We start from the raw sequence: 917077 nt of genomic DNA on the forward strand, positions 1-917077 counted from the left end.
GCCACCCGCTGGCTGACCAACGGCAATGAGGTGGTGCCGACCGTGCACCAGCATCCGCCGGCGCTGATCTTGCTCGACCTGATGTTGCCGGGGGCCGACGGCCTGACGGTGTGCCGCGAGCTGCGCCGCTTCAGCGACGTGCCCATCGTGATGGTGACGGCGAAAATTGAAGAGATTGACCGCCTGTTGGGGCTGGAGATCGGCGCCGACGATTACATCTGCAAACCCTACAGCCCGCGCGAAGTGGTGGCGCGGGTGAAAACCATCCTGCGCCGCAGCTATCGGCCGCAGGAGAACGCGCGGGAAGATGACCTGCTGCACATCGATGAACCGCGCTTCCAGGCCAGCTATCAGGGGCAGTTATTGGATCTGACGCCGGCGGAGTTCCGCCTGCTGAAAACGCTGGCCAGCCAGCCGGGCAACGTGTTTTCACGCGAGCAGCTGCTGAACAACCTGTACGACGACTACCGGGTGGTCACCGACCGCACCATCGACAGCCACATCAAAAACCTGCGCCGCAAACTGGAACTGATCGACGGGGAAAAATCCTTCATCCGCTCGGTATACGGCGTGGGCTACCGCTGGGAAGCCGAGCCCTGCCGGCTGATGAATGGGGTTTAGGGGGAAATCAGCGCGTCCAGTCTTCAACCGCTAACCCGGGCACCATGGCGAATGCGCGATCGTTGGTCACCAGCGTCGCGCCACGGCTCTGCGCGTGAGCGGCGATCAGTTGATCCATCGCGCCCATGATTTTGCCCTTTCTCTCCATGGTTGCCCGCATTTCACCGTAGCAACGGGCGGCCTCGCTATCCCATGCATAGACCGTCACTGCAGCAAGAAAGGCCTCGACCATACTTTGCAACGCTTTGTTCCGCCGTTTAGCCACACCGTAAAGCAGTTCCGCCTCCGTGACGCTGGAAATACATACGGCAGAAGGCGGGAGCTTTTCCATGACGTTAAGCACCTGCGGATGCTGCCGAAACAAGTGGCTGACGGTGTTGGTATCAAACATGTACATCGCCTACTCTTCCTCTGAGAACGGATCGCGGTCTGCCACCCCTTGCTGACGATCTTCCGCGCCAAGAAATTCTTGCGGCACCGGCGTTTGGGCGATAATGCTCAGCAGCGGTGCCCAGCTGTCCGGCTTTGCCGGATATTTGGATAAAATCACGTTGCCCTCCCGATCGCGACGGATATAGACACGATCCGTATCAAATTCAAATTCCACCGGTAACCTCACCGCCTGATTTCTGCCGTTTTTAAACAGCTTTGCGATCCTTTCCATCTCGACACCTCCACAGCAGGCATAGGCCAAAGCATATGCCTGTAGCGTGTCGATGCCAAGATGTATCGCTCATTTTTCATCCACATTGACGAAACGGCCAAACAGTAACGCACAATCTCACGGGGTGACACCCTGTTCCCCTCGTTATGCGGCGCACTGCGCAATCACGCCTTCTCCCTTAGCTTCCCGTGCGGCGCTGTGCCTCTCGGGCGAAAACTCCGCGCCGGCGCAAAAAAACTGCGCATTTTTTCAACTAAGCTGCTGTGAGGTTTAGCCGCCGATTTTCAAGCGATTGGCTACACTTACATCACGAATCGGAACCTACAGGAGAAGAACCATGGCAATCGGTCATTACGAGCTGAAAAAAGCAAAGAACGGACAGTACCACTTCAACCTGAAAGCCAGTAACGGCGAGATCATTCTGGCCAGCGAGATGTATGCCAGCAAAGCCTCGGCGGAGAACGGCATCGCCTCGGTGCAGACCAATTCACCGCACGAAGCGCAGTACGAACTGAAGCACAGCGCCAGCAATCAGCCCTACTTTGTGCTGAAGGCCAAGAACCATCAGGTGATCGGCGTCAGCGAAATGTACAGCTCCGAAAGCGCGGCCAAAAACGGTATCCAGTCGGTGATAAAAAACGGCCCGACCACCGACATCCGCGATTTGAGCGCCTGATCCCCCGTTTCACCCGCGCGGTGGCGGCCACCGCGCGTTTTCCGTTTGACCGGGATCAATCTCCCTTGAATAAATCCGGTTAACTGCTGATTTCTTGCCGCGCTGCGGCTACAATCCCCCGCTTTTACTGCGCCATCAGGTGGCGTGGTGCTGACCTGAAATCAGACCGAGACACACTATGTTTACACCAGAACTTCTCTCCCCGGCCGGCACGCTGAAAAATATGCGTTACGCCTTCGCCTACGGCGCCGATGCGGTTTACGCCGGCCAGCCGCGCTACAGCCTGCGGGTGCGCAACAACGAGTTCAACCACGAGAATCTGGCGCAGGGCATCAACGAAGCACATGCGCTGGGCAAAAAGTTCTACGTGGTGGTGAACATCGCCCCGCACAACGCCAAGTTGAAAACCTTCCTGCGCGATCTGAAGCCGGTTATCGATATGGGCCCGGATGCGCTGATCATGTCCGATCCCGGCCTTATCATGATGGTGCGCGAAGCCTTCCCGCAGATGGACATCCACCTGTCGGTGCAGGCCAACGCCGTTAACTGGGCGACGGTGAAGTTCTGGAAGCAAATGGGCCTGACCCGCGTGATCCTGTCGCGCGAACTGTCGCTGGAAGAGATCGCCGAGATCCGCGCCGAAGTGCCGGACATGGAGCTGGAGATCTTCGTCCACGGCGCGCTGTGCATGGCCTACTCCGGCCGCTGCCTGCTGTCCGGCTACATCAACAAGCGCGATCCCAATCAGGGCACCTGCACCAATGCCTGCCGCTGGCAGTACAAAGCGGAAGAAGGCAAAGAGGACGACACCGGCAATATCGTGCACCTGCACGAACCGATCCCGGTGCAAACCGTCGAGCCGACGCTGGGCATCGGCGCGCCCACCGACAAGGTGTTCATGCTGTCTGAAGCGCAAAAGCCAGGCGAATATATGAGCGCCTTCGAGGACGAACACGGCACCTATATCATGAACTCCAAGGATCTGCGCGCCATCCAGCACGTGGAGCGTCTGACGCAGCTCGGCGTGCATTCGCTGAAGATCGAAGGGCGCACCAAGTCCTTCTACTACTGCGCCCGCACCGCTCAGGTCTATCGCCGCGCCATCGACGACGCGGCCGCCGGCAAACCGTTCGATCCGACCCTGCTCACCACGCTGGAAGGCTTGGCGCACCGCGGCTATACCGAAGGCTTCCTGCGCCGCCACGTGCACGAAGCGCAGCAGAATTACGACTACGGCTCCTCGCTCTCCGAGCGCCAGCAGTTCGTCGGCGAATTCACCGGCGTGCGCCGTGATGGCTGGGCGGAAGTCGACGTGAAGAATAAGTTCGCGCTCGGCGACAGCGTCGAAATGATGACACCGGGCGGCAACGTGGTGTTCACCCTCGAGAGCATGAAAAATAAGAAAGGCGAATCGATTGAGGTGGCGCCGGGCAACGGCCATATCGTTTATTTGCCGATCCCGCAGGATATCGATCTCAATTATGCGTTGCTGATCCGCAATTTGGCGGAAGAAAATAGCGCCGGGGTATAAAAATGAATCGCCGTCATTCGGCGGCGATTTTTAGCAAATATTAGAATTGGATCACATCAATGTGCGCGCAGCTTGGTTACTATCACGCTGCTTAAAACGAACAACGAAAATATTTGCATAGCAATACTAGGAACCACCTCCTTAGCCGGCCCAATCTCCCTTGGGCTGGCTTTTTCTTTATGGGTGCGCCTATTTTTTTCCACCACGCCAATTTCCATAACTTATTCCCATTATCCGTTTTAATAATAATAATCACGCCGCTTCGATATATAAATAACGCTACAGCGATTAATCCTCGCTTCTTTAACACTTTGCTTATTTCCGCGTAAAATTCAGATAAATTCGCATTGCTTCATATTCACTGAGCGCCGGGAAATAACCGGAATTAGCTGAATATTCTGATGGCCTGGTGGCGGCAGCTGGTTTATCTTGAGGCATTCTTGGTTTTCCGCCGGAGGATATCGGCAATGCCTCAACACTCACATACGTCCGCCCTGCTTATCATCAACGGCAAAGGCGCCGGTAACGAAGAGCTGCGTCAGGCGGTCAACCGGCTGCGCGAAGAACAGATAACGTTGCACGTGCGCGTCACCTGGGAGCACGGCGATGCCGCGCGCTATGTCGCGGAAGCCGCGCAGCTCGGCGTCGGCACCGTCGTCGCCGGCGGCGGTGACGGCACCATCAACGAAGTGGCCGCCGCGCTGGTGCAGCTGCCGGCGCACAACCGGCCGGCGCTGGGCATCCTGCCGCTCGGCACCGCCAACGACTTCGCCATGGCGTGCAATATCCCTCCGTCCCCCGAACTGGCGCTGCAGCTGGCGATCAAGGGCCGTTCAGTGCCGATCGATCTGGCGAAGGTCAACGGCGAGCGCTACTTCATCAACATGGCCACCGGCGGCTTCGGCACCCGCATCACCACCGAAACGCCGGAGAAGCTGAAGGCGGCGCTGGGCGGCGTGTCCTACTTTGTGCACGGCCTGCTGCGCATGGATACGCTGCAGGCCGACCGCTGTGAAATCCGCGGGCCGGACTTCCGCTGGGCCGGCGAGGCGCTGGTGATCGGCATCGGCAACGGCAAACAGGCCGGCGGCGGCCAGGAACTGTGCCCCAGCGCGCTGATCAACGACGGCCTGCTGCAGCTGCGCCTGCTGATCGCCGATGAACTGCTGCCGGCGCTGGTCGCCGCCCTGTTCAACGACGAAGAGAGCAACAGCATCCTCAGCGCGGCGCTGCCGTGGCTCGAGATCGACGCGCCGCATGAGATGACTTTCAACCTCGACGGCGAACCGCTCAAAGGCCGCCATTTTCGCATCGAAGTGTTGCCACAGGCCATCGAATGCCGCCTGCCGCCTAACTGCGCCCTGCTGGGCTGACCTTGTCGGGCGCAGCCGCTGCGCCCCGCTTCTTCCCCTCCGCTCATCCGCTTCCACTCGCGATCAAATGTGATCCTCTCCGGCAAATTCATTAATTCATACTTGTATGGTAGTTAGTTCATGGCGTATTTTCGCGCTATCTCTCCGCAGCTACAGGATGTGAAGGTTATGAAAATCGTCAACGCCGAGGTGTTCGTCACCTGCCCGGGGCGCAACTTTGTCACGCTGAAAATCACCACCGATGACGGCATCATCGGCCTCGGTGACGCCACGCTGAACGGGCGCGAATTGCCGGTGGCCTCTTACCTGAAAGATCACCTCTGCCCGCAGTTGATCGGCCGCGACGCGCAGCGGATCGAAGACCTCTGGCAATTCTTCTACAAAGGCGCTTACTGGCGGCGCGGCCCGGTGACCATGTCAGCCATTTCCGCCGTCGACATGGCGCTATGGGACATCAAGGCCAAGGCCGCCAATATGCCGCTGTATCAGCTGTTGGGCGGCGCCTCGCGCTCGGGAGTGATGGTGTATTGCCACACCACCGGCCACTCGATCGACGAGGTGCTCGACGACTACGCCAAACATAAAGAGCAAGGCTTCAAGGCGATCCGCGTTCAATGCGGCGTGCCGGGCATGAAAACCACTTACGGCATGGCCAAGGGCAAAGGCCAGGCTTATGAGCCGGCCACCAAGGGCGACTGGCCGGAAGAGCAGCTGTGGTCGACGGAAAAGTACCTCGATTTCACCCCCAAACTGTTCGACGCGGTGCGCACCAAGTTCGGTTTCAACGAGCACCTGCTGCACGACATGCACCACCGCCTGACGCCGATCGAAGCGGCGCGCTTCGGTAAAAGCGCCGAGCCGTATCGCCTGTTCTGGATGGAAGATCCGACGCCGGCGGAAAATCAGGCCTGCTTCCGCCTCATCCGCCAGCATACCGTCACGCCGATCGCCGTCGGCGAGGTGTTCAACAGCATCTGGGACTGCAAACAGCTGATCGAAGAACAGCTGATCGACTACATCCGCACCACCCTGACGCACGCGGGCGGCATTACCGGCATGCGGCGCATCGCCGACTTCGCCTCACTGTATCAGGTGCGTACCGGTTCACATGGCCCTTCCGATCTGTCGCCGATCTGCATGGCGGCGGCGCTGCACTTCGATCTGTGGGTGCCAAACTTCGGCGTGCAGGAATACATGGGCTATTCCGAGCAAATGCTCGAAGTGTTCCCGCACAGCTGGACGTTCGACGACGGCTATATGCATCCGGGCGACAAGCCGGGCATCGGCATCGAGTTCGATGAGAAGCTGGCGGCCCGTTACCCGTATGAACCGGCCTACCTGCCGGTCGCGCGTCTGGAGGATGGCACCTTATGGAACTGGTAAACACCATGCGCAGCGTCGTGATCGAACAGCCCGGGCGCCTGGCGATCCAGACGCGCGCGCTGCCGCTACCGGCGGCCGGCGAAGTGCGGGTCAAGGTGAAATTCGCCGGCATCTGCGGCTCCGACGTCCATATCTATCACGGCCATAACCCGTTCGCCCGCTACCCGCGGGTGATCGGCCACGAGTTCTTCGGCCTGATCGATGCGCTGGGCGAAGGCGTCGATCCGGCGCGCCTCGGCGAACGCGTCTCGGTAGACCCGGTGGTGAGCTGCGGCCACTGCTATCCCTGTTCGGTCGGCCGCCCCAACGTCTGCACCTCGCTGCAGGTGATCGGCGTGCACTGCGACGGCGGCTTCAGCGACTACGCCTGCGTACCGGCGCGCAATGCCTACCCGGTTCCGTCGGCCATCAGCGATCGCCACGCCGCGATGATCGAACCCTTCAGCATCGCCGCCAATATCACCGCCCATCTGCAACCGCGTCCCGACGACATCGCGCTGATCTACGGTGCCGGGCCGATGGGGCTCACGCTAATCCAGACGCTGAAAGGCGTGTACGGCGTCAAACAGGTGTGGGTCGTCGATCGTATCGCTGAGCGGCTGGAGATGGCGCGCGCAAACGGTGCCGACGTCGTATTCAACAACGCCGAAGCCGCATTGCCGCAGGCGCTGCAGCAGCGAGGCATTCAGCCGACGCTGATCGTCGATGCCGCCTGCCATCCCGCCATTTTGCCGGAGGCGATCGCGCTGGCTTCGCCGGCGGCGCGCATCGGCATCATGGGCTTTTCCGGCGACGCCTGCACCCTGACCCAGCAGAGCATCACCAGCAAGGAACTGTCGATCTTCTCCTCGCGCCTGAACAGCGCGCGCTTCCCGCAGGTGATCGCCTGGATGGCGGACGGCAAGCTGGACCCGCAGCGGCTGCTCACCCACTGCGTGCCCGCCGACGACGTCGAACGGGCGATGCAGATGTTCGAGCGGGATCAGCGCACCTGCTGCAAGGTGCTGCTGCAGTTCGAGTAACGCCAAGGCGGCATCGGGGCATGGGGCGGCGCCCGCCGCCCGTGCAAACAACGAAGCATCACGATTAAAACGACACCCAGTGGAGTGCTTTATGTTTAAAAACCTGCGTTGGACCATCGTGTTCCTGCTGTTCATGGTCTACATGATCAACTACCTCGATCGCGTGGCGCTGTCGATCACCGTGCCGATGATCGAACAGGATCTGATGCTGAACGCCGAACAGTTCGGTCTGATCTTCGGCAGCTTCTTCTTCGGCTACGCCATTTTCAACTTCGTCGGCGGGCTGGCGGTCGACCGCTTCGGCCCGACGCTGGTGCTGGGCGTGGCGGTCGGCCTGTGGTCCATCTTCTGCGGCATGACGGCGATCGCCACCGGTTTTTACTCAATGCTGATCCTGCGCGTCCTGTTCGGCATGGCCGAAGGGCCGATCTGCGCCTCGGCCAACAAGATGATTAACGGCTGGTTCCCGAAGAAACAGGCGGCGACCGCCGTGGGCCTGCTCAGCGCCGGTTCGCCCTTGGGCGGCGCGGTGGCCGGGCCGATCGTCGGCTATCTGGCGCTGGCGTTCGGCTGGCGGCCGGCGTTTATGATCATCTGCGCCATCGGCATCGTCTGGATGCTGGTGTGGTTCTTCGTGGTGGCGGATAACCCGGCGAAAAGCCAACGCGTCAGCAACGAAGAACGGGCGCTGATCGCACGGTTGAAACAGGAAAATCTCGGCGAGGAAAGCGCCTTGAGCGACGCTCCGCACGGGCTGGGTTACTACCTGAAGCAGCCGATCATTCTGGTCACCGCCTTCGCCTTCTTCTGCTACAACTACATCCTGTTCTTCTTCCTGAGCTGGTTCCCCTCGTATCTGGTGCAGGCGCACAACCTGAACATCAAAGAGATGAGCCTGACCACGATGATCCCGTGGATCGTCGGCTTCGTCGGGCTGGCGCTCGGCGGCTATATTTCCGACAAGATCTTCAACATCACCGGCAAATTGCTGCTGTCACGCAAGATCGTGCTGGTCACCAGCCTGCTGGCGGCGGCGGTGTGCGTGGCGTTGGCGGGCACCGTCAGCAGCGTGGTGCCGGCGGTGATGCTGATGTCGGTGTCGATCTTCTTCCTCTACATTACCGGCGCTCTCTACTGGGCGATCATCCAGGACGTGGTGCATAAATCCCGGGTCGGCGGCGCCAGCGGGTTCATTCATTTGATCGGCAGCGTCTCCGGCATCATCGGGCCGATCGCCACCGGCTACATCGTGCAGAACACCGGCAAATTCGACAGCGCCTTTATGCTGGCGGGCGGCGTCGCCGCGCTGGGCGCGCTGCTGGTGCTGCTGGTGATCAAGGCGCCGCGCGCAACGGCGGGCGTGCAAATCTTAAAACCCTAACGCCAGACGGGGCGGCTTCGCCCCTTTGCTTACCTCTCCAGGGACATTGAACATGAGACTTTCCGACCACAGCGCGCTGCCGGCCGCCGTTATCCGGCCCGGCTACGCACGTGAGCGCGTGAAACCGCGCATGGCGCATATCGGCTTCGGTGCGTTTCACCGCGCGCACCAGGCGATGTACGCCGACAGGCTGGCCAGCGAGCACGGCAGTGACTGGGGCTACTGCGAAATCAGCATGCAGCACGGCCAGCAAAAGATCGCCGATCTACGGCAACAGGACCTGCTGTTCTCGGTGGCGGAGATGGACGACGACGGCTGGCGGGGCCGGGTCATCGGCGTGGTGCGCCAGGCGCTGCACCTGCAAACCGACGGGTTAGCGGCGGTGCTGGCGGCCCTGACGCAGCCCGAGATCGCCATCGTCTCGCTGACCATCAGCGAAAAGGGCTATTGCCACCACCCCGCCAGCGGCCGGCTGATGGCGGAACACCCGGCGATCGCGCATGATATCGCCCACCCGGCACAGCCGCAGTCGGCGCCGGGGCTGCTGCTGGCGGCGCTGCGCCTGCGCCGTGAACACGGGCTGCCGCCGTTCGCCGTGATGTCCTGCGATAACATGCCGGCCAACGGCCGGGTCACGCGCCAGGTGCTGGTCGAACTGGCGCAGCGGCAGGATCCGGCGCTGGCCGACTGGGTGCGTCAAGAGGTCGCCTTCCCTTCCACCATGGTGGATCGCATCGTGCCGGCGGTAACGCCGGAGGCCCGCCGGCAGTTGCGCACCTGGCTGGGCGGCGTCGAAGATGAGGTCGGCGTAGCCTGCGAGCCGTTCAGCCAGTGGGTCATTGAGGACCGATTTCCCCAGGGGCGCCCGGCCTGGGAAAAGGTCGGCGCCGAACTGGTGAGCGACGTGCTGCCGTACGAGGAGATGAAGCTGCGCATGCTGAACGGCAGCCATTCGTTCCTCGCCTATCTCGGCTATCTGGCCGGTTATCAGCACGTCGGCGATTGCATGCAGGATGCGGATTTTGTCCGCGCCGCCCGTCACCTGATGCTGTCGGAACAGGCGCCGACCCTGCAGGTGCCGAACGTCGATTTGGCGCAGTATGCCGACTCGCTGCTGCAGCGTTACCGCAACCGCGCGTTGAAGCACCGCACCGCGCAGATCGCCATGGACGGCACGCAGAAGTTGCCGCAACGGCTGCTGGACGCGATCCGCTGGCATCTGGCGCGCGGCAGCCGCTTTGACTGCCTGGCGCTGGGCGTCGCCGGCTGGATGCGCTACGTCGGCGGCCGCGATGAACAAGGCGAGCCGATCGCCATCAGCGATCCGCTGCGCGAACGCCTCGCCGCGTTGGTCGCCGACAGCGAGGAAGGCCGGCCCCGCGTCCTGGCGTTGCTGCAACTCGACAGCGTCTTCGGCCGCGATCTGCCCGATTCGCCTGACTTCGTCCACGCCGTCAGCCACGCTTATCACCAACTGCTGAGCCGGGGGGCCAAAGCCGCCGTCGCCGCTCTGCCGCTTACCGACCGGGAGGTTTCCGATGACCGTCACCACGCATAATGCCGTCAATACCGGCAATCAACCGCTGCTGCGGCGCGTCGCCAGCGCGTCGGCCATCGGCACCGCCGCCGAATACTATGATTTCTTCGCCTACGGCACCGCCGCGGTGCTGTTCTTCGGCCAGCTGTTTTTCCCCAGCGCCGATCCGCTGATCAGCACGCTGGCGGCCTTCGCCACCTACGCGGTCGGTTTCCTGGCGCGCCCGCTGGGCGGCATCGTGTTCGGCCATATCGGCGACAAAGTCGGCCGCAAGAAGGCGCTGGTGATCACCATCCTGATCGTCGGCCTCGGCACCTTTTGCATCGGCCTGCTGCCCACCTATGAGCAGATCGGCATCTGGGCGCCGATCGCGTTGATCTTTATCCGCGTGCTGCAGGGCTTCGGCGTCGGCGGCGAACAGGCCGGCGCGGTGCTGATGACCGCCGAATATGCGCCGCCGCCGCGGCGCGGCTTCTACGCCAGCTGGGTGCAGATCGGCGCGCCTGCCGGTTTCTTGCTGCCGTCCGGGCTGTTCGCGCTGCTGACCGCCGTGCTGTCGCCGGCGCAGATGCTGGACTGGGGCTGGCGCATTCCGTTCCTGCTCAGCCTGCTGCTGGTGCTGGTCGGGCTGTTTATTCGCCTGAAGATCGACGAATCGCCGGTGTTTACCCAGATCCGCGCCACCAAAGCGGTGGAGAGCCGGCCGGTGGTGGAAGTGGCCCGCCGCTATCCCGGCCTTATCGCCAAAGGGGTGTGCGCCAAGCTGATCGAAGCCTGCGCCTTCGCCATGTTCACGGTGATCGTGCTGGCCTACGGTAAGGCCAACCACCTCAACGAAAGCATTCTGCTGGAGGCGATGATCGTGGCGGTGCTGCTGGAGATTTTCGCCATTCCGCTGATGGGCCGCCTCTCCGATCGGCTGGGGCGCAAACCGGTTTACATCGCCGGCGCGCTGCTGCAGGTGGTGTGCATCGTGCCGTTCTTTATGGCGATCAACTTCGATAATTTCTGGGTGACGCAGATCGCCATGATTGTAGTGCTGACCTTCGGCCACAGCATGTGCTACGCGCCGCAGGCCTCCTACTTCCCGGAACTTTTCCCCACCCACGTGCGCTGCAGCGGCATCGCGCTGATCTGGCAGATCGGCTCGCTGATCGGCAGCGGCATTCTCGGGCTGCTGGCGGTGAAGATCCTGCAGGTGACCGGCGGCCATTACTACGGGCTGGCCGGCTACATGATGGTGCTGGGCGCGGTGTCGGCCCTCGGCCTGAGCCTGATGCCGGAAACCGCGCCAGAGCGGCGCAAGCAGGAGTATCAGGATTGGCATCACTGAGTTACCCTGCCCGGCGGGTGGATTTATCCCCCCGCCCTCAACCAATAATCTGCTAGTATGGTGGCATTCGAATTCCAGCCAGATGCCTGATTGTCGCCATGTCTGAAACGTACAGTCTCACCAACAACGTCCCGGTCAACCAGCAGATCTATCGCTTCCTGCGCAAAGATATCGTCGACTGCACCATCCCCCCCGGCACCCTGCTGTCCGAGAAAGAGATCTCCACCCGCTTTTGCGTTTCGCGCCAGCCGGTGCGCGAAGCCTTCATCAAGCTGGCGGAGGCCGGTCTGGTGCAGATCCTGCCGCAGCGCGGCACCTTCGTGATGAAGATTTCCGCCAAGCGCGTGGCCGACGGGCGCTTTATCCGTCAAGCGGTGGAATGCGCCATCGTGCGCCGCGCGGCTGAGCGCGCCACTCCGGCGCAGCTGATGACGCTGGAGCATAACCTGCACCGTCAAGAGCTGGCGGCGCAGAACGGGCAAACGCGCGAATTTTTGGCGCTGGACGACGAGTTCCACCAGCTGTTGACCCAGTTTGCCGACTGCCCGCTGGCGTGGGAGACCATCGAAACCATCAAGGCCACCATGGATCGGGTGCGTTTCCTCAGCCTGAGCGAAGTCTCGCCGCCGGAGAGCCTGATCAAGCAGCACTACCGCATCTACGAAGCGCTGAAAGCGCGCGATGCCGAGGCGGCGGAGCGCGCCATCCACGATCATCTGCAGGAGATGATCTACTCCATCACCCCGATCGCCCTGCAGAACACCGAGTGGTTCGAGATCGAATAATCAACCGCTTAGCAAGCCGGGGGCGATCGCCCCCGCGTATTTGGCCACGCCAATGGCATTTCCTCTCAATCGCATCTATTGTTTGTCCTTGCCGGATCAAGTTCGGTAGCATCGCTTTACAGCTTCAATCACCGCTTTTTTACTACGCCGGTGGTCAAAAACCCTTGTATTGCCGGTGTATGAAGAAGCTTAATCGGGAGTGAATCATGACTGATATTGTGCAGTTGCTAGGAAAGGAAGCGGAAGATCTGCTGCAACACCGCTGTACCACTATCCCCGCCGAGAATCTCTACCTACCGGGCGCCGACTTCGTCGACCGCGTAATGATCGATAACAACCGCCCCAACAGCGTGCTGCGTTCGATGCAAACCCTGTTCAACCACGGCCGCCTGGGCGGCACCGGTTATCTGTCTATCCTGCCGGTCGATCAGGGCATCGAGCACTCCGCCGCCGCCTCGTTCGCCGCCAACCCACTGTATTTCGATCCGAAGAACATCGTCGAGCTGGCGATTGAAGCCGGCTGTAACTGCGTCGCCTCCACCTACGGCGTGCTGGCGTCGGTATCGCGCCGCTACGCGCATAAAATTCCGTTCCTGGTCAAACTCAACCACAACGAAACGCTGAGCTACCCGACCCAGTACGACCAGACCCTGTACGCCAGCGTCGAGCAGGCGTTCAACATGGGCGCAGTGGCGGTTGGCGCCACCATTTACTTCGGCTCCGAACAGTCGCGCCGCCAGATCGAAGAGATCTCGATCGCCTTCGAGCGCGCGCATGAGCTGGGCATGGTCACGGTGCTGTGGGCCTATCTGCGTAACCCGGCGTTCAACAAGGACGGCGTGGACTACCACTCCAGCGCCGATCTGACCGGCCAGGCCAACCACATCGCCGCCACCATCGGCGCCGACATCGTCAAACAGAAAATGGCGGAAAACAACGGCGGCTACCGCGCGGTGAAATTCGGCTACACCGACGACCGCGTCTACACCAAGCTGACCACCGATCACCCGATCGATCTGGTGCGTTACCAGCTGGCCAACTGCTACATGGGCCGCGCCGGGCTGATCAACTCCGGCGGTGCCGCCGGTGAGAACGATCTGCAGGAATCGGTGCGCACCGCGGTGATCAACAAACGCGCCGGCGGCATGGGCCTGATCCTGGGGCGTAAAGCCTTCAAGAAATCGATGAAAGACGGCGTGGCGCTGATCAACGCCGTGCAAGACGCCTATCTGGACAAGAAGGTCACCATCGCCTGATGTGACGGACCGCCTGTCCCAAAGCCCGGTTCGCCGGGCTTTTTTGTGCCCGTTATCCCGCCTCACGCACCGTTAACCTTCTCTTTCTTTCACTTTAAACTTTCAAAATAAAATATTTATCTTTCAAATTGTGATCTATTTAAAACAAATAGCCCAACAAAGTGACTACTGTAAGGCCCATGGCGACAGAGCCGCCGTTCGCTCCAGGCCATATCAGTCCATTACAGGAGAACATAATGATTGAGCTAATCACCCACGGCGCCGAGTGGTTTATCGGCCTGTTTCAGAAAGGCGGTGAAGTGTTTGTCGGCATGGTGACCGGCATTTTGCCCTTGTTGATCAGCCTGTTGGTTATCATGAACGCGCTGATCAAATTTGTTGGCCAGGAACGTATCGAACGATTGGCGCAGCGCTGCGCGGGCAACCCCGTTTCGCGTTATCTGCTGCTGCCGCTGATCGGCACCTTTGTCTTCTGCAACCCGATGACCCTCAGCCTGGGGCGCTTCATGCCGGAGAAATACAAGCCGAGTTACTACGCGGCGGCCTCCTACAGCTGCCACTCGATGAACGGCCTGTTTCCGCACATCAACCCCGGCGAACTGTTCGTTTACCTCGGCATCGCCAGCGGCCTGACCACCCTCGGCCTGCCGCTCGGCCCGTTGGCGGTGAGCTATTTCCTGGTGGGGCTGTTCACCAACTTCTTCCGCGGCTGGGTCACCGATCTCACCACCAGTCTGTTTGAACGCAAGATGGGCATCCGTCTGGATCGCCAGGTGCAACTTTAATTCGTGGAGTGCAGCATGAGTGCTTATATCCGTATTGAAAAAGGCGCCAGCGGCTGGGGCGGCCCCCTGGAGCTGCCGATAGAGCCCGGCAAAAAAGTGGTGTACATCACCGCCGGCACCCGGCCTTCCATCGTCGATCGCCTCAGCGAATTGACCGGCTGGCCCGCCGTCGACGGTTTCAAAGAGGGCGAACCGCCGGCGGAAGAGATCGGCGTGGCGGTGATCGACTGCGGCGGCACCCTGCGCTGCGGCCTGTACCCGAAACGCCGCATTCCGACGGTCAACATCCATGCCACCGGCCAGTCCGGCCCGCTGGCGCAGTTTATCCTCGAAGACATCTATGTCTCCGGCGTGCGTGACCACAACATCAGCCGAATCGACGCGACGGAGAACCCACCCGCCGCCGCGGTTGCAGCGCCGCCCAAGGCGCGCGACTACGACACCAGCAAGAAGATCACCGAACAAAGCGACGGGCTGCTGGCGAAGGTCGGCATGGGCATGGGATCGGTGGTGGCGGTGTTCTTCCAGGCCGGACGCGACACCATCGACACCGTGCTGAAGACCATTCTGCCGTTTATGGCGTTCGTCTCGGCCTTGATCGGCATCATCATGGCCTCCGGCCTCGGAGACTTTATCGCTCACGGCCTGACGCCGCTCGCCAACAGCCCGATCGGCCTGGTGACGCTGGCGCTGATCTGCTCATTCCCGCTGCTGTCGCCGTTCCTCGGCCCCGGCGCGGTCATCGCCCAAGTGATCGGCGTGCTGGTCGGGGTACAGATCGGCCTCGGCCATATTCCGCCGCAGCTGGCGCTGCCCGCGCTGTTCGCCATCAACGCGCAGGCCGCCTGCGACTTCATTCCGGTCGGCCTGTCGCTGGCGGAAGCCAAACAGGACACCGTGCGGGTCGGCGTGCCTTCAGTGCTGGTCGGCCGCTTCCTGACCGGCGCGCCGACGGTGTTAATCGCCTGGGCCGCCTCGGCCTTCATTTATCAATAATGTGATCCCCAGGGAGACGTTTATGCACACCATTTTTCACACCACCATCACGCAGATCGGCGGCTGCGCCCGCGACGCGTTGCTGGACAACATGCTGATCACCTTCCGTGAAGGCGCCCCGGCGGATATCGAAGAGTTCTGCTTCATCCACCGCCACGGCGCAACCGCCGGCGAGCTGCAGGTCGGCGGCGTGATGGAACTGGCGCAGCAGCGCTACGCCATCACCGCCGTCGGCAGCGTCGCCACGCAGAATCTGCGCGAGCTGGGCCACGTCACCGTGCGCTTCGACGGCGAAGCCGAAGCCGAATTCCCCGGCTCGATCCACGTATCCGGCCCGACGCCGACTGATATCCCGTTGGGCAGCACGCTGTCATTTATCGCATAAGGAGTAGACCATGTCTGAAGTAGCTGTAGTGATTGGCGGCGGCCAAACGTTAGGCGCCTTTTTGTCCCACGGGCTGGCGCAGGCCGGTTATAGGGTGGCGGTGGCCGATCTGAACGCCGACAACGCCAATCGGGTGGCACAGCAGATCAACGAAGAGTACGGCACAGGCAGCGCCTGCGGTTTTCAAGCCGACGCCACCGACGAGCAGAGCGTGATCGCGCTGGCGACGGCGGTTGACCGGGCGTTCGGCCAGGCCAACCTGCTGGTGTACAGCGCCGGCATCGCCAAGGCGGCGCCAATCACCGATTTCCCGCTGGGCGACTTCGACCGCTCGCTGCAGGTGAACCTGGTGGGCTATTTCCTCTGCGCCCGCGAGTTCTCGCGCCTGATGATCCGCGACGGCATCGCCGGGCGCATCATCCAGATCAACTCCAAGTCCGGCAAGGTCGGCAGCAAGCACAACTCCGGCTACAGCGCCGCCAAGTTCGGCGGCGTGGGGCTGACGCAGTCGCTGGCGCTCGATCTGGCGGAGTACGGCATTACCGTGCATTCGCTGATGCTCGGCAACCTGCTGAAGTCGCCGATGTTCCAGTCGCTGCTGCCGCAGTACGCGCAAAAACTGGGCATCGCGCCGGACCAGGTGGAGCAGTACTACATCGACAAGGTGCCGCTGAAACGCGGTTGCGACTATCAGGACGTGCTGAACACCCTGCTGTTCTACGCCAGCGATAAGGCCTCTTACTGCACCGGCCAATCGATCAACATCACCGGCGGCCAGGTGATGTTCTGACGCCACCGACGCCCCCTTCCGCGGAAGGGGGCCTAAGGAGAACCCCATGACACAAGCTTTGATCGCCTTCGCGCTGCTGGCCTGGCTGCTGCAAATCGCCTTCGGCTGGTGGCAACTGCAACGTTTCAACCGCGCCTTCGACGGTTTATGCCGGCTGGGCGCCGTGGGCGTCGGCCGTTCCGGCGGCCGTTTTCGCCCACGGGTGGTGCTGGCGCTGGCCTTCGACGACGATCGGCGGGTATGCGGCAGCCTGTTGCTGCGGGGCCTGACCGTCTTCGCCCGGCCCCGCCCGCTGCCTCATTTACACGGATTGCATCAGCGGGATTTGCGCCCGGATGTGATCTTCCCCGAGGATCGCGCATGCCAGTCTGCACTATCGTTAGCGATTGACCCCAAATCGTGATATTTTCACATTAAAAGACATTACCTTTCATAGTGAATTATTCAGCGAGGGGAAATGCCCAACTCTTGTGAACGGGAATCGCGATGAAACCAAAGCAGCGGCAGGCCGCTATCCTTGAATATCTGCAGCGGCATGGCAAAACGGCGGTGGACGCCCTGGCCGAGCATTTCTCCACCACCGGCACCACCATCCGCAAGGATCTCACCCTGCTGGAAGAAGAAGGCGAGGTGATCCGCACCTACGGCGGCGTGGTGCTCAGCCGCGACGACGGCGATCAGCCAATCGACCGTAAAACCCATATCAACACCGAGAAAAAGCGCCGCATCGCCAGCGCCGCCGTGGCGCTGATCGCCGACGGCGACTCGCTGATCTTCGACGCCGGCAGCACGGTGCTGCAGATGGTGCCGCACCTGGCGCAGTTCAATAACATCACGGTGATGACCAACAGCCTGACCATCGTCAACGCGCTGGTGGAACTGGACAACGATCAGACCATCCTGATGCCCGGCGGCACCTACCGCAAAAAATCGGCCTCGTTCCACGGCAGCCTGGCGGAATCGGCGTTCCAGCAATTCAGCTTCGACAAGCTGTTTATCGGCGCGGACGGCGTCGATCTCAATGCCGGCGTCACCACCTTCAACGAAGTGCACAACGTCAGCAAAGCGATGTGCGAAGCCGCCGGCCGCATTATTCTGTTGGTGGACTCCTCGAAATTCGGCCGCAAGAGCCCGAACGTGGTGTGCGAACTCAGCGCCGTCGACACGCTGATCACCGACCGAGACATCAACCCCGATTACCTCGCCGCCCTGCAGGCGAAAGGCATCAATATCATTCTGGTAGGAGACCCCGATGAGTAACGCCAACGCCCTGCTCGCCTTCGCCCGCGAAACGCTGGAGATCGAGTTGACCGAAGCGCAGCGCCTGCTGGCGCGCCTGGATGACAACTTCGTCTGCGCCTGCGAGCTGCTGCTGAACTGCCGCGGCAAAGCGGTGATTTCCGGCATCGGCAAGTCCGGCCATATCGGCAAGAAGATCGCCGCGTCGCTGGCCAGCACCGGCACGCCGTCATTCTTCGTGCATCCGGCGGAGGCGCTGCACGGCGATCTCGGCATGATCGGCGCCGACGACGTGGTGGTGTTCATCTCCTACTCCGGCCGCGCCAAAGAGCTGGATCTGATCCTGCCGCTGCTGGCGGAGAACGGCATTCCGGTGATCGCCGTTACCGGCGGCAAAGAGTCGCCGCTGGCGCAGGCCGCGGCCTGCGTGCTGGATATCGGCGTCGAGCGCGAAGCCTGCCCGATGGGGCTGGCGCCCACCTCCAGCGCGGTCAACACCCTGATGATGGGCGACGCCCTGGCGATGGCGCTGATGCGCCAGCGCGGCTTCAACGCGGAAGACTTCGCCCGATCGCACCCGGGCGGCAGCCTGGGCGCGCGTCTGCTGAACCGCGTGCATCACCTGATGCGCACCGGCGATCGCCTGCCGCGCGTGAGCGAAAGCGCCAACGTGATGGAGGCGATGCTGGAACTGAGCCGCACCGGGCTGGGGTTGGTGGCGGTCTGCGACGCGCAGCAGCGGGTGGTGGGCGTATTTACCGACGGCGACCTGCGCCGCTGGCTGGTGAAGGGCAACAGCCTGCAGGATCCGCTCAGCCCGGCGATCACCCGCCCCGGCTATCGGCTGCCAGAGCAGTGGCGCGCCGGGGAGGCGCTGGAAGCGCTGCACGAACAACACATCAGCGCGGCTCCGGTGGTCGATATGGACGGCGTGCTGGTGGGGGCGCTCAACCTGCACGATCTGCATCAGGCCGGCATCGGCTGATCAACGCCGGGGGCGCCATCACCGGCGCCCCCGGTCAGATCATTTCCAATCGGGATTGTTCTCGAACTGCTGCTTCAGCAGCGCTTTCATGTCGTCATTCGACTTGCCGAGCCACTGGTACTTGGCATACTTCTTCGGATGATCGACGGCTTCCGGCCGATCTTCCACTTCCACCCGCACGCCCCAGGCCTGGGATTTGTCCGCGCTGAACGCCACGATCAAAAAGTTATTGCCGCAGTCGTGGGGCTTGCACAGGTTGCCGACCAGATACTCTTTGCCCTTCCAGTTCAGATTCTGCGCCGGCGTAGAGGTGCCGACGCCCTTGCGCGCCCAGCCCGGCATCCGCGCCTGGCCTTTCACCATGTTTTGCCAGCTGGCCTGATACCCCGGCAGCTGAATCAAATCCGATGTGGTGACGATTTGTTGGGCAAAGCTGCCCGCGCTGAAGCTGAGCAGTGCGCCAAAGAGGGCGCAACGCAGCGCCTGGTGTCCCGTCATAGTCCTTCTCCCTAGGTTAAATCAGGTTTCGCCCATAAAACCGGGCCTGAACTAGTCAGACCACGATTGCGGCAAAAAGTTGACTCACCACCAGGCGTGAAAATGATGCACCGGCCCGATGCCGTGCCCCACTTCCAGCGTATCCGCCTGTTGCAGCGCTTGTTGCAGGTAGCCCTTGGCGGCGGCCACCGTGGCCGCCCAGTCGGCATGGCGCGGACGCAGCGCCGCCAGCGCGGCCGAGAGCGTGCAACCGGTGCCGTGGGTATGGCGGGTGGCGACGCGCGGCGCGGTAAAACGCTGCTCGCCTTCGGCGGTAAACAGCCAGTCCGGGCTCTCGCTTTCGCTCAGGTGGCCGCCCTTCATCAGCACCGCCCGGCAGCCCATCGCCAGCAGCGCCCGCCCCTGCTCGCGCATCTGCGCTTCATCTTCCGCCGGCGCGCACGCCAGCAGCGCCGCCGCTTCCGGCAGGTTTGGCGTAATGATCGACACCAGCGGCAACAGCTCGTGCCGGATAGACTCTACCGCCTCCGGGGCCAGCAACGGATCGCCGCTTTTCGCCAGCATCACGGTGTCCAGCACCACGAATTCCGGCCGGTAATGGCGCAGCCGTTCGGCCACCGCCTGCACGATATCGGCGTTGGCCAGCATGCCGATCTTGACGCTGTCGATGCGCACGTCGCTGAACACCGAGTCCAGCTGCGCGGCGACAAACGCCGGATCGATGTAATACACCGACTGCACGCCGCGGGTATTCTGCGCCACCAGCGCGGTGATCACCGAGGTGCCATAGGCACCAAGCGCCGAGAAGGCCTTCAGATCGGCCTGAATGCCGGCGCCCCCGCTGGGATCGGTGCCGGCGATGGTCAGCGCGTTAATGCGTTTCATCACAGATCCTCCCCGCGCAGCTGATACAGGGCGTCGAGGAACGCCGGCGTAAAGCTGCCCGGCCCGGCGGCCTGCCTGGCCGCGAGGCCGCCGCAGTGGGACATCACCCGGCAGGCGGCCGCCACGTTGTCCAGGCGATCGCCCGGCAGGGCGCAAAACGCCGCCGCCACCGCCGACAGCGCGCAGCCGGTGCCCACCACCCGTGTCATCAGCGGGGAGCCGCCTTCGATCGCCCAATCGCGTTGGCCGTCGGTGACGTAATCCACCGCGCCGGTGACCGCGACTACCGCGCCGCTGCGCTGCGCCAGCTCACGCGCGGCGGGCAATGCCGCCAAGGAATCGTCGCCGCTGTCCACGCCGCGGCCGCTGGCCAGCAACCCGCTGAGCGCCATGATTTCCGAGGCGTTGCCGCGTATCGCCGCCGGTTTCTCGTCCAGCAGCTGTTTGGCGAAGGCGGTGCGGTAGGAGAGCGCGCCGACCGCCACCGGATCCAGCGTCCAAGGCTTGCCGGCCCGATTGGCGGCGGCCACCGCCGCGCGCATCGATTCGGCGCGCAGCGCGTTGAGGGTGCCGACGTTGATCAGCAGGCCGTCGGCCAGCGCGCTGAACTGCGCCGCCTCTTGCGGCTCCACCACCATCGCCGGGGAGGCGCCGAGCGCCAGCAGCACGTTGGCGGTCAGCGATTGCACCACTTCGTTGGTCAGGCAGTGGATCAGCGGAGGCCGCTGTTGGAATTGAGTCAGGCAGGCCGCGGCGCGAGCGCCGGGTAGTGCATCAGGTCGAGCGATCATATTCCTCCCAACCGGCGTTCAAGAAGGCGGCGCCGGTTGGGCGGCCGTGACTTCCCTACGCTGGCATTATCCAGATCAGGTAATACGGGTATTTCTCAGCCTTCACGCAGAAGGGCACCCCGAGTCATGAAAATCAATAGGTTGTGATCAACGTTGCGTTAATCCCTGAGTGGGATCATGCCAGCGGCGGCGCGGACAAACAAGCGAATAAATTCGCTCGCGCCTAAGCGATGTTGCCCTCTTTTCCCGCCAGATACAGGCTCAGCACGCCGGGCAGCTCCGCCAACGTAAACGCCACGCTCTGCGGCGCCGTTTTGAAGATGTGATGCAAGGTGCCGGCCACCAGGCTTTGCAACAGCCGGGTTTGCTGCAGGATCTCCGCTTCGGCGGTCTCGGGGCGGCGCAGCTGCAGCACTCGGGCGATCAGCGCCAGGAAGCTGGACTTTTCGTCCGGCAGGTTCATTTCCCGCATCACCGGCAGGTAGTCGGCGTGCTCGCGCAGGTACTGCGCATAGGGTGAAAACAGCCGCTGGATCACCGCTTCAGCGGAGAGGCGCCGCCACTCGTCGTCGCTGGCCAACGCCATGTCGCGCACCAGCGCCTCGATCGATTCAGTGTGCCGATCCGCCAGCGCCTTGATCACCGCGTGGCGATCGGGGAAAAAGTGATACATCGAGCCGATGGAGGTTTTGGCGTGTTTGGCCAGCCGCTGCATGCTGAGCGCCGCCAGGCCATCCTGCGCCACGATCGCCGCCGCTGAATCCAGAATGGTTTGTACGCGTTGCCGCCCTCTTTCCTGCTGCGGCTCTCGCCCGGTGATGTGTTCGTCGATTTGCATATTCGTTTCTGCCCGCTGTCATCAACGCATTATACCCATTTGCCGCCGCGAAGGCAGGGTGACACAAAAAACTAGATTAACTCCTCTAGTTTAGAGTAGAGTATTTATTCTAGTTTACCCTTGCGCAAGCATGAGGGTGACAAACAGTGACCTCACTCACTGAAAAAGAGTCATTTCATTCGGCCCGTCGACCAAGCCAATCGCCAGAGAACGCCCTATGCCCGACAAAAAACTGCTTATCACCTGCCTGACCGCGCTGTTGCTCACCGGGTGCTCGCCGGCACCGTCCATGGTGGTGTTCGGCGCTTCGTTCCCCGACTGGCTGTTTTGCCTGTGCGGCGGCGTGGCGGGCATGGTGGCGATCCACCTGCTGCTGCGCACCCCGGAAAAACGCGCCTGGCTGGCGCCGCAGCTGCTGACGTATCCGGCGCTGACCGCGCTGATCGCCATGCTGACCTGGTTACTGGTTTTCCCCCACTGAGACTGACGCCATGACCCAACCACAAACCTCCAACAAGCGCAGACTGCTGGTGCTTACCATCCTGGCGTTGACGCTCATCGTGGCCGCCGCCGTCGTCTGGCGGGTGGAAAACGCCCCCACTACCGACGATGCCTACGCCTATGCCGACACCATCGACGTAGTGCCGGAGGTGAACGGCCGCATCATCGAGATGCCGATCCGCGACAACCAGGAAGTGCGGCAAGGCGATCTGCTGTTCCGCATCGATCCGCGCCCTTACCAGGACGCGCTGGCGGCCAGCGAAGCGCGCCTGATCATGCTGAATGAACAGATCAAGCTGACGCAGCGTTCGGTCAACGCGCAGCAGTACAACGCCGAATCGATGAACGCCATCGTCAAACGCTCGCAGGCGCTGGTGGCACAGGCGACCGACACCCTCAACCGCCGGCAGAAGCTGCTCGGCAAGAACTACGTTTCGGCGGAAGAAGTGGAAACCGCCCGCACCTCCCAGCGCTCGGCGCAGGCGGAACTGCAGGCCGCATTGCTGCAGGCGAAACAGGCGGAAGCCGCCGTCAGCGGCGTCGAAGCCCTGGTCGCGCAGCGTGCCGAAGTGCAGGCCGACATCGCCATCGCCAAACTGAACCTGGAGTTCACCGAGGTGAGAGCGCCGTTCGACGGCCGCATCGCCTCCCTGAAAACCACCGTCGGCCAATATGCCTCCAGCGCCAAACCGGTGTTCACGCTGATCGACACCCGCCACTGGTACGTGGTCGCCAACTTCCGCGAAACCGACCTGAAAGGCGTGCATCCCGGCGTGCCGGCCACGCTGTATTTAATGAGCGACGCCGGCCAGACCTTCAGCGGCAAGGTGGAATCGATCAGCTACGGCGTGCAGCCTGACGACGGCGGCACAGTGCTGGGCGGGCTGCCCAACGTGTCGCGCAACATCAACTGGGTGCACGTTTCGCAGCGCTTCCCGGTCAAGATCGCGGTAGAGGCCCCCAACCCGGCGCTGTTCCGCGTGGGCGCTTCGGCGGTGGCCAAGCTGAACCTGCGCCATGAAGAATAAAACGATGTCTCACGGCTGGCTGTCCCAGTTGATCGACGAGCTGCGCCCTTCGGACAGCCGCATCAACCTGGTGATCCGCGCCCTGCTCTCCAGCGCGATCGCCATCGTGATCTCGCAGACGCTGCAGGTGCCGTGGCTGGCGCTGTCACTGATCGCTGTCTTCTTTATCACCCAGTCCAATATCGTGATCACCCGCGCAATCGGCATCCTGTTTTTCGTCAGCTCCACGCTGGCGATCGGCGCCGCTATCCTGGTGCTGAAATTCACCTACGACTACCCGATGCTGCGCATCCTGCTCTCCAGCGCGCTGTTTTTCCTCAGCGTGTTCCTGATGCGGGTGACCAAGGTTGGGGTGCTGTTCTTCCTGATGGCGCTGGTGGTGATCTACACGCAAAGCTTTGTCGATCTCACTCCGCAGGCGGAAGTGGTGATACGGCTGGTGCTGTGGGTATGGGTGGCGATCAACTACGCCATCCTGCTCACCCTGATCGTCAATACCCTGCTGCTGCCGGCTGAACCGCTGAAACAGCTAAAGGGCCGGATGAACGCGGTGTTGGACGAAACCCGCGCTATGTTGGCCAACGGCGGCGAGACGCGCGATCTGAGCGCCATCTCGCAGCACGCCACCGAGCTGCACAAGCTGCTGCGCTTTTCGGTGATGCGCAGCGATCGCTGCCGCGCCAACGAGCCCGGTTATCTGGCGCTGATCACCTTGGTGTTGCAGCTCAATATTCTGGCCTACCAGCTGCCGCCGGCTTTCGGCGCGGCCGCGCGTCAATTGGCGCAAGAGATAGACGCCGCCTGCCGCGCGCTGCAAACCGCGATCAGCCACGACAGCGCGCTGCGATTTTCCGTCGCGATCGCCGGCAGCGACGATCCGCAGGTGCCGGCGCCGCTCAATGAAATGGCCGGCCTCCTGCAGGTCTACGCCAACCGCAGCGACTACGCCGACGCCCTGCAGGCTGCGCCGCCGCCGAAAGTGCCTTTCTTTACCCCCGACGCCCTGACCAACCCGGTTTACATCCAGTTTTCGTTGAAAACGCTGCTGACCGTGCTGGTCGCCTACGTGTTTTATACCGCCGTCGATTGGTCCGGCATTCATACCATCATGCTGAGCTGCCTGATCGTGGCGCAGCCCAGCCTCGGCGCCACACAGCGGCGGGCGCGGCTGCGTCTCGGCGGCGCGGCGATCGGCAGCCTGCTGGCGCTGATCTCGGTGGTGTGGATCATGCCTCACCTCGACAGCCTCGTCGGCTTGCTGCTGCTGACGCTGCCGGTGATCGCCCTCTCCGCCTGGATCGCCGCCGGCTCCGAGAAAATAAGCTATGCCGGGGTACAGATCCTGTTCACCTTTTCCCTGGCGCTGCTGGAAAGCTTCGGCCCGGTCACCGGGCTGACCGAGATCCGCGATCGCCTGATCGGCATCGTGCTGGGGGTAGGGTTCGCCACCTTCATTCACGCCACGCTGTGGCCGGAATACGAAGGGGAGTCACTGCGGCAGCAGGTTGCCAACGAGCTGCGGGAACTGTCGCGCTTCCTCGGCGGCGAGAACACAAACGCCATCGGCATCTGGCAAAAGATCGAGGGCTGCGAAGCGGTAGTGGCCCGGGTGACGCTGGAGCCCACCTGGCAGCTGGCGGACGATAACCATGAAAGCTTCACCCGGCATATCCAACTGATCTTTAACCAGACGCGCAGCCTGTTGCTGACCAGCGAAAAGCTCAACACCTATCTGGCAGGCGGCGGCGCGGCGCTGTCCGCGCAGGAACGCCAGGCGCTGATCGAGGTGCAACGTCAGGGCGGGCGCATTCTCGCCGAGTATGCGGCGCAGCTTTCCCGTGCGCCGCAAGCGTTGCGGGCGCCCGACTTTCATCCACCGTTGGCCGCCCTGCACGCCGACACCGTGCGCCACCTGGCTCAGGAGCTGAGCGACGGAGTCAATCGCCTGCCCGCCTGGGGCGACGCCTAGCATTTTCCGTTTGTGGCCATGCACGCCCGGCGCAATGCGCTATAGTGAGCACAAACCACCGGGAGATGCCATGCAAATAAGACCTTACCAAGAGGCCGATCGCCCCTTCCTGCGCACGCTGTACCTGGCGTCACGCAAGGCGGCGTTCGGTTGGCGCGATACCTCGAACTATCTGTTGGAAGATTTCGACCGCGCGACGCTGGGCGAAGCGATTTGGGTGGCGGAAGACGGCGGCGTGCTGCTGGGATTCGTCTCCGTCTACCGCGAAGACAACTTCATTCATAACCTGTATGTCGATCCCCATCAGCCGCCGCGCGGCGTCGGCAGTGCGCTGCTGCAAGCGGCGCAAGCCACCTTCACCGCCACCGGCTCGCTGAAATGCCTGGTGAAGAATGAAAAGGCGCTGACGTTCTACCGCAAACACGGCTGGCGCATCATCTCCACCGGCAACGACGGCGAAGAAGATTATTACCTGATGCATTCACCAGCACGCTAGCTCTTACCCGCCGCATCCGGCATGCCGCGCAGCGTCAGCCGCCAAAACAGCAGTGCGCTCAGGCTGACGCCCGCCCCCAGCCAGCAGACGCCGCTCCAGCCCGCCCAGGCGTACATATGGGTGCCGGCAAAGGCGCCCAGCCCGCTGCCGACGGCGTAAAACAGCATGTAGCAGCCCACCAGCCGGCTATGCGACTGCGGGTGAGCGCTGAAGATCATGCTCTGGTTCAGCACGTGGATCGCCTGGCCCGCCAGATCCAGCAGCACAATGCCCGCCACCAGCCAAACCAGGCCGCTGCCAAGCAAACCGAGCGGCAGCCAGGCCAGCGTCAACAGCAGCAGACACGCGCCGCTGGCCACCTGCCCCAGCCCGCGATCCGCCAGATGCCCGGCGCGCACCGCCGCCAGCGCGCCCACCGCGCCGACCAGGCCGAACGCTCCCACCGCGGCATGGGTGAAGTTGAACGGCGGCCGGCTCAGCGGCAACACCAGCGAACTCCAAAAGAGGCTGAAAGCGCCGAACATCAGCAGCGCCAACATGCCGCGAATTTGCAGCGTGCGGTCACGCAGCAACAGGCTCAGCATTGAACGCAGCAGCGCGGGATAACTCAGCGTGCTGGGCGCGGTGCGCGGCGCAGGCAGCAGGCGCGACAGGATCGGCAGCAATACCAGCGTCACTCCGGCTGAGAAGAAGTACACCGTGCGCCAGCCGCCGACGTCCGCCAGCGCGCCGGAGAGAGTGCGCGCCAGCAACAGCCCCAGCACCACCCCGCCCTGCGCCGCGCCGACCACCCGCCCGCGCTCCTGCGGCGCCGCCAGGGCGGCGGCAAATGCGATCAGCCCCTGCGTCATGGCGGTGCCCAGTAGCCCCACCAGCAACATCCCCGCCAGCAGCCAGGGCGCGCTGTGCGCCCAGCCCACCAGCAGCAGCGCACCGATCAGCCCCAGCTGTTGCCCCGCCAGCAATCGATGCCGGTTCAACCGATCCCCCAGCGGCACCACCAACAGCAACGCCAGCGCGCAGCCCAACTGAGTCACAGTGATCACCCTGCCGACCGCCGCCAGGCTGATGGAAAAATCACGGGCAATGGCGTCCAGCAGCGGCTGCGCATAGTAAACGTTGGCCACGCTAAAGGCGCTGGCACCGGCCAACAGCAGCACCAGGGCGGCCGGCAGACGCCCCAGCGCCGCACCGGGGGGATCCAGCAGTTTGTCGCTCATCGCACACCTCAACCTGGTTTCATAATTAAACCCAATGAACTTTAGATGCGAAGGTTTTATAATGCAACCAGAATATGTCGCTGGAGATAAACGCCGTGAAACGTAAAAGCCTGGAAGACGCGCCGTGCCCGGTAGCGCGCACGCTGGATGTGATTGGCGACTGGTGGTCGCTGCTGATCGTGCGCGACGCCTTCGACGGCGTCACCCGCTTTAGCGAATTTCAAAAAGGGCTGGGGATGGCGAAGAACATTCTTGCCACCCGGCTGCGCGCCCTGGTGACGCACGGCGTGCTGGAGATCGTGCCCGCCGCGGACGGCAGTGCCTATCAGGAGTATGTGCTGACCGAGAAAGGCCGCGCGCTGTTTCCGGTGATCGTTGGCCTGCGCCAGTGGGGGGAAGATCATCTGTTCGCCGAGGGAGAGGCGCACTCAACGCTGGTGGAAAGTGACAGCGGCCGCCCCGTGCCGCGCCTGACACCGATCGGCAGCGCCGGGCAGACGCTCACCCCGCTGAATACCCGAGTGATGAAGGTGGGGGAACGGTGATGAGAGTTAGTGGCGGAGCCCGCAGCTCACCCGCTGAAAAACCTGGCGGATAAAGAGCCATTCCAGACACCCGGCCAGCAGATAAACCGCGCCAAAAACGAGCGCACCAAACCATTCCGTATCGTTAAAATGGAAAAAACCACTGGCGTCAATCAGCCAAGCGGTTTGATTCTGGTTTAGCCTGGGTACAGGAAAAAGCTTTATTGTCAGCACAGCCAGCCCAACAACAGCCAATACGTTAGCGAGCAACAGGGCAAATTTTTTCATAGCCTTTCACCTCGATAGTCCCATATGCCTGTAATGTCGTTCCCGGAACTCTGGCTGTTTTCGATTTCAGCAATGCAGCTCGCAGACGATTGAATTCGTTTTGGGAATAAAAGGTTACACATCCTTCGGATAATCCAAGTGGACCGATTGGATGCAACCTGAATTGTCCACGCATAATGCCGTTAATCCATGTTCTATCGTTAACTGTTCCATCATCTCTGTATAAAGCAAACCAACTATTGTGATCTACATTGGTCACAATATCTTTTATGAAAGTAATAGTCTGCGACTTTAAACCACCGGATGGCCGATCCACAATCCAGTAAGTACCGGCTGGTATAGCCCCGTGATTGGGAACATCTGTGCATCCTGGTTGATTTGTATACTGTTTATTACCAGAAAACACAGAGAACATCCCAACCCCTTGACACAACAGAGTGTTTATTTTGTTTCCATTATGAACTAAAAAGCAGCGAAGCATTTTATTTCCCCCATCCTTTGGCTGAGCACCGATAATATCCAGCAAATAAAATTTTATCTATCTTATTGATTTTGTGAATATTGTTAACTCATGATGATAGAATCAGCAATGAGTAAGGCCCAATCAGCATTGATGGCGCATGCATCACCTTCCGCTATTGCATCTATTCTCGAACAGCTTCCGCAACCCCCAGCGGGTAATGTATAGTCCGCGTTTTACGGAGATCCCATGCTGACCAACTCATCCATTCGTTTGAACAAATACATTAGCGAGAGCGGCATCTGCTCACGCCGCGACGCCGATCGATACATCGAACAGGGCAACGTTTTCATCAACGGTAAACGCGCCACCGTTGGCGCCCAGGTATTTGCCGGCGATGTCGTGAAGGTTAACGGTCAGCTGATCGAACCGCGCAATGAAGAAGATCTGGTGCTGATCGCGCTGAACAAACCGGTCGGCATCGTCACCACTACCGAAGACGGCGAGCGCGACAACATCGCCGACTTCGTCAACCACAGCAAGCGCATCTTCCCGATCGGCCGCCTGGACAAAGATTCGCAGGGGCTGATCTTTCTGACCAACCACGGTGACCTGGTCAACAAGATCCTGCGCGCCGGCAACAATCACGAGAAAGAGTATCTGGTGACGGTCAACAAGCCGGTGACCGACGAGTTTATTCGCGGCATGGGCGCCGGCGTGCCGATGCTGGGCACTGTGACCAAAAAGTGCAAGGTGAAGAAAGAAGCGCCGTTCGTGTTCCGCATCACGCTGGTGCAGGGGCTGAACCGTCAGATCCGCCGCATGTGCGAACACTTCGGCTATGAGGTCACCAAGCTGGAACGCACGCGCATCATGAACGTCAGCCTGAAAGGCTTGCCGCTAGGCGAATGGCGCGATCTGACCGATGACGAGCTGATTGAGCTGTTCAAGCTGATTGAAGGCTCTTCGTCAGAGGCCAAGCCGACGAAGAAAGCCCCGGCCAAATCTGCCCCGGCGAAAAAGCCGAGCGCCGGCGGGCCGAAAAGCGCCGATAAAACCGCTGCGCCGGCCGGCCGCAAGCGCTTTACCCAGCCGGGGCGCAAGAAAAAAGGGCGTTAAACGCCTTCCCCCGCTCAGCCCGCCGTTGCGCGGGCTTTTTTATCATAAAAGTCAGTCGCAGGCCGCCACTGAGTTCTCACCATAAAAAAGGCCCGCATCAAGCGGGCCAGTCGGTACCAGAGAAGTCTAGAGGGAAAATCAGAACGACCAGCGCAGGTTGGCGTTGACCGAATTAACGCGGGTATCGGCGCCGAATTGCCCCTGATAGCCGACATCCAGCGTCGCGGCGCGCGACAGTTTCACGCTCACGCCGATATCGCCCACCATCACGTTGTCATCCACGGCCTGGCCCTGCGTGACGAACGCGTCGCTGCCGGCAAACGCCATGCGCGATGAGGTGTTCTTATCGCCGTAAGCATGTTGCCATCCGAGCGAGCCGTAGAGGCTGACGTTCTTCGGCAGTTCGGTCACGCCGCGCACCCCGAGCGTGGAGTAGAAGGTATTCATCGTTTCATTGCGCACGCTCAACGCCGCCGCGCCGCCCGACTCCTGGAAGCTGTCGGTATGCAGGCGGATATAGCTCAGGTTGATGAACGGTTCGACGTTCATCTCCGGCTGGCCGAAACGGTAACCCGCTTCGGTGAACGCCAGCAGCGAGTTCGCGTCGTAATCTGACTTCAGCCGATCCGAGAAGCCGCTGAAATCGACGTTGCGCTTGCCTTCAATCTTGTGCCAGGTGTAACCCAGCGCGCCGCGCAGTGAGAACGCATCCTGCTGCCCGGCCGCATACAGACCGAGGTGGTAGTTGTCGGTATCGGCCTTGGAGCGGCGGCTGTCAACGTCGTAGTCGCCGCGGCTGTAACCGAAGTAACCGCCGATGCGCACGTTATGGTCCGCCAGTTTGCGATCAGCCCCCAACAGGAAGCCGGTGGTATTGCCATCCAGCTTGCCCACGTTGCCGTTGCCGCTGTTTCTGCCCCAGGAACTGAAGGTCTGCCCCCAGACGCCGCTGTTTTGCGCCTGCGCCGGTTGCACCAACGACATCGCCAACGGCGGTACCGGCAGGCCGTCGTTGTCGAACAGGCGCAGCATGCGCTGGTTCAGCACGTTGAACAGCTGGGTGCTGCCGGCGATCAGGTTAGACTGCATCGACGGATAGACTTCGCCGGACAGCTGATTGAACGCCTCGCGCGCTTCCGGCGCGCTCAGCAGCAGCAGCGAGTTGTACAGCGCCAGCGAAGGGCCGCTCTGCGCCAGCGTCGAGAGCGCGCCGGCGGTATTCCACTGGTTGCCGCTTTCGGCCACCGTTTGGAAAATGCCCGGCTTGCCGCTGCCTGGGTTCTCGCCCCCCGGGTTCTCGCCCCCAGGATTCTCACCGCCCGGGTTTTCTCCGCCCGGATTTTCACCGCCCGGGTTTTCCCCGCCCGGATTCTCACCGCCTGGGTTTTCCCCGCCCGGATTCTCGCCGCCAGGGTTTTCCCCCCCCGTGTCTTTCTGTGCGATGGTCAGATCCACGGCGTTGGCGCTGTGCTTCAACGCCACATCGAGGAAGGCAGACTTGGAGACCGCCGCCGCGAACTGGCCTTCAATGCCGCCGTCCGAGGTCAGAATGCGGTAGCTTTGGCCGGTTTTATAGCTGGTTTGCGGATCCAGCGCCGTCACCTGCACTTTGGCCTGATCGCTGATGGTGGTTTTGCCCGCCACCAGCAGCTGGTCGCTGCGGCCGTCGCCGGCGATATCGACGTCGTAGAAGGATTCGCCGATAAAGTTCAGGTAGCGTTTCAGCGTCAAGGTGCCGATATTGCCGTCGCCGGGCGAGATATGGCCGCCGGACTGGATCTCGGTCTGGCCCAGCGTGCCGTTGCCGCCCAGCGTGCCGCCGGCCTTGATCGAGGCGGCGCTGCTGTAACCCTGCCCATTATTGACATCGGCGCCCGCCGTCGCGTTGAGGATCAGCGTGCCGCCGTTCTCGGCGCTGAGGGTTTGGATCTCAAAGATGTCGTCTTCTTTCTGGGTGTTGATGTCGCTGGCGATGATGAGCTTGCCGCCGCGCGCGGTGACGTTCGCCTGCAGGCCAGTGAGATCGCCGTTCAGCGTCGTATGCCCGGCGGTGTTGATCACCTCGCCTTCGCCGCTCATCTTGTTGCTGAAGACGTAATTGCCGTCGGTATGGTTGAAGTACACATAGCTGCGGAACAATCCGCCCCGCAGGGCGATCGCCGTCTGGGCATCGATAGTGCCTGCAGCGCCCGCCGCGCCGAGCGTCGGCTCGGTCAACCCGGTGCCGGTATCCATGTTGCCGCGGCTGCCGATAATCAGCGCGCCGCGGTTAGAACCGGAACCGGCCTTGCCCAGCACCACTTCGTTGCCGCCGGCGGAGAATGTCCCGCCGTCCATGACCGCCAACACGCCATTGCCGTAATCGCCGACGTTGACACTGCTGCCGCTGGTAAACCGTGAGCCGTTGCCGGCGATCGTCAGCTCGGCGGTTTTACGCGCGCCCGAGACGCCCGCCACCTGAATATTACCGACGTTGACCGCGCCGCCGTTCAGCACGTCCAGATCGCCGTAAAGCGTGAGCGCGCGGCCGACGTTCCATTGGGAATTGGCCCCCGTGACCGTGGCTTTCGGGCTCAGCGTATCGGTCTCGCCCGGCCCGCTGCCATTGCCGATGCGCGCGTCAAAGGCGGTATTCAGCACCGCGCCGTCTTCAATCGCCAGCGTGGATCGCGCCCCTAAGTCGGTGCCGACGCTGAGAAAATTGCTGGTGACGCGAGAACCGGCGCCGGTGGCGATAAGGTGGCTGTCGTAGCCGCGGGTGGTGCCGACCACGATCTCTTTCGCGCTGGCCAGCGCGCCGTCTTCAACCCGCAAAGTGCCCCGCCCCAGATTCAGGCCGCCGCGCAGCACGAACTGATCGTTCACCGCGTTCAGCTCGGCGTTCGGCCCGCGAACCGTGACCACGCTGTCATGAATTTGGCCGTTGAACATCCGGCCGATATTGATGTTATAGGCGCTGATCTTGCCATTCTCGATCAGCAGGTTGCCGCTTTGATTACGGCCGACGTAAACGTCCCCGGTGTAGGCCAATGATTCGGTAATTTTTGAGTCGCCGTCAAAAATGGCATCGTCTGCGCGAGCGATATCGGCAGGCGCCAGCATCAACAACGGCGCAGAAAATAGAGCGAGGTAAAGTTTGGAAAGCGGTGTTCTAACCGCTAAAGGGTGCGATGTCTTGTCATTCACGGGCTATCTCCGTACTCGTTAGCGTGATGTCGCGAAATTTATTGTTATAGGGAACTCAATACACTACAGGAGGTGTGAGGCGTTATTTCGCGCACGCCGGTTTAGTGATCGTCGAAGCAAAAGCTTATTGCCCCCCGGCGCTGACGCTCCGACGATGAAAAACCAGGAAGCGGTAATACCGCCCCCCAAAACGAATTATTTATGCGTGACCACCGGCGTACAGGTCGGCGCGCTCAGCGACGGCGATGAACCTAAAATTCCCGGCATCATCAGCGACGAGCAATCGAAAATGCGGCCTTTTTCCGTGGTGGCGCGATAAGAAAGTTTTTGGCCGCCCAGCGCATCCGGCTGCGCGCCATTGACGTTGGTCACGGTAATTTCGTCCGACGATCCCAGCCCCAGCATTTTGGCGGTTTCCGCCTGCAGCAATGGAATGGCCTGATCGGTTTTCAGGGTGGAACAACCGGCTAGCATCAACGTAACGGTTAAAGCGATAAGTGGTTTCTTCATAAATTATCCTTTATAACCAATCAGTTAAAATTACCGATTGGCTTTATGTTTTCTCTTATCCAAATCCTCGAATAATATATTTCCCTTTCCTAAACGAAAAAACCCTCCTAAAGTAGGGAGGGTTGATAATAATTCATCAGACCTATCTGATATTTGAAGGCGAAAGGAGAATCCTTTGGGGCAGGATTATGCGTTGGTCGTTGATGACCATCCATTGGTAGCAAGCGGCATCGCCAATTTTCTCAGCACGCATTGCCGATTCAAACAGGCGCATGTGGTGACCAATGAAGAGAGTTGCTACCGCCATATTAGGGAAAATGGCCCACCGCGTTTACTGGTGATTGATTTTTGGCTCTCTTCCGGTACGGCGTTGAAATTACTCAAAGAAGTAAAACAACGTTATCCGCAGGTGCGGATTTTGGTGGTCAGCGGCGACGAGAATAACGATATCTGGCAGAAAGTGCACAATGCCGGCGGGCATGGGTTCGTGTTAAAAAATGAACCGCCAGAATTATTCGCCAGGGCGGTTTTTGCGCTGAATAACAATCAGGAATGGTTCCCTGACGGTAATGAAGCCACCGTTAAAAGCCACCATGAACACTTAAATAAATTCAATTTAACGCCGAGGCAAATCGACGTATTAACTATGATGCTGCGCGGCCTGCCAAATAAAAGAATTGCGACGCAACTGTCTATTTCCGAACCCACCGTCAAAGAACATATCAGCAATATATTGAAAAAGATAGGCGTCAACAGCCGGGTGGAAGCCATCACGCTGTTGCACGGCAAACGGGATCCGTCGTCATGAGGTTTTTCCAGCATTTACAAAATGATGGCATCTCCCCGAGCGCGCAGATCCGCCTGCTGGACAACACCTTCATGCGGCTGGTGTTCAGCTTCACCGCCGTGCCTTTTGTCGGCATTCCTTTCGCCATCTGGATTTATTTGCTGGGCGACAAGCTCGGCCCAACCATTGCCTGGATCATCGTTTACCTGCTATGCGCCGTGGCGATCCGAATAGGGCATCGGCGCTACCAGCGCGAAGCCAAAGAAAATGATGAAGACGCCGTGCTGCGCCGCTGGCTGCCGCGTATTAATAAGGTGGCCTTTATTCACGGGTTGGGGATCTCATCACTCTATTTAATTACGCCGCAGACCCATAACTTTGACTTTTTCCTGCTGCTCAATATCAGCATCGCCGCGATCGTCGCCGCCAACGCAACGCACCTGACGCCCGTCATCAGCACCTTTACCCGCTTTTTCTTCGCCTCCTGGGGGCTGCTGAACCTCGGCATCATCTGGCGGCTGGAAGACGTGATGTTCATCGTGCTGATGCTGAACTTGTTGTACGGCTTCGCCATTTACCGCCACGCATTAACCTCGCATGCGTTCTTTATTCAGCAGGCGCTGCTCGAAGAGCAAAGCTCGCGCCTGGCGGAGCAGTTCCGCCAGGCTAAAGAAGAGGCGGAACAGGCGCTGTTGGACAAGAACCAGTTCCTGACCACCGCCAGCCACGATCTGCGCCAGCCGGTGCACGCCATGGGCTTTCTGATCGAGGCCATCATCCACAAAAACCGCGACGACAGCCTGACGCCACAGCTGCTGGATCTGCAGCAGAGCGTGCGTTCGGTGCATTTGATGTTCAATTCGCTGCTCGATCTCAGCAAAATCGAATCCGGCAACGTGCGCACCGCCGCCACCCATGTGGATATCGGCGCCCTGCTCGACTCGGTAGTCACCCTGTTCCGCGAAGAGGCCAACAGCCGCGCCCTGACGCTGCGCACCTGGCGCCCCAGACGGCGTATCAGCGTGATGGGCGATCCGCTGCTGGTGCGGCAATCGCTGATCAACCTGATCCAGAACGCCCTGCGCTACACGCAACGGGGCGGCGTGCTGATCGCCATCCGCCCGCGCGGCGCCGAGTGCCTGGTGGAAGTGTGGGACACCGGCGTGGGCATCGCCGACGAAGAGAAAAGCAAAATCTTCTCCCCTTACTACCGCCCCGAGCTGGCGTGGAAAATCGACAGCGCCGGCCACGGGCTGGGGCTGGCGGTGGTGGCGCGCTGCGCCAAGCTGATGAAGGTGAAGTACGGCATGCACTCCGTCGAAGGCAAAGGATCGCGTTTCTGGATGCGCTTCACGCAATACATCGGCGAAGACAAAGCGCCGGAAACCGCGGCCGCCTACGACAACACCGCCACGCCTACCCGCTATGCGCCACTGCGCGGCGCCTGCCTGGTGGTGGACGATGATCCCTTGGTGACCTCCGCCTGGGAGAGCCTGATGAGCACCTGGGGCATCACCGTGCGCTGCGCAGCCTCCGCCGAGGAGGCCTTCGCCATCGTCGACGACGGTTTTACGCCGTTCGCCGTGCTGTGCGACCAGCGCCTGCGTTCCGGCGAGAGCGGTTTCGACATCCTGAAAGCGCTGTTCGAACGCCTGCCGGACGTGAGCGGCGCGATGGTCAGCGGCGAGTTCAATTCGCAAATATTGCAAGAGGCCGAGCAGGAAGGCTATCTGGTGCTGCGCAAGCCGCTGGAACCGGCCAGGCTGCATGCGCTGCTGACCCAGTGGGGGGCGGGCTAGCGCGATGTGGCCTCTTAGCAGGCAAGATGCCGCAGCAGGCCTTCAAGGTTGCGCTCCCCCTCCGGGGTTTGCGCACCGGCCTTCAGCCCGCCGCGAATCAACTGCTCCGCGGCCGGGCGTGCGAACAATCCCGCCCAGGCGTCGTGCTCGCGATAAAAACCGGCCTGCAGATCCGGTGCAGGCATCGCCTGCTTGGCCGCCGCAATCACCCCCGCAGGCAATGCCGCGATATTGCGCGCTAACCGATCGACGAAATCATCAAGCTCGGCAGCAGGCAAGGCGCGGTTAATCCAGCCATAACGCTCTGCGGTAGCGGCATCGATGAGATCGGCGCCCAGGATCACTTCCAGAGCGCGGCCGCGCGTCATTCGGCTCGTCAGATACTGCGTCGCGCCGCCGCCGGGCGTAATGCCCATCAAAGCCTCGCACTGGGCCAGCCCCGCCGCTTCCCGTGCAGCGAAAGCCATATCGGCCGCCGCCACAAACTCGGCGCCACCGCCGCGCGCCAGCCCGGCCAGCTTAACGAGAGTGACCTGCGGCTGGCTGCGCAGCAGTTCGCCAAACGCCTGGAACGGATTAAGCCCCTCCGGCGCGTTGCTCGCCAGTTCGTCGAAAGCGTGCGGCTCATCGATCAAGGTCATGTCGACATGAGCAATAAAGAATTCTGGGTTTGCGCTCTGGAACACCAACACCCGCGTATCCGGATCGTCACGCACCGCGAGCAATAAACGGCTGATTTCCGACATCAGCGCCACATCAAGTACGTTTACCGGTGGGTTATCGATAGCGATCGTCATCACGCCGTACGCATGAGACAGCCTGAGTTTGCTGAAATCTGTATCTGTCATCTCGATATCCTTTTATCTGGGGTACAAGTGCGGGTTATTCGCGCCGTGTTTCGAATGGTATACTTTGCATACTTGGCGTCAATTACGCACCTTAAGCATCCCAGGGATGCAGGAGGATACCGATGGATACGACCGACCTTGTTTACCGCGCCGACTGCCCAAGCCGCATCGTGCTCGATCAGATTGCCGATAAATGGTCCATGATGGTGCTGGAAGTGCTGCGCGAGCCGCAGCGTTTCAACGCCATCAAGCGCCGTCTGGATGGCGTTACGCAACGCGTGCTGACCCAGACCCTGCGCAAACTGGAACGCAACGGCATGGTGCATCGCAAAGTGTTGGACGGGCGGGTGCTTGGCGTCGAGTATTCGCTGACGCCGCTTGGCAAATCCCTGCAGGGACCGTTCTCGATACTGTTCGACTGGACGTTAGGGAATATCGAGGCGATTCAGGAGTGCCAGCAAAGATACGACGAGCAAAACAATTGAGGCTCGCGCCTCAATGCTCTGCGCGCAAAATGGCCGCTTGCATCCAGTAATCGCGGGCCTGACCACGCACCCGGCGGTATTGCCGCATTAAGCCTTCCCGCTGCATGCCCACACGCTCCAGGACGGCAATCGACAGGAGATTGCTATCAAGAACCGTAGCCTGAACGCGTTGCAGGCCCAGCGCAGTCTGCGCCCAGTGTATGACGGCCCTTGCCGCTGCCGTCGCCAGCCCCCTGCCGCAGTGGCGCAGGTCAAGATCGTAAGCAATTTCCGCCCGGCCATGCTCGCGGGATATCTCGTTCAACCCCACGGTGCCAAGCAAGCTGTCATTCGAATCCACAATGGCCCAACGAAGCGCGTCCCAGCCTGCGGCATAATCTGAAACAAGCTGCGCCAGATTCGCCGGCCCGACGTCGCCCCAGCAGGTATGTTCCGTGACGCCAGGCTGGCTCAAATACGCCGACCAGGCATCAACGTCATCCCGCACCAGCGGCCTTAAAGACGCCCCAAGCTCGTCAGGCAGAAAGATTTGTGTTGGCAAAACCGTCATAGCATCTCCGTCATACCGTTCACCATTCGGCTACTTACAAGTGCACGAGCTTGCCGAATTCGATAATCCTCGTACTGCAAAAATTCGGCTTCAATCAGCCAGAAATTGCTCGCCGACTGGAGCTCGAGTACCAAGCAGTATCCAAAGCTCTCCGCTCAATCCCTGATTGCTTTCGACTTCCGACAGCGTGAGTGCGTCAAGCAGCGTAATTGCATAGACGGCCGATTTTGTACGAGTCCTGGACATTTGACAATGAGTAGCCCGTGACCGGTGGCAACTTGTCCAGGGAGTTGGATCTTAGGTATACTTACAAAAAATGAGTTTCGAAGATACGTCACCGCTGACGATAGCTTTGGTTAGATCATAAAATCGCAATTGTTAGCTTTCAGAGCGTGTATTTCCTTTAGCTAATTGGATGTCTTATGGATGAATTTGCGTTAGAGAAGATGTCGGATCGTATTCATTATGGTAAGACCAAAAATTACTTCAAAGAGGTCTTGTCTTCATATCATAATGGAAACCACAGGTCGGCAGTTGTTATGCTCTGGTCAGTGGCTGTATGTGATCTTGTGTACAAGCTGCAGAGTCTGATTGATTTATATGATGATGCTTCGGCTAAATTAATATTGACAGAGATGAGTAAAATCCAGCAAGAAGACCAAAAGTCTGCGGCGTGGGAAGTTAAACTGATTGATGATGTGTATGATAAAACACACCTTCTGGACAGTTCTGAGTATGAAAATTTAAGGTACCTTCAAAAGCAAAGGCACCTCTCTGCTCATCCTGTTCTTAATAGAGAACGGGACCTGCATTCGCCTAACAAGGAAACCGTTAGGTCTCTACTTCGTAATACCTTGACTGATGTATTAACAAAGCCTCCATTTTACACTCAGCATATTATCAAGGAACTCCTCATGGATGTTGCTGAGTCTAGTGAAATGTTGAGTGACAGGGCGAAGGTAAAGAAGTACATTGTCAGTCGTTACCTTGAACGAGCAACTCCATCAGTTGAATTGAGTATTTTTCGTCAGCTGTGGAAATTTGTATTCAGGCTTGAGGATGAGAATTGCATTAAGAACCGGTTAATCAACCTGTACGTTCTAGAGGTAGTGGCAGCTCGTAATAAAGCCGCTCTTGCCGATACGGTAAAAGGTGATGCTGATTATTATAGCAATGTCGCCAGCTCAGAACTCCCACTGCAATATTTGACATTCTTTATCTCTAATAACCCAGAACTATTTCCCGTCTTAAGTGAGGCAGCTCGCCTGAAGGTAGAGCATTGTATTTCTGAGGATGATGTAGGGAAAGTTATAGGGTGGTTTATTAAAGAAAGCGTCATGAAGCATGGTGATGACTTAGAGGACTGGATCAAAAATGATTCGCCGGTCATTAGCCCATCTCAATTCGACTACATTTTTCAGATTTCTGATACTGAAGAGTGGCAAGAAAAATTTTGCAATATAGCCGCCACTTATTATGGCGTAAGTGGAAGCTACGCTCAAGCTGACTCCCGCTTTCAAGTGGCAATACCTCAGTATATTAAATTCTTTAACAAGGCGGCAATTAAGTACCTCGCGGAAAAAATTGAAAATAATAGTCAGTGCCACGATAGGAACAAGGCTCGCCACGATTACGTTATCATCAAAGCGCGCATAGATGAATTGTTTGGTGCTGAGTTTGATTACACTAAATACTACTGGTTTAGTCGCAAACTAGGTCTTGCAGACTAGTATAAAAATATTTATATTTCAATTGATTGGATTTTTTAGGTGGCTGCCCTCCGTTGTTAAGGGCAGCTTTGGGTTGTGGACTCAACCGGTCGACGCAACAGAAATCGCTCCACAGGCGTTTCGTAGTCTAGTGTTTGCCGAGGTTTCTTAAGCGTCCATTCATCAATCATATCGGCCCAATCCTGCAACACCGCACGACGCTGATCCCGGTACTCAGCCTTGTTCTATACCGCACGCCCCCCTTTCTGTTCGTGAGCTAAACACTTTTCGATCCAGTCAGAGTTATAGCCCACCTCATGCAACAGCGTACTTGCCGTGCGTCGTAGGTCGTGGGGATCGAACTTTCCTAGTGGCCCCCCTTCCTTTTGGGCAAGGTGATAGGTGAGAGTCAGTACTTGGTTGATCGTAGCCGCGCTCATTGGTAAATCGGAGCCGTAGCGTGACGGCAGAACGTAGGTTCTAATCAAAACTTTAACCACTAAGAGGCTGGTTTTGGTAGCCTAAACATAAACGTAGAGTGCGGAGGAAAGGATTTGCGATTTTTAGCCGACGGACCATCAATCCCTGATGATCTCCTTCTTGCCAGAGATCAGGGCCGAGTGATTTTCTTTTGCGGGGCAGGCGTATCCCGAGCGCGTGCTCAATTACCAGATTTCTTTGGCTTAGCAAGTCAAGTAGTTGCTAGGCTTGGTGTCGACACAAATAGTCCTGCCTATAGACTAATACAAGAAGCTAGAGAGATTGACCAGCGTGTTGGCATACCCGGCGTCATATCTGCTGACCGTGTTTTCGGGCTTCTAGAGAGAGACTTTGACTCACGCGATATCGAGGAGGCGGTAGCATCTGCACTAAAACCTCCTGCGGATTGCGATCTGACTGCGCACAGGATTTTGCTAGACTTAGCAACGACGCCAAAAGGCACTGTTCAATTAGTCACGACGAACTTCGACAGATTGTTTGATGACTGCGGGCGAAATCTTCGTGTATGGCAACCACCGAGGTTACCGAACCCTTCACTTCCAAATGAGATCAACGGAATAGTTTATCTCCATGGCCGTTCAACGCCAACGTATACAGCTGCTGAGAATGATGGCTTTGTTCTCTCAAGTTCAGAATTTGGTCGTGCATATCTATCGGACGGATGGGCAACAACCTTCATTCGTGAAATACTTGGAAAATATATTGTTGTATTTGTTGGGTATACGGCCGACGATCCTCCAGTTCAATACCTGCTTGAAGCTTTGCGTAAAACCTCAGGGAATCGCGAAAAAGCTTATGCTTTCCAATCTGGCGACCATGACGATGCCATCGCACGATGGCGGCACAAAGGTGTTGAGGCCATTCCATATAGTCCAGATGATGCACATGCTGCCTTATGGCAATCTCTTGATGCTTGGGCAGAGCGAGCCCGTAATCCTGATGCCTGGTTCACAAAAGTTATCGAAACATCTAAAAAAGGACCGACAGCGCTTCAGCCTCATGAGCGGGGTCAGGTGACACATGTTATTTCAACCTATGAGGGTGTAAAGAGGTTCTGCGAGGGGGAGGTTCTTCCCCCTGCTGAATGGCTTTGTGTGTTCGACAAATACCGAAGATTCGCAAGGCCGGTTAATTCCATCTCACTTAGTAGCAAAGAACCCTATATTGATCCATTCGATCTATACGGCCTTGATTCAGACCCCCTGCCGACTAAACCAGATCCTGAAGATAATTATGCCAAGCGAGAAACACCATCTAATGCGTGGGATGCTTTCGAACTTAATCATCTTGATAAAGCAGCGATCCGCGATGAAAATCTTACTGCGTTTCGCGGTCATTGGGCTAATCATTGCCCACGTATAGTTCCGCGCATAGATAAATTAGGCTTATGGCTCGCAAAGGTTTGCGACCAGCCTGCTGCAGTATGGTGGGCATCCCATCAATCGTCACTTAATCAGAACATTCAACGGCTCATCTCTTGGGAGCTAGAGCGAAGCAATCACCCAATACGTCAGAACGTTCGTAACTCTTGGCGGTTGCTTTTTGAAACCTGGAGCCACGTCGAAGACTTTTATCAAGAGTGGTATAACCTGCAAGATGTCATTAAGGTTGGGGGATGGAGTAGCGCTTTAGTTAGGCGGTTTGGAGAGGTGCTCCGGCCCCACCTTTATGCAAGGCCTTCTTCCAAGAATACATCGAAGCCGCCCGAAGTAGAGACCGCTCAGGCAGATGAAGAGCACTTGCTGTGGATGGACGTTAAATATCCTGAAAAGCACGAAAAAATCACTGTTCCTGATGAATGGTGTTCAGCAATTGTTAAAGCCCTACGACAGAATCTCGAACTGGCTCTTGCACTTGAACAAGAAATTGGTGGCTACGGCCTTAGAAATATTAGCCCATTAGTCAAGGATAATATTGAAGATGTCGACGACTATCACCGAACGCATGGGCTTTCTGCATTAGTTATACAATTTTCTGAGCTGTTCACACAACTGGTTCAAATTAATAAATCTGCAGCTAAACGAGAGTTTTTATCATGGCCTACGGAAGATGACACTATTTTTGCTCGGCTACGAATATGGGCATCAGGAAAGAAAAGTATTTTTTCAGATAATGAATTTGGACTATTCATATCGTCTTTAAGCAATACCACATTCTGGGATAGTTACCATCAACGAGACCTATTACTGGTCATCTCAGAGCGATGGAAGAAACTCAGTAGAGCATCGCGTAAGTTAATCGAACAAAAGCTGTTGGTAGGTCCAAAGCGATGGCAGCGCGAGAAGATTGCTGCATTCGATAGTAGACGAGCCTGGTCGATTCTAAATCGCATTCAGTGGCTTCAAAACTCAGAATGCAAGCTGTCAGCCAGCACCCGTAAACAAGCGAAACTGCTCCGTGCTGCTGTGCCCGACTGGAAAGAGGATTATGGCGGAAGGGCTGCTGAATCATTGGAAAGTCGGACTGGATGGGTCAGGACTAACACCAGTCATGAGGAACTAGCAGAAATCCCCCTTTCACTAGTACTTCTGCGAGCGAAGGAACGTAGTGGTCGATCAGACGATTTTCTTGTCGAGAACGATCCTTTTTCCGGCCTGGCCGCTCAACGCCCTACGCGCGCTTTTGCTGCGTTGACCTATGCCGCCAAACGAGGGAATTTTCCAAATTGGGCATGGCAACGGTTCCTTACTTTAGAGGCACGGAAAAATGACAAGGCAAGATTAGTTTGGTTGATTGCCCAACGACTATCTCGTTATACAAATGTGCAGCTTGCAACGATTCTCCACCCCGCGACCGATTGGCTACAAAATGCCAGTACGAAGCTAAGTAAAGACCACCTTCTTATTTTCGACCGCATTTTGAGTAAGCTGGTTGGCGTCCTCCGTGAATACCCGAACGAAAGTCGTTCGGGGATTATTCGAGGTTCCAAGGAACCAGACTGGGCTATGGAAGCAATTAATTCTCCGACAGGTAAGATCGCACAGGTGCTTTTTAACGATCCCCGCACGGATAATCTCAATCACAATCAAGGTATTCCTTCCGAATGGCTTGTTCACGCTGAAGCTCTATTGGCGCTTCCAGGCGACTTGCGCAGACATGCGATTGTGATCTTTTTCCACAACCTCACTTGGTTTTTCGCTGTCGATACAAAATGGACAGAGCATTACTTATTACCTGCGCTTCAGAGTAACGACAGTGGCGATCGCGACGCAGCATGGTCAGGCTTCTTGTGGAGGGCGAGAACTCCAAATCGAGAGCTCTTTATGCGGTTGAAGAATGACATGTTGCAGTTCGCCGTTAACCCTCTCCCATCGCGACGCTCATATGGTGAAATCATCGCAGGTATGATCCTTGCCGGGTGGAGAACTGTCGACGACATCACCGGCGAGCGTTGTATCTCTAATGACGAGATGCGCAGCTTACTATTGGCAGTCGATGACGAGTTTCGATCACGAGTACTATGGCAGGCTCAACGATGGTCTGACGAGATAAACGAAAACTCACACGAACGATGGAAAAGACAGCTTCCCGAACTGCTGCAGATTTGGCCGCGCCAACTTTCAGCCAGAACCCCCAACACGTCGGCTCGCTTTTGCGAATTGGCTTTCTCCAGTGGCGATGAATTTCCTACCATAGCTGCATTGGTTTTGCCGTTCTTGGGCAGAATCGAAAGTGACCATTTGATGTTACCAGAACTTCGTCGATCAGGAGGCAACATAGTAGACCGGTACCCAGAACAGGCGCTGGCTTTACTTCATGCCGTTCTACCAGACAACGCGTTAGCATGGCCATATGGAACAGAAGAGATATTGAAACAAATAGAAGAAGCGAACAACTCGCTAAATAGCGACAATAGGTTAATTTCTCTGAAGCGACGATGGGACGCAAGGTGATACACGACATTCCAACATGATTCGAGAATATAATTGTCTTTCTGTTCTTTGCATCATTACCCTTGTTGAAAGGCATTATCGTCGGAGAGATAAATGCAGTCATCCATGATGCCCGAGACGAATTGCGATCTTAATGCCACGAATACTCAAACCCCATGCCTTACCAGGGGTGGCTGAAACGCTTTCCCGATACTATGCCAGCGTCATGTAGCTAGCCATAGTATCGGCGACTTTTTCATGGCATGCCTTTCGGATGCCATGAAAAATACCGTTGATGATATGGGGTATATTGTCATTAACCCTAAGTTACCAATATAAAATCAATAACTTACAAACAGCATCACTCCCACTCAATCGTCGCCGGCGGCTTGCCGCTGATGTCGTACACCACGCGGGAGATACCGTCCACTTCGTTGATGATGCGGTTGGAGACGCGGCCGAGGAAGTCATACGGCAGGTGCGCCCAGTGCGCGGTCATGAAGTCGATGGTTTCTACCGCACGCAGGGAGACCACCCAGTCGTATTTGCGGCCGTCGCCCATCACGCCGACCGAACGCACCGGCAGGAACACGGTGAACGCCTGGCTGACTTTGTTGTACAGGTCGGCTTTGTGCAGCTCTTCGATGAAGATGGCGTCGGCGCGGCGCAGCAGATCGCAGTACTCTTTCTTCACTTCGCCCAGCACGCGCACGCCCAGACCCGGGCCCGGGAACGGGTGACGGTACAGCATGTCGTACGGCAGGCCCAGCTCCAGGCCGATCTTGCGCACTTCGTCTTTGAACAGCTCTTTCAGCGGCTCAACCAGGCCCAGCTTCATCTCTTTCGGCAGGCCGCCCACGTTGTGGTGCGACTTGATCACGTGCGCTTTGCCGGTGGCGGAAGCGGCGGATTCGATCACGTCCGGATAGATGGTGCCCTGCGCCAGCCATTTCACCTGCTCTTGCTTGCAGGCTTCTTCGTCGAACACTTCAACGAACACGCGGCCGATGATTTTACGCTTGGCTTCCGGCTCGTCCACGCCCGCCAGTGCCGTCAGGAAGCGGTTTTCCGCCTCGACGTGCACGATGTTCAGGCCGAAGTGGTCGCCGAACATTTCCATCACCTGCTTGGCTTCGTTCAGGCGCAGCAGGCCGTTGTCGACAAACACGCAGGTCAGGCGTTTGCCGATGGCGCGGTGCAGCAGCATCGCGGTCACGGAGGAGTCAACGCCGCCGGACAGACCGAGGATCACGTGGTCCTCACCCACCTGCTCGCGGATGCGCTCGACCGCATCTTCGATAATGGTGGCCGGCGTCCACAGGGCTTCACACTGGCAGATGTCCAGTACGAAGCGCTCCAGCATGCGCTGGCCCTGACGGGTGTGGGTCACTTCCGGGTGGAACTGCACGCCGTAGAAGCGTTTTTCTTCGTTGGCCATAATGGCGAACGGGCAGGTGTCGGTGCTGGCGACGGTCACGAAGTCGGACGGGATCGCGGTCACTTTGTCGCCGTGGCTCATCCACACGTCCAGCAGCGGTTTGCCGGCCGGGCTGATGGCGTCTTCGATGTCGCGCAGCAGCGCGCTCTCGTTGACGATTTCCACCTGCGCGTAGCCGAACTCGCGTTCGTTGGAGCCCTGCACATGGCCACCCAGCTGCATCGCCATGGTCTGCATGCCGTAGCACACGCCCAGCACCGGCACGCCGGCGTTGAACACGTAGTCAGGGGCGCGCGGGCTGCCGGCTTCGGTGGTGCTTTCCGGGCCGCCGGACAGGATGATGCCGCTTGGGTTGAATTCGCGGATCTGCGCTTCGCTAACGTCCCAGGCCCACAGTTCGCAGTAAACGCCGATTTCGCGCACGCGGCGGGCGACCAGTTGGGTGTATTGCGAACCGAAGTCCAGTATGAGGATGCGATGCTTATGGATATTTTGTGTCATGTGAGGCGAATTCCAGCAACAAGAGAAAAAGAGCGAAAATGTATGTTTTCGGGATGGGGCTTGGCGCCCCACCCCGGCCTCTCACTCAGGAGAGGTTAAGGCATCAGCCCATGCGGTAGTTCGGTGACTCTTTGGTGATGGTCACGTCGTGCACGTGGCTTTCCTGAATGCCGGCGCCGCTGATGCGCACGAACTCCGCCTTGGTGCGCAGATCGTCGATGGTGGCGCAGCCGGTCAGGCCCATGCAGGAGCGCAGGCCGCCCATCTGCTGGTGCACGATGGCTTTCAGCATGCCTTTATAGGCCACGCGGCCTTCGATACCTTCCGGCACCAGTTTGTCGGCGGCGTTATCGGTTTGGAAGTAACGGTCGGAAGAGCCTTTGGACATCGCGCCCAGCGAGCCCATGCCGCGGTAAGATTTGAACGAACGGCCCTGATACAGCTCGATTTCGCCCGGAGATTCTTCGGTGCCCGCCAGCATGGAGCCGACCATCACGCAAGAGGCGCCCGCGGCGATCGCTTTGGCGATATCGCCGGAGAAGCGGATGCCGCCGTCGGCGATAACCGGAATACCGGTGCCTTCCAGCGCTTCCACCGCGTCGGCGATGGCGGTGATCTGCGGCACGCCTACGCCGGTCACGATGCGGGTGGTACAGATGGAGCCAGGGCCGATACCCACTTTCACCGCGCTCACGCCGGCTTCAGCCAGCGCTTTGGCGCCCGCCGCGGTCGCGACGTTGCCGCCGACGATCTGCAGATCCGGGTATTTGGCGCGGGTTTCGCGGATGCGCTGCAACACGCCTTCGGAGTGGCCATGCGAGGAGTCGATCAGCAGGACGTCAACGCCCGCCGCCACCAGCGCATCAACGCGCTCTTCGTTGCCGGCGCCGGCGCCGACCGCCGCGCCCACGCGCAGACGGCCGTGCTCGTCTTTACAGGCGTTCGGCTTACGTTCCGCTTTTTGGAAGTCTTTAACGGTGATCATGCCCAGCAGGTGGAAGCTGTCGTCCACCACCAGCGCTTTCTCTACGCGCTTTTCGTGCATCTTCTGCAGCACCACGTCGCGCGCTTCACCTTCTTTCACGGTGACCAGGCGATCTTTCGGCGTCATCACCGCAGTGACCGGCTGGGTCAGATCGGTCACGAAACGCACGTCGCGGCCGGTGATGATGCCGACCAGCTCGTTGTCTTCGGTAACGACCGGGTAACCGGCGAAGCCGTTGCGCGCGGTCAGCTCTTTCACTTCCTGCAGCGTGGTGGCCGGAGTAACGGTCTGCGGGTCGGTGACTACGCCGCTTTCATGTTTCTTCACGCGGCTGACTTCTTCAGCCTGGCGCTCGATGGACATGTTTTTGTGGATGAAGCCCAGGCCGCCTTCCTGCGCCAGCGCGATGGCCAGGCCGGATTCGGTAACGGTATCCATGGCTGCGGACAGCATAGGGATGTTCAGGCGGATGGTTTTGGTCAGTTGAGTGCCGAGCTCTGCAGTGTTAGGCAGAACCGTGGAGTGGGCTGGAACCAGGAGGACGTCGTCAAACGTCAGAGCTTCTTTAGCGATACGTAGCATGGGCAATATCTCACCAGGGTGGGCTGTGAAAAAGATAAAATATTGCCGCGGCATTATACAGAGCGGAATCGGTTGCCTCCAGCACTTTCTTACAAAAAGTCTTGATTACCTTTTTCAGCCATGTAGTATCGACCAATTAAGTGATTGTTTTGAAATTTGATCTGGGTCACATGTCGCTACCTGTTTCGCCTTCCATTTTTACCGTAAGCCGCCTCAATCAGACGGTTCGCCAACTGCTGGAAAGGGAAATGGGGCAGATTTGGCTCTCCGCCGAGATCTCCAACCTCTCCCAGCCCGCCTCCGGCCACTGGTATTTCACGCTGAAAGACGATCGCGCCCAGGTGCGCTGCGCGATGTTCCGCAACAGCAACCGCCGCGTCACCTTCCGGCCGCAAAACGGCCAGCAGGTCCTGGTGCGCGCCAGCATCACGCTGTATGAACCGCGCGGCGACTACCAGCTGATCGCCGAGAGCATGCAACCCGCCGGCGACGGCCTGCTGCAGCAACAGTTCGAGCAGCTGAAACAGCGCCTGAGCGCCGAAGGGCTGTTCGATCAGCAGTTCAAGCAGCCGCTGCCCGCGCCGGCCAAACGCGTCGGGGTGATCACCTCCGCCAGCGGCGCGGCGCTGCACGATATTCTGCAGGTCTTGCAGCGGCGCGATCCGTCGCTGCCGATCGTCATCTACCCCACCTCGGTGCAGGGCGCGGAAGCGCCGATGCAGATCGTGCGCGCCATCGAGGCCGCCAACCGCCGCGATGAATGCGACGTGCTGATCGTCGGCCGCGGCGGCGGTTCGCTGGAAGATCTGTGGAGCTTCAACGACGAACGCGTGGCGCGGGCGATCTTCGCCAGCCGCATTCCGATCGTCAGCGCCGTCGGCCATGAAACCGACGTCACCATCGCCGACTTCGTCGCCGACCTGCGCGCGCCAACCCCATCCGCCGCCGCCGAACTGGTCAGCCGCAATCAGCTTGAGCTGTTGCGCCAGCTGCAGTCGCAGCAGCAGCGGCTGGAGATGGCGATGGATTACTACCTGGCGCAGCGCCAGCAGCAGTTCACCCGCATTCACCACCGTTTACAGCAGCAGCATCCGCATCTGCGCCTGGCGCGTCAGCAGACGCTATTGTTCAAGCTACAGCGCCGGATGGAAGACGGCATGCAGCAACAGCTGCGCCTGGCCGCCCGCCGCAGCGAGCGCGCCCAGCAGCGGCTGGCGCAGGTGCAGCCGCAGGGCCGCATTCACCGCTACCAACAGCGCGTGCAGCAGCAGGAATACCGTCTGCAGCAGGCGATGGAGCGGCAGCTCAACGCCTACCGCCAGCGCTTCGGCGTGGCCTGCAGCCAACTGGAGACCGTCAGCCCGCTGGCGACGCTGGCGCGCGGCTACAGCGTGACGCAAACTCCGCGCGGCGAGCTGCTGAAAACCACCAAGCAGGCGCAGGTCGGCGAACTGCTGAAAACCCGCCTGCAGGACGGCTGGGTGGAAAGTGAGGTGAAAACCATCACCGTCGCCAAAAAGCCGCGCAAGAAGCGCGCGGCCGAGTAAGCCCTACTCCAGCGTAAAACGCTCGCCCGGTTCGCCGTTCACCCACAGCGCGCGCGTTTCGCCTTCCGGCAGACTGAGTAGCAGCGTGCGCCAGGCCGGGCGGAAACGCCCTTCCGTCGTGATATCCAGCATGATGCGCTGAGGGTCGCAGCGCATTTCCCAGCGCAGCCACAGCGCATCGCCCTGCCGCCAGCCGTCGCTTTCACCGTCGTCCTCAAACAACAGCCCGCTGCTTGCGCCGCAGCCCTTGAGCGGAAACAGCCGCAGCTCGCGCCGATCGTCGGCGGCCACGTCCACATGCGCCAGCCGCTGCGACAGCGGTAGCGCCGCCCCGGCGCGCACCAGCAGCGGCAGACGCTCCAGCGGCGCCGCCAGCGTCACCGTCTGGCCGCCGCCGAACCACTGGCCGCTGTAGAAGCAGTACCAGCCTTCGCCGTTATCCGGCAGATACACCGATCGGCGACGCTGCCCCGGTTCCACCACGCTGGCCACCAACAGATCGCGGCCGATCAGAAAATCGTCGTTTTCGCCAAAGGTGCGCACATCCTGTTCGTGATCGAGAAAAGTCGGGCGCAGCATCGGCTCGTCGTCGGCGCAGGCCTGCCACAGCAAGGTGTAGAAATACGGCAGCAGCCGGTAACGCAAGTTGATCGCCTCGCGCACCGCCGGGGTGGCGCTCGGATACATCCAGGGCTCGTTGACCGTGGCGTCGTCGTTCCAGGAGTGGATGGTGAAACGCGGATGCATCACGCCGTTTTGTACCCAGCGCACCAGCAGCTCCGCGTCCGGCTTGTCGCCGGAGAAGCCGCCGACGTCGTGGCCGAGGTTATACAGCCCGGACAGGCTCATGCCCAGCCCCATGCGGATGTTGTAGCGCAGCGTCTGCCAACTGGTGCGGTTGTCGCCGCTCCAGGTCTGCACGTAGCGCTGCATGCCGGCGCAGCCGGAGCGCGAGATCAAGTACGGCCGCCGCTGCGGCGCGAAGCGCTGCTGGGCCTCCATCGAGGCGCGCATCATCAGCAATGGCATCACCGGTCGGATATGCTTGATGGCGATCGGGCGCCCGAAGCCGTGGCAGCGCGCTTCGCCGTCCCACACTTCATATTCGTTGTTGTCATTCCAGGTGGAATCGATGCCCATCTCCAGCAGCTGCTGCGTGACACCCTGCTGCCACCAGCGCACCGTCGCCGGATTGGTGAAGTCGAGGTGCGATCCTTCGTCGTCCCAGAAGCTGGAGCGTTCCGGCGCGTCGCTTTGCGAATCGCGGATAAACAACCCCTGCGCCGCCACCGCCTGATACTGCGGGTGATCCTGCAGCAGGCACGGCTTGATGTTGGCCGCCAGCCTGAGGCCGGCGTCGTGAAACGCCTGGCTGAGCAGCTTGGGCTGCGGCACCTTGTCGTAGTTCCAGTTGAACACGTAGCGCTTGTTGTTGATCGAGGTGTAGCCCGACGACAGCTGGAAAGAGTCGCAGGGAATGGCGTGCTGGCGGCACAGCGCAATGAACTGTTGCAGCTGCTGCTGGGCGTCCGGCGCGTCGGTGTAGTGCATGGTCGAGCCGCTGTAGCCCAGGCTCCACTTCGGCCCGAAGTGGGTGCGGCCGGTCAGGCGCACGAACGCCTTGGTGACGTCCAATACCTTCGGCCCGAGGAACAGGTAGTAATCCAGATCGCCCGCTTCGGCCTGATAGCGGCGATAGGCCGTATGGTAGTTGTCTATCTCGTTGCCCAGATCCAGCCAGCAGCTGCTCAGGTTATCGTAGAACAGGCCAAAGCTCGCCTCCGGCCCACGGGTGATGGTGAACGGAATGTGTTTGTACAGCGGATCGGTGCTGGCCGCGTTGTACCCCATGGCGTCCAGATTGCGCATCTCGAAGCGGCGGCCGGTGCGCTCCAGATCGCCGGTTTTCTCCCCCAGGCCGTAATAGCGCTCATCGGCGAAGCGGCGTTGGTAGTGCGCCACGCCGTCGCCGTGCGCATTGAGCAGGTAGGCGCTGGTTGGCCGATCCGCCGCCAGCGGCCGCCACTCGCCAGCGGCATTGCAATGCTCCCATTCCAACCACAGCGGCTGATGCACCGTCACGCGCAGCAGCGGCGTGCTGACCACCAGCCGACCGCTCTCCTGGCGCAGCTGATAGCCCGGCAGGCTGAAGCCGGCGACGCTGAGCCGTTCGCGCCCTTCCCAAGGCACATCCTCCTGCGGCGCGATGCTCCAGGTGCGATCCAGCGCCAGCTCGCCGTTGCGCTTGATCAACACGCGGAACAAACCGTCTTCCAACACGTACAGACAGAAACGGTGACGTTCATCGACCAGCAGCTCGACATGGTCGGCATGCTGCGCCGCCAGCGTCCAATTTTTCAAGGTTTTCATAAATATCCCACTTAGCTGTGTGAAGGGGTTTTCTTACCGCCGCGCTCGGCGATCAGGGCAATCAGGAACACAGCGCCGATCAGATCGAAGAAGCCCATGGCGATAAACAGCGGGTTGAAGCCGATGGTGTCGGACACCGCGCCGATCAGCAGCGTGAACAGGAAGCTGGCGATCCAGGCGCTGGAGCCGCGCATGCCGTTGACCGTCGCCATCTGGTTTTTATCGAACGACTCCACCACCAGCGCGCTGAGCATGCAGGAGATCACCTGGTGGCCGAAGCCGCCGATCGAGATCAGCGCGATCGCCACATAGGGATTTTGGGTGATCGCGACGAACGCCAGCGACACCATCAGGAAAGCGCCGGTCACCGAGCTGGCGACCACCGAGTTGACGCGGCTGCAGCCGAACCATTTGCGATACAGGGTGGTGAGATAGCCGCTGGCGACGCTGCCGATATCTGCCGCCAGGAACGGCAGCCAGGCGAACATCGCGATCTGTTTCAGATCCATGCCGCGTTCGGTGGCCAGGTACAGCGGCACCCAGAAACTGAATACCGCCCAGGCCGGCTCGGCGAGAAAGGCCGGGATGGCGATGCCGTAAAACTTCTTGTTCTTGCACAGGCTGGCCAGCGAAGTGAAGAACGGCAGCTTCGGCAACACCGGCTCGTTGTCTTCGCGGATCAGATCCAACTCCTGCTGGCTAAGGTTCGGGTGCTGCTGCGGCGAGTGGTAGAACAGCCACCACAGCACTACCCAGATCAGCGCCAACCCGCCGGAGAACAGGAATGCCCCCTGCCAGCCGAAGGAGACGTGAGCGATGACAATGATCGGCGGCGCCAGCATGGCGCCGATGGAGAAACCGACGCCCGCCCAGCCGGCGGCGATCGGCCGCTCCTTTTTCGGGAACCAGTCGGAGATCGCCTTGGCGTTGGCCGGGGTGGCCGCCGCCTCCGCGCCCCCCATGAAGAAGCGCAGAATGGCCAATTGCAGCCAGCTGCCGGCGCCGGCGTGCAGCATGCATACCACCGCCCAAATGCCGGCGCAGATCAGAAAGCCCATCTTCAGGCCGATAACGTCGATCAGCCAGCCGCAGATCGGCTGGAACACTGTGTAGGCCAGCTGGAACGACGCCACTACCCAGGCATATTGCTCGGTGCTCATGTTCAGGCTGGATTTCAGCTCCGGCGCCAGAATGCCCAGCGAGTTGCGGGTGATGTAGTTGACCGTCACGCCCAGCAAGAACAGCGCCAGCATCCACCAGCGCAGCGATTTGAACTTGCGCCGGCCGCTCTGCGCGACCGCCTGATTGATCTCCACACTCATCGGTTCTCTCCCCGCGGCGGCCGGCTACGGCGACGCGCGTTTTGGTAGGGTACGTTGTGCTATCAAACACGGGACGGTGAAAACGGATCGGCGCCGTATCATTTGCCGACAGACAATCACAACCCCATGATTTATTTTTTGTTTTCTTTTTCGCACACCGTTAAAATTGGACTGACAGGTCGTTAAAATTGGTGTACCAATGCAGACTACTCAGCGATAGCGCACAGCGAAACGGGGTTTTTTGCAAAGATTTTCACTGGCGGGTGAAAAAATAGCCATAATGACCGTTAAATCCGGTCAAGACGCTGAAAATACGCAGTGAAAATATTCTCATGGACGAATTTGAAGGAGATCACAAAATGAACGGAAAGCTGAAAATCCAGGAGATCGCCCGCCAAACCGGGCTGTCGATCAGCACCGTTTCCCGCGTGCTGGCCGGCAAGGCCAACACCAGCGCCGAGGCGCGCCGCAAGGTGTTGGACTGTGCGCAACAAAATGGCATTCTGCAGGGCATTTCCAGCGGCCGGCTGATGCTGAACAACGTGATGGTGTTCGCGCCGCAGCGCGCGTTCGACGTGCGCACCGACATCTTCTACTACAAGGTCATTCAGGGCATTGCCGCCGCGCTGATGGAGCACGAGGTGCGCATCCGCTACTGCGGGCTGGAAGAGCAACACAGCGACGGCGCGCTGTTTCTGGAAAAGATGAGCGATCCGCACACCGAAGCGGCGCTGATCATCGGCATCGACGACGAGCATATCCATACCCTGGCCGCCGATCTGCCCAAGCCCTGCGTGCTGATCAACTGCAGCGATCGGCAGATGCGGCTGGACAGCGTCTCGCCGGATCATCAGCTGATCGGCGATTACTCCGCCAGCTACCTGTTCCAGCAGGGGCACAGCCATATTCTCAACCTGCAGTGTCTGCGCCGCCACACCATGGAGCTGCGGCTGGCGGGCATCCGGCAGGCCTACGCCCGACATCATCTGCCGTTCGACGACGGCCGCCATCTGATCACCACCTCCGGCTTCGGCGGCGAAGAGGCCGAGCAGGCGCTGACCACCTATCTCAACGGCATCCACGGTCACGCCCCGCTGCCGACGGCGATCCTGGCCGGCGGCGACTACATGGCGGTCGGGGCGGTCAAGGCGCTCAACAAGCGGGGGCTGAACGTGCCAGGCGACGTGTCGGTGATGAGCACCGACGGCTTCAACCTGGCGGAAATCCATGACGTGCCGCTGACCTCGGTGCAGGTGCCGCGCGACGAACTGGGTTACGAAGCGATCCAACTGCTGCAGCGGCGCATGCTGCGCGCCGACGCGCCGCCGTGCAATCTGCTGCTGCACGGCCGGCTGGCGGTGCGCGCCTCGGTGCGGCGCATCAGCCCGCACAAGACCGCGCCGGCGGTGAGCACGCATGACCACAGGCTTTATGACGAGTAGGCTACACTTAGGCACAGTGCATTCATTAGATGAGGTAAAATTTTTTGCCTAAGGAGAGCCACTATGCCAGCCCAGCGCATGCGTTCCGTCATTCCTCCCTACATGCTGCGCCGCATCATTGAACACGGCAACGCCCCGCAGCGCGACTGCGCGCTGCACACCCTGAACCACGTGCAAAGCCTGCTCGGCAACAAGCCGCTGCGTTCGCCGACCGAGAAAAACGCCCGAGCCGGCGAAGCGCTCCGCGATATCTACGACGCCCAGAACGGCACCCAACTGCCTGGCAAACCGGTGCGCAAAGAGGGCCAGCCCAGCAACCACGATGTGGCGGTGGACGAAGCCTACGACTACCTCGGCGTCACCTACGATTTCTTCTGGCAGGCCTACCACCGCAACTCACTGGATAACCAAGGGCTGCCGCTGGTCGGCAGCGTACACTACGGCAAGGAGTACCAGAATGCCTTCTGGAACGGCCAACAAATGGTGTTCGGCGACGGCGACGGCGAGATTTTCAACCGTTTCACCATCGCCATCGACGTGGTCGGCCACGAGCTGGCGCACGGCGTGACCGAGAGTGAAGCCGGGCTGATCTACTACCAGCAGTCCGGGGCGCTCAATGAGTCGCTGTCCGACGTATTCGGCTCGTTGGTCAAGCAGTTCCACCTGCAGCAAACCGCCGATAAAGCCGACTGGCTGATCGGCGCCGGGCTGCTCGCCAAGGGCATTAAAGGCAAAGGGCTGCGCTCGATGTCGGCCCCCGGCACCGCTTACGATGACCCGCTGCTGGGCAAAGATCCGCAGCCCGCCAGCATGAAGGATTACATCCAGACCAAGGAAGACAACGGCGGCGTGCACCTCAACTCCGGCATTCCCAACCGCGCCTTCTACCTGGCGGCGACGGCGCTCGGCGGCTTCGCCTGGGAGAAAGCCGGCTACGTCTGGTATGACACGGTGTGCGACAAAGCGCTGCCGCAAAATGCCGACTTCGCCACCTTCGCCCGCGCCACGGTGAAACATGCGCAAGCGCGTTTCGACCAGAGCGTGGCGGACAAGGTGCAGCAAGCCTGGCATCAGGTGGGGGTGGAATAATGAAACCGCTGCCGACGCTCAATCAGGATACGGTCATTGAGCTGGCGCGCGAGGGAGGCTTCGCCTACATTCCCAAACTGGCGGGCCAGCGCCGCATCGCGCTGGCCGATATCACGCCGGAGCAGCGGCAGCGCCTGAATCAGTTGCTGAACCAGACGCTGCCTTATGCGCAGGAAGAAGGCCAGCCCAACTCCCCCGGCTGCGGCGACCAACGCTACTACCGCATACAGATCAACTACACCAGCCCCACCCTGAGCACCGAGATCGTGCTGTTAATCCCGGAAAGCAGCGCGCCGCAAGCGCTGGTGGATCTGTGGAAAACCGGCCAGGTGGATGAGTGAGGGCTTACAGCGGCTGATAGCTGAAATTCACCCGTTTTTTGGAGATCAGCCCGTGCCCGTTCTGGCACAGGTAATCCACCGCCCCGCAGGCCTTCAACTCTTGCAGCGGCTGCCCGCACTCCGGGCAGCTCGCCTGCTGCCGATAATCACGCTGACAGGCGGCACAATGGTAGTGACCCGCTACCCAATTCATGGTCTGACGACAGTGCGGACAATGCGCATCCATAACGGCTCCCAGGTTAAATCGCGCCCCATGAGCGCAAGAAATAGATCCCCAACGCGGTGGTGAAGAACGACCCGACGGTGGTGATAGCGATAATATTGGCCGCCAGCGTGGCGTTGCCGCCCATGGCGCGCGTCATCACATAGCTGCCCGAAGCGGTCGGCGTGGCGGAAAACAGGAAGATGATGCCCAACGCCGCGCCGTGAAACCCGCACAACCAGCCGGCCAGCGTCATCAGGAACGGCACCAGAAACAGCTTGGCCGCCGACGAAAGCGCCGCCACGTTGGACGAGCGGAACATGGCGCGGAAATCCAGGCTGGCGCCGGTGCACAGCAGCGCCAACGGCAGCGACAGCGCGGAGATATAGCTGCCGGTCTGGCGGATCACGGTCGGAATGCCCAGCCCGGTTTGCGCATACAGCAGCCCGCACACCAGGCCGATGATCAGCGGATTGGTGACGATGCTGCGCAGCAGCGACAGGTGGCTGATTTTCTTGCCCTGCCCGCCCTGCAGGCTGCGCGTGAGGGTGATGACCGACAGTATGTTGAACAGGATCACCGTCACGGTCAGGTACAGCGAGGCGAGCGCAATGCCTTCGCTGCCGTAGGCGGTCATGGCGTAGGCCAGACCGACGATGGCGGTGTTGGCGCGAAAGCCGCCCTGTACGAACACCCCGCGCTCACGCGGTTCTTTCACCAGCCACTTGGCCGCCAGCTCCAAGAGCAGGAAGGTCGCCAGCGTGCCGACTGCGCCGAACAGCACCAGCGGCAGATTGCCAAGCAGTTGCGGATGGTTGGTGGCGATGCTGAAAAACAGCAGGCACGGCAGCGCCAAATTGAACACCAGGCGGGTCGCGCCGTCGACGAAACGGTCATCCATCAGGCGCCAATGGCGCAGCAGGATCCCCAGCAGCATCATCAGCAAATTCGGCACGGTGACGTTAAACGCAAAACTCCAGGTTTCCCAGGACATGGTGTTCCTTCAGGCAGGCGAGGTAATCCTCAGATAATAAAACGATTTCGGGCCAATAAAAAAGGGCGCGGCATCACTGCCGCGCCCCTCATGAGCGATTACTTGCTCTTTTTCAGGTGGCTCATCAGGCGCTTGCGCTTACGCATCTGGGTTGGCGTCAGCAGATTGCGTTTACCGGCGAACGGGTTGTCACCCTCTTTGAACTGGATGCGGATCGGCGTCCCCATCACGTTCAGCGAACGGCGGAAGTAGTTCATCAGGTAGCGCTTGTACGAATCGGACAGATCGCTGACCTGGTTGCCGTGGATCACCACGATCGGCGGGTTGTAACCGCCGGCGTGGGCGTATTTCAGCTTCACGCGGCGGCCGCGCACCAACGGCGGCTGGTGATCGTCCACCGCCATCTGCATGATTTTGGTCAGCATCGAGGTGTTTACGCGGCGGGTTGCGCACTCGTAGGCTTCCTGTACCGATTCGAACAGGTTGCCGACGCCGCTGCCGTGCAGGGCTGAAATGAAGTGCACGCGCGCGAAGTCGACGAAGCCCAGACGCAGATCGAGCATTTCTTTCACATGCTCGCGATCTTCTTCACTCATGCCGTCCCATTTGTTGACCGCAATCACCAGTGAGCGCCCACTATTGAGGATAAAGCCGAGCAGCGAGAGATCCTGATCGGAGATGCCTTCACGCGCGTCGATCACCAGCAGCACCACGTTGGCGTCTTCAATCGCCTGCAGGGTCTTGATCACCGAGAATTTCTCGACGGTTTCGGTCACCTTGCCGCGTTTGCGCACCCCGGCGGTGTCGATCAGCACGTATTCACGTTCGTCGCGCACCATTGGAATGTAGATGCTGTCGCGGGTGGTGCCCGGCATGTCATACACCACCACGCGCTCCTCGCCCAGGATGCGGTTAGTGAGCGTAGACTTACCGACGTTCGGGCGGCCGACGATCGCCAGCTTGATCGGCAGATCCTGCGGGTTGAACGCTTCTTCCGGCTCTTCGTCTTCTTCGCCTTCCAGCGTTTCACCGTTTTGCTCAGCCCAGTAAGCGGCGTTGGCCTCTTCCTCGGTCAGTTCGACGTCCTCCGGTTTTTCCGGCACGAACGGCACCAGCACGTGTTCGATCAGCTGGGTCACGCCGCGGCCGTGAGAAGCGGCGATAGCAAACACTTCCCCCAGGCCGAGCGAGTAGAAATCGGCGGTGGCGGTGTCCGGATCCAGGCCGTCGGTCTTGTTGGCCACCAGGAAGGTCGCCTTCTGGCGGCTGCGCAGGTGCTGGGCGATGCCCTGATCCGCCGGCATCAGCCCGGCGCGGGCGTCGACCATGAACAGCACGATATCCGCTTCTTCGATCGCCAGCAGCGACTGGCCGGCCATGCGCGTTTCGACGCCGTCTTCGGTGCCGTCGATGCCGCCGGTATCGACGATGATGAATTCATTGCCTTCGATTTCAGCACGACCATACTTGCGGTCACGCGTCAGCCCCGGGAAATCCGCCACCAGCGCATCACGCGTATGGGTTAAACGGTTGAACAAGGTGGATTTACCCACATTCGGGCGCCCGACCAGCGCGACGACAGGTATCATTGTTGAAGCCTCATTACTTAATAATCAATGCGTTACTGCACTGTGGATAGACACCAGCGGTGCAGCTTATAAAATACGAAACGGCCCCTGAACATTCAGGAGCCGTTTTCCCCTTCATCTTTCGCGCCACAGCGGCGTTGTCTGCGCACCTTCGCCTCGGTCACTTAGCTCACTAAGCTCCCGAGGACTCATGCGCTTGCCGCCTGGCTGCAACCCGAAATCTTTCGGGCGCAAGAAGGATCACGACGAGCGGCGTTAGCGGATGAAAGCGTAAACTTTCCCGCCGCGAGCCTGGATGACCAGCTTGTCGCTGGCCACCATCGGCGCAGACAGGAAGCCGGAGCTGTCCACTTCCTGCTGGGCGACAAAACGGCCATCAGTGGTGTTGATCCAATGCAGATAGCCTTCGGCGTCACCGGTCACCAGATAACCATTATACATCACCGGCGGCGTCAGATTACGGTGCAGCAGATCGCTCTGCGTCCACACGGTCACGCCGCCTTCGGTGCTGAGCGCCACCACGCGATCGTTCTGGTCGATCAGGTAGATGCGGCCCGCGTCGACGATGAAATCATTCACCGAACCCAGTTCGCGTTTCCAGATGATCTGGCCGGAACGCAGATCCAGCGCCGTCAGGTTGCCGTTGTAACCCAGCGCGTAGACCACGCCGTCAACGATCACCGGCGTGGTGTCCACGTCGTTCAGGCGATCGATTTCGGTCGCGCCACTCGGCTGAGAAATGCGCTGTTGCCAGATAATCTGGCCCTGCTGCATCAGCACGGCGCTGACGCGGCCGTTGTCACCGCCGACGATGGCGGCGCCAAAGGCGACGGCCGGCGCGGATTCACCGCGCAGCGACAGCGAAGGCATGTCCAGGTTAACCGTCCACTTCACCGCGCCGTCGGCTTCATTCAGCGCCTGCAGCATGCCGTTGGAGGTGTGCACCAACACCATACCGTCGCTGACAACCGGACGGGAGATCGCTTCGCCGGCCACTTTGGTCTGCCAGGCGATGGCGCCATCGGCGGTGTTCAATGCGTAAACCACCGCTTTTTCGCTGCCGACGTAAACCTTGTCGCCCGCGACCGTCAGGCCGCCCGACAGCAGCGCAGACAGGTTGCTGGAGAAGAAGCCGGTCTTCTCGGAGAGATTGACCTTCCACTTCTCGTTGCCGCTGTCGGCATCCATCGCTTTCACGATGCCGAAGCGATCGGCGGCGTAAATGGTGCTGTCCTGATAGGCCGGACGCAGGTGGGAGTAATACTCACCGATGCCGTCGCCCACCGAGGTGCTCCACGCCTTGCTCGGCGTAAACTGATTTTCAACTTTCGGCAACGGCGACATGGTAACCACGTCTTCTTCGCTGTTAAACAGCGAGCAACCACTCAGCAAGGCAGCGGAAACCAGTCCGACCAAGAGTGTTTTACGCAATTGCATGGGAATTCCCCTTAGCTGGACAAGTTATTCAATTTCATGCGCAGCAGAACCTGCAGCGCCTGAGAAGCATTGGACTCAATGCCTTTGCTGTAAGCTTCGCGCGCGCCCTTGGCGTCGCCCTTGGCCAGCAATACATCGCCGCGCACATCCTGCATCATCGCCGCCCAGCCTTCGCCTTTCACGCCATCCAGCGTTTTCAGCGCTTCATCCAGCTTTTTCTCCTGCAGCTGGACGCGCGCCAGACGCAGGTCGATCATCGCCAACAGGTTGTCGTCTTTGGTCTGGCCCTGCGCCAACGTCAGCTGCTGTTCCGCCTTGGCGAAATCATTCTGTTCGACAAAGTGCTTGGCCAACTGCAGCGCGGCCAGTACGCCGTAGCTGTTGCCGTTGGCCTGGACAAATTTCTCCGCGGCAGCCACGTCATCCGGCTTGCCGGCCGCCAGACGATCGCTGGCTTCCTGATAGGATTGCGATGCCGCCATCATGTTGGAGTTTTCATGGCTCTGCCAGTAACGCCAGCCAACCAGGGCACCAATTCCGAGCACCACGCCCACCGCCAGCGCTTTGCCGTTCTCGGCAAAGAACCGACGCAGTGCGTCGACTTGTTCGTTTTCAGTGGTATAGACTTCCACGGTGTCCTTCTCCTTAACCTAACATCAAAGCCAGACGCGCAGCGACTTCGCTTTGCGCCAGCGTTTCTTGTTCACCACTGCGCAGGTCTTTCACCACCACCTGCTGCGCCGCCACTTCGCTCTCACCCAGGATCAGCGCGATGCGCGCGCCCCATTTGTCCGCACGGGTGATCTGCTTCTTGAAGTTGCCGCCGCCGTAATTGGTCATCAGCTTCAGCTGCGGCGCCGCGTCGCGCACCTGCTCAGCCAGCCGCATCGCCGCGCTCTGGGTGCCCGCGCCGGAAGAGATGACGTACACGTCGATAGCCGACGGCGCCTTGAATTCCGGGTTGACCGCCTGCACCAGCAGCACCAGACGCTCCAGGCCCATGGCGAAACCGACCGCCGGGGTGGCGCGGCCGCCCAGTTGCTCGACCAGACCGTCGTAACGGCCGCCCGCGCAGACGGTGCCCTGCGCGCCCAGGCTGGTGGTCACCCACTCAAACACGGTGCGGTTGTAGTAATCCAGACCGCGCACCAGGCGCTCGTTAACGGTATATGGGATACCTGCCTGCGCCAAAAGTTCACACAGACCGGCGAAGTGAGCACGGGATTCTTCATCCAGGTACTCGGACAGGCGCGGCGCGTCGTTCAGCAGCGCCTGCACCTCAGGATTCTTGGAGTCCAGCACGCGCAGCGGGTTGCTATACATGCGGCGTTTACAGTCTTCGTCCAGCACCTCGACGTGCTGCTCCAGGAACGCCACCAGCGCGTCGCGGTAGTTGGCGCGCGCCTCCAGCGAGCCGATGGAGTTCAGCTCCAGCTTGACGTGCTCGGCGATGCCCAGCGCTTTCCACCAGCGGGCGGTCAGCAGGATCAGCTCTGCGTCGATATCCGGGCCCTGCAGGCCGAACACTTCCGCGCCCAGCTGATGGAACTGACGGTAACGCCCCTTCTGCGGGCGCTCGTAGCGGAACATCGGGCCGATGTACCACAGACGCTGTTCCTGATTGTACAGCAGACCATGTTCGATGCCGGCGCGCACGCAGCCAGCCGTCCCTTCCGGACGCAGCGTCAGGCTTTCGCCGTTGCGGTCTTCGAAGGTATACATCTCTTTTTCCACGACGTCGGTCACTTCGCCGATCGCGCGTTTGAATAACGGGGTCTGCTCTACAATCGGCAACCGGATTTCGCTGTAACCGTAGCCGCCCAGCACCTGCTTGAGGGTGCCTTCAATACGCTGCCATAATGCCGTTTCTTCCGGCAGGTAGTCGTTCATGCCGCGAATGGCTTGAATGTTCTTTGCCACGTGAGTTCTCTGTCCGTTGTCTGTAAAAATGAACCCGATTATAGGGACTTTGCCGCCCGGTATTCAACGCGGATGCGGTTTTCCGCCCTTCAGGTGCATAAACAAGCGGGCCAACAGGCCCGCCGTGTAGCGATAACGCTTATTTTTCCAGCAGATTGACCGTGATGCGGTTGCTTTCGTCCATCATCGCGGCCTTGGCGCGAATTTTCGCTTCCAGCTGGTCGATCATCTGTTCGTTGTCGAAACGCTCTTTCTGGCGCACGCCGTCTTCATAGAAGCCGCTCTTCTTGTGGCCGCCGGTTACGCCCATGGTGGACACCAGCGCTTCGCCCGGGCCGTTCACCACGCAGCCGATGATCGAAACGTCCATCGGCGTGATGATGTCTTCCAGGCGCTGCTCCAGCGCGTTCACCGTGCCGATCACGTCGAACTCCTGACGCGAACAGGTCGGGCAGGCGATGAAGTTGATGCCGCGCGCGCGGATGCGCAGCGACTTCAGAATGTCGAAACCGACCTTCACCTCTTCGACCGGATCCGCCGCCAGCGAGATGCGCAGGGTATCGCCGATGCCTTCAGACAGCAGCATGCCCAGGCCGATGGCCGATTTGACCGACCCGCTGCGCGCGCCGCCGGCTTCGGTGATGCCCAGGTGCAGCGGCTGATCGATGCGCGACGCCAGCAAGCGGTAGGATTGCACCGCCAGGAACACGTCCGACGCCTTGACGCTGACCTTAAACTGGTCGAAGTTGAGGCGATCGAGGATGTCCACATGGCGCATGGCGGATTCCAGCAGCGCTTCCGGCGTAGGTTCGCCGTACTTTTCCTGCAGGTCTTTCTCCAGCGAGCCGCCGTTGACGCCGATGCGAATCGGGATGTTCTTGTCGCGGGCGCAGTCCACCACCGATCGAATGCGCGATTCGTTGCCGATGTTGCCCGGGTTGATGCGCAGGCAGTCTACGCCATATTCGGCCACCTGCAGCGCGATGCGATAATCGAAGTGGATATCGGCGACCAGCGGCACGTTGACCTGCTGCTTGATCAGTTTGAACGCCTCGGCGGCGTCCATGGTAGGAACCGAAACGCGGACGATGTCGACGCCCACGCGCTCCAGCGCTTTGATCTGATTAACCGTTGCTTCAACATCGGTGGTACGGGTGTTGGTCATCGACTGCACGGCAATCGGCGCGCCATCACCAATAGGCACCTTGCCGACGTAAATGCGTGTAGATTTTCGACGGTTGATGGGCGCTTGGTTATGCATTACTTACTCTCCATTGCTGCTCTGACATCACGACCAGCCGCGCGATTACTGCGCGGCGACGGTCAGGCGAGCAACACGGTTTGACTTAACGAACCGGCTTAAATCAACCGGTTTACCCTGATACTGGATCTGAACTGCCGCCGGCGCGCCGATGGTCAGTTTATACGGCGCAGTGCCGGTCAGGTTCAGCTTGCCACCTTGCTTCTGGGTGCCGCTGAACAGCGTTTTACCGCTCGCGTCGGTCACCTGCAGCCAGCAGTCGGCGGAGAAATCCATCACCAGCGCGTTCGGATCGGCCGCCGGCGCAGCCACGCCCGCATCGGCGGTCGGCAACGGCGCTTGTGCCGCCGGCGCGGTTTCCGGCAGGGTGGTCTGGCTTGGCGACACCACGGCAGGCTGCTGCTGGGCCGCGCTCGGCGCCTGGGCGGTCGCCGCAGGCGTCTGAGCCGCTGCGCCGGTATCAGCCGGCGTAGCGCTGTTGTCGACCAACGGCACGTTGGTGCCGGCGTCGGCATTGCCGTCGGTCAGCGGCACGGACTGCCCTTCGTTATTCTGTGAAAGCTGCGCCGAGGATTGATCGGCCATGGTGGCGATCTCTTCCTGCTGCGCCTTGTGGTTTTGCCACCACCAAGCGCCGGTCAGGCCGATCACCACGAACACGATAAGCCAGGTGAAGCTCATCAGCCAGCCGTCGCGTTTCTTGCGGCGCTTGCCCAGCGAGAAGCTTTGCATCGGCGCCACTTTCGCCATCTTCAACGGCGCCTGCTTGGCCAGCATCGGCAGCAGTTCGTCTTCCGGCAGATGCACCAGCTTGGCGTAGGAACGGATGTAGCCGCGCACGAAGGTGGACGCGAGGTCAGCAGACACGCTGTCTTCCTCGATATCGCGCACGGTGGACATTTTGAGACACAGGCGTTCTGCAACGGTCTGTTGGCTCAGCCCGAGTTGCTCACGGGCCTGACGCAGGCGCTGGCCCGTCGTCATGGATACGGTTTTATCTTGGGAGGCTTCAGTATTCATTAGCTAAGAACTGCTGGTACTGTTTGGATTGTGGAAAACTTCGCGCTAGCTGCTTGCCATAGCGTTGAACGCTATCCTGGCGGCCGGCTGACGCGGCGAAACGAATCTGTAACCATAAGCTGCTGGCGCTGGCCGGCAGAACATGCTGATAAACATCCAATAAAAGTTGCGACTGGGCGCGCTTCCCTTCTCCAAATTGCTTTTCGGCCTCCGCCAACAGCGGAGTGCCTTTGTCCGGATCGACTTTTAGCGCGCGGCTCAACAGCGTGCGCGCCTCATCGTTTTGTCCGGCCTTGAGAAAACAGTAACCTGCGTTTTCCAGGCTGTCGGCGACCTGGCCATAATCGGGCACCAGCGCCGCAGCGCTAAACTGCTGTTGCGCCGGTACATACTGCCCTAAACCGCAAAGAAACGCACCGTAATTATTCAATACGGTGCCATTGCCCGGCGCAAGTTTGAGCGCTTGCCGATAACGCTGTTCGGCCTCGGCGTTTTCACCGCTGCGCTGCGCGTAGAGCGCCATGCCCAACTGCGTGCGGTAATCCTGCGGGGCCGCGTCCAGCGCCTTTTCCAGGTTCTGGCGCGCGGCGTCCATGTCGCCTTGCTGCAGGTACTCCAGGCCCAGTTGCAACCGCGTCTGGCCCGCCTCAGAGACTTGTGCTTCCTTTTCCGGCGCTGAACCGGAACACCCGGCCAACAACCCGGCCGCCAGCCACATACCCCACAGTTTCAGCTTCATGCCCGCATTCATTTCCTTATCGGCCGTCAGCTAACGCCCGCCAGCGACATGCTTGCGCATAACAGGCTGTTAGATAACAAAAAATGGTGCTATAGGATTCAGACCGCCCGTACGTTGATAGGTTCCCCGGCCATTTTCTTCTTCAGGGTACGCTTGGTACGGTCGATCACTTCACCCGCCAGTTGCCCGCAGGCGGCGTCGATATCGTCACCACGGGTTTTACGAACAATAGTCGTAAAGCCGTATTCCATCAACACCTTGGAGAAACGATCCACCCGGCTGTTGGAGCTGCGGCCGTAGGGGGCGCCCGGGAACGGGTTCCATGGGATCAGGTTAATCTTGCACGGCGTGTCTTTCAGCACTTCCGCCAGCTGATGCGCATCGTCGGTGCTGTCGTTGATATGATCCAACATCACGTACTCGACGGTCACGCGGCCCTGGTTGGCGTTGGATTTCTCCAGATAGCGACGCACCGCGGACAGGAAGGTCTCGATGTTGTATTTGCGGTTGATCGGCACGATCTCATCGCGGATGGTGTCGTTCGGTGCGTGCAGCGAAATGGCCAGCGCCACGTCGATCATGTCGCCCAGCTTGTCCAGCGCCGGCACCACGCCGGAGGTAGACAGGGTCACGCGGCGTTTGGACAGGCCAAAGCCGAAGTCGTCCAGCATGATTTCCATCGCCGGCACCACGTTGTTCAGGTTGAGCAGCGGCTCGCCCATGCCCATCATCACCACGTTGGTGATCGGGCGTTGGCCGGTCACCTTCAGCGCGCCGATGATCTTCGCCGCGCGCCACACCTGGCCGATGATTTCCGACACGCGCAGGTTGCGGTTGAAGCCCTGCTGCGCCGTCGAACAGAATTTGCACTCCAGCGCGCAGCCTACCTGCGAGGAGACGCACAGCGTCGCGCGGTCGGCTTCCGGGATATATACGGTTTCGACCTGCTGATCGCCCACCTTGATCGCCCACTTGATGGTGCCGTCGGCCGAACGCTGTTCTTCCGCCACTTCCGGCGCGCGGATTTCCGCCACGCGCTGCAGCTTGCCGCGCAGGACTTTGTTGATGTCGGTCATCTGCTCGAAATCGTCGCAGCAGTAGTGGTAAATCCACTTCATCACCTGATCGGCGCGGAACGGTTTTTCGCCCATTTCGGCGAAGAACTCGCGCATTTGCTGGCGGTTCAGATCCAGCAGGTTGATTTTGGCCGCAGCCGGTTGCTCCACGTTAACGGAGGGGGTAGTCAGCGAATTATTTTCAGACACGGTGTGCTCGGACGTGATGGGTTCTAACATAATGATCTCTGGCCTCGTTATTACACGTTATGGCGCTAAAGAATGGAAAGTAAGTTGTGCATTTCAGCCCGCGAGATTCGGGTGGCGGCACTAAAAACACGCCCCTGACAAGTCGTCTTATCAGGGGCGCGGCATTGTACAAATTTTAGTAGCGGGTTTCTATGGCTGAAAGGCATTCAGGGCATTTTTATTGTTTCAGCCGGTGAATGCCTGGCTATCAGCTCAGAAACGGCACGATTAACGTGCGCAGATTTCGCTTTCGTTGAAGAAGTAAGCGATTTCACGCTGTGCGGATTCAACGGAGTCGGAACCGTGAACGGCGTTAGCGGTGAAGCTGTCCGCGTAGTCGGCGCGCAGGGTGCCGGCCAGTGCGTTGTCCGGGTTGGTTGCGCCCATGATGTCGCGGTTGCGCTGCACGGCGTTTTCAGATTCCAGAACCTGCACCATGATTGGGCCGGAGGTCATGAACTCTACCAGACCGTCGAAGAATGGGCGGCCTTTGTGCTCAGCGTAGAAGCCTTCAGCTTGCTCGCGAGTCAGACGCAGCATTTTAGCGGCGATGATTTTGAAACCGGCGCGCTCGAAACGCGCGTAGATAGCGCCGATGTCGTTGTTGGCTACAGCGTTTGGTTTAACGATGGAAAAGGTACGTTCTACGGTCATGATGGCCTCTGTATGACTTCCAAAACAGGCCGGTCTGCAATGTTGCCGGCCTTCTCAAGTGGCGCAGATTATATGTGCGCCGTTAACGCTTGCCTACGGGAAAATCAACATTTCATTAAAAAAATATGATCTTCCTGCGGCATTTCCGACAACGCGCCGCGTTACTGGGTTTTGTCGGTGGACGGGATCAAATTGCGCAGCCAGCTGCCCCAGCGGCGCTGATAAAACGGCTGCGTATGGGCGATCAGGTAGTGGCTGATGCCGCGCTCTTTCTCCGACACCAGGCAGAAATCGACCGGTTCGTCATTCGGCGCCGTTTCGCTGGCCACGCTGCCGGCCTCGTTGATCAACGCCTCGATCTCCGCCGGTTCTGCATCCACTTCCAGCCCGATCAGCAGATTCGGCTTCTCGTCCGCCGCCTGATCGTGCATCAGCGCCAGAAACGCGCGGCGCACCGGTTTGCGCTGGCTGAACAGCGTGGTCAGCGCATCCACCATCGCCGACGGGTACTCTTCGGGCTGCCCCAACAGGATTTGGGTCTCTTTGTCGACGTAATGCTCCACCGGTTTGACGACGCCGCCGGTCGCCAGCAGCATCGCCACCTCTTCCGGGTAGAACTCTTTGCCGTATTCCGCCTTCGGGTTGAGGAACAGATCCGCGCCCTGGGTGATTTCAAACAGCACCCGAGCCGGCATGGCGATGAACGGCTGTTCGTCCTCAACGGCCTTCTGCAACGCGTCCAGCGAGGTGAAGAACGGAATGATGCTGCCGCCGTCCTGCTTTTCCCAATGCTGGATATTGACCGGCGTATCCGCGTTCAGCGTGATGTCGCCGTCCTGCTGCACCTGTTCGCTGTCGCCGAGGATCAACACCGTGGCATCGAGCAGTTCACGGAAGAACGCCGGGCGGTGGGCCGGCTCCGTCACCGCCAGCTTCAGCAGGCGTTCAAGTTCGTTCTCGCTCGGGGCGGCATCGTGATGATGGGCACTCATGGCAAACTCCAGGATCAAATAGCGAGGCCCAGCATGCTGGGCCCCGAAGATAATGCGCATTCTAGCGCCCGACGCGGCGGGCGTTCAATTATTTGGCTTTGCTCAGCAGCAGATTGGCCAGGGTACGCACGCCCAGCCCGGTCGCGCCGGCCGACCACTGATCCACCGCGCCTTTGCGGTAGGTGGCGGAGCAGTCGATGTGCAGCCAGCCCTGTTGGTAATTCTTGACGAAGTGCGACAGGAAGGCCGCCGCGGTGCTGGCGCCGGCGGTGTAGGCCGGGCCGGCCACGTTGTTCAGCTCGGCGAAGTTGGACGGCAGCTGGCTGCGGTGGAACTCGGCCAACGGCAGACGCCAGAATGGCTCTTGCTCGGCGGCGGCGCTGCTCAGCAGTTCCTGCGCCAGCGCATCGTCGAAGCTGAACAGGGCGTGGTAGTCGTTGCCCACCGCGGTTTTGGCCGCGCCGGTCAGGGTGGCGCAGTCGATAATCAGCTGCGGATTCTGCTCAGAAGCGTCGATCAGGCCGTCGGCCAGCACCAGGCGCCCTTCCGCATCGGTGTTCATCACCTCAACGGTTTTGCCGTTGCGGTAGCGAATGATGTCACCCAGTTTGAAGGCGTTGCCGCTGACCATGTTGTCGGCGCAGCACAGGTACAGCTTCACGCGCTGCTTCAGGCCGCGCGCCGCCGCCAGCGCCAGGGCGCCGGTGATGGTGGCCGCACCGCCCATGTCAGCCTTCATCGAATCCATAAAGGCGCTCTGTTTCAGGCTATAACCGCCGGTATCGAAGGTGATGCCCTTGCCGACCAGGCAAGCGAACACCGGCGCGTCCGGGTTACCGGTCGGGTTGAAGTCCAGCGCCAGCAGCACCGGCGGGCGTTCGGAACCGCGGCCGACGGTGTGGATGCCGGCATAGTTCTGCTCGCGCAGATCTTCGCCCTTGGTGATGCGGTAGCTGACGGCATCGCAGCCGACGTCGCACATCAGATCGACGGCGCGGGTCGCCAGTTGCTCCGGCCCCAGCTCTTCCGCCGGCATATTGATGGTGTCGCGCACCCAGTCAACGATCTTCAGGCGCTTATCCAGCTCCTGACGCGCGGCTTCCGGCAGCTCGGCCCATTCGACGTTGCGCTGCCCTTTCGGCCCGCGGTAGCCCTGCCAAAACGCCCAGCTGTTTTCCAAATCCCAACCGTCGCCGGCCAGCTTAACGTTTTTGATGCCCTGGCCGTCAATTTTGCGGCCCGCGCGCTGGATCGCGCCCAGCTTGTCGGCGCCGGTCAGGTGGATGGTCATCTCTTCGCCGTTGGTGCTCAGCAGCGCTTTCTCGCCCCAGCGGGCGTCGGCAGGTTGTTGCGACAGCGTGACCTGCATGAATTCTGTTGTCATAGCCTTCTTACTCCGGATGTTCCCTTTATTATTTCATTAGGGCTTTATTGCATACCCTATGGATTTCAAATTGCAGCTAGGCGCCCAGCGATCTCATCCCCAGGAGCTTACTCAGGTAAGTGACTGGGGGGTGATCGTGCAGGTAACAACGCTGCGGTTTGAAAGACGACGGGTATGTCGGATACAAAATAAACGGGCCGCCCATGGCAGCCCGTTACGCTATTTACTCCGCTTCATCTAACCAGACCAGCAGGATCGCTTCCAGTATTTTTTCGTTGGAAGCCTGCGGATCGTCATCGAACTCTTCCAGATCGCAGATCCACTGATGCATGTCGGTAAAACGCACGGTTTTCGGATCGGTGTCCGGGTATTGGTCGTACAGGGCTTCGCCGATTTCACGGCTGTCGGTCCACTTCAGTCCCATTATGATCTCCTGGTTGGCGCCGCGGCTAACAATTAATGCTCACGCGCGTGGTTGACGGTGTAGCGCGGCATTTCGACCACCAGATCTTCGTCGGCGACCAGCGCCTGGCAGCTCAGACGGCTTTCCGGCTCCAGCCCCCACGCTTTGTCCAGCATGTCGTCTTCCAGCTCGCTGCTCTCTTCCAGCGAATCGAAGCCTTCACGCACGATGCAGTGGCAGGTGGTGCAGGCGCAGGATTTCTCGCAGGCGTGCTCGATTTCAATGCCGTTGCGCAGCGCAACGTTGAGGATCGACTCCCCTTTTTCGGCTTCCAGAACCGCCCCTTCCGGGCACAGATCTTGATGGGGCAGGAAAACAATTTTAGGCATGGTTAAACCTCATCCACAGAATGGCCAGCCAGCGCGCGGCGAATGGAAGCGTCCATGCGGCGCGCGGCAAAATCTTGCGTTTGTGCATCTAATGTTTTGATGGCGTCTTCGATAGCGGCGGGGTCTTCACCCTGCGCCGCCTGCTGCAGCGCCTGAGTCGCGGCGGCGATCGCCTGGCTTTCCGCCTCGCTCAGCAGCGCGGCGTCGGTGGCCAGCGCGCCCTGCAGGCTTTCCAGCACCCGCGCGGCTTCCACGCGTTGCTCCGCCAGCTTGCGCGCGCCCACGTCGCTTTGCGCGTTGGCCATCGAATCCTTGATCATGCCGGCGATTTCGCTGTCCGACAGACCGTACGACGGCTTGACCTGGATCGAGGCTTCCACGCCGGTGGATTTCTCCATCGCGGTGACGCTCAACAGGCCGTCGGCATCCACCTGGAAGGTGACGCGAATATGCGCGCCCCCGGCAGGCAGCGGCGGCAGGCCGCGCAGCGTGAAGCGCGCCAGCGAACGGCAATCCTGCACCAGCTCGCGCTCGCCCTGCAGCACGTGGATCATCATTGCGCTCTGGCCGTCTTTAAAGGTGGTGAACTCCTGCGCGCGCGCCACCGGAATGGTGGTGTTGCGCGGGATCACTTTCTCCACCAAGCCGCCCATGGTTTCGAGGCCCAGCGACAGCGGGATCACGTCCAGCAGCAGCATGTCGCTGTCCGGCTTGTTGCCCACCAGAATGTCGGCCTGGATCGCGGCGCCGATGGCGACCACTTTATCCGGATCGATCGACGTCAGCGGCGTGCGGCCGAAGAAGGCGCCCACTTGCTCACGCACCAACGGCACGCGAGTGGAACCGCCGACCATCACCGCTTCCAGCACCTCGTCGGCGGCGACGCCGGCGTCTTTCAGCGCGCGGCGGCAAGCCATCAGCGTACGTTTCACCAGCGGGGCGATCAGCGCTTCAAACTGGGCGCGGGTCACTTCGCCCTGCCAACCGGCCACCTCAACGCGCACGCTGTCGGCATCGCTTAATGCGATTTTGGCGGCGATGGCGGCATCCAGCAATTGGCGCTGCACGCCGTGATCGCTGCGATCGGCCACGCCGGCCTGCTCACGCAGCCAGTCGGCCAACAGATGATCGAAGTCGTCGCCGCCCAGCGCGGAATCGCCGCCGGTGGCCAGCACTTCGAACACGCCGCGGCTGAGGCGCAGAATGGAGATATCAAAGGTGCCGCCGCCCAGATCGTAAACCGCGATCACCCCTTCCTGGCCGGAATCCAGCCCGTAGGCGATCGCCGCAGCGGTCGGTTCGTTCAGTAGGCGCAGGACATGCAGGCCGGCCAGACGCGCCGCGTCTTTGGTGCCCTGGCGCTGCGCGTCGTCGAAGTAAGCGGGAACGGTGATCACGACGCCATCCAGCTCGCCTTCCAGCGCCGCTTGCGCGCGCGCGGACAGAGCCCGCAGGATGTCGGCGGAGACGCCGACCGGATTAACCGGGCCGGCGGCGGTGACGATCAGCGGCAGGCCGTTGTCGCTGGCCTGAAATTGATACGGCAGGTTCGGGTAACGTTGCTGCACGTCCGCCAACGAACGGCCCATCATGCGTTTGATGGAGCTGACGGTATTGGCCGGATCCTGCGCCGCCTGTTGGCGCGCATCCCAGCCGACGCGCTGCGCGTCCGCCTGATAATGCACCACCGAAGGCAGCAAATGGCGCCCCTGATCGTCGGCCAGCGTTTCCGCTTGCCCGCTGCGCACCGTGGCGACCAGCGAGTTGGTGGTGCCTAAGTCGATGCCGGCGGCCAGACGTCGCTGGTGCGGCGCGGCGCTGAGGCCAGGCTCACTAATTTGTAATAAGGCCATGTTGAAGCTTCCACAATCAGAATCAGAAGGTGTTACTCAAAACCCAGCAGTTTTTCTTCGAGTTGTTCAACCTGTTGCTGGAGTTTGTCCAAAAAGCGCAGCTTGCGCACGGTGTCGGCGGCATCCGCCCACTGTTCACTGTCCAACTGCTGCAGCATCAGCGCGCTGCGCTGCTTGATGGAGGTGGCCAGCCGCGCGCCGAAATCGGCCAGCAGGCTTTCCGCTTCCGGCTTGCGCTCAATGGCGTCGAGCTCTTCGCGCAGCTCCAGCTGTTCCATCAGGAACGCGGTGTCGCGCATCGTATGCTGTTCGTTGCCCAGATCGAAGCCGTGCAAAGATAGCATATACTCCGCGCGTTTTAACGGGTGCTTCAGCGCCTGGTAGGCTTCGTTGATGGTCGCCGCCTGCTGCAACGCCATCAGGCGTTCGCGCTCCGGCTGGTTGGCAAAACGATCGGGGTGAAATTGGCGCTGCAGATCCTGGAAGCGGGACGCAAGCAGGCTGCCGTCCACGGTGTAGCGAACTGGCAGCCCGAATAAAGTAAAGTAATCCATAGCGTGCTCTGGGCGTTAGCGGATGAAGTTCCCCCGCCGAAACGGGGGAGCACGATGGACTGTCAGACGTTGAAACTCTCGCCGCAGCCGCACTCGCTTGAGACGTTCGGGTTGTTGAACTTGAAGCCTTCGTTCAGGCCTTCCTTAACGAAATCAAGCTCGGTGCCGTCAAGGTAGACCAGGCTCTTGCCGTCGATGATCACCTTGATGCCTTTGTCTTCAAATACGATGTCGTCATCGTTGGCTTCGTCAACAAATTCCAGCACGTACGCCATCCCGGAACAGCCGGAAGTTCGCACTCCCAGACGCAGACCGAGACCCTTGCCGCGGTTCGTCAAAAACGCCTGAACACGCTGCGCAGCGCTGTCGCTCATGGTAATAGACATCACAACCTCACACTTCACATCAAAGCCCGGCGCGGCCGGGCCGACTCAGACAAATTACTTGGCGCTATGCTTGCTCTTATAGTCGGCAATCGCTGCTTTGATGGCGTCTTCAGCCAGGATCGAGCAGTGAATTTTGACCGGCGGCAATTCCAGCTCTTCGGCGATCTGGGTGTTTTTGATCGCTTCAGCCTGATCGAGCGACTTGCCTTTCATCCATTCGGTCACCAGCGAGCTGGAGGCGATGGCGGAACCGCAGCCGTAAGTTTTAAAGCGCGCGTCTTCGATGATGCCTTCATCGTTAACCTTGATTTGCAGCTTCATGACGTCGCCACAAGCCGGCGCCCCTACCATGCCGCTGCCGACGGTAGGATCTTCGTTGTCGAAAGAACCCACGTTGCGCGGGTTTTCATAATGATCGATTACTTTTTCGCTGTAAGCCATGACCTTGCTCCTGAAACCTGAGAATTAATGATGCGCCCATTCGATGCTGTTGATGTCCACGCCCTGCTTGAACATCTCCCACAGCGGGGACAGATCGCGCAGACGGCCGATGGATTTACGCACCAGTTGAATGGTGTAGTCGATCTCTTCTTCCGTGGTGAAACGCCCCAGGGAGAAACGGATCGAGCTGTGCGCCAATTCATCGCTCATGCCCAGCGCGCGCAGCACGTAGGACGGCTCGAGGCTGGCGGAGGTACAGGCTGAACCGGAAGAAACGGCCAGGTCTTTCAGCGCCATGATCAGCGACTCGCCTTCAACGTAGTTGAAGCTGACGTTCAGGATGTTCGGTGCGCCGTGCTCCAGATCGCCGTTCAGATACACTTCTTCCATATCTTTCACGCCGTTCCACAGACGGTCACGCAGGGTGCGCAGACGCGCCATCTCTTCGGTCATCTCTTCTTTGGCGATGCGATAAGCTTCGCCCATGCCGACGATCTGGTGGACAGGCAGGGTGCCGGAACGCATGCCGCGCTCGTGACCGCCGCCGTGTACCTGCGCTTCGATGCGGATGCGCGGCTTGCGACGCACGTACAGCGCGCCGATGCCTTTCGGGCCATAGATTTTGTGGCCGGAGAACGACATCAGGTCGACTTTCAGCTTGCTCAGATCGATAGGCAGTTTGCCCACGCTCTGGGTGGCGTCAACGTGGTAGATGATACCGCGCGCACGGCACATTTCGCCGATCGCTTCGATGTCCTGCACCACGCCGATTTCGTTGTTGACGTGCATGATGGAGACCAGGATGGTGTCATCGCGCAGCGCCGCTTCGAGATCCTGCAGGCTGATGATACCGTTGCTCTGCGGCGCCAGGTAGGTGACTTCAAACCCTTCGCGCTCCAGCTGACGGCAGGTGTCGAGCACGGCTTTGTGTTCGGTTTTGCTGGTGATGATGTGCTTGCCTTTTTTCTGGTAGAAATTGGCAGCGCCTTTGATCGCCAGGTTGTCGGATTCGGTCGCCCCGGAGGTGAAGACGATTTCGCGCGGGTCGGCGCCCACCAGTTCGGCGATTTGGTTACGGGCGATGTCTACCGCCTCTTCCGCCTGCCAACCGAAACGGTGGGAACGGGAAGCCGGGTTGCCGAAAGTGCCGTCCAGGGTCAAAAACTGCATCATCTTCTCAGCAACGCGCGGGTCAACCGGCGTCGTTGCTGAGTAATCCAGATAAATCGGTAATTTCATTGCTCTTGTGCTCCGTACATCACTTCCAAAAACTAAAATAATTTCGCCAGCTGCTTATGCGCGCAGATTAACGTTGATAGTTTCTTGCGGACGGCCGTTGGCCGTGCGGCGCGTATCGTTGTTTTGACGATCCGCCACCACCAGCACTTCCTGGTTGTTGACCAGTTCTGCCAGCGTAATGTTGTTCAGGAACCCGCTGATGCGCTCGCTCAGATCGCGCCACAGGGCGTGGGTCAAGCAGCGATCGCCGCCCTGACAGCCTTCTTTGCCCTGGCAACGGGTTGCATCTACCGATTCATCGACGGCAGTGATGACAGCGCCAACGGCGATCTCACCCGCGTCTTTACCCAGCAGATAACCACCGCCCGGGCCACGCACGCTGGCCACCAGGCCATTCTTGCGCAGACGGGAGAATAATTGTTCCAGATAAGAGAGCGAAATACCCTGGCGTTCGGAAATGTCCGCCAGTGGCACCGGCCCTTCCTGGGAATGCAGCGCTACGTCGAGCATAGCGGTTACGGCATAACGGCCTTTGGATGTCAGTCTCATAGCTCAATGGTTACCTGTTGGTCAAATATGGCCGAAAGTCTGACATTCCTGAGTAAAACAGTCAACTATTTAACCCAGTAATTAACTCAAGTATTAGCACGTTTTGAACTTAGCAAGAACAAAGGTATATAAAATACATGTTATAACCTTTGGATAACTAATACTATTGTCACCCACCGTTATGCCCCATCAATTAATTACCTTGATGTTTATCCTGTTTCTCGATCGACGTCAGCATGCCGCGCAGGATATTCAGCTCCTGCCCTTCCGGGCGCGCGCGGGTGAACAGCCGACGCAGGCGGTTCATCACCTGGCCCGGATGCGACGGGCGAATGAAACCGGTGCGCTGCAGCGTCTGCTCCAGATGCTGATAGAAACGCTCGAGGTCGTCCACCAGCGGATACGGCGTCTCTTCCAACTGCGGCGCGCCCGCCTGTTGGCGATCGAGGTAAGCCACGCGCACTTCGTACGCCAGGATCTGCACCGCCATCGCCAGGTTCAGCGAGCTGTAGTCCGGGTTGGCCGGAATGGCGACGTGGTAGTGGCACTTTTGCAATTCATCATTGGTCAGCCCGACGCGTTCGCGGCCGAACACCAGCGCCACCGGCGCATGCTCGCCCTCGTGCACCGCGCGCACGCCGCATTCGCGCGGCTCCAGCATCGGCCACGGCAAGGTGCGAGAACGTGCGCTGGTGCCCACCACCAGGCTGCAGCCGGCGATGGCGTCATCGAGGGTATCGACGATAGTGGCGTTGCCGATCACGTCGCTGGCGCCGGCGGCCAGGGCGATGGCCTGAGAATCGGGTTTGATCAGCGGATTAACCAGATAAAGGTTGGTTAAACCCATGGTTTTCATGGCTCTGGCGGTCGAGCCCATGTTGCCGGTATGTGAAGTCTCTACCAGAACAATGCGGATATTGTGCAGCATACAAACTCTGAGCGTGGCGGAAAATCGCAGCATCTTAACACAGCCGTAGGCAATTTGCCGAACAGCTGCTATACTTCGCGCCGTTTCCTGTTCTTTAACATCCTAGTTGGAAGATACCCATGCATCCGATGCTGACTATCGCCGTGCGCGCTGCGCGCAAGGCCGGTAACCTGATTGCCAAAAACTACGAAACCCCGGACGCTGTAGAAGCGAGCCAGAAAGGGACCAATGACTTCGTCACCAACGTCGATCGCGATGCAGAGCATCTGATCATCGACGTCATCCGCAAGTCTTATCCGCAACACAGTATCGTGAGCGAAGAACGCGGTGAGCTGATCGGCGAAGATCGCGATGTGCAATGGGTGATCGATCCACTGGATGGCACTGCAAACTTCATCAAACGTTTCCCTCATTTCTCCGTTTCCATCGCCGTACGCATCAAAGGCCGTACCGAAGTGGCCGTGGTTTACGATCCGATGCGCAACGAACTGTTCACCGCCACGCGCGGCCAGGGCGCACAGCTCAACGGTTACCGTCTGCGCGGCACCAACGCCAAAGATCTGGATGGCACCATCCTGGCGACCGGCTTCCCGTTTAAAGTCAAACAGCACGCCACGCCTTACATCAATATCGTCGGCAAGCTGTTCACCCAGTGCGCGGACTTCCGCCGCACCGGTTCCGCTGCGCTGGATCTGGCCTATGTCGCCGCCGGCCGCGTGGACGGTTTCTTCGAAATCGGCCTGAAGCCGTGGGACTTCGCCGCAGGCGAACTGCTGGTGCGTGAAGCCGGCGGCCTGGTCACCGACTTCGTCGGCGGCCACAATCACTTCAGCTCCGGCAACGTGGTCGCAGGCAACCCGCGCGTGGTGAAAGCCATGCTGGCCACCATGCGTGAAGAACTGAGCGAAGCGCTGAAGCGTTAATCGCCAGAAGCGAATCGAAAAAAAGCGCTGCCGATGCAGCGCTTTTTTTATGCCCGTTAGCGGGAGAAGGGGCGGATGCCGCCGCCGAATTCCGGCTGCGCGCTGACGTAGAGCAACAGCCCGGCGGCCAACAGGATCAGACCGCCGGCCAGCGCCAGCGCCCCCCAGGCCACCGCGCTCCAGGCGGCGGGCGGGCGCGAACGACTGAGGCGCACCGCCAGCCGGCGGCTGTAATGCACCAGCAGCGCCAGCATGGAGATGGTCAACGAGGTGCCGAACGCCATCGCCAGCGCGGAGATCACTCCCCAGCCGAACACGCCGATCACCTTGGAAAACAGCAACACCAAAATCGCTCCCGAACAGGGACGCATGCCCATCGCCAGCACGATGGCGGCCTGAGTGCGCCAATCGCTTCCCGCCTGCAGCTCGCTGTCGCTCGGCAGATGCCGGTGGCCGCAGCCGCAATTGGCGCTGTGCACATGATCCGCCGCCAGCGGCGTCAGGCTGTTGATGCGCAGCGCCGGCGCCGGGCGCATCGCCTTGATCGCCGCAAACAGGCGTTTCAGCGCGCGCCAACTCAGCAGCACGCCAAGCAGCATCACCAGGATAAAGCTGCCCTTCTCCAGCCAGAAACTGCTTTGATGCAGCTGGCGCGAAGAGAGCTGTAACACCACCAGCATCAACGTGACCAGCGCGATCGCCACCCCGCCCTGCACCAGCGAAGCGGCGAAGGTCAGCTTCAGGCTGCTTTTCAGCCGCGCCGGATGGGTGGCCAGATAGGTGGCGATCACCACTTTGCCGTGGCCGGGGCCGAGCGCATGCAAGACGCCATAGCCGAGGCTGAACAGCATCAGCGCCAGCCCGGCCTGCTGCGGCGCGGCCTTCACCTGCTGCAATAGCCCCGCCATCTGCTGGTGCAGCGCTTTTTGCCATACCACGCTCTGCATCAGCAGCTGCGGCCAATAGTACCACGCCAGCAGCGCGGCGGCCGCCAGCGCCAGCGTAAACGGCAGCAGCGGCCACAGGCCGAAGGCCCAGTGGCGCCGGCTCGTCGTCGGTTGCGAGAGATTCAGCGACATTGCAGCGTCACCCGCTGGGCGAACTGCTGCCCCAGCGCCAGGTCTTCACCGGGCGAGTCGTTCTTGTCGAGCGACAGCGCATAGGCCTGCAGCGACGCATTCGGCTGCGGCGTCATCAGCTTGTAGCTGCACTGCTGCGCCATCTCCGGCGGCAAATGCAGCGCATTTTGATCTTTATAGGTCATATCCACGAAATAAGTCGGATCGTAAGTAGAAAGTTCGAACGGCTTGCCCGCCAGCGGCTGCGGTTCGGCCAACGGCAGCACGAACTCCAGCACCGCCTGGTTGCCCTGGCGCGACAGGTGATATTCGCTGGGCAAGTTCAGGTATTTCACCGGCTTGCCGTCGCGGTAAAGATCGGTGAAATAGTGCTGCCCCAGCACATTGGCCATCACTTCCGCCGCCAGCTTTTTCCATACTTCCGAATCGCTCTTGGCGTTTTTCGCATCGTAGAGCAGATCCGCCGAGGTGATTTCATCCATCACCCACACCATTTTCAGGCCGACCAGCCGCTGGTCCTTGGCGACAAAGGTGGTGTTCATGTCGATAAAGCTGTGTGGATGCGCGATCGCACCCGCGCTGAACACGGCGCCGAAAGCAGCCAAAAGACGACGTAACTTCATCATTATCCTGTCTTACCTGCATTTGTTATAACGTAACACAAATAACTGCCGAACGGCCCGCCTCTCCCGGCGATATTTGTGACGAAAGTTGTAAGCCGAAGTAAAAGCCGCGCTGTCATCCTGACGTTGCAAAGCCTTTTGCTATGCTTAGGCATAATCGCAACCTTTTATGCCGGAAGGTGATAATGAGCCTGGACACCTCTCCCGTGCCCGCGCTCTCCGGACAACAACGGCGCTGCCATCTGCTGCTGATGCTGTACACGCCGGAGCCCGAGTTACAGCTGGAGACCCTAAGCCGAATCAACGGCGTCGCCCCCCCGATAACCCGGCAAGATATAGCCGAGGTAGCCAGTGAAATCCAGCGTTTCCATCACCTGGAGATCGCCGTCGATCCCGACCATGGCTACCAACTGCGGGGCAGCGCGCTTGACCAACGCCTGTGCCTGATCCATTGGCTGCGGCGGGCGCTGCGCTGCAGCCCGCTGTTTGTCGAAAGCGACTTCGCCCCGCGCCTGCGGCTGGCGCTGGCGGCCGATGCCGTCCCGACGTCTGCGCTGGCGGAGGCGATCGACGCCTGCGGGCCGCTGCTTAACCGCCACTTCGACGCGCGCGACCGCCAATTTCTGCAGCATTACCTGCTCTACTGCGCCTGGCAAAATCGCCTGCAGCAGCATCCGCGTTTCGACGCCGTTCAACGCGACTGGCTGCGGCAAAAGCCGGAGCAGCAAGCCGCCGCCTGGCTGCATCAGGCCTGCAACCGGCTGTTTAACCAGCCGCCGCAGGCAGACGAGCGCGATTTTTTGGCGCTGACCTTCACCCTGTTGAAAAATCACAGCTACCACAGCAATGACTCGGCGCAAGAGCAGCGGTTGATGACGGCGATCGACAGCATGGTCGAGCGTTTCCAGCAGCTTTCCGACATGGCCTTCAGCAACAAGGCGGAGCTGGTCAGCCAGCTGTTCGCCCACCTGGCGCCGGCGCTGGAGCGCTGCCGTTTCGCCATCGGCATCGACAATATGCTGCTGGAAGACGTGGTGCGCAAATACCCGCGGCTGATGCGCACCACGCAGGAAGCGCTGAAACCGCTGGAACAGGAGTACGGCGTGCATTTTTCCAGCGAGGAGGCGGGCCTGGTGGCCATCAGCTTCGGCGCCTGGCTGATGCAGGACAACGCGCTGCAGGAAAAACAGGTGCTGTTGCTGACGCTGGACAACCCGCAGCTGGAAGAGGAGGTGGAATATCAGATCCGCGAGCTCACGCTGCTGCCGCTGAACATCAAATATCTGCCGCTGAGCGACTATCTGTGCGGCGGAGCGCCGCAGGGCGTCACGCTGGTGATCACCCCCTACGCGGCGGTGCACAACGAGCCGCACCCGCCGCTGATCTATACCGAACTGCCGCTGGAAAACCGCCAGCGCCAGGCCATCCGCGCGCTGCTGGAAGCCCCTTAATCACCGGCTGACGCTGACCGCCGGCGGCCGGATGAACAAGGCCGGCACCGCGACCGCCGCCATCACCCAGAACACCCCGCCCTGCCAATGTTCGAACAGGAACCCGGCAATGACCGTCATGACGGCGATGCCGCCGCCCATCGCCAGCGCCGAATACACCGCCTGCAGTTGGATCACCTCTTGCCCCTGGCGCGCGGCGATAAAGCGCATCGCCGCCAGATGGCAGACGGTGAAGGTGCCGCAGTGCAGGATTTGGATCAGCAGCAGCCAACCCAGCTCGGTGCTGTAGGCCATCAGGCTCCAGCGCAACACGCCGCAACAGGCGGAAAGCAGCAGCAGGTTGCGCGCATTCCAGCGGCGGAACAGCACGTTGCTGCTGGCGAAAATAATCACTTCCGCCACCACGCCCAGCGACCACAGATAACCGATGGTCGAGGCCGAATAGCCCGCCTCCTGCCAGTAAATGGAGCCGAAGCTGTAGTAGCCGGCGTGCGCGCCCTGCAGCAGCGTGACGCACAGCAGGAAGCGCCACACCGGCCCCTCTTTCAGCAGCGCCCACAGTGAACGCTCGGCCCCGCCGTGCGTGCGCGCTTCGCCCTGCGGCATCACGCTCGGCTTCAGCAGCATGCCCAGCAGCATCGCCAGCACGCTGAGGATCAGGCTGTAGAGAATGGCGTTATGGCCCCACACCGCCACCAGTTGCCCGGTCAGCGCCGAGCCGATGACGAACGCCAGCGAGCCCCACAGCCGCACCCGGCCGTAGTCCATACGGATCTGCTTTTGCCAGGTGGCGGCCAGCGCGTCGGTCAGCGGCACCAGCGGCGAGAAGAACAGGTTGAACCCCGCTATCACCAGCATCAGCCAGCCCCAACCGTTGCCGAAACAGAAGCCAACCGCGAAAGCCAGGGTCAGCAGCGCCAGCAGGCGCAGGGCGGCGACCAGATGAGAGGGATCTTTAACGCGGGGAGCAATCAGTAAACTGCCGAGGAAGCGGGCCACCAAACCGGCGCCGAGCAATATGCCGATGGTTTCGGGCGCGATGCCCTCGCCTTTCAGCCACACGCCCCAGAACGGTAAGAAAATGCCGTAGGAAAAAAAGTAGGTGAAATAACTGAGCGCGAGCCAACGCGTGGATTGCAGAACCATGATCCCTCCGGTGTGAGGGCAATACTTTGACAGAGCTCACACCGGCCCGCAATCCTCATTCCACTTCAATGCGTTAGAGTGCCAGGCAGCTCACAGTTTGCCGCAAGCGGCCATAAAAAAACCCGCCGCAGCGGGTTTTGTCAGGCGAAAGCGGGATTAGGCGTAAACCGGCAGGCGGGCGCAGATATCCAGCACTTTCTTCTTGGTGCGTTCGATGGTGGCTTCATCGTTGATGTTGTCCAGCACATCACAGATCCAACCGGCCAGTTCGCGCACGTCGGCTTCTTTGAAGCCGCGACGGGTGACGGCCGGGGTGCCGATACGCACGCCGGAGGTAACGAACGGGCTCTTCGGATCGTTCGGCACGCTGTTTTTGTTGACGGTGATGTTGGCGCGGCCCAGGGCGGCGTCAGCTTCTTTACCGGTCAGGTTTTTGTCGACCAGATCCAGCAGGAACAGGTGGTTATGGGTGCCGCCGGAGACCACTTTGTAGCCGCGCTGCAGGAACACTTCCACCATCGCCTTGGCGTTGACCGCCACTTGCTGCTGGTAAACCTTGAACTCAGGCTCCATCGCTTCTTTCAGCGCCACCGCCTTGCCGGCGATCACGTGCATCAGCGGGCCGCCCTGGCCGCCAGGGAACACGGCGGAGTTCAGCTTCTTGTACAGCTCTTCGTCGCCGCCCTTCGCCAGGATCAGGCCGCCGCGCGGGCCCGCCAGGGTTTTGTGGGTGGTGGTGGTGACGATGTGCGCGTGCGGCACCGGGTTCGGGTACACGCCGGCGGCGATCAGGCCGGCCACGTGCGCCATGTCGACGAACAGGTAAGCGCCGATGCTGTCGGCGATTTCGCGCATTTTGGCCCAGTCAACCACGCCAGAGTAGGCGGAGAAGCCGCCGATGATCATTTTCGGCTTGTGGGTTTGCGCCTGTTTGGCCAGATCGTCATAGTCGATTTGACCTTTGTCGTCGATGCCGTAAGGCACCACGTTATACAGTTTGCCGGACAGGTTAACCGGGGAACCGTGGGTCAGGTGGCCGCCGTGCGCCAGGTTCATGCCCAGAATGGTGTCGCCCGGCTGCAGCAGCGCGGTGTAAACGGCGAAGTTAGCCTGGGAGCCGGAGTGCGGCTGCACGTTGGCGTAATCGGCGCCGAACAACTCTTTGGCGCGGTCGATAGCCAACTGCTCAACGATATCCACGTATTCGCAGCCGCCGTAGTAACGCTTGCCCGGATAGCCTTCAGCGTATTTGTTGGTCAGCTGGGAACCCTGAGCCTGCATTACGCGCGGGCTGGTGTAGTTCTCAGACGCGATCAGCTCGATGTGCTCTTCCTGACGCACCACTTCCTGCTCCATGGCACGCCACAGTTCCGCATCGTAATCGGCAATGTTCATTTCACGCTTTAACATCCGGCATCTCCTGACTTAAATCAGCTAACTAAAAAATCACCAAATAACTACCCGTTTGGGTTCTGGGTCACAGTGTAAACCGTTTCGCCCTACCGAAGATAGGTCTTGACAGAGGTTTTTACGCAAACGATTGGCTTAAGGCGGCGCAAGGCTTTGATCCGCGAAACGCTCCCGTTTATCAACGGACATTTCCTCATGCGAACAATGCGCTTTTTTCATGTTCTGTGAGCGCGATCGACGCCCGAAGAACACCGCAACGAAAACAAGGGTATTTACAAGCGGCTTGGAACCCAATAAGATGCATTTAAAATACATCATTACAATTGTCGTCAAGATCCCAACCCAAGGAGCGCTCCCATGCTGGATAGCCAAACCATCGCCACCGTGAAATCCACCATCCCCCTGCTGGCAGCAACCGGGCCGAAGCTGACCGCCCACTTTTACGATCGCATGTTCGCCCACAACCCGGAATTGAAAGACATTTTCAATATGAGCAATCAGCGCAACGGCGATCAGCGTCAGGCGCTGTTCGACGCCATCTGCGCCTATGCCGCCAACATCGAGAACCTGGCGGCGCTGCTGCCGGCGGTGGAGCGCATCGCGCAGAAGCACACCAGCTTCAATATCCAGCCGGAGCAGTACCAAATCGTCGGCGGGCACCTGCTGGCGACGCTGGACGAAATGTTCAGCCCGGGTCAGGAAGTGTTGGACGCCTGGGGCAAAGCCTACGGCGTACTGGCCAACGTGTTTATTCAGCGTGAAGAGCAGATTTATCAGCAGAGCGAAACCGACAACGGCGGCTGGCGCGATCTGCGCGCGTTCCGCATCCTGAAGAAACAGCCGCAGAGCGGCGTGATCTGCAGCTTCGTGCTGGCGCCGGTGGACGGCGGCCGGGTGGCGGACTTCAAACCGGGGCAATACCTGGCGGTCTACATCAAGCACGACAGCCTGGAGCATCAGGAAATTCGCCAGTACTCGCTGACCACCTCGCCAAACGGCGAGTTCTACCGCATCGCGGTGAAGCGTGAAGATCAGGGTAAAGTGTCCAACTACCTGCACCGGCAGGCGCAGGAAGGCGACGTGATCTATATCGCCCCGCCGCACGGCGACTTCTTCCTCGACGTGGCGCCGACCACGCCGGTGGCGCTGATCTCCGCCGGCGTTGGCCAAACCCCAATGCTCGGCATGCTCAACACCCTGCACGACAGCCAACATCAGGCGCAGGTCCACTGGCTGCACGCGGCGGAAAACGGCAGCGTGCACGCCTTTGCCGATGAAGTGGCGGATATTGCCGGGCGCATGCCGAATCTGAGTCGCCATGTGTGGTACCGCGAGCCGGGTGCCGATGACGTGGAAGGCCGCGACTACCACAGCCGCGGATTGATGGATTTGAGCGCGCTGCAAGGCAGCCTGGCCGATCCGCAGATGCACTATTACTTCTGCGGCCCGGTGGCCTTCATGCAGTTCGTGGGCAAACAGCTGCTGGAGATGGGGGTAGAGGCCGAGCGCATCCACTACGAATGCTTCGGCCCGCATAAAGTGCTGTAATGCGTGCGGAGCGCGGCCGTCAGACCGCGCTCCCTCTTCATTTCGCCTGCAGTTGGCGCGCGTCCTGGACCTGCTGTACCGTCACCGGCGCCGCCTGGTTGCCCCAGCTTCCCCGCAGATAGCTCATCAGATCCGCCGCTTGACGATCGTTCAACGCCCAGCCGTAAGCCGGCATGTCGAACGCCATCGCCCGTTGCGTGATCGGCGTATGCGCCCCTTCCAGCACCACCCGCAGCGCGGTCAGCGGATTGTCCGCCGTTACCGTGGCGTTGCCCGCCAGCGCCGGAATGGCGAAGTCGGTGCCTTCACCTTTATTGCCGTGGCAGGTCGAGCAGTACATCGCATAGGTCGCCTTGCCGCCCGAATTATCCGCCTGCACGACAGGCGCAGCGGCTTTGGCGGCGGTGTCCGGCGCCAGGCTGCGCAGGTACACCGCGATGGCGTTCAGATCGCCGTCGCTGAGGTACTGCGTGCTGTGGGTCACCACATCGCTCATCGGCCCGGCGACCGCCGCATGGCGGCTGCGGCCGGTCTTCAGCAGCGCCGTCACCTCTTCCGGCGGCAGCCCGCGCAGATTGGAGGCGTACCAGCCGTCCAGCTCGGCGCCGCTCAGGAACACCGGCTCCTTGCCGTCCAGCCCCTTCTCCTGCATCGCCCAGCCGCGCGGCGTATGGCAGCTGCCGCAGTGGCCCGCGCCCTGCACCAGATAAGCGCCGCGGTTCCACTCGGCGCTTTGCTGCGGATCCGCCTGATACGGCTGGTCGTCGTGGAACAGCTGATTCCACACCGCCAGCGGCCAGCGCATCGACAGCGGCCAGCTGATGTCGCTGTCCCGGTTGGCGACGTTCTGCGCCGGCACCTCATTCATCAGATAGTCATACAGCGCGCGCATGTCTTCCGCGCTCATTTTGGCGTACGAGGTGTACGGCATCGCCGGGTAGAGCCGGTGGCCGTCTTTGGCCACCCCCTGACGCATGGCGCGATCGAACTCTTCGAACGAATAGGCGCCGATGCCGTGCAGCTTGTCCGGCGTGATGTTGGTGGCGTAGATAGCCCCGAGCGGCGTCGGAAACTTCATGCCACCCGCCAATTCTGCGCCGCCCGGCGCGGTATGGCAGGCGGTGCAGTCACCGGCTTTGGCGACGTATTCCCCGGCCGACATCGCCTGGGCAGAACCGCCGGCGGCCAGCAGGCTCAACAGGTACAGCGAGCGCAGATTCATGCTCCCTCCTTGGCGGCAATCTTGCCGTAGGCCAGTTCATTCACCGCACGCCACGCCTGATCGATCGCCGAGTTGGCGTACGGGCTCCAGTCGGCATCGGAGTTGGCGATAGCGATCTTGCCGATCGGCTGCCGCGCCGTTTCGATGATTTTCTTGGCTTCGTCTTCGTCATCAAACAGCCCGTTAAGGAAGTAGGAGTAACCGTGTGACCAGCGGTTGACAGTGATCGCCTGAATGTCGCGCTGATGATCGAAACCGGCCTCGCCCAGCATGCCCTGCAGCTGTTGGCGGATCATCTGTTCGTGCACTTCGAACGGCGTGCCCAGCAGCAGCGCGCGCCCTTTGCGCGACTGTTCGCGCGTGCTGAGGCCGCTGCCCGGCAGCGTCGGCACATACACCATATGCAAGCCGATCGGCCGATCCGGATCGCGCGGGTGCTGATAGCCGCCCATGCTCACCGGATAATCCAGCTTCACGCGGCTGTACGGCGCGGCCGGCGAATAGACCTCGTGCACGCCCAGCTTGATGAACGGCTGCCAGTTGCGGATCACCACCTTGCTGTACACCAGGGGCGCCTTGACGTTCTGCTTCAGCGCCTCCTGCTGCTCGTGCGCCATCTCCGGCACCAGATACGGGATCATCATGTTGTAGCCGGCCATCACCACCTGTCCGGCGCGCACTTTGGTCATCTTCTCGCCGGTCATGTAGGTGACTTCCACCTTGTCGCCGACGTTGGCCGCGTGCAGCCCGGTGCTGTTCAAACGCAGCTTCACCGGCGATTCCGGCCGATCGAGCTGGCTGTAGTCGAATTTAGCCAGCACCACGTCGTTCATGTCCTTGCCGGCCGGCGCCACCGCCGGGATCAGTTGGCGCACCATCAGGCGCGCCAGCGTGGCGTTGCCGTCCGGGAAGTGGAACACGTAAGGATCGTCGAGATCTGCCTGCGACTCTTCGTCCAGCGGCGGCAGATTCATGCCGTTCAGGCCCGGCAGATCGCAAATGCGCGCATCGCTGCACGACGTGCCGTCGATGCCCACCGCCTGGAAATCGTTGGTGGTCTGCTGGAAATAACGGATCGCCAGTTCGCTCAGGCCCACCTTCTCGCGCAGGAACTGGGTGTAGCTGTGGCTGTCGAGCCAGTCGACCTTCTGCTCCAGCGTCATCTCCGGCAGATAGTCTTTCTCCACCGTGTGCAGCGCGATCAGCGCCTGGCGATCGCTTTCCGGCAGCGGGAAATCGCCGATGAACGCTTCATAAGAGCGGCCGTTGAGGCGATCGCGCGGAATGTCGTCCGCCACCGTGCGGCCCGGATCGCCGCTCACCACCTTGTCGACGCCGAAGTTCTTGCGATCGAAGTAAACCCCGCGGCTCAAATTCAAATCCGGGTAGAAGGTGGTGTCGAAAGCCTGCTCCAGTTGGTCGATATCGACGCCGAGCTTGCGCAGCAGCCCCATCGCCACCGGGCTGAAGTTGGAGCGCGGCGACTGCAGCGATTCGCTGCCGCCGTAGCCGAGCAGCATGCCGTCGTCGCTGTTGAACTCGTTGCGCTTGGCGTGGCCGCCGAAGTCGTCGTGGTTGTCGATCAAAAGAATGCGCTGCTGCTCGCCTTTCAGCTGCTGCCAGAAACAGGCGGCCGCCAGCCCGCTGATGCCGGCGCCCACCACCACCAGATCGAACTCTTCAACGGCGGGCACGCTGCCGAAATCAAAGGTTTTGCCGTCGCGCCCCAGCTGGTGCGCATGCTCGAACGAGCCCGGATGATTGCCCCGCAGCCCGGTCAGCGCCGGCGGATAGTACAGGGTTTGATTGGCGGTTTGCGGCGACGCGCGCAAGATTTGCAGCGGCGTCAACCCGGCGGCGATGGTGATCGCCACTCCGTTGAGAAAATCGCGTCTGGTGATACCCATATAGGCTTCCTTTCAATTTTTATTATCATCAGCCGGCCGGAGCCGGCTCGAAGGCCGCGCTATTGTGCGGATAATTACTGTAAAATCAATGTTTGAACATGACATGACGAATGGCCGTGTAATCCTCCAGCCCGTACATCGACATATCCTTGCCGTAGCCGGACAATTTCTGGCCGCCGTGCGGCATTTCGCTCACCAGCATGAAGTGGGTGTTCACCCAGGTGCAGCCGTATTGCAGGCGGGCGCTTAAGCGATGCGCGCGGCCCACGTCGCGGGTCCACACGGACGACGCCAGGCCGTAGTTGGATTCGTTCGCCCAGGCCAGCACCTGCTCTTCGTCGTCGAACGGCGTCACCGTCACCACCGGGCCGAACACTTCGCGCTGCACGATCTCATCGTCCTGGCGCGCACCGGCCAGCAGCGTCGGCTGGAAATAGTAGCCCGGCCCCTTCAGCTTCTCGCCGCCGGTCACCACCTGCACGTGCGGCAACGCTTTGGCTCGCTCGACAAAACCGGCCACCCGCTCCAGATGCTGGGCGGTAATCAACGGCCCCAGCTCGGTGCTCTCGTCGTCCGGCGCGCCGATCTTCAGGCTGGCCACCGCCTCGCCCAGCCGCTTGACCAGCTCGGGATAAATGTTTTTCTGCGCGTAGATGCGGCAGGCGGCGGTGCAATCCTGCCCGGCGTTGTAGAAACCGAAGCCGCGAATGCCGTCCACCACCTGCTGCAGATCGGCATCGTCAAACACCAGCACCGGCGCCTTGCCGCCCAGCTCCATATGGGTGCGCTTAATGCCGGCGGCGGTGTGGGCGATGATGTGCTCGCCGGTGGCGATCGAGCCGGTCAGCGACACCATGCGCACCTTGTCATGCCCGGTCAGCCGATCGCCCACGCTGGCGCCGCGCCCGAACAGTACGTTGAGCACGCCCGGCGGGAACAGCCCGGCGGCCAGTTCGGCCAGTTTGAAGGTGGTCAGCGGCGTCTGCTCCGACGGCTTGATCACCACGCAGTTGCCCGCCGCCAGCGCCGGCGCCAGCTTCCAGGCCGCCATCATCAGCGGGTAGTTCCACGGCGCGATCGAGGCCACCACGCCGAGCGGATCGCGGCGGATCATCGAGGTATGCCCGGCCAGATACTCGCCGGCGGCCATGCCGGTCAGGCAGCGGCTGGCCCCGGCGAAGAAGCGAAACACGTCGGCCACCGCCGGCAGTTCGTCATTCAATACGCAGTGATAAGGCTTGCCGCAGTTGAGCGACTCCAGCCTGGCGAAGGTCTCGGCATGCTCGTCGATCAGATCCGCCAGCTTGAGCAGATGCTCGGCGCGCTCCTTCGGCGTGGTTTGCCCCCAGGCGGCGAACGCGGCGTCCGCCGCCAGCACCGCGCGATCGACCTGCTCCGGGCTGGCCTCCGCCACCTGCGCGATCACTTCGCCGGTCGCCGGGTTATACACCGGCTGGGTCGCGCCCTGGCCATTCACCAGTTGGCCGTCAATCAACAGTTGGCTTTGCATAGGGTTATCCTTTTGTCAGAGGTCGGGTAAGGAAATTATTTGCCGCTGCCGGCGACGCTTTCCCCACCTTTGGTCAGGTAGTAAGCGCCGAGGATCGGCAGCATGGTCAACAGCATCACCGACAGCGCCACCACGTTGGTGATCGGCACGTCGCGCGGGCGACCAAGCTGGTTCAGCAGCCACAGCGGCAGCGTGCGCTCGTGGCCGGCGGTAAAGGTGGTCACGATGATTTCATCGAACGACAGCGCAAACGCCAGCATGCCGCCGGCCAGCAGCGCCGAGCCGAGGTTCGGCAAGATCACGTAACGGAAGGTTTGCCAGCCGTCGGCGCCGAGATCCATCGAAGCCTCGATCAGGCTGTATGAGGTGCGGCGGAATCGGGCGATGACGTTGTTGAACACGATCACCACGCAGAACGTCGCATGGCCGACGACGATGGTCAGGATGCCCGGCTCGATGTTCAGCGCCTTGAACGCCGCCAGCAGCGCCAGGCCGGTGACGATCCCCGGCAGCGCGATCGGCAGCAGCAGCAACAGCGAAATGCTGTCTTTGCCGAAGAAATCGCGCCGATACAGCGCCGCCGCCGCCAGGGTGCCGAGCACCAGCGCGATGGCGGTCGCCAGGCAGGCTATCTGCGCCGACAGTAGCACCGCATCGATAATGTCCTGCCGCCCGGCGGCGACATTGAACCAGTGCAGCGTGAAGCCCTTCGGCGGGAAGCTGAAGGCCGCGTCCTCGGTGTTGAAGGCGTAGATGGCGATGATCGCCAACGGGAAATGCAGGAAGACAAGTCCGCCCCAGGCGGCCAGCTTCAGCCCTAAGGGCGCGCGTTCAGAGTGCATCGAAAGCCCCCAGACGTTTGACGATGGAAAGATAGATGGCGATCAGGACGATCGGCACCAACGTAAAGGCCGCGGCCATCGGCATATTGCCGATCGCGCCCTGCTGGGCGTACACCATGCTGCCGATGAAATAGCCCGGCGGCCCCACCAGCTGCGGCACGATAAAGTCGCCCAGCGTCAGCGAGAAGGTGAAGATCGATCCGGCGGCGATGCCCGGCACCGCCAGCGGCAAAATGACGTGGCGGAAGGTCTGCGCCGGCCGGGCGCCCAGATCCGCCGAAGCGTGCAGCAGCGAGGGCGGCAGGCGCTCCAGCGCCGCCTGGATCGGCAGGATCATGAACGGCAGCCAGATATAGACGAACACCAGAAAACGCCCCAGCCCCGAGGTCGACAGCGTGTTGCCACCGACGCCGGGCACCGTCAGCAGCGACGCCAACAGCGGCTCCAGCCCCAGGTGCTGCAGGAACCACTGCGCCACGCCATCTTTCGCCAGCAGCAAAGTCCAGGCATAGGCTTTGACGATATAGCTGGCCCACATCGGCATCATCACGGCGATGTAAAAGAACGCCTTGACGCGGCCGCTGGTGTAACGCGCCATGTAATAGGCGATCGGGAACGCCAGCGCCGCGCTGGCCAGCGACACCAGCACCGCCATGGTCAGCGTGCGCAGGATGATGTCGTAGTTGGCCGGGTTGAACAGCGCCGCCAGGTTGGCGAAGGTCAGATCCGGCGTCACCGCCATGGTGAAATCGTCGAAGGTGTAAAACCCTTGCCACAGCAGCGTCAGCAGCGAACCGAGGTACACCGCGCCGAACCACAGCAGCGGCGGCACCAGCAGTAACAGCAGATACAGCGTCGGCCGGCGATAGAGCCAGGTCGACAGCGCGCGCACGGTACCGCCGCGCGCCGGGGGGGAATCGATGCTCATGTCCATCTCACCTCTCCTCCAGCAGCGGCACCATCGCCGCGCGCGGCCAGCAGGCGACGATCGGCTGGCCGATCTGCCGCTGTTGCCCATCGGCGATCCACTGCGGATTGGCCTGGCTGACCAGCAGCTTTTCGCCGCCGTTCAGCGCGATTTCATAGCGCGTGGCCGCGCCCTGGTAATGGATTTCCTGCAGCGTGCCCTGCACCTGGATCTCGTCCTGCGCCGCGCCGCCTTGCTCCAGCAGGCGGATATGTTCCGGCCGGATCGAGAAGGTTCGGCTTTCGCCGAGCAGGCGCTGCGCCAGCTCGCTGCGCACCACGTTGGAGGTGCCGACGAACTCGGCGACGAACGGCGTCTTCGGCCGCATGTAAAGCTCGCGCGGCGTATCCACCTGTTCGATGCGGCCGTTATTGAACACAGCCACCCGATCGGACATCGACAGCGCTTCGCTTTGATCGTGGGTGACGAAGATAAAGGTGATGCCCAACTGGCGCTGCAGCTTCTTCAGCTCGCCCTGCATCTGCTCGCGCAGCTTGAGATCCAGCGCGCCGAGCGGTTCGTCCAGCAGCAGCACCCGCGGCCGATTGACCAGCGCGCGCGCCAGCGCCACGCGCTGCCGCTGGCCGCCAGACAGGTGCGCCGGCTTGCGTTCGGCGACGAAACCGAGCGCCACGCTCTCCAGCGCCTCTTGCGCCCGCGCCAGCCGCTCGCGTTTGGCGACGCCCTTCACCATCAGGCCGTAGGCGACGTTTTCCAGCACCGACATGTGCGGAAACAGCGCGTAATCCTGAAACACGGTGTTCACGTCGCGCTGGTACGGCGGCAGGTTGGCGGCTTCCTGGCCGTGGATGCGAATCGAGCCGGAAGTGAGCTGTTCAAAGCCGGCGATCAGGCGCAGGCAGGTGGTTTTGCCCGAGCCGGACGGCCCGAGCATGGAGAAGAATTCCCCGTCCTGAATGTCGATGGATACCCGATCCACGGCGCGAACATCGCCGAAAGTCCGCGAAACATCGATGAATTGCACGGCAATGGTCATTTTCTGTGCTCCATTCTGATGTAATTCGGGCGCAGCGGGCTGCGCCCCGCGGCTTAGCGGCCGCCCATGATGGCGATGTAATCCTGGGTCCAGCGGCTGTATGGCACAAACTTGCCGCCCTGCGCCTGCGGCGTTTTCCAGAAGGCGATTTTATCGAACTGGTTAAAGCCGTTGGTTTCGCAGCCCTTCTCACCCAGCAGCGCGCTGGCCTTACAGCCCGCCGGCGAAGCCGGCACCGACCCGAACCAGGCCGCCACATCACCCTGCACCTTCGGCTCCAGCGACCAGTTCATCCACTGGTAGGCGCAGCTCGGGTGTTTGGCGTCGCTGTGCAACATGGTGGTATCCGCCCAGCCGGTCACGCCCTCTTTCGGGAACACAGTGGCGATCGGCTGCCCCTCGCCCTTCAGGGCGTTGGCCTGATACGGCCAGGCGCTGGAGGCCACCACGCCTTCGTTTTTAAAGTCGCTCATCTGCACCGAGGTGTCGTGCCAGTAGCGGTGGATCAGCGCGTGCTGGCTGCGCAGCAGCTTCAGCGCCGCCTGATACTGCTCTTCGTTGAGCTGATAAGGATCGCTGATGCCGAGCTGCGGCTGGGTGGCCTTCAGGAACAACGCCGCGTCGGCGATGTAGATCGGGCCGTCATAAGCCTGCACCCGGCCCTGGTTGCTCTTGCCGTCCGGCAGGTTCTGCTGCTGGAAGATCACCGCCCAGCTGTCCGGCGGCGTCGGGAAGGTTTTGGTGTTGTACATCAGCAGGTTCGGCCCCCACTGGTACGGCGTGCCGTAGGTTTTGCCGTCCACGGTGTACCAGGCGCCGTTCAGCAGGCGCGGATCGATGTTCTTCCAGTTCGGGATCAGCGCGGTGTTGATCGGCTGCACCCGTTTGCCGAAGATCAGGCGCAGCGAGGCGTCGCCGGAGGCGGTCACCAGATCGTAGCCGCCCTTGGCCATCAGGCTGACCATTTCATCGGAGGTGGCGGCGGTCTTCACGTTCACCGCACAGCCGGTTTGCTTCTCAAACTGGGTGACCCAGTCGTAGTTTTTGTCGGACTGGCCGCGTTCGATGTAGCCGGGCCAGGCGATGATGTCCAGCCGGCCTTCGCCTTTGCCCAACGACTGCGGCAGATCGGCCGCCTGGGCCAGGCCGCACAGCACGGTGAGACAGAGCGCGGAGACGGTGGTGGTGACTGCGGTAGTTTTTCCCATCGTAATTACCCCTGGGTTGCTTATCGGTGTGCGGCAGGGAACGGCTGCCGCCTGATTTTTCTTGATATAACCGTTAGAAGCCGGCTTTGAACTTCGCCATTACGTGCCTGACAACGCTGTAATCCTGCAGCGAATCGCTGGACAGATCCTTGCCGTAGCCGGAGCGTTTCAGGCCGCCGTGCGGCATTTCGCTCGCCAAGGTGAAATGAGTGTTGATCCAGGTGCTGCCGTACTGCAGATGGGCGGCAATGTGCAGCGCCCGATCGATATTTTGCGTCCACACCGACGAGGCCAGCCCGTATTCCGAGTCATTGGCCCACGCGACCGCCTGCTCCAGGTGTTCGAAGCGCGTGACGCTGACCACCGGGCCGAACACCTCGCGCTGCACGATCTCGTCGCTTTGCAGGCAACCCGCCAGCAAGGTCGGCTGGTAGTAGAACCCCGGCCCGGAGTGCGCCGCGGCACCGGTGATCAATTCGATATGCGGTTGGCTGAGCGCCCGCTCGACAAAGCTGGCGACGCGATCGCGCTGGCGGCTGCTGATCAAGGGGCCGATCTCGTTGTCCTGATCGCGCTTGCGGGCGAAACGCAGGCTGGCGACCGCTTCGCCCAGCGCGTCCACCAGTTTGGGATAGATGCCCGCCTGCGCGTAGATGCGGCAGGCGGCGGTGCAGTCCTGGCCGGCGTTGTAATAGCCGTAGGTGCGAATGCCGTTGACCACCTCGTCGAGATCGGCGTCGTCGCAAACGATCACCGGCGCCTTGCCCCCCAGCTCCAGATGGGTGCGCTTGACGCTTTTAGCCGCCGCCTGGAGGATTTTTTGCCCGGTGACGATATCGCCGGTGACCGACACCAGCCGCACCTGCGGGTGCCCCACCAGCTGGCTGCCGACCCCTTCACCGCCGCCATAGACGATGTTCAGCACGCCCGGCGGCAGGATCTCTTGCAGCGCAGGCACCAACGCCAGAATGGTCAGCGGCGTATGTTCGGAGGGTTTAAACACCACGGTATTGCCCGCCGCCAACGCCGGCGCGATCTTCCACGCCGCCATCATCAGCGGATAGTTCCAGGGGGCGATCGAGGCCACCACGCCAATGGGATCGCGGCGGATCATCGAGGTGTGGCCCGGCACATACTCACCGGCCAGTTGCCCTTGCTGCGTGCGCACCGCGCCGGCAAAGAAGCGGAACACGTCGACCGCCGCCGGCAGATCGTCATTGAGCGCCTGATGCAGCGGTTTGCCGCAGTTGAGGGCCTCCAGCTGCGCCAGCTGCGGCGCCTGCCGCTCAATGGCGTCGGCGATACGCAGCAACAGCGTGGCGCGCTGGGCCGGCGTAGTGCGCGACCAATGGCCAAACGCCTGCTGCGCGGCTTTCACCGCGCTGCCGACCTGTGCCGCAGAGGCTTCGGTCAGGGCGATCAGCGTCTCGCCGTTGGCCGGATTGACGATGCACTCCTGCTGGCCTTCGCCGTCGATAAGCTGACCGTTAATGAACTGCTGACAGGACAAACCTGAGAGAACCTGCACATCCGCCATCGCCTGACGCCCCTAAGTGACAAAAACGTTAACCAAATGTGAATAAGTTAGTTTTAATCAGCCTAAGCGAGCCTCTGGCGGGCAACAAATTCTAAATACTGAACGACGCGTTCGATTAAATCGAATGCTTAAGCCCGGCGGCATGTTTGCTGCCGTTCTCGCGCGCGATGGTGAGGAACGGCGTCACCAGCTCCGGCCGCGCGCTGCCGCGCCGCCATGCCAACCCGATATCCAGCGGCTCCAGCAGATCGTCCAGCTTGCGCGCCTCGATCATGTTGCCCTCCAGCGACCAGGCGCGGTACGCCATATCCGGCTGGATGGAGACTCCCATCCCCGCCGCCACCAGGCTGCGCACCGCCTCGGTCGAGGCGGTCTTCATGGCGATCTCCGGCTTCAGCCCGGCGCGCGCCCAGATGCGCCGCGCGTGCACGTCCATTTCATCGGCGTTGAGCTGGATCAGCGGCTGTTTGGCCACGTCCGCCAGGCTGATGCTCTCGTGCTCTAGCAGCGGGTGCAGCGGCGGCAGCCACAGGCGATACGGCGAGTGCATCAGCACCTCGGTCTGCAGCGCGTCGCGGTCCTCGATGTTCGACAAGATCAGCACGCCGATGTCGATCTCGCCGCTGACCAGCAGATGCTCGATGTACGGGCGTTCGTCTTCAACCACCTGCACGGTGACATTGGGATAAGCCGATTTAAAGCGCGTGAGCAGTTCCACCAGGAAGTAACCGGCCACCAGGCTGGTGACGCCGATAGTCAGCTTGCCGGTCAGGCTTTCGGTGCCGATCTGCAGGCTGCGCTTGGCGTTGTCCACCGTCGCCAGGATCAGATACGACTGGCGCAAAAACTGGTGCCCCTGATGGGTCAGCGTCATGCCCTTGGCGTGGCGATCGAACAGCCGCACGCCGATCTCGGTTTCCAGCTGCTGGATCGCCAGCGTCAGCGAAGACTGGGAGACAAACACCGCCTGGGCGCCGGCGGAGATCGACCCGGTTTCCGCCACGGCGATGAAGTGGCGGATTTGGCGTAACGTCATCATCCCCATCGCCTTTCAAGCCGCTGCGTTGTTGTCTGCGTGCGCTTACCCCAGTCACTTACTTGAGTAAGCTCCTGGGGATGCACGCCCTTGCCGCCTAGCCGCAACTTGAAATTCATTGGGGATCACCTTAATCAAAATAGTTACGTTGATTGTAGATCTCGCGAGAGAAGCGATCGGGAAAAGTGTCAAAAACGCGATAGCGTTCGCTTTTTTAGAATGCCCGCAGGCAAAAATGGGGGAAACGGCGAGGCGAAGAAGTGTGATGTACGGGGAGCAGAAATGACAAGGGCGCAGCATGCTGCGCCCTCCTGATGGCCGATGAACCTGCGGAGGATCAGATCGCTTCTTCGTCCTGCTCGCCGGTACGGATACGCACCACGCGCGCCACGTCGAAGACGAAGATTTTGCCGTCGCCGATCTTGCCGGTCTGCGCCGTCTGCATGATGGTTTCCACGCAGGTGTCGACGATGTCGTCGGCAACCACAATCTCGATCTTCACCTTAGGCAGAAAGTCGACCATGTATTCGGCGCCGCGGTACAGCTCGGTGTGGCCCTTCTGGCGGCCGAAGCCTTTCACTTCGGTGACCGTCATGCCGGTGATGCCCACTTCGGCCAGCGCTTCGCGGACGTCATCCAGTTTGAACGGCTTGATAATCGCGTCGATCTTTTTCATCTTCTTTCCTTTTACCAATTTTTGCGGCCAAAACCGGATGTGATGGGGTAGCGGCGGTCTTTGCCGAAGTTACGGGCGGTGATGCGCGGCCCGACGGCGGCCTGACGCCGCTTGTATTCGTTGATGTCCACCAGGCGGATCACCTTGCGCACGATCGCTTCGTCGAACCCTTCGGCCACCAGATCGGCGACCGACTTGTCGCGCTCGACGTAGCCTTCCAGGATCGCATCCAGGATATCGTACGGCGGCAGGCTGTCCTGATCGACCTGATCCGGCGCCAGCTCGGCGGACGGCGGGCGATCGATCACCCGCTGCGGGATCACGTAGGAGACGGTGTTACGGTATTCAGACAGCTTGAACACCAGCGTTTTCGGCACGTCCTTCAGCACGTCGAAACCGCCGGCCATATCGCCGTACAGCGTGGCGTAACCGACCGCCATTTCGCTCTTGTTGCCGGTGGTCAGCACGATGCTGCGGCGCTTGTTGGACAGCGCCATCAGCACCACCCCGCGGCAACGCGCCTGCAGGTTCTCTTCGGTGGTGTCGCGCTCGGTGCCGGCGAACATCGGCGACAGCAGGCCCATAAAGGCGTCGAACATCGGTTCGATGGAGACGATATCGAACTCCACGCCGAGGATTTCCGCCTCTTCCTTGGCGTCGGCGATGCTGATATCCGCGGTGTAGCGGAATGGCATCATCAGCGCCTGCACCTTGTCTTTGCCCAACGCATCCACGGCGATCGCCAGCGTCAGCGCCGAGTCGATGCCGCCGGACAGCCCCAGCACCGCGCCTTTAAAGCCGTTTTTGGTCACGTAGTCGCGCACCGCCAGCACCAGCGCCTGATACACCTGCGCCAGCTGCGGCAGTTCGGCGGCCGGATCGGCCATCGGCACCACATCCAGCTCGTTGAATTCCAGGCGGGTCACCTGCTCGTCGAAAGCCGCCAGACGGTGGGTCATGGTGCCGGCGGCGTCGAAGACCTTGGAGCAGCCGTCGAAGATCAGCTCATCCTGGCCGCCGACCTGGTTGAGGTACACCAGCGGCAGCTGGGTGCGCTGGCAGTGGCCGGCCATCAGCGTTTTGCGGATATACGGTTTTTCGCGGTTATACGGCGAGGCGTTGATCGACAGGATAATCTCCGCGCCGGCCGCCTTGGCGGCGTCGATCGGCTCAGGGAACCACAGATCTTCGCAAATCAGCAGCCCCAGACGGTAGCCTTTCAGCGCCACCACGCAGGTGTCGTTGCCGGCGTGGAAATAGCTCTTCTCATCGAACACGCCGTAGTTCGGCAGCTGCTGCTTGAAGTAGCGGGTCAGCAGGCGGCCTTCGGCGAACAGCGACAGCGCGTTATACAGCTTGTCGCCTTCGCGCCACGGGTGGCCGACCAGGATCGCCGTCTCGGCGGAAGCCTGCTGCAAGCGCAGCAGCTGCGCATCACAGCGCTCATAGAAATCATTGCGATACAGCAGATCTTCCGGCGGGTAGCCGGACAGCGCCAGTTCGCTGAACATGACCAGATCGGCTCCCGCCTTCTGCTGCTCCTGCACGATTTGCAACATGCGTTCGGTGTTGCCTTCAATGTCGCCGACCAGCAGGTTCAGCTGGGCCAGGGCGATGGAAAGTGATCTGCTCATTTGTGTACGATCCCGCTTAATACGTTCCATGGTGCTCTACGCCGGGGCGCGCCGCGGCAAAGAGAACGGAGTGTAAATCATTCCGCCGGATTTGTTGAGAACCTGCGTGGCAGGCGCCGGCGGGAAACTGTCATTCTTTAAAATCGTTGGCGTCCAGCTCGTGGCGCGACAGCAATTTGTAAAACTCGGTGCGGTTGCGGCCCGCCATGCGCGCGGCCTGGGTCACGTTGCCCTTGGTGATCTGCAGCAGCTTGCGCAGGTAATGCAACTCGAACTGGTTGCGCGCTTCGGCGAAAGTCGGCAGTGCGGTGTTTTCCCCTTCCAGCGCCTGCTCCACCAACGCTTCGCTAATCACCGGCGCCGAGGTCAGCGCCACGCACTGCTCGATGACGTTGACCAGCTGACGCACGTTGCCCGGCCAACTGGCGGTCATCAGCCGCTTCATGGCGTCGGTCGAGAAGCTGCGCACGAACGGCTTGTGCCGCTGCGCCGCTTCGCGCAACAGGTGATTGGCCAGCAGCGGGATATCTTCGGCGCGCTCGTTGAGCGCCGGGATCTTCAGGTTCACCACGTTGAGGCGGTAGTAGAGATCCTCGCGAAACTCGTTCTTCGCCATCGCCTTTTGCAGATCGCGGTGGGTGGCGGAGATGATGCGCACGTCAATGTCCAGATCGCGATTGCTGCCGAGCGGCCGCACCTTGCGTTCCTGCAGCACGCGCAGCAGCTTCACCTGCAGCGACAGCGGCATATCGCCGATCTCGTCGAGGAACAGCGTGCCGCCCGCCGCCGCCTGGAACAGCCCTTCGCGGCTGCTGACCGCGCCGGTGAAGGCGCCCTTGGCGTGGCCGAACAGTTCGGACTCCAGCAGTTGCTCCGGCAGCGCGCCGCAGTTGATGGCGATGAACGCCTTACTGGCGCGCGGGCTGGCCGCGTGGATCGCCTGCGCCACCACCTCTTTACCGGTGCCGCTCTGGCCGTTGATCAACACGCTGACGTCTGACTGGGCCACCATTTTCACCTGCTCCAGCAGGCGCAGCATCAACGGGCTGCGGGTAACGATGTCTTCCCGCCAGGCATCGTCGCCGGCCGGGCTGGCCGACAGCGCGAGCGCCTCGTCGATGGCCTTGTACAGCGCATCGCGATCCACCGGTTTGGTGAGAAAGCTGAACACCCCCTGCTGGGTGGCGGCCACCGCATCGGGAATCGAACCGTGCGCGGTGAGAATGATCACCGGCATGCCCGGCTGATGTTTTTGGATCTCGGCGAACAGCGCCATGCCGTCCATCTCATCCATGCGCAGATCGCTGATCACCAGATCGATCTGTTCGCGCGCCAGCAGGCGCAGCGCTTCCTGGCCGCTTTCGGCGGTGGTGACGTGAAAACCTTCGCTGGTCAGGCGCATGCCCAGCAGCTTCAGCAGGCTGGGATCGTCGTCAACCAATAACAGGTTGGCCGGTTTGCGTGCGGTCATTGCGCGTGGGACTCCTTATTGGCGGGGTGCGGCGTATAGGTGTCTTCCGGTTCAACCGGCAGCGCAGTGCCCTTTTCCGGTTCGTCCTGCGGCTCAGCCCCTTTGGCGGCCGCGCCGTTTTTACCGGCGGCGTCGCCCTTTTGCGAGCCCGCGCCGCTGTCCGGTATTTCCCCTTGCAACTGCTTGCGCGATGAGAGCTGGCGCTCGATGTCGGTCAGGTTTTCCAGCTTGCGCGAGGTGTCCTGCAGCTGCGATTGCAAGCGCGCCTGGCTCTGGCGCAGCGAATCGATCTGGCTGTCGCTGCTCTCCTGCAGATGCTGATAACGCGCTTTCTCATCGAACAGCGTGATCTGCAGCATCTGCTGCTGGCGCCACAGCTGCGTCAGTGGACGCAGCGAGCCTGGGAACTCCATCCGGTAACTGTTGATCCTGTCGATCATCTGGCGGCGTTCGCCGGAGGTCGGCTGTGCGCTCCCCAGCAGGATGCTCTGTTTGAAAACGCCGGACCAGCTGTCGCCAGGCACCGTTTTCGCCAGCGCGCGCGCCTGGGTTGAGCCGATGCGATCGGCGCAGTCCATCGCGCGCAGCCAGTAGAGCGCGTTATCCAGCGCATCCTTGTCGTCCAACTGCCACAGGGTATCGCAAGCCGCGGTGCGGTAATCGATCACCTTGGTATCCGGGATCGCCTCTTGCTGCTGAGCGCTCAGGCCGCCGCTGACGGCGCGATCGACGCAGCCCGCCAGCAACAGCGGCATAAAGAAAACGGCGCCCAACCAGCTGATCGGGCGTTTGCCGAGCGGCGCTCTGTGCGTGGCACGCGGTGAACGTTCGGTCTGTGAAAGACGAAGGCGCTTAGACCATGTGTACATTATTTATTCATTCTCGGCGGTTAACGGCAGTTCAATGCGGAAGCAGACGTCTGCACCGGCGACCGTCGCCAGTTGCAGCTCACCGCGCATGCGACGGATACAGTCCTGAGCGATGCTCAACCCCAGTCCGCTTCCTTTTACCGCCCCTTTTCGCTGGTGACTACCCTGGAAAAAAGGCTCGAAAATCATGGCTCTTTCAGCCTCGGGGATCGGCGTGCCGGTATTGGCGACGTCGATTTGCACCCGTTGTCCAACCTGACGGCTGCGGATCCAAATGTTACCGGATTCCTTGCCGTAGTGCACCGCATTGGAGTAGAGATTATCCAGCACGCGCATTAATAGCGTAGGCTCTGCCCAGCAGATTTCCGCCTCCAGCGCGATTTCGGTGGAAATCATCTTCGCCCGCGCCGGCAAACTGTGCGCGGCGACCACCAAATCGACCATCTCGCGCAGCTCGACGTTCTCGTGTTCCGCCGGGCCATCGGCCAGTTTGCGGTTGTAATCCAGCAGCTGTTCAATCAGCTGCTGCAGGTGGCGACTGCTGTTGTCGAGGATCGCCACCACCTCTTTCTGATCGGAAGTCAGCGGCCCCGCCACCTCGTCGGCCAGCAGCTCGGTGCCTTCGCGCATGCTGGCCAGCGGCGTTTTCAACTCGTGCGAGATATGGCGCAAGAATTCGTGGCGCTGCGATTCCAGCCACGCCAACCGCTCGCTCAGCCAAATGATGCGCTGCGCCAGCGAACGCAGCTCGCGCGGCCCTTTGAACGATGCGGTGCTGCCCAGCGCACGCCCCTCCCCCAGGCGGTTGATCATCCGTTCCACGGCCTTGACCGGCCCGATGATCATGCGGGTAAACAGCACCACCAGCAGCACGCTGACCAGGAACAACAGCAGCGCCTGCCAGCCGAAGAACTGGCCGCGCTCGGCGATGGCTTGCTGCAGCTGCTGGCCGCGCGAGAACACCACCGCACGCGTGGCCTGCACCATTTCGGCGTTGGAACGGGAGAACGATTCGAGCAAGGCCGAAGCCTCTTGGTCCGGCCCGCTGTTATGGCATTTGATCGCCGCCAGCTGGGTCAGCAACTGACGCAGCGTTTGGTAGTAGCGCTCGTCCGGCAGAATCGGCGCATGGGCGTCCAGCATCTGCGAATACTGTTTGCGCTGGTTCTGGTACAGCTTCTGCAGCGTAGGATCGACCAGCACGCAGTACTGACGATAGCTGCGCTCCATCTCCAGCGCCACGCTGGTCATCGCCTCGCTGCGCCGCGCGTCCACCAGCGTGGTGCGGTTAATGTCCGCCGCCTGCGCGCTGAGGTGATCCAGGCTCTGGTAGGCTTGATAGGCCAGCACCAACAGCGGCAGCAGCACCAACAGGAAGGCCAGCAGCACCAATTGCCGCAGCGAACGGGGGAATAAACGCCATTTTTTCAACGAAATCATCTCATTCTCTCAGCTCTGTCACGATGCTAACTGACTCGCCGGAAAGAGAAAAGCCCGGCAGGGGAGAATCCTGAACGCACAAGGAAAAAGCGGCAGAATCGGCGAACCGCGCCCATAGGCCTGGCCTGCCGACGGCATGCGGCCCCGGTAACATCAACCGGTGCGAAAACGAGCGTGTGGGGATAGCGTCTGCGTTCGAGGACATAGGCAACGAAAGGGGCATAAGCGCAGCGTTGAGAATTGACATCGGGGCAAGAAACTTGCCCCAACGCAAGGAAAGTGTGGATGCCCTTAAACCTCGTCCCCAGGGTGATGTAGCACAGCGGCTGGCATCGAACAGGACGAATAGCATCCGTAAGTATCCAGGATTGATGAACCCTTCATCACAGTTGGATACAGGCGGTGCCTCACTCCACGTGTCGCCCGATGCTTGATAAAGCCGCTTGCACGGTCTGTTATCGGTTTGGTTGGACGATAGGCACCATTTCTTTGGCATCATTCGGAGGCTTATGAGGCGATTTGCCGTCTAATTACGGCGCCGTCATAAAAAGGTGAATGAGCAGCCGCCGAGAATAATGCACGTAGCGTGCCAATTTTGCAATAAAAATCATAACACATTGATTTTGTTTGAAAATAAAACAAAACAAGCAAATTCCCTCGTCCATTACGCGGTGATGAATGATGAAAAAAACGCCGTGCTGTCGCCAAATGCAGACAACTAAAGTCAAACCTGATTACCGCCAATAAAATCAAACAGTTAAATGTCTCCATTTAGCGACACAAAAAATAGCGCCTGTCGCAAAATGCAGACACTGCCGCCAGACGGCGAACGCCGGCCATAAAAAAGGGCGCAATTGCTTGCGCCCTCTGTACGGTGGTGGCCGTTTTTAACCCAGTTGCTTACGGGCGTTGCGGAACATGCGCATCCACGGGCTGTCCTCGCCCCACTCTTCCGGGTGCCAGGAGTTGCTGACGGTGCGGAACACGCGTTCCGGGTGCGGCATCATCACCGTGGCGCGCCCGTTGGCGCTGGTCACGGCGGTAATGCCGTTCGGCGAACCGTTCGGGTTAGCCGGGTAAGCCTCCGTGACCTGACCGGCGTTGTTGACGAAACGCAGCGCCACCAGGCCATGGCTTTCCAGCGCCGCCAGATGCGCCGCATCGCGCACTTCGACGTGCCCTTCACCGTGGGAAACGGCGATCGGCATGCGCGAACCGGTCATACCTTGCATGAACAGCGACGGGCTGGCCGCCACTTCCACCAGGCTGAAGCGCGCCTCGAAGCGATCCGACAGGTTACGCACGAAGCGCGGCCAGTGTTCGGCGCCCGGGATCAGCTCGCGCAGGTTGGACATCATCTGGCAACCGTTGCATACGCCCAGCGCCAGCGTCTGCGGACGGTGGAAGAACGCTTCAAACTCGTCGCGCACCCGCTCGTTGAACAGGATAGATTTCGCCCAGCCTTCGCCGGCGCCCAGAACGTCGCCGTAAGAGAAGCCGCCGCAGGCCACCAGCGTGTGGAAGTCCTGCAGATCGCGGCGCCCGGTCAGCAGATCGCTCATGTGCACGTCCACGGCGTCAAAGCCGGCGCGGTGGAACGCCGCCGCCATTTCAACGTGGGAGTTCACCCCCTGCTCGCGCAGCACCGCCACTTTCGGGCGAGCGCCCTTGGCGATGTACGGCGCGGCGATGTCTTCCTGCGGCGCAAAGGTCAGTTTCACGTTCAGGCCGGGATCTTGTTCATCCTGCTTGGCCTGATGTTCCTGATCGGCGCACGCCGGGTTGTCGCGCAGACGCTGCATCTGCCAGGTGGTTTCCGCCCACCAGGTGCGCAGCGTATTGCGGCTTTCGCTGTACAGCGCCTTGCCGTGTTGGTTGATGACGAAACGATCGCCGGCCTGCGCGCTGCCGATGTGATGCACGTTGTCGGTCAGCCCGTGCTGCGCGAACGCCCGCTTCACGTCGTCAAGACGTTCGGCGCTCACCTGGATCACCGCGCCCAACTCTTCGTTGAACAGCACCGCCAGCGCATCGTCGCCGAGGCCATCGAGGTTAACCTCTACGCCGCAGTGACCGGCGAAGGCCATCTCCGCCAGCGTCACCAGCAGGCCGCCGTCGGCGCGATCGTGGTAAGCCAGCAGGGCGCGATCGGCCACCAACTGCTGCATGGCGTTGAAGAAGCCCGCCAGCTGCGCGACGTTGCGCACGTCGGCCGGTTTATCGCCCAGTTGGCGATAAACCTGCGCCAGCGCGGTGGCGCCCAGCGCGTTATGCCCGTTGCCCAGGTCGATCAACAGCAGCGCGCTGTCGCCCTTATCGGTGCGCAATTGCGGCGTCACGGTATGGCGCACGTCTTCCACACGGGCGAAGGCGGTGATGACCAGCGACAGCGGCGAGGTCATTTCACGTTGCTCATTGCCTTCCTGCCAGCGGGTTTTCATCGACATGGAGTCTTTACCCACCGGAATGGTGATGCCCAGCGCCGGGCACAGTTCTTCACCCACCGCTTTTACCGCCTCGTACAGGCCGGCGTCTTCACCCGGATGGCCTGCGGCGGCCATCCAGTTGGCGGACAGCTTCACGCGCTTCAGGCTGCCGATTTCCGTGGCGGCCAGGTTGGTCAGCGCTTCCCCGACCGCCAGGCGGCCGGAAGCGGCGAAGTCCAGCAGCGCCACCGGCGCGCGTTCGCCGAGCGACATCGCCTCGCCGTAATAACTGTCCAGGCTGGCGGTGGTGACCGCGCAGTCGGCCACCGGGATCTGCCACGGGCCGACCATTTGGTCGCGCGCCACCATGCCGGTGACGGTGCGGTCGCCGATGGTGATCAGGAAGGTTTTCTCCGCGACGGCCGGCAGATGCAGCACGCGCTTCACCGCGTCGGCCAGCGTGATGTTCTCACGCTGCACCGCCTGGCCCTGCGCCTGCAGACGGGTCACGTCGCGGGTCATCTTCGGCGTTTTGCCGAGCAGCACGTCCAGCGGCATGTCGATCGGTTGGTTGTCGAAGTGGCGGTCGTTCAGCGTCAGGTGCTGTTCTTCGGTCGCTTCGCCGATCACCGCGTAAGGCGCGCGCTCGCGGCGGCAGATCTCATCGAACTGCGCCATCTGCGCCGGGGCGATCGCCATCACGTAACGTTCCTGCGATTCGTTGCACCACACTTCCAGCGGGCTCATGCCCGGCTCGTCGTTGAGGATGTCGCGCAGCTCGAAGCGGCCGCCGCGGCCGCCGTCGCTCACCAGTTCCGGCATGGCGTTGGACAGGCCGCCGGCGCCGACGTCATGGATAAACAGGATCGGGTTCTGGTCGCCCAGCTGCCAGCAGCGGTCGATCACTTCCTGACAGCGGCGTTCCATTTCCGGGTTGTCGCGCTGCACCGACGCGAAGTCCAGATCGGCATCGGACTGGCCTGACGCCATCGATGACGCCGCGCCGCCGCCCAGGCCGATATTCATCGCCGGGCCGCCCAGCACCACCAGCTTGGCGCCGACGGTGATTTCCCCTTTCTGGACGTGATCGGCGCGGATGTTGCCGATGCCGCCCGCCAGCATGATCGGTTTGTGGTAGCCGCGCAGCTCGACGCCGTTATGGCTGTTGACGCGCTCTTCATAGGTGCGGAAGTAGCCCAGCAGCGCCGGACGGCCGAATTCGTTGTTGAACGCCGCGCCGCCCAGCGGGCCTTCGGTCATGATATCCAGCGCGGTGACGATGCGTTCCGGTTTGCCGAAGTCCTGCTCCCACGGCTGTTCAAAGCCGGGAATACGCAGGTTGGACACCGAGAAGCCCACCAGGCCGGCCTTCGGCTTGGCGCCGCGGCCGGTGGCGCCCTCGTCGCGGATCTCGCCGCCGGAGCCGGTCGCGGCGCCCGGCCACGGCGAGATCGCCGTCGGGTGGTTGTGAGTTTCCACCTTCATCAGGATGTGCGCGTCTTCCTGATGGTAATCGTACGTGCCGTTGTCCGGCGCGGCGAAGAAGCGGCCGACCTGCGAGCCTTCCATCACGGCGGCGTTGTCTTTATACGCCGACAGCACGTAGTCCGGCGTCTGCTCATAGGTGTTCTTGATCATTTTGAACAGCGATTTAGGCTGCTGTTCGCCGTCGATGATCCAGTCGGCGTTGAAAATCTTGTGGCGGCAATGCTCGGAGTTGGCCTGCGCGAACATATAGAGTTCGATATCCGTCGGGTTGCGCCCCAAACCGGTAAAGGCATTCAGCAGGTAGTCGATCTCGTCCTGCGCCAGCGCCAGGCCGAGCCGGACGTTGGCCTGCTCCAGCGCAGCGCGCCCTGCGCCCAGCACGTCGACCGACTGATACGGCGCCGGCCGATGGTGCGCGAACAGCTGTTCGGCCTGTTGCAGCTCGCTGAAGACGGTTTCCATCATGCGATCGTGCAACAGCGCGGCGAGTTGGCGCCATTGGGTTTCCGTCAGCTCGGGCGCCTTGACGTAGAACGCCAGGCCGCGCTCCAACCGCAGCACCTGCTGCAAACCGCAGTTGTGGGCGATGTCGGTGGCTTTGGAAGACCAGGGAGAAATGGTGCCCGGGCGCGGCGTAACCAGCAGCAGCCGGCCTTCGGGAGCGTGTTCGGCGAGAGAAGGACCGTACTTGAGCAGACGCTGAAGCTTGGCGTGTTCTTCGGCACTTAGCGGTGCGCTGACATCGGCAAAGTGGACGTACTCGGCGTAGATATCACTGACGGGCAGGTGAGCGTCCTGGCAGCGGGACAGCAGTTTGGTAATGCGAAAAGCCGATAAAGCGGGCGAACCACGCAGAATTTCCATAATCAAAGTTCTCTCGTCTTCGAAGCGACGGATAAGACGCTTCATTGGGCGCAACAGGGGAAAACGCGCGTCATTATAGAGAATCCTCGCCGCCGACGAAACCGTTTGCGTAGGGATTATTGATAAAAGCATGCCGCACCGTCGAATTGTCATAACGTGTCAATAAAGTTGCACACTGGCGTTTTGTTGCGCAAAATGCCCCCCGCACTGGTGATTTAACCATGAGAAAAGTCGCGGTTGTCGTCGCCGGTGTACATGTGCCACCACTGGATAACTATTTGAAACGTCTTAAAATAAACTACATCCTCATCGGCGTTGTCACCCTGCTTCTGGCTCTCGCGCTGTGGCCCAATATCACCTGGCGCAGCGGCCAGGGCGGGCAACTCCAGGAGATCATTTCCCGCGGCGAGTTGCGCATCAGCACGCTGAATTCACCGCTGACCTATTTCAACACCAAGCAAGGGCCGGGTGGGCTCGACTACGAACTGGCCAAGCGCTTCGCCAACTACCTAGGGGTGAAGCTGGTGGTGATCCCCCATCAGAACATCAATGACCTGTTCGACGATCTGGACGACGACGACGCCGACCTGCTGGCGGCGGGCCTTATCTACAACCAGGAACGCCTCAGCCGTGCGCGCACCGGCCCGGCCTACTATTCTGTTTCCCAACAGCTGGTGTACCGGCTGGGCACCCCGCGGCCGAAAAGCTTCGCCGACATCAAAGGCAAGCTGGCGGTCGCCTCCGGTTCCGCGCACGTCAGCACGCTAAAACAGCTCAAGCAGGATAAATACCCGGATCTCGCCTGGGAGTCCTCCAGCGATCTCACCTCCAAAGAGCTGCTGGAACGGGTGGCCGACGGCAAGCTGGACTACACCCTCGGCGATTCGGTGACCATCGCGCTGCTGCAGCGCATCCATCCGCAGCTGGCGGTGGCGTTCGACGTCACCGACGAAGAGCCGGTCACCTGGTATCTGAAACGCGACGGCGACGACAGTCTGTACGCGGCGATGCTGGATTTCTACAGCCAGATGGTGGACGACGGCACCCTGGCGCGGCTGGAAGAGAAGTACCTCGGCCACGTCGGCAGTTTCGACTATGTGGACACCAAAACCTTCCTGTCGGCCATCGACTCGGTGCTGCCCAACTTCCGCCCGCTGTTCGAGAAGCACGCCAACGAGATCGACTGGAAGCTGCTGGCGGCCATCGCCTATCAGGAATCGCACTGGAATCCGCAGGCCACCTCCCCCACCGGCGTGCGCGGCCTGATGATGCTGACCCGCGCCACCGCCGACGGCCTGGGGGTCAACGACCGCCTCGATCCGGAAGAGAGCATTCAGGGCGGCGCGCTCTACCTGCAGCGGCTGATGGCCAAGGTGCCGGACAGCGTGCCGGAAGACGAGCGTATCTGGTTCTCGCTGGCGGCCTACAACATGGGCTGGGGCCACATGCTGGACGCGCGCAAGCTGACCAAGACGCAAAAAGGCAACCCGGACAGCTGGGTCGACGTCAAACAACGCCTGCCGATGCTCAGCCAAAAGCGCTACTACCCGCAGTTGACCTACGGCTATGCGCGCGGGCGTGAAGCCTACAACTATGTAGAAAATATCCGCCGCTATCAGGTCAGCCTGGTGGGCTATCTGCAGGAAAAAGAGAGAAAGGCGGCGCAAGCGGCCGCCGAGCAGGAGGCGTTGGGGAAAGGCTATCCGACGGTGATGCCGGAACTGGCGCTCAACTACTGATTATTCCGGCTTATCCGCCGCCCGCTGCGCCAGCCTGAGCGCTTTTTTTTGTTCGCGGCGCAGGCGGAAGAAATTGCTCAGGGTGGCGGCGCATTCATCCGCCAGCACGCCCGAGACGATCTCCACCTGATGGTTCATGCCCGGATGGCGCAGAATGTCCACCAGCGAACCGGCCGCGCCGGTTTTCTCGTCGGCGGCGCCATACACCAACCGGCGGATACGGCTGTGCACCATCGCGCCGGCGCACATCACGCAGGGCTCCAGCGTGACGTACAGCGTGGCGTTCAACAAGCGGTAGTTTTGCAGCACCGCGCCGCCCTGGCGCAGCGCCATGATCTCGGCGTGCGCGGTAGGATCGTGTCGGCCGATCGGGCGGTTCCAGCCCTCGCCGATGACCTGATTGTCCAGCACCAGCAGCGCACCCACCGGCACCTCGCCCTCTTCCTGCGCGCGCAGGGCCAGCTGCAATGCCTGACGCATCCAGTACTCATCGTTATATTCAGTCATCGCATAATTCCTCGTGCGCTTTTGCGGCGGGCATTATACACACTAGCCTCCCTTTGTCGTAGCCGCCCGCCAATGGCTATACTGGCCGAATCAGCATGTGATTCAGGGACAAGAAGCATGAAACTCAGTAAAAAGAACGCCGTCGTGGTGCGCAAGGCGCTGGACGGCTGGGTTGGGGAAGGCGCCATGACGCCCGAACAACGGCAGCAGTTGCTGCTGCATGTGGACGTACAACCTTTCGACTGGCGGCGGCTGGCGCGCTATGCGTTTCTCGCCGCGCTGGCCTCGCTGCTGATCGCCGTCACCAGCCTGTTCGCCGACAGCGCACTGCTTGCATGGCTGAGCGAACTGTTCCGCTTCGACGCGCCGGTACGCATGGCGATCGCCGGGGTGTTGGCAGCACTGGCCTACGTCTGGGCGCTGCGCCGCCGCCAACGGCACCCGGAAAAACGTTACGGCAACGAGGCGGCATTGTTTGTCGCCGTGTTGCTTACCGCCTGCGCCTTATGGCAACTGGGCGTCTGGCTGGATAACGGCAGCGGCCGGGTTTCCATGCTGCTGCTGGTCGCCGCGCTGCTGTACGGCGCTATCGGCTGGTTCAGCCGCTCCGGGCTGGTGTGGTGGTTCGCCCTGCTGTCGCTCGGCAATGCCTTCGGCGCAGAGACCGGCTACCTGTCCGGCTGGGGCGCCTACTGGCTCGGCATGAGCTACCCGATTCGCTTTATCGCCTTCGGCGCGGTGCTGATCGCCGCCGCATTGCTGCTGCGGCCGCTATTGGCGCAGCGCGGCCTGCAGCGGGTGTCGCTGGCGATGGGCCTGCTGTACCTGTTCATCGCGCTGTGGCTGCTGTCCATCTTCGGCAACTACGGCGATCTCGACAGCTGGTACCGCGCGCGCCAGATTGAGCTGTTCCACTGGAGCCTGCTGTTCGGGCTGGCCGCCTTCGCCGCCATCTGGCTGGGGTTGAAGCATGACGACGCCATGCTGCGCGGTTTCGGGCTGACCTTCCTCGGCATCAACCTGTACACCCGCCTGTTCGAATTTTTCTGGGACAGCATGCCGAAGACGATTTTCTTCGCGCTGCTCGGCCTGAGCCTGTGGGCGCTGGGGCATTATGCGGAGAAGATTTGGCAGCTCGGACGCAAACCGCACGACGTAACCGACGACTGATCGCGGCAACGGTAACAGCAAAGGGCGGAATTCTCCGCCCTTTGTTTATTCCAGCTGCTGCAGCTCGCCCTCCTTGCTCACCCGCCAACGGTGCTCGCAAAAAAACAGCAGCGGGTTATCCTGCTTGCTGTCGCTGTAACCACTGTACAGCTTCAGCGGCGCGCCGAGCCGTTGCTCCAGCTGCACCACTTTTTGTACGCCCAGACAGCGCAAGGTCAGCACCCAGCCGCCATAGCGACGCGCGATGCGGCTGCCGACCAACCGCACCCGCGGCAGAAACGCCGAATCCCGATACACCTGCGCCACCAGTTGCTCCGGCGAGCCGGTAATCAGCCACACCTCGGCATCGTGTTCATCCAAATACTGCCGCAGCCGCATTTGCACCACCGGAAACGCGGTCACCTTCTGGCGGAAAGCCTCGATAAACTGCCGCTCCAGCGCCTTCAGCGTCGCTTCGGAGCGCCCGAAAGTGATCGCCCACAGCAGCAGGCTCATCGGCCAACGCGCGGCGCGCCCCAGCAGCAGCAGCGCCAACCCGATCGGCGGCAGCAGCGGTATCACCAGCAACAGGTTCAGCGGTAAGCGGCGCAGCAGAAAGCGCAAGAAACTGCCGAACATATCCTCCTGATGCAGGGTGCCGTCCAGATCAAAAAAGACCACGCGGCGCCCCTCTGCGGCCGGTTGTTGCTGCTTGTCGCTCAAACGCTACTCCTCGGGATCGTTGAACCCCATCATCCAGGTGAAGAGAAAACCGGCGATAATCGTAATCAACATCCCCGCCAGATACAGCATCACCTTACCTGAGACGATGGTCAACGCCAAAGGCAGCCCCGAAATGCCGAAGGTGATGACCGTCGCCACCTTCCAGTAGCTGATTAACGCGCCGCCGACCGCGCCGCCGAGGCAGGCGCCGATAAACGGCCGGCCCAGCGGCAGCGTCACCCCGAAGATCAGCGGCTCGCCGATGCCGAGAATGCCGACCGGCAATGCCCCTTTGATCACCTGCTTCAGCCGCGCGTTGCGGGTTTTCAACAGCACCGCCAACGCCGCCCCCACCTGCCCGACGCCGGCCATCGCCAGGATCGGCAACAGCGGGTTGGAACCGTGCGCCTGCACCAGCTCGACGTGGATCGGCACCAGCCCCTGATGCAGGCCGGAGAGCACCAGCGGCAGGAACAGCCCGGAGAGCAGCGCCCCCACCAGCAGCCCGCCCTTGTCGATCGCCAAATTGGCGCCGTGGGCGATAGCATCGGAAATGGCGCCACCGATCGGCTGCAGGATCAGGATCGCCAACGAGGCGGTGACCAGCGTGGTCAGCAGCGGATTGAGGATCAGTTCGACCGACTCCGGCAGCAGCGTGCGCAGGCGTTTCTCCACCCAGCACATCAACGCCACCACCAGCAGCACGGCGATCACCCCGCCGCGCCCCGGCTGCAGCGCCTCCCCGAACAACGTGATCTGCGCCAGCGCCGGGCTGGAGAGAATGCCGGCCATCACGCCGCCCATCGCCTGCGAGCCGCCGAATACCCGCGCGGCGTTGACCCCGACCAGAATGTTCATGATGGCGAACACCGCGCTGCCGAAGATCGCCAGCAGCCCCAGCGCGTTCGGGTAGTCCACGGCCAGTTGACCGGCGATGTCGGGCCGTTTCAGCAGGTTGATGATGCCGGTGATCAGGCCCGAGGCGATAAACGCCGGGATCAGCGGAATAAAAACGTCGGCCAGCTTTTTCAGCGCGCCGCTCATCGGCGCAGCGTATTTTTGCTTGGCCTGCGCCTTGGTGCGGGCGGCGTCACCGACGGCGGGCTGCGCGCTGCCGCTCAACAGCCCGCGCATGGCGTCCACCACCTTGGCGGCGGCGCCCGGGCCGACGATAAACTGATGCTGCTCACCCTGTTTGATATAGCCCTTCACGCCGGGCAACTGCTTGAGAGCGGCCAGATCCAGACGCTGCTCGTCGCTGACTTCGACGCGCACCCGCGTCATGCAGTTCTCCAGTTTGAGGATATTGCCCTCGCCCCCCACGCCCGCCAGGATCTGTGTCGCCAATGCCGTTGTCTTGTCCATCGCCGCCCCCACCGTGAATTAACGCGCCAGCGCCGCGCGCAGGTAGCCATCGTGCCGCTGCAGCCGCTGCTGCGCCTCTTCGGCGCTGACGCCGGCCAAAAGCATCAGGATCGCCGGTTTAACCTCAAAGCCGGTCTGCGCCAGCGCCGCTTCCGCCTGAGCGCGTTCGGCGCCGGTGGCCTCCACCACGATGCGGCAGGCGCGATCCACCAGTTTGACGTTGGTGGCCTTCACGTCCACCATCAGGTTCTGGTAGACCTTGCCAAGTTTGACCATCGCGCCGGTCGACAGCATGTTGAGCACCAGTTTCTGCGCAGTGCCGGATTTCAGGCGCGTCGAACCGGTCAGCGCCTCCGGCCCCACCACCGGCGAAATCGCCACCTGCGCTTCGTGCGCAATCGGCGAATCCGGGTTGCAGGAGATGGCCGCCGTCGGGCAACCCAGCCCGCGCGCATAGCGCAGCGCGCCGATCACGTAAGGCGTGCGCCCCGAGGCCGCCAACCCCACCACCATATCGACGGCGGTCAGGTTCAGCGCTCTGAGATCGGCCTCGCCCAGGGCTGCGTCATCTTCCGCCCCCTCCACCGCTTTGAGCAGCGCACCCGGCCCGCCGGCGATTAGCCCCACCACCACACCGTGCGGCACGCCGAAAGTCGGCGGGCACTCGGAAGCATCCAATACGCCCAGGCGGCCGCTGGTGCCGGCGCCCAAATAAATCAACCGGCCGCCGGCCTTCAACGCCGCCGCGGCCAAATCGACCGCCTGCGCAATCGCCGGCAGCACCTGTTCAATCGCCTCCGGCACCTTGCGATCTTCCTGGTTAAAGCAACGGACCATGTCCAGCGTCGACATTTCATCCAGCCCCATGGTGGCCGGGTTGCGGGTTTCCGATACCAGTGCGCCTAAGTTCATCTGTTCACCTTTGAATTTTTAATTCACAAAACTTAATCAATATTTGAATATTTTATTCAACAAAGCGAGCGCTATTTGCTATTTTAACGGTGAGCTCACAAAAATTTTCACCGCGCGTTTTCGCCCTCTGCATGGCAAAATGGCCGCTGGTTTCCAGGGAAAGAACAATGAGTACCCTTCTGCGCATTCGCCAGATGTATCCGACACTGGCGCAAAACGACCGCAAGCTGGCGGACTTTCTGCTGAATAACGCCGAGCAGGCGCGCCATCTCAGCTCGCAAAAGCTGGCCCAGTTGGCCGGCATCAGCCAGTCGAGCGTGGTGAAGTTCGCCCAAAAACTGGGCTATAAAGGTTTCCCGGCGCTGAAGCTGGCGCTGAGCGAGACGCTGGCTCAGCCACAGGCCGAACCGGTAGTGACCGTTCACAACCACATCCTCAGCAGCGACACGCTGAAAACCGTCGGTGAAAAGCTGCTGGCGGAAAAGCAGGCGGCGCTGCGCGCGACGCTGGACATCAACAGCGAAGAACGGCTGCATCAGGCGCTGGACATGCTGCGCCAGGCGCGCCGGGTGATGCTGATCGGCATCGGCGCCTCCGGGCTGGTGGCCAAGGATTTTTCCTTCAAGCTGCTGAAAATCGGCGTGATGGCGGTGGCCGAAGCGGACATGCACGTCCAGTTGGCGGCGGTGCAGGCGCTGGACAAGCGCGATCTGCTGCTGGCTATCTCCTTTAGCGGCGAACGGCGTGAAATCAATCTGGCGGCGGAAGAGGCGCGCCAGGCCGGCGCCAGGGTGCTGGCGCTGACCAGCTTCTCGCCCAATGGTCTGCAGCAGCGCGCGGACCACTGCCTCTATACCATCGCCGAAGAGCCCCATACCCGCAGCGCGGCCATCTCCTCCAGCACGGCCCAGTTCGCCCTCACCGACCTGTTGTTTATGGCCCTGATCCAGCACGATCTCGATCATGCCCGCGATCGCATCAAGCACAGCGAACAGTTAATGAAAAAGTTGGTTTAACCGGTATAATCGCCGCTGCGAAAATACCCCTGTTAATAATGAGAGATACGTCATGGCCCTGCTAATCACACGCAAATGCATCAACTGCGACATGTGCGAGCCGGAATGCCCGAACCAGGCAATTTCGATGGGTGATGACATTTACCAAATCGATACCGATCGCTGCACCGAGTGCGTCGGTCATTACGATACGCCGACCTGTCAGCAGGTTTGCCCTATCGACAACACCATCATCACCGATCCGCAGCATCGCGAGACTAATGAGCAGCTGTGGGACAAGTTCGTGGTGTTGCACCACGCCGATCGCATTTAATCGCCGCAGGACTGACAAGGGCGCCACAGGCGCCCTTTCTCTTTTCAGCTTTCGACGATCACCGTCGCGCAGGCATAACGCCGTTCGTCGGCCAGCGAAACGTGGATCGCGGTGACCCCCATCTCCCCCGCCAGTTCGGCGGCGCGACCGTGCAAACGAATATTCGGCTTGCCCAGCGCATCGTTGAACACTTCGAACTGGTTGAACGCCAGGCCGTTGCGAATGCCGGTGCCGAACGCCTTGGCGGCGGCCTCTTTCACCGCGAAACGTTTGGCCAGAAAGCGGATCGGCTGCTGGTGCTGCTGATACAGCGCCCACTCGGCGTCGCTTAGCACCCGGCGCGCCAGACGATCGCCGCTGCGCTCCACCACCGCTTCGATACGCGCCATCTCGACGATGTCGGTACCCAGCCCGAGCACCGCCATTACCGGCGCGCTTCCCGCATCAGCACTTTCATGTCGGCAACCGCGGCCGGCAGCCCGCTCATCACCGCCTGGCCGATAATCGCATGGCCGATGTTCAGCTCGTGCATTTCCGGCAGCGCGGCGATCGGCTGCACGTTATGGTAGGTCAGGCCGTGGCCGGCGTTAACCTTCAGCCCCTTCTCGGCCGCGTAGGCGGCGGCGACCGCGATGCGGCGCAGCTCGGCCTGTACCGCCAGCTCGCCCTGCGCTTCCGCGTAGGCGCCGGTGTGGATTTCGATGTAAGGGGCGCCCACCGCCACCGCCGCGTCGATCTGGCGATGATCGGGATCGATGAACAGCGAAACCAGAATGCCCGCCTGCGCCAGGCGCTCAACCGCCACGCTCATTTTGTCCAGCTGGCCGGCGACGTCCAGGCCGCCTTCGGTGGTCACTTCCTCGCGTTTTTCCGGCACCAGGCAGCAGAAATGCGGCTGCAGCTCAATGGCGATGTCCAGCATCTCGTCGGTCACCGCCATCTCCAGGTTCATGCGCGTCTGGATGGTCTGGCGCAACAAGCGCACGTCGCGGTCGGTGATATGGCGGCGATCTTCGCGCAGATGCACGGTAATGCCGTCGGCCCCCGCCTGTTCGGCAATGAATGCCGCCTGAACCGGATCCGGGTATTGGGTTCCGCGCGCGTTACGTAACGTGGCGATGTGATCGATATTGACGCCCAGCAGCAAATCAGCCATGACAACCTCTAAATACGATTTTCAGTGCCAGCAGTTTACACGCGGGCGCAGGGCGGCAAAAGGGGAAAAGGTCAGGCGTCGTCGACCGGCGTATTCGGCTGTTTGCGCACGAATTGGCGGAACAGTTCGCGGCTCTTCAACGGCTTGCCGCCGAGGTAGGGCTTCAGCGCCATGCGGGTGAAGCGCTTGGCGGCGCGCAGCGTCTCGGCATCGGGAAACTGCCGTTCCGCCAGCGCGCGCAGTTCGCGCCCGGTGAAGCTGTAATGATCCACCACCAGGCTGGCGATAAAGCCTTTCTCTTCGCGGTAGCGGTAGGTCATGGCGTCATCCACCGGCAGGCCGCTGCCGGCGCAGTGCAGAAAATCGAGGCCGTAGCCGAGATGATGCAACAAAGCCAGCTCGAACTGGCGCAGCGCCTGTTCCGGTGAAGTGTCTTCCGCCGCCAGCGCCTGCAGGCATTGCAAGTAGTCGAAGAACAGCACCGAGTAGTTGGTTTCCTGCTCCAGCACGCGCGCCAGCAGTTCGTTCACGTACAGGCCGCTGTAAAGCATCATGCCGCTGAGGGGTAAACCGAGAGAGACCGCTTCGGCGTTGCGCAGCGTTTTCACTTCGCCGCGACCGCCCCAGCGCACTAACAGGGGGGTAAAGGGTTGCAGGCAACCCTTCAGATTGGAGCGGCGGCTGCGCGCGCCTTTTGCCAGCAAGCGCACCCGCCCATGACCTTCGGTAAACAGATCCAGCATCAGACTGGTTTCACTGTACGGCCGCCCATGCAGGACGAAAGCGCGCTCCCAGCCGTCCACGGATCGTTACTTCAGATCGTCAACATAGCCCAGGCTGCGCAGCGCACGTTCGTCGTCCGCCCAACCGGATTTCACTTTCACCCACAGCTCGAGATGCACTTTAGCGTCGAACATCTGTTCCATGTCCTGGCGCGCTTCGATGCCGATGGTTTTGATCTTGGCGCCCTTGTTGCCGATGACCATTTTCTTCTGGCCTTCGCGCTCAACCAGGATCAGGCCGTGCACATCGTAGCCGCCGCGATCGTTGGCCACGAATTGTTCGATTTCTACCGTCACCGAGTACGGCAGCTCTTCGCCCAGGAAACGCATCAACTTCTCGCGGATGATCTCAGACGCCATAAAGCGCTGGGAACGATCGGTGATGTAATCTTCCGGGAAGTGGTGTTCCGCTTCCGGCAGCAGCTTGCGCACGATGCCGGCGATGGTGTCGACGTTCATCCCTTTCTCGGCGGAGATAGGCACCACGTCGAGGAAATTCATCTGCTGGCTGAGGAACGCGATATGCGGCAACAGCTTGGATTTGTCGGTAACGTTATCGACCTTGTTGATCGCCAGCAGTACCGGGCAACGCAGGCTGCGCAGCTTGTTGACCACCATTTCGTCGTCGGCGGTCCAGTTGGTGCCTTCGACCACGAAGATCACCAGCTCAACGTCGCCGATCGAGCTGCTGGCCGCGCGGTTCATCAAACGGTTGATGGCGCGTTTTTCTTCGATGTGCAGCCCTGGGGTATCGACGTAGATCGCCTGATAGGCGCCATCGGTGTCGATGCCCATGATGCGGTGACGGGTCGTCTGCGGCTTACGCGACGTAATGGAAACCTTCTGCCCCAGCAGTTGGTTCAGCAACGTCGATTTGCCCACGTTCGGGCGGCCGACGATGGCGATAAACCCGCAGTGTTGTTTTACTTCGCTCATTCAAGCTCCAGCTTTTTCAGCGCTTGTTCCGCTGCCGCCTGCTCGGCTTTACGGCGGCTCGAGCCGGTGCCCACCACGGGCTCGCTCAAACCACTCACCTGGCAGTGGATGGTAAACTCCTGGTCGTGCGCTTCTCCGCGAACCTGCACCACCAAATAAGAAGGCAACGGCAGATGACGCCCCTGCAAAAATTCCTGCAAACGGGTTTTCGGGTCTTTCTGCTTATCGCCGGGGCTGATTTCGTCCAACCGGCTGCGATACCAGTCCAAAATCAGGCGCTCGACGGTCTGGATGTCGCTGTCCAGGAACACGCCGCCGATCAATGCCTCCACCGTATCCGCCAGGATTGACTCGCGGCGGAACCCACCACTTTTCAATTCGCCCGGCCCAAGCCGCAGACATTCGCCCAGGTCAAACTCGCGCGCCATCTCCGCCAGCGTGTTGCCGCGCACCAGCGTGGCGCGCATGCGGCTCATGTCGCCCTCGTCTACGCGAGGAAAACGGTGATAGAGCGCATTGGCGATGACAAAGCTCAGAATCGAGTCACCCAGAAACTCAAGACGTTCATTGTGTTTACTGCTGGCGCTGCGGTGAGTCAAAGCCTGCAGTAAAAGCTCCTGCTGTTGAAAAGTGTAGCCCAGCTTCCGCTGCAGCCTGTTTATTACGATGGGGTTCATGAGTTACCAATAGATCAAGAATGCGTCAAAAACTTGCAGCACACGGAACAGGCCTGCTTCGCCGAAAGCCGATCCAAAGCTGTTTCGTTTGCAGTGGCTCCCAGCAGGAGCCAACTTTTATCGCTCGAGAAAGTATTCTACAACGAGTGGAAACATAATGCTGTGTTTATATCCCCTTAATCTTTCACGCCGCAGTAGGCTGCGGCGTGAAATTGACAGGGAATAAATCAGCGATTAATGAATGCCGCCGATCCGGCTGAAACGCACGCCGGTAGGCCACTCGCCTTCCTGTTTTTCAAAGCTCATCCAGATGGCCGTGGCTTTGCCCACCAGATTCTTCTCCGGCACAAAGCCCCAGTAACGGCTGTCCGCGCTGTTGTCACGGTTGTCGCCCATCATGAAGTAATGCCCGGCCGGCACCACCCACTCCGCCAACGGTTTGCCCGGCTGTTGATAGTAAGCGCCCACCCGATCCTGCGCGTCCGGCACGGTCAGGATGCGATGCGTAACGTTGCCGAGGCTTTCCTGGCGCTCACGCATGCGAATGCCGCCCGACGGCACGTTATCGTTCAGCGGGATCTGATAGAAGCCGTTGCTGGCCTCGCCCATGCCGCTGCGGCTGAACAGCTGCACGAAGTCGCTCGGCTGCGCATCGGCGTAGGTCACGGCCAGCGCGGTATCGCAGGACTGCCCGCTGTTGCAGGACGGCTGCACCGTGACGCGCTTATTCACCGGATCGTAAGTAATACGGTCGCCCGGCAGGCCAATCACGCGCTTGATATAATCCAGCTTCGGATCCAGCGGATATTTAAATACCGCAATATCGCCACGCTTCGGATGGCCGGTTTCAATGAGCGTCGTCTGGGTAATCGGATCTTTAATGCCGTAGGCATATTTCTCCACCAGAATGAAATCGCCAATCAACAGCGTCGGCATCATTGATCCGGACGGGATCTGGAATGGTTCGTAAATAAACGAACGCACCACAAAGACCAGCAGCAGCACTGGGAACACCGATGCGCCAGTCTCTACCCAACCAGGCTGCTTCGCCACTTTCGCCAGCGTTTTATCGTCGACGGCGCCCGCGGTCTGTTCGTTGACCGCCGCGATCTTCGCGCGGCGGGCCGGCGCCCATTTAAAGCGCTCGAAGCACCAGATGATCCCGGTGACCAGAGTGGCCAACGCCAGGACCAGGGCAAACATATTCGCCATGCAAACTCCCTCGTTTCGCGAACTCGTCGCGGTTACTTGCCGTCTTTACCGACGTGCAGAATGGCCAGGAACGCTTCCTGCGGCAGCTCGACGTTGCCGACCTGCTTCATGCGTTTCTTACCGTCTTTCTGTTTCTGCAGCAGCTTTTTCTTACGGCTGACGTCACCGCCGTAGCATTTCGCCAGCACGTTTTTACGCAGCTGCTTCACGGTGGAGCGCGCGATGATATGCGTGCCGATCGCCGCCTGAATCGCGATGTCGAACTGCTGACGCGGGATCAGATCTTTCATCTTCTCCACCAGTTCACGGCCGCGGTACTGCGAGTTGTCGCGGTGGGTGATCAGCGCCAGCGCATCCACGCGCTCGTTGTTGATCAGCACGTCCACGCGCACCATGTCGGAGGCCTGGAAGCGCTTGAAGTTGTAATCCAGCGACGCATAACCGCGCGACGTGGACTTCAGGCGGTCGAAGAAGTCGAGCACCACTTCCGCCATCGGGATTTCATAAGTCAGCGCCACCTGGTTGCCGTGGTAGACCATGTTGGTCTGCACGCCGCGCTTCTCAACGCACAGGGTGATGACGTTGCCCAGGTATTCCTGCGGCATCAGCATGTGACATTCGGCGATCGGCTCGCGCAGTTCCTGGATGTTGTTCAGCGGCGGCAGCTTGGACGGGCTGTCGACGTAGATCACTTCTTTGCCGGTGGTTTCCACTTCGTAGACTACCGTCGGCGCGGTGGTGATCAGATCCAGATCGTATTCACGCTCCAGACGCTCCTGAATGATCTCCATGTGCAGCAGACCGAGGAAGCCGCAGCGGAAGCCGAAGCCCAACGCGGTGGAGCTTTCCGGCTCGTAGAACAGGGAAGCGTCGTTAAGGCTCAACTTGCCCAGCGCATCACGGAAAGATTCATAGTCGTCGGAGCTGATTGGGAACAGACCGGCGTACACCTGCGGCTTCACTTTCTTGAAGCCCGGCAGCGCTTTATCCGCCGGCTGACGCGCCTGCGTCAGGGTATCGCCCACCGGCGCGCCGAGGATGTCTTTGATCGCGCAGACCAGCCAACCCACTTCGCCGCAGTTCAGCACGTCGCGATCGACCTGCTTCGGCGTGAAGATGCCCAAACGATCGGCGTTATACACCTGACCGGTGCTCATGACCTTGATCTTGTCGCCCTTGCGCAGGGTGCCGTTCTTGACGCGCACCAGAGACACGACGCCCAGGTAGTTATCGAACCAGGAGTCGATGATCAGTGCCTGCAGCGGCGCATCCGGATCGCCCTGCGGCGGCGGGATGTCGCGCACCAGGCGCTCCAGCACGTCGGGCACGCCGACGCCGGTTTTGGCCGAGCAGCGCACGGCATCGGTGGCGTCGATGCCGACGATGTCTTCGATTTCCTGCGCGGCGCGATCCGGATCGGCGGCCGGCAGGTCGATTTTGTTCAACACCGGCACCACTTCCAGATCCATTTCGATCGCGGTGTAGCAGTTGGCCAGCGTCTGGGCTTCTACGCCCTGGCCGGCGTCCACCACCAGCAGCGCGCCTTCGCAGGCCGCCAGCGAGCGGGAAACTTCATAGGAGAAGTCAACGTGGCCGGGAGTGTCGATAAAGTTAAGCTGATAGGTCTGCCCATCCTGCGCTTTATAATCCAGCGTCACGCTCTGCGCCTTGATGGTGATGCCGCGCTCACGCTCCAGATCCATGGAATCGAGCACCTGCGCAGCCATTTCACGGTCGGTCAAGCCACCGCAGATTTGGATAATGCGGTCAGACAGCGTCGACTTACCGTGGTCAATATGGGCAATAATGGAGAAATTTCGTATATGCTTCATTATAAAAGTTTTTCTGCCTTGGTATTTCTGAATTACTCGCCTATAGAAACCCGCATGGACCTAAAGCGACAGTGAATGGGTGAGGCCGTCTTGCACCTGAATCGCTGCATTCTACATGCCACACCACTGAAAACCTAGCGATCGGTGCAGTGAAGGCATTCTATTATGCGCCGCTAAATGTTACAGGGCGCTCCAGCGGGTGAAAACAGATGTTAACGCGGACGATGCGGCCTGAACCCAAGGCTTGCCGGTGCTTCGTGGCCGTCAAACTCCGGCACTAATACATAACCGGCCACAGCGCAATAAACCCTCTCCGAAATTATAAAAAAAGAATATTTGGATCAACCTCTTAGAATTTCATTTTGCCCCACTTCCTTTAGGAAAAACCCCATATACGCCACCACCGTCCCTCGGATAGAAAGGGCATGAGCTCCGCGACAAAACATTATTCAGGGCACTACATCGGCAGCCCACCGGGGTTCACCAGCATATCTGCGTACGTTGATTGGAAGGTGCATTATGATCGATAAAGGGCAAATGCTGAGCCGGCACGATTTTTCAAAGGTCAACTGGGGCATACTGGCGGCGGCGGCGCTGCTGTTTAGTGTGGGGGCGGCGCTGTTGGTGCTGCCGCTGCTGAGCAGCATTGACGAGAGCCAGGTCATCACGCTGTTGCAGGCCGGCGCGGGCACGATTTTACTCGGCTGTACGCTGCTGGCGCTGCGGCATTATCTGCGTCCGGCGCTGACTTATCGTCTGTACGAGCACGGCGTGCGGGTCTTTGACAGCCACCATCACAAAGAGCGTTTCATCCCGTTTGAGAAGATCAGCGACATCTATCGCTTTCGCGGCGGCCAGGCTTTTGGCGGGCTGTTTGACGTTACGGCGTTCCGCGCCGGTGCGGATCAGCCCTGGTGCACGGTTTTCAGCAACGTCGCCCACTCGTGGCGATTGGCGGACGTAATCGTCGACCAACAGCTGCAGCAGCGCGGGCCGCTGGCGCTGAATGCGCTCTATCAGGGGGGGACGGTGTCGTTTCACACCATAGAGGGCGACGCGCGCTGGCTGTGGCAGTTGCTGCTCGGCAAGCGGCAAGGCACGCCGGCCGAAACGCTGCGGCTGAGCGCCACCCTGCTGACGACGGAACGGGGAAACGTGCCTATCGAACAGATCCGCACGTTGGAAAATCATCCGCAGCGCGGCATCCGCTTATTCGATGGCCAGGGAAATGTGCTGTTCGCGATTAACTACGATTCGCTGCTCAGCGCCGATCTGTTCATCGCGCTGTTGGAGCATATGATCCACAACCGCATCCCCGCCTATCACAACCCGGCGATGACGCGGCCATCGGTTTAAATCAGCGGGGAGTTTTCCGCCTGCAGGCGCATCGCGGTAGGCGGCAACCCAATCTGCAGCACCACCGGCTGGTAATCGGCCTGCTCACCCAGACGTCGAGCCAAGCGGCGAGCCAGCATAAAGGCCGCACCACCGCCCAATACGGCGCCGACTGCCGCCGAGGCGTCGCTGCCGAAACAATATTGCAGCAATGTGCCGCCCAACATCATGCCCAGCAGCGGCGTCAGGTAAACCAGCATGGCGGAGCGCAGCAGGCTGCCTTCCGCGATGCCGACCTCGACGCGCTGCCCCGGTTCGAGCGGCTGATCGATATGTACCTGCAGCTGATGCTCGGTTTCCGGCACCAGCTCGTTCAGCGCACGCGCGCCACAGCCGGAGCGCGCGGTGCAGCTGCCGCAGCCGGCCTTGGGTTCACAGCGCAGCAGCGCTACGCCCTGTTGCCACGATACCACCGTGGCCCACTCTTTCATCATTACGGCGATACCTTGAAAGAAATGCTGTCGGCGATGCGCTTGGCCGTCGCCGGCGGCAATTCGCCCACAATCGTGATTTCGTTGCCCGCGCGCACTTCGGTCTGAATGGTGCGGCGCCCCTGACGGTAGTACTGCTGCCCGGCGCCGCTGCCCGCCGGGCTGACGTTGACCGAGAAGCTGAACAGACCGTCGCTGTAGAGCCGGGACTCCACCGGCACGGCGACGTTCGGCAATTTGCGGCGATTGCGCGCCACCTCGTCCACGCCGGCCGGCAGCCAGCCGGTGCTCCAACTGAGCTGGACGTTTTCCACCGCCGGCAGCGACAGCAGCGGCGGCAAATTGGCTTTGAGCAGCCCCTGCATCGCGCCCTGCACGTCGGCGCCAACCGCGAAGGAGATCACCCGATATTGCTCCAGCGTTTCGCCGTCGCGATCGAGCAGATCCACCCGCAGCGGCAGCTTGGTGTCTTCGTCCATCCAAACGATGTAGCTGTAGCGGGAACCGTCGCGCGCCACCACGCGCAGCACTTCACACGGCCGATCGGCGATGCGGGTGCTGCCCACGGAGATGAAGTCGTAATACTTCGCCAGACGAGTGAAATCAGCATAGACGATCGCCGGCAGCGCATCGACGATGTGATCGCCGGTGAGCGTGAACGGTTCCAGACCGGGTTCGAAGTAGCTGATCCCGCCGCCGCGCTGCAACACTTCGCGGCGCGGGCCGTCCATATGCAGCAGCTGGCCGAGCGGCACGTTGCCGATCACCGCATGGCGATAGCGCAACGACTCGATTCCCTGCTTGCTGACGCTGATGTAGGCGAGCTCGTAATTGAGAGAACGGCTGGCGCTGCTCATCTGTTGCAATAACGCCCCGGACGCAGTTGGCTGCGCCGGGGCGATGCTGGAATAGAGCAGGCTGCCCGTCAATAAACAAACGGAGAACCAGATTTGCTTCATTACTGCTGTTGCATTCCTAAAGACTGAGTTCCGGGAACCTGAATGGCAGCCTGTTGCGGGTTGCCTTGCTCAAGCTGCAGCTGATCCGAATGCAGGCGACGTTGCAGTTCATAGTCCTGCAGCATGGCGTTGATACGCTTGCGCTGTTCCTGCACCTGCTGCTGTTGGCCGCTGCCGGTGGAGAAACTGTCGGCAGGTACGCCCAGGCTGACCGGCGAGGCCTGGCCCATGATCGGCAGCGTGGTGAAGGCCGGCGATTCGGACGCGTTCGATGGCGCAGAAGGCTGGTTGTACTGCTGCACGCCGACGATCACCGCCAGCGACACGCAGGCCGCCATGCCGATTTGCGTAATCTGGCTCGCCCAAGGACGCACTTTGTCCCAGAACGGCATTTTCTGCCAGGTGTGAGGCTGCGGCTGAGATTCCTGAACGGCGGAAGGCACCAGCCGGGCGGGTTCTTTCTCAAGTGCAGCGGCGACGCGATCGGCGATGTCGAGATGCATCACTTGCCCGACATCACCTCGCAGTGTGTCACGTATCAGGTGATAGCTCTGCCAGCTTTGTTGAAGCGTTCGATCTTGCGACAGAGAACTCAACAGCTCGCTGTCGAACGATTCACCATCCATCAGAGCGGAAAGCTTTTCTTTCTGCATGCCTAAGTACCCTTCCTGTGCCCGCCATTGCTAACGCTGGATCAGCGGTTGAACTTTATTATCGATAGCTTCCCGGGCGCGGAAAATACGCGAACGTACGGTTCCGACCGGGCAATCCATGATGGCGGCTATCTCTTCGTAGCTTAGACCATCCAACTCCCGCAGGGTAATCGCCATGCGAAGATCCTCAGGGAGCGACTCAATGGTACGGAAAACTATCTGTCTCAGCTCTTCTGACAACATTAAGTTCTCAGGGTTCGAAATTTCTTTCAGTGCGCCCGCACTTTCGTAATTTTCCGCATCGTTGGCGTCCACATCACTGGATGGCGGACGGCGCCCCTGAGCAACCAGATAATTCTTTGCCGTGTTCACGGCGATTCGATACAACCAGGTATAAAAAGCGCTGTCGCCACGGAACGATTCCAGTGCGCGATAGGCCTTGATAAACGACTCCTGCACCACATCGGGCACATCGCCCTGCGGCACATAGCGGGAAACGAGACTCGCCACCTTATGCTGATAGCGCACTACCAGTAGGTTAAACGACTTCTGGTCGCCCTTTTGGACCCGCTCGACCAGAACTTGATCCGTTAACTGCTCGCTCATCCGAGGTAAACTCTCCCCAAATCCGTCTCCACGCGTAAAATTGTACTGCCAGCCATACATTATTTTCCTGAGCAAGCACTCGCTTGGAGTTCATATAGAACACGAAGTTCCATATCGCCATTGTTTTTTCTGTTGATGTCACCCTATCCGTGGCTTTTGCCCGGACAGTTAGGCTAACATGAAATTCACTCTTCTTCTGCACACATCATACGTTATGCAACCATCATCTGAACATGTTAGCGATGTCCTGATCGTCGGCAGCGGCGCTGCGGGCCTGTCACTGGCGCTGCGCCTGGCGCAGCATTGCAAGGTTACCGTCCTCAGCAAGGGGCCGCTCAGCGAGGGCGCCACCTTTTACGCCCAGGGCGGGATCGCCGCGGTGTTCGATGAGACGGACAGCATTGCCTCACACGTTGATGACACTTTGATTGCCGGCGCCGGCCTGTGCGACAAAGAGGCCGTCGAATTCATCGCCGGCAACGCGCGCCACTGCGTGCAGTGGCTGATCGATCAGGGCGTGCTGTTCGACACCGAGGTCAACGCGCAGGGCGAGGCGCATTATCACCTCACGCGCGAAGGCGGCCACAGCCATCGCCGCATCCTGCACGCCGCGGACGCTACCGGTAAGGAAGTAGAGACCACGCTGGTGGGGAAAGCAAGCGCTCACCCCAATATTTGCGTGATGGAACGCCGCAACGCGGTTGACCTTATCACCTCGAACAAAATCGGCCTGCCGGGCACCCGCCGAGTGGTGGGCGCTTACGTCTGGAACCGCGAGCTGGAACGGGTGGAAACCTACCGAGCCAAAACGGTGGTGCTGGCCACCGGCGGCGCGGCCAAGGTGTACCAATACACCACCAACCCGGACATCTCCTCCGGCGACGGCATCGCCATGGCCTGGCGCGCCGGCTGCCGGGTCGCCAACCTGGAATTCAACCAGTTCCACCCGACCTGCCTGTTCCATCCGCAGGCGCGCAACTTTCTGCTGACCGAAGCGCTGCGCGGCGAAGGGGCTTACCTGAAGCGCCCGGACGGCAGCCGCTTTATGCCGGATTTCGATCCGCGTGGCGAACTGGCCCCGCGCGATATCGTCGCCCGCGCCATCGACCATGAAATGAAGCGCCTGGGCGCCGACTGCATGTACCTGGACATCAGCCACAAGCCGGCGGAATTCATCACTCAGCACTTCCCGATGATCCACGAAAAGCTGCTGACGCTGGGCTTCGATCTGACCCGGCAACCGATCCCCATCGTTCCGGCGGCGCACTACACCTGCGGCGGCGTGATGGTCGATCAGCATGGCCGCACCGATCTCGACGGGCTGTACGCCATCGGCGAGGTCAGCTACACCGGCCTGCACGGCGCCAACCGCATGGCGTCGAATTCGCTGCTGGAGTGCCTGGTTTACGGTTGGTCGGCGGCGGAAGACATTCTGCAGCGCCTGCCGTTCATCCAGCAGGCCAAACAGGTGCCGCACTGGGATGAGAGCCGGGTGGATGATGCGGACGAACGGGTGGTGATCCAGCACAACTGGCACGAGCTGCGGCTGTTCATGTGGGATTACGTCGGCATCGTGCGCACCACCAAGCGGCTGGAGCGCGCCCTGCGCCGCATCAACACGCTGCAGGCGGAAATCGACGAGTACTACGCGCACTTCCGCATCTCCAACAACCTGCTGGAGCTGCGCAATCTGGTGCAGGTGGCCGAGCTTATCGTGCGCAGCGCCATGGCGCGCAAAGAGAGCCGCGGCCTGCACTACACGCTGGACTACCCGGATTTGCTGCCGGAAGCGCTGCCGACCATTTTGCAGCCTTAAACGAAGCGACAGGGCGCCTTATCGGCGCCCTTTTCCTTTCAGTAGAACAGATAGAAGTCGGCGATCAACCGGCGGAAATCGTCGGTATAGCCGCCGTCGGCCTGTTTGATCGCCAGCGCCTGCTCCCGCAGCGGCGTTTCCCGCCGGGTCAGCGCCAGCAGCATCCGGTGCCGCGGCGTATCGGCGCGATCGCTGACGTTCACTTTCGCCGCCGTGTGCCAGCCGCTTTGCTGCGCCAGGCGTTCGAATTCGGCGCCGATGTCGTGCGGCAGCACCACGCAAAACGTCCCCTGCGCGGCCAGCAGCTGTGCCGCGCAGGCCAACAGCGCGTCGTGCGTCAGGGTTTCGGTGTAGCGCGCGTTGTGGCGCGCCTGGTCGCGGCAGGCCACCGCCGGCTCGAAATACGGCGGATTGCTGACGATCAGATCATACTCAGCGGCATGCTGCTGCGCATAATGGTGAATATCCTGCGCATGCACGCGGATGCGCTGCGGCCACGGCGATTCCGCCGCGTTTTCGCGCGCCTGGCCGGCGGCGGCTTCATCCAGCTCCACCGCGTCGATGGTCACTTCGTCGCCGCTGCGCTGCGCCAGCATCAGCGCGATCAGCCCGCTGCCGCTGCCGATGTCCAGCACCCGGCGCGCCTGCCCCAGCGGCGCCCAGGCGCCGAGCAGCACCCCGTCGGTGCCCACTTTCATGGCGCAACGATCGTGGGCGACAAAGAATTGTTTAAAGGTAAAACCCCCGCGGCGCGGGGTAAAATCGGCTTTCGATCGCTTGCTCACACTCACCACCCGGCTATAAAACTGGCGTAGCATAAGGCAATCTGATCGGCGGGAAAAGAGCGGCTTTCCGCTTAAATAGGTGAAGATCGCGGCCAACCCGTCTATAATCGGCGCCCCAAGTAGAGGTAGACCATGACAGCAACCACTTTTTCCGAACTCGAACTCGATGATCGCCTGATCGACGCGCTGCGCGACAAAGGCTACGATCGCCCCACCGCCATTCAGGCCGCTGCGATCCCGCCGGCGATGGACGGGCGTGACGTCTTAGGTTCGGCTCCGACCGGCACCGGCAAAACCGCCGCCTTCCTGCTGCCCGTGTTGCAGCACCTGCTGGACTTTCCACGCAAGAAATCCGGCCCGCCGCGCGTGCTGATCCTGACGCCAACGCGCGAGCTGGCGATGCAGGTCGCCGACCAGGCGCGTGAATTGGCTGCTCATACCTCGCTGGATATCGCCACCATCACCGGCGGCGTCGCTTACATGAACCACGCGGAAGTGTTCAGCGAAAACCAGGACGTGGTGGTCGCCACCACCGGCCGCTTGCTGCAATACATTAAAGAAGAGAACTTCGACTGCCGCGCGGTGGAAACCCTGATCCTCGACGAAGCCGACCGCATGCTCGACATGGGCTTCGCGCAGGACATCGAAACCATCTCCGCCGAAACCCGCTGGCGCAACCAGACGCTGCTGTTCTCCGCCACGCTGGAAGGCGAAGCGATCCGCGAATTCGCCGAACGCATCCTGAAAGAGCCGGTGGAAGTGGAAGCCGATCCGTCGCGCCGCGAACGCAAGAAGATCCTGCAGTGGTACTACCGCGCCGATGACGTGCAGCACAAAACCGCGCTGCTGATCCACCTGCTGAAACAGCCGGACGTGCAGAAATCGGTGATTTTCGTGCGCAAGCGCGAGCGCGTGCATGAGCTGGCCACCTGGCTGCGCGAAGCGGGCATCAACACCTGCTATCTCGAAGGCGAGATGGTGCAGGCCAAACGCAACGAAGCGGTCAAACGCATGATGGATGGCCGGGTTAACGTGCTGGTGGCCACCGACGTTGCCGCGCGCGGCCTGGATATCCTCGATATCACCCACGTGTTCAACTTCGACATGCCGCGCACGGCGGATACCTACCTGCACCGCATCGGGCGTACCGGCCGTGCCGGGCGCAAAGGCACCGCCATTTCGCTGGTGGAAGCGCACGACCATCTGCTGCTGGGCAAAGTGGGCCGTTACCTGAACGAGCCGCTGAAAGCGCGCGTGATCGACGAACTGCGGCCGAAAACCAAGGTGCCGAACGAGAAGAGCAACGGCAAGCCATCGAAGAAAGTGCTGGCCAAACGCGCGGAAGATAAAGCGAAGAACAAAGAGAAGGCCAAGGTGAAAGTGCGCCATCGCGACGCCAAAAACGTCGGAAAACGCCGTCAGGCGAAGGCCAAACCGGCCGGCGACGCAGAATAACCACCGCTGCCTAAGAAAAAACCGCCTGTATAGGCGGTTTTTTTATGGGCGTTTACTGCTGCGCGTAATGCGTGGCCAGGCGGCGCCCCTGCAGCCATTTATCCAGCTCGCGGAACTGCGCCTTCAGCTCGTCATTCTGCAAATGCGCCGGCGTTTGCGAGAAATAAAACTGGAACGCATAACCCTGCTGATTACGCGCCTGGGCATCGGCCCCGGCCTGCAACAGCAACAGCGCCAGATGCGGCGCGTTGATCTTCGCCGCCAGATGCAGCGGGGTATCCCCCAGCCGATCGCTCAGGGTGGTGTCCGCCCCGGCCGCCAGCAACAACCGCAGTTGCTCCTCGCGCCCGGCCAGCACCGCCGCCGCAAGCGGCGTGGCGCCGGTAACGGCATTGCGCACGTTCACCTGCGCCCCTTCAGCCAGCAGCAACCGCAGATACTGCACGTCTTGCAGTATCGCCGCGGTGTGCAGCGCGCTGTTGCCGTCCAGCCCCGCTACCGACGGGTCGGCCCCGAGATCCAGCAACGCCTGCACGCTGGCCGGCTGCTGCGAAAGCACTGCCCACTGCAACAGCGTGACCTGCCGATCGCCTCGTTCGCGCAAGCGATCCTGCGTAGCCTGCGCATGGATGCTCTGCGCATCGCCGCGCGCCACCGCCTGAGCCAGCGCCAGGTTGCCGCGGCCGTCAAACGGTGAAATCTCCTGCCCCATCTGTTGCTCCTTAGCCATCATCAGTAAACCGGTCACCGCGACCAGCGCCAGTAAGGCTATCGCCAGCGCTCGCCGCAAGCGACGCCCTTCAGGCATTGGCCTTCGCCTCCCACGGCTTTTGTTCCGCCATCGAGCTTATCACCTTGTCGATGCCGTGCGCCGTCAGGCTGCGATCCAGATGCTTGCTCGGCCGCCAGTCATCGATACCAGTCAGGGTATCGTTGTTGGCCAGGGTGATGTTGTGGCCAATGGCGTCCGGGATCAGCGAAGTCGACTCCTGGGTGCTGGTCAGCATGTCATATTGTTCGCTGTAACGACGGATGCCGCCGGCTTCGGCGTCTTTCTTCGCCGCCGCCGGATCGATACCCAGGCGATTCAGCGTGTAATCTGACACCCCGGCCGCATTGAAGGTGACCGCGACGGTGCCGGTCGCCAGCGCCGCCGTGGCCGCCAGACCGCCGCCGAGCGAATGACCGGCGATCACCAGCGCATCGCCGAAGGCCGCCTTGGCGCTTTTGGCGGCGGCAACCGCCTGATTGTACTGCACATCATCATAGCCCGTCGCTTGCCGCACGTTGCTCAGCCAGTCGCGCCAGTCGTTGGTGCCGGCAAACGCCAACACATACTGCTTGTCGTTGCTGTAAACCCCGGCCTGGAAACCGCTGCCTGCGTCGTGCAGGCTGGCGGGATCGATGCCGAAACCGAGCAGCGCGCTGTCGCTCAAGCGGTTGAACCCAGCGGTGCCCTGACCGTTCAGTGAATAAACGTCCTTGGCCAACAGCGCCAACGCATAATCACCCTCCTGCGATTGCTGCCCCCGGGTCACGCCCGGCGCTGCCGCCGCCGTCGGCGCCGCCGCGGAGATATCGCCGACCAGCGTATTCAACATGGCCTGCGCATTGAGCGAGTTCTGAGAGGGAGTGGCCACCGGCGCCGGATTTGCCGGCGCTGCCGCGGGCTGCACCGCCGTCACCGTCTCGGCAACGGCGCGAGGTGTAGGGATCGCGGCCACCGGGGATACTGCAGAGGTAAAACTTAAAGGCATACTCATGCCGACTCCTTGTCGATAGACTTTTTATTGAGCACCTGAATAGGTGCTGATTTAGCTATCGGCAGGTCGGATGAGTTCTGTATTAGAAATGCTTATCTTTGTACAGAATGTGATCCGCATTCCGTTTTCGGCCGTCAAACGCAAGAAAGGGAGCCGAAGCTCCCTGATTGACAGCGCCGCAAATTACAGGCTTTCGGTAAAGGTGCGGGCGATAACGTCGCGCTGCTGTTCCGGCGCCAGGGAATTGAAGCGCACCGCATAACCGGACACGCGGATAGTCAGCTGCGGGTATTTTTCCGGGTGCTTGACCGCGTCTTCCAGGGTTTCGCGACGCAGCACGTTGACGTTCAGGTGCTGACCGCCTTCCACACGCACGGTCGGCTGCATTTCCAGCGGCACTTCACGGTATTCGATCTGGCCCAGGTCGCTCACTGCGACAACCTGATCTTCCGCGTAGTTGGCCTTGGCGCACACGCAGCGGGCTTCCGCTTTTTCATCGTCCAGCAGCCAGAAAGAATTCACCAGCGCCTGGTCGTTCGCTTTGGTAATTTGAATACCGGTAATCATTATGTTGCCTCCGTACAAGGGCGTAAAAATTCACGTCGTGAGAAAACCCAATCCTGGTTTCGGCCATTTGGTAAAACCATTGTTGTCTTGTTGTTCTGTATACCAGCCTGACCGGGCCAGTTCCTTGATTAAAGTCAATTTTTACCGGGTAGGCGTAGGGCATGAAGGGGCAAATTTATGTTTTATATCAATTTTCCCGTCGCGCTAAAAAACAATTTTTTTTGTAAATTTTCAAAAATAATTGCATTACAAACGGCGGCGAGAAATGAAAAGCGGGTTTCGCTGCGCGGGCCGACACGGTAAGCTATAGACCATGAATTGCTAAAGAAAACAAAGGAGAGCGTTTATGGCCACCTCCCTCACCTGGCATGACGTGATCGGCAAAGAGAAAGAGCAGCCCTATTTTGTTGAAACGCTCGCCTTTGTTGCCGCTGAACGTCAGGCCGGTAAGACCATTTATCCACCGCAGAAAGACGTGTTCAACGCGTTCCGCTTTACCGAGCTGGCGGACGTCAAGGTCGTCATCCTCGGCCAGGATCCGTATCACGGGCCCAATCAGGCGCATGGCCTCTCTTTCTCGGTGCGCCCCGGCGTGCCGGCGCCGCCGTCGCTGGTGAATATGTATAAAGAGCTGGCGACCGACATTCCCGGTTTCGAACGCCCGGATCACGGCTACCTGCAAAGCTGGGCCGAACAGGGGGTGCTGCTGCTCAACACCGTGCTGACGGTAGAGGGCGGCCGCGCGCACTCGCACGCCAATCTGGGCTGGGAAACCTTTACCGATAAGGTGATCGCCGCCCTGAACGAGAACCGCGAAGGCGTGGTGTTCCTGCTGTGGGGCTCGCACGCGCAGAAGAAAGGCAACTTTATCGACCGCAACCGCCACCACGTGCTGAAAGCGCCGCACCCATCGCCGCTTTCCGCCCACCGCGGTTTCCTCGGCTGCCGCCACTTCTCGCAGGCCAATCAGCTGCTGGAGCAGCAAGGGCTCACGCCGATCGACTGGATGCCGCGCCTGCCGCAGGCGTAGCCCAGAGACAAAAAAGGCACCCTTGGGTGCCTTTCTTTATATCGTTGCCGGAGCGATTACGCCTTGGCCTTGGAGACCGCGACCATCGCAGGGCGCAGCAGGCGGCCGTTCAGCGTATAGCCTTTCTGCATCACCATCATCACGTGGTTCGGCTGGTGATCGGCGGATTCCATCATGCTCATCGCCTGATGCACTTCCGGGTTGAACGGCACGTTGACGTCGCCGACGATTTCGATGCCGTACTTGCGCACCACGTCCAGCAGCGATTTCAACGTCAGCTCGATGCCTTCAATCATTGCGGCCAGTTCCGGATTGTTTTTATCCGCCAGATCCAGCGCGCGCTCCAGGTTGTCGATCACCGGCAGCAGATCGCCGGAGAATTTCTCCAGGGCGAACTTGTGCGCTTTCTCGACGTCCAGTTCGGCGCGGCGACGGATGTTTTCCGCTTCCGCTTTGGCGCGCAGCAGGCTGTCGCGCTCTTGCTGCTGAGCTTCCGCCAGTTGGGCTTCCAGTTCGGCGATACGCGCATCGCGCAGATCGACGCCTTCCGCCGCTTCCGGCAGCGTATCCTCGTGATGAGCGTGTTGTTCCATTTCTTCCGAGACTTGCTCGTTTGGCGTCTTCTGTTCTTTACTACTCATGAATATCTCCGCGTTTTAGCATTAATCTCGCAACTTGGCTTATTATGGGGATCAAAACCGGGGTTTCAAGTCAACCGGTCACAATGTGGGGCATAAACGGGTCCCGGTGAGGAAAATCACAGCAAATGAATAAAAAATTCGCCTGTATTGGCATTGTTGGCCACCCGCGTCACCCTTCAGCGCTGGCAACCCACGAGATGCTGTTCCACTGGCTGGTCGCCCGCGGCTATTCGGTGATGGTCGAACGCCAAATCGCCCATGATTTGGGGCTGAAAGACGCCGTGACCGGCAGCCTGGCGGATATCGGCCAGCGCGCCGACCTGGCAGTGGTGGTCGGCGGCGACGGCAACATGCTCGGCGCCGCGCGCGTGCTGGCGCGCTATGACATCAAGGTGATCGGAGTCAACCGCGGCAACCTCGGCTTCCTCACCGATCTCGATCCCGACAACGCTCTGCAGCAGCTGGCGGACGTGCTGGAAGGCGAGTACATCGACGAACAGCGTTTCCTGTTGGAAACCATCGTGCATAAAGAGCACCAGCAGTGCCGCATCAGCACCGCCATCAACGAGGTGGTGCTGCACCCCGGCAAAGTGGCGCACATGATCGAATTCGAGGTGTACATCGACGATCGTTTCGCCTTCTCGCAGCGCTCCGACGGCCTGATCATCGCCACCCCGACCGGCTCCACCGCCTACTCGCTCTCCGCCGGCGGGCCGATCCTCACCCCGTCGCTGGAGGCGATCGCGCTGGTGCCGATGTTCCCGCACACCCTTTCCGCCCGGCCGCTGGTGATCAACGGCGACAGCACCATCCGCCTGAAGTTTTCGCAGATCGGCAGCGATCTGGAGATTAGCTGCGATAGCCAGATCGCGCTGCCGATCCAGGAAGGCGAAGAAGTGCTGATCCGCCGCAGCAACTTCCATCTGAACCTGATTCACCCGAAGGACTACAGCTATTTCAACACGTTAAGCACCAAGTTGGGCTGGTCTAAAAAATTGTTCTAAAATCTGCGCCGGCCACTTTACTGTATATAAAACCAGTTTATACTGTATGAAACTACAGTTATGTGTTTATACACAGGAAGGTTCCCATGCTGGCGCAATTAACCATCAGCAACTTTGCTATCGTTCGTGAGTTGGAAATCGATTTTCAACCGGGCATGACGGCGATCACCGGTGAAACCGGCGCCGGCAAATCCATCGCTATCGATGCGCTGGGGCTGTGCCTCGGCAACCGCGCCGACGGCAACGTGGTGCGCCTGGGAGCCGCCCGCGCCGACATCTGCGCCCGCTTCTCGCTGGCGGACACTCCGTCCGCGCGCGAATGGCTGGAGCAGAACCAGCTGGACGACAGCAACGAATGCCTGCTGCGGCGGGTGATCAACGCCGACGGCCGTTCGCGCGGCTTTATCAACGGCACCGCCGTGCCGCTGTCGCAGCTGCGCGAGCTGGGGCAACGCCTGATTCAAATCCACGGTCAACACGCCCATCAGCTGCTGCTCAAGCCGGAGCACCAAAAAGCGCTGCTCGACGCCTACGCCGACGAACCCGCCCTGCTGGCGGCGATGAGCCAGGCCTACCAACGCTGGCATCAGAGCTGCCGCGAGCTGGCGCACCATCAACAGCAGTCCATCGAGCGCGAAGCGCGCAAGCAGCTGCTGCAATACCAATTGAAAGAGCTGAATGAATTCGCGCCGCAGGCCGGCGAGTTCGAGCAGACCGACGCCGAGTACAAGCGCCTGGCCAACAGCGGCCAGTTGCTGACCCTCAGCCAGCAGACGCTGCAGCTGCTGGCCGACAGCGACGAGAACAACATGCTCAGCCAGCTTTACAGCGCCAAACACCTGCTGCTTGAGCTGGCCGGGTTGGACGATAAGCTCAGCGGCCTGCTGGACATGCTGGAAGAGGCCTCTATCCAGATCAGCGAAGCCAGCGACGAGCTGCGCCATTACGCCGATCGCATGGATCTCGATCCCAACCGCCTGCACGAGCTGGAACAACGCCTGTCGCGCCAAATCAGCCTGGCGCGCAAACACCAGGTTGCGCCGGAGGAGCTGCCGCAGCTGCATCAGCAGTTGCTGGATGAACAGCAGTTGCTGTCTCAACAGGAAAGCGATCATGAACACCTGAACGAGGCGGTCACCCTGCATCACCAGCAGGCGCTGGCGCTGGCGGAAGAGCTGCACCAGAAACGCCTGCACTACGCCGCCGAGCTGACCACGCTCATTACCGACAGCATGCAGGCCCTCTCCATGCCGCACGGCAAATTCAACATCGACGTGCGCTTCGAACCGCAGCATCTGAGCGCCGAAGGGGCCAGCCGCACCGAGTTCTGCGTCTCCACCAACCCGGGGCAGCCGCTGCAGCCGCTGGCGAAGGTCGCCTCCGGCGGCGAGCTGTCGCGCATCGCGCTGGCCATTCAGGTGATCACCGCCCGCAAGATGGAAACCCCGGCGCTGATCTTCGATGAGGTGGACGTGGGCATCAGCGGCCCGACCGCCGCCATCGTCGGCCGTCTGCTGCGCCAGCTCGGCGAATCCACCCAGGTGATGTGCGTGACTCACCTGCCGCAGGTGGCCGGATGCGGGCATCAGCACCTGTTCGTCAGCAAGCAGACCGACGGCACGGTCACCGAAACCCAGATGGCGCCGCTGGATAAACGCGCCCGGCTGCAGGAGTTGGCGCGCCTGCTCGGCGGCAGCGAAGTCACCCGCAATACGTTGGCGAACGCCAAAGAACTGCTGGCGGCATAAAAAAGCTCAACTTTTTCACTTTCCTGCGGTCTGACAGTGACGCTGTTGGCCCGAGAAATATCTAAAGTGCGGCGCGGCGGTGATCCAAAGCCATCTCAACAGCCTGAAAAAGGCCAAGCGCTTGAGGTGCTAAAGGAAAGCCAATGCGTCGCAACGTGAAAGATGAAGGGTATAAAGGTTTCCAACTGCCGCAAGGTCTATTATCATCGGCATCCTATGCCCTAAAGGAATGTGATTACTATGCGCTGTAAAACGCTGACTGCCGCCGCTGTAGTTCTTGTGATGCTGACTGCAGGCTGTTCTACTTTTGAAAAGGTGGTTTATCGTCCTGACATCAACCAGGGGAACTACCTGACGTCGACCGACGTGGCGAAAATTCAGAAAGGGATGACCCAACAACAGGTCGCTTACACATTGGGCACCCCAATGCTGCAAGACCCGTTTGGAACGCAAACGTGGTTCTATGTATTCCGTCAGCAGCCTGGCCATGAAGATATCACCCAGCAGACGCTGACGCTGACCTTCGACAGCGCAGGCGTGTTGACCGATATCCAGAACAAACCGGCGCTGACCAAGTAATCGGCGTCGGCCGCTCTTCCGGCCCATGGGGGGGCATGGTGTTCCTCATGACAGTCGCAGGCTGCAACGCGGAAGAGAAAATCAATTTCAGATAAAAAAATAAGGCGCTTATAGCGCCTTATTTTTTTGCCTTTTCTGCCCGTTGCCGGCGCAGCTCTTTCGGATCGGCGATCAGCGGCCGGTAAATCTCCACCCGGTCGCCGTCGTTCAGCGTATCGCCCAGCTTGGCCGGGCGGCTGTAGATGCCGATTTTGTTGTTCTTGAGATCGATATCCTGGCGCAGCTCCAGCAGGCCCGAAGCCTGGATCGCCTGCTCAACGCTGCTGCCCTCGGCCAGCTTCACCTTGCGCAGGTACTGCCGCTCCGGCAAGGCGTACACCACCTCGACCTGGATGTCAGACACTGTAGACCTCTTTCGCCCGCTGGGTGAATGCCTGCACCATGCTGCCCGCCAGCTCTTTGAACACCTTGCCGAACGCCAGCTCAATCAGTTTGTTGGTGAACTCGAAGTCCAGGTGCAGCTCCACCTTGCAGGCCTCTTCGCTCAGCGGTGTGAACTGCCAACCGCCCATCAGCTTGCGGAACGGGCCATCGACCAGCTGCATATTGATGCTCTGGTTATCCAGCAGCGTATTGCGCGTGGTGAAGGTCTTGCTGATACCGGCCTTGGCGACGTCCACCGCGGCGGTCATCTCGTTGGAGGTAGCGTTAAGCACCCGGCTGCCAGTGCAGCCTGGCAGAAAATCGGGATAAGAATGAACATCGTTAACCAACTGATACATCTGCTCGGCGCTGAACGGCACTAATGCAGACCGACTGATCTGGGGCATATCATTTCCTGTAAGACATAAAACGTACAGATAATATCATTTATCTGGCGGCAAACAAAAAATCTGCTACGGGATGAGGGCACCAAAAATGCGAAAAATTGCGCAGGTGCTGAACGGGAAAGGATTTCTTTCGCTGAAGCATCCAGTATAATGAACGCACTATGACAAAGAAAAAAGCACACAAACCCGGTTCCGCCACCATTGCCCAAAACAAGCGCGCGCGTTTCGAATACTTCATTGAAGAAGAATTCGAGGCGGGCCTGTCGCTGCAAGGGTGGGAAGTTAAATCGCTGCGTGCAGGCAAAGCCAACCTCAGCGACAGCTACGTGACGTTCCGTGACGGTGAAGCCTACCTGTTTGGCGCCACCATCACCCCGCTCAACGTGGCTTCGTCGCATGTGGTGTGCGATCCGACGCGTACCCGTAAACTGCTGCTGAACCGACGCGAGCTGGACACCCTGCTCGGCCGCGTCAACCGCGAAGGTTACACCGTGGTGGCCTTGTCCCTGTATTGGAAAAATGCCTGGAGCAAGATCAAGATCGGCGTAGCCAAAGGCAAGAAAGAGCACGACAAACGCGATGACATCAAAGATCGCGAATGGCAGACGGCGAAAGCCCGTATCATGAAGCACGCCAATCGTTAAGCCGCTGGCTTATCGAGGTAAACTTCTGGTATACTGCACAAAGTTACTTGGGGCTGATTCTGGATTCGACGGGATTTGCGAAGCCCTAGGAGCATGCCGAGGGGCGGTTGGCCTCGTAAAAAGCCGCAAAAAAATAGTCGCAAACGACGAAAACTACGCTTTAGCAGCTTAATACCCTGCTTAGAGCCCTCTCTCCCTAGCCTCCGCTCTTAGGACGGGGATCAAGAGAGGTCAAACCCAAAAGAGATCGCGTGGATGTCCTGCCTGGGGCTGAAGCGTTAAACTCAATCAGGCTAGTCTGTCAGTAGCGTGTCCATCCGCAGCTGGCCGGCGAATGTAAAGATTGGACTAAGCATGTAGTGCCGACGGTGTAGTAATTTCGGACGGGGGTTCAAATCCCCCCAGCTCCACCAAATACGTCGCCAGTGAACCAGATAGACCCGGCGATAATAGCGAAAAAGCCCACAACTTCGGTTGCGGGCTTTTTTGTTTTTGTCGTATTCAGGGGCCAACCCAACGGCCCGGGCTGTTCCGGGCCAATGCGGGCTAGTGATCCAGATAGAGGTAGTGCAGCCAGCTGGTCATGCGCAGCAGCACTTTGCGCATCACGGAGACGTGCTCGAAGTGCCCGGTATAGACCGCCGCCTGGGCGCTCACGCCGTCGGGCAGATGATCCAGATCCGGGTTGGCAGCCAGATCGATCATTACGTACACCCCTTCCCGGCCCGGCGTGGCGCTCAGGCCCTGCAGTGCGCCGCTGGCCTGGTAGCTGCCGTCCGGTATCGCCGGCAACACCCGGCTCACGGTGCCGCCATAAACCTGTCCCGGCAAGCCGTTAAACACCACCTCAGCCTGATCCCCCTGCGCCAAGCGCAAGATGGCGTTCTGGCGGAATACCGCCACCACCTGGCGCTTTTGCTGCGGGATAAAGATCATCACCGGTTTGAACGGCAAGCGCACCGCCGCCGTGCCCGGCCGCGCCAGCACCTGCGTGACATAGCCATCGCTCGGCGCACGCACCACCGTTTGTTCCAGGTTGTAACGCGCTTCGGCTATTTGCGATTTCAGGCTGGCTATCGTGGCGTCTTCGCCGTCATAGCGTCCGGACAACCGCGCCTGTTCCTGTTGGAACTGGGCTTTCGCCGCCTGCAGCGCGGCGGATTGCGCCTGGTACTGCTGCTGCGCATGGCTGACGTCCTGCTCCGAGAATGGGTTGACCGGCATGGCCGCCCCTTTCGCGTAGCGCTGGTAATCCTTGCGGGCACGATCATACTCCGCGTTCGCCCGCTGCACGTTGGCGGCGGACTCGCTGAGCGCCGCCCGACGCATTCTGATCTCCGCCTCCGCCCCGGCCAGATCCGCCTCCAGCCTGGTGAGCCGCGCGCGGTAGCGGCTGTCGTCGAGCCGGAACAGCACCTCGCCTTTGCGCAGCAGCACGTTGGTTTTCTCCGTCACCTCAACGATCATGCCCGAGACCTGCGGCACCATCGGCACCGACACGGCAATTTTCTGCGCCCGATCGCTGTACGGATGGTTGTAGTTCATCGTCAGAATCAACGCGCCGACGATAACGATCCCGCCGAGTACGGCGGTCGGCACGGTCCATTTGTTGACCGGAATGCGGAACAGTTTAAATACGCCGTAGCTCAGCGCCACGTAGCTGAGAATAATGAGCAAATCCATAGGCTACGCTCAACTTACCGTGGGGCCGGGAACCGCCGTCGGCTTTTCCTGCAGGCGTTGTAATTCGGTTTCGAGCAGTGCGATGCGCGCCTGCAGATCCGTTGAGGATTCCGGCCTTTCACTCATGCCCCAGCCGCGTTCCGGCCGATAGAGCGTCGCCCAGATCCACAGCAGCGGCCAAATGGCGTGCAGCGTAAACAGGCTGACCCAACCGGCAACGTGAATCGCATCCTGATGCGGGTGTCGGCGCTTTTTCGCCAGCAAATAAGGAATGTCATGAATAATAATGACGCCGTAGAATAATATCAGGAATACCGCAATCAGTACGCCTAACGCAAAATAGTTAAGAAACATGTAAAGTCCTGGTTGAGAATAATGGAAATAAATAATCTCTATAGCGTGTTATATTGTCTGATGTCGTTGGCGATGGTATCGATGGCGTTCTTCACGTCGGTGACTTTCAGCTGTGCTTTCTCATTATTAAGATTTTCTCCCGAAGCCTTACGCACCACTTTAATCACCGGCTGGTTGGTCGCGGCATCGATAAACTCGCCTTCCATATAGACCGCGCTCTCCATAGTACGGTGCCCGGTGACGCTTTGCGTCGCGGCGATCAGCAGCGTGATTGGCAAGACTTCATAGACCTGCAGCCCTTTCTTCTGCGTGTCGATCGCCGTGATGGCGCCGCGGAAAATCAGGGTATGCTCGCGCGGCATGTCCACCAGCGTAAAATGGGTGCCCATCGCCTGTTTAAACTGCTGGTTGGTGTAATTCAGGATATTGTCGAGCGCGCGTTGGCTGACCATTTCGCTCGGTTTCGGCCGCGGGAAATAGATCATCGGTTGATACACCAGATATTGATAACGGGAAAAATCGACGCTCTGATCCTTCCAATATAAAACGTCTTTACCGGACGCGGATTGGCCTTTGTTAATATCGTTATAATTGGTCAGAAAGGTCGAATATTTTTCTTTTTCGGTCACGGCGGACGAGCACGCGGCCAATAATAACAGCGCAGGTAAAATCACCGTTCTTGTTACTTTCATTGACGGATTTCTCTTTATTTATGTGGATAGCAAATAATCAAATCGAATGATACCCACCCGCCCGTGATAAGTCATATGACAATGCCGCCAAAGACGTATATCATTTTTGATATACATACTCATACGAGCCAGCCAGTGAAAGAGAAAGACTTCCGTATTGAAGAGCTCAGGATTGTAAGCGTCATCGCCGAAACGGCGAGCGTCAGCAAAGCGGCGCAGCTGCTGGATATGCCGCAGTCCAACGTGTCGCGGGCGCTCACCTCACTGGAACGCCGGCTGGGTCTGGAACTGTTTCTGCGCGGCCCGCGCACTCTGTCACTGACCGAGTTCGGCGAACAATTCTTGCGCCGCGCCTCGCAGTTGCTGAACGAGCATAGCGATCTGCTCGATATGGCCGGCACCTATAAGCGCAGTATGAGCGGCATGGTCACGCTCGGCGCGCCGATAGGCATCCACGCTTTCCTGGCCAGCTATTTGCTGCCGCCGCTGCTGCACGCTGCGCCGGCGCTGACTGTCGATCTGGTGACCCGCAACCCCGATGAACGTGAGAAAAAATATGGCGCAGTATTCGACAGCGACTGCGATTTGCTGATCAGCTTTTTCCAGCCGCAAAACGAAAGCCTGATCGCCAGGCCCTTTACCCGTTTTCGCGTCGGGCTGTTCGCCGCGCCGGATTACATCGCCCGCATGCCGTTGAAGGAGCTGGATGAACTGTCGCAGCATCGCTGCATTACCTTGCGTATGCTGGGCGGCATCCGCAATACCTGGAGCGGCTACAATGCTCAGGGGGAGTTGGTGCAGGTCGAGATCAACGGCGCCAGCGTCTGCGATAACATTCTGCCGGCGATCGAGCTGGCCAAACAGGGCCTGGGCATCGTCTACGCCCCGTATTATTCCGTGGCCGCCGAGCTGGATGCCGGCACACTGCAGCCTTGCCTGGCGCGCGAGCGCGGCATCGATATGCAGGCCTACCTGATCTACCGCCGGCGAGGCGTGTTGCCGCACCGCGTGCAGGTGACGATGGACAGCATCATGGAAAGCGTCAAACTGCACGCGCACCGGCTGATGTAACCAAGAAAAACCCCGCCGCAGCGGGGTTGAACGCCTCACATCGGCGCAAAATACCTCACCGCCCCTCTTTCTCCCCCAGGAAGAAATACCACAGCGGAATGGAAAGCAGCAGGGTGAACACCAGCGTATACAGCAGCACCATCAGGCTCTGCATGATCACCATCTGTGCGCTCCAGTCACCGATCGGCAGCTGAAACTGTTCGACGGTGCCGCCGAGGATCGCCCGGCCCATCACGCAGCCGACCGCCACCGCCACTGTCGCCACCGCCGCGCGGAACTTGCGCACCTCGGCGCGGCGGGCGGCCGCTTCCGGCGTTTCATCCCGCTGGCCTTGCCGCTGGCCGCGCCAGCGCCATACGTCCACCAGCAGCAACGCCGCGAGGCTCACCCCCATTACCGGCAGGCAATAACCCAGCGCCGCTGCTACCAGCAGCGTGCCGGCGCGCGCAGGCAGGTAAAGCGCCAGCCAGGCGGCAACCAGCGTATGCACCGGATGCTGCGCACCCGCCGCCGGGCGGCGACTCCACCACATGCGGTAACCCAGCACAATCATCAGGCACAGCCCGAGGCCGAACGCCGCCAGCAGCAGCTGATTCGGCAAGCCGAACAGAATGCCCATGTGGGCGTCGATGCCCCAACGGGTCAGCTTGGCGATGAGCGGGAAGTTCTCGAACCGCACCTGATCGACGACAGTGAAGCTTTGCGGCGCGATGGCGACCGCGTCCACCTGCGTCGGCCAGCTACGATCTACTTCGGTCACCGTCCAGGCTTTGCCCTCGCCTTTCGGCTGGCGCAGCTCGACCTTAGCGGCGTCTATTCCGGCGGCGCGCGCAGCGTGCAGCGCCCGATCCCAGTCGCCATTCAGCGCATTGGTCTGTGCGGCAGGGTTCATCTTCATGCCCGGCATCATACCGCGGTGCTCGACGTGCGGATCGGCCGGCGTCTGCGGCGCATCGGCCTGCAGGCTGGCGTTGACCTGCGGCGTCAGCCAGCCCAGGTTGGCCCGCAGCGTGTCGATGTTGCCGCCGGCCCACTGCGACCAGGTCAGCCCGGTGGCCGAGAAGAACAGCAGCCCGGCCAGCAGCGCCACGCCCAGCGTGATATGCCAATGGCGGCTGGCGGCAAAGCCCCCTTTCGCCCTTTTCAGCTTGCGCTTCGGCCGTGTCGCCAGCCACAGCGCCACGCCGCCCAGGGCGGCCACCCACAGCCAGGAGGCCGCCAGCTCGCTGTAGTTGCGCCCCAGATCGCCAAGCAGCAGGCTGCTGTGCAGCTTATCCAGCCAGGTGCGCAGCGGCAGCACGCCGGAGGTGCCGTACACCGTCATATCGCCCTTGATCGCCAGGGTATAAGGGTCGACAAACAGCGCGCGCGACTCGGAAGCGCCCAGATCGGCACTCGCAAACTGTACGCGCGTGGTGTCCATTGCGCCGGGTGCCGGACGCACGGCGTAAATGCGCGCCTCGTCACCCGCCACACGGCGGGCGGCGGCGATCTGGTCGGCCAGCGGTCTCGCGTGCCCGTGCGGCTCGGTAGACAGCGCATCGCGATACAGCGCCTCTTCAAGCTGCGGGGTCAGCACATACAGCGTGCCGGTCAGTGCGGCGACCAGAATAAAAGGGGCGACCAGCAGGCCGATATAAAAATGCAGCCGTCTGATCAGGTTCAGCATCGCGCCTCTCGGCGATGCGGCAGGTGGAGTTTTGGTTATCGAAGACATGGCCTTTCTCGTTTTTCAAACTGTGCGCGCAGGCAAACCGTCCGCAGCGATACGAACGGCGTTACCCATGATCAAGCAATAAGGAAAAACGGCTGGCCGGGCGGCCCGCGCGGGCTTGGCCGCAGAGCAAGGCGCCGAATGGGCGGGGGGACGATGCGCGGCGCGCAAGGCAGGCGCGCGATACGCGTCATCAGCCACAGCAGCGGGACGAATACCCACAACAGCAGCGGCACATGGATCAGCAGCTCGCAGTAGCCGCAGAAAATCATCTCCGCCGAGTCCATGCCGTGGTGGCCGGCATGCTCGGCGGCGGGCATCGCCATCCCGTGCATGTCGTGCGGCATGGCGGCTGCCGGCTGCGCCATGCCGCCCATCATCTGATGGTGCATCAGCGATTTCGACACCACCGGCGCCACAAACAGCAACAGCACCGCCATAATGGCGATGCAGGCGGTGAAGCGTTGCGGTAGCTGGCGTGGCACTCTCATCGCGGCGGCGAATTAACCCGGTCGGTGGCGAACAAGCGGCCAGTGTAACCCGCGAGGCGCGATGAGGTGAAAGAAAAGTCAGATTTGTCTTGCTCGCCCCCGGCGGCGGTGATCACAGCACCCGCGAATAGACCCGCGAGGCCTCGCCCCAGGGGTGATAGCCGAGCCCGTTATAAACGAAGCCATTACGCTCGTAGTACCCTTCCAGATCGGTGCAAAGGTGCAGTTGCGGGAAACCCAGCCGGCGGGTTTCCGCCGCTACATGCTCAATCAGTTTGGCGCCGTAGCCCCTGCCGCGCTGCGTCTCTTCTACGTAGAGCGCGCACAGCCAGGGATACAACTCCCCACGGCTGATAAAGTCGTTGGTGATGAGCCCCGCGCAGCCGAGGATTAGGTTATTTTCCATCAGCAGGTACCACTGCGGCAGCGGGTTGGAAGCGCCGAGGCTGCGGTTGATGGCGTCTTCATACATCATCAGCGTCTCTGCCGTGGCCCAGTGCCGCTGAAAATACGCAATGGCGCGCGGCGCCAGCTCGGGCGCTTGCCGCACCGAAATCATGTCCATCGTCATTCCCGTTATTCATGTTGTCAGCGTAGAATTATGCAGCAATATGCATGGTATGGCAGCGGCATTCCGCCGCCGTCATTCACCCCAAGGAGTCATCATGACGCAAAATATCTATGACAATCAGGCTTTCTTCGACGGCTATGCGCAGCTCAGCCGCTCGCAGCACGGTCTGGACGGCGCGCCGGAATGGCCCGCCATCCGCCGCATCCTGCCAGATTTGCAGGGAAAAAGTGTGGTCGATCTCGGCTGCGGCTACGGCTGGTTCTGCCGCAGCGCCCGCGAACAGGGCGCAGCCAGCGTGCTGGGGCTGGACGTCTCGGAAAAGATGCTGGCCAAAGCGCGGGAGATGACCGCCGACGCGGGCATCGAGTATCGTCGGCAGGATTTGGCGCAGCTGCAGCTGCCTGTGAACCGTTACGATCTGGTCTACAGCTCGCTGACGCTGCACTACCTCGAGGATTTGTCCGCGCTGTTCGCCACGGTGTACGCCGCGCTGAAACCTGGCGGGCAGTTCATCTTCACCGCCGAGCACCCGATCTACACCGCCCCGGCGCAGCAGGGCTGGCTGACCGACGGCAACGGGCAGAAATCCTGGCCGGTCAACGGTTACCAGCGAGAAGGCCAGCGCGTTTCCAACTGGCTGGCGGAAGGCGTCATCAAGCAGCACCGCACGCTTGGCGGCTATATCAACCCGCTGGCGCAGCAAGGGTTTATCATCCAGCATTTGAACGAATGGGGCCCCAGCGCGCAGCAAATCGCCGCTAACCCGGCGCTGGACGAAGAGCAGGAGCGCCCGATGATCTTCATTCTCGCCGCCCGCAAACCCGCCTGATCCTGACCTGATTCACCCGCAGTAAACCGATCACACCACCCCAGTTGGGGAGGCCGCCTCCCCCCAATGACGGTTACGCCGGCAGCGCCGCCCCGTGCGCCGCGAAGTACGTCAGCGCCTCGCCCTCCATACGATAACGCACCCACTCGCCCTGCGGCTGCGCGCCGATGCTGAGGTAGAAATCGATGGCCGGTTGGTTCCAGTCCAGCACGCTCCACTCCAGGCGGCCGCACTGCCGTTCGCACGCCAGCCGGGCGATGTGCCGCAGCAGCGTTTTACCGGCGCCCGCGCCGCGATGCTTCGGCGCCACGTACAGGTCTTCCAGATAGATGCCGTTTTTACCCAGCCAGGTGGAGTAACTCATAAAGAACACCGCATAACCCGCCGGCTCGCCGTTCACCGTACAAATCAGCGCTTCGGAACAGGCGCCCGGCCCAAACAAGCTGCGTTCGATGTCTTCCACGCTGGCCAGCACCTGCTCGCGCGCCTTTTCGTACACCGCCAGCTCGATAATCATATCCAGAATCAGTTTGGCGTCGCTTTTTTGCGCCGGGTAAATCTCAATGGTCATGGTAAATCCTGGGCGTGTTGATTACTGTGCTTGCCAGCATACAGCGCCTCTCATGCTGCATGAACGGCATTTTCATCAACAGGTAATGAATATCATGCATCTGGATCTGAAACGCCGCGATCTCAACCTGCCGCAGGTGTTCGAAGCGGCGTTATAGCGCGGGTTCGCCGATTGGCAGATACCCCTGCCACAGCGGCCGGGCCGGTTTCCCGTGCGGGTTGGCCCGCAGATGAACGTGGTAGCCCTGCAGCGCCTGCAGTAGCAGGCAGTCGTCCACCTCAGCCAGATCATCTTTGTGCTGCTGCACGCTGTCCGTCAGCAGCGCCCGTTTGGCTTTCTCCTTCGCCTCGTCGGCGGAGCGCGCCACAAAAAGGCCGAACTGGTGCAATTCCGCCAGCTCATCGCTGCGGTAACCGCCCACGTTAACGAAAAACAGCTTCTCTTCACCGGCGAACGGCGCAGACTCCAGGCTCACGTCGTAACCGTCCGCCCAGTCGATGCGCGCATAACCGTCGACATGCACCTTGCGCTTATCGCCGAACCACTTTTCGCGCAGCAGCGGATACGCCTCTTCCGGCCGATCCGCCGCCGCAAACTGCACGTCGTGCAACTCAATATTGGCGCCCGGCGCCGTACCGCCCACATAAAACATCAATAATCCCGGCATGTTAGTTTGCTCTCCTTGATGATAATCGCTATATAATTTAATACATAACGAAACACCTGCCAACGGCGGCGCCATTCTGTGTTATCAATAGATGAGGTTTAATCTGTTGTGGAGGAACGCATGGCATTCAATATCGGTGATTTTGTACAACGCACCACCGGCGGCCCGAAGATGACCGTGGTGGCGATCGACGGCGAAACCCTGGTTTGCAGCTGGAATGAACTGGGTAAAGAGCAGCGTACGGAGGTGCAGGCCAACGAGGTGGCGCTGTACCACGAAGACGGCGATTTCGGCGTCTGCTGAATGATCGGGGCGCGCCGCGCCCCGTTATCGCCTCAGGCGCGAATGTCCTGATAGGCTGGGGTGGTATCGAACTCATGCTTGGCGAACGGGCATAGCGGAATGATTTTACGCTGCTCCGCGCGCATTTTCTCCACCACCAGCGCCACCAGCTTTTTGCCGACGCCCTGCCCCTTCAATGACTCATCCACCCAGGTGTGATCGATAATGGTCAGCCTGTCGCCGCTCGGCACGAAAGAGATCTCGGCGATCAGCTTGCCGTGCTCGTCATTGATATAAAAACGCTTCTCGTCTGCCAGTATTTTATGTTCCATATTATTTCTCCCTATATTTCAGTGCGCCGCTGGGGCAAGTGTCGATAACGCGTTTCACTTCGGCCGCGTCGGCATTATCCGGCATAATCCACGGCCGGCGGTTCAGGGTAAAAATAGCCGCGTTGCCACGCACGCAGTTGGCGGAATGGCGGCATATCGCGCTGTTAAAATAAACGTCAATCTTGTCGCCGGAATAACGGCGGTAACCGGCGGCGGTCAATTCCTCATCCATCTTGGCCTCACATTGCCTGTTTTATTGTTTTTGCTCCAGGCTCAAGTATAGGCAATGCCGTCGGCTTCACCACGCGTCTCACCCAATGAAAAAAGTGGCGCAACCGCCCGTCGCCGCTAGAAAAAAACGTAAATTGTTCTAATCTTTAATCAGCAAGACAACATAATTCCGACAGTGGCTAAGGAGTTCGAAATGGGTGATAGCTCAAAAGACGGCGTAATTCTGCTGTCCCGCATTCTACTGATGGTTCTGTTTATCATTTTCGGCTGGATGAAACTGGTCAACTTCGGTGCGACCGTCACGGCGATGGAAGGCTATGGCACGCCGATGCCTTATTTGGCGGCGATCGTTGCCGTGGTGGTGGAGTTTATTTTCGGCATCGCGCTTATTCTCGGCCTGTTTACTCGGCCTATCGCGGTCATTTTCGCCCTGTATGTGTTGGGCACCGCGTTTATCGGCCATCCGTTCTGGAAAATGACCGGCATGGAAATGATGGGCAACGAAATCAACTTCTTTAAAAACATCAGCATCATTGGCGGTTTGCTGTTGCTGGCGGTAACCGGCGCCGGCCGTTATTCGCTGGACTATAAAATATTTAATAAATAATTCATCGATGGCCGGCGATATTCGCCGGCCATTTTATTTCGGCTATCCTTTCACCGGCTGCGCTTGGCGTGGCGCTCAAAGTTTTCTGCCTTGGCCTGCGCCGATTTACGCAGCGTGACATAGCAGGCGCCCTCGCCGCCGTCGCGCGGTAAGGCGCGGCAAAATGCCTGTACCTGTTCAAACTGCGCCAGCCACTTAGCGACGTAACTGCGCACGATATTCGGATGGCTTTCGTTCTGCCGCCCGCGGCCGTGCACGATCAGCAGTGAACGCAGGTTTTGCGCCTCCGCCTGCATAATGAAGCGAAACAGCGCCTGCCGGCTGGCTTCGACCGACTGACGCAGCAGGTTCAGCGATGCCTGCGGCGGGTAACGCCCGTTGCGCAGTTTGTCCAGCACGCCCTGCTGAATGCCTTCCCCTTTGAACTCCAGCGGCTGTTCACAGGGGATCACTTCGAGAAAATCGGTGCTGAGGAAGTTTTCCTGCCGCAGCCGCTGCGCGTCGCGCCGTGCGCTTTTGTCCACCGCCACCTGCGGCTTGAGGTACAGCGTCTGCCGTCCGCTCTCCAGCGGCACCACGTCCGCCATCGCCTGTTCAAAAAAGTCTTTTTCCTGCTCGCTCATGTTCCACCTCTCTTGAACGGCAGCCTTTACGGCTGGGAATGGGGTCGATTGTAAGACGCCTTGTCACGGTTGCAAGCCGGGAATTGTCAGCGGCATGTGTCTCATTTGTCGTCAACGGGTGAGCTTGCGAACAGTTTTCGCTATACTGCTAAGCCATCATTGAGTGCCGCAAAGGATCGAGCCCATGACAATGCGCGAGCTGGAAATCCAGTTTCAAAATGCGATGAATGAGTTGCAGAGCAGCTTCGAACGGCAACACCGCGAATGGCAGCAGAGCTACCAGGCGCTGCAGCAACTGCTGGAAGAAGCCAAACAGCGCGAAGCCGCGCTGCGGGCGCAGAATGAACAACTGGCGCGCAAACTGAGCACAGCCAGTTCGGTGCCGGAACAGCATGCGCTGGTCAAGCAGATCAAAATGCTCGGCGCCCATCTGGACGCGCTGGCCAAAGACGCGGCCACCTTCAATCACCACCTGCGCCAACAGAGCGCGGTCGGTAATTTCAGCGGCGAACAGCATTGATAGCGGGCGCTGTCGCACAGCGCCTCCCGCCCCTCTTCTGGCGTATTGAGAGTGTAATAAAGCCTAAATGACCTGGATCATCCTCGCCGCCCTGATCGTCGTATTCATTATCGGTTACCGCATCTTGACGTCCGACACCCGCAAAGCCATCGATTCGCTGGCCCATCTGCTGAGGGTCAAGCCGATGCTGATCGAATCGATGATCCAGGAAATGGGCGGCCGCCAAAGCCAGACCTTTATCCGCATGCTGAACAACGGCTACACCGAAGAGATGCACCAGGCGGCTTATCTGCTGTTCATCTACCTGACGTTCATCAAACAGGCGGACGACGACCAGATTGCCCTGTGGCGCGACGTGCTGCTGCGCGCCGGGTTGTCGCCGGAGCTGCATGCCGAGCACACCGAAGCGGCGCTGTTTTACTTCGCCGAGCTGGATATCGATGCGTTTGAACTGGCGCAGTTCCGCCGCGCCTACAACGAGCGTTTCAACCGCGAAGCGTTGGCGCACGGCTGATCGCGTCCCCCGGGCGGGGGACCGATTACAGGAACATGCTGTAGAGGTAGCGCGACAGCGCTTCGCGCGAGCTGAAGCCGTGTGCGATGCCGTAGCGCTGGTTCGGGGCGTCGCTGCTTAAATCCAGGGGAAACTCCAGATACTGCTCGCTGGTGCGCACCGGGGAGGTCGGCGTGGCGAAATGCACGCTTCTCTCTTTCAGCGCCGGGTGGATCACCAACGCGGTTCTGCCCATCCGCGCTTCGCGATTCACATACACATAATGCGTACCCTTGCGGTAGCCATAGGCCTGATCGGTGACATAATCACGCTCAAAGCCGGTATTCTCCAACACTTTAGCCACTTCATCCGGCCGTAAATACATCGATTCCTCCTCTCATTCTGGACCGCTGAGCGACCTTACCGTAATCATTCACCGAAACAATGATTTTCTGGGGAGGAATCCGGGTTTCGGACTATTCCTGAATCAGGCCCGGCGGCGCTGCAGCAGGCGCAGGGTCAGCAGCACCCCGAGCGCCACCAGCAGCGCCGCCGCCAGATAAATCGACGGCACGCCCGCTTGTCCAATAAGCAGCCCGGCCAGCGGGCCGGTGATGCCCAACGCCAGGTCGAGGAACGCCGAATAGGTGCCGAGCGCCGTGCCCTGATTCTGCGGCGGCACCTGTTTCACCGCCTCAACGCCCAGCGCCGGGAACACCAGCGAAAAACCGGCGCCGGCCAGCAACGCGCCGGTTTGCACCATCCAGGGTTCGCCGGCCAGCCAGATCAACAGCAGCCCGACGATCTCGACCAGAAACGACGCCAGCGTCACCTTCAACCCGCCGTGGCGGTTAATGACGTTGCTGAAGATCAGGCGGATGCCGACGAAGGCGCAGCTGAACAGCGTCAGCGAAAACGCCGCGCCGCTCCAGCCTTTGTCGGCGTAGTAAAGGGTGATGAACGTGGCGATCACGCCGAAGCCGACGGTGCCCATCGCCAGCCCGAGACCATAGGCCCAGATGCGGCCGAACACCGCGCGGAAGGCGATGCGCTGCCCAGCCGCGATCGAGACGTCCGGCTTGCCGCTCGCCAACAGCAGCGCCACCGCGACCGCCAGCACAATCAGCGCCGCCACCCCGGCCAATCCCCACTGCTGGTTCAGATACACGCCGAGCGGCGCGCCGGCCGCCATCGCGCCGTAGGTGGCGACGCCGTTCCAGGAGATCACCCGCGCAGTGTGCATCGCCCCAACCCGGCCGATGCCCCACAGCGTGGAACCGGTGCTGGCGAAGCTTTCGCCGACGCCGAGAAACACCCGCCCCACGCACAGCAACAGCAGGCTGAGCCACGGGTAACCGTCAACGCCGAACGCCAGCGCGTAAAACAGGCCGCTGGCGCCGCAGCACGCCAGGCCGAACAGCACCACCTTCTTCGGCCCCAGCTGATCGGCGTAACGCCCGGCGTGCGGGCGGCTGAACAGCGTGGCGAAGTATTGCGCGCTGATGATAAGGCCCGCCAACACCGAGTTGTAGCCCAGGTGGTCATGCACAAATCCCGGCAACACCGCCAGCGGCAGGCCGATGGTCAGGTAGCAGACGAAGGTGAACATCACCACGGACAAAATACGTCGGTTCAGTTGGAAGTTATTTTCTGCGGTCATCGAAGGTGGCTCGCATCGGACGAGGTAGACGAAGCGTTCCAGCATACCCCGATGAGATTTGATGATAAATGAGAGAGTTATAACGAATTATTATTTCGCTAACGATTTTGCCGCCACCCGCGCGCGCAGAAAATCGATAAACGCCCGCACCTTCTCCGGCACGTGACGGGTATTCGGGTAGAGCGCATAGATGCTCTGCTCGGGGAAACGGTGATCCGGCAGCAACCGCTGCAACCTGCCGGCATCGATGTCGGGCTGCGCCAGCCACGCCGGCAGCAGCGCCACCCCGGCGCCATGCAGGGCGAACGCCAGCAATGCCGCGGCGCTGTCGCCGGTAAGCGTGGCGGCGTCCGCGACCTTGAACAGCACCGCTTCGCGCTGCGGCGTGACCACCTGCCAACTGAGCGGCGAACTGAGCCGGCTGTGGGCGATCCACTGCGCCTGCGCCAGATCAGTCAGCGAATGAATCGGCCGCTCGGCCAGATAATCCGGCGACGCCACCGGAAAAATGGCGAAGCTGTCAATTAGCGCCGCGCGGTGGCTGGAATCCGCCAGCTGGCCCAAGCGGATCGCCACGTCGAAGCGCTCCGAAATCAGATCGGCATGATAGGAAGAAGACACATGCTGGATACGCAGGCGCGGATGCTGGCGCGAAAATGCCGCCAGCGCCGGCGCCACCACCTGCGCGCCGTACTCCGGCGTGCTGGTGATGCGCAGCACGCCGCTCAGCCCGTGATGATCGCGTCGCACGTCGTCCAGCACGTTTTCCGCCTCCTGCAACAATTGCTGGCTGCGCTGATAGAAGCGTTCGCCGGCATCGGTCAGCGACAATCGGCGGGTGCTGCGCGCCAGCAGTGACACCCCCAGTTCGTTCTCCAGCTGCTTGACGTTAAAGCTCACCACCGCCTTGGTTTGCCCCAGCGCCGCCGCCGCTGCGGTAAAGCTGCCCGCCTCCACCACCGCCGCGAAGATCGCCAGGCGCTGCAAATTCAGCATTTCACCGCCCTTATTGTCAAAAATATTTTGACAGTGTAATCGCCCGCCGCCGATTTATCCGCACTTTTCCCCCCGATACACTGCTCGCCTTCAACCGGAGGCACCATGTCTTATCGCAGCAAAGTGGCAATCGTCTATCTGCTCGGCTTTTTCGTCGATCTGATCAATATGTTTATCGCCAATGTCGCCTACCCCGCCATCGGCCAGGCGATGGGGGCATCGGTCAGCCAGCTGGCGTGGGTCAGCAACGGCTATATTCTCGGCCTGACGCTGGTGATCCCGCTCAGCGCCTGGCTGGCGCAGCGCATCGGCGGGCGGCGGGTGTTTCTGCTCTCGCTGGCGCTGTTCATGCTGGCCACCCTCGGCGCGGGCAACGCCGAGAGCGTCGGGGCGCTGATCGGCTGGCGCACCCTGCAGGGCATGGGCGGCGGCTTGCTGATCCCCATCGGCCAGACGCTGACCTATCAGCTGTATCGCAGCCATGAACGCGCCGGGCTGTCTGCGGCCATCATGTTAGTCGGGCTGCTGGCGCCGGCGCTGTCACCGGCGCTGGGCGGCTGGCTCGTCGATCGGTTGGACTGGCGCTGGGTGTTTTTCGCCAACCTGCCGCTGGCGGCCCTGGCCCTGGCGCTGGCGGCGCTGTGGCTGCGCGCGGAAGCGCCGACGGCGGCGCGCAAACCGCTGGACGCGACAGGATTACTGAGCGCCTGCGCGGCGCTGACGCTGCTGCTGCTCGGCCTGACCCGGCTGAGCGAAGCCGGCCATCAGGTTTCCGGTGCGGCGCTGCTGGCTGCCGGCCTGCTGGTGCTGGCCTCTTATCTGCGCCATAGCCTGCGAACCCCGCAGCCGCTGCTGAACCTGCGGCTGGTCGCCGATCCGCTGCTGCGCAACGCCATGGCGGTTTATTTGTGTATTCCCGGCCTGTTCATCGGCGTCAGCCTGGTGGCGATGCTGTATCTGCAAAACCAGCTGGGCATGCCCGCCGCACAGGTTGGCGGCCTGATGCTGCCCTGGGCGCTGGCGTCGTTCCTGGCCATCACGCTGACCGGCAAAACCTTTAACCGCCTCGGCCCGCGGCCGCTGCTGATCGTCGGCTGTCTGTTGCAAGGCGTCGGCATGCTGACGCTGGCGCAGATCGATCAGGCCGGGCAGCACGCGTTGCAGATCGCCGCCTTTGCCCTGATGGGGTTCGGCGGCAGCCTGTGCAGTAGCACCGCGCAGAGCAGCGCGTTCCTGCAGATCCCCAACGCTCAGCTGGCGGACGCCAGCGCGCTGTGGAATATCAACCGCCAACTCAGTTTTTGCCTCGGCGTGGCGCTGCTCAGCCTGCTGCTGAATCTGCTGCTGGCCGTGTTGCCGCCCGCGACGGCTTACCGCACCTGCTTCATTCTGGCGGGTGCCAGCGTACTCATCCCGCTGCTGCTGTGCCTGCGCCTCGCCAACCGCGCCATCGTGCGCCAACTCAACGCTCAACAGGATGCTTTATGAACCCGTATTTTACCGAAGTGATCGACGCCCACATCGCCATTGAACGCTGGCTGGGCAAAGGGACCGGAGAAGAGCAGGCGCTGCTGGCGCGCTTTACGCCGGATTTCAGCATGATCGCGCTGAACGGCGCTCCGCTGGATTTCACCGCGCTGTGCGCTTTTTTCCACGCGCATCGCGCCGCCAAACCGGGTTTGGAAATCGAGATAGAAGAGATGAAGCTGGTGGCCGAATGGCCGACGGGCGCGGTAGTCAGCTACCGGGAAAAACAGAGTCTGCCGGGACAAAGCGCTACGCTGCGCTACTCCACGGTGGTATTTGAACGTCAGCCCAACGCGCTCGGCTGGCGGCATTTGCACGAAACCGCCGCGGCGCAATGATCACCGGAAGCTGCCGGCCAAAAACAGTTCCCAACCGACGATCACCCCGCACAGGGTTACCGCGCTGAAAATAACTTCAAACAGATAGCGATTGATCATCGTGCGTCGCCTCAAAAGAAGACACCCGGAAGAACCGGGTGTCTGGAGTACGGACTGGAGCGTGCGGAACCTTCCGGTTCCGCAAACATCACTTAATTAAGCTTTTTTACCGGCTTTTTTGTGGTGTTTTTTAGCGGCCTGAGCTTTCTGCACTGGCGCTTTTTTGTGGTGTTTTTTAGCAGCCTGGGCTTTCTGAGCTGGCGCTTTTTTGTGGTGCTTTTTAGCGGCCTGAGCTTTCTGGGCTGGCGCTTTTTTGTGGTGCTTGGCTTTCTTGTGGTGCGTTGCTTTAGCTGGCGCTTTTTCAGCAGCAGCCGCTGGCGCAGCGGTGGTGGTGGTCGCAGCTGGTGCGGTGGTGGTAGCCGGAGCAGTAGCTGCGGTATCAGCAGCGAAAGCAACAGAAGACAGACCCATAGTGGCAGCAACGATCAGCGCTAATACTTTTTTCATCTTTAAATCCTCAGAGTGTTGTTTCGGTAAGCTCCGGTGGAGCCGTTGAAACAGATACTAGTGGAATCAAACCGCCGCTTCCGTGAGTGATTGGTTTCGCCGAGTAACCAAATGTACAAAGCCCAGGCGCCGGCAAACACCTGCGTGACGGCGGTTTTTTTCCGTGATCGGCCACGCAAATCTCGGCATGGTCTACACTTGAAAGACATGTGTCGAAATGGAGAGCTGAATGTTTAAGAAAGCGGAAAGAACAGAACGCGATATCGATCAGGACGTCACTCTGTTGGCCGATACGCTGGATGAAGTGTTGCGCGAGTCCGGTGACAAGACCAAAGAGGAACTGAAAGAGCTGCACAGCAAGGCGAAAGGCGTGCTGCGCGACGCCCGGGCGCGGTTCAATGGCTCCACCAGTCTGACACAGCATGCGCGCGACGCGGTCGATCAAGCCGACAGCTATGTGCGTGACAAACCTTGGCAGGGCGTAGGGATCGGTGCCGCCGTCGGCATCGTGCTCGGCGTGCTGCTGGCCCGGCGTTAACACCCCTGCAGTCATAAAGATAAAACAGATGTGCGTCTGGCCCGCGGAAATCGCGGGCCGTTTAATTTGTGCGAAACAGCTGCGCCAGCCCCTGTACCGCCCGCTCCGCCTCCTCTCGCCGGCTGAAATTGGCGCCCCCCGACAGTAACCCCCGCCCCGCCGGATGGTCGATGCGCTAATCAGAGAGCGCCTTCAATCGTCTGGCCGTCAGCATGCGTCAGAATGCGCTCGACTCCCCCTCTTCACTGAGAGAGGAGAATTTCTCACCCGAAAAAATTTTTCCCTCGCCTTTTCCAGCCCCGACGCGGCCTACGTACCCAACCCCACAAAACACCATATATAGCGTGGTTGATAAATTAAATATCTACATATAGTATTTTATCTATCAGCCGCAGGGACCGTTGTTCGGTTGATAACGCCGTCAGAAACGCCAGGAACGATGCTCCGTTATCTGACTTGTCCGCCTTTCCTTCAGCCTAAAGGTAAATGCGAATCATGAGCATTATTATTTAAAGTAAGCCGGACTGTGTCCAGTGCAACGCCACCTATCGCGCATTTGATAAACAGGGGATTGATTATCAGGTGATCGACCTCACCCAGGATCAGCAGGCGCTGAACCACGTTAAATCCTTAGGTTATCAGCAAGTTCCGGTGATTATCGCCGGTGACGATCACTGGTCCGGTTTCCGGCCGGACAAAATCGGCGCGCTGGCGCTCACCTGCTGAGGCTCGGCGATGAATCCGCTGGTCTATTTCTCCAGCAGTTCGGAGAACACCCACCGATTCGTTGAGAAACTGGGCCTGCCGGCGATCCGCATTCCGATCGCCGGCGCCCGCAGCAAATTGCTGATGGAACAACCCTATATCTTGATCGTACCCAGCTATGGCGGCGGCAGCGCCGTCGGCGCGGTGCCGATCCAGGTGATCCGCTTTCTCAACGTTCCGCAAAACCGTTCATACCTGCGCGGCGTCATCGCCGCCGGGAACACCAACTTCGGCGCAGCGTACGGCATCGCCGGCGACATCATCGCCAAAAAATGCCAGGTGCCTTTTTTGTACCGCTTCGAGCTGCTCGGCACTACGCAAGACGTTGAAAACGTTAGACAGGGAGTAACCGCATTTTGGCAACGACAGAATTGACCAGGCCCGAGACGGGCGCGCTGGATTACCATTCGCTCAACGCGATGCTCAATCTTTACGATGCGGAAGGCCGGATCCAGTTCGATAAAGATCGGCTGGCGGCGCGGCACTACTTCCTGCAGCACGTCAACCAAAACACCGTGTTCTTCCATAACCTGGAGGAAAAGCTGCGCTATCTGGTGGAAGAAGGCTACTACGAGCCGCAGGTGCTGGCGCAGTACGAATTCCCGTTTATCAAGCAGCTGTTCCAACAGGCCTACGCCAAGAAATTCCGCTTCGAGACCTTCCTCGGCGCCTTCAAGTACTACACCAGCTATACGCTCAAAACCTTCGACGGCAAGCGCTATCTGGAACGCTACGAAGACCGGGTGTGCATGGTGGCGCTGACGCTGGCGGCGGGCGACACCGCCCTGGCGCAGGATCTGGTGGAAGAGATGATTTCCGGCCGCTTCCAGCCGGCCACGCCGACCTTCCTCAACTGCGGCAAACGCCAGCGCGGTGAGCTGGTCTCCTGCTTCCTGCTGCGCATCGAAGACAATATGGAATCGATCGGCCGGGCGGTGAACTCCGCGCTGCAGCTGTCGAAACGCGGCGGCGGCGTGGCTTTCATGCTGAGCAATATTCGCGAGGTGGGCGCGCCGATCAAGCGCATCGAGAACCAGTCCTCCGGCGTCATTCCGATCATGAAAATGCTCGAAGACGCCTTCTCCTACGCCAACCAGCTCGGCGCGCGCCAAGGGGCCGGCGCGGTGTATCTCAACGCCCACCACCCGGATATCCTGCGTTTTCTCGATACCAAGCGGGAAAACGCCGACGAGAAGATCCGCATCAAAACGCTGTCGCTGGGGGTGGTGATCCCGGATATCACCTTCGAGCTGGCGAAGAACAACGAAGAAATGTACCTGTTCTCGCCCTACGACGTCGAACGGGTGTATGGCGTGCCGTTTTCGGAGATTGCCGTCAGCGAGAAGTACCGCGAGATGGTGGACGACAAGCGCATCCGCAAGTCGCGCATCAACGCGCGCGAGTTCTTCCAGGTGCTGGCGGAGATCCAGTTCGAATCCGGCTACCCCTACGTGATGTTCGAGGACACGGTCAACCGGGAGAACCCGATCGCCGGGCGCATCAACATGAGCAACCTGTGTTCGGAGATCCTGCAGGTCAACCGCGCCAGCACCTATCACGAGGATCTGAGCTACGATCGCATCGGCAAGGATATCTCCTGCAACCTCGGCTCGCTGAACATCGCCAAAACCATGGACGCGCCGGACTTCGGCAAGGCGATCGAGACCGCGATCCGCGCGCTGACCGCGGTGGCCGACATGAGCGATATCCGCTCGGTGCCGTCGATCGCCGAAGGCAACCGCAGCGCCCGCGCCATCGGTCTGGGCCAGATGAACCTGCACGGTTACCTGGCGCGCGAGCGCATCTTCTACGGCTCGGAAGAAGGCATCGACTTCACCAATCTCTATTTCTATACCGTGGCCTATCACGCCATCCGCGCCTCTAACCGGCTGGCGATCGAGCGCGGCGGCGCCTTTGATGGCTTTGAGCACTCTCGCTATGCCAGCGGCGAGTACTTCGACAAGTACACCGAGCGCGACTGGCTGCCGCAGACCGAGCGGGTGCGCGAGCTGTTCGCCGCCGCCGGCATCGCCATTCCGGGCCGCGACGACTGGCGCGCGCTGCGTCAGTCGGTGATGATGCACGGGCTGTACAATCAGAATCTGCAGGCGGTGCCGCCGACCGGCTCCATCTCGTACATCAACAACGCCACCTCCAGCATCCATCCGATCGTCTCGCGCATCGAGATCCGCAAGGAAGGCAAGATCGGCCGCGTTTACTACCCGGCGCCGTACATGACCAACGACAACCTGGCGTATTACCAGGATGCCTACGAGATTGGCCCGGAAAAAATCATCGATACCTATGCCGCCGCGACGCAACACGTCGATCAGGGGCTGTCGCTGACGTTGTTCTTCCGCGATACCGCCACCACCCGCGACATCAACCGCGCGCAGATCTACGCCTGGCGCAAAGGCATCAAGACCATTTACTACATCCGCCTGCGCCAGATGGCGCTGGAAGGCACCGAGGTGCAGGGCTGCGTGTCCTGCGCGCTGTGAGGCAACTTATGACGACCGTAACATCGGCGCCGCTGGTGCGCGCCATCAACTGGAACATCATCGAAGACGACAAGGATCTGGAGGTATGGAACCGCCTGACCTCCAACTTCTGGCTGCCGGAAAAGGTGCCGCTGTCCAACGATATCCCCTCCTGGGCCACGCTGACGCCGAAGGAGCAGCAGCTGACCATTCGGGTATTTACCGGGCTGACGCTGTTGGACACCATCCAGAACACCGTCGGCGCGCCGGCCCTGATCGCCGATGCGCTGACGCCGCACGAAGAGGCGGTGTACTCCAACATCAGCTTTATGGAGGCAGTGCACGCCCGCTCTTACAGCTCAATCTTCTCCACCCTGTGCCAAACGCCGGACGTGGACGACGCCTATCGCTGGAGCGAGGAAAACCGCGCGCTGCAGAAGAAAGCCGGCATCATTCTGGCGCACTACCGCAGCGACGATCCGCTGCTGAAAAAGGTCGCCAGCGTGTTCCTAGAGTCGTTCCTGTTCTATTCGGGCTTTTATCTGCCGATGTACTGGTCCAGCCGCGCCAAGCTGACCAACACCGCCGATCTGATCCGCCTGATCATTCGCGACGAGGCGGTGCACGGCTACTATATCGGCTATAAGTTCCAGAAAGGGCTGGAGAAAGTGGACGCCGCGCGGCGCCAGCAGGTGAAAAACTTTGCCTTCGACCTGATGCAGGACCTGTACGACAACGAGGTGCGTTACACCGAGGAGCTGTACGACGGCGTCGGCTGGACGGAAGACGTGAAGACCTTCCTTCACTACAACGCCAACAAGGCGCTGATGAACCTGGGGTATGAAGCGCTGTTCCCGCCGGCGATGGCGGAGGTCAACCCGGCGATCCTGTCGGCGCTGTCGCCGAACGCCGACGAAAACCACGACTTCTTCTCCGGTTCAGGTTCGTCTTACGTCATCGGCAAGGCGGTCAACACCGAGGATGAGGACTGGGATTTCTGAGGACATGACAGCGATGCCGGTCTTTCAGGCCGGTATCGTGCATTCAATACCCTTGTTCTTTCTGACTGCGGATCGCCAGAACAAACGCCGTATCGATATCAGGAATGTATTTGTAGAGCGCCAAATAACCGCGAGCTTGCTGCCCAATAATCAATTCACGCAGCCCTGCGCCAAGGGACCGTCCGATCAATGGATTATGTTCCAATACCGCAATTGCATGGATGATTTCCTGAATGCGCCGCCCTGAATCCGCAGCGCCATACTGAGCCAAATGAGCGAGAACACGTTCGATATCATCCCTGACCTCTGGCGCCAACTCGACATTTGCCATCAGCGTCCCAGTTTTTTAACAGGAGGTTTGACAGCGGCAGTATCACCCGCTGCGTAATTTTCCAAATAACCGCGCATCTCTTTCCAAGAGACCGTCTCTCCCGTCGCAATTATCTTGGCATAGCGTTTTTCCGCTTCATTCTCAAAGTCACGGCGCAACTCTTCTTGCTGCGTTTTCTCCGCTATTGCCTGCAAAATAAAGCTGTGAGACGTGACGCCTACCTGCTCGGCGACGACAGCGACTCGGGCTTTAAGCTCATCTGGAATACGAATGGTCGTCGTCGACATAATCGCTCCTAACGTCGGTCAATCACATGTAGCTCAATTGTGCTACATGAAGTCTGACAGCGCAATAATGCAGAGGATTATTTCACCGATTGACGCAGCTCAAGCCGCCGCCAAATAGCGCGTTTCTCCGCGTCGCTGGCGGTCGGCCAGGCGGCGATCTCCGCCCGCGTGCGCCGGCATCCGCGGCACTGCTGGGTTTCGTCGTCGATCCGGCACAGGCTTACGCAGGGCGATCTGACGCCAGGATGGGATTGCTGAGTGTGGCCCGCCATACGTTGCCCTTGATGTGATATGTTCCGCCACAGGATACCCGATCCTGCGGCGGCGCGTCGCCAATCAGATGATGCCGCCGTTGGCGCGCAGGGTTTGGCCATTGATCCAGCCGCCGTCTGCCCCGGCGAGGAAAGCCACCGCCGCGGCGATATCGTCCGGCGTGCCCAGACGTTCCAACGGCGCCATCTTCGCCAGCCGCTCGATAAGCTCCGGGGTTTTGCCGTCGAGGAACAAGCCGGTGGCGGTCGGCCCCGGCGCGACGGCGTTCACCGTGATATTGCGGCCGCGCAGCTCTTTCGCCAGCACGCTGGTCAGCGCTTCGATCGCCGCCTTGCTGGCGGCATACATGCCGTACCCCGGCTGCAGCAACCCCACCACGCTGGAGGAGAAGTTGATGATGCGGCCGTTGTCACGCAGGCGCTTCGCCGCCTCGCGCATCGCATTGAAGCTGCCTTTCAGGTTGATGTCGAGCAGGCGATCCGCATCTTCATCACGCATGTCCGCCACCGGCGCCAGCGCGATCACCCCGGCGTTATTGACCAGCACGTCGACGCCGCCAAACGCCCGTTCGGCGCTGTCGAACAGTTGGGCGACCGCAGCCGCATCGCTGACGTCGGCCTTGACACTCAAGGCGCGGCCGCCGCGCTGTTCTATCTTGCCCACCAGCTCATCGGCCGGCGCCGGATTGCCTGAATAGTTGATGATGACGGTAAAGCCATCGGCGGCCAGACGCTTGGCGATGGCCGCGCCGATGCCGCGGGATGCGCCGGTGACGATGGCGACGCGTTGAGTCGCGTGATTCATGGATATCTCCTCATCGGGTTAATGTACAGTCATCATGCACCTTTCGGCATGGCGAATAATCCCCTATTCTTCGTTATCACTATCCGAAATAAACGAACAATTATGGACAGAATCGACGCCATGCGCCTGTTCACCCGCGTGGTAGAACAACGCAGCTTCACCCAGGCGGCGCAGGATCTGAACCTGCCGCGATCCACCGTGACCGACGCCATCAAACAGCTCGAAGCCCGGCTGCAGGTCAGGCTGCTGCAACGCACCACCCGCCACGTCAGCCCGACGCTGGACGGCGAAGCCTACTATCAGCGTTGTCTGAGCATTCTGGCGGACATCGAAGAAGCGGAGATGGCGTTCGCCGGCGCCAAACCGCGCGGATTGCTGCGCATCGACGTGCACGGCACGCTGGCGCGCCATTTTCTGTTGCCCGATTTGCCGGATTTTTTGGCGCAATACCCGGATATCGAGCTTTATATGAGCGAAGGCGATCGGCTGGTGGACGCGCTGCGGGAAGGCATCGACTGCGTGGTGCGCGTCGGCAAACTGCGGGACAGCGACATGGTGGCGCGCCGCCTGGGCGAGCTGGAAGAGGTGACCTGCGCCGCCCCGGCCTACCTGCAGCGCTTCGGCACGCCGCAAAGCCTGGACGATCTGCGCCATCACCGCATGGTGGGCTTTCGCTCTTCGGCGACCGGCGCGCTGATGCCGCTGGCGTTCACGGTGGCGGGACAAGCGCAACCCGTCACGCTGCCGGCGACGGTGTCGGTCACCGCGGCGGAGAGCCTGGTCGCCGCCGCCCGCGCCGGACTGGGCATCATTCAGGTGCCGCGCTATCACCTGCGCGGCGATCTGGCCGACGGCAGCCTGTTGCCGCTGCTGCCGGATTGGCCTTCTCCTCCGATGCCGGTCTCGCTGCTTTATCCGCGCAACCGCCAGCTGTCGCCGCGGGTGCGCGTGTTTCTCGACTGGTTCAGCCGGGTGTTCGCCGAGCGGAACCGATAACGAGAGCGGGCGTTACAGCGCGCCGTAGTTCAACGGCACCCAGGTGTAACCGTCGCCCTGGCGGTTCAGATACCCCAACCCCGGGAACGACAGGTGTGCGCCGCCGACCAGTTCGCTCTGCCGCGCGCTGTCGCCAAATATCCGCAGCCGCTGAGCGACAGCCGCCTTGGCGTCGCTGTCAAAGCTGATAGCCACCTTCGGATGCGGCAACTGCACCGCCGCCACGTGGATCAGATCCCCCAACAGCAACAGCTTCTTGCCCTGGCTGGTCACCTGATACACGCTGTGCCCCGGCGTATGGCCGTGGGCGGCGAAGGCGGCAATGCCCGGCGACAGTTCACCGTCGCCGCTGAACGGCTTAAAGTGGCCCATCGCCTGGTATGGCTTGATCGCCGCCTGGGCCCGTTCGAAGTTGCTTTTACTGCCTGCGCTGGCCTGTTTCAGTTGGTCCGCGCTCAGCCAGAATTCCGCGTCCTGGCTGGCGGCGCGCACCACCGCATTGGGGAATACCGCCTTGCCGTCGTGCGTCAGGCCGCCGAGGTGGTCCGGGTGCATGTGGGTCAGGTAGATCTCATCCACCTGCTCCGGCTGGTAGCCCGCCGCGCGCAGGTTATCCACCAGCTTGCCCAGGCCGTCGCCCAGCAGTTGGCCGGCGCCGCTGTCGATCATCACCAGCTTGTCGCCGGTATTGATCAGATAGGCATTGACCGAGGTGACCACCGGCAGGCTTTGATGCCGCTCGGCCAACCCGGCGGCGATCTGCTGCGGCGTGGTGTTCAGCAACAGTTTGTCCGCCGGCAGGCGAATGATGCCGTCGGATAACGCGGTCACTTCAAAACTGCCCAGCATGATGCGGTAAAATCCCGGCGTCGGGGTTTTGGCCTGCGGCGCGGCGGCCCCGGCCTGTAATGACATAACGGCCAGCGCCGCGCCCAGCAGACAACGTTTCCAGAACATGATGACTCCTTGCGAGAATTGAACAGCGCTAAGTATTGACGCAAAAAGCCCGATGCGCCTGTTTAATAAATGCCTTTGATAAATATATAAACAATATATTTATTATGAATAATTTTGTTTGCCGACTCACACAACCCCAATCAATATTTTCCGGTTCGCGACTTGGTTATTTTTCTTACTCCCTAAATCAAGAGTGAGGAAATATCATGAACTATCAATTCGAAAATCTGGTCTTTGAAGGCGGCGGCGTAAAAGGCATCGCCTATGGCGGCGCGCTGGAATTGCTGGAAGCCAAAGGCATCATACCGCAGATCAAGCAAACCTCCGGCGCCTCGGCGGGCGCCATCGCCGCGCTGCTGGTCGGCCTGGGCTGCAGCTCGGCGGACGTAACCAAAATTCTGTCGGCGATGGATTTTAAAAAATTCCTCGATTATAACGGCGGCTTTTTCGGTACGCTCCAGGACGCCTATCGCCTGTTCAATCAATACGGCATCGCGCCCGGCGATTATTTCTATCAATGGTCACGCGATATTATCAAGCAATATACCGGCAACCCGGATATCACCTTCGAGCAGTTCGAAGCGATGAAGGCGGCGAAAGGGTTCAAGTCGATTTACTTTATCGGCGCCAACCTCAACAGCGGCCAACGCGAAGTTTATTCGTACCGCACTACGCCGCGCATGAAAGTGGCGGACGGCCTGCGCATTTCGATGTCGTTCCCGTTCGCCTTCGTGGCGAAGAACAATACCCTGGGCGACCTGTGCATTGATGGCGGCATGATCGACAACTACCCGGTGCGGCTATTCGACTATGACTTCTCCGCCACGCCGCCTTACATCGACGTCTCCAGCCAGCGCATCAACACCCGCACCCTGGGCCTTCGCCTGGACTCCGCCGGTGAAATCGCCCAGGCCGCCGGTCAGGCCGGCTCGCGCACGCCGGTCAACAACCTGTTTGATTTCACCCTGGCGGTGGCCAACGTGATGCTGGACATCCAAACCAAGGTGCATCTGGACAGCGACGACTGGAAGCGCACCGTGTATGTCGACACGCTCGACGTCGGCACGCTGGAGTTCGGCATCAGCGAGGAGAAAAAACGCGCGCTGATCGAATCCGGCCGCCGCGGCGTAGAGCGCTACTTCGCCTGGTACGACGCCGCCATGAAACAGGCGGCATAACCGGCGTTCCCCTTGCCCGCGCGTCTGGCCGGCGCGCGGGCAAAAAAAATCCCCGCGGGGGCGGGGAAAGGCAAAGTAACGCTAAGGATTTATAGGAGTTATACGAAGAACTTGGCCAACACCAGCAGCGACAGCGAGACGTTGATAGCGCCCCCGATACGCGTAGCGATCTGGGCGAACGGCATCAACGACATGCGGTTGCCGGCGGTGAGGATCGCGACGTCGCCGGTGCCGCCCTGCCCGCTCTGGCAACAGGAGACAATCGCCACGTCGATAGGGTGCATGCCGATTTTCTTGCCGACGAAGAAACCGGTCGCCACCAGCGCGCTGACGGTCGTGACGATCACGATCAGATTCTGGACGGTGAACGCATCCACCAGCTCCTGCCACGGCGTGATGGCCACCCCGACCGCGAACAGGATCGGATAAGTCACGGCGGTGCGGAAGAATTTGTACACCACCTGCGAGCCTTCCTGAATGCGCGGCGATACCCCGTGCGCCAGCTTCACCGCCACGGCGGCGAACAGCATGCCCACCGGCGCCGGCAGGCCAATCAGGCGATGCAGCAGCATGCCCACCATATACAGCAGAATAGCCAGCAACGCGCCGCAGGCGATGGTGCTGACGTCCACCTTGCCGCTGATTTTTTCCACCGCGTTCATGCCGCTGTCGCCCTGCTTGCTCGGCATCAGGCTGCCTTCGCCGGTCAGGTGCGGATAACGCTTGCCCAGTTGGTTGAGCAGGCCGGCGATGACGATGGCGGTCAGGCTGCCGAGCATCACGATCGGCAGAATGCGCCCCAACGCCACGCCCTGCTCCATGTGCAGGATCGCCGCGTAGCCCATCGACAGCGGGATCGCCCCTTCACCCACGCCGCCGGCCATGATCGGCAGGATCAGGAAGAAGAAGATCTGGAACGGCTCCAGGCCCAGCGCCATGCCGACGCCCATCCCCACCAGCATGCCGACGATCTCGCCGCACAGCATCGGAATGAAGATGCGCAGGAAGCCCTGGATCAGCACCTGGCGGTTCATGCTCATGATGCTGCCGACGATGATGCAGCAAATGTAGAGATAAAGAATGTTGGTCGATTTGTAGAACTTGGTGGTCGACTCCACCACCACGTCCGGCAACAGGCCATAGTGCACCAGCGCGGAAGGAATGAAGGTGGCGCAGATCGCCGCCGCGCCCATTTTGCCGATCAACGGCAGCCGTTTGCCGAATTCGCCGCAGGCGAAACCGAAGAACGCCAGGGTGGCCACCATCACCACGATATCGCTCGGCAATTTGCCTTCCAGGCAGTCGAGCAGAATCAATACGCCGGCCAGAATAAAGAACGGTAACGGAATAATCCCTACTTTATAATTGTCCAGTATCCGCCACCATTTCTCACGCAGAGGAATATCGGCGGTCTTGTCTTTGGCTACGAGGTAAGAATCATCTGTTGTGCTCATAATCTGGCCTCTTATTAGTTTGTTCAGCCATCATAGAGAAGCGCACGGATTATCTGCTGTGATTATGTTCAAAGTTAAAAAGGGTTTTTAATGGTGGTTATGGTTTCTATGGGGTTAATTAAGATTATGTAAAAACCGACGTGGTTTTAATGGTGTTAATACCGTTTTTATTTTAAAGCTTATCAATTTTATCGCAGGCGAACAATTCTCGTCCGGTTCACTCTAATCCCGTGTGAGGGATCACAAGTTGATCGGGCGCAATATTACAGACCCCGCTTCTCGTGATAGGGTAAGGCTTCAGGATCTCTTTACGGTGAAGCTCCGCCATGCGCCTCAAACTCTCATTTCAAATCAAACTGTTTCTGTGCCTGGTGGCCTTCTCCTGCCTGCTGCTGACCTGTATCGGCGCCTACACCTATTACCAGCTGGATGCGCAACTGCACCGCGATCTCGGCGCCCGCGCCCAGGTGCAGGCGCGGGAAATCGCCCTTATCCCTTCGCTGGTGGACGCGGTGGAAAAACACGACGCCGCCAGAATTGCCGCGCTGATGAAAAAAATCCGCGCCAGCAGCGACGCCAGTTATATCGTCATCGGCGATAATCATGCCCGCCATCTTTATCATTCCGAATACGAAGGCCGCTTGGGCACGCCGATGATCGGCGGCGATAATAAAGAGGTGCTGGAAGGGAAAAGCATTATTTCCATTCGCAAGGGCGGCATTGGCGTTTCATTGCGCAGCAAGGCGCCGATCCTGGATGAAAATAATCACGTGATCGGCATCGTTTCCGTCGGCTATTTGAAATCGCACATCGATAATTTAAATGCCAGGACGTTGACGCAAATTATCGGCTCCATCGTTCTGCTGCTGATCGCCCTGTTCGTTTTTTCCTGGCTGCTGTCGAAAAACCTCAAGCGCCAGATGTTCTGGCTGGAACCGAAAGAGATCGCGCTGCTGGTGCGCCAGCAAAAAGCGCTGCTGGAAGCCATTTATGAGGGCGTGATCGCCATCGATCCGCAATTGCGGATCATCACCATCAACCATGCGGCGCGCGAGCTATTGGATCTGCACCAGCCCGCCGCCAGCTTGCTGGGCCGGCCGATCGGCGACGTGATCCAGGCGCAGCCGGATTTCTTCGCCGCCGCGCAACTGGGCCAGGATACGCACGACGAGGTGTGCCGCTTCAACCACGTGCGGGTGATCGCCAGCCGGGTGCGCATCATGCAGGAGCAGGAGCTGCAAGGCTGGGTGATCAGCTTCCGCGACAAGAACGATATCAATACCCTGAGCAGCCAGCTCAGCCAGGTGAAACGCTATGCCGACAATCTGCGCATCATGCGCCACGAGCAGCTGAACTGGACCGCCACGCTGGCCGGGCTGCTGCATATGCAGCGCTACGACGAGGCCATCCGCTATGTGGAAGCCCAGTCGGAGGGCGCGCAGGAGATCCTCGATTTCATCTCGCAGCGCTTCAGTTCGGCGGCGCTGTGCGGCCTGCTGCTGGGCAAATATTCCAGCGCCAGAGAAAAAGGCATCGAGCTGCGCTTCGATCCGGCCTGCCAGCTGCGGCAGATCCCGGCGGCGCTGAATGAGACCGAACTGATGTCGATCGTCGGCAATCTGCTGGATAATGCGGTGGAAGCGACGCTGCACTGCCCGGCGCCGCACGACGCGATCGAACTCTATATCAGCGACGGCAGCGACGAGCTGGTGATCGAGGTGGCGGATCGCGGCACCGGCATCGCCGAGGAGATTCGTGATACGCTGTTTGAACAGGGCGTCACCACCAAAGCGGATAAAAGCGACCACGGCATCGGCCTGCATCTGGTCGCCAGCCATGTGGCGCAGGCGCACGGCAGCATAGAAGTGTCGGACAACGAGCCGCACGGCGCGATATTCTCTATATTTATCCCTAAATAAAACCCATAACCCGATTTTTTTGAGCACCCGATTATGTCACACCAAACACTGGACGTTCTGATCGTGGAAGATGAGCCGCAACTGGCGACGCTGCACGCAGAGTTCATCGAGAAAAATTTCAACCTGCGGGTGGTGGCCTACGCCGCCACGCTGGCCGAAGCGCGGGCCAAAGCCAACGCGCATCAGCCGCGGCTGATCCTGCTGGATAACTTTCTGCCGGACGGCCAGGGCATCGAGCTGATGGAAGAACCGGCGGTAAAGAACCCCGCCTGTTCGGTGATCTTCATCACCGCCGCCAGCGACATGCATACCTGCAGCCAGGCGATCCGCAACGGCGCTTTCGATTACATCATCAAGCCGGTGTCCTATAAGCGACTGCGCAATTCGCTCGAACGCTTCATGCAGTTCGTGCAGACCCAGCGCACCTTCAAGATCATCGATCAGGACAACGTCGATGCGCTGTACAACCTGCAGTCGAAGCAGTTCTCCAGCGAGCCGAGCGCCAAAGGCATCGAAACCAATACCCTCGAGCTGGTGCAGGCGCTGTTTATCGCCCAGCCGGCGGTGGCGCATGCGGTGGAAGACGTGGTTGAGCAAGTCGGCATCAGCAAGACCACCGCCCGCCGTTATCTGGAGTATTGCGTCGCCACCCAGTTCGTGCGGGTGGAGATGCTGTACGGCAATATCGGCCATCCGCGGCGGCTGTACCGCAAGGCCTGAGGCTGCCATCTGGCTGTCATACTAAGGCGATAACATGACGCTCGACGATATCCCCCTCGATATCGGCACCTGTCGTTAAAACTGATGAAATACTGATGACTTTTGCCCGGCCTCTGGTCGGGTTTTTTATTATCCGAACGGCAGGCGCGGCGCCCAAATATCTCTCTGCGCCACACCGTATTATTTTCCCAAAAACCAAACCATTATGCCGAATAATGGCCGTCAATTTTGAGTCACGGGCCAAATTACCATAACTAATTAAAACCTTGATGTAAACCACTAATATCCCATTTAAATGACATTGAGGGTTGTCTCAGATATTCACTGTGTTAGGGTAAAAAGCTCTTTTATTTTGCTAAGGACAGCCCATAACGCGTTAATTAAACCAGAGGAAACAGCAAATTGCATGGCAATTAAACTCGAAGTAAAGAACCTGTATAAGATATTTGGCGAGCACCCGGAGCGCGCATTCAAACTGCTGGATAAAGGTCTGACAAAAGATCGGCTGTTTGAAAAAACCGGCTTATCGCTCGGCGTAAAAGACGCCACTCTGGCCATTGAAGAAGGCGAGATATTTGTCATCATGGGGCTCTCCGGTTCCGGCAAGTCCACCCTGGTACGCCTTCTCAATCGTCTGATAGAACCCACCCGCGGTCAGGTGCTGATCGACGGTGAGGACATCGCCAAAATATCCGACACCGCGCTGCGCACCGTGCGGCGAAATAAGATCAGCATGGTATTTCAGTCATTCGCGCTAATGCCGCACATGAATGTTCTGAATAATACCGCCTTTGGCATGGAATTAGCCGGAATACCGCTGCAGGAACGCCAGGAAAAAGCGCTGGATGCCCTGCGTCAGGTCGGGCTGGAGAATTATGCGCTGTCTTATCCGGATGAATTATCCGGCGGTATGCGCCAGCGCGTAGGATTAGCCCGCGCCATGGCCAATAACCCGGATATATTATTGATGGACGAAGCCTTCTCGGCGCTCGATCCGTTAATTCGCACCGAAATGCAGGATGAGCTGGTGAAATTACAAGCCCAGCATCAACGCACCATCGTGTTTATCTCCCACGATCTGGACGAGGCGATGCGCATCGGCGATCGCATCGCCATCATGCAGGGCGGTGAGGTGATCCAGGTCGGCACGCCGGACGAGATCCTGAACAACCCGGCCAACGACTATGTGCGCACCTTCTTCCGCGGCGTGGACATCAGTCATGTGTTCAGCGCCAAGGATATCGCCCAACGGCGCCCGGTGACGCTGATCCGCAAAACCCCCGGTTTTGGCCCTCGCTCGGCGCTGCAGCTGCTGCGCGATGAGGACCGTGATTATGGTTATGTTGTTGAACGCGGGAAGAAATTTATCGGCGTGGTGTCGATAGAGTCGCTGAAAAAAGCGCTGTCCGCCAATCAAACGCTGGACGATGCCCTGCTCGAGGCCCCCGCCGCCGTGCCGGCCGACACACCGCTCAGCGATCTGATTTCCCTGGTCGCCCAGGCGCCGTGCGCGGTGCCGGTGGTGAGCGAAGAACATAACTATCTCGGCATCATCTCCAAGGCCATGCTGCTGCAGGCGTTGGACAAGGAGGGCTCAACCAATGAGTGATACCACGCAAACCCAAGATCCCTGGGCTACCGCAGCGGCCGATACCGGCTCCGCACCTGCCAGCGATGCCGCCGCCAACGCCGGCGACGCCTGGTCCAGCGCGCCGCCGCCGGCCGCTCATGACGCCGCCGGGCAAAGCGCCGATTGGCTCAGCGGCGCCCCGGCGCAGCCGGAGCACTTCAGCCTGCTCGATCCGTTCCACAAAGCCTGGGTGCCGTTCGACACCTGGGTCACGCAAGGCATCGACTGGCTGGTGCTGCACTTCCGCCCGCTGTTCCAGGGCATCCGCGTGCCGGTGGACATGATCCTGAGCGGCTTCCAGCAATTGTTGCTGGGCATGCCGGCGCCGATCGCCATTCTGGTGTTCTCGCTGCTCGCCTGGCAGGTCTCAGGCCTCGGCATGGGCGCCGCGACGCTGCTCTCCCTGATCGCCATCGGCGCCATTGGCGCCTGGTCACAGGCGATGGTCACGCTGGCGCTGGTGCTGACCGCGCTGTTCTTCTGCATCCTTATCGGCCTGCCGCTCGGCATCTGGCTGGCGCGCAGCAAGCACGCCGCCAAGGTGATTAGACCGCTGCTCGACGCGATGCAAACCACCCCGGCCTTCGTCTACCTGGTGCCGATCGTCATGCTGTTCGGCATCGGCAACGTGCCGGGCGTGGTGGTCACCATCATCTTCGCGCTGCCGCCGATCGTGCGTCTGACCATTCTGGGCATCAAACAGGTGCCGGAGGATCTGATCGAGGCCGCCGAATCCTTCGGCGCCAGCCCGCGCCAGCTGCTGTTCAAGGTGCAGTTGCCGCTGGCGATGCCGACCATCATGGCCGGCGTGAATCAGACGCTGATGCTGGCGCTGTCGATGGTGGTCATCGCCTCGATGATCGCCGTCGGCGGTTTGGGCCAGATGGTGCTGCGCGGCATCGGTCGGCTGGACATGGGCCTGGCCGCCGTCGGCGGGGTCGGCATCGTGATCCTGGCGATCATTCTCGATCGCCTCACCCAATCGCTGGGGCGCGATCGCCGCAGTAAAGGCATCGGCCGCTGGTATCGCCGCGGCCCTATCGGGCTGCTGACTCGCCCGTTCATCAAGCAAGCCTGACGCTTTTCCCGCCGGCGGCTGCGGCCCCGGCGGGCTATGACACCACCACATCGAAAGAGGGGAAACACTATGCGCACCACGGGCATCTGGGCTCTCGCCCTGACGACGCTGATTGGCTCACAGAGCGTGAGCGCGGCAGATTTACCCGGCAAGGGGATCGCGGTACAGCCGGTGCAAAGCACCATATCCGAAGAGACGTTCCAGACGCTGCTGGTCAGCAAAGCGCTGGAAAAATTGGGTTATGACGTGAAAGAACCGCGTGAAGTGGATTACAACGTCGCCTACACCTCGATCGCCTCCGGCGATGCGACCTTTATCGCGGTCAACTGGGATCCGCTGCACGCCGATCAGTACAAGGCCGCCGGCGGCGACGCCAAGTTCTACCGCGAAGGCGTCTACGTCAACGGCGCCGCGCAGGGCTACCTGATCGACAAGAAAACCGCCGAGCAATACCACATCACCAACGTCGAGCAGCTCAAGGATCCCAAGATCGCCAAGCTGTTCGACACCAACGGCGACGGCAAGGCCGATCTGACCGGCTGCACCCCGGGCTGGGGCTGCGAAGCGGTGATCAACCACCACATCAAGGCCTACGGCCTGAGCAACACCGTCGAACACAACCAGGGCAACTACGCGGCGATGATCGCCGACACCATTACCCGCTACAAAGAGGGCAAACCGGTGCTGTATTACACCTGGACGCCGTACTGGGTCAGCGATGTGATGGTGCCGGGCCGCGACGTGGTCTGGCTGCAGGTGCCGTTCTCCTCGCTGCCGGGCGAGCAGAAGAACGTCGACACCAAGCTGCCTAACGGCGCCAACTACGGCTTCCCGGTCAACACCATGCGCATCGCCGCCAACAAACAGTGGGCCGAAGCCAATCCGGCGGCCGCCAAGCTGTTCGCCATCATGAAGCTGCCGATCGCCGACATCAACGCGCAAAACCTGCGCATGCATGAAGGCCAGGCTTCGGAAGCCGATATCCAGAACCACGTTAACGGCTGGATCAAGGCGCACCAGGCGACCTTCTACGGCTGGGTGAAAACCGCCGCCGCAGCGGCGAAGTCGTAACCGTTCAGGGGCGCCGCCTTTGCTGCGCCCCTACCCCGCCATATCGATGCCGCTGAACTGTAAAAAACGTGCGGCGGCGTTCGACAAGGGCTGCGGCCAGATGCAATACACCTGGCGCCGCGGCCCGTCTTCAATCGGAATCGACACCAGCGCGCTTAAGCGTTGCGCGGTCGAGACAGGTACGATGCCCGCCGCCAATCCGCGCCGCACCAAATTCTCCAGCCATTCGATATGATCTATCTCAAAACTGACGTGTCGGCGGATGCCCGCCGCCAGGAAGGCGCGATCGGTTTGGCGCCGCGCGCCGGTGCCGCTGTAGAAATCCACCAGCGGTACTTCCGCCAGCGCTTGCAGGTTTACCCGCTCGCGGTTGGCCAGCGGGTGCTGCGGCGCCACCAGCGCCACCAGTGGCTCATCGGTCAACTGCCGGTGCGACATCGGCAGTAAATCGACATCGCCGGGCCAAATGCCGACGAACGCCATATCGCACTTCTGCTGACGCACATCCTCCAGCAGGGCTTCGCTCATGCCAACGTACAGGCGGATGTTCACCGCCGGATAGTGGCGATGAAACTTGTCGAGCTTTTCGGTCAGATCAATCGCGTTTATGGTTGAAATCGTGCCGATGGTCAGGGTGCCGGACACCGCATCGCCGGCGGCGGTCACCTCCTCCACCAGCGCCTGCTGCGCCGCCAACAGTCGCTGCGCCGACGGAATGAAAGCCTGGCCGGCGGGGGTCAACCGCACCCGGCGCGAGGTGCGTTCAAACAGCGTACAGCCCAGCTCTTCTTCCAGTTTGGCGATCTGGTGGCTGAGCGCCGACTGCACCGTATGGCAGCGCTGCGCCGTCCGGGTGAAACTCTGTTCTTCCGCCACCGCCAGCGCGTAGCGGATCTGTTTCAGGTTCATGGCATCTATCTTGAAATGAGATAAATCAAATGAAAATTATACATTGGTTTCCGCAGACGCGTTGCCGGATACTGCGCGCTATCTTCTTCCCGTGATGAAAAAATCATGAACCCACAAAACGCCCATCCGGGCCTCAGCCCGGCGCTGACCGTGCTGATTGCCATCGCCACCGGCCTGGCGGTCGCCAGCAACTACTACGCGCAACCGCTGCTGGAAACCATCGCCACCAGTTTCAACCTGTCGGTCAACCAGGCCGGCTTTATCGTCACCGCCGCGCAACTCGGTTACGCCACCGGCCTGCTGCTGCTGGTGCCGCTCGGCGACATGTTCGAACGCCGCAGCCTGATCGTCTTCATGACGCTGCTGGCCGCCGGCGGCATGCTGATCACCGCCACCTCCGCCACGCTGCCGATGATGATCCTCGGCACCGCGCTCACCGGGCTGTTCTCGGTAGTGGCGCAGATTCTGGTGCCCCTGGCCGCCACGCTGGCCCACCCGGAAAAGCGCGGCAAGACCGTCGGCATCATCATGAGCGGCCTGCTGCTCGGCATCCTGCTGGCGCGAACCGTCGCGGGCGCACTGGCGTCGTTCGGCGGCTGGCGCACCATCTACTGGGTCGCCAGCGTGCTGATGCTCCTGATGGCGCTGATCCTGTGGCGCGCGCTGCCGCGCTATAAGCAACACTCCGGGCTGAACTACCCGCAGCTGCTGGCCTCGATCTTCAGCCTGTTCTGCCGCACGCCGCTGCTGCGCACCCGCGCCATCCTCGGCGCCCTGTCGTTCGCCAACTTCAGCGTGCTCTGGACCTCAATGGCCTTTCTGCTCGCCGCGCCGCCGTTCAACTATTCCGAGGGAGTGATCGGGCTGTTCGGCCTGGTGGGCGCCGCCGGGGCGCTGGCCGCTTCGCGCGCCGGGCATCTGGCGGACAAAGGCAAGGCCGGGCTGACCACCACCGTCGGCCTGGTGTTGCTGCTGCTGTCCTGGATCCCTATCGCGTTCGCCAAACAATCGCTGTGGGCGCTGATCGCCGGCATCCTGATCCTCGATCTGGCGGTGCAGGCGGTGCACGTCACCAACCAGAGCGTGATGTACCGCATCATGCCGGACGCGCGCAACCGCCTGACCGCCGGCTACATGACCAGCTACTTTATCGGCGGCGCTCTCGGTTCACTGCTCTCCGCCTCGGCCTATCAACATGCCGGTTGGTACGGCGTGGCCGCCGCCGGCGGGGTGTTATGCCTGCTCAACCTGCTGACCTGGTGGCTCGGCAAGCACCACGATCCGCAGGGGCCCGCGCCAATCTGATTATCGTGCAAATAGTCACTAAAGAAATTTATTAGCGGTACAGGGTATAAACATTACTTACTCTCTGGTAATGTTCTGGGCATAAACTATTGAAGTCCTATCTACCCTGCGATCCACAACCATGCAAAGCCAAGCTGCAGACAGCCTCAATCCGCCCGCCGTCAGCGCCACCTTCGCCAACGGCGTCGTCGACAGTTTGCCGATCGTCATCGGGTATGTCCCGGTGGCGTTCGCCTTCGGCCTCAGCGCCGTCAAACTGGGTTTTTCCCCGCTGGAAAGCATTTTCTTCTCCTGCATCATCTACGCCGGCGCCAGCCAGTTCGTGATCACCGCCCTGCTGAGCGCCGGGATGTCGCTGTGGGTCTCCGCATTGACGGTGATGGCGATGGACGTGCGCCACCTGCTGTACGGCCCGGCGCTGCGTCATCGTATCGTTTCGCGCATGTCGCCCGGTAAAACGGCGATGTGGGCCTTTGGTCTGACCGATGAGGTCTTCGCCGCCGCCACCGCCAGGCTGATGCGCAATAACCGCAGCTGGAGCGAAAACTGGATGCTGGGCATCGCGCTCTGTTCCTGGCTCTCCTGGGTGGCCGGCACCGCGCTCGGCGCGCTGTTCGGCAACGGCCCGTTGGAGCAGTTCCCGGTGATCGAGGCCTCGCTGGCCTTCATGCTGCCGGCGCTGTTTCTCAGCTTCCTGTTGGCCGCCTTCCGGCGTCCGCAGAGCCTGACCATCGCTGCCTCATTGGCCGGCGCGCTGCTCGGCGTGGTGCTGTTCTCCATCCCGGTCGCCATTTTGGCCGGCATCGGCGCCGGTTGCGTCGCCGCTCTGTTCCAACCTGCCCCTGCGGAGGCCAGCCATGAACACTGATGTGCTGGTGATCGGCCTGGTGGTGGGCTGCGCCAATTACCTGTTCCGTTATCTGCCGCTGCGGCTGGCGCCGGCGCGCGCCCAGCCCGGCCTCAAACGCGGTAAAGCCGCCCTGCTGCTCGACAGCATCGGCATCGCCTCGATCTGCGCCCTGCTGGTGGTCTCCAGCACGCCGGTGGTGATGCGCGAGCCGGACAAACTGCTGCCGACGTTGGTGGGGTTCGCCGCGCTGGCGCTGTGCTTCTACCGCAGCAAAAGCATCATTCTGTCGACGCTGCTCGGCGCAACGGCCTTTGGCATCACATTAAAGCTGTTAATGATTTTCGGCGCGGGCTGACGCCGCTCCCGATCGTTTGGCTTCACACTGGCGTTTTCAGGCGCCACATCTTTACAAACACTGACAAATGACACGAATTGCTAAATTATCCGCACGGCTGAACATTTACATTATTTGTCACCGTCGTTACTATCTCGAACGAAATTAATGAGGCCCTAAATTATGGAAAGCTCGTTTGCCCCCATAGAACAAATGCTGAATTTCCGCGCCACGCGGCAGAAAGATTTCCCTTATCAGGAAATCCTGCTGACACGCCTGTGCATGCACATGCAAGGCAAGCTGCTGGAAAACCGCAATAAGATGCTCAAAGCGCAGGGGATTAACGAAACACTGTTTATGGCGCTGATTACCCTGGATGCGCAGGAAAGCCACAGCATCCAACCTTCTGAGCTAAGCTCTGCCTTAGGCTCCTCGCGCACCAATGCGACCCGCATCGCCGACGAGCTGGAAAAACGCGGCTGGATCGAGCGCCGGGAAAGCGACAACGATCGCCGCTGCCTGCATCTGCACCTGACGCCGCAGGGGGAAGAATTTCTCAGTCAACTGCTGCCGCCGCAGCATCAATGTCTGCATTTCCTGTGGTCCACATTGACCGACGATGAGCAAAAACAGCTGGAACAGCTGACGCGCAAATTGCTGGCACGTCTGGATCAAATGGAAATCACAGAACAGTTACCCTAATTCACAATTTCTGTTCAGGTACCTACTTATGCGATCCCCATTTCACTGGAGATTCACCCCGCTGTTCGCCGTGTTACTGCTGGCCGGGTGTGCTTCGACCGATAATATTGCCCCGCAATCCACGCTGATGGATCCGCAGAGCCTGCAGTTGGCTCAGCCGAAAGTCAGTTCGCTGGCCGTCAGCCCGCAGTGGTGGCGCGCCCTCAAGGATCCGCAGTTGGATACCCTGATGACGCAGACGCTGCAAAGCTCGCCGACCCTGCGTCAAGCCGCCGCCCGCGTGCGCGAAGCACAGAGCGTGGTGGGTGAAGCCAGCGCCGCCAACGGGCCGAACCTGGATCTGAACGCCAGCACCCAGCGCCAGCGCGTGCCGCAAAACGTCAATATGGGGCTGGGGTATCCGCATAAGCCGATCTACGAAAGCTCCAACTCGCTGGGGTTGAACCTGGCGTACGAGTTCGACTGGTGGGGCAAATACCGCAACCAGGTGAACGCCGCCAAGGCGCAGGTCAACGCCGCGCGCGCCGAGCAGGAACAGGCGGCGCTGACGCTGACCAGCTCGGTGGCGTCCGCCTACTACCAGCTGCAGAGCAATCTGGCGCTCGAGAAGCTGCTGCAGCAGGAAGTAAACAACAATGAGCGCCTGACCGCGCTGCGCCAACAGCGCTATCAGGCCGGGCTGACCGGCGTCGATGTGCCGCAACAGACCCAGGCGCAGTCCGACGTCGCCAAGCAGCAGATCCTGCAGCTGCAGTCGCAAATCGAACAGCTCAGACACCAGCTTGCCGCGTTGGCGGGCCAGGGGCCGAACGCCATGCAGCACCTGCGTCAGGTGCCGTTGCCCGCAGACAACCTGATGGCGCCGCAGGGCGAGCTGACGGCGGATCTGCTGGGTAAACGTCCGGACATCGCCGCGCAACGCCAGCTGGTGGAATCTTACAGCCAGCGCGTCAGCGCCGCGCGTAAAGAGTTTTATCCCAGCCTGACCATTTCAGCCTTCGCCGGCCTGATGACCACCAATACCAGTGGCACCAGCCCGAATCTGTTTGAAGCGGCCAGCCAGGCCTGGAACGTGATGCCGGCGATCTCGCTGCCGATCTTCCACGCCGGGGCGCTGCGCAGCAAGCTGGGCGAGGAATCCGCGTTGTATGACGAAGCGGTGGAATCCTACAACCAAACCATCCTGAATGCGGTACAGGAAACCGCTGACGCCATCACCATCCAGCAGAGTTCTGCGCAACAGCAGCTGCAGGCGGCGTCCGCGGCCCAGTCGATGCAACAGGTGTACCAGGTCGCCAACGCCCGTTACCAGGCAGGGATTATCGGGCGCGACGATCTGTTGACCAGCCAAACGCAGCTATTACAGCAGCAACAGGCGGAGTTGAATGCCAGCAGCAATTTACTGCAGGCGAAGATAGGACTGATCCGCGCGCTGGGCGGTGGCTATCAGGCCCCGGCCGCAGCGGATTCGAAAGCATAATAATATAAGGCTTGGAGAACACCATGAGCGCAAGCGCGGAAACTCAAAACCCGCAGCAGCCGAGCGGCAAAAAGAAGCAGCGCAAATTTTGGCTGCTGTTGCTGACGGTTATTTTCATTGTTATAGGGGTGGCTTACTTAGTGTATTGGTTCCTGGTGCTGCGTCATCATCAGGAAACCGACGACGCCTACGTCTCCGGCAACCAGGTGCAGATCATGGCCCAGGTGTCCGGCAGCGTGAACAGCGTCAATTTCGACAACACCGACTACGTCAAGCAGGGCGACGTGCTGCTGACGCTCGACCCGACCGATGCCGAGCAGGCGTTTGAACGCGCCAAGACCGGCCTGGCCAACAGCGTGCGTCAGACCCACCAGTTGATCATCAACAGCAAGCAATATCAGGCCAACATCGCCCTGCGCAAGACCGATCTGAGCAAGGCCGAGAACGATCTGAAACGCCGCGTGGTGCTGGGCAGCGTCGACGCCATCGGCCGCGAAGAACTGCAACACGCGCGCGATGCGGTCGACAGCGCCAAGGCCGCCCTGGAAGTGGCGGTGCAGCAATACAACGCCAATCAGGCGATGGTGCTGAATACCCCGCTGGAACAGCAGCCGGCGATCCAACAGGCCGCCGCGCAGATGCGCGACGCCTGGCTGGCGCTGCAGCGTACCAAGGTGATCAGCCCGATTACCGGCTATGTCTCGCGCCGCAGCGTGCAGGTCGGCGCGCAGATCGCCGCCGGTTCGCCGCTGATGGCGGTAGTGCCGGCCGATCACATCTGGGTTGACGCCAACTTCAAGGAAACGCAGATCGCCAATATGCGCATCGGCCAGCCGGCGACGGTGGTCAGCGACGTCTACGGCGACGACGTGGTGTATCAGGGCAAAGTGGCCGGTATCGACATGGGCACCGGCAGCGCCTTCTCGCTGCTGCCGGCGCAAAACGCCACCGGCAACTGGATCAAGGTGGTGCAACGCCTGCCGGTGCGTATTGAGCTCGACGCCAAGCAGGTGGCCGATCATCCGCTGCGCATCGGTCTTTCGACGCTGGTGACCGTCGACACCGCCAATTTGGACGGCCGCGTGCTGGCCGACGTGGTGCGCGACAAACCGCTGTATCAGAGCGACGCGCTGGCGTTGAATCTGGCGCCGGTTAACCAGCTGATCGCCGACGTGATCCATGCGAACGCCGGCTAAGCGCGCGGGAGGCCATCTTGCCACAGAAACCGCTTGAAGGTGCCCAGCTTGCCTGGATGACGGTCGCGCTCGCCATGGCGACCTTCATGCAGGTGCTGGACTCCACCATCGCCAACGTGGCGATCCCCACCATTTCCGGTAACCTCGGGTCTTCCAACTCGCAGGGGACCTGGGTGATCACCTCGTTCGGCGTGGCGAACGCCATCTCGATCCCGATCACCGGCTGGCTGGCGAAGCGTTTCGGCGAAGTGCGGCTGTTCCTTTGGTCCACCGCGCTGTTCGCCATCGCCTCCTGGCTGTGCGGCATCTCCAACAGCCTTGGCATGCTGATCTTCTTCCGCGTGATCCAGGGCGTGGTGGCCGGGCCGCTGATCCCGCTGTCGCAGAGTTTGTTGTTGAACAACTACCCGCCCGCCAAGCGGGCGATGGCCCTGGCGCTTTGGTCGATGACCGTTATCGTCGCGCCAATCTTCGGGCCGATCCTCGGCGGCTACATCAGCGACAACTACCATTGGGGTTGGATCTTCTTCATCAACATCCCGATCGGCGTCTTCGTGATCGTGGCGGCGATGGCGACGTTGAAGGGGCGGGAAACCAAAACCGAGATCAAACCGATCGACACCGTCGGTCTGGTATTGCTGATCGTCGGCATCGGTTCTCTGCAGATCATGCTCGATCAGGGCAAGGAGCTGGACTGGTTCAACTCGACCGAGATCATCACGCTCACCGTCGTGGCGGTGGTGGCGCTGCTGTTCCTGGTGGTGTGGGAGCTGACGGACGACCATCCGGTGGTGGATCTGTCGCTGTTCAAGTCGCGCAACTTCACCATCGGCTGCCTGTGCATCAGTCTGGCGTACATGCTGTACTTCGGCGCCATCGTGCTGTTGCCGCAGTTGTTGCAAGAGGTGTACGGCTATACCGCCACCTGGGCGGGGCTGGCGTCGGCGCCGGTCGGGCTGATCCCAGTGCTGCTGTCGCCGATCATCGGCAAGTTCGGCAACCGGCTCGACATGCGCCGGCTGGTGACCTTCAGCTTCATCATGTATGCCGTGTGCTTCTACTGGCGCGCCTATACGTTTGAACCGGGCATGGACTTCGGCGCATCCGCCTGGCCACAGTTCGTTCAGGGCTTCGCCATCGCCTGCTTCTTCATGCCGTTGACTACCATCACGCTGTCCGGCCTGCCGCCGGAACGCATGGCGGCGGCATCGAGCCTGTCGAACTTCACGCGAACGCTGGCGGGTTCGATCGGTACCTCGATCACCACCACCCTGTGGACGCAGCGCGAATCGCAGCACCATTCGCAACTGACGGAGTTCGTCAACCCGTACAACCCGCAGTCGCAGGAGATGTACCGGCAACTGGAGCAGCTCGGCATGAGCAAGCAGCAGGCGTCGGCGTATATCGCCAACGAGATCACCGCGCAGGGCCTGATCATCTCCGCCAACGAGATCTTCTGGCTGTCGGCCGGGGTGTTCCTGGTGTTGCTGGTGCTGGTGTGGGTGGCGAAACCGCCATTCAGCTCCGGCGGCGGCGGGGGCGGCGGCGCTCACTAAGCTTCAATAAACGAAACGGGCGCCCTGGGGCGCCCGTTTTTTTATCCGACGTAGAAAATTACGCCTGATTCTGACGCCACCAGTCCGCCAGCAGAATGCCGGTCGCCACGGAAACGTTCAGGCTTTCCACCTTGCCGGTGCCACCGATCGAGACGTTCATATCGCCCTGCTGCCAGGCGCTGTCGCTCAGACCGTCGCGTTCCTGCCCCAGCACCAGCACCATCTTGGCCGGCAGCTTGGCCTGCGCCAGCGCGGTGCCTTTGTGGCTGGAGGTCGTGACGATGGTGTAACCCGCCTTGCGGAAAGTATCCAGCACCGACAGGAAATCATCGGCGTTGATCGCCTTGATGTGCTCCGCGCCGCCTTCTGCGGTGCGCACCGCCGCGCCGGATTCCAGCAGCGCCGGATCCTGCAGCAGCACGCCGTTGACGCCGAAGTGAGCGCAAGAACGGACGATGGCGCCCAGGTTATGCGGATTGCCCACTTCTTCCAGCGCCAGCACGCAGTCGGTCGCCGGTGCAGTTTTCAGGTAGGTCTGCGCATCCAGGCCCTGACGCTTTTTGATCAGGAAGCAGACGCCGCCGTGGTGCTCGGTGCCGGAAGCCTTGGCCAGTTCTTCTTCATCCACCACGTGGTAAGCTTTGCGGTTAGCCGCCATCCAGCGCAGCGCTTCGCGGAAGCGCGGGGTGACCGACTGCACGAACCAGGCGCGCACGATCGCTTCCGGACGGCTGGCGAACAGCGCCTGACAGGCGTTTTCACCGTAAACGCGGGTTTCTTCCGCGCGCTGGCGGCGCAGCTGCTCAGGATCGATAAAGCTTTTGCCGCTGATGCCGCCATGATCGAACGCCGGCTCTTCATTCGGCGCGCGCGAGACGGTTCTCCACGGCGACTCATTGCCACCGCGATCTTCAGAGCGCGCCGGACGGCGAGGACGATCGCTTTCACTGCGGCGGGAGTCGGCGCCGCGGCGATCGTTGCCGCCGCGCGCCTTGTCTTGACCGGTGCGGCCCGATCGCGCACCGTCAGCCGGACGGCCTTTGCCGGCCGGACGTTTATTCTTGTTACGGTCGTCGCCGTTGTCGTCGTCACTGCGGACGTACATCACTTTGACTTTACCGTTCTTGCCACTAAATGAATCGTTCATTGTCTTCTCCACCAACGCGCAGGGCGCGAAGATTACCTGATGTTGGTGCACGAAGCCACCAACTTGCGCTAAAAGCTCCCAACTATCACATCCATTGAACAAACCTCATTGTTCACGCGCCGGGTTTTGCCGATAATTGTCAGCATTAAAGAAACATCTCCGCAACCGCGTTGCGGGGACCATGCTTTCTCTGTACCCGAGGTCAACATGAATACAGTTTGTGCAGCTTGCAATGCCACCAACCGCGTGCCGGAAGAACGTCTGGCGGACAACGCGAAATGCGGCCGCTGCGGCCATGAGCTCTTCGACGGTGAAGTGATCAACGCCACCGCCGCCACGCTGGACCAGTTGCTGCAGGACGATCTGCCGGTCGTGGTCGATTTCTGGGCGCCGTGGTGCGGCCCGTGCCGCAGCTTTGCGCCGATCTTTGAAGACGTGGCCGAAGAGCGCGCCGGCAAAGTGCGCTTCGTGAAAGTGAACACCGAAGCCGAGCCGGAGCTGAGCGCCCGTTTCCGCATCCGCAGCATCCCGACCATCATGGTGTTCCGTCAGGGCAAAATGGTCGACATGCTCAACGGCGCGATGCCGAAAGCGCCGTTTGACAACTGGCTCAACGAGTTAGTGTGATTCGGCAAGTATAGGCCGTATCCCGCCATTGCGCGCGAACGCGCCCCGATCGAGCCCGCCCCTCCCGGCGGGCTTTTTTCTGCGTTACAATAGCGGTTTTTCCCCAGGATCGTTATGACCGACAACGCCGTACTTCGCCTGCGCCAATTCCGTTTAGACCGCGCCACCCGCCCTTTTTTGGCGCGCGGTTGCCGGGTGGCACGTTGTCAGGGTTGCCTGCTGCCGCATAAGAACTGCCTGTGCGACACCATTCGCCCACAGCAGGCCGGCAGCCGTTTCTGCCTGATCATGTTCGGCGCCGAGCCGCTCAAGCCCAGCAACACCGGCCGCCTGATCGCCGATATCCTGCCGGACACCCAGGCGTTCCTCTGGTCGCGTACCGAGGTCGATCCCGCCCTGCTGGCGGCCATCAACGATCCCACCCGGCAGCCTTATGTGGTGTTCCCCGCGTCCTACGCCGACGCCGAACGGCCGGTGTTCAGCGCGCTGCCCGTCGGCGGCAAACCGCCGCTGTTCATCATGCTGGACGGCACCTGGGCGGAGGCGCGCAAAATGTTCCGTAAAAGCCCGTATCTCAATCAATTCCCGGTGTTTTCCCTCAACGTCGACGCCGCATCGGACTACCAACTGCGCGAAGCCAGCCGCGCCGAGCAACACTGCACGGCGGAAGTGGCCGCCGCCCTGCTGCAACAGGCGGGCGATCTGCCGGCCGCCGAAGGGTTGAATCAGCATTTTCGCTATTTCCGTCAACAGTATCTGGCGGGAAAACCGACCCGGCCGGAGGCATCGGTCACAGCAATGCAGCCATAAAGCGCCTAAAATCAGGCGTAACGTTGCCAAAAGGAGCCGTGCATGAGCCAGCGAGGGTTAGAAGCGCTACTACGTCCCAAATCGATCGCCGTTCTGGGCGCTTCGCAGCAGCCGGGCCGCGCCGGCAACCTGATGATGAGCAACCTGCTGGCCGGCGGTTTCGGCGGCCCCATCTTGCCGGTGACGCCGCGCTACAAGGCGGTATGCGGCGTCATGGCCTACCCCGACGTCGCCAGCCTGCCGTTGACGCCGGATCTGGCGATCATCTGCACTCACGCCAAGCGTAATCTGGCGCTGCTCGACGCGCTGGGGCAGCGCGGCTGCAAAACCGCCATCGTGCTCTCTTCGCCACCGGAACAGTTCGCCGAGCTGAAAGCCTGCGCGCAGCGCTACGCCATGCGGCTGTTGGGCCCCAACAGCCTGGGATTACTGGCGCCGTGGCAAGGCATCAACGCCAGCTTCTCGCCGGTGCCGATCCAAAAAGGCAAGCTGGCGTTTATCTCGCAGTCCGCCGCCGTCGCCAACACCATTCTCGACTGGGCGCAGCAGCGCGAAGTCGGCTTCTCTTACTTCATCGCGCTGGGCGACAGCCTGGATATCGACGTCGACGACCTGCTCGACTTTTTGGCGCGCGACAGCAAAACCAGCGCCATCCTGCTGTATCTGGAAAACATCAGCGACGCACGGCGCTTTCTCTCCGCCTCGCGCAGCGCCTCACGCAACAAGCCCATTTTGGTGATCAAAAGCGGCCGCAGCCAACAGGCGCAATTACTGCTCAACAGCCAGCAGGGGCTGGACGCCGCCTACGACGCCGCCATCCAGCGAGCCGGCCTGCTGCGCGTGCAGGATACCCATGAGCTGTTCTCCGCGGTGGAAACCCTCAGCCATATGCATCCGCTGCGCGGCGAGCGGCTGATGATCGTCAGCAACGGGGCGGCGCCGGCGGCAATGGCGCTGGACGAGCTGCTCGGGCGCAACGGCAAGCTGGCAACGCTGAACGATGAGAGCCTGGCGAAGCTGAGCGATGCGCTGCCGGATTTCATTCGCGCCGGCAACCCGCTCGATCTGCGCGACGACGCCACGCCGCAGCGCTACCTGGCGGCTCTCGAAGCGCTGCTCGACAGCCACGACTATGACGCGCTGCTGCTGATCCATGCGCCGAGCGCGGCGGCGCCGGGCACCGCCACGGCGCAGCGGCTGATCGACGCGCTGCACCGGCATGCGCGCGGCAAACGCATCACCTTGCTGACCAACTGGTGCGGCGAATACTCTTCTCAAGAGGCGCGCCGACTGTTTACCGAGGCCGCCATACCCACCTACCGCACGCCGGAAGGCGCTGTGACCGCTTTTATGCATATGGTGGAATACCGCCGCAACCAGAAGCAGCTGAAAGAGACCCCGGCGCTGCCGGTCGGCCTGACCGCCAATACCGCCGACGCTCACCGCCTGATCCATCAGGCGCTGGCCGAAGGCGCCACCCAGTTGGATACCCACGAGGTGCAATCCATTCTGCAGGCTTATGACCTGAGCACCCTGCCGACCTGGATCGCCGAAGACAGCGCCGAAGCGGTACATATCGCCGAACAGATCGGCTACCCGGTAGCGCTGAAGCTCCGTTCGCCAGATATCCCGCACAAGTCAGAAGTTCAGGGCGTCATGCTCTACCTGCGCACCGCGACCGAAGTGCAGCGCGCGGCGGAGGCGATCCTCGACCGCGTGAAGCGCACCTACCCTCAGGCGCGCATCCACGGCTTGCTGGTGCAGAGCATGGCCAACCGCGCCGGCGCCCAGGAGCTGCGCATCGCGGTGGAGCAGGATGCGATTTTCGGCCCGCTGATCATGCTGGGTGAAGGCGGCGTGGAATGGCGCCAGGAAAATCAGGTGGCGGTCGCGCTGCCGCCGCTGAACATGGCGCTGGCGCGTTATCTGGTGCTGCAGGCGGTGAAAGGCGGCAAGATCCGCGGGCGCAGCGCGCTGCGGCCTTTAGATATCCCTGGACTAAGCCGCTTGCTGGTGCAGGTCTCCAACCTGATCCTCGACTGCCCGGAGATCGCCCGGCTGGATATTCACCCGGTGTTGGCCTCCGGCAGCGAATTCACTCTGCTGGACGTTTCGATGCAGCTCGCGCCGTTCAGCGGCGATCCGCAGGCGCGGCTGGCGATCCGCCCTTATCCGCATGAGCTGGAAGAGACCATCGCGTTGAAAGACGGCAGCCAATGCCTGTTCCGCCCGATCCTGCCGGAAGACGAGCCGGCGCTGAAGCATTTCATCGACCGGGTGACCAAGGAAGACCTCTATTATCGCTACTTCAGCGAGATCAATGAGTTTACCCATGACGATTTGGCCAACATGACGCAGATCGACTACGATCGAGAAATGGCCTTTGTGGCGGTGCGCGCAGACGAGATCATCGGCGTGACCCGCGCGCTGTCCGATCCGGACAACACCGACGCCGAATTCGCCGTGCTGGTGCGTTCCGACCTCAAAGGACTGGGCCTGGGCCGTCAGTTGCTGGAGAAAATGATCGCCTATGCGCGCGCTCATGGCCTGACCCGTCTGAGCGGCATCACCATGCCGAATAACCGCGGCATGATCGCACTGGCGCAGCGGCTGGGCTTTGGCATTGAGGCGCAGCTTGAGGACGGCATCGTCAATCTGACGCTGCCGCTGCAGGCCGCCGACGCGCAGTGACCTGCGTCGCAATGCGCTACGAATCCATCACTTAACGCCAAAACATACGCACAATCGGGGCAACTAATGGTATTATCGCCCGATTATTCGGTTTATTGTTTTTATGCCTGTGGCGTTCTGGCCATCAATCATGAGAGAAGAAACGCACTGTGATGTTGTCAAAATTTAAACGTAGCAAACATCAACAACACCTTGCACAACTGCCCAAACTCCCCCAGACGGTTGCTGATGTTCGTACGTTGTACGCGCCGTCCGATTTTCGCACCACGCTGCTGAGCGCCATCGCCAACGCCACCCAACGCATCTATCTGGTGGCTCTGTATCTGGAGCATGACGACGCCGGGCGCGAGATCCTCAACGCGCTGTATCAAGCCAAACAGCGGCGGCCCGAGCTGGAAATCTGCGTACTGGTCGACTGGCACCGCGCACAGCGTGGGCGCATCGGCGCCGCCGCCGCCAATACCAACGCCGACTGGTACTGCGCCATGGCCAGCCAACATCCGGAACAGTCGGTGCCGATCTACGGCGTGCCGGTCAATACCCGCGAAGCGTTAGGCGTACTGCACCTGAAAGGCTTTGTGGTCGACGATACCGCGATCTACAGCGGCGCCAGCATCAACGACGTTTATCTGCATCAGCATGAGAAATACCGTTACGATCGCTATCAGCTGATCACCAACGGCGTGCTGGCCGATACCTTGATCGATTACATCAAGCAGCATCTGCTCACCGCCGGCGCCGTACAGCGCCTCGATCGCAGCGATCGGCCGAAAAGCCCGGAGATCAAAAACGAGACCCGTCTGTTCCGTTTCGCCCTGCGCCGCGCCGGTTACCACTTCCGCGGCAAGGCCGGCAACGATGAGCTGGCGGTGACGCCGCTGGTTGGGCTTGGCAAGCAAAGCGTGCTGAATAAAACCATTCATCACCTGATGTCGTGCGCCGACCAGAAACTGACGCTCTGTACCCCCTACTTCAACCTGCCGGCGCTGCTGGTGCGCAACATCATTTATCTGCTGCGCCAGGGCAAACAGGTGGAGATCATTGTCGGCGACAAGACCGCCAACGATTTCTATATTCCGGAAGACCAGCCGTTCAAAATCATCGGCGCGCTGCCCTACCTGTACGAGATCAACCTGCGCCGCTTCCTGAGCCGCTTGCAGCGTTATATCGATACCGGGCAGCTGATCGTGCGTCTGTGGAAGGATGGCGATAACAGCTATCACCTGAAAGGCATGTGGGTAGACGAAGAGTGGCAGCTGATTACCGGCAATAATCTCAACCCGCGCGCCTGGCGGCTGGATCTGGAAAACGCCATTCTGATCCACGATCCCAAACAAGAGATGCGCGAACAGCGGCAAAAAGAGCTGGAGTGCATCCGCACCCACACCACCGTGGTCGGCCACTATCAGGAGCTGCAAAGCATTCAGCAGTATCCGATCAAGGTGCGCAAGCTGATTCGCCGTCTGCGGCGTATCCGCATCGATCGGCTGATTAGCCGTATCCTGTAAGCGATACTCTGACCCCGGCCAAGGCCGGGGTTTTTATTACAGCTGTATCTCCTTCCCTTTGCGATGCAACCGAAGCGAAACCAGCAACGCCAGCAGGCACATGCCGGAAACGTACCAGAAGAAGGCATTCTCCACGCCGAATGATTTAAGCGACAACGCGACATATTCCGCCGAACCGCCGAACAGAGCGTTCGCCACCGCATAAGACAAGCCTACCCCTAACGCGCGTACCTCCGGCGGGAACATCTCGGCTTTAAGCAGCCCGCTGATCGCGGTGTAAAAGCTGACAACGAACAACGCCAACACGATCAGACCGAACGCCATAAAGGGGTTGGTCACCTCTTTCAAGGCAAACAGGATCGGCACCGTCAACACCGTGGCGAAGGCTGAGAAGATCAGCATCGAGCTGCGACGGCCGATTTTGTCCGAAAACGCGCCTACCGCCGGCTGCAGCAGCATAAAGACGAATAGCGCAACGGTCATGATGGCGCTGGCCAGCTTGGCGTCCATACCGGCGGTGTTCACCAGGTATTTCTGCATGTAGGTGGTGAAGGTGTAGAAGGTCAGTGAACCGGCGGCGGTAAAGCCCAGCACCATCAGGAACGCCTTGCGATTTTTCCACAGCCCCGTCAGCGAACCGGCATCTTTGTGGTTACGCGTCTTCGCATCGGAGGTTTCATTCAGCGAGCGGCGCAGGTAAAGCGCCACCACCGCCAACACGGCCCCCAGGGCAAACGGAATACGCCATCCCCAGGCTTTCAGCTCTTCGGCGGGCAATATCTGCTGCAAGATCACCAAGACCAGCAGCGCCAACAGTTGCCCGCCAATCAGAGTCACGTACTGGAACGATGCGTAGAAGCCACGCCGCCCCTTGATTGCCACCTCGCTCATGTAGGTGGCGCTGGTGCCATACTCGCCACCCACCGACAACCCCTGGAACAACCGAGCGATCAGCAGCAGCGCCGGGGCCCAACTGCCGATCGATTCATACGTCGGCAGGCAGGCGATCACCAGCGATCCGGCGCACATCATGCAGACTGAAAGCAGCATTGAGTTTTTTCGGCCATGCTTGTCGGCAATATAGCCGAACAGCCAACCGCCGATAGGTCGCATAAAGAAGCCAGCGGCGAAAACACCGGCGGTTTGCAGCAGCTGCGTGGTGCTGTTGCCCGCTGGAAAGAACGAGGCGGCAAAATAAATGGAACAGAAGGAGTAAACGTAAAAATCAAACCACTCCACCAGATTGCCTGATGAAGCCCCGACGATAGCGAAAATGCGTTTCTTGTTATCCAGCGCCTCCTGTTCGACGCCGTGCTCATCCCCAAGAGCCGAGGTTGTTTCTGTCATGATATTTTCTCCGAGCCATAGCAATGATGAAATTCGGCGTCCTGCCGCCCTGGTTGTTACTTTATTGTTATTTATAAGTTAACAGCCAAACTTAATAGCGGACGAAGAATATCTGACATTCAGAGAAACAATGCGTTGGTTTTGTGATGAATATTAAACAGTACGATGAAAGTTGAAGCGGATTACAACGGGGATTTTCCTTTTTACGCATAGCAAAAAGCCCTGAACGTCAGTTCAGGGCTTTCGGCTTTGTTTGATGCCTGGCAGTGTCCTACTCTCGCATGGGGAGACCCCACACTACCATCGGCGCTACGGCGTTTCACTTCTGAGTTCGGCATGGGGTCAGGTGGGACCACCGCGCTATTGCCGCCAGGCAAATTCGTTTTAATCAACCCGCTTCATCGATGAAGCCAGTCAATCCAATCTGTAAACAAGCTGAATATTGTCTCGGTCTCACCAAAACACCTTCGGTGTTGTAAGGTTAAGCCTCACGGATCATTAGTACTGGTTAGCTCAATGCATCGCTGCACTTACACACCCAGCCTATCAACGTCTTAGTCTTAAACGTTCCTTCAGGGGCCTTGAAGGCCCAGGGAAGACTCATCTTGAGGCAAGTTTCGCGCTTAGATGCTTTCAGCGCTTATCTTTTCCGCACTTAGCTACCGGGCAATGCCATTGGCATGACAACCCGAACACCAGTGGTGCGTTCACTCCGGTCCTCTCGTACTAGGAGCAACCCCTCTCAATCTTCCAACGCCCACGGCTGATAGGGGACCGAATGGCCCGACGTTCTAAACCCAGCTCAGCGTACCACTTTAAATGGCGAACAGCCATAACTTGGGACCTAATTAGCACCTGGATGTGTTGTTGCCGACATCGAGGTGCAATTCACCGCCGTCGATAGAACTTTGGGCGGTTATCAGACTGTTATCACCGGAGTTCTTGTATCCGTTGATCCAGCGATGGCCCTTCATTCAGAACCACCGGATCACTAGAACCTACTTTCGTACCTGCGAGCCGGTCAACTATCGCAGTAAAGCTAGCTTGCTTTGCACTTAACCTCACGATGTCCGACGTGATTAGCTAACCTTCGTGCTCTCCGTTACTCTTTCGGGGAGGAGGACCGCCCCAGTCAAAACTACCCACCAGACACTGTCCTCACCCCTGATTATGGGGCCGAAGTTAGAAACATCAAACATTTACAAGGGTGGTATTTCAAGGATGGCTCACGCAGACTGGGCGTCCGCTTCAAAGCCGCCCACCTATCCTACACTTCAAAGGCTCAATGTTCAGTGTCAAGCTATATGTAATGGTTCACGGGGTCTTTCCGTCTTGCCGCGGGTACACTGCATCTTACTCAGCAGAGTTCAATTTCACTGAGTTCGGGTGGAGACAGATGGACATCATTAGCTGTCGTGCAGGTCGGAACTTACCCGACAAGGAAGTTCGCTAGCTTAGGACCGTTAGAGTTACGCGGACGCCGTTTATGGGGCATTTCGATCAAGAGCTTCGCCTTGCGGCTGACCCCATCAATTAACCTTCCAGCAACGGGCATGGCGTCAAACCGATATACGTTCCACTTTCGTGTTTTGCATCAGTGCTGTGTTTGTATTAAACAGTGTGCTGCCAGATGGTATCTTCGACTGGCTTCAGCTCTTCAGCAAAGGGATCACCTTCATGCCAGCGTGCATTATCCCGAAAGTTTACGGCACCATTTTGCCTAGTTCTTCACCCGAGTTTATCAAGCGCCTTGGTATTCTCTACCTGACCCCGGTGTCGGTTTGGGGTACGATTTAATGTTACCTGGAAGCTTAGAGGATTTTCTGGTAGCAGGGCATCAAATTCCTTCTGCACCGTAGTGCATCCGTCATTTCCAGCAACAGGGTTAGTATGCAACCGGATTTACCAGGTCATCACCCCCATACCACGCTGAATCCGGATATACAACCGTCGCCCGGCTAGCCTAGACCTTTCCGTCCCCCTTCGCAGTAACAACCAAGTACAGGCAATATTACATGTTTCCCTCGACTACGATTTTTCACATCGCACTTAGACGGGTCGACTTCACCCTGCCCGATTAACGTTGGACAGGAACCCTTGGTCTACCCGGAGAGCGGGCTTTTCACCCGCTTTATCGTCTACTTATGTCAGCATTCGCACTTCTGATTCCTCCAGCAACCCTACAGGCCACCTTCAAACGGCTTACAGAGAACGCTCCCTACCCAACAACAGCCCTAAGCGGTCGTGCAGCTGCTTCGGGGCTATGGTTTAGCCCCGTTCTTCTTAGCGCAGGCCGAACTCGACAGTGGCTAGTACGCTTTCTTTTTAAATGATGGTGTACAAGCCAACTCCTGGACGGTATATGCCTTTCCACATCGTTTCCCACTTAACAATGACTTTGGGGACCTTAGATGGCGGTCTGGGTGTTTCCCTCTTCAGCAGGACGCGTTCGCACCCGCGTGTGTCTCCCGTGTATAAACATTCTTCAGGGTATTCGGAGTTTGCATCGGTTTGGTAAGCCGGGTTGGCCCCATAGCCAGAAAAACAGTGCTCTACCCGATGATGAGTTCACGAGGCGCTACCTAAATAGCTCCATTGGGGAGAACAGCTATCTCCGGTTTGATTGGCCTTTCACCCCCGCACACAAAGTCATCGCTAATTGTTTCAAATTAGTCGGTTCGGTCCTCAAGTTAGTGTTACCCACATTCACCTGCCCATGGCTAGATTCACGGGTTTCGGGGTCTCTACCTTGCAACTATTCGCCCAGTGAAGACTCGGTTTCCCTACGGTCCCCTATACGGATTACCTTGCTTACAAAAGAAAGTGCTGACCATTATACAAAAGGTACGCAGTCACACCTCGAAGTTGCTCCACTGCTTGTACGTACACGGATTCGTTTCAATTTCCACTCCCTCGCCGGCGGGTTGTTCTTTTCGCCCCCTTTTCCCTCACGGTATGGTTCACTACGGTCAGTCAGGAGTATTTAGCCTTGGGAGGTTGGTACCCCCATATTCAGAACAGGAGTCACGTGTCCCGCCCTACTCATCGAAACCAAGACCGTGCATTTTAGTGTACGGGGGGGGATATCACCCTTTGCTGCTCGACTTTCAGACGCTTCACTAACACACAGCCGATTCAGGTTATGGGCTCCCCCCAGTTCGCTCGCCGATACTGGGGGAATTCTCGGTTGATTTCTTTCCTCCGCGGAGGGTATTTGATGTTTCAGTTCCCCCGGTTCGCCTCATGCCACTATGTATTCATGACATGATAGGGTGTCGAAACACAAAAAACTGGGTTTTTTTTCCCCCATTCGGGTAATCGCCGGTTATAAACGGTTCATATCACTTACCGGACGCTTTTCTCAGTTAGCCGCCCTTCATCGCCTCTGACTGCAGGCATCCAACCGTGTATGCTTAGTCACTTAACCTCACAACCGATGATGTTTCCATCGTTAGCGCTGCAAACATTTGAGAAGGACACTATGACAGGATACTCTTCATACCGGTTATTCTCGGAGGATAAATGTCAAGCCGCTCATGTTTACAATTTTCAGCTTGTTTCCAGTTTGTTAAAGAGCAAAATACTTCGCAGCATACTGTCGCAAATACACTCTGAAAGTATTGAAATACCGGAACTATATGGTGGAGCTAAGCGGGATTCGATACCGCTGACCTCCTGCGTGCAAGGAGGCGCTCTCCCAGCTGAGCTATAGCCCCATACAGTCACGCGCAGTACCGTTACACTCCGAGAAGGTGTGGTAGGCCTGAGTGGATCTTGAACCACCGTACCTCACCTTATCAGGGGGTGCGCTCTATCCACTGGAGCTACAAGCCTTATGGTATTCTTGACTCGTTACTTTCTTTCAGACAATCTGTGTGAGCAAGCCACTAGATCTTAATATCTTAGGTTAAGGAGGTGAATCAAACCGCAGGTTCCCCTACGGTTACCTGTTACGACTTCACCCCAGTCATAGAATCACAAAGTGGTAAGCGCCTCCGAAGGTTAAGCTACCTACTTCTATTGAAACCCAATCCCATGGGTGTGACGGGCGGTGTTACAAGGCACGGGAAGTATCACCGTAGCATTATGATCTACGATTACTAAGCGATCCGACTTCATGGGAGTCGAGTTGCAGACTCCAATCCGGACGACGACGTACTTTATGAGGTCCGCTTGCTCTCGCGAGGTCGCTTCCTCTTTCTTCGCCATTGTAGCAGTGTGTAAGCCCAACTCGTAAGTGCCATGAGGACTTGTCGTCATCCACCTTACTCCAGTTTATCATGGCAGTTCTCCTTTGAGTTCCCGGCCGAACCGTGGCAACAAAGGATAAGGGTTGCGTCGTTGGCGGGACCTTAAACCAACATTCACAACACGAGATGACGGGGACAGCATGCAGCACCTGTCTCAGAGTTTCCCGAAGGCACCAAAGCATCTTGCTAAGTTCTTGGATGTCAAGAGTAGGTAAGTTATTCGCGTTGCATCGAATTAAACCACCATGCTCCAACGCTTGTGCGGGCCCCCGCAAATTCATTTTTGGTTTTAACCTTTGCGCAGCGTACTCCCCAGGCGGCGATTTAACGCGTTAGATCGGAGCCACGCCTCAAGGGCAAACCTCCAAATCGACATCGTATACACGTGGACTACCAGGGTATCTATTCTGTTTGCTCCCCCGCTTTCGCACCTGAGCGTCTGTCTTCGTCCAGGGGGCGTCTTCGCCACCGGTATTCCTCCAAGATCTCTACGCATTTCACCGCTACCCCTGGTATTCTACCCCCTCTACGAGACTCTGCTTGCCAGTTTCAAATGCAGTTCCCAGGTTGAGCCCGGGGATTTACATCAGACTTAAACAAACCGCCTGCGTGCGCTTTACGCCCAGTAATTCGAATAACGCTAGCACCTTCCGTATTACCGCGGCTCTGGCACGGAGTTAGCTGGTGCTTCTTCTGCGAGTAACGTCAATTGATGAAAGTATTTAAGCTCACCACCTTCCTCCTCGCTGGAAAGTGCTTTACTACCGAAGGCTTCTTCACAACGCGGCATGGCTGCATCAGGCTTGCGCCCATTGTGCAATATTCCCCACTGATGCCTCCAGTAGGAGTCTGGACCGTGTCTCTGTTCCAGTGTGGCTGGTATCCTCTCAGACCAGCTAGGGATCGTCGCCTTGGTGAGCCATTACCCCACTACTATGCTAATCCCATCGGGCACATCTGATGGCAAGAGGCCGGGAAGGTCCCATCTTTGGTCTTGCGACGTTATGCGCGTTATTAGCTACCGTTTCCAGTAGTTTTCCCCCTCCATCAGGCAGTTCCTGACATTACTTCACCCGTCCGCCGCTCGGTCACCCAGGGAGCAAGCTCCCCTGTGTACCGCTCGACTTGCATGTGTTAAGCCTGCCGTCTGCGTTCATCTGAGCCTGATCTATACTCTTCAATTAAAAGCTTGATTTTGCTTACCACTCGAGTGCGTTGCTCAAAGATTTACTGCATGAATTTTACTTCAGTTAGTCACTCTTCAAGACTTGATATTTTTTTGCATCCGAAGATGCTGGATATCGTCTTGTGGAGTGCCCACACAGATTGTCTGATAAATTGTTAAAGAGCAGTGAGTTAGGCGCTTTCGCTTGCTAACTCGAGGTGGCGTATATTACGCTTTCCTCTTTCAGAGTCAACCCTAATTTTCAGGATTTTTTCTCTTTCTTCCCGGCCGCTGTGTGAAGTGAATCACTTGCGCCGTGTCGATGGAGGCGCATTATAGGGAGCCGGTTCAGAATGACAAGCGTTAATATGCATTTTTTATCTGACCGCTCACTATTCATTCGTAACGCCTATTAAACCCGCTTTTTGATGGCTGCCGGCAGGTCCGCCAGGCTATTTAGCACCCAATCGGCCAGCTTTTCGCCCTGCTCCGTCACCGGCTTGCCGGTACGCACCAGCACCTTGGTGCCGACGCCGGCCGCGATCGCCGCCTGCATGTCTTCCGGTTTATCGCCCACCATATAAGAAGCGGCCATATCGATGTTCAATTCCTGCTGCGCTTGCAGCAGCATGCCCGGCTGCGGTTTACGGCAGTCACAGACCTGACGATACTCTTCCACTACCGCCTCAGGATGATGCGGGCAGAAATAGATGCCGTCGAAGTCGACGTCGCGATCGGCCAGCGACCAGTCCATCCACTCGGTCAGGTACATAAACTGGTCTTCGCTGAACTTGCCGCGCGCAATGCCCGACTGGTTGGTCACCATCACCAGCGCGAACCCCATCTTTTTGAGTTCGCGACAGGCGTCAATCACGCCGTCAATAAAGTGGAAGTTGTCGATTTCATGGACATAACCATGGTCAACGTTAATCGTACCGTCACGATCGAGAAAAATTGCTGGAACGCTTTGTGTCACCGCTTTGCTCCTGAGGGGCTGAATACGCTGACAGTATCGCATGTTTTACCCCGCACTGAGAACGCCGGAGAACGTCGCTGGTCGTTGACTTAGACGTCTAGACGCCTTAACATCTGATCCATACCTTGGTTCCACGCCGAGGTTTACTTTTATCTAGCCACGGGCAACCACGCTAAAATAAGAAGAATATGATTAAACTTTCTAACATCACTAAAGTGTTCCAGCAGGGTTCGCGCACCATTACCGCGCTCTCTGACGTGACCCTTCACGTCCCTGCCGGGCAAATCTATGGCGTTATCGGATCTTCCGGCGCCGGCAAAAGCACGCTGATTCGCTGCGCCAACATGCTTGAGCGCCCGACCTCCGGCCAGGTGCTGGTCGATGGCCAGGATCTGACGTCTCTGTCGGAAAGCGAACTGACGCGCGCCCGTCGCCAAATCGGCATGATCTTCCAGCACTTCAACCTGCTCTCTTCCCGCACGGTGTTCGGCAACGTGGCGCTGCCGCTGGAACTGGACAATACGTCGCGCGCCGAGATCAAAAAGCGCGTGACCGAACTGCTGGAGCTGGTCGGCCTGGCGGACAAACACGACGCCTACCCGGCCAATCTGTCCGGCGGCCAGAAACAGCGCGTGGCGATCGCCCGTGCGCTGGCCAGCAATCCCAAAGTGCTGCTGTGCGACGAAGCCACCAGCGCGTTGGATCCGGCCACCACCCGTTCCATCCTGGAACTGCTGAAAGACATCAACCGCCGTCTGGGTCTGACCATTCTGCTCATCACCCATGAAATGGACGTGGTGAAACGCATCTGCGACCAGGTCGCGGTCATCAGCCAGGGGCAGCTGATCGAAAAAGACAGCGTCAGCGAAGTGTTCTCACACCCGAAAACCCCGCTGGCCCAGCAGTTCATTCAGTCCACGCTGCATCTGGATATTCCGGACGACTACGCCGCGCGCCTGTCGCCGGAGCGCCAGGGCGACCGTCAGCCGCTGCTGCGCCTGGAGTTCACCGGTCAATCGGTCGATGCGCCGCTGCTGTCTGAAGCCGCTCGCCGCTTCAACGTGAACAACAACATTATCAGCGCCCAGATGGATTATGCCGGCGGCGTAAAATTCGGCGTGATGCTGGCGGAGCTGCACGGCAGCGACGAAGACGCGCTGGCGACGATTAAGTTCCTGCAAGAAAATCAGGTAAAAGTAGAGGTTCTGGGTTATGTCTGAGGCAATGATGTGGTTGATGGCGCGTGGCGTGTGGGAAACCGTCATGATGACCTTTGTCTCCGGCTTCTTCGGTTTCGTGCTCGGCCTGCCGGTAGGCGTGCTGCTGTATGTCACCCGCCCGGGGCAGATCATCGCCAACAATTCGCTGTATAAGATCCTGTCCGGGCTGGTGAACATCTTCCGTTCCATCCCGTTCATCATCCTGCTGGTTTGGATGATTCCGTTTACCCGCATGATCGTCGGTACCTCGATCGGCCTGCAGGCGGCCATCGTGCCGCTGACCGTCGGCGCCGCGCCGTTCATCGCGCGCATGGTGGAAAACGCCCTGCTGGAGATCCCGTCCGGTCTGGTGGAAGCGGCGCGCGCCATGGGCGCCACGCCGATGCAGATCATCAAGAAAGTGTTGCTGCCGGAAGCCCTGCCGGGCCTGGTCAACGCCGCGACCATCACCCTGATCACCCTGGTGGGCTACTCCGCCATGGGCGGCGCGGTCGGCGCCGGTGGTCTGGGCCAAATCGGTTACCAATACGGTTATATCGGTTATAACGCCACAGTTATGAATACCGTATTAGTATTACTGGTAGTTTTGGTTTATCTGATCCAATTCTGCGGCGATCGCATCGTCAAAGCCGTTACCCATAAATAATTTCACCGCATATTAATGCGAGTCTAATGAGGAAGGGATATGTCGTTAACATTTAAATCCATCGCGACAATTGGCGCACTGATCGGCACGCTGGCTCTGGCGGGCTGTGGCCAGGATGAAAAGAATCCGAACCACATCAAGGTCGGCGTAATCGTCGGCGCAGAGCAGCAAGTGGCTGAAGTGGCGCAGAAAGTGGCGAAAGAGAAATACGGTCTGGACGTTGAACTGGTCACCTTCAACGACTACGTGTTGCCTAACGAAGCGTTGAGCAAAGGCGATATCGACCTGAACGCTTTCCAGCACAAGCCATATCTGGATCAGCAAATCAAAGATCGCGGCTACAAGCTGGTGCCGGTCGGCAACACCTTTGTTTACCCGATCGCCGGTTACTCCAAGAAAATCAAATCGCTGGACGAACTGAAAGAGGGCTCTCAGATCGCGCTGCCGAACGATCCGACCAACCTGGGCCGTTCGCTGTTGCTGCTGCAAAAAGTCGGTCTGATCAAACTGAAAGACGGCGTTGGCCTGCTGCCGACCGTGCTGGACGTGACCGAGAACCCGAAAAACCTGAAACTGGTTGAGCTGGAAGCGCCTCAGCTGCCGCGCTCTCTGGACGATCAGCAGATCGCGCTGGCGGTGATCAATACCACCTACGCCAGCCAGATCGGCCTGACGCCGGCGAAAGACGGTCTGTTCGTGGAAGATAAAGACTCACCTTACGTCAACCTGCTGGTTGCGCGCGAAGATAACAAAGATGCGGAAAACGTGAAGAAATTCGTGCAGGCCTATCAGTCTGACGACGTTGACGCCGCCGCCAACAAAATCTTCAACGGCGGTGCGGTGAAAGGCTGGTAAGCGCTTATTCACCCATTTTATTCCTATAATTGCAAGACGGGCCAAGGCCCGTCTTGTTATTTCCGCCATAGCTTGCTTCAATAGCGCCACTTTCATTAAGGCAGAGGAATCTCAATGCGTGTTTTACCTCTCTGTTTGTTAGCGCTCGCGCTGGCCGGATGTTCATCGCAGCGTATCGCGCCGTCCTCAACAAGCAGCACCAGCAAGCCGACCAGCACCGCTCCGGCCAAGACCACGCCGGCCGCCCGCCCCGCTCCGGTAAAACTGTATAAAAGTGCAGAAGAGCTCGTGGGCAAGCCGTTCCGCGATCTGGGTGAAGTGTCCGGCGAATCGTGCCAAACCACCGTGCAAGACTCTCCACCAAATCTGGCCACCGCCCGTAAACGCATGCAAATCCGTGCGTCTTACATGAAGGCCAACGCCGTGCTGCTGCACGACTGCCAGATTGTCAGCGGCGTCGCCGGTTGTTACCAGCAGGCCGTTTGCCAGGGCTCGGCGCTTAACGTCTCGTCCAAATGACCGAATTCGTTTTCGAGCAGATCGGCGTGATCCGCTCGCCCTATAAAGAAAAATTCGCCGTGCCCCGCCAACCGGGGCTGGTCGAAGACGGCGGCGGCGAACTGCTGCTGCTGCCGCCTTACAACCAGGCGGAAGCGGTGCGCGGCCTCAGCGATTTCAGCCATCTGTGGGTGATGTTCATTTTCCATCAAACCATGGAAGGCGGCTGGCGCCCGACGGTGCGTCCGCCGCGTTTAGGCGGCAATGCCCGCATGGGCGTGTTCGCCACCCGCTCCACCTTCCGCCCCAACCCGCTCGGCATGTCGCTCATTGAGCTGAAGGGCGTGCGGGTGAAAAACGGTGAAGTGGCGCTGGAACTGGGCAGCCTCGACCTGGTCGACGGCACCCCGGTGGTGGACATCAAGCCTTATCTGCCGTTCGCCGAGAGCCAGCCGCAGGCCCGCGCCGGCTTTGCCCAGGCCGCGCCCGCCGGCGATATGCCGGTGCGTTTCGCACCGCAGGCCGAGCAACAGCTGCAGCAACATCAGGCGCGCTACCCGCAATTAAGGCGTTTTATCAGCCAGGTGCTGGCGCAAGACCCCCGTCCCGCCTATCGTAAAGGAGAGGACATCGAACGGGATTACGCCGTCTGGCTGTTGGATTTCAACGTGCGCTGGCGTGTCGTGGACGGCCACACCGAAGTGTTGGCGCTCGACCCGCGTTAAAATTCCGCCGCCTCTCTTTTGGCGACCCGCTCGCGCTGGTAAACTAAACCACTTTTGTCACTTTTGGCCGCCACTCTGGCAGCCCGATGCAATTTGCAGTTCTAACGGAACCAAAACACCATGCGTACTAGCCAATATCTGCTCTCCACACTGAAGGAGACACCTGCCGACGCCGAAGTGATCAGCCACCAGCTGATGCTGCGCGCCGGGATGATCCGCAAGCTGGCCTCCGGTCTTTACACCTGGCTGCCGACCGGCCTGCGCGTTCTGAAGAAGGTTGAAAACATCGTTCGCGAAGAAATGAACAATGCTAACGCGATCGAAGTTTCCATGCCGGTGGTTCAGCCTGCCGATCTGTGGCAGGAAAGCGGCCGTTGGGAGCAATACGGCCCCGAGCTGCTGCGCTTCGTCGACCGCGGCGATCGTCCGTTCGTGCTGGGCCCAACGCATGAAGAAGTGATCACCGATCTGATCCGCAACGAGATCAGCTCGTACAAGCAGCTGCCGCTGAACTTCTTCCAGATCCAGACCAAGTTCCGTGATGAAGTGCGCCCGCGTTTCGGCGTGATGCGTTCCCGTGAGTTCCTGATGAAGGATGCCTACTCCTTCCACACTCACAGGGTCTCTGCAGGGGACTTACGACGCGATGTACGAAGCGTACAGCAAAATCTTCAGCCGCATGGGCCTGGATTTCCGCCCGGTGCAGGCGGATACCGGCTCGATCGGCGGCAGCGCCTCGCACGAATTCCAGGTGCTGGCGCAGAGCGGTGAAGACGATATCGTGTTCTCCACCGGTTCCGATTTCGCCGCCAACATCGAGCTGGCGGAAGCGGTCGCGCCGGCAGAGCCGCGCGCCGCAGCCAGCGAAGAGCTGCGCCTGGTGGATACGCCGAACGCCAAAACCATCGCCGAGCTGGTCGAGCAATTCCAGCTGCCGGTGGAAAAAACCGTGAAGACGCTGATGGTGCGCGCCACCGAAGAGAGCGGCCACAAGCTGCTCGCCCTGCTGGTGCGCGGCGATCACGAACTGAACGAAGTCAAGGCCGAGAAGCTGGCGCAGGTTGCCGCGCCGCTGACCTTCGCCACCGAAGAAGAGATCCGCGCCATCGTCGGCGCCGGCCCAGGCTCGCTTGGCCCAGTCAAGCTGCCGATGCCGGTGGTAGCCGACCGCAGCGTGGCGGCGATGAGCGATTTCGGCGCCGGCGCCAACGTTGACGGCAAACACTACTTCGGCATCAACTGGGAGCGCGATCTGCCGCTGCCGCAGGTGGCCGATATCCGTAACGTGGTGGAAGGCGACGCCAGCCCGGACGGTCAGGGTACGCTGCTGATCAAACGCGGCATCGAAGTGGGCCATATCTTCCAGCTCGGCACCAAGTACTCGGAAGCGATGAAAGCGACCGTGCAGGGTGAAGACGGCCGCAACCAGGTGCTGACCATGGGTTGCTACGGCATCGGGGTCACGCGCGTCGTGGCCGCCGCCATCGAGCAGAACCACGACGAACGCGGCATCATCTGGCCGGACGCCATCGCGCCGTTCCAGGTGGCGATCCTGCCGATGAACATGCACAAGTCGTTCCGCGTACAGGCGCTGGCAGAAGAGCTGTACAACACCCTGCGTTCCCACGGCATCGACGTGATCCTCGATGACCGCAAAGAGCGTCCGGGCGTGATGTTCGCGGATATGGAGCTGATCGGCGTGCCGCACTCTGTCGTTATCGGCGATCGTAACCTCGATAACGAAGAGATCGAGTACAAGAACCGCCGCGTCGGCGAGAAGCAAATGATCAAAACCGGCGAAATCGTTGATTTCCTGCTGGGCCAGATCAAACGCTGAGCGCCGATCGCCAGAGAATAAAAAACCCGCCTAGGCGGGTTTTTTTATATCCGAAACGCGTTACTTGCTGCTGCAGCTTTTGCTGCGGTCGAACGCGATCTTGCCGTCCGGCACCACCGCTTTTTCAATCTGCCCCTCTTCCATCGACGGCTGCACGCTGAAGTGCGCGTTGAAAGTCAGGAACACCGGCTCGCCGGCAGTCTTATTGGCCTTGGCGTAACCTTGCTCCAGCGCGATGTTGTTATCCACCGGGAAAGTGATGCCGGTGGCGCAGTCCTTGAAGACTGCCGCATCCGCCATATAGGTATAACTGCCTTTCATCACCATTGGCGTTTTAGGCAACGGCTTTTCGACCGGCTCCAGACGGTAATTCAGCTTGGACTCGATCGGCGCGCCGCTGCGATCCAGCATCTCCAGGCTCTTGCCCACCGGACGGAAGTAACGTTTTTCACCGGTGCTGTCGGTCAGCACCAGCTTATCCGCAGTGCGCGCCCATTTGCCATAGTCGGCAAAGGTCTGATCGCCGTCTTTAGTGCCGCGATAGGTTTCCTGCAGCACAAAGGTGCCGTCTTCATCCAGGAACAGCGCCGTATCCAGCCCGCCGCAATCGGCGCAAGGCAACAATCCTTGATAACTCTGCGGCATCGCCTGCAGCGGTTGTTCCTTCGGCTGATAATGATTGTTGCATCCCAACAACGAGAGTGCGCCTGCCGCCAAGAACAGGGCTACCGTAATTTTCGTCACAGGTATTCTTCTACTGTGTTCATGTATTCCTAAGTGCGAACCTTGCCGCGCAGCGCCTTGGTGGCGCCTTTACGCGCCTTGCCTTCCAAACGGCGCAATTTCGCCCCTTTCGTCGGCTTGGTCGCCTTGCGCGTTTTTTCCACCACCATCGCCTGCCGAATCAGCGCGGCCAGCCTGGCCAACGCCGCTTCGCGATTCAATTCCTGACTGCGATACTCTTGCGCCTTGATAATCACCACGCCATCGGCGGTAATTAGATGGTGATTCAGCGCCAGCAGCCTTTCCTTATAATACTCTGGCAGGCTGGAGGCCCGAATGTCAAAGCGCAAATGGATCGCCGTTGAGGTTTTGTTCACGTGCTGGCCGCCCGCGCCCTGCGCGCGGATCGCCGTCAACTCAAGCTCATTATCCGGTATGGCGACGTTTCTTGACAGTTCCGCACCGGTCACACCTGTGCCGCTGCCACTCGGCAAACTGGATTTCCAGACTATTCTGAGCATCGGACAGCCAAATAGTTCCCTCCTGCAGCGTCGCCTGCAGCGTCATGGTGCGGCTGGCCAATGCCGTCAGGCGCGCCAGCTGTTCGTCATCGAGGAAGCGCACGCTCAGGTTCTTGTAGCCGGCCACTTTTCCCTGCATCGCCTGCCACCACACGTGCGCGGCGCGCTCGCCGTAAGCGTACAAGACCACGCGCGGCGACTGGTTGCAGGCCTTGCGGATGCGTTTTTCGTCGGGCAATCCCATCTCGATCCACATTTCCAGCCCGTTGTGGTCGTTGCGCTGCCAGATCTCCGGCTCGTCGTCGGCGCTCAGCCCTTTGGTGAACACCAGCCGCTCGTCGGCATGACAGATCCAGGCCAACAGGCGCAGCATCATGCGCTGCTCGTTTTCGGACGGGTGTTGCGCCAGCGTCAGCGTGGCGTCGTGGTAGAAGTGACGATCCATATCAGCAATATTGACCGCGGCTTTATAAATGGTTGCTTTCAGCGCCATGGGTGACCTCGTTATTATCCGGCGACAGTGTACTTGATCAGGGCCAAACCCCGCCAGCGCGGCCAGGCTGCGGCAGTGCGAAAGGCGTGCCGGGGTGCTGATAACTCCATAACAGCTGTGCTATAGTCGTCTAGGATAGGATAAAACTCCGAGAGCCTGCGCCTCATCGCGATAGTAGTCTTGATGATGCAGAGGTTCATATGGAGGAAACTGTGCATCAATTCTGTGGAGTTAGTACGCCGTACTTACGCCGAGATTGGCAGTGGAGATCTTGGCTACGTGCCTGATGCGCTGGCTTGTGCGTTAAAGGCATTGGACGATGTCGCAGCGAACGATGCGCTACCGTCCTCCGTTAGGGAACAGGCGGCCTTTGCCGCCGCTAACTTATTGGTGAGCGACTATGTTGATGAATGATGAGTACCAACCCATCAATTGCGATGACTACGACAACCTGGAACTCGCCTGTCAGCATAAACTTATTCTGAAGCTGGAGTTACGCGACGGAGAAGTGATCGAGGCCAAGGCGATCGACCTGCTGCAAAAGAAACGCGTTGAGTATCTGACCATCGAACAGAACGGCCAGCAGCGCGACCTGCGCCTGGACCATATCAGCAGTTTCAGTCATCCGGAAATCGGTACCGTGGTCGTCAGCCTGTCGGACTGAGCAGCGGTAACCCCATCCCAACAGGGCAGCCCAACGGCTGCCCTCGTCATTTACGGCTTCAGGCTGGCGTAATAGGCCGCCAGATCGGCGATATCGTCATCCGACAGCCCCGACACATAGGCCTTCATCACCTCGGCCTGGCCGCCGTTGCGCTCCCCTTTCTTGTACGCCTGCAATGCATGCTGCAGATACATGGCGTTCTGTCCGGCCAGATTCGGGTACATCGGCACCGTCACCTTGCCCTGCGCGCCGTGGCACGCCGCACAAGCGGCGGCTTTCGCCTGACCGGCGGCCGCATCCCCCGCCGCCAACGCCGGCAGGCTGAACAGGCCGGCGGCCAACAGCGTGATCCCCACTAACTTCATCAGTGCTCCTCGCGATTATGATTTTTTTCCCAGCGCAGTCGCCACGGGCGTTCACCTTCCGGCACCTGCCCCGCCTCACAGACAAATACGTCCAGCGCGGCGATCAGCTGCTCATCATAGTAAATCAACGGGATGCGTTCACGCTGCCAGGGGGGAATACCCAGCTCCTGCCACAGTTTTTTTATCGGCCGCGAATGGGCGCGCCCCACGATACGCACCGCGCCCTGCACGCCGCCGAAACGAATACTGATCTGCTGCGATGGCAGCGGCGCGCGCAGCGCCTGCTCGCCCTCGCCGGCGATCAGCCGCCCCAGTCCGTCCGGCAGCGTCAGCGTCTCGTCAGGGTGCCAGGGCAGGTGCACATCGCGCAGCGCCGCCAGCGGCGGCAACAGGTGCAGCCGGCCGCGGAAACGGCGGATCTGATAGGCGCCGAGCTGCAGCTGCGGTTCGGCATCTTCCCGGCTGAGCGCCACCTCCTCCCACAGACGCTGCAACTGCTCACGCGCCGGCATGGTAACGTTGAACAATGCGATCCAGCGCCGCAACAGAGCGAAGCGCCGCACCGGCGAACAGGCCGTCAAACCGTCGATCGCCAATGAGCGATCCGCCGCCAACAGGCTTTGCAGCGGTTCCGCCAGCAGCTCGTCCAACAATTGCTCCTGTTCGGCGCACAGGCTGGCGCTGCGCGCCACCGCCGAGGCGAAGTGCGGCCAACGTTGATTGAGCTGCGGCAACACCTGCAACCGCAGGAAATTGCGATCGAAGCGCGTGTCCTGATTGCTGTCGTCGTCTATCCAGGCCAAGCCGTGGCGTTGCGCGTAATTTTCCAGCGTTTGACGCGAGCAGCCCAGCAGCGGCCGCAACAGCAGGTGCTCGCCCAGCGTGGCGCGCGCCGCCATCGCCGACAACCCCGCCGGCCCGCTGCCGCGCTTGAGCGCCAGCAGAAAGGTTTCGCTTTGATCGTCGAGGTGTTGGGCGGTGAGCAGCGCTTCACCCTCCGCCAATGCTGCGCTGAAGGCGGCATAGCGCGCCGCTCGCGCCGCCGCTTCGATGCCGCCCTGACGGGCGTCCACCTGTACGTGCGTCACCGTCAGCGGAACCTGCCAGTCGGCGCACTGGCGGCGGCAATGCTCAACCCAGCGATCGGCGAAAACGCTCAGGCCATGATGCACGTGCAGCGCGCGCAGCTGCAATGCCGGACGTTGGCGGCGCAATTCCGCCAGCAGATGCAGCAGCACGCTGGAATCCAGACCGCCGCTGAACGCCACCAGCAACCGCTGCTGTGCGCCCAACTGGTCTGCCACCCGCGTCGTTAATTGATCAGTATCCATCGGTAGGCTTTGTCACTTCTACATAGCTGCACGTTAACCCCGCCTACCGTCATCAATCAAGCATTAACCGTCCGAGCCTGGCGTCGCGTCAGCAGCCACCAGCCGCCCAGCGCCGCGATCACCGCCAGCGCGCACCCGGCCGCTCCCCAGCCGATCTGGGCGAAAATGCGGCCATACGCCTGCATCGCCGCCCCCTCGAGGTGATCTTCGGCGGTCTGATTGGCGATGATGCCCGCCAGGTAGTTGGCGATAGAACCGGTCGCCAGCATATAGATGCCGGTCAACACGCCGGTGGCGCCGGGGATATTCAGCCGGGTGATCTGCGCCATCGCCACCGGATCGATAAACAGTTCGGCGAAGCCCATCACCGCCAGGCCGGCGATCATCAGCCCCATCGACCCCGGCCCGTGCAGCCGCGTATTAAGCGCCATCAGCGTAAAGCCGACGCCGATCAACAGCAGACCGAAGGCGAACTTGCACCAGATGCGCAGCGTGCGGTCGCCATCGCCGCTCGCCAGCCATGCCAGCGCCACGCCGCCCAGCATCACCGCGCAAGCGTTAACCGACTGGAACAAGGCGGTCGGCACCGTCCAGCCGAACCAGCGCCGGTCGACGAAATGGTCGATAAACAGGCTGATGGAGCTGCCGCCCTGCTGGGCAAAGGCCCAGAACAGCGTGCCCAACAGCATCAACACCACGATCTGCCACAGCCCCCGGCGCTGGCCGGCGTCCGCGCGCAGCATAATGCGCGCCACCAGCGCCACCGCCGCCACGCACACCAGCCCGAGCAAATAGCCGGCCCAGTCGCGCATAAACAACAGCGTGAAGAACAGCGGCGATGCCAGCAACGCCGCCAACAGCCAGCCCCAGTGCGGCAGGCCCAGGCTTCTGGCGCGCATCAGCGGGGCATTCACGCCGCGAGTGTGGCGGAAATGACGCCCACCCAGCAGGAAGATCGCCAGGCCGGCGAACATGCCGATCCCGGCCAACGCAAAGCCGACGTGCCAACCATAGCGCTCGGCCGCCAGCCCGCAGGCGATCGGCGCCAAAATGGAACCGACGTTGCCGGCGGCGTACAGCAGCGAGAAGCCCCCTTCGCGCCGCGGATCCTGGGCCGGATACAGCTCGCCCAGCAGGCAGCTGATATTGGATTTGAACAGGCCGTAACCGCAGATGATGATCGCCAGCGCCAGATAGAGCGACTGGGCAGAAACCGCGCTCAGGCCGAGCACGATATGCCCCAGGGTCATCAGCGCCGCGCCGGCGATCACCGCGACGCGGTTGCCCAGCAGGCGGTCGGCGAGCCAGCCGCCAAGAATCGGAGTGACGTAAACTAACGAAGCGTAAGCGCTGTAGAGATCGATGGCGCGGCTGTCGGTATAGCCGAGTTGGTGGGTCAGATAGAGGATCAGTAACGCACGCATGCCGTAAAAGCTGAAATATTCCCAAATTTGTATCGCTACGACATAGTAGATTGCGCGCGGCTGTGAGGGTGTTTTCATGGTGGTCTCCCATCAGTCGGTGAACGACAAAGGGGAAGCGCGAGGCCTCCCCTGTGATTGGCTGCGGTTATTTCGCCTTCAGCACTTTCACCCGATAACGTCCGTCCGCCTGACGGTAGGCGCCATGAATGTCGGTTTCAAAGCCCGGATAATGCGCGCCGATTTCGCACAGCATCTGCAGGAACTCCAGCACCGGCCGGCTCTCCTCGGTCAGCATTTCGCCCGGCATCACCAGCGGCACGCCCGGCGGGTATGGGAGGATCATATTGGCGTTGACCTTACCGACCATCTCTTCCAGATAGACCTCTTCCACTTCGCCGTGCAGCTCTTTCTGGAACGCCTGGTACGGATTCATCACCATGGTTGGCAGCACTTCGAACGCGCGGTACATCAGGTCCGGCAGGTTGTGTTGCTCCACCAGGCGGTGAATGTTCTGTGCCAGATCCTGAATGCGCATGTTTTCATAGAAATCAGGCGCTTCCTGATACAGCGAAGGCAGCATGTTTTTCACCCGCAGGTTCAGGTCGAACGAGCGTTTGAAGTCGGTCATCGCACGCAGCAGGCTGAGCGCCTTGGTTTTGTCGATGCCGATGCTGAACAGGAACAGCAGGTTGTACGGCCCGGTTTTCTCGACGATGATGCCGCGCTCGTCGAGGTATTTCGCCACGATGCTGGCCGGGATGCCGAATGGCTGCATCTCGCCTTCCTTGCTCATCCCCGGCGTCAAAATGGTGACCTTGATCGGATCGAGGTACATGTGTTCATTGTCGATATTCTTGAAACCGTGCCAGGCGCTGTCAGAGCGCAGCGGCCAGCACTCCGGCTCATCGATGTGCTCCGGCTGCCAGACGTCGAAGAACCAGCCGTCGGATTCGACTTTCAGGCGTTTGATCTCTTTACGGAACTTGATCGCGCGTTCGATAGAGCCGTGGATCAGGCGCTTGCCGGCGTTGCCTTTCATCATCGCCGCGGCGGTTTCGGTCGAGGCCACAATGCCGTAGTGCGGCGAAGTGGTGGTGTGCATCATGTAGGCTTCGTTGAAGGTTTCTTCGTTGATGTCGCCCTTCACGTGGATCATCGATGCCTGCGAGAAGGCCGCCAGCAGTTTGTGGGTGGACTGGGTTTCATAGATCACCTTGCCCTCCACGCGGCCGCCGCTCATGCCACACTTGCCTTTATAGATCGGATGGAAGTTGGTGTAAGGCACCCAGGCGGAATCGAAGTGGATAGACTTCACGTCCAGGGTGTTCTTGATAAAGTCGGTGTTGTACAGCAAGCCGTCATAGGTGGAGTTGGTGATCACCGCGTGCACCGGCCAGGTGGCGTTCGGGGTCTCCTTCACGCGTTTGGCGATGGTGGCGCGCTGGAACTCGCTCTGCGGAATACCACCGAGGATGCCGTAGGCGTTGCGGGTCGGGCGGAAGTAGATCGGCGTGATGTCGCTCATCATCATCAGGTGAGTCAGCGACTTGTGGCAGTTACGGTCAATCAGCACCGTGCTGCCCGCCGGCGCCGAATACATGCCGACGATCTTGTTGGCGGTGGAGGTGCCGTTGGTCACCATATAGCTGCGTTCGGCGTTGAACACGCGGGAAATGTACTCTTCCGCCTCTTTGTGCGGGCCGGAGTGATCCAGCAGCGATCCCAGCTCGGACACCGAAATCGAAATATCCGACTTCATGGTGTTCGGGCCGAAGAAATCGTAGAACAGGCTGCCCACCGGGCTTTTCTGGAACGCGGTGCCGCCCATGTGGCCCGGCGTACAGAAGGTGTATTTGCCTTCGCGCACGTATTTGAACAGCGCCTTGGTCAGCGGCGGCAGGATGGTGTCGATATACTCGTCGGTGTTCTGTTTGATCTTGGCGGCGATGTCGGTTGCCGCGCCGAGCGCATACTCGAAGAAGCGCACCTGCATGCGCAGATCGTTCAGGCTGACGTCCAGCGTCGAATAGGTGTTGGCGAATGCGTACAGCGGCATGTATTCGTTCAGTTGGCTGATCTCTTCGCACAGCTCCAGGTTGTATTTGTCCTAGTCGAAGATCACCCCGCACAGACGGGCGTTGTTCTCGATCAGTTTCAGCAGGTCTTCGCGATCGTTAGGGTAAACGATGCGGAAATCCAGACTTTCCAGCGCCTGATGCAGTTCACGGATGGGCTCTTCTTTGAAGTAGACACCCATGTGATTCATGATGGCGATAACGTTCATATGCATTTCTCCTGGCAAAGCAAGCCCCTTCCCGTCGCGGCTGACAGGTCGGAAAGAAAGGGGCTGGGTAAATTCAGTCGGTCAGCGGACGCGAATCAGTGCGCTTTGGCCGTGGTGTTTTCATCGACCGCCGCGGCGTTGGCAGCCTGGCGGGTATTCATTTTCCGGGCGTAGAACATCAGGATAATCAGGCTGATGATAAAGGTGCCGGACAGTTCGAAAGAGTTGGCGCCCATCAGCGCGATGAAGCAGAAGCCGCAGCCGCACACTGAAGCGATCAGGCTCAGCAGGTTGCGCACGTTGACCCCTTCAAAGCGGATCAGGTCTACGCAGGAGTAGAAGTAAGGCAGCATGGTCAGCAGCACCGCGATGCCGGTCAGCTCGCCGAACAGGTCGGAGGCTTTGCCGCCGGCGGAGCTCATCAGGGTGATCAGCACCATCAGCGCGGTCATTTTGCAGCCAGCCAGCAGCAGGCCTTTCTTCGGAATGCCGTTTTTATCCAGCTCGCCGTACACTTTCGGGAAGTTACCGTCGTTGGCGGCGCGCACCCCGGCCTGGCCGACCAGCATCATCCACGAACCGAGCGAGGTCAGGCAGGCGAAGGCGGTGAAGGCGGAAACCATCGGTGCGGCCCAGTTGCCCATAATCGCCGAGGCGCTGATGGCGAACGGCGCGCCGCTGGCGGCCATTTCGGACGCCGGGAACATGCCGCTGATCACCTGGGTGGCGGCAATGTAGATAATGCCCGCCAGACCGGTGCCAAGCATGGTCGCCAGCGGTACGGTGCGTTTCGGGTTTTTCACCATGCCGGTGCTGACCGCCGCGGACTCCACGCCGATGAATGCCCACAGGCACAGCAGGATGCTTTTGATGACCGCATGGCCGTCGGTGGTGCCGGAGGTATTCCAGTTAGCCTGGTAGGTGGCGGCGTCAAACCAGTGCCAGCCGAGGGTGGCGGTCACGATCACCGGGATCAGCACCAGCACCAGGCCCAGCGTGGTCAAACGGCTGACCCAGGTTCCGCCCAGCATGTTCACGAAGGTGAAGACCCACACGATGGCGATACAGGCGATGCCGGCGGGCACCGGGTTGTTCAGCGCCGGGAAGAAGGTGGAGAGATAAGAAACGGCGGTAATGCCGATGGCCAGGTTGCCGATCCAGTTGGCATGGTAATAAAGCACGCCGGTCTGGAAACCGAAGGCCGGGGAAATTTCACCCGCGTAGGCGATAGGGCCGCCCTGCTGCGGGTTTTTGGTGGCGAGGCGGGCATAGACATAAGCCAGCGACATCGCCCCGATAATCGAGATCACCCATCCCCAAATAGCGATGGATCCGAGACTCGCCAGGTTGGCGGGCAATAAGGCAATCCCGCTCCCCATCATATTACCGGCGACCACGCCGGTGCAGGCAATAAGCCCTATTTTCTTGGGTGAAGCCATGGTCAGTTTCTCCTGATTTACGTTTCTTATAAGCCACACCCATAAATAAAAGATTTTAATGAGCCGGCTTGATTGTCAGGATGCTAACCATCGGGGGGAATAAAGTCCTAAAGATAAAGTGAGATTACGCTCATGATCATACAAATGATAACCTGAGGTTTTTCATTAACACATCAAGATAAAAAGACAGGCTAAAGAAAAGATAAACATCATTTAAAAACAAAAAGATGACAAGGTTAATGACGCATAGCAAATGGCAAAAAAGAAATAATATCGCGCAGCAAAATAATACATTCATGCAACATTGCTTCACCAATAAATAACGCCGCCATGATTCCCGAAGAATAAGGGCGGCGTGATATTGGATTAATTATTGGCGCTGATAGTTATTTAAATAAGGCACTACGTTGGTCAATGACGTCTGGAATACGCCATTGGAGATCCAATGCAAGGTATCCTCACCGGGGCGAAGATTGAAGGCGGTAATATAAGAGTCGGCCGCCAAATGATTCTGCCCCTGCATTTCATACACCTTGCCCAGCAGCACATAATTCAGCCACGACATTTGCAACTCAATCCCCAGATCGATCGCCCGGTGCGCCTCGTCAATCCGCCCCTGCGTCAAGGCATCTACCGCCAGAACTTGCTGCACGATCGGCGTGTTTTTCAATTCCGGGATCGTCGCCAGATGGCTGATATCGGCACGCAATTGAGCCAGCCCCTGGCTGTCGAACGGTTGATAAGAGTTGCGCAGCAGATCCACCAGCGCTTTTTCCGCCAGCAGGTAGTGGAAATTCGGCGCGCTTTTAATCAGCTCGCTCAGCTGCGCGCTGGCGCGAGTCAACGAATCGGCGTCGCCGTGGATCAACAATTGATGCGCCTGGTAGAAGCGCTGCAGCAGCGGCCCGTTGTCCGGCAGCAGCTGCGCCAGACGCTGTTCCAGCTGCGGCGGCCAGGGCTGTTTCAGCGCGGCGGACAGGCTGGAGAGGAAGTCGCTTTGGATCTTCAGCTGATTATCGGCGGTAATGAAGTAACGCTTGTCCAGCATGACAGAGCTGTCGGCGTTATCCACCAGCCGCACGGAGAGGAAACACTGCTGGGCGCGGTAGTGGCGCTGATTGACGAACTCGATATACAGCGACTTGCCCGAATTGCTGGGGCCGGAATAGTTGTAATTGGTTTGGTCATGCACCAGGAAGGTCGAGTAGGTGTTGAGCGAATCGGTGATCAGCTCGCTGACGCCCACCACGTAAGAGAGCTGGGGCATCCAGTTGCTGCAGCTCTCGCCGCCCTGGATGCGGATATCGATATCGCGCGGGTTGAGCAGCACCGGCATGGTCGATACCGGCACGCGCTGCGACAGCGTGGCGATGCCGACAAACGCCACGCAAACGCTGAGCGCCGCCAGAAACGCCAGCCACACCCAGAAGGTCGGGCGACGATAAAAACGCGGCTGCTTTTCGCCAGGCGCGTCAGACGGCGCGCCGCTTGCCCGGCGCGGCGGCACGTACGGCGTCTCGTCGTCATCATCGCTGCCGTCTTCCGGCTCATGCATGATCACCGCGATCTGCGGCGCCGGTGCAATAGCGGGTTGTGTCTTCTCCTCTTCACACCAGATCACCGACGTCGCCAGCTTATACCCGCGCTTGGGCACGGTGATAATGTATTCCGGGCTGTCGCTGTCGCCGTCTTTCAGGTACTTGCGCAGCTCTGAAATACATTGGGTCACCACGTGGTTGGTGACAATATTGCGCTTCCAGACGTTGTCGATCAGCTCGTCGCGGCTCAGCACCACGTCGGGGTGCCGGGCAAAATAACACAGCATGTCGATCAGGCGCGGTTCCAGCGTTTTCTGGCGACCATCGCGGCTGATGGTGTTGTCGGCAGGAGTAACCAGCCACTCCCCGACGCGAAAAGCAGGCTCTTGCATGGCGGAAATAACTCTGTAGGCATGTAGGGCAAGGGCGCGATCATAGCATAATCGCCCCCGGCTGTGGCCGCCGGGAGGCGATTAAGCCGTTAACTCTCGTATAATTCTAACGGTAAACCATCGGGATCGCTGAAAAAGGTAAATCGGGATTGGGTGTAGGGATCGACACGCACCGGTTCGCAGGCGACGCCGGCCGCCTGCAGATGAGCGATGGCCCGATCGATGTCGTCGACGCTGAACGCCAGATGACGCAGGCCACATGCCTCCGGGCGGCTGACGCGAGCCGGCGGCGAGGGGAACGAAAACAGCTCAATGGTGTATTGCCCGTTGAGCGCCAGATCCACTTTCCAGGAGTCGCGCTCCTCGCGGTAGACTTCACTCAGCAGGGTAAATCCGAGAATGTCGCAGTAGAAATGCTTGCTGGCGGCGTAGTCCGCGCCAATGATCGCGATGTGGTGCACCTGACGTAACGCCAGCATAGAAACTCTCTTCTGTTCGTTTTGATGAGGCACGGTATCCGGCGGCGACAATGCCGTCAATGAAAAAGCCCGACGTATCCTGCCAAACCGCCGGGCGCGTTATGCCATTATGGCTGTGGGGCTTTCAGCACCTTCACCAGATAACGCCCATCCTCCGTCAGCTTGGCGCCGTGGATATCGGTTTCAAACCCGGGATAGCGCTCGCCGATCGAACACAGCATCAGCAGAAAATCGAGCACCGCCCGGCTCTCTTCGGTGATCATTTCACCCGGCATCACCAACGGCACGCCCGGCGGATAAGGCAGGATCATATTGGCCGCCACCTTGCCCACCAACTGATCCAGATCGCAGGTTTCGACATTGCCGCGCACCTGCTCCTGGAACATCTGGTGCGGCGTCAGCTTCATTTCCGGCAGCACATCGAACGCCCGCTGCATCAGGCCTGGCAGATCGTGTTGGCGGATCAGGCGATGAATGCCGGCGGCCAAATCCTGGATGCGCATATGGCGATAGAAATCCGGATCCTCGGCGTACAGATCCGGCAGCATGTTCTTCACCCGCAGGTTGAGATCGTAGGCGCGCTTGAAGTCGGTCAGGCCGCGCAGCAGGCTCATCGCCTTGGTTTTATCGATGCCGATGCTGAACAAGAACAGCAGGTTGTACGGCCCGGTCTTCTCCACCACGATGCCGCGTTCGTCGAGGTACTTCGCCACCAGCGCCGCCGGGATCCCCTCTTCTTCCAGCGCGCCCAGCTCATTCATGCCCGGCGTCAGGATCGTCACCTTGATCGGATCGAGATACATATGATCGCGATCGGTCTGGCCGAAACCATGCCAGTTATCGTCCGGATCCAGCGGCCAGCACTGTGCCTCATCGATCTCTTCCGGCTGCCAGATATCGAAGAACCAGCTGTCGCTCTCCTCGCGCAGCCGCTGCACCTCCCGGCGAAAATGCAGCGCGCGCTCCACCGAACGGTTGATCAAACGGCGCCCCGGGTTGCCGCGCAGCATGGCGGCGGCGGTCTCCATCGACGCCACGATGCCGTAGTGCGGCGAAGTGGTGGTGTGCATCATGTAGGCTTCGTTGAAGGTGCTCTCATCGTAGTCGCCCTTGATATGAATCATCGAGGCCTGCGAGAAGGCGGCCAGCAGCTTGTGGGTAGACTGGGTTTCATAGAAAACCTTGCCGGGCACCCGCTCGCCGCTCATGCCGCTCTTGCCGTCGTAAATCGGGTGGAAGTTGGTGTAAGGCACCCAGGCGGAATCAAAGTGAATCGACGGCACCTCCAGCGTCTGCTTGATGTAGTCGGTGTTGTACAGCAGGCCGTCATAGGTGGAATTGGTGATCACCGCGTGCACCGGCCAGGTGGCGTTCGGCGTCGCCTGCACCCGGGCGGCGATGCTCTCGCGAGTGAACTCGCGCTGCGGAATCCCGCCGAGGATGCCGTAGGCGTTGCGCAGCGGGCGCAGATAGATCGGCGTGATATCGCTCATCATCAGCAGGTGGCACAGTGATTTGTGGCAGTTGCGGTCGATCAGCACCGTGCTGCCCGCCGGCGCCGAATACATGCCGACGATCTTGTTGGCGGTGGAGGTGCCGTTGGTGACCAGATAGCTCTGCTCGGCGTTGAAGGTGCGCGCGATGTACTCTTCGGCCTCCAGATGCGGGCCGGTGTGATCCAACAGCGACCCGAGCTCGGTGACCGAAATCGAGATATCGGCCTTCAGGGTATTGGCGCCGAAGAAGTCATAGAACAGGCAGCCTACCGGGCTTTTCTGGAACGCAGTGCCGGCCATGTGGCCCGGCGTGCAGAAGGTGTACTTCCCTTCGCGCACGTAGTTGAACAGCGCCTTGGTCAGCGGCGGCGTAATGGTGTCGATGTATTCCGCAGTGTACTGCTGGATGCGCTGCGCGATGTCGTCTGCCGCATTCAGGCCATACTCGAAGAAATAGAGCACCATGCGCATTTCATGCAGGCTGACGTCGAAAGTGGAGTGGGTATTGATAAAGGCATACAGCGGCAGGTATTCGTTCAGCTCGTTGATCTCGCTGCACAGCTCCAGGCTGTAGTCGTCCCAGTCGAAGATCACCCCGCAGATGCGGGCGTTGGCTTCGATCAACTTCAGCAGGTCACCGCTGTTTTTGGGGTACACCAGCTGGAATCCCATGGCGGCCAGCGCAGCGTGGAGCTCGCGAATCGGCTCATCTTTGTAGTAGACGCCCGTCGGGCCCATGATGGCGATGATATTCATCGGCAGCTCCTGTCAGTTAACGGCCAAGTCTCTATAACACCACGAAAATCCGACGGTGTGTAGCCAAAAAAAAACCGCCCGGAGGCGGTTTCTTGCAGCGAAACACAGAACTCAGCAGTAGCCGTAGTTCATCAGACGCTGGTAACGGCGGTTGAGCAACTCTTCGTCGTTCAGGCCATCCAAATCTTTCAGATCGGCGAGCAGCTGCGCTTTCAGCGCGGCGGCCATCGCCGGCACGTCGCGGTGCGCGGAACCGAGCGGCTCCGGGATCACCGAGTCGATCAGCTTCAGCTCTTTCAGACGCGGCGCGGTGATGCCCATCGCTTCTGCGGCCAGCGGTGCCTTATCGGCGCTCTTCCACAGGATGGAAGCACAGCCTTCCGGCGAAATCACCGAGTAAGTGCTGTACTGCAGCATGTTCACCTTGTCGCCCACGCCGATCGCCAGCGCGCCGCCGGAGCCGCCTTCGCCGATGACGGTGCAGATGACCGGCACGTTCAGACGCGACATCTCACGCAGGTTGCGCGCGATAGCTTCCGACTGGCCGCGTTCTTCCGCGCCCACGCCCGGATAAGCGCCAGGGGTATCGATAAAGGTGATGATCGGCATCTTGAAGCGCGCGGCCATTTCCATCAGGCGCAGCGCCTTGCGGTAGCCTTCCGGCGCCGGCATGCCGAAGTTGCGGCGGATCTTCTCTTTGGTCTCACGGCCTTTCTGGTGCCCGATGATCATCACCGGACGGCCATCCAGGCGCGCAATGCCGCCGACGATCGCTTTGTCGTCAGCGTAAGCGCGATCGCCCGCCAACTCTTCAAAGTCGGTAAAGATGTGTTTGATATAATCCAGGGTATAAGGACGGCGCGGGTGGCGTGCCAATTGGGCAATTTGCCAAGCCCCAAGATCGGCAAAAATCTTGCGCGTCAGCTCAACGCTCTTTTCACGCAGGCGCTGAACCTCTTCGTCCAGATTAATATCTAATTTTTCGTCTTGACGGCTGACTGCAGTCAGCGAGTCAATTTTCGCTTCCAGCTCTGCAATCGGCTGTTCAAAATCAAGAAAATTCAGACTCATAGCATTCCTATTTTAGTCAAATTCCAAGTCCACCTGCTCATTGCCTACCAACGTCCGCAAGTCGATCAACAAGCGGTCGGTGGGCGTCACGCGCCAGGTTGCGCCAAAACGCAGCTTGGCTCGCGCATCTTCCCGTTGATAGTAGAGATGCACTGGAATCGTCCCCGATCGATGGGGTTCCAACGACTGACGGAGACGGTTCAAAAGCTGGTCATCAATTTGCCTGTCAGTCAGCGAGATAGCAAGCCCGCGAGCGTATTTTTCCCGGGCTTCACTGATGTCCATTACCTCGCGGGCCATCATTTTAAGCCCGCCGCTAAAGTCATCAAAGCTGACCTGTCCACTGGCGATAAGGATACGGTCTTTTTCCAACAAATGCTGGTATTTTTCTAACGCTTCGGTGAATAACATCACTTCCAGACGGCCTGAACGGTCATCCAGCGTGCAGATGCCGATGCGGTTGCCGCGCTTGGTCACCATCACCCGCGCGGCGACCACCAACCCGACGGCGGTAGTCATTTTGCCCCGATCCGTCGGGTGCATGTCTTTCAAACGCTGGCCACCGGCGTAACGTTCGATCTCCTTCAGGTACTGGGTGATCGGGTGGCCGGTCAGGTACAGCCCCAGCGTCTCCCGTTCACCGTCCAGCACCACCTGCTCCGGCCAGGGCGCGATATTGGCGTAGGATTGCTCCACCTGCTCCGGCGCTTCCGCCAGCACGCCAAACATATCCACCTGGCCAATAGCTTCGGCTTTCGCATGCTGATCCGCCGCTTTTAACGCGTCGCCGAGCGAATTCATCAGCGCGGCGCGGTGCGGCCCAAGGCGATCGAACGCCCCGGACATGATCAGTTTTTCCAGAATGCGGCGGTTCAGTTTCTTGATGTCGGAGCGCGCGCAGAGATCGAACAGGTCTTTGAAATAACCTTGCTCGCCGCTGTTGCGCGCTTCGATAATGGCTTCGATCGGCCCTTCCCCCACGCCCTTGATGGCGCCGATGCCGTAAACGATCTCGCCGTCGTCGTTGACGTGGAAGTGATACAGGCCGCTGTTGATGTCCGGCGGCAGGATCTTCAACCCCATGCGCCAGCACTCGTCCACCAGACCCACCACTTTGTCGGTGTTGTCCATATCGGCGGTCATCACCGCCGCCATAAACTCGGCCGGATAGTGCGCCTTCAGCCACAGCGTCTGATACGACACCAGCGCATAGGCGGCGGAGTGCGATTTGTTGAAGCCATAACCGGCGAATTTTTCCACCAGGTCGAAGATTTTCACCGACAGTTCGCCGTCGATGCCGCGCGCTTTGGCGCCGTCTTCAAAGCCGCCGCGCTGCTTGGCCATTTCGACCGGGTTCTTTTTACCCATCGCACGACGCAGCATGTCCGCGCCGCCCAGCGTATAGCCGGCCAGCACCTGGGCAATCTGCATCACCTGTTCCTGATACAGGATGATGCCGTAGGTCGGTTCCAGCACCGGCTTGAGCGACTCGTGCTGCCACTGAATGTCCGGGTAGGAGATCTCTTCACGGCCGTGTTTGCGGTCGATGAAGTTATCCACCATGCCCGACTGCAGCGGCCCCGGACGGAACAGCGCCACCAGTGCGATCATGTCTTCGAAGCAGTCGGGCTTCAGACGTTTGATCAAATCTTTCATGCCGCGCGATTCAAGCTGGAACACCGCCGTGGTTTCCGAGCGCTGCAGCATGTCGAAGCTTTTCTTGTCGTCGAGCGGGATGGCGGCGATGTCGATCGGTTCCAGCCCGGTCTTGGCGCGCCGGGCGTTGATCATCTCCAGCGCCCAGTCGATGATGGTCAGGGTGCGCAGACCGAGGAAGTCGAACTTCACCAGCCCGGCGTATTCCACGTCGTTCTTGTCGAACTGGGTCACCGGGTGGTTCCCTTCGGCATCGCAGTACAGCGGCGCGAAGTCGGTGATCTTGGTCGGCGCGATCACCACGCCACCGGCGTGTTTACCGGCGTTGCGCGTCACCCCTTCCAGCTTGCGCGCCATGTCGATCAGCGCCTTGACCTCTTCGTCGGCCTCGTAAATCTCCGGCAGCTGCGGTTCGGCGGCGAAGGCTTTCTCCAGCGTCATGCCCGGATCCGGCGGCACCAGCTTGGAAATGCGATCGACGAAGCCGTACGGGTGCCCCAGCACGCGGCCCACGTCGCGGATAACCGCTTTCGCCGCCATGGTGCCGAAGGTGATGATCTGTGATACCGCTTCGCGGCCGTACATCTCCGCCACGTGTTCGATTACCTGGTAACGCTTCTCCATGCAGAAGTCGACGTCGAAGTCGGGCATTGAGACACGTTCCGGGTTCAGGAAGCGTTCGAACAGCAGATCGAACTCCAGCGGATCGAGGTCGGTGATTTTCAACGCATAGGCCACCAGCGAACCGGCGCCGGAGCCGCGCCCCGGGCCAACCGGCACGTTGTTGTCCTTCGACCACTGGATAAACTCCATCACGATCAGGAAGTAGCCAGGGAAGCCCATCTGGTTGATCACCTTCAGCTCGACGTCCAGACGCTCATCGTATTCCGGGCGGCGCTGCGCGCGCACGTCAGGATCGGGGAACAGGAACTCCAGACGCTCTTCCAGCCCCTCTTTCGATTTGAGCACCAGGAAGTCCTCGGTGCTCATATCGCCGGTCGGGAACTGCGGCAGGAAGTATTCGCCAAGGCGAATGGTGACGTTGCAGCGCTTGGCGATTTCGACGCTGTTCAGCAGCGCTTCCGGGATGTCGGCGAACAGTTCGCACATCTCGTCTTCGCTGCGCATGTACTGTTGCGGGCTGTAGTTGCGCGGCCGCTTGGGGTCGTCCAGCGTAAAGCCGTCGTGAATGGCGACGCGAATCTCATGGGCGTCGAAGTCATCTTCCACCAGGAAGCGCACGTCGTTGGTGGCCACCACCGGCAAGCCGCGCTCGGTGGCCAGCGCCACCGCCGCATGCAGGTAGTTCTCTTCGTCCTGGCGGCCGGTGCGGATCAGTTCCAGATAGTAACAGTCTGGGAAATACTGCTGATAGAAGTCCAGACACTGATCCACCTGCGTCTGGTTGCCGCGCAGCAGGAACTTGCCGACGTCGCCCTGACGCGCGCCGGAAAGCAGGATCAGCCCTTCGCGATGTTCAATCAGCCAGTCGCGATCGATAGTCGGGCCGGCGGCGCCGTAGCCGCGCTGATAGGCGCGGGAAATCAGCAGCGTCAGGTTCTGGTAGCCTTCGTTGTTGCTGGCCAGCACCGTCAACTGAGCCAGTTCATCGCCCAGCTCTTCACTTTGCACATGGAAATCCGCGCCGATGATCGGTTTGATCCCGGCGCCGTGCGCGCTGCCATAGAATTTCACCAGCCCGCACAGGTTGGTGAAATCGGTGATTGCCAGTGCAGGCATGGCTAACGCGGCGGCTCTTTTCACCAGCGGCGCCGTCTTGGCCAATCCATCAATCATGGAGTAGTCACTGTGGACGCGCAGGTGAATAAAACGAGGTTCGGCCATCTCCAGATACCTGATTGAAGGGGCTCAGCAGGCTGAGCCCGGGTTAATGCTATCGTCGAGCCCGGTCAGGCCCGCAGACTACAGCGCCAACGCTCTTTTCACCGGCGCGAAGCTGCGGCGATGATGCTCGGTGGCGCCCAGCGCGGCCAGCCGCTCCAGGTGGAAGGCGGTCGGGTAGCCTTTATGCTGCGCGAAACCGTAGTCCGGGTACTCGCTGTCCAGCTCGGCCATTTCGCGATCGCGCGTGACCTTCGCCAGAATGGACGCCGCGCTGATCTCCGCCACGCGGCTGTCGCCCTTCACCACCGCCTGCGAACGCATCGGCAGGTTCGGGCAACGGTTACCGTCGATTAAAACCATGTCCGGCGCGATATGCAACCCGGCCACCGCGCGCTGCATCGCCAACATGGTGGCGTGCAAAATGTTCAATTGGTCGATTTCTGCCGGTTCGGCGCGCCCCAGGCTCCAGGAGAGCGCCTTGGCGACGATTTCGTCATACAGCGCCAGGCGGCGTTTTTCACTGAGTTTCTTGGAGTCCGCCAGACCGACGATCGGCTGCGCCGGATCGAGGATCACGGCGGCGGTGACCACCGCGCCGACCAACGGGCCGCGACCCACTTCGTCCACACCGGCAATCAGCGTGGCAGCGGGATAGATAAAGGGTTCAATCATGCTTTCGCCAGCTCCAACACAGCCTGAGCGGCCTGTTCGTCCGCACCGCAACGGATGCTTTGGTGCAAGGTAAGGAAAGTGTGTTTCAACGCGTCGGTTTCCGGGCTCTCTTCCAGCAGCGGCATCACGGCGGCGGCCAGTTTGTCCGGCACGCAGTCATGCTGCAGCAACTCGGTGACGATCTCGCGCCCCGCCAGCAGATTCGGCAGCGAAACGTAAGGCGTTTTCACCAGCTTCTGCGCCAGCCAGAAAGTGAACGGCTTCATGCGATAGCCCACCACCATCGGGCACTTGGCCAACATGCACTCCAGCGCCGCCGTACCGGATGCCAGCAGCGCCGCGTCGCTGGCGATCATCGCTTCGCGCCCCTGCCCATTCAGCAGGTGTACGGTCAAATCCGGCGCAACCTCGGCCTTGATGCGCTCAAACTGCTCGCGCCGTTTGGCGTTGACCAACGGCACCACAACTTCCAGCTCGGGATAACGGGTGCGCAGCAACTGCGCGGTTTTGAGGAAATCGGCGCTCAGCATTTCGACTTCGGCGCCGCGACTGCCCGGCAGCAAGGCCAGACAGCGCGCCTGCGGAGCGATGCCAAGCTGAGCGCGCGCCGCCAGCCGGTCGGGCTGCAGCGGCATGGCGTCCGCCATGGTGTGGCCAATAAACCGGCAAGGCACGTTGAAACGATCGTAAAACGCTTTTTCGAAAGGGAGAAAGGCCAACACCAGATCGGTGGCTTTGCCTATTTTGAAAACGCGTTTTTGCCGCCAGGCCCACACGGAAGGGCTGACGTAGTGGATGGTGCGAATGCCGCGCTGTTTGAGGCGGCCTTCCAGCGTGATGTTGAAGTCCGGCGCGTCGATGCCGACAAACACGTCCGGCCGCAGCTCACCGAAACGGCGGGTGAGATCCTTGCGGATCTTCAACAGGCGTGGCAAGCGCTCAAGCACTTCCACCACGCCCATGACCGCCAGCTCTTCCATTTCGTACCAGGCTTCGCAGCCTTCGGCCTGCATCAGCGGGCCGGCGACGCCGACAAAACGCGCGTCGGGGATCTGCGCCTTGAGCGCACGGATCAAGCCGGCGCCGAGAATGTCACCGGAGGTTTCTCCGGCGACCAGTCCGATAGTCAATGGACGATTCGACATAACTCAGCGAATGATGCCACGGGTGGAACGGGTGAAGAAATCGAGGTATTGCTGCACTACCGGCTGTTCTTTGGCCAGGGCTTCGATTTCCGCTTTCGCTTCATCCAGCGTTTTCTCGCTGCGATACAGGATTTTGTAGGCGTTGCGGATTGCCTGCATTTCATCCTTGTCAAAACCGCGGCGCTTCAGGCCGACCGCGTTGACGCCGAACGGCGTAGCGTGGTTGCCCTGAGCGATGACGAAAGGAGGCACGTCCTGAGCGACACCGGAACAACCGCCTACCATCACATGCGCGCCGATAATGCAGAACTGGTGGATCGCCGTCATGCCGCCGATGATGGCGTGATCGTCGATTTCCACATGCCCCGCCAGCGTGGCGTTGTTGGCCAGCACGCAAGCATTGCCGACCACGCAATCGTGGGCGATGTGCACGTTGACCATCAGCAGGTTGTCGTTGCCCACTTTGGTCAGGCCGGTGCCCTGCGCGGTGCCGCGATGAATGGTCACGCTTTCGCGGATGCGGTTGCGATCGCCCACTTCAACGCGCGTCGGTTCGCCCGCGTATTTCAGATCCTGATTCACTTCGCCGATAGAGGCGAATTGATAAATCTGATTATCGCAGCCAATCTTGGTAATGCCGTTCACCACCACGTGGGATTTCAGCACCGTGCCGGCGCCGATTTCCACCTGGGAGCCGACGTAGCAGAAAGGGCCGATATGCACGTTGGCGCCGATCACGGCGCCTTCTTCGACTATCGCGCTAGGATGGATAAAGGCGGTTTGGTCAATCACGGATTAAGCCTCCCGGCTGCGGGCACACATCATGGTTGCTTCGCAGACAATTTTACCGTCAACGGTCGCCACGCCTTTGAAGCGAGTCAGACCGCGGCGAGTTTTCTCGAAGGTGACTTCCATGACCATCTGATCGCCTGGCACCACAGGGCGCTTGAAGCGTGCTTCGTCGATACCGGCGAAGTAATACAGCTCGCCCGGCTCCAGTTTGCCGACGCTTTTAAACGCCAGGATACCGGTGGCCTGCGCCATGGCTTCCAGGATCAATACGCCTGGGAAAATCGGTTTGCCAGGGAAATGGCCCTGGAAAAACGGTTCATTCACCGATACGTTCTTCACCGCACGCAGATATTTGTGCTCTTCAAACTCGAGGACGCGGTCGACCAGCAAGAACGGGTAACGGTGAGGAAGCAGATCCAAAATTTCTGCAATATCCAGAGTATGAGTGTCAGTAGTCAAAATACTCTTCCTGTCTCTAAAAACTGATGGCATCAACAACACGGCCTGCGCTGACCCCAAAAGGAGATCATCATGCAGGCCGCAAATTAACATCTCTTTGCGCTTTTGGTCTCACGACCAACGCGTTTCGTTTTGTACCCGCGAGAGCGGGCGGCAATGATTAGTCTTTTCCGACTTTACGTTCGACAGCTTTCAAGCGTTTGCTGATCTCATCGATATTCATTACCAACGCAGCGGTTTTACGCCAAACCTTGTTAGGCTGCAACGGAATGCCCGAAGAGTATACCCCAGGTTCGGTGATTGGTCGCATAACCATTCCCATTCCGGTAACAACAACCTTGTCGGCAATCTCCATGTGACCGTTGATCACGCTGGCGCCGCCAATCTGGCAGTAGCGGCCGATTTTCAGGCTGCCGGCCATGATCACACCGCCGGCGACGGCGGTATTGTCGCCAATCACGACGTTATGTGCAATCTGGCATTGGTTGTCGATGATAACACCATTCCCGATTTGGGTGTTATCCAAAGCGCCGCGGTCAATGGTGGTGCAAGCGCCGATTTCGACGCGATCGCCGATAATCACCGTGCCCAACTGAGGGATCTTGATCCACTCGCCGCGCTCATTCGCATAGCCGAAACCGTCCGCGCCGATCACAGTGCCCGACTGGATCAGGCAGCGCTGGCCGATTTCGACCGCATGATAAATCGTTACGTTCGCCCACAGACGCGTACCCGCGCCGATGCGTGCGTGTTTGCCGATGAAACAGCCCGGACCGATAACCACGTTATCGCCAAGCACCGCACCCGACTCGATCACCGCGTTCGCCCCAATGGCGACGTTCTGCCCCAACTGCGCTTCAGGCGAGATCACCGCGCTTGGCGCGATATCCTGCGCCGGCGCCGGCGTAGTGTCCATCAGTTGCGCCATGCGCGCGTAGGTCAGATAAGGGTTTTTAACCACCAGCGCCGCAGCACGGCAGTGTGGTAAATCCGCTTCGGTAAGCACCACGGCGCTTGCCTGGCAGGAAGACAGCTGCTCTTGATAGCGGCTGTTTGACAAAAACGTGATTTGGCCAGGCTGTGCCGAATGCATAGAAGCAATGCCGGTGATGACGAGATCGCCATCACCGTGCAATTGTGCATCCAACTGCTGCGCTAAATCAGCCAGTCGAATTGAAAGCATGTGTTATTTAACCTGTTTCAGCACGTCAGCAGTGATATCTTTGGAAGAGTCTGCATAGGCAACGGCGTTGGCGTCGATCACCACGTCATAACCGCCTTTGCTGGCGACAGATTTCACCGCGTCCTGAATGCGGCTCAGGATCTTGTTACGTTCTTCCATCTGGCGACGGCGGTTGTCCTGCTCGAAAGCCTGGGCTTTCTGAGAGAACTGCTCGCGTTGCGCCATCACGTCTTTTTCCAACTTGCTGCGGTCGCTGGCTTTCATGGTAGCGCCGTCACGCTGCAGACGTTGCATTTTGGTCTGCAGGCTACGTTCCATGTTCTGGAGTTCGCTTGCACGGCCTTTAAACTCGTTTTCCAGCTGTTTAGCGACCGCTTCGCGGGCCGGCAGCTGTTGGAAAATGCTGGAGACGTTAACGACAGCGATCTTATCTGCTGCCTGAACGCCAGCTGAAGCAGCCATTGCTAAACCGAGGCCTGCGGCACACAACCACTTTTTCACTATAAACTCCTTACCATCACCCATTTGTGTCATATGACACTGAAGTACACAATTTGCCAGACTTGTCCCACCAAACAATGAGAATCATCTCCCTCTGCCGGCGGGCGCCTGGCCATTGCGATTCTTAATAACTGTTATGCCCAGAGGCGAGACCCGTTACCAGGTCTTACCGATGTTAAACTGGAACTGTTCGGACTTGTCGCCTTCGTATTTCTTGATCGGGTTGGCGTAAGAGAACACCAACGGCCCCAGTGGCGACATCCACTGCAGCGCGATACCGGCGGAAGAACGAATATTGCTGGCTTTGCTGTAGTCCGGCACGCCGTACATCAGCGTTTCGTTGGTATTCTTCCACTTGGTGTCCCACACGGTACCGGCATCGATGAACAGCGACGTCCGCACCGAGTTGGCGTATTTCTCGCTGATGAACGGCGTCGGGGTGATCAGCTCCAGGCTGGCGACCGCCATGGCGTTACCGCCCACCGCGTCATCCGAGCTACAGATGCTCTGACGATCGGTCGTGCTGCCGGCGTTGAACTGACACTGGTACGAGTTGGAGTTGTAGTACACCGCCTTCGGACCAATGGTGTTGGACTGGAAGCCGCGCACGGTGCTCGAACCACCGGCGTAGAAGTTCTCGTAGAACGGCATTTCCTTGCCGCCCAGCCCATCCGCGTAACCCAGACGGCCACGGCCCAACAGCACCCAGGTGCGATCGTCGTTGATCGGCACGTACTGTACGCTGTCCAGCGTCACCTTGTAGTATTCGTTGTCCGAGCCCGGAATGGTGACCTTGCCGTTCAACGTGGTGCGGTTACCCGAGGTCGGGAAGTAGCCGCGGTCCAGGTTGTTGTAGGTCCAGCCCAGGTTCAGCGTAAAGTCGTCGGTCGAGTAGCTGGCGCGGTCGGTCTTGTTCGCATCCACGCCCATCGAGTCGAGGTAACGCCACATGGCGATCTGCGGCTGCATGTTCGACAGGCCGTTGTGGACGTAGCCCAGGCCGGTACGCAACGAGTTGTTTTCGTTGATCGGGAAGCCCAGCGTACCGTCGATACCGTAACTCTTGTTGGTATAGTCCGACAGATCCGCGTCATCCGCCTTAAAGTCGTTGTAGAAGATGCGGCCGCCCAGGCTCACACCGTCAACGGTGAAGTACGGGTTGGTGACCGACAGTTCGGTATAGGTCTGGTAGTCGTTCTTGGTGCCGCTGATGCCGACCGAGTAGCCGGTACCCAACCAGTTATCCTGCTGCACGCCGGCCTGGAAGCTGACGCCGCTCTCGGTGCCGTAACCGACGCCGAAGTTGAAGGTACCGGTGTTGCGTTCTTTTACCTTGTAGGTCACATCGACCTGATCGGCGGTGCCCGGCACGCGCTGGGTTTCCACGTCAACCGTTTCGAAGTAGCCCAGACGGTTCAGACGCTCTTTGCCCTGCTCGACCTGCTCGTTGCCGAGCCAGGCGCCTTCCATCTGGCGCATTTCGCGACGCAGTACGGAATCCTTGCTGGTGTCGTTACCTTCGAACTTGATGCGACGCACGTAGAAGCGGTTGCCCGCGTCAACGTTGACGTGCAGTTTGACGGTTTTATCCGCGTCGTTGATCTCAGGCTGAGTGCCGACGCGCGGGTAGGCGTAACCATAACGGCCCAACATCGTTTTGATGTTGTCTTCCATTTTGGTCACCTTGCTGCCGTTGTACAGCTCGCCTGGCTCAATTTTGGTGATCTGAGCGACTTCCGCCGAGTGGCCGGCCAGATTGCCGTTCACGACAACATCGGAAAGCTTGTACTGCTCGCCTTCGGTGATGTTGATGGTGATGTAGATGCCTTTTTTATCCGGCGTCAGGCTCACCTGGGTAGAATCGATGTTAAAGCGGGCATAGCCGCGATCCAGATAGAAGCTGCGCAGGGTTTCGAGATCGCCCGCCAGTTTTTGCTTCTGGTATTTGCGATCGCCGACCAGGTTCCACCATGGCACTTCATCACGCAGTTGGAAGCGTGAGATCAGTTCGTCGTTGGTGAAGGCATGGTTGCCGACGATGTTGATTTGTTGAATCTTGGCGGAGACCCCTTCCGTGAACACCAGTTTCAGGTCGACACGGTTACGCGGCAACGGCGTGACTACGGCTTTCACCGAGGCGCTGTATTTACCGACGCTGTAGTAGAAGTCTTCCAGCCCTTTTTCAATGCTGGAGATCGTGGTGCGGTCGAGCGCCTCGCCCACCCGGACGCCGGAGGCTTCCAGGTTCTGCTTGAGCATGTCATCCTTCACCGACTTATTGCCGGAGAAAGTGATGCTGGCGATGGTAGGACGTTCCTTCACCTGCACGATCAAGGTATTACCATCGCGCAGCACGCGCACGTCCTCGAAGTTGCCGGTGGCAAACAAGGCACGGATGGTATTACTGATGTCATCGTCAGTGACGGTATCGCCGACGCGAACCGGCATGTTGAGTAACGCCGCACCGACGGCGACTCGCTGCAGGCCTTCGAAATGAATGTCTTTCACTACGAACCCGTCTGCACCGTATACGGTGGCGCTGCCAAACAGCAGCGACGCTATGAGCAACTTTTTCATCGCCATCGTTGTTATGCGTTCTTCCTAACCTATCCCCGCCCCTAGAGGCGGGAAAAATCATTGAAAAGTGCAAGACCCATCAACAACACCAGCACGATCGAACCTATGCGGTAGCTGTAGTCCTGTACTCGCTCGGAAACCGGCCCACCCTTCAGCTTTTCTATCGCCAGGAAGAGGAGATGCCCACCATCTAACACCGGTAATGGGAACAGGTTGATGATACCCAGGTTGACGCTAATCAACGCCAGGAACATCAGATAATACACGAACCCGACTCCGGCTGACGCCCCAGCTCCCTGTGCAATCGAGATCGGGCCACTCAGGTTGTTCAGCTTTACATCACCGGTTATTAATTTGCCCAGCATGTTGACCGTCAGCCGCATCAGCTGCCAAGTCTTGTCGCCGGCCTGATACAGCGCCGGGAACGGTCCATACTGGCGAATCGTTTTATACTCGTCCGGCAGCGGCAGCACTTTTGGAATGATGCCTGCAAACCCCACCGATTTGTCTTTTCCCACCGGCTTTGTATCCGGTATCAGCGTCAAAGACAAGGGGGCGCCGTTTCTTTCAATCTCCAAAGCCAGCGATTGCCCCGGGCCATCGTGGATACGCTTCACCAGCGTCTGCCAACGACCCAACGGCTGACCATCGACTTTAACGATCCTGTCCCCCGCTTGTAAACCCGCCTTTTGCGCCGCCGAGTTAGGCTGCACTTCCGCCAACACGGATTCGATCTGCGGGCCGCGCGGCATAATGCCCAGCGCGACAACGGGATCCTGCTTGTCCGGTTCAAAGTTCCACTGGCGCAAATCCAGGGTTTTGGTCACGACCTGCGAAGAGCCGAACGGCGCGACCCCGACTTCGGTTTGCGCATCGCCGATCTTCGCCACCAGCGCCAGACGAACTGACTCCCAATCAGGCGTTTCGATGCCGTCAACCGACTTTAGTTCCATGCCAGACGAAATTTCAGCCTTGGCGGCGATGGATTGCGGCGCGATTTCGCCGATCACCGGGCGGAAACTCGGCACGCCGATGATGAACACCAGCCAATAGGCAAGGATAGCAAACAGGAAGTTGGCGATGGGGCCGGCGCTGATGATGGCCGCGCGCTGCCAGACGGTTTTGTTGTTGAAGGCCTGATGGCGCATTTCCGGCGCCACCGACTCCACGCGCTCGTCCAGCATCTTCACGTAGCCGCCAAGCGGAATCAAAGCGATAACGTACTCGGTGCCCTGGCGATCGGTGCGGCGCCACAGCGCCCGGCCGAAGCCGATGGAGAAACGTTCAACGCGCACGCCGCAACGACGGGCAACCCAAAAGTGTCCGAACTCGTGCACGGTAATCAAAATACCGAGCGCAATCAGAAACGCCACCAGGTTCCAAAGCACGCTGACCATCATCCCTCACTTTCCGCCATTGACGGATTAAAACACCAACAGCATCAGGCAGGCAAACACCGGCACCGCCGCGGTCAGGCTGTCGATACGATCCAGTATGCCGCCGTGACCGGGAATCAAATGACCGCTGTCCTTGATGCCCGCTTCGCGTTTGAACATGCTTTCGGTCAAATCGCCCAGCACCGAAGCCAGCGCGGCGATCACCGAACAGGCCAACAGCGTGGTCGGCACCACGTTTAGCGGCGCGTAGCGGCCGAACAGCCAGGAAATGACCGCCGATGTCAGCAGCCCGCCGATCAACCCTTCCCAGGTTTTACCCGGCGAGACCTTCGGCGCCAGCTTATGCTTGCCGAACAGCTTGCCGAACATATAGGCGCCGGAATCCGCGCCCCACACCAGCAGCATCACGTACAGCAGCCACCAGGCGCCGGTAAACGGGTTTTGCTCATAGCCGAACTGGCGCAGCGCCAGCATGCCCCAAAAAAACGGCACGATGGTCAGCAGGCCGAACAGCAGGCGCAGCGGGCGCGAATTGCGCCAGATGGCGGCCGAGCCGGGGTAAAACAGCACCAGCAGCAGCGCCGCCAGCCACCAGGCCAGCGACAGCCACAGCGAGCCGCTTACCTGCGGCACGGATTGATGGTAGGCGGGAACGCTGAGCATCATCAGCGCCAGCAGAAAACCGCACAGTATCGCCAGCCAGATGCGCTGCGAACGGGAGGTAAAACCGGCCAATTGGCCCCACTCCCAGGCTGCTAACATGCACACGACGAGCGTTACCAGAGCAAAGGCCAGCGGCGGCAACAGGAACAGCGCCGCGATAACGATCGGGATTAAAATCAGAGCAGTTATGAGGCGATACTTCAGCAAAAGTTCTCCCTAGGACGCATCGGCGCCGATAGGTGTTGTTCCCCCGAAGCGGCGCTCACGTTGTGCAAATGCATTCAGCGCACCTTCAAAGACAAGTTCATCGAAATCAGGCCAGAGCACATCAGTAAAGTAAAGTTCAGCATAGGCGATTTGCCACAGCAGGAAGTTACTGATGCGATGCTCGCCACCGGTGCGGATAACCAGATCCACCGGCGCCAGGTCGCTCATGCAAACCCGTTCGCTCAATAATTCCTCGCTGATCTGATCCGGGTGCAACTCACCGCCCCGTACCCGCTCGGCCAGCTCCCTTACTCCCTGAATGATATCCCAACGGCCGCCATAGTTGGCAGCGATATTGAGCGTCAGGCCATCGTTATTTTCCGTCAGTGCTTCAGAGCGGCGGATCCGCTCCTGCAAACGCGCGCTGAACCGGCTAATATCGCCGATCACCCGCAGCCTGACGTTATGTTTATGCAGGCTTTTTACTTCACTATCCAAAGCGCGGACAAAAAGCTCCATCAGGGCGGAGACTTCCTGCACCGGACGGTTCCAGTTTTCGCTGCTGAAGGCATAAAGCGTGAGTGCATCTAAATGGTGGCTGGCGGCAAAACTGACCGCGCGGCGAACCGATTTCACCCCTGCTTTATGACCGAAGACACGTAACTTGCCCTGACGTTTGGCCCAGCGTCCGTTACCGTCCATGATAATGGCGACATGGCGCGGCCCCGGGGAAGATGGATTAGCCTCTTGTTGGTTTGCGGACGACATAACTCGTACTTATTTCCTCAATAGAAATATAACTGCCTTTCCGGAACATCAGGCCCTTACGCGCAAAAAAAGCCGTGTGCCCGACACGGCTTTCAGCCTGCCCTCGCGATACCCGACGCAGCCGGGTCGCCATTGGCGCACAAGGCGCCAATCGGGTCATAATTCAACGGTATAACCGCTGACAGGTGGCGCAGACTATACCACCTCAGCGGGGCATGAACAAACGACCCCGCGGCGGCACGCGCGAATTACGAGCAAAATCGGATAATCGCCGTGATCAGCCGCACAACGCGCGAACGCGTTCCTCGGCGGCGGCGCGCGCCTGGCGGTCAATGTCTAAGACCGCGTCGATGCAGGTCGGTTCCTGCAGCGCGAGACGCTCCACCACCTGGCGGTTGACCGCCGCAATGTCGGTAAAGCGGATCTGCTGCTGCAAAAATGCCGCCACGGCGATTTCGTTGGCCGCGTTCAGCGCGGTGGTCGCCGCCTGGCCGGCCTCGAACGCGTCGATCGCCAAATACAGGCAAGGATAACGCTCGCGTTCCGGTTCAGCGAAGGTCAGCGAACCGATGCGGCAGAAGTCCAGCGCTTCCACGCCGGAGTTCACGCGCTGCGGATACGCCATCGCGTGGGCGATCGGCGTGCGCATATCCGGCGTACCCAGCTGCGCCAGCACGCTGCCGTCGGCATAGCGCACCATCGAGTGAATCACCGACTGCGGGTGCAGGATCACTTCCATTTGCTCGGCCGAGGCGTTAAACAGCCAGCGGGCCTCAATGTATTCCAGACCTTTGTTCATCATGGTGGCGGAGTCCACCGAGATCTTGCGGCCCATCGACCAGTTCGGGTGGGCGCAGGCTTGATCCGGCGTCATCGCGGCGAACTGGTCCAGCGGCGTGGTGCGGAACGGACCGCCAGAGCCGGTAAGCACGATGCGCGAAACACCATGACTGTCCAGTGAAGAGTATCCCAACTGGCGCTGAATACTCTCAGGCAAACTCTGAAAAATCGCGTTGTGCTCGCTGTCGAGCGGCAGCAGTTGCGCCTGGCTTTGCCGCACCGCGTCCATAAACAGGCGGCCGCAGGTGACCAGCGACTCTTTGTTAGCCAGCAGCACCTGCTTGCCGGCGCGGATCGCCGCCAGCGTCGGCAACAGCCCCGCAGCGCCGACGATGGCCGCTGTCACTTGATCGACGTCGTCCAAAGCCGCCAGTTCGCAAGCCGCTTGCTCCCCGGCCAATACCTCGGTAGCGACGCCGTTTTCCGCCAGAATGACGCGCAGCTCGCGGGCGGCGCTTTCATCCGCCATCGCGGCGAAGGCGGGCCGGAATTCGATGCATTGCTGCGCCATGACCGCGACGTTGCGGCCGGCCACCAGCGCTTTGATCGCAAAACGCTCGGGATTCGCCCTGACCACGGCCAGGGTGCTGGTCCCTACCGAGCCGGTCGAGCCAAGAATGGTCAGTTGCTTCATGAGTTCACTCTGAATAACTGTCTGATGAGATCGGAGGTGCTCCAGTGTGGAACCTTGGACACCGCTTGTCCATGATCTTTCAGTACGATGAAACGGGATCTGCGCCACAAAAAACAAAGCGCCGCCCAGGCGACGCTTTTTTTCTGCACGATGCTGATTAGAAATCCATCAGCTCTTTTTCTTTCTCCGCCAACGCGGCGTCGACCAGCTTGATGTAAGCGTCGGTCATTTTCTGAATCTCGTCTTGTGAACGACGTTCTTCGTCTTCGCTGATCTCTTTGTCTTTCAGCAGCGCCTTGACCTTGTCGTTGGCGTCGCGACGCACGTTACGCACCGCTACGCGGCCCTGCTCGGCTTCGCCGCGTACGATCTTGATCAGATCCTTACGGCGTTCTTCGGTCAGCGGAGGCAGCGGAACGCGAATGTCAGAACCGGCGGAAGACGGGTTAAGGCCCAGATCGGAGCTCATGATCGCTTTCTCAACGGCCTGGCTCAGGCTGCGGTCGAACACGTTGATTTTCAGCGTGCGGGAGTCTTCCACAGTCACGTTGGCCAGTTGACGCAGCGGCGTAGCGGCGCCGTAGTATTCCACCATGATGCCGTCCAGAATGCTTGGCGAAGCGCGGCCGGTGCGGATCTTGCTGATTTGGTTTTTGAATGCTTCTACGCTTTTTTCCATGCGTGAATCAGCATCTTTTCTGATTTCATTAGTCACGTTGCAAACCCTTGGAAGCTGGTTACTTGGCAGGCGATACTCAAGTATAGCCCGTAATCGTACTCGAAGAGCGCGCGGCGCCTGGCGTCACGCGCTCCGAAAAAGGGGTGTGAACAGCCTTATTTGCTGATCAGCGTACCTTCGTTCTCACCCATCACCACGCGGCGCAGCGCGCCAGGCTTATTCATGTTGAACACGCGGATCGGCAGACCGTGATCGCGGGCCAGCGTAAACGCCGCCAGATCCATCACTTTCAGCTCGCGCTCCAGCACGTCCTGATAGGTTAATTGTTCATACAGCGTCGCATCCGGGTTTTTCACCGGATCGGCGGAGTAGACCCCATCCACTTTGGTGGCTTTCAGCACCACGTCGGCTTCGATCTCGATACCACGCAGGCAAGCGGCGGAATCGGTGGTGAAGAACGGGTTGCCGGTACCGGCGGAGAAGATCACCACGCGGTTGTTGCGCAGCAGGCTGATCGCCTCTGCCCAGCTGTAATTATCACACACGCCGTTCAGCGGGATCGCCGACATCAGGCGGGCGTTCACATAGGCACGGTGCAGTGCATCACGCATAGCCAGGCCGTTCATCACGGTAGCCAGCATTCCCATGTGGTCGCCCACTACGCGGTTCATGCCGGCTTGCGCCAGGCCCGCGCCGCGGAACAGGTTCCCGCCGCCAATAACTACACCGACCTGAATTCCCAGTTCGACCAGCTCTTTCACTTCCTGAGCCATGCGATCCAAAACGCTGGCGTCGATACCAAAACCTTCTGCACCTTGCAGGGCTTCGCCACTCAGTTTAAGCAGAATACGCTGATATACGGGTTTTGCATTGGTTGCCATGGTGTTCTGTCCTAAGAAGCAGTATTAGTAGTGGGGATTTCAGCCGATGAAACGCGCCTGAGGTGAGTATCACGCTGCAGGGCCTGCCACCGGTGTAATTCTGGCTGGATAGTATGGAACCGCCAGACGGCGGTTCCATCGACAGTCATTAAGACTGTTTGCTCATCGCGGCAACTTCAGCAGCGAAGTCGGTTTCGACTTTCTCGATGCCTTCGCCCACTTCGAAGCGAATGAAGTTGGTCACGTCAGCGTTGTGCTCTTTCAGCACCTGAGCAACGGATTTGCTCGGATCCATAACGAAAGGCTGACCGGTCAGAGAAACTTCGCCGGTGAATTTCTTCATGCGGCCTTCAACCATTTTCTCTGCGATTTCTTTCGGCTTGCCGGACTGCATGGCGATGTCCAGCTGAACCTGGTACTCTTTTTCTACCACTTCAGCAGACACGTCTTCTGGCTTCACGAACTCTGGCTTGCTCGCCGCAACGTGCATTGCGATTTGCTTAACCAGTTCTTCGTCCGCGCCTTTAGCCGCAACCAGAACGCCGATACGCGCGCCGTGCAGGTAGCTGCCCAGCACGTCGCCTTCCAGGGAAGCAACGCGACGAATGTTGATGTTTTCGCCGATTTTTGCCACCAGCGCTACGCGCTCTTCTTCGAACTGTGCTTTCAGCACGTCAACGTCAGTGATTTTGCCAGCCATAGCGGCATCCAGCACTTTGTCGGCGAACGCCTGGAAACCGGCGTCTTTTGCTACGAAGTCAGTCTGGCAGTTAACTTCCAGAATGATGCCGTAGTTGCCTTCGATCTTGGTTTTGATCACGCCGTCAGCAGCCACGTTGCCTGCTTTTTTAGCGGCTTTGATCGCACCGGACTTACGCATGTTTTCGATTGCCAGTTCGATGTCGCCGTTGGATTCAACCAGCGCCTTCTTGCAATCCATCATGCCAGCGCCGGTACGCTCGCGCAGTTCTTTTACCAGGGCAGCGGTAATATCAGCCATTTCTTTTTCCTCGGTTATCTCGCGTGGAGACAGTTCTCATTCAGATAAGCAAAGGGGGCCTTAACAGGCCCCCCTAACCAACATATGTCAATACCTGGTTAATAAGGGCTCAGTGACGAGCTTGCCTTATTATTCAGCTTCTACGAAGCCTTCTTCCGCCTGAACGGCCAGATCTTGAGAACGACCTTCACGCACAGCGGCAGCAACAGCAGTCAGGTACAGGTTTACTGCACGGATTGCGTCGTCGTTACCAGGGATGATGAAGTCAACGCCGTCTGGGTTGGAGTTGGTATCAACGATAGAGAATACCGGGATACCCAGGTTGTTGGCTTCTTTGATCGCGATGTGCTCGTGATCGGCATCGATAACGAACAGTGCGTCTGGCAGACCGCCCATATCTTTGATACCGCCCAGGGAGTTTTCCAGCTTGGCCAGTTCACGAGTGCGCATCAGCGCTTCTTTCTTGGTCAGCTTGTCCAGGGTGCCGTCTTGAGACTGGATTTCCAGATCTTTCAAACGCTTGATGGACTGACGAACGGTTTTCCAGTTAGTCAGCATGCCACCCAACCAGCGGTGGTTCACGAAGAACTGGTCACAGCTGTTCGCAGCGTCTTTTACCGCTTCGCTTGCTGCGCGTTTGGTACCAACGAACAGGATCTTGCCTTTACGGGAAGAGATCTTGCTCAGTTCAGCCAGAGCGGCGTTGAACATTGGTACGGTCTGCTCCAGGTTGATGATGTGAACCTTGTTACGAGCGCCGAAGATGAAAGGCTTCATTTTCGGGTTCCAGTAACGGGTCTGGTGACCAAAGTGAACACCAGCCTTGAGCATGTCGCGCATGGAAACAGTTGCCATGATTAAACCTCTATAGATTAATTGGGGTTATGCCTCCACGTATCCCATAACGCCGACCCTGGCGGCGACAAGTCACCTCAGGGCACCCCGGCGGATGTGCCGATACGTGTGTGTTATTTACACAAAATGAGTGCAGTTAAAGTATTTTCGGCCGATTCCCGCCAGGTCACAAGAACCAAGTCGCGGATCGCCGGCGCGCTTTATACCATAAACCCGCCGCAGACACCAACTTTTGTTGCGTTTCGCCGGGCGTCAGGAAATGAAATTTGGCAGCCCCCGGCCGGGCTGATACCATAAGTCACTGCTTCTTATTGTCGACGATAACGACACCTGCGGACGAATTTCATGGCAATCTCAATTAAAACACCTGATGACATCCAAAAAATGCGCGTGGCCGGCCGCCTGGCCGCCGAAGTGCTGGAGATCATCGAGCCGCACGTCAAACCTGGCGTGACCACCGGCGAACTGGACCGTATCTGTCACGAGTACATCACCAACGAGCAGCAGGCCATCTCCGCCTGCCTCGGCTACCACGGCTTCCCGAAATCCGTGTGCATCTCGGTGAACGAAGTGGTGTGCCACGGCATCCCGAGCGATGACAAAACGCTGAAAGACGGCGACATCGTCAACATCGACGTGACCGTGATTAAAGACGGTTTCCACGGCGACACCTCGAAGATGTTCATCGTCGGCAAACCGACCATTCTGGGCGAGCGCCTGTGCCGCGTCACTCAGGAAAGCCTGTATCTGGCGCTGAAGATGGTCAAACCGGGCATCCGTCTGCGCACCTTGGGCAAAGCCATCCAGCAATTCGTCGAAGCCGAGAAGTTCTCCGTGGTGCGCGAGTACTGCGGCCACGGCATCGGCGAAGTGTTCCACGAAGAGCCGCAGGTGCTGCACTATGACGCGGACGACGGCGGCGTGGTGCTGCAGCCGGGCATGGCCTTCACCATCGAACCGATGGTCAACGCCGGCGACTACCGTATCCGCACCATGAAAGACGGCTGGACGGTAAAAACCAAAGATCGCAGCTTGTCGGCGCAGTATGAGCATACTATTGTGGTCACTGATAACGGCTGCGAGATAATGACGTTGCGCAAGGATGACACCATCCCCAACATCATTACGCACGAGATGTAAGCACTGCGGCGCACGCCGCGTGCAGAATGTCACCAGGCCGGCTTATGCCGGCCTTTTTTATGGGCTGCGCACTATGTCTGACAATCTCCTTCAACCGGCCGTGCCGATGCCGCCCGCCTCTCCCAGCGTCTACGGCGACGACGAGCTCACCTGCCCGCTGCTGAAACAGCGGCTGGAGCAGTTCCAGCTGTGGCTGGCGGCGGCGTTCGACGCCGGCTCCAGCGCCGAAAGCCTGGTGGCGGCGCGCAGCGACTTCATCGATCGCCTGCTGCGCCGGCTGTGGACGTTCTACGGCTTTGAAGATATCCCGGAAACCGCGCTGGTGGCGGTCGGCGGTTATGGCCGCGGCGAGCTGCATCCGCTGTCGGATATCGACGTGCTGGTGCTCAGCCAGCGCCGGCTGACGGAGCAACAGTCGCAGCGGGTCGGCGAGTTCATCACCCTGCTGTGGGATCTCAAGCTGGAAGTGGGCCACAGCGTGCGCACCCTGGAAGAGTGCCTGCTGGAAGGGCTGGCGGATCTGACCGTGGCCACCAACCTGATCGAATCGCGCATGATTTGCGGCGACGTCGCGCTGTTCCTGCAGATGCAAAAGCATATCTTCAGCGACGGCTTTTGGCCCTCGCCGCAGTTCTTCCACGCCAAGATCAGCGAGCAGCAGGAGCGTCATCAGCGCTACCACGGCACCAGCTATAACCTGGAACCGGATATCAAAAGCAGCCCCGGTGGCCTGCGTGACATCCACACGCTGCTGTGGGTGGCGCGCCGCCACTTCGGCGCCACCTCGCTGGACGAAATGGTCGGTTTCGGTTTCCTCACCCAGGCCGAGCGCAACGAGCTGAACGAATGCCAGAGCTTCCTGTGGCGCATCCGCTTTGCGCTGCATCTGGTGCTGCCGCGTTACGACAACCGTCTGCTGTTCGATCGTCAGCTCAGCGTGGCGCAGCTGCTGCGCTATGAAGGCGAAGGCAACGAGCCGGTCGAGCGCATGATGAAAGACTTCTACCGCATGACGCGCCGCGTCGGCGAGCTGAACCACATGCTGCTGCAGCTGTTCGACGAAGCCATCCTGGCGCTGGACGCCACCGAAAAGCCGCGTCCGCTGAACGACGATTTCCAGCTGCGCGGCGATCTGATCGATCTGCGTGACGAAACGCTGTTTATCCGCGAGCCGCAAGCCATCATGCGCATGTTCTACCTGATGGTGCGCAACCGCGAGATCAAGGGCATTTACTCCACCACCGTGCGCCAGCTGCGCCACGCGCGCCGCCACCTGAAACAGCCGCTGTGCACCATCCCGGAAGCGCGCGATCTGTTTATGGCCATCCTGCGTCACCCCGGCGCGGTGTCGCGCGCGCTGGTGCCGATGCACCGTCACAGCGTGCTGTGGGCCTATATGCCGCAGTGGGGCAAGATCGTCGGGCAGATGCAGTTCGATCTGTTCCACGCCTATACCGTCGACGAACACACTATCCGCGTGCTGCAGAAGCTGGAGAGCTTCGCCGATGCGCAAACCCGGCCGCGCCATCCGCTGTGCGTGGAGCTGTATCCGCGCCTGCCGCACCCGGAACTGCTGCTGCTGGCGGCCTTGTTCCACGATATCGCCAAAGGGCGCGGCGGCGATCACTCGATCCTCGGCGCGGAAGACGTGGTGGAGTTCGCCGAACTGCACGGCCTCAACTCGCGAGAAACCCAGCTGGTGGCCTGGCTGGTGCGCTGCCACCTGCTGATGTCGGTCACCGCGCAGCGCCGCGATATCCAGGATCCGACGGTGATCCAGCAGTTCAGCAGCGAAGTGCAGAGCGAAACCCGCCTGCGCTATCTGGTGTGCCTGACGGTGGCGGATATCTGCGCCACCAACGAAACCCTGTGGAACAGCTGGAAGCAGAGCCTGTTGCGCGAGCTGTATTTCGCCACCGAAAAACAGCTGCGCCGCGGCATGCAAAACAGCCCGGATTTGCGCGAACGCGTGCGCCACCATCGCCTGCAGGCGCTGGCGCTGCTGCGCATGGACAACATCGACGAAGAGGCGCTGCACCGCATCTGGAGCCGCTGCCGCGCCGATTACTTCCTGCGCCACTCGCCGAATCAGCTGGCCTGGCACGCCCGCCACCTGCTGGCCCACGACTCCACCCAGCCGCTGGTGCTGGTCAGCCGCCAGGCGACGCGCGGCGGCACCGAGATCTTCATCTGGAGCCCGGATCGCCCTTACCTGTTCGCCGCCGTCGCCGGAGAGATGGATCGCCGCAACCTGAGCGTGCACGACGCCCAGATCTTCACCAACCGCGACGGTATGGCGATGGACACCTTTATCGTGCTGGAGCCGGACGGCAGCCCGCTGGCGCAGGATCGCCACGCGGCGATCCGCCAGGCGCTGCTGCAGGCCATCACCCAGCGGGAGTACCAGCCGCCGCGCGTGCGCCGCCCCTCTTCCAAGCTGCGCCACTTCAGCGTGCCGACCGAGGTCACTTTCCTGCCGACCCACACCGATCGCCGCAGCTACCTGGAGCTGACCGCGCTCGACCAACCCGGCCTGCTGGCTCGGGTGGGCGAAGTGTTCGCCGATCTGGGGCTGTCGCTGCACGGCGCGCGCATTTCCACCATCGGCGAGCGGGTCGAGGATTTGTTTATCCTGGCCGACGGCGAGCGGCGCGCGCTCGACCAAGAAACGCGCAGAAAGTTGGAGCAACGGTTGACAGAGGCCCTCACCCCAAACGATAAAATGTGATACAAGTAACTTTTTACCGACAACATCAGGAAAGAGAACAGCATGCAGCAATTACAGAACGTTATTGAAAGCGCCTTCGAACGCCGTGCGGACATCACTCCGGCGAACGTAGACACCGTAACGCGCGAAGCGGTAAACCAGGTGATCGGCCTGTTGGACAGCGGCGCCCTGCGCGTTGCCGAGAAGATCGACGGTCAATGGGTCACCCACCAGTGGCTGAAGAAAGCCGTGCTGCTCTCTTTCCGCATCAACGATAACAAGGTGATGGACGGCGCGGAAACCCGCTACTACGACAAAGTGCCGATGAAATTCGCCGACTACGACGAAGCGCGCTTCCAGAAGGAAGGTTTCCGCGTCGTGCCGCCGGCCACCGTGCGCCAGGGCGCGTTCATCGCTCGCAACACCGTGCTGATGCCGTCTTACGTTAACATCGGCGCCTACGTCGACGAAGGCACCATGGTCGACACCTGGGCCACCGTCGGTTCTTGCGCGCAGATCGGCAAAAACGTTCACCTGTCCGGCGGCGTCGGCATCGGCGGCGTGCTGGAGCCGCTGCAGGCCAACCCGACCATCATCGAAGACAACTGCTTCATCGGCGCGCGCTCCGAAGTGGTGGAAGGCGTGATCGTGGAAGAAGGCTCGGTGATTTCGATGGGCGTCTACCTCGGCCAGAGCACCCGCATCTATGACCGCGAGACCGGCGAAATCCATTACGGCCGCGTGCCGGCGGGTTCGGTGGTGGTTTCCGGCAACCTGCCGTCGAAAGACGGTTCTTACAGCCTGTACTGCGCGGTGATCGTCAAGAAAGTCGACGCCAAAACCCGCGGTAAAGTCGGCATTAATGAGTTATTGCGCACTATCGACTAAATTGAAATAGCGGGTGATTCACCCGCTATTTTTTTGTCTGCGTTTCGCTGGCAGTCACAGTCGCAGATCTCGCTTTCCGCCATAATTGCAGTCGTGGAATATAACGATCACATCTAAAGAGGGCGCAGTATGTACGATAACTTGAAGAGTTTGGGCATCAATCAACCGGAAGACGTCGATCGCTATAGCCTGCGTCAAGAGGCCAACAACGACATCCTCAAGATCTATTTCCGCAAGGACAAAGGCGAGTTCTTCGCCAAGAGCGTGAAGTTCAAGTACCCGCGCCAGCGTAAAACCGTGGTGGCGGACAACGCCGGCCAAGGCTACAAGGAAATTCACGAGATCAACCCGAACCTGCGTTACGTGATCGACGAGCTGGATCAGCTGTGCCAGCGCGATCAGGTGGAAGTGGATCTGAAGCGTAAAATCCTCGACGACCTGCGCCATCTCGAAGGCGTGGTGTCGCACAAGATTGCCGAGATCGAAGCCGATCTGGAAAAACTCACCCGCGGCAAATAATGCGGTTCGGTTAACCCGCATCATCGTTAAGGCGCCCTTTTGCGGCGCCTTTTTACGTTATGACTGCAGCAGCGTGCCCCACTGCTCGACCCACGGGCAGGCGGCCACTTCCGGCTCCGGCTGTTCCATCGCATCGATCTCCAGCACTTCGCCAACGCGGGTGGCACCCTGCTCCTGCAGCAGCGCGTCGAACGCGCGCCCGGCGCCGCAGAAGTTGTCATAGCTGCTGTCGCCGAGGGCGATCAGCCCATAGCGCAGCTCCGGCTGATAGCCAACCTGATCGCGGATAGCGTGGAACAGCGGCGCGATGCTGTCCGGCAGATCGCCCTGCCCGGTGGTGGAGGTGATCACCAGCGCGTAGTGCTGACGATAATACTGCCAGGCCTCCAGCGTGCCCTCTTCGAACAGTTTGACCTCATGGCCCTGCTCGCTGAGGATGTTTTGCGCCTCTTCCGCCACCAGCAGCGAATTGCCGTAGACCGTTCCCACGAAGATACCAACCTGAGCCATGGCTCCTACTCCCTTCATTACCTTTAAAAATTGTCAGCTATCCTGACCGTTAGCCGCGCTAAACTCAACCCCGGCAAGTTCAGGGAATACCCCCGCCCAGCCGAACTGCGCCATCACCCCTTGCCAGGCTTCGTCCCAGCGCGCCGTTACCTGCAGCGGCTCGCCGGTCACCGGGTGCGTCAGTTGCAGGTGGCTGGCGTGCAGCATCAGGCGCGGGCAGCCGAAATGCTGCGCCATCCCGCGGTTCTGCCGCAGATCGCCGTGCTTGCTGTCGCCGATGATCGGATGGCGAAGATGCGCCATGTGGCGCCGCAGTTGGTGCTTGCGGCCGGTTTCCGGCTGCAGTTCCACCAGACTGTACCGCGCGCTGTCGTAGCGGCCGATGGCCACCGGCATCTCTACCTGCGCCAACGGCCGGTAGTGCGTCACCGCCGGCTGCGGCCCCTTGTCGGCATCGGCATGTTTATCGGCGATTTTATCCAGCTCAGCCGTCAGCGGGTAGTCGAGGGTCGCCTCCTCCTGCACGTAACCGCGCACCACCGCATGATAGGTTTTCTGCACCTGGTGCTGCTCGAACTGCTGCGACAGCAGGCGCGCCACCTCACTGGAGAGCGCCATCAGCAAGACGCCGGACGTCGGGCGATCGAGACGGTGCACGGTAAAGACATGCTGCCCGAGCTGATCGCGCACCGTCTGCATCATAAAGCGAGTTTCATGACGGTCCAGCCAACTGCGGTGCACCAACCAGCCCGACGGTTTGTTCACCGCCACCAGGTGTTCATCCTGATACAAAATCTCAATCACATCGCGTTCCCAGGTCAATAGCCGTTTCGGGCGCGAGTATAACAGGCATGAGACGCAACGCTAGTTCACCCATTCGATGGTCACCAGGCGCGTATCGGCGCGGCCGCGATCGTCCACCGCCCGAATGCGGTAACGCCCATTGTTGATCGGCCGCCAGTCGATCGGTTTTTTACTGGCGCTGCTGCCGAGATAGATATCGTCGACGAACCAGTACACCGTCTTGCTGTCGGCGTCCGTCACCGCATTGAAGGCGATGTTGTCCCGCCCCTGCTGCGACTGGCGCAGGGTATAAGTGGTGTTTTTCAACGGCGAGGTGATGCGCGGCGCGTTGCCGCCGACGGCGATGCCGTTGTCCTTGCAGCGATTGACCGGCGGCGCCCGCTTCGGCAGCCCGGCCTGGGCGAACACGTTGGCCAAATCGGAAGGCCAGAATTCAAAAATTTCGGTGCGGGTCTGCGCCGCATCATACGGCGGGCAAACGACCTCGCCGCTGTGAATATCCAGCACCACCGGCCGGTAGACGCTGTCTACCTTGATCGGCGACTTGCCGGGAATGAACCAGGTCTTGCCCTTTTGCTGGCACCACGGCGTCGGCAGATCGCCGCTGGCGAGACAAATGTCTACCCGCCGCAGCCGCTTGGGGAACGGATGTTTCGGTTCCCGCAGGGCAGGATAGCTGGCGTTGACGCTGTCGATGATATTGAAAAACAGCGGCGCGGCCGCCTCGGCGCCGACCAACGCATTGTTGCCGCGCCCATCGAAGTTGCCTTCCCACACCACCAGCACGTAAGGGCCGAAAATCCCGACGCTCCAGGCGTCGCGAAAGCCCCAGGAGGTGCCGGTCTTCCAGTACACCGGCAGCGACGAAGAACGCTGCGCCAGCGTATCGCCCGGCCGCCGGTGCTGGCGCAGCATATCCAGCGTGATGAAACTGGCCTCCTCGCTCAGCAGCCGCACCGGCGTCGATTCGGCCAGGTTCAACTGCATGCGAAGCGGCCGCAGCTCACCGCGATTCGCCAGCAGCGCATACAGCTTCGCCAATTCCTGCGCCGTTACCTCGCCACCGCCCAATACCAGCGACAGCCCGTAGTGGCTCTCATTGGCCATATTGGCGACGCCGGTCAGGCGTAAGAACTGATAAAAAGTCGGCTGGCGAAGCTGCGAGGCAACATATACCGCCGGAATATTGCGGCTGAAATTTAGCGCGTCGGTGGCGGTCACCGGGCCGAGGAAGCGCCGGTCGAAATTTTCCGGCGCATAGGCGCCGAACGACGAAGGCACGTCTTTCAGGATGGTCATCGGATGCAGCACGCCCTGCTCCATGCCCAGCGCGTAGATGAACGGCTTCAGCGTCGATCCCGGCGAACGCTTGGCGTTGGTGCCGTTCACCTGCCCCTGAATCGGACGGCTGTAATAGTCCGCCGAGCCCACCAGCGCGCGCACCCCCATATCGCGGCTGTCCACCAACAGCACCGCGGCGTTTTGAATGCCGCGGCTGCGGTTGCGGGCGATAAAGGCGTTAACCTGCCGCTCGACCAGCCGCTGCAACCCGGCGTCCAGCGTAGTGTCGACGCGAGTGTCGCGCTGCACCAGTTGCTGCGTCTGCAGGCGCAGCTGTTCGATAAAGTGCGGCGCAATATAGGGCACTTGCTCAGGCTGCCGCAGCGCCAGCGGCAGGCGGAACAGCGTTTGCTGGCTGGCGTCAGTCGGGTAAACCTGTTGCCAGCGCAGGAACAGACGGTTGCGCGCCTGCGTCAATGCGGCGCCGAGCACGCCGGTTTTCGGCTCCAGACGGTAGCTGGGCGACTGCGGCAACACCGCCAGCGTCAGCGCCTCCGGCAGGGTCAACGCCTTCGGCGACTTGGCGAAATAGATCAGGCTGGCGGCGCCGATGCTTTCGATATTGCGGCCGTAGGGCGCGTAATTCAGGTAGGCTTCCAGGATATCACGCTTGGAGTAGCTCAATTCCAGCTGCACCGCGCGCAGCACCTGCAGCAGCTTGCCGCCTGGCGTGCGGGTATTGAGATGCCAGCGCATCCGCGCCAGCTGCATGCTGATGGTCGATCCGCCCTGCATTTTGCCGCCGGCGACATAGCTGCGCCAGAAGCCGCGCATCAGGCTGACGGGGTTAAATCCGGGGTTGTAGTAGAACCAGCGATCTTCGTGCAGCAGCAGCCCGCGCACCGCCAGCGGCGACACCTGTTCCAGCGGGGTCCACAATCGGTAGCGATCGTCGTTGGCCAGCGTGATGCGCAACAGCGCGCCGTGCCTGTCGTAATAAACGGAAGACTGCGGCAGCCCCAGCCACAGGGGCGGATGCGGCCACAGCCGAATCGCGGCCAACAGCAGCGCCAGTAAAAACGCCGCCATCAAGCCGTTTTGCAGCACGCGCCCGGTCAGGATCTTCATACGTTCTCAGCATTCCGGCGCCAGACGCTGGCCTGGTGCCGGATATGGCCTAGTCGTTGCCCGCCGGCACCACCACCAACTTGCCGCCGCCGGCCGACATGGCCTGCACTTCACGGTCATACATGGCTTCGCCGTAGGCCGGTGGAACAATAAAGCTGCCGGTATTGGTGGCCTTGATCTGATAAACAAACTCCTGCACCTCGGTGCCGGCACTGCCGTAGATAATCACCCGATCTTCGCGGATATCGCTGTAGTCCGGCGCCCAGGTGGAGCCGGAGGCGGCCAGCGGCGACTGCCAGCCGCCGCGATCGTCGCTCTCCTCGCCGGCGTCGGCCGGCTCCGGCGGCGTCTGCTGCACCACTTCGAACCCGCCCGGCAGCAGATCGACGATCGCCAGGTTGCTCTGCCCCTCTTTCGAGTTGGCGCGCACCTTCAGATGGACATTGATCTTCTGCCCCAGCGTCACCTGCGTCACCGGCTTGCCCTGTTCGTCGGTGTAATCGCGGACGATCTCAATCCCGCGCGACAGCGCTTTTTGCGGCGCATTCAGATCGTAACCGGCCTGCGTCACCACATACCAGGCCGGCGCGCTGCCGCCGTTGTTGAAGCGCACCGCAGTGGCGTCAGCGTTAAATTGCCCCTGAACGAACAGCCCTTGCAGCTCGCTGATGCGCTGCGGCTCGCCGCCGGCTTTGCCCACCTGCGCGATGCCTAACGCGTCCGCATTGGCGGACTGCGCCGCCACCTGGGCCGAGTAGCTTTCCAACGCCAGAATGCTCATCGCGGAAGAGTAGGTGGTGTAGCGCTCTTCTTTCAGCGCCTTGACCATATTCTCCAGCACCTGCGGCGGGATCGACGCCACCTTCTCCGGGAAGTGGCGGGTAATCAGATACAGCCGCGTCGCATCCTGCACCAGCGGATCGAAATAGTTCTGCGTCCACCAGGCGCTGTCATACGCCTTGCTCAGTTGCTGCCAGCTCGGTTGCAGCAGCGCGGCGGCTTCGTCGTCCATCTTCAACAGGCGATAGGAAGAGGCCAGATAGAGCGCGCTCAGATCGGTTTTCCACTCTTCGCCATAGCGTTTTTGCAGCGTATCCTGCACCGCCGCCAGCGAGTTGGTGGTCACTTCGCCCTGCAGCGTCAGCAGGTAAACCGCCCAGCTGCGCAGGCGCAGCAGATACAGATCGTCGAAACCGCTGGCCGCCAGCTCGCGCAACGCGCCGTTGGCTTCATCCAGCATGCCTTCCGGCAGGGCGTAGCCCGCCGCTTTGGCTTCGAGCAGATATTGCACCACATAAGGCGTGACGAAAGGATCGGCATCCGGCGATGAACGCCAGGCGCCGATCGCCCCGCTGTCGTTCTGACGGGCGCGCAGCACGCCCAGCAGATTGCGCAACTGCTTGCTGACTTCCGCCTGGCTCAGGCTGCTTTTCATCTCCGGATGACGGCTCTGCAGCATCAGCGGAATGGAGCGGCTGACGATCTGCTCGGAACAGTAATACGGGTAATCCGCCAGGTATTGCGCCAGCCCGCTGGTCAGCACCAGCGGCGAATTCGACACCGCCGCCCGGCGCTGCGCGAAAGCGTCGAACATCTGGCGCAGGCCATCGACGTTCTGGCTGCCGCCGCTCATGCGCCCCATCACCGACTGGGTGCGGTACGGCGCCGCCGGCCGCACCGAGGTGCTGACGGTGCGGCGGCTGGCCTGGTCGCCGTAACGGGCGTCGAACACCAGCGGCGCATCGCCCAGCACGGCTTTGGCGCGCAGACGGAAGGTGATCACGCCTTCGCGTTTTGCCGCCAGCGTCAGGCTTTGCGTCGCGTTGCCCACCACCTCCAACTGCGGCGGCGGCGTCAACAGGACGTTGATGGCCACCGACTGGCCGTTCAGCCCTTCGAGGTTGTTGCTGACGCCCACGCTGACGTCGAACTCGTCGCCCGGCGCCACCATCGCCGGCACGTTCGGCGTCATGATGAAGCTGTCGCGTACCGTGGCGGCGGTTTGCGCCTTACCGATTTTCTCCGGCGTCACCGAAATCGCCATGACGCGGATCTTGCCGTTGAAGTAATCCGGCACCGGATAGACGAACTGTTTCTCGCCGCTGACCTCGGTAATGCCGGACCAATAGGCCACCGGCTTATCGCGCTTGCGCTTGAACGGGTTGAGGTTGAGATCCAGCCCTTCGCCCGCATCGCCGCCCGGCGCCGCAGTCAGCGCCATCAGCTTGCTGAACTCCGGCAGGATCAGATCGAGGATCTGCGAGCTGCTCACGTTCAGTTCGCGCTTGCTGAAGAAGAACTCCAGCGGATCCTTCAGACGGTAACGCGCCACCTGCAGAATGCCCTCATCGACGGCGAACAGCACCACCTGCTGCGGCGCATCGGTCTTGACCGTCATCGTCAGGTTTTCACCCGGCTTGATGACCTCCGGCGCCGTCACCTCGAGGCTGTTTTGGCGCGCCTTGGTGCTGATCTTGAACGGCATCACGCCGTAGCTCAGCGGGCTCATGAAGATCTCGCTGGAGTTGATGTCGCGCACGAACTGCACGTTGATGTAGCCGTTGCCCTCCATGCCGGCCGGCACGCGGATCGTCTGCACCGAGCTGGTGGTGTCGGTGTGGAACCACTGCCAGGCGTAAACCTTGTCCTTTTCAATGGTGATCAAGCCACTGCCGGTATAAGGCGCGTTGATCGCCACCTCGATCTCCTCACCGGGCTGGTATTCCGCCTGGTTGAGTTTCAGCTTCAGTTCGGCGTTGCGATCCAGCGAACGGCTCAGGTTGGCGTTGCCGGCCACGCTGTAGGCGACGCGGTTGAGCGTCTTGCCCTGCGCATCTTCAATCACCAGCACGAAGTCGCCCGGCTTATCGGTCGCTAGCCGCAGATCCGCGCCCTGCTCGCCCAGCGCCAGCGGCTGTTCCGACAACTGCACTTCCTTCATCTTCGACTGGTATTTGTAAACGCCCGAATCCTGTTTGGTCAGCACCGAAATGTATTTCTGCTCGATCAACACCTGCTTCAGGTTCGGCATGGCGATCTGTTTCAGGGCCGGATCGATGGCGATCACGTTCAGATGCCGCTCAGCGTCGCGGTTGATGTAGCCCAGATCGCCGTCCGCCTTCACGCCGATCAGATAATCGTAAGGGGAAACCAGCGTGCGGGCGGTAGCCGCCACCGAACGCCCGCCGCCGGCGACGAACGCCTCCGACAGCAATTGCAGCTGATAGGTGGCGTCGGCGAAGGATTTCAGATCGAGCGGAATATCGGCCGCGCCGTGCTCATCGGTGGAGCGATCTTCCAGCTCGGTCTCGAACCCGTCGCTGTTTTGTCGGTTTTCATAGAACGCATAATCCGGGAAACGATCGAAGCTCGGATACATCGGCCGCAGCGTCAGCCTGGTGGTCACGCGGCGATCCTGCGCCGGGGTGCCGAACAGGTTCTGCACATCGATGCTGGCCTTCAGCTCAGACGGTTTTACCCAGCCTTGCTGGCGGTCCGGCATCAACGCCAGTTTCACTTTCAGCTGATCCGGTTCGAACTCCTTCACATTGACTGCGGTATGGCCGAGCAGCGTGGAGGTGTCGTTGTTTTTGCCGATCAGATACAGGTAGACGTTCCACTCGCCGGTCGGTGAGTTTTCATCGGTGGTATAGCTCAGCTCGTTGAAACCGCTGGCGCCCAGCGTCAGCGGCACGGTGGACATCAGCTTGTCGCGCGGATCGCGGATTTCGGCGCGCACCGGCACGCCGGCCAGGCCAACGCCCCAGTCGGCGGCACGGATGATCAGGCCAATATTGAAAGTATCCCCCGGCCGATAAACGCCGCGATCGGAGAACAGGTAGCTGCTGAGCGTGCGCGGATCGGTCGGCGTTTGTTCACCGGCGACGTCGAAGCGCGAGAAGTCCAGCCCGCGATCGTTATAGCTGCCGGTCGGCAGGAAGGAGACATCCCCCTCTTTTTCCACCAGGAACATCACCGGCTGGCGCTCGTTGGTGTACACATCCAGCGCCGGGAAACGCACGTGGCCATCGGCGCCGGTGGTTTGGCTGAGCAGCGTCACGCCGTTTTTGGCCACCACCGACACGGTGGCGCCGCTGACCGGCGCGCCGCTTTGAATCGACTGCACAAAGACGTCGCGCGTCTTGTCCTGCGAGCTCTTGGCGACGATGCCCAGATCGGTCACCACCACAAAGCGCGAATCGCCGACGTCGGGCTGCTCTTCCCCTTCGCTCTCATCCTGTTCCTGATCCTGTTCGGCGCCCGCCTCTTCCGCCGCCGGTTTTCGGTTCGGCTGCCATTCAGACAGCGTCAGCAGGAACACCCCGCGATGGGAACTGGCGTTGGTGGAGAGATAGCGGGAGAGATCGATGCCCTGATAGTTCACTTCCCCCGGCCGCTCGTTGTTGAGCGCCGTCTGGTATTTGAAATGCTCGGTGAAATATTCGTCGTTGAGCCGGTTGAATTCCGTGGACGAGTATTCCCGGCTTTTGAAGGAGACGATGTGCTGCAGCTGGCTCGGGATCACCCGCTTGATGTCCAGCCGCAGGCCCGCCACGTTGCGCGCCGCCACGCTGATCTGCTTGTCGCCGTTGACCGACAGCAGCGAGCCCTGCGACATGAACTGCAGCGATTTCGGGAACTCCGGCACTTCGACCACGCGGTAAACCTTCTTCGGCATTTTGTAACCGCCGGCGGAAACCAGCTGGTTATCGATCTCGAGCAGCACAAAGCGGTGCGCCGGGGCGTCGAAACGGAAGCTGAACTGCGGTTGGTAGGCCTCTTCCGCCTCGTTAAGCGCCAACGGCAGTGCCGTCGCCTGCGCCAGCACGTTTTTGCCGACGCTGTCGACCGTCCATTGATAGAAATCTTCAGCATCGTTGGCGGCCTCGGCATCGCTCGGATCGTGCTGCGGCAGCAGCCAGGCTTTCGCGGCCCGCGCCAGCTCTTTATCCTTCACCGCATCGCTGAAACCGACCACCAGCGCACGCTGCCCTTGGCCGGCGTCGGTGTCCACCACCTGGGCGCTGGCGTCGCTCAGCGCCAGGCTGTACAGCGTCGGTACCTTGACCCAGTTGCTTTTCGCCTCTTCGACCGCGTTGCCGGCCGCCGTCGATTTAACGCCCTTGCCGACGGTCAGATGTACCGCGCCGCCCTGATCCAGCGCCTGCAGCGGCTCGGAATGCACCCAGGCGTTCAGTTTTTTCTCGTCATAGACCAGAGAGAAATTCAGCTTTTTCTCGGAGGACGTGCTGCCTTCCTTCAATCCCAGCGAAATCTGTTTTTCAAAGCTGGCGACATCGACCGGCGCGTTGAACTGCAGATTGAAAATCGCGCTGCGTTTCTGCGCATTTTGCGGATCGCGGTAATACTCGGCCTGCCCCAGACGGTAATCGAACGCGGGCACGGTGAAGGCATAGCGGGTTTTGGCGAGCTTGACCTGCGGCGCCAGCAAGGCGGCGGGCTCAAGGGTCACATCATATTTCACACCCATCGGCAGCGGTTTTTTCGGCGTGAACACCAGCGTTGATTCATTACTCCACGCCCACTGCCCTTCCGCCGTCGGCTTCAGAGTGATGCCGGCGCTCACGGTTTTGCCCGCCGCGGTTATCGGCGCAGCCGAGCCGCTGAAGGTCAGGCTCACCGTTTGCGGCGCCTGCCGGGCGGCGGTGTAGTCTATCGGCTCGGGGTTGGCCACCTCGGCGTTGATCTCCTGAACCACCATCGGCGCCGGTTCAATCGGTTGGGGCCGGTTTTGCCACCAGTGCCAACCGTAAAATGCGCCGCCCGCAGCGCCTGCCAACAGCAGCAGGCCCAGACCGATCGCTTTCGGGTGTTTATCCACGCCGCTTTCCAGCCGCAAAAAACCGCGCGGCAGCGCAGCCCACCAAGCCGGCGCGCGCCAGCTGAGGTTGCCGACCAGCGGTCTCAGCAACCGCCCCAACAGCGACAATGCCCCGCCCAGCAGGCGACAAACGCCCTTAACCAGGGTAAAAGGCAAACGCAGGATAAACCTTAATAAATCCATTATTGCAGCACCTCATCATCCTAATGCAGCCCCCGGTCAACCGCTGCGGTTAAACCGAGCCGAAAGACGCCGTCGGCTCTCCTGCCCGGCATCCGCGCGAGTACTCTACACTGCCGGGCGGCAAAAATCTGCGCGCCGCCGGCGCATTACGGCTCTTTATTCAACATCAAATCCAGCTGTTGCAGCAGCACCAGCAGCGGCAGACTGCTCGGTTCACGATCTTTCAACGCCTCTTCGAAATAAGGCGTGATGGCGAAGCGCGTCGGCAACGGCGCTTCGGCGTCCAACAACGCATACATGCGCGGCAAGAACACCCACTGCAGCCAGGCTTCGGCCGACATGCTGTCGATGCAGAACGGTTCGGTGCTGGAGAAAGCCTCATGCTCAGGCGGCGCGGCCTGCCACAGCGCCAGATCGCGCATGGATTGTTCAATCGCCTGCAAACTGCGGCGCACCTGGTTATGTATACTCATCTGCATTCCCGATCTCTTTTCATCATGGTATTCAGCGCTCTGGCTGAAAGGCGGCAAAGCATAGCATTTTTATAGCCCAAATTCGGCGCGCCTGAGACAGCTCACCGTTTTTATCTGGTGACGTTCACCGTCGCGCGGCACAATAGGGCCACCGAATTCACCACACAGATAAAGATTCATGTCCGTAATAACAGAGAAAAAAAACCACGCGACGCCCGGTAAGGCCATGTTGGCCTCGGTCACCGGTTATGCCATGGACGGGTTTGACCTGCTGATCCTCGGCTTTATGCTGCCGGCCATCAGCATCGAATTGGGATTATCCTCATCGGCCGCCGGTTCGCTGGTCACCTGGACGCTGATCGGCGCGGTGCTGGGCGGCGTGATCTTCGGCCACCTCAGCGATCGTTTCGGCCGTATCCGGGTGCTGACCATCACCATTCTGATGTTTTCCCTGTTCACCGGCCTGTGCGCCGTGGCGCAAGGCTATTGGGATCTGCTGGCCTATCGCACCCTGGCGGGCATCGGGTTGGGCGGCGAATTCGGCATCGGCATGGCGCTGATCGCGGAAGCCTGGCCGGCGGAGAAGCGCAACCGCGCTTCGGCATACGTCGGCATGGGCTGGCAATTGGGCGTGCTGGCGGCCGCTTTCCTGACGCCGCTGCTGCTGGAACATATCGGCTGGCGCGGCATGTTCCTGGTCGGCCTGCTGCCGGCGCTGGCGTCATTCCTGATCCGCCGCACGCTGGGCGAACCGGAGGAATTCGTGCGGCAGAAAGACGCCGGACAACCGCTCTCCTTGCTCCAGCGTTTGCGCCTGCTGTTTAAGGATCGCGCCACCGGCAAGGCCAGCATCGGCATCTTCATTCTCTGTTCGGTGCAGAACTTCGGTTACTACGGGCTGATGATCTGGATGCCGACTTACCTGGCGAAAAACTTCGGCTTCTCGCTCACCAAGTCCGGCCTGTGGACGGCGGTGACGGTGGTCGGCATGACGTTCGGCATCTGGCTGTTTGGCATGCTGGCCGATCGCTTCGCCCGCTGGAAGATTTTCGTGTTGTATCAGATAGGCGCGGTGGTGATGGTGATCGGCTACGCCCAGTTGAGCGATCCGATGCTGATGCTGTTCGCCGGCGCCGTGATGGGCATGTTTGTTAACGGCATGATCGGCGGCTACGGCGCATTGATTTCCGATACCTACCCGGTGCAGGCGCGCGCTACCGCGCAAAACATTCTGTTCAATCTCGGGCGCGGCGTCGGCGGCCTGGGGCCATTGGTGATCGGCGCGCTGGTGACGCAGGTGTCGTTCACCGCCGCCATCAGCCTGCTGGCGGCGATTTACCTGCTGGATATCTACGCCACGCTGTTCCTGCTGCCGAAAAAACAGGGCGCAGGCGATACGCTGGGCGCGATTGGTTAACGCTGACGATGGATTAAGCAGCAGAGGAGCACGCACGGCGGGAGAGAACAAAAAGTTGGGGGCACTGCGTTAACAGTGCCCCCGGTTCGTTTTATAGCCATCCCGCTACACAGTGTGCTCCCTGCTCAATCCTTGAAAACTTTTCCTGCGGCCATCCTGACCAAGTGATCCTTGCATCATCCTGCAGCATCGTCCTGACGCGGTTCCTCAGCCTTCCTGACCCGCCGACAGTCCTGTGTCGGCTCTCAATCTCCGTCCTGGAGGTGTCCCTGGTTTCTATCCTGAAACATCCTGGGCATCTCCTGACGCCATCCTTCGCTCTTGCCTGAGCGCATCCCTTTCTTCGTCCTGAAGCTGCATCATCCTGATGCTTTCCTGCTCCGCCGGTTCCGTTCCGGTAACGATAAGATCGCTTAAATTCCCCGGAATCACAAGGGTTTGGGAGACGTCTCACACTAAATTAAGCCTAAGAGTTATCCTAAAGAAATTCTAACCAATTGATCTGGATAACAATAATCTCATAGTCTGGAAAAAGGTGGGAAAAATTAAGAGCGATATCTCACAGCCCGTGTGAGAGATCTCTCACACGGGCGACGGCGAATCCGCCGCGCTTCAGTCCAGCACCGGGCGCAGCGCATCGAGGAAATTCCCCAGCGTCGCCGCCAACAAGGTGCGCTTATCGCTGCCGAATTGTTCCAGCACCACGTTGCCGCTGACGTTGCACAGCGACACCATCGTCATCTCGGATTCGGTGGTCGCCAGGAACAGCGTTGGCGACAGCTTGAGACGTTTTTGCGTCACCAGATGACCGATCAGGTTCTCCTGCAGGCGGATAAAATCCTCCTCGCTCCAGACCTGCAGCAGGCTCAGGCGATGCTCCCCAAATTGCGCGCTCATGTCACCCGCGTATTGCTGCGTGTAGAAACGGTGCGCATCCGGCTGCAAACGCAGCTCCAGCGCGGCTTCTACCTTCTCCAGCGTCGCCGCCGGTTCGAAAGGCTGCGGCAACCACAGCACGTCGTCCTCGCGATTCTCCACGATGCAGGGCGACGGCACGCCGTACAGCGCCTGGCTGGCCGGCGCGTGGCCGCGCGCTTGCTGCCACAACTCGACATAGCGTTGAGTGAATTCACGCAGAGCGTGCGATACATCATGGTCCATATTCTTTCTCGCATACGTTAAACTGACGGCCATTGTACCTATCTCTGACCGAGGTGACAGCAGATGTCCTCCTATCAAGACCACCAGGCCCTGTCAGGGCTGACGCTGGGCAAACCCACCGCTTACCGCGATCGCTACGACGCCACGTTGCTGCAGGCGGTGCCGCGCAGCATGAACCGCGAGCCGCTGGGGCTGTATCCCGACAACCTGCCCTTCCACGGCGCCGACATCTGGACGCTGTACGAACTCTCCTGGCTGAACGCCAACGGGCTGCCGCAGGTAGCGGTCGGCGAGATCAGCCTCAACGCCGACAGCCTGAACCTGATCGAATCGAAAAGCTTCAAGCTGTATCTCAACAGCTTCAATCAAACGCCGTTCGCCGATTGGGAAATGGTGCGCAGCACCCTGCAGCGCGATCTGTCCGCCTGCGCCCAGGGCGAGGTCAGCGTCACCCTGTTCAGCGTCGAGCAGCTGGAAGACACGCCGATCGCCCGTCTGGCCGGCGACTGCATCGACAAGCAGGATATCCGCATCGACAATTATGAGTTCAGCGCCGACTACCTGCTGAACGCCGCCGGTGAAGAGGTGGTGGAAGAGCAATTGGTCAGCCACCTGCTGAAGTCCAACTGCCTGATCACCCATCAGCCGGATTGGGGCTCGGTGCAGATAAGCTATCACGGCGGCAAGATCGATCGCGAAGCGCTGCTGCGCTATCTAGTTTCCTTCCGTCACCACAACGAATTCCACGAGCAGTGCGTCGAGCGCATCTTCAACGATCTGATGCGCTACTGCCGGCCGCAAAGCCTGACGGTTTACGCCCGCTACACCCGCCGCGGCGGTCTGGATATCAACCCGTGGCGCAGCAACGTCGCATTCGCTCCCGCGCACGGCCGCCTGGCGCGCCAATAAGTGCGAAACATTGCTCAACAACTGAGCTAACGAGCGGTTTATGTTGGTAAAAGCCCAGGGACGGCGGTAAGGTTAAAACGAGGCTGCGGCCGGGCAGAGCGCCCGCTGCGCCGCAGCACGCCAACCATAACGAGATGCTGTTTTGCTGCGTATGGATTACTACCGCCCCGCACCGGGTGCAAAGGAGTTACCTTGATTACACACATCAGCCCGCTTGGCTCTATGGATTTATTGTCGCAGCTGGAAGTAGACATGCTGAAGCGCACCGCCAGCAGCGACCTGTACCGCCTGTTCCGCAACTGTTCGCTGGCCGTGTTGAACTCCGGCAGCCAAACCGACAACAGCAAACAGCTGCTGTCGCGCTATGAAACCTTCGACATCAACGTGCTGCGCCGTGAGCGCGGGGTGAAGCTGGAGCTGGTCAACCCGCCGGAAGAGGCGTTCGTCGACGGCCGCATCATCCGTTCGCTGCAGGCCAACCTGTTCGCCGTGCTGCGCGACATCCTGTTCGTGCACGGCCAAATCGCCAGCGCCGGCCGTTTCCAGCACCTGAATCTGGAAAACTCGGCCCACATCACCAACCTGGTATTTTCGATCCTGCGCAATGCACGCACGCTGCATCTGGATGAAGATCCCAACATGGTGGTGTGCTGGGGCGGCCACTCGATCAACGAGAACGAATATCTGTACGCGCGCAAGGTCGGCAGCCAGCTGGGCCTGCGCGAGCTGAACATCTGCACCGGCTGCGGGCCGGGCGCGATGGAAGCGCCGATGAAAGGCGCGGCGGTCGGTCACGCGCAGCAGCGTTACCGCAACAGCCGCTTCATCGGCATGACCGAGCCTTCGATCATCGCCGCCGAGCCACCTAACCCGCTGGTGAACGAGCTGGTGATCATGCCGGACATCGAAAAACGCCTGGAAGCCTTCGTGCGCATCGCGCATGGCATCATTATCTTCCCGGGCGGTGTCGGCACCGCCGAAGAGCTGCTGTACCTGTTGGGTATCCTGATGAACCCGGAGAACAGTGAACAGGTGCTGCCGCTGATCCTGACCGGGCCAAAAGAGAGCGCCGACTACTTCCGCGTGCTGGACGAGTTCATCATGAACACCCTGGGCGACGAAGCGCGCCGCCATTACACCATCATCATCGACGATCCGGCGGAAGTGGCGCGGCAGATGAAAAAAGCCATGCCGCTGGTGAAGGAGAACCGCCGCAACACCGGCGACGCCTACAGCTTTAACTGGTCGATCCGCATCGCGCCGGATCTGCAGCTGCCGTTCGAGCCGACCCATGAGAACATGGCGAACCTCAATCTTTATCCGAACCAGCCGCCGGAGCAATTGGCCGCCGCGCTGCGCCGCGCTTTCTCCGGCATCGTGGCCGGTAACGTGAAGGAAAACGGCATCCACGCCATTGAGCAGTTCGGCCCGTACAAGCTGCACGGCGAACCGCAAATGATGAAGCAGATGGACAGCCTGCTGCAGGGCTTTGTTGCCCAGCACCGCATGAAGCTGCCGGGCAGCGCCTATGTGCCCTGCTACGAAATCGTCGCCTGACCCTCAATCCCGGGCGGCGTAACGGCCGCCCTGTTTTCTCTGACCTAACCGCCCATGATGATACACCTACTGATTGTCGACGCCCTGAACCTCATCCGCCGCATTCACGCCGTGCAGGGCTCCCCTTGCGTCAACGCCTGCCGCCACGCGCTGCAGCAGTTGCTCCAGCACAGCCGCCCAACTCACGCGGTGGCGGTATTCGACGAGGACGATCGCAGCGACAGCTGGCGCCACCAAATTCTGCCGGACTACAAGGCCGGGCGCTCGCCGATGCCGGAAAACCTGCAGCAGGAGATGCCGCAGCTGCGCGAAGCCTTTGCCGAACTGGGCGTCGCCAGCTGGCATTCGCCCGGCAACGAAGCGGACGATCTGGCGGCCACGCTGGCGGCGAAGGTCGCCGGCGGCGGCCACCAGGTGACCATCGTCTCCACCGACAAAGGCTATTGCCAACTGCTGGCGCCGAACGTACAAATTCGCGATTACTTCCAGAAACGTTGGCTGGATATGCCTTTCGTGCAACAGGAGTTTGGCGTGCAGCCGCAGCAGCTGTCGGACTACTGGGGGTTGGCGGGGATCGGCAGCAGCAAGATCCCCGGCGTGGCCGGCATCGGGCCGAAGACCGCCGTGCTGCTGCTGCAGCAATCGGGTAATCTGGACGGGCTTTATCAGCACCTGGAGCAGGTGCCGGAGAAATGGCGCGGTAAGCTGGAGCAGCACCGCGAGCTGGCCTACATCAGCAAACGGGTCGCCACGCTAGGCACCGATCTGTCGCTGGACGGCAACCTGCAGCAGCTGCGCCTGCCGATACAATAAGGGCGCTGCAAGCAGCGCCCTTCATTAAGGCTTCACGCGGTTAATCGCGCTCGTCGCGGCGGCCCGGCACCGCCGACCACATGCGGCGCACGTGTACGGTGATCTCTTCGCGATCGTGATACAGCTGCTTGGCGTGCACTTCAGCGCTGATGCCGGCGGCGCCCAGCGCTTCGCGGATGCTCATCAGGTTTTGCGACACTTCCTCGTAGCGCTTTTTCATCGGCAGCTTGAGGTTAAAGATCGCTTCACGGCACCAGCCTTTCACCAGCCACTGAATCATCAGGCTGGTCACCTTCGCCGGTTTCTCCACCATGTCGCACACCAGCCAGTAGATCTTGCTGCTGTTCGGCTCGAACTTGAAGCCGTCGGCGCGGTGGTGCGTCACCTGGCCGGTTTCCATCAGGCTTGGCGCCATCGGGCCGTTATCCACCGAATGCACCATCATGCTGCGTTTCACCAACTGATAGGTCCAGCCGCCCGGGCAGGCGCCCAGATCGACCGCGTGCATGCCGCTGGCCAGGCGCTCGTCCCACTCGTCGGCGGGGATGAACACGTGGAAGGCTTCTTCCAGCTTCAGCGTCGAGCGGCTCGGCGCATCGGCCGGGAAGCGCAGACGCGGAATGCCCATGTAGAACGGCGAGTTGTTGTTGCTGTAGGAGTAACCGACATAGCAGCAGCCCGGCGCGATGAAAAACACATGCACCACCGGGCGAGTCGGGTTCTCGCGCGCCATCAGCACCTTCTGCTCGCGCATCGCGGCGCGCAGCGGCACCGTCAGCTTGCGGCAGAACTTCATCAGCTCTTTGCTTTCGTTGGTGTCCGGCACTTCCACCCGCAGCTCGCCGCCGCGATCGACTACGCCGATCAGCATGCCGACGATCGGCGATACCCGATCTTCCGGCGGCAGATCGCGCAGCAGCTCACCCACCACGATCATCTGGCGGGCGAAAATCAGTTCGCGGAACGGAATCTCCCGCGCCAGGCGATCGGCATCGTCCGGCTGGTAGCATTCGAACAGCACGTAACCGCTGTGCTCTTTTACCCGCGCAAAGCCGTAAATCTCCAGCTGGGCGGCTTTATCGGTGATCTCCGCCGCACACTCTTTTTCGAAGCCGGGGCGGCAATACAACGCAATCTTATTCATGGCGCTCGGCCTTTTTCCTCAGACGCAAAGCGCCAATCAACATCAATATCCAGCCGATCAAGAAGCACACGCCGCCAACCGGCGTGATATATACCCAGACCTTCAGGTGCGACAGCGCCAGGCAATAGAGGCTGCCGCTGAACAACACGGTGCCGAACGCCAACAGCGCTCCGCTCCAGTAAAACCACAGGCTCACGCGGCGCTGCATCGCGACCGCCAGCGCCAGGATGGCCAGGGTGTGGAACCCCTGATATTCCAGCCCGGTGCGGATCCAGGCCATTTCGTTGGCGCCTAGCGTGCCGCTTAACACATGCGCGCCGAATGCGCCCAACGCGACAAACACAAAGCCGCTGATAGCGGCGAAAACCAGCATGGAACGGCTGCTCATCGTGATCTATCCCATTAAAAATTACCGGCCGCGGCAAGGCGGCGGCCGGCCTTATTGTTCGTAGCGGAAGCGGAACTTCTCTTGTTCCCTGGCGGCGCGCGCCAGGATCCACTGCCGGAAGGCGGCTATTTTACCCAGTTCTGCCTGGCTGTCATGACATACCAGATAAAAAGCGTTTTTACTGACCAGCACATCGTTGAACGGGCATACCAGGCGACCGGCTTCGATCTCGGTTTGCGCCATCACGTTATTCACCAGCGCCACGCCCTGGCCGTGCACCGCCGCCTGCACCACCATGGCGCTGTGGCTGAAGATCGGCCCCTGCTGCACATTGATGTGTTGCAACCCCAGCTGGCGCGTATAGGCCAGCCAGTCGCGGCGTGAAACGTCATGCAGCAACGTATGATAAGCCAGATCGTCTGCGGTTTTCAGCGGATGATCGCCGGTCAACAGGCTCGGCGAACAAACCGGCAGCAGATATTCCGCATACAGGCGCTCGGCGCGCAGCCCCGGCCAATTGCCGCGGCCGTAGAAAATCGCCACATCGACGTCGTCCGCCAGCTTGTCTTCTTCGCGGTCCACCGCCTGGATGCGCACATCGATCCCCGGATAAGCTGAGTTAAAGCCGGAAAGGCGCGGCACCAACCACTGAATGGCGAAGCTCGGCGGCAGACTGACGGTTAATGCCCCCTTGGCGCTGCGCGCCTGCAGCTTGCGCGTCGCCTCGTTGATCGAAGAGAAGATCTCCTTGATATCGAGGTAGTAACTTTGCCCCTCTTCGGTCAGCAGCAGCGAGCGGTTGCGCCGACGAAACAGCTTCAGCCCGAGGAAGTCCTCCAGCGACTTGATCTGGTGGCTCACCGCGGCCTGGGTCACGAACAGCTCTTCCGCCGCCTTGGTGAAACTCAGGTGGCGAGCGGCCGCATCGAACACGCGCAGCGCATTGAGGGGAGGTAAGCGTTTAGACATTAAATTAGCTACTTTTGTGTAACATTAATCCGAATGATTCGGCGCCGAAAATCGGGCGGCTTTACGTGGCAAGCCATCGGTAAACGCTAACGGCGTATTGCCATTAGTTTTTTTTATCCGAGCCATTATAATTTGTCCGTTGAGGATGCGCCAGCAAATACCTATAGTGGCGGCACTTCCCGGGCCGGAACGAAAAGGGAGTGGGTGTCGAGGACGCCGATGAACTTTTGGCTTGTGGTTGTGATGTTGTGTTTGCAAATTGTCCGGCGATTCCGGACATGGTAGCTAGGCTACTGTTTTTTCACTTCCTGTACATTTACCCTGTCTGTCCATAGTGATTTTATGCAGCACCGCAAAACTTGCGGTGCTTTTTTTTGCCTGACGCTTATTGGTCGCTTTCAACCATCTCTTTCACATCGGCGCGGTTGATCTGTTGCTCGACGCCGTTGGCGTCTTTATAGCTGATCATGCCGGTATCGTTATCCACTTTAGGCTTGCCGTCAGCAACAATGGTGCGTCCGTCATTGGTATGCATCACGTAGTTGCTGGAACAGGCGGCCAGGGTGAACGTAAGCATCAGGGCAGAGAGAACTGCGGCTGTTTTCTTCATTGAGGACTCCTTTGTAGTTTTAAATGCTGATAAATACCTTTTGTGTGTATAAATGCGATTAATAAGCGCACATTTAATAGCATAACAAACTTTCTCAGTTTTGCCAGGCGATAAGTCCTAATAGGCAGGATCGCTTGTCTCCGGCGGCAAAATAGGACAGGATCACCCATCGACTCAAGCCAGTGACAATCAAGGTATGACGCCTTTTAATCCCAGCCTTTTTCGCCAACAGTTTCCCGCGCTCGCGCAGGACGGTATCTATCTGGACAGCGCCGCCACCGCATTGAAACCGCAGGCGGTGATCGACGCCACGCAGCAATTTTATCGCGATGACGCCGCCACCGTGCACCGCAGCCAGCATCGGGCGGCGCAGGATCTGACCGCCCGCTTCGAGCAGGCGCGCGGCCAGGTGGCGCAACTGATCCATGCACCGTCGGCCGACGACATCGTCTGGACGCGCGGCACCACCGAGGCGATCAACCTGGTGGCGCAGAGCTACCTGCGCCCGCGTCTGCAGCCAGGCGACGAAATTCTGGTGAGCGAAGCGGAACACCACGCCAACCTGATCCCCTGGCTGATGGTGGCGGAACAAACCGGCGCGCGGGTGGTGAAACTGCCGATCGGCGCCGATCGGTTGCCGGATTTGACGCAGCTGCCCGCCCTGCTCAACGACAAAACCCGCCTGTTGGCGCTGGGGCAAATGTCCAACGTCACCGGCGGTTGCCCGGATCTGGCGCCGGCTATCGCGCTGGCCCATGCCGCCGGCGCGCGCGTGATGATCGACGGCGCCCAGGGCGTGGTTCACGGCCCGGCCGACGTACAGCGACTCGACATCGATTTCTACGCCTTCTCCGGCCACAAGCTGTATGGCCCGACCGGCATCGGCGCGCTGTACGGCAAAGCCGAGCTGCTGGCGCAGATGGCCCCGTGGCAAGGCGGCGGCAAGATGCTGACCCAGGCATCGTTCGACGGCTTTACCCCGCAAAAGCCGCCGCACTGCTTCGAAGCCGGCACGCCAAACATCGCCGGCGTGCTGGGGCTGGCCGCCGCGCTCACCTGGCTCAGCGAACAGGACATGGCGGCGGCGGAGCGCTACAGCCGCGAGCTGGCGGACCAGGCGGAACAACGGTTGGCGCAGCTGCCGGGCTTTCGCAGCTTCCGCAGCTCCGGCTCTAGCCTGCTGGCGTTCGACATCGCCGGCGTACACCACAGCGACATCGTCACGCTGCTGGCGGAGCAAGGCATTGCGCTGCGCGCCGGCCAGCACTGCGCGCAGCCGCTGATGGCGGCGTTAGGCGTCAGCGGCACGCTGCGCGCGTCGTTCGCCCCCTACAATACGCAACAGGACGTCGATACGCTGGTCAGCGCGTTGACTCACGCCCTCGATCTGCTGGCCGACTGACTTGACTCCCGGAGACGCTATGCTCGCCCCCCATCCTTTTGGCCGAGAGATCACCGCCGAAGCCTTGATCGCCACCTTCAGCGCGCTGAAACAGTGGGAAGACCGCTACCGCCAGCTGATTATGCTCGCAAAACGGCTGCCGCCGCTGCCGGAGGCCTTGCGCAGTGAAGAAATGGAATTGAGCGGTTGTGAAAACCGCGTCTGGCTGGGGCACCAGTTACTGGAAGACGGCACGCTGCATTTCTATGGCGACAGCGAAGGCCGCATCGTGCGCGGCCTGCTGGCGGTGCTGCTGACCGAAGTGGAAGGGAAAACGCCGCCGCAGATCGCCGCATTGGATCCGCTGGCGTTGTTCGACCGCCTGGCATTGCGCGCGCAGCTGAGCGCCACCCGCGCCAGCGGCCTGGCGGCGTTGGCCGCCGCCGTGCAGGCGATCGCCGCCCGTTACGCCTGACGTGCCGCCTTCGCCAGCATCTTTTTCAGCGCGTGCGACACGGCGACGAAGCCGAAGGTGGCGGTGACCATGGTCGCTGCGCCGAACCCCGCGCTGCAATCCATTCTTTTTGGTCCTTCCGCCGTGCTGCGCGAAGCGCATACCGAGCCGTCCGGCTGCGGATAAACCAGCGGCTCGCTGGAGAAGACGCAGTCGATGCCCAGCTTGCCCTTGCCGTTTTTCACCACGTTGAAATCGTGCTTCAGCCGCTCGCGCAGCTTGGCGGCCAGCGGATCCTGGATGGTTTTGGCCAGATCGGCCACTTCAATTTTGGTCGGGTCAATCTGCCCGCCGGCGCCGCCGGTGGTCACCACCGGGATCTTGAATCGGCGGCAGTATGACAGCAGCGCCGCCTTCGGCCGCACGCTATCGATCGCGTCGATGACGTAGCTGAAGTTATGGTCCAGCAGCTCGGCGACATTGTCCGGGGTGATGAAATCGTCGATGCAGGTCACCCGGCATTCCGGATTAATCGCCAGGATACGCTCCGCCATCACCTCGGTTTTCGATTGCCCGACGTGCTGGCGCAGCGCGTGGATCTGGCGGTTGGTATTGGTGACGCAAACATCATCCATGTCGATCAGGGTAATGGCGCCGATGCCGGTGCGCGCCAGCGCCTCAGCCGCCCAGGAACCCACGCCGCCGATGCCGATCACGCAGACATGCGCCTGCGCGAACACCGCCAGCGCCTGCTGGCCGTACAACCGCGCCGTGCCGCCGAAACGCTGCAGATAGGCTTCCGAATAAGCTGTACTCATAACGCTTTAATTACCTTCATAATGCAAATGATAAGGGCCGGAAAATCCGGCCCTTGCGGGTCAATCTTTTCACGCCGTATGCGTTTAGCGGGTGGCCAGCAACGAACCGCCGCGGTTTGACTGATTGGCGCTAAACAGCTGGCCACCGCCGTTGTTCTTCAGCACCCAGACGCGGCCGTAGTGGTTGTAGTACCCCGCCGAGTGGCCGGCTTCCGGCCCGATGCCCTGATACATGTCAAAATGCTGGCCCTTGATGGCGCCGCCCACGTCGAGCGCGACCATCAGACGCATCTCGTATTTTCCCGTGAATTTACCCTTGTTGTCCAGCAGCGGCACTTCGGCCAGCAGCGTAGTGCCCGCCGGGATCAGTGAACGGTCGGAAGCCACCGAAGCTTTGGCGATCAGCGGCACCGCGCTGGCGCCCTTCACCGGCGCAAAAGCTTCCGGACGGAAGAACACGAACGACGGGTTCTGCTCCAGCAGCTCACGCACCTCTGCGGCGCTGTGGGTATCCGCCCACTGACGGATCGCCTGCATCGACATGTCCGCCTTGGCCACTTCGCCGCGATCGATCAGCACCTTGCCGATGCTGCGATAGGCATGGCCGTTCTTGCCGCCGTAGCCGAAGAACACCAGCGGCTGGCCGTTGCCGTAGTCGACATAGCCGCTGCCCTGGACTTCCATCATGAAGTTGTCCATCAGCGAGTTGGTGTAAGCGATGATATAGCGATCGTCGAGCGCGCCGGAATAGATGCCCGCGCGATCCGGCAAGCGCCCCCTGCCCTTCGGCGGCATGCGGTACAGCGGATAGCGGAACTCGCCCTGTTGGGTATAGCGCGCCTGCACCACCGGCGTATAGTAGCCGGTAAACTGCACGTTGCCGTAATTGTCGACGCCTTCCATCTGGTAAGCGCTGAGGCCGTACTGGCTCAGCATGCGCGTGTCGGCGCCAGACGCCATCCAGCTTTGCACCGCCTGATAGGTGCTGTTGTTGCGGTTAAACAGCGAAGGCGACGCGTACTTGATCTCCATCAGCTGATCCGAGTAATCCTTGGCGTTGACCGGCGAACCTTTGGCGTTGGGCTGATTGACCAGCTCCAGCGATTGATCCAGACGGCCGTCCTTATATTGCTGACCCCGATCGGTCGGCTTGGACGAACAGCCCGCCAACACCGCCACCATCAACCCGCCCAGCAGGTATTTGCCCCAACGTCCTTTCATCGCGCACACTCTCAAACTGATATGATCTACCGGCTGAACGATAACAAACGCTCATTGATAAAGGAATCGCTGCAAATAAAAAAAGCCGCCCGGAGGATGGTGATGAAAAAGAAGGCAAATTGCGGGCAAATCCAGCAGAAAAACGGGTTTAGGCCAATAAAATGCAAAAAGGGTTTGCAACAAAACGCATGGAGAGTATAGTGCGCATCCATCGGACGCGGGGTGGAGCAGCCTGGTAGCTCGTCGGGCTCATAACCCGAAGGTCGTCGGTTCAAATCCGGCCCCCGCAACCAACCGATGCCGCATTGGCGGTATTTGCGTTTGGCTTCGATAACAAAGTATTATACGGACGCGGGGTGGAGCAGCCTGGTAGCTCGTCGGGCTCATAACCCGAAGGTCGTCGGTTCAAATCCGGCCCCCGCAACCAACCGAATGTCGTACCAGCGGCATAACATGAACGGTGGTTTCGTCGTAATACAGCATCAAGACGGACGCGGGGTGGAGCAGCCTGGTAGCTCGTCGGGCTCATAACCCGAAGGTCGTCGGTTCAAATCCGGCCTCCGCAACCAACTCTTGATGACAACAGATAAGCACCCTTCCGGGTGTTTTTTTGTATCTGCAATCCGCAAAAATAGCCGGACTCGCGCCCGGCCCTGCTTTTATCGGCTCGCCAGCGCGCCGCCGTTGGCGAAATAAGCCTTGATGCCCGCCAGAATCGATTCCGCCACCTGCTGCTGGAAGTGGCTGGTGCGCAGCTTACGCTCCTCTTCAATGTTGCTGATAAACGCCGTTTCCACCAGGATCGACGGGATATCCGGCGCCTTCAACACCGCAAAACCGGCCTGATCGACACGATTCTTGTGCAACCGGTTGATTTTTCCCATCCGATTCAACACTTCCTTGCCAAACTTCAGGCTGTCGTTGATGGTCGCGGTTTGGATCAGATCGAACATGGTGTGATCGAGATAACGGTCGCCACTCTTGCTGACACCGCCGATTTGGTCCGACGCGTTCTGTGTCTGCGCCAGGAACTTGGCCGCCGAGCTGGTGGCGCCCTTGGTGGACAATGCGAACACCGATGAACCGCGCGCGGCGCGGCTGGTGAAGGCGTCGGCGTGAATCGAAACGAACAGATCGGCGCGCTGCTTGCGCGCCTTGGCGACGCGCACCTTGAGCGGAATAAACACATCTTCATTGCGCGTCATGAACACTTTCATGTTTGGCTCGCGCTTGATCATGGCGCTCAGCTTGCGGGCAATCTGCAGCACGATGTCTTTCTCGCGCGTCTTGTACTTGCCGATAGCGCCGGGATCTTCGCCGCCGTGGCCGGGATCCAGCATGATGACGATCGGCCGATCGCGCCCCGCTTTGCCGGCCTGCGGCGCTTCCGGCGGCAGCGTGCGCTCCAGATCGCCCTTGTTGTAATCTTCCAGTAACGCCAGTAGCGGATCATACTCCTCACCCCCGCTGCCGCCCTTCGTCGGATAGAGATCCATCACCAGACGGTTGCGATACTCCGGCACCGGCGCCAGCGTGAAAATATGCGGGCTGACGCTTTGTTTGAGCTCCAGCACCAGCCGCACGGTATTCTGATCAAACTGGCCGACGCGCGCCTGCTTGAGATAAGGATCGTCGGCGCGCACCTGCCCGGCGATGCCTTTCAGCACGCTGTTGAGGTGAACACCTTCGATGTCCACCACCACGCGATCGGGATTGGTCAGGGCGAACTGCTTGTATTTCAGTTCGACGTTGGATTCCAGCGTGACGCGGGTATAGGTGGAGGATGGCCAGACGCGCACGGCGATCACGTGCGATGATGCGGCGAAGCCCGTACGACTCACACTCAGCAACCAGCTGGCGGCAACGCCCTGTAATAAACGACGGCGGCCCAGATTGTGATTAGCGTTTGGCATGCGGCTCCGGCAGTAATAGCTGTTTACAACAGATGAAAAAAACACCAATGAAATGGGGATGCCGAAAACTTTAACCAATCATTCCAGCCCTGTCATCAGAAAATCTTTTTATGGTTTTTCAATTTATTAACGATTTAGCGCCCTTAGCGCACGCTTCATGACGATTTCCCACTTGCCATCGGCGCAATAAAAGAATAAAAATACAAAAATATCGTATAAATATGCAAAGAGGTTTGGCCGTGAAGGAACGTAGTACAGAGCTGGTGCAAGGATTCCGTCACTCAGTCCCCTATATCAATGCCCACCGCGGCAAGACGTTCGTCATCATGCTCGGCGGGGAAGCCATCGAACACGAGAATTTCTCCAACATCGTCAACGATATCGGGCTACTGCATAGCCTGGGTATTCGCCTGGTGGTGGTTTACGGCGCACGGCCGCAGATCGACGCCAATCTGGCGCAGCACAACTATGAGCCGATCTACCACAAACACACTCGCGTGACCGACGCCCATACGCTCGAGCTGGTCAAGCAGGCCGCCGGCCTGCTGCAGCTCGACATCACCGCTCGGCTGTCGATGAGCCTCAACAACACGCCACTGCAAGGCGCGCACATTAACGTGGTCAGCGGCAACTTCATCATCGCGCAGCCGCTGGGCGTGGATGACGGCATCGACTACTGCCACAGCGGCCGCATTCGCCGCATCGATGAAGAAGCGATCCACCGCCAGCTCGACAGCAACGCCATCGTGCTGATTGGCCCGGTCGCGGTTTCGGTCACCGGCGAGAGCTTCAACCTGACCTCGGAAGAAGTGGCCACCCAGTTGGCGATCAAGCTGAAGGCGGAAAAAATGATCGGTTTCTGCTCCTCGCAGGGCGTGACCGACGCGGAAGGCAACATCCTTTCCGAGCTGTTCCCCAACGACGCGCAAAAGCGCCTTGAAGAGCTGGAGGAAGGCGGCGATTACCATTCCGGCACCGTGCGTTTCCTGCGCGGCGCGGTGAAAGGCTGCCGCAGCGGCGTGCGCCGCAGCCACCTGATCAGCTACCAGGAAGACGGTGCGCTGGTGCAGGAACTGTTCTCGCGCGACGGCATCGGCACCCAAATCGTAATGGAGAGCGCCGAACAGGTGCGCCGGGCGACAATCAACGACATCGGCGGCATCCTGGAGCTGATCCGGCCGCTCGAGCAGCAGGGCATTCTGGTGCGCCGTTCGCGTGAACAGCTGGAGATGGAGATCGACAAATTCACCATCATCGAACGCGATAACCTGACCATCGCCTGTGCGGCGCTGTACCCGTTCCTGGAGGAAAAAATCGGTGAGATGGCCTGCGTGGCGGTACATCCCGATTACCGCAGCTCTTCGCGCGGCGAGATGCTGCTGCAGCGGGTAGAAAACCAGGCGCGACAGATGGGGCTGAAGAAGCTGTTCGTGCTGACCACCCGCAGCATCCACTGGTTCCAGGAACGTGGCTTTACCCCGGCGGAGGTCGACGTGCTGCCGATGCAGAAACAGGCGTTGTACAACTACCAGCGCCGCTCCAAAATTCTGCTGGCGGATCTGTAATCCCAGTGGGCGCGGCCGTTGCCGCGCCCCTTCATCGTTTATTCCGTTGCCTGTAATCGTTCAGCCAATCCGCTGCGGCGCTGGGTCGGCGTGCGAATGGCCCGCAGCAACACCGCCTCCGTGGCATACAGCGAGAGCTGCTTACGCGCGCGAGTGATCGCGGTATAGACCAATTCACGCGTCAGCACCGGCAGGAAGTGATTCGGCAACACCAGAACCGTATGGTCAAATTCCGATCCCTGAGATTTGTGCACCGTCATGGCATAGGCGGTTTCATGCGCCGGCAAACGGCTCGGCTGCACCGACTTGATGCTTCCATCCGGCAATTGGAAATGCACGCGCAGCTCGCCGCGCTCATCCGGCAGCGTAATGCCGATATCCCCATTGAATAGCCCCAGCGCGCTGTCGTTGCGGCCGATCATCACCGGCCGCCCCCGATACCAACGGCCGAGCACGCCCGGTTTACGGTCGATCAGACCGGCGCGCTGCAACCCGATCTCAATGCGCTCGTTCAGGCCGGCGACGCCAAACGGCCCTTCACGCAGCGCGCACAGCACCTGGAAGCGGCCAAAGGCCGCCAGCACCGCCGCCGCGTCTGCGCCTTCGGCGGTCAGCCGCAAATAGTCGCGATAGCCCGCCACGCAGGCATCCAACAGCGTCTGATACTCTTCGCTCGTCGCCAACGCATAACCCATGACATCGCCGAAACTGCCGTTTAGTGCCGCCAGCGAGTGATCCCCCGCTCCGGCGTTGACCGCCAACGCCAGTTGACCGATGCCGGAACGGGCGTCGAAGCGATAGCTCTTGCGCAGCAGGCACAGGCTGTCGCGCACCGCCGCTTCCGCAACGGCCAGCTGTCCTTCGATCGAACAGCCGGTCAGGCGGCTCAGCTCTGCAGCGCGCGCATCGCTGTATCCCTGCTCGGCAAAACGGCAAATATCCCCCAGCACCGCGCCGGCCTCCACCGAGGCCAGCTGATCGCGGTCGCCAAGGAAAATTACCCGGGCCCGATCGGGCAACGCGGCAATCAGGCGCGCCATCATCGGCAGATCGACCATCGAGGCCTCATCCACCACCAGCACATCCAAATGCAGCCGGTTGCCGCGGTGATAGCGCATGCGCTGACTGTTCGGTTGCGCCCCCAACAGGCGGTGCAACGTCGCCGCCTCCGTCGGGAACAGCGCCTGCTGCGCCGGGGTCAACGCCAGCTGACGGCTGGCGCTGCCAAGCGACTCCGTCAGGCGCGCCGCCGCCTTCCCAGTCGGCGCCGCCAGCTGAATGCGCAAGCGCGCGCTTTCATCCAACTGCACCAGCGCCGCCAACAGCTTGGCGACGGTGGTGGTTTTACCGGTGCCCGGCCCGCCGGAAATGACCGCAATGCGCCGCGTGGCGGCCACCGCGGCGGCGATCTTCTGCCAATCGGGTTCATCGCTCGCCGAGCCGAACAAACGGTCAAGAATAGTGCGCAGTTCAGCCTCCGGCACCGCCAGCGAGTCGCCTTCGCCGCCGATAAACGCCGCCACTTCACCTTCGTTTTGCCACATGCGCTGCAGATACAAGCGCGGCCCGCGCAGCACCAGCGGCGTAGCCTCGCTGCCGTCCCCGACCGCCGCGCTGGCCGCCAGGCGCTGCTGCCAACGCACGCCATCCGGCCGCCCGGCCGCCTCCCACACCGCCAGCGCCAGCGCCGGTTGGCGCCCTTCAAACAGCGTATCCGCCTGCAGCTGCTCCAGCATCAGGCAGACGTGACCGGCCCCCGCCTCTGCGCTCAGGCAGGCGGCGGCCAGCAAAATATCGGGCTCGTCTTCGTTCGCCACCACGCGGGCGAACTGCACGTCCAGCGGGCGCAACACGCCAAGCGCCACCGCCTGCTCCAGCAGTGCGATCATGATCCATCCTCCGTCGCAGCAGCCTCGCCGCTGAACAAACGATCCATCCCCGCCACCAGCTCAAACTCGGGAAGACAGGTGAAAATGCCGTTGCCCGGGTGCGCCGCATCCACGCCGCGCAGGAACAGATAAATCACCCCGCCGAAATGACGCCGGTAATCGTAATCCGGCAGCCGATGACGCAGATAACGGTGCAGCGCCAGCGTATACAGCTGATATTGCAGATCGTAACGATGCTCCGCCATCGCCTGCTCCATCGCCGGCCGGGTATAGGCGCTGCTGTCTTCTCCCAACCAGTTGGACTTGTAGTCCAGCAGGTAGTATTTGCCCTGCCAACAGAACACCAGGTCGATAAAGCCTTTCAGCATGCCTTGCACCTGATGGAAATCCAGCGCCGGACAGCGGGCGGAAAGCGGATCGTAACGCTTCACCAGGGCATCGAGCTCCTTCGCCTGCAACAGCCGGTTGATCGGCAAATAGAACTGCAGCTCGGCCTGCTTGTGCTGCGGCGTTAGCGCCGCCAGCGTCACGCCGCTGTCGGCGAGCGGCGTGTTGAGCAATACCTGCATCCACGCCAGCAAAATCGGCTGCCAGTGTTCGGCAAATCCTTGCTGTTGCAGCTGTGCCAGCAGCCACTGTTCATCCAACGGCTGGGTGAAGTCCAGCGTTTCGAACAGGCTGTGCAAGAAGGTGCCGGGCGCCGCGCCGCGCGGGAAGGTATGCGGTGTGAGCGCTGGCTCACTCTCCTCACTCCGCTCGCCCGCCGCGTCGACATCCAGACGCGGCAGCAGATCCTGCATCAGGCTCGCGCCGTGCTGTTGCAAACCGGTATAGCTGGTCACCCGCCAAAAATCCTGGATCCGCCGGGTAAAGCTTTTCGCCGCCAGCGCTTCGGCCAGTGCCGCCTGGGGTTGCCAGGGTTCTTCGTCCGGCGGTTCAACCAGCGACAGTGCGATACCCCCGCCCGCCAATTGCTGCAGACGTTCCTGCAGATACACGGCGTCGCCGGCCTGCCCGCCCTGCACCAGATAACCCAATGCGCTGCGGTGCAGATCGGTATCGCCCTGTTTCTTGCGCGTGCCCTGGAACAGCGGCGCGATGCCGATGCTGCAGTGGTACACCGAGCGGGTCAGCGCCACGTACAGCAGACGCAGATCTTCCGCCAACCGCTCCTCCTCCGCCCAGGCCTGGCTCTCTTCATTGGCGTCGAGATCCAGCAACGCCTGGAAACTGTGGCGATCGTGATACAGCGCCTGTTGCTGCTGGCGGAAGTTGCCGATGAATGGCAACCACACCAGATCGAACTCCAGCCCCTTGGATTTGTGGATCGTGATCACCTGCACCAGATGCCGGTCGCTCTCCAGCCGCAGCTGCTGATTATCGGACTGACGATTGGGCTGGGCGATCTGCTGCGCCAGCCAGCGCACCAGCGCATGCTCGCTGTCGAGCTGCGCCGCCGCCTCTTGCAACAGTTCCCCCAGATGCAGCACGTCGGTCAAGCGACGCTCGCCGCCGACGCTGGCCAACAGGTTCTCCGCCAGCTGGCGCGCTTTCATCACCTCGCTCAGCATCGGCAACACGCCGCGGCGCAGCCAGAGCGTGCGGTAATTGTCGAACTCGTTAACCAGCGCGTCCCAGGCGCGCTCATCGCGGCTCAGGCCGTCCAGCGTCGGCGCGTCCAACCCCATCAGCCCGGTGGCCATGGCGCTGCGCAGCGTGCGCTCCTGCTCCGGCGCCAACACCGCCTGCAGTAACCACAGCATGTCTTTGGCCTCCGGGGTGTCAAACACGCTGTCGCGGTTGGACAGGTAGACCGACGGAATAGACAGCGCGCTCAGCGCATCGCGCACCAACGCCGCCTCATTGCGGCTGCGCACCAGCACCGTGATATCGGAGGCTTGTACCGGCCGTGACGCCTTGCCGCTCTGCAGCCGCGCCTGGCCCTGCTGCCCGGCGCTGAGCCAGTCGCGAATTTGCGTGGCGCACAGGCGCGCCATCAGCTGTTGGTAATCACTTACACCCGCGCCTTCTCCCTGCTGCAGCCAGAACTGCATCGCTGGCTGCGGCTTGCCGTGCAATTCAAACGCCAGCCCTTGGTTCTTTTCCGCCGCGTTAACTTCAATAAAGGGGATTTGGCCGAACAGGAAAGGCTTTTCTACCTGAGAAAACAGGTGATTGACGCTGGCGACCATCGACGGCGACGAGCGCCAGTTGGTCTCCAGCGTATAGTGGGCGCTCACCTCTGAACGCGCGCGCATGTAGGTAAAGATGTCGGCGCCGCGAAAGGCGTAAATCGCCTGCTTGGGATCGCCGATCAACAGCAGGCCGCAATCAGGCCGGCCGACGTAAAGTTTTTGGAAAATACGGTATTGCTGCGGATCGGTATCCTGGAATTCATCGATCATCGCCACCGGGTATCGCTGGCGGATCGCCTGCGCCAGCTGTTCGCCGCCGCCGCTTTGCAGGGCACCGTCCAGCCGGCTGAGCAGGTCATCAAATCCCAGTTCGGCGCGCTGGCGCTTTTCCTGCTGAATGGAGGTGCGGATCTCGCTGAGCGCACGCGCCATGATCAGGTCGCGCAGCGTCAAGGGTTCAGCGAACAACTCATCTATCGCCGTGAACAGCGTATGCCGCGGCGGCTCACCTTTCTTGGTCTTCTCCAGCAGCACCGACTGGCGAAATTTATCCAGTTCCTTCGGCAACTGGTAGTCCTGAGTCTCCTGCCCGCTCCATTCGCCGACCTTGTTCAGCCAGTTCGGCAGGTGTTTACTGCTGTAGCTGCGCTTATCGACGCCGGACTGAGCGATCAACGCTTCCAGATCGCCCGCCTCCGCCCGCCATTGCGCCTTGATGGCGTCGATGCGCGCGACGATCTGCTCGTGGCGCATCAGGACGGTTTCTTCATCCTTCGGCGGCCGACGCAGCGCCGGCGCTTCACCGTGCAGATAACCGGAGAGATCGGCCAGCAACGCTTCCGGGCCGCTCCACTCCTGGCTGACCGCACGCGCCACGCCCAGCGGCAACGGATAGCAGTGGCGACGCCAGAAATCGGCGCAGGCTTGCCGCCGCAACGGCAGCTCGTCCTGCACCAGCGTTTGTTCAAACAGCATGCCGGACTCGAAGGCGTTGTGCGTCAGCATTCGTTGGCAAAAGCCGTGAATGGTGTAGATCGCCGCTTCGTCCATCTGCCGCTCCGCCGCCAGCAGCTGCGAGGCGGCGTCGGTCAAATCGTCAATTTCAGCCATCAGCGCCGAAAACAGCGGGTTGGCGCTGACACCGCGCACGCAGGCGATGCGTAATCCGTGAATATTGTCGCGGATACGCCCGCGCAGCTCCTCGGTGGCGGCCTCGGTAAAGGTCACCACCAGGATTTCTTCGACCGTCAGCGGGCGGGGAAACGCTGCTTCACCGCCCAACCCCAGCAGCAAACGCAGGTACAGCGCGCCGATGGTAAAAGTTTTGCCGGTGCCCGCCGACGCTTCTATCAGGCGTTCGCCGAACAGCGGCAGCGACAGAGGCTCCAACCTCTGCGGGGCAATTTCCGTCATGGCGTCGCCACTTTACGCGGCAAAATCTGCTGCAATGCCGACGCGTTCGGATAGGTGACCCAGTCCTTAGGCGCCGCGTAATCCGCCTTGTCTTGCCCGCTGCCGCTGACCTGCGACAGCACCGCCAGCCCATGTGGCTGGATCACCGCCTGGTGGAAATAATCCGCCAGTTTGGCCGGCGTCAGCTGTTGCACCTGCGCGATCAGCTTCTGACGGGTATCGAAGGCGAAGTTGCCGCGATCGAAATCGTTGGCGAACCGGCTGGCCTCCTCGCTCAGGGTTTGCGGCCGCTGTTTCAGCTCATTGATCAGCGCCTGTTTGTACTGTTCAAAGTCCGCCTCGCTCATGTCGCGCAGGCGTTTCTCGGTTTTCGGGTAGAAATCCTGATAGCGCTGGTACAGGTAGGCCGGCTGTTTGCTGTTGCTCTGCAACAGGAAGCCCACGCCCCACTGGCGCCCTACCGACATCGGGAAGGCGAAGACCGCGTACCCCAATTGCTCCTGCGTGCGCAGCTGGCTGTAAAACCACGGCTGAATAATCTGCCCCAGCAGCGAACTGTAGGCCATGCCGGTCACTTCGTCGTAGCCGGTCGGCACATAAACCGCCGCCAGCGCCGAGTCAGTACTGCTGCCCACCTGTTGCAGGTTGGCCAGATGATTCTTGTCCACCACCACGTCTTCGCCGTGCCACCATTCGCTACCGGTACAGCCCAGACGATGTTTTAACGTCGACGCCAACGTGTCGACCTGCTGCTTGCTCATGTTGCCCACTACCAGCAGCTCCGGCGTGGCCTCGGCCAGCAGGCTGTCGCGATAGGCCAGCACGTCTTTCAGCGTTAACGTCTTCAGCACCTCGCGGCGCTCGCTGCGTTCGGAATACGGCACGCGGGAAACCATCTGCACCGGCTGAATGGCCAGCTCAAACGCCTTGCCCTTCTCGGCGGCGTCCAACTGCTCCAGATACCAGGATTTGGCTTGCGCCAACTGATCTTCCGTCGGCGTGAAGCTGGAATAACCCTCGATCAGCGCCGTCAGCAACTGCGGCAAACGCTGGGTGAAGCCGTTGGCGTTAAACATCAGACCGTTGTTCGGCGAGGTCGAGAAGCTCAACCCGCCGACCGACGCCTGATAGCTCAACTGATCCAGCGCGAGGCCGGCCAGATAATCCGTCAGCGAGAACAGCACCTGATTGCGCGCGGAATCCATGGTTTTGGCGTTGCGGAAAGCGACGGTGACGTCGGCCTTCGGCTCGTCGGCGAAGTAACGACTCGGCATGTACAGCACGCGCAGGCCGGGTTTATCCACCACCCTTTCCGGTTTTTTGAACTCGTGCGATGGCTTGGTCAGGGTAAAGTCATCCGGGATGTACGGGTTGAGCGCCGGCAGCGACAGGGAAATGCCGCTCTCCAACTGCTGCCACTGCGTAAAGCGCTGCGGCGTGATTTTGTCGACCTGGTAAGGCGCGTTGACGAAATAGGCCGTCTTATTGTGCGGTTCATCCGGGCTGACGAACCAGATGCGCGCGTTTTGCGGCGTCATGGCGTCCAGGCGTTCGGCGATCGCCTTAGGATCATAACGGTCGGCCAGATAAGGCGCGTCCAGCGCATGCTCAACCGGAACGCGCAGCATGGTGTCCACCAGCCATTCGATATAGTCCATGTCGCGCGTGATCGACGGATAACGGAAGTCCAGGTTCAGAACATGCGAGATTTCATCGAAGTAGCTCTGCTTGATGCCTTCGCTGCGCAGCATTTTCAGGTAGTTGAAAATGGCGGCGACGACTTGGTCGCGCTGGGCCAGGCCTTTGTCGGTCAGCGAGACGCTGATAGCGAAGACGCCGCCGTTGCGATCCACCATCGGATCGGCGCCGGCATTGATGGCGTCCGCCAGCCCCTGCTTCTGCAACCAGTCAGACAAGGTGTTTTTGCTGCGGTTGCCGATCAGGTAGCTGATGTAGGTATCGGTTTTGCTGCGAAACGCGGCGCTGTTGTTATCGATGCGGAACTCGACCTTCAGCTGCTTGCGCGGCTGCGCCGGCACATAGTGAATGATGATGCCCTGCTGTTCCGGCGTCACGGCCGGCACGGTGATCGGCGGCACGCTGGCGTCATGATTCGGCACGCGGCCAAAGGTTTTCGCCGCAATGTCAGCCAGCTGCGGCAGCGGCTGATTGCCGTACAAAACGCCCATCATCAGATTGGCGGAATAGTAGCGCTTATAGAAGCCGGTCAGTTCATCGTGCAACTTGCTGTCCGGCTTGTCTTTCAACGTATCGAGATTGCCGCCGGAGAAGCGCGCGCTCGGGTGCGCCGGGTTAAGGGTTTCCGCGCCGACCTGCGCCATGCGCATGCCGTCGCGCGAACGCGCCATCGTCAACTCGGCGTTCACCGCATTGCGCTCGCGATCGGCATTGCCCGGATCCAGCAGCGGCTCGGCAATAGCGTCGGCCATGCGGTCGACCGCCGGCTCCAGCGCGTCATTTTCCACTTCCAGATAGAAGGCGGTGCGATAAGAGGCCGTGCTGGCGTTGTGGCTGCCGCCGTGCTTTTTCAGGAATTCGGACAGGTTTTCCGGCTCTGGATAGCGTTTGGAGCCCATCAGCACCATATGTTCCAGATAGTGCGCCAATCCCAGTTGGCTGTTCGGATCTTCGAGCGATCCAACCGGCAATGCCAGCGCCGCCAGCGATTTCGGCGCCTGGGCATCAGACACCAGCAACACCGTCATGCCATTAGCCAACTTGATCGCTTCATACTGACGCGGATCGTGTTCGCTCTTGTTGATCTTCTCCGTCAGCGGTTGCCATCCTTGCGCGGCCCAACTCAACGGTGCCCAACACATAGCCAATAGTACCAGCCCGGTGATACGGACCAACTGTCTGCGCATATCCAAAATAAACCCCTATTCTGACGTCGCTACGCCCACTCCCTGACGTTGGCGACGTGCATCAAAACCACATAACCAAATCTGTACTCGCCGGGATCTTCGCCAATGTGGCGATCCGAAACACGGCGGGTATATGCCTGTACGTTATGTAAGACCGGGAATCACCCCAATGGTTGAATATAACCTTCGTTATTTTTACCACCTCCCGCCGTACAGCACCACCGGGGGATTGTTACCCCAGGTTATGTCGCGCCATCGGCAGCAGATAACGCTCTGTTTCGGCCAGTATTTGCGCTAAGTATTCATTATCCAATTGGCGGAACACTCGCTGCACGTAGGGATCTTCCCCTTCTCCGGGTATGCGCTGATCGCCCTGCCAAGCCTGCAGCAATTTGGCCCGTGCCTTAATTTGCGCTTCTTCCTCCCAGTCGATTTGCTGCGTTTCCGGCTGATAGCACTGACTCAGCCACGCCCAGCCGCTCTTGTTCAGCAACAGCAGCGGCTGACACAAACCGCTCTGATAGCCCGCCAGCAGTTCCGCCAGCTGCGCCTGCGCCTCTTCAGGCGCCAGCGCGGCAAAGCGCCAGGCGGAGTTCTTGCGACCGTAGATGCGGCTCTCGCCGGTGCCGCCGGCGCAGCAGTACACCAGGTGCTCCAGCCACAGCAATATGCCGTCCACCGCCGACAACGTGGCGGGCCGCCAGCGCAACAGGCCGTCATCCTGCACCTGATGCAGCCAGCCGCTGAGACGTACGCCGGCGATATCGATATCCAGCTCCAGGCTATGGCTCTCTGCGCGTTCCGCACGCACCTGCTCGGCCAGTTCGCTCATCTCTTCCTGCTGCTTTTGCCAATAGATCTCGCCGAAGGCGCCATAGGGCAAGCCGCCGGCGGCACGCACCCGTTGGAACAAACGTTCGGGATCGTCGCCGTCGATCAGGGTATTCAGCAGTTGGCTGTTGAACTGGTAGCGGCTGAGGTTATCCAGCGTGAAGGGCTCTTCGTCCGGCAGCTCAGTCTCTTCCAGGATAAAACTGACGCCCAGCCGCAGCTGGAAGAAGGCGCGGATAGGATGGCGATAAAACCGCAGCAGCTCATCCAACGATATTTGCTGCAGCGCTTCGGCGGGCAGCGGTTGGTTGAAGGCCGGGTGCGCCGCACCGCGGCCATCGGCGGCAGGCAGCCACTCGGCGGCATAACTTTGCTCCTCCGAGCCCGGCAAGAAATTCTCGGCGGCGAACGGCATGCGCGCGTGCCACTTAAGCAAATGCTCACCAACCCGCCGAGCACTGTCGTCTGCGCTGAGTTTTTCATCTCCCGGCAGGCAATAGCTTTGTTCCAGGTACTCCAGCAGCTCGGTGACCAGCACCGAAGGGTAGCGCGGGCTGTTGTCCTGGATGGAACGGCCGATGAAACTGATATACAGCCGCTGTTGCGCGGACAAAATCGCTTCCAGGAACAGATAGCGGTCGTCATCGCGCCGGCTGCGGTCGCCGCGTTTGACCTGCTGCGCCATCAGATCGAAACCCAGCGGCGGCAGCGTGCGCGGATACACGCCGTCGTTCATGCCCAGCAGGCACACCACCTTGAACGGAATGGAGCGCATCGGCATCAGCGTGCAGAAGTTGATTTGCCCGGCAAGGAAGCGCTGGCTGATGCGCTCCTGATCGAGGCGCGCCGCCAGATCGTCGCGCAGAATGGTCAACGGCACCTCATCGGGATAGCGCGCCGCCAGGCCAAAATTGATGGCCTGCTGCCACTGCTGCTCGATCAATGCCAGCACCACTTCGGTGTCGCTTTCCGCTTCGAAGAAGGCATCCAGCAGTTGCCGGCACAGCGGTAGCCACGCCTCGAGCGGGCGCGCTTCGCTCAAAATTTGCCGCCAGTGGCTGAGCTGCGCCAGCAGGTCTGCCAACTGCCCCGCCAGTTCGGCGACCAACCCGCTCGATTCGTCGTAAGGTAAAATGCCCTGCCAATCGCCGGCATTGCTGTCCATCGCGTAGCCGAGCAGCATGCGCGTAATACCGAAGCGCCAGGTATGCTGGCCGGTGGCGGGCAGATCCAGTTCGCGCACGTTATCGTCGTCCAGGCCCCAGCGCACGCCGGATTCACCGACCCAGTGGCGCAACAGACGCAGCCCCTCTTCGCCAATGGCGAAACGGGCGGCCAGGGCAGGCACCTCCAGCAGCGCCAGCACCTGTTCCGAGGTAAAGCGGCTTTGCGGCAGATCGAGCAGTGAAATGAACGCCTGCAGCGCCGGATGCGCCTGCCGCGCTTTGCGGTCAGAAATGGCGAACGGCAGGTAGCGCTCGGCGGGGGCATTGCCGAACACCGCCTGAATATAAGGCGTGTAGCTGTCGATATCCGCCACCATCACGATGATATCGCGCGGCGTCAACGCGGGATCCTGCGCCAGCATGGTCAGCAGTTGATCGTGCAGCACCTCCACTTCCCGCTGCGGGCTGTGGCAGGCGTGCAGGCTGAGGGAGCGGTCGTTCTCATCAAGCGGGCGTTTGCTGAAGCTGCTTTCCAGCGTTTCCGCGGTAATACCGATCACCGCATGATCTTCCAACTCCAGCATGTCGCGCTGAACGGCGTGCAGCATGGTATCCGCCGGGATATCGACAAAGGCGTCGACCTCTTGCGCCCCTTCCATCTGCGACAGCAAATAGAGGTGATCGCGCCCCAGCTTGCCCCAAGAGGCCAGCAGCGGGTTGCTGAGTTGCTGCTGCCCTTCGGCGTCAAACAGGCGCGCCGCGTCGGCCGGCTCGCGAAACAGCCCTTGCTCGCGAGCCTGGTGGTAATGACGACGCTTGCGGCTCTGCAAGCGGGCCAGGAAAGCATAATCCTGAATGTCGCCCCAATAGTAGCGACAAGGGTTGGTGAACATCAGGTGGATGTCGATATGCCGCCCCAGCGCCTGCAACGCTTCCAGATAGACCGGCGGCAACGCCGAGATGCCGCAGATAAACACCCGCGGCGGCAAACCGGGCGGGCACGCTGTTGCCTGCTCGAGCGCGTGGATAAAGCGGCTGTACAGATTGGCGCGGTGCCATTCCGGCTGCCCCAATTCGCGCGTGTACTCCACCAGCCGCGCCCAGAGCGGCGCCTGCCACTGCTGAGCCTCGGGCAGACCGTCGATGCGCTCGCCGCGCTGCCAGCTCTCCAGCCACTGCGGGCGATAAACCAAATACTGGTCGAACAGGTCGGCAACCCGGCCGGCCAATTGGTGGATTTTGCGCTTGTCGCCGTCATCGGTGAGATAGTGCTGCAGTGGCGCAAATGCCGGCTGAGTCAGCATCTCCGGCAACAACCACATCAGCTTCCAGGTCATGGCATCCTTGCTGAAGGCGCTCTCTTTCGGAATATCCGGCAACACCCGGGTGAACATGTCCCAAATGAAGGTCGCCGGCAGCGGAAACGCGACATTGGCTGCGATACCGAACTGTTCCGCCAGCTGCATCTGCAGCCATTGCGCCATGCCGGGGCTTTGCACCAGCACCACCTCCTGTTGAAAAGGATCGGCCAACGGATCTCTGGCTATCAGCGCGCTGGTCAGCGTTTTCAACAAATCCAGCTGATTGGAATGATAAACAGTGAACATGAAGACTCCTTTAAAACAAAAGACATACGGCTCAAAAACGGGCGCAATACCAGCGGCTCAGCGTTGCCCACTGCCGCTGCGGCGTTTGGATCCTGACCGTCAATCGGCGACAATCGCTCCCCGCATCGCCAAGTGCCGTCTCGCGCCGCCACCCTTCCGGCAGCGGTTCAGCCTCGAGCCGGCCGATGACGGCGAACGCCTCCAACTGCTGGTGCGCCAGCCCCCAGGCTTGCCGGTAGTGCCACTGGCGCTGGAACGACTGCAACAGCACCTGATGATACTGTAACAAGCCAAGCAGCGACACCGAGAACAGCAAGGCCGCCACCAACACTTCCGGCAGACTGAAGCCGTTGCGGGATATCCACGCTGCCCGAGCGTTAGCCTTCACAGTCGGCCAACCTTTTCTCGGGACAAAAATCCAGCCGACCGCCCGGCTGTGCTTGCAACTTGCCAGCAGCCTCCGCGCCGTTAAAGGTGCCCCATTGATACAGCCATACCGGTTCACCGCCGCGCATCTCACCAAGGCCGCGAACCGTCACCACTCCCGCTCTGGCTGACAGCCGAGCGCAAGCCGTCAGTTCCACGCGCTGCCTGCATAGCCAGGCCGCTGCACTCAGCTCGGCGCGCGGCCAACGCTGGCTCATGCCCCAACTCAGCGCCGAAGCGGCCTGATTGTAAGCCTGAAGGTAACGCTGCTGATCGGCGGCCAGTAACAGCGCGTTATCCAATTGCCGCTGTTGAGCATTGAGCAACATCAGCCCCAGCGCCAGCAGCAACATCACCGCCGCCAGGGTGCTACCACCTCGCTGGGTTCGCCGCTTCATGGCAGCGCCGCCATTTCGACGCTCCCGCTCAGGCTGCGCCTGATACGCGTATCACTGGCGGAGCGCCCCGTCAGCGTCAGGCGAGCCAATGCCGCGCCGTGATCGCCCCGCTCTATCGCCACATGAAACCGCTCAATGCGCACTTCGTCATGATCGAGTAGCCGCTCCCAGCCACCGCCCTCGCATTGGCTCACGCCGCGCTGCCCTTCCAAGCCGCCATTACGTAGTCGATAACCGAAATAGCCTGCATCCTCACCCGAAGTGAGCCATTGCCCGCTGCGAGCAATGTCGTAGGCAACGATAACGCAGCTGCCAGCCGTTTCCCCCGATGCCTGGCCTATCAGCAGCGGCCGGCCGGCGCATTGCCCGGCGCAAAAACCGGCGCGGCGCAGATCTTTCTCAATGCCGAACGCCAACTGTCGCAGCGTTGACTCCAGCCGAAAGTGCTGACCGACGGCCACGTTCTGCTGGCGTAACACCGGGTAAGTTTTCGCCGCGCCGAGCGCGATCACGCTGCCGAACACCAGCGCCAACATCACCTCCGGCAAGGTAAAACCGCGTTCGACAGTCAGCATGGCGCGATCCCCCTTATCCGGAGCCCTTCGCTGCACAAACGCAGCCGCCCACGGGCGGACAGCACCAGCCGCAGGCTGCCTGCGTCGTTGCTGAGAAGGATGTGCCCCGCCTGCGCAGTATTGCGCAAACCATAAAACCCAATCTCTTTGCCGGAGTAGCCACTCAGCACAACGTCGCGATAAGGCGGCAAGAAAACGGAGCCTTCGGCGGAAATGCAATCCGTCGGTGGCACACCGCCGCCCAGGCACCAGGGCGTGCCATTCTTGAACCACAGCAGCGCCGTGCGGTTACGCCAGTTGGCGTCCGCCTGTAATCGCAGCAAAAACGCCAGCAGTTGTTGGGCCGTGTGTTCCAGCCGCAGCGCTTGCTGATGATAGCGCCATTGCCCGACGCCCCAGCCGGTGAGCATGGCGGCGATCAGGATCGCCGCCATTAGCTCAATCAGCGTCATGCCCCGTTGGCGATCATCGATGTTCGAGAGAGTATTGTCGTTCATGCCGCCAGTGTAAGGGCCGTAACAACGCGGTAAAGCCGCATGCGCAAGCGCTGCGGCAAGCTGCGCAATGTTTTCTCTACGATGGCAGACGGCGACAAAAAAATGCGGTGCGGTACGCAATGCGGATAAAAAAAGGGGCGCAATCGCTGCGCCCCTGGTGTGATGCGGTTAAGGTCAGATCGCGACCGGCGCCTTGATGGCCGGGTGCGGATCGTAACCTTCGATCTCGAAGTCTTCGAAACGGTAATCGAACAGTGAAGCCGGTTTGCGTTTGATCACCAGTTTCGGCAACGGACGCGGTTCACGCGTCAGCTGCAGCTGAGTCTGTTCCATGTGGTTGCTGTACAGGTGGGTATCGCCGCCGGTCCAGACGAAGTCGCCCACTTCCAGATCGCACTGCTGCGCCATCATGTGCACCAACAGCGCGTAGCTGGCGATGTTGAACGGCAGGCCGAGGAAAACGTCGCAGGAACGCTGGTACAGCTGGCAAGAGAGCTTGCCGTCCGCCACGTAGAACTGGAAGAACGCGTGGCACGGCGCCAACGCCATCTGATCCAGCTCGCCGACGTTCCAGGCGGAAACAATGATGCGACGCGAATCCGGATCTTGCTTCAGCTGTTGGAGCACGTTGCTCAGCTGATCGATCTGACGGCCGTCCGCTGCGCCCCAGGCGCGCCACTGTTTGCCGTACACCGGGCCGAGATCGCCGTTTTCATCGGCCCACTCGTCCCAAATGGTGACCTTGTTGTCACGCAGGTAGGCGATGTTGGTATCGCCGTTCAGGAACCATAACAGCTCATGAATGATCGAACGCAGATGACATTTCTTGGTGGTCACCAACGGGAAACCTTCCTGCAAGTTGAAACGCATCTGGTGGCCGAAAATCGACAATGTGCCAGTGCCGGTACGGTCGGCTTTAGGGGTGCCCTCGGCGAGCACCTTATTCATCAAATCCAGATACTGTTTCATTTGTTCCTCACGACAGTTGTTGCTGTGGGCGACGACGGTACGCCCAAATCATCATAATAATACCGGCCACCACCATCGGGATGGACAGGATCTGCCCCATGCTGATCACGCCGTCGAACAGGCCGAGCTGGGCATCCGGCTGGCGGAACGCTTCAACGATGATGCGGAATGCGCCATACCCGATCAGGAACAGGCCTGATACGGCGCCCATCGGCCGCGGCTTGCGAATAAACAGGTTCAGAATGATAAACAGCACCACGCCTTCCAGCAGCAGTTCATACAGCTGCGACGGGTGGCGCGGCAGTACGCCGTACTGATTCAGCAACGGCAGCAGAGAGGGATCGGCGGTGGCGAGGGCCACGTCTTCGCTGCGCGAACTTGGGAACAACATCGCCCAAGGGGTATCGGTGGTCACGCGGCCCCACAGTTCGCCGTTGATAAAGTTGCCGAGGCGGCCGGCGCCCAGGCCGAATGGGATCAATGGCGCGATAAAATCGGAAACCTGGAAGAAGGTGCGTTTGGTGCGGCGTGCGAACCAGAACATAACCAGAATCACCCCCATCAAGCCGCCGTGGAACGACATGCCGCCATCCCAGACCTTGAACAGATAGAGCGGGTTATCCAGGAACAGCGGCAGGTTGTAGAACAGCACATAGCCGACGCGGCCGCCGACGAATACGCCCAGGAAGCCGGCGTAGAGCAGGTTTTCCACTTCGTCTTTGGTCCAGCCGCTGCCCGGCTTGTTGGCGCGACGCACCGCCAGCCACATGGCAAAAACGAAGCCGACCAGGTACATCAGGCCGTACCAATGCAGAGAAACCGGGCCAATGGAGAAAATGACCGGATCAAATTTAGGAAACGCCAGATAGCTATTGCTCATCTATCACCACAACATGTCTGTTATTTTTCCCCATGCGGGGGCGGCAGGTGCCAAGCGGCGACGGAGATTATCCCGCGCCTTGCAAACGGCGGCATTGGCCGCTGCGGTCTGCAAGGCGACGAGCATGCGCCGCGCTGAGGTTGCGCATCATAACATAGGCTTAGCGCGGTCCGGTCCGGCAGGGCGGGAAAAGTTCTGTAAAAAAATCACACCGTGCGGCGGTTATCGGCCCCCGCGGATCAGCCCACCCATGCCGCGCCGCTCCATAAACGCCGCCACCAGATGGCGCACTTCGGTGGTCATCTGGGTATTCAACACCCGGTGAGCCAGCATTTCGGCGTCGGCCAGGTCAATATGTCGCAGCAGGTATTTGATGCGCGCCACGCTGCGGCCATTCATGCTCAGATTGCGATAGCCCATGCCCACCAGCAACAGCGCGCCCATGGGATCGCCGGCCAACTCACCGCAGAGGCTAAGCTGCAGCCCGGCCGCTTTCCCCTGCTCGGCGATCAAGTTCAGCACCTGCAACATCGCGGGATGCAAACTGTCATACAGCGCGGCGACCCGCGTGTTGTTGCGATCCACCGCCAGCAGGTACTGGGTCAAGTCGTTGGTGCCGACCGAGATGAAATCAACGCGCCCGGCCAAATGCGGGATCAGGAAAATCATCGATGGCACTTCCAGCATCACGCCGATTTTCGGTTTCGGGATCGCGTAGCCGAGCACCTCTTCCACCTCGCGCCCGGCTCGGTCAATCAGGCGTTTAGCTTCGTCGACCTCTTCAAGGCTGGTGATCATCGGCAGCAAAATACCCAGGTTGCCGGTGCCGGCATTGGCGCGCAGCATGGCGCGTACCTGAATCAAAAAGATCTCCGGCTGATCCAGAGTGATGCGGATGCCGCGCCACCCCAGGCAAGGGTTCTCTTCGCTGATCGGCATATAGGGCAGTTGCTTGTCGGCGCCGATATCCAGGGTGCGCAGCGTAACCGGCTTGCTCGGATAAAGCTGCAGCATGCCTTGATACTGCGCGACCTGTTCTTCTTCGGAGGGGAAACCGCTTTGCAACATGAACGGGATTTCGGTGCGGTACAACCCCACGCCATCCACTCGGCCGCCCAACAGTTGTTCATGTTCCGGGCTGAGGCCGGCGTTCAGCATCACCTGGATACGCTCGCCGCTTTTCAACTGCGCCGGTTGCTCGACGTCGTCTTCCGCCAGCTTGCTCAACTCCAGCTCTTCGCTGATCAGCCGTTGATATTCCTGCACCAGCACCGGTTCAGGATCGACCAACAGTTCACCGCGATACCCATCAACGATCAGCAACCGCTGGCTGAGCAGAGAAGGCTGGATGTCGGCGCCCATCACCGTCGGCACCCCCATCGCCCGCACCAAAATCGCCGCATGCGAGTTGGCGGCGCCGTCGCGCACCACCACGCCGACCAGGCGATCCTGCGGCACTTCGGCCAGCAATGTCGCGGTCAGCTCATCCGCCACCAGCACAAAACGCGCCGGCCACTGGGTGGCGCCCTGGGTGGTGTCATCGAGGTGGAACAGCAGGCGCTGGCCCAGCGCGCGCAGATCGCTGCCGCGCTCGCGCATGTAGGTGTCCTGCAGTTTGGCGAACTGTTCGGCAAAGGCTTCTATCACCTGTTTCACCGCCCACTCCGCCACCGAGCCGTTGTCGATTTCGGCGAACAGTTCGCGCTTGAGGCGGGCGTCGTTTAACAGGTGAGAATAAAGATCGAAGATCGCCGCGCTCTCTTTTTGCTAGCTGGCGGCAAAACGCTTGCTGAAGCGGCGAAACTCCGCGCCGGCCTCTTCCAGCGCCAGCGTCAGGCGCTCGCGCTCGCTGGCGGTGTCCAGCGTCGACGCGCGGTAAACCTGATCGAGCGAAGGCTGGCTACTGTCCTGCCACCCTTCAGCCACCGCCACGCCGGGCGAGGCCGCCAGTGCACGCACGCGCGTTTGGCGATACTGGCCGAAAATGGCGTTGAGCTGCGACTGTGACAAGATCCCGGCCATCTGCGTGGCCAGAGTGACCATGAAAGACTCTTCGCTTTCATCGAACTGGCGCAGCTCGCGCTGCTGCACCACCAGCACCCCCAGCAGTTGGCGCCGATGAATGATCGGCACCCCGAGGAAGGATCGAAAACGATCCTCTTTCACCTGCGGAACGTATTTGAAACTGGGGTGGCTTTGGGCATCGGCCAGGTTAATAGGCTCGGCTCGGCGGCCGACCAACCCGACGACGCCCTCGTCAAACGCCAATGCGATAGTGCGCCCACGCGGCTTTTTCAGCCCGCGCGTGGCCATCAGGTAGTAGCAGCGGCGATCGTTGTCCGCCAGGTAGATGGAACACACTTCGGTGTCCATCGCCAGACAGGTTTCATTGACCAGCAGATCCAGCGCATCCGTCAGACTGGCCGCCGCGGCCACCTTCTCTACAATTTCTCGCAAGCGCGTGAGCATAGTCGGCTTAACTTAACCTCTCTTTCGGCGATAAGCGGGAGCCTGCCGCGGCGCCGCCTGCTCTTGCATCGGCATCACGGTCACGGCGAATTCTTTCATCACCCGGCGGTAGACGTCGCGTTTGAACGACACCACCTGGCGCACCGGATACCAGAAGCTCACCCAGCGCCAACCGTCGAACTCCGGCGTGCTGCTGCGCTGCATATTGATATCAGCGTCATTGCACAGTAGCTGCAACAAAAACCATTTTTGCTTTTGGCCGATACAAACCGGCTTTGTGTCCCAACGCACCAAACGTTTCGGCAATTTATAGCGCAACCAGTTGCGGGTCGAAGCCAGGATGCGCACATCCTTTTTACTCAGCCCCACTTCTTCGAACAGCTCACGGTACATCGCCTGCTCCGCAGTTTCGCCAGGGTTAATCCCACCTTGGGGAAACTGCCAGGAGTGCTGACCGTAACGGCGGGCCCATAAGACCTGCCCCTGACGATTACAGATTACGATACCAACATTCGGGCGGTAGCCATCATCATCGATCACCGGACTACCTCGATAAGCTTAAATTCGCATAGATGTCCTGATTGTTTCACACAAGCTACAGGCGGTAAACCACTGCTTTACGGCGCTGCGGGCCGGATAACATTGGGATAACTCACAGATATTGGCAAAGTTATAAACATACCCCAGCCTTTCAGACCGGTTTTATTCACTTTTTCTGTGGATAGGTGTGTGCAGAACTCGAGGGATAAGCCGGTAAAACTCTCGTCCCCTAAAATCCGCTCTCATACCCATAAACAAATATTAAATTTAAAAACATATAGTTAACCAATATCTCGCAGTGATGCACAGGACAAAAATGTGATCTATGCACGGTAAGGATCTTACCCTGGCGAAAGATCCACCAACGCCGTTTTTATCCACAGATTATCCGGGCAAGTTACGCACAAAACGGACAAATTCGTAAAAACCCGCCTGAGTCAAGGCTGTAAATTGAACCAGTGATCGGTAAAAATTTGGGTTATCCCATAAATCTGTGGATAAATAGGTGTAAGATCCTGTTTATTGTCGGTGGCTTCAGGTGAACAAGCCCCGCGAGTGCATTGTCGCCCGCGTAAAGAAAGAAAAAAAGTCATGTAAAATCATGCTACTATTATTCTTTTCCCCAGGCGATAGCGGTTATCGCTCGCCGTGTATAATTGCAGTACGTTTTTCAACCAAATTCGACAGGCTTGATTTATGGCATTTTTATCCCCTTTGCCGCCCCCGCCGGAAAATGAACGGCAGCTGTTCGAGCGCGCTCAGGCGCTGGCCGGCTTCAGCTTTGGCGAACTGGCCGCCCGTGCGCAATTGCCGATCCCCAAGGATCTGAAACGCGATAAAGGCTGGGTGGGCATGCTGCTGGAGCTGTATCTCGGCGCCATGGCCGGCAGCAAACCGGAACAGGATTTTCCCGAGTTGGGCATTGAGCTGAAAACCATTCCTGTCGACGCCGCCGGCAAACCGCTGGAAACCACTTTCGTCTGCGTCGCCCCGCTCACCGGCAACAGCGGCGTCACCTGGGCCAGCAGCCACGTTCGCCACAAGCTGGCGCGCGTGTTGTGGATACCGGTAGAAGGCGAACGGCAAATCCCGCTGGCCCAGCGCCGCGTCGGTTCGCCGCTGCTGTGGAGCCCGAGCCTTGCAGAAGAAGAGATGTTACGCCGCGATTGGGAAGAACTGATGGATCTGATCGTGCTCGGTCACGTAGAACGCACCACCGCACGCCACGGCGAAGTGCTGCAACTGCGCCCCAAAGCGGCCAACAACAAGGCGCTCACCGAAGCCATCGGCGAACAGGGGCAACCTATCATGACGCTGCCGCGCGGTTTCTATCTGAAAAAGGGCTTTACCGGCGCGCTGCTGGCAAGACATTTCTCAATCTAAGCGATTTCGTTTAACTCTGGTTTAGCTAACCCTGTCAGCGCCGCGATAAACGCGTATAATTCACGCTTTGCATTTATTAAGGTGTGTCGGGCAATGTTCGAATGGATTATGGATCCCAATGCCTGGTTAGCGTTAGGTACGCTAACCATTCTTGAGATCGTACTGGGTATTGATAACATCATTTTTCTGTCGCTGGTGGTAGCCAAGCTGCCCAAAGCGCAACAGAACAAAGCTCGCCGGCTCGGGCTGGCCGCCGCCATGCTGATGCGCCTGGCGCTGCTGGCCTCTATCGCCTGGGTGATCCGCTTGACGCACCCGCTGTTCACCGTGCTGGATCACGCCATTTCCGCCCGCGATTTAATCCTGCTGCTGGGGGGATTGTTCCTGATCTGGAAAGCCAGCAAAGAGATCCACGAAACCATCGAAGGTTCGGAAGAAGAGCACCACACCAAGGTGCACAGCTTCTTCGGCGCGATCGTGCAAATCATGCTGTTGGATATCATCTTCAGTCTGGATTCGGTGATTACCGCCGTGGGGCTTTCCGACCATCTGTTCATCATGATGGCGGCGGTGGTGATCGCCGTCGGCGTGATGATGTTCGCCGCCCGGCCGATCGGCGAGTTCGTCAACCGCCATCCGTCGGTAAAAATGCTGGCGCTGGCGTTCCTGATCCTGGTGGGCTTCACGCTGATGCTGGAAAGCTTCCAGGTGCACGTGCCGAAAGGCTACATCTACTTCGCCATGTTCTTCTCCATGTCGGTAGAAGCGCTCAATCTGATGCGCAGCAAGAAAAACCGTTCGCCGGAATAACCCTGCGCGGAGGCCGCCACCGGCGGCTTCCGCCGTTTCGTTGCCCCCTCATTTCAGTTTTTCTTATCAGATAAAGACTTATCTGAGACGTCCCCGGCCAAGAGTTTGCTAATCTTGAAAGAACATTGTTTTTGCATAATCGAGGATCCGCAGGATGAAAAAGTGGGTAATGGCAGTGTCTGCGCTGGTGATGGCGGCCGGTTTGGCGGGATGTTCCAGCGACTACGTCATGGCGACCAAAGACGGCAACATGATCCTGACGCAAGGCAAACCAGAGATCGACGAAGACACCGGACTCATCAGTTATAAAGACGAGAAAGGCAACCACCGCCAGATCAACGGCGATCAGGTTTCCCAGGTTATCGAACGCTAATCACCGCTCGCCGGCTATCGCCCGTTCAAGCGCGGTAGCCCTCATTCGTCTCCGCACTGAATCCGCTTCCCCCATCTTCACCGCTTGGTTATAGTCAGGAAAGGCGACATCGCCGCCCGACGGACTTTGCGCCGTCTTCTGAATTGGGCTCCTGTTTCACCGGGCCGCGCGGCCCGTCAGCGCTAACAAGAAAGGAAGGCCGTTAATGCAATACCACCGTATTCCCCACAGTTCTTTAGAAGTGAGCGTGCTGGGACTGGGCACCATGACCTTTGGCGAACAGAACAGCGAAGCCGACGCCCATGCGCAACTGGACTATGCATTGGCCGCAGGCGTGAACCTGATAGACACCGCCGAACTGTACCCGGTGCCGCCCCGCCCGGAAACCCAGGGCCTGACCGAGAGCTATATCGGCAGTTGGATCAAGGCGCGCGGCAATCGCGAAAAAATCGTCCTGGCCAGCAAAGTTTCGGGGCCGGTGCGCGGCACCGACAGCAGCATCCGCCCGCAGCAGGCGCTCGATCGCAAGAACATCCGCGCCGCGCTGGACGCCAGCCTCAAACGGCTGAACACCGATTATCTCGATCTTTATCAATTGCACTGGCCGCAGCGCGCCACCAACTGCTTTGGCAAACTCAACTATCAATACACCGACGACAAAGCCACGGTCACGCTGTTGGAAACGCTGGAGGCGCTGACCGAGCAGGTGCGCGCCGGCAAGATCCGCTATATCGGGGTTTCCAATGAAACGCCCTGGGGCGTGATGCGCTACCTGCAGCTGGCGGAGAAACATGAGCTGCCGCGCATCGTGTCGATTCAAAACCCGTACAGCCTGCTGAACCGCAGCTTTGAGATTGGCCTGGCCGAGATCAGCCAGCACGAAGGGGTGGAACTGCTGGCCTATTCCAGCCTGGCGTTCGGCACCCTGAGCGGTAAATACCTCAACGGCGCAAAACCGGCCGGCGCGCGCAATACGCTGTTCACCCGCTTCAACCGTTATTCAGGGCAGCAAACCCAGTTGGCGATCGCCGAATACGTGGCGCTGGCCAAAAAACACGGACTGGATCCTTCGCAGATGGCCTTGGCCTTCGTGCGTCAGCAGCCGTTCGTCGCCAGCACCCTGTTGGGCGCCACCTCGGTGGATCAGTTGAAAATCAACCTCGACAGCCTTGACGTGATTCTGGATGAGGACGTGCTGCAGGCGCTCGAAGAAATCCACACCCGGTTTACCATTCCGGCGCCTTAATTCCTCTGAGGGCGCAGCCAGGCTGCGCCCCGTTTCACCGCCGCTGAGACCACCACAATGCGCTAATCGCCAGCGCAAACACCACGCCAAACCCTACGCCGACGCCCACCACCGGCACGCCCAGCTTCACGACCAAAGAATACAGGCCCAGCATCAGCAACATGGCGGCGTTTTCACCCAGGTTTTGCACCGCGATCGCATTGCCGGCGCCGACCGAATGCTTGCCCCGCTCCTGCAGCAACGCATTGAGCGGCACCACGAAGAAGCCCCCCAGCATGCCGATGATCGCCAGCAAGACGTAGGCATTGAGCATGGTCGTTTGCAACGCAAACACCGCGACCGCGACGCCGATCAGGATCCCGGCCGGCATGCAGCGCTTCACCGTCTTCAGCGTGACGAAGCGCGCGGCGGCGCCGGCGCCGACCACGATGCCGACGGCCACCATGGCGTTCAGCAGCGTCGGCGTGGCGTTATCGGCAATGCCAAGCGCCACCGGCACCCACAGCACCAACAGAAAACGCAGCGTCACGCCGGCCCCCCAAAACAGGCTGGTGCCGATCAAAGAGAAACGCGTCTGCCCATCGCGCCATAATGTGACGCAGGCGGTAAGAAAGCTGTTCGTCATGGCCCGCGGCCGCCATGAAGCCCCTGGGCGCGCCGCCGCCAGACGTGGAATATACAGGTTGGCGACCACCGCCCCTGCGTAAACCAACGCGCAGGCCGCCAGCGCCGCTACCACGTGCCAGTCCGCCAGAATACCGCCGGCCACCGAACCGGTGAGAATGGCGGCGATGGTCGAGGCCTCCATCAGGCCGTTAGCCTTGACCAGCTTCTCGCCGCTGGTGATCTCGCCCAGAATGCCGTATTTGGCTGGAGAATACGCGGCGGCACCCACGCCGACCAGGCTGTAACCCCAAAACGGGTTCCCCCCAAAACAGATCATCAACGCCCCCACCAGCTTCAGGGCGTTGGCGAACATCATCACCCGCCCTTTGGCGAAGCTGTCGGCCACCTGGCCGACAAACGGCGCCAGGATGATGTAGGTGGCGACAAAGGCCATCTGCAGGATCGGCTGGCTCCAGTCCGGATACAGCTGCTGCTTGATCAGCGCCAGCGTGGCGAACAGCAACGCATTGTCGCCGAACGCCGAGAGGAACTGCGCGCTGATCACCGCGATCATGCCGCGTGACAACAAAGGGGATTCGGTCGAAGGATTCATCAGGCACTCTCCGGCTGTTCGGCCATATGACGCAGGGTGAGGAAATCAGGTTTGCCGCTGCCGAGCACCGGCAGCGTTTTCAACAGGCGAATATCGCGCGGCACCGCCAGCTCCGGGCTGCCCAACTCGCGCGCCACCCGCAGCAATGCCTCGCGGGTAATGGCGGGATCGGTGGTGAACAGCACCAGCGCCTCGCCTTTGCTGCTGTCGCTTTTGACCGTGGCGGCATGCAGCTTTTCCGGCGACAGCCGTTGCGCCAGCAATTCGACGCTCTCCAGCGACACCATCTCGCCCGCCAGCTTGGCGAAGCGCTTCACGCGCCCGCGAATGGTGCAGTAACCCTGCTCATCCAGGCTGACGATATCGCCGGTATCATACCAACCCGGCTGCAGCACGCCGTTCGCATCTTCCGCCGCCGGCGGTTCCAGCTCACCGGGACGTTCAACCCGCAGATAGCCTTTCATGATATTCGGCCCCTTCAGCTGCAGGCGGCCGCCGTTATCGATGCCCGGCACCGCGATCAAGCGCGCCTCCATCTGCGGCATGATGCGGCCAACGGTGCCCACCTTGGTCGCCAGCGGCACGTTGATCGACACCACCGGCGCGCACTCGGTCACGCCATAGCCTTCCAGAATGCGGATGCCGTATTTATCCTGATAGATCTGTTTGGTGCTGTCCGCCAGTTTCTCCGCGCCGGCCACCACATAGCGCAGGCGGGCGAAATCATACGGATGCGCGAAGCGCGCATAGTTGTTGAGGAAGGTCGCCGTGCCGAACAGCACCGTGCAGTTACGGTCATACACCAACTCCGGCACCACGCGATAGTGCAGCGGGCTGGGGTAGAGGAAAATGCGGCTGCCGGTGATCAGCGGCGTAAGCAACCCCACCGTCAGGCCGAACGAGTGGAACAATGGCAGCGATGACATGAAACGGTCGCGCGGCGTGAAATCGGCGATGGTGCGAATTTGTTCTACGTTGGCCAGCAGGCTGGCATGCGAATGCACCACGCCCTTGGGGTGGCCTTCAGAGCCGGAAGTGAACAAGATCAGCGCCGCGTCCTCCGGGCGTTGCGGCAACGCCGCGCGCTGCGGTTGCAGCAAGTGCCGCAGGATCCACAGCTTGTCCGCCAGCGTAACGGTGTCTTTCAGATCCTCCAGATACATCCAGTTGGCCTGCGTCACCTGCTCCGGCAGGTGGGTCAGTTTGCCCTTCTCCAGGAACTGGCGCGAGGTGACGATGGTCTTGATGCCGGCGGCGGTCATCGCGCTGTTCAGGCCGTTGGCGCCGGCGGTGTAGTTGAGCATCGCCGGAATGCGGTTGCGCAGCGAAGCGCCGAAGATCGCCGCCGCGGTGATGGTGGCGTTCGGCAACAGCAGCCCGACGTGTTCCCCTTCGGCGATAAAGCGCTGCAGAATGCGGCTGACGCCCAGCGATTTCTTGATCAGCGTTTGGTAGCTGTCCTCTTTGAAAGCGATGTCTTCGATACACGGCTTGCGACGCCCATAGCGGCGCTGCGCCGCCAGCAAGGCATGGAACAGCGTCTGCGGTTCGCGCGTCTCCATGCGCGCCCGCATCATGATCTGCATCAGCCGATCGCCCGCCAGCGCCCGACGCTCGCGCGCACGCGGCGCCTCCGGCATCGGCAGCGTGGTCGGCGGCAAGATGCGGATGCTGATTTGCGGAAACCAGCGGATCTTGAACACCCCGGCCATGCGGCCGAACGGACTGAATTCGGGGCCGTCGATCCGCACCGGCACCACGGTGGCGCCCGATTTGGCGGCGATAAACGCCGCGCCGTCGTAGATTTTCATCAGCGCGCCGGTCACGGTGATGCGCCCTTCAGGGAACACGACGATCGGCCGCCCCTGTTCGACCATGCGCACCAGCTGCTTGATGGCCATCGGCTTGGTGGGATCGAGCGAGACGAAATCGATGTAGGGCCGAAGCCAGCGCATGAACCAGCTCTCGCCGATGCTGGCGTAAACCGCAAACACCGGTTTTATCGGCAGGAACAGCGCCAACAGCACGCCGTCGAGGAAAGAGACGTGGTTCGGCGTAATCAGCAGTTTTTGCCGTTCGAAGTGCTGGACGCCCCCTTCGACCCGAACCCGAAACAACAGGCGAAACAGCGCGCGCAGCAGTGAAAAGATCATGCCCTTCTCCCTTGGCCATGGAGGCGTAAATCGTTGTAGGGAAAAGAATACTATATGGCAGGCAAAAAAAAACCTACGCATCCGCGTAGGTTGGTGCAATTGAAAATGGCTTCAACATACAGAGTATGCTGATTTCTCACCAATCAATACCTCTGGGATCACCTACTCTAGAGAGATGGCGTGCAGGAAACTACCGCCGAATCGCAAGAGTTCTGCTCCAAATGCAACCAGCTGTAAATTTCCCGCGATCTGCTGTAATAACTCAATGAAACTTAAACCTTCCCGCAGCGACGAAAATAAATATAACAACGACGAGCCAGTGACCCAGACGTGAAATCTTCACTCATCGCGCGCTGACCTCGACCAGGCAGCTCATGGCGTTCGGCCCCTGCGTCAGCGGCGAGGTGCCAATATCCAGCGTCAGCACATTCGGGTTGCCCGCCTGCTCGAGCGGCTGGCGCTGTGCGTCGAAACCCGGCTCGAACCAGGCACCGGTCGCCATCAACACCACGCCGCGCGTCACACCATCGGTGAGCGATACCCCCGCCAGACAGCTGCCGCGCGCATTGCTGACCAGCACTTCGGCGCCGTCCGCCACCCCGCGCGGCGCCGCATCGTCCGGATGCATATACAGGGTTTCGCGCCCGGCGGTCTTGTTGCCCTGCGCCAGCGGCGCCGGATCCATCTGGCTATGCAGGCGATCGCTCGGTTGAATGGAGATCAGGTGCAGCGGCCAATTCTTGGCCTGCGGCGCGCCCAGCCACTCCACCGGCGGCCGCCACTGCGGATGCGGAGCGAAATCTTCGTAGCGATAGCCGGCGATCCGCTCGCTGAACAACTCGATCTTGCCGCTGGGCGTTTGCAGCGGGTTAACCTGGGGATCGGCGCGGAACGCGTCAAAAAATACAAACTCTTTGGCCGGAGCGGGCAGCTCGACATAGCCCCGTTGCCAGAACGCCTCAAACTCGGGCCAGGCGACGCCGGCGCGCTGCTGCGCAGCGCCGCATTGCCGGTAGATAGCTTCGATCCAGGCCCGCTCGTCGCGGTTTTCGGTAAAGCGCTCGCGATAGCCCAGGCGCTCCGCCAGATCGGCGAAGATATCGAAATCGTTGCGCGCCTGATGCTGCGGTGCAATCGCCTGATGCATCGCCAGCACGTAACGATCGCGCGACGAGCCGCCGATGTCGTTGCGCTCCAGCGAACTGGTGACCGGCAACACGATATCCGCCATTTTGGCTGCCGCGGTCCACCAGATATCTTGTACGATCACCGTATCCGGCTTCTGCCAGCCTTCCACCAGTCGGTTCAACTGCTGATGGTGATGGAACGGGTTGCCGCCGGCCCAGTGCACCAGATGGATATCCGGATAATGCCGCGTCTCGCCGCAAAATTGATAGGCTTCGCCAGGGTGCAGCAGCATGTCGCAGATGCGCGCCACCGGGATCGCCAGCCCGGCCGGGTTATCGCCTACCGGCATGGTCGGCGCGGGGGTATCCACGCGCGGGTTGCCGACGCCGTTCATTGAGCCGTGGCCGAACGAGAACCCGCCGCCCGGCAGCCCCACCTGGCCCAGCATCGCCGACAGCGCGATCATCATCCAGTACGGTTGCTCGCCACGATGCGCGCGCTGCACGGAGTAGGAACAGGTGATAAAACTGCGCACGCCGATCAGCTGCCGCGCCAGCAGCGCGATGCGCGCCGTCGGAATGCCGGTAATGTCGCTGGCCCAGGCCGGCGTTTTCGCCACGCCGTCGCTCACGCCGTTCAGGTAATCCGCCAACTGTTGATAACCCACGCAGTGGCTGTGCAGGAAGGCTTCATCCTGCGCGCCCAGCCGCTGGATTTCGTAAGCCAGCGCCAGCATCAGCGCCACGTCGGTATTCGGCCGGATCGGGATCCATTCCGCATTGACGAACTCGGGGCAGTCGTCGCGCATCGGGCTGATGTTGATCACCGGCGTGCCCTTGCGCGCCAGCTTTTGCAGCCAGGGCTTGAGCGCATGCTCCGCCGCGCCGCCGGAAGACACCTGGGCGTTTTTCAGCGCCAACCCGCCAAACGCCACAAACAGTTCGCAGTGCTCCACCACGCTTGGCCAACTGGTGACGCGCCCGGTCAACGGCGAGAAAGTGCCGATCACATACGGCAGGAAAAACTGCGCCGCGCCCCAGCTGTAGTTGCCCTGCTGATCGACGCCGCCGCCGCCGCTGAAGTAGAACCGCCGCACCAGCGAGCGGGCATGGTGCAGCCGCCCTGCCGACGACCAGCCATAAGAGCCGGTAAACAGCCCGGAGGCACCGTAGCGATCGCGCACCCGGCGATTCTCCTGCGCCACCAAATCGAGCGCTAACTCCCAATCCACCTCGACGAAATCTTCCCTGCCGCGCAGCGTACGGTCGCTGCCCTCGCGCTTTTGCAGCCACGAGCGGCGCACCGCCGGCTTGCGGATGCGTTTGTCGGAGTAGACCATCGGTACGATGGAATCGAGCAGCGGCGAAGGATCGGGATCGTCGACGAAGGGTTCACAACGGATAAGCCGGCCGTCTTCAACCACGGCGGTATAAGCGCCCCAATGGGCGAGCTGCGGATAGCGTTTAATGGACATGGCATTCTCGGCGCAAATCGGAATGCACAGACGTTACCTCAGCCCGCCGCCAGTGCCAACGTACAAATTGCGCTATCGTTCGGTCGTCGATGGTTATGCGTACAGACTCGAAGAGATTCTGCAACGGCCGCCACAAGTTGCGCACGAGACCGCTTGCAGCCCCGGTTTTTTTCCGCAAAACTGGGGGATGTAAGCGATTACCCAGGATGTGTTGACTGATATGGCTACGATAAAGGATGTTGCCAGGCTGGCGGGGGTTTCCGTGGCCACGGTATCCCGCGTGATAAACAATTCCCCCAAGGCCAGCGAAGGGTCGCGCACCGCGGTGCAGGCCGCCATGGAACAGCTGCAGTATCACCCTAACGCCAACGCACGAGCGCTGGCGCAGCAATCCACCGAGACGCTGGGCCTGATCGTCTCCGACGTTTCCGATCCCTTCTTCGGCGCGATGGTCAAGGCGGTCGAGCAGGTGGCCTACGCCACCCACAATTTTCTGCTGATTGGCAACGGTTACCACGACGCCGAAAAAGAGCGTCAGGCGATTGAACAGCTGGTGCGGCACCGCTGTGAAGCGCTGGTGGTGCACGCCAAAAGGCTGAGCGATCAGGAACTTTGCGGCTGGATGCAACAGATCCCGGGCATGGTGCTGATCAACCGCACGCTGCCGGGCTTCGAAACGCGCTGCGTGGCGCTCGACGATCGCTACGGCGCCTGGCTGGCGACCCGTCATCTGATCCAGCAAGGGCATCAGCGCATTGCCATCATCTGCTCCACCCACCAGATTTCCGACGCCACCGACCGGCTGCAGGGCTATCTCGACGCGCTGCGGGAACACGGCATCGCGGTGGATGAAAAGCTGATCGCCTATGGCGAACCGGACGAGATCGGCGGCGAACAGGCGATGACAGAATTGCTCGGCCGCGGCCGTTCGTTCTCCGCCATTACCTGCTACAACGATCCGATGGCCGCCGGCGCGCTGTCGGTGCTGAGCGATAACAGCGTCGACGTACCGGGGGAGATTTCGCTGATCGGTTTCGACGACGTGCTGATTTCGCGCTACCTGCGCCCACGCCTGACCACCATTCGCTACCCGATCGTGGCGATGGCGACCCAGGCGGCGGAGCTGGCGCTGGCGCTGGCCAACCGGCAACCGTTGCCGGAAATCACCAACATGTTCAGCCCAACGCTGGTGCGCCGCCACTCGGTCGCCACCCTCAACAACGCGCACGAACAGCCGTAATCATGCCGCCGCATAACGCTGTGAAGCGGGCGCCAGGCGCCCGCCGGCTGATCAGATAAGTTCCAGCGCGATCAGTTCTTCGATGGTTTGGCGGCGGCGGATCAATCGTGGCTCGCCGTTTTCGAACAGCACTTCAGGCAACAGCGGACGGCTGTTGTAGTTGGAGGACATCGACGCGCCGTAGGCGCCGGTATCGTGAAACACCAGATAATCGCCGATCTGCACCGGCGGCAGCTCTCGGGTTTCCACGCCGCCGCCCGCCTGCTGGGTGAACACGTCGCCGGATTCGCACAGCGGCCCGGCGATCACCGTTTCGCGCAGCGCTTGCCCCGAGGTATCGCGCCCATCGGCCGGCAACAGCGAAATATGGTGGTAACTGCCGTACATCGCCGGGCGCATCAGATCGTTAAAACCGGCGTCCACCAGCACGAAGTGGCGGCTGCCCATGTCTTTCACCGCCCGCACCTCGGCCACCAAGACGCCCGCTTCCGCCATCAGGAAACGCCCGGGTTCAATCTCCAACTGCACCGGATGCCCCAGATGCGCGGCGATGCGTTCACGCGCCCGATTCCACAAACCGAAATAGTGTTCGGTATCGATCGCCTCTTCGCCGTACTGATACGGGATAGACAGGCCGCCGCCGGCGGAAATGGCGCTGATGTCATGACCGAGATCGATCACCTGCTGCACCATCGCATCGCAGACGCGCTCCAGATGCTGGTAATCGACGCCGGAACCGATGTGCATGTGCACGCCGATCAGTTGCAGACCATAGCGGCGGATCTTCTCCACCGCCTGCGGCAGGTCGGCATACCAGATGCCGTGCTTGCTGTTCTCGCCGCCGGTGTTGGTTTTCTGGCTGTGGCCGTGGCCAAATCCCGGGTTAACGCGCAGCCACACCGGATGCCCTGCGGAAACCTGGCCGAGCTGATCCAGCATGTCGATGGAACCGGCGTTAACCGGGATCTTCAATTCGCTGACGCGCGCCAGCGTGGCGTGATCCAACACGTCCGCGGTAAACACGATCTCGCTCGGTTCGCCGCCCGGCTGAAAACCGGCCTGCAGCGCCCGTTCGATCTCGCCCAGCGACACCGAATCCACCTTCACGCCCTGCTCGCGCATCAAGCGCAAAATATGAATGTTCGAACAGGCCTTCTGCGCGAAACGAATGGTGTCGAAGTGGCGCAGCTGAGCGATGCGCTGGCTGATGATGTCCGCATCATAAGCCCAGACCGGGCAGCCGAAACGCTGCGGCAAAGCCAGCAGGTTAGCGGCGTTCAACGCGGTGGAGGTGTCGTGCAACGGGCGTGGCATGGCGATATTCCCAATTCGAAAATGACGGCAGATAAAGCCATAGTGCCGCACGCTGAATCGAGTGAAAAATATCTATTTAGCCGTAGTCTATTCATTTATGATATGGCTTTCTCTACAGTCGAGCGGCCTCGCCATGCACAGTATCTCTTTGCGGCAGATCGAAATCTTTCGGGCGGTGATGACCACCGGCAACCTGACCGAGGCGGCGGCCCTGCTGCAAACCTCGCAACCGACCGTCAGCCGCGAGCTGGCGCGCTTTGAAAAGCTGATTCGGCTGCAGTTGTTCGACCGGGTGCGCGGGCGCTTGTCCCCCACGGTGCAGGGCCTACGGCTGTTCGAAGAGGTGCAACGCTCCTATTACGGCCTCGATCGCATCGTCAACGCCGCCGCCGGCATCCGCCAGTTTCAGCAGGCGCAGCTGTCGATCGTGTGCCTGCCGGTATTTTCCCAATCGCTGCTGCCGGCGGTGTGCCAGCCCTTTATCGAACGTTATCCGGAAGTCAGCTTCAGCGTGATCCCGCAAGAGTCGCCGCTGCTGGAAGAGTGGCTGTCTGCCCAGCGCCACGATCTCGGGCTGACGGAAACCACCCTCACGCCGGCGGGCACCGAACGGGTGACGCTGATGACGTTGAACGAAGTGTGCGTGCTGCCGACGGGCCACCCGCTGCTGGTAAAAGACCAGCTGACGCCGCAGGACTTCGCCGGGCAGAACTTCATCAGCCTGTCGAGCACCGACAGCTATCGTCACTTGCTGGATGCGCTGTTCGCCGAGCAAGGCGTCGAGCGCCGCATGGTGATGGAAACGCACAGTGCGGCGTCAGTGTGCGCCATGGTGAGAGCCGGCGTGGGGGTGTCGATCGTTAACCCGCTGACGGCGCTCGACTATGCCGGCAGCGGCGTGCACGTGCGGCCGTTCAGCATCGACGTGCCGTTCACCGTCAGCCTGATCCGGCCGCTGCACCGCCCTTCATCGGCGCTGGTCACGGCCTTTATCGACCATTTGCATCAGCAGGCGGCACGCTTCTCCGCCCGGCTGGCCGCCGCTGTCAGGCGCTGAAAGCGGCGTGGGAATATTGCCGAGGCCTTAGCGCAGCGTCGCCTGCCACTGCGGATCGGTGGCAAACCACTCCACCAGAAAGTCCAGCATGGTGCGCAAGGTGGCGGGCATCTGGCGACGCGAGGTGTAGATGCCGTAGATGCCCATCGACTGCGGCCGGTAATCCGGCAACAATTCGACCAGTTCGCCGCTGGCCAGCAGCGGGGCCGCCGAATAATAGGGCTGCATGGAAATGCCCGCGCCCTGCACCGTGCCGGCCATCAACACCACCGACTCATTGGCGCTCAGGTTGCCGCTGACCGCCACCGCCGATTTCACGCCCTGAGCATCGAAGTGCCACAGGCTTTTGCCGAAATAGGAGTAGGTCAGGCAGTTGTGCAACGCCAGATCCTGCGGTTGGCGCGGGGTGCCGTGTGCCGCCAGATACGCCGGCGCGGCGCACACCACCGATGCGCAGGTGGACAGCGGACGGGCGATCAGGTTGGGATCCAGCTCGTTGGTGATGCGCAGCGCCAGATCGATGCGCTCTTCCACCAGGTTCACCGCCCGATTGTTCATCTGCAGATCGACCGCCACCTGCGGGTGATGCTTCAGATACTGAGCGACCGCCCCCACCAGCGCCGTTTGCCCGAGCGACTGCGAACAGGTGATGCGCAGCAGGCCGCGCAGTTCGTCGCTCTGCCCTTCCTCCACCAGATCGATTTCCCCCGCCAGCGCCAACATTTGTCGGCAACGTTCCAGAGTACGCTCACCGGCGTCGGTCAGACTAAGCTTACGGGTAGTGCGGTGCAGTAAACGCGCCCCGGCCCATTGCTCCATCTGCGCCAGGTAGCGCGTCACCATCGCGCGCGACATCTCCAGCGTTTCCGCGGCGGCGATCATGCTGCCGCGATCGACGATGGTGACAAAAACCTCAGCGGCGGTAATGCGATCCATGATTAGTCCGATTTATGCAACGAATAATTGCTTATTATCCGGTTTTTCTATCGCTTTATGCAACATAACATCGTTACAACATTAACCGATACCTAAGGACCTCTGCCCATGTTTAAGAAATCACTGTTAACTCTGGCCTTCACCGGCGTCGCCACACTGAGCACTTACGCCACCGCTGCCGATACCCTGACCATGGAAGTGTATAACCCGGGCGAGAAAAGCGTGTTCCCGGTGTCTTCCGAAATCGTCAGCGGCCAACACGAAGTGGCGCTGATTGACGCTCAGTTCCAGCGTAACGATGCCGAAGAGCTGGTGAAAAAGATCAAGGCGACCGGCAAGAAGCTGACCACCGTTTATATCAGCCACTCAGACCCGGATTTCTATTTCGGTCTGGACGTGATTAAGGCGGCCTTCCCGGAGGCGAAAATCATCGCTTCGCCAGGCACCATCAAGGACATCAACGCCACCAAAGACGGCAAAGTCGCCTATTGGGGCCCGATCCTGAAAGACAACGCGCCGAAAACCGTGATCGTGCCACAGCCGCTGCAGGGCGACAGCTTCACCATCGACGGCCAGAAAGTGGAAGTGAAAGGCCTGAACGGCCCGACCCCCGATCGCACCTTCGTCTGGATCCCGGCGCTGAAAGCGGTCGTGGGCGGCGTCGCGGTCGCCGGTGACAATATCCATCCGTGGATCGCCGACAACCAGACCGAGGAATCGCGCCAGCACTGGCAGCAGACGCTGAAAAACATCGAAGCGCTGAAGCCGCAGGTCGTCGTGCCGGGCCACTTCCTGCCAGGCGCCGCGCAAACGCTGGCATCGGTGCACTTTACCCAGAAATACCTGACCACGCTGGAAGCCGAACTGCCGAAGGCCAAGGACTCCGCCGCGCTGATTGAAGCGATGAAAAAGCACTACCCGACGCTGAAAGACGAATCGAGCCTGGAACTGAGCGCAAAAGTGCTGAAAGGCGAGATGAAGTGGCCGCAATAAGCGCCCCTGCGTGATTGAACCAGCCCCGGCGCCGCGGCGAGTTGCCGCGCGCCAAGCGAGGAGTAAAGATGACCGAAACCACGTTACATTACATTTTCGATCCGCTGTGTGGCTGGTGCTATGGCGCCGCGCCGCTGGTGAAAGCGGCTCAGAGCCTCCCCGGGCTGAAGATCGTGCCGCACGCCGGCGGCATGATGACCGGCAACAATCGCCGCCAGATCACCGACGAGTGGCGCAACTATGTGATTCCGCACGACAAACGCATCGCCGAAATGACGGGCCAGCCGTTCGGCGAAGCCTATTTCAACGGCCTACTGCGCGACACCACGGCGGTGATGGATTCCGAACCGCCGATCACCGCTATCCTGGCGGCGGAAAAGCTGTCTGGACGCGGGCTGGACATGTTGCATCGCATTCAGCAGGCGCACTATAAGGAAGGCCGGCGCATCGCCGACACGCCGGTGCTGGAAGCGTTGGCGAAAGAGCTGGGGTTGCCTTCGGCGGCGTTTATCGCCGAAATGCGCTTCAACAGCGGCGCACCGACCGCGCAACACATCGCGGAAAGCCGGGCGCTGCTCGCCAAAGTGCAAGGCCAGGGCTTCCCGACCTTTGCGCTGCAGGACAGCGAAGGCCACCTGCATCTGCTGCCGGCCGGGAACTATCTGGGCAATGTGGAAGCCTGGAAGAACCTGCTGGGCGCCGCCGCGCTGGCGTAACCCTTCTCGCCCCGATCGCCGGGGCGAGTCATTCGACCCGCACGAACCGCCCTTCCGCCCGCACGTTGTGACCGAACCCGCAATCCCCCCGCGTATGCATCTCCAGCGCTTGTTCGCCAAACGCCATCGTCACGTCGCAGACCTGCGCGCTTTCCGCTTCATGCTGGTGGTAGACAGCCTTGCCGTGTTCGATCGGCAGCTCGGCGGTGAAGTCGCCCATGTTCGGCCCGTAATACAGCCCCATCTGCGGCATGGCGTAGCCGGAAAACGCGATCAACCAGCGCTCGCCCTGCGGCTTCACCGCCACTTCGCTCCACACGCCGCGCCCGGCGTATTGCCAATACACGCCGCCCGGCCCCTTGGGCTGCGGCTGCTGCGCCAGGCGTTGGCGCAACAGGCTCATGTTGTGCTGCGATTTGTCGTCGTGCGGCGCCAGCGCCAGATAGGCCTGCGCCTTGAGCAATTCCCCGGCGTGCATCAGCGACAGCGCCACGTTGTTGTAAGCCGTGGCGACAGCCTGCTCGCTCAGGCCGCAAAACTCGCTCCAGGCCGCCTGATCGCGAAAGATGTCGGCGGCTTTGGCGTAATCCTGCCGCTGATAGGCCTTTTTTCCCAGTTCGGCGTAGCTCGCCACCTTTTGACAGTCGGCGGCGATGTCCGGCTCGTCAATGTGCGCCCAGGCCCGGGCGCTGGCGAAGACGCCGCAGGTCAGCAACAGGGGAAACCAAGCCTTCATCGTTTATCCTTTCTGCAAAAATTCGGCGCCAGTATAACCGCCCTGCGCCGGAGTGTATGCCGCAATTGCGCCCGCCAGCGCGCCGCTGACGATTCAGCCGCCTTATTTCAAACGGTTAGCGGAGTCAAAACTGCTTACAGTCGCGGTTTGTTTGTTACCGGCCCGCAGCCCATGCTGAACAAAACACCGCAATTATCGAGCCGTTATGAACGCAACCCCCTTGCAGAAACACGCCGTGTGGCAGTTGATCAAACCCTTTTGGGTGTCTGAGGAGCGATGGCGCGCCTGGATGATGCTAACAGCCATCGTCGTCCTGTCGCTTGGTCTGGTCTATATCAGCGTGCAGATCAACCAGTGGAACCAGGTGTTCTACGATGCGTTGCAGAACAAAAACTACCCGGTGTTCAAGGCGCAGCTGTGGCGCTTCACCTATCTGGCGCTGATCTTCATCGTGCTGGCGGTCTACAAGATCTACCTGACTCAGGGGCTGCAGATGCGCTGGCGGCGCTGGATGACGGAAAAGTTCATGGGAAAATGGCTGGCGCACCAGGCGTATTACCATACCGAGCAGCAGCAGATCGTCGATAACCCCGATCAGCGTATCGCTGAAGATCTCAACGTACTGACTCAATATACCCTGTCACTGTCGCTCGGGCTGCTCTCCAGCCTGGTGACGCTGTTTTCCTTTATCGACATTTTATGGCACGTCAGCGGGCCGATGACCTTCGCGCTCGGTCAACACGCCATCACCTTGCCCGGCTATATGGTGTGGTTCGCGCTGCTGTATGCGGTGCTGGGATCGCTGCTGATCTGGTGGGTCGGCAAACCGCTGGTCATGCTGGGCTTTAACCAGGAGCGGTATGAGGCGAACTTCCGTTTCGGCCTGATCCGCATCCGCGAAAACAACGACGCCATTGCGCTATACCACGGCGAACCGCGCGAGGCGCAACAGTTGGGTGACCGTTTCGACACCATTCGCAGCAACTGGTGGGCGATCATGCGCATCACCCGGCGGCTGAACATCGCCACCAACTTCTACGGCCAGTTCGCCATCGTGTTTCCCCTGCTGGTGGCGGCGCCGCGCTACTTCTCCGGCGCCATTCAGATGGGCGGCCTGATGCAGATCGCCTCGGCCTTCGGCCAGGTGCAGGGTGCGCTGTCGTGGTTTATCGACGCGTTTAACGACTTGGCGACCTGGAAAGCCTGCGTTAACCGTTTGGCCGGCTTCAACGCCGCCGTCGATCAGGTTCACCATCAGCCGCGCGGCATTCAGCTGCGGGAAGAGACCGCCCATCCGTTGACGCTGGATAACCTCAGCCTGAACTTGCCCGACGGCCAACCGCTGCTGGCCGGCGCAGAGATGACGCTGCAACGCGGCGATCGCCTGCTGATCGTCGGCCCTTCCGGCTGCGGCAAGTCGACGCTGCTGCGGGCCATCGCCGGTATCTGGCCTTACGGCGCGGGCGCCATCGGGGTGGCGGCCAACGCCAACACGCTGTTCCTGCCCCAGCGCAGCTACATTCCGATCGGCACGCTGCGCGAGGCGCTGAGCTACCCGAGCCTGGCGTCAGAATACAGCGACGAACAGCTGATGCGGGTGCTGGAAAACTGCCGTCTGAAACACCTGCAGCGCTGGCTGGATACCTCCGCCAACTGGAGCCATCGCCTGTCGCCGGGTGAGCAACAGCGGCTGGCGTTCGCCCGCGCCCTGTTGATTCGCCCGAGCATCCTGTTCCTCGATGAGGCCACCAGCGCGCTGGACGACGAAACCGAGCAACTGATGTACTGCCTGCTGGTGGATGAACTGCCGGACATGACGCTGATCAGCGTAGCGCACCGCAACAGCGTGGCGAAGTACCATCAGACCTGCTGGCGCTTCAGCCGCGGCGAAGACCAACCGGCGCGCCTGGCGCTGAGCCCGTTGCCGGCATAACTCACGAAGCCGGGCGCGGGCGCGCCCGGTTTTCGTTCAGATGCCATCGGCCTGCGCATCTTCGCACTTCACCCGGCGGCGTTCATGCCACAGGCTGGTCAGGCCGCGTTTACCGCACGCCAAAGCCATCTCGCGAAATTCATCCAGATTCAGCCCATCGCGCTCCAGCATCATTTCCGCCGCCAACTGCATGTTGACGCCGGTGAGCACTTCGCAATCGCCCTGCGCATCCGCCAGTTCGCAGGCGCTGCGAAACGGCGAACCGCCGAGCATATCGGTCAGGAACACCACACCGTCCGGCTGCGCCACCGCCGCCAGCGCCGAGCGTAGGGCGTCGTTGAGCTGCGCGGTGCTCATCTGTTCGGGGAAATCGACCGCCGCACAGTGCCGCTGCGGCCCCACCACTTGTTCCACCGCCTGCAACAGCCCGGTGGCAAAGCCGCCGTGGCCGGTAATCACAATGCCTGGCATAGCCCGCTCCTCACAAAATACCGATAAATTTGCCCGCCACGCCGATCGCTACGGTGACGCCAATCAGCTTCACCGGCGAGAAACCGCGCTTCATCAGGAAGAAAATGAGCAGCGTGAAGCACAGCGGCAACAAGTTGGGCATCAGCTTGTCCAGCACGTCGGTCTGCAGCGCCACGCTGGCCTTGCCGGCGTGCATCACCAGCGGCGTGGACAGGTGCACATACGAGGCCACCAGCGCGCCGATCACCGTCATGCCGACGATCGACGCGGCGTGAGAAATGCGCCGGGTGTGGGTCTTCAGCAGCGCCAGCGCGCTGGTGCCGGCCTGATAACCGTAGTGCGCCAGCCCAAAACGCAGGCCGAAGTGGAATAGGTTGAACAGCAGCAGGAAGACGATCGGCCCGAACAGGCTGCCCTCCAATGCCAGCGAAGCGCCTATGCCGGCGCAGATCGGCAACAGCGTCAGCCAAAACAGCGCGTCGCCGATGCCGCCGAGCGGCCCCATCAGCGCCACTTTCACCGCGCGAATGGTGGAGATCTTCTCCTTGTTCTGCTCCATCGCCAGCACCAAACCGGACAGGAAGGTGACGTCGAACGGGTGCACGTTGATAAATTCCATGTGCATCTTCATCGAGTTGGCCAGATCCTGCGGGTTGCGGTGGATCTTGCGCAGCCCGGGGATCAACTGATACAGCCAGCCGCCCGCCTGCATGCGCTCGTAGTTGAACGACGCCTGCAACAGCAGCGAACGCCAGGCCATGCGGTTGATGTCGCCGCGCGTCAGCGCTTCGGCGGGCTGGCTGTCCAGATAATCGTCCTGCTCCACCTGGCTGGTGGCCAGCGCCTGCGCCATGCGCTGCTCGGCCTTTTGCGCCAGCAGATCGTCGGAATCGTTAAATGCCATCTTCGGCGTCCTCCTGCGGAGCGGGCCGGGCGGTCGCCTCTGCCGTGCCGCGTTGCGTGTTGAAGAAATCGATCAGGGCGATCGCCAGGGCGCCCAGCGCCACCGCCAGGATCGGCAGCTTGAGGAACGTGACCGAGATGAAACCGAGGATAAAATAGGCCACGTAGGTTTTTTTCATCATCACTTTCATCAGCAGCGAGAAGCCGATCGCCGGCATCATGCCGCCCGCCACCGCCAGCCCGTCCAGCAGCCAGCCCGGCGCCTTCTGCACCATGGCGCTGGCCGCATCGGCGCCGAAGTAAATCGGCAGGAACGCCACCACGAAATAGAAGATGAACAGAATGCTGATGCCCAGGTAATTCACCCGTTCGATGCCGCGCCAGTTCAGCGCTTTCACCATGCGATCGCAGCGGTGCATCATCGGTGAGTACAGCGTAAACAGCAGCGTGATGCAGCCCTGCACCGCAATCGAGAACGGCACCGCCACGCCGATCGCCACTTTAGGGTCGGCCTTGGTCAGAATGGCGAACGCGGTGCCGATCACTCCGCCGATCACCACGTTCGGCGGTTGGGCGCCCGCCAGCGGCACCATGCCCATCCACACCAGCTCCAACGTGCCGCCCACCAGCAACCCGGTGTAGACGTCGCCCAAAATCAGCCCCACCAGCGGCCCCATCACCACCGGCCGGTGGAAATGGGTCAGACCGTCGAACAGGTCAACCCCGGCCAATCCGGCCAACAACGCAATCAATAGCGCATCCGTCAACATGCTTCCCCCCTGGCTCAAAAGAGCAGTTTGCCGATCGCCTCGCCCGCTTCATCCGGCACCCGGCGCACTTCGCACTCCACGCCCAGTTCCGCCAGCGCGCGGAACGCGGCCACGTCGCCGTCGTCCAGCGACACCGTTTTGTGCACCTGCCGCTTCCCCTCGGCGAAGTGCATGTTGCCGACGTTGACGAAACGGATCGGCACCCCGCCGCGCACCAGCGTCAACACATCCTGCGGCGTTTTGCACACCAGGAAGATCTTCTGCCGATCCGCCGCCTTGTGAATCACGTCGATGGTTTTCTGCAGCGTGAAATAACGGGTCTGCACCCCTTCCGCCACCACCATGTCCATCAGGTTCTGCTGCACCGGATCGGCGGCGGCCTCGTCGTTGGCCACCACCACCAGGTTGGCGCCGAGGGTATTGGTCCAGGTCACGCCCACCTGGCCGTGCACCAGACGATTGTCGATGCGAGTCATTAAAATGTTCGGCATGTCAGCGGCCCTCCGGGTAACAGGCGGCGTGGTAATCGTCGAGCACCTGCGTCACTTTATGCAGCACCCACTCCTGCGGATCGGCGCTCAATTCGCCGGCGTTCAGCGCCCGCGCCTGATCCGGCAGGTACTGGCTGAGCAGCGCCAGCGGCGCCGGGCTGCGGCGCAGGTTGTCCAGCAAACCGTCGACCGCCTGCTGCACCTGCGGCTGCGGCCAGTAGTAACGCACCCTATCGCTCAGGCTGTAGTGGCGATCGAGATACTGTTGGTGCGGCGTGCCGTGGTAATAGCGGCTCCACTGCTGCGGCTGCTCGCGCATCACCTGCTCCAGCGTGGCGCACAGCTGCGCCGACTGGCGTTCCCCCAACCATTCGCGTTCGATGCGATCGAGGGCGAACAGCGCTTCGCGCAGCGCGAAGGTCAGCGCCGGCCCCACCTTCAGGATGGCGAAGTGATCGCGCACCAGTTGACGGTAGGCCTGCGGCGGTTGGTAATCCGTAGAGTGCGCTTCATAGATCATGCCCGGCTGCCGTTCGATGAAATGGCTCAATGCGTCGGCGCGCTGCGGTTGGTAATGCTCAACGCTATGGTGATCGAACTCGACGCCCGGCTGCACCACTAGCGCGATAGTTCGCTGCCAGGCATCGTTCAGCTCGGCTTTTTGCCAGGCGATACGATGCGTTTCCAGCGTTTGCGCCACCGCCTGCGGCGTGGTGACCTGCAGACCCGCCAGCGCCTCCTGCGCGCCGCCCGGCACCGGCACCTCGGTGCCGATCACATAGACCGGCGCTTCGCCGCCGCTCTGCGCCCAGGCGCGTTCCGCCACCGCGCACAAACGCGCCGCCCGCTCGGCAACCGTGGCATCCCCCAGGGGCGAGGGATCATCGGCGCACGACATGGAACAATCGAGGTGAATTTTGCGAAATCCGGCGCGAACGTAATCGTCTATCAAGATTTCCGCCAGCGCCATCGCTTCCTGAGCCGGGCGATCTTGCCAGGCGTTTGGCCCCAGATGATCGCCACCCAGCCACACGCGCTCGCGCGCCAGGCCTACTTCATCCGCCAGACGCCACAACCCATCACGGAACTGGGCCGCCGTTTGGCCGGTATAGCCGCCGAATTGATTGACCTGGTTGGACGTCGCCTCCACCAACACCGGCGTGCCGCGGGCTTTGGCCTGCCGCAGCGCGGCCTTCAGAACCCAGGGATGAGCGGAACAGACGGAAAAGATCCCGACCGGCATACCGGCCTTGTGCTGCTCGACAAGCTGTAACAACTGCTGCATGAAGCCCCCATGCAGGCGCCCTGCTACCGATCGGCGATGATGACCTCCACGCCCAGCTCGGTTAACGCCCGCTCGTAATCGTCCGGAAGACGGCTGTCGGTGATCAGCCGATGGATTTGTCCGGCTTCGCGAATCATGCAAAAGCTCTTGCGACCAAATTTGCTGGCATCCGCCACCGCGATAATCTCGCGCGCCACCTCGCACATCACGCGATTGAGGTGCGCTTCACCGGGGTGAGGCGTGGTGATGCCGGCGCTCAGATCGAACCCGTCGACGCCCAAAAACAGCTTGTCGAAGCGGTACTGACGCAATTGCTGCTCGGCAGCCGGACCGTAGAGCGAGTAAGAGTTGCGGCGCACGCTGCCCCCCAGCACCATGACTTCCACCCCGTCGTTTCCCGAAAGCTCGTAGGCAATGTTCAGCGCATTGGTCATCACCACCAGATCGCGCCGCCCCTTCAGGAACGGCACGATCTGCGCGGTGGTTGAACCGGAATCGAGGATCAGCGCATCGCCGTCGCGCACATAGCCGGCCGCCGCGTTGGCGATCAGCGTTTTGACGTCGCGATTCAACCGCCCTTTGTCCCGCAGCGGCCGATCGAAAGCGAATTGCTGATTGAGCATCGCGCCGCCGTAAGCGCGCAGCGCACACCCTTTTCGTTCCAGAAAGCGCAGATCGTTGCGGATCGTCACCGTGGATACCGCAAACTGTTTGCTGAGCTGTTCCACGCGCACGCTGCCGTGCTCGCATAACAGATCGATAATGTGTTCACGTCGCTTTGCGGTATTCACTGGCATGAGCTGCGGTCCTCAGATTTCCGGCATCGCCGGGGAGAAGATGGCTTTCGCTCTACTGCGCTCGCATTACAGCAAAGCGAAAGCAATGAAATTGTGATCGGGATTACAGCCCCGTTTTAGCAAAAAAACCGCCAAAAAACCTTTCGAATCGAAACGGATCGAAAAGCACAAAAGCGGAAGGGGGAAAAAGTGAAATGCCATGACGGGCGATACCCCCGGAGCGCTGAGGCGTGGGCTGCACGGAAAGCGAAAGCGGCGCATGGTGCGCTCCGCGCCATGACTTTTAGTTCACTCAGTGACCAAGATCACATAATGGCAATTATCCGGCGGCCGGCGGGGATTAACCGCCGCCATCCCGCCGGGCCGTACCCTTGTCAGCACGAGCCATCTTCCCTACACTGGCGATCGGATACCGTCGATTTTCGGTACGTAAGCGTTAACGTCAATCAACGCATCACGCCATGCAGCACTGATTGACTGCATGCCTTGGTGCGAGGAACCCATGCCGCAACCCGCTTCACCCCCAGCGTCCACCGCGACCCCGCGTCGCCGGTTACACCGCCCTATTCTGCTTATCGTCGGCATTATGCTGATCGCGGCCAATTTGCGCGCCGCCCTGACCAGCGTCGGCCCGCTGCTGGAGCAAATCCAGCAACAGCTGGCGTTGTCCGCCACCGCCGCCGGCCTGATCAATTCGCTGCCGCTGATCCTGTTCGCCATCCTCTCGCCGTTGACCCCGGCGCTGGCGAAACGCATCGGTATTGAGCGCACCCTGGGCCTCGCCCTCGCGCTGCTGATCTGCGGCATCGCCCTGCGCTCCCTGCCGCAAGACGCCATGCTATGGCCGGGCAGCATCCTGATCGGCGCCGCCATCGCCTTCGCCAACGTAGTGCTACCGACGCTGGTGAAAAGAGATTTCCCACATCGCGCCGCCGCGATGATCGCCGCCTATGCGGCGGTGATGTCGCTGGTTGCCGCCATCGCTTCCGGTCTGGCCGTGCCGCTGGCTTCGCTGGCCGACCTTGGCTGGCGGTTCTCCTTGTTATGCTGGGGCTTGCCTGCGCTGTTGGCGCTGCTGGTGTGGTTGCCGCAACTGCGGCGCTCCGCCACTCCCGCCACTAGAGAGCCGCAGCCGACGGAGCCGCAACGCTATCGCTCTCCCTGGGGCAGCGCGCTGGGCTGGCAAGTGGCGATGTTCATGGGGCTGCAATCGATCGCCTTCTACACCATCATCGGCTGGTTCAGCGCTTTTGCCGCCAGCCACGGCACCTCCGCTCAGCAGGCGGGTTTCGAACTGTTCGTTTACCAGGTGGTGGCGATCGTCGCCAACTTTGTCATGGTGGTGATTTTGCCGCGGGCGCGCGATCAGCGGGCGATAGCGTTGGGCAGCTCGCTGCTGATCTTCATCGGCGTCGGGGGATTATTGGTGCAACCCGCCAGTTCACTGGTGTGGCTGACGTTTGCCGGGTTGGGGGCGGGGAGTTCGCTGGTGCTGGCGCTGTCGTTCTTTGGATTGCGCAGTCAGCATCATCATCAGGCGACGCTGCTGTCGGGTATGGCGCAATCCGTCGGTTATCTGTTGGCGGCGCTGGGGCCCACCCTATTCGGCCTGCTGCACGATCTGACGGAAGGCTGGCGCTTGCCGTTGATCGCCCTGCTGGGCCTGACCGTCTTGCAAATGCTGTTCGGCGCGCTGGCCGGCCGCAGCCGCGTGATCAGCTAACGCTGCGGCGCAATGGGGGCCGCGCCGGCTCAGAGTCGGTGTCCTGCCATAAATCTTCAATAAAGGCGCGCTGCTCATCGCTCAGCACCCATGACGGCGGAATTTTGGACTGTGCGCGACGCTCAGCGCCCTCACGGTTTTTAGCCTGCTTTTTGTTCACGAATCGCCTTCCTGCTTAACCTGCTAACTCAGTAACCAATAAATCACGGCGGCGGTTAACAGCCAGAACAGCCCGCTACCGATAAACACACACAGCCATGCTCTACGTTTGATATCAGATCCATCCTTGCTCACCACAGCGCCCCAACCAATAGATTAAACCATTCAAACCACAATTATCGATCTGTTTTAACGATCGATAAAGTCGTTTTTTCCTATGGAAATTTAAAAAACAGCTGCTAGCCATAGACCTGCATCACCGCCTCAGTAAGAACGGCACCGTGGATATCACTGTTATCGGCAGGCGATAACTTGAATTGATAGGCGAACGAACGTGCAGTGTGCCATATCTTTAAAGGTCAAAATTAAACCACTGGTAAATAATTCAACTATCAATTACTTGACTGGCCATAAGCCAAATCGGCAACAGACAGCGCTGAAGGCGGGGGATAAAATGAAGCGACGTACTGGGATCATGCGGAGAGAAGCACCGGCCCGCTTTAGTCTCGCTCGGGCCGGTGTGAGTTAACCGATTCTGCTGACGGAATCCCGGCTGGCGTGTTCACGCTCGCTGCCGGTCAGCTCACGTAAATGACCCGAGCGCATCTCAAGCAGCCGATCGGCGTGTTCGAAATAGTGATCGTCATGGCTGATGGCAAACACCGTTTTGCCCAGCGCGCGCAGTTCTGGCAACAGCTCGCGATAGAAAATGCGCCGGAATTGCGGATCCTGATCCGCGGCCCATTCATCCAACAGCAAGATATCGCGCTGTTCCGCCACGGCCAGTAGCAAAGCCAGACGCTTGCGCTGCCCCTGCGACAGTTGCGGGTTGGTCACCCTGGCGCCGTCGAACTGCAGTTTGCTTTTCATATTCAACCGCTCGAGCCAGCCGGCGACCAGTTCCGCATCGGGCTCGCCGCCTTCCGGCCCTTGCAAACGATCGAACTGATGAAAATCGGTGAAAATCGCCGAAAACAGCCGACGATAGCCCGGCATATCCGCCGCGGTCTGTGCGACGCCATCCAGAACGATGTGCCCGCTCACCGGCCGGTACAACCCGGTCAACAGCATCGCCAGCGTTGACTTGCCGCTGCCGTTGCCGCCGATCAAAAAGACCAGCTCGCCACGCCGCAGCGTCAGATTAAGCGGCCCGACGGCAAAACCGGGCTGTTGCGCCGTATCGGCATAGTGAAAAACCACGTCGCGCAGCTCCAGCGTCTGCCAGGAACGGCCTGCGGCGGCAGGAAACGCCGGTTGGTACTCGGCCAGGCGCAGCGTCTTCAGCTTGTTGAAGGCGACTTCGGCGCTGACCAGCGTCGGAAACGCCCCGACCGCCTGCAGTAATGGCGTGCGCAAGAACAGCAGCGTCAGGGAATACGTGGCGGCCACCGCCGAGTCCGCCCATCCCAGGCTGTTAGCCATAAAGAACACCAGTCCGATCGCCCCCAACATCATGATATTTGACCAGTTGAGCGCACTCAAATGGAAGGTATCGGCGCGAATGATATGGTGGCGGTAAGCTTGCGCATCGGGTTGATAGGTCTGTTCGTACAGCGCCTGCGCTCGCTTGCGGTTTAACGTCAGTTCCTTGCGACCGTCAATCACCGATTCGTAATGATGATAGAGGCGCTCTTCCGACTCGCGCAAACTGGCCATATGGCGATAAACCCGCGAGACCAGGCAGCCGCTGCCCACCACGGTGACGGCGACCCACACCGCCGTCACCGCCAGCATTTTCGGCGATAGCCACCCCAGATAGGCCGCCGACCCCAGGGTTAAAATCACCCCTTGCACCAGTTCGGGCAAGCGCACGAAGGCGACGGTGATATTGCGGACATCGCTGGAGAGGCTGGCCAACAATGAGGCGCTGCCTAACTGTTCAAGGCGTTCAATATCGGTATCCAGGATGCGTTTCACTAACTGCCCGCGCAGGCGGTAGACGAAGTAATGGCCCAATGTCGTCAGCGCCAATTGCGATCCCAGCGTGACCGCCATCAGCAATGCCAGCAGGGCGAGAAACATCGGCAGCACAGCCAATGCATCGCCGCCGGCGTCCATCAGGTATTGATTGATAAACGCAATGATACCGATGCCCAAGCCGGCGCTGGTCATGGTCAATGCCATAACCGCCAGAAATGGCCAACGATACTGGTGATAAACCACCCGTAGCAGTTCCATGAAAAAACCTCTGAAGTCGCGATCTGGCAGGCATTGTAAGCGGCGCGAGAATGAGATCAAGACGAATTCTCATTGCTCGCGCAGCCTCTGATTTCGACGCCAAGGGCATTTTGATGATTGCTTATTGAAACGAGAGACTTACACTGGCGCCACTTGCCGCTGAAGGGAACAGCCGATTATGCTCGCGACTCACGAATACGCCAACGACCTGATTCTGTTTGCCCTGATTGTCGACTGCGGCTCGTTCAGCAAAGCCGCGGAGAGCGCCGGCATCACCAGCTCGGTGGTCAGCAAACGCATCGGGCGGTTGGAAAAATCGCTGGGCGCCCGCCTGTTGTACCGCACCACCCGCAGCCTGACGCTGACCGAAAGCGGCCAGGCGCTCTACCAACAGGCCAAAGAGATCGGCGCCAAAGTGCAGGAGGCGCTGTACGCCGTCAGCGAAAAGAGCGAAGAGTTGACCGGCACCATCCGCATGTCGGTGCCGACCATTTCGGGCGAGCTGCTGCTGAGCGAAAGCGTGGCGGAATTTTGCGCCCTGCATCCCAGCCTGAAGGTCGAAATGCGGCTGGAAAACCGCTTCGTCGATCTGGTGGAAGAAGGCATCGATCTGGCGATCCGTACCGGGACCATGCCGGACTCCAGCCTGATTGCCCGGCCGATCTTCGATTCCCGCTGGGTGATCGTCTGCTCGCCGGGCTACCTGGAAAGCCACCCGGAACCGCGCAGCGCCGACGATCTGCTGAGCCACAACTGCCTGACCTACACCTACCAAGAGAGCGGCACCGCCAACTGGCTGATGAAGCGGCCGGGGCGCAACGACATCTACGAGCTGCAGGTTAACGGCAACCTGTCGGCCAACAATGCGCGGGCGATCCGCAAAGCGGTGATCGGCGGCCACGGCATCGCCATGGTGCCGCGCTGCATGGTGTATGAAGATTTGCAGGACGGTAAACTGACGGAGATCCTGGCCGGCCACTGCGGCAAAGTGCTGGGCATTTACGCCGTTTATCCTTACACCCGCAATCTGCCGTTAAAAACCCGTCTGCTGATCGAACATATCATCGGTTCCTACCAAAATATCAGCCATTATTTTTGAGTTTTCCTCTCGGATTATTTCCCCGCTACCGCAAAAGACCGCGGGGATTACGGCATTTTTGGACATAATCTATTGAACATTACTGCCTAATTAATGTGAGCTCGCGCACTTATCGCACATCAACACTCCCTATCATGCTGATTTTAAATCAATTAATTTAACCCCTTCTACCGGCGTTTTTCCCTGTCCCGACGCCGTTCGCCGATGTTAAAAAATTACCGCATGGCATCATCGCCAACGTTGTGATTAGAATGAAAATGTTGCGGTAATTAACCTTTCAGCTACATCTCTCTGCCCATAAAAATAATAACCCTGAGGATCTTATGCCCCTGCTTTTCAGTATTGCGCCCATCATCCTGCTGATTTGGATGATGACTAAAAGGAATGGCGTGCCCTCTTACCTCGCCCTGCCGCTGACGGCCGCCGTGGTGTATGCCGTACAGCTCCTGTGGTTCGATGCCTCGCTGCGGCTGCTGCATGCCAATATCATCACCGCGCTGGTGTCGACGCTGACGCCGATCACCATCATTGCCGGCGCCATCCTGCTCAACAAACTGATGCAGGTAAGCGGCGCGGAAAACGTGGTGCGCCGCTGGCTGGAAACCATCAGCCCCAATCCCGTGGCCCAACTGATGATTATCGGCTGGGCGTTCGCCTTTATGATCGAGGGCGCCAGCGGCTTCGGCACACCGGCCGCCATCGCCGCGCCGATTCTGGTCGGGCTGGGCTTCAACCCGCTGCGCGTCGCCCTGCTGACGCTGGTGATGAACTCGGTGCCGGTCTCCTTCGGCGCCGTAGGCACCCCCACCTGGTTCGGCTTTGCCAACCTCGGCCTGTCGGACGCCAGCCTGCTGGATATCGGCCGGCAAACCGCGCTGATCCACGTTGTCGCCGGCTTCGTCATTCCTCTGCTGGCGCTGCGCTTTATCGTTTCCTGGCAGGATATCCGCCGCAACCTGCCGTTTATCCTGCTCAGCGTGCTGAGCTGCACCCTGCCCTATCTGCTGTTGGCCCAGGTGAACTATGAGTTCCCGGCGCTGGTCGGCGGCGCGATCGGCCTGGCACTGTCGGTGCTGCTGGCGCGCGGTGGCATCGGCCTCGCCCGCGGCGACAAACCGCAGAGCGCCGCGCAGGCGGTGCCGTTCATGCAGGTGGTCAAGGCCATGACCCCGACCCTGCTGCTGATTGCTATTCTGATAGTGACGCGCGTCCACCAGTTGGGCCTCAAGGCGCTGCTCAACAACACCGCGCTGCTGTGGCAGGAAAACCTCGGCTGGCTCGGGGAGCTGCGCATCAGCCGGGCGCTGATCGTCGAACTGCAGCAGGTGCTGGGCACCGCCGCCGCCGCCGGCTACAAAACGCTGTATGTCCCGGCGCTGATCCCGTTCCTGTTGGTGGTGCTGCTGTGTATTCCGCTGTTCCGTCTGAATGGCGGCCAGGTGCGGCAAATGTTCAGCGAAACCGGCGGGCGCATCGCGCGGCCCTTTATCGCCCTGTTCGGCGCGCTGGTGATGGTTAACCTGATGATGCAGGGCGGCGACAACGCGCCGGTGATCCTGATCGGTAAAGCGCTGGCGGCGCTGACCGGCGACAGCTGGCTGCTGTTCTCGTCGTTCCTCGGCGCGCTGGGCTCGTTCTTCTCCGGCTCCAATACCGTTTCGAACCTGACGTTCGGCGGCATTCAGCAGTCGATCGCCCAGAGCAGCGGTCTTGATGTCAACCTGACGCTGGCCTTGCAGTCCGTCGGCGGCGCCATGGGCAACATGGTGTGCCTGAACAACATTATCGCGGTCTGTTCGATCCTCGGGATCGGCAACGCCGAAGGCAAAATCATCAGAAAGACCGTACTGCCGATGCTGGCGTACGGCGGGATTGCGGCCGGTATGGCAACGATCCTCACGCTCTGACCGAACACTCGTTATCGCAAGCAAGACAAGAAGGTAAACACTATGATCATCTCCGCGTCAACCGACTACCGGGCCGCCGCCCAGGCCAAACTGCCGCCGTTTCTGTTTCACTATATCGACGGCGGGGCCTACGCGGAGCATACGCTGAAGCGCAATACCGCAGATCTGGCCGATATTGCCTTGCGCCAGCGCGTGCTGCGCAATATGTCCGAACTCAGCCTGGAGACTACGTTGTTCGGCGAGCAGCTGGCGATGCCGGTGGCGCTGGGGCCGGTGGGGCTGACCGGCATGTACGCCCGCCGCGGCGAAGTGCAGGCCGCGCGCGCCGCGGCCAAAAAAGGCATCCCGTTCACGCTGTCCACCGTGTCGGTCTGCCCGATCGAAGAGGTGGCGCCGGCGATCGATCGGCCGATGTGGTTCCAGCTCTACGTGCTGAAAGATCGCGGCTTTATGCGCAACGCGCTGGAGCGCGCCAAAGCCGCCGGCGTGAAAACGCTGGTGTTTACCGTCGACATGCCGGTGCCCGGCGCCCGTTACCGCGACGCCCACTCGGGGATGAGCGGCCCCAACGCCGCCCTGCGCCGCGTGCTGCAGGCGTTTACCCATCCGCAGTGGGCCTGGGATGTCGGCCTGTTCGGCAAGCCGCACGACCTGGGCAACGTCTCGGCCTACCGCGGTAAACCGACCAGCCTGGAAGATTACATCGGCTGGCTGGGCGCCAACTTCGATCCGTCGATTTCCTGGAAAGATCTGGAGTGGATCCGCGAGTTCTGGGACGGCCCGATGATCATCAAAGGCATTCTGGATCCGGAAGACGCCAAAGACGCGGTGCGCTTCGGCGCCGACGGCATCATCGTCTCCAACCACGGCGGCCGCCAACTGGACGGCGTGCTGTCGACCGCGCGCGCCATGCCGGCGATCGCCGACGCGGTGAAAGGCGACATCACCCTGCTGGCCGACTCCGGCATCCGCAGCGGCCTGGACGTGGTGCGCATGATCGCGCTGGGCGCCGACAGCGTGCTGCTGGGGCGCGCCTTCGTCTATGCGCTGGCGGCGGCCGGCGAAGCCGGGGTGGCTAACTTGCTGGATCTGATCGACAAAGAGATGCGCGTCGCCATGACGCTCACCGGCGCGAAAACCATTGCGGAGATCAACGCCGGATCGCTGGTCAGAAACGCCTGAATCAAAGCGGCTGTACCCCTTCCGGGTAGGCGTTGTAGCTCATCTTGCTGATGAACGCCCCGGCCGGTGACACCAACACCCGGCCGGCGGCGTCCAACCCGAGGAAGGTGCCGGTGCAGCGCCCGGAGACAAAGTCGAAGAAGAACACCGAGCACACCGGGATAATCTTTTCCCGGAAGGTGAACAGGAACATCTCGTCCTCAAACTTGTAGTAAGTGGCGTAGTCCATGTCGCCGTGGCCGAATTGTTCGCCGCGCAGGTTTTGCCAGGCGTAGCGCTCGGTGTTGACGTAGAAGTGTTCGTAATAGTGGTTGGGGCTGTAGACATTCAGCGTGCGATAACCGATCAGCTCGCGGGTCAGATGCGGCGCGACGCCGCCCGGCGTGACGCCGGCAATCTGCCCAACGTGGAAGCTTTGCTTGAGGCGAGATCCCTTTTCCACCGTTTGCTCGGGCAGCAACGTGCTGCGCACCAGCAGCGCCCGGCCGCTGTCGCGGTTGAGCACCAGCGTCAGGCATTCGTTGCCCGGCGTCTGCAGCGGAATATTGAAGAAATAGCGCGCGGCGGAGGTTTGCACCTCTTCGTAAGCGTCCTCGCCGCTCTCCCCGCCCCAGGCCCACAGCACCCGCTGCCGATCGGCGCTGAAACGCAGCGTGATTTCCCCGCCGCCTTCAAAGGCGATCTGCAACGTTTTGCCACGCCAGTCCTGAGTGCCCGGCAGCCGGTTGGTATCGATGCCGCGCGCGAAATCGTCGTAATTCTTCCAGTCCGGTTCGGCATTTTGATTCAGTACGGATGGTTCTGCTGACATCTTCGCTCTCCTTGATTGAATGGGATGAAAACCGCCTCAGACGTCGGCGACGCCCGCCGGTTTCACCGCTCGGCGGTTCACCACGGCAGGGGCGGTTTCATCGAGAAAACAACTCAGTACGCCGGCGCACACGGCGCCGGCGGCCGCCAGCCACATCACGCTGACCAGCCCGTAGCGATCGGCGATCAGCCCGGCGATAAACGGCGCCAGGCAGCCGCCAATCACCTCGCCAATCCCCATCACCAGCCCCAACGCGGTAGCGATGCGAGCCGGCGATACCGTTTCAGACGGGATGGTGGCCATAAACAGCGTGAAACAGCCAAGGCCGGTATAAGACAGGAACACCAGCACGCCCAGCAGCCACGGGTTATCGACGTAGCTCAGGAACAGCGGGCAGCACACCGCCAGCAGCGAAAAGAAGATCAGCGTCGGCTTGCGGCCGAAGCGATCGGAAATCGCCGGCACCGCCACGCCCCAGAAGACCCAGGCGGCGCCGATGGCGCTCATGATGCCGCCCATCGTGCCTTCGCCGAAGCCGCGGTCGGTCACCAAAAAGTTGGGGGTGAAGGTAATGATGATCATGAACCAGGTGACGAACACGCAGGAGATCAGAATGCACAGCGCCACGTTCTTGATTTTGAACAGCTCGCCGTAAGCACCTTTGTTCGCCGCCTTGTCGACCGCCGGCGGGGCGCTGAAAGCGGGATCCTTCTTGCCGTTCACATAGCGATAGATCAGCCACGCCAGAATGATGCCCGGCACGGCGGTCAGGTGAAACGCCATGCTCCAGCCCCACTTCTGCGCCAGATAGATGATCAGCGGCGGCGCGATAATGCCGCCCAGCAGCCCCGGCGCCGCGCCCTGGATCAATCCCATGTTGAAACCGCGGCGCTGCGGCTGCGATTTTTCCACCATCAACGACTGTGCGATCGGCAATACCGGCCCTTCGGCGATCCCCATCAACGCTCGGAAGATCAATAGCATGGCAAAGCCGCTGACCAACCCCGACAGCGCGGAGAACAGCGAAAACACCAGGATCGACAAGATCAGCATCGGTTTACGGATATTAAAACGATCGGCTATCGCCCCCAGCCCGGCGCCAGACAGCGCCCAGGTTAACGCCAGCACCGCCGACAGGGTGCCGAGATGCACGTTGCTGAGCTTGAGGTCGGCGGCAATCATCGGAAACAGAAACGAGATGGTCAGACGATCGACGAACACACAGCCGAAAACGAAAAATAAAATAATCAGCAACCGGTTCTCTTCACTTAATGCGCTGCGAGGCTCTGGCGATGTATTCATAGCGTCATGTGTCCATAAGTTAACTTATGAATGGCAAGCCGCCATGGCATAAGTGTGTTAAGCGCACGGCCAAGAGAGATATTGGCCCTCCGTCAAGACAACAACTCATTAACATGTTAATGACATAAAATTATCGTAAGCCGGCGGTCTGTCAACCGGCGCTTTCTTAGAGACGAATGAAGTTTTTATTCGGTACTATTTCAAAATCGCATTATCACAAAAAGATATTTTACCCCTCTGTTTTTACAGACAATAAAATAATAACGGGTATTTTTCTTCGGTTAAAAATGCCTATTTCCACGCCATTTTCGAATAATCTCAACGATCACTCTTCAGGTTTATTAATTTTTTATCCGTATTGAATGAACGCTGGGGAATATTCAGTTTTACTTTTATCTATTGAATCATTTCGTTTTATTTTATTGCCGCACAACAAACTAACTCTCATGAGGGAAAGGCTATTGGCAGGGTTACATAATTTCATCTGGACAATAGCAAAAGCGCAGAGCGTGACGTAAATCACGGCAATCATGCCGTATCCTGCAAAGCAATTATGCTCGCAACAGCAATTATCTATTGCGATTAGGGCTGTTTATCTCAATTTAGCGCCATGCAACACTTCGGGCCATCGTTCGACACCGCGCCGCAAGGCCTGAGACGGAGTGACACATGAGCATCGAAAGACTAACCCGGGAGCCGCTTTCCATCGGCATCGAGTTGCCGCTGGACAACGATTGGTCCACCAGCGGGCAGCTGAAACGCCAGCAGGACGGGCGACCGTTCGGCGTGCCGGACATGAGCGAACATGCTGCGCGCATCAAGCTGGCCGATGAGCTCGGCTTTCGCGCCGCCTGGGTTCGCGACGTGCCGCTGTACGATCCGGACTTCGGCGACGCCGCGCAGGTGTTTGAGACCTTTACCTACCTCGGCTACCTGTCCAGCCTGACGCGCAATATTCTGCTGGGCACCGCGGCCGTGGTGCTGCCGCTGCGCCAGCCGTGGCTGGTGCGCAAAGCGGCTTCCACGCTGCAAACGCTGAGCGGCGATCGTCTGCTGCTCGGCGTCGCCAGCGGCGATCGCCCCGTGGAGTACCCGCTGTTCGGCGCCGATTACGCCGCGCGCGGTGAAAACTTCCGCACCAGCGTCGGCATTCTCAAAGGGGAAGCCGACAGCGCGCTCCAGCCTGGATTGCGCCTGCTGCCGGCCACGCCGCCGCCGCCGCTGCTGGTCGCCGGGTTGGCGCAGCAAACGCCCGAGTGGGTGGGCAAAAATATGGATGGCTGGCTGTCGTATCCCGGCACGCCTGCGGACCACGTTTCGCGAGTCAAACTCTGGCGTAACGTAGCCGGTGACAAGCCCTACGTCAGCTTTATTCATCTCGACCTCACCGATAACGCCAACGCGCCGATTCAGCGCCATCGCTTCGGCATCAAGAGCGGCCGTAATGGATTGATTCAGGAACTGAGCGCCATGCGTGACGCCGGGGTCAACCACATCGGCCTGCATTTCCGCCGTAACCAGCGGCCGCTGGAAGAGACGATGCAGGAGATCGGTCAACTGGTGTTGCCGGAATTCCATCGCGCCTGACGCCCGCTTTAGCCCGCTATTCCGACCTGAGCTGGTCTTTGCCCCGTTACCGGGGCTTTTTTATTTCCGCCGCTGCTGGTTCATAACAACTCAGTCTAATCCCTGCGGCCAAACGGCGGCATGATGACGGGGAAACGAGCCACCATGAGGAATGAGCAATGACGGCAAAACTGACAGAAGCGGGCTTTTGGCGCAAAACCGCCGACTCTTCATCGCTGCGCGTGCCGCGCGTGCTGATCCGGGTCTACGTCGACGAAGGCGAGATCGACCGCGCCATCGCGTTTTACGAGCAGCTGCACGGCGTGGAAGCGGATATGCGTTTCGACTTTCCCGCGCATCGGCTGGTGCTGGCGGCGGTGGGGCCGTTTCTGATCCTGGAAGGCTCGGAAGAAAGCCTGCGCCCTTTCCGCAGCACCGTCGGCACATTGCTGGTCGATGACATTTATCCCTACCATCAGCGGCTGCTGGCCGCCGGAGCCGATATCTTCTTTGGCCCGGTGGAAGTGCCCACCGGCGCCTGTTTCAATGCCCGCCTGCCGGACGGCACGATTATCGAATACGTGCATCACCGGCCGCGCGCGGACGAATAAACCGCCTCAGGGGAGCGCCGGCGTCATGGCGTAACCGCGCAGATCCTTGCGCAGGCTGACCATGTACAACACGATCACCGCCGAGAACGGCAGGCCGCACAGCACCACCGCAGTCTGCATCGCGCTGAAACTGCCGGCGTACAGCAACCCGGCGCAGATCAACGTGGTGACCGCCGCCCAAAATACCCGCAGCCAGGCCGGCGCGTCATCGTGGGCGGAACCGCCCTGGCAGGAGAGGTTCGCTATCATCAGCGTGCCGGAATCGACCGGCGTCAGGAACAGCACGAAACTGATCGCCACCACAAAACCGGCGGTCAGCTGGGTATAGGGCAGGTATTCGAACAGCTTGAACACCGCCATCGGCGGATCGCTTTGCGCCACCTGCCCGAGGATCGCCTGCCCGCCTTCCAACACCAGGCTGATGGCGGTATTGCCGAAGATCGACAGCCACGCCAGCGTGAAGCCCAACGGGATCAGCAACACGCCGAAGATCAGTTCACGAATGGTGCGCCCTTTGGAAATGCGCGCGATGAACAGCCCGACAAACGGCGCCCACGCCACCCACCAGGCCCAATAGAACAACGTCCAGGCGCCCTGCCACTGGCGCGCCTTGCCGTACAGATACATATCGAAGCTGCGGCTGACCAGCGAAGTGAGATAATCGCCAAGGTTCTGCAACATGCCGTTGAGCAGATTCAGCGTCGGGCCGGCCAGAAACACGAACAGCAGCAACAGGCACAGGAAGCCGACGTTGATGTTCGACAGCATGGCAATGCCCTTCTCGACGCCGGTGACCGCCGCCAGCGTGGCCACCACCATCATCACCACGATCAGCGCCAGCAGCACGCCGGTGCTTTGCGGAATGTCGAACAGATAAAACAGCCCCGAGTTCACCAGCAGCGCGCCGATCCCCAGGTTGGTCACCATCGAAATCACCGTCACCAGAATGCCGAAACTGTCCACCAGATGGCCGGCGCCGCCGTGGATACGCTCGCCGAAGATCGGGTATAACGCAGAGCGCAGCGCCAACGGCAGGCCGCGGCAATAGGCGAAATAGGCCAGCGCGGTGGCGATCAGCGCATACAGCGCCCAACCGTGCAGCCCCCAGTGCAAAAAGGTCAGCGCCATCGCCTGCCGCGCCGCCTGCACGGTGCCGCCGCTGCCTTCCGGTGGCGACAAGAAGTGATCCAGCGGTTCGTAGGCGCCGTAGTACACCAGCGCAATGCCGATGCCCGACGAGAACAGCATCGCCACCCACGAGGGATAGCTGAACTGCGGCGGTTCGTCATCCTGGCTGAGGCGAATATGGCCGAAGCGCGACAGCGCCAGCCAGAAGACGAACACCATGCAGGCGACCATCAACAGCATGTAGTACCAGCCGAACACGTCGGCGACCCAGCTTTGCGCGGCGTTCAACCACTGTTTGCTGGCGGCGGGAAACAGCACGACCAGCGATCCCAGCAGCAGGATCACCGCCGCCGAGCCGAAAAATACCGGAACATTCAATCTGACAGGTTCTTCGTCAAGCGATGGAGGAGTTTTTGTTGTCATTGGCAGGCTTCCATGATGCGAAAGACAGACGATTTAAATGCAACTTTTAATTAACATTCTATCGTCATTTATTTGACATTTTCGCAGCATATAGAGTATTGATTGACCGTTCAATCAATCAAATTCAAAGTGTGATTTGCCTATCAGTTGGGGAAAATATGTACCGCAGAGACATTCCTGAGCAGCGCAAGGAGCAGTTGATTAACGCCGCCTTCGAGACCATAAACGTCGTCGGGCTGGCCGGCGTCACCCTGTCTCAGGTGGCGAAAGAAGCCGGGCTGTCGACCGGCATCGTCAGCCACTATTTTGGCGATAAAGAGGGGTTGCTGAGCGCCACCATGCGCAAGATCCTGCGCGATCTGCGCGACGCGGTGGCCGAGTGCCGCGCGCAAGCGGCGAGCGACAGCCAGTCACAGCTGTTCGCCATTATCCAGGGCAACTTCCACCCCAGCCAAACCAACGCCGTGTCCATGCGCGCCTGGCTCGACTTCTGGGCCGCCAGCATGCATCAGCCGGTGCTGCGCCGCCTGCAGCGCGCCAACGATCGGCGGCTCTATTCCAATATTTGCAGCCAGTTCCGCCGCGAGCTGCCGCTGCAGCAGGCGCGCGACGCGGCGCGCGGGCTGGCGGCGATTATCGATGGGCTTTGGCTGCGCGGCAGCCTGGCCGGCGACGAGACAGACCTAAAACAGGACTGCCGCATCGCCTGCGACTACGTGGCGCAGCGGCTCAACGCCGCCCAGCAGCAGGGGTGAACGTGAACGGCGGCTCCATCAGTGCGGTTCCTGCTCTTCACTGTACTGGGTTTGCCACATGGCGGCGTAGCGGCCGTTCGCGGCCAGCAACGCCTCGTGCCCCCCGCGCTCGACGATCTCCCCCGCCTCCAGCACGATAATTTCATCGGCGTCCACCACGGTGGAGAGCCGATGAGCGATCACCAGCGTGGTGTGGTTGCGGCTCACCTCGCGCAGGTGCCCCTGGATTTCGCGCTCGGTCTGGGTATCCAACGCGCTGGTCGCCTCGTCAAACACCAGGATGGCCGGATTTTTCAGAATGGTGCGCGCAATCGCCACCCGCTGCTTTTCCCCGCCCGACAGCTTCAGCCCGCGCTCACCCACCCGGGTGTCGTAACCGTCGGGCAGACCGACGATAAAATCATGGATATGCGCCAGCCGCGCCGCCCGCTCGATTTCTTCATCGCTGGAGCCGGTTTTGCCGTAACCGATGTTATAACGCAACGTATCGTTGAACAGCACCGTATCCTGCGGCACGATGCCGATCGCCTGCCGCAGGCTGGCCTGGGTCAGTTGGCGAATGTCCTGGCCGTCGAGGGTAATGGCGCCCCCCTGCACGTCGTAAAAGCGAAACAGCAGGCGCGACAGCGTGGACTTGCCCGCGCCGGAGGCGCCGACCACCGCCACCGTGTGGCCCGCCGGAATGGTAAAGCTCACCTGCTTGAGGATCGGCCGACGCGTGTCGTAACCGAAGCTGACCGCGTCGAACTTCACTTCTCCGCGATCGAGGCGCAGCGGCTGCGCATTCGGGCTATCGACGATCTCACGCGGTTCCTGCAGCAGATCGAACATGTTCTCCATGTCGATCAGCGCCTGGCGCACCTCGGAATAAATAAAGCCGAAGAAGTTCAGCGGCTGATACAGCTGCAGCAGATAGGCATTGACCAGCACGAAGTCGCCGACCGTCATCGTCCCCTGCGTAATGCCCTGCGCCGCCATGGTCATCATCACGATCAGTCCGATCGAAATAATGGCGGTTTGCCCCAGGTTGATCGCCGTAAAACTGAATTGGTTCTTGATGGCGGCGTATTCGTACAGCCGGCGCGAGAGGTCGAAACGCTCGGCCTCGAACTCTTCATTGCCGAAGTACTTCACGGTTTCATAGTTCAGCAGGCTGTCGATGGATTTGCTGTTGGCGTCGGCGTTGGCCTTGTTGAGCTCGCGGCGAAAGCGAGTGCGCCAGCTGACCGCCAACACGGTGAACAGGATGTAGCAGCCGACCGTCGTCAGGATCGCCAGCGCGAACCAGCCGTTCAGCATATGCCACATGATCGCCGTGACCAGCGAGAGCTCGAACAGGATCGGCACGATGGAGAACAGCAGCCGCGACAGCACCGTGGACACCGCCTGAGTGCCGCGCTCGATGGACAGCGACAACCCGCCGGTCTGGCGCTCCAGATGGAAACGCAGGCTCAGCGCATGCAGTTGGCGGAACACCCGCACGCCCAACAGGCGCGTGGCGTTCTGGCTGACGTGGATAAACATTACGTTGCGCAGTTCCTCAAACAGCGCGCCGCCCACCCGCGCCACGCCGTAGGCGACGATCAGCCCAAGCGGCACCGCCAGCATTTTCGCCGTCTCGCCGCTCAGCGCATCGACCATCGCTTTATAAGCCAGCGGCACCAGCGTGGTGCTGACCTTGGCCGCCACCATGAACACGAAGGCCACCACCAGATATCCCCGCAGCCGCGGGTTGTCTTTCGGCCACAGATAGGGCAGCAGGAATTTCAGCAAACGGGAACGATCCATCATGTAATATTCATCTTCTCGATCGGGATCGCGGCGCACAGCCGCGCGGGGTTATGAGTTTGGCCTGGCCGACGGCGAACGCCGCACCCTCCCATTTTCCTGCGGCGACAACTCAGCATCATCCGTCAGGAGAAGCGGCGGCGGCTCGGGCAAAGTTCAGGCATGGAGGAGACAATCACATGACCCAGACGTATGCAAAGCGCTTTGCGCTGGTCTTTGACTATATCGACCGCCACTTGGACGAGGCGCTCACCGTCGAAAAACTGAGCGAAGTGGCCCACTTTTCGCGCTTTCACTTTCAACGCCAGTTTAGCGCGTATTGTGGCATCTCGGTGTGGCGTTATATCCAGTGGATGAGGCTCAAACGCGCCTCGTACCGCCTGGCGTATAACCCGCTGGAGCCGGTGATTGACATCGCGCTGGACGCCGGTTTTCAAAACCCGGAGTCCTTCAGCCGCGCCTTCAAACAGGCGTTCAGCCAAACGCCAAGCCAGTTTCGCAAACGGCCGGCCTGGATCGATTGGCAGCAGCGCTTTCCCGAGCCGAAACACAAAAGGAAACAACCCATGAAAGTAGACATTGTCGACTTCCCGGCCACGCCGGTGGCGATGATCGAACATCGCGGCCCGTCCGCGCTGGTCAACGAAACCGCCGCACGCTTTATCGAGTGGCGCAAAACCAGTGGCCTGTCGCCGGTCAGAAGCAGCCGCACTTACGGTATCGCACCGCACGATCCGGCCACCACCGAAGCGCAGGACTTCCGCTTCTTCATTTGCGGCGAGGTCACTGCGCCGATCCCGGAGGACAACGCCTTCGGCGTGGTGAACGGCACGCTGCCGGCCGGGCGCTGTGCGGTGCTGCGCCATCTCGGATCGCTGGATGGGCTCTCGGAAAGCGCCCGCTATCTTTACAGCGAGTGGTTGCCGGCCAGCGGCGAGGAGCTGCGCGATTTTCCGCTCTATTTCCACTACCACAACTTCGTGCACGAGGTGGCGGAATATGAACTGGTGACCGATCTTTATCTGCCGCTGAAATAGCTGACATCCGGCTCCGCAAGGAGCCGGATTGACGTTAACAGGACGGCGACGATCCCTGCGGCGGCAGATAGCGCTGCGGATCGAGCGCGGTGGCGCGATAGCGGATCTGAAAATGCAGGAACACCGAATCGGTGCCGGTGCTGCCCATAGTGCCAATCTTCTGCCCCGCTTTCACATCCTGGCCGTTGCGCACCAACGTAGTGTCGTTGTGCGCGTAGGCGGTAATAAAGTCTTCGCCGTGCTTAATCATGATCAGGTTGCCGTAGCCGCGCAGTTGGTTGCCGACGTACACCACTTTGCCCTTGGCGGAAGCATAGATCGGCTGGCCGCGTTTACCGGCTATGTCGATGCCCTTGTTGCCGCCATCGGCATTGGAGTACGCCTGCGCGATCCGGCCGCTGGCCGGCCAGCGCCAGCAACGGGCGGCGCCCGGCGGCGGCGTTTGCTTGGCGATCGCGGAGGAAGACGTTTTACGGCGCGTGGCGGCGGTTTTGGTCGGCGCGCTGCCGCTCAGCCGCAGCTTTTGCCCCACTTCCAGGCTATAAGGCGGACGTATCTTGTTGATTCTGGCCAGATCGCTGACTTCGCTGTCGGTGATCCAGGCGATGTAGTACAGCGTATCGCCCCGTTTGACGGTGTAGGACTTGCCGGTGTAGCTGCCCTTCGGCAGTTTGTCGTAGTCGCGGTTGTAGGTATTTTTACCCGAACACCCGGCCAACAATAGCCCCAATGTCAGACACACCGCGATGCGGCGCCACCTCGCCAGCTTGCTTCCTGTGCTCAAATCCTGTCCCCAATCGTCTTTTCGGTTCTGATACGCCTCAGCCGCACAGTGTAACATGTGCGCCGGGTCAGTCAAAAAGCGGGAAAGAGGCAACTATCGGAAAACAGCGGGCACGGAGGCCGCTGCGGCGCGATCGGCGGGAGGAAAATGGCGCCATAAGGCGCCAAACCATGCAGCGATGTCGGGATTACTGTTTACCTGAGGTCAGCAAACTGAAGCTGGTCATCAGATTGCGATAGTCAGGAATATGTTGAGAGAACAGGTTCCCCAACCCTTCGATATCATTTCGCCAATCGCGGTGCAATTCGCACGCCGCGCCAAACCAACTCATCAGCTGCGCGCCGGCCTGGGACATGCGATCCCAAGCCGCATCGCGCGTAATCGCATTGAACGTGCCGGATGCGTCGGTGATGACGAAAACCTCATACCCCTCTTCCAGCGCAGAGAGCGCAGGAAACGCCACGCAAACCTCGGTCACCACGCCGGCGATGATCAGTTGTTTCTTGCCCGTGGCCTTTACCGCCTTGACGAAATCTTCATTATCCCAGGCATTGATATTGCCGGGACGAGCAATATAGGGGGCGTCAGGGAAAGTTTGCTTTAGCTCTGGCACCAAAGGGCCGTTCGGTCCGTTTTCAAAACTCGTGGTCAGTATCGTCGGTAAATTGAAGTATTTAGCCAGATCGGCCAGCGCCAAAACATTATTTTTGAATTTATCCGGATCCTGATCTCTAACCAGGGACAGTAGCCCCGTCTGATGATCGACTAATAAAACTGCGGCCTGTGTCTTATCTAATCGGTTATATTTAAAAGTCATTCCCTTCTCCTTTATCATCAAAATCATCAAATTCCGATCGCCCCATGCATTCCAAGCATGTAGCATGCTTTCAAACGCTCCGACATCAGGCTAGCAATGAACCAGCCGGGTAAATAGCACGATTATTGGGAATGAGTGTTTCACCACTGGGAAGGTTAGTTTTATATGATAGATTTCAATGAGATGGTTATGTTTGCCAGAGTAGTTGAATGCGGTGGATTTCTTTCCGCCAGTAAGAAGTTTGGTATACCCAAATCGACGCTATCAAGACGAATATCCAATTTGGAAAAAAGGCTTAATGTCAGGCTCATTCAGCGCTCAACGCGAAACCTCATGGTCACCGATATAGGAAAAGAATATTTTCAGTACTGCCTGCAGATGATTAGCACCGCAGAGAAAGCGGAATGCCTTATTATTAACAAAAGCGAAAAACCCACTGGAAAAATAAAACTGACCTGCTCAAACATTCTCCTGGATCTTGGCCTAACGGAAGTGCTGGCGAGATTCATGCTGCAATATCCCAAGGTCAATTTGCATGTGAAAATATTTAATCGCAACGTGGATATTATTTCTGAAGGGTATGACCTCTCATTAAAACTCATCGCCGATGAGCCCAAAAACAGCAATTTGGTGATGCGTCGAATTTGCGCTGTGCCCACCGCATTTATGGTCGCCCCCTCTGCAGCTATTCAGTACCAAAGTATAAATACGCCCGAAGATCTCTCCAGTTTGCCAACGGTCGGGTGGTTATCGACCCATCTTCAGGCCGCCTGGACGTTTCAACAAGCCGATCGCGAAGTCAAAATAAACAACGAGTCGCGCATGGTGTGCGATGACATTCGCCTGATCAAGGAATCGATCGTAAAAGGCGTCGGCGTTGGCTGTCTGCCGCTGAAATTAGCCCGCCAGGAACTGCTCGACGGCAGCCTGAAAACGCTGCTCGACGACTGGACATTGGAACAACACAAGATTGTCGCGTTTTACCCTTCCAGACAAGGACTCCCCCCTTCGGTAAGGGCGCTGATTGATTTCATCGTTGATGAACTGGCCGAATAACACGCCGCTTCCAAGCATAAACGCCACGCCGGATTTACCGCAGCGATTAAAAAGTGACTACTATAATAGAGCGCTCGGAAAAATAGAGTGCCCCCGAGGATCGCAACAAAGAGAATGGAGCTGTAACATGCTAAACCTTGATCGCAATAATCTGCCCCTCCTGAGCGAAGAACTGCTCAAAAAGCAACGCACCACCCTGCTGATCATCGCCTTCCTGCTGCTGGCGGGCGGCATACTGTGCCTGGTCAACCCTTTCGCCTCCGGCGCGGCGCTGAGCATCGTGGTCGGCGTCCTGCTGCTGTTGAGCGGCGCCGGGCTGATTATCGCCATGATCGCCAACCGGGCGCAGAATACCTGGCCGATGATCGGCGGCATTCTGCTGGGCGTGGCTTACCTGATTATCGGCTATGTGTTCATCACCAGCCCACTGGCGGGCATTCTGGCGCTGGCGGTGTACCTTGCCGTGCTGTTCGCGCTCGGCGGCATCGCGCGCCTGGCGGCCGGCTATATGCGCCGCGGATTGCCGGGCAACTGGCTACAGTTCGTTATCGGCGTGCTCGATTTGATCATCGCCTGGATGCTGATCGGTTCAGGCCCGGCGGCGTCGGTCACGCTGGTGACGGCGATCGTCGGCATCGAAATGCTGGTCAGCTCCTTTGCGCTGTTCCAGGCGGCGAATCTGTTTAAACGCGCCTGACTCTACCGGCCCGCCATCGCGGGCCTCATCGATTTCGTCGCTTCCAGACACAACAAGGCGATACCCCCTCGGCTTGTCCGTGGTTATCTTCATCGGTAAGTGCCAATATAGGCGCAGACAAGGGAGCTGAAACCGATGACAACCCATTCCAACCCGTTGAACTCGCGGGAAGTCTGCCTGCAATTACGCCATTTCAATCAGGTAATCGGGCAACAATGCCGCAATATGGCGCGCCAAAATACCACCTGCCCGTGCTGCCTGACGGACATCGCCACCGGTTGCGACGCCGGTATCAAACTGTGCGGCCAGCAGTTGGCCAAACCCAACCCGCAAACCCCGTTATTCCGGCAGATTCGCAACTTGCTGCTCGATCTGCGCGCAGAAGCGATAGGGGTTCACAGAATAGACGTCCTGAACCGCACCAATAACGAAATATCCTGGCTGTTGCGCGAGCTGTATTTCGAGACGTTCTGACCCCGCATTTTATCGGGGCCGCTAAAGCGAAAACCGAAAGCGAGATACAGGCTTTTGGCGACGCGATTATGTTCATCAATCATTAACGTCACCGGCTCCACGCCATACAGCCTGAACTCCGCGAGCAGTCAGCGGGAGGAGCCCGTTTAAAAGCGGCTCTGGCAAAGGAAACGTCCACCGGCGCGGGGTTAACCGGCGGCAGCGGTTTTCGGCAACACGAAGTCAACCCGCCGATTCTTGGCCCGGCCCGTCGGCGTGTCGTTGGAAGCCACCGGTTCAGCCTCCCCTTTTCCCCGTTCACTCAGACGAGATTTTTCTACCCCATGTGCGATCAGCCAAACAGCCACCGCACGTGCGCGTCGCAGCGACAGATCCCGATTATATTTATCGCTGCCCACCGCATCGGTATGCCCCTCGATCACCACGTTCCCTACCGGTTCGGCCGCGATAAATTGCGCCACCTGTTGCAGCGCAGGCTCCGCTTTAGCAGCAATCGCATCGCTGTCGAAGGCGAACAGCACATCGCTGCGCATCGATAACGTTACGGCATTTTTGCTGTCTCTGACGGAAATGTCGGCGGATTGTTTAGCCAAATCCGCTGCCTTACTCTGCAGATCAAGGACGCCGGCATTCAGCCCCGAAGGCAAACCAACCAAATCCAGCCGGGTGGCCTTAAGATCGAGTATCACCGGTTTCCCCACGGATGCCGGCTCTCCGCTGTCAGCCCATGAACCCAATGACACCAACCCAAAGGCTAACATCCCCCCCACACAGGCGGCTTTCCTGAGGCCGTTCATCGCTCAACGATCCGTAATGGCTATCGGCCCGAGCGGCTCGACATTGGCGATCGTCAGGTACACCTCTTTCACATCAGGTGGAGGCGCAGGGAAGCTGCCAAACCAGGTGGCGACATAGGGAATGCCTGAACTTGAGCTGAATGACACGCTGGGAGAGGCCAGTGGGACATTATTGCTATCGGTAAGCAGCAGGTATTTTTTATTACCCACCAGAATATAGAAGGATTTCTCAAGACTGCTTTTATCCAGACTGCTATACAAGCCTTGTCCATTAAGGTTGTCTTTCAACCCTTTGAAACGCACTTTGATGGTCAGGATTTCACCGTGGCGCACGGCCTCGGTCACTTGCGCTTCGGCTACGCCGCTGCTGACGATCCCGGTAGCCAACGGTGTCACGGGGGGATCTTCCGCGAAGGCCATGCCGGGGAACATTATCGACGCAAACAGGCAGGAAATGACGAATTTTCTGACATGCTGCATGATCGGAGTCCTTATTCAGGGGGAATTGAAGATTGTTCTTTCAACAACCAGGCAATGCCACTGCGGTCACTCTGTCCCGGAATTATAGTAAAGCACCTCATATTCATGAGAGTTATCCCTGAAAGCGTAACCTTGGTCACGTTATGCTTGCGCATGAATTCTCCCCCGTTAGCGCTTATTTTGCTGAATGACGGCTTCATACCAGCATTCCCTTCCGCTCATCCTCTCTGCTGTTCATCCCACTTTACGACCGCCGTCACACCTCGCCACCGCTAAATTGCGTTGGTTATAGACTCGTCTACAATTCAATCGAATTACCCCCTACAACATCAGAAATTATTATTATTAGAGGTGATTATGTTACAGAAACACGAAAACGTAATAAGTATGACTGTACTAAGCCCGCAAGCCACCCAACAGCTGATGCCATCGTTCTCCTTCTTGCCCCACACGCAACACGCCGACGGCAAATATCGCCTGCGCCGTTATTCGGTCGTTAAATACCTCAACCCCAACGTCGCCGAAGTAGGGCCGCGCACTTTCATGCAGTCGGATCAGATCAACCACTTCCAGGGCAATGTGGTGCGCCGCTTCGAACCTATCGACAGCGCCGTGTTGCAGAGCGCCGGCATGGCAGAGATGTGCAACCTGTTTGCAGAGAGCAACGACCTGCCGGAAGGCGCCGAGATAGAGATCCACCAGATGCGCGTGGTCGCTATCGAGAAAGACACCCAGGTGGCGCCGGAAGGCATACACCAGGACGGTTTCGACCATATCGCGATGATCGCCATTCACCGGCACAACATCGTCGGCGGTGAAATCATGCTGTATGACGACAGCCGCCACGATCCTTTCTTTAAAAAAGCGCTGGCGGACGGTGAGGCCGTGCTGCTGGCGGACAGCAAACTGTGGCACAACGCCACGCCGATCAACGCCGTGAGCCCGGAAGAAGAAGGTCATTTGGATCTCTTTGTCCTCACCGCGCGGGGGGAGAAAGCATGACCTTTACCCCCGAGCTCGCCCGCGCCCAGTTCAGCGCCCTGTCACAGCAGATCGACGGCAAACCGGCCATCTTTTTCGACGGCCCCGGCGGTGCGCAAGTTTCACGGGGCGTGCTGGAAAAAATGACCGACTACCTGGGAAGGTACAACGCTAACCTGGGCGGCCACTATTTCTCGAGCCGGGTCACCGGCGAGGTGATGGGCCAGGCGCGGGAATCGGTGCGCGCCTTGTTAAATGCGCCGTCGCCCGACAACATCGTCTTCGGCATGAACATGACCACGCTGACTTTTCATCTCAGCCGCATCATCAGCCGCGACTGGCAGGCCGGCGATGAAATCATCGTCACCGCGCTGGATCACTACGCCAACGTCTCCAGCTGGCAGCAGGCCGCCGCCGACAAAGGGGCCACGGTACATCAGATACCGCTGGAGAGCGCCGACTGCGCATTGGATGCCGCGAAAGTGTGTGAGCGCATCAACGCCAACACCCGTCTGGTGGCGGTCAGCTACGCCTCCAACGTCACCGGCGGCATCGTCGATATCAAAACCATCGTTGAAGCCGCGCATCGGGTCGGCGCGCAGGTGTATGTCGACGCCGTTCATTACGCGCCGCATAACCTGATCGACGTGCAGGCGCTGGGCTGTGACTTCCTGGTGTGCTCCGCCTACAAGTTCTTTGGCCCGCACGTCGGCATGGCCTACATCGCGCCGCAGTGGTTGCAGCGCCTGCGCCCTTACAAGGTCGAGCCGGCCACCGACGTCGGCCCCGGCCGTTTCGAGACCGGCACGCAAAGCTTCGAGGCACTGGCCGGCGTCGCGGCCGCTATCGAGTATCTGGCGCAGTGGGGCGCGCCCGGAGCGCCGTTAAGGCAGCGCTTGCAGGAGAGCTTCGCCGCCTACCACCGGCATGAAGAGGCGCTGTGCAGTCACTTTTTGCAACGGCTGCAGCAACTCGACGGCGTGCGGCTCTACGGCAATCCCCAGGCGGACAGCGCGCGCCGCACGCCAACCTTCGCCCTGACCTTCAGCGGCCATACGCCTGACGCGATCGCCCGCCGCCTGGGGCAGCACAACATCTGCGCCGGCAGCGGGCATTTCTATGCGTTGGGCTTGGTGCAACAGCTGGGGCTGCAGGACGGCGGCGTGCTGCGCATCGGCATGATGCACTACAACACTCAGGGCGAGATCGATACGCTGTTCAACGTGATCGCCGAAGATATTCTCAGTTAACCCGGCCATATCGGCCCGTTCATCTTATTGGGCAGGCCGAATAAGATATCAAACTGCTCGTCTTTTCTTCCACCGCGTCCACGGCACGCAGATGCGTGCCTTTCTTTCCCCGCGTTACGAAATGCGGAGATAACGGACATATAATGCCGGAACGGGAAAAGAGGCCGGGATCGGCGCATCGTGCGGTTGTCACCGGATACGGCCGGGGCAGCGCATTGCGCGCATTCTCTTTTGGCTCAGCAGTGGGCATAATGACAAACACGGTCTGGGTCAGATGAGTATGAATGGTGAAGTCGCAGCGAATTACGTTAAATGACATTGCTGTACTGGCTGGTGTCACCAAAATGACGGTCAGTCGCTATCTGCGCACGCCGGACAGGGTTAAACCGGAAACGGCTGCGCGCATCGCCGCCGTGATCGAGGAAGTCGGCTATCAGGCCGATCCCGACAATCCCGCCCTCTATTCCAATAGCCCTCCCCTCATCGGCGTTCTGGTTCCTTCTTTTAACAATCTGATATTTGCTGATGTCCTCGCCGGCATTGAATCCGTGACGTCTATACAGGGTTATCAGACGCTGGTCGTCAATTATGACTACAACAGCAAACGCGAAGAGGAGCAAATCGCCGCGATCCTGGCTTTTAAGATTAAAGGGCTGCTGCTGACCGAGTCGGTCCATAGCCTGCGGGCGGAAAAACTCCTGAAGGCGGCAAAAATACCCGTTGCTGAAATCATGGGGCTGTCAGGCAATGCAGATCGAATTAACGTGGGTTTTGATAATGTGAAAGCCGGCTACGATATGACCACCATGTTGCTGGCCAGCGGTAAAAAACGCATTATCTATTTTGGTTCAATGTCTGATATCCGCGATGAACAGCGTTACACGGGATACTGTCAGGCAATGGCTAACCATGATTTGCCTACCGGTCGCATTTCCCCCAATAAAATCTCTTCCATTTCGATTGGGACAGGCATGATGACGCTTGCGAGCCAAATGTATCCGGATATGGACGGTATTCTCTGTACCAACGACGATCTGGCCGTGGGCGTGTTACAGGAATGCCTGGCAAACGGTATCGGCGTTCCAGCGCAAATTACCATTGCCGGATTTCACGGTCTTGAGATCGGGCAGATCATTACCCCCCGGTTAGCCAGCGTACTGACGCCACGGTATGAGATGGGGAAAGTGGCGACAGAGATCATAATAAAAAAAATTAAAGGGCTGCCGACCATTGAACATGTCGATCTCCACTTCCGCCTGTCAATGGGGGAGACAATATAGCGTTCCCCGCCAGTGACTTCATCACTGGCCATAGCTGCCCGCGTCGTCAGAAGAACATCACTCGCTATCCCGGCCAGAAATTCGGCCAGATGGCGTCACCCACCTGACCGAATGCCCCCTCAACGTGCCTTGCGGCGCCGGAGCCAGAATAGGATCAGCAGAATAATGACGACCGCCGTGGTGGCCATGCCAGGCAGAATCATCGGCTGTGCGCGCGCCAACAGCGGTTTCGGCCCCCCGGCGCGCACCTCACTCACGTCGGCCTCGCTCACGCTCAGCGTGCTGTTGCCGTATTTCTGCAGCACGAAGTTAGCGATATCGGCAACCTGCTTATCCGTCAGTTCTCCGACATAGGAACCGGCGCCAAAGCTCGGCATCAGGACGTGCTTACCGTCAACCCGGCGATCAACCCCCTGCAAAATGGCGGCAATCAGGTTTGACGGGTTGTTCGCGGCCGTGGTGGAGTTGTTGAATAGCGAAGGGTAAGCCTGGTTCAAACTGCCGCTGCCGTCCGGCTGATGGCAACTGGCGCAGTAGCCGCTGTAGAGCGCCTCGCCGCTATTGAGCGTGTGGTTGGCGTTGGGCGAATTCATGCCGCGGAGATGGTGCTCAACGTTGTAGTGCGCCTGACTGAGGCCATTGCCCTGGCGCCCCTCGCCCTGTGACGGCACGGTCTTCAGATAAGTTGCAATCGCCTGCAGCTGCCGGTCGGTCAGGTATTGGAAGCTGTGCTCAACGGCTTCAGCCATTGGCCCCGCAGCTTGTGCGCGCCCTTCCGCCCGACCGGTTTTCAGATAGTTCACTAACTCCTGCTCGCTCCAGTCGCCTATCCCTTCCTGGCGATCGGCGGTGATATTCGGCGCGTACCAAGAACCCAACGATGCCCCCATCAGGAAGCGCGAATTGTCTTCCGCCATCAGCACATTACGCGGCGTATGACAGGTTCCGCAGTGAGCCGGCCCCTGCACCAGCGCGGCCCCCTCGTTCCACGCCTCACCTTTCGTCACATCCGGGGTGAAACGCCGATTATCCAAATAAAGCATGTTCCACACCGCCATGGAGAGACGGATGTTGAACGGAAACGGCAGATCGGTTTGGCGCTTGGCTGGCTCATCGACCGGGGCAACGCCATGCATGAAATAGGTATACAACGCGTGGATCTCGTCATCACTCAGACGGGTGTAGGCGGTGTAGGGCATTGCCGGATAGAGATACGTCCCATCTTGCCGGATCCCCGAGCGCAGAACGTCGGCAAACGCCGCTTCGGAATAGCCACCGATGCCGTATTTTACCGATGGGGTTATATTGGTGGCGTAGATAGTGCCCATGGGAGAAGCAATGCCGTACCCCCCGGCAAAAGGCTTGCCCTGCTGCTGCGTATTCGTATGGCAGGCCATGCAGTCCGAGGCGATAGCCAGCGCTTGCCCTTTAGCGATCAGATCGCCGTCCTGGGCATACGCCGCGAAGCCGCTTCCCAGCAGCAGCGTCGCTGCCAACGAATGGGTGATTTTATTCATTTGCTCTCCAGGGCGCGCAGTACGTCATTGGCCGCCTTGAGTCCAAGCGCCGCCATCGTCAACGTGGTGTTGACAACGCTGGCTGAAACCATGGCGCCTCCACCCGGGATCCAAAGGTTGTCATGATCGTGGGCGCGGCAATTGCCGTTCACCACCGAGTTCGTGGGATCGCTGCCCATGATCGTGCCGCCCATAATGTGGTTGTTGGCATTCAGCTTGTCGTTAATCACAAACTCTTGCGCATCGAACAAGTCGCCAATCTGCCGTAGCTGGGTTTTGACTACTTCAAGCCCTTTGCGCACGTACTCGCCGACGTCGTAGTGGATGTCCGGGCAGGCCAGGCCATGCTTGTCTTTGCGGGTGGAGCTCAGAGTAAGACGGTTGTTCGGATCCGGCAGCGGTTCCAGGCTAATGGAGAGATCCACCGAGCGGCTGGCGCGATCGCGCACTTCATCCTGCAGCGCCTTGCCGACCTTGCCCGATTTCAGTACTTCAAGGGCGGAGGGGATCACCCGGTTGATGTTGTTGATGATGATCTTGTTGGCGGAGTGGTCGCTGCGGAACGCGCCGTCACGATACCCCACCATGCAGCTGCTCTGCGCCGGGCCGCGGCCAACCCACAGGGCCTCTCGCGCCAGGAAGGAGCAGTGCAGGCCAGAGTGATCCATCATGTTGCGCCCCACCTGATCCGAGCTGTTCGCGATGCCGTTCGGGTTCTTTTCGTTGGCCGCCAGCAGCAGTAAGCGCGGGTTCTCAATCCCATTGCAGGCCAGAACGAACGCTTTACCGATCGCCCGATGGGAGTTATGCGCCGTGTCGTACCAGTGAACGGCGGTGACGCGGTTATTGTCGTCGGTGTCAATTTTGTACACCACCGCCTCGGGGATCACCTTCGCCCCCTTGTGTTCGGCCCGTTCAACGTGGTGAATGCCGTTGTACATGGCTCCGATCGGGCAAATCGGCTGGCAATTGTTATTGCCGCAGCAGGTGGGCCGTCCATTCCAGGGCCGGGTGCTGCGGCCTTGCGGAATGGGCACCGATTTAAAGCCGTGAGGATTAACAATCTCAGCAATGCGTCTGTCGCCGTAGGCCCAGGGCACCATGTCCATCGGGTAAGGCCCGCTGCGTTCCGCAGGGGACTGCCACTCCGGATTATTCGGGCCGGCAACGCCTATTTCCTCTTCGGCTTTCGCGTACCACGGTTCGATATCTTCGTAGGAAATAGGCCAGTCTCTCCCCACGCCATAGAGGGATTTCATGCGAAAATCATTGGGATGGTTGCGCCAGCAAGAAGCGGCCCAGTGCCAGGTGGTTCCCCCCACCACACGCAAATAGCCCTGTTTAAAGCCTGAGCCATTGGGGCCGGTCAGTTTGATATAGTCGTTCTCCGGGAAATAGAGCGGCGCGGTGGCGTACTCCGATTGCGGGTAAAGCCCCTGAAAATCCGACCCCGCACGATTGTGCAGTGGCATATTGCGCCAGTTTTCCACAGCCTGTGCGCGCTCAATGCGCGGGCCTGCCTCAAGTACCAGCACCGAGTAGCCCTGGCTCACCAAAGCATCCGCCATCAGACCGCCCACAATACCGGAACCGACAATGACGACATCGGCCTCTGCATCGCCGGAAGCATTAATTATTGGGCTTTTCACACGCGATCCTCATATTTTTTATCGGCTACGGCAGGCAAATCTGTTGCGGGAATGGAAGGTTGGCGGGTAACGCCCGGCGGCAAGCCGGTCCACCACAGCGGGCCAAAATTGCACCAGGTCGGCACAATCAGGGCATCCTGAACCGTGCGATACATCAGCGCTTCTTTATAACTAATCAACTGCCCCTGCTCGGCGCTTGAAGGATCTACGGTTCCGGTATACCACGCGGTCACGATCGCCTGGATAAGCTCCCTTTGCCCCTGTTCAATCGCATGTCGGTTCAAGGTTTCCGCATCGGTGGCTTGCTGGCTCAGGATGAACAGGGCGTTGAGTTGCGAGTTCAACTGCGGAAAATGTTCGCGCAGTGCGGAAAAATAGCGGGCGGAGAGTGTGACGTCCAAATCGTCAAACTCGGTAATTTTTCTCGAAATTTGTAAAAATTGCGCGTATTCAACGGGCGAGGCGGCAATTTGCGCCCGTTCGGCATAGGTTATATTTGAATAAGGCAACAGGCTGGCGGCGACGATGACGCCCACCATTTTCCCCAGCGCCTCCCTGCGGGTAAGCACGATTTGCAACGACATTATTAGCTCCGAAATAATTTATTTTTATATAGTTTTTTTAATATCTATCAGAACGCAGGCAAACCAAAATAAAAAATTGTGCTAATAGGGAGGAATCGCATTAAAAGATCAAGGCGTTATGAGATTGGCTACATCTACGACAGAGGTAAACTCACGGCCTTTAATGATGTAATCTGAACCTGAAGCAAATATCCCTGTAAATAATACGGCGTAATCTCTGCCGTAAATTTATTCAACCCAACTCAATTTTTAAAAGTTAGGGGCTATGGCGTTGACGGGAAAGGCGTATTCTTCGGAATCGCGGCAGACGGCGGATGAGCGAGGCTTTCCGCCGGCAGCCTGAAGTAGCGATACCAGCCGCCGCTGGACGTCTTGCTACGTCAGCAGGGCGCCGTCGATTTTCGCCACAATTTTGCGCAGAACTGCCGGTGTTGTGCAGGTACTCATCGGGCGATGCAGCTCCCCCGGAAAGATAACGGCCAGTTCACCGGGTTGCAGGTGGATGAGAGTTTCACCGGGGATCGCCGGGCTAAACCCAAGGTCGTGCGCCTCGTTAAATGGCTCACTCAACGGCAAAGGCAGCCCCAGAACCCCGGCGCCAATCACTTCTCGCCCTTCCAGGACAAGATGGATATCCAGATACTGGCGATGAAACTCCGGCTTCTGGTCGGCCAACAGTTTGGTTTCCCCTTCAACGACGTTAAAGAACATCTGTTTACCCTGCACCTGATAGTGGCCGACAGGTAAATTGTACGGCTCACTTTCAATAATGCTGACCAGCATTTTTCGAATGGCTGCCGGATAGAATTTATTATTTACGGCAGTGGTTAAGGCATCAATAATCATAATATTTTCTCTGGTAGATATCGATTCGGTATTTCACCGACAAGAACAATGGCTGGGTAGTTTTATGGCAACAGGCAATCTCGGTGTAATTACGGTAGAATCGCTATTCGATCGTTCTACGGGCGCCACTATGAATAAGCAACAAAGCAAACCGCTTTGTTGTTAATATTTACAACCTATCACCACTGTGAGTAAACTCCACCTGAAAGGCTATTCGGCATGGTGAAATAAGTCATGACCTATCTCACGGTTTTTAGCCGCTTAAAACTGTGACAAAAGTCACTTAATTAAGTGTTACGAAACGACGTTACTTATCCTGTGATCCACGGCAGAAAATCACTGGATATTCACCGCTTTCACCAAAATCGATCGATTTAGCCTTCTCCCCCTACGGGCATAATGAGTTATTTTCCCCGATAGTCACTGACAGAAACCACGAAATTGCACACGAGATCACGCCAGCAGTAACATGCTTTTTTAACACTCTTTGGCGTGATGCAGATCGCAAAAATAAGCGGTAAAAAAACGTCTGATACAGGGTATCCCCTATTTTTCAGACAGGATCGCAACGATGCACACTGACACTCAACCTACCATTTTGCTTATCGCGCCGGTGATGGATGCTTTACAGGCCGCGTTGGACGCCCGTTACCGGGTATTCCGTCTCTATGAACAATCAGATATTCCAGCCTTCCTGGTTCGCCATGGCGCAGACGTTCAGGCGGTGGTCACCCGTGGTGATGTGGGGGTAACCCGGGAGACGCTGGAACAGCTGCCGCAGGTGGGCATGATTGCCGTCTTTGGCGTGGGGACTGACGCTATCGATCTCAACTACACCCGGGAACGCCATATCAGCGTCGGGATCACCGCCGGCGTGCTGACCGATGATGTGGCAGATCTGGCTCTGGGGCTAATGCTGTCCGCCAGCCGCCGCCTCTGCCAAGGGGACCGATTTGTACGTGAAGGCCGCTGGGAAACGACGCCGCCACCGCTGGCGACCAAAGTGAGCGGTAAACGCATCGGTATTTTCGGCATGGGGAATATTGGCCAAGCCATCGCCCGCCGGGCGAAAGGCTTCGATATGACCATCCTGTATACTGACCGCCAGCGCAAAGACGGCCTGGATTACCAGTGGTGCGCCGATCTGCATACGCTCGCAGCGCAGAGTGATTTCCTGGTGATCGCGGCATCCGGCAGTGCGGAAAACCGCGGGATTATTGATGCCAGCGTATTTAACGCCATGCCCGAACGCGCCTGGCTTATCAATATTGCCCGCGGCAGCCTGGTCGATGAGGCGGCGCTGATAAAGGCGTTACAAAATCATGTTATCGCCGGGGCCGCTCTGGACGTCTTTGAAAACGAACCCCATGTCCCGACAGCGTTCTTTGCGCTCGAGAATGTTCTGCTTCAACCCCATGTGGCCAGCGCTACCGTAGAAACTCGTCAGGGAATGAGCCAATCCGTTTTGGATAATCTGGCAGGTTATTTTTCACATCAGGATATTCCTGGGTTAATTCAATAAAAATGATCGTTTGAGTTACGAATAATCATTTTTATCCGCCAACACAATATTCTCTGTGAATGGCGGATATCATCGAGACGCTATTATGACCGATAAAATACCAGGAACTCGCTGGCTGCGGGTTATCGCGCCGATCCTTATCACCTGTATTATTTCATTTATGGATCGCGTTAACATCAGCTTTGCTCTGCCGGGTGGCATGGAACAGGATTTAGGCATTACCAGCCAGATGGCTGGCGTGGCCAGCGGTATCTTTTTTATTGGTTATTTATTTCTGCAAATCCCTGGCGGACGACTTGCGGTTTACGGTAGCGGAAAACGTTTTATCGCCTGGTCGCTCGTGGCCTGGGCGATTGTCTCTATCGCCACCGGATTCGTCACCCATGAATATCAACTGCTCGTGCTGCGTTTTATTCTCGGGATCTCCGAAGGGGGAATGTTGCCCGTTGTGCTGACCATGGTCAGCAATTGGTTCCCGGAAAAAGAACTGGGCCGGGCCAATGCCTTTGTCATGATGTTTGCCCCACTAGGAGGGATGCTGACCGCCCCGGTTTCCGGCGCAATTATTGCCGCCCTCGACTGGCGCTGGCTGTTCATTATCGAAGGCTTATTGTCGATCGTGGTGTTGACCATTTGGTGGCTGGTGATCAGTGACCGCCCGGAAGAAGCGCGTTGGCTGCCGGCGAAGGAACGCGACTATTTATTGACCGAACTGGCCCGGGAGCGCAAAGCGCGGGAAGGGATGGCGCCGCCGGCCAAAGCGCCGTTAAAAGCGGTATTTCGCAACAAGGGATTGATGCGCCTGGTCGTGCTGAATTTCTTTTACCAGACCGGAGACTATGGGTATACGTTGTGGCTGCCCACCATCTTGAAAAACCTGACCGGTGGCAGCATGGCCAATGTTGGGGTATTGGCGATCCTGCCGTTTGTTGCCACTCTGGCGGGGATTTATGTGATTTCGATGTTCAGCGATCGCAGCGGTAAACGACGTTTGTGGGTCAGGATCTCCCTGTACTGTTTTGCGGCGGCGCTGATAGCCTCGGTGATCCTGCATGAGCACGTGGTGGCCGCCTATATCGCGTTGGTGGTGTGCGGCTTCTTCCTTAAAGCGGCGACCAGCCCCTTCTGGTCGATTCCCGGACGCATTGCGGCGGCGGAAGTGGCGGGCAGCGCACGCGGGGTGATCAACGGGCTGGGCAACCTCGGTGGGTTTTGCGGCCCCTATCTGGTCGGCGTCATGATTTATCTGTACGGACAGAACGTCGCGGTTTGCGCGCTGGCGGCATCGCTGCTGCTGGCGGGAAGTATCACCTTCCTGCTGCCGAAAGAATGCGATCGCACCTGCGAAGAAGCGGATAACCGCCTGCCATCCGGGGCCAAACAGAAATGGAGTTAAGCGGCAATAACGCGCTGTGGGCAGCGACGGCGGCTCACACCCGCATCAGGATTGGGCGGCGCGTTGTGTTATCGCGGTTAAATGCCAGGCCAATAGCTTGAGCGACTCACACGTCAACCCGCACCAAACGGTGATGCATCGTTGAGAATCAGCTTTTCTGAAAACGGTTATAACTCAATGGGGGTGATGCATAGGGAGATTTTGGAGCGGGTGAAGGGAATCGAACCCTCGTATGCAGCTTGGGAAGCTGCCGTTCTACCATTGAACTACACCCGCATCGGTGTGCGACAGGCATTATAACCGGTTATCGGCGGCGGGCAAGCGGAGATGGCGCGTAACTGCCGATGTTTTAAGCGGTTAAGTCCCGTAGACGAAAAAAAACCGGCGCAGTTGCCTGCACCGGTTTTTGCACGCTAAACGGGATTATTTCTGTGGGCGCATCGCCGGGAACAGAATCACGTCGCGGATGGTGTGACTGTTGGTGAACAGCATCACCATGCGGTCGATGCCGATGCCCAGACCGGCGGTCGGCGGCAGGCCGTGCTCCAGCGCGGTGACGTAGTCTTCGTCGTAGAACATCGCTTCGTCGTCGCCGGCGTCTTTGGCATTCACCTGATCGGCGAAGCGTTGCGCCTGATCTTCGGCGTCGTTCAGCTCGGAGAAGCCGTTGCCGATTTCACGGCCGCCGATGAAGAACTCGAAGCGGTCGGTGATTTCCGGGTTCACGTCGTTGCGGCGCGCCAGCGGCGACACTTCAGCCGGGTACTCGGTGATGAAGGTCGGCTGAATCAGATGGCTTTCCGCCACTTCTTCGAAGATCTCGGTCACGACGCGGCCCAGGCCCCAGCTCTTCTCAACCTTGATGCCGATGGATTCGGCGATGGCCACCGCTTTGCCCATGTCGGCCAGGTCAGCCAGATCGGTTTCCGGACGGTATTTCTTGATCGCCTCGGTCATGGTCAGCTTCTCGAACGGCTTGCCGAAGTCGAACACTTCATCGCCGTACTGCACCTGAGAGGTGCCCAGCACTTTCTCGGTCAGGGTGCGGAACAGGGTCTCGGTCAGCTCGATCAGGTCTTTGTAATCCGCGTAAGCCATGTAGAGTTCCATCATGGTGAACTCTGGGTTATGACGCGGAGAAACGCCTTCGTTGCGGAAGTTGCGGTTGATTTCGAACACGCGCTCAAAGCCGCCGACCACCAGACGCTTCAGATACAGTTCCGGCGCGATGCGCAGGTACATGTCGATATCCAGCGCATTGTGGTGAGTGATGAATGGACGCGCGGACGCGCCGCCCGGGATCACCTGCATCATCGGGGTTTCGACTTCCATGAAGCCGCGTTCCACCATGAAGTTGCGGATAGCCGACATCACCTGCGAACGCACTTTGAAAGTGTTGCGCGATTCTTCGTTGGCGATCAGATCCAGGTAACGCTGGCGGTAACGGGTTTCCTGATCCGCCAGGCCGTGGAATTTATCCGGCAGCGGACGCAGCGCTTTGGTCAACAGACGCAGTTCGGTGCAGTGGATCGACAGTTCGCCGGTCTTGGTTTTGAACAGCTTGCCGCGCGCGCCCAGGATATCGCCCAGGTCCCACTTCTTGAACTGCTCGTTGTACACGCCTTCAGCCAGATCGTCGCGCGCGACGTACAGCTGAATACGGCCGCCCACGTCCTGCAGCGTGACGAAGGATGCCTTGCCCATAATGCGGCGGGTCATCATGCGGCCGGCGACGGTCACTTCTACGCCCAGCGCTTCCAGCTCTTCGTTGTCTTTATCGCCGTACGCAGCGTGCAGTTTGTCGGAGGTGGAATCGCGACGGAAGTCGTTCGGGAACGCAATGCCGTTCTCACGCAGGCCGGCCAGTTTCTCGCGGCGGGACTGCAGTTCGTTATTGAGATCCAGCGCCTGATCGGCGCCCTGTACTTGTTGTTCAGACATTTCTATTCCTCATAACCCGGCTTTCAAACTTGCCTCAATGAATTTATCCAGGTCGCCATCCAGTACGGCCTGCGTGTTACGCGTTTCGACGTTGGTGCGCAAATCCTTGATGCGGGAGTCATCCAGCACGTAAGAACGGATTTGGCTGCCCCAGCCGATGTCGGACTTGTTGTCTTCCATCGTCTGCTTATCAGCATTTTTCTTTTGCATCTCAAACTCGTACAGCTTGGCTCGCAGCTGTTTAAACGCTTGATCCTTGTTCTTATGCTGAGAACGATCGTTCTGGCACTGCACCACGATGTTGGTTGGCAGGTGAGTAATACGTACGGCGGATTCGGTTTTGTTGACGTGCTGACCGCCCGCACCGGAGGCGCGGTACACGTCGATACGCAGATCCGCCGGGTTGATTTCGATATCGATATCGTCGTCCACTTCCGGGTAGATGAACACCGAGCTGAACGAGGTGTGGCGACGGCCGCCGGAGTCGAACGGGCTCTTGCGCACCAGGCGATGCACGCCGGTTTCAGTGCGCAACCAGCCGAACGCGTAGTCGCCGATGATCTTGATGGTGGCCGATTTCAGGCCAGCGACGTCGCCGTCGGATTCTTCGATCACTTCGGTCTTGAAGCCCTTGGCTTCGGCCCAGCGCAGGTACATGCGCAGCAGCATGCTGGCCCAGTCCTGCGCTTCGGTGCCGCCGGAGCCGGCCTGGATATCCAGGTAGCAGTCGGCGCTGTCGTATTCGCCGGAGAACATGCGGCGGAATTCCAACTGATCCAGTTTGCTCATCAGTTGATCCAGCTCGGCGACCGCTTCGTTGAAGGTCTCTTCATCGTCGGCTTCCACCGCCAGTTCCAGCAGCCCGCCAACGTCTTCGCCGCCCTGCTCCAGCTGATCGATGGTTTCAACGATGGCTTCCAGCGCAGCGCGCTCTTTACCGAGCGCCTGTGCGCGCTCCGGCTCGTTCCAAACGTCCGGCTGCTCCAGCTCGGCGTTGACTTCTTCTAGGCGTTCCTTCTTGGCATCATAGTCAAAGATACCCCCTAAGAACCGCAGTCCGCTCGGACAGGTCCTGAATTCGGTTTTTTACCGGGTTAATTTCAAACATGGTTTCGTTCTTTTACGTTGATGTCGTCGATGGCGGAATGCCATTGGAACCGCTAATTCTAACGGATCCGGGCGGCAGTTTATAGCGAGTTGGTCAGTTTTTGTGGCGATCGGGAAGGATGCCGGGGATTGGAGAGCCCAATCCCCGAATTGTGTTCAATTTCGCCTCAGCGCGGCCAAAGATGCTGGATCAGCAGCTGCACGTTGCGGTTGCCGCGAAACTCGTTGACGTCGAGCTTGTAGGCCAGTTCCACTTCGCGCACGCTGCTGTCCGGCCACAGCGTGGTATCCACGTTGAACGCGATGCCGTCGAGCAGCGGGCCGCCGCCGAGCGGCTCCACCATCAGCTTCAGGTGTTTCTCGCCCACCAGCCGCTGCTGCAGGATGCGGAACTTGCCGTCGAAGGTCGGTTCCGGGAACGCCTGGCCCCACGGGCCGCCCTCGCGCAGCAGCTCCGCCGTGGTCAGCGACAGCTCCTGCATCGCCAGTTCGCCGTCGGACCAGATCACCCCTTCCAGCATCGCCGGATCGAGCCATTCGCCCACCAGCTCGCCGAAACGCTGGCGGAACTCGTCGAATTTGGCTTCTTCCAGCGACAGCCCGGCCGCCATCGCGTGGCCGCCGAACTTCATCATCAGCCCGGGGTTCAGCATATCCAGCCGCTCCAGCGCGTCGCGCATGTGCAGGCCGGGCACCGAACGGCCGGAGCCTTTCAGGATGCCGTCACCCGCCGGCGCGAACGCGATCACCGGGCGGTGGAAACGCTCTTTGATGCGCGAAGCGAGGATGCCCACCACGCCCTGGTGCCATTCCGGGTGATACATCGCCAATCCGTAAGGCAGCTCGGTGCTGGTGCGCTCCAGCTGATCGCACAGCTGCAGGGCTTCCACCTGCATGCCCTGCTCTATCTCGCGTCGCGTCTGGTTCAGCGCATCGAGATCGTTGGCCAGCATGCGCGCCTGCGCGATGTCGTCGCTCAGCAGCAGCGCCACGCCGATCGACATGTCGTCCAGCCGGCCGGCGGCGTTGAGCCGCGGCCCGAGAGCAAAACCGAGATCGTTGGCCGCCAGTTGACGGGCGTCGCGGTTGGCCACCTCAAGCAGCGCGCGGATGCCCGGTCGGCATTTGCCGGCGCGGATGCGGTTTAATCCCTGATACACCAAAATGCGGTTGTTGGCGTCCAGCGGCACCACGTCGGCCACGGTGCCGAGCGCCACCAGGTCCAGCAGCTCCGCCAGATTGGGCATCGCCAGCGCGCGCTGCTCGAACCAGCCGCTGTCCCGCAGGCGGGCGCGCAGCGCCAGCATCAGGTAGAACGCGACGCCTACCCCCGCCAGCGATTTGGACGGGAAGGCGCAGCCGCGCAGGTTGGGGTTAACGATCGCTTCGGCCGCCGGCAGGGTCTCGCCCGGCAGGTGGTGATCGGTCACCAGCACCTGCATGCCCTTGGCGTGCGCCACGTCGACGCCGGCGTGGGAGGAGATGCCGTTATCGACGGTGACAATGAGTTCTGCGCCGCGCGCCGCCGCCTGCTCCACCACTTCGGGGCTCAGGCCATAACCGTCTTCGAAACGGTTAGGCACCAGATAATCGACGGCTGCGCCGCCCATGCTGCGCAGCGCCAACACCGTCAGCGCGGTGCTGGTGGCGCCATCGGCGTCGAAATCGCCCACCACCATGATGCGGCGGCCGTCGGCCAGCGCCTGTTGCAGCAGGCCGACGGCGTCGTCGATGCCGTCCAGCTGTTGCCAGGGCAGCATGCCTTTGACGCCGCGTTCCAGCTCTTGCTCAGCCTGCACGCCGCGCAGGGCGTAAAGCCGACGCAGCAGCGGCGGCAAACTGGCGGGCAGATGCGTGTCGTCCGCCGCCGGGCGGCGGCGTAGTTGCGTTTTGATACTCACCGGCGATTAACCACCGGCTTTGGTGGCGGCCTGGTGCGCATCCAGCATGGCGGCCATCTCTTTCGGCCCCTGATAGCCCGGGATCATCATGCCGTTCTCCAGGATGATGGCCGGCGTGCCCTGAATGCCGAACTGCACGCCCAGCTCGTAATGCTTGCTGATGTCGGTTTTGCAGGTCGCCGGAGAAACGGCGTCGCCCTTCATGGCGGCGTCAAACGCCTTGGCCTTGTCGGCGGTGCACCAGATCGACTGCATGTCTTTTTCAGCCTGGGAAGCCAGCCCCTGGCGCGGGAATGCCATATAACGCACGGTAATACCCAGATCGTTGTACTCTTTCATCTGCTGATGCAGTTTGTGGCAGTAACCGCAGGTGATATCGGTGAACACGGTGATCACGTGTTTCTCTTTCGGCGCTTTGTAAACGATCATCTGATCTTTCAGCGCGTCCATCTTGCTGCTCAGCAGTTGGTTGGTCACGTTGACCGGCTCTTTGCCGCTGACGTCAAACAGCGGGCCCTGCAGGATGTGCTTGCCGTCTTCGGAGGCGTACAGCACGCCGCTGTCGGTCAGCACGGTTTTCAGGCCGTTGACCGGCGAAGGCTGCACGTCCGCCTGCTGGATGCCCAGGCTGGCGAGCGCTTTTTTGATCGCCGCGTCATCGGCATGGGCGGCGCCGGCCACCGAAGCCACCAGCAGAGAGAGCAGCATTAAACCTTTTTTCATTGTTCCAATCCTTTCGAACCCGCCGCTCAGGCGCGCGGGTGATGCTGTTGATGTAGCTGTTTCAGTCGTTCGGTCGCTACATGTGTATAAATTTGCGTGGTCGAGAGATCGCTGTGCCCTAACAACATCTGTACGACACGGAGATCGGCTCCATGGTTCAGCAAATGGGTAGCGAACGCGTGCCGCAACACGTGCGGCGACAGACGCTCGCTGTCGATGCCCGCAAGGATGGCATAGTGTTTGATGCGATGCCAGAACGTCTGTCGGGTCATTTGCTGGCAGCGGGTGCTGGGGAACAGCACATCCAGCGTCTGACCGTTGACCAGCCATGGGCGGCCGTGCTCCAGATAATTTTCGATCCAGTAGACCGCCTCTTCGCCCAGCGGCACCAGCCGCTCCTTGTTGCCCTTGCCGATCACCCGCACCACGCCCTGGCGCAGGCTGACGTCGCTGATGCTCAGCCCCACCAGCTCGGAAACCCGCAGCCCGGTGGCGTACAACACTTCGAGCATCGCCTTGTCGCGCAGCTCCAGCGGCTGATCGACGCAGGGCGCCTGCAGCAACGCATCGACCTGCGCCTCGCTCAGATCCTTCGGCAAGCGCTGCGGCAGTTTGGGGGACGCCAGCTGCGCGGTGGGATCGTCGGCGCGCAGCTTTTCGCGGTACAGATATTGAAACAGGCGCCTCATGGCGCTCAGCAAACGCGCGGAGCTGGTGGCCTTGTAACCGCCATCCACCCGCTCGGCGAGAAACGCCTGCAGATCCAACGCCTGCGCCTGCAGCAAATCGGTCTTCTGCTGGCCAAGCCAGGCGCCCAGTGCCTGCAAATCCAGCCGATAGGAGGCCAGCGTATTTTCCGCCAGATTGCGCTCAAGCCACAGCGCATCCAGGAATTGTTCAATCAGCGCATTGTCTTGCTGTTGCACGCGGTCCTCTCTTTGTTGCATTTCCACCCGCGCCATTATGCCTTAAGCCGGAGCAAATCAGGTATACTCGCTGCAATTCTCTAAACAGCAACGTAACGGTTTACACATGAAGATTGGTCTGTTTTACGGCTCCAGCACCTGCTACACCGAAATGGCGGCAGAAAAAATCCGTGAGATTCTGGGTGAAGACCTGGTCGACCTGCACAACCTGAAAGACGTCTCGCCCAAGCTGATGGAGGACTATTCCATTCTGATCCTCGGCATCCCGACCTGGGATTTCGGCGAACTGCAGGAAGACTGGGAAGCGATCTGGCCGCAGCTGGCGGCGCTGGATCTGAAAGGCAAAATCGTCGCCATGTACGGCATGGGCGATCAGCTCGGTTACGGTGAGTGGTTCCTCGACGCGCTGGGCATGCTGCACGATCACATCGCGCCGCTGGGCGTACAGTTCATCGGCTTCTGGCCAACTGAGGGCTTCGAGTTCACCAGCCCCAAACCGCTGAGCGCCGACGGCAAACATTTCGTCGGCCTGGCGCTCGATGAGGTCAACCAATACGATCTGAGCGAAGAGCGCCTGCAGCAATGGTGCGAACAGATCCTGTTGGAGATGGAGCCGCTGCTGTAGCCGCTATCGGGCGCGTAACGCGCCCGATTTCCCTCACTTATTTCCACAGACGAAAGCGTGGCTCGTCTTCCCCGGCCGGCGTTTCCTTGGTCAAACGCGCCGGATCGGCCACCTGATACCAGTCCAGCTTGCGCGTCAACAGCATAATGCCCGCCAGAATGGCGAACAGCAGCCCCGCCCCCAGCACCAACGCATTGTCCTCCGACTGCAACAGCAAATAGAGCACGCCGTACAACAGCAATAGGCTCGCGGCGAACAGCGCACCGCGCAGCTTGCCGCGCAGCACGGCGCTCAGATAGAAGCCGATCAGTCCGCTGCAGGCGATGCTGGCCGCCAGGTAAGCGGGAGCGAATCCCAGGTGTTCGGAGAAGGCCAGCAGAATCAGGTAGAACAACACCAGCGCCGCACCGACCAGCAGGTACTGAATCGGGTGCACCCGCAGCCCGGTCAGGGTTTCGAACAGGAAAAACGCCATAAACGTCAGCCCGATAAACAGTAGCGCGTATTTGACCGCACGCTCGGTCAGCTGATAGTGATCGACCGGTTCGACCAGGCTGGCGCTGAAGGCCGGCAGCTTGTCCTCGTCGATAATGCCATCGTCGTAATGGAACGCACTGTTAATGTTGTTGGCGAACCAGGTGCTGCGCCAGCGAGCGCTAAACCCTTGATCCGTCACCTTACGTTCGTCCGGCAGGAAGTTGCCGAGAAAATTCGGGTGCGGCCAGTTGCTTTGCAGTTGCAGCTCGCTGCTGCGTCCCAACGGCACCAGCGATAGGCTGCTGGTGCCCGCCAGCGTCAGGGTGAAGTCAGCGTTCAGCCCCTCTTTTTGTTGCAACGCCGCCAGCGTCAGCGGTGCGTGGTTCCCCTGGCGCAACGAACCCACGCCGGTGCCCGGCTCAAACGCCACCGGCTGCGGTGTTGCCAGCGGGGAAATGCGCTTGATGCCGCGAGAGTCGCTCAGCGCCACCAGCAGGAACGGCTGGCCGACGGCCACGTTGGCGCGCTGCAAATCCGTCAGCTCCGGCTGGCCGAAACGCACCTTGAAGTTCAGCGGCCCCTGATAAACCTGCGTCTGATAGATGCCCAGCTTGCGCACTTCCACCTTCGGCGCGCCCTGCACCTGAAGCGACTCCGGCAGCAAATAGCGGTAATGCTGCACCCGCTGCACCACCGTTTGCCCTTTCTCGTCTTTCTTCTCTTCGCGTTCGATATAGGGAATGACAATCAACGGGCCGAGCACGCGCTGCGCCCCGCTGGTGCTTTCGCTCACCTGCCCGACCACGCTTTGCCGATAGCCGCTGCGTTCGTCGATCACGCTCATCAGTTGGGCGATGGGGATCAACATCACCACCATCAATCCCAGCAACGTGGTTATTTTCCAGAAAAGTACCGATTTCATCATGCTCGCTCCTCGTAGGTAATGAGGCCACGATAAAACCCGCAGGTGAAATCAGAATGTGGTTATGTGAAGGGAAGGTGAAGTCACAGCGATAACATGAAAGTCGCTTCCACCCCGTGCGGCCGGCGGTTGCGCAGGCGAATGCCGCCATGATGCAGACGGGCGACCTCCTGCACGAAGTTCAGGCCCAGCCCGCTGCTTTTAGGCCGTTCGGCGCGCGGCAGCGAATAAAAACGCTCGAACACTTTATCGAGCGCATAGTCCGGAATGCCGCTGCCGTCGTCACAGACGCTGATGCAGTAATGCTGTTCCCGCCGTTCGCCTCGCACGCTGACGCAACCGCCCGGCGGGGTAAAGTCGATCGCGTTGTCCAGCAGGTTGGTCAGCGCCTGGCTGATCAGCAATGCATCGCCGTTCAGCGTCACCTCCGCCAACGCCTCCAGTTGCAATCTGACGCCGCGCTGCGTCGCCTGCGCCTCTTTGCCCGCCATCGTCTGGCCGATCAGCGCCGCGATCGCGATGGGCGCGGTCTCCATTTCTGGCCGGCTCTCCAGCCGCGCCTGCACCAGCAGTTTATCCACCAGTTGCTGGATGCGTGCGCTTTGCTGTTCGATATTGGTGAGAAAACGCCGGGCGGTCTCCGGCGGTGGCAGCTCCTGCAACAGTTCCGCCGCCCCCCGGATCGCCGCCAGCGGGCTTTTCAGCTCATGCGTCAGGGTATGTGCATACTGTTCGATATAAGCTTTGCCTTCCAGCTTCAGACGCATGCTCTCCAACGCCTGCGCCAGCTGCGTCAATTCCCGGCCGCCCACTTTGGGCAACGGCGCGTTTTCTCCCTGCGCCACCCCGTCGGCATAACGCACCAGACGGCCTATGGAACGGTTGATCCACCAGACGAACGCCGCCCCGATCAGCAGCGCGATCCCCAGCAGCAATGCGCCGGCCCACAAAATGCGCCGTTCGCTGCGTTTGATCACCGGCGCCATGGTGCTGTTGGGTTTGCCCACGGTAAGCACGCCGATAATGCGCCCTTGTTCTATCACCGGCGCGGCCACATACATCACCGAACTGTTTTCATCCTGCGGGTCGCTGCGGGTGCTGCGGGCGCCGTACTGGCCGCGCAGCGTCCGATAAACGTCATTCCAGCGCGAATAATCCTGCCCCTGCGCGCGGCCGGCGGAATCGAAGATGACCTTGCCTCGCGCATCGGTAAGATAGACGTGGTATTCGCTGCGATCCTTGCGGATGCCGGAGATATTGGCGCCGATCGGCCGCTGGTTCAGCTGCGTAAACGCCTGCGCCAGTTGGCCATGCGCCGCATCGCCGCGCTGCATGTCCTGACGGGCGATCTGCGCCAGCAGGTTGGCGGTGTCCACCAGTGTGCCTTCGGTAGCGCGCCGCACGCCGGGCTTCACTTCCTGGACGAAAATGCTCAGCACGAAGTACCCGGCCACCGCCACGATCAGAAAATATCCCAGCAGCAGGCGCAGGCCAATTTTCATGGCTGGCGGCTCACGCTGTAACCCAATCCGCGGTGGGTGTGGATCGGCGGCTCACCGGGATCCACCGCACGCAGTTTGGCGCGCAGGGTTTTGATGTGGGTATCGACGGTGCGATCCAGGCTTTCTTCCGCCTGCGCCCAAACGCTTTCCATCAGTTGCTGCCGCGAGAACACCCGTCCAGGCGCCAACAACAGCGTCTTCAGCAGCAGGTATTCGTAACGGGTCAGCGGCAGCGGCCGCTGATGGTAGGAGATGGTGGCCGCGTCTTCGTCGAGGGCGAAAGCGCCGAAATGGTAGCGCGCGCTCTGTTGCAGGCGCTGCTGCTTATGCAGGCGGCGCAAAATGGTGCGCACCCGGGCGCTGACCTCGCGAGGGGAGAACGGCTTGGCGACATAGTCGTCGGCGCCGATCTCCAGCCCGATCAGGCGATCCACTTCATCACTGCGGGCGGTAAGAAACAGAATCGGCAGGTCGGCCGCCTGAGCCAGCAGGCGGCGACACAATTCAAAGCCGTTGATATCCGGCAAACCGACATCGAGGATAGCGAGCGCTGGCGCGCCTTCTTGCGCCAGCGCCTGCAACGCCGGCTCCGCGCGTTCGAACCAGCGTACTTCGAAGCCTTCGCTCTCCAGCGTGTAAACCAGCGTATCGGCAATGCTGGGTTCATCCTCCACCAACCAGAGTACGGGTTTCATCAGGGTTCCTCGCCGTTACCCGCCGGCGGATGCAGCAACAGCTGCCGCAGGTGGCGCCACTCCTCTTTGCTCATGCAGTCGGAAGCCAGCCACAACCGGCGGCGCTTTTTGCCTTCCATCGGCTGCAGCGTCAACAGCATGCCGTAACCCGGCATCCACGGTTTTTTCGCCAGCCGCCACTCGCGGCCGTGCCAGCTGAAACGCCTGTCCGCCAGCAGCCGCAGCTCGCCCTGCACCGCGGCGATGCGCTTCTGGCTGCGAATGCACTGAAACACCACCAGCGTCAGCAGCACCAGCCAGAGCGGGCCAAAGCCCTCCGGCCAGGGCGAAATCAGGATCAGCAGGATCAGAACGCCGTGGGTCAACAGTGAAAACAGCTGGGTGCGCCAGGAAATGCGGATATCACATCGCCACTGGGCTACGGTCTTTATTTCGCGTTTGGATCAGGGTCACCATTCTCTGCAGCTCGCCGTCCTGCGGCGCGCCATGATTCATCAGCCAGTTGAACAAATCGGGATCGTCACACTCCAGCAGGCGGATAAACAGCGCCTTGTCCGCGTCATTCAGGCTGTCGTATTCGTATTCGAAGAACGGCATGATGGAGATGTCCAGCTCGCGCATGCCACGACGGCAAGCCCAGTGAATACGTGCTTTGTTGTTAATATCCATGTTGTTATGACTCACCTCTTTTCAGCGCGGCAGCGCCAGCGCAGGGTTCAAATGACACACTGTATGGCAACGCCGTCGCAATATAATTCCATCAGCCGGGGATCTGTCTGCAAGGGTGCCCTGGCCGCAAGCCTATAGAGTAACAATTTGACATACACGCCGGGAAGGCGCTTTGCTGCGGAAAACGCAATAAAGCGCAAAATGCCAAAAAAAGCGCACCCCGACGCCACGGCGCGAATAACAGTTTGCAAAGCCCGCCGCCTCTTTTACCATGGGCTCAATACCCTTCAGGTAAGCTAAACGTTGAGCAGGAACTTACTATGGCGCATAACATTCCATTCCCACCCCGTCAGCCCTCCGCTTCCACCCATCTGCCCCTGACGCTGATCTCGCTGGAAGATTGGGCGCTGGTGACGCTGAACGGGCCGGACACGGTGAAATATCTCCAGGGCCAGGTGACGGCGGACATCGACGCGCTGGCGGCCGATCAACACGTGCTGTGCGCCCACTGCGACGCCAAGGGCAAAATGTGGAGCAACCTGCGTCTGTTCCACCGAGGCGAAGGCTTCGCCTATCTGGAACGCCGCAGCGTGCTGGACAGCCAACTGGCGGAAATCAAAAAATACGCGGTGTTCTCCAAAGTCACTATCGCCGCCGATAATGACGCGGTATTGCTGGGCGTCGCCGGTTTCCAGGCGCGCGCCGCGCTGACGGGCCTGTTCGCCACGCTGCCGAGCGCCGAGCACCCGGTGGTGCAGGACGGCGAGACCACGATTCTGCACTTCGCTGCGCCGGCGGAACGTTTTCTGCTGGTGACCCGCCCCGCCGTAGCCGAACAGCTGATCGGCAAACTGCATGACCAGGCGGAACTGAATGACAGCAGCCAATGGCTGGCGCTGGAGATCGAAGCCGGTTATCCGGTTATCGACGCCGCCAACAGCGCGCAGCTGATCCCGCAGGCCACCAACCTGCAGGCGCTGGAAGGCATCAGCTTCAGCAAGGGTTGCTATACCGGTCAGGAGATGGTGGCGCGCGCCAAATTCCGCGGCGCCAACAAGCGTGCGCTCTACTGGCTGGAAGGTAAAGCGGCCCGCGCCCCGCAGGCGGCGGAGGATCTGGAGCTGCAGCTGGGGGAAAACTGGCGCCGCACCGGCACCGTACTGGCGTCGAGTCAGTTGGCCGACGGCACGCTGTGGGTGCAGGTGGTGATGAACAACGATCTGGATGCCGACAGCAAGCTGCGGGTGCGCGACGATGCCGCCAGCCAGTTGGCGATCAAACCGTTGCCCTACTCGCTGGCCGAAGAGAAATAATCCGTCGGCCGCAGGCCCCCTGCCTGCGGCCATCTTCGTTACTCGTCCAATTCCCCGTCGCGCTGCACCAGATAAATCAGCACCAGAATGATGGTGACGAAGAAGCGAAACGCATCCGGCACGCCGTTCCACTGCTTCGACATCCACATGCCAAACCACTCGCCCCCAATCGACATAAAGCCGACCTGCCAGGTGAGGAAGCCCAGCGTCAACCCCGCTACCGCCAGCTTTTTCCGGCCGTTAAAGGCGTGCGCAGGCAGTTTCAGGCCACACAGCAGGCGCAGGCCGCCAATCCAGCACAGCAGCGCGGTCAGGCCCTCCAGCGCAATGATGAAAATATAACCGGCGTGATGCAGCCACGGCGTCTGTATCGAGCGGTAGCCGATGGTGGCGTCGGGGAAAATCGTGTCCATCATAAAGACGTGGCGCACGAAGGCGAAGTTGGAACCGTAGTCGGTGATGTTGCCGAAGGCGACCAGCGAAGCGAACAAGGCGATAGCGCAGACCAGCAGCGCTTTGGATAAGCGAACGATCATCTTGGTGAGTCCTGAACAGAGGTTAAAGAAACGGTATGCGGGCTCAGAAATGAAGGAACGGGCTTGCTGGATACCCGAAAGAAGCAAGCGCCTCTTTTTTAAAACAAAAGAGGCGCCAGTTCAATACGCATTCAGATGTAGCGTGAACGCTTAGACGTACAGATAGATCGCCATGAAATGGCAGGCGCTGCCGCCGAGCACGAAGGCGTGCCAGATGGCGTGGCCAAAGCGAATGCGCTTGGAGGCGTAGAAAATCACGCCCAGGGTATAAACCACCCCGCCGATCGCCAGCAGCGTGACGCCGCCGGCCTCCAGCCGCGTAACCAACTGATAAATCACGATCAGCGACAGCCAGCCCATCGTCAGGTAGGTCACCAACGACAGGGCTTCAAAACGGTGGGCGAAGGCCAGTTTGAACAGCACGCCGAGCAGCGCCAATCCCCAGATTACCGCCATCAGGCCCTTCGCCAGCGGCGAATCCAGTCCCACGAGTAAAAATGGGGTGTAAGTGCCGGCAATCAGGAGATAAATGGCGCAGTGGTCAAATTTTTTCAGCCAATGCTTGGCCTTCTGATGCGGGATCGCATGGTAGAGCGTGGAAGCGAGAAACAGCAGGATCATGCTGCCGCCGTACAGGCTGTAACTGGTGATGGCCGTCGCATCGGCGCCGGTATTCACCGCCTGCACCAACAGCAATACCAGGCCGACGATGCCGAACACCAGCCCGATACCGTGACTGATGCTGTTGGCGATCTCTTCCGCCCACGGATAAGCCGCGGCGACCATCTTATTGCTTCCGGCTTTCACTACGTCCGTTTTCCCCATAACGCGCAACCCCTCAAAATGCCCTGCTTTGTGCGAAATTAACGCAAAGCAGCTTAACTGAGAATAATTCCAGTGTACACGTGTACGCTAAAATAAAAATGTGAACGCGTGTAACCATCGAAATCCCCCGCCCGCTGGTCTACAATCGTCAGGCTTCAACCCACCCATCTTGAGGTTTACACCATGTCATCCGCTGTACCCGCGTTAGATTTCGGTTCAATGACCCAGACCATCCAGTTCCTGATGGAAATCGATAAGTTGAAAGGCGTACAACGCCGCACCAAGGTACTGGGCACCCAGCGCCAGGAAAACTCCGCCGAACACAGCTGGCACTTCGCCATCGCCGCCATGAGCCTGGCGCCCTACGCCGGTGAGGACGTAGACATTCAGCGCGTGATCCAGATGGCGCTGCTGCATGACATCGTGGAAATCGACGCCGGCGACGTGCTGGTCTACGATCTGGCGGCTCGCGCGGCGATCCACGATCAGGAAGTGGCGGCGGCGCGCCGTCTGTTCGGCATGTTGCCGGAGGCTCAGCGCGAGTATTTCACCGCTTTATGGCAGGAGTATGAAGATGGCGAAAGCGCCGATGCGCGCTTCGCCTTGCTGCTGGATCGCACCATGCCGATGCTGATGAATCTGCACAACGAAGGCCAGAGCTGGGTGGAAAACGGCATCAGCCTGGAGCAGGTGCTGGCGCGCAATGCGTCTATCGCCGACGTACACCCCGAACTGTGGCACCATATGGAGCAACATCTGCGGGACGCGCAGCGCAAAGGCTGGTTGAAGTAAGGGAACCGGGCTGCCGCCTCTTGGCCGCAGCCCGTCTTTGTCACGCGAACGCCTGCTGGCGTTCCAACGCTTCCTCATAGCTCGGCATCGACCCCGCCGCCCCGGCGCGTTCCACGCAGACCGCCGCGTAGGCGGCGGCGAAGCGCACCGCATCGGCTAACGGCACCTGATTCGCCAACTGCGCCGCCAGGGCGCCGTTAAACGCATCCCCCGCGCCGGTGGTGTCTTTCGGCTGCGCCGGAAACGCCGGGATCAGCTCACTGTGTTCCCCATCCGAGAACAACGCCCCCTGCGTGCCCAAGGTCACGATCAGCAAACGAATGCCCTTGGCGTGCAGCACCTGCGCCGCCTGGCGCGCCGAAGCCACATCCCGCACCGGCACGCCGGTCAGCAATGTGCATTCGGTGGCGTTGGGCGTCAGCAGATCGACCTGCGCCAACAGGCTGTCCGGCACCGGTTGAAACGGCGCCGGGTTGAGAATGATGAACGTCCGCGCCTCGCGGGCGATGGCGATCACTTGTTCGATCGCCGGCAGGTTGTTCTCCAGTTGGGTCAACAGAATATCCGCCGCGGCGATCGCCGGGCGGCACTGGCGCACCTCGTCCTCGCTGACCGTCAGGTTGGCGCCGGGATCGACGGCGATCATGTTCTCCGCATCCTCGCCGGCAACGTAGATAAGCGCATTGCCGGTCGGGCAATCGCCGGTCGAGAACAGCGTCACCGCATCGAAACCGGCCGCGGCGAGATGGCGCCGGGCGAAGGTGCCGAAGTCGTCGCGCCCCACCTTGCCGATATAATGTACCCGCGCCCCGGCGCGCAGGGCGGCGGTGGCCTGGTTGGCGCCCTTGCCGCCCGCGCCCATCATGCTGTTACGGGCGATCAGCGATTCGCCGGGCTGCGGAAACCGCGCCATGCCGGCGACGATATCCAGGTTGAACGAACCGAACACGCAGACTTTGCCTTTCATTGCTGGTACTCCCTGCTTAATTGGAAGTGGCGCCGTGCGGCCAGACAGGCGCCTTTGCTGCCGGTTTCATCGGTCAGGCGGCTGATGGAGATCGCCAGCCCCTGTGCCGGCTGCGGCCCGCGCAGATGACGGCGGATCTCTTGCTCCAGCCGCGCCAACGGAAAACCGCGCATGGCGATCACGCCGCCGCCCAGGATCAGCCGTTGGGGGTCGATCACGTTCATTTCGATGGCGATGGTCTGCGCCAATCGTTCGACGAAACGCTGCAAATCCGGATGATCGCCGTGGCGCTCGAACAGCCGGTCGAACGGCGTTTGCGCCGCGTTGGCGCGCGCCCAGCCGGTCAGCCAATGGCCGGAGGTCAAACTCTCGACGCAGCCCCGTTTGCCGCACGGGCACTCGCCCAGATGGCCCGGCCAGGGAATGTGCCCCAACTCGCCGGCGGCGCCGTGCGCCCCGTGGTAAAAGTCGCCGTTAAGCCACAGGCTGTTGCCCATGCCGGTGCCCAGATACAGCCCCACCGCCACCTGCGGCAGCGCCGGCAACTGCTGCAAATCCCACCACAGCAGATGGTTGACATCCTTGTCCATTCGCACCGGCAGCGCCAGCAAATCGGCCAACAGCGCCGCCACCGGCTGGGCATCCAGCGCCGGAATGAACGGCAGCGACAGCACCCGCGAGCGATCGCGGCTGAGGATCCCCGGCAACCCAAGCATCACCTGCGCCACCTGACGATCCTGGCTATGCCCGGCGATCAGGCGGCCCAACGCCGCCAGCGGATCGGCCTGCCGCGACCAGTCGGCGGTCGCTATCTTGCGGTAAGCGCTAAACTCGCCGTCATCATCCATCAACAGCAGGCGGGTATTGGTGCCGCCAACGTCAACGCCAAGAAAATGCCGCATCATATCCCCCGCCTCAGGCCGCCTGCCGCATCTGATCCAGCATTTTTTCCCATGCTGCCTCCAGATCCGGATCGAGGTTGAACAACCCAGAGCTGCCGACGATCAACACCTCCGCGCCGGCGCCCATCAGATCGCGGTAGGTGCGCTGATTGCAGGATCCGTCGATCTCGATCAGATAGCGTAGATTTTGTTGGCTTTTCAGATCGCGCAACTGGCGGATCTTGTCCAGCATTTCGGGAATGAACGGCTGCCCGGCATAGCCGGGATCGACGGTCATCACCGTGACCTTGTCCAGCAGGTGAAGGTAGTGGCGAATAAACTCCACCGGCGTGGCCGGGTTCAGCACCACCCCCACTTTTTTGCCCAGCGCGCGGATTTGATTGATCACCCGAAACGCGTCGCGGTTGATGGTTTCGGCGTGCGGGCAGATAAAGTCCGCGCCGGCGCGGGCGATCGGGTCGATGAAATCGGTCGGGTTCTCCACCATCAGATGCACATCCAGCAACAACGAGGTGTGCGGGCGGATCTGTTCGATAAAGAACGGCGACAGCGTGATGTTTTTAACGTAGTGCCCGTCCATGATGTCGATATGCAGCATATCGGCGCGGCGATTCAGCACCGCCAATTGCTGGCGGATATCCATCAGGTTCATGCACATCAATGAAGGTGAAATCTGGTATTTCATTAGCGTTATCCTGCGCAAAAGGGAAAAGGGATCAGTGGCCCGCCGCGGTTCTGGCCTGGGCCGCGCTGCGGCGCATCGCCCGCCGCTGCCGATAGCGATGCCGGAAAAACTTCATCGCCAGCACCGCAATCAGCACCGCGCCCCACATCGCCAGACTGAAATGCGGGCTGACGTTCATCAGGTTCAAACCGGTCGCGATCACCTGCAGCACGATCAGCGCCAACACCACGCCGCTGACCCGGCCAAAACCGCCGAACGGATCGGTGCCGCCCAGAATGATCGCCAGCACCGTGAGCAGCAGGTAGGAGTCGCCGTAGCCCATGCGCGCCGAGTTGAAGCGCGCCATCATCACCAGCCCGGCAATGACGCACAGCAGGCTGGAGAGGGTGTAAATAGCGATCAGCACCCGATGGGTATTCACGCCGCTGAAGTGGGTGGCGTTGATGTTGCTGCCGCTCATGTAGATGCATTTGCCGAGCCGGGTTTTCTGCAAGAACAGCGCCAGCAAGGCGGCGACCGCCAGGAAGATCCACAGCGGTACCGGCACGCCCAGCACGCGCTCAGCGCCGATAAACCGCACGATCTCCGGCATGCCGCTCAGGGCCGCGCCGCGCGTCAGGTAGATGCCGATGCCGTTGACCGTGGTCATGGTGGCCAGCGTCACCAGAATCGGATGCGCGCCGACGTACGCCACCAGTGCGCCGGTCGCCGCGCCGATAAGCCCGGCCAGCAGCATCGCCGCCGCCAGCGCCAACGCCAGCCACAGCGCCTGCAAGCCCAGCCCGGCGTCCGCCGGCAGATAGCTGATGAACAGCCAGGCCATCAGCAGGCTGGTCAGGTTGGCGCTGGCGATAATGCACAGGTTCAGGCCGCCGCTGAGGATCGGAATGAACATCGCCAGCGTCAGCAGGCCCAGCTCCGGCAGCTGGAAGGCCACGCTGGTGAAGGTGGCGCCGCTTAAGAAGCGCCCCGGCATCAGCAGGCTAAAGGCCAGCACCACCGCCAGCAGCAATGCCAGCAGACCGACGGCGACCCCGTCCGGACGAAATTTCAGGTTGTTGCCCATCAGGCACTCCTCAGGCGAAACCAACGTCGGTTTCTTTGCGTTTCTTGTAGTGAGTGACGGTGATCGCCGCGACGATCACCAGACCGATCACCACGTTCATGAAGTAGCTGGACACGCCGATCAGGTTGAGGCCGTTTTTCAGCACGCCGATCAGGAAGACGCCCATCAGCGTGCCGACCACGCTGCCCTTGCCGCCATTCAGGCTGGCGCCGCCCAGCACCGCCGCCGCCAGCACGTCGAGCTCCCCGCCCACCAGCGCGTTGGGCACCACTTCCCCCATGCGATACACCTGCACCAGGCCGCCGATCGCCGCCATCGCGCCCAGATAGCCATAGGCGAACAGATGCAGCAGGCCAACGCGGATGCCGATGCGCCGCGCCGACTCCGCATCACCGCCCACGGCAAACAGCTGGCGCCCGAGGTGCGTTTTGTTCAGCAGCAGCCAGGTCAACAGCGCCACCGCCAGCATCACCAGCGTCGGCAAACCGAGCTGATAGCTCTGTTCACCCAGTTGGAACGGCAGCACGCTGCGCGGCAACGTCCACCAGTCCGGCAATGCGTACAGGCTGCGGCCGTTGGTCAACCACATCAGCATGCCGAACAACAACGCCTGCATGCTGATGGTGACAATGATCGAGACGATACGCAGGCAGTAGATCAGCAGCGCGTTGACCATGCCGAGCGCGGCGCCGAACGCCAACGCCAGCAAAATGCTGCCCGCCGGGTTGGCCAGGCCGTAGTGCGTCGCCAGCGTGGCGATCAGGTACTGCACCACCGAGGCGACCGCGGCGAAGGAGATATCGATGCCGCCGGTCACCAGCACCACAAACAGGCCGAGGGCGAATATGCCGCTCACCGCGTAGCTTTCGCTGAGATCGAGCAGGTTTTGCACCGTCAAAAAACGATCGCTAAGCAGTGAAAAGACGATGACCGTCAGCAGCAGTACCCAGGCCAGATAGCCTTCGTTGCCGCGCGGTTTCAAACTGAATCTACGCATTGACCGCCTCCGCCAGCTGTTGCTGGCTCACCTGCCCCGGCAGGTATTCGCCGATCACGCTGCCGCCGCTGAAGTGCAGCACCCGATCGCAGTTGTAATACACCTCCGGCACCTCGTCGGAGATCAGCAAAATGGCGATCCCCTCCTGCGCCAGCAGATGGATCAGTTGGTAGATGCTGGCCTTGGCGCCGACGTCGACGCCGACGGTCGGCGAATCGAGGATCAGGATCCGCGGCTGGGTCAGCACCCACTTGGCCAGCACGATCTTTTGCTGATTGCCGCCGGACAGCGTCGAAACCGCCTGATCCGGATCCGCCACCCGCACGCCGAGCTTGGCGATCCACTCCGCGACGATGCGATTCTTGCGGTAGTCGTCGATCAGGCGAAAGCGCCCGCGCAGCTTATCGAGAATGGTCAGCACCGCGTTATCCGCCACCGACTGTTGCTGCACCAGCCCCAGCGTCAGGCGATCCTCCGAGACGTAGCCGATGCCGGCCTTGATCGCGTCCTCATGGCCGCGAAAGCGCACCGGTTTGCTGTCGAGGTAGAGTTTGCCGCTGTCCGGCCGGGTCATGCCGAACAGGCTCAGCGCCAGCTCGGTGCGCCCGGAGCCGAGCAACCCGCACAGCCCGAGCACCTCCCCCTGATGCAGCCGGAAGCTCACATCCTGATACTGCCCGGCGCGGCTGAGACGATCCGCCTCCAGCATCACCCGATCCTTATTCATGCTCGGTGACTTCAGGCGATAATCCAGCTTCAAGCCGGTCATCAGCTCGGTCAGACGATCGCCGGTGATCTCCGCCGCCGGCCAGGTGCCGACTTTGTTACCGTCGCGGATCACCGTGACGCGATCCGAGATCTCCAGCACTTCGTCCAGCCGGTGGCTGACGAACACCACGCAGATGCCCTGCGCTTTCAGATAGTCCACCGTACGCAGCAGCTGGTTGACTTCGGTGCGGGTCAGCGAGGCTGTCGGTTCATCCATGATCACCAGCCGCGCTTCCGCCACCAGCGCGCGGCAGATCGCCACCTGCTGGCGCTGGGCGATCGGCAACTCCGCCACCCGTTTGTCGAGATCCAGATTAAAACTCAGCGCCTGCAGCAGGCGCTCGGCGGCGCGCCGCAGCCTGGCCGGGCGGTGCCACCCCAACAGCCCGCGCAGGTTGTGCTCAAAGGCGATGTTTTCCGCCACCGTCAGGTTGGGAAACAGCGACAGATCCTGATAGATCACCTGAATGCCGAAGGCGCGCGCCTGATCCGGCGACAGCCGGCCGAAGGTTTGCCCATCAAGAGTAATGCGGCTGCCATCATCCGGTTGATACACGCCGGCGATCGCCTTGATCAGCGTGCTCTTGCCGCAGCCATTGGTGCCGGCCAGGCAGTGCACCTCCCCCGGCATCAGCGCCAATGAAATATCGTTCAGCGCGCGCTGCCCGCCAAAGGTCATCGACAGCTGTTGCAGTTCGATAAGCGGCGCGCCCTGCATTGCCGTATTGCCGGAAATCGCCATGATTACAGCCCCATCTTCACCAGCTTCGGCAAGTTTTGCTTATCCAGGCTTTCGGTGACGTTGCCGAGAATGGTGTGCTGCTGCGCATCCACCTGCACCTTGCCCATGCCTTCGATGGTCATGCCATCGGTGATTTTTTCGCCCTTGTGCATCATGTCGGCGATGCGCACGAACACTTCGCCCGCCACCATCGGATTCCAGATATAACCGCCCTTGATGGCGCCGCGATTGACCAGCGAAGCGCCCTGCCCCGGGCTGAACGGCCCGATGACGCAGATATCGTTGCTTTTGCCGCGGTTGAGCACCGCACGCCCGGCGCCGATCGGCCCCTGCGAACCGAACGCCAGCACGCCTTTCAGATCGGGATACTTGGCCATCAGATCGTTGGTGGTGCGTACGCTGTCATCCAGCGATTCCCCCACGCCGAACTTGTCGCCCACCAGCTGCATGTTCGGGTAGTGCTGCTTCTGGTAGTTGATGGCCGAGTCCGACCAGGTGATGTGCAGCGGCACCGTCAGGCTGCCGACGTATACCGCGTACTTGCCCTGCTCTTTCATGCAGGCGGCCAGCGCTTTCATGTGGTTGACCCCGTGCTGCGAGGCGTCCACCAGCTCAAAATCCCAGTCGGCGTACTTCTGGCCGGGGGATTCGTGCACGATCACCTTGATGCCCGCTTCCTGCGCGCGCTTGAGCACCGGCTCCAGCACCCGGGCGTCGTTCGGCACCACGCCGATGATGTCCACCTTCTGCGCGATCAGATCCTCGATGGCGCGCACCTGCAGCGCCGGATCCGCCGCCGTCGGCCCGACCATCCAGGCGTCGATACCGCGTTTGGCGCTCTCGCTTTTGATGCCGGCCTCCATGGCGTTGAACCAGGGAATGCCGCCGATCTTCACCACCACGCCCATTTTCAGCTTGTCCGCCGCCTGCGCGGAGACCGACAGCAGCAGCGAGGCAAACAGACCGACCAGTACGGATTTTTTCATTGTTCTCTCTCCACAAGTGTTGGCTGTAATAAAGGGTTTTCGTTGTTGTTATCGCGCCGCCCTTTTCGCGGCGGGTGAAACTTCAATCACGTCGACGTTGTTCCAGGCCAGTTCCTGACGAAATTCGTCGTCGCCAAGCCTGTCGGTGATTAAGGTATCTATCTCCCGGTAGTGGCAGATACGCGCGAACGAGCGGCGGCCGAACTTGTTGCTGTCCACCAGCAGGAACTTGCGCTCCGAGGCCAGCAGCATCTGTTGCTTCAACCGCGCATGGTGCTCGTTGCTCTCGCGGATGCCGCCGTCCTGGCAAATGCCGTGGCAGGAGAAGAACAGCTTGTTGATCACGAACTCTTTCAGCATCTGCTCCGCCAGCACGCCGATAAAATCCTCGTACTTGGCGGAATACTCGCCCCCCAGGCCGATGGTGCGCACGTTGGCCTTGCAGGCCAGCGTCTGGATGATGTGCAGCGAGTTGGTCAGCACCACCAGCGAGATATCCGGCAGCTGGCGCGCCAAAAACCAGCTGGTAGAGCTGCTGTCCAACAGCAGGCAATCCCCCGGCGCGATAAACTCCAGCGCGCGTTTGGCGATGCGCGTCTTCTGCTCCGGCGCCTCGTTGCTGCGCTGGCGGAAAGATTCCCCCTGGTCTATCTCGGCGGGCACATAGGTTTTCTCCGCCGCCGGCGGCTCGACGAACACCGCGCCGCCGTGGCTGCGCAGCAGCAGGCCGCGCCGTTCAAGCAGGGCCAGATCACGCCGCGCCGTCTCGATAGAGATGTGGCACAGCTGCGCCACCTCCTGCACCATCACGCGGCCGCGCTGGCTCAAGACTTCGGTGATAAAGCGATGACGTTCTACAGGCAGCATGTTTCTTTTCTCCTCCACGACGATGATTACGATATCGATTTGCCGCGCCGCGTTTTGCGCGCAGACGCAAAGCGCATCGCCCCGCGATCGGGCAACGATCGCGCTGTGATAGTTGTCAAAAAAATCGGGAAGGAAATGAAATGAATAATTACGAAAGTGTGGAGTAACAGACAGTTATGATGCGCGACCGCCTGAGGCAGACTGGCGAGAAACGGTAAACGGTCACAATTCCACGTTCCGCAGCATGACCGTTAATGACCGTTTGTGTGGTTTTGACCGAACGCCGGGCCCAAAGTAGCCCGGCGTTCTATTTACAGCGGCTTATGCGCCGTTTCCCGCGCCGCCCATACCGCCCAAAGCGTGATAAGCAGAGCCAACGCGACATAGGCGGAAATCGCCAGCGTGCTGTCGTAAGATTTAAACAAAGAAGTGATGATCAGCGGGGCAAAGCCGCCACCGATAATCCCCGCCAAGGTATAGGCTAACGAAGATCCGGCATAACGCACCCGTGTCGGGAACTGTTCCGTGATGAATGCCGCCTGTGGCCCATACATCGCCGCATGGATCAACAGCCCAATCACCACAGCCATGCAGATCAACACCGGTTGACTGCTGTCGAGCAGGACAAAGAACGCAAACGCCCACACTATCGCCGCCAATGCACCGCCGATATACACCGGACGACGGCCGAAGCGATCCGACAACGCGCCGAACAGCGGTACTGCGACGGCGTTGCCTATCGCCCCCAGCATGGTGGCACCCAGCGCCAGAGGGCGCGGCAGATTCAGCACGGTGGTGACGTAGGTCAACGTGAACACGACCACCAACGCATAGAGCACGTCAGAGCCGATTCGCGATCCGCCGGCGATCAGCAGTGGACGCATGTGCTGCGTGAAGACTTCGCGGATCGGCGACTGCGTAACATCTTTCGACGCCTCCAGTTGTAAAAATGCCGGCGTCTCACCCACCCCCCGGCGCAGCCACAAACCGAAGATGACCAGCACCAGACTCAGCAGGAACGGGATCCGCCAGCCCCATTGCTGGAAATCGTCCGCCGACATCGCCAACGTCACCAACGTAATGAGGCCTGTGCCGATCAGCGAACCGCAGGACGGCCCTACCTGAGCAAAGGACGCGTTGCGCCCGCGCTGATGCGGCTTGCCGTGTTCCATCGACAACAGTACCGCACCCGCCCATTCTCCGCCCAGCGCAATGCCCTGAATAAAGCGCAGCGTCACCAGCAGCAGCGGGCTCCAAATCCCCCAGCTGGCGTAGCCGGGCAGCAATCCCATCAGCGCCGTGGTCACGCCCATGATCACCAGCGTGGTGACCAGTACAAAGCGCCGTCCCAACACATCGCCAAGGTGACCGAATACGATGCCACCGATCGGCCGGGAAACATAACCCACCGCATAAGTGGAGAAAGCCAGAATCGTGCCCACCAGCGGATCGAACGATGGGAAGAATACATGGTTGAAAATCAACGCGGCCATGATGTTGTAGACGGTGAAATCGTACCATTCCAGCGCCGTGCCGATCGAGCTGGCCGCCGCCAGTTTGCCGGTATTGGGCGGTGCGGCGGTGCTTTCTGCGGCCGGTGCGGCAGCCTGTGCCGTTTCAGTGGTGTATGCATTCATGATGTCAGCTCCTGTGCGGTCAGTTGCCAGCCAAGGGCATAATGCCAGGCATCGGCGGCGGGCATGTTCAGCGCTTCAGCGGCCTGCTCGCTTAAACGCAGGCCGGCTTCGGCGTCGCTGCTTTCGATCAATAGCATCGGCAACATTCGGCGGTTTTCTCGCGATTCTTTCGGCAGCGGGGAACTGAGTTCGGCATCCGGCGTCAACAGGCTGCTGCGCACGAATCCGGGCTGTTCAGCCAGCTGCGCACCCAATTGCAAGACGCGGGCATGCAGCGCTTCCGATGCCGCCGACGGCAGCACAAAGATACAGAGATGACTGCCGCACCCTTGGCCAGTGACCGCCTCCACCGCACACACTCTGCGCATTGGATCACGCATTTTCTCCAGGCTCGCCACCGACCATGGCGTTTGGTGTTGAAACGCGGCGCGATAGGCTTCGGAGGTAAAACTGGCCAATGATTCGGTTTTATACAACCCCAAATATTGACGCCCCCCCTGCAATGCCCGATAGCGGGTGCCGGATAAAAAACCGGGCACCCGCACTCGCTCCTCCACATGTTCGCGGTCATACCAGCGATTGAAATCCGCATCATCCTGCGTGGCGACATCCGTCGCGACAAACAGCATTCCGTTCTGGGAATCGTTCATGGATATTCTCCTGGTCATCTCAAAAGGCAGGCCTGCGCCCACCGGAAAATCACGCGTCGGCGAGGCAGCGTTCGATCGCCAGCGCCCACCCCAACAACGCCTCATCACGCATCGGCAACCCAGCCAGCATCAGTCCGACCGGCGCCTCTCCTGGCTGTTGGCAAGGCAAGGACAACGCGCAACCGTCGAGGAAATTGATGATCGCGGGATTGCGCAGCATCAGTCCGTTGCAACGGAAGTAGGCATCATCCGCCGCCAGCTCGCCGATAGTTGGCGCAATCATCGGCACGGTCGGCATCAGCAAAGCGTCAAAACTCTGCAGCTCCGCCGTAACTCGCCGCTGCCAGCCGGCGCGTTGTCGCTGCAACAGCTGCAGCTCGGCGTCGCCCAAGGATGCGCCGCGGCGAATGCGCGACAGCACCCTTGGGTCATAACCATCGCCCCGTTCAGCGATCAACGCTTGATGCCAGCGCCAGGACTCCAGCGCGGTGAAACCGCCATCGGCATTGATCGCCGCCAGCTCGGCGAACGCCGTGGCGGGGATAAATTCAATACGTGCGCCTGCCTGACTCAGGCATTGCAGGCTGCGCTGGAACGCCCCGGCGACTTCCGGCTGCAGTTCATCCAGCACCACCGCTTGCGGCACGGCAAAATGCGCCTGCGCCAACGTTTTTTGCGGCACCCGCAGCGGACAGTCGGCAATCAGTGCATCCAGCGCAATACAGCTGGCGACGTCATGAGCGATCACGCCGATCGAATCCAGCGAAGGCGACAGCGGCAGTAAGCCGGCGTCATTGATGCGCCGTGCAGTGGGTTTATAACCGGTCAACCCGCACAGCGCGGCGGGAATGCGTACCGACCCGCCGGTATCGCTGCCAATCGCGCCCAGGCACATGCCGTCGGCCACCGCCACCGCCGCACCGGAAGAGGAGCCGCCGGGAATGCGCGCCGCCTGGCGCTCCCAAGGATTGGCCGGCGTCCCGTAATGCGGATTGATGCCCAGACCGGAATAGGCGAACTCCGTCATCGTCGTTTTGCCAACCACCACCGCGCCGGCTTGCAACAGCCGTTCCACTACCGCAGCGTGTTTTTCAGCGGCTGGCGCGTCAGCTAATACGCGCGAACCGGCCGTGGTCACCTCACCGGCCACGTCAAACAGGTCCTTGACCGAGATCGGCACGCCATCCAGCGCCGACAGAGGCGAGCCGGCGGTGCGTCGCCGATCGGAGGCCTGCGCTTGCCGTTGCGCCCACTCGGTGTAGGTTCGCGTAAATGCGCGCCCCCCCTCTCCCCGCTCATCGACGATCTGCGCCAAAGCGGCGGTGGTGAGTTGCACTGCGGTGAGCTCACCGCTAGCCAGCCCGGCGGTGGCCTGCATCAAAGTCAGCTTTTTCATTACGCCACCACCGGCAGTTCGATGCTGCGGTAGCGATGACTGATGGTTCGCCCGAGCACGTCGTCCACCAGTTCCATGCGAAACTCGCCAGCCGGCCGAATACCGCCGATCGCCGCCACCGTGCCGCAAGTCATCGCCAACCCGTCGGGCGTTTGCGGCTGCGCCAGCCCGCACTCCGGCGGCTGCATACCGGTGAAGTAACGTTCCAGCAAATCACCGGGCGTACGCAACGCGGCAAGGCAGCCCTGTTGATACAATCGCCATTCGCCCTCTTCTCTGATCCACGAACGCAAGATCAAACTGTCCCAATGTTCCAACACCTCCTGCAGCGGCCAGGCGGCTCGCGCCACCGGTTTAACGCAAATCTGTTTCGACAGCGCCACGCTGTGCGCTTCGAGTTGACGATCGGTGTGATCGGACGCCAATGACACGAACAGTTCGCCGCGGTGGGCAAAAACCAGCGGCTCCACTTCGCCGGACGTCGCGTTGCCAATGACTTCAATGGTCTCTTGCTGGCTCAACTGATTGGCGGCAACGCGGTAAAACAGGGGGATTGCACTGGGCTGGGGCACGCCCAGCTCGGCCAATTCACGAATATGGTGCAAGATCGCCTCGCGATCGCGTCCGGTCCAACCGGCGATCACCAGATGATCAATCTCAACATTCAACGTCGCCGCGCCGCAGGATTCAGGTAAAGTAAAGGTCAGTCTCATGGCAGTTTCGCCCCTTTTGTTAAAACACTGTGAAATTTCACTATATCTTTAGTTACCAAATAAGCGATTTCCATGCCATGTTTTTGTGTACTATGTCTAAAAACTTTCTTCTTGCAGGAGCAAAACGTGAAGACTGTTGACGCAGAAAGCCCGCAGCGCCCGATGACGGAAGAAGCCGGCGTGTCACTGAACGAGCTGGCCTACCGGCGTTTCAAACAGGCGCTGGTCACACTCAGCTACAAGCCGGGCGAATATCTCAATACCGCGCAGGTGATGAACGACCTGGATATGGGCAGAACGCCGATCAATCAGGCAATCCACCGCTTGGCCAACGAGGGGTTATTGCAGGTCATCCCGCGCAAAGGCGTGATGGTTTCACCGTTGTCGATGGACGATGCGTTGGAATTGATCGAAGTAAGGCTGGCTAACGAGATGCTGTGTATGCGGCTGGCGAGCCAGAAGATTACCGAGAGGCAGATAGCGACGCTGACCGAACTCAATCGGCAAATCGAAGCCGCGAGCCAGGAGCGAGATAGGGTGCGCATGATGACACTCGACCATGAATTTCACCAGGAACTGGCGCAGATCGCCGGCAATAACATGCTGGCGGATATCCTGAGTGTACTGCATGCCAGGGCGCAGCGCTTTTGGGCCAGCACCCTGTCGCGGGAAGGGCATATGCGCGAAGTGATCGACGAACACCGGGCAATTATCGCCGCGCTGGCCGCACAAGACAGCGCCGCCGCCGCCGAGGCCGCGCAGGCGCATATCCTGTCATTCCGCACTGCGCTGCTGCACGACGGGTAACCCCGCGGCGCAGGATATTACCGGGAATAGTTATGATGACCCTGTTCTGCCGATGAGCAGGAGATAAACGGTAAACGGTCACATTTCACGCTCCGCGGAATGACCGTTTTTATAGTTTTGATCGAGCTCCATCGAGAGGTGGCCGACGTTGGCAGGTGTTGCCTTAAAAAACTGCAAAAAAAATCCGGTGAGAATCTCACCGGATCGTTAGCCGCCTGACACACATTATTCCTCGTGCTCATGCTCTTTCAACATCGCCTCACGCAACACGGCGTTCAGGCGTTTCTGATAGCCTTTGCCTGGCCGCTGAAGCCAGGCCAACACATCCGCATCGATTCGGATGGTTTTTGATACTTTCATCGGCTTATAAAAACGCCCCTGAACCGCAGTCTGCCACGTTTCTTCCCCCAGCGCCGGCGCATCGGCATAATCGATGCCCTCGTCCGGCAACGCACTCAGTGAAGCAATTTGCGCTTTCTGCTCCTCCGTCAACGGCGGGAGTACGCTATGGGCCAGATTTTTGGCGGAATTTTTGCGCTTCATATCTTCCCCTCTCTTTGCCATCGGCCTTGCGTGCTGAAATGATACGCACGATCTCTACTGTATCGCCTTCGACATCCGTTTCGATCGTCGTATGTGCCACCAGCAACAGCAAACAGGATCCGACCATACCGATCGTTTGCCAACGTTCTTCTCCATCCTCGATCCTTTCCAGCACAGCCAAATGGTTGGGATCCAGAAAAACCCGTTGCGCTATCTCAAAACTGACACGGTGTTTGCGCTGGTTACTGTGATTTTTATCCTGATTCCATTCAAAATAAACATACATTTTTGTAACTACATTTTGGTTGTTATTTAATCAAAATACATCACCTCCGAAGGGATGTCAAAATTCTCCGGATGCGTTCAACGTCCGCCTGCGGCCTCGATAAAGGTGCCGGTCACGTAAGACGCGGCGTCGGACAGCAGCCAGGCGATCGCCTCCGCCACTTCTTGCGGCTGGCCGCCGCGCTGCATCGGCAAACTGCCCTTCACGCGATCCACCCGGCCGGGTTCGCCGCCGCTGGCGTGTATCTCGGTATAGATAAGCCCAGGCCGCACGCCGTTGACGCGGATGCCCTGCGCCGCCACCTCCAGCGATAGCCCGATGGTCAACGAATCGACGGCGCCTTTCGAGGCGGCATAATCCACGTACTCCCCCGGCGCGCCTAAACGAGAAGCGGCGGAAGACACATTGACGATAGCGCCGCCCTGCCCGCCATGACGCTGCGCCATGCGTTTCACCGCCTCGCGGCAACACAGGAAGTAACCGGTGACGTTAGTGCCGAGCACCTGATTGATGCGCTCGGCGGTCAACTGTTCAATGTTCGCCTGCCGGAACAGAATGCCGGCGTTGTTGACCAGCGCGCTGAGCGTGCCCAGCCCGGCATCCAGCGCCCTGAACATCGCCATCACCTGCGCTTCATCGGCCACGTCGGCCTGCAGCGCTAGCGCCTTGCCGCCCTGCGCCTCGATCTCCGCCACCACCTGGCGCGCCGCATTTTCGTCACGCAGGTAATTCACGCCCACCGCATAGCCCTGCCGGGCCAGCAGCAGAGCGGTCGCGCGGCCAATCCCCCGGCTTGCGCCGGTTACCAATGCCACTTTCGTCATACTGTTTTTTCTCTGGTTAACGATATCAACACAGCGGCCTGCCCGCAGGCGCCCCGTATGCCCGTCAGAGTATAGAGCGGCGTCCTAAAAACCGCTTCAAAGCTGAGCCAGGCGGCGCAGCTGCTTTTTAATGCGCGACTTGGCGCAGCCGTAAGCATCCGTCGCCGCCGCCTGATGCACCCGCTGCAAAGCGGAAGCATGATGGCCGCCGTGGCTATGGCTCTGCGCATCACCGCGAAAAGACAACAGCAACAGAACGAGCAGCATCGCCACGCTTGAATACATCAGCCGCCGCGAGGCGCCCGCGTTCGGGAAACCTTCAGTCTGCATGTTTCGCTCCCCCAGCCATGATTTCGAATGGCAGCAAAATAACTGAAATTCTTCCGTGCTCCCTTAACGCGAGATTAAAGCCAGATTAAGGTTTGCTTAAGAACGCGCAGGCCGAGCAGGTTTCCCCGTTGTCTTCCCGTCAGCGTTATAGTTAGATAAGCGCGACTCAAGGATCTCAGCGGAAATAACGTGAACATACTGTTGGTGGAAGACGACCTGCAATTAGGCAAGGCGCTGTGCCGCGCATTGGAGCTGGCTGGCTTTAATTTGTGCTGGGTGCGCCTGATCGCCGACGCGGAAAATAAACTTTCATCCGGCGGATTCGATCTGATGCTGCTGGATCTCACGCTGCCGGACGGCGACGGTTTGCAGAAGCTGATCGCCTGGCGCGCCGCCGGGCAAAATATCCCGATCATCATCCTGACCGCCCGCGACCGCATTGAAAGCCTGGTGAACAGCCTGGACTCCGGCGCGGACGACTTTCTGGCCAAACCCTTTGCGCTGCCCGAACTCATCTCGCGCGTCAAGGCGGTCAACCGGCGCATGGCGGGCTTCGCGTCACAAACCTGGAGCCTCGGCGCGCTGTATCTCGATCCGGTCAACCATCAGGTCATGCTGGATAACGAATTGCTGATGCTGTCGAAAAAAGAGTATCACCTGCTGCACGAACTGATGCGTTGCGCCGGCACCGTGGTGCGCAAAGCGGTGTTGGAACAGCGGCTGTTCGGCCACGGCGACAGCGTGGAAAGCAACTCGCTGGAAGTGCACATGCATAATTTACGGCGCAAGATCGGTAAAGAAAGAGTGATTACCGTACGCGGCATTGGCTATTTGCTGAAGAAAGAGTAGCGGAATGATCGGTTTCAAATCCTTCTTTATGCGCACCATTATTTTCCAGGTGCTGGCCATTTTATTATTGTGGGGGCTCCTCGTCGCCTGGGTGAAATATTGGTATTACCCCGACATGGAGAAATATTTCGATAACCAGCAACGCATCGTCGCTGCAGGCATCGCCAATATTCTCGACGAAACAGGCACTGACAATATCGATTACCGCGGCATCATCAAGACTATTGAAGGCATGTACATTGATTCCATCAATAACGGCATGCAGGATGAAATCGACTATCACCCGCTGTTTGTGGTTTACGATCGAGACAAGCGGGTGCTTTACAGTTCGCAAACGCAGGGAGAGCCGCTGCGCCTGCCGCCTTCGGTGCTGTCCGGTTCCGTCAATTACGCCGGCGCCAACTGGCATCTCGCCGGCAGCTGGAGCGAAAAGCGCCAGTACCGGGTGATCGTCGGCGAATCGTTCAACGATCGCACCACGCTGTTCGGCAATCCGGCGGAGAGCACCGCCGTACCACTGCTGGGCATTCTGGCGGCCATCATCGTCACCTTGCTGTTTACCGCCTATTTCAGCCTGCGGCCGCTGCGCCAGATCGCCCGCACCATCTCCGATCGCCAGCCTGGCAACCTGTCGCCGATCAACGTCAGCGAGCAGTATCAGGAAATCCGGCCGGTGGTGATGGAGGTCAACAAACTGATGGCGCGCATCGACGCCGCCAATCAGCGCGAGAAACGGTTTATGGCCGACGCCGCGCACGAACTGCGCACGCCGATCGCCGCCGTGCTGGCGCAGCTGCATTTGCTGACCCAGGTCACCGAGCAGCAGGAGCGCCGGGAGATCATCGGCGACATGCAGCAAGGGCTGGATCGCGCAGCGTCGCTGTCACGCCAGCTGATCAACCTGGCCAAGCTGGAGGCGGAAGATTTTCCGCTGAAGATTGAGGCGGTGGACATCTACGCCGAAATTGGCAAATGCATCGCGCAGCACGTTCCCTATGCATTGGAAAAGGATGTGGAACTGTCGCTCGACGGCAGCGAGGAGGTGGTGGTGAGCACCGATCGCCGTGCGCTGATCGCCATCTTCACCAATCTGCTGGACAATGCGCTCAAATACGCGCCGCCCGGCAGCCGCATCGAAGCCAATATCCGCTCGCTGGCGCCGCTCGGCTGCTATATTACGTTGCGCGACAACGGCCCAGGAGTAAGCGAAGAACACCGTTCCCGCCTGTTTGAGCGCTTTTACCGCGTGCCCGGCACGCAGCAAACCGGCAGCGGGCTCGGATTGGCCATCGCCCGCAACCTGGCCGACAAAATCGGCGCGCAGCTGCGCGTCACCGAAGGCCTCGACGATCGCGGCATCGGCTTCATCATCGATTTGCCGGAAAGTTACCGGCCACAGACTGAGAGTGAACAACGACCATGATTGCCCCTGTTCTGCTGCAACGGCAGCAACTCGACCGGCTATGGGATATCGACCGCAGCGAAATTATCGACACTCTGTATCGCCTGCAGGACGGCAAGTTGCACCCCTACCCGGACTACTACGATGTGCGCGGCTGGGATCCGCACGATCGGGAAACCTATACGCCGATCCACGAAGCGTGCTTCGATCGCGGCGGGGCGTTCTTCGCGCTGTTCGAAGGCGAGGAGATCGCGGCGGCGGCGGCGCTGGACACCGAACCGCGCGGCCCACAGCGGGATCTGCGCCAGCTGCTGTTCTTTTACGTCAGCGCGCACAAACGCGGCCAGGGGTTAGGCAGGCAGCTGTTCCAGCTCTGCCTGCGTCAGGCGGCGCAAGAAGGCGCCGCCGGGCTGTATGTCTCCTCCATCCCCAATAAAAGCACCGTAGACTTCTATCTGGCGCAAGGGTGCCGACTCATCGAACAGCCGGATACGGAATTGTTCGCCCGTGAGCCGGAGGATATTCATCTGGTCTGCCCTTGCCGCTAACGGCCGGGGCTTAACGGGCGATGCGTATCACCGAACGCACGTCACTTTTCTTGTTCAGATCCCACACCTCGGCGATCTCCGCCAACGCGTGTTCCTGCGTCTCGATAGTGAGCGCTCCGGTCGCCGCCAGCGCCAGAATCTCGATCGCGTAGCGCTGCATTTCCGGGATCGGTGGGAAGTTGCCGGTGCCGCTGCCGAGGATCTGCAGCTGATTACTGCGCAACACCGCCGCCGGCAGCCGGATGTCCGGCGCGGCCATCGAACCGACGTTGACCAAGCGAATGCCGCGTCCGCCGGCGTAAGACGAGAGATCGTGATTATTGAGGGTCGCGAGCAGCGCTTCGGTCGCCGGCCCCCAGATGTAATCGACGATCACCTGATAACCGCCCGGCCCCGCCGCCGCCGCGAAGGCCTGCGTCAGCGCCTCGCCCTGCAGGCTCAGATCCACCGTGGCATCCACGCCCAACGCTTCCAGCACGCTCAGCCGACGGCCGGCGGCAACGATACGCCCTGCTCCTGCCTGACGCGCCGCGGCAACCGCCAGCTTGCCTGAGGTGCCGGTGGCGCCGATGATCAGCACCGTTTCACCGGACTGCAGATCCGCCCGCCAACGCAGCGGCAGCCAGGCGGCGAAGGCCGGATTGATCAGCGCTGCCGCCGTGGCGTCGTCCACCGCCTCCGGCACCGGCACCGTCCATGAAGCGACGCTGCGCTCAGCCATCGCACCGTAAGGGCGGCGGAAGGAGGCAAAGTACACCCGTTTTCCGTCCGCCGTACGGCCCACGCCGTCGGTGCCGGGCACAATCGGCAATTGCTTCGGGCTGGAATAGTGGGTGCCGGCGACGGTGGCGCGATCCAACTGTTTGATGCCGGCCGCCAGAACGTCGATCGGCACTTCATTCACCTGCGCCTGGGGCTCCTCAAAGGTGCCGAAAACCGGGGCTTGCCCCAGCGCTGTTACGATTGCCGCTTGCATGGTGACTCCTCAAATCGTGGGAACGTACAGGAAAGAATAGGCCGCTATAAAATAAAAAGGGACACCGCATGATGCGGTGTCCCCCGAACACAAACTTTGCCGAACGTGTTATTCGTAATCGCTCATCGGCACGCAAGAGCAGAACAGGTTACGGTCGCCGTACACGTCGTCCAGACGCTTAACGCTCGGCCAGTACTTGTTCTCGCGTACGCCGGCCACCGGGAACACCGCCAGCTCGCGGCTGTACGGGTGCTGCCAGTCGTTGACCAGCTCCGCCTGCACGTGCGGCGCATTCACCAGCGGGTTGTCTTCCAGCGGCCATTCGCCTTTGGCGACGCGGTCGATCTCGCTGCGGATCGCCAGCATCGCATCGATAAAGCGATCCAGCTCCACTTTGCTTTCCGACTCGGTCGGCTCGACCATCAGCGTGCCCGCCACCGGGAACGACATGGTCGGCGCGTGGAAGCCGAAGTCAATCAGGCGCTTGGCGATGTCCATTTCGCTGATGCCGGTCTCTTCCTTCAGCGGACGAATGTCGAGGATGCATTCGTGCGCCACGCGGTGATCGCGGCCGGTATACAGAATCGGATAGGCGTCTTTCAGACGGGTGGCGATGTAGTTGGCGTTCAGGATCGCCATCTGGCTGGCCTGCTTCAGGCCTTCCGCGCCCATCATGCGGATGTACATCCAGCTGATCGGCAGGATGGAGGCGCTGCCGAACGGCGCCGCGGAGACCGCGCCCTGCTGGGTGGTTACGCCGTCGATCTGCACGACGCTGTGGCCCGGTACGAACGGCGCCAGGTGCGCTTTCACGCCGATAGGACCCATGCCCGGGCCGCCGCCGCCGTGCGGGATGCAGAAGGTTTTATGCAGGTTGAGGTGCGACACATCCGCGCCGATGTAGCCCGGCGTGGTGATGCCCACCTGGGCGTTCATGTTGGCGCCGTCCAGATACACCTGACCGCCGAACTGATGCACGATCTGGCACACTTCACGGATGGTTTCTTCATACACGCCGTGGGTCGACGGGTAGGTCACCATGATGCAAGAGAGTTCTTCGCCTGCCTGCTCCGCCTTGACGCGCAGATCGTGCAGATCGATGTTGCCGTTCTTGTCGCAGGCGACCACGACCACGCTCATGCCCGCCATCTGGGCGGAGGCCGGGTTGGTGCCGTGCGCCGAGCTCGGGATCAGGCAGACGTGACGGCCCGCTTCGTTGCGGCTTTCGTGGTAGCGGCGGATCGCCAGCAGGCCGGCGTATTCGCCCTGCGCGCCGGAGTTCGGCTGCATGCACACCGCGTCATAGCCGGTCAGCTGCACCAGCCACTGAGACAGTTGGCCGATCATCTGTTGGTAACCGGCAGCCTGCTCCGGCGGGCAGAACGGGTGCAGTTCGGAGAATTCAGGCCAGGTGATCGGGATCATTTCCGCCGCGGCGTTCAATTTCATGGTGCAGGAACCCAGCGGGATCATCGCCTGGTTCAGCGCCAGATCCTTACGCTCCAAGCGATGCATGTAACGCATCATCTCGGTTTCGCTGTGATAACGGTTGAATACCGGGTGGGTCAGGATCGGATCCTGGCGCAGCATGGCGGCCGGGATCGATTGACTGTTTTTGCTCACCGCCGCGTCCAACGCGTCGATGTCCAGACCGTGATTGTCGCCGGCCAGCAGTGCGAACAGCGTTTGCACGTCTTCACGCGAGGTGGCTTCATCCAGCGTGATGCCCACGGCGCCGTGGATGTCGGTACGCAGGTTGATGCCGAAGCTCAGCGCACGTTCCAGCACGGCGGCCTTGTCTTTCACTTCAACGGTCAGGGTGTCGAACCAGGTGTTGTGGCGCAGCGTCAGGCCGGCCTTCTGCAGCCCGGCGGCCAGAATGTCGGTCAGGCGATGGATGCGCCCGGCGATGCGCTGCAGCCCTTGCGGGCCGTGATACACCGCATACAGGCTGGCGATGTTGGCCAGCAGCACCTGCGAAGTACAGATATTCGAGTTGGCCTTCTCGCGGCGGATATGCTGCTCGCGGGTCTGCATTGCCATGCGCAGCGCGGTGTTGCCGGCGGCATCGCGGGAAACGCCGATGATGCGGCCCGGCATCGAACGCTTGAACTCGTCGCGGCAGGCGAAGAAGGCGGCGTGCGGGCCGCCGTAGCCCATCGGCACGCCGAAGCGCTGCGCGGAGCCGAACACCACGTCGGCGCCCTGCTTGCCCGGCGCGGTCAGCAGCACCAGGGCCATGATGTCGGCGGCCACGCTGGTGATGATTTTGCGCGATTTCAGTTCGGCCAGCAGCGCGCTGTAGTCGTGCAGTTCACCGGTGGTGCCCACCTGCTGCAGCAACACGCCGAACACGCCGTCCAGCTCCAGCACTTTTTCCGCTTTATCGACAATGACGTCGAAGCCGAAGGTTTCGGCGCGGGTGCGCACCACGTCCAGCGTTTGCGGATGCACGTCGTCAGCCACGAAGAAGCGGTTGGCGTCTTTCAGCTTGCTGGCGCGTTTGGCCAACGCCATCGCCTCGGCGGCGGCGGTGGCTTCATCCAGCAGCGATGCGGAGGCCAGATCCAGGCCGGTCAGATCGAGGGTCACGGTCTGGAAGTTCAGCAGCGCTTCCAGACGGCCCTGCGACACTTCCGGCTGATAAGGGGTGTAAGCGGTGTACCAGCCCGGGTTTTCCAGCATGTTGCGCAGGATCACCGGCGGCGTCAGCACGGCGCTGTAGCCCATGCCGATATAGGATTTGTAGCGCTGATTCTGCGAGGCGATCGCCTTCAGCTCAGCCAGCGCCTGGTGTTCGGTCGCCGCGTCGCCAACCGGCGGCGGCCCCGGCAGCTGAATGTCCGCCGGCACGATCTGTTGGATCAGCGCGCTGAGCGAGCGAGCGCCCACCGCTGCCAGCAACTCCTGGCGTTGTTCCGCAGAAGAGCCGATGTGGCGTTCGATGAACGCTTCGCTGTGTTCGAGTTGGCTGAGTGTCTGAGTCATTGCTACAAATTCCTGAATGCTTGCGTGATACGGGATATAGCTTGAACGGTAACTAAAACGCCCCGGCCGAAAGGCCTGGGGCGTGGGCACGATTACTCGTCGATCGAGGCCTGATAAGCCGCGGCGTCCAGCAGGTTCGCCAGCTCGCCTTCGTCGGAGGCTTTAATCTGGAACAGGAAGCCGTCACCGTAAGGTTCGCTGTTCACCAGCTCCGGGGAGCTTTCCAGCTCGCCGTTCACCGCCACGATTTCACCGCTGATTGGTGCGTAAATGTCCGACGCCGCCTTGACGGATTCCGCCACGGCGCAATCTTCACCGGCGGTGACTGTGCGGCCCACTTCCGGCAGATCGACAAATACCATATCGCCCAGCAGTTCCTGCGCGTGTTCGGTGATGCCTACGGTGTAAACGCCGTTACCTTCTGAACGAACCCACTCGTGGGAGGATGCGTATTTCAATTCTGTTGGCACATTGCTCATCGCCGGTTACTCCTTCGAAGAAATAAAAAATCAATCAATAGAAATTAATTTGCCAGCGGCTTGCCGGCGCGAACGAAACCGGGCTTGGTCACTTTAACCGGCATCTCGCGGTTGCGGATCTGCACGATAGCCTGCTCGCCGATGCCCGCCGGCACACGCGCCAGCGCGATGCTGAAGCCCAGCGTCGGGGAGAACGAACCGCTGGTGATCACGCCTTCGTGGGTTTGCCCCGCCGCGTCGGTGAAACGCACCGGCAGCTCATTACGTAATACGCCTTTTTCCGTCATGATCAAGCCGACCAGTTGCTCGGTGCCCTGCTCGCGCTGTTGTTCCAGCGCTTCGCGGCCGATGAAACGGCGCTCTTCCGGCTGCCAGGCGATGGTCCAGCCCATGTTGGCGGCCAGCGGCGAAACGCCTTCATCCATCTCTTGCCCGTAGAGGTTCATGCCCGCTTCCAGACGCAGCGTGTCGCGCGCGCCCAGACCGGCCGGCTTGACGCCCGCGGCCAGCAATTTTTGCCAGAAATCCGCCGCCTGCTCTTTCGGCAGCGCGATCTCATAGCCGGCCTCGCCGGTGTAACCGGTGGTGGCGATGAACAGCTCGCCGGCCTGCACGCCGAAGAATGGCTTCATGCCTTCGACCGCGCTTTTTTGCTCCGGGGTGAACAGGGTGCCGGCGCGCTCTTTGGCCTGCGGGCCCTGCACCGCGATCAGCGCCAGATCGTCGCGCACCGTCAGCGCGACGCCATACGGCGCGGCGTGCTCTTCGATCCAGGCCAGGTCTTTGTCGCGGGTGGCGGAGTTCACCACCAGGCGGAAATAGTCTTCAGTGAGGAAATAAACGATCAGGTCGTCGATCACGCCGCCGGAGGCATTCAGCATGCCGGTGTACAGCGCTTTGCCGGGTTGGGTCAGTTTGGCGACGTCGTTCGCCAGCAGGTAGCGCAGGAACTCGCGGGTGCGGGCGCCGTGCAGATCCACAATGGTCATGTGAGACACGTCGAACATGCCGGCATCCTGACGCACCGCGTGGTGCTCATCGAGCTGCGAGCCGTAGTGCAGCGGCATCATCCAGCCGTGAAAGTCTACCATGCGCGCACCGCACGCCACGTGCTGGTCGTACAGTGGGGTTTGCTTTGCCATCTTTTCCCTCTTTCCACTCGTCGCTAGAAGTTAGGGTGCTGCCACGCAATGCGGCGGAGACTGGCTCGCGGCCCGATCGCCATGGCGCACTGACTGCTCAACACAAATGCTGCGCCGGGACGGGCGGAAACTGCGTGCAACCGCCGTGACGCAAACGATACCTTTCCCTCGAACTTATCACCGAACGACCACATTAACCATAAGTTAAAATAGGCTCATCGCCGTTCCCGGGCGGTAAAACGCCGGGCTAGTGTGCAGAGTTTTTCACTGGAAAAATGCGCCTTAAGGCACAAAATTAACAATTAAAGCGGCAAAACACCGAACTTATATAACAAACCTATGGCCGCACATGGGATCCGGACTTTTGATAACCGAACATGGAATTAGAAAAAGTAATGATAAAAAGCGGCTGAAATTAGATTATTTCAAATGAGGGGTTATATAAGGAAACGCGATGGCATAAGGCGAGAAGCGCGAGCCCGCTGCGGGCTCGCAGAAGGCAGGTGTCAGGCAAGCCACTCGGGCAGATCGTTCAGGCCCATCGCCTGACGCACCAGCTTCGGTTTGACGCCCGGCAGGCTGTCCGCCAGCCGCAGCCCCACGTCGCGCAACAGCTTTTTGGCCGGGTGGTTGCCGTCGAACAGTTCGCGGAAACCCTGCATGCTGGCCAGCATCACCGCCGCGCCGTGTTTGCGGCGGCGCTCATAGCGGCGCAGATAGAGGTGCTGGCCAATATCCTTGCCCTGCCGTTGCAGGCGACGCAGTTCGGAAATCAGCTCGGCGGCGTCCATAAAGCCCAGGTTCACCCCCTGTCCGGCCAGCGGATGCACGGTATGCGCCGCATCGCCCACCAGCGCCAGGCGGTGCGCCGCGAAGCTGCGCGCATAGCGGCCGGTCAGCGGGAACGCCAGCCGTTCGCTTTCCAGGCTGCAGGCGCCCAGACGCATATCGAAGGCCATCGCCAGTTCGCGGTTGAATTGTTCCGGCTCCAGCTGCTTGAGACGCTCGGCCTCTTCCGGCGCGACCGACCAGACGATGGAGCTCAAATGCGGATCGCTGAACGGCAGGAACGCCAGAATGCCGTCGCCGTGGAAAATTTGCCGCGCCGTGGCCTGATGCGGCTCTTCGGTGCGGATGGTGGCCACCAGCGCGTGGTGGCGATAGTCCCAGAAGGTAAGCGGGATATCGGCATGCTGGCGCAGCCACGACTGGGCGCCGTCGGCGCCAATCACCAACCGGGCGGTCAGCATACGGCCGTCCTCCAGCGTGATGAAGGCGTCATTCTCGCCCCACGCCACCTGCTTGAGCGCGGCCGGGGTAATCAGCGTGATGTCCGACAGGCTTTCGGCGCGTTTCCACAGCGCCTGCTGGATCACCGAATTTTCGATGATGTGGCCGAGATGGCTGAAGCCGCACTCATCGCCGCGGAAGGCGATTTTGCCGAAGCTGTCGCGATCCCACACTTCCATCGCGTTGTAGGCGCTGGCGCGCTGCTGGAGGATGTCGTCCCACACGCCGATGTGCTGCAGCAACCGCTCGCTGGCGGCATTGATGGCGGAGACGCGCAGCGCAGGCTGCTCCGACGGCGGCGTCATCTCCGGCTGGCGCTGCTCCAGCACCGCCACGCGCAGCCCGCTGCCCTGCAAGCCGCAGGCCAACGCCAGCCCCACCATACCGCCACCGGCGATAATCACGTCAAATGATTGCATGCTGCTCGATTTCCTTAAATAACGCGCGACGCCTTGCCGCGCCGCGTTTTTGGGCGCGCCACCGGGCGCCCGATTCTGTGTCTAACGTTCCACCCAGCCCAGCGTACGCTTGGCGAAGGCGTCGCGCACCGCCGGCAAACGCGCCATCGCCATCAGCCCCAGATTGCGGCCGACCACCAGCGGGCTATAACGATTGGCGAACAGGTGGATCAACCCATCGGTCACGCCGATCGTCGCCTGCTGATCGTTTTGCCGCCGCTGCTGATAACGGCTCAGCAATGCGTAACCGCCGGCGTCTTCGCCGCTGTCTGCCGCTTCCGCCAGCGTTTCTGCCAGCGACATCACGTCGCGCAGACCAAGGTTGAACCCCTGCCCGGCGATCGGATGCAGCGTCTGCGCCGCGTTGCCCACCAGCGCCAGCCGGTGGCTGACATGGCGATCGGCGGTCAGCAGGCCAAGTGGATAACTGTGCCGCTTACCGGCCTTGAGGATGCGCCCCAGCCGCCAGCCGAAAGCCTGTTGCAGCTCGGCGATAAAACGCGCGTCGTCCCAGGCATCCACCCGGGCGCGATCTTCGCGCGCATGGCACCACACCAGCGAACTGCGCCCCTGCGACATCGGCAACAGCGCCAGCGGCCCATAACGGGTAAAGCGCTCGAAAGCTCGCCCCTGCGGATCTTCCGCCGTGGTGACGTTGGCGATGGTGGCGAACTGCGGATAGTCCTCCTGCCGCCACTGCACGTTGCAGGCCTGCGCCAGCGCCGAACGCGAACCGTCGGCCGCCACCAGCAGCTGCCCGCGCAGACGCTGGCCGTTGTCCAGCAGCACTTCCGCCCGCTCCGCGGTGCGGATCACGTCCACCACCCGCGCGGGGCAGTGCAGCGTGACGCCCGGCGCCTTCGCCAGCAGCGCAAACAGCCGCTGCCCGGCGTCGTGCAGTTCGATCACCTGCCCGAGCGCATCGACCTGATAATCCTGCGCCTGCAGATTAACGAAACCGGCGTGACCGCGATCGCTGACGTGCACCTGAGTGATCGGCGTGGCGCAGTCGCGCAGCGCCGGCCAAACGCCGATGCGCGCCAGCTGTTGGCAGGTGCCCTGCGCCAAAGCAATGGCGCGGGCGTCAAAACCAGGATGGCTGCGGTCGTCCGGCCGGGTCGCCTCGACCAGATCCACCGCCATTCTTCCCTGAGTAAGCGACGAGATAGCCAGCGCCAGCGTCGCGCCCGCCATACCGCCGCCAACGATAATTACGCTCATGCTATGACCTTGCCGCCGCCATCAACGCTTCGATGGCATCGGCATCTTTCACTACGGTGGCGGTCAGGTTTTCATTGCCGTCGGCGGTGATCACGATGTCGTCCTCGATGCGGATGCCAATGCCGCGGTATTCCTCCGGCACGTCCGCATCCGGTGCGATGTACAGCCCCGGTTCCACGGTCAGCACCATGCCCGGCTCCAGCAGCCGATCGCGGCTCGGCGTGCCGTAGTGGCCGACGTCATGCACATCGAGCCCCAACCAGTGGCTCAACCCGTGCATAAAGAACTGACGGTGGGCCTGCTCGGCGATCAATTGATCGACTTCACCTTTCAATACGCCCAGCTCCACCAGCCCGACCACCATGATGCGCACCACTTCGTCATTGACTTCGCGGATGCTGGTGCCGGGTTTGAACAGTTCCAAAGCGCGCTGCAGCGACGCCAGCACAATGTCGTACACCTCGCGCTGCGGCCGGCTGAACTTGCCGTTGACCGGGAAGGTGCGGGTGATGTCGCCGGCGTACCCCTGGTACTCGCAACCGGCGTCGATCAGCACCAGATCGCCGTCGCGCATCTGGCTCTCGTTCTCGGTGTAGTGCAGGATGCAGCCGTTTTCGCCGCTGCCGACGATGGTGTTGTAAGACGGATAACGGGCGCCGAGGCGGGTGAATTCATGATGAATTTCCGCTTCCAGCTGGTATTCGAACATGCCCGGGCGGCATTTTTCCATCGCGCGGGTATGCGCCAACGCGCTGATCTCACCGGCGCGGCGCATCACCGCCAGCTCTTCCGGCGATTTGAACAGGCGCATGTCGTGCAGCCACGGCCGCCAGTCGGTAACGGTGGCCGGCGCCTGCAGATTCTGGCGGAACCCCTTGCGCAGCTTGTCCAACGCGCCGAACAGGATCTGATCGGCATAGGCGTATTCGCCCTGCGCGTGGTAGACCGCATCCAGGCCGTTGAGCAGCAGGTGCAGTTGGTCATTGATTTCATCGAACGGCAGCGCGCGATCCACGCCCAGCTTCGCCGGCGCGGCGTCTTGCCCCAGGCGGCGGCCAAACCAGATTTCCGCCGTCAAATCGCGCACCCGGTTGAACAACACGCTGTGGTTGTGCGTTTCATCGCTTTTAATCAGCACCAGCACCGCTTCGGGCTCATTGAAGCCGGTCAGGTACCAAAAGTCGCTGTTCTGCCGGTAGGGATAGTCTGAATCTGCACTGCGCGTCGTTTCCGGCGCAGAGAAAATAACCGCCGCGCTGGCCGGCGCCATTTTCGCCAACAGCGCCTGGCGGCGGTTGTTGAATTCCTGCTGAGTCATTGCCTTCTCCTGAAATCATGCCATCCGCACCGCCGGCGGAGGGGTGATAAAACGTTTAGTGCAACGTCGGTTTGATGTTTTCCGGTGCCGTCGGCTTGTGACGGGCGAATTCGCCGTGGCACATGATGGCGGCGACCCGCACATACTCCGCCACTTCTTCCAGCGACTGTTCCAATTCTTCCTGATCTTCGTCTTCGTCGTAGCCCAGTTGCGCGATGTTGCGCAGGTCGTCGATCGCTTCACCGACTTCGTCTTTCACCTGGGCCAGCTTCGGCTGCATCATGCCCAGCCCGAGCAGGAAGTGGTTGACCCAACCGGCCAGCGCGTCGGCGCGATCGAACACGCTGACGATCTCCCCTTCGGGCAGCATCAGTTGGAACAGGAATTCGTCATCTTCCAGCGTGTCGCGCGTCGCTTCATACAGCTGTTGCAGCGGTTGGCTGAGCGCCTGCGGGAAGGCGACGCCTTCGTTGGTCAGATCGTGCACCAGCGCCTGCCAGCCGGCGTCACGGCTGCCGCCGCACAGCAGGCCGCTGATCAGGCCGTGCATTTCTGCCGCGGTCAACGCCACCGACTGCTGGTTGAGGGCCACGGTTAAAGATTGGTAACTTGGAAATGTATTCTGTATAGACATGCGCATTCGTCATCGTTGGCAGGATAAGTTCGTGTTATGCTACCACCAAGGTCCGTCGCTATACCAGATAAGCGCGACACCTCAGTGGCTAGTTATAATCGCGATGTGGCAGGTTTCACACTGCGCCGGCGGGTGGCGAAAGTGCGGTAAATACGCATTTTGAAACCCTTTTTTGACTGGCAATGTGCGCCACAGTATATTACAACCAGGTACTGAAAAAGGGGTTGTATCTTGGTACCGAGGTATATATAGTGGCGCCCGCTTTGACGGCCCGGCCAGGGCGGACAAGGCTGGCGCGAAATTTAGGCAGGAAGGTGGCATGTCTGCACAACCGGTAGATATTCAAATTTTTGGCCGCTCGTTAAGAGTCAATTGCCCGCCAGAACAACAAGATGCGTTGAATATGGCGGCGGACGATCTTAACCAGCGGTTGCAAGATCTTAAAGTTCGCACTAGAGTCTCCAATACTGAGCAACTGGTTTTCATCGCGGCATTGAACGTCTGTCACGAACTTGCTCAAGAACGGTTGAAAACCCGTGACTATGCGTCCAATATGGAACAACGCATACGGATGCTGCAGCAGACCATTGAACAAGCGCTGCTTGAACAAGGTCGCATCTCTGAACGTCAGGATGCACAATTCGAATAACTTAAGTTGTTGAAATCAAAGTTTCGGCAACGAGTACAAAATTTCTCTGAGATGTTCGCCAGCGGGCCAGTCCCCTGAGCCGATATTTAGTACAAACAGAATGTGTTGCTCCGCGATCGGTGAGCACGCTCGGTGCGCCGAGAAGCCTTAAGATTGCGACGGCACGTTCACCTTGAACCATGGGTTCAAGGGTTACAGCCTGCGACGGCATCTCGGAGATTCCCCTTCTCAGCGGTTTATGTGTGCTGAACGCCACACTGAGCAAGCCTGATACGATGTCTTTTCAACCCCAATTCGCGCAGCAGCGCCAAGCCATTCGTCAACTCATTCGCCAACGTCGGCGCGAGCTTACGCCGGGCCAGCAACGCTTTGCCGCAGACAAGATAGCCGAACGCCTCGTCGCGCATGAACGCATTCAGGCGGCGCACAGCATCGCGGTGTTTTTGTCGTTTGACGGCGAACTCGATACCGGGCCGCTGATCGAGCGGCTGTGGACGCTCGGCAAACGGGTTTACCTGCCGGTGCTGCATCCGTTCAGCCCAGGCCACCTGCTGTTCCTGCGCTATGCGCCGGAAACGCCGCTGGTGCGCAACCGCTTCAATATTCTCGAACCGCGCCTCGATGTGCGCCAGGTGTTGCCGCTGGGTGAACTGGAGGTGGTGCTGACGCCGCTGGTGGCGTTCGATCATACCGGGCAGCGTCTGGGCATGGGCGGCGGCTTTTACGATCGCACCCTGCAAAACTGGCGCAGCGGCGGCCCCTATCCCATCGGCCTGGCCCATGATTGCCAGCAGGTGGAACACCTGCCGACCGAACATTGGGATATCCCGCTGCCGGAAATCCTCACCCCGCTCTGCAGCTGGGCGTGGCATGAGCCCAAATAGCAAAAGGCCGGATCGCTCCGGCCTTTTTCGTTGCGGCATGCCGCCGAATCAGAACAGCAGGCGGGCGCGGATGGTGCCGTCGATGGCCTTCATACGCTGCAGCGCGGCGTCGGCGCGCGCGGTTTCCGCTTCGATGTCGATCACCACATAGCCGATTTCCGGCCCGGTTTGCAGATACTGCGCGGCGATGTTAACCCCCTCTTCGGCGAAGATCTGGTTAATCTGCGTCAGCACGCCCGGACGGTTTTCGTGGATGTGCAGCAGACGGCTGGCGTTCGGGCCATGCGCCGGCAGCGACACTTCCGGGAAGTTGACGGCGGACAGAGTCGATCCGTTGTCGGAGTATTTCGCCAGCTTGCCGGCCACTTCGTCGCCGATGTTCTCCTGCGCTTCCTGCGTGGAACCGCCGATGTGCGGCGTCAGCAGCACGTTGTCGAACTCACACAGCGGCGAGTTGAACGGATCGCTGTTGGTCGCAGGCTCTTCCGGGAAGACGTCGATCGCCGCGCCCGCCAGGTGATTGCTGGCCAGCGCGTCGCACAGCGCGGGAATATCGACCACGGTGCCGCGCGAGGCGTTGATCAGAATGGCGCCCGGTTTCATCAGCGCCAGCTCTTCCGCCCCCATCATATTTTTGGTCGATGGCGTTTCCGGCACGTGCAGCGTCACCACATCGCTCATATTGAGCAAATCGGACAGATGGCGCACCTGCTGCGCATTGCCCAGCGGCAGTTTGTTCTCGATGTCGTAGAAGAACACCTTCATGCCCAGCCCTTCGGCCAGAATGCCCAATTGGGTGCCGATATGGCCGTAGCCGATGATGCCCAGCTTTTTGCCGCGCGCCTCATAGGAGCCCACGGCCAGTTTGTGCCACACGCCGCGGTGCGCCTTGGCGTTGGCGGCCGGAATGCCGCGCAGCATCAACAGCAGCTCGCCCAGCACCATTTCGGCCACGGATCGGGTATTGGAGAAGGGGGCGTTGAAGACCGGAATACCGCGTTTGGTCGCCGCTTTCAGCTCAACCTGGTTGGTGCCGATGCAGAAGCAGCCCACCGCCACCAGTTTTTCTGCGGCGGCGAACACCTCTTCGGTCAGATGCGTGCGCGATCGGATGCCGACGAAGTGTGCATCGCGGATGGATGCCTTCAGCGATTCGGTGTCTAACGCACCCTTGTGGTATTCGATGTTGGTATAACCGGCGGCACGTAAATTATCGACCGTGCTCTGATGAACCCCTTCCACCAACAGGAATTTAATCCTGTCTTTCTCCAATGATACTTTTGCCATTTACCCGACCCTATGTTCAGACTTCAGAAGCGGCTGTGACGACACAGCTCCCATCCAACATAACAAAAATAACGCGGGCGGCAATACAAACGATTGCCTGCCCGGCAGGACAAGGCGCAGCGTTGATGGCGGTTTACGGCAGAAAATGCCATAGGGAAAGTTTTCGGCAGAAGCTTTGGGGAGTCAGTTTTCACAATGTGACATAAGTCACCAAATTTGCCGTTTTTCAGAAAAGATATTTTAACCGAAGAATTATGCGGCCCGGCACTGCCGGGCCACAGCCGGCAGAAGTTTATTTGACCACTTTCACGCCTTCCGGGGTGCCGACCAGCGCCACGTCCGCACCGCGGTTGGCGAACAGCCCCACGGTCACCACGCCGGCGATGCCGTTGATCTTGTTCTCCAGCGCCACGGCGTCGGTGATGCTCAGGTTATGCACATCGAGGATCACGTTGCCGTTGTCGGTCACCACGTTCTGGCGATACTCCGGCAGACCGCCGAGTTTCACCAGCTCGCGCGCCACGTAAGAGCGAGCCATCGGGATCACTTCCACCGGCAGCGGGAACTTGCCCAGCACGTCCACCTGCTTGCTGGCGTCGACGATGCAGATGAATTTCTTGGCGATGGCGGCAATGATCTTCTCGCGCGTCAGCGCCGCGCCGCCGCCCTTGATCATCTGCATATGGCCGTTGATTTCGTCCGCGCCGTCCACGTAGATATCGAGCGAGTCCACTTCGTTGCTGTCGAACACGTGGATGCCGAGGCTTTTCAGCTTGGCGGTGGAGGCATCGGAGCTGGACACCGCGCCTTCGATCTGGTGCTTGATGGAGCCCAGCGCGTCAATAAAGTGGGCGGCGGTAGAGCCGGTGCCGACCCCGACGATGGTGCCCGGCGTCACGTATTCCAGCGCCGCCCAGCCCACCGCTTTTTTCAGTTCATCCTGCGTCATAATATGTCCCTTGCCTCTGTACGAAAACGTGTGCGTATTATAGGGTAAAACGCTGTTTTTCACGCCGGCAGGATCACACTTATTTACCGCAGCCCGCATTTTTACCCGCTTGGCGGCGAGCTGGGGGCGTGATTTTTCCACCTGCGCCGCACGCAAAATGTGGCATAGTGCCGGTATCATTCTAATTTAAGGGATATCTTTCCGATGAAACGCCCAGACTATCGTACGCTGCAAGCGCTGGACGCGGTGATCCGTGAGCGCGGCTTCGAGCGCGCCGCGCAAAAACTCTGTATCACGCAATCGGCGGTATCCCAACGCATCAAACAGCTGGAAAACCTGTTCGGCCAACCGCTGCTGGTTCGTACCGTGCCGCCGCGCCCGACCGAACAAGGGCAAAAGCTGCTGGCGCTGCTGCATCAGGTGGAGCTGCTGGAAGAAGAGTGGCTCGGCAATGACACCGGCGTCGATACGCCGCTGCTGCTGTCGCTGGCGGTCAACGCCGACAGTCTGGCGACCTGGCTGCTGCCGGCGCTGAAGCCGGTGCTGGCGGACTCCCCCATTCGTCTGAATCTGCAGGTGGAAGATGAAACCCGCACCCAGGAGCGGCTGCGCCGCGGTGAGGTGGTGGGCGCGGTGAGTATTCAGCCGCAGCCGCTGCCGAGCTGCCTGGTGGATCGGCTGGGGGCGCTGGACTACCTGTTCGTGGCCTCCAGCGGCTTCGCCGAGCGCTATTTCCCGAACGGCGTCACCCGCTCCGCGCTGTTGAAAGCGCCGGCGGTGGCCTTCGATCATCTCGACGACATGCACCAGGCATTTCTGCAGCAGAACTTCGATCTGTCGCCGGGCAGCGTGCCCTGCCACATCGTGAACTCATCGGAAGCCTTCGTCCAGCTGGCGCGTCAGGGCACCACCTGCTGCATGATCCCGCATCTGCAGATCGAAAAGGAGCTGGCATCCGGTGAACTGATCGATCTGACGCCGGGGCTGTACCAGCGCCGCATGCTGTACTGGCACCGCTTCGCGCCGGAAAGCCGCATGATGCGAAAAGTGACCGACGCGTTGCTGGAACACGGCCACCAGGTATTGCGCCAGGATTAAAACGAAAAAAGGTTCGCCGCAGCGAACCTTTTCTTCAATACAACGCCCTTACTGCGCGGCGTTGCGCTGCAGCTCAAACACCACATCCACCTGATCGTCGAAGTGAATGCTTTGTTGTTCATAGGTTTGCGCCGCGTCGTTTTCCGCCGCCGCGCCGGCCGCCTTATACATCCGCGCCACCGGCATCGGCTGATAGTTGGCGACCCGGTAGCGAATGCTGTACACCGGCCCCAGCTTGGCGTGGAAGCCTTTGGCCAGGGATTCGGCCTGCTGAGTCGCGTTCTCGATCGCTTTTTGCCGCGCCTGCTCGCGATATACGTCCGGTTTGGCGACGCCCAGCTCCACCGCGCGGATCTCGTTCAGGCCGGATTTCAGCGCGCCGTCCAGCAACTCGTTCAGCTTGTCCAACTGGCGCAGGGTGACCTGCACCTGGCGCACCGCCCGGTAGCCCTTCAGCACCGACTCGCCGGTTTTCAGGTAGTCGTATTCCGGCTGAGTGCGCAGGTTGGCGGCGCTGATGTCTTTTTTCTCGATGTTGTTTTTCTGCAGGAAATCAAAGTACTGCGCCACGCGCTCGTCTACCTGCTTCTTCGCCTGAGCGGCGTCTTTGGAGGAAACGCTCACCTCGATCGCCAGGGTGGCGATATCCGGCGTGGCGTCCACGCTGGCGGTGCCGGAGGTGACGACGTGCGGCCCTTCAGGCACTTCAGCCGCCTGCAGCGCCATCGGTAACGTCCCTAATCCGACCATTGCGGCCATAGCCAATGCTTTTAGCTTCACAGTGTCTCCTTAATGACAGGCTGTCTCTGATCGCCGGCTTTTCCCTGCGAGAACCGCCGGATTCCTGGCATCAAACGTAGCATATCGCACGGCGTTTTGAATTCGGATTAGTGACAAATTCTTATAAATTTGCCCCCTGCCAGGCCAGCTGCAGCGCGATGCCCCACATCACCAGCCCGACCAGCGCATTGATGATGCGCTGCGCCCGCTGCGTATTCAGCCACGGCGCCAGCCAGGAGGCCAGCAGCGCCAGGCCGAAGAACCACACCGCCGACGCGCTGACCGCGCCAAGCGCGAACCAGGAGCGCACATCCGCCGTCAGCTGTCCGCCCAGGCTGCCGAGCACCACGAAGGTGTCCAGATAGACGTGCGGATTCAGCCAGGTGACCGCCAGCATGGTGACCACGATGCGCCAGCGGCTCTGCGCCAGCTCCTGCGCCGCGGCCTGCGCCGGTTGCGGGCTGAAGGCGGAACGGAACGCGCCCCAGCCGTACCACAGCAGAAACGCCACACCGCCCCAGGTGACCAGCGCCAACAGCAGCGGCGAGCGGGTCAGCAACGCGCTGCCGCCGAAAATACCGGCGCAGATCAGCACGATATCGCTCAGTGCGCACAATGAGGCGATCATCAGATGATACTGACGGCGAATGCCCTGATTCATCACGAATACGTTCTGCGGGCCCAGCGGCAGGATCATGGCGGCGCTCAGGGCAAAACCCTGCAGGAAGACGGCTAACATGGGAGATTCCTCGAATGATAAAAGGCGCCGGACGTGGGCGCGTATCGGTCAACACGCGCATCATACGAGGAAGCGATCATTAGTTGAAATTGATGTTTCTAATCCAGCATCAGCAGAGCTAATGCTCAAATCGGCGTGACGAACCCCAGCTCCTGCGAGATGCGTTGCGCGGTGGCCAGCACCGGTTTGATCAGGCTTTTGACGCCGATCTGCTGCAGCTTGGCGGTCGGCAGAGAAACAGACACCGCATAAGGCACGCGCTGTTGAATATCGAACACCGGTGCCGCCACGCAGGAGACCCCCAGCTCGTTTTCCTCGCGATCCATCGCCAAGCCGCGCTGGCGAATATCGGCCAGTTCCTCATACATCTTCGGCAGCTCGGTAATGGTATTGCGCGTCAGCGTGTGAATCTCCTGCTGGTGAGTCTGCCAGTAGTGAGCCGGATAATCGTCGTTGCCGTAGGCCATGAAGATTTTACCCATCGCCGAACAGTACAGCGGCATATGCTGGCCGATATAAGCGCGAGTGCGCATCATGCCGGTGGTCGGCTCCAGCTTGTAGATCAGGATGACGTGATCGTCTTCGCGGCTGGAGAAGTTGACCGTCTCCCCCACTTCCAGGTTCAGCTGCTCCAAATGCGGCGCAGCCACGTGGATGATGTTGAGTGACGACAGCGCCTTCTGGCCGATGGAAATGAACTTGGTGGTCAGGCGGTAGCTGCCCGGCGACGGCGCCTGGGTCACATAGCCGCTGGTGTGCAACCCCTGCAGCAGACGGTGCACCGTGCTCTTGTTCATGCCGGCCAGCTCAGACAGATGCGCCAGTGGGCACCCGTTGGGAAAATTGCTCAGGATCTCAATCAACTGCAAACCGCGGAACAGGCTTTGGCTGCCCAGCGGTTTGTCTTTCTTGTCATCTTTCTCGTCGACGGCTTTCAGGCTCATAGCGAAAATCTCTCCAGTGTCGAACCGCCAACCGGCGCTGCGGCGAAGTCAGCAGGCTCTTTGCCGGGCATGTTACCCCAAGGCCCGCATCAGGTGAAGACGGAACGCCGTTTCATTGTCCGCAGCGGGCCAAAAATCCGCAATATTTCCCCCGCATTGAAGTGAGCCATCGGTCACACTTCCGCAAAGTAAAAAATAACCCATTGTTTAATAACAGCAATTAAAACCTCATCGCCTTTGATTTAGCGCAACGAACGTCATATTATTTTTGAAATTGAATTTCGCATGTTGAAATTTAAAGGCCAGATACTCACCGGCGGTTTAGCTGATTTGCCCGGCATCTTCGCACGGGCGCAACACCAGGGGCGCATCACATGACTATCGATAATGCGGCACAACCCATCCTTACCCTCAGCCACATCGTCAAACGATTTGGCGGCAACGTGGCGGTCAACGACGTCAGCCTGCAGGTGATGCCGGGCGAAGTTCTGGCGCTGCTGGGCGAAAACGGCGCCGGCAAATCGACGCTGATCAAAGTGCTGGCGGGCGTCTACCCGCGCGACGGCGGCGATATTCGCTTTCAGGGCGCAAGCATCGCCTCCGCCGCCGCGATAAAAAGCGCCAGCCGCCAGCCGATCGCCTTTATTCATCAGGATCTCGGCCTGATCGAATGGATGACGGTGGCGGAAAACATGGCGCTGGTGATGGGGTTTCCCCGCCGCTTTGGGTTGATCGACTGGCGCGCCATTCGCCGCCGGGCGGCGCAGGCGCTGCAAGACGTCGGCATCGCGCTCGATCCCGATGCGCGCGTCTTCGAACTGTCGCGCACCGAAAAATCGCTGCTGGCGATCGCCCGCGCGGTGGCGGTCAATGCCGAGCTGCTGGTGCTGGATGAACCGACCGCCTCCCTGCCCGCCAACGACGTGCGTCATCTGTTCGCCGTGATCAACCGGCTGCGCGCCAAAAAGGTCGGCATGATTTACGTCACCCACCGTTTGGACGAAGTGATCGAAATCGCCGATCGAGTCTGCGTGATGCGCGACGGGCGCTATGTCGCCGGCGGCCGCACCGCCGACTACTCGCTGCGCGATCTGGTGCAAACCATCGTTGGCGAAGCGATGGCGGACGATCAGCGCGAACCGCTGCCGGAGCATCGTCCGCCGGTGCTGCAGCTCGATAGCGTCACGGTGGGCGACATCGGCCCGGTGAGCTTCGAGTTGCAGCCGGGCGAGATGCTGGCGTTGGCCGGCCTGCGCGGGGCCGGGCAAGAAGAGATTGGCCGTCTGCTGTTCGGGTTGCGTCAGGCCGACGGCGGCGCGATTCGGTTTCGCGATCGGCCCTATCTGGCGAGTTCCCCGCAGCAGGCGATGGCCTGCGGCGTTTCACTGGTGGCGGGCGATCGCACCGGTGAAAGCCTGGTGATGTCGATGAGCGTGCGTGAAAACCTGTTTATCAACCCCTGCGCCAGCGGCCACCGGCTGCTCTCCCGCTACGGGCGGCGAGCGGAGATCGGTGCCAGTTGGTGGAAGGTGCAGCTGTTCGACGTACGCCCCAAGGACGTCAATATCGATATCAGCGCGCTGTCCGGCGGCAACCAGCAAAAGGTGGTGATGGCGCGCTGGATGCACCTGGGGGCGCCGCTGCTGATCCTGGAAGATCCCACCGCCGGCGTGGACGTCGGCGCGCGCGCGGAAATCTACCACCTGTTGAATAAATCCCTGGCGGAAGGCGTGGCAGTGCTGGTGATCTCCAACGATTTCGAGGAGATCGCCCATATTTGCAACCGCGCGCTGGTATTCAACCGCGGGAAAGTGGTCGGCGAATTGAAAAATCAACAGGTGTCATTCGCCAATTTATTGGAGCTGGCCTCTGCCAGCACCGGGGAAAGCGTCGCAATCACGTCAGAATCCGAGGTAGGCCATGTCTAAAACATCCGTTAAGTCAACCGCGCTGGAGCAGCGCGTCAGCCTGGCGCAGGACGGCGCCGGCCCGTGGCTGATGCAGGTTCTCACCCGCTATGGCCTGCTGCTGCTGTGCATCGCGCTGGTCATGCTGTTCTCACTGCTCACCCCCTCCTTCGCATCGATGCTGACGCTGCAGGCGATTCTGTCGAGCAAGGCCAAAATCGCCCTGTTGGCGCTGGCGGCGACCATCCCGATGATCGTGGGCAAGATCGATCTTAACGTCGGCTTCGGCATTGTGCTGTGGCACATCCTGGCGATCACGCTGCAGGTGGAATACGGCTTCTCCTGGCAGATGGCGGTGCTGACGGTGCTGGCGATTTCGGCGCTGTACGGGTTGCTGAACGGCATTCTGGTGGCGCTGGCCGATATCGACAGCTTCGTCGCCACCCTCGGCTCCGGCACCGTACTGTACGCCATTGCCCTGTGGCACTCCGGCGGGCGGCAGATCGTCGGCGACTTGCCGGATGCCTTTATCGCGCTGCACCACACCGAGATCGCCGGCATTCCGATCGTGGCGTTTTACGTGCTGATCGTCGCGGTGGTGCTGTGGCTCATCACCGAACATACCCCGCTCGGCCGCTGCATGTATGCGGTGGGCGGCAACCCGGCGGCGGCGCGTCTGAACGGCATCTCGGTCAATCGCTTTACCATCGGCGCCTTCATCGCCTCCAGCGTGCTCACCGGTTTCAGCGGCGTATTGATCGCCGCCGAACAGGGCGTCGGCCAGGCCAGCGTCGGCATGGACTATCTGCTGCCGGCGCTGGTCGGCGCCTTCCTCGGCAGCACCACCATTCGCCCAGGGCGCGTCAACGTCTGGGGCACCGTGGTCGGCATCGCCATTCTGGCAATCGGCATCGCCGGCATTCAGCAGTTCGGCGGCGAATTCTGGGTCGAACCGCTGTTCAACGGCGCGACGCTGTTGCTGTCGATCACCCTGGCCGGCTATGCACAACGCCGTCGGCTGCTCAATCAGAAAGCGGTACAACGCAGCCAGGCGACGCCGGCTGACAACAACAATCAGACAGCGACCCACCCTTAAACCAGGAGCACACCATGAAACGCATTTGGCTGTTACCGGGGTTCACGACCTTGCTGCTCGCCGCATCGCCGGTCTGGGCCGACGCCTATCTCGATCAGGCCACCGCCGCCGTCGCGAAGGCCACCGCCAGCGCCACCCAGTGGGACGGCCCCACCAGCGGCCCGCAGCTGCAGGCCAACAAGAAGATCATTTTTATCGCCTCCGACATGAAGAACGGCGGCGTGCAAGGGGTGCAACAGGGGTTGAGCGAAGCGGCGAAAGCCGCCGGCTGGAAGCTGGAAACGCTCGACGGCGGCGGCTCGGTGAAAGATCAGCTGGCATCGCTCAATCAGGCCATCGCCCAGAAACCGGACGGCATCGTGATCGGCGGCTGGAACCCTAACGTCGCCAAGATCCCGCTGAAAAAGGCCGTACAGCAGGGCATCGTGCTGACCGCCTGGCACGCGGTGCCGGAACCGGGCCCCATCGCCAAATACAACGTGTTCTATAACGTCACGTCGGATTCCAACGAAGTGGCGCGCATCGCCGCGCAATACGCGGTGGTTCAGTCCGGCGGCAAGGCGAGCGTGTTGATCTTCACCGACTCGCTGTACCAAATCGCGTTGGACAAGGCCAACGTCATGAAAGAAGAGATCGCCAAATGCAGCGGCTGCACGCTGCTGGAATTCATCGACACGCCGCTGGCCGATACCGCCAACCGCATGCCGGCAATGACCTTCAGCCTGCTGCAGAAGTACGGCGACAAATTCCAATATGCGCTGGCGATCAACGATCTGTACTTCGACTTTATGGCCCCGGCGCTGAAGACCGCCGGCAAAGGCGGCAAGAACGCGCCTTACAACGTGTCGGCCGGCGACGGTTCGATCTCCGCTTACCAGCGTATCCGGTCAGGCGACAGCCAGTCGGCGACGGTGCCGGAGCCCTTGAAGCTGCACGGTTGGCAACTGCTGGACGAATTCAACCGCGCCTTCGCCAAGCAGCCGCCTTCCGGCTACGTCACGCCGGCGCACCTGGTGACACGCGACAATATCGCCGCCGACGGCGGCGCCAATAACCTGTATGACCCGCAAAATGATTATCAGGGCCATTACAAAGCGATCTGGGGCGTGAAGTGAACGGCGGCATTCGGCATTCATTGCGCACGCACGCTCAGCTCGAGCGCTTGTGCTCACCTGCGATTTGGGCCGAAGGGCCGGTCTGGCTACCGCAGGAGGATGCGGTGGTGTTCAGCGACGTGAAAGGCAATCGCATGTTCCGCTGGTCACGCCGGGGTGAGCTGGCCCTATACCGTTCGCCGTCGCACTACGCCAACGGCAATGCGCGCGACGGCGAGGGGCGCGTGGTCAGCTGCGAACACGGGCGGCGCGGCATCAGCCGCACCGAAAGCGATGGCGAAGTGCGCCTGTTGATCGACCGCGTCGACGGTAAGCGCTTTAACTCGCCGAACGACGTAGCGGTGCGTTCCGACGGCACCCTGTGGTTCACCGATCCGCCCTACGGCATCATCGGCGACGAAGAGGGCTACAAATCGGAAAGCCAGGTGATCGGCTGTTACCTCTACAGCTTCGATCCGCGCGACGGTTCGCTGACCATCGCCGCCTGCGACCTGCAGCGCCCGAACGGTCTGGCGTTTTCACCGGATGAAAAATGGCTGTACGTGGCGGACATGTCGATCGTGGATTTCCCGACGCTGGGCCGCCGCGAGCTGCGCGTCTATGCGGTCAACGGCCGCGAGCTGGAAGCCGGCCGCCGTTTCGCGACGGTGGAGCCCGGTTTCCCGGACGGGTTCTGCGTCGACCGGGCCGGCAATCTGTTTTGCAGCTGCGCCGACGGCGTGCTGGTCTTTGATCCAGAGGGGCGACAGATCGACAAAATCAGCGTGCCGGAACGCGTCTCCAATTGCACCTTCGGCGGCCCGAACGGCGATGAACTCTATATCACCGCCACCACCTCGCTCTACCGCATGGTGTTGAACACCCGCGGTTAGCCGGGGTCTTGCAAGACGCAGGGTGGGTGTCGATCCGCCCTGCTTTGCCATGTCTGAAGCACGCCATCTCCACCAAAATGTGGCGACGATCACAAAATCACCACTCAATTTTAACGTCATGTTTTTCATGAATAATTTTACTCCCCCTTGCTTTGACTTCCCTGAATCGCCGGGATAGCATTTATTTGAAATGCAATTTCGCATATTGAAATCTAGCGAACCAAAAACAGACGATTCGCACAGGCGGAGAACCGGCATGAGAGTGAGTTACAGCGAATTAAAACAGCAATTCAAACGCGTGCTGCTGGCGCGCGGCGTGGCGGAACATCTCGCCGACGACTGCGCCGGCATGTTCGCCGACACCACCGCCAGCGGCGTTTACTCCCACGGCGTTAACCGCTTTCCGCGCTTTATTCAGCAGTTGGACGCCGGCGATATCGTGCCAGACGCTGAACCCAGCAAACTGTTGTCTCTGGGGGCGATCGAGCAATGGGATGCGCACCAGGGTATCGGCAACCTTACCGCCCGCCGCATGATGGATCGCGCCATGCAGTTGGCCGATGATCATGGCATCGGCCTGGTGGCGCTGCGCAACGCCAACCACTGGATGCGCGGCGGCGGTTACGGCTGGCAGGCGGCGGAGAAAGGCTATATCGGCATTTGCTGGACCAACTCGATCGCCGTGATGCCGCCGTGGGGCGCCAAAACGTGCCGTATCGGCACCAACCCTTTGATCGTCGCCGTGCCGGGCAACCCGATCACTATGGTGGACATGTCGATGTCGATGTTTTCCTACGGCGCGCTGGAGCTGAACCGGCTTGCGGGCAAAACCCTGCCGGTGGACGGCGGCTTCGACAACGACGGCCATCTGACCCGCGATCCGGCCACCATCGAAGAGAATCGGCGCATTTTGCCGATGGGGTACTGGAAAGGATCGGCGTTGTCGATCGTGCTGGACATGATCGCCACCCTGCTGTCAGGCGGCGCCTCGGTGGCGGAAGTGACGGAAGATCACCGCGACGAATACGGCGTCTCGCAGGTGTTCATCGCGATTGAGATAGACCGGTTGATCGACGGCGACAGCCGCGATCAAAAACTGCAGCGCATCATGGATTACGTCACCAGCGCCGAACGGGACAACCCCGACGTCGCCATTCGCCTGCCGGGCCACAAGTTCCCGCGCATTCTGGCAGAGAACCTGCGCGACGGCATTCCGGTCGACGAACGAGTCTGGGCGCGCATTCAGGCGCTGTAACGGGAGGAGCATCATGATATTCGGCCACATCGCCAACACCGCGCCCGAGCAGTACCCGACGCCGGTCGCCAACGCCGTCGCCTATTTGCAGCGCACCGATTTCAGCGTCTTGCCCGCAGGGCGCTATGAAGATCCCGCCACCGGCTACGTGGTGCAAGTGCTGGATCTGCATACCCAACCACCGGATGCGCTGCGCCCGGAAGTCCACCGGCAAAACGTCGACGTGCAGTTTCTGGTCAGCGGCACCGAACTTATCGGCGTAGCGGCGGACAACGGCGACAACGTCGTTCATCAGGAGCTGCTGGCACAGCGCGACATCCTGTTTTATCAGGACGTGGCCGACGAATCCTGGCTCACGATGCGACCCGGCAACTTCGCGGTATTTTTCCCCCAGGACGTGCATCGCCCGGCCTGCATTAACCAACGCCCAAGCGCGATACGCAAGGTGGTGGTGAAGATACCGCTGGCGTCGTTTAGCGCCTGATAGCCGCCACACCCGTAACGATAACAACACCGGTCCATGGGCCGGTGCGGGCGCCCCTGCGCCCAAATCAAGCAAAACAAACGCCCGACCCTACAAAAAAGCGAACATCGAAAGAGGTCCTTATGAATACAGCCTCCGTTTCCGTCAGCCAAAGCCAGGCGATCCCCAAGCTCCGCTGGCTGAGGATCGTGCCGCCGATCCTCATCACCTGCATCATTTCTTACATGGACCGGGTCAACATCGCCTTCGCCATGCCCGGCGGCATGGATGACGAACTCGGCATCACCGCCTCGATGGCCGGACTGGCCGGCGGCATCTTCTTCATCGGTTACCTGTTTCTGCAGGTGCCCGGCGGCAAGCTGGCGGTATACGGCAACGGCAAGAAATTCATCGGCTGGTCACTGTTGGCCTGGGCGGTGATCTCGGTGCTGACCGGGCTGGTCACCAACCAGTACCAGCTGCTGTTCCTGCGCTTCGCCCTCGGCGTTTCCGAAGGCGGCATGCTGCCGGTGGTGCTGACCATGATCAGCAACTGGTTCCCGGATAAGGAGCGCGGCCGCGCCAACGCCATCGTCATCATGTTCGTGCCGATCGCCGGCATTCTCACCGCCCCGCTGTCGGGTTGGATCATCACCGCCTGGGACTGGCGCATGCTGTTTCTGGTGGAGGGCGCTCTGTCGCTGATAGTCATGGCGCTGTGGTACTTCACCATCAGCAACCGCCCCCAGGAGGCCAAATGGATCTCGCAGGCGGAAAAAGAGTATCTGGTAAAGACCCTGCACGACGAACAGCTGCTGATCAAAGGAAAAACGGTGCGCAACGCCTCGTTGCGCCGGGTGCTGGGCGACCGGATCATGTGGCAGCTGATCCTGGTGAATTTTTTCTACCAGACCGGTATCTACGGCTACACCCTGGGGCTGCCGACCATTTTGAAAGGGCTGACCCACGGCGATATGGAGCAAGTGGGCCTGCTGGCTATCCTGCCCTATATCGGCGCCATCTTCGGCATGCTGATCATCTCCACCCTCTCCGATCGCACCGGCAAGCGCAAAATCTTCGTCGCCCTGCCGCTGGCCTGCTTTGCCGCCTGCATGGCGCTGTCGGTGCTGCTGAAGGATCACGTCTGGTGGTCTTACGCTGCGCTGGTCGGCTGCGGCGTATTTATTCAGGCGGCGGCCGGGGTGTTCTGGACCATCCCGCCCAAATTGTTCAACGCCGAAGTGGCCGGCGGCGCGCGCGGCGTGATCAATGCGCTGGGCAACCTCGGCGGCTTTTGCGGCCCGTATATGGTCGGCGTCCTGATCAGCCTGTTCAACAAGGATGTCGGTGTCTACAGCCTGGCTGCCTCGCTGGCGATCGCCTCCGTGCTGGCGTTGATGCTGCCCAATAAATGCGACCACAGTACGAGGAGCGAATGATGGAATATTGGCTGGGGCTCGACTGCGGCGGCACCTTCATCAAGGCGGGTTTATACGACCACAGGGGCCATGAACACGGCGTTGCGCGGCGCAATCTGGCGATCGTCGCGCCGCAGCCCGGCTGGGCCGAGCGCGATATGGCATCGCTGTGGCGCACCGCCGCCGACGTGATCCGTGAAGTGCTGTCCGCCAGCGGCGTTGCCGCCGGCGCCATCCAGGCCATCGGCATCTCGGCGCAGGGCAAGGGCGCGTTTCTGCTGGATAAGCAGGGGCAGCCGCTGGGCAACGCCATGCTCTCTTCCGATCAGCGCGCGCTGGCGCTGGTGCAGGAATGGCAACGGCAGGGCGTGCCGCAGGCGCTGTATCCGCAAACGCGCCAAACGCTGTGGACCGGGCACCCGGTCTCACTGCTGCGCTGGCTGAAGCGGCATCAGCCTGAACGTTACGCCCGCATCGGCAGCGTGCTGATGGCGCACGACTACCTGCGCTATTGCCTGACCGGCGAGCTGGCCTGCGAAGAAACCAATATCTCCGAATCCAACCTGTATCAGATGCGCAGCGGACGCTATGACCCGGCGTTGGCGCAGCTGCTGGGCATCGGCGACATCATGCCCGCCCTGCCGACGATTGTCGGTTCGGCCGACATCGCCGGACGCGTCGCGGCAAACGCCGCGGCCATTACCGGCCTGCAAATCGGCACCCCGGTGGTCGGCGGGTTGTTCGACGTGGTGTCCACCGCGCTGTGCGCCGGCCTGCAGGACGAAACCCGGCTCAACGCGGTGATGGGGACCTGGTCGGTCACCAGCGGCATCACCGACGCCATCGTCGAGGGTTTCGATCATCCCTTTGTCTATGGCCGCCACGCCGAAAACGGCCAATACATCGTGCACGAAGCCAGCCCCACTTCCGCCGCCAACCTGGAATGGTTCTGTCACCAATGGGGGCTGCAGGACTACGACCAGCTTAACCGCTGGGTCGCCGCCCTGCCGAAAGCCGCCGGCGATCTGCTGTTCGCCCCTTTCCTGTATGGCTCCAACGCCGGCCTGGGGCTGAGCGCCAGCTTCTACGGCCTGCAGGCCTTCCACCAACGCGAGCACCTGGTGCAGGCGATCTACGAAGGCGTGGTGTTCTGCCACATGACGCACCTTAACCGCATGCGCCGGCGTTTCCCTGAGGCGCAGGCGCTGCGCGTGACCGGCGGTCCCGCCAAATCCCTCCCCTGGATGCAAATGTTCGCCGACGTCAGCGGCCTGCCGGTTGAGCTGCCGCAGGTGGAAGAAACCGGCTGTTTGGGCGCGGCGATGGCGGCCATGGTCGGCAGCGGCGTCTTCAGCGATTTTACCGCCGCCCAGCGCCGGCTGGCGCCGCGTATCGAGCGGCTGCTGCCTGATGCGGCCGCCGCCGAAGCTTACAACCACAAACACCAACGTTATCAGGCGCTGATTGCTGCATTGCAAAATCTGCAGCCCGCCAACAAGGAGGCCCCATGAGCACGAAACCGCGCCTGCAGCTGGCGCTCGATCAAACCCGTTTAGATACGGCGCTGCGCACCGCCGAGACCCTCAGCCCCCATGTGGACATCATCGAGGCCGGTACCATTTTGTGCATCAGCGCCGGCATTCAGGCGGTTAGCGCGTTGCGCGAGCGCTGTCCGCAGCACACGCTGGTGGCCGATCTCAAGGTGGCCGACGCCGGTGCGACGCTGGCCGAGCAGGCCTTCGGCCAAGGCGCGGACTGGATGACGGTGATCTGCGCCGCGCCGTTGGCCACCATGGCCAGCGCGCGGGAGGTCGCCGAGCGTCACGGCGGCGAAATCCAGATCGAACTGTTCGGCCGCTGGACATTGGAGGATGCGCGGCAATGGCGCGGCCTTGGCATTCGCCAGGCGATCTATCACCGCGGCCGCGACGCGCAGGCCAGCGGGCAAACCTGGGGCCGGCAGGATCTGGATCGGATGAAGGCGCTGTCCGATCTGGGCATCGAGCTGTCGGTGACCGGCGGCATCACGCCCGCCGACCTGCCGCTGTTTAAAGAGATCGCCGTCACCGCCTTTATCGCCGGCCGCGCGCTGGCCGAGGCCGGCGATCCGCCGGCGGCCGCCAGGCAGTTCCGCGCCGCCATCGATGACATCTGGAGATCATGATATGCGTCAGCACCCGTTGGGAATTTACGAGAAAGCGCTGCCGAAACACCTGAGCTGGCCCGAGCGCCTGGCGCTGGCCAAGGCCTGCGGCTTCGACTTCGTCGAAATGTCGGTGGACGAAAGCGATGAACGCCTGGCGCGCCTGAGCTGGAGCAAGGCGCAGCGCTTGGCGCTGGTGGACGCCATGCTGGAAACCGGCATCCGCATCCCGTCGATGTGCCTCTCCGGCCACCGGCGCTTTCCGTTTGGCAGCCACGATCCGGCGCTGCGCCAGCGCGCCTTCGACGTGATGGAACAGGCCATTCAGCTGGCCAAAGACGTCGGTATCCGCACCATCCAGCTGGCCGGCTACGACGTGTATTACGAAGAGCAGGACGAGGGGACGCTGGCGCGCTTTAGCGAAGGCATGCAGTGGGCGGTAGAGCGTGCCGCCGCCGCCCAGGTGATGCTGGCGGTGGAAATCATGGATACCGCCTTTATGAACTCGATCGGTAAATGGAAAGCCTGGGACGCCCTGCTGGCCTCGCCGTGGTTCACGGTGTATCCGGACGTCGGCAACCTCAGCGCCTGGGGCAATGACGTGCCGCGCGAGCTGGAGCTGGGCATCGACCGCATCGCCGCCATTCACCTGAAAGACACCTACCCGGTCACCGCCGTTTCGCCGGGACAATTCCGCGACGTGCCGTTTGGCGAAGGCTGCGTCGACTTCGTCGAGGTGTTTCGCACGTTGCAGCGCCTCAATTACCGCGGCGCATTCCTGATTGAGATGTGGACCGAAAAAGCCGAGGAGCCGGTGGCCGAGATCGTTCAGGCCCGCCGCTGGATCGAACAGAAAATGCAACAAGGGGGCATGACATGCTGACTCAGTTAAAACAACAGGTGCTGGAGGCCAATCTCGATCTGCCACGCCATAAGCTGGTGACCTTTACCTGGGGCAACGTCAGCGCGGTGGATCGCGAACGCGGCCTGGTGGTGATCAAACCTTCCGGCGTTGAATACGAGCATATGACGGCGGAGGATATGGTGGTGGTCGATCTGGCCAGCGGCCGCACCGTCGAGGGGGTAAAAAAACCGTCGTCGGACACCGCCACCCATCTGGCGCTGTACCGCGAATTCGCCGATATCGGCGGTATCGTGCACACCCATTCGCGCCACGCCACCATCTGGGCGCAGGCCGGGCTGGACATCCCCGCCTGGGGAACCACCCACGCCGACTACTTTTATGGCGCGATCCCCTGCACTCGCCTGATGACCCAGGATGAAATTGAGCACGATTACGAACTGGAAACCGGCAACGTGATTATCGAAACCTTCCGCCAGCGCGATATCAATCCCAACGCGATCCCGGCGGTACTGGTCAACGCCCACGGCCCCTTCGCCTGGGGCAAAGACGCCCACAATGCGGTGCATAATGCGGTGGTGCTGGAAGAAATTGCCTACATGGGCATTTTCTCGCGCCAGCTGACGCCGGGCATTCACAGCATGCAGCGCGAACTGTTGGACAAACACTACCTGCGCAAACACGGCCAACACGCCTACTACGGGCAGTAGCGCGCCGGGGCTTTAACCGTGGCACCCGATGCTTTGCCGCATCGGGTGCCAACGGGCATGAGGCGCAGTGTAGCGAAAACCGCATTCGCCCATCGGCGAAAAATTCGCTATCATCCGCACCCACCCTCCAGCCGGCCGCCCGATGTCTACGATCACCGATACCTTTATCGCCCCGCCATGCCATGACCAGATAGAGATCCTCTATCAGGACGATCATCTGGCGCTGATCAATAAGCCGGCCGGGCTGCTCAGCCTCTCGGGCAAGAATCCGCAGAATCTCGATTCGGTACACCACCGGCTGGTACAGAGGTTCCCCGGCTGCGCCCTGGCGCACCGCCTGGATTTCGGCACGTCCGGTTTGATGGTGGTGGCCCGCAACAAGACCGTCAACGCCGCGCTCTGTCGGCAGTTCAGCGAACGCACCGTCGGCAAAGTGTACAGCGCGCTGCTCTGCGGCCATCTGGCGGATAACGAAGGGGTAATAGACGCGGCGATCGCCAAAGATCCGGCGTTGTTCCCGCTGATGTCGATTTGCGCCCTCCACGGCAAGCCCGCCCGCTCCCGCTATCGGGTCGTCGAACGTTTTTATCGTGAAATGGAAGGCGGGATCTCGCTGCCGTTGACGCGGGTGCAGCTCACCCCGGAGACCGGACGCACCCACCAGCTGCGTATTCACAGCCGGCAATTGGGCCATCCTATTTTAGGTTGCGATCTGTATGGCGGGCGCCTGCTGCCGGGTACCGAACAGACGCCGCGGCTGATGCTGCACGCCAGCGAGCTGGACTTTGTGCACCCCATCAGCGGAGAGCGGATAACCGCTCGTCACGCAGCGCCGTTCTGAACGCGGCTTACCACATCAAATCGTCGGGCACTTTAAAGTCGGCGTACGGATCGTCTTCATCCTGTTCTTCCTGACTCAGCGCGCTGTGCAGCACTATGCTGGCCGCATCGCGCTGCGCGATTTTATCGGCGACGCTCGCGGGGATAATCGCGTATTCACACTCTTCCCGATTCTCGACCACCAAGCGGGCAATGGCGAGGCGGCCATTGATCAGCTGCGTCTGCGTCGCCTTATCCACCAGGATTTTTTTAATCAGGTTGCCGTCGGTGAAGTTGAAACCGATATCGCCTTTCGCCAGGACGATGCGGTTCATCTCGATCAGCTGCTTCACCTGCGCCTTGTACTCTTTGGACAACGCGGCCTGCTTTTGCTGCTCGCTCAGCTGCTTATCGCGCTCAAGCTGCGCCTTTTTATTCTCTTCCACCGCTTCTCTGGCCTCGCGGGCCTGAACGCGTGATTTTTTAGCCGTTCTCTGGACTTTGGCCATTTTCTTGCTGGTTACCAAGCCCGCTTTGAGCATCTGCTCTTGTAAGGTGAGTTTTGTCATGTTCGTGTCTGAAGCCGTGGGATCATGGAGGGATTATACCCGTAATTTTTCAGGCTGCACCAGGTTGCCGGCCCAACCCACCGGCGGTTTGCGCCGCAGGGCAACGGCGATAAACCGCCCCGAACGCCAGAACATGAATACCGCTCATGTGGTAATGAAATTAAGTCTCTTTCACTCCCACCGGGACTCTGGCAAAAATAGACCTCATTAACGACAGACAATATGAAATCGGCTGAATGAAAAAAGAGAAAAACAAACCATTGAAACAAATGGATAAATACAGCCTTCATATCATATAACAGGATGCTATAAGACGATGAATAGAGACTTTACCTTTACGATTAAGAGCAGTTCTTTCGATGAAGATTATAACCCTTCTGAAAGTACGCGTATCACCACCAACTTCGCCAATTTGGCCAGAGGGGAAAATCGCCGGGAGAACCTGCGCAATACGCTGGTGATGATTAACAATCGCTTCAATACGTTGGCGCATTGGGATAACCCCAAGGCCGATCGCTATTCGGTCGAGCTTGAAATCATCTCGGTTGAGATGCGCATTGAAGATCAGGGCGCCAGCTTCCCGGTGATCGAAATCCTGAAAACCAACATCCTTGATAAAAAAACGCAAAAGCGTATCGAGGGCATCGTTGGGAACAATTTCTCCTCTTACGTGCGCGATTACGACTTTAGCGTCTTGCTGCCGGCGCACAATAAAAACACGGCGGAATTTACCATTCCGGATGATTTCGGCGATTTGCACGGCAATATCTTTAAGCACTTCGTCAATTCAAACGAATACCATGAAAATTTCAGCAAACCGCCGGTGATTTGCCTCAGCGTGTCCAGCAAAGACACCTACCATCGGACGGGCAATCAACACCCGGTGTTGGGCGACGAGTATCGGCAAGACGGCGCTTCGCTGACCGACCGGTATTTTAAAAAAATGGGCCTGCAGGTGCGCTACTTCATGCCGAAAAATAGCGTCGCGCCCCTGGCGTTTTATTTCCCCGGGGATTTGCTGAGCGATTACACCGATTTGGAACTGATCGGCACCATCAGCACGATGGAGACCTTCCAGAAAATTTATCGGCCTGAAATTTACAATGCCAACTCGGCGGCGGGGCAATGCTATCAGCCCAGCCTGAATAACCAGGATCATTCATTAACCAAGATTGTTTACGATCGCGAAGAGCGTAGCCAGTTGGCGATTGAGCAGGGGAAATTTACGGAAGAGCAATTTATCAAACCCTACAAACCTCTTCTTGAGCAATGGTCTGCTCACTACGCGCTTTGATTCACTCAAATACAGGTCATCTATCATGAAAATATTGCTCCCTACGTCGACCGCCGGCAGCTTGCCCAAACCTGTCTGGCTGGCCCAACCGGAAACCCTGTGGTCGCCCTGGAAATTGCAGAATGAAGAATTAATCGAAGGGAAACAGGACGCCTTGCGTTTGTCGCTGGCAGAGCAACAACAGGCCGGCATCGATATCGTCAGCGATGGCGAGCAAACGCGTCAGCACTTCGTCACGACGTTTATCGAGCACCTCAGCGGCGTCGATTTCGAGAAACGCGAAGTGGTTAAAATCCGCAATCGCTACGAAGCGAGCGTGCCAACCGTTGTGGGGGCGGTCTCGCGCCAAAAACCCGTTTTCGTTGAAGACGCCAAATTTTTACGCCAGCTGACCAAGCAGCCGATTAAATGGGCCCTGCCGGGGCCGATGACCATGATCGACACGCTTTATGACAACCACTATAAAAGCCGCGAGAAATTGGCCTGGGAGTTCGCCAAGATCCTCAATCAGGAAGCCAAAGAGCTTGAGGCCGCCGGCGTCGACATTATTCAGTTTGATGAGCCCGCATTTAATGTGTTCTTTGACGAGGTGAATGACTGGGGCATCGCCGCCCTGGAAAGAGCCGTTGAAGGGCTTAAGTGTGAAACGGCCGTACATATCTGCTATGGATACGGCATTAAGGCCAATACCGATTGGAAAAAGACGCTGGGCTCTGAGTGGCGGCAATATGAAGAGGCGTTTCCCAAGCTGCAAACGTCGACTATCGATATTATCTCGTTGGAGTGCCATAACTCGCACGTGCCGATGGATCTGCTTGAACTGATTCGCGGTAAAAAAGTGATGGTCGGCGCCATCGACGTAGCGAATCATGCCGTTGAGACGCCGGAGGAAGTAGCCGCTACGCTGCGCAAAGCGCTGCAGTTTGTCGATGCCGACAAGCTCTATCCGTCGACCAACTGCGGCATGGCTCCCCTGCCCCGTCAGGTCGCCAGCGGCAAGCTGAATGCCTTAAGCGCAGGCGCCGAAATCGTGCGCCGAGAACTGTTGGCCAAATAACCGCGCCAGCGCCCGCCGCAGTAGCCTCCTGCGGCGGGCGATTATCATCGACTCCCCCTCCCCGCAACGCCCCCGCTCTGGTGTATACTCGGATTTCTACGCGATGCCAGCCAAAGCGGCCTGAACGGCCCCTCAGCCAGCCCACACCAGCTTAATAACAGTGGAACCCTCATGAGCCCAGATACCGCTCGCATCAGCGAAATTATCGATCGCGCCAAGATCTCGCCTTATCAAATTCTCATCCTCGCCCGGTGTTTCCTGATCGCCCTGCTGGACGGCTTCGATACCGCCATCATCGGCTATATCGCCCCGGCGCTGCGCGAAGAGTGGGGCCTGCAGCCAGCGCAGCTCTCCCCCGCCTTCGGTGCGGGATTGTTCGGCCTGCTGATCGGCAGCCTGCTGTTCGGGCCGCTCGCCGACGCCATCGGCCGCAAACGCGTGCTGCTCGTCGCGGTGCTGGTGTTTGGCGGCTGCACCCTGGCTTCGGCCTATGCGCATTCGATCGAATCCCTGACCCTGTTGCGCTTCATCACCGGCATTGGCCTCGGGGGCGCGATACCGACCTGCATCACCCTCAGCTCTGAGTACTCACCGGCGCGCCGGCGCATGCTGATGGTCACCCTGAGCTGGAGCGGCTTTACCGCCGGGCTGGCCCTGGGCGGCCTGCTGGCCGGGCAGATCATTCCTGCATTTGGCTGGCGCGGCCTGCTGGTGGTCGGCGGCATTGCGCCATTGGCGCTGCTGCCGCTGTTAGCCTGGCAGATGCCCGAATCAGTACGCTTTATGGCCGCCAGCGCCAAACATGCCGATCGGCTGCGCCGGGTGGTCGAGCGCATCACCGGCCAGCGTTGGGCCGGTGTGACGATTGTCGATGACGAGCGTCCGGCGCAGGTCAAATCGCCGATCTCGCATCTGTTTATCGAAGGGCGCGCCGTGCGCACCCTGCTGCTGTGGGCGGCGTTCTTCTGTTCGCTGTTCGTGTTCTACCTGCTCACCAGCTGGTTGCCGACGATACTCAAAGACGCCGGTTACGATATCGCCCACGCCTCGCGCATCGGAGCCATGGTGCCGCTCGGCGGCACTCTGGGCGCCATCCTCATGGCGCTGCTGATGGATCGGGTCGGGCCCTACCGCGTATTGGCCGTCTCCTACCTGGGCGCCGCGCTGGTGATTGGCGCGACCGGGTATCTGATGGGCGACGTCTACACGTTGGCCGCCATTGTGTTCCTTATCGGCTTCGGCGTGGCCGGCGCGCAGAACGGCCTGAACCTGGTTTCCGCCACCCTTTACCCGACCGCAGCCCGCGTCACCGGCGTCAGTTGGGCCATGGCCAATGGCCGCTTCGGCTCGATCGTCGGCTCGATGCTCGGCGCCTGGATGATGACCGCCGCCGGATCGCCAGAAGTGTTCTTCCTCTGGCTGGCGTTGCCGGCGCTGCTGGGCGCAGCCGCCATCTTCCTGCTTTATCGCCTCAGCCTGCGCCGCCGCGCGCCATTGACCGAACCGGCGGCCGGCATCTGAACTCGCGGAAATAAAAGGCCGAGACGCCATCGGTAGCGTCTCGGCCCGCAATAAAAAAGGGGGCCAAGGCCCCCTTCTGTGTTATTCCGCCTTGGCGGAAGCGTCTTCGGTGCGATACAGGTGCACGTCCATCTGCGGGAACGGAATGCCGATGTTGTGGGCATCCAGCGCGCGCTTGAAGTTTTCCATCAGATCGAAGTACACGTTCCAGTATTCCGCGTTAGTGGTCCAGGAACGGGTCACGAAGTTCAGGGAAGATGGCGCCATCTCGTTCAGACGCACGGTCACGCCTTTAGCGTGCATGATGCGTTTGTCGGCGGCGATCACGTCGCCCAACACCTTTTTCACCACGTCGATATCGGCGTTGTAGGCCACGCCTACCACGATATCCACGCGGCGGTTCGGTTCGCGGGAGTAGTTGATGATGTTGCCGGCGATGATTTTACCGTTCGGCACCACGATGGTTTTGTTGTCTGCGGTGCGCAGGGTGGTGGAGAAAATCTGCACCTGATCGACGGTGCCGGCCACGCCGCCCAGATCGACATACTCACCCACGCGCAGCGGGCGGAAGATCACCAGCAGCACGCCGGCGGCGAAGTTGGACAGCGAGCCTTGCAGCGCCAGACCGACGGCCAAACCGGCGGCACCCAGCACGGCGATCACCGAGGTGGTCTGCACGCCGACGCGCCCCAGCACCGCGATGAAGGTGAACGCCAGCACGCCGTAACGTACGATCGCCGACAGGAAGTCAGCTACCGTGGCGTCGATGCCGCGCAGTTTCATCACGCGGTTCAGCGCATTGCCGACCACGCGGGCCACGATCGAACCGATGATCAGGATAACGATGGCGGCGACGATATTCACCGCGTACTGGATCAACAGATCCTGGTTCTTCACCAACCAGTCGCCGGCACCGTTGATGCCGTCTACTACATTCAAATCTTTCATTCGTGTCGTCCTAACTCAGTCCCTAACGGGAGAAACTCGCAAAAATACACTGGCTTCGGCAGCCAGTAGGAAACCACCGCCTAAGGGTAACCAACATTAAAGGCTCATGCCAACCGTCAGCGTTAAAAATAGCCGAAACCGCCCGCCGCTTCTTCTATGCTGAAAACAGCGCGTTGGCCATTTCACGACAAGAGATCCGTTCTTCATGCACATTCGCTCTTCGCTCAAACACTATTGGCAAGTGCGGCCCAGGCTGCTGTTTTCCGTCGGCGCGGGGCTGTTGTGCTTTCTGCTGCTGCCCGCCCAGCTCTCGTTGCTGCAGCGCCTGATGATCGGCTGGAATACGCTGGCCTGGCTCTATCTGCTGTTTCTCTGGCGGCTGATGCTGGTCAGCACGCCGCAGCACATTCGCCAGATCGCCCGGCGACAGGATGAAAGCGCCAGCACGGTGTTGGCGCTGGTCAGTTTCGGTTGTCTGGTGAGCATTCTGGCGATCCTGTTCGAATTGAGCAGCGCCAAACAGGCCAGCGACTCGCTGAAAACGCTACATCTGGCGTTAACCGGCGCAACGCTGGCAGTCTCCTGGCTGCTGCTGCCGACCGCCTTCACCATGCACTATGCCCATCAGTTTTATCGTCAGGGCGCACAGCGGGATCCTTTGCCGCTGCTGTTCCCCGGCAATCTCACCGAGCCGACCTATCTGGACTTCGCCTACTTCTCCTTCACCATCGCGGTCGCGTCGCAAACCGCCGACGTGGCGGTCGGCGCCGCGGAGGTACGTAAAATCGCGCTCGTGCAGTCAGTTATTTCGTTCGTGTTCAACATGCTGATCCTGGGCCTGTCGATCAACGTTGGCGCCGGCCTGCTGGGCTGAAAACAAAAAAGGCTCCCCGCAGGGAGCCTTTTGCATCGTGCAACAGGTGCCGAAGATTACAGAACGTCTACCGCGTTCAGATCTTTGAAAGCCTGCTCCAGACGCGTCACCATGCTGGTCTGCGCTGCGCGCAGCCATACGCGTGGATCGTAGTATTTCTTGTTTGGCTGATCGGCGCCTTTCGGGTTGCCCAGCTGGCCCTGCAGGTAAGCTTCGTTCGCTTTGTAGTACTGCAGGATGCCGTCCCAGGTCGCCCATTGGGTATCGGTATCGATGTTCATCTTGATCACGCCGTAGCTGACGGACTCTTTGATTTCCGCATCGCTGGAACCGGAGCCGCCGTGGAACACGAAGTTCAGGCTGTTATGCGGCAGGTTGAATTTCTCGGAAACGTATTTCTGAGAATCGCGCAGGATGGTCGGAGTCAGCTTAACGTTGCCTGGCTTGTACACGCCGTGCACGTTACCGAAGGAAGCTGCGATGGTGAAGCGCGGGCTGATGGCGTTCAGTTTTTCGTACGCGTAAGCCACGTCTTCCGGCTGGGTGTACAGTGCGGAAGCGTCCATATGGCTGTTGTCCACGCCGTCTTCTTCACCGCCGGTGCAGCCCAGTTCGATTTCCAGCGTCATGCCGATTTTGGCCATGCGCTTCAGGTAGGCGCTGCAGATCTCGATGTTTTCTTCCAGAGACTCTTCAGACAGATCGATCATGTGGGAAGAGAACAGCGGTTTGCCGGTAGCGGCGAAGTGCTTCTCGCCGGCGTCCAGCAGGCCGTCCAGCCATGGCAGCAGTTTCTTCGCGCAGTGGTCGGTGTGCAGGATCACCGGCACGCCGTAGTGTTCAGCCATCTGGTGAACGTGGTGTGCGCCAGAGATGGCGCCCAGAATCGCTGCGCCCTGAGGCACATCGGTCTTCACGCCTTTGCCGGCGATGAACGCGGCGCCGCCGTTGGAGAACTGAACGATGACCGGCGCGCGCACTTTAGCCGCGGCTTCCAGCACTGCGTTGATGGAGTCGGTACCCACGCAGTTTACCGCTGGCAGCGCAAAGTTGTTCTCTTTAGCAACTGCGAAGACTTTCTGAACGTCATCACCCGTGATGACACCCGGTTTTACGAAATCAAAAATTTTAGACATGTTACTTTGTCCTGTTTCGTCGGCCGTAGATGGATGTAAATCGATGTTTTCACGCCGCGCAGCGTTAGCCGCGCGGTATAAAACAAACGGGCGGCTTTCGCCTCCCGTTGTCTGAATTACTGCTTAGCGCGCTCTTCCAGCATCACGACTGCAGGCAGCGGTTTCCCTTCAACGAATTCCAGGAATGCGCCACCGCCGGTGGAGATGTAGGAAATTTTGTCAGCGATACCGAACAGATCGATGGCTGCCAGAGTGTCGCCGCCGCCAGCGATAGAGAAAGCGTCGCTATCGGCGATCGCGCGGGCGACAATTTCGGTGCCCTTACGGAAGTTAGGGAACTCGAATACGCCAACCGGGCCATTCCACAGAATGGTCTTGGCGTTCTTCAGGATAACGGCCAGACGCTCGGCAGAGACGTCGCCCATATCCAGAATTTGCTCGTTGTCCTGGATCTCGTTGGCCTGCTTCACGGTCGCGGTTGCGGTTTCGGAGAACTCGGTCGCTACGCGCACGTCGGTCGGCACCGGAATGTCGCAGGTTTCCAGCAGTTTCTGCGCGTTCGGGATCAGGTCAGGTTCGTACAGGGACTGGCCCACGTTGTTGCCCTGCGCCGCCACGAAGGTGTTGGCGATGCCGCCGCCGACGATCAGCTGATCGGCGATTTTGGACAGGGAATCCAGCACGGTCAGTTTGGTGGACACTTTAGAACCGCCCACGATGGCGACCATCGGACGGGCCGGGTTGCCCAGTGCTTTGCCCAGCGCTTCCAGTTCGGCGGACAACAGCGGACCGGCACAGGCGACAGGCGCGAACTTGCCCACGCCGTGGGTGGAAGCCTGCGCGCGGTGCGCGGTGCCGAATGCATCCATCACGTACACGTCGCACAGCGCCGCGTATTTCTTGGACAGGGTTTCGTCGTCTTTCTTCTCGCCCTTGTTGAAGCGGACGTTTTCCAGCACCACCAGTTCGCCCTCGGCGACGTCGACGCCATCCAGATAATCCTTCGCCAGACGCACTGGGGATTTCAGGTGTTCTTTCAGGTAGTTGACCACAGGCAGCAGGGAGAATTCTTCGTTGTACTCGCCTTCGGTAGGACGACCCAGGTGGGAGGTTACCATCACGCGGGCGCCTTGCTTCAGCGCAGCTTCGATAGTCGGCAGGGAAGCGCGGATACGCGCGTCGGAAGTCACTTTACCGTCTTTTACCGGCACGTTCAGATCGGAGCGGATCAGTACGCGTTTACCCGCCAGATCCAGATCGGTCATCTTAATTACAGACATGGTGAACCCTCTTTATTGAATCTCTATAAAATTGCCTGAGCAGCGCGCCAATCACGCCGGCGCCGCCGTACTAGAAACCGCTGGCGGCCATTGCCCGTGTTGTATCCAACATCCGATTGGCAAAGCCCCATTCATTGTCGCACCAGACCAAGGTCTTTATCAGGTGCTGCCCGCTGACCCGAGTCTGCGTACCGTCGACGATAGCGCTGTGCGGGTCATGGTTAAAATCGATCGAGACCAATGGTAATTCCGTGTAGTCAACTATACCACGAAATGATTCCCGTGCGGCCTTTTGCAACAGCTGGTTGACCTCCGCCACCTTCACCGCGGCGCTCACGCTGACGCTGAGATCGATAGCCGTCACGTTGATGGTCGGCACGCGCACCGAGATCGCCTCGAAGCGATCGCAAAACTGCGGGAAGATACGGGTGATGCCTGCAGCCAGCTTGGTATCGACCGGAATGATCGACTGGCTCGCCGCGCGGGTGCGCCGCAAATCCGCGTGATACGCGTCGATCACCGGCTGATCGTTCATCGCCGAGTGAATGGTGGTCACGGTGCCGGATTCGATGCTGTAAGCGTCATCCAGCAGCTTGATCACCGGAATAATGCAGTTGGTGGTGCACGAGGCGTTGGACACGATGCGGTGCTCCGCCAGCAGCGTCTGATGGTTGACGCCGAACACGATGGTGGCGTCCAGATCGTTGCCGCCCGGATGGGCGAACAACACTTTCTTCGCCCCCGCCGCCAGATGGGCTTCGCCATCCGCCCGGCTGCCGTACACGCCGCTGCAGTCCAACACCACGTCGACGCCCAGCTCGCCCCAGGGCAACTGCTCCACCGCCGGCTGGTGCAACAGGCGAATCGCGTCGTCTCCGACGCTCAGCGTGTCGCACTCCTGCCGCACATCCCAGGCGAAGCGGCCGTGGCTGGAATCGTACTTCAGCAGATGGGCCATGCCTTCGGCGTTCGCCAGCTCGTTGATCGCCACCACGGAGATTTCCGCCCGTCGTCCCGATTCGTACAGTGCGCGCAATACGCTGCGGCCGATGCGGCCAAAGCCGTTTATCGCTATGCGGATGGTCATGCTGCTCCTGAAAAAGGGCCGTCCACGCCGGGTGACTCACCGGCGCCGCCCGGCGCTGACTGGTTGTCTCACTAACCCGCATAGAGTAGTGGATCGCACCGCCCGCTGTGAATCGCCGAGTTTGCATTATTCCCGCGCTTCAGCGGCTTTTCGCCGCCGTCACATCGGCATTTCTGTCGAAGAGTGCTTCAACTGAAACGCTTCAGCTGAGCATAAACCAAAGTTTTGGCAAAAGAAACAGGTGCAACAGTTCCTCAGGTAACGGAGGGGAGTTTTACGAGCATAAGATGATCTGGCGCACATTTTTAGCCTTAAGGCCGCGGTGGATTTTCGCTCGCCGGCCCCGTTTCGCCGTAGTGCTCGCGGAAATAGTCGCGCAAAAATTCGACCGTCACCCGCACTTTCGCCGACGTTGCCAGCCGGGAAACGTACACAGTTCGGAAAAGATCGCCGCTAACGGTTTAACTCTGTAAACGGAACGCCCGCATCAGCGGGCGTCCTGATTAGGCTTTCGGGAATATCCACAGATGATCGGCCGGCAGGGAGAGCCGGCACAGCGCCCGATCGCGCGCCTCCTGGCCATAGGCGCGCACCACGAAATCTTCGGCCACGGTGCGGAACAGGTATTCCCAGCGATCGCCGAGATACATGCTGGTCAGCAACGGCAGCTCAAGCTGGTTGCCCTGCGGATCTTCGCCCAACCGTACGCGCTCCACGCGGATCACCGCCGTGCCCTCCTGCCCGACCTGCACGCCGGCGCCCGCTTTGCCCCACAGCGCCCAATCCTTGCCTTCGATGCGCGCCCGGTCGCCTTCCCGCGCGACAACCTTGCCCGGCAAGCGGTTGTTGCTGCCCATGAACTCGGCGGTGAACAGCGTGGTGGGTGAACCGTACATCTCCTGCGGCGTGCCCTGTTGTTCGATTTTGCCGTTATTGAGCAGCAGGATGCGATCGGAAATGGCCATCGCCTCGTTCTGATCATGGGTCACCATCAGCGCCGACAGACCGAGCTTGATGATCAGCTCGCGCAGGAATACCCGCGCCTCTTCGCGCAGCTTGGCGTCAAGGTTGGACAGCGGCTCATCCAGCAGGATCACCGGCGGGTTGTAGACCAGCGCACGCCCGATCGCCACGCGCTGCTGCTGGCCGCCGGAAAGCTGGTGCGGGTGCCGCTTGGCCAGATGCCCCAACCCGAGCTGATCCAGCACCGCCTGCACCCGCTGGGCGATTTCCGCCGAGGCGGTCTTACGCAGCTTCAGCGGGTAAGCGACGTTCTCAAACACCGTTTTATGCGGCCACAGGGCATAGGACTGAAACACCAGCCCCAGGTTGCGCTCTTCGGCGGGAATTTCGCTGCGCGCGCTGCCGTTGTACACGGGGTTATTGCCGATGACGATCCGCCCCTGGCTCGGTTTCTCCAGCCCGGCCACCGCCCGCAGCAGCGTGGTTTTGCCGCTGCCCGACGGGCCCAGCAGCGAGACCACTTCGCCCCGTTTCAGATCCATCGACACCCCTTTCAGCACCGGGTTGTCGCCATAGGTCAAATGCAGATTCTCTACCGAAAGTTCAATCATGTAATTTCACTCCAAAGCGCAAGGCGATCCCCAGCCCCAGCACCACCAGCAGGATATTGATGAACGACAGCGCGGCGACGATATCGATAGCGCCCGCGGCCCACAGAGAAACCAGCATCGAGCCGATGGTTTCCGTGCCCGGAGACAGCAGATACACCCCGGTGGAATATTCGCGTTCAAAAATCAGGAACATCAGCAGCCAAGAGCCGATCAGGCCATAGCGCGACAGCGGAATGGTGACGTGGCGGGTGATCTGGCCGCGGCTGGCGCCGGCGCTGCGCGCCGCCTCTTCCAGCTCCGGCCCCACCTGCAGCAACGTGGAAGAGATCAGCCTCAGGCCGTAGGCCATCCATACCACGGTGTAAGCCAGCCAGACGCTGAATATGGTGCTGCGCAGCGAACGCAACCAGACAATCCAGTTAGCACGCAGCCACTCGGCCATCGGCAACGCCGACAGCCAGCCCTCCTTGAGCGATTTGTCCAGCCACATCGGCAAGAACAGGAACACCCACAGGAATGCCAGACCGGCCAACAGCCCCGGCACCGCGCGCGGCACCAGTACGCTGTAGTCGAGGAAGCGCGTGGCGCCATCCGGCTTGCGGTGCATGGCGATGCCGATAAACAGGTAGCACGCCACCGCCAGCGCCCCGCCGATCACCCCGATCGCCATCGAGTTGACGATGGCGCGCAGCAGGTTGGGCTGCGCCCAGATAGTGCGGAAGGTGTTGATCGAAAGCTCGTCCCAGACAGACACGCCCACGCCCCAGTTAGAGATAAAGGCGCGCAGCACCACGCCGATCAGCGGCACGCCGATGGTCACGGTCAGCCAGAACACCACCACCGCGCCGGCCACCCAGCGCCATTTGCCGAGCGGCAGCGCGCGGGCCTGCGAGGCTTTGCCCTTGACGGTGACAAAGCGATTGGCGGTGCGCATCAGCCGGCGCTGCAGCATCACCAACGGAATAGTGATGCAAATCAGCACCACCGCCACCGCCGCCATCAGATGGTAAGACGGCGTGCCCAGCTTGTTGGTCAACTGGTACAGGTAGGTCGCCAGCACCAGGTTGCCTTCCGGATCGCCCAACACCAGCATCAGGCCGAACACTTCCAGCCCGAGGAAGAACAACAGCACCCCGGCGTACAAGATAGACGGCCGCACCATCGGCAGACTGACGGCGGTCATCACCTGCAGCGGCGTGGCGCCGGCGGTGCGCGCCGCTTCTTCAACGTCGGAGCCCACGCTGCGCAGCGCCGAGGAGATGTACAGATACGCGTGAGGCACGTGCGTCAATCCGGCTATCACCACGATGCTGGCCATTGAGTAGATGTTCCACGGCACGAAGCCCAGCAGCGCCTCCGCCCACAGCGAGAAGAAACCTACCGGTCCCGCCGCCACCACGTAACCGAAACCCAGCACCATCGGCGACACGAAGATCGGCACCAGAATCAGCGGTTCGATGATCCGCCGCCCCGGCAGATCGGTGCGCACCATCAGGAAGGCCAAAACACCGCCGAGCGGGATGGCGATAATCACCAGGCCGAATGCCAAAATAAAGCCGCTTTTCAGCGCCTTGTAGAAATCCGGATCGGTAAAGATGAACTCGAAGGCCTCAAGGCTGAAAACCTTGGAAGGAGAGAAAAACGGTGCCGAGAGGAAGCTTTGAATGATGATAAACGACAGGGGGACATAGATAACCAGCGCGGTTATCAACACCACCAGGCCGCGCGGCAGACTCTGCCACTTTCTGCGCCATGCTTGCATAAATGCTCCCTATGGTTGTAAACGACGACCAAAGGGCGCGCGCCCGTGCGACAGGCGCGCGTCCGAATGCAGTCCCTGTTATTTCGCCGCGGCGGCGCGCCATTGTTTGATATAGTCGAGACGCTTGGCCGGCTGCAGATATTCCAGCAGGCTGTCATCGACCGGGATCGGTTTGAGCGCGTTACCCAACAGCTTGGTCATGCCATCGATGTCGTTCTTGCCTTCGATGTCGTTGCGGATCGAGGGGATATCCGCCTGATTGGCGAGAATATTTTGCCCTTTCTCCGACAGCACATAGTCAAACCACAGCTTGGCGGCGTTAGGGTTGCCGGCCTCTTTGCCGATGAAGCTCACGCGCGACAGCACCAGGGTATAGTCTTTCGGATAGACGATGCCGAGCGACGGGTCGCTCTTGGCGCGGGCCTCGGCGTATGAACCGAGGATATTGAAGCCGATCAGGTTTTCACCGGAGGAAACGCGTTCCATCATGGTGCCGGTGGAGGATTGCACCGCCAGGCCACCCTTGGCCACGTCGGCCAGCGTTTTGAAGTAGTTAGGATCGGCCTTGAAGTCCTGCACCGACAGCATGAAGCCGACGCCGGATTTTTCGATGTCGTAGGTGGTGACTTTCTTCTTGAATTTGTCCGTCTGGCCGGCGATCAGCTTGGCCAGCGCCGCATGCGAATCCGGCACATCGCCTTGCGGGATCAGGCGTTTGTTATAGATAAACACCACCGGCTCATAGGTGGTGCCATACACCTTATCTTGCCATACCGCCCATTTCGGCAGTTGAGCCTGCTCGGGAGAGGCGTATTCCTGCGCGTAATCGCCCGCCAGTTTCAAAATGGTGTCCATCGACGAACTCCACACCACGTCGCCGCTGGTGCCGCCGGCCGCCTGCTCGCTGATAAAGCGGTTATACAGTTCGGTGCTGTTCATGTCGTTGTATTCGACCTTGATGCCCGGATACAACGCCTCGAACCCCTGGATCAGCGGCGCCGCCGCCTTGGTGTCGGTGGTCGAGTAAATCACCACCTTGCCTTCTTTCTTCGCGCCGTCGACCAGTTTCTGGTAGTCGGCGGGGTAGCCCGCCGGGAAGGCCGCATAGGCGGAAACGGAGCCTAGCAAAGTGATTGCCGCTACGGTCGCGCTGATTTTTTTCATCATCATCATCCATCCCCTGATCACATTTAATAAACTAAAAATTAACATATAGTTAATAACTGTGACGAGGCAACGGCGTTGCTTTGTTATCTTTCGGTTTTGTGAGGTTGGACGTTTTTCAGCCAATAAAAAAGCCCGGCAGCGCGGGCTTTACGGCGCTTCCTGTCGCAAACTATTCGGCCAGGCGAGAACGCCGCAGCAGGCGAATTCGCTGTACGATGGCGACCCCCAGCAGGGTCAGGGCAAACCCCGCCAACTGCACCAGCGACAGCGCCTCGCCAAACAGCGCGTAAGCCTGCAGCGCCGCCGCCGGCGGCACCAGCAGCATCAGCGCGGTAATGCGAGTCAAATCGCCGTGGCGCACCATCCAGATAAACAGCGCGGTGCCGCCCAGCGACAACACGCCGGCCGACCACAGCAGCGAGAACCACAGCGTCGGCGAATTGTCCCAGGCGCCGGAGCCCATCACGGCCGCCAACGCGCCGGTCACGATCGCGGCGCCGAGGTGCTGAATGGCGCCCGCCGCCCGCAGATCGGCCGCCGCCAGCGAAGACTTCTGCACCATGATGCCGATCGTCAGCGCGACGATGCTGCCAAACCCCATCAGGATCGGCAACAGCGCCATATTGCCGACGTCGATACCGGTCAGTCGAGGGGAGAGCACCAGCGCAACGCCGATAAAACCGACCGCCAGTCCGGCCCAGGAGCGTAACCCTATCGATTTGCGCAGCACCAACGCGAAAATCAGCGCGGTGAACAACGGCTGCAATCCGCCGATCAGCGACATCACCCCGGCCGCCAGGCCGTTCGCCACCGCCCACCAGCTTGCAGCGAGATAAACGCCATTCATCAACATGCCGGTCAGCAGGTGCATCACGAACTGCCGCCCCTTGGGCCAGGCGCAATGCAATGCCAGCAAAGCGAATACCGCGGCGGCGATCAAAAAGCGAAAGGTCAGGAAAAGGTTGGGATCGGCATGATCCGCCACCGCACGCGCGGCAATAAAACCCGTCGACCAAATTAATATCAGGAAAAACGGCGCGATAAATGCCTTTCGCCGATCGCGTTTTTCACGCGGGGTTATTTCCATATCACTACCTGAAAGAATGCGGTTGATGAATGAGGGCATACTAACCAATTTAACACGGGCTTAACAGTGCCGAGCGAACGCCCAAGTTCAGGTGGTGCACATAATTACCGGTGAATAATGAAGTTTCAATTTCATATAATTCATCGAGCTTATAATTAATTGCGCTACGTTACGATAATGTAAATTAATTGCTACATCAGGTATAAATATTCCCCTATCGGCGACATTGTCGGGATAATTCCCCTTTGCTAGCCTTTCTGAAGCCATTTAATTAACGGGACTGACTCATGGCCGAAATCACTGATTTTATGAAACTGGATATGCGTATTGGCGAAATTATTTCCGTGGAATATAACGACAAGGCGTTAAAACCCGCCTATAAGCTGCGCATTGATTTCGGCGAGGAAATTGGCATTAAAAACAGTTCGGCGCAATTATGCGAAAACTATCAGGAAGATGATCTGCTTGGCAGAAAAGTCATCTCCGTCGTTAATTTCCCCGCCAGGCGGGTTGCCGGATTTAAATCCGAAGTGCTGGTTCTTGCCGCGGTCACCAGGGATCAAGGCACCGTCTTGCTGAAACCCGATTTCGACGTGGAGATCGGCAGCAAGATTTTATAACCGCCCCATCATTCGTGAGGCCTCCGAGAAATGCGACAGTTATCTCTGCTTGATGAAGTTAAGAAAGCATACCAGGAACACCGTTCAGCCTTTATCCCCGGCGCTACCATGCAGGCAATCCTGCTGGCGCTGGGCGCGCGGCCGGAAGATTTCGCCAGGCTGCAGCAGGTCAGCGCCAATCTGGCGGACGATCCCACGCTGCCTTTCCGCAAGTCCAGAAACGGCCGTTTCTGTTTCGACTTCGATCGCGCCCGGATTGAGCGGCTGGAGTTCCAGCCTTTCGTGCTCTCGGTCGAGGAAGACTTCATCCGCTACGATTCGGGAAAGGTGCGCCATTTCCGCGGCATCAACGACGATCTGCAGTTGAATACGGCATTTCAGGCGCTGATGAAATTCAAAGCCTACGTGATCGATGGCGTGAGCGTGACGCCGCGCCCCCGGCTTAATCAGGAGATCAACAAGTTCGTCTGCACGGTGTTCAACCTGCGCACCGTCACCACGCCGCAGATGCTGGGCGAACCGGCGCTGGAAGGCGTACACAGCGACGGCGTCGACCACACCATGACGACCTTCCTCGGCTGCGACAACATGACCGACGACAGCGCCAAGACCTTTATTCACGATATGCGCGAAACCAGCGGGATCAAATTCGATCGGGCCCGGCCGGAATGGATTTTGGGCGCAATACAGCATCGGCATTTCCTCGATACCCTGCTGATTGTCGACCATGAACGCAAACACAGCCTCTCACCGGTGGAAGCGCAGGACAAACGTAAGAATTCAACCCGCGATATGCTGATCTTTTTCACCCGTAAACCGGTCGAAGACGGCCACGTCTCCTTCGCGTATGACTCTTTTAAACCGCATATCGAAATCCCGCTGTCGATAGACATGGTGGCGCGCGCGAGCTAACGCGCTGCCGGGCCGGCCGCCAGGATTCATCTGTGCGGCCGGTTCACGCAAGGATAAACAGCGCTGGATTAATCAGGTTTTTGTCGCCGAATTATTATATCCTGCCGGACGAAAATTTTTGCGGGCGCTCGCTGCCCCACGCGCCAGCCCTCTGCAGGCAGGCCGTTTATTTCATGAATACAGGCAGTGCCATACCGTTATGACCAAGAGTTTATCCCCGAAAGACATTATCGCCCTGGGCTTTATGACCTTTGCCCTGTTTGTCGGCGCCGGCAACATCATCTTCCCGCCGCTGGTGGGACTGCAGTCCGGCGAACATCTGTGGCCGGCCGCTATCGGGTTTATGGTGACCGCCGTCGCCCTGCCGGTGATCGCCGTGATCGCGTTGGCGCGCGTCGGCGGCAGCATCAGCCTGCTGACCGGCCCCATCGGCCGCACCGCCGGCTTGCTGCTGGCGACCGTCTGCTATCTGGCGCTCGGCCCGTTATTCGCCACGCCGCGAACCGCCAATGTCTCTTTCGCCCTCGGCATTGCACCTTTCACCGGCGACGGCGCCCTGCCGCAGTTCATCTACAGCCTGCTGTTCTTTACCCTGGCGATGATTGTGTCGCTTTATCCCGGACGGTTGCTCGATAACGTCGGCCATATTCTGGCGCCGCTGAAAATTCTGGCGCTGGCCGCGCTCGGCATCGCCGCCCTGGTCTGGCCCGCAGGCGCGCCGCTCTCCGCCGTCGGCAGCTATCAAGCCTCGGCGTTTTCCACCGGCTTCGTACAGGGTTATCAAACCATGGACACGCTGTCGGCGCTGATGTTCGGTTCTATTATCGTTACCGCCGCCCGCTCACGCGGCGTCAGCGACAGCGGGTTGCTGCTGCGTTATACGCTGTGGGCCAGCCTGATCGCCGGCGTCGGCCTGACGCTGGTCTATATCTGCATGTTCAAACTCGGCGCCGGCAGCGGTAGCCTGATCGAGAACGGCGCTCAGGATGGCGCGGCAATCCTGCACGCCTATGTACAGCACACCTTCGGCGATCTGGGCAGCGTCTTTATGGCGGTGCTGATGTTCATCGCCTGCCTGGTGACGGCGGTCGGCATGACCTGCGCCTGCGCGGACTTCTTCTCCCGCTACCTGCCGCTCTCTTACCGCACGCTGGTGGTCATCCTCGCCCTCTTCGCCATGCTGGTCTCCAACATGGGGCTGGCCAATCTGATCCGCGTCTCGCTGCCGGTGCTGACGGCGATCTACCCGCCCTGCATCGCGCTGGTGTTGCTCAGCTTCAGCCAGAACCGCTGGCGCAGCGCCAGGCGCGTCTTCGCGCCGGTGATCGCCACCAGCCTGGTGTTTGGCCTGGCCGACGGCCTGAAGGCTTCCAGCTTCAGCGGCCTGCTGCCCGCCTGGTTCGATAAGCTACCGCTGGCCGAACAGGGGCTGGTCTGGCTGCAGCCTACGCTGCTGGTGCTGTTGCTGGCGGCGGCTTACGACCGGTTGCGCGGCGTCGAAAGCGCCAATGCCGCGTCGTAAGCGCGATTTCCGCCCATAAAAAAAGCCGGTCATGATGACCGGCTTTTTTATCGGCTGGCGCCAGACCGCTTACTTCAGCAGCGCCTGCGCCTTCGCCACCACGTTGTCCACGGTGAAGCCGAACTCGGCGAACAGCTGCTCCGCCGGCGCCGACTCACCGAAGGTGGTCATGCCCACGATGGCGCCGTTCAGCCCCACGTACTTGTACCAGTAGTCCGCGATACCCGCTTCCACCGCCACACGCGCCGTCACCGCCGCCGGCAGCACCGACTCGCGGTACGCCGCATCCTGCTTGTCGAACGCGTCGGTCGACGGCATCGACACCACCCGCACCTTGCGGCCCGCCGCGGTCAGCTTGTCCGCCGCTTCCACCGTGATGCCCACTTCAGAGCCGGTGGCAATCAGGATGACGTCCGGCGTGCCCGCGCAGTCTTTCAGCACGTAGCCGCCGCGGTACACGTTCGCCAGCTGCTCTGCGGTGCGCGGCTGCTGGGTCAGGTTCTGACGCGAGAACACCAGGGTGGTCGGGCCGTCGTTGCGCTCGATGCCGTACTGCCACGCCACCGCCGATTCCACCTGGTCACACGGGCGCCAGGTGCTCATGTTCGGGGTCACGCGCAGGCTCGCCAGCTGCTCCACCGGCTGGTGGGTCGGGCCGTCTTCGCCCAGACCGATGGAGTCGTGGGTGTAGACGAACACGTTGCGCAGCTTCATCAGCGCCGCCATGCGCACCGCGTTGCGGGCGTATTCCACGAACATCAGGAAGGTCGCCGAGTACGGCAGGAAGCCGCCGTGCAGCGCGATGCCGTTGGTGATGGCGGTCATGCCGAACTCGCGCACGCCGTAATGAATGTAGTTGCCCGCCGGGTCAACGTTCAGCGCTTTCGAGCCGGACCACATGGTCAGGTTGCTCGGCGCCAGGTCGGCGGAGCCGCCCAGGAACTCCGGCAGCACCTTGCCGAACGCTTCCAGCGCGTTCTGCGACGCCTTGCGGCTGGCGATGTTGGCCGGGTTGGCCTGCAGTTTTTCCACGAACGCCTTGGCGTCGGCTTTCCAGTCGGCCGGCAGCTCGCCGTTCATGCGGCGCTTGAACTCGGCGGCCAGTTCCGGGAAAGCCCTGGCGTAGGCGGCGAACTTGTCGTTCCAGGCCGCTTCCTTGGCCTGACCGGCTTCTTTGGCGTCCCACTGAGCGTAGATGTCCTGCGGGATTTCAAAGGCGGCGTATTTCCAGCCCAGCGCTTCGCGGGTGGCGGCCACTTCGGCAGCGCCCAGCGCGGCGCCGTGCACGTCATGGGTGCCGGCCTTGTTCGGCGAACCGAAGCCGATAACGGTCTTGCACATCAGCAGTGACGGCTTGTCGGTCACCTTGCGGGCTTCTTCAATCGCGGCCTTGATGGCGTCAGGGTTGTGGCCGTCGACGTTGCGCACCACGTGCCAGCCGTAGGCTTCGAAGCGCAGGGCGGTGTCGTCGGTGAACCAGCCGTCGACGTGGCCGTCGATGGAGATGCCGTTGTCATCGTAGAAGGCGGTCAGCTTGCCGAGCTTGAGGGTGCCGGCCAGGGAGCAGACTTCGTGCGAGATGCCTTCCATCATGCAGCCGTCGCCCATGAAGGCGTAGGTGTGGTGGTCGACGATGTCGTGGCCGGGGCGGTTGAACTGCGCCGCCAGGGTGCGTTCGGCGATGGCGAAGCCGACGGCGTTGGCGATGCCCTGGCCCAGCGGGCCGGTGGTGGTTTCAACGCCCGGGGTGTAGCCGTACTCCGGGTGGCCCGGGGTTTTGGAATGCAGCTGACGAAAGTTCTCCAGCTCGCGCATCGGCAGGTCGTAGCCGGTGAGGTGCAGGAGGCTGTAAATCAACATGGAGCCGTGGCCATTGGAGAGCACGAAACGGTCGCGGTCAGCCCAGTGCGGGTTAGTCGGGTTGTGGTTGAGGTAGTCACGCCACAGGACTTCGGCGATGTCCGCCATGCCCATAGGGGCCCCCGGGTGGCCGGAATTTGCTTTTTGTACGGCGTCCATGCTGAGTGCGCGGATAGCGTTGGCAAGCTCTTTACGAGAGGACATGTTTTACTCCAGGTCGGATAAAAAAAGCAGTCAAGTTCCCTATTTTCTCAGACTCCACATCACAACGGCAATCCCTAATGCCAAATGAGAGCGAGTTCACCACTTATTAGCACGATTGGACGCTTTTTCGGAATAACACTATTCTCGCCTTAGCTGGCGTACACTAGGCTCTTGCGACAAGATTTCCTCAAAGCAAAATGACTCTTTTACCTTGTTACCTTCACAGGAAGATGGCGTTATGAAAATTCGTACCTCTTTGATTGCGTTGGGCATTGCCACCTTGGCAACCGGCTGTCAAAACCTGAATACCGAAACCTTGATGCAGTCCAGCGCGCAGGCGTTCCAGGCGGCGACCCTGAGCAACGACGACGTTAAGGCCCTGAGTGATAAATCCTGCGCCGAGATGGACAGCAAGGCACAAATCGCGCCGGCCGGCAGCACCTACGCCAAGCGTCTCAACAAAATCGCCGCGGCGCTGGGCGACAACATCAACGGCACCCCGGCCAACTACAAGGTCTACGTGACCAAAGACGTCAACGCCTGGGCGATGGCCAACGGCTGTATCCGCGTCTATAGCGGCCTGATGGACATGATGAACGACAACGAAGTGGAAGGCGTGCTGGGCCACGAAATGGGCCACGTGGCGCTGGGCCACACCCGTAAAGCGATGCAGGTGGCTTACGGCACCGTGGCGCTGCGCACCGCGGCGTCCTCCGCCGGCGGCGTCATCGGCTCGCTGTCGCAGTCGCAGCTGGCGGATATCGGCGAGAAGCTGGTCAGCGCCCAGTTCTCGCAGAAGCAGGAAAGCGAAGCGGATGATTACTCGTTCGATCTGCTGAAAAAACGCGGCATCGATCCGAACGGCCTGGCCACCAGCTTCGAAAAACTGGCCCAAATGGAAGCCGGCCGTCAGAGCAGCATGTTCGACGATCACCCATCTTCCCAAGCGCGCGCGCAGCACATTCGCGATCGCATCGCGGCAGAGAAGTAACAACGAGAACGCCCGGCAACCGCCGGGCGTTTTTTATCGTATCAATACAGGGTTTTCTGCGGCGGCCCGGCGAAGGTCAGCGGCCCGACCCGCTTCATGTCCACCTCGACCACCGACGGCCCCGGGTAGTTGATCGCCTCGGCCAATACGCCGTTGAACTGCGCCGCCGCGTCCACCTTCCAGGCTTTCAACCCCATCGCTTCGGCGATCTGGGTAAAGGCCGGCGTATGCAGCTCGTTGTAATACTGGCGCCCGGCGAAATACTTGTCCTGAATGCCACGCATCACGCCATAACCGCCGTCGTTCATGATCAGCAGGGTGATGTTCACCTGTTCCTGCGCCATGGTCGCCAGTTCCCCCAGGCCCAGCGCCAGACCGCCATCGCCCACCAGCCCCACCACCTTGCGCTGCGGGTTGGCGATTGCGGTGCCGATCGCCATCGGCAGCCCCATTCCAATGGCGCCAGCCAGCGAGTGTATGTTGCACAGCGGCGAAATCGCCCGGAACAGCCGGCTGCCCCAGACGCTGCCGGAAACGGTGATATCGCGCACCAACAGCCCGTCCTGCGGCAGCGCGGCGTCGATGGCGTCATTGAGTTTGGCGTATTCGCCGGACTGCTGGCGCAGCGCGCTCTCAGCCTGCTGCACCGCTCCCGCGATCTCGGCATCCCACTCGGCGTTCACCTTCTCGCCAGGGGTCAACCGCGCCGCCAGCGCCGTCAGCAGCGCCGCACAGTCGCCATTGATCTGTTCATCGGCCAGGTAGTTGCGGTTGGCCGCCGCCGGATCGATGTCAATTTGCACCAACGGGCGCGGCAGCGGCAGCGTCCAGGTGCGGGTTTCATTACTGCGCAGCCGCGAACCGGCCACCAGCGTCAGGTCGCACTGCGTCAGGATCGCTTCAATGCTCGGCGAGTTGTGGAACGCCCGCAGGCTGCGCGGATGGCTGTCCGGCAGAATGCCGCGCCCGTGGGTGCTGGAGATCACCGCCACGCCGGCGTCCGCCAGCTTGCGCACCGCGTCGCCGCAGGCCAGCGCACCGCCGCCCAACCATAACAGCGGGCGCTTGGCCTGTTTCAGCCGCTGATGCAGCCGCTCCAGCGCTGCGGCGTCCGCCTTCGGCAGCGGCGCCGGCGCCAACGGTTCGGCCAGCACCGAGCGGGACACCAGGCTGCTTTGAATATCGATCGGGATCTCGACCGCCACCGGGCCGCAGGGCACGGTTTGCGCATCCAGGATCGCTCGCTGGATCACCGCCACCGCCTGCTCCGGCGAATTGACTCGGTAAGCGCGCTTGGAGCAGGCGCGCAGGAAGCCGAGCTGATCGCGGGTTTCATGAATAAAACCGGCGTCGGCGTCCAGATAGGCTTTTTCCACCTGGCCGGTGATATGCAACAGCGGCGTGTTGGCGTTGAGCGCCTCAATCATCGCCCCCACCGCGTTGCCCGCGCCGGCGCCGGTGCTGGTCAACGCCACGCCCAGGCCGGAGAAACGCCCGTGCGCGTCGGCCATGGTCACCGCGCCCGCTTCGCCGCGCGCCGGCACGAAGCGAATTTTATCGCGCTGCCCCACCGCATCGGCGATCGGCAGATTATGAATCGAAATGATGCCGTACATCGCCGACACCGCGTACTGTTCCAGAGTCCGGGCTATCGCCTCGCCAACCGTGATTTTATCGCTCATCATCTGCCTTCTTAGGGTAATCGTTATTAGGGTTATGCGTAGAGGTGTCGGCCTAGTCGCTCCAGCGGTTCACCTGGTGGCTCAGCGCCAGATATACGCTTTTCTGCTGCATGTAGGCCTTGATGCCGTTCAGGCCCTTTTCGCGGCCCAGTCCGCTTTCCTTGAAGCCGCCGAACGGCGTGGAAATCGAGAACGTTTTGTAGGTGTTGATCCAGACGGTGCCGGTTTCCAGCCGCTCCGCCAGCGCCATCGCCCGCGGGAAATCGCGGCTCCAGATGCCGGCCGCCAGGCCGTACACCGAGTCGTTGGCCTGTTCGATCAGCTGTTGCTCGTCGTCGAACGGCAGCGCCACCAGCACCGGGCCGAAGATCTCCTCCTGGCACACGCGGGCATCGTTGTTCAAACCTTCGATAATGGTCGGCAGGTAATAGCTGCCGCTCGCCAGTTGCGGATCGGCCGGCGCTTCGCCGCCGATGCTCACCCGGCCGCCCTCCTGCCGCGCCAACGCCACGTAGTCCGCCACGCTTTGCCGATGTTTGGCGCTGATCAGCGGGCCGAGATGCACGCCCGGCACCAGCGGGTTGCCGATGCGCAGCCCCGCCGTCAGTTCGGTCAAGCGCGCCAGCAGCGGCTGATACAGCGAACGATGCACGAACAGCCGTGAACCGGCGATGCACGCCTGGCCGGCAGAGCTGAAAATGCCGTAACAGATGCCGCGCGCCGCCTGCTCCAGATCGGCGTCCTCCAGCACGATGGTCGGCGATTTACCGCCCAGCTCCAGCGAGGTGGGGATCAGCTTGTCGGCGGCGATGTGCGCCAAATGGCGCCCGGTGCCGGTCCCGCCGGTAAAGGCGATCTTTTTCACCAGCGGATGGCGCGCCAACGCCTCGCCGATCACCGAACCTTTGCCCGGCAGCACGCTGAGCAGCCCGGCAGGGAGCCCCGCCTGTTCGAACAGCTCGGCCAGCTTCAGCGCCATCAGCGGCGTGGCTTCGGCCGGTTTGAGCACCACGGCGTTGCCCGCCGCCAGCGCCGGCGCCACCTTCTGCATTTCGCTGGCGATCGGTGAGTTCCACGGCGTAATGGCGGCGATCACCCCCATCGGTTGATACTGACTGAGCGTCATCACTTCGGCGCTGCGCGGGGTCGGCAGCTCGCCTTCCAACACCTCGCAGGCGGCGGCGAAGTAGCGCGCGGTCGCCGCCGCGCTGGCCACCAGGCCGCGGGTTTCCGCCAGCGGTTTGCCGTTGTCGCGCGTCTGCAACTCGGCCAGCTGTTCCTGCTGCGCCAGGATCAGGTTGCTCACGCGGTAGAGAATTGAGGCGCGTTGGTGCGGCACCAGCCCGCGCCATTCCGGCGCGCGCCAGGCCTTTTCCGCCGCCTCTACCGCCTCGTTGACATCCTCGACGTTAGCGGCGCGCAGCCGCGCGTTGACGCTGCCGTCGGCCGGGAATACCGAAGCCATCTCTTCGCCGCGCCCTTCACGCCAGCGCCCGGCGACAAAAATATTCAATCGTTCCATGCTCCGCTCCTGCCGTTCAGGCAATAAAACCGCCGTCCACCAGACGGCGGCAGGCTTGTACCGCGCTCAGCGCCGCCAGGGTTGATGTTTTGGGATTGCTCGCCAGCGGGTTGCCGCTCAGCTCAATGTGAAACTCGCCAAAGTCGCCGCACACCTGCAGGCGATGGGTATTGCGCCGGGTGGCAGGATCGACCTGCAGGCGCACCCGGGTGGCGTCCATCCCCAGACCGTTGAGCGCAATAGTGGCCGCCACGTTGGCGTTGGCCGGGAACAAACGCGCCGCTTCGCGCGCCGAGCCTTCAAAAAATACCTGCGCCTCGCGCACCGCATCGAGGTCGATCAGTTGCTCCGCCGGGCTGCCGCGCCAGCTGGCCGGGCTCTTGCTGGCCTGATAGGTCACGCTCTCCAACCCGCCTTCACGCGCCGACGCCAGCCCGTCCATCCCCGCCACCGCGCCGGACAGCACGATCAGCTGCCCGTGATGGCGGCGGCAAACCTGCTGCAGCCGCTGTTGCAATGCGGCGTCCGCCAGCGCGCCGGTCGAGACCACCGCCAGCGGCCAACCGCGCTGCAGCACCGCCTCGCCAAACTCCGCCACCGCCTGCTGGCTGGCGCACTCCAGCACCAGATCCGGCCGCTGCGAACACTGCTCCGGATGGGTCAGCGCCTGCACCCGCCCGTCAAAAGCCTCGGCGATCGCCGCATGATGAGCTGCGCGCGCCAGGATCCAGCCAACCTCCACGCCTTCCGGCAGACGGGCGATCACTTCCTTCGCCATCGCGCCGTAGCCAATCATCATGATCTTCTTCATCTTTCTCGGCCCCTGCTACACATGGCGGTTAAAGCCGCCGGAAACGTCCAGCGCCGCGCCGGTGGTAAAGGAAGCCAGCGGCGAAGCGAGGAACAACAGCGCCTGCGCCGGCTCCTGCGGCTTGCCCAGGCGTTTCATCGGGATGCCGCGCCGTTCGGCGATGGCCGCCGTCCACTGCTCCCAACTTTGATCTTTATCGCTGCGCTCGTCGAAACGGCGGCGCCACTGGCCCGACTCCACCATCCCCAGCAAGATCGAGTTAACCCGAATGCCTTTGCCCACCAGCTCTTTCGACAGCGTCAGCGTCATGTTGAGCAGCGCGGCACGCGCCGCCGAGGTGGCGATCATGTGCTCTTCCGGCTGCAGCGCCAGCAGCGAGTTCACGCAGGTGATAGACGCGATCGCCGATCGTTCCAGCGCCGGTAAGAACGCCTGCACCGGGTTGATCACGCCGAACAGCTTCAGCTCGGCCTCATGCAGCCAGGCCTCGCGCGGCGTCTGGTCAAAATGGGCGACGAAGCCCTGACCGGCGTTGTTGATCAGCAGATCCACGCCGCCGAAATGCGCCGTCACCTGAGCGGCGAACTGCGCCACCTGCTGCGCGTCCAGCACGTCGCAGCGCAGCGCCAGGATATCCGCCTGCGGGAAGTCCGCGCGCAGGCTGGCTGCTGCGCCGGCCAGCTTGTCCTGATCGCGGCCGCAGAACGCCACTTTCGCCCCTTCGGCCAGCAGCAGCTTCAGGGTTTCAAAACCGATGCCCGACGAGCCGCCGGTCACCACCGCCACCCGATCCTCAAGCTGAAAATTCATCGTTGGATTGCTCCCGTAAAGTCCCGCAGATAGCGGTTGAAACACGCCGGCGCATCGAGGTAGCTGGCATGACCGGCGGCGGCGATCAGACGCAGCGTCGCGTCCTGCTCGCGCGCCAGCTCGGCCGCCTTCTCCGGTGGCGTAATGCGATCCTGTTCACCGCACCACACCTCCAGCGGGCCGCGATAGCGCGCCAGATAGCGACCGATATCATCGTTGGCCAACATCCAGGCGGCACTCAGAAAACCGTCGGGATCGAGCTGCTGCATGCCGTTGCGCACCCAGGCGATATCCTGCGGATCCGCCCCTTCACGCAGCAAGGCCGCCGCCCGCTGCTCGCCGTAGCCCACCGGCCCCAGCGTCTCTATCATCTGCTGGCGTTGGCCGTACACCTGCCGGCGTTTTTCCTCCGGCGCCGTGGCATAGCCCTGCGCCGGATCCGCCAACACCAGCCCGCACAGCCCATCCGGATAGCCGGCGGCATAGGCGCTACCGATCAGCGCCCCCAGCGAATGGCCGACGATCAGCGGCTGCACCAGCTGCAGCTCATCAATCAGCGCCGCCAACGCCGCCGCATAACCGGCGGCATCGGCCTGCGGATCCGCCAACGGCAGGCTGCCGCCGTAGCCCGGCGCGTCCCACGCCAACAGACGGTGGCCGTCCGTCAGGCCGTTATCGTTGAACTGCTTGATCCACGAGGCGGATCCGGAGCTGATGCCGTGCAGCAACACCACCGGCCGCCCCTGCCCGGCCTCGCGCCAGCTCAGGGTGTACGCCCCGCAGCGCGCCCGTTGGCGTTGCGCCAGGCCGTTCATCAGTTGCGCTTCACTTTGGACAGCGGGTGATCCGCCGGATAGGTCGGGATCTCCGGCTTGGCGGTGCCGAGCATCACGCACATCAGCGCCTCTTCCTCGCCGTGGTTGAACAGGCCGCGATACACCCCCGCCGGCACCGAGATCAGATCGCGCTCTTTCAGCCTGGTTTCGTAATACTCTTCGCCATCCTGAATCATCAGCGTGATGCTGCCTTTCAGCATGAAGAACACTTCTTCCACGTCGTCGTGCAGGTGCAGCGGGCCCTCGCACTTCGACGGCAGCACCATGGTGGAGAAGGTGAAGTTGCCTGCCGGAATGGTGTTGGCATCGCTGGCCACGCCGGTGGCGCCGGTGCCGATGTAGCGCATCTGCGCGCGGCGGTATTTCGGGTCGAAGTCGGCCTGGAATTTCAGCGCGTTCCAGTCATATTTGCGGCCCTCGAAACGGGCGATGCGCGACTCCACCCAGTTTTCCATCGACAGATCCTGCGGCTTGACGCCGGCTTTGTTCTCAACCTGAGACATGTTGTCACTCCTCTGTTGAATCAAATGGTTATCCCCTTCGTCTTTCACGCTGTCGCGTTGTTGGCTGCATTCGTTCGCACCAGTCACTTACCGCAGTAAGCTCCTGGAGACTCACGAACTTGCCGCCTAGCCACAGCATGAAATCCATTGGGCTTAGTAATTGTTAATTCAGTACTTTCTCAGCAACGGCAGCAGAATGAGGCAGCCGACGAACGCCATCACCACCAGGAACAGCAGGCCGTTATCCATATTGCCGGTGGCGGCGATCAGCGCCCCCATCAGCACCGGCGCCAGCGCGCCGGCAAAATTGCCCAACCCGTTGAAGATGCCGCCGGCGGTGGCGCTCACCTTGCTGCTGGTGGCCTTCGCCAACAGCGCGAAAATATTCGGCGCGCCGGCGCCCCACATAAAGGTGCTGAAGGCCATGGCGGCGATCACGCTGTAGGTGCCCTGCAGGTGCAACACCACCGCCAGACCGAGGCCGGCGCCGCACAGCGACAGGAAGCAGGCCAGCGCGCGGCGATCCAGCTTGTCCGACAGCCAGGCGCCCAGCACTTCGCCGAGCAGCATGGCGATGAACGGCAGCGAAGAGAGGTAACCGGCATGCTCCAGATGAATGCCTTTGCCCTTGATCAGATAGCTCGGCAACCAGCCGTTCATGCCCCACCGGTAGGTCAGAAAGGCGATGTTGAACAGGCAGATCATCCAAAAGTGCGGACTGCGCAGCAGCTCGCGGCGGTGCTGTTTGCGTTCGGACACCGCCGGTTTGGCCGCCGCCGCCGGACGCGAGACGTTCAGGTGGCGCATGCCGAACAGCACCAGCAACATCACCGGCAACGTCAGAAACGCCATAAAGAAGAAGGTGGCCTGCCAGTCGAAGGTATTGAGGATGTACAGGGTGACCGGGAAGCCGAGCGCGGCCCCCAACGGCGTGCCGAGCAACCACAGCATGGTGGCGCGCGCCTGCAGCTGCGGCGGGAAAGCCTGACGAATAATGGCGTAGGCCATCGGCAGCAACGGCCCTTCAGCGATGCCGAGCAGGATGCGCAGCGTCATCATGGCGTGATAGGAACGCACCAGCCCCATCAACACCATCAGCACGCCCCACACCACCATCATGCCAATCAATACCTTGACCGGATTAAGCCGATCGCCGATGCCGCTGAGCAGCATTGAGGAAATGCCGTAGGAGAACAGAAACGCGCTCATCAGCAAGCCCAGCCGCGCCGGGTCAAAACCAATGCCCAACGCCTGCTGAAACTCGGCGTCGGAAAACAGCGCCGCGATGCTGATCTTGTCGAAAAACGCCAGCAGCACGCAGGCGAACAGCGCGATCGGCACCGACCAGCGCACCCGCTGCTGCGGATTTTCGGCAACGGTTTCCCCCGCCCGTCCAGCGCGGGCGTCAATGTCTTGCGTAGTCATAAAACGCTCCCGAGGTTCGGGCGTTATTTCAACGCCATCAAAGAAAACTCCGCATCCGCCAGTTGCTGCGGATCCAGCACCCGGCCGCTCGCCAGCCAACGCTTGCCGAGTTTGATGGTGCGCGCGTCGTTGAATGCCACCATCTGCACCAGCTGCCGATCGGCGTTCAGCGTGAAGAACACCTGCGACTGCGGCGTGCGGCGCACCACATGGTGCACGCCGCCGCTCGGCACGCCGAGGATCTGGATATTGACGTCATATTGATCCGACCACAGCCAGGCCACGTCGTCATACGGGGCGGCGAAGGCGTCGAGCATCGCGCAGGCGGTGCTGATGGCCTGATTTTGCGCGTAGGCCCAGGACTGCAGGCACATGCCAAGCGTCGGGTGACGCGCCACGTCGCCGGCGGCGAAGATCGCCGGATGGCTGGTGCGCCCCTGGCCGTCGACCACAATGCCGGACTCGATCGCCAGCCCGGCGCTGCGCGCCAGTTCGAGATTCAGCTCGACGCCGATCCCCACCACCACCAGATCGAAGGCCTGCGGATCGCTGACTTCGCTGCCGATCCAGGCGGCGCCGTCGCGATCTTCCAGCGAGATCTCACCGCAGCCGCACAGCACCGTGACGCCCTGCCGGCGATGCAGTTCGAACAACGCCTGCGAGACATCGGCGCCGACGCTGCGCATGCACAGCGCTGGCTGGCGTTCAAACACCGTCACCTCGGCGCCGAGACGCCGCGCGGAAGCGGCGATCTCCAGCCCGATCCAACCGCCGCCGACGATCGCCAGGCGACGACAGCCCTGCAGCCCCTGCCGCAACCGGGCCGCATCGTCCCAGGAACGCAGCGTCATCACGCGCGGGTGCTGCGCCCAGGCGGCGCCCGGCACACGCGGCCGCCCGCCGGTGGCGATCAGCAACTGCTCGAACTGCAGCCGTTGCCCATCGCTGAGCGTAACGATTTGCTGTTCGGCGTCGATGGACTCGGCGCGCAGCGGGCGGCGCCAGTCGATATTCAGCTCCGCCACCGTCTGTTCGCTGAACAGCCGGCTGAGGGGAGCCGCGGCATCCAGCAACGCCGCTTTCGACAGCGGCGGCCGCTCGTAAAAATCGTAGGGTTCGTCGCTGACAACCGTCAGCCGGCCGCTGTAACCGCGGTCGCGCAGCGTCTTGGCCGCCCAGCCGCCGGCCTGGCCGCCACCGACGATGACGATGCCCGCCTGTTCAGCCCGGTTCATAACGCCTCCGCTTTTTTATGCTGGCGGCGCGTGTCGTGATCGATGCCGCCCTCTACCGCCCATTCGGTGAAGGAGACCAGCGAATGCTCCAGCTCGCGCGGCTGCCAGTTTTCCGTCAGATAATCGTCGTTGGTGTAGTACTCGAACGCGCCGCCGGTCGGGCTGTTGACGTACCAGAAATAGGCCGAGGAGATCGGGTGGCGGCCGGGGCCGATAAAGGTGCTCCACTGCTCTTTGTTCATGGCGATGCCGCCGCCGATCACTTCGTGGATATCGCGCACGGTGAACGCCACGTGATTCAGGCCGCGTGGGCGGTTCGGCAACTTCAGCAGGAACAGGTTATGATGGCCGCCGCGCGCCTGGGTGCGCAGGAAGACGGCGCGATCGATATAGCGATCGGAAACCTGGAAATCCAACAGCTCGCGGTAGAAACGCTCGGTCGCCGCCAGATCGTCGACGAAGAACACCACGTGGCCGATGTTGATCGGCTGCGCCTGCGAATAGACCGGGCTGGGTTGATCGATGCGGCGCACGTCGCCCCACTGGTTGATCGGCGTGACCGGCACCTCGACCGCCTGCTGGCGGCTGACGACGAAGCGCAGCGTCATGCCGTTGGGATCGCGGCATTCCAACTCTTCTCCCACCTGACGGAAGCCGGGCATCAACGCCAAACGCGGCTGCAGGCGCGCCAGTTCGGCGGGCGAGGCCACGCCCCAGGTCATGCGGCGCAGGGTGGAACCGCCTTCAAACGCCGCAGGCAGCGCCGCGCTTTGCAACGGGTGCAGGACAACCCGCGCCCCGCTCAGGGTAGTGAATTCGCGCTGCGCTTCGCCCCAATGTTGCGTGGCGGGCTGCAGGCCGAAATCTTGCATGAATTTTTCGCAGGTTGGCAGATCTTCGACGCCAAATTCCAGTTTTTCGATTCCGATTACGCTCATTGTTCAGCCTCACATTCTCGCTGCATACGGTTTTCAGGCATGACTGAACCCCGGCCCGTGTTTGCTGCGGGCCTTATCCCTGCCTGAGTAAAAGAGTCGGTCCTGTCGGTTAGCCGACGTTGGCCTGCGGCGGCGCGCCGAGGAAGCCGGAAATTTTCTCCGCCGCGTCGCGCACTTCCATGCGCAGCCGCTCGCGATCCGCTTTCGGGATCTCATCGGACGGCACCATGATGCTGACCACCGCCTCGACCCGCTGCTCGCGGTTGAAGATCGGATAGACGATCGAGGAGATGCCGTGGCGGAAGAACGATTCGCCGATCACATAGCCGCGCGCCTTGTCTTGCTGCACCATCTGCCACAGCGTTTCGCGATCCGCCGGGGTGCCCGGCGCATTGCCCGGCAGTTGCGCGTCTGGATAAAGTTGTTCGAACTCACTGCGAGTCGCGCTGGTCAACAACATGCGGCCGAGCGAGGTTTGGTGCACCGGCAAGCGGGTGCCGACGCTGACCTGATTGATCTGCGAACCGGCAGCGCTGACGCGGGCGATATAGATCACATCACGCCCGTCGCGGATCGCCAGATGGCTGCTGCACTGGCTGCGATCGCGCAGCTGCTCGATCACCGGCTGGCCGGCCTGCGCGACGTCCAGCGACGCGATATATTCGAAGCCGAGGCGCAGCACCTTGATGCCGAGCGCAAAGGTGTTGGTGCGCGGATTGCGCTCCAGAAAGCCCAAGTGTTCGAGCGTCTGCACCACGCGATAAGCGGTGGCCTTCGGCATATCGACCAAGCGATGCAACTCGGCGAAGGTCATCTCCTTATGCTGCTCGCCAAACGCCAGCAGCAACTGCAACCCGCGATCCAGCCCCGGGATCAGATACTTACATGCTTGTGCTTGCTCGTCCGCCATCTCTCGCTCCTGCGCTGTGCGCCTGCCCTGCGGGCCGTCAGTTGAATACGAAGCCGCCGTTGACCGGCAGCAGTTGACCGGTGACGAAATTCGCCAGCGGCGACAGCAGATAAAGCACCGTACCGTTCACATCGTCCGGGTGCTGCGCCCCGGCCAGCGCGCGCCCCTGCTCGTACAGCTGGTGGCGTTCGGCGGGGACATACTCGGTGGCTTCCACCCGCGTCAGGCCCGGCGCGATGGCGTTGACGCAGATCCCCTGCGGCCCCAGTTCACGCGCCATCGATCGGGTCATCGCGATCAGCGCGCCTTTACTGGCAACATAGGCCATCAGGCGCGGCGCGCCCCACAGCGCGGTGTCCGACGCCACGTTGACGATCTTGGCGTGCGGGTTGCGCGCCAACAGCGGCACCGCCGCCTGGCTCACCAGCCAGGTGCCGCGCACGTTGACCTGCATTACCCGATCCCACAGATCGATGTCGTATTCCATCATGGTTTTACCGCCGACGCCGGTCGCCAGCGCCGCGTTGTTCACCAGCCCGTCGATCCCGCCGCCTGTGGCGATCTTCTCGAACGCCGAACGGATCGAATCCGGTGATGCCAGATCGATGATTTGCGTTTCCACCTGAGCGCCCTGCTCGCGCAGCGCGGCGCCGCTCGCCGCCAGCTCATCCGCCAAAATGTCGCACATCACCACCTGCGCGCCGGCAGCCGCGATGGCGGCGGCGAAGCTGTAGCCCAGGCCGCGCGCCGCGCCGGTGACCACGATGCGTTTATCGTTCAGCAGACCCTTCACTGCGCCGCCTCCCGCTCGCGCAGCGTCGCCAGCTGTTTTTGCGCCTCTTTCTGCATCAGGCGGCGCAGGCGAGAAAGACCGACGTCGTGCTGGTACAGATATTCGCGGCCGCGGGCGTTAGGCGCCATGTTCTCAAGCACGATGCGATCCTGCTCGAGCACGTCCCAATGCAACGATTCCAGGCGATTGCGGTACATGAAGCGCCACATGTCGCGCTGCCAGTCTTTGACCTTACGAATGCGCCAGAAGAATACCCGGCAGTGATCCTTGTCTTCCGGCACCACCATGCCGATGATCCAGAAGTGACCGCCCGGCCCGAAACGCTTCTTGTACGGGATCGACAGGCGCATCCAATACGCGCCGCTGTTGCCGAATTCCACCCAGTCGAAGTTGACGCCGATCTGGCCGTTTTTCTTGAAGATGAAGCCGCTGTCGGTCGGCTCCAGCGCCATGTCCGCCTTGCGATCCCCTTCCGCCATCGAGTGTGAAGAGGAGTGCAGGTAAGTGCCGTGCATCGGATCCATCACGTTTTCCAGGGCGTACTGGTAGTTGCAGTTCCAGCTGGCGGTGCACAGAAAATTACTGTACGACGCTTCGTCCGCCAGCTCTTGCGGGAAAGTCAGCTCCGCCGGCGCTTCATCCGCCGTCACGCCGAAATAGAGGAACACCGCGCCATAGGCTTCTTTGGCCGGGTAAGAACGCAGGCATTTTTGCCCCACCAGCGGGCAGCGATCCACCGCCGGCACGTCTTTCACCGTCCCGTCGCCGCCGACTTCCACCCCGTGATACCAACAGGCGATGCGATCGCCGAGGTTCCACCCCATGGAAAGCCGCGCGCCACGGTGCGGGCAGCGGTCTTCCAGCGCGTGGATCTGGCCTTCGCCGTCGCGCCACACCACGATTTGCTGCTCCAGGCGGGTGATGCCGACCGGGTTGTTGCCCACTTCCCAGCTGGCCAGCACCGGATACCACATGCCGCGCAGCCCCTGGTCAAGATAGTCCTGCAAGCTCTGTTCGGAGGATGTTGTGTTTGCTGTCATTGTCTTCTCCCGGGTGTCGCTCAGAAACCGTTAACGTGAAGGAATTCGCGGAACGTCGCCTCATTCCACGGCTGGCCGCTGCGATCGAACAGACGACGCTGATTCAACGCGCTAACGATCTGCTCCAGCTCTTCCCCCCCCTGATCGAAGATCGTTTCCAGCGCCGCCACCAGGGCGGTTTCGAAACCGTCCGGCACCCGGGCGCGGTTTTGCCAGATGACATTGCGGAACTGGCCCGGCTGATGGATTTGACCGTTGCCGCCTTCGCGGGCTGGCGTCACTTGTTGGGTGTCCGGCAGCCAGGGATTGAAATCGGTGATGTGCTGCATGATTACTCCTCCGCGATAAAGGTGATCTGGATTTGGTTGTCGACCACCCGGGTGGGATAGGTTTGCAGATCTCGGCCGCCCGGCTCGCGCAGGCACTGGCCGGTGCGCACGTCAAACAGCGCTTCGTGCAGCGGGCACTCAACCTTGCCATCGTCTACAAACCCCTGGCTGAGCAAGGCATAAGCATGCGGGCAGACGTCTTCCAGCGCGTAGTAGTTACCGTCGAGCAGGTACACCCCGATCTCTTTTCCTTCCACTTTGCCGGAGAAAGGAAAATCTTCTTTCACCTGAGACACTTCGCACACATTCTTCCAGCTCATTGCTTTTATCCTCTATCTGATTGTTTCATATATGAAACTCAGTTTCTTATTTAATACAGCCACTATAAGTCTGGCGAAACTTTCGTCAAGCGAGCGGAACGTCAAATGTTAATGAAAGGTTGTTTAAAAATGACAAATGCGGGAAGGATCACGAAATCATGCACCGATATGAAAAACCTATGTCAGTTGTGCGCTCCCTCGCTAATTTATGGCAAAAAACGCGTTGATCTCTGCGGCGAATTGCGCGTAAAAGTGTTTTCCCTCTGTCATTTACACCCTATTTGATAACAATAAATTTACATCAATCAGCCCCATCCCCGCGTTTGCGCCAAATGGCATCCTCGGGTGAGTTTACTGCTGCCTGAATTCGTCAACCGCTCGCACTGAGGAACGCGCCGTGCAACAACGTCAACGCTGGTTTGGGGTGATCGCCCTGCTGTTTCTGATCGTTATCGCCTATGCGGATCGGGTTAATATCGCCGTGATGTTGGTCAATCCCGACTTCCTGCAACACTTTCAACTCGGCGGTGACCGCGCTCACCAGGGCACGCTGATGACGGTGTTTTTACTCGGTTACGGCCTGTCCGCCATGTTGCTGACGCCGTTTCTGGAAACGCTGATGGGTTACCGCCGCGCGCTGACGCTGAGCGTGGTGCTGTGGGCGCTGCTCACCGCCGCCTCGCCGCTGGCGGGATCGCTGCTGTTGCTGTGCGCGGTGCGCGCGCTGCTTGGCGTCAGCGAAGGGCCGCTGTTCTCGCTGAAAACCATGTACATCAGCGATCATTTCGCCGCCGACGAGCGCGGCAAGCCCAACGCGGTCAGCGCGCTGGGCGTCTCGTTGGGGCTGGTGCTCGGCTTTCCGCTGGTGAGTTTTCTGATGGCGCACTTCGGGTGGGCGATGTCGTTTCACCTGCTGGCGCTGCTCAACCTGCTGCTGGGCCTGGCGCTGGTGCGGTTGTTCGTTCATCCGCTCGCCTTACCCTCATCTTCTTCACGCCCTGCCGATTCGCAACCGGTGCTAAGCCGCGTCTGGCACACCTTTGCGCTGGCCTGGCGCACGCCGATGCTCGGCTGGATCCTGCTGATCGAGATCGCCACGCTCAGCTACCTGTGGGGCTCCAGCGCCTGGCTGCCGGCTTACCTGACCGATGAAAAGGGGTTCTCCATCAAGCAAATGGGCTGGATGGCGGCGCTGCCGTTCATCGTCAGCATCGCCTCCAAATACCTCGGCGGCGCGTTGCTCGATCGTATCCGCCCCTATCAGGCGCCGCTGATCTTCGTCTTTGGCGGCGCGGCGACCGCACTGTGCATCTATGGCGTAATGAACAGCCATCAGCTTGGTTGGATCGCCTTCTTCCTGCTGGCGGCCAACGCCTGTTGGGGTGCGCAGGGCGCGGCGATCCCCACGCTGCTCCAGCATTATGCGCGGCCGGAGGCGGTCGGCAGCGCCTATGGGCTGATCAACGGCATCGGCAATCTGTTCTCGGCGTTCGTGCCGATGGCGATGGGCATGGTGATGGCCAGCCAGGGCAAGGTGTCCTCGGGCTTTGCGGTGCTGATTGCCTCACAGCTGTTGACGCTGCTGGCGGGCGGCGCGCTGTTTAGCCGTATGTTGCTGACGCGGCAGGTGAAACGGGCATAAATCCGTTTCACCGTGTTCTACGGCGGCAAACCGAACGCGTTGAGAGGGTGCTCATGGATCTGGACGCCAACAACCAGCAGACGGGGGATATCCCCCGTCGCCGGGTTGCCTTACCGTTCGGATTCGTAAGCCAAAATGGCCGCAACCTCCGTAGTGCCCGATCGGATCCGCAGCTCGCACAGCGTGCTACGGGTTATCCATGCCAGTGATATTACCGTGGCACAAATAACCACCAGTTTTAACAGGCTCCGTTTGTTCGGCATCATGCCTTCTTCTCCTTGCCTCGCGGCGGGTAAGAGGCTAACTTAACGTTGCTGGCGTTAGAGTAGGCCTCGGGTTGATGAATATCGACTCGGGGCTTTTCTCTTTGTACCTTTCACGCAGACTCTAGATACAAAGATCCAGAGCACCCGCGCGCAGTATATTCATCCTCCCCGTTATCCCGATTCCTTTTTACTGACTCCGTTTCATTTCTGCGCAAAATTGCGCAAAGGCGTTGCAACAGACTGAAAATCGCCGCACGGATGGCGAAAAAAGAAATAAAAAAAGCGGCCCCCATACGATGAGAGCCGCTTTTTCAGCGAGGCGTGGCCAAGCGTCAGGCGTGTTTCTTGGCCGCCTGCAGGTACAGCATTTCCAGACCCAGGGTCGCCGCGGCCAGCGCGGTGATCTCGGACTGATCATAAGCCGGCGCCACTTCCACTACGTCCATGCCGACGATGTTCAGCGACTGCATGCCGCGCACCAGTTTCAGCGCGCGATCGGAGGTCAGGCCGCCGATCACCGGCGTGCCGGTGCCCGGTGCGAACGCCGGATCCAGGCAGTCGATGTCGAAGGTCAGGTACACCGGCATATCGCCGACGATGCCCTTGATCTGAGTCAGCAGGTCGTCCACGCTGCGATCGTTCACCTGCGCGGCGTCCAGTACGGTAAAGCCATTGTCGTGATCGAACTCGGTGCGAATGCCGATCTGCACCGAGTGATGCGGGTCGATCAGGCCTTCGTTCGGCGCATGATAGAACATGGTGCCGTGGTCGAACTTGCTGCCGTTGGCGTAGGTATCGGTATGGGCGTCGAAGTGCACCAGCGCCAGCTTGCCGAAATGCTTGGCGTGCGCGCGCAGCAGCGGCAGGGTGACAAAGTGATCGCCGCCGAACGAGAGCATGCGCTTACCGGCCTTCAGCAGTTTCTCCGCATGCGCCTGCAGCTTGTCGCTCATGTCCTGCGCATCGCCGAAGTTGAACACGATGTCGCCGCAGTCAACCACGTTCAGACGATCGCGCAGATCGAAGCTCCACGGCCAACGGTTGCCTTCCCAGGCCAGGTTGGTGGACACCTGGCGGATGGCCGCCGGGCCATGACGGCCGCCGGCGCGACCGGAGGTCGCCATGTCAAACGGAATGCCGGTGATGACCCACTCTGCATCGCTGTCGTAAGGCATGAAGTTCAGCGGAAAGCGCAGGAAACCAAAGGCGTTGGACACTAATGAATTATCGGACTGATGGCCTAAGGTGCTCATAGTAAACCCTCGTAGTTCAACAAGTTGCCGGGCGCAGACGCCGGGCCGTTACAAAAAAAAATCCCTCCCGCGTCGTTAGCCCGACGAGAAAGGGATTTATTCGATGTGTGTTTCGGTGCTACCGATACGGCAGATTATGGCCGCATTTTATCCATGCTTCAAGGGGGCCGATATCGCCCCCCATGAAGAAGGCGGTTACTCGTCTTCCAGATACGTATAACCGTACAGACCGGCCTCAAACTCTTCCAGGAACTGCGCCTGCAGCTCGCTGTCCAGATCGGTTTCTTTGACCTGATCGCGGAATTTGGACAGCAGCGCGCTCGGATCGAGCTGCACGTACTCCAGCATATCCGCCACGGTGTCGCCCTCGTCGGACAGCTCGGTCTCGACGCTGCCGTCCGGGAACACGTACACGTCAACCGAGGCGGTGTCGCCGAACAGGTTGTGCATGTTGCCGAGGATCTCCTGATACGCGCCGACCATGAAGAAGCCCAGCGCCGGCGGGTTCTCCGGATCGTACGGCGGCATCGGCATGGTGGTCGCCACGCCGTCGCCGTCGACGTAATGGTCGATGGTGCCGTCGGAGTCGCAGGTGATATCGAGCAGCACAGCGCGGCCTTCCGGCGGTTTATCCAGCCCTTCCAGCGGCAGCACCGGGAACAGCTGGTCGATACCCCAGGCATCCGGCATCGACTGGAACAGTGAGAAGTTGACGTAGAACTTGTCCGCCATGCGCTCTTGCAGCTCGTCGATGATCGGGCGGTGTGCGCGGTTGCTCGGATCGAGCTGCTGCTGGATCTTGTTGCAGATGTTCAGATACAGCTGCTCGGCCCAGGCGCGCTTGGTCAGGTCCAGCATGCCGTGCGCATATTGGGTATGCACGTCGTGCAGATCCATCTGGCTGTCGTGCAACCATTCGCGCAGCGAGCGGCGGTTTTCCGGCTCGTTCATTTCCAGCCAGGTTTCCCACATGCTTTCCAGCGCGCGCGGGGCATCGGCTTCCGGCGGCTGCGGTTCGCTGAACTCGTTGCGCTCGACGCCGATCACGTTGGAGACCAGCACCGTGTGGTGCGCAGTCACGGCGCGGCCGGACTCGGTGATCACCGTCGGGTGCGGCAGGCCGTGTTCGTTACAGGCGTCGCCGATGCCCCAAATCACGTTGTTGGCGTATTCGTTCAGGCCGTAGTTGACCGAGCAATCGGACTGCGAGCGGGTGCCTTCGTAGTCGACGCCCAAACCGCCGCCCACGTCGAAGCACTGAATGTTGACGCCCAGCTTGTGCAGCTCAACGTAGAAGCGCGCCGATTCGCGCACGCCGGTGGCGATATCGCGAATGTTGGCCAGCTGCGAGCCCAGGTGGAAGTGCAGCAGCTGCAGGCTGTCGAGACGGCCCGCTTCGCGCAGGGTCTCCACCAGCTTCAGCACCTGCACTGCCGCCAGACCGAATTTGGATTTTTCGCCGCCGCTCGACTGCCATTTGCCGGAGCCTTGCGACGCCAGACGCGCACGCACGCCCAGGCGTGGTATGACGTTCAGCCGTTCGGCCTCTTCCAGCACCAGGTTGATCTCGGACATTTTCTCGATCACCAGGTACACCTTGTGCCCCAGCTTTTCCCCGATCAACGCCAGGCGAATGTATTCACGATCTTTATAACCATTACAGACAATCACCGAGCGGGTCATGCCGGCATGCGCCAGCACCGCCATCAGCTCGGCCTTGGAGCCGGCTTCCAGCCCCAGCGGTTCGCCGGAATTCACCAGCGATTCAATCACGCGGCGGTGTTGATTCACCTTGATCGGATACACCAGGAAATAACCGCCCTGGTAGCCGAAGGATTCACGCGCGCGTTTGAACGCGGCGTTGATCGAACGCAGGCGATGCTGAAGGATCTGCGGGAAGCAGAACAGCGCCGGCAGACGTTGGCCGTCTTTCTGGCGCGTTTTCACCAGTTCTGCCAGATCGACGCGCGCCTGCGGGACATCCGGATCCGGGCACACGCTGATATGGCCCAGCTCGTTGACGTCATAGTAATTGTTGCCCCAGTAGGCGACGTTATAAGTACGCAGCATCTTGCTGGCATTACGATCATTCATGGCAACCTCCTGCATGGAGCGCAAAGATAAAGACTCGCCCGCAACCGGCGGACGGTGAATCAACAGATCATCAGACATGGTTCGCCTCACATTCCCTACTGACGAAACCGTCAGCCACTATCGCAGCTACAACCCGCGAGAACAACCCAACAAGCCGCGCCGGCGGCAGCGAAGAGAACTGCCGTTCGCGGTCAGCGATCGGTTTATCACTCATATAATTGTAAGACACCCTGTTCAAACCTCGTGAATCGGGCCAAGAAACATCCCACAGGAAGGCTGCAGGCTACCCTTGTTCAGTTCTTCAGACGACCGTTAGCCGGCCCGAGAATCCTGAGTAGCGGCCAAGTGTTTATCGCACCTGGTAAGTGACAGAGAGACAAGACGGGAAATAGCAGAAGAATGTGCGCCAGAACGGCACTGCTGTTGAGAACCAACAACCGGTAGACAACGGATCATTAATCCAACCACCTCCACGCGCGCCGTTCGGAGTGAACGACCCAGCCTCTAAAATAGTGTAAGAACGTGACCGTTCGATGAAGCGGCGGCGCTTACGGCGAACGCCCGCGACGGATAATAGCGCAACGCCGGCGAATGCAAAGCGGAAGTTAATCGCACCTTCCACCACGCCAGACCGCCGTACTGTGCAGCAAATGAACCGCGCGCGCAGTTTATACCGGTAAGCAGGTGAAAAAGCAAAATGAAAATTCGCCGAAAACTGTTTCAAGCGATGAAAATGGCGCCAACCCGTTTGCGCAAAAGAGCGAAAGCGCAAAAAATTACTGGCAATCTGGCTAAACCCTGACCTAAAATAGACGTCCAGATGTTAATCCATCTATACTGGTTAACTGATAAACTGCTTAACGGCTTTGCCTGAGGGGCGTTGCAGGATGCATCTCGCGCCATCAGCGGAAGACCCTTCGCTTCGATGCCGGATCTCCAGCGCTGTGCAGTAATTTCTAACCCGTCTTATGCAAGGTAAAGAACACAATGGCTAAACACCTCTTCACGTCCGAATCCGTCTCCGAAGGACATCCCGATAAAATCGCCGATCAGATCTCCGATGCCGTCCTCGACGCCATCCTGGAACAAGATCCGAAGGCGCGCGTCGCCTGCGAAACCTACGTGAAAACCGGCATGGTCTTGGTCGGCGGTGAAATCACCACCAGCGCCTGGGTCGATATCGAAGAGATTACCCGCAAGACCGTGCGCGAGATCGGCTACGTTCATTCGGACATGGGCTTTGACGCCAACTCCTGTGCAGTATTGAGCGCTATCGGCAAGCAATCCCCGGATATCAATCAGGGCGTTGATCGTACCGATCCTCTCGAACAGGGCGCCGGCGATCAGGGCTTGATGTTTGGCTACGCCACCAACGAAACCGACGTGCTGATGCCTGCACCTGTCACCTACGCGCACCGTCTGGTGCAGCGCCAGTCCGAAGTGCGTAAAAACGGCACCCTGCCGTGGCTGCGCCCGGATGCGAAGAGCCAGGTGACCTTCCAGTACGACGACGGCAAAATCGTCGGCATCGACGCCGTGGTGCTGTCCACCCAGCACTCTGAAGACATCTCGCTGAAAGATCTGCAAGAAGCGGTGATGGAAGAGATCATCAAGCCGGTACTGCCGGCGGAATGGCTGACGGCGGGCACCAAATACCACATCAACCCGACCGGCCGTTTCGTTATCGGCGGCCCGATGGGCGACTGCGGCCTGACCGGCCGTAAGATCATCGTCGACACCTACGGCGGCATGGCGCGCCACGGCGGCGGCGCCTTCTCCGGTAAGGATCCGTCCAAGGTTGACCGTTCCGCGGCTTACGCGGCGCGCTATGTGGCGAAAAACATCGTTGCCGCCGGCCTGGCCGATCGCTGCGAGATTCAGGTGTCTTACGCTATCGGCGTAGCGGAACCGACCTCCATCATGGTGGAAACCTTCGGTACCGAGAAAGTGCCAACCGAACAGCTGACGCTGCTGGTGCGCGAATTCTTCGATCTGCGCCCATACGGCCTGATCCAGATGATGGATCTGCTGCAGCCGATCTACCGCGAAACCGCCGCCTACGGCCACTTCGGCCGCGAACACTTCCCATGGGAAGCAACCGACAAAGCCGCACTGCTGCGCGATGCCGCCGGCCTGAAATAAGCCCCGACATCAACATGAAAACGGCGAGCCTGGGCTCGCCGTTTTTTTTGAGCAGATGGGTGCTCATGGATCAACGCATCAACTGCCGGCCGGCGGAGGCAAAGCCCCCGCCGCCGGGTTGTCTTACCGTTCGGATTCGTAAGCCAAAATGGCCGCAACCTCCGTAGTGCCCGATCGGATACGCAGTTCACACAGCGTGCTGCGGGTTATCCATGCCAGTGATATTACCGTGGCACAAATAACCACCAATTTTAACAGGCTCCGTTTGTTCGGCATCATGCCTTCTTCTCCTTGCCTCGCGGCGGGTAAGAGGCTAACTTAACGTTGTCACGCGTTAGAGTAGGCCTCGGGTTGATGGATATCGACTCGGGGCTTTTCTCTTTGTATCTTTCACGCAGGCTCCAGAGACAAAGATCCAGAGCACCCGCACGCAGTATATTCACCTCCCCCTCTCTTCCCGCGTTCCTTTTCACGTTAAATGTCTTTCTTGCGCAGCGACACGCAACGCCTTGCAAGGCGTTGAAAAAAGGCCCAGCAACGCTGGGCCCTTGATGGCGGAGAAAGCAAAGTAGGGATGAAGCTTACGACGTCTGCTTACGCAACAGATAAACGAAGTACGGCGCGCCGATAAAGGTCGCCAGTAACCCGGCGGGGATCTGATACGGAAACAGCAGCATCCGCCCGCACCAGTCGGCAAATACCATCAGCAAACCGCCCAACAGCGCGGCGATCACCATCTGCGGCAGCGCGCGGCGGAAGCCCAACATGCGCGCCATATGCGGCGCCATCAGCCCGACAAAGCTCAGCGGCCCCACGGTCAGGGTCGCCATGGCGGTCAGCGTGGCGGCCAGCAACAGAATGGTCAACCGCGCCGGCGTCAGCGCAATCCCCACCGAGCGGGCGGTGGCGCCGCCGAGCGGCAGAATGGTCAGCCAGCGACGGCACAGCGGCGCCAATACCATCAGGCCGGCGGCCACCAGCGCGGTGCGCAGCGCCTGCGCCGGCTCAACCGAATAGGTTGAACCGGAGAGCCAGGTCAGCAAGCCCCCCATACGCGGATCGCCGCTGGCCAACAGCAGGAAGATGACGGTGGTAAAGGCGGTGCTGAGCGCGATACCGGCGAGCAACATGCGCTCAGTCGAGAAACCGCCGCGGCCTGCGGCGATCATGATGATCAGCAGCGTCGCGGCCGCCCCCAAACTGCCGGCGGGCAGCAGCCAAACGAAGGCGTCGCCCGGCACCATAAACAGCATCATCACGACGCCAAAAGCGGCGCCGGAACTGATGCCCAACACTTCCGGGCTGGCCATCGGGTTGCCGGTCAGCTTCTGGATCAGCGTGCCGGCGACCGCCAGCATCATGCCCGCCGCCAGCGCCGACAGCGCCCGCGGCCAACGCCACGGCAGCAACGCGTCCAGCTCCGCACCCAGGCTCCAGTGCCAGCCGCCGGCGTTTTTGCCCAGCATCAGCGCCAGCGTCAGGCCGATCAATAGCACGACGCCGGCCAGCGCTGCCCAGCCAGGCAGATTCCCGCGTTCGGCAGGCACCTTGTCGCCAAGGTTCATCGGCGGCGGCGTAGCGGCGCTGCGCAAACGCGGCAGCAGCCACAACAGCAGCGGCGCGCCGAACAGTGCGGTGGCCGCACCGGTCGGGATCTCGCGCCACACCTGCGTCACCCCGAGCATCACCTGATCGGTCAGCCACAGCAGCAGCGCCCCCAGCAACGGCGCCAGCATCATGCGGTGCGCCAGGCGGCGCGCGCCCAGCATCTTCGCCATCAGCGGCGCAAACAGGCCGATAAAGCCGATAACGCCCACCGCACTCACCAGCATGGCGCTGAAGATAATGGCCACCCCCAGGGCGCAGAAGCGCGCCATCGACAGCCCCAGCCCCAGGTTGCGCGCCACGCCGTCGTCCAGCCCCAGCAGCGTCAGCGGGCGCAGCAACAGCGCCGCCAGCAGGCCTGCCACCAGCAAACGCGGCAGGAGGAACTGTACGGCGCTCCAATCCTGTTGGTTCAGCGCGCCGGTGCCCCACAGGAACATGCCCTGCAGCTGATCGTAATGAAACAGCGCCAACAGGCTGTTGACCGCGCCGCAGTACAGCCCCAGCACCAGCCCGGCTAGAATCAGCGTGACCGGCGACATACGCTTGCCCCAGGCGACGCCGAACACCAGCCCGCCCACCACAATCGCGCCCACCATAGCGGCCAGCTGGCGGGTGAATTCCCCCCCCGGCAGCACCCACAGCGTGGCGATGGTCAGGCCGAGCTGCGCGCCGGCGGCCACGCCGAGCGTCGACGGTTCCGCCAACGGATTGCGCAACACCTGCTGGAACAGCACGCCGACCAAGCCCAGGCCGGCGCCGGCCAACAGCGACACCGTCAACCGCGGCAGCAGGCTGTAATGGAACAGCATTTGCCGCACGTCGTCGATGTCCGGCGCGCTGAGCGCCCGCGCCCATTGCGCCGGCGGCAGCTGCTGCGTCAGGTTGTATATCGTCAGGCCACCTGCCGCCGCCAGCAACAGCAGGATCAGCGTCAGCGGCAATTTCCGGATGCCCGCATTCATGACGCACTCTCCTGAGCCTGCGCCAACAGGCGGCAAAACCGCATCGTCGACAGCGTGGCGCCATAGAACCACACCGCCGGCACCTGCCGCAGCTGGTTTTGCCGCACGAAGGGCAATGACTGCCACAGCGGCGTCGCGCTGACCTTGTCCATCATCGCCTGATTGCCGTGATCGAGATAGATGACCCGGGCGTTACGCACCGAGGCCAACCGTTCAATCCCCACCACCGCCGTGCCCCAAAAGTCGGTTGGCTCCTGCCAGGCATTGCGGATGCCCAGTTGGTCCATCGCTTCCTGGAACAGGCTTTTCTGGCCGATGATCAACGCATGACGCGTGTCGATCAGTGAAAACAGCAGCAACGGTTGGCGGGTGTAGCTTTGCAGGCGCTGACGCGCATCCTGCATAAAACTGTCGAACTGCGCCAGGTGGTTTACCGCCCGGCTTTCTATGCCCAACCGCTGGCCCAGCGCCAGCAGCGACTGACGGGCGACGGTCAGCGGTTTGCCGCTGCCGTCGTTGAAGCCGAAGCTCATGGTTGGCGCGATGGGTTGGATTTTGCGCGGCGTCGGGCCATAGCCCTGCGACAGCAACACCAGCGAAGGCTGGAGCTGCTGCAGCAGTTCGAGGTTAGGTTCGGTGCGCTGGCCGACGTCGACCACCGTCGCCGGCAGCTTCGGCTCCGCCACCCACAGGTTGTAGTTATGCACATCGGCCACCGCCAGCGGCGTTACGCCCAATGCCAACAGCAGCTCGATCGGCAGCCATTCCAGCGCCGCAACGCGCGCGATATCCGGCGGCGTATCCGCCGCTCGCCCGGGCCACGCTCCCAACAGCGGCGACAGCGCCAGCGCCATCAACAGACGGCGGCGCAGCGGATCGTGAGAAGAAGTGAATGCAGAGGACATCAGTAGACAAAACTCACCGGCGCGCCGCCGCTCGGGTGCGGCAACGTGCCCATAGGAATACCGTAAATTTGCTCCAGCACCGGCCCCTGCATCAGTTCCAGCGGGCCGCCCTGGGCGATCATTTCACCGCCGCGCAGCGCCACCAAATGGTCGCAGTAGCGCGCCGCCATGTTGATGTCGTGCAGCACGGCGATCACCGTGAGATCGCGTTCGCGGCTCAAGCGCTGGATCAGCGCCAACACCTCAACCTGATGCGCGATGTCCAGCGCCGAGGTCGGTTCGTCGAGCAGCAGGCAGCGGCTGTCCTGCGCCACCATCATCGCCAGCCAGGCGCGTTGGCGCTCGCCGCCGGACAGGCTGTCCACCAAGCGGTTGGCGAACGGCTTCAGCCCCACCAGTGAAATGGCCTCTTCCACCAATTGGCGATCGTTGGCGCCAAACCGCCCCAGCGCGCCATGCCACGGATAGCGCCCGACGGCCACCAGTTCGCGCACCGTCATGCCTTCCGCCGCCGGCAACTGCTGCGGCAGGTAGGCCACCTGGCGGGCGAAGGATTTGCTGTCCCACTGCGCCAACGGCTGCCGATTGAGCAGTACCTGGCCGCCGCTGGGCGCATGGTGCCGCCCGAGCAGTTTCAACAGGGTGGATTTACCGGAACCGTTATGGCCGATCAGGCCGCAGACGTTGCCCTGGGGAAAACTGAGCGACAGCGGTTGCAGCAGCACCCGGCCGGGGACGGCGAAACTGGCGTTATCCAGCGCGAAGGTCGCGCCGGGATTAAGAAGTTTGTCCTGCATAGATCCTGCTTTGTCCGGGGCGACGCGGCGCCGCCCCGGCTATCCGGTTAGAAACGGAAGGTTGCGGTGGCGACCACCTGGCGTTCTGCGCCCCAGTAGCAGGCGTAGTCGCGGTAGCAGCTCGACACGTAGGTCTTGTCGAACAGGTTATTGATGTTGACGCCCACGGACGAGCCCGGCAGGCCAAAGCGCGCCAGATCGTATTTAATGGTCGCGTCCACCAGCGTGTAGTCCGGCACCTTGAAGGTGGAGTTATCGCTGTTGAAGCTCGAGCTGGAACCGACGTAACGCACGCCGGAACCCAGCGTCAGGCCGCTCACCGCCGTTTCGTGGAAGGTATAATCCGCCCACAGCGACGCCATATGTTTCGGCACCTCGACGGTCGGTTTGCCCTGATAGGTATTGTCCTTGGTGTACTTCGCATCGGTATAGGTATAGGAGGCGATCAGGTTGACGTTGGCATTCAATGCCGCCTTGGCTTCCAGCTCCACACCGCGCGAACGGATCTCGCCGCTCTGCACGCTGAACTGCGCGTTATCCGGATCCGGCGTCAGGTTGTTGTTCTTGGTCAGCTGGTACAGCGCGCCGGTCAGCACGATTGGGCGATCCTTCGGCACGTATTTCACACCGGCTTCATACTGCTTGCCGATCGAGGGCTTAAAGGTCTGGCCATTGATTGACGTATCGAGGGTCGGTTCAAACGACTCGCTGTAGCTGAAATACGGCGTCACGCCGTTGTCGAACAGGTAATTCAATCCGCCGCGCCAGGTAAACTGCCCATCGGAGCGTTCGTTGGTGTACCCGAGAACGCGGTTATTGGCCGACGTTTTCGCCCAGTCATAGCGCCCGCCCAGCGTCAACAGCCACTGGTTCCACTCCCCTTGCTCCTGCACATACAGGCCGGTTTGCTCCTGACGGTTCAAGTACTTGTATGGGAAGTTGATATTGACCACATCATTGCCATACTGCGGCTGGGTCATGCTCAGGCCGTCTGCGGAACCATAGTCGGAATTGATATCGTTGCGCATACGCGAATAATCTACGCCAAACAACAGCGTATGGTCGATATCGCCGGTTTTCACCTTCGCCTGCGCCTGAGTATCAACCGCAAAATTGTTCAGGTGTTCTTTCGACTGAACGTAAGCGCGATTGATCGTCGTCGGTGATGACAAGCCGAACCCGTAAATGCTCTTCATATCGGTGTCCACCTGCATATAACGCAGGTTCTGGCGCACCGCCCAGGTATCGTTGAAGGCGTGTTCGAAGCTGTACCCGATCATCCGCTGCTTGCGCGCCATATAGTTGCTGGCTTCGCCTTCGTTGAAATCGGTCGGCAGTTTGCTGCCGTCCGGCAACGGGATCAGCGTGCCCTGCTTCGGCAACCAGCCGTAATAACCGGTATAGGGATCGTTTTGAATGTTGGCCAGCAGCGTGAAGTTGGTTTTGTCATCCGGGCGCCAGCTAAAGGACGGCGCGATCGCATAGCGCTTCTCTTTGCTCATGTTCTGCTGCGTATCGCTGTCTTTCGCCAGGCCGGTCAGGCGATAGGAATAAATGCCCTGATCGTCCAGCGCGTCGCTGAAATCGAAACCGGTCTGGAACAGGTTATCGGTACCCATTTTGAACTGGATTTCGCGCAGCGGCTCGGTGGTTGGCCGCTTGCTGACCATCGAGACCAAACCGCCCGGGTTGCTTTTACCGTACAGCACCGAGACCGGGCCCCGCAGCAGCTCGGCACGTTCGAGGAAATAAGGATCGATGGACGCTTCGCTGTAGTTGTCGCCCAGCAACCGCAGGCCATCCAGATACTGGGTGGTGTTGGTAGCCGGGAAGCCGCGGATTGCCACCGCGTCATAGGTCGTGGAGCTGCCGCGGCTGGCGAATACGCCCGGCGCATAGGCCAGCGCGCCCTTCACCGTATCCGGCTGGCGCATGTCCATCTCTTCACGCGTCACCACGGAAACGGACTGCGGGTTCTTTTCGATCGGCGTATCGGTTTTGGTGCCGGTGGCGCTGCGTTTGGCGACATAGGTGCCGACCGGCCCCCAGGCGCTTTCCTGCTGGGCGGTATTGCTGCCGCCCACAACGGTAATCGTGTCTTCCTTGGCGGACGACTTGGCGTCGGCGGAAAAGGCCGGCATCGCCAGCGTGCCCAGCGCCGCGGCGACGGTGATCGCTAACGCGCTGACGGGGAGGCGGCCCTGCTTGGCCGCGAATGATGGAAGACGCTTGGTCGGCATAGTTGATTTCTCTGATGAATAATTAAATGACGAATGTAAACGATAATAATTATTATAAGCGTCGCATTTTATGCAGAAGCCAAATTAAACTGCAAGCCGAATTCATAGGGCAAATAGGTTAAGGATTAGACGCTTAGCCTTGCGGTTAGCAGGGAAATAAAACGAGCAGAAAAATAAAAAAGCCCGCAACCAAGGTTACGGGCTTAATAACAAAGAAAAAACTTTCACCGGGGCCGACGCCCCGGTAGCGATTACTGGCCGAACATATCCTTGATCCAGCCGGCGACGCCATCGCCATCTTTTTGCTCACCCGCCGCCGGTTGTTGCTGTTGCTGCTGTTGCTGCACCGCCGCCTGGCTGGCCTGGCACAATCCCTGCGGATTGTCGGTCCAGACCGGGATGGTGCGCCAGCTGCCGCCGCCGCAGATAAAGTTGCCGGCAGAGTCGATGCTCATCTGGTTAATGCCTTCCGGCGGCTGCAGCATCAGCGGCAGCGGCGTCTGGTTTTCCAGATAGCGGCGATACAGGGTCAACGCGCCGTTGGCGCCGGTCAGCTTGGCCGGGCCGTTGTTATCGCGCCCGACCCAGGCGATCGCCACTTCCTTGCCGTCGATGCCGGCGAACCAGCTGTCGCGCAGATCGTTGGTGGTACCGGTTTTCGCCGCCAGGTTGTAGTTCGGGAACTTCACCGACAGCGAGCGGGAGGTCCCGCGCGCCACGCCCTGCTGCATCGCGTACAGCGTCAGGTAAGCGGCCTGCGCCGGCACCATGCGCTCCGCCTGCGGGAAGCTCTGGTACAGCACGGTGCCGTCTTCGGCGATCACCGAACGCACCGCCGACAGCGGCGCACGGTTACCGCCGCTGGCGATGGTCTGGTACTCCTGCGCGACTTCCATCGGCGTCAGGCCGATCGCTCCCAGCAGCATCGAAGGCACCGGATTGATCTCCGCTTTCGGGATCCCCAGGCGTTGCAGCGTGGCGCTGATCTGATCCAGCCCGACCGACAGGCCGAGGTTCACCGTCGGCACGTTCAGCGAGTTGGCCAACGCATCCACCAGCATCACCTGACCGCGGAATTTGCGATCGTAGTTGTTCGGCTGCCAGACGGCGCCGTTGGGCTGTTTCAGCGACAGCGGCGCATCCGCCAGCCAGGTGTTGAGGCGGTATTTGTCCGGCTCGGACAGCGCGGTCAGGTACGTTGGCGGTTTGGCCAGCGAGCCGACCAGGCGTCGCGCCTGCATGGCGCGGTTGAAACCGGCGAACTGCGGGTTGGCGCCGCCGACCATGGCGCGCACTTCACCGCTGAAGCGATCGACGATCACCATCGCCGCTTCCAGATCCTGCAGGTGACGCGCGGCGCGCAGCGCCGGGATGCCGTCTTCAACCGCTTTTTCCGCCGCGTCTTGCGACACCGGATCCAGCGTGGTGAAGATCTTCACGCCGGACAGGTCATTGACCTTATCGCCCAGCCTGGTTTGCAGTTCCTGACGCACCATCTGCATAAACGCCGGCTGTGGCGTAATGACGCCGCCTTTCGGCTGTACGCCCAGCGGACGCGCGCTCAGCATGTCATACAGCTCGCCGTCGATCACCCCCTGGTTCTGCAGCAGTTTGAGCACCAGATTGCGGCGTTCCAGCGCCAGTTTCGGGTTACGCCACGGGTTATACAGCGACGCGCCCTTGACCATGCCGACCAGCAACGCCTGTTGATCGAGGCTCAGCTCATCCACCGGGCGACCGAAGTAATACAGGCTGGCCAGCGGGAAACCGCGGATCTGGTCGCTGCCGCTCTGGCCGAGGTACACCTCGTTCAGATACAGCTCCAGGATGCGGTCTTTGCTGTAACGGTAATCCACCAACAGCGCCATATAGGCTTCGTTGGCCTTACGCCATAGCGAACGTTCGTTGGTCAGGAACAGGTTCTTCACCAGCTGCTGCGTCAGGGTACTGCCGCCCTGCACCGCACGGCCGGCGGTCAGGTTGGCCAGCACCGCGCGGCCGATGGAGTATGGGCTGATGCCGTCATGCTCGTAGAAGTGGCGGTCTTCCGTGGCGATCAGCGTGTCCACCAACAGATCCGGGAAACCGGAACGCGGCACGAACAGGCGCTGTTCACCGTTCGGCGACTGCAGCATGGTGATAAGACGCGGATCGAGGCGGAAGAAGCCGAAGCTGCGGCCGCTGTCCAGGTTTTCGATCTTCGCCAAACGGTTGTTCTGGAAATCGAGGCGGGCGCGGATCTGCCCTTCTTTACCGTCCGGGAAGTCGAACGGGCGACGCAGCATCTCGATGCTGTTGGCCTGTACGGTAAACTCGCCCGGACGCGTCATGCGGCTGACCTGGCGATACTGCATGCCTTCCAGCAGGTTGACCATCTCCTTCTTGCTGTACGGCATGCCCGGTTCCAGGTTGACCATGCGGCCGTACACCGCCGCCGGCAGCTGCCAGACTTTGCCGTCGATGCGGCTGCGGATCTGCGAGTCCAGGTAGACGCCATAGATCGCCAACAAGACGGCGAGCACCAGGATCAGTTTGATAATCAGGCCGAGCCAGCGGCGTTTTTTACGCGGCGGAGTCGCTTTTACCTTACGCGGCATGCGTTCCTCCTCCTCTTCATACTCATCATCGTCATACTCGTCTTCTTCGTAATCGTCATAATCGTCGTCTCGGCGACGGCGCGGCGGCTTGCGCGACGCGGTGCTTTTTGGTTGTTTTCCTTTGCGCCCGATGGGCTCGCGGTCATCCCCAGCCATGGCTGTTGTTCTCCGAGCTTGCCGACACTGCCGGCCATGATTAGTCGCTTAATCTGTGCCGACGCCGCAGCGCTGACCAGAAGAAACATCTGAATTCCAAACCTTGAATGATCGCGACCTACTGATATTTCTTCGTTCGGCGCGTCGGTACCGCCGTGGCCGGATCGTCCGGCCACACGTGTTTCGGGTAGCGGCCCTTCATCTCTTTTTGCACCTCGCGGTAGGCGCCTTGCCAGAAGGCCGCCAGATCGCCGGTGATTTGCAACGGCCGGTGCGCCGGTGAGAGTAACTCAAGCACCACCGGGATGCGACCCTCCGCCAACATCGGGCTGCGCTGCTCGCCGAAAACCTCCTGCAAGCGCACCGCCAGCGCCGGCGGTTTACCGGCCTCATAACGGATCGGCAGGCGGCTACCGGTCGGCACAGTGTAATGAGTGGGTAACGCATTATCCAGCCGCTGCTTTTGCTGCCAGTCCAGCAGGCGGGACAGCGCCTCGGCGATGTTGACCTGCTTCAAGCCGCGCAGATCGCGCACGCCGTTCAGCGACGGCAACAGCCACTGCTCCAGCGCCGCCAGCAGCGGCTCTTCATCCATCGCCGGCCATTCCGCCTCCGGCAGCCAGGCTTGCGCGCACTGCAGGCGCACCCGCAATTGTTCAGCGGCGCCCTCCCAGTTGAGCACCGCCAACCCCTGCGCGCGCACCCAGTCGAGCAGCGCCTGCTGCAGCTCTTCGTCCGCCGGTTTGGCCAGCGGCTGAGCGCGCAGCGTCAGACGGCCGATCTGCTGGCGTTTCCAGGCGCGCAGCGTGCCCTTTTCTTCATCCCACTCCACCGCCGTGCGCTGCATGACCATCGCCGGCAGCTGCGCCGCCAGCGCTTCGATGTCCACCGGCAGCGCCAGCAGGATACGCGCATCGGGGCTGTTGTGGCCCTGCAACAGGCTGGGAACGATCAGCCAGGGGGCGCGCGACAGCGCCTCGTCCTGATTCATCGCCGCGCCCAGGCCGTTGGCCAGCAGGTAGCGGCCGTCCTGGCCACGCCGCTGGGCGATGCGATCGGTAAATGCCTGTGCCAACAGACGCGGCGCCAGCTCGACGTCGACTTGCCCCGCACGTTGCGGCAGGCGTTTGGCCAACTGCGCGGCGCGCTGCCGCCAGTTCGCTTGCGGGCGGCTCAGCCAATAACCGATATCCATCTGCCCGCCGCGCGGCGGTTCTTCCAGCAATGCCGCCAACAATGCCGCCGTCGCCAGGCCGTCGGCGCTCAGCGTCGCGCCGGCAACCAGCATCGCCGCCAACCGCGGCTCGCACCCCAACGCAGCCATCTGGCGCCCCGGCGCGGTGAGTTTGTCGCCGTCATCCGTAGCCCCCAACCGGCGCAACAGCGCCCTGGCCGCCGTCAATGCCGCCGCCGGAGGCGCATCCAGCCAGGTCAGTTGCGCCGGATCGTGGCAACCCCACTGCAACAGTTCGAGCCAGAAGCCGGTGAGATCGCTCTGCAAAATGTCCGGTTCGGCATGTTCCGCCGCGCGTTCCGCCTGTTCTTTGGCGAACAGATGCCAGCAAAGGCCCGGCTCCAGCCGCCCGGCGCGCCCGGCGCGCTGCACCATCGAGGCCTGACTGATGCGCTGCGTCGCCAGCCTCGTCAAACCGTTGCGCACGTCGTAACGCGCCACGCGCTCCAGACCGCTGTCCACCACCAGCCGAATGCCCTCGATCGTCAGGCTGGTTTCGGCGATGTTGGTCGCCAGCACCACCTTGCGGCGACCAGGCGCCGCCGGCTGAATCGCTTTTTGCTGTTGCGCCAGAGGCAAGGCGCCATACAGCGGGCAAAGATCGGTATCGCTCGCCACCTCGCCGGTCAATCGCTCCAGCACCCGATTGATCTCCGCCACGCCCGGCAGGAACAGCAGCAAAGATCCCGGCTGTTCGGCCAGCAACCGCTTCACCGCCGCCGCTACGCCGTCCTCCAACCGCTGATGGCTGGCCAACGGCTGATATAAACGCTCAACCGGGAAGCTTCTCCCCTCGGACACCACTACCGGCGCTTCCGGCAGCAACTGCGACAGGCGAGCGTTATCCAAGGTGGCCGACATGATCAGCAGCTTCAGATCGTCGCGCAGCCCTTGCTGCACATCGAGCAGCAACGCCAGCGCCAGATCGGCCTGCAGGCTGCGTTCGTGGAATTCATCGAGGATCACCAACGACACGCCCTGCAGCTCGGCATCCTGCTGCAACATGCGGGTGAGAATGCCTTCCGTCACCACTTCCAGCCGGGTCTGCGGCCCGCTTTTACTTTCGGCGCGCATGCGGTAGCCCACGGTCTGGCCGGGCTCCTCCCCCAGTTGCTGTGCCAGGCGGTAAGCGACGTTTTTCGCCGCCAGCCGCCGCGGCTCCAGCATGATAATGCGCCCCGGCAACCCGGCCTTCGCCAGGAGCTGCAGCGGCAGCCAGGTGGATTTACCGGCGCCGGTCGGGGCGTGCAACAGCACCTGAGGAGCGGACTGCAACGCAGCCAGCAACTCATCAAGCACCGCGCTGACGGGCAATGAAGACACTGAACTCTCCGTGGTGGTTAACGTTAAACGGCGTACAGTGTAGCATTAGCTTTGTCCCCGTAGCCTTTCAAACTGCGGCGTCGTTAGCTATAGTACGGAGCTCATTCGTGCGCCGCGCCCCTCGCGGGGCCGCTGCCAGCAACGTTTACCGCTGTTCCCGACCGTTTTGTCATGCATTTGCCGAGCCCTTATGTCCAATTCGCGCCGCCTGTTTTTCGCCCTGTCCTTGCCTGACGCCCTGCAACAGCAGGTGATCCGCTGGCGCGCCGAGGCGTTTGCGCCGGAGGCCGGCCGGCCGGTGGCTGCGGCCAATTTGCATCTGACGCTGGCGTTTCTCGGCGAGGTCACCGCGCAGAAAGAGCAAGCGCTGCGCAAGCTGGCCGGCCGCATCGTACAACCCGGGTTCAGCATGCGGCTCGACGATCTCGGCCATTGGCCGCGCCCCGGCGTGGTCTGGCTCGGCACCCGCCGCGCGCCGCGCGGGCTGCTGCAGCTGGCCGAGCTGCTGCGATCGCAGGCCGCCCGCAGCGGCTGCCATCAAAGCGCGCTGCCGTTCCATCCGCATGTCACGCTGCTGCGCGCCGCCACCCAGCCGGTGGCGATCCCACCGGCGACGCCGGGCTGGGCGTTCAGCGCCGACGCCTTTTCCTTATATGAGTCGGTGTTCGAAAACGGCCGCACCCGCTATCAACACCTCGAACAGTGGCCGCTGGCCAAACAGGCATCCGCATGATTTTTTCTCCACCGCTGCGTTCCGCCACGCTGATCAAACGTTACAAACGCTTTCTGGCGGACGTGATCACCCCGGAAGGGGAAACCTTTACGCTGCACTGCGCCAATACCGGCGCCATGACCGGCTGCGCCACGCCCGGCGACACCGTTTGGTACTCCACCTCGGACAATCCCAAGCGCAAATACGCTCACAGCTGGGAGTTGACCCATACCCAACAGGGGCACTGGATCTGCGTCAATACCCTGCGCGCCAACGCGCTGGTGCGCGAGGCGATTGAACACAATTTAATCAATGAATTATCCGGTTACAGTAAAATCAGCGGCGAGGTGAAATACGGCGGTGAAAACAGCCGTATCGATTTGTTATTACAGGCAGAAAATCGGGTTAACTGCTATATTGAAGTTAAGTCAGTCACATTACTGCAACAACAACGTGGTTACTTTCCTGATGCGGTAACGCTCAGAGGGCAAAAGCACCTGCGTGAGTTGCTCAGCGTGGTTGAAAGCGGGCAACGGGCGGTGTTGTTCTTTGCCGTGTTACACAGCGGTATTGAGCAGGTCGCACCGGCACATCATATAGATGAGCGCTATGCGGCGCTGTTGGCACAGGTCCGGCAGTTGGGAGTGGAAGTGGTTTGCTACGGGGCAAAATTATCACCTGACGGTATTTATCTCTGCGATAAGCTGCCGTTTTTTATCGATTAGCGCAGTCGGGTCCCTATAAATAGACAACCGGCCAGCACGATCGCCAAATACGCCCTCCTTCACACGATTGTCAAGCGGGCGACAGGAATAATTGCCAACCTACCTTCCTTCTGTTATTTATAGCGGCCTGTTTTTCCCCCGCATTGGGGATTCGATAGTGCGTGTGTATGTAGGAGAAGCAACATGCAAGAAGGGCAAAACCGTAAAACCTCGTCCTTGAGCATTCTCGCCATCGCTGGGGTGGAGCCGTACCAAGAGAAGCCGGGCGAAGAGTACATGAACGACGCCCAGTTGTCGCATTTCAAGCGCATTCTTGAAGCGTGGCGCAACCAGCTCAGGGACGAAGTGGACCGTACTGTATCGCATATGCAAGAAGAGGCAGCCAACTTCCCTGATCCGGCCGACCGTGCCACTCAGGAAGAAGAGTTCAGCCTTGAACTGCGTAACCGTGACCGTGAACGCAAACTGATCAAAAAGATCGAGAAAACGCTGAAGAAAGTGGAAGACGATGATTTCGGCTACTGCGAATCTTGTGGCGTGGAGATCGGTATTCGTCGCCTCGAAGCGCGTCCGACCGCCGATTTGTGCATCGACTGCAAGACGCTGGCCGAGATCCGCGAAAAGCAGATGGCCGGCTAATACCGCTACTCTAAATGATTGGAGCTGCATCAAGGTGGCAAGAATGCGCATCCCGATGAGCTTACTCAAGTAAGTGATTCGGGTAAGCAGGCGCAGCTAACACAGATGCAGTTTCAAGCATAACGAGTATGTTACCGCTGCGGCGTGCGTACCCGCGTGCGCCGCACAGAGAAAAGGGAACCTCTCCCCTCTGATATGCAAGAAAGTCATTATGTGGGGCGCTTTGCCCCATCGCCTTCCGGGGATCTGCATTTCGGTTCGCTGATTGCCGCTCTGGGAAGCTACCTTCAGGCTCGCGCCCAACGCGGGCAGTGGCTGGTTCGCATCGAAGATATCGACCCGCCGCGTGAAGTCCCCGGCGCCGCCGCTCGCATCCTGTCCGCGCTGGAACATTATGGTCTCCACTGGGACGGCCAGGTCATCTATCAATCCCAACGTCACGACGCCTATCGCGCCGCGCTGGATCTGTTGCAGCGCCAGGGGCTCAGCTATTACTGCACCTGCACCCGCAGCCGCATCCAGCACATCGGCGGATTGTACGACGGCCACTGCCGCGATTTGCAGCTCGGCCCGCAGGGTGCCGCTATCCGCTTGCGTCAGACCGCCCCCGTTTACCGGTTCCACGATCGCCTGCAGGGAGAATTGCACGCCGATCCGGCGCTGGCGGGGGAAGACTTTATCATTCGCCGCCGCGATGGGCTGTTCGCCTACAACCTGGCGGTGGTGATCGACGACCATTTTCAGGGCGTGACCGAGATTGTCCGCGGCGCCGATCTGATCGAACCGACGGTGCGCCAAATTGCCCTCTACCGCCAGCTGCAGGCGCCGGTGCCCGCCTATGTGCATCTGCCGCTGGCGCTGGGCGCCAACGGCATCAAGCTGTCGAAGCAAAATCATGCGCCGGCGTTGCCCGCAGGCGATCCGCGCCCGGTGCTGATCGCCGCGCTGAAATTTCTGCGCCAACCGCTGCCGGAAAGCTGGCAAGATCTTGACCTGCCATTATTATTGAGCTGGGCGATCGAACACTGGCGGTTGGAAAACGTGCCGCGTCAGGAGGCTATCCCTCTGGATGAAAACACGCCGGCATTCTCAAAGGAGCCATGGTGAGCTATGATTAGCCGCTATTTTTTGTTAGCTCCATTTTTATCAGTCACTATCGAGGTGTACCATTTTTACCCGAGTAGCCAACTTCTGTCGTAAGGTACTGACCCGCGATGACAAGCTGCCCCGCGACGACGCGGCGGCCGGCGATAAAAACGTAGTCCGCGAAGAGCGTGCCGCGGCGCCAAGCCGCCCTGCGCCGCAGCCGCGCGCCGCCGATAACGGCAGCAACGCCCCTGCCCGCCGCTCAACGCCGCGCAAGCGTCCGCCTTTTCCTATCGCCGAGAGCAACGACTCGATGACCGTGATCCCGCGCGAACAGCACTCGATCTCCCGTAAAGACATCAGCGAAAATGCGCTGAAAGTGCTTTATCGCCTGAACAAGTCCGGCTACGAGGCTTATCTGGTCGGCGGCGGGGTGCGCGATCTGTTGCTCGGCAAAAAGCCGAAAGACTTCGACATCACCACCAACGCCACGCCGGAACAAGTGCGCAAACTGTTCCGCAACTGCCGCCTGGTCGGCCGCCGCTTCCGTCTGGCGCACGTGATGTTTGGGCCGGAGATCATCGAAGTGGCCACCTTCCGCGGTCACCACGAACAGAATCAGGAATCCGACAAGAATTCCTCCCAGCAGGCGCAAAACGGCATGCTGCTGCGCGACAACATCTTCGGTTCGATCGAGGAAGACGCCCAGCGCCGTGATTTCACCATCAACAGCCTGTACTACGGCGTGGCGGATTTCACCCTGCGCGATTACGTCGGCGGCCTGAACGATCTGAAACAAGGCGTGATCCGCCTGATCGGCGATCCGGAAACCCGCTACCGCGAAGATCCGGTGCGCATGCTGCGCGCGGTGCGCTTCGCCGCCAAGCTGGACATGCGCATCAGCGAAGAGACCGCCGAGCCGATCCCGCGCCTGGCCTCGCTGCTGCATGAGATCCCGCCGGCGCGTCTGTTCGAAGAATCCCTCAAGCTGCTGCAGGCGGGTTACGGTTTCCAAACCTACCTGAAGCTGTGCGAATATCAGCTGTTCCAACCGCTGTTCCCGCTGATCGCCCGCAACTTCACGCCGAACCACGATACGCCGATGGAGCGCATTCTGGTGCAGGTGCTGAAGAACACCGATCATCGTCTGCAGAACGACATGCGCGTCAACCCGGCGTTCCTGTTCGCCGCCATGCTGTGGTACCCGCTGCTGGAGCACGCGCAGAAGCTGGCGCAGGAAAGCGGCCTGGCCTACTACGACGCCTTCGCGCTGGCGATGAACGATGTGCTCGACGAGCAGTGCCGCTCGTTGGCGATCCCGAAACGCATCACCACGCTGGTGCGCGATATCTGGCAGCTGCAGCTGCGCCTGTCCCGCCGCCAGGGCAAACGCGCACACAAACTGATGGAGCATCCGAAATTCCGCGCCGCCTATGATTTGCTGGCGCTGCGTGCGGAAGTGGAAGACAATCAGGAAATGTTGCGTCTGGCCGAGTGGTGGGGCGAGTTCCAGGACGCCACGCCGGCGCGGCAGAAAGCCATGCTGAGCACCCTGGGTGACGATCCGGCGCCGCGCCGCGCGCGCCAACGCCGCCCTCGCCGCCGGGCACCGCGTAAAGAAGGGGCATAATGATCCGCGTTTATATCGCGCTGGGCAGCAACCTGGCGCAGCCGCTGCAACAGGTTAACGCCGCGCTGGAGGCGCTGGAGCATCTCCCGCGCACCCGGCTGGTCACCTGTTCTTCGTTTTACCGCACCAAGCCGCTGGGGCCGCAAAACCAGCCGGACTTTCTCAATGCGGTGGTGGCACTGGATACCCTGTTGCCGCCCGAACAGCTGCTCGACCATACCCAGGCGATAGAACGCAATCAGGGGCGCGTGCGCAAGGATGAACGCTGGGGGCCGCGCACGCTCGATCTGGACATCATGCTGTACGGCGACAAGGTGATCCATACCGATCGCCTGACGGTGCCGCATTACGGCCTGAAAGAGCGCGAATTCATGCTCTACCCGCTGGCGGAAATCGCCCCCGATCTGATTTTCCCCGATGGCGAACCGCTCGCCAGCTGCCTCAAGCGCGTGCCGGAAAACGGCATGGCGCTGTGGCACTCGCCAAAACCGAAATCCTGACCCGCCTACAGCGCCAACCGCGCGACAAATCCCCCCGCCGGGCGATTGGCGAAACTGATCTGTAAACCATGCAAGCCGGCAATACGCTGTACGATCGAGAGCCCCAGCCCGCTGCCGGTTTGTTCCTGCCCCGGCGGGCGATAGAAACGCTCTCCGAGCCGCGCCAGATGCTCCGTGGTGACACCCGGACCGTCGTCCGCCACCGTCAGCGAACGTTCGCTCAACGTCACGGTGACGACGCCGCCCTGCGGGGTATAGCGCACCGCGTTGTCCAGCAGATTGCGCAACAGCAACGACAGCAGCAAGGTTTCTCCCTGACGCGGCGGCGGCGTTCCCCGATGTTCATAGCGTAGCGTCACGCCCGCCGCATGAGCCTGCCGGTCCTGTTCCGCCAGGGTCATCGTCACCAGATCGTTCCAGTCGATCGGCGCCAGTTCGGCCAGATCCGACAGCGAATCCAGCCGCGACAGCGTCAACAGCTGATCCACCAGCCGGGTGGCGCGATCGATGCCGAGCGTCAGATTGTCCAGCGCGTGCTCGCGCATCGGCGCATCGTCCCCCGCCAGCTGCACCACTTCAGTCTGCACCCGCAGCGCCGCCAGCGGGCTGCGCAACTCGTGCGCGGCATCGGAGGTGAAGCGTCGCTCCCGCACCAGCAAAGCGTTGATGCGGGCAAACAGCGCATTGAGCGCATCCACCAGCGGGCGCACCTCGGTCGGCACCTGACGCGCGTCCAGCGGCGTCGCATCATCGGGCGCGCGCCGGCGCAAACCGGCGGCTACCGTGCGCAACGGCCGCAGCTCGCGCCCGACCATCAGCGCGATCAGCAGCATCAGCACCGGCAGCGTCACCAGCCAGGGCACCAGTTGGCCGGTCACCATGCCCAGCGCCATATCGCGCCGGTAATCCCACTCCTGGCCGACCACGATGCGGTAGCGCCCGTCCGGGCTGGTCAGCCACACCAGGCGCCAGCTGTCGTCATCGCCTTTGCGCTCGCCGTCGGTAAAACCCTCACGCTCCCCGTCAAACAGGAAGTCGGCACCGTTCTCGCCGTCGTTGAGCAGCATCTTGCCCTGGCGATCGAAGATGGCGAACGCCAGCGCGTCGTCGTCCTGCTCGCCGCGCTTGCCGTGATGCACCAGCTTCTTGGTTTTCGGCAGGCTGCGCGCGCTTTCATCGGCCAACAGATCGCCGAGGTTGGCGGTCGCCAGCCGTTTGGCGAACAGCATCTGTTGGGTGTCGAACACTTCGTTGATGGTATTGCGCGACATCACCCAGGCCACCACGCTGGCGGTGCTCCAGGTCAGCAGCGCCAGCAGGCTGAAGATCAGGATCAGACGCAGCCGCAGGCTGAGACGCTTCACGGCGCATCCCCCAGCGTGTAACCCACGCCGTGGATGGTACGGATGAAGCCGTTACCCAGCTTGCGCCGCAGGTGGTGAATATGCACCTCCACCGCGTTACTGCTCACTTCGTCGTCCCAGTTGTACAGTTTCTCCTGAATCAACGGCCGCGCCAGCACGCGCCCTTTGTTGTGCAGAAACAGCTCCAGTACCGCCAATTCGCGCGGCGTCAGCGTCACCGGCTCGCCGTTGCAGCTCACGCTGCGGGTGGCGCTGTCGAACACCACGTTGCCATGCGTCAGCTGCGGCATCAGTTGGCCGTGGCGACGGCGGATCAGCGCCTGCAGGCGCGCCGCCACTTCGGCCAGCGCGAACGGCTTGCACAGATAATCGTCGGCACCGCTTTGCAGCCCGCTGACCCGCTGCTCCAGCGCATCGCGGGCGGTGAGGATCAGCACCGGCACGTCCTGCCCGGCCTGGCGCCACTGGCGCAGCAGATCCAGGCCGTCGAGGCCCGGCAGGCTGAGATCGAGGATCACCGCGTCGTACGGCGCGCTGTCCAGCGCATTTTTGCCGACGGCGCCGTCGGTGAACCAGTCCAGATTGAAGCCGAGTTTGGTCAGCCCGGCCTTGATGCCGTCCCCGATCAGTTTGTCATCTTCGATCAACAGAATTCGCATGAGTATCCCTTTTGAGTCTTGGCGCCATTGCACCACAAGGTTCTTAAGAACCGCTTAAGCATGGCGATCCGCGCTACCCACCCCGATCGGGTTACAGTAGAATGGCTGCACTTTTTTGCAGCCTGGGCCTGCGTAAGCCGCACGGCCCTTTCAGGAGACGTTGTGATGAAACCCACCACCGTGACCCATTTGCGCCAGTGGAAACAGGAGCAGCGCAAGTTTGCTACCCTTACCGCCTACGATGCCAGCTTTGCCAAACTGTTTGAAGAGCAAGGCATCAAAGTCCTGTTGGTGGGCGATTCGCTGGGCATGACGCTGCAGGGCCACGACTCCACGCTGCCGGTCACCGTCGCCGACGTGGCCTACCACACGCGCGCCGTGCGCCGCGGCGCGCCGGCCTGCCTGCTGCTGGCCGATCTGCCGTTCATGAGTTACGCCACCCCGGAACAGACCTTCGCCAACGCCGCCGAGCTGATGCGCGCCGGCGCCAACATGGTGAAACTGGAAGGCGGCAGCTGGCTGTGCGACACGGTGAAAATGCTCGCTGAACGCGCGGTACCGGTGTGCGGACACCTGGGCCTGACGCCGCAGTCGGTCAACGTGTTCGGCGGCTATAAGGTGCAAGGACGCGACGAACTGGCCGCCAAACAGCTGTTGCAGGACGCGCAGAATCTGGAACTGGCCGGCATTCAGCTGCTGGTGCTGGAATGCGTGCCGACCGAGCTGGCGCGCCAGATCACCGAAGCGCTGTCCATTCCGGTCATCGGCATCGGCGCCGGCAACGGCACCGACGGCCAGATCCTGGTGATGCATGACGCCTTCGGCATCACCGGCGGCCACACGCCGAAGTTCGCCAAGAACTTCCTGGCGCAGAGCGGCGATATCCGCACGGCGGTGCAGCATTACATTCAGGAAGTGGAGCAAGGCCTCTACCCGGCGGCTGAACACTCTTTTAACTAAGCGATGGTTCCAGGAGTCCCCCAATGATTATTATCGAAACCCTGCCGATGCTGCGTCAGCAGATCCGCCGCTGGCGCCAGGAAGGCAAACGCATCGCACTGGTGCCGACCATGGGCAACCTGCACGACGGCCACATGACGCTGGTCGATGAAGCGCGCGCCCGCGCCGACGTGGTGGTGGTGAGCATCTTCGTTAACCCGATGCAGTTCGATCGGCCGGACGATCTGGCGCGCTACCCGCGCACGCTGCAGGAAGACAGCGAGAAGCTGACTCGCCGCGGCGTCGATCTGGTGTTTGCGCCGGCCCCGGCCGCGGTTTATCCGCAGGGCCTGGAGCAGCAGACCTACGTCGATGTGCCGGGCATCTCCACCATCCTGGAAGGCGCAAGCCGTCCGGGCCACTTCCGCGGCGTTTCCACCATCGTCAGCAAGCTGTTCAACCTGGTGCAGCCTGATTTGGCCTGTTTCGGCGAGAAGGATTACCAACAGCTGGCGCTGATCCGCAAAATGGTGGCGGACATGGGTTACGACATCGATATCGTCGGCGTGCCGACCGTGCGCGCCAAAGACGGCCTGGCCCTCAGCTCGCGCAACGGTTACCTGACCGCCGAAGAGCGCAAGGTTGCGCCGCAGCTGAGCAAAATCATGAACGCGCTGGCGCAACAGTTGGCCAATGGCGAGCGCCAGGTCGAAGCGCTGCTAGAGCAGACCGCCGAGCAGCTGCGCGCCGCCGGCTTTACGCCGGATGAGTTGTTTATTCGCGACGCCGACAGCCTGCAGCCGCTGACGGTGGACAGCCAGCGGGCGGTGGTGCTGATGGCCGCCTGGCTGGGCAAGGCGCGTCTTATCGACAACCAGCAGGTCGACCTGACGCTGTAAGCCGTTTTTTATACTGTCGTCACCCTGAAGCCCTGGCCATTGGTAGACAATGGCGAAGCAATCGGTGACGATAGAGATTGCAGGGATGCAGGAGAGATGTTCAACCCCAGCGCCTGTGAAGGCCGATATTCAGTTAGGTAAAGCTATGATACGTACTATGCTGCAAGGCAAGCTGCATCGCGTCAAAGTCACTCAGGCTGACTTGCACTATGAAGGATCCTGCGCCATCGACCAGGATTTCCTGGAGGCCGCCGGCATTCTGGAATATGAAGCGATCGATATTTACAACGTGGATAACGGCCAGCGCTTCTCCACCTACGCCATCGCCGCCGAGCGCGGTTCGCGCATCATATCGGTCAACGGCGCCGCCGCGCGCTGCGCCTGCGTCGGCGACAAACTGATCATCTGCTCCTATGTGCAAATGACCGACGCCGACGCCCGCCAACACCACCCGAAAGTCGCCTATTTCGAAGGTGACAACAACCTGCAGCGCAAGGCGAAAGCCGTGCCGGTTCAGGTCGCCTGACAATAAAACGGGCGCCTTGCGCGCCCGTTCTTCCTTATTGCACCACCACCGTGCCCGGCTTGTTGGCTATCCGATCCGCCATGGTCTGGATCGAGTCGGTGCGCAGAATATACAGCCGCTTCAGCGTATAGGGGTTATCCCCCGGCTTTACCTTGCCCTGCACCGTGGTCACCGCCAGATGGAAACCGGCGTCCTGCGCCGCCTGAATCGCCCGTTGGTTATAGCCGCCGAACGGGTAGGACAGATACAGCACGTGCGGATTGAACTGCGACAGCGCGCGGCGCGAGCGCTCAAAATCGAACTCGATATTGTGCAGCGAACGGCTCAGCAAAATCGGCTGGCGATTGCCGTCGGTGCGGTGCAGGAAATGGGTATGCGACTGCACGTCGAACACGTCCTGAATCTGCTTGAGCTCCGAGACGCTCATAAACTGCAGCGAGTCCGGGTTCCATTTCTGCGGGTGGCGTTTGATGCGCGAAGAGATGATGAACGCCGTGGCGCGGAAACCGTAATCCTTCAGCACCGGATAAGCGTAGCGATACACCGATTTCAGGCCGTCGTCAAAAGTCAGCACGATCGCCTTGCCCGGCAGGTTGATCTGATTTTTCAGGTAGGCTTCCAGCTGGTACAGCGAAATGGTGTCGTAACCCGCCTGCTTCAGGTAGGTCATCTGGTTGCTGAACGCCACGTCTGAAGTGGTGGTCGAGGTGTGGCGGAAGCGTTTGTTCTCTTCGTTTTTCAGCAGGTGGTGGTAAGTCAGCACCGGTATGCCGTTATCGATCTCGCAGTCCAACTCATTAATGAACCCCAGCCGCTCGCCGATGTTGACCTCGTACCAGGTGTTGTTCAGGCGATCCTTCAGCTTGCCGATGATCGGATAGCGCAGGTTGCCTTCCAGCGTGCCCAAGACCTCGCTGTCCTTGTCCGCTGCGGTGTATACGTCGATCGTTTTTTGCGTGATCAGATTCTGGTTGGTCAGCGGTTTGTTCAGCTCGCCCAGATCGTCTTGCACCTTGCGCGACTTCTTCAATTCACGCACGTCGTCTTTATCGATAAAGCCGGTACCATGCCCAAATTTGAATTCGTAGTATTCCGCATCCGCCGGGAAGACTTGGATCAGTTGCCCGCGCTTCACCTCCCCTACCGGGATCACATGCTCGCCCACCAACGCATAGACTTCGCTATCGCGCTGCGCTTCCATGTATTCAGATTTAACCGCGCTGTCTTCCGACAGCAAACTAGCCAGGCTCACAGGGGAAACCAACGACATCAGAATGCCGAGCAACCCAGCCGTTAACGTGTATTGAGACCGCATGATGATGTTCTGCTTACGAGTGCGTAATGACAAAAGTGGAGGAAATGTGGAGCGCCAGCATAGCACGATTTGAACAGCGGGGAACTAGCGGTTATTTGAGCAATTCTATTGATTTACGCGCCGCCTGCGCCAAATCAAGAAAAGCGCCCCCGCCGGGAAAGCGAGGGCGCGATACGATCAGCTGCGCAGGCCGCGGCCGCGCTCGATCAGGTACCAGGACAGCAGGTAAAACACCGCGATAAATGCCACCAGCACCGCCATGGTGAACGCCAGCGGCACATCGTTGATGCCGAGGAAACCGTAGCGGAAGCCGCTGATCATATAAACGATGGGGTTCAGCTTGGACACCGCCTGCCAGAATGGCGGCAGCAGCGACAGCGAGTAGAACACCCCGCCCAGGTAAGTCAGCGGCGTCAGCACGAAGGTCGGGATCAGGCTGATGTCGTCGAAAGTGGTGGCGAACACCGCATTGATCAGCCCCGCCAGCGAGAACAGGATCGCCGTCAACAGCAGCGTCAGCGCAATCACCCACCAGGCGTGCACCTGCAGCGGCACGAAGAACAGCGAGATGATGGTCACCAGCACGCCGACGCAGATGCCGCGCGCCACGCCGCCGCCGACATAGCCGGCGATCACCACGTGGGTCGGCACCGGCGCCACCAGCAGTTCCTCAATGTTGCGCTGAAACTTGGCGCTGAAGAACGACGAGGCGACGTTGGCATAGGAGTTGGTGATCACCGCCATCATGATAAGGCCGGGCACGATGAACTGCATGTAGCTGAAGCCGTGCATATCGCCGATGCGCGAGCCGATCAGGTTACCGAAGATGATGAAGTACAGCGTCATGGTGATCACCGGCGGCACCAGGGTCTGGATCCAGATGCGCGCGAACCGGTTTACCTCTTTGGCCCAGATGCTTTGTAAGGCCACCCAATACAAACGCGTCATGCTTTCTCTCCATTGCCGTTAACCAGGGTGACAAACAGCTCTTCCAGGCGGTTCGCCTTATTGCGCATGCTCAGCACCTGCACGCCCTGCGCGCTCAGCTGGGCGAACAGGCCGTTCAGCCCTTGCTCGCGCATCACCTCCACTTCCAGCGTCGAGGTATCCGTCAGGCGGCTGTGGTAACCGTCCAGCTTCGGCAGCGGGCTCTTCGCCGCCAGATCGAGGATGAAGGTTTCCGACTTCAGCTTGGCCAGCAGCCCCTTCATCGAGGTGTTTTCCACCAGTTCCCCGTTCTGGATGATGCCGATGTTGCGGCACAGCATCTCCGCCTCTTCCAGATAGTGGGTGGTGAGGATAATGGTGGTGCCCTGGGCGTTCAGCTCTTTCAGGAAGCCCCACATCGAGCGACGCAGCTCAATATCCACCCCGGCGGTCGGCTCATCGAGAATCAGCAGCTTCGGCTGATGCATCAACGCGCGGGCGATCATCAGGCGGCGCTTCATGCCGCCGGACAGCATGCGGGCGCGCTCGTTGCGCTTGCCCCACAGATCCAGCTGATTGAGGTATTTTTCGGCGCGCGCCATCGCTTCACGCCGCGTGACGCCGTAGTAACCCGCCTGGTTCACCACGATCTGCAACACGGTCTCGAACGGGTTGAAGTTGAACTCCTGCGGCACCAGGCCGAGCTGGCGCTTGGCGTTGACGATGTCTTTATCGATGTCGTAACCGAACACCCGCACGCTGCCGGCGGTTTTGTTCACCAGCGAGCTGATGATGCCGATGGTGGTGGACTTTCCGGCGCCGTTTGGCCCCAGCAGGGCATAAAAGTCCCCCGCTTCGACGCTCAGGTCGATGCCGCGCAGCGCCTTGACGCCACCGGCGTAAGTCTTGGTCAGCTGCGCTAATTCCAGTGCATAATTCATATGTAAAATAGTACCTTATAACGATGAGTATGCCGCCGCGCCCCTGTTTGCGAGGCTTGAAACACTAACAATAATCCTAGCATCGACGGCGTTTTCACTGCGTCGAATCCGTGCGGTAAATGAGGCTGCACCACTGTTCCGATTTCCAAATTGTGACGCTTACCCTATATTACCCCAACGCAATCTGTCCGTTACGGGTCAATCACCTTCATGAAAGAAATCGAAGAGCTTATCGCCAACAACCAGGCCTGGTCGGCCAATATCAGTCAGGAAGACCCGGAATTTTTTGAACGTTTAGCCCAGGCGCAAAAGCCCCGCTTCTTATGGATTGGTTGCTCTGACAGCCGCGTTCCCGCAGAACGCCTGACCGGCCTCGAGCCGGGTGAACTGTTCGTCCATCGCAACGTGGCGAACCTCGTGATCCACACCGATCTTAACTGCCTGTCGGTGGTGCAGTATGCGGTAGATGTGCTGGAAGTCGAACACATCATCATCTGCGGCCACCTGGGCTGCGGCGGCGTGCAGGCGGCGGTGGAAAACCCTGAGCTGGGATTGATCGACAACTGGCTGCTGCACATTCGCGATCTGTGGTACAAGCACAGCTCGCTGCTGGGCGAGCTGCCGCCGGAACAGCGTTTCGACATGCTGTGCGAGATCAACGTCATTGAACAGGTGTACAACCTGGGCCACTCCACCATCATGCAGTCCGCCTGGAAGCGCGGCCAGAAGGTGATGATCCACGGTTGGGTGTACGGCATTCAGGACGGCCGTCTGCGCGATATGGAAGTGCTGGCGACCAGCCGCGAGAGCCTGGAGATGGGCTACCGCAAAGCGATAGCCAAACTGAAGCAGGATAAAGGCGTATAACCCCGCCGCGGGCGCGGCTTGCCGCGCCCCACATCCAATTACTCGTCCAGCAGCACCACTTTGCCGACGTACGGCAGGTGACGGTAGCGCTGAGCGTAGTCGATGCCATACCCCACCACGAACTCATCCGGGATCGAGAAACCGACATATTCGACCGGCACCTGTACTTCACGGCGCTCAGGTTTGTCCAGCAAGGTGCAAATCGCCAGCGACTTCGGCCCGCGCAGCGCCAAAATCTCGCGCACTTTGTTCAGCGTGTTGCCGGAATCGATGATGTCTTCCACGATCAGCACGTCTTTGCCGCGAATGTCTTCGTCCAGATCCTTGAGGATCTTCACGTCGCGGGTGGTGGACATGCCGCTGCCGTAGCTGGAGGCGGTCATAAAGTCGACTTCGTGCGGCACCTCGATCGCGCGGCAGAGATCGGCCATGAACATGAAGGAGCCGCGCAGCAGCCCGACCAGCACCATGTCGCTGCCGCTGTCGCGGTAATGTTCGGTGATCTGGCGGCCAAGTTCGGCGATACGGGTCTTAACTTCCTGCTCGGAAATCATTACGTCTACAGTGTGTTTCATAGTATTCAGGTCAGTTGCCGGAAGAAAGGCGCAGAGTTTAGCATAGGCCGTTACGACTTGCCTCTCTCCCGGACAGGGGAGTTTTCTTTATTAAGGGTATTCCTGACGAGCGTGCAGGACACTCACTATTTCAATATGTGCAGCCAGCACGCGGTAAACCACAATGTAATTAGGATGAACAACCATTTCACGAGTCCCGTTCACCCTGCCAGGCCGGAATAGATAAGGATGTTCCGCTAACGGGATAACCGACTCTTCAATGCGTTGTAACAAAGCCTCAGCGGCAAGTGGATTTCGCTCAGCGATAAAAGCCAGCAGCGTATATAAACCCGTTTTTGCTTCGTCAGTCCATTTGACGGTTAACATAAGGGTCAGGCCGATTTTCTTTTGGCTTTCGCCTGCTCGATAATGTGACGAGCGCCGGCCATGACTTCGTCATGGGGGATACGGGAGGAGTCGCTATTGATGGAAGATTCCACAGTTCTTCTGAACCAACGATCGTAGCTATCAGCCTGCTCTTGAGTCTCAAACTCAGAAACGATGGGATCCAATTTTGTCGGCATGACGCACTCCTCAAAAGCTGATATTTTAATCAGTATAACGGCTTCCTTTCATTGAACCAAGCGCTGGCGACGCGAGCGCACCGCCACCTGAGCGATGAACCGCGATCATTCGTCGACGGTAAAGCCCATCATCATGCCGGTATCTTCGTGTTCCAACAGGTGGCAGTGGGCCATATACGCATGTTCGCTGCTTGCCGGATGATCGAAGCGCACCAGCACTTCGCTGCGCCACCCTTCGACGCGCACCGTGTCCTTCCAGCCGCTGCGATGCGCCGCCGGCGGTTTGCCGTTTTCCGACAAGATACGGAACTGGGTGCCGTGAATGTGGAACGGATGCAACATCATGTCGCCCTCACCGGAAATGGTCCATTTCTCATACTGGCCTCGTTTGGCGGCGAACATCGGCTTGGTCATATCGAAGGCCTTGCCGTTGATCATGTTGCCGTGGCTGAAGTCGAACGGTTTGGCTTTGCTCTGCGCGCCGCCGTGATCCATCCCGGCCATCTTGCCATGATCCATGCCCTTCATGTTGCCGTGGTCCATGCCCTGCATGCCGCCCTTCTCCATGCCTTTCATGTCTCCAGCGCCCGTCGCGCCATGATTCATGCTCATGCCTGCCATCGCCTGGTGGCCATAGCGATCCATCAGCGCCTGCATGCCGAGCCTATCCAGCTGCGGATCCATCATCAGCTGCAGCCAACGCTCCTGGATGCCGGTGGTGGCAGGCAATGTCGGCAGCTTCACCAGGCTGTCCGGCATGGTTTTGATACCCTGCGCCAACGACGGCTGAATGCGCAGCACCGGCAGCGGTTGATCGAACGGCGCCAACGTCATGCCCATCTGCTTCACCGGCAGCGTCACGATATCAAACGCTTTCCCGTCGGAGGCATCGACCAGCACTTCAAAGCGTTCGCCCATCAGCATCGGCAGCTCGGTCAGCTTCACCGGCTCCGCCAGGAAACCGCCGTCGCTGGCGATAACATACAGCGGACGGTTGTCACTGGCCGCCAGATTCAACGAGCGGGCGTTGCAGCCGTTGAGAAAACGCAGACGCAACCAGCCGCGCGGCGCCAGATGTTGCGGATACTGCGCGCCATTGGTGAACATGCGATCGCCAAACCAGCCCACCGCCGCGCTCATCACGTCCAGGCGGTATTCGATCTGCGCGTCTTTATCCAGCCGCTTATCCTGCAGGATCACCGGAATATCATCCTGCCCCCAGGTTTTCGGCAGCGGCAGTTTGGCGCTTTCATCGTCTTCCAGCAGTACCAACCCCGCCAGCCCCATCATCACCTGGCTGCCGGTTTTACCGTGCGTGTGCGGGTGGAACCAGCAGGTGGCCGCCGGTTGATCGACGGTGAAATTCACCGTGCGCGTCGCGCCGGGGTGGATCAGCGCCTGCGGGCCGCCATCGACGTCGCCGGGAATTTCCAGCCCGTGCCAGTGGACGGTACTGGCCTCCGCCAGGCTGTTTTTGATATCGACCGTCACCGGCTGGCCACGCTGCAGCTTCACCGCCGGCCCGAGCAGCGCGCCGTTGAATCCCCAGGTTTTGGTGGCGGCGCCGGGCAACCAGCGGGTTTCCCCCGCCTGCAGCGCCAGCGCAATCTTTCCCTGCGCGCCCGGCGTCAACAGCGGCGGTACCGGCAGGGCCGGCCGATCGGTCGCCCAGGCAGCCCGGCTCCATAACGGCAATGCGCTCGCCGCGCCCAGCGCAGCGGTTAATTTAATAAAATCACGGCGTAACATCGCTGACTCCCTTTTCTCAGTGACATAACTCAATGCCACCAGCCTAAACCTTCCCCCAGGCGGAAGGTCAAGCCTTTCCTGGCGGTATTTTAAGCTATGCCTCACAATCAGAGAGTGTGACTGACACACGCGACGCCGGCCCGGCAGCAATAAAATTTGGTGCCTTTACAGGCAAGTGTGGTAACGTCAACAGACGACAAACAGGCCTATTTCATGATGAAAAAAACAACGTTATCGATGCTGTTGCTGGCGATGCTGGGCTTCTCCAACGCCAGTCTGGCGCTGAATGAATCCGAGGCGGAAGATCTGGCCGATCTGACGGCGGTATTTATTTATTTGAAAAATGATTGCGGCTACAACGATTTGCCAAATGTGCAAATCAAACGCGCTATCGTCTATTTCGCACAACAAAACCGCTGGGATTTGAGCAACTACAACAGCTTTAACATGAAGGCGCTGGGCGAAGACAGCTATCGCGATCTCAGCGGCATCGCCATTCCAACGCCTAAGAAGTGCAAATCGCTGGCGCGCGACTCGTTGAGCCTGCTGGCCTACGCCAACTAATTCCGCCTCTCTCCCCCACCCGCCTTTCGCTCTCTCTGTCTGAAATTCAACCGTGCATCGCCAGACAGAGTTAGCTATGATGTTGCGCCGATTTTTCATGGCTGTTATTACGGAGTTTCCCGCACATGACCCAGAAAGAAATTTGGTACGAAACGCTGCATACGGGCTTCGGCCAGTACTTCTCGGTAGAGAAGGTGCTGTACCGCGAGAAGACCGATCATCAGGATCTGGTGATCTTCGAGAACCCGGTGCTGGGGCGCGTGATGGCGCTCGACGGCGTGGTGCAAACCACCGAGCGTGACGAGTTCATCTATCACGAAATGCTGACCCACGTGCCGCTGCTGGCGCATGGCCAGGCGAAGAAAGTGCTGATCATCGGCGGCGGCGACGGCGGCATGCTGCGCGAAGTCAGCCGGCACCCTGGCGTGGAGCAGATCACCATGGTCGAGATCGACGCCGGCGTCGTCGAGTTCTGCCGCCAATACCTGCCCAACCACAGCGCCGGCGCCTATGACGATCCGCGCTTCAAGTTGGTGATCGACGACGGCGTCAACTTCGTGAATCAAACCGACGAAACGTTCGATGTGATCATCTCCGACTGCACCGATCCGATCGGCCCCGGCGAAAGCCTGTTCACCTCGGCGTTTTATGAAGGCTGCGCCCGCTGCCTGAATGAGGGCGGCATTTTCGTTGCGCAGAACGGCGTCTGCTTCCTGCAACAGGACGAGGCGGTCAACAGCCACGCCAAACTGAGCCGCTACTTTAGCGACGTCAGCTTCTATCAGGCGGCGATCCCGACCTATTACGGCGGCATCATGACCTTTGCCTGGGCGAGCCAGAACCCGGCGCTGCGCCAGCGCGATCTGCCTACCCTGCAACAGCGCTTTAACCAAAGCGGCCTACACTGCCGTTATTACAACCCGGCAATTCACGTCGGCAGCTTTGCCCTGCCGCAATATTTGCTCAATGCCCTGAACGTAACACGTTAAGCGAGAAGATAAAGGAGGTGGCCCAAATTGCATAAGCTAAAACTGCACGGCTTCAACAACCTGACCAAGAGCCTGAGTTTTTGTATTTACGATATTTGTTACGCCAAAACCGCGGACGATCGCGATGGCTATATCGCCTACATAGACGAACAATATAACGCCAACCGGCTGACCGAGATCCTGAGCGAAACCTGCTCGATCATCGGCGCCAATATTCTGAACATCGCGCGTCAGGACTACGAGCCGCAGGGCGCCAGCGTCACCATCCTGGTCAGCGAAGAGCCGATCGATCCGAAAGACGTCGATACGTCGGAACACCCAGGCCCGCTGCCGAATACGGTCGTCGCGCACCTGGACAAAAGCCATATCTGCGTACACACCTACCCGGAAAGCCATCCGGAAGGCGGGCTGTGCACCTTTCGCGCCGATATCGAGGTCTCGACCTGCGGCGTCATTTCGCCCCTCAAGGCGCTGAACTATTTAATTCACCAGCTGGAATCCGACATCGTCACCATGGACTATCGCGTGCGCGGTTTTACCCGCGACGTGAACGGCGTGAAACATTACATCGATCATGAGATCAATTCGATCCAGAACTTTATGTCGGAAGACATCAAGGCGCTGTACCACATGATGGACGTGAACGTTTACCAGGAAAATATCTTCCATACCAAGATGTTGCTGAAGGATTTCGATCTGAAGCACTACCTGTTTAACGCGGAGCCGGAGGCGTTGAGCGCCGCCGAGCGCAAGCAGATCACCGATCTGTTATGGAAAGAGATGCAGGAAATCTATTACGGCCGCAATATTCCGCATCTATGATGGAAAGGGCGCGGCACGCCGCGCCCTGATGCTTAGTACTTCAGCATGAAAGAACGATAGGCCTTCAACACCCGCAGGAAGTCCTCAACGCCGCAGAATGAGAGGCTTTCTTCATCGTAGTAGTTCATCCCCTCTTCCATTTCATCGCCCTCGAACTCCAGCTGATTGGCGCGGATCATCACTTCTTCACCGTCCATCAGCAGCGTATATTCATGGCCTTCCAGCTGCCATTGACGCTCGCTGCCTTTGACCTCGGCCGCACCGGCTTCAATCCGGTCCAGCAGGTTGAAATCGCCTTTAACTTCTTCATTGATCCAGTGGCCAATCGCTTCATGCCCCATCGAAAATCTGACGATCACCTGACCGGTGACGTCACGCAGAAATTCGTAATCCATAGCATGCCCTCCTGAGCCCTTTTTCTTAGTGTAAACATAAATGGCTGACTAACTCAGTGAGCGCTCGCAAAGTTGGCAACTGAGCAAAATAAAACGGGAGGCCAAGGCCTCCCGTTAAACAGTTGCGCAATATAGCGGCTTACACGGCGGTTTGGAAGATCACGCCGTCGGCTTTTTCGGTGTACTGGCCCAGCTGGTCAAAGTTCAGGTAGCGGTAGGTATCCGCCGCCGTCTTGTCGACCTGCGCCATATAGGTCTGGTACTCGTCCGGCGTCGGCAGGCGGCCCAGCAGGGACGCTACCGCGGCCAGTTCGGCAGACGCCAGATAGACGTTGGCGCCGGTGCCCAGACGGTTCGGGAAGTTACGGGTTGAGGTGGAAACCACCGTCGCGCCGTCCGCCACGCGCGCCTGGTTGCCCATGCACAGCGAGCAGCCCGGGATCTCGATACGCGCGCCGCTCTTGCCGAAGACGCTGTAGTAGCCTTCTTCGGTCAGCTGAGCCGCATCCATCTTGGTTGGCGGCGCCACCCACAGACGGGTCGGCAGCTGGCCCTTGTGCTGATCCAGCAGCTTGCCGGCCGCGCGGAAGTGGCCGATGTTGGTCATGCAAGAACCGATGAATACCTCATCGATTTTGCTGTTGGCCACGTCGGACAGCAGGCGCGCGTCGTCAGGATCGTTCGGCGCGCACAGGATCGGCTCTTTGATCTCGTTCAGATCGATGTCGATCACCGCCGCGTATTCCGCATCCGCATCGCCTTCCAGCAGTTGCGGATCCGCCAGCCATTTTTCCATGCCCTGAATACGGCGCTCCAGCGTACGGCGATCGCCGTAGCCTTCGGAGATCATCCACTTCAGCAGCACGATGTTGGAGTTCAGGTACTCTTCGATCGGCGCCTTGTCCAGCTTGATGGTACAACCGGCGGCGGAACGTTCGGCGGACGCATCGGTCAGCTCAAACGCCTGCTCGACCTTCAGGTCCGGCAGGCCTTCGATCTCCAGAATGCGGCCGGAGAAGATGTTTTTCTTGCCCTTCTTCTCGACGGTCAGCAGACCCTGCTGGATCGCGTAGTAAGGGATGGCGTGCACCAGATCGCGCAGGGTGATGCCCGGCTGCATTTTGCCTTTGAAGCGCACCAGCACCGACTCAGGCATATCCAGCGGCATCACGCCGGTCGCGGCGGCAAACGCCACCAGACCGGAACCGGCCGGGAAGGAGATGCCGATCGGGAAGCGGGTGTGGGAATCGCCGCCGGTGCCGACGGTGTCAGGCAGCAGCATGCGGTTCAGCCAGGAGTGGATCACGCCGTCGCCCGGACGCAGCGATACGCCGCCGCGGTTCATGATGAAGTCAGGCAGCGTGTGGTGCGTGGTCACGTCGACCGGTTTCGGGTACGCGGCGGTGTGGCAGAACGACTGCATGACCAGATCGGCGGAGAAGCCGAGGCAGGCCAGGTCTTTCAGCTCATCGCGGGTCATCGGGCCGGTGGTGTCCTGAGAGCCGACGGAGGTCATCTTCGGTTCGCAGTATTCGCCTGGGCGAATGCCGGCGACGCCGCAGGCGCGGCCGACCATTTTCTGCGCCAGCGAGAAGCCTTTGCTGCTGGCGGCTACCGGTTTGGCGATGCGGAACACGTCGCTGTGCGGCAGACCCAGCGCTTCGCGCGCCTTGGTGGTCAGGCCGCGGCCGATGATCAGCGGGATACGGCCGCCGGCGCGCACTTCATCCAACAGCACGTCGGTTTTCAGCTCGAAGTTGGCGATCAGCGCGCCGGTTTCGTGGTTGCGCACTTCACCTTTGTACGGGTAAACGTCGATCACGTCGCCCATATTCAGCTCGGACACGTCCACTTCGATCGGCAAGGCGCCGGCATCTTCCATGGTATTGAAGAAGATAGGCGCAATCTTGCCGCCCAGCACCACGCCGCCGCCACGTTTGTTCGGCACGTGCGGGATGTCGTCGCCCATGAACCACAGCACCGAGTTGGTGGCGGATTTACGGGAGGAACCGGTGCCGACCACATCGCCGACGTAGGCCAGCGGGAAGCCTTTCTTGTTCAGCAGCTCGATCTGTTTGATCGGGCCGACGCTGCCAGGCTGATCCGGCACGATGCCTTCACGTTCGTTTTTCAGCATCGCCAGCGCGTGCAGCGGGATGTCCGGGCGCGACCAGGCGTCCGGCGCCGGAGAAAGGTCGTCGGTGTTGGTTTCGCCGGTCACTTTGAACACGGTGACGGTGATCTTTTCCGCCAGCTCAGGGCGCGACAGATACCATTCGGCGTCAGCCCAGGACTGCATGATCTGCTTGGCGTGCGGGTTGCCGGCCTTGGCCTTCTCTTCCACGTCGTAGAAGTTGTCGAACATCAGCAGCGTGTGGGACAGCGCTTTGGCGGCGATCGGCGCCAGCTTCTCGTTGTCCAGCGCTTCGATCAGCGGATGAATGTTATAGCCGCCCTGCATGGTGCCTAACAATTCAATGGCTTTCTCGGGGGTAACCAGGGGGGATGTCGCTTCACCTTTGGCGATGGCCGCCAGGAAACCTGCTTTGACGTAGGCGGCTTCGTCGACGCCCGGTGGAACACGGTTAATCAGCAGGTCTAACAGGAATTCTTCTTCGCCTTTTGGCGGATTCTTCAGTAGTTCGACCAGCGCGGCCATTTGGGTGGCGTCTAGCGGCTTAGGGGCGATGCCCTCAGCAGCACGCTCGGCTACGTGCTTACGGTATTCTTCTAGCACGACGTTCTCCTCGCTCTCATTGTCATTTATTGTGCCTGGCGTATATGCAAACCGGGTTTATACCCTTTGGGTTTCACTCTGTGGCTAGGCGATCGGCCCGTAAAGGCCCCGAAACGGTGACTGGGGCAAACAAGCGCGGTCAAACAGCGTTACAGCATGAAAGACTGATGGGTAGAGCGCACGGCGATATTGATGCCATCTATCCTGACGGGGCACTGCTGTCGATGTCCTGGACTGTAAGGTACAGTGCCCGGTTCCGCTCAGCCAGCATATCAGGATTTGAAACGGTTGTTAATTCGTTCACATAAAAGCAACATTAAATCTTTGCTGAATCGTTGAGCGCAGCGTAATCGGCTGCCGGACAAACAGGGCATTATATCCACATAATTAAAACGGATATAAGCATGAGGATCGGAATTTGGCGCAGCGGCCACAAAAAACCGTTTTGTGCATCTGGGCAAAAAAAACGGCCCCTTCTCAGGAGCCGCTTGTTAACCGGTCAAGCCAGCAGAATTACTTCTTCTTGGCTTTCGGGTTAGGCAGGTCGGTGATGCTGCCTTCGTAGATTTCCGCCGCCAGGCCCACGGATTCGTGCAGGGTCGGGTGAGCGTGGATGGTCAGCGCGATGTCTTCCGCGTCGCAGCCCATCTCGATGGCCAGACCGATTTCACCCAGCAGTTCGCCGCCGTTGGTGCCGACAATCGCGCCACCGATGATGCGGTGAGTTTCTTTGTCGAAGATCAGTTTGGTCATGCCGTCTGCACAGTCGGAAGCGATCGCACGGCCGGAAGCCGCCCACGGGAAGGTGGAGGTTTCGTAGCTGATGCCTTTCTCTTTCGCTTCTTTCTCGGTCAGACCCACCCACGCCACTTCCGGCTCGGTGTAAGCGATGGATGGGATCACTTTCGGATCGAAGTAGTGCTTCATGCCGGCGATAACTTCTGCGGCAACGTGGCCTTCGTGCACGCCTTTGTGCGCCAGCATCGGCTGCCCGACGATGTCGCCGATGGCGAAGATGTGCGGCACGTTGGTGCGCAGCTGTTTGTCGACGTTGATGAAGCCACGCTCGTCAACTTCCACACCGGCTTTGCCGGCATCCAGCAGTTTGCCGTTCGGCACGCGGCCGATCGCCACCAGCACCGCGTCGTAACGCTGTGGTTCTGCCGGCGCTTTTTTACCTTCCATCGTGACGTAGATGCCGTCTTCTTTGGCTTCTACCGCGGTCACTTTGGTTTCCAGCATCAGGTTGAACTGCTTGCTGATACGTTTGGTGAAGACTTTCACCACGTCTTTATCTGCCGCCGGGATAACCTGATCGAACATTTCAACGACGTCGATCTGTGAACCCAGCGCATGGTATACGGTGCCCATTTCCAGGCCGATGATGCCGCCGCCCATAACCAGCAGACGCTCTGGGACGGTTTTCAGCTCCAGCGCATCGGTGGAATCCCACACGCGTGGATCTTCATGAGGAATGAATGGCAGTTGGATCGGACGAGAGCCTGCAGCGATGATGGCGTTGTCGAAGTTGATGGTGGTTGGGCCGTTTTCGCCTTCCACAACCAGGGTGTTAGCGCCGGTGAACTTGCCCAGGCCGTTGACCACTTTCACTTTACGGCCTTTCGCCATGCCAGCCAGACCGCCGGTCAGCTGAGTGATGACTTTTTCTTTCCAGACGCGCACTTTGTCGATGTCGGTTTTCGGCTCGCCGAAAACGATGCCGTGTTCGGCCAGCGCTTTGGCTTCTTCGATCACTTTGGCAACGTGCAGCAGTGCTTTGGAAGGGATACATCCCACGTTCAGGCAAACCCCGCCCAGAGTGGAATAACGTTCAACCAGAACGGTTTCAAGACCTAAGTCAGCGCAACGAAAGGCTGCAGAGTAACCTGCCGGGCCCGCCCCAAGTACCACGACCTGAGTTTTAATTTCAGTACTCATCATGACCTCTTAATTGATTGTCCGGCGGGTCAGACGTCATTTTTATTGCTAATCGATCTCATAACGCCCTTCATCCACCGGGACGCTTACACCGCGAGCAGTTTACAGAATTGTTAATAATCTGCAAAGCGTGTTCGAGTGACCCGTGTCTCAACAATTTTGTCGAGTTATGCAAAATCCGACAAAACTGCTACAGAATCGTCAGGGGCGCAGCATGCTGCGCCCCTTTTGCATTACATCACCAGACGGCGAATGTCGGACAACATGTTGTTGATGATGGTGATGAAGCGCGCACCATCGGCACCGTCGATAACGCGGTGGTCGAAGGACAGCGACATCGGCATCATCAGGCGCGGCATGAACTCTTTACCGTTCCAGACCGGCTCCATCGCAGACTTGGAGACGCCCAGGATAGCCACTTCCGGCGCGTTGACGATCGGCGCGAAGTGAGTCGTCCCGATGCCGCCCAGGCTGGAGATGGTGAAGCAGCCGCCCTGCATCTCGCCCGCGGTCAGCTTGCCGTCGCGCGCTTTCTTGGAGATGGTCATCAGCTCGCGAGACAACTCGGTGATGCTCTTCTTGTTCACGTCCTTGAACACCGGAACCACCAGGCCGTTCGGGGTATCTACCGCCACGCCGATGTTGATGTATTTCTTCAGCGTCAGCTTCTGGCCATCTTCGGACAGCGAGCTGTTGAAGCGCGGCATCTGCTCCAGAGCGGCAGCGACGGCTTTCATGATGAACACGACAGGCGTGAACTTCACGTCCAGCTTGCGCTTGGCCGCTTCTTCGTTCTGCTGCTTGCGGAACGCTTCCAGATCGGTGATGTCGGTTTTGTCGAAGTGAGTCACGTGCGGGATCATCACCCAGTTGCGGCTCAGGTTCGCGCCAGAGATCTTCTGGATGCGGCCCATCTCGACTTCTTCGATCTCGCCGAACTTGCTGAAGTCCACTTTCGGCCATGGCAGCATGCCCGGCAGACCGCCGCCGGCAGCAGCCGGAGCCGCTTCAGCGCGTTTCACCGCGTCTTTCACGTAAGCCTGAACGTCTTCGCGCAGGATGCGGCCTTTACGACCGGTGCCTTTCACTTTCGCCAGGTTAACGCCGAATTCGCGCGCCAGACGACGAATGACCGGAGTCGCGTGCACGTAGGCCGCGTTCTCGGCGAACTCGCCTTTGTCTTCAGCTTTCGCAGCCGGCGCGGCGGCTTTAGCGGCGGCCGGCGCCGGCGCAGCGTCCGCTTTAGCGGCTGGAGCGGCGGCAGCGGCAGGCGCAGCGCCTTCCACTTCGAACACCATGATCAGGGAGCCGGTTTTCACTTTGTCGCCGGTCGCGATCTTGATCTCTTTCACGGTGCCCGCGAACGGCGCTGGCACTTCCATGGAGGCCTTGTCGCCTTCCACGGTGATCAGAGACTGCTCGGCGGCAACCTTGTCGCCCACCTTGACCATCACCTCGGTCACTTCGACTTCATCACCGCCGATGTCCGGCACGGCGACGTCTTTGGCCGCAGAGGCCGCAGGCGCTGCAGCGGCAGCCGGTGCTTCAGCCGCAGCCGGGGCCGCAGCGGAAGCGGCGCCAGCCACTTCGAACACCATGATCAGGGAACCGGTTTTCACTTTGTCGCCGGTCGCGATCTTGATCTCTTTCACGGTGCCCGCGAACGGCGCAGGGACTTCCATGGAAGCCTTGTCGCCTTCCACAGTGATCAGGGACTGCTCGGCTTCCACCTTATCGCCCACTTTCACCAGGATCTCGGTCACTTCGACTTCGTCGGCGCCGATGTCCGGCACGGCAACGTCTTTGGCCGCAGCGGCAGCCGGGGCAGCTGCTGCTGCCGCCGGTTTTTCTTCCGATTTCGCCGCCGGTGCAGCTTCCGCTGCGCCTGCCGCTTCGAAGATCATGATCAGTTTGCCGGTTTCGGTTTTATCGCCGACCGCCACTTTGATCTCTTTCACCACGCCCGCCTGCGGGGAGGGCACTTCCATGGAAGCCTTGTCGCCTTCCACGGTGATCAGCGATTGTTCCGCTTCAACTTTATCGCCGACCTTCACCAGAATCTCGGTGATTTCGACTTCATCTGCACCGATGTCCGGTACGTTGATTTCGATAGACATTATTCAGTACCTCTTAGGCCAGACGCGGGTTAACTTTTTCCGGGTTGATGTCGAATTTCTTGATTGCATCAGCAACCACAGAAGCTTCGATCTCACCGCGTTTAGCCAGTTCACCCAGAGCAGCAACCACCACGTAAGATGCATCGACTTCGAAGTGGTGACGCAGGTTTTCGCGGCTGTCCGAACGACCAAAGCCGTCGGTGCCCAGTACGCGATAATCGCTGGCCGGCACATAAGTACGAACCTGTTCGGCGAACAGTTTCATGTAGTCGGTAGACGCTACCGCAGGCGCGTCGCTCATCACCTGAGCGATGTAAGGCACGCGTGGCGTTTCGGTTGGGTGCAGCATGTTCCAGCGCTCGCAATCCTGGCCGTCGCGTGCCAGTTCGGTGAACGAGGTCACGCTGTAGGTGTCGGAACCCACGCCGTAGTCCTTCGCCAGGATCTGCGCAGCTTCGCGCACGTGGCGCAGGATGGCGCCGGAGCCCAACAGCTGCACCTTGCCTTTGCTGCCTTCCAGCGTTTCCAGCTTGTAGATACCCTTGCGGATACCTTCTTCCGCACCCTGCGGCATCGCAGGCATGTGGTAGTTTTCGTTCAGCGTGGTCAGGTAGTAGTACACGTTTTCCGGGTTGTCGCCATACATGCGCACCAGACCGTCGTGCATGATCACCGCCACTTCGTACGCGTAAGCCGGATCGTAAGAGATGCAGTTAGGGATGGTCAGAGACTGAATGTGGCTGTGGCCATCTTCGTGCTGCAGACCTTCGCCGTTCAGGGTAGTACGGCCCGAGGTCCCGCCGATCAGGAAGCCGCGCGCCTGTTGGTCGCCCGCTGCCCAGCACAGGTCGCCGATGCGTTGGAAACCGAACATCGAGTAGTAGATGTAGAACGGAATCATCGGCAGATCGTTGGTGCTGTAGGAGGTCGCTGCGGCCAGCCAGGAAGAGGCTGCACCCAGTTCGTTGATGCCTTCCTGCAGGATTTGGCCTTTCTCGTCTTCTTTGTAGTAAGCAACCTGCTCACGGTCCTGCGGGGTGTACTGCTGGCCGTTCGGGCTGTAGATACCGATCTGACGGAACAGACCTTCCATACCGAAGGTACGCGCTTCGTCGGCGATGATTGGCACCAGGCGATCTTTGATCGACTTGTTCTTCAGCATCACATTCAGGGCACGCACGAAGGCGATAGTGGTGGAGATCTCTTTGTTCTGCTCTTCCAGCAGCGAGCTGAAATCTTCCAGCGCCGGCATTTCCAGCTTCTGGGTGAACTCCGGCAGACGGGTAGGCACGTAGCCTTTCAGCGCCTGGCGACGTTCGTGCAGGTATTTGTACTCTTCGGAATCTTTCTCGAAGGTGATGTACGGCAGTTTTTCGATGTCAGCATCGGCAACCGGCACATTGAAACGATCGCGGAAGTGGTGAACCCCTTCCATGTTCATTTTCTTCACCTGGTGAGCGATGTTTTTACCTTCCGCGGTTTCACCCATGCCGTAACCTTTGATGGTGTGGGCCAGGATAACGGTCGGTTTGCCTTTGGTGTCCTGCGCTTTTTTCAGTGCAGCGAAGATTTTCTTCGGATCGTGACCACCACGGTTCAGCGCCCAGATTTCGTCGTCGCTCATGTCTTTGACCAGCGCCGCGGTTTCCGGGTAACGGCCGAAGAAGTGCTCGCGCACGTAAGCGCCGTCTTTGGATTTGAAGGTCTGGTAGTCGCCGTCCAGGGTCTCGTTCATCAGCTGAACCAGTTTACCGCTGGTGTCTTTGCGCAGCAGCTCGTCCCAACGGCCGCCCCAGATCACTTTCAGCACCTGCCAGCCTGCGCCGGAGAAGATGCCTTCCAGTTCGTTGATGATCTTGCCGTTACCGGTGACCGGGCCGTCCAGGCGCTGCAGGTTGCAGTTGATGACGAACACCAGGTTGTCCAGCTTCTCACGAGTCGCGATGGTGATGGCGCCTTTGGATTCCGGCTCATCCATCTCACCGTCGCCCAGGAAGGCGTAAACGGTCTGCTCAGAGGTGTCTTTCAGGCCGCGGTGTTCCAGGTATTTCAGGAACTTCGCCTGATAGATGGCGCTGATTGGGCCCAGGCCCATGGATACGGTCGGGAACTGCCAGAATTCCGGCATCAGCTTAGGATGCGGGTAAGAGGACAGACCGTTGCCGTGCACTTCCTGACGGAAGTTGTTCATCTGTTCTTCGGTCAGGCGGCCTTCAAGGAAGGCGCGCGCGTAAACGCCCGGAGAGATGTGGCCCTGGAAGTACACCAGGTCGCCGCCGTCTTTCTCGTTGCGTGCGCGGAAGAAGTGGTTAAAGCAGACTTCATAGAAGGTCGCGGAAGACTGGAAGGAAGCCATGTGGCCGCCCAGCTCCAGGTCTTTTTTGGATGCGCGCAGAACGGTCATGATCGCGTTCCAACGGATCGCAGAGCGAATGCGGCGTTCCAGATCCAGGTTGCCTGGGTAGGCCGGTTCGTCTTCTACCGCGATGGTGTTGACGTAGTTGTGCGCTGCAGCACCGGCCGCAACGTTAACGCCGCCTTTGCGGGCTTCTCCCAATACCTGATCAATCAGAAACTGAGCTCGCTCAACACCCTCTTCACGGATGACCGATTCGATCGCCTGCAGCCAGTCGCGGGTTTCGATCGGATCCACGTCATTGTTTAAACGTTCTGACATGGTGGTATTCCTTATCTGTCTAATGGTTTGTTTGGAGCCTGTCTTCCTGTGTTCTGTGCAAAAACACACGAAGACAGGCCCATCAGTTTAGTTGCCGCTTAAGTACTTAACTAAGTACCTCGAACTTAACCCCCGCAGGCTGGTGTACCCTGAAGAGGACAGCTCTTAATCCTTGCGTTGCTGGAGACGCCGTAGCGATCTCTCGCGCCGAGTATGCTCCCGGCTGAGATCCAGCAAGATTTCCTCGATAAACGCCAAGTGGCGATGCGAGGCTTCACGGGCCTTTTCCGGCTCGCGTGCCACAATCGCCTCAAAAATTCCGGCGCGGTGGCTGCTCACTTTTGCCAACATCTCACGGCGCGAGTAGAGCAATTCAAAGTTCTGACGCACGTTCTGTTCCAGCATCGGCCCCATGCAGCGTAGCAGGTGAAGTAACACAACGTTGTGAGCGGCTTCGGTCACGGCGATTTGATACTGCATGACCGCATCGGCTTCGGCGTCGAGATCGCCGCTGTCTTGAGCCTGTTGAATCACGATGTGGCAATCGCGGATGCGCGCCAGATCTTCATCGGTGCCGCGCAGCGCCGCGTAATAGGCGGCAATGCCTTCCAGCGCGTGACGGGTTTCCAGCAGATCGAACTGTGATTCGGGATGGTCGGCCAGCAGCTCGGCCAGCGGATCGCTGAAGCTCTGCCACAGATTAGTTTGCACGAAGGTGCCGCCGCCCTGACGGCGCAGGAGCAGCCCTTTCGCTTCAAGGCGCTGAATGGCCTCTCTCAGAGAAGGACGGGAGACATCAAATTGTTTCGCCAGCTCGCGCTCCGGAGGCAGTTTTTCGCCTGGGCGCAGTGTCCCCTCGAGGATCAGGTATTCGAGCTGTTGCTCGATAACATCTGACAACTTGGGTTGGCGGATTTTGCTGTAGGCCATGAGTGAATTCTTCTCTGCGAATGGCGCGGAGTCAATTGGTAATACCAATTTCAAAAACGTGACGGTAAAGTAACAAAGTATTCACCTCCTGTCCATACGGGCCTTGATCGAAATCAGGTTACCCGCACATTTTAACACCCCGCTGAAAACCCCGCTGCAAACCGGTAACGCCGTGATGGTATTACCATTTACGCGGCGGGTTGGGGATTTAACTTTTACCAAACCTTACGCAAGGCAGAGTGCAAACTTTTTGCCCGAGTTTTATTGCATGGTTATGACGCTTTAATGAATGGCTATTTGGCGAGCGGCGCAACGGTGGTTCGTTCATTATTTGAACGCACCCCACCGTTCAGATCTACGTTATTTTTGCGCATTATGTGATTTGTTGCTTATTTCATGCACTGAATCCCCCCCGCCGTCACACAACCCGCATTTTGTTTCCTAAACTGCTGCAATCTTAATCACTCACACGACAAAGCAGGTGCAAACCGACGCACATAACATTATTCTCTGCCAAACGGTAGCGGCGCCGTGGAATTAATAGCTATAACGCCGTAAATAAAACAAAACACACATCGTAACCACTGCTTTACAAGCAGGTGGGCATTCACAACGACAGAGGGTTAGATTGATGGATGGTCAACAGCATGGTGACCAGCTGAAACGCGGCCTGAAAAACCGCCATATTCAGCTCATCGCCTTAGGTGGCGCAATCGGCACCGGGTTATTTCTCGGTATCGCTCAAACAATAAAAATGGCCGGCCCGTCAGTGCTTCTCGGCTACGCCATCGGCGGCTTCATCGCGTTTCTGATCATGCGCCAGCTGGGGGAAATGGTGGTGGAAGAGCCGGTCGCCGGCTCCTTCAGCCACTTCGCCTACAAATACTGGGGCAACTTCGCCGGCTTCGCCTCCGGCTGGAACTACTGGGTGCTGTATGTCCTGGTGGCGATGGCGGAGTTGACCGCGGTCGGCATCTACGTGCAGTACTGGTGGCCGGAGATCCCCACCTGGGTTTCCGCCGCGGTGTTCTTCCTGGCGATCAACGCCATCAACCTGGCCAACGTCAAAGTTTACGGCGAGATGGAGTTCTGGTTCGCCATCATCAAAGTGGTGGCGATTATCGGCATGATCGTGTTCGGCGCCTACCTGCTGTTCAGCGGCATGGGTGGCCCGGAAGCCACCGTCACCAACCTGTGGGCGCAGGGCGGGTTCTTCCCGAACGGCGTCATGGGCCTGGTGATGGCGATGGCGGTGATCATGTTCTCCTTCGGCGGCCTCGAGCTGGTCGGCATCACTGCAGCCGAAGCCGACAACCCGCAAAAAAGCATTCCGAAAGCGACCAATCAGGTGATCTACCGCATCCTGATCTTCTATATCGGTTCGCTGGCCATTCTGCTGTCGCTGTACCCGTGGGGCAAAGTGGTCGAAGGCGGCAGCCCGTTCGTGCTGATCTTCCACGCGCTGAACAGCAACCTGGTGGCGACCGTGCTGAACATCGTGGTGCTCACCGCCGCGCTGTCGGTCTACAACAGCTGCGTCTACTGCAACAGCCGCATGCTGTACGGCCTGGCGCAGCAGGGCAACGGCCCGAAAAGCCTGCTGAAGGTCGACGGCCGCGGCGTGCCGGTGGTGGCCATCGGCATTTCCGCCCTCGCCACCGCGCTGTGCGTGCTGATTAACTACCTGATCCCGGGCCGCGCCTTCGAACTATTGATGGCGTTGGTGGTATCGGCGCTGGTGATCAACTGGGCGATGATCAGCCTGGCGCACCTGAAGTTCCGCGCCGCCAAAAACCGCGAAGGCGTGGTGCCGAAGTTCAAAGCGTTCTGGTATCCGTTCAGCAACTACCTGTGCCTGCTGTTCATGGCCGGCATCCTGGTGATCATGTACCTGACGCCGGGCATTCAAATCTCGGTGCTGCTGATCCCGGTGTGGGTAGCGATCCTGGCCGTCGGTTACGCCATCAAACAGCGCAGCCAGCGCGTCGACGGCGTCACCAGCCGTTGAACCCCGTGACCGCGCAATAAAATGGCCCGCAGATGCGGGCCATTTTTTTCGCCTGAACGCCGCTTACTTGCGCAGCGCTTTCACCTGCTCGGCGGTGACGTCCGCCGGCAAACCGCCCCAGGTCACCCGCAGGTAATTCACCAGTTCCGCCACTTCAGCATCGCTCAGACGCTCGCCGAAGCCCGGCATGCTCTGCATGCTTTCACCGTTCGGGAACTGCTGGGCCGGCAGGCCATCCAGCACCGACACGATCAGGTTCTTGCCGTCCGCCTGGCGCAGCGTGGCGTTATCGCGCATCGCCGGTGCGACGTGCGGTTTGCCCTCGCCTTCGCGCGCATGGCAACCGGCGCACTGATCCAGATAGGTCATGCGCCCGGCATCGCTGCCCTGGCCCATTTTCACCGGCACCGCCGCCGGCGGCTGCTCACCCATCAGATACAGCGCCAGCGCCTGATGATCTTCCGGCGTCAAATGACGGGTGCTGAGATCCACCACCATGTGCATCTCGCTGAAGGCGGAACCCTGCGGTGCGAGGCCGGTGCTGAGGAAGCGGCTGACGTCCTGCGGCGTCCAGCCGCGCTGCGCCAGACCGTGCGGCGTAATGTCCGGCGCCATGAAGCGGCCGAGATCGCCGCCCTGCATCGGTTTGCCGAGATCCATCTGCCCCAGCGCGCCGCGCGGCGTGTGGCATTCGCCCCAGTGGCCCAGCACGTCGGCCAGATAGCGACCGCGCTGCCATTGCGGCGAGCTGCCCTGCGAGCTGGCCGGCAACGGATCCTGACTGCGGAACAACAGATTCCAGCCGATCAGCGCCATGCGCTGGTTAAACGGAAATGGCATGTCGTTGGCCGGAATGGCCACGTCCACCGCCGGGCGCGTCATCAGGTAAGCGTAGATGTCGTCGGCGTCCTGACGCGACATGCCCTTATACGAAGTGTAAGGCATCGCCGGGTACAGGTGCCGCCCGCCCGGCGCCACGCCCTGCGTCAACGCCAGGAAGAAGTCGTCCTTGCTCCAGCGCCCGATGCCGTGGTCGGCCGACGGCGTCAAGTTACTGCCGTAAATCGTGCCGAACGGCGTGTCCAGCGGATAGCCGCCGGCCAACGGCGCCCCACCGCTGGCGGTATGGCAGGCGGCGCAGTCGGCGGCCTGCGCCAGATAACGGCCGCGGGCGATCTGTTCGGCGCTGGCGGTTACCTGCTGCACCGGGCCGTCGTAACGGCGGTTTTCCCGCCACCACAGCAGCGCAATCACCACGATCGCCACCAGCACAATCAACACTGCGAGACGTTTTTTCATTGCGCCGTCTCCTTCAGCAGGCCCGGCGTTTTCAGCACCACGTCGCGCACCGCTTCGTAGTAGCGCACGTAGCCGGTGCAGCGGCAAATGTGGCTATCCAGCGCCTGCTCGATGGCATTCTCCAGCTGATCGCGGGCGATCGGCTCACGCTTGAGCTTTTCCACGAAAATGGTGGCGGCGTTGACGAAGCCCGGCGTGCAGTAGCCGCACTGGAAGCTGTAGTGTTCCAGAAACGCCTGCTGGATCGGCGACAGCTCGACCACCTCGCCCTGTTCGTCCACCCTGGCGTGGCCTTCGACAGTGCGCACTTTCTTGCCGTTGAAGAAATGCGCGCCGGTGATGCAGGTGCGCACCTCTTCGCTGGTGCCGCTCGGGTGATCGACGATTGCCACGCAGGCGTGGCAAATGCCCTGCCCGCAGCCGAGGCGCGAACCGGTCAAATCGAGATACTCGTGCAGGAAATCGATCATCATCAGGCCTTCCGGCACCTCGATCGGGCCGTACTGCTTTTCGTTGATGGTCAGGGAAATCGGCTGGGTTTTAATGCTCATTGTAATACCTCACGAATATTTTCTGCACGAACGGGCAAATCACGGAAACGGTGGCCGGTGGCGTCGGCGATGGCGTTGACCAGCGCGGCCACGATCGGGATCATCACCACCTCCGCCATGCCTTTCGGCGGATCGGTTTCCGACAGCGCCGGTAGGATGTCGCCGCTCTGTTTCCACACCGCCACATCACTGGCGCGCGGCAGGTGGTAACGGTTGAAGTTCCAGGTGCCGTTGCCCGGGCCGTCTTCGTACAGCGGTAAATATTCGTGCAGCGCATGGCCGATGCCCATCGCCAGCCCGCCCTGCAGCTGGCCGGAAACCAGTTCCGGCACGATCAGGTTGCCGCACTCCATGATCGAGTGGTGATTCAACAACTCCACCTGGCCGGTGGCGATATCCACCGCCACTTCCGCCAACGTGCCGACGGCGCTGTAGTAGGTCACCGCCGCATTGTTGCGCTGGGTCGGCGGGTAGTAGACCTGCCCGCGCGCCAGCGGTTTGAATTCGCCGCCGGCATTGCGCAGCGCCATGCCGTCGATCGGCAGGCGTTCGCTTTTGCCGTTCAACGTGAAATCGGCCTCCGCCCACTGCCAGCGGTTGAACACGTGCACCGCGGCACCGGTGACGCCGCCCATCTGATAAGCAGTCTTGGCCAGCAGCTCGAGGCTCAGCACCGACATGCCCGCCGCCGTCAGGCCGCCTTCGACCCAACGCGCATCTTCGCGCCGCACCACCAGCGGCGCCGCCTGGCCGCCGCCGATACCGGCCTGCCACAGCGCCATCGCCGCCGGCCACAGGCCGTGATCGAAGATCAGGCGCGCCGCTTCGCGGGTGCTGTGCGAGAAGTAATAGGCCGAGTTGCTGGCGCTGGACGGCGAACAGTAGCTCGGCGTCCAGTTGGGGTTGGTTTGCAGCTTGTCCTGCTCTTCCTGCGACATCAGGTAAGGATCGCCGCTGGTGACCATCGGCAATACCGACCAGTCGGTGACCGAGAAGTGCGCTTCGTCGGCCGGTTTGCCCAGCCACTGCGCGCACAATACCGACTGCGAGGTCGACATGCCGGTGCCCATCTCCGCGCCGCTGTGATGCAGGGTGATGCGGCCATCTTCGCTCAGCTCCACCCGGGCGAACGAAGTTTCCGCCCCGGTGCCGAAGTCTTTCTGCACGCAGCCGAAGCCGACGCCATAGCGCTTGCCGGGATGGCGGCTCTCAAACTCGGCCTTGCGTTCGGCGCGCTTGAGCCACATCTCGTGCTTCGCCGCCTTCTCCAGCACTTCATCGGCGCGGATCGCACCGGCCGGGATCGCCCCCTGGGTGTTTTTCATGCCGGATTTCAGCACGTTGCGCAGGCGAAACTCGATCGGGTCGATCTTCAGCTCGGCGGCCAGCTCATCCACCATCATCTCGGTGGCGGCCATGCTCTGCAGCGTGCCGTAACCGCGCGCCGAACCGGCGTCGATGGCGCGTGAAGCCAACCCGACCGACGACAGATCGCTTTTCGGGAAGTAGTAAATCGACTGGGCGGCGGTTGCGCCGACCATCACCACCGAAGGGGTAAAGTTGCTGCGGCCGCCGCCGTCCGCGGTCATGTCACCGAGGAACGACTGCATGACGCCGGTCTGCTTATTCACCGTGATGCGGTAGTTCATGTCGAACGCGTGGCGCTTCAACGCCGTCTGGAACTGTTCGAAGCGATCATTGGCCAGGCGCACCGGGTGGCCGTCGCCATACATCGCCGCCACCGCGCCGTAATACGGGAAGTTGTAGTGATCTTTCGAGCCGTAGCCCACGGTGTAGCACGGGTGCAGGATCAGCTGTTTCACCGGCGGGTTGCGCTTGGCCAGCATGCGCGGCATCTCGTCGGCCACTTCCTGCGGCGACTGGGTCGGCACCACCAGATGCAGGGTTTGCGTCTGCGCGTCGAACCAGCCGTTGGCGTTGTCCGGCTCCAGCGCCGAGGTGTCGATCGACTGCGTGGTGTAGCGGCGCGACATTACCAGCCAGTCGGCCGGCGTGTTCGCCATCTCGTCGGCGATCATCCCCGCATAGCGCATGCCTTCCTGATCCAGCTTGCCGCCCTCACGCCCTTCCGGCCACACCGGCAGGTGTTTTTTCATCGACACCGGGAAGATCGGCGTGTCCTTCAGGCTGGAGAAGCGGTCGTCGTCGAACGGCTGTTCTCCCCCCACCCGCACATAGCGGAAGCTGCCCCAGGGATCGCGCTCCAGCGGGCCGGTGACCGCGCCGTATTTGATGGTTTCCTCACGGAATTTCAGCTTGTCCTTGGCGAAGCGGAAACGGGCGAAGTCGTGATAGATCAGGATCGCCACCGCCTGGCCGAGGTAGGCCGGGGTTTTGCCGCTCGGCAGCAGCATGTCGTCACCGTAGAACGCCGGAAAGGCCAGGCCGTCGCGCGCCAGATCTTCCGCCGTCACCAGGCGATCGGGCTGCAGATCGTCCCCCAGCAGCGACAGATCGACGCCTTCGAACAGCCGGTCGGCTTTAGTCACGCGCAGAATGAAGGCGTGCGCCTGTTTCTGCGGCCAGTGCGGCATGTCCACCGCGCGGATATCGCGCGCGAACACCTTCTGCCCCATGACCTTGGCGCGGCCATCGATACGGAAACGGACGCGCTTGGCCTGCGGATCCCAGTTGGGCGACTGGAGGATTTTTTGCTCGAACAGCGCGGCGTAGGCACGGCTGTACAGGGGGGCGAGGTACACGGAGACCCCCGCAATCACGGCGCTTTTGATAAAGCGGCGCCGCGACGGGTTGAAATTGCTCATAAATAAGTCCTTCACGTCTTTCTTGTAATTGGTTTTTGTTCGCGGTGTTGTTGCGCAAACGCTGACGACCTTGCCGTAGACGTCATAAGCATATGCTTATAACTAAAATTATGTGATGATTAACAGGTTGTTTTCAACAAAAAAACATTTACAAAACACAGGTAGTTTGTAGGCTAATAAATAATTTGCGCAAACGCGGACTTCAACCATGACCACGGGCATTGTCATTACCGCCGCCGGACGCGGAGAGCGCTTTATTCAGGCCGGCGGCCAGGGCAACAAATTGAACGCCGGATTTGCCGATGCGGCGGGCGAGCAGAGATCGCTGTTTGAACACACCCTGCGCCGGGCATTGGCCTCCGGCCTGCCGGTACATGTGGTGGCCCGGCCGGATAATCTGCCGGTGCTGGCAGCCTGCGCCGCCAACCAGGTGCCGGTCACCCTGCTCGCCAGCGCGGGCCTCGGCGACTCAATCGCCGCGGGCGTTGCGGCCACGCCGCACTGGCAAGGCTGGCTGATCCACCTGGCCGATATGCCGTTCGTCGGCGCCGACGTTTTCCGACAGGTGGCGGATGCCTTGCGGCAGCACCCGATCGTGCGCCCCAGCTATGCGCAACAGCCCGGCCACCCGGTCGGCTTTTCCGCCCGATTGCGCAAACCACTTTGCCAACTGCGCGGCGATAATGGCGCGCGTGAACTGCTGCAAGGCGCAGCGGTGCACCTGCTGCCGCTTGAACACCCCGGCGTCGTGCGGGATATTGATCTTCCATCGCAACTCCCGGCCAGCGAGTAAATTCACCTATGCAACATCTTGATGTCACCGTGGTCAGCCAGGCGATAAGCTGGCTGCAACAACAGCCGGTCTGGTTATGCACCGTGCTCAGCACCTATGGCTCTTCGCCGCGGTCGCCGGGCGCGTTGATGGCCGCGACCCGCGACGGCCGCTACAGCGGCTCATTGTCGGGCGGGTGCGTGGAGGAAGACTTTCTGCGGCGCGTGGCCGCCGGGGAGTATCAGGCGGCCAGCCAGGTGATCCGCTACGGCGAAGGCGGCATGACGCCCAATGTGGCGCTGCCGTGCGGCGGCGTGCTGGACGTGCTGATCGAGTATCTGCCGGCGGGAGAAGCCAGCGTCGCTTACCTGCAGCGCATCGCCGGCGCGCTGGAAGGGCATCATGCGTTGCTCAAACGCCTGACGTTGCCCAACGCCTGCCATAGCCTTGAGCAGAGCCATTTCACCAGCGCCACTCAGGTTGAACGCCGGCTCGAACAGATTACCCTGCATATCGCGGCCGCGCCGCGCCTGCTGATCGCCGGGCTGTCCAGCGTGGCGCTGTACTGCGCCGATTTCGCCGTAGCGCTGGGGTTTGAGGTGCTGGTGTGCGAGAACCGCCCGGAGGCGCTGGATAACTTCGCCGCCGAGTTAAAACCGGGCGTGACGCTGCTGCGCCAGTTTCCGGCCAAGTTCATTGAGGACGGCGGTTGCCACGCCAATACCGCCGTCGTGGCGCTGACCCACGATCCGCGTATGGACGATCTGACGCTGATGGAAGCGATCCACACCCCGGCGTTTTACATCGGCGCCATGGGCTCGCTCAGAAACAGCGCGCGGCGGCGCCAGCGGTTGCAGCAGATCGCCGAATTCACGCCGCAGGAGTTGGAACGCATTCATGCGCCGATCGGCCTGCCGCTCGGCAGCAAAACCCCGGCGGAGATCGCCCTGGCGGTGATGGCGGCGATCGTGCAGCAAAAAAACCGGCGGCCGGCCGCCGACGGGATCAGTGCAGCGGCACCACCGGCACCAGATGTTGCAGCTCCAGGTGCAGCTCCTCTTTCCCGCTCAGCGAATAGCTGAACACCGTCATGTCCGGCCCGTCGCCGCGGGCCAGCCCCATTTCGGGCAGCACCTGCGTGTAGATTTGAATGATGTGGTCATTGAGCGCCACCGGCTTGCCGGAATAGCGAAAACGGCAAAACTCGCCGTGGACCTCCGGCAGCGGCTCCAGCGCCACGCCTTCACGCAGCGGATAGTCCGCCGTCACGCCCAGGGTATAGTCGACCCTGACCCGCTCGCCGTCCGGCACCAGTTGGGTAAACGAATAGGTCTGCGCCGGACGCTCGCCCAACAAGGCGTAGAACTGCGCCCGCAGCGCGCTGCGCTGCGGCAAATGCGACTTGTCCAACTTTTCGATATCCAGGTGATAAGCGTACTGTTTGCCCTGAAAGGCGTATTGCCCTCTGGCGATGCTGACGCGTTCGACCTGAATATCGCCGGGCTGGCTGGCCGCCAGCGAACGCACCAGATTGCTGAAGTCCTGTTTGCGGGCATGACGATAAACGCTAGGCGATTCGGCGAAATGTTTCTTGAAACAGCGCGAGAATGTCTGCTGATTATCGAATTGATATTCAACCGAAATATCGAGGATGCTCTTCTGCGTGAAACGCAAGGCGAAGGCGGCGATGTAGAGGCGGCGAGCGCGAATGTAGGAAGCTAACGATAATCCGGTCTGCTTCTTGAACATGCGCTGCAGGTACCATTTCGTATAGCCTGACTTGGCGGAAACGATATCCAACGACAGCGGATTGGTCAGGTTATCTTCAATCCAGACCAGTAACTCCCTGATGTGACTTTCCTGCGTGCCCATGTGCTTGCCGAACCTTATGTTGCCGATATTCCATTAGTCGAATTTTAGTGCTATTCGCGTAGGGTATACAGGTTAAAACTCGACGTCCAGCAAGCTACAGGACTTTACACAATCCCCTCCACCGCCCGCGGGCGGTGGAGGGGGCAGCGATTATTTCAGACAGCTGGAGCACTGCCCGGCCTGGATCTTCTGGAAGAAGTCATTGCCTTTGTCATCCACCAGGATAAACGCCGGGAAATCTTCCACTTCAATTTTCCAGATCGCTTCCATGCCCAGCTCAGGGTACTCCACGCACTCCAGGCTCTTGATGCTCTGCTGCGCCAGCACCGCCGCCGGGCCGCCGATACTGCCGAGGTAGAAGCCGCCGTGCTTGTGGCAGGCATCCGTCACCTGCTGGCTGCGGTTGCCTTTCGCCAGCATGATCATGCTGCCGCCGTGAGATTGCAGCAGATCGACGTAGGAATCCATACGTCCGGCGGTGGTCGGCCCCAAGGAACCGGACGCGTAGCCTTCCGGCGTTTTGGCCGGGCCGGCGTAGTAAATCGGGTGATCCTTGACGTACTGCGGCAGGCCTTCACCGCGATCCAGACGCTCTTTCAGCTTGGCGTGCGCGATATCGCGGCCGACGATGATGGTGCCGCTCAGCGACAGGCGGGTGGAAACCGGATACTGCGACAACTGTTTGAGGATCTCGGCCATCGGGCGGTTGAGATCGACCTTGATCGCTTCGCCCTCCCCGGCCTGGCGCAGCTCCTGAGGAATGAATTTACCCGGATTGTGCTCCAGTTTTTCCAGCCAGATGCCATCGCGGTTGATCTTGCCTTTGATGTTGCGATCCGCCGAGCAGGAGACGCCCATACCGACCGGGCAGGAGGCGCCGTGGCGCGGCAGGCGCACCACGCGGATATCGTGCGCGAAGTATTTGCCGCCGAATTGCGCGCCCAGCCCCAGGTTTTGCGCTTCTTGCAGCAATTCCGCTTCGAGTTCCAGATCGCGGAACGCCTGGCCATGCTCGTTGCCTTCGGTCGGCAGGCCATCGTAATACTTGGTCGAGGCCAGCTTGACGGTTTTCAGCGTCGCTTCCGCCGAGGTGCCGCCGATGACGAACGCCACGTGGTACGGCGGGCAAGCCGCGGTGCCCAACGTGCGCATCTTGTCGACCAGGTAGTTTTTCAGTTTGCCCGGCGACAGCAGCGCCTTGGTTTCCTGGTACAGATAGGTTTTGTTGGCGGAGCCGCCGCCCTTGGCGATGCAAAGGAATTTGTACTCTTCGCCGTCCACGCTGTAGAGATCGATCTGCGCCGGCAGGTTGCTGCCGGTATTGACCTCTTTATACATATCCAGCGCGGCGTTCTGCGAATAGCGCAGGTTCTCTTCGATGTAGGTGTTGTAGACCCCACGCGACAGCGCTTCTTCATCGCCGCCGCCGGTCCAGACGCGCTGGCCCTTTTTGCCGACGATGATCGCCGTGCCGGTGTCCTGGCAGGTCGGTAAAATACCCTTGGCGGCGATTTCTGAGTTACGCAGAAATTGCAGCGCAACGTACTTGTCGTTTTCGCTGGCGTCCGGATCGTCGAGGATATCGGCCACCTGCTGTTGGTGCGCCGGGCGCAGCATGAACGAGGCGTCGTGGAACGCATGCTGGGCAAGCAGGGTTAACGCTTCAGGGGCAACTTTCAGTATTTCCTGGCCTTCAAACTCGCTCACGGAAACGTGGTCGCGGCTCAGCAGATAATATTCGGTATCGTCTTTCTTCAGCGGGAACGGATCTTGATAGTGGAACGGTTTATTCGACATTGATCTCTCACTTGCAACATCAGCTGCGTTAAATTCACACTTGCGGCGCGCGAGGCGGCGCCTTGTCAAAAAACTGCCTCCACCTTACGTATTTTTAATCAGTCAGTTATTGCGCCAAATCGCAAAATAACCGCTCTTTGCGTAAGGGATTACCACAGGCGGCGTTTCAACCTTGTCCGGTGAGAACTGCGGGTACAGGCTCATCATGCACGCTTTATTATCCCGCAGTTAACACATTGATTACAATCCATCGACGGCGATCGTCTTATCAATGTGGCGAAAAACCGGCGCACAGCGCCAAGAAAGCGTCGGATGCGGATTTAGGCCGGGGCATATTGTCAGCCGCCGCGCCATTGCTTAAGCTAGGCCGCAATGAACAAACCGAGAATCCCCATCGCGCTGCAACAAGCGGTGATGCGCTGCCTGCGAGAAAAGCTGCAGTTGGCACGCCGGCATTTTGCCGTCGAGTTCCCCGAACCCAGCATCGTCTATCAGCAACGCGGCACCAGCGCGGGCACCGCCTGGCTGCAAAGCTGGGAAATCCGTCTGAACCCGGTGCTGCTGCTGGAAAACCAACAGCCGTTTATCGATGAAGTGGTGCCGCACGAGCTGGCGCACCTGCTGGTGTTTCGCCAATTCGGCCGGGTGGCGCCGCACGGCCGCGAATGGCGCTGGATGATGGAAAGCGTACTGCTGACCCCCGCCAGCCGCACTCACCGTTTCGAAACCGCCTCGGTGCAAAGCAAAACCTTCCCCTACCGCTGCGGCTGCGGACAGCACCAGCTCACCATTCGCCGCCATAACCGCGTGCTGCGCGGCGAAAGCGAATACCGCTGCCGCCGGTGCGGCGAAAAACTGAAATTTCTTGCTAGCGAGAACCTTTAGTTAAACGATTTATACGTTAAAACAAGCAAATATCGCCATTTGCCACTGCCGGCAAGTTCCGTTACCCTGCCTGCTTTTCCAATTTTGAGCTGTTTTGGAATATGCTTCGCAGAATTTTGTTTATGGCGGTTTTCGCCGCAGGCGCCGTACAGGCGCACGGCATCAATAATTTTTCTCAGGCCAAGGCGGCGGCGGCCAAGATTAACCAGGATGCGCCGGGCAGTTTTTACTGCGGCTGCCGCATCGACTGGCAAGGCAAGAAGGGCATCCCAGATCTCGCCGGCTGCGGCTATCAGGTGCGTAAAAACGCCCAACGCGCGCAGCGTATCGAGTGGGAACACGTGGTGCCGGCCTGGCAGTTCGGCCACCAGCTGCAGTGCTGGCAGGACGGCGGGCGCAAGAACTGCAACAAAGACGCCACCTATCGCCAGATAGAAACCGATCTGCACAACCTGCAGCCGGCGATCGGCGAAGTGAACGGCGACCGCAACAACTTCATGTACAGCCAATGGAACGGCGGCGCGGGCCAGTACGGGCAATGCCCGATGAAGGTGGATTTCAAGAATAAACAGGCGGAGCCGCCCGCCCGCGCGCGCGGCGCCATTGCCCGCACCTACTTCTACATGCGCGATCGCTACCAGCTGCGGCTGTCACGCCAGCAAACCCGGCTGTTCGAGGTGTGGAACCGGCAATATCCGGTGAGCCAATGGGAATGTCAGCGCGAAGCACGTATCGCCAAGGTGCAGGGCAACCACAACCCCTATATTCAACAGGCTTGTCAGCAGCGGAAAAGCTAACCTACTATAGCCTTTATCTTTCATGGCGCCGCCAACCCGCGGCGCCGTTTCGTCAGGATCAGACTACCCATGCGCATACCCCGCATTTACCATCCGCAGCCGTTGACCGACCGGGCGGAGATCGCCCTCAGCGAGGACGCCGCCAACCACGTCGGGCGCGTGCTGCGCATGAGCGCCGGCCAGGCGCTGCAGCTGTTCGACGGCAGCAACCAGGTGTTCGACGCCGAGATAGTCCGGGTGGACAAAAAGAGCGTGCTGGTGCGCCTCGGCGACGGCCGCGTGGATGACATCGAATCGCCGCTCAACCTGCACCTGGGCCAGGTGATCTCGCGCGGCGAGAAGATGGAGTTCACCATCCAGAAATCCATCGAGCTGGGCGTCAACGTCATCACCCCGCTGTTTTCCGAGCGCTGCGGCGTGAAGTTGGACGGCGAGCGTCTGGCGAAGAAAATCCAGCAATGGCAAAAGATTGCCATCGCCGCCTGCGAACAGTGCGGCCGCAACCGCATTCCCGAAATCCGCGAGGCGATGTCGCTGGAAGCCTGGTGCGCCGAGCAGGACGGCAGCCTGAAACTCAACCTGCACCCGCGCGCCAGCCACAGCATCAACACGCTGCCGCAGCCGGTGGATCATGTTCGCCTGCTGATCGGCCCGGAAGGCGGTTTGTCCGCCGACGAAATCGCCATGACCACCGACCACGGATTTACTGATATTCTGCTGGGACCACGCGTTCTGCGTACCGAAACCACAGCGCTCACCGCCATTACCGCTCTGCAGGTCCGCTTCGGCGACCTGGGTTAAAGGAGAAAAGATGATTAAGCTCGGCATCGTGATGGATCCTATCGATTCCATCAACATCAAGAAAGACACCAGCTTCGCCATGCTGCTCGAAGCGCAGCGCCGCGGTTACGAATTGCACTACATGGAGATGAACGATCTCTATCTGCACGCCGGTGACGGGCGCGCGCGCACCCGCCTGCTGAGCGTGAAGGAAGACAAGGAGAGCTGGTTCAGCTTCGGCGCCGAGCAGGATCTGGCGCTGCACGAACTGGACGTGATCCTGATGCGCAAGGATCCGCCGTTCGATACCGAATACATCTATGCGACCTACATTCTGGAACGCGCCGAAGTTAAAGGCACGCTGGTGGTCAACAAGCCGCAAAGTCTGCGCGACTGCAACGAGAAGCTGTTCACCGCCTGGTTCTCGGAACTGACGCCGGATACGCTGGTCAGCCGCAGCGCCGCGCACATCCGCAAATTCCACCAGCAGCACGGCGACATCATCCTGAAACCGCTGGACGGCATGGGCGGCGCGTCTATCTTCCGCGTGAAGCAGGACGATCCTAACCTGTCGGTGATCATCGAAACCCTGACCGAACACGGCAGCCGTTTCTGCATGGCGCAGAACTTCCTGCCGGCGATCAAGGACGGCGACAAACGCATCCTGGTGGTGGACGGCGAGCCGGTGCCTTACTGCCTGGCGCGCATTCCGGCGCAGGGCGAGACCCGCGGCAACCTGGCGGCCGGCGGCCGCGGCGAAGCGCGCCCGCTGAGCGAAAGCGACTGGAAAATCGCCCGCGCCGTCGCCCCGACGCTGAAAGAGAAAGGGCTGATCTTCGTCGGCCTGGACGTGATCGGCGATCGCCTGACCGAGATCAACGTGACCAGCCCAACCTGCGCACGCGAGATTGAGGCGGCATTCCCGATTTCGATTACCGGCATGCTGATGGACGCGATTGAAAAGCGCCTGGCGGCGAAGTAATGCGTCATGCGGGCGGTATGCCGCCCGCTATCCCGTATCGCGCCCGCCAAAGCGCGCCTTTCGGCAACGGCTTGAAAGGCGGCGGGTATAGCCGCATACTGGCGGCTGTTTATTTTCTCACCCATTGATTACCTTATACTAACGCCATGAATTTACAGCACCATTTTCTGATCGCCATGCCAACGCTGCAGGATCCTCGCTTCAAACGCTCGGTGATTTACGTCTGCGAGCATAACGAAGAAGGCGCCATGGGTTTGGTGATCAATAAACCGGTGGAGCAGTTCACGGTAGCCACGGTGCTGAGCAAGCTGAAGATCATGCCGCCTGCGCGCGATCCGGCCATCAGCCTGGACAAGCCGGTGTTCGCCGGCGGCCCCCTGGCGGACGATCGCGGGTTTATCCTGCATACGCCGCGCCACGGCTTCGGCGCCAGCATTCAAATTTCGCCCAACACCATGATCACCACCTCGAAAGACGTGCTGGAAACGCTCGGCACGCCAGAGCAACCGGACGACGTGCTGGTGGCACTGGGTTATGCGGGTTGGGAAAAGGGCCAGTTGGAGCAGGAAGTATTGGAAAACGCCTGGCTGACCATCGAAGCCAACACCGACATTTTGTTCCGCACGCCGATCGCCAGCCGCTGGCGCGAGGCGGGGAACCTTTTGGGTATCGACATTCGCAGCATCGCCAACCACGCAGGACATGCCTGATGAGCAACCGCACCATTATCGCCTTCGACTTCGGCACCAAAAGCATCGGCGCGGCCGTCGGCCAGGAGTTGACCGGCAGCGCCCGCGCCTTGCCGGCTTTCAAAGCGCAGGACGGCTCGCCGGACTGGCTGAAAATCGAAAAGCTGCTGAAGGAGTGGCAACCGGATTTGGTGGTGGTCGGCCTGCCGCTGAACATGGACGGCACCGAACAACCCGTTACCGCCCAGGCGCGCAAGTTCGCCAACCGCCTGCACGGCCGCTTCGGCATCCAGATCGATCTGCATGACGAGCGTCTGAGCACCGTGGAGGCGCGCGCCAACCTGTTCGATCGCGGCGGCTTCCGCGCGCTCGATAAAGGCAGCGTGGATTCCGCCTCGGCGGTGGTTATCCTCGAAAGCTGGTTCGAACGGCAGCTGGGCTAAACGCCCGTTCCCTCCCCCGCGCAGTCCCCCAACACACCGGCGTCGATCCGCTGCTGCAAACCTTGCTCAAAGGTTTGCATGCCGGACTGCGCGCCGGTTTGCAACACGCTCGCCAACTGATGCGTTTTCCCTTCACGGATCAGGTTGCTGACCGCCGCCGTCGCCGTCAGCACTTCAAAGATCGCCACGCGTCCGCCGCCGGGGCGCCTCATCAGCTTTTGCGCGATCACCGCCTGCAGGCTGCCCGCCAGCTGGGCGCGCACATAGGGTTTCTCTTCCGCCGGAAACACGTCCACCAACCGTTCTACCGCCTGCGGCGCGCTGCGGGTATGCAGCGTCGCCAGCACCAGGTGGCCGGTCTCCGCCGCAGTGAGCGCCAGCCGGATGGTGGCGGTATCGCGCAGCTCGCCCAGCAGGATCACATCCGGATCTTCGCGCAGCGCGGCGCGCAACGCCGCATCGAAGCTGTGGCTGTCGCGGCCGATCTCCCGCTGCTGGATCAGCGATCGCCGGCTGCGGTGCAGGAACTCGATCGGATCCTCCAGCGTCAAAACGTGCCGCTGCTGGTGCCGGTTGATCTCGTCGATCATCGCCGCCAACGTGGTGGACTTGCCGCTGCCGGTGGCGCCGGTGACCAGGATAAGCCCGTCGTCGCGCCGCAGCAACGCCGGGACAATGGCCGGCGCCGCCAGCTCGGCAAGCGAAGGCGATTGCGCGGCGATACGCCGCAACGCGAGAGAAATCCCCGCGCTTTGTTGAAAAACGTTGGCCCGCAGCCGCTCCCCGCCCGGCCTGTGCAACGCCAGATCGACCTGCCCCAGCCGCCGCAGGCTCTCGCGCTGCTGCGCATTCAGCAATCCGTCGCAGAGGGCCTGCACGCCTTGCGCCGTCAGCGTTGGCGCCGCCGCCAGCGGCTGCAGTTCACCGTCGATGCGCAACATCGGCGGATGACCGGCACAAAGGTGCAGATCGGAAGCATTATGCTTTACACTAAGGGCCACGAATTCATCGATATCCATATCACTCTCCCGGGTCAATAATGAGCACTATCCAACAGAACCTGCAGGATGTCAGAAACCGCATCGCGGCCGCCGCGCGAAATTGCGCGCGGGCGCCGGAAGAAGTTGCTCTGCTTGCAGTCAGCAAAACCAAACCTGTGGCGGCGATCGAAGAAGCCATCGCCGCCGGCCAGCGCGCCTTCGGCGAGAACTACGTGCAGGAAGGGGTAGACAAGATCCGGCATTTCGCCGAGTCGCCGCAGGGCGATGAGTTGGTGTGGCACTTTATCGGCCCGCTGCAATCCAATAAGAGTCGGCTGGTGGCGGAACATTTCGCCTGGTGTCATACCGTGGATCGGCTGCGCATCGCCCAGCGCCTGAGCGATCAGCGCCCGGCCGACATGCCGCCGCTCAACGTGCTGATTCAAATCAACATCAGCGACGAGCAAAGCAAATCCGGCATTGCGTTGGCCGAGCTGCCGGCGTTGGCCGACGCGATCGTCGCGCTGCCGAACCTGACGCTGCGCGGCCTGATGGCCATCCCGGCGCCGGAAGCGGATTATCAGCGGCAGTTGGCGGTATTCAGCCGGATGAACGACGCCTTTCTCGCCCTGCGCCAGCGTTATCCGCAGGCCGATACGCTGTCGATGGGCATGACGGACGATATGGCGGCGGCGATCGCCGCAGGCAGCACCCTGGTGCGCATCGGCACCGCAATTTTTGGCGCCCGCGACTACTCGCAGGCCTGACACACAGACGAGGGATTTGATGCAACATCGCAAGATTACCTTTATCGGCGCCGGCAACATGGCGCGTGCAATCATCGCCGGCCTGGTGGCGGGCGGCTATCCAGCCAAATCCATCAGCGTCTGCGCCCCCTCGGCGAAAAACCGTGACGCACTGGCGGCGGACTACGGCATCGTCAGCAGCGGCGACAACGTCGCCTGCGCGCGCGAGGCCGAGGTGGTGGTGCTGGCGGTCAAACCGCAGCTGATGGCCGACGTTTGCCAGCCGCTGCGCGAGCAGGTCGATTTCAGCGGCAAGCTGGTGCTGTCGATCGCCGCCGGCATTCAGGTCAGCCGTTTCTATCAGCTGCTCGGCGACAAGCTGGACATCGTGCGCATCATGCCCAACACTCCGTCGCTGGTCGGCAAGGGCATGAGCGGGCTGTACGCGCCGGCGCAGGTCAGCCAGCGGGATCGCGATTACACCGGCGATTTAATGGCGTCGGTCGGTAAAGTTTGCTGGGTCGATGACGAAAATGGCATCAACGGCGTGATCGCCGCCGCGGGCAGCGCCCCGGCCTATTTCTTCCTGTTTATGGAGGCGATGCAAAAAGAGGCCGAGCGCATGGGCTTCGACAGCCAGACCGCGCGCGATCTGGTACAACAGGCCGCTTCCGGCGCCGCCGCATTGGTGGAAGCCAACCCGGATACGCCGCTGGGCACGCTGCGCGAACAGGTGACCTCCAAAGGCGGCACCACCGCCGAAGCGCTGCGGGTGTTCAACGAACGCCAACTGCCGGAAACCGTGGGGCAAGCGATGCAGGCCGCCGTTTCCCGCGCCCAAGAGATGGAAAAATTATTTTAAATAACCGCGAGTTAAGGAGAAGGACCACTTCATGCTAACGCTGACTTTCCTGGTCAAGACCGTTATTGATCTGTACGTGATGGTGCTGTTGCTGCGCATTTGGATGCAGTGGGCGCGCACCGATTTTTACAACCCGTTCTCACAGTTTGTGGTGAATATCCCCCAGCCGGTGGTCGGCCCACTGCGCCGCATCATCCCGTCACTGGGGCCCATCGACAGCGCTTCGCTGCTGCTGGCGTTCCTGCTGATGACCATCAAGTACCCGCTGCTGCTGCTGATTCAGGGCGGCGCGATGTCGCTCAGCCCGTATAACCTGCTGTTCGGCCTGATCTCGCTGGTGAAGTCCGCCGGCTACCTGATCTTCTGGGTGATGATCATTCGTGCGCTGATGAGCTGGATCAGCCAGGGCCGCAGCCCGATCGACTACGTGATGTACCAACTGACCGAACCCTTGATGGCGCCGATCCGTCGCATCATCCCGGCGATGGGGGGCATCGATTTTTCCGCCATGGTAGTGATCCTGATCCTCTATCTGATCAACTACCTGGGCATGGATCTGTTCGGCGAGATCTGGTTCCTGCTGTGAGTGCGGTCACTCCGGAGCTGGACGGGCTGACGATCAGGCTATATATTCAGCCGAAAGCCAGCCGCGACCAAATTATCGGCTTGCATGGCGACGAACTAAAAGTCGCCATCACCGCCCCGCCGGTCGACGGCCAAGCCAACGTCCATCTGATCAAGTTTATCGCCAAGCAGTTCAAAGTGGCGAAAAGCAACGTCACCATCGAGAAAGGCGAACTGGGGCGGCATAAACAGTTACGCATCGTGAATCCGCAACAGATCCCCGCCGTGGTCGCGGCGCTCATCGAATAATTTTCAAGGTAGTCACTTATGCAAAAAGTCGTTCTTGCCACCGGTAACCCGGGCAAAGTGCGCGAACTCGCCGACCTGTTGGCCGATTTCGGCCTGGACGTGGTCGCGCAAACCGATCTGGGCGTGGAATCCGCCGAAGAAACTGGCCTGACGTTTATCGAAAACGCCATCCTGAAAGCGCGCCATGCGGCACCGGTCACCGGCCTGCCGGCGATCGCCGACGACTCCGGTCTGGCAGTGGATGCGCTGGGCGGCGCGCCGGGCATCTACTCCGCGCGCTACGCCGGCGAAGATGCCGACGATCGGCAAAACCTCGACAAGCTGCTGGCGGCGTTGAAAGACGTGGCGCCGGGCCGGCGCGGCGCGCAATTCCATTGCGTGCTGGTCTATCTGCGCCATGCGGCAGACCCGACGCCGCTGGTGTTCCACGGCAGTTGGGCCGGCGAAATCACTGAGCAGGCCGCCGGTGAAGGCGGCTTCGGTTACGACCCTGTCTTCTACGTGCCGGAGCTGGGCCGCACCGCCGCCGAGCTAAGCCGCAACGAGAAGCGGGCGATTTCGCACCGCGGCAAGGCGCTGAAGCTGATGTTGGAAGCCATGCGCAATGCTTAAGCTGCCCCCGCTGAGTCTCTACATCCATATCCCGTGGTGCGTGCAGAAATGCCCGTACTGTGACTTCAACTCCCATGCGCTGAAGGGTGACGTGCCGCATCAGGAGTACGTCGATCATCTGTTGGCGGATCTGGATGCCGACCTGCCGCTGGCCGGCGGCCGGGAAATCAGCACTATCTTTATCGGTGGCGGCACCCCCAGCCTGCTGAGCGCCGAGGCGATGCAGGCCTTGCTGGACGGGGTGCGAGCGCGCATTCGCGTCGCCGACGACGCCGAAATCACCATGGAGGCTAACCCCGGCACCGTGGAAGCCGATCGTTTCAGCGGCTACCAGCGCGCCGGCGTCAACCGCATCTCCATCGGGGTGCAAAGCTTCAGCGCCGAGAAGTTGAACCGTCTGGGGCGCATCCACGGCCCGGAAGAAGCCAAACTCGCGGCGACGCTGGCGACCGGCCTTGGCCTGCGCAGCTTCAACCTCGATTTGATGCACGGCCTGCCGGATCAGTCGCTGGAAGAGGCGCTGGACGATCTGCGCCAGGCGATCGCCCTCAATCCGCCGCACCTGTCGTGGTATCAGCTGACCATCGAGCCGAACACCCTGTTCAGCTCGCGCCCGCCGGTTTTGCCGGACGACGACGCGCTGTGGGACATCTTCGAGCGCGGCCACCAGTTGCTGAGCGCCGCCGGATACCAGCAGTATGAAACCTCGGCCTACGCCAAGCCGGGCTACCAATGCCAGCACAATCTCAACTACTGGCGCTTCGGCGACTATCTGGGGATCGGCTGCGGCGCGCACGGCAAGGTGACCTTCAGCGACGGGCGCATCCTGCGCACCGCCAAGACCAAGCACCCGCGCGGCTTTATGCGCGGCGACTACATGGACAAGCAGCATGAGGTGGCGGCGGCGGATCGGCCGTTCGAGTTCTTCATGAACCGCTTCCGCTTGCTGGAAGCCGCGCCGCGCGCCGACTTCGTCAACTACACCGGGCTGGCGGAAAGCGTCATTCGCCCGCAGTTGGACGAGGCGCTGGCCAAAGGCTATCTGGAAGAAACCGCGGAGCATTGGCAAATTACCGAGAAGGGCAAGCTGTTCCTCAACTCGCTGCTGGAACTGTTCCTGGCGGACGACGAATAAAAAAAAGCGCTGAATGATCAGCGCTTTTTTTCATGTTCAGGCGGCATTATGAGGGCGATGCGTCACGTCGCCACGCCCCTTCAGCAATCCCTCAACGGAAACATCCTCGTCCAACGCATCCCAATGGATGCCGCGAGCGCTGAGCTCATACTCCGCCCGCTGTTCTTGCGTCGCATTCAACAAACGCGGAAACCAGGCCAGTGGCACGCCAATAATTCGGGCGTCGCTCAGTTCGACCCACATCGTCGCATCGTCAAAGCTGACGCGTTTAGCCGAAATACTCAAGCCAAGCCTCCAAAAACAATGCCTGATAGGTATCAACCAGAATTTCGCTTCGCCTCAGCGTCTCTGATATGGATATGCGATATCTATCCGTTACTTCAACGCCTTCAGCAGATCCTTGCGCTGGGTTTCCAGTGCGGTGACGCGGTTGCACACGTCATGACCGAAGTTCTGGAAGTCCTGCTCCTGATTGTTCCATTCGTTCTGGATCGCCTTCTGCAAGCCGCCCAGATTGCCCATGATCGCCTGCAGCGGGTTACCGCCGCTGTTGGCGGCCTGTTTGACGCCCATTTCGTTCAGGCTGTCCTGCAGCACGCCGCCCATGCTCTGCTGCACGATGTTGCGGCCATCCTGTTCCACCTGGTCAATCGCCTGGTGGTGGAAGGTCAGGCCGTCGCTGCGGTGCTCGATGATGCGGTTCATCTGCTGTTTCAGTTGGCCGTTCAGGGTGGTCAGCCGGTTGCGCACGTTGCTGTTGCTGCCCAGCTCTTTAACGATCACTTTATCCAGCGCTGCGCGGGCTTTCTCCAGGTGTTTCTGCGCGCCGTCGTCGATCCACGGCAGTTGCTTGCGCAAGGCGCTCTGGTAACTGAAGGCTTTCTGCCGCTGGCTGTCGTTCAGGCTCAGCGCCTGGCCGTTGCGGATCACGTCGCCATCCGGCGATATTTGCAGGTCGCCGCTGGCGCCTTTCACCTGCACGCTCTGCGGGCTGATGATCACATCGTCTTGGGGTTTAACGCTGCATTGGTACTCGGCGTGGGCCTGCGCGGCAGTCGCCGCCAGCAGCAGTAAGGCTAACCCGGTTTTCTTCAACATAGCTTCTCCTGACTCCCATCCAGACTGGGATTAAAAAATCGAACGACCGATACGTTGAGACAACAGTTCCAGCGCCGCAGTTCCCGCCAGCGAGTTGCCGGAAGCATCCAGCTCCGGCGACCAAACGACGATCGACAGCTCGTCCGGCACGATGGCCACGATGCCGCCGCCCACGCCAGACTTGCCCGGCATCCCCACCCGATAGGCGAATTCGCCGGCGCCGTCGTACATGCCGCTGGTCATCATCAGGGCGTTGATCTGCCGGGCCTGCAGCGGGCTGATCACCGCCTCGCCGCTGAGATCGCGGCCGTGATTGGCCAGATAGACGAAGCTGCGCGCCAGTTCCACGCAGCTCATGCGCAGCGCGCAGTAGTGGAAATAGGTTTGCAGCACGGTGATGACGTCGTTTTCGAAGTTGCCGAACGACTTCATCAGATAGGCGATGGCCGCATTGCGATCGGAGTGTTCGAACTCGGAGCGCGCCACCCGCAGGTCATAGGCCAGGTCATCTTCGCCGGCCAACTGACGCACCACCTCCAGCATGCGCTGTTTGGGGGCGCTGAGCCGGGTTTGCAGCATGTCGCACACCACCAGCGCGCCGGGGTTGATAAACGGATTGCGCGGTTTGCCCTGTTCCATCTCCAGCTGCAGCAGCGAATTGAACGGCAGGCCGGAAGGCTCTTTGCCGACGCGCCGCCAGATCTCAGGCTCCTGATAGCGCGTCAGCGCCAGCGTCAGGCTCAGCACTTTGGAGATCGACTGGATGGAGAAGCGCTCCGCGGCGTCGCCGGCCTGGAACAGTTCGCCATCCACCGTACACACGGCGATCGCCAGCCGATCGGCGGGCACTTCCGCCAACGCCGGGATGTAGTCGGCCACTTTTCCCTGGCCAATCAGCGGGCGCACCTGTTGCAGGATCTCTTCCAGCAACGCGTTATCCAATGTTGTTACCACCTCGGTCACACTCCGGGCAAAACAAAGGCGCCGTTAAGGCACCTTAAATCCATCCCCGTCATACTTGAATCCGCATCTGTGTTGGCTGCGAGCGCTCACCCCAGTCACTTACTGAAGTAAGCTCCTGGGGAATCACCCTCTTGCCGCCGTGATGCGAATCCAATTATTTAGGGGGAAATAAGCGGCGCGAAGCCGCGCTCATCGGGCAGCCGCGATCAATCCCACCAGATATCGAACAGATCGCTGACCTTAACGTCGGTCAGTTTGCGCGCTTCCAGCCAGCTTTTCACCAGTTCGCGATGCTCGTCGGTGCAGTGGCCGATCTTCTGCAGGCAGATCAGACCTTCCCACTGCAGGTAGCCGCTGCCGTCAAACGCCAGGCCGTTCGGCTCGATCACTTCATCGATGAAGGTATCCAGCGTGCTGTCGATGTCTTCCACCGACGTGCCTTCGGCGAAGCGCCAGGCTACGGAGAAACCCAGCTCCTGAAATTCTTCAATGTGCAACTTTTTACGTAAACGACGACTGCGGTTCTTAGCCATTATTCTTTCCTCTCAAACATCAAGTCCCAAACGCCATGTCCCAGGCGCTGGCCGCGTAATTCAAATTTCGTCAATGGGCGCGAATCCGGACGCGGCACATAATCATTATCGCTGGAAAGATTACGGTAGCCTGCGACCCCGTTCATAACCTCTAACATATGTTCCGCATAAGGTTGCCAATCGGTGGCCATGTGGAAGACCCCGCCGGTCTTCAGCTTGCGCAGCACCAGTTCGACAAACGGCGTTTGCACGATGCGGCGCTTATTGTGGCGCGCCTTGTGCCACGGATCGGGGAAGAACAGCTGCACCATGTCCAGCGAGCCGTCCGGGATCATGTTTTCCAGCACTTCAACCGCATCGTGGCACATCACGCGCAGGTTGCTCAGCTTCGCCTCGTGGGCGTCGGCCAGGCAGGCGCCCACGCCCGGCGAGTGCACTTCGATCCCTAAAAAGTTCTGCTGCGGATTATTGCCCGCCATGGTCACCAGCGAGGCGCCCATGCCAAAACCGATCTCCAGCACCGTCGGCGCTTCGCGGCCGAACAGCGCGGCGAGATCGACAGCCTCAGCCTGATACTCCACGCCCATCACCGGCCAATAGTTCTCCAGCGCGTGCTGCTGGCCTTTGGTCAGCCGCCCCTGGCGGCGGACAAAACTGCGGATACGGCGCATCGCGCGGCCGTTCTCATCAAATTCCGGGGAGATGACGTCATTAATCATAGTGCTTTCTGTCTGTTTGGCTGCCAATTAGGGAAACGCGCATTATGCAAAGATACATTGGTTTAGCAAGTGTTCATCTTCTGTACCCGCCGTGCGGCGTCGGAAAGTTCCGGTTTACAGCACCATGACTCTATGCTGCAATCTCGCTTCATTTTCTGCCGGATAACGACGCTGCTCATGATGCAAGCACAACAATTCGCACAGGTGGTGCTTGACTGGTATCAGCGCTACGGCCGCAAAACCCTGCCGTGGCAGCTGGAAAAAACCGCCTATCAAGTATGGCTCTCCGAGGTGATGTTGCAACAGACCCAGGTTGCCACCGTCATTCCTTATTTTCAGCGCTTTATGGCCCGTTTTCCCAACGTGCGCGCGCTGGCGGAAGCCCCGCTGGACGAAGTGCTGCATCTGTGGACCGGCCTCGGCTATTACGCCCGCGCCCGCAACCTGCACAAAGCGGCGCAGACCATTGTCGCACAGCACGGCGGCGAGTTCCCGACAACCTTCGCGGAAATCGCCGATTTACCGGGCGTCGGCCGTTCCACCGCCGGCGCGGTGCTGTCGTTGGCGCTGGGCCAACACTATCCGATCCTCGACGGCAACGTGAAACGCGTGCTGGCCCGCTGCTACGCGGTGGAAGGCTGGCCGGGCAAAAAAGAGGTCGAAAACCGGCTGTGGAAAATCAGCGAAGAGGTCACCCCGGCGCAGGACGTCGGCCAGTTCAACCAGGCGATGATGGATCTGGGCGCCATGGTCTGCACTCGTTCCAAGCCCAAGTGTGAACTCTGCCCGCTCAACGTCGGCTGTCTGTCTTACGCCAACCACAGCTGGGCCAACTACCCCGGCAAGAAACCCAAACAGACCCTGCCGGAAAAAACCGCCTACTTCTTATTGCTGCAGCACGGCGACCGCGTGTGGCTGGAACAGCGCCCGGCGGTGGGCCTGTGGGGCGGCCTGTTCTGCTTCCCGCAGTTCAGCGCGCGCGTGGATTTGGAACTCTGGCTGCAGCAGCGCGGTCTGAAAGGCAAGCGCCTGGAACAGCTGACCGCATTTCGCCACACGTTCAGCCATTTCCATCTCGATATCGTGCCGATGTGGCTGTCGCTCGACGCGGCGGGCAGCGGCATGGATGAGGGCGCGGGTCTCTGGTATAACTTAGCGCAGCCGCCGTCGGTCGGGCTGGCAGCGCCGGTGGATCGCCTGTTGCAACAGCTGGCGAAGCAGCCCCCGATCCAACAAAACTTATATGGCGATAGCGCCATCGACGAGGAATTAGCATGAGCCGCACCATTTTTTGTACTTTCCTGCAGCGCGACGCCGAAGGCCAGGACTTCCAGCTTTATCCCGGCGACGTCGGCAAGCGCATCTACAACGAGATCTCCAAGGAAGCCTGGGGCGAGTGGATGAAGAAGCAGACCATGCTGATCAACGAGAAGAAGCTGAACATGATGAACGTGGATGACCGCAAACTGCTGGAAGAGGAAATGATCAAGTTCCTGTTCGAAGGGCACGACGTGCACATCGAAGGCTATACGCCGCCAAGCGAATAACGCTGTTGGGGCCAGGCGCTGGCCCGCTTCAATCCTCTTATACTTCTTCCAAACGGCTTTAAGATGAAGAAAATTTTAGCTTTGCTCGTAATAGCGCCTTTGCTGATCTCCTGTTCCGGCAAAAAAAGTGAAGAAATCAACGAAGCCTGGATCAAAGACACCAACGGCTTCGACATTCTGATGGGGCAATTCGCTCACAACATCGAGAACATCTGGGGTCTGAACGAAGTTCTGATCGCCGGGCCGAAAGACTACGTCAAATATACCGACCAATACCAAACCCGCAGCCACATCAACTTCGACACCGGCGCCATCACCATCGAAACCATCGCCACCACCGATCCCGCCGCGCACCTGCGCCAGGCGATCATCAGCACGCTGCTGATGGGTGACGATCCGGGCTCCATCGATCTCTATTCCGACGCCAACGATATCCAGATCAGCAAAGAGCCGTTCCTGTACGGCCAGGTGCTGGATAACAAAGGCGCGCCGATCCGCTGGGAATGGCGCGCGGCGCACTTCGCCGATTACCTGCTGCAGACCAAGCTGCAAAAACGCACCTCCGGCCTGCACGTCATCTACTCGGTCACCATCCAGCTGGTGCCGAACCACCTGGACAAACGTGCGCACAAATATCTGCCGATGGTGCGCAAGGCGTCGGAAAAATACGGCGTGGACGAATCGCTGATCCTGGCAATCATGCAGACCGAATCGAGCTTCAACCCCTATGCGGTGAGCGGTTCGGATGCGCTGGGCCTGATGCAGGTGGTGCAGCACACCGCCGGTAAGGATGTGTTCCAGATGCGCGGCAAATGGGGCACCCCGAGCCGCAGCTACCTGTTCGATCCGGAGAACAACATCGACACCGGCACCGCCTACCTGGCGATCCTGCAAAACAACTACCTGGGCGGCATTCAGAACCCGACCTCGCGCCGCTATGCGGTGATCACCGCCTACAACGGCGGCGCCGGCAGCGTGCTGCGGGTGTTCTCCAGCGACAGGACGCGCGCGGTGGGTATCATCAACGGCATGCAGCCGGGCGACGTGTACCAAACGCTGACCACCAAGCACCCGGCCGCCGAGTCGCGCCGCTATCTGGTGAAAGTGAATACCGCGCAGAAGAGCTACCGCAGGAAGTAGCGCTTCCCGCGTGGATGGAAGAAGGGCCGGTGCGAACCGGCCCTTTTTTCATGGCTTGATCATATAGCCGAAGATGCGCTTCCAGCCGTGATCTTTTTTCTCGATGTAGACCCCCTGCAGCTCCGGCGAGAAGCCCGGCAGGCGGTTGATGCCCTCCTCCAGCGCCAGGAAGTAGCGCTGCGCCGCGCCGCCCCACACTTCGCCCGGCACCACGCACAGTACGCCCGGCGGGTACGGCAGGGCCCCCTCCGCCGCAATGCGCCCTTCCGCCTGGCCGATCGGCACCAGCTCGACGTTGTCGCGGATAAACTCCACGTTGGCGTCCTGCGGGTTCATCACCACCGGCGGGAAATGATCCTGACGGAACATCTCCTTTTGCAGCTGCTTGACGTCAAAGCTGACGTACAGATCGTGCATCTCCTGACACAGCCGGCGAATGCTGTAGCCGCGGTAACGCTGCTCGTTCTTGCGGTACACCGTCGGCAGCACCACGCTCAGCGGCGCATCCACTTCGACATAACGTTCGAACTGCGCCAGCATCTCCACCAGTTGTTCCATCTTGGCCGGGTTCTCCGCCGGGGTCAGCAGGAACAGGATCGAGTTGAGATCGCACTTCTCCGGCACGATGCCGTTCTCGCGCAGGAAGTTGGCCAGAATGGTGGCCGGCACGCCGAACTCGGTGTATTGGCCGGTCGAAGCGTCGATGCCCGGCGTGGTCAGCAGCAGCTTGCACGGATCCACCAGATACTGGTCCTGGGCATAGCCTTCAAAGCCGTGCCACGTCTCCCCCGGCACGAAGGTGAAGAAGCGCGCGTCGTTGGCGATCAGATCGGTATCGTAATCCTGCCAGTCTTTGCCCGCCACCTGCAGCGGAATAAACGGCTTCAGCTGCGAGCAGCGCGTGAGCAGCTGTTTGCGCGTCTCGATGCCCAGCTTGACGCAGTCCATCCACATGCGGCGCCCGGCGGCGCCGGCGTGCATCTTGGCGTTGACGTCCAGCGCGGCGAACAGCGGATAGAACGGGCTGGTCGACGCATGCAGCATGAATGCGTTGTTCAGGTGCTTGTGGTTGCAGTGGCGCTTTTGCCCTTTGATGTGGTCGTCTTTCTTGTGGATCTGCGAGGTCTGCGAGAACCCCGCCTGCTGTTTATGCACCGACTGGGTGACGAAGATGCCCGGATCGTGCTCGTCCAGCTCCAGCAGCAGCGGCGAGCACTCTTTCAGCATCGGAATAAAGCCTTCGTAGCCCACCCAGGCGGAGTCGAACAGGATGTAGTCGCACAGGTGGCCGATGGTGTCGATCACCTGGCGAGCGTTGTAAATCGTGCCGTCGTAAGTGCCGAGCTGAATGATCGCCAGCCGGAACGGCCGCGCCGCCGCGGCTTTCTCCGGCGCAACCTCGCGGATCTGCTCGCGCAGATAGCGTTCGTCGAAGCAGTGCGCATCGATGCCGCCGATAAAGCCGAAAGGGTTGCGGGCGGTTTCCAGATAGATCGGCGTGGCGCCGGCCTGGATCAGCGCCCCGTGGTGGTTGGATTTGTGGTTGTTGCGATCGAACAGTACCAGATCGCCGCGGGTCAGCAGCGCGTTGGTCACCACCTTGTTGGCCGCCGAGGTGCCGTTGAGCACGAAGTAGGTTTTATCGGCGTTGAACACCCGCGCCGCGTGCTTTTGCGCATCCTTGGCCGAGCCTTCGTGGATCAGCAGATCGCCCAACTTGACGTCGGCGTTGCACATATCGGAACGGAACAGGGTCTCGCCGTAGAAATCAAAAAACTGCCGGCCGGCCGGGTGTTTACGGAAGAACTCGCCGCCCTGATGCCCTGGGCAGGCGAAGGTCGAGTTTTCCATCTCGACGTAGGTCTTCAGCGTTTTGAAGAACGGCGGCAGCAGCGCCTGCTCATAGGCGTCGGCGGCGGCCTCCAGCTGCGCCATGTAGAACGGCTTGCTGGCGCCGGCCAGCAGCGCGAAAACCCCACTGACAAACGGCAGATAGTCCGGCGAGAGATGCTCGTCCCCTTCCACCGCCACGAAGGTCGGAATGTCGAACCCCGTCGCCTGCAAACGCGCCAGAATGCCGGCGTTCACGTCGGCGACCGACACCACCACCGCCGCTACGTCGGTGTAGTCCGTCTGCTCTACGCGCACGATCTGGCGCAGCGTCTCAATGGTGGCGACCAGGCTGGCGCTGGTCGCGATTTTCAATTCTTTCATCATGCTGACTCTCAAACGGTGAAGGATGAGGGTGTGCCACCGGCACGGTAATGAGATAACGCGGTTATCCCGGTAAAAGCGATACCCGGGCACGGCAGCATAAGCGGCGTGCGTGACCGGCTCATGATCGGGGATCATCAGGCGGCTATCGGGGGAACTGGTCTTGGCAGCGTCCGACAGGCATCAGTAAAATCAGGGCCGCAGCGCTGGCTTTACGCATGCCTAACAGCGAGCGTCAGGCGGCCTTACCGCATGGCCGGCAGGCGTATTCGGGCGGATGACGTGCGGAGGAAACAACGGCGGAACGGTGGCGGCGTCAGATGTCTGGTGCGCAGCAGCGCTTGAGCAACAAAACCAGTCATGCCAATAACCCTCTGGCTTATAAGAAGCGGGAACACCGTTAGCGAACGGAGAGTGCTAAAATTTGCGCAATGATTGCATGATTCGTTGCGGGGTTCAAGCGAGAATCGTCTTGATTGAACGTCCGTTGACCAAGACATAATCCATTGTTATTTAATTGAAAAATAATAAATGGCGCGTTCTAGAGTAGTATAAATACACGTTTTATATGCATATTTATTGAATGAGGATATCCTCCCGTCCCCCGCCCCTCCGGGCTCGCTGCCTGAAAATAGAGCAACCGATCGGCTTTGTGACAGAAAGCGATTGACGCCATCCGGCCAATACGGTTTAATGCGCCCCGTTGCCCGGATAGCTCAGTCGGTAGAGCAGGGGATTGAAAATCCCCGTGTCCTTGGTTCGATTCCGAGTCCGGGCACCATATTCAGAAGAACCCGCCTATGGCGGGTTTTTCGCTTTCTGGGATACGGACTCTCCATCGAACTGCGTTCGATTATTCGGTCTGAAGACCTCACCCTGCGGGCCAGCGCTCAAGCGCCACCGCATCATCCGATGGATGTGCAATTTCGCATTACAGGTGCCACTTTCACGAAAGGCCCGCCCCCCAATCCCCGACCACCCAAGCGTCAAACGAGCGCACGCCTATTCTCCGTTTATCGAGTGTTTTATTGTCATTCGGTGATGGAATATAGCCACGAACCTATAACGGTATCACTTTGTTAAATCACAACATATTGGATTAAAACTAGGAACATTCCGAATAAAAACAACATTGCTGTTAATTCATTCATATAAGGCTATGCTGAATTTTACCCATTGATAAGACATTTTTAACCTATTCCGCTACCAACGCGAAATAATGGAGAATCCGACGACAATGGCAATTGATATGTATATGAAAGTTGAAGGAATGACGGGTGAGTCCCAAGACAGCAATCATAAAGGATGGACCGACGTACTTTCGTTTAACTGGGGGGCTTCACAGCCAGGAAATATGGCTGTCGGCGGTGGGGGCGGTTCCGGGAAAGTGAATTACCAAGACCTCCGTATTCAAGCGCTTATCGACAAATCTACGCCCGCCATTCTTAAATATTGTTCCAGTGGAAAACATGTCGCGAAAATCGAGCTTTCCGTCTGCAAAGCGGGCGGCAACCAGGTGGAATATTCCAAAATCGTTCTCGAAGACGTGCTGGTGACGCAAACCGATTTTAACGGTGTCGGTCAAAATGATGCGATCCTGGTTGATTACGCCTTCCAGGCGTCAAAAGTCACCATGAGTTACTGGGAACAAGGCAGCAGCGGCACTAAAGGCGCGGAAAGCAAATCTGGTTGGGATATCAAGCAGAATAAAGAGAGCTAAGCGCATTCGGGCACCTAACAATACGTTAATGATCGGGTGATAAAATCATGGCAATGGATATGTTTTTAAAAGTTGAAGGCATTAATGGCGAATCGAAAAATGCGAATCACAAGCAATGGATCGATGTCTTTTCCTTTAACTGGGGCGCGCGGCAGCCTGGCAATATGGCCGTTGGCGGCGGCGGCGGTGCGGGTAAAGTAAATTTTCGCGATCTGACCGTACAGGCTCTGATAGATAAAGCGACACCTGCCTTATTGAAATACTGCTCGGCCGGTAAACACCTCGCCAAAGTGCAGTTGTCGCTTTGCAAAGCCGGTGGGCAGGAAGTGGAATATACCCGTATTACCCTGGAAGATGTATTAGTGACTCATACCGACTTCATCGGTGTCGAGCACGGTTCCACGCTAGGCATTGAATACTCTTTTCAGGCCGGTAAAGTATCGATGGAATATTGGGAGCAAGCGAAGCAAGGCAATAAAGGAGCTTCGGTGCAGATGGGCTGGGATATTAAGCAAAATAAAGAAAGCTAATCACATTACGGTGCATATCGTAATGGCGGGGGGATTATGGCATTTCCTAAGTCACATGAAATTTTAGCTCTGACATCGCAACACGAATCGAATAATCGGGTGTCAGCCAACTTTTTGACCCGTGAGATTTTAAATGAGGCTCTGATCCTCGTCAGGTCTCTGTCACCAGAAGAAGTCTTTCGATTAACAAAAACGGAGACCGGACAGATCGCGTTTACGCTGGGTGAACTCAAAGATGAAAACAACCGCCGGCTGACAGCCAATAATATTGAGTCAGGACAACGACCAGGCGGAAGAATTAATCACCTGGATAACCGCATTAATGTCTCTTTTCCCGGAACCTCATGGCAAATGGGGGCACGTGTTCAGCATTTTGAGAATATCGCATCGAGTACCGTCGGCGGAGCCGGACTGGTTTTGATCGCGGGATTATGGACGGGGGCCGGTTCTGGCGTAGGCAGCATTTTAGGCAGAAATGCCGCCCAGCTCGCGGTAGTGACTGGCACTTATTTGGGTAAACGCTTCGTGACCAATAAAACCATGGTCGTGAATCAGATGGCGGCGCATATCAAAAACCTTGCCGATATGTTTAACTCCACCCACAACGCCTTTAATGATTTCAAGTTCGAAAGCGCAGCCAAACGCGCACAATACAGTCCCGATCCTCAGGCAGAGCACCCTATTACTTTTGAACAGAAAGTCACGGATAACAATGCAGTTCCTGCTAATCATACCGCTGCCATTCAGGCTATCGTGCGCCGTTTTGTGACGGGAACCTACCAACGTGTCGATATCGTCGGCCAGGGCGATATGTTTATAAAAGTCTTTTTCAGCGATGGGGAACTGGACATTTCGCAAGCCCAGTATGACTACCTCAGCAATTTGAAGCTCCCGTGATTGATCAACCTGGCAGGTCTTCACGGTTTTGGCGCAACGGTTGTCATTCTGTCCAGCGCGCAAAAATGCCCCGAGCTGACCAAAAGATTTTTATTGTCGGTAAGAATGGTCAATGATGATGACAAGGCAGATTGCCGGATCGGACGCGATCGTTGCGCCAGCGTGGCCAGGTTTTTTCACACTCGGCTCGAGCAAGCGTCCTCTCCGGCCAGCCTTTGTCCGGCATTAATTAAACGAATCCTGACCCCGGTAGTTAACGCGAACCATCCGCACCCATTAGGGTGATGCAACTCGGGGTAAAATATTGCCGTTCGGGGGGCAACAAGAGGAGATAAAGGTACAGAAGCGTGCGTATCACCTCAGTGAAAGAGTGTGATACTCTGCCGCAAAAAACAAAATAACACGTTGAATTAAATGATAAAAACCACCTCACAACGCACAAATTTCATAATTTCACTTCCGATTTCATCTTTGCAAAAAGCATCCTGCCTCTAATATCACGTTATTTCACCTTCCCCGCGCCTATTTTAAGGCTATTCTAAGCAACGAATACACCGATCCCGGCAATGCAATGGCATATACACCAGAAAAGCAGATAAGAACTCATACGGTGGACATCCTCCCTGGTGGCCGTTTTCATGGCTTGATGAATCAGGCGGCATCGGATTTTTACTTAGGAATATTCATTAAATACACGCGCAAACCTTCATAGGGATTTTCATGGAAAGAAATACGCCTGTAGCCTTTACCTGATGCGCTACCGAATTCTCAACGGGCATTTAAAAATGCGGCATTTTGGCCCGTACACCGTTTAATTACATTTAATTCGTGAAGCTTACTTATAAGAAAAAGGCAGCCTGGTTGCTATAAGCCACCCTATCTGCAGCCGTATTTCTGGGTATTATTCTCATTATACTGGAGCTTATTAATGAATCAGCGTTTGGATATCATCGGTATTGGCCTTGGCCCATCGAATCTTAGCCTGGCAGCCTTAGGAAGTGAAATAGAGGGATTTACGGGGCAATTCCTTGAACGCAAGCCTCACTTCTCCTGGCACCCAGGGATGATCCTGGCGGATTGCAGTATGCAGACCAACTTCTTAAAAGATTTAGTGAGTGCGGTTGCCCCAACCAATCGCTACAGCTTTCTCAACTATCTGGTGAAAAACAGAAAATTTTATCGTTTCCTGACGACGGAGCAGCGCACCGCATCGCGCGAAGAGTTCGCCGATTACCTTACCTGGGCCGCCGCCGGGATGGGATCATTGGCATTCAATCAAGACGTTCAGCGGGTCGAATTTGACGATCGGCAGCGCCAGTTCGTGGTGACCACCTCGAATAAGGTCTTCCACGCCAAACACGTCAGCATAGGTATAGGCAAGAAAATAAAGTTGCCGGATTGCGTGACGACGCAAAGCGATCGCTGTTTCCACGCCAGCGAAATGATGCTGCGCAACCCCGATCTGACCGGGAAACGCGTGGCGATCGTCGGCGGCGGCCAGAGCGGCGCAGATCTGTTCCTGAATATTTTTAAAGGGGAATGGGGGCAGCCGGAGCAGCTCGACTGGATATCGCGCCGCAACAACTACAATGCGCTCGATGAGGCTGCTTTTGCCAACGAATACTTCACGCCCGATTACGTCGAGAGCTTTTACTCACTGGACAGCGCGGCCAAGCGGCATATGCTGGCCGAACAGAAGATGACCTCAGATGGCATCACCAGTGAGTCGCTGCTGGCGATTTATCGCGCCATGTACCACCGCTTCGACGTCCTGCGCGAGAAATTATGGGTGCGCCTGCTACCCAGCCGTTCGCTGATGGCCGTGAAACACACGCTGGATAACGCCTACCAGCTCGAAACGCGTCATCATCTCGATCACGGCCAGGAAACCTTCAAGGCGGACGTGGTGATCTTTGCCACCGGTTATCAATCGGCGACGCCTGAGTTCCTTGAGCCTTTGGCCCACCGGTTGTTGAAGACTGCGGACGGCGAATACCGCATAGCCCCTGACTTTACCTTTGAGTGGGAAGGCCCAGCGGAGAACTGCTTATTTGCGATGAACGCCAGTATGCATAATCACGGCATTGCCGATCCTCAGCTGAGCCTGATGGCCTGGCGATCGGCCCGCATTCTTAATCGGGCGTTAGAGCACAAGCCATTTGATCTGGGAACAACGCCGACAGCCATTCAATGGCGCAGTGAAAGCGTGCCGCCCGCGTTTTAAATACAAGAACGTCTTAATCATTGTCATTATGCTTTGATGGAATTACGTATATGAAGAGACAATTCAAGAAGTTTATTCTGAATCAGCTGGCCGTATTAGCCCCCGAATTCAAGGCCAGATTGATATACAAAAGGGCATTTGGCAAACCGCTGAATTTACAGTCCCCCTCAACCTGGAATGAAAAGATAAATCATCTTAAGTTGAATGACTACAGTAATAACGCATTAGTGACTCAATGTGCAGATAAATATGCGGTGAGAGAGTACATCAAAGAAAAGGGATGTGAAGAGATTCTTAATGAGTTGTATTTCTCCTGTGATTCAGTGCAAGAAATACCGTGGGAAACGCTGCCTGATAAATTTGTCATCAAGGGAAACCACGGTTCAGGGTATAATTTAATTTGCCAAAATAAGCAATCGTTGAACATTAAAAGCGCCTCTCATCTGATTGATGGGTGGATGAAAGACGATTACTGGAAAACCTATGTAGAACTCAACTACAAAGGGATACAAAAAAAGATCATTGGGGAAAAATATATCGAATCGGCCAATGGTCACGGGCCTGAAGACTATAAAATCTATTGTTTCCGCGGTGTGCCTTACTGCACCTTACTTTGCGTCGGCAGGGATACCGGGACGCCAAAATATTACTTCTTCGACAAAGAGTTCAAGTTCCTTTGCTATAGCGAGGACTGCCTGGCATTGAGCCAGGAGGAGATAAACGCTTTCGTGAAACCTGAGGGATATGATGAACTGTTTGAGTACGCCACTCGCTTGTCGGCGCCCTTTGAGTTTGTTCGCGTTGATTTCTACATCTCGCAAGGCCAGATCATTTTTGGCGAGCTGACTTTTACCCCCTCCGCCGGGTTGGATACGGATATTTTGCCGCCGACCGATATTTTGCTTGGCAAGATGCTGACGCTGCAACAGCACTGATTTTCACCGGACGCCCGCAGAGAAGATCGTGCGGCGCAGTATCCAGCGCGAGGAGGAATACCGGCCGGCATGTTCGCAGCCTGCCGGCCGGTATTGCCCTGAGGGTTATCGGGCCAATGACCTCGCTTGTTCATGCCGCCGTTACAGAAAAGCCCCGCCACCCATCCCTGATAGCCCGCAGCCGACCCAAGAGCAATGCCTCAGCCGGACCACATAACCATTTGAAAAATAATGGCATTAAATAATCAATAAGAATCGCTTACATATTTATAATAAAATGTTCTATATGTATAGGAAGCTATAATATAAGATACCGGAAAGTTTCCCTGGTGTTGTTGTGTGTCTTTGCCCTATTTTATAGGGCTTTTTTTGCTAAAAATCGTTGATAACCGTGTAGTTCCCCCTCCCTTCGCCATTCCTCTCACCATAAAAATCATAACCATTTCTAATTAATTGCAATCTCTCTTATTCCTGACTTACCAATAATAACAATGAGTTGCTATTAACCCGGCAAAGCAACTGGCGCCCCTCTTCCGGGTTTTGGCCGCCATTCTCGGCCGGAATGTCCGCCCTAAAGCTAGGTTTTTGCCGGGCGCGAACGGATGCTACTATCGGCCTTTTTCCGAAGGTGTTAACCCGCATGTTTTTGTCCAACCGGCATTTTATCTCTGCGCTTCTGGCGCTCGCCATCGGCCTTTGGCTGCCGGGCTCCGTGCTGGCCAGGCCCGATTTGGAACGCAAGATCGGCGCTACCGTAGCCGATAGCGATTCTGCGGATTACCGTTTCAGCGACCTGCGCTTCACCTCCGCCGATGGCCGACGGCATTATCGCGTTCGCATCGCCCAACCGCATCGGGCGCCTGAGCCGGACGGCTATCCAACGATTTATTTCCTTGACGGCAACGCGGTGCTGATGGAGTTAAACGCCGCCTTACTGGCCAAATTGGCAGCGGCGAAGCGGCCGCCGGTGCTAGTCATGATCGGCTATGACAACGATCTGCGCATCGATGCCGCCGGCCGCGCCTACGACTATACGCTCCCTCTGCCGGCAGGCATGAAGACACCGCCGCGGTCCGGCGGGGGCGCGGATGCGTTCCTGCAATTGATTGAAACTCGGATCAAACCGGCGATCGCCGCCAGACTGGCGGTCGATCCGCAGCGGCAGACGCTGTGGGGGCACTCCTACGGCGGGCTCTTCGTTCTGCACACGTTGTTTACCCATCCCGCCGCCTTTCAGCGCTATATCGCCGTGGAACCCTCGCTGTGGTGGGGCAATGGCATGATCCTGCAAGAAGCGCAGCAGAGGACGGAACGGCGCGCGACGCCGGCGGTAAGGCTGCAACTGTGGGTTGGCCTGGCGGAACGCGATCGCGCGGCCCCGCCCGGCGTGAAGAGCCCCACTCTGCCGGCGGACGCAACGCATTTGCTGGCCGAACAGCTGGCGCAGCTCGACGGTTTCACCGTCGGCTATCGGGAATGGCCCACCTTAGGGCACGGCGCCATGCTGGGCGCGACCATCGAGCCGGCGCTGGACAGCGTCATCGCAGAAGACTGAATCCGCGGCTCAGAAGGTATCGGCCACATTTTCATCTGCGGCGCATATCTTCTGATAAGAAGAGTGTTTAATATCTGAGACAGAGAACGGTGGCCGCGGGCGAGCGCGTCAAAAAACAAAGTGGCTCCCCCGTCGGCAAGTGAGCTTGCTCTATCCGGTGGAGCCATACAGTACTGCAGTTTTCCCGGTGGGGCCCTGGTGAGGCGCAAGTAGGAAAAGATGGTGTAAGCAGGGCATTTCAGCGTTTTAATACCGCCTGTTTCACTATTTTCTTCTCCCTGTGGCGCCTATCATAAGCGCCCGCTCACCAGGTGGAAAAGGGTGAAAACCACCCTTGAAATACATTAACGAAAGTGATATTAGAAGCGGTTGGGGCGAAAGCGCCTAGTTCAGTTTTGAATAATTAAATCAGGGAATTATATTAAAAATGAATATTAATATCACCGACAAACCCAACCCGCAGGATGAAGAGTTCGTTATCGACAGCCTTTGGGCGCACAATCATAAAACCCAGCCCGTAGACATTCACCCGCTGTTCCTGACCGTTACCGACGACAGCCAGCAGATCGTCGGCGGCCTGGTCGCGCGCACCTGGTGGGGCGGCCTGGAAGTGCAGTATCTGTGGGTTGGCGATCAATGCCGCAAAAGCGGGTACGGCCGCCAATTGATGGAGTTGGCCGAAGAAGAAGCCCGCAAGCGCGGTTGCCATATGGCCTATGTCGATACCTTCGATTTCCAGGCCAGAGGCTTCTACGAAAAACTGGGCTACCGGGTCTACGGCGAACTGGGCGACTATGCGCATCGCCACACCCGCCATTATCTGGCTAAAAGCCTGTAACGCGGCCTGAGCGGCACAGAGGTGGGTATGGGTTCATCGCATAAAAATAATGAATCTTATTTTAAGGGCCTCATCACCATGATGGAGCACCTGAGCGAACCCTGGGGCATCAAAGATCACCTGTCCCGCCACCTCTATATGAACCGCGCCGCTTATCTCTATACCAATACGCCGCTGAATTTCGACGTCGCCGGCAAATATGACCACGAGTTCCCCGCCGACTGGGCCGACTCCGCCGCCGACTTTATCGAACATGACAAAATGACCGAAGCGGCGCGCGATCGGGTCACGGTCATAGAAACGCACTACTGGTACGGCAAAGACAGCCTGACGCCGTTTATCAGCGAAAAGCTGCCGGTGTACAACGATGACAAACAGGTGATTGGCGTGATCTGGAACGCCAAGCCGATGAACAGCCTGTCGCCGTTGAAGTACATCAACCAGCAAAAACCCAGCGTGTTGACCACCGAAGTCAATAACGAGCTGTTCACCCGTGCCGAACTCGATGTCATTTTCCTTATGCTGCAACGATTTACAGTGAAAGAGATAGCCAAAATCTATAATGTCAGCAATAAGACCATCGAAAACCGCATTTATAACATTTACCAGAAGGCCAACGTGCATACTCAGCAGCAATTTGAGGAATACTGCAAATACGCCAATCTGGATAACTACATTCCCGATCGCCTGATAACCAAAGGCATTCAGTTTATTTGAACCGCAAGGAAGATCTCACCGTGATAAAGATCGAAGATTATCCGCTCACCCGGGTGCCGCAAGATAAACGAGTTTCGTTTTTAAGCGTGGCCATCGTGCATATGGGCATGCTGACCGCGCTGGACCAGTTCATGCTCGGCGCCGTGCTCGGCAACTCCATGACGCTGATTGACGCCTTCACCGCCATTTTTGTCGGCAGCCTGATCTTCGGCGTGGTGACCTTCGGCCTGGGGCTGGCAGGCATGCGCGAAGGCATTTCCGGCAGCCTGCTGGCGCGCTGGTGCGGTTTCGGCCGTCTGGGCTCGGTGCTGATCGGCGTGGTTGTTGCCGTCAGCCTGCTGGGTTGGTTCGGCATTCAGAACGCCATTTTCGCCAAATCGCTCGACTTCGCGCTCGGCAATAAGCTGGGCTTTGGCCTGGCCGCCGGGCTCTCGGGCACGCTGTTGACCATCCTGGTGGCATTCGGCTTCAAGGCGCTGCGCATCGCCGCCCGTATCGCGGTGCCGATGTTCATCATGCTGGTGGCCTATATTTCGGTGACCGCGCTTTCCGGCCATAACCTGCAGGAGATCATCCAGCTGGCGCCGCCGGGTGAACCGCTGACCATCAGCGCCGGCATCACCATCGTCGTCGGCGGCGCCATCGTGGCCAGCCTGATGACCCCCGATCTGACCCGTTACTCCAAAAACGGCAAGCACGTGCTCGGCGTCACGCTCTTCACCATCATCGCCGGCGAGTTCGTGGTGAACGGCCTGGCGATCCTGATCGCCAAAACCCTGGGCACCGCGGATGTGGTCACCATCATGTCGCAAGCGGCCGGCGGCGCCGGTTTGCTGGTGGTGGTGTTCTCCACCCTGCGCGTCAACGATCTCAACCTGTACTCTTCTTCGCTGGGCATCGTCAACGCGGTGGAAGGCATCACCGGCAAGAAGCTGAAGTACACCTACACTACGCTGGTGATCGGTATTCTGGGCACCACGCTGTCGGTGCTGGGCATTCTTGACCGCTTTGTCGACTTCCTGACGGTGCTTGGCGTGGTCTTCCCGCCGATTATCGGCATCATGCTGGTGGACTATTATCTGCTGCGCAGCCATCGCAAGATCCTGGATGAGAGCCGCCGTACCGGCCAGTTGCCGAACGAAACGCCAACTATCGGCTGGGCAGCGATCGTCGCCAGCATCGCCGGCGGCGCCGTCGGCCTGGCGACCGAATGGGGCGTACCGACCATCAATTCCCTGGTCGCTGCCAGCCTGCTGTATTGGGTGCTTAAACTGGTCTTCAGCCGGGCGCAAAAACCGCTGGCATCACAGAAATCGCTCTGATTTTCGTGAACGCGATAATGCACTCCTCCAGGTCTCTGGGGAGTGTTTGACGCTCGAAAAGGGGATTCAATGCAAAAGAAGGGGCCGATCGCGCAGACAAGCGGCCGTGGTGGTTAGGGTCCCTGGTGTCGGTAGCAAGCTATCCATTTATGCTCAGAGTGTGGCAATGCCCCCTCTGAGCTTTTTATTATAAAAACTGTCGGCTTCCGTATTTTGATCGTAAAGAAAAGCTTCAGCTTGCATGAACAGTAGCCCATGAAATCGGCTTTGGTCAACATAAAAGTAAACATAAAACCGGCTTTTGTGTTCACTTTTCCATAAGTAAAACCTAATCAATTGATTTGCACGGCTTTATCTTTCTCGCAGAGGAAGCAGGCTACCCCCGCTGACATCACTGCGCTAAACGGCTGACGATAAACAATAATTACCACTAATAATCAGTTCGTTACCCCCTCGTCCGCGCCTTTTTATCTGGACAACGCCAATGCGTAAGATATAGTGAAGCCTGCGTAATGTTTGTAAGGACAGCCAATGAAAACCACCAACGCACAGCGCAAAATCAACATCATTAAAAATATTGAATATCTGATGCGTACCCGCGGTGAAACCAAGGCTTCCTTTTCCAATCGCAGCGGCCTGACGCGCACTACCCTCTACAAAATTCTTGACGGAAGAGTGAACAACGTTCAGCAATCCACCGTGAATCGGATCTCCGATTTCTTCGGTGTCTCCGGTGAAGAGATCGAAGATTACGATCTGGAAAAGCTGGAGCTGCTTAACGAAACGCTGTCCACCGAAGGCAACAAGAACCCTTCCGCCATTCCGGTGATCCCGCAGTCGCGCTATCTGGCCGTCTCGCAGCGCAAGATCGGGCAGCTGGTCACTGAGTTCCCTTTGACTTATTTCTTCGGCGATGAGTCGAACATGTTGGCAATGAAAATAGAGACCGAAATTAAAGGGTCATTTATTCCCGGCGAGGTCATCATCATCAAACGCCCGCCGGTACTGATTTGCGATTCGCCTTTGCTGTATCACTCGGGAAAAAGCGGCTTCTTTGTGGTTGAAGACAAAGACAGCGAAAGCATGGACAAACGCCCTCAGGACACCGTGCAATTCCTGGGTTACATCGTTGGAGAAAGGTTATAAATGGAACCGAATCAGAAGTTCAAGCTGTTGGGCTTCACCCGGCATGGCACCATCGCGGCCAATGTCATGGTATTGGCCACCGGCAAAACCATTACCATGGGGCTGAATGAGCTGGCCGACAGCGAAATATCAGAAGATCTGAGCCGGCACGAGCTGCAGGCGCTGTACCGCAAACTCTATGGCGATAACCAACAAAAAACCGCCTACGAGCTCAGCGATCGCCACGAACGCTCCTGGTACGCCTATCTGATTATTACCGTGGCGCTCAGCGTGATTTATATTTTCTCAACGCTGTGCGGCGTCAAGCCGATCCAAATCCCGGTACTGAATCTCATCACGCCGCCGGCGATCTTCATTTACCCGCTCACGTTCATTCTGGTGGACATCCTTAACGAATTCTATGGGTTGCGGTTGGCTCGGCGCACCATCATCATCTCGTTTATCGCCAACCTGACCTTCGTTCTGGGAGTCTGGGTGACAACGCTGGTGCCGAGCATTCCGCAGTGGGAGTACAGCGAGACCTACAACGGCATCGTGCACAGCATCATGGCGGTGCTGGTGGCCTCGTCGGCGGCCTATCTGATTTCCGAGAACGTCAATTCCTATCTGCTTTGCAAAATCAAAGAGTTGACCAACTCCCGTTACCTGTTTGTGCGCGTGATCACCAGTACCGTAGTGGCGTCGGCCATCGACAGCGTGGTGTTCTGTACGCTGGCGTTCTACAACGTGCTGAGCTGGGACATCATCAAGACCATGATCCTGTCGCAGTTCCTGATCAAGGTGGTTTACGCCCTGCTGGGCGTCGGGCCGATCTACGCCACCCGCAGTCTGTTTAACCGCTACATCAATACCGAACAAGCAAAGGGCAATGAATATGCATATCCAAAAGCAAGATAAGATCACCCATCTTGGCGCGAACTCCGATTATCCGGATCAATATGCTCCCGCATTGCTCGAAGCCTTGCCGCGCGCGCGCGGCCGCGATTTGATCGGCGTGGACGAGCGGCAGCTGCCATTCAGCGGCTTTGATCTCTGGACCGCCTTCGAGCTGTCGTGGCTCAACGGCAGGGGCAAACCGGTGGTGGGCATCGGCGAATTTACCTTCCCGCACTCTTCTTCCAACCTGATCGAATCCAAATCGTTCAAGCTGTATCTCAACAGCTTCAACCAAACACGCTTCGACAGCGTGGAACAGGTGAGCGCCGCCATGCAGAAGGATCTGTCGCAGGCGGCCAACGGCCAGGTCACCGTCAAACTCTATCCGGGGCTGGAAGGTTACCCGGCGCAAATCGATCGCCTGCCGGGCATCAACATCGACGATCTGGATATCGCGATCGACGACTTCGCCTTCAAGCCGGAATACCTGAGCGGCGCGGCCGATCAAGGGGAACGCGTGGCGGAGACGCTGTCTTCCAATCTGCTGAAATCCAACTGCCTGGTCACCAACCAGCCGGACTGGGGCAGCGTGGTTATCCGCTATGAAGGCCGCCAAATCGATCGCGAAAGCCTGCTGCGCTACCTGATCTCCTTCCGCCAGCACAACGAATTCCACGAGCAGTGCGTCGAGCGCATTTTCAACGACATCAAGCAGAGCTGCCGCCCGGAAAAACTCAGCGTGTTCGCGCGTTACACCCGCCGCGGCGGCCTGGACATCAACCCCTTCCGCAGCGATTTCGAGACGGCGCCGGCGCTCGGCCGCCTGATCAGGCAGTAAGCGTTACCCCCCAATGCTCCCGCCAGGGAGCATTGTTTCCCTCGCTTTCATCTCCCTGTTATTTTTCACCATTATCGTCGTCAGCGGCTATCTTCAAAGCACACTGACGGAGATTAACGACGCATGCCTGACCTTTCACGCAGAGATATCCTGCGGGCTGCCGCCATCGGATCGGCATTCTCGCTGTTGCCCGCCTCGATTCGCAAAGCGCTGGCCATTCCCGCCAACAACCGCACCGGCACCCTGCGCGACGTCGAACACGTGGTGATCCTGATGCAGGAAAACCGCTCTTTCGATCACTACTTCGGCACCCTGCCGGGCGTGCGCGGCTTCAGCGATCGCTTTACCATCCCACTGCCCGGCGATCGCCTCGTCTGGCAGCAACAGGGGGCCGAACGGCTGGTGCTGCCCTACCATCTGGACAGCAAACTCGGCAACGCCCAGCGCGTCACCGGCACGCCGCACTCGTGGGTGGATGAGCAAGCCGCCTGGGATCACGGCCGCATGAGCGCCTGGCCCACCTACAAAACGCCGGCCTCGATGAGCTACTACCGTCAGCAAGAGCTGCCGTTCCAGTTCGCACTGGCCAACGCTTTCACCCTGTGCGATGCCTATCACTGTTCCATCCACGCCGGCACCAACACCAACCGGCTGTTCCACTGGACCGGCACCAACGGCCCGTCCGCCGCCGACGTGGCGGTAGTGGTCAACGAATGGGACAGCCCCGGCCCGGCGGACATCGGCTACCAGTGGACAACCTATCCGGAACGGCTGGAGGCGAGCGGCGTCAGTTGGAAGGTGTATCAATTCCTGCCGGACAACTTTACCGACAACCCGCTGGCGGGTTTTCGCCAATACCGCGCCGCCAGCATTCAAGTGGGCAACCCGGCGCGGCCGCCGAAAGACTTCAACGCTTTCGTGCCTTATAGCGATGCGCTCAACGAGGCCGCACCGCTCTACAAAGGCAACGGCAACACCCTGCCGGCCGCCGACGGCAACGACCTGGACGCCATGCTGGCCGGATTCCGCGCCGACGTGCAGCAGGGCAAACTGCCGCAGGTCAGTTGGATCATCGCGCCGGCGGCCTATTCGGAACATCCCGATCCCTCCAGCCCGGTGCAGGGCGGCTGGTTCACCCAAGAGATCCTCAACGCGCTGACCGACAACCCGGAGGTGTGGAGTAAAACCGTCCTGCTGGTCAACTACGACGAAAACGACGGCTTTTTTGACCATATGCCTTCGCCTTCCGCGCCGTCGCTGCGCGAAGACGGCAGCTTCGCCGGTAAATCGACCGTACCGTTCGACACCGAGATCTTCCAGCACGTGGCGCCGCCCGGCTCGCAGGATCAACCGCCGCCGGACGGCCGCATCTACGGCCCCGGCCCGCGGGTCCCGATGCTGGTGCTGTCGCCCTGGAGCCGCGGCGGCTGGGTCAATTCACAGGTTTTCGATCACACCTCGGTGCTGCAATTTTTGGAAAAGCGCTTTCAGGTGCATGAACCCAACATCAGCGCCTGGCGCCGCGCGGTGTGCGGCGATCTCACTTCGGCGTTCAACTTTGTCGATCCTAACGGCGAAGCATTGCCGAGCCTGCCCGCCACCAGCCGCCACGCCGCTGACGGCCTGCGCCAGCGTCAGGAACAGCTGCCGCAGGTGCCGCTGCCGCCGCCCACCCACCAGCGTTTACCCCACCAACGCCGCCTGGCGCGCCCTTCCCGCGCTCTGCCCTACCAGCTGCACGTCGAGGCCAGCGTCGCGACCGAGCAGCGCCGCGTGACGCTGAACCTGTTCAATACCGGCGAGCAGGGAGCGGTGTTTCACGTCTACGATCGGCGAGACCTGACGCAAATCCCGCGTCGCTATACCGTCGAGGCCGGCAAGGCGGTCAGCGACGACTGGCGGGCAGAAAATGAGTACCATCTGTGGCTGCTCGGCCCCAACGGCTTTCATCGTGAACTGCGCGGCGCCCTGAGCCGGCCGCAGCCTGAGGTGCGTTTGCGCCCGACGGGCCGCAACCTGCTGCTGCAGTTGAATAACCCGGGCACCGAAGCGATAGCGATCACCCTCGAACGCTGCCCTTACACGCAGCAAGGCCCGTGGCCTGTCACGCTGCCTGCGGGCGGCAGCCACCAGCAAGCGTTTGACGCCCGCGCCAGCGGCGGTTGGTACGATATTACGCTGCAAAGCGCCGGGGGCTGGCTGCGTCGTCTGGCGGGGCGGCTGGAAGATGGCGAACACAGCGTCAGCGACCCGCTGATGGGCCATGAGTAACTATCGGCACTGTGGGAGTTCAAAAATCGAAAGGATATCGCTTATCATTGCGTTCTTGTTCTTCGCCGATTACCCAAGGATCTTCATGCCCGCTGTTCTTATCGCCAAAGCCGGCCGCTGGTTGGCCGCCTGCGTTTTACTGTTGGCCGGCGCCGCTCAAGCCGCGCCGATCGTCGTCACCGATGTCGCCGGCCGCCAGGTCACCCTGCCGCAACCGGCAAAACGCGTTATCCTGGCCGATGCCCGCGCGTTGCTGGCGCTGAATATTCTGCATCCGCAGGAGCCGCTGAAAAACATCATCGCCTGGGACAACTCGCTGAAGGTCAAAGCGCCGGATCTGGTTGAAGCCTACGCGAAAAAATTCCCGCAGGTCATGCAGATCCCCACCTTCGACAACCCCTACACCAGTGATTTCAGCGTGGAAAGCGCGGTGGTGCGTCAACCGGATCTGATCATTTTCGACATTGGCCTGCTGAGCAAATTGAAAGACAGCGGCGTGCTGACCCAGCTGGAAAAAGTCGGCATCCCGGTGCTGATCATCGATTTTCGCCAACAGCCGCTGACCAACACCATCGCCAGCATGGCGCTGTTGGGTAAAGTATTTGACGAGCAGCCCAATGCCGACGCCTTCATCCGTCTCTATCAGCAGCGCCTCGAGCTGGTGCGGCAGCGGGTCGCCACGCTGAAACCGGAACAGCGCCCCAGCGTCTTCATCGAGCGCAGCGCCGGCATCAAAGGCGAACAGTGCTGCAACACCTTCGGCAAAGGCAGTTTCGGGCAGTTCATCGATACCGCCGGCGGCAACAATATCGGCAGCACGCTGTTTTCAGACATGGGCGGTGAAGTGAACGTCGAACAGGTGATCAGCAGCAACCCGGATTTCTATCTGCTGACCGGCGCCGACTGGAGCCGCGGCCATCGCGGCACACTGGCGGTGCCGCTGGGTTACGCCACCGATATGGCCACCAGCCAAAAGAAACTGGCGCACCTGCTGGATCGCACCGGCATTAACGTGCTGAAAGCGGTGAAAGAAAAACGCGTGATGGCGATTTATCATCAATTTTACGACACGCCGCTCAACTTTATCGCGGTTGAGGCGATCGCCAAATTCCTGCACCCGGCGCTGTTTAAAGATATTGATCCGCAAGCGGATATCGAAATGGTGCACCGGAAATTCACCGCGCTGGATTACAGCGGCGTCTTCTGGCTTACGCCACAATAACCCCCGCCAGGGCCCGCCAGCCGGGCTCTGTTTCCCGCAGTCATTATTTAGTTGCCTACTTAACTATCCCGTAACAATTTTATTTACTTGCCAATAATTATCATTAAGATTGTCTTTTCTAAAAAATACATCCGGGTCTGAAACTCTTAAGGCATTATTATGTCACCTCTTTTTCGGCTTTCTCTGCTGACGGCTTCCATCGCCATCGCATTCCCTGTCCTTGCTACTGATAACTCATCTCAGAACGATACCGACACCGTGACCGTCGTCGGCAACTGGCTGGACAACCCTGATACCAGTTCGGTGCTGCTCAACCATCCGGGCGCGCGTTCCATCGTCACCCAGCAGCAAATGCACGAACAGGGCGACCAAACCATCGCCGATAGCCTGCGCGGTGTACCCGGCGTGCAAGTGCGCGACAGCAACGGCACCGGCGGCAGCGACATCTCGCTCAACGTCGGCGTGCGCGGCCTGACTTCGCGCCTTTCTCCACGCTCCACCATTCTGATGGACGGCGTCCCGCTGGCGGTCGCGCCTTACGGCCAACCGCAGCTGTCGATGGCTCCGCTGTCTATCGGTAATCTGCAATCGGTGGACGTTGTGCGCGGCGGCGGCGCGGTGCGCTACGGGCCGCAGAACGTCGGCGGCGTGATCAACTTCGTTACCCGAGACATTCCCAAAACGTTTGGCGGCACCGCCAGCGTACAAACCCAGGGCGCCAGCCACGGCGGCCTGAAGACCCTGACCAGCGCCTCCGTGGGCGGCACCGCAGACAACGGCCTCGGCGCCGAACTGCTCTATTCCGGCCTGCACGGCCAGGGCTACCGCGACAACAACGACAACACCGACATCGACGATTTCATGCTGAAAACGCGTTATGCGTTTACCGATCGCGACGAACTGTTGGCCAATTTCCACTACTACGACGCCAAAGCCGGCATGCCGGGCGGGCTGAGCAGCGCGCAATACGCGCAGAACCCGTTCCAGTCCACGCGGCCGTGGGACCAGTTCGAAGGCCGCCGCAAGGATATGTCGTTCAAGTACAAACATCAGGAAGACGACAAACAGTTCGAAGTGTTGACCTACTTCACCGACAGCTACCGCGGCAGCAACATCGAATCGGAAGGCACCGGCAAAAACGCGGGCCAGCGGCGCATGGTTTCCTATCCGCGCCACTATTCAACCTGGGCGATCGAACCAAGTTACTCGCAGGTCTTCCGTTTCTGGGATATGGCGCACGAGATCACCCTCGGTTACCGCTACCTGAATGAAACCATGGATGAAAAGGCGTCTCGTTCGGCCTGGTATAACCCGGCGAATATCGGCTCGACGCCGGAGACCCCGGACTATTACCAGCACACCTCTGGCGGCACCGCAGCCAACGCGTTCTATATCGACGACACCATTAACGTCGGCAACTGGACGGTCACGCCGGGCCTGCGTTATGAAAGCATTCGCACCCACGTGGACGATTCGTTCAACAACATTAGCCGCGAGAAAAGCTACAGCGAGCCGCTGCCGTCATTGAACGTGATGTACCACCTGTCCGACGCCTGGAAACTGTTCGCCAACGCCAACACCTCGTTCGGCAGCATGCAGTATTTCCAACTGACCAAAGGCGGCAACGGCAACCAGCCGGCGCCGGGGCTGACGGCGGAAAAAGCGCGCACCTATGAGTTCGGCACCCGCTACGACGACACCGTGGTTAAGGCCGAGGCCACGCTGTTCTACATCGACTTCGATAACCAGCTGCAGTACATCAGCAACGACGTGGGCTGGACCAACATGGGCGCCACCAAGCACAAAGGCATCGAGCTGGCGCTCAGCTACGATCTCAGCGAGCTGAATCGGGCGCTCGACGGCGCCAGCGTCTACACCAGCTATACCTACACCAAGGCCAGCACCGACAAAGGCGACTTCGCCGGTAAAGATCTGCCGTTCTACTCGCGCCAGGTCTATACCGTCGGTACGCGTTACGCCACCGGCAACTGGGTATGGAATCTGGACGGTTATGCGCAGTCGAAACAGCATTCGCCGGGCACCGGGCCGGAGTACATCACGCAGGAAAGCGCCGATGGCCAGTTCGGCAACATCGCCGGTTACATGGTGTGGAATATGCGCGGGGAATATAACTTCGGGCCGCAGCTGTCGAACCTGACGCTGGGCGCCGGGGTGAAAAACCTGTTCGATCAGCGCTACTTCACCCGCTCCAACGACAATAACTTCGGCAAGTACGTCGGCGAACCGCGCACCTTCTTCGTGCAGGGGTCGATCGCTTTCTGATACCCAGGCCCCCGATGGGGCTTCGGTATCACCGACAATAAAGACGAAACAGGCGCGCCAGGTGCGCGCCCATCGGCGTCAAGGTGGTGTCCTTCCGTTGGATAAGATAAAACGTCGCTTTCGGCAGACGCTCTTCCAGCTCAAGCGGCACCAAATGCTTGCCCAGAATCGGATCCGAAATCACGTCCACCGACAGAATGCTGACAAAATCGCTCTGCGCCACCAGGCTGGTACAGGCCATAAAGGTCTCACAGGTCACGCTGATCGACGGCGCCATGCCCAAGTCCCCGAACAGATCGTGCAATAGCCGGTAATAACTGCCTTTCGGCGTCGGCATGGTCCAGTCGCATTGCTGCAGCTGTTTCAGCGAGGTCGCCCCCTCCATCGGATGCCCTTTGCGCACCACCACCCGATACTCTTTTTCCATCAGCCGTTCATACTGCAGCTCGTTGTCGAGGCTGCTGGGGTAATAGGTATTGACGGTAAAATCCAGCTCGCCCTGGCGCAGTTCTGGGATCATCGACACCAGTTGCCCCTCGACGATGCGCACCTTCACGTTCGGATACTCACGGTGAAACTGGGTGACCACCTGCGGCATCACGGTGCGCGCAATGCTGCCGCCAACGCCGATATTCACCGTGCCGCCCGCCAACCCCAGCCGCTGCTGAATGTCTTCCTGCGCCACCCGCAGCTCTTCGAGGATCAGGCTGGCATGCTGGAAAAAGTTATCGCCGCAGTCGGTCAATACCACCCCCTGACTGCGGCGAATAAACAGCTTGGCGCCCAGCACCTCTTCCAGCTCCTGAATGGCTTTGGTCAGTGCAGGCTGGGAAAGGCGAGAGGTGCGGCTGGCGGCGCGGATGCTGCCCTGGCGGCTAACGTCCACAAATGCGCGCAATTGGTGCAATTTTATCGAGGCTGGCATAGGCGAAAGGCGATAACCGTTATTTATCAATAGCAAGATATTGGCATCTTATTTAGCCAGATTCCATTGTGTACATTCGGAAAAAACATAATAAATAACCAAATTCTTATTTCGCTTAATTAAGCGCATTTTCTGCGCCAATAAGCGCCATTCACGGCAGTTAGTAACCAAACGCACCTTTTTCTTTGCAATAGCTTCACCGTCTGATTTCAGTTCAGAGCATAACTGCTGCCTGGAGCGATCCAGCGCGCGATAACTTATGAGATATCACTATGACTAATTCGCTTTCGATGTTGGTGGCCGATCTGTACCCGCAATTGCAGGCCTGGCGCCGCGACTTCCACCGCTATGCCGAATCCGGCTGGTTTGAGTTTCGCACCGCCACCCTGGTGGCGGAAGAACTCGATCGGCTGGGTTATCGTTTGCAGCTGGGCCGCGAGGTCATCAAGGCCGAGGCGCGCATGGGACTGCCCTCATCCGATGAGCTGGAGGCGCAGGAACTGCGCGCCCGCAATCAGGGCGCGTTGGAAAAATGGTTGCCGCATTTTTCCGGCGGCTTCGCCGGCATCGTCGCAACGCTCGATACCGGCCGCCCCGGCCCGACTATCGCCTACCGCGTGGATATGGACGCCCTCGATCTCAACGAATTGCTGGAACCGGAGCACCTGCCGTTCCGTGAAGGGTTCGCCTCTTGCAACAGCGGCATGATGCATGCATGCGGTCATGATGGCCATACCACCATCGGCCTGGGGCTGGCGCACGTGTTCAAAAGCCTGGAGTCCCAGCTTAGCGGCACCGTCAAACTGATCTTCCAGCCGGCGGAAGAAGGCACACGCGGCGCAAAATCGATGGTGGAGGCCGGCGTGGTGGACGACGTCGATTTCTTCACCGCGGTGCATATCGGCACCGGCGTGCCGGCCGGCGAGCTGGTGTGCGGCAGCGACAGCTTTATGGCCACCAGCAAGCTGGACGTTACCTTTCGCGGCGTCGCCTCCCACGCCGGCGCCAAGCCGGAAGACGGTCGCAACGCGCTGCTGGCAGCGGCGCAGGCTGCGCTGGGGCTTTACGCCATCCCGCGCCACAGCGAAGGCAGCTCGCGCATCAATGTCGGCGTGCTGCAGGCCGGCACCGGCCGCAACGTGATCGCCGATCGGGCGTTTATGAAGGTGGAGACGCGCGGCGCCACCAATGAGATCAACGCGTTCGTCTATCAACAGGCGCTGAACGCCATCGAAGGCGCAGCCAAAATGCACGGCGTCGCCTGCGACATCGCGCTGATGGGCGCGGCGCAGAGCAGCAAACCGACCCAACCGTGGGTGGATTACATCCGTCGCCAGGCGCAGCAGATAACCGAGCTGACCTCGGTGGTCGATCGCCGCGAACAGGCTGCGGGTTCGGAAGACGCCACCTACATGATGGAACGGGTGAAATCCCGCGGCGGCCAAGCCTCATATGTCATTTTCGGCACCGAGCTGAGCGCCGGACACCATAACGAGAAATTCGACTTCAACGAACAGGTGATGGCGGTGGCGGTGAAAACGCTGGCGTCGCTGGCGCTGAACCTGCCGACATTCGGGAGCGGAGCATGAGCAACTCAGAACTGCAGGCTTTTATCGACGACTACATTGACCAACGCCAGTCCCGCTTCAGCGCGCTGAGCGACGCGATTTGGGACCATCCGGAAACGCGCTTTAACGAGACCTATTCCGCCACGTTGCTGGCCGATGCGCTGGAACAGGAAGGCTTCTCGGTCGAGCGCGGCGTGGGCGACATCGAGACGGCGTTTATCGCCAGCTACGGCAACGGTCACCCGGTTATCGCGCTGCTGGGCGAGTACGACGCGCTGGCCGGGCTGAGCCAGCGGTCCGGTTGCGCCACGCCGCAGCCGCTGGTGGAAAACGGCAACGGCCATGGCTGCGGCCACAATCTGCTGGGCACCGCGGCGCTGGCGGGCGCCTTCGCCGCCAAGGCGTGGATGCAGCAGAACCGGCTGACCGGCACCCTGCGCTTCTACGGCTGCCCGGGCGAAGAGGGTGGCTCCGGCAAAACCTTTATGGTGCGCGAAGGCCTGTTCGACGACGTCGACGCCGCCCTCACCTGGCACCCGGAAGGCTTCAGCGGCATGTTCAACACCAGTACGCTGGCCAACATTCAGGCGGCGTTTCACTTCAAAGGCGTCGCCGCCCATGCCGCCAACTCGCCGCACCTGGGGCGCAGCGCGCTGGACGCGGTGACGCTGATGAATACCGGCGCCAACTTCCTGCGCGAACATATTGTGCAAGAAGCGCGGCTGCACTATGCGGTCACCCACACCGGCGGCAGCTCCCCCAACGTGGTGCAGGCCGACGCCGAGGTGTTGTACCTGATCCGCGCACCGCAGCTCGACCAGGCGCAGGACATTTACCAACGGGTGATCAACATCGCCAAGGGCGCAGCGCTGATGACTGACACCCAGATGGAAGTGCGCTTCGACAAGGCCTGCTCCAACTATGTGCCAAACCGCAGTCTTGAACGCGCGATGTATCAAAACCTGTGTGATTTCGGTCTGCCCGAGTACAGCGACGCCGAACGCCGCTTCGCCGAGGAAATCCGCCAGACGCTGAGCCGCGACGATCTGCGCAACGCCAAACTCAACATTGCCCGCACCGGCGGTGCAGCCGGGCGCGAGTGGGTGCAACTGCTGGGAGATAAGGTGCTGATGGACGAGGTCGCGCCTTATGTGGAATCCGACGATCTGCTGTACGGCTCTACCGACGTTGGCGACGTGAGCTGGGTGGCGCCGACCGCCCAATGCTTTAGCCCCTGTTTCGCACTCGGCACTCCGCTGCACACCTGGCAACTGGTGGCGCAGGGCCGCACCGCTATCGCCCATAAGGGCATGTGCCTGGCCGGCAAGGTGATGGCGGCGACCGCCGTCGATCTGCTGAGCGACAGCGCCCTGCTGGCGCGCTGCCGCAGCGAGTTTGAGCGCCGGCGCGCCGAACAGCCGTACCGCTGCCCCATCCCGCAGGGGGTGAAGCCATCTCCATTGAAATAGCATGAACAGACAGGGCCCGGATCACCGGGCCACCGAGCATAATTATAAATAAATCAAATAATAACAATCACACAACAGAGCAAACACAGAGGGTAAAATCATGAGTGAGGCCACAACGCCAATCAATAAAAGCCCCGGACGCGTTTTTTACTGGGTGGAACGCATCGGCAATAAGATCCCCAATCCGTTTTTATTGTTCGTCTATTTGATCCTGGTGCTTATGCTGGCCACCGCGCTGTTTTCCTGGCTCGATGTGGCGGTGAAAAATCCGGCCACCGGCGAGCTCATCAAGGTGAATAACCTGATGAGCGTGGCGGGCATGCAGTGGATATTTCCCAATATCATCCATAATTTCAGCAGTTTTGCGCCGCTGGGGGCCATTTTGGCGCTGGTGATAGGCGCCGGCCTGGCGGAAAAGGTCGGCCTGCTGCAGGCGCTGATGTATAAAATGGCCTCGCGCGTCAGCGCCCGCTACGCCAGCTATATGGTGCTGTTTATCGCCTTCTTCAGTCATATATCGTCGGACGCCGCGCTGGTGGTGATGCCGCCGCTCGGCGCGCTGATGTTTGTAGCGGTGGGTCGCCACCCGATAGCCGGACTGCTGGCGGCGATCGCCGGCGTCGCCTCCGGTTTTACCGCCAATCTGTTGATCGTCACCACCGACGTATTGCTTTCCGGCATCAGCACCGAAGCCACCAAAGCGGTGGATGGCGCGGTTCACGTCAGCGTGATAGACAACTGGTACTTTATGGCCACCTCCGTGATCGTGCTGACCATCGCCGGCGCGCTGCTCACCGACAAGTTTATCGAGCCCCGTCTGCCGAAGTGGCAAGGCGGCGCCGAAGACAAAATCGCAGCGCTGACCCCGCTGCAGAACCGGGGGCTGATGATGAGCGGCATCGCCGCGCTGGTGTTTATCGCCATCATCGCTGCTCTGGTGGTGCCGGAGGCCGCGCCGCTGCGTGACCCGAACACCGGTTCGGTGATCCCTTCCCCGTTCATCAAGGGTATTGTGCCGATCATCATCCTGTTCTTCTTCACCGTCGCCATTACCTATGGCGTAGTCACCAAACAGATCCGGCGGCCGGACGATATTCCCCACCACTTGCTCGATCCGATGAAAAGCATGGCGGGTTTCATCGTGATGGTGTTTCCGCTGTCACAGTTCGTGGCGTTCTTTAACTGGAGCAACATGGGCAAGTTTATGGCCGTCGGTCTGACCGATATGCTGGAAGCCGCCGGCATGAGCGGCGCACCGGCATTTCTCGGCCTGATGTTCCTCTCCGCCTTCCTGTGCATGTTCATCGCCAGCGGCTCGGCGATCTGGTCAATTTTGGCGCCGATCTTCGTGCCGATGTTTATGCTGCTCGGTTTCCACCCGGCGTTCGCCCAGATGATCTTTCGCATCGCCGACTCTGCAGTGCTGCCGCTGGCGCCGATGTCACCGTTCCTGCCGCTGTTCCTCGGCTTCCTGCAGCGCTACCGCAAAGACGCGCAGCTCGGCACCTATTACGTGCTGATCCTGCCCTATCCCGTGGTGTTCTTCAGCGTGTGGATTTTGCTGCTGCTGGTCTGGTATGCGCTAGGCTTGCCAATCGGTCCCGGCGTCTATCCGAAGCTGGGCTAAACGCCCCGCTATCTCGCCCCGCGCTGGTTCGCGGGGCAGATTCCCTCTTCCCCAAGCCCAGCAGAAAGATTGATCTTCCTCACTGACCAAGCGGCTCTGAGGATTATTTCATTGCCTTGCTAAACCGGTTCTTCTATTTTAGCTCACCATCTGACAACGACAAAAACAGGGATTAAGCATGATGAATCGCGTATGGGTACTGGGCGACGCCGTGATCGACCTGGTGCCGGAAAATGCCAACGGTTATCTCAAATGCCCCGGCGGCGCGCCGGCGAACGTGGCGGTGGGTATCGCCCGTTTGGGCGGCGACAGCGCCTTTATCGGCCGGGTGGGGCAAGACAGCTTCGGCGCCTTTCTGCAGCAGGTGCTGAGCGATGAAGGGGTGGATATCGGTCATATGCGACCGGATCCCGAACACCACACCTCCACGGTGGTGGTGGATCTCGATCAGCACGGTGAGCGCTCATTCACGTTTATGGTGCAGCCCAGCGCCGATCTGTTTTTGCAGCCCGACGATCTGCCGGCTTTCCAACGGGGCGAATGGCTGCACCTCTGCTCCATCGCGCTGTCGCAGGAGCCCAGCCGCAGCGCGGCCTTTACGGCGATGGAACGCATGCGGGCAGTCGGCGGCCGGGTCAGTTTCGATCCCAACATCCGCGAAGAGGTCTGGCGTCAGCCGGAAGCGCTGCGCCCCTGCCTGCAAAAGGCGCTGCTGCTGGCGGATGTGGTGAAACTGTCGCGCGAAGAGCTGGCTTTCATCAGCCACCTTGACGATGTGGAGAACGGCATCCGCTGGATGATGCAAACCTATCCGCTGCGCCTGCTGCTGGTGACGCTGGGCGGCGACGGCGTCTGCGTACACGATGGGCATCGCCTGCGCCATTTCCGCGCGCCGTCGGTCGTGCCGGTCGATACCACCGGCGCCGGCGACGCGTTTGTCGCCGGGCTGTTAGCGGCGCTGGCGCGCCTTCACGAATTGCCGCAGGACGCGCAATGGCCGGCGGTTATCGCCCAGGCTCAGGCCTGCGGCGCGCTGGCCACCACCGCCAAGGGCGCCATGACCGCCCTGCCTCACGCCGAAGAGCTGGCCGCTTTTCTGCGTTGATCCCCTGCATCCACGGCGATCCCCTGGGCGCCGTGGTCTTTTAACCCGCGATTTGCGCGCTCGATCACAATAGCTGAATCGGGTTAGCAAACTTGATTGCCAGTCCGCTCCTCGATCGTTATCTTTCGCCATGAAAAACCGGTTTAGCAATTTAGCAAAAAATAATAACAACCCTTCCCGGATGATAGACGATGATGAAAAAACTCAGCTATTTGGCGATAACAACAGGGCTTTTCCTCTCCACGTCTGCCGCTGCAGCCTCCGGCGACGGCGGCATCGAGGCGCGCCTCAACGCGCTGGAACAACGCCTGGCGCAGGCGGAACAGCGCGCCGCTCAGGCTGAAACTCGCGCCACCGCGGCGGAACGCCGGGCGCAACAGCTGGAACTGCGCACCGCCAGCACCGAAAGGCAAACCGCGCAGGTCGTGCAGCGCGCCGCCGCGCTTGAAACGCAATCCTCTCCGACCAGCGCGCTGAAACTGAACGGTTTCAACGATCTGAAACTGTACGGCGACGTGGAGTTCAATCTGGACGGCGCCAGCCGCAGCGGCCAGCTGACGTCGCTGAAAGGCAGCGACCACAAGGACTGGAAACCCGGCAACAAAGAGCGCTGGGACATCAATGGCCGCATTCTGGTCGGGCTGGACGGCTACCGCCGCAATCCGGACGGCAACTTCTCCGGCTTCAGCGTCCAGCCGCTGGCGGACATGAGCGGCAAAATGAACCTGGACGACGCCGCTTTCTTCTTCGGCAATGAAAAGAACTGGCAAACCAAAATCGGCCGCTTCGAAGCCTACGACATGTTCCCGCTGAATCAGGACACCTTCATTCAATACTCCGGCAATACCGCCAACGACCTGTACGCCGACGGCTTCGGCTATATCTACATGATGAAAGAAGGCCGCGGTCGCAGCAGCAGCGGCGGCAACCTGATGCTGAGCAAATACGCCGGGGATGTCTATTTCGAACTGAACACGCTGGTGGAAGACGGCACCTCGCTGTTCCAGGACAACAGCTACCACGGCAATGCGCTGGAAAATAAGAAAAACGTCGCCTATTTGCGCCCGGTGATCGCCTGGAAGAAAGACGCCTTCAGTATCGCGGCGGCGATGGAAAGCAACGTGGTGAATAACGCTTACGGCTATCAGGACAGCCAGGGCCGCTTCGTCGACCAATCCAAGCGCAACGGCTACGGCATGACGATGAGTTGGAACAACAGCGCCGCCAACCCGGATAACGGCGTGGTGGCCAACCTGAGCACCGCCTATCTGGATGCCTCAGGCGAGCAAGACTTCACCGCCGGCGTCAACGTGCTGTGGCGACGCTTCGAACTGGGTTATATCTATGCCCATAACAATATCAAAGAGTTCAATACCGCCGGGATCGCCGCCGATATCCACAACCCGCTCAGCGAACCGGGCAACTACGACATCCACACCGTTCACGCGTCGTATCAGATACCTAACATTATGAATATGAAGAATTTCAACCTGTATTTAGGCGCCTATGTGTCGCTGCTGGAAGCCAACGCCGACAACAAGATCGCCAACGGCGACAACGACCAGCGTTACGGCATGCGCGCCAGATTCAAGTATTTCTTCTGACATCGATTCACGGCGCTGCGCCGCAAACTGCGCGGCGGTATTTTTATTTAGCAAGGGGACAACATGGACATTACCGCAACCGCCAACGCGCTGTTGCCGCTGCTCGGCGGTAAAGAGAACATCGCCAGCGCCGCCCACTGCGCCACGCGCCTGCGCCTGGTGCTGGTGGACGACAGCAAGGTGGACAAAGAGGCCATCGGCAAACTGGACGGCGTTAAAGGCTGCTTCAGCAACGCCGGTCAGATCCAGGTGATCTTCGGCACCGGACTGGTCAACAAGGTGCATGCGGAATTCATCAAGGCGGCGGGCGTCAGCGAATCCAGCAAGGCCGAAGCCGCCGATATCGCGGCGAAAAAGCTCAACCCGCTGCAGCGCATCGCGCGCCTGCTGTCGAACATCTTCGTGCCAATCATCCCGGCGATCGTCGCTTCCGGCCTGTTGATGGGGCTGCTCGGCATGGTGAAAACCTACGGCTGGGCCGATGCCAACAGCGCGCTGTTCATCATGCTGGATATGTTCAGCTCGGCGGCGTTCATTATCCTGCCGATTCTGATCGGTTTCACCGCCGCACGCGAATTCGGCGGCAATCCCTATCTGGGCGCCACGCTCGGCGGCATTTTGACGCATCCGGCGCTGACCAATGCCTGGGGCGTCGCCGGCGGGTTCCACACCATGAATTTCTTCGGTCTGGACATCGCCATGATCGGCTACCAGGGCACGGTATTTCCGGTGCTGCTGGCGGTGTGGTTCATGAGCCTGTTGGAAAAACGTCTGCGTAAGGTGATCCCCAACGCGCTCGATCTGATCCTGACGCCGTTCCTGACGGTGGTGATCTCAGGCTTTGTCGCCCTGCTGTTTATCGGCCCCGCCGGCCGGGCGCTGGGCGACGGCATCTCCTTCGTGCTCAGCACGCTGATCGCTCATGCGGGGTGGTTCGCCGGGTTGCTGTTCGGCGGCCTCTATTCCGCTATCGTCATTACCGGCATCCACCACAGTTTCCACGCGGTAGAGGCCGGGCTGCTCGGCAACCCCACTATCGGCGTCAACTTCCTGCTGCCGATCTGGTCGATGGCCAACATCGCTCAGGGCGGCGCCTGCCTGGCGGTCTATTTCAAAACCCGCGACGCCAAAATCAAAGCCATTGCGGTGCCTTCGGCCTTTTCCGCCATGCTCGGCATCACCGAGGCGGCGCTGTTCGGCATCAATCTGCGCTTCGTGAAACCGTTTCTGGCGGCGCTGGCGGGCGGCGCGCTCGGCGGGGCCTGGGTGGTGGCCAACCATGTCGGCATGAACGCGGTCGGGCTGACGGCGATCCCCGGCATGGCGATCGTGCAGGCCAGTTCTCTGGTCAGCTATATCATCGGTCTGGCGATCGCGTTTGGCAGCGCCTTTGTCCTCTCCCTGCTGCTGAAATACAAAACGGACGCGCAATGATGGAAGAACTCAGCTTAATCAAACAGGCAATGCGGGCGGTCATGAACGGCCAGCCGCTCGCGCTGCGCGATCCGCACCGCCCGGCCTGGCATCTGGCGCCCAGCGTTGGCCTGCTGAACGATCCCAACGGCTTTATCCAGCACAACGGCGTTTATCATCTGTTTTATCAGTGGAATCCGCTGGGTTGCGATCATCGCAACAAATGCTGGGGACACTGGCAGTCGGCCGATTTGCTGCGTTGGGAGCACCAGCCAATCGCCCTGGCGCCCAGCGCCTGTTACGACAGCCACGGCTGTTACTCCGGCTCGGCGGTGGCGGCGGAAGGCAAAATCACGCTGATCTACACCGGCAACGTGAAATTCCCAGACGGCTCACGCACCGCTTACCAATGCCTGGCTCAGGAAAGCGAACGGGGCGAATACCGCAAGCTCGGGCCGGTGCTGCCGCTGCCGGAGGGCTACAGCGGTCACGTACGCGATCCGAAAGTGTGGCGTCATCAAAATGACTGGTACATGGTGCTCGGCGCGCGTGACTTGCAGGATCGCGGTAAGGTGCTGCTGTTTCGTTCCAGCAATCTGCGTGACTGGCAATCGCTGGGCGAGATCGCCGGTTCCGGTCTGAACGGCTTAGAGGAATTCGGCTACATGTGGGAGTGCCCGGATCTGTTCACGCTGGACGGCGCCGATGTGTTGATCTGCTGCCCGCAGGGGCTGGCGCCGCAGCCGGAACGCTATCTCAACCGTTATCAGGCCGGCTATCTGCTCGGCAAGCTGGATTACCGGCAGGCGGCCTTCAGCCACGGCGAATTCCGCGAGCTGGACGCCGGCTTCGAGTTCTACGCGCCGCAGACGACGCTGGCGGAAGATGGCCGCCGCCTGCTGTTCGGCTGGATGGGCGTGCCCGATCAAGATGAAGAAGCCCATCCGACGCGCCGTTACGGCTGGATCCACACCATGACCTGCCCGCGCGAGCTGTCTCTGCGGCATGGCCGCCTCCACCAGCGCCCGGCGCGCGAGCTGCAACAGCTGCGCGGTGAGCGAGCAGGCTGGCAAGGCCGCGCCGATGACGCCCCCGCCTATGCGCTGGAGGCCGCGGAGTTGCAAATGACGCCGCAGGGCGCGTTCAGCGCAACCTTTGGCGACGCGATGACGCTGAACTGGGACGGCGAAAGGCTGCAGCTGACGCGCACTTCCCTGACCGACGGCAGGCCGGAGCACCGTTACTGGCGCGGCTCGGTCACGCATCTGCAACTGCTGTTCGATCGTTCCAGCGTGGAAATTTTCATCAACCGCGGCGAGGCGGTGATGAGCGCGCGCTACTTCCCGGCGGGTGAGCCGCAACTGCGGCTGTGCGGGAGCGTGCCGCTGGCGTTGGAATACTGGCCGCTGACGCCATGCATGCTAGAATGACGCATCCTCCGATGACTTCAGATGGCGTCAGTGAAAAAAAATAAACGCATTACCATCAGTGACATCGCCACGCTGGCCGGGGTGTCGAAATCGACCGCCAGCCTGGTGCTGAACGGCCGCAGCAAGGAATATCGGGTGTCCGACGACACCCGCGATCGCGTTCTGGCGCTGGCGCACGAACACCATTATCAGCCCAGCATCCACGCCCGCTCTTTGCGCTCCAACCGCAGCCACACGCTGGGGCTGGTGGTGCCGGAGATGACCAACTACGGCTTTGCGGTGATTTCGCGCGAGCTGGAAACGCTGTGCCGCGAAGCCGGTCTGCAGCTGCTGATCGCCTGCACCGATGAAAACCCGGCGCAGGAGATGATGGCGGTGAACAGTCTGGTGCAGCGGCAGGTGGATGGCTTGATCGTCGCCTCCAGCCAGTTGAACGACGCGGAATACCAGAAGATCAACGCCGGGCTGCCGGTGGTGCAGATGGACCGTCTGATCGCCGGCTCTGAACTGCCGCTGGTGATCACCGATTCGGTCAATTCGACTGCCGACCTGGTGGAAAAGGTCGCGCGCCAACATCCGGATGAGATCTATTTTCTCGGCGGGCAGCCGCGCATTTCGCCGACCCGCGATCGCCTCGCCGGCTTCCAGCTTGGCCTGGAGCGCGCCGGCATCACATGCAAACCGGAATGGATCATCAACGGCAACTATCACCCCAGCTCAGGTTACGAGATGTTTGCTCAGCTGTGCGCACAGCTGGGGCGTCCGCCTAAAGCGCTGTTTACCGCCGCCTGCGGCCTGCTGGAAGGCGTATTGCGTTATCTGACTCAGCATCAGCTGATGGAGAGCGACATTCACCTGTGCAGCTTCGACGATCACTACCTGTTCGACTGCATGACGCTGAAGATAGACACGGTCGCGCAAGACTGCCTGGCACTGGCGCAACATAGCTTCGACCAAGTCACCGCGCTTATCGACGAACGGCCGCTGGAACAGAGCGCGCTTTATCTGCCGGGCCGTATCCACTGGCGTCATGCCGGTTCCCGGGCTTTGTTAGCCGGGGAGTGATATCTCAGAATCAATAAAAAAGGGCGCCTGAGCGCCCTTTATCGTTTTGCTGCCGCTACTTGGCGGCGCCCTCCATGCCCACCAGCCCCACTTTCAGGTAGCCGGCTTTACGCAGGGTGTCCATCACGCTCATCAGCGTTTCATAGTCCACGCTCTTGTCCGCCTGGAAGAAGATGGTGGTTTCTTTGTTAGCCTGGGTACGTTGATCCAGCACCGAAGTCAGCTGATCGGCATTCACCGGCTGATCGCCGACGTAGAGCTGCTTGTCGGCCTTCACCGACAGGAACACCGGTTTTTCCGGCCGCGGCTGCGGCTTGGCGGAAGAAGCCGGCAGATCGACGCGGATATCTACCGTTGCCAGCGGCGCGGCCACCATAAAGATGATCAACAGCACCAACATGACGTCGATAAACGGCGTCACGTTGATTTCATGCAGTTCGCCGCTGTCGTCCAGATCTTCATTTAAGCGCATCGCCATGACTCACCCCGCCCGCAGTTGGTGCGCGTGCTGTGAGCGCTTGGCTTCCGCCGTCGCGGCCAGATCCAGATCGCGGCCCTGCAGCAGCATGACCTGCGCCGCCACGTCGCCCACCTGCGCACGGTGGCCGCTGATGACGCGGGCGAAGATGTTGTAGATAACGACGGCAGGGATCGCCGCCACCAGGCCCAGCGCGGTCGCCAGCAGCGCTTCCGCGATGCCCGGCGCCACAACCGCCAGGTTGGTGGTCTGCGAATGGGCAATGCCGATGAAGCTGTTCATGATGCCCCACACGGTGCCGAACAGGCCGACGAACGGCGAGATGGCGCCGATGGTGGCGAGGAAGCCGTTGCCACGGCCCATGTTGCGGCTGTAGGCCGCCACGCGGCGCTCGAGGCGGAAGCCGGTGCGCTCTTTGATGCCGTTGTTGTCGTTGGATTCCGCAGACAGCTCCAGCTCGTTTTGCGCATCGTTCAGCAATACCGCGCTGACGCTCTCCGGGGCGAAGTTTTGCGCCAGCTCGGAGGCTTCATCCAGCGTGCGCGCTTCGGCCAGCGCCAACTGCTCGCGGCGCAGACGGCGCTTGGCGCGCAGCAGTTCGCTGCCTTTGGAGAACAGAATGGTCCAGGTCACGATCGAGGCCAGCACCAGGCCGATCATTACCGCTTTCACCACCGCGTCGGCGTGCTGGTACATGCCCCAAACGGACAGGTCCATGCCGCGGGTTTCCGGTGGCTGGATCGTTGGCGCCGGATTCACCGGCGTGATGCTCTCCGGCGCGGCGGCTGCCGCAGGTGCAGGCGCGGTGGTCGGCGCAACGCTTTCGGCAACGGCCGGATTGCTCGCCGGCGCGGCCTGCGCGCTGCCGGCCAGCCCCACGACCAGCACCATAGAAGCCATCAGGCTGCGGCCGAAGGCCTTGCCCCACTGCGCCCGGCCCTGGCCGAACGATCCTTGATTTAAATTCTTGCCAGCCGTTTTCACGCTGTGCCTCCACCCATTACCGATCAAAATTAAGGAATAATTCAGCGTGCGATCATATCAAACCAACCGGGGATTGATAGTAGTTCTCATTATTATTTACCAAATAAACGAGAAAATTTTAGCCAGCCCCGCCACAAAGCGCCAATCTGCGTCCGTTCACCGCCAACTGCCCCTTTTATAGGGTTATTTCGTTACTTTTCTCCCACAACGACGCAACAACGCCGCGCTGCCGAACGGCGTCTTGACCGATGAATGGGCTTCTCTCTCGCACCACGGCAGAAGGATGAGGCGAGAAATGCGCGCCCGACAGACAATTATAGCCGTTTCTATATCTGGAAGTTAAAACGTCTGGATGGCTATATTAACTCATGTTAACGTAAGGGCTATCGCAAACGGGCACGTGCAGAGCAACCAGAGGTGAGCCAGGTACCATGACGTCAAAACATATCGAAACCACGCTGATCGGCGCCGGCCGCAGCCAGCGTTACACCCAGGGCTCCGTCAATCCCGTCACGCAACGCGCCTCTTCTTTGGTCTTCGACTCCGTCGCTGCCAAAAAACACGCCACCGCGCAACGCGCCCACGGCGAGCTGTTTTACGGCCGACGCGGCACCCTGACCCACTTCGCCCTGCAGGATGCAATGGTGGAGCTGGAGGGCGGCGCCGGCTGCGTGCTGTACCCCTGCGGCGCGGCGGCGGTGGCCAATGCGATCCTGTCGTTCGTCGGCGCCGGCGATCACCTGCTGGTCACTGGTTCGGCGTACGAACCGACCCAGGATTTCTGCACCCATATCCTCGGCCGCATGAACGTCAGCACCACTTATTTCGATCCGCTGATCGGCGCCGATATCGCCACGTTGATCCAACCCAACACCCGCGTGGTGTTCCTGGAATCCCCCGGCTCCATCACCCTGGAAGTGCAGGACATTCCGGCAATGGTGCAGGCCATTCGCGCCGTGGCGCCGGAGGTGGTGATCATGATCGACAATACCTGGGCGGCGGGCGTGCTGTTCAAGGCGTTGGATTTCGACATCGATATCTCCATTCAGGCCGGCACTAAATACCTGATCGGCCATTCCGATTACATGCTCGGCACCGCCGTCGCCAACGCGCGCTGTTGGGATCAACTGCGCGAGTACTCCTATCTGATGGGGCAGATGGTGGATGCCGACACCGCCTACATGGCGAGCCGCGGCCTGCGTACCCTGAGCGTGCGCCTGAAGCAGCACGAACGCAGCAGCATTGAGGTCGCCAACTGGCTGGCCGAACGGCCGGAGGTGGCGACGGTCAATCACCCGGCCCTGCCCAGTTGCAAAGGCCACGCGTTCTATCGCCGCGACTTCAGCGGCTGCAATGGACTGTTCTCCTTCGTGCTGAAAGAGCGGCTGGATGAGGCGCAGTTGGCCGCCTACCTGGACAACTTCAGCCACTTCAGCATGGCCTACTCCTGGGGCGGCTTCGAGTCGCTGATCCTGGCCAACCAGCCGGAAGAACTGGAAGCGATCCGCCCGGCGGGCGGCGTCGATTTTTCCGGCACGCTGGTGCGGTTGCATATCGGTCTGGAGAACGTCGAAGACCTGATCGCCGATCTGGCGGCCGGCTTCGATCGCCTCAACGGCGTGCGCTAAGGCGGATTCCGATAATTTTCTTCGTCTCGTTTAATGTCGGCTTAAGCTATTAGCGGTACACTAACCGGGTAACTGTCAGATACGGTAACCGCCGCATCCTGGAGAACGTGACCCCGGGCGCAACCGGCATGCAACAGGACATAAAATGGATGTATTACGAGAGATTATTCATGCGCTTTGGCAGCAGGACTTCATCGCCCTCGCCGATCCAAGCGTAATTTGGGTGGTTTACGCCGTACTTTTCACCACTCTGTTTTTGGAAAACGGACTGCTGCCCGCCTCCTTCCTTCCCGGTGACAGCCTGCTGCTGCTGTCGGGCGCGCTGATCGCCAAAGGCGTGATGGGCTTTGCCCCCACTCTGCTGATACTGACCGCCGCCGCCGGCCTCGGCTGCTGGCTGAGCTATATCCAGGGCCGCTGGCTGGGCCACACCGGCCTGGTGAAGAGCTGGCTGCTGCAACTGCCGGCACAGTACCACCAGCGCGCGCACAACCTGTTCAACCGCCACGGGCTGACGGCGCTGCTGATCGGCCGCTTCCTCGGTTTCGTGCGCACCCTGCTGCCGACCATGGCCGGCATTTCCGGGCTCAACAGCTCGCGCTTCCAGGTATTCAACTGGCTGAGCGCGGCGATCTGGGTCTGCGCGCTGGTCGGCCTCGGCTACGCGTTCAGCCAAATCCCTCTGGTGAAACGCTATGAAAGCCAGGTGATGACCGGCCTGATGCTGCTGCCGCTGTTGCTGCTGTTCGTCGGCCTGCTGGGCGCCATGCTGGTGATCTGGCGTAAAAAACGCGCCGCCTCTTCCTGAACCGGGCGCGCTACAGCGCCTTCTCGACCAACGCCAGACTGGCAGGCAGTTTGTTCACCAGCGTATCCACCGCCAGCCGCACCTTCAGCGGCAGGTGGGGCGTGTGCGGCCACACCGCATGCGCTTCAAAGGCGGCGCCCGGCCGATCGCGCAGCAAGCGCACCAGCGCCCCGCTCAACAACTGCTCACGTACCAGCCAGCACGGCAGCCAGGCAATGCCGAAACCCGCCGTGGCCGCATCCGCAATCGCCTGCAGGTCGTCCATTTGCAGCCGGTTATTCGGCATTACGTCCTGCGGCTTGCCGTCGCTATCCAATACCAACCAGCTGCGCCGCGCGCCGGCGCGCATATAGGTCACCGCCTCATGCTGCGCCAGTTGCTCGATGCTGAGCGGTTCGCCGCACCGCTGCAGATAGGCCGGCGAGGCGCACAGCGCCATGCGGTGATCGCCGATGCGGCGCGCCACCAAGCCGCTGCTGTTGGCCAGCGTACCGTTGCGAATCGCCATATCGAAGCCGTCCTCAATCAGGTCCACCACCCGATCGCTGAACGACAGCTCCAGCTCCAACCCAGGATGCTCGCGCGTCAGTTCGGTCAGCAGCGGCGCAATGCACATGCGGCCAAACAGCACCGGCATCGACACCCGCAGCCGGCCGCTGACCTGTCGTTTCCCCGACTCCAGCAGCGTTTCCGCGCCACGGATCTCCTCCAGCGCCCGCAGGCAGCGCTCATAAAACAGCGCACCGTCGTCGGTCAGGCTCTGGCTGCGCGTGGTGCGATGAAACAGCCGCACCCCCAGCCGCTGTTCCAGCCGGGCGATGGTTTTGCCGACCGCCGAACGCGAAAGATGCAGCCGACTGGCCGCCAACGCAAAACTGCCCGCCTCCACGGCGGTAACGAATACCGAAATGCCGCTCAACCGATCGCTCATGATTTGTCGCTCTGAAAGAAACAATCTGCGGAAATCTTATCGCCACTGGCGAACCTCTATCAACGATATTATCGGCAGGTCTGTTAATCGCTGACTTTGGAGAACATCATGACCAATACAATGCAACGCTGGACGATGAGCGCCCTGGGGCGTGAGCACCTGCAACTGAGCGCAAGCGCCATCCCGCAGCCGGGGCCACACGAAATCAGAGTGAAAGTGAAGGCTATCTCACTCAATTACCGTGACAAACTGATGATAGAAAGCGGCATGGGGCTCACGCTGCCGCAGCCGTTCACGCCCGCCTCGGACATGGCCGGCGAGGTCGATGCCATCGGCCCCGGCGTCAGCCGCTTTCAGCCCGGCGCGCGCGTCATTTCCACCTTCAGCCCCGGTTGGCTCGACGGCGAGCAAAAACCCTACGGCGATGCGCGCCGGGTGCCTTACCACACCCTCGGCGGTTTTTATCAGGGCGTGCTGGCGGAATACGTGATTTTGCATGAAGACTGGCTGGTAGCGGCGCCGGCGTCGCTGGACGACGTCCAGGCCAGCACCCTGCCGTGCGCCGGGCTGACCGCCTGGTTCGCACTGGTGGAACAAGGCAAACTGCATGCCGGCGATACGGTGCTGGTGCAAGGCACCGGCGGCGTGGCGCTGTTCGCGCTGCAGATCGCCAAAGCCCACGGCGCGGAGGTCTATGTCACCTCCGGCAGCGATGAAAAGCTGGCGCGAGCCCTGGCATTGGGCGCCAATCATGGCATCAACCGGCTGGACGTCGATTGGGTGGAGGTGATTTATGCGCTGACGCAGGATCGCGGCATCGACCATGTGATCGACACCGTGGGCGGCACCAACCTCGGCAATTCGGTGCGCGCCGTGGCGGTGGGAGGACGCATCTCGGTAATAGGCATCCTGGAAGGCAACGAAATTTCCGCCCCCGCCGGCCCGCTGCTATTAAAATCCGCAGTGATTCAGGGCATCGGCGTCGGCCACCGCCGCGCGCTGGAAGACCTGGTGCGCGCCGTGGACGCCGTCAACCTGCAGCCGGTGATCGACCAGGTATACCGCTTCGATCAGCTGCCGCAGGCGCTGGATCACCTCGATCGCGGGCCATTCGGCAAGATCGTCTTAACCCCATAAACGCGGCTCAGCCCTCCAGCAACAGCGGGTTGGCCTCGCGCAGCCGGGCGACTTCATCGCTCGGCGTCATGCCGAACAGCCGTTTGAACTCGCGGCTAAACTGCGACGCGCTTTCGTAGCCGACGCGGATCGCCGCCGTGCTGGCCTTCAGACCGTCATGAACCATCAACAGTCGCGCCTTATGCAGCCGGTACGACTTCACGTACTGCAGCGGCGAGGTGTTGGTCACCGCCTTGAAGTTGTGGTGGAACGCCGAGACGCTCATGTTGACCTCGCTGGCCAACTGCTCGACGTTGATGCTGTCGGCATACTGATGTTCGATACGCCGCAGCGCCTTGGCGATCTGGCTGAAGTGGGTATGCCGATTGACCAACTCCTGCAGCGACGCGCCGCAGGCGCCGCGCAGCACATAATAGAGAATCTCCCGTACAATCTGCGGCCCAAGCACCCGGGCGTCGAGCGGATTGGCCATCACGTCGAGCAGACGCTCGGTGGCGCACAGCAACTCTTCCGTCATTTCCGCCAGGTTCACCCCGTTGCTCTCCGCGCGCGGTTGCATCAGGTAGTCGTCATCGCCGATGTCGATCAGCAAGTCCTGCAGCATTTGGGTATCGATATTGACCGCCAACCCAACCAGCGGCAGTTCCGGGCTGGCGAAGGTTTCGCATTCAAACGGCAGCGGCACCGTCATCAGCAGGTAGTTGCGCGGATCGTATTGGAACTTCTTATTGCCGCAATAGCCGACCTTGTGCCCCTGAAAAACAATGACGATCCCCGGTTCATACATCACCGGCTGACGCGGGCTGTGGCGATCGACATACAAAATCTTCACCCGCGGCACCGGCGACGGCGTGTAGCCGTTGCCGCTGGCGATAGCCATCGCCTGGCGCGCCATGCGGCTGCGCAGCGCATCGATTTCAATCACGGAAACACCCTCTTACAGTCAGAACGATTCGGCATAAATCATAATTTAAAACTCGCCATTTCTACAGACAGTTGTAGAAATAGGCAAGAACCAAACAGGAATGTGCATTGTGCGTTGCCGCCCGGTTCCTGACAATACGGGCCAGATACCTTTGCGCCACTTTGGCGCCCGCCTGACAGAAAGAGAGAAATCAACCATGCACAACTTCATTCTGCATACCCCAACCAAAATCCTGTTCGGCAAGGACCAAATTGCCGACGTGGCCGGCCAAATCCCGGCGGACGCGCGCATCCTGATCACCTACGGTGGCGGCAGCGTAAAGAAAAACGGCGTGCTGGATCAGGTGCATAGCGCGCTGGCCGGCCGCGACGTGCGGGAGTTTTCCGGCATCGAGCCTAACCCGACCTACGAAACGCTGATGAAAGCGGTCGAGGTGGTGAAAGCGGAAAACATCGATTTCCTGCTGGCGGTCGGCGGCGGTTCGGTGGTTGACGGCACCAAGTTCATCGCCGCCGCCGCCCGTTATACGGCCAGCAACGACGCCTGGCACATTCTGCAGACCGTCGGCAGCCACATCGCCGACGCAGTGCCGATGGGCTGCGTGCTGACGCTGCCGGCCACCGGCTCCGAGTCCAACAGCGGCGCGGTGATCACCCGCAAAAGCAGCGGCGACAAGCAGCACTTCTTCTCGCCGCTGGTGCAGCCGCGCTTCGCCGTGCTGGATCCGGTGGTGACCTACTCGCTGCCGCCCCGCCAGATCGCCAACGGCGTGGTCGACGCCTTCGTGCACACCCTGGAGCAGTATCTGACCTACCCGGTCGACGCCAAGGTGCAGGATCGCTTCGCCGAAGGCCTGCTGTTGACCCTGCTGGAAGACGGCCCGCGCGCGCTGGCCGAGCCGGAGAACTATGCGGTGCGCGCCAACGTGATGTGGAGCGCCACCATGGCGCTGAACGGCCTGATCGGCGCCGGCGTGCCGCAGGACTGGGCGACCCACATGCTGGGCCACGAGCTGACCGCCATGCACGATCTCGACCACGCGCAAACGCTGGCCATCGTGCTGCCGGCGCTGCTGCACGAGAAGAAAGCGCAGAAGCGCGAAAAACTGCTGCAGTACGCTGAACGCGTCTGGGGCCTGCGCGAAGGCAGCGAAGACAGCCGGATCGACGGCGCCATCGCCGCCACCCGCGCCTTCTTCGAACAGATGGGCGTGCCGACCCGCATGGCGGATTATCAGCTCGACGGCAGCAGCATTCCGGCGCTGCTCGACAAGCTCCATCAGCACGGCATGACCGCCCTGGGCGAGCATCAGGACATTACCCTGGACGTCAGCCGCCGCATTTATGAAGCGGCGCGTTAATCGCAAAACGGCGATTTTTTGCTAGGCTTTAGTCTCCGCCAGCCATTTTTCGCCGCATCCTGCGCCCGGCCGATCACCGGGCGCAATCGGGCGCTTCAGCGCCGCCGATCGTTTCGCACCACTCGTCTTACCGCTCATTCGCAGGGAGAGCGGGGAGAAAATGGCCCTCCCGCCACCGCTGAAATTAGGCTGGCAAACCCGGCAACCGCCCATTTTGCCAACTAGAATTTATCTATAGCCGTTTCGGCGCCGCAGGCGCCGCAATCCGTACACAAGGAGATGCGCATGACAACGCAACAACCCATCATCAAACTCCACGATGGTAATCTGATGCCGCAGTTGGGTCTCGGCGTTTGGCAGGCGAGTATTGAAGAGACCACCCGCGCGGTGAGCAAAGCGCTGGAGATCGGTTACCGCTCCATCGACACCGCCGCGATTTACAAGAACGAAGAAGGCGTCGGCGCCGCGCTGCAGTCCAGCGCGCTGCCGCGCAGCGACCTGTTCATCACCACCAAGCTGTGGAACGACGATCAGGGCGATCCGCTGGCGGCGCTGGAAACCAGTCTGGAAAAGCTCAAGCTGGACTATGTGGATCTGTATCTGATCCACTGGCCGCGCCCGCAGCAGGATCAATACGTCTCCGCCTGGCGCGAGCTGATCAAGCTGCGCGAACAAGGCCTGGTGAAAAGCATCGGCGTATGCAACTTCCATACGCCGCACCTGCAGCGTCTGTTGGATGAAACCAACGTGGCGCCGGTCGTCAACCAGATCGAGCTGCACCCGCTGCTGCAACAGCGCCAGCTGCGCGCCTGGAACGCCACGCACCATATCGCCACCGAATCCTGGAGCCCGCTGGCGCAAGGCGGTGAAGGCGTGTTCGACCAGCCGCTGATCAAGGCGCTGGCCGAAAAATACGAGAAAACCCCGGCGCAGATTGTGGTGCGCTGGCACCTGGACAGCGGTCTTATCGTCATCCCGAAATCGGTCACGCCGTCGCGGATTCGCGAAAACTTCGAGGTGTTTGATTTCAAACTCGATAAAGATGAACTGGGCGAGATCGCCAAGCTGGATGTCGGCAACCGCCTCGGGCCGGATCCGGATACCCTGTAATCTCCCCCCAAGCCCTCTCCGGCCGGAGGGGGCTTTTCCTTCCCGCACATTGCTCCTTTGCGCCGCCTGACGTTATGATGACGACGCCGGAGGCTCCGCCCGCCGGTTAACGCCGTTAAAAAACAGACAAGCACGGAGCACCATGAAATTCTCTTTCTCACACGGGTCACGGCTGGGCATGCTTTGCGTCATGCTGGTGCTGGCGGGTTGCGCCGGCAAGAAACAGCGCGTCAGCTACGATCGCCACGCCTTCGATAGCGCCATCAAAGACGCCGCCAGCGAATACGGCGTAGACGCCAAGCTGATCACCGCCATGATCCAGGTGGAGTCCGGTTTCAACCCCGCCGCAGTGAGCAGATCCAATGCGATCGGCCTGATGCAGCTGAAAGCCGATACCGCCGGCTGCGACGCCTATCGCTACAAAGGCAAACGCGGTTGCCCGGACGATGACGATCTGCGGGATCCCGACACCAATATCGATCTCGGCGCCGCCTATCTGGCCACCTTGCAGAAACAACAGCTTAAAGGGATCGCCAATCCCGTCACGCTGCGCTACGCCACCATCATCGCCTACGTCAACGGCACCGGGGCACTGCTGCGCACCTTCTCCAGCAACCGTCAGCAGGCCATCGCGATGATTAACAACCTGTCGCCGGAGGCCTTTAACTGGCACGTGCGCAAATACCATCCCGCGCCGCAGGCGCCGCGCCATTTGATGAAAGTGGAAGCCGCGTACGAGCAGCTGTGACGCTCAACAGTGAAAAGGAGAACCCGGGGGTTCTCCTTTTTGTTTACGCATGCGGTGCGGCCGTTACGGCTTGGCTTTGCGAATCGGTTTGCGCGGCGGCCGGTTGGACGGCGTGCGCTGCCGATTGATATCGGTATGTTTGGTCAGCGCCGGCCGGGTATGGCGCTGCAGCCGTTTCGCTTCGCGCTGTTCGTCGATGCTCGGCGCCGGCACCAGACAATCGCGGCGGCTGCCGATCAGGTGCTTCAGGCCCATCTCTTCCAGCGCGGCGCGGATCAGCGCCCAGTTGGCCGGATCGTGGTAACGCAGCAGCGCCTTATGCAGGCGGCGCTGGCGATCGCCGCGCGGCACCACCACGTCTTCGCTCTTGTACCCCACCTTGCTCAGCGGGTTTTTGCCGCTGTAATACATGGTGGTGGAGTTGGCCATCGGCGAAGGATAGAAGTTCTGCACCTGATCGAGGCGGAAACGGTTCTTTTTCAGCCACAGCGCCAGGTTCACCATGTCTTCATCGCGGGTGCCCGGGTGCGACGAGATAAAGTATGGGATCAGGTACTGCTCTTTACCCGCCAGCTTCGAATAGTGATCAAACAGCTGCTTGAAGCGATCGTAACTGCCCATGCCCGGTTTCATCATCTTCGACAACGGGCCTTCTTCGGTGTGCTCCGGCGCGATCTTCAGGTAGCCGCCGACGTGGTGGGTCGCCAGTTCCTTGATATAGCGCGGATCTTCCACCGCCAGATCGTAACGTACCCCGGAAGCGATCAGGATCTTCTTGATGCCCTCCAGAGAACGCGCGCGGCGGTAAAGCTTGATGGTCGGCTCGTGGTTGGTATCCATATAGGTGCAGATCTCCGGATACACGCACGAGGCGCGGCGGCAGGTCTGCTCAGCGCGCGGGTTGGTGCAACGCAGCATATACATGTTGGCGGTCGGGCCGCCCAGATCGGAGATCACACCGGTAAAGCCCGGCACCTTGTCACGGATCTCTTCGATTTCGCGAACGATCGAATCTTCCGAACGGCTCTGGATGATGCGCCCTTCATGCTCGGTGATCGAACAGAACGAACAGCCGCCGTAGCAGCCGCGCATGATGTTCACCGAGAAACGGATCATGTCATAGGCCGGAATGCGATCCTGACCGTAGGACGGGTGCGGTACGCGTTGATAAGGCAGGGCGAAGACGCTGTCCATCTCCGGCGTGGTCAGCGGGATCGCCGGCGGGTTGATCCACACGTAGCGATCGCCGTGTTTTTGCATCAGCGCGCGGGCGCAGCCTGGGTTGGTTTCATGGTGCAAAATACGCGAGGTGTGCGCATACAGCACCTTGTCGCCCTTCACTTTCTCGAAGGACGGCAGCAGCACGTAGGTCTTCTCCCACGGCTTCGGTTTGGCGGCGCGCACGGTGACAGGCTTGGCTTCCGGCTCTTTCGGCTTGGCGCCGTCGGCGCACGGCAGATCCTCGCCGTACGGGTTCGGGATAGGTTCGATGCGGCCCGGCTTGTCGAGGCGGGTGGAATCCACACCGCTCCAACCCGGCAGCGCTTCTTTGCGCATCACCGCGGTATTGCGGATATCGTGGATATCGCCGATCTTCTCACCGGCGGCCAGACGGTGCGCCACTTCCACCAGCGGACGCTCGCCGTTGCCGTAGATCAGCATGTCGGCTTTGGAGTCCACCAGCACCGAGCGGCGCACGGTATCAGACCAGTAATCGTAGTGGGCGATGCGACGCAGACTGGCTTCAATGCCACCCAGCACGATCGGCACGTCTTTATAGGCTTCTTTGCAGCGCTGGCTGTAGACCAGGGTGGCGCGATCCGGCCGCTTGCCGCCGACGTTGCCGGCGGTATAGGCATCGTCGTGGCGCAGTTTGCGATCGGCGGTGTAGCGGTTGATCATCGAGTCCATGTTGCCGGCGGTGATGCCGAAGAACAGGTTCGGTTTCCCCAACCGCATGAAGTCTTCTTTATTGCTCCAGTCCGGCTGCGCGATAATGCCGACGCGAAAGCCCTGCGCTTCCAGCATGCGGCCGATGATCGCCATGCCAAAGCTTGGGTGATCGACGTAGGCGTCGCCGCTGATGATGATCACGTCGCAGCTGTCCCAGCCCAGTTGATCCATCTCTGCCCGCGACATCGGTAAAAACGGCGCGGTGCCAAAACATTCGGCCCAATAGGGCTTATAGGAAAACAGTTCACGATCGGGTTGGATCAGGCTGGTGGTGCTCATTCTGCTGCTCTTTTTACAGGTTAATTAATCGCCGGGCGGCGATTATACGCACTAGCAGCAAAAAGAGCATGGTTATTTCGCTAACCGTTCACTTCGAATTCATAAACGTCGCTGCGGCACAAGATATCGCTGAACTCCAGCGCCTCACCCTGAGCGTTGCGGCTGGTTTGGATGATGTGCAACAACGGCGCGCCGCACGGCACGTTGAGCAGTTCGGCGACCTCGTCGCTGCAGGACACCGCCTTCAACAGAAAGTGTTTATCTTCAGGCACGATGCCGCGCGATTGCCATAGCGCATACAGTGAATGCTCCAGCTGCGCCGGTTCGGGCAAGAAGCGCGGTGGTATATAGGTGGTTTCCAGCGAGACCGGGCTGCCGTTCAGCAAGCGTAACCGCCGCAGTTTGATCACTTCATCCCCCTCCGCCAGCCCCAGCGCCGCCGCGGCCTTGGCCGGCGCGCCGACTCGGGTGCGCAGCAGCCATCGATTGCTGACGCGGCTGCCGTGACGCAGCGCCTGAGCGGTGAAACCGCTGTCCTTATCGAGGGAATAACCAATGCGCATCGCCACGCGGGTGCCGACCCCCTGCTGCCGTGAAATCAGCCCTTTATCCTCCAGCAGCTTCATTGCCTTGCTGACGGTGACGCGCGACAGCGCCAGCCCCTCCGCCATCTGCCGTTCCGGCGGCAGAAATGCCTCCGCCGCCAACACCTGCTGCCTGATCGCGGTTTCTATCGCCGCCGCCAGCTGAATATAACGCGGCGCTACCGTCCCCTGCGCCAGATGACCACGCAGCCAGGCCATAAAATCCGTCATTCGCCCGCCCTCTTGCTTATGCCATTCGTCTGAGTCTCATTGTTATCCTATCGCCTGTCCGGCGATAGGCACCTCACTTTAACTAAAATATCGCTAATGCTTTCAGAGTGGCATCACAATTTTTGCCTAATGGACTTTCATTGGATCTAGATCGCGCGTAATCTGTGCTTATTGATGTTGATACATCAATAGCACCAACACCAGGGACCCACTTTAAAAACAATAAAAAACCCGCTGCCAGCCCTAAAGGATACCCTTGATGGCCGGCAGCGGGCCTATACTGCCGGCGCAAACGGCCGATAATAAGCAACGGAGCTAATGGATAGCCTGCTCACGGCTCATCGCCGCATCACCGGATCCCATCGCGGAGGGCGAAGCGGATCGATGTCGGCAAATAGAAACGTTCCCGCTTCGCCAATCCCCGCTGCAGCCCCACTCTTTGACTACACTCATTGGCGCCGTGCGGCCGACGTGCCTCACCCGATAAGGCGGATACCGCCCTCATTTTGACAGACCCGGCGGCATCAGCCGCTACACACTGCGCGGAATCGGCGTCTTCACCGACAGCGGGATAGCCGGCCTCAACCGCGCCAACGGAATCGATTTTCAGTCAACTGCGGCGGCCCTCGCGGCCCTGCGCAACAGGGATCATTTGCTATGACCGATATCAATCGCAATGAAGCATGGAAGGTAGAAAGCACCGGTATCGACCGGGTGCCGGACGCGGAACAGACCGGTAAGCCCATCGAGCTGTTTTGGATCTGGTCGGCGGCCAATATCGGTATTCTCGGCGTGGTGTACGGCGCCATCATCGTCGGCTTCGGCTTATCCTTTCTGCAATCGGTACTCGCCGCGCTGGTCGGCGTCGCCAGCTTCGTGCTGGTCGGCCTCACCAGCTTCGCCGGCAAGCGCGGGCGCACCTCTACGCTGACGCTCTCGCGGGTGATTTTCGGGCTGAAGGGCAACGTGGCGCCCACCCTGTTCAGTTGGATCAACCTGATGGGCTGGGAAGCGGTCAACGTGATCACCGGCACCCTGACGCTGGCGGCGCTGTTCGAGGCCTTCGGACTGGGAACCAGCCACCTGTTGACCGCGCTCAGCCTGCTGCTGTTCGGCGGGCTCACTGTCGTCGTCAGCCTGCTGGGGCAAAATACCGTGGTCTGGATGCAGAGCTGGTTCAGCCGCATCTTCGGCACCATGACGCTGATCGTGGTGCTCTATATCCTGTTCAACACCGAGTGGAGCCAGGTGCTGGCGCTGCCTTCCGGCAGCTGGTTGACCGGTTTCCTGCCGGCGGTATCGGTGATCGCCGCCGGCACCGGCATCAGCTGGGCAATCGCCGGCGCCGATTACAGCCGCTATCAAAGCCCGAGCTCGTCGAGCAAAGGCATTTTCGCCGCGGTGATGGGCGGTGCCTGTTTGCCGCTGATGCTGCTGATGCTGGCCGGTATTCTGCTTTCCGTGCAGCTCCCCGATCTGGCCAGCGCCGCCAACCCCATCGCGCTGATAGGCTCGGTGCTGCCCGCCTGGATGGCCATCCCTTATCTGCTGGCCGCCACCGCCGGCATCGTCACCATCGCGGTGCTCAGCCTGTATTCCGCCAGCCTTAACCTGCTGACCATCGGCGTGCAGGTCAAACAATGGCTGGCGGTATCGATCGACGCCGTGGTGGTGCTGGGCATCGCCCTGTATGTGCTGTTCATCTCCGGCGATTTCATGGGGCCGTTCATCTCCTTCCTGGTGTTCTGCGGGGTGTTTCTGGCGGCCTGGGAGGCGATTTTCCTGATCGATTACCTGTGCCTGCGCCGCCGCCACGGGTATGATGGCAACGCTTTGTACGGCCTGCATGGCCAGAACCGCGGCGTGCGCAAAGCCCCGCTGTTTTGCTGGTTCCTCGGCGCCCTGTGCGGCCTGCTGGTCACCAAAACCGGTTTTATCGACGGCCCGCTGGCCAAAGGCTTGTTCGCCGACTCCAGCCTGGGGCTGTTTGTGTCGTTTGCGGTGAGTCTGATCGCTTACGGTCTGTACCTGACCCAACGCAGAGAACATCAATGAATGAATGGGAAGCTGTAACGCCTGTCCTGGTGATTGGGGGCGCGGTCGGCGATCTGGTGATGACGCTGCCGCGCCTGCCGATCCGCGGTGAAGATATCGAAGCCCTGCCGCAGGCGCGGCAAATCGGCGGTTGCGCGTTCAACGTGGCGCGCGCGCTGACGCGCCTTGAAGCGCCGGTGATCAACGGCATGCCGGTCGGCAACGGCGAGTGGGGCGCGGCGATCGAAGCCGCCATGGGCGAACTGGGGCTGGAGGTGCTGTTGCGCCACGGCCAGATGGACAACGGCTGGTGCCTGGCGCTGGTGGAGCCCGACGGCGAACGCACCTTTATCACGGTGTCCGGTTGCGAAAGCCAATGGAATAAAGCGCAGCTGGCGACCCTGCCGCTGACGGAACACACGCTGATCTACGCCAGCGGCTACGAGCTGGCGGGCGAAAACGGCGAAGCGCTGCGCGAGTGGCTGACGCGCATGCCGTTCGACCAACCGCGCCTGATCGATCCCGGCCCGCGCATCGCCCAGCTCAGCGAAGATTTCTTCGCCATGCTCAGCGACAGCCACACTCTGCTGACGCTCAACCGCGACGAAGTGGCCACGCTGTGCGGCGCCGGCGACGCCGTGGAGGCCGCACAGCGCTATGCCGCCGCCCGTAATCTGACGCTGATCTGTCGCCTGGATCGCGACGGCGCGTGGATCTGCGACGGCCGCACGCCGCCGCTGCACGTTCCGGCCTATCCGGTAGAGGTCGTTGACACCATCGGCGCGGGCGATGCCCACTGCGCCGGTTTGCTGGCGGGCCTGTCTGCCGGCTGGCCACTGCCGCGGGCGGTCGATCTGGCCAACCGGGTCGCCGCTTGCGTGGTGGCCAGCCTCGGCGCCGCCAATCCGCCGGACTGGCAGCAGCTGCAGCAGCGCTTCCCGCAGGCCTGACGTTTCAGGGCGCAGCCAGCTGCGCCCCCCTGCCTTACTGCGCCGCCGCCGCGCTCTCCTGCGGCGGGTGGCGGTAGTTGAAGCTCAACGCGAACACGATCCCCAGCACCAGCGTATACAGCGCAAACACCAGCCAGATGCTCTGCCAGTCTTTCACGCCGTCATGGCTGAAGAAGTCCACCACCTCGCCGCTGGCGAGCGCCCCCAGATAGGCGCCCAAACCGTTGACCATGGTCATGAACAGCCCCTGCGCGCTGGCGCGGATGCGGTGATCGGCCTCTTTCTCGACGAAGATGGCGCCGGAGATATTGAAGAAGTCGAAGGCGCAGCCGTAGACAATCATCGACAGCAACAGCAGCACGAAACCAAAGCCGACCGGCGTGCCGTAAGCCAGGAACAGAAAGCGCAGCGTCCAGGCCGCCATGCTGATCAGCATCACCTGCTTGATGCCGTAACGGCGCAGGAAGAAGGGAATGGTGAGGATAAAGAACACTTCGGAGATCTGCGACAGCGACAGCAGCACCGCCGGATACCGGACGCTGAGGCTGTCCTGATACAGCGGATTGAGCGACAGATCGTGCAGGAACGGGTTGCCGAAGGTATTGGTTATCTGCAGCGCCGCGCCAAGCAACATGGCGAACAGGAAAAACAGCGCCATGCGCCGCTGGCGGAATAACACCAGCGCATCCAACCCCAGCACGCTCACCCAGCTTTTCGACTCGGCCGCGCGGTTGGTCGGGCAACGCGGCAGCGTCAGCGAATAGGCGGACAGCAGCAGCGACGCCGCAGAAGCCAGATACAGCTGCAGATTGCTGAGCTCGATGCGGCTGAAGCCGACCAACCACATCGCCAGAATGAACCCCACGGTGCCGTACACCCGCACCGGCGGAAAATCCCTCACCGTGTCAAAGCCGTGCTTCTCCAGGCAAAAATAGGAAATGGCGTTGGAGAGCGCGATGGTCGGCATATAGACCATGGCATTGAACAGCATCACCCAGAACATCAGCATCGGTTGCTCGACCTGCGCCGCGCAGTACAGCGCCAGTGCCCCGAGCAGGTGGCACAGCGCATACAGATAGTTGGCCTTCATCCACCGATCGGCGATGATGCCCGCCAGCCCCGGCATGATCAGCGCGGCGATGCCTTTGGCGCTGTAGACCATCCCCACCTGCATGCCGCTGAAATGCAGCGTGTTGATCATGTAGGAGCCCAGCGTCACCAGCCAGGCGCCCCAGATAAAGAACTGCAGGAAAATCATGACTTTTAATCGTGTTTTTATCGCCATCGCCATCACCTTGTTATTATGCTTTCAACGATGATTGGTGCGGCGGGCCCCCTGCAGCCCGCCGCCGGTTTGCTTGCGGTGTTACAGCGTTTTGAACAGCTCGCGGATCAGGCGCATGAAATCGTCCGCCGCCAGCGCCGCGCAGCTGAGCGTTTGTTCGTGAGAAAGAGGCGTATCCGACAGCCCTTCGGCGTAGTTGGTCATCGCGGACACCACCAGCACCTTGAGACCGCAGTGGCGCGCCGCCAGGACTTCCGGCACGATCGACATGCCCACCACGTCGCAGCCCAGGGTCTGCATCATGCGGATCTCCGCCGGCGTTTCGAAATTCGGCCCGGTGTAGGCGGCGAATACCCCTTCCGCCAGCGGGATGCCCGCGCTTTCGGCCACCGCCGCCAGCCCGGCGCGCAGATCGCGATCGTAGGCGTTCGCCAGGCTGAAGAAGCGCGGCCCGAAGCGCTCGTCGTTGGCGCCGACCAGCGGCGATTCCGGCATGAAATTGATGTGATCGGTAATCGCCACCAGGCTGCCCGGCGCCACCGAACGGCGCAGCGAACCGGCGGCGTTGGTCGCCAGCAGGAATTCGCAGCCCAGCAGTTTGAAGGTGCGCACCGCGGTGGTCATCACCTGCATGCCACGCCCTTCATAGAAATGACCGCGCCCTTTCATGCACAATACCGGCACGCCCTCCAGCTTGCCGGCGACCAGCTGCCCGGCGTGGCCGACGACGCCGCTCACCGGAAAGCCCGGCAGCTCCGCGTAATCGAGGGTGACGGTTTCGGTCATCACCTCCGCCAGGGCGCCAAGCCCGGAGCCGAGAATCAAGGCCGCTTTCGGCTGGAAACCCGGCAGGCGTGCGCGGACGACATCGGCGCAGGTAAAAGCATCTTCTTGATTAAACATCGTATTCTCTCTTTCAGCGGGGGATAATAAGCCCCATAGTAGAGAGCGAGGCGCGGCCGAGACCAATACATTCTTGGCGGCCGATTTATTCCATTTACCTATAAGTTGAGCTGCGTCACAAGGAGGCGATACCCCGGATGAACCCGCCCCAAGCCCTGCCCGATCCCGGCCGGATTAACTTCCGCCTGCTGCACTATTTCCGCGTGGTGGCGGAAGAGATGAACTTCACCCAGGCGGCGCGGCGGCTGAATATGTCACAGCCGCCGCTCAGCAAGCACATCAAGGAGCTGGAGAGTCAGCTCGGGGTGGTGCTGTTCAAACGCACCACCCGCTCCATGACGCTGACGCCGGCCGGCCGCACGCTGCTGCGCAACGTCGAGCGGCTGCTGGATCAGGCCGACAGCGCATTGCATCAGGTGCAACAGATGGGGCGTGGCGAAGGCGGCCACATGGTGGTCGGCATGGTCGGCACCTCGGCCTGGGGCGGTCTGATCGCGGCGCTGCGGCGATTCAGCGAGCGGAGCGCCGGCGTCACCTGGTCGTTGAACGAGCTGACGCCCAGCCAGCAAATCGCCGCGCTGCAAAAGCGGCATATCGACATCGGGGTCTGGCGAGAGGCGCAGCAGCAGACGCTGCCGGGGTTAACCTGCCAACGGTTGGCAAGCGAGAGCATCGCCGTGGTGTTGCCGCTCGATCATCCGCTGGCGCAGCAGGAAAATATCCCGCTGGCGGCGCTGCAGAACGACAGCTTCATCGTGCTGCCGCCGCATGAGGCCAGCCTGGGGCTGTATCTGCACAATCTGTGTCTGCAGCAGGGATTTTTGCCGGACGTCGCTTATCAGGTCAACGAACCGCAGACCCTGCTGGCGCTGGTGGCGGAAGGCTGCGGCATCACGCTGCTGCCGGACAGCTACGGCCGCATCCCGTGGCCCGGCGTACGCTTTTGCTCGCTGCAACAGGCGCCGCCGGCGGATCTGTACGCGGTGTATCGCGCCGACAGCGTCACGCCGGTGGTGCAGGCCTTCCTGGAAATGCTGCGGGCGCCGTAAGCGGCCCGCAGCGCAGATTACATCGTCGGCTGCACCATCAGCTGGCCGGCGGTGCCGCGATCGGCCATCTCCAGCGTCTGGCTGTAATACAGGAACGGGAAGTGTTCGGAGGTAGGTTGGTTGAAATACACCAGCAGCTCGACGTCGCCATCGACCCAGACGGTGTCCTTCCAGCCGCGATCTTCCGCCATCGGCTGCGCGCCGTTGACGCGTTTGATCAGGAACTGCACGCCCTGAATATGGAACGCCTGCGGCGTATCCGCATGAATGTTCCAACGTTCCCAGGTGCCTTGCTGTGCCTGTACGTCGATGCGGTTCATGTCCCAAATCGCGCCGTTGATGCCGACGCCGCCGTCGCCCAGGCGGAAATCGCGGGTGCGGCTGGCGCTGCCGTCCAACAGCTGATCCGCCAGCAGGCGCATCGGCAGGTTGTCGGTCACCAGCGGCAGCAGGCCGGTCGGGCGCAGCGTCAGCACCTGGGTGGACACCAGAATGCTCGACGGCTCGAACAGGCCGCGCAGGCGATCCATGATGCCCGCCGCTTCACCGGCGGTGATGGTCACCTCTTCGCCCTTCGACATGTCGATCAGCACTTCCCGGCGTTCGCCAGGCGCCAACGACAGCTGCTGCACCGCGACCGGCGCAGGCAGGAAGCCCTGATCGCTGGCAATCACGTTGAACGGCCGCCCGTCGCTGAGCTGCAGGGTATAGCGGCGCGCGTTGGAGGCGTTAAGCAGGCGCAGACGCACCCAGCCGCGCGACACGTCGACATACGGGTTTTGCACGCCGTTGACCAACAGCGTATCGCCGACGAAACCGCCCTGCGACGGTGCATCGTATTGCGGTGTGCCGAAGTTATCGAAGCGTTTGTCCTGAATGATCAGCGGGAAATCGTCGACGCCGTAGTGGTTGGGCAGCGGCAGCGCTTTGCTGACGGCATCTTCCACCAGCCACAGCCCGGCCAGCCCGTTGTAAACGTGCGGCGCCATACGGTTCGGCGTGTTGGCATGGTACCAGCAGGTGGCCGCCGCCTGACGAATGGGCAGCACCGGCGACCAGTCGACGTTAGGCGACATCATGCGCGGCGCGCCGCCCATCAGCGTGCCTGGCACCTGCAGACCGCTGACGGTCATCGCTACCGGCTCCTGCAGGCGGTTGCTGTAGATCAGTTTGACGTCGTCACCGCTGTAAACCCGCACCGTCGGCCCCAGGTACATGCCATTGATGCCCCACACCGCCGCTTTGCGGTTATCCATAAACGCCCAATGGGCGCGCTGCAAGGTCAGGAACAGCGGCTGACCGCGGCGAGACTCCAGCAGCGGGGGAATGGGTAACGGGGTCTGCGTTCCGCTCGCCTCAGCCCTCAGCGGCACGGCGCCCGCGCACAGCGCCAGGCCCGATGCCTGTAAAAACTGACGTCGACTGAGTGACATATTTTCTCCATGAAAAGCAATAACTAAACCGTGTGCAAAACCCAAACGCCCGCCAATCAAGATTAGCAGGCGTTCAGGCGTTAACGGCGCTGAACGCCAATTAAAACCCTATTCTTTGAAGCCGGTAGACTCTTATTTTTTGGCGGCGTTGCGCTGGGCGACTTCGGCGTCCAATTCGGCGATTTTCGCCTCCATCAGCTCACGGCAATGGGCCGCCAACTCACGCACGTTTTCTTTGCCGTATTTGCTGGTATCCACCGGCGCCAACATCTCGACGATCACATGACCGTTATTCCAGCGATTAAGATTTATATTACCGCTGGTGGTTGATACACAGATCGGCACAATCGGCACGCCGGCGGCGATGGCCGCGTGGAACGCGCCGGTTTTAAACGGCATCAGCCCGCGACCGCGGCTGCGGGTCCCTTCCGGGAACATCCAGATCGAAATGTCTTTCTTTTTGAACTGCTCCGCCACCTGGGCGATGGTGCCGTGCGCCTTGGCGCGATTATCACGATCTATCAGCAGATTACCGGTCAGCCAATACAGCGGGCCGAAAAACGGGATCCACACCAGACTTTTTTTACCGACGGTCACGGTGCGCGGCTGCACGATATTGGAGGCCGTCACCATGTCGTAGTTATTTTGGTGGTTGGCGATATAGATGCAGTTGCCATTGTTGGCCGCATCGGCCGGCACGCGGGTTTCAACCTTGATGCCGAACAGCGTCGACAGGCGGCCGAAAAGATGGCCGAAGGTCGCCACGTGGCGAGGGTTGCGCGGGCTGAACAAGCAATAAACAGAACCGAAAATACACACCAGAATACAGAAAAGAGTGGCGAGAACGGCACGCAAAATCAATAACATAACAACCTCATTAGCACACTGCCAACGCAGTTTACTTCGCTGCGCAGATTCCTTTACTCATTATTTGCCGGCCAGGCGGTAAGCACGCCGATGTCACCTGCATTTCTCGCTATTTTCCTGCCAGGCGGCAGTACGCACAATAATTTTATGCGCAGAAATGTTAACTATTTGGAAAATAAACGCCAGCAAAAATAAATAAGGCGGCCACAGCATGCTGCGACCGCCCTTTAACGCCGGCGCCAACGCTTACTCTTCGCTGTCGCCTCCCGACGCCCGCACCGGCGCATCCACTTCGACGCGATCGATGCGCTGCAGGCCACGCGGCAGCTGGGTGCCCTTGCGGCCGCGCTCCGCGCGGAACTTCTGCAGATCCTCCGGACGCAGCGTCAGCTTGCGTTTGCCGACGTACAACGTGACGGACGCCTGCGGCGGCAGCACGAACAGCCAGGCCAGCTTGTCTTCACCGGCTGCGGCCTGCGCCGCCGGAATGGAGACGATCTTGTTGCCCTTGCCCTTCGACAGTTGCGGCAGATCGGCGACCGGGAACATCAACATGCGCCCGGCGGCGGTGATCGACAGCAGCATATCGTCTGCGCCGTGAATTTCCATCGGCGGCAGCGCTCTGGCGTTGTCCGGCAACGTGATCATCACCTTGCCGGCGCGGTTGCGCGCCACCAGATCGTTAAAGGTGCAAACGAAACCGTAACCGGCGTCGGACGCCATCAGCAGTTTTTGATCGTCGGCCGCCATCAGCACCTGCTCAATGGTGGCACCCGGCGGCGGCGTCAGCTTGCCGGTCAACGGTTCGCCCTGCCCGCGCGCCGAAGGCAGCGTCATCGGATCGAGCGCATAGCTGCGCCCGGTAGAATCGATGAACACCACCGGCTGGTTGCTCTTGCCGCGCGCCGCGCCGCGGAAGCTGTCGCCGGCCTTGTAGCTCAACCCTGCCGGATCGATGTCGTGGCCCTTGGCGCTGCGCACCCAGCCCATTTCCGACAGCACGATGGTCACCGGCTCGGACGGCACGAAATCGTGCTCGCTCATCGCCTTGGCTTCCGCACGCTCGGTCAGCGGCGAACGGCGATCGTCGCCGTAGGTTTGCGCGTCGGCCTGGATCTCTTTCTTAATCAGCGTATTCAACTTGCGCTCGGACGCCAGCAGCGCCTGCAGTTGATCGCGCTCTTTCGCCAGCTCGTCCTGCTCACCGCGGATCTTGACCTCTTCCAGCTTGGCCAGGTGACGCAGTTTCAGCTCGAGGATCGCTTCCGCCTGGGTATCGGAGATGCCGAAACGCTGCATCAGCACCGGCTTCGGCTCATCCTCGCTGCGGATGATGTGGATCACCTCGTCGATATTGAGGAACGCCACCAGTAAACCTTCGAGGATATGCAAACGCTTGAGCACCTTCTCGAGGCGGTAGTTCAGGCGGCGGCGCACCGTATCGCGACGGTAGGCCAGCCATTCGGTGAGGATCTCCACCAGCCCTTTGACCTGCGGGCGGTTGTCCAGACCGATCATGTTCATGTTGATGCGGTAGCTGCGTTCCAGATCGGTGGTGGCGAACAGGTGATTCATCACCTGCTCCAGATCGATGCGGTTGGAACGCGGCACGATCACCAGACGCGTCGGGTTCTCGTGATCGGATTCATCGCGCAGATCCTCGACCATCGGCAGCTTCTTGGCGCGCATCTGGCTGGCGATCTGCTCCAGCACCTTGGCGCCGGAGACCTGATGCGGCAAGGCGGTGATCACCGCGCTGCCGTCCTCTTTCTTCCACACGGCGCGCATGCGCACCGAGCCGCGGCCGCTCTGGTAAATTTTGCGAATTTCATCGCGCGGGGTAATGATCTCGGCTTCGGTCGGGAAGTCCGGCCCCTGCACGAACTCGAGCAGGTCATCGAGCGAGGCGCCCGGCTTGTCGAGCAGCGCCACCGCCGCAGCGGCGACTTCGCGCACGTTGTGAGGCGGAATATCGGTCGCCATGCCGACCGCGATGCCGGTGGTGCCGTTCAGCAGGATGTTCGGCAGACGCGCCGGCAGCATCTTCGGCTCTTGCAGCGTGCCGTCAAAGTTCGGGATCCAGTCGACCGTGCCCTGGCCCAGTTCGGCCAGCAAGACCTCGGCGTATTTGGACAGGCGCGATTCGGTATAACGCATCGCCGCGAACGACTTGGGATCGTCCGGCGCCCCCCAGTTCCCCTGGCCGTCCACCAGCGGATAGCGATACGAGAACGGCTGCGCCATCAGCACCATGGCTTCATAACACGCGCTGTCGCCGTGCGGGTGGTATTTACCCAGCACGTCGCCCACGGTGCGGGCGGATTTCTTGAATTTGGCGCTGTTGGTCAGCCCCAGTTCAGACATGGCGTAGATGATGCGGCGTTGTACCGGCTTCAAACCGTCGCCAATGTACGGCAACGCCCGATCCATGATGACGTACATGGAATAGTTCAGATAGGCGTTTTCAGTGAATGTGTGCAGCGGTAAACGCTCTACACCGTCATGAGTCAGATCACTCATTACTCAATTATCCTCAGACCGTGGCTTGGCAATCCCTTGGACGACAAAAGGCATCGCTTGTCGATTCTGCCCGCGATAGTAACCCATCTGCGGGGTAGCTGTCACAGTTGGCGCAAGGATCGCCGCCGGCGGCCGGTTGCGCGATGCGGTTTATGCAAAATTTCGCTACCTGGCGGCCTCTTTATTGACTGGCAGTCAACACTGTTGTGCGCTGGATCGCATTTTTACTTGCCTGACTCACGATTACACTCGTCACCAGCGAGATGGTTTCCGCCTTTTCAGCGGGAAGCATGCCATATCTTAACTCTGACGGGAGCCGCGAAAGATGAGCAATATCCTGATTATCAACGCTAAAAAACAATTCGGCCATTCCAACGGCGAACTCAACCAAACCCTGAGCGACGTGGCGGAAGGCTTCCTGCGCGATCTGCAGCACGATGTGCAGGTCACCGTGGTCGACGACGGCTATGACATCGAAGCCGAAGTACAGAAATACCTGTGGGCCGACGCGGTCATCTATCAGATGCCGGGCTGGTGGATGGGCGAACCTTGGATCCTGAAAAAATACATCGATGAAGTGTTCACCGCCGGTCACGGCAGCCTGTATGCCAACGACGGTCGCTCTCGTTCTGACGAAAGCAAAAAATATGGCTCCGGCGGCCTGATCCAGGGCAAAAAATACCTGCTGAGCCTGACCTGGAACGCCCCGATGGAGGCCTTCACCGATCCCGATCAGTTCTTCCACGGTATCGGCGTCGACGGCGTTTACCTGCACTTCCACAAGGCCAACCAGTTCCTGGGAATGGAAGCGCTGCCGACCTTTATCTGCAATAACGTGATAAAACAACCGGATATCGAAGCGGACATCGCACGTTATCGCGAGCATTTGGCGAAAATTTTTGCTTAACTGACGCAGAACATTCTCATCAACGAGGCAGACATGATCACCGTAATCGCAGAAATCAAAGTGAAACCCGGCCACCGCGCCACCGTACTGCAAGCCATTGAAAAACTGGTGCCGCTGGTGCTGGCGGAAGACGGCTGCGGCGAATATACGCCGATGGTCGACAGCAATACCCAGGCACCCTGGCAGAAACGGTCGCCGGATTCGGTATTCATGCTGGAGAAATGGGAAAGCATGGCGCATCTGGAAAAACACCTGGCCATTGAGCACATGCTCAAACACCGCGAGACCATCAAGGACAGCGTGCTGGACACCGAGATCTACATCCTGGAAAACGCCCTGTAAGCTCCGCCTTATAACGTCTGCGCGTCGATGTGCGCGCTGACGTAGTCAAGAAAACAGGTGATGCGCGCCGCCAATTGCGTATTGCGGTAATACACCGCATTGATCGGCTGGCGCACGTCCAGCGTCTCCTGCTCCAGCAACGTCACCAACTTGCCGGCTTCCCGATCGCGGCGGGTCATAAAGTCTGCCAGCTGTACGATCCCCTCGCCCCGCAGCGCCAATTGCCGCAACGTTTCCCCGCTGGACGCAGAGATCGTCGGCGTGATGGTGAAATGCGGCGCCTGGCGATAGCGCAACGGCCACTGGTTAAGCGACTCCGGCTGGGTAAAACCGAGCAGACAATGCCGATGCAACTCCTCCACGCTCTGCGGCGTGCCGTGCTGCTGCAGATAAGCCGGGCTGGCGAGGATGCGCAGCCGGCTGGCTCCCAGCGCGCGCGCATGAATGGTCGAATCACGCAACGCACCGATGCGAATGGCGATATCCGTGCGTTTTTCCAGCAGATCGATAATCAGGTTGTCGGTGTTCAGCTCGAGCGAAATTTGCGGATAACGTTCTCTGAACCCCGCCACCAGCGGCACGATGACGTGCTCCATAAAAGGTGCGGCCGCATTGATCCGCAGCCGCCCGGCGGGCATTTGCCGGCGCACCGCCATTTGCTCTTCGGCATTTTCCACCGAGCTGATGATCGTACGCGCATGGTTCAGGAAGCTCAGCCCCTCTTCGGTCAGCTCCAAACGACGCGTCGTGCGGCGCATCAGGGTGGTATCGAGCTTATTCTCCAGGCGGCTGAGCGCGCGGCTGATGCCGGATGTTGTCTGGCCGAGCTGATCGGCGGCGGCGGTGATGGAACCGCTGTCGACCACCGAGGTGAACGCCAGCAATTCTTCGAGCGTGATCTTCATGCATTCCGGCCCAGGTTATCGGGCGCCGCATGAACGCCCTGCGGGAAAGCCGGCCCGGCGTTTCACCGGGCCAGGGTCAGGCTCAGACCGCCAATTCGGCCATGTCGCCCTTGTCTTGCAGCCAGTTGCGGCGATCTTCCGAACGCTTCTTGGCCAACAGCATGTCCATCACCGCCAGCGTCTGATCGACGTCATCCTCCGCCACCGTCAGTTGCACCAGACGGCGGGTGTTCGGATCGAGGGTGGTTTCGCGCAGCTGCAGCGGGTTCATCTCGCCCAGCCCTTTAAAACGCTGCACGTTCGGCTTGCCCTTCTTGCGCTTCAGCTGTTCCAGCACGCCGGCTTTCTCTTCTTCATCCAGCGCGTAGAACACTTCTTTACCGAGATCGATGCGGTACAGCGGCGGCATGGCGACATAGACGTGGCCGCCTTTCACCAGCGAACGGAAGTGACGCACGAACAGCGCGCACAGCAGCGTGGCGATATGCAAGCCATCGGAATCCGCATCCGCCAGGATGCAGATTTTGCCGTAGCGCAATTGGCTGAGATCTTCGCTGTCCGGATCGATGCCGATCGCCACGGAAATGTCGTGCACTTCCTGCGAGGCCAGCACTTCGTCCGAGGACACTTCCCAGGTATTCAGGATCTTGCCCTTCAGCGGCATGATCGCCTGATACTCGCGATCGCGCGCCTGCTTGGCCGATCCGCCCGCCGAATCCCCTTCCACCAGGAACAGTTCGGTCATGGCCAGATCCTGCGAGGTGCAGTCCGCCAGCTTGCCCGGCAGCGCCGGCCCGCTGGTGAGCTTCTTGCGCACCACTTTCTTGGCCGCGCGCAGGCGGCGCTGGGCGCTGGAGATCGCCAGCTCGGCCAGCTGTTCCGCCGCCTGAACGTTCTGGTTCAGCCACAGGCTGAAGGCGTCTTTCACCACGCCGGAAACGAAGGCCGCGCACTGACGCGAGGAGAGACGCTCTTTGGTCTGCCCGGCGAACTGCGGATCCTGCATCTTCACCGACAGCACGTAGGCGCAGCGATCCCAGATATCCTCCGCCGACAGCTTCACGCCACGCGGCAGAATATTGCGGAATTCGCAGAACTCGCGCATCGCGTCCAGCAGCCCCTGACGCAGGCCGTTGACGTGGGTGCCGCCCTGCATGGTCGGGATCAGGTTGACGTAGCTTTCGGTCAGCAGCTCGCCGCCTTCCGGCAGCCACAGCAGCGCCCAGTCCACCGCTTCGGTGTCACCGGCGAAATTGCCGACGAACGGCGCTTCCGGCAGGGTTATCAGGCCGTTAACCGCTTCCATCAGGTAGTCGGTCAGGCCGTCCTGGTAGCACCAGCGCTGCTCGGTGTTGTTCACCTTGTCGATGAAATAGATCTCGACGCCAGGGCACAGCACCGCTTTGGCTTTCAGCAGGTGAGTCAGGCGCGATACCGAGAAACGCGGGCTGTCGAAGAACTGTTCGTCGGGCCAGAAGTGCACGCTGGTGCCGGTGTTGCGTTTGCCGCAGGTGCCGGTCACCGTCAGATCCTGCACTTTGTCGCCGTTTTCGAAGGCGATGCCGTAGACGTTGCCGTCGCGGCGCACGTTGACTTCCACCCGCTTCGACAGGGCGTTGACCACCGAGATCCCAACGCCGTGCAGGCCGCCGGAGAACTGGTAGTTTTTATTCGAGAATTTACCGCCGGCGTGCAACCGGCACAGGATCAACTCAACCGCCGGCACGCCCTCTTCCGGGTGGATGTCCACCGGCATGCCGCGGCCGTCGTCGATCACTTCCAGCGACTGATCGGCGTGCAGGATCACGTCGATGCGCTTGGCGTGACCGGCCAACGCTTCGTCGACGCTGTTATCGATCACCTCTTGGCCGAGGTGGTTTGGGCGCGTCGTGTCGGTATACATGCCGGGACGACGGCGCACTGGTTCTAGACCGCTGAGTACTTCAATGGCATCAGCGTTATAGCTGGATTGAGTCATCGTTGATTATTTTTTCGTGGTTAAAGGGAGGTGCCGGAACGGTCCGTCAGACCGCGTTTAGCCCTAAAAAATCCACAATCTGGGGGAAGTAGTGCTCGAAACCGACGAAGGCGTGGTTTCCACCCGACTCCACCGTTTGCCGACACGCGGTGTAATACGCCACTGCCTGGCCGTAATCGAGAATTTCATCGCCCGTTTGCTGCAGCAGCCAGATTAAATCCGGCGACTCCAAAGGATCGATCTGCATCACTTTCAGATCGTAAACGTGCCGAGACTCTAACACATATTGCTGGCCGGTGTAGGGGTTCTCGTTGGCGCCGAGATAGTCGACCAGCAGCTCAAACGGCTTGACCGCCGGGTTGACCACCACCGCCGGCAGGGAAAAACACTGCGACAGCCAGGTGGCGTAATAGCCGCCCAGCGACGAGCCGACCAGCCCGAGCGTTTGCCCGGCGCGTTCCAGCACCAGATTTTCCAGCATCTCGGCGGCCTCCGCCGGAAAGGCCGGCAGCTGCGGCACCAGCATCTCGATATCGGGATGGTGTTCGGCCAGCCAGGCCTTGAAGGCCACCGCCTTGGCCGACTGCGGCGAGCTGTTGAAACCGTGCAGGTAGAGCAGTGTCGAAGGCATCAGTATCCATCCGAGTCCATATCGGGGCGGAAATCGTCGTTTTCCAGGCGGAACACCTGCGTCTCGACGCGACCGTCCGGCAGCAGATCGAGGTAGCGCCAGCCGGGGGAAACGTCGTCGATGGTGAAGTTCGTGCAGTGCGGCTTGAATTGCACGCAGGTAGACGGCGTCGCCAACAGGCGCCGACCCTGCCATTCCAAATCCAGATCCTGGTGAATGTGCCCGCACACCACGGTATTCACTTTCGGATAACGCAGCAGGATTGCGCCCAGCATATGCGGGTTGCGCAGGCTGTGCTGATCGAGCCAGGTGCAACCGGAAGGCAGCGGATGATGGTGCAGCAGCAGCAGCGTATAGCGCTCGGGGTGAGCCTGCAGGCAACGCTCCATCCACTCCAGCTGGTATTCGCTCAATTCGCCGTGCGGCACGCCGAACACCTGGCTGTCCAGCATCAGCACTTGCCAGTTATCACCCAACAGCACCTGTTTGGAAGGCGCAATGCCCGCGGCGGCCAACGCGTCGACCATCGCCGGTTGAAAATCGTGGTTGCCCGGCAGCCACACGCAGGGGGCCGGCAGTTGCGCGATGCCGGCGGCGAAGTGGCGGTACGCCTCTTGCGAATGATCCTGCGCCAAATCTCCCGTGGCGACGATCAAATCGACGTCGCGGCGCTGCGCCTGGATGGCGTCCAGCACCGCGTGATAGCTGCGATAGGTATTGATGCCGAGCAACGTCTCGTGTTCGCCGGCAAAAAGGTGGGTATCTGTTATTTGTAGAATCCTGACCGCGGCCCCACTCGCCACGGGCAGTTTAAACAGGCTTTCCAAATGGTGTCCTTTGTTATTTCAGTCTGTCTAACAAACCGGAACCGCCATCGCTCCATGCGCCAAACAGTAGCGCAGCCAATCAGCAAGAAACTGGTTAATTTGATGCTTTTCGTCGCGTTGATGCAACTTTTTATTAGGATAATCATAACGCGCTTTAAAGCGGTAGATCTGCTGACTGGAACACACTTCCGCAACCATGGCGTCATGGTACAACCGCACCGTCATCGCGGGCAGGCTCCAGTAGCTGACCGCCGGAAAGATCTGCTCGATCTCCACCAGCGACGTGTAACGCGTGGACTCAACGATGGTCAAACGATAGCCGGCGCCGTTCACCTGATAAGTCACCGTTTCGCCCGCTTCGTCGTTGCGCGGCAGCAAGCGGCGCAATTGCGCGAAGTTGGTTTCGCACAATCTCATCATTTCGGGGAAATCAGGGGTATAGCGCTGTTTCATTAGTTGGCCCACTCTTTTCTCAACGATTCATGGTGCAACGCCAGCCATTGCAATGCAATCACTGATGCGGCGTTATCGATCGCGCCTTCCTCAACCCAGCGGTAAGCCTGTTCGCGGCTGACCACATGGACGCGGATATCTTCATGTTCTTCCGCCAGGCCGTGGATGCCCTCGGCGGTGCCGGCGTCCACTTCGCCGACCATGATCGACAAACGTTCGCTGGTGCCGCCGGGGCTGGCCAGGTAGCTCAGCACCGGTTTGCAGCGCCCGACCACCACGCCGGCCTCTTCCTGCGCTTCGCGGCGGCATACGTCCTCGACGCTTTCACCGGTTTCGATCATACCCGCCACCATTTCCAGCAGCCAGGGCGAATTACTGGTATCGACCGCGGCGATGCGCAGTTGTTCAACCAGCACAACCTCGTCGCGCACCGGATCGTAGGGCAGCAGCACCGCCGCATGGCCGCGTTCGAAAATTTCACGCGTGATTTCAGGGCTCATTTCACCATTGAACAACCGGTGGCGAAACCGGTATAAATTGAGTGAAAAAAAACCACGGTACAGCGTCTCGCGTGCAATAATTTCTACATCTTTTTTATCGAAAGTAACGGGCGACGGCTGCGAACGGTTCATGCGCGAATTCTCCTGCGTGAGTATGCCGATAAAATAAACGGTTTTGATGACAGAAACAGCGGGACTCTCCGCCGCGGCTTTATGTTAGGCTGTTTTTCGCCGCCGGATGCGGCACGTTTGTGCGCTCGCAGGTAATAGCGGGAAACAATCCGGATTGTCAGCCATAATATCAGCTGCAGTCGACCCGGGCAGTACGCCAAGGTAAATGGGCGGTCTGAAAGGTAAAAGTTACGTGAGATGGCACATTCAGCCACCTGATGCGTACCTCAGACTCTGCTAGAATCGGCAACTATTTCGTCTATCGTCAGCGCTAACATAGCAATATTGCTGCACAACAAGGAATGCAAATGAAGAAACTGCTCCCCCTTCTTATCGGACTGAGCCTGGGCGGCTTCAGTGCAATGAGCCAGGCAGAGAACCTGCTGCAGGTCTACAAACAGGCTAGGGAAAGTAACCCGGATCTGCGCAAAAGTGCAGCTGACCGCGACGCCGCATTCGAAAAGATCAATGAAGCGCGCAGCCCGTTGCTGCCGCAGCTCGGCCTGACCGCCGGTTACAACTACACCAGCGGGTATCGAGACAGCCGCGATACCCATAGCGATAGCACAAGCGGCTCGCTGGCGCTGACGCAAACCATCTTCGACATGTCGAAATGGCGCCAGCTGACGCTGCAGGAAAAGACCGCCGGCATCTCCGACGTCACCTTCCAGACCGCTGAGCAACAGCTTATTCTCAACACGGCGACCGCTTACTTCAACGTGCTGAAAGCGATCGATACGCTGTCCTATACCCAGGCGCAGAAAGACGCGGTGTACCGCACGCTGGATCAAACCACCCAGCGCTTCAACGTGGGTCTGGTGGCGATCACCGACGTGCAGAACGCCCGCTCGAACTACGACACCGTGCTGGCGGCGGAAGTCTCCGCCCGCAACGATCTGGACAACGCGCTGGAAACGCTGCGTCAGGTCACCGGCACCTTCTACCCCGAGCTGGCCTCGCTGAACACCGATCGCTTCAGCACCCAACGCCCGGAAGCGGTGAACAACCTGCTGAAAGAAGCGGAAGCGCGCAACCTGAGCCTGCTGTCCGCCCGCCTGAGCCAGGATCTGGCGCGCGAACAGATCCGCGCCGCGCAGACCGGCTATATGCCGACAGTGGACTTCAGCGCCTCCACGGCGATCTCCAACAACAATTACGGCGGCTCACGCAACACCACGCGCGACGCAGACCTCGGTGAAAACAAAGTGGGTCTGAGCTTCAACCTGCCGCTGTACAGCGGCGGCGCGACCAATTCGCAGGTGAAACAAGCGCAGTACGGCTTCGTCGGCGCCAGCGAGCAGTTGGAAAGCTCACACCGCAGCGTGGTGCAGACCGTGCGTTCGTCGTTCAACAACGTTAACGCTTCGATCAGCAGCATCAACGCCTACAAACAGGCGGTGATCTCCGCGCAAAGCTCCCTGGACGCGATGGAAGCCGGTTATCAGGTCGGTACCCGCACCATCGTCGACGTGCTGGACGCCACCACCACGCTGTATAACGCCAAACGTCAGCTGTCCGACGCGCGTTATACCTATTTGATCAACCAACTGAACATCAAGTCGGCGCTCGGCACGCTGAACCAGAACGATCTGCTGCTGTTGAACGGCGCGTTGGGCAAACCGGTATCGACCGCGCCTGACGCCGTCGCACCGCAGAATCGCGCGCAGGACGCCTATGCGGACGGCTATCAGGACAATGCGCCGATGCAACAAACTGCGGCGCCGGCACCGGCGGCCACTCGCGCATCTGCGCCGGCCGTTACCACCAGCCAACCGGCTCGCAACAGCGGCAACCCATTCCGCAACTGATGCGCGCACGCGGATAAACACGGGGTCCGGCCTGCGCCGCGCCCCGTTTTTTTTGTCCCGATTTTCCCCGCTTCTGCCCGCCGCCTCACAGCCGCCGCCGCGTCAGGTGGTATCATCGTCACTCTCGTTTTCGCAGTCTGGATGAGGTTCGATGGACAACGATTCACGCTGGCAGCGTCTGATTAACGACGGCGAATTGCCGCCGCCGCTGCGCCCGACGCCGGCGGTGTACGCCTCCTGGCTGCGCTGCCGCAGCCTGATGCAACCCGATGTCTGGCAAGCACCGCACCGCGCTCAGGGCGCCACCTTCGAATCGATTTGCCGCCGCAAGAACGATCTGCTGACGCTCGGCCAGGCGGCGCTGGAAGACGCCTGCGAATACATGGAGCCGCGTCGCTGTCTGTTGATGATCTTCGACGAGAGCGGCTGCATGCTGTGGCGCTGCGGCGACGCCCAAACCTGGGAGCTTTTGCAGCAATTGGGGTTCGCCCCCGGCGCCTACTGGGCCGAGGGGCAGATCGGCACCAATGCTCCGGCGCTGGCGGCGGCGGAAGGCCACCCGGTACGAGTGAGCGGTGAAGAGCACGTGCGCCGGGCGCTGCACGGTTGGTCATTCTGCGCGACGCCGGTCTACGACAACAGCGGCCGCCAGCGCGGCTCGATCGCGCTGGGCTGCCTGCTGGCCGACTGTGCCGCCGGCGATCTGTCGCTGACGCTGGCCATCGCCCGCGAAATCGGCAACTCGCTGAACGCCGACGGCCTACTGGCGGAATCCAACCGCCATCTGAATCAACTTTACGGCCTGCTGGACGGCGTGGACGACGGCGTCATGGCCTGGGATCACCGCGGCTACCTGCAATACATCAACCAGCGCGCCGCCGGCCTGCTGAAGCTGGACGAACAGCAGAGCCAGGGCAAACCGCTGGCGCAGCTGTTGACGCTGCCCGCCCTGCTCAAGCGCGCCATCGCCGACCGGCAGCCGCTGCAACACGTCGAAGTCACCTTCGAAAGCCAGCGGCAGTTTATTGCCGCTTTGCTGACGCTAAAGCCGATTTTCGACGGCGATCGCTGCAGTTTCATCGCCCTGCTGCACCCGCTCGAGCGGCTGCGCCAGTACGTCAGCAGCCAGTTGGGGCGCGTCAGCCACAGTTTCGAGCAAATGCCCTCCGCCTCGCTGGAAATGCGGCGGCTGATCCGTTACGGCCAGCAGGCGGCCAAGGGCCTGCATCCGATCCTGCTGCGCGGAGAGGAAGGGGTTGGCAAAGAGCTGCTCAGCCAGGCTATCCACAACGCCGGCGAACGCGCCGCCGGGCCGTATATCGCCCTCAACTGCCAGCTGCTGCCGCAGGCGCAGGGGCTGCGTGAACTGTTGGGCAGCGACGCCAGCGAAGAAGAGGCGGGCCAGCTCAGCAAATTCGAATTGGCCAACGGCGGCACGCTGTATCTCGAACAGATCGAATACCTGCCGGCGGAAATGCAGTCGGCGCTGCTGCAGGTGCTGAAAACCGGCGTGGTGATCCGCCTCAATTCCAGCCGGGTGATCCCGGTCGATGTGCGGGTGATCGCCGGCAGCGCCGCCGACCTGCCGCTGCTGGTGCAGCAAAACCGCTTCCGCCGCCAGCTGTTTTACAGCCTGCAGGCGTTCGAGATCCAGATCCCGCCGCTGCGCCAGCGGCTGAGCGATATTCCGCTGCTGGTCAAACACCATCTGCGCACGCTGGAGCAGCATTTTCAGTGTCGCTTCCGGGTGGATGACGAGGTGATGGCCCAGTTGGCGCTTTATCTGTGGCCGGGCAACGATTTGGAACTGAAAGGGGTGGTAGAGCGCGCGGCGATGATTTGCCACGGCCACCACATCCAGTTGGCGGATCTGCCGGCGCACCTGCTCGGCCAGCCGTCGCTGCTGGAAAGCGATCCGCCGCCCGGCGCGCCGCTGTTGACGCTGACGGACATGGAACGCCAGGCGATCCTGCGCGCGGCGACCGTCAGCCGCGGCCAGGTGACGGAGATGGCGCAGCTGCTGGGCATCGGCCGCACCACGCTGTGGCGGAAGATCAAACAGCACGGGATCGACATCCGCCAGTTCAAGCTGCGCGCTTAGTGGCTGAGCTGCAATACCCCGCGCGCGGCGTCCAGCATCGCTTTCTGTCCGCTGCGGGTTTTGCTCAGGCAATCCTGCATGCCGACCACCATCGGAATGCCCATCGCCTTCGCCAGAATGGCGCTGTGCGACAGGGCATTGCCGCCGCTCAGACAGATGCCGAGCACCAGCCGGCGATCGAGCATCACCACCTCCGAAGGCATCAGTTCGTCCATCACCAATATTGACGGTTCTGCGAGCGCAATAACCGGCAGCGGCAGCCTCTGTAGATGGCACAGCGTGCGGCGCAGCATGTCGCGCACGTCCAATTCGCGCGCCCGCATGTAGTCGTCATCCAGCTCGCGGTACTCTTCGGCGATCGCCTCCAGCACCTGCCGCCAGGCCTGCTCGGCGCTGCACAGCTGTTGCGCGATGCGGGTGTAAGCCGCCTGCTGCAGATCCGGATCGTCCAGCAGCATGCTGTGGGCGCCGAAGATCGCCGCCTGCGGCTTGCCGATCAGCGTGCCGGTGCGTTCCGCCAGCCGGTTCAGATCGCTCAGCGTGTGCTGTAACGCCTCCCGCAGGCGTTGCTGTTCGCCCAGCACCTCGTCCGCGCCGATACGCCGATCGGCGGTTGGCGGCCAGAAGCTGTGGGCCTGAAACACCGGCCCGCTGGTGACGCTTTCCGCCACCGGGATACCGTGCAGCGAAGGCTGCTGCCGCTCGGAGACCGTCTCGCCAAAATGTTGTTCCGCCAGCGCTTTGAACGCCGCCAGCGCCTCGTCCGCCTGCGCGCCGTCGGCGATCAGGCGAACGGTGTCGCCGTGACGCACCTGCAGCAGCGCCAGCTGATTGAGACTGCGCGGATCGACGCACTGCCCCTGCTTCTCCAGCACCAGCTCGGCCTTGAACGGCGCCAGCGTCTCGACCAGCCGCGCCGCCGGGCGCGCATGCAGCCCATGCGGGTTCTGCACCGTCCAGGTTGCGCTTTTGCCCTGCGCCAGCGGCAAGGCCACGCTTTTCGCCGTCGGTGAAGCCTCGCCCAGCTGTGCCTGTTTGGCCTGCAGCGCCCCCTGCGCCTCCGCCACCACCTGCTCCAGCGAGGCGCCGGAGTTGGCGGCCACCACCGCCGCCAGCGTGCCTTCAACCAGCGGCGCTGCACACAGCCGCACTTTGGCGGCCAGATCCGGATCCAGCAGATCGAGCGCGGTTTCGGCACTGAGCAGCGCGCTGCCCAGATCCATCAGCACCAGAACGCCGTCGCCGTCGGCGACCGCTTCGATCGCCTCCATCACTTTGACCGCGTCGGTGCCGATCGGGTGCTGCTCGTCATCCACGCCCGCCGCCAGCGCCAGTTTGCAGCCGTCGCCGCGCATCATCTGCCGCGCCAACTGCTCAACGCCGCGCGCCAGCAACGCGCTGTGCGAAACCACCACGATATTAATCATCTCGCCTCCTGCTAACTGCCGGCGACCTCGGCCAGCGTTTTCATCATCAACATCACCGAAGTGGCGCCGGGATCCTGGTGGCCGATGCTGCGCTCGCCCAGGTAACTGGCCCGCCCTTTGCGCGCCTGCATGGTGATGGTGCTCTCCACCGCCCGCTCGGCGCTGTCGGCGGCGCGCTGCAGCGCCTCCGCCACGCTCAGGTTCTGCTGCGCGGACTGGCCGAGACTGTCCACCACCGGCCACCAGACGTCGCACATGGTCTTGTCGCCCGGCTCCGCCTTGCCGCGCATCACCACGCCTTCCACCCCTTCCTGCATCACCTGATGCAGCTCCGCCAGATCCAAGCTCTGCTTGGCGTTCGCCGCCTGCGCCGCGCGGATGAAGAAGGTGCCGAACAGCGGACCGCTGGCGCCACCCACGCTCGACAGCAGCGTCATGCCGGTGTTTTTCAGGATAAAGCCGATATCTTTGTCCGCCACCGACGGCAGCTTTTCCACCACCTTGTTGAAACCGCGATTCATGTTCAAACCGTGGTCGGCATCGCCGATCTCGGTGTCCAGCTGGGTCAGAAAATCGCGCTCCCGGCTGAACACCTCGCCGCAACGCATCAGCCAATCGACAACCTGTTGTTTGGTCAACGCCATGATTCCTCCTCAGCAACCCCAACGCAGCGCAGGCGTTTTCACCGGCGCATCCCACAAGGACAACAGCTCGTCGTCCACGTTCAACAACGTGATGGACACCCCCTGCATATCCAGCGAGGTGCAATAAGAACCCACCAGGTTGCGTTCAATGATGATGCCCGCCTCGGCGCAGCGCTCCGCCAGCCGATGGTACACGCCATACAACTCAGACAATGGCGTGGCGCCCAGATTGTTGACCAGCGCGATCACCCGATCGCCGCGCGTCAGCGGCTGCTTGGTCTGCATCTCGTCGCGCCACTCGCCCTGCTGACGATCCCAGACGCGGATCGCGCGCTGATAGTGGCCGTGGTCGATCAACGTATGGAACATGTCGTCCACCGCCGCGTTGAGCGTGGTGAACGGGCGGCGCGCAATGCCCGGCTCGCCGTGAATGCCGACGCCGAACTCCATTTCGTTCTCCGCCAGGGTGAACGACGGCTTGCCGGCGGCCGGCACGGTACAGGCGCCCAGTGCGATGCCGATTGAATGCCCGTGGTTGTTGATGCGATGCCCCAGCGTCACCACGCTGTCCAGATCGTCGCCGCGCGCCGCGGCGGCGCCCAGCAGTTTCTCCATCAGCACGGTGTTGGCCACCCCGCGCCGCCCGGCGGTAAACAGGCTGTCTTTGACCGCCACGTCGTCATCCACCAGCACCGTCGCCACCGCGACGCCGCTGTCGTGCAGCAGCTCGGTGGCGGTTTCGAAGTTGAGCACGTCGCCGGTGTAGTTCTTGATCAGCAGCAGCACCCCGGCGCCGCCGTCGATCGCCTGACCGCACTCGTACATTTTATCCGGCGTCGGCGAGGTGAAAATCTCGCCCGGACAGGCGCCGTCGAGCATCCCTTCACCGACGAAGCCGCAGTGCATCGGCTCATGGCCGCTGCCGCCGCCGGACAAGACCGCCACCTTGCCCGCCACCGGCGCGTCGGCGCGGGTGACGAACACCGGATCCGCGTGCACCAGCAGCTCGGGATGGGCCTCCGCCAGCCCCTGCAATTGCTCCTCCAACACCGACTCGACCTGATTAATCAGTTTTTTCACGATGGTTTCCTCTGTAAGAACAGGGGCGCGGCGCACCGCGCCCCAACGGTATCAATGACGCTGCAACCAGGCGGCGCCCAGCCTATCCGCCGTCAGGATCGCCGCCTGCACGCCCGCAGGGGTGACCTTGAACGGCATGTTGTGAATGGTTTCACCCGCGGCGCAGCTGGCCTCGGCCACCGCCATCATCTTCGCCGCCGCATCGCCGGTGACGCCCATCTGCGCCAACGTGATCGGCAGGCCGATGTCATGACAAAACGCCAGCACGGTTTCAATCTGCGCCATCGGGCTGTTCTGCAGCATCAGTTGCGCCAGGGTGCCGAACGCCACTTTCTCGCCGTGATACAGGTGGTGACACTCCTCCAGCACGGTGAAACCGTTGTGAATGGCGTGCGCCGCCGCCAGCCCGCTGCTCTCGAAGCCGATGCCGCTCAGATACGTATTGGCCTCAATGATGCGTTCCACCGCTTCCGTCACCACGCCGGCCTCGACCGCCAGCTTGGCCTTCACCCCTTCGGCCAGCAGCGTGTCGTAGCACAGCCGCGCCAGACTGAGCGCCGCCAGTGTCGATTTGCCGCCGGCCATGCTGGTGGCCTGGGCGTCGAAACAGGCCTGCGCTTCGAAATAGGTGGAGAGCGCGTCGCCCATGCCGGCCACCAGCAGGCGCACCGGCGCGTTGGCGATGATGGCGCTGTCCATCACCACCATGTCCGGGTTGCGCGGGTAGATCAGGTATTCGGCGAATTCGCCCTGTTCGGTGTAGATAACCGACAGCGCGCTGGTCGGCGCATCGGTGGAGGCGATGGTGGGAATGAGCACCACCGGCAGCCGTTGGTAGTGGGCGACGGCCTTGGCGGTGTCGAGCGTTTTGCCGCCGCCGACGCCGATCACCCCGCGGCAGCCGTGGGTCTGCAGCTCGCAGCCAAGCCGGTCTATCTCTTTACGGCAGCACTCGCCGTTGAAGCGGGCCGCATGATGTTTCACGCCGTGCTGCCGCAGGCTACCCATCAGGGTGTCGCCCGCCAGCTGCATCACGAAGTCGTCGGCGATCACGAAATAATGGTCGGCGAGGGATTTGGCGTATTCGCCGACGGCGGCCAGCGCATTGGCGCCCTGAATGTATTTGCCTGGTGACTGGATGATTCTCAACATAACCGGATCCTTGTAGGGAGTTGGCGATGGTACGTTCAGATATCAGGTGATGACGCGCCGACTTCGCCGCCGGCTTGTTGTTGTGCTTCGACTATGAGCGCCTGCCGCCCACCTGGCGAGCCACGCGATTTTTGTTCCATTATGGAACATCATCATAGCGACAACGTTTCATGATGAAACGCCAACGCGCGTTTTTTCGCCGCGAAAGCGAACTGGCGCACACCCCAACGTATAACTGCGTAAAGAGTCGATTCTGCGGGCGTTTCAGCTTTAATTTTGACCATGTTTCCCCTATCCTTAGCGCCACTACTGGGAAAGGGCGAAAACAGCCCGCATGATGGGATTGATAACGATGAAACGGACAAAAAACATCAACCAAGAGACGTTCCGCAAATCCTGGCGCAGCTACCGTGTCGCGCCCGTGGCTTTGGCGATCAGCGCCGTCTTTATGCTGGCCGGCTGCGAGAAGAGCGATGAAACGGTCTCCCTGTATCAGAATGCCGATGACTGTTCGCGCGCCAATCCTTCGATGAGCGAGCAGTGCACCACCGCCTACAACAATGCCCTGAAAGAAGCCGCGAAAACCGCGCCGAAATACGCCACTCGCGAAGACTGCGTCGCCGAGTTCGGCGAAGCGCAGTGTACCCAGGCTCCGGCACAGGCCGGCATGGCGGCGGAATCACAAAGCAGCGGCAGCTTCTGGATGCCGCTGATGGCGGGCTATATGATGGGCCGCCTGATGGGCGGTTCCGGCTTCGCGCAGCAGCCGCTGTTCACCTCCAAGAACGCCGCCAGCCCGGCGAACGGCAAGTTTGTCGACGCCAGCGGCAAGAGCTACGGCCCGGCCACCGCCGGCGGCCGCACCATGACGGTGCCGAAAACCGCCATGGCGCCGAAGCCTGCGGTCACCAATACCGTGACCCGCGGTGGTTTCGGCGAGACCGTGGCCAAGCAGACCAGCATGCAGCGCAGCAGCGCCACTTCCAACTCCGGCTCTCGCAGCATGGGCGGTTGATGCATGAAACGTATTGCTATTACCGAGCGCCCGGACTGGCGTGAAAAAGCGACCGAGTTCGGTTTTCGTTTCCACACCATGTACGGCGAGCCGTACTGGTGTGAAGACGCCTATTACCAGTTCACGCTGGCGCAGATTGAAGAGATCGAAAGCGCCACCGCCGAGCTGCATCAGATGTGCCTGCAGGTGGTGGAAAAAGTGGTCGGCAGCGACGAGCTGATGGCCAAGTTCTGCATCCCGAAACACACCTGGGAGTTCGTGCGCAGCTCCTGGCGCACCAACCAGCCGTCGCTGTATTCGCGTCTCGATCTGGCCTACGACGGCGTCAACCCGCCGAAGCTGCTGGAGAACAACGCCGATACGCCGACCTCGCTGTATGAAGCGGCCTTCTTCCAGTGGCTGTGGCTGGAAGACCAGATCAACGCCGGCAAGCTGGATCCGCAATCGGATCAGTACAACAGCCTGCAGGAGAAGCTGATCGAGCGTTTCGGCGAGCTGAAAGCGCACCACGGCTTCGGCATGCTGCACCTGGCGTGCTGCCAGGACAGCGAAGAAGATCGCGGCACAGTGCAATATCTGCAGGACTGCGCGCAGGAAGCCGGTCTGCCGACCGAGTTCCTGTTCATGGAAGAGATTGGCCTTGGCGAGAAAGGCCAGTTCACCGATCTGCAGGATCAGGTGATCGGTAACCTGTTCAAGCTCTACCCGTGGGAATTCATGCTGCGCGAGATGTTCTCCACCAAGCTGGAAGACGCCGGCGTGCGTTGGCTGGAGCCGGCCTGGAAGAGCATCATCTCCAACAAGGCGCTGCTGCCGCTGCTGTGGGAAATGTTCCCGAACCACCCTAACCTGCTGCCGGCTTATTTCGCGCAAGACGATCATCCGCCGATGGATCATTACGTCACCAAACCGCTGTTCTCGCGGGAAGGCGCCAATATCCAGATCGTCGAAAACGGTCAGGAAGTGGCGCGCGTCGATGGGCCGTACGGTGAAGAAGGCATGATCGTGCAGCAGTTCCATCCGCTGCCGAAGTTCGAAGACAGCTACACGCTGATCGGCAGCTGGCTGGTGAACGATCAACCCTGCGGCATCGGCCTGCGCGAAGATCGCGAACTGATCACGCAGGATCTGTCGCGCTTCTATCCGCACACTATTCTCGGCTGATCGCCCCGCTGAAAGCAAAAACGCCAGTCTCTGACTGGCGTTCTTTCTTTACCCCACCTGTACCGACAGCATGCTCAGCGCCCCCATTTCGATACCGTCGATCGGCACGCTGATGGTCTCTTTTCCATCCCAACCGCCAAGCACATACAGCAACGGCAGATAGTGTTCCGGCGTCGGATTCGACAACGCCGCGCCCTCATGGCGCATGAAATCCACCAGCGGGTGATTATCGCCCCGATAACGCAGGTTATCCCGGACAAAGTTATTGAACGATTCCGCCCATGGGTAGGCGCTGGTGTCGCCCTGCCATTTCACCATGCGCAGGTTGTGCACCACGTTGCCGCTGGCGACGATCATCACGCCCTCATCCCGCAGCGCCGCGAGTTTGCGGCCCAGCTCATAGTGGTAAGCCGCCGGCTGCGTGCCGTCGACGCTGAGCTGCACCACCGGGATATCGGCATTGGGATACATCTTGATCAATACGCCCCAGGTGCCGTGATCCAACCCCCACTCGCCGAGATCCGCCGTTACCGGCACTGGCGCCAGAATGTGCTGCAGCTGCGCGGCCAGCGCGGGAGAGCCTGGCGCCGGATAACGGGTATCAAACAGCGCCTGCGGGAACCCGCCAAAGTCGTGAATGGTTTTGGGTTTTTCCATCGCGGTGACCGCAGTGCCGCGGGTATACCAATGCGCGGAAACCGCCACGATCGCCTTCGGGCGCGGCAATGAATCACCCAACGCACGCCATGCCCGGGTGTAACGGTTGTCTTCCAGCACGTTCATCGGGCTACCGTGGCCAAGAAACAGTGCCGGCATACGAGAGGTGTTCATAGAGGGATCCTTAGTTCAAATTGTGCTATGGCGTTACATTACGCGCTTTGCCGCAGCAACACAGCCGGATAACCGTGATGAAGATATTCAATAAATTTGAATTAAAAGTAGAGAAATACGCCGGTCAACAGAAAGATAAAAAAATCATATATTTCAATAAAATAATAAGATCAGTGAATACCATGACATTACTGCTACACAGATCCAATTTGTGAACAATTTATGTATTTTTTGTTAACAAAATCTATACACTCCTCCTCTGCCGACGGGAGCAGGCAACGCCGTCGCGCGATGGGAATTACGTCTCACCAAGGAGGAATTCATGTTCAGACTCACACTGGCAACCCGCCTGGCGCTTTCCATGTTCTTACTCGCCGGCTGGACGGCAACCACCGGCGCGGCGGACAACGCGCAACTGACGCAGCGCGAAGATCCTTACTTCCTTCAGGCGCAAACTCAGCTGCAACAGCGACTGAAACAAACCCCAAACACCAACCGCGCCAAAAACGTCATTCTGGTCGTCGGTGACGGCATGGGGTTTTCCACCGTGACCGCCGCCCGCATTTTTGAAGGGCAGCAGCGCGGCGTGGACGGCGAATCCAACGTGTTGGCCTGGGAGGCCTTCCCCTATCTGGCGGCGGCCAAAACCTACTCCGCCGACGCCCAAATCACCGACTCTGCGCCCAGCGCGGTGGCGATGACCACCGGCGTCAAAACCATCAACGATCTGATGGGTCTCGATCATACGGCTACCCTCAACAACTGCGAGGATCAGCAAACCAAGGCCGTCACCACACTGTGGGAGATGGCCGCAACGCTCGGCATGTCCACCGGCGCCGTGACGACCGCCACCATTACCCACGCCACTCCGGGCGCCACCTATGCCCATATCGCCAATCGCGACTGGGAGTCTGACGCCAAAATGCCGGCAAATGCCCTGGCCGCAGGCTGCCGCGACATCGCGCGCCAGTTGGTGGAAATGAAGTACGGCAACGGCCTGAACGTAGCGATGGGCGGCGGGCGCGCCAACTTCCTGCCCGACAGCGTGAGCGATCCGGAATACCCCGGCAAGAAAGGTGCCAGAAAGGACGGCCGCGACCTGACGCAGGCCTGGCTGCAACGCTACGGCGAGCGCGGACAATACGTCTGGAATCAGGCGCAGTTCAACAAAATCGAACCGGGCAACGTCGACCATCTGCTGGCTCTGTTCGAGCCGTCGCACATGAACTTCGAGCACGACCGGCGACAAGACGCGGCGGGAGAACCCTCACTGGCGGAAATGGCCGGCAAGGCCATCGATATTCTGTCCAGGAATCCTGAGGGTTATCTGCTGTTGGTGGAGGGTGGGCGCGTCGATCACGGCAGCCATAACGGCAACGCCTACCGCACGCTGAGCGACGCGGTCGCCCTGAACGAAGCGGTGAAAACCATCGTCGATAAGGTCGATCTGGACGACACGCTGGTGATAGTGACCGGCGATCACAGCCACACGCTGACCATCGCCGGCTATGCCAAGCGCGGCAATCCTATCCTCGGCATTTCCGTCGGCGTCGACGGCAAACCTCGGCTGGGCAGCGACGGCAAGCCCTACACCACCCTCGGTTTCGCCAATGGCCCCGGCGGCGCGATCCCGCTGACCGAGCGCCCGGCATTGACCATGGAGCAAACCACCGCGCCCGACTTTATTCAGCCGGCGCTGGTGCCGCTGAACAGCGAGACGCACGGCGGGGAAGATCTCGGCATCTACGCCATCGGCCCCTGGGCGCATCTGTTCCAGGGCACGGTGGAGGAGAACTACACCTTCCACGTGATGAATTACGCCAGCCGCATCGGCGAACGCCTGTCAAAACGGTAGCCACAAAAAAAGCCGCTTTACGCGGCTTTTTTTATCGTTGAAAGCGGCCGGCTATCAGCTGGCTTTTTTCTCGTGCGCCTGGCGGTAGGCCACCAGATCTTCGATGGTCAGCACCACCATGTCGTGCTGTTTGGCGAAGGTGATCACTTCAGGCGCGTGCGCCATGCTGCCATCGTCGTTGGTCAGTTCACACAGCACGCCGGCTGGTTTGAAACCGGCCATGGAAACCAGATCGATGGTCGCTTCGGTGTGGCCGCGACGGCTCAACACACCGCCCGGCTGCGCGCGCAGCGGGAACACGTGGCCCGGGCGGTTCAGGTCGCTCGGCTTGGCGCTGTCTGCCACCGCCGCACGGATGGTGGTCAGGCGATCGGAAGCGGAAACCCCGGTGGTCACGCCCTGCGCCGCTTCGATGGTCACGGTGAAGGCGGTCTGGAACTGGCTGGAGTTATTGGTCACCATCATCGGCAGCTCAAGCTGCTGACGGCGTTCTTCGGTGATGCACAAGCACACGATACCGCTGCCGTGGCGAATGGTCAGCGCCATCTGCTCAACGGTCATGGTTTCCGCGGCGAAGATCATGTCACCTTCGTTTTCACGGTTTTCATCATCGAGCACCATTACGCCGCGCCCGTTGCGCAGTGCGTCGATCGCGCGTTCAACGCGTTCTGTTGGCGTGCCGAAGTCTGAAAGTAGCGTCTGATTCATGGTAAAAAACCTCATTAAAAATTATGGATTACCAGAACCAGGGCGATCTTGAGGAGTAGCTAGCAATAGCTAAAAAAATAACGCAAGCGGGCGCATGCCCGGCAGATACCGTTACTCTCTCCCATCCGGACTATAACCGTCGGCCCCGGAATTACACCGGATCTGCTGACCTCTAACCGGCCTTTACAGGCTGGCTGAGCGCTCGCGGGCTTTCACCGTAGAAGGTGATTTACCGCCGGTGGGGACTTTCACCCCGCCCTGAGAATAAGCAAGATGACTATAACGCTAATGGGTAGGCAGGGCAATTGGCAAAAGCACAATTCGGCCACGTACGGCGAATGCGCTTAATGGTTTATCCGACGGGCAACTCGCATTACACTAAGCGGCAGCTATTAAACTCTGAAAGGGATACGCCATGATTGACCCGAAAAAAATCGAACAAATCGCACGCCAGGTTCATGAGTCCATGCCTAAAGGCGTTCGTGAATTCGGGGAAGACGTTGAGAAAAAAATCCGTCAGGTGCTGCAGTCGCAGCTGACCCGTCTGGATTTGGTTAACCGCGAAGAGTTCGACGTGCAGACTCAGGTGCTGTTGCGCACCCGCGAGAAGCTGGCGCTGTTGGAGCAGCGCATGGCCGAGCTGGAAAGCAAGCTGAGCGCGGCGCCGGCCGCCAAGCAGGAAGACGAATAATTCCCGCCAAGGGCGCGCACCGCGCGCCCTTGTACTTTACGTCGCCCGGCGTTAGCCGCGCCCGTCTTTGATCGCTTTGATGATGTTGGTGGTCGACAGGCCGTCTTCAAAGTTCAGCACTTTGACATCGCCGCCGTTGGCCCACACCTCCGCACTGCCGGCAATCTCTTCCGGCTTGTAATCGCCGCCTTTGACCAGCAGATCCGGCAAGATGTCGGCGATCAAGCGCTGCGGCGTGTCCTCCTCGAACGGCACCACCCAATCCACCGCTTCCAGCGCGCCCAGCACGATCATGCGGTTCTCCAGCGCGTTGACCGGGCGTTTTTCCCCTTTCAGGCGTTTGGTCGACGCATCGCTGTTCACCGCAACGATCAGGCGATCGCCCAGCTTGCGGGCGTTGGCCAGATAAGAGACGTGGCCGGCATGCAGAATGTCGAAGATGCCGTTGGTCATCACCACTTTCTCGCCGCGCTGACGCGCCTGCGCCACGGCGTTTTTCAACTGCGCTTCGGTCATCACGCCAAAGCCGGTTTCGGCGCGGCCGCGCACCGCGTTTTCCAGCTCGATGGGCGACACGGTAGACGTACCGAGCTTACCCACCACCACGCCGGCGGCGGCGTTAGCAAGGAAGCAGGACTCTTCCAGCGAGTTGCCGGCGGCCAGCGAGGCGGCCAATACGCCGATCACGGTGTCGCCGGCGCCGGTCACATCAAACACTTCCTGCGCCTGAGTCGGCAAGTGCAGCGGCTCAACGCCAGGCTGCAGCAGCGTCATGCCGTGTTCGGAGCGGGTAACCAGCAGCGCCGACAGCTCGAAATCCGCCACCAGCTTCATGCCGCGTTCCACCAGTTCCGCCTCATCCTTACAGTGGCCCACCACCGCTTCGAACTCGGACAGGTTCGGCGTCAGCAGCGTCGCGCCGCGATAGCGCTCGAAATCGGAGCCTTTCGGATCGATCAGCACCGGCACCTTGGCGGCGCGCGCCAGCTGGATCATGCCCTGCACCTGGCTGAGCGCCCCCTTGGCGTAATCGGACAGCACCAGCGCGCCGATCTGCGGCAACGCCTGCTGAATGCGCTCCAGCATCGGCTGCGGATCGACGTTGGAGAAGCCTTCTTCGAAGTCGAGACGGATCAGCTGCTGGTTGCGCGACAGCACGCGCAGCTTGGTGATGGTCGGATGGGTCGGCACCGAGACGAAGTCGCAGCGCACGTTGACTTCATTCAGTTTGGCGCTCAGCGCCCGCGCCGCATCGTCGATGCCGGTCAGGCCCACCAGGCGGGAAGTAGCGCCCAGCGAAGCGATGTTCATCGCCACGTTAGCCGCGCCGCCGGGACGCTCTTCGATGGTATCGACCTTGACCACCGGCACCGGGGCTTCCGGTGAAATGCGGCTGGTCGGCCCATACCAATAGCGATCCAACATGACGTCACCGACCACCAGCACACCGGCGCGGCGAAAATCAGGCAGCGTAACTTTCATCCGATAACTCCAAAAAAGAACAAAATTTTAGTGGCGCAGATATTACCACAGACCGCCGGAATACCCGCAAAAAGGTATCAATCCAGCCATTTGGCCCAGCTGGCGCGCACCTGCTCGCGCTCGGCGGCAAACAGCTCGCTGTCGACCTTGCCGGAATGCTCCTGCAGCGCCAGGTGGTGGATCTCGTCGCGCATGGTGACATAAGCCTGGGTCAGCGCGCGCGCCTCCTCTTCCGGCATGATGTCGTAATTGGCCATCAGCTCGAAGATGCGCACATTGTCCGACCAACGCGTCAGGCGCGGTTCACCCGGCGCATAGCGTAAGACCAGATATTGGGCGATAAATTCGATGTCGGTAATGCCGCCCTCATCAGCTTTGATATCAAACAGATCGCGCTGCTTGTTACCGAGATGGTTGCGCATCTTTTCGCGCATCTCGCGCACTTCGCGCTTCAGGGTCTCCGGATCGCGCGTTTTGCACAGGATCTCGCGCCGGATCGCGTCGAACTGCTGATGCAGCGCCGGGTCGCCATGCACGATACGCGCGCGCACCAGGGCCTGATGTTCCCAGGTCCAGGCTTCATTTTGCTGGTAGTCGGCGAACGCCTCGACGGTGCTGACCAGCATCCCCGCGGCGCCGGAAGGCCGCAGCCGCGCGTCCACCTCATACAGAATGCCGGAAGAGGTGCGGGTGCTGAACAGATGCATCACCCGCTGCGCCAGCCGCAGGTAGAACTGGCGGCCGTCGATGCAGCGATCGCCGTCGGTCATCACCTCCGGCGGGCAATCCAGCAGGAACACCAGATCGAGGTCGGAACTGTAACCCAGCTCCCAACCGCCCAGTTTGCCGTAGCCGATCACCGCAAAGCCGCGCCCCTCACGCTCCTGCAAATGGGTGGGCTGGCCGTAGCGCGCCACCATGTCGATCCAGGCCTGCTGCACCACCGCGTCGATGATCGCCTCAGCCAGATAAGTCAGGTGATCGCTCACTTTCATCACCGGCAGCGCGCCGGCGATATCCGCAGCGGCGATGCGCAGCTGCTGCGCCTGTTTGAACTGACGCAGCGCCTCCAGCTTTTGCTCTTCGTCGTCTTCCGGCACCCGCAGCAGATATTGCCGCAGCTCGCTGCGGTAGGCGTCCAGCGCCACCGGCTGATACAGCGTGGCCGGATCCAGCAGTTCGTCCAGCAACAGCGGGTAACGCGACAGCTGGTTGGCGACCATCGGCGACGCGGCGCACAGGCGGATCAGATGACTGAGCGCCGCGTGGTACTCCACCAGCAGCTCGAGGTAGGTGGTGCGGGTGACGATGCTGAGCAGCAGCTGCGCCAGCCGCACCAGCGCGGTCGGCGCGTCCTGACGCGGGCACACCTCCGCCAGCAGGCGCGGCATCAGCTGATCGAGCACGTCGCGGCCCCGCGGGCCGATGGTGCGCTTGTCGACGTCGTGGCGGAAATCGGCGATGGTGCGCAGCATCTGTCGGCGCCCCTCTTCGTCGAGATGCGGCGTCAGCGGCGCCAGCTCGTTCTCCTCCAGCGCGTCCTGCCACAGGCTGTGGTAGTGCTGGTAGTCGGGATCTTCACCGACATCCGGGCTATCGTCGCCGATCAGGTCGTCGAACACCGCGCGCACCGCCTGCATGTGCGCGTCCAGCGCCGCTATCAGCGCCGGCCAATCCGCCAATCCCATGCCGTAGGCCAACCGGGCCTGATCGAGCGCCTCCTGCGGCAGCGTCTGGGTTTGCTGATCGCCGATCGCCTGCAACAGGTTCTCCAGCCGCCGCAGGAACAGGTAGGCGGCGCTCAGCGCCCGCACCTGCTCGGCCTCCAACAGCCCCAGCTCACCCACCGCCTGCAGCGTCGGCAGCAGCGAACGCCCTTGCAGCGCCGGTTCACGGCCGCCGCGGATCAGCTGGAATACCTGAGTGATGAATTCGATTTCTCGAATGCCGCCGGCGCCCAGCTTGATGTTGTCCTTCAGACCGCGCCGCCGCACTTCACGGGCGATCATGCCCTTCATGTTGCGCAAAGATTGGATGACGCTGAAATCGATGTAGCGGCGGAACACGAACGGCCGCAGGGTTTTGCGCAGCTCCTGGCTATAGGCGTCTTCCGCCCCGCCCATCAGGCGCGCCTTCACCATCGCATAGCGCTCCCAATCGCGCCCCTGCTCCTGATAATAATCTTCCAGCGCCGCGAAGCTCATCACCAACGGGCCGCTGTCGCCGAACGGCCGCAGCCGCATGTCCACGCGATAGACGAAGCCGTCGATGGTTTGCTGATCCAGCGCCTTGATCAACCGCTGGCCGAGGCGGGTGAAAAACTGGGCATTGTCCAGCTCGCGCCGTCCGCCCTGGGTCTGGCCGTTCTCCGGGTAGGCGAAGATCAGATCGATATCCGACGAGAAATTCAACTCGCCGCCGCCCAACTTGCCCATGCCGAGGATCAACAGCGGCTGCGGCTCGCCGGCGGCGTTGCACGGCGTGCCCCATTCGCGGCAGCAGGTTTGGTACAGCCAGTCGCGCGCGCTGACGATCAACGTTTCCGCCAGTCCGCTCAGCTGCAGCAGCGTTTCTTCGGTCGAACACAGCCCCTGAGCCTGCGCCCAGGCAATGCGTACCAGCGTTTCACGGCGAAACAGACGCAGCGTGCGCATCAGCTGCGCCTCGTCGCGCACCTCTTCCAGCTCGTCCTGCAGCCAGGCGGCATAGTGCTGCCACTCGCCGGGCGCCGGCGGCTGTTCGCGCAGCGTCGCCAGCCAGGCAGGCTGAGCGAGCAGCGCGTCGCTGACGAAATCGCTCGACGCCAGCACCCACTGTTCCTGCTCGCTAAAGGCGCAGTCCGCGCCGTGAACTTCCTGAAAACGCTGCACAATCTGCTGTGCCTGAGCCTGTAACGCGGCTGAAAGTGGCGACATAGTGTATGACCCGTTCTGCGGCCCACGGCTGGCGGGCCGGCTTGATTAACGAAGCGCGCCGTTTAACCAGAATGGCGCATGCGATAAGGCCTGTTTGCGGCTGGCTTCATACCAGCCCTGACGGCGCTCGCTCAGCGCCGCCTGCAGCTCGCGCCAGGCCTCGATATAAGGCCCGGTCTGCTCGTCGGGATAAGCGCCCGACAGCAGGACCAGCGCCGAAATCTGACGCGTCAGGCGCGGCAATTGTTCCTGATATTCATCTTCGTTCAGCGTACGGCTGAAGGCCTCTTTCAGCTCTGCGCCGCTGCGCCCCAGCATGATGTCGCTGAAGCGTTTGAAAGAACCATCCAGCTTGGCCTGCGCTTTGGCGTCGATAAACGGCCGCCAGGCGCCGCTCACCAGCCATGATGTGAGCGCCAACTTACATTGCAGGTAGACCGCGCTGTAGCACAGGGTCTCTGGTTGCGCGGTTTTGTCCGCCAACAGCGGTTCGAGCTCGGTCAGGCGGGCGCGCAGATCGGCGCTGGCCTTGCGCGGCACCAGGCCGCCGAAGATCACCAGCGCCTGGCGGATCGTTCCGACCGCCTCAATCACCGAAGCGCGCGCCTGCGCGTCGCCGCGCAGCCACAGCTCTTCATGGTACTGCCAGTGGCTGAGCGCCAGCTCGAAGGCGGCGATCATCCCCTGCTCTACGGTCGCCTTCGCCGCCGGCTTCAGCACCCGCAGCGGACGCACCTCACGCGGCGGATTGCCCTGCGCCAGGTGGTAACCGCGCGCCGCCTTGCTCAGGCTGCCCTGACGCAGCCCGTCGTGCGCCGCCAGCTCACCGGCCAACGCCAGCAGATCGGCGGTATTGCCTTTCAGCAACTCCAGTTCTATCTCACTCAGGGCTTCGCTGAGATCACCGGCGCGCACCTCACCCTGATCCAAGCCAATCTCTATCTCGCTTTGGCCGTAAGTAACCACCCACTTCTCACGCACGAAATCAGTACGGAACAGCGGTTGCAACGCCTGCTGCAGCGCCGCGATATCGCAATCCTGCGGCCAGATGTCGGCAGGGAACTGCGCCAACGCCAGCTGCGGCTCGGCGATAGCGACATTGTATTCCGGGCGCTGGTGCAGGCCGCCCACCACTTTACCGGCGGTTTTGATGGTCATCTCAAAGCGATCGTCGAAACCGCGAATGCGCAGCCCCATGTCGTGACGGCGCAGGAAGTTGTCGGCCGTTTCGAAGTAAATGTTGGTCAGCTTTTGCGGCGCGGAATGCTGATGCGGCCAGGCGGCGAGCCAGTGTGGCAGAGCGGCCACCGCTTGCGGCGCGGCGATGAATTTCAGTTCAATTTCAACGGTCATAATTCTTTAACACCAATAAGTTACGCATTCGCGTCGGTTTCAGCGCGGCGCGCTCGGCCCGCCGTATGCTGCCCACTGACGCACAGTTGTCATTATCTTACCGCGATTCCCGGCGCCTTAACCCTGCTAACTGTAGAAAAAACCTGTTACGTTATAAAACGCTGCGCAACTCACAGAATCAGCCACAGTAAGATAGTTCTCATTCCGGTTTTGGCGTTGCGTCGTCAGACTGAACCCTCTACTATCGTTCCATAAATTCACCCAGAAACGATGAACTAATGCAGAAATTACGCCTGATTTTCCTTGCCGCGCTGAGCTTCAGCATCACTTGGGCCGCACATGCCGAAGATAAACGCTATATCTCCGATGAGTTAAGCACTTACGTCCATAGCGGCCCAGGTAATCAGTACCGTATTGTCGGCACTCTGAACGCCGGTGAAGAAGTGACCCTGCTGAGCGTCAACGACAGCACCAATTACGGCCAGATCCGCGATCCGAAAGGCCGCACCACCTGGATCCCGCTCGATCAGCTCAGCCAGACGCCAAGCCTGCGCACCCGCGTGCCGGAGCTGGAACAGCAGGTGAAAACCCTGACCGACAAACTGGCCAACATCGATAACACCTGGAACCAGCGTACCTCGGAAATGCAGGAAAAAGTCGCGGGCAGCGACAGCACCATCAGCAGCCTGCAGAAGGAAAACCAGGATCTGAAAAACCAGCTGGTGGTCGCGCAGAAGAAGGTCAACGCCGTTAACCTGCAGCTCGACGACAAGCAGCGCACCATTATCCTGCAGTGGTTCATGTACGGCGGCGGCGTTGCCGGCGTCGGTTTGCTGTTGGGCCTGCTGTTGCCGCACCTGATCCCGCGTCGCAAGAACAACAATCGCTGGATGAACTGATTTCAGTATCGTTCAGTTTGAGTATGGGCGCCTGCGGGCGCCTTTTTCATTGGCGCCGACATCCCGCGGCCAATTCATGTAATCTGATAGACAGGGCCTTACACGATATTCAGGAGTCAACAGTGCAGATTTATCTGGTCGGCGGTGCCGTTCGCGACAGCCTGCTCAACATTCCGGTGGTCGATCATGATTGGGTGGTGGTGGGCGCCACGCCGGCGGAGTTGCTGGCGTTGGGCTACCAGCAGGTCGGCAAAGATTTTCCGGTGTTCCTCAATCCCGATACCCACGAGGAGTATGCGCTGGCGCGCACCGAGCGCAAATCCGGCCAAGGGTACACCGGTTTTACCTGCTATGCCGCGCCGGACGTGACGCTGGAAGACGATCTGCTGCGGCGCGATCTGACCATCAACGCCATCGCCCGTTCCGCCGAAGGGGAACTGATTGACCCTTACGGCGGCGTGGCCGATCTGCAGGCGCGCGTGCTGCGCCACGTTTCCGACGCGTTCGGCGAAGATCCGCTGCGCGTGCTGCGCGTGGCGCGATTCAATGCTCGCTTCGCTCATCTGGGTTTTCGCATCGCCGACGAAACGCTGGCCCTGATGCGCCGGATGGCGCACAGCGGTGAACTGGCCGCGCTGACCGCCGAACGCGTCTGGAAAGAAACTGAAAAAGCGCTGCAAAGCCAGAGCCCGCAGGTCTATTTTCAGGTGCTGCGCGACTGCGATGCGCTGGCGGTGCTGTTCCCGGAAATCGACGCGCTGTTCGGCGTGCCGGCCCCCGCCAAGTGGCACCCGGAGATCGACACCGGCGTACACACGCTGATGGCGCTGGCGATGGCCGCCCGCCTCACGCCGGAGGTGGACGTGCGCTTCGCCACGCTGTGCCACGATCTTGGCAAAGGGTTGACGCCGAAAGCGTTCTGGCCGCATCACCACGGCCACGGCCCGGCGGGCGTACGGCTGGTCGAGGCGCTGTGCCAGCGGCTGCGGGTGCCCAACCCGGTGCGCGATCTGAGCAAGCTGGTGGCCGAGTACCATGATTTGATCCACACCGTGAACAAGCTGCGGCCGGAGACCCTGCTGAAGCTGTTCGACGCCATCGACGTCTGGCGCAAGCCCCAAAGGCTGGAGCAGATGATCCTGACCAGCGAAGCGGACGCGCGCGGCCGCACCGGCTTTGAGGAGAATCCTTATCCGCAGGGCGACTATCTGCGCCAGGCGTATCAGGTGGCGAACGCGGTATCGATTAAAGAGGTGGTAGCCAGCGGGCTGCAGGGCACCGCGATCCGCGATGAGCTCAAACGCCGTCGCCAGCAGGCGCTGGCCGACTGGAAGCTCAACCAAACCATCCTCAACGATCAGGCATAAAAAAACCCCGCAGAGCGGGGTTTTTTCTTGCCATCGTGCTTACAGGAATACCATGTAAACCACGGCCGCCACGATAAAGCGGTAGATGGCGAACGGCACGAACGAGATGCGTTTGATCAGCGACAGGAAGGTCTTGATCGCAATCAGCGCCACCACGAAGGCAGTAACGAAACCGACGGCGAACATCGGCAGATCGCTCCAGGTCAAGAAGTGCAGGCTCTTGTACAGATCCAGACCGCTGGCGCCAATCATCATCGGCACCGCCAGGATGAAGGAGAACTCGGACGCCGCATAACGGTTTACGCCCACCAGCATACCGCCGGCGATAGTGGAACCCGAACGGGAGAAGCCCGGCCACAGCGCCAGGCACTGGAAGCAGCCAATCATGAACGCCTGGCGGTAGGTGATGTCATCCAGCCCTTCCGCTCTCGGTTTCTTCGGCTTCAGCCATTCCGCCGCCAGCAACAGCAGGCCGCCGACGACCAACGCGTACATCACGTTTTTCGGCGCGAACAGCGATTTAATCACATCGTGGAATACCAGACCCAGCACCACCGCCGGGATCATCGCCAGCAGGATATGCCCCAGCTTCAGTTGGCCGCTGGTTTTGCCCTCGTGCTCCACTGGCTTGCCGCCGAAATGGATGCCGATCAGGCCGAACAACCGGCGCCAGAACATCACCACCACGGCCAGGATCGACCCCAGTTGGATGATGACTTCAAAGGTTTTGGCTTTGTCGCCGGTAAAACCCAGCCACTCGCCAACGATAATCATATGCCCGGTGGAAGACACCGGCAGAAATTCGGTTAACCCTTCGACAACCCCAAGAACAAACGCAATAAACAGTGAATGCATGTCAGCCATGTGCTTCGCTCACCCCATAAAATAACGGCCATCACATAAAAAAGCGGCAGTGCTTAAAAGACAATGCCGCTAAAACAATTCTCAGGATTAAGACCAGTTTAACGGTCTTTCGTTGCAAGCAGATGACATAAAATCATGCGGGACGAGTGCCGCGCTCAATGATCACGCCGACCCGATTGGCATGTGCTACAGCGCCCGGTTTGCTGACCTTAATACGGACCCACGGGGAATTGAAGCGCTGAAGCAAAATTTCGGATATTTCCTCCGCTACGCGCTCCACCAGCGCGAAGCGGTTCGACTCAACATGCTGGATCACGGCGTCGCTGACATCGGCATAGCTCAGACAGTCATTTACATCGTCGCTGGCGGCGGCCGGCCGGTTATCCCAGCCCATTTCGATATCGAACACCAGCTTCTGACGAATGCCCTGTTCCCACTCATAAACGCCAATGGTGGTAATTACGGTAAGCTCTTCAATAAATACGATATCCATCACGTCATTCTCTGTTTTTGGCCTTGCCGGATACCACTTCCAGCGGAATGTGCGTATTATCCATAGATGTTGCGAGTAAAACGACCATTATTAAACGGAACCGCGTTATGAGTGCTACCGCGCTTGGCATGATTATCTTCGCGTATCTGTGCGGCTCGATTTCCAGCGCGATCCTGGTTTGCCGGATCGCCAGGCTGCCGGATCCGCGTGAACATGGCTCAGGAAACCCCGGGGCGACCAACGTCCTGCGCATCGGCGGCCGGCTGGCGGCGGCGGCGGTGCTGGTGTTCGATATTCTGAAAGGGATGCTGCCGGTCTGGCTGGCCTACAAACTCGATGTGCCGCCGCTGTATCTCGGCCTGACGGCGATCGCCGCCTGCCTGGGGCACATCTATCCGGTGTTCTTCCACTTCCGCGGCGGTAAAGGCGTGGCGACGGCGTTTGGCGCCATCGCGCCTATCGGCTGGGATCTGACCGGCCTGATGACCGGCACCTGGCTGTTGACGGTGCTGCTCAGCGGCTACTCTTCGCTCGGCGCCATCGTCAGCGCGTTGATCGCCCCGTTCTACGTCTGGTGGTTCAAACCGCAGTTCACCTTCCCGGTAGCGATGCTCTCCTGCCTGATCCTGATGCGGCATCACGACAATATTCAGCGCCTGTGGCGCGGCCAGGAAGGCAAGATCTGGGGCAAGTTCCGCAAGAAGAAAAACGACGCGGATAACGGCGACCAGCCGAGAGAAGAATAACAGAAGGGCCGGATAATCCGGCCCTTTGTTTTATACCGCAGGCAGTTCCGCCAGCGGCCAGCGCGGCCGCACGGAAACGCTCAGCGCCGGGTTGGCGCCGCTCTTCAGGCGCACCATGCCGGCATAGGCGATCATCGCGCCGTTGTCGGTGCAAAATTCCGGGCGGGCATAGAACACTTCCCCGCCGCGCTTGTGCATCATCTCCGCCAGTTTGGCGCGCAGCGTGCGGTTGGCGCTCACGCCACCGGCCATCACCAGGCGTTTGAAGCCGGTCTGATCCAACGCGCGTTTGCATTTTATCGCCAGCGTATCCACCACCGCATCCTCGAAGGCGCGGGCGATGTCGGCACGCGTCTGATCGTCGTTGCCGTTGGAGCGAATGGTGTTGGCGGCAAAGGTTTTCAGCCCGGAGAAGCTGAAGTCCAACCCCGGACGATCGGTCATCGGCCGCGGAAAGGTAAAACGCCCCGCCGTGCCCTGCTGCGCCATCTTCGACAGCATCGGCCCGCCGGGATAATCCAGGCCGAGCAGCTTGGCGGTTTTGTCGAACGCTTCGCCGGCGGCATCGTCGATCGACTCGCCCAGCAGTTCATATTCACCGATGCCGGTGACGCTGATCAACTGAGTGTGGCCGCCGGAGACCAGCAGCGCGACGAACGGGAACGCCGGCGGGTTATCTTCCAGCATCGGCGCCAGCAGGTGGCCTTCCATGTGGTGCACCGGCACCGCCGGCACGTTCCAGGCGAACGCCAGCGCACGCCCCACGGTAGCGCCGACCAGCAGCGCCCCCACCAGGCCCGGCCCGGCGGTGTAAGCCACGCCGTCGATATCGGCCGGGGTCAGGTTGGCCTCTTTCAGCGCCGCCTGAATCAGCGGCACGGTTTTGCGCACGTGATCGCGGGAGGCCAGTTCCGGCACTACGCCGCCGTAGTCGGCGTGCAGCTTCACCTGGCTGTATAATTGGTTGGCCAACAAACCGGTTTGATCGTCATACACTGCAATTCCGGTTTCATCGCAGGACGTTTCTATACCCAGTACTCGCATTACATTTCCCATCATTCACGTGCGGCCGCCAGTCTACCACATTCCGCCGCATTTACCGCCGATGCGGCGCATCTTGTCACCGGCTTGCGCCTATGTCGATGATTCATCCAGAAAATGCCCGAGCGATTAAACACGAGCATTTTTTTCTGATTAGTCTATAATCAGCGCCCGGTGCAAAATTGCGCACGTTGCGGCAGAGCGACGCGGGTTTCAATTTGCTGTGATGCTTTACAAAGCAGCATCCATTGGAGTAAAATTCCGCACCATTTTGAAAAGGCTGGCGCTTGGCCAGCAGCAAACCGAATTTTATTGAGGTGAGAGGCACATGCCGGTAATTAAAGTACGTGAAAACGAGCCATTTGACGTTGCTCTGCGTCGTTTCAAACGCTCTTGCGAAAAAGCGGGTGTTTTAGCTGAAGTTCGTCGTCGTGAGTTTTATGAAAAACCAACTACCGAACGTAAACGCGCTAAAGCTTCTGCTGTGAAACGTCACGCGAAGAAACTGGCTCGCGAAAACGCACGCCGCACTCGTCTGTATTAATTCTTCGGGGGCAACCCCACCGCGTGAATTTCTGATTTTCAAAATCGCGCAGACCGAGTAGTTGCATACGAAGGCCGTGCTTTCCGAAAGGAATGCGCGGCTTGTTCTCGTTTATAGGCTAATGAAGTAAGGGCTTATGGCTGGACGAATTCCGCGCGTATTTATCAATGACTTGCTGGCTCGCACCGACATCGTCGATTTGATCGACGCCCGCGTGAAGCTCAAGAAGCAAGGCAAGAACTATCACGCGTGCTGTCCGTTCCACCACGAAAAGACGCCTTCCTTTACCGTTAATGGCGAAAAGCAGTTTTATCACTGTTTTGGGTGTGGTGCGCACGGCAACGCCGTCGACTTTTTGATGAATTACGACCGACTCGAGTTTGTCGAAACCATCGAAGAACTGGCGACCATGCACGGGCTGGAAGTGCCTTACGAAGCGGGCACCGGGCCAACCCAGATCGAGCGCCATCAGCGCCAGAGCCTGTACCAACTGATGGAACAGCTCAGCGCGTTCTATCAACAGTCACTGCAGCAGTCCTCCGGGGCGCCGGCGCGCAGCTATTTGCAGCAGCGCGGATTGAGTGACGACGTTATTCGCCATTTCGCCATCGGCTTCGCGCCGGCGGGATGGGACAACGCCCTGAAGCGTTTCGGCCGCGACGCCGACTCGCGCCGCGCATTGAACGATGCCGGCATGCTGGTGACTAACGATCAGGGGCGTTCGTACGACCGTTTCCGCGAACGGGTGATGTTCCCCATTCGCGACAAGCGCGGGCGCGTGATCGCCTTCGGCGGCCGCGTCCTGGGCGACGGTATGCCGAAGTACCTGAACTCGCCGGAAACCGAAGTTTTCCATAAGGGCCGCCAGCTGTACGGCCTGTATGAAGCACAGCAGAACCACCCTAACCTGCAGCGGCTGCTGGTGGTGGAAGGGTATATGGACGTGGTGGCGTTGGCGCAATTCGGCATCGACTATGCCGTCGCCTCGCTCGGCACCTCGACGACGGCGGAACACATTCAGCTGTTGTTCCGCGCTACCGACAACGTCGTCTGCTGTTACGACGGCGACCGCGCCGGCCGCGAAGCGGCCTGGCGGGCGCTGGAAACCGCGCTGCCATACCTGAATGACGGGCGCCAGCTGCGGTTCATGTTTTTGCCCGACGGCGAAGACCCGGACACGCTGGTGCGCAAGGAAGGCAAAGAAGCCTTCGAACAACGAATGGAGCAGGCGCAGCCGCTATCCACGTTCCTGTTCGAAAGCCTGCTGCCGCAGGTGGATCTGAGCAGCCCGGACGGGCGCGCCAAGCTGAGCACGCTGGCGCTGCCGCTGATTACTCAGGTGCCGGGCGAAACGTTGCGCTTGTACCTGCGCCAGGAGCTCGGTAACAAGCTGGGGCTGCTGGACGACAGCCAGCTCGACAAGCTGATGCCCAAGCAGGCTGAAAATGCGAATCCTTATCAGGCGCCCCAGCTAAAACGCACAACCATGCGTATACTGATAGGGTTACTGGTGCAAAATCCGCAGTTGGCTACACTTATCCCTTCGCTGGAAGGGTTGGAGCAGACCAAACAGGCGGGATTGCCGCTGTTCGTCGAACTGGTGCAGACCTGTTTGGCGCAGCCGGGCCTGACGACCGGGCAATTGCTGGAGCTGTATCGCGACAACAAATTCAGCCAGCAGCTTGAAACCTTGGCGACCTGGAACCATATGATCGTTGAGGACATGGTCGAGCAGACCTTTTTGGATACATTGGCCAGCCTGTACGACTCGGTGCTCGAGCAACGGCTGGAAACGCTGATCGCCCAGGCCAGAACGCGCGGTCTGAGCGCGGAGGAACGTGAAGAAGTCCGTTCTCTCAACCAGGTTTTAGCGAAGAAAAACTGAATACCAAACGGCTTAAGTGCCGATAATTGCGAGGGCAGAGCCCTGCACAGTGCCGCCATAGTGGGCCGCGGCGATAACGAAAACGCCCCAAATGCTATTGTTGGCGGTTTCGCCGACCGACACCAACCTAAATACTCTGAAGTGTGGATACCGTCTTATGGAGCAAAACCCGCAGTCACAGCTGAAGCTACTTGTCACCCGTGGTAAGGAGCAAGGCTATCTGACCTATGCTGAGGTCAATGACCATCTGCCGGAAGATATCGTCGACTCCGATCAGATCGAAGACATCATCCAGATGATTAACGACATGGGCATCCAGGTGATGGAAGAAGCACCGGACGCCGATGACCTGCTGCTCGCCGAAAACTCGAACAGCACGGACGAAGATGCGGAAGAAGCCGCCGCACAGGTTCTGTCCAGCGTGGAATCCGAAATCGGCCGCACCACCGACCCGGTGCGCATGTACATGCGCGAAATGGGCACCGTCGAACTGCTGACGCGCGAAGGCGAAATCGACATCGCCAAGCGCATCGAAGACGGCATCAACCAGGTACAGTGCTCGGTTGCCGAATACCCGGAAGCCATCACCTACCTGCTTGAGCAGTACGATCGCGTCGAAGCGGGTGAAGCGCGCCTGTCCGATCTGATCACCGGCTTCGTCGATCCTAACGCGGAAGAGGACATCGCCCCCACCGCGACCCACATCGGTTCTGAACTGTCGAGCGAAGAGCAAGACGACGACGAAGAAGATGAAGACGACGAAGACGACGACACCGAAGACGATAACAGCATCGATCCTGAGCTGGCGCGTCAGAAGTTCGCCGAGTTGCGCGATCAGTATGAAGCGACGCGTTTGGTGATCAAGAAAAACGGCCGCAGCCACGCCAGCGCCGCGGACGAGATCCTGAAGCTGTCTGAAGTGTTCAAGCAGTTCCGCCTGGTGCCGAAACAGTTCGACTTCCTGGTCAACAGCATGCGCACCATGATGGACCGCGTTCGCACCCAGGAACGCATCATCATGAAGCTGTGCGTTGAACAGTGCAAAATGCCGAAGAAAAACTTCGTCACCCTGTTCGCCGGCAACGAAACCAGCGATTCCTGGTTTGAAGCCGCGCTGGCGATGGCCAAGCCATGGTCGGAAAAGCTGAAAGACGTTGCTGAAGACGTGCAGCGCAGCCTGCAGAAACTGCGTCAGATCGAAGAAGAGACCGGCCTGACCATCGAGCAGGTCAAAGACATCAACCGTCGCATGTCGATCGGTGAAGCGAAAGCCCGCCGTGCGAAGAAAGAGATGGTTGAGGCCAACCTGCGTCTGGTTATTTCTATCGCCAAGAAATACACCAACCGCGGCCTGCAGTTCCTGGATCTGATCCAGGAAGGCAACATCGGCCTGATGAAAGCGGTAGACAAGTTCGAATACCGCCGCGGCTACAAGTTCTCGACGTACGCCACCTGGTGGATCCGTCAGGCTATCACCCGCTCCATCGCCGACCAGGCGCGCACCATCCGTATTCCGGTGCATATGATTGAGACCATCAACAAGCTCAACCGTATTTCGCGCCAGATGCTGCAAGAGATGGGCCGCGAGCCGACGCAGGAAGAGCTGGCCGAGCGCATGCTGATGCCGGAAGACAAGATCCGCAAAGTGCTGAAGATCGCCAAAGAGCCAATCTCGATGGAAACGCCGATCGGCGACGACGAAGATTCGCATCTGGGCGACTTCATCGAGGATACCACCCTCGAGCTGCCGCTGGATTCCGCGACCTCGGAAAGCCTGCGTTCCGCCACCCACGACGTGCTGGCCGGCCTGACCGCGCGCGAAGCGAAAGTGCTGCGCATGCGTTTCGGCATCGACATGAACACCGATCACACGCTGGAAGAGGTAGGCAAGCAGTTTGACGTTACCCGTGAGCGTATTCGTCAGATCGAAGCCAAGGCGCTGCGCAAGCTGCGTCACCCTAGCCGCTCCGAAGTGCTGCGCAGCTTCCTGGACGACTAAGTCCGGCTGCCGCACCCAAAACAAAAACCCCGGCCTGCCGGGGTTTTTTTATGCCTCAGAACATGCCGTTGCCGCTGGCAGTTTTCTCCGGCACCGGCTGCGTCACGTCCCAGTGTTCAACGATCTTTCCGGCGCTGTCCAGACGGAAGATATCGACGATCGCCGCGGTTTTACCGGCCTCGCGCCCGCTGACTTCCACATGCAAAATCACGAAGTCGCCGTCGACGAACGCCTGTTTAACTTCACGGTGCGAGTTGGGGTAGCGCGTTTTCAGCAGCTCGACAAATTGACGAAAACCCGCCACGCCGTCTTTGGCATTGGGGTTATGCTGTTTGTATTGTTCGCCCAAAAACGGCCGCGCCGCCGCAAAATCCTTGTTGTTCAGCCCCTGCCGATAAAACTCCAGCACGTTCTGCTTGTTGCGCGCTTCCTGGGGCGAATGCCCCGCCTGTGCGGCGCCGGTCACCAACAGCAGCGCCATCAAACAGCCTTTCATCATCGATGTCATCGCACACTCCCCTTATCTCATTGCAGCGCCAGGAACAGCTCGCGATAGCTGGCGGTCAGTTGTTCCAGCGTGGCGCGATTCAATCCGCTGGGGTTGGGCAATACCCAGACCTCGGTTTCTCCCAGCATCATCGTCTGCTTGCCCCAGGGCGCGTTTTTCACCCCGAAGGCGGTGGTGAACGCCTGCTTGCCCAAGATCGCCAGCGCGCGCGGCTGATAGCGCAGGATCTTCTCTTGCAGCGCCTCACCGCCGCTGCGCAACTCGTCGCGCGACAGCTCGCTGGCCGCCACCGTCGGGCGCGCCACCAGCGCGGTAATGCCGCAGCCGTTGTCCTTCAGCTGCTGCCACTGCTCCGGCGCCAGCTGGCTCTCGGTAAAGCCGGCCTGATGGATCACCTTCCAGAAGCGGTTGCTGCCGTTGGCAAAAGGATAGCCCTGATGGGCGGAAGAGAGGCCGGGGTTGATGCCGCAAAACACCACCCGCAGATTGGGCGCCAGAAGTTCCATGAGTATCGTGAGTCCATTGCAGGGATTTACTGCGGTTATCGCAAAATCCGCCAGCAATTACAACAGGCTAGAACTGCGCAGAAAAGCAACATACGGGCGGGTAACAGTAGACCGATGCTTAAGGATTCCCTATAATCTCGCGGCTTGGCCCCTTAGCTCAGTGGTTAGAGCAGGCGACTCATAATCGCTTGGTCGTTGGTTCAAACCCAACAGGGGCCACCAAATTTTAGCTCTAAAATCATATAAAAAAGCCACTTTTCTCGAAGTGGCTTTTTTATTTCTTGCTCACAGTGGCGGCAAAATGGCGGCGGTATGCCAACACTCTCAGCTATCTTTCCCTTCTTAACCAGCCTATAGCCAGACTTACCAGGAAGCCGGCAAAGAAGATCGCGACAGCCGCAGCGATATATTTCCACCACTCATCAAACCAGAACAAGGCAACAAATGCCGCTATAGAGAACAGGCCAATGACTATGGACTCAGCCAAGTCAGCAGTTTGTCGGCCAACAAATTTAACGAACTTCACAAGAAAGGATTTTAGCCAGTTCATTGATTTTATTACTTAACGATAGGAAGTCATCATCACTTAACCATTAGTTAAAATCCAACCGCTGGCTTTTGATTGATCTATCCGCTATCGGTCGCCTCTCACAAGGCTACACAAAGCAATAGTGACAAACACCAGTAACAGGAATATTGCCGCGCTCAGAATTCGTTGCCACCATTCGTCGAACCAGAACAGTGAGCCAAACGCAGCGACAGAAAATATCCCGCCCAAAATCGCTTCCACAAGGTGCGACAATCCTTTACCGAGCTTACTGCCCCAAGACTTTAGATAGCTCATGATTCACACCTTCACAGAACATTTTCGATTTGCTGGTATAGGCAACAAAGGGTTCAAGATACTCCTCCGCCAGAAAGTAGATCATGTCCAAATTTCGTGGCGTGAGCTTATGGTACGTTGAGGGATATTGTTCCCGCAAACGACGCGAAGAAACGGCGGCCTGTTCAATAATTCCTTGTAAAAGAATGATGTTTAGCCCAGCAATGGTGACACCTTTGAATACCCATTTGAAAAGTGTGCTGCCGATAACCTTTTTCAAAATATGGTGTGTGATTTGCTAAACCAGAATGAACTGCGTCCCCATACGTCCTGTAAGATAACCCTCTACATGGTTTAATTTTTGGCTTAGCACGGTTTGTGTTTGCAGATCCATCCGCTGATAGCAGTCACGGATAATCACCGCTATCAGCTCACGTAGCGGGGCTTCGATACCATAGCCGGCACGAACGACCTTGATGAACCGTTCCGTTTCGATTTCATTGCGGCGCTTAAGCTCTCGACCGCCGAGCCCTGCTCCCTGCCATGTCCTACGAGCACTATAGGCAATGCCCCTTGGTAAAGACTCTATTCCCTCAAGAATTCCTTGAGCTACGGCTTTCGCATCCATAACAATCCCTTATCAGCGCCCTAGCCGTACCCTATACTAACTTCGCTTAAAATATCAACACCCCTTTCATCCTAATGAAGGGCGCCCCTCGGCATAATGGCTTTTTTGTTTCCCGCTGCCGTGCCACACTTCCCTCTCGGCATGCCTGATTTATTCCGACTCAAAAGGACCCCGCATGATCGTCAACTGCGACCACGACAACCTCGACGCCTGGCTGGCGCTGCGCTCAGCGCTGTGGCCCACTTGTCCGTTGGAAGAGCACCGCGCGGAGATGCGCGAAATATTGGCTTCGCCGCATCACACCGCGTTTATGGCCCGGGGGCTGGACGGCGCTTTCGTTGGCTTTGCCGAGGTCGCGCTGCGCCACGATTACGTCAACGGCTGCGAATCGTCGCCGGTGGCGTTTTTGGAAGGGATTTACACCGTCGAATGCGCCCGTCGACAGGGCTGGGCCGCGCACCTGATCGCGCAGGTGCAGGAGTGGGCGAAGCAACAGGGGTGCAGCGAGCTGGCGTCGGATACCGACATCGCCAACCTGGACTCCCAACGCCTGCATGCAGCGCTGGGCTTTGCCGAAACGGAACGGGTGGTGTTTTACCGCAAAACGCTGGGCTGATCAGGCAATCTTGCTTTGCCGCTGATGCGCCAGTTGCTCGGCGCGCAGCAGGATCTCCTGCAGATCGTCCTCGTCGATATCGAACAGATCCCCCTCCATCAGCGCCTCGTGCAGATCGGCGCGGGTAATGGAAACGGCATCGATCGGCAGATTGGCCGGTTTGGCCTCCGCCGGCGCCAGCGCGTGCGGGTAGCGCCGCCCGGCCAGGTTATTGAACAGAATGGCCACCGCCGCCAGCAGCACCGAGTTCAGCAGCACCGGGTACAACACAAAGTGGTAGCCCATCTGGTGAATGCCGGGGCCGCCGAGGATGGCGGTCAGCGCCACCGCGCCGCCGGGTGGATGCAGGCAGCGCAGCTTGAACATCAGGCCGATGGCCACTGCCGCCGCCGCGCCGCAGGCCAGGCCGGGATCGGGGATCAGAAGACCGGCGCTGACGCCCACCGTCGCCGCCAGCGCATTGCCGCCGACGATCGACCAGGGCTGCGCCAACGGGCTGTTGGGCACGCCGAACAGCAGCACCGCCGAAGCGCCCATCGGCGCGATAAACCCCAGGTTCACCTCGCCCAAAATAAAGTGGCTGATCCAGCCGGCGAGCATCAGCCCCAAACCGGCGCCGACGCTGGAAATCAGCATCTCTCGTTTGCCCACCGCCAGCGGGTGCGGCCACAGGCGCGCGCATCCCACTTTCACCCGTTCTATCCACTGCGTCTTCATGTTACCCAATACGGCTCAATTCACGTGTTGGCAACAAATATATCACATCATCCTGAAGGAACTCACGGCGCCGTAAACCGCGCCGCCCAAGAACTTTTAGGCTAACAGATTGATTTTTAGCCTCCCCTCAACAATGATGAATGTTCCCCCCCTTAACCCCGAGGAACCGCCGATGTCTCAACCGATCACCGAACTTTATACCGATAGTGAATTTTTCAGCCCGTACGCCATGTCCGCCTTTGTCGTGCTGACGGAAAAAGGCATTCCGTTCACCGTGAAGCCGGTGGATCTGGCGAAAGAAGAGAACAAAGAGGCGGCCTACGCGGCGCTGTCGCTCACTCGCCGGGTGCCGACGCTGGCGATCGGCGAATTCCAGCTCTCAGAGTCTTCGGCGATCGCCGAATACCTGGAAGACATCCACCCGGCCCACGCCGTGTACCCGCGCGACGTGAAGCTGCGCGCCAAGGCGCGCGAGATCCAGGCCTGGCTGCGCAGCGATCTGCTGCCGATCCGCGCCGAGCGTTCGACCGAGGTAGTGTTCAACAACGGCAAGTTCCCGCCGCTGTCCGAAGCCGCGCAGGAGGCCGCGCGCAAGCTGATCGCCGCCGTGGAAAAGCTGCTGAGCCACGGGCAGGATAATCTGTTCAGGGAGTGGTGCATCGCCGACACCGATCTGGCGCTGATGCTCAACCGGCTGGTGATGCACGGCGATCCGGTGCCGGAGCGCGTGCGCCACTATGCGCACAAGCAGTGGCAGCGCCCGTCGGTGCAGGCCTGGTTGGCGTTGTCGGAAAAACGGCGCGCCTGAGAAAAAAATCGGCGGCCACGACGCCGCCGTTCTCAATGCCGAGAAACAACATCACTGCTTGAGGGAAGGCAAATCACCATCCAGAGGGCAGATAGCCTAACAATGAAGCGATGGCGTACACCGCGCTGGCCAGGTACAGCAACACAATGCTGACCTGCAGCAGCGGGTGCGTGATCCAGTTGCACTGCCAGCGCGGGGTCTGGTCACCGTGTTTGCGCGCGCCGCGCAAGATCAGCATCGGCATGATCGACAGGATCACCCCGCTGAACACCCCGGCGAAGTAGAGCGCGTTGACGAACGACACCAGCCCGCTGTAAGCCAGCGCGAACGGCGGCACCACCACCAGCAGCAGCACGCCGAAACGGCGCAGCGGCAGCTCGTCGTTGCCCAGCCTAAACTTGTCGAAAATATTGGTCAGAAAACTGCCGCCCAACCCCCAGTACGAGGTCAGCATCGCGCACAGCGCGAAGATGTTGGCGGAGAAGAACGCCCACTGCCCCAGCGCCTGGCCCCAGGAAATGGTGGCCACATCGGAGATGTCATCCAGCCCGCTGAGCGCAATCACCGACATCGGCACCGCCGCCAGCAAAATGAAGGTCACGACCATGCCGACGATGATCGCCTTCGGCAGTTGTTCCGGCTTGTCGGCGAAGCCGCGCGCCATCTCCGGCACGATGTACTGCGCCGAGAAGCAGAACACCACCACGTTGAACACCGGCACCATATAGCGCCAGTCGCCGTCCAGCAGGTTGCGCATCTGGGTGGTGTCTTTCAGCAGCGTCGCCGCTACCAGCACGGTCAACATCACCACCATGCCGATGCTGATGAACTTTTCGCCGCGGCCGATCGCTTTCAAACCGAGGTACAGCACGCCGGCGGCGGGCACGAAGAACAGCAGGCTGCCCAGCGCCGGCGAGATGCCGAACAGCGATTGCAGCAGCTTGCCGCTGCCGGTCATGTAGGCGGTAAGCGCCCCGACGCTGTTGACGCACACCGAAGCGAACATCAGCCAGGCGCCCAGGCCGCCGACGTAGCGCTTCGCCAGCCCGCTCAGCTGCAGATGCGCGCGGGTGCGCAACGTAGATTCGGCAACGTACAGCATGGTGATGGTGGTCAGGCTCCCCACCAGCACCAGCCAAAACAGCAGCGGCAGGAAACCGGCCTTGCTGGAGGCGTAGGCGATGGAGAGCACCCCGGCGCCGATGTTGGTGCCGACGATCATCGCCACCCCTTCGAGGAAACTTAACGATTTGGCGGGTGCAGGTGCTCGCACCCCGGCGGCAAGCGCCGGAGAAACAGAGATATTATCAGACATGCATCATCCTTTATCGCCCGGCGACGCTGGCCGCCGGGATGGGTTAACGTCCTGACGCTCAACGGCTCACATCGATACACAGGTATTTCAGCTCCAAATATTCTTCTATCCCGTAGCGCGATCCTTCACGCCCGAGCCCTGACTGTTTCACGCCGCCGAACGGCGCCACTTCGTTGGAAATCAGCCCGGTGTTGATGCCGACCATGCCGTACTCCAGCGCTTCCGGCACGCGCCACTGGCGCGCGGCGTTCTGCGTGAACAGGTAGGCGGCCAGGCCGAATTCGGTGTCGTTGGCCATGGCGATGGCTTCCGCCTCGTCATGGAAGCGGAACAGCGGCGCCACCGGCCCGAAGGTCTCTTCTTTGGCGAAGCGCATCTTCTGCGTTACGCCGGTCACCACCGTCGGCTGGAAGAAGGTGCCGCCCAGCGCGTGCGGCTGGCCGCCGGTGGCGATCTGCGCCCCTTTGATCAGCGCGTCGTCGATATGGCTCTGCACCTTCGCTACCGCATCGCTGTCGATCAGCGGCCCCTGGGTGGTGCCTTCCTGGCTGCCGTCGCCGACTTTCAACTGCTCGACCGCCGCCACCAGTTTCTCCGCCAGCCGCTCGTAGATGCCGTCCTGCACGTAGATGCGGTTAGCGCACACGCAGGTCTGGCCGCTGTTGCGGAACTTGGAGGCCATGATGCCCGCCACCGCCGCGTCCAGATTGGCGTCGTCGAACACGATGACCGGCGCGTTACCGCCCAGCTCCAGCGACAGTTTCTTGATGCTCGGCGCGCACTGCGCCATCAGGATGCGGCCGACCTCGGTCGAGCCGGTAAAGCTCAGCTTGCGCACTACCGGACTGTCGCACAACACCTTGCCCACCTGTGCCGCTTCGCCGGTCACCACCTGCAACACGCCGGCGGGAATGCCGGCGTCCTGCGCCAGCTTGGCCAGCGCCAGTGCGGTCAGCGGCGTTTGCTCGGCCGGTTTGACGATGATGGCGCAACCGGCCGCCAGCGCCGGCGCCACCTTGCGGGTGATCATCGCCGCCGGGAAATTCCACGGGGTGATGGCCGCGCACACGCCGATCGGCTGCTTCACCACCACCAGGCGCTGCGAAGCCTGCGGCGCCTGCAATACCGCGCCGTCCACCCGCTTGGCCTCTTCGGCGAACCAGGTGATGAACGACGCGGCGTAGGCCACTTCGCCGCGCGCTTCCGCCAGCGATTTGCCCTGCTCGGCGGTCATCAGCTGCGCCAGATCTTCCTGCGCGGCCAGCACCTTGTCGGCCCAGGCCAACAGCAGCGCGGAACGCTGCTTGGCGGTCAGCTGTTTCCAGTCGTTTTGCGCCCGCTGCGCCGCCGCGATCGCCTGCTGGGTTTCCTCTTCGCTGACCAGCGGAATGCTGGCCAGCTCGGCGCCGGTGGCCGGGTTGATCACCGCTTCGCGCTTGCCGCTCAGGGCATCGCACCATTCGCCGTTGATCAGACACTGGCTGCGCAACAGCTCGGGATTGTTCAATTTCATGCCGTTCGCTCCTTAGTGGGCCAGCGCGCGGGACAGGATGCCCATCGCCTTGGTGAACTGATCGTCCGGAATGGTCAGCGGGTAGAGGAAGCGGATCACGTTGCCGTTCACACCGCAGCTCAGCAGCAGCAGCCCTTCCTCCATCGCCTTCTGCTGCACCTGACGGGTGATCTCCGCCGAAGGCTTGCCGGTAGCCGGATCGTTGAACTCCACCGCCACCATCGATCCCTGCGCGCGCACATCGGCGATCGCCGGGCTGGTTTTGCACGCCTGCTGCAACACTTCCACCAGGTGCTGCCCCAAGCGCTCGGCGCGCTGGCACAGCTGCTCTTCTTCAATCACGTCCAGCACCGCGTGCGCGGCGGCCACCGCCAGCGGGTTACCGGCATAGGTGCCGCCCAGCCCGCCCGGCGCCGGCGCGTCCATCACCTCGGCGCGGCCCGCCACCGCCGACAGCGGCATGCCGCCCGCCAGGCTTTTCGCCATGGTGATCAAATCGGGCTTAACGCTGTAGTGCTCCATGGCGAACAGCTTGCCGGTACGGGCGAAGCCGGTCTGCACTTCGTCGGCGATCAGCAGGATGCCGTGCTGGTCGCACAGCGCGCGCAGCGCCTGCATGAAATCGGCCGGCGCCACGTTGAAACCGCCCTCGCCCTGCACCGGCTCCAGCACAATGGCCGCCACCTGCTTGGGATCGATATCCGCTTTAAACAGGCGATCCAGGCTGTTCATCGCGTCTTCGGTGGTCACGCCGTACAGCGCGTTCGGGTACTGGCCGTGGAACACCGAGCCGGGGAATGGGCCAAAGCCCAGTTTGTAAGGCGCCACTTTGCCGGTCAGCGCCATGGTCATATAGGTGCGGCCGTGGAAGCCGCCGCCGAAGGTGATCAAGCCCGGACGGCCGGTGTAAGCGCGGGCAATCTTCACCGCGTTTTCCACCGCTTCCGCGCCGGTGGTGAAGAAAGCTGTTTTACACGGACCGGCGATCGGCGCGCGTTGGTTGATGCGCTCCGCCAACGAGACATAGCTTTCGTAAGGAACGATCTGATAGGCGGTGTGGGTGAAGGCCTGCAGCTGCTTTTCAATTGCGGCGATCACTTTCGGGTGGCGATGGCCGGTGTTCAGCACCGCAATCCCCGAGGCGAAGTCGATCACTTCCTTGCCTTCCACATCCCACAGCGTAGCGTTCTCTGCGCGCTCGGCGTAAAAGCCACACATCACGCCCACTCCGCGCGGGGTGGCGTCCTGACGGCGTTGGTTCAATTCTGCGTTTTTCATGCTGTTCTCTCCGGTCGGTGCCAGTTACACGTTTCGTTCACATTCGTGAAACAATGACGTTTATTTAAACAGGATGTGGCCCTATAATCGAGTGCCAGTTACGAATAATTGAGGGATCCAATTGCGCTCATTGAGTGGTGATCTGTTGCTGCAGCGCCTCGGCGAACAGCCCGATGACAAGCTGCACAAGCGGCTTTACAACGCGATCCGCACCAGCATTCTCGATGGCAGCCTGCCGCCCTCCAGCCGCCTGCCCGCCTCGCGCGATCTGGCGCAGGAGCTCAGCCTGTCACGCAACACCGTGTTAACCGTTTATGAACAACTGCTGGCGGAGGGCTACGTGTCGGCGCGCGCCGGCAGCGGCACCTTCGTCGCCGACACGGTGCCGGACAGCTGCCTGTCCACCGGCGGCGCTCCGGCGGACGGCAGCGGGCAACCGCGGCGCGTCGACCTGTCGGAGCGCGGCGCCACGCTGCTGCACCACGCCAGCGCCAGCCCCAAACAGTGGGGGGCGTTCATTCCCGGCGTCCCCGACGTCAACGCCTTTCCTCATCAGCTGTTCAGCAAGATCCAGGCGCGCCTCAGCCGCCGCCCGACGCCGCAGCGGCTGACCTACAGCAATCAGGGCGGCAGCCCGGAGCTGCAGCATGCGTTGGTGGAGTATTTACGGGTGGCGCGCTCGGTGCGCTGCTCGCCGGAACAGATCCTGATCACTGAAGGCATCCATCAGGCGATCGATCTGGTGACGCGCATGTTGTGCAATCCGGGGGATGATGCCTGGATCGAAGAGCCGGGCTATTGGGGGATCCGCAATATCCTGCGCATCAATGCGCTGAACATCTGCCCGCTGGCGGTGGACGAGGCCGGGCTGGTGCCGCCGGAGCAGCCAACGACGCCGCCCCGCCTGATTTTCGTCACCCCGTCGCACCAATATCCGCTCGGCTCGGTGATGAGCCTGGCGCGCCGCCAACGGCTGCTGGCGCTGGCGCGGAACGCCGGCGGCTGGATCGTCGAAGACGATTACGACAGCGAATTCCGCTTTTCCGGCCAACCGATCCCAGCGCTGCAGGGGCTGGAAGCCGATGCGCCGGTGATCTACATCGGCACCTTCAGCAAAACGCTCTACCCGGCGCTGCGTCTCGGCTATGTGGTATTGCCGCCGCCGCTGGTGCAGGCGCTGAAAACCGCCCACGCCGAGCTGTACCGCGGCGGGCACCTGCTGATCCAGAGCGCGCTGGCGGAGTTTATTCAGGCGGGGCACTACACGGCGCATATCCGTCGCATGCGACTGCTGTACGCCCGGCGGCGCGCCTTCCTGACCGGATTGATCGAACGGCACCTCGGCAAACAGGCGCTCAGCGAGTTCAACAGCAACGCCGGATTGCACCTGATCCTCAACCTGCCGGACGAGGCCGACGACGTGGCGATCGCCGCCGCCGCCGGCGCGCAAGGGGTGCTGGTGAGGCCGCTGTCGCGCTACTACATGCTGCCCAACCGCCGGCGCGGCCTGCTGATGGGCTTTGCCTGCGTGCCGGAAGAGCAAATGGCCGCCGCCTTCACCCAACTGCTGGCGTGCATCAACGCCCCGCACTAAGTCAGCGCGCCGCCCGCCTGCCTCACCAGGCCTGAAACCGCCAGCCGTCCGCCTGTCGGTACAGGCGGTGCGTGGGCCGCAACGCCTGCAGGAAGTCTTCGTCGTGCGACACCACCAGCATCGCGCCGGGGAAATCCGCCAGCGCGGTTTCGATCGCCAGCGACGACGCCAGATCCAGGTGGTTGGTCGGCTCGTCGAGCAACAGCAGCTGCGCCGGTTGTCGCCGCCAGAGCGCACAGGCCAGCGCCGCCTTCAGCCGTTCTCCGCCGCTCAGCGAGCCCAGCGGCAACGCGATGCGATCCGCGCCAAGCTGCAGCTGCGCCAGCCGGGTGCGCAACGCCCCTTCCGCCAACGGCGAATCCTGCAGCCCCAGATGTTCCATTACTGACAGGCCCGGATCGAGCTGCGACAGGGTTTGATCGAGGTAGGCCGTCGACAGCGGGCAATGACAATGGCCGGAAAGCGCCGCCAACTGACCGAGAACGGTCTTCAGCAAGGTGGATTTGCCGCAGCCGTTGGGGCCGGTCAACGCCACGCGCATCGGACCGTCGATCCGCAAATCCAGCGGCGGCGCGCTGACGAACGGCAACTGCAGCCGCTCGAGCACCAGCACCTGCTTGTTTGCGTTCACTTCACTGCCGGGCAGCGCCAGCAACACCGGCTGTTCTTCTTCCACCCGCTGGTAGGCTTCGCGCACCGCCGCATCGAGGCTGTCGCGCCGATCCTGATGCTGTTTGCGCAGCGTGCCGAGGCTCTCCTTCGCCGCCGACTTGTAGGCCACCCGTTCGAAAGAGGCGATATTCAGCGTATCGACGACGCGCAGCGTTTGCGCCGAGCGCCGCTGGCTCATGTCGTGCTCTTTCTGTTGGCGGGCGCGGGTGCGGCGGCGCTCCTCGCGCGCATGCTCCAGATCGGCGCGCGCCGCCTGCTGCTCCGTATCGCGCTGGCGCCGGTAGTCATCATAGTTGCCGCCGTAGCTGCGCAGCGCGCCGGGCGTCAGTTCGACGATGCGCTCCATGCGCGCCAGCAGCTGCCGGTCATGGCTGGCGATCAGCAACCCGCCCCGCCACTGATCCAGCTGTTGATACAGCCAGGCGCGCCCGGCGCTGTCGAGGTGGTTGGTCGGTTCATCCAGCAGCAGAAAATCCGCCTCGCCCAGCAAGGCGCCGCACAGGGCCGCGCGCATCCGCTCGCCGCCGCTCAGCGAACTGGCGGATCGCAACGGATCGAAGGCCGGCAGCCCGGCAGCGGCAAAGGCGTTTTGCAGGCGATCGTGGAGATCCCAGCGCCCTTCCAGACGATCGATATCGTCCACCAGCGGCCGCCCCTGCTCGAGACGCGCCAGCGCGGCGAACGCCTCACCATAGCCCAACAGCTGGGCCAGCGTGGTGTGCGGCGCGATCTCCGGTTGCTGTGCAACGTAAGCTACTGTGGCATGAGATTCGATGTGCCCGTTGCCCGGTTGATCCAGCCCGGCGATCAGGCGCAGCAGCTGGGTTTTGCCGACGCCGTTGCGCCCCACCAGGCCGCAGCGCTGCCGGTCGAAAGCAAGATCCAGCGGGCCGAACAGCGTTTCGCCGTCAGCAAATTGGCAGGTCAGTTGATGTAAAACGAAATAAGGGGACTGCGCTGAATGAGCCATAAGCACTCCTGAATGAGATCAAAACATCCCCACGGGGCGCGAGAGCGCACAGCGTGGGACACGATATCAACAGGTGTGGGTGTTCATTTTCGGTAATGGCTCCGCAGAGAGAAGGAATTTGCAACGCGTAAAGGCTAACCGATCTTTTGTTCGTTATGCAAACAGAGTCTGAGATTCATGACATCTATCACATTCGGCGCAACGCAGATTCCCAAGCGGCGCGACAACGGCTAGATTTATCTCATCCGACCACTTGTGTTCACATAATAATAACAGATGCTCATCCCCAATCGCTTTCAACCTGCAGCTAGGCGGCAAGTTCGGGCGTTCCCAGGAGCTTACTCAAGTAAGTGACTGGGGCGAGCGAACGCAGGCAACAACGCTGCAGGTTGAAAGAGGCGGGGGATGAACGATGGAGAGTGCAATGAGCAATTACCCTCACCTGCTGGCGCCGCTGGATCTCGGCTTCACCACCCTGAAAAACCGGGTGCTGATGGGATCGATGCATACCGGCCTGGAAGAGCTGCCCGACGGCCCGCAGCGCCTGGCCGCGTTCTATGCCGAGCGCGCCGCCGCCGGCGTGGCGCTGATCGTCACCGGCGGCATTGCCCCGAACGAACAGGGCGTGGTGTTTCGCGGCGGTTCGATCCTCAACAGCGAGGCGCAATTGCCTCACCACCGCCCGGTAACCGAGGCCGTCCACCGGGCGGGCGGCAAAATTGCGCTGCAGATCCTGCACACCGGCCGCTACAGCTATCAACCCAAGCTGGTGGCCCCTTCCGCGCTGCAGGCGCCAATCAACCCGTTTACGCCGAGCGCCCTGAGTGAAGCGGAGATCGCGCAGACCATCGCCGACTTCGCCCGCTGCGCGGCGCTGGCGCAGCAGGCCGGCTACGACGGCGTTGAAGTGATGGGTTCCGAAGGCTACCTGATCAACCAATTCTTGACGACGCGCACCAACCAGCGCGACGACCAATGGGGCGGCAGCTTCACCAACCGCATGCGGTTCGCCGTCGAGACCGTCAGGGCGGTACGCCAGGCCGTGGGCCCGGAATTCATTCTGATCTACCGGCTGTCGATGCTTGATCTGGTGGAAGACGGCTCCAGTTGGGAGGAGATCGAGCAGCTGGCGCTGGCGATCGAACAGGCGGGCGCCACGATCATCAATACCGGCATCGGCTGGCACGAAGCACGTATTCCGACCATCGCCACCATGGTGCCGCGCGCCGGATTCAGCTGGGTGACCCGCAAGCTGATGGGCAAGGTCAGCATCCCGCTGATCACCACCAACCGCATCAACGATCCGGCGGTGGCCGAGCAGGTGCTGGCGGACGGCTGCGCCGATATGGTGTCGATGGCGCGCCCGTTCCTCGCCGACGCCGCCTTTGTGCAGAAAGCCGCCGAGGGGCGCGCCGACGAGATCAATACCTGCATCGGTTGCAACCAGGCCTGTCTCGACCAGATCTTTGAAGGCAAGCTGACTTCCTGTCTGGTCAACCCGCGCGCCTGCCGTGAAACCGAAATGCCGCTGACGATGGCGGAAAAACCGAAAAAACTGGCGGTGGTCGGCGCCGGCCCCGCCGGGCTGGCGTTTGCCACCACCGCCGCCAGCCGCGGCCATCGGGTGACGCTGTTCGACGCCGCCGAGCAGATCGGCGGCCAGTTCAACATCGCCAAGCAGATCCCCGGCAAGGAAGAATTCCATGAAACCCTGCGTTACTTCCGCCGCCAGCTGGCGCTGCGTGAAGTGACGGTCAGGCTGGGCGTCAAGGTCGAAGCGGCGGATTTAAGCGAATTCGATGAGGTGATCCTCGCCTGCGGCATCGTGCCGCGCACCCCGGATATTCCCGGCATCGGGCACGCCAAGGTGCTGAGCTATCTGGACGTGCTGCGCGATAAAAAACCGGTCGGCCAGCGGGTGGCGATCGTCGGCGCCGGCGGCATCGGCTTCGATACCGCCGAGTACCTCAGCCAGCACGGCGTGTCCAGCAGCCTGGATCAGGCGGAATTCAATCGCGAATGGGGCATCGACGGGCGCCTTGAGCAGCGCGGCGGGCTGGCGGAGCAAGGGCCGCAGGCGCCGCGCGCCGCCCGGCAGATCTACCTGTTGCAACGCAAAACCAGCAAAGTGGGCGAAGGCCTGGGGAAAACCACCGGTTGGATCCACCGCGCCAGCCTGGCGATGCGCGGCGTGAAGATGCTCAACAGCGTCAGCTATCGGCTGATCGACGACGAAGGGCTGCACATCACCCGCGCCGAGCAAGACAGCTGCCTGCCGGTGGACACGGTGGTCATTTGCGCCGGGCAGGAACCGCGCCGCGAACTGCAGCAGCCGCTGCTGGCAATGGGAAAAACCGTGCACCTGATCGGCGGCGCCGACGTGGCCGCCGAGCTGGACGCCCGCCGCGCGATCGATCAGGGCACGCGGTTGGCGATGACGCTATAAAAAAGGGACGCCCGGCGCCCCTGATATTGATGACAAACCTCATCCCCATGCCGGGTTGGCAGAGAGCAGCGAAAAGAAAACAAGGAAAATCAATTTATTGATTTTCGGCTGATAACCACAAAGGGGGAAAAACCACGCTTTTTCCTCCTTTGTCTGCAGACTGAGGGGCGCCCGGCGCCCCTTGTTATTCACGCTCAGCGACGCGCGCCGGATTTCACCGCTCGAAGGATCACGAACTTCTTGTTCGAGGCCACCAGCGTGCAGTTGCCGAACAGGCGCTTGAGTTTCTGATGGTAGTCGAGGTGACGGTTGCCGACGATGCGCAATTCGCCGCCCACCTGCAGGCAGCGCTTGGCGTCGCAGAACATCTGCCAGGCGGTGTGATCGGTAATGGCGTGTTGCTGGTGGAACGGCGGGTTGCAGAGCACCGCCTGCACGCTTTCGCGCTCGATGCCCGCCAGCGCGTTGTTCACCTCAAACTGACAGCGATCCAGCTCTTGCGGCAGGTTGTGCTCCACGTTCAGCTCGCTGGAGGCCACCGCCATGTAAGATTCATCGACAAAGGTCACCTGCGCTTCCGGGTTTTGCGCCAGCGCCGTCAAACCAATCACGCCGTTGCCGCAGCCCAGATCGACGATATGGCCGTTCAAGCCGCGCGGCAGATGCTCCATAAACAGGCGCGCGCCGATATCCAGGCTGCCGCGCGAGAAGACGTTGGCGTGGTTGTGGATCAGCCAATCGGTGCCGTCCAGCGTCCAGTTGGTGGTTTCCGCTGCCGCCGGCGGAACGATGTCCGCCGCCTGGCAGAAGATCAGGCGCGCCTTCTTCCACGCCAGGCTGGTACGCGTTGGGCCCAGCACTTTTTCAAACAGCTGCATCGTCGAGGTGTGCACGTCGCGCGCTTTGGCGCCGGCAACGATCAGCGTGTCTTCGGTCACGACGTGGCGCAGCGCGCGCAACTGCTGTTCCAGCAGCGCCAGCGCTTTCGGCACGCGAATCAGCACCACCGCCGGCGCCGCCGGCAGCTCGGCCAGGCTGTCCAGCAGCGTGACCTGCTCGGGATCCAGACCGTTGAGCTTGAGGTTGTGGCGCGTCGCCAGCTGGCTCATGTACGAGTCGCTGACGCTGTAAGGGCGATGCGCGTGCAACGCACAGGCCAGGGTGCCGAAGTTATCGTTGAAAATCAGCACCGGGCGGCCGCCGATATCTACGTTTTCAAGCTGTTGCAGCAGATATTCGTCCGCCGCTTCCCACGCCTGCAGTTGGGTGGATTCTTCCTGTTGGGGATAACGCTCCAGCTCAAGTTGCTGTGTTCCCAGATCGAGTTGGCTCATTGCCCCTCCTGACTGATAAAATTTGGGCTGTTTATCCCCTAAAAACGCCCGTCAGTAAAATGTTTTTTCGGATAAATTGCGTATTGCGCCGCGTATCTGAAAACCCGTGCCCCTTTTCTCCTTTAACAACATTAACCTTTCCCTCCCGAGCACCCATGTCGACGTTTTTTTAACCTGACGGGGTGTAACTTTAAATGTTACACTGGCAGTCCCTATGGAAGGGGGAAAGCATGATTAAATCTTTCCGCGATCGCTATCTGGAGCAGTTCTATCTGGAAGGCAGGCGCAGCCGTCTGATCCCCGGCGCGCTTGAGCGACAGTTGGCCAGAAAACTCGATATGTTGGCCGCCGCGCAGCAAGAGCGTGATTTGCATCACCCCACGGGTAACTATTACAAGCGGCTATCCGGACCATTTCAGGGATGGTCAAGTCTGCGCGTCAATATGCACTGGCGGCTGATGTTTCAGTGGCGGCATGATGCCGCTGAAAAAATTTACCTCGATCCTCATCAAGATACCTGAACGAGGGGGTACCTATGTTGGAAACCACGACTCGCGAACCCACCACGGTGGGAGAAGTGCTGCAGGAAGAATATTTAACGCCGCTAGGCATCGGCCAGGAGGAACTGGCAAAGGTATTGGGCGTCACCCGCGCCACCGTCAATCGCCTGTGCAACGGGCATCGACGCATGAGCGTTGCCGAGGCCAATCTGTTTGCCGATCTGTTCGAAACGACCGCTGACTTTTGGCTAAACCTGCAGGCGGCGCACGATCGCTGGGAAGCCAGACAGGCCGATGCGCAGCGTGTGCGGCTGCGGCCGATCAAAGAAATACTGAGGCGCAATATCACTCATGCATGACATCGAACTCGCCTACCTGCAAGGCTACCCAACGCATCTGCAAAGCCAGGTGCAGCAACTGATCCATCAGAATCGGCTGGGGGAAGTGCTGCTGCAGCGCTATCCGCAGGTGCACGACTGCACCACCGACAAATCGCTGTATCAGTTTACCGTCGATCTGAAAAACCAGTATCTGCGCAACGCCCAGCCGCTGAGCAAGGTGGCCTACGACAGCAAGATCCACGTCATGAAACATGCGCTGGGCCTGCACACCGCCATCTCGCGCGTGCAGGGCGGCAAGCTGAAGGCCAAGGCGGAAATCCGCGTGGCGACGGTGTTCAAGGTCGCGCCCGAGCCGTTCCTGCGCATGATCGTGGTGCATGAGCTGGCGCATCTGAAAGAGAAAGATCATAACAAGGCGTTCTACAGCCTGTGCTGCCATATGGAGCCGGATTACCACCAGCTGGAGTTCGATACCCGGCTGTATCTGACGCACCTTTCGCTGTTCGGCGAGCTGTATGCATAGCGACTGAGGGCGTGATAATCTGCGGTTTTAGGCTGGACCGGAGCTCGCTATGATTCGCTTTGCCGTTGTCGGCACCAACTGGATTACGGAACGTTTTATCGATGCCGCCCATGAAAGCGGCAAACTCAAGTTGAGCGCCGTGTATTCACGCTCCCTGGAACAGGCGCAGGCGTTTGGCGCCAACTATCAGGTCACGCAGTTTTTCGACTCGCTCGAGACCATGGCCCAGTCCGATGCCATAGACGCGGTGTATATCGCCAGCCCCAACTCCCTGCACTGCCCGCAATCGCTGCTGTTCCTGCGCCATAAAAAGCATGTGATCTGCGAAAAACCGCTGGCCTCCAACCAGCGCGAAGCGGAACAGGTGGTAGCCTGCGCGCGGGAAAACCAGGTGGTGCTGTTCGAGGCGTTCAAAAGCGCCTATCTGCCGAATTTTCTGGCGCTGCAACTGGCATTGCCGAAAATCGGCCGGCTGCGCAAAGCCTTCATCAACTATTGCCAATACTCTTCGCGCTACCCGCGCTACCTGGCCGGCGAGAACCCCAACACGTTTAATCTGCAGTTCTCCAACGGCTCGATCATGGACATCGGCTACTACTGCCTGGCCAGCGCGGTGGCGCTGTTCGGCGCGCCGCAGTCGGTGCTCGCCAGCGCCACGCTGCTCGATACCGGAGTGGACGCCCACGGCACCGTCTGCCTGAACTACGGCGATTTCGACGTCACGCTTTCCCATTCCAAGGTCAGCGACTCGGCGATCCCCAGCGAGATCCAGGGAGAAGAAGGCACGCTGATTATCGACAAAATCTCCGAGTGCCAGGGCGTGGCGCTGACGCCGCGCGGCGGCAACCGCCAGGATCTGAGCCAGCCGCAGCACATCAACACCATGCTGTATGAGGCGCTGGCCTTCGCCGAGTTGGTTGAGAAGCGTCAGGTGGAACATCCGGGGCTGGAGAATTCGCTGATCGTCGCCCGCCTGCTGACCGATATCCGCCGCCAGACCGGCGTCGTCTTCCCCGCCGACGGAGAATGAGATGAAACCGCTGCTCGTGATGCAAACCGGCGACGCGCCGCAGGCCATTCGTCAGGAATTGGCAAACTTTGAAGGCATGTTCCTGCAACAGGGCAATATCGATGCCGAACGCGCGCACATCGTGCATCTGCCCGCCGGCGAACGGCCGTTGCCGCCGGCCGCCTATTGCGGCGTGGTCATCACCGGCTCGCCGGCGATGGTGACCGAACGACTGCCGTGGAGCGAGGAGGCCGCCGAATGGCTGCGTCAGGCGATGGCGATCACACTGCCGCTGTTCGGCGTCTGCTACGGCCATCAGCTGTTGGCCTACGCGCTCGGCGGCGAAGTGGGTTACCACCCGCAGGGCATGGAAGTCGGCACGCTGGAGATCGAACTGCTGCCCGCCGCGGCCGACGATCGGCGGCTCACTCTGCTGCCGCCGCGCTTCAAGGCCAACCTGATCCACTCGCAGAGCGTGCTCACGCCGCCCGCCGGCGCGCAGACGCTGGCGCGTTCGCAGCAGGACGCGCACCAGATCCTGCGCTATGGCGATCATGCCCTGACCACCCAGTTCCACCCGGAATTCAACGGCGCGGTGATGAGCCAGTATCTGCAGTGGCTCGGCCAGCTGCATCCCGAGCAGCAAGCCCGCTACCACCAGCAACAACAACAGGTTAGCGACACGCCGTTCAGCCGCCTGCTGCTGCAGGGATTCGTCGTCAGCCTCGGTGCGCAAAAAGCGATGGCCGGCTAACGCGATTCACGTTGACCGCCGACACATTTTGCATTACTTTCTGCTCTGCAAAGGGGAGTAACTTCATTGCCGGTCAATCGTCATTACGATGCGCAAGCATCCGGTTACCGGGCAACCTGATGTCAAAGGTGTAACCACCTTCATCAACGTTGTAAGTGAGACCTTGCCGGAAGGCGAGGTTTGCTTGCAGCGTTCACAGAGCGGCTGGCGTCTTCCGACGTTGGCCGTTTTTGTTTTTGAAGGATACCTCTGATGATGAATTCCGTTGGCACACCGTGGTTATGGGGCAGCTTCGCCGCCGTCATAGTCGTGATGCTCGCAATCGATCTCCTGTTGCAGGGCCGTAAAGGCGCGCACACCATGACTATGAAGCAGGCCGCCAGTTGGTCGCTGGTGTGGGTCAGCCTCTCCCTGCTGTTCAACTTCGGTTTCTGGTACTACCTGAATGAAACCGCCGGGCGCGCCGTCGCCGATACCCAGGCGCTGGCCTTCCTGACCGGTTACCTGATCGAAAAAGCGCTGGCGGTGGATAATGTGTTCGTCTGGCTGATGCTGTTCAGCTACTTCGCCGTGCCGGCCAACCTGCAACGGCGGGTGCTGATCTACGGCGTGCTGGGCGCAATCGTGCTGCGCACCATCATGATCTTCGCCGGCAGCTGGCTGGTCAGCCAGTTCCAGTGGCTGCTGTATCTGTTCGGCGCTTTCCTGCTGTTCACCGGTATTAAAATGGCGCTGGCGAAGGAAGATGACTCGGCGATCGGCGACAAACCGCTGGTGAAATGGCTGCGCAGCCGCTTGCGCATGACCGACAGCCTGGAAGGCGAGCGTTTCTTCGTGCGCCGCAACGGCATCCTGTTCGCCACCCCGCTGGTGCTGGTGCTGATCCTGGTGGAACTGAGCGACGTGATTTTCGCGGTGGACAGCATTCCGGCGATCTTCGCCGTGACCACCGATCCGTTCATCGTCCTGACCTCTAACCTGTTCGCCATCATGGGTCTGCGCGCCATGTACTTCCTGCTGGCCAACGTGGCGGAACGTTTCTCGATGCTGAAATACGGCCTGTCGGTGATCCTGGTGTTTATCGGTATCAAGATGCTGATTATCGACTTCTTCCACATCCCGATCGGCATATCGCTCGGCGTGGTGGCGGGCATCCTGACGCTCACCTTGCTGATCAACGCCTGGGTCAATCGCCGCAACGATCGCCTGGCGAAGAAATAACCATAATCTGTTATCCGGGGCGCTAGCCGCCCCGCGATTGTTTGGCAATTCCCCCAAAACGCCAAACGTTATTGCGATCACACAAATGTAACCAGTATGTTATCAAGTGTTGATCCGCGCTCAGAATTTCACCCTCGCCTCTTTCCAACCTCATTCGATTGCTGAATACTGATTCGGCAAACACACTTAGTTACAGAATCATATAAAGCTGCCCGGCGTCGTTCCCGCCGCGGCGGCCAGATAACATCAGGAAGAAAGCACTATGCAAAAACTACTACAAAAGATCACGCAGGGCAGCCTGGTCAAACAAATCATGGCCGGCCTGGTGGCCGGCATTCTGGTGGCGCTGGTTTCGCCGGCGGCCGCGGCGGCGGTCGGCCTGCTCGGTTCCCTGTTCGTCGGCGCGCTGAAAGCGGTGGCGCCGGTGCTGGTGCTGATTCTGGTGATGGCCTCGATCGCCAACCATAAACAGGGGCAGAAAACCAACATTCGCCCGATCCTGTTCCTCTACCTGCTGGGCACCTTCGCCGCAGCGCTGGTGGCGGTCGTCGTCAGCTTTATCTTCCCTTCCACGCTGGCGCTGACCACCGGCGCGACCGACATTACCCCGCCGGGCGGCATTGTGGAGGTGATGAAGGGCCTGTTGATGAGCGTGGTGGCCAACCCGTTCCATGCGCTGATTAACGCCAACTACATCGGTATTCTGGCGTGGGCCGTCGGGCTGGGGCTGGCGCTGCGCCACGCTTCCGAGACCACCAAGGGGCTGATCAACGACATGTCCCATGCGGTCACGCTGGTGGTGCGCGCGGTGATCCGCTGTGCGCCGCTCGGCATCTTCGGCCTGGTGGCCTCCACGCTGGCGGAAACCGGCTTCGGCGTGCTGTGGGGCTACGCCCAGCTGCTGATGGTGCTGCTCGGCTGTATGCTGCTGGTGGCGCTGGTGCTCAACCCGCTGATCGTTTACTGGAAGATCCGCCGCAATCCGTATCCGCTGGTGTTCGCCTGCCTGCGCGAGAGCGGCGTGACCGCCTTCTTCACCCGCAGCTCGGCCGCCAACATCCCGGTAAACATGGAGCTGTGCAAGAAGCTGAACCTGAATGAGGACACCTACTCGGTTTCCATTCCGCTGGGCGCCACCATCAACATGGCCGGCGCGGCGATCACCATCACCGTGCTGACGCTGGCGGCGGTAAACACGCTGGGCATCGCGGTAGACGTCCCGACCGCCCTGTTGCTGAGCGTGGTGGCCGCCCTCTGCGCCTGCGGCGCCTCCGGCGTGGCCGGCGGCTCGCTGCTGCTGATCCCGCTGGCGTGCAACATGTTCGGCATTCCGAACGACGTGGCGATGCAGGTGGTGGCGGTCGGCTTTATCATCGGCGTGCTGCAGGATTCGGCGGAAACCGCCCTCAACTCCTCCACCGACGTGCTGTTCACCGCCGCGGCCTGCCAGGCGGAAGACCAGCGGCTGGCGAACGAAGACCCGCTGAAGGTGCGTTAACCCCGCCTTGCCTCATCAAAAAGGCGCTCCCTCGAGCGCCTTTTTTATCAGCCTTACAGCGTCACCCCGCTTTTAAATATCGCCAGCTCGCGGAAGTCGTTGGTTTCATTACGCGCCGGACGCCCGTTGGCGATCTCGACAATCAGGTCGATGAAGCGGCTGAGCAACGTCTCCATCGCCACGCCGTGAACCAGGCCGCCGGCGTCGAAATCGATCCAGTGCGGTTTCTTCGCCGCCAGCTCGCTGTTGGTCGCCAGCTTCACCGTCGGCACAAAGCCGCCGTACGGCGTGCCGCGCCCGGTGCTGAACAGCACCATATGACAGCCGGCGCCGGCCAGCGCGCTGGTCGCCACCGCATCGTTGCCCGGCGCGCTGAGCAGATTCAGCCCCGGCACGCGCAGCCGCTCGCCGTATTTCAACACGTCCACCACCTGGCTTAGCCCCGCCTTTTGGGTGCAGCCAAGCGACTTCTCCTCCAGCGTGGTGATGCCACCGGCCTTGTTGCCCGGCGACGGATTCTCATAAATCGGCTGCTGATGGGCAATGAAATAGCGTTTGAAATCGTTGATCATGTCGACGGTTTTGCCGAAGGTCTCCCCATCGCGACAGCGGCTCATCAGAATGCGCTCGGCGCCGAACATCTCCGGCACTTCGGTCAGCACCGTGGTGCCGCCGTTGGCGATCGCATAATCGGAGAACCGCCCCAGCAGCGGGTTGGCGGTGATACCCGACAATCCGTCCGAACCGCCGCACTCCAGGCCGAACTTCAGCTCGCTCAGGCGGCCCGGCTCGCGGCGATCGTGGCGCATCTCCCGGTACAGCTCGTGCAACAGCGCCAGCCCGGCTTCCACTTCGTCGTCCTGTTGTTGGCACACCATAAAGCGCAGCCGCCGCTCGTCCTCTATCCCCAACGTGGCGCGAAAGGCATCCACCTGATTGTTCTCGCAACCCAGCCCGATCACCAGCACCGCGCCGGCGTTGGGGTGGCGCGCCATGTTTTGCAGCATGATGCGAGTATTGGCATGATCCTGCCCAAGCTGCGAGCAGCCGAACGGATGGCTGAACAGGTGAACGCCGTCGATCCCGTCCGCCTGCGTTTGCTGCAAAAAGCGCTGTTGGATCTGACGGGCGATGCCGTTGACGCAGCCGACGGTCGGCACGATCCACAGCTCGTTGCGGATCCCCACTTCGCCGCCGGCCCGGCGGTACAGCAGCACCTCGCGATCCGCCGCCTGCGGCGGCAACGTCGGGAACTGCGGCTGGTAACGGTAGCTGTCCAGATCGCTCAGGTTGGTTTTGACGTTTTGCGAATGAATGTGCTCCCCAGGCGCAATGGCCGCGAGCGCATGGCCGATCGGCTGGCCGTATTTGATGATGTCTTCGCCCTCGGCGATTGGGCCGAGCGCAAATTTGTGCCCGCGCGCCACCGGCTGCGCCAGTTGGATGACCGCGCCTTCCAGCTCAACGCACTCTCCGGCAGCCAGATCGCGCAGCGCCACCGCCACGTTATCCTGCTCATGAATCTTTATCGTACTTTGCATAAACCGGTCCCGGATAACGGCTACGCCAGTTCAATGGCGAAATAGTCTTTGGCGTTGTCGAAGCAGATGTTTTTCACCATCTCGCCCAGCAGCGCGATATCCGCCGGCGCTTCGCCGTCCGCCACCCAACGACCGATCATCTGGCAAAGGATGCGGCGGAAGTATTCATGGCGCGTATACGACAGGAAGCTGCGACTGTCGGTCAGCATGCCGACGAAGCGGCTCAGCAGCCCGAGCTGCGCCAGCTGCGTCATTTGGCGCTGCATGCCGTCCTTCTGATCGTTGAACCACCAGCCGGAGCCGAACTGCATCTTGCCCGGCGTGCCTTCCCCCTGGAAATTGCCGATCATGGTGCCGATCACTTCGTTATCGCGCGGGTTGAGGCAGTAGAGAATGGTTTTCGGCAGGCCCCCCTGCCGCGCCTGGGCATCCAGCAGCCGCGACAGCGGTTCCGCCAGCGGCCGATCGTTGATCGAGTCGAAGCCGATATCCGGCCCGACGGCGGCCAGCATGCGGCTGTTGTTATTGCGCAGCGCGCCGATGTGATACTGCTGCACCCAGCCGCGGCGCCGGTATTCGCCGGCCAGGAACAGCAGCACCGCGCTTTTGAACTGGGCGCTCTGTTCCGGCGTCGGCAGCTCGCCGTTCAGGCGGCGCAGCAGGATCGCATCCAACGTCGCTTCATCGGCCTCGCCGAACACCACCACGTCCAGCGCATGATCGGCCACCTTGCAACCGTGGGCGGCGAAGTGATCCATGCGCTTGTACAGCGCGTCGCACAGCGTGCTGAAGCGGCCGATGGCGGTGTCCGCCGCCGCCTCCAACTGCCGCAGATAGTCGTTGAAGCCGGGCGCATCGATGGTGAAAGCCTTGTCCGGCCGCCAGCTCGGCAATACCTTGATATCGAAGCCACGATCGTCGGCGATCGCCCGATGGTGGCGCAGATCGTCGATCGGATCGTCGGTGGTGCCGACCATTTTCACGTTCATCTGCCGCATGATGCCGCGCGCGCGAAACGCATCCTGCGCCAATAGCGCATTACCGCGCTGCCAGATCTCATCCGCCGTGGCCGGCGACAGCAGCGTGCCGGTGATGCCGAACGGCCGACGCAGCTCCAGATGCGTCCAGTGATAGAGCGGGTTGCCGATGGTGTGCGGCACCGTGGCGGCCCAGGCGTCGAATTTCTCGCGATCGCCCGCATCGCCGGTGCATAACCGCTCCGCCACGCCGTTAGTGCGCATCGCCCGCCATTTGTAGTGATCGCCCCGCAGCCAGATATCGTACAGGTTGCTGAAGCGGGTATTCTCCGCGATCTGCTGCGGCGGCAAATGGCAGTGATAATCGAAAATCGGCTGCGGCGCCGCATAATCGTGATACAAGCGCCGGGCAAATTCGCTGTCCAGCAGGAAATCTTCGCTCAAAAACGTCGCCATCTCGGGCTCCTTACTTGCCGTGCGGCACGGGGTTCGAATCACAAAAGTTATCACACCAATTTTAACTAGCGTCCAGCAGATTTTTCCCGATGTCTGCCGTTCATCCTCTCTCCACGCCCTTTTTCGCTCAATTTACCGGCAAAAATGCCCTATTTCACCGGCCACAGTATCGCTCAGGCGAATAATTCCTTTTGTGATATCACTCAACTTTTAAACCTGTATGACAGGTTATTGTCTCGCCAGCCGCATCGACGGCCACACCTTCAAACGGGGAGACATTTCGGATGCGTAAAATTAAAGGGTTACGCTGGTACATGATCGGACTGGTGACCATCGGCACCGTGCTGGGCTACCTGACCCGCAACGCCATCGCCGTCGCGGCGCCGACGCTGGAAGATACGCTGCACATCACCACCCAACAGTATTCCTATATCGTCGCCGCCTATTCCGCCTGCTACACCGTGATGCAACCGGTGGCGGGCTACGTGCTGGACGTGCTGGGCACCAAGGTCGGTTACGCCATGTTCGCCATTCTGTGGGCGCTGTTCTGCATGGGCACCGCGCTGGCCAACAGCTGGGGCGGCCTGGCGCTGGCGCGCGGCGCGGTCGGCATGGCCGAGGCGGCGATGATCCCCGCCGGGCTGAAGGCCAGCAGCGAGTGGTTTCCGGCCAAAGAGCGTTCGATCGCCGTCGGTTATTTCAACGTGGGTTCATCGATCGGCGGCATGATCGCCCCACCGCTGGTGGTATGGGCCATCGTGGCGCACAGCTGGGAAATGGCGTTCATCATCACCGGCGTGCTGAGCCTGATCTGGGCCATTTGTTGGCTGCTGTTCTACAAACACCCGAAAGATCAGAAGAAACTGAGCCAGGAAGAGCGCCGTTACATCCTCGAAGGCCAGGAAGCGCAGCACCAGACCTCTAACGCCAAAAAGATGTCCGCCTGGCAGATCGTGCGCAACCGCCAGTTCTGGGGCATCGCGCTGCCGCGCTTTCTGGCGGAACCGGCCTGGGGCACCTTCAACGCCTGGATCCCGCTGTTCATGTTCAAGGCCTACGGTTTTAATCTGAAAGAGATTGCCATGTTCGCCTGGATGCCGATGCTGTTCGCCGATCTCGGCTGCATCGTCGGCGGCTACCTGCCGCCGCTGTTCCAGAAGTATTTCAAGGTTAATCTGATCGTCTCACGCAAGCTGGTGGTGACGATGGGAGCGGTGTTGATGATCGGCCCCGGCATGATCGGCCTGTTCACCAGCCCTTACGCGGCTATCGCGCTGCTGTGCGTCGGCGGCTTCGCCCATCAGGCGCTGTCCGGCGCGTTGATTACCCTCTCTTCCGACGTATTCGGCCGCAATGAGGTGGCGACCGCCAACGGGTTGACCGGCATGGCGGCCTGGACAGCCAGCACACTGTTCGCCCTGGTGGTCGGCGCCCTGGCGGACACCCTCGGCTTCAGCCCGCTGTTCGCCGCGCTGTCGGTCTTCGACATTCTCGGCGCCATCGTCATCTGGACGGTGTTGCAAAACCGCCCGGCCGCCGAAACGCAGCCGGCCACGCTGCAGCCTGTCCCGGCGCGCAGCTGATCCCGCCGCCCGGCCGCTGCGCGTCGGGCCTCTTGCTCCTCTGGCAGCGGTGCCGAATAAGTGGTATAACAAATCCGATGGCCACGCGCCCCTTCCCACCGCACCGTATAGAGCATTCACTATGGAATTCACCGAAACCAGACGCCTGTATCAGCAACTGGCCGCCGAGCTCAAGCAACGCATCGAAAGCGGCCGCTACCCGGTAGGCGACAAGCTGCCGGCCGAGCGATACATCGCCGAAGAGATGAATGTCAGCCGCACCGTGGTGCGCGAAGCGATCATCATGCTGGAGGTGGAAGGCTATGTGGACGTGCGCAAAGGATCCGGGATCCACGTGGTGTCCAACCAGCAAAAGCACCTGGTGGTGCCGGGCGACAGCATCGAGTTCGCCACCGCCGGCCCGTTTGAGCTGCTGCAGGCGCGCCAGCTGATAGAAAGCAACATCGCCGAATTCGCCGCCACCCAGGTGACCAAACAAGATATCGTGCAGTTGATGGAGATCCAGGAGCACGCCCGTAAAGAGGATCGCTTCCGCGACTCGCAGTGGGATCTGAAGTTCCACGTGCAGGTGGCGCTGGCCACCCAGAACACCGCCATGGCCACCATCGTGGAAAAAATGTGGGTGCAGCGGGTCAACAACCCTTACTGGAAAAAACTGCATGAACATATCGACGAACGCTCGATCGCCAGCTGGTGCGACGATCACGATCAGATCCTCAAAGCGCTGATGCGCAAAGACCCTTACGCCGCCAAACTGGCGATGTGGCAGCACCTGGAAAACACCAAACAGATGCTGTTCAACGCCACCAGCGATGACTTCGAATACAACGCCGATCGCTACCTGTTCGCCGAGAATCCGGTGGTGCATCTGGATGGCGTGAACCACGAGCCGAAATAGCCACGGCGGTCAAAAACCGTCGGCTTATGTCAGGTAATGTAAAATCCGCTGAATCGATGCCGGAACCGCCGTTTGCCGTGTACTATTTCACCGTCGGCAACGTAGATTTCCCTGTTGCCAATCGTGCTATTTTGGTAGAGTTAGCCCACTTTTTTACCCATTGCTGCGGGGGCGGGACGCGAATAAATGCGCTGGTTGTTTGCCATGCTGATTGCTGTTTTCTGCTGGACCGGTTCGGTCTCCGGCCAACAGCTATGCGTGGCGTCACCCAAGCCAACCCCCAGCGCGCTGAGCAGCCTGCCGCTGCTGGCGGAGCCGGCGCTTTCCCCCTATGATCATGTGTATCGGGCGCCGGCCGAAGCGCGCCGCAAAGCCCCCGGCAAGTTGCCGCTGCTGCTGCCCAGAGCGCACTCTTTCTCCGGTTCGCTGCTCGCATCCTCCCTGCCGGCGCCGGTCTATACCCTGGCCGCAGAGCCGGGTTACCGAATTCGCTTCCCCCGCCAGGACACCCCGGCCCCCAACCGGCTTGCCCAGGTCGACTGGATGCTGGACGCTTCCAGGCAACAGAGTCGCCAGGCCGGTTGGAAAGAAAGCAACATGCAGTACCGTGGCACGCTGACTTACCACCTATGACCGGTGTCGCACCGCTTAGAAACCTTAAAGCAACGCCGTTTCATCGTTATCAGCACTCAGGATCGCCGCGCGCTTTCAGCTCACGCCCGCTCCGCCGCTGAGATAAAAATAAACAATGACGTTTTAGGAACACCGGATGGACATCATTAAAGAACTGATACATGCCTTATGGCAGCAGGATTTTGAGACGCTGGCGAACCCTTCGTTGGTGTGGACCCTCTACATCCTGCTGTTCATGATCCTGTTTTTGGAGAACGGCCTGCTGCCGGCCGCTTTCCTGCCGGGTGACAGCCTGCTGATCCTGGTCGGCGTCCTGATCGCCAAAGGCACCATGGGCTTCCCATTGACCATCGTTATCCTGACCGTCGCCGCCAGCCTGGGGTGCTGGGTCAGTTATATACAAGGCCGGTGGCTCGGCAATACGCGAACGGTGCAAGGCTGGCTTTCGCATCTGCCGGCTCACTACCATCAACGCGCTCACAACCTGTTCCACCGCCACGGCCTTTCCGCCCTGCTGGTCGGCCGCTTCCTGGCCTTCGTGCGCACCCTGCTGCCAACCATCGCCGGCCTGTCCGGCCTGAGCAACGCGCGCTTCCAGTTCTTCAACTGGATGAGCGGCCTGCTGTGGGTCTTGATCTTGACGACGCTGGGCTTCGCCCTGGGGAAAACTCCGGTGTTCCGCAAGTATGAAGATCAGCTGATGTTCTGCCTGATGATGTTACCGCTGGTATTGCTGGTGGTCGGGCTGGTCGGCTCGTTGATCGTGTTGTGGCGCAAGAAGCGCGCCAACAGCCAGAACTCGGGGAAAGGGGCGTGACAGCAAAGCGCCCGCGCTGGCAATACGTCCTGATGATCGCGCTCGCCCTGCTGGCGTTGGCGACGCTGTTGGTGCCCTGTATGGTACGCACCGAGAGCGAGCTGCGCATCCGCGCCAGCCAGCAAGGGCTGTCGCTGCCCGACGGCTTTTATGTCTACCAGCGCCTGGATGAACGCGGCATCCGCATCAAAAGCATTACGCCGGAAGGCGATGGCCTGGTCATCCGTCTGGATTCGCCAGAGCAGCAATTGCTGGCGCGCGAAGCGTTGCAAACCATTCTGCCGCCCGGTTACCACATCGCATTGAGCGAGTCCCCCGTGCCGTCGCATTGGGTGCGCGAATTTGCGCGTTCCCCACTCAATCTGGGATAATCCCCCTTCATATGAAGGGGTTTCCTTTCATTGCCATTATCTTCATTTTCATTCGCATCGATTAGCTCAAGAATTAATCAGTCAGCACTGGGTCACGGCTGATTCTTTGGGGGCTCGCCGGTTTCATGACTATGCTGAAGGGTAACTTCAGCCGGCGATGAACGCCCTCCTCTCGTGCTGCCGCCTTCGGCAGCCAGGAAAGCGGATGCCTGTTCAGGCATCTCATGAAAAGGAACTGAAAGATGAAATTACGCCACTCACTGTTACTGCTGTTGCCACTCTGCACGCTGCCGGCGCTCGCTTCAGCCGCTGAGGGCGGCTGCGCCGCCAAAGCGCAAGACATCCAGCAGCAAATTGACTACGCCACCCAACACGGCAACACCCGCCGCGTGGAAGGGCTGAAAAAAGCGCTGAGCGAAGTGCAGACCCACTGCACCGAAGCCGGCCTGCAGGCCGAACGCCAGAAAAACATCGCAGAGAAACAGCGCAAGGTCGACGAGCGCCGGCAGGAGCTGAAAGAAGCGCAGCAAACCGGCAAGCTGGACAAGGTCGCCAAGAAACAGCAAAAGCTGACGGAAGCGCAGGCTGAGCTGAAACGCGCCCAGGCGGAATAATTTTTATACCAGCGGATTTGTCGATGAGAGCCCCATCGTACGGGATTTCTTAAGCATATGAAATTGATGTCTGGTGTTATCTGCTGACCATCACCCCTTTGCTCCGGCGAAAAAATCCGCTATGTTAAAAGTCTGTCGAAATAAACGTTAAGGAATAATCACATGGCACATGATTCAAATGCAGAAAACTTACGCGCTGAACTGAAGTCCTTAGCCGATACGCTGGAGGAAGTGCTGAACTCCTCCACCGACAAGCCGAAAGCCGAGTTGGAGAAGCTGCGTTCGAAAGCGGAAGGCGCGCTGAAAGAGACCCGCGCTCGCCTGAGCGACGCCGGTGACAAGCTGGCTTCGCAAACCAAACAGATCGCCGGCCAGGCCGACGACTACGTGCGCGACAACCCGTGGACCGGCATCGGTATCGGCGCGGCGGTCGGCGTGGTGTTGGGCGTGCTGCTCGCGCGTCGTTAATCATGGCTGAACAACCGCAAGTTCGCGCGCAGGGCCCCGCCAAAGGGGTCCTGGATATCGGTCAGCGCATCATCACGATCCTGGTCGGCATGGTGGAAACCCGTGTCCGGCTGGCGGTAGTCGAGCTGGAAGAGGAGAAAGCCAACCTCATCCAGCTGCTGATCATGGCCGGCATGACGCTGCTGTTCACCGCCTTCGGTTTGATGAGCCTGCTGATCCTGATCTTCTGGGCCATCGATCCGGTCTACCGGCTGGTGGCGCTGGGCGCAACAACCGGCGTGCTGCTGTTCCTGGCCGTGGTCGGCACCATCTGGACGCTGGTCAAGGCTCGTCGCACCACGCTGCTGGGCGCCACGCGCAAGCAGTTGGAACTCGACCGCGCCGAACTGGAGCGCGAACCATGAGCCGCCGCCGCTACCTGGAATGGAAAAAAGAGAGGCTGATTCGCCAGATCCAGCAACAGCGTCTGGATCTGGCCGAACACAAGTCTTTGTGGCTGGAAAAGACCGAACGCATTGACCGCGGCTGGCAGACAGTGTTTGGCCTGCGCCGCTATCTGGTACTCGGTTCCAGCGTCATGGCGCTGTACGGCATCCGCCACCCCAGCAAGATGATCCGCTGGTCGCGTCGTGCTTTCGGCGCCTGGAGCGCTATTCGACTGTTTAAAAAGACGTTTTCCTCCAAGTAAGCCACTTAGCCTTTCCTTCAAACCTCCTGTTGCTCTGCCCGCATTTTCTCCCTTGATACAACGCGTCTAACCCCGGGGCCGGGCAACCTGCTGATCGGCGGTATTTTATTAGCACGCTAAAGATTCAGATTTTTTGAAAAATTACGACAGTTTTACTTGCTAACAACCTGAGCACTTCCCGCTTAACATTCACTCCATCAATACGATACGGAGCGGACAGGGTCAGAGACCCGCTACGCCGCCCGTTGATATGACTACCGCCGAACAGGCACACAAAAACACTTTGGAGTAGATGATGAAAAAATTAGAAGATGCAGGTTTGCTGGTTGCTCGTATCCTGATGCCAATCCTGTTTATCGTGGCAGGCTACGGCAAAATGGGTGACGCTTACGCCGGAACTCAACAGTACATGCAATCGATGGGCGTGCCTGGCTTCTTGCTGCCGCTGACCATTCTGCTGGAGTTTGGCGGCGGTCTGGCGATCCTGTTCGGCTTCCTGACCCGCACCGTGGCGCTGTTCACTGCCGGTTTCACCATCCTGACCGCGCTGCTGTTCCACACTGATTTTGCGGAAGGAGTAAACCAGCTGATGTTCATGAAAAACCTGACCATCGCCGGCGGCTTCATCGTGTTGGCGGTCGCAGGCCCGGGCGGCTTCAGCATCGACCGTCTTCTGAACAAGAAATGGTAATCTAAACTGTCATTCAGGGCCCGGCATGCCGGGCCCTGTCGTTTTTCACTCGGACACCAAGGAGATTCCCATGGGACAACTCGTCGATGGCGTTTGGCAAGACATCTGGTATGACACGAAATCTACCGGCGGCCGTTTCAAACGTTCAACCGCTCAGTTTCGCAATTGGGTGACCGCCGACGGTCAGCCCGGCGAACACGGCGCGGGCGGCTTCCAGGCCGAAGCGGGCCGTTATCACCTGTACGTTTCTCTCGCCTGCCCCTGGGCGCACCGCACGCTGCTGATGCGCAAATTGAAAGGGCTGGAGCAGATCATTCCGGTCTCGGTGGTGCACCCGCTGATGCTGGAAAACGGCTGGACCTTCGGCCAGGATTTTCCTGAAACCACCGGCGATCCGCTGTATCACGCCGACTTCCTGTACCAGATCTACCTGCGGGCAGACCCGCACTACAGCGGGCGCGTGACCGTGCCGGTGCTGTGGGATAAACAGAGGCAAACCATCGTCAGCAACGAATCCGCCGACATCATCCGCATGTTCAACAGCGCGTTTGACGGCGTCGGCGCTCGGGCTGGGGACTACTACCCGACCGATCTGCGCGGCAAGATCGATGAGCTGAACGGCTGGATTTACGATCAAGTGAACAACGGCGTGTACAAGGCCGGTTTCGCCACCAGCCAGGAAGCCTATGACGAAGCGGTCAACGGGGTATTCAACGCGCTGGAGCGCCTTGAGCAGATCCTGGGGCAACATCGCTACCTGACCGGCGATCGGCTGACCGAAGCCGACCTGCGTCTGTGGACCACGCTGGTGCGTTTCGATCCGGTGTACGTCACCCACTTCAAGTGCGACAAACACCGCATCAGCGACTATCTGAACCTGTACGGTTTCCTGCGCGACATCTACCAGATGCCGGGCATCGCCGAAACGGTCAGCCTGCCGCACATTCGCAACCACTACTACCGCAGCCACGCCACCATCAACCCGCACGGCATCATTTCCATCGGGCCGGCGCAGGATCTGGACGAGCCGCACGGCCGCGACCAGCGCTTCGGTTAAGGCGAAAAAAATCCCCTTGCCGCCCGGCAAGGGGATGTCATCCCACCGACGTTAACGTTGCGCGAACAGGCGCGGGATTTCGCGCAGGAACCAGGCCTTCGCCTCCCCCATGCTGTCGCGCCGCCAGGCCATAATGATGTCGGCTTCGCGGCTGTATTCCGGCCCCACCACGCGCAGCCGGCCGGCTTCGATATCTTTCTCCACCATCGGATACGGCATGGTCGCCACCCCCAACCCGGCCAGCAGCGCCAGACGTTTGTCTTCAATGGTGCTCACCGTCAGGCGCTGTTGCTTGTCCAGCAGCTGTACGGTCAACACCGGGCGCTCGCGAGCGGTATCCGCCACCGCGATACCGCGGTATTTCACGCGGGTCACCTCGGACAACGGCTCCGGCTCCTGGTGGATAGGATGATCCGGCGCGGCGACATAAACGCTCATGACCTTGTACAGTTTGCGGGTGTTGATCTCCGACGACGCGCGAAAATGCATGTCCGGCGCGATCACAATGTCGGCGCGCCCCTGTTCCAGCCGCTCCCAGGCGCCCGCCAGCACTTCGGTGAAAATCGACACCTGGGTGTTGGCCTTCAGCGCCAGCTTGTCCACCAGCGGGAACAGCAGGCTTGGCGGCGACAGCGCTTCACTGACGATGGTCAGGTGGGTTTCCCAACCGCGCGCCAGCGCCTCGGCGTCGGTGGTCAGCTTATCGGCCGCCTCCAGCAGCACCCGCCCGCGCTCCAGCAACATTCGCCCGACGTTGGTGAACTTGGTGCGGTGGCCCGAACGGTCGAACAGCACCACGTCCAATTCTTCTTCCAATTTTTGCATGGTGTAGCTGAGCGCCGACGGCACCCGGCCCAATTCGTCGGCGGCCGCGGCGAAACTGCCACGCCGGTCGATCGCATCCATCACTCTCAGCGCCTCAAGCGTGAGCGCCCGATCTCTGGCCATCACATCCCTCTGTCAGGAAATTTGAATATGCCGACCAGATTAACTGGCTAACAATCCGACGTCCAGATGCTTACCATTTGGATAATGAATTTAGAGAGCCGATTGCCATGATTACATGCAGAACAGCACAACAATGCGGGCAAGCTGACTTTGGTTGGCTGCAGGCTCGCTACACCTTTTCCTTTGGTCACTACTTCGATCCCAAACTGATGGGCTACGCCTCGCTGCGGGTGTTGAATCAGGAGGTGCTGGCACCGGGCGCGTCGTTCCAGCCGCGCACCTATCCCAGCGTGGATATCCTGAACCTGATCCTGCAGGGCGAGGCGGAATACCGCGACAGCGACGGCAACACCGCGCGCGCCAAAGCCGGCGAGGCGCTGCTGTTGGCCACCCAGCCGGGCCTGAGTTACAGCGAACAGAACGTCAGCAGCGATACGCCGCTGACCCGCCTGCAGCTGTGGCTGGACGCCTGCCCGGAACGCAACAACGAGCGGGTACAGCGCCTGGCGCTGCCGGCGGCAGGCAACCTGCTGCTGGCCTCGCCGGACGGCGCGCAGGGCAGCCTGCAGCTGCGCCAGCAGGTTTGGATCCACCATCTCGATCTGCAGCCGGGCGAAGAACAAACGCTGACGATTAACGGGCCGCGCGCCTATTTGCAGTCGATTCACGGCACCATCGCCGCCACCGGCGAGCGCCACGAGGAACAGCGTCTGACCTGCGGCGACGGCGCCTTCGTGCGTGAGGAGAATCGCCTGACGATCCGCGCCGAGACGCCGCTGCGCGCGCTGCTGATTGACCTGCCGATGTAAGCCGGCCGAAAAACGAAAAACCCCGCGCAACTGACGTTGCGCGGGGTTTTCTTTTGTCGAGGGAGTTGACCGGTAAGCCGGGTTCTGTCGTGGACAGTCATTCCTCTAGGCCAGCAATCGCTCACTGGCTCAAGCAGCCTACCCGGGTTCAGTACGGGCCGTACCATGTGAACCCCTATTTGGCCTTGCTCCGGGTGGAGTTTACCGTGCCACGAACTGTTGCCAGCCGCGCGGTGCGCTCTTACCGCACCCTTTCACCCTTACCTGATCCCGCTTGCGCGGGCCATCGGCGGTTTGCTCTCTGTTGCACTAGTCGTAGGCTTGCGCCTCCCAGGCGTTACCTGGCACCCTGCCCTATGGAGCCCGGACTTTCCTCCCCTCCATCTGTCTCCCCGAAGAGGACGGCAATGAAGCGGCGACTGTCTGGTCAACTCCGGCGCGGATAGTAGCGTCGCAGCGGCAGCAGGTCAACCGCTTTACGGCTGTTGTTGCTCCAGCGCGTGCTTATACAGCGCATTTTTCTTCACGCCGTGGATTTCCGCCGCCAGCGCCGCCGCCTTTTTCAACGGCAACTCTTTTTGCAGCAGCGCCAGCGTGCGCAGCGCCTCAAGCGGCAGCGCATCCTCCTGCGCCTTGTGGCCTTCGACGATCAGCACCATCTCACCGCGGCGGCGCACTTCATCTTCCTGCACCCACGCCAGCAGCTCGCCCACCGGCGCGCCGTGGATGGATTCCCAGGTTTTGGTCAGCTCGCGCGCCAGCACCACATAGCGCTGCGGGCCCCAGACGGTGACCATGTCCTGCAGGCTTTCCAGCAGACGATGGGTGGATTCGTAGAAAATCAGCGTGCGCGGTTCCTCCGCCAGCGCCATCAGCGTATCCTTGCGCCCCTTGGTTTTCGCCGGCAGGAAACCTTCGTAGCAGAAACGGTCGGAAGCGACGCCCGCGGCGCACAGCGCGGTGGTGGCGGCGCAGGCGCCCGGCAGCGGCACCACGCGAATGCCGGCCTCACGGCAGCGGCGCACCAGGTGATAACCGGGATCGTTGATCAGCGGCGTGCCGGCGTCGGACACCAGCGCGATGCTCTGGCCTTCCTGCAGTTTCGCCAGCAGCTGATCGGCCTTTTGCTGTTCGTTGTGATCGTGCAGCGCGAACAGACGCGCGTTAATCGCGAAGTGTTGCAGCAGCAATCCGGTATGGCGCGTGTCTTCCGCCGCGATCAGATCAACGCTTTTCAGTACCTCTAACGCACGGTGGGTGATATCGCCCAGATTGCCGATGGGGGTGGGCACCACATACAGCGTTGATGCAGAAATGACTGATTGTTGGTGTTGATTCATTGTTTCATCCGGGTTGCCGATTTAATATTGAGCATCTTGAAAAAAACATCACTGGATACAGTATGCTTTCCTCAACATTCGTTCGTACCAAAGCAGGGCGTTCCAAGCCTGTCCGACTTACCGCAGTCATCGCGGCCGCCCTTTTCCTGGCAGGCTGTCCAAGTCGGGCCCCGCAAACGCCGCCCGCCAATATACAGGACGAAGCGAGCGCCAGCTCCGATTACTACCTGCAGCAGTTGCAGCAAAGCAGCGATGATAACAAGGCTGACTGGCAATTACTTGCTATTCGCGCCTTGCTGCGTGAAGGAAAACTGCCGCAGGCCGGCGACCAGTTGAATCAGTTGCCGAAAAACCTCAGCGGCGCACAGCAGACTGAACGCCAGTTGCTGACTGCCGAACTGCAGATCGCCAACAAGAGCTACGTCAGCGCCCGCAGCACGCTGGGCCACCTGGACAGCGGTGCGCTGTCGCCGAATCAGAAGGTGCGCTACTACCAGGCGCAGATCGCCGCCAACCAGGGCAAAGCGTCGCTGCCGCTGATCCGCGCCTATATCGCTCAGGAGCCGTTGCTGACCGGCAAGGCGCACCAAGACAACCTGGATCAAACCTGGCAGGCCCTGCTGCAACTGCCGCCGCAGGAGATGAACAGCCTGGTGATCAACGCCGACGAGAACGTGCTGCAAGGATGGCTGGATCTGCTGCGCGTCTATCAGGACAACAAGCAGGATCCCGATCTGCTGAAGGCCGGCATCAAAGACTGGCAGAACCGTTATCCGAAGAACCCGGCGGCCAAAACGCTGCCGGCTCGCCTGAACCAGGTGCTGAACTTCACCCAGGCCTCCACCTCGAAAATCGCCCTGCTGCTGCCGTTGAACGGCCAGGCGAAAGTGTTCGCCGACGCCATCCAGCAAGGCTTCGAAGCGGCGAAAAACGGCGGCTCCATGCCGGCGCCGCAGCCTCAAGCCGCGCAACCGGCCAGCACGCCGGCTCAAACGGCGCCGGCCGATCAGGCCGCTACGGGTGACATCAACGCCAACGGCGCGGTCAGCCCTTCGGCGCAAGAGAGCCAGCCCGCCGTGACCGCCGCGCAACCCGCTGCGCCGTCCAGCGCGCCGATAACGCCGCCGCAGGCCGCCAACGCGCAGGTCAAAGTGTACGATACCACCAGCCAGCCGCTGGCCGCCTTGCTGAGCCAGGCGCAGCAGGATGGCGCCACTCTGGTGGTCGGGCCGCTGCTGAAAGAGAACGTCGATCAGTTGTCCGCCAGCACCACCACGCTGAACGTGCTGGCGCTCAACCAACCGGAAACGCCGAAAGACAACCTGAACATCTGTTACTTCGCCCTGTCGCCGGAAGATGAAGCGCGCGACGCCGCCCGCCACATCTGGGAACAGCAGAAGCGTCAACCGCTGCTGCTGGTGCCGCGCGGCGCCTTCGGCGATCGCGTCGCCAGGGCCTTTAACCAGGAATGGCAGAAGCAAGGCGGGCAAACCGTGTTGCGCCAGGACATCGGCTCGGCCGGCGAGCTGCGCCAGATGGTGAACAGCGGCGGCATCCGCATGACCGGCACGCCGATGTCGAGCGCCCCGGCGCCGCAGAGCGTCACCATCGCCGGGCTGACCATTCCTGCGCCGCCGAGCGACGTGCCCGCCGCCACCGGCGGCAGCGTCGACGCGGTGTACATCGTCGCCACGCAGTCTCAGCTGACGCTGATCAAACCGATGATCGACATGGCCACCAGCTCGCGCGGCAAGCCGGCGATGTACGCCAGCTCGCGCAGCTACCAGGCCGGCGCCGGCCCGGACTTCCGTCTGGAAATGGAAGGCCTGCAGTTCAGCGACATCCCGCTGCTTGCCGGCTCAAACCCTCAGCTGTTGCAGCAGGCCAGCGCGCGTTTCCGCAACGACTACTCGCTGGTGCGCCTGTATGCAATGGGGATGGATGCCTGGACATTGGCCAACCACTTTGCTGAAATGCGCCAGCTGCCGGGCTTCCAGGTTTCCGGCACCACCGGCACGCTGAGCGCGTCGCCGAACTGCGTGATCAACCGTAAGCTGCCTTGGCTGCAATACCGTCAGGGCACGGTCGTTCCAGTCTCTTGAACCCACGCGCCTCAGGGGCGGGCTATGAGTTACTGGCCCGCCGTCACCTGGAACACGCCGGGCTCACCTTCTGCGCCGCCAATGTCGCGGTGCGCGGCGGTGAGCTCGACCTCATCATGCGCGACGGCACCACCTGGGTGTTCGTCGAAGTGCGCTACCGCCGCAACGACGCCTTCGGCGGCGCGGCCGCCAGCGTCACCTTTCGCAAACAACAGCGGTTGCTGCACGCCGCCGCCGTCTGGCTGGCGGGGCGCGGAGCCAGTTTTGACACATCATCTTGCCGTTTTGATGTTTTGGCCATTACCGGTAGCCAGTTAGAATGGATACCCAACGCCTTCAATGCGGATTAATCGGGGTTTTACGGCGCAGACCGGCCCTTTGACTTAGTGGATTAATACAACGTGCTGGATAGAATTAAAGTCTGTTTCACCGAAAGCATCCAAACCCAGATCGCGGCGGCGGAAGCACTGCCGGACGCCATTTCCCGCGCTGCGATGACGCTGGTTCAATCCTTACTCAACGGCAACAAAATCCTGTGCTGCGGCAACGGCACCTCGGCAGCCAACGCGCAGCACTTCGCCGCCAGCATGATCAACCGTTTTGAAACCGAGCGCCCCAGCCTGCCGGCCATCGCTCTCAACGCCGACAACGTGGTGCTGACGGCAATCAGCAACGATCGGCTGCACGACGAAGTGTACGCCAAGCAGGTGCGTGCGCTCGGGCACACCGGCGACGTGCTGCTGGCGATTTCCACCCGCGGCAACAGCCGTGATATTGTGAAAGCGGTCGAGGCGGCCGTTACGCGCGATATGACCATCGTCGCGCTCACCGGCTACGACGGCGGCGAGCTGGCCGGGCTGCTCGGACAGCAGGATGTCGAAATCCGCATCCCGTCGCACCGCAGCTCGCGCATTCAGGAAATGCATATGCTGACCGTAAACTGCCTGTGCGACCTGATAGACAATACGTTATTCCCCCACCAGGACGATTAAGGAACTGAGATGAAGCTAAAAGCCACATTTGCAGTGCTGTCCAGCGCCCTGCTGTTGCAAGGCTGTATCGCCGGCGTCGTCGTCGGCAGTGCGGCCGTCGCGACCAAAACCGCCACCGACCCGCGCAGCGTAGGGACCCAGGTGGATGACGGCACGCTGGAAGCCAGGGTCGAAAGCGCCCTGAGCAAAGACCAGCAGTTGAAGAAAGATGCCCGGGTGGTCGCCACCGCCTATCAGGGCAAGGTGCTGTTGACCGGCCAGTCGCCTAACGCCGATCTCACCGCGCGCGCCAAGCAGATCGCCATGGGCGTGGAAGGCACCACCGAAGTGTATAACGAAATCCGTCAGGGCACGCCGGTCAGCCTGAGCACCGCGTCCTCCGACACCTGGATCACCACCAAGGTGCGTTCGCAGCTGTTGACCAGCGATACGGTGAAATCGTCCAATGTGAAGGTCACCACCGAAAACGGCGAAGTGTTCTTGCTGGGCCTGGTCACACAGCAGGAAGGGCAGTCGGCGGCGCAGATCGCCAGCCAGGTCAGCGGCGTGAAGCACGTCACCACCGCCTTTACCTACGTGAAATAATCCGCCTGGCGGGAGCGGCGCCGTGCCGTTCCCGCCCGTTTAATCCAGCTTGTTCTCGCGTAAAAACGCTTCCCCGCCCAGTTGCCGCATCTGCCGCATGATCCACTGTTGACGCTGCACCACATAGCCGGACGGCGCATCGGCCCTGAAGCGATGCGGATTCGGCAATACCGCCGCCAACAGCGCCGCTTCGGCCGCGCTCAGACGTTTGGCCGGCTTATGGAAAAAGCGCTGTGAAGCCTCTTCCACGCCGAACACCCCATCGCCGAACTCGACGATGTTCAGGTACACCGTCAGAATACGCCGCTTGGTCCACACCAATTCGATGCCCGACGTCAGCCCGGCCTCCAATCCTTTGCGCAGCCAGCTGCGGCCATCCCACAAAAACAGGTTCTTGGCGGTTTGCTGCGACAGCGTGGACGCGCCGCGGATGCGCGTCGGGCGCTTCTCGTTGTGGCTGAGCGCCTTTTCAATGGCCGCCACGTCGAAGCCCCAATGGTCTGGAAACTTCTGATCTTCCGCCGCCATCACCGCCAGCGCCATTTGCGGCGAGATGTCGTCCATCGACACCCAGTCCGAATGGGCGACATAGCCGAAGTCGCCGCTCAGCCAGGCGCCGACCTGCCGCTCCACCATCACGGCGGAAAACGGCACCGGCAGGAAGGCAAAGAGCACAATGCCCAACACCCACAGGCCGATAATCGCGATGACGCCGCGCTTCAGCCAGTACCACGGGCGCAGCCGCCGCCATCCGACGAGCGATTTTCTCATTCAGCCAGTTCCAGCACCCGCGCCACCAGCTTATCGATGCCCAGGGCCGCCTGCGCGATAGACGGCGCCAGCATATAGGCCGGCGTGGTCACGATCTTATGTTCGCGATCCACCACAATGTCGTCCACCGGGCAAATCACCGGTTCGCCGCCCATGGCGTCAATCACTTCCCCCAGATCCGGATCGTTGCCAATGGTGAGCCGCGCTTGTTGATCCAGCAGTTTCGGCAGCAGCGCCGGCGCAATGCACATCAGGCCAATTGGTTTGTTGGCCTTATGCATCTCGCGCGTCAGGCGCGCCAAATCTTCATCGACCCAACATTCTGCGCCAGCTTCGGCGAAATTGCTGAGGTTCTTGGCGGCGCCAAAGCCGCCGGGCACGATCAGCGCATCCAGCTGCGCGGCCTCCGCCAGCGCCAGCGGCTGCACCGCACCGCGGGCAATGCGCGCCGATTCAATCAGAACATTGCGCGACTCCGCCGCCTCCTCACCAGATAAGTGATTAATAACATGGCGTTGTGGTTTGTCAGGCGCAAAGCACACCGCCTGGGCGCCGGCACGATCCAACGCCAGCAGCGTCAGCACCGCTTCATGGATCTCCGTACCGTCATAAACGCCGCTGCCGCTGAGGACTACACCCACCTTTTTCATCACTCTTACTCCTGTCGCTGCTGTCAACTGGTTCGTGCTCGGAGTTGACAAACACTAATCTACATCACACATTTTAATGAATCTTCTAACAAGAGCGCTTACATTTGCTATGTTGTTGGCTGTATGATGTTTAGGAATTCGCAACAACCTGCTCGACCAGAACACTGAAACCAATACGCAGGTTCACAATTTCCCTGGTGTTGGCGCAATATTCGCGCACCCCGGCTTAGGTCGGGGTCATTTTTTTTCAGCGTTCTCAACCCAAGCCCTCAGTACCTGCACGTCGTTGCGCCACTCTTGTTTCAGCTCATCCACCCAATCCTGCACGTTATCCCACCAGGCCGGCAGCGTCGGCGTTTGAATCTGCTGCGCCAGCTGCTGCAGATGGCGCAGACCGACCGAACCGGCGGCGCCCTTGATCTTATGCCCTTCCTCAGTGATGCCTTTCTGATCGCGCGCCGTCATGTTGGAGTCCAGCACCGCCAGATAGCCCGGCATCATCTGTTCGAACATCTCCAGACTTTGGTGGATCAACTGCGGGCCAACCAGATCCATGTACTGTTCCAGCATCGCGGTATCGAGTAACGACTCATTAATCTGCATCGCCTTGTGCTCCGTTTTCTTTGAAGTGTGAGAAGGTTGATGATCCCAATAGTGTTTGATGACCTTGGTCAGCGCCGGCACCGACAGCGGCTTGCTCAGCACATCGTCCATGCCCGCTTCGAGATACTCTTTTTTGTCTTTCAGCACGTTGGCGGTCAGGGCCACCAATGGCGGCAGCGCCTGCCCGGCATAGCGCTCGCGCAGCGCCCGGGCGATGTCCAGCCCGGTCATGTCCGGCAGTTGAATGTCCAGCAGCACCAGATCGAACTCGTCCGGATCGAACATCGCCAGCGCATCGTGGCCGTTCATCGCCACGTCGACGCTGTTGCCCAGCTTCTCCAGCACCGAGCGCGCCACGATCACGTTCAGTTCGATATCCTCCACCAGCAGGATGTGCAGCGCCGGCAACGGCAGCGCCTCTTCTTCCGGCGCCGCGCTGACGGCTTCCTGCACCGCCGGCGCCTTGATGGTTAAGGTAAAGCAAGAACCGTGCCCTTGTTCGCTGCGCACGGTAATGTCGCCGCCCATGCTCTGCGCCAGCCGCTTGGAGACCGCCAGCCCGATGCCGGTGCCGGTGGCCGGGCGGCCGCCGCGCTGATCTTTCACCTGGTAATACATGGCGAAGATCTTGTCCTGCTCGTCCTGCGGGATGCCCATGCCCGAGTCTTCCACCTCGAACACCAGTTTCTCCTGCGCCTCGCGCCGCACGCGCACCACAATTTGCCCCTGCTGGGTAAATTTCACCGCGTTGCCGATCAGATTCCACAAGATCTGCCGCAGGCGGGTGCCGTCGGTCACGATCTGCTGCGGCAGCGGCGTCTGCGGCTCCATGACGAACTGCAGCCCTTTCGGCTGCGCCAGCAGGCCCGAGAGGTTCTCCAAATCCGCCAGAAAACCGGTGAAGTCCACCGGCTGGTTGTCGAGCTGCACCTTGCGCCGCTCGAGCTTGTCCATTTCGATAATGTCGTTGAAGATATTGCCGAGGGTGATGGCGCTGACGTGGATGGTCTTCAGGTATTTCAGCTGCTCGTCGTTCAGCTCGGTATCGAGCAGAATGCGGCTCAGGCCGACGATGCCGTTAAGCGGCGTACGCAGCTCGTGGCTGATGGTGGAGATAAAGGTGGTCTTCTCCCTGCTGGCGTTCTCCAGCGCGTCCTGGTAGCGCTTACGCTCGGTAATATCGCGGCCGAAGCCCATCAGCCCGTGGCGTTTGCCTACCCGGTCGTAAAACGGCACCTTGCGCAGCTCGAAACAGGCCTTGCGGCCGTCGGGATACACCAGCCACTGTTCGTAGGTCAGCGAGACGTTGTGGCGGAACACCTTCTCGTCGGTCTCAATGACCTTTTCGGCGATCTCCTGGCCGTAGACGTCGAACGACGTCAGGCCAATCAGCTGCTTCTCGCTTTTGCCGGTCAGCAGCTCCATCGCGCGGTTGCAGCCGGAAAACTCTTTGTCTTCGTTGCGGTAGTAGACCAGATCCGGCGAGGCATCGAGGAAGGAACGCAACAGCGCCGATTGCTGGCCCAGCTCAATCTGCGCCAGCTCGCGCTGTTCCATCTCTTCGGTCAGCTTTTCCATCACCTGCAGGCGCTCTTCTTCCGCCTTGATACGGTCGGCGATCTCCTGATTCAGCTGGCTGATATTGTCTTTGAGCTGCTGATTGAGCTCCAGATCGCGGTGGCGCATCTCTTCGAGCTTGTCCACCAGCCGCGCCAGCCGTTGGCGCGACTCTTCCAACTGTTCCACCACCACCGAGAGAAAATAGACCGCCCACGGGGTGATCAACAGGCCGAAGAAGATCGAACGCACCACGTCGATGCTTTCAACTTCGCCGCGCAGCAGCATGGTCACCGCCATCTGCACCACCATCGCCAGCACCACCAGCGCCGAGGCCAGCAGCAGCGAGAAGCGCACCAACCCCAGTTTCACCATTAAATCAACGTAGTACTGGGCCAACACCCGGATTTGCTTCATAGCGGCTCCCTTCAGACACAATCTTTTGAATCATACCGTAAAACAGCGGTGAGATAAGGCGGCAAACGCCGAAGTGTGGCAAAGATTGCACTTCAGAGCGGCATGCCGGGCCGGTAGCGCCGTTTTTCATCCAGCGCGCTGCCCTGCCCGCCGTGCCGTTGCAGATAAGCGCCGACCGCCTGCATGCCGCTCCAGCGGTTTTCGCACCACAGCGGCGCCAGCAGCGTCGGCCGCCGGGCGCTGGCGGAAAGACGGTGGTACACCACCTCGCCCGGCGTATGGCGGATCATCTCCCCGGCGCTGGCGGCGTAATCCTCCAGCGCCAGTTCGGGCAACCGCCCGGCCTGCCACGCCCGCGCCAGGATACTGCCGGTGACGACGTGCAGCGGATGCAGCTTGATGCCGTCGACGCCGGTCTCCGTCACCCGCTGCAGCGTGAGCAGATGATCGCGCTGGGTTTCTCCCGGCAGCCCGACGATCAGATGGCAGCACATCTTCAGCCCGCGCTGCCGGGCCAGCCGCGCAGTCTGCTGATAACAGCGAAAATCATGGCCGCGGTTGATGCGCTTCAGTGTTTTATCATGCGCCGTCTGTAGCCCCAGCTCCAGCCACACCTCATAGCCTTGCTCGCGGTATCCCGTCAACAGATCCAGCGCGGCGGCCGGCACGCAGTCCGGCCGGGTGCCGACGCACAGTCCGACCATGGCGCTCTGCGCCAACGCCTGCCGATACATCGCCTCCAGCCGTTCAACCTCCGCATAGGTGCTGGTATAGGCCTGGAAATAGGCCAGATAGCGCCGCGCCCGATCGACCCGCGCAGCCTGCTGCGCCAGCTGTTCGGCGATGCTCTGGCGCTGCATCGCCTCATCGGCAAACGAGGCGACGTTGCAGAACGTACAGCCGCCGCGCCCCAACGTGCCGTCGCGGTTAGGGCAGCCGAATCCGCCGTGCAGCGTGAGTTTATGGATCTTTTCGCCATAGCGGCGCTGGAGATCCGCGCCAAACATATTGACTAATTGCGGCAACTGCATAATCTTGGTGGTTCTCTGTGTTCAAAGCCGCGATGCTAATAAGAAACGGTTTTTCCCGCGATGACAGAGATCAACGCTTTCCCCGCAAGGCGCCACCAGGCATAACTATTCATCATAAATGCAAATCAATTCACTATAATTCTGATGAATTATTCTAATCGTCACGCAACCGTTAACGGCAATATGACAACACGGTGAAAAATAGTCATAAACATCAGCCAAGCAATATCTTATAGAATAAAATTCTGGCATTAACCCCCGCACTAGCATGGTGCAGAGATTAAGGGGTTGCACTATAGTGAGACAGCTCACACTTCTGCGGGGATCGGCGTTGCCCCACGATAGTGCAAAAATGCATTAAAACACTTATTTTTCAAATAAATAAACATCAATAATTCGATAAGAATCTATCTTAAGCCCACATTTGACCTGCGAATTCTTTCTCGCTAAGTTGGAAGTCCGCTGGAAGCTTTCTGGACGGGCAAACGTCTCGTCATATTTATGCAGTAATTGAAGACTCCCTCTTAAAACAAGTCCTATACCACTTGTGAGACCGTCACGAGAGGCCATTGATGGAGGGCGGAAAAGCAGATTGGCGGGGTTAACTTGCTGATTGGACTTCTGCCTGAAATTGGGAAGCCCCCTCGCAGTAGGTTGTGAGAGTCACGCAGAGCCTGGGGAGGTTCACGATATGTTGTACGATAAATCCCAAGAGAGGGACAACTGTGGTTTCGGCCTGATCGCCCACATAGAAGGCGAACCTAGCCACAAGGTGGTGCGCACCGCCATTCACGCGCTGGCCCGCATGCAGCACCGCGGCGCGATCCTCGCCGACGGCAAGACCGGCGACGGCTGCGGCCTGTTGCTGCAAAAACCCGATCGCTTCTTCCGCATGGTGGCGGAAGAGCGCGGCTGGCGTTTGGCCAAAAACTACGCCGTCGGCATGATGTTCCTCAGCCAGAATGAAGAGGAAGCGCGCCTCAGCCGCCGCATCGTGGAAGAAGAGCTGCAAAACGAAACGCTGTCGATCGTCGGCTGGCGTGAAGTGCCGACCAACCCGGACGTGCTGGGTGAAATCGCCCTCTCCTCCCTGCCGCGCATCGAGCAAATCTTCGTTAACGCCCCGGCCGGCTGGCGCCCGCGCGATATGGAGCGCCGCCTGTTCGTGGCGCGCCGCCGCATCGAGAAACGGGTGCAGGATGACAGCTTCTACGTCTGCAGCTTCTCCAACCTGGTGACGATCTATAAAGGCCTGTGCATGCCTGCGGATCTGCCGCGCTTCTATCTCGATCTGGCGGACCTGCGCCTGGAGTCGGCCATTTGCCTGTTCCACCAGCGCTTCTCCACCAACACCGTGCCGCGCTGGCCGCTGGCTCAGCCGTTCCGCTACCTGGCGCACAACGGCGAAATCAACACCATCACCGGCAACCGCCAGTGGGCGCGCGCCCGTACCTATAAATTCCAAACGCCGCTGATCCCGGATCTGCAGGCCGCCGCGCCGTTCGTCAACGAAACCGGCTCCGACTCCAGCTCGCTGGACAACATGCTGGAGCTGCTGCTGGCGGGCGGGATGGATCTCATCCGCGCCATGCGCCTGCTGGTGCCGCCGGCCTGGCAGAACAACCCCGACATGGACGGCGATCTGCGCGCCTTCTTCGACTTCAACTCGATGCACATGGAGCCGTGGGACGGCCCGGCCGGCATCGTGATGTCCGACGGCCGCTACGCCGCCTGTAACCTCGATCGCAACGGCCTGCGCCCGGCGCGCTACGTGATCACCAAAGACAAGCTGATCACCTGCGCCTCCGAAGTCGGCATCTGGGATTACCAGCCGGATGAAGTGGTGGAAAAAGGCCGCGTCGGCCCCGGCGAGCTGATGGTGATCGACACCCGCAGCGGCCGCATTCTGCACTCGGCGGAAACCGACAACGATCTGAAAAGCCGCCACCCGTATAAAGAGTGGATGGAGAAAAACGTCAAACGCCTGGTGCCGTTCGAAGATCTGCCGGACGATCAGGTCGGCAGCCGCGAGCTCGACGACGCGCAGCTCGAAACCTACCAGAAACAGTTCGGCTACAGCAGCGAAGAGCTGGATCAGGTGATCCGCGTGCTGGGCGAGATTGGCCAGGAAGCCACCGGCTCGATGGGCGACGATACCCCGTTCGCCGTGCTCTCCAGCCGGCCGCGCATCGTTTACGACTACTTCCGCCAGCAGTTCGCGCAGGTCACCAACCCGCCGATCGATCCGCTGCGCGAAGCGCACGTCATGTCGCTGGCCACCAGTATCGGCCGTGAAATGAACGTGTTCTGCGAAGCCGAAGGCCAGGCGCACCGCCTGAGCTTCAAATCGCCGATCCTGCTGTACTCCGATTTCAAACAGCTCACCACGCTGGAAGGCGAATACTATCGCGCCGAGACGCTCGATCTGACCTTCGATCCGCAGCAGCAGGATCTGGAGCAAACCATTCGCGCCCTGTGCGACGAAGCGGAACGCAAGGTGCGCGAAGGCGCGGTGCTGTTGGTGCTGTCCGACCGCGCCATCGCGCCCGGCCGCCTGCCGGTACCGGCCCCGATGGCCGTTGGCGCCGTGCAGACCCGGCTGGTGGAGAAAAGCCTGCGCTGCGACGCCAACCTGATCGTTGAAACCGCCAGCGCCCGCGATCCGCACCACTTCGCTGTGCTGCTCGGCTTCGGCGCGACCGCCATCTACCCGTATCTGGCCTATGAAACCCTGGCCAAACTGGTGGACAGCCAGGCGATCGACAAGAAATACCGCGACGTGATGCTGAACTACCGCAACGGCATCAACAAAGGCCTGTACAAGATCATGTCCAAGATGGGCATCTCGACCATCGCCTCTTACCGCTGTTCCAAGCTGTTCGAAGCGGTCGGCCTGCACCGCGATCTGGCGGATCTGTGCTTCCAGGGCGTGGTCAGCCGCATCGGCGGCGCCAGCTTCAGCGACTTCCAGCAGGATCTGCAGAACCTTTCCAAGCGCGCCTGGCTGAAACGCAAGCCGCTGGAGCAAGGCGGCCTGCTGAAGTTCGTGCACGGCGGCGAATACCACGCCTACAACCCGGACGTGGTGAACTCGCTGCAAAAAGCGGTGCACAGCGGCGAGTACAGCGACTACCAGGCCTACGCCAAGCTGGTGAACGAGCGGCCGGTCGCCATGCTGCGCGATCTGCTGGCCATCACGCCGAAAGGCGAACCGATCCCGGTCGATCAGGTCGAGCCGGCGGAGTCGCTGTTCAAACGCTTCGACACGGCGGCGATGTCGATCGGCGCGCTGAGCCCGGAAGCGCACGAATCACTGGCGATCGCCATGAACGGCCTCGGCGGCTTCTCCAACTCCGGCGAAGGCGGCGAAGATCCGGCGCGCTACCGCACCAACAAGGTGTCGCGCATCAAACAGGTGGCCTCCGGCCGCTTCGGCGTGACACCGGCCTACCTGGTGAACGCCGACGTGATCCAGATTAAGGTGGCGCAAGGCGCCAAGCCGGGCGAAGGCGGCCAGTTGCCGGGCGATAAAGTCACCCCGTACATCGCCAGACTGCGTTACTCGGTGCCGGGCGTGACGTTGATCTCCCCGCCGCCGCACCACGACATCTACTCGATCGAAGATCTGGCGCAGCTGATCTTCGATCTGAAGCAGGTCAACCCGAAGGCGGTGATCTCGGTGAAACTGGTGTCCGAGCCGGGCGTGGGCACCATCGCCACCGGCGTGGCGAAAGCCTATGCCGATCTGATCACCATCGCCGGTTACGACGGCGGCACCGGCGCCAGCCCGCTGTCCTCGGTGAAATATGCCGGCTGCCCATGGGAACTGGGCCTGGTGGAAACCCAGCAGGCGCTGGTGGCCAACGGCCTGCGCCACAAGATCCGTCTGCAGGTGGACGGCGGTCTGAAAACCGGCGTGGACATCGTCAAAGCGGCGATCCTGGGTGCGGAAAGCTTCGGCTTCGGCACCGGGCCGATGGTGGCGCTGGGCTGTAAATACCTGCGCATCTGCCACCTCAACAACTGCGCGACCGGCGTTGCGACTCAGGACGACAAGCTGCGCCGCGATCACTACCACGGCCTGCCGGAACGCGTGACGAATTACTTCCAGTTTATCGCGCGTGAAACCCGCGAGATCATGGCGCAACTGGGCGTGAGCCAACTGGTGGATCTGATCGGCCGCACCGAGTTCCTGACCGAGCTGGACGGCATTTCCGCCAAGCAGAACAAGCTGGATCTGTCGCCGTTGTTGACAACCGCCACGCCGCATCCGGGCAAAGCGGTGTACTGTACCGAAAGCAGCAACCCGGCGTTCGACAAGGGTCTGCTGAACAAAGAGTTGCTGGCGCAGGCGGAACCGTACATCGAAGCGAAGCAGGGTAAAACCTTCTACTTCGACATTCGCAACACCGACCGCTCCGTGGGCGCCATGCTGTCCGGCGCGATCGCCAACGTACACGGCGATCAGGGAATGGCAGCCGATCCGATCAAGGCGCACTTCTCCGGCACCGCCGGGCAGAGCTTCGGCGTCTGGAACGCCGGCGGCGTCGAGTTGACCCTGACCGGCGACGCCAACGACTATGTCGGCAAAGGCATGGCCGGCGGCAGCATCGCGGTGCGTCCGCCGATCGGCTCCGCCTTCCGCAGCCATGAAGCCAGCATCGTCGGCAACACCTGCCTGTACGGCGCCACCGGCGGCAAGCTGTTCGCCGCCGGCCGCGCGGGCGAACGCTTCGCGGTGCGCAACTCCGGCGCCATCACCGTGGTGGAAGGCATCGGCGACAACGGCTGCGAATACATGACCGGCGGCATCGTCTGCGTGCTGGGTAAAACCGGCATCAACTTCGGTGCCGGCATGACCGGCGGCTTCGCCTACGTGCTGGACGAAGACGGCGAGTTCCGCAAGCGCGTAAACCCGGAGCTGGTGGAAGTGCTGGATGTCGATCAGCTGGCGATCCATGAGGAGCACCTGCGCGGCCTGATCACCGAACACGTGCAGGCGACCGGCTCTTCCCGCGCGGAAGAGATCCTGGCCAACTGGCCGGAGTGGGCGCCGAAGTTCGCCCTGGTCAAACCGAAGTCCAGCGATGTCAAAGCGCTGTTGGGTCACCGTAGCCGTTCCGCAGCCGAGCTGCGGGTGCAGGCGCAGTAAGAGGTAGGTCATTAATGAGCCAGAACGTTTACCAATTTATCGACCTGCAGCGTGTTGATCCGCCAAAGAAACCGCTGAAGATCCGCAAAATCGAGTTCGTCGAGATCTACGAACCGTTTTCGGAAACCCAGGCCAAGGCCCAGGCGGACCGCTGTCTGTCCTGCGGCAACCCGTATTGCGAGTGGAAGTGCCCGGTGCACAACTACATCCCGAACTGGCTGAAACTGGCCAACGAAGGCCGCATCATGGAAGCGGCGGACCTGGCGCATCAGACCAACAGTCTGCCGGAAGTGTGCGGCCGCGTATGCCCGCAGGATCGCCTGTGCGAAGGCTCCTGCACTCTGAACGACGAGTTCGGCGCGGTCACCATCGGCAATATCGAGCGCTACATCAGCGATAAGGCCATCGAAATGGGCTGGAAGCCGGACATGTCTCACGTACAGCCGACCGGCAAGCGCGTGGCGATCGTCGGTGCCGGCCCTGCCGGGCTGGCCTGCGCCGACGTGCTGACCCGCAACGGCGTCAAAGCGGTGGTGTATGACCGTCATCCAGAGATCGGCGGCCTGCTGACCTTCGGCATCCCGGCTTTCAAGCTGGAAAAGGAAGTGATGGTCAAACGCCGCGGCATCTTCAGCGAGATGGGCATCGAGTTCCAGTTGAACACCGAAGTGGGCAAAGATGTCAGCATGGAGACTTTGCTGAGCGAGTACGATGCGGTGTTCCTCGGCGTCGGCACCTATCAGTCGATGCGCGGCGGCCTGGAGAATGAGGAAGCGCAGGGCGTGTACGACGCGCTGCCGTTCCTGATCGCCAACACCAAGCAGCTGATGGGGTATGAAACCGATCAGCACGAGCCTTACGTCAGCATGGAAGGCAAACGGGTGGTGGTGCTGGGCGGCGGCGATACCGCCATGGACTGCGTGCGCACCTCGGTGCGTCAGGGTGCAACGCAGGTCATCTGCGCCTACCGCCGCGACGAAGCCAACATGCCGGGCTCCAAACGCGAAGTGAAGAACGCCCGGGAAGAAGGGGTGGACTTCCAGTTCAACCTGCAGCCGCTGAGCATCGAACTGAACAGCGCCGGCCGCGTGGCCGGAGTGAAAATGGTGCGCACTCAGCTGGGCGCGCCGGATGCCAATGGCCGTCAGACGGCGGAGCAGGTGCCAGGTTCCGAACACGTGATCGACGCGGACGCGGTGGTGATGGCGTTCGGCTTCCGCCCGCACCGCATGGACTGGCTGGCGGCGCACGACGTGCAGCTGGATAAACAGGGCCGCATCCTGGCGCCGGAAGGCAGCGACAACGCGTTCCAGACCAGCAACCCGAAAATCTTCGCCGGTGGTGACGCAGTGCGCGGATCTGACCTGGTAGTGACGGCGATCGCCGAAGGCCGCAAAGCGGCAGACGGCATCATGAACTACCTCGAAGTGTAAACCTTCCGTACCATCAGAGGCCCGGCATATTGCCGGGCCTCTGTTTTTAGCCTGCCACGCTTTGTAACAACCTCCCCGCTCCTCACCGCCTCAACGCGCTATAGTATTGAGTTAGCACCATTGCGGGGCGCGGCTGCGCCTGACACCGAGATAAGGATAGCGAACATGAAATGCTCCATTTCCCTGTTGGCCGGCGCGCTGCTGGCCGTCAGTTTCAGCGCTTCAGCCATGGCGCTGGATTCGCAGGAGGTTGGTTACAATATCGAAGCGCGCGGCGCACGGCCGGTCGTGGCGCAGTTGGGCAAGGCCGGGCAGTTCGGCGCCGTGGAAAACAGCATCCGGCTGGGGGACGACAGCTGGATTGCCCTGGCGCCCAAGTTGGCCGGCGGCGGCAATGCCGGCTTTACCGCCGGCATCAAATCGGCCCTCTCCGCAGCCCTGATCTACAATCCGGCGGCGGTGTTGCAGGCGCTCAACAAAGGCAACGATCTGCCGCTCAATGACATTTGCACCGCACCGCCGGAAGTGCAAGGCGACACCGCCATCAGCAGTTTCCGTGAGCGCGCAACCCACGCCCTATCTACCGTGCGCGTAGGCGATCTCAGCGCGCCGCGCGACGCCTGCATTGCCGCGTTGAAAGGCTGACCCGCGTCTGCCGGGCAAAAAAAAGCACCCCCATGGGGTGCTTTTTCGTTTGTTCTCACGGGGTTATTTCACCACGCGCAGCGCCGGGCGGCCACCGCGCGGCGGCTGCGGCGGTTCGTCATCCGGGCCGTTGTCTTCCGCGGTATCCGGGCGATCGCCGTCGATCACCGACATCAGGGTTTCCGAAGGGATCGTCTCATTGTCCAGACCTTCGAACACGCCTTCGCTTTCGTCGTAGGTGGCTTCCGGTTCGAACATCGTGCCGGCGCCGTTTTCACGCGCATAAATCGCCAGCACGGCGGCCATCGGCACCGAAACCTGACGCGGCACGCCACCGAAGCGCGCGTTGAACTGCACGTCTTCGTTACCCAACGCCAGGTTGCCTACCGCGCGCGGCGCGATATTCAGCACGATCTGACCATCGCGCGCGAACTCCATCGGCACCTGCACGTCCGGGCGAGTCACGTCGACCACCAGGTGCGGCGTCAGTTGGTTATCCAGCAGCCAGTCGTAGAACGCCCGCAGCAGATACGGGCGACGCGGCGTCATCTGAGACATGTCCATCGCGCTTAGCCCCGGGTCTGCAGGCGCATTTCACGCTCGGCTTCGGTCAGGGAAGCCAGGAAGGCGTCGCGTTCGAAGACGCGGGTCATGTAGCCTTTCAGCTCTTTGGAACCGGCGCCGCTCAATTCGATGCCCAGCTGCGGCAGACGCCACAACAGCGGCGCCAGGTAGCAATCCACCAGGCTGAACTCTTCGCTCATGAAATACGGCGCCTGACCGAAGATAGGCGCGATCGCCAGCAGCTCTTCGCGCAGTTGGCGACGGGCGGATTCCGCTTCCTGGCCGCTGCTCTTCTCGATCTTGTCCATCAGCGAGTACCAGTTCTTCTCGATGCGCAGCATCATCAGACGGCTCTCACCACGGGCAACCGGGTAAACCGGCATCAGCGGCGGGTGCGGGAAGCGCTCATCCAGATACTCCATGATGATGCGGGATTCATACAGGGTCAGTTCGCGATCGACCAGCGTAGGCACCGTCTGGTAAGGGTTGAGGTCAATCAGATCTTGCGGCAGGTTATCCATTTCGACCTGCTCGATCTCGACGCTGACACCTTTCTCCGCCAGTACGATACGTACTTGATGGCTAAAAATGTCGGTCGGGCCAGAGAACAGCGTCATTACCGAACGTTTGTTGGCAGCGACAGCCATGAAAACCTCCAAGTTATCTAGAAAATACTGCGAATAGCCAACTGACAGGCTGCTATCCTGAATAATCTTGCCGCAGGCCGGCAGCACGCAGCGCGACCCGAGCCCATAAAAAACCGGCCCAGGAGGTCAACTGCACGGCGAACAGGCGCAAAAGTGGGTGATAGTTTACCAGATTCTGCTTGTTTTGTGGGGACGGTGCGGCGAATTCATGTTGAATTGTCTGATATGCCACAGATTTTAGTCGGGGACGGCGGATTTCAGGCGTAAAAAAACCCGGTGAAGCACCGGGTTTTTTGCGTAAATCGCACTGCCGAAGCAGCGAAAATTAACGCTTGGAGAACTGCGGACGACGACGTGCTTTACGCAGACCGACTTTCTTACGTTCAACCTGACGAGCGTCACGGGTGACGAAGCCAGCTTTACGCAGTTCAGAACGCAGAGTCTCATCGTATTCCATCAGTGCACGGGTGATACCGTGACGGATAGCGCCAGCTTGACCGGAGATACCACCACCTTTAACGGTGATGTACAGGTCCAGTTTGCCAACCATGTCGACCAGTTCCAGCGGCTGACGAACTACCATGCGGGCAGTTTCGCGACCGAAGTACTGTTCCAGGCTGCGCTGGTTGATAACGATGTTACCGTTGCCCGGCTTGATGAAGACGCGAGCGGCGGAGCTTTTGCGGCGACCAGTGCCGTAGTATTGATTTTCAGCCATTGCCATTAATCCCGATTAAATGTCCAGAACTTGCGGTTGCTGTGCCGCGTGATTGTGCTCGGTGCCCGCGTAAACTTTCAGTTTACGGAACATAGCACGACCCAGCGGGCCCTTTGGCAGCATGCCTTTAACCGCGATTTCAATCACGCGCTCAGGACGGCGGGCAATCATCTCTTCAAAGGTCGCTTGCTTGATACCACCGATGTGGCCGGTGTGGTGGTAGTACACTTTGTCTGTACGCTTGTTGCCGGTTACAGCAACTTTGTCAGCGTTCAGAACGATGATGTAATCACCGGTATCCACGTGCGGGGTGTATTCCGCTTTATGCTTGCCGCGCAGGCGACGAGCCAGTTCAGTAGCGAGACGGCCTAAAGTTTTACCATCTGCATCAACAACGTACCAGTCGCGTTTTACGGTTTCTGGTTTAGCTGTAAAAGTTTTCATTAGAAAGCTTACCCAATAATTAGTTACACGTTGGTGAACACCCAAACGCTCGAAAACAGTTGAGGCTCACACGACCATACAAGTCCAGCAAACCTACCCCTTCGAATAGCCATTGCCGGCACTATAAAGTTTTTGGGAAAAAAAACTTTGTTGTAACGTGGGGTCGCAAGATTATAGAGAAGTCGCTCACAAAGATCGAACGGTTTTTGAATGGAAAATAAATTTATCGCCGGCGGCGGACAACCGGCGATAGGCCCGGCGGGCTCAGGGCAGATGCGGCAGCTTGAGGTACTCTTCGCTCTGCATTTCCTGCAGGCGCGACAGGCAGCGCTGGAATTCAAATTTCAGCTGCACCCCCTGATAGATCTCAAACATCGACGCTTCGGCGCCGATCACCAGCTTGATGTGCCGCTCGTAGAATTCATCCACCAGCGCCAGGAAACGGCGCGCGGTATTCTCTTTCAGCGGCCCCATCACCTGCACATTATACAGGATCACGCTGTGGTACAGCCGCGACAGCGCGATGTAATCCAGCTGGCTGCGCGCCTCTTCGCACAGCGTGTGGAAATCCACCGCCAGCACGCCGTCCACCGAACGGATCGCCTGCAGCGGCCGATGGTTGATCTGCAGCACCGGCGCGTCCTCCCCCGCCTTGCCCGCCAGCTTGACGAACATCCGATCCAGCGCCTCGCGCGTCTGGTCGCTCAGCGGCGTCAGGTAGAGGTGCGCCTGGGTCAGGGTGCGCAGACGATAGTCGATGCCGGCGTCGACGTTCATCACGTCGCAGTACTCGTTGATCAGATCGATAGCCGGCAGGAAACGCGCCCGCTGCAGGCCGTTGCGGTACAGATCGTCCGGCGGGATGTTCGACGTGGCCACCAGCGTGATGCCGCGCGCGAACAGCGCCTGCAGCAGCGTGGCCAACAGCATGGCGTCGGTGATGTCGGAGACGAAGAATTCGTCGAAGCACAGCACGTCGGTCTCGGCCTTGAAGCCGTCGGCGACGATTTCCAGCGGGTTTTCCCGCCCCTGCAACTCGGTCAGCTCTTCATGCACCCGCAGCATGAAGCGGTGGAAGTGCAGGCGCATTTTGCGATCGCCCGGCAGACTGTGGAAGAACATATCCATCAACCAGGTTTTGCCGCGCCCGACGCCGCCCCACATGTACAGCCCCTGCACCGGGCGCTGAGGCGCCGTTTCGCCGCCCTTGCCCAGCAAGCGGCTGAGCTTGCCGCGCAGCCCGCCGGCCGGCGCGCTCGCCGCCGGCTTTTGCAGCAGAGCCTGATAAATGCGATCCAGTTGAGTGACGGCCCGGCGTTGAACCTCATCGGCCTGATATTCCCCCGCCTCCAGCGCCTGCTGGTAGCGAGATAACGGTGATAGTGCCTGCATCTGTTCGATGTTCCCTAAGAACGCTTAGAAATTATTTAGCCAACGTTGGCGGCAAGTTGATGCCGATTCGCACCGTTATCGCCACAAATGCCCGCTGCGGGCGCCGCTGAAAACCCTGTGAAAACCAGGTGGAAGCGCATCAGGATTCCACTCGGACAAGGTTAACGGTTATAGTGGATATTATTAAGTGAAAAATCCCTGCGGAACAACGAAGTCAAAATAGGAGTCATCATGACCTGGGAGTATGCGCTGATTGGTTTGGTCGTCGGTATCGTGATTGGTGCGGTGGCGATGCGTTTTGGCAACCGTAAATTACGTCAACAACAAGTCCTGCAGAACGAGCTGGACAAGAGCAAAACCGAGCTGGAAGAGTACCGTCAGGAGCTGGTCGGCCACTTTGCCCGCAGCGCCGAGCTGCTGGACAACATGGCGCGCGATTATCGCCAGCTGTATCAGCACATGGCGAAAAGCTCCAACAACCTGCTGCCGGATCTGCCGATGCAGGAGAACCCGTTCCGCTATCGCCTGACCGAAGCGGAAGCGGACAACGATCAGGCGCCGGTGGAAATGCCGCGCGACTATTCTGAAGGGGCCTCCGGCCTGCTGCGCGGTCAAAGCGCACGCCGCGACTGATATTCTTTCTTCGCCCGCGGGGCCACCCGCGGGGTTAATCCCGTTTGCGCCATATTGACCTTCCTTCGCATTACCTTTACTGAACTTTGCACGCAAATTCACGGTCTTACCCTTCACTATGACAAGGCGATTGCCTTATCATCAAATTTTCATCGGCAGGTATTGAGAGAGTTATCATCAATGAAGAAAAAGTCGTTAATTCTTAGTGCATTGGCAATGAGCCTCGGCCTGGCGCTCAGCGCCGCACCGGCGGCCAACGCGGCCCTGCCCGTCGCCGTGCAGGGGCAGCCGCTGCCGAGCCTGGCGCCGATGCTGGAAAAAGTCTTGCCCGCCGTAGTGAGCGTGCATGTCGCAGGCACCCAGGTGCAGCGTCAACAGCTGCCGGAAGAGTTCAGACGCTTCTTCGGCCCCAATTTCCCCGGCCAACAGCAGAGCTCCCGCCCTTTTGAAGGGTTGGGATCCGGCGTGATCATCGACGCCGCCAAGGGCTACGTGCTGACCAACAACCACGTCATCAACAACGCCGACAAAATCCGCGTGCAGTTGAACGACGGCCGCGAGCTGGACGCCAAGCTGGTCGGGCGCGATGAACAATCCGACATCGCCCTGCTGCAGCTCAGCGATACCAAAAACCTGACCGCCATCAAGATGGCCGATTCCGACCAGCTGCGCGTCGGCGACTTCGCCGTGGCGGTCGGCAACCCGTTCGGCCTGGGCCAAACCGCCACCTCCGGCATCATCTCGGCGCTGGGCCGCACCGGCCTGAATCTGGAAGGGCTGGAAAACTTCATTCAGACCGACGCCTCCATCAACCGCGGCAACTCCGGCGGCGCGCTGGTTAACCTGAACGGCGAACTGATCGGCATCAATACCGCCATTCTGGCGCCGAGCGGCGGCAACGTCGGCATCGGCTTCGCCATTCCGAGCAATATGGCGCAGAACCTGAGCCAGCAGCTGATCGAATTCGGCGAAGTGAAACGCGGCCTGCTTGGCATCAAGGGCAGTGAAATGACCCCGGACATGGCTAAAGCCTTCAACACCGACGCGCAGCGCGGCGCCTTCGTCAGCGAAGTGTTGCCGAAATCTGCCGCCGCCAAGGCCGGCATCAAAGCCGGGGATATTCTGGTTTCCGTCGACGGCAAACCGGTGAACAGTTTTGCCGAACTGCGCGCCAAGGTCGGCACCACCGCACCGGGCAAAACCCTCAAGGTAGGCCTGCTGCGCGACGGTAAACCGCAGGAAGTCTCGGTCACGCTGGACAACAGCGAGAGCGCCTCGACCAACGCCGAAACGCTGTCGCCGGCGCTGCAGGGGGTATCCCTCAGCAACGGCGCGCTGCCGAGCGGCGACAAGGGCGTGAAGGTGGAGAACGTGGATAAAGGCTCGACGGCGGCGCAAATCGGCCTGCAAAAAGGCGACGTGATCATCGGCGTCAACCGCCAGCGCGTAGACAGTATCACCGCACTGCGCAAGGTGCTGGAAGCCAAACCACCGGTGATGGCGCTCAATATCGTGCGCGGTAACGAAACCATTTATCTGCTGCTGCGTTAATTTGTGCAAAAACCGGGCTCGGTGACATACTGCGCCCGGTTAACTCATGCTATCCTCCGAACATCGTTCACCACACCACGAAAACTCCATGTTTGCTAAGCTCTTGCGTTCTGTCGTTATCGGTCTCATCGTTGCCGGCCTGTTGTTGGCCGCTCTGCCCATGCTGCGTTCTTCCAACGGTCTGTTTGCAGAGAAAACCGAGAATACCAGCGACGAAACGCCGGTGAGCTACAACAAGGCGGTGCGCCGCGCCGCCCCTGCCGTGGTGAACATCTACAACCGCAACCTGAACGGCGCCGCCAACGTGCTGTCGCTCGGTTCCGGCGTGATCATGAACGAACGCGGCTATATCATCACCAACCGCCACGTGATCAAAGACGCACAGCAGATCACCGTGGTGTTGCAGGATGGCCGCCGTTACGAAGCGCTGCTGGTGGGCTCCGACGGCCTGACCGATTTGGCGGTGCTGAAGATCGATCCCGGCAACCTGCCGGTGATCCCGACCAACAAAAACCGCGTTGCCCACGTCGGCGATGTGGTGCTGGCGATCGGCAACCCGTATAACCTGGGGCAGACCGTCACTCAGGGCATCCTCAGCGCCACCGGGCGCATCAGTATGAGCACCACCGGCCGGCAGACGTTCCTGCAGACCGACGCCTCAATCAACCGCGGCAACTCCGGCGGCGCGCTGGTCAACTCGCTGGGTGAGCTGATCGGTATCAACACCCTGACCTATGACAAAATCACCGACGGCGAAACGCCGGAAGGGCTGGGCTTTGCGATCCCGATCGAACTGGCCACCAAGATCATGGACAAGCTGATCCGCGACGGCCGCGTTATCCGCGGCTATTTCGGTATTCAGGGCAAGGAGATCATTCCGCTGCGCTCGTCCAATTCCGGCATCGATCGCCTGCAGGGCATCATCGTGACCGAGATTACGCCGAACGGCCCGGCGAACAACGCCGGCTTCCAGATCAACGACATCATCATCAACGTGGATAACAAACCGGCGGTATCCGTGCTGGAGACCATGGATCAGGTGGCGGAGATCAGACCGGGCACCGAGATACCGGTTATCGTGCTGCGCGACGGCAAACGCATTACGTTAAAAATGACGGTGGGTGAATTCCCGGAAGACAGCAATTAAAAAAGGGCCGGCATTGATAGCCGGCCCTTTGCTATTCATCCTGCCGACGCAGCCGCGCCGGCGCTAATGACTTACTCGCCTTTCACACGTTCGATGTTCGCACCCAGCGCGCGCAGCTTGTCTTCAATACGCTCATAGCCGCGATCGATGTGATAGATGCGATCGACGACGGTCACGCCGTCGGCGATGCAGCCGGCGATCACCAGGCTGGCGGAAGCGCGCAGATCGGTCGCCATCACTTGAGCACCGGACAGCTGTTCAACGCCATGACAGATCACGGTGTTGCTCTCGATCTCCGCGTGCGCGCCCATGCGGATCAATTCCGGCACGTGCATGAAGCGATTTTCGAAGATGGTTTCGGTGATAACGCCAGTGCCTTCCGCCACCAGGTTCAGCAGGCTGAACTGGGCCTGCATGTCGGTCGGGAAGCCCGGGTGCGGCGCGGTGCGCACGGTGACCGCTTTCGGGCGTTTGCCGTGCATGTCCAGGCTGATCCAGTCTTCGCCCACTTCGATATCGGCACCGGCTTCGCGCAGCTTGGCCAGCACCGCATCCAGCGTGTCCGGACGGGTGTTGCGGCACATCACTTTGCCGCCGGAAACCGCGGCGGCGATCAGGAAGGTGCCGGTCTCGATGCGGTCAGGCAGCACGCGGTACACGCCGCCGCCCAGACGCTCGACGCCCTCGATGGTGATCTTGTCACTGCCGGCGCCGCTGATCTTCGCGCCCAGCGTGTTGAGGAAGTTGGCGGTATCGACAATTTCCGGCTCACGCGCGGCGTTTTCGATAACGGTGGTGCCGGTCGCCAGGGTCGCGGCGCTCATGATGGTCACGGTCGCGCCCACGCTCACCTTGTCCATGACGATGTGCGCGCCCTTCAGACGGCCCTCGACGGACGCCTTGACGTAGCCTTCTTCCAGCTTGATCTCGGCGCCCAACTGCTCCAGGCCGGTGATGTGCAGATCGACCGGACGCGCGCCAATCGCGCAGCCGCCCGGCAGGGAAACCTGGCCACGGCCGAAACGCGCCACCAGCGGCCCCAGCGCCCAAATGGAAGCGCGCATGGTTTTCACCAGATCGTAAGGGGCGCAAAACTCGTTCACGCCGCTGGCGTCCACGAAGACCGAACCGTTGCGCTCAATCTTGGTACCCAACTGGTTGAGTAGTTTAATGGTGGTGTCGATGTCCTTCAGCTTGGGGACATTCTGCAGCTCGACCGGCTCTTCCGCCAACAGGGCGGCGAACAGGATCGGCAGGGCGGCGTTTTTGGCCCCGGAAATAGACACTTCACCGCTCAGGCGGGTCCGACCCTGCACACGAAATTTATCCATCTGACTACTCTCTGTTATCTAATCTGAAGCTGCCCGCCCGGCAGGGCAAACAGCCTTAAAATCCGTTGAGTTTGCGGTCTCGCTGCCACTCTTCAGGGGTGTACGCCTTAATAGACAAGGCATGAATGCGGTTGTCCGCAATGTATTCCATCAGCGGTGCGTAAACCGTCTGCTGTTTTTTGACGCGGCTCATGCCGGCGAACAGTTCACCGACCACAATCGCCTGAAAATGGCTACCGTCGCCCGTCACATGTACTTCATCCAGTGCCAATGCCTGCATCAGCACGTCTTTAATCTCGTTGGTTTCCATAGTATCCAGTTCTGCCGCTAAAGGATCATAAACAGCCTAGTATCTTAGTGGAATACGATGTTTTCTTAAACTAAAGAAAAAGCCCCTGCATAACAGGGGCTTTGTATCGTTTTGCCACGCAAGAGCGGCGTAAAACACCGCTAACCGGCGGTATCGACAGGCATTATCGCCTGCAGGTTGTAGAGCGCGATCAGCGTTTTCAGGCGCTCGGTGGCGCCGAAAATTTTCAGCGCTACGCCGCGCTCGCGCTGCTCTTCCTGCAGATGCAGCAACAGCGCCAGCCCGGCGGAGTCCACGCGCTGCAGTTGCGCCACGTCGATCGCGGTTTTATCCGCCATCAGCGCGTCGCGCTGCCGCCACAGCGGCTGCAGCGTTTCCCGATCCAGTTCACCGCGCAGGATCAGCGTCTGCTGCTCTGATTCGAAGCTGAGCGCTGCCGACATCAGTTTTTCTTGTCCAGCGTGATAGGCTGCGCGGCGGCGGCCTGCAGCTGTTTGGTCAGGCCGTCGATGCCCTGAGTACGCAGCGTAGACGCCCACTCATTTTGCTTGGTGGTGATCATGCTGACGCCTTCGGCGATCATGTCATACGCCTGCCAGTAGCCGGTTTTGCTGTTCTTGCGCCATTGGAAATCCAGACGCACCGGCGGACGGCCACCGTTGTCGATGATGGTGACGCGAATAGCCACGATGTCGGCATTGCCCAGCGGCTGTTCAGGCGCGATCTGGTAAGTCTGGCCGTGATACATCGCCAGCGCCTGGCCGTAAGCCTGCTCCAGGTAAGCCTGGAAGGCGGTGAAGTAAGCTTCGCGCTGCGCAGGCGTTGCCTCTTTGTAGTAACGCCCCAGCACCAGCGCGCCAGCGTATTTCACCTGCACGAACGGCATCAGTTCCTGATGCACGATGGCACGCAGGTAGTTCGGGTCCTGCTTGATCTTCGGCTGTTCGTTCTTCAAACGGCTGAAAGTCTTCTGCGCCGCTTCTTGCATCATGCTGTAAGGATTGGTTTGGTCGGCTGCGCTCGCCAGCGGTGCAACCACCAGCAGAGCCACCATCAGTAAACGTTTAAACATGCAGGTATCCTCTCTTAATGATTTGGAACAGCGGGTTGCGGTGCGGCGCCGGCAGCCGGCTCAGCGGCCGCGTCTCCCGATTTGGCGCTGTCCTGACCGCCGCTTTTATACAGGAACTGGCCGATCAGGTCTTCCAGAACCATGGCTGATTTGGTGTCCTGAATGGTGCCGCCATCTTTCAGGATGGTGGTGCCCATATCAGGATCTTCGAAGCCCACGTTAAGCGCCAGATATTGCTCGCCCAGCAGGCCGGAGGTGCGGATCGCCAGCGAGCTGGTATCCGGGATTTGGTCGTACTTTTTCTGGATATCCAGCGCCACGCGCGGCGTGTAGGTTTTCGAATCGAGTTCGATGTCCGCCACGCGGCCGATCACCACGCCGCCAATCTTCACCGGCGAACGCGGTTTCAGGCCGCCGATGTTGTCGAACGTCGCGTAAATGCGGTAGGTCGGCTCGCTGCCGATCGATTTAAGGTTCGCCACCTGCAGGCAGATAAACACGATGGCGCACAGCGCGATCAGCATAAATGCCCCAACCCAGATTTCACTCTTCTTCGTTTGCATCGAATCAATTCCCAAACATCAGTGCGGTCAGCACGAAATCCAATCCCAACACCGCCAGTGACGAATGCACCACGGTACGCGTCGTCGCCCGGCTAATCCCTTCAGAGGTAGGCACGGCGTCGTACCCATTGAAAATGGCAATCCAGGTTACGGTAATGGCGAATACCACGCTTTTGATCAGGCAGTTGAGCAGATCTTTTTTCCACTCCACGGCGCCCTGCATCGCCGACCAGAAGAAGCCGCTGTCGATGCCTTTCCAGTCCACGCCGACCACCGAGCCGCCCCAAATGCCGATCGCCACGAAAATGATGGTCAATAGCGGCATGCTGATCAGCCCGGCCCAGAAGCGCGGCGCCACGATGCGCCGCAGCGGATCGACCGCCATCATTTCCAGGCTGGAGATCTGCTCCGTCGCCTTCATCAGGCCGATTTCCGCCGTGAGCGCGGAACCGGCGCGGCCGGCGAACAGCAGCGCCGTGACCACCGGCCCCAGTTCGCGCAGCAGCGACAGCGCCACCATCATGCCGAGGCTGGCCTCGGCGCTGTAGGTGGTGAGCACGATATAGCCCTGCAGGCCCAGCACCATGCCGATAAACAGCCCGGAGACCATGATGATCAGCAGCGACTGCACGCCGACGCTGTAGAGCTGTTTCAACAGCAGCGGCCACTGCTTGCCGGGTTCCGGCCGGCCAATCAACGCGTTGAACAGCATCAACCCCGCGCGGCCGAAGCTGGCGCTGGTGTTGATGCCACTGCGCCCCAACGACGCTAACGCTCTTAATAACATGAGCTTATTTACTCCCTAAGCCTAGCAGTTCGGTCTGATAATCCCCGGCCGGATAGCGGAACGGCACCGGCCCATCCGCTATACCATCCAGGAACTGGCGCACGCGCGCATCAGGATTGTTCTGCAATTGCTGCGTGGTGCCTTCGGCGATCACCCGGTGGTCGGCCACGATGTAGGCGTAGTCGGCGATGCTCAGCACCTCCGGTACGTCGTGCGACACCACGATGCAGGTAATGCCCAGCGCATGGTTCAGCTCATCGATCAGCTTGACCAGCACTCCCATGGTGATCGGATCCTGGCCAACGAAAGGTTCGTCGAACATGATCATTTCCGGGTCCAGCGCGATCGCGCGCGCCAACGCCGCCCGGCGCGCCATGCCGCCGGAAAGCTCGTTGGGCATCAGCTGAGCCGCGCCGCGCAGCCCCACCGCTTCCAGCTTCATCAGCACCGTGCTGCGCAACAAAGGCTCCGGCAGGTTGCTGTGCTCGCGCAGCGGGTAGGCCACGTTTTCGAATACGGTCAAATCGGTAAACAGCGCGCCAGACTGGAACAGCATGCTCATTTTTTTGCGCGCGTCGTATAACTGACGGCGGGACAACGCGGGAATGTTGTCGCCGTCGAACCAAATCTCCCCGCTGTCCGGCGCCAGCTGGCCGCCTATCAGGCGCAGCAGCGTGGTTTTGCCGATGCCCGATGGCCCCATGATCGCCGTGACCTTACCGCGAGGCACCGTCAGGTTGATGTCTTCAAATATCCGTCGGTCGCCGCGCGAGAAGCTCATGTCGCGCACTTCGACCAAATTATCTGCCTTTTGGAGCATGTTAATGGACCCTTTACGACTCATCTTTTGCTGAATCTACCCGTGATGTTAAAGCAATGGGCGCAATCCGTCTCATCTTTACAAAAACTTACTGCCATTTCGCAACCAATGGTGCCATTGGTTTTACTTTTCCGCGCCACCCGGTCAAAATTGGCGCCATAACGAAAAAAAACGAAACTGTTCAACTATTAGCCGGGGAAAACCGTTGCTGCGGCTCAAACGCGCGCAACGGAGGGCAAGCAATACCGCCGCATTGACGGCTTTAACCAACGAACCGGGATAATACCCGACAAAGGACCCTGCATGTTTCTCGCGATAGCATTATTAATCGTTGGTTTATTTCTACTGGTGTACGGTGCAGACCGCTTAGTTTATGGTGCTGCCGTGATTTCCCGCTCGCTCGGCGTACCGCCGTTGATCATCGGCATGACCATCGTCGGCATCGGCACTTCGCTGCCGGAGCTGATCGTGTCCACCACCGCCGCGCTGAACGGGCAGATAGATATGGCCGTTGGCAACGTAGTCGGTTCCAACATCACCAACATTTTATTGATCCTGGGCGTGGCGGCGTTGATTCACCCGCTGGCCGCGCGCTCTGAGATACTGCGGCGCGAACTGCCGCTGATGTTAGCGGTCACAGTATTATGCGGTTTCGTGTTGATGGACGGCACCCTGAGCAGGCTGGACGGCGTGCTGCTGCTGGCCGCCGCCGCCGGCTTCATCCTGCTGATGCTGAAAATCGCCCGGCTGGCACAGCGCGAGGGCAGCGACAGCCTGACTATGGAGCAGATCGCCGAGCTGCCGCAGGACAGCAGCAATACCGTGGCGGTGCTGTGGCTGGTGCTGGCGTTTATCATTCTGCCGCTCTCTTCCAGAATGGTGGTCGATAACGCGACGGTGATCGCGCACTATTTCGGCCTGAGCGAACTGGTGGTCGGTTTGACCATTATCGCCATCGGCACCAGCCTGCCCGAACTGGCCACCTCCATCGCCGGGGCGCTGAAGGGCGAGGATGATATGGCGATTGGCAATATCATCGGCTCCAATATTTTCAACACGGTGATCGTGCTGGGCGTACCCGCCCTGCTGTCGCCGGGCAGCGTAGACACCGCCGCCTTCCAGCGCGATTACTGGGTGATGCTGGCGGCCAGCGTGCTGCTGAGCGTGCTGTGCATCGGCCGCAAACATCGCATCGGCCACCTGGCGGGCGCGCTGTTATTATGCGGCTTTATTGCGTATCTTGCGGTGCTGTTCTTTAACCCTTTCAGTACTTTCGGCTAAACCGACGGGAATGAGTATGTCGAACATTGAGTTGCAACCGGGCTTCGATTTTCAACAGGCCGGTAAAGAAGTGCTTCAGATAGAGCGTGAAGGGCTGGCCCAGCTCGATCGCTACATCAACGCAGACTTCACCCGCGCCTGCGAAACGATCGCCGCCTGCGGCGGCAAAGTGGTGGTGATGGGCATGGGCAAATCCGGCCATATCGGCTGCAAGATCGCCGCGACCTTCGCCAGCACCGGCACGCCCTCATTCTTCGTTCATCCGGCGGAGGCCAGCCATGGCGATTTGGGCATGGTCACCCCGCAGGACATCGTGCTCGCCATCTCCAACTCCGGCGAGTCCAGCGAGATCCTGGCGCTGATCCCGGTGTTGAAACGCCAACAGATCACCCTCATCTGTATGACCAACAATCCGGAAAGCGCGATGGGTAAAGCGGCGGATATCCACCTGTGCATCAAGGTGCCGCAGGAAGCGTGCCCGCTGGGGCTGGCGCCGACCACCAGCACCACCGCCACGCTGGTGATGGGCGATGCGCTGGCCGTCGCGCTGCTGAAAGCGCGTGGTTTCACGCCGGAAGATTTCGCGCTGTCGCATCCGGGCGGCGCACTCGGCCGCAAACTGCTGCTGCGGGTTAGCGATATCATGCACAGCGGCGATGAAATACCCCACGTCAGCGCCGACGCCTCGTTGCGCGACGCGTTGCTGGAAATTACCCGCAAAAATCTGGGCCTGACGGTGATCTGCGACGATTTGATGAAAATCGCCGGCATCTTTACCGATGGCGACCTGCGCCGGGTGTTCGACATGGGCATCAACCTGCACGAGGCGAAGATCGCCGATGTCATGACGCCGGGCGGCGTGCGGGTGCGCCCCAACCTCCTGGCGGTCGATGCATTGAACCTGATGCAACAACGCCACATCACCGCGCTGCTGGTTGCCGATGGCGACCAGTTGCTGGGTGTGGTACATATGCATGACATGCTGCGCGCCGGCGTCGTTTAATTAAGGAATAGAACGGAATGGGTATGGTAGAAACCTGCTACGGGCCGGTAGAACAAGAGGTTATGGCGCGTGCCGGGAACATCCGCCTGTTGATTTGCGACGTTGACGGCGTGCTGTCGGACGGCCTGATCTTCATGGGCAACAACGGTGAAGAACTGAAGGCGTTCAACGTGCGCGACGGTTACGGCATCCGCTGCTTGAAAACCTCGGACATCGAGGTGGCGATCATCACCGGTCGCTCCGCCAAGCTGCTGGAAGATCGCGCGCAGACGCTCGGCATCACCCATCTGTATCAGGGGCAATCCGATAAGCTTTTGGCCTTCCGCGAACTGTTGGATAAACTGTCGTTAACGGCGGATCAGGTCGCCTATATCGGCGATGACCTGATCGACTGGCCGGTGATGGCGCAGGTCGGCCTGGCGGTCGCGGTGGCGGACGCCCACCCGCTGCTGACGCCGCGCGCCCACTACGTCACCCGCATTGCCGGCGGCCGCGGCGCGGTGCGCGAACTGTGCGACATCATTCTTTTGGCTCAAAATAAGCTGGAGGACGCCAAAGGGCTGTCGATATGAGTAAAACCAAACTGTGGATCACCATCCTGTTGACGGTGATCGTTCTGGCGCTGATCGGCTGGAACATGACGGACTTCAGCGACGACACGGCCCCTGGCCCGGTCAACGATCAGGATCCGACCTACCAGAGCCAGCACACGGTCACCGTGGTGTACAACCCGGCCGGCAAGCTGAATTACAAACTGGTGGCGGAAGACGCGAAGTATTACACCGCCGGCGAGCTGAGCTGGTTCACCCAGCCGGTGATGACGCTGTTCGATGAGAATGCGGTGGCCACCTGGTCAGTTCGCGCCGATCGCGCCAAACTGACTAAAGACCGAATGCTGTATCTGTATGGTCACGTCGAGGTGAACAGCCTGACCACCACCTCGCAGCTGGAAAAAATTAAGACGGACAACGCTCAGGTAAACCTGGTCACCCAAGACGTCACCTCCGATGACGAAGTCACGCTTTACGGGACCAATTTTACCTCTAACGGCATGAAAATGCGTGGGAACCTGCGGACCAAAACCGCTGAGCTGATTGATAAGGTTAAGACCAACTATGAAATTCAGAACCAAAAAACAACTCCGTAACCTGTTGCTCGGCAGCTTAGTTTTGGCCGCCAGCGCCCCCGCTCTGGCGCTGAAATCCGACTCCAGCCAGCCGGTCAGCATCGACTCGCTCAAGCAGTCGTTGGACATGCAAAGCAACGTCAGCACCTTCACCGACAACGTGGTGATCAAACAGGGCACCATCGATATTCGCGCCGACAAGGTGGTCGTCACCCGCCCGGGCGGAGATCAGAATAAGACCTATATTGAAGCGTTCGGCAACCCGGTAACCTTCTACCAGATGCAGGACAGCGGCAAGCCGGTCAAAGGCCACGCGCAGAAAGTGCGTTACGACGTGGCGACCCAGCTGGTGACCCTGACGGGCAACGCCTATCTGGAGCAGCTCGACAGCAACGTGAAAGGCGATCGCATCACCTATCTGGTGCAACAGCAGCAAATGCAGGCGTTTAGCGATAAAGGCAAACGCGTGACAACGGTTCTGGTACCGTCGCAGTTGCAAGACAAAAACGAGCAAAAAAAGAGTAACTAATCACTTATGGCAACACTCATCGCAGAAAACCTGGCGAAAGCCTACAAGGGCCGTAAAGTTGTCGAAGACGTCAGCCTGAAAGTGAAATCCGGCGAGATCGTCGGCCTGCTCGGCCCGAACGGCGCCGGTAAAACCACCACCTTCTACATGGTGGTCGGCATCGTGCCGCGCGACGCCGGGCGCATCGTGATCGACGAAGAAGACATCAGCCTGCTGCCGCTGCACGCCCGCGCGCGCCGCGGCATTGGTTACCTGCCGCAGGAAGCGTCGATCTTCCGCCGCCTGAGCGTGTACGACAACCTGATGGCGGTGCTGGAGATTCGCCCCGACCTCACCAGCGAACAGCGCGAAGACCGCGCCAAAGAGCTGATGGAAGAGTTCCATATCTCCCATCTGCGCGACAGCCTCGGCCAGGCGCTGTCCGGCGGTGAACGCCGCCGCGTCGAAATCGCCCGCGCGCTGGCGGCCAACCCGAAATTCATTCTGCTGGACGAACCCTTCGCCGGGGTGGATCCGATTTCCGTTATCGACATCAAAAAAATCATCGAGCACCTGCGTGACAGCGGCCTAGGCGTGCTGATCACCGACCACAACGTGCGCGAGACGCTGGACGTGTGTGAACGCGCCTACATCGTCAGCCAGGGCAAACTGATTGCCCACGGCACGCCGGATGCTATTCTGGCCGACGAGCAGGTTAAACGCGTTTATCTGGGCGAAGAGTTCCGCCTCTAAGCGCCGGCGCGCCCTGCGGGGCGACACCGTTAACGGAAGTAGACAGAAAACTATGAAGCAAGGTTTGCAACTCAGGCTCAGTCAACAGCTGGCCATGACTCCTCAGCTCCAGCAGGCGATCCGCCTGCTGCAGTTGTCCACGCTTGAGCTTCAACAAGAGATCCAGCTGGCGCTGGAGAGCAATCCGCTGCTTGAACAGACCGATCTGCACGACGAAATCGACGCCAAAGAAACCCAGGAGACCGAGGGGCTCGATACCCGCGAGGCGCTGGAACAGAAAGACATGCCGGAAGAGCTGCCGCTGGACGCCACCTGGGATGAGATCTACACCGCCGGCACGCCGTCCGGCACCGGCACCGACTACAGCGACGACGAGCTGCCGGTCTATCAGGGCGAGACCACCCAAACGCTGCAGGATTACCTGATGTGGCAGGTGGATCTGACGCCGTTTTCCGATACCGACGCCGCCATCGCCACCTCCATCGTCGACGCGGTGGACGACACCGGCTATCTCACCGTGCCGCTGGAAGACATTCTGGAAAGCCTGGGCGACGAAAACGTGACCCTCGATGAAGTCGAGGCGGTGTTGAAGCGCGTGCAGCGTTTCGATCCGATCGGCGTCGCCGCGCGCGATCTGCGCGATTGCCTGCTGGTGCAGCTCTCCCAATACGCCAAAGACACCCCTTACCTGGCCGAAGCGCGGCTGATCATCAGCGACCATCTGGATCTGCTGGCCAACCATGACTTTCGCAGCCTGATGCGATCAACCCGGCTAAAAGAAGATACACTGAAAGAAGCGATGCTGCTGATTCAGTCGCTCGATCCGCGCCCGGGGCAGTCGATCAATACCGGCGAATCGGAATACGTGATCCCGGACGTGCTGGTGCGCAAGACGCAGAACAAATGGACGGTCGAGCTCAACGGCGACAGCGTTCCGCGTTTGAAGATCAATCAGCAATACGCAGCGCTGGGCAACAGCGCCCGCAGCGAAGCCGACGGCCAGTTCATCCGCAGCAACCTGCAGGAAGCCAAGTGGCTGATTAAAAGCCTGGAGAGCCGTAACGAGACGCTGCTGAAGGTCACCCGCTGCATCGTCGATCAGCAGCAGGCGTTCTTCGAGCAAGGCGAAGAGTTTATGAAACCCATGGTGCTGGCGGATATCGCCCAGGCCGTGGAAATGCATGAATCGACGATCTCGCGCGTCACCACGCAGAAGTTTCTGCACAGCCCGCGCGGCATTTTCGAATTGAAATATTTCTTCTCCAGCCACGTGAATACCGACAGCGGCGGCGAAGCCTCCTCGACGGCGATCCGCGCATTGGTGAAGAAATTGATTGCGGCGGAAAACCCCGCCAAACCACTCAGCGACAGCAAGCTGGCCACCCTGCTCGCCGATCAGGGGATCATCGTGGCGCGGCGCACCGTCGCCAAGTACCGAGAGTCTTTGTCCATCCCGCCGTCGAACCAGCGTAAACAGTTGGTTTGACCTCTATTGAGAAGGAAGACACTATGCAGCTCAACATTACCGGACACCACATCGAAATCACCGATCCGTTGCGCGAGTTCGTGAACAACAAGTTCGCCAAACTCGAACAGTATTTTGATCGCATCAATCAGGTGTATGTTGTATTAAGTGTGGAAAAAGTGCAGCAAATTGCGGAAGCAACGGTGCACGTGAATGGAGGCGAGTTGCACGCCACCTCGGAAGACGAGAATATGTATGCCGCAATTGATACGCTGATCGACAAATTGGCACGTCAATTGAACAAACATAAAGACAAATTGAAGCAACACTGACACCCTAACCCATTCCATGAGGCGGCATCCGTCGCCGCCTCACCCTTCGGCGCGTGACCCGCATGGGTGACGCGCCGAACGGTAATCAGGGTTAAAACCGACGAAAAACCGCCTTGCCGGGCGCGCCCGGCGGCGCGGTTTTAAGTGAAGATGAGATGAACAACGAATATATGCAATTAAGCTCGGTGTTAAACATCGAGTGCACCAAAAGCTCGGTACACTGCACCAGCAAGAAGCGGGCTTTGGAAATTATCAGCGAACTGGCCGCCAAACAGCTCAATCTGCCTTCGCAGGTGGTGTTTGACGCGGTTCTCACCCGGGAACGCATGGGCAGCACCGGTATCGGCAACGGTATCGCCATTCCCCACGGCAAACTGGAAGAGGACACACTGCGGGCCGTTGGCGTGTTTATCCGTCTCGACCAACCCATCGCTTTCGACGCTATCGATAACCAGCCGGTCGACCTGCTGTTCGCGCTATTGGTGCCTGCCGATCAGTGCAAAACCCATTTGCATACCCTGTCGCTGGTCGCCAAACGCCTGGCCGACAAAACCGTATGTCGCCGCCTGCGCGCCGCGCAAAGCGACGAAGAACTTTACCAAATCATCACCGAGTGATGCCCGGCCGGCGTGACTTCCAGCCCGGATAACGTTACTGTTTCACGATGATGGATCCGGCTGCGGCCGGAATAACAAAGTTTCCACCGGTGGCGATGAACGCCGCCGCGATGCCAGGGGAGTTGCCACATGGTGCTGATGATTGTCAGCGGCCGTTCCGGTTCCGGAAAATCCGTCGCCTTGCGGGCGCTGGAAGACATGGGTTTTTACTGCGTTGACAACCTGCCGGTGGTTCTGCTGCCGCAGCTCGCCAATACGCTGGCGGAACGCAATATCTCCGCGGCGGTCAGCATCGACGTGCGCAACATGCCGGAATCGCCGGAAGTGTTCGAATACGCGATGACTCAGCTGCCGGACAGCTTCTCACCGCAGCTGCTGTTCCTCGACGCCGATCGCAACACGCTGATCCGCCGTTACAGCGACACCCGCCGCCTGCATCCGCTCTCCAGCAAAAACCTGTCGCTGGAAAGCGCGATCGACGAAGAAAGCGATCTGCTCGAACCGCTGCGCTCGCGGGCTGACCTGATTATCGACACCTCGGAAATGTCGGTGCACGAACTGGCCGAAATGCTGCGCACCCGCCTGCTGGGCAAGCGCGAGCGCGAACTGACCATGGTGTTCGAATCCTTCGGTTTCAAACACGGCATCCCGATCGACGCCGACTACGTGTTCGACGTGCGCTTCCTGCCGAACCCGCACTGGGATCCGAAGCTGCGGCCGATGACCGGTCTGGACAAGCCGGTAGCGTCGTTCCTCGATCGCCATACCGAAGTGCACAACTTCATCTACCAGACCCGCAGCTACCTGGAGCAATGGCTGCCGATGCTGGAAACCAACAACCGCAGCTACCTGACGGTCGCCATCGGCTGTACCGGCGGCAAGCACCGCTCGGTGTACGTGGCGGAACAGCTGGCCGATTACTTCCGCTCGCGCGGCAAGAACGTGCAGTCGCGCCACCGCACGCTGGAAAAGCGTAAACAATGACGGTCAAACAGACGGTTGAAATCAAAAACAAACTGGGCATGCACGCGCGCCCGGCGATGAAGCTGTTCGAACTGGTGCAAAGCTTCGATGCGGAAGTGATGCTGCGCAACGAAAGCGGCACCGAGGCCGAAGCCAGCAGCGTCATCGCGCTGCTGATGCTGGACTCCGCCCAGGGCCGGCATATCGAAGTCGAAGCGACCGGCCCCGACGAAGTCAACGCGCTGGCGGCGGTGGTCGAGCTGTTCAACTCCGGGTTTGATGAAGATTAGTCGCTGAGGGCGCTTCTGCGCCCAATCACTCACATGCCCCTCAACTCCGGCTCAGGCAGTCCAACGCCACCGCCTTAAAACTGTCGAAGCTGTCGCTGCCCAGCAGGCGGCTCATTGAGCGTTCACGCACAAAGGTGACGAACAGCTCGTAGATCGCCATCGCCTCTTCATAGTCGCTCTTGCTGATCGCCAGCAGGAAAATCACGTGCGCGATCTCACCTTCCCCCCAGACGACGCCCTGCGGCGCCAGCAGCGTCACCACCACGGTCTTTTTCGCCAGCAGCCCCAGCGAGTGCGGCAAGGCGATGCCTTCGCCCAGCAGCGTGGAGACGATCGCCTCGCGTTCGACCACCGACGGATAGAAGTCCGCGCCGACGTATCCTTCCCGCTCCAGCTGGCCGCATACCCGGCTGAACAGCTCCGCCTGCGTCAGCGGCTCGTCGAGCACCATGAAATGCTCGGCGTCGAAGAACTTCTCCAGCATGTACGGTTTGGTGCGATCCACCAGCACCAATTTGCCCAGTTGCTCCAGCTGATAATCGGTCGGGAACGGCGACATCACCACCACCGGCTTGTTCTTTTCGCCGATGCGGGCGTTGGAAATCACGAAGTCTTCGTCGATGTGCGCAAGCATCTCATAATCGCGCAGCGAGACGATGCGCGTCATCACCAGTTGCGGATACTTGCGCGCAATCTGCGCCTGGATCATGCGCACCGTCGAGTTGCCGGTATCGCACACCAGCATCACCTGCGGGTGGCGTTCATAACCGATGTTGTAATGCCGCTCCAGCCCCACGCCGATGTGCAACACCAGATAGCCGATCTCGTTTTCACTCAGGGTATAGGGGGTGTATTTGCCCCAGCTGGAGACCGCCGCCAGCGTCACGTCGTAAGCCATCGGATAGTGCTGCTTGATGTTGGCCAGCAGCGGATTGGGGATGTTGATCTGGTATTTCACCCGCGTAATCATGGTCTTGATATGGGTGAGCAGATCGGCCCGCAGCTGCTCGTCGCCCTGCAGATTGTAGTTATAGTGTGCGTTGATGTAGGACAGGATGTAGTCCACCAACGCTTCTTCATCGTCGGCGTTGATCTCGGTCGGTTGCACGTCCTGCACGCGGCGCGCGGCGATGTTGACCCGCAGATAGGCCTCTTCGGCCATCGAGATCTCTTTGCCGGAGGCCGCGCGCAGCTCCGCCGCCAGACGGGTCGACACCTGGCGTACCGCCTCGTCGCCGTCCTCCACCTCGAAGTCCGGCAGCGGATAACCGTCGTTGATGCGCCGCAGGGCCACCGCGCAGTAGAAGATCAGATACTGCTCGCCCTCGTCGGTCAGGCGAATGGCGTATTGCGACAACAGCGGGTGCAGCAATCCGGCGAACGCCGCCACCTGCGGCTGCAACAGGATCTCGTTGTTGAGCAACGGGTTCTCGGCGTCGGCCAGCTGCAGCTGGAACAACAGATCGGTCAGGCAGGCGCGGATCGCCATCTCCGCGCCGAACAGCTTCATGCCGTAACGCGGTTTGGTTTCGATCGTCAATTGATAATGCGCCAGACGCTCCCTCACCTCAGCCATGTCGTTTTGCAGCGTGCCGCGGCTGACGAACCATTCGTCGGCCAGATCTTCCAGTTTGAGAGAGAAGGCTGAGGTCAAAAAACGCACCAGCAGATAATGCACCCGCTCCTGCGCGCTGCGCGGGGTGGCCTGTTTGCGGCGCTCCTGATGCTGCAGGGCGCTGAACAGCGCAGCGTTATCGACCTGCAAACGATAGCCGGCCCCGCGGCTATGCACGAAGCGCGCGCCGTATTTGTCCAGGATCTCGTTCAGCGCGGTGATATCCGCCCGCACCGTGCGGGTGGACACGGCGAAACGCTTCGCCAGCTCATCCTGCGGCAAAGTCTCGGTTTGCAAAGCATCGAACAAGTAAGCCAAACGCGGGTAAGGAAATCGCACCATTCTGTGTCCGTCAATCAGGCGGCCCACCCGGCGAACCGGACGGGCCACGGGTTACTTCGCCGGCGGCAGAAACGCCATTTGCGAGGGGCTGCCGATCGGCAGATAGCCGCCCACAAAGCTGAGTTTGCCGTCCGTCGGGTTGACGCTGAAGCGGGTGACGTTATCGCTGCGCTGGTTCAGCGCATACAGATAGCGGCCATCCGGGCTCAGCGCCAGCGAACGCGGATAATCGCCGCGGGTCCAGGTTTCCGCCACCGGTTTCAACTCGCCGCCGGCGCCCACGCTGAACTGGGCAATGCTGTTATGCAGTCGGTTGGCGACGTACAGCGTGCCGCCGTTTTTGCTGAGCGCCAGCCCCGAGGCGAAGCTGGTGCCCTGATAGTCGGCGGGCAGCGCGGAAACCGCATGCAGTTGTTTCAGAGTACCTTTTTGGCGATCAAAACGGTAGCTGGTCAACGTCGAGGCCTCTTCGTTCACCAGCAGCACGGTGTCGCCGTCCGGGTGGAACACAAAATGACGCGGGCCGGCGCCGGCGGAAGAGGCGGCGATCCACGGCGGATCGTTCGGCGTCAGGCGGCCGCTCGCGGCGTCAAAGCGCCATTGGTAGATGCGATCCAACCCCAGATCCGTGGAGAACACGAACTTGCCGCTCGGATCGCTGGCGATCATATGGGCATGCGGGCCGTTGTGATCGCTGATGGCGAAGCTGCCGTTCACCGCCGCCGCCGGTTTGGCCGCGCCCGCCGGCCCCTGCTGTTGCTGCACCGAGCTGGCGGCGCCCAGGCTGCCGTCCGCTTCAATCGGGAAAGCCGCCACGCTGCCGCTGACGTAGTTCGCCACCAGCAGATGGCGGCCGTCCGGCGTCGAGGAGAGATACACCGGCCCTGCCCCCTGCGAATCCACCTGGTTGAGCTGCGTCAGTGCGCCATCGGCCGGATTGACCCGGTAGGCGGTGATGCCACCGTGCTTGCCGCCGTTGAAATCGGCCACTTCGCTGGCGACATACAGCGTCTTGCCGTCAGCGCTCAACGTCAGCTGCGCCGGATTCGGCACATTGCTGACCAGCGTGGCGTGGCTCAGCGCGCCGCTGGCCGGATCGACCTGCACCCGATAAACGCCTTCGCCGTTGGGATTGTAGGTGCCGATATAGGCAAAATGAGATGACGTGGAGTTCATTGCATCCTCAGCATGCAGCGCCGGGCCGGTCACGGCCAGCAGCGCCAGGAACAACGCGGAGCGTCGGGTTGGAACCTGCCAGTTTCGCATAGTAATCCTCAGTATATATCCGTCATCTTTCAAGCCGCAGCGTTGTTGGCTGCCCGCACTCACCCCAGGAGCTTACTTAAGTAAGCTCTTGGGGTGAGTGCGCTTGCCGCCTAGCTGCAACTTGAAAGCTATAGGCTATAGGTAACGGCGGCGCGGCATGCCGCGCAACGGGAAAACCTTCGCCTCCCAGCGTTTACCTCATCCCATTGTGCGTTCAGCCCACCAGCGTTTTGGTCATCGCCAGTAGGGTTTTCACGTCCTGCGGGCGCGTGTCGCCGCTGGCGGCGTCGATGATCGAACTGTAGATATGCGGGATCACGCGTTTCACGCCGGCCGCCAGCGCGATCTCGACGATCGGCTCAAAGTTCTCCAGATCGATGCCGCCGGTCGGCTCCAGCATGAAGTCATGCTCGGCGCAGGCCTTGGCTACGTACTGGTATTCGTCCTTGCACTTCAGGCCGCCCATCGGGAAATACTTGATGGAGCTGCCGCCCATGTCTTTCAGCAGGGCGATGGCGGTTTCCACCGGCACGATGCCGTCCGGCGCCGCGGCGCTCAATGGGCCGGTAGAGATCTTCACCCAACCGACGCGGCCGGTCGGCGACACCAGGCCGTTGACCACGCTGTCGTTCTGGCCCAGCAGCGCGCGGCTGGCGCCGACGCCGGTAAACACCTGGTTAACGTGCTGCGGCTGCACCTGCTGAGCGATCAGGCTAACCATCGCCGACTGCTTCGGATCGCCGGCGCCCAGGCCGACCGAGAGCGCGTTTTCAATTAGGCGCGCATAGCGCAGCATGTCGGTCACCGCGCTGTCGACGTCCGGGTAGTTTTTGGAGAGCACGCCCACCAGCACATGGCCTTCCGCCGCGGCGTAGATGTCTTGCGCGTTGGCTTTGGAGCCGGCCAGCACGTTCAGGCAAACGCGGTCGCGATAGTAGTTAGGCTGCAGCTTCATGCTTGTTTCTCCGTAAACAGGTTTTTGATACAGCTAAAGACGGTCATCAGCTGTTGCTCGTCGACGCTGCGCACGTCGACCTCAATCTTGCCCTCGTTGGCCTTATAGCCGCGGAAGTAGATGGCGATGTCGCCGGTTTTCAGCGCCTGGACGATGTCATAGGTCGACCGCCCCAGCACCGCCTCATCAAAGGTGATCTCGGCGCGAGCGATATCGCGGCCGGCGCTGTCCCAGACGGTCCTGGCGCTGACGCCGGTCAGGGTGTTGAGGCTGTCGAGGAACGGCGTCATCCGTTCCACCATCTGTTGCCCGGTGGTTTTCTCAAGCGTCAGATAGCTTTCAATCGCCTGCGTCAGGCCGAGGATGCCCTCTTTGCCGACCTTCATCGCCCGGCCGATGCCGCCGGATTGCAACTTCACCCACTCGACGTACTGTTTCTTGCCGATCACGAGACCGCTGGTCGGCCCCTCGATGGCTTTGGCGCCGCTGTAGATCACCAGATCGGCCCCCATCTGGTAGTAACACATCAGATCTTCTTCCGCCGCGGCGTCGACGATCAGCGGCAGGTTATGTTTGCGCGCCACCACCGCCGCCTGTTCGACGGACAGGATGCTTTTCTGCACGCAGTGGTGCGATTTGACGTACAGGATAGCCGCGGTCTGCGGCGTGATGCAGGCTTCAATCTGCTCCGGCGAACATTCGTTGGCGTACCCCGCCTCCACCACCTTGCCGCCGCCCAGCGCCACCATGGTGTCCACCGGGGCGCCGAAGTTGACGTTGTGACCGCGCGGCAGCACGATCTCGCGCGGCACGGTCACCGACGCCGAATGCAGGTTCACCAGCAGATTGGCGTTATCTTTAACGATCACCGCCGCCACCGACTGGGCGATGCCCGCCGAGGCGCAGGAGACGATCACCGCATCCTCCACGTTGAGCAGATCGGCGATGTAGGCGCCGGTCTTGTTGACCAGATCCTTGATTTCGAAATAGTGGTTCAGGCCGTAATCAACGGCGTCGATCACGTCCTGGCGCGGCGTGGAAACGCCGAGAATGGTCATGCGGCCGGAGGTGTTGATCACCTGCTTCAAACCGTATTTTTCATAAATCGAAGACATGGCTTGCCTCCCCTTGTTCGGTTAATAGGATTTCCCCGGCCACCACCGCGGCCAACGGCACCAGCAGCCGTTCGCCCTCGGCGGTTTGCCCTTCGGCGTCGGCGAATACCTGCGGTTCGCGGCGCAGCTCAAACAGCGTGAAATCGGCGTCATAGCCCGGCTCCAGCCGCCCTTTGCCGCTCAGCTGCAGCGCCGACGCGGCGTTCTCCGTCACGCAGGCGATCACCTGCGGCAGCGTCAGGCCGACGCTGAAGAACTTGGACATCACCGTCGCCAGGCTGTGCACCGGTCCGTTCATGCGGTTGCGGCAGTAAATATCGGAGCTGATGGTGTGCGGCAAAATGCCCAGTTTGATCGCCTGGCGCGCCACCTCGAAGCTGAAGCTGGCGGTGCCGTGCCCTACGTCGAGCAATACGCCGCGCCGCAGCGCGCGCTGGATAGACTCGCGCAGCGTGCCCGCCGGCGTCAGAATGCGGTTCGGTTTGCCGTTGTAGCAGTGGGTGATGATGTCGCCGCGGGTCAGCAGATCGGCGATCTCATCCAGATCCGGCGGGTTATTGCCGATATGCACCATCAACGGCAGCTGGCGGTTTTCCTGCTGGATCTCTTTGGCCAACACCAGCGGGCGAGTGCCGTTCTTGCCCACCACGCTGCTGCTCATGCGCGCCTTGATGCCGATGACAAAGCCGGGGTGGTTGGCGATGGCCTGGCCGGCCTCGCGCTTGTCGATGTCCGTCATCTCCGCCAGCTCGTTCTGCCGCAGCAGGCCGATGCGCGAGATATTGAGGAAGGCGAAAACGTTGGTTTTGGCGCTGCGCGTCAGCTGATAAAAGGCGTCGATATCGTCGGCGCCGGTGCTACCAGCATCGACCACACTGGTGACGCCGCTGGCGACGCCGACCCGATCCGGCTCGTCATGGTAAATCGGCGATTCGGGATAGCAATGCACGTGCGCGTCGATCCAACCGGCGCTCAGGCGGCAGTTGCCCGCCAAATCCAGCTGGCGAACGGCGCTGACGTCCGCCGCCAACCGCCCCACCGAGGCTATTTTGCCGTCTTTCACCGCCAGATCGATCAGCGTGTCGTCCGCCAGTCTGGCGCCTCTGATTACTAAGTCATACATACCGCATTGCTCCTGTTAGCCCGGGTGCCGCCGTATCGGGCAGCGCCTGGCGCAGGCCTCTTAAGAAATGGCTACCGGGAAGATCGCCCCCAGGATCATCGCGCCGAGGATCGCTCCGCCGGTGATCGGTTTACCCCAGATATAGAACAGCAGCGCGCCGAGCAGCGAACCGATGCCGATCGGGATCGAGGCGGTCATCGCCGACAGGATGATCAACGGCCCGAGGAAGCGGCCCGAGGAGTTGCCCGCGCCCATCATCACGTCAGCCCCGTAGGTGGAGTTGCTCTGATTGATGGTGAATTTGCGCGCCAGAATGATCACGTAACCGATCGCCAGGCCGATGATTAGACCGGTGGCCAGCGAAGCGGCGAAGTTGGCGACCGGGAACACGATGCCGGCCCCCAAAAGCAGCGCCGGCACGCCCAGCCCGACGCCGGTCTGGATCGCGCCGCCGATGTCGAGGATGCCCACCAGCGAGCCTTCGATGATGCGCGCGAACAGGAAGCTGGCGCCGAACGCCGCCACCGCGCCGTATACGCCGGTATCCATCCCCGCCCGCAGCATGGAGACGAAGGCCACTTCGTTAAAGGCGCCGATGCCGTACAGGTAGTACATATGCGTCCCGGCGAACACGCCGGAGGACAGCAGGCCAACAAAAATCGGGAATGACCAGTCGGCGTACCAGAAGCCTTTTTGGGTTTGCTCTTCCATCATCCCGCTCCTTATTTACCGCTCAGGGTGTTGTGAATGGCGTCCAGCCAACCCGGCACGCCGAGGCTGAAGGACTCGAGAACTTTCATGTCGAAGCCGCGGAAGAAGCCGCTCAGCACGAACAGCAGCACGATCACCGCCATCATGATCTTGGTGATTTTGTTCCAGCCGCTCTCTTCCACGCCCTTGCCGATCAGAATGCCCAGCACCAGGCCCGGTACGGCGTTGCCCATGATCAGCTGCGCCAGGCCGCCGAAGATGGTGCCCCAGAAGCCGGAACGGCGCCCGGCGTCGATCGCCGCCAGCCAGAAGATCACCGGCATCACGGTGTTCACCAGCAGGTTGGCCGCCGGCACCAGCACCTTGATGGCGGTAACCTGCAGCGCGGCAGGCACGGCGGAAGCGGTGGTATTGAGGAAGGCCACCACCAGCATGCCGATGATGCCGCAGGCGATGGCCATTTTTTTCGGATCGTGCAGCGTTTGCGCCAGATTGCGGTTCTTGACCATCAGGGCCGCCGCGCCCCAATGCGGGATGATGCGGTGATCGACGTCCTGCGTGAAGGAGCCCGCCGCCACGGAAGACGCCCAGGCGTTGAAGAAGAAGCCCAGACCGAATGAGAAGTGGGAAGCCGGATCGCCCTCGCAGGAGTTCAGCTCGCCCAGGGTGCGAAACGCTCCCATGCCCTGTGTTGTCGGCGCGTGGAACATGCGTGCGGCGCCGGCCCCTACGCCGACCCCCACCAGCCCACCGATAATAATCGATTTAAATAAGATGATTAAAAACATCAGTATACCCTTTCATTTATGCTAACGTTTTTATTTCGTGACGAAGACAACCTTCTCGGTATTGATAATGGTTACGTTCACGGTTATTTCCAGAGAAACGGCATAGCTCTTTCTTTCACGCGGCAAAAAGAAGAAAAGAAATTTCTCTTTAGTTATTTTCTCTTCCGCCTTCACTACGCTGACGTCCTGCGGCTCGATGCGCAGCAGAATATTGTTGGTGGACTTTAATACCGCGCCCTGCACATTAGCCAAGGCGGAAGCAAAAGCTTTCGCTTTGCTGTCGCCTTTACCTTCCACCTTTACCGATGTGGTATATTGCTCTTTCATTATGGGTTGCCATGTTTTTTGACGTAGGCTTCCACCAGTTTCTGGCCCAGCTCTTCTTTATCCATAAAGCCGAAACCCAGCACGTTGCAGCCTTCGTTAATTGCCGTCACGCCCTCTTCCACCGAACGCATGCCGTATTTGGCCTTGTAGCCGTATTTGGTTTGCGCGGTAATCGCGCCTGCGCCGCCGCTGCCGCAAAAAGAGATGCCCAGCTGCGCGTTTTCCGCTTTCATGACGTCGCCCAGCTTCATATCCGCCGCCACGCCGGGGATGACCACCGCTTTTCCGCCTGCGTTTTCAACGCCCTGGCCGACTTTTTGCCCTTTGCCCAAACGATCGCCGATCACTACGGTAATTTGACCCATGGTATATTCTCCTGATTGAAATCGATGCGTTAACCGCTATGCGTTATTATCTTTCGCCACTTCGAAGTGCACGGACAGCAAATAGGCTTCTTCGATAGGCAATGTGCCAAACTGATTCACCACGCGTTCCGCCATTTGCATGGACTCGGCGGAAATTTCGTCGAAAAGCGATTTATCCACCTCCGGCAACGGCTCACCGGTTATTGAACGCAGCACCATGGCGCGAATATGCGATTCCAGCATCTGTTGCTGCACCGCATTGGTATAAATATTCTCAGCATTCAGCATCGCGGTAATATCCGCCAGCACCCGAGCGGTGATCTCACCGGCTTCGCTGACATCGGATTGTTCAATTTCTTTTATCGAAGCAGATCCATCATTCACTTTTCAGTACCCCTAGATCCCACATTAATCAGTAAGCCGTAAAGCGCATCACCTGAATAACCCGCTTTCTGTGATGTCTTTACCCTACCCCCGGCAAGATTTTCTGTGTAGACCGGTTTTTTCCAGTTCGAAGTGGAAATTGAATGACGCGCGGGGATCCATTTCGCAAAACGGCGTTATGGCGAAAAAGTAAATGAGATAACAATTACATAACCCGGCTAACGGTTTTTTTTGCCTCGATTGACGATAAAAGCCTTCGTGATCGGGATCTCTTTCTTTTCTCGCCCCAACCGCCTACTATCAATGGGACAAATCGACATTACCCACACCCCCGCTCCTCTGGCGCGGGGGTGTTGCTTTGTGTTGTTTTTCCGAATTTATGGGCGCACAGACTGGCGCCCTTTGATTTGACTGGAGAGTGGAATGACCAAACCCATCATTACTATTAATGAGCTGGATGCGGAACGCCTGGATGCGCTATTGGAACAACCGGCCTTTGCCAACACCGACGTCGCCGCCGCGCTGAACGACGAGTTGGATCGCGCGGAAATCCTGCCGCCGGAGAAAATGCCGGCCAACGTGGTGACCATGAACAGCCGCGTGCGTTTTCGCGATCTGCACACCGATGAAGAGCATGTGCGCACGCTGGTCTACCCAGCCTCGCTGAAAGACAGCCACGATCAGCTGTCGGTGATGGCGCCGCTGGGCGCAGCGCTGCTCGGCATGCACGTCGGCAAGCAGATCTCCTGGCAATTGCCGAACGGTGAAGAAGCGCGGATTGAAGTGCTGGAATTGCTGTACCAGCCGGAAGCGGCGGGCGAATACCACCGTTAAGCGGTTTTCAGGGCGGCATCCGGCCGCCCTTTCTGTCTCAGATGCAGATAGCGATCAGCACGGCGATCAGCAGCAGCACGTAGATTTTGGCATGCAGCGCATCGCTCACCTTCGGCAAACAGCGCCTGGCAAACACGATCCCCGCAATCCCCGCCACCACCAGCAGCCCCAGAATGTTCAGATTGACGTACCCCAGATACTGCGGCCCGCTCATCTCGCGCCATCCCAACACGATATACATCAGCGCTCCGATCACCGCCACCGGGATCGACAGCGGGTTGGCGGCGCTGACGCAATATTTCATGTCGTAACCATGGCGGCGCAGCAGCGGCACGGTCATCACGCTGCCGCCCACCCCCAGCAGGGTGGCGATGCCGCCGATCAGCGGCCCGCCGCCCCACAACGTGGCGGGAGACAGTTCGGCGCGCGCCGGTTTGATCAGGAAGCCCCGGCGGAACAGACAGTCGGCGATGGTCACCGCCATATAGACCACAAACAGCCCGCGGATCACGCCGTCCGCCAGCAGCGAGGAAGCGAACGCGCCCAGCGCCGCGCCGATGCCGATGAAAAAGATCAGCGGCACGATGGTTTCTCGCAGCAGGTTGCCGCTGCGCCAGTTGGTCAGGGTGGCGTAACTCGCGTTGAGGATCATCACCGCTGTCGAGGTCGCTACAGCAATATGCATCGCCTGGCCGGGTTGCTCGCCCGAGGCGGAGATCAGGTGATAGACGAAAGGCACCACCACAAAGCCGCCGCCGAAGCCGAACAGAATGGTGGTGATGCCGGTCAGAAAACCGGCGCCCAGTACAATCAACGTTTCAATCATGGCCGTGCGCCCGCACGAAGTCGTCGAACCCGGCGCAGAACTGCCCCGCCAGCGGGTGGAAGCGCTCGCCGACGAACAGCCCCAAATACTGCTCGCGCACGGCGTCGTGATCCACCAGCTCAATGCCCGCCTGTTCCGCCCGCGCCAGCGTCTGTGCGTCCGGGAAGCCCCAATAGCGCGAATCACCCTGCTTTTCCGCCGCTATCGCTTCGCTCCGTTCCGCCCGCATGAGCTGGCGCGCCAGGAAGGTGCCGCTTTGCACGCCCAGCAACATCATGTTTTCCAGGAACGACAGATCGTGACGCAGCTCGGCGGGCAGACGGGCGAGCACCGGGCCGGCGTCCCAGTGTTCATCCATTTCATGCAGCGTCACCGCACAGCCCTTGTCACCGTTCATCATCGCGCGGAATAGCGTCATCACCCCGCGATAACGCGGCAAGTCGCCGGGGTGCAGGTTCCACAGCAGCTTGCCGCGTCGGCTGAAGGCGCGCACATAATCGGCGGAGAATTTCTGATAGCAGCGCAGGGAGATCACCGCGTCCATATGTTCCAGGCTGCTGATAAACGTGGCGTCATTGATGTCGAGAACGCGATGCGCCTTGACCCCGGCGGCGGCCAGGAACAGGGCCGGCGATTGATAGGCCCCCTCACAGGCGGCGGCGTTGCGGCCAACGAACGGGAACACAAAATCGTTCAGCACCTCGCGCTCATACAGCCCCAGGCGGCGAACCGCCGGCTCCTGGGTGCGGCCGCCGCTTTTCGCCAGGGGGAAATACACCGTAAAAGCACACTCGCCTTTCAGGGCGGCGATCAGATCCTGACACACCAGCCAGGAGAAAATGTCGTTGCCGACAAAGAGCGCTACGTTCTTCATACTTCAGCCTTCTTTGCGTTGAAAATAGGGTTGTTGAACACGATTTTGCTGATATCCCGCGTGATGGATTCCATCGCCGAGGTGTAAAAAAGATCGCCCTTGGCGGGCGCGCCGAGCGAGTAAAGATGCTGCTCACGGCCGCGTCGGTCGGCGATTTTCAGCGTATGCGGGTTGCACTTCACGCCGCCGAACAGGTTCTCTTGCACCAGCCCGTCTTGCAGCAGCTGCTGGCTCAGGCGGTTGGGCGGCAGTTGATAGGAAGGCGTGGTGCAGTTGAACAGATACTGCGCGCGCACCCGCGTCTCATGGCAACGAAGGATAAACCCGTCCGTTGCCTTGCTGATATCCACCAGGCCGCCGCAGGCGCGCAGGCGTTGGCTCTCCAGCGCCGCCACGATCTTGTTGGCATTCTTGATCGGCATGGCGTGCCGATTGCGCATCCAGGAGGAGTTGTAAAAGCGCATGAAGACCTGCCGGTTGTTGGCATCCATCTTGACCCAGGCGGCGCACACTGCCGGGTGGATCGCCGCCAGATAGCTGCAGATATGCTCCCGGGCAAAACGCGCGCGATCGAGGCTGTCCGCCAGATCGCGGTAGCAATCGCGCCTTTCCCCCAGCGCCGAGAGCACCGTCAGCCGCTCCGGCCCCGGATAGTGGCGCGCCAGCGCGGCGTTGATCGCATGCACCAGCTGATGCGCGTCAATAAAATCGCGGCCGGCGACAAAGCGCCGCAGCGCCTCAACAAACGCCTCCGGCGGCGGACGCATCACCGCCGGCTGCACGCTGGGGAACAGGCCCGAGCGCGACAGGGCGCAGATGTCGGTCGCTCCCAGGCGCTCCATCAGTTCAACGATGGCGTCAATCGCCGTCAGGCTGCAGCCGATCACGCCAATGCTCGAATAAGGGTTGATCGGCGGCAAATCCTGATGGGCCTGATAAGCGATCACCCCATCCACCGGGTAAAGGCACTCCGGCGGGTTGTGCCCCGAACACAGCACCAGCGCGTTCATCTGCTCGGCGCCGCCGCAGGCGGTGGTCAGCCGATAGCCGGCTTCGTGCGGCGCGATGGCATTCACTTCGGCAGTGACGAAATTCAGCACCACGTTACTGTCCGCCGCCATATATATTGTCATGTCGCGAATAAAATCGAGATATTCCCGATACAGCCAGCGCGGCGGATAACGATCCTGGCAAAACTGCGGGAAATGCATGGCGATCCAATCAACGAAGTGCGCATCGTCGAAAATATCCGCCGACATATTTTCCGGCGTCATATTTAATATATGGCTGTCAAAATCGCTGCTGTATGCCATGCCGCCTTTAAATCCCTGCTTGTCGAAAACCGTCAGGGAAAGCGGCCTTTTGCAATGATTAACCGACTTATTTTTTATAAAGTTATACGCAAAAGAGATGCCGGCGGCCCCGCCGCCAATCACACCGAACTTATACATGAAATATCACCTTATAGTCATTGAACTGCGCTAAGAACTATTGCTTCAGGTGTTGGAATAAAATGACGCTTTATTCCTTATTAACTTCTTGTATTGCGAGAACGAGAACCTTCGTCCCACCCTGGTGTGAAGACTTGCACGGGCTTCATGGCCGATAAAATAACTGCGCCCCGAACAAGCGTTATTTTTCTGCCCCGATAGTAGGGCGACCGTCGCTGGCTTGCTTTATATGAAGGGCCAACTATCATTGCGTTTCGGCCAATCTGCCCGCCAAAGGGAACACATGCGCAACGTCCGCATTGATGACATCGACCACGTAACCCGTGCGGTGATCGCCATCGGCACCGATTATCCGCCGGGGCATCTGCTGCCAATGCACAGCCACCGGCGCGCGCAGTTGCTGTACGGCGCTACCGGCGTCATGCACGTTTTCACGCAGCAAGGCAATTGGGTCGTTCCGCCGCAGCACGCGGTGTGGCTGCCGCCACAGATGCCGCACGCGGTGCGGATGGTCGGCGTCACCACCCGCAGCCTGTACCTTGAACCCGGCGCGTTGCCCGCCGAACGGCCGCAGGTATGTCAGGTGGTCAGCGTCACTCCGCTGATGCGCCAGCTGTTGATGGCGGCGGTGGATATGCCGCTGGAGTATGAACAACAGGGCCGCGACGGAGCGCTGGCGGCGCTGCTGCTGCACGAGCTGGCCAGGCTGCAGCCCTTGCCGTTGCACATCCCGCTGCCCGCCGATCCTCGGCTGGGTGAGCTGTGCCGCGCCTTTTTGCAGCACCCCGACGCCCACGACTCCGCGCAGCGGTGGGCGCCTCGTCTGTACATGAGCATTCGCACCTTCAGCCGCTTCTTTCGCGCGCAGACCGGCCTGCCGTTTTCGCAATGGCGTCAGCGCGCCTGCGTGGTGCTGGCGTTGGCGCTGCTGGCCGAAGGACGCAGCGTGACACAGGTGGCGATGGAAATGGGGTATGACAGCAGCGCGGCGTTTTCAACCATGTTCCGCCGCGTGCTGGGGCAGGCGCCCTCCTCCTATCTGACGGAAGACGGGCGCGACGGTTGACGGATTAGCGGAATTTCTTGTGGTTGGCGTCGCGGGTTTGCTTGAAGCCCTGCGCCAGCTGCTTCGCTTCGGCGACTTTGCCCTGATTGGCCAGCGCCAGCGCCTGATCGATTTGGCCGATCAGGGTATCCAACCCGCTGCGGAAATCTTTCATCTCCGGGCTGTCGGCGGCTTTGTCTTCCAGCTTCGGCGGGGTGCCCTGTTTGGCATCCTGCGCGGCGGCGCGCATGTTCTGCAGGCTCTGTGTGAGGGTAGCGGCGGAGTCGGTATTCAGCACCGTTTTGTAGTTTTCCGCCAGGGTGTCCATATCGTCGCCAAGATCGGCGGCGACCGCCAGCGAACTGGCTGCCAGCAGCGTCAACGCCGCCAGCGCTTTCAGGGTATTCTGCATGTTTGCTCACCTTCCAGTTATTGTTTTAATTAACCCACCGTTACCATAGGCAAGGCCGGGAAAAATCGAAACCGGAGATTTGTAAGCAAGGTTGAGACGGGATAACGCGCAGCCGGCGGGCGCCGGCCGCGCAGCGGATCACTGGCCGGCGATCTTCATTTCCGGCAGCAGCACCGAACCGCACTGGATATTGCTGCGGGTTTCGATATCGCTGCCGACGCTGACGATGTTGCGCAGCATGTCTTTCAGGTTGCCGGCGATGGTGATCTCGCTGACCGGATATTGGATCTCACCGTTTTCCACCCAAAAACCGGCGGCGCCGCGCGAGTAATCGCCGGTGACGCCGCTGACGCCCTGGCCCATCAACTCGGTGACCACCAGGCCTGGGCCGAGCTGCTTCAGCATGCCGGCGAAGTCCGCGCCCTGCCCGGCAATGCGCCAGTTATGGATGCCGCCGGCATGGCCGGTGCTGTGCAGGCCCAGCTTGCGCGCCGAGTAGCTGGTCATCAGCCAGGTTTGCAGCACGCCGTCCTTGACGATATCGCGCCTCTGGGTGCGCACGCCCTCGCTGTCGAACGGCGTCGACGCCAGCCCTTTCAGCAGATGCGGATGCTCCTCGACGGTCAGCCACGCCGGCAGGATCTGCTTGCCGAGCGAGTCCAACAGGAAGGTAGATTTGCGATAAACGCTGCTGCCGCTGATGGCGCCCACCAGATGGCCGAACAATCCGGTGGCCACCTCGGAGGCGAACAGCACCGGCGCCTTCATGGTCGACAATTTGCGCGGCGCGAGACGCGCCAACGTGCGGCGGGCGCACTCCTGCCCCACCCACTCCGGGCTGTGCAGATCGCCCATCGCCCGACCTATGGTGTAAGCGTAATCCCGCTCCATGTCGCCGTCCTGTTCTGCGATGACGCAGCTGGACAGCGAGTGACGGCTGGAACAATAGCTTTGCAGCATGCCGTGGCTGTTGCCGAACACCTTGATGCCGTAGTGGCTGTTGAAACTGCCGCCTTCGGTGTTGGTAATGCGTTTGTCCGCCGCCAGCGAAGCCTGCTCGGCGCGCGCCGCCAGCTCGATGCCGCGCTCGGCGTCCAGCTCGGTCGGGTGGAACAGATCGAGATCCGGCGCCTCGAACGCCAGCAGATCTTTCTCCGCCGGGCCGGCGCAAGGATCCTCAGAGGTGTAGCGCGCGATGTCCAGCGCCGCCTGTACGGTGCGGGCGATGGCGTCCGGGCTGAGATCGGTGGAAGAGGCGCTGCCTTTGCGCTGGCGGTGATACACGGTGATGCCCAGCGCGCCATCGCTGTTGAACTCGACGTTTTCCACTTCGCCGAAGCGGGTACTGACGCTGATGCCGGTCGATTTGGTGACCGCGACTTCCGCCGCGTCGGAACCGGCGCGGGCCAGCTCCAGCGCCTGAGAAACGGCCTGTTCCAGCGCCTTGCGCTGTTCTGCAACTTGAGTGACTACTTTCATCAATCTGCCATAATTAATCAGAAAATCGTTGAGAAAAGTGCCGGAGCGGCGTAGTTGTGCACGCGGGGCGGCGCGCAAAAATCCTGAGATCTCTGCCGTTGAGTCTAACAGGAACCGCGTTGAATTTCGCATAAAGCCGAACGGCAAAGTCGGGATAACATGCAAAAGCCATGCATCACTCGACGATCAGTTTTACCGACTTGCCGATATTCGCCATCATGTTGACCAACGCATCTAACGTAAATTTCTCGGTTTTCTGATTCACCACGTCGGACACGCGCGGCCGGGAAGTATGCAGATAACGCGCCGCCTCTTCCTGGCGATAGCCTTCTTCCTCAATCCACGCGCTGATCTCACCCATCAGCTGTTTTTTCAGTGCGATAAGCTGCGCAATTTCCGCATTGGACTGCGCTTGCAATTGCCGAGCCTCGTCGGCGGAAAATCCCAGATCCGCAAACACATTGCCGCCTGCGGGCGTAACGTGGCGTGAACCGGTATCAATCGGTTTGGTCATGACCTTTACTCCGCTCATTAATAACCGCGTCATAACGCGCTTTGATTATCTGAATATCGTGGCGGCTGGTTTTCTCCGTCTTCTTCTGAAAGCTGTGCAAGACGTGGATCGCTTCGCTGAACTTTGCCACATAGACCACCCTGAACGCGCCGCCGATGGCATATAAACGGATTTCGATAACGCCACTTCCACAACTGGTCATCGTTTTCCAATTACCGGGCTCCAAACCTCTTTGCACTTTACTCAGTTCAAATCCTGCCGCTTTTCGCGCATCGATTGGAAAGGCCAACAAATCCTCTAACGATGAACCGCGCCAATCAATGGCTTTCTCGATGCCATCATCCATGAATACCACCTCCTTTTGTATAAAATTTTATACAAACATGATGATAAAAACAACAGCATGAATTCAGAGGACAGGAGCCTAGACATGATAATGCCCCAGCGCGGCAGCTATACTCAGTTTGCTCAGGGCACGCAATTGGCGGGTTGCCGGACAACCTGTTAGGATTAGCCTCTTTTTAACGGAGCCTACCATGAACAAACAGCCTGAAGACTGGCTCGACGATGTCCCGGAGAATGAAAACGAGGACGATGACGAGATTATCTGGGTCAGTAAAAGTGAAATTAAACGTGATGCCGAAGCGCTGAAAGACCTGGGGGCCGAAATGGTCGATCTGGGCAAAAACGCGCTGGACCGCATTCCGTTGGACGAAGATTTGCGCGCCGCCATCGAGCTGGCGCAGAAGATCAAGAAAGAGGGCCGTCGCCGTCAGCTGCAGCTGATCGGCAAAATGCTGCGCGCCCGCGATATCGAGCCGATCCAGACCGCGCTCGACAAGCTGAAAAACCGCCACAACCAGCAGGTTTCCCTGTTCCATAAACTGGAAGCGCTGCGCGACCGCCTGGTGGAAGAAGGCGATGACGTCATTCCGTCGATCCTGGATCTGTATCCGGCCGCCGATCGCCAACAGCTGCGTTCACTGGTGCGCAACGCGCAGAAAGAGAAGGCCGCCAACAAGCCGCCTAAGGCTTACCGCCAGATCTTCCAATACCTGCGCGAGCTGGCCGAAGCGGCCGACTAATCGCCGCCATCCCGGGATGAACCCGTTTCATCCCCGGTGATGCGCCGGTTCGCCGCTGCTTTCGCGGATATTGAAGCGCAGGCTGCCTTCCAGCTCTTCTTCCGCCTCTTCAAACAGCAGAATGATCGCGCCGAAACGACGCTTGCTGCGGGCATTCAGGTGAGTGAACTCGATTTCCACCGGCAGACCGATATCGCCGGTCACCACGTCCCACAGCGCGTCGAGGTTGGCGCCGAATCCCTCGTCCAGCGCAAACTTGTGCGCAAAATCGCGGTAGAAGGTCGGCACATCCTGGATCTGTTCAAAATCAAACTCTACTTTTGCCATCAAACTCACTCCACACGAATGAAGTTTTTGTAATGGTCGCGCGTGACGAAGATCAGACCGTCGCTCGAATACAGCAGGCGATCGGCGCCGCGCCGGCCACACTGGTAATTGATGTCCGCTTCGCGCCAGACCCGGCCGCCGGCGCTCGGCAGTTGTCCTTCACGGTTAGAGAATCGATCGCCGCCAATCGCCTTGCCCGGCAATACCTCACAGAGGTTGCCTGAACGCGGGTCCCAGCCCTGCTCGCGCGCCTGCTTCTTGGTGACGTAATAGCCCGGCAGCCGCTGATGCTGCTGCAGGTAGCTCACCACCGTTTGCTGCTGCGTGAGCCGATCGATGCTCTGCTGTTGCCCCGCCGGCGCTTGCACCACCGTCGCATTGCCGCCGATCGCACGGTGCTCGTTGCCGCGCAGCGCGCTGAAGACGGCGATGACCACGGCGATGACAATCGCCAACAGAATCCGCTTGTTCATGACATTCCCTGAAATTATGCCGCCGAAGGCGCCGCAGCTCCCCCAGGCTAGTTAGGTATATAGTCGACCTGGATGAAACTAAGATGACCGGCACGTCACGTTTTCGCGGCGGTGAGCGTTTCATCCATTCATGACAATGATGCCACTTTCCAGTCGTTCTGGCACTCGGAGTCTCTCTGAAAACAGGCCGCCTCACATGAGACGGCCCGCCATGTCAGGCACTGCTTTCAGTATAGTCAGGGAAGGCGCCGCACAACGCGGCGCAACAGGAGGGAACGCATCAATCGATCAAGGCGTGACGATAGCGATGCAGCATGTCGGCCAGGCGTTTCACCGGCCCGGTGACGCTGAGCGGCGCCTGATTGTCCACCAGCTTCTGCTGGTACTCGTTCATTTCACCCAGCAAGCGATCGTAGTAATAGGCGCGCTTGACGTCGTTCTTGGCGGAGACCACCCGATCGGCGGTGCTGCGGATCTGGCGGTGGAAGGCCGACAACTCTTCGCTGACCGGAATCTCCGCCCGCTGCATGCGCTGGTGGGCAATGATCAAGTTCAACGCCAGACGATACTTGGCGATGTCGTTCGGGAACATCATCAGCAGCTGGTTAAGCTGCTGATACAGCGCAGGCAGATGGTTTTGCCGACGACGCGCCGCCTTGGTGGTCAGCGCCGACACCGCGCTGCTGACGAACTGGTTGAGCAACGTGCGCCCGGTGCGTTCACGCGAATTGTCGCGGATCAGCAGCAGCACCATCAGCCCAACGCAGCTGCCGAGGAACTGGCCCAGCGCCCCGTCGAGAAACTGGGTGACGTTGAACTCCATCGGGTTGCTCAGCACCAGAATGTTGATGGTCCCGGCCAGCAGCCCCAGCGAACCGAGCCGCCGCTTCTGCACCTCGATGCCGATGAAAAACGCCAGCAGGCCGAGGCTGAGACACAGCAGCAAAATGCTCTGCTGCGTCGCCGGCAGGATCACCATGAAGAACAGGGAACCGACCGGGATCGCCGCCAGCATGCCCAGCACGAAATCCATCGCCACCATGCGCGGCGCCGGGGTGCGCATCGCCAGCGAGGTGATCACCGCGATGATCACCATAAAACCGCTGCCGGACGTCCAGCCGGTCCACAGCCACAGCAGGCTGCCGAAGGCCGTCGCCACAAAGGTGCGCAGGCCGTTGATCATCGCGTGATGCCCTTCCGCCGAAGTCGGCTTGACCACGGTTTCGTTGCTCAACACCCCCTCTTCCACCGCGCTGATGCTGCAGTTGGCGTGCACACCTTTCGACAGCAGCAGGTAGCGCGTCGCCGCGCCGACCCAACCGGTGATGGTCGGCAGCGTTTCCTCGGAACGATGCGTGGTCAGCACCTGGCGTAACAGCTTCATGCGCTTGTGGATCTCCTGTGGGGTTTCCGCCGGGACCATCAGCTGCTCCCGCAGGCTGTCTTTCAGTGCCTCCGGGTGATTCACCAAGATCAGATAGGTTTCGCAGGCCTGGGTGATCAGCGTCAGCGACAGCGTATGCAGCGCTTTTACCCGGCGGTTGACCTTCTGCCAGCGCGAGGACTCCATCATCAGATTGTTGCGCATGCCGTCCAGCGCCGTGGTGCTCTTCACCAGATTGCTCCAGGCGCGGTCGATATCCTCTTTGTCGGCGTTGCTGATGCACATCTGCATCAGGCGGTATTGAGCCACCAGCAGCTGATCCACCGCCCGATCGATGTCCTGTTTGATCGAACGCGGCGAGAACAGCAGATCCGCCAACACGGCGCTGACGATCCCCAGCACGATCTCGCTGCAACGCTCGATGGCGAACTGCGGCGCTTCCAGCAGATGAGACTCGCTGGTAGCGACCGTCACGATGATGATCAGCGCGGTATACCCGGCCAGCCCCCAGGCATAGGAGTTCTCCACCTTGATGAGCGAAGAAAGCCAGGTGCAGAAACCGGCCCAGATGCAGCACAGCAGCAGCATCACCACCGGCGCGCGGGCGGTGGTGATGATAATGATCAGGCCGACGAAGCAGCCGATAAAGGTGCCGATGATACGCAGCCAGCCGCGGTGGCGTATGGCGCCGGAGAAGGGTTCGCCGCCGGCGGCAAAGGCCGGGCCGGCGGCGACGATGGCGGCGGTCATCGCCGACCAACGCGGGGTTTCCAGATTGAGATGGAAGCCGACGAACAGCGCAAACACAATCGCGAAGCTGAGTTTGAAGGCGAATCTCAGCCGGATAAAGGTTGGGCTGCTCATTAGCCGAACTCACGCAGCCGGTGCATCAGGCGCACAAAAGGCGAGCCGCTGTCGGCATTGCGATCGTTCTTGCCGACGATCACCACGGTGGCGGTGGTGCCAGCCGGGTACGGATGCTGTTGATCCTTGGCGTCCAGCAGGATCTTCACCGGCACGCGCTGCGCCAGGCGCACCCACTCCAGGTTGCTGTCGATCGAGGCCAACCCTTTGTTGTTCACCGTGCTGCTGCTGTTGTTCACCGCCGCCGCCACGCTGTCGACGGTGCCGTGCATGATGCGGTTGCTGCCGAGCGGGGTGATCTCCGCGCGGTCGCCCTTATTCAGGCCATTCAGCTTGGTTTCTTCCAGGTACGCCAGGATGTAGAAGGAATCTTTCTTCACCAGCGCCACCGCCACCGAGCCGCGGGTGATGTATTCGCCGGCATGGACGTTGAGGTTGGTGATCCAGCCATCGGCCGGAGCCCGCACCGTGGTGCGTTCCAGATCCAGCTGCGCCAGCTCGCGCGCCGCCACGGCCTTCGCCAGCTGGTGCTGCACGGTCTGGAGCGAGTTGTTCGACTGGTCAATTTCTTCCTGCGACATCGCCTGCACGCCCAGCTTCACGCGGCGGCCGGCCTCGCGCCGTTTTTCCGCCGCCAACGCTTGATAGTAGGCGACGTCGGCGCCGGCTTCCGCCAACGCCTGCTCATAACGCGGCCGATCGACCACGAACAGCACCTGGCCTTTCTTCACCAGTTGGTTATCCACCACCGGCACGTCGGTCAGCAGGCCGCTGACGTCCGGCGCGATCGCCACCACATCGGCGGTAAACTTGGCATCACGCGTCCACGGCGACTCGGTGTAGAACACCCAGGCCTTGAATATCGCGGCGATGCCCAACAGCACAAGAATCAAAGTGATCGCGATTCGGGTTATTTTTATCGAAAAATTTTTCACAGCGACCTCAAACAAAAAGACATGAAATCAGATAAAACAAGCAGCAATACAGCGCAGTATTAAACAGCGCCGGATGCCAGACAAAATCGTAAATCCCCGTCGGCTGCAGCAGGCGGCGCAAGAGAAAAAACAGCGCCAGCGACACCAGCAGCTCGAAAAACACCGGCGGAAACGACAGTCCGAAGATGACCATAACCGGAAGCAAACTCATCACTTTTTCCTTATTGTTCACTGCGCCGGGGAAAGACACATCTCGCCATTCACATTCTCTTTACATTTTAGCGTGCGCGCGCCACAAATCTTGACCAGACAGCTTGTCCAGGTCACGAACCCGAAAAAAGGTTAAACTTTGGGGCAGACGTCCACGACAGGGATTGCGAGGGTGCCGGAGGAGCGGCAGGATTACGTCGCCGATCGCTCTCGCACGTTGGTAAGGTCTATTCACCCGACCACGTTATATTAGCCTGCTTACTATCAAGGCATCAACAATCTGTGATCTAAATCACTTTTAAGCCAGAGTGAATAATGGAAAGATTAAAACGGATGTCGGTATTCGCCAAAGTGGTTGAGTTCGGGTCGTTTACCGCGGCCGCGCGCCAACTCGGCATGAGCGTTTCATCGATCAGCCAAACCGTCTCGAAACTGGAAAATGAGCTGCAGGTCAAGCTGTTGAACCGCAGCACGCGCAGCATCGGCCTGACTGAGGCCGGCAAAATCTACTATCAGGGCTGCCGACGCATGCTGCAGGAAGTCAGCGAAGTGCATGAACAACTGTATGCGTTTAACAACACGCCCGCCGGCACGCTACGCATCGGCAGCTCATCCACCATGGCGCAAAACGTGCTGGCGAACATGACCGCCGAGATGATGAAAGAGTACCCGGGCCTGACAGTCAACCTGGTAACCGGCATTCCGGCGCCGGATCTGATCACCGACGGGCTGGATCTGGTGATCCGCACCGGGGCGCTGCAGGACTCCAGCCTGTTCTCTCGCCGCCTGGGGCAGATGCCGATGGTGGTGTGCGCCGCCAAAAGCTACCTGAGCCAGCACGGCACGCCGCAGAAGCCGAGCGACATGGTCAACTTCTCCTGGCTGGAGTACAGCGTGCGGCCCGACAGCGAATTCGAACTGATGTCGCCGGAAGGCATCACCACGCGCATTTCCCCGCAGGGGCGCTTCGTCACCAACGACTCCTCCACCATGATCCGTTGGCTGAAAAACGGCGCCGGCATCGCCTACGCCCCGCTGATGTGGGTGATCGAAGAGATCAAACGCGGCGAGATCGAGATCCTGTTCAAAAGCTACCATTCGGATCCGCGGCCGATCTACGCGCTCTATACCGAGAAGGACAAACTGCCGCTGAAGGTGCAGGTGTGCATCAATTATTTAACCGACTATTTCGAACGCGTAGCGGCGGTCTATCAGGGCTATCGCTGAGCAGCGCTCAAATAGCGTCGCGCCAGCGCGGCCAGCAGCGTCAGCGCCACCATGCCGAAGCCCCACAGCAGCCAGATGGCGTAGCCCGCCCAGGTCAGCAGCGCAGGAAAATAGCTCGCCAGCCCGCTGCCCAGCTGTTTCAGCCACGGCAGCCAGGCGTCCAGCACCGCCTGCGGCACCAGGCTCAGCGCACCGTTTACCGGCAACGATGCATTCCCGGCTGCCTCCGCCAACGCCGGGAGCCAGGCCAGCACCCCGGCTACGCCCCAGGCCAGCAGCGTCCATAGCGCCATGGCGCCCAGCAGCAGCGCGAGTGTCCAACCGCCCCGGTTCACGGCACACCGCCGCCGCACTGCGGACAAAATCGGCTGCCCGACGGCAACGGCGCGGCGCACTGGCCGCAGGTGGCGCTCACCGCGGCAAACGGCTGACCGCAGCGGTGGCAATAACGCGCGCCCGATTTATTCACAGCCCGACATTCCGGGCACAGCGGCCCCGGCTCGCCATGCTGGTTATAGCGGTTGCCATGATGCCCGCCGCCGTGGCCCGCGCGCTGATGACCGCCGTTAATACCGCCTTGCCCCAACAACCGTTTCAGTAAGCTCATCCCGCCTCTCCTCTGTGCATTGACGCTGAACCTCACTGTAAACCCTGGAGTAAACTCCAGGGTAAAGCCCGGCGAGCAGGATTTACGTTTCATTACATCGTAAAAGTAACAAGGCTTTGATGCCGTTAACAAAAGCACCATCGGCATTATCCCACGCCGCCGCGCTGCGTTATGCTGCGGAAACCTCTCCCTGCATCAGGAATAACCATGAAAAAAATCATACTGGACTGTGACCCGGGGCATGACGACGCCATCGCTCTGTTGCTGGCCTGGGGCAATCCGCAGATCGACCTGCTGGCGGTCACCACCGTGGTGGGTAACCAGACGCTGGACAAAGTGACGCGTAACGCCCTGGCGGTGGCCCGCATCGCCAATATCACCGGCGTCCCCTTCGCCGCCGGCTGCCCGCGCCCGCTGGTGCGCAATATCGAAGTGGCGCCCGACATTCACGGCGACTCGGGCCTCGATGGCCCGGTACTGCCGGCCCCCCACCTGCAGTTGGACTCACGCCATGCGGTAGACCTGATCATCGAGACCGTGATGGCCCACCCGCCGGGCAGCGTGACGCTGGTGCCGACCGGCGGCCTGACCAATATCGCCATGGCGGTGCGTAAAGAGCCGCGCATTGCCGAACGGGTCAAGGAAGTGGTGCTGATGGGCGGCGGCTATCATGTGGGCAACTGGAGCGCGGTGGCGGAGTTCAATATCAAAATCGATCCCGAGGCGGCGCACATCGTGTTCAACGAAAAATGGCCGCTCACCATGGTCGGGCTGGACCTCACCCATCAGGCGCTGGCCACGCCGGCCGTCTGCGAACGCATCGCCGCCCTCGGCACCCGGCCGGCCGCCTTCGTAGGCGAACTGCTGGCATTCTTTGGCCGTATGTACCAACAGGCACAGGGCTTCAGCGCCCCGCCGGTACACGATCCTTGCGCGGTGGCCTACGTGATCGACCCGAGCGTCATGACGGTGCGTAAAGCGCCGGTGGATATCGAACTGACCGGCACCCTGACGTTGGGCATGACGGTCACGGACTTCCGCGCGCCGCCGCCGCCGGACTGCCACACCCAGGTGGCGGTCAAACTGGATCAGGATAAATTCTGGGATCTGGTGGTGGATGCGCTGGAGCGGATCGGTGAGGTGGAGTAAGCGGACGGGAGACAAGACTAACGCGCTTGGGCAGGCGCGTTAGTCTGTATTCTGCCGCGGCAACGGGGAGGCTCAAGACATAACGTCTTTTATTTCCAATTCAGCAGAACAATCCTAACAATAAATCATTTTATAAAAACCTAAATAAACAGATAGAGACAAGAAGAATCTTAATAAAAATAAAACCATGAAAATCACTTTTAATTTAAAAATCAGCAATGGGAAACGATGAAATAAACCTCCTCCGTCATGCCGCCGCTGACGAAAAAAATTAAACAAGCAGATACCTATTTTATTCTTCACATTACCTGCCGATCTAGGCCATTGCCGGGATGCTTCACGATATTTACACACGCCAACACAAAGACCAACCAACTGATTTTAATAAATAAAAATAATAGTTAGATTAAAAATTGACTGAATCGCAATAGATTTGAGAAAATAGCGTGTCTGTTTTTGAGAAAACAAAAATGCCTTTTGCGGGTGAAAAATACGGCTTAACCTTTCTTTAGGCGCACAGCCTCACGCATTCTCAGGGCAAACATTATTTATCGCTTCACCATGAAGACGGTTTAAATTTCCCGTGAGACATTTTCGAATTGAACATTACACACATTTCAACATCAGGATAAAGGATAGGGAATAATCAAAACATGCATTCAATAAACGCTATCAGGCCTTGGCAGGTTAACCATGGCCGATAAATCTCCCGCTAACGCAGCGACCATCGCCGTGCTGCCCCTGCTGCTGATCTGGATGGCGGCGCTCCTGCCGATCTATCATCCCAATATGGGCGGCGACGGTCTGGCGCTGCCGCAAAACATTCAGGCCTGGGGCGTCATGGCGCTCACTACGCTGATCGTGACGTTTACCGTTTGCCTGGGTCGCATCCGCCTTTCGCTTACCCCCACCGCCCGGCTATTGCTGCTCGGCATCGCCGTGCTGGCGCTGCCACTGCTGTATACCCGCCCCGAGTGGCGCGAAGACGCCCGGTGGCGCTGCGCCGGCCTGCTCGGCGGTTGGCTGTTCTATGTCGCCTGCCTGCAGCTGCGCCTAACCCCCAGGCAGCGCAACCTATTGCTGTACGGTCTGCTGTTCGCCACTGGCGTTCAGGCGCTGCTGGCGGCTCTGCAACTGTTCGCCCCCGCGCTGGCGTGGGTATCCCCTCACGAAAGCCGGGTCTACGGCGTCTTTCAGCAACCGAACGTGCTGGGCAGCTTTATCGCCACCGGGCTGGCTTTGGCGCTCTGGCTGCTGCTTGCTCCCCTCTCTGCGCCGATGCGGCGGCGGCAAATCCCGCTGCTCACGCTGCTGGCCGTTTTCTCCGCCCTGCTGGTGCTGATCCAGTCGCGCGCCGCCTGGCTCGGCGGCGCCTTGGCGGCGGCATTGCTGCTGTGGCGTTTTGCCCGCCAGCGCCCGGCCGCAAGCCGCTGGGCCGGCGGCGCGCTGCTGTTGGGTATGGCGATCGGCCTCACGGTGCTGTTCACCGGTTTCGGTCTGGAGGGTCACACCGGCCTGATCGGTCGGGGGCTATCCAACAGCGCGCGCCTGACCATGCTGCACGACGTCGGCGCCATGATCCTGGCCAAGCCGCTGCTGGGCTGGGGTTACGGCGGTTTTGAATACGGCTTCGCGCACTTCCGCCTGCAGGAAATGCCCTGGCGAGAAGTGCTGGAAGTCACCGGGCATCCGCACAATGAAATCCTGCTGTGGTGGGTTGAGGGGGGTCTGCCGGCGCTGGCAGGTATCATGATCGTCCTTGCCGCCGGCGTACGGCTGCTGAAAAGCGCCTGGCAACGGGATCGAGAACAGCCGAACGGTGCGCGCGTCGGCCTGTTCCTGGTGCTGCTGCCGATGCTGATACACACTCAGCTGGAATACCCTTTCTATCTGTCTGCGCCGCACTGGCTGGCGTTTCTGCTGCTGCTGGCGCTGCTGGACGGCCAAACCGGCGAGCCCCGCCCGCTGCCGTTCGCCAAAGCCCTGAGCCTGCCGGTGGCGATGGCGGCGGTCGGCGTGCTGGCGATGGCGGTCTTCGCCTGGCAAGGGCGCATGGCGCTCACTCAGTCGGAACGCACTATGCTGGCCAACATCGACAGCATCGAGCAGATGCCGCCGCCAGCCGCCTGGATCTACCGGGAGCGCAAAACGTTCGACGAGCAATCTCACGCGCTGCTGGTCTATAACCAGACACGTGATGATGCCCTGTTGACCGGCTATCGGCAGTGGGCCAATGCCTATCTACAGCGCCGTATCGACGCCAACGTCTACGCCACGCTGATCATGATCTTGCGCTATCAGGGGGATCAGGCACAAGCCGACGCTCGCCTGCGGGAAGCCGCTTTCCTGTTTGCGCAGGATGCGCGGTTTAGGTAGGGGCAACAAGGTGAGAGCGATGCCTCGTCGCTCTCACCTGCGTCATTTATGTAGCAAAATCAACGTGGCAATATCGCGCACTCTTTATCCAGCAGCGACTCTACCGACGCGCGATTGCCGACGTCCCAGCCGCGCTTCGAGGCCAGCAAGATAAACCCTTGCCGGCCGGCAAACGTGGTCGGGACGACGGCCACGCCATATTCCGCCAGCTGCGGCGGCGACAGATGGAAATAATCCGCCAAATCCTTAATCGGGTAGATGCCCATCACGGCTGGCTGCATCACGCGGCGGGCATAGTAGGTGTGGCGCAACAGCTTATCCGGCAAAGGCCGCCATTGTTCCTGTATGTAGGGGCGCTCCGCCAGCAATTGGCGCCGCACGTCCTCGCGCAGACAGGTCAGGTGAATGTGCAACTGGTTTTGGCTGCGCCCGTAAGCGGAGTTGATCGCCATGCCCAACATATCATCCGGCACCGGCCCGCCATACTCGGCGGCCAGCCGGTAACGCATCAGCCAGGCATAGCCAAAATAGTCCGTCCGTTCTCCAACCAGCAGCTGCGGGCTTTCAATGCCGGAGAGCGGCACCGTCGGCACCAGGATAAAGTGATAAGGGTAACGCGGGTTCTGCAGCACGCTAAAGCCCTGCGCTTTCCCCTGCGGCATATAAATCTGCTCGCACGGGGCCGGATTGCGTTTTTGCTGATAGTTGGCCATGCAGAGTTTATCGACCACGCCCCACAGCGCATCGGAACGGGCGCAGCCCGTCAGGGACAGAACGCCCAGCACCAACAGCCAACGCCGAGCGGATAATGCCAGGCGCGTCATTCTTGTCATGCTCTGTTTTTTCGCCACGTCAATTTCATTCCATTATGTCGTGCAGGCTACGGCGTCCTGCCGCGCTTAGCGTTACGAATGCGAGAAAGGCCGCGAAATGGAGCATGGTTGAGGGGCCAACGCATGGCCCCTTGAGGAAAGATTACGCCGTGCCGCCGACGGTTAACGTATCCAGTTTCAGCGTCGGTTGGCCGACGCCTACCGGCACGCTCTGGCCTTCCTTGCCGCACACGCCCACGCCTTTATCGAGCGCCAGATCGTTGCCGACCATCGAGATCTGCTGCATCGCCTCGATGCCGGAGCCGATCAGCGTCGCCCCTTTCACCGGTTTGGTGATGCGGCCCTTTTCGATCAGGTAGGCTTCGGTGGTGGAGAACACGAACTTGCCGGAGGTGATGTCCACCTGACCGCCGCCAAAGTTCGGCGCGTACAGACCGTACTCGACGCTGGCGATGATCTCTTCCGGCGTCGATTGGCCCGCCAGCATGTAGGTGTTGGTCATGCGCGGCATCGGCAGATGCGCGTAGGACTCGCGGCGGCCGTTGCCGGTCGGGGCGACGCCCATCAGCCGCGCGTTGAGCTTGTCCTGCATGTAGCCTCTCAATACGCCGTTTTCAATCAGCACGTTGTACTGGCCCGGCACGCCTTCGTCGTCGATCGCCAGCGAGCCGCGGCGCCCTTGCAGGGTGCCGTCATCCACTACGGTACACAGCTCGGACGCCACCAGCTCGCCCATATGGCCGCTGAACACCGAGGTGCCGCGCCGGTTGAAGTCGCCTTCCAGGCCGTGGCCCACCGCCTCATGCAGCAGCACGCCCGGCCAGCCGGCGCCCAGCACGACCGGCATATTGCCGGCCGGCGCCGCTACCGCGCCGAGGTTGACCAGCGCCATGCGCACCGCTTCTTTAGCGTAAGCGTCGGCGCGCACGTCGCCGTCGACGGTTTCCAGGAAGTAGTCATAGCCGAAACGGCCGCCGCCGCCGCTGGAGCCGCGCTCACGCTTGCCGTCCTGCTCCACCAGCACGCTGACGGAGAGGCGCACCAGCGGGCGAACGTCCGCCGCCAGCGTACCGTCGGTGGCGGCCACCAACACCTGCTCGTAAACGCCGGTAATGCTGGCGTTCACTTCCTGCACTCGCGCATCGGCGGCGCGCGACACCTTGTCGACGCGGTGCAGCAGGGCGATTTTCTCTTCGCGCGGCAGACTTTGCAGCGGATCGAGCAACGGATACAGCGCCCGGTAACCGATCTCACCCAGGGTATGCGCCCGCCCGTCGCCCTGCTCACGCACGATGCTGCGCGCCGCCTGGGCGCTCTGCTGCAGCGCATTCAGGGTGATCTGATCGGCATAGGCGAAGCCGGTCTTCTCACCACTTACGGCGCGCACGCCGACGCCCTGGTCGATATTGTAAGAGCCATCCTTGATGATGCCGTCCTCGATCACCCAGGCTTCATGATAGCTGGACTGGAAATAGAGATCGGCGTAGTCGATACGGCGTTCTGCCAGTTGACCCAGTACCCTGTACAGGTCTTGATGACTCAGCTTGTTGGTAGCGAGTAACTGCTCACTGACAAACGTCAGGCTCATAATGGTTTCACTCTTGATTGGAGGATAGCTTGTCAGACGGCGCCGTCAGCGACGTCTGGAATCGGTTGTGCTGCAGCACCGGCATCTGCGCACGAATATTTTTCAGGCTTGCGGTGTCCACGCGCACCTTCAGCGCCGCCACGGCGTCCGCGTTCTCGGCCAGCACCTTGCCCCAGCCGTCAACAGCCAGCGTGTGGCCCCAGGTGCGACGAGTCGGCCCGTGGCGCCCCACCTGCGCCGGCGCCAGGATCATGCACTGGTTTTCGATCGCCCGGGCGCGCAGCAGGATTTCCCAATGCGCCTCGCCGGTCACCCGGGTAAAGGCAGCCGGCACCGAAATCAGTTCGGCGCCCTGCGCCCGCAACGCCTGGAACAGCGCGGGGAAGCGCAAATCGTAGCATATGGTCATGCCCAAGCGCCCGACCGGCGTATCCACCACCGTCAGGTGCTGCCCGTGCTGGTAGGTATCCGACTCGCGGTAGTGGCCGTGCGCATCGTTGATATCCACATCGAACATGTGCAGTTTGTCATAGCGGGCGCGGATCTCGCCCTGCTCGTCGAACAACAGGCTGCTGGTGGTGATAAGTTCCGGGTTTTCGCGGCTGATCAAGGGCATCGAGCCCACCAGCAACCACACCCCATAGCGGCGCGCCAGCTCGCGCACCGCGTTCTGCAGCGGGCCATCGCCCTGTTTTTCCGCCTGTTGGCGGTAGGCCGCGGAGTTGGCGAACAGCAGCGCGTTCTCCGGCGTCATGACCAGTTTTACCCCGGCATTGAGCTGCTTGATCTGCTGTTCAATCTGGGCCAGGTTATCGCGCACCTGATCGCCACTGCACAACTGTAACAACGCAACATTAGCATTCCTCATGACGCCTTATCCTCCTTTGCCTTACGAAGTACCTCATTGATCTTCGGCTGGTCAAGATCGCCGCCGATATGGTAGCGAATCAGCGAAATCTTGCTCCACAGCGGCCCCAGCACCTGCGAGGCGGCAAATACCGCCGCGCCGACGATCGGGTTGACGACAAACGCCGTGGCCACGCCGACGGTCGCCGAAATCGCCGGCGCCACCACCGCCTCCATATCGATGCGGCGGCGCGCCAGATCGATCTGGCCGCTCATGGCGATGTCCGCCGCCAGGCCGTCGATCAATAGATTATCAGTATGCATTATGCCATCTTTCAGCCAGGCGGTGCTGCGGATGGAATCAAAGTAGAAACCTTTGCCGAAGGTATCGCTGAAATCGAACTGCAGCTTGCGCAGCAGGGCGTCGAAGCTGACCAGCCGCAGCAGCTGGCCGGCGCGGCCGCCGCCCATGCTGTCTATCTCGCCCTTGCCCATCTTGACCTGCAGCGCGCCGCTTAACGTATTGACCTGCGGCTGCCACGGCGCGCCGTGCCAGTACAGATCGAAGTCCACGTCGTAAGGCGCCCCCTTCAGCGGGATAGTGATGCCGAAGAAGGCGGCGGTTTCATCGATCTTGCCGCCGAGCAGTTTGCCTTTCAGCGAGCTGCGCTCTTCCTGCGCGTTTTGTTTCCACAGGCCGGTGGCGCTCATACGCCCTTTACCGGTATCGACCAGGCCGTGATCCAGCGTCAGGGTATCCCCCCGATTAGTCAGATCCGCCTCGACCTTGCCGAGGTTCTGCCCCAGCACCCAGCACGACTTACAGCGCAGCATCAGCGAAGGCCAGTCGCGGAAGGAAACTTTCTCGGTCGACGGCGACGGTGCGCCCGCCGCGTTTTTCGTCTCGGCGAACTGTGGGTTGTAATACAGGTAGTTGATATCGGCGCGCCACGGCCCGCGATCGGCCACCCGCAGGCTGCCGTCCACTTCGTCGCTCTTGGCGCTCACCAGGGTAGCGCCAAGCTGTTTTTCGGCCGATAGCGTCAGCTTATGCCAGGCCTGGCCGCCCAACAGCAGCTGCGGCGTAGTCAGCGCCACGGTGGTAGGGAAGCTGAAACCGCCCACCTGACCGCTGCCGCCGCCCTGTTTCAGTGCCGGCGCCAGCAGCGCCAGCCACTGCTCACCGTCCAGCGCCGGCAGATTCAGCGTCATCGACTTGCCGGCCGGCAGCGGCGGCGTGCCGCCCCCGTTGGTTTGCCAGGCGGCGCGCGCCAGATTCACCTGTTTTTTATCGAAGTTCCATTCGCTGTTGAAGCGGTTCTGTTTGCCCGCGCTGCCGGTCAACATGAAACCGTTCAGACCGCCTTTGACCTTGACGTTCACCGGCAGTGCCTCGCCCGGTGCCTTGTCCAGCGGTGAAGGTAAGTGACTGCTCACTTTCTTCAAATCCGCGTCAATGCCGATATCATAGCTGGCCGAGCCCTGATGCGGCAGCGTGATGGCCACCTGGCTCTGCCAGGGCGCGCTGCCGCTGAGCGCATCAGCGGCCTCTTTTGGCAGGCCGGGGAACTTGCCCGGCTGCCAGTCGCCCTTCAGGCCGACATTGATCTTGTAATCGCGATCGCCTTCCTGCGTGGAAAAGTTGACCGCCACCGGCTGCCCGAACCAGTTGGCCGACAAGGGGTCGCTCTGCAGGTTGCCGTTGTCGAAGCGGAACTTGCCGCTGAGCTTTTGCAGTTCGCTGTCCAGCGGCTTTATCAGCAACGAATTGTTGTTCAGCGCCACTTCGCCGGTGGCTCTGACCTGCTCGCCGTCCAGGGGAATATCAAGATGTAAGCGCCCACTGACATCACCGCCAATCTGCAGCTGCTCCAGCGCCGCCCCGAGCGAATCGTGCAACGGCGTCTGCATGAAGTAGTCATGCACGTCGCTGCCCGCCCCCGCGACTTCGGCGTCGATTAGCAGCCGCTCTTTCAGGTAATCCGGGATCACCGCGCTGATATTTTTACCCGCCACCTTACCCAATCGGGTTTGCGGCGCATGCATCCACAATCCCTCGTTGGCGAAATCGAGATCGATCGCCAAATCGGTCAGCGCCGGCCAGCCCGGTTGGAACTGGAAGGTGGCGTGACGTAGCGGTACGAAGACTTCAAACTGCCCTTCGTTTTTACGATACGGGAAGTGCTGCGGATCGCCGGAATAAATCAGCGTGGCGTTATCCACCTGGCCGCCCTGAATAGCGCCGCTCAGGTAATCCACCAGATGCTTGCCCATCAGCGGCTCCGGGAAATAGCGCCAGGCGTCGGCGCCGTCATACAGGCGGATACCCGCCAGGATGTTCAGCCACGGATCGCCCTTGGCCGGCTGCTGGTAGCGAAAATCGCCGTTGACCCACAGCGACTTCGCTTTGACGTCCAGCCCCTGGCTCGCCAGCTCCCAACCCTGCTGGTTATAGCGCCAGGTCAGCGCGCCGCGCGCGCTGCTGACTTCAAGCGGCGCACGGAACATATCGCCGTAAGGCAGGGTGCTGTCGGTGAGCCCCAGCGTCAGACGGCCGTTCTCCACCCCGCCGCTCAACGCGCCGGAGAAATGGTTGACGCCCGGCAGCAGTTCCCAACGTTGCCAGCTGACATCGCGCCACAGCGCCTGGAACCGGCTCTTTTCCGGCTGCTTGAGCGGGATGTCCAGCGCCAGCGCTGCCACCTGCCCCTGCGGCTGCAGATCGTTCCAGCGGTCGAGCACGTCCGGGCTGAGGAACGAGAAGGTCGGCAACAGCGCCGACAGACGCTCCAGCTGAATATCAGTCGCGCGCACCCGCAGCTCTTCATTCTGCGCCGGCCCCATGAACTCGGTGTTTTCCGGCAGCCACATGGCGGAAAGCGCGCCCTGCGGCCAGGCCTGGCCGTCGGTGCTCAAACGCAGCTGCGGGACGTCGAGCTGCCAACCGGTGCCCTGGCGGCGCAGCGACAGCGCCAGATTGTCCACGTCCAGCCGGTGCTGCGCGGCGCCGGTATCCCAGTTGGCCGCCCCCTGCTTGAGCAACGCATGGCCGCCGGCGATCTCGCCGTTCTGCACCTGCAGCCAGGCCGCCAGGCTGAAATCGGCGCTTTCCAGCCCGGTGTTGGCGCGCAGCCAGCGGGTAAACCAGGGTTTCATGTCGATGTTGTCGGCCTGCAGGTAGACCGTACCGGTATCCAGCAGGCCTTGATTGTCACGCAGGTCCATGCGCAGCTGCACCACGCCGTGTTGGCCATTCAGCGTCGACAGGCTGATCTCCCCCTCGGCGCGGTGGCGGTCGCGGCCGTTGAGCCAGGTCAACTGAGGAATGTCGAATTCGGCGCGCGCGCCGGCGGGCGTCAGGAATGAAATACGGCTGTCGCGCAGATCGAAATGGTCGAGCTGGCGCAGCATCAGATCGCTGATTTTACCGGGTTCAAGGCCATCGCCCTGCCGATCGCCGCCCAGCGTGGCGTTCAAATCGAGGCGGAATTGATAGAAGGTCAGATCGCGGAACTGCCAGCGCCAGTGCAACAGCGACTGCCACACATCCAGCGCCAGCGTCACGCGCTCGATATGCACATCGCTTTTGGGCAGCGTAACGCTCAGGTTACGCACTTCAAGCTGTGGGCCGAAGGTTTCCCAACTGCCCTGCAGGAAATCCATCTGCACGGGCACGCCGGACAGCTTCTCCACCTGCGCCAGCAGTTGGGGACGGTAGTCGTTCAGCTTCGGCAGCATCAGGCGCAGCCCGCTGATCAGCAGCGCCACAATCACGATTAGGGTGGCGCCTGTTGCTAACAGAATCCCAGGCAGTCGCCTCACGCAGTTCTCCTTGCTCCGCTGCCTGGCAACGGGAATATCTATGCACTGACGGGCCCGGCGTGCCGAGCCCCTATCGATGTCGGGCGGGCTACATCATGACGACGTCGAACTGCTCCTGGCTGTACAACGGTTCGATCTGCACCTTCACCTGTTTGCCGACGAAAATCTCCACTTCGGCCAGCGCATGCGACTCTTCGCTCTTCAGCGCTTCGCCGACCGCCGCCGAAGCGTACACCAGGAAGCGATCGGAATCGTAAGCGTGATGCACGCGCACAATCTCGCGCAGGATCTCGTAGCACACGGTTTCCACCGTTTTCACGGTGCCGCGCCCATTGCAAGTAGGACAATCGTGACAGAGCACATGTTCAATGCTTTCACGCGTTCGTTTACGCGTCATTTCAACTAAGCCTAGCTGAGAGAAGCCGTTGATCGTGGTTTTTACCCGATCTTTACTCAACGCCTGCTCCAGCGAGTGCAGCACCCGGCGGCGATGCTCTTCGTTGTTCATATCGATAAAGTCGATGATGATGATGCCGCCCAGATTGCGCAGCCGCAGCTGGCGCGCAATGGCCTGCGTCGCCTCGATGTTGGTATTGAAGATGGTTTCGTCGAGGTTGCGGTGGCCGACGAAGGCGCCGGTGTTGATGTCGACCGTGGTCATCGCCTCGGTCTGATCGATGATCAGATAGCCGCCGGACTTCAGCTCCACCTTGCGCTCCAGCGCACGCTGGATCTCGTTTTCCACATCGTACAGATCGAAAATCGGCTGGCTGCCGGTATAGAGCTCGAGCTTGTTGGTGATGTCCGGGATGTACTCACCGGTGAACTCCACCAGCAGATCGTGCGTCAGCCGCGAATCGACGCGGATGCGATCCAGCGCCGCGCCGGCGAAATCGCGCAAAATGCGCTGCGCCAACGCCAGCTCGCCGTACAGCTTGTATTTGGTCTGGTTGCGCTTCTTGCGCTCCATCACCTTGGTCCACAGGCGTTTGAGGAATGCGGCGTCCTGCGCCAGCTCTTCCTCGCCGATGCCTTCCGCCGCGGTGCGGATGATAAAACCGCCCAGCTCGTCGCAGTGCGGCGCCACGATCGCCTTCAGGCGCTCGCGCTCGGCTTCGCTTTCGATGCGCTGCGACACGCCGACGTGCGCCGCGCCCGGCATGAAGACCAGATAACGCGAAGGCAGCGTGATATCGGTGGTCAGACGCGCGCCCTTGGTGCCAAGCGGATCTTTCACCACCTGCACCATCAGGTCTTGCCCCTGGCGCACCAGCTCGGCGATGTCGCGCACGTGGAAGTTTTTCCGCTCGTCGCCGGCGACGCATTCGGTATGCGGCATGATGTCGGAGGCGTGCAGGAAGGCGGCCTTGTCCAGGCCGATGTCGACGAACGCCGCCTGCATGCCCGGCAGGACGCGGCTGACGCGCCCTTTATAAATATTGCCGACGATGCCGCGTTTGGATTCGCGTTCGATATGGATCTCTTGCAGAATGCCGCCATCGATATAGGCGACCCGCGTTTCAGACGGTGTGATATTAACCAGTAGCTCAGCTGTCATGCCTTCTCCTCAGAGCCGGTCGATAATGGCAGCGCCCATCAACCGGTTCTTACATCACGTAATGCGACAAAATTACTGAGCAGCTCATGTGTTTCGACCAGCGGCAGACCAACCACTGCGTGATAACTCCCGGTTATCGTTCTGACGAAACAACCACCCTTTCCTTGAATTCCATAGGCGCCCGCCTTATCCATCGGTTCGCCCGTAGCAATATAGTCGCGGATATCCTGTTGTGACAGGCTGCGGAACGTCACGTCGGTCACCACCAGTTGGCAACGCACGTCGTGGCGATCGGCGATCGCCACTGCCGTCATCACCTGATGCTGCTTGCCGGACAGGGCCGCCAGCATGTCCGCCGCATGGGCTTCGTCGCGCGGCTTCTCCAGCACCCGGCCGTTGAGCACCACGATGGTGTCGGCGCCCAGCACCGGCCGATCTTCCTGCGCCAGCGCCACGCCCGCTTTGGCCTTGTCCTGCGCCAGGCGGCGCACATAGGCCTCCGCGGCTTCGCCTTCCCGGCGCTGCTCTTCGGTATGCGTCAGCAGAATGTCGAACGACACGCCCAGCAGGGTCAGCAGTTCACGTCGACGTGGGGAGCCGGAGGCCAGATAAAGCGAAGTCATTGATATACCCTTACTGTACGGCGAACTGACGGCGGATTTTGCGCATCAACAGGAATAACCACGGCCACAAAATGCCGTTTACCACACTACTCCAGAACACCTCTGGGCGGAAAGAGACGTTGATCACTAAAAACTCAGCCCAGAACACCACCACATCCATCGACAGCGACAGCAGCACGACGATAAGCGCCTGTTGCCACAGCGCCATATTGCGGAACAGTTGGAATTTGAACGCCACCAGATAGGCGATGATGCCCAGCGCCAGCGCGCGCACGCCCAACGTGGAACCGAGGATCAGATCCATGATCAGCCCCAGCACGAAGCCGGTGCCGACGTTGACCCGGTGCGGCAAAGCCATCACCCAGTAGATCAGGATCAACACCAGCCAGGAAGGCCGGAACATGTAGATCTGTTCCGGCCACGGCATGATTTGCAGCACCAACGCCACCAGGAACGACAGCCAGATTATCCAGCGCCCGTGGCTGCGGTAGCTGTTCATTGCACCACCCCCGCCGCCGCGGGCTGAACCTGAGGCTGAGCAGAGGCCGGAGCCGTGGTTTGCGGCGCCACCCCGGTGGCCGGAGCCGGCAGTTGCGGCCCGACGGAACCGGCAGGCGGCAGCACCTGCGGCATCATCTGCATCAGGCGTTCATTGGCCACGCGGTGCACTTCGTCCGGCGGCAGCGGCATGTCGCCGTTGCGATCGGCGCCCCACAGCAGCAACAGGTAACGCAAGCGCTGCAGACCGGCGGTCGGCCGCGCCTGAATCACAGTGTAAGCGCGCTGGTTGTCGACCTTGACCGAGGAGACCACCGCCACCGGATAGCCTTCCGGGAAGCGGCCGCCGAGACCGGAGGTGACCAGCACGTCGCCAACGCGGATATCGGTGTTGTTCGGCAGATGCTCCAGTTGCAGATCGTCGGCGCAGCCGCTGCCTGCGGCGATCACCCGAATATCGTTGCGCAGCACCTGGATCGGCAGCGCATGCGAGGCGTCGCAGATCAGCAGCACGCGGCTGGTGACTTTCGCCACCGCCACCACCTGACCGACCACGCCCTTGTCGCTGATGACCGGCTGGCCTTCATAGACGCCGTTGTCCGACCCTTTGTCGATCACCACCTGATCGCTATACGGATCGGAACCGGTGGAGATCACCTGGGTGACCATCTTGTGTTCGTCCTGACGCAGCGGAGAACCCAGCAGCTCGCGCAAGCGGGCGTTTTCCTGCTTGAATTGGCCAAGAAGAAGAATATCGCTGTTTTTCAGCAGCAGTTCCTGCCGCAGAGCGCGGTTTTCCAGCTCCAGCTGTTGGCGGGTGGCCAGCGTCTCTGACACGCTGTCCAAAACTTTACGTGGCCCGTTGGCCAGAAAATAGAAAGGGCTGACTGCGGTGTCCATGTAGTTGCGTATCTTCACGAACGTGCCGAGCCGGCTGTCGGCAACGATCAGGCCAATGGCCGCAATCACCGCCAAAAAAAGTCGCAGTTGCAGGGAAGGCCCCCTGCTAAAAATCGGCTTCATAAATTATGCGAGTTCCTCGACAACAGAAAGAGGAACCGTACCCGATTCTCGCTGTGCGCATTCATCCGATACGATTCCTCCTTCCAGGGGCTGACTATTCTTCGCTGAACAAATCGCCGCCGTGCATGTCGATCATTTCCAACGCCTTGCCGCCGCCGCGCGCCACGCAGGTCAGCGGATCTTCCGCCACTACGACCGGGATGCCGGTTTCTTCCATCAGCAGGCGATCGAGGTTGCGCAGCAGCGCGCCGCCGCCGGTCAATACCATGCCGCGTTCGGAAATGTCGGAGGCCAATTCTGGCGGGCACTGCTCCAGCGCCACCATCACCGCGCTGACGATGCCGGTCAGCGGCTCTTGCAGGGCTTCGAGGATTTCATTGGAGTTCAGGGTAAAGCCGCGCGGTACGCCTTCGGCCAGGTTACGGCCGCGGACTTCGATTTCGCGCACTTCGTCGCCTGGATAGGCAGAACCGATTTCGTGCTTGATGCGCTCGGCGGTGGCTTCGCCGATCAGCGAGCCGTAGTTGCGGCGCACATAATTGATGATGGCTTCATCGAAGCGGTCGCCGCCGATGCGCACGGAAGAGGAGTACACCACGCCGTTCAGCGAGATCACCGCCACTTCAGTGGTACCGCCACCGATATCCACCACCATGGAGCCTGTCGCTTCGGAGACCGGCAGACCTGCGCCGATCGCCGCCGCCATCGGCTCTTCAATCAGAAACACTTCGCGCGCGCCGGCCCCTTGGGCGGATTCGCGGATCGCGCGGCGTTCAACCTGGGTCGCGCCGACCGGCACACAGACCAGCACGCGCGGGCTTGGGCGCATGAAGCTGTTGCTGTGAACCTGTTTGATAAAGTGCTGCAGCATTTTTTCGGTCACGAAGAAGTCGGCGATCACGCCGTCTTTCATCGGGCGAATAGCCGCGATGTTGCCGGGGGTGCGGCCCAGCATCTGTTTGGCGTCATGACCGACGGCCGCAACGCTCTTTGGGGAGCCGGCACGATCCTGACGAATGGCAACCACCGAAGGTTCATTCAGTACGATGCCTTGCCCTTTAACATAAATCAGGGTATTGGCGGTACCCAAGTCGATGGACAAGTCGTTGGAAAACATGCCACGAAATTTCTTAAACATAACGAAAGGATAATCCTGCAAGCTGGGGGCGGAAAATAAAATCCGCCTACTTTACCAACCACACGAAGCAGCGACAAGGCGCAAAAACGTTCTACTTCGGTGAAAAATAGTCTGTATTGTTTCTGCTCGAATGCACGGAAATTGGATGAGGCCTGAATTCCCTGAACAAAGGCTCAGTTTACCACCCTGTCAACGCACGAAACGGCGTAACACAGCTCATAAAATCTAACATATTCCCTGATTGCCGCCGATGGTAAGCACCTACCAACGCCAACCAGATAAAAGCTGACAAGAGCCTATCTCAAATAGGCGTTGTTGTCGCAGGCAGTTTGGAAAAAACTCCAAAAAGACGGTAACGAGGCCCAGATGGATCCGGCCCTCATTCTACGTCAATTTTTGTCCGTCAATCAGCTTAAACGCGATAACGACGTGAATATTTTTTACGCCCCACGTCGATAGGTTCCGGCGATGCGAAAAAGTCGCCCTGTCCGCCATGGATCCCACGCTCTTTCAGCGTCTGCCATTCGTTGCGCGTGCGTACGCCGGCGGCGAACACCTGAGCGCGCGTGCCCGCGCAGGCGCCGGTCAGGCTCTGCACGAACAGCTGGTTTTCGTCCCGCTTATCGATGCTCCGCACCAGCCCCGGGTGGAGCTTGACGATCTCCACCTGCAGCGACTTGATATAGGACGTACTGACCACGGTTAAACCCGCTTTGGACACCGCGAGACGGCAGCCCAGCCCTGACAGCAGCCTCAGCACCGGACGCAAACGGTCGATATGTTGACACACATCTGCCTCCGCAAGTTCAATCAGAATTCGCCGACGATGGCTTTTTTCGCATTGCAACAGCGTATCGCGCAGCCAGCGCTGGAAAGAGCGCTGCAAAATCGAGTCCACGCACAGCGGAAACGCCAGCGTTTCCTCGGGCCACTGCGCCAACAAGGGAATGATGCGGCTCACCTGTTGGCGATCGTAACTCTCCGCCAAGCCGAGCTGCTGCACCAGCGGCATATATTCCGCCGGCAGCAATTCCTGGGTGCCGTCATAGATCCGGCTCATGATCTCACGATGGTGCACCTCGCCTTCCACGGTCACCGCCGGTTTCTGATACAGCCGCGGGCCACCGCGCGCCAGCACCTGTTCCAGCAGCGTGCGCCACTTGACGCTGCCGCGCCCCTTTTCCGGCACCTGGCTGTCGTACACATACCACCCGTTTTCGCCCTGCAGCGTAGCGTGGCGCGTCGCCTGCTCCGCATAGTCGATCACCTGCTCGGTGGTTTGACCGCTGCGGTACGCCACGATGCCGATGTGCAGGAAGGCCTCGCGATCGATCAGCGCCGTGGAAGGCAAGGCATCGATGGCGTTGACCAGCTGTGAAGCGATGCCGTCGGCTTCCTTCAGGGTTCGATGCGGCAACAGCACGGTAAAATCGCTGTGGAAGTAGCGCGCCAGCAGCGCCGACGGGTAGCGCATCACGAAGGTAGACAGCAGGTTGACCAGCGAATACATCAGCTCTTGCACCGCCACGCTGCCGTGCGTCTCGCGCAGAGTCTCGAAATCGGGCAGCCGCACCATCATCACGATGCCGTGCGAGCCTTCATCCTCCAGCTGAGTGGTCAATTGGTTATCGAAGAACAGGCGATTATTCAGCCCGGTTTTGGCGTCCTGCGCGGCGAAGGCGCGGATCAGCGTATCGACCCGGCTGCGCTCTTCCCGCGCTTCCGCCAGATCGGCCAGCAGGCGGTCGAGCGCGCCGCTGACGTTGGCCGGCCACTCACGCACGTCGCCCTGCATGACGTTTTCACGCTCGCCGTTCAGAATGCGCCGCGCGCGGCGTTCCAGACGATCTTCGCCGTCGGCCTGCTCACGCAGCCAGCGCAGGCTGAACAGCAAAATCACCACCATGACGACGATCGACAGCGTGACGGCGGCGGTGGATTGCAGCGTGCGCACGTCGCTGGCGAAGGGATCGAGGTAGGTGATGTGCAGCGTACTGCCCGGGTGCTGCAACAGAGTTCGCGAGACCTGACGATAGCCGTTCAGCGCATCCCAGGGCTCTTTTTTCAGCGTCGGCAATTTATAGTCGAGCAGTTGGCTGGTCCCGGCCTCTACGCGGATCGACACAATGCCGAGCGGGCGCATGACAATCGGCAACCACTTCTCCTGATCGCGCGGCGATTCATGCAACATGGCTTGATCGAGAGAGGTGGCCAGCGAATCAAAGCGGCGCTCCTGGCGATCCTGGGTAACGTAAAAGAAGCTGTATGAGCATCCCATCAGCATCAAAAACATCGCCAGCGCGACCAACAGAGTGATCAATGCAGAGAGTTTGGTGGTAAATCGCATCCCTGTGCCTTGTCCGCTATGGTTAAGTGAGTGTGCCCCTTTAGCTAAAAGGAGCCGTCCAACCCTAACAAGCCTTGCCGAGGAATAAAACCTGCAAGCGCCGTTTTTGTCCTTTATCAGGACTTGGGCCGCTTATTATGCATATAGTCAAATAAATGTGATTCAGCCATTGATAGAAAAGTGTAAACGAGAGGAAGAGTGACATGCGTGCACTGTTATTGGAACAACAAGACGACCAAACTCTGGCTCATATCAAAGATATCAGCAGCGATCGGTTGCCGGAAGGCGATGTCACCGTCGACATCAACTGGTCCAGCCTAAATTATAAGGATGCGCTGGCGATCACCGGCAAAGGCAAGATCGTGCGCAACTTCCCGATGGTGCCGGGCATCGATTTCGCCGGCACCGTGCGCCACAGCCGCGACGATCGCTTCAAAGAGGGGCAAAGCGTGGTGCTCACCGGCTGGGGCGTGGGCGAACACCACTGGGGCGGCCTGGCCGAGCAGGCGCGCGTCTCCGGTGAGTGGCTGGTGCCGCTGCCGAACGGGCTGGATGAGCGCAAGGCGATGATCATCGGCACCGCCGGCTTTACCGCCATGCTGTGCGTGATGGCGCTGGAGGAAGGCGGCGTGCACCCGGACGACGGCGATATCCTGGTCACCGGCGCCAGCGGCGGCGTGGGCAGCACCGCCATCGCCCTGCTGGCGGCGCTGGGTTACCGGGTGACCGCCATCAGCGGCCGCGACAGCAATACCGAGTACCTGAAAGCGCTCGGCGCCAAAGAGGTGATGTCGCGCGATGGCTATATCGAAACGCCGCGTCCGCTGGAGAAACAACGGTGGGCCGGCGCAGTGGACACCGTCGGCGACAAACTGCTGGCGCGGGTGCTGGCGCAGATGAACTATAACGGCACCGTCGCCGCCTGCGGCCTGGCGGGCGGTTATCAGCTGCCGACCACCGTGATGCCGTTCATTCTGCGCAACGTGCGCCTGCAGGGCGTGGATTCGGTGCATACGCCGCTGCACCGCCGCCAAACCGCCTGGGAACGGCTGGCCGGCATTTTGCCGGACAGCTTCTATCAGCAGGCCACGCATGAAATCGCCCTCGAGCAGGCGCCGGCCACCGCCGCCGCGCTGCTGAACAACCAAATCACCGGCCGCACCCTGGTGAAAATCCGCTGACTTTCTTCCCCCCGACAACGGGGGGAGTTCTCCCGCTTCTGCGAAATTTCATATTTTCCCGTGCCCCCTCGCTTCCGGCCGGCTTTAGCGCCATGCTTATTTCATGAAGACCCGTCAGCCGCTCGCGGACGGCGGGCATCAGTCGCGGAGAACATAAGCATGAACAAACACCCGAAATTAACCGAGGCCGACGTCACGCCGGAGAGCGTGTTCCACCAGCGGCGCAAGGTGCTGCAGGCGCTCGGCATCACCGCCGCTACGCTGGCGCTGCCTACCGGCGCGCAGGCGGACCTGCTGTCGTGGTTCAAGGGCAACGATCGCCCCAAGGCGCCGCCGGGCAAAGCGCTGGCATTCAGCAAACCGGCCGCCTGGCAGGCGCAGCTGGCGATGACGCCGGAAGACAAGGTGACCGGCTACAACAACTTCTATGAGTTCGGCCTCGACAAAGCCGATCCGGCCGCCAACGCTGGCGGGCTAAAGACCGAAGGCTGGAAAGTGCGCATCGATGGTGAAGTGGCGAAACCGATCACGCTGGATATCGACGATCTGATGAAGCGTTTCCCGCTGGAACAGCGCATTTACCGCATGCGCTGCGTCGAGGCCTGGTCGATGGTGGTGCCGTGGATCGGTTTCGAACTGGGCAAGCTGATCAAGCTGGCCGAACCGAACAGCAACGCGCGCTACGTGGCCTTCCAGACGCTGTACGATCCGGAGCAGATGCCCGGCCAGAAAGATCGCTTTATCGGCGGCGGCCTGAAATATCCCTACGTCGAAGGGCTGCGGCTGGACGAGGCGATGCATCCGCTGGCGCTGCTGACCGTCGGCGTATACGGCAAAACCCTGCCGCCGCAAAACGGCGCGCCGCTGCGGCTGATCACGCCGTGGAAATACGGCTTCAAAGGCATCAAATCGATCGTGCATATGCGTTTGGTGCGCGATCAGCCGCCGACTACCTGGAACCAATCCGCGCCGAACGAGTACGGTTTTTACGCCAACGTGAATCCGCACGTTGATCATCCGCGCTGGTCGCAGGCCACCGAGCGCTTTATCGGCTCCGGCGGCATTCTCGACGTCAAACGCCAACCGACGCTGCTGTTCAACGGTTATGCCGACCAGGTAGCGTCGCTGTATCGCGGCATGGATCTGCGGGAGAATTTCTAAGTGCGCCTGACGCCTGTTCATATCAAATGGCTGAAAGCCGCCCTGCATCTGGCGGCGTTTTTGCCCTTTTTGTGGTTGGTGCTGGCAGTGGATCAAGGCTGGTTCAGCGCCGATCCGTCCAAGGACATCCAGCATTTCACCGGCAGGATGACGCTGAAACTGCTGCTGGCCACGCTGGCTATCGCCCCGCTGGCGCGCTACGCCCGGCAGCCGCTACTGATCCGCTGTCGCCGTCTGGTGGGGCTGTGGTGCTTTGCCTGGGGCACGCTGCACCTGATAAGCTACTCCACGCTGGAGCTGGGGCTGAGCAATCTCGGCCTGCTGGGCAGCGAACTGGTGAACCGGCCCTATCTGACGCTCGGCATCCTCACCTGGCTGATCCTGCTGGCGCTGGCGGCCACGTCGACGCTGTGGGCGATGCGCAAACTGGGCGCCAAATGGCAAACGTTGCACAACTTCGTCTATCTGGCGGCGATCCTCGCCCCCATCCACTACCTGTGGTCGGTCAAAACCTTTTCTCCCCAGCCGTTCATTTACGCGCTGTTGGCGGTGGCGCTGTTGGGCCTGCGTTACAAGAAATTCCGCGCCTGGTGGCGCTGAATCGCACGGCGATACGCGTTATCGCCGTAGAAAAACGCACGCCGCCGTCGGGAACTTTTTCTGTGTTCCAGCGCTCATATTCCCGTCGCGGCCCCCCGAGTTGGTCGATTTGGGGTTGAATATCTTCGCTGATAAGACCAGTATTTAGCTGCGAATTGCTACGATATCGTTATAATGCCCGACCTTGTTTCTGTTCTCAGGGTGAATTTGCCCCTTAACAGGTGACAAATCGGTAACATCGGGTTATTTTCTACGATGATGGTTTTATTGCCGGAGATACCAGCACAATGGCGGATAAGTTTCACATTTTGCTTCTGAACGGCCCCAATCTCAATCTGCTGGGGACGCGTGAGCCGGAGAAGTACGGCAGCACGACGCTGACAGAGATTGTTAACGGATTGGAAAACCAGGCATCCGCATTGGATATTACCCTGAGCCATCTGCAGTCCAACGCCGAGCATCAGCTGATCGATCGCATCCATCAGGCGCGCGGCAACACCGATTTCATTCTGATAAACCCGGCGGCGTTCACGCACACCAGCGTGGCGTTGCGCGATGCGTTGCTGGCGGTGCAGATCCCGTTCATCGAGATCCACCTGTCCAACGTGCACGCCCGCGAACCTTTCCGCCATCACTCTTATCTCTCAGACGTAGCGGTAGGCGTGATTTGCGGCCTCGGCGCGGATGGCTACGCTTTCGCTTTACAGGCAGCGGTTAACCGTCTGTCGAAAACCCACTAATTGCTCCACAAAAAGAGTACGGAATCACACTCATGGATATTCGTAAAATCAAGAAACTGATCGAACTGGTTGAAGAATCAGGCATTTCTGAACTGGAAATCTCTGAAGGCGAAGAATCGGTTCGCATCAGCCGTGCCGCACCGGCGCAGGCTTATCCCGTCATGCAGCAGGCTTACGCGATGCCGGCACAGCAGCAGCCAGCCCTGGCTACCGCCGTTGCCACCGCGCCTGCGGCAGAAACCCCTGCAGCACCGGCGGCCGTGAGTGGCCACGTCGTTCGTTCCCCAATGGTAGGCACCTTCTACCGCACCCCAAGCCCGGACGCGAAAGCCTTCGTGGAAGTGGGCCAGAAAGTGAACGCCGGCGATACCCTGTGCATCGTTGAAGCCATGAAAATGATGAACCAGATCGAAGCGGACAAGTCCGGCGTCGTGAAAGCCATCCTGGTGGAAAACGGCCAGCCGGTCGAATATGACGAGCCGCTGGTCGTCATCGAATAACGAGGCGCCCCCATGCTTGATAAAATTGTTATCGCCAACCGAGGCGAGATCGCGCTTCGCATCCTGCGTGCCTGTAAAGAACTGGGCATCAAGACCGTTGCGGTTCACTCCGCGGCCGACCGCGATCTGAAACACGTGCTGCTGGCCGACGAGACCGTCTGCATCGGTCCTGCGCCATCGGTAAAAAGCTACCTGAACATCCCGGCCATCATCTCGGCGGCGGAAATCACCGGCGCGGTGGCGATCCACCCTGGCTACGGCTTCCTGTCCGAGAACGCCGACTTCGCCGAGCAGGTTGAACGCTCCGGTTTCATCTTCATCGGCCCGAAAGCCGAAACCATCCGCCTGATGGGCGACAAGGTTTCCGCGATCAACGCCATGAAAAAAGCCGGCGTGCCATGCGTGCCGGGCTCCGACGGCCCGCTGACCGACGACATGGATAAAAACCGTGCCTTCGCCAAGCGCATCGGTTATCCGGTGATCATCAAGGCCTCCGGCGGCGGCGGCGGTCGCGGCATGCGCGTGGTGCGCAGCGACAAAGACCTTGAGCAGTCCATCAACATGACGAAAGCGGAAGCCAAAGCGGCTTTCAACAACGACATGGTGTACATGGAAAAATACCTGGAGAATCCGCGTCACATCGAGATTCAGGTATTGGCCGACGGCCAGGGCAACGCCATCTATCTGGCCGAGCGCGACTGCTCCATGCAGCGCCGCCACCAGAAAGTGGTCGAAGAAGCGCCGGCACCGGGCATCACCAGCGAAATGCGCCGCTACATCGGCGAGCGCTGCTCGAAAGCCTGCGTGGAAATCGGCTACCGCGGTGCGGGCACCTTCGAGTTCCTGTATGAAAACGGCGAGTTCTATTTCATCGAAATGAACACCCGTATTCAGGTAGAGCACCCGGTTACCGAAATGATCACCGGCGTGGATCTGATCAAAGAGCAGCTGCGCATCGCTGCCGGTCAGCCGCTGTCGATCAAACAGGAAGAAGTGAAGATCCACGGCCACGCGGTAGAATGCCGCATCAACGCCGAAGATCCGAACACCTTCCTGCCGAGCCCGGGCAAGATCACCCGCTTCCACGCGCCAGGCGGTTTCGGCGTGCGTTGGGAATCTCATATCTACGCCGGTTATACCGTACCGCCGTACTATGACTCCATGATCGGCAAACTGATCACCTTCGGCGAAAACCGTGACGTGGCGATCGCCCGCATGAAAAACGCCCTGGCTGAACTGATCATCGACGGCATCAAAACCAACGTTGAGCTGCAGCAGAAGATCATGAACGACGAAAACTTCCAGCACGGTGGCACCAACATCCACTATCTGGAGAAGAAGCTGGGTCTGCAGGAAACCTAAGGCAGCCACGCAGCATCGTCTGACGAAAGGCCGGTTAATCACCGGCCTTTTTCTTTTCTTACGCCCGCCTGATTTTTTTCATTCAATCGCGCAAAATAGAATCAAACCTTCACAGATAACTTTCTCTTCACATTTATCGAGCACCTCCCCCATATCACCACAAAAAAACATAACACACTGTTTTTAAATAAAAAATATTTAACCCATAGCTTGAAAATAAATATTAGCAAGAAAAAAACTCAACCCCTCGCATTTTCACACGCCATAAGCTTTAACAAAATTAACGTATTAATTACAAAGCTTGACCCCGATCACATCCGCTCGGTGATAGCCCGTGCTATTGTCGCCGTCGATCGAATGCAGCGCGCTCTTTTTCTCTTTTTATTTATCCTTTTTATTGACTTAGATGAGTATGTCTTAATGAGCCATGTAACTGAATACGACCGTAAGCCCGTGTTTTCCCAGTACCACCGTGCTGACATGGAAACCATAAAAAGCATTAAGGAAAACGGGATTGAGAAGCTTTTGGGCGAAGTGAAGAATTTCCGCGCCAATGAGGAAATGAACCGCTTTATTCCCGAACAGGCACGCCTGGCAGTAAGCTGGGTGCGTCTGGCGAAAAACGAAAAGCTGGATGTGCATGTTCATCCAATATCTTCGCTGTATATCATTTGTGAAGGGGAAGCGATCCTGCTGGGAGACGGCGTTGACCGCCGGGCCGTTCCAGGCGATGTCATCTGCATTCCGCCAGGCGCGGATCACGGCTTCATCGGCGCGGGCGACAACGGCTACTGGGGGCTGTCAATCCAGTTTGAGGAGCGCGGGCTCTATGAAGATCCAAGCAAGCCGCTGGTGACTTTCGATCAAGATCCCTACGCTTACTACCATCAGCTTAAAGCGCATAATGCCCGCTACATCGAGCGCTACCAGGACAACAAGATCTTTACCGCATTCGCCAAGGATAAAACGTTCTCCGAGGCGAAAAAATCCTTGTTCCTGGACTACCTGCAGATCCTGTCCGATCAGTTCCAAAAAATGGTGCTGCTGCGTAGCGCACTGTGTGAAGACGTTCGCTTCTCACGTTTCTTCAGTGAGCATCTGAAAGAAGAATTCGGCCATGACGAAGTGCTGCGCAACAGCCGCGATAACCTCCAAGTTCGCGAAGACGCGATCTTTGAAGCACTGTGCATCTGGTTCAACCACCAGATGATCACGCTGGATAATCTGGAACAGGCTATCCTGGTGCACTTTGTCATCGAAGGTTCGGCTTTCGTTTTCTATAACAACATCAAACACGTGTTCGATCCGAGCAAACAGAACCATTTCGAGGATCACTCCGAATTCGATGGCGATCATCAGGAAGTGGATAAAGCGTTCTTCAAGGGGATGACCGAAGAACAATTCCAGCGTGTCAAAGCCGTACTCGATAAAGGGTGGAGTATGGTTGAGAAGCAGTATGCAAGACTGGCCGAACTGATCGAAGCATAAGCCGGGCAGGTCATCAGGAGCGGTCATGAAAATTGTTTTATTGGGATTCGGCGGCATTGGGCAAGAGACGCTAAACGCGCTGTTAAGTACGACCGAGCGACGTGGCAGCGTCAATGAAGTCGTGATCATCTGCCGAAATACCGAAAAGTATTCAGCCGTTTGCGAAGATATTCTTGATGGCCTGCTGGCGGAAGCGCTCTTCTCACGCCATAACCGAACGTCTTTACCCAAGATTGTTGTGACGGATGACTACCGCCACATCGAGGGGGCTGGCGTGATCCTCTGTTGCTATGGCGTGCCTTCAACCTTTCCGATGCATGACCGCCAGGCGTTGCTGGACGATCACGTACGGCTCAGCGAGGCCATTTTTAGCCGAGCCAAACCCTTCATTGCTCCCGGCTGTCACATCATCAATGCGGTCAATCCGGTGGATAGCATCAGCTATTACATCGATAAAATCCTGCTCGACTCTCGCTGCCGGGTGATAGGTATCGGCGCCGCGCACAATACCGCCAGGCTGCTGAAAAGTATCTGCCGCATTTCCGGGATCGACATGCAGCGCATCGACGCGCGTAGCCTGACAGTCTGCGGCGAGCACGGCGCCGGGTTGGTGCCCTTGCTCAGCCAGGTAACAACCGACGAGGGACCGCTGAACCAGGTACTTTCGGCACAGGCGCTGGCGCAAATCGTCACCGATACCCGCAATCAAGGGTTGGACATATTTCACAAAATGCGGCGCCCTCCTAAATATGGCCCGTCCGCCTCCATTCTTATCTTGCTTGAGCGCATCATCCAACGGGACGAAACCCCCTGCTGCGGTTCGGTCTGGCTGCCGGAACTGGGCGTGTTCATGTCCTGGCCGCTGGCTCTGCGCGACGACGTCTTTACGCCGCTGTCGCTGATGCCCAATCAGGATGAACAACAACAAATCCACCAGGCGGCGCTCAAGTTAAAAAACATCATCCAAGGTTTTAGCTGATGACGACCGATCAAACCAGACAGACTTTCCGCGATCTCTACATGCCGTTACGCCCTGAGTATCGTTTTCTTTCGCCACTGTACGGGGTGCTCTGGTGCAACAACGAACTCGCGGAAAAGTATTACCGTTTTCTTGGCGCCGATCACCCGATCGGCCAGGTGGCGCGCGCATTGTTCTACCGTACTGACCTGGTCGAGTTTGACGTAAGCAAAGAGGTGAAGAACCCGTTCACCTGGTTTTCCCCCTCTACCCTTGCACGGCTGGTGGCTTTCATGAGCAGCCAACGTTTCACCGACAATGATATAGCCTCGTTATATCAGCATGTACGAGATGAAACGGACTTTCACGCTGCCATTGAGCAGCAACATCGGCTTTCTGTGCAAATACGCCGGCTTTGCGACAGCGTGCTGCAACAGTTCGAGGACACAAAAGCGCAGATCGCGGCCGCAGAACGCGAAGCGCTCTCCCTCGGCGCCCATTTGAAAGCGCAAGAAAAAGCGCTGAACCAGATCCTGCAACAGGCGGAAAATGCCGCCAAAGCGCAGCCGTCACGGATCCCGCCACTTCGAACCGCGATCGCCGCGCTAAAAGCCGGTAAAAAAGCGCTGGGCAAGAGCGCTGCGGAAAATAAAGAGGCGCAACTGTTGGCGCTCAATGCCGAAATCGCCGAGCTGGAAGCACGCGTGAATGCGGCGCAGCAAGAAGCCGTGCATCAAGCCGGCCTGTTCCCCGCCTGGCAAAACGCGCAGGCCGCCGTCGAACATGCCCGCCGGCAAAAAGATGAAGCCACCTTGCGCGCCAGCATGCTGGCGGAAAGTTTTACCGAAAGCACCGTCGCACGGCTGCAAACTGAGGGATTCAGCGCCGACTTCATTGCATTGCATCTGCCTTTCAACAAGTATCACCGCTATCTGCCGCGACGTGTGCAGGATTACGTCGGTATCCACTGTGCAGATCGCGACAGCTTGCTGGCCGAGTTGCACAATTTATGTCGTTTACTGATCGCGGCCAGCCGCACCGCCGGGCACGACAGAGAGGTGTTTCATTTGCTCAACGCGGCGCTGTGGCTGAAATGCAAGGGTAACTTCGGCAAGTTGACCGCCTACATGCAGCAACTGCGGGAGCTGAGCGGGGAGCTGTTCGGCGAAACGGCGACGGGCGAGACGCACTTCCCCGATCGCTGCCATGACTACTACGATCGCGAAGTGTACGGCCGCTATTTTCCGCCGCTGTGCATCACCAAAACCTGCCGCCCCGCGCCGGATTCTGACGTCTCGTTCTCAGATTGCGGGGAGAGTTCGCTGCGCAACTTCATCAATGTCCTGGTGAAAAACCAAGCAAGCGCGCAGCTTGACGCCGGAATACTCAAACGCAGCGGCCTGGCTGTCGATCCGCGCGTCATCGCGTTCTATGAAAAAAACCCTCGTTTGGAAACGATCAGAAGCCAGGAAGTACATAACCAGTGGGCTGAGATTGCCTCATCACTCAATGCACGCGACAGCCGAATCAAATACCTGACGCCAGGCAAAGACGCCTATTGCGAGTTGGCCGCCGGCGGTAACAACATGCAGCATATGCTGCAAGCGCTATTGGGCGAAGCTGATATCGCCACCATTTGCCGCAGAATCGCCTCCTCTTCCGGCATCGATATTCGTTGCGATCTCAGCGAATTCCACCCGGAACGGCACGATCTGGAAGACTTCACCAACGTTGTTCGCCTCGAATTCGACGGCAAATATGTCTTTCACTGGTATTTCCTCAAACAGCATTTCCGCTGCGCTTCGGCAGATCTGTTCAACGAAGAGGAAAATTATGTACGCCAGGCACTCGCCATGCTGAATGACGAGATGAAACAGGGCCGTCTGAATCGCGACCAGTTCCGCGCACTGCTCAGTTTCCATCTGAAAGAGAAGCCCGTGGCGCAAGTCAAAATGATATTCGACAGCCTTGGCGCTACCCTCGTCGGAGATGAAATGACGTTCTTGATGTTGGGTAAATTGAACTCCGTCGATTCCATGTTTGAATACTGCATGAACGTTCTGGCGATTCCAACGCTGGCGCATAGCGCGCCAGTCTCGGCGACTGTCGCCGCGATTATTCAAGGCATCAGCCCGCATCCGGTTATCTTCGATCAGCGGAAAAATCTCATCGCGAGGATTAGAGAGGCCGGAGTGACGCCGTTACTCACTCTGGCTAACCGATGGGAAAAGGAAAGTTTGGAAAAGGTGTAATACACTCGGTTCAACAGACGACGAGCAACATTTAAGGAGAAACCGCCTTGAGGTCAACATTCATCCCTTATTTCCCAAAAGAAATATGGGTTATCTTTATCGGGACGTTTTTGACGCGCGCCTGCTTTTTCATGATTTGGCCATTCATTACCATTCTCATGAGAAATAACTACGCGATGACTCCGGTGGAAATCGGCGTCATGATGAGCGTATCACTTATCGTGTCTATTTCTTTCGGCTATCTCTTCGGTGGCGCTTCAGACAAATATGGCCGTCGCACGTTGATTATTCTCGGTGCAATTGCCGCTATCATTTCATTTAGCGTACTTGCGTTGGCCAACTCACCGGCGTGGTATTTTGTCGGTATTTTACTCAATGGCATTTCGCGCTCATTGATCGAACCCGCCAGCAAAGCGGTGATCGGCGATATTCTCCATGACAGGCAAGAGCGAGAACGCGCGTTGAACATCCGCTACTTCCTGATGAACGTGGGCGCAGCCGTAGGCCCATTAGTGGGTGTCGCTCTCGGGCTGACGGCGCAGAAGGCCACCTTCTTCGTCACCGCATTGTCGTTCCTTTGCTATTTGCTGCTGGTGCTCGCGGTATTCAAAGCGGGGCACGGTAAAGAAACGCGCAACGCCACCTTCTCGTTCATTGGCTCTTTGCGGATTATCTGGAACGATCAGGCGTTCAAGGTTTTGGTTGTCGCCAACATTTTGGTGATGCTGGTCTACGGGCAGATCGACGTGACGCTGCCGCAATACCTCATGATCAGCCAGGTGCACAACCCCGAATACCTGCTCAGCGTGCTGATATTCATCAATGCAGCCACGGTGATAACGCTGCAGTATTTCACCGAGCGCTTTACCCGTCGCATGTCATTGGCACTGAAAACCAGCCTGGGCGTGTTCTTTCTCGCGCTTTCACAAATTGTCTTCCTGCTGGTTTCCAGTGAAAGCTGGGGGCTGTGGTTGGTCGCCATGTTCCTGCTCAGCCTCGGTGAAGTCATCCTGTTCCCTACGCTCAATATACAAATTGATCGTATGGCGCCGGCTAACCTAAAAGGGGCTTACTTCGGTGCCGCCACGTTTTACGAATTTGGCCTGGCGCTCGCCCCTTTTGTCGGCGGTTTGCTGTTAAAACAAGGTGGCGGTGGCGCCCTGTATGCCGTGATGTTCTTTTTATGCATCGGCGTCATCGTTCTTTATACTATTTCAGAAAGAATATCTGAGAAAAGAACGATAACCGTGTGACATTGTTAATCCGCTAATTAACGCCGCCCTTGTTTAAGCACATTAACGGGGCGGCTTTATCGTGATATTAATCACAGTAAATAAATCGCGAAGGATATGCAGGTTATTATTTAATCGAACGATTTATTTAATGCCAAAAAATAAAAGAAATCTATTTACATGAATGATTATGAGATGTTATAAATTTGTTTATTGCAGGCGTGTAGCTCAGTGGTAGAGCGCTGTGTCATACTTCACAGAGGTCACCTGGTTCGATTCCGGTTGCGCCAACCAATATAAACCCCATTCCTTTCCCATTCTCTTTAATTATTTTCTCATCGAAATAAACCGGCAAAAATTTTTATATTTACCCCTCTCTTTTCTTTCCATCGCCCCGTTGCGTTCACCGGAAAGGTGAATAATTTATTAGCCAAACGCCGCACATTCCGTACAATCCTGTTCCTTCATCTGTTCTTGTCACAAGCCATCATCGTAAACCTATGGGGGACACTGATGGACAAACGCTTTATTCAGGCGCACCGCGAAGCGCGCTGGGCGCTGGGGCTGACGCTGCTCTACCTGCTGGCCTGGGGGCTGGCGGCCTACCTGCCGGACAGCGCCATCGGCGTCACCGGCCTGCCGCACTGGTTCGAAATGGCCTGCCTGCTGGTGCCACTGCTGTTCATCGGCCTGTGCTGGCTGATGGTGCGCACGGTGTTCCGCGACATTTCGCTGGAGGACCGCGATGCAAACTGAAGTGATCCTGCCGCTGGTCGCCTACTTGTTGCTGGTGTTCGGCCTGTCGGTGTACGCCTATCGGCGCCGCCAGAACGGAAACTTCCTCAGCGAATATTTCCTCGGCAACCGCTCGATGGGCGGCTTTGTGCTGGCGATGACCCTGACCGCCACCTACATCAGCGCCAGTTCGTTTATCGGCGGGCCTGGCGCCGCCTACAAATATGGCCTGGGCTGGGTGCTGCTGGCGATGATCCAACTGCCGGCGGTGTGGCTGTCGCTCGGCGTGCTGGGCAAGAAATTCGCCATCCTGGCGCGGCGCTACAACGCCATTACTCTCAATGACATGCTGTATGGCCGCTACCAAAGCCGCCTGCTGGTGTGGCTGGCCAGCCTCAGCCTGCTGGTGGCGTTCCTCGGCGCCATGACGGTGCAGTTCATCGGCGGCGCACGCCTGCTGGAGACCGCCGCCGGCATTCCTTACGACACCGGCCTGTTGATCTTCGGCATCAGCATTGCGCTGTACACCGCCTTCGGCGGCTTCCGCGCCAGCGTGCTGAACGACGCCATGCAGGGGCTGGTGATGCTGCTCGGCACCGTGCTGCTGCTGGTGGCGGTGATCCATGCCGCCGGCGGACTGGACAGCGCTGTGAGCAAACTGCAGCAGATCGATCCGGCGCTGGTGTCGCCGCAGGGCGGCGATCAGATCCTCAGTCTGCCGTTTATGGCGTCATTCTGGATCCTGGTGTGCTTCGGGGTGATCGGCCTGCCGCACACCGCCGTGCGCTGCATCTCCTACAAGGACAGCAAGGCGGTGCATCGCGGCATTCTGCTCGGCACCGTGGTGGTGGCGGTGCTGATGTTCGGCATGCACCTGGCCGGCGCGCTCGGCCGCGCGGTGTTGCCGGATCTCAAGATCCCCGACCAGGTGATCCCGACGCTGATGATCACCGTGTTGCCGCCGTACGCCGCCGGGATCTTTTTGGCGGCGCCGATGGCGGCGATCATGTCGACCATCAACGCCCAACTGCTGCAGTCCTCCGCCACCATCATCAAGGATCTCTACCTGGGCGTGCGGCCGCAGCAGATCCACAACGAGCGGTTGATCAAGCGCTTCTCCAGCCTGACCACGCTGATCCTCGGCCTGCTGGTGCTGCTGGCGGCCTGGCGCCCGCCGGAGATGATCATCTGGCTCAACCTGCTGGCTTTCGGCGGGCTGGAGGCGGTGTTCCTGTGGCCGCTGGTGCTGGGTCTGTATTGGGAACGCGCCAATGCTCAGGGAGCGCTTAGCTCAATGGTGTCGGGTGCGGTATGCTATACGCTATTGGCCAGCTTCAACCTGCAACCGGCGGGGCTGCATCCTATCGTGCCTTCGCTGTTGCTCAGCCTGTTGGCGTTTTATCTCGGTAACGTCGTCGGCGAAAAGCGCCGGGCGGCGTCATCATTACCCTCTTGAAGAGAATTGCTATGCCTTGGATCCAACTCAAACTGAACACCACCGGCAGCCAGGCGGAAGACCTGAGCGACGCGCTGGTGGAAAGCGGCGCCGTGTCGGTGACCTTCCAGGACACCCACGACAACCCGGTGTTCGAGCCGCTGCCGGGTGAAACCCTGCTGTGGGGCGATACCGATGTGATCGGCCTGTACGACGCGGAAACCGATATGGCCGAGGTGGTGGCGATGCTGGAGCAGCACCCGCTGCTGGGCGCCGGTTTCCGCCACAAGATAGAACAGCTGGAAGACAAGGACTGGGAGCGCGAATGGATGGACAACTTCCACCCGATGCGCTTCGGCGAGCGCTTGTGGATCTGCCCGAGCTGGCGCGACGTGCCGGATCCTGACGCGGTTAACGTGATGCTCGATCCGGGCCTGGCGTTCGGCACCGGCACCCACCCGACCACCGCGCTGTGTCTGCAGTGGCTGGACGGCCTCGATCTGGCCGGCAAAACCGTCATCGACTTCGGCTGCGGTTCCGGCATTCTGGCTATCGCCGCGCTGAAGCTGGGTGCGGCGCGCGCTATCGGCATCGACATCGATCCCCAGGCCATTCAGGCCAGCCGCGACAACGCGCAGCGTAACGGCGTCTCAGAGCGTCTGGAGCTGTATCTGCCGAAAGACCAGCCGGCGGACCTGCTGGCGGACGTGGTGGTCGCCAACATCCTCGCCGGCCCGCTGCGCGAACTGGCGCCGCTGATCGGTTGCCTGCCGAAGGCCGGCGGTCATTTGGGGCTGTCCGGCGTGCTGGCCAGCCAGGCGAGCAGCGTAGCGGAAGCCTACGAAGAGAAGTTCACGCTCGATCCGGTCGCCGAGCGCGAAGAGTGGTGCCGTATCACCGGCCGCCGTAAATAAGCGCCACGGTATATTGCTCCCTCATCCACCGGCCCCTCGCCGGTGGATTTTTTTTGTCCGGCGATCGGCCACGGGCAAGACAAAATTTTATGCAATTTTTCGCCTTTCAACGATGGATCGCCCTGACAATGCGCCTTCCAGGCAGGCTATCCCGGCAAAAATAGCGGGCGAATGCAGATAATATCCTGTGCAAAGGCGAATATTTTACCGCACACAAAACAAGCGCTTTTCGTCAACTCATTGTAAAATATATACAATATTTTTATGAATCACTGCGCAGCGCATTTTTTGCCCTAATAGCGAGCCAATTGGTTAAAGTTTGGCCTTTCATCTCGGCGCAAAAATGCGTAATATACGCGCCCTTGCGGACACAGTATGGTCACTCTTTGTCTATGCGCATTGGACACCACCAGCTTACTAATTGCCTGATTGCGGCCCCGATGGCCGGTATTACAGATCGCCCGTTCAGAACCCTCTGTCATGCAATGGGTGCTGGGATGGCCGTATCCGAAATGCTCTCCTCCAACCCGGAGGTGTGGCGGACGGATAAGTCGCGTCTGCGTATGGTGCATAGCGATGAACCAGGGATCCGCTCCGTGCAGATTGCCGGATGCGATCCTGATGATATGGCCGCCGCCGCGCGTATCAACGTGGCCAGCGGCGCGCAGATCATCGACATCAATATGGGATGCCCGGCCAAAAAAGTGAACCGGAAGCTTGCCGGGTCCGCTTTGTTGCAGTACCCGGATCTGGTTAAACGGATCCTCCACGCGGTGGTTGACGCGGTGGATGTGCCGGTAACGCTGAAGATTCGCACCGGCTGGGCGCCAGAGCATCGTAACTGTGTAGAGATTGCCCAACTGGCCGAAGACTGTGGTATTCAGGCCCTGACGATTCACGGCCGAACCCGCGCCTGTCTGTTTAACGGCGACGCGGAATACGACAGCATTCGGGCAGTTAAGCAGAGTGTTTCCATTCCGATTATCGCGAATGGGGATATTACTGACCCGCATAAAGCCAGAGCAGTGCTTGACTACACCGGGGCCGATGCCCTGATGATAGGCCGCGCTGCTCAGGGGAGACCCTGGATCTTCCGGGAAATCCAGCATTATCTGGACACTGGGGAGTTGCTGCCGCCGCTGCCGCTTGGCGAGGTGAAGCGCTTGTTGATTGGGCACATTCGGGAATTGCACGGCTTCTATGGCCAAGGCAAGGGATTCCGGATTGCTCGTAAGCACGTGTCCTGGTATCTCCAGGAACACGCTCCGAATGACCAGTTTCGGCGCACATTCAACGCCATAGAGGATGCCAGCGAACAGCTGGAGGCGTTGGAGGCATATTTCGAAAATCTTAGCGTAAAAAAAGAGCTGACAGAACTATGTTCGAACAACGCGTAAATTCTGACGTACTGACCGTTTCTACCGTTAACTCACAAGATCAGGTGACTCAAAAGCCTCTGCGTGACTCGGTTAAACAAGCACTGAAGAACTATTTTGCTCAACTGAACGGTCAAGACGTAAATGACCTGTATGAGCTGGTACTGGCTGAAGTTGAACAGCCACTGTTGGACATGGTGATGCAATACACCCGTGGCAACCAGACCCGCGCAGCCCTGATGATGGGCATCAACCGCGGCACGCTGCGCAAGAAGCTGAAAAAATACGGCATGAACTGATACTAGTCAGTTAACGTGTTGATAAAAGGCGCTTTATCTCATTTGATAAGCGCCTTTTTCTTTTTCTGACTTGTGCCTACATGGGCGAGGATTTGCGCGGAATGCGCTTATCAATATATCCGGCAAAGAAATAGCAAATACCCGCCACGCCCGCGATCATCACGTAGCGCTTCCACCCGTCCAAATCCACGCCCAGGCTATCCAGCCCGCTCAACACCACAAACACCAGCAGGCCCAAGATAACCGATGCTCTGCCTGTCCAGGCTGGTGGGGGTGTCAATAAACGCCTTATCCAGTGGGATTTCATAGCGTTTCCTTCTTGCTTACGATTGAGTCGCCAATCGATGAAGAATACTCTCACGTTTTAATCGGGGCGACAAAGCGGGGCATCGGCTCTGGATTGCAGGCAATAAAAAAGGCCGCAGCGCGGCCCTTGGGGTAAAGCGGAGACCTTACTCGGTCACTTTGTTCTTGAGGCTTTCCGCCCCTTGCTTGGTCTTGTCCCAAGCCTTCTCCGTACCCTGTTTGGTGGAGTGCCAGGCTTTTTGCGAGCCTTCGCTCACTTTGCTGCCGACGCTGTCGCTCTTGCCTTCAGCGGCGTGCTTGGCTTTCAGCTTCAGCTCTTCACCCTTGTCCTGAGACTGGTGCAGCTTTTCTTTGGCGGTATCCGCCCCTTTATGCGCCTCAGCGACGACCTCGTTGCTGGCGTGAGCGGCGGTGTCGGTCGCGGTTTCAGCAGCGAACACCGGGGAAGCGAGCAGCAGTGCAGACAAGGCAATGATTGATTTCTTCATAAGTCCCTCTTTTCTCAGATACGTGCCATTCGTCATGACACAAGATGGCATGAAACACCCCTTGAACGATTTAAGAATAGGACTAAAACCAAAAAAATCGATATAAAATTTCATTACCAACGGTTTTATTGATTTTTTATGCCACCAAACAGTATGAGCGGGGAAAGCGCACGAAAAAGTTAAATTTTTCCTGTCACAAAACTATAATTTGTACGAATTTTTAACAAGCACCAACAGGGATGGATTCTATGGTTGCCGCGATCATTATCGGCATTTTTATCATCAGCTTCCTCTACGCACACTCCCGCGGCAAAGAGAAACAAAAGCTTACCCGCCAACTGTTCGATCACTCCACCTTTATGGGGCCGATCAACATGTTTATGACCGGCTTCTCCCGTTTGCCCGCCAAACAGCCCTATTTCGACGAAAAAGGCTTCCCGGAGCTGCAGACGCTGACCGACAACTGGCAGGTGATCCGCGAGGAAGCCGTGCGTTTGCAGGATCACATCAAAAAGGCGCAGTCGCACAACGACGCCGGATTCAACACCTTCTTCAAACGCGGCTGGAAACGTTTCTATCTGAAGTGGTACAGCGACAGCCACCCTTCGGCGCAAACGCTGTGCCCGAAAACCGTCGAACTGCTCAACCGCATCCCATCCGTAAAGGCGGCGATGTTCGCCGAGCTGCCGCCCGGCAGCCATTTGGGTAAACACCGCGATCCTTACGCCGGCTCGGTGCGCTATCACCTGGGGCTGATGACGCCCAACGACGATCGCTGCTTCATCGAGGTGGACGGCGAGCAGCACAGCTGGCGCGACGGCCAAGCGGTGATCTTCGATGAAACCTACGTGCACTGGGCGCAGAACGCCACCGATCAGACGCGCATCATTCTGTTTTGCGACGTCGAGCGGCCCATGAAATGGCGCTGGGCGCAAGCGGTCAACCACTGGGTCGGCGCTACGCTGATGTCGGCGGCCAGTTCGCCGAATGACGATCAGGACCGCACCGGCGGCATCAACCGCATCTTCAAATACGTCAACGCGGTGCGCGACGCCGGCCAGCGCCTGAAGGCGCGTAATCGCCGCGGTTACTACCTGCTGAAATGGCTGGTGATCGCCGCCATTTTCGCCGCCATCATCCTCCCCAGCCTGTAAACCGCCGCCAATCGTCAATCCAGAGGCAATGCGAATGAGAATATTCGCATGCCTCTCTTCCTCTGAACCCCGTACCCTGTGTTAACATACGCATTCCTAGAGCCGCCTCCGCTGGCCAACAGCTATCCCTCCGAAGCCTGATAGCAGCGCAAACCGCCCTTCGAATGTAAATGTTTAGTCAATTATGGAATTCTGACTAAACCCTGGCCGTCCCCGGGTGTCTGAGTCGTTGTATCGCTATCGAGTGGATCCTTTATGCGCTACAGGTTGCTACCCCCCTAACGCATAAACGAGCTGCTATGAAACGCCAAAAGAGATTTCAACTTTCCTTGCTGCACCCGCGCTACTGGCTGACCTGGTTCGGTCTGGCCCTGTTGTTCCTGCTGGTGCAACTCCCCTACCCGCTGCTTAACCGCCTTGGCGTATGGATGGGGCGCACCTCGATGCGCTTTCTTAAGCGTCGCGTCGCCATCACCCGCCGCAACCTAGAACTGTGCTTCCCCGAGATGGACGAAGCGCAGCGCGAGCGCAAGGTGGTGGGCAACTTCGAATCGCTCGGCATGGGCCTGTTGGAAACCGGCATGGCCTGGTTCTGGTCGGATAAACGCGTCAAACGCTGGTTCAACGTCTCCGGCATCAACCACCTCAAAATGGCGCAGCGCGACGATCGCGGCGTGCTGGTGATCGGCGTGCACTTCATGTCGCTGGAGCTGGGCGGCCGGGCAATGGGCCTGTGCCAGCCGATGATGGCGATGTACCGTCCGCACAACAATAAAGCGATGGAGTGGGCGCAGACCAAAGGCCGCATGCGTTCCAACAAGGCGATGATCGACCGCAAGGATCTGCGCGGCATGGTGCACGCGCTCAAGCGCGGCGAGGCGGTATGGTTCGCGCCGGATCAGGACTATGGCCCGCGCGGCAGCGTATTCGCGCCGCTGTTCGCCGTCGATCAGGCCGCCACCACCAGCGGCACCTTCATGCTGGCACGCATGGCCAACCCGGCGCTGGTGCCGGTGGTGCTGATCCGCCGCGAAGGCGGCCGCGGCTACGACCTGCTGATCCAGCCGGCCCTGGAAGACTACCCGCTCAGCGACGAACAGGCGGCGGCGGCTTACATGAACAAAGTGATCGAGAAAGAGATCATGCGGGCGCCGGAGCAATACATGTGGCTGCACCGCCGCTTCAAAACCCGACCGGCTGGTGCGCCCTCGCTGTACTGAGCCCCATTTTCCAGCCCGGCCGACGCCGGGCTTTTTTGTGCGCCGCGTTTAAAAAATCTGCGGCTCAAAATCCCGCTTTCCTGTAATCTCCTTCTTTACCCGCACAGGAAAGGAAATGATGAAAGCTCAAGTCCGCATTGCTCTGGTCGGTGATTACAACCCGCAAGCCGTGGCCCATCAGGCCATCCCCGTGGCGCTCCAGCTCACCGCCGCCCATCTCGACATCGACGTGCAGCCCCAGTGGCTACCGACCGAATCCTTGACCTCCCCCGATGTCCTGCAAGATTTCGATGCCATCTGGGTGGTGCCGGGCAGCCCGTATCGACACGACGACGGCGCCTTTATGGCGATCCGCCATGCGCGGGAAAACGACGTGCCGTTTCTCGGTTCCTGCGGCGGTTTTCAGTACGCCATCATCGAGTACGCCCGCAACGTGATGGGCTGGCACGACGCCGGCCATGCGGAAACCGACAGCGGTGGCCGGTTGGTGATCGCCCCGCTGAGCTGCTCGCTGGTGGAAAAAACCGGCGACATCGTTTTTCAGCCTGACACGCGCGTCGCGCAGGCCTACGGCTGCCTGAACACCCATGAAGGCTACCACTGCAACTTTGGCGTGAATCCGGACTTCGTCGCCGACCTTGAGCGCTTCCCGCTGATTATCAGCGGCCACGATGCCGAAGGCGACGTGCGCGCCATCGAACTGCCGGGCCGGCGTTTTTACGTCGCCACGCTGTTCCAATCAGAACGCGCTGCGTTGCGCGGCGAGCTTTCGCCGCTGGTGGTGGAACTGATCAAAGCCGCCGTCTGCTAACCTGCACCTCCCCCGTAGGATCCAGCCGCAGCGAGACACGGTTCTCGTTGCGTCTTTCATTTCGGGTATCAACTCGACATCAACGTTTCACATTTATTATCTCATTAAAGTTAATCCATTAATCGCCCAATAACGGATCATTCATCGCAGTTTAATTGAAACGCCATAATCCTATGAAAGTTAACAGCAGCATTACGAATAAAGAAATGCATGAAATCACAATAAGATTTATTTCTTATTATTCATTATTATTTCTTTTATAATAATACAGCATAAGAAATTCTTTATAATTTTTTATGATTCAGCCTGTTATCTCTGGCAGAGAAGCCATCGAACTTGCCCGCTTAGATACCACTCCGTTATCGCTCACGATCCGCCTCAGCTCCGCCTCTTTTTATCAAAAATAAAAAAACGCAAACAAAACATAGAATTACACCATCACACCTGCTGATGACACGCAGGGAAACCAGTCAATCGTGATTAACACGCCACAAAAGCAATGACAAAAAATTAGTTTAAAAATAAATAAAATATAAATCATTAATCATGAAAACATTGAATTAATTATAATTAAACAAAACTATTAAAAATATTTAATGTGAAAACAGGCCAACTTAATAATCACCTTTTATAATGTTCGAGTGCTTGGCTGCGACTCACTTTATTTAATTTGATTCATTCCTTATTTGTGGAGGTGGTTCCGTGTCCGCTTATTCCCTGACGACCGTGCAACAAGCCGTGTGGCTAGACCAATCTTTAAACCCCGATATCCCCTTATATAACGTTGGGTGTTTATGGCGCGTAGAGCGCGAGATTTCGCTACCGCTTTTTCAAGAAGCCATACGGCAAATACAGCAACAACATGATGCGTTGCAAACCACGCTGAAAGAAACGCCGCAAGGCATTACCCAGGAAACCTGCGACCGGGCCTATATCGACCTGCATTACCATGATTTTTCGCAGGGGCAAGATGCCATCAGCCTGGCAGAAACACACCTTCGTTCTCAATTCCTGCAGCCTTATTCACTGTATGATGGCCTGCTTTGGCGCTGCCACCTGGCCAAAGTCAGCGGATCCAGCACGCTATGGCTGCTTGCTTCCCATCATCTGATTGCGGACGGCACCTCAATTTCCCTGCTGAGCAAAATGATCATGGAGCGCTATAAACAATTAAAAGCAGGGATAAAAAACGAAGCCCCCCGCTCGCGTTACCAAGACTTCGTCATCAGCGATCGCGCCTATCAGCAGTCTCCACGCTACGAGCGCGATCGTGATTTCTGGTTGAAGCGTTTCATCGACGCGCCCCCCTCCATGCTGGAACGCCGCCAAAATCACTGTGAGCAACAAACCTACCCCAGTCATCAGATAATCAAGCGGTTGCCACGCGAGCGTTTCCTTCAGTTGGAACAATACGCCGCCGCACAGGGCGGTTCTGCCATGCATTTTTTTAGCGCTTTGCTGGCCACCTGGTTCGGCCGGATTTGGCAAACCGATCAATTCACGCTGGGCGTGCCGGTACATAACCGCAGTACCGCCGAACATAAGCAAACTTTGGGCATGTTTTCCTCGATGATCCCACTGCGCATCACGGTCGATTCACAGCAATCCTTCGGCCACTTACTGCGGCAAATCGGCAGCGAGCTGCGCCAGTGTTATCGTCACCAGCGTTTTCCCATTGCCGAACTCAACCGCCAGTTGAACCTGCATCAGCAGGAGCGGCGCCAGCTGTTCGACATCAGCTTTTCGCTGGAAGTTTTTCCGACCGACATCGAACTGGAGGGCAGCCAGTTCAAGGTTGAAAACCTGCACCACGGTCAGGAACAGCTGCCCCTCGGCGTCTACCTGCGCCATTACCATCCGGGCGACGACCCGCTGCTGGAGTTCAACTTCAATCAGGCCTGGTTCAGTCAGGAAGACGGTGAGCGCATCGCCGCCCGCATACTGCACCTGCTGAACACCCTACTGGACGGCGATCCGGCGCTGCCGCTGGGGCAGTTGCCGCTGCTGTTGCCGCAGGAAAGACAGCAAATCTTCCATCAATGGAATGAAACCCGACAAACATGGGCAGACATGCCGCAAGGCGTACATCAATTCCTGGAACGGCAGGCCGCGCTGACGCCAGAAGCGCCGGCGCTGTGCTACGAAGACCACGAGATCAGTTATCAACAGCTGAATCAGCGGGCGAATCGATTGGCTGCCTTTCTCAGGCTGCAGGGATTACAGCCTGACGATCGCATCGCTGTATGCGTCAACCGCAGCCCGGATATGGTGATTGCCCTGTACGCCATCCTGAAGGCGGGCGCCGCCTATGTACCGCTCGATCCCGACTATCCGCAAGACCGTCTGCGCCACATGCTGCAAGATTGCGGCGCCAGATTCGTTCTGATCGACAATGGCGGCGAACACGCGCTGCACCCGCTGCGCGATATCGCCGTGCCGCGATTGCATCTTCAGCGTGAGAGTCATCTGTGGCGGCAAGCGCCGGATGGCAACCCGCCGCCGCTGGCCGCCGATCCACAGCGCAGCCTGGCTTATGTGATTTACACCTCCGGCTCGACGGGGAAACCCAAAGGGGTGATGAACGAACACCGCGGGGTGATCAACCGACTACTGTGGATGCAAAAGGCTTATACACTGACGCCGGATGATGTCGTGCTGCAGAAAACGCCGTTCAGCTTCGACGTCTCTGTGTGGGAGTTTTTCTGGCCGATGATGGTTGGCGCCCGGCTGGCCATCGCCAAACCGGGCGGTCACCAGGAACCGGATTATCTCAGCGCCTGCATCGCACAACATGGCGTCACCACACTGCATTTCGTCCCCTCTATGCTGCAACTGTTTCTGCGCCACGGCGATATGGCGCAGTGCGCCTCCCTGAAACGCATCGTGTGCAGCGGCGAGGCGTTGCCGCTCGCTACGGTACAACGTTGCCTGCAGCAGTTGCCGCAGGCGGAACTGCACAATCTCTACGGCCCGACGGAAGCCGCCGTAGACGTTTCCAGTTGGCAATGCCTGCCCGATGATCCTCGCCCACTGGTACCGATCGGTAAACCGATCGCCAATACCCAGCTCCATATTCTGGATGACCAACTGCAACCGTTACCGCCTGGCATCGCCGGCGAATTGCATATCGGTGGTATTCAGGTTGCCCGTGGTTATCTGAACCGCGCGGCGCTGAGCGCCGAGCGATTTATCGCCGACCCTTTCAGCGCCGAGCCGCAGGCTCGCCTGTATAAAACCGGCGATCTGGCCCGCTGGCTGCCGGATGGCAACATTGAGTATCTGGGCAGAAACGATTTCCAGGTCAAAATCCACGGCCTGCGCATTGAATTAGGTGAGATCGAGCAACAGCTCAGACAGTGTTCAGGGGTTGAAGACGCGGCCATTCTGGCGCGGGAAGACGAAAGCGGCGGCAAGCGCCTGGTCGCCTATGTCATCGCCCCAGAGCAAACGGCCGCCGCCGAATGGCGTCGGCAATTGCAGCAACACCTGCCGGACTTTATGGTACCGTCCTGTTTTATCCGGCTGGATGCTTTTCCGCTGTCGCCCAACGGCAAGCTGGATCGCAAAGCGTTACCGGCACCGGCCAACATGCAGGAAACCGCTGCTTATGAAGCCCCACAAGGCGAGCTGGAACAGCAGTTGGCCGAACTGTGGAGCGAACTGCTGGGCACAACGCGCATTGGCCGCGACGATGATTTCTTCGCGCTGGGCGGCCATTCGCTGCACGCCATTCAACTGCTGGTTAAACTGAAGCGACACGGGCATTCGTTAGGCATTAAGACGCTGTTTGCTCACTCGACGCTGCGCGGCCAGGCCCGTATCCTCACCGACGGCGTGCCCGCAACGGCTCCAGCCACCTCCGAACCCCTGCAGCAGCTGTTGACGCGTCTGAATCAGGCCAGTTTTACCTTTAAACAGGTAGAGCGCCTGAACCACGCCATCACCCCCGACAGCGTTTGGATGATCCATCCCGCCGTCACCGGTTGCGATGTTTATCGCGATCTGGCGAACTATTTAGAAAAAGATTTCAATGTGTTAGGCATCAACAATTATAACCTGTTCCAACAGCCGCACATCACTTCGCTACGCGAGCTGGCGGCGTATTATCTCGGCCATATGCGGCTGTCGCCGGCGCGCCCCGTCCGTTTGTTGGGTTGGTCGCTAGGGGGCCTGATCGCGCTGGAGATGGCAGCTCAACTGGAAAGCCAAGGCTATCGCGATATCCAACTGTTCCTGCTTGATACCTTCTACCGAACCCCATTCCAGATCCGCAGCGAGCCGGGCATGCTGGCGGCGATGCTGGCCATGCTGGGTATTGACGGTGAGGCCGCCGACCGGGCATTAAAGGCCGAGCCGACGGAGCTGGCATTGGCGAAACAAACGCTCAGCACACCGTTGCAACATGCACGCATCACGCTGTTCAAGGCGACCGAAGATGCAAATCTGAATATCACCGGCCTGGGCGATGAGCGGGAGCTGCTGGCGATTGCCGACAATGGCCTGTCGGCAATCTGCCAACATCTGCAGGTGCATCCGTTGCCCTGCAATCATCACTCTATTATCTTCAGCCACGAGGAGATAGGACGCGCCTTGCGCCAGTCATCGCGCACGCCGGCGATGCTCGGCAACCTTCCTTGACGCTCTACGGTCTGCGGCGCCGTTCGCCGCAGACCGCCTCCTTACCACATCAGCCGGCCGATCAGTGGCGCGGCCACCACCGTGATAATGCCGGCCAACATCATCACCAGGCTCGACACTACGCCCTCCTGTGGCCCCAGTTCATAGGCGCGGGCGGTGCCGGCGCCGTGCGACGATGCGCCAAATCCGGCCCCTTTCGCCAGGCGGCTGCGTACCGCCAGCCGCAGAAACAGAATGTCGCCCACCGCCATGCCGAACACCCCGGTGATCACCACGAACAGCGCCACCAGGTCCGGCTGGCCGCCCATCTGCTTGGCGGCCTCCAGCGCAAACGGCGTGGTGATCGACCGCACCGCCAGGCTGCGCTGCACCTCTTCCGGCAGCGTCAGCAGGCGCGCCAGCCACACCGAGCTGTACACCGCCACCAGCACCGCCGTCGTCACCCCGGCGGTCAGCGACAGCCAGTGGCGACGAATGATATGCAGGTTCTCGTACACCGGCACCGCGAAGGCGATGGTCGCCGGCCCCAGCAGCCACAGCAGCCAGTGGGTTTCACCGATGTAGTCCTGATAGGAGATGTGGGTGACCACCAGCAGCAACACCAGAATCATCGGCGTCAGCACCAGCGGCATCAGCAGCAACGTGCGGCGGCGGCGATAGAGTTTCTTGTTGGCGAAATAGAGCGCCAGCGTCGCCAGAAAACAGGCCAGGCTAAGGATAAAATCATTCATGGCGCTGCTTCCGCCGCTGCAGCCAAATCTCCAGCCGATACACCCTGTCCACCACCAGCCCGGTGGCGCCCAGCGTCAGCATGGTGCTGATCGCGATCACCAGAAAGATCTTCCAGCCCTCGACCATCAGCAGCTGGGCATAGTTGACCACCGCCACCACCGCCGGCACGAAAAACAGCAGCATTTCCGCCAGCAGCCAGCGGGAGCCGGCCTTGACCCAGCTGAGCGGCAGAATGCGCAGCAGGATCAGCGCCAGCAGCATCAGCATGCCGACGATATTGGCGGGGAGCGGCAGGTGGAATTGTTGCACCAGACGATCGGCGATCAGGAACAGCGCCGCATACAACGCCACCTGGATCGGCACCTGCAAACGGGTCAGCAGGGAGGGGGCAACGCGGCGTAACGCCAGAGACATGAAAGATGACCTCGAACAATAAATTGACGGCCTACAGTATACGCAGCCGGGAAACCACGCCTGAAATGAATTAAAATTATCGTCATCATGCCGTCCGGGAATAGTTTCCCGCCGGTAGCGTCCCCAAGGAGAACCCTAACGTGGATGTCCGCACCCTGCGCTACTTCGTTGAAGTGGTGCGCCAGCAAAGCTTCACCCGCGCGGCGGAAAAACTGTTCGTCACCCAGCCCACCATCAGCAAAATGCTGCGGCATCTGGAGGAAGAGCTGGAATGCACGCTGCTGATCCGCGAAGGCCGCAAGCTGCGCCTGACCGACAGCGGCCAGGCGGTGTACCAGCGCGGCCTGACGATCCTCGACGAATTCCGCCAGCTGGAGGCGGAACTGGAAGACATCAGCTCGGTGAAAAAGGGCGTGCTGCGGCTGGGCATTCCGCCAATGGTCGGCAGGCAGATCGCCGATCTGATCCGCCGCTTTCGCCAGACCTACCCCGGCATCGAATTGAAGATTTCCGAACTGGGCGGGCTGTCGGTCGAACAGGCGGTGATGTCCGGCGAACTGGATCTGGCGATGACCGTGTTGCCCTTCGATTCGGCGCAGCCGCTGACCTTTCTGCCGCTGCTGGGCCACCCGATGTGCGTGGTGGCGCCGCGCACGCCGCAGTGGCTCAACCGCACCCGCATCAATATCGCCGAATTGGCCGACAGCCCGATCCTGATTTATAACGAAGACTTTGCGCTGTACAAGATGCTGATGAAGGCGTTTCGCCAGGCCGGTTTTGAACCGCAAATCGCGGTGCGCAGCGGCCAATGGGACTTCCTCGCCTCGATGGTGCAGGCCGGCGTGGGCATCGCCATGCTGCCTGAGCCGGTTTGCCGCTGGCTGGATAAGGAAAACCTGGTCTGGCTGCCGCTGGAGCCGCGCATGGAGTGGAAAATCGGCCTGATCTGGCGCCAGGGCAGCTACCTGTCGCACAGCGCGCAGGCCTGGATCGCCTGCTGCCGCGACTACTGGCCGCCGCTCAAGTAGCCAAAAAACAAGGGCCGCCCAGGCGGCCCTTCAGGACAGAAAAAAGAGGAAAACGTTTATTCCTCTGCTGAGATTTACCCTTCGCGTTCGATCAACAGCGCTTCGAGCAGGTCGAGATCGTGCAGCAGTTTTTGCAGCGTCTCGTTGCTGATTTTCTGCGTGGCGCGCAGGTGGTACAGCTCGCCGCGCTCGGCGCGCAGCGCCGTCAGGCGGAAACGCCGCTCGAGGTTTTCCATCGCCAGCGCATTCTCGATATCGTCTTTCGACGCGATACGCCGCCGCAGCATGCCCGTCACCCGCGAGCTGACCTCTTTCAACACCTGCGGATCGAGGTTTTCTTCGGTATCGGCAACCAGGCGCTCTTCCATTTTATTCACGCTCTCGATCGCCACCTCGGCCGCCATGGCGATCGCCATGCGCTCTTCCTGCTTGCTGGCGCTCTTGTCGGCCACCTGCACGCCGCGCAGCAGCAGCGGCAACGCCAGCACGCCGACGATCAGCGACAGCAGGATCACCCCGGCGGCGATAAACACCAGCTGATAGCGCGCCGGGAAGGCAGTGCCGTCGCTCAGCAACAGCGGTATCGACAGCACGCCGGCCAGGGTAATCGCCCCGCGCACCCCGGCGAACGACGCCACCCACAGCTCACGCGTGCTGTAATCGCCGAACTGCAGCGGACGCTTTTTCATAAAGCGGTTGCTGGCCTTCTTCATTATCCACAGCCAGGTAAAACGCAGCACCAGCAGCGCGGCGTAGATGGTGGCCACGTCGGCGAACAGATACCAGGTCTGGATGGTCGGATCCAGCTCCGCCTGCAGGATGGAGGTTTCAAGAATGCCCGGCAGCTGCAGGCCCAACATGATGAACACCATGCCGTTGAACACGAACTCCAGCATCGCCCACACGCTGTTGGCGCGCAGGCGCATCGCCAGCGGCGCGTTGCGGATCACGCCGGACTGGCTGATGGTCATCCCCGCCGCCACCGCCGCCAGGATGCCGGAGACGCCGATATGTTCGGCGATCAGATAAGAAGCGAACGGCAGCAGCAGCAGGAACACGATCTGGGTCGCCGGATCGTCGCCGCTCCAGCGGCTCATCACCCGCAGCGATTTACTGTAGGTCCAGGTGACCGCCACGCCGGCCAGCAGGCCGCCGATCGCCACTTTGAGGAATTCAAGGGTCGCGCCGCCCACGGTGAACACCATAGTGCCCATCGCCACCGCGATGGCGAACTTGAGCGACACCAGGCCGGACGCGTCGTTCATCAGCGCCTCGCCCTCGAGCACGCCCATGATCGGCTTGGGAATGCGCCCTTTGCCGACGATGCCGGACAGCGCCACGGCATCCGTCGGCGACAGCACTGCCGCCAGCGCGAAGGCCGCCACCAGCGGAATGCCCGGCACCATGGCGTAGATCAGATAACCGACGCCGACCACGGTGATCAGCACCAGCACCAGCGCCAGGCCGAGAATTTCACGCCCGTGATGCAGGAACTCCCGCGTCGGCGTTTTCCAGCCGTCGGCGAACAGCAGCGGCGGGATGAACAGCACCAGGAACAGTTCGGGATCAAAATCGACGTGCAGCCCGAAATGCGGCCAGGCCAGCAGGGCCCCGATGGCGATTTGCATCAGCGGCAGCGGCACCTGGAACGGCAACATGCGCGTCACCACCCCGGACAGGGAGACCACCAGGATCAAAATGAGGATTGTAAAAAAGATTTCCATGCTTTCCTTAGACTCTACGATTCAGACGACATCGGCTCAGGGCCTGCGTTGGTCACGATAGTAGATCACTTTTTTTACAGCCGTTAAAGCTTGTTGTGCCTTTCAAAACGCGGTGCAGAGCAGAAGAAGACTTATCTTAAGAAGGGAATTGCCGTAACAGGCTCCCCCGCCCGGCGGGCGAGGGAAACCCAAGCGGCTTAAATCGCCCAGCCGCCGGCGTAGAACGCCACCAGCGCCACGGCGATCAGCACGGTGCCGATGTTCAGCTTGCGCCATTCGCCGGAGAAGATGCGGCCGATGACCAGCGAACTGAAGCCCAGCATGATGCCGGTGACGATGTTGCAGGTCAGCACGATGAACACGGCGCACAGCAGGCCGGCCATCGCGTCGACGAAGTCGTTGAAGTCCAGCTTGGTGACATTGCTCAGCATCAGCAGGCCGACGTACATCAGCGCCGGCGCGGTGGCGTAAACCGGCACCAGATAGGCCAGCGGTGACAGAAACAGGATCAGCAGGAACAGAATGCCGACCACGGTGGCGGTCAGGCCGGTCTTGCCGCCCGCGGCGGTGCCGGCGGCGGACTCGATGTAAACCGCAGCGGGCGCGGCGCCCACCAGGCCGGAGAAGATGCTGCTCAGGGAATCCGAGGTCAGCGCCTTGCCGCCGTTGATGATCTGCCCGTCTTTATCCAGCAGATTGGCCTGCCCGGCCACCGCGCGGATGGTGCCGGTGGCGTCGAACACCGCGGTCATCACCAGCGCCAGCACGCTCGGCAACACCACCGGCTGCAATGCGCCCATGATGTCCAGGCTGAAGATCAACGATTTGCCGTCAGCGTCCGCCAGGCTCGGCATGGCGAACAGCCCCTGGTATTTCACCGCCGGGTCGAAGATCAGGCCGATGATGGAAATGGCGATGATCACCAGCAAAATGCCGCCGGGCACGCGCAGTTTCTCCAGGCCGAAGATCACCGCCAGGCCGACCAGCGTCATGACGACCGGGAAAGAGGTGAACGCGCCGAGCGCCACCGGCAAGCCATCCAGCGGGTTCTTCACCACCAGGCCGACGCCGTTGGCGGCGATCAGCAGCAGGAACAGCCCGATGCCGATGCCGGTGCCGTGCGCCACGCCCATCGGCAGGTTGCGCAGGATCCAGGCGCGGATGCCGGTGACCGAGATAATGGTAAACAGCACGCCCATCAGGAACACCGCGCCCAGCGCCACCGGAATGCTGATGTGTTGGCCCAGCACCAGGCTGAAGGCGGTAAAGGCGGTCAACGAGATCGCACAGCCGATGGCCATCGGCAGGTTAGCCCACAGCCCCATCAACAGCGACCCCAGACCGGCCACCAGGCAGGTGGAGACGAACACCGCCGCCGGCGGGAAACCCGCTTTGCCCAGCATGCTCGGCACCACGATCACCGAGTACACCATCGCCAGGAAGGTGGTCAGCCCCGCCACCACCTCCTGACGCACGCTGCTGCCGCGCGCGGAAATTTTAAAATAGCCATCAAGCCCGCCGGTTGGTTTTGCGGCGTGGTTCGCTTGAGAGTTCGACATAGGTTACTTCCCCTGTGTTTCATGAATCGGCCCGTCACAGCAGGCCTGTAATCTCGCCCGCGCCCGATCGCCACGTAATCGTTTACGTCACGTTCCGCATCCTTGCCCTTATGCCACACCGCCAACGGCGATGCGCACCCAGGCAAACGTTTAACTCGCAGCGCGCGGTACGGGTGATTTATGGTGGTTTATTCAAGGCAAACGATTATCCTGCCTTCCCTAGCGTCTAATCAACTAAAGATCGCGGCAATTTATGCAGAAAGCGGCGGGAATGGCGCTCGCGCGATAAAACCGGGACGACGGTCGCCCCGGCGAACGCCGTCATGGCGGGGTTATTGCGTCTGCACCGCAGCGGGATCCATATACATCAATTCCCAGATATGACCGTCCAGATCCTGAAATCCATGGCCGTACATCACGCCGTAGTCCCGCGGCGGGTGGTAGGTGTTGCCGCCGCCGGCGACCGCCTTGCGCACCAGTTCGTCCACCGCCACCCGGCTGGGTTGCGACAGGCACACCAACACTTCGGTGGCCTGATTGGCGTCGCCGATCGGGTTCGGGGTAAACATCCTGAATTTGTCGTGGGTCAGCAGCATCACGTAAATCGTGTCGCTGACCACCATGCATGCGGCGGTATCGTCGGTAAATTGCGGGTTGAAGCTGAAGCCGAGCTGGGTAAAAAACGCCATTGAGGCGGGCAGATCGCGTACGGGCAGATTGACGAAGATTTGCGTAGCCATGGGCTACCTCCGATGAAGAATGACCCCATCGAGTATAGCCCATCCGCTTAACTCAGCAGGTCGTAAGGGCCGCCCTGCTCCAATGCCCTCTGGTAGGCGGGCCGGGCGTGAATGCGCTGCAGGAAACCGCGCAGTTTCGGGCAATCATCCAACGCGCCGCGCGCCGCCATCGCCTCCAGCGGGAAGCTCATCTGAATATCCGCTGCGCTGAAGTCGTTGCCAACGAACCAGCTGCCCTTATTCAGGTGCTGTTCGAGGTATTCGCAGTGCGGCGCGATCTGCTTGTCGAGGTATTCCCGCTGCACGCCTTTGCCGATCGCGCCGGCCACCGGCCGCAGCAGCCAGGGGATCGGCGGCTGGCCGAGACGGCTGAACACCAGCTTCATCACCAACAGCGGCATCAGCGATCCTTCGGCGTAGTGCAGCCAGTAGCGGTATTGCTGACGCGCGTGGAAGTCGGTTGGCATAAACATGCCCTGTGCGTCGTAGGCTTCCTGCAAGTATTCGATAATGGCGCCGGATTCCGCCAGCGTCAGATCGCCATCGACGATCACCGGCGATTTGCCCAGCGGGTGGATCTTTTTCAGCGCCGGCGGCGCCAGCATGGTCTGCGGATCGCGCTCGTAGCGCTGCACCTGATAAGGCACGCCCAGCTCTTCCAGAAACCACAGAATGCGCTGCGACCGCGAGTGATTGAGATGATGAACGATGATCATGACGAAGCCCCTGTCCGCTGCCACACCAGTTCGCCAACCTGCACGCCGTTGCCGAGCTGCAGCGGCACCGTGCGCAACGTCAGCCGATCGGCGTTAAAGGCGTAAAAACGCACCTGACGGCTGCCTACCCAGTTGGGGAACGAACAGCCTTCGACCTGATGCACCACCCGCTGCTCGCTTTCTTCCACCTGATAGTGGCCAAAGTAGCAAATCATATTGATGAAGGCGGCGCGGATCTCCCGCTCAGACCCCTGCGCCAAATCGGCGGCGGCGAAACGCGGCCGCACGGCGCTGTAAAGCTGCGCCGCCATCGTGCCGTTGGCCTCATAGTGGATGCGCCCCAACACCTGCTCGCCCAGCGGGTAATTCAGCTCGCCGTTCTGGTTTTTGAACACCGACGACACCAACGCCCAACTGCCGATAAACGCGCTTATCGTCATGACGCTTCTCCGGTTAAGGATCGTCTGTAAAGGGTAGTGGCGATTTTTACCCCGCGCCAGCGGATGAAAAACAATCAATTTATTTGACAGAGATACTCAAAACTCTCCGATTTTTTATTCACATCCGGTGCACTAGTATTTAACACATCGAGAGACAACAGGCTCTCACCTAACAAACACTCTGAGGAACGCATCATGAAAAACGTCAAAATTTTTGCTACCGCTGCGCTGCTGGCTACCGCTTCTTTCGCTACCTTCGCCGCTGACCTGCCTTCCAGTCAACCTGCTGCAGACGCCCAGAAGATCGGCGTCGTCACCGTGAGCGGCGCCGCTAACCTGAGCGCGCTGGAAAGCGAACTGGCCAGCAAAGCCGCCGCTTCGGGCGCCAGCGCCTACCGCATCGTCGCCGCCGGTGGTCAGAACAAACTGTACGGCACCGCAGAAATCTTCAACTGATCGTCGGACAGCCAACCGACGGAAGAAAGAAGCCCCGCAAGGGGCTTTTCTCGTTTTAGCGGGCGTCAAAGCGCGCCGCCAACTTCTGCAGGCGGAACTGTTCGGTGATGAAATCGACGAACACCCGGGTTTTGGTCGGTAAGAATTTGGTGGTGGGAAAATAGAGATACACGCTGCCGCGATCGACATACCAGCCCGGCAAAACCCGCATCAGACGGCCGCTTTCCAGATAAGGCGCCGCATTCGGCATGCCGATCAGCGCGATGCCCAATCCCATTTCCGCCGCCCGCGCCGCCGCTTCCGGTTCATTGACCGTCATGCTGACCGTCATCCCCGGCGCACGCTGCTCATTCTGGGCATTTCGCAGCGGCTGGTGGCGAATGCGCCCGGTCTGCGGCGAACGGATGAAAATCCCGGCGTGTTGCGCCAGTTGCTCCGGCTCCGTCAACGGCGGCCGCTGCCGCAAGTATTCTGCCGAAGCGACCAATACGCCATGCGCGGGCGCCAGCTCGCGCGCGATGATGCCCTGCGCCAATTCGATGCCGCCGCCCAATGCAGCATCGAAGTGCTCACCGATCAGATCGACCTGGCGGTTGTCGAAATGCCAGTCCGGCACGATTGCCGGATAACGCGCCAGAAAGTCCGGCAACATCGGCAATACGAAGTGCAGACCAAAGGCGGTACCCATACTGACCTTCAGCCCGCCGGCCGCCGCGCCGCCGCCGCTGCTCAGCCCTTTCAATGCGCACTGGATCGATTGCAATCCGCCGCTCACCTCGCCGAGAAAACGCTCCCCCGCCTCGGTGAGGATCAGCTTGCGGGTATTGCGCTGAAACAGCCGCACGCCAACCACCGCTTCCAGCCGGGTGACATTCTTGCTCACCGCCGCCGGGCTGAGGCCCAGCTTGCGGCCGGCGGCGGAGAAACTGCCGTTTTCCGCGCTGCTGACGAAGCACTCCAGATGTCCCAGCATGCTTTTTCCTTATGGATTTTAAACTAATGGTTTTAACTGATTATAGCTCTTTGTGGCTAGTGGCCGTGCAAGCGATCTCCGATACTGAATGCCGACACTTTACCCTCATCCACTCTGGAGAAATAACATGACCACAGCACTCCCACTGCAAGGCAAAGTCGCATTCGTTCAGGGCGGTTCCCGCGGCATCGGCGCCGCCATCGTTAAACGCTTGGCGAGCGAGGGCGCCGCCGTCGCCTTTACCTACGCCGCCTCAGCCGATCGCGCCGAAGCGGTGGCGAGCGCCGTTACCGCCGCCGGCGGCAAAGCCCTCGCCATCAAGGCCGACAGCGCCGATGCTGCGGCGCTGCAGCAGGCGGTTCGCCAAGCGGTGAGTCACTTCGGCAACCTGGATATTCTGGTGAACAACGCCGGGGTATTTACGCTGGGCGGCACCGAGGAACTGGCGCTGGACGACCTGGATCGCATGCTGGCGGTCAACGTACGCAGCGTATTCGTCGCCAGCCAGGAGGCGGCGCGCCACATGAACGACGGCGGCCGTATCATCCACATCGGCAGCACCAACGCCGAGCGCGTGCCGTTCGGCGGCGCGGCGGTGTACGCGATGAGCAAATCGGCGCTGGTCGGGTTGACCAAGGGCATGGCGCGCGATCTCGGCCCACGCGGCATCACCGTCAATAACGTGCAGCCCGGCCCGGTGGACACCGAAATGAACCCGGACGCCGGCGAGTTCGCCGATCAGCTCAAGCAGCTGATGGCGATCGGCCGTTACGGCAAAGATGAAGAAATCGCCGGTTTCGTCTCCTACCTGGCGGGCCCGCAGGCGGGTTATATCACCGGCGCCAGTCTGAGCATCGACGGCGGCTTCTCGGCGTAGCGCTCAAAGCCCCGCAAGGGGCTTTTTTTTCATTCGCTCCCCGACGACCGCTTCTCACCTCGCACGGCATATTCGGCCTTGAAAGACAATAATAGAATTAGTTTATGCGCAAAAATGGAATAGTTTATTGACGATTCTGTTATTTATTCACCAGGCCGACGTCTTTATCCTTCGCTCCATCGTGTCGTACCGGACACCCTTATTTTTCGAACCTTCGAACACATGATAAAGATATGAAAACCATGACCACCGTTATTTCACTCGCTCTGTTTTCCATGCTGTCGTTTAACGCCGCGGCAGAAAGCGTGACCGCAACCGGCAGAACGCTGGACTCCACCGAAGCCCTCATCGCTAAAAAAGCGCAAGAGGCCGGCGCAAGCGGCTACAAAATCACCAGCGCCTACATGGGCAATTTCGTCACCATGAGTGCAGAGCTGAAAAAATAATACCAATGACGCCGCTCGCACGGCGTTATTTATTTCCGCATAAGGAAGTCATCGTCGGGTGGTTATTCACCACGCGTTATAAAGCATTACGCTAAAGCACCCGCGTACTAAAAATGAGCCTCTTTCTCCACCGGTTATTATTCGGCGGCCTCACGCCGCCAATTTCCGGAGGCTCATTTTCATTCACCCTGCAATACTCCGTTATAAGGATGAGTCACTGATGAAATCATTGTATCGCCTCTCCCTCTTGCTGCCCTTGCTGGCCGCAGTGCCCGCGCACGCCGCAGAATCCGCCGCGCAGTCGTCAGACTGGTATCCTTCCGTTTACGGCGCAAAAGACGAAATCGGCGCAGCCAACCTGCTCACGCCAGAGGTCGTATTACAGTCTGTGCAGTTGGTAAAACAAGGCAAGACATTGCCATTGGCGGTGCCCGTCGATAAAGATTTCCCGGCGTTCCGCCACCGCAGCTTCCGCTTATATAATATTCAGCCTGGTCAGCAGGACGGTAAAACGCTTGGCCCAAATAAATTCACCTTTAATGATGAATTGGTGAATGCCTGGACCGGCGTCGGCACCCAGTTGAATGGCATTGGCCATATCGGCATCGACAACGTTTATTATAACGGCAATAAGGCGGCGGACTTCGTCACCGTAGATGGCGTGAAAAAATTGGGCGTGGAAAAAGTGCCGCCCATGGTCACACGCGGCGTCGTGCTCGATATGACGGCTTATTATAATAAAGCGATCGTTCCGGGCGGCACCGAATTTTCCGTTGCGGATATTCAAGCGGTGCTTAAAAAGCAGGGCATCAGTTTACGCAAAGGCGACGTTGTCTTGTTCAATACCGGCTGGCTGGAGCTGATTGGCAAAGACAATAAAAAGTTCCTGGAAGTTGAACCGGGCATCGGCATGGAAGCGGCGAAATGGTTGGCCGACCAAGGCATCGTGGCCTTCGGCGGTGATACCTGGGCCTCCGAAGTTTACCCTAACCCGAAAAATGACGAAGAGTTCCCGGTCAACCAGTACCTGCTGGCCAAACGCGGCGTCTATAACCTGGAGCTGATCGACAGCCGCCCACTGGTGCGCACGAAAACCTGGGAATTCCTGTTCGTACTGGGGCAACCGCTGTATGTCGGTTCAACCCAGGTCAACATCAACCCGGTAGCAATTTACTGATTGGCGACACCGCCGCAGAAAATCAGCGGCTAACGAGCACAAAAAACCCCGCCTGAGCGGGGTTTTTTTTAGCGCTGTCGCCAGGCTTAGAACGGAATATCGTCGTCGAAATCCATTGGTGGTTCGTTGCTGGTCGCCGGTGCGCTGTTCTGCGCCGGGCGAGACTGCTGCTGGCCGCCGCTGAACTGGTTGCCGCCCTGTGGCTGCTGAGGCTGGCCCCAACCGCCCTGGCCGCCGGCAGATTGACCTGCCGGTGCGCCGCCGCCCTGACGGCCGCCCAGCATCTGCATGGTGCCGCCGACGTTAACCACGATCTCGGTGGTGTAGCGATCCTGGCCGCTCTGATCCTGCCATTTACGGGTCTGCAGGGAGCCTTCGATGTAGACCTGAGAGCCTTTACGCAGGTATTCGCCCGCCACTTCGGCCAGTTTGCCGAACAGCACGACGCGGTGCCATTCGGTCTTCTCTTTCTGTTCGCCGGTCGCCTTGTCACGCCAGCTTTCGGAGGTCGCCAGGGTAATGTTGGCCACTGCGCCGCCGTTCGGCATGTAACGGACTTCTGGATCCTGACCCAGATTCCCGACCAGAATTACTTTGTTTACGCCTCTGCTGGCCATGAGCACTTCTCCCGATGATTGATTTCTACACAGTATAAACGCGTCAGTTTACCACGCTGAGTGCGAAACCACACCCGTGTTGATAAGTGCGAATTGCATTCCAGAATTGTCTTTTCGATCGGCCTTGTTGCATTCGCATACTGGATATTCATTCAGGTTTTTTTGTGTCATAATTATGCGTTTCGACCAGGCTGTGCCGGTTTTTTGCGAGATCCATCACAAAATCCCCCGCAAAAATCGCGACAGGCGCGGTGTATCATCAAGACGGGAAGTGTAAATGGACAATATCGAAGTTCGTGGTGCTCGAACCCATAATCTGAAAAACATCAACCTGATCATCCCGCGTGACAAACTGATCGTCGTCACCGGCCTGTCCGGTTCCGGCAAGTCTTCGCTGGCTTTCGATACGCTGTACGCCGAAGGGCAGCGGCGCTATGTCGAATCACTCTCCGCCTATGCGCGCCAGTTCCTGTCGCTGATGGAAAAACCGGACGTCGATCATATCGAAGGCCTGTCGCCGGCGATCTCCATCGAGCAGAAATCCACCTCGCACAACCCGCGATCCACGGTCGGCACCATTACCGAGATCCACGACTACCTGCGCCTGCTGTTCGCCCGCGTCGGCGAGCCGCGCTGCCCGGACCACCATGTGCCGCTGGCGGCGCAAACCGTCAGCCAAATGGTCGATAACGTGCTGAGCCAGCCGGAAGGCAAGCGCCTGATGCTGCTGGCGCCGGTGGTGAAAGACCGCAAGGGCGAGCACACCAAAACGTTGGAAAACCTGGCCGCCCAGGGCTATATCCGCGCGCGCATCGACGGCGAAGTGTGCGATCTGTCCGATCCGCCGAAGCTGGAGCTGCAGAAGAAACACACCATCGAAGTGGTGGTCGACCGTTTCAAGGTGCGCGACGACATGGCGCAGCGCCTGGCCGAGTCGTTCGAAACCGCGCTGGAGCTGTCCGGCGGCACCGCGGTGGTGGCGGACATGGACGACGAAAAAGCGGACGAGCTGCTGTTCTCCGCCAACTTCGCCTGCCCGATCTGCGGCTACAGCATGCGCGAGCTGGAACCGCGCCTGTTTTCCTTCAACAACCCGGCCGGCGCCTGCCCGACCTGCGACGGCCTGGGCGTGCAGCAGTTCTTCGATCCGGATCGCGTGGTGCAAAACCCCGAGCTGTCGCTGGCCGGCGGCGCGATCCGCGGCTGGGATCGCCGCAACTTCTACTATTTCCAGATGCTGCGCTCGCTGGCGGAGCACTATGAGTTCGACGTCGAAGCGCCATTCAACACCCTGAGCGCCAACGTGCAGAAGGCGGTGCTGAGCGGCTCCGGCAAAGAGTCTATAGAATTCAAATACATCAACGATCGCGGTGACACCACCGTGCGCCGCCATCCGTTCGAAGGCGTGCTGCACAACATGGAGCGCCGCTATAAAGAGACCGAGTCCAGCGCGGTGCGCGAAGAGCTGGCGAAGTTCATCAGCAACCGCCCTTGCGCCTCGTGCCACGGCACTCGCCTGCGTGAAGAAGCACGCAACGTGTTCGTCGAAGACACCACGCTGCCGGAGATCTCCGATCTGAGCATCGGCCATGCGATGACCTTCTTCCAGAACATGAAGCTCAGCGGCCAACGCGCCAAGATCGCCGAGAAAGTGCTGAAAGAGATCGGTGACCGCCTGAAATTCCTGGTGAACGTCGGCCTGAACTACCTGTCACTGTCTCGCTCGGCGGAGACGCTCTCCGGCGGCGAAGCGCAGCGAATCCGTTTGGCCAGCCAGATCGGCGCCGGCCTGGTGGGCGTGATGTACGTGCTGGATGAGCCGTCGATCGGCCTGCACCAGCGCGACAACGAGCGCCTGCTGGAAACGCTGATCCACCTGCGCAACCTCGGCAACACGGTGATCGTGGTGGAGCATGACGAAGACGCCATCCGCGCCGCCGATCACGTGATCGACATCGGCCCCGGCGCCGGCGTACACGGCGGCCAGGTGGTGGCGGAAGGCACCGTCGACGACATCATGGCGCAGCCGGAATCGCTGACCGGCCAGTTCCTCAGCGGCAAGCGCGAGATCGCCATCCCCGCGCAGCGCGTGCAGGCCGATCCGACCAAGGTGCTGAAGCTGAGCGGCGCGCGCGGCAACAACCTGAAGGACGTGACGCTGACGCTGCCGGTCGGTCTGTTTACCTGCATCACCGGCGTTTCCGGTTCCGGCAAATCGACGCTGATCAACGATACGCTGTTCCCGATCGCCCAGCGCCAGCTCAACGGCGCCACCATCGCCGAACCGGCGCCGTTCCGCGAAGTGACCGGCCTGGAACATTTCGACAAGGTGATCGACATCGATCAGAGCCCGATCGGCCGCACGCCGCGCTCCAACCCGGCCACCTACACCGGCATCTTCACCCCGGTGCGCGAGCTGTTCGCCGGCGTGCCGGAATCGCGCAGCCGCGGTTACACGCCGGGCCGCTTCAGCTTCAACGTCAAGGGCGGACGCTGTGAAGCCTGCCAGGGCGACGGGGTGATCAAGGTCGAGATGCACTTCCTGCCGGACATCTACGTGCCGTGCGACCAGTGCAAGGGCAAGCGTTATAACCGCGAAACGCTGGAAGTGAAGTACAAGGGCAAGAGCATCCACGAAGTGCTGGAGATGACCATCGAAGAAGCGCGCGATTTCTTCGACGCGGTGCCGGCGCTGGCGCGCAAGCTGCAGACCCTGATGGATGTCGGCCTGTCCTACATCCGCCTCGGCCAGTCGGCCACCACGCTCTCCGGCGGTGAAGCGCAGCGCGTCAAGCTGGCGCGCGAACTGTCGAAGCGCGGCACTGGCCAAACGCTGTATATCCTCGACGAACCGACCACCGGTCTGCACTTCGCCGATATCCAACAGCTGTTAGCGGTGCTGCATCAGTTGCGCGATCAGGGCAATACCATCGTGGTCATCGAGCATAACCTGGATGTGATCAAGACCGCCGACTGGATCGTCGATCTGGGGCCGGAAGGCGGCAGCGGCGGCGGCGAGATCCTGGTCGCCGGCACGCCGGAAACGGTGGCCGATTGTGAGAAATCGCACACCGCACGCTTCCTGAAGCCGCTGTTGAACCAGTAATGCCGCCGGCGTGCGGGCCGTCGCTCAGGCGGTCCGCACGCTGACCCGTTTCCCCGCAATCAAACAGAAACGGGCAAGATTTCGACATTTTCAGGCATTTCCCTCCGCACTCACCGCTTTTATCATCAATGTTCCCTCGGCGGCCGCCCTGTCTGATTCAGGCCGCGTCTCGCCGGCACTTCGCTGCCGGTCAAACGTTGTCCCCCATACATTGATAACTGGAGCGACCATGAACATTACCCATGCCTATGCCGCACATGACGCGAAGTCTGCGCTGGTGCCTTTCGATTACCAGCCGCGCGCCCTGCGCGACCACGATGTGCAAATTCAGGTGTTGTTCTGCGGCGTCTGCCACTCGGATCTGCACCAGGCGCGCAATGAATGGAGCAATACGATTTACCCGGTGGTGCCGGGCCACGAAATCGTCGGCCGCGTTAGCGCCGTCGGCGACCATGTCTCGCGTTACCGGGTCGGCGATCTGGTCGGCGTCGGTTGCATGGTGGATTCCTGCCGCAGCTGCCCGAGCTGCGATGAGGGGCTGGAACAGTATTGCGAGAATGGCTTTACCGGCACCTATAACGGCCAGGATCGCCACACCGGCGCCGTAACCTACGGCGGCTACTCCACCAATCTGGTGGTGGATCAGGACTTCGTGCTGCGCGTGCCGGAAAACCTCGATCCGGCCGGGGTCGCGCCGCTGCTGTGCGCCGGCATCACCACCTATTCGCCGCTGCGCCAGTGGGGCGCGGGGCCAGGCAAAAAGGTCGGCATCGTCGGCCTCGGCGGGCTGGGGCACATGGGCGTCAAACTGGCGCGGGCGATGGGCGCGCACGTGGTGCTGTTCACCACCTCGCCGTCGAAAATCGAAGACGCCAAGCGCCTCGGCGCCCATGAAGTGGTGATTTCGCGCAACCCGGATGAGATGGCGCAGCACGTTAATAGCTTCGACTTCATCCTCAACACGGTAGCAGCTCAGCACGATCTGAACCCGTTCCTCAACTTGCTGCGCCGCGACGGCACCCTGACGCTGGTCGGCGCACCGGAGCACGATCATCCGTCACCGCAGGTGTTCAACCTGATCATGAAGCGCCGCCGCATCGCCGGTTCGCTGATCGGTGGCATCGCGGAAACGCAAGAGATGCTGGACTTCTGCGGCCAACACGGCATCACGTCCGATATCGAGCTGATCCCGATGCAGCAAATTAATGAGGCCTATGAGCGCATGCTGAAAAGCGACGTGAAGTACCGCTTCGTGGTGGATATCGACTCGCTGCGAGCCTGATGACGGCGGGCGCCCGGCGGCGCCCGTTTTTTTATAGCTGCTTGATGACCCTGGCCGGGTTGCCGCCCACCACGCAGTTGGCCGGCACGTCTTTGGTCACTACCGCGCCGGAGGCCACGACCGCATTATCGCCGATGGTCACCCCCGGATTGATCACCGCGCGCCCGCCGATCCACACATTGTCACCAATCCTGACAGTCTTACCGAACTCCGCGCCGCCGACGCGGGTCTCGGCGTCCAGCGGATGGGTCGCGGTGTAAATATGCACGCCCGGCGCCAGCAGGCAGTTGTCGCCGATATGCACTTCGCACACGTCGAGGATCACGCAGTCGAAATTGGCGTAGAAGTTCTTGCCGAGATAAATGTTATAGCCGTAGTCGCAGCGGAAGGTCGGCTCGATGGTGCCGCCCTGATAGCCGCCCAGCAGCTCACCCAGCCACTGTTTGCGCAGCTCACCCTCTTCCGGCGAGGAGTGGTTATAGCGATGCGTCAACTGGCGCGCGTGCCGACGTTCGCTGCGCAGCAGGTCGTCGCCGGCGTCGTACAGTTCCCCGGCGATCATCTTGCGCTTTTCTTCGCTCATGGCCATGTCGGCCTCCTTAATCTTATCCGCGTTTCTTGAATGCCCAAGCGTAGCCGCTTTTGCCCGGCGACAAAAAGGGAACGTTCCCAATTTAAAACCGCGATCACGATTTAACACGGGAAAACAGGAGAAAAACGAGGGCCGCCGCCCGGCTATCAGGCGCGCAGTTCCTGGCGCACGTGTTCGGGCAGGCCTTCCACCACCAGCTGATAGGAGCTGTCGATCAGCGTGTAAAACTGCGAGTTCGGCAGGTTGCCGTCGAGAAACACCGTATTCCAGTGCGCCTTGTTCAGTCCGTCGCAGGCGACGATCTCCGGATGGTGTTCACGCAGGCTTTCCGCCAGCTCCGGGCTGGACTTGACCGCCAGCGCCGGCCGCCCTTCGATCTCGCACACCATGGCGAACATCACGTCGCCCACCTTGAGCTGGCTGGCCTGCCACTGGTTCTGGTCGCTCTGCTCCGCGCCCGGCTTCGCCATGCAGTACTCCAGCAATGCGCTGTTATTCATTGGGTTATTCCCCCTGTAATGTGGCCACAATACGGCGTGCTCCGCCGTGGATGCGGTGCTCCCCCAGCCAGATGCCCTGCCATGTGCCCAACATCAGCCGCCCATGCCTGACGGGCAGCGTCAAGGAAGCGCCCAGCAGCGAGGATTTGATGTGCGCCGGCATGTCGTCCGGCCCTTCGTAGTCATGCTGATAGGGTGCGTTTTCCGGCACCTGACGCAGGAAATGCTGCTCCATATCGGCTCGCACCGTGGGATCGCAGTTCTCGTTGAGCGTCAGCGAGGCCGAGGTGTGCTGCAGCAACAGATGCAGCAAGCCGGTTTGCAGGCGGTGTAAGTGGGTTAACTGGTTGGTGATCTCGTCGGTAACCAGATGAAAGCCACGCGCTTTTGCGCTGAGGATTAGCGTTTGCTGATGCCACATGAGTGAGCGCCCCTCAATCAGTATATTCTCTCTCCGGTTTGCGGCAACTTCGGCGGCGCGCCGGCAATAAAAAAGGAGCGATATCGCTATCGCTCCCGATGAACGTCCGTTCAGACTAACAGGCGTTACTGCACCGCGGCAAACGCCTCGGCCACCTGACGCACGTTGTTGTGGTTCAGGCCGGCCACGCACATGCGGCCGCTGTGGATCAGGTAGACGCCGAACTCTTCACGCAAGCGATCGACCTGCGCCGCGCTGAAGCCGGTGTAGCTGAACATACCGCGCTGCGCCAACAGGTAGTCAAAGTTGCGCTGCGGCAGCGCGCTCTTCAGGGTGTCCACCAGCGCGTGACGCATTTCGAGAATGCGGGTGCGCATGCTCTCCACTTCGTCCAGCCACTGGGTTTTGAGCTGGGCGTCGTTCAGCACCTTGGCCACCAGCTGCGCGCCGAAGTTTGGCGGGCTTGAGTAGTTGCGGCGCACGGTGGCCTTCAGCTGGCCCAGCACGCGCCCGGCCGCCTCTTCGCTTTCGCACACCACCGACAGGCCGCCGACGCGCTCGCCGTACAGCGAGAAAATCTTCGAGAACGAGTTGCTCACCAGGCACGGCAGGCCGGCCGCCGCGATGGCGCGAATGGCGTAGGCGTCTTGCTCCATGCCGCCGCCGAAGCCCTGATAGGCGATATCGAGGAATGGAATGATTTCACGCTCGGCGATCACCTTGACCACCTCATCCCACTGGGCGGGGGTCAGGTCGGAACCGGTCGGGTTGTGGCAGCACGGGTGCAGCAGCGCGATGCTGTGCTTCGGCAGCTGTTTCAGCGCAGCGAGCATGGCGTCGAACTTCACGCCCAGGCTTTCGCTGTCGAAATACGGGTAGGTATTCACTTTGAAACCGGCGCCGCTGAAGATGGCGACGTGGTTTTCCCAGGTCGGATCGCTGACCCACACCTGCGAATCCGGGAAATAGGTTTTCAGGAAGTCGGCGCCCACTTTCAACGCGCCGGAACCGCCGACGGTCTGAATGGTGGCGATGCGCCCCTGCTGCAGCATCGGGTGCTGCGCGCCGAACAGCAACTGCTGAATGGCGGAACGGTAGGGTTGCAGCCCTTCCATCGGCAGGTATACCGAGGCGCCGTGCTCGACGCTGTTCAACTGCGCTTCCGCCGCAGCGACCGCCCGCATCTGCGGAATGATGCCCTGCGCATCGTAGTACAGGCCGATACTCAGGTTCACCTTGTGCGCACGCGGGTCTTGTTTGAATTTTTCCATCAGCGACAGAATGGGATCGCCGGCATAGGCGTCAACGTTCTGGAACACGGGGTTTTTCTCCTGGTTTATTGTGGTTTGGGCACAGCGTTACGTTCCTAATATAGACGGAAAAGCGCATTCGGTTTTAGCTTTATCTCGTCACCGGCAACAAACCGTTTTCCTTGATGCGATTGAGCACCACCGCCGTTTTGATATGCGCCACGCTTTTGTGCGGCGACAGCGTCTGGCTGATGAATTCGCTCAGCGCCGGCAGGTCAGCCACCGCCACTTTCAGCAGGTAATCGGCGTCGCCGGTGGTCTTGTAAGCGTCGAGGATCGCGTCCACGTCCTCCAGCATCTGATGAAAGCTGTCGATCTGCTCCTGCGCGTGCGTGATCAGGCTGACTTCGATCAGCCCCACCAGCCCCAGGCCGACCGCCTCCGGCGCCAGCCGCGCGTGGTAACCGCGGATCAGCTGCGCCTGCTCCAGGCTGATGCGCCGCCGTGAGCACTGGGAAGCGGAAAGCCCCACCAACTCGCTCAGTTCCTGATTGGTCAGACGGCCGTTGGCCTGTAACAGCGTCAGGATTTTCATATCAAAATCGTCAATGTTGTACATAGCCACCTGTAAACTGTTTTAATAAATGTTGACGTTACAGCCTACCAGTTTTTTTACCGTTGCCGACGTCACACCCTGGCGTTTGAATCGCGTACAGCAGCAACGCCCGGCGTTTTCGCCGGTAAGCGGCATAAAAAACGGCTAACTCATGCAGGCAAACGACAATTAACGGCGAAGTAACGCATAAAACCACGAATGTATAAAAAGGACGCCAGATGAAAAAGCTTCTCCCCCTCGCGCTGCTGCTCGCCGCCGGCGGTGCCGGTGCGCAATCCCACCTGGACAAGGTGCTGCAGCAGAAGACCCTGGAGGTCTGCACCACCGGCGACTACAAGCCCTATACCTTCCTCAAGGAAGACGGCGGCTATGAAGGCATCGATATCGACATGGCGGAATCGCTGGCGAAGAGCCTGGGCGCCAAGGTGAAGTGGGTGAAAACCAGCTGGAAAACCCTGACCCCGGACTTCGTCGGCGGCAAGTGCGACATCGCCATGGGCGGCATCTCCGTCACGCTGGAGCGGCAAAAGCAGGTGTTCTTCGCCGACAAGCTGGATACCGACGGCAAAATCCCGCTGGTGCGCTGCACCGACGTGAAGAAATACCGCACGATAGAACAGATCAACAAACCGTCGGTGCGTCTGTTGGAACCGGCGGGCGGCACCAATGAAGCCTTCGTGCACGCCTATCTGCCGAAGGCCAAACTGACGCTGACGCACGACAACATGAGCATTTTCCAGCAGTTGGTGGATCGCAAGGCGGACGTGATGATCACCGACGCCTCCGAGGCGTTGTACCAACAAAAGCGCTATCCGAAGCTGTGCGCGGTGAATCCGACCAAACCGATGCAGTACGGCGAGAAGGCTTACATGCTGCCGCGCGACGATCTGAGTTGGAAACTGTATGTGGATCAGTGGCTGCACCTGGCCAAGGCGACCGGCGAGTATCAGAAGGTTATCGATAAGTGGTTGGCGGTAAAGAAGTAACGCGCTGAGAAACGGGGCCGACGCGCGTCGGCCCCTGCGGCGCATCAGTCGCCGATGTATTCCATCGCCACGCGCTGCGTGAGCTTGGTGATCAGTTCATAAGCGCTGATGCCGGTGCAGGCGGCGATACGCTCGACCGGCAATGCCGGCCCCCACAGCACCGCTTCATCCCCCACCTTATCGGCGGCATCCGGCCCGAGATCGACCGAAATCATGTCCATCGACACCCGGCCGACGATCGGCACTTCACGGCCGTTGATCAGGATCGGCGTGCCGGTCGGCGCGCTGCGCGGGTAACCGTCGCCGTATCCCATCGCCACCACGCCCAGCCGGGTATCGCGCGGACTTACCCAGGTGCCGCCGTAGCCGACCGCTTCGCCGGCCTTGTGCTCGCGCACCGCGATCAGGCTGGATTTCAGGGTCATCGCCGGCTGCAGACCATGCTCGGCGCCGCTGCCGTTATCCAGCGGCGACACGCCGTACAGAATGATGCCGGGACGCACCCACTCGTTGTGGGCGTCCGGCCACAGCAGCGTGCCGCCGGAGGCGGCGACCGAGCGCTGGCCCGGTTTGCCGCGCGCGAACTGCTCGAAGCAGGCGATCTGTTTCAGGGTGGCGTCGGACTCCGGCTCATCGGCGCGGCTGAAGTGGCTCATGATATTGACCGGCTGCGCCACGTTGCGGCAGGCGCACAGGCGCTGATAAAACGCTTCCGCCTGTTCGGGACGCACCCCCAACCGATGCATGCCGGTATCGAGCTTCATCCACACCGGCACCGGGCGCGCCAGTTCGGCCTGCTCCAGCGCTTCGAGCTGTTCGATGCAGTGCACCGCGGTTTCGATGTTGTTCGCCACCAGCACCGGCAGGTCTTCGGCACAGAAGAAACCTTCCAGCAGCAGGATCGGTTTGACGATGCCGCCGGAACGCAGCATCAGCGCCTCGCCGATGCGCGCCACGCCGTAGCAGTCGGCGTCTTGCAGGGTGTGTGCTGTTTCCAGCAGGCCATGTCCATAAGCGTTTGCTTTCACAACGGCAATCAGGCGGCTTTGCGGCGCCTGGCGGCGCACCTGTTGCAGATTATGTCGCAGAGCGCGGCGGTCGATTACAGCGGTTGCCGCTTTCATTTCAGTTCCTTAGCTGATTATTCGTCATCGTATTGTGGCCCCGCGTAGTTGTCGAAACGCGACCACTGGCCGTTAAAGGTAAGGCGCACGGTGCCGATGGGGCCGTTACGCTGCTTACCGATAATAATTTCCGCGATCCCTTTCAGATCGCTGTTCTCGTGATACACCTCATCACGATAGATGAACATAATCAGGTCGGCATCCTGCTCGATAGAGCCGGATTCACGCAAGTCGGAGTTGACCGGGCGTTTGTCGGCGCGCTGCTCCAGGCTTCGGTTCAGCTGCGACAGCGCCACCACCGGCACCTGCAGCTCTTTCGCCAGCGCCTTCAGCGAGCGCGAAATCTCGGCGATCTCCAGCGTACGGTTGTCGGACAGGGCCGGCACGCGCATCAACTGCAGGTAGTCGATCATGATAAGGCTAAGCCCGTCGTGCTCGCGGAAAATGCGCCGCGCGCGCGAGCGCACTTCGGTCGGCGTCAGGCCGGAGGAGTCGTCGATGTACATGTTGCGCTTCTCCAGCAGGATGCCCATGGTGCTGGAAATGCGCGCCCAGTCCTCGTCGTCGAGCTGGCCGGTACGGATGCGCGTCTGATCCACGCGCGACAGCGACGCCAGCATACGCATCATGATCTGCTCGCCAGGCATCTCCAGGCTGAAGATCAGCACCGGTTTTTCCTGGGTCATCGCGGCGTTTTCGCACAGGTTCATGGCGAAGGTGGTTTTCCCCATCGAAGGACGGGCGGCGACGATGATCAGATCGGACTTTTGCATGCCCGCGGTTTTCTTGTTGAGGTCCTGATAGCCGGTATCAACCCCGGTCACGCCGTCGTGCGGCTGCTGATACAGCTGCTCGATGCGCGACACGGTGTCTTCCAGGATGCGCTCGATGCCCTTCGGGCCTTCGTCTTTGCTGGCGCGGTTCTCGGCGATTTGGAACACGCGGGATTCCGCCAGATCGAGCAGGTCTTCGCTGCTGCGCCCCTGCGGATCGTAGCCGGCGTCGGCGATTTCGTTAGCCACCGAGATCATTTCGCGCACCACCGCGCGCTCGCGCACGATGTCCGCGTAGGCGCCGATGTTGGCGGCGCTCGGGGTGTTTTTCGACAGCTCAGCCAGGTAGGCGAAGCCGCCGACCGAGTCCAGCTCGCCCTTCTGCTCGAGCGATTCGGACAGGGTGATGAGGTCGATCGGCTTGCTCATCTCCAGCAGACGCTGCATCTCGGTAAAGATCAGGCGGTGCGGGCGGCTGAAGAAGTCGTTGGCGACCACGCGCTCCGCCACGTTGTCCCAGCGCTCGTTATCCAGCATCAAACCGCCCAACACCGACTGTTCTGCCTCCAGCGAGTGCGGCGGCATCTTCAGCCCTTCCATCTGACGATCTCTGGAACGCTCTCTGGTTTCGTCCGCGTTTGTTTTGTTGGTTGGTTTTTTTCCTGCCATGAAACGTAGTCTTTATCCGGTTGCGAATGAGGGTGAGGCTGCTGACGCAAGAGTATACGTGATTTTTCCGCACGATTCCGCCGCATAATTGCAACAGGCCGGCGCACGGGCAGGCTAGATCTCCGCAGCCAAAAGGCATAGGGTGAATTCAGATAACCAAATGAGGGTAGAACATGGCCAAGCGCATTCAATTCTCCGCCACCGGCGGGCCGGAAGTCTTGCAATACGTTGATTTTACACCGCTCGATCCGGCGGCCGGCGAAGTGCAGATCGAGAACAAGGCGATCGGCATCAATTACATCGATACCTATGTACGCAGCGGCCTGTATGCGCCGGCGAGCCTGCCGAGCGGCCTCGGCACCGAAGCGGCCGGCGTGGTGGTCAAGGTCGGCGCCGGCGTCAGCGCGATCAAACCGGGTGACCGGGTGGTGTATGCGCAATCGGCGCTCGGCGCCTACAGCGAGATCCACAACGTGCCGGAAGAAAAAGTGGCGCTGCTGCCGCACAACCTGAGCTTTGAACAGGGCGCCGCCTCTTTCCTGAAAGGGCTGACGGTACACTACCTGCTGCGCCAGACCCACGACGTGCAACCGGGTGAAGTGTTTCTGTTCCATGCCGCCGCCGGCGGCGTCGGCCTTATCGCCTGCCAATGGGCGAAAGCGCTGGGCGCGCGCCTGATCGGCAGCGTCGGCTCCGACGAGAAGGCCGCGCTGGCGAAGCAGGCCGGCGCCTGGGCCACCATCAACTACCATAAAGAAGATATCGCCCAACGAGTGGCCGAGCTGACGCACGGCGAGAAGGTCGGCGTGGTGTACGATTCGGTGGGGCAAAGCACCTGGCAGGCCTCGCTCAACAGCCTGAAGCGGCGCGGCCTGATGGTCAGCTTCGGCAACGCCTCAGGCCCGGTGACCGGCGTCGATCTGGCGCTGCTGAATCAGAAGGGCTCGCTGTACGTCACCCGCCCCTCCCTCAACGGCTACATCACCAACCGCGCCGAGCTGCAGTACGCCAGCAACGAGCTGTTCTCCCTGATCGGCAGCGGCGCCATTCGGGTGGAAGTGAAAGACGAGCAGAAATTCGCGCTGGCCGACGCCCAGCGGGCACACCAAGTATTGGAAAGCCGCAGCACCAGTGGCTCCAGTCTGCTGATCCCCTGATCGCGGCAAAAGAAAAGGGCTCCTTGCGGAGCCCTTTCTGTTACTGCGTTTTGTAGGGGTAGAGCAGAGTCCGCCAGAGACCGGGGGTTGCTTCAGCAACACGAATTTTAGGTGTCTCTCACGGTGATGAAATCGGTCGCATCACTGCATCGACCAACATCCTAGCAGCCCCGTCCGGCAAAAAACACGCTTTATGTGCCACATCGCCGGGTAAAACTGCCAAGCTGTGATCGCTGCCGCATTAGCGTGGCGGGCAGTTATGCAAGTTTCATCGCGACTGACTGATTATTCGGCAAAAAATCAGTAACGCCGGATCTGGGGTTTCTGCATCGAACGGTAAATCCATACCCCAACCACCGCCAAAATCAACCACGGCAACAGCTTAATCACCACCGCGAACAACCCACCCAACAGCATGAACGCCGCCGCCGCCAACAGCGCAGCGAAGATCCCCAGCAGCGAGATGCCGGTCACCATCAGCATCACCACAAAGCCAATGAGAAAGAAGATTTCCAACATGATTGCTCCTTTGCAACTCAACGTATCTGCAGAGTGGATTACAAGAAGCGTGCCAGAATGGCGGAAGGGCTAACCTATTGAAAAAACGGGGAAGACATCCGGCAATACGCCGAATGCCTGGCGAAAAAGACTAACTGTTGGTCAAACTTTTTGTGGGTTACGCCATTTCGACGCGCGGCTGACGCACCAACGCCAGCGCCTGCTCCACCACCCGCGCATCGGCGCCCGGCTTGTGGGCGTTCTCGCTCAGGTGGCGACGCCACTGGCGCGCGCCCGGCACACCCTGGAACAAACCGAGGATGTGGCGGGTGATGTGACCGAGATAGGTGCCGTTGGACAGCTCGCGCTCAATATACGGATACAGCGCTTCGACGATCGCCACGCTGTCCGGCACCGCGGTCTGCGCGCCGAACAGTTCGCTGTCGACCCGCGCCAGGATGCCCGGATTCTGGTACGCCTCGCGCCCCATCATCACGCCGTCCAGATGCTGCAGGTGCTGTTGCGCCTCTTCCAGCGTTTTCACTCCACCGTTGATGGCGATGGTCAGCGCCGGGAAATCCCGCTTCAACTGATAAACGCGCGGGTAGTCCAGCGGCGGCACTTCGCGGTTCTCTTTCGGGCTGAGGCCGGAGAGCCAGGCTTTGCGAGCGTGGATAGTGAACATGTCGCACTCGCCGCGCCCGGCGACGGTCTGGATAAAGTCGCACAGGAAGGCGTAGCTGTCCTGATCGTCGATGCCGATGCGGGTCTTCACCGTCACCGGTATCGATACGACGTCGCGCATCGCCTTGATGCAGTCGGCGACCAGCGTCGCCTGACCCATCAGGCAGGCGCCGAACATGCCGTTTTGCACGCGATCGGACGGACAGCCGACGTTGAGGTTAATCTCGTCATAACCGCGCTGCTCCGCCAGTTTGGCGCAGTGCGCCAGCGCGACCGGATCGCTGCCGCCCAGCTGCAGCGCCACAGGATGCTCTTCTTCGCTGTAGGCCAGGTAGTCACCCTTGCCGTGTATGATCGCGCCGGTGGTCACCATTTCGGTGTACAGCAGCGTTTCCTTGGTCAGCAGGCGGTGGAAGTAACGGCAATGACGATCGGTCCAGTCGAGCATTGGCGCGATGGAGAAGCGATTGGCGGCGTAGGTTGGGGCGTGGTTGTCTTTCGTCATGCTGAGTTACTGGCTACCTGAGTCTGTCTGGGTTCAACGAACGGCGCGCGGCCGCAAACGGCTATTATAACGACAATCGGCGCCGTTGGGAAAACCGCCTTGCCGGCGGCGTAAATAAGCGGGAGTAAGGCGAATAAATTCACGCGTTCAGGTGTTATCTCATTACGGGCGCGCACGGCGCCTCTGCCTTGAGGACACAACCATGAACAGCTTCATTAAACGCCTGCTGGCATCGACCATTGCCGGCTGCCTGCTGTTTTCCGGCGGGGCGCTGGCGATGGGCGGCGACGGCAGCGGCCAAACCCCGCCGACCTGTCCGAAAGGCCAGGTCTATGACAGTAAAACCCAGACCTGCACGGTGGATAAAAGCAGCAAAGTCGACGACGCCGACCGTACTAACTATGCCTATGCACTGGCGAAAAGCGGCCGCTATCAGGAAGCGATCGATATGCTCAACACGCTGAAAAAACCCAACACCGCCGTCGCACTGAATTATCGCGGCTACGCCACGCGCAAACTTGGCCGCACCGATGAGGGTATCGGCTATTATTTAAAATCAGTCGCCCTCGATCCGAAATACCCCAAAGTGCGCGAGTACCTGGGGGAAGCCTATATGCTGAAAGGGCGGCCCGACCTGGCTCGCCAACAGCTGCAGGTGATCCAGTCGCTGTGCGGCACCGGGTGCGAGGAGTACCGTGATTTGGCGGCAGCCATCGACCGCCACCCGGAATCTTGATCCGACGCGCCTGCGGAGGTGACTATCAGCGGCGATGCGATACGCGATGAACTCGGCCACTATCTCTCCCGCCTGTGGCGCTATGCGCTGGTGCTTTCGCACCGGCGGGATATCGCCGACGATCTGGTGCAGGCGACCTGCGTGCGTGCGCTGGAACGCGCCGCGCAATTCACCCCCGGTTCTCACCTGGATCGCTGGTTGTTTTCCATCCTGCACTCCATCTGGCTCAATGAAGTTCGCGCCCAGCATCTTCGCCAGGGGCAAGGCTGCATGGCGGCGGAAGAGCTTGGCGATGCGGACAACGGTGAACAGCCAGTCTGGCTCAATGAAGTGATGCGGCGCGTAAACCGGCTGCCGGCGGCCCAGCGCAACGCGCTGTTTTTGGTGTATGTCGAAGGGCTGTCCTACCGGGAAGCGGCGAAAGTGCTGGCGGTGCCAATCGGCACCGTCATGAGCCGCCTTGCGGCCGCACGTCAGGCCTTGGCCGATGACCGCCAGTTGCCAAACGACGATTCGCACCATAAGAAGCCCCCTCCTCCCCCTTTGCCCCGCACTCGCCGATAAACCGCTGGCCGCCGATTCGTATTCAGCGCCCTATTCCAACGCGCGGATAACCCGGCACGGCTGCCCCAGCGCCAACACATTGGCCGGAATGTCGCCGGTGACGATGCTGCCCGCGCCGATAGTCGTGCCATCGCCGATGGTCACTCCCGGCAGGATCACCACGTTGCCGCCGATCCACACGTTGCTGCCGATGGACACCGGCTGCGCCGAGGTGCGGAAAGGAAAAGCCGGATCGCCGGTAAAGCGTTCACCGGCCTTCAGCGGATGACTCGGCGTGTAGATTTGCACGTTGGGGCCGATCAGCGTGTTGTCGCCGATGGTGATGGTGTTGCAGTCGAGGAACACCGCATTGACGTTGATAAAACAGTTTTTGCCGATGCGGACATGCTGCCCGTAGTCGCACCAGAATGGCGTTTCGATCCAGCTCGCCTCACCCCAGCTGCCGAACAGCTCGCCGAGCAGGCGATTTTTCTCGTCCGCCTGATGCGAATCCAGTGCCTCCAGGCTTTTGGTCAACGCCCTGGCTCGATGGTACAGGGCGATCAGTTCTTCATCGCGGCTGTTGTACTCCAGGCCGCTTAACAGCTTCTCTCTTTCCGTCATCACACAAGGCTCCTGCTTATCACGCGGATGAAGCGCGTTATACCGCTCTCGTCCCCCGCTCTCCAGCGCTAAAACCGGCAACGTTGATTTGCCGTCCGGCGGAGGGGAAAAGTTGTGATGCATCTCTCTTTTAGCGCGCTCAGCGCGCCTTTCTCTGCGCTATCCTCAGGGGAAAAGGGGGCAACTCTCGGCGATTCGCCGTAATCATGGTAAAATCGGCTTTTTTACGTACCGGGATATTTGCGATGAACTCAACCACCCAGGAAAAGCTGCTGGCGCAGGCGGAACGCCTCTGCCAGCAACGCAATGTGCGATTGACGCCGCAACGGCTGGAAGTGCTGCGTCTGATGACTCAGCAACCCGGTGCAATCAGCGCTTACGACCTGCTCGATCTGCTGCGCGTCGCCGAACCGCAGGCCAAGCCGCCGACGGTCTACCGCGCGCTGGATTTTCTGCTGGAGCAAGGGTTTATCCATAGGGTGGAGTCCGCCAACAGCTACGTGCTGTGCCACCACTTCGAACAGCCGATGCATACGTCCGCGCTGTTTATCTGCGACCGCTGCGGCCAGGTGACCGAACGCACCACCGAAGGCGTAGAGGAAACGCTGCAAAAGCTGGCTCAGGAGGCCGGATTTGCGCTGCGGCACAGCGTAGTGGAAGCGCACGGTCTGTGCGCCGGCTGCGTGGAAGTTGAAGCTTGCGACAGCAAGCATGACTGCGCCGAACACGATCACAGCATCGCCATCAAGAAGAAGTAAGACAAAATCAGGTACCTCCCTGTACCTGCGGCCGGAGCGCCAGAGGATGGAGCGACGCCGGCCTGCGCTGTGCAAGCCGCCTTCAATGGCGGCCCTGCAGATTACCAGCGGTGTTTGGTGTGATCTTCCCAGGCTTTCACCTCTTTTTCGGCCGCCTCTTTCTGGTAACCGTAGCGCTCCTGGATTTTGCCGACCAGCTGTTCGCGTTTCCCTTCGATGACCGTCAGATCGTCATCGGTCAGCTTGCCCCATTTCTCTTTCACTTTGCCTTTCAGCTGCTTCCAGTTACCGTCGGCTTGATCTTTATTCATAGTATCTCCGTTAACCTGTGGTGAATCAGTGATCCCTGTCGCCGGCCGGGGTTAACCAGAAACTTTTCTGGCTGATGCTCCCTTCACCTTAAGAAGCAACGCTCCCCTTCATTTACCAGCCACATGATTCATTCTAGTTAAAAATGGAAATAAAAAAGCCAGTTTGCAGAATAAAAAACCATTAAAAAACACAATAAAAACAAAAAACGCCAACAAACAACGAGCTAACGCGAACGAATCTGGACTAAAAACATGTAAGCAAATATGAGCAAAACATAAGATAAATTAATAAATAACCCAACAAAGCGTTCGACCTAGCGTGCAGCAAACCAACTGCCGCGCACCTGATGACGGTGCCAAATCCAGCCCAACGCCAGGCCGCGCAGCGCCAGAAACACCGCCAGCGCCAGCCAGAGCCCGTGGTTGCCTAGCAGCGGCACGCTGAACAGCGCCAGACCGTATCCCGCAGCGGCCACCGCCATGCTGTTACGCATCTCGGCGCCGCGCGTGGCGCCGATAAACATGCCGTCCAGCAAATAGCACCACACCCCGACCAACGGCAGAATGACCTGCCAGGGTAAATAATGGGCGGCCAACGCACGCAGTTCCGGCAAAGAGGTCAATGCCGCCACGATCTGCTGGCCGGTAACGGCATACGCCAGGCCGAAGGCCAACGCGACCAGCCCTGCCTGCCTGCAGGCCGCGTGCCACACCTTGCGCAGTTGGCTGTCGTCCCGGGCGCCGTAGGCGTGGCCCGAATGAGCCTCCACCGCATAAGCGAAACCGTCGAGCGCATAGGCGGTGAACGTCAGCAGATTCATCAATACCGCATTGACCGCCACCACCTCGCTTCCCAGGCGAGCGCCGAAAATGGTCAACGACGCAAAGCACATTTGCAGCAACAGTGAACGCAGCATGATGTCGCGGTTGAGCGCCAGCAGGCGACGCAGATCGCCACGCCAGGCCTGGCGCAGCATCTGCAGGGTAATACCGCGCAGGCGCATCACCCGCCACGCCAACCACCGGCCGAGCAGCAGCGTAGCGTATTCGGCGATGGCGGTTGCCGCCGCCGCCCCCCGCACGTTCCAGCCCAGGCCCATCACCAGCCAGATATCCAGCACGATGTTCAGCAGGTTGCCGACGATCAGCAGGATCACCGGCGCCCGCACGTACTGCACGCCGAGCAGCCAGCCCAGCAGCACCAGGTTGGCCAGCGCCGCCGGGGCGCTTAACCAGCGGATCTCAAGAAAACGCCGCGCCTGTTCCAGCACCTCGCCATCGCCGCCGACGATCCGCAGCGCCAGTTCGATCAGCGGGTAGCGCAACAGGACGATCGCCCCCCCGGCCAACAGCGCCAGCAGCAGCGGTTGCATAAAGGCGCGCGCCAGCGCTTGCGGGTTCTGTGCCCCCAGCGCTTGCGCCGCGAGGCCGGTGGTGCTCATGCGCAGGAATAACAGCAGCATGAAGAGGAAGCTGGTCGCCACCGCGCCGATCGCCACGCCCCCCAGGTAGATCGGGCTGTCGAGGTGGCCTATCACCGCGGTGTCCACCAGCCCGAGCAGCGGCACGGTGATATTGGAGAAGATCATCGGCAGGGCGAGGCGCCACAGGGCTTTATCGGTGTCGCTGGTGAAGGCGGAAATCAGGCGCATGATGGGATGTTCCTGTGACTGAGTGACAAAGGGCGAAGTCAGAAACAAAAACGCCCCAAAACAGGGGCGATTGATACAGGGAGCGGCGGTGATGGCGCGGCGATTAAATCCAGTCGCCGTTGCGGATCACGCCGACCGCCAGCCCTTCGATAGTGAAATTCTGCTGACGCAGATCGACCACTATCGGTTGGAATTCGTTGTTCTCCGGCAGCAGTTCAACCACGTTGCCGTGCTTTTTCAAGCGCTTGACCGTCACTTCGTCTTCGATGCGCGCGACCACGACCTGGCCATTGCGCACGTCTTGCGTTTTGTGCACCGCCAGCAGATCGCCGTCCAGAATGCCGATGTCGCGCATCGACATGCCGTTCACCCGCAGCAGGAAATCGGCGCTCGGTTTAAACAGGGAAGGATCCACCTGGTAGTGCCCTTCGATGTGCTGCTGCGCCAGCAGCGGCTCGCCGGCGGCGACGCGGCCGATCAGCGGCAGCCCTTCTTCTTCTTCCATCAGCAGACGGATACCGCGCGAGGCACCGGAGACGATTTCGATCACGCCTTTGCGTGCCAGCGCCTTCAGGTGTTCTTCGGCGGCGTTAGGCGAACGGAACCCCAGACGCATCGCGATCTCGGCACGCGTTGGCGGCATGCCCGTTTGCGAAATGTGCTCGCGAATCAGATCGTAGACCTCTTGCTGTCTGGTAGTTAGTGCTTTCATTCCGCCCCCTGTTTGTTTATACAGTCTTGCTGTGAGTATATACAGGTAAGCGCGGATTGGGAACCGAAGAATAAATAAAAATCAGTCAGTAGGCGCTTTTCGTCAGCCGAAATGCTGCCATAAGACCGTGCCCCAAACGAACAGCGCCAGCGCGATCGCCAGCGACACCGCCGCCGATCCCATGTCCTTGGCCCGCCCGGACAGCTCGTGATGTTCGCTGCCGATGCGATCCACCACCGCCTCGATCGCGCTGTTCAGGATCTCGACGATCATCACCAGCGCTACCGATCCGATCAATAAAATGCGCGCTATCGCACCCACATCCAGCCAGACAGCCAGTATGATAGCCAGAAGGGTGACCACCAGTTCCTGGCGGAAAGCCGCTTCGTGCTGCCAGGCGGCGGATAGCCCTTTATAGGAATAGCCGGCGGCCTTGATGATGCGGGTCAGTCCGGTTGCTTGGTTTGCCATGTTTTCGTGCCTTTCTCAGAGGTCGGTCATAATAAAAAGAGTCTAGAACAGTCGGCGCTGACGGCTCTCGGTTTTCGAACACCACAGATCTGCTACCCGGTTTCTGGTATGCTTGCGGCGCATTGCTAACAAGAGGCTTCACGTTGTTATGTCAGGTTGGCGTAAAATTTATTATAAAATATTGAATTTACCACTTAAATTGTTGGTAAGAAGTAAGGTCATCCCTTCAGATCCGGTTACCGAGCTAGGGTTGGATCCCTCACGGCCGATTTTGTATGTTTTACCTTACAATTCCAAGGCGGATTTGCTGACGCTGCGCACCCAGTGCCTGGCGCAGGATCTGCCCGATCCGCTCAACTCGCTGGAGATCGACGGCACCGTGCTGCCGAGCTACGTGTTCATTCACGACGGCCCGCGCGTGTTCCGCTACTACACCCCGAAAGAAGAGTCGGTAAAGCTGTTCCACGACTATCTGGATCTGCATCGCAGCAACCCGGATCTCGACATTCAGATGCTGCCGGTTTCGGTCATGTTCGGCCGCTCGCCGGGCCGCGAAGGCCACGGCACGCCGCACCTGCGTCTGTTGAACGGCGTGCAGAAGTTCTTCGCCGTGCTGTGGCTCGGCCGCGACAGCTTCGTGCGTTTCTCCAACACCGTGTCGCTGCGCCGTATGGCGACCGAACACGGCACGGATAAAACCATCGCGCAGAAACTGGCGCGCGTGGCGCGCATGCACTTCTCGCGTCAGCGCCTGGCCGCGGTGGGCCCAAGCCTGCCGGCCCGTCAGGATCTGTTCAACAAGCTGTTGGCGTCCAAAGCGATCGAAAAAGCGGTCGAGGACGAAGCGCGCAGCAAGAAGATCTCGCACGAGAAGGCCCAGCAGAACGCCATCGCGCTGATGGAAGAGATCGCCGCCGACTTCTCCTACGAAACCGTGCGTCTGTCCGACCGCGTGCTGAGCTGGACCTGGAACCGGTTGTATCAGGGCATCAACGTCACCAACGCCGAGCGCGTGCGCCAGCTGGCGCAGGACGGCCACGAGATCGTCTACGTGCCCTGCCACCGCAGCCACATGGACTATCTGCTGCTGTCCTACGTGCTGTATCACCAGGGCCTGGTGCCGCCGCACATCGCTGCGGGCATCAACCTCAACTTCTGGCCGGCCGGCCCGATCTTCCGCCGCCTGGGCGCGTTCTTCATCCGCCGCACCTTCAAGGGCAACAAGCTGTACTCGACGGTGTTCCGCGAATACCTCGGCGAGCTGTTCACCCGTGGTTACTCGGTGGAATACTTCGTGGAAGGCGGCCGTTCCCGCACCGGGCGCCTGCTGGAGCCGAAGACCGGCACCCTGTCGATGACCATTCAGGCGATGCTGCGCGGCGGCACCCGTCCGATCACGCTGGTGCCGATTTACATCGGTTACGAGCACGTGATGGAAGTGGGTACCTACGCCAAAGAGCTGCGCGGCGCCACCAAGGAAAAAGAGAGCCTGCCGCAGATGCTGCGCGGCCTGCGCAAGCTGCGCAACCTGGGTCAGGGTTACGTCAACTTCGGCGAACCGCTGCCGTTGACAGCTTACCTCAACCAGAACGTGCCGCAGTGGCGCGAGTCGATCGATCCGATCGAAGCTCAGCGTCCAAGCTGGCTGACGCCGACGGTCAACGATCTGGCCGGCCAGATCATGGTGCGCATCAACAATGCCGCCGCGGCCAACGCCATGAACCTGTGTTCCACCGCGCTGCTGGCCTCGCGTCAGCGTTCGCTGACCCGCGAACAGCTGGTCGAACAGCTCGAGTGCTACCTGCAGCTGATGCGCAACGCGCCTTACGCGCATGACGTCACCGTACCGACGCAAACGCCGGACGAGCTGCTGGATCACGCGCTGAACATGAACAAGTTCGAGGTGGAAAAGGACAACATCGGCGACATCATCATTCTGCCGCGCGAACAGGCGGTGCTGATGACCTATTACCGCAACAACATCCACCACCTGCTGGTGTTGCCGTCGCTGATCGCCAGCATCGTGATGCATCACCGCCGGGTATCGCGCGCCGAACTGCTGCGCCAGATCGGCATGATCTACCCGATGCTGAAAGCCGAGCTGTTCCTGCATAACGACAAGGAACAGCTGCCGGACGTGCTGCGGCCGATGATCGACGAGCTGATCCGTCAACAGTTGATCTGCGACAAAGGCGACGATCTGGTGCTCAACCCGGCGCGCATTCGCCCGCTGCAGCTGCTGGCCGCCGGGGTGCGCGAAACCCTGCAACGCTACGCCATCACCATGTCGATCCTCAGCGCCAACCCGAGCATCAACCGCGGCGCGCTGGAAAAAGAGAGCCGCATCATGGCGCAGCGTCTGTCGGTGCTGCACGGCATCAACGCGCCGGAGTTCTTCGACAAGGCGGTGTTCTCCACCCTGGTGGCGACGCTGCGTGAAGAAGGCTACATCAACGACAGCGGCGATGCGATCCGCGAACACACCCTCGAGGTGTACAGCATGCTGAGCGATCTGATCACGCCGGAAATCAAGCTGACCATCGAAAGCGTCAACATGCCGGAAGAGACTAACGCTCTGCCGCAAACCGATGCGGAAGAAGAGAAAGACGAGTGATTTCGCCCGGCGCGAAAACACAAAAGGCACCCCTTGGGGTGCCTTTTTTCTTGCTGCAGGAAACCGTTACGCCGGCAGATAGCTCAGCGCGATGCCGATAAACACCACCAGCCCGACATAGTTGTTCTGCAGGAAGGCCTTGAAGCAGGCTTCGCGCTCGCGCCCGGCGATCTGCTTCTGCTGGTGAATGAACAGCGCGCCCGCCAGCAACAGCGACCAGTAAAACGCGCCGCCGAGCTGCGCCAGATAACCAACCCACGCCAGCAGCAACAACGTCGCGAACTGCAACAGCCCGACGATCAGCTTGTCATAACGCCCGAACAGGATGGCGGTGGACTTGATGCCGATTTTCAGATCATCGTCGCGATCGACCATCGCATACAGCGTGTCATAGGCTACCGTCCAGCAGATGTTCGCCAGCAGCAGCAGCCAGCAGCTGAGCGGCAACGATTCGCTGACCGCCGCATAGCCCATCGGAATGCCCCAGCCGAACGCGGCGCCCAGTACGAACTGCGGCAGGTTGGTCACCCGCTTCATAAACGGATACACCCAGGCCAGCGCCAGCGCCGCCAGTGACAGCCAGATGGTCATCGCATTCAGCGTCAACACCAGGCAGAACGAAATCAGCACCAGCACCACGAACAGCACTTTGGCCTCTTTCGCGCTCACCCGGCCGCTCGGCATCGGCCGCCCGGCGGTGCGCTTTACGTAGCCGTCCACCGCGCGATCGGCGTAGTCATTCACCACGCAGCCGGCGGCGCGCATCAGGAACACGCCGAGCACGAACACCACCAGAATCGACAGCGGCGGCACGCCTTTCCCGGCCAGCCACAGCGCCCACAGCGTCGGCCACAACAGCAACAGCGTGCCGATCGGTTTATCAATGCGCATCAAATGGCTGTAAGCCCGCCATTTACTTTGAGTCACGCTTCCCTCCAACGTCTTGTTCTCCTCTCTTATGCAGGAACCGCTGAATACAGCGGCGAAGCCGGTAAAAACAGTTCGGTCAGCAGCAGCGGCTTGCCCGCCAGCCGCAGCCGTGAACGACGCGCCCACAGCGCGTCCTGCCGGCCGATATGGATATAGTCGCGGGTCAGATCGCCGCTGCTGAACAGATAGCGCCCGAGCGGCAGCGTCCCCAGATCCACCAGCGCCTGATCGGGGCCGGTCAGCGTATGTTCCGGGATCACCGTGCGCCCCAGCAGCCAGGGCTGGTCGTCGCCCAGCAGCACCACTTCGCGCAGCCAGTAGCGCGGGCTGTCGGGCAGGTGGTTCGCCTCGTCGCCCAGCGCCTCACGCGTGACGAAGCATTCGCGCTGCGGTTCAACGCGCACCTGGGCGCAATGGCGTTCAAATCGGCGGGTCATGGAGCCTAACTCCATCAGCCAGTCGCTGACGGCGGCGGGCGCCGGAGGATCCTGTTCGGATAACCACTCCAGCGGCGGCAGGATGGAATCCCTGATGCCAGACATTGCTTTACTCCTCGCCTGAACCGCAGCCGGTACGGCGCGCCAGACGATACAAACTGTTAACAGGCCCCCATTGTAGCGCAGAAATGCGAAAGCGGCAGGCTGATTCGTGGCGAAAACGGCAGGTCTGTCGGCCGGAAAAACCGGGGTTCTGTCATCTTTTTGCCATCCGCATTCTCTATCTTCATTTCCCGGCGCGCTGACGATTCTGTGATCGCCCGCAAAGTTTCAGCTTCCTCGCGTTGTGTTATCTACGCGCGTAGATACCCTGATACAGCAGCGTTGAATCGCCATGCGTCCGACATGATTTGTCGGCACACCTTTGTTGCCGGCACCAGGGAAACCATCTTTAACCGCGCCCCTCCAGGCGCAGAACAAAAGAGGATAGCACTGCCATGAGCGAAACAACGCTTGCCCCTTCACAGACCGCCGACGCCGCGCTGGCGGCCGATGAACGCCTGGCAACCAAAGAGGGGCGCAGCCAATTTTGGCGCGCCACCTTCTCCTGTTGGCTCGGCACCGCCATGGAATACGTCGACTTCGCGCTGTACGGCCTGGCGGCCGGCATGGTGTTCGGCGACGTGTTCTTCCCCGAAGCCACGCCGCTGGTGGCGCTGCTGGCCAGTTTCGCCACCTACTCCGTCGGCTTCGTCGCGCGGCCGATCGGCGCGCTGGTGTTCGGCTGGATCGGCGACCGCAAAGGCCGCCGCGTGGTGCTGATCACCACCGTGGCGCTAATGGGCCTCTCCACCACATTGATCGGTCTGATCCCGTCCTATGCGCAAATCGGCGTCTGGGCGCCCGCCTGCCTGGTGATCCTGCGCTTCGCGCAGGGGTTCGGCGCCGGTGCGGAGCTGTCCGGCGGGGCGGTGATGCTGGCGGAATACGCGCCGGCCAAGCGGCGCGGGCTGGTCGCGTCGATCATCGCCATCGGCTCCAACAGCGGCACCCTGCTGGCGTCGCTGGTGTGGCTGCTGGTGCTGCAGCTCGACAAGGAAGATCTGATGAGCTGGGGCTGGCGCATTCCGTTCCTCGCCAGCATTCTGATCGCCGGCGCGGCGCTGTACCTGCGCCGCCACGTGCGGGAAACGCCGGTGTTCGAACGCGAGCTGCAGCAAAACCACCAGCGCATGCTGGACGCCGCCCAGGCCGCGCCGGACTCACGCAGCTACCTGCAACGCACCAAGGCGTTCTGGGTGATGCTCGGCCTGCGCATCGGCGAAAACGGCCCCTCCTACCTGTGCCAGGGCTTTATCGTCGGCTATGTCGCCAAGGTGCTGATGGTCGATAAATCAGTGCCGGCGCTGGCGGTGCTGATCGCCTCACTGTGCGGTTTTCTGGTGATCCCGCTGGCCGGCTGGCTCTCCGATCGCTTCGGCCGCCGCATCACCTACCGGTGGTTCTGCCTGCTGCTGGTGCTGTACGCTTTCCCTGCGTTCTGGCTGCTCGACAGCCGTGAGCCGGCGATCGTCATCTCGGTGATCGTGGTCGGCATGTGCATCGCATCGCTGGGGATCTTCGGCGTACAGGCGGCCTATGGCGTCGAACTGTTCGGCGTGAAGAACCGCTACTCCAAAATGGCGTTCGCCAAGGAGCTTGGGTCGATCCTCTCCGGCGGCACCGCGCCGCTGATCGCCACCGCGCTGCTGTCCGGTTTCGGTCACTGGTGGCCTGTCGCCTGCTATTTTGTTGTAATGGCGGCCATCGGCTTAATCACCACCTTCTTTGCTCCCGAAACCCGCGGCCGCGATCTCAACCTGCCGCAGGATGCCGCGTAGCGGGAAGGCGAACAGGACCTCAATTTGGATAATCACTCCGCGCGCCGCGTTACCCGCGCCGACGTGGCTCGCATAGCGGGCACCTCCGTCGCCGTGGTCAGCTACGTGATCAACAACGGCCCGCGCCCGGTGGCGGAAGCCACCCGGCTGCGCGTGCTGGCGGCGATCGAGCAGACCGGCTACCGGCCGAACGACATCGCGCGGGCATTGGCCTCCGGCAGCACGCAAACCTATGGGCTGGTGGTGCCGGATATTTCCAATCCGTTCTTCGCCACGCTGGCGCGGGCGCTGCAGCAAGAGGCCTTCAGCCGCGGCCGCGTGCTGCTGCTGGGCGACGCCGGCGACGACCGGCAGCGCGAGTATGAGCTGATCAACAACCTGCTGCGCCGCCAGGTCGACGGCCTGCTGTACACCAGCGTCGATCGCCATCCGTGGTTCGAGCTGATCCGCGCCTCCGGCACGCCCTGCGTGATGATAGATACCATCGACAGCCAGGCCGGGGTCTGCGCCATCCGCGTCGACGAGCGCGACGCCGCCTGCCAGGCGACCCGCCATCTGCTGCAGCATGGCTATCGCGACATCGGCATTTTTATCGGCCCGCTAACCATGCTCAACGCGCAGGATCGCCTGAACGGCTGGCGCGATGCGCTGCTGGAGGCGGGCATCGCGCCGCGCGACGAGTGGATTTTCGAGGTCCCCTACACCCGCCAGGGCGGCTACCAGGCCACCCAGCGCATGGTGCAAGGCCCGCGCCCACGCGCCGTTTTCACCTCCAACGAGCAGCAGGCGCTCGGCTGCCTGTCGGCGCTGGCGGAACATGGGCTGCGCGCGCCGGACGATCTGGCGCTGATCTGTTTTAACGGCACGCAGCAATCCGAATTCAGCGTGCCGCCGCTCAGCGCGGTCGAGCAGCCGATCGACGCCATGGCCAAGCGGGCCATCGCCATGCTGGCCGCCGGCGCCGCGCCCGCCGAGCTGCATGAATTCGCTTTTCAACTGCGCATCCGCCATTCATGCGGCTGTTAGCGGATTTTCAGGACACCTTACTATGCGTTTAATCATTGATTGCGATCCCGGTAACGGCGTTCCCGGCGCCAACGTCGACGACGGTCTGGCGCTGGCCCTGGCGCTGGCGGCCAAACCGCAGCTGCAGCTGGAGCTGATCAGCATCGTGGCCGGCAATACCCCGCGCGAAGTGGGCTTCGCCGTCGCCACCGATCTGCTGGCGCAAAGCGGCTACCAGGTGCCGGTCGCCCTCGGCGCGGCGCGCGCCCTGAGCGAGCCGCCGGAGCCATGGCGCGCTCATCTGGACCGCCCAATCGCCGATCCCAAGCTGGCGGCGCTGTGGCGCGACTTGCCCGCACCCTCGCTGGCCAACGCGCCCGCACCGGACGCCGCCATCGCCATCGGCGAACTGATCTGTCGGCATCCCGGCGAGATCACGTTGGCGGCGATCGGCCCGCTGACCAACGTTGCGCACGCCATGCAGCTTTACCCGCAGATGGCGCAGGCGGTGAAAGAGATCGTGATCATGGGCGGCGTGTTCAACGTCGAAGGATACATCAAGGACACCAATTTTGGTTTGGATCCGGAAGCGGCGCGGCTGGTGTTGAACAGCGGCGCCAATATCACGCTGGCCCCGCTGGACGTCACCACCCAGACCATGCTGACCCAGGCGGATCTGGCCGCACTGACCCAGCCGGATACGCCGCTGTGCCGCTATTTGCGCGCCACCACGCAGCCGTGGATCGACTATTCGCGCTATACGCGGTGCCTGCCGGGCTGCTGGATCCATGATGCGCTGGTGATCGCCTGGCTGTTGGAACCGCAGTTGGTCACGACCGAAATGTTCCATGTGGATGTGGCGCTGGAAGGGGCGTTGACGCGCGGCAGCTCACGCCGTTGGCGGCCGGGCGGCCTGCGCCTGACGGTCGGCCTGCCGCCGCCGCAGGGCAAGCCGGTGCGCATCATGCAGCAGGTGGACAACCCCCGTCTGCTGACGCTGATCGGCGCAACGCTGGCGCGCGGATGAAAAAAGGTGCGCCAAGGCGCACCAATCATCGAGCCAGCATCGGCAGCGCCGGGTGTTACCCCTTGCCTTTAACGCTGCTGATAAACGTTTTACGTGCAGTGGTCGAGCCCAACTTCTCGGCCTCATTCATCAGCTTCAGCGCCTTGTCGATATCGCCCGCCTTCACCGCCTGCTTGATGCCGTTATTGAAGTAGCTTTCGGTATCGTTGAGCATCGGCTCCGCCGGTTTCTCCGGGGTCGGTGCCGGCGCCGCCACGGCGGCCGGTGCGGTTGATCCCACCACCACCGGCGCCACGGTCGGCGCAGGCTGCAGCATGCCGATCATCACGTTGCCGGTGCCCTGTTCCGCGGTGACCTTAAGCTTCAGCGTGCCGGTCGTCGCGTGGCCGGCGATCGGATCCGGGATATCCGGCACCGCGTTACCCACGCCCTGCGCGTAGGCCTTGGCCGGGTTAGTCAGCTGCGTGGTTTTCGCCAAATCCTGACGGGTGGTGTACACCAGCAGGTAAATCTGTTTTTGACCGAGCGCCGGTGTCAGTTTCAACGTGCCTTCGAGGCGATCGGAGGACATCGCTCCCGGCGGCTGGTAAGGGAAATAGCTGCTCGGGTAATACGCCGCCGGGCGCAGATGCTCGTCCAGCACCAGCACGCTCGGCGCGTACAGCGAATTGTTCTTGGCGAGGCTGCTCAGCGTCACTTCCAGCGAACCGCGATCGGCCGGCAGGGTATAGGCGGCGATCGCCCCCTGGATCTCGCCCTGATTGAGCTGCGGGCTGACGGCGTCGAGCTTCACTTCTTGCGACACCGGCGGCTGCAGCGGCTGCCACGGCAGGCTTTGCAGCGTGGCGGCGCTGATGGCCGGCGCGACGGAAACGTTGGCCGGCGTATCGGCGTTGGCCGCCAAAGGCACGCCGACGGTCAGCGCCAGCGACAGGCAGAGTGACAGCAGATTCTTTTTCATCGTTATATCCTCTTTCAGCACCGCGGCGGATCAGGCAAGAGATCGGGCCGCGGCGAATGCGGTTGGGGGAGAGCCGGCGGCCCTCCCCGTCCTGTCGTTACCACCAAATTTCCATCTGGGCGCCGAAGGTGACTTCGTCATCCTTGCCGCGGCTGAAGGTATGCATGCTGGTGTCGTTGTAAGCGGTGCCGGCGTTATACCCGGTGTCATCGCCGGTGGCGTAGCCCCACTTCTCATCCCACTTGGCGTAGGTGGCGAACAGGCGGATGGCCGGACGCGACCAGATGCTGTTGCCCGCCTGCCATTGCTGCGCCAGGGTCACTTTATACTGGCCGTTGCGATCGCCGGTGCGTTGGGACTTGACGTTGTCATAGCCGGCTTCCAGCAAGGTGCTCATGATCGGCGTCCATTTGTACATCGGGCGCACGCCCACGGTGTACCAGGTGGTGCCGTTGTTGTTGTCGCGGTCGATGTCCTGGAACATGGCGACATACATCAGCGCCCATTGATCGTTGAAATCGATGGCGCCGTGATCCAGCACGCGGATCATCTTGCCGTTGTTATCGATGGTGGCGCCTTCGTTGCGGCCGTTGTTCTGCGAGGTCATCGAGTCGGTGGCGTACTGCAGCACGAACTTGTTGTAACCGTTCAGGATGCTCTGCGTGTGTTCCGCGGTGAACATCCAGCCATCTTTGCTGGCACCGTCGGCCAGGCGGTAGTTATCCTGCGCATTGGCGCGGCCGTAGTCCACGCCCAGCTCCAGGGTGCCGCCCGGGTTCAACTCCAGGCCGGCCAGACGCAGGTCGAAAGTGTCGTTGACGGTCGGACGCTGTTTCCATTCGTTATCCAGATAGCCGTAAGAGCCGCCGGATTCGGAGTTGCGGGTCACGGCGGCGGACAGCTTGCCGAAGCCCAGATCGATGTTTTCCAGACCGGCGCCCGGGCCGGAGATATCCCAGTAGTAGAAGTCGATCATGTGAACGTCATGACGCTGATAGAAACGCTTACCGGCCCACAGCGTGGAGCCCGGCAGCCACTCGATCAGGTTTTTACCCTGCACGTTCACTTCGCGGAAGCCCGGCGTCACGTCTTCCCAGTCGGAACGCTGCGAGACCGAATAGGCCAGGTTAGTGTCGAAATAGAAGCTCTTGTCGCCTTCTTTCCACACTTCCTGCCCCAGTTTCAGTTCGGCGTAGGTTTCGCATTCGTTGCCGAGACGGTATTTGCTCGCGGCGCCGGTGGCCTTGAAGCACTGTTGCTCACCGCCGCTGCCGGTCCAGCCGATGCCGGAACGGGCGTAACCGTGGAAATCCACGGCCAGCGCCTGAGTAGAGAGAACACCGGCGGCGACAGCCAGTGCCAGAGGAAGTTTGCGCAGAGTAGTCATCATTATTCTCCTGTTATACCGACTTTGATGCTTTAAACGCCCGGCTCCTGGTGCAGCCGTTTACATGCCGTACCGTCTTCACGGAACAGATGGCAGCGGTGAGGCGGCAGGCCGATGGCGAATGTGGCACCTTCTTCTACCAGCACCACGTCGTTCTGGCGGTACACCAGGTTTTGACGGATGGCCGGGATTTGGATGTGGATTTGCGTCTCGTTACCGAGCTGCTCCACCACCTGTACGTCGCCGATAAGCCGCACTTCAGAGGCTTCGCCGGGCAGCAGATGTTCGGGACGAATGCCCAGTGACAGGTTGGCGCCGGGCTGAACGCCCGCGCCTTCCACCGGCAGCCAGACCAGTTGGCAGTTGGGCAGTTCGACCTGCACCTGTCGCGGCTCCGCCGCGGTGACCTTGACCGGCAGGAAGTTCATCTTCGGCGAACCGATGAACCCGGCGACGAAGCGGTTGGCCGGGTAGTGGTACAGTTCCAGCGGCTTGCCGACCTGCGCCACGCGACCGGCGTCGAGCACCACGATCTTGTCGGCCAGCGTCATCGCTTCGACCTGATCGTGAGTGACGTAAATCATGGTGCGCTGCAGGCGCTTGTGCAGACGGGAGATCTCGATGCGCATCTGCACCCGCAGCGCGGCATCGAGGTTGGACAGCGGTTCGTCGAGCAGGAATACGTCCGGCTCGGCCACCAGCGTGCGGCCGATCGCCACACGCTGACGCTGCCCGCCGGACAGCGCCTTCGGCCGCCGATCGAGCAGGTGCGCCAGCTGCAGCACCTCGGAGACCTGGTTCACCCGTTGATTGATTTCCGCTTTCTTGGCGCCGGCCAGCTTCAGGCCGAACGACATGTTGTCCGCCACCGACAGGTGCGGATACAGCGCGTAGGACTGGAACACCATGCCGATGCCGCGCTCGGAAGGCGGCACCTCATTCATACGTTTCTCGCCGATCAGCAGGTCGCCGGAGGTGATGTCCTCCAGCCCGGCGATCATGCGCAGCAGCGTCGATTTGCCGCAGCCCGACGGCCCGACAAACACCACAAACTCGCCGTCTTCGATAGTCAGATTGACGTCTTTGGAAATCACGGCCTCACCGAAGGCCTTATAAACGCTGCGCAGTGTCACGCTAGCCATGCGTTACTCCCCTGCTTTCGCAGTTAACATGTCGTGTGAAAATGGCGGAGGCAAAGCCCGCCAAAACCCATTGATGACCCTCTTGCTGCGCGCCGTGCTGCCATGCCAACGGCAAGGTCGCCTCAGACGGCGCGGCCGCCTGAGTATAAGGCTGCAGGTTTATCAGCGCTTCAAGGCATTGATCCTGATGGGTAATAAGTAAGCGCACCACGCCGTCCCGCTGGCTGACCGCGTTCAGCTCGCCGCGCTGGATGAGCGGCGAACGGCGCAGGGCCAACAGCGCCTGGCAGTAACGTAAGGTGGAGTGGCTGTCGTGCTGTTGGCGGCTGATGGCCAATGCGCGGTGTTCGATCGCCACCTGCTGATACCAGCTGATCTCCCCGGCGGTGACCTGTTCGGGGGCTTCATGCCACGGCATTGGCGTTTGCGCGCCGCGCGGATCCTGCAGGCCGGCGGCATGCGGCAGCCCCAGCTCTTCGCCCTGATACAGGCAGATCGGCGCCGGCAACATCGCCAACAGCGTCAAAAAGGCGGCGGCGGAACGCAGGTCGCCCTGCCCCCAGCGGCTGACCACCCGAGGCTGATCGGCGTCGCCGGTGCTCCACAGGCTGTCCGCCAACGTGGCGCGGCGAGCGTGCAGCACCGCCACCAGCTTTTCCGCGCTGAACGGCATCACGTCGAGCGCCAGCGCGCCGTGGGCGAACCGCTGCGGTGCGACGGCATTGCGAACGCGATGTGCTTCGTCGGCGTACCACAGCGTCAGCCCTTCGCCCGTCACCGTCGCCTCGGCCTCCGGCGCCAACGTCTGCGGCAGCAACAGGCCGTCGATCGACAGCGCTTTCAGGTATGGCAGCGCCGCCAGCATGCCGAGCGCGTCGCCCACGCCGTCCCCGTTTCCGTCACGGAAACTGGCCGGATGGATCCGGTACAGGGTGGGCTGAGTGGCGATAGGCATTGACGACATAAATCCGGTATCCCTGCAGCGCGTGGCGTTAAAAATCGATGGGCCGATAGTGCGGGAGTCGCCGGAAAGGGTAATCATCCGTAACAGGATTTTTCATGGGGGAGGAGGCGGGAGGATGAGAGAACGACCGCGGCGATGAGAAGTTCCGCGCTTGAGGCAAATCTGTGATCCGGCTGGCAAAAATCGCCCCCCTATTTTGTGCCTGACGCCACAGAATAGAGCACAACGTTAACTGGATCACACTCCTCATCTCAGGGGCGTAGAGGGGGGGAGGATGAGAATATGTCGCGTTGTGACCCACTATTACCGCGAAACGTCTCTCCTTGATTTATGTGCCCACAAAAAGAAGGACTGGATTATGACTCGCAGCATTACCCTCGCCCGCACGCTGGCGCTCTCGGCACTGGCCACCCTGGTGCTCTCTTCTTCCGCCTTCGCCAAGATTGAGGAAGGCAAACTGGTTATCTGGATCAACGGCGACAAGGGCTATAACGGCCTGGCGGAAGTCGGCAAGAAATTCGAAAAAGACACCGGCATCAAGGTCACCGTCGAGCACCCGGACAAGCTGGAAGAAAAATACCCTCAGGTGGCCGCCACCGGCGACGGTCCTGACATCATTTTCTGGGCCCACGACCGCTTCGGCGGCTATGCGCAGTCCGGCCTGCTGGCCGAAATCCACCCATCCAAAGCCTTCCAGGACAAGCTGTTCCCGTTCACCTGGGACGCCGTGCGTTATGACGGCAAGCTGATCGGCTATCCGATCGCCGTCGAAGCGCTGTCGCTGATTTACAACAAGGACCTGGTCAAACAGCCGCCGAAGACCTGGGAAGAGATCCCGGCGCTGGACAAACAGCTGCGCGCCGGCGGCAAGAGCGCCATCATGTGGAACCTGCAGGAACCCTACTTCACCTGGCCTATCATCGCCGCCGACGGCGGTTATGCCTTCAAGTATGAAAACGGCAAATACAACATCAAGGATGTCGGCGTCGCCAACGCCGGTTCGCAGGCCGGCCTGCAGTTCATCGTCGATCTGGTGAAAAACAAACACATCAACGCCGATACCGACTACTCGATCGCCGAAGCCGCGTTCAACAAAGGCCAGACCGCGATGACCATCAACGGGCCGTGGGCCTGGAACAACATCGAGCAGAGCAAAATCAACTACGGCGTGACGCTGCTGCCGACCTTCAAAGGCAAGCCGTCCAAACCGTTCGTCGGCGTGCTGACCGCCGGCATCAACGCCGCCAGCCCGAATAAAGAGCTGGCGACCGAGTTCCTCGAGAACTACCTGCTGACCAACGAAGGGCTGGCGGACGTCAACAAAGACAAACCGCTGGGCGCGGTGGCGCTGAAGTCCTATCAGGAAGCGCTGGCCAAAGATCCGAAGATCGCCGCCACCATGCAGAACTCGCAAAACGGGGAAATCATGCCGAACATCCCGCAGATGAGCGCCTTCTGGTACGCCGAACGCAGCGCGGTGATCAACGCCGTCAGCGGCCGTCAGACGGTGAAAGCCGCGCTGGACGACGTACAGACCCGTATCACCAAGTAACGACGTCGTGCGGGGCGCCGTGGCGCTCCGCCGTTGCTTCACAGAAAGGAACGCCCTATGCAATTCGCTCACGCCGGGACGCCCGCGCGTAAAAAATCGAAGTGGTGGCAAAGCGACGCGCTGAAATGGCTGGTGGTCGGCCTGTTCAGCCTGGTGACCTGCTACCTGATTGTGTTGATGTATGCACAGGGTGAATACCTGTTCGCCATCCTGACGCTGATCCTGGTCAGCGCCGGGCTTTACGTCTTCGCCAACCGCCGCGCCTACGCCTGGCGCTATGTGTATCCCGGCATCGCCGGCATGGGGCTGTTCGTCCTGTTCCCGCTGATCTGCACCATCGCCATCGCCTTTACCAACTACAGCAGCACCAACCAGCTGACCTTTGAGCGCGCGCAATCGGTGCTGATGCAACGCCAGTTCCAGAGTGGCAAAACCTTCACCTTCGGCCTCTACCCGGCGGAAAATCAGCAGTGGCGCCTGCAGCTGACGCCACCGGACAGTGAACAGCCGCTGCTCTCCGAGCCTTTCCGCCTCGACGCCGCGGCGCCGCAAACCCTGACATTGACCACACAGAGCGCCGCGCCGCAGGGCGAGCGCGCCACGCTGCGGGTGATCACCCAGAACCGGCAGGCGCTGAGCCAGCTGGTGGCGCAACTGCCCGACGGCGGTGAATTGCGCATGAGTTCACTGCGCCAGTTCTCCGGCACCCGTCCGCTGTATGCGCTGGACAAAGACGGCAGTACGCTGACCAATAACCAGACCCAGGTGCGCTACCGGCCGAACGGCGACATCGGCTTCTATCAGGCGATCAACGCCGACGGCGGCTGGGCGCAGGAAACCCTGAGCCCGGGCTATACCGTCACCACCGGCTGGAAAAACTTCCTGCGGGTGCTGCAGGACGAGGGCATCAAGAAACCGTTCGTATCGATCTTCATCTGGACCATCGTGTTCTCGGTGATGACGGTGATCCTCACCGTGGCGGTCGGCATGGTGCTGGCCTGCGTGGTGCAGTGGGAGGCGCTGAAAGGCAAGGCGATCTACCGCGTGCTGCTGATCCTGCCCTATGCGGTGCCGTCGTTCATCTCGATCCTGATCTTCAAAGGGTTGTTCAACCAGAGCTTCGGCGAAATCAACATGATGCTCAGCCATCTGTTCGGCATCAAACCCGCCTGGTTCAGCGATCCGCTCACCGCCAAGAGCATGATCCTGATCGTCAACACCTGGCTCGGCTACCCGTACATGATGATCCTGTGCATGGGGCTGCTGAAAGCGATCCCGGACGATCTGTACGAGGCCTCGGCGATGGACGGCGCCAACCCGTGGCAAAACTTCTTCCGCATCACCTTACCGCTGCTGATCAAGCCGCTGACGCCGCTGATGATCGCCAGCTTCGCCTTCAACTTTAACAACTTCGTGCTGATCCAGCTGCTGACCAACGGCGGCCCGGACATGATCGGCACCACTACGCCGGCCGGCTATACCGATCTGCTGGTCAGCTACACCTACCGCATCGCCTTCGAAGGCGGCGGCGGGCAAGACTTCGGCCTGGCGGCCGCCATCGCCACGCTGATCTTCCTGCTGGTGGGCGCGCTGGCGATCCTGAATTTGAAAGCCAGCAAGATGAACTTTGATTAGGGAGAATAACGATGGCCATGGTTCAACCCAAATCCCAGCGCCTGCGCCTGCGGGTCACCCATATCTTGATGCTGTGCTTTATCGCCCTGATCATGTTTCCGCTGCTGATGGTGGTCGCCATCTCGCTGCGCTCCGGCAACTTCGCCACCGGCAGCCTGATACCGGAAACCCTCTCTTGGGATCACTGGCGGCTGGCGCTTGGCTTCAGCGTCACCCACGCCGACGGCAGCGTGACGCCGCCGCCGTTCCCGGTGCTGCTGTGGCTGTGGAACTCCATCAAGATCGCGGCGATCACCGCCATCGGCATCGTGACGCTGTCCACCACCTGCGCCTACGCCTTCGCACGCATGCGTTTTCGCGGCAAGAGCACGTTGCTGAAAAGCATGCTGATCTTCCAGATGTTCCCGGCGGTGCTGTCGCTGGTGGCGCTGTACGCCCTGTTCGATCGCCTGGGCCAGTACATTCCGTTTATCGGCCTGAACACCCACGGCGGCGTGATTTTCGCCTACATGGGCGGCATCGCGCTGCACGTCTGGACCATCAAGGGCTATTTCGAAACTATCGACAATTCGCTGGAAGAAGCGGCGGCGCTGGATGGCGCCACGCCGTGGCAGGCATTCCGTCTGGTGCTGTTGCCGCTGTCGGTGCCGATTCTGGCGGTGGTATTCATTCTGTCATTTATCGCCGCCATCACCGAAGTGCCGGTGGCGTCGCTGCTGCTGCGCGATGTGAACAGCTACACGCTGGCGGTGGGGATGCAGCAATATCTCAACCCGCAGAACTACCTGTGGGGCGACTTCGCCGCCGCCGCGGTGCTGTCGGCGATACCGATTACCGCCGTGTTCCTGCTGGCGCAGCGCTGGCTGGTGGGCGGCCTGACGGCCGGCGGCGTGAAGGGGTAATTTGTGCCACTGCAGTGCGTTTGATGTTTTTCCTTATCTTTTACCCTATGGATTTCAAGTTACAGCGAGGCGACCAGCTCGCTAAGCCCAGGCGCTTACTTCAGTAAGTAACTGGGGTTAGCGAGTGCAGTCAACAACGCTGTCGCTTGAAAGACGACGGGTAATTATATCCGGTGTCTTTGGCGGCCTTTGGCCGCCATTTTTATCGCTACTCCCGTTTCAGCCGATCGGTATTGGCCAGATAGAGCGTCACCACCAGCACCAATATCGCCGCGGCGTAGATCAGGGTATCGATGGGGTTTTTGTGGTCCACGATAATCAAACGAATAATCGCGGTAATGCCAATGTAAATAAAATAGCGCAGCGGGAAATGATAACCCGACTCAAAATACTTGACGATCAAGGCGATAAATTCAAAGTACAGGAAATAAATCACGATGCCTTCAATCAACAGGTAAGAAGACGACTCTTCGCTGTTGATAAATAACACCTTCGCCAGATGGATGGTTTCCTTGACCAGAAACACCACCAGAATTGCCGCCAGCAGCAACAAGCCCACGTTCAGCACTCGCTGCAGCCCCTTCGCTATCATGATCGAACGCGACGTTTTTGCCATAAAACCTCTCTCTGAATACCGCTTATATGATTCAACCCTGCCAATATAGGCATTGTCCTAAAAATTCCGTCCCAGGTGAAAGCACTTTAAACCCCATTTAATTCATCACGTTATAATAAGATGTTTCTGCCTTATAGATTTGTAGCAAATCGAAATGTCAACTATCATGGGTCACAGAGATCTTTACATAAAACCAATAACCTCGAATTAACAAGGGAATTCTTTATGCGCGCTAAACTTAACGGACTGGTCGCTGCGGGCCTGTTTAACTGTGCATTGTCCGGCCACGCCGCCGGCCTGGTAGCCCCTGACAACGATCTGCGTAACGATCTCGCCTGGTTGTCTGACCGCGGCGTCATCAACGTCAGCCTGTCCACCTGGCCGCTGAGTCAAGAAGAGATCAGTTCCGTTATCGCGCAGGCCAAGCCGGTGACCAACACCGAGAAAAACGTCATCGACCGCGTGCAGCGCCGTGTCGATGCTCTGAAAGCCAACATCCGCGTCAGCGGTTACGCGTCGACCGATAAACCCGGCACCCCGCAGGGCTTCGGCCAAAACGAGTACGCCGACGATCGCCTGACCATCGGCGCCGGCGCCAACGGCGAGTTCTGGGACGTGCGTCTGCAGGGCTCGGTGGAAGGCGATCAGCGCGTCAGCGACGGTTCCAAATTCAACATGAACGGCTCCTACGGCGCAGTGAAAATCTGGAACCAATGGCTCTCCTTCGGCGAGGTTTCCCAGTGGTGGGGCCCGGGTTACGACGGCAGCCTGATCCGCTCCGACGCCGCGCGCCCGGTGGCCGGCTTTATGCTGCAGCGCGCCGACCAATCGCCGTTTGAAACCCCGTGGCTGTCGTGGATCGGCCGCTGGCAATACCAGCTGTCCGCCGGCCAGCTGTCGCAATACGCAGCCGTACCGGACACCAAGCTGATCGGTGGCCGCCTGACCATGATGCCGACCGACTTTCTGGAGCTGGGCGCTTCACGCGTCATGATGTGGGGTGGTGATGGCCGTCCGCACTCCTGGAGTTCCTTCTGGGATGGCGTAACCGGCAACGATAACACCGGCGATCCGAAAAACGATCCGGGCAACCAGTTGGGCGGTTTTGACTTCAAACTCAAGCTGCAGCCGCTCATCGGCATGCCGGTCAGCTTTTATGGCCAGATCACCGGTGAAGATGAAGCAGGCATGTTGCCTTCGCATAACGCTTACATGCTGGGGCTTGAAGGCCATCCGGAATGGGGCCCGACCACGATCAACTGGCATATCGAAGGTTCTGATACCCGCTCTAACGGCAACGCCAACAACGTGATGTACAACCACTACATCTATCGGGGCGGTTACTACCAGCAAGGTTATCCGCTGGGCCACGCGATGGGCGGCGACGGCCAGATGCTGTCCGGGCGCGTGGAAATGGTGCTGGACGATGGCCAACGTTGGAGCACCCGTCTGGTGTACGCCAAGGTGAACCCGAACAACCAAACCATCAACCGGGCGTTCCCGCGTTCCGATACGCTGAAAGGCATTCAGCTCGGCTGGGGTTACAGCTTCGATTCTCAGGTTAAGTTCGATACCAGCCTGTGGTACACCGACAGCGATCACAGCACCGCCGATGACGTGGGTGCAGGCATCAGCTTCGAAGTGCCGATCAACCTGTAATTTTTTGCAGACGTAAAAAAACCCGCCGCGGCGGGTTTTTTATTGGCTTCAGCTCAGGCGCTTAGCGCCATTCCTTGAAGCGGTTGATCAGCGCATTGGTCGAGCTGTCGTGGCTGCTGATTTTCTCGCTGCCCGCCAGCTCCGGCAGGATGCGGTTAGCCAGCTGTTTGCCCAGCTCCACGCCCCACTGATCGAAGGTGAAGATGTTCAGGATCGCGCCCTGGGTGAAGATCTTGTGCTCATACAGCGCGATCAGGCTGCCCAGGCTGAACGGGGTGATTTCGCGCAGCAGGATCGAGTTGGTCGGCCGGTTGCCTTCAAACACCTTGAACGGCGCCACGTGCTTGACCTGCTCAGGAGTTTTGCCCTGCGCCGCGAACTCGGCTTCCACCACTTCCAGCGACTTGCCGAACGCCAGCGCTTCGGTCTGAGCGAAGAAGTTGGACAGCAGTTTGGCGTGATGATCGCCCAGCGGGTTATGGCTGATGGCCGGTGCGATGAAATCGCACGGCACCAGCTTGGTGCCCTGGTGGATCAACTGATAGAACGCATGCTGGCCGTTGGTGCCCGGCTCGCCCCAAATGATGGGACCGGTCTGGTAATCCACCGGGTTGCCGTTGCGATCGACGTACTTGCCGTTGGATTCCATGTTGCCCTGCTGGAAGTAAGCGGCAAAACGGTGCATGTACTGATCGTACGGCAGAATGGCTTCGGTTTCGGCGCCAAAGAAGTTGTTGTACCAAATACCGATCAGCGCCAGCAACACCGGCAGGTTTTTCTCCGCCGGCGTTTCGGCGAAGTGCTTGTCCATGGCGTGCGCGCCGCTCAGCAGCTGCTCGAAGTTGTCATAACCGATGGACAGCGCAATCGACAAACCGATCGCCGACCACAGGGAGTAGCGGCCGCCGACCCAGTCCCAGAATTCGAACATGTTGTCGGTATCGATGCCGAACTCAGCCACCGCTTTGCCGTTGGTGGACAGCGCGGCGAAGTGCTTGGCCACGTGCTGTTGATCGGCGGCGCTGCTCAGGAACCAGTCGCGCGCGCTGTGGGCGTTGGTCATGGTTTCCTGAGTGGTGAAGGTTTTGGAGGCCACCAGGAACAGCGTGGTTTCCGGATTCAGCGGCTGCAGCGTTTCGGCGATGTGGGTGCCGTCGACGTTGGAGACGAAGTGCATGTTTAGGTGGTTTTTATAAGGGCGCAGCGCTTCGGTCACCATGTATGGGCCGAGATCCGAACCGCCGATGCCGATGTTCACCACATCGGTGATCGGCTTGCCGGTGTAGCCTTTCCACTCGCCGCCGATGACGCGCGCGCAGAACTGTTTGATCTTGGCCAATACCGCGTTCACTTCCGGCATCACGTCTTTGCCGTCGACCAGGATCGGGCTGTTGCTGCGGTTGCGCAGGGCAATATGCAGCACCGCGCGATCTTCGGTGCGGTTGATTTTCTCACCGGCGAACATCGATTTGATGGCGCCTTGCAGATCGGTTTCTTTCGCCAGCGCCTGCAGCTTCTCCAGGGTTTCCTGCGTGATGCGGTTCTTGGAATAGTCCACCAACATTTGGTCGTTGAAGGTCGCGGAGAACCTGGAGAAACGATCGCTGTCCTGGGCGAACAGGTCGGCGATCCGTACGTCTTTCATCTGTGCATAATGTTGCTGCAGGGCTTGCCAAGCAGCGGTTTGACTAGGATTGATATTTTTCATAGCAACACTCTTAGGCTTGAGAATAAAAATGACGCGTTTGTCCGATTGTAGCCTGTTCGACTGTGATTATGATCTCTTTTCTTGCGATAGGCGCTAACTGTCAACGCATTGCCGCCTCGTTTCAGCTTTCACTCTATACTTTTGGCTAACGGCCTGTTATCGGGGTTGCCGAATTGTCATCAGGCTGTGTCATCGTCGCTTATTTCGTCATTTGAAAGGGATCTCGCTTATGGAATTATCCGCCCCGCTCATGTTGGTGCTTATCGGTCTGGCGTCGCTGCTGGCGCAGTGGCTGGCCTGGTTGCTGCGCCTGCCGGCCATTTTGCCGCTGCTGCTGTTCGGCATCGTGCTCGGCCCGACGGTGCATCTGGTGCAGCCGGATCTGCTGTTCGGCGATCTGCTGTTTCCGCTGGTGTCGCTGTCGGTGGCGATCATCCTGTTCGAGGGGGCGCTGACGCTGCGCTTCGAGGAGATACGCGGCCTCGGCGGCGTGGTGCGCAACCTGGTCACCGTCGGCATGCTGGTTACCTTTCTGGTCATCAGCCTCGCCAGCTGGTGGCTGCTGGATTTCCCGCCGGAGCTGGCGGCGCTGATCGGCGCGGTGACGGTAGTGACCGGGCCGACGGTGATCGCCCCGCTGATGCGCGTGGTGCGGCCGAACGCCAACATTAACCAGGTGTTGCGTTGGGAAGGGATCGTCATCGATCCGGTCGGCGCCATCTTCACCCTGCTGGTGTTCGAGTTTATCGTGCTGAAGCAGAATGCGGAGTCCTATACCCACCTGTTTTGGACGCTGGGCGTGACCGCCGCCGTCGGCCTGATCGCCGGCGCGCTGTTCGGCTACCTGCTCGGCCTGGCGCTGCGCCGCGTCTGGCTGCCGCGCTATCTGCAGAACCTGGCGGTGCTGGCGATCATGCTGACCGCCTTCGGCGTTTCCAACGCCATCGCCGACGAATCCGGCCTGCTGACCGTCACGGTGATGGGCATCTGGCTGGCCAACATGCGCGACGTGGACACCAGCGATATTCTGGCGTTCAAAGAGGAGCTGTCGGCGATCCTGATCTCGGCGCTGTTCATCATTCTGGCGGCGCGGCTCGACATCCAGGCGCTGTGGCACATGGGCTGGCCGCTGCTCCTGCTGCTGCTGGCGGTGCAGTTCATCGCCCGGCCGCTGTGCATCGCGGTGTCGACCTGGCGCTCTTCCCTGCACTGGCGCGATCGGCTGCTGCTGTGCTGGATCGCCCCGCGCGGCATCGTCGCCGCGGCGGTCAGCTCGCTGTTCGCGTTGACGCTGCAGCGCAGCGGCTATCAGGGCGCCGACCGGCTGGTGACCGTGGTGTTCGCCATCATCATCGGCACCGTGGTGTTGCAAAGCCTGACCAGCGGCATGATGGCGCGCTGGCTGCGGGTGCAGCAGCAGAAACCGCGCGGCGTGCTGATCGTCGGCGCCAACAGCGTGGCGCGCATGCTGGCGCAGGCGCTGATCAAGCTGAACGTGCCGGTGATCGTCACCGACAGCAGTTGGGAATACTACCGTCAGGCGCGCATGGACGGCATTCCGGCCTACTATGGCCACGCCTACTCCGAACACGCCGAGAACTACCTCGATCTGAGCAATATCGCCCAGGTACTGGCGCTGTCGCCCAATCGCCACCAAAACGCGCTGGCGGTCTACCACTTCGGCCATCTCTTCGGCGAAGATCACGTGTTCGCCATCCGTTCGGGGGCGCCGCTGAAAGGGCGCGGCGCCAGCGCGGAAAGTTCGCGTTTCCGCCGGCATGAAATTTTATTTAATCAGGAAGCCACCTACGGCCGCCTGAGCAGCCTGCTCGCCAGAGGGGCCACCATCAAAGCGACCAAATTGAACGAAAATTTCGGTTGGCTGGAGTATTTGGAGAAACATCAGGGCGTTATTCCGCTATTCAGCCAAAAGGAAGACGGTTCTCTGCAACCGATTGGCGCCGGTTCCACGCCCGCGATGCCCTGTACGCTTATCGCGCTGGTGCAAGATGAAAATCCCTCACCGTCTGTACGTTGACAGAATGGCGATAACCGGCTATTCCTAACAGCCTACTTGCGCACCCGGTGCGCAAGCCAGAAGAGGCGCGTCGCCCAGGTAGAGTGTCAGAGGAGCCGTTTCTCCGTTGACGGCACCCGAGGGGGAGCGACGCCGAGGTACGATAATGGCCGGCCATTATCGTATCGACTACAGGGGCTGAATCCCCTGGGTTGTCACCAGGGGATCGCCACAGGGCGATCGACAAGGTGGGGCGCTTCTGGGTGTATCGTAGCCTGACCTCTACGCCTGCCCCCTGTTTACCGCTCTCTCCTTGTGCCAAGGCTATGGAATTACAGTGCCCCAAACGGGCATCCCTGACACGAGGTTTCTAGATGAACCAAGCAGCACCCCAGAATTCCACCGTGGTAGCCAAGTTCGGCGGCACCAGCGTCGCCGACTTTGAAGCCATGAACCGCAGCGCCGACGTCGTGCTGGCCAATCCGCAGGTCCGCCTGGTGGTGTTGTCCGCCTCGGCGGGCGTCACCAACCTGTTGGTCGCCCTGGCCGAAGGTTGCGAGGCCGACAAACGCAACTACCAGCTTGATGAAATTCGTCGCATCCAGTACGCCATCCTCGATCGCCTCGCGGCGCCTGCGGTGATCCGCGACGAGATAGACCGCCTGCTGGAAAACATCGCCATGCTGTCGGAGGCCGCGTCGCTGGCCACCTCGACGGCGTTGACCGACGAACTGGTCAGCCATGGGGAGCTGATGTCCACCCTGCTGTTCGTTGAAATCCTGCGCGCCCGCAACGTGCAGGCCGAATGGTTCGACGTGCGCAAAGTAATGCGCACCGACGATCACTTCGGCCGCGCCGTGCCGGACAGCGCCGCGCTCAGCGAACTGGCCCGGTCGCAGTTGCAGCCGCGCCTGCAGGAAGCGCTGGTGGTCACCCAGGGCTTTATCGGCAGCGAGCCGAAAGGCCGCACTACCACGCTCGGCCGCGGCGGCAGCGACTATACCGCCGCGCTGCTCGGCGAGGCGCTCGGCGTCGGCCGGGTGGATATCTGGACCGACGTGCCGGGCATCTACACCACCGATCCGCGCGTGGTGCCGGCGGCCAAGCGCATCGACAAAATCGGTTTCGAAGAGGCGGCGGAAATGGCCACCTTCGGCGCTAAAGTGCTGCATCCGGCCACCCTGTTGCCGGCGGTGCGCAGCGATATTCCGGTGTTCGTCGGCTCCAGCAAGGATCCGGCGGCCGGCGGCACGCTGGTGTGCAACACCACCGAGAACCCGCCGCTGTTCCGCGCGCTGGCGCTGCGCCGCAAGCAAACGCTGCTGACGCTGCACAGCCTGAACATGCTGCACGCGCGCGGTTTCCTGGCCGAGGTGTTCAACATCCTGGCGCGCCATAATGTCTCCGTCGATCTGATCACCACTTCGGAAGTCAGCATCGCGCTGACCATGGACACCACCGGCGCCACCTCCGTCGGCGGCAGCTTGCTGACCACCTCACTGCTGACTGAACTGTCGTCGCTGTGCCGGGTGGAAGTGGAAGAAAACCTGGCGCTGGTGGCGATCATCGGCAACCAGCTGTCACGCGCCTGCGGCGTGGGCAAAGAGGTGTTTGGCGTGCTCGATCCGTTCAATATCCGCCTGATCTGCTACGGCGCCAGCAGCTATAACCTGTGCTTCCTGGTGCCGGGCGAAGAAGCCGAGCAGGTGGTGCGTACCCTGCATCACAACCTGTTCGAATAAGTCATTATCCTGATTGCGGGCGCAGCATGCTGCGCCCCTGCGTCTAAAAAATCCGTTCAAAACCTGCAGGGGTTCAGCATGTTGAGCCCGCAATAAAAACACAACCACACCCGCCGTTCTCAATCTGGCTAAGGAAAACCTGCATGCTGGCACTGCTCACGCGCTTATTCCCCCTCTGGGCGATACTGCTGTCCGTCGCCGCTTATTACACGCCGACCACCTTTACCGGTATCGGCCCCTACGTCAGCCCGCTGCTGATGCTGATCATGTTCGCCATGGGCGTCACGCTGCGGCTCGACGACTTCAAACGCGTGCTGGCGCGCCCCGGCCCGGTGGCGGCAGGCATCTTCCTGCATTATCTGATCATGCCGCTGGCGGCCTGGCTCCTGGCGATGCTGTTCCGCATGCCGCCGGATCTGTCCGCCGGCATGGTGCTGGTGGGCAGCGTGGCCAGCGGCACCGCGTCCAACGTGATGATCTATCTGGCCAAGGGTGACGTAGCGCTGTCGGTGACCATCTCGGCGGTCTCAACGCTGGTGGGGGTGTTCGCCACGCCGCTGCTGACCCGTCTGTACGTCGACGCCAAGATCAGCGTCGATATCATGGGCATGTTGTTGAGCATTCTGCAGATCGTGGTGATCCCGATCGGCCTGGGCCTGATCGTCCACCATACCCTGACCAAGGCAGTGAAACGCATCGAGCCACTGCTGCCGGCGCTGTCGATGGCGTGCATTCTGGCGATCATCAGCGCGGTGGTGGCGGGCAGCCAAAGCCATATCGCCTCGGTCGGTCTGGTGGTGATCGTCGCGGTGATCCTGCACAACGGCATCGGTCTGCTGAGCGGCTATTGGGGCGGCAAGTTGTTCGGCTTCGACGAGTCCACCTGCCGCACGCTGGCGATCGAAGTGGGCATGCAGAACTCCGGGTTGGCGGCCACGCTGGGCAAAATCTACTTCTCGCCGCTGGCCGCGCTGCCGGGCGCGCTGTTCTCGGTCTGGCACAACCTCTCCGGTTCGCTGCTGGCGGGTTATTGGTCCGGCCGCCCTATCAAGAAAAAATAAACCGCCTGCAGGGACGCAAACAATTGCGTCCCTTTTCTTCCCTGCGAAATTTCGTATTTCCCACTGGTCGGATTGTCATAATTTCCCCCATACCCTATCATCCGTGAAAAATAAAAATTCAGATTCTTCCTATCCATGCCGATAATGTTGGCAAGAGGAAGAGATGCTCCACTTTTTTTAATTAATTAAGTCACCAGGGTTGCCCGCCATAAAAGAAGCAGCCTAATTATTATTTAGATATATACCCACCGTCTTATTTGCTGCGGCAAATCAAGATATCTCGCAATGTGCATGTCGCTCATTATTTCGGGCCGGCCGTCGGCCGCCCGTGGTTAACCTCATGGATTGGGCTGGCTGCCCCGGCGGCCTCTCATAATGGATTACAATGATAAAAAAAATCACCGCCTTGACGCTGTTGGTCAGCACGGCCCTTTCCGCTGACCCCCTGCCGGACTCCCACATGATGCAGGATATGTCGATGGGGGAGTCGCGCCGCGCGCTGCAAGACAGCACGCGTGAAGTCAACCAGTTGATTGAGCAACGCCGCTACCAGCAGCTGAAGCAACAGCGCCTGCTGGCGGAACCGGAACCGGCCGCGCCCGCCCTGCCGCAGTCCGCGCAGTGCCTGCCGATCGCCGGCGTTTATCTGCAGGGTGTCACCCTGCTCTCGCCGGCCGATTTATCGGCCCTGAGCGCGCTGCCGGAACAGTGCATCAGCAGCAACGATATCAATCGCCTGACCCGTGAATTAACGCGCCTTTATGTGCAAAAAGGCTATATCACCGCGCGCGTGCAAATTGTTCGCCCTAATTCACAAGGAGAATTGGGGTTAAGCGTGACCGAAGGATTTATCGAGAAAATAGAAGGCGGCGATCGCTGGGTCAACAGCCGTTTATTATTTCCGGGGCTGGAAGGCAAGCCGTTGAAATTAACCGAGCTTGATCAGGGATTGGATCAGGCCAACCGTTTGCAATCGAATACCACCAAGCTGGATATATTGCCCGGCCGCCAGATTGGCGGTTCGGTTATTCGTTTGCGCAATCAGCATGCCAAGCCCTGGCTGATTACCGCCGGCACGGATAATTACGGCCAAAAAAGCACCGGCCGGTGGCTGGCGCGCGCCACCGCCACGTTGGACAGCCCGTTCGGCCTGTCGGACTTTGTCAGCCTGAACGCCAACAGCACGCTGGAAAATCCGGCTCACCGCTATAATCGCGCCTATACCCTGCTCTATTCGCTGCCGTACGGCGCGTTCACCTTCAGCGGGTTCGCCAGCTTCTCGTCCTATGAAAACCACCAGCAGTTGCCGCACAACGTGGTCAAACTGCACGGCCAGACCCAACAGTACGGGCTGCGCAGCGACTACGTGTTTTATCGCGATCACGATCAGATAGACAGCCTGAGCGGCCAGCTGACCTACAAGCGCATCGATAACTACTTCGAAAGCGTGCGCCTTGAGGTCAGCAGCCCAACGCTGACCCTGGCCGAACTGAGCGCCAGCCACCTGCAAATTCTGCCCAATGGCGTGTTCAGCGCCAACCTCAGCGTCGAGCAGGGGATGCCGTGGCTGGGGGCCGGCCGCCACCCGAGTTCGGTGCACCTCGACAGCCAGTTCACCAAGGGCAAGCTGTTCGCCAACCTCAGCCAGCGCCTCAGGCTGGGCGACGCCACCTATCAGCTCAACAACCTGTTCTACGGCCAGTACAGCCGCGATCCGCTGCCCGGCGTGGAGTGGCTGAGCCTCACCGATCGCAGCGCCGTACGCGGCTTCAGCCGCAGCACCCAGTCCGGGGACAACGGCTGGTATCTGCAGAATACGCTGTCGCGCAGTTTCAATCTGGGCGCCACCACGCTGACGCCGCGCCTCGGCGCCGACGTCGGCCGCATTCTGCCGCGTCAGGACAACTCTGGCTGGCGCAGCAGCGCCGGTATAAGCACCGGCGCCACATTGCGTTATCAACGAGCGCTGGTCGATCTGGAGGTCAGCCGCGGCTGGATTTTGTCCAACCACGCTACGCCGGAAGATCCCGTTCAGGTGTTGGCCCGCTTTTCTTACACCTTTTAATCAACAGTTTTGCAGGACCCCACGGCAATATACGGAGAGACATGGATGAAAAATAATAACTTCAGACTTTCGGCGGCAGGTAAACTGGCCGCTGCGCTGGCGATTATTCTCGCCGCTTCCGCCGGCGCCTACGCCGCAGAGATCGTTGCGGCCAACGGCGCCAACGGCCCCGGCGTCTCCACCGCCGCCACCGGCGCGCAGGTGGTCGATATCGTCGCGCCGAACGGCAACGGGCTGTCGCACAACCAATATCAGGACTTCAACGTCAACCAGCCCGGCGCGGTGCTGAACAACTCCCGCGAGGCGGGACTGTCGCAGCTGGCCGGCCAACTGGGCGCCAACCCCAATCTGGGCGGACGCGAAGCCAGCGTGATCCTCAACGAAGTGATCGGCCGCAACCCGTCTCTGCTGCATGGCCAGCAAGAGATCTTCGGCATGGCGGCCGACTACGTGCTGGCCAACCCGAACGGCATCAGCTGTCAGGGCTGCGGGTTCATCAATACCAGCCATTCCTCACTGGTGGTCGGCAACCCGCTGGTGGAAAACGGCGTGCTGCAGGGTTACAGCACCTTCGGCAACCGCAACACTCTGAGCCTCAATGGCACCCTGAACGCCGGCGGCGTACTGGACCTGATCGCGCCGAAGATCGACAGCCGCGGCGAAGTGATCGTGCAAGATTTCAAACAGTCGAATGGTAAAGTGACCTCGGCGACGATCAACGCCATCAGCGGCCTTAACCGTGTGGCGCGCGACGGCACGGTGCAGGCTAGCCAACAGATGCCGACCGCGCTGGACAGCTACTACCTCGGCAGCATGCAGGCCGGGCGCATCAACATCATCAACACCGCGCAGGGCAGCGGCGTGAAGCTGGCCGGCTCGTTGACCGCCGGCGATGAACTCAAGGTGAAGGCCTACGACATTCGCAGCGAAAGCCGCGTCGACGACGCCAGCAGCAACAAAAACGGCGGCGATAACTATCAAAATTACCGTGGCGGCATCTACGTCAACGATCGCAGCAGCAGCCAGAAGCTGACCCGCACCGAACTGAAAGGCAAGAACATCAGCCTGGTGGCGGATAATCACGCGCACCTCACCGCCACCGATATCCGCGGCGAAGACATTACGCTGCAGGGCGGCAAACTGACGCTCGACGGCCAGCAGTTGAAGCAGACGCAAGGCCATACCGACGATCGCTGGTTCTACTCCTGGCAATACGACGTTACCCGCGAACGCGAGCAACTGCAGCAGGCGGGCAGCACCGTCGCCGCCAGCGGCAGCGCCAAACTCATCAGCACCCAGGAAGACGTGAAACTGCTGGGCGCCAACGTCAGCGCCGACCGCGCGCTGAGCGTCAAAGCGGCGCGCGACGTACACCTTGCCGGGCTGGTGGAGAAGGACAAATCCAGCGAGCGCGGCTACCAACGCAACCACACCTCCAGCCTGCGCACCGGCAGATGGAGCAGCAGCGACGAAAGCGAAAGCCTGAAGGCCAGCGAACTGCGCAGCGAGGGCGAACTGACGTTGAAAGCCGGTCGCAATGTCTCGACTCAGGGCGCCAAGATTCACGCCCAGCGCGATCTGACGATCGATGCAGACAACCAGATCCAGGTCGGGGTGCAGAAAACCGCCAACGCCAAAGCGGTGCGCGATGACAAAACTTCCTGGGGCGGCATCGGCGGCGGCGACAACAAGAACAACAGCAATCGCCGCGAGATCAGCCACGCTTCCGAATTGACCAGCGGCGGCACCCTGCGCCTGAACGGTCAGCAAGGCGTCACCATTACCGGCAGCAAGGCTCGCGGTCAGAAAGGCGGCGAAGTCACCGCCACCCACGGCGGCCTGCGCATCGACAACGCGCTGAGCACCACCGTGGACAAAATCGACGCGCGCACCGGCACCGCCTTCAACATCACCAGCAGTTCGCACAAGGCCGACAACAGCTACCAGAGCAGCACCGCCAGCGAGCTGAAGTCCGACACCAACCTGACGCTGGTCAGCCACAAGGATGCCGACGTGATCGGCAGCCAGGTCGCCAGCGGCGGTGAGCTGAGCGTCGAGTCGAAGACCGGCAACATCAACGTCAAGGCCGCCGAGCGGCAGCAGAACATCGACGAGCAGAAGACCGCGCTCACCGTTAACGGCTACGCCAAAGAAGCCGGCGACAAGCAGTACCGCGCCGGTTTGCGCATCGAGCACACCCGCGACAGCGAGAAAACCACCCGCACCGAGAATAGCGCCTCAAGCCTCAGCGGCGGCAGCGTGAAGCTCAAGGCGGAGAAGGACGTGACCTTCAGCGGCTCCAAATTGGTCGCCGACAAAGGCGACGCCAGCGTCAGCGGCAATAAGGTTTCGTTCCTGGCGGCCGACGACAAAACGGCCTCAAACACCGAGCAAACCAAGATCGGCGGCGGTTTCTATTACACCGGCGGCATCGACAAACTCGGCAGCGGCGTGGAAGCCGGCTACGAGAACAGCAAAACCCAGACGCAAAGCAGCAAGGCGATCACCTCCGGCAGCGACGTCAAAGGCAATCTGACGATCAACGCCCGCGACAAGCTGACCCAGCAAGGCGCGCAGCACAGCGTCGGCGGCGCCTATCAAGAAAACGCCGCCGGCGTCGATCACCTTGCCGCCGCCGACACCGCCAGCACCACCACCACCAAAACCGACGTCGGCGTGAACATCGGCGCCAACGTCGATTACAGCGCCGTGACCCGTCCGGTCGAGCGCGCGGTCGGCAAGGCGGCCAAGCTGGACGCCACCGGCGTCATCAACGACATCGGCGGCATCGGCGCGCCTAACGTCGGCCTGGATATCGGCGCACAGGGCGGCAGCAGCGAAAAACGCAGCAGCAGCTCGCAGGCGGTGGTCAGCTCGGTGCAAGCCGGCAGTATCGACATCAACGCCAAAGGCGAAGTGCGCGATCAGGGCACGCAGTACCAGGCGAGCAAAGGCGCGGTCAACCTGACGGCGGACAGCCACCGCAGCGAAGCCGCGGCAAACCGTCAGGACGAGCAGAGCCGCGACACCCGCGGCAGCGCCGGCGTGCGCGTCTACACCACCACCGGCAGCGATCTGACCGTGGACGCCAAGGGCGAAGGCAGCACCCAGCGCAGCAACAGCAGCGCCAGCCAGGCGGTGGCCGGCTCGATCGACGCGGCCAATGGCATCAACGTCAACGTGAAAAAAGACGCGGTCTATCAGGGTACCGCGCTGAACGGCGGCAGCGGTAAAACCGCCGTCAACGCCGGCGGCGATATCCGCTTCGATCAGGCCAGCGACAAACAGAGCGAGAACCACAGCGGCTTTAACGTCAAAGCGTCCGCCAAAGGTGGCTTCACCGCCGACAGCAAAAACTTCGGCGCCGGTTTCGGCGGCGGCACCAACAACGGTGAAAGCAGCAGCAGCACGGCGCAGGTCGGCAACGTCAGCGGCCAGGGTGTGGAGCTGAAGGCGGGCCGCGATCTGACGCTGCAGGGCACCGACGTCAAGAGCCAGGGCGACGTCAGCCTGCGCGCGGGCAACAAAGTCGCACTGCAGGCGGCGGAATCGACCCAAACGCGTAAGGAAAGCAAGCTGTCCGGCAATATCGATCTGGGCGCCGGCAGCAGCGACAGCAAGGAAAAAACCGGCGGCAACCTCTCCGCCGGCGGCGCCTTCGACATCGCCAAAGTCAATGAGTCCGCGACCGAGCGCCAGGGCGCCACTATCGCCTCAGACGGCAAGGTCACCCTGTCCGCCAACGGCAAAGGCGATGACGCGCTGCATCTGCAGGGCGCCAAAGTCAGCGGCGGCAGCGCCGCGCTCGAGGCGAAAAACGGCGGCATCCTGCTGGAGTCCGCCAAAAACGAGCAGCATAAGGACAACTGGAGCCTGGGCATCAAAGCCAACGCCAAAGGCGGCCAAACCTTCAACAAGGACGCCGGCGGCAAGGTCGATCCGAACACCGGCAAAGATACCCACACGCTGGGCGCCGGTCTGAAAGTCGGCGTGGAGCAGCAGGATAAAACCACCCACGCCAACACCGGCATCACCGCGGGCGACGTGGCGCTCAACAGCGGCAAGGACACCCGTCTCGCCGGCGCGCGCGTCGACGCCGACAGCGTCCAGGGCAAGGTGGGCGGCGATCTGCGCGTTGAAAGCCGCAAAGACGTTGAGAACGGTGTGAAGGTGGATGTGGATGCCGGTCTGAGCCACAGCAACGATCCGGGCAGCAGCATCACCTCCAAGCTGTCGAAGGTCGGCACGCCGCGTTACGCCGGTAAGGTGAAAGAGAAACTGGAGGCCGGAGTGAACAAAGTGGCCGACGCCACCACCGACAAGTACAACAGCGTGGCGCGTCGCCTTGATCCGCAGCAGGACACCACCGGCGCGGTCAGCTTCAGCAAGGCCGACGGCAAAGTCACGCTGCCGGCAACGCCGGCCGGCGAAAAACCGCAAGGCCCGCTGTGGGATCGCGGCGCACGCACCGTCGGCGGCGCGGTGAAAGACAGCATCACCGGTCCGGCCGGTCGCCAGGGGCACCTCAAGGTCAATGCCGACGTGGTGAACAACAACGCGGTCGGCGAGCAATCGGCGATTGCCGGCAAGAACGGCGTGGCGCTGCAGGTCGGCGGCCAAACCCAACTGACCGGCGGCGAGATCCGCAGCCAGCAAGGCAAGGTGGAACTGGGCGGCAGCCAGGTCAGCCAGCAGGACGTCAACGGCCAACGCTATCAGGGCGGCGGCCGCGTCGATGCGGCGGCCACGGTCGGCGGGCTGTTAGGCGGCGCGGCGAAGCAAAGCGTCGACGGCAACGTGCCGTTCGCCAGCGGCCATGCTTCAACTCAGCAGGCGGACGCCAAAGCCGGCGTGTTCAGCGGCAAATAACGCGCCTTTCCTGCACAACGCCCCCGGTTTTCCGGGGGCGTTTTTTTTACAGCGTGCTCGGGGTATCTTCCCAGTCGCGATCGTCATCCTTGGCATCCTGATCCAACACGTTGTAAGCCACGGCGCAAAACAGCGAGTTCAGGCGCTTCATGTCCCCCAACAATCCCAAATGCAGTGAACTGGTCTCGATGCTCTGCACGTTTTGCTGGTGCAAACGATCGACGTGCGCATGCGCGTAGCGGCGATCCAAAATGCGGAAGCGATGCTTGGAACGGCGCAGGCGTTTGGCGCTGGTGACGTCGCCGGACAGGAACACCGACAGCCCCAGGCGCAGGTTGCCGATCAGCCGTTCGTGCAGCCCGTCCAGCTCCGCCAACCCTTCCGCCGAGAAGGCGCGGCGCGCGGCGTGCGACTTGGCGCCCACGTCGCCGGCCATGCGCTCGATGATGTCGCCCGCCTGTTCCAGGTTAAGCGCCATTTCGATGATTTCCGCCCAGCGGCGCGAGTCTTCCTCGCCCAGATCTTCCTTCTGGATCTGCGCCAGATACAGCTTGATGGCGGTGTACAGCACGTCGACGTCATCGTCGAGGCGCCGCACCTCTTTATCGACTCCCTGCTTACCGTGCAGCACTTCACGTTGCAGGATCATCATGTGTTCCACCACGTCGCCCATGCGCAGCGTTTCACGCGCCGCGTTGGCCAACGCCAGCGTCGGCGTGTCCAGCGCGCTGGCGTCAAGATGGCGCGGCCTCATGCGCGGATCGTCGGCCGCTTCGTCGACGATCAGCCGTTCGCACAGCGTCGCCATCGGCCCGGCCAGCGGGATCATCACCAGGCAGCGGATCAGGTTGTAGAACACGTGGAAATAGATCACCAGCTCTTCGCTGCCGCCCGGCAGCTGAGCCATCAAATCCGCCAGATAGGAGACGAACGGCAGCACCAGTATGCAGCCCACCAGCTTGAACAGCAGGCTGCCGAGCGCCACGCGCCGCCCCGCGGCGTTCTGGCCGCTGGCGTTGATCATCGCCAACAGGCCGCTGCCGAGGTTGGCGCCGATCACCAGACAGAGCGCCACCTTCAGCGAAATCACGCCGGTGGCAGTCAGGGTAGCGGTCAGCAGCACCGCCGCCAGGCTGGAATAGCTGACAATGGCGAACAGCGCGCCGGTCAGCGCGTCCAGCATCACATCGCCGGTCAGCGATGAGAACAGCACTTTCACCCCGGCCGCCTGGGTGATCGGCGTGGCGGCGGCCACGATCAGCTCCAGCGCCAGTACGATCAGCCCGAGGCCGATCAGAACGCGTCCGATCTGGCCGATCCGCATCTGCTTGCGGCTGAGGAACAGGAAGACGCCGACCAGGATCAGCAGCGGCGACAGCCAGGAAAGATCGAAGGTCAGCACGCGCGCCATCAGCGCGGTGCCGACGTCGGCGCCGAGCATGATCACCAGCGCAGGCGCCAGCCCCACCAGCCCCTGTGCGACGAAAGAGGTCACCAGCAGCGCGGTGGCGTTGCTGCTTTGCACCAGCGCGGTCACGCCGATGCCGGAAACGAACGCCAGCGGTTTTTTCTCAACGCTGTCGCTCAACACGCGCCGCAGATTGGCGCCGTAAACCCGCATGATCCCGGTGCGCACGATGTGGGTGCCCCACACCAACAGCGCCACGGACGAAAGCAGGTGAAGAAGGGTCAGCACGGAAGATACGCTCCATTAACGCCCGGCCAAAGGAGGCTGATACCCGATGCTTGTCACGCGACGCAGAGAGGCGAGCCAAAGGATGACGGATACAGCGCGCGGTCCCGCCTGCCGGGCGTGGGTCTGGCAGGACAGCGGGCGGGCGGCAGACCGCAGAAGAGAAGGGTTAATGCGGCGGCGAGAAGGCCCCGGCGCCGCGCTGCGAAGTCATGCAACTTCCCGCAATACAACAGGTTCCAAGTGTAGCCCAATTTCCGCGCCGTCGGGCCGCAGGTCGGCCACCGAACGGTTGAGCACGTCAACCAGCAATTCTACCTCGCAAACCTGAATCCGATACCGTACCACATTCCCGAGCAAACTGTGACCCAGGATCACCCCGCCGATCCCCTGTCCCGCCGGCAACAGGCCGATCGATTCGGGGCGGATCGCCACCTTGCCGACATAGCTGCGCCCGGTCAAGCGGCCGGCCTGTTCGGCGCTCAGCAGGTTGTAGTTGCCGATAAACCCGGCGGCGAAGGCATCCGCCGGCTGGGTATACAGGGTTTCCGCATCGCCGCTCTGCACGATCTGCCCCTTGTTCATCAGCACGATGCGATCCGACAGGGTCAGCGCCTCTTCCTGATCGTGGGTGACGAAGATCGCCGTCAGGTTCAGCTCGCGCTGAATGCGCCGGATCTGCTCGCGCAGGTGTTTGCGAATACGCGCATCCAGCGCCGACAGCGGTTCGTCGAGCAGCAGCAGACGCGGGCGAGTGACCAGCGATCGCGCCAACGCTACGCGCTGACACTGGCCGCCCGACAGCTGATGCGGATAGCGCTTCGCCAAATCGCTCAGCTCCACCAGCGCCAGCGCCTCCTGCACCCGCTGTCCGATCTGTCCGGCCGCCAGCTTCTGCATTTTCAGGCCGAAGGCCACGTTGCCTTCCACCGTCATATTGGGAAACAGCGCATAACTTTGAAACACCATGCCGATGCCGCGCTTTTGCGGCGCCAGCGGCACCAGATCCTGGCCCTGCAGCAAAATTTGCCCGCTGTCGACCGGGGTCAGGCCGGCCAGACAGCGCAGCAGCGTCGATTTGCCGCAGCCGCTCGGCCCCAGCAGGGTGACGAACTCCCCCTCTTCGGCGGTGAAATCGATATCCTGAAACACCTGAGTCTGGCCATAGTGTTTGTTCAAACGGGTGACGTTGAGATAAGCCATCGGGTTAACCCTTGTTTTTATTCAGCAGGTTCGCCAGCCAGGTGACGAGCAGCACCACGGCGAAATAAGAGATGACCAGCGCGCTGGTGAAATGCCCGCTGCCGTTGCGCATGTTGAACAGGTAGACCTGCAGCGTTTCATACTGGCTGCCCACCAGCAGGTTGGCGAACACGAACTCGCCGATCAGGAACGAAAACGACAGCAGCACGGCGATCGTTCCGCCCTTGCGCAGATTCGGCAACACCACCCACAGCGCCGCCTGCCAGGTGCTGGCGCCCAGCAGGTGCGCGGCGTCCATCAGATCGCGCAGGTTGATCGCCTGCATGTTGTTGCTGATGGCTCGGTAGATAAACGGCAGCGCGATGGTGAAATAACAGCCCACCAAAATCCAGGGAGTGCCGAGCAGCGGCAGCGGATCGGCGGCGAACAGCTGCATCAGCCCCACCGCCGACACCACCGGCGGCACGGCGAACGGCAGCAGAATCAGCACATTCATCACCGCGTCAAGCCTAGGGAAGTAGTAAGCGATTACAAACATCGCCGGCAGGATCACCACCACCGACAGCAGCAGCGTGCCGAAGCAGATCAGCAGCGAGTGCCACAGCGCCTGCAAAAAGCGCGGGTCGCTCCACAGCGCCGTCAGCCACTTCAGGGTAAAGCCGTCCGGTAAAATGGTGGCGCCCCACTGGGTGGCCAGCGCATAAATCAGCGTCGCCGCCAGCGGCAGCAGCAGGATCAGCAGCAGCAGGCCGGTCACCGTGCGGTGATAGAGGCGTTCAGCACGCGACATGAGCATTCTCCATCCGATTATGAGCGCGCATTGAGGTAACTCCTGCGCAGCATCCATTGGTGGATCACCGTGATAAACGCCATCATTACCACCAGCAGCATCGCCAACGCGCTGGCCAGGTTCGGATCGAGGGAAATATCCCCCGCCACCAGCGCCGAGATGCGGATCGGGATCACGTTGAAGTTGCCGGTGGTCAGCGCGTACACCGTGGCGTAGGCGCCCAGCGCGTTGGCCAGCAGGATGACGAAGGTGCCCATCAGCGCCGGCGCCAGCACCGGCAGGCCGATATGCCGCCAGTAGCGCCAGGGGCCGGCGCCAAGCAGCGCCGCCGATTCGCGCCAGTCGGCGCGCAGCGCGTCGAATGCCGGATACAGCAGCAGCACCCCGAGCGGGATCTGGAAGTAGGTATACAACACGATCAGGCCGCTCTTCGAATAGAGGTTGAAGCTCTCCATCAAACCGTATTTTCGCAGCAGCAGCGTCAGGCAGCCGTTCAGCCCCAGCAGAATGACGAAGGCGAACGCCAGCGGCACCCCGGCGAAGTTGCTGGTCATGTTGGTGAACGACATCACAAAGTCATGAAACCGGGTCTGGCCGAGCTGACGCAGTGAGTAACTGCCCACTAACGCAATCAGCAAGCCGTAGACGCTCGACCACAGCGAGATCTCCAGCGAGAACTGAAAGGCCTGCAGGTAGAACGGCGACGTGAGGATATCGACATAGTTGCCCCATCCCCAGCCGCTGCTCTCGCTGAAAAAGCTGTGAACCGCGATCCACACCAGCGGGGCGATCTGAAACGCGCCGAACAGCACGATAAACGGCAGCAGGCATAGCGCGGCGATCCATTTGGTTTTGCTGTTCATCGCGCATCCTGCGCCAGCAGCGCCCGGCAGCGCGGCTTGTCGTGCGGCGCCTGCAGCAGATCGCAGATCGTGCCGCACAGCTCGGTTTGCTGCGGATCGGCGTCATCCAGGCTGAAGCCCGCGCCGAATACGAACAGCGGCACCTGGCGCTCTTCCGGCAACACCCCGCCGTGGCTGCGATCGTCGTTCATGCCGTGGTCGGCGGTAACCAGCACCTGATAACCGGCCGCCAGCCACTCGGGCAGGTAACGCGACAGCGAACCGTCGGCGCGGCGCGCCGCGTTGCGGTACTGCGGCGAAGAGAGGCCAAAGCGGTGGCCGGCATCGTCGATGTTCATCGGGTGGATCAGCAGGAAGTCCGGCTGATGACGCTGGCGCAGGCTTTCGGCGTCGTCGAACAGATGGCTGTCGGGATAGCCGTCGTCGTAATAAAAATGCCCGTGCTGGATAGGCAGCTCGGGGGCGTCGGTATGGCGGTCGCGCGCGGCGTCGAACGGCGTGCGGTTATACAATTCGCTGAACCAATGATACGCGGCGGCGGCGGTGGTCAGCCCGGCGGCGCGCGCGTAATGAAACACGCTTTGTTGATGAGAAAGGCGCGAGACGTGGTTATGCACCACGCCGCTCTCCACCGGCGTGACGCCGGTGAGGATGCATTCATACAGCGGCCGGGAGAGCGAGGGTAACTCGCTCTCCAGCAGGTACAACCGCCCGCGTCCCGCCGCGCATTCGGCCTGCAGATACCCCATGGCGTCGTGCGCCACCCGGTAGTTGAGGCCGTCCAGCAGCACGAGGATCGTTTTCATGGTGCGTTAACTCACTGCTGCATAAACATAATGACGTTTTCCTGCCACCGGCGCGGCAGCGCTTTGGCGCTCTGTTCCCAGGCCGCCGGATCGGCGATCGGGTGCGCATTCTTGTACTGCTCGGCCGGCAGCAGCTTGGCCTTGACGTCGTCCGGCAGCGTCAGATGCTCGGCGCGGATCGGACGCGCATAGCCGCGCGCCAGGTTGATCTGGCCGGCGTCGGAGAAGATGTATTCGCGCGCCAGTTTGGCGGCGTTCGGGTGCTTGGCGTATTTGTTGATGATGGTGGTGTAGCCGGAGGTGATCGAGCCGTCCGACGGGATCAGCACTTCAAAACGGGTTTTGTCGATCTGGTCGCGGTAATTCAGGCCGTTGAAGTCCCACACCACGCCAACCTGCACTTCCCCTTTCTCCAGCGATGCGATCACCGGGTTACTCAGGCTCAGTCGGCCGGCCTTGGCCAGCTTGCCGAAGAATTCCAGGCCCGGCTTGAGGTTTTTCTCGTTGCCGCCCATGGCGTAGGTGGCCGCCAGCACGCCGCTGGCCGCCTGCGACGCGGTGCCGACGTCGCCGATGGTGACCTGATAGTTGCCCTTCAGCAGATCGGCCCAGCTGTGCGGGATGTCTTTCACCTGCTGTTTGTTGATGATAAAGGCGATGGTGCCGGTATAAGCCAGCGCCCAGTGGCCGTCTTTGTCTTTCGCCCAATCCGGCACCTGATCCCAGGTAGAAGGTTTGTACGGCTGCGTCACGCCCTTCTGTACCGCCACCGGGCCGAAGGCCGCGCCGACGTCACCAATGTCCGCCGTGGCGTTGTTCTTTTCCGCATCGAATTTGGCGATCTCCTGCGCGGAGCTCATGTCGGTATCGACATGCTTCAGGCCGTACTTGCTCAACAGATCTTGCCAGGTGCCTTTCCAGTTGGCCCAGCTGTCCGGCATGCCGACGCTGTTGACTTCGCCTTCTTTCTTCGCGGCCTGCTCCAGCGCCGCCAGATCGGTATCCGCGGCCCAGCTCATCTGGCTGGATAACACGATGGCACTGGTTAACACAGAAGCGCACAAACGTTTCATAACTGATGCTCCAGGTGGTAGTGTGGGGAGGGCTGGACTAGTCCAGCAAGGACCAAACCAATCTAACGGACGAATGTGATAATTATATGTCAGCTTAAAAAAGCGACAGTTTTATCACCCATTGCAACGGCGAAAACGCGACGCTGGTCTACCTTAAAGGCCAAACGCACTGAAACGGGACACCCGCTGTATGAGTGAAGCACCGACGACCGTCGCCACCATCTGCCAAACGCTGCACGCCCGCATCACCGCCGGCGAGTTCGCCGTGGGCGGCAAGCTGCCCTCCGAACGCGCCCTGAGCGAGCAATTCGCCACCACCCGCATTACCCTGCAGGAGGCGCTCGGCCAGTTGGAGGCGCAGGGCGTCATCTACCGCCAGGTGCGACGCGGCTGGTTCATCTCGCCGCCACGGTTGATCTACAATCCGCTGCAGCGCAGCCATTTTCACGCCATGGCGCAGCAGCAGGGGCGCGCCGCGCATACCGAAGCGATCGACAGCGCGGTCGTCACGCTCGACGCGCCGCTGGCCGGCCGCCTGGCGCTGCCCTCCGGCGCCGAGGCCTATCGCATTCGTCGGCTGCGCTACATCGACGGACGTGCGGTGCTGTACTGCGAGCACTACCTCAATCCGGCCTATTTCCCCGGTATTCTGGACGAAGATCTGACCCAGTCGCTGACCGCGCTGTACGCCGCGCGCTACGGCATTCACTACGGCCGGGTGCGTTTCGACATGCTGCCTACCCTGCTGCCGCAGCAGGCCGCCGCCATGCTGAAGGTGACCTACGGCAGCCCGGCGCTGTTCATTACGCGGGTGAATCGCGATCAACATGACCGGGTGATCGATTGCGACCTGGAGTATTGGCGGTACGACGCGCTGCACATCGATGTGGAAGCGCTGTAAATGACAAGGGCGCATCGCTGCGCCCTTAAAGAGGAAAGTCAGTCGGCGTCGTAGCCGAGGTTTGGCGCCAGCCAGCGTTCGACCTCGCTCACGCTCATCCCTTTACGCGCCGCATAGTCTTCCACCTGATCGCGCTGGATCTGCGCCACCGCGAAGTACTTGCTCTCAGGATGGCTGAAGTACCAGCCGGACACCGCCGCCCCCGGCCACATGGCGAAGGACTCCGTCAGCTCCATGCCGGTGTGGCGGTTGACGTCCAGCAGCTGCCAGATGGTCGCTTTTTCGGTGTGCTCCGGGCAGGCCGGGTAGCCCGGCGCCGGCCGGATGCCCTGATAGTTTTCGCGGATCAGTTCCTCGTTGCTCAGGTTCTCGTCGGCGGCATAACCCCAGTGCAACTTGCGCACCTGTTCGTGCAGGTATTCGGCGAAAGCCTCCGCCAAACGATCCGCCAGCGCCTTGACCATGATTTTGTTGTAATCGTCGTGCTGTGCATCGTACGCCGCGGCCAGCGCGTCCTCCTCCAGCCCGCCGGTCACCGCGAAGGCACCGAAGTAGTCAGCCTTGCCGCTGCTTTTCGGCGCCACGAAGTCCGCCAGACAATAGTTCGGGAAGTCGGTTTTTTCCGTCTGCTGGCGCAGATGGCGACTCACCGCCAGCACCTCGCCGCGCTGTTCGTCGCAGTACACTTCCACGTCGTCGCCGACGCGGTTGGCCGGGAACAAACCGTAAACGCCGCGCGGGTTGAGGCTACGCTCGGCCGCCAGCCGATCCAACATCTGATTGGCGTCGTGGAACAGGCGCTTGGCCTCTTCCCCCACCACCTCATCCTCGAGGATGCGCGGGTATTTGCCCGCCAGCGACCAGGTCATGAAGAACGGCGTCCAGTCGATATAATGGCGCAGCGTCTCGATGCCGGCCGACACCGGGAATACGCCAAGCTGCCGTGGCGCCGGCGGCTGATAGTCGGCCCAGTCCAGCGCCATGGCGTTGGCGCGCGCCTTGTGCAAATCGACCGGCGGCGTGCGCGGTTTTTTGCGCGCGTGCTGAATGCGCACCGTTTCATACTCTTTGCGGGTGCGCGCCACAAACTCATCGCGCTGGGTGGCGGACAGCAGCGCCGACACCACGCCCACGGTGCGCGAGGCGTTCTGCACGTAGGTGGTCGGGCCGCTGTAGTTCTGCTCGATTTTCACCGCGGTGTGCGCCTTGGAGGTGGTGGCGCCGCCGATCAGCAGCGGCAGCGTAAAGCCCTGGCGCTCCATCTCTTTGGCCACGTTGACCATCTCGTCGAGCGACGGCGTGATCAGCCCCGACAGGCCGATGATGTCGACGTTCTCCTCGCGCGCGGTGCGCAGGATTTTCTCCGTCGGCACCATCACGCCTAGATCGACGATTTCATAGTTGTTGCACTGCAGCACCACGCCGACGATGTTCTTGCCGATGTCGTGCACGTCGCCCTTCACCGTCGCCAGCAGGATTTTCCCCGCGGAGGTGCCCTGCTGCTTGCTGGCCTCGATGTACGGTTCCAGGTAGGCCACCGCCTGCTTCATCACGCGGGCGGATTTCACCACCTGCGGCAGGAACATCTTGCCCTCGCCGAACAGATCGCCGACCACGTTCATCCCTGCCATCAGCGGCCCTTCGATCACTTCGATCGGGCGTTCGGCCTGCTGCCGCGCGTCTTCGGTGTCCAGCTCGATAAACTCGGTGATGCCCTTCACCAGCGAATATTCCAGCCGCTTCTCCACCGGCCAGCCGCGCCACTCCGCCTGCTGCACCGCCGCTTCGCCGTCTTTGCTGCCGCGGTACTTTTCCGCCAGCTCCAGCAGGCGTTCGGTGCCGTCCTCGCGACGGTTGAGGATCACGTCCTCTACCGCCTCGCGCAGCTCGCCAGGCAGATCGTCGTAAATCGCCAGCTGCCCGGCGTTGACGATGCCCATGTCCATGCCGTTGCGAATGGCGTGATACAGGAACACCGCGTGGATCGCTTCACGCACCGGATCGTTGCCGCGGAACGAGAACGACACGTTGGACACCCCGCCGGAGATCATCGCGTGCGGCAGGTGGGTTTTGATGTCGGCGCAGGCTTCGATAAAGTCGACGGCGTAGTTGTTGTGCTCATCGATGCCGGTGGCGACGGCGAAGATGTTCGGGTCGAAAATGATGTCTTCCGGCGGGAAGCCAACGCGTTCGGTCAAAATTTTATAGGCGCGGCGACAGATCTCGAACTTGCGCTCGCGGGTGTCCGCCTGGCCCACTTCGTCGAACGCCATCACCACCACCGCGGCGCCATAGCGGCGCACCAGCCTGGCGTGGTGGATAAAGGCCTCTTCGCCCTCCTTCATCGAGATCGAGTTGACGATGCCCTTGCCCTGAATGCACTTCAGGCCTTTCTCGATAACGGACCACTTGGAGGAGTCGATCATGATCGGCACCCGGGCGATATCCGGCTCGCCGGCGATCAGGTTGAGGAAGCGCACCATCGCCGCTTCGGCGTCGAGCATCCCCTCGTCCATGTTGATGTCGATGATCTGCGCGCCGCTCTCGACCTGCTGGCGCGCCACGTCGAGCGCCTCGTTGTATTTCTCTTCTTTGATCAAGCGTTTGAAACGCGCCGAACCGGTGACGTTGGTGCGCTCGCCGACGTTGACGAACAGGGTGTTGGCGTCGATGGTCAGCGGCTCCAGACCGGCCAGGCGGCAGGCGACCGGGATATCCGGCAGCCGGCGCGGCGGCACGCCCTCGACCGCCTTGGCCATCGCGGCGATATGTTCCGGCGTGGTGCCGCAGCAGCCGCCGATGATATTGAGGAAGCCGGCCTGCGCCCACTCCCCGACCTGGCGCGCCATCTCGGCCGCATCCAGATCGTACTCGCCGAAGGCGTTCGGCAAACCGGCGTTCGGGTGCGCGGTGACATAGGTCTCCGAGATGCGCGCCAGCTCGGCGACGTACTGGCGCAGCTCATCCGGGCCCAGGGCGCAGTTCAGGCCGAAGGTCAGCGGTTTGACGTGGCGCAGCGAATTGTAAAACGCTTCGGTGGTCTGGCCGGACAGGGTGCGGCCGGAGGCGTCGGTGATGGTGCCGGAAATCATGATCGGCAGTTCCACCCCCAGCGCTTCGAATTCGGTTTCCACCGCAAAAGCGGCGGCCTTGGCGTTGAGGGTGTCGAAGATGGTTTCGATCATGATCAGATCGACGCCGCCCTCCACCAGCGCGCGGGTCGATTCACGGTACGCCGCCACCAGTTCATCGAACGAGATGTTGCGGAACGCCGGATCGTTGACGTTCGGCGAGATGGACGCGGTGCGGTTGGTCGGCCCCAACACCCCGGCGACGTAGCGCGGTTTTTCCGGCGTGCGCGCCGTCCATTCGTCGGCGCAGGCGCGCGCCAGGCAGGCGGCCTGATAGTTAATCTCGGCGGACAGCGACTCCATGTGGTAGTCGGCCATGGCGATGGAGGTGGAGTTGAAGGTATTGGTCTCAAGGATATCGGCGCCCGCCTCAAGATAGGCGTAATGAATGGCGGTGATCACTTCCGGCTTGGTCAGCACCAGCAGATCGTTATTGCCTTTCAGATCGCTGCGCCAGTCGGCGAAACGCTCACCGCGAAAATCGCGCTCGTCCAGACGGTAGCTCTGGATCATGGTGCCCATGCCGCCGTCCAACACCAAAATGCGCTGCGCTAACTGGCGGCGCAGTTGTTCTACTCGATTCGTCACTGTAACCCCTTCCATTGCCATCCAGCCCATTGCTCAACTGCCGCAAACACCAACGAGTCATCCTAGCACAGCTTGTAAGGACAAAGGGCCAGGCGACAATTGAGAGTTTTTCAGGTTGTGCGCCAACACCTCCGATGAGCTGACGGCGGCTTGCAATTCATCGACAAAAAACGAAAATGAATTCCATCATACGGAAAAAGGAATCTCACCCATGGCCACCCCTGCTCCCGCCAAGCGCGGCAAGAAGCCCCGCGCAGCAGCCCCCGCCGCCAGTGCGGCGACCGGTCAGGTACAATCGTTGACCCGTGGCCTGAAACTGTTGGAATACATTTCGGAAGCCCAGGGCAACGTGGCGCTGACCGATCTGGCCCAGCAGGCCGGCCTGCCGAACTCCACCACTCACCGCCTGCTCACCACCATGCAGCAGCAGGGATTCGTGCGCCAGGTCGGCGATCTCGGCCTGTGGACCATCGGCTCGCACGCTTTTGTGGTCGGCAGTAGCTTCCTGCAAAGCCGCAACCTGCTGGCGATGGTGCATCCGACGCTGCGCCGCCTGATGGAAGAGTCCGGCGAAACCGTCAACCTGGCGGTGCTGGATACCAGCGAGTACCAGGCGATCATCATCGATCAGGTGCAGTGTACGGCGCTGATGCGCATGTCGGCGCCGATCGGCGGCAAACTGCCGATGCACGCCTCCGGCGCCGGCAAAGCGTTCCTCGCCACCCTGCCGGACGATCAGGTGACCAAACTGTTGCACAAGAAAGGCATGCACACCTACACGCCGCACACCCTGACGCCGCACAACCTGAAAGAGGGGCTGGCGCAGATCCGCAAACAGGGCTTCTCCTTTGACGACGAAGAGCACGCGCTCGGCCTGCGCTGCGTGGCGGCCTGCATCTTCGACGAGCACCGCGAAGCCTTCGCCGCCATTTCCATCTCCGGCCCGGTGTCGCGCATCACCGACGATCGCGTGATCGAGCTGGGCGCGCTGGTGATCCATGCGGCCAAAGAGATCAGCCTAGCCTACGGCGGCGTGCGCTGATCCCGCCCATCTGAGGGGCGCCCCAGCGCGCCCCTGCTTCCCTGCCATGCTCTGTTGTCAGCATGTAACAGGCTGTCGGCATCCTGTTTAGCACACAGGCAAAAAGCTTGAAGCCGATCACAGTTAACGATCCTCACGGCGAAAGCCCATTGCAACCGCTCAAACTTCCTTCGACAATGTTACCGATAACATGTTACCGGTAACAATCAAACTGAACGAAGGTAACGTCACCCGGTGTTTTGGAGCCAAGCCATGACCAACAATCAAAATCGCATTTACGTCGTTATGGGCGTTTCCGGCAGCGGCAAGTCCGCCGTCGCCGCCGCTGCGGCCCGCCAACTCTCCGCCGGCTTCCTCGACGGCGACTTCCTGCACCCGCGCAGCAATATCCTGAAGATGGCCGCCGGCGAGGCGTTGAACGACGACGATCGCGCGCCGTGGCTGGCCGCGCTCAACGACGCCGCCTTCGCCATGCAACGCACTAACAACGTGTCGATCATCGTCTGCTCGGCGTTGAAAAAGCAGTATCGCGACCGCCTGCGCGCCGGCAACGGCAACCTGTCATTCATCTATCTGCACGGCGAGTTCCCGGTGATCGAATCCCGCCTGGCGGCGCGCAACGGCCACTTCTTCAAGCCGCAGATGCTGGTCACCCAGTTCGCCGCGCTGGAGCAGCCGGGCGCCGACGAGAACGACGTGATGGCGATCGACATCAATCAGCCGCTGGACGCGGTGATCGCCGATACCGTGCGCCATATCCAGAGCTTCCTGCCGCAGGACGTGTGCGCGTGAGTACCGTAACGCTGGTCGGTACCGCAGTCGGCTCGGTTTTACTGCTGTTATTCCTGGTGATGAAGGCGCGCATGCACGCCTTCGTCGCGCTGATGCTGGTGTCCATCGCCGCCGGCATTTTCTCCGGCATGCCGCTGGAACACATCGCCGACACCATGCAGAAAGGCATGGGCGACACGCTGGGCTTCCTGGCGATCGTGGTGGCGCTCGGGGCGATGTTCGGCAAGATCCTGCATGAGGTCGGCGCGCTCGATCAAATTGCGGCGCAATTGCTGAAACGATTCGGACAAAGCAAGGCGCACTACGCGCTCGGCATCGCCGGCCTGATCTGCGCGCTGCCGCTGTTCTTCGACGTGGCGGTGGTGCTGCTGATCGGCATCGTGTTCGCCGTGGCGCGCCGCACCGACGGCAATATCGTCAAGCTGGCCATCCCGCTGTTCGCCGGCGTGGCCGCCGCCGCGTCCTTCCTGCTGCCGGGGCCGGTGCCGATGCTGCTGGCGTCGCAGATGAAGGCCGACTTCGGCTGGATGATCGCCATCGGCCTGGTGGCGGCGGTGATCGGCATGCTGATCGCCGGCCCGCTGTACGGCAGCTTTATCAGCCGCTTCGTCAACTGGCCAATGCCGCCGGAAGAGAACGAACCGACGCTGACCAAGGGCAATCTGCCGTCGTTCGGCTTTAGCCTGGCGCTGGTGCTGTGCCCGCTGGTGCTGGTCGGCATGAAGACTATCGGCGCGCGGCTGGTCACCCCCGGCTCGCAGCTGCAGCAGTGGCTGGAGTTTATCGGCCACCCGTTCACCGCCATCCTGCTGGCCTGCCTGATCGTGATTTACGGTCTGGCGAAACCGCGCGGCATGAGCAACGAACAGACCCTGGCCATCTGCTCCGCCGCGGTGCAGCCGGCCGGGATCATCCTGCTGATGACCGGCGCCGGCGGGGTGTTCAAGCAGATCCTGGTGGATTCCGGCGTCGGGCCGGCGCTGGGTGACGCCATGATCGGCGCCGGCCTGCCGATCGCCGTAGCCGCGTTCGCGCTGTCCGCCATGGTGCGGGTGATTCAGGGCTCGGCCACCGTCGCCTGCCTGACCACCGTCGGCCTGGTGCTGCCGGTCACCAGCCAGCTCGGGCTCAGCGGCGGGCAACTGGCCGCGCTGGCCATCTGCATCGCCGGCGGCTCCATCGTGCTGAGCCACGTCAACGACGCCGGCTTCTGGCTGTTCGGCAAATTTACCGGCGCCAACGAACTGCAAACGCTGAAAACCTGGACGGTGATGGAAACCATTCTGGGCAGCGTCGGCGGCGCCATCGGCATGATTGCATTCACGATGTTTTAAATCCCAAATCGCCCCCGGCCTTGCACACCAGGGCTGCAAATCACCCCCGGGGGCACCGCCACAGGCGGCGACTATAACAACAGCAATGTGAGGAAGGCATGATTAATCCAACCTTGTCCCGTGTCACACAGCGCATCATCGACCGTTCCCAGGCCAGCCGCGCCGCCTATCTGGCGCGTATCGAGGCGGCCCGCGCCCAAACCGTCCACCGCGCGCAGCTGGCCTGCGGCAACCTGGCCCACGGCTTCGCCGCCTGTCAGCCCGATGACAAGGCGTCGCTGAAAAACATGGTGCGCAGCGATATCGCCATCATCACCGCCTACAACGACATGCTGTCGGCCCACCAGCCGTATGAACACTACCCGCAGCGGCTGAAGCAGGCGCTGAAGGCGGTCGGCGCCGTGGGCCAGGTGGCCGGCGGCGTGCCGGCGATGTGCGACGGCGTGACGCAGGGGCAGGACGGCATGGAGCTGTCGTTGATGAGCCGCGACGTGATCGCCATGTCGGCCGCCGTCGGCCTGTCGCACAATATGTTCGACGGCGCGCTGTTCCTCGGCATCTGCGACAAGATCGTACCGGGGCTGGTGATGGCCGCCCTCTCCTTCGGCCACCTGCCCGCGCTGTTCGTGCCGGCCGGCCCGATGAGCAGCGGCCTGCCGAACAAGGAAAAGGTGCGCGTACGCCAGCTGTACGCCGAAGGCAAGGCTGACCGCCTGGCGCTGCTGGAGGCCGAGGCCGCCTCTTATCACGGCATCGGCACCTGCACCTTCTACGGCACCGCCAACACCAACCAGATGGTGATGGAAGTGATGGGCCTGCATCTGCCGGGCGCCTCCTTCGTCCATCCTGACACGCCGCTGCGCGACGCGCTGAACGACGCCGCCGCGCGCCAGGTGACCCGACTGACCGATACCGCCGGCAACTACCTGCCGATCGGCCGCCTGGTGGACGAGAAAGTGGTGGTGAACGGCATCGTCTCGCTGCTGGCCACCGGCGGCTCCACCAACCTGACCATGCATCTGGTGGCGATGGCGCGCGCGGCGGGCATCATCATCACCTGGGACGATTTCTCGGAGCTGTCGGAGGCGGTGCCGCTGCTGTGCCGCATCTACCCGAACGGCCCGGCCGACATCAACCAGTTCCAGGCCGCCGGCGGCGTGCCGCTGGTGGTGCGAGAGCTGCTGCAACACGGGCTGCTGCACGAAGACGTGCATACCGTGGCCGGTTTCGGCCTGCGCCGCTACACCCAGGAACCGTGGCTGGATAACGGCCAACTGGTGTGGCGCGAAGGCGTGGCCGGCTCGCTCGACGCCAGCGTGATCGCCAGCGTCACTCAGCCGTTTGAACATCACGGCGGCACCAAAGTGATGGCCGGCAACCTGGGCCGCGCGGTGATGAAAACCTCGGCGGTGCCCGCCGACAACCAGATCATCGAAGCGCCGGCGGTAGTGTTCGACAGCCAGCACGACATCGTGCCGGCGTTCGAAGCCGGCAAGCTGGATCGCGATTGTGTGGTGGTGGTGCGTTTCCAGGGGCCGCAGGCCAACGGCATGCCCGAGCTGCACAAGCTGATGCCGCCGCTGGGCGTGCTGATGGATCGCGGCTTCAAAGTGGCGCTGGTGACCGACGGCCGCCTGTCCGGCGCCTCCGGCAAGGTGCCTTCCGCCATCCACGTCACCCCGGAAGCCTATACCGGCGGCCTGCTGGCGAAAGTGCGCGACGGCGATCCGATCCGCGTCAACGGCCGCAGCGGCGAGCTGCAGGTGCTGGTCGACGCCGACGAACTGGCCCGGCGCACGCCATGCCAACCCGATCTGAGCGCGGAACACATCGGCTGCGGCCGCGAGCTGTTCGGCGCGCTGCGCAGCCAGCTGTCCGGCGCCGAACAGGGCGCCTGCTGCATCAAATTTTAATCGATAGCCTGGCCGCATCGCCGCCTGGCGGCGGCCACAGAGGAGAACGTCAGCATGAACAAGTGGACAACAAGCGCCGAGCAGATCCTGACGGCGGGGCCGGTGGTGCCGGTCATCGTGATCAACAAGCTGGAATATGCGGTGCCGCTGGCGAAAGCGCTGGTCGCCGGCGGCGTGCGGGTGCTGGAGGTGACGCTGCGCACCGCCTGCGCCATGGACGCCATTCGCGCCATCGCCCAAGAGGTGCCGGAAGCGATCATCGGTGCCGGTACGGTGATCAATCCGCAGCAGTTGCGGGAAGTGACCGAAGCCGGTGCGCAGTTCGCCATCAGCCCAGGCCTGACCGACGAGCTGCTTAAGGCCGCCACCGCCGGTTCCATTCCCTTGATCCCGGGCATCAGCACCGTTTCCGAACTGATGCAGGGCATGGATTACGGCCTGCGCGAGTTTAAATTCTTCCCGGCGGAAGCCAACGGCGGCGTAAAAGCGCTGCAGGCGATCGGCGGCCCGTTCCCGCAGGTGCGTTTCTGCCCGACCGGCGGCATCTCACCGGACAACTACCGCAGCTATCTGGCGCTGAAAAGCGTGCTGTGCATCGGCGGCTCCTGGCTGGTGCCGGCGGACGCGCTCGAAAGCGGCGACTACGCGCGCATTACCGAACTGGCGCGCGCCGCCGTCGCGGGCGCTCAGGCCTGATTTACATCGCAGCGGTGGCGGCCGGCAGCGCCGCCCCGCTGCGCTGGCTGAACCGCTGCTTCTTGCGATAAGCGAATACGTCTTCCACATGCCCTTCGCGGATGCGCTGCTGCAACCCGCGCCAATACTCCGCGGTAAACAGATCGCTGTGCAGCTCTTCAAACATCTGCCGAATGCGCCGATCGCCGCACAGAAAGTGGCGGAACTCTTCCGGGAACACGTCGTTGGGCGCGATGCTGTACCACGGCTCGCTGGCCAGTTCATCTTCCGGATAACGCGGCGGCGGGATATCGCGGAAGTTGACCTCGGTCATGTAGCAAATCTCGTCGTAGTCGTAGAACACTACCCGCCCGTGGCGCGTCACGCCAAAGTTCTTGAACAGCATGTCGCCGGGGAAGATATTGGCGGCGGCCAGCTGTTTGATGGCATTGCCGTACTCTTCAATCGCATCGCGCATCTGCTGGTCGTTGGCCTGCTCCAGATACAGATTCAGCGGGGTCATGCGCCGTTCCATATACAGATGTTTGATCACGATGCGATCGCCAAGATCTTCCAGCTTGCCCGGCACTTCGCGCCGCAGCTCCGCCAGCAGTTCCGGGCTGAGGCGCGCCTTGTCGACGACGAAATTCTCGTACTCCTGGGTATCCGCCATGCGCCCGACGCGATCGTGCTCTTTCACCAGCTGATAGCAAGCCATCACCTGCGCCTGCGTCACCTCTTTTTGCGGGGCGAATTCGTCTTTGATCACTTTAAACACCCGATCGAAGGACGGCAGGGTAAACACCAGCATCACCATGCCCTTAACCCCCGGCGCAATGATGAACTGCTCCTGCGAGTGCGCCATAAAAGTCAGGTATTCGCGGTAGCATTCGGTTTTGCCGTGCTTCTGGCAACCGATCGCCATGTACAGCTCGGCGGTGGTCTTGCCCGGCAGGATCTCGCGCAGCCACTCCACCATCGCCGCCGGCAGCGGCGCGTAGACCATAAAATAAGAGCGTGCGAAGCCGAAGACGATGCTGGCCTCGGCCTTACCGGTCAGGCAGGCGTCGATAAACAGCGCGCCCGACTCGCTGTGGTGGATCGGCAGCAAGAACGGATAAACGCCGTCGGCCAGGCGCAGCTTGCCGACCAGCCAGGCGGCCTTGTTGCGATAGAACAGCTCGTTGGCGATCTGGAAGGTCGCCCCCGTCAGTTGCTGTGGGCTGAAGGCGCGTTGCAGCGCCTGGGTGATATAGCGAATATCGCGCGTCAAATCCTCCCACGGCAACCGCAGCGGCAGATCGCTCAAGATGCTGCGCAGCATCGCCGGCAGATCGCCATTGGGGGTAAAATCGCGCGCCAGCGGACGCGGAATGTCGCGAAAGCGCCGTTCCGGCTGCGAACTGAACACGAACAGCTTGTCCGGCGTCAGATCGCGGTGCTTGAACAGCCGGCAATAGACCGAGTTAAAGAAGCTTTCGGCGATCTCGAAACGCGGGTAGTCCGGCAACAGGTCGATATAGACCGCTTTGACCCGGCTGGGGAAGTCGGCGTCGAAATATTTCTGCCCGGTGATGCATTTGAGCTGCTCCACCACCAGGCCGACGTGATGGTCGTACAGATGGATGCGCTTTTTCATCGCCTGCTGCACCGCCGGCCAGTCCGCCTGCTCGAAGCGCTGCTGCGCGCCGGCGGTCACTTCCAGAAAGCGGCCGTACTGCGCATCGAAGCCTTGCAGGATCGTCTGTGCGATCAACAACTCCAGTTTTGCCGCCATCCTTACCCCCCGCCAGAAAAAGAAGCCTGCGCATGCAGGCTCCGGTGAAACGTCTTCAAGCTTGCCGCATCAGAACTGCTGTTCTTCCGTCGAACCGGTCAGCGCGGTGACCGAAGAAGCGCCGCCCTGAATGATGGTGGTGACTTTGTCGAAGTAGCCGGTGCCCACCTCTTGCTGGTGCGACGCGAAGGTGTAACCGCGATCCACCGCGGCGAACTCCGCCTGCTGCACCTTCTCGACGTAGTGTTTCATCCCTTCGCCCTGCGCATAGGCGTGCGCCAGGTCGAACATGTTGAACCACATGCTGTGGATCCCCGCCAGCGTGATGAACTGATACTTGTAGCCCATGTCCGACAGCGCCTGCTGGAAGCGGGCGATGGTCTGGTCGTCGAGGTTTTTCTTCCAGTTGAACGACGGCGAGCAGTTGTAGGCCAGCAGCTTGCCCGGGTATTTGGCGTGAATGGCGTCGGCGAAGCGCTGAGCGGCATCCAGATCCGGCGTTGAGGTTTCGCACCACACCATATCGGCGTAAGGGGCATAAGCCAGGCCGCGGCTGATCGCCTGTTCGACGCCGGCATGGGTGCGGAAGAAGCCTTCCGCCGTGCGCTCGCCGGTAACGAAGGCGCTGTCATACGGATCGCAATCGGACGTCAGCAGGTCGGCCGCATCGGCGTCGGTACGGGCGATCACCAGCGTCGGCACACCGAGCACGTCGGCCGCCAGCCGAGCGGCGACCAGCTTCTGGATCGCTTCCTGCGTCGGCACCAGCACTTTGCCGCCCATATGACCGCATTTCTTCACCGCCGCCAACTGGTCTTCGAAGTGCACCCCGGCGGCGCCGGCGGTGATCATCGCTTTCATCAGCTCAAAGGCGTTCAGCACGCCGCCGAAGCCGGCTTCCGCATCGGCGACGATCGGCAGGAAGTAATCGGTGTAGCCTTTGCTGCCCGGCTCAATCTGGTTCGCCCATTGGATCTGATCGGCGCGGCGGAAGGTGTTGTTGATGCGCTCGACCACCTTCGGCACCGAGTCCACCGGATACAGCGACTGGTCAGGGTACATGGCCGCCGCGCTGTTGGCGTCAGCCGCCACCTGCCAGCCGGACAGGTAGATAGCCTCGACGCCGGCTTTGGCCTGCTGCAGCGCCTGGCCGCCGGTGAGCGCGCCAAGGCAGTTCACGTAGCCTTTGCGCGCCTTGCCGTTCAGCAAGGCCCACAGTTTGGCGGCGCCGTTTTGCGCCAGGGTGCATTCCGGGTTGACCGAACCGCGCAGATTGATCACGTCTTCGGCGCTGTAAGGGCGGGTGATGCCTTCCCAACGGGCCGATTTCCATTCCTGTTCCAGCTGCTGGATCTGTTGAGAGCGAGAGGTAGACATAATTTTTATCCTTTCAGTCATGTAGGGTTGATTGGGAAAGTTCAGGCCAGCAGCGCATAGCCGGGCAACGTCAGGAAATCGATTAATTCATCTTGCGTGGTGATGCGCTCCATCAGGCGCGCCGCCTCTTCGAACCGGCCGGCGTTAAAGCGCGCTTCCCCTACTTCTTCACGCACCACCAACATCTCTTCTTGCAACATCTGGCGGAACAGCGCCTTGGTGACCGGGCGCCCGTCGTTCAGGCTCTTCTCATGGTGGATCCACTGCCAGATAGAGGTACGGGAGATCTCCGCCGTCGCGGCATCTTCCATCAACCCATAGATAGGCACGCAGCCGTTGCCGGAGATCCAGGCTTCGATGTACTGCACCGCCACGCGGATATTGGCGCGCATCCCCGCTTCGGTGCGTTCGCCGTCGCACGGTTCCAGCAGCTGCGCGGCGCTGATTGGCGCATCCTGCTCACGCATCACGTCCAGCTGGTTCTGGCGATCGCCCAATGCGTTGCCGAACACCTCCATCACCGTGTCCGCCAGCCCCGGATGCGCCACCCAGGTGCCGTCGTGGCCATTGTTGGCTTCCAGCTCTTTGTCCGCCCGCACCTTGTTCAGCACCCAGGCATTTTTCTCAGCGTCTTTGCTCGGGATAAACGCCGCCATGCCGCCCATAGCGAAGGCGCCGCGCTTATGACAGGTTTTGATCAACAGGCGTGAATAGGCGCTGAGGAAAGGTTTCTCCATGGTCACCGACTGACGATCCGGCAGCACGCGATCGCCGTGATTCTTCAGCGTTTTGATGTAGCTGAAGATGTAATCCCAACGGCCGCAGTTCAGGCCGACGATGTGATCACGCAGGTGATAGAGGATCTCGTCCATCTGGAACACCGCCGGCAGGGTTTCGATCAACACGGTCGCCTTGATGGTGCCGCGCGGCAGATCGAATCGATCCTCGGTAAAGCTGAAGACATCGCTCCACCAGGCCGCTTCTTCCCAGGACTGGGTTTTCGGCAGGTAGAAATACGGGCCGCTGCCCTTGGCCAACAGCTGGCGATAGTTGTGATAAAAATACAGCGCGAAATCGAACAGGCCGCCGGGAATGGCTTCATCACGCCACAGCACGTGTTTTTCCGGCAAATGCAGGCCGCGCACGCGAGCGATCAACACAGCCGGATTCGGTTTCAGCTGGTAGATCTTGCCGGCTTCATTGGTGTAGGAGATGGTGCCGTTAACCGCATCGTGCAGGTTGATTTGACCGTCGATGACTTTATCCCAGCTTGGCGCCAGGGAGTCTTCGAAGTCCGCCATAAACACTTTTACGTTGGCGTTAAGCGCATTGATCACCATCTTGCGTTCTACCGGCCCGGTGATCTCGACCCGGCGATCGCGCAGGTCTTGCGGAATGCCGCGGATCTGCCAGTCGCCTTCACGAATGGAATTTGTTTCCGAAATAAACCCAGGCAGCTCGCCGCGATCGATATTTTGCTGCCAGCGGGCACGCGCCGCCAGCAGCTCATTGCGCCGCGGCGTGAATTTCCCCACCAGTTCCGCCAGGAATTCAACCGCTTCATCCGTTAATACCTGGCGCTCCGCAGCGGCGAAACCCTGGGTAAACCTTAACTCCGTGCCTGCTATCTGTTGCGTCATGACCTTGCTCCTTCCCATCATTGCGCCCGAGCGATCGGCGCATTTTCATCAGAAATCACTGTGGATCAGGGCGGATGAAACGATCCTAAACTGGTCAGATCTCATCCCGATAGCTCTAAGAATACTCAACAAAAAATAAAAATCAAAAACCATTTCCATTTTATTATTAAATATTTTATTAACACTTTATTATCAATTGGTTAGAACAAATAACATAACTAATGGGTAAGGAAATCGGTTCCAATAGAATCGCAAAGACAGGCTAACGCGCTGTTGGCCAATGGTTTTTTGGAAAAAGTGGCGGGTAAAAAGAGGATCGTACAGAGGATCAACAGCGCGGCGGCCTCGATTCAGCCGCCGGCAGGCAGGAAAGATCAGTCGAGAGTCGGATTCATATGGCGCAGATCGTAAGGCGTGATCTGGTACACGTAATAGTTGAGCCAATTGGAGAACAACAGGTGGCCATGGCTGCGCCAGGTGGCTTTCGGTGTCAGTGCGGGGTTGTCATCGGGGAAGTAGTTGAGCGGTACGGCAGGATCGAGGCCAGCTTCGTTGTCGCGACAATACTCCCCGGCCAGGGTCAGGGCATCATACTCAGGATGGCCGGTGACAAATGCCAGGCGCTTATCCCTGCTGGCGAACAGGTAGGCGCCGGCCTGCTCGGATTCGGCCAGAATATCCAGGTCGGTATATTGGCGAATCACCTCGGTCGGGAAATCGGCATAGCGTGAATGCGGCGCCAGGAAGCTTTCGTCGAAGCCGCGCGTCAGCAACGCATGCTGCTGCAGCGTTTGGTGCGGATAAACGCCGGAGAGCTTCACTTCGCGCGTCATCTTGGGAATGCCGTACAGGATATTCAACGCCGCTTGTACCGCCCAGCACACGAACAGCGTAGAGGTGACATGGTTTTTGGCCCAGTCAATGACCCGTTCGATCTGCGGCCAGTAGGCAACATCGCAGAAATCAACCAGCCCCAGCGGCGCGCCGGTGACAATCAGGCCATCGAAGTTCTCATTCTGGATATCCTCGAAGTCGCAGTAGAAGTTGTTCAGATGCTCGGCCGGCGTGTTCTTCGATTCGCGGCTGTCGATGCGCAGCAGCTGGATATCAATCTGCAGCGGCGAGTTGGACAACAGACGCAGAAACTGGTTTTCCGTTTCGATCTTCTTTGGCATCAGGTTGAGGATCAGCACTTTCAGTGGCCTGATTTCCTGTGTTTTTGCCCGCGAGGATGTCATCACGAAGACATTCTCACCGCGCAAGAAATTGACCGCAGGTAACTCATCAGGAACACGAATCGGCATTGCTTAACCCTCACATATCCATTTATACGTTTAGACTTCTAGATGCCCGAAGATAGCGTTTTTTTCCGTCGCTGTCGAGCATTCAGCGGAAAGGTGAAAATGTTTCATTGCACGAGGATCGCCAGGATATCGGCGCGGGAGATGAGAAGCCCTAAAAGCAAAAAGGCCATCCTTTCGGATGGCCTCTTGGCTTATTTGATGCTTGGCAGTGTCCTACTCTCGCATGGGGAGACCCCACACTACCATCGGCGCTACGGCGTTTCACTTCTGAGTTCGGCATGGGGTCAGGTGGGACCACCGCGCTATTGCCGCCAAGCAAATTCTTTTTTCTGCCGAACTTCTAAACCCACTTTAAATAAAGTGGTGCTGATACCCAGAGTCGAACTGGGGACCTCACCCTTACCAAGGGTGCGCTCTACCAACTGAGCCATATCAGCACGCTTAATTTGATGCCTGGCAGTGTCCTACTCTCGCATGGGGAGACCCCACACTACCATCGGCGCTACGGCGTTTCACTTCTGAGTTCGGCATGGGGTCAGGTGGGACCACCGCGCTATTGCCGCCAGGCAAATTCGTTTTATTCCAACCGCTTCACTCTCGTGTCGCCATCAGAACCAATCTCGGAACTTCGCTGAAAATCTCTCTAAAAACACCTTCGGTGTTGTAAGGTTAAGCCTCACGGATCATTAGTACTGGTTAGCTCAATGCATCGCTGCACTTACACACCCAGCCTATCAACGTCTTAGTCTTAAACGTTCCTTCAGGGGCCTTGAAGGCCCAGGGAAGACTCATCTTGAGGCAAGTTTCGCGCTTAGATGCTTTCAGCGCTTATCTTTTCCGCACTTAGCTACCGGGCAATGCCATTGGCATGACAACCCGAACACCAGTGGTGCGTTCACTCCGGTCCTCTCGTACTAGGAGCAACCCCTCTCAATCTTCCAACGCCCACGGCAGATAGGGACCGAACTGTCTCACGACGTTCTAAACCCAGCTCGCGTACCACTTTAAATGGCGAACAGCCATACCCTTGGGACCTACTTCAGCCCCAGGATGTGATGAGCCGACATCGAGGTGCCAAACACCGCCGTCGATATGAACTCTTGGGCGGTATCAGCCTGTTATCCCCGGAGTACCTTTTATCCGTTGAGCGATGGCCCTTCCATTCAGAACCACCGGATCACTAAGACCTACTTTCGTACCTGCTCGAGCCGTCACTCTCGCAGTCAAGCTAGCTTATGCCTTTGCACTAACCTCACGATGTCCGACCGTGATTAGCTAACCTTCGTGCTCCTCCGTTACTCTTTGGGAGGAGACCGCCCCAGTCAAACTACCCACCAGACACTGTCCTCACCCCAGATTATGGGGCCGAGTTAGAACATCAAACATTAAAGGGTGGTATTTCAAGGATGGCTCCACGCAGACTGGCGTCCACGCTTCAAAGCCTCCCACCTATCCTACACATCAAGGCTCAATGTTCAGTGTCAAGCTATAGTAAAGGTTCACGGGGTCTTTCCGTCTTGCCGCGGGTACACTGCATCTTCACAGCGAGTTCAATTTCACTGAGTCTCGGGTGGAGACAGCCTGGCCATCATTACGCCATTCGTGCAGGTCGGAACTTACCCGACAAGGAATTTCGCTACCTTAGGACCGTTATAGTTACGGCCGCCGTTTACTGGGGCTTCGATCAAGAGCTTCGCCTTGCGGCTGACCCCATCAATTAACCTTCCAGCACCGGGCAGGCGTCACACCGTATACGTCCACTTTCGTGTTTGCACAGTGCTGTGTTTTTATTAAACAGTTGCAGCCAGCTGGTATCTTCGACTGGCTTCAGCTCCATCCGCGAGGGACTTCACCTACATGCCAGCGTGCCTTCTCCCGAAGTTACGGCACCATTTTGCCTAGTTCCTTCACCCGAGTTCTCTCAAGCGCCTTGGTATTCTATACCTGACCACCTGTGTCGGTTTGGGGTACGATTTAATGTTACCTGGAGCTTAGAGGATTTTCCTGGAAGCAGGGCATCAACTACTTCTGCACCGTAGTGCATCGTCATCACGCCTCAGGGTTAGTATGCAACCGGATTTACCAGGTCACACCCCCTACACGCTTAAACCGGGACAACCGTCGCCCGGCTAGCCTAGCCTTCTCCGTCCCCCCTTCGCAGTAACACCAAGTACAGGAATATTAACCTGTTTCCCATCGACTACGCTTTTCAGCCTCGCCTTAGGGGTCGACTCACCCTGCCCCGATTAACGTTGGACAGGAACCCTTGGTCTTCCGGCGAGCGGGCTTTTCACCCGCTTTATCGTTACTTATGTCAGCATTCGCACTTCTGATACCTCCAGCAACCCTCACAGGCCACCTTCACCGGCTTACAGAACGCTCCCCTACCCAACAACGCCTAAGCGTCGCTGCCGCAGCTTCGGTGCATGGTTTAGCCCCGTTACATCTTCCGCGCAGGCCGACTCGACCAGTGAGCTATTACGCTTTCTTTAAATGATGGCTGCTTCTAAGCCAACATCCTGGCTGTCTATGCCTTCCCACATCGTTTCCCACTTAACCATGACTTTGGGACCTTAGCTGGCGGTCTGGGTTGTTTCCCTCTTCACGACGGACGTTAGCACCCGCCGTGTGTCTCCCGTGATAACATTCTTCGGTATTCGGAGTTTGCATCGGTTTGGTAAGCCGGGATGGCCCCCTAGCCGAAACAGTGCTCTACCCCCGAAGATGAGTTCACGAGGCGCTACCTAAATAGCTTTCGGGGAGAACCAGCTATCTCCCGGTTTGATTGGCCTTTCACCCCCAGCCACAAGTCATCCGCTAATTTTTCAACATTAGTCGGTTCGGTCCTCCAGTTAGTGTTACCCAACCTTCAACCTGCCCATGGCTAGATCACCGGGTTTCGGGTCTATACCTTGCAACTATTCGCCCAGTTAAGACTCGGTTTCCCTACGGCTCCCCTATACGGTTAACCTTGCTACAAAATATAAGTCGCTGACCCATTATACAAAAGGTACGCAGTCACACCACGAAGGTGCTCCCACTGCTTGTACGTACACGGTTTCAGGTTCTATTTCACTCCCCTCGCCGGGGTTCTTTTCGCCTTTCCCTCACGGTACTGGTTCACTATCGGTCAGTCAGGAGTATTTAGCCTTGGAGGATGGTCCCCCCATATTCAGACAGGATGTCACGTGTCCCGCCCTACTCATCGAACTCACGACCTGTGCATTTTAGTGTACGGGGCTATCACCCTTTGCTGCGCGACTTTCCAGACGCTTCCACTAACACACAAGCCGATTCAGGTTCTGGGCTCCTCCCCGTTCGCTCGCCGCTACTGGGGGAATCTCGGTTGATTTCTTTTCCTCGGGGTACTTAGATGTTTCAGTTCCCCCGGTTCGCCTCATGCCACTATGTATTCATGACATGATAGTGTGTCGAAACACACTGGGTTTCCCCATTCGGGTATCGCCGGTTATAACGGTTCATATCACCTTACCGACGCTTTTCGCAGATTAGCACGCCCTTCATCGCCTCTGACTGCCTAGGCATCCACCGTGTACGCTTAGTCACTTAACCTCACAACCCGAAGATGTTTCCATCGTTCGTGCTGCAAACATTTGAGAGACTCTATGACAGGTTACTCTTCATCCCGGTACTTCTACGGAGGGATAAATTTCAGCCGTCATGTTTCAATTTTCAGCTTGTTCCAGATTGTTAAAGAGCAATATCTTAAACATGACTCGGAAGTCATCTTTAAGATATGGTGTATCGTCAGATACTTGAGACCGCCGCTTTCACCGGGTGGGTCGGAAGCTTGGCGTCCCCTAGGGGATTCGAACCCCTGTTACCGCCGTGAAAGGGCGGTGTCCTAGGCCTCTAGACGAAGGGGACACGACACCGTACTTTTATGACGCTTTTGCTCGTTACTTTTTCATCAGACAATCTGTGTGAGCACGCCACTCGAACTAATATCTTTAGGTAAGGAGGTGATCCAACCGCAGGTTCCCCTACGGTTACCTTGTTACGACTTCACCCCAGTCATGAATCACAAAGTGGTAAGCGCCCTCCCGAAGGTTAAGCTACCTACTTCTTTTGCAACCCACTCCCATGGTGTGACGGGCGGTGTGTACAAGGCCCGGGAACGTATTCACCGTAGCATTCTGATCTACGATTACTAGCGATTCCGACTTCATGGAGTCGAGTTGCAGACTCCAATCCGGACTACGACGTACTTTATGAGGTCCGCTTGCTCTCGCGAGGTCGCTTCTCTTTGTATACGCCATTGTAGCACGTGTGTAGCCCTACTCGTAAGGGCCATGATGACTTGACGTCATCCCCACCTTCCTCCAGTTTATCACTGGCAGTCTCCTTTGAGTTCCCGGCCGAACCGCTGGCAACAAAGGATAAGGGTTGCGCTCGTTGCGGGACTTAACCCAACATTTCACAACACGAGCTGACGACAGCCATGCAGCACCTGTCTCAGAGTTCCCGAAGGCACCAAAGCATCTCTGCTAAGTTCTCTGGATGTCAAGAGTAGGTAAGGTTCTTCGCGTTGCATCGAATTAAACCACATGCTCCACCGCTTGTGCGGGCCCCCGTCAATTCATTTGAGTTTTAACCTTGCGGCCGTACTCCCCAGGCGGTCGATTTAACGCGTTAGCTCCGGAAGCCACGCCTCAAGGGCACAACCTCCAAATCGACATCGTTTACAGCGTGGACTACCAGGGTATCTAATCCTGTTTGCTCCCCACGCTTTCGCACCTGAGCGTCAGTCTTCGTCCAGGGGGCCGCCTTCGCCACCGGTATTCCTCCAGATCTCTACGCATTTCACCGCTACACCTGGAATTCTACCCCCCTCTACGAGACTCTAGCTTGCCAGTTTCAAATGCAGTTCCCAGGTTGAGCCCGGGGATTTCACATCTGACTTAACAAACCGCCTGCGTGCGCTTTACGCCCAGTAATTCCGATTAACGCTTGCACCCTCCGTATTACCGCGGCTGCTGGCACGGAGTTAGCCGGTGCTTCTTCTGCGAGTAACGTCAATTGATGAACGTATTAAGCTCACCACCTTCCTCCTCGCTGAAAGTGCTTTACAACCCGAAGGCCTTCTTCACACACGCGGCATGGCTGCATCAGGCTTGCGCCCATTGTGCAATATTCCCCACTGCTGCCTCCCGTAGGAGTCTGGACCGTGTCTCAGTTCCAGTGTGGCTGGTCATCCTCTCAGACCAGCTAGGGATCGTCGCCTAGGTGAGCCATTACCCCACCTACTAGCTAATCCCATCTGGGCACATCTGATGGCAAGAGGCCCGAAGGTCCCCCTCTTTGGTCTTGCGACGTTATGCGGTATTAGCTACCGTTTCCAGTAGTTATCCCCCTCCATCAGGCAGTTTCCCAGACATTACTCACCCGTCCGCCGCTCGTCACCCGGGGAGCAAGCTCCCCTGTTCTACCGCTCGACTTGCATGTGTTAAGCCTGCCGCCAGCGTTCAATCTGAGCCATGATCAAACTCTTCAATTAAAAGCTTGATTTGCTTCCACTCGAGAAGCGATGCTCAAAGATTTACTGCATGAATTTTACTTCAGTTAGTCACTCTTCAAGACTTGATATTTTTTTGCATCCGAAGATGCTGGATATCGTCTTGTGGAGTGCCCACACAGATTGTCTGATAAATTGTTAAAGAGCAGTGAGTTAGGCGCTTTCGCTTGCTAACTCGAGGTGGCGTATATTACGCTTTCCTCTTTCAGAGTCAACCCTAATTTTCAGGATTTTTTCTCTTTCTTCCCGGCCGCTGTGTGAAGTGAATCACTTGCGCCGTGTCGATGGAGGCGCATTATAGGGATCCGAGTTTTTTGCACAACCCCTTTTTTGATCTTTTCTTTCCGTTTGCACACTTTTCAGCCCTTCCGGGTGGATCTTGTGCGATCAGGGCCATTTTCCGCAGGATCCGGCGCGGCGACTGGTTGTAATTCCATCGCCAGGGTCTAGTATTGCCGGTAAATATGATCCCGACGTGAGGCAAGCACCATGTCCGATGCAGTACGTTCTTATCTTCAATACACACCCAAACTCGGTCAACGCGTCTTGATCGATCCTTCCAGCGTGGTGATCGGCGACGTCGATCTGGCGGATGACGTCAGCATCTGGCCGTTGGTCGCCATTCGCGGTGACGTCAATGCGGTAAAGATCGGTGCGCGCAGCAATATTCAGGACGGCAGCGTGCTGCATGTAACTCATCGCTCCGAACATAACCCCGACGGTTATCCCCTGCTTATTGGAGAAGACGTGACCGTTGGCCATAAAGCGATGCTGCACGGCTGCGCCATCGGCAACCGGGTGCTGGTCGGTATGGGATCGATCCTGTTGGACGGCGTAGTCGTAGAAGACGATGTGATGATTGGCGCCGGCAGTTTGGTAGCGCCGGGCAAACGCCTGGCCAGCGGCTATCTTTATATGGGTAGCCCGGCACGCCAGGTTCGGCCTTTGACCGCCGCCGAGTTGGAGGGATTGCTTTATTCTTCTAACAACTATGTACGCTGGAAAGATGAATACCTGTCGGAAGACATCTGACGGGCTCCCCGTTCCCTATAAAGAGAACGGGGTAGGGGATTTATGCCGCCAGTTCGCTGCGCAGCTGGCGTAATACCGGTTCGATCTCTGGCATCACTCCGTGCCAAAGCAGGAAAGCATGCGCCGCCTGCCCCACCAACATGCCCAGCCCATCGGCATATTCCGTTGCCCCTTGCTGCTGCGCCCAGGCTAGGAACGGCGTGACGCCCTGCTGATAGAACATGTCATAGCAACGGGTTTGCGCGTTGACTACGCCCGTAGGCAACGCCGGGATCTCTCCACTGATGCCGGATGCCGTCGCATTGATCACCAGATCAAAAGCTTGTTGACCCAATTGATCCATCGGCACCGCCGAGATCTCCCCCAGATGCCGGAAAGCGTCGCCCAACTCTTGGGCCCGGCTGAAGGTGCGGTTGGTGATCGTGAGCCGGCAGCCGAAAGACAGCAGCGGCAGGATCACGCCGCGCGCCGCGCCGCCGGCGCCCACCAGCAGAATGCGATCCTGCGGCCGGATCAATTGCTGACGCTGCAGATCGGTCAGCAAACCGATGCCGTCGGTGTTATCCCCCAATAGGCCACCATTCGGCAACACCTTCAGGGTATTGACCGCCCCGGCCATCGCTGCACGCTCGCTCAGCTCAGAAGCAGCCGAATAAGCTCGCTCCTTGAAAGGCACCGTGACGTTCGCCCCCTGCCCTCCGGCGCGGATAAATTCCTGCAGGCTGATTTCAAAACCGTCCAGCGGCGCCAGCACTGTTCCATAAGGATGCTCTATGTCAGTCTGGGCTGCGAACAGCGCATGAATTCGCGGCGACTTGCTGTGGCCGATAGGGTTGCCAAATACCGCAAACTTCTCCATGCCCATTTCCTCTAGCCCTGACGGATCTGTTCGCCGGTCAGAGCATCTCTGATTTCGGAAGGATTAAGACGGCCGCCTACCTTGCCGGCCAATACCGGGAAAGCCTCGCCAAATTGCCGTGTGACCTCATCCGCGCTGCGGCACGGTTCCAGCCCACTGAGATTGGCGCTGGTCGACACCAGCGGCTTGCCGTACTGCCGGCACAGCAACTGCACCAACGGATGATCGCTGACGCGCACCGCCAGTGAACTGAAACGCCCGGTCAACAAACGCGGCGTCTCCGGGCGAGCAGGCAATACCCAGGTTACCGGCCCAGGCCAGCTGGCGAACATCGTCGCGCGCTGCTGTTCGCTGAGCGTACTGTCGTCAATATAAGACTTAAGCTGCGCATAGTCGGCGGCGATCAGAATCAGCCCCTTTTCCCACGGCCGCTGTTTCAACGCCAGCAGCGCATTGATCGCCTGTTCGCTGTCAGGATCGCAACCCAGGCCGAATACCGCTTCGGTGGGATAGGCAATCACCTGCTGTTGATGCAAAGCATCGATGATAGATAAAAGGTTCGGGCTTAATTCTGAATTCATGATGTGATTATTCTGTAGTCGCAACGGGTTTCCCGCACAGCTTGCTGGCACAGCACAGGACGGGGCCTTTTGCCGTGCGCTTTTCCATCAGCAGCGGATAATGGCAATAGGCGCATTCACCGGCGACGGGTTTAACGTTGAGAGCAAACTGGCATTCCGGGTAACGATCGCAGGAGTGGAAAACCTTGCCGTAACGCGACTTGCGCTGCAACAGTTTGCCTTGGCCGCACTGCGGACAGGTAATGGCGGTTTCATCAGGCTTATCGATCACTTCAGTGTGATCGCACTGCGGATAATCGCTGCAGCCGATAAACATGCCATAGCGCCCCTGGCGCAGCACCAACGTCGCCTGACATTTCGGGCACGGTTGCCCGTCCAACACCTTGACGATATGGCCATCGGCCTGTGCTTTCAGCGGCCGAATATATTGGCATTCAGGATACTGGGAACAGCCGAGAAAAGGGCCGTGGCGACCGCTACGGATCACCAGCTCGGCCCCGCATTCCGGACAGGGTTCATTTTGCCTGGCGGCAAAAATCGCGTTTTTTGTCATAACGTCTTCTATGCGCGTTATCGGCTCAATGCAGATAACCTTCGTTCACTTCAAACAACAGTTCTTCCATTTGCTGATAGGCGCTTTCATATCCGGGGATATTAAACAGCACCATCAACACGACCCATTTCAGATCTTCGAGATCGAATTCCGCATTATCCAAAGCCATAACGCGGTCGATAACCATTTCACGGGTTTCGAGGTTCAATACCTGAATCTGTTCCAGGAACAGGAGAAAACCACGGCAGCCGGCGTCCAAACGCGCGCTTTCCTCTTCGGTATAGATCCGCATCGCCAGCGGATCGGCATCCATAAAGTAAGGCGCATTTTGACCTTCTTGCAGGTCAGCCAACTTCTCAAGCCAATTCAACGCGTTGTAGATATCATCCTGATGAAACCCCGCTTGGGCGAGATCATCGGTCAGTTGATCCTGATCGACGCGCATCTCTGGTTCATTGTGGATATAAGTTTCAAACAAGTACATGAGTACGTCGAACATGGCTTGCCCTCCTTAATCGGACATAGCCGCCGGGTACAGCTGCGATCCACCCTGCTAACTCCAGTTCGAGTAACTTGATTACCACCACTGGCACAGGTTGGCCGGCACGTTCAGCGACGACGTCAACAGGTGTCACCTCATCTCCTACGTTAGCCAACACATCGGCAAATGGCAATTCAACTTCAGCCTGCGACGCACAAATAGTTGTATTTTCGTTCAGTGGCAACCATTGGAGGCCGCTTCCCAGCAATTCGGCGATATCTTTCGGCCCGGTGACCAGATGCGCGCCCTGTTGGATCAGCCAGTGCGTGCCTTCGCTCATCGGGTTCCCTAACGGCCCCGGCAAGGCGAATACCTCACGCCCCTGCTCCAGCGCATAGCGAGCTGTCACCAGGGTACCGCTGCGCAACGAGGCTTCTATGACCAGAACGCCCTGGCTGAGCCCGCTGATAATACGGTTACGGCGAGGAAAATGGTCGGCCAGAGGCAAGTCGGTGACTAAATGATCTGAAATCACCGCACCGCCCTGCTCGACTATCTGCTCCGCGAGCCGGCGGTGCCGGCGCGGATAGATATTGCCCAGCCCGCTGCCCAACACCGCAATCGTGCAGCCACCGGCCGCCAGCGCCGCGCGATGGCAAATGCCGTCGATGCCGATCGCCAAACCGCTGGTGATGGTGAAACCGCAACGCGCCAATTCCTCGGCGAAATGGTGAGCCCAACGCTCGCCGTAGTGGCTGAACTGCCGGCAGCCCACCATGGCGAGCTGCGGGTGCGACAACGCCTGAGGATCGCCTTCGATCAGCAAAAATAGCGGCGCATCGTCGATCTGGGCCAGGCGTTCGGGATAACCGGCCGCCCCATAGTTCAGCATACGGTGCGCCGGCAGCTCCAACCAACGCAGGCTAGCCGACAGATAACCGGGATCCAACTGGTTGAACTGCGTCTGCTGCCGTTCGTTCAATCCCAGCTCATGCAGCACGCGGCGTGGTTCGCAATCCATTTGCGATAGCTGCTGCACGATCCGGCTGGCCACGACGGTCTGCAGCCCCGTTACCCCTCGCATCCGTAAAGCGATCTCTTCCGGCCGCATCGTCTGTTCCCTCAGCAAAAACGGTGGTATTACCAATCTGAGCAATTGGTGCACAATGCTGTCAATCAGGTCGGGAAATGTCTAGAATAGAGGTTAAACCTCGTTCATTACTCGGATACAGATCTAAAGATATATGTCAGTCTTGCAGGTATTACATTTCCCAGACGAGCGTCTGCGCAAAGTCGCAGCGCCGGTAAAAGAAGTCAATGCAGATATCCAGCGCATCGTGGATGATATGTTTGAAACCATGTACGCAGAGGAAGGCATTGGCCTGGCTGCGACTCAGGTGGATATCCATCAGCGCATTATCGTGATCGACGTCTCCGAGAATCGCGATCAGCGCCTGGTGTTGATCAACCCGGAGCTGCTGGAAAAAAGCGGCGAAACCGGCATCGAGGAAGGCTGTCTTTCCATTCCCGAGCAGCGTGCGTTAGTGCCGCGCGCCGCGCAGGTGAAGATCCGCGCACTGGATCGTGAAGGCAAACCTTTCGAGCTGGAAGCGGACGACCTGTTGGCGATCTGCATCCAGCACGAGATGGATCACCTGATGGGCAAACTGTTCGTCGATTACCTGTCGCCGCTCAAGCGTCAGCGCATTCGTCAGAAACTGGAAAAAATGGCCAAGCTTCAAGCCCGCGCCTAACCGATCAGGAAATCAACGTGTCTGACTCTTTACGGATTATTTTCGCCGGAACACCAGACTTCGCAGCGCGTCATCTTGACGCGCTGTTGTCATCTGAGCACCAGATTGTCGGCGTTTTTACCCAGCCCGACCGCCCGGCGGGCCGCGGCAACAAGCTGACGCCAAGCCCGGTCAAAGTGCTGGCCGAGCAACACCAACTGCCGGTATTTCAGCCCAAATCGCTGCGCCCCGAAGAGAACCAGCGCCTGGTGGCCGATCTCAACGCCGACGTGATGGTGGTGGTGGCCTACGGGCTGATCCTGCCGCAGGCGGTGCTGGATATGCCGCGTCTCGGTTGCATCAACGTACATGGCTCGCTGCTGCCTCGCTGGCGCGGCGCGGCGCCGATCCAGCGTTCGCTCTGGGCCGGTGACAGCGAAACCGGCGTGACCATCATGCAGATGGACGTCGGTCTCGATACCGGTGACATGATGCACAAGATTGCCTGCCAGATTGAGAGCAGCGATACCAGCGCCAGTCTCTACGACAAGCTGGCCCAGCTCGGCCCACAGGGCATGTTGACTACGCTGCGCCAAATGGCAGACGGCAGCGCCACCCGCGAAGTGCAGGACGAAGCGCTGGTCACCTACGCCGAGAAACTGAGCAAAGAAGAAGCCCGCCTGGACTGGACACTGTCCGCTGCCCAGTTGGAGCGCTGCATCCGCGCCTTCAACCCTTGGCCGGTCAGCTACTTCACCATCGACGATCAACCGGTGAAAGTGTGGCAGGCCAGCGTACTGGCACAAAGCGCCAACGCGGAGCCAGGCACCGTTGTCCATGCCGACAAGCACGGTATCCAGGTGGCGACTGCCGACGGTATCCTCAACCTGATCCAACTGCAGCCCGCCGGCAAGAAACCGATGTCGGCGCAAGACCTTTTAAATTCACGTCGTGAATGGTTTACCCCGGGTAACCGGCTGTAAGTCGCTCCACTGCCCGGCCGTTCATCGCCGGGCCGTTATTTTCTTAATGCCGATCGTTATCAGCTTCAGCCTATGAAAAATAATTACAATCTCCGCAGCATCGCTGCCAAAGCCATCGGCCAGGTGCTGGATCAGGGGCAGTCGCTCAGCACTGTCCTGCCGGCGCTGCAAACCTCCATCAGCGATAAAGATCGCGGATTGCTGCAGGAGCTGTGTTTCGGCACGTTGCGCGTGCTGCCGCAGCTCGAATGGTGCATTCAGCAATTGATGGCCAAGCCGCTGACCGGTAAGCAGCGTACGCTGCACTACTTGCTGATGCTCGGCCTGTATCAGTTGCTGTATACCCGCATCCCGGCGCACGCCGTGTTGGCGGAAACCGTGGAAGGCGCGGTGGCGCTGAAACGGCCGCAGTTAAAAGGCCTGATTAACGGCGTCTTGCGGCAATTCCAGCGCCAGCAGGAAGAGCTGCTGCAGCGCGCCTCTAACAATGACAGCCGCTATCTGCACCCGAGCTGGTTGCTGAAACGCATTCAACAAGCTTATCCCGCCAACTGGGAACAGATCGTCGACGCCAATAACCAGAAACCGCCGATGTGGCTGCGCGTCAACCGCCTGCATCACACCCGTGACGCTTATCTGCAGCTGCTGAACGACGCCGGCATCGCCGCGGAAACTCATTCAGACTATGCCGATGCGGTGCGTTTGCTGGCGCCTTGCGCCGTGACCGATCTGCCAGGGTTCGCCGAAGGCTGGGTCACCGTGCAAGATGCCTCAGCCCAGGGGTGTGTCGATCTGTTGGATCCGCAAGACGGCGAACAGATCCTCGACCTGTGCGCCGCACCCGGCGGCAAAACCACGCATATTCTGGAAGCGGCGCCGAAAGCGCACGTCATGGCGGTCGATATCGACGAACAGCGCCTGGCGCGAGTCAAAGAGAACCTGCAGCGTCTGCGTTTGCACGCAGAGGTTAAATTGGGCGATGGCCGCACTCCGCAGCAGTGGTGCGGGGACAAACAGTTCGATCGTATCCTGCTGGACGCGCCTTGTTCCGCCACCGGCGTGATCCGCCGTCACCCCGACATCAAATGGCTGCGCCGCGATCGCGACATCGCCGAACTCGCCGCACTGCAGGCAGAAATTCTGGAAGCCGTCTGGCCGCATCTAAAACCAGGCGGCGTGATGGTTTACGCCACCTGCTCTATCCTGCCGGATGAAAACAGCAGCCAGATCGCCGCGTTCTTGCAACGCCACGCCGATGCCAAGCTGGTTGAAACCGGCGATGCGCAACGGCCAGGGCGACAGAATATCCCGCATCCCGAGGACGGCGATGGCTTCTTTTACGCTAAGCTGATTAAAATGTAATGCTTCAGGGCGTGCGTGCGCGCCCTAAGTCTTTCAGTGTGAAGCAGAGAACACGATGAAAATAATTATTCTTGGTGCCGGTCAGGTTGGCGGGACGCTGGCGGAAAACCTGGTGGGTGAAAACAACGATATCACCGTCGTCGATACCGATTCCGGCCGCTTGCGCCAACTACAGGATAAATTCGATTTGCGGGTGGTTCAGGGACATGGTTCCCACCCTCGGGTGCTGCGCGAAGCCGGCGCAGAAGACGCCGACATGCTGGTCGCCGTCACCAACTCCGACGAAACCAACATGATCGCCTGCCAGATCGCCTATTCTCTGTTTAACACCCCCAACCGTATCGCCCGTATCCGCGCGCCGGAATATATCCGCGAGTCGGAAAAACTGTTCCTGCCGGAAGCGGTGCCAATCGACCATCTGATTTCGCCGGAGCAGCTGGTCATCGACTATATCTACAAGCTGATTGAATACCCTGGCGCCCTGCAGGTGGTTAACTTCGCCGAAGGCAAGGTCAGCATCGCCGCGGTTAAAGCCTATTACGGCGGCCCGCTGGTCGGCAATGCGCTCTCTTCAATGCGCGAGCATATGCCGCATATCGACACCCGCGTCGCCGCTATTTTCCGCCAGGACAGACCGATCCGTCCGCAGGGCTCGACCATTATCGAAGCAGGCGATGAAGTTTTCTTCGTCGCCGCCTCACAGCATATCCGCGCGGTGATGAGCGAACTGCAGCGGCTGGAAAAACCCTATAAGCGCATCATGATCGTCGGCGGCGGCAACGTCGGCGCCGGCCTGGCCGCCAAACTGGAAAAAGACTACAACGTCAAACTGATCGAGCGGAATCAGCAACGCGCCGCCGAACTGGCCGAACAGCTGCACGATACCATCGTGTTCTACGGCGATGCCTCCGATCAGGAGCTGCTGGCCGAAGAGCACGTCGAGCAGGTGGATGTTTTCATCGCCATCACCAACGACGATGAGGCCAACATCATGTCCGCCATGCTGGCTAAGCGCATGGGCGCCAAGAAGGTGATGGTGCTGATCCAGCGCCGCGCCTATGTCGACCTGGTGCAGGGCAGCGTGATTGATATCGCCATTTCACCGCAGCAGGCGACCATCTCCGCCCTGTTGGGGCACGTGCGCAAAGCGGATATCGTCAGCGTTTCGTCGCTGCGCCGCGGCGTGGCGGAAGCGATCGAGGCGATTGCACACGGCGATGAAAGCACGTCCAAAGTGGTCGGCCGCATCGTCGAAGATATCAAGTTGCCACCGGGGACGACCATCGGTGCGATCGTGCGTGGCGATGACGTGATCATTGCCAACGGCAACAGCAAAATCGAACAGGGCGATCACGTCATCATGTTTATTACTGACAAGAAATTCGTGCCTGACGTTGAACGCTTGTTCCAACCGAGCCCGTTCTTCTTGTAGAACGAATTTATTTGGCTATGGTCTATAATCGCGTGGTTGTTCTCTGCCTTGGGAGGAGATAAAACTTCTCTCCTTTTGTGGCAAAGGGAAATTGCTTTGTTAAACTTGAGTTATTAATTCTGCAAGGGGTGCGTTCTATGAGTATGTTGAAAGAGTTTCGCGAATTTGCCATGCGTGGCAACGTGGTCGATCTGGCCGTCGGTGTGATTATCGGTGCCGCATTCGGCAAGATTGTTTCGTCCTTCGTGGCTGATATCATCATGCCACCACTGGGCTTACTGATCGGCGGCGTCGACTTTAAACAGTTCCATCTGGTGTTACGCGAAGCTCAGGGCGCCGTACCGGCGGTGGTAATGAACTATGGTTCATTCATCCAAACCGTATTCGACTTCGTGATTGTCGCCTTCGCCATCTTCCTGGCGATTAAATTGATGAACAAAATGCGCCGCAAACAGGAAGAAGCGCCCGCAGCGCCGCCGGCACCTACCGCAGAAGAGAAACTGCTGACGGAAATCCGTGATTTGCTGAGCCAGCAACAGCAGCCAAAACTGTAAGACAGCGTTTGGTTATGCCAATAAAAAGCCACCTGATGAAGGTGGCTTTTTTAATGCCTTAAAACCAGAAGGCCAATGGTAAATTATCGCTTGATAGTTTACCACTGGCCTCCCAGTTACCGCCTTTGTTGTATTTTTCTTTACGCCGATAGCTGCCTTTGCCTTTCACATTCTTTTCTACCCGCTGACGGAATAGCGGATCATGCAGCAGCGCCTCAATGGCGTTAGCTTGAATCTGACCTTTGGTGTGACGATATTTCGTCATGATAATGCTCCTGTAAAAGGTAGGGTAATAAAACGAGCCGATAATACTGCCGGCAATATAAAAATTAAAGTGCCGTCAGCAACCTTTTTTGCCTTTATCATCGCTGGCGCCCTGTTCCAAGGCTTCCAGAATAGAACAATAGTTGCTGGTATGGGCAGTGCCGCAGCAGGCGTCGCTCAAGCGTTTCAACGATTCGCGCATGCGAGTCAGCTCCGCCAACTTACTTTCCACTTCGCTCAGGCGAGCATCGACGATCGACTTCGACTCCTGGCAGGTATGATGTTCAGGATCAACCCGGATCGACAGCAGTTCGGCGATCGTTTCCAGAGTAAAGCCCAACTGTTTGGCATAGCGAATAAAACGCAGCCGCTGCAGATCCTGCTCGGTGTAGAGTCGATAACCGCCCTCTGTGCGGACATTGTGATCCATCATGCCCTGCTTTTCATAGTAACGCACGGTATCCGGCGTCACTTCGGCAAGCTTGGCCAACTGACCTATCTTGAACATTACTTCTCCTCCCGAGTGAATTTACCGTCCAGCGCGCGCTGATATTCGCCATGCAAGAAATCGGTGCTCATCCCAGCCTGACGCAACCGATGTTCCAGCAGTGCCATGCGCTTGCTGAGATCGACATAGTCCGGATGCTCACTGTTGATCCCTTGCAGTAAGTGAGCAACGGTCAACGCCTCTTTGCGATCTTCCAGCGCCGGCGGCAGGTAACCGGAATTTTTCAGCAGACGGTAACCGGCGCGCAGCTCAGCAGGCACCGCGCTGTCATCGTCCAGCACCAGCGGTTGGCCCTGGCCGGGCAGATTGTCGAACTCGCCTTTATCCTGGGCATCAAGGATATGACGTTCCGCCCATTGGTCAAGCAACCCCATAACAGACCGTCTCAGTGAGCCTATTGAATGAGTCTTAGCATAACGGATAGGGGCGAGGATCTTAAGCACGGCGGGGGAATTGAGCACATTTGGCGGGATTTGGGCGTAAAAAAACCGGGCAAGCCCGGTTTTTTTACGCGTCTACAGATTACTCTGCAGTTGCTACTTCTGCTTGAGACTCAGCACGATCAACCAGCTCGATGTATGCCATCGGCGCGTTGTCGCCTGCGCGGAAGCCACACTTCAGAATGCGAGTGTAACCACCGGCACGGCTCGCGAAACGCGGGCCCAGCTCGTTAAACAGTTTTGCCACGATCTCGTTATCACGAGTACGGGCGAATGCCAGACGACGATTAGCTACGCTGTCGGTCTTGGCAAGAGTAATCAGCGGCTCAACAACGCGACGCAGCTCTTTTGCTTTTGGCAGGGTCGTCTTGATGATCTCATGACGAACCAAAGAGCCGGCCATGTTACGGAACATAGCCTGGCGATGGCTGCTGTTACGGTTCAGTTGACGACCACTCTTACGATGGCGCATGACCTTATCCTTCTCAGTAAAACCTTAACCTGTGATCCGGTTACTCGTCAGCAATGCTTGCCGGCGGCCAGTTTTCCAGGCGCATGCCCAGAGACAGACCACGTGAGGCCAGCACGTCTTTAATCTCGGTAAGAGATTTTTTACCCAGGTTTGGCGTTTTCAGCAACTCAACCTCGGTACGCTGTACCAGATCACCGATGTAGTGGATAGCTTCTGCCTTGAGGCAGTTAGCAGAGCGGACAGTCAATTCCAGATCGTCAACAGGGCGCAGCAAGATCGGATCGAATTCCGGTTTCTCTTCTTTAACTTCCGGCTGACGCACATCACGCAGGTCAACGAAAGCTTCAAGTTGTTCAGCCAGAATGGTGGCCGCACGGCGGATCGCCTCTTCAGGATCGATCGTGCCATTGGTCTCCATTTCGATGACCAGCTTATCCAAGTCAGTACGCTGTTCTACACGCGCAGCTTCAACATTGTAGGCGATACGCTCTACAGGGCTGTAGCAGGCGTCAACCAACAGACGACCGATTGGGCGCTCATCTTCTTCCGAATGAATTCGGGCAGAAGCCGGCACATAACCGCGACCGCGCTGAACTTTGATACGCATGCTGATAGCCGCGTTCTCATCAGTCAGGTGGCAAATCACGTGCTGAGGCTTGACGATTTCGACATCACCATCATGGGTGATGTCGGCAGCGGTCACAGGGCCAATGCCAGATTTATTCAGGGTAAGAATAACTTCGTCTTTGCCTTGAACTCTCACCGCCAGCCCTTTCAGGTTGAGCAGGATCTCCAGGATATCTTCCTGTACGCCTTCTTTGGTGCTGTACTCATGCAGTACACCATCAATCTCAACCTCGGTCACCGCGCAACCCGGCATAGATGAAAGCAGAATACGGCGCAGTGCGTTGCCAAGAGTATGGCCAAAGCCACGCTCTAAAGGCTCAAGGGTCACCTTGGCGTGCGTCGAACTGACTTGCTCGATATCTACCAGGCGCGGTTTTAGAAACTCTGTCACAGAACCCTGCATTGTGTCCTCTCTTTGGTACTAAGCTTTACTTGGAGTAAAGCTCGACGATCAGGTGTTCGTTAATGTCCGCAGACAGATCGGTACGTTCAGGCATACGCTTGAACACGCCTTCCATCTTAGCAGCATCAACTTCCAGCCAAGTCGGCTTTTCACGCTGCTCAGCCAGCTCCAGAGAAGCTTTAACACGAGACTGCTTTTTAGCTTTCTCGCGGATGCTGACTACGTCATTCGGAGATACCTGATAAGAAGCGATGTTAACAACGCGACCGTTTACCATAACTGCTTTGTGGCTAACCAGCTGACGTGACTCTGCACGAGTAGCGCCGAAGCCCATACGGTAAACAACGTTGTCCAGACGACCTTCCAGCAGCTGCAACAGGTTTTCACCGGTGTTGCCCTTCAGGCGGGTTGCTTCTTTGTAATAGTTGCGGAATTGACGCTCCAGAATGCCGTACATACGACGAACTTTCTGCTTCTCACGCAACTGAACACCGTAATCAGACAGACGCGGTTTACGCGCACCGTGCTGACCAGGTGCTTGTTCAATTTTACACTTGGAATCGATCGCGCGAACGCCAGACTTAAGGAACAGGTCTGTGCCCTCACGACGGCTCAGCTTGAGCTTAGGACCCAAATATCTTGCCATTTTCTTTCTCCAACAATCCTAAAAGCTGCGTTACACGCGGCGCTTTTTCGGCGGACGACAACCGTTATGAGGGATCGGAGTCACATCAGTAATGTTAGTGATGCGGAAACCAGCCGCGTTCAGAGCGCGGATAGTAGACTCACGACCAGGACCAGGTCCTTTAACCATAACTTCCAGGTTCTTGATACCGTATTCTTTCACTGCGTCAGCACAACGTTCTGCTGCAACCTGTGCTGCGAACGGAGTGGACTTACGAGAACCACGGAAACCGGAACCACCGGCTGTTGCCCAACCCAAAGCATTACCCTGACGATCAGTGATGGTAACGATGGTGTTGTTGAAAGAAGCATGGATATGAGCCACGCCGTCAGAGACTTGCTTTCTTACACGCTTACGTGTACGAACAGGTGCCTTTGCCATTATTCAATAACCCCGATTATTTCTTGATCGGCTTGCGCGGACCCTTACGGGTACGAGCGTTGGTCTTGGTGCGCTGACCGCGTACCGGCAGACCACGACGATGACGCAAACCACGATAGCAACCAAGGTCCATAAGACGCTTGATGCTCAGGGTAATTTCACGACGCAAATCACCCTCAACGGTGTATTTGGCAACTGCATCACGAAGCTTTTCGATTTGCTCTTCAGACAGCTCACTGATCTTAACATTTTCAGCAATACCCGTGGATGCACAGATAGCCTGTGAACGGGTTTTACCGATACCGAAGATCGACGTTAAGGCGATAACGGTATGTTTATGATCAGGAATGTTAATGCCTGCTATACGGGCCACTATGCACTCCTACTATTTTATACAGCAACACCATTCTGAAAAGCCCGTTTTCAGGATACTCAAATAATGTTGCAGTGCGACATACAAAAGATTGGCTGGCTAATCTAGCCAGCTCAACCCAACTTTGCAAGAAAAATATGCGAGATAATCAGCCTTGACGCTGTTTATGCTTCGGCTCGGCGCTGCAAATCACACGAACGACACCGTTACGCTTAACGATTTTGCAGTTACGACATAATTTCTTGACGGAAGCACGAACTTTCATTTTTACTCTCCGTAACTTCTCAAACGAATCTGACTAGCGGTTATAGCCTTTCAGATTTGCTTTCTTCAATGCAGACTCGTACTGACTTGACATCATCAGAGTTTGCACTTGAGCCATAAAGTCCATGATGACGACAACCACGATCAGTAGCGAGGTACCACCAAAGTAGAATGGTACTTTCATTGCATCACGCATGAACTCCGGGATCAGGCAGATGAAAGTAATGTACATCGCGCCCACCAGGGTTAAACGCGTCATTACTTTATCGATATACTTCGCCGTTTGCTCTCCCGGACGAATTCCTGGTACGAAGGCACCGGACTTCTTCAGGTTATCTGCTGTCTCACGCGGGTTGAAGACCAACGCCGTGTAGAAGAAACAGAAGAAGATGATTGCAGACGCATAGAGTAACACATAAAGCGGTTGCCCTGGCTGCAAATACAGCGAAATCGTAGTCAGCCAGTTCCAACCGGTACCGCCCCCAAACCATGATGCAATCGTGGCCGGGAACAGAATAATGCTGGAAGCGAAAATCGCCGGGATAACACCCGCCATGTTCACTTTCAACGGTAAGTGTGTACTCTGTGCTGCATAAACACGACGACCTTGTTGACGCTTCGCATAGTTAACGACGATACGACGTTGACCACGCTCGATGAAAACAACGAAGAAGGTTACTGCAAACACCAATACTGCAACCAACAGCAGCAGGAGGAAGTGCAGGTCGCCTTGCCGCGCTTGCTCGATAGTATGGGCCACTGCCGGCGGGAGCCCCGCTACAATACCCGCGAAGATAATGATCGAGATACCGTTGCCGATACCGCGCTCAGTAATCTGCTCACCCAACCACATCAGGAACATTGTCCCGGTTACCAGGCTCACAACCGCAGTAAAGTAGAATGCAAAGCCTGGGTTTAACACCAGGCCCTGCATACCAGGCATATTCGGCAGACCGGTAGCAATACCGATCGACTGGAATATGGCCAATACCAGCGTACCGTAGCGGGTGTACTGGCTAATCTTGCGACGGCCAGCCTCCCCTTCTTTCTTGATTTCCGCCAACGCTGGATGAACCACCGTCAGCAGCTGGATAATGATCGACGCCGAGATATACGGCATGATCCCCAGAGCAAAGATAGAAGCACGGCTGAGGGCACCACCAGAGAACATGTTAAACATTTCAATGATAGTGCCTCTCTGCTGCTCAAGCAATTTGGCAAGCACAGTGGCATAGATACCAGGAATCGGAATGAAAGAGCCGATGCGGAAGACAATCAGCGCGCCGATGACAAACAAAAGTCTGCGCTTCAGCTCGCCGAGCCCGCCTTTAGCACTTTGAAAATCTAATCCTGGTTGCTTAGCCATCTGCTACTTATTCCTCAATTTTACCGCCAGCAGCCTCGATAGCAGCACGAGCGCCTTTGGTGACACGCAGACCACGCAGGGTTACCGGACGAGCGACTTCGCCAGAAAGTACAACTTTCGCGAATTCGATCTGGACACCAACTACGTTAGCGGCTTTCAGCGCGTTCAGGTCGATAACATCGCCTTCAACCAGAGCCAGTTCAGACAGACGAACTTCTGCCGTGATCATCGCTTTGCGTGAAGTGAAGCCGAATTTCGGCAGACGACGGTACAGAGGCATCTGACCACCTTCGAAACCACGACGTACGCCACCGCCAGAACGAGACTTCTGACCTTTGTGACCACGGCCGCCGGTTTTACCCAGGCCAGAACCAATACCACGACCTACACGCTTAGGCGCATGCTTGGCACCTTCAGCCGGAGACAGAGTATTTAAACGCATCTGTTACTCCTCAACTTTAACCATGTAGGAAACCAGGTTGACCATACCGCGAACAGCAGGAGTATCCTCGCGCTCTACGGTGTGACCAATACGACGCAGACCCAGACCGAGCAGAGTAGCTTTATGCTTCGGCAGACGGCCAATTGAGCTGCGAGTTTGTGTAACTTTAATAGTCTTAGCCATGGTCAATTACCCCAGAATGTCGGCAACGGATTTACCACGCTTAGCAGCGACCATTTCAGGAGACTTCATATTCGCCAGAGCGTCGATAGTTGCACGAACCACGTTGATCGGGTTGGTGGAACCATAAGCTTTAGCCAATACGTTGTGCACCCCAGCAACTTCGAGAACGGCGCGCATTGCACCGCCCGCGATGATACCGGTACCTTCATGAGCAGGCTGCATGAACACGCGAGAACCCGTGTGAGCGCCCTTAACAGGGTGCTGCAGGGTGCCGCTGTTCAGCGCGACGTTCATCATGTTGCGACGGGCTTTTTCCATCGCTTTCTGGATCGCTGCTGGAACTTCGCGTGCTTTGCCGTAGCCAAAACCAACGCGACCGTTACCATCACCAACTACAGTCAGTGCGGTAAAGCTGAAAATACGGCCACCTTTTACGGTTTTAGATACGCGGTTTACCGCGATCAGCTTTTCCTGCAGTTCGCCAGCTTGTTTTTCGATGTGAGCCATCTTAAACCTCTTCCTTAGAACTGAAGGCCAGCTTCACGGGCAGCATCTGCCAGTGCCTGGACTCGACCATGATATTGGAAACCGGAACGGTCAAAGGATACTTTCGCAATCCCTTTTTCCAACGCGCGCTCAGCCAGAGCTTTACCTACGGCTGCTGCTGCGTCTTTGTTACCGGAATACTTCAGTTGCTCCGCGATAGCTTTTTCTAAAGTAGAAGCGGCTACCAGTACTTCAGAACCGTTTGGAGCAATCACCTGTGCGTAAATGTGACGCGGGGTACGATGTACCACCAGGCGGGTTGCACCCAGCTCTTGGAGCTTGCGGCGTGCGCGGGTCGCACGACGGATACGAGCAGATTTCTTATCCATAGTGTTACCTTACTTCTTCTTAGCCTCTTTGGTACGCACGACTTCGTCGGCGTAACGAACACCCTTGCCTTTGTAAGGCTCAGGACGACGGTAAGCGCGCAGATCTGCTGCTACCTGGCCAATTACCTGCTTATCAGCGCCTTTCAGCACGATTTCAGTTTGGCTTGGGCATTCAGCAGTGATACCTGCCGGCAGCTGGTGATCGATAGGGTGAGAGAAGCCCAGGGCCAAATTCACCACGTTGCCTTTAACGGCAGCACGATAACCAACACCTACCAGTTGAAGCTTCTTGGTGAAGCCTTCGGTAACACCAACAACCATTGCGTTCAGCAGAGCGCGCGTGGTACCCGCTTGGGCCCATGCGTTAGCAAAACCTTCGCGCGGAGCGAAAGTCAGTGCGTTAGCTTCTTGCTTCACTTCAACGGCGTCGTGGATAGTACGAGTCAACTCGCCGTTTTTACCCTTAATCGAAATAACCTGACCGTTGAGTTTTACCTCTACGCCGGCAGGAATGACGACGGGTGCTTTTGCAACACGAGACATTCTTTCCTCCCGAATTAAGCTACGTAGCAGATAATCTCGCCACCCAGACCAGCCTGGCGAGCTGCACGATCGGTCATAACACCTTTAGAGGTAGAAACAACAGCGATACCCAAACCGGCCATAACTTTTGGCAGCTCATCTTTTTTCTTGTAGATGCGCAGACCTGGACGGCTGATACGTTGAATGCTTTCTACCACAGCTTTGCCCTGGAAGTACTTCAGTACCAGTTCCAGAACAGGCTTGGCGTCGCCTTCGATTTTGAAATCTTCAATAAAACCTTCTTCCTTCAGCACGTTGGCAATTGCCACTTTCAGCTTGGAGGAAGGCATGGTGACCGCAACTTTGTTCGCGGCTTGACCGTTACGGATACGGGTCAGCATATCCGCGATCGGATCTTGCATGCTCATCTGTCTTTACTCCCGTGATTCAATTGGTAATTACCAGCTAGCCTTTTTCAAGCCTGGTACTTCACCGCGCATAGCGGCTTCACGAAGCTTAATACGGCTCAACCCGAATTTGCCCACATAACCATGTGGACGGCCAGTTTGGCGGCAGCGTTTACGCTGACGAGACGGGCTGGAATCACGCGGCAGAGTTTGCAGCTTGAGAACGGCATTCCAACGATCTTCATCGGATGCGTTCACATCAGAGATAATAGCTTTCAGTTCAGCGCGTTTTGCAAAGAACTTGTCAGCTAATTTCACGCGCTTGACTTCGCGTGCTTTCATTGATTGCTTAGCCATCAGTAACCCTGCCTTACTTGCGGAACGGGAAGTTAAAAGCAGCCAGCAGCGCGCGGCCTTCATCATCAGATTTCGCAGTAGTGGTAATGGTAATATCCAAACCACGAACGCGATCGACTTTGTCGTAGTCGATTTCTGGGAAGATGATTTGCTCACGCACGCCCATGCTGTAGTTGCCACGGCCATCGAATGACTTGGCGGACAGGCCACGGAAGTCACGGATACGTGGAACAGCAATGGAGATCAGACGCTCAAAGAACTCCCACATGCGTTCGCCACGCAGAGTTACTTTACAGCCGATCGGATAGCCCTGACGGATTTTGAAGCCTGCAACGGATTTGCGGGCTTTGGTGATCAACGGTTTTTGACCGGAGATAGCTGCCAGGTCCGCTGCGGCGTTATCCAGCAGTTTCTTGTCAGCAATCGCTTCACCAACACCCATGTTCAGGGTGATCTTCTCGACCCGAGGGACTTGCATGACAGAGTTGTAATCAAACTGAGACATCAGTTGTTTGACTACCTCGTCTTTGTAGTAATCATGCAGTTTCGCCATCGTATTACTCCAAATTACTTGATAGTTTCGCTGTTAGACTTGAAGAAACGGACTTTTTTGCCGTCTTCGAATCTAAAGCCTACACGGTCAGCCTTGCCGGTAGCCGCGTTGAAGATAGCAATGTTAGAAACCTGAATTGCAGCTTCTTTCTCAACAATGCCGCCTGGTTGGTTCAGAGCCGGAACCGGCTTCTGGTGTTTCTTAACCAGGTTGATGCCTTCAACAATGACCTTGCCAGCAGACAGGACATTTTTTACTTTACCGCGCTTACCTTTGTCTTTCCCGGTAATCACGATAACTTCGTCATCACGACGGATCTTCGCTGCCATGTTCGCTCCTTAGAGTACTTCTGGTGCCAGAGAGATAATTTTCATGAACTTCTCATTACGCAGTTCACGAGTTACCGGCCCAAAAATACGCGTACCGATTGGCTGCTCGCTGTTATTGTTCAAAATAACGCATGCATTGCCATCGAAGCGAATGACAGAACCGTCCGGGCGACGTACACCCTTCTTGGTGCGCACCACTACCGCCTTCAGAACATCGCCTTTCTTCACCTTACCGCGAGGAATTGCTTCCTTGATGGTAATTTTGATGATGTCGCCGACGCCTGCGTAGCGACGGTGCGAGCCACCTAGAACCTTGATACACATTACGCGACGTGCACCGGAGTTGTCGGCGACGTTCAGCATAGTCTGTTCTTGGATCATTTTAGTGCTCCGCTAATGTCAACTACTACTTTAAAGACCCAAGTAAAAATTAGGCCGTTGAAAAGCCCCATAACCGAGGGCGCAGCATTATAACACCGCTTACTTGGTATGGGTAGAAAAAATAAACGGCTCATTTTCTGAGCCGTTTATTAAGTGAGAGCCAGCTACTCTATTACAGAATCGCTTTCTCTACAACGCGAACCAACGTCCAGGACTTGGTCTTGGACAGTGGGCGGCATTCGCGGATTTCCACCACGTCGCCGGTACCACATTCGTTGTTCTCGTCATGTACGTGCAGCTTGGTCGTACGTTTGATGAATTTCCCGTAGATCGGGTGCTTCACAGTACGCTCGATATCAACAACGATGGATTTCTCCATTTTATCGCTAACAACACGACCCTGCAGGGTACGGATAACTTCAGTCATTTACACACCCGCCTTTTGAGTCAGTAAAGTCTTAACGCGTGCGACGTCACGACGCACTTGTTTCAACAGGTGAGTTTGTTGCAGCTGGCCACTGGCCGCCTGCATGCGCAAGTTGAATTGCTCACGCAGCAGGTTGAGCAGCTCGGCATTCAGCTCTTCAACGCTTTTTTCACGCAGCTCTTGTGCTTTCATTACATCACCGTCTTAGTTACAAAGGTGGTTTTGATCGGCAGTTTCGCTGCTGCCAGTTTGAATGCCTCGCGGGCAACCTCTTCTGGCACGCCGTCCATTTCGTACAGGACCTTACCAGGCTGGATCAGGGCAACCCAATACTCCACGTTACCCTTACCTTTACCCATACGCACTTCCAGCGGCTTCTCGGTGATCGGTTTGTCCGGGAATACACGGATCCAGATCTTGCCTTGACGCTTAACTGCACGAGTCATTGCACGACGAGCTGCTTCGATTTGACGAGCAGTCAGACGGCCACGGCCAACAGCTTTCAGACCGAAAGTGCCGAAGCTAACATCCGTACCTTGCGCCAGACCACGGTTGCGGCCCTTGTGCACCTTACGGAATTTTGTACGCTTTGGTTGTAACATCAGCGACTCTCCTTACTTGCGGCCTTTACGCTGCTGCTTTTTAGGTTGAGCAGCCGGTTCCGGTTGTTCAACTGCAGCCATACCACCCAGGATCTCACCTTTGAAGATCCATACCTTAACGCCGATTACACCATAAGTGGTGTGCGCTTCAGATGTGTTGTAGTCGATGTCCGCACGCAGAGTGTGCAATGGAACACGACCTTCGCGGTACCATTCGGTACGTGCGATTTCAGCGCCGCCAAGACGGCCGCTTACTTCAACTTTGATACCTTTAGCGCCAAGACGCATTGCGTTCTGTACTGCACGCTTCATAGCACGACGGAACATAACGCGACGTTCCAGCTGAGAAGTGATGCTGTCAGCAACCAATTTAGCGTCGAGTTCCGGTTTACGGACTTCGGCGATGTTGATCTGTGCAGGAACGCCAGCGATGTCCGCTACGACCTTGCGCAGTTTTTCGACGTCTTCACCTTTCTTGCCGATAACGATGCCTGGGCGAGCAGTGTGAATGGTCACACGGATGCTCTTCGCAGGACGCTCGATAACGATGCGAGAAACGGAAGCTTTCGACAGTTCCTTAGTCAGGAATTGACGAACTTTAAAGTCGCTGTCCAGGTTGTCAGCGAATTCTTTGGTATTCGCATACCAAGTAGAGTTCCAAGGTTTGACAATACCCAGGCGAATACCATTAGGATGTACTTTCTGACCCATTGCTAGTCTCCAGAGTCTCAGCGATCGGACACAACCACATTAATGTGGCTGGTGCGCTTCAGGATGCGATCTGCACGACCTTTTGCACGCGGCATAATGCGCTTCATGCTTGGGCCTTCGTCTACGAAGATTTTCGTAACTTTCAGATCATCGATGTCAGCGCCATCGTTGTGTTCTGCGTTAGCAATGGCAGACTCCAGCACTTTCTTAACCAGACCAGCAGCTTTCTTGTTGGTGTAGGTCAGAGTTTCCAGAGCTTGCGACACTTTCTTACCGCGAATCAGGTCAGCAACAAGGCGAACCTTCTGAGCAGAAGAACGAGCGTGGCGATGTTTAGCGATAGTTTCCATCTCTTCCTCCTACCTTAGCGCTTTTTAGCTTTTTTATCAGCCGCATGGCCGCGATAAGTACGAGTCGGCGCGAATTCACCCAGTTTGTGACCGACCATTTCATCGGAAACGAACACTGGTACGTGCTGACGACCATTATGGACAGCGATGGTCAAACCGATCATGTTAGGAAAGATCGTTGAACGACGGGACCAAGTGCGCAAAGGCTTCTTGTCACCGCTTTCCACCGCTTTCTCTACCTTCTTCAGCAAGTGCAGGTCAATAAAAGGACCTTTCTTGAGAGAACGTGGCATGGCTTATCCTCTAATTATTTTTTGCTACGGCGACGTACGATGAACTTATCAGTACGCTTGTTGCTACGGGTCTTCTTACCTTTGGTCTGAACGCCCCACGGAGTTACCGGGTGCTTACCAAAGTTACGACCTTCACCACCACCGTGCGGGTGATCTACCGGGTTCATCGCCGTACCGCGAACGGTAGGACGAACACCACGCCAACGTGCAGCACCTGCTTTACCCAGAACGCGAAGCATGTGTTCAGCGTTACCGACTTCACCCAGGGTGGCGCGGCAATCAGCTGGAACTTTACGCATTTCGCCGGAGCGCAGACGCAGAGTTACGTAGGAACCATCACGAGCAACGATCTGAACGTAGGCACCAGCGGAGCGAGCCATCTGGCCGCCTTTGCCTGGTTTCATTTCTACGTTGTGAACCGTTGAACCAACTGGAATGTTGCGCATCGGCAGGGTGTTACCCGCTTTGATTGCAGCATCAACGCCAGATTGAATCTGGTCACCAGCTTTCAGGCCTTTCGGCGCCAGGATGTAACGGCGTTCGCCGTCTTTGTACAGAACCAGCGCGATGTTCGCGGAACGGTTCGGATCGTACTCCAGACGCTCAACCACAGCAGGGATACCGTCTTTGTTGCGCTTGAAGTCAACCAGACGATAATGTTGCTTGTGGCCACCACCGATATGACGGGTGGTGATACGGCCATTGTTGTTACGACCACCGCTTTTGCTCAGTTTTTCCAGCAGCGGGGCATAAGGTTTACCCTTGTGCAGCTCAGGGTTAACCACTTTAACAACGTGGCGACGACCCGGAGATGTAGGTTTACATTTAACAATTGCCATTGTTCTTACTCCTCCGACTTACTCTGCGCCGCCGATGAAGTCCAGATTCTGGCCTTCTTTCAGGGTGACGTAAGCTTTTTTCCAGTCGCTACGACGACCAACACGCTGACCGTGACGCTTCACTTTCCCTTTAACTACCAGGGTGTTCACGTCTTTGACTTCGACTTCAAACAGTTTCTGCACTGCAGCTTTGATTTCTGCTTTGGTCGCGTCTTTGGCAACTTTGAGAACGATGGTGTTGCTTTTTTCCATCGCAGCGGATGCTTTTTCAGATACGTGCGGTGCACGCAGCACTTTCAGCAAACGTTCTTCACGGATCATGCCAGCATCTCCTCAACTTGCTTCACAGCATCAGCAGTCATAACCACTTTGTCGAAGGCGATCAGGCTAACCGGATCGATACCTGCTACATCGCGCACGTCAACCTTGTACAGGTTGCGAGCTGCCAGGAACAGATTCTCATCCAGTTCACCGGTCACGATCAGCACGTCTTCCAGAGCCATATCTTTCAGTTTCTGTGCCAGCAGCTTAGTTTTAGGCGCTTCTACAGAGAACTTCTCGACAACGATCAGACGATCTTGACGTACCAGTTCGGACAGGATGCTTTTCAGCGCGCCGCGGTACATCTTTTTGTTTACTTTCTGACTGTGGTCCTGTGGCTTAGCAGCAAAGGTCACGCCGCCTGAACGCCAGATCGGGCTCTTTACAGAACCTGAACGCGCACGGCCGGTGCCTTTCTGACGCCATGGCTTTTTGCCGGAACCAGTTACTTCAGCACGGGTCTTCTGAGCACGAGTACCTTGACGGGCACCTGCTGCATAAGCAACAACAACCTGGTGTACCAGCGCTTCGTTGAAATCACGACCGAAGGTAGTTTCGGAAACAGTCAGCGCGCTTTGCGCGTCTTTCAATACTAATTCCATTGCTATCCCCTTACGCCTTAACAGCTGGTTTAACGATCAGGTTGCCACCGGTTGCGCCCGGTACAGCACCCTTAACCAGCAGCAGGTTGCGCTCAGCGTCAACACGTACTACGTCCAGGCTTTGAACGGTTACGCGCTCATCACCCAGGTGGCCAGCCATTTTCTTGCCTTTGAACACTTTGCCCGGAGTCTGGTTCTGACCGATAGAACCCGGAACGCGGTGAGACAAGGAGTTACCGTGGGTAGCGTCTTGGGTACGGAAGTTCCAGCGCTTAACAGTGCCAGCAAAACCTTTACCTTTAGAAGTACCGGTAACATCGACTTTTTTAACGTCAGCGAAGATTTCTACGCTAATTTCCTGACCTGCAGCGAATTCTTGACCTTCTTCCAGGCGGAATTCCCACAGACCACGGCCAGCTTCAACGCCAGCTTTAGCGAAATGGCCCGCTTCCGGCTTGGTTACACGGTTAGCTTTTTTGCTACCAGTGGTAACCTGAACGGCACGGTAACCGTCGGTGTCCAGGCTTTTAACCTGAGTCACGCGGTTCGCTTCAATTTCAATTACGGTTACTGGGATAGAAACGCCATCTTCAGTGAAGATACGGGTCATACCCACTTTTTTACCGACTAAACCAATCATTGTTTCAACCTCTCAATCGCTCAATGACCTGATTAACCCAGGCTGATCTGCACGTCTACACCGGCAGCCAGATCCAGACGCATCAGAGCATCAACGGTTTTCTCGGTTGGCTCAACGATGTCAACCAGACGCTTGTGAGTGCGAATCTCGTACTGATCGCGCGCGTCTTTGTTGACGTGCGGAGAGATCAGAACGGTAAAGCGCTCTTTGCGAGTTGGCAGCGGGATCGGACCACGGACTTGCGCACCAGTGCGCTTTGCAGTCTCGACGATTTCCGCGGTTGATTGATCGATCAGACGATGATCAAACGCTTTCAGGCGGATACGGATTCTTTGGTTCTGCATGAGACCAGAGCTCCAATTATTTATAAACGTAAATAATTACTCCTCACACCCATTTCGATTGATGGGGGAGTGTAATCGTCAACATATAACCCCCATATCGGGAGTATTGTTCGAAAGGCAAAAAAGGCCTGCCAATCGACTGATTCGCTAAAATCAGGCTTACCAAGATTAGGTAAGCCCGCGCATTATACGCAAAATGGCCCAGGAAGCAAGCCGCAGTTGGAAATATGCTCAGGAAATCGTCATTTTTGCGCTTTCAGCGACGGTCACGGGATGAAGGCGGCGATCAAGGTATGAATTATGCTTGGCGGGCAGCTCCCCTGCCCCACCGTAAAAACGGTCACCGGCAGGAGAGGCGATGACGAACGGAAGGCAGGCTTACTCTTTGCGCTCTAAAATCTGGGCCTGGGCATAGTTTTGAATGCCGAGGCGAGCGATCAGATCCAGCTCGGTTTCCAGCCAGTCGATATGCTCTTCTTCATCGGCCAGAATGTCGATCATCAAATCACGGCTGACATAATCGTGAATCGAGTCGGCGTAGGCGATACCTTCGCGCAGGTTCTTGGCACCCGCCAATTCCAGCGCCAGATCGGAACGCAGCATCTCTTCAATGTCTTCGCCGATGTTCAGCTTGCCGAGGTCTTGCAGATTAGGTATTCCTTCCAGGAACAGGATGCGTTCAATGTAGCGATCGGCATGTTTCATTTCGTCGATCGACTCGTGGTATTCCTTATCGTTGAGGCGCATTAAACCCCAATTCTTGAACATGCGGGCGTGCAGGAAATATTGATTGATGGCAACCAGCTCGTTGCCGAGCAGTTTGTTGAGGTGAGCAATGATCTTTTTATCGCCTTTCATAGGTAACTCCTCCTGGCCAGTTCTAAAAGTGTAGAACCTGTAAGCCAAGAGTCAAAAATAACCTTACCCTTTGTTAGGCAACTTCATGCATTGGGATGATAGTTCCGCGTTCCTCCACCATAATCTGTCTTGCCTGACGAATGCACTTTCCACAATCGGTACCAATCGGCACAAGTTCACGCAGTTGCTTCATGGTATGGGGGTTGTGCTGACGCACCGCATTACGGATCGCTTTGTCAGTCACCGCATTACACAGACATACATACATAGAGAGACTCACTTCTTAACCAATGCATTGAGTCTAAATAGGAATGGTTTTTATTTCAATTAAGATTTGTACAAATTGCATAAAAAAAGGGCACCTAAGTGCCCTTTTTTGTGTCGAAAAATTATTCGCGATTAAGCGATAACTTTAGCAACAACACCAGCGCCTACAGTACGGCCGCCTTCACGGATTGCGAAACGCAGACCGTCATCCATCGCGATTGGGTGAATCAGGGTTACAACCATGTTCACGTTGTCGCCTGGCATTACCATCTCTACGCCTTCTGGCAGTTCGATGGTACCGGTCACGTCAGTGGTACGGAAGTAGAACTGTGGACGGTAGCCTTTGAAGAATGGCGTGTGACGACCACCTTCATCTTTGCTCAGGATGTACACTTCAGATTCGAACTGGGTGTGCGGCTTGATGGAGCCTGGCTTAGCCAGTACCTGACCACGTTCGATTTCTTCACGTTTGATACCACGCAGCAGAACACCTACGTTCTCACCAGCACGGCCTTCGTCCAGCAGTTTGCGGAACATTTCAACGCCAGTACAGGTAGACTTAACGGTGTCTTTGATACCAACGATTTCAACTTCTTCGCCAACTTTGATGATACCGCGCTCAACACGACCGGTAACAACGGTACCACGACCGGAGATGGAGAATACGTCTTCGATTGGCAGCAGGAACGGCTTGTCGATAGCACGCTCTGGCTCTGGGATGTAGCTGTCCAGGGCTTCGGCCAGTTCGATGATTTTCGCTTCCCACTCAGCTTCGCCTTCCAGCGCTTTCAGCGCGGAACCGCGGATTACTGGCAGGTCGTCGCCTGGGAAGTCGTAAGCGGACAGCAGTTCGCGAACTTCCATTTCTACCAGTTCCAGCAGCTCTTCATCATCTACCATGTCGCATTTGTTCATGAATACGATGATGAAAGGAACGCCAACCTGACGACCCAGCAGGATGTGCTCACGAGTCTGAGGCATTGGGCCGTCAGTCGCAGCTACTACCAGGATCGCGCCGTCCATCTGAGCAGCACCGGTGATCATGTTTTTCACGTAGTCGGCGTGCCCTGGGCAGTCAACGTGCGCGTAGTGACGAGTCGGGGTGTCATACTCAACGTGAGAGGTGTTGATGGTGATACCACGAGCTTTTTCTTCTGGCGCGTTATCGATCTGGTCGAAAGCACGTGCAGAACCGCCGTAGGTTTTAGCCAGTACGGTAGTGATCGCTGCAGTCAGGGTAGTTTTACCGTGGTCAACGTGGCCGATAGTACCAACGTTAACGTGCGGTTTTGTACGTTCAAATTTTTCTTTAGACACGGCTATATTCCTTACTATAGCGCTCTCCCCTTCTGGAGAGAGCACGGGACTTTGGTTTTAACCCTGCGGCTTATTTGCCACGGGCTTCGATTACGGCCTGAGCGACGTTGTTCGGTGCATCATCATACTTCAGGAATTCCATGGTGTATGATGCGCGACCTTTAGTCAGAGAACGCAGCTGAGTTGCGTAGCCGAACATTTCGGACAACGGTACTTCAGCGTGGATCTTAACGCCAGTCACTTCAGATTCCTGACCGCGCAGCATGCCGCGACGACGGCTCAAGTCACCGATAACGTCACCGGTGTTCTCTTCTGGAGTCTCAACTTCAACCTTCATGATAGGCTCAAGCAGAACTGGTTTCGCTTTCTTAAAGCCTTCTTTAAAGGCGATAGACGCGGCCAGTTTAAACGCCAGTTCAGAGGAGTCAACGTCGTGGTAAGAACCGAAGTGCAGACGAATACCCATGTCTACTACCGGGTAACCAGCCAACGGACCAGACTTCAGCTGCTCCTGGATACCTTTATCAACGGCAGGGATGTATTCGCCAGGAATTACACCACCTTTGATGTCGTTGATGAACTCGTAACCTTTCGGGTTAGAGCCCGGCTCCAGTGGGTACATGTCGATCACAACGTGACCGTACTGACCGCGACCACCAGACTGCTTGGCGTGCTTACCTTCAACATCGGTAATCTTCGCGCGAATCGCTTCGCGGTAAGCTACCTGAGGTTTGCCCACGTTAGCTTCAACGTTGAATTCACGCTTCATGCGGTCAACGATGATGTCGAGGTGCAGTTCACCCATACCGGCGATGATGGTCTGGTTAGACTCTTCGTCAGTCCATACGCGGAATGACGGGTCTTCTTTAGCCAGACGGCCCAGAGCCAGACCCATTTTTTCTTGGTCAGCTTTGGTTTTTGGTTCAACGGCGATAGAGATTACCGGCTCAGGGAATTCCATACGCTCCAGGATGATTGGAGAGTCTGGATCACACAGGGTGTCCCCGGTGGTCACGTCTTTCAGACCGATCGCAGCGGCGATGTCACCTGCGCGAACTTCTTTGATCTCTTCACGCTTGTTGGCGTGCATCTGAACGATACGGCCGAAACGCTCGCGCGCAGCCTTAACGGAGTTCAGCACGGTGTCGCCGGAGTTAACAACGCCGGAGTACACGCGGAAGAAGGTCAGGTTACCCACGAACGGGTCGGTAGCGATTTTGAACGCCAGCGCAGAGAACGGCTCGTCATCACTTGCGTGACGCTCAGCCGGAGTGTCTTTGCCATCGTCCAGGATACCGTTGATCGCAGGAACGTCAGTTGGTGCCGGCAGGTATTCGATTACCGCATCCAGCATCGCCTGTACGCCTTTGTTCTTGAACGCAGAACCACAGGTAACCAGGATGATTTCGTTGTTCAGCACGCGCTGACGCAGAGCGGATTTGATTTCTTCCTCGGTCAGCTCTTCGCCGCCCAGGTATTTTTCCATCAGCTCTTCGGAAGCTTCCGCAGCGGACTCGATCAGGTTCTGGCGCCATTCTTCAGCCAGATCCATCATGTCAGCCGGCACGTCTTCGTATTCGAAGGTTACGCCTGCGTCTTCTTCGTTCCAGTTGATCGCCTTCATCTTCACCAGGTCGATAACGCCGGTGAATTTGTCTTCTGCGCCGATAGCCAGCTGCAGAGGAACAGGGTTGGCGCCCAGACGAGATTTGATCTGGCCAACAACTTTCAGGAAGTTAGCGCCCATGCGGTCCATTTTGTTAACGAACGCGATACGTGGCACTTTGTATTTGTTAGCCTGACGCCATACTGTTTCAGACTGTGGCTGAACACCACCAACAGCACAGTAAACCATTACCGCGCCATCCAGCACACGCATGGAACGTTCTACTTCGATGGTGAAGTCAACGTGCCCTGGGGTGTCGATGATGTTTACGCGATGCGGTTCGAACTGCTTGGCCATACCAGACCAGAAGGCAGTAGTCGCTGCAGAAGTGATGGTAATACCACGCTCCTGCTCCTGTTCCATCCAGTCCATGGTGGCAGCGCCGTCATGAACTTCACCGATTTTGTGGTTTACACCGGTGTAGAACAGAATACGTTCGGTAGTGGTGGTTTTACCGGCGTCGATGTGAGCACTGATACCGATGTTACGGTAACGTGCAATGGGTGTTGTACGAGCCATTTGATTCCTCTATTCCTAGGGCGTTCAAGTTCAGTTAACCCAAGCGGGCCGATTTGACGCGCCCGCTTGGTTAGCATGACTACAGCCGGGTGATTACCAGCGGTAGTGGGCGAACGCCTTGTTGGCTTCGGCCATACGGTGAACGTCTTCACGCTTCTTAACAGCAGAACCTTTGTTCTCTGCTGCGTCAGACAGCTCGTTCGCCAGGCGCAGAGCCATGGATTTATCACCGCGTTTACGTGCAGCATCAACGATCCAACGCATTGCCAGAGCATTACGACGAACCGGGCGGACTTCAACTGGTACCTGATAAGTAGAACCGCCAACGCGACGCGACTTAACTTCTACAGTCGGGCGAACGTTGTCGAGAGCGACTTCGAAAGCTTCCAGGTGATCTTTACCAGAACGCTGAGCCAGGGTCTCCAGCGCGGTATAGACGATTGCTTCTGCAGTAGATTTTTTACCGTCTACCATCAGGATATTTACAAATTTGGCCAGCAGCTCAGATCCGAACTTAGGATCTGGCAGGATTTTACGTTGGCCGATTACGCGACGACGTGGCATGGAAATACTCCGTTGTTAATTCAGGATTGTCCAAAACTCTACGAGTTTATTTTGACATTAAAGTTAAAACGTTTGGCCTTACTTAACGGAGAACCATTAAGCCTTTGGCTTCTTCACGCCGTACTTGGAACGAGCTTGCTTACGGTCTTTAACACCGGAGCAGTCAAGTGCACCACGGACGGTGTGGTAACGCACACCTGGCAAGTCTTTTACACGACCGCCACGGATCAGGATTACGGAGTGTTCCTGCAGGTTGTGGCCTTCGCCACCGATGTAGGAAGTCACTTCGAAACCGTTGGTCAAACGCACACGGCAAACTTTACGCAGTGCGGAGTTTGGTTTTTTCGGGGTAGTGGTGTATACGCGGGTGCATACGCCACGTTTCTGCGGGCAGGCTTCCAGCGCTGGAACGTTGCTTTTAGCAGCCTTCACAGAGCGTGGTTTGCGAACCAGCTGGTTAATTGTTGCCATTAAAAAAGCTCCTGGTTTTTGCTTCGTACTAGCTTCGTAAACATGTGATAAATCCCCTCGTATGCACTATTGGCAAAGTACGAGGACGCAGAATTTTAGGGCTGACCAGTATGGGTGTCAAGAAATATACAACATCACTCTCATTACCAGGCCATTTGGCTGCGGTGTTGTTCGGTTAATTCAACGAAGTGATTATAGCCGACGACAGTGATTTTGTGCGAAAAATGACCAACAAATCCCCGGGCTTCCAGGTCGTCCTGCAACGCATAAAGGGATATGGGGGCGGCGAGCAGCAATTCAAGATGGGCGCTGCCGGCAAGGCCTGCAAGCACGCCGTCCTGCAACAGCAGCAGCGCGTCGCCCTCCGCCGTCAGGCGCAGCAGCGCAGGTAAGTCACATTGGTTTGGCGAATGGCTCAGGGTATACAGCATCAGAGGATCCTAAAACGTCATCACGGCGTCGTAGCCGGCAAGCTCGCGGCGCAGTTCGTCCGGCGCCAGTACTTCCGCATCCAGCACCCAATCGTTCACCTGGCTCAATCCGCGTTCCTGCAGTGAAGCCTGGCACAGATAGCACCGCTCCACGTCATACAGCGGCAGCACGCCGAAGGTGGCAATGTAATTGCGCGCCAAAATCTTTTCCGGTTGCTGGCCCGGCAACAGCTGCAATACGCCATCGCCGACAAAAAACACCCCCACATCTTCACTGAGCGCCGACGTGGCGAGCAGCGCATCCAGCCCTTCCCTGCCGCTGGCGCCGCCGTGCGGCCCATGGGTGAAAACAAAAGCGACTCGTTTCATCCTATCCTCAGAACTGTACCAGACGGTCGCAACTTAGCGACGCTTCGGCCAGGGAACCCAGCCCGCTCAGGGTAAAACCGGGCTGCAGGTTGGCGCTTGCCAGCCCCTGCTGCGCCGCCTCCCGCTCGTCGGTGACGCCGCGGCGCAACGCGGCGGCCACGCAGACGTTGAGCGCCACGCCGTGTTGCTGAGCCAGCTGCGCCCAACCGCGCACCAGGTCGAACTCATCGCTGGCGGGCGCGGTCAGCTGGTTGGCGTTCAACACCCCTTCACGGTAGAAAAAGACGCTGGAAAGCCGGTGCCCTTTCGCCAGCAGGGCCAGCGCGAACTGATAGGCGCTGCTGGCCTGCTGCGTGCCGTAAGCCGGGCCGGTGACCAACAGACAATAATCGAGCATCAACGGTCGCTTCCCAACAGATCGCCGCTCTTGAACTGGCGGATGTACAAATACACGGTGTGTTTGGAGATATTCAGGCGATCCGCCACCTGATTGATCGCATCCTTGATGTCGAAGATGCCTTTCTCATAGAGGTTGAGCACTACCTGGCGGTTCTTGGCATTATTGGATACCGAGCGATCGGCATTCACCTCTTCGATGGTGAACTCCAGCGTCTGCGCCACCAGATCGTCGACTGAAGACGCGAAATTCACCGACGACGGCACGTCCTGCGTGGCCGGCGGCATAAAGGTCTGCATGATCTGCGAGAACGGCACATCGAGGTTCATGTTGATGCACAACAAACCGATTACCCGCTGTTCGCGATTGCGAATGGCGATGGTCACCGACTTCATCAGCACGCCGCTCTTGGCACGGGTGAAGTAGGCTTTCGACACGCTGCTGTCGTCGCCGGCCATGTCGTGCAGCATGCGCAGCGCCAGGTCGGTGATCGGCGAACCGATTTTACGCCCGGTATGTTCCCCGTTGGCGATGCGCACCGCTGAGCTGTTCAGATCTTCCAGCGCGTGCAATACGATCTCGCAGTGGCCGCCGATCAACATCGCCAGCCCATCGACCACCGCTTCATAGGATTTCAGGATTTTATGATCCGTTTGAGTAAACGGACGTTCATTCAGCAAATCAAGTTCGCTGGCTTCGCTGGATAAAAGCGAATTCGACATCGAAGATACCACCCTCATAGATCGCCGGTGCCAGGGGGCGCAGCTAAAACCGCTCGGACCGGATCGCTGCCGTCGTCGGCACGCCGCAGCGCGGCTGGCTGAGAGCAGCATAAACGGCACGATGACATCCGCGGGCGAGGCGGCCGGGAACAATTTTAGGTACACGCCCTAAGGGGCAGACGCATGACTGATAAGTCAGAATTATTAGTCTAGCAAAGCGACCGGAGCAAAGTCCTTGCGTTTGCGCGTGGTATTGACGTTAAGCCCGATGCCCGGCAGGCGTCAAGCGTTCAATGGAGAGAGAGGCGGCGGCGGCCGAAATGAAAACCGCCGCGGAGGGCATCCGCGGCGGTGGCAAACAGAGCGACGAGATTATTTCGCTTTGGCGTCTGCTTTCGCGTCAGCCGGTTTTTCGGCTTTAGCGTCGGCTTTCGGCGCCGCTTTCACGTCCAGCAGCTCAACGTCGAACACCAGCGTGGAGTTAGCCGGGATGCCCGGAACGCCGGTTTTGCCGTAGGCCAATGCCGGCGGGATCACCAGCTTGATTTTGCCGCCTTTCTTGATGTGCTTCAGGCCTTCGGTCCAGCCAGGGATCACGCCGTCCAGACGGAACGACAGCGGCTCGCCGCGGGTGTAGGAGTTATCGAACTCGGTACCGTCGGTCAGGGTGCCCTTGTAGTTTACTACCACGGTGTCGCTGTCTTTCGGCGCTTCACCCGCGCCCGGTTTCTCTACCTGGTACAGCAGGCCGGATTCAGTTTTCTTCACGCCCTTTTCTTTAGCGAAGCTGTCGCGGTACTTGGCGCCTTTGGTTTCGTTGTCCTTGGCGTCCTGTTCCATCTTCGCCTGAGCGGAAGCCTTCACGCGCGCTTCGAAGCCCTGCAGGGTCTTCTCGATGTCGGCGTCATTCAGCTTGCTCTTGTTGGCGAACGCGTCCTGAACGCCGGCGATCAGCTGATCTTTGTCCAGCTTGATGCCCAGCTTCTCTTGCTCTTTCAGAGAGTTGTCCATGTAACGGCCGAGAGACGCACCCAGTGCGTAAGCGGCTTGCTCGTCGTCGTTTTTGAACTTGCCGGTGCTCGGTGCTGCCGCCGCGTCTGCTGGTTTAGCGGCTTCTGCCGGTTTGGCGGCATCGGCTGCCATGACCTGGGTCGCATTCAGAGCAAAAGCCATGGTGGTTGCCAGAAGCGTGACTTTAAACAAAGATTTCATCCATTTCTCCAGTGTCTGAAGCAATGCCCCAAACAATCATTAGGTAAGATAACCGGGCTACTATAGCTGCCTGAAACAAAACAAAACAGTCGCACAGGTAACCAATCGAGTCAAAGTGTGACTCCCGCTTTGCCAAGAAGTTTCCCCCTGCGTGCTACTCGCATGATAAATCAGATTTTTCTTGCAGAATATTCGGCGAGGTTAGCAAAAAACGGCGTATCGGGCGTGCAACTTTTCAGCACTTTACACTGCCGATCGCAACGTTGCGCGCCGCCTGGAGAAATAGCGCGAGCAAACCCGGCGTCAGCTGTTACCATAGCGCCGAATCAGGATTTTATCGCGTCAGAGGTAGCCTCATGCACAACGCCGACATTCAACGCCTGCTACAACGGCTTGAAGAACTGGAGAGCCGTCAGGCCTTCCAAGAGCTCACCATCGAAGAGCTCAACCAGACCGTCATCCAGCATCAAATGGAAATGCTGAAGATGCGCGAACACCTGCGCATGTTGACCGACAAGCTGCGCTCGACCCAAACCTCAATGATCGCCTCGCAATCGGAAGAAACCCCTCCGCCGCACTATTGAGGGCCCGCTGTACGGTTATTTCAGGCGTGCCAGCCCTTCGACGGCACGCTCGAGATACCGGCGCGGGCACCCCAGGTTGATGCGGATAAAACCGCTCCCCTGCGGGCCGAAACCGCTGCCCATCGACGGCGCCAGCTTCGCCACCGCCACCAGCGCCTGCTGTAAGTCAGCATCGTTCAAACCCAGTGCACGGCAATCCAGCCAGGCGAGATAGGTCCCTTCAGCCTGGGTCATCGAGCACCAGGGCGCGGCGGCCGCCAGCGCCCGCTCAAACCAACGCCGATTCTCCGCCAGGTAGCCGAGCAGCTCATCAAGCCAGGCAGCGCCCCGTTGATAGGCCGCGGTCGCCGCCGTCATCGACAGCGCGTTGAATACATCCAGCCCGTGGGCGTTCAGCCGATCGACAAACCCCTGCCGCAGCCGGGCGTTGGGGATCAGGAAATTCGAAATGCGCAGCGAGGAAAGGCCGAAGGTTTTGCTGGCGGACGTCGCCGCAATCGCTCGCTCGCGATATTTCTCGTCCAGGTGCAACACCGACGTAAACGTCTCGCCGGGCAGCAGCAGATCGGCCCAAATTTCATCGGAGATCACCGTGACGTCGTGGGCATGGCAAAGCGCCATGAGCCGCTCCAGTTCATCGCGGCGCCAGCAACGGCCTGTCGGATTGTGCGGATTGCACAGCAACAACAGCGGCGGTTTACGCTGCGCCAGACAGGCAGCCAACTGGTCGAAATCGATCCGATATCCCTGCGGAGTTTCCAACAGAGGATTCTCAAGCACCTCTCGGCCGTTCATGGTGACTATCTTGGCGAACGAGCCATAATACGGCCCCTGCACCACCACGCCGTCCCCCGGCTTGCTGAGCAGTTGGATCAGCATCGCCAATCCGGGCACCACCCCTTCAATCGACGTAAACCACTCGCGCCGCAGCGGCAAGTCGTGCCGCTTGGCGAACCAGTCGATCGCCGCCTGATAGTAGGCGTCGTCGCGTTCGCTGTAGCCAAAGACGCCGTGCTCCACCCGCTGATGCAGCGCCTGTTGCACCTCTGGCGGACATGGAAAATCGAAATCGGACACCCACATCGGCAACAGTTCGCTGCCATCCAGTTGCAGATAGCGGTCGATGAAGTCCCACTTCACGGAGCTGGTGTTGTGGCGATCGATGATGGCGTTGAAATGACGCGTCATGTCAGGCTTCCTTACGCTGCAAGTCGTTCTGAGGTTGAAGTTTGGCGATACCGAAGCCGGTGAACCCATAAATCAGGGCGAACACCACCGCGGCATAACATTGGATCGCCCACGGCAGCAGATCGAGCGTGCTGACTCCCAGCGTGGTCGCCATGTAAATACCGGCGGCCGTCCACGGGATCAGCGGCTCGATAACGGTGCCCGCATCTTCGACGGTGCGCGACAGGTTTTTGTTGTCCAGCCCCATGCGTCGATAGGCGCCTTTGAACAGCTCCGCCGGGATCAGCAGCGCCAGCTTGCCGTCACTGGTCGCGCCGGTCACCAGGATGGTGGTGGCAACGGTAGCGGCGATCAGTTGACCGGTGGTGTGCACCACTTTCAGCAGCCGGCTGATGATCACCGTCAGCGCGCCGGTCAGCGTCAAGGCGCCGGCGAAGGAAAAGGCGCAGAACACCAGCAGGATCGTACTCATCATCGAGAACATGCCGCCGCGGTTCAGCAGGCGCGGCACATCGGCGACAATCCCTTCGACGTTATGGCCCTGGCTGGCGAACATCGACAGATTGAAACCGTCCATCAACGCATTCAGCCCCTGTTGCAGGCTAAAACCCTGCAGCGCGACGCCGATGGCGATCGCCAGCGCGCAGGCGGCCAGCATGACGGGGATCACCGGCCGTTTGGTCACCGCGCCCCACAGCACCAGCACCGGCGGCAGGATCAACAGCAGATTGAAATGGTACAACCCCTCAAGCGCGCTGACGATTTCGGTCACTTTTTCCGGCGTTGCCACGCTGCCCACCGCGCCGGTGTGGCCGGCGATCAGGTACACCACGGCGGCCAGGATGAAGCTCGGCAGCGTCGTGTACATCAGATGCTGGATATGGCTGTAGAGATCGGTATCCGCGACGATAGCCGCGAAGTTCGTCGAATCGGACAACGGCGAAATTTTGTCGCCGAAGTAGGCGCCGGACACCACAGCCCCGGCCGCGGCGGCCAGCGGCACGTCCAGACCGGCGGCCACGCCCATCAGCGCCACGCCCACGGTGCCGGCCGCCCCCCACGAGGTGCCGGTGCACACCGAGATCACGCTGGTGATGAAGAACGCGGCGATCAGAATGTATTGCGGGCTAATCAGCTTCAGCCCCCAATACACCATGTAAGGGATTGTGCCGCTGATCATCCAGGTGCCGATCAGGCCGCCCACGCAGATCAGGATCATGATCACCGGCATCGCCTTAGCCAGCTTGGCCACGATGGCCTCGATGATGTCATCCCAGCGGTAGCCTTGCCACCAGGCCAACGCGGCGGCGATGGCGGCGGAAACCAGCAGCAGCGGTTCAATGCGCAGGCCAAACTGGCCATAGCCGATGATGAGCAGCAACAGCATGGCCACAATCGGCAGCGTCGCCAGCCCAAGGTTGAGCGTTTTCTTATTATCCATATACGGCTCCTGTTGAAGAGGGGGTACTGCAACAGCGTAATGGCTTCGGTAATCGGAGGATGTGAGCGCAGGCCACTGGCCATGTAATCGGTTTCATGAGATGGCGTTATGTGAACCGCCTCTCATTCGCCGCGCTTGCTTTGCTCAGGCCTCTCACCATCGGCGACGGAGTCTCGCAGGATAAGTTCGGCCGAAAAGCGGTTGTTCTGCGGCGCGACGTCGCTGCCGCTGTGGATTTGTAGCGCCAGACGCGCGGCACGTCGGGCCATTTTCTCTATGGGGTAATGCACGGTGGTCAACGCGGGGTGGAGGTATTTCGCCAGGGCAATGTCGTCAAAACCGACGATCGACAGCGCTTCAGGCAACGGAACTTGCCGTTGGTGGCAGGTGCGCATCATGCCGGCGGCCATCACGTCGTTGAACGTCACTGCGGCGGTGAAGCGTTGGTCGCTGGCCAGCACGCGCTCGGCCGCCAGTTCGCCCCCTCTTTCATTGAAGGGTACGCTGATGATCCAACTGCCGGGCACCTCAATGCCGCCGGCGGCCATGGCCTGGCGGTAACCCGCTAACCGCTGCGCGCGGTCGTCGATCGGCAGATCCGTCGTCACGCAGGCGATTCTCCGATGCCCCTGACGAATGAGCAGCTTGGTCGCCGCCTGCGCCGCCTTGGCATTGTCGAGCCAAATACAACGATTGGCGATGGCCGGCAGGTAGCGATTGATCAGCACCAGCGCGGGCGTGTGGGCGGCGTAGCGCAGCAGCTCCTCTTCTCCCATGCGCGTGACGTGCGCCACAATGGCTTCACATCCCTGATTGATGAGAAAGTCGAGGCCGCTTTTTTCCAGTTCGGCCTGATGCCCGCCGCTGCACAACATCAAACGCACGCCGGCCTGCCGCGTGATGTCTTCCACGCCCCGCGCCAGGCGTGAGAAAAACGGATCGTCGAGGTTGCCGGTCAGCAACCCCAGCATATTGCCGCTTCTTTTCGCCAGCGCCAGCGCGGCGGCGTTGCGGTGGTAGTTAAACTCGCGCATCGCTTTCTCGACGCGTTCGCGGGTCACCGGTTCAACGTAGGCGGTATTATTGATCACCCGGCTGACGGTGGCCGTGGAAACGCCGGCGCGGCGCGCAACGTCTTTCATGGTGGCCATGGCATGTCCTGTTGTGCCGTTCGGCGCCTGGTGCGCCGCGCATAAAAAAGGGCAGCCAATGGCCGCCCTCTTGTCTCGGGATTGCGTTCTGCTTAGTGGCAGCCGCAACCGCCGTTACCGCAACCGCCTTTACCGTGGTCGTGACCATGGTCGTGATCGTGGCTGTGGCCATGACCGCCGCAGCAGCCTTCACCGTGCTCGTGGTGATGGTCGTGCTCGCCGTGTACGTGACCGTGCGCCAGCTCTTCTGCGGTCGCTTCGCGGATCGCGACAACTTCCACGTTGAAGTTCAGGTTTTGGCCGGCCAGCATGTGGTTGCCGTCAACCACCACGTGGTCACCGTCAACTTCGGTGATTTCAACCGGTACCGGGCCCTGATCGGTGTCAGCCAGGAAACGCATGCCGACCTGCAGTTCGTCAACGCCCATGAAGACGTCTTTCGGTACGCGCTGCACCAGGTTTTCGTCGTAGTTGCCGTACGCGTCGTTCGCGCCGACGTGAACGTCAAAACGATCGCCAACGTCGTGGCCTTCGAGCGCTTTTTCCAGACCTGCGATCAGAGAACCATGCCCGTGCAGATAGTCCAGCGGTGCGCTCACCGGAGACTCATCAACCAAAACACCGTCTTCTGTACGTACTTGGTAAGCCAGGCTGACCACCAAGTCTTTTGCTACTTTCATGATATCTCCTACCGTTGGCTACTAGGACGCGCACCGTTATCGGGATGCGCGCCTTTTCCGGACAGATTGTAACGGAAATCTGCCTCGCTGTACCCTCCGGGATAAAAAAACGCTACTTCGGCTGGAAAATGCCGATCACCTGCTCTTGCGGGCGAACGTGTTTTTCCACCTGTTGTTCGGTCTGGCGCTGATGGTGGCCGCACTTGACGCACTCCACCACTTCCACCTGATCCTCCCGCCATACCGCCAACGTATCCATGGCGCTACAGCTCGGGCACACCGCCCCGGCGATAAATCTCTTACGTGTTGCAGACATCGTTATGCTCCCGCTTATTCGTATTCGTCCCAGCCGTCGAACTGGCGACTTTCTTTTTGCATTTCGCGATGGAACAGCTCTTCCAGCTCGCGCCGCGCCTCTTTCACGCGGGAAATTTGCGCCACGTCGCCCTGATGCGGCGGCATCAGTTCACGTAGCATGCGCATATCCAGGCGGCGGAAATGCTGCTGGGCGCGGAAGGCCTGATGCGGGTGCATGCCCAACTCCATCAACGCCTTGCGCCCCAGTTCCAGCGCGCTGGAGAAGGTTTCGCGGCTGAACTGTTTCACGCCCGCCTGCAGCAGCTCATGCGCCTCCACGCGGCCGCGTGCCCGCGCCAGAATGCTCAGATTCGGGAAGTGCTGTTGGCACAACCGCACGATCTCCATGGTGTCTTCCGGCTCATTGCAGGTGATCACGATCGACTTGGCCTTTTCGGCGCCCGCCGCGCGCAACAGCTCCAGCTCGGTGGCGTCGCCGTAATAAACCTGATATCCGTAACGCCGCAGCACGCCGACGGCGCTGACATCGCGTTCCAGTACGGTAATGCGCATTTTGTTGGCCATCAACAGGCGGCCGATCACCTGGCCGAAACGCCCGAAGCCAACGATGATCACCTGCGGATCGTCGTCCTCTACGTACGGCGTCTCCTCGTCTTCGCCTTTGGCGTTGTAGCGGCGCGCCAAAATGCGGTCGATGGCCTGCATGAGTAGCGGCGTGGTCATCATCGACAGCGTCACCACCACCAGCAGCAAAGAGAGTTGATCCGGCTGCAGCACCTTTTGCGCGCCCGCCGCAGAAAACAGCACGAAGGCAAACTCGCCGCCCTGGCTGAGCACGCCGGCAAACTGCAGGCGCACCGAACTACGCAGGCCGAACAGCCGCGACACCCCGTAGAGCACGCCGGATTTGACCGCCACCAGCGCCAACACGCCGATCAACACCTCGGCCAGATGGGTGTAGAGCACGCCGATATTCAACACCATGCCCACCGAGATAAAGAACAGCCCCAGCAGCAGCCCTTTAAACGGCTCGATAGAAATCTCCAGCTCGTGGCGGTATTCGCTCTCCGCCAACAGCACCCCGGCGATGAAGGTGCCGAGCGCCATCGACAGGCCAAGCGTCTCCATAAACAGCGCCGAGCCGAGCACCAGCAACAGCGCCGCGGCAGTGAAGATCTCGCGCACGCCGGAAGCGGCGATATAGCGGAACAGCGGCCGCAGCAGGAAACGGCCGCCGATCAGCATGCCGCCAAACGCCGCCACCTTGAGCGCGATCTTCGCCCAGTCGTCGCTGGTGCCGCCGGCGCCGGCCAGAATGGGGATCAACGCCAGCGCCGGGATCACCGCCATATCCTGGAACAGCAGCACCGAGAAACCCAGCTGTCCGCCTTCGTTGCGGTTCATGCCCTTTTCGCGCATCAGCTGCAGCGCCATGGCGGTGGAAGACATCGCCAGGCCGATACCGCCGATCACCGCCGCCTGCCAGGCGAAGTGCGTCAGGTACAGCAGTGCGCCCAGCACCGCCGCGGTGATCAACACCTGGCCGGCGCCGGCGCCGAAAATCGAGCGCCGCAGCTCCCACAGCTTGCTGGGATTCAGCTCCAGGCCGATGATGAACATCAGGAACACCACGCCCAACTCGGAGAAGTGCAGGATCTCATCGACGTCGCGAATGAAGCCCAACCCCCACGGGCCGATGGCGATGCCGGCGATCAGATAGCCCAGCACCGCGCCAATCCCCAGACGACGGGCGATTGGCACCGTCACCACCGCGGCGAACAGGAACAGCAAAATGGCGGTCAGTAAGGTCGATCCTTCCATGATCACCGCCCTCCATGCGGCAGCGGGTGGCTCAGCCATTCCCCGTAGGCGTCCGCGTGGCTGCGCAGCACCTCCGGCTTTTGCCGCCGCGCCCAATAGACCACGAACGGCGTCAACCAGTGCATATGGCACATCCCGGCGGTCAGCTCGAACGGCCGCAGGATATCTTCCATCGGATAGTGGTTATAACCGCCGGTGCGGTAGGCGCCTTCCGGCTCGCCGGTGGTGATCACCGAGCGCCAGTATTTGCCCGCCAGCGCATTGCCGCCCACGCCGCTGGCGAAGCCGCGCGCCAGCACGCGATCCAGCCACTCCTTCAGCAGCGCCGGGCAGCTGTAGGTGTACAGAGGGTGCTGAAACACGATGACCTGATGCTCACGCAGCAGCTGTTGTTCGTGATGGATATCGATAAAAAAATCAGGATAGTGCGCGTAGAGATCGTGCACGGTGACATGTTCCAACTGCTGCGCCGGTCGAAGCAAAACCCGGTTCGCCACCGAGTCATGAGATTCCGGATGGGCATACAGCAGCAAGACCTTGGGCGGCTGCGACATCATTCCCCTCCAAAGCGTCGTCAGGGTAGCGGTTTTCCGTTACCATGCATCGCAAAGACAAAAACAGCGCGCGGTGCGCGTTCTGTTACCTTAATGATAATTTAACATACTCTGAACATACGGCGCTTTATGATTGTATTCTCCTCGCTACAAATCCGACGCGGCATCCGCGTCCTGCTGGACAACGCCACGGCGACGGTTAATCCAGGTCAGAAGGTCGGCCTGGTGGGCAAAAACGGCTGTGGCAAATCCACGCTGTTGTCACTGCTGAAGGGCGAGATCGCGGCGGACGGCGGCAGCTTCACCTTCCCCGGCAACTGGGCGCTGGCCTGGGTCAACCAGGAGACGCCGGCGCTGGACGTGCCGGCGATCGAGTATGTTATCGACGGCGACCGCGAGTTTCGCCAGCTTGAAGCCGAGTTGCAGGCGGCCAACGATCGCAACGACGGCCACGCCATCGCCACCCTGCACGGCAAGCTGGACGCCATCGACGCCTGGACCATCCGCTCCCGCGCCGCCAGCCTGCTGCACGGTCTCGGCTTCTCCAACGAACAGTTGCAAAGCCCGGTGCGCGACTTTTCCGGCGGCTGGCGTATGCGTCTTAACCTGGCGCAGGCGCTGGTGTGCCGTTCCGACCTCCTGCTGCTCGACGAACCAACCAACCACCTGGATCTCGATGCGGTGATCTGGCTGGAGCGCTGGCTGAAAAACTATCCCGGCACGCTGGTGCTGATCTCGCACGATCGCGACTTCCTCGATCCGATTGTCGACAAAATCCTGCATATCGAACAGCAGACCCTGAACGAATACACCGGCAACTACTCGTCGTTCGAGCGCCAGCGCGCCACCAAATTGGCGCAGCAACAGTCGCTTTATCAGCATCAGCAAGAAAAAGTGGCGCACCTGCAAAGCTATATCGACCGTTTCCGCGCGCAGGCCACCAAGGCCAAGCAGGCGCAGAGCCGCATCAAGATGCTGGAGCGCATGGAGCTGATCGCCCCGGCGCACGTCGACAACCCGTTCACCTTCAGCTTCCGTCCGCCGGAAAGCCTGCCGAACCCGCTGCTGCGCATGGAAAAAGTCAGCGCCGGATATGGCGATAAAGTGATCCTGAAATCAATCAAGCTGAACCTGGTGCCCGGCTCGCGCATTGGCCTGCTCGGCCGCAACGGCGCCGGGAAATCGACACTGATCAAACTGCTGGCCGGCACCCTTGAGCCGCTGAGCGGCGAGATAGGTCTGGCGAAAGGCATCAAGCTGGGTTACTTCGCCCAGCACCAGCTGGAATTCCTGCGCGCCGACGAATCGCCGTTGCAGCACCTAAGCCGCATCGCCCCACGGGTGCTTGAGCAGCAGCTGCGGGATTACCTGGGCGGTTTCGGCTTCCAGGGCGACAAGGTCAGCGAAGTGACCGAACGTTTCTCCGGCGGCGAGAAGGCGCGGCTGGTGCTGGCGCTGATCGTCTGGCAGCGCCCTAACCTGCTGCTGCTCGATGAACCGACCAACCACCTGGATCTCGACATGCGTCAGGCGCTGACCGAGGCGCTGATCGATTTCGAAGGCGCGTTGGTGGTGGTATCGCACGACCGTCACCTGCTGCGTTCCACTACCGACGATCTGTACCTGGTACACGACGGTCAGGTCGAGCCTTTCGAGGGCGATCTCGACGACTACCAGCAGTGGCTTGTCGACCTGCAGCGCCAGGAAAGCCAGCAGGACGCACCGGAAAAAGAGAGCGGCGGCAACAGCGCGCAGGCGCGCAAGGATCAAAAACGCCGCGAGGCGGAGTTCCGTACGCAAACCCAACCGCTGCGCAAGCAGATCGCCAAGCTGGAACAGCAGATGGAAAAACTGGGCGCCGAGCTGGCGGCGGTGGAAGAGCAGTTGGCGGATCCCGCGCTGTACGACATCAGCCGCAAGGCCGAACTGACCGACTGCCTGCAAAAGCAAAGCCAGGCCAAATCCGCGCTGGAAGAGACGGAAATGACCTGGCTGGATGCGCAGGAACAGCTGGAGCAGTTAACGCAGGCGTTCGACGCCTAAGCCTCAGGCTTTGTAAAAAGGCCTATCCCCCAGAATGGTCGCGCGGTGCATGATGCGCCGCTGCGGCAGATAATCCGCGTTGGCGTAGTGCTGCGTCACGCGGTTATCCCAGATCGCCACGTCATTTTCCTGCCATCGCCAGCGCACCTGAAACTCCGGTTTGGTGATGTGAGCAAACAGGAAGTTCAGCAAAGCGTCGCTCTCCTTCGGCGCCAGATCGACGATCCGCGTGGTGAACCCTTCATTGACGAACAGCGCCTGCCGGCCGCTGACCGGATGGGTACGCACCACCGGATGCAGCAGCGGCGGGTTTTTCTGCACCGCCAGTTGCCAGCGCTGATGCTCCTCTTCACTGCCGCGATGCTTGTGCTCCGGGAACGACTTGGTGAAATCATGCTCCGCGCGCAGCCCCGCGAGCAGCGTTCTGAACGGCGCCGACAGCGCCTCATAGGCGGCGATGCCGCTGGCCCACAGCGTATCGCCGCCGGTGGCAGGCAGCGTCTTGGCCGCCAGGATCGCTCCCAGCGGCGGGTTCTCGATAAAGGTCACGTCGGTGTGCCAGTTGTCGTTGTCCGGCGGGTTGTCGTCGTGGGTATCGAGCACGATGATCTCTTCCACGTCGGTGGCGTGCGGATAGACCGGATGGATGTGCAGATCGCCGAAGCGGCCGGCCAGATCGCGCTGCTGCAGCGGCGTGATCGGCTGGTTGCGGAAGAACAGCACCTGATGCTTGAGCAGCGCATGATAAAGCTGTTCAAACTGGCCGTCGCCCAGCGGCCGGGCCAACTCGACGTTTTCCACCAGCGCCCCGATGTAAGGCCCCAGCGGGGTGATATTCAGACGTTCGTTCATTGCTGTACTCCATGCCACGGGGTCAGTCGGCGCTGCAGGGCGCGCAGCCCCAGCTCCAACCCAAATGCAATCACCGCAATCACGCCGATGCCGGCCAACACTACGTCGGTCGCCAAAAACTCACCGGCGGATTGCACCATAAATCCCAGGCCGCGCGTGGCGGCGATCAGTTCGGCGGCCACCAGCGTCGACCAGCCGACGCCCAGCCCGATGCGGATGCCGGTCAGGATCTCCGACAGCGCGCTCGGCAGCACCACGAAGCGCAGCACCTGCCAGCGCGTGGCGCCCAACGCGCGGGCGGCGCGCACCCGCACCTGCGCCACGCTGCGCACGCCGGCCACGGCGGACAGCGTCACCGGCGCGAAGATCGCCAGATAAATCAGCAAGATTTTCGAGGTCTCGCCGATGCCGAACCAAATCACCATCAGCGGCAGATAGGCCAGCGGCGGCACCGGGCGATAGATCTCAATCAGCGGATCGAGGATGCCGCGCACCGTGTCGTTCAGTCCCATGGCGATGCCCACCGGAATGCCGACAATCACCGCCGCCAGCAGCGCCACCAAAATACGCCCCAGGCTGGCCGCCAGATGCTGCCATAGCGTGGCGTCCATAAAGCCTTGCGGGCTGGCAATGGTGATCAGTTGGTGCAGCACCTGCTGCGGCGCCGGCAAAAATAGCGGGCTGATCAGCTGCAGCGCCGTCACGCCCCACCACACCGCCAGCACCGTCAACAGCGTGGCGCCGCTCAACCAAACGTTGCGCGGCACGCTGAAACGGCGCGCCGCTTTGCCCTGCGGCTGAGCCGCGGCCTTCATAGTGGAATGCAGGCTCATAGCAAGGCCTCGCGCTGTTGGAAAACTTTGCCCAGCACGTATTCGCGCTGCGCGATAAATTCAGGATCGGACTTGATGGCGCGGCAGGCTTCGCCGTCGGCATAGCGCTGGCCGAAGTTCAGCGACAGCCGCTCCACCACCTGCCCCGGCCCCGGCGACAGCAGCAGCAGCTCGCTGGCGAGGAACACCGCCTCTTCGATATCGTGGGTGATCAGCAGTACCTGCTTGCCGGTATCACGCCAGATGGTCAGCAGCAGCTCCTGCATTTGCTCGCGCGTGAACGCGTCCAGCGCGCCGAATGGCTCATCCAGCAACAGCAGACGCGGATCGGCGGCCAGGGCGCGGGCAATGCCGACGCGTTGGCGCATGCCGCCGGAAAGCTGCCAGATGAAGTGCTGTTCATAGCCCGCCAGCCCCACGCGCTGCAGCATCTGCTCCGCCACCTGGCGGCGCTGCGCCTTGCCGATGCCGGCCAGTTGCAGGCCGAACTCGACGTTGTCCACCACGTTGCGCCACGGCAGTAAGCCCTCATGCTGGAACACCACGCCCCGTTCGGCCCCCGGGCCGTGAACGGGCGTTCCATCCAGCGTGATGCTGCCAGCTGAAGGCTCGATAAACCCGGCGATCAAATTCAGCAGCGTGGTCTTGCCGCAGCCCGATGGGCCGAGCACCACCACCAGTTGCCCGGCGGCGATCTGGAACGACACGTCACGCAGCGCGGGCCGCCCCTGATACTCTGCTGAAAGATGATTGACGTTTAGCATCCTGCTTCCTTACGACTGCGGCGCAGCCTGCACCTGTTTCACAAAACGGTCGGTGACGTAAGCGCTGTAGTCGCTGTCGACCTGCGGGATCTTGCCCTGCTGCTTGAGGAATTCGGCGGTATCGCGGATTGCCTTGTCCACCGGCTGGCCGAGTTGGGCAACCTGATCGGCCACCGGCAGATAACGGTTCCCCTTAACCAGTTCCGGCACCTGCGCTTCCGGTACGCCGCTCAGGCGCGCCAGCGTGCTGAGATGGCTCGGATCTTTCAGCCACTGTTCCGGCGCCGCCAGGTAGGCCTTTTGCGCCTGCAGGGCGCTGGCGGCAAAGGCGGTCACTACGTCGGGATGTTTCTCGGCGAAGTCTTTGCGCACCACCCACACGTCCAGCGTCGGTGCCCCCCATTCGCCCACCTGCGCGGAGTCGGTCAGCACCTTGCCCTGTTTGGCCAGTTCGTTGACCACCGGCGCCCAGACATAAGCGCCGTCGATGTCGCCGCGCTGCCAGGCGGCGGCGATGGCCGGCGGCTGCAGATTGAGGATCTTCACCTGTTCAGGCTTGATGCCCCAATGTTTGAGCGAGGCCAGCAGGCTGTAATGGGTGGTGGAAATAAACGGCACCGCAATGCGCTTGCCGATCAGATCCTGCGGGCTTTTGATGTCATTTTTCACCACCAGCGCTTCGGAGCTGCCGAGCTGCGAGGCGATGAGGAACACTTCGATGGGGAGTTTTTGGCTGGCGGCCACCGCCAGCGGGCTGGAGCCGATATTGCCGATCTGCACGTCGCCGGAGGCCAGCGCGCGCAGCACGCTGGAACCGCTGTCGAACTTACGCCAGTCGACGGTCGCGCCGGACTGTTTGGCGAAGCTGTTTTCCGCCTGCGCCACCTTGGCCGGCTCCGCCGACGTCTGGTACGCCACGGTCACGTCCACCGCGTAGGCGCTGGCCGCGCTGAGCGACAACGCCAGCAGCGCCGCGTTACGTAAAGAAAAGAGTTTGCCCGCCATGTTGCGCTCCGTTGATAAAAATCTGTTCAGTTGCTGACAGTTTTATCTGAGCGATGACGGGCGATAAAAGAATAAAAAAGTCTTCTTTATTACCTTAGGTAATATTAAAGCGGATCACAGCGCGATCGACCCGCGCAAGAACACGTGAGCGTAGCCGCCCAGCAGCGTGCGGTCCCCTTGCAGTTCGCAGAACAGCTCGCCGCCGCGCGCCGAAATCTGCCGGGCGTGCAACCGATGGCGGCCGAGACGCGCCGTCCAGTAAGGCATCAACGTGCAGTGCGCGGAGCCGGTGACCGGATCCTCACCGCCGTCGAGCGTGAAATAGCGCGAAACGAAGTCCACAGTGTCACCGGGCGCGGTGACGATGACCGCACGCCCGGCCAGCGCGATCAACGCGGGAATGTCCGGCCGCAGCGCGCGCACCTGCGCCTCGTTTTCAAGCACCACCAGCAGCGCTTTCGCCTGCCACACTTCCTGCGGCTGCACGCCCAACAGCGCCGCGAGGCCTGCCGGTTCGGCGACTTTCTGCGGCGGCCGGGCGGGGAAATCAAGTATCAGCCGCTCCCCGTCCTGCGCATCGCGCTTGACGAGCAGCTCGCCGCCGGCCGAACGGAAGCGAATATCTCGCAGCGCCGGGTTAACCGCGCTGAACATCACATGCGCCGCCGCCAGGGTGCCGTGGCCGCAAAGATCGACCTCGCGTTCCGGGGTAAACCAGCGGATGGCGGTCATATCGCCGTCATCCCAGACAAAGCTGGTTTCCGGCAGGCCGATCTCGTTGGCGATCGCCTGCAGCCGCTCCGCCGGCAGCGGCTGCGTCAGCAGGCAAACCCCGGCCGGGTTGCCGCGCAACCCTTCGCCGGTAAAGGCGACCACGTGATAATAGTTTTCCGCCATCGTTCCGCTCCTTAATGCCAAATCAGTAATACGCAGGCTGCCGTCAGCAGCCCCATGGAAACGTTGAAGATAACCCAGGCCTTTTTACTGCGCAGCAGGCGGCCGATCAGGGTGCCGAACGCCAGCCAGATAATGCCGGCGACGATGTTCACCGCCACAATGCCCAGCGCGATCGCCGCTATGGAACCGTTGTACTTATCGCCCGCCAGGCTGAAGCTCGCCACCGCGCCCAGCGCCATCAGCCAGGCTTTCGGGTTGAGGAACTGCAGCAGCCAGCCCTGATACAGCCGCACCGGCTGCGGCGGCGCCACGTCGGTTTCCAGCTTTTCATAGGCGGCGGTGGCGACTTTCCACGCCAGCCACAGCAGGTACAAACTGCCGAGGATTTTCAGGATCAGGTGCAGCGACGGGTAGATCAGGATCAGGCTGCCGACGCCGAACGCCACCAGCAGCAAAATGCTTTGCATGCCGAGCATGATGCCGACCATCAGCCACAGCGATCGCATAAAGCCAAAGTTAGCGCCGGAAGTGGTCAGCAGCAGATTATTGGGGCCAGGCGTGATGGCCGCGACCCACAGGAAGCCCAGCATCGAAAGGAATAAACTCGGTTCCATGGCACGGGTGCTCCTCACCCAAGGCGCTTTTTTGCAGTATCATTGTTAATTCTTGGTATTGAAGCTAACAGTGCGCTAGGGATCTCACAATAGCCGCCCACAACATTTTACTCAGCCTATGCCTAACACCTTTCGCCCTCTGACCGGGGCCAGTAACCCGCACCTGCAAACGCTGTTGCCGCGGCTGGTGCGCCGCCGCGTGTTATTGAAACCGCATTGGCAACGGCTGGAATTGCCCGACGGCGATTTCGTCGATCTCGCCTGGAGCGAGGATCCGGCGCAGGCGCGCGACAAACCGCGCGCGGTGCTGTTCCACGGCCTGGAGGGCAGCTTCTACAGCCCCTACGCGCATGGCCTGCTCAACGCCTGGCGCGATCGCGGCTGGCTGGGCGTGGTGATGCACTTTCGCGGCTGCAGCGGCGTGCCCAACCGCAAACAGCGCATCTATCACTCCGGCGAAACCGAAGACGCGCGCTTCTTTCTGCGCTGGCTGCGCGACCGCTACGGCGAAGTGCCAACCGCGGCGGTAGGCGTTTCGCTCGGCGGCAACATGCTGGCCTGCTATCTGGCGCAGCAAGGCGCCGACAGCCTGCTGCAGGCGGCGGTGGTGGTCTCGGCGCCGCTGATGCTGGAACCCTGCGCCTACCGCATGGAGCAAGGCTTCTCCCGCGTTTATCAGCGCTACCTGCTGGGGCAGCTGAAACAAAACGCCACCCGCAAGCTGTTGCACTATCCGGACACCCTGCCGCTCAAGCTGTCACAGCTGAACGGTTTGCGGCGCATCCGCGAGTTCGACGATGCCATCACTTCGCGCATTCACGGCTTCAGCGACGCCACCGACTATTATCGCCGCTGCAGCGCCCTGCCGCTGTTGCCGTCCATCCAGACGCCGCTGCTGATCATCCATGCGAAGGACGACCCTTTCATGACCCCTGAGGTGATCCCCGACGTCGCCGGCCTGCCGCGCAATATCGAATATCAGCTGACTGAGTTCGGCGGCCACGTCGGCTTCGTCGGCGGCACGCTGAAAAAACCGCACATGTGGCTGGAGCATCGCATTCCGGCCTGGCTTTCCCCTTATCTGGACATTCCGACGTGATTATTCCCTGGCAAGAACTGGCAACCGACACCCTGAACAGCCTGATCGAATCCTTTGTGCTGCGCGAAGGCACCGATTACGGCGAGCACGAACGATCGCTGGAGCAGAAGGTGGAGGACGTGCGCCGCCAGCTGAAAAACGGCGAAGTGGTGCTGGTGTGGTCGGAACTGCACGAGAGCGTCAACATCATGCCGCGCGGCCAGTTCCGCGCCGGGCAGGAAGAAATTTAGTGGCGCCCGGTTCTATGACTGACGGAAAAAATCAGGTAACAATGGGACATTGCAAACCAGCGCGCGCCATTTTTTCCTGACATAGAGAGCGTCAACAAGAGCCACAATAATCCCCTGACGCCGGCGCATTCAACACGGAGTGACAACCACCATGTCTGCCAAACATCCCGTTATCGCGGTGACCGGTTCCAGCGGCGCCGGCACCACCACCACCAGCGTGGCGTTCCGCAAAATCTTCCAGCAGCTCAACATTCGCGCCGCCGAGCTGGAGGGCGACAGCTTCCACCGCTATACCCGGCCGGAAATGGACGCGGCGATCCGCAAGGCGCGCGATCTGGGCAGACACATCAGCTATTTCGGCCCCGAGGCCAACGACTTCGGCCTGCTGCAGCAGAGCTTTATCGAGTACGGCAAAAACGGCACCGGCCGTTCGCGCAAGTACCTGCACACCTACGACGAAGCGGTGCCCTACAATCAGGTGCCGGGCACCTTCACCCCGTGGGAGCCGCTGCCGGCGCCGACCGACGTGCTGTTCTACGAGGGTCTGCACGGCGGCGTGGTCACCGAGCACCATGACGTGGCCAAACACGTCGATCTGCTGGTCGGCGTGGTGCCGATCGTCAACCTGGAGTGGATCCAGAAGCTGATCCGCGATACCGGCGAACGCGGCCACTCCCGCGAAGCGGTGATGGATTCGGTGGTGCGCTCGATGGAAGACTACATCAACTACATTACGCCGCAATTCTCGCGCACCCACATCAACTTCCAGCGCGTGCCGACGGTGGACACCTCCAACCCGTTCGCCGCCAAGGCCATTCCCTCACTGGATGAAAGCTTCGTGGTGATCCACTTCCGCGGCCTGGACCAGATCGACTTCCCCTACTTGCTGGCGATGCTGCAGGGCTCGTTTATCTCGCACATCAATACGTTAGTGGTGCCGGGCGGCAAAATGGGGCTGGCGATGGAGCTGATCATGGCGCCGCTGGTGCAGCGGCTGCTGGAAGGCAAGAAGATCGAATAAGCGCGTTGAGCGCGGCGCCGAGCCGCGCTCCGTCTAGATTACGCCGGCTGACGGATCTCGAAGCTGTGGGTCACCGTGGCGGCCTTGTTGAGCATCAGCGCCACCGAGCAGTACTTCTCCGCCGACAGGTTCACCGCTCGCTCAACGATTTTGTCGGTCAGATCCTGGCCGGTAACGATGAAGTGCAGGTTGATATGGGTGAACAACCGCGGGGCTTCTTCGCGGCGCTCGGAGGTCAGCTTCACCTCGCAGTCGCGCACGTCGTTGCGCCCTTTTTGCAGGATGGAGACCACGTCGATCGCGCTGCAGCCGCCCACCGACATCAGCACCATCTCCATCGGGCTGGGCGCTTTATCACCGGCGTTGCCGTCCATCAGCACCTGATGGCCGGAGGCCGATTCACCCAAAAACGTTAACCCTTCCACCCATTTAACTCTTGCCTGCATTCTGGTCACTCCGGTTGATTTCTTAAAATCAGAGTACGCTTTCGCATAGAAACAGGCAACGTAACCTGATGCTAATCATGCTGAAGCGAGACAACACGAGACACCCGCCTTACTCTGTGCTACAAACAGAGCCGCAATAAATCTTTCCGGGACACTGTATTTCAGGGAAACGCCCAGAGAAAGGCTCCTTTACCGGTATGTTAACAGAATGTAGCTTGCAGCGCTTACGGCAAGTTAATATGCTAGAGCGACAGCGTATTTTTATGACACGCCTCAAAACTTGCCGGTAGCCCTCGCTCATGACTGCGGCTACAGGCGGGTTTTACAGGGACCTCTGACCCCTGTGACACAAGGCAGCGATAACAACAGAGGATAACAGCGAATGGTTCTCGGCAAACCGCAAACAGACCCTACTCTCGAATGGTTCCTGTCTCATTGCCATATCCACAAATATCCATCGAAGAGTACGCTGATTCACCAAGGTGAAAAGGCCGAAACGCTTTACTACATCGTGAAAGGCTCCGTCGCGGTGCTGATCAAGGATGAAGAAGGTAAAGAGATGATCCTGTCCTACCTCAACCAGGGGGATTTCATCGGCGAGCTCGGATTGTTCGAAGAAGGCCAGGAGCGCAGCGCCTGGGTTCGCGCGAAAACCGCCTGTGAAGTGGCCGAAATTTCCTACAAGAAATTCCGCCAACTGATCCAGGTGAACCCGGACATCCTGATGCGTCTGTCCGCCCAAATGGCGAGCCGCCTGCAGGTCACCTCCGAAAAAGTGGGCAACCTCGCCTTCCTGGACGTGACCGGCCGCATCGCGCAAACCCTGCTGAATCTGGCGAAGCAACCCGACGCCATGACTCACCCGGACGGCATGCAGATCAAGATCACCCGTCAGGAGATCGGCCAGATCGTCGGCTGCTCGCGTGAAACCGTTGGCCGTATTCTGAAAATGCTGGAAGATCAAAACCTGATTTCCGCCCACGGCAAAACCATTGTCGTCTACGGCACCCGTTAATCTTCGAAGAAACGGCGCAATCTGCGCCGTTTTTTTATCTGCTCTCTGCCATGTGGCGCCGCCTGATCTACCACCCGGAAATCAACTACGCACTGCGACAAACGCTGGTGTTGTGCCTGCCGGTGCTGTTCGGCTTGTTGATAGGCCAGCTGCAGCTCGGCCTGATGTTCTCTCTGGTGCCCGCCTGCTGCAATATCGCCGGTCTGGACACGCCGCATAAGCGCTTCTTTAAACGGCTGATCGTCGGCGGCTCGCTGTTCGCCTTCAGCAGCGTGCTGTTGCAACAGGCGCTGCTGTGGCACGTGCCGCTGCCGGCGCTGATGCTGGGCCTGGCGCTGCTGCTCGGCGTCACCGGTGAAATCAGCCCGCTGCACGCCCGGCTGTTGCCGGCGGCGCTGGTGGCCGCCATTTTCGCCCTCAGCACGGCCGGCACGGTACCTCTCTGGCAGGCGCCGCTGCTGTACGCGATCGGCACCGTCTGGTACGGCTTATTCACCTGGTTCTGGTTCAAGCTGTGGAAAGAGCAGCCGATGCGCGAGACGCTGAGCCAGCTCTACCTGGAGCTGGCGGACTATTTCGAAGCCAAATACTCGTTGCTGACCCAGCACACCGATCCGCAAACCGCGCTGCCGCCGCTGCTGGTACGCCAACAAAAGGTGATGGATCTGATCAGCCTTTTGTACCAACAGCTCAATTTCCTGCCGCACGCCAACAACCTCGAACAAAAGCGCCTGCAGCGCGCCTTTCAGGTGGCGATGGATCTGCAGGAGCACATCACCGTCAGCCTGCATTTGCCGGAGGAAGTACAAAAACTGGTGGAGCAGAGCCAGGCCGAAGCGATCATTCGCCGCAATGCACTGGTGATCGCCGGCCGGCTGCGCGTGGTGGCGCACGATATCCTCTACCATCAGCATTCGAAGCGCTTCTCCATGAGCCACGAACTGGCGGCGCTGGAAAAAATGGCGGCGCAGCATCCCGATAACCCGGTCGGCCAGTTTTGTTATTACCACTTCAGCCGCATCGCCCGCCTGCTGCGCACCCAGCATCCGCTGTACCGCCGCGACCTGATGCCCGGCCAGCACCGCCTGCCGTTTTGGCCGGCGCTGGCCAGCTATCTGTCGTTCAAATCCACCGCCCTGCGCAACGCCGCGCGGCTGGGGGTGACGCTGGCGGTCGGCAGCAGCCTGGGTGCGGTCTTCAACCTGCCGAAGCCATACTGGATCCTGCTCACCATCATGCTGGTGAGCCAAAACGGGTATAACGCCACCCGGGTGCGTATTCAGCACCGTGCGCTGGGCACGATTGCCGGACTGTTGCTGGCGGCCGGGCTGTTGCAGCTGCAGCTGCCGGAAGGAGAAACGCTGAGCATCATGCTGGTGATCACGCTGTTGGCCTACCTGGTTTCGCGCAAGAACTACGGGCTGTCGGTGATTGGCTTTACGGTCACGGCGGTTTACACCCTGCAACTGCTGGCGCTGAACGGCTCGCATTTTCTGGTACCGCGCCTGATCGATACGCTGATAGGCTGCGTGCTGGCGTTCGGCGGCACCATTTGGCTGTGGCCGCAGTGGCAAAGCGGGCTGCTGCGCAAGAATGCCCATCAGGCGCTGGAAAACGATCAAGCCGCGCTGCGGCTGATGCTGAAGCAACCGGAACCGGACGCCACCGCATTGGCCTATACCCGCATGCAGGTCAACCAGGCGCACAACGCGCTGTTCACCTCACTCAATCAGGCGATGCAGGAACCGGGGTTCGCGTCGAATTATCTGGCGGACATGCGGCTGTGGGTCACTCACAGCCAGTTCATCGTCGAACACCTGAACGCCATGACCATTCTGGCGCGCGAGCACTACATGCTGACGCCGAAACTGGCGGAAGCCTATCTGCAAACCTGTGAAATCGCGCTGCAAAGCTGCCAGCAGCGGTTGGAATACGACGGCCCGAGCAGCGGCAACAGCGGCATCATGCAGCCACCGGATCTGCATCCGGAGATGCCCGTCACCGAGATGGAACGTCATTTGCGCCGCATCCTGTCGCACCTGAACGTGATGCATACCATTTCGTCACTGGCCTGGCGCCAGCGCCCACACCACGGCATCTGGCTCAAGCGCAAACTGCGCGATCAATAAGGGCGCGGCATGCCGCGCCCCGTCATGCGCCGCACGGGCTTCAGGCGTTGATCACATCCTGCACCGCCAGCTCGAACAGCGCCATGCCGGCCTCGATATCCTGCAGCTCCACCACCAGCGACGGCGCAAAACGGATCACGTTCGGCCCGGCGTTGAGGATCATCAGCCCACGCGCGGCGGCGGCGGTGAGGAAATCGCGCGCTCTGCCGTGATAATGCGGCGTCAGCTCGGCGCCGATCAGTAACCCCATACCGCGAATGGCGGTGAAAATACCGTATTTATCGCCGATATCCTGCAAAACCTGCACATACAGCGCGTGGCGCTGTTCGATGCCGCTCAGCACTTCCGGCGTATTGATCACATCCAACGCCGCCTCCGCCACCGCGCAGGCCAGCGGGTTGCCGCCGTAGGTGGTGCCATGAGTGCCCACCTGCATCACCGACGCAATCTCTTCGGTGGTCAGCATGGCGCTGACTGGGAAACCGCCGCCCAACGCCTTGGCGGTGGTGAGAATGTCCGGCGTCACGCCATAATGCATATAGGCGAACAGCTTGCCGCTGCGCCCCATGCCGCTTTGCACTTCGTCGAACACCAGCAGCGCCTGATGTTGGTCGCACAGCTCGCGCACGCCTTTGAGGAAGCCGGCGTCGACCGGCGTAATGCCGCCCTCGCCCTGAATCGGCTCCATTACCACCGCGCAGGTATGGTCGTCCATCACCGCTTTCACCGCCGCCAGATCGTTGAACGGCACGTGTACGATGTCGGCCGGCTTCGGCCCGAACCCGTCGGAGTATTTGGCCTGCCCGCCCACCGACACGGTGAACAGCGTGCGGCCGTGGAACGCGTTATAGAAGGCGATGATTTTGGTTTTGTACGGGCTGTGGCGGGTGATGGCGTAATGACGCGCCAGTTTAAACGCCGCTTCGTTGGCCTCTGCGCCGGAGTTGGCGAAGAACACCCGGTCGGCAAAGGTGGCGTCGATCAGTTTGCTCGCCAGGCGCAGCGCCGGTTCATTAGTGAAGACATTGCTGGTATGCCACAGAGTCTCGCCCTGACGCTTGAGCGCCTCGACCAGCGCCGGATGGCAGTGCCCCAGCGCCGTCACCGCGATGCCGCCGGAAAAATCGATGTACTCTTTTCCCTGCTGATCCCAGACTCGGCTGCCTTGGCCGCGCACCGGCACAAACTGGGCCGGTGCATAAACAGGCAGGATCACCTGGTCAAAGGTGCTGCGGCTCACTGCGGATTTTTCAGTCATTTTCGGCTCCACCCTGAAGGTTTTTCAGCGCTATCGTAATATTAGATTGAAAACATAATCACGAAATATGCATAAAAAACCAATCAAGCGCAAACGCAAAACGCCTGACGAGCGAAAAAAACGCATCGGGATTAACGGTTGAGGAAGTTATCCAGCAGCTGATGGCCCTGCTCGCTGAGCACGCTTTCCGGATGGAACTGCACGCCTTCCAACGCCAGCGTGCGGTGGCGGATGCCCATGATCTCGTCGCGCACGCCGTCGCGTTCGCTCCAGGCGGTCACTTCAAAACAGTCCGGCAGCGTATCGGCTTTCAGCACCAGCGAGTGATAGCGGGTCACGGTCAGCGGATCGTTCAGGCCGCGAAACACGCCGACGCCCAGATGGCGAATGGCCGAAGTTTTGCCGTGCATCACCGCGCGGGCGCGCACCACCTCGGCGCCGAACGCCTGCCCCAGCGCCTGGTGCCCCAGGCACACGCCGAGGATCGGCAGTTTGCCGGCGAAATGACGAATAGCGGCCAGCGAGATGCCCGCTTCGTTCGGGGTGCAGGGGCCAGGGGAAATCACCAGATGCTGCGGCGCCAGCCGCTCGATATCGGCCAGCTGCAGCTCATCGTTGCGCTTCACCATCACCTCGGCGCCCAATTCGCAGAAGTACTGGTAAAGGTTATAGGTAAAGGAGTCGTAGTTATCGATCAGCAGCAGCATGTTAGGTCCGGCAGAGAAAAATGCCGCCACAATGTACTGATTTAACCCGCCGCTGCCGACGATAATTTCCGCTTACTTTTTACGGCCGCCGGTGATCGAGCCCAGCACGCCGCGCAGGATCTGGCGGCCGAGATCGCGCGCCATGCTCTTGGCGGCGGTCTGGACGATGCCGTCGCGTTTGCCGCCGCGCGGGCCGGTAGAACCGAACAGCAGTTCGTTCAAACCGTCCATCAGGCCGCCGCCCGTCTGTTGCTGCGCTTGCGCCTGCGGTTGCTGCCCCTGCTGCGCAGTGCCGACGGTGGCGAAACCGCCCGACGACAGCTTCTCGTAGGCGGACTCGCGGTCGATCATGTCTTCATAGCGGCCATACAGCGGCGACTTGTTGATCGCGCTGTTCAGCCCTTCCGTGCCGAGCATGCCCATCTTGGATTCCGGCGCGATCACCATCGCCCGCTCCACCACGTTCGGCCGGCCCTTCTCGTCGAGGAACGACACCAACGCTTCGCCCACGCCCAGCTCGGTGATCGCCGTTTCGGCATCGAAGGCCGGGTTGGCGCGCAGGGTTTGCGCCGCCGTCTTCACCGCCTTCTGATCGCGCGGGGTAAAGGCGCGCAGCGCATGTTGCACGCGGTTGCCCAACTGGCCCAGCACGCTGTCCGGGATGTCCAGCGGGTTCTGGGTGACGAAGTAAATGCCGACGCCTTTCGAGCGGATCAGGCGCACCACCTGTTCAATCTTGGTCAGCAGCGCCGCCGGCGCATCGTTGAACAGCAGGTGCGCCTCATCGAAGAAGAACACCAGCTTCGGCTGTTCAGGGTCGCCCACTTCCGGCAGGTGCTCAAACAGCTCGGCCAGCAGCCACAGCAGGAACACCGAATACAGCTTCGGCTGATTGATCAGCTTGTCCGCCGCCAGCAGATTAATCACGCCGTGGCCGTTGGCGTCGGTTTTCATCAGATCGTTGATGTCCAGCATCGGCTCGCCGAAGAACTGGTTGGCCCCCTGCTCTTCCAGCGTCAACAATCCGCGCTGAATGGCGCCGATAGAGGCGGCAGAGATATTGCCGTACTGGGTTTGGAATTGTTTGGCGTTGTCGCCGACGAACTGCACCATGGCGCGCAGATCCTTCATGTCCAGCAACAGCAGCGCATTGTCATCGGCGATTTTGAACACCAGCTGCAGCACGCCGCTTTGCACCTCGTTCAGATCCAATAGTCGCCCCAACAGCAGCGGCCCGAGATCGGAAATCGTGGCGCGGATCGGGTGGCCCTTTTCGCCGTAAATATCCCACGGGATAATGGTGCAGGCCTGCGGCTGCCAGTCGGTGACGCCAATCGCCGCCAGACGCGCCTGCAGTTTCTCGGAAGGCGCGCCCTCAGCGCCAATGCCGGACAGATCGCCCTTCACGTCCGACAGGAACACCGGCACGCCGATGCGCGAGAACTGCTCGGCCATTTTCTGCAGCGTCACCGTCTTGCCGGTGCCGGTTGCCCCGGTGATCAGCCCGTGGCGGTTGGCCAACGCAGGCAAAATCACCAGCTCCTGCTCCGGTTTTCCGTCTTTCATCGCTTTGGCGATAATCCGTGGTTCACTCATTTTCGGTTCCTTTGACGCTGACGCGGCGCAAAACGCGCCTGTTGATGCAATAAAGCTATAAGCGCCGCGTAACCCCGTCAAGGACAAACAAAAAGGGCGCCGTCGGGACGCCCATGATGCCTGTCTTTTCAGAATCCCCCTAAGATCTGCGTCACCCCCGCAGCCCCAGTTGCTCCTTCAGCGCCTTCAAATAGCGCCGGCTGACCGGCACCGGATCGCCGGCCGACATGATCATCTCCGCCGCGCCGCCCTCTTCGAAGCGGATCTCGCGCACCAGCTCCAGGTTGACCAGATACTGCCGATGGCAGCGCACCAGCGGCGTACGGCTTTCCAGCGTGCGCAGCGTCAGCTCGGTGAAACATTCCATGCCGTCGCTGCGCACCACGAATACCCCGCTCAGCTTGGAACGGATCGCCAGCACTTCATCGAATCGCAACAGATAGATGCGGCTGTGGCCGGTGCAGGGAATGTATTTCAGGTAACCGGCGCTCTCATCCAGCGCCGTCACATCCTGCGGCGCACTGCGCTGCCGCAGGCGTTGCAGCGTCTTGCTCAACCGCATCGGCTCCGCCGGCTTCAGCAGATAGTCGAAGGCGTGCTCCTCGAATGCCTGCACCGCGTATTCGTCGTAGGCGGTCAGAAACACGATGTGCGGCATCCGGTTGGGATCCAGCATGCCGACCATTTCCAGCCCGCTGATGCGTGGCATCTGGATATCGAGAAACACCACGTCCGGCTGCAGCCGGTGGATCTGGCTGATGGCTTCGATGGCGTTGGCGCACTCGCCGATAATCGAGATCCCCGCTTCAGCTTCCAGCAGGTGGCGCAGGTTGTCGCGCGCGGAAGGTTCATCGTCAACAATCAGTGCATTTAACATCAGGCGGCCCTCTCCATAGGGACATTAAGCGTAATGCGGGTGTAGGCATCCGGCCGGCAATCCACCTGCACGCCATAGCCTTCGCCGTAGCGCACGCGAATGCGTTTATCCACCAGGTTCATGCCCAGGCCGCTGCCGTCCGGTTTCGGCTGGAACAGCCCGGCGTTGTCCGTCACCTGCAACAGCAGATGCTCGCCTTCGCAGCAGGCGCCGATTTCGATGCGGCCCACGCCCAACAGATGCGAGGTGCCATGCTTGATGGCATTCTCGACGATCGGCTGCAGCGAAAACGCCGGCAGCCGCGCCGCCAACAGCGCCTCCGGCAACGATACCGCGATCTCCAGCCGATCGGCGAAGCGCGCTTTCTCTATCTGCAGGTAGGCGTTCACATGTTCAATTTCGTCCGCCAGGCTGACTTCGTCATCCGAGCGTTTGAGATTTTTACGAAAGAAGGTCGAGAGGGACTGCACCAGATCGCAGGCGCGCTCGCCATCGCGGCGGATCACCGCTACCAGGGTATTCAAGGCATTGAACAGGAAATGCGGATTGACCTGCGCATGCAGCAGCTTGATCTCCGACTGCGCCAGCAGTTGCTTGTGGCGCTCGTACTGTCCGGCCATGATCTGCGCCGACAGCAGGCTGGCGATGCCTTCGCCCAGCGTACGGTTGATGGTGCTGAACAGCTGGCTTTTCGGTTCATACAGCTTGATGGTGCCGATGACCCGCTGGTTTTCGCCGCGCAGCGGGATCACCAGCGTCGATCCCAGCTTGCAGGCCGGATTGATCGAGCAGCAGTAAGAGAGCTGATTGCCGTCGGCGTACACCACCTCGTTGTTGTCGATGGCGCGATGCGAATGCACCGAGGCGATCGGCGTGCCCGGCAGGTGGTGATCGTCGCCGATGCCGATAAACGCCAGCAGCTTGTCGCGATCGGTGATCGCCACCGCGCCGATGCCCAGCTCCTGATAAATCACCCGAGCAACCTTCATGCTGTTTTCCTGATCGAAGCCCTGCCGCAGGATGCCCTCGGTGCGCTCGGCGATCTTCAGCGCCTTGGAAGAGAAAGCGCTGGTGTATTTCTCGAACATCGCGCGCCGATCCAGCAGGATTTGCATAAACATCGCCGCGCCGACGGTATTGGCGATCATCATCGGCAGCGCGATGTGTTCCACCAGCTGCAACGCCTCGTTATAAGGGCGCGCCACCGCCAGAATGATCGCCATCTGCAGCACTTCCGCCACCAGCGCCACGCCGCCGACGAACAGCGGATTGAACAGCAGCTCGATGCGCCCCCGGCGCATGGCGATGCTGTGCACGATGCCGCCGACCAGCCCCTCGGACACCGTGGAGATCGCCCAGGCAACGTCGGTCATGCCGCCGAGCGTATACCGGTGCAAGCCGCCGGTCAGCCCGACTAGAAAGCCCACGGACGGCCCGCCCAGCAGCCCGCCCAGGACCGCGCCTATCGCGCGGGTGTTGGCGATCGAATCCTGAATATGCAGCCCGAAGTAGGTGCCCATGATGCAAAACACCGAGAAGATCACGTAGCACAGCAGCTTGTGCGGCAAGCGAATGGTCACCTGCATCAGCGGAATGAACAGCGGGGTTTTGCTCAGCAGATAGGCGATAACGAGATAGACGCACATCTGCTGCAACAGCAACAGCACCTGGTTAAATTCATACATGGCAGTAACTCATCCAGAGACAACAAAGGGCGAACGCCGGATTTCCGGTCTGGTTATTGTCTGCCAATTAGAGCATGGGGCGCGGGAGAAAACAGTGATGAAGGCAAGGCTTCGGGAGGAAGGACGGCCGACCCCGACGGGATCGGCCAAAAAATTTACGGCAGCACCTTGGCCGACAGAATCACCACCGGTTTGGTCGGCACATTCTGGTAAGGGCCGACGTTGCCAGTCGGCACCTGAGCGATCTTGTCCACCACGTCCATGCCTTTCACCACTTTGCCGAACACCGCGTAGCCGAAGTCGCGCTGGCCGTGATCCAGGAAGGCGTTATCCGCCACGTTCAGGAAGAACTGGCTGGTGGCGCTGTCCTTGTCGGCGGTGCGCGCCATCGAGATGGTGCCGCGCAGGTTGCGCAGGCCGTTGTCGGCTTCGTTCTTGATTGGCGCCTTGGTGGATTTTTGCTGCATGTCAGCGGTGAAACCGCCGCCCTGGATCATGAAGCCCGGGATCACGCGGTGGAAAATGGTGTTGTTGTAATACCCGCTGTTCACGTAATCGACGAAGTTCTGGGTGGAAACCGGTGCCTTCTGGCTGTCGAGCGCCAATTCGATATTCCCCGCCGAGGTCGTCAGCATGACGTGGGTCTCACCGGCGGCGAGTGCGGCTGGTGCCACTGCGGACAGGGAACACAGCGCGACGAAGGTCACTAAAGTACGTTTGAACATTAACGGGTCCTTTCTCTGAGAGACAAACAACGGAAAAGCGCTTTGATTCTAAAGAGCTGTATCGGCAAGTGCCAGCCATTTACCTATATTTACCCAATTACGGGACATATCCTAGGCGGCCCTGAATTTTGCTGCGGAAAGTATGGGCGCAGAAGGCTTTTTTGCCAACCGCATCACGCATTTTTTGCCCCGCCCCGCCCCGGGGCGGTTTTTGCGATCTGCCTCCCAGTTTGCACACGCATTGTCGTTACTCTATATAAATGAGAGCGCTCTCATTATAAAAAGAACGGATACTGAAGCATCCCACGGCGGCGTCGCCGCGCAACCCCTGGAGAAATGACGTGAGTGAATTGATGACTGAAGTCAGCCCCGAGTTTGAAAGCACCATCATGGAACTGCTGGTGTTCTCCGGCAGCGCGCGCAGCAATGCGTTGATGGCGTTGCGGCAAGCGCGCGCCGGCGACTTCGCCGCCGCGGCCAAACACATGGCCGAATCCAAAGAATGGGTGAAGAAAGCACACCTGATCCAGACCGAGCTGATCGGCCTGGACGAAGGCTGCGGCAAGCTGGCGATCAACCTGATCACGGTACATGCGCAGGATCATCTGATGAACGCCATGGTGATCCAGGATCTGGCCGACGACATGATCGAGCTCTATCGCCGTCAGTCGCAAACGGAGGGCCGCCAATGAGCACGCTCAAAATCGCGGTGATCGGCGGCGGCAGCAGCTACACTCCCGAACTGGTCGATGGGCTGATCCAGCGCATCGAGGAGCTGCCGGTCACCGAACTGGCGCTGGTGGACGTCGAGCCGGGCCGGCAAAAAGTGGAAACCATCGCCGCTCTGACCCGCCGCATGCTGGCGCGCCACGGGCTGGAGCTGGTGAAGGTCAGCGTGCACTTCGCGCTGGACGACGCCATTCGCGGCGCCGCTTTCGTGCTGACCCAGTTCCGCGTCGGGCAACTGCCGGCGCGCGCCGCCGATGAACGGCTGGGCCTCAAATACCAGCTGCTCGGCCAGGAGACGACCGGCGTCGGCGGCTTCGCCAAGGCGCTGCGCACCATTCCGGTGATGCTGGATATCGCCCGTCGGGTGGAAAAGCTGGCGCCGGACGCCTGGATCATCAACTTCACCAACCCGGCCGGCATCGTCACCGAGGCGGTGTCTCGCTTTACCAAAGCGAAGATCATCGGCCTGTGCAACGTGCCGATCAGCATGCATCACATGATCGCCAACATGCTGCAGGCGCCTTACGCCGACGTGCAGCTGCGGTTCGCCGGCTTGAATCACATGGTCTGGGTGCATCAGGTCACGCAGCAGGGGCGCGACGTCACCGCCAAAGTGATCGACATGCTGTGCGACGGCGCGGCGCTGACCATGAACAACATCAAGGAAGAGCCCTGGCAGCCGGACTTCCTGCGCGCGCTCGGCGCGATCCCCTGCCCGTACCACCGCTATTTTTACCAGACCCGTGAGATGCTGGCGGAAGAGATGGCCGCCGCCGGCGAGCGCGGCACCCGCGCCGAGCAGGTGATGCAGGTGGAGAAAGAGCTGTTCGAGCTGTATGCCGATCCGCAATTGAACACGAAACCGGAACAGCTCAGCTTCCGCGGCGGTTCTTTCTATTCCGAGGTTGCGCTGGAGCTGATTCGTGCTATCCATAATAATCTCGGCACGCAATTAGTGGTCAACACCGCAAACCGCGGCGCGATCCATGGCCTGCCGGACGATGCTGTGATAGAAATCAACTGTATCGTCGATGCCCAAGGCGCGCATCCGCTGACGTTCGGCCCGCTGTCGGAGCCGATGCAGGCGCTGACGCAGCAGGTGAAAGCCTACGAACGCCTGGCCATCGAGGCCGCGGTGCACGGCGATCGCCGCAGCGGCTTGCTGGCGCTGATCGCCAACCCGCTGGTGGGCAACGCCAACCTGGCGCAGCCGTTGCTGGACGAGGTGTTGACGATAAACGCGCCGTATTTGCCGCAGTTCAGGTAAGCGCCTGCGCGGTATGACAGGGGTTCGGCGCGCCGAACCCATTTTTTTAGCCGTAATCAGGAGTTGGACGATGGTGACACTGGAAGATGTCGCGGCGCTGGCGGGCGTTTCGCGCGCCACCGTATCGCGGGTAGTGAACGGCGACAGCAACGTCAAGGCGCCGACCCGCGAGAAGGTTGAACGCGCCGTCGCCCAGCTCGGTTACACCCCCAACCCGGCAGCCCGCGCGCTCGCCTCCAGCCACAGCAATACCCTCGGGCTGGTGACCACGTCGTATCGCGGCGGCTTCTTCGGCGCGCTGATGGACTTCGTGCAGACCGAGGCCGAATCCCACGGCAAGCAGCTGCTGGTGACCCAGGGCCGCAACAGCGCCGAAAACGAATGGCAGGCGGTGCAACGGCTGTTCAGCCTGCGCTGCGACGGCGTGATCCTGCACGTGCGTTTTCTCAGCGACGATCGGCTGCGCCAGCTGGCGGCGGAACAACGTGATTTCGTGTTGCTCGATCGTCTGGTGCCGGGGCTGGAAGACCGCTGCGTCACCTTCGATCACCCGCTCGCCAGCCGCATGGCGACGCAGCAGTTGCTCGACGCCGGGCACCGGCGCATCGCCTGCATCAGCGGCCCGCGCGAGCGCCCGTCGAGCCGCCTGCGGCTGCAGGGGTTTGAAGAGGCGATGCAGGCGGCGAATATCGAGCCGGTGGCCTGTCTGGAGGGCGTCTACGATCTGGAAAGCGGTTACCGCTGCGCCGATCACCTGCTGCAGCAAACCGCACGGCCCAGCGCCATCTACTGCTGCAACGAAGAGATGGCGATCGGCGCGCTGCTGGCGATCAACGAGCACCGCCTGCGGGTACCGCAGGATATCTCCTTGATCTGTTACGACAGCGGCGAACGCGCACCTTTCGTGCGCCCGGCGTTGAGCAGCGTACATTTTCCCATCAGCGAAATGGCCCAATACGCGGCGCGCAGGCTGATCGACCCCGCCACCCCGGCGCACCGGTTTGAGCCGACGATCATCAGCCGTGATTCCATTGTGACGGCACGCAAATAGATCACAATAATGCGTATCATCCCTTCATGGGTTGCATCAAAAAATCGACAGCCATCACAAAAAATCCCGTTGTCTGTGCTAGGATCCGCCCCCTGGTGGCCTGATCGGGACTTTTTTCTGCGTTTGCCAGGAAAAGCCAGCGGCCTTATGCCAGCGTTAAAACCTCTAACAGACATATTCAGGCCTATACAATGAATGACAGTAACCGCATACGGCTTACCTGGATCAGCTTCTTTTCGTACGCGCTGACCGGTGCTTTAGTGATCGTCACAGGGATGGTGATGGGAAACATTGCAGAGTACTTTAATCTGCCGGTTTCCAGCATGAGTAACACCTTTACTTTCCTCAACGCCGGTATTTTGATTTCGATCTTCCTTAATGCCTGGCTGATGGAAATCATCCCGCTGAAGCGTCAGTTGATCTTCGGCTTTGTCCTGATGGTGCTGGCGGTCGCAGGGCTAATGCTCGGCAAGAGCCTGACCATGTTCTCGCTGTGCATGTTTATCCTCGGCGTGGTGAGCGGCATCACCATGTCGATCGGCACCTTCCTGATCACCCACATGTATGCCGGCCGCCAGCGCGGTTCGCGCCTGTTGTTCACCGATTCCTTCTTCAGCATGGCCGGGATGATCTTCCCGATCGTCGCCGCGATGCTGCTGGCCCGCCATATCGGCTGGTACTGGGTTTACGCCTGCATCGGCCTGCTGTACGTGGCGATCTTCGTGCTGACCCTGTACTCCGAATTCCCGGTGCTGGGCAAGAAAGGCGCCGATGCCGGTCAACCGGTCGAGAAAGAAAAATGGGGCATCGGCGTGCTGTTCCTGTCGATCGCTGCGCTGTGCTACATCCTCGGCCAGCTGGGCTTCATTCAGTGGGTGCCTGAGTACGCGACCAAGTCGTTCAACATGGACATCGGCCAGGCCGGTAAGCTGGTGAGCGACTTCTGGACCTCTTACATGGTCGGCATGTGGGTGTTCAGCTTCATCCTGCGCTTCTTCGATCTGCAGCGCATCGTCACCGTACTGGCCGCGCTGGCTACCGGCGCGATGTACCTGTTCGTCAGCACCGACAATCCGGAACACCTGGGCTACTACATCATGGCCCTGGGCTTCGTTTCCAGCGCCATCTACACCACGCTGATCACCCTCGGCTCGCTGCAGACCAAGGTCTCCTCGCCGAAGCTGGTCAACTTTATCCTGACCTGCGGCACCATCGGCACCATGCTGACCTTCGTGGTCACCGGCCCGATCGTGGCGAAAGGCGGCGCGCACGCGGCGCTGACTACCGCCAACGGCCTGTACCTGGCGGTGTTCGTGATGTGTCTGCTGCTGGGCTTCGTGACCAAGCACCGCAGCCACGGTCACGTGACGCACTAACGTCTTCGCATCAAATACATCAAGGGCGCCCGCAAGGCGCCCTTTTTTATGTACATTTTTCACACTTAATTATACATTGTTTATACATGAACAATGGAGAGGGATTGCTCATGAAAGTCTTTATCAAAAAATGGGGCAACAGCGCGGGAATGCTGGTGCCCTCAGCGCTAATGAACGAGCTGGAACTACAGGTAGGTCAGGAAATGGACATGCAGGTCATCGATGGAGCGTTGGTCATTAAACCGGTTAAGAAACGCTATTCACTGCAGCAATTGCTCGATGGCTGCGACGGTGAAGCGCCGGCCGCCGCAGACGACAACTGGGAACACATGCCGCCGGCGGGGAAAGAAGTATGGTGAAGCGCCCCGTTTTTCAGCGCGGAGATCTTATCCGGGTCAGCCTGAATCCCGTGGTTGGCCGTGAGCAGCAAGGCGACTTTCGTCCGGCACTGGTGCTCTCTCCCCGCGAGTTTAATGCGTTGGGCATGGTGCTGGTCGCCCCTATTTCGCAAGGGGCTAATTTTGCCCGTACAGCGGGTTTCACCGTCAGCCTGAGCGGGAGCGGCACCGCAACGCAGGGCGTCATCTTGATCAACCAGGTTCGCATGATGGATCTGGCCGGGCGCAGCGCGCAATTCATTGAACGTGCCCCTGGCGAAGTCATCGCCGACGCGCTGGCGCGGCTTCAGGCAATCATCGACTAACGCCGAAAATCCACCGTCTCATCCTGCTGCAAATGCAGCGTGGTTTCCGCCGGCCGCGTTTCGGCGATCACCGCGCCCTGGCGAATCGAATAACGCACCGGCGTCTGGCGGCGCACCGCGTCGAAACCGCTTTCCGCCGGCAGGATCACCAGGTTGGCGCTGTTGCCGGCCGCCAGGCCGTAGTCGCTCAGGTTAAGGGTGCGCGCGCTGTGGTGGGTGATCAGCTTCAGTCCGTCGTCGATTTGGCCATAGCCCATCAGCTGGCACACGTGCAGCCCCATGTGCAGCACCTGCAGCATGTTGGCGGTGCCGAGCGGATACCAGGGATCGAACACGTCGTCGTGGCCGAAGCAGACGTTGATCTCCGCCTCCAACATCTCCTTCACTCGGGTCACGCCGCGCCGTTTCGGGTAACTGTCGAAACGGCCCTGCAGGTGAATGTTCACCAGCGGATTGGCGACGAAGTTGATGCCGGACATTTTCAGCAGGCGGAACAGCCGCGAGGCGTAAGCACCGTTGTAAGAGTGCATCGCCGTGGTGTGGCTGGCGGTGACTTTCGCTCCCATCTCCAGCTTCAGCGCCAGCGCCGCCACGGTTTCGACGAAACGCGATTGTTCGTCGTCTATCTCGTCGCAGTGCACGTCCACCAGCCGATCGTATTTTTGCGCCAGCGCGAACGCCTTATGCAGCGACTCCACGCCGTATTCGCGGGTGAATTCGAAGTGCGGAATGGCGCCCACCACGTCGGCCCCCAGCCGCAGCGCCTCTTCAAGCAGCGCTTCGCCGTTGGGATAGGAAAGGATCCCCTCCTGCGGAAAGGCGACGATCTGCAGCGTCACCCAGGGCGCCACCTCCTGCTTCACCTCCAGCATGGCGCGCAGCGCGGTCAGCGTAGGATCGGAAACGTCGACGTGAGTGCGCACATACTGCACGCCGTTGGCGATCTGCCACTTGAGCGTTTGCCAGGCGCGCTGTTTGACGTCTTCATGGGTCAACAGCGCTTTGCGTTCGGCCCAGCGCTCAATGCCCTCGAACAGTGTGCCGGACTGGTTCCAGGCCGGCTGACCGGCGGTTTGCGTGGTATCCAGGTGGATATGCGGTTCGACGAACGCCGGCAGCGCCAGCCCGCCCTGCGCATCCAACACGTCGCTGCGCCACTCCTGTCCTTCCGGCTGCGGCACCAGATGCGCGATGCGCCCCTGCTCGATCGCCAGTTGCCACAATCCTTCATGCCCGCTTAAACGCAGGTTGTCGATAAACTTCAATGGACGTTTCGCCACCCTTCACCTCTGCCGTTGCGCTGGTTTTCTTCATCATACTGGCAGCGGATCGCACTGACAAAGTCGCCGTGTCGTGCCTACCCCCTGCGTTTACTCCCTGCGGGGTAATTTACATGCAAACTGACTCGCTTCAGCTAAAGATGAATAAAATCCGCAACTTATCAAAAAACGTGAAAAATCATTCATATACCACATTGGAGGTATATGGAAGTGTGATTGATTTGCATCAATAAATTGCTCATCGGGAGGGATAAGGTAACCCTAGGAAACCAGAATTTTGAGGCAATAATGAGCAGAGTCAAACTTGCCGTCGTCGGCAATGGCATGGTCGGCCACCGGTTCATCGAAGATCTGTTGGATAAAGCAGACAAAGACCAATTCGAGATCACCGTATTTTGCGAAGAGCCGCGCATCGCTTACGATCGCGTGCACCTCTCTTCCTACTTCTCTCACCACACCGCCGAAGAGCTGTCGCTGGTGCGCGAAGGCTTTTACGAAAAACACGGCGTGAAGGTGCTGATCGGCGAACGCGCTATCACCATCAATCGCGACGAAAAGGTCATCCACTCCAACACCGGCCGCACCGTCTATTACGACAAGCTGATCATGGCCACCGGCTCCTATCCGTGGATCCCGCCGATTAAAGGCTCGGATAGCCAGGACTGCTTCGTTTACCGCACCATCGAAGACCTGAACGCCATCGAAGCCTGGGCGCGCCGCAGCAAACGCGGCGCGGTAGTCGGTGGCGGGCTGTTGGGGCTGGAAGCCGCCGGCGCGCTGAAAAGCCTGGGGGTGGAAACGCATGTGATCGAGTTCGCTCCGGTGCTGATGGCAGAACAGCTCGACCCGATGGGCGGTGACCAGCTGCGCCGCAAGATCGAGCGCATGGGCGTCAAGGTGCACACCGGCAAAAATACCCAGGAGATCGTCAACGGCGGCGGCACGGCGCGCAAAACCCTGCATTTCGCCGACGGCAGCCTGCTGGAAGTGGATTTCATCGTGTTCTCCACCGGCATCCGCGCCCAGGACAAGCTGGCGCGCCAGTGCGGGCTGGAGATCGGCCGCCGCGGCGGCATCGCCATCAACGACAGCTGCCAGACGTCGGATCCGGACGTGTACGCCATCGGTGAGTGCGCCGCCTGGCGCGATCGCACCTTCGGCCTGGTGGCGCCGGGATACAAAATGGCGCAGGTGGCCGCCGATCGCCTGCTGGGCCGCGAAAACGGCTTCCAGGGCGCCGACATGAGCGCCAAACTGAAACTGCTGGGCGTGGACGTCGGCGGCATCGGCGATGCCCACGGCCGCACCGAGGGCGCCCGCAGCTACGTTTATCTGGATGAAAGCAAAGAAGTCTACAAACGCATCGTGGTCAGCGCCGACAACAAAACCCTGCTCGGCGCGGTGCTGGTGGGCGACACCAGCGACTACGGCAACCTGCTGCAGCTGGCGCTGAACGGCATCGCGTTGCCGGAGAACCCGGACGGCCTGATCCTGCCGGCTCATGCGGGCAGCAAACCGGCCATCGGCGTGGATTCGCTGCCGGAAAGCGCGCAGATCTGCTCCTGCTTCGACGTCAGCAAAGGCGACATCATCCAGGCGGTCAACAAAGGCTGCCACACCGTGGCGGCGCTGAAGGCCGAAACCAAGGCCGGCACCGGTTGCGGCGGCTGCATCCCGCTGCTTACCCAGGTGTTGAACGCCGAGCTGAGCAAGCAAGGCATCGAGGTCAACCATCACCTGTGCGAACACTTCGCCTATTCGCGCCAGGAGCTGTTCCACCTGATCCGCGTCGAAGGCATCAAGTCGTTCGAGGCGCTGCTGGCCAAATACGGCAAAGGCTACGGCTGCGAAGTCTGTAAGCCGACCGTCGGCTCGCTGCTGGCCTCGTGCTGGAACGAGTACATCCTCAAGCCGCAGCATACGCCGCTGCAGGATACCAACGACAACTTCCTCGGCAATATCCAGAAAGATGGCACCTACTCGGTGATCCCGCGCTCCGCCGGCGGCGAAATCACCCCGGACGGCCTGCTGGCCATCGGCCAAATCGCCAAGGAGTACAACCTCTACACCAAAATGACCGGTTCGCAACGCATCGGCATGTTCGGCGCGCAAAAAGACGACCTGCCGGCCATCTGGCGCAAGCTGCTCGCCGCCGGCTTTGAAACCGGCCATGCTTACGCCAAGGCGCTGCGCATGGCGAAAACCTGCGTCGGCAGCACCTGGTGCCGGTATGGCGTCGGCGACAGCGTCGGTTTCGGCGTCACGCTGGAACATCGCTACAAAGGCATCCGCACCCCGCACAAAATGAAGTTCGGCGTCTCGGGCTGCACCCGTGAATGCGCCGAAGCACAGGGCAAGGACGTCGGCATCATCGCCACCGAGAACGGCTGGAACCTGTATGTCTGCGGCAACGGCGGCATGAAACCGCGCCACGCCGACCTGCTGGCCGCCGACCTCGATCGCGAAACCCTGGTGCGTTACCTCGACCGCTTCATGATGTTCTATATCCGCACCGCCGATAAGCTGCAGCGCACCTCGGTGTGGCTGGAAAGCCTGGAAGGCGGCATCGATTACCTGCGCAAGGTGATCGTCGACGACAAGCTCGGCATCAACGCGCAGTTGGAAGCCGAGATCGCCCGCCTGCGCGACGCGGTGGTCTGCGAGTGGAAAGAGACCGTCGAGCACCCGGAAACGCAGCTGCGCTTCGCCCACTTCATCAACAGCCCGCTGCGCGATCCGAACGTGCAGGTGGTGGCCGAACGCGACCAGCACCGCCCGGCCCGCCCTGACGAGCGCATTCCCGTCACCCTGATCGATACCGAGGAGAGCCACGCATGAGCCAGTGGATTACCGTTTGTCCCGTCGCCGACATTCTGCCCGGCACCGGCGTGTGCGCCCTGATCGGCGATCGGCAGGTGGCGGTGTTCCGCCCCTATGCCGACGAACAGGTGTTCGCCATCAGCAATATCGACCCGTTCGCCCAGGCCAGCGTGCTGTCGCGTGGCCTCATCGCCGAACATCAGGGCGAACTGTGGGTCGCCAGCCCGCTGAAGAAACAGCGTTTCCGCCTGTACGACGGCCACTGTCTGGAAGATGACAACCGTTCCGTTGCCAGCTTCGCCAGCCGGGTGGTCGACGGCATCGTGCAAGTCGCGGCATAACCTTTCGGGAGGCAACATGTTTACCGATACGATCAACAAATGCGCCGTCAACGCGGCGCGCATCGTCCGCCTGGCGAAGGAGAGCCCGCTCGGCTTCTGGATTAGCTCGGCGATGGCGGGCGCCTACGTCGGCCTCGGCATCATCCTGATCTTCACCCTCGGCAACCTGGTCGACCCAAGCGTGCGGCCGCTGGTGATGGGCGCCACCTTCGGCATCGCGCTGACGCTGGTGATCATCGCCGGTTCCGAGCTGTTCACCGGCCATACGATGTTCCTGACGCTCGGCGTCAAGGCCGGCACCATCCGCCAAAGCCAGATGTGGGCGGTGCTGCCGCAAACCTGGCTCGGCAACCTGCTCGGCTCGGTGCTGGTGGCGCTGATGTATTACTACGGCGGCGGCAGCCTGCTGCCGGTGGATACCAGTCTGGTGCACAGCGCCGCGCTGGCGAAAACCACCGCGCCGGCCGAGGTGCTGTTCTTCAAGGGCGTATTGTGCAACTGGCTGGTTTGTCTGGCGATTTGGATGGCGATCCGCGTTGAAGGCGCCGCCAAGTTCATCGCCATTTGGTGGTGCCTGCTGGCCTTTATCGCCTCGGGTTACGAACACTCCGTCGCCAACATGACGCTGTTCGCCCTCTCCTGGTTCGGCAACCACAGCGAGGCCTACACCCTCGCCGGCATTGGCCACAACCTGCTGTGGGTGACGCTGGGCAACATCCTGTCCGGCTCGGTGCTGATGGGCCTGGGGTATTGGTACGCCACGCCGCGCGCCGAACGCCCGCTGGCGGCGAAAGCCGCCGCACGTCAGACCGCCTGAGTTTTCGGGGGCCCATTTCGCCCCCCACCCTGATGACCCCGAGGAGTGCCGATGGACTACCTGCCGATTTTCTGCCAACTGCAACATAAAGCCTGTCTGCTGGTCGGCGGCGGCGAGATCGCCGAACGCAAGGCGCGCCTGCTGCTGGACGCCGGCGCGGCGCTGACCGTCAACGCCCTGGACTTCACCCCGCAGTTCCGCCGGTGGGCGGAAGAAGGCCGGTTGACCCTGGCAGCAGGCGAATTCAGCCCGGCCCTGCTGGCGGAAAAATGGTTGGTGATCGCCGCCACTGACCGGCTGGAGGTCAACGCGCGGGTATACCAGTGCGCCAACCAGCAACGGGTGTTCTGCAACGTGGTCGACGATCCGAAACGCGCCAGCTTTATCATGCCGTCGATTATCGATCGTTCGCCGATCATGGTGGCGGTGTCCTCCGGCGGCAAAGCGCCGGTGCTGGCGCGGCTGCTGCGCGAGAAGCTGGAAGCGATGCTGCCGCAGCACCTCGGCAAGCTGGCTCAACTGGGCGGCTCGCTGCGGCAGCGGGTAAAACAACGCTTCAGCGGCCTCGGCGCACGCCGTCGCTTCTGGGAAAGGTTGTTCGCCCACGATCGGCTGGCGCAATCGCTGGCCAACGGCGACGCCGCACTGGCCGAACGCCAGCTCGAGCAGTTGTTCAGCGAACAACGGGAAGATCGCGGTGAAGTGGTGCTGGTGGGCGCCGGGCCAGGCGATGCCGGTTTGCTGACGCTGAAAGGGCTGCAACAGATCCAGCAGGCCGACGTGGTGGTTTACGACCGGCTGGTCTCCGAAGAGATCATGACGCTGGTGCGCCGCGACGCCGAGCGCATCTTCGTCGGCAAACGCGCCGGGCACCACTGCGTGCCGCAGGAACAGATCAACCAAATCCTGCTGCAGCAGGCGCTGCAAGGCAAACGCGTGGTACGCCTGAAGGGCGGCGATCCCTTTATCTTCGGCCGCGGCGGCGAAGAGCTGGAGACGCTGGCGGACGCCAACGTGCCGTTCTCGGTGGTGCCTGGCATTACCGCCGCCTCCGGCTGTTCCGCCTACAGCGGCATCCCGCTCACCCACCGCGACCATGCGCAGAGCGTCCGCCTGGTGACCGGCCACGCCAAGGCCGACGGTGGATTGGACTGGGCGACGCTGGCCGCCGGGCAACAGACGCTGGTGTTCTATATGGGGCTGTCGCAAGCGACGGAAATCCAGCGCCGGCTGATCGCGAACGGACTGCCGGCCGCCACGCCGGTGGCGCTGGTGGAAAACGGCACTTCTTGCCGCCAGCGGGTGATCGAAGGCGAACTCCACCAACTGGGCGCCTTGTCCCTGCAGGCCGCCAGCCCCAGCCTGATCATCGTCGGCAGCGTGGTCAGTCTGCGCAGCAAGCTCAATTGGTTCGCCAGCGAGGAATCGCCCGCCAGCCTGGCGCAAATGGCGTGATACCGACGTAAAAAAAGCGGCCTAAGGCCGCTTTTTTATTTGCGCCGGCGTTACGCCTGCGGCGGTACGAAACCGACGGCCTGATAGACCTTCGCCAGGGTTTCCTGCGCGCGCGCGCGCGCCTTGGCGGCGCCGTCGCGCATCACCTGCTGCAGATAGGCTTCGTCGTTGCGGAAGCGGTGGTAGCGCTCCTGCAGCTCAGCCAGCATGCCGGAGACGGCTTCCGCCACCGCGCCTTTCAGGTGGCCGTACATCTGCCCTTCGAACTCGGCTTCCAACTGCGCGATGCTCTTGCCGGTCACGCCGGCGAGGATATCCAGCAGGTTGGAGACGCCCGCCTTGTTGACCACGTCGTAACGCACGACAGGCGGCTCTTCCGAGTCGGTCATTGCGCGTTTGATCTTCTTGGTCACCGCTTTCGGATCTTCCAGCAGGCCGATCACGTTGTTGCGGTTGTCGTCCGACTTGGACATCTTCTTGGTCGGCTCCTGCAGCGACATCACGCGCGCGCCGGATTTAGGAATAAACGGCTCCGGCACTTTGAACACGTCGCCGTACAGCGCGTTGAAACGCTGGCCCACGTCGCGGCTCAGCTCCAGGTGCTGTTTCTGGTCTTCGCCCACCGGCACCTGGTTGGTTTGATACAACAGGATATCCGCCGCCATCAGCACCGGATAGCTGAACAGCCCGGCGTTGATGTTCTCGGCGTAGCGTGCGGATTTGTCCTTGAACTGCGTCATGCGGCTCAGTTCGCCGAAATAGGTGTAACAGTTCAGCACCCAACTCAGCTGCGTATGCTCAGGCACGTGCGACTGCACGAAGATGGTGCTTTTTTCCGGATCGATGCCGCAGGCCAGATACAGCGCCAGCGTATCCAGCGTGGCCTTGCGCAGCTTCTCGGCGTCCTGGCGCACGGTGATGGCATGCAGATCGACGATGCAGTAGATGCAGTCGTAGTCGTCCTGCATCTGCACCCACTGACGCAGCGCACCCATGTAGTTGCCGATGGTCAGTTCGCCGGACGGCTGCGCGCCGCTAAATACGATGGGCTTACTCATGTTTAAATTTCCTGATTCTCTAAAGATGACAGCCCAAGAGCGGGCAACAAATCGGCGAAGCGCTCCAACACCCGATCGGGGTGGCTCAGGGCGATCGATTCACCGTAGTTATAACCGTAGGTAAAGCCGACGCTCGGACAACCGGCGCCCTGCGCGGCTTGAATATCGTTGCGTGAATCGCCGACGAACAGCAGCTCATGCGCGCGCAGCCCAAGCTTGCCGAGCACCAGGTACAACGGCGCCGGGTGCGGTTTCTTTTCCGTCACGTCGTCGCCGCCGATCACCAGCGAGAAATAGTCGCCAATGCCCAACGATGCCAGCAGCGGCGCCACGAACGGCGTCGGCTTGTTGGTCACCAGCGCCATCGGGTAACCGTGCGCGGCCAGGCGGGCCAGCGTCTCTTGCACCGGTGGGAACAGACGGCTGCCGCTGTCGACGGTCTGCGCGTAGAAATGGTCGAAGCGTTCACGCAGCCGGCTGCACTGCGCCGGCGTGCCTTCCGCCTCCGCCCAACGCAGCGCGCGCTGCACCAGCACGTCGGCGCCGTTGCCGATCCAGGTGCTGACCCGTGCCTCACCCGCTTGCGGCAGGCTCGTCTCTTCCAGCGCCATATCGATGGCGGCCGCCAGACCCGGCGCGCTGTCGACCAGCGTGCCGTCCAGATCGAAGGCCAATGCGCGGATCGCGCCGAAATCAGCCATGGGTAACCTTCGCCAGCTCGCTGCGCATTTCGTCAATCACCTTGCGGTAGTCCGGCTGGCCAAAGATGGCGGAACCGGCGACGAACATATCGGCGCCTGCGGCGGCGATTTCGGCGATGTTATCCACCTTCACCCCGCCGTCGACCTCCAGGCGGATATCGCGACCGCTGTCGTCGATCAGTTTGCGCACCTGGCGCAGCTTGTCCAGGGTGCCGTGGATGAACGACTGGCCGCCGAAGCCCGGGTTGACCGACATCAGCAGGATCACGTCAATTTTATCCATCACGTAATCGAGGTAGCTCAGCGGCGTCGCCGGGTTAAACACCAGACCGGCCTTACAACCGTGCTCTTTGATCAGCTGAATGGTGCGATCGACATGTTCGGAAGCTTCGGGGTGGAAAGAGATATAAGACGCGCCGGCCTTGGCGAAATCTGGCACGATGCGATCTACCGGCTTGACCATCAGATGCACGTCAATCGGCGCGGTAATGCCGTAGTTGCGCAGCGCTTCGCACACCATTGGACCGATGGTCAGATTGGGCACATAGTGGTTGTCCATGACGTCGAAGTGCACCACGTCGCCGCCTGCGGCCAGCACGTTAGCGGTATCTTCACCTAACCGGGCAAAATCTGCCGACAGAATGGACGGGGCAATCAAAAACTTTTTCATCCGCTTCTCCAAACGTAGGATCGAGTTGTTATGCGCCGGGGTGCCCCCGGCTTAGCGATACAGCGCCAAAAGCTCGTTCACTTTACTGCGGCCGAGAATGTTGCGGCTGATTGTGCGGCGCGCTTTCACCACATACAGCGCAGCATGCTGGTACCAGTCGCGCGTCAGCTCGGTATCGTGATTGGAGATCAATACCGGTACCTGGCTCTCTACCGAGAGCTGGTGCGCCAGATGCGCCAGGCTCTGCTGATCGGCGATGCTGAAGCTGTTGGTGTGGTAAGCGGTGAAATTCGCCGTCGCCGACAGCGGCGCGTAAGGCGGATCGCAATACACCACGGCACCGGCCACGGCCTTCGCCATGGTATCGCGGTAATGCTCGCAGACAAAAGTGGCATTGCGCGATTTTTCGGCAAACCAGTAGAGCTCTTCTTCCGGGAAGTACGGTTTCTTGTACCGGCCGAACGGCACGTTGAACTCGCCGCGCAGGTTATAGCGGCACAGGCCGTTATAGCAGTGACGGTTCAGGTACAGGAACAGCAGCGCCCGGCGGTAAGGCTCGGTGCTAGTATTGAACTCTTCTCTCAGCAGGTAAAACTGATCCGAGTTATTGAATTCATCGGCGAAAAGCGTGCGGGCATCGCGCACGAAGTCATCCGTGCGCAGCTTAACGATGTTATACAGGTTGATAAGATCGCTATTGATGTCGGCGAGAATGTAGGCGTCGTAATCCGTATTCAGAAAGACGGATCCCGCACCCACGAAGGGCTCGATTAAGCAGTCTCCCGCCGGCAGATGGCGACGAATCTCATCTACCAGCGGGTATTTTCCACCAGCCCATTTTAAAAAAGCGCGGTTTTTCTTCATGCCGTCAATTAGCTACTTATACAATTCAGAGCGGCGGATTGTACTCTGTTTCAGACAGCACATCAGCGCACAAATTTAAATGATTTATTTTTTAAGATCTTGCTGCACTTGGTGTACAGGTCGGACCCACGGTTTTTTCGCCTGCACATCCGCCGGCAACGAAGCAATGGCGCGCTTCGCTTCTGCGGAAGAAGCATAGTTGCCGCTCACCAGCACGTACCACGGCTTGCCGTCACGCTTGGTGGCGTACACCAGGTAATTCTGCAGTTTCTGCTGTTTGGCGTAGGCGTTCAGCGTATCGGAACGCGAAGCGCTGCTCAGTTGCAAGGTATAGTGGCTGCCCGGCGCAGACTGCAGAGAGCTGCCGCTGCTGGCGACCGCTCCCGCTTTCGCGGTGGAAGACGGCTTGGCCGGCGGCGTATACACCGTGGTCGGTGATTTATGCTGCGTTGCGGTCGGTTTGGCGGCGGCGGTTTTCGCCGGCGTTTTATGCTGTTGCGGCGCGGTTCCCTGCACAGGACGCGTCGCTTCGCGCGCTGCGGCACCGCTCATCACCGTCGCCGGTGCGGTCGGCAACGTCGACGCTGCGCCAGTCATGCCTTGGGTCGCCGCATCCACCTGCCCCTGCTGCTGCGACAGCGCATCCGCCATGTTGCCCGGCAAATCGACGCGCTGCTGCGCACCGCCCTGCTGAGGCTGCGTTTGCGCTTCGGTCGG

The 917077-nt window shown here is 60.1% G+C and carries 849 protein-coding genes, 11 tRNA genes, 7 rRNA genes, 3 other RNA genes, 6 pseudogenes and 3 riboswitches (2 of these 879 cut by a window edge); of the genes and pseudogenes, 363 read left to right on the forward strand and 513 right to left on the reverse strand.

Going from position 1 to position 917077, the window contains the following annotated elements; translation table 11 throughout:
• A protein-coding gene (baeR, locus tag IT763_RS17360) for a two-component system response regulator BaeR (protein WP_004941568.1) crosses the window boundary here: on the forward strand, window positions 1-621 show its 3' portion. Its footprint begins 96 nt before the window's first position; 621 of the gene's 717 nt are visible here — the last part of the coding sequence; its start codon lies beyond the left edge, outside the window; its stop codon occupies window positions 619-621.
• A gap of 7 nt (window positions 622-628) precedes the next feature.
• Here baeR and IT763_RS17365 read toward each other — a convergent pair whose 3' ends face one another.
• Entirely contained in the window at window positions 629-1018 is a 390-nt protein-coding gene (locus tag IT763_RS17365) for a type II toxin-antitoxin system VapC family toxin (protein ID WP_016926704.1), read from the reverse strand.
• Between the two features lie 3 nt (window positions 1019-1021).
• Window positions 1022-1285 carry an antitoxin gene (locus tag IT763_RS17370; RefSeq protein WP_004941563.1) on the reverse strand — a complete coding sequence of 88 codons (264 nt, stop codon included), beginning with the start codon at window positions 1283-1285 and terminating at the stop codon, window positions 1022-1024.
• Between the two features lie 337 nt (window positions 1286-1622).
• Here IT763_RS17370 and IT763_RS17375 point away from each other — a divergent pair, with 337 nt between their 5' ends.
• The 17 genes from IT763_RS17375 (at window position 1623) to gutQ (ending at window position 18742) form a co-directional block, all read left to right on the forward strand.
• Entirely contained in the window at window positions 1623-1961 is a 339-nt protein-coding gene (locus IT763_RS17375; protein WP_004941561.1) for a YegP family protein, read from the forward strand.
• Between the two features lie 178 nt (window positions 1962-2139).
• Complete coding sequence (yegQ, locus tag IT763_RS17380; RefSeq protein WP_049299962.1) at window positions 2140-3492, forward strand: tRNA 5-hydroxyuridine modification protein YegQ; 1353 nt, start codon at window positions 2140-2142, stop codon at window positions 3490-3492.
• Between the two features lie 467 nt (window positions 3493-3959).
• Window positions 3960-4865, forward strand: coding sequence for a lipid kinase YegS (gene yegS, locus IT763_RS17385; protein ID WP_143779312.1), 906 nt, complete (start codon window positions 3960-3962; stop codon window positions 4863-4865).
• 168 nt (window positions 4866-5033) lie between these two features.
• On the forward strand, window positions 5034-6248 hold the full coding sequence (manD, locus tag IT763_RS17390; RefSeq protein ID WP_016926700.1) for a D-mannonate dehydratase ManD: 1215 nt from the start codon (window positions 5034-5036) through the stop codon (window positions 6246-6248).
• 5 nt (window positions 6249-6253) lie between these two features.
• Entirely contained in the window at window positions 6254-7270 is a 1017-nt protein-coding gene (locus IT763_RS17395; RefSeq protein ID WP_193843316.1) for a Zn-dependent oxidoreductase, read from the forward strand.
• Between the two features lie 91 nt (window positions 7271-7361).
• Complete coding sequence (locus IT763_RS17400) at window positions 7362-8651, forward strand: MFS transporter (protein ID WP_015378745.1); 1290 nt, start codon at window positions 7362-7364, stop codon at window positions 8649-8651.
• A gap of 52 nt (window positions 8652-8703) precedes the next feature.
• Entirely contained in the window at window positions 8704-10209 is a 1506-nt protein-coding gene (locus tag IT763_RS17405) for a mannitol dehydrogenase family protein (protein WP_193843018.1), read from the forward strand.
• Window positions 10190-11521: an MFS transporter gene (locus IT763_RS17410; protein WP_206194881.1), complete on the forward strand. Its 1332-nt coding sequence runs from the start codon at window positions 10190-10192 to the stop codon at window positions 11519-11521. Before IT763_RS17405 ends, IT763_RS17410 begins: the two co-directional genes overlap by 20 nt.
• A gap of 98 nt (window positions 11522-11619) precedes the next feature.
• Entirely contained in the window at window positions 11620-12306 is a 687-nt protein-coding gene (locus tag IT763_RS17415) for a GntR family transcriptional regulator (protein WP_016926696.1), read from the forward strand.
• Window positions 12307-12512: 206 nt separating this feature from the next.
• Window positions 12513-13562 carry a class I fructose-bisphosphate aldolase gene (gene fbaB, locus IT763_RS17420; RefSeq protein ID WP_015378749.1) on the forward strand — a complete coding sequence of 350 codons (1050 nt, stop codon included), beginning with the start codon at window positions 12513-12515 and terminating at the stop codon, window positions 13560-13562.
• Window positions 13563-13798: 236 nt separating this feature from the next.
• A complete protein-coding gene (locus tag IT763_RS17425; protein WP_004941528.1) occupies window positions 13799-14347 on the forward strand; it encodes a PTS glucitol/sorbitol transporter subunit IIC in 549 nt (182 codons plus the stop codon).
• Window positions 14348-14362: 15 nt separating this feature from the next.
• Window positions 14363-15343, forward strand: coding sequence for a PTS glucitol/sorbitol transporter subunit IIB (locus tag IT763_RS17430; RefSeq protein WP_016926695.1), 981 nt, complete (start codon window positions 14363-14365; stop codon window positions 15341-15343).
• 22 nt (window positions 15344-15365) lie between these two features.
• On the forward strand, window positions 15366-15728 hold the full coding sequence (gene srlB / locus IT763_RS17435; protein ID WP_033639642.1) for a PTS glucitol/sorbitol transporter subunit IIA: 363 nt from the start codon (window positions 15366-15368) through the stop codon (window positions 15726-15728).
• A gap of 10 nt (window positions 15729-15738) precedes the next feature.
• Window positions 15739-16518, forward strand: coding sequence for a sorbitol-6-phosphate dehydrogenase (gene srlD / locus IT763_RS17440; protein WP_028127783.1), 780 nt, complete (start codon window positions 15739-15741; stop codon window positions 16516-16518).
• A gap of 46 nt (window positions 16519-16564) precedes the next feature.
• A complete protein-coding gene (gene gutM / locus IT763_RS17445; RefSeq protein WP_049299964.1) occupies window positions 16565-16921 on the forward strand; it encodes a transcriptional regulator GutM in 357 nt (118 codons plus the stop codon).
• Window positions 16922-17004: 83 nt separating this feature from the next.
• Window positions 17005-17778, forward strand: a complete 774-nt coding sequence (locus IT763_RS17450) for a DNA-binding transcriptional repressor (RefSeq protein ID WP_016926692.1) — start codon at window positions 17005-17007, stop codon at window positions 17776-17778.
• The gene (gene gutQ, locus IT763_RS17455) at window positions 17771-18742 is read left to right on the forward strand and encodes an arabinose-5-phosphate isomerase GutQ (RefSeq protein ID WP_016926691.1); all 972 of its coding nucleotides are present in this window, start codon (window positions 17771-17773) and stop codon (window positions 18740-18742) included. The genes IT763_RS17450 and gutQ overlap by 8 nt, the downstream gene beginning before the upstream one ends.
• Window positions 18743-18781: 39 nt before the next feature.
• Here gutQ and IT763_RS17460 read toward each other — a convergent pair whose 3' ends face one another.
• From IT763_RS17460 to IT763_RS17475, 4 genes are all read right to left on the reverse strand, one after another.
• Window positions 18782-19240 carry an inhibitor of vertebrate lysozyme family protein gene (locus IT763_RS17460; RefSeq protein WP_206194882.1) on the reverse strand — a complete coding sequence of 153 codons (459 nt, stop codon included), beginning with the start codon at window positions 19238-19240 and terminating at the stop codon, window positions 18782-18784.
• Between the two features lie 84 nt (window positions 19241-19324).
• On the reverse strand, window positions 19325-20125 hold the full coding sequence (gene thiD / locus IT763_RS17465; RefSeq protein WP_197759100.1) for a bifunctional hydroxymethylpyrimidine kinase/phosphomethylpyrimidine kinase: 801 nt from the start codon (window positions 20123-20125) through the stop codon (window positions 19325-19327).
• On the reverse strand, window positions 20125-20916 hold the full coding sequence (gene thiM / locus IT763_RS17470) for a hydroxyethylthiazole kinase (protein WP_028128367.1): 792 nt from the start codon (window positions 20914-20916) through the stop codon (window positions 20125-20127). The genes thiD and thiM overlap by 1 nt, the downstream gene beginning before the upstream one ends.
• A 35-nt stretch (window positions 20917-20951) precedes the next feature.
• Window positions 20952-21048, reverse strand: a riboswitch (TPP riboswitch).
• Between the two features lie 91 nt (window positions 21049-21139).
• Complete coding sequence (locus IT763_RS17475) at window positions 21140-21754, reverse strand: TetR/AcrR family transcriptional regulator (RefSeq protein WP_033639635.1); 615 nt, start codon at window positions 21752-21754, stop codon at window positions 21140-21142.
• A gap of 217 nt (window positions 21755-21971) precedes the next feature.
• On the opposite strand from IT763_RS17475, the gene IT763_RS17480 reads away from it, so the two are divergent.
• From IT763_RS17480 to IT763_RS17495, 4 genes are all read left to right on the forward strand, one after another.
• A complete protein-coding gene (locus tag IT763_RS17480; protein WP_004941494.1) occupies window positions 21972-22235 on the forward strand; it encodes a YtcA family lipoprotein in 264 nt (87 codons plus the stop codon).
• Window positions 22236-22245: 10 nt separating this feature from the next.
• On the forward strand, window positions 22246-23283 hold the full coding sequence (gene mdtN / locus IT763_RS17485) for a multidrug transporter subunit MdtN (protein ID WP_049299965.1): 1038 nt from the start codon (window positions 22246-22248) through the stop codon (window positions 23281-23283).
• A gap of 4 nt (window positions 23284-23287) precedes the next feature.
• Complete coding sequence (locus IT763_RS17490; protein ID WP_206194883.1) at window positions 23288-25252, forward strand: FUSC family protein; 1965 nt, start codon at window positions 23288-23290, stop codon at window positions 25250-25252.
• A gap of 70 nt (window positions 25253-25322) precedes the next feature.
• A complete protein-coding gene (locus tag IT763_RS17495; RefSeq protein ID WP_143779322.1) occupies window positions 25323-25748 on the forward strand; it encodes a GNAT family N-acetyltransferase in 426 nt (141 codons plus the stop codon).
• On the opposite strand, the gene IT763_RS17500 is transcribed toward IT763_RS17495, so the two are convergent.
• Window positions 25745-26968, reverse strand: a complete 1224-nt coding sequence (locus IT763_RS17500; RefSeq protein ID WP_206194884.1) for an MFS transporter — start codon at window positions 26966-26968, stop codon at window positions 25745-25747. The two genes, IT763_RS17495 and IT763_RS17500, sit on opposite strands and share 4 nt — an antisense overlap.
• A gap of 95 nt (window positions 26969-27063) precedes the next feature.
• On the opposite strand from IT763_RS17500, the gene IT763_RS17505 reads away from it, so the two are divergent.
• Complete coding sequence (locus IT763_RS17505) at window positions 27064-27513, forward strand: helix-turn-helix domain-containing protein (protein ID WP_075205910.1); 450 nt, start codon at window positions 27064-27066, stop codon at window positions 27511-27513.
• A 6-nt stretch (window positions 27514-27519) separates the two neighbouring features.
• On the opposite strand, the gene IT763_RS17510 is transcribed toward IT763_RS17505, so the two are convergent.
• Window positions 27520-27780: a DUF1158 family protein gene (locus IT763_RS17510; protein ID WP_048325223.1), complete on the reverse strand. Its 261-nt coding sequence runs from the start codon at window positions 27778-27780 to the stop codon at window positions 27520-27522.
• Window positions 27752-28306, reverse strand: a complete 555-nt coding sequence (locus tag IT763_RS17515; protein ID WP_229705521.1) for a DUF2778 domain-containing protein — start codon at window positions 28304-28306, stop codon at window positions 27752-27754. The genes IT763_RS17510 and IT763_RS17515 overlap by 29 nt, the downstream gene beginning before the upstream one ends.
• A 183-nt stretch (window positions 28307-28489) precedes the next feature.
• Here IT763_RS17515 and rluF point away from each other — a divergent pair, with 183 nt between their 5' ends.
• Window positions 28490-29359 (forward strand): 23S rRNA pseudouridine(2604) synthase RluF, encoded by an 870-nt coding sequence (gene rluF / locus IT763_RS17520; protein WP_016929734.1) that lies wholly within the window; start codon window positions 28490-28492, stop codon window positions 29357-29359.
• A gap of 138 nt (window positions 29360-29497) precedes the next feature.
• On the opposite strand, the gene IT763_RS17525 is transcribed toward rluF, so the two are convergent.
• Window positions 29498-32545 carry an autotransporter outer membrane beta-barrel domain-containing protein gene (locus tag IT763_RS17525; RefSeq protein WP_206194885.1) on the reverse strand — a complete coding sequence of 1016 codons (3048 nt, stop codon included), beginning with the start codon at window positions 32543-32545 and terminating at the stop codon, window positions 29498-29500.
• Between the two features lie 195 nt (window positions 32546-32740).
• A complete protein-coding gene (locus IT763_RS17530) occupies window positions 32741-33055 on the reverse strand; it encodes a lipoprotein (RefSeq protein WP_206194886.1) in 315 nt (104 codons plus the stop codon).
• A 175-nt stretch (window positions 33056-33230) separates the two neighbouring features.
• On the opposite strand from IT763_RS17530, the gene IT763_RS17535 reads away from it, so the two are divergent.
• Window positions 33231-33863, forward strand: coding sequence for a response regulator transcription factor (locus tag IT763_RS17535; protein ID WP_206194887.1), 633 nt, complete (start codon window positions 33231-33233; stop codon window positions 33861-33863).
• Window positions 33860-35641, forward strand: a complete 1782-nt coding sequence (locus IT763_RS17540) for a hybrid sensor histidine kinase/response regulator (RefSeq protein ID WP_049299971.1) — start codon at window positions 33860-33862, stop codon at window positions 35639-35641. Before IT763_RS17535 ends, IT763_RS17540 begins: the two co-directional genes overlap by 4 nt.
• A gap of 14 nt (window positions 35642-35655) precedes the next feature.
• Here IT763_RS17540 and IT763_RS17545 read toward each other — a convergent pair whose 3' ends face one another.
• The gene (locus tag IT763_RS17545; protein ID WP_049299972.1) at window positions 35656-36489 is read right to left on the reverse strand and encodes an enoyl-CoA hydratase/isomerase family protein; all 834 of its coding nucleotides are present in this window, start codon (window positions 36487-36489) and stop codon (window positions 35656-35658) included.
• Window positions 36490-36611: 122 nt separating this feature from the next.
• Here IT763_RS17545 and IT763_RS17550 point away from each other — a divergent pair, with 122 nt between their 5' ends.
• Complete coding sequence (locus tag IT763_RS17550) at window positions 36612-36974, forward strand: helix-turn-helix domain-containing protein (RefSeq protein WP_206194888.1); 363 nt, start codon at window positions 36612-36614, stop codon at window positions 36972-36974.
• Between the two features lie 10 nt (window positions 36975-36984).
• Here IT763_RS17550 and IT763_RS17555 read toward each other — a convergent pair whose 3' ends face one another.
• Window positions 36985-37524 (reverse strand): GNAT family N-acetyltransferase, encoded by a 540-nt coding sequence (locus tag IT763_RS17555; protein WP_206194889.1) that lies wholly within the window; start codon window positions 37522-37524, stop codon window positions 36985-36987.
• Window positions 37525-37946: 422 nt separating this feature from the next.
• Here IT763_RS17555 and IT763_RS17560 point away from each other — a divergent pair, with 422 nt between their 5' ends.
• Window positions 37947-39254 carry a hypothetical protein gene (locus tag IT763_RS17560; protein ID WP_197836259.1) on the forward strand — a complete coding sequence of 436 codons (1308 nt, stop codon included), beginning with the start codon at window positions 37947-37949 and terminating at the stop codon, window positions 39252-39254.
• A gap of 146 nt (window positions 39255-39400) precedes the next feature.
• Here IT763_RS17560 and IT763_RS17565 read toward each other — a convergent pair.
• Window positions 39401-39709: pseudogene (locus tag IT763_RS17565) on the reverse strand (tyrosine-type recombinase/integrase); the annotation flags it as partial.
• A 78-nt stretch (window positions 39710-39787) separates the two neighbouring features.
• Here IT763_RS17565 and IT763_RS17570 point away from each other — a divergent pair.
• Window positions 39788-43627: an SIR2 family protein gene (locus IT763_RS17570; RefSeq protein ID WP_206194890.1), complete on the forward strand. Its 3840-nt coding sequence runs from the start codon at window positions 39788-39790 to the stop codon at window positions 43625-43627.
• Window positions 43628-43967: 340 nt separating this feature from the next.
• Here the strand turns inward: IT763_RS17570 and guaA are convergent, their stop codons facing one another.
• Both guaA and guaB read right to left on the reverse strand, forming a co-directional pair.
• A complete protein-coding gene (guaA, locus tag IT763_RS17575) occupies window positions 43968-45545 on the reverse strand; it encodes a glutamine-hydrolyzing GMP synthase (RefSeq protein ID WP_015378768.1) in 1578 nt (525 codons plus the stop codon).
• Window positions 45546-45648: 103 nt separating this feature from the next.
• On the reverse strand, window positions 45649-47112 hold the full coding sequence (gene guaB / locus IT763_RS17580) for an IMP dehydrogenase (protein WP_004941460.1): 1464 nt from the start codon (window positions 47110-47112) through the stop codon (window positions 45649-45651).
• 170 nt (window positions 47113-47282) lie between these two features.
• On the opposite strand from guaB, the gene xseA reads away from it, so the two are divergent.
• Entirely contained in the window at window positions 47283-48659 is a 1377-nt protein-coding gene (gene xseA, locus IT763_RS17585) for an exodeoxyribonuclease VII large subunit (protein ID WP_004941456.1), read from the forward strand.
• Between the two features lie 3 nt (window positions 48660-48662).
• On the opposite strand, the gene IT763_RS17590 is transcribed toward xseA, so the two are convergent.
• Both IT763_RS17590 and IT763_RS17595 read right to left on the reverse strand, forming a co-directional pair.
• The gene (locus IT763_RS17590; RefSeq protein ID WP_176062787.1) at window positions 48663-51029 is read right to left on the reverse strand and encodes a TIM-barrel domain-containing protein; all 2367 of its coding nucleotides are present in this window, start codon (window positions 51027-51029) and stop codon (window positions 48663-48665) included.
• A gap of 11 nt (window positions 51030-51040) precedes the next feature.
• Window positions 51041-52351 (reverse strand): MFS transporter, encoded by a 1311-nt coding sequence (locus IT763_RS17595; protein ID WP_016929747.1) that lies wholly within the window; start codon window positions 52349-52351, stop codon window positions 51041-51043.
• 359 nt (window positions 52352-52710) lie between these two features.
• Here IT763_RS17595 and IT763_RS17600 point away from each other — a divergent pair, with 359 nt between their 5' ends.
• From IT763_RS17600 to IT763_RS17610, 3 genes are all read left to right on the forward strand, one after another.
• Entirely contained in the window at window positions 52711-53793 is a 1083-nt protein-coding gene (locus IT763_RS17600) for a LacI family DNA-binding transcriptional regulator (RefSeq protein ID WP_079450436.1), read from the forward strand.
• A 63-nt stretch (window positions 53794-53856) separates the two neighbouring features.
• The gene (locus IT763_RS17605; protein WP_176062786.1) at window positions 53857-54882 is read left to right on the forward strand and encodes a M4 family metallopeptidase; all 1026 of its coding nucleotides are present in this window, start codon (window positions 53857-53859) and stop codon (window positions 54880-54882) included.
• The gene (locus IT763_RS17610; protein ID WP_004941448.1) at window positions 54882-55223 is read left to right on the forward strand and encodes a protealysin inhibitor emfourin; all 342 of its coding nucleotides are present in this window, start codon (window positions 54882-54884) and stop codon (window positions 55221-55223) included. Before IT763_RS17605 ends, IT763_RS17610 begins: the two co-directional genes overlap by 1 nt.
• A gap of 4 nt (window positions 55224-55227) precedes the next feature.
• On the opposite strand, the gene IT763_RS17615 is transcribed toward IT763_RS17610, so the two are convergent.
• From IT763_RS17615 to trmJ, 22 genes are all read right to left on the reverse strand, one after another.
• Window positions 55228-55449, reverse strand: a complete 222-nt coding sequence (locus tag IT763_RS17615) for a zinc ribbon domain-containing protein (RefSeq protein WP_028127372.1) — start codon at window positions 55447-55449, stop codon at window positions 55228-55230.
• 13 nt (window positions 55450-55462) lie between these two features.
• Window positions 55463-56419, reverse strand: a complete 957-nt coding sequence (locus tag IT763_RS17620; protein ID WP_048795796.1) for an AEC family transporter — start codon at window positions 56417-56419, stop codon at window positions 55463-55465.
• 98 nt (window positions 56420-56517) lie between these two features.
• On the reverse strand, window positions 56518-58008 hold the full coding sequence (gene der / locus IT763_RS17625; RefSeq protein ID WP_015378774.1) for a ribosome biogenesis GTPase Der: 1491 nt from the start codon (window positions 58006-58008) through the stop codon (window positions 56518-56520).
• Window positions 58009-58263: 255 nt separating this feature from the next.
• Window positions 58264-59445: an outer membrane protein assembly factor BamB gene (bamB, locus tag IT763_RS17630; protein ID WP_176062784.1), complete on the reverse strand. Its 1182-nt coding sequence runs from the start codon at window positions 59443-59445 to the stop codon at window positions 58264-58266.
• A gap of 11 nt (window positions 59446-59456) precedes the next feature.
• On the reverse strand, window positions 59457-60077 hold the full coding sequence (locus IT763_RS17635; RefSeq protein ID WP_016929754.1) for a YfgM family protein: 621 nt from the start codon (window positions 60075-60077) through the stop codon (window positions 59457-59459).
• Between the two features lie 13 nt (window positions 60078-60090).
• Window positions 60091-61365 (reverse strand): histidine--tRNA ligase, encoded by a 1275-nt coding sequence (gene hisS / locus IT763_RS17640; protein WP_049299977.1) that lies wholly within the window; start codon window positions 61363-61365, stop codon window positions 60091-60093.
• A 139-nt stretch (window positions 61366-61504) separates the two neighbouring features.
• Window positions 61505-62626 (reverse strand): flavodoxin-dependent (E)-4-hydroxy-3-methylbut-2-enyl-diphosphate synthase, encoded by a 1122-nt coding sequence (gene ispG / locus IT763_RS17645; RefSeq protein ID WP_016929756.1) that lies wholly within the window; start codon window positions 62624-62626, stop codon window positions 61505-61507.
• A 45-nt stretch (window positions 62627-62671) separates the two neighbouring features.
• A complete protein-coding gene (rodZ, locus tag IT763_RS17650; RefSeq protein ID WP_025303910.1) occupies window positions 62672-63646 on the reverse strand; it encodes a cytoskeleton protein RodZ in 975 nt (324 codons plus the stop codon).
• Entirely contained in the window at window positions 63636-64385 is a 750-nt protein-coding gene (pilW, locus tag IT763_RS17655) for a type IV pilus biogenesis/stability protein PilW (RefSeq protein WP_176062782.1), read from the reverse strand. Before pilW ends, rodZ begins: the two co-directional genes overlap by 11 nt.
• 98 nt (window positions 64386-64483) lie before the next feature.
• Window positions 64484-65680, reverse strand: coding sequence for a bifunctional tRNA (adenosine(37)-C2)-methyltransferase TrmG/ribosomal RNA large subunit methyltransferase RlmN (locus IT763_RS17660; protein ID WP_004941426.1), 1197 nt, complete (start codon window positions 65678-65680; stop codon window positions 64484-64486).
• A gap of 237 nt (window positions 65681-65917) precedes the next feature.
• Entirely contained in the window at window positions 65918-66343 is a 426-nt protein-coding gene (gene ndk, locus IT763_RS17665; RefSeq protein ID WP_004941424.1) for a nucleoside-diphosphate kinase, read from the reverse strand.
• 161 nt (window positions 66344-66504) lie between these two features.
• Window positions 66505-67335 carry an enhanced serine sensitivity protein SseB gene (gene sseB, locus IT763_RS17670; protein ID WP_049300042.1) on the reverse strand — a complete coding sequence of 277 codons (831 nt, stop codon included), beginning with the start codon at window positions 67333-67335 and terminating at the stop codon, window positions 66505-66507.
• Between the two features lie 88 nt (window positions 67336-67423).
• Window positions 67424-68719 carry an aminopeptidase PepB gene (gene pepB / locus IT763_RS17675; RefSeq protein ID WP_206194891.1) on the reverse strand — a complete coding sequence of 432 codons (1296 nt, stop codon included), beginning with the start codon at window positions 68717-68719 and terminating at the stop codon, window positions 67424-67426.
• 223 nt (window positions 68720-68942) lie between these two features.
• Window positions 68943-69143: a Fe-S cluster assembly protein IscX gene (gene iscX, locus IT763_RS17680; protein ID WP_006327336.1), complete on the reverse strand. Its 201-nt coding sequence runs from the start codon at window positions 69141-69143 to the stop codon at window positions 68943-68945.
• 32 nt (window positions 69144-69175) lie between these two features.
• A complete protein-coding gene (gene fdx, locus IT763_RS17685) occupies window positions 69176-69511 on the reverse strand; it encodes an ISC system 2Fe-2S type ferredoxin (RefSeq protein WP_004941417.1) in 336 nt (111 codons plus the stop codon).
• Between the two features lie 2 nt (window positions 69512-69513).
• Entirely contained in the window at window positions 69514-71364 is a 1851-nt protein-coding gene (gene hscA, locus IT763_RS17690) for a Fe-S protein assembly chaperone HscA (protein WP_116404013.1), read from the reverse strand.
• 32 nt (window positions 71365-71396) lie between these two features.
• Window positions 71397-71918 (reverse strand): co-chaperone HscB, encoded by a 522-nt coding sequence (hscB, locus tag IT763_RS17695; protein ID WP_043138098.1) that lies wholly within the window; start codon window positions 71916-71918, stop codon window positions 71397-71399.
• A 62-nt stretch (window positions 71919-71980) separates the two neighbouring features.
• On the reverse strand, window positions 71981-72304 hold the full coding sequence (gene iscA, locus IT763_RS17700; protein ID WP_004941410.1) for an iron-sulfur cluster assembly protein IscA: 324 nt from the start codon (window positions 72302-72304) through the stop codon (window positions 71981-71983).
• A 54-nt stretch (window positions 72305-72358) separates the two neighbouring features.
• Window positions 72359-72745, reverse strand: a complete 387-nt coding sequence (gene iscU / locus IT763_RS17705) for a Fe-S cluster assembly scaffold IscU (protein WP_004941408.1) — start codon at window positions 72743-72745, stop codon at window positions 72359-72361.
• A 24-nt stretch (window positions 72746-72769) separates the two neighbouring features.
• A complete protein-coding gene (gene iscS / locus IT763_RS17710; RefSeq protein ID WP_016929764.1) occupies window positions 72770-73984 on the reverse strand; it encodes a cysteine desulfurase in 1215 nt (404 codons plus the stop codon).
• 54 nt (window positions 73985-74038) lie between these two features.
• Window positions 74039-74533, reverse strand: a complete 495-nt coding sequence (iscR, locus tag IT763_RS17715) for a Fe-S cluster assembly transcriptional regulator IscR (protein WP_004941404.1) — start codon at window positions 74531-74533, stop codon at window positions 74039-74041.
• A gap of 193 nt (window positions 74534-74726) precedes the next feature.
• Window positions 74727-75461 carry a tRNA (cytosine(32)/uridine(32)-2'-O)-methyltransferase TrmJ gene (gene trmJ, locus IT763_RS17720; RefSeq protein ID WP_015378781.1) on the reverse strand — a complete coding sequence of 245 codons (735 nt, stop codon included), beginning with the start codon at window positions 75459-75461 and terminating at the stop codon, window positions 74727-74729.
• A 119-nt stretch (window positions 75462-75580) separates the two neighbouring features.
• Here trmJ and suhB point away from each other — a divergent pair, with 119 nt between their 5' ends.
• Window positions 75581-76384 carry an inositol-1-monophosphatase gene (gene suhB / locus IT763_RS17725; RefSeq protein ID WP_004941400.1) on the forward strand — a complete coding sequence of 268 codons (804 nt, stop codon included), beginning with the start codon at window positions 75581-75583 and terminating at the stop codon, window positions 76382-76384.
• Between the two features lie 56 nt (window positions 76385-76440).
• Here suhB and IT763_RS17730 read toward each other — a convergent pair whose 3' ends face one another.
• Both IT763_RS17730 and IT763_RS17735 read right to left on the reverse strand, forming a co-directional pair.
• A complete protein-coding gene (locus tag IT763_RS17730) occupies window positions 76441-77463 on the reverse strand; it encodes a nickel/cobalt transporter (RefSeq protein ID WP_206194892.1) in 1023 nt (340 codons plus the stop codon).
• On the reverse strand, window positions 77454-78089 hold the full coding sequence (locus tag IT763_RS17735; RefSeq protein ID WP_028127507.1) for a DUF1007 family protein: 636 nt from the start codon (window positions 78087-78089) through the stop codon (window positions 77454-77456). Before IT763_RS17735 ends, IT763_RS17730 begins: the two co-directional genes overlap by 10 nt.
• 182 nt (window positions 78090-78271) lie before the next feature.
• On the opposite strand from IT763_RS17735, the gene csiE reads away from it, so the two are divergent.
• Window positions 78272-79537, forward strand: coding sequence for a stationary phase inducible protein CsiE (csiE, locus tag IT763_RS17740; protein WP_164053209.1), 1266 nt, complete (start codon window positions 78272-78274; stop codon window positions 79535-79537).
• Here the strand turns inward: csiE and IT763_RS17745 are convergent, their stop codons facing one another.
• Together IT763_RS17745 and glyA are read right to left on the reverse strand one after the other, a co-directional pair.
• Window positions 79538-80683 carry a 3-phenylpropionate MFS transporter gene (locus IT763_RS17745; RefSeq protein WP_016929769.1) on the reverse strand — a complete coding sequence of 382 codons (1146 nt, stop codon included), beginning with the start codon at window positions 80681-80683 and terminating at the stop codon, window positions 79538-79540.
• A 156-nt stretch (window positions 80684-80839) separates the two neighbouring features.
• Window positions 80840-82093: a serine hydroxymethyltransferase gene (gene glyA / locus IT763_RS17750; protein ID WP_004941389.1), complete on the reverse strand. Its 1254-nt coding sequence runs from the start codon at window positions 82091-82093 to the stop codon at window positions 80840-80842.
• A gap of 357 nt (window positions 82094-82450) precedes the next feature.
• On the opposite strand from glyA, the gene hmpA reads away from it, so the two are divergent.
• Window positions 82451-83641, forward strand: coding sequence for an NO-inducible flavohemoprotein (hmpA, locus tag IT763_RS17755; protein WP_164053207.1), 1191 nt, complete (start codon window positions 82451-82453; stop codon window positions 83639-83641).
• 37 nt (window positions 83642-83678) lie between these two features.
• Here hmpA and IT763_RS17760 read toward each other — a convergent pair whose 3' ends face one another.
• From IT763_RS17760 to purL, 15 genes are all read right to left on the reverse strand, one after another.
• Window positions 83679-84863: a cytochrome c gene (locus IT763_RS17760; protein WP_049299984.1), complete on the reverse strand. Its 1185-nt coding sequence runs from the start codon at window positions 84861-84863 to the stop codon at window positions 83679-83681.
• The gene (locus IT763_RS17765) at window positions 84860-86770 is read right to left on the reverse strand and encodes an FAD/NAD(P)-binding protein (protein WP_079450442.1); all 1911 of its coding nucleotides are present in this window, start codon (window positions 86768-86770) and stop codon (window positions 84860-84862) included. The genes IT763_RS17760 and IT763_RS17765 overlap by 4 nt, the downstream gene beginning before the upstream one ends.
• An 85-nt stretch (window positions 86771-86855) precedes the next feature.
• A complete protein-coding gene (gene patD, locus IT763_RS17770; protein WP_016929773.1) occupies window positions 86856-88280 on the reverse strand; it encodes an aminobutyraldehyde dehydrogenase in 1425 nt (474 codons plus the stop codon).
• 35 nt (window positions 88281-88315) lie between these two features.
• Window positions 88316-89122, reverse strand: a complete 807-nt coding sequence (locus tag IT763_RS17775) for an ABC transporter permease (RefSeq protein WP_016929774.1) — start codon at window positions 89120-89122, stop codon at window positions 88316-88318.
• Window positions 89112-90056: an ABC transporter permease gene (locus IT763_RS17780; protein WP_016929775.1), complete on the reverse strand. Its 945-nt coding sequence runs from the start codon at window positions 90054-90056 to the stop codon at window positions 89112-89114. The genes IT763_RS17775 and IT763_RS17780 overlap by 11 nt, the downstream gene beginning before the upstream one ends.
• A 1-nt stretch (window position 90057) precedes the next feature.
• A complete protein-coding gene (locus IT763_RS17785; protein WP_016929776.1) occupies window positions 90058-91086 on the reverse strand; it encodes an ABC transporter ATP-binding protein in 1029 nt (342 codons plus the stop codon).
• Between the two features lie 53 nt (window positions 91087-91139).
• Entirely contained in the window at window positions 91140-92294 is a 1155-nt protein-coding gene (ydcS, locus tag IT763_RS17790) for a putative ABC transporter substrate-binding protein YdcS (RefSeq protein ID WP_033639608.1), read from the reverse strand.
• A 73-nt stretch (window positions 92295-92367) separates the two neighbouring features.
• Window positions 92368-93831: a gamma-aminobutyraldehyde dehydrogenase gene (locus tag IT763_RS17795; RefSeq protein WP_048795790.1), complete on the reverse strand. Its 1464-nt coding sequence runs from the start codon at window positions 93829-93831 to the stop codon at window positions 92368-92370.
• A 115-nt stretch (window positions 93832-93946) separates the two neighbouring features.
• The gene (locus IT763_RS17800) at window positions 93947-94870 is read right to left on the reverse strand and encodes a LysR substrate-binding domain-containing protein (RefSeq protein ID WP_015378793.1); all 924 of its coding nucleotides are present in this window, start codon (window positions 94868-94870) and stop codon (window positions 93947-93949) included.
• A gap of 334 nt (window positions 94871-95204) precedes the next feature.
• Window positions 95205-95543, reverse strand: coding sequence for a nitrogen regulatory protein P-II (gene glnB, locus IT763_RS17805; RefSeq protein ID WP_004847623.1), 339 nt, complete (start codon window positions 95541-95543; stop codon window positions 95205-95207).
• A gap of 11 nt (window positions 95544-95554) precedes the next feature.
• Window positions 95555-97177 (reverse strand): NAD+ synthase, encoded by a 1623-nt coding sequence (locus tag IT763_RS17810; RefSeq protein ID WP_206194893.1) that lies wholly within the window; start codon window positions 97175-97177, stop codon window positions 95555-95557.
• Between the two features lie 130 nt (window positions 97178-97307).
• Window positions 97308-98648: a two-component system response regulator GlrR gene (gene glrR, locus IT763_RS17815; RefSeq protein WP_004941361.1), complete on the reverse strand. Its 1341-nt coding sequence runs from the start codon at window positions 98646-98648 to the stop codon at window positions 97308-97310.
• On the reverse strand, window positions 98645-99517 hold the full coding sequence (qseG, locus tag IT763_RS17820) for a two-component system QseEF-associated lipoprotein QseG (RefSeq protein WP_016929780.1): 873 nt from the start codon (window positions 99515-99517) through the stop codon (window positions 98645-98647). The genes glrR and qseG overlap by 4 nt, the downstream gene beginning before the upstream one ends.
• Before the next feature lie 3 nt (window positions 99518-99520).
• Complete coding sequence (locus IT763_RS17825) at window positions 99521-100957, reverse strand: HAMP domain-containing sensor histidine kinase (RefSeq protein WP_004941357.1); 1437 nt, start codon at window positions 100955-100957, stop codon at window positions 99521-99523.
• A gap of 887 nt (window positions 100958-101844) precedes the next feature.
• Complete coding sequence (gene purL / locus IT763_RS17830) at window positions 101845-105735, reverse strand: phosphoribosylformylglycinamidine synthase (protein ID WP_206194894.1); 3891 nt, start codon at window positions 105733-105735, stop codon at window positions 101845-101847.
• 278 nt (window positions 105736-106013) lie between these two features.
• On the opposite strand from purL, the gene mltF reads away from it, so the two are divergent.
• Window positions 106014-107474, forward strand: coding sequence for a membrane-bound lytic murein transglycosylase MltF (gene mltF, locus IT763_RS17835; protein ID WP_004941352.1), 1461 nt, complete (start codon window positions 106014-106016; stop codon window positions 107472-107474).
• On the opposite strand, the gene tadA is transcribed toward mltF, so the two are convergent.
• Window positions 107475-107981, reverse strand: coding sequence for a tRNA adenosine(34) deaminase TadA (gene tadA / locus IT763_RS17840; RefSeq protein ID WP_015378796.1), 507 nt, complete (start codon window positions 107979-107981; stop codon window positions 107475-107477).
• A gap of 117 nt (window positions 107982-108098) precedes the next feature.
• On the opposite strand from tadA, the gene IT763_RS17845 reads away from it, so the two are divergent.
• Window positions 108099-109151 (forward strand): DUF2157 domain-containing protein, encoded by a 1053-nt coding sequence (locus IT763_RS17845; RefSeq protein ID WP_164053203.1) that lies wholly within the window; start codon window positions 108099-108101, stop codon window positions 109149-109151.
• Window positions 109152-109196: 45 nt separating this feature from the next.
• Here the strand turns inward: IT763_RS17845 and yfhb are convergent, their stop codons facing one another.
• From yfhb to murQ, 3 genes are read right to left on the reverse strand one after another with little or no spacing between them, the layout of a single operon-like run.
• Window positions 109197-109853, reverse strand: coding sequence for a phosphatidylglycerophosphatase C (yfhb, locus tag IT763_RS17850; RefSeq protein WP_115436422.1), 657 nt, complete (start codon window positions 109851-109853; stop codon window positions 109197-109199).
• Window positions 109854-109856: 3 nt separating this feature from the next.
• Window positions 109857-111218 (reverse strand): PTS transporter subunit EIIC, encoded by a 1362-nt coding sequence (locus tag IT763_RS17855; RefSeq protein WP_206194895.1) that lies wholly within the window; start codon window positions 111216-111218, stop codon window positions 109857-109859.
• An 18-nt stretch (window positions 111219-111236) separates the two neighbouring features.
• The gene (murQ, locus tag IT763_RS17860; RefSeq protein WP_206194896.1) at window positions 111237-112130 is read right to left on the reverse strand and encodes an N-acetylmuramic acid 6-phosphate etherase; all 894 of its coding nucleotides are present in this window, start codon (window positions 112128-112130) and stop codon (window positions 111237-111239) included.
• A 167-nt stretch (window positions 112131-112297) separates the two neighbouring features.
• Between murQ and IT763_RS17865 the strand changes: the two genes are divergently transcribed.
• Together IT763_RS17865 and IT763_RS17870 are read left to right on the forward strand one after the other, a co-directional pair.
• Window positions 112298-113146, forward strand: coding sequence for a MurR/RpiR family transcriptional regulator (locus IT763_RS17865; protein WP_016929788.1), 849 nt, complete (start codon window positions 112298-112300; stop codon window positions 113144-113146).
• 52 nt (window positions 113147-113198) lie between these two features.
• Entirely contained in the window at window positions 113199-113459 is a 261-nt protein-coding gene (locus IT763_RS17870; protein WP_016929789.1) for a YfhL family 4Fe-4S dicluster ferredoxin, read from the forward strand.
• 44 nt (window positions 113460-113503) lie between these two features.
• On the opposite strand, the gene acpS is transcribed toward IT763_RS17870, so the two are convergent.
• The 7 genes from acpS to lepA form a co-directional block, all read right to left on the reverse strand.
• Window positions 113504-113884, reverse strand: a complete 381-nt coding sequence (gene acpS, locus IT763_RS17875) for a holo-ACP synthase (RefSeq protein WP_004929169.1) — start codon at window positions 113882-113884, stop codon at window positions 113504-113506.
• On the reverse strand, window positions 113884-114615 hold the full coding sequence (pdxJ, locus tag IT763_RS17880; RefSeq protein WP_016929790.1) for a pyridoxine 5'-phosphate synthase: 732 nt from the start codon (window positions 114613-114615) through the stop codon (window positions 113884-113886). The genes acpS and pdxJ overlap by 1 nt, the downstream gene beginning before the upstream one ends.
• 71 nt (window positions 114616-114686) lie before the next feature.
• Entirely contained in the window at window positions 114687-115418 is a 732-nt protein-coding gene (gene recO / locus IT763_RS17885; protein WP_193843036.1) for a DNA repair protein RecO, read from the reverse strand.
• Window positions 115419-115424: 6 nt separating this feature from the next.
• Window positions 115425-116333 (reverse strand): GTPase Era, encoded by a 909-nt coding sequence (gene era, locus IT763_RS17890; RefSeq protein WP_004929162.1) that lies wholly within the window; start codon window positions 116331-116333, stop codon window positions 115425-115427.
• Window positions 116330-117010 (reverse strand): ribonuclease III, encoded by a 681-nt coding sequence (gene rnc / locus IT763_RS17895; RefSeq protein ID WP_004929158.1) that lies wholly within the window; start codon window positions 117008-117010, stop codon window positions 116330-116332. Before rnc ends, era begins: the two co-directional genes overlap by 4 nt.
• 234 nt (window positions 117011-117244) lie before the next feature.
• A complete protein-coding gene (gene lepB / locus IT763_RS17900) occupies window positions 117245-118222 on the reverse strand; it encodes a signal peptidase I (RefSeq protein ID WP_016929791.1) in 978 nt (325 codons plus the stop codon).
• Window positions 118223-118254: 32 nt separating this feature from the next.
• Window positions 118255-120054, reverse strand: coding sequence for a translation elongation factor 4 (gene lepA / locus IT763_RS17905; protein ID WP_004929150.1), 1800 nt, complete (start codon window positions 120052-120054; stop codon window positions 118255-118257).
• Between the two features lie 519 nt (window positions 120055-120573).
• On the opposite strand from lepA, the gene IT763_RS17910 reads away from it, so the two are divergent.
• Window positions 120574-121410 (forward strand): hypothetical protein, encoded by an 837-nt coding sequence (locus tag IT763_RS17910; protein ID WP_016929793.1) that lies wholly within the window; start codon window positions 120574-120576, stop codon window positions 121408-121410.
• Here IT763_RS17910 and rseC read toward each other — a convergent pair.
• Genes rseC through rpoE form a run of 4 tightly spaced genes read right to left on the reverse strand, consistent with a single transcriptional unit; the run spans window position 121407 to window position 124098 of the window.
• A complete protein-coding gene (gene rseC, locus IT763_RS17915) occupies window positions 121407-121883 on the reverse strand; it encodes a SoxR-reducing system protein RseC (RefSeq protein WP_048794671.1) in 477 nt (158 codons plus the stop codon). The genes IT763_RS17910 and rseC overlap by 4 nt on opposite strands.
• On the reverse strand, window positions 121883-122839 hold the full coding sequence (gene rseB / locus IT763_RS17920) for a sigma-E factor regulatory protein RseB (RefSeq protein ID WP_016929794.1): 957 nt from the start codon (window positions 122837-122839) through the stop codon (window positions 121883-121885). The genes rseC and rseB overlap by 1 nt, the downstream gene beginning before the upstream one ends.
• Entirely contained in the window at window positions 122839-123492 is a 654-nt protein-coding gene (rseA, locus tag IT763_RS17925) for an anti-sigma-E factor RseA (RefSeq protein WP_016929795.1), read from the reverse strand. The genes rseB and rseA overlap by 1 nt, the downstream gene beginning before the upstream one ends.
• A gap of 30 nt (window positions 123493-123522) precedes the next feature.
• A complete protein-coding gene (gene rpoE, locus IT763_RS17930) occupies window positions 123523-124098 on the reverse strand; it encodes an RNA polymerase sigma factor RpoE (protein ID WP_004929136.1) in 576 nt (191 codons plus the stop codon).
• A gap of 214 nt (window positions 124099-124312) precedes the next feature.
• Here rpoE and nadB point away from each other — a divergent pair, with 214 nt between their 5' ends.
• Window positions 124313-125914 (forward strand): L-aspartate oxidase, encoded by a 1602-nt coding sequence (gene nadB, locus IT763_RS17935; RefSeq protein ID WP_016929796.1) that lies wholly within the window; start codon window positions 124313-124315, stop codon window positions 125912-125914.
• Between the two features lie 38 nt (window positions 125915-125952).
• Here the strand turns inward: nadB and IT763_RS17940 are convergent, their stop codons facing one another.
• Complete coding sequence (locus IT763_RS17940; protein ID WP_016929797.1) at window positions 125953-126732, reverse strand: tRNA1(Val) (adenine(37)-N6)-methyltransferase; 780 nt, start codon at window positions 126730-126732, stop codon at window positions 125953-125955.
• Between the two features lie 99 nt (window positions 126733-126831).
• Here IT763_RS17940 and srmB point away from each other — a divergent pair, with 99 nt between their 5' ends.
• Complete coding sequence (gene srmB, locus IT763_RS17945) at window positions 126832-128154, forward strand: ATP-dependent RNA helicase SrmB (RefSeq protein ID WP_016929798.1); 1323 nt, start codon at window positions 126832-126834, stop codon at window positions 128152-128154.
• A 52-nt stretch (window positions 128155-128206) separates the two neighbouring features.
• Here the strand turns inward: srmB and IT763_RS17950 are convergent, their stop codons facing one another.
• The 3 genes from IT763_RS17950 to grcA all read right to left on the reverse strand — a co-directional run bounded on the left by IT763_RS17950 (window position 128207) and on the right by grcA (window position 130484).
• Window positions 128207-128962, reverse strand: coding sequence for an ankyrin repeat domain-containing protein (locus IT763_RS17950; protein WP_049300033.1), 756 nt, complete (start codon window positions 128960-128962; stop codon window positions 128207-128209).
• Complete coding sequence (locus tag IT763_RS17955; RefSeq protein WP_193843040.1) at window positions 128955-129917, reverse strand: DUF2974 domain-containing protein; 963 nt, start codon at window positions 129915-129917, stop codon at window positions 128955-128957. The genes IT763_RS17950 and IT763_RS17955 overlap by 8 nt, the downstream gene beginning before the upstream one ends.
• Before the next feature lie 183 nt (window positions 129918-130100).
• Window positions 130101-130484, reverse strand: coding sequence for an autonomous glycyl radical cofactor GrcA (grcA, locus tag IT763_RS17960; protein WP_206194897.1), 384 nt, complete (start codon window positions 130482-130484; stop codon window positions 130101-130103).
• 346 nt (window positions 130485-130830) lie between these two features.
• On the opposite strand from grcA, the gene ung reads away from it, so the two are divergent.
• Window positions 130831-131514 carry a uracil-DNA glycosylase gene (gene ung, locus IT763_RS17965; protein WP_004929112.1) on the forward strand — a complete coding sequence of 228 codons (684 nt, stop codon included), beginning with the start codon at window positions 130831-130833 and terminating at the stop codon, window positions 131512-131514.
• Window positions 131515-131570: 56 nt separating this feature from the next.
• On the opposite strand, the gene grpE is transcribed toward ung, so the two are convergent.
• On the reverse strand, window positions 131571-132155 hold the full coding sequence (gene grpE / locus IT763_RS17970) for a nucleotide exchange factor GrpE (protein WP_016929801.1): 585 nt from the start codon (window positions 132153-132155) through the stop codon (window positions 131571-131573).
• A gap of 125 nt (window positions 132156-132280) precedes the next feature.
• Here grpE and nadK point away from each other — a divergent pair, with 125 nt between their 5' ends.
• From nadK to bamE, 3 genes are all read left to right on the forward strand, one after another.
• Window positions 132281-133159, forward strand: a complete 879-nt coding sequence (gene nadK / locus IT763_RS17975; protein ID WP_004929107.1) for an NAD(+) kinase — start codon at window positions 132281-132283, stop codon at window positions 133157-133159.
• Between the two features lie 86 nt (window positions 133160-133245).
• Window positions 133246-134907 (forward strand): DNA repair protein RecN, encoded by a 1662-nt coding sequence (gene recN / locus IT763_RS17980; protein WP_004929104.1) that lies wholly within the window; start codon window positions 133246-133248, stop codon window positions 134905-134907.
• Between the two features lie 240 nt (window positions 134908-135147).
• Window positions 135148-135486, forward strand: a complete 339-nt coding sequence (bamE, locus tag IT763_RS17985; protein ID WP_004929101.1) for an outer membrane protein assembly factor BamE — start codon at window positions 135148-135150, stop codon at window positions 135484-135486.
• Window positions 135487-135604: 118 nt separating this feature from the next.
• Here bamE and IT763_RS17990 read toward each other — a convergent pair whose 3' ends face one another.
• Window positions 135605-135889: an RnfH family protein gene (locus IT763_RS17990; protein ID WP_049300035.1), complete on the reverse strand. Its 285-nt coding sequence runs from the start codon at window positions 135887-135889 to the stop codon at window positions 135605-135607.
• Window positions 135882-136316 carry a type II toxin-antitoxin system RatA family toxin gene (locus IT763_RS17995; protein WP_004929096.1) on the reverse strand — a complete coding sequence of 145 codons (435 nt, stop codon included), beginning with the start codon at window positions 136314-136316 and terminating at the stop codon, window positions 135882-135884. Before IT763_RS17995 ends, IT763_RS17990 begins: the two co-directional genes overlap by 8 nt.
• Window positions 136317-136477: 161 nt before the next feature.
• Between IT763_RS17995 and smpB the strand changes: the two genes are divergently transcribed.
• Together smpB and ssrA are read left to right on the forward strand one after the other, a co-directional pair.
• Window positions 136478-136960, forward strand: coding sequence for an SsrA-binding protein SmpB (smpB, locus tag IT763_RS18000; protein WP_004929094.1), 483 nt, complete (start codon window positions 136478-136480; stop codon window positions 136958-136960).
• A 49-nt stretch (window positions 136961-137009) separates the two neighbouring features.
• Window positions 137010-137373, forward strand: a transfer-messenger RNA (tmRNA) gene (gene ssrA, locus IT763_RS18005).
• A gap of 133 nt (window positions 137374-137506) precedes the next feature.
• Here the strand turns inward: ssrA and IT763_RS18010 are convergent.
• From IT763_RS18010 to IT763_RS18020, 3 genes are read right to left on the reverse strand one after another with little or no spacing between them, the layout of a single operon-like run.
• Complete coding sequence (locus IT763_RS18010; RefSeq protein ID WP_131165094.1) at window positions 137507-138643, reverse strand: HlyD family secretion protein; 1137 nt, start codon at window positions 138641-138643, stop codon at window positions 137507-137509.
• A 9-nt stretch (window positions 138644-138652) separates the two neighbouring features.
• The gene (locus IT763_RS18015) at window positions 138653-138997 is read right to left on the reverse strand and encodes a DUF3302 domain-containing protein (RefSeq protein WP_004929008.1); all 345 of its coding nucleotides are present in this window, start codon (window positions 138995-138997) and stop codon (window positions 138653-138655) included.
• 38 nt (window positions 138998-139035) lie between these two features.
• Window positions 139036-139689, reverse strand: coding sequence for a DUF3313 domain-containing protein (locus tag IT763_RS18020; RefSeq protein ID WP_004929005.1), 654 nt, complete (start codon window positions 139687-139689; stop codon window positions 139036-139038).
• 135 nt (window positions 139690-139824) lie between these two features.
• Here IT763_RS18020 and IT763_RS18025 point away from each other — a divergent pair, with 135 nt between their 5' ends.
• Window positions 139825-140760 carry a LysR family transcriptional regulator gene (locus IT763_RS18025; RefSeq protein WP_049300037.1) on the forward strand — a complete coding sequence of 312 codons (936 nt, stop codon included), beginning with the start codon at window positions 139825-139827 and terminating at the stop codon, window positions 140758-140760.
• Window positions 140761-140815: 55 nt separating this feature from the next.
• Here the strand turns inward: IT763_RS18025 and IT763_RS18030 are convergent, their stop codons facing one another.
• The 3 genes from IT763_RS18030 to IT763_RS18040 all read right to left on the reverse strand — a co-directional run bounded on the left by IT763_RS18030 (window position 140816) and on the right by IT763_RS18040 (window position 143530).
• The gene (locus IT763_RS18030; protein ID WP_241005482.1) at window positions 140816-142429 is read right to left on the reverse strand and encodes a DUF2534 family protein; all 1614 of its coding nucleotides are present in this window, start codon (window positions 142427-142429) and stop codon (window positions 140816-140818) included.
• 119 nt (window positions 142430-142548) lie between these two features.
• Window positions 142549-142965, reverse strand: coding sequence for a DUF2946 domain-containing protein (locus tag IT763_RS18035; RefSeq protein ID WP_241005483.1), 417 nt, complete (start codon window positions 142963-142965; stop codon window positions 142549-142551).
• 112 nt (window positions 142966-143077) lie between these two features.
• Window positions 143078-143530, reverse strand: a complete 453-nt coding sequence (locus IT763_RS18040) for a GNAT family N-acetyltransferase (RefSeq protein WP_089197712.1) — start codon at window positions 143528-143530, stop codon at window positions 143078-143080.
• Window positions 143531-143630: 100 nt separating this feature from the next.
• Between IT763_RS18040 and IT763_RS18045 the strand changes: the two genes are divergently transcribed.
• Complete coding sequence (locus tag IT763_RS18045; RefSeq protein ID WP_016929819.1) at window positions 143631-144365, forward strand: bifunctional 2-polyprenyl-6-hydroxyphenol methylase/3-demethylubiquinol 3-O-methyltransferase UbiG; 735 nt, start codon at window positions 143631-143633, stop codon at window positions 144363-144365.
• 73 nt (window positions 144366-144438) lie between these two features.
• Here the strand turns inward: IT763_RS18045 and IT763_RS18050 are convergent, their stop codons facing one another.
• Entirely contained in the window at window positions 144439-144936 is a 498-nt protein-coding gene (locus tag IT763_RS18050; protein WP_016929820.1) for a GNAT family N-acetyltransferase, read from the reverse strand.
• Between the two features lie 151 nt (window positions 144937-145087).
• Window positions 145088-145603: a DUF1543 domain-containing protein gene (locus IT763_RS18055; protein WP_049300410.1), complete on the reverse strand. Its 516-nt coding sequence runs from the start codon at window positions 145601-145603 to the stop codon at window positions 145088-145090.
• 120 nt (window positions 145604-145723) lie between these two features.
• Between IT763_RS18055 and IT763_RS18060 the strand changes: the two genes are divergently transcribed.
• Complete coding sequence (locus tag IT763_RS18060) at window positions 145724-145906, forward strand: YodC family protein (RefSeq protein ID WP_016929823.1); 183 nt, start codon at window positions 145724-145726, stop codon at window positions 145904-145906.
• Between the two features lie 32 nt (window positions 145907-145938).
• On the opposite strand, the gene IT763_RS18065 is transcribed toward IT763_RS18060, so the two are convergent.
• Both IT763_RS18065 and IT763_RS18070 read right to left on the reverse strand, forming a co-directional pair.
• Window positions 145939-146217 (reverse strand): GNAT family N-acetyltransferase, encoded by a 279-nt coding sequence (locus IT763_RS18065; RefSeq protein WP_049300411.1) that lies wholly within the window; start codon window positions 146215-146217, stop codon window positions 145939-145941.
• A gap of 1 nt (window position 146218) precedes the next feature.
• Window positions 146219-146449, reverse strand: a complete 231-nt coding sequence (locus IT763_RS18070) for a (4Fe-4S)-binding protein (protein WP_016929825.1) — start codon at window positions 146447-146449, stop codon at window positions 146219-146221.
• A 192-nt stretch (window positions 146450-146641) separates the two neighbouring features.
• On the opposite strand from IT763_RS18070, the gene IT763_RS18075 reads away from it, so the two are divergent.
• Window positions 146642-147055, forward strand: coding sequence for a DoxX family protein (locus tag IT763_RS18075; RefSeq protein ID WP_016929826.1), 414 nt, complete (start codon window positions 146642-146644; stop codon window positions 147053-147055).
• Window positions 147056-147105: 50 nt separating this feature from the next.
• On the opposite strand, the gene smrA is transcribed toward IT763_RS18075, so the two are convergent.
• Window positions 147106-147678 (reverse strand): DNA endonuclease SmrA, encoded by a 573-nt coding sequence (smrA, locus tag IT763_RS18080; RefSeq protein WP_049300412.1) that lies wholly within the window; start codon window positions 147676-147678, stop codon window positions 147106-147108.
• Window positions 147679-147862: 184 nt separating this feature from the next.
• On the opposite strand from smrA, the gene IT763_RS18085 reads away from it, so the two are divergent.
• The gene (locus IT763_RS18085) at window positions 147863-148198 is read left to right on the forward strand and encodes an MbeD/MobD family mobilization/exclusion protein (RefSeq protein WP_004928976.1); all 336 of its coding nucleotides are present in this window, start codon (window positions 147863-147865) and stop codon (window positions 148196-148198) included.
• Between the two features lie 67 nt (window positions 148199-148265).
• On the forward strand, window positions 148266-148712 hold the full coding sequence (locus IT763_RS18090) for a DUF1198 family protein (protein ID WP_206194900.1): 447 nt from the start codon (window positions 148266-148268) through the stop codon (window positions 148710-148712).
• Between the two features lie 25 nt (window positions 148713-148737).
• Here the strand turns inward: IT763_RS18090 and IT763_RS18095 are convergent, their stop codons facing one another.
• From IT763_RS18095 to IT763_RS18105, 3 genes are all read right to left on the reverse strand, one after another.
• Window positions 148738-149076: a DUF2002 family protein gene (locus IT763_RS18095; RefSeq protein ID WP_016929830.1), complete on the reverse strand. Its 339-nt coding sequence runs from the start codon at window positions 149074-149076 to the stop codon at window positions 148738-148740.
• A 102-nt stretch (window positions 149077-149178) separates the two neighbouring features.
• Window positions 149179-150351: an MFS transporter gene (locus IT763_RS18100; RefSeq protein ID WP_016929831.1), complete on the reverse strand. Its 1173-nt coding sequence runs from the start codon at window positions 150349-150351 to the stop codon at window positions 149179-149181.
• 90 nt (window positions 150352-150441) lie between these two features.
• Entirely contained in the window at window positions 150442-151347 is a 906-nt protein-coding gene (locus IT763_RS18105) for a LysR family transcriptional regulator (RefSeq protein WP_049300413.1), read from the reverse strand.
• A 105-nt stretch (window positions 151348-151452) separates the two neighbouring features.
• On the opposite strand from IT763_RS18105, the gene IT763_RS18110 reads away from it, so the two are divergent.
• The gene (locus IT763_RS18110) at window positions 151453-152835 is read left to right on the forward strand and encodes an MFS transporter (protein ID WP_049300414.1); all 1383 of its coding nucleotides are present in this window, start codon (window positions 151453-151455) and stop codon (window positions 152833-152835) included.
• A complete protein-coding gene (locus IT763_RS18115; RefSeq protein ID WP_016929834.1) occupies window positions 152832-153212 on the forward strand; it encodes a DUF4440 domain-containing protein in 381 nt (126 codons plus the stop codon). Before IT763_RS18110 ends, IT763_RS18115 begins: the two co-directional genes overlap by 4 nt.
• Window positions 153213-153407: 195 nt before the next feature.
• Here the strand turns inward: IT763_RS18115 and asr are convergent, their stop codons facing one another.
• On the reverse strand, window positions 153408-153758 hold the full coding sequence (gene asr / locus IT763_RS18120; RefSeq protein WP_004928953.1) for an acid resistance repetitive basic protein Asr: 351 nt from the start codon (window positions 153756-153758) through the stop codon (window positions 153408-153410).
• Window positions 153759-153987: 229 nt separating this feature from the next.
• Between asr and IT763_RS18125 the strand changes: the two genes are divergently transcribed.
• From IT763_RS18125 to nrdF, 5 genes and pseudogenes are all read left to right on the forward strand, one after another.
• Window positions 153988-154296, forward strand: a complete 309-nt coding sequence (locus IT763_RS18125; protein WP_004928950.1) for a YqjD family protein — start codon at window positions 153988-153990, stop codon at window positions 154294-154296.
• Between the two features lie 495 nt (window positions 154297-154791).
• Window positions 154792-155022 (forward strand): annotated as a pseudogene (gene nrdH, locus IT763_RS18130) (glutaredoxin-like protein NrdH).
• A 9-nt stretch (window positions 155023-155031) separates the two neighbouring features.
• Complete coding sequence (gene nrdI / locus IT763_RS18135; protein WP_004928930.1) at window positions 155032-155436, forward strand: class Ib ribonucleoside-diphosphate reductase assembly flavoprotein NrdI; 405 nt, start codon at window positions 155032-155034, stop codon at window positions 155434-155436.
• Complete coding sequence (gene nrdE, locus IT763_RS18140) at window positions 155418-157562, forward strand: class 1b ribonucleoside-diphosphate reductase subunit alpha (RefSeq protein WP_072009650.1); 2145 nt, start codon at window positions 155418-155420, stop codon at window positions 157560-157562. Before nrdI ends, nrdE begins: the two co-directional genes overlap by 19 nt.
• Before the next feature lie 8 nt (window positions 157563-157570).
• Window positions 157571-158542, forward strand: coding sequence for a class 1b ribonucleoside-diphosphate reductase subunit beta (nrdF, locus tag IT763_RS18145; protein ID WP_033639549.1), 972 nt, complete (start codon window positions 157571-157573; stop codon window positions 158540-158542).
• A 43-nt stretch (window positions 158543-158585) separates the two neighbouring features.
• On the opposite strand, the gene IT763_RS18150 is transcribed toward nrdF, so the two are convergent.
• The 4 genes from IT763_RS18150 to IT763_RS18165 all read right to left on the reverse strand — a co-directional run bounded on the left by IT763_RS18150 (window position 158586) and on the right by IT763_RS18165 (window position 160237).
• On the reverse strand, window positions 158586-158873 hold the full coding sequence (locus tag IT763_RS18150; RefSeq protein WP_028127519.1) for a type II toxin-antitoxin system RelE/ParE family toxin: 288 nt from the start codon (window positions 158871-158873) through the stop codon (window positions 158586-158588).
• Entirely contained in the window at window positions 158873-159160 is a 288-nt protein-coding gene (locus IT763_RS18155; protein WP_016929838.1) for a CopG family ribbon-helix-helix protein, read from the reverse strand. The genes IT763_RS18150 and IT763_RS18155 overlap by 1 nt, the downstream gene beginning before the upstream one ends.
• Before the next feature lie 77 nt (window positions 159161-159237).
• Complete coding sequence (locus tag IT763_RS18160) at window positions 159238-159432, reverse strand: DUF1289 domain-containing protein (RefSeq protein WP_071525980.1); 195 nt, start codon at window positions 159430-159432, stop codon at window positions 159238-159240.
• A gap of 64 nt (window positions 159433-159496) precedes the next feature.
• On the reverse strand, window positions 159497-160237 hold the full coding sequence (locus IT763_RS18165; RefSeq protein ID WP_049300416.1) for an SDR family oxidoreductase: 741 nt from the start codon (window positions 160235-160237) through the stop codon (window positions 159497-159499).
• 102 nt (window positions 160238-160339) lie between these two features.
• Here IT763_RS18165 and IT763_RS18170 point away from each other — a divergent pair, with 102 nt between their 5' ends.
• Window positions 160340-161233: a LysR family transcriptional regulator gene (locus tag IT763_RS18170; protein ID WP_048795850.1), complete on the forward strand. Its 894-nt coding sequence runs from the start codon at window positions 160340-160342 to the stop codon at window positions 161231-161233.
• A 12-nt stretch (window positions 161234-161245) separates the two neighbouring features.
• Here the strand turns inward: IT763_RS18170 and IT763_RS18175 are convergent, their stop codons facing one another.
• Window positions 161246-162190 carry an MBL fold metallo-hydrolase gene (locus IT763_RS18175; protein ID WP_110147328.1) on the reverse strand — a complete coding sequence of 315 codons (945 nt, stop codon included), beginning with the start codon at window positions 162188-162190 and terminating at the stop codon, window positions 161246-161248.
• A gap of 206 nt (window positions 162191-162396) precedes the next feature.
• Between IT763_RS18175 and IT763_RS18180 the strand changes: the two genes are divergently transcribed.
• Complete coding sequence (locus IT763_RS18180) at window positions 162397-163368, forward strand: patatin-like phospholipase family protein (protein ID WP_206194901.1); 972 nt, start codon at window positions 162397-162399, stop codon at window positions 163366-163368.
• Window positions 163369-163466: 98 nt separating this feature from the next.
• On the opposite strand, the gene IT763_RS18185 is transcribed toward IT763_RS18180, so the two are convergent.
• Window positions 163467-164822, reverse strand: a complete 1356-nt coding sequence (locus tag IT763_RS18185; protein WP_016929843.1) for a 2-hydroxycarboxylate transporter family protein — start codon at window positions 164820-164822, stop codon at window positions 163467-163469.
• A 326-nt stretch (window positions 164823-165148) separates the two neighbouring features.
• On the opposite strand from IT763_RS18185, the gene IT763_RS18190 reads away from it, so the two are divergent.
• The 5 genes from IT763_RS18190 to proX all read left to right on the forward strand — a co-directional run bounded on the left by IT763_RS18190 (window position 165149) and on the right by proX (window position 171240).
• Window positions 165149-166741 carry a sensor histidine kinase gene (locus IT763_RS18190; RefSeq protein ID WP_033639542.1) on the forward strand — a complete coding sequence of 531 codons (1593 nt, stop codon included), beginning with the start codon at window positions 165149-165151 and terminating at the stop codon, window positions 166739-166741.
• 33 nt (window positions 166742-166774) lie between these two features.
• Complete coding sequence (locus tag IT763_RS18195) at window positions 166775-167461, forward strand: response regulator (RefSeq protein WP_016929845.1); 687 nt, start codon at window positions 166775-166777, stop codon at window positions 167459-167461.
• A gap of 406 nt (window positions 167462-167867) precedes the next feature.
• Entirely contained in the window at window positions 167868-169070 is a 1203-nt protein-coding gene (gene proV / locus IT763_RS18200; RefSeq protein WP_016929846.1) for a glycine betaine/L-proline ABC transporter ATP-binding protein ProV, read from the forward strand.
• Entirely contained in the window at window positions 169063-170169 is a 1107-nt protein-coding gene (gene proW, locus IT763_RS18205) for a glycine betaine/L-proline ABC transporter permease ProW (RefSeq protein WP_016929847.1), read from the forward strand. Before proV ends, proW begins: the two co-directional genes overlap by 8 nt.
• A 69-nt stretch (window positions 170170-170238) precedes the next feature.
• Window positions 170239-171240: a glycine betaine/L-proline ABC transporter substrate-binding protein ProX gene (proX, locus tag IT763_RS18210; RefSeq protein WP_206194902.1), complete on the forward strand. Its 1002-nt coding sequence runs from the start codon at window positions 170239-170241 to the stop codon at window positions 171238-171240.
• A gap of 30 nt (window positions 171241-171270) precedes the next feature.
• Here the strand turns inward: proX and IT763_RS18215 are convergent, their stop codons facing one another.
• Window positions 171271-172149, reverse strand: coding sequence for a LysR family transcriptional regulator (locus tag IT763_RS18215; RefSeq protein ID WP_206194903.1), 879 nt, complete (start codon window positions 172147-172149; stop codon window positions 171271-171273).
• A gap of 105 nt (window positions 172150-172254) precedes the next feature.
• Between IT763_RS18215 and IT763_RS18220 the strand changes: the two genes are divergently transcribed.
• The 7 genes from IT763_RS18220 to emrB all read left to right on the forward strand — a co-directional run bounded on the left by IT763_RS18220 (window position 172255) and on the right by emrB (window position 179572).
• Entirely contained in the window at window positions 172255-173454 is a 1200-nt protein-coding gene (locus tag IT763_RS18220; RefSeq protein WP_197759195.1) for an MFS transporter, read from the forward strand.
• A gap of 121 nt (window positions 173455-173575) precedes the next feature.
• On the forward strand, window positions 173576-174322 hold the full coding sequence (locus IT763_RS18225; protein ID WP_016929851.1) for an AzlC family ABC transporter permease: 747 nt from the start codon (window positions 173576-173578) through the stop codon (window positions 174320-174322).
• A complete protein-coding gene (gene ygaH, locus IT763_RS18230) occupies window positions 174312-174659 on the forward strand; it encodes an L-valine transporter subunit YgaH (RefSeq protein ID WP_197817798.1) in 348 nt (115 codons plus the stop codon). Before IT763_RS18225 ends, ygaH begins: the two co-directional genes overlap by 11 nt.
• Before the next feature lie 162 nt (window positions 174660-174821).
• A complete protein-coding gene (mprA, locus tag IT763_RS18235; protein ID WP_004928879.1) occupies window positions 174822-175340 on the forward strand; it encodes a transcriptional repressor MprA in 519 nt (172 codons plus the stop codon).
• A gap of 28 nt (window positions 175341-175368) precedes the next feature.
• On the forward strand, window positions 175369-176820 hold the full coding sequence (locus IT763_RS18240) for an efflux transporter outer membrane subunit (protein WP_028127520.1): 1452 nt from the start codon (window positions 175369-175371) through the stop codon (window positions 176818-176820).
• Between the two features lie 23 nt (window positions 176821-176843).
• The gene (gene emrA / locus IT763_RS18245) at window positions 176844-178016 is read left to right on the forward strand and encodes a multidrug efflux MFS transporter periplasmic adaptor subunit EmrA (protein WP_015378875.1); all 1173 of its coding nucleotides are present in this window, start codon (window positions 176844-176846) and stop codon (window positions 178014-178016) included.
• Window positions 178017-178030: 14 nt separating this feature from the next.
• The gene (emrB, locus tag IT763_RS18250) at window positions 178031-179572 is read left to right on the forward strand and encodes a multidrug efflux MFS transporter permease subunit EmrB (RefSeq protein WP_161800767.1); all 1542 of its coding nucleotides are present in this window, start codon (window positions 178031-178033) and stop codon (window positions 179570-179572) included.
• A gap of 58 nt (window positions 179573-179630) precedes the next feature.
• Here emrB and IT763_RS18255 read toward each other — a convergent pair whose 3' ends face one another.
• On the reverse strand, window positions 179631-180719 hold the full coding sequence (locus IT763_RS18255) for a tRNA/rRNA methyltransferase (protein ID WP_004928870.1): 1089 nt from the start codon (window positions 180717-180719) through the stop codon (window positions 179631-179633).
• Window positions 180720-180926: 207 nt separating this feature from the next.
• Between IT763_RS18255 and trxC the strand changes: the two genes are divergently transcribed.
• The 4 genes from trxC to pssA all read left to right on the forward strand — a co-directional run bounded on the left by trxC (window position 180927) and on the right by pssA (window position 186355).
• On the forward strand, window positions 180927-181346 hold the full coding sequence (trxC, locus tag IT763_RS18260; RefSeq protein ID WP_004928868.1) for a thioredoxin TrxC: 420 nt from the start codon (window positions 180927-180929) through the stop codon (window positions 181344-181346).
• Window positions 181347-181460: 114 nt separating this feature from the next.
• Window positions 181461-182156, forward strand: a complete 696-nt coding sequence (locus IT763_RS18265; RefSeq protein WP_004928866.1) for a tRNA-uridine aminocarboxypropyltransferase — start codon at window positions 181461-181463, stop codon at window positions 182154-182156.
• Between the two features lie 42 nt (window positions 182157-182198).
• Window positions 182199-184847, forward strand: coding sequence for a bifunctional acetate--CoA ligase family protein/GNAT family N-acetyltransferase (locus IT763_RS18270; RefSeq protein ID WP_206194904.1), 2649 nt, complete (start codon window positions 182199-182201; stop codon window positions 184845-184847).
• A 152-nt stretch (window positions 184848-184999) separates the two neighbouring features.
• Window positions 185000-186355 carry a CDP-diacylglycerol--serine O-phosphatidyltransferase gene (gene pssA, locus IT763_RS18275; RefSeq protein ID WP_028127521.1) on the forward strand — a complete coding sequence of 452 codons (1356 nt, stop codon included), beginning with the start codon at window positions 185000-185002 and terminating at the stop codon, window positions 186353-186355.
• Between the two features lie 36 nt (window positions 186356-186391).
• Here the strand turns inward: pssA and IT763_RS18280 are convergent, their stop codons facing one another.
• The 7 genes from IT763_RS18280 to gmhB form a co-directional block, all read right to left on the reverse strand.
• Window positions 186392-187702 carry an MFS family transporter gene (locus tag IT763_RS18280; protein ID WP_016929861.1) on the reverse strand — a complete coding sequence of 437 codons (1311 nt, stop codon included), beginning with the start codon at window positions 187700-187702 and terminating at the stop codon, window positions 186392-186394.
• 258 nt (window positions 187703-187960) lie between these two features.
• Window positions 187961-188076, reverse strand: a 5S ribosomal RNA gene (gene rrf, locus IT763_RS18285).
• 103 nt (window positions 188077-188179) lie between these two features.
• Window positions 188180-191129, reverse strand: a 23S ribosomal RNA gene (locus tag IT763_RS18290).
• A gap of 212 nt (window positions 191130-191341) precedes the next feature.
• Window positions 191342-191418 (reverse strand) — tRNA-Ala (locus IT763_RS18295).
• 39 nt (window positions 191419-191457) lie between these two features.
• A tRNA-Ile gene (locus IT763_RS18300) sits at window positions 191458-191536 on the reverse strand.
• A gap of 74 nt (window positions 191537-191610) precedes the next feature.
• Window positions 191611-193136 (reverse strand): 16S ribosomal RNA (locus IT763_RS18305).
• Together the 16S, 23S and 5S rRNA genes with 2 tRNA genes alongside form the textbook arrangement of a ribosomal RNA operon.
• 393 nt (window positions 193137-193529) lie before the next feature.
• Window positions 193530-194093, reverse strand: coding sequence for a D-glycero-beta-D-manno-heptose 1,7-bisphosphate 7-phosphatase (gene gmhB, locus IT763_RS18310; protein ID WP_015378880.1), 564 nt, complete (start codon window positions 194091-194093; stop codon window positions 193530-193532).
• Between the two features lie 188 nt (window positions 194094-194281).
• Here gmhB and metN point away from each other — a divergent pair, with 188 nt between their 5' ends.
• The 6 genes and pseudogenes from metN (at window position 194282) to proS (ending at window position 199874) form a co-directional block, all read left to right on the forward strand.
• Window positions 194282-195313 (forward strand): methionine ABC transporter ATP-binding protein MetN, encoded by a 1032-nt coding sequence (gene metN / locus IT763_RS18315; protein ID WP_016929862.1) that lies wholly within the window; start codon window positions 194282-194284, stop codon window positions 195311-195313.
• A complete protein-coding gene (locus IT763_RS18320; protein ID WP_004932010.1) occupies window positions 195306-195959 on the forward strand; it encodes a methionine ABC transporter permease MetI in 654 nt (217 codons plus the stop codon). Before metN ends, IT763_RS18320 begins: the two co-directional genes overlap by 8 nt.
• A 39-nt stretch (window positions 195960-195998) precedes the next feature.
• Entirely contained in the window at window positions 195999-196814 is an 816-nt protein-coding gene (locus tag IT763_RS18325; protein ID WP_033639535.1) for a MetQ/NlpA family lipoprotein, read from the forward strand.
• 114 nt (window positions 196815-196928) lie between these two features.
• A complete protein-coding gene (gene rcsF / locus IT763_RS18330; protein ID WP_049241712.1) occupies window positions 196929-197333 on the forward strand; it encodes an Rcs stress response system protein RcsF in 405 nt (134 codons plus the stop codon).
• Window positions 197330-198037, forward strand: a complete 708-nt coding sequence (gene tsaA / locus IT763_RS18335) for a tRNA (N6-threonylcarbamoyladenosine(37)-N6)-methyltransferase TrmO (protein ID WP_004932003.1) — start codon at window positions 197330-197332, stop codon at window positions 198035-198037. Before rcsF ends, tsaA begins: the two co-directional genes overlap by 4 nt.
• Before the next feature lie 120 nt (window positions 198038-198157).
• Window positions 198158-199874 (forward strand): annotated as a pseudogene (proS, locus tag IT763_RS18340) (proline--tRNA ligase).
• Window positions 199875-199934: 60 nt separating this feature from the next.
• Here the strand turns inward: proS and nlpE are convergent.
• Genes nlpE through IT763_RS18355 form a run of 3 tightly spaced genes read right to left on the reverse strand, consistent with a single transcriptional unit; the run spans window position 199935 to window position 201611 of the window.
• Window positions 199935-200618, reverse strand: coding sequence for an envelope stress response activation lipoprotein NlpE (gene nlpE, locus IT763_RS18345; RefSeq protein ID WP_206194905.1), 684 nt, complete (start codon window positions 200616-200618; stop codon window positions 199935-199937).
• A gap of 29 nt (window positions 200619-200647) precedes the next feature.
• Entirely contained in the window at window positions 200648-201067 is a 420-nt protein-coding gene (gene arfB, locus IT763_RS18350) for an alternative ribosome rescue aminoacyl-tRNA hydrolase ArfB (RefSeq protein WP_206194906.1), read from the reverse strand.
• The gene (locus IT763_RS18355; protein WP_206194907.1) at window positions 201024-201611 is read right to left on the reverse strand and encodes a YaeQ family protein; all 588 of its coding nucleotides are present in this window, start codon (window positions 201609-201611) and stop codon (window positions 201024-201026) included. Before IT763_RS18355 ends, arfB begins: the two co-directional genes overlap by 44 nt.
• A 186-nt stretch (window positions 201612-201797) precedes the next feature.
• On the opposite strand from IT763_RS18355, the gene IT763_RS18360 reads away from it, so the two are divergent.
• Entirely contained in the window at window positions 201798-202025 is a 228-nt protein-coding gene (locus IT763_RS18360; RefSeq protein ID WP_206195462.1) for a YaeP family protein, read from the forward strand.
• Entirely contained in the window at window positions 202012-202275 is a 264-nt protein-coding gene (gene rof, locus IT763_RS18365) for a Rho-binding antiterminator (RefSeq protein WP_004931991.1), read from the forward strand. Before IT763_RS18360 ends, rof begins: the two co-directional genes overlap by 14 nt.
• Before the next feature lie 50 nt (window positions 202276-202325).
• Here the strand turns inward: rof and IT763_RS18370 are convergent, their stop codons facing one another.
• From IT763_RS18370 to rpsB, 25 genes and pseudogenes are all read right to left on the reverse strand, one after another.
• Complete coding sequence (locus IT763_RS18370) at window positions 202326-202640, reverse strand: c-type cytochrome (protein WP_004931989.1); 315 nt, start codon at window positions 202638-202640, stop codon at window positions 202326-202328.
• Entirely contained in the window at window positions 202640-203971 is a 1332-nt protein-coding gene (gene tilS / locus IT763_RS18375; RefSeq protein WP_206194908.1) for a tRNA lysidine(34) synthetase TilS, read from the reverse strand. Before tilS ends, IT763_RS18370 begins: the two co-directional genes overlap by 1 nt.
• A 56-nt stretch (window positions 203972-204027) precedes the next feature.
• Window positions 204028-205473 carry a dipeptide permease DtpD gene (dtpD, locus tag IT763_RS18380; protein ID WP_048797211.1) on the reverse strand — a complete coding sequence of 482 codons (1446 nt, stop codon included), beginning with the start codon at window positions 205471-205473 and terminating at the stop codon, window positions 204028-204030.
• Between the two features lie 67 nt (window positions 205474-205540).
• Window positions 205541-207679: pseudogene (cadA, locus tag IT763_RS18385) on the reverse strand (lysine decarboxylase CadA).
• A 95-nt stretch (window positions 207680-207774) separates the two neighbouring features.
• A complete protein-coding gene (cadB, locus tag IT763_RS18390) occupies window positions 207775-209118 on the reverse strand; it encodes a cadaverine/lysine antiporter (protein WP_049299752.1) in 1344 nt (447 codons plus the stop codon).
• Between the two features lie 370 nt (window positions 209119-209488).
• A complete protein-coding gene (gene cadC, locus IT763_RS18395) occupies window positions 209489-211048 on the reverse strand; it encodes a lysine decarboxylation/transport transcriptional activator CadC (RefSeq protein WP_206194909.1) in 1560 nt (519 codons plus the stop codon).
• A gap of 89 nt (window positions 211049-211137) precedes the next feature.
• The gene (locus tag IT763_RS18400) at window positions 211138-211527 is read right to left on the reverse strand and encodes a VOC family protein (RefSeq protein ID WP_206194910.1); all 390 of its coding nucleotides are present in this window, start codon (window positions 211525-211527) and stop codon (window positions 211138-211140) included.
• 107 nt (window positions 211528-211634) lie between these two features.
• Window positions 211635-213779 (reverse strand): lysine decarboxylase LdcC, encoded by a 2145-nt coding sequence (locus IT763_RS18405; RefSeq protein ID WP_016929878.1) that lies wholly within the window; start codon window positions 213777-213779, stop codon window positions 211635-211637.
• Window positions 213780-213890: 111 nt separating this feature from the next.
• Entirely contained in the window at window positions 213891-214850 is a 960-nt protein-coding gene (gene accA, locus IT763_RS18410) for an acetyl-CoA carboxylase carboxyl transferase subunit alpha (RefSeq protein ID WP_004931972.1), read from the reverse strand.
• A gap of 12 nt (window positions 214851-214862) precedes the next feature.
• A complete protein-coding gene (gene dnaE, locus IT763_RS18415; RefSeq protein ID WP_206194911.1) occupies window positions 214863-218351 on the reverse strand; it encodes a DNA polymerase III subunit alpha in 3489 nt (1162 codons plus the stop codon).
• A gap of 78 nt (window positions 218352-218429) precedes the next feature.
• Window positions 218430-219023 carry a ribonuclease HII gene (gene rnhB / locus IT763_RS18420; RefSeq protein WP_016929880.1) on the reverse strand — a complete coding sequence of 198 codons (594 nt, stop codon included), beginning with the start codon at window positions 219021-219023 and terminating at the stop codon, window positions 218430-218432.
• On the reverse strand, window positions 219020-220168 hold the full coding sequence (gene lpxB / locus IT763_RS18425; protein WP_028128317.1) for a lipid-A-disaccharide synthase: 1149 nt from the start codon (window positions 220166-220168) through the stop codon (window positions 219020-219022). The genes rnhB and lpxB overlap by 4 nt, the downstream gene beginning before the upstream one ends.
• Before the next feature lie 3 nt (window positions 220169-220171).
• Window positions 220172-220960, reverse strand: a complete 789-nt coding sequence (gene lpxA / locus IT763_RS18430) for an acyl-ACP--UDP-N-acetylglucosamine O-acyltransferase (protein ID WP_016929882.1) — start codon at window positions 220958-220960, stop codon at window positions 220172-220174.
• 3 nt (window positions 220961-220963) lie between these two features.
• Window positions 220964-221419, reverse strand: a complete 456-nt coding sequence (fabZ, locus tag IT763_RS18435; RefSeq protein ID WP_004931962.1) for a 3-hydroxyacyl-ACP dehydratase FabZ — start codon at window positions 221417-221419, stop codon at window positions 220964-220966.
• Window positions 221420-221579: 160 nt separating this feature from the next.
• Window positions 221580-222602 carry a UDP-3-O-(3-hydroxymyristoyl)glucosamine N-acyltransferase gene (gene lpxD, locus IT763_RS18440; protein WP_004931959.1) on the reverse strand — a complete coding sequence of 341 codons (1023 nt, stop codon included), beginning with the start codon at window positions 222600-222602 and terminating at the stop codon, window positions 221580-221582.
• A 3-nt stretch (window positions 222603-222605) separates the two neighbouring features.
• Window positions 222606-223103, reverse strand: a complete 498-nt coding sequence (gene skp / locus IT763_RS18445; protein ID WP_004931958.1) for a molecular chaperone Skp — start codon at window positions 223101-223103, stop codon at window positions 222606-222608.
• 156 nt (window positions 223104-223259) lie between these two features.
• On the reverse strand, window positions 223260-225686 hold the full coding sequence (gene bamA / locus IT763_RS18450) for an outer membrane protein assembly factor BamA (protein ID WP_033639522.1): 2427 nt from the start codon (window positions 225684-225686) through the stop codon (window positions 223260-223262).
• Between the two features lie 35 nt (window positions 225687-225721).
• Window positions 225722-227077, reverse strand: a complete 1356-nt coding sequence (gene rseP, locus IT763_RS18455) for a sigma E protease regulator RseP (RefSeq protein ID WP_028127525.1) — start codon at window positions 227075-227077, stop codon at window positions 225722-225724.
• Window positions 227078-227104: 27 nt separating this feature from the next.
• Window positions 227105-227947, reverse strand: coding sequence for a phosphatidate cytidylyltransferase (cdsA, locus tag IT763_RS18460; protein ID WP_004931949.1), 843 nt, complete (start codon window positions 227945-227947; stop codon window positions 227105-227107).
• A 9-nt stretch (window positions 227948-227956) separates the two neighbouring features.
• Window positions 227957-228715: a (2E,6E)-farnesyl-diphosphate-specific ditrans,polycis-undecaprenyl-diphosphate synthase gene (ispU, locus tag IT763_RS18465; protein ID WP_049299600.1), complete on the reverse strand. Its 759-nt coding sequence runs from the start codon at window positions 228713-228715 to the stop codon at window positions 227957-227959.
• 277 nt (window positions 228716-228992) lie between these two features.
• A complete protein-coding gene (ispC, locus tag IT763_RS18470) occupies window positions 228993-230189 on the reverse strand; it encodes a 1-deoxy-D-xylulose-5-phosphate reductoisomerase (RefSeq protein WP_049299599.1) in 1197 nt (398 codons plus the stop codon).
• A gap of 157 nt (window positions 230190-230346) precedes the next feature.
• Window positions 230347-230904: a ribosome recycling factor gene (gene frr, locus IT763_RS18475; RefSeq protein WP_004931943.1), complete on the reverse strand. Its 558-nt coding sequence runs from the start codon at window positions 230902-230904 to the stop codon at window positions 230347-230349.
• 119 nt (window positions 230905-231023) lie between these two features.
• Window positions 231024-231749 carry a UMP kinase gene (gene pyrH / locus IT763_RS18480; protein WP_004931940.1) on the reverse strand — a complete coding sequence of 242 codons (726 nt, stop codon included), beginning with the start codon at window positions 231747-231749 and terminating at the stop codon, window positions 231024-231026.
• A 148-nt stretch (window positions 231750-231897) separates the two neighbouring features.
• Window positions 231898-232749 (reverse strand): translation elongation factor Ts, encoded by an 852-nt coding sequence (tsf, locus tag IT763_RS18485; protein WP_016929890.1) that lies wholly within the window; start codon window positions 232747-232749, stop codon window positions 231898-231900.
• Between the two features lie 129 nt (window positions 232750-232878).
• Entirely contained in the window at window positions 232879-233604 is a 726-nt protein-coding gene (gene rpsB / locus IT763_RS18490) for a 30S ribosomal protein S2 (RefSeq protein ID WP_016929891.1), read from the reverse strand.
• A 345-nt stretch (window positions 233605-233949) separates the two neighbouring features.
• Here rpsB and map point away from each other — a divergent pair, with 345 nt between their 5' ends.
• The 4 genes from map (at window position 233950) to IT763_RS18510 (ending at window position 238858) form a co-directional block, all read left to right on the forward strand.
• Window positions 233950-234744, forward strand: coding sequence for a type I methionyl aminopeptidase (gene map, locus IT763_RS18495; protein WP_028127527.1), 795 nt, complete (start codon window positions 233950-233952; stop codon window positions 234742-234744).
• A 73-nt stretch (window positions 234745-234817) separates the two neighbouring features.
• The gene (glnD, locus tag IT763_RS18500) at window positions 234818-237472 is read left to right on the forward strand and encodes a bifunctional uridylyltransferase/uridylyl-removing protein GlnD (RefSeq protein ID WP_028128316.1); all 2655 of its coding nucleotides are present in this window, start codon (window positions 234818-234820) and stop codon (window positions 237470-237472) included.
• 42 nt (window positions 237473-237514) lie between these two features.
• Window positions 237515-238339 (forward strand): 2,3,4,5-tetrahydropyridine-2,6-dicarboxylate N-succinyltransferase, encoded by an 825-nt coding sequence (gene dapD, locus IT763_RS18505; protein ID WP_004931932.1) that lies wholly within the window; start codon window positions 237515-237517, stop codon window positions 238337-238339.
• Between the two features lie 129 nt (window positions 238340-238468).
• Window positions 238469-238858 carry a DUF3461 family protein gene (locus tag IT763_RS18510; protein WP_004931929.1) on the forward strand — a complete coding sequence of 130 codons (390 nt, stop codon included), beginning with the start codon at window positions 238469-238471 and terminating at the stop codon, window positions 238856-238858.
• A 57-nt stretch (window positions 238859-238915) separates the two neighbouring features.
• On the opposite strand, the gene IT763_RS18515 is transcribed toward IT763_RS18510, so the two are convergent.
• From IT763_RS18515 to IT763_RS18535, 5 genes are all read right to left on the reverse strand, one after another.
• On the reverse strand, window positions 238916-239368 hold the full coding sequence (locus IT763_RS18515) for a flavodoxin (RefSeq protein ID WP_016929894.1): 453 nt from the start codon (window positions 239366-239368) through the stop codon (window positions 238916-238918).
• Window positions 239369-239401: 33 nt separating this feature from the next.
• Window positions 239402-240172: a tRNA pseudouridine(65) synthase TruC gene (gene truC / locus IT763_RS18520; protein ID WP_049299602.1), complete on the reverse strand. Its 771-nt coding sequence runs from the start codon at window positions 240170-240172 to the stop codon at window positions 239402-239404.
• A gap of 60 nt (window positions 240173-240232) precedes the next feature.
• Window positions 240233-242581, reverse strand: a complete 2349-nt coding sequence (gene pbpC / locus IT763_RS18525; RefSeq protein WP_164053606.1) for a penicillin-binding protein 1C — start codon at window positions 242579-242581, stop codon at window positions 240233-240235.
• A gap of 49 nt (window positions 242582-242630) precedes the next feature.
• A complete protein-coding gene (locus IT763_RS18530) occupies window positions 242631-248606 on the reverse strand; it encodes an alpha-2-macroglobulin (protein ID WP_206194912.1) in 5976 nt (1991 codons plus the stop codon).
• A gap of 146 nt (window positions 248607-248752) precedes the next feature.
• Window positions 248753-249079 (reverse strand): YqcC family protein, encoded by a 327-nt coding sequence (locus tag IT763_RS18535; protein ID WP_028127529.1) that lies wholly within the window; start codon window positions 249077-249079, stop codon window positions 248753-248755.
• 178 nt (window positions 249080-249257) lie between these two features.
• On the opposite strand from IT763_RS18535, the gene IT763_RS18540 reads away from it, so the two are divergent.
• Complete coding sequence (locus tag IT763_RS18540) at window positions 249258-250496, forward strand: MFS transporter (RefSeq protein ID WP_206194913.1); 1239 nt, start codon at window positions 249258-249260, stop codon at window positions 250494-250496.
• A 612-nt stretch (window positions 250497-251108) separates the two neighbouring features.
• On the opposite strand, the gene syd is transcribed toward IT763_RS18540, so the two are convergent.
• The gene (syd, locus tag IT763_RS18545) at window positions 251109-251657 is read right to left on the reverse strand and encodes a SecY-interacting protein (protein WP_016929899.1); all 549 of its coding nucleotides are present in this window, start codon (window positions 251655-251657) and stop codon (window positions 251109-251111) included.
• A gap of 63 nt (window positions 251658-251720) precedes the next feature.
• Between syd and queF (IT763_RS18550) the strand changes: the two genes are divergently transcribed.
• The 3 genes from queF (IT763_RS18550) to xni all read left to right on the forward strand — a co-directional run bounded on the left by queF (IT763_RS18550) (window position 251721) and on the right by xni (window position 254936).
• Window positions 251721-252566, forward strand: a complete 846-nt coding sequence (gene queF / locus IT763_RS18550) for an NADPH-dependent 7-cyano-7-deazaguanine reductase QueF (RefSeq protein ID WP_176062722.1) — start codon at window positions 251721-251723, stop codon at window positions 252564-252566.
• Between the two features lie 192 nt (window positions 252567-252758).
• A complete protein-coding gene (gene ppnN, locus IT763_RS18555) occupies window positions 252759-254123 on the forward strand; it encodes a nucleotide 5'-monophosphate nucleosidase PpnN (RefSeq protein ID WP_021505658.1) in 1365 nt (454 codons plus the stop codon).
• A gap of 54 nt (window positions 254124-254177) precedes the next feature.
• Window positions 254178-254936, forward strand: a complete 759-nt coding sequence (gene xni, locus IT763_RS18560) for a flap endonuclease Xni (protein WP_206194914.1) — start codon at window positions 254178-254180, stop codon at window positions 254934-254936.
• 40 nt (window positions 254937-254976) lie between these two features.
• On the opposite strand, the gene rlmM is transcribed toward xni, so the two are convergent.
• The 4 genes from rlmM to IT763_RS18580 form a co-directional block, all read right to left on the reverse strand.
• Window positions 254977-256080, reverse strand: a complete 1104-nt coding sequence (gene rlmM / locus IT763_RS18565) for a 23S rRNA (cytidine(2498)-2'-O)-methyltransferase RlmM (RefSeq protein WP_004931897.1) — start codon at window positions 256078-256080, stop codon at window positions 254977-254979.
• Complete coding sequence (locus IT763_RS18570; RefSeq protein ID WP_004931896.1) at window positions 256073-256468, reverse strand: DUF423 domain-containing protein; 396 nt, start codon at window positions 256466-256468, stop codon at window positions 256073-256075. The genes rlmM and IT763_RS18570 overlap by 8 nt, the downstream gene beginning before the upstream one ends.
• 51 nt (window positions 256469-256519) lie before the next feature.
• Window positions 256520-257437, reverse strand: a complete 918-nt coding sequence (locus IT763_RS18575; RefSeq protein ID WP_206194915.1) for a transcriptional regulator GcvA — start codon at window positions 257435-257437, stop codon at window positions 256520-256522.
• 385 nt (window positions 257438-257822) lie between these two features.
• A complete protein-coding gene (locus tag IT763_RS18580; protein WP_028127531.1) occupies window positions 257823-258047 on the reverse strand; it encodes a YgdI/YgdR family lipoprotein in 225 nt (74 codons plus the stop codon).
• Between the two features lie 196 nt (window positions 258048-258243).
• On the opposite strand from IT763_RS18580, the gene csdA reads away from it, so the two are divergent.
• Complete coding sequence (csdA, locus tag IT763_RS18585; RefSeq protein WP_049299593.1) at window positions 258244-259449, forward strand: cysteine desulfurase CsdA; 1206 nt, start codon at window positions 258244-258246, stop codon at window positions 259447-259449.
• A 19-nt stretch (window positions 259450-259468) separates the two neighbouring features.
• Complete coding sequence (gene csdE, locus IT763_RS18590; RefSeq protein ID WP_016929906.1) at window positions 259469-259903, forward strand: cysteine desulfurase sulfur acceptor subunit CsdE; 435 nt, start codon at window positions 259469-259471, stop codon at window positions 259901-259903.
• Here csdE and tcdA read toward each other — a convergent pair.
• Window positions 259894-260700, reverse strand: a complete 807-nt coding sequence (tcdA, locus tag IT763_RS18595; protein ID WP_033639514.1) for a tRNA cyclic N6-threonylcarbamoyladenosine(37) synthase TcdA — start codon at window positions 260698-260700, stop codon at window positions 259894-259896. The two genes, csdE and tcdA, sit on opposite strands and share 10 nt — an antisense overlap.
• An 84-nt stretch (window positions 260701-260784) precedes the next feature.
• Window positions 260785-261921, reverse strand: coding sequence for a murein transglycosylase A (mltA, locus tag IT763_RS18600; protein WP_016929908.1), 1137 nt, complete (start codon window positions 261919-261921; stop codon window positions 260785-260787).
• Window positions 261922-262137: 216 nt separating this feature from the next.
• Between mltA and IT763_RS18605 the strand changes: the two genes are divergently transcribed.
• From IT763_RS18605 to IT763_RS18615, 3 genes are all read left to right on the forward strand, one after another.
• A tRNA-Met gene (locus IT763_RS18605) sits at window positions 262138-262214 on the forward strand.
• 57 nt (window positions 262215-262271) lie between these two features.
• Window positions 262272-262348 (forward strand) — tRNA-Met (locus IT763_RS18610).
• A gap of 65 nt (window positions 262349-262413) precedes the next feature.
• Window positions 262414-262490: transfer RNA gene (locus IT763_RS18615), tRNA-Met, on the forward strand.
• Window positions 262491-262580: 90 nt separating this feature from the next.
• Here the strand turns inward: IT763_RS18615 and amiC are convergent.
• Window positions 262581-263834: an N-acetylmuramoyl-L-alanine amidase AmiC gene (amiC, locus tag IT763_RS18620; protein ID WP_004931882.1), complete on the reverse strand. Its 1254-nt coding sequence runs from the start codon at window positions 263832-263834 to the stop codon at window positions 262581-262583.
• Between the two features lie 239 nt (window positions 263835-264073).
• Here amiC and argA point away from each other — a divergent pair, with 239 nt between their 5' ends.
• Window positions 264074-265399 (forward strand): amino-acid N-acetyltransferase, encoded by a 1326-nt coding sequence (gene argA / locus IT763_RS18625; protein ID WP_004931881.1) that lies wholly within the window; start codon window positions 264074-264076, stop codon window positions 265397-265399.
• Window positions 265400-265437: 38 nt separating this feature from the next.
• Here the strand turns inward: argA and recD are convergent, their stop codons facing one another.
• The 12 genes and pseudogenes from recD to rppH all read right to left on the reverse strand — a co-directional run bounded on the left by recD (window position 265438) and on the right by rppH (window position 284079).
• Entirely contained in the window at window positions 265438-267288 is a 1851-nt protein-coding gene (gene recD / locus IT763_RS18630; protein WP_206194916.1) for an exodeoxyribonuclease V subunit alpha, read from the reverse strand.
• Entirely contained in the window at window positions 267285-270836 is a 3552-nt protein-coding gene (recB, locus tag IT763_RS18635) for an exodeoxyribonuclease V subunit beta (RefSeq protein ID WP_049300396.1), read from the reverse strand. Before recB ends, recD begins: the two co-directional genes overlap by 4 nt.
• A complete protein-coding gene (gene ptrA / locus IT763_RS18640) occupies window positions 270833-273721 on the reverse strand; it encodes a pitrilysin (RefSeq protein WP_206195463.1) in 2889 nt (962 codons plus the stop codon). Before ptrA ends, recB begins: the two co-directional genes overlap by 4 nt.
• A gap of 232 nt (window positions 273722-273953) precedes the next feature.
• Window positions 273954-277325 (reverse strand): exodeoxyribonuclease V subunit gamma, encoded by a 3372-nt coding sequence (gene recC / locus IT763_RS18645; protein ID WP_206194917.1) that lies wholly within the window; start codon window positions 277323-277325, stop codon window positions 273954-273956.
• 31 nt (window positions 277326-277356) lie between these two features.
• Window positions 277357-277713 (reverse strand): prepilin-type N-terminal cleavage/methylation domain-containing protein, encoded by a 357-nt coding sequence (locus IT763_RS18650; RefSeq protein ID WP_206194918.1) that lies wholly within the window; start codon window positions 277711-277713, stop codon window positions 277357-277359.
• Window positions 277703-278149, reverse strand: coding sequence for a YgdB family protein (locus tag IT763_RS18655; RefSeq protein ID WP_028127672.1), 447 nt, complete (start codon window positions 278147-278149; stop codon window positions 277703-277705). The genes IT763_RS18650 and IT763_RS18655 overlap by 11 nt, the downstream gene beginning before the upstream one ends.
• Window positions 278146-278724 (reverse strand): prepilin peptidase-dependent protein, encoded by a 579-nt coding sequence (locus tag IT763_RS18660; RefSeq protein WP_049300393.1) that lies wholly within the window; start codon window positions 278722-278724, stop codon window positions 278146-278148. The genes IT763_RS18655 and IT763_RS18660 overlap by 4 nt, the downstream gene beginning before the upstream one ends.
• Window positions 278718-279221, reverse strand: a complete 504-nt coding sequence (locus tag IT763_RS18665; protein ID WP_016929917.1) for a prepilin peptidase-dependent protein — start codon at window positions 279219-279221, stop codon at window positions 278718-278720. Before IT763_RS18665 ends, IT763_RS18660 begins: the two co-directional genes overlap by 7 nt.
• Before the next feature lie 174 nt (window positions 279222-279395).
• The gene (thyA, locus tag IT763_RS18670; RefSeq protein ID WP_016929918.1) at window positions 279396-280190 is read right to left on the reverse strand and encodes a thymidylate synthase; all 795 of its coding nucleotides are present in this window, start codon (window positions 280188-280190) and stop codon (window positions 279396-279398) included.
• A gap of 7 nt (window positions 280191-280197) precedes the next feature.
• Window positions 280198-281070: a prolipoprotein diacylglyceryl transferase gene (lgt, locus tag IT763_RS18675; protein ID WP_049300392.1), complete on the reverse strand. Its 873-nt coding sequence runs from the start codon at window positions 281068-281070 to the stop codon at window positions 280198-280200.
• Window positions 281071-281292: 222 nt separating this feature from the next.
• A pseudogene (gene ptsP, locus IT763_RS18680) lies at window positions 281293-283539 on the reverse strand (phosphoenolpyruvate--protein phosphotransferase).
• Window positions 283540-283551: 12 nt separating this feature from the next.
• Complete coding sequence (rppH, locus tag IT763_RS18685; protein ID WP_004931849.1) at window positions 283552-284079, reverse strand: RNA pyrophosphohydrolase; 528 nt, start codon at window positions 284077-284079, stop codon at window positions 283552-283554.
• A 696-nt stretch (window positions 284080-284775) separates the two neighbouring features.
• Here rppH and mutH point away from each other — a divergent pair.
• The 4 genes from mutH (at window position 284776) to IT763_RS18705 (ending at window position 287891) form a co-directional block, all read left to right on the forward strand.
• On the forward strand, window positions 284776-285462 hold the full coding sequence (gene mutH, locus IT763_RS18690; protein WP_206194919.1) for a DNA mismatch repair endonuclease MutH: 687 nt from the start codon (window positions 284776-284778) through the stop codon (window positions 285460-285462).
• Between the two features lie 93 nt (window positions 285463-285555).
• Window positions 285556-286272 carry a TerC family protein gene (locus tag IT763_RS18695; RefSeq protein WP_033632225.1) on the forward strand — a complete coding sequence of 239 codons (717 nt, stop codon included), beginning with the start codon at window positions 285556-285558 and terminating at the stop codon, window positions 286270-286272.
• 154 nt (window positions 286273-286426) lie between these two features.
• On the forward strand, window positions 286427-286645 hold the full coding sequence (locus IT763_RS18700; protein ID WP_004931843.1) for a YgdI/YgdR family lipoprotein: 219 nt from the start codon (window positions 286427-286429) through the stop codon (window positions 286643-286645).
• A 205-nt stretch (window positions 286646-286850) separates the two neighbouring features.
• Complete coding sequence (locus IT763_RS18705) at window positions 286851-287891, forward strand: NADP(H)-dependent aldo-keto reductase (protein ID WP_016929924.1); 1041 nt, start codon at window positions 286851-286853, stop codon at window positions 287889-287891.
• Between the two features lie 34 nt (window positions 287892-287925).
• Here IT763_RS18705 and lplT read toward each other — a convergent pair whose 3' ends face one another.
• The 3 genes from lplT to IT763_RS18720 form a co-directional block, all read right to left on the reverse strand.
• Window positions 287926-289110: a lysophospholipid transporter LplT gene (lplT, locus tag IT763_RS18710; RefSeq protein WP_049300391.1), complete on the reverse strand. Its 1185-nt coding sequence runs from the start codon at window positions 289108-289110 to the stop codon at window positions 287926-287928.
• On the reverse strand, window positions 289110-291263 hold the full coding sequence (aas, locus tag IT763_RS18715; RefSeq protein WP_206194920.1) for a bifunctional acyl-ACP--phospholipid O-acyltransferase/long-chain-fatty-acid--ACP ligase: 2154 nt from the start codon (window positions 291261-291263) through the stop codon (window positions 289110-289112). The genes lplT and aas overlap by 1 nt, the downstream gene beginning before the upstream one ends.
• Window positions 291264-291606: 343 nt before the next feature.
• Entirely contained in the window at window positions 291607-293865 is a 2259-nt protein-coding gene (locus tag IT763_RS18720; RefSeq protein WP_206194921.1) for a molybdopterin guanine dinucleotide-containing S/N-oxide reductase, read from the reverse strand.
• A 220-nt stretch (window positions 293866-294085) separates the two neighbouring features.
• Between IT763_RS18720 and galR the strand changes: the two genes are divergently transcribed.
• The gene (gene galR, locus IT763_RS18725) at window positions 294086-295105 is read left to right on the forward strand and encodes an HTH-type transcriptional regulator GalR (protein ID WP_004931832.1); all 1020 of its coding nucleotides are present in this window, start codon (window positions 294086-294088) and stop codon (window positions 295103-295105) included.
• Window positions 295106-295156: 51 nt separating this feature from the next.
• Here galR and lysA read toward each other — a convergent pair whose 3' ends face one another.
• Complete coding sequence (gene lysA, locus IT763_RS18730) at window positions 295157-296419, reverse strand: diaminopimelate decarboxylase (protein ID WP_016929929.1); 1263 nt, start codon at window positions 296417-296419, stop codon at window positions 295157-295159.
• 133 nt (window positions 296420-296552) lie between these two features.
• Between lysA and IT763_RS18735 the strand changes: the two genes are divergently transcribed.
• On the forward strand, window positions 296553-297476 hold the full coding sequence (locus IT763_RS18735; protein ID WP_016929930.1) for a LysR family transcriptional regulator: 924 nt from the start codon (window positions 296553-296555) through the stop codon (window positions 297474-297476).
• Window positions 297477-297503: 27 nt separating this feature from the next.
• Here the strand turns inward: IT763_RS18735 and IT763_RS18740 are convergent, their stop codons facing one another.
• On the reverse strand, window positions 297504-298412 hold the full coding sequence (locus IT763_RS18740) for a LysR family transcriptional regulator (RefSeq protein WP_206194922.1): 909 nt from the start codon (window positions 298410-298412) through the stop codon (window positions 297504-297506).
• A gap of 108 nt (window positions 298413-298520) precedes the next feature.
• Between IT763_RS18740 and IT763_RS18745 the strand changes: the two genes are divergently transcribed.
• Window positions 298521-299405, forward strand: coding sequence for an MBL fold metallo-hydrolase (locus tag IT763_RS18745; RefSeq protein ID WP_016929931.1), 885 nt, complete (start codon window positions 298521-298523; stop codon window positions 299403-299405).
• Between the two features lie 68 nt (window positions 299406-299473).
• On the forward strand, window positions 299474-300121 hold the full coding sequence (locus IT763_RS18750) for a DsbA family protein (protein WP_048324783.1): 648 nt from the start codon (window positions 299474-299476) through the stop codon (window positions 300119-300121).
• Window positions 300122-300149: 28 nt separating this feature from the next.
• Here the strand turns inward: IT763_RS18750 and IT763_RS18755 are convergent, their stop codons facing one another.
• The gene (locus IT763_RS18755; RefSeq protein ID WP_033639498.1) at window positions 300150-300857 is read right to left on the reverse strand and encodes a hypothetical protein; all 708 of its coding nucleotides are present in this window, start codon (window positions 300855-300857) and stop codon (window positions 300150-300152) included.
• A gap of 205 nt (window positions 300858-301062) precedes the next feature.
• Here IT763_RS18755 and IT763_RS18760 point away from each other — a divergent pair, with 205 nt between their 5' ends.
• Complete coding sequence (locus IT763_RS18760) at window positions 301063-302790, forward strand: ABC transporter ATP-binding protein/permease (protein ID WP_028127675.1); 1728 nt, start codon at window positions 301063-301065, stop codon at window positions 302788-302790.
• Between the two features lie 36 nt (window positions 302791-302826).
• On the opposite strand, the gene agaF is transcribed toward IT763_RS18760, so the two are convergent.
• From agaF to agaR, 6 genes are read right to left on the reverse strand one after another with little or no spacing between them, the layout of a single operon-like run.
• Complete coding sequence (agaF, locus tag IT763_RS18765) at window positions 302827-303261, reverse strand: PTS galactosamine/N-acetylgalactosamine transporter subunit IIA (RefSeq protein ID WP_016929935.1); 435 nt, start codon at window positions 303259-303261, stop codon at window positions 302827-302829.
• Between the two features lie 10 nt (window positions 303262-303271).
• A complete protein-coding gene (locus IT763_RS18770; RefSeq protein WP_016929936.1) occupies window positions 303272-304165 on the reverse strand; it encodes a PTS system mannose/fructose/sorbose family transporter subunit IID in 894 nt (297 codons plus the stop codon).
• Entirely contained in the window at window positions 304155-304934 is a 780-nt protein-coding gene (gene agaW, locus IT763_RS18775; RefSeq protein WP_016929937.1) for a PTS N-acetylgalactosamine transporter subunit IIC, read from the reverse strand. The genes IT763_RS18770 and agaW overlap by 11 nt, the downstream gene beginning before the upstream one ends.
• A 14-nt stretch (window positions 304935-304948) precedes the next feature.
• The gene (agaV, locus tag IT763_RS18780) at window positions 304949-305425 is read right to left on the reverse strand and encodes a PTS N-acetylgalactosamine transporter subunit IIB (RefSeq protein WP_004931808.1); all 477 of its coding nucleotides are present in this window, start codon (window positions 305423-305425) and stop codon (window positions 304949-304951) included.
• A gap of 1 nt (window position 305426) precedes the next feature.
• Complete coding sequence (locus IT763_RS18785) at window positions 305427-306710, reverse strand: D-tagatose-bisphosphate aldolase, class II, non-catalytic subunit (protein WP_016929938.1); 1284 nt, start codon at window positions 306708-306710, stop codon at window positions 305427-305429.
• Between the two features lie 23 nt (window positions 306711-306733).
• Entirely contained in the window at window positions 306734-307507 is a 774-nt protein-coding gene (agaR, locus tag IT763_RS18790; protein WP_004931804.1) for a transcriptional repressor AgaR, read from the reverse strand.
• A gap of 502 nt (window positions 307508-308009) precedes the next feature.
• Between agaR and IT763_RS18795 the strand changes: the two genes are divergently transcribed.
• Window positions 308010-309230, forward strand: coding sequence for an MFS transporter (locus tag IT763_RS18795; protein WP_028127676.1), 1221 nt, complete (start codon window positions 308010-308012; stop codon window positions 309228-309230).
• A gap of 183 nt (window positions 309231-309413) precedes the next feature.
• Here the strand turns inward: IT763_RS18795 and IT763_RS18800 are convergent, their stop codons facing one another.
• Together IT763_RS18800 and IT763_RS18805 are read right to left on the reverse strand one after the other, a co-directional pair.
• Window positions 309414-309527, reverse strand: a complete 114-nt coding sequence (locus tag IT763_RS18800; protein ID WP_049232362.1) for a YmiA family putative membrane protein — start codon at window positions 309525-309527, stop codon at window positions 309414-309416.
• 387 nt (window positions 309528-309914) lie between these two features.
• On the reverse strand, window positions 309915-311567 hold the full coding sequence (locus IT763_RS18805; RefSeq protein WP_028127677.1) for a multidrug ABC transporter permease/ATP-binding protein: 1653 nt from the start codon (window positions 311565-311567) through the stop codon (window positions 309915-309917).
• Window positions 311568-311745: 178 nt separating this feature from the next.
• Here IT763_RS18805 and IT763_RS18810 point away from each other — a divergent pair, with 178 nt between their 5' ends.
• From IT763_RS18810 to lldD, 3 genes are all read left to right on the forward strand, one after another.
• The gene (locus IT763_RS18810) at window positions 311746-312666 is read left to right on the forward strand and encodes a LysR family transcriptional regulator (protein ID WP_016929942.1); all 921 of its coding nucleotides are present in this window, start codon (window positions 311746-311748) and stop codon (window positions 312664-312666) included.
• A 323-nt stretch (window positions 312667-312989) separates the two neighbouring features.
• Window positions 312990-314573, forward strand: a complete 1584-nt coding sequence (locus IT763_RS18815) for an L-lactate permease (protein ID WP_049300384.1) — start codon at window positions 312990-312992, stop codon at window positions 314571-314573.
• 42 nt (window positions 314574-314615) lie between these two features.
• Window positions 314616-315755: an FMN-dependent L-lactate dehydrogenase LldD gene (gene lldD, locus IT763_RS18820; RefSeq protein WP_033632193.1), complete on the forward strand. Its 1140-nt coding sequence runs from the start codon at window positions 314616-314618 to the stop codon at window positions 315753-315755.
• A 1-nt stretch (window position 315756) separates the two neighbouring features.
• Here lldD and IT763_RS18825 read toward each other — a convergent pair whose 3' ends face one another.
• Window positions 315757-316566, reverse strand: a complete 810-nt coding sequence (locus tag IT763_RS18825) for a MoaF C-terminal domain-containing protein (protein WP_016929945.1) — start codon at window positions 316564-316566, stop codon at window positions 315757-315759.
• Between the two features lie 36 nt (window positions 316567-316602).
• On the reverse strand, window positions 316603-317868 hold the full coding sequence (locus tag IT763_RS18830) for an MFS transporter (protein WP_170913155.1): 1266 nt from the start codon (window positions 317866-317868) through the stop codon (window positions 316603-316605).
• Between the two features lie 669 nt (window positions 317869-318537).
• On the opposite strand from IT763_RS18830, the gene IT763_RS18835 reads away from it, so the two are divergent.
• Complete coding sequence (locus IT763_RS18835) at window positions 318538-319455, forward strand: TIGR03571 family LLM class oxidoreductase (RefSeq protein WP_049300382.1); 918 nt, start codon at window positions 318538-318540, stop codon at window positions 319453-319455.
• A 158-nt stretch (window positions 319456-319613) separates the two neighbouring features.
• Window positions 319614-320045 carry a VOC family protein gene (locus IT763_RS18840; RefSeq protein ID WP_016929947.1) on the forward strand — a complete coding sequence of 144 codons (432 nt, stop codon included), beginning with the start codon at window positions 319614-319616 and terminating at the stop codon, window positions 320043-320045.
• A gap of 6 nt (window positions 320046-320051) precedes the next feature.
• On the opposite strand, the gene IT763_RS18845 is transcribed toward IT763_RS18840, so the two are convergent.
• On the reverse strand, window positions 320052-321596 hold the full coding sequence (locus IT763_RS18845; RefSeq protein WP_033639490.1) for a BCCT family transporter: 1545 nt from the start codon (window positions 321594-321596) through the stop codon (window positions 320052-320054).
• Window positions 321597-321754: 158 nt separating this feature from the next.
• Between IT763_RS18845 and betI the strand changes: the two genes are divergently transcribed.
• Window positions 321755-322351: a transcriptional regulator BetI gene (gene betI, locus IT763_RS18850; protein ID WP_206194923.1), complete on the forward strand. Its 597-nt coding sequence runs from the start codon at window positions 321755-321757 to the stop codon at window positions 322349-322351.
• A gap of 18 nt (window positions 322352-322369) precedes the next feature.
• On the opposite strand, the gene IT763_RS18855 is transcribed toward betI, so the two are convergent.
• On the reverse strand, window positions 322370-324139 hold the full coding sequence (locus tag IT763_RS18855; RefSeq protein WP_049300400.1) for an ABC transporter ATP-binding protein/permease: 1770 nt from the start codon (window positions 324137-324139) through the stop codon (window positions 322370-322372).
• Between the two features lie 179 nt (window positions 324140-324318).
• On the opposite strand from IT763_RS18855, the gene IT763_RS18860 reads away from it, so the two are divergent.
• Window positions 324319-325176: a GyrI-like domain-containing protein gene (locus IT763_RS18860; RefSeq protein WP_016929951.1), complete on the forward strand. Its 858-nt coding sequence runs from the start codon at window positions 324319-324321 to the stop codon at window positions 325174-325176.
• Between the two features lie 34 nt (window positions 325177-325210).
• Here IT763_RS18860 and actS read toward each other — a convergent pair whose 3' ends face one another.
• Together actS and ycaC are read right to left on the reverse strand one after the other, a co-directional pair.
• The gene (gene actS / locus IT763_RS18865; protein ID WP_028127683.1) at window positions 325211-325960 is read right to left on the reverse strand and encodes an amidase activator ActS; all 750 of its coding nucleotides are present in this window, start codon (window positions 325958-325960) and stop codon (window positions 325211-325213) included.
• A 187-nt stretch (window positions 325961-326147) separates the two neighbouring features.
• Window positions 326148-326777 (reverse strand): isochorismate family cysteine hydrolase YcaC, encoded by a 630-nt coding sequence (gene ycaC, locus IT763_RS18870; protein ID WP_016929953.1) that lies wholly within the window; start codon window positions 326775-326777, stop codon window positions 326148-326150.
• Window positions 326778-326942: 165 nt separating this feature from the next.
• Between ycaC and IT763_RS18875 the strand changes: the two genes are divergently transcribed.
• From IT763_RS18875 to IT763_RS18885, 3 genes are all read left to right on the forward strand, one after another.
• Entirely contained in the window at window positions 326943-327833 is an 891-nt protein-coding gene (locus tag IT763_RS18875; RefSeq protein ID WP_016929954.1) for a LysR substrate-binding domain-containing protein, read from the forward strand.
• A 127-nt stretch (window positions 327834-327960) separates the two neighbouring features.
• A complete protein-coding gene (locus IT763_RS18880) occupies window positions 327961-328530 on the forward strand; it encodes an HdeD family acid-resistance protein (protein ID WP_004931723.1) in 570 nt (189 codons plus the stop codon).
• Between the two features lie 135 nt (window positions 328531-328665).
• Entirely contained in the window at window positions 328666-329004 is a 339-nt protein-coding gene (locus IT763_RS18885; protein WP_015378954.1) for a hypothetical protein, read from the forward strand.
• A gap of 188 nt (window positions 329005-329192) precedes the next feature.
• On the opposite strand, the gene IT763_RS18890 is transcribed toward IT763_RS18885, so the two are convergent.
• Together IT763_RS18890 and IT763_RS18895 are read right to left on the reverse strand one after the other, a co-directional pair.
• A complete protein-coding gene (locus tag IT763_RS18890) occupies window positions 329193-329801 on the reverse strand; it encodes an OmpA family protein (RefSeq protein ID WP_016929955.1) in 609 nt (202 codons plus the stop codon).
• 3 nt (window positions 329802-329804) lie between these two features.
• A complete protein-coding gene (locus tag IT763_RS18895; protein WP_004931717.1) occupies window positions 329805-330281 on the reverse strand; it encodes a hypothetical protein in 477 nt (158 codons plus the stop codon).
• A 387-nt stretch (window positions 330282-330668) separates the two neighbouring features.
• Here IT763_RS18895 and IT763_RS18900 point away from each other — a divergent pair, with 387 nt between their 5' ends.
• From IT763_RS18900 to IT763_RS18910, 3 genes are all read left to right on the forward strand, one after another.
• Window positions 330669-331283 (forward strand): 2OG-Fe dioxygenase family protein, encoded by a 615-nt coding sequence (locus IT763_RS18900; RefSeq protein WP_227944643.1) that lies wholly within the window; start codon window positions 330669-330671, stop codon window positions 331281-331283.
• Window positions 331280-332512 (forward strand): cysteine desulfurase-like protein, encoded by a 1233-nt coding sequence (locus tag IT763_RS18905; protein ID WP_193843060.1) that lies wholly within the window; start codon window positions 331280-331282, stop codon window positions 332510-332512. The genes IT763_RS18900 and IT763_RS18905 overlap by 4 nt, the downstream gene beginning before the upstream one ends.
• Before the next feature lie 287 nt (window positions 332513-332799).
• A complete protein-coding gene (locus IT763_RS18910) occupies window positions 332800-333792 on the forward strand; it encodes a LacI family DNA-binding transcriptional regulator (RefSeq protein WP_206195464.1) in 993 nt (330 codons plus the stop codon).
• Window positions 333793-333911: 119 nt separating this feature from the next.
• Here the strand turns inward: IT763_RS18910 and IT763_RS18915 are convergent, their stop codons facing one another.
• From IT763_RS18915 to IT763_RS18930, 4 genes are all read right to left on the reverse strand, one after another.
• Window positions 333912-335309 (reverse strand): cytochrome c, encoded by a 1398-nt coding sequence (locus IT763_RS18915; RefSeq protein WP_197817772.1) that lies wholly within the window; start codon window positions 335307-335309, stop codon window positions 333912-333914.
• A complete protein-coding gene (locus IT763_RS18920) occupies window positions 335306-336958 on the reverse strand; it encodes a GMC family oxidoreductase (RefSeq protein WP_049300378.1) in 1653 nt (550 codons plus the stop codon). The genes IT763_RS18915 and IT763_RS18920 overlap by 4 nt, the downstream gene beginning before the upstream one ends.
• On the reverse strand, window positions 336955-337542 hold the full coding sequence (locus tag IT763_RS18925; protein ID WP_004931706.1) for a sugar dehydrogenase complex small subunit: 588 nt from the start codon (window positions 337540-337542) through the stop codon (window positions 336955-336957). Before IT763_RS18925 ends, IT763_RS18920 begins: the two co-directional genes overlap by 4 nt.
• Window positions 337543-337917: 375 nt before the next feature.
• A complete protein-coding gene (locus tag IT763_RS18930) occupies window positions 337918-338388 on the reverse strand; it encodes a YhcH/YjgK/YiaL family protein (protein WP_206194924.1) in 471 nt (156 codons plus the stop codon).
• Between the two features lie 571 nt (window positions 338389-338959).
• Between IT763_RS18930 and IT763_RS18935 the strand changes: the two genes are divergently transcribed.
• A complete protein-coding gene (locus IT763_RS18935; RefSeq protein ID WP_015378963.1) occupies window positions 338960-339910 on the forward strand; it encodes a 2-hydroxyacid dehydrogenase in 951 nt (316 codons plus the stop codon).
• Between the two features lie 85 nt (window positions 339911-339995).
• Window positions 339996-341306, forward strand: coding sequence for an MFS transporter (locus IT763_RS18940; RefSeq protein WP_206194925.1), 1311 nt, complete (start codon window positions 339996-339998; stop codon window positions 341304-341306).
• Window positions 341307-341508: 202 nt separating this feature from the next.
• Here IT763_RS18940 and IT763_RS18945 read toward each other — a convergent pair.
• The 6 genes from IT763_RS18945 to xerD form a co-directional block, all read right to left on the reverse strand.
• A tRNA-Gly gene (locus IT763_RS18945) sits at window positions 341509-341582 on the reverse strand.
• 147 nt (window positions 341583-341729) lie between these two features.
• A complete protein-coding gene (gene lysS / locus IT763_RS18950; protein WP_004931697.1) occupies window positions 341730-343247 on the reverse strand; it encodes a lysine--tRNA ligase in 1518 nt (505 codons plus the stop codon).
• 9 nt (window positions 343248-343256) lie between these two features.
• Window positions 343257-344355, reverse strand: a protein-coding gene (prfB, locus tag IT763_RS18955; RefSeq protein WP_096242572.1) for a peptide chain release factor 2 whose coding sequence is annotated in 2 segments (ribosomal slippage) — window positions 343257-344279 and window positions 344281-344355 — 1098 coding nt in all. Because the reading frame shifts where the segments join, the coding sequence is not laid out codon by codon here.
• A gap of 166 nt (window positions 344356-344521) precedes the next feature.
• A complete protein-coding gene (recJ, locus tag IT763_RS18960; RefSeq protein WP_016929971.1) occupies window positions 344522-346255 on the reverse strand; it encodes a single-stranded-DNA-specific exonuclease RecJ in 1734 nt (577 codons plus the stop codon).
• Window positions 346256-346261: 6 nt separating this feature from the next.
• On the reverse strand, window positions 346262-346978 hold the full coding sequence (dsbC, locus tag IT763_RS18965; protein WP_206194926.1) for a bifunctional protein-disulfide isomerase/oxidoreductase DsbC: 717 nt from the start codon (window positions 346976-346978) through the stop codon (window positions 346262-346264).
• 26 nt (window positions 346979-347004) lie between these two features.
• Entirely contained in the window at window positions 347005-347904 is a 900-nt protein-coding gene (gene xerD, locus IT763_RS18970; RefSeq protein ID WP_048795302.1) for a site-specific tyrosine recombinase XerD, read from the reverse strand.
• A gap of 106 nt (window positions 347905-348010) precedes the next feature.
• Here xerD and fldB point away from each other — a divergent pair, with 106 nt between their 5' ends.
• Window positions 348011-348529: a flavodoxin FldB gene (fldB, locus tag IT763_RS18975; RefSeq protein WP_004931683.1), complete on the forward strand. Its 519-nt coding sequence runs from the start codon at window positions 348011-348013 to the stop codon at window positions 348527-348529.
• Between the two features lie 37 nt (window positions 348530-348566).
• Here the strand turns inward: fldB and creD are convergent, their stop codons facing one another.
• The 5 genes from creD to sdhE all read right to left on the reverse strand — a co-directional run bounded on the left by creD (window position 348567) and on the right by sdhE (window position 352794).
• Complete coding sequence (gene creD / locus IT763_RS18980; RefSeq protein ID WP_206194927.1) at window positions 348567-349931, reverse strand: cell envelope integrity protein CreD; 1365 nt, start codon at window positions 349929-349931, stop codon at window positions 348567-348569.
• Window positions 349932-350011: 80 nt separating this feature from the next.
• Window positions 350012-351430 (reverse strand): two-component system sensor histidine kinase CreC, encoded by a 1419-nt coding sequence (gene creC, locus IT763_RS18985; RefSeq protein ID WP_016929974.1) that lies wholly within the window; start codon window positions 351428-351430, stop codon window positions 350012-350014.
• Complete coding sequence (creB, locus tag IT763_RS18990; protein ID WP_016929975.1) at window positions 351427-352125, reverse strand: two-component system response regulator CreB; 699 nt, start codon at window positions 352123-352125, stop codon at window positions 351427-351429. The genes creC and creB overlap by 4 nt, the downstream gene beginning before the upstream one ends.
• Window positions 352125-352556 (reverse strand): protein YgfX, encoded by a 432-nt coding sequence (locus IT763_RS18995; protein ID WP_206195465.1) that lies wholly within the window; start codon window positions 352554-352556, stop codon window positions 352125-352127. Before IT763_RS18995 ends, creB begins: the two co-directional genes overlap by 1 nt.
• Window positions 352528-352794 carry an FAD assembly factor SdhE gene (gene sdhE, locus IT763_RS19000; RefSeq protein ID WP_206194928.1) on the reverse strand — a complete coding sequence of 89 codons (267 nt, stop codon included), beginning with the start codon at window positions 352792-352794 and terminating at the stop codon, window positions 352528-352530. The genes IT763_RS18995 and sdhE overlap by 29 nt, the downstream gene beginning before the upstream one ends.
• A gap of 320 nt (window positions 352795-353114) precedes the next feature.
• Here sdhE and ygfZ point away from each other — a divergent pair, with 320 nt between their 5' ends.
• A complete protein-coding gene (gene ygfZ / locus IT763_RS19005) occupies window positions 353115-354107 on the forward strand; it encodes a tRNA-modifying protein YgfZ (RefSeq protein ID WP_049300372.1) in 993 nt (330 codons plus the stop codon).
• A 38-nt stretch (window positions 354108-354145) separates the two neighbouring features.
• Here ygfZ and IT763_RS19010 read toward each other — a convergent pair whose 3' ends face one another.
• Together IT763_RS19010 and IT763_RS19015 are read right to left on the reverse strand one after the other, a co-directional pair.
• Window positions 354146-354643, reverse strand: coding sequence for a DUF2165 family protein (locus tag IT763_RS19010; RefSeq protein ID WP_143778659.1), 498 nt, complete (start codon window positions 354641-354643; stop codon window positions 354146-354148).
• Window positions 354644-354793: 150 nt separating this feature from the next.
• Window positions 354794-355468, reverse strand: a complete 675-nt coding sequence (locus IT763_RS19015; RefSeq protein ID WP_028127690.1) for a hemolysin III family protein — start codon at window positions 355466-355468, stop codon at window positions 354794-354796.
• A 183-nt stretch (window positions 355469-355651) separates the two neighbouring features.
• On the opposite strand from IT763_RS19015, the gene IT763_RS19020 reads away from it, so the two are divergent.
• A complete protein-coding gene (locus tag IT763_RS19020; protein WP_206194929.1) occupies window positions 355652-356260 on the forward strand; it encodes an HD family hydrolase in 609 nt (202 codons plus the stop codon).
• A gap of 40 nt (window positions 356261-356300) precedes the next feature.
• On the opposite strand, the gene rbsK is transcribed toward IT763_RS19020, so the two are convergent.
• From rbsK to IT763_RS19080, 12 genes are all read right to left on the reverse strand, one after another.
• Window positions 356301-357227 carry a ribokinase gene (rbsK, locus tag IT763_RS19025; protein ID WP_033639466.1) on the reverse strand — a complete coding sequence of 309 codons (927 nt, stop codon included), beginning with the start codon at window positions 357225-357227 and terminating at the stop codon, window positions 356301-356303.
• On the reverse strand, window positions 357224-358132 hold the full coding sequence (alsK, locus tag IT763_RS19030) for an allose kinase (RefSeq protein WP_206194930.1): 909 nt from the start codon (window positions 358130-358132) through the stop codon (window positions 357224-357226). The genes rbsK and alsK overlap by 4 nt, the downstream gene beginning before the upstream one ends.
• 10 nt (window positions 358133-358142) lie before the next feature.
• Window positions 358143-358814: a D-allulose 6-phosphate 3-epimerase gene (alsE, locus tag IT763_RS19035; RefSeq protein WP_016929984.1), complete on the reverse strand. Its 672-nt coding sequence runs from the start codon at window positions 358812-358814 to the stop codon at window positions 358143-358145.
• A 31-nt stretch (window positions 358815-358845) separates the two neighbouring features.
• The gene (locus IT763_RS19040) at window positions 358846-359880 is read right to left on the reverse strand and encodes an ABC transporter permease (RefSeq protein ID WP_016929985.1); all 1035 of its coding nucleotides are present in this window, start codon (window positions 359878-359880) and stop codon (window positions 358846-358848) included.
• 10 nt (window positions 359881-359890) lie between these two features.
• Entirely contained in the window at window positions 359891-360877 is a 987-nt protein-coding gene (locus IT763_RS19045; protein WP_016929986.1) for an ABC transporter permease, read from the reverse strand.
• A complete protein-coding gene (locus tag IT763_RS19050; protein ID WP_028127692.1) occupies window positions 360870-362387 on the reverse strand; it encodes a sugar ABC transporter ATP-binding protein in 1518 nt (505 codons plus the stop codon). The genes IT763_RS19045 and IT763_RS19050 overlap by 8 nt, the downstream gene beginning before the upstream one ends.
• A 2-nt stretch (window positions 362388-362389) precedes the next feature.
• A complete protein-coding gene (locus IT763_RS19055) occupies window positions 362390-363373 on the reverse strand; it encodes a substrate-binding domain-containing protein (RefSeq protein WP_049300366.1) in 984 nt (327 codons plus the stop codon).
• Between the two features lie 48 nt (window positions 363374-363421).
• Window positions 363422-364240 (reverse strand): DeoR/GlpR family DNA-binding transcription regulator, encoded by an 819-nt coding sequence (locus IT763_RS19060; RefSeq protein ID WP_016929989.1) that lies wholly within the window; start codon window positions 364238-364240, stop codon window positions 363422-363424.
• Between the two features lie 311 nt (window positions 364241-364551).
• Window positions 364552-365877: an MFS transporter gene (locus IT763_RS19065; protein ID WP_049300365.1), complete on the reverse strand. Its 1326-nt coding sequence runs from the start codon at window positions 365875-365877 to the stop codon at window positions 364552-364554.
• Window positions 365874-366527: a DUF4286 family protein gene (locus IT763_RS19070; protein WP_016929991.1), complete on the reverse strand. Its 654-nt coding sequence runs from the start codon at window positions 366525-366527 to the stop codon at window positions 365874-365876. The genes IT763_RS19065 and IT763_RS19070 overlap by 4 nt, the downstream gene beginning before the upstream one ends.
• A 49-nt stretch (window positions 366528-366576) precedes the next feature.
• The gene (locus IT763_RS19075) at window positions 366577-367923 is read right to left on the reverse strand and encodes an amidase (RefSeq protein WP_206194931.1); all 1347 of its coding nucleotides are present in this window, start codon (window positions 367921-367923) and stop codon (window positions 366577-366579) included.
• Window positions 367923-368636, reverse strand: a complete 714-nt coding sequence (locus IT763_RS19080) for a DUF2848 domain-containing protein (RefSeq protein WP_206194932.1) — start codon at window positions 368634-368636, stop codon at window positions 367923-367925. The genes IT763_RS19075 and IT763_RS19080 overlap by 1 nt, the downstream gene beginning before the upstream one ends.
• Window positions 368637-368798: 162 nt before the next feature.
• Between IT763_RS19080 and IT763_RS19085 the strand changes: the two genes are divergently transcribed.
• Window positions 368799-369443, forward strand: coding sequence for a GntR family transcriptional regulator (locus tag IT763_RS19085; RefSeq protein WP_169540627.1), 645 nt, complete (start codon window positions 368799-368801; stop codon window positions 369441-369443).
• 225 nt (window positions 369444-369668) lie between these two features.
• Here IT763_RS19085 and IT763_RS19090 read toward each other — a convergent pair whose 3' ends face one another.
• The 4 genes from IT763_RS19090 to IT763_RS19105 all read right to left on the reverse strand — a co-directional run bounded on the left by IT763_RS19090 (window position 369669) and on the right by IT763_RS19105 (window position 371426).
• Window positions 369669-369986: a BrnA antitoxin family protein gene (locus tag IT763_RS19090; protein WP_016929995.1), complete on the reverse strand. Its 318-nt coding sequence runs from the start codon at window positions 369984-369986 to the stop codon at window positions 369669-369671.
• A complete protein-coding gene (locus tag IT763_RS19095; protein ID WP_116404143.1) occupies window positions 369949-370272 on the reverse strand; it encodes a BrnT family toxin in 324 nt (107 codons plus the stop codon). The genes IT763_RS19090 and IT763_RS19095 overlap by 38 nt, the downstream gene beginning before the upstream one ends.
• A 77-nt stretch (window positions 370273-370349) precedes the next feature.
• Entirely contained in the window at window positions 370350-371096 is a 747-nt protein-coding gene (locus IT763_RS19100; protein WP_048797029.1) for an SDR family oxidoreductase, read from the reverse strand.
• A gap of 96 nt (window positions 371097-371192) precedes the next feature.
• Window positions 371193-371426, reverse strand: coding sequence for a hypothetical protein (locus IT763_RS19105; RefSeq protein WP_016929998.1), 234 nt, complete (start codon window positions 371424-371426; stop codon window positions 371193-371195).
• Between the two features lie 189 nt (window positions 371427-371615).
• Here IT763_RS19105 and IT763_RS19110 point away from each other — a divergent pair, with 189 nt between their 5' ends.
• The 3 genes from IT763_RS19110 to IT763_RS19120 are packed head-to-tail and all read left to right on the forward strand — an operon-like array spanning window position 371616 to window position 374225.
• Window positions 371616-372275 (forward strand): response regulator, encoded by a 660-nt coding sequence (locus tag IT763_RS19110; protein WP_016929999.1) that lies wholly within the window; start codon window positions 371616-371618, stop codon window positions 372273-372275.
• Window positions 372276-372279: 4 nt separating this feature from the next.
• A complete protein-coding gene (locus IT763_RS19115; protein ID WP_206194933.1) occupies window positions 372280-373698 on the forward strand; it encodes an ATP-binding protein in 1419 nt (472 codons plus the stop codon).
• Window positions 373698-374225, forward strand: coding sequence for a GNAT family N-acetyltransferase (locus IT763_RS19120; protein WP_049300399.1), 528 nt, complete (start codon window positions 373698-373700; stop codon window positions 374223-374225). Before IT763_RS19115 ends, IT763_RS19120 begins: the two co-directional genes overlap by 1 nt.
• A 10-nt stretch (window positions 374226-374235) precedes the next feature.
• On the opposite strand, the gene IT763_RS19125 is transcribed toward IT763_RS19120, so the two are convergent.
• The 8 genes from IT763_RS19125 to IT763_RS19160 form a co-directional block, all read right to left on the reverse strand.
• A complete protein-coding gene (locus IT763_RS19125; RefSeq protein WP_206194934.1) occupies window positions 374236-375201 on the reverse strand; it encodes a zinc-binding alcohol dehydrogenase family protein in 966 nt (321 codons plus the stop codon).
• Between the two features lie 108 nt (window positions 375202-375309).
• On the reverse strand, window positions 375310-378189 hold the full coding sequence (gcvP, locus tag IT763_RS19130) for an aminomethyl-transferring glycine dehydrogenase (protein WP_004931634.1): 2880 nt from the start codon (window positions 378187-378189) through the stop codon (window positions 375310-375312).
• A gap of 92 nt (window positions 378190-378281) precedes the next feature.
• Entirely contained in the window at window positions 378282-378668 is a 387-nt protein-coding gene (gcvH, locus tag IT763_RS19135; RefSeq protein WP_206194935.1) for a glycine cleavage system protein GcvH, read from the reverse strand.
• Between the two features lie 44 nt (window positions 378669-378712).
• A complete protein-coding gene (gcvT, locus tag IT763_RS19140) occupies window positions 378713-379810 on the reverse strand; it encodes a glycine cleavage system aminomethyltransferase GcvT (RefSeq protein WP_206194936.1) in 1098 nt (365 codons plus the stop codon).
• Window positions 379811-380316: 506 nt separating this feature from the next.
• Window positions 380317-381519 (reverse strand): FAD-dependent 2-octaprenylphenol hydroxylase, encoded by a 1203-nt coding sequence (gene ubiI / locus IT763_RS19145; RefSeq protein ID WP_016930005.1) that lies wholly within the window; start codon window positions 381517-381519, stop codon window positions 380317-380319.
• An 81-nt stretch (window positions 381520-381600) separates the two neighbouring features.
• Entirely contained in the window at window positions 381601-382779 is a 1179-nt protein-coding gene (ubiH, locus tag IT763_RS19150) for a 2-octaprenyl-6-methoxyphenyl hydroxylase (RefSeq protein WP_028128314.1), read from the reverse strand.
• A gap of 1 nt (window position 382780) precedes the next feature.
• Window positions 382781-384097 carry a Xaa-Pro aminopeptidase gene (pepP, locus tag IT763_RS19155; RefSeq protein ID WP_206194937.1) on the reverse strand — a complete coding sequence of 439 codons (1317 nt, stop codon included), beginning with the start codon at window positions 384095-384097 and terminating at the stop codon, window positions 382781-382783.
• Window positions 384098-384152: 55 nt separating this feature from the next.
• Window positions 384153-384731, reverse strand: a complete 579-nt coding sequence (locus IT763_RS19160; protein ID WP_028127696.1) for a YecA family protein — start codon at window positions 384729-384731, stop codon at window positions 384153-384155.
• 319 nt (window positions 384732-385050) lie between these two features.
• On the opposite strand from IT763_RS19160, the gene zapA reads away from it, so the two are divergent.
• The 3 genes from zapA (at window position 385051) to IT763_RS19175 (ending at window position 386264) form a co-directional block, all read left to right on the forward strand.
• Window positions 385051-385380: a cell division protein ZapA gene (zapA, locus tag IT763_RS19165; RefSeq protein WP_004931621.1), complete on the forward strand. Its 330-nt coding sequence runs from the start codon at window positions 385051-385053 to the stop codon at window positions 385378-385380.
• A gap of 40 nt (window positions 385381-385420) precedes the next feature.
• Window positions 385421-385603, forward strand: a non-coding RNA gene (gene ssrS / locus IT763_RS19170) — 6S RNA.
• A 52-nt stretch (window positions 385604-385655) separates the two neighbouring features.
• Window positions 385656-386264, forward strand: a complete 609-nt coding sequence (locus IT763_RS19175) for a 5-formyltetrahydrofolate cyclo-ligase (protein ID WP_049300360.1) — start codon at window positions 385656-385658, stop codon at window positions 386262-386264.
• A gap of 48 nt (window positions 386265-386312) precedes the next feature.
• Here the strand turns inward: IT763_RS19175 and serA are convergent, their stop codons facing one another.
• Both serA and rpiA read right to left on the reverse strand, forming a co-directional pair.
• Window positions 386313-387551: a phosphoglycerate dehydrogenase gene (gene serA, locus IT763_RS19180; RefSeq protein ID WP_028127697.1), complete on the reverse strand. Its 1239-nt coding sequence runs from the start codon at window positions 387549-387551 to the stop codon at window positions 386313-386315.
• A 292-nt stretch (window positions 387552-387843) separates the two neighbouring features.
• Window positions 387844-388500, reverse strand: a complete 657-nt coding sequence (gene rpiA / locus IT763_RS19185) for a ribose-5-phosphate isomerase RpiA (protein WP_004931614.1) — start codon at window positions 388498-388500, stop codon at window positions 387844-387846.
• A gap of 204 nt (window positions 388501-388704) precedes the next feature.
• On the opposite strand from rpiA, the gene IT763_RS19190 reads away from it, so the two are divergent.
• The gene (locus IT763_RS19190) at window positions 388705-389598 is read left to right on the forward strand and encodes a LysR family transcriptional regulator ArgP (RefSeq protein ID WP_004931613.1); all 894 of its coding nucleotides are present in this window, start codon (window positions 388705-388707) and stop codon (window positions 389596-389598) included.
• Between the two features lie 48 nt (window positions 389599-389646).
• On the opposite strand, the gene IT763_RS19195 is transcribed toward IT763_RS19190, so the two are convergent.
• From IT763_RS19195 to IT763_RS19205, 3 genes are all read right to left on the reverse strand, one after another.
• A complete protein-coding gene (locus tag IT763_RS19195) occupies window positions 389647-390378 on the reverse strand; it encodes an oxidative stress defense protein (protein WP_004931607.1) in 732 nt (243 codons plus the stop codon).
• A 121-nt stretch (window positions 390379-390499) separates the two neighbouring features.
• Window positions 390500-391117, reverse strand: coding sequence for an arginine exporter ArgO (gene argO, locus IT763_RS19200; protein WP_004931603.1), 618 nt, complete (start codon window positions 391115-391117; stop codon window positions 390500-390502).
• A gap of 125 nt (window positions 391118-391242) precedes the next feature.
• Window positions 391243-392061: an IclR family transcriptional regulator gene (locus IT763_RS19205; protein ID WP_206194938.1), complete on the reverse strand. Its 819-nt coding sequence runs from the start codon at window positions 392059-392061 to the stop codon at window positions 391243-391245.
• Between the two features lie 374 nt (window positions 392062-392435).
• On the opposite strand from IT763_RS19205, the gene IT763_RS19210 reads away from it, so the two are divergent.
• The 12 genes from IT763_RS19210 to IT763_RS19265 all read left to right on the forward strand — a co-directional run bounded on the left by IT763_RS19210 (window position 392436) and on the right by IT763_RS19265 (window position 404743).
• Window positions 392436-393989, forward strand: coding sequence for a sugar ABC transporter ATP-binding protein (locus tag IT763_RS19210; RefSeq protein ID WP_016930013.1), 1554 nt, complete (start codon window positions 392436-392438; stop codon window positions 393987-393989).
• A complete protein-coding gene (locus IT763_RS19215) occupies window positions 393982-395064 on the forward strand; it encodes an ABC transporter permease (protein ID WP_143778650.1) in 1083 nt (360 codons plus the stop codon). The genes IT763_RS19210 and IT763_RS19215 overlap by 8 nt, the downstream gene beginning before the upstream one ends.
• A 14-nt stretch (window positions 395065-395078) precedes the next feature.
• The gene (locus IT763_RS19220) at window positions 395079-396179 is read left to right on the forward strand and encodes a substrate-binding domain-containing protein (protein WP_016930015.1); all 1101 of its coding nucleotides are present in this window, start codon (window positions 395079-395081) and stop codon (window positions 396177-396179) included.
• Window positions 396176-397051, forward strand: a complete 876-nt coding sequence (locus IT763_RS19225; RefSeq protein WP_016930016.1) for an SMP-30/gluconolactonase/LRE family protein — start codon at window positions 396176-396178, stop codon at window positions 397049-397051. Before IT763_RS19220 ends, IT763_RS19225 begins: the two co-directional genes overlap by 4 nt.
• Before the next feature lie 256 nt (window positions 397052-397307).
• Entirely contained in the window at window positions 397308-398306 is a 999-nt protein-coding gene (gene yiaK / locus IT763_RS19230) for a 3-dehydro-L-gulonate 2-dehydrogenase (RefSeq protein WP_016930017.1), read from the forward strand.
• Between the two features lie 13 nt (window positions 398307-398319).
• Complete coding sequence (locus IT763_RS19235) at window positions 398320-398790, forward strand: YhcH/YjgK/YiaL family protein (RefSeq protein ID WP_016930018.1); 471 nt, start codon at window positions 398320-398322, stop codon at window positions 398788-398790.
• A 122-nt stretch (window positions 398791-398912) separates the two neighbouring features.
• Window positions 398913-400208: an MFS transporter gene (locus IT763_RS19240; protein ID WP_206194939.1), complete on the forward strand. Its 1296-nt coding sequence runs from the start codon at window positions 398913-398915 to the stop codon at window positions 400206-400208.
• The gene (locus IT763_RS19245) at window positions 400208-401698 is read left to right on the forward strand and encodes an FGGY-family carbohydrate kinase (protein ID WP_143778692.1); all 1491 of its coding nucleotides are present in this window, start codon (window positions 400208-400210) and stop codon (window positions 401696-401698) included. Before IT763_RS19240 ends, IT763_RS19245 begins: the two co-directional genes overlap by 1 nt.
• Window positions 401695-402351 (forward strand): 3-keto-L-gulonate-6-phosphate decarboxylase UlaD, encoded by a 657-nt coding sequence (gene ulaD / locus IT763_RS19250; protein ID WP_033639440.1) that lies wholly within the window; start codon window positions 401695-401697, stop codon window positions 402349-402351. The genes IT763_RS19245 and ulaD overlap by 4 nt, the downstream gene beginning before the upstream one ends.
• 1 nt (window position 402352) lies before the next feature.
• A complete protein-coding gene (locus IT763_RS19255) occupies window positions 402353-403213 on the forward strand; it encodes an L-ribulose-5-phosphate 3-epimerase (RefSeq protein WP_016930022.1) in 861 nt (286 codons plus the stop codon).
• Entirely contained in the window at window positions 403207-403902 is a 696-nt protein-coding gene (gene araD / locus IT763_RS19260; RefSeq protein WP_016930023.1) for an L-ribulose-5-phosphate 4-epimerase, read from the forward strand. The genes IT763_RS19255 and araD overlap by 7 nt, the downstream gene beginning before the upstream one ends.
• Before the next feature lie 142 nt (window positions 403903-404044).
• On the forward strand, window positions 404045-404743 hold the full coding sequence (locus IT763_RS19265) for an RluA family pseudouridine synthase (RefSeq protein WP_049300357.1): 699 nt from the start codon (window positions 404045-404047) through the stop codon (window positions 404741-404743).
• 7 nt (window positions 404744-404750) lie between these two features.
• Here IT763_RS19265 and IT763_RS19270 read toward each other — a convergent pair whose 3' ends face one another.
• On the reverse strand, window positions 404751-405290 hold the full coding sequence (locus tag IT763_RS19270; RefSeq protein ID WP_025160208.1) for a DUF2058 domain-containing protein: 540 nt from the start codon (window positions 405288-405290) through the stop codon (window positions 404751-404753).
• Between the two features lie 316 nt (window positions 405291-405606).
• Between IT763_RS19270 and IT763_RS19275 the strand changes: the two genes are divergently transcribed.
• From IT763_RS19275 to IT763_RS19285, 3 genes are all read left to right on the forward strand, one after another.
• Window positions 405607-406584 carry a DUF1852 domain-containing protein gene (locus IT763_RS19275; protein WP_016930027.1) on the forward strand — a complete coding sequence of 326 codons (978 nt, stop codon included), beginning with the start codon at window positions 405607-405609 and terminating at the stop codon, window positions 406582-406584.
• Window positions 406585-406609: 25 nt separating this feature from the next.
• A complete protein-coding gene (locus IT763_RS19280; protein WP_028127699.1) occupies window positions 406610-407641 on the forward strand; it encodes a methionine synthase in 1032 nt (343 codons plus the stop codon).
• 171 nt (window positions 407642-407812) lie between these two features.
• Window positions 407813-409162 (forward strand): MFS transporter, encoded by a 1350-nt coding sequence (locus tag IT763_RS19285; RefSeq protein WP_206194940.1) that lies wholly within the window; start codon window positions 407813-407815, stop codon window positions 409160-409162.
• A gap of 81 nt (window positions 409163-409243) precedes the next feature.
• On the opposite strand, the gene mscS is transcribed toward IT763_RS19285, so the two are convergent.
• Complete coding sequence (mscS, locus tag IT763_RS19290) at window positions 409244-410110, reverse strand: small-conductance mechanosensitive channel MscS (RefSeq protein WP_015378992.1); 867 nt, start codon at window positions 410108-410110, stop codon at window positions 409244-409246.
• Window positions 410111-410315: 205 nt separating this feature from the next.
• Between mscS and IT763_RS19295 the strand changes: the two genes are divergently transcribed.
• Window positions 410316-410984, forward strand: a complete 669-nt coding sequence (locus tag IT763_RS19295) for a DUF1345 domain-containing protein (protein WP_016930030.1) — start codon at window positions 410316-410318, stop codon at window positions 410982-410984.
• A gap of 56 nt (window positions 410985-411040) precedes the next feature.
• Here IT763_RS19295 and fbaA read toward each other — a convergent pair whose 3' ends face one another.
• From fbaA to IT763_RS19330, 8 genes and pseudogenes are all read right to left on the reverse strand, one after another.
• Window positions 411041-412120: a class II fructose-bisphosphate aldolase gene (gene fbaA, locus IT763_RS19300; protein WP_004931586.1), complete on the reverse strand. Its 1080-nt coding sequence runs from the start codon at window positions 412118-412120 to the stop codon at window positions 411041-411043.
• Between the two features lie 116 nt (window positions 412121-412236).
• The gene (gene pgk, locus IT763_RS19305) at window positions 412237-413400 is read right to left on the reverse strand and encodes a phosphoglycerate kinase (protein ID WP_028127700.1); all 1164 of its coding nucleotides are present in this window, start codon (window positions 413398-413400) and stop codon (window positions 412237-412239) included.
• Between the two features lie 70 nt (window positions 413401-413470).
• Complete coding sequence (epd, locus tag IT763_RS19310; RefSeq protein ID WP_004931582.1) at window positions 413471-414487, reverse strand: erythrose-4-phosphate dehydrogenase; 1017 nt, start codon at window positions 414485-414487, stop codon at window positions 413471-413473.
• Window positions 414488-414798: 311 nt separating this feature from the next.
• Window positions 414799-414921: pseudogene (locus IT763_RS23410) on the reverse strand (LysR family transcriptional regulator); the annotation flags it as partial.
• A 69-nt stretch (window positions 414922-414990) separates the two neighbouring features.
• Complete coding sequence (locus tag IT763_RS19315; RefSeq protein ID WP_016930033.1) at window positions 414991-416061, reverse strand: ABC transporter ATP-binding protein; 1071 nt, start codon at window positions 416059-416061, stop codon at window positions 414991-414993.
• Window positions 416054-417823 (reverse strand): iron ABC transporter permease, encoded by a 1770-nt coding sequence (locus tag IT763_RS19320; RefSeq protein WP_033639426.1) that lies wholly within the window; start codon window positions 417821-417823, stop codon window positions 416054-416056. The genes IT763_RS19315 and IT763_RS19320 overlap by 8 nt, the downstream gene beginning before the upstream one ends.
• A 78-nt stretch (window positions 417824-417901) precedes the next feature.
• Window positions 417902-418990, reverse strand: coding sequence for an ABC transporter substrate-binding protein (locus tag IT763_RS19325; protein WP_033641358.1), 1089 nt, complete (start codon window positions 418988-418990; stop codon window positions 417902-417904).
• Window positions 418991-419159: 169 nt separating this feature from the next.
• A complete protein-coding gene (locus tag IT763_RS19330; RefSeq protein ID WP_016930036.1) occupies window positions 419160-420077 on the reverse strand; it encodes a DMT family transporter in 918 nt (305 codons plus the stop codon).
• Window positions 420078-420364: 287 nt separating this feature from the next.
• On the opposite strand from IT763_RS19330, the gene IT763_RS19335 reads away from it, so the two are divergent.
• From IT763_RS19335 to brnQ, 3 genes are all read left to right on the forward strand, one after another.
• Window positions 420365-420697, forward strand: a complete 333-nt coding sequence (locus tag IT763_RS19335; RefSeq protein WP_004931561.1) for a tRNA-binding protein — start codon at window positions 420365-420367, stop codon at window positions 420695-420697.
• A gap of 30 nt (window positions 420698-420727) precedes the next feature.
• A complete protein-coding gene (locus IT763_RS19340) occupies window positions 420728-421609 on the forward strand; it encodes a 2OG-Fe dioxygenase family protein (protein WP_028127702.1) in 882 nt (293 codons plus the stop codon).
• Between the two features lie 199 nt (window positions 421610-421808).
• Complete coding sequence (gene brnQ / locus IT763_RS19345) at window positions 421809-423131, forward strand: branched-chain amino acid transport system II carrier protein (RefSeq protein ID WP_016930038.1); 1323 nt, start codon at window positions 421809-421811, stop codon at window positions 423129-423131.
• Between the two features lie 69 nt (window positions 423132-423200).
• Here brnQ and tkt read toward each other — a convergent pair whose 3' ends face one another.
• Window positions 423201-425195 carry a transketolase gene (tkt, locus tag IT763_RS19350; protein WP_033632127.1) on the reverse strand — a complete coding sequence of 665 codons (1995 nt, stop codon included), beginning with the start codon at window positions 425193-425195 and terminating at the stop codon, window positions 423201-423203.
• A gap of 238 nt (window positions 425196-425433) precedes the next feature.
• On the opposite strand from tkt, the gene IT763_RS19355 reads away from it, so the two are divergent.
• On the forward strand, window positions 425434-426186 hold the full coding sequence (locus IT763_RS19355) for a M48 family metallopeptidase (RefSeq protein ID WP_173889727.1): 753 nt from the start codon (window positions 425434-425436) through the stop codon (window positions 426184-426186).
• A 41-nt stretch (window positions 426187-426227) separates the two neighbouring features.
• Here the strand turns inward: IT763_RS19355 and IT763_RS19360 are convergent, their stop codons facing one another.
• The 14 genes from IT763_RS19360 to IT763_RS19425 all read right to left on the reverse strand — a co-directional run bounded on the left by IT763_RS19360 (window position 426228) and on the right by IT763_RS19425 (window position 439340).
• Window positions 426228-427868 carry a thiamine pyrophosphate-binding protein gene (locus tag IT763_RS19360; protein ID WP_097101413.1) on the reverse strand — a complete coding sequence of 547 codons (1641 nt, stop codon included), beginning with the start codon at window positions 427866-427868 and terminating at the stop codon, window positions 426228-426230.
• A 52-nt stretch (window positions 427869-427920) separates the two neighbouring features.
• A complete protein-coding gene (locus IT763_RS19365) occupies window positions 427921-429390 on the reverse strand; it encodes an aldehyde dehydrogenase (RefSeq protein ID WP_016930041.1) in 1470 nt (489 codons plus the stop codon).
• Window positions 429391-429406: 16 nt separating this feature from the next.
• Window positions 429407-430201: an aspartate dehydrogenase gene (locus IT763_RS19370; protein WP_033639423.1), complete on the reverse strand. Its 795-nt coding sequence runs from the start codon at window positions 430199-430201 to the stop codon at window positions 429407-429409.
• A gap of 15 nt (window positions 430202-430216) precedes the next feature.
• Window positions 430217-431011: an SDR family oxidoreductase gene (locus tag IT763_RS19375; protein WP_049299792.1), complete on the reverse strand. Its 795-nt coding sequence runs from the start codon at window positions 431009-431011 to the stop codon at window positions 430217-430219.
• Entirely contained in the window at window positions 431008-431826 is an 819-nt protein-coding gene (locus tag IT763_RS19380) for an alpha/beta fold hydrolase (RefSeq protein WP_048796837.1), read from the reverse strand. The genes IT763_RS19375 and IT763_RS19380 overlap by 4 nt, the downstream gene beginning before the upstream one ends.
• Window positions 431826-432350: a cupin domain-containing protein gene (locus IT763_RS19385; protein ID WP_004937634.1), complete on the reverse strand. Its 525-nt coding sequence runs from the start codon at window positions 432348-432350 to the stop codon at window positions 431826-431828. The genes IT763_RS19380 and IT763_RS19385 overlap by 1 nt, the downstream gene beginning before the upstream one ends.
• 168 nt (window positions 432351-432518) lie before the next feature.
• A complete protein-coding gene (locus tag IT763_RS19390; protein ID WP_206194941.1) occupies window positions 432519-433775 on the reverse strand; it encodes an MFS transporter in 1257 nt (418 codons plus the stop codon).
• Between the two features lie 23 nt (window positions 433776-433798).
• Window positions 433799-435010 carry an NAD(P)/FAD-dependent oxidoreductase gene (locus IT763_RS19395; RefSeq protein WP_206194942.1) on the reverse strand — a complete coding sequence of 404 codons (1212 nt, stop codon included), beginning with the start codon at window positions 435008-435010 and terminating at the stop codon, window positions 433799-433801.
• Window positions 435007-435948, reverse strand: a complete 942-nt coding sequence (locus IT763_RS19400; protein WP_016930047.1) for a VOC family protein — start codon at window positions 435946-435948, stop codon at window positions 435007-435009. Before IT763_RS19400 ends, IT763_RS19395 begins: the two co-directional genes overlap by 4 nt.
• A gap of 109 nt (window positions 435949-436057) precedes the next feature.
• Window positions 436058-436858, reverse strand: coding sequence for an IclR family transcriptional regulator (locus tag IT763_RS19405; RefSeq protein WP_049299794.1), 801 nt, complete (start codon window positions 436856-436858; stop codon window positions 436058-436060).
• A gap of 37 nt (window positions 436859-436895) precedes the next feature.
• On the reverse strand, window positions 436896-437651 hold the full coding sequence (locus tag IT763_RS19410) for an SDR family oxidoreductase (RefSeq protein ID WP_049299795.1): 756 nt from the start codon (window positions 437649-437651) through the stop codon (window positions 436896-436898).
• Window positions 437648-438691, reverse strand: a complete 1044-nt coding sequence (locus IT763_RS19415) for an aromatic ring-hydroxylating dioxygenase subunit alpha (RefSeq protein WP_028127706.1) — start codon at window positions 438689-438691, stop codon at window positions 437648-437650. The genes IT763_RS19410 and IT763_RS19415 overlap by 4 nt, the downstream gene beginning before the upstream one ends.
• Window positions 438692-438711: 20 nt before the next feature.
• Window positions 438712-439020, reverse strand: coding sequence for a recombinase-like helix-turn-helix domain-containing protein (locus IT763_RS19420; protein ID WP_016930050.1), 309 nt, complete (start codon window positions 439018-439020; stop codon window positions 438712-438714).
• 2 nt (window positions 439021-439022) lie between these two features.
• Window positions 439023-439340 (reverse strand): non-heme iron oxygenase ferredoxin subunit, encoded by a 318-nt coding sequence (locus IT763_RS19425; RefSeq protein ID WP_004937614.1) that lies wholly within the window; start codon window positions 439338-439340, stop codon window positions 439023-439025.
• Between the two features lie 397 nt (window positions 439341-439737).
• Here IT763_RS19425 and IT763_RS19430 point away from each other — a divergent pair, with 397 nt between their 5' ends.
• Entirely contained in the window at window positions 439738-440982 is a 1245-nt protein-coding gene (locus IT763_RS19430) for an MFS transporter (RefSeq protein ID WP_016930051.1), read from the forward strand.
• Between the two features lie 110 nt (window positions 440983-441092).
• On the opposite strand, the gene IT763_RS19435 is transcribed toward IT763_RS19430, so the two are convergent.
• The 3 genes from IT763_RS19435 to speA form a co-directional block, all read right to left on the reverse strand.
• Entirely contained in the window at window positions 441093-441245 is a 153-nt protein-coding gene (locus IT763_RS19435) for a Hok/Gef family protein (RefSeq protein ID WP_004937610.1), read from the reverse strand.
• Window positions 441246-441580: 335 nt separating this feature from the next.
• Window positions 441581-442501, reverse strand: a complete 921-nt coding sequence (speB, locus tag IT763_RS19440; RefSeq protein ID WP_004937606.1) for an agmatinase — start codon at window positions 442499-442501, stop codon at window positions 441581-441583.
• A 195-nt stretch (window positions 442502-442696) separates the two neighbouring features.
• A complete protein-coding gene (speA, locus tag IT763_RS19445; RefSeq protein WP_028127388.1) occupies window positions 442697-444673 on the reverse strand; it encodes a biosynthetic arginine decarboxylase in 1977 nt (658 codons plus the stop codon).
• Window positions 444674-445582: 909 nt separating this feature from the next.
• Here speA and metK point away from each other — a divergent pair.
• On the forward strand, window positions 445583-446737 hold the full coding sequence (metK, locus tag IT763_RS19455; RefSeq protein WP_016926681.1) for a methionine adenosyltransferase: 1155 nt from the start codon (window positions 445583-445585) through the stop codon (window positions 446735-446737).
• Window positions 446738-446860: 123 nt separating this feature from the next.
• Here metK and IT763_RS19460 read toward each other — a convergent pair whose 3' ends face one another.
• The 7 genes from IT763_RS19460 to hrpB form a co-directional block, all read right to left on the reverse strand.
• Window positions 446861-447013 carry a Hok/Gef family protein gene (locus tag IT763_RS19460; RefSeq protein ID WP_004937610.1) on the reverse strand — a complete coding sequence of 51 codons (153 nt, stop codon included), beginning with the start codon at window positions 447011-447013 and terminating at the stop codon, window positions 446861-446863.
• 305 nt (window positions 447014-447318) lie between these two features.
• Window positions 447319-449307, reverse strand: coding sequence for a Fe(3+)-hydroxamate ABC transporter permease FhuB (fhuB, locus tag IT763_RS19465; protein ID WP_016930052.1), 1989 nt, complete (start codon window positions 449305-449307; stop codon window positions 447319-447321).
• Window positions 449304-450212 carry a Fe(3+)-hydroxamate ABC transporter substrate-binding protein FhuD gene (fhuD, locus tag IT763_RS19470; RefSeq protein WP_151254404.1) on the reverse strand — a complete coding sequence of 303 codons (909 nt, stop codon included), beginning with the start codon at window positions 450210-450212 and terminating at the stop codon, window positions 449304-449306. The genes fhuB and fhuD overlap by 4 nt, the downstream gene beginning before the upstream one ends.
• Complete coding sequence (fhuC, locus tag IT763_RS19475; RefSeq protein WP_016930054.1) at window positions 450212-451009, reverse strand: Fe3+-hydroxamate ABC transporter ATP-binding protein FhuC; 798 nt, start codon at window positions 451007-451009, stop codon at window positions 450212-450214. Before fhuC ends, fhuD begins: the two co-directional genes overlap by 1 nt.
• Window positions 451010-451056: 47 nt before the next feature.
• The gene (gene fhuA, locus IT763_RS19480) at window positions 451057-453249 is read right to left on the reverse strand and encodes a ferrichrome porin FhuA (RefSeq protein WP_049300407.1); all 2193 of its coding nucleotides are present in this window, start codon (window positions 453247-453249) and stop codon (window positions 451057-451059) included.
• A 251-nt stretch (window positions 453250-453500) separates the two neighbouring features.
• Window positions 453501-456002 carry a bifunctional glycosyl transferase/transpeptidase gene (mrcB, locus tag IT763_RS19485; RefSeq protein ID WP_016930056.1) on the reverse strand — a complete coding sequence of 834 codons (2502 nt, stop codon included), beginning with the start codon at window positions 456000-456002 and terminating at the stop codon, window positions 453501-453503.
• Between the two features lie 118 nt (window positions 456003-456120).
• Window positions 456121-458559 carry an ATP-dependent helicase HrpB gene (gene hrpB, locus IT763_RS19490; RefSeq protein WP_170913144.1) on the reverse strand — a complete coding sequence of 813 codons (2439 nt, stop codon included), beginning with the start codon at window positions 458557-458559 and terminating at the stop codon, window positions 456121-456123.
• A gap of 190 nt (window positions 458560-458749) precedes the next feature.
• Here hrpB and thpR point away from each other — a divergent pair, with 190 nt between their 5' ends.
• From thpR to folK, 6 genes are all read left to right on the forward strand, one after another.
• The gene (gene thpR, locus IT763_RS19495) at window positions 458750-459292 is read left to right on the forward strand and encodes an RNA 2',3'-cyclic phosphodiesterase (protein ID WP_016930058.1); all 543 of its coding nucleotides are present in this window, start codon (window positions 458750-458752) and stop codon (window positions 459290-459292) included.
• Window positions 459289-459996, forward strand: a complete 708-nt coding sequence (sfsA, locus tag IT763_RS19500) for a DNA/RNA nuclease SfsA (RefSeq protein ID WP_004937572.1) — start codon at window positions 459289-459291, stop codon at window positions 459994-459996. Before thpR ends, sfsA begins: the two co-directional genes overlap by 4 nt.
• 183 nt (window positions 459997-460179) lie before the next feature.
• On the forward strand, window positions 460180-460635 hold the full coding sequence (dksA, locus tag IT763_RS19505; protein ID WP_004937569.1) for an RNA polymerase-binding protein DksA: 456 nt from the start codon (window positions 460180-460182) through the stop codon (window positions 460633-460635).
• A 195-nt stretch (window positions 460636-460830) separates the two neighbouring features.
• A complete protein-coding gene (gene gluQRS / locus IT763_RS19510) occupies window positions 460831-461742 on the forward strand; it encodes a tRNA glutamyl-Q(34) synthetase GluQRS (RefSeq protein ID WP_004937564.1) in 912 nt (303 codons plus the stop codon).
• A 61-nt stretch (window positions 461743-461803) separates the two neighbouring features.
• Window positions 461804-463351 (forward strand): polynucleotide adenylyltransferase PcnB, encoded by a 1548-nt coding sequence (gene pcnB, locus IT763_RS19515; RefSeq protein ID WP_071591451.1) that lies wholly within the window; start codon window positions 461804-461806, stop codon window positions 463349-463351.
• Window positions 463351-463851, forward strand: coding sequence for a 2-amino-4-hydroxy-6-hydroxymethyldihydropteridine diphosphokinase (gene folK / locus IT763_RS19520; protein ID WP_004937558.1), 501 nt, complete (start codon window positions 463351-463353; stop codon window positions 463849-463851). Before pcnB ends, folK begins: the two co-directional genes overlap by 1 nt.
• Window positions 463852-463856: 5 nt before the next feature.
• On the opposite strand, the gene qseC is transcribed toward folK, so the two are convergent.
• Together qseC and qseB are read right to left on the reverse strand one after the other, a co-directional pair.
• Complete coding sequence (qseC, locus tag IT763_RS19525; RefSeq protein ID WP_176062681.1) at window positions 463857-465215, reverse strand: quorum sensing histidine kinase QseC; 1359 nt, start codon at window positions 465213-465215, stop codon at window positions 463857-463859.
• Window positions 465212-465874 carry a quorum sensing response regulator transcription factor QseB gene (gene qseB, locus IT763_RS19530; RefSeq protein WP_004937550.1) on the reverse strand — a complete coding sequence of 221 codons (663 nt, stop codon included), beginning with the start codon at window positions 465872-465874 and terminating at the stop codon, window positions 465212-465214. The genes qseC and qseB overlap by 4 nt, the downstream gene beginning before the upstream one ends.
• A gap of 165 nt (window positions 465875-466039) precedes the next feature.
• Here qseB and panB point away from each other — a divergent pair, with 165 nt between their 5' ends.
• The 3 genes from panB to panD all read left to right on the forward strand — a co-directional run bounded on the left by panB (window position 466040) and on the right by panD (window position 468238).
• The gene (gene panB / locus IT763_RS19535) at window positions 466040-466834 is read left to right on the forward strand and encodes a 3-methyl-2-oxobutanoate hydroxymethyltransferase (protein ID WP_004937548.1); all 795 of its coding nucleotides are present in this window, start codon (window positions 466040-466042) and stop codon (window positions 466832-466834) included.
• Between the two features lie 23 nt (window positions 466835-466857).
• Window positions 466858-467712, forward strand: coding sequence for a pantoate--beta-alanine ligase (gene panC, locus IT763_RS19540; RefSeq protein WP_016930063.1), 855 nt, complete (start codon window positions 466858-466860; stop codon window positions 467710-467712).
• A gap of 145 nt (window positions 467713-467857) precedes the next feature.
• On the forward strand, window positions 467858-468238 hold the full coding sequence (panD, locus tag IT763_RS19545) for an aspartate 1-decarboxylase (protein WP_004937544.1): 381 nt from the start codon (window positions 467858-467860) through the stop codon (window positions 468236-468238).
• A 34-nt stretch (window positions 468239-468272) separates the two neighbouring features.
• On the opposite strand, the gene IT763_RS19550 is transcribed toward panD, so the two are convergent.
• The 3 genes from IT763_RS19550 to IT763_RS19560 all read right to left on the reverse strand — a co-directional run bounded on the left by IT763_RS19550 (window position 468273) and on the right by IT763_RS19560 (window position 471421).
• A complete protein-coding gene (locus IT763_RS19550) occupies window positions 468273-469553 on the reverse strand; it encodes a polysaccharide deacetylase family protein (protein ID WP_028127378.1) in 1281 nt (426 codons plus the stop codon).
• Window positions 469554-469730: 177 nt separating this feature from the next.
• Window positions 469731-470501, reverse strand: coding sequence for an ABC transporter permease (locus tag IT763_RS19555; protein WP_004937535.1), 771 nt, complete (start codon window positions 470499-470501; stop codon window positions 469731-469733).
• Window positions 470498-471421: an ABC transporter ATP-binding protein gene (locus IT763_RS19560; RefSeq protein WP_015379030.1), complete on the reverse strand. Its 924-nt coding sequence runs from the start codon at window positions 471419-471421 to the stop codon at window positions 470498-470500. The genes IT763_RS19555 and IT763_RS19560 overlap by 4 nt, the downstream gene beginning before the upstream one ends.
• A gap of 210 nt (window positions 471422-471631) precedes the next feature.
• On the opposite strand from IT763_RS19560, the gene can reads away from it, so the two are divergent.
• The gene (can, locus tag IT763_RS19565; protein WP_016930066.1) at window positions 471632-472288 is read left to right on the forward strand and encodes a carbonate dehydratase; all 657 of its coding nucleotides are present in this window, start codon (window positions 471632-471634) and stop codon (window positions 472286-472288) included.
• Between the two features lie 38 nt (window positions 472289-472326).
• Here can and hpt read toward each other — a convergent pair whose 3' ends face one another.
• From hpt to cueO, 4 genes are all read right to left on the reverse strand, one after another.
• Window positions 472327-472863 (reverse strand): hypoxanthine phosphoribosyltransferase, encoded by a 537-nt coding sequence (hpt, locus tag IT763_RS19570; protein WP_004937527.1) that lies wholly within the window; start codon window positions 472861-472863, stop codon window positions 472327-472329.
• A gap of 90 nt (window positions 472864-472953) precedes the next feature.
• Window positions 472954-473229, reverse strand: coding sequence for a type II toxin-antitoxin system RelE/ParE family toxin (locus IT763_RS19575; RefSeq protein WP_049208401.1), 276 nt, complete (start codon window positions 473227-473229; stop codon window positions 472954-472956).
• A 5-nt stretch (window positions 473230-473234) separates the two neighbouring features.
• Window positions 473235-473426, reverse strand: coding sequence for a stability determinant (locus IT763_RS19580; protein ID WP_206194943.1), 192 nt, complete (start codon window positions 473424-473426; stop codon window positions 473235-473237).
• Window positions 473427-473531: 105 nt separating this feature from the next.
• Complete coding sequence (cueO, locus tag IT763_RS19585; RefSeq protein ID WP_164053471.1) at window positions 473532-475175, reverse strand: multicopper oxidase CueO; 1644 nt, start codon at window positions 475173-475175, stop codon at window positions 473532-473534.
• Window positions 475176-475391: 216 nt separating this feature from the next.
• Between cueO and IT763_RS19590 the strand changes: the two genes are divergently transcribed.
• The 3 genes from IT763_RS19590 to speD all read left to right on the forward strand — a co-directional run bounded on the left by IT763_RS19590 (window position 475392) and on the right by speD (window position 477550).
• The gene (locus tag IT763_RS19590; RefSeq protein ID WP_033634347.1) at window positions 475392-475739 is read left to right on the forward strand and encodes a YacC family pilotin-like protein; all 348 of its coding nucleotides are present in this window, start codon (window positions 475392-475394) and stop codon (window positions 475737-475739) included.
• Between the two features lie 125 nt (window positions 475740-475864).
• On the forward strand, window positions 475865-476728 hold the full coding sequence (gene speE / locus IT763_RS19595; protein WP_016930071.1) for a polyamine aminopropyltransferase: 864 nt from the start codon (window positions 475865-475867) through the stop codon (window positions 476726-476728).
• 27 nt (window positions 476729-476755) lie between these two features.
• Entirely contained in the window at window positions 476756-477550 is a 795-nt protein-coding gene (gene speD / locus IT763_RS19600) for an adenosylmethionine decarboxylase (RefSeq protein ID WP_004937510.1), read from the forward strand.
• A 32-nt stretch (window positions 477551-477582) separates the two neighbouring features.
• On the opposite strand, the gene yacL is transcribed toward speD, so the two are convergent.
• The 6 genes from yacL to pdhR all read right to left on the reverse strand — a co-directional run bounded on the left by yacL (window position 477583) and on the right by pdhR (window position 488344).
• Window positions 477583-477945 carry a protein YacL gene (gene yacL, locus IT763_RS19605; protein WP_016930072.1) on the reverse strand — a complete coding sequence of 121 codons (363 nt, stop codon included), beginning with the start codon at window positions 477943-477945 and terminating at the stop codon, window positions 477583-477585.
• Window positions 477946-478084: 139 nt separating this feature from the next.
• Window positions 478085-480682, reverse strand: coding sequence for a bifunctional aconitate hydratase 2/2-methylisocitrate dehydratase (gene acnB / locus IT763_RS19610; RefSeq protein ID WP_004937504.1), 2598 nt, complete (start codon window positions 480680-480682; stop codon window positions 478085-478087).
• 513 nt (window positions 480683-481195) lie between these two features.
• Window positions 481196-482620, reverse strand: coding sequence for a dihydrolipoyl dehydrogenase (gene lpdA / locus IT763_RS19615; protein ID WP_004937500.1), 1425 nt, complete (start codon window positions 482618-482620; stop codon window positions 481196-481198).
• Window positions 482621-482853: 233 nt separating this feature from the next.
• Window positions 482854-484737, reverse strand: a complete 1884-nt coding sequence (gene aceF, locus IT763_RS19620) for a pyruvate dehydrogenase complex dihydrolipoyllysine-residue acetyltransferase (protein WP_206194944.1) — start codon at window positions 484735-484737, stop codon at window positions 482854-482856.
• 13 nt (window positions 484738-484750) lie between these two features.
• On the reverse strand, window positions 484751-487414 hold the full coding sequence (aceE, locus tag IT763_RS19625) for a pyruvate dehydrogenase (acetyl-transferring), homodimeric type (RefSeq protein ID WP_151254407.1): 2664 nt from the start codon (window positions 487412-487414) through the stop codon (window positions 484751-484753).
• 165 nt (window positions 487415-487579) lie between these two features.
• The gene (gene pdhR, locus IT763_RS19630) at window positions 487580-488344 is read right to left on the reverse strand and encodes a pyruvate dehydrogenase complex transcriptional repressor PdhR (RefSeq protein WP_004937490.1); all 765 of its coding nucleotides are present in this window, start codon (window positions 488342-488344) and stop codon (window positions 487580-487582) included.
• A 631-nt stretch (window positions 488345-488975) separates the two neighbouring features.
• Between pdhR and IT763_RS19635 the strand changes: the two genes are divergently transcribed.
• Window positions 488976-490352 carry an amino acid permease gene (locus IT763_RS19635; protein ID WP_004937488.1) on the forward strand — a complete coding sequence of 459 codons (1377 nt, stop codon included), beginning with the start codon at window positions 488976-488978 and terminating at the stop codon, window positions 490350-490352.
• A 63-nt stretch (window positions 490353-490415) separates the two neighbouring features.
• Here the strand turns inward: IT763_RS19635 and IT763_RS19640 are convergent, their stop codons facing one another.
• The 3 genes from IT763_RS19640 to IT763_RS19650 are packed head-to-tail and all read right to left on the reverse strand — an operon-like array spanning window position 490416 to window position 494988.
• On the reverse strand, window positions 490416-491651 hold the full coding sequence (locus tag IT763_RS19640) for a cytochrome c (protein WP_206194945.1): 1236 nt from the start codon (window positions 491649-491651) through the stop codon (window positions 490416-490418).
• Window positions 491648-492202, reverse strand: coding sequence for a (2Fe-2S)-binding protein (locus IT763_RS19645; RefSeq protein WP_015379038.1), 555 nt, complete (start codon window positions 492200-492202; stop codon window positions 491648-491650). Before IT763_RS19645 ends, IT763_RS19640 begins: the two co-directional genes overlap by 4 nt.
• Entirely contained in the window at window positions 492199-494988 is a 2790-nt protein-coding gene (locus IT763_RS19650) for a xanthine dehydrogenase family protein molybdopterin-binding subunit (RefSeq protein ID WP_206194946.1), read from the reverse strand. The genes IT763_RS19645 and IT763_RS19650 overlap by 4 nt, the downstream gene beginning before the upstream one ends.
• 208 nt (window positions 494989-495196) lie before the next feature.
• On the opposite strand from IT763_RS19650, the gene IT763_RS19655 reads away from it, so the two are divergent.
• Window positions 495197-495781 carry an NTP transferase domain-containing protein gene (locus tag IT763_RS19655; protein ID WP_016930078.1) on the forward strand — a complete coding sequence of 195 codons (585 nt, stop codon included), beginning with the start codon at window positions 495197-495199 and terminating at the stop codon, window positions 495779-495781.
• A gap of 8 nt (window positions 495782-495789) precedes the next feature.
• Complete coding sequence (locus tag IT763_RS19660; protein ID WP_048325366.1) at window positions 495790-496842, forward strand: XdhC family protein; 1053 nt, start codon at window positions 495790-495792, stop codon at window positions 496840-496842.
• On the opposite strand, the gene IT763_RS19665 is transcribed toward IT763_RS19660, so the two are convergent.
• Together IT763_RS19665 and fumA are read right to left on the reverse strand one after the other, a co-directional pair.
• The gene (locus IT763_RS19665) at window positions 496766-497632 is read right to left on the reverse strand and encodes a helix-turn-helix domain-containing protein (RefSeq protein WP_033639396.1); all 867 of its coding nucleotides are present in this window, start codon (window positions 497630-497632) and stop codon (window positions 496766-496768) included. The two genes, IT763_RS19660 and IT763_RS19665, sit on opposite strands and share 77 nt — an antisense overlap.
• Before the next feature lie 150 nt (window positions 497633-497782).
• Window positions 497783-499429 (reverse strand): class I fumarate hydratase FumA, encoded by a 1647-nt coding sequence (gene fumA / locus IT763_RS19670; RefSeq protein ID WP_025304241.1) that lies wholly within the window; start codon window positions 499427-499429, stop codon window positions 497783-497785.
• Window positions 499430-499801: 372 nt separating this feature from the next.
• Between fumA and IT763_RS19675 the strand changes: the two genes are divergently transcribed.
• The 6 genes from IT763_RS19675 (at window position 499802) to ruvX (ending at window position 504005) form a co-directional block, all read left to right on the forward strand.
• On the forward strand, window positions 499802-500314 hold the full coding sequence (locus IT763_RS19675; protein ID WP_016930082.1) for a SprT family zinc-dependent metalloprotease: 513 nt from the start codon (window positions 499802-499804) through the stop codon (window positions 500312-500314).
• Window positions 500315-500415: 101 nt separating this feature from the next.
• The gene (endA, locus tag IT763_RS19680) at window positions 500416-501111 is read left to right on the forward strand and encodes a deoxyribonuclease I (protein ID WP_049300546.1); all 696 of its coding nucleotides are present in this window, start codon (window positions 500416-500418) and stop codon (window positions 501109-501111) included.
• A gap of 69 nt (window positions 501112-501180) precedes the next feature.
• Window positions 501181-501912 carry a 16S rRNA (uracil(1498)-N(3))-methyltransferase gene (gene rsmE, locus IT763_RS19685; protein ID WP_049300547.1) on the forward strand — a complete coding sequence of 244 codons (732 nt, stop codon included), beginning with the start codon at window positions 501181-501183 and terminating at the stop codon, window positions 501910-501912.
• Between the two features lie 10 nt (window positions 501913-501922).
• On the forward strand, window positions 501923-502873 hold the full coding sequence (gene gshB / locus IT763_RS19690) for a glutathione synthase (protein WP_016930084.1): 951 nt from the start codon (window positions 501923-501925) through the stop codon (window positions 502871-502873).
• 146 nt (window positions 502874-503019) lie between these two features.
• Window positions 503020-503583 carry a YqgE/AlgH family protein gene (locus IT763_RS19695; protein WP_033635940.1) on the forward strand — a complete coding sequence of 188 codons (564 nt, stop codon included), beginning with the start codon at window positions 503020-503022 and terminating at the stop codon, window positions 503581-503583.
• Window positions 503583-504005, forward strand: a complete 423-nt coding sequence (gene ruvX / locus IT763_RS19700) for a Holliday junction resolvase RuvX (RefSeq protein WP_015379046.1) — start codon at window positions 503583-503585, stop codon at window positions 504003-504005. The genes IT763_RS19695 and ruvX overlap by 1 nt, the downstream gene beginning before the upstream one ends.
• Here ruvX and IT763_RS19705 read toward each other — a convergent pair.
• Window positions 504002-505024, reverse strand: coding sequence for a type IV pilus twitching motility protein PilT (locus IT763_RS19705; RefSeq protein WP_049300548.1), 1023 nt, complete (start codon window positions 505022-505024; stop codon window positions 504002-504004). The two genes, ruvX and IT763_RS19705, sit on opposite strands and share 4 nt — an antisense overlap.
• Window positions 505025-505044: 20 nt before the next feature.
• Between IT763_RS19705 and IT763_RS19710 the strand changes: the two genes are divergently transcribed.
• The 6 genes from IT763_RS19710 to hemW are packed head-to-tail and all read left to right on the forward strand — an operon-like array spanning window position 505045 to window position 509213.
• A complete protein-coding gene (locus IT763_RS19710) occupies window positions 505045-505752 on the forward strand; it encodes a YggS family pyridoxal phosphate-dependent enzyme (protein ID WP_049300549.1) in 708 nt (235 codons plus the stop codon).
• Between the two features lie 19 nt (window positions 505753-505771).
• Window positions 505772-506593: a pyrroline-5-carboxylate reductase gene (proC, locus tag IT763_RS19715; RefSeq protein WP_033639391.1), complete on the forward strand. Its 822-nt coding sequence runs from the start codon at window positions 505772-505774 to the stop codon at window positions 506591-506593.
• 31 nt (window positions 506594-506624) lie between these two features.
• Window positions 506625-507179: a YggT family protein gene (locus tag IT763_RS19720; RefSeq protein WP_206194947.1), complete on the forward strand. Its 555-nt coding sequence runs from the start codon at window positions 506625-506627 to the stop codon at window positions 507177-507179.
• Window positions 507176-507466, forward strand: a complete 291-nt coding sequence (yggU, locus tag IT763_RS19725) for a DUF167 family protein YggU (protein ID WP_206194948.1) — start codon at window positions 507176-507178, stop codon at window positions 507464-507466. Before IT763_RS19720 ends, yggU begins: the two co-directional genes overlap by 4 nt.
• 18 nt (window positions 507467-507484) lie before the next feature.
• Window positions 507485-508078: an XTP/dITP diphosphatase gene (locus IT763_RS19730; RefSeq protein WP_206194949.1), complete on the forward strand. Its 594-nt coding sequence runs from the start codon at window positions 507485-507487 to the stop codon at window positions 508076-508078.
• Window positions 508071-509213 (forward strand): radical SAM family heme chaperone HemW, encoded by a 1143-nt coding sequence (gene hemW, locus IT763_RS19735; protein WP_206194950.1) that lies wholly within the window; start codon window positions 508071-508073, stop codon window positions 509211-509213. The genes IT763_RS19730 and hemW overlap by 8 nt, the downstream gene beginning before the upstream one ends.
• Window positions 509214-509249: 36 nt before the next feature.
• Here hemW and IT763_RS19740 read toward each other — a convergent pair whose 3' ends face one another.
• From IT763_RS19740 to trmB, 5 genes are all read right to left on the reverse strand, one after another.
• Window positions 509250-509498, reverse strand: coding sequence for a DUF2442 domain-containing protein (locus IT763_RS19740; protein WP_004937422.1), 249 nt, complete (start codon window positions 509496-509498; stop codon window positions 509250-509252).
• A gap of 90 nt (window positions 509499-509588) precedes the next feature.
• Window positions 509589-510311, reverse strand: coding sequence for a DUF2884 domain-containing protein (locus IT763_RS19745; protein WP_033639389.1), 723 nt, complete (start codon window positions 510309-510311; stop codon window positions 509589-509591).
• Window positions 510312-510341: 30 nt separating this feature from the next.
• The gene (gene glsB / locus IT763_RS19750; RefSeq protein WP_004937414.1) at window positions 510342-511265 is read right to left on the reverse strand and encodes a glutaminase B; all 924 of its coding nucleotides are present in this window, start codon (window positions 511263-511265) and stop codon (window positions 510342-510344) included.
• A 215-nt stretch (window positions 511266-511480) separates the two neighbouring features.
• Window positions 511481-511807, reverse strand: coding sequence for a YggL family protein (locus IT763_RS19755; protein WP_049300553.1), 327 nt, complete (start codon window positions 511805-511807; stop codon window positions 511481-511483).
• Window positions 511807-512526, reverse strand: coding sequence for a tRNA (guanosine(46)-N7)-methyltransferase TrmB (gene trmB, locus IT763_RS19760; protein ID WP_016930097.1), 720 nt, complete (start codon window positions 512524-512526; stop codon window positions 511807-511809). The genes IT763_RS19755 and trmB overlap by 1 nt, the downstream gene beginning before the upstream one ends.
• A gap of 177 nt (window positions 512527-512703) precedes the next feature.
• Here trmB and mutY point away from each other — a divergent pair, with 177 nt between their 5' ends.
• The 3 genes from mutY to mltC all read left to right on the forward strand — a co-directional run bounded on the left by mutY (window position 512704) and on the right by mltC (window position 515213).
• On the forward strand, window positions 512704-513804 hold the full coding sequence (gene mutY / locus IT763_RS19765) for an A/G-specific adenine glycosylase (RefSeq protein ID WP_241005484.1): 1101 nt from the start codon (window positions 512704-512706) through the stop codon (window positions 513802-513804).
• Window positions 513801-514073, forward strand: a complete 273-nt coding sequence (locus IT763_RS19770; protein WP_004937404.1) for an oxidative damage protection protein — start codon at window positions 513801-513803, stop codon at window positions 514071-514073. Before mutY ends, IT763_RS19770 begins: the two co-directional genes overlap by 4 nt.
• A gap of 63 nt (window positions 514074-514136) precedes the next feature.
• Window positions 514137-515213, forward strand: a complete 1077-nt coding sequence (gene mltC / locus IT763_RS19775; RefSeq protein WP_004937402.1) for a membrane-bound lytic murein transglycosylase MltC — start codon at window positions 514137-514139, stop codon at window positions 515211-515213.
• Window positions 515214-515261: 48 nt separating this feature from the next.
• Here the strand turns inward: mltC and speF are convergent, their stop codons facing one another.
• Window positions 515262-517427: an ornithine decarboxylase SpeF gene (gene speF / locus IT763_RS19780; protein WP_049300554.1), complete on the reverse strand. Its 2166-nt coding sequence runs from the start codon at window positions 517425-517427 to the stop codon at window positions 515262-515264.
• Between the two features lie 705 nt (window positions 517428-518132).
• Between speF and IT763_RS19785 the strand changes: the two genes are divergently transcribed.
• The 16 genes from IT763_RS19785 to IT763_RS19860 all read left to right on the forward strand — a co-directional run bounded on the left by IT763_RS19785 (window position 518133) and on the right by IT763_RS19860 (window position 536801).
• Window positions 518133-518208: transfer RNA gene (locus IT763_RS19785), tRNA-Phe, on the forward strand.
• 456 nt (window positions 518209-518664) lie between these two features.
• Window positions 518665-519147 (forward strand): type VI secretion system tube protein Hcp, encoded by a 483-nt coding sequence (locus IT763_RS19790; RefSeq protein WP_004937362.1) that lies wholly within the window; start codon window positions 518665-518667, stop codon window positions 519145-519147.
• Between the two features lie 47 nt (window positions 519148-519194).
• A complete protein-coding gene (locus IT763_RS19795; RefSeq protein WP_025304261.1) occupies window positions 519195-519677 on the forward strand; it encodes a type VI secretion system tube protein Hcp in 483 nt (160 codons plus the stop codon).
• A 36-nt stretch (window positions 519678-519713) separates the two neighbouring features.
• Window positions 519714-520574: a hypothetical protein gene (locus IT763_RS23415; protein ID WP_228009761.1), complete on the forward strand. Its 861-nt coding sequence runs from the start codon at window positions 519714-519716 to the stop codon at window positions 520572-520574.
• A 928-nt stretch (window positions 520575-521502) separates the two neighbouring features.
• Window positions 521503-522798, forward strand: a complete 1296-nt coding sequence (locus IT763_RS19805; RefSeq protein ID WP_151254411.1) for a lysine N(6)-hydroxylase/L-ornithine N(5)-oxygenase family protein — start codon at window positions 521503-521505, stop codon at window positions 522796-522798.
• Window positions 522799-522848: 50 nt separating this feature from the next.
• Window positions 522849-523733 carry an ATP-grasp fold amidoligase family protein gene (locus IT763_RS19810; protein ID WP_016930105.1) on the forward strand — a complete coding sequence of 295 codons (885 nt, stop codon included), beginning with the start codon at window positions 522849-522851 and terminating at the stop codon, window positions 523731-523733.
• Window positions 523734-524373: 640 nt separating this feature from the next.
• The gene (locus IT763_RS19815) at window positions 524374-525288 is read left to right on the forward strand and encodes an alpha/beta hydrolase (protein WP_049299860.1); all 915 of its coding nucleotides are present in this window, start codon (window positions 524374-524376) and stop codon (window positions 525286-525288) included.
• Between the two features lie 427 nt (window positions 525289-525715).
• On the forward strand, window positions 525716-526126 hold the full coding sequence (locus tag IT763_RS19820; protein WP_016930107.1) for a GNAT family N-acetyltransferase: 411 nt from the start codon (window positions 525716-525718) through the stop codon (window positions 526124-526126).
• A 27-nt stretch (window positions 526127-526153) separates the two neighbouring features.
• Window positions 526154-526843: a PAS and helix-turn-helix domain-containing protein gene (locus tag IT763_RS19825; RefSeq protein WP_004937346.1), complete on the forward strand. Its 690-nt coding sequence runs from the start codon at window positions 526154-526156 to the stop codon at window positions 526841-526843.
• Between the two features lie 20 nt (window positions 526844-526863).
• Window positions 526864-528165, forward strand: a complete 1302-nt coding sequence (locus IT763_RS19830; protein ID WP_028127599.1) for a cytosine permease — start codon at window positions 526864-526866, stop codon at window positions 528163-528165.
• A gap of 531 nt (window positions 528166-528696) precedes the next feature.
• Window positions 528697-529311, forward strand: a complete 615-nt coding sequence (locus IT763_RS19835) for a helix-turn-helix transcriptional regulator (RefSeq protein ID WP_206194952.1) — start codon at window positions 528697-528699, stop codon at window positions 529309-529311.
• A complete protein-coding gene (locus tag IT763_RS19840; RefSeq protein ID WP_004937338.1) occupies window positions 529312-530208 on the forward strand; it encodes a queuosine precursor transporter in 897 nt (298 codons plus the stop codon).
• Window positions 530186-531025, forward strand: a complete 840-nt coding sequence (gene queF / locus IT763_RS19845) for an NADPH-dependent 7-cyano-7-deazaguanine reductase QueF (protein ID WP_206195466.1) — start codon at window positions 530186-530188, stop codon at window positions 531023-531025. Before IT763_RS19840 ends, queF (IT763_RS19845) begins: the two co-directional genes overlap by 23 nt.
• A 123-nt stretch (window positions 531026-531148) precedes the next feature.
• Window positions 531149-533296, forward strand: coding sequence for a phosphocholine-specific phospholipase C (locus tag IT763_RS19850; protein ID WP_206194953.1), 2148 nt, complete (start codon window positions 531149-531151; stop codon window positions 533294-533296).
• Window positions 533297-533381: 85 nt separating this feature from the next.
• Entirely contained in the window at window positions 533382-534518 is a 1137-nt protein-coding gene (locus IT763_RS19855) for an ABC transporter substrate-binding protein (protein WP_049299862.1), read from the forward strand.
• A gap of 159 nt (window positions 534519-534677) precedes the next feature.
• Window positions 534678-536801, forward strand: a complete 2124-nt coding sequence (locus IT763_RS19860) for a TonB-dependent siderophore receptor (protein ID WP_049299863.1) — start codon at window positions 534678-534680, stop codon at window positions 536799-536801.
• 28 nt (window positions 536802-536829) lie between these two features.
• On the opposite strand, the gene IT763_RS19865 is transcribed toward IT763_RS19860, so the two are convergent.
• On the reverse strand, window positions 536830-537726 hold the full coding sequence (locus tag IT763_RS19865; protein WP_049299864.1) for a LysR family transcriptional regulator: 897 nt from the start codon (window positions 537724-537726) through the stop codon (window positions 536830-536832).
• 272 nt (window positions 537727-537998) lie between these two features.
• On the opposite strand from IT763_RS19865, the gene IT763_RS19870 reads away from it, so the two are divergent.
• The 8 genes from IT763_RS19870 to IT763_RS19905 all read left to right on the forward strand — a co-directional run bounded on the left by IT763_RS19870 (window position 537999) and on the right by IT763_RS19905 (window position 549007).
• Window positions 537999-539315 (forward strand): M20 family metallo-hydrolase, encoded by a 1317-nt coding sequence (locus IT763_RS19870; RefSeq protein ID WP_016930115.1) that lies wholly within the window; start codon window positions 537999-538001, stop codon window positions 539313-539315.
• A complete protein-coding gene (locus IT763_RS19875) occupies window positions 539312-540763 on the forward strand; it encodes a M20 family metallopeptidase (protein ID WP_016930116.1) in 1452 nt (483 codons plus the stop codon). The genes IT763_RS19870 and IT763_RS19875 overlap by 4 nt, the downstream gene beginning before the upstream one ends.
• A 100-nt stretch (window positions 540764-540863) precedes the next feature.
• The gene (gene abgT, locus IT763_RS19880) at window positions 540864-542390 is read left to right on the forward strand and encodes a p-aminobenzoyl-glutamate transporter (protein WP_028127596.1); all 1527 of its coding nucleotides are present in this window, start codon (window positions 540864-540866) and stop codon (window positions 542388-542390) included.
• Between the two features lie 178 nt (window positions 542391-542568).
• Entirely contained in the window at window positions 542569-543495 is a 927-nt protein-coding gene (locus IT763_RS19885) for an aminoimidazole riboside kinase (RefSeq protein WP_049299866.1), read from the forward strand.
• Between the two features lie 194 nt (window positions 543496-543689).
• Window positions 543690-545099 carry a carbohydrate porin gene (locus IT763_RS19890; RefSeq protein ID WP_049299938.1) on the forward strand — a complete coding sequence of 470 codons (1410 nt, stop codon included), beginning with the start codon at window positions 543690-543692 and terminating at the stop codon, window positions 545097-545099.
• A 63-nt stretch (window positions 545100-545162) separates the two neighbouring features.
• Entirely contained in the window at window positions 545163-546533 is a 1371-nt protein-coding gene (locus tag IT763_RS19895) for a sucrose-specific PTS transporter subunit IIBC (protein ID WP_049299867.1), read from the forward strand.
• Complete coding sequence (locus IT763_RS19900) at window positions 546533-547942, forward strand: sucrose-6-phosphate hydrolase (RefSeq protein ID WP_049299868.1); 1410 nt, start codon at window positions 546533-546535, stop codon at window positions 547940-547942. Before IT763_RS19895 ends, IT763_RS19900 begins: the two co-directional genes overlap by 1 nt.
• A 21-nt stretch (window positions 547943-547963) precedes the next feature.
• Window positions 547964-549007 (forward strand): LacI family DNA-binding transcriptional regulator, encoded by a 1044-nt coding sequence (locus tag IT763_RS19905; RefSeq protein WP_016930122.1) that lies wholly within the window; start codon window positions 547964-547966, stop codon window positions 549005-549007.
• 55 nt (window positions 549008-549062) lie between these two features.
• Here the strand turns inward: IT763_RS19905 and exbD are convergent, their stop codons facing one another.
• Together exbD and exbB are read right to left on the reverse strand one after the other, a co-directional pair.
• Window positions 549063-549485 carry a TonB system transport protein ExbD gene (exbD, locus tag IT763_RS19910; RefSeq protein ID WP_004937307.1) on the reverse strand — a complete coding sequence of 141 codons (423 nt, stop codon included), beginning with the start codon at window positions 549483-549485 and terminating at the stop codon, window positions 549063-549065.
• A 3-nt stretch (window positions 549486-549488) separates the two neighbouring features.
• Window positions 549489-550469, reverse strand: a complete 981-nt coding sequence (gene exbB, locus IT763_RS19915) for a tol-pal system-associated acyl-CoA thioesterase (RefSeq protein WP_075205904.1) — start codon at window positions 550467-550469, stop codon at window positions 549489-549491.
• A 431-nt stretch (window positions 550470-550900) separates the two neighbouring features.
• Here exbB and metC point away from each other — a divergent pair, with 431 nt between their 5' ends.
• Both metC and IT763_RS19925 read left to right on the forward strand, forming a co-directional pair.
• Window positions 550901-552097 (forward strand): cystathionine beta-lyase, encoded by a 1197-nt coding sequence (metC, locus tag IT763_RS19920; RefSeq protein ID WP_016930124.1) that lies wholly within the window; start codon window positions 550901-550903, stop codon window positions 552095-552097.
• 145 nt (window positions 552098-552242) lie between these two features.
• On the forward strand, window positions 552243-552905 hold the full coding sequence (locus IT763_RS19925) for a DedA family protein (protein WP_004937300.1): 663 nt from the start codon (window positions 552243-552245) through the stop codon (window positions 552903-552905).
• A 10-nt stretch (window positions 552906-552915) separates the two neighbouring features.
• Here IT763_RS19925 and IT763_RS19930 read toward each other — a convergent pair whose 3' ends face one another.
• Window positions 552916-553836, reverse strand: a complete 921-nt coding sequence (locus IT763_RS19930) for a LysR family transcriptional regulator (RefSeq protein WP_016930125.1) — start codon at window positions 553834-553836, stop codon at window positions 552916-552918.
• Between the two features lie 108 nt (window positions 553837-553944).
• Here IT763_RS19930 and IT763_RS19935 point away from each other — a divergent pair, with 108 nt between their 5' ends.
• A complete protein-coding gene (locus tag IT763_RS19935; protein WP_049299869.1) occupies window positions 553945-554973 on the forward strand; it encodes an NAD(P)-dependent alcohol dehydrogenase in 1029 nt (342 codons plus the stop codon).
• A 7-nt stretch (window positions 554974-554980) separates the two neighbouring features.
• Here the strand turns inward: IT763_RS19935 and IT763_RS19940 are convergent, their stop codons facing one another.
• On the reverse strand, window positions 554981-555868 hold the full coding sequence (locus IT763_RS19940) for an AraC family transcriptional regulator (RefSeq protein WP_156866316.1): 888 nt from the start codon (window positions 555866-555868) through the stop codon (window positions 554981-554983).
• Window positions 555869-556094: 226 nt separating this feature from the next.
• On the opposite strand from IT763_RS19940, the gene yqhD reads away from it, so the two are divergent.
• From yqhD to IT763_RS19955, 3 genes are all read left to right on the forward strand, one after another.
• Window positions 556095-557258, forward strand: a complete 1164-nt coding sequence (yqhD, locus tag IT763_RS19945; RefSeq protein WP_016930127.1) for an alcohol dehydrogenase — start codon at window positions 556095-556097, stop codon at window positions 557256-557258.
• A gap of 285 nt (window positions 557259-557543) precedes the next feature.
• Window positions 557544-558368 carry a 2,5-didehydrogluconate reductase DkgA gene (gene dkgA / locus IT763_RS19950; RefSeq protein ID WP_016930128.1) on the forward strand — a complete coding sequence of 275 codons (825 nt, stop codon included), beginning with the start codon at window positions 557544-557546 and terminating at the stop codon, window positions 558366-558368.
• A gap of 142 nt (window positions 558369-558510) precedes the next feature.
• Entirely contained in the window at window positions 558511-559116 is a 606-nt protein-coding gene (locus IT763_RS19955) for a transglycosylase SLT domain-containing protein (protein WP_016930129.1), read from the forward strand.
• Window positions 559117-559179: 63 nt separating this feature from the next.
• Here the strand turns inward: IT763_RS19955 and IT763_RS19960 are convergent, their stop codons facing one another.
• Window positions 559180-561348: a YgiQ family radical SAM protein gene (locus tag IT763_RS19960; protein ID WP_004937285.1), complete on the reverse strand. Its 2169-nt coding sequence runs from the start codon at window positions 561346-561348 to the stop codon at window positions 559180-559182.
• A gap of 80 nt (window positions 561349-561428) precedes the next feature.
• Entirely contained in the window at window positions 561429-562163 is a 735-nt protein-coding gene (locus tag IT763_RS19965; RefSeq protein WP_110147419.1) for a GntR family transcriptional regulator, read from the reverse strand.
• Window positions 562164-562820: 657 nt separating this feature from the next.
• Between IT763_RS19965 and IT763_RS19970 the strand changes: the two genes are divergently transcribed.
• Both IT763_RS19970 and IT763_RS19975 read left to right on the forward strand, forming a co-directional pair.
• A complete protein-coding gene (locus tag IT763_RS19970; protein WP_206194954.1) occupies window positions 562821-564218 on the forward strand; it encodes a cytosine permease in 1398 nt (465 codons plus the stop codon).
• Window positions 564215-565147, forward strand: a complete 933-nt coding sequence (locus IT763_RS19975) for a PfkB family carbohydrate kinase (RefSeq protein ID WP_116403797.1) — start codon at window positions 564215-564217, stop codon at window positions 565145-565147. The genes IT763_RS19970 and IT763_RS19975 overlap by 4 nt, the downstream gene beginning before the upstream one ends.
• A gap of 34 nt (window positions 565148-565181) precedes the next feature.
• On the opposite strand, the gene IT763_RS19980 is transcribed toward IT763_RS19975, so the two are convergent.
• Window positions 565182-566432, reverse strand: coding sequence for a nucleoside permease (locus IT763_RS19980; protein WP_028128309.1), 1251 nt, complete (start codon window positions 566430-566432; stop codon window positions 565182-565184).
• A gap of 81 nt (window positions 566433-566513) precedes the next feature.
• The gene (gene xapA / locus IT763_RS19985; protein ID WP_049299873.1) at window positions 566514-567335 is read right to left on the reverse strand and encodes a xanthosine phosphorylase; all 822 of its coding nucleotides are present in this window, start codon (window positions 567333-567335) and stop codon (window positions 566514-566516) included.
• A gap of 137 nt (window positions 567336-567472) precedes the next feature.
• Between xapA and IT763_RS19990 the strand changes: the two genes are divergently transcribed.
• Window positions 567473-568384 carry a LysR family transcriptional regulator gene (locus tag IT763_RS19990; protein ID WP_049278926.1) on the forward strand — a complete coding sequence of 304 codons (912 nt, stop codon included), beginning with the start codon at window positions 567473-567475 and terminating at the stop codon, window positions 568382-568384.
• A 17-nt stretch (window positions 568385-568401) separates the two neighbouring features.
• Here the strand turns inward: IT763_RS19990 and ftsP are convergent, their stop codons facing one another.
• The 3 genes from ftsP to parC form a co-directional block, all read right to left on the reverse strand.
• Window positions 568402-569817 (reverse strand): cell division protein FtsP, encoded by a 1416-nt coding sequence (gene ftsP, locus IT763_RS19995; protein ID WP_004937270.1) that lies wholly within the window; start codon window positions 569815-569817, stop codon window positions 568402-568404.
• Window positions 569818-569949: 132 nt separating this feature from the next.
• Window positions 569950-570684, reverse strand: coding sequence for a 1-acylglycerol-3-phosphate O-acyltransferase (locus IT763_RS20000; RefSeq protein ID WP_004937266.1), 735 nt, complete (start codon window positions 570682-570684; stop codon window positions 569950-569952).
• 246 nt (window positions 570685-570930) lie between these two features.
• Complete coding sequence (gene parC, locus IT763_RS20005) at window positions 570931-573204, reverse strand: DNA topoisomerase IV subunit A (protein WP_016930135.1); 2274 nt, start codon at window positions 573202-573204, stop codon at window positions 570931-570933.
• Window positions 573205-573529: 325 nt separating this feature from the next.
• Here parC and IT763_RS20010 point away from each other — a divergent pair, with 325 nt between their 5' ends.
• The gene (locus IT763_RS20010; RefSeq protein WP_016930136.1) at window positions 573530-574111 is read left to right on the forward strand and encodes an NAD(P)H-dependent oxidoreductase; all 582 of its coding nucleotides are present in this window, start codon (window positions 573530-573532) and stop codon (window positions 574109-574111) included.
• A gap of 33 nt (window positions 574112-574144) precedes the next feature.
• Entirely contained in the window at window positions 574145-574453 is a 309-nt protein-coding gene (locus tag IT763_RS20015) for a putative quinol monooxygenase (RefSeq protein ID WP_004937258.1), read from the forward strand.
• An 8-nt stretch (window positions 574454-574461) separates the two neighbouring features.
• Here the strand turns inward: IT763_RS20015 and IT763_RS20020 are convergent, their stop codons facing one another.
• From IT763_RS20020 to nudF, 6 genes are all read right to left on the reverse strand, one after another.
• Window positions 574462-575358 (reverse strand): LysR substrate-binding domain-containing protein, encoded by an 897-nt coding sequence (locus IT763_RS20020; RefSeq protein ID WP_164052759.1) that lies wholly within the window; start codon window positions 575356-575358, stop codon window positions 574462-574464.
• 82 nt (window positions 575359-575440) lie between these two features.
• Window positions 575441-577336 (reverse strand): DNA topoisomerase IV subunit B, encoded by a 1896-nt coding sequence (gene parE, locus IT763_RS20025; protein ID WP_025304305.1) that lies wholly within the window; start codon window positions 577334-577336, stop codon window positions 575441-575443.
• A gap of 46 nt (window positions 577337-577382) precedes the next feature.
• Window positions 577383-577967: an esterase YqiA gene (gene yqiA / locus IT763_RS20030; protein ID WP_015379081.1), complete on the reverse strand. Its 585-nt coding sequence runs from the start codon at window positions 577965-577967 to the stop codon at window positions 577383-577385.
• Window positions 577967-578794 (reverse strand): 3',5'-cyclic-AMP phosphodiesterase, encoded by an 828-nt coding sequence (gene cpdA / locus IT763_RS20035; RefSeq protein ID WP_004937250.1) that lies wholly within the window; start codon window positions 578792-578794, stop codon window positions 577967-577969. The genes yqiA and cpdA overlap by 1 nt, the downstream gene beginning before the upstream one ends.
• Window positions 578795-578821: 27 nt before the next feature.
• A complete protein-coding gene (locus IT763_RS20040) occupies window positions 578822-579247 on the reverse strand; it encodes a DUF1249 family protein (protein ID WP_004937244.1) in 426 nt (141 codons plus the stop codon).
• Window positions 579247-579879 (reverse strand): ADP-ribose diphosphatase, encoded by a 633-nt coding sequence (gene nudF, locus IT763_RS20045; protein WP_016930141.1) that lies wholly within the window; start codon window positions 579877-579879, stop codon window positions 579247-579249. Before nudF ends, IT763_RS20040 begins: the two co-directional genes overlap by 1 nt.
• 347 nt (window positions 579880-580226) lie before the next feature.
• Between nudF and hasF the strand changes: the two genes are divergently transcribed.
• Both hasF and dhaR read left to right on the forward strand, forming a co-directional pair.
• Window positions 580227-581726 carry a multidrug efflux transporter outer membrane subunit HasF gene (gene hasF / locus IT763_RS20050; RefSeq protein WP_016930142.1) on the forward strand — a complete coding sequence of 500 codons (1500 nt, stop codon included), beginning with the start codon at window positions 580227-580229 and terminating at the stop codon, window positions 581724-581726.
• A 151-nt stretch (window positions 581727-581877) separates the two neighbouring features.
• Window positions 581878-583827, forward strand: a complete 1950-nt coding sequence (dhaR, locus tag IT763_RS20055; protein WP_143778504.1) for a dihydroxyacetone kinase operon transcriptional regulator DhaR — start codon at window positions 581878-581880, stop codon at window positions 583825-583827.
• On the opposite strand, the gene dhaM is transcribed toward dhaR, so the two are convergent.
• From dhaM to IT763_RS20075, 4 genes are read right to left on the reverse strand one after another with little or no spacing between them, the layout of a single operon-like run.
• Window positions 583824-585254 (reverse strand): dihydroxyacetone kinase phosphoryl donor subunit DhaM, encoded by a 1431-nt coding sequence (dhaM, locus tag IT763_RS20060; protein ID WP_016930144.1) that lies wholly within the window; start codon window positions 585252-585254, stop codon window positions 583824-583826. The two genes, dhaR and dhaM, sit on opposite strands and share 4 nt — an antisense overlap.
• A gap of 11 nt (window positions 585255-585265) precedes the next feature.
• Entirely contained in the window at window positions 585266-585898 is a 633-nt protein-coding gene (gene dhaL / locus IT763_RS20065) for a dihydroxyacetone kinase subunit DhaL (RefSeq protein ID WP_016930145.1), read from the reverse strand.
• 9 nt (window positions 585899-585907) lie between these two features.
• Window positions 585908-586978, reverse strand: coding sequence for a dihydroxyacetone kinase subunit DhaK (gene dhaK / locus IT763_RS20070; RefSeq protein ID WP_049299876.1), 1071 nt, complete (start codon window positions 586976-586978; stop codon window positions 585908-585910).
• A gap of 51 nt (window positions 586979-587029) precedes the next feature.
• Complete coding sequence (locus IT763_RS20075) at window positions 587030-588130, reverse strand: glycerol dehydrogenase (protein ID WP_016930147.1); 1101 nt, start codon at window positions 588128-588130, stop codon at window positions 587030-587032.
• A gap of 352 nt (window positions 588131-588482) precedes the next feature.
• Between IT763_RS20075 and IT763_RS20080 the strand changes: the two genes are divergently transcribed.
• Both IT763_RS20080 and IT763_RS20085 read left to right on the forward strand, forming a co-directional pair.
• Window positions 588483-589145 carry a DUF1190 family protein gene (locus IT763_RS20080; protein ID WP_004937226.1) on the forward strand — a complete coding sequence of 221 codons (663 nt, stop codon included), beginning with the start codon at window positions 588483-588485 and terminating at the stop codon, window positions 589143-589145.
• 3 nt (window positions 589146-589148) lie between these two features.
• A complete protein-coding gene (locus IT763_RS20085; RefSeq protein WP_206194955.1) occupies window positions 589149-590309 on the forward strand; it encodes a glutathionylspermidine synthase family protein in 1161 nt (386 codons plus the stop codon).
• Window positions 590310-590357: 48 nt separating this feature from the next.
• Here the strand turns inward: IT763_RS20085 and ygiD are convergent, their stop codons facing one another.
• A complete protein-coding gene (gene ygiD, locus IT763_RS20090) occupies window positions 590358-591140 on the reverse strand; it encodes a 4,5-DOPA dioxygenase extradiol (RefSeq protein ID WP_097101371.1) in 783 nt (260 codons plus the stop codon).
• Window positions 591141-591462: 322 nt separating this feature from the next.
• Here ygiD and IT763_RS20095 point away from each other — a divergent pair, with 322 nt between their 5' ends.
• The gene (locus IT763_RS20095; RefSeq protein WP_016930150.1) at window positions 591463-592995 is read left to right on the forward strand and encodes an alkaline phosphatase; all 1533 of its coding nucleotides are present in this window, start codon (window positions 591463-591465) and stop codon (window positions 592993-592995) included.
• 54 nt (window positions 592996-593049) lie between these two features.
• On the opposite strand, the gene ribB is transcribed toward IT763_RS20095, so the two are convergent.
• Window positions 593050-593703: a 3,4-dihydroxy-2-butanone-4-phosphate synthase gene (gene ribB / locus IT763_RS20100; RefSeq protein WP_004937218.1), complete on the reverse strand. Its 654-nt coding sequence runs from the start codon at window positions 593701-593703 to the stop codon at window positions 593050-593052.
• Window positions 593704-593812: 109 nt separating this feature from the next.
• A riboswitch (FMN riboswitch) is annotated at window positions 593813-593973 on the reverse strand.
• A gap of 145 nt (window positions 593974-594118) precedes the next feature.
• Between ribB and IT763_RS20105 the strand changes: the two genes are divergently transcribed.
• Window positions 594119-594394 (forward strand): accessory factor UbiK family protein, encoded by a 276-nt coding sequence (locus IT763_RS20105; protein WP_004937216.1) that lies wholly within the window; start codon window positions 594119-594121, stop codon window positions 594392-594394.
• Window positions 594395-594445: 51 nt separating this feature from the next.
• Here IT763_RS20105 and hldE read toward each other — a convergent pair whose 3' ends face one another.
• From hldE to IT763_RS20120, 3 genes are all read right to left on the reverse strand, one after another.
• Window positions 594446-595876, reverse strand: a complete 1431-nt coding sequence (gene hldE / locus IT763_RS20110; protein WP_004937214.1) for a bifunctional D-glycero-beta-D-manno-heptose-7-phosphate kinase/D-glycero-beta-D-manno-heptose 1-phosphate adenylyltransferase HldE — start codon at window positions 595874-595876, stop codon at window positions 594446-594448.
• Window positions 595877-595953: 77 nt separating this feature from the next.
• A complete protein-coding gene (glnE, locus tag IT763_RS20115) occupies window positions 595954-598791 on the reverse strand; it encodes a bifunctional [glutamate--ammonia ligase]-adenylyl-L-tyrosine phosphorylase/[glutamate--ammonia-ligase] adenylyltransferase (protein ID WP_049299878.1) in 2838 nt (945 codons plus the stop codon).
• Window positions 598792-598836: 45 nt separating this feature from the next.
• A complete protein-coding gene (locus IT763_RS20120; protein WP_033639359.1) occupies window positions 598837-600144 on the reverse strand; it encodes an inorganic triphosphatase in 1308 nt (435 codons plus the stop codon).
• Window positions 600145-600422: 278 nt separating this feature from the next.
• Here IT763_RS20120 and IT763_RS20125 point away from each other — a divergent pair, with 278 nt between their 5' ends.
• Complete coding sequence (locus IT763_RS20125) at window positions 600423-601043, forward strand: TIGR04211 family SH3 domain-containing protein (protein ID WP_016930153.1); 621 nt, start codon at window positions 600423-600425, stop codon at window positions 601041-601043.
• A gap of 122 nt (window positions 601044-601165) precedes the next feature.
• Window positions 601166-602410 (forward strand): multifunctional CCA addition/repair protein, encoded by a 1245-nt coding sequence (locus tag IT763_RS20130; protein WP_049299879.1) that lies wholly within the window; start codon window positions 601166-601168, stop codon window positions 602408-602410.
• Between the two features lie 39 nt (window positions 602411-602449).
• On the opposite strand, the gene bacA is transcribed toward IT763_RS20130, so the two are convergent.
• Together bacA and folB are read right to left on the reverse strand one after the other, a co-directional pair.
• Window positions 602450-603274, reverse strand: coding sequence for an undecaprenyl-diphosphate phosphatase (gene bacA / locus IT763_RS20135; protein WP_016930155.1), 825 nt, complete (start codon window positions 603272-603274; stop codon window positions 602450-602452).
• 133 nt (window positions 603275-603407) lie between these two features.
• Window positions 603408-603767: a bifunctional dihydroneopterin aldolase/7,8-dihydroneopterin epimerase gene (folB, locus tag IT763_RS20140; protein ID WP_015379095.1), complete on the reverse strand. Its 360-nt coding sequence runs from the start codon at window positions 603765-603767 to the stop codon at window positions 603408-603410.
• Between the two features lie 107 nt (window positions 603768-603874).
• Between folB and plsY the strand changes: the two genes are divergently transcribed.
• Complete coding sequence (gene plsY, locus IT763_RS20145) at window positions 603875-604513, forward strand: glycerol-3-phosphate 1-O-acyltransferase PlsY (protein WP_004937201.1); 639 nt, start codon at window positions 603875-603877, stop codon at window positions 604511-604513.
• A gap of 30 nt (window positions 604514-604543) precedes the next feature.
• Here the strand turns inward: plsY and tsaD are convergent, their stop codons facing one another.
• Window positions 604544-605557, reverse strand: a complete 1014-nt coding sequence (gene tsaD, locus IT763_RS20150; RefSeq protein ID WP_048325519.1) for a tRNA (adenosine(37)-N6)-threonylcarbamoyltransferase complex transferase subunit TsaD — start codon at window positions 605555-605557, stop codon at window positions 604544-604546.
• 325 nt (window positions 605558-605882) lie between these two features.
• On the opposite strand from tsaD, the gene rpsU reads away from it, so the two are divergent.
• The 3 genes from rpsU (at window position 605883) to rpoD (ending at window position 609982) form a co-directional block, all read left to right on the forward strand.
• On the forward strand, window positions 605883-606098 hold the full coding sequence (gene rpsU / locus IT763_RS20155) for a 30S ribosomal protein S21 (protein ID WP_001144069.1): 216 nt from the start codon (window positions 605883-605885) through the stop codon (window positions 606096-606098).
• Between the two features lie 136 nt (window positions 606099-606234).
• On the forward strand, window positions 606235-607983 hold the full coding sequence (gene dnaG / locus IT763_RS20160; protein ID WP_016930158.1) for a DNA primase: 1749 nt from the start codon (window positions 606235-606237) through the stop codon (window positions 607981-607983).
• A 157-nt stretch (window positions 607984-608140) separates the two neighbouring features.
• The gene (rpoD, locus tag IT763_RS20165) at window positions 608141-609982 is read left to right on the forward strand and encodes an RNA polymerase sigma factor RpoD (RefSeq protein WP_206194956.1); all 1842 of its coding nucleotides are present in this window, start codon (window positions 608141-608143) and stop codon (window positions 609980-609982) included.
• 55 nt (window positions 609983-610037) lie between these two features.
• Here the strand turns inward: rpoD and IT763_RS20170 are convergent, their stop codons facing one another.
• Together IT763_RS20170 and mug are read right to left on the reverse strand one after the other, a co-directional pair.
• Complete coding sequence (locus IT763_RS20170) at window positions 610038-610490, reverse strand: ester cyclase (RefSeq protein ID WP_371811597.1); 453 nt, start codon at window positions 610488-610490, stop codon at window positions 610038-610040.
• Window positions 610491-610507: 17 nt separating this feature from the next.
• Window positions 610508-610996, reverse strand: coding sequence for a G/U mismatch-specific DNA glycosylase (gene mug / locus IT763_RS20175; RefSeq protein WP_016930160.1), 489 nt, complete (start codon window positions 610994-610996; stop codon window positions 610508-610510).
• Window positions 610997-611142: 146 nt separating this feature from the next.
• On the opposite strand from mug, the gene IT763_RS20180 reads away from it, so the two are divergent.
• Window positions 611143-611218, forward strand: a tRNA-Ile gene (locus tag IT763_RS20180).
• Between the two features lie 106 nt (window positions 611219-611324).
• Here the strand turns inward: IT763_RS20180 and IT763_RS20185 are convergent.
• The 3 genes from IT763_RS20185 to IT763_RS20195 form a co-directional block, all read right to left on the reverse strand.
• The gene (locus IT763_RS20185; RefSeq protein ID WP_206194957.1) at window positions 611325-611546 is read right to left on the reverse strand and encodes a hypothetical protein; all 222 of its coding nucleotides are present in this window, start codon (window positions 611544-611546) and stop codon (window positions 611325-611327) included.
• Window positions 611547-611811: 265 nt separating this feature from the next.
• The gene (locus IT763_RS20190) at window positions 611812-612099 is read right to left on the reverse strand and encodes a hypothetical protein (protein ID WP_164052767.1); all 288 of its coding nucleotides are present in this window, start codon (window positions 612097-612099) and stop codon (window positions 611812-611814) included.
• 18 nt (window positions 612100-612117) lie between these two features.
• On the reverse strand, window positions 612118-612447 hold the full coding sequence (locus IT763_RS20195; protein ID WP_164052769.1) for a hypothetical protein: 330 nt from the start codon (window positions 612445-612447) through the stop codon (window positions 612118-612120).
• A gap of 175 nt (window positions 612448-612622) precedes the next feature.
• On the opposite strand from IT763_RS20195, the gene IT763_RS20200 reads away from it, so the two are divergent.
• A complete protein-coding gene (locus IT763_RS20200) occupies window positions 612623-613063 on the forward strand; it encodes an aminoglycoside N-acetyltransferase AAC(6')-Ial (RefSeq protein ID WP_016930164.1) in 441 nt (146 codons plus the stop codon).
• Here the strand turns inward: IT763_RS20200 and IT763_RS20205 are convergent, their stop codons facing one another.
• Window positions 613064-613780 carry an HPP family protein gene (locus IT763_RS20205; protein WP_206194958.1) on the reverse strand — a complete coding sequence of 239 codons (717 nt, stop codon included), beginning with the start codon at window positions 613778-613780 and terminating at the stop codon, window positions 613064-613066.
• 172 nt (window positions 613781-613952) lie between these two features.
• Here IT763_RS20205 and yfcF point away from each other — a divergent pair, with 172 nt between their 5' ends.
• A complete protein-coding gene (gene yfcF / locus IT763_RS20210) occupies window positions 613953-614588 on the forward strand; it encodes a glutathione transferase (RefSeq protein WP_004937171.1) in 636 nt (211 codons plus the stop codon).
• 73 nt (window positions 614589-614661) lie between these two features.
• Here the strand turns inward: yfcF and IT763_RS20215 are convergent, their stop codons facing one another.
• Genes IT763_RS20215 through IT763_RS20225 form a run of 3 tightly spaced genes read right to left on the reverse strand, consistent with a single transcriptional unit; the run spans window position 614662 to window position 618694 of the window.
• Window positions 614662-615903 (reverse strand): amino acid permease, encoded by a 1242-nt coding sequence (locus IT763_RS20215; RefSeq protein ID WP_049299883.1) that lies wholly within the window; start codon window positions 615901-615903, stop codon window positions 614662-614664.
• A gap of 58 nt (window positions 615904-615961) precedes the next feature.
• Complete coding sequence (locus IT763_RS20220) at window positions 615962-617416, reverse strand: NAD-dependent succinate-semialdehyde dehydrogenase (protein ID WP_004937166.1); 1455 nt, start codon at window positions 617414-617416, stop codon at window positions 615962-615964.
• A 12-nt stretch (window positions 617417-617428) separates the two neighbouring features.
• Complete coding sequence (locus tag IT763_RS20225) at window positions 617429-618694, reverse strand: 4-aminobutyrate--2-oxoglutarate transaminase (protein WP_206194959.1); 1266 nt, start codon at window positions 618692-618694, stop codon at window positions 617429-617431.
• Between the two features lie 121 nt (window positions 618695-618815).
• On the opposite strand from IT763_RS20225, the gene IT763_RS20230 reads away from it, so the two are divergent.
• Window positions 618816-620288: a PLP-dependent aminotransferase family protein gene (locus IT763_RS20230; protein ID WP_206194960.1), complete on the forward strand. Its 1473-nt coding sequence runs from the start codon at window positions 618816-618818 to the stop codon at window positions 620286-620288.
• Window positions 620289-620310: 22 nt separating this feature from the next.
• Here IT763_RS20230 and IT763_RS20235 read toward each other — a convergent pair whose 3' ends face one another.
• Window positions 620311-621930 carry an ABC-F family ATP-binding cassette domain-containing protein gene (locus IT763_RS20235; protein WP_206194961.1) on the reverse strand — a complete coding sequence of 540 codons (1620 nt, stop codon included), beginning with the start codon at window positions 621928-621930 and terminating at the stop codon, window positions 620311-620313.
• 424 nt (window positions 621931-622354) lie between these two features.
• On the opposite strand from IT763_RS20235, the gene IT763_RS20240 reads away from it, so the two are divergent.
• A complete protein-coding gene (locus IT763_RS20240; protein ID WP_033639320.1) occupies window positions 622355-624376 on the forward strand; it encodes an FAD-dependent oxidoreductase in 2022 nt (673 codons plus the stop codon).
• Between the two features lie 194 nt (window positions 624377-624570).
• Here the strand turns inward: IT763_RS20240 and rlmG are convergent, their stop codons facing one another.
• A complete protein-coding gene (gene rlmG / locus IT763_RS20245) occupies window positions 624571-625710 on the reverse strand; it encodes a 23S rRNA (guanine(1835)-N(2))-methyltransferase RlmG (protein WP_016930173.1) in 1140 nt (379 codons plus the stop codon).
• 230 nt (window positions 625711-625940) lie between these two features.
• Between rlmG and IT763_RS20250 the strand changes: the two genes are divergently transcribed.
• From IT763_RS20250 to sstT, 7 genes are all read left to right on the forward strand, one after another.
• Complete coding sequence (locus tag IT763_RS20250; protein WP_016930174.1) at window positions 625941-626231, forward strand: type II toxin-antitoxin system RelE/ParE family toxin; 291 nt, start codon at window positions 625941-625943, stop codon at window positions 626229-626231.
• Between the two features lie 14 nt (window positions 626232-626245).
• Window positions 626246-626569, forward strand: a complete 324-nt coding sequence (locus tag IT763_RS20255) for a HigA family addiction module antitoxin (protein ID WP_016930175.1) — start codon at window positions 626246-626248, stop codon at window positions 626567-626569.
• A complete protein-coding gene (locus tag IT763_RS20260; protein WP_206194962.1) occupies window positions 626562-627074 on the forward strand; it encodes a M48 family metallopeptidase in 513 nt (170 codons plus the stop codon). The genes IT763_RS20255 and IT763_RS20260 overlap by 8 nt, the downstream gene beginning before the upstream one ends.
• Before the next feature lie 49 nt (window positions 627075-627123).
• The gene (locus IT763_RS20265) at window positions 627124-628104 is read left to right on the forward strand and encodes a Gfo/Idh/MocA family protein (RefSeq protein WP_143778467.1); all 981 of its coding nucleotides are present in this window, start codon (window positions 627124-627126) and stop codon (window positions 628102-628104) included.
• Window position 628105: 1 nt separating this feature from the next.
• On the forward strand, window positions 628106-628837 hold the full coding sequence (locus IT763_RS20270; RefSeq protein WP_206194963.1) for a glutamine amidotransferase: 732 nt from the start codon (window positions 628106-628108) through the stop codon (window positions 628835-628837).
• Between the two features lie 252 nt (window positions 628838-629089).
• Window positions 629090-630058 carry a TerC family protein gene (locus tag IT763_RS20275; protein WP_016930179.1) on the forward strand — a complete coding sequence of 323 codons (969 nt, stop codon included), beginning with the start codon at window positions 629090-629092 and terminating at the stop codon, window positions 630056-630058.
• 262 nt (window positions 630059-630320) lie between these two features.
• Complete coding sequence (gene sstT, locus IT763_RS20280) at window positions 630321-631556, forward strand: serine/threonine transporter SstT (RefSeq protein ID WP_049299890.1); 1236 nt, start codon at window positions 630321-630323, stop codon at window positions 631554-631556.
• Between the two features lie 53 nt (window positions 631557-631609).
• Here the strand turns inward: sstT and IT763_RS20285 are convergent, their stop codons facing one another.
• A complete protein-coding gene (locus IT763_RS20285) occupies window positions 631610-633097 on the reverse strand; it encodes a UxaA family hydrolase (protein ID WP_049299891.1) in 1488 nt (495 codons plus the stop codon).
• A 20-nt stretch (window positions 633098-633117) separates the two neighbouring features.
• Window positions 633118-634530 (reverse strand): glucuronate isomerase, encoded by a 1413-nt coding sequence (uxaC, locus tag IT763_RS20290; RefSeq protein ID WP_079451619.1) that lies wholly within the window; start codon window positions 634528-634530, stop codon window positions 633118-633120.
• A 284-nt stretch (window positions 634531-634814) separates the two neighbouring features.
• Between uxaC and IT763_RS20295 the strand changes: the two genes are divergently transcribed.
• The 11 genes from IT763_RS20295 (at window position 634815) to IT763_RS20345 (ending at window position 642350) form a co-directional block, all read left to right on the forward strand.
• Complete coding sequence (locus tag IT763_RS20295; RefSeq protein ID WP_206194964.1) at window positions 634815-636113, forward strand: MFS transporter; 1299 nt, start codon at window positions 634815-634817, stop codon at window positions 636111-636113.
• Window positions 636114-636234: 121 nt separating this feature from the next.
• Window positions 636235-637011, forward strand: coding sequence for a transcriptional regulator ExuR (gene exuR, locus IT763_RS20300; RefSeq protein ID WP_004937137.1), 777 nt, complete (start codon window positions 636235-636237; stop codon window positions 637009-637011).
• 186 nt (window positions 637012-637197) lie between these two features.
• A complete protein-coding gene (locus IT763_RS20305) occupies window positions 637198-637644 on the forward strand; it encodes a hypothetical protein (RefSeq protein ID WP_004937135.1) in 447 nt (148 codons plus the stop codon).
• A gap of 136 nt (window positions 637645-637780) precedes the next feature.
• The gene (locus IT763_RS20310) at window positions 637781-638461 is read left to right on the forward strand and encodes a DedA family protein (protein ID WP_206194965.1); all 681 of its coding nucleotides are present in this window, start codon (window positions 637781-637783) and stop codon (window positions 638459-638461) included.
• Between the two features lie 32 nt (window positions 638462-638493).
• Window positions 638494-638832 carry an EnvZ/OmpR regulon moderator MzrA gene (gene mzrA, locus IT763_RS20315; protein WP_016930183.1) on the forward strand — a complete coding sequence of 113 codons (339 nt, stop codon included), beginning with the start codon at window positions 638494-638496 and terminating at the stop codon, window positions 638830-638832.
• A gap of 242 nt (window positions 638833-639074) precedes the next feature.
• Window positions 639075-639446 (forward strand): DUF1090 domain-containing protein, encoded by a 372-nt coding sequence (locus tag IT763_RS20320; RefSeq protein ID WP_048794645.1) that lies wholly within the window; start codon window positions 639075-639077, stop codon window positions 639444-639446.
• A 162-nt stretch (window positions 639447-639608) separates the two neighbouring features.
• Window positions 639609-639914, forward strand: a complete 306-nt coding sequence (locus IT763_RS20325; RefSeq protein WP_004937125.1) for a YqjD family protein — start codon at window positions 639609-639611, stop codon at window positions 639912-639914.
• Window positions 639915-639916: 2 nt separating this feature from the next.
• Complete coding sequence (locus IT763_RS20330; protein ID WP_015379160.1) at window positions 639917-640318, forward strand: phage holin family protein; 402 nt, start codon at window positions 639917-639919, stop codon at window positions 640316-640318.
• Entirely contained in the window at window positions 640315-640602 is a 288-nt protein-coding gene (locus tag IT763_RS20335) for a YqjK-like family protein (RefSeq protein ID WP_016930185.1), read from the forward strand. Before IT763_RS20330 ends, IT763_RS20335 begins: the two co-directional genes overlap by 4 nt.
• Window positions 640603-640897: 295 nt before the next feature.
• Window positions 640898-641293: a DoxX family protein gene (locus IT763_RS20340; RefSeq protein WP_016930186.1), complete on the forward strand. Its 396-nt coding sequence runs from the start codon at window positions 640898-640900 to the stop codon at window positions 641291-641293.
• 70 nt (window positions 641294-641363) lie between these two features.
• The gene (locus IT763_RS20345) at window positions 641364-642350 is read left to right on the forward strand and encodes a glutathione S-transferase family protein (RefSeq protein WP_004937116.1); all 987 of its coding nucleotides are present in this window, start codon (window positions 641364-641366) and stop codon (window positions 642348-642350) included.
• A 51-nt stretch (window positions 642351-642401) separates the two neighbouring features.
• On the opposite strand, the gene IT763_RS20350 is transcribed toward IT763_RS20345, so the two are convergent.
• The gene (locus IT763_RS20350; RefSeq protein ID WP_004937113.1) at window positions 642402-643298 is read right to left on the reverse strand and encodes a LysR family transcriptional regulator; all 897 of its coding nucleotides are present in this window, start codon (window positions 643296-643298) and stop codon (window positions 642402-642404) included.
• 107 nt (window positions 643299-643405) lie between these two features.
• Between IT763_RS20350 and IT763_RS20355 the strand changes: the two genes are divergently transcribed.
• Window positions 643406-644107: a pirin family protein gene (locus IT763_RS20355; protein WP_206194966.1), complete on the forward strand. Its 702-nt coding sequence runs from the start codon at window positions 643406-643408 to the stop codon at window positions 644105-644107.
• 57 nt (window positions 644108-644164) lie between these two features.
• Here IT763_RS20355 and rnpB read toward each other — a convergent pair.
• Window positions 644165-644542: RNase P RNA component class A (rnpB, locus tag IT763_RS20360), an RNA gene on the reverse strand.
• Window positions 644543-644583: 41 nt separating this feature from the next.
• On the reverse strand, window positions 644584-645447 hold the full coding sequence (gene rsmI, locus IT763_RS20365; RefSeq protein WP_004937108.1) for a 16S rRNA (cytidine(1402)-2'-O)-methyltransferase: 864 nt from the start codon (window positions 645445-645447) through the stop codon (window positions 644584-644586).
• Window positions 645448-645509: 62 nt separating this feature from the next.
• Between rsmI and IT763_RS20370 the strand changes: the two genes are divergently transcribed.
• From IT763_RS20370 to dolP, 4 genes are read left to right on the forward strand one after another with little or no spacing between them, the layout of a single operon-like run.
• Window positions 645510-647549, forward strand: a complete 2040-nt coding sequence (locus IT763_RS20370; protein ID WP_206194967.1) for a penicillin-binding protein activator — start codon at window positions 645510-645512, stop codon at window positions 647547-647549.
• Window positions 647546-647899: a YraN family protein gene (locus tag IT763_RS20375; protein WP_015379164.1), complete on the forward strand. Its 354-nt coding sequence runs from the start codon at window positions 647546-647548 to the stop codon at window positions 647897-647899. The genes IT763_RS20370 and IT763_RS20375 overlap by 4 nt, the downstream gene beginning before the upstream one ends.
• A 51-nt stretch (window positions 647900-647950) precedes the next feature.
• Window positions 647951-648541 carry a DnaA initiator-associating protein DiaA gene (gene diaA / locus IT763_RS20380; protein WP_004937103.1) on the forward strand — a complete coding sequence of 197 codons (591 nt, stop codon included), beginning with the start codon at window positions 647951-647953 and terminating at the stop codon, window positions 648539-648541.
• Window positions 648542-648550: 9 nt separating this feature from the next.
• A complete protein-coding gene (gene dolP, locus IT763_RS20385) occupies window positions 648551-649126 on the forward strand; it encodes a division/outer membrane stress-associated lipid-binding lipoprotein (protein WP_004937101.1) in 576 nt (191 codons plus the stop codon).
• A 39-nt stretch (window positions 649127-649165) separates the two neighbouring features.
• Here dolP and mtgA read toward each other — a convergent pair whose 3' ends face one another.
• The 4 genes from mtgA to IT763_RS20405 all read right to left on the reverse strand — a co-directional run bounded on the left by mtgA (window position 649166) and on the right by IT763_RS20405 (window position 654155).
• The gene (gene mtgA / locus IT763_RS20390; protein WP_143778463.1) at window positions 649166-649897 is read right to left on the reverse strand and encodes a monofunctional biosynthetic peptidoglycan transglycosylase; all 732 of its coding nucleotides are present in this window, start codon (window positions 649895-649897) and stop codon (window positions 649166-649168) included.
• A complete protein-coding gene (gene elbB, locus IT763_RS20395) occupies window positions 649894-650547 on the reverse strand; it encodes an isoprenoid biosynthesis glyoxalase ElbB (protein ID WP_079450138.1) in 654 nt (217 codons plus the stop codon). Before elbB ends, mtgA begins: the two co-directional genes overlap by 4 nt.
• 237 nt (window positions 650548-650784) lie before the next feature.
• Window positions 650785-653124, reverse strand: coding sequence for an aerobic respiration two-component sensor histidine kinase ArcB (arcB, locus tag IT763_RS20400; protein WP_206194968.1), 2340 nt, complete (start codon window positions 653122-653124; stop codon window positions 650785-650787).
• A 92-nt stretch (window positions 653125-653216) separates the two neighbouring features.
• On the reverse strand, window positions 653217-654155 hold the full coding sequence (locus tag IT763_RS20405; protein ID WP_176062625.1) for a TIGR01212 family radical SAM protein: 939 nt from the start codon (window positions 654153-654155) through the stop codon (window positions 653217-653219).
• Window positions 654156-654846: 691 nt separating this feature from the next.
• On the opposite strand from IT763_RS20405, the gene gltB reads away from it, so the two are divergent.
• The 3 genes from gltB (at window position 654847) to IT763_RS20420 (ending at window position 661385) form a co-directional block, all read left to right on the forward strand.
• Entirely contained in the window at window positions 654847-659307 is a 4461-nt protein-coding gene (gltB, locus tag IT763_RS20410; RefSeq protein ID WP_016930195.1) for a glutamate synthase large subunit, read from the forward strand.
• A 14-nt stretch (window positions 659308-659321) separates the two neighbouring features.
• The gene (locus tag IT763_RS20415) at window positions 659322-660740 is read left to right on the forward strand and encodes a glutamate synthase small subunit (RefSeq protein WP_016930196.1); all 1419 of its coding nucleotides are present in this window, start codon (window positions 659322-659324) and stop codon (window positions 660738-660740) included.
• 165 nt (window positions 660741-660905) lie between these two features.
• The gene (locus IT763_RS20420; RefSeq protein WP_156866266.1) at window positions 660906-661385 is read left to right on the forward strand and encodes a hypothetical protein; all 480 of its coding nucleotides are present in this window, start codon (window positions 660906-660908) and stop codon (window positions 661383-661385) included.
• Window positions 661386-661448: 63 nt separating this feature from the next.
• Here IT763_RS20420 and sspB read toward each other — a convergent pair whose 3' ends face one another.
• From sspB to zapE, 5 genes are all read right to left on the reverse strand, one after another.
• Window positions 661449-661949 (reverse strand): ClpXP protease specificity-enhancing factor, encoded by a 501-nt coding sequence (gene sspB / locus IT763_RS20425; RefSeq protein ID WP_049299899.1) that lies wholly within the window; start codon window positions 661947-661949, stop codon window positions 661449-661451.
• Window positions 661950-661954: 5 nt separating this feature from the next.
• Window positions 661955-662596 carry a stringent starvation protein SspA gene (gene sspA / locus IT763_RS20430; protein WP_004937082.1) on the reverse strand — a complete coding sequence of 214 codons (642 nt, stop codon included), beginning with the start codon at window positions 662594-662596 and terminating at the stop codon, window positions 661955-661957.
• A 325-nt stretch (window positions 662597-662921) separates the two neighbouring features.
• On the reverse strand, window positions 662922-663314 hold the full coding sequence (gene rpsI, locus IT763_RS20435) for a 30S ribosomal protein S9 (RefSeq protein ID WP_004937080.1): 393 nt from the start codon (window positions 663312-663314) through the stop codon (window positions 662922-662924).
• A gap of 15 nt (window positions 663315-663329) precedes the next feature.
• On the reverse strand, window positions 663330-663758 hold the full coding sequence (rplM, locus tag IT763_RS20440) for a 50S ribosomal protein L13 (RefSeq protein WP_004937079.1): 429 nt from the start codon (window positions 663756-663758) through the stop codon (window positions 663330-663332).
• Between the two features lie 264 nt (window positions 663759-664022).
• Window positions 664023-665150 carry a cell division protein ZapE gene (zapE, locus tag IT763_RS20445; RefSeq protein WP_016930199.1) on the reverse strand — a complete coding sequence of 376 codons (1128 nt, stop codon included), beginning with the start codon at window positions 665148-665150 and terminating at the stop codon, window positions 664023-664025.
• A gap of 231 nt (window positions 665151-665381) precedes the next feature.
• On the opposite strand from zapE, the gene zapG reads away from it, so the two are divergent.
• The 3 genes from zapG (at window position 665382) to degS (ending at window position 668481) form a co-directional block, all read left to right on the forward strand.
• The gene (gene zapG / locus IT763_RS20450; protein WP_004937074.1) at window positions 665382-665783 is read left to right on the forward strand and encodes a Z-ring associated protein ZapG; all 402 of its coding nucleotides are present in this window, start codon (window positions 665382-665384) and stop codon (window positions 665781-665783) included.
• A 180-nt stretch (window positions 665784-665963) separates the two neighbouring features.
• Window positions 665964-667334: a serine endoprotease DegQ gene (gene degQ / locus IT763_RS20455; protein WP_004937072.1), complete on the forward strand. Its 1371-nt coding sequence runs from the start codon at window positions 665964-665966 to the stop codon at window positions 667332-667334.
• A gap of 88 nt (window positions 667335-667422) precedes the next feature.
• Entirely contained in the window at window positions 667423-668481 is a 1059-nt protein-coding gene (gene degS / locus IT763_RS20460) for an outer membrane-stress sensor serine endopeptidase DegS (protein WP_049299901.1), read from the forward strand.
• 71 nt (window positions 668482-668552) lie between these two features.
• Here the strand turns inward: degS and murA are convergent, their stop codons facing one another.
• From murA to mlaF, 7 genes are all read right to left on the reverse strand, one after another.
• Window positions 668553-669812 carry a UDP-N-acetylglucosamine 1-carboxyvinyltransferase gene (gene murA / locus IT763_RS20465; protein WP_004937068.1) on the reverse strand — a complete coding sequence of 420 codons (1260 nt, stop codon included), beginning with the start codon at window positions 669810-669812 and terminating at the stop codon, window positions 668553-668555.
• A 55-nt stretch (window positions 669813-669867) separates the two neighbouring features.
• A complete protein-coding gene (ibaG, locus tag IT763_RS20470) occupies window positions 669868-670122 on the reverse strand; it encodes a BolA family iron metabolism protein IbaG (protein ID WP_004937066.1) in 255 nt (84 codons plus the stop codon).
• 140 nt (window positions 670123-670262) lie between these two features.
• The gene (gene mlaB / locus IT763_RS20475; protein WP_016930202.1) at window positions 670263-670565 is read right to left on the reverse strand and encodes a lipid asymmetry maintenance protein MlaB; all 303 of its coding nucleotides are present in this window, start codon (window positions 670563-670565) and stop codon (window positions 670263-670265) included.
• Complete coding sequence (mlaC, locus tag IT763_RS20480; protein WP_004937063.1) at window positions 670565-671194, reverse strand: phospholipid-binding protein MlaC; 630 nt, start codon at window positions 671192-671194, stop codon at window positions 670565-670567. The genes mlaB and mlaC overlap by 1 nt, the downstream gene beginning before the upstream one ends.
• Window positions 671195-671208: 14 nt before the next feature.
• Window positions 671209-671757, reverse strand: a complete 549-nt coding sequence (gene mlaD, locus IT763_RS20485; RefSeq protein WP_004937061.1) for an outer membrane lipid asymmetry maintenance protein MlaD — start codon at window positions 671755-671757, stop codon at window positions 671209-671211.
• Between the two features lie 4 nt (window positions 671758-671761).
• A complete protein-coding gene (gene mlaE, locus IT763_RS20490; RefSeq protein ID WP_004937059.1) occupies window positions 671762-672544 on the reverse strand; it encodes a lipid asymmetry maintenance ABC transporter permease subunit MlaE in 783 nt (260 codons plus the stop codon).
• 4 nt (window positions 672545-672548) lie between these two features.
• Entirely contained in the window at window positions 672549-673364 is an 816-nt protein-coding gene (mlaF, locus tag IT763_RS20495) for a phospholipid ABC transporter ATP-binding protein MlaF (RefSeq protein WP_028127533.1), read from the reverse strand.
• Window positions 673365-673667: 303 nt separating this feature from the next.
• Between mlaF and IT763_RS20500 the strand changes: the two genes are divergently transcribed.
• The 11 genes from IT763_RS20500 (at window position 673668) to npr (ending at window position 681702) form a co-directional block, all read left to right on the forward strand.
• Window positions 673668-674645, forward strand: a complete 978-nt coding sequence (locus IT763_RS20500; RefSeq protein WP_028127534.1) for a calcium/sodium antiporter — start codon at window positions 673668-673670, stop codon at window positions 674643-674645.
• Between the two features lie 16 nt (window positions 674646-674661).
• Window positions 674662-675648: an arabinose-5-phosphate isomerase KdsD gene (gene kdsD / locus IT763_RS20505; RefSeq protein WP_016930207.1), complete on the forward strand. Its 987-nt coding sequence runs from the start codon at window positions 674662-674664 to the stop codon at window positions 675646-675648.
• A gap of 17 nt (window positions 675649-675665) precedes the next feature.
• The gene (gene kdsC, locus IT763_RS20510) at window positions 675666-676220 is read left to right on the forward strand and encodes a 3-deoxy-manno-octulosonate-8-phosphatase KdsC (RefSeq protein WP_021505108.1); all 555 of its coding nucleotides are present in this window, start codon (window positions 675666-675668) and stop codon (window positions 676218-676220) included.
• Window positions 676217-676795, forward strand: coding sequence for an LPS export ABC transporter periplasmic protein LptC (lptC, locus tag IT763_RS20515; protein WP_016930209.1), 579 nt, complete (start codon window positions 676217-676219; stop codon window positions 676793-676795). Before kdsC ends, lptC begins: the two co-directional genes overlap by 4 nt.
• A complete protein-coding gene (lptA, locus tag IT763_RS20520; protein WP_028127535.1) occupies window positions 676764-677303 on the forward strand; it encodes a lipopolysaccharide ABC transporter substrate-binding protein LptA in 540 nt (179 codons plus the stop codon). Before lptC ends, lptA begins: the two co-directional genes overlap by 32 nt.
• 6 nt (window positions 677304-677309) lie before the next feature.
• Window positions 677310-678035, forward strand: coding sequence for an LPS export ABC transporter ATP-binding protein (gene lptB / locus IT763_RS20525; RefSeq protein WP_004937040.1), 726 nt, complete (start codon window positions 677310-677312; stop codon window positions 678033-678035).
• A gap of 52 nt (window positions 678036-678087) precedes the next feature.
• Window positions 678088-679521, forward strand: a complete 1434-nt coding sequence (gene rpoN / locus IT763_RS20530; RefSeq protein WP_016930211.1) for an RNA polymerase factor sigma-54 — start codon at window positions 678088-678090, stop codon at window positions 679519-679521.
• 23 nt (window positions 679522-679544) lie between these two features.
• Window positions 679545-679832, forward strand: a complete 288-nt coding sequence (hpf, locus tag IT763_RS20535; RefSeq protein ID WP_004937038.1) for a ribosome hibernation promoting factor — start codon at window positions 679545-679547, stop codon at window positions 679830-679832.
• Window positions 679833-679987: 155 nt separating this feature from the next.
• Window positions 679988-680449, forward strand: a complete 462-nt coding sequence (ptsN, locus tag IT763_RS20540) for a PTS IIA-like nitrogen regulatory protein PtsN (protein ID WP_016930212.1) — start codon at window positions 679988-679990, stop codon at window positions 680447-680449.
• 129 nt (window positions 680450-680578) lie between these two features.
• Window positions 680579-681433 carry an RNase adapter RapZ gene (rapZ, locus tag IT763_RS20545; protein WP_015379177.1) on the forward strand — a complete coding sequence of 285 codons (855 nt, stop codon included), beginning with the start codon at window positions 680579-680581 and terminating at the stop codon, window positions 681431-681433.
• A complete protein-coding gene (gene npr / locus IT763_RS20550; RefSeq protein ID WP_004937034.1) occupies window positions 681430-681702 on the forward strand; it encodes a PTS phosphocarrier protein NPr in 273 nt (90 codons plus the stop codon). Before rapZ ends, npr begins: the two co-directional genes overlap by 4 nt.
• A gap of 40 nt (window positions 681703-681742) precedes the next feature.
• On the opposite strand, the gene IT763_RS20555 is transcribed toward npr, so the two are convergent.
• The 10 genes from IT763_RS20555 to IT763_RS20600 all read right to left on the reverse strand — a co-directional run bounded on the left by IT763_RS20555 (window position 681743) and on the right by IT763_RS20600 (window position 690672).
• The gene (locus IT763_RS20555; RefSeq protein WP_079450135.1) at window positions 681743-683659 is read right to left on the reverse strand and encodes a transcription antiterminator; all 1917 of its coding nucleotides are present in this window, start codon (window positions 683657-683659) and stop codon (window positions 681743-681745) included.
• A 51-nt stretch (window positions 683660-683710) separates the two neighbouring features.
• Window positions 683711-684925 (reverse strand): lactonase family protein, encoded by a 1215-nt coding sequence (locus tag IT763_RS20560; RefSeq protein WP_097101336.1) that lies wholly within the window; start codon window positions 684923-684925, stop codon window positions 683711-683713.
• 214 nt (window positions 684926-685139) lie between these two features.
• Window positions 685140-685880, reverse strand: coding sequence for a KDGP aldolase family protein (locus IT763_RS20565; protein WP_016930215.1), 741 nt, complete (start codon window positions 685878-685880; stop codon window positions 685140-685142).
• A complete protein-coding gene (locus IT763_RS20570; protein ID WP_049241462.1) occupies window positions 685877-686995 on the reverse strand; it encodes a DgaE family pyridoxal phosphate-dependent ammonia lyase in 1119 nt (372 codons plus the stop codon). Before IT763_RS20570 ends, IT763_RS20565 begins: the two co-directional genes overlap by 4 nt.
• Entirely contained in the window at window positions 686979-688118 is a 1140-nt protein-coding gene (locus IT763_RS20575) for an amidohydrolase/deacetylase family metallohydrolase (RefSeq protein ID WP_016930217.1), read from the reverse strand. Before IT763_RS20575 ends, IT763_RS20570 begins: the two co-directional genes overlap by 17 nt.
• Before the next feature lie 60 nt (window positions 688119-688178).
• The gene (locus IT763_RS20580; RefSeq protein ID WP_004937013.1) at window positions 688179-688829 is read right to left on the reverse strand and encodes a DUF4310 family protein; all 651 of its coding nucleotides are present in this window, start codon (window positions 688827-688829) and stop codon (window positions 688179-688181) included.
• An 11-nt stretch (window positions 688830-688840) separates the two neighbouring features.
• Window positions 688841-689617: a DUF4311 domain-containing protein gene (locus IT763_RS20585; protein ID WP_004937006.1), complete on the reverse strand. Its 777-nt coding sequence runs from the start codon at window positions 689615-689617 to the stop codon at window positions 688841-688843.
• Window positions 689618-689647: 30 nt separating this feature from the next.
• Window positions 689648-689944: a DUF4312 family protein gene (locus tag IT763_RS20590; RefSeq protein WP_004937003.1), complete on the reverse strand. Its 297-nt coding sequence runs from the start codon at window positions 689942-689944 to the stop codon at window positions 689648-689650.
• Window positions 689944-690309, reverse strand: a complete 366-nt coding sequence (locus IT763_RS20595; RefSeq protein ID WP_004937000.1) for a glycine-rich SFCGS family protein — start codon at window positions 690307-690309, stop codon at window positions 689944-689946. The genes IT763_RS20590 and IT763_RS20595 overlap by 1 nt, the downstream gene beginning before the upstream one ends.
• A gap of 36 nt (window positions 690310-690345) precedes the next feature.
• Entirely contained in the window at window positions 690346-690672 is a 327-nt protein-coding gene (locus tag IT763_RS20600; RefSeq protein ID WP_086013604.1) for a glycine dehydrogenase, read from the reverse strand.
• Window positions 690673-691116: 444 nt separating this feature from the next.
• On the opposite strand from IT763_RS20600, the gene rnk reads away from it, so the two are divergent.
• Window positions 691117-691527 carry a nucleoside diphosphate kinase regulator gene (rnk, locus tag IT763_RS20605; protein ID WP_004936993.1) on the forward strand — a complete coding sequence of 137 codons (411 nt, stop codon included), beginning with the start codon at window positions 691117-691119 and terminating at the stop codon, window positions 691525-691527.
• 37 nt (window positions 691528-691564) lie between these two features.
• On the opposite strand, the gene IT763_RS20610 is transcribed toward rnk, so the two are convergent.
• The 3 genes from IT763_RS20610 to IT763_RS20620 are packed head-to-tail and all read right to left on the reverse strand — an operon-like array spanning window position 691565 to window position 694678.
• Window positions 691565-692353 (reverse strand): sulfite exporter TauE/SafE family protein, encoded by a 789-nt coding sequence (locus IT763_RS20610; protein ID WP_016930220.1) that lies wholly within the window; start codon window positions 692351-692353, stop codon window positions 691565-691567.
• A complete protein-coding gene (locus IT763_RS20615) occupies window positions 692346-693227 on the reverse strand; it encodes a formyltransferase family protein (protein ID WP_016930221.1) in 882 nt (293 codons plus the stop codon). The genes IT763_RS20610 and IT763_RS20615 overlap by 8 nt, the downstream gene beginning before the upstream one ends.
• Window positions 693224-694678: an FAD/NAD(P)-binding protein gene (locus IT763_RS20620; RefSeq protein ID WP_016930222.1), complete on the reverse strand. Its 1455-nt coding sequence runs from the start codon at window positions 694676-694678 to the stop codon at window positions 693224-693226. Before IT763_RS20620 ends, IT763_RS20615 begins: the two co-directional genes overlap by 4 nt.
• A 283-nt stretch (window positions 694679-694961) precedes the next feature.
• On the opposite strand from IT763_RS20620, the gene IT763_RS20625 reads away from it, so the two are divergent.
• Window positions 694962-695744, forward strand: a complete 783-nt coding sequence (locus IT763_RS20625; RefSeq protein ID WP_016930223.1) for a helix-turn-helix domain-containing protein — start codon at window positions 694962-694964, stop codon at window positions 695742-695744.
• Window positions 695745-695748: 4 nt separating this feature from the next.
• Here IT763_RS20625 and cybC read toward each other — a convergent pair whose 3' ends face one another.
• The 4 genes from cybC to IT763_RS20645 form a co-directional block, all read right to left on the reverse strand.
• Window positions 695749-696135 (reverse strand): cytochrome b562, encoded by a 387-nt coding sequence (cybC, locus tag IT763_RS20630; RefSeq protein WP_016930224.1) that lies wholly within the window; start codon window positions 696133-696135, stop codon window positions 695749-695751.
• A 138-nt stretch (window positions 696136-696273) separates the two neighbouring features.
• A complete protein-coding gene (gene pmbA / locus IT763_RS20635) occupies window positions 696274-697614 on the reverse strand; it encodes a metalloprotease PmbA (protein WP_206194969.1) in 1341 nt (446 codons plus the stop codon).
• 175 nt (window positions 697615-697789) lie between these two features.
• On the reverse strand, window positions 697790-698128 hold the full coding sequence (locus tag IT763_RS20640) for a helix-turn-helix domain-containing protein (protein WP_033636158.1): 339 nt from the start codon (window positions 698126-698128) through the stop codon (window positions 697790-697792).
• Window positions 698112-698474 (reverse strand): type II toxin-antitoxin system RelE/ParE family toxin, encoded by a 363-nt coding sequence (locus tag IT763_RS20645; RefSeq protein WP_206194970.1) that lies wholly within the window; start codon window positions 698472-698474, stop codon window positions 698112-698114. The genes IT763_RS20640 and IT763_RS20645 overlap by 17 nt, the downstream gene beginning before the upstream one ends.
• A gap of 190 nt (window positions 698475-698664) precedes the next feature.
• Between IT763_RS20645 and yjgA the strand changes: the two genes are divergently transcribed.
• A complete protein-coding gene (yjgA, locus tag IT763_RS20650) occupies window positions 698665-699213 on the forward strand; it encodes a ribosome biogenesis factor YjgA (RefSeq protein WP_004936968.1) in 549 nt (182 codons plus the stop codon).
• A gap of 27 nt (window positions 699214-699240) precedes the next feature.
• Here the strand turns inward: yjgA and IT763_RS20655 are convergent, their stop codons facing one another.
• The 5 genes from IT763_RS20655 to aaeX all read right to left on the reverse strand — a co-directional run bounded on the left by IT763_RS20655 (window position 699241) and on the right by aaeX (window position 703407).
• On the reverse strand, window positions 699241-699540 hold the full coding sequence (locus IT763_RS20655; protein ID WP_004936963.1) for a barstar family protein: 300 nt from the start codon (window positions 699538-699540) through the stop codon (window positions 699241-699243).
• 5 nt (window positions 699541-699545) lie between these two features.
• A complete protein-coding gene (locus tag IT763_RS20660) occupies window positions 699546-700013 on the reverse strand; it encodes a ribonuclease (RefSeq protein ID WP_206194971.1) in 468 nt (155 codons plus the stop codon).
• A gap of 280 nt (window positions 700014-700293) precedes the next feature.
• Window positions 700294-702261: a p-hydroxybenzoic acid efflux pump subunit AaeB gene (gene aaeB, locus IT763_RS20665; protein ID WP_016930226.1), complete on the reverse strand. Its 1968-nt coding sequence runs from the start codon at window positions 702259-702261 to the stop codon at window positions 700294-700296.
• The gene (gene aaeA, locus IT763_RS20670) at window positions 702261-703196 is read right to left on the reverse strand and encodes a p-hydroxybenzoic acid efflux pump subunit AaeA (RefSeq protein WP_028127537.1); all 936 of its coding nucleotides are present in this window, start codon (window positions 703194-703196) and stop codon (window positions 702261-702263) included. The genes aaeB and aaeA overlap by 1 nt, the downstream gene beginning before the upstream one ends.
• Window positions 703197-703203: 7 nt before the next feature.
• Window positions 703204-703407 (reverse strand): p-hydroxybenzoic acid efflux pump operon protein AaeX, encoded by a 204-nt coding sequence (gene aaeX, locus IT763_RS20675; RefSeq protein WP_004936952.1) that lies wholly within the window; start codon window positions 703405-703407, stop codon window positions 703204-703206.
• 314 nt (window positions 703408-703721) lie between these two features.
• Between aaeX and aaeR the strand changes: the two genes are divergently transcribed.
• Window positions 703722-704633 (forward strand): HTH-type transcriptional activator AaeR, encoded by a 912-nt coding sequence (gene aaeR / locus IT763_RS20680; protein WP_025304394.1) that lies wholly within the window; start codon window positions 703722-703724, stop codon window positions 704631-704633.
• On the opposite strand, the gene IT763_RS20685 is transcribed toward aaeR, so the two are convergent.
• Window positions 704624-704968 (reverse strand): hypothetical protein, encoded by a 345-nt coding sequence (locus IT763_RS20685; protein ID WP_033639293.1) that lies wholly within the window; start codon window positions 704966-704968, stop codon window positions 704624-704626. The genes aaeR and IT763_RS20685 overlap by 10 nt on opposite strands.
• Window positions 704965-705240, reverse strand: a complete 276-nt coding sequence (locus IT763_RS20690; RefSeq protein WP_016930230.1) for a zinc ribbon domain-containing protein — start codon at window positions 705238-705240, stop codon at window positions 704965-704967. Before IT763_RS20690 ends, IT763_RS20685 begins: the two co-directional genes overlap by 4 nt.
• A gap of 207 nt (window positions 705241-705447) precedes the next feature.
• Here IT763_RS20690 and IT763_RS20695 point away from each other — a divergent pair, with 207 nt between their 5' ends.
• Window positions 705448-706389 carry a nucleoside hydrolase gene (locus IT763_RS20695; protein ID WP_049299908.1) on the forward strand — a complete coding sequence of 314 codons (942 nt, stop codon included), beginning with the start codon at window positions 705448-705450 and terminating at the stop codon, window positions 706387-706389.
• A 693-nt stretch (window positions 706390-707082) separates the two neighbouring features.
• A complete protein-coding gene (locus IT763_RS20700) occupies window positions 707083-708765 on the forward strand; it encodes a PglL family O-oligosaccharyltransferase (protein ID WP_206194972.1) in 1683 nt (560 codons plus the stop codon).
• A 59-nt stretch (window positions 708766-708824) separates the two neighbouring features.
• Here IT763_RS20700 and IT763_RS20705 read toward each other — a convergent pair whose 3' ends face one another.
• The 10 genes from IT763_RS20705 to csrD form a co-directional block, all read right to left on the reverse strand.
• The gene (locus IT763_RS20705) at window positions 708825-709589 is read right to left on the reverse strand and encodes a CDP-diacylglycerol diphosphatase (RefSeq protein WP_206195468.1); all 765 of its coding nucleotides are present in this window, start codon (window positions 709587-709589) and stop codon (window positions 708825-708827) included.
• 151 nt (window positions 709590-709740) lie between these two features.
• Window positions 709741-711186, reverse strand: a complete 1446-nt coding sequence (tldD, locus tag IT763_RS20710; RefSeq protein WP_197758793.1) for a metalloprotease TldD — start codon at window positions 711184-711186, stop codon at window positions 709741-709743.
• 7 nt (window positions 711187-711193) lie between these two features.
• The gene (gene nit1, locus IT763_RS20715) at window positions 711194-712054 is read right to left on the reverse strand and encodes a deaminated glutathione amidase (protein ID WP_004936930.1); all 861 of its coding nucleotides are present in this window, start codon (window positions 712052-712054) and stop codon (window positions 711194-711196) included.
• On the reverse strand, window positions 712051-715854 hold the full coding sequence (gene yhdP, locus IT763_RS20720; RefSeq protein WP_206194973.1) for an AsmA2 domain-containing protein YhdP: 3804 nt from the start codon (window positions 715852-715854) through the stop codon (window positions 712051-712053). The genes nit1 and yhdP overlap by 4 nt, the downstream gene beginning before the upstream one ends.
• An 88-nt stretch (window positions 715855-715942) precedes the next feature.
• Window positions 715943-717412, reverse strand: a complete 1470-nt coding sequence (gene rng, locus IT763_RS20725) for a ribonuclease G (RefSeq protein ID WP_016930237.1) — start codon at window positions 717410-717412, stop codon at window positions 715943-715945.
• Between the two features lie 38 nt (window positions 717413-717450).
• The gene (locus tag IT763_RS20730) at window positions 717451-718035 is read right to left on the reverse strand and encodes a nucleoside triphosphate pyrophosphatase (RefSeq protein WP_004936921.1); all 585 of its coding nucleotides are present in this window, start codon (window positions 718033-718035) and stop codon (window positions 717451-717453) included.
• Window positions 718036-718045: 10 nt separating this feature from the next.
• Window positions 718046-718534, reverse strand: a complete 489-nt coding sequence (gene mreD, locus IT763_RS20735; protein WP_004936918.1) for a rod shape-determining protein MreD — start codon at window positions 718532-718534, stop codon at window positions 718046-718048.
• Window positions 718531-719556, reverse strand: coding sequence for a rod shape-determining protein MreC (mreC, locus tag IT763_RS20740; RefSeq protein WP_028127540.1), 1026 nt, complete (start codon window positions 719554-719556; stop codon window positions 718531-718533). The genes mreD and mreC overlap by 4 nt, the downstream gene beginning before the upstream one ends.
• A 94-nt stretch (window positions 719557-719650) precedes the next feature.
• A complete protein-coding gene (gene mreB / locus IT763_RS20745; RefSeq protein WP_003855260.1) occupies window positions 719651-720694 on the reverse strand; it encodes a rod shape-determining protein MreB in 1044 nt (347 codons plus the stop codon).
• A gap of 412 nt (window positions 720695-721106) precedes the next feature.
• A complete protein-coding gene (csrD, locus tag IT763_RS20750; RefSeq protein WP_049299914.1) occupies window positions 721107-723041 on the reverse strand; it encodes an RNase E specificity factor CsrD in 1935 nt (644 codons plus the stop codon).
• Between the two features lie 203 nt (window positions 723042-723244).
• Between csrD and IT763_RS20755 the strand changes: the two genes are divergently transcribed.
• The 16 genes from IT763_RS20755 (at window position 723245) to fis (ending at window position 739274) form a co-directional block, all read left to right on the forward strand.
• Entirely contained in the window at window positions 723245-724222 is a 978-nt protein-coding gene (locus IT763_RS20755; RefSeq protein WP_206194974.1) for an MDR family oxidoreductase, read from the forward strand.
• 159 nt (window positions 724223-724381) lie between these two features.
• Window positions 724382-725383: a protein-methionine-sulfoxide reductase catalytic subunit MsrP gene (gene msrP, locus IT763_RS20760; protein WP_016930240.1), complete on the forward strand. Its 1002-nt coding sequence runs from the start codon at window positions 724382-724384 to the stop codon at window positions 725381-725383.
• Window positions 725384-725983: a protein-methionine-sulfoxide reductase heme-binding subunit MsrQ gene (gene msrQ / locus IT763_RS20765; protein WP_016930241.1), complete on the forward strand. Its 600-nt coding sequence runs from the start codon at window positions 725384-725386 to the stop codon at window positions 725981-725983.
• A gap of 287 nt (window positions 725984-726270) precedes the next feature.
• Window positions 726271-726723, forward strand: a complete 453-nt coding sequence (gene aroQ, locus IT763_RS20770; protein ID WP_004936891.1) for a type II 3-dehydroquinate dehydratase — start codon at window positions 726271-726273, stop codon at window positions 726721-726723.
• A 32-nt stretch (window positions 726724-726755) separates the two neighbouring features.
• Entirely contained in the window at window positions 726756-727223 is a 468-nt protein-coding gene (gene accB / locus IT763_RS20775) for an acetyl-CoA carboxylase biotin carboxyl carrier protein (protein ID WP_004936889.1), read from the forward strand.
• A gap of 12 nt (window positions 727224-727235) precedes the next feature.
• Complete coding sequence (gene accC / locus IT763_RS20780; RefSeq protein ID WP_004936886.1) at window positions 727236-728585, forward strand: acetyl-CoA carboxylase biotin carboxylase subunit; 1350 nt, start codon at window positions 727236-727238, stop codon at window positions 728583-728585.
• Window positions 728586-729005: 420 nt separating this feature from the next.
• Window positions 729006-730073, forward strand: coding sequence for a cupin domain-containing protein (locus IT763_RS20785; RefSeq protein WP_028127541.1), 1068 nt, complete (start codon window positions 729006-729008; stop codon window positions 730071-730073).
• Window positions 730074-730098: 25 nt separating this feature from the next.
• Complete coding sequence (locus tag IT763_RS20790; protein ID WP_079450126.1) at window positions 730099-731052, forward strand: hypothetical protein; 954 nt, start codon at window positions 730099-730101, stop codon at window positions 731050-731052.
• Window positions 731052-733283 (forward strand): cell envelope integrity protein TolA, encoded by a 2232-nt coding sequence (locus tag IT763_RS20795; RefSeq protein WP_206194975.1) that lies wholly within the window; start codon window positions 731052-731054, stop codon window positions 733281-733283. The genes IT763_RS20790 and IT763_RS20795 overlap by 1 nt, the downstream gene beginning before the upstream one ends.
• A 47-nt stretch (window positions 733284-733330) precedes the next feature.
• A complete protein-coding gene (locus IT763_RS20800) occupies window positions 733331-734536 on the forward strand; it encodes an MFS transporter (RefSeq protein ID WP_016930245.1) in 1206 nt (401 codons plus the stop codon).
• 196 nt (window positions 734537-734732) lie between these two features.
• Window positions 734733-734809 (forward strand) — tRNA-OTHER (locus tag IT763_RS20805).
• A gap of 219 nt (window positions 734810-735028) precedes the next feature.
• Window positions 735029-735271, forward strand: coding sequence for a YhdT family protein (locus IT763_RS20810; protein ID WP_004936865.1), 243 nt, complete (start codon window positions 735029-735031; stop codon window positions 735269-735271).
• The gene (gene panF / locus IT763_RS20815) at window positions 735261-736706 is read left to right on the forward strand and encodes a sodium/pantothenate symporter (protein ID WP_004936863.1); all 1446 of its coding nucleotides are present in this window, start codon (window positions 735261-735263) and stop codon (window positions 736704-736706) included. The genes IT763_RS20810 and panF overlap by 11 nt, the downstream gene beginning before the upstream one ends.
• Window positions 736707-736717: 11 nt before the next feature.
• The gene (prmA, locus tag IT763_RS20820) at window positions 736718-737599 is read left to right on the forward strand and encodes a 50S ribosomal protein L11 methyltransferase (RefSeq protein WP_016930246.1); all 882 of its coding nucleotides are present in this window, start codon (window positions 736718-736720) and stop codon (window positions 737597-737599) included.
• A gap of 392 nt (window positions 737600-737991) precedes the next feature.
• Window positions 737992-738996 (forward strand): tRNA dihydrouridine synthase DusB, encoded by a 1005-nt coding sequence (dusB, locus tag IT763_RS20825; RefSeq protein ID WP_004936856.1) that lies wholly within the window; start codon window positions 737992-737994, stop codon window positions 738994-738996.
• Window positions 738978-739274, forward strand: a complete 297-nt coding sequence (fis, locus tag IT763_RS20830; protein WP_000462905.1) for a DNA-binding transcriptional regulator Fis — start codon at window positions 738978-738980, stop codon at window positions 739272-739274. The genes dusB and fis overlap by 19 nt, the downstream gene beginning before the upstream one ends.
• 76 nt (window positions 739275-739350) lie before the next feature.
• Here the strand turns inward: fis and IT763_RS20835 are convergent, their stop codons facing one another.
• Window positions 739351-739581, reverse strand: coding sequence for a hypothetical protein (locus tag IT763_RS20835; RefSeq protein WP_131165448.1), 231 nt, complete (start codon window positions 739579-739581; stop codon window positions 739351-739353).
• A gap of 145 nt (window positions 739582-739726) precedes the next feature.
• Window positions 739727-740068, reverse strand: coding sequence for a hypothetical protein (locus tag IT763_RS20840; RefSeq protein ID WP_046897212.1), 342 nt, complete (start codon window positions 740066-740068; stop codon window positions 739727-739729).
• A gap of 248 nt (window positions 740069-740316) precedes the next feature.
• Between IT763_RS20840 and lpxO the strand changes: the two genes are divergently transcribed.
• The 4 genes from lpxO (at window position 740317) to IT763_RS20860 (ending at window position 747891) form a co-directional block, all read left to right on the forward strand.
• Window positions 740317-741222 (forward strand): lipid A hydroxylase LpxO, encoded by a 906-nt coding sequence (gene lpxO / locus IT763_RS20845; protein WP_004936848.1) that lies wholly within the window; start codon window positions 740317-740319, stop codon window positions 741220-741222.
• Window positions 741223-741521: 299 nt separating this feature from the next.
• The gene (gene lpxP / locus IT763_RS20850) at window positions 741522-742442 is read left to right on the forward strand and encodes a kdo(2)-lipid IV(A) palmitoleoyltransferase (RefSeq protein ID WP_033636183.1); all 921 of its coding nucleotides are present in this window, start codon (window positions 741522-741524) and stop codon (window positions 742440-742442) included.
• Window positions 742443-742560: 118 nt separating this feature from the next.
• Window positions 742561-743253, forward strand: coding sequence for a CTP synthase (locus IT763_RS20855; protein ID WP_049299941.1), 693 nt, complete (start codon window positions 742561-742563; stop codon window positions 743251-743253).
• Window positions 743254-743955: 702 nt separating this feature from the next.
• Window positions 743956-747891 carry a non-ribosomal peptide synthetase gene (locus tag IT763_RS20860; protein WP_206194976.1) on the forward strand — a complete coding sequence of 1312 codons (3936 nt, stop codon included), beginning with the start codon at window positions 743956-743958 and terminating at the stop codon, window positions 747889-747891.
• 41 nt (window positions 747892-747932) lie between these two features.
• Here the strand turns inward: IT763_RS20860 and IT763_RS20865 are convergent, their stop codons facing one another.
• On the reverse strand, window positions 747933-748622 hold the full coding sequence (locus IT763_RS20865) for an LrgB family protein (RefSeq protein WP_004936833.1): 690 nt from the start codon (window positions 748620-748622) through the stop codon (window positions 747933-747935).
• On the reverse strand, window positions 748615-749037 hold the full coding sequence (locus IT763_RS20870; protein ID WP_028127545.1) for a CidA/LrgA family protein: 423 nt from the start codon (window positions 749035-749037) through the stop codon (window positions 748615-748617). The genes IT763_RS20865 and IT763_RS20870 overlap by 8 nt, the downstream gene beginning before the upstream one ends.
• A 140-nt stretch (window positions 749038-749177) precedes the next feature.
• Here IT763_RS20870 and IT763_RS20875 point away from each other — a divergent pair, with 140 nt between their 5' ends.
• Window positions 749178-750065, forward strand: a complete 888-nt coding sequence (locus IT763_RS20875; protein ID WP_016930254.1) for a LysR family transcriptional regulator — start codon at window positions 749178-749180, stop codon at window positions 750063-750065.
• Between the two features lie 74 nt (window positions 750066-750139).
• On the opposite strand, the gene IT763_RS20880 is transcribed toward IT763_RS20875, so the two are convergent.
• From IT763_RS20880 to IT763_RS20900, 5 genes are all read right to left on the reverse strand, one after another.
• A complete protein-coding gene (locus IT763_RS20880; RefSeq protein WP_016930255.1) occupies window positions 750140-751789 on the reverse strand; it encodes a Na+/H+ antiporter in 1650 nt (549 codons plus the stop codon).
• A 197-nt stretch (window positions 751790-751986) separates the two neighbouring features.
• Window positions 751987-753348, reverse strand: coding sequence for an NCS2 family permease (locus IT763_RS20885; RefSeq protein WP_004936819.1), 1362 nt, complete (start codon window positions 753346-753348; stop codon window positions 751987-751989).
• 332 nt (window positions 753349-753680) lie between these two features.
• Window positions 753681-754088: a VOC family protein gene (locus IT763_RS20890; protein WP_016930256.1), complete on the reverse strand. Its 408-nt coding sequence runs from the start codon at window positions 754086-754088 to the stop codon at window positions 753681-753683.
• A gap of 47 nt (window positions 754089-754135) precedes the next feature.
• Window positions 754136-754804, reverse strand: a complete 669-nt coding sequence (locus IT763_RS20895) for a glutathione S-transferase family protein (protein WP_016930257.1) — start codon at window positions 754802-754804, stop codon at window positions 754136-754138.
• A complete protein-coding gene (locus tag IT763_RS20900; RefSeq protein WP_049299921.1) occupies window positions 754801-755244 on the reverse strand; it encodes a lipocalin-like domain-containing protein in 444 nt (147 codons plus the stop codon). Before IT763_RS20900 ends, IT763_RS20895 begins: the two co-directional genes overlap by 4 nt.
• Before the next feature lie 195 nt (window positions 755245-755439).
• Between IT763_RS20900 and IT763_RS20905 the strand changes: the two genes are divergently transcribed.
• The gene (locus IT763_RS20905; protein ID WP_004936809.1) at window positions 755440-755700 is read left to right on the forward strand and encodes a YdgH/BhsA/McbA-like domain containing protein; all 261 of its coding nucleotides are present in this window, start codon (window positions 755440-755442) and stop codon (window positions 755698-755700) included.
• 55 nt (window positions 755701-755755) lie between these two features.
• On the opposite strand, the gene IT763_RS20910 is transcribed toward IT763_RS20905, so the two are convergent.
• Window positions 755756-756673, reverse strand: coding sequence for a LysR family transcriptional regulator (locus tag IT763_RS20910; RefSeq protein WP_143778450.1), 918 nt, complete (start codon window positions 756671-756673; stop codon window positions 755756-755758).
• 127 nt (window positions 756674-756800) lie between these two features.
• Between IT763_RS20910 and IT763_RS20915 the strand changes: the two genes are divergently transcribed.
• The 3 genes from IT763_RS20915 to IT763_RS20925 all read left to right on the forward strand — a co-directional run bounded on the left by IT763_RS20915 (window position 756801) and on the right by IT763_RS20925 (window position 759173).
• Window positions 756801-757550: a 3-oxoacyl-ACP reductase family protein gene (locus IT763_RS20915; protein ID WP_143778449.1), complete on the forward strand. Its 750-nt coding sequence runs from the start codon at window positions 756801-756803 to the stop codon at window positions 757548-757550.
• Between the two features lie 233 nt (window positions 757551-757783).
• Entirely contained in the window at window positions 757784-757996 is a 213-nt protein-coding gene (locus IT763_RS20920; RefSeq protein WP_004936800.1) for a DUF1471 domain-containing protein, read from the forward strand.
• Window positions 757997-758216: 220 nt separating this feature from the next.
• Window positions 758217-759173, forward strand: coding sequence for a cyclase family protein (locus tag IT763_RS20925; RefSeq protein WP_015379212.1), 957 nt, complete (start codon window positions 758217-758219; stop codon window positions 759171-759173).
• An 86-nt stretch (window positions 759174-759259) separates the two neighbouring features.
• On the opposite strand, the gene ssb1 is transcribed toward IT763_RS20925, so the two are convergent.
• Window positions 759260-759790: a single-stranded DNA-binding protein SSB1 gene (gene ssb1, locus IT763_RS20930; RefSeq protein ID WP_004936793.1), complete on the reverse strand. Its 531-nt coding sequence runs from the start codon at window positions 759788-759790 to the stop codon at window positions 759260-759262.
• A gap of 277 nt (window positions 759791-760067) precedes the next feature.
• On the opposite strand from ssb1, the gene uvrA reads away from it, so the two are divergent.
• Together uvrA and IT763_RS20940 are read left to right on the forward strand one after the other, a co-directional pair.
• Window positions 760068-762896: an excinuclease ABC subunit UvrA gene (gene uvrA / locus IT763_RS20935; RefSeq protein ID WP_015379213.1), complete on the forward strand. Its 2829-nt coding sequence runs from the start codon at window positions 760068-760070 to the stop codon at window positions 762894-762896.
• A gap of 229 nt (window positions 762897-763125) precedes the next feature.
• Window positions 763126-764178 carry an NAD(P)-dependent alcohol dehydrogenase gene (locus tag IT763_RS20940; protein ID WP_016930261.1) on the forward strand — a complete coding sequence of 351 codons (1053 nt, stop codon included), beginning with the start codon at window positions 763126-763128 and terminating at the stop codon, window positions 764176-764178.
• A 31-nt stretch (window positions 764179-764209) separates the two neighbouring features.
• Here the strand turns inward: IT763_RS20940 and maa are convergent, their stop codons facing one another.
• From maa to IT763_RS20965, 5 genes are all read right to left on the reverse strand, one after another.
• A complete protein-coding gene (gene maa / locus IT763_RS20945) occupies window positions 764210-764767 on the reverse strand; it encodes a maltose O-acetyltransferase (protein ID WP_049299927.1) in 558 nt (185 codons plus the stop codon).
• A 149-nt stretch (window positions 764768-764916) separates the two neighbouring features.
• Window positions 764917-765270, reverse strand: coding sequence for an MmcQ/YjbR family DNA-binding protein (locus IT763_RS20950; protein WP_206194977.1), 354 nt, complete (start codon window positions 765268-765270; stop codon window positions 764917-764919).
• 4 nt (window positions 765271-765274) lie between these two features.
• Complete coding sequence (locus IT763_RS20955; RefSeq protein ID WP_016930264.1) at window positions 765275-765691, reverse strand: secondary thiamine-phosphate synthase enzyme YjbQ; 417 nt, start codon at window positions 765689-765691, stop codon at window positions 765275-765277.
• A 125-nt stretch (window positions 765692-765816) separates the two neighbouring features.
• Window positions 765817-767010, reverse strand: a complete 1194-nt coding sequence (locus IT763_RS20960; RefSeq protein ID WP_016930265.1) for an amino acid aminotransferase — start codon at window positions 767008-767010, stop codon at window positions 765817-765819.
• A gap of 82 nt (window positions 767011-767092) precedes the next feature.
• Window positions 767093-767560, reverse strand: coding sequence for an Lrp/AsnC family transcriptional regulator (locus IT763_RS20965; RefSeq protein WP_016930266.1), 468 nt, complete (start codon window positions 767558-767560; stop codon window positions 767093-767095).
• 215 nt (window positions 767561-767775) lie between these two features.
• Here IT763_RS20965 and IT763_RS20970 point away from each other — a divergent pair, with 215 nt between their 5' ends.
• The gene (locus tag IT763_RS20970) at window positions 767776-768543 is read left to right on the forward strand and encodes a transporter substrate-binding domain-containing protein (RefSeq protein ID WP_016930267.1); all 768 of its coding nucleotides are present in this window, start codon (window positions 767776-767778) and stop codon (window positions 768541-768543) included.
• A gap of 44 nt (window positions 768544-768587) precedes the next feature.
• On the opposite strand, the gene alr is transcribed toward IT763_RS20970, so the two are convergent.
• Both alr and dnaB read right to left on the reverse strand, forming a co-directional pair.
• Window positions 768588-769667 carry an alanine racemase gene (gene alr / locus IT763_RS20975; RefSeq protein ID WP_016930268.1) on the reverse strand — a complete coding sequence of 360 codons (1080 nt, stop codon included), beginning with the start codon at window positions 769665-769667 and terminating at the stop codon, window positions 768588-768590.
• Between the two features lie 17 nt (window positions 769668-769684).
• On the reverse strand, window positions 769685-771109 hold the full coding sequence (gene dnaB / locus IT763_RS20980; RefSeq protein ID WP_025160134.1) for a replicative DNA helicase: 1425 nt from the start codon (window positions 771107-771109) through the stop codon (window positions 769685-769687).
• Window positions 771110-771282: 173 nt separating this feature from the next.
• Here dnaB and IT763_RS20985 point away from each other — a divergent pair, with 173 nt between their 5' ends.
• A complete protein-coding gene (locus tag IT763_RS20985) occupies window positions 771283-772266 on the forward strand; it encodes a quinone oxidoreductase (RefSeq protein WP_049299928.1) in 984 nt (327 codons plus the stop codon).
• 300 nt (window positions 772267-772566) lie between these two features.
• On the opposite strand, the gene pspG is transcribed toward IT763_RS20985, so the two are convergent.
• Both pspG and dusA read right to left on the reverse strand, forming a co-directional pair.
• Window positions 772567-772785, reverse strand: coding sequence for an envelope stress response protein PspG (gene pspG, locus IT763_RS20990; protein ID WP_016930270.1), 219 nt, complete (start codon window positions 772783-772785; stop codon window positions 772567-772569).
• A gap of 157 nt (window positions 772786-772942) precedes the next feature.
• Window positions 772943-773953, reverse strand: a complete 1011-nt coding sequence (gene dusA, locus IT763_RS20995) for a tRNA dihydrouridine(20/20a) synthase DusA (protein WP_016930271.1) — start codon at window positions 773951-773953, stop codon at window positions 772943-772945.
• A 202-nt stretch (window positions 773954-774155) separates the two neighbouring features.
• Here dusA and IT763_RS21000 point away from each other — a divergent pair, with 202 nt between their 5' ends.
• Together IT763_RS21000 and IT763_RS21005 are read left to right on the forward strand one after the other, a co-directional pair.
• Complete coding sequence (locus tag IT763_RS21000) at window positions 774156-774689, forward strand: tetratricopeptide repeat protein (protein WP_197758810.1); 534 nt, start codon at window positions 774156-774158, stop codon at window positions 774687-774689.
• An 18-nt stretch (window positions 774690-774707) separates the two neighbouring features.
• Window positions 774708-775253 carry an RNA polymerase sigma factor gene (locus IT763_RS21005; RefSeq protein WP_049299929.1) on the forward strand — a complete coding sequence of 182 codons (546 nt, stop codon included), beginning with the start codon at window positions 774708-774710 and terminating at the stop codon, window positions 775251-775253.
• 30 nt (window positions 775254-775283) lie between these two features.
• Here the strand turns inward: IT763_RS21005 and IT763_RS21010 are convergent, their stop codons facing one another.
• Window positions 775284-775856: a sugar O-acetyltransferase gene (locus tag IT763_RS21010; protein ID WP_033639268.1), complete on the reverse strand. Its 573-nt coding sequence runs from the start codon at window positions 775854-775856 to the stop codon at window positions 775284-775286.
• A 245-nt stretch (window positions 775857-776101) separates the two neighbouring features.
• Here IT763_RS21010 and zur point away from each other — a divergent pair, with 245 nt between their 5' ends.
• The gene (gene zur, locus IT763_RS21015) at window positions 776102-776614 is read left to right on the forward strand and encodes a zinc uptake transcriptional repressor Zur (protein ID WP_015379223.1); all 513 of its coding nucleotides are present in this window, start codon (window positions 776102-776104) and stop codon (window positions 776612-776614) included.
• Window positions 776615-776715: 101 nt separating this feature from the next.
• Here the strand turns inward: zur and IT763_RS21020 are convergent, their stop codons facing one another.
• The 4 genes from IT763_RS21020 to IT763_RS21035 form a co-directional block, all read right to left on the reverse strand.
• The gene (locus tag IT763_RS21020; protein WP_004936743.1) at window positions 776716-776925 is read right to left on the reverse strand and encodes a CsbD family protein; all 210 of its coding nucleotides are present in this window, start codon (window positions 776923-776925) and stop codon (window positions 776716-776718) included.
• A gap of 314 nt (window positions 776926-777239) precedes the next feature.
• Complete coding sequence (dinF, locus tag IT763_RS21025; protein WP_206194978.1) at window positions 777240-778577, reverse strand: MATE family efflux transporter DinF; 1338 nt, start codon at window positions 778575-778577, stop codon at window positions 777240-777242.
• A 103-nt stretch (window positions 778578-778680) separates the two neighbouring features.
• A complete protein-coding gene (gene lexA, locus IT763_RS21030; protein WP_004936736.1) occupies window positions 778681-779289 on the reverse strand; it encodes a transcriptional repressor LexA in 609 nt (202 codons plus the stop codon).
• A gap of 102 nt (window positions 779290-779391) precedes the next feature.
• On the reverse strand, window positions 779392-779760 hold the full coding sequence (locus IT763_RS21035; protein ID WP_016930276.1) for a diacylglycerol kinase: 369 nt from the start codon (window positions 779758-779760) through the stop codon (window positions 779392-779394).
• A gap of 148 nt (window positions 779761-779908) precedes the next feature.
• Here IT763_RS21035 and plsB point away from each other — a divergent pair, with 148 nt between their 5' ends.
• Window positions 779909-782374, forward strand: coding sequence for a glycerol-3-phosphate 1-O-acyltransferase PlsB (plsB, locus tag IT763_RS21040; RefSeq protein WP_028127547.1), 2466 nt, complete (start codon window positions 779909-779911; stop codon window positions 782372-782374).
• A gap of 66 nt (window positions 782375-782440) precedes the next feature.
• Here the strand turns inward: plsB and ubiA are convergent, their stop codons facing one another.
• Both ubiA and ubiC read right to left on the reverse strand, forming a co-directional pair.
• Window positions 782441-783313, reverse strand: coding sequence for a 4-hydroxybenzoate octaprenyltransferase (gene ubiA / locus IT763_RS21045; protein WP_028127548.1), 873 nt, complete (start codon window positions 783311-783313; stop codon window positions 782441-782443).
• A 17-nt stretch (window positions 783314-783330) separates the two neighbouring features.
• Window positions 783331-783846 (reverse strand): chorismate lyase, encoded by a 516-nt coding sequence (gene ubiC, locus IT763_RS21050; protein ID WP_033651214.1) that lies wholly within the window; start codon window positions 783844-783846, stop codon window positions 783331-783333.
• A 392-nt stretch (window positions 783847-784238) separates the two neighbouring features.
• Between ubiC and IT763_RS21055 the strand changes: the two genes are divergently transcribed.
• The 3 genes from IT763_RS21055 to IT763_RS21065 are packed head-to-tail and all read left to right on the forward strand — an operon-like array spanning window position 784239 to window position 787653.
• Complete coding sequence (locus IT763_RS21055; RefSeq protein WP_016930279.1) at window positions 784239-785621, forward strand: MFS transporter; 1383 nt, start codon at window positions 784239-784241, stop codon at window positions 785619-785621.
• A 24-nt stretch (window positions 785622-785645) separates the two neighbouring features.
• Window positions 785646-786647, forward strand: a complete 1002-nt coding sequence (locus tag IT763_RS21060) for a LacI family DNA-binding transcriptional regulator (RefSeq protein ID WP_033639262.1) — start codon at window positions 785646-785648, stop codon at window positions 786645-786647.
• A 22-nt stretch (window positions 786648-786669) separates the two neighbouring features.
• Window positions 786670-787653 (forward strand): nucleoside hydrolase, encoded by a 984-nt coding sequence (locus IT763_RS21065; protein ID WP_206194979.1) that lies wholly within the window; start codon window positions 786670-786672, stop codon window positions 787651-787653.
• A 55-nt stretch (window positions 787654-787708) separates the two neighbouring features.
• On the opposite strand, the gene malM is transcribed toward IT763_RS21065, so the two are convergent.
• From malM to IT763_RS23490, 4 genes are all read right to left on the reverse strand, one after another.
• Window positions 787709-788614, reverse strand: a complete 906-nt coding sequence (gene malM / locus IT763_RS21070) for a maltose operon protein MalM (RefSeq protein WP_079450119.1) — start codon at window positions 788612-788614, stop codon at window positions 787709-787711.
• Window positions 788615-788711: 97 nt separating this feature from the next.
• Window positions 788712-790001, reverse strand: coding sequence for a maltoporin (locus IT763_RS21075; protein ID WP_028127550.1), 1290 nt, complete (start codon window positions 789999-790001; stop codon window positions 788712-788714).
• Between the two features lie 32 nt (window positions 790002-790033).
• Window positions 790034-791143 (reverse strand): maltose/maltodextrin ABC transporter ATP-binding protein MalK, encoded by a 1110-nt coding sequence (gene malK / locus IT763_RS21080; RefSeq protein ID WP_206194980.1) that lies wholly within the window; start codon window positions 791141-791143, stop codon window positions 790034-790036.
• Window positions 791136-792107, reverse strand: coding sequence for an alpha-amylase family glycosyl hydrolase (locus tag IT763_RS23490; protein ID WP_176062600.1), 972 nt, complete (start codon window positions 792105-792107; stop codon window positions 791136-791138). Before IT763_RS23490 ends, malK begins: the two co-directional genes overlap by 8 nt.
• Before the next feature lie 358 nt (window positions 792108-792465).
• On the opposite strand from IT763_RS23490, the gene malE reads away from it, so the two are divergent.
• Genes malE through malG form a run of 3 tightly spaced genes read left to right on the forward strand, consistent with a single transcriptional unit; the run spans window position 792466 to window position 796196 of the window.
• Window positions 792466-793659, forward strand: a complete 1194-nt coding sequence (gene malE, locus IT763_RS21090; RefSeq protein ID WP_016930286.1) for a maltose/maltodextrin ABC transporter substrate-binding protein MalE — start codon at window positions 792466-792468, stop codon at window positions 793657-793659.
• A 57-nt stretch (window positions 793660-793716) separates the two neighbouring features.
• Window positions 793717-795294, forward strand: a complete 1578-nt coding sequence (gene malF, locus IT763_RS21095) for a maltose ABC transporter permease MalF (RefSeq protein ID WP_016930287.1) — start codon at window positions 793717-793719, stop codon at window positions 795292-795294.
• An 11-nt stretch (window positions 795295-795305) separates the two neighbouring features.
• Entirely contained in the window at window positions 795306-796196 is an 891-nt protein-coding gene (malG, locus tag IT763_RS21100; protein WP_206194981.1) for a maltose ABC transporter permease MalG, read from the forward strand.
• A gap of 208 nt (window positions 796197-796404) precedes the next feature.
• On the opposite strand, the gene psiE is transcribed toward malG, so the two are convergent.
• Window positions 796405-796812 (reverse strand): phosphate-starvation-inducible protein PsiE, encoded by a 408-nt coding sequence (psiE, locus tag IT763_RS21105; RefSeq protein WP_015379238.1) that lies wholly within the window; start codon window positions 796810-796812, stop codon window positions 796405-796407.
• Between the two features lie 225 nt (window positions 796813-797037).
• Between psiE and IT763_RS21110 the strand changes: the two genes are divergently transcribed.
• Window positions 797038-798471 (forward strand): capsule assembly Wzi family protein, encoded by a 1434-nt coding sequence (locus tag IT763_RS21110; protein ID WP_206194982.1) that lies wholly within the window; start codon window positions 797038-797040, stop codon window positions 798469-798471.
• A 61-nt stretch (window positions 798472-798532) separates the two neighbouring features.
• Here IT763_RS21110 and pgi read toward each other — a convergent pair whose 3' ends face one another.
• Window positions 798533-800179, reverse strand: a complete 1647-nt coding sequence (gene pgi / locus IT763_RS21115) for a glucose-6-phosphate isomerase (RefSeq protein WP_033639258.1) — start codon at window positions 800177-800179, stop codon at window positions 798533-798535.
• A 229-nt stretch (window positions 800180-800408) separates the two neighbouring features.
• On the opposite strand from pgi, the gene IT763_RS21120 reads away from it, so the two are divergent.
• From IT763_RS21120 to IT763_RS21140, 5 genes are all read left to right on the forward strand, one after another.
• On the forward strand, window positions 800409-802217 hold the full coding sequence (locus IT763_RS21120; RefSeq protein ID WP_028128300.1) for a sodium:proton antiporter: 1809 nt from the start codon (window positions 800409-800411) through the stop codon (window positions 802215-802217).
• A gap of 52 nt (window positions 802218-802269) precedes the next feature.
• Window positions 802270-802463, forward strand: a riboswitch (Lysine riboswitch).
• A 107-nt stretch (window positions 802464-802570) separates the two neighbouring features.
• On the forward strand, window positions 802571-803938 hold the full coding sequence (gene lysC / locus IT763_RS21125) for a lysine-sensitive aspartokinase 3 (RefSeq protein ID WP_028128299.1): 1368 nt from the start codon (window positions 802571-802573) through the stop codon (window positions 803936-803938).
• A gap of 143 nt (window positions 803939-804081) precedes the next feature.
• Window positions 804082-804999 (forward strand): ketopantoate/pantoate/pantothenate transporter PanS, encoded by a 918-nt coding sequence (gene panS / locus IT763_RS21130; protein WP_033639257.1) that lies wholly within the window; start codon window positions 804082-804084, stop codon window positions 804997-804999.
• A gap of 385 nt (window positions 805000-805384) precedes the next feature.
• Window positions 805385-807064 (forward strand): ShlB/FhaC/HecB family hemolysin secretion/activation protein, encoded by a 1680-nt coding sequence (locus IT763_RS21135; protein WP_206194983.1) that lies wholly within the window; start codon window positions 805385-805387, stop codon window positions 807062-807064.
• A gap of 45 nt (window positions 807065-807109) precedes the next feature.
• Window positions 807110-811933 (forward strand): hemagglutinin repeat-containing protein, encoded by a 4824-nt coding sequence (locus IT763_RS21140; protein WP_206194984.1) that lies wholly within the window; start codon window positions 807110-807112, stop codon window positions 811931-811933.
• A gap of 46 nt (window positions 811934-811979) precedes the next feature.
• Here the strand turns inward: IT763_RS21140 and IT763_RS21145 are convergent, their stop codons facing one another.
• From IT763_RS21145 to IT763_RS21170, 6 genes are all read right to left on the reverse strand, one after another.
• The gene (locus IT763_RS21145) at window positions 811980-813629 is read right to left on the reverse strand and encodes a Na/Pi cotransporter family protein (RefSeq protein WP_016930295.1); all 1650 of its coding nucleotides are present in this window, start codon (window positions 813627-813629) and stop codon (window positions 811980-811982) included.
• A gap of 207 nt (window positions 813630-813836) precedes the next feature.
• Window positions 813837-814829, reverse strand: a complete 993-nt coding sequence (locus tag IT763_RS21150) for an ABC transporter ATP-binding protein (protein WP_033651200.1) — start codon at window positions 814827-814829, stop codon at window positions 813837-813839.
• Between the two features lie 4 nt (window positions 814830-814833).
• The gene (locus tag IT763_RS21155) at window positions 814834-815619 is read right to left on the reverse strand and encodes an ABC transporter permease (RefSeq protein WP_033639254.1); all 786 of its coding nucleotides are present in this window, start codon (window positions 815617-815619) and stop codon (window positions 814834-814836) included.
• 17 nt (window positions 815620-815636) lie between these two features.
• Window positions 815637-816482, reverse strand: coding sequence for an ABC transporter permease subunit (locus IT763_RS21160; RefSeq protein ID WP_016930298.1), 846 nt, complete (start codon window positions 816480-816482; stop codon window positions 815637-815639).
• Entirely contained in the window at window positions 816479-817288 is an 810-nt protein-coding gene (locus IT763_RS21165; protein WP_016930299.1) for an alkaline phosphatase family protein, read from the reverse strand. Before IT763_RS21165 ends, IT763_RS21160 begins: the two co-directional genes overlap by 4 nt.
• 11 nt (window positions 817289-817299) lie before the next feature.
• A complete protein-coding gene (locus IT763_RS21170; protein ID WP_206194985.1) occupies window positions 817300-818361 on the reverse strand; it encodes an ABC transporter substrate-binding protein in 1062 nt (353 codons plus the stop codon).
• Between the two features lie 190 nt (window positions 818362-818551).
• On the opposite strand from IT763_RS21170, the gene IT763_RS21175 reads away from it, so the two are divergent.
• Complete coding sequence (locus IT763_RS21175; RefSeq protein ID WP_004936656.1) at window positions 818552-819262, forward strand: UTRA domain-containing protein; 711 nt, start codon at window positions 818552-818554, stop codon at window positions 819260-819262.
• Window positions 819263-819300: 38 nt separating this feature from the next.
• On the opposite strand, the gene metH is transcribed toward IT763_RS21175, so the two are convergent.
• A complete protein-coding gene (gene metH / locus IT763_RS21180) occupies window positions 819301-822996 on the reverse strand; it encodes a methionine synthase (protein ID WP_197758830.1) in 3696 nt (1231 codons plus the stop codon).
• Between the two features lie 196 nt (window positions 822997-823192).
• Here metH and iclR point away from each other — a divergent pair, with 196 nt between their 5' ends.
• From iclR to IT763_RS21205, 5 genes are all read left to right on the forward strand, one after another.
• Window positions 823193-824023, forward strand: a complete 831-nt coding sequence (gene iclR, locus IT763_RS21185) for a glyoxylate bypass operon transcriptional repressor IclR (RefSeq protein ID WP_004936648.1) — start codon at window positions 823193-823195, stop codon at window positions 824021-824023.
• A 252-nt stretch (window positions 824024-824275) separates the two neighbouring features.
• A complete protein-coding gene (gene gntK, locus IT763_RS21190; RefSeq protein WP_004936645.1) occupies window positions 824276-824815 on the forward strand; it encodes a gluconokinase in 540 nt (179 codons plus the stop codon).
• A complete protein-coding gene (gene gntU, locus IT763_RS21195; RefSeq protein ID WP_015379253.1) occupies window positions 824812-826149 on the forward strand; it encodes a gluconate transporter in 1338 nt (445 codons plus the stop codon). Before gntK ends, gntU begins: the two co-directional genes overlap by 4 nt.
• A gap of 98 nt (window positions 826150-826247) precedes the next feature.
• Entirely contained in the window at window positions 826248-828062 is a 1815-nt protein-coding gene (gene edd, locus IT763_RS21200) for a phosphogluconate dehydratase (protein ID WP_033639249.1), read from the forward strand.
• Between the two features lie 54 nt (window positions 828063-828116).
• Complete coding sequence (locus IT763_RS21205; RefSeq protein ID WP_016930304.1) at window positions 828117-828758, forward strand: bifunctional 4-hydroxy-2-oxoglutarate aldolase/2-dehydro-3-deoxy-phosphogluconate aldolase; 642 nt, start codon at window positions 828117-828119, stop codon at window positions 828756-828758.
• Window position 828759: 1 nt separating this feature from the next.
• Here the strand turns inward: IT763_RS21205 and aceK are convergent, their stop codons facing one another.
• The 10 genes from aceK to IT763_RS21255 form a co-directional block, all read right to left on the reverse strand.
• Window positions 828760-830514 (reverse strand): bifunctional isocitrate dehydrogenase kinase/phosphatase, encoded by a 1755-nt coding sequence (gene aceK, locus IT763_RS21210; protein WP_049299936.1) that lies wholly within the window; start codon window positions 830512-830514, stop codon window positions 828760-828762.
• A 69-nt stretch (window positions 830515-830583) separates the two neighbouring features.
• Window positions 830584-831891 (reverse strand): isocitrate lyase, encoded by a 1308-nt coding sequence (gene aceA / locus IT763_RS21215; RefSeq protein WP_004936630.1) that lies wholly within the window; start codon window positions 831889-831891, stop codon window positions 830584-830586.
• 41 nt (window positions 831892-831932) lie between these two features.
• Window positions 831933-833531: a malate synthase A gene (gene aceB, locus IT763_RS21220; RefSeq protein WP_016930307.1), complete on the reverse strand. Its 1599-nt coding sequence runs from the start codon at window positions 833529-833531 to the stop codon at window positions 831933-831935.
• Window positions 833532-833905: 374 nt separating this feature from the next.
• Entirely contained in the window at window positions 833906-834835 is a 930-nt protein-coding gene (gene metA, locus IT763_RS21225) for a homoserine O-succinyltransferase (RefSeq protein ID WP_004936623.1), read from the reverse strand.
• A gap of 200 nt (window positions 834836-835035) precedes the next feature.
• Window positions 835036-835151: ribosomal RNA gene (gene rrf, locus IT763_RS21230) — 5S ribosomal RNA — on the reverse strand.
• A 45-nt stretch (window positions 835152-835196) separates the two neighbouring features.
• A tRNA-Thr gene (locus tag IT763_RS21235) sits at window positions 835197-835272 on the reverse strand.
• A gap of 14 nt (window positions 835273-835286) precedes the next feature.
• Window positions 835287-835402: ribosomal RNA gene (gene rrf, locus IT763_RS21240) — 5S ribosomal RNA — on the reverse strand.
• A gap of 98 nt (window positions 835403-835500) precedes the next feature.
• Window positions 835501-838408: ribosomal RNA gene (locus IT763_RS21245) — 23S ribosomal RNA — on the reverse strand.
• A gap of 239 nt (window positions 838409-838647) precedes the next feature.
• A tRNA-Glu gene (locus IT763_RS21250) sits at window positions 838648-838723 on the reverse strand.
• Window positions 838724-838811: 88 nt separating this feature from the next.
• Window positions 838812-840353, reverse strand: a 16S ribosomal RNA gene (locus IT763_RS21255).
• A 507-nt stretch (window positions 840354-840860) separates the two neighbouring features.
• On the opposite strand from IT763_RS21255, the gene IT763_RS21260 reads away from it, so the two are divergent.
• Window positions 840861-841403 carry a gamma carbonic anhydrase family protein gene (locus tag IT763_RS21260; protein ID WP_004929699.1) on the forward strand — a complete coding sequence of 181 codons (543 nt, stop codon included), beginning with the start codon at window positions 840861-840863 and terminating at the stop codon, window positions 841401-841403.
• A 40-nt stretch (window positions 841404-841443) separates the two neighbouring features.
• On the opposite strand, the gene aroE is transcribed toward IT763_RS21260, so the two are convergent.
• From aroE to dprA, 5 genes are read right to left on the reverse strand one after another with little or no spacing between them, the layout of a single operon-like run.
• The gene (aroE, locus tag IT763_RS21265) at window positions 841444-842262 is read right to left on the reverse strand and encodes a shikimate dehydrogenase (RefSeq protein WP_049299065.1); all 819 of its coding nucleotides are present in this window, start codon (window positions 842260-842262) and stop codon (window positions 841444-841446) included.
• A gap of 11 nt (window positions 842263-842273) precedes the next feature.
• Window positions 842274-842843, reverse strand: a complete 570-nt coding sequence (gene tsaC, locus IT763_RS21270) for an L-threonylcarbamoyladenylate synthase type 1 TsaC (protein ID WP_049299067.1) — start codon at window positions 842841-842843, stop codon at window positions 842274-842276.
• Window positions 842844-842850: 7 nt separating this feature from the next.
• Window positions 842851-843396 (reverse strand): type I DNA topoisomerase, encoded by a 546-nt coding sequence (locus IT763_RS21275; protein WP_025304489.1) that lies wholly within the window; start codon window positions 843394-843396, stop codon window positions 842851-842853.
• Between the two features lie 25 nt (window positions 843397-843421).
• On the reverse strand, window positions 843422-843895 hold the full coding sequence (gene smg, locus IT763_RS21280) for a DUF494 family protein Smg (RefSeq protein WP_004929707.1): 474 nt from the start codon (window positions 843893-843895) through the stop codon (window positions 843422-843424).
• Complete coding sequence (dprA, locus tag IT763_RS21285) at window positions 843867-844988, reverse strand: DNA-protecting protein DprA (protein WP_206194986.1); 1122 nt, start codon at window positions 844986-844988, stop codon at window positions 843867-843869. Before dprA ends, smg begins: the two co-directional genes overlap by 29 nt.
• A 133-nt stretch (window positions 844989-845121) precedes the next feature.
• On the opposite strand from dprA, the gene def reads away from it, so the two are divergent.
• The 5 genes from def to mscL all read left to right on the forward strand — a co-directional run bounded on the left by def (window position 845122) and on the right by mscL (window position 849941).
• Window positions 845122-845631 (forward strand): peptide deformylase, encoded by a 510-nt coding sequence (gene def / locus IT763_RS21290; protein WP_015379260.1) that lies wholly within the window; start codon window positions 845122-845124, stop codon window positions 845629-845631.
• Window positions 845632-845648: 17 nt separating this feature from the next.
• Complete coding sequence (gene fmt / locus IT763_RS21295) at window positions 845649-846593, forward strand: methionyl-tRNA formyltransferase (protein WP_115436583.1); 945 nt, start codon at window positions 845649-845651, stop codon at window positions 846591-846593.
• Between the two features lie 72 nt (window positions 846594-846665).
• Complete coding sequence (gene rsmB, locus IT763_RS21300; RefSeq protein ID WP_206194987.1) at window positions 846666-847955, forward strand: 16S rRNA (cytosine(967)-C(5))-methyltransferase RsmB; 1290 nt, start codon at window positions 846666-846668, stop codon at window positions 847953-847955.
• Window positions 847956-848010: 55 nt separating this feature from the next.
• Complete coding sequence (trkA, locus tag IT763_RS21305) at window positions 848011-849387, forward strand: Trk system potassium transporter TrkA (RefSeq protein ID WP_004929716.1); 1377 nt, start codon at window positions 848011-848013, stop codon at window positions 849385-849387.
• 137 nt (window positions 849388-849524) lie between these two features.
• Entirely contained in the window at window positions 849525-849941 is a 417-nt protein-coding gene (gene mscL / locus IT763_RS21310; RefSeq protein ID WP_025304493.1) for a large-conductance mechanosensitive channel protein MscL, read from the forward strand.
• 58 nt (window positions 849942-849999) lie between these two features.
• Here the strand turns inward: mscL and IT763_RS21315 are convergent, their stop codons facing one another.
• The 42 genes from IT763_RS21315 to fkpA form a co-directional block, all read right to left on the reverse strand.
• Window positions 850000-850206: an alternative ribosome-rescue factor A gene (locus IT763_RS21315; RefSeq protein WP_206194988.1), complete on the reverse strand. Its 207-nt coding sequence runs from the start codon at window positions 850204-850206 to the stop codon at window positions 850000-850002.
• Between the two features lie 75 nt (window positions 850207-850281).
• Entirely contained in the window at window positions 850282-850713 is a 432-nt protein-coding gene (gene zntR, locus IT763_RS21320) for a Zn(2+)-responsive transcriptional regulator (protein ID WP_016930321.1), read from the reverse strand.
• Window positions 850713-851087 (reverse strand): DUF1992 domain-containing protein, encoded by a 375-nt coding sequence (locus IT763_RS21325; RefSeq protein WP_143778642.1) that lies wholly within the window; start codon window positions 851085-851087, stop codon window positions 850713-850715. The genes zntR and IT763_RS21325 overlap by 1 nt, the downstream gene beginning before the upstream one ends.
• Window positions 851088-851235: 148 nt before the next feature.
• Window positions 851236-851625 carry a 50S ribosomal protein L17 gene (gene rplQ, locus IT763_RS21330; protein WP_004929726.1) on the reverse strand — a complete coding sequence of 130 codons (390 nt, stop codon included), beginning with the start codon at window positions 851623-851625 and terminating at the stop codon, window positions 851236-851238.
• Window positions 851626-851665: 40 nt separating this feature from the next.
• Complete coding sequence (rpoA, locus tag IT763_RS21335; protein ID WP_002919219.1) at window positions 851666-852655, reverse strand: DNA-directed RNA polymerase subunit alpha; 990 nt, start codon at window positions 852653-852655, stop codon at window positions 851666-851668.
• Between the two features lie 25 nt (window positions 852656-852680).
• Entirely contained in the window at window positions 852681-853301 is a 621-nt protein-coding gene (gene rpsD, locus IT763_RS21340; RefSeq protein ID WP_004929729.1) for a 30S ribosomal protein S4, read from the reverse strand.
• Between the two features lie 30 nt (window positions 853302-853331).
• Window positions 853332-853721, reverse strand: a complete 390-nt coding sequence (gene rpsK, locus IT763_RS21345) for a 30S ribosomal protein S11 (RefSeq protein WP_004929731.1) — start codon at window positions 853719-853721, stop codon at window positions 853332-853334.
• A 16-nt stretch (window positions 853722-853737) separates the two neighbouring features.
• The gene (rpsM, locus tag IT763_RS21350; RefSeq protein ID WP_004929734.1) at window positions 853738-854094 is read right to left on the reverse strand and encodes a 30S ribosomal protein S13; all 357 of its coding nucleotides are present in this window, start codon (window positions 854092-854094) and stop codon (window positions 853738-853740) included.
• A 148-nt stretch (window positions 854095-854242) separates the two neighbouring features.
• Window positions 854243-854359, reverse strand: a complete 117-nt coding sequence (rpmJ, locus tag IT763_RS21355) for a 50S ribosomal protein L36 (protein ID WP_002227352.1) — start codon at window positions 854357-854359, stop codon at window positions 854243-854245.
• 33 nt (window positions 854360-854392) lie between these two features.
• A complete protein-coding gene (gene secY / locus IT763_RS21360) occupies window positions 854393-855724 on the reverse strand; it encodes a preprotein translocase subunit SecY (protein WP_206194989.1) in 1332 nt (443 codons plus the stop codon).
• A 7-nt stretch (window positions 855725-855731) separates the two neighbouring features.
• The gene (gene rplO / locus IT763_RS21365; protein ID WP_004929742.1) at window positions 855732-856166 is read right to left on the reverse strand and encodes a 50S ribosomal protein L15; all 435 of its coding nucleotides are present in this window, start codon (window positions 856164-856166) and stop codon (window positions 855732-855734) included.
• Window positions 856167-856169: 3 nt separating this feature from the next.
• Window positions 856170-856349, reverse strand: a complete 180-nt coding sequence (gene rpmD / locus IT763_RS21370; RefSeq protein WP_048232028.1) for a 50S ribosomal protein L30 — start codon at window positions 856347-856349, stop codon at window positions 856170-856172.
• Between the two features lie 6 nt (window positions 856350-856355).
• Window positions 856356-856856, reverse strand: coding sequence for a 30S ribosomal protein S5 (rpsE, locus tag IT763_RS21375; RefSeq protein WP_004929747.1), 501 nt, complete (start codon window positions 856854-856856; stop codon window positions 856356-856358).
• A 14-nt stretch (window positions 856857-856870) separates the two neighbouring features.
• Entirely contained in the window at window positions 856871-857224 is a 354-nt protein-coding gene (rplR, locus tag IT763_RS21380; RefSeq protein ID WP_004929748.1) for a 50S ribosomal protein L18, read from the reverse strand.
• A gap of 9 nt (window positions 857225-857233) precedes the next feature.
• The gene (gene rplF / locus IT763_RS21385) at window positions 857234-857767 is read right to left on the reverse strand and encodes a 50S ribosomal protein L6 (RefSeq protein WP_004929751.1); all 534 of its coding nucleotides are present in this window, start codon (window positions 857765-857767) and stop codon (window positions 857234-857236) included.
• A 14-nt stretch (window positions 857768-857781) separates the two neighbouring features.
• Window positions 857782-858174 carry a 30S ribosomal protein S8 gene (gene rpsH / locus IT763_RS21390; protein WP_004929753.1) on the reverse strand — a complete coding sequence of 131 codons (393 nt, stop codon included), beginning with the start codon at window positions 858172-858174 and terminating at the stop codon, window positions 857782-857784.
• 30 nt (window positions 858175-858204) lie between these two features.
• Window positions 858205-858510 carry a 30S ribosomal protein S14 gene (gene rpsN, locus IT763_RS21395; protein WP_004929754.1) on the reverse strand — a complete coding sequence of 102 codons (306 nt, stop codon included), beginning with the start codon at window positions 858508-858510 and terminating at the stop codon, window positions 858205-858207.
• A 13-nt stretch (window positions 858511-858523) separates the two neighbouring features.
• Window positions 858524-859063, reverse strand: coding sequence for a 50S ribosomal protein L5 (gene rplE / locus IT763_RS21400; protein WP_004929756.1), 540 nt, complete (start codon window positions 859061-859063; stop codon window positions 858524-858526).
• A 14-nt stretch (window positions 859064-859077) separates the two neighbouring features.
• Window positions 859078-859392, reverse strand: a complete 315-nt coding sequence (rplX, locus tag IT763_RS21405) for a 50S ribosomal protein L24 (RefSeq protein ID WP_004929758.1) — start codon at window positions 859390-859392, stop codon at window positions 859078-859080.
• A gap of 9 nt (window positions 859393-859401) precedes the next feature.
• Complete coding sequence (gene rplN / locus IT763_RS21410; RefSeq protein ID WP_000613954.1) at window positions 859402-859773, reverse strand: 50S ribosomal protein L14; 372 nt, start codon at window positions 859771-859773, stop codon at window positions 859402-859404.
• 172 nt (window positions 859774-859945) lie between these two features.
• Window positions 859946-860200 carry a 30S ribosomal protein S17 gene (rpsQ, locus tag IT763_RS21415; protein WP_206194990.1) on the reverse strand — a complete coding sequence of 85 codons (255 nt, stop codon included), beginning with the start codon at window positions 860198-860200 and terminating at the stop codon, window positions 859946-859948.
• Complete coding sequence (gene rpmC, locus IT763_RS21420; RefSeq protein ID WP_004929762.1) at window positions 860201-860392, reverse strand: 50S ribosomal protein L29; 192 nt, start codon at window positions 860390-860392, stop codon at window positions 860201-860203.
• Window positions 860392-860802 (reverse strand): 50S ribosomal protein L16, encoded by a 411-nt coding sequence (rplP, locus tag IT763_RS21425; RefSeq protein WP_004929764.1) that lies wholly within the window; start codon window positions 860800-860802, stop codon window positions 860392-860394. Before rplP ends, rpmC begins: the two co-directional genes overlap by 1 nt.
• A 12-nt stretch (window positions 860803-860814) precedes the next feature.
• Window positions 860815-861513 (reverse strand): 30S ribosomal protein S3, encoded by a 699-nt coding sequence (rpsC, locus tag IT763_RS21430; protein WP_004929766.1) that lies wholly within the window; start codon window positions 861511-861513, stop codon window positions 860815-860817.
• Between the two features lie 17 nt (window positions 861514-861530).
• Window positions 861531-861863 carry a 50S ribosomal protein L22 gene (gene rplV / locus IT763_RS21435; protein WP_206194991.1) on the reverse strand — a complete coding sequence of 111 codons (333 nt, stop codon included), beginning with the start codon at window positions 861861-861863 and terminating at the stop codon, window positions 861531-861533.
• Between the two features lie 14 nt (window positions 861864-861877).
• Window positions 861878-862156, reverse strand: a complete 279-nt coding sequence (gene rpsS / locus IT763_RS21440) for a 30S ribosomal protein S19 (RefSeq protein ID WP_004929772.1) — start codon at window positions 862154-862156, stop codon at window positions 861878-861880.
• Between the two features lie 14 nt (window positions 862157-862170).
• The gene (rplB, locus tag IT763_RS21445; RefSeq protein WP_004929775.1) at window positions 862171-862995 is read right to left on the reverse strand and encodes a 50S ribosomal protein L2; all 825 of its coding nucleotides are present in this window, start codon (window positions 862993-862995) and stop codon (window positions 862171-862173) included.
• An 18-nt stretch (window positions 862996-863013) separates the two neighbouring features.
• Window positions 863014-863316: a 50S ribosomal protein L23 gene (gene rplW / locus IT763_RS21450; protein ID WP_004929776.1), complete on the reverse strand. Its 303-nt coding sequence runs from the start codon at window positions 863314-863316 to the stop codon at window positions 863014-863016.
• On the reverse strand, window positions 863313-863918 hold the full coding sequence (gene rplD / locus IT763_RS21455) for a 50S ribosomal protein L4 (RefSeq protein ID WP_004929779.1): 606 nt from the start codon (window positions 863916-863918) through the stop codon (window positions 863313-863315). The genes rplW and rplD overlap by 4 nt, the downstream gene beginning before the upstream one ends.
• A 10-nt stretch (window positions 863919-863928) precedes the next feature.
• Entirely contained in the window at window positions 863929-864558 is a 630-nt protein-coding gene (gene rplC, locus IT763_RS21460; RefSeq protein WP_015379265.1) for a 50S ribosomal protein L3, read from the reverse strand.
• A gap of 32 nt (window positions 864559-864590) precedes the next feature.
• The gene (gene rpsJ, locus IT763_RS21465) at window positions 864591-864902 is read right to left on the reverse strand and encodes a 30S ribosomal protein S10 (protein WP_001181005.1); all 312 of its coding nucleotides are present in this window, start codon (window positions 864900-864902) and stop codon (window positions 864591-864593) included.
• 378 nt (window positions 864903-865280) lie between these two features.
• Window positions 865281-865760 (reverse strand): bacterioferritin, encoded by a 480-nt coding sequence (bfr, locus tag IT763_RS21470; protein ID WP_004929784.1) that lies wholly within the window; start codon window positions 865758-865760, stop codon window positions 865281-865283.
• 73 nt (window positions 865761-865833) lie between these two features.
• Entirely contained in the window at window positions 865834-866028 is a 195-nt protein-coding gene (gene bfd / locus IT763_RS21475; RefSeq protein ID WP_015379266.1) for a bacterioferritin-associated ferredoxin, read from the reverse strand.
• Between the two features lie 131 nt (window positions 866029-866159).
• Window positions 866160-867344 carry an elongation factor Tu gene (gene tuf, locus IT763_RS21480; protein WP_015376315.1) on the reverse strand — a complete coding sequence of 395 codons (1185 nt, stop codon included), beginning with the start codon at window positions 867342-867344 and terminating at the stop codon, window positions 866160-866162.
• A 70-nt stretch (window positions 867345-867414) separates the two neighbouring features.
• Window positions 867415-869529 (reverse strand): elongation factor G, encoded by a 2115-nt coding sequence (gene fusA, locus IT763_RS21485; protein WP_028127620.1) that lies wholly within the window; start codon window positions 869527-869529, stop codon window positions 867415-867417.
• A 93-nt stretch (window positions 869530-869622) separates the two neighbouring features.
• Window positions 869623-870093, reverse strand: coding sequence for a 30S ribosomal protein S7 (gene rpsG, locus IT763_RS21490; RefSeq protein ID WP_004956203.1), 471 nt, complete (start codon window positions 870091-870093; stop codon window positions 869623-869625).
• Window positions 870094-870189: 96 nt separating this feature from the next.
• Window positions 870190-870564: a 30S ribosomal protein S12 gene (gene rpsL / locus IT763_RS21495; protein ID WP_004930426.1), complete on the reverse strand. Its 375-nt coding sequence runs from the start codon at window positions 870562-870564 to the stop codon at window positions 870190-870192.
• A gap of 143 nt (window positions 870565-870707) precedes the next feature.
• Window positions 870708-870995, reverse strand: a complete 288-nt coding sequence (gene tusB, locus IT763_RS21500; RefSeq protein WP_151254270.1) for a sulfurtransferase complex subunit TusB — start codon at window positions 870993-870995, stop codon at window positions 870708-870710.
• Window positions 870996-871004: 9 nt separating this feature from the next.
• Complete coding sequence (tusC, locus tag IT763_RS21505) at window positions 871005-871364, reverse strand: sulfurtransferase complex subunit TusC (RefSeq protein ID WP_016930328.1); 360 nt, start codon at window positions 871362-871364, stop codon at window positions 871005-871007.
• Between the two features lie 7 nt (window positions 871365-871371).
• Window positions 871372-871761 (reverse strand): sulfurtransferase complex subunit TusD, encoded by a 390-nt coding sequence (tusD, locus tag IT763_RS21510; RefSeq protein ID WP_016930329.1) that lies wholly within the window; start codon window positions 871759-871761, stop codon window positions 871372-871374.
• A complete protein-coding gene (locus IT763_RS21515; protein ID WP_206194992.1) occupies window positions 871761-872483 on the reverse strand; it encodes a transcriptional regulator in 723 nt (240 codons plus the stop codon). The genes tusD and IT763_RS21515 overlap by 1 nt, the downstream gene beginning before the upstream one ends.
• A 372-nt stretch (window positions 872484-872855) precedes the next feature.
• A complete protein-coding gene (gene fkpA, locus IT763_RS21520; RefSeq protein WP_016930330.1) occupies window positions 872856-873695 on the reverse strand; it encodes an FKBP-type peptidyl-prolyl cis-trans isomerase in 840 nt (279 codons plus the stop codon).
• Between the two features lie 356 nt (window positions 873696-874051).
• Here fkpA and IT763_RS21525 point away from each other — a divergent pair, with 356 nt between their 5' ends.
• Entirely contained in the window at window positions 874052-874279 is a 228-nt protein-coding gene (locus IT763_RS21525; protein WP_004930414.1) for a SlyX family protein, read from the forward strand.
• A gap of 15 nt (window positions 874280-874294) precedes the next feature.
• Here the strand turns inward: IT763_RS21525 and IT763_RS21530 are convergent, their stop codons facing one another.
• The 7 genes from IT763_RS21530 to kefG all read right to left on the reverse strand — a co-directional run bounded on the left by IT763_RS21530 (window position 874295) and on the right by kefG (window position 881432).
• A complete protein-coding gene (locus tag IT763_RS21530; protein ID WP_164053164.1) occupies window positions 874295-875467 on the reverse strand; it encodes a MalY/PatB family protein in 1173 nt (390 codons plus the stop codon).
• A gap of 1 nt (window position 875468) precedes the next feature.
• Window positions 875469-876908, reverse strand: coding sequence for a Na+/H+ antiporter NhaC (nhaC, locus tag IT763_RS21535; RefSeq protein WP_016930332.1), 1440 nt, complete (start codon window positions 876906-876908; stop codon window positions 875469-875471).
• A gap of 122 nt (window positions 876909-877030) precedes the next feature.
• Window positions 877031-878059: a LacI family DNA-binding transcriptional regulator gene (locus tag IT763_RS21540; RefSeq protein WP_016930333.1), complete on the reverse strand. Its 1029-nt coding sequence runs from the start codon at window positions 878057-878059 to the stop codon at window positions 877031-877033.
• Between the two features lie 92 nt (window positions 878060-878151).
• Window positions 878152-878739 carry a peptidylprolyl isomerase gene (gene slyD, locus IT763_RS21545; RefSeq protein WP_004930407.1) on the reverse strand — a complete coding sequence of 196 codons (588 nt, stop codon included), beginning with the start codon at window positions 878737-878739 and terminating at the stop codon, window positions 878152-878154.
• A gap of 112 nt (window positions 878740-878851) precedes the next feature.
• Window positions 878852-879055, reverse strand: a complete 204-nt coding sequence (locus IT763_RS21550) for a YheV family putative zinc ribbon protein (protein ID WP_015379274.1) — start codon at window positions 879053-879055, stop codon at window positions 878852-878854.
• 14 nt (window positions 879056-879069) lie between these two features.
• Window positions 879070-880878, reverse strand: coding sequence for a glutathione-regulated potassium-efflux system protein KefB (kefB, locus tag IT763_RS21555; RefSeq protein ID WP_015379275.1), 1809 nt, complete (start codon window positions 880876-880878; stop codon window positions 879070-879072).
• 2 nt (window positions 880879-880880) lie between these two features.
• Window positions 880881-881432 carry a glutathione-regulated potassium-efflux system ancillary protein KefG gene (gene kefG / locus IT763_RS21560; RefSeq protein WP_028127618.1) on the reverse strand — a complete coding sequence of 184 codons (552 nt, stop codon included), beginning with the start codon at window positions 881430-881432 and terminating at the stop codon, window positions 880881-880883.
• Between the two features lie 129 nt (window positions 881433-881561).
• Between kefG and IT763_RS21565 the strand changes: the two genes are divergently transcribed.
• Complete coding sequence (locus tag IT763_RS21565) at window positions 881562-883475, forward strand: ABC transporter ATP-binding protein (protein WP_016930336.1); 1914 nt, start codon at window positions 881562-881564, stop codon at window positions 883473-883475.
• A 3-nt stretch (window positions 883476-883478) separates the two neighbouring features.
• Here IT763_RS21565 and tauD read toward each other — a convergent pair whose 3' ends face one another.
• The 6 genes from tauD to IT763_RS21595 all read right to left on the reverse strand — a co-directional run bounded on the left by tauD (window position 883479) and on the right by IT763_RS21595 (window position 888440).
• Window positions 883479-884327 carry a taurine dioxygenase gene (gene tauD, locus IT763_RS21570; RefSeq protein WP_016930337.1) on the reverse strand — a complete coding sequence of 283 codons (849 nt, stop codon included), beginning with the start codon at window positions 884325-884327 and terminating at the stop codon, window positions 883479-883481.
• Complete coding sequence (gene tauC / locus IT763_RS21575) at window positions 884324-885160, reverse strand: taurine ABC transporter permease TauC (RefSeq protein ID WP_206194993.1); 837 nt, start codon at window positions 885158-885160, stop codon at window positions 884324-884326. Before tauC ends, tauD begins: the two co-directional genes overlap by 4 nt.
• The gene (gene tauB, locus IT763_RS21580) at window positions 885157-885924 is read right to left on the reverse strand and encodes a taurine ABC transporter ATP-binding subunit (protein WP_004930385.1); all 768 of its coding nucleotides are present in this window, start codon (window positions 885922-885924) and stop codon (window positions 885157-885159) included. Before tauB ends, tauC begins: the two co-directional genes overlap by 4 nt.
• 9 nt (window positions 885925-885933) lie before the next feature.
• The gene (tauA, locus tag IT763_RS21585; protein ID WP_176062583.1) at window positions 885934-886929 is read right to left on the reverse strand and encodes a taurine ABC transporter substrate-binding protein; all 996 of its coding nucleotides are present in this window, start codon (window positions 886927-886929) and stop codon (window positions 885934-885936) included.
• Window positions 886930-887043: 114 nt separating this feature from the next.
• Window positions 887044-887826, reverse strand: coding sequence for a PhzF family phenazine biosynthesis protein (locus tag IT763_RS21590; protein WP_143778638.1), 783 nt, complete (start codon window positions 887824-887826; stop codon window positions 887044-887046).
• Window positions 887827-887837: 11 nt separating this feature from the next.
• Window positions 887838-888440 (reverse strand): LysE family translocator, encoded by a 603-nt coding sequence (locus IT763_RS21595; protein ID WP_033639232.1) that lies wholly within the window; start codon window positions 888438-888440, stop codon window positions 887838-887840.
• Between the two features lie 118 nt (window positions 888441-888558).
• On the opposite strand from IT763_RS21595, the gene IT763_RS21600 reads away from it, so the two are divergent.
• From IT763_RS21600 to IT763_RS21610, 3 genes are all read left to right on the forward strand, one after another.
• Window positions 888559-889539: a hydrolase gene (locus IT763_RS21600; RefSeq protein WP_016930342.1), complete on the forward strand. Its 981-nt coding sequence runs from the start codon at window positions 888559-888561 to the stop codon at window positions 889537-889539.
• Window positions 889536-889769, forward strand: coding sequence for a YheU family protein (locus IT763_RS21605; protein WP_004930376.1), 234 nt, complete (start codon window positions 889536-889538; stop codon window positions 889767-889769). Before IT763_RS21600 ends, IT763_RS21605 begins: the two co-directional genes overlap by 4 nt.
• 151 nt (window positions 889770-889920) lie before the next feature.
• Window positions 889921-890790, forward strand: coding sequence for a phosphoribulokinase (locus IT763_RS21610; protein ID WP_016930343.1), 870 nt, complete (start codon window positions 889921-889923; stop codon window positions 890788-890790).
• A gap of 38 nt (window positions 890791-890828) precedes the next feature.
• Here IT763_RS21610 and IT763_RS21615 read toward each other — a convergent pair whose 3' ends face one another.
• Complete coding sequence (locus IT763_RS21615) at window positions 890829-891236, reverse strand: OsmC family protein (RefSeq protein ID WP_004930372.1); 408 nt, start codon at window positions 891234-891236, stop codon at window positions 890829-890831.
• Between the two features lie 382 nt (window positions 891237-891618).
• Between IT763_RS21615 and crp the strand changes: the two genes are divergently transcribed.
• Together crp and IT763_RS21625 are read left to right on the forward strand one after the other, a co-directional pair.
• Window positions 891619-892251, forward strand: a complete 633-nt coding sequence (gene crp / locus IT763_RS21620) for a cAMP-activated global transcriptional regulator CRP (protein ID WP_004090925.1) — start codon at window positions 891619-891621, stop codon at window positions 892249-892251.
• A 50-nt stretch (window positions 892252-892301) separates the two neighbouring features.
• Window positions 892302-894380, forward strand: a complete 2079-nt coding sequence (locus IT763_RS21625) for a YccS/YhfK family putative transporter (RefSeq protein ID WP_049300707.1) — start codon at window positions 892302-892304, stop codon at window positions 894378-894380.
• 40 nt (window positions 894381-894420) lie between these two features.
• On the opposite strand, the gene IT763_RS21630 is transcribed toward IT763_RS21625, so the two are convergent.
• From IT763_RS21630 to ppiA, 6 genes are all read right to left on the reverse strand, one after another.
• Window positions 894421-895638, reverse strand: a complete 1218-nt coding sequence (locus IT763_RS21630; RefSeq protein WP_049300709.1) for an aspartate aminotransferase family protein — start codon at window positions 895636-895638, stop codon at window positions 894421-894423.
• Window positions 895639-895769: 131 nt separating this feature from the next.
• Entirely contained in the window at window positions 895770-896345 is a 576-nt protein-coding gene (locus IT763_RS21635) for an aminodeoxychorismate synthase component II (protein ID WP_016930347.1), read from the reverse strand.
• A gap of 72 nt (window positions 896346-896417) precedes the next feature.
• On the reverse strand, window positions 896418-897941 hold the full coding sequence (locus IT763_RS21640; protein WP_193843128.1) for a helicase HerA-like domain-containing protein: 1524 nt from the start codon (window positions 897939-897941) through the stop codon (window positions 896418-896420).
• A 151-nt stretch (window positions 897942-898092) separates the two neighbouring features.
• Window positions 898093-898818, reverse strand: a complete 726-nt coding sequence (btsR, locus tag IT763_RS21645; RefSeq protein WP_164053178.1) for a two-component system response regulator BtsR — start codon at window positions 898816-898818, stop codon at window positions 898093-898095.
• Window positions 898818-900503, reverse strand: a complete 1686-nt coding sequence (locus tag IT763_RS21650) for a sensor histidine kinase (protein WP_206194994.1) — start codon at window positions 900501-900503, stop codon at window positions 898818-898820. Before IT763_RS21650 ends, btsR begins: the two co-directional genes overlap by 1 nt.
• A 155-nt stretch (window positions 900504-900658) precedes the next feature.
• Window positions 900659-901228, reverse strand: a complete 570-nt coding sequence (gene ppiA / locus IT763_RS21655; protein WP_015379288.1) for a peptidylprolyl isomerase A — start codon at window positions 901226-901228, stop codon at window positions 900659-900661.
• Between the two features lie 353 nt (window positions 901229-901581).
• Here ppiA and IT763_RS21660 point away from each other — a divergent pair, with 353 nt between their 5' ends.
• The 6 genes from IT763_RS21660 to IT763_RS21685 all read left to right on the forward strand — a co-directional run bounded on the left by IT763_RS21660 (window position 901582) and on the right by IT763_RS21685 (window position 906354).
• Window positions 901582-901920 (forward strand): PTS lactose/cellobiose transporter subunit IIA, encoded by a 339-nt coding sequence (locus IT763_RS21660; protein WP_016930352.1) that lies wholly within the window; start codon window positions 901582-901584, stop codon window positions 901918-901920.
• Complete coding sequence (locus IT763_RS21665; protein ID WP_151254276.1) at window positions 901917-903224, forward strand: 6-phospho-beta-glucosidase; 1308 nt, start codon at window positions 901917-901919, stop codon at window positions 903222-903224. The genes IT763_RS21660 and IT763_RS21665 overlap by 4 nt, the downstream gene beginning before the upstream one ends.
• Window positions 903225-903294: 70 nt before the next feature.
• Complete coding sequence (locus IT763_RS21670) at window positions 903295-904275, forward strand: LacI family DNA-binding transcriptional regulator (protein WP_016930354.1); 981 nt, start codon at window positions 903295-903297, stop codon at window positions 904273-904275.
• Window positions 904276-904466: 191 nt separating this feature from the next.
• A complete protein-coding gene (gene tsgA / locus IT763_RS21675) occupies window positions 904467-905651 on the forward strand; it encodes an MFS transporter TsgA (RefSeq protein ID WP_206194995.1) in 1185 nt (394 codons plus the stop codon).
• Between the two features lie 110 nt (window positions 905652-905761).
• A complete protein-coding gene (locus IT763_RS21680; RefSeq protein WP_049300713.1) occupies window positions 905762-906010 on the forward strand; it encodes an AbrB/MazE/SpoVT family DNA-binding domain-containing protein in 249 nt (82 codons plus the stop codon).
• A complete protein-coding gene (locus tag IT763_RS21685; protein WP_049300714.1) occupies window positions 906004-906354 on the forward strand; it encodes a type II toxin-antitoxin system ChpB family toxin in 351 nt (116 codons plus the stop codon). The genes IT763_RS21680 and IT763_RS21685 overlap by 7 nt, the downstream gene beginning before the upstream one ends.
• On the opposite strand, the gene IT763_RS21690 is transcribed toward IT763_RS21685, so the two are convergent.
• Window positions 906351-907619 carry a cytosine deaminase gene (locus tag IT763_RS21690; protein ID WP_207188402.1) on the reverse strand — a complete coding sequence of 423 codons (1269 nt, stop codon included), beginning with the start codon at window positions 907617-907619 and terminating at the stop codon, window positions 906351-906353. The genes IT763_RS21685 and IT763_RS21690 overlap by 4 nt on opposite strands.
• 303 nt (window positions 907620-907922) lie before the next feature.
• Here IT763_RS21690 and nirB point away from each other — a divergent pair, with 303 nt between their 5' ends.
• From nirB to cysG, 4 genes are read left to right on the forward strand one after another with little or no spacing between them, the layout of a single operon-like run.
• Window positions 907923-910472: a nitrite reductase large subunit NirB gene (gene nirB, locus IT763_RS21695; protein WP_206194996.1), complete on the forward strand. Its 2550-nt coding sequence runs from the start codon at window positions 907923-907925 to the stop codon at window positions 910470-910472.
• Window positions 910469-910795 carry a nitrite reductase small subunit NirD gene (gene nirD, locus IT763_RS21700; RefSeq protein WP_143778634.1) on the forward strand — a complete coding sequence of 109 codons (327 nt, stop codon included), beginning with the start codon at window positions 910469-910471 and terminating at the stop codon, window positions 910793-910795. The genes nirB and nirD overlap by 4 nt, the downstream gene beginning before the upstream one ends.
• 16 nt (window positions 910796-910811) lie before the next feature.
• Window positions 910812-911612, forward strand: a complete 801-nt coding sequence (gene nirC, locus IT763_RS21705) for a nitrite transporter NirC (protein WP_016930362.1) — start codon at window positions 910812-910814, stop codon at window positions 911610-911612.
• A 51-nt stretch (window positions 911613-911663) separates the two neighbouring features.
• Window positions 911664-913067, forward strand: coding sequence for a siroheme synthase CysG (gene cysG, locus IT763_RS21710; protein ID WP_206194997.1), 1404 nt, complete (start codon window positions 911664-911666; stop codon window positions 913065-913067).
• 50 nt (window positions 913068-913117) lie between these two features.
• Here cysG and trpS read toward each other — a convergent pair whose 3' ends face one another.
• The 5 genes from trpS to IT763_RS21735 form a co-directional block, all read right to left on the reverse strand.
• Window positions 913118-914125, reverse strand: coding sequence for a tryptophan--tRNA ligase (gene trpS / locus IT763_RS21715; protein ID WP_004930324.1), 1008 nt, complete (start codon window positions 914123-914125; stop codon window positions 913118-913120).
• Window positions 914126-914127: 2 nt separating this feature from the next.
• A complete protein-coding gene (locus IT763_RS21720; RefSeq protein ID WP_206194998.1) occupies window positions 914128-914826 on the reverse strand; it encodes a phosphoglycolate phosphatase in 699 nt (232 codons plus the stop codon).
• Window positions 914819-915496 (reverse strand): ribulose-phosphate 3-epimerase, encoded by a 678-nt coding sequence (gene rpe, locus IT763_RS21725; protein WP_004930320.1) that lies wholly within the window; start codon window positions 915494-915496, stop codon window positions 914819-914821. The genes IT763_RS21720 and rpe overlap by 8 nt, the downstream gene beginning before the upstream one ends.
• Before the next feature lie 51 nt (window positions 915497-915547).
• Entirely contained in the window at window positions 915548-916360 is an 813-nt protein-coding gene (gene dam / locus IT763_RS21730; RefSeq protein ID WP_004930319.1) for an adenine-specific DNA-methyltransferase, read from the reverse strand.
• 84 nt (window positions 916361-916444) lie between these two features.
• On the reverse strand, window positions 916445-917077 hold the 3' portion of the coding sequence (locus tag IT763_RS21735) for an SPOR domain-containing protein (protein WP_016930365.1). The gene runs 381 nt beyond the window's last position; the window shows 633 of its 1014 coding nt (coding positions 382-1014); the start codon falls outside the window, past its right edge — the gene reads right to left on this strand; the stop codon is at window positions 916445-916447.

Source organism: Serratia sp. CMO1, from assembly GCF_015689115.1.
Lineage (GTDB): Bacteria > Pseudomonadota > Gammaproteobacteria > Enterobacterales > Enterobacteriaceae > Serratia > Serratia marcescens.

What these genes read in the sequence shown, in the direction of transcription:
- guaA (WP_015378768.1), bottom strand. Translation starts at nt 45,545, where the DNA reads ATGACACAAAATATCCATAAGCATCGCATCCTCATACTGGACTTCGGT.
- IT763_RS20925 (WP_015379212.1), top strand. Translation starts at nt 758,217, where the DNA reads ATGAAATCATTGTATCGCCTCTCCCTCTTGCTGCCCTTGCTGGCCGCA.
- IT763_RS17955 (WP_193843040.1), bottom strand. Translation starts at nt 129,917, where the DNA reads ATGAGTATGCCTTTAAGTTTTACCTCTGCAGTATCCCCGGTGGCCGCG.
- IT763_RS20905 (WP_004936809.1), top strand. Translation starts at nt 755,440, where the DNA reads ATGAAAAACGTCAAAATTTTTGCTACCGCTGCGCTGCTGGCTACCGCT.
- IT763_RS18860 (WP_016929951.1), top strand. Translation starts at nt 324,319, where the DNA reads ATGACCCAGACGTATGCAAAGCGCTTTGCGCTGGTCTTTGACTATATC.
- IT763_RS17745 (WP_016929769.1), bottom strand. Translation starts at nt 80,683, where the DNA reads ATGGTTCTGCAATCCACGCGTTGGCTCGCGCTCAGTTATTTCACCTAC.
- rpoN (WP_016930211.1), top strand. Translation starts at nt 678,088, where the DNA reads ATGAAGCAAGGTTTGCAACTCAGGCTCAGTCAACAGCTGGCCATGACT.
- tusD (WP_016930329.1), bottom strand. Translation starts at nt 871,761, where the DNA reads ATGCTCGATTATTGTCTGTTGGTCACCGGCCCGGCTTACGGCACGCAG.
- IT763_RS21670 (WP_016930354.1), top strand. Translation starts at nt 903,295, where the DNA reads ATGGTGACACTGGAAGATGTCGCGGCGCTGGCGGGCGTTTCGCGCGCC.
- nhaC (WP_016930332.1), bottom strand. Translation starts at nt 876,908, where the DNA reads ATGGATAATAAGAAAACGCTCAACCTTGGGCTGGCGACGCTGCCGATT.
- yegQ (WP_049299962.1), top strand. Translation starts at nt 2,140, where the DNA reads ATGTTTACACCAGAACTTCTCTCCCCGGCCGGCACGCTGAAAAATATG.
- IT763_RS18580 (WP_028127531.1), bottom strand. Translation starts at nt 258,047, where the DNA reads ATGAAGAAAACAGCCGCAGTTCTCTCTGCCCTGATGCTTACGTTCACC.
- IT763_RS19360 (WP_097101413.1), bottom strand. Translation starts at nt 427,868, where the DNA reads ATGAGCGATAAAATCACGGTTGGCGAGGCGATAGCCCGGACTCTGGAA.
- exbD (WP_004937307.1), bottom strand. Translation starts at nt 549,485, where the DNA reads ATGGCGATGCGCTTAAATGAAGATCTGGACGACAGCGGCGAACTGCAT.
- thiM (WP_028128367.1), bottom strand. Translation starts at nt 20,916, where the DNA reads ATGATCGCTCGACCTGATGCACTACCCGGCGCTCGCGCCGCGGCCTGC.
- queF (WP_206195466.1), top strand. Translation starts at nt 530,186, where the DNA reads ATGCATATCCAAAAGCAAGATAAGATCACCCATCTTGGCGCGAACTCC.
- dnaG (WP_016930158.1), top strand. Translation starts at nt 606,235, where the DNA reads ATGGCTGGACGAATTCCGCGCGTATTTATCAATGACTTGCTGGCTCGC.
- trmJ (WP_015378781.1), bottom strand. Translation starts at nt 75,461, where the DNA reads ATGCTGCACAATATCCGCATTGTTCTGGTAGAGACTTCACATACCGGC.
- IT763_RS18270 (WP_206194904.1), top strand. Translation starts at nt 182,199, where the DNA reads ATGAGCCAGCGAGGGTTAGAAGCGCTACTACGTCCCAAATCGATCGCC.
- bamA (WP_033639522.1), bottom strand. Translation starts at nt 225,686, where the DNA reads ATGGCGATGAAAAAGTTGCTCATAGCGTCGCTGCTGTTTGGCAGCGCC.
- IT763_RS20015 (WP_004937258.1), top strand. Translation starts at nt 574,145, where the DNA reads ATGATCACCGTAATCGCAGAAATCAAAGTGAAACCCGGCCACCGCGCC.
- rplB (WP_004929775.1), bottom strand. Translation starts at nt 862,995, where the DNA reads ATGGCAATTGTTAAATGTAAACCTACATCTCCGGGTCGTCGCCACGTT.
- epd (WP_004931582.1), bottom strand. Translation starts at nt 414,487, where the DNA reads ATGACCATCCGCATAGCGATAAACGGCTTTGGCCGCATCGGCCGCAGC.
- alsE (WP_016929984.1), bottom strand. Translation starts at nt 358,814, where the DNA reads ATGAAATACCAGATTTCACCTTCATTGATGTGCATGAACCTGATGGAT.
- metK (WP_016926681.1), top strand. Translation starts at nt 445,583, where the DNA reads ATGGCTAAACACCTCTTCACGTCCGAATCCGTCTCCGAAGGACATCCC.
- IT763_RS21660 (WP_016930352.1), top strand. Translation starts at nt 901,582, where the DNA reads ATGACTGAAGTCAGCCCCGAGTTTGAAAGCACCATCATGGAACTGCTG.
- rng (WP_016930237.1), bottom strand. Translation starts at nt 717,412, where the DNA reads ATGACAGCTGAGCTACTGGTTAATATCACACCGTCTGAAACGCGGGTC.
- murQ (WP_206194896.1), bottom strand. Translation starts at nt 112,130, where the DNA reads ATGAACTTAGGCGCACTGGTATCGGAAACCCGCAACCCGGCCACCATG.
- IT763_RS20610 (WP_016930220.1), bottom strand. Translation starts at nt 692,353, where the DNA reads ATGATTGAAACGTTGATTGTACTGGGCGCCGGTTTTCTGACCGGCATC.
- metA (WP_004936623.1), bottom strand. Translation starts at nt 834,835, where the DNA reads ATGCCGATTCGTGTTCCTGATGAGTTACCTGCGGTCAATTTCTTGCGC.
- IT763_RS18770 (WP_016929936.1), bottom strand. Translation starts at nt 304,165, where the DNA reads ATGGCATTTAACGATTCCGACGATCTGCTGGCGCAAAAGGCCGAGCAG.
- pepB (WP_206194891.1), bottom strand. Translation starts at nt 68,719, where the DNA reads ATGACAACAGAATTCATGCAGGTCACGCTGTCGCAACAACCTGCCGAC.
- IT763_RS21160 (WP_016930298.1), bottom strand. Translation starts at nt 816,482, where the DNA reads ATGAACAGCAAAACCAAATGGATCGCCGCGCTATGCCTGCTGCCGTTT.
- IT763_RS18885 (WP_015378954.1), top strand. Translation starts at nt 328,666, where the DNA reads ATGACAACCCATTCCAACCCGTTGAACTCGCGGGAAGTCTGCCTGCAA.
- IT763_RS18745 (WP_016929931.1), top strand. Translation starts at nt 298,521, where the DNA reads ATGTTTAAGAAATCACTGTTAACTCTGGCCTTCACCGGCGTCGCCACA.
- mtgA (WP_143778463.1), bottom strand. Translation starts at nt 649,897, where the DNA reads ATGAGAAAATCGCTCGTCGGATGGCGGCGGCTGCGCCCGTGGTACTGG.
- IT763_RS21165 (WP_016930299.1), bottom strand. Translation starts at nt 817,288, where the DNA reads ATGAAAACGATCCTCGTGCTGCTGGACGGCCTCAACTACCGGGTGGCG.
- IT763_RS18835 (WP_049300382.1), top strand. Translation starts at nt 318,538, where the DNA reads ATGAGCATCGAAAGACTAACCCGGGAGCCGCTTTCCATCGGCATCGAG.
- IT763_RS20225 (WP_206194959.1), bottom strand. Translation starts at nt 618,694, where the DNA reads ATGAAAAACGCAGAATTGAACCAACGCCGTCAGGACGCCACCCCGCGC.
- aceK (WP_049299936.1), bottom strand. Translation starts at nt 830,514, where the DNA reads ATGGCGGCAAAACTGGAGTTGTTGATCGCACAGACGATCCTGCAAGGC.
- btsR (WP_164053178.1), bottom strand. Translation starts at nt 898,818, where the DNA reads ATGTTAAATGCACTGATTGTTGACGATGAACCTTCCGCGCGCGACAAC.
- IT763_RS19190 (WP_004931613.1), top strand. Translation starts at nt 388,705, where the DNA reads ATGAAACGCCCAGACTATCGTACGCTGCAAGCGCTGGACGCGGTGATC.
- IT763_RS19340 (WP_028127702.1), top strand. Translation starts at nt 420,728, where the DNA reads ATGCGACAGTTATCTCTGCTTGATGAAGTTAAGAAAGCATACCAGGAA.
- IT763_RS17560 (WP_197836259.1), top strand. Translation starts at nt 37,947, where the DNA reads ATGGATGAATTTGCGTTAGAGAAGATGTCGGATCGTATTCATTATGGT.
- gltB (WP_016930195.1), top strand. Translation starts at nt 654,847, where the DNA reads ATGTTGTACGATAAATCCCAAGAGAGGGACAACTGTGGTTTCGGCCTG.
- csrD (WP_049299914.1), bottom strand. Translation starts at nt 723,041, where the DNA reads ATGCGATTTACCACCAAACTCTCTGCATTGATCACTCTGTTGGTCGCG.
- IT763_RS20020 (WP_164052759.1), bottom strand. Translation starts at nt 575,358, where the DNA reads ATGAAGATCACGCTCGAAGAATTGCTGGCGTTCACCTCGGTGGTCGAC.
- IT763_RS19975 (WP_116403797.1), top strand. Translation starts at nt 564,215, where the DNA reads ATGAATGAATGGGAAGCTGTAACGCCTGTCCTGGTGATTGGGGGCGCG.
- can (WP_016930066.1), top strand. Translation starts at nt 471,632, where the DNA reads ATGAAAGAAATCGAAGAGCTTATCGCCAACAACCAGGCCTGGTCGGCC.
- alsK (WP_206194930.1), bottom strand. Translation starts at nt 358,132, where the DNA reads ATGATGCGGCATTTTCTTGGCGTTGACGTTGGCGGCACCAATACCCGC.
- IT763_RS19820 (WP_016930107.1), top strand. Translation starts at nt 525,716, where the DNA reads ATGAATATTAATATCACCGACAAACCCAACCCGCAGGATGAAGAGTTC.
- IT763_RS20260 (WP_206194962.1), top strand. Translation starts at nt 626,562, where the DNA reads ATGCATGACATCGAACTCGCCTACCTGCAAGGCTACCCAACGCATCTG.
- hpt (WP_004937527.1), bottom strand. Translation starts at nt 472,863, where the DNA reads ATGAAACACACTGTAGACGTAATGATTTCCGAGCAGGAAGTTAAGACC.
- rodZ (WP_025303910.1), bottom strand. Translation starts at nt 63,646, where the DNA reads ATGAATACTGAAGCCTCCCAAGATAAAACCGTATCCATGACGACGGGC.
- pdxJ (WP_016929790.1), bottom strand. Translation starts at nt 114,615, where the DNA reads ATGGCTGATTTGCTGCTGGGCGTCAATATCGATCACATCGCCACGTTA.
- IT763_RS18795 (WP_028127676.1), top strand. Translation starts at nt 308,010, where the DNA reads ATGCCGCAACCCGCTTCACCCCCAGCGTCCACCGCGACCCCGCGTCGC.
- IT763_RS19960 (WP_004937285.1), bottom strand. Translation starts at nt 561,348, where the DNA reads ATGAGCACCACCAGCCTGATCCAACCCGATCGTGAACTGTTTTCCTAT.
- IT763_RS17845 (WP_164053203.1), top strand. Translation starts at nt 108,099, where the DNA reads ATGAAACTCAGTAAAAAGAACGCCGTCGTGGTGCGCAAGGCGCTGGAC.
- IT763_RS17595 (WP_016929747.1), bottom strand. Translation starts at nt 52,351, where the DNA reads ATGAGTGTGGAGATCAATCAGGCGGTCGCGCAGAGCGGCCGGCGCAAG.
- IT763_RS20900 (WP_049299921.1), bottom strand. Translation starts at nt 755,244, where the DNA reads ATGACGATAAGCGCGTTTATCGGCAGTTGGGCGTTGGTGTCGTCGGTG.
- IT763_RS19640 (WP_206194945.1), bottom strand. Translation starts at nt 491,651, where the DNA reads ATGAAAAAACGTCTCGCAGTGTTGATTGTGCTGGTGGCGATCGTGGTG.
- queF (WP_176062722.1), top strand. Translation starts at nt 251,721, where the DNA reads ATGTCCTCCTATCAAGACCACCAGGCCCTGTCAGGGCTGACGCTGGGC.
- rpmD (WP_048232028.1), bottom strand. Translation starts at nt 856,349, where the DNA reads ATGGCTAAGACTATTAAAGTTACACAAACTCGCAGCTCAATTGGCCGT.
- IT763_RS20255 (WP_016930175.1), top strand. Translation starts at nt 626,246, where the DNA reads ATGTTGGAAACCACGACTCGCGAACCCACCACGGTGGGAGAAGTGCTG.
- IT763_RS19080 (WP_206194932.1), bottom strand. Translation starts at nt 368,636, where the DNA reads ATGAGACTGACCTTTACTTTACCTGAATCCTGCGGCGCGGCGACGTTG.
- ydcS (WP_033639608.1), bottom strand. Translation starts at nt 92,294, where the DNA reads ATGGGAAAAACTACCGCAGTCACCACCACCGTCTCCGCGCTCTGTCTC.
- rplC (WP_015379265.1), bottom strand. Translation starts at nt 864,558, where the DNA reads ATGATTGGTTTAGTCGGTAAAAAAGTGGGTATGACCCGTATCTTCACT.
- prmA (WP_016930246.1), top strand. Translation starts at nt 736,718, where the DNA reads ATGCCTTGGATCCAACTCAAACTGAACACCACCGGCAGCCAGGCGGAA.
- purL (WP_206194894.1), bottom strand. Translation starts at nt 105,735, where the DNA reads ATGGAAATTCTGCGTGGTTCGCCCGCTTTATCGGCTTTTCGCATTACC.
- IT763_RS19555 (WP_004937535.1), bottom strand. Translation starts at nt 470,501, where the DNA reads ATGACGCGTTTGTATTGGGTGGCCTTACAAAGCATCTGGGCCAAAGAG.
- IT763_RS18065 (WP_049300411.1), bottom strand. Translation starts at nt 146,217, where the DNA reads ATGGAACATAAAATACTGGCAGACGAGAAGCGTTTTTATATCAATGAC.
- uvrA (WP_015379213.1), top strand. Translation starts at nt 760,068, where the DNA reads ATGGACAATATCGAAGTTCGTGGTGCTCGAACCCATAATCTGAAAAAC.
- rcsF (WP_049241712.1), top strand. Translation starts at nt 196,929, where the DNA reads ATGCGTGTTTTACCTCTCTGTTTGTTAGCGCTCGCGCTGGCCGGATGT.
- IT763_RS19900 (WP_049299868.1), top strand. Translation starts at nt 546,533, where the DNA reads ATGGAAGAACTCAGCTTAATCAAACAGGCAATGCGGGCGGTCATGAAC.
- IT763_RS19460 (WP_004937610.1), bottom strand. Translation starts at nt 447,013, where the DNA reads ATGCCGAACAAACGGAGCCTGTTAAAATTGGTGGTTATTTGTGCCACG.
- lepA (WP_004929150.1), bottom strand. Translation starts at nt 120,054, where the DNA reads ATGAAGCATATACGAAATTTCTCCATTATTGCCCATATTGACCACGGT.
- IT763_RS20285 (WP_049299891.1), bottom strand. Translation starts at nt 633,097, where the DNA reads ATGCAAAGTACGATAAAGATTCATGAGCAGGATAACGTGGCGGTGGCG.
- panC (WP_016930063.1), top strand. Translation starts at nt 466,858, where the DNA reads ATGATTATTATCGAAACCCTGCCGATGCTGCGTCAGCAGATCCGCCGC.
- IT763_RS18020 (WP_004929005.1), bottom strand. Translation starts at nt 139,689, where the DNA reads ATGAAAGTAACAAGAACGGTGATTTTACCTGCGCTGTTATTATTGGCC.
- tldD (WP_197758793.1), bottom strand. Translation starts at nt 711,186, where the DNA reads ATGAGCCTGACGTTTGTCAGTGAGCAGTTACTCGCTACCAACAAGCTG.
- dinF (WP_206194978.1), bottom strand. Translation starts at nt 778,577, where the DNA reads ATGCGCCTGATTTCCGCCTTCACCAGCGACACCGATAAAGCCCTGTGG.
- tusC (WP_016930328.1), bottom strand. Translation starts at nt 871,364, where the DNA reads ATGAAACGAGTCGCTTTTGTTTTCACCCATGGGCCGCACGGCGGCGCC.
- IT763_RS17545 (WP_049299972.1), bottom strand. Translation starts at nt 36,489, where the DNA reads ATGACAGATACAGATTTCAGCAAACTCAGGCTGTCTCATGCGTACGGC.
- IT763_RS17870 (WP_016929789.1), top strand. Translation starts at nt 113,199, where the DNA reads ATGGCCCTGCTAATCACACGCAAATGCATCAACTGCGACATGTGCGAG.
- IT763_RS19280 (WP_028127699.1), top strand. Translation starts at nt 406,610, where the DNA reads ATGAAAATATTGCTCCCTACGTCGACCGCCGGCAGCTTGCCCAAACCT.
- IT763_RS18265 (WP_004928866.1), top strand. Translation starts at nt 181,461, where the DNA reads ATGACCGACAACGCCGTACTTCGCCTGCGCCAATTCCGTTTAGACCGC.
- IT763_RS19850 (WP_206194953.1), top strand. Translation starts at nt 531,149, where the DNA reads ATGCCTGACCTTTCACGCAGAGATATCCTGCGGGCTGCCGCCATCGGA.
- IT763_RS20690 (WP_016930230.1), bottom strand. Translation starts at nt 705,240, where the DNA reads ATGAGCTTACTGAAACGGTTGTTGGGGCAAGGCGGTATTAACGGCGGT.
- IT763_RS19970 (WP_206194954.1), top strand. Translation starts at nt 562,821, where the DNA reads ATGACCGATATCAATCGCAATGAAGCATGGAAGGTAGAAAGCACCGGT.
- uxaC (WP_079451619.1), bottom strand. Translation starts at nt 634,530, where the DNA reads ATGGCGACGTTTTTGAGCGAAGATTTCCTGCTGGACAGCGAATTTGCC.
- agaW (WP_016929937.1), bottom strand. Translation starts at nt 304,934, where the DNA reads ATGTTGACGGATGCGCTATTGATTGCGTTGTTGGCCGGATTGGCCGGG.
- IT763_RS19040 (WP_016929985.1), bottom strand. Translation starts at nt 359,880, where the DNA reads ATGGGCAACAACCTGAAATTTCGTCCGGACGGGGTCGCCGTCGGTCTG.
- ptrA (WP_206195463.1), bottom strand. Translation starts at nt 273,721, where the DNA reads ATGCGCAGACAGTTGGTCCGTATCACCGGGCTGGTACTATTGGCTATG.
- tsaD (WP_048325519.1), bottom strand. Translation starts at nt 605,557, where the DNA reads ATGCGAGTACTGGGTATAGAAACGTCCTGCGATGAAACCGGAATTGCA.
- rsmB (WP_206194987.1), top strand. Translation starts at nt 846,666, where the DNA reads ATGAAAAATAATTACAATCTCCGCAGCATCGCTGCCAAAGCCATCGGC.
- IT763_RS17855 (WP_206194895.1), bottom strand. Translation starts at nt 111,218, where the DNA reads ATGGACAAGACAACGGCATTGGCGACACAGATCCTGGCGGGCGTGGGG.
- creB (WP_016929975.1), bottom strand. Translation starts at nt 352,125, where the DNA reads ATGAAACCCGTACTCTGGTTGGTGGAGGATGAACCCAGCATTGCCGAT.
- IT763_RS18160 (WP_071525980.1), bottom strand. Translation starts at nt 159,432, where the DNA reads ATGGCGGGCCACACTCAGCAATCCCATCCTGGCGTCAGATCGCCCTGC.
- csdA (WP_049299593.1), top strand. Translation starts at nt 258,244, where the DNA reads ATGACGCCTTTTAATCCCAGCCTTTTTCGCCAACAGTTTCCCGCGCTC.
- xni (WP_206194914.1), top strand. Translation starts at nt 254,178, where the DNA reads ATGATGATACACCTACTGATTGTCGACGCCCTGAACCTCATCCGCCGC.
- ppiA (WP_015379288.1), bottom strand. Translation starts at nt 901,228, where the DNA reads ATGTTCAAACGTACTTTAGTGACCTTCGTCGCGCTGTGTTCCCTGTCC.
- mutH (WP_206194919.1), top strand. Translation starts at nt 284,776, where the DNA reads ATGGCATTTTTATCCCCTTTGCCGCCCCCGCCGGAAAATGAACGGCAG.
- IT763_RS20655 (WP_004936963.1), bottom strand. Translation starts at nt 699,540, where the DNA reads ATGGCAAAAGTAGAGTTTGATTTTGAACAGATCCAGGATGTGCCGACC.
- rpsJ (WP_001181005.1), bottom strand. Translation starts at nt 864,902, where the DNA reads ATGCAGAACCAAAGAATCCGTATCCGCCTGAAAGCGTTTGATCATCGT.
- agaV (WP_004931808.1), bottom strand. Translation starts at nt 305,425, where the DNA reads ATGCCGAACATTTTAATGACTCGCATCGACAATCGTCTGGTGCACGGC.
- IT763_RS20370 (WP_206194967.1), top strand. Translation starts at nt 645,510, where the DNA reads ATGCTTTCCTCAACATTCGTTCGTACCAAAGCAGGGCGTTCCAAGCCT.
- IT763_RS19010 (WP_143778659.1), bottom strand. Translation starts at nt 354,643, where the DNA reads ATGATCGTTCGCTTATCCAAAGCGCTGCTGGTCTGCGCTATCGCCTTG.
- lysS (WP_004931697.1), bottom strand. Translation starts at nt 343,247, where the DNA reads ATGTCTGAACAACAAGTACAGGGCGCCGATCAGGCGCTGGATCTCAAT.
- IT763_RS20910 (WP_143778450.1), bottom strand. Translation starts at nt 756,673, where the DNA reads ATGCTGGGACATCTGGAGTGCTTCGTCAGCAGCGCGGAAAACGGCAGT.
- tadA (WP_015378796.1), bottom strand. Translation starts at nt 107,981, where the DNA reads ATGACTGAATATAACGATGAGTACTGGATGCGTCAGGCATTGCAGCTG.
- IT763_RS18030 (WP_241005482.1), bottom strand. Translation starts at nt 142,429, where the DNA reads ATGCTGAACCTGATCAGACGGCTGCATTTTTATATCGGCCTGCTGGTC.
- IT763_RS19420 (WP_016930050.1), bottom strand. Translation starts at nt 439,020, where the DNA reads ATGCAGCACATCACCGATTTCAATCCCTGGCTGCCGGACACCCAACAA.
- elbB (WP_079450138.1), bottom strand. Translation starts at nt 650,547, where the DNA reads ATGAAAAAGGTGGGTGTAGTCCTCAGCGGCAGCGGCGTTTATGACGGT.
- trxC (WP_004928868.1), top strand. Translation starts at nt 180,927, where the DNA reads ATGAATACAGTTTGTGCAGCTTGCAATGCCACCAACCGCGTGCCGGAA.
- tsaC (WP_049299067.1), bottom strand. Translation starts at nt 842,843, where the DNA reads ATGAATTCAGAATTAAGCCCGAACCTTTTATCTATCATCGATGCTTTG.
- IT763_RS17450 (WP_016926692.1), top strand. Translation starts at nt 17,005, where the DNA reads ATGAAACCAAAGCAGCGGCAGGCCGCTATCCTTGAATATCTGCAGCGG.
- rpoA (WP_002919219.1), bottom strand. Translation starts at nt 852,655, where the DNA reads ATGCAGGGTTCTGTGACAGAGTTTCTAAAACCGCGCCTGGTAGATATC.
- IT763_RS21680 (WP_049300713.1), top strand. Translation starts at nt 905,762, where the DNA reads ATGAAAGTCTTTATCAAAAAATGGGGCAACAGCGCGGGAATGCTGGTG.
- IT763_RS19815 (WP_049299860.1), top strand. Translation starts at nt 524,374, where the DNA reads ATGTTTTTGTCCAACCGGCATTTTATCTCTGCGCTTCTGGCGCTCGCC.
- IT763_RS20585 (WP_004937006.1), bottom strand. Translation starts at nt 689,617, where the DNA reads ATGTTTTTAATCATCTTATTTAAATCGATTATTATCGGTGGGCTGGTG.
- guaB (WP_004941460.1), bottom strand. Translation starts at nt 47,112, where the DNA reads ATGCTACGTATCGCTAAAGAAGCTCTGACGTTTGACGACGTCCTCCTG.
- iscX (WP_006327336.1), bottom strand. Translation starts at nt 69,143, where the DNA reads ATGGGACTGAAGTGGACCGACAGCCGTGAAATCGGCGAAGCCCTGTAC.
- lplT (WP_049300391.1), bottom strand. Translation starts at nt 289,110, where the DNA reads ATGAATCCTTCGACCGAATCCCCTTTGTTGTCACGCGGCATGATCGCG.
- IT763_RS19215 (WP_143778650.1), top strand. Translation starts at nt 393,982, where the DNA reads ATGTCTAAAACATCCGTTAAGTCAACCGCGCTGGAGCAGCGCGTCAGC.
- IT763_RS18705 (WP_016929924.1), top strand. Translation starts at nt 286,851, where the DNA reads ATGCAATACCACCGTATTCCCCACAGTTCTTTAGAAGTGAGCGTGCTG.
- IT763_RS17620 (WP_048795796.1), bottom strand. Translation starts at nt 56,419, where the DNA reads ATGTCCTGGGAAACCTGGAGTTTTGCGTTTAACGTCACCGTGCCGAAT.
- IT763_RS19175 (WP_049300360.1), top strand. Translation starts at nt 385,656, where the DNA reads ATGTCTTTTCAACCCCAATTCGCGCAGCAGCGCCAAGCCATTCGTCAA.
- pbpC (WP_164053606.1), bottom strand. Translation starts at nt 242,581, where the DNA reads ATGAAGATCCTGACCGGGCGCGTGCTGCAAAACGGCTTGATGGCGGCG.
- lpxB (WP_028128317.1), bottom strand. Translation starts at nt 220,168, where the DNA reads ATGTCGAATCGTCCATTGACTATCGGACTGGTCGCCGGAGAAACCTCC.
- lpxO (WP_004936848.1), top strand. Translation starts at nt 740,317, where the DNA reads ATGGTTGCCGCGATCATTATCGGCATTTTTATCATCAGCTTCCTCTAC.
- era (WP_004929162.1), bottom strand. Translation starts at nt 116,333, where the DNA reads ATGAGCGAAGTAAAACAACACTGCGGGTTTATCGCCATCGTCGGCCGC.
- IT763_RS19925 (WP_004937300.1), top strand. Translation starts at nt 552,243, where the DNA reads ATGGATGTATTACGAGAGATTATTCATGCGCTTTGGCAGCAGGACTTC.
- IT763_RS18240 (WP_028127520.1), top strand. Translation starts at nt 175,369, where the DNA reads ATGCGATCCCCATTTCACTGGAGATTCACCCCGCTGTTCGCCGTGTTA.
- bacA (WP_016930155.1), bottom strand. Translation starts at nt 603,274, where the DNA reads ATGGCTGACATGCATTCACTGTTTATTGCGTTTGTTCTTGGGGTTGTC.
- IT763_RS17550 (WP_206194888.1), top strand. Translation starts at nt 36,612, where the DNA reads ATGGATACGACCGACCTTGTTTACCGCGCCGACTGCCCAAGCCGCATC.
- rpoD (WP_206194956.1), top strand. Translation starts at nt 608,141, where the DNA reads ATGGAGCAAAACCCGCAGTCACAGCTGAAGCTACTTGTCACCCGTGGT.
- IT763_RS18925 (WP_004931706.1), bottom strand. Translation starts at nt 337,542, where the DNA reads ATGTCGTTGCAAATCGTGCTTACCCGCAGGGAGGCGCTGGGGAAAATG.
- dam (WP_004930319.1), bottom strand. Translation starts at nt 916,360, where the DNA reads ATGAAGAAAAACCGCGCTTTTTTAAAATGGGCTGGTGGAAAATACCCG.
- pgi (WP_033639258.1), bottom strand. Translation starts at nt 800,179, where the DNA reads ATGAAAAATATCAATCCTAGTCAAACCGCTGCTTGGCAAGCCCTGCAG.
- IT763_RS17610 (WP_004941448.1), top strand. Translation starts at nt 54,882, where the DNA reads ATGAAACCGCTGCCGACGCTCAATCAGGATACGGTCATTGAGCTGGCG.
- mutY (WP_241005484.1), top strand. Translation starts at nt 512,704, where the DNA reads ATGATGCAAGCACAACAATTCGCACAGGTGGTGCTTGACTGGTATCAG.
- cysG (WP_206194997.1), top strand. Translation starts at nt 911,664, where the DNA reads ATGGACTACCTGCCGATTTTCTGCCAACTGCAACATAAAGCCTGTCTG.
- IT763_RS20985 (WP_049299928.1), top strand. Translation starts at nt 771,283, where the DNA reads ATGGCCAAGCGCATTCAATTCTCCGCCACCGGCGGGCCGGAAGTCTTG.
- IT763_RS18905 (WP_193843060.1), top strand. Translation starts at nt 331,280, where the DNA reads ATGACCTTTACCCCCGAGCTCGCCCGCGCCCAGTTCAGCGCCCTGTCA.
- IT763_RS21635 (WP_016930347.1), bottom strand. Translation starts at nt 896,345, where the DNA reads ATGCTGCTGCTGATCGATAACTACGACTCCTTTACCTATAACCTTTAC.
- rplX (WP_004929758.1), bottom strand. Translation starts at nt 859,392, where the DNA reads ATGGCAGCGAAGATCCGTCGTGATGACGAAGTTATCGTGATTACCGGG.
- rplF (WP_004929751.1), bottom strand. Translation starts at nt 857,767, where the DNA reads ATGTCTCGTGTTGCAAAAGCACCCGTCGTCATTCCTGCCGGCGTAGAG.
- dprA (WP_206194986.1), bottom strand. Translation starts at nt 844,988, where the DNA reads ATGCGGCCGGAAGAGATCGCTTTACGGATGCGAGGGGTAACGGGGCTG.
- malK (WP_206194980.1), bottom strand. Translation starts at nt 791,143, where the DNA reads ATGGCTAGCGTGACACTGCGCAGCGTTTATAAGGCCTTCGGTGAGGCC.
- IT763_RS18100 (WP_016929831.1), bottom strand. Translation starts at nt 150,351, where the DNA reads ATGACCGCAGAAAATAACTTCCAACTGAACCGACGTATTTTGTCCGTG.
- nirD (WP_143778634.1), top strand. Translation starts at nt 910,469, where the DNA reads ATGAGCCAGTGGATTACCGTTTGTCCCGTCGCCGACATTCTGCCCGGC.
- metN (WP_016929862.1), top strand. Translation starts at nt 194,282, where the DNA reads ATGATTAAACTTTCTAACATCACTAAAGTGTTCCAGCAGGGTTCGCGC.
- IT763_RS21020 (WP_004936743.1), bottom strand. Translation starts at nt 776,925, where the DNA reads ATGAATAAAGATCAAGCCGACGGTAACTGGAAGCAGCTGAAAGGCAAA.
- IT763_RS21175 (WP_004936656.1), top strand. Translation starts at nt 818,552, where the DNA reads ATGAGTGAAGCACCGACGACCGTCGCCACCATCTGCCAAACGCTGCAC.
- IT763_RS19790 (WP_004937362.1), top strand. Translation starts at nt 518,665, where the DNA reads ATGGCAATTGATATGTATATGAAAGTTGAAGGAATGACGGGTGAGTCC.
- accB (WP_004936889.1), top strand. Translation starts at nt 726,756, where the DNA reads ATGGATATTCGTAAAATCAAGAAACTGATCGAACTGGTTGAAGAATCA.
- rpmC (WP_004929762.1), bottom strand. Translation starts at nt 860,392, where the DNA reads ATGAAAGCACAAGAGCTGCGTGAAAAAAGCGTTGAAGAGCTGAATGCC.
- IT763_RS20220 (WP_004937166.1), bottom strand. Translation starts at nt 617,416, where the DNA reads ATGAAATTGAACAATCCCGAGCTGTTGCGCAGCCAGTGTCTGATCAAC.
- kdsC (WP_021505108.1), top strand. Translation starts at nt 675,666, where the DNA reads ATGGGTATGGTAGAAACCTGCTACGGGCCGGTAGAACAAGAGGTTATG.
- IT763_RS18840 (WP_016929947.1), top strand. Translation starts at nt 319,614, where the DNA reads ATGACGGCAAAACTGACAGAAGCGGGCTTTTGGCGCAAAACCGCCGAC.
- maa (WP_049299927.1), bottom strand. Translation starts at nt 764,767, where the DNA reads ATGGCCATGAGCGAAGAAAAGCGCAAGATGATCGCCGGGGAACTGTAC.
- IT763_RS19115 (WP_206194933.1), top strand. Translation starts at nt 372,280, where the DNA reads ATGATCGGTTTCAAATCCTTCTTTATGCGCACCATTATTTTCCAGGTG.
- suhB (WP_004941400.1), top strand. Translation starts at nt 75,581, where the DNA reads ATGCATCCGATGCTGACTATCGCCGTGCGCGCTGCGCGCAAGGCCGGT.
- zapG (WP_004937074.1), top strand. Translation starts at nt 665,382, where the DNA reads ATGACCTGGGAGTATGCGCTGATTGGTTTGGTCGTCGGTATCGTGATT.
- IT763_RS17950 (WP_049300033.1), bottom strand. Translation starts at nt 128,962, where the DNA reads ATGCCTGAAGGGCGTCGCTTGCGGCGAGCGCTGGCGATAGCCTTACTG.
- IT763_RS18570 (WP_004931896.1), bottom strand. Translation starts at nt 256,468, where the DNA reads ATGAGCAGCCGTTCCATGCTGGTTTTCGCCGCTATCAGCGGCTTTGTG.
- rpsD (WP_004929729.1), bottom strand. Translation starts at nt 853,301, where the DNA reads ATGGCAAGATATTTGGGTCCTAAGCTCAAGCTGAGCCGTCGTGAGGGC.
- IT763_RS18740 (WP_206194922.1), bottom strand. Translation starts at nt 298,412, where the DNA reads ATGGATCGCATTACCGCCGCTGAGGTTTTTGTCACCATCGTCGATCGC.
- xseA (WP_004941456.1), top strand. Translation starts at nt 47,283, where the DNA reads ATGTCGCTACCTGTTTCGCCTTCCATTTTTACCGTAAGCCGCCTCAAT.
- IT763_RS19045 (WP_016929986.1), bottom strand. Translation starts at nt 360,877, where the DNA reads ATGCGTAGATTCAGTTTGAAACCGCGCGGCAACGAAGGCTATCTGGCC.
- tsaA (WP_004932003.1), top strand. Translation starts at nt 197,330, where the DNA reads ATGACCGAATTCGTTTTCGAGCAGATCGGCGTGATCCGCTCGCCCTAT.
- proV (WP_016929846.1), top strand. Translation starts at nt 167,868, where the DNA reads ATGGCAATTAAACTCGAAGTAAAGAACCTGTATAAGATATTTGGCGAG.
- dusB (WP_004936856.1), top strand. Translation starts at nt 737,992, where the DNA reads ATGCGCATTGGACACCACCAGCTTACTAATTGCCTGATTGCGGCCCCG.
- aceF (WP_206194944.1), bottom strand. Translation starts at nt 484,737, where the DNA reads ATGTCTATCGAAATCAACGTACCGGACATCGGTGCAGATGAAGTCGAA.
- IT763_RS19805 (WP_151254411.1), top strand. Translation starts at nt 521,503, where the DNA reads ATGAATCAGCGTTTGGATATCATCGGTATTGGCCTTGGCCCATCGAAT.
- IT763_RS19810 (WP_016930105.1), top strand. Translation starts at nt 522,849, where the DNA reads ATGAAGAGACAATTCAAGAAGTTTATTCTGAATCAGCTGGCCGTATTA.
- rsmE (WP_049300547.1), top strand. Translation starts at nt 501,181, where the DNA reads ATGCGCATACCCCGCATTTACCATCCGCAGCCGTTGACCGACCGGGCG.
- IT763_RS20215 (WP_049299883.1), bottom strand. Translation starts at nt 615,903, where the DNA reads ATGTCTGATAATATCTCTGTTTCTCCGGCGCTTGCCGCCGGGGTGCGA.
- IT763_RS19240 (WP_206194939.1), top strand. Translation starts at nt 398,913, where the DNA reads ATGAATACAGCCTCCGTTTCCGTCAGCCAAAGCCAGGCGATCCCCAAG.
- mzrA (WP_016930183.1), top strand. Translation starts at nt 638,494, where the DNA reads ATGATCGCGCTCGCCCTGCTGGCGTTGGCGACGCTGTTGGTGCCCTGT.
- IT763_RS20305 (WP_004937135.1), top strand. Translation starts at nt 637,198, where the DNA reads ATGCGCTGGTTGTTTGCCATGCTGATTGCTGTTTTCTGCTGGACCGGT.
- IT763_RS17555 (WP_206194889.1), bottom strand. Translation starts at nt 37,524, where the DNA reads ATGACGGTTTTGCCAACACAAATCTTTCTGCCTGACGAGCTTGGGGCG.
- IT763_RS20590 (WP_004937003.1), bottom strand. Translation starts at nt 689,944, where the DNA reads ATGAAAGAGCAATATACCACATCGGTAAAGGTGGAAGGTAAAGGCGAC.
- IT763_RS19365 (WP_016930041.1), bottom strand. Translation starts at nt 429,390, where the DNA reads ATGGAACGATTGAATATTTTTGTCGCCGGGCGCTGGCGTGAAGGGCGC.
- glnE (WP_049299878.1), bottom strand. Translation starts at nt 598,791, where the DNA reads ATGTCGCCACTTTCAGCCGCGTTACAGGCTCAGGCACAGCAGATTGTG.
- mlaE (WP_004937059.1), bottom strand. Translation starts at nt 672,544, where the DNA reads ATGTTATTAAGAGCGTTAGCGTCGTTGGGGCGCAGTGGCATCAACACC.
- IT763_RS17430 (WP_016926695.1), top strand. Translation starts at nt 14,363, where the DNA reads ATGAGTGCTTATATCCGTATTGAAAAAGGCGCCAGCGGCTGGGGCGGC.
- IT763_RS21600 (WP_016930342.1), top strand. Translation starts at nt 888,559, where the DNA reads ATGCCTAACACCTTTCGCCCTCTGACCGGGGCCAGTAACCCGCACCTG.
- murA (WP_004937068.1), bottom strand. Translation starts at nt 669,812, where the DNA reads ATGGATAAATTTCGTGTGCAGGGTCGGACCCGCCTGAGCGGTGAAGTG.
- yfcF (WP_004937171.1), top strand. Translation starts at nt 613,953, where the DNA reads ATGTCTCAACCGATCACCGAACTTTATACCGATAGTGAATTTTTCAGC.
- IT763_RS18220 (WP_197759195.1), top strand. Translation starts at nt 172,255, where the DNA reads ATGAACCCACAAAACGCCCATCCGGGCCTCAGCCCGGCGCTGACCGTG.
- fumA (WP_025304241.1), bottom strand. Translation starts at nt 499,429, where the DNA reads ATGTCGAATAAACCGTTCCACTATCAAGATCCGTTCCCGCTGAAGAAA.
- IT763_RS19720 (WP_206194947.1), top strand. Translation starts at nt 506,625, where the DNA reads ATGCTAACGCTGACTTTCCTGGTCAAGACCGTTATTGATCTGTACGTG.
- trkA (WP_004929716.1), top strand. Translation starts at nt 848,011, where the DNA reads ATGAAAATAATTATTCTTGGTGCCGGTCAGGTTGGCGGGACGCTGGCG.
- rpsC (WP_004929766.1), bottom strand. Translation starts at nt 861,513, where the DNA reads ATGGGTCAGAAAGTACATCCTAATGGTATTCGCCTGGGTATTGTCAAA.
- csiE (WP_164053209.1), top strand. Translation starts at nt 78,272, where the DNA reads ATGAGCCTGGACACCTCTCCCGTGCCCGCGCTCTCCGGACAACAACGG.
- IT763_RS18895 (WP_004931717.1), bottom strand. Translation starts at nt 330,281, where the DNA reads ATGCAGCATGTCAGAAAATTCGTCATTTCCTGCCTGTTTGCGTCGATA.
- ygfZ (WP_049300372.1), top strand. Translation starts at nt 353,115, where the DNA reads ATGGCGCATAACATTCCATTCCCACCCCGTCAGCCCTCCGCTTCCACC.
- IT763_RS18900 (WP_227944643.1), top strand. Translation starts at nt 330,669, where the DNA reads ATGACTGTACTAAGCCCGCAAGCCACCCAACAGCTGATGCCATCGTTC.
- npr (WP_004937034.1), top strand. Translation starts at nt 681,430, where the DNA reads ATGACGGTCAAACAGACGGTTGAAATCAAAAACAAACTGGGCATGCAC.
- pmbA (WP_206194969.1), bottom strand. Translation starts at nt 697,614, where the DNA reads ATGAAAGTAGTCACTCAAGTTGCAGAACAGCGCAAGGCGCTGGAACAG.
- IT763_RS19705 (WP_049300548.1), bottom strand. Translation starts at nt 505,024, where the DNA reads ATGGATATCGATGAATTCGTGGCCCTTAGTGTAAAGCATAATGCTTCC.
- IT763_RS21065 (WP_206194979.1), top strand. Translation starts at nt 786,670, where the DNA reads ATGCGTTTAATCATTGATTGCGATCCCGGTAACGGCGTTCCCGGCGCC.
- IT763_RS19295 (WP_016930030.1), top strand. Translation starts at nt 410,316, where the DNA reads ATGCACATTCGCTCTTCGCTCAAACACTATTGGCAAGTGCGGCCCAGG.
- IT763_RS17370 (WP_004941563.1), bottom strand. Translation starts at nt 1,285, where the DNA reads ATGGAAAGGATCGCAAAGCTGTTTAAAAACGGCAGAAATCAGGCGGTG.
- IT763_RS17780 (WP_016929775.1), bottom strand. Translation starts at nt 90,056, where the DNA reads ATGGACATGAGCATCGATTCCCCCCCGGCGCGCGGCGGTACCGTGCGC.
- IT763_RS18190 (WP_033639542.1), top strand. Translation starts at nt 165,149, where the DNA reads ATGCGCCTCAAACTCTCATTTCAAATCAAACTGTTTCTGTGCCTGGTG.
- IT763_RS19575 (WP_049208401.1), bottom strand. Translation starts at nt 473,229, where the DNA reads ATGTTAACCGTCAAATGGACTGACGAAGCAAAAACGGGTTTATATACG.
- IT763_RS19990 (WP_049278926.1), top strand. Translation starts at nt 567,473, where the DNA reads ATGAACCCGCCCCAAGCCCTGCCCGATCCCGGCCGGATTAACTTCCGC.
- IT763_RS19865 (WP_049299864.1), bottom strand. Translation starts at nt 537,726, where the DNA reads ATGCCAGCCTCGATAAAATTGCACCAATTGCGCGCATTTGTGGACGTT.
- ispU (WP_049299600.1), bottom strand. Translation starts at nt 228,715, where the DNA reads ATGTCGTCCGCAAACCAACAAGAGGCTAATCCATCTTCCCCGGGGCCG.
- IT763_RS18755 (WP_033639498.1), bottom strand. Translation starts at nt 300,857, where the DNA reads ATGAAGGCTTGGTTTCCCCTGTTGCTGACCTGCGGCGTCTTCGCCAGC.
- iscR (WP_004941404.1), bottom strand. Translation starts at nt 74,533, where the DNA reads ATGAGACTGACATCCAAAGGCCGTTATGCCGTAACCGCTATGCTCGAC.
- IT763_RS19645 (WP_015379038.1), bottom strand. Translation starts at nt 492,202, where the DNA reads ATGAGCATTAAAACCCAGCCGATTTCCCTGACCATCAACGAAAAGCAG.
- aas (WP_206194920.1), bottom strand. Translation starts at nt 291,263, where the DNA reads ATGATCTTTTCACTGCTGCGCGCGCTGTTTCGCCTGTTGTTTCGGGTT.
- proX (WP_206194902.1), top strand. Translation starts at nt 170,239, where the DNA reads ATGCGCACCACGGGCATCTGGGCTCTCGCCCTGACGACGCTGATTGGC.
- IT763_RS18935 (WP_015378963.1), top strand. Translation starts at nt 338,960, where the DNA reads ATGCACACTGACACTCAACCTACCATTTTGCTTATCGCGCCGGTGATG.
- IT763_RS19415 (WP_028127706.1), bottom strand. Translation starts at nt 438,691, where the DNA reads ATGACAGCAAACACAACATCCTCCGAACAGAGCTTGCAGGACTATCTT.
- IT763_RS20010 (WP_016930136.1), top strand. Translation starts at nt 573,530, where the DNA reads ATGAGCAATATCCTGATTATCAACGCTAAAAAACAATTCGGCCATTCC.
- IT763_RS20940 (WP_016930261.1), top strand. Translation starts at nt 763,126, where the DNA reads ATGAACATTACCCATGCCTATGCCGCACATGACGCGAAGTCTGCGCTG.
- IT763_RS20320 (WP_048794645.1), top strand. Translation starts at nt 639,075, where the DNA reads ATGAAATTACGCCACTCACTGTTACTGCTGTTGCCACTCTGCACGCTG.
- dusA (WP_016930271.1), bottom strand. Translation starts at nt 773,953, where the DNA reads ATGACGAAAGACAACCACGCCCCAACCTACGCCGCCAATCGCTTCTCC.
- IT763_RS20915 (WP_143778449.1), top strand. Translation starts at nt 756,801, where the DNA reads ATGACCACAGCACTCCCACTGCAAGGCAAAGTCGCATTCGTTCAGGGC.
- IT763_RS21275 (WP_025304489.1), bottom strand. Translation starts at nt 843,396, where the DNA reads ATGACAAAAAACGCGATTTTTGCCGCCAGGCAAAATGAACCCTGTCCG.
- IT763_RS19355 (WP_173889727.1), top strand. Translation starts at nt 425,434, where the DNA reads ATGAAAATTCGTACCTCTTTGATTGCGTTGGGCATTGCCACCTTGGCA.
- IT763_RS21630 (WP_049300709.1), bottom strand. Translation starts at nt 895,638, where the DNA reads ATGACTGAAAAATCCGCAGTGAGCCGCAGCACCTTTGACCAGGTGATC.
- IT763_RS20785 (WP_028127541.1), top strand. Translation starts at nt 729,006, where the DNA reads ATGAGCCATGTAACTGAATACGACCGTAAGCCCGTGTTTTCCCAGTAC.
- IT763_RS20895 (WP_016930257.1), bottom strand. Translation starts at nt 754,804, where the DNA reads ATGATCATCGTTCATCATCTCAATCACTCGCGGTCGCAGCGCATTCTG.
- hscB (WP_043138098.1), bottom strand. Translation starts at nt 71,918, where the DNA reads ATGGATTACTTTACTTTATTCGGGCTGCCAGTTCGCTACACCGTGGAC.
- IT763_RS19395 (WP_206194942.1), bottom strand. Translation starts at nt 435,010, where the DNA reads ATGAACCGGGCTGAACAGGCGGGCATCGTCATCGTCGGTGGCGGCCAG.
- pilW (WP_176062782.1), bottom strand. Translation starts at nt 64,385, where the DNA reads ATGAAGCTGAAACTGTGGGGTATGTGGCTGGCGGCCGGGTTGTTGGCC.
- IT763_RS21110 (WP_206194982.1), top strand. Translation starts at nt 797,038, where the DNA reads ATGCGCGCTAAACTTAACGGACTGGTCGCTGCGGGCCTGTTTAACTGT.
- IT763_RS17510 (WP_048325223.1), bottom strand. Translation starts at nt 27,780, where the DNA reads ATGAAAAAATTTGCCCTGTTGCTCGCTAACGTATTGGCTGTTGTTGGG.
- IT763_RS21010 (WP_033639268.1), bottom strand. Translation starts at nt 775,856, where the DNA reads ATGACGGAAAGAGAGAAGCTGTTAAGCGGCCTGGAGTACAACAGCCGC.
- IT763_RS18845 (WP_033639490.1), bottom strand. Translation starts at nt 321,596, where the DNA reads ATGACAACAAAAACTCCTCCATCGCTTGACGAAGAACCTGTCAGATTG.
- glyA (WP_004941389.1), bottom strand. Translation starts at nt 82,093, where the DNA reads ATGTTAAAGCGTGAAATGAACATTGCCGATTACGATGCGGAACTGTGG.
- IT763_RS19055 (WP_049300366.1), bottom strand. Translation starts at nt 363,373, where the DNA reads ATGAAAAAATCCGTACTGGTCGGTCTGTTTGCCTCGCTGCTGCTGTCG.
- IT763_RS18655 (WP_028127672.1), bottom strand. Translation starts at nt 278,149, where the DNA reads ATGAAGCGGCGAACCCAGCGAGGTGGTAGCACCCTGGCGGCGGTGATG.
- IT763_RS20620 (WP_016930222.1), bottom strand. Translation starts at nt 694,678, where the DNA reads ATGTATAAGTTCGGTGTGATTGGCGGCGGGGCCGCCGGCATCTCTTTT.
- acpS (WP_004929169.1), bottom strand. Translation starts at nt 113,884, where the DNA reads ATGGCGGTGCTCGGGCTGGGTACCGACATCGTCGAGATGGCGCGTATC.
- mprA (WP_004928879.1), top strand. Translation starts at nt 174,822, where the DNA reads ATGGAAAGCTCGTTTGCCCCCATAGAACAAATGCTGAATTTCCGCGCC.
- IT763_RS17795 (WP_048795790.1), bottom strand. Translation starts at nt 93,831, where the DNA reads ATGGCGGATGTGCAGGTTCTCTCAGGTTTGTCCTGTCAGCAGTTCATT.
- IT763_RS18325 (WP_033639535.1), top strand. Translation starts at nt 195,999, where the DNA reads ATGTCGTTAACATTTAAATCCATCGCGACAATTGGCGCACTGATCGGC.
- IT763_RS21315 (WP_206194988.1), bottom strand. Translation starts at nt 850,206, where the DNA reads ATGACGAAATATCGTCACACCAAAGGTCAGATTCAAGCTAACGCCATT.
- IT763_RS20970 (WP_016930267.1), top strand. Translation starts at nt 767,776, where the DNA reads ATGAAAAAGCTTCTCCCCCTCGCGCTGCTGCTCGCCGCCGGCGGTGCC.
- yqhD (WP_016930127.1), top strand. Translation starts at nt 556,095, where the DNA reads ATGCACAACTTCATTCTGCATACCCCAACCAAAATCCTGTTCGGCAAG.
- IT763_RS20810 (WP_004936865.1), top strand. Translation starts at nt 735,029, where the DNA reads ATGGACAAACGCTTTATTCAGGCGCACCGCGAAGCGCGCTGGGCGCTG.
- IT763_RS17940 (WP_016929797.1), bottom strand. Translation starts at nt 126,732, where the DNA reads ATGCTACGCCAGTTTTATAGCCGGGTGGTGAGTGTGAGCAAGCGATCG.
- IT763_RS19205 (WP_206194938.1), bottom strand. Translation starts at nt 392,061, where the DNA reads ATGAGCCTGAAAGCCGTCGACGAGAAAGATGACAAGAAAGACAAACCG.
- IT763_RS20595 (WP_004937000.1), bottom strand. Translation starts at nt 690,309, where the DNA reads ATGGGTCAAATTACCGTAGTGATCGGCGATCGTTTGGGCAAAGGGCAA.
- IT763_RS20405 (WP_176062625.1), bottom strand. Translation starts at nt 654,155, where the DNA reads ATGCAGTTGCCGCAATTAGTCAATATGTTTGGCGCGGATCTCCAGCGC.
- lysC (WP_028128299.1), top strand. Translation starts at nt 802,571, where the DNA reads ATGAACCAAGCAGCACCCCAGAATTCCACCGTGGTAGCCAAGTTCGGC.
- rluF (WP_016929734.1), top strand. Translation starts at nt 28,490, where the DNA reads ATGCTGACCAACTCATCCATTCGTTTGAACAAATACATTAGCGAGAGC.
- IT763_RS19100 (WP_048797029.1), bottom strand. Translation starts at nt 371,096, where the DNA reads ATGACGAAAGTGGCATTGGTAACCGGCGCAAGCCGGGGGATTGGCCGC.
- rseC (WP_048794671.1), bottom strand. Translation starts at nt 121,883, where the DNA reads ATGATGAAAGAGTGGGCCACGGTGGTATCGTGGCAACAGGGCGTAGCG.
- IT763_RS19285 (WP_206194940.1), top strand. Translation starts at nt 407,813, where the DNA reads ATGAGCCCAGATACCGCTCGCATCAGCGAAATTATCGATCGCGCCAAG.
- IT763_RS19435 (WP_004937610.1), bottom strand. Translation starts at nt 441,245, where the DNA reads ATGCCGAACAAACGGAGCCTGTTAAAACTGGTGGTTATTTGTGCCACG.
- speE (WP_016930071.1), top strand. Translation starts at nt 475,865, where the DNA reads ATGACCCAGAAAGAAATTTGGTACGAAACGCTGCATACGGGCTTCGGC.
- IT763_RS20200 (WP_016930164.1), top strand. Translation starts at nt 612,623, where the DNA reads ATGATCGTCAACTGCGACCACGACAACCTCGACGCCTGGCTGGCGCTG.
- dkgA (WP_016930128.1), top strand. Translation starts at nt 557,544, where the DNA reads ATGACAACGCAACAACCCATCATCAAACTCCACGATGGTAATCTGATG.
- fldB (WP_004931683.1), top strand. Translation starts at nt 348,011, where the DNA reads ATGAAGATTGGTCTGTTTTACGGCTCCAGCACCTGCTACACCGAAATG.
- degS (WP_049299901.1), top strand. Translation starts at nt 667,423, where the DNA reads ATGTTTGCTAAGCTCTTGCGTTCTGTCGTTATCGGTCTCATCGTTGCC.
- crp (WP_004090925.1), top strand. Translation starts at nt 891,619, where the DNA reads ATGGTTCTCGGCAAACCGCAAACAGACCCTACTCTCGAATGGTTCCTG.
- IT763_RS19425 (WP_004937614.1), bottom strand. Translation starts at nt 439,340, where the DNA reads ATGAGCTGGAAGAATGTGTGCGAAGTGTCTCAGGTGAAAGAAGATTTT.
- IT763_RS20170 (WP_371811597.1), bottom strand. Translation starts at nt 610,490, where the DNA reads ATGACATCGATGATGAAAGGCTGTTTGATGGCGCTGCTGTTGGTGACC.
- IT763_RS18880 (WP_004931723.1), top strand. Translation starts at nt 327,961, where the DNA reads ATGCTAAACCTTGATCGCAATAATCTGCCCCTCCTGAGCGAAGAACTG.
- malF (WP_016930287.1), top strand. Translation starts at nt 793,717, where the DNA reads ATGCAATTCGCTCACGCCGGGACGCCCGCGCGTAAAAAATCGAAGTGG.
- iscU (WP_004941408.1), bottom strand. Translation starts at nt 72,745, where the DNA reads ATGGCTTACAGCGAAAAAGTAATCGATCATTATGAAAACCCGCGCAAC.
- IT763_RS18045 (WP_016929819.1), top strand. Translation starts at nt 143,631, where the DNA reads ATGACGCAAAATATCTATGACAATCAGGCTTTCTTCGACGGCTATGCG.
- dhaR (WP_143778504.1), top strand. Translation starts at nt 581,878, where the DNA reads ATGGACAACGATTCACGCTGGCAGCGTCTGATTAACGACGGCGAATTG.
- ndk (WP_004941424.1), bottom strand. Translation starts at nt 66,343, where the DNA reads ATGACCGTAGAACGTACCTTTTCCATCGTTAAACCAAACGCTGTAGCC.
- mltC (WP_004937402.1), top strand. Translation starts at nt 514,137, where the DNA reads ATGAAGAAAATTTTAGCTTTGCTCGTAATAGCGCCTTTGCTGATCTCC.
- ycaC (WP_016929953.1), bottom strand. Translation starts at nt 326,777, where the DNA reads ATGACTTTTAAATATAACCGATTAGATAAGACACAGGCCGCAGTTTTA.
- IT763_RS17605 (WP_176062786.1), top strand. Translation starts at nt 53,857, where the DNA reads ATGCCAGCCCAGCGCATGCGTTCCGTCATTCCTCCCTACATGCTGCGC.
- IT763_RS20920 (WP_004936800.1), top strand. Translation starts at nt 757,784, where the DNA reads ATGAAAACCATGACCACCGTTATTTCACTCGCTCTGTTTTCCATGCTG.
- gutQ (WP_016926691.1), top strand. Translation starts at nt 17,771, where the DNA reads ATGAGTAACGCCAACGCCCTGCTCGCCTTCGCCCGCGAAACGCTGGAG.
- IT763_RS20125 (WP_016930153.1), top strand. Translation starts at nt 600,423, where the DNA reads ATGCAGAAATTACGCCTGATTTTCCTTGCCGCGCTGAGCTTCAGCATC.
- IT763_RS21540 (WP_016930333.1), bottom strand. Translation starts at nt 878,059, where the DNA reads ATGGCCACCATGAAAGACGTTGCGCGCCGCGCCGGCGTTTCCACGGCC.
- zapA (WP_004931621.1), top strand. Translation starts at nt 385,051, where the DNA reads ATGTCTGCACAACCGGTAGATATTCAAATTTTTGGCCGCTCGTTAAGA.
- dtpD (WP_048797211.1), bottom strand. Translation starts at nt 205,473, where the DNA reads ATGAAAACACCCTCACAGCCGCGCGCAATCTACTATGTCGTAGCGATA.
- IT763_RS21140 (WP_206194984.1), top strand. Translation starts at nt 807,110, where the DNA reads ATGAAAAATAATAACTTCAGACTTTCGGCGGCAGGTAAACTGGCCGCT.
- IT763_RS18805 (WP_028127677.1), bottom strand. Translation starts at nt 311,567, where the DNA reads ATGGAACTGCTACGGGTGGTTTATCACCAGTATCGTTGGCCATTTCTG.
- tauA (WP_176062583.1), bottom strand. Translation starts at nt 886,929, where the DNA reads ATGGCGGGCAAACTCTTTTCTTTACGTAACGCGGCGCTGCTGGCGTTG.
- IT763_RS20640 (WP_033636158.1), bottom strand. Translation starts at nt 698,128, where the DNA reads ATGACCAAACCGATTGATACCGGTTCACGCCACGTTACGCCCGCAGGC.
- dhaL (WP_016930145.1), bottom strand. Translation starts at nt 585,898, where the DNA reads ATGGCGTTGACCAAACAACAGGTTGTCGATTGGCTGATGCGTTGCGGC.
- mscL (WP_025304493.1), top strand. Translation starts at nt 849,525, where the DNA reads ATGAGTATGTTGAAAGAGTTTCGCGAATTTGCCATGCGTGGCAACGTG.
- cadB (WP_049299752.1), bottom strand. Translation starts at nt 209,118, where the DNA reads ATGGCTTCACCCAAGAAAATAGGGCTTATTGCCTGCACCGGCGTGGTC.
- IT763_RS18700 (WP_004931843.1), top strand. Translation starts at nt 286,427, where the DNA reads ATGAAAAAGTGGGTAATGGCAGTGTCTGCGCTGGTGATGGCGGCCGGT.
- nudF (WP_016930141.1), bottom strand. Translation starts at nt 579,879, where the DNA reads ATGAACCGTTCGCAGCCGTCGCCCGTTACTTTCGATAAAAAAGATGTA.
- ptsN (WP_016930212.1), top strand. Translation starts at nt 679,988, where the DNA reads ATGAACAACGAATATATGCAATTAAGCTCGGTGTTAAACATCGAGTGC.
- yqiA (WP_015379081.1), bottom strand. Translation starts at nt 577,967, where the DNA reads ATGCCTTCGACACTGCTCTACCTGCACGGTTTCAACAGCTCGCCGCAG.
- IT763_RS19835 (WP_206194952.1), top strand. Translation starts at nt 528,697, where the DNA reads ATGAAAACCACCAACGCACAGCGCAAAATCAACATCATTAAAAATATT.
- IT763_RS20420 (WP_156866266.1), top strand. Translation starts at nt 660,906, where the DNA reads ATGAAATGCTCCATTTCCCTGTTGGCCGGCGCGCTGCTGGCCGTCAGT.
- IT763_RS20565 (WP_016930215.1), bottom strand. Translation starts at nt 685,880, where the DNA reads ATGAAGCTGCAGCCTAACTACTATCGCGACCGCGTTTGCCTGAACGTG.
- IT763_RS20660 (WP_206194971.1), bottom strand. Translation starts at nt 700,013, where the DNA reads ATGAACAAGCGGATTCTGTTGGCGATTGTCATCGCCGTGGTCATCGCC.
- rpsN (WP_004929754.1), bottom strand. Translation starts at nt 858,510, where the DNA reads ATGGCTAAGCAATCAATGAAAGCACGCGAAGTCAAGCGCGTGAAATTA.
- hscA (WP_116404013.1), bottom strand. Translation starts at nt 71,364, where the DNA reads ATGGCCTTATTACAAATTAGTGAGCCTGGCCTCAGCGCCGCGCCGCAC.
- aroE (WP_049299065.1), bottom strand. Translation starts at nt 842,262, where the DNA reads ATGGAGAAGTTTGCGGTATTTGGCAACCCTATCGGCCACAGCAAGTCG.
- secY (WP_206194989.1), bottom strand. Translation starts at nt 855,724, where the DNA reads ATGGCTAAGCAACCAGGATTAGATTTTCAAAGTGCTAAAGGCGGGCTC.
- rplW (WP_004929776.1), bottom strand. Translation starts at nt 863,316, where the DNA reads ATGATCCGTGAAGAACGTTTGCTGAAAGTGCTGCGTGCACCGCACGTA.
- rbsK (WP_033639466.1), bottom strand. Translation starts at nt 357,227, where the DNA reads ATGAAAGGCAAAGTCTGCGTGTTCGGTTCGTTCAACCTGGATATCGTC.
- rplP (WP_004929764.1), bottom strand. Translation starts at nt 860,802, where the DNA reads ATGTTACAACCAAAGCGTACAAAATTCCGTAAGGTGCACAAGGGCCGC.
- rpsS (WP_004929772.1), bottom strand. Translation starts at nt 862,156, where the DNA reads ATGCCACGTTCTCTCAAGAAAGGTCCTTTTATTGACCTGCACTTGCTG.
- lpxP (WP_033636183.1), top strand. Translation starts at nt 741,522, where the DNA reads ATGAAACGCCAAAAGAGATTTCAACTTTCCTTGCTGCACCCGCGCTAC.
- tilS (WP_206194908.1), bottom strand. Translation starts at nt 203,971, where the DNA reads ATGGATACTGATCAATTAACGACGCGGGTGGCAGACCAGTTGGGCGCA.
- IT763_RS19965 (WP_110147419.1), bottom strand. Translation starts at nt 562,163, where the DNA reads ATGACGGATTTTATGGCCTGGCTGCGTGGTCATCTGGCGCAGGGGACG.
- map (WP_028127527.1), top strand. Translation starts at nt 233,950, where the DNA reads ATGGCAATCTCAATTAAAACACCTGATGACATCCAAAAAATGCGCGTG.
- IT763_RS17910 (WP_016929793.1), top strand. Translation starts at nt 120,574, where the DNA reads ATGATCGATAAAGGGCAAATGCTGAGCCGGCACGATTTTTCAAAGGTC.
- IT763_RS18010 (WP_131165094.1), bottom strand. Translation starts at nt 138,643, where the DNA reads ATGGATTTGCTCATTATTCTCAGCTACGTGGCGCTGAGCTACGGCGTA.
- folB (WP_015379095.1), bottom strand. Translation starts at nt 603,767, where the DNA reads ATGGATATCGTATTTATTGAAGAGCTTACCGTAATTACCACCATTGGC.
- fhuD (WP_151254404.1), bottom strand. Translation starts at nt 450,212, where the DNA reads ATGTCCTCTGCATTCACTTCTTCTCACGATCCGCTGCGCCGCCGTCTG.
- IT763_RS20085 (WP_206194955.1), top strand. Translation starts at nt 589,149, where the DNA reads ATGAAACGTATTGCTATTACCGAGCGCCCGGACTGGCGTGAAAAAGCG.
- tsgA (WP_206194995.1), top strand. Translation starts at nt 904,467, where the DNA reads ATGAATGACAGTAACCGCATACGGCTTACCTGGATCAGCTTCTTTTCG.
- rsmI (WP_004937108.1), bottom strand. Translation starts at nt 645,447, where the DNA reads ATGAATCAACACCAACAATCAGTCATTTCTGCATCAACGCTGTATGTG.
- pspG (WP_016930270.1), bottom strand. Translation starts at nt 772,785, where the DNA reads ATGTTGGAAATCTTCTTTCTCATTGGCTTTGTGGTGATGCTGATGGTG.
- IT763_RS19275 (WP_016930027.1), top strand. Translation starts at nt 405,607, where the DNA reads ATGAATAGAGACTTTACCTTTACGATTAAGAGCAGTTCTTTCGATGAA.
- nit1 (WP_004936930.1), bottom strand. Translation starts at nt 712,054, where the DNA reads ATGAGGAATGCTAATGTTGCGTTGTTACAGTTGTGCAGTGGCGATCAG.
- nadB (WP_016929796.1), top strand. Translation starts at nt 124,313, where the DNA reads ATGCAACCATCATCTGAACATGTTAGCGATGTCCTGATCGTCGGCAGC.
- dnaB (WP_025160134.1), bottom strand. Translation starts at nt 771,109, where the DNA reads ATGGCAGGAAAAAAACCAACCAACAAAACAAACGCGGACGAAACCAGA.
- IT763_RS19330 (WP_016930036.1), bottom strand. Translation starts at nt 420,077, where the DNA reads ATGGAAATAACCCCGCGTGAAAAACGCGATCGGCGAAAGGCATTTATC.
- zntR (WP_016930321.1), bottom strand. Translation starts at nt 850,713, where the DNA reads ATGTTCAAGATAGGTCAGTTGGCCAAGCTTGCCGAAGTGACGCCGGAT.
- IT763_RS18855 (WP_049300400.1), bottom strand. Translation starts at nt 324,139, where the DNA reads ATGGATCGTTCCCGTTTGCTGAAATTCCTGCTGCCCTATCTGTGGCCG.
- IT763_RS18760 (WP_028127675.1), top strand. Translation starts at nt 301,063, where the DNA reads ATGAACGCAACCCCCTTGCAGAAACACGCCGTGTGGCAGTTGATCAAA.
- ftsP (WP_004937270.1), bottom strand. Translation starts at nt 569,817, where the DNA reads ATGTCACTCAGTCGACGTCAGTTTTTACAGGCATCGGGCCTGGCGCTG.
- IT763_RS18110 (WP_049300414.1), top strand. Translation starts at nt 151,453, where the DNA reads ATGTCTTATCGCAGCAAAGTGGCAATCGTCTATCTGCTCGGCTTTTTC.
- IT763_RS21525 (WP_004930414.1), top strand. Translation starts at nt 874,052, where the DNA reads ATGCACAACGCCGACATTCAACGCCTGCTACAACGGCTTGAAGAACTG.
- IT763_RS20250 (WP_016930174.1), top strand. Translation starts at nt 625,941, where the DNA reads ATGATTAAATCTTTCCGCGATCGCTATCTGGAGCAGTTCTATCTGGAA.
- IT763_RS18070 (WP_016929825.1), bottom strand. Translation starts at nt 146,449, where the DNA reads ATGGATGAGGAATTGACCGCCGCCGGTTACCGCCGTTATTCCGGCGAC.
- dhaM (WP_016930144.1), bottom strand. Translation starts at nt 585,254, where the DNA reads ATGATTAATATCGTGGTGGTTTCGCACAGCGCGTTGCTGGCGCGCGGC.
- agaR (WP_004931804.1), bottom strand. Translation starts at nt 307,507, where the DNA reads ATGCCAGTGAATACCGCAAAGCGACGTGAACACATTATCGATCTGTTA.
- metC (WP_016930124.1), top strand. Translation starts at nt 550,901, where the DNA reads ATGACGTCAAAACATATCGAAACCACGCTGATCGGCGCCGGCCGCAGC.
- IT763_RS20310 (WP_206194965.1), top strand. Translation starts at nt 637,781, where the DNA reads ATGGACATCATTAAAGAACTGATACATGCCTTATGGCAGCAGGATTTT.
- IT763_RS18280 (WP_016929861.1), bottom strand. Translation starts at nt 187,702, where the DNA reads ATGACAGAAACAACCTCGGCTCTTGGGGATGAGCACGGCGTCGAACAG.
- IT763_RS19955 (WP_016930129.1), top strand. Translation starts at nt 558,511, where the DNA reads ATGAAATTCTCTTTCTCACACGGGTCACGGCTGGGCATGCTTTGCGTC.
- pgk (WP_028127700.1), bottom strand. Translation starts at nt 413,400, where the DNA reads ATGTCTGTAATTAAGATGACCGATCTGGATCTGGCGGGTAAACGCGTA.
- dnaE (WP_206194911.1), bottom strand. Translation starts at nt 218,351, where the DNA reads ATGGCCGAACCTCGTTTTATTCACCTGCGCGTCCACAGTGACTACTCC.
- nadK (WP_004929107.1), top strand. Translation starts at nt 132,281, where the DNA reads ATGAATAAAAAATTCGCCTGTATTGGCATTGTTGGCCACCCGCGTCAC.
- IT763_RS18185 (WP_016929843.1), bottom strand. Translation starts at nt 164,822, where the DNA reads ATGAGCACAACAGATGATTCTTACCTCGTAGCCAAAGACAAGACCGCC.
- IT763_RS19660 (WP_048325366.1), top strand. Translation starts at nt 495,790, where the DNA reads ATGCAACATCTTGATGTCACCGTGGTCAGCCAGGCGATAAGCTGGCTG.
- IT763_RS19385 (WP_004937634.1), bottom strand. Translation starts at nt 432,350, where the DNA reads ATGTCTCAGGTTGAGAACAAAGCCGGCGTCAAGCCGCAGGATCTGTCG.
- hldE (WP_004937214.1), bottom strand. Translation starts at nt 595,876, where the DNA reads ATGAAAGTTACGCTGCCTGATTTTCGCCGCGCCGGTGTGCTGGTGGTC.
- IT763_RS17765 (WP_079450442.1), bottom strand. Translation starts at nt 86,770, where the DNA reads ATGGGTATCACCAGACGCGATTTTCTCAACGGAGTGGCGATCACCATC.
- trmB (WP_016930097.1), bottom strand. Translation starts at nt 512,526, where the DNA reads ATGATTAATGACGTCATCTCCCCGGAATTTGATGAGAACGGCCGCGCG.
- IT763_RS19875 (WP_016930116.1), top strand. Translation starts at nt 539,312, where the DNA reads ATGAGCAACTCAGAACTGCAGGCTTTTATCGACGACTACATTGACCAA.
- IT763_RS20075 (WP_016930147.1), bottom strand. Translation starts at nt 588,130, where the DNA reads ATGTTGAGAATCATCCAGTCACCAGGCAAATACATTCAGGGCGCCAAT.
- ubiH (WP_028128314.1), bottom strand. Translation starts at nt 382,779, where the DNA reads ATGAGCGTAATTATCGTTGGCGGCGGTATGGCGGGCGCGACGCTGGCG.
- lpdA (WP_004937500.1), bottom strand. Translation starts at nt 482,620, where the DNA reads ATGAGTACTGAAATTAAAACTCAGGTCGTGGTACTTGGGGCGGGCCCG.
- IT763_RS20870 (WP_028127545.1), bottom strand. Translation starts at nt 749,037, where the DNA reads ATGTCTCTGGCGTTACGCCGCGTTGCCCCCTCCCTGCTGACCCGTTTG.
- IT763_RS20295 (WP_206194964.1), top strand. Translation starts at nt 634,815, where the DNA reads ATGCGTAAAATTAAAGGGTTACGCTGGTACATGATCGGACTGGTGACC.
- IT763_RS18155 (WP_016929838.1), bottom strand. Translation starts at nt 159,160, where the DNA reads ATGTCGACGACGACCATTCGTATTCCAGATGAGCTTAAAGCCCGAGTC.
- IT763_RS20965 (WP_016930266.1), bottom strand. Translation starts at nt 767,560, where the DNA reads ATGTACAACATTGACGATTTTGATATGAAAATCCTGACGCTGTTACAG.
- IT763_RS20265 (WP_143778467.1), top strand. Translation starts at nt 627,124, where the DNA reads ATGATTCGCTTTGCCGTTGTCGGCACCAACTGGATTACGGAACGTTTT.
- IT763_RS20240 (WP_033639320.1), top strand. Translation starts at nt 622,355, where the DNA reads ATGAGCAATTACCCTCACCTGCTGGCGCCGCTGGATCTCGGCTTCACC.
- IT763_RS18665 (WP_016929917.1), bottom strand. Translation starts at nt 279,221, where the DNA reads ATGAACGACAATACTCTCTCGAACATCGATGATCGCCAACGGGGCATG.
- tauB (WP_004930385.1), bottom strand. Translation starts at nt 885,924, where the DNA reads ATGCTAAACGTCAATCATCTTTCAGCAGAGTATCAGGGGCGGCCCGCG.
- IT763_RS17730 (WP_206194892.1), bottom strand. Translation starts at nt 77,463, where the DNA reads ATGTCGCTGAATCTCTCGCAACCGACGACGAGCCGGCGCCACTGGGCC.
- creD (WP_206194927.1), bottom strand. Translation starts at nt 349,931, where the DNA reads ATGATGAAATCGGTACTTTTCTGGAAAATAACCACGTTGCTGGGATTG.
- pepP (WP_206194937.1), bottom strand. Translation starts at nt 384,097, where the DNA reads ATGACTCAGCAGGAATTCAACAACCGCCGCCAGGCGCTGTTGGCGAAA.
- IT763_RS18720 (WP_206194921.1), bottom strand. Translation starts at nt 293,865, where the DNA reads ATGTCCATTAAACGCTATCCGCAGCTCGCCCATTGGGGCGCTTATACC.
- recC (WP_206194917.1), bottom strand. Translation starts at nt 277,325, where the DNA reads ATGTTCACTGTTTATCATTCCAATCAGCTGGATTTGTTGAAAACGCTG.
- IT763_RS17410 (WP_206194881.1), top strand. Translation starts at nt 10,190, where the DNA reads ATGACCGTCACCACGCATAATGCCGTCAATACCGGCAATCAACCGCTG.
- IT763_RS19380 (WP_048796837.1), bottom strand. Translation starts at nt 431,826, where the DNA reads ATGAACGGCCTGGCGCAACGCCAACGGGCGCGCTGCGGGGCGTACACC.
- qseG (WP_016929780.1), bottom strand. Translation starts at nt 99,517, where the DNA reads ATGTACACATGGTCTAAGCGCCTTCGTCTTTCACAGACCGAACGTTCA.
- IT763_RS18915 (WP_197817772.1), bottom strand. Translation starts at nt 335,309, where the DNA reads ATGAATAAAATCACCCATTCGTTGGCAGCGACGCTGCTGCTGGGAAGC.
- IT763_RS19095 (WP_116404143.1), bottom strand. Translation starts at nt 370,272, where the DNA reads ATGTATGTTTATTTTGAATGGAATCAGGATAAAAATCACAGTAACCAG.
- fdx (WP_004941417.1), bottom strand. Translation starts at nt 69,511, where the DNA reads ATGCCTAAAATTGTTTTCCTGCCCCATCAAGATCTGTGCCCGGAAGGG.
- IT763_RS21075 (WP_028127550.1), bottom strand. Translation starts at nt 790,001, where the DNA reads ATGACTACTCTGCGCAAACTTCCTCTGGCACTGGCTGTCGCCGCCGGT.
- rseA (WP_016929795.1), bottom strand. Translation starts at nt 123,492, where the DNA reads ATGCAGAAAGAAAAGCTTTCCGCTCTGATGGATGGTGAATCGTTCGAC.
- folK (WP_004937558.1), top strand. Translation starts at nt 463,351, where the DNA reads ATGATCCGCGTTTATATCGCGCTGGGCAGCAACCTGGCGCAGCCGCTG.
- rseP (WP_028127525.1), bottom strand. Translation starts at nt 227,077, where the DNA reads ATGGTCAGCGTGCTTTGGAACCTGGTGGCGTTTCTGATTGCGCTCGGT.
- IT763_RS20700 (WP_206194972.1), top strand. Translation starts at nt 707,083, where the DNA reads ATGGCCGATAAATCTCCCGCTAACGCAGCGACCATCGCCGTGCTGCCC.
- IT763_RS18750 (WP_048324783.1), top strand. Translation starts at nt 299,474, where the DNA reads ATGACCGAAACCACGTTACATTACATTTTCGATCCGCTGTGTGGCTGG.
- IT763_RS20340 (WP_016930186.1), top strand. Translation starts at nt 640,898, where the DNA reads ATGAAAAAATTAGAAGATGCAGGTTTGCTGGTTGCTCGTATCCTGATG.
- smpB (WP_004929094.1), top strand. Translation starts at nt 136,478, where the DNA reads ATGACAAAGAAAAAAGCACACAAACCCGGTTCCGCCACCATTGCCCAA.
- IT763_RS20345 (WP_004937116.1), top strand. Translation starts at nt 641,364, where the DNA reads ATGGGACAACTCGTCGATGGCGTTTGGCAAGACATCTGGTATGACACG.
- IT763_RS21155 (WP_033639254.1), bottom strand. Translation starts at nt 815,619, where the DNA reads ATGTCGCGTGCTGAACGCCTCTATCACCGCACGGTGACCGGCCTGCTG.
- srmB (WP_016929798.1), top strand. Translation starts at nt 126,832, where the DNA reads ATGACAGCAACCACTTTTTCCGAACTCGAACTCGATGATCGCCTGATC.
- malM (WP_079450119.1), bottom strand. Translation starts at nt 788,614, where the DNA reads ATGAAAAAGAATCTGCTGTCACTCTGCCTGTCGCTGGCGCTGACCGTC.
- patD (WP_016929773.1), bottom strand. Translation starts at nt 88,280, where the DNA reads ATGCAAAGCCAACTGTTGATTGACGGCCAACTGGTGAATGGCCAGGGC.
- IT763_RS18050 (WP_016929820.1), bottom strand. Translation starts at nt 144,936, where the DNA reads ATGACCATTGAGATTTACCCGGCGCAAAAAAGCGACGCCAAACTGATT.
- mlaB (WP_016930202.1), bottom strand. Translation starts at nt 670,565, where the DNA reads ATGTCGGCAGCGCTCAGCTTCGAATCAGAGCAGCAGACGCTGATCCTG.
- IT763_RS17865 (WP_016929788.1), top strand. Translation starts at nt 112,298, where the DNA reads ATGAGTACCCTTCTGCGCATTCGCCAGATGTATCCGACACTGGCGCAA.
- sfsA (WP_004937572.1), top strand. Translation starts at nt 459,289, where the DNA reads ATGATTTTTTCTCCACCGCTGCGTTCCGCCACGCTGATCAAACGTTAC.
- IT763_RS17500 (WP_206194884.1), bottom strand. Translation starts at nt 26,968, where the DNA reads ATGAGCGACAAACTGCTGGATCCCCCCGGTGCGGCGCTGGGGCGTCTG.
- IT763_RS18320 (WP_004932010.1), top strand. Translation starts at nt 195,306, where the DNA reads ATGTCTGAGGCAATGATGTGGTTGATGGCGCGTGGCGTGTGGGAAACC.
- IT763_RS20270 (WP_206194963.1), top strand. Translation starts at nt 628,106, where the DNA reads ATGAAACCGCTGCTCGTGATGCAAACCGGCGACGCGCCGCAGGCCATT.
- IT763_RS18090 (WP_206194900.1), top strand. Translation starts at nt 148,266, where the DNA reads ATGACCTGGATCATCCTCGCCGCCCTGATCGTCGTATTCATTATCGGT.
- ygaH (WP_197817798.1), top strand. Translation starts at nt 174,312, where the DNA reads ATGAACACTGATGTGCTGGTGATCGGCCTGGTGGTGGGCTGCGCCAAT.
- IT763_RS20120 (WP_033639359.1), bottom strand. Translation starts at nt 600,144, where the DNA reads ATGACCGTTGAAATTGAACTGAAATTCATCGCCGCGCCGCAAGCGGTG.
- rlmM (WP_004931897.1), bottom strand. Translation starts at nt 256,080, where the DNA reads ATGAATAAGATTGCGTTGTATTGCCGCCCCGGCTTCGAAAAAGAGTGT.
- alr (WP_016930268.1), bottom strand. Translation starts at nt 769,667, where the DNA reads ATGAAAGCGGCAACCGCTGTAATCGACCGCCGCGCTCTGCGACATAAT.
- msrP (WP_016930240.1), top strand. Translation starts at nt 724,382, where the DNA reads ATGAACAAACACCCGAAATTAACCGAGGCCGACGTCACGCCGGAGAGC.
- tsf (WP_016929890.1), bottom strand. Translation starts at nt 232,749, where the DNA reads ATGGCTGATATTACCGCTGCCCTGGTAAAAGAACTGCGCGAGCGTACC.
- IT763_RS21665 (WP_151254276.1), top strand. Translation starts at nt 901,917, where the DNA reads ATGAGCACGCTCAAAATCGCGGTGATCGGCGGCGGCAGCAGCTACACT.
- IT763_RS17600 (WP_079450436.1), top strand. Translation starts at nt 52,711, where the DNA reads ATGAACGGAAAGCTGAAAATCCAGGAGATCGCCCGCCAAACCGGGCTG.
- speF (WP_049300554.1), bottom strand. Translation starts at nt 517,427, where the DNA reads ATGAAAGAATTGAAAATCGCGACCAGCGCCAGCCTGGTCGCCACCATT.
- IT763_RS19405 (WP_049299794.1), bottom strand. Translation starts at nt 436,858, where the DNA reads ATGGCGGACGAGCAAGCACAAGCATGTAAGTATCTGATCCCGGGGCTG.
- IT763_RS19855 (WP_049299862.1), top strand. Translation starts at nt 533,382, where the DNA reads ATGCCCGCTGTTCTTATCGCCAAAGCCGGCCGCTGGTTGGCCGCCTGC.
- IT763_RS18215 (WP_206194903.1), bottom strand. Translation starts at nt 172,149, where the DNA reads ATGAACCTGAAACAGATCCGCTACGCGCTGGCGGTGGCGGAAGAACAG.
- srlB (WP_033639642.1), top strand. Translation starts at nt 15,366, where the DNA reads ATGCACACCATTTTTCACACCACCATCACGCAGATCGGCGGCTGCGCC.
- IT763_RS19590 (WP_033634347.1), top strand. Translation starts at nt 475,392, where the DNA reads ATGAAAAAAACAACGTTATCGATGCTGTTGCTGGCGATGCTGGGCTTC.
- IT763_RS20835 (WP_131165448.1), bottom strand. Translation starts at nt 739,581, where the DNA reads ATGAAATCCCACTGGATAAGGCGTTTATTGACACCCCCACCAGCCTGG.
- IT763_RS21325 (WP_143778642.1), bottom strand. Translation starts at nt 851,087, where the DNA reads ATGGGGTTGCTTGACCAATGGGCGGAACGTCATATCCTTGATGCCCAG.
- thiD (WP_197759100.1), bottom strand. Translation starts at nt 20,125, where the DNA reads ATGAAACGCATTAACGCGCTGACCATCGCCGGCACCGATCCCAGCGGG.
- rpsE (WP_004929747.1), bottom strand. Translation starts at nt 856,856, where the DNA reads ATGGCTCACATCGAAAAACAAGCTGGCGAACTGCAGGAAAAGCTGATC.
- IT763_RS20105 (WP_004937216.1), top strand. Translation starts at nt 594,119, where the DNA reads ATGATTGACCCGAAAAAAATCGAACAAATCGCACGCCAGGTTCATGAG.
- IT763_RS21135 (WP_206194983.1), top strand. Translation starts at nt 805,385, where the DNA reads ATGATAAAAAAAATCACCGCCTTGACGCTGTTGGTCAGCACGGCCCTT.
- IT763_RS19370 (WP_033639423.1), bottom strand. Translation starts at nt 430,201, where the DNA reads ATGAAGAAGATCATGATGATTGGCTACGGCGCGATGGCGAAGGAAGTG.
- IT763_RS20205 (WP_206194958.1), bottom strand. Translation starts at nt 613,780, where the DNA reads ATGAAGACGCAGTGGATAGAACGGGTGAAAGTGGGATGCGCGCGCCTG.
- IT763_RS19980 (WP_028128309.1), bottom strand. Translation starts at nt 566,432, where the DNA reads ATGGCGATAAAAACACGATTAAAAGTCATGATTTTCCTGCAGTTCTTT.
- IT763_RS17480 (WP_004941494.1), top strand. Translation starts at nt 21,972, where the DNA reads ATGCCCGACAAAAAACTGCTTATCACCTGCCTGACCGCGCTGTTGCTC.
- dksA (WP_004937569.1), top strand. Translation starts at nt 460,180, where the DNA reads ATGCAAGAAGGGCAAAACCGTAAAACCTCGTCCTTGAGCATTCTCGCC.
- bamE (WP_004929101.1), top strand. Translation starts at nt 135,148, where the DNA reads ATGCGCTGTAAAACGCTGACTGCCGCCGCTGTAGTTCTTGTGATGCTG.
- IT763_RS18575 (WP_206194915.1), bottom strand. Translation starts at nt 257,437, where the DNA reads ATGTCTAAACGCTTACCTCCCCTCAATGCGCTGCGCGTGTTCGATGCG.
- rnhB (WP_016929880.1), bottom strand. Translation starts at nt 219,023, where the DNA reads ATGATTGAACCCTTTATCTATCCCGCTGCCACGCTGATTGCCGGTGTG.
- IT763_RS17530 (WP_206194886.1), bottom strand. Translation starts at nt 33,055, where the DNA reads ATGAAGAAACCACTTATCGCTTTAACCGTTACGTTGATGCTAGCCGGT.
- IT763_RS20865 (WP_004936833.1), bottom strand. Translation starts at nt 748,622, where the DNA reads ATGAATGATTTTATCCTTAGCCTGGCCTGTTTTCTGGCGACGCTGGCG.
- accC (WP_004936886.1), top strand. Translation starts at nt 727,236, where the DNA reads ATGCTTGATAAAATTGTTATCGCCAACCGAGGCGAGATCGCGCTTCGC.
- rlmG (WP_016930173.1), bottom strand. Translation starts at nt 625,710, where the DNA reads ATGAGCCAACTCGATCTGGGAACACAGCAACTTGAGCTGGAGCGTTAT.
- ulaD (WP_033639440.1), top strand. Translation starts at nt 401,695, where the DNA reads ATGAGCACGAAACCGCGCCTGCAGCTGGCGCTCGATCAAACCCGTTTA.
- bfd (WP_015379266.1), bottom strand. Translation starts at nt 866,028, where the DNA reads ATGTATGTATGTCTGTGTAATGCGGTGACTGACAAAGCGATCCGTAAT.
- IT763_RS20330 (WP_015379160.1), top strand. Translation starts at nt 639,917, where the DNA reads ATGGCTGAACAACCGCAAGTTCGCGCGCAGGGCCCCGCCAAAGGGGTC.
- fusA (WP_028127620.1), bottom strand. Translation starts at nt 869,529, where the DNA reads ATGGCTCGTACAACACCCATTGCACGTTACCGTAACATCGGTATCAGT.
- xapA (WP_049299873.1), bottom strand. Translation starts at nt 567,335, where the DNA reads ATGTTTAATCAAGAAGATGCTTTTACCTGCGCCGATGTCGTCCGCGCA.
- IT763_RS18060 (WP_016929823.1), top strand. Translation starts at nt 145,724, where the DNA reads ATGGCATTCAATATCGGTGATTTTGTACAACGCACCACCGGCGGCCCG.
- fkpA (WP_016930330.1), bottom strand. Translation starts at nt 873,695, where the DNA reads ATGAAATCTTTGTTTAAAGTCACGCTTCTGGCAACCACCATGGCTTTT.
- IT763_RS19220 (WP_016930015.1), top strand. Translation starts at nt 395,079, where the DNA reads ATGAAACGCATTTGGCTGTTACCGGGGTTCACGACCTTGCTGCTCGCC.
- creC (WP_016929974.1), bottom strand. Translation starts at nt 351,430, where the DNA reads ATGAAAATTGGCCTGCGCCTGCTGCTGGGATATTTTCTGATCGTGGCG.
- IT763_RS20040 (WP_004937244.1), bottom strand. Translation starts at nt 579,247, where the DNA reads ATGAAACAGCGCTATACCCCTGATTTCCCCGAAATGATGAGATTGTGC.
- emrA (WP_015378875.1), top strand. Translation starts at nt 176,844, where the DNA reads ATGAGCGCAAGCGCGGAAACTCAAAACCCGCAGCAGCCGAGCGGCAAA.
- IT763_RS21055 (WP_016930279.1), top strand. Translation starts at nt 784,239, where the DNA reads ATGAGCGAAACAACGCTTGCCCCTTCACAGACCGCCGACGCCGCGCTG.
- IT763_RS18165 (WP_049300416.1), bottom strand. Translation starts at nt 160,237, where the DNA reads ATGAATCACGCGACTCAACGCGTCGCCATCGTCACCGGCGCATCCCGC.
- smg (WP_004929707.1), bottom strand. Translation starts at nt 843,895, where the DNA reads ATGTTCGACGTACTCATGTACTTGTTTGAAACTTATATCCACAATGAA.
- nrdF (WP_033639549.1), top strand. Translation starts at nt 157,571, where the DNA reads ATGACGACCGTAACATCGGCGCCGCTGGTGCGCGCCATCAACTGGAAC.
- IT763_RS19840 (WP_004937338.1), top strand. Translation starts at nt 529,312, where the DNA reads ATGGAACCGAATCAGAAGTTCAAGCTGTTGGGCTTCACCCGGCATGGC.
- trpS (WP_004930324.1), bottom strand. Translation starts at nt 914,125, where the DNA reads ATGAGTAAGCCCATCGTATTTAGCGGCGCGCAGCCGTCCGGCGAACTG.
- rplN (WP_000613954.1), bottom strand. Translation starts at nt 859,773, where the DNA reads ATGATCCAAGAACAGACTATGCTGAACGTCGCCGACAACTCCGGTGCA.
- yegS (WP_143779312.1), top strand. Translation starts at nt 3,960, where the DNA reads ATGCCTCAACACTCACATACGTCCGCCCTGCTTATCATCAACGGCAAA.
- rplO (WP_004929742.1), bottom strand. Translation starts at nt 856,166, where the DNA reads ATGCGTTTAAATACTCTGTCTCCGGCTGAAGGTGCCAAGCATGCGCCT.
- pyrH (WP_004931940.1), bottom strand. Translation starts at nt 231,749, where the DNA reads ATGGCAACCAATGCAAAACCCGTATATCAGCGTATTCTGCTTAAACTG.
- mreC (WP_028127540.1), bottom strand. Translation starts at nt 719,556, where the DNA reads ATGAAGCCGATTTTTAGCAGGGGGCCTTCCCTGCAACTGCGACTTTTT.
- IT763_RS21610 (WP_016930343.1), top strand. Translation starts at nt 889,921, where the DNA reads ATGTCTGCCAAACATCCCGTTATCGCGGTGACCGGTTCCAGCGGCGCC.
- IT763_RS19015 (WP_028127690.1), bottom strand. Translation starts at nt 355,468, where the DNA reads ATGGGGAAAACGGACGTAGTGAAAGCCGGAAGCAATAAGATGGTCGCC.
- IT763_RS17365 (WP_016926704.1), bottom strand. Translation starts at nt 1,018, where the DNA reads ATGTACATGTTTGATACCAACACCGTCAGCCACTTGTTTCGGCAGCAT.
- IT763_RS19265 (WP_049300357.1), top strand. Translation starts at nt 404,045, where the DNA reads ATGTCTACGATCACCGATACCTTTATCGCCCCGCCATGCCATGACCAG.
- IT763_RS17775 (WP_016929774.1), bottom strand. Translation starts at nt 89,122, where the DNA reads ATGCACTCTGAACGCGCGCCCTTAGGGCTGAAGCTGGCCGCCTGGGGC.
- aaeR (WP_025304394.1), top strand. Translation starts at nt 703,722, where the DNA reads ATGGAAAGATTAAAACGGATGTCGGTATTCGCCAAAGTGGTTGAGTTC.
- mug (WP_016930160.1), bottom strand. Translation starts at nt 610,996, where the DNA reads ATGGAACTTCTGGCGCCCAATCTGCGGGTGGTGTTTTGCGGCATCAAC.
- tauC (WP_206194993.1), bottom strand. Translation starts at nt 885,160, where the DNA reads ATGAGCCTGCATTCCACTATGAAGGCCGCGGCTCAGCCGCAGGGCAAA.
- mscS (WP_015378992.1), bottom strand. Translation starts at nt 410,110, where the DNA reads ATGAAAGATTTGAATGTAGTAGACGGCATCAACGGTGCCGGCGACTGG.
- IT763_RS19940 (WP_156866316.1), bottom strand. Translation starts at nt 555,868, where the DNA reads ATGGCGCGCCAGGCGATGGCTATCGCCAGCGGCAACGGCTACACGCCG.
- IT763_RS20500 (WP_028127534.1), top strand. Translation starts at nt 673,668, where the DNA reads ATGTTTCTCGCGATAGCATTATTAATCGTTGGTTTATTTCTACTGGTG.
- IT763_RS19270 (WP_025160208.1), bottom strand. Translation starts at nt 405,290, where the DNA reads ATGACAAAACTCACCTTACAAGAGCAGATGCTCAAAGCGGGCTTGGTA.
- iscS (WP_016929764.1), bottom strand. Translation starts at nt 73,984, where the DNA reads ATGAAATTACCGATTTATCTGGATTACTCAGCAACGACGCCGGTTGAC.
- iclR (WP_004936648.1), top strand. Translation starts at nt 823,193, where the DNA reads ATGGCCACCCCTGCTCCCGCCAAGCGCGGCAAGAAGCCCCGCGCAGCA.
- IT763_RS19825 (WP_004937346.1), top strand. Translation starts at nt 526,154, where the DNA reads ATGGGTTCATCGCATAAAAATAATGAATCTTATTTTAAGGGCCTCATC.
- fbaB (WP_015378749.1), top strand. Translation starts at nt 12,513, where the DNA reads ATGACTGATATTGTGCAGTTGCTAGGAAAGGAAGCGGAAGATCTGCTG.
- IT763_RS19085 (WP_169540627.1), top strand. Translation starts at nt 368,799, where the DNA reads ATGACGGAAGAAGCCGGCGTGTCACTGAACGAGCTGGCCTACCGGCGT.
- IT763_RS20790 (WP_079450126.1), top strand. Translation starts at nt 730,099, where the DNA reads ATGAAAATTGTTTTATTGGGATTCGGCGGCATTGGGCAAGAGACGCTA.
- IT763_RS20355 (WP_206194966.1), top strand. Translation starts at nt 643,406, where the DNA reads ATGATTACATGCAGAACAGCACAACAATGCGGGCAAGCTGACTTTGGT.
- IT763_RS19020 (WP_206194929.1), top strand. Translation starts at nt 355,652, where the DNA reads ATGTCATCCGCTGTACCCGCGTTAGATTTCGGTTCAATGACCCAGACC.
- plsY (WP_004937201.1), top strand. Translation starts at nt 603,875, where the DNA reads ATGAGTGCTACCGCGCTTGGCATGATTATCTTCGCGTATCTGTGCGGC.
- yacL (WP_016930072.1), bottom strand. Translation starts at nt 477,945, where the DNA reads ATGGATTACGAATTTCTGCGTGACGTCACCGGTCAGGTGATCGTCAGA.
- gcvT (WP_206194936.1), bottom strand. Translation starts at nt 379,810, where the DNA reads ATGGCAAAGCAAACCCCACTGTACGACCAGCACGTGGCGTGCGGTGCG.
- IT763_RS21615 (WP_004930372.1), bottom strand. Translation starts at nt 891,236, where the DNA reads ATGCAGGCAAGAGTTAAATGGGTGGAAGGGTTAACGTTTTTGGGTGAA.
- IT763_RS17995 (WP_004929096.1), bottom strand. Translation starts at nt 136,316, where the DNA reads ATGCCCCAGATCAGTCGGTCTGCATTAGTGCCGTTCAGCGCCGAGCAG.
- lexA (WP_004936736.1), bottom strand. Translation starts at nt 779,289, where the DNA reads ATGAAAGCACTAACTACCAGACAGCAAGAGGTCTACGATCTGATTCGC.
- IT763_RS19755 (WP_049300553.1), bottom strand. Translation starts at nt 511,807, where the DNA reads ATGGCTAAGAACCGCAGTCGTCGTTTACGTAAAAAGTTGCACATTGAA.
- IT763_RS18115 (WP_016929834.1), top strand. Translation starts at nt 152,832, where the DNA reads ATGAACCCGTATTTTACCGAAGTGATCGACGCCCACATCGCCATTGAA.
- IT763_RS20615 (WP_016930221.1), bottom strand. Translation starts at nt 693,227, where the DNA reads ATGAAGAACGTAGCGCTCTTTGTCGGCAACGACATTTTCTCCTGGCTG.
- thpR (WP_016930058.1), top strand. Translation starts at nt 458,750, where the DNA reads ATGTCCAATTCGCGCCGCCTGTTTTTCGCCCTGTCCTTGCCTGACGCC.
- IT763_RS18175 (WP_110147328.1), bottom strand. Translation starts at nt 162,190, where the DNA reads ATGTTCTGGAAACGTTGTCTGCTGGGCGCGGCGCTGGCCGTTATGTCA.
- fhuA (WP_049300407.1), bottom strand. Translation starts at nt 453,249, where the DNA reads ATGCCGACCAAGCGTCTTCCATCATTCGCGGCCAAGCAGGGCCGCCTC.
- IT763_RS18890 (WP_016929955.1), bottom strand. Translation starts at nt 329,801, where the DNA reads ATGAACGGCCTCAGGAAAGCCGCCTGTGTGGGGGGGATGTTAGCCTTT.
- rseB (WP_016929794.1), bottom strand. Translation starts at nt 122,839, where the DNA reads ATGAAGCAAATCTGGTTCTCCGTTTGTTTATTGACGGGCAGCCTGCTC.
- IT763_RS20195 (WP_164052769.1), bottom strand. Translation starts at nt 612,447, where the DNA reads ATGGATGCGAAAGCCGTAGCTCAAGGAATTCTTGAGGGAATAGAGTCT.
- proW (WP_016929847.1), top strand. Translation starts at nt 169,063, where the DNA reads ATGAGTGATACCACGCAAACCCAAGATCCCTGGGCTACCGCAGCGGCC.
- rpsL (WP_004930426.1), bottom strand. Translation starts at nt 870,564, where the DNA reads ATGGCAACAATTAACCAGCTGGTTCGCAAACCACGCTCTGTGAAGGCT.
- nirB (WP_206194996.1), top strand. Translation starts at nt 907,923, where the DNA reads ATGAGCAGAGTCAAACTTGCCGTCGTCGGCAATGGCATGGTCGGCCAC.
- IT763_RS20570 (WP_049241462.1), bottom strand. Translation starts at nt 686,995, where the DNA reads ATGTCTTCGATTTATGAAAAATACGGTTTGAAGCAGGTGATCAACACC.
- IT763_RS20645 (WP_206194970.1), bottom strand. Translation starts at nt 698,474, where the DNA reads ATGGATGATGGCATCGAGAAAGCCATTGATTGGCGCGGTTCATCGTTA.
- endA (WP_049300546.1), top strand. Translation starts at nt 500,416, where the DNA reads ATGCTTCGCAGAATTTTGTTTATGGCGGTTTTCGCCGCAGGCGCCGTA.
- IT763_RS19870 (WP_016930115.1), top strand. Translation starts at nt 537,999, where the DNA reads ATGACTAATTCGCTTTCGATGTTGGTGGCCGATCTGTACCCGCAATTG.
- IT763_RS17490 (WP_206194883.1), top strand. Translation starts at nt 23,288, where the DNA reads ATGTCTCACGGCTGGCTGTCCCAGTTGATCGACGAGCTGCGCCCTTCG.
- IT763_RS19160 (WP_028127696.1), bottom strand. Translation starts at nt 384,731, where the DNA reads ATGTCTATACAGAATACATTTCCAAGTTACCAATCTTTAACCGTGGCC.
- IT763_RS21000 (WP_197758810.1), top strand. Translation starts at nt 774,156, where the DNA reads ATGAACAGCTTCATTAAACGCCTGCTGGCATCGACCATTGCCGGCTGC.
- glrR (WP_004941361.1), bottom strand. Translation starts at nt 98,648, where the DNA reads ATGACCGCACGCAAACCGGCCAACCTGTTATTGGTTGACGACGATCCC.
- tauD (WP_016930337.1), bottom strand. Translation starts at nt 884,327, where the DNA reads ATGAACGAACGTCTGAATATCACCCCGCTGGGGCCTTACATCGGGGCG.
- speB (WP_004937606.1), bottom strand. Translation starts at nt 442,501, where the DNA reads ATGAGCACCTTAGGCCATCAGTCCGATAATTCATTAGTGTCCAACGCC.
- IT763_RS19090 (WP_016929995.1), bottom strand. Translation starts at nt 369,986, where the DNA reads ATGAAGCGCAAAAATTCCGCCAAAAATCTGGCCCATAGCGTACTCCCG.
- betI (WP_206194923.1), top strand. Translation starts at nt 321,755, where the DNA reads ATGTACCGCAGAGACATTCCTGAGCAGCGCAAGGAGCAGTTGATTAAC.
- fhuB (WP_016930052.1), bottom strand. Translation starts at nt 449,307, where the DNA reads ATGAATGCGGGCATCCGGAAATTGCCGCTGACGCTGATCCTGCTGTTG.
- arcB (WP_206194968.1), bottom strand. Translation starts at nt 653,124, where the DNA reads ATGAAGCAAATCCGGGTGTTGGCCCAGTACTACGTTGATTTAATGGTG.
- IT763_RS20575 (WP_016930217.1), bottom strand. Translation starts at nt 688,118, where the DNA reads ATGTATGACTTAGTAATCAGAGGCGCCAGACTGGCGGACGACACGCTG.
- IT763_RS20560 (WP_097101336.1), bottom strand. Translation starts at nt 684,925, where the DNA reads ATGCGAAACTGGCAGGTTCCAACCCGACGCTCCGCGTTGTTCCTGGCG.
- IT763_RS21035 (WP_016930276.1), bottom strand. Translation starts at nt 779,760, where the DNA reads ATGGCAAACCAAGCAACCGGACTGACCCGCATCATCAAGGCCGCCGGC.
- rnc (WP_004929158.1), bottom strand. Translation starts at nt 117,010, where the DNA reads ATGAACCCCATCGTAATAAACAGGCTGCAGCGGAAGCTGGGCTACACT.
- accA (WP_004931972.1), bottom strand. Translation starts at nt 214,850, where the DNA reads ATGAGTCTGAATTTTCTTGATTTTGAACAGCCGATTGCAGAGCTGGAA.
- IT763_RS20080 (WP_004937226.1), top strand. Translation starts at nt 588,483, where the DNA reads ATGAAACGGACAAAAAACATCAACCAAGAGACGTTCCGCAAATCCTGG.
- IT763_RS17735 (WP_028127507.1), bottom strand. Translation starts at nt 78,089, where the DNA reads ATGATGAAGTTACGTCGTCTTTTGGCTGCTTTCGGCGCCGTGTTCAGC.
- IT763_RS19580 (WP_206194943.1), bottom strand. Translation starts at nt 473,426, where the DNA reads ATGCCGACAAAATTGGATCCCATCGTTTCTGAGTTTGAGACTCAAGAG.
- IT763_RS19105 (WP_016929998.1), bottom strand. Translation starts at nt 371,426, where the DNA reads ATGCAGACTGAAGGTTTCCCGAACGCGGGCGCCTCGCGGCGGCTGATG.
- IT763_RS20795 (WP_206194975.1), top strand. Translation starts at nt 731,052, where the DNA reads ATGACGACCGATCAAACCAGACAGACTTTCCGCGATCTCTACATGCCG.
- recB (WP_049300396.1), bottom strand. Translation starts at nt 270,836, where the DNA reads ATGACGGAAATTGCCCCGCAGAGGTTGGAGCCTCTGTCGCTGCCGCTG.
- aceB (WP_016930307.1), bottom strand. Translation starts at nt 833,531, where the DNA reads ATGACGCAACAGATAGCAGGCACGGAGTTAAGGTTTACCCAGGGTTTC.
- IT763_RS21150 (WP_033651200.1), bottom strand. Translation starts at nt 814,829, where the DNA reads ATGGCTTATCTCAACGTCACCCGTTTGAACAAACACTATGGCCAGACT.
- IT763_RS21650 (WP_206194994.1), bottom strand. Translation starts at nt 900,503, where the DNA reads ATGTATGAATTTAACCAGGTGCTGTTGCTGTTGCAGCAGATGTGCGTC.
- hmpA (WP_164053207.1), top strand. Translation starts at nt 82,451, where the DNA reads ATGCTGGATAGCCAAACCATCGCCACCGTGAAATCCACCATCCCCCTG.
- ispC (WP_049299599.1), bottom strand. Translation starts at nt 230,189, where the DNA reads ATGAAGCAACTGACCATTCTTGGCTCGACCGGCTCGGTAGGGACCAGC.
- IT763_RS19710 (WP_049300549.1), top strand. Translation starts at nt 505,045, where the DNA reads ATGAGCACTATCCAACAGAACCTGCAGGATGTCAGAAACCGCATCGCG.
- IT763_RS19255 (WP_016930022.1), top strand. Translation starts at nt 402,353, where the DNA reads ATGCGTCAGCACCCGTTGGGAATTTACGAGAAAGCGCTGCCGAAACAC.
- IT763_RS19650 (WP_206194946.1), bottom strand. Translation starts at nt 494,988, where the DNA reads ATGAGCAATTTCAACCCGTCGCGGCGCCGCTTTATCAAAAGCGCCGTG.
- IT763_RS18785 (WP_016929938.1), bottom strand. Translation starts at nt 306,710, where the DNA reads ATGCAGCAGTTGTTACAGCTTGTCGAGCAGCACAAGGCCGGTATGCCG.
- IT763_RS18225 (WP_016929851.1), top strand. Translation starts at nt 173,576, where the DNA reads ATGCAAAGCCAAGCTGCAGACAGCCTCAATCCGCCCGCCGTCAGCGCC.
- IT763_RS21565 (WP_016930336.1), top strand. Translation starts at nt 881,562, where the DNA reads ATGATTGTATTCTCCTCGCTACAAATCCGACGCGGCATCCGCGTCCTG.
- IT763_RS17425 (WP_004941528.1), top strand. Translation starts at nt 13,799, where the DNA reads ATGATTGAGCTAATCACCCACGGCGCCGAGTGGTTTATCGGCCTGTTT.
- IT763_RS17415 (WP_016926696.1), top strand. Translation starts at nt 11,620, where the DNA reads ATGTCTGAAACGTACAGTCTCACCAACAACGTCCCGGTCAACCAGCAG.
- IT763_RS18875 (WP_016929954.1), top strand. Translation starts at nt 326,943, where the DNA reads ATGATAGATTTCAATGAGATGGTTATGTTTGCCAGAGTAGTTGAATGC.
- IT763_RS20580 (WP_004937013.1), bottom strand. Translation starts at nt 688,829, where the DNA reads ATGGAAGAGCAAACCCAAAAAGGCTTCTGGTACGCCGACTGGTCATTC.
- mlaC (WP_004937063.1), bottom strand. Translation starts at nt 671,194, where the DNA reads ATGTTTAAACGTTTACTGATGGTGGCTCTGCTGGTGGTTGCACCGCTG.
- aceA (WP_004936630.1), bottom strand. Translation starts at nt 831,891, where the DNA reads ATGTCTACCTCTCGCTCTCAACAGATCCAGCAGCTGGAACAGGAATGG.
- IT763_RS23490 (WP_176062600.1), bottom strand. Translation starts at nt 792,107, where the DNA reads ATGTCGTCAATGCCTATCGCCACTCAGCCCACCCTGTACCGGATCCAT.
- IT763_RS19655 (WP_016930078.1), top strand. Translation starts at nt 495,197, where the DNA reads ATGACCACGGGCATTGTCATTACCGCCGCCGGACGCGGAGAGCGCTTT.
- fhuC (WP_016930054.1), bottom strand. Translation starts at nt 451,009, where the DNA reads ATGCAGGACAAACTTCTTAATCCCGGCGCGACCTTCGCGCTGGATAAC.
- IT763_RS21515 (WP_206194992.1), bottom strand. Translation starts at nt 872,483, where the DNA reads ATGTCGAATTCGCTTTTATCCAGCGAAGCCAGCGAACTTGATTTGCTG.
- IT763_RS20000 (WP_004937266.1), bottom strand. Translation starts at nt 570,684, where the DNA reads ATGTTATTGATTTTGCGTGCCGTTCTCGCCACTCTTTTCTGTATTCTG.
- lgt (WP_049300392.1), bottom strand. Translation starts at nt 281,070, where the DNA reads ATGAGCAATAGCTATCTGGCGTTTCCTAAATTTGATCCGGTCATTTTC.
- parC (WP_016930135.1), bottom strand. Translation starts at nt 573,204, where the DNA reads ATGAGTGATCTGACTCATGACGGTGTAGAGCGTTTACCGCTGCACACA.
- IT763_RS18055 (WP_049300410.1), bottom strand. Translation starts at nt 145,603, where the DNA reads ATGCCGGGATTATTGATGTTTTATGTGGGCGGTACGGCGCCGGGCGCC.
- iscA (WP_004941410.1), bottom strand. Translation starts at nt 72,304, where the DNA reads ATGTCTATTACCATGAGCGACAGCGCTGCGCAGCGTGTTCAGGCGTTT.
- IT763_RS20955 (WP_016930264.1), bottom strand. Translation starts at nt 765,691, where the DNA reads ATGTGGCATCAGCAAACGCTAATCCTCAGCGCAAAAGCGCGTGGCTTT.
- ispG (WP_016929756.1), bottom strand. Translation starts at nt 62,626, where the DNA reads ATGCATAACCAAGCGCCCATCAACCGTCGAAAATCTACACGCATTTAC.
- rof (WP_004931991.1), top strand. Translation starts at nt 202,012, where the DNA reads ATGTTGATGAATGATGAGTACCAACCCATCAATTGCGATGACTACGAC.
- glnD (WP_028128316.1), top strand. Translation starts at nt 234,818, where the DNA reads ATGTCTGACAATCTCCTTCAACCGGCCGTGCCGATGCCGCCCGCCTCT.
- rplE (WP_004929756.1), bottom strand. Translation starts at nt 859,063, where the DNA reads ATGGCGAAACTGCATGATTACTACAAAGACGAGGTAGTCAAACAACTG.
- IT763_RS18815 (WP_049300384.1), top strand. Translation starts at nt 312,990, where the DNA reads ATGCCCCTGCTTTTCAGTATTGCGCCCATCATCCTGCTGATTTGGATG.
- serA (WP_028127697.1), bottom strand. Translation starts at nt 387,551, where the DNA reads ATGGCAAAAGTATCATTGGAGAAAGACAGGATTAAATTCCTGTTGGTG.
- IT763_RS19930 (WP_016930125.1), bottom strand. Translation starts at nt 553,836, where the DNA reads ATGAGCGATCGGTTGAGCGGCATTTCGGTATTCGTTACCGCCGTGGAG.
- araD (WP_016930023.1), top strand. Translation starts at nt 403,207, where the DNA reads ATGCTGACTCAGTTAAAACAACAGGTGCTGGAGGCCAATCTCGATCTG.
- IT763_RS20095 (WP_016930150.1), top strand. Translation starts at nt 591,463, where the DNA reads ATGTTCAGACTCACACTGGCAACCCGCCTGGCGCTTTCCATGTTCTTA.
- IT763_RS18515 (WP_016929894.1), bottom strand. Translation starts at nt 239,368, where the DNA reads ATGGCTCAGGTTGGTATCTTCGTGGGAACGGTCTACGGCAATTCGCTG.
- IT763_RS21625 (WP_049300707.1), top strand. Translation starts at nt 892,302, where the DNA reads ATGTGGCGCCGCCTGATCTACCACCCGGAAATCAACTACGCACTGCGA.
- IT763_RS19210 (WP_016930013.1), top strand. Translation starts at nt 392,436, where the DNA reads ATGACTATCGATAATGCGGCACAACCCATCCTTACCCTCAGCCACATC.
- ibaG (WP_004937066.1), bottom strand. Translation starts at nt 670,122, where the DNA reads ATGGAAACCAACGAGATTAAAGACGTGCTGATGCAGGCATTGGCACTG.
- IT763_RS18830 (WP_170913155.1), bottom strand. Translation starts at nt 317,868, where the DNA reads ATGAATACATCGCCAGAGCCTCGCAGCGCATTAAGTGAAGAGAACCGG.
- cueO (WP_164053471.1), bottom strand. Translation starts at nt 475,175, where the DNA reads ATGTTACGCCGTGATTTTATTAAATTAACCGCTGCGCTGGGCGCGGCG.
- ribB (WP_004937218.1), bottom strand. Translation starts at nt 593,703, where the DNA reads ATGAATCAGACGCTACTTTCAGACTTCGGCACGCCAACAGAACGCGTT.
- IT763_RS17400 (WP_015378745.1), top strand. Translation starts at nt 7,362, where the DNA reads ATGTTTAAAAACCTGCGTTGGACCATCGTGTTCCTGCTGTTCATGGTC.
- IT763_RS17800 (WP_015378793.1), bottom strand. Translation starts at nt 94,870, where the DNA reads ATGATGACGTTACGCCAAATCCGCCACTTCATCGCCGTGGCGGAAACC.
- grcA (WP_206194897.1), bottom strand. Translation starts at nt 130,484, where the DNA reads ATGATTACCGGTATTCAAATTACCAAAGCGAACGACCAGGCGCTGGTG.
- IT763_RS18530 (WP_206194912.1), bottom strand. Translation starts at nt 248,606, where the DNA reads ATGGATTTATTAAGGTTTATCCTGCGTTTGCCTTTTACCCTGGTTAAG.
- ubiC (WP_033651214.1), bottom strand. Translation starts at nt 783,846, where the DNA reads ATGTCTGGCATCAGGGATTCCATCCTGCCGCCGCTGGAGTGGTTATCC.
- IT763_RS21530 (WP_164053164.1), bottom strand. Translation starts at nt 875,467, where the DNA reads ATGACGCGTCATTTCAACGCCATCATCGATCGCCACAACACCAGCTCC.
- IT763_RS18085 (WP_004928976.1), top strand. Translation starts at nt 147,863, where the DNA reads ATGACAATGCGCGAGCTGGAAATCCAGTTTCAAAATGCGATGAATGAG.
- IT763_RS18940 (WP_206194925.1), top strand. Translation starts at nt 339,996, where the DNA reads ATGACCGATAAAATACCAGGAACTCGCTGGCTGCGGGTTATCGCGCCG.
- glnB (WP_004847623.1), bottom strand. Translation starts at nt 95,543, where the DNA reads ATGAAAAAGATCGACGCGATTATCAAGCCGTTCAAACTGGATGACGTC.
- thyA (WP_016929918.1), bottom strand. Translation starts at nt 280,190, where the DNA reads ATGAAACAGTATCTGGATTTGATGAATAAGGTGCTCGCCGAGGGCACC.
- IT763_RS19890 (WP_049299938.1), top strand. Translation starts at nt 543,690, where the DNA reads ATGAAAAAACTCAGCTATTTGGCGATAACAACAGGGCTTTTCCTCTCC.
- IT763_RS20350 (WP_004937113.1), bottom strand. Translation starts at nt 643,298, where the DNA reads ATGGCCAGAGATCGGGCGCTCACGCTTGAGGCGCTGAGAGTGATGGAT.
- hemW (WP_206194950.1), top strand. Translation starts at nt 508,071, where the DNA reads ATGCTTAAGCTGCCCCCGCTGAGTCTCTACATCCATATCCCGTGGTGC.
- IT763_RS17825 (WP_004941357.1), bottom strand. Translation starts at nt 100,957, where the DNA reads ATGATTTCGTTGAAAAAATGGCGTTTATTCCCCCGTTCGCTGCGGCAA.
- IT763_RS21550 (WP_015379274.1), bottom strand. Translation starts at nt 879,055, where the DNA reads ATGTCTGCAACACGTAAGAGATTTATCGCCGGGGCGGTGTGCCCGAGC.
- rplV (WP_206194991.1), bottom strand. Translation starts at nt 861,863, where the DNA reads ATGGAAACTATCGCTAAACATCGCCACGCTCGTTCTTCTGCTCAGAAG.
- IT763_RS18195 (WP_016929845.1), top strand. Translation starts at nt 166,775, where the DNA reads ATGTCACACCAAACACTGGACGTTCTGATCGTGGAAGATGAGCCGCAA.
- sspB (WP_049299899.1), bottom strand. Translation starts at nt 661,949, where the DNA reads ATGGACATGTCTCAGATGACGCCGCGTCGCCCGTATCTGCTGCGGGCG.
- lepB (WP_016929791.1), bottom strand. Translation starts at nt 118,222, where the DNA reads ATGGCGAATATGTTTGCCCTGGTCCTGGCGTTGGCCACTCTGGTCACC.
- IT763_RS18370 (WP_004931989.1), bottom strand. Translation starts at nt 202,640, where the DNA reads ATGAAGTTAGTGGGGATCACGCTGTTGGCCGCCGGCCTGTTCAGCCTG.
- plsB (WP_028127547.1), top strand. Translation starts at nt 779,909, where the DNA reads ATGTCAGGTTGGCGTAAAATTTATTATAAAATATTGAATTTACCACTT.
- IT763_RS19550 (WP_028127378.1), bottom strand. Translation starts at nt 469,553, where the DNA reads ATGCGGTCTCAATACACGTTAACGGCTGGGTTGCTCGGCATTCTGATG.
- IT763_RS18360 (WP_206195462.1), top strand. Translation starts at nt 201,798, where the DNA reads ATGCAGAGGTTCATATGGAGGAAACTGTGCATCAATTCTGTGGAGTTA.
- gshB (WP_016930084.1), top strand. Translation starts at nt 501,923, where the DNA reads ATGATTAAGCTCGGCATCGTGATGGATCCTATCGATTCCATCAACATC.
- rplD (WP_004929779.1), bottom strand. Translation starts at nt 863,918, where the DNA reads ATGGAATTAGTATTGAAAGACGCGCAAAGCGCGCTGACTGTTTCCGAA.
- IT763_RS18170 (WP_048795850.1), top strand. Translation starts at nt 160,340, where the DNA reads ATGGACAGAATCGACGCCATGCGCCTGTTCACCCGCGTGGTAGAACAA.
- IT763_RS18015 (WP_004929008.1), bottom strand. Translation starts at nt 138,997, where the DNA reads ATGTTTCTTAACTATTTTGCGTTAGGCGTACTGATTGCGGTATTCCTG.
- rpsU (WP_001144069.1), top strand. Translation starts at nt 605,883, where the DNA reads ATGCCGGTAATTAAAGTACGTGAAAACGAGCCATTTGACGTTGCTCTG.
- IT763_RS18355 (WP_206194907.1), bottom strand. Translation starts at nt 201,611, where the DNA reads ATGGCGCTGAAAGCAACCATTTATAAAGCCGCGGTCAATATTGCTGAT.
- slyD (WP_004930407.1), bottom strand. Translation starts at nt 878,739, where the DNA reads ATGAAAGTAGCAAAAGACTTGGTGGTCAGCCTGGCTTACCAAGTACGT.
- sstT (WP_049299890.1), top strand. Translation starts at nt 630,321, where the DNA reads ATGCAAAAACTACTACAAAAGATCACGCAGGGCAGCCTGGTCAAACAA.
- IT763_RS18105 (WP_049300413.1), bottom strand. Translation starts at nt 151,347, where the DNA reads ATGCTGAATTTGCAGCGCCTGGCGATCTTCGCGGCGGTGGTGGAGGCG.
- IT763_RS20855 (WP_049299941.1), top strand. Translation starts at nt 742,561, where the DNA reads ATGAAAGCTCAAGTCCGCATTGCTCTGGTCGGTGATTACAACCCGCAA.
- lptB (WP_004937040.1), top strand. Translation starts at nt 677,310, where the DNA reads ATGGCAACACTCATCGCAGAAAACCTGGCGAAAGCCTACAAGGGCCGT.
- IT763_RS21640 (WP_193843128.1), bottom strand. Translation starts at nt 897,941, where the DNA reads ATGAGTGAACCACGGATTATCGCCAAAGCGATGAAAGACGGAAAACCG.
- IT763_RS20185 (WP_206194957.1), bottom strand. Translation starts at nt 611,546, where the DNA reads ATGAACTGGCTAAAATCCTTTCTTGTGAAGTTCGTTAAATTTGTTGGC.
- rplM (WP_004937079.1), bottom strand. Translation starts at nt 663,758, where the DNA reads ATGAAAACTTTTACAGCTAAACCAGAAACCGTAAAACGCGACTGGTAC.
- aceE (WP_151254407.1), bottom strand. Translation starts at nt 487,414, where the DNA reads ATGTCAGAACGTTTAAACAATGACGTGGATCCGATCGAAACCCGCGAC.
- rpe (WP_004930320.1), bottom strand. Translation starts at nt 915,496, where the DNA reads ATGAAAAAGTTTTTGATTGCCCCGTCCATTCTGTCGGCAGATTTTGCC.
- yiaK (WP_016930017.1), top strand. Translation starts at nt 397,308, where the DNA reads ATGAGAGTGAGTTACAGCGAATTAAAACAGCAATTCAAACGCGTGCTG.
- IT763_RS20555 (WP_079450135.1), bottom strand. Translation starts at nt 683,659, where the DNA reads ATGGTGCGATTTCCTTACCCGCGTTTGGCTTACTTGTTCGATGCTTTG.
- sseB (WP_049300042.1), bottom strand. Translation starts at nt 67,335, where the DNA reads ATGAGTGCCCATCATCACGATGCCGCCCCGAGCGAGAACGAACTTGAA.
- IT763_RS19905 (WP_016930122.1), top strand. Translation starts at nt 547,964, where the DNA reads ATGGCGTCAGTGAAAAAAAATAAACGCATTACCATCAGTGACATCGCC.
- IT763_RS17460 (WP_206194882.1), bottom strand. Translation starts at nt 19,240, where the DNA reads ATGACGGGACACCAGGCGCTGCGTTGCGCCCTCTTTGGCGCACTGCTC.
- mrcB (WP_016930056.1), bottom strand. Translation starts at nt 456,002, where the DNA reads ATGGCTGGGGATGACCGCGAGCCCATCGGGCGCAAAGGAAAACAACCA.
- IT763_RS17495 (WP_143779322.1), top strand. Translation starts at nt 25,323, where the DNA reads ATGCAAATAAGACCTTACCAAGAGGCCGATCGCCCCTTCCTGCGCACG.
- syd (WP_016929899.1), bottom strand. Translation starts at nt 251,657, where the DNA reads ATGGACCATGATGTATCGCACGCTCTGCGTGAATTCACTCAACGCTAT.
- IT763_RS20880 (WP_016930255.1), bottom strand. Translation starts at nt 751,789, where the DNA reads ATGGAAATCTTTTTTACAATCCTCATTTTGATCCTGGTGGTCTCCCTG.
- rpmJ (WP_002227352.1), bottom strand. Translation starts at nt 854,359, where the DNA reads ATGAAAGTTCGTGCTTCCGTCAAGAAATTATGTCGTAACTGCAAAATC.
- dapD (WP_004931932.1), top strand. Translation starts at nt 237,515, where the DNA reads ATGCAGCAATTACAGAACGTTATTGAAAGCGCCTTCGAACGCCGTGCG.
- recN (WP_004929104.1), top strand. Translation starts at nt 133,246, where the DNA reads ATGCTGGCGCAATTAACCATCAGCAACTTTGCTATCGTTCGTGAGTTG.
- IT763_RS19335 (WP_004931561.1), top strand. Translation starts at nt 420,365, where the DNA reads ATGGCCGAAATCACTGATTTTATGAAACTGGATATGCGTATTGGCGAA.
- IT763_RS18695 (WP_033632225.1), top strand. Translation starts at nt 285,556, where the DNA reads ATGTTCGAATGGATTATGGATCCCAATGCCTGGTTAGCGTTAGGTACG.
- IT763_RS20755 (WP_206194974.1), top strand. Translation starts at nt 723,245, where the DNA reads ATGCGTGCACTGTTATTGGAACAACAAGACGACCAAACTCTGGCTCAT.
- IT763_RS17615 (WP_028127372.1), bottom strand. Translation starts at nt 55,449, where the DNA reads ATGGATGCGCATTGTCCGCACTGTCGTCAGACCATGAATTGGGTAGCG.
- IT763_RS19860 (WP_049299863.1), top strand. Translation starts at nt 534,678, where the DNA reads ATGTCACCTCTTTTTCGGCTTTCTCTGCTGACGGCTTCCATCGCCATC.
- IT763_RS19795 (WP_025304261.1), top strand. Translation starts at nt 519,195, where the DNA reads ATGGCAATGGATATGTTTTTAAAAGTTGAAGGCATTAATGGCGAATCG.
- panS (WP_033639257.1), top strand. Translation starts at nt 804,082, where the DNA reads ATGCTGGCACTGCTCACGCGCTTATTCCCCCTCTGGGCGATACTGCTG.
- speA (WP_028127388.1), bottom strand. Translation starts at nt 444,673, where the DNA reads ATGTCTGATGATCTGTTGATTCACCGTCCGCCGGTTGCGGGCGAGTCT.
- IT763_RS19745 (WP_033639389.1), bottom strand. Translation starts at nt 510,311, where the DNA reads ATGTTGAAGAAAACCGGGTTAGCCTTACTGCTGCTGGCGGCGACTGCC.
- hpf (WP_004937038.1), top strand. Translation starts at nt 679,545, where the DNA reads ATGCAGCTCAACATTACCGGACACCACATCGAAATCACCGATCCGTTG.
- panB (WP_004937548.1), top strand. Translation starts at nt 466,040, where the DNA reads ATGAAACCCACCACCGTGACCCATTTGCGCCAGTGGAAACAGGAGCAG.
- amiC (WP_004931882.1), bottom strand. Translation starts at nt 263,834, where the DNA reads ATGCCAAACGCTAATCACAATCTGGGCCGCCGTCGTTTATTACAGGGC.
- tkt (WP_033632127.1), bottom strand. Translation starts at nt 425,195, where the DNA reads ATGTCCTCTCGTAAAGAGCTTGCCAACGCTATCCGCGCACTCAGCATG.
- zapE (WP_016930199.1), bottom strand. Translation starts at nt 665,150, where the DNA reads ATGCAGGCACTATCACCGTTATCTCGCTACCAGCAGGCGCTGGAGGCG.
- IT763_RS19635 (WP_004937488.1), top strand. Translation starts at nt 488,976, where the DNA reads ATGGATGGTCAACAGCATGGTGACCAGCTGAAACGCGGCCTGAAAAAC.
- ygiD (WP_097101371.1), bottom strand. Translation starts at nt 591,140, where the DNA reads ATGAACACCTCTCGTATGCCGGCACTGTTTCTTGGCCACGGTAGCCCG.
- IT763_RS19390 (WP_206194941.1), bottom strand. Translation starts at nt 433,775, where the DNA reads ATGACTACGCAAGACATTGACGCCCGCGCTGGACGGGCGGGGGAAACC.
- mreD (WP_004936918.1), bottom strand. Translation starts at nt 718,534, where the DNA reads ATGAACAGCTACCGCAGCCACGGGCGCTGGATAATCTGGCTGTCGTTC.
- metH (WP_197758830.1), bottom strand. Translation starts at nt 822,996, where the DNA reads ATGGAAGGGGTTACAGTGACGAATCGAGTAGAACAACTGCGCCGCCAG.
- IT763_RS20275 (WP_016930179.1), top strand. Translation starts at nt 629,090, where the DNA reads ATGATGAATTCCGTTGGCACACCGTGGTTATGGGGCAGCTTCGCCGCC.
- IT763_RS17475 (WP_033639635.1), bottom strand. Translation starts at nt 21,754, where the DNA reads ATGCAAATCGACGAACACATCACCGGGCGAGAGCCGCAGCAGGAAAGA.
- gntK (WP_004936645.1), top strand. Translation starts at nt 824,276, where the DNA reads ATGACCAACAATCAAAATCGCATTTACGTCGTTATGGGCGTTTCCGGC.
- nirC (WP_016930362.1), top strand. Translation starts at nt 910,812, where the DNA reads ATGTTTACCGATACGATCAACAAATGCGCCGTCAACGCGGCGCGCATC.
- malG (WP_206194981.1), top strand. Translation starts at nt 795,306, where the DNA reads ATGGCCATGGTTCAACCCAAATCCCAGCGCCTGCGCCTGCGGGTCACC.
- IT763_RS19375 (WP_049299792.1), bottom strand. Translation starts at nt 431,011, where the DNA reads ATGAATTTTCAGCTTGAGGATCGGGTGGCGGTGGTGACCGGCGGCTCG.
- IT763_RS21685 (WP_049300714.1), top strand. Translation starts at nt 906,004, where the DNA reads ATGGTGAAGCGCCCCGTTTTTCAGCGCGGAGATCTTATCCGGGTCAGC.
- lldD (WP_033632193.1), top strand. Translation starts at nt 314,616, where the DNA reads ATGATCATCTCCGCGTCAACCGACTACCGGGCCGCCGCCCAGGCCAAA.
- lysA (WP_016929929.1), bottom strand. Translation starts at nt 296,419, where the DNA reads ATGCCACGCCCGTTGCACGACACCTCCACCGCGTTGAACGCCGCTAAC.
- ssb1 (WP_004936793.1), bottom strand. Translation starts at nt 759,790, where the DNA reads ATGGCCAGCAGAGGCGTAAACAAAGTAATTCTGGTCGGGAATCTGGGT.
- tcdA (WP_033639514.1), bottom strand. Translation starts at nt 260,700, where the DNA reads ATGAGTACAGCTTATTCGGAAGCCTATCTGCAGCGTTTCGGCGGCACG.
- IT763_RS18535 (WP_028127529.1), bottom strand. Translation starts at nt 249,079, where the DNA reads ATGAGTATACATAACCAGGTGCGCCGCAGTTTGCAGGCGATTGAACAA.
- IT763_RS20325 (WP_004937125.1), top strand. Translation starts at nt 639,609, where the DNA reads ATGGCACATGATTCAAATGCAGAAAACTTACGCGCTGAACTGAAGTCC.
- IT763_RS20885 (WP_004936819.1), bottom strand. Translation starts at nt 753,348, where the DNA reads ATGTCGAACTCTCAAGCGAACCACGCCGCAAAACCAACCGGCGGGCTT.
- IT763_RS23415 (WP_228009761.1), top strand. Translation starts at nt 519,714, where the DNA reads ATGGCATTTCCTAAGTCACATGAAATTTTAGCTCTGACATCGCAACAC.
- IT763_RS18040 (WP_089197712.1), bottom strand. Translation starts at nt 143,530, where the DNA reads ATGGACATGATTTCGGTGCGGCAAGCGCCCGAGCTGGCGCCGCGCGCC.
- rpsG (WP_004956203.1), bottom strand. Translation starts at nt 870,093, where the DNA reads ATGCCACGTCGTCGCGTAATCGGCCAACGTAAAATCCTGCCAGATCCT.
- manD (WP_016926700.1), top strand. Translation starts at nt 5,034, where the DNA reads ATGAAAATCGTCAACGCCGAGGTGTTCGTCACCTGCCCGGGGCGCAAC.
- IT763_RS18400 (WP_206194910.1), bottom strand. Translation starts at nt 211,527, where the DNA reads ATGCTGGCGTTACGTCAGGTGCACCACATCGCGATCATTGGCGCGGAC.
- IT763_RS20625 (WP_016930223.1), top strand. Translation starts at nt 694,962, where the DNA reads ATGCGCAACGTCCGCATTGATGACATCGACCACGTAACCCGTGCGGTG.
- rpsQ (WP_206194990.1), bottom strand. Translation starts at nt 860,200, where the DNA reads ATGACTGAAGTTATCCGTACCCTGCAGGGTCGTGTTGTTAGCGATAAA.
- grpE (WP_016929801.1), bottom strand. Translation starts at nt 132,155, where the DNA reads ATGAGTAGTAAAGAACAGAAGACGCCAAACGAGCAAGTCTCGGAAGAA.
- IT763_RS18075 (WP_016929826.1), top strand. Translation starts at nt 146,642, where the DNA reads ATGGGTGATAGCTCAAAAGACGGCGTAATTCTGCTGTCCCGCATTCTA.
- IT763_RS17590 (WP_176062787.1), bottom strand. Translation starts at nt 51,029, where the DNA reads ATGAAAACCTTGAAAAATTGGACGCTGGCGGCGCAGCATGCCGACCAT.
- IT763_RS21120 (WP_028128300.1), top strand. Translation starts at nt 800,409, where the DNA reads ATGGAATTATCCGCCCCGCTCATGTTGGTGCTTATCGGTCTGGCGTCG.
- mreB (WP_003855260.1), bottom strand. Translation starts at nt 720,694, where the DNA reads ATGTTTAAGAAATTTCGTGGCATGTTTTCCAACGACTTGTCCATCGAC.
- IT763_RS18125 (WP_004928950.1), top strand. Translation starts at nt 153,988, where the DNA reads ATGTTTAAGAAAGCGGAAAGAACAGAACGCGATATCGATCAGGACGTC.
- galR (WP_004931832.1), top strand. Translation starts at nt 294,086, where the DNA reads ATGGCTACGATAAAGGATGTTGCCAGGCTGGCGGGGGTTTCCGTGGCC.
- rpsH (WP_004929753.1), bottom strand. Translation starts at nt 858,174, where the DNA reads ATGAGCATGCAAGATCCGATCGCGGATATGCTGACCCGTATCCGTAAC.
- fis (WP_000462905.1), top strand. Translation starts at nt 738,978, where the DNA reads ATGTTCGAACAACGCGTAAATTCTGACGTACTGACCGTTTCTACCGTT.
- lpxD (WP_004931959.1), bottom strand. Translation starts at nt 222,602, where the DNA reads ATGCTTTCAATTCGACTGGCTGATTTAGCGCAGCAGTTGGATGCACAA.
- IT763_RS17375 (WP_004941561.1), top strand. Translation starts at nt 1,623, where the DNA reads ATGGCAATCGGTCATTACGAGCTGAAAAAAGCAAAGAACGGACAGTAC.
- asr (WP_004928953.1), bottom strand. Translation starts at nt 153,758, where the DNA reads ATGAAAAAAGTATTAGCGCTGATCGTTGCTGCCACTATGGGTCTGTCT.
- rpsB (WP_016929891.1), bottom strand. Translation starts at nt 233,604, where the DNA reads ATGGCAACTGTTTCCATGCGCGACATGCTCAAGGCTGGTGTTCACTTT.
- pssA (WP_028127521.1), top strand. Translation starts at nt 185,000, where the DNA reads ATGTTGTCAAAATTTAAACGTAGCAAACATCAACAACACCTTGCACAA.
- dolP (WP_004937101.1), top strand. Translation starts at nt 648,551, where the DNA reads ATGAAGCTAAAAGCCACATTTGCAGTGCTGTCCAGCGCCCTGCTGTTG.
- IT763_RS19675 (WP_016930082.1), top strand. Translation starts at nt 499,802, where the DNA reads ATGAACAAACCGAGAATCCCCATCGCGCTGCAACAAGCGGTGATGCGC.
- nrdI (WP_004928930.1), top strand. Translation starts at nt 155,032, where the DNA reads ATGAATCCGCTGGTCTATTTCTCCAGCAGTTCGGAGAACACCCACCGA.
- sspA (WP_004937082.1), bottom strand. Translation starts at nt 662,596, where the DNA reads ATGGCTGTCGCTGCCAACAAACGTTCGGTAATGACGCTGTTCTCTGGC.
- smrA (WP_049300412.1), bottom strand. Translation starts at nt 147,678, where the DNA reads ATGAGCGAGCAGGAAAAAGACTTTTTTGAACAGGCGATGGCGGACGTG.
- IT763_RS20695 (WP_049299908.1), top strand. Translation starts at nt 705,448, where the DNA reads ATGAAAAAAATCATACTGGACTGTGACCCGGGGCATGACGACGCCATC.
- hasF (WP_016930142.1), top strand. Translation starts at nt 580,227, where the DNA reads ATGAAGAAACTGCTCCCCCTTCTTATCGGACTGAGCCTGGGCGGCTTC.
- IT763_RS20890 (WP_016930256.1), bottom strand. Translation starts at nt 754,088, where the DNA reads ATGGCTACGCAAATCTTCGTCAATCTGCCCGTACGCGATCTGCCCGCC.
- mdtN (WP_049299965.1), top strand. Translation starts at nt 22,246, where the DNA reads ATGACCCAACCACAAACCTCCAACAAGCGCAGACTGCTGGTGCTTACC.
- degQ (WP_004937072.1), top strand. Translation starts at nt 665,964, where the DNA reads ATGAAGAAAAAGTCGTTAATTCTTAGTGCATTGGCAATGAGCCTCGGC.
- IT763_RS17785 (WP_016929776.1), bottom strand. Translation starts at nt 91,086, where the DNA reads ATGACCATTGCCGTGCAATTCATCGATGTTTCGCGGACTTTCGGCGAT.
- rpsI (WP_004937080.1), bottom strand. Translation starts at nt 663,314, where the DNA reads ATGGCTGAAAATCAATACTACGGCACTGGTCGCCGCAAAAGCTCCGCC.
- IT763_RS18810 (WP_016929942.1), top strand. Translation starts at nt 311,746, where the DNA reads ATGCTCGCGACTCACGAATACGCCAACGACCTGATTCTGTTTGCCCTG.
- mltA (WP_016929908.1), bottom strand. Translation starts at nt 261,921, where the DNA reads ATGAAAGGACGTTGGGGCAAATACCTGCTGGGCGGGTTGATGGTGGCG.
- cadC (WP_206194909.1), bottom strand. Translation starts at nt 211,048, where the DNA reads ATGCAAGAGCCTGCTTTTCGCGTCGGGGAGTGGCTGGTTACTCCTGCC.
- ruvX (WP_015379046.1), top strand. Translation starts at nt 503,583, where the DNA reads ATGAGCAACCGCACCATTATCGCCTTCGACTTCGGCACCAAAAGCATC.
- IT763_RS17760 (WP_049299984.1), bottom strand. Translation starts at nt 84,863, where the DNA reads ATGAATCTGCGCTCGCTGTACCTGTTGAGCCTGCTGGCCGCCGGCGGT.
- IT763_RS20415 (WP_016930196.1), top strand. Translation starts at nt 659,322, where the DNA reads ATGAGCCAGAACGTTTACCAATTTATCGACCTGCAGCGTGTTGATCCG.
- gcvP (WP_004931634.1), bottom strand. Translation starts at nt 378,189, where the DNA reads ATGACTCAGACACTCAGCCAACTCGAACACAGCGAAGCGTTCATCGAA.
- dsbC (WP_206194926.1), bottom strand. Translation starts at nt 346,978, where the DNA reads ATGAAAAAAGGTTTAATGCTGCTCTCTCTGCTGGTGGCTTCGGTGGCC.
- IT763_RS20705 (WP_206195468.1), bottom strand. Translation starts at nt 709,589, where the DNA reads ATGACGCGCCTGGCATTATCCGCTCGGCGTTGGCTGTTGGTGCTGGGC.
- argO (WP_004931603.1), bottom strand. Translation starts at nt 391,117, where the DNA reads ATGTTAGCCGTCTTCCTGCAGGGTTTTGCCCTGAGCGCCGCCATGATC.
- rpiA (WP_004931614.1), bottom strand. Translation starts at nt 388,500, where the DNA reads ATGACGCAGGATGAACTGAAAAAAGCGGTGGGCTGGGCGGCGCTGGAA.
- rapZ (WP_015379177.1), top strand. Translation starts at nt 680,579, where the DNA reads ATGGTGCTGATGATTGTCAGCGGCCGTTCCGGTTCCGGAAAATCCGTC.
- bfr (WP_004929784.1), bottom strand. Translation starts at nt 865,760, where the DNA reads ATGAAAGGCGATAAAAAGATCATTGCTCACCTCAACAAACTGCTCGGC.
- der (WP_015378774.1), bottom strand. Translation starts at nt 58,008, where the DNA reads ATGATACCTGTCGTCGCGCTGGTCGGGCGCCCGAATGTGGGTAAATCC.
- IT763_RS20335 (WP_016930185.1), top strand. Translation starts at nt 640,315, where the DNA reads ATGAGCCGCCGCCGCTACCTGGAATGGAAAAAAGAGAGGCTGATTCGC.
- IT763_RS18660 (WP_049300393.1), bottom strand. Translation starts at nt 278,724, where the DNA reads ATGCTGACTGTCGAACGCGGTTTTACCTTGCCGGAGGTGATGTTGGCG.
- IT763_RS18255 (WP_004928870.1), bottom strand. Translation starts at nt 180,719, where the DNA reads ATGAACGATTCATTTAGTGGCAAGAACGGTAAAGTCAAAGTGATGTAC.
- IT763_RS19235 (WP_016930018.1), top strand. Translation starts at nt 398,320, where the DNA reads ATGATATTCGGCCACATCGCCAACACCGCGCCCGAGCAGTACCCGACG.
- IT763_RS19770 (WP_004937404.1), top strand. Translation starts at nt 513,801, where the DNA reads ATGAGCCGCACCATTTTTTGTACTTTCCTGCAGCGCGACGCCGAAGGC.
- IT763_RS17660 (WP_004941426.1), bottom strand. Translation starts at nt 65,680, where the DNA reads ATGTTAGAACCCATCACGTCCGAGCACACCGTGTCTGAAAATAATTCG.
- agaF (WP_016929935.1), bottom strand. Translation starts at nt 303,261, where the DNA reads ATGCCAGGCATTGTGATTACCGGCCACGGCGGCTTTGCCACCGGGCTG.
- IT763_RS20235 (WP_206194961.1), bottom strand. Translation starts at nt 621,930, where the DNA reads ATGGCTCATTCAGCGCAGTCCCCTTATTTCGTTTTACATCAACTGACC.
- sdhE (WP_206194928.1), bottom strand. Translation starts at nt 352,794, where the DNA reads ATGGATATTAACAACAAAGCACGTATTCACTGGGCTTGCCGTCGTGGC.
- aaeX (WP_004936952.1), bottom strand. Translation starts at nt 703,407, where the DNA reads ATGAGTTTGCTTCCGGTTATGGTCATCTTCGGACTGTCGTTTCCGCCG.
- IT763_RS20730 (WP_004936921.1), bottom strand. Translation starts at nt 718,035, where the DNA reads ATGACTTCGCTTTATCTGGCCTCCGGCTCCCCACGTCGACGTGAACTG.
- mlaF (WP_028127533.1), bottom strand. Translation starts at nt 673,364, where the DNA reads ATGCTCCAAAAGGCAGATAATTTGGTCGAAGTGCGCGACATGAGCTTC.
- exuR (WP_004937137.1), top strand. Translation starts at nt 636,235, where the DNA reads ATGGAATTCACCGAAACCAGACGCCTGTATCAGCAACTGGCCGCCGAG.
- IT763_RS19885 (WP_049299866.1), top strand. Translation starts at nt 542,569, where the DNA reads ATGATGAATCGCGTATGGGTACTGGGCGACGCCGTGATCGACCTGGTG.
- bamB (WP_176062784.1), bottom strand. Translation starts at nt 59,445, where the DNA reads ATGCAATTGCGTAAAACACTCTTGGTCGGACTGGTTTCCGCTGCCTTG.
- IT763_RS17810 (WP_206194893.1), bottom strand. Translation starts at nt 97,177, where the DNA reads ATGAGCAGATCACTTTCCATCGCCCTGGCCCAGCTGAACCTGCTGGTC.
- IT763_RS19325 (WP_033641358.1), bottom strand. Translation starts at nt 418,990, where the DNA reads ATGATGAAAAAAATCAGCGCGACCGTAGCGGCAATCACTTTGCTAGGC.
- panF (WP_004936863.1), top strand. Translation starts at nt 735,261, where the DNA reads ATGCAAACTGAAGTGATCCTGCCGCTGGTCGCCTACTTGTTGCTGGTG.
- yjgA (WP_004936968.1), top strand. Translation starts at nt 698,665, where the DNA reads ATGAACAAACAGCCTGAAGACTGGCTCGACGATGTCCCGGAGAATGAA.
- IT763_RS17540 (WP_049299971.1), top strand. Translation starts at nt 33,860, where the DNA reads ATGAGGTTTTTCCAGCATTTACAAAATGATGGCATCTCCCCGAGCGCG.
- IT763_RS19400 (WP_016930047.1), bottom strand. Translation starts at nt 435,948, where the DNA reads ATGAGCGTAATCGGAATCGAAAAACTGGAATTTGGCGTCGAAGATCTG.
- lptC (WP_016930209.1), top strand. Translation starts at nt 676,217, where the DNA reads ATGAGTAAAACCAAACTGTGGATCACCATCCTGTTGACGGTGATCGTT.
- IT763_RS18825 (WP_016929945.1), bottom strand. Translation starts at nt 316,566, where the DNA reads ATGTCAGCAGAACCATCCGTACTGAATCAAAATGCCGAACCGGACTGG.
- panD (WP_004937544.1), top strand. Translation starts at nt 467,858, where the DNA reads ATGATACGTACTATGCTGCAAGGCAAGCTGCATCGCGTCAAAGTCACT.
- IT763_RS19075 (WP_206194931.1), bottom strand. Translation starts at nt 367,923, where the DNA reads ATGAAAAAGCTGACTTTGATGCAGGCCACCGCCGGGCTGGCTAGCGGT.
- gluQRS (WP_004937564.1), top strand. Translation starts at nt 460,831, where the DNA reads ATGCAAGAAAGTCATTATGTGGGGCGCTTTGCCCCATCGCCTTCCGGG.
- IT763_RS18405 (WP_016929878.1), bottom strand. Translation starts at nt 213,779, where the DNA reads ATGAATATCATCGCCATCATGGGCCCGACGGGCGTCTACTACAAAGAT.
- ung (WP_004929112.1), top strand. Translation starts at nt 130,831, where the DNA reads ATGGCCACCTCCCTCACCTGGCATGACGTGATCGGCAAAGAGAAAGAG.
- IT763_RS19665 (WP_033639396.1), bottom strand. Translation starts at nt 497,632, where the DNA reads ATGGGCACGCAGGAAAGTCACATCAGGGAGTTACTGGTCTGGATTGAA.
- IT763_RS21595 (WP_033639232.1), bottom strand. Translation starts at nt 888,440, where the DNA reads ATGGAACCGAGTTTATTCCTTTCGATGCTGGGCTTCCTGTGGGTCGCG.
- mlaD (WP_004937061.1), bottom strand. Translation starts at nt 671,757, where the DNA reads ATGCAAACGAAGAAGAGTGAAATCTGGGTTGGGGCATTTATGCTGATC.
- zur (WP_015379223.1), top strand. Translation starts at nt 776,102, where the DNA reads ATGAACTCAACCACCCAGGAAAAGCTGCTGGCGCAGGCGGAACGCCTC.
- kefG (WP_028127618.1), bottom strand. Translation starts at nt 881,432, where the DNA reads ATGTCGCAGCCGCCCAAGGTCTTGCTGCTGTATGCCCATCCGGAATCT.
- proC (WP_033639391.1), top strand. Translation starts at nt 505,772, where the DNA reads ATGCAACATCGCAAGATTACCTTTATCGGCGCCGGCAACATGGCGCGT.
- IT763_RS21720 (WP_206194998.1), bottom strand. Translation starts at nt 914,826, where the DNA reads ATGGCTGATTTCGGCGCGATCCGCGCATTGGCCTTCGATCTGGACGGC.
- IT763_RS19315 (WP_016930033.1), bottom strand. Translation starts at nt 416,061, where the DNA reads ATGATTGAACTTTCGGTAGAGAATCTGCATTTGACCTATGGCGACAAC.
- IT763_RS19935 (WP_049299869.1), top strand. Translation starts at nt 553,945, where the DNA reads ATGACCAATACAATGCAACGCTGGACGATGAGCGCCCTGGGGCGTGAG.
- IT763_RS18930 (WP_206194924.1), bottom strand. Translation starts at nt 338,388, where the DNA reads ATGATTATTGATGCCTTAACCACTGCCGTAAATAATAAATTCTATCCG.
- IT763_RS19070 (WP_016929991.1), bottom strand. Translation starts at nt 366,527, where the DNA reads ATGAACGATTCCCAGAACGGAATGCTGTTTGTCGCGACGGATGTCGCC.
- malE (WP_016930286.1), top strand. Translation starts at nt 792,466, where the DNA reads ATGACTCGCAGCATTACCCTCGCCCGCACGCTGGCGCTCTCGGCACTG.
- tusB (WP_151254270.1), bottom strand. Translation starts at nt 870,995, where the DNA reads ATGCTGTATACCCTGAGCCATTCGCCAAACCAATGTGACTTACCTGCG.
- fbaA (WP_004931586.1), bottom strand. Translation starts at nt 412,120, where the DNA reads ATGTCTAAAATTTTTGATTTCGTAAAACCGGGTGTCATCACGGGTGAT.
- IT763_RS21170 (WP_206194985.1), bottom strand. Translation starts at nt 818,361, where the DNA reads ATGAAACGTTTGTGCGCTTCTGTGTTAACCAGTGCCATCGTGTTATCC.
- IT763_RS18180 (WP_206194901.1), top strand. Translation starts at nt 162,397, where the DNA reads ATGAACTATCAATTCGAAAATCTGGTCTTTGAAGGCGGCGGCGTAAAA.
- IT763_RS19125 (WP_206194934.1), bottom strand. Translation starts at nt 375,201, where the DNA reads ATGCAAGCGGCAATCGTAACAGCGCTGGGGCAAGCCCCGGTTTTCGGC.
- rnk (WP_004936993.1), top strand. Translation starts at nt 691,117, where the DNA reads ATGACCAAACCCATCATTACTATTAATGAGCTGGATGCGGAACGCCTG.
- IT763_RS20840 (WP_046897212.1), bottom strand. Translation starts at nt 740,068, where the DNA reads ATGAAGAAATCAATCATTGCCTTGTCTGCACTGCTGCTCGCTTCCCCG.
- edd (WP_033639249.1), top strand. Translation starts at nt 826,248, where the DNA reads ATGATTAATCCAACCTTGTCCCGTGTCACACAGCGCATCATCGACCGT.
- IT763_RS17395 (WP_193843316.1), top strand. Translation starts at nt 6,254, where the DNA reads ATGCGCAGCGTCGTGATCGAACAGCCCGGGCGCCTGGCGATCCAGACG.
- rplQ (WP_004929726.1), bottom strand. Translation starts at nt 851,625, where the DNA reads ATGCGCCATCGTAAGAGTGGTCGTCAACTGAACCGTAACAGCAGCCAT.
- IT763_RS18540 (WP_206194913.1), top strand. Translation starts at nt 249,258, where the DNA reads ATGTCCGTAATAACAGAGAAAAAAAACCACGCGACGCCCGGTAAGGCC.
- aaeB (WP_016930226.1), bottom strand. Translation starts at nt 702,261, where the DNA reads ATGAGCAGCCCAACCTTTATCCGGCTGAGATTCGCCTTCAAACTCAGC.
- def (WP_015379260.1), top strand. Translation starts at nt 845,122, where the DNA reads ATGTCAGTCTTGCAGGTATTACATTTCCCAGACGAGCGTCTGCGCAAA.
- gcvH (WP_206194935.1), bottom strand. Translation starts at nt 378,668, where the DNA reads ATGAGCAATGTGCCAACAGAATTGAAATACGCATCCTCCCACGAGTGG.
- IT763_RS19050 (WP_028127692.1), bottom strand. Translation starts at nt 362,387, where the DNA reads ATGGCGATTTCCGGCAATACGGCAATGCAGGGCGCGCCGCTTATCGAA.
- IT763_RS19060 (WP_016929989.1), bottom strand. Translation starts at nt 364,240, where the DNA reads ATGCTGCCTGTAGAACGTCATCGCTTTATCACCGAAGTCTTGAGCCAG.
- ubiI (WP_016930005.1), bottom strand. Translation starts at nt 381,519, where the DNA reads ATGCAATCATTTGACGTGATTATCGCCGGTGGCGGTATGGTGGGGCTG.
- abgT (WP_028127596.1), top strand. Translation starts at nt 540,864, where the DNA reads ATGAGTGAGGCCACAACGCCAATCAATAAAAGCCCCGGACGCGTTTTT.
- recD (WP_206194916.1), bottom strand. Translation starts at nt 267,288, where the DNA reads ATGATCGCACTGCTGGAGCAGGCGGTGGCGCTTGGCGTGTTGCGCCCG.
- IT763_RS19895 (WP_049299867.1), top strand. Translation starts at nt 545,163, where the DNA reads ATGGACATTACCGCAACCGCCAACGCGCTGTTGCCGCTGCTCGGCGGT.
- qseB (WP_004937550.1), bottom strand. Translation starts at nt 465,874, where the DNA reads ATGCGAATTCTGTTGATCGAAGATGACAAACTGATCGGGGACGGCATC.
- kefB (WP_015379275.1), bottom strand. Translation starts at nt 880,878, where the DNA reads ATGGAAGGATCGACCTTACTGACCGCCATTTTGCTGTTCCTGTTCGCC.
- IT763_RS19320 (WP_033639426.1), bottom strand. Translation starts at nt 417,823, where the DNA reads ATGCAAGCATGGCGCAGAAAGTGGCAGAGTCTGCCGCGCGGCCTGGTG.
- rpsK (WP_004929731.1), bottom strand. Translation starts at nt 853,721, where the DNA reads ATGGCAAAGGCACCTGTTCGTACACGTAAGCGTGTAAGAAAGCAAGTC.
- IT763_RS21590 (WP_143778638.1), bottom strand. Translation starts at nt 887,826, where the DNA reads ATGGCGGAAAACTATTATCACGTGGTCGCCTTTACCGGCGAAGGGTTG.
- IT763_RS19245 (WP_143778692.1), top strand. Translation starts at nt 400,208, where the DNA reads ATGGAATATTGGCTGGGGCTCGACTGCGGCGGCACCTTCATCAAGGCG.
- csdE (WP_016929906.1), top strand. Translation starts at nt 259,469, where the DNA reads ATGCTCGCCCCCCATCCTTTTGGCCGAGAGATCACCGCCGAAGCCTTG.
- parE (WP_025304305.1), bottom strand. Translation starts at nt 577,336, where the DNA reads ATGACTCAATCCAGCTATAACGCTGATGCCATTGAAGTACTCAGCGGT.
- IT763_RS19560 (WP_015379030.1), bottom strand. Translation starts at nt 471,421, where the DNA reads ATGAATTATGCACTGGAATTAGCGCAGCTGACCAAGACTTACGCCGGT.
- IT763_RS18510 (WP_004931929.1), top strand. Translation starts at nt 238,469, where the DNA reads ATGTACGATAACTTGAAGAGTTTGGGCATCAATCAACCGGAAGACGTC.
- lptA (WP_028127535.1), top strand. Translation starts at nt 676,764, where the DNA reads ATGAAATTCAGAACCAAAAAACAACTCCGTAACCTGTTGCTCGGCAGC.
- IT763_RS19695 (WP_033635940.1), top strand. Translation starts at nt 503,020, where the DNA reads ATGAATTTACAGCACCATTTTCTGATCGCCATGCCAACGCTGCAGGAT.
- IT763_RS17405 (WP_193843018.1), top strand. Translation starts at nt 8,704, where the DNA reads ATGAGACTTTCCGACCACAGCGCGCTGCCGGCCGCCGTTATCCGGCCC.
- cybC (WP_016930224.1), bottom strand. Translation starts at nt 696,135, where the DNA reads ATGCAGAATACCCTGAAAGCGCTGGCGGCGTTGACGCTGCTGGCAGCC.
- IT763_RS18035 (WP_241005483.1), bottom strand. Translation starts at nt 142,965, where the DNA reads ATGAGAGTGCCACGCCAGCTACCGCAACGCTTCACCGCCTGCATCGCC.
- IT763_RS18735 (WP_016929930.1), top strand. Translation starts at nt 296,553, where the DNA reads ATGCACAGTATCTCTTTGCGGCAGATCGAAATCTTTCGGGCGGTGATG.
- psiE (WP_015379238.1), bottom strand. Translation starts at nt 796,812, where the DNA reads ATGGCAAAAACGTCGCGTTCGATCATGATAGCGAAGGGGCTGCAGCGA.
- IT763_RS21205 (WP_016930304.1), top strand. Translation starts at nt 828,117, where the DNA reads ATGAACAAGTGGACAACAAGCGCCGAGCAGATCCTGACGGCGGGGCCG.
- aroQ (WP_004936891.1), top strand. Translation starts at nt 726,271, where the DNA reads ATGGCGGATAAGTTTCACATTTTGCTTCTGAACGGCCCCAATCTCAAT.
- IT763_RS19730 (WP_206194949.1), top strand. Translation starts at nt 507,485, where the DNA reads ATGCAAAAAGTCGTTCTTGCCACCGGTAACCCGGGCAAAGTGCGCGAA.
- IT763_RS20950 (WP_206194977.1), bottom strand. Translation starts at nt 765,270, where the DNA reads ATGAATAACAGCGCATTGCTGGAGTACTGCATGGCGAAGCCGGGCGCG.
- pdhR (WP_004937490.1), bottom strand. Translation starts at nt 488,344, where the DNA reads ATGGCCTACAGCAAAATCCGCCAACCCAAGTTGTCAGATGTTATCGAG.
- brnQ (WP_016930038.1), top strand. Translation starts at nt 421,809, where the DNA reads ATGACCAAGAGTTTATCCCCGAAAGACATTATCGCCCTGGGCTTTATG.
- IT763_RS18095 (WP_016929830.1), bottom strand. Translation starts at nt 149,076, where the DNA reads ATGTATTTACGGCCGGATGAAGTGGCTAAAGTGTTGGAGAATACCGGC.
- IT763_RS19065 (WP_049300365.1), bottom strand. Translation starts at nt 365,877, where the DNA reads ATGAATGCATACACCACTGAAACGGCACAGGCTGCCGCACCGGCCGCA.
- kdsD (WP_016930207.1), top strand. Translation starts at nt 674,662, where the DNA reads ATGTCGAACATTGAGTTGCAACCGGGCTTCGATTTTCAACAGGCCGGT.
- IT763_RS18150 (WP_028127519.1), bottom strand. Translation starts at nt 158,873, where the DNA reads ATGGCAAATGTCGAGTTGGCGCCAGAGGTCAGGGATGATATCGAACGT.
- IT763_RS21260 (WP_004929699.1), top strand. Translation starts at nt 840,861, where the DNA reads ATGTCCGATGCAGTACGTTCTTATCTTCAATACACACCCAAACTCGGT.
- srlD (WP_028127783.1), top strand. Translation starts at nt 15,739, where the DNA reads ATGTCTGAAGTAGCTGTAGTGATTGGCGGCGGCCAAACGTTAGGCGCC.
- rplR (WP_004929748.1), bottom strand. Translation starts at nt 857,224, where the DNA reads ATGGATAAGAAATCTGCTCGTATCCGTCGTGCGACCCGCGCACGCCGC.
- rpoE (WP_004929136.1), bottom strand. Translation starts at nt 124,098, where the DNA reads ATGAGCGAGCAGTTAACGGATCAAGTTCTGGTCGAGCGGGTCCAAAAG.
- gutM (WP_049299964.1), top strand. Translation starts at nt 16,565, where the DNA reads ATGACACAAGCTTTGATCGCCTTCGCGCTGCTGGCCTGGCTGCTGCAA.